Annotated in this window: 668 protein-coding genes, 16 tRNA genes, 1 other RNA gene and 3 pseudogenes; 265 read left to right on the forward strand and 423 right to left on the reverse strand. The window is 56.1% G+C overall.

Translation table 11 applies throughout. The features are described from left to right. Nucleotides 1-212: 212 nt before the first annotated feature. Complete coding sequence (gene gmhB / locus ACUTQW_RS08935; RefSeq protein WP_006327514.1) at nt 213-776, reverse strand: D-glycero-beta-D-manno-heptose 1,7-bisphosphate 7-phosphatase; 564 nt, start codon at nt 774-776, stop codon at nt 213-215. Between the two features lie 187 nt (nt 777-963). Between gmhB and metN the strand changes: the two genes are divergently transcribed. The 6 genes from metN to proS all read left to right on the forward strand — a co-directional run bounded on the left by metN (nt 964) and on the right by proS (nt 6,579). Further along, on the forward strand, nt 964-1,995 hold the full coding sequence (gene metN, locus ACUTQW_RS08940; RefSeq protein ID WP_006318635.1) for a methionine ABC transporter ATP-binding protein MetN: 1,032 nt from the start codon (nt 964-966) through the stop codon (nt 1,993-1,995). Continuing rightward, nucleotides 1,988-2,641, forward strand: coding sequence for a methionine ABC transporter permease MetI (locus tag ACUTQW_RS08945; protein ID WP_006327515.1), 654 nt, complete (start codon nt 1,988-1,990; stop codon nt 2,639-2,641). Before metN ends, ACUTQW_RS08945 begins: the two co-directional genes overlap by 8 nt. Before the next feature lie 60 nt (nt 2,642-2,701). Next, nucleotides 2,702-3,517, forward strand: coding sequence for a MetQ/NlpA family lipoprotein (locus ACUTQW_RS08950; protein WP_004952177.1), 816 nt, complete (start codon nt 2,702-2,704; stop codon nt 3,515-3,517). 114 nt (nt 3,518-3,631) lie between these two features. Beyond that, entirely contained in the window at nt 3,632-4,036 is a 405-nt protein-coding gene (gene rcsF, locus ACUTQW_RS08955) for an Rcs stress response system protein RcsF (protein ID WP_020439672.1), read from the forward strand. Beyond that, on the forward strand, nt 4,033-4,740 hold the full coding sequence (tsaA, locus tag ACUTQW_RS08960) for a tRNA (N6-threonylcarbamoyladenosine(37)-N6)-methyltransferase TrmO (RefSeq protein WP_235195948.1): 708 nt from the start codon (nt 4,033-4,035) through the stop codon (nt 4,738-4,740). Before rcsF ends, tsaA begins: the two co-directional genes overlap by 4 nt. A gap of 120 nt (nt 4,741-4,860) precedes the next feature. Beyond that, the gene (gene proS / locus ACUTQW_RS08965; RefSeq protein WP_004952181.1) at nt 4,861-6,579 is read left to right on the forward strand and encodes a proline--tRNA ligase; all 1,719 of its coding nucleotides are present in this window, start codon (nt 4,861-4,863) and stop codon (nt 6,577-6,579) included. A gap of 52 nt (nt 6,580-6,631) precedes the next feature. Here the strand turns inward: proS and nlpE are convergent, their stop codons facing one another. From nlpE to ACUTQW_RS08980, 3 genes are read right to left on the reverse strand one after another with little or no spacing between them, the layout of a single operon-like run. Beyond that, a complete protein-coding gene (nlpE, locus tag ACUTQW_RS08970; RefSeq protein WP_004952183.1) occupies nt 6,632-7,315 on the reverse strand; it encodes an envelope stress response activation lipoprotein NlpE in 684 nt (227 codons plus the stop codon). A gap of 29 nt (nt 7,316-7,344) precedes the next feature. Continuing rightward, nucleotides 7,345-7,758 (reverse strand): alternative ribosome rescue aminoacyl-tRNA hydrolase ArfB, encoded by a 414-nt coding sequence (gene arfB / locus ACUTQW_RS08975; protein WP_004952187.1) that lies wholly within the window; start codon nt 7,756-7,758, stop codon nt 7,345-7,347. 3 nt (nt 7,759-7,761) lie between these two features. Continuing rightward, entirely contained in the window at nt 7,762-8,310 is a 549-nt protein-coding gene (locus ACUTQW_RS08980) for a YaeQ family protein (protein WP_004952190.1), read from the reverse strand. Nucleotides 8,311-8,525: 215 nt separating this feature from the next. Between ACUTQW_RS08980 and ACUTQW_RS08985 the strand changes: the two genes are divergently transcribed. Further along, nucleotides 8,526-8,726, forward strand: coding sequence for a YaeP family protein (locus tag ACUTQW_RS08985; RefSeq protein ID WP_006318652.1), 201 nt, complete (start codon nt 8,526-8,528; stop codon nt 8,724-8,726). Then, on the forward strand, nt 8,719-8,976 hold the full coding sequence (rof, locus tag ACUTQW_RS08990; protein WP_004952197.1) for a Rho-binding antiterminator: 258 nt from the start codon (nt 8,719-8,721) through the stop codon (nt 8,974-8,976). Before ACUTQW_RS08985 ends, rof begins: the two co-directional genes overlap by 8 nt. A gap of 85 nt (nt 8,977-9,061) precedes the next feature. On the opposite strand, the gene ACUTQW_RS08995 is transcribed toward rof, so the two are convergent. The 21 genes from ACUTQW_RS08995 to rpsB all read right to left on the reverse strand — a co-directional run bounded on the left by ACUTQW_RS08995 (nt 9,062) and on the right by rpsB (nt 33,347). After that, on the reverse strand, nt 9,062-9,379 hold the full coding sequence (locus ACUTQW_RS08995) for a c-type cytochrome (RefSeq protein WP_004952199.1): 318 nt from the start codon (nt 9,377-9,379) through the stop codon (nt 9,062-9,064). Nucleotides 9,380-9,396: 17 nt separating this feature from the next. After that, nucleotides 9,397-10,707, reverse strand: a complete 1,311-nt coding sequence (gene tilS / locus ACUTQW_RS09000; protein WP_037434008.1) for a tRNA lysidine(34) synthetase TilS — start codon at nt 10,705-10,707, stop codon at nt 9,397-9,399. A 92-nt stretch (nt 10,708-10,799) separates the two neighbouring features. After that, nucleotides 10,800-11,189: a VOC family protein gene (locus tag ACUTQW_RS09005; RefSeq protein ID WP_004952202.1), complete on the reverse strand. Its 390-nt coding sequence runs from the start codon at nt 11,187-11,189 to the stop codon at nt 10,800-10,802. Nucleotides 11,190-11,301: 112 nt separating this feature from the next. Continuing rightward, complete coding sequence (locus tag ACUTQW_RS09010; protein ID WP_006327522.1) at nt 11,302-13,458, reverse strand: lysine decarboxylase LdcC; 2,157 nt, start codon at nt 13,456-13,458, stop codon at nt 11,302-11,304. 175 nt (nt 13,459-13,633) lie between these two features. Then, the gene (gene accA / locus ACUTQW_RS09015) at nt 13,634-14,593 is read right to left on the reverse strand and encodes an acetyl-CoA carboxylase carboxyl transferase subunit alpha (protein ID WP_004952206.1); all 960 of its coding nucleotides are present in this window, start codon (nt 14,591-14,593) and stop codon (nt 13,634-13,636) included. A gap of 12 nt (nt 14,594-14,605) precedes the next feature. Beyond that, nucleotides 14,606-18,094: a DNA polymerase III subunit alpha gene (gene dnaE / locus ACUTQW_RS09020; protein ID WP_006327523.1), complete on the reverse strand. Its 3,489-nt coding sequence runs from the start codon at nt 18,092-18,094 to the stop codon at nt 14,606-14,608. Between the two features lie 87 nt (nt 18,095-18,181). Then, the gene (gene rnhB / locus ACUTQW_RS09025; protein ID WP_006327524.1) at nt 18,182-18,775 is read right to left on the reverse strand and encodes a ribonuclease HII; all 594 of its coding nucleotides are present in this window, start codon (nt 18,773-18,775) and stop codon (nt 18,182-18,184) included. After that, entirely contained in the window at nt 18,772-19,920 is a 1,149-nt protein-coding gene (lpxB, locus tag ACUTQW_RS09030; RefSeq protein ID WP_006327525.1) for a lipid-A-disaccharide synthase, read from the reverse strand. The genes rnhB and lpxB overlap by 4 nt, the downstream gene beginning before the upstream one ends. Before the next feature lie 3 nt (nt 19,921-19,923). After that, a complete protein-coding gene (lpxA, locus tag ACUTQW_RS09035) occupies nt 19,924-20,712 on the reverse strand; it encodes an acyl-ACP--UDP-N-acetylglucosamine O-acyltransferase (RefSeq protein ID WP_004952210.1) in 789 nt (262 codons plus the stop codon). A gap of 3 nt (nt 20,713-20,715) precedes the next feature. Next, nucleotides 20,716-21,171: a 3-hydroxyacyl-ACP dehydratase FabZ gene (gene fabZ / locus ACUTQW_RS09040; RefSeq protein ID WP_006327526.1), complete on the reverse strand. Its 456-nt coding sequence runs from the start codon at nt 21,169-21,171 to the stop codon at nt 20,716-20,718. A gap of 160 nt (nt 21,172-21,331) precedes the next feature. Then, nucleotides 21,332-22,354 (reverse strand): UDP-3-O-(3-hydroxymyristoyl)glucosamine N-acyltransferase, encoded by a 1,023-nt coding sequence (lpxD, locus tag ACUTQW_RS09045; RefSeq protein WP_004952212.1) that lies wholly within the window; start codon nt 22,352-22,354, stop codon nt 21,332-21,334. A 3-nt stretch (nt 22,355-22,357) separates the two neighbouring features. Beyond that, on the reverse strand, nt 22,358-22,855 hold the full coding sequence (skp, locus tag ACUTQW_RS09050) for a molecular chaperone Skp (protein ID WP_004952213.1): 498 nt from the start codon (nt 22,853-22,855) through the stop codon (nt 22,358-22,360). 159 nt (nt 22,856-23,014) lie between these two features. Beyond that, nucleotides 23,015-25,417, reverse strand: coding sequence for an outer membrane protein assembly factor BamA (gene bamA, locus ACUTQW_RS09055; RefSeq protein WP_006327527.1), 2,403 nt, complete (start codon nt 25,415-25,417; stop codon nt 23,015-23,017). Between the two features lie 35 nt (nt 25,418-25,452). After that, complete coding sequence (gene rseP, locus ACUTQW_RS09060) at nt 25,453-26,808, reverse strand: sigma E protease regulator RseP (protein ID WP_006327528.1); 1,356 nt, start codon at nt 26,806-26,808, stop codon at nt 25,453-25,455. Nucleotides 26,809-26,836: 28 nt separating this feature from the next. Beyond that, nucleotides 26,837-27,685 (reverse strand): phosphatidate cytidylyltransferase, encoded by an 849-nt coding sequence (gene cdsA, locus ACUTQW_RS09065; protein WP_004952216.1) that lies wholly within the window; start codon nt 27,683-27,685, stop codon nt 26,837-26,839. A gap of 9 nt (nt 27,686-27,694) precedes the next feature. Beyond that, the gene (gene ispU, locus ACUTQW_RS09070) at nt 27,695-28,453 is read right to left on the reverse strand and encodes a (2E,6E)-farnesyl-diphosphate-specific ditrans,polycis-undecaprenyl-diphosphate synthase (RefSeq protein WP_004952217.1); all 759 of its coding nucleotides are present in this window, start codon (nt 28,451-28,453) and stop codon (nt 27,695-27,697) included. Between the two features lie 278 nt (nt 28,454-28,731). Further along, nucleotides 28,732-29,928, reverse strand: a complete 1,197-nt coding sequence (gene ispC, locus ACUTQW_RS09075; RefSeq protein ID WP_006327536.1) for a 1-deoxy-D-xylulose-5-phosphate reductoisomerase — start codon at nt 29,926-29,928, stop codon at nt 28,732-28,734. 157 nt (nt 29,929-30,085) lie between these two features. Further along, nucleotides 30,086-30,643 carry a ribosome recycling factor gene (gene frr, locus ACUTQW_RS09080; protein ID WP_006327538.1) on the reverse strand — a complete coding sequence of 186 codons (558 nt, stop codon included), beginning with the start codon at nt 30,641-30,643 and terminating at the stop codon, nt 30,086-30,088. A 123-nt stretch (nt 30,644-30,766) separates the two neighbouring features. Beyond that, nucleotides 30,767-31,492: a UMP kinase gene (gene pyrH / locus ACUTQW_RS09085; RefSeq protein ID WP_004952223.1), complete on the reverse strand. Its 726-nt coding sequence runs from the start codon at nt 31,490-31,492 to the stop codon at nt 30,767-30,769. A 149-nt stretch (nt 31,493-31,641) separates the two neighbouring features. Then, on the reverse strand, nt 31,642-32,493 hold the full coding sequence (gene tsf / locus ACUTQW_RS09090; RefSeq protein ID WP_004952224.1) for a translation elongation factor Ts: 852 nt from the start codon (nt 32,491-32,493) through the stop codon (nt 31,642-31,644). Between the two features lie 128 nt (nt 32,494-32,621). Beyond that, nucleotides 32,622-33,347, reverse strand: a complete 726-nt coding sequence (gene rpsB, locus ACUTQW_RS09095) for a 30S ribosomal protein S2 (RefSeq protein WP_004952226.1) — start codon at nt 33,345-33,347, stop codon at nt 32,622-32,624. Nucleotides 33,348-33,702: 355 nt separating this feature from the next. Here rpsB and map point away from each other — a divergent pair, with 355 nt between their 5' ends. The 4 genes from map to ACUTQW_RS09115 all read left to right on the forward strand — a co-directional run bounded on the left by map (nt 33,703) and on the right by ACUTQW_RS09115 (nt 38,638). After that, nucleotides 33,703-34,497 (forward strand): type I methionyl aminopeptidase, encoded by a 795-nt coding sequence (gene map / locus ACUTQW_RS09100; RefSeq protein ID WP_004952228.1) that lies wholly within the window; start codon nt 33,703-33,705, stop codon nt 34,495-34,497. 72 nt (nt 34,498-34,569) lie between these two features. Further along, nucleotides 34,570-37,248, forward strand: coding sequence for a bifunctional uridylyltransferase/uridylyl-removing protein GlnD (glnD, locus tag ACUTQW_RS09105; protein ID WP_445654843.1), 2,679 nt, complete (start codon nt 34,570-34,572; stop codon nt 37,246-37,248). A gap of 46 nt (nt 37,249-37,294) precedes the next feature. Then, on the forward strand, nt 37,295-38,119 hold the full coding sequence (gene dapD, locus ACUTQW_RS09110; RefSeq protein ID WP_006327543.1) for a 2,3,4,5-tetrahydropyridine-2,6-dicarboxylate N-succinyltransferase: 825 nt from the start codon (nt 37,295-37,297) through the stop codon (nt 38,117-38,119). A gap of 129 nt (nt 38,120-38,248) precedes the next feature. Then, entirely contained in the window at nt 38,249-38,638 is a 390-nt protein-coding gene (locus ACUTQW_RS09115; protein ID WP_004952233.1) for a DUF3461 family protein, read from the forward strand. A gap of 113 nt (nt 38,639-38,751) precedes the next feature. On the opposite strand, the gene ACUTQW_RS09120 is transcribed toward ACUTQW_RS09115, so the two are convergent. Genes ACUTQW_RS09120 through ACUTQW_RS09130 form a run of 3 tightly spaced genes read right to left on the reverse strand, consistent with a single transcriptional unit; the run spans nt 38,752 to nt 40,334 of the window. Further along, nucleotides 38,752-39,201 carry a flavodoxin gene (locus ACUTQW_RS09120; RefSeq protein WP_004952234.1) on the reverse strand — a complete coding sequence of 150 codons (450 nt, stop codon included), beginning with the start codon at nt 39,199-39,201 and terminating at the stop codon, nt 38,752-38,754. A gap of 30 nt (nt 39,202-39,231) precedes the next feature. After that, nucleotides 39,232-40,005, reverse strand: coding sequence for a tRNA pseudouridine(65) synthase TruC (truC, locus tag ACUTQW_RS09125; RefSeq protein ID WP_006327548.1), 774 nt, complete (start codon nt 40,003-40,005; stop codon nt 39,232-39,234). Continuing rightward, on the reverse strand, nt 40,005-40,334 hold the full coding sequence (locus tag ACUTQW_RS09130; protein WP_004952236.1) for a YqcC family protein: 330 nt from the start codon (nt 40,332-40,334) through the stop codon (nt 40,005-40,007). The genes truC and ACUTQW_RS09130 overlap by 1 nt, the downstream gene beginning before the upstream one ends. 184 nt (nt 40,335-40,518) lie before the next feature. On the opposite strand from ACUTQW_RS09130, the gene ACUTQW_RS09135 reads away from it, so the two are divergent. Then, nucleotides 40,519-41,757, forward strand: coding sequence for an MFS transporter (locus tag ACUTQW_RS09135; protein ID WP_004952237.1), 1,239 nt, complete (start codon nt 40,519-40,521; stop codon nt 41,755-41,757). Between the two features lie 219 nt (nt 41,758-41,976). On the opposite strand, the gene ACUTQW_RS09140 is transcribed toward ACUTQW_RS09135, so the two are convergent. Further along, a complete protein-coding gene (locus ACUTQW_RS09140; RefSeq protein ID WP_020439677.1) occupies nt 41,977-42,132 on the reverse strand; it encodes a hypothetical protein in 156 nt (51 codons plus the stop codon). A 245-nt stretch (nt 42,133-42,377) separates the two neighbouring features. Next, nucleotides 42,378-42,929: a SecY-interacting protein gene (gene syd, locus ACUTQW_RS09145; protein ID WP_004952238.1), complete on the reverse strand. Its 552-nt coding sequence runs from the start codon at nt 42,927-42,929 to the stop codon at nt 42,378-42,380. A 63-nt stretch (nt 42,930-42,992) separates the two neighbouring features. Between syd and queF the strand changes: the two genes are divergently transcribed. The 3 genes from queF to xni all read left to right on the forward strand — a co-directional run bounded on the left by queF (nt 42,993) and on the right by xni (nt 46,334). Then, nucleotides 42,993-43,838 (forward strand): NADPH-dependent 7-cyano-7-deazaguanine reductase QueF, encoded by an 846-nt coding sequence (gene queF, locus ACUTQW_RS09150; RefSeq protein WP_006327549.1) that lies wholly within the window; start codon nt 42,993-42,995, stop codon nt 43,836-43,838. A 180-nt stretch (nt 43,839-44,018) separates the two neighbouring features. After that, on the forward strand, nt 44,019-45,383 hold the full coding sequence (gene ppnN, locus ACUTQW_RS09155) for a nucleotide 5'-monophosphate nucleosidase PpnN (protein WP_004952240.1): 1,365 nt from the start codon (nt 44,019-44,021) through the stop codon (nt 45,381-45,383). A 192-nt stretch (nt 45,384-45,575) separates the two neighbouring features. Further along, the gene (gene xni / locus ACUTQW_RS09160) at nt 45,576-46,334 is read left to right on the forward strand and encodes a flap endonuclease Xni (RefSeq protein WP_004952241.1); all 759 of its coding nucleotides are present in this window, start codon (nt 45,576-45,578) and stop codon (nt 46,332-46,334) included. A 25-nt stretch (nt 46,335-46,359) separates the two neighbouring features. On the opposite strand, the gene rlmM is transcribed toward xni, so the two are convergent. The 4 genes from rlmM to ACUTQW_RS09180 all read right to left on the reverse strand — a co-directional run bounded on the left by rlmM (nt 46,360) and on the right by ACUTQW_RS09180 (nt 49,437). Further along, entirely contained in the window at nt 46,360-47,463 is a 1,104-nt protein-coding gene (rlmM, locus tag ACUTQW_RS09165) for a 23S rRNA (cytidine(2498)-2'-O)-methyltransferase RlmM (RefSeq protein ID WP_064799125.1), read from the reverse strand. Then, nucleotides 47,456-47,851 carry a DUF423 domain-containing protein gene (locus tag ACUTQW_RS09170; protein ID WP_004952246.1) on the reverse strand — a complete coding sequence of 132 codons (396 nt, stop codon included), beginning with the start codon at nt 47,849-47,851 and terminating at the stop codon, nt 47,456-47,458. The genes rlmM and ACUTQW_RS09170 overlap by 8 nt, the downstream gene beginning before the upstream one ends. A 51-nt stretch (nt 47,852-47,902) precedes the next feature. Next, on the reverse strand, nt 47,903-48,820 hold the full coding sequence (locus tag ACUTQW_RS09175) for a transcriptional regulator GcvA (protein ID WP_037433556.1): 918 nt from the start codon (nt 48,818-48,820) through the stop codon (nt 47,903-47,905). A gap of 392 nt (nt 48,821-49,212) precedes the next feature. Continuing rightward, nucleotides 49,213-49,437, reverse strand: a complete 225-nt coding sequence (locus ACUTQW_RS09180) for a YgdI/YgdR family lipoprotein (protein WP_004952250.1) — start codon at nt 49,435-49,437, stop codon at nt 49,213-49,215. Nucleotides 49,438-49,631: 194 nt separating this feature from the next. Between ACUTQW_RS09180 and csdA the strand changes: the two genes are divergently transcribed. After that, nucleotides 49,632-50,837 (forward strand): cysteine desulfurase CsdA, encoded by a 1,206-nt coding sequence (csdA, locus tag ACUTQW_RS09185; protein ID WP_445654844.1) that lies wholly within the window; start codon nt 49,632-49,634, stop codon nt 50,835-50,837. A gap of 18 nt (nt 50,838-50,855) precedes the next feature. Beyond that, nucleotides 50,856-51,290: a cysteine desulfurase sulfur acceptor subunit CsdE gene (gene csdE, locus ACUTQW_RS09190; protein ID WP_006327559.1), complete on the forward strand. Its 435-nt coding sequence runs from the start codon at nt 50,856-50,858 to the stop codon at nt 51,288-51,290. Here csdE and tcdA read toward each other — a convergent pair. Beyond that, nucleotides 51,281-52,087 (reverse strand): tRNA cyclic N6-threonylcarbamoyladenosine(37) synthase TcdA, encoded by an 807-nt coding sequence (gene tcdA, locus ACUTQW_RS09195; protein WP_006327561.1) that lies wholly within the window; start codon nt 52,085-52,087, stop codon nt 51,281-51,283. The genes csdE and tcdA overlap by 10 nt on opposite strands. A gap of 92 nt (nt 52,088-52,179) precedes the next feature. Beyond that, nucleotides 52,180-53,322, reverse strand: a complete 1,143-nt coding sequence (gene mltA, locus ACUTQW_RS09200) for a murein transglycosylase A (protein WP_198640707.1) — start codon at nt 53,320-53,322, stop codon at nt 52,180-52,182. A 214-nt stretch (nt 53,323-53,536) separates the two neighbouring features. Between mltA and ACUTQW_RS09205 the strand changes: the two genes are divergently transcribed. From ACUTQW_RS09205 to ACUTQW_RS09215, 3 genes are all read left to right on the forward strand, one after another. Next, nucleotides 53,537-53,613, forward strand: a tRNA-Met gene (locus ACUTQW_RS09205). A gap of 63 nt (nt 53,614-53,676) precedes the next feature. Further along, nucleotides 53,677-53,753 (forward strand) — tRNA-Met (locus tag ACUTQW_RS09210). A gap of 64 nt (nt 53,754-53,817) precedes the next feature. Next, nucleotides 53,818-53,894, forward strand: a tRNA-Met gene (locus tag ACUTQW_RS09215). Between the two features lie 100 nt (nt 53,895-53,994). On the opposite strand, the gene amiC is transcribed toward ACUTQW_RS09215, so the two are convergent. Continuing rightward, nucleotides 53,995-55,245, reverse strand: a complete 1,251-nt coding sequence (gene amiC / locus ACUTQW_RS09220; protein ID WP_006327563.1) for an N-acetylmuramoyl-L-alanine amidase AmiC — start codon at nt 55,243-55,245, stop codon at nt 53,995-53,997. A 239-nt stretch (nt 55,246-55,484) separates the two neighbouring features. Here amiC and argA point away from each other — a divergent pair, with 239 nt between their 5' ends. Continuing rightward, on the forward strand, nt 55,485-56,810 hold the full coding sequence (argA, locus tag ACUTQW_RS09225; protein WP_006327565.1) for an amino-acid N-acetyltransferase: 1,326 nt from the start codon (nt 55,485-55,487) through the stop codon (nt 56,808-56,810). Nucleotides 56,811-56,896: 86 nt separating this feature from the next. On the opposite strand, the gene recD is transcribed toward argA, so the two are convergent. The 12 genes from recD to rppH all read right to left on the reverse strand — a co-directional run bounded on the left by recD (nt 56,897) and on the right by rppH (nt 75,508). Then, on the reverse strand, nt 56,897-58,747 hold the full coding sequence (gene recD / locus ACUTQW_RS09230) for an exodeoxyribonuclease V subunit alpha (RefSeq protein WP_064799126.1): 1,851 nt from the start codon (nt 58,745-58,747) through the stop codon (nt 56,897-56,899). Beyond that, nucleotides 58,744-62,295: an exodeoxyribonuclease V subunit beta gene (recB, locus tag ACUTQW_RS09235; protein WP_006327573.1), complete on the reverse strand. Its 3,552-nt coding sequence runs from the start codon at nt 62,293-62,295 to the stop codon at nt 58,744-58,746. The genes recD and recB overlap by 4 nt, the downstream gene beginning before the upstream one ends. Continuing rightward, nucleotides 62,292-65,180, reverse strand: a complete 2,889-nt coding sequence (ptrA, locus tag ACUTQW_RS09240) for a pitrilysin (protein WP_006327574.1) — start codon at nt 65,178-65,180, stop codon at nt 62,292-62,294. The genes recB and ptrA overlap by 4 nt, the downstream gene beginning before the upstream one ends. Nucleotides 65,181-65,387: 207 nt before the next feature. Next, nucleotides 65,388-68,759 carry an exodeoxyribonuclease V subunit gamma gene (gene recC, locus ACUTQW_RS09245; RefSeq protein ID WP_020439680.1) on the reverse strand — a complete coding sequence of 1,124 codons (3,372 nt, stop codon included), beginning with the start codon at nt 68,757-68,759 and terminating at the stop codon, nt 65,388-65,390. Between the two features lie 10 nt (nt 68,760-68,769). After that, on the reverse strand, nt 68,770-69,165 hold the full coding sequence (locus tag ACUTQW_RS09250; RefSeq protein ID WP_006327578.1) for a prepilin-type N-terminal cleavage/methylation domain-containing protein: 396 nt from the start codon (nt 69,163-69,165) through the stop codon (nt 68,770-68,772). Then, nucleotides 69,155-69,601 (reverse strand): YgdB family protein, encoded by a 447-nt coding sequence (locus tag ACUTQW_RS09255; RefSeq protein WP_004952275.1) that lies wholly within the window; start codon nt 69,599-69,601, stop codon nt 69,155-69,157. The genes ACUTQW_RS09250 and ACUTQW_RS09255 overlap by 11 nt, the downstream gene beginning before the upstream one ends. Further along, nucleotides 69,598-70,176, reverse strand: coding sequence for a prepilin peptidase-dependent protein (locus ACUTQW_RS09260; protein WP_020439681.1), 579 nt, complete (start codon nt 70,174-70,176; stop codon nt 69,598-69,600). The genes ACUTQW_RS09255 and ACUTQW_RS09260 overlap by 4 nt, the downstream gene beginning before the upstream one ends. Next, nucleotides 70,164-70,670, reverse strand: coding sequence for a prepilin peptidase-dependent protein (locus ACUTQW_RS09265; protein ID WP_006327580.1), 507 nt, complete (start codon nt 70,668-70,670; stop codon nt 70,164-70,166). Before ACUTQW_RS09265 ends, ACUTQW_RS09260 begins: the two co-directional genes overlap by 13 nt. A gap of 196 nt (nt 70,671-70,866) precedes the next feature. Continuing rightward, nucleotides 70,867-71,661: a thymidylate synthase gene (thyA, locus tag ACUTQW_RS09270; protein ID WP_004952281.1), complete on the reverse strand. Its 795-nt coding sequence runs from the start codon at nt 71,659-71,661 to the stop codon at nt 70,867-70,869. Between the two features lie 7 nt (nt 71,662-71,668). Next, the gene (gene lgt, locus ACUTQW_RS09275) at nt 71,669-72,541 is read right to left on the reverse strand and encodes a prolipoprotein diacylglyceryl transferase (RefSeq protein ID WP_004952282.1); all 873 of its coding nucleotides are present in this window, start codon (nt 72,539-72,541) and stop codon (nt 71,669-71,671) included. 180 nt (nt 72,542-72,721) lie between these two features. Continuing rightward, nucleotides 72,722-74,968 carry a phosphoenolpyruvate--protein phosphotransferase gene (ptsP, locus tag ACUTQW_RS09280; protein ID WP_004952283.1) on the reverse strand — a complete coding sequence of 749 codons (2,247 nt, stop codon included), beginning with the start codon at nt 74,966-74,968 and terminating at the stop codon, nt 72,722-72,724. Nucleotides 74,969-74,980: 12 nt separating this feature from the next. Then, a complete protein-coding gene (gene rppH / locus ACUTQW_RS09285; protein ID WP_004952284.1) occupies nt 74,981-75,508 on the reverse strand; it encodes an RNA pyrophosphohydrolase in 528 nt (175 codons plus the stop codon). 696 nt (nt 75,509-76,204) lie between these two features. Here rppH and mutH point away from each other — a divergent pair. The 4 genes from mutH (at nt 76,205) to ACUTQW_RS09305 (ending at nt 79,538) form a co-directional block, all read left to right on the forward strand. After that, nucleotides 76,205-76,891, forward strand: coding sequence for a DNA mismatch repair endonuclease MutH (mutH, locus tag ACUTQW_RS09290; protein ID WP_020439683.1), 687 nt, complete (start codon nt 76,205-76,207; stop codon nt 76,889-76,891). A gap of 95 nt (nt 76,892-76,986) precedes the next feature. Further along, the gene (locus tag ACUTQW_RS09295; protein WP_006327604.1) at nt 76,987-77,703 is read left to right on the forward strand and encodes a TerC family protein; all 717 of its coding nucleotides are present in this window, start codon (nt 76,987-76,989) and stop codon (nt 77,701-77,703) included. Between the two features lie 171 nt (nt 77,704-77,874). Next, nucleotides 77,875-78,093: a YgdI/YgdR family lipoprotein gene (locus ACUTQW_RS09300; protein WP_004952287.1), complete on the forward strand. Its 219-nt coding sequence runs from the start codon at nt 77,875-77,877 to the stop codon at nt 78,091-78,093. A gap of 404 nt (nt 78,094-78,497) precedes the next feature. Next, the gene (locus tag ACUTQW_RS09305; protein ID WP_004952289.1) at nt 78,498-79,538 is read left to right on the forward strand and encodes an NADP(H)-dependent aldo-keto reductase; all 1,041 of its coding nucleotides are present in this window, start codon (nt 78,498-78,500) and stop codon (nt 79,536-79,538) included. 47 nt (nt 79,539-79,585) lie between these two features. On the opposite strand, the gene lplT is transcribed toward ACUTQW_RS09305, so the two are convergent. The 3 genes from lplT to ACUTQW_RS09320 form a co-directional block, all read right to left on the reverse strand. Then, nucleotides 79,586-80,782, reverse strand: a complete 1,197-nt coding sequence (lplT, locus tag ACUTQW_RS09310) for a lysophospholipid transporter LplT (protein WP_004952291.1) — start codon at nt 80,780-80,782, stop codon at nt 79,586-79,588. Then, entirely contained in the window at nt 80,779-82,935 is a 2,157-nt protein-coding gene (gene aas, locus ACUTQW_RS09315; RefSeq protein WP_020439684.1) for a bifunctional acyl-ACP--phospholipid O-acyltransferase/long-chain-fatty-acid--ACP ligase, read from the reverse strand. Before aas ends, lplT begins: the two co-directional genes overlap by 4 nt. Before the next feature lie 685 nt (nt 82,936-83,620). Further along, complete coding sequence (locus tag ACUTQW_RS09320; RefSeq protein ID WP_006327609.1) at nt 83,621-85,879, reverse strand: molybdopterin guanine dinucleotide-containing S/N-oxide reductase; 2,259 nt, start codon at nt 85,877-85,879, stop codon at nt 83,621-83,623. Nucleotides 85,880-86,099: 220 nt separating this feature from the next. On the opposite strand from ACUTQW_RS09320, the gene galR reads away from it, so the two are divergent. Then, nucleotides 86,100-87,119, forward strand: a complete 1,020-nt coding sequence (gene galR / locus ACUTQW_RS09325) for an HTH-type transcriptional regulator GalR (protein WP_004952299.1) — start codon at nt 86,100-86,102, stop codon at nt 87,117-87,119. Here galR and ACUTQW_RS09330 read toward each other — a convergent pair. Continuing rightward, a complete protein-coding gene (locus ACUTQW_RS09330) occupies nt 87,116-87,571 on the reverse strand; it encodes a GNAT family N-acetyltransferase (RefSeq protein WP_006327610.1) in 456 nt (151 codons plus the stop codon). The genes galR and ACUTQW_RS09330 overlap by 4 nt on opposite strands. Before the next feature lie 150 nt (nt 87,572-87,721). Between ACUTQW_RS09330 and ACUTQW_RS09335 the strand changes: the two genes are divergently transcribed. Then, nucleotides 87,722-88,732: a LacI family DNA-binding transcriptional regulator gene (locus ACUTQW_RS09335; RefSeq protein WP_006327611.1), complete on the forward strand. Its 1,011-nt coding sequence runs from the start codon at nt 87,722-87,724 to the stop codon at nt 88,730-88,732. Nucleotides 88,733-88,766: 34 nt separating this feature from the next. Here the strand turns inward: ACUTQW_RS09335 and lysA are convergent, their stop codons facing one another. Next, on the reverse strand, nt 88,767-90,029 hold the full coding sequence (lysA, locus tag ACUTQW_RS09340; protein WP_004952305.1) for a diaminopimelate decarboxylase: 1,263 nt from the start codon (nt 90,027-90,029) through the stop codon (nt 88,767-88,769). A 136-nt stretch (nt 90,030-90,165) separates the two neighbouring features. On the opposite strand from lysA, the gene ACUTQW_RS09345 reads away from it, so the two are divergent. Continuing rightward, nucleotides 90,166-91,089: a LysR family transcriptional regulator gene (locus ACUTQW_RS09345; protein WP_062792604.1), complete on the forward strand. Its 924-nt coding sequence runs from the start codon at nt 90,166-90,168 to the stop codon at nt 91,087-91,089. Here ACUTQW_RS09345 and ACUTQW_RS09350 read toward each other — a convergent pair. After that, nucleotides 91,079-92,233, reverse strand: a complete 1,155-nt coding sequence (locus tag ACUTQW_RS09350; protein ID WP_006327613.1) for an MFS transporter — start codon at nt 92,231-92,233, stop codon at nt 91,079-91,081. The genes ACUTQW_RS09345 and ACUTQW_RS09350 overlap by 11 nt on opposite strands. Before the next feature lie 316 nt (nt 92,234-92,549). After that, nucleotides 92,550-93,458: a LysR family transcriptional regulator gene (locus ACUTQW_RS09355; protein WP_004952315.1), complete on the reverse strand. Its 909-nt coding sequence runs from the start codon at nt 93,456-93,458 to the stop codon at nt 92,550-92,552. A gap of 111 nt (nt 93,459-93,569) precedes the next feature. Here ACUTQW_RS09355 and ACUTQW_RS09360 point away from each other — a divergent pair, with 111 nt between their 5' ends. Continuing rightward, complete coding sequence (locus tag ACUTQW_RS09360; RefSeq protein WP_006327615.1) at nt 93,570-94,454, forward strand: MBL fold metallo-hydrolase; 885 nt, start codon at nt 93,570-93,572, stop codon at nt 94,452-94,454. An 83-nt stretch (nt 94,455-94,537) separates the two neighbouring features. After that, on the forward strand, nt 94,538-95,188 hold the full coding sequence (locus tag ACUTQW_RS09365) for a DsbA family protein (protein ID WP_004952323.1): 651 nt from the start codon (nt 94,538-94,540) through the stop codon (nt 95,186-95,188). 31 nt (nt 95,189-95,219) lie between these two features. On the opposite strand, the gene ACUTQW_RS09370 is transcribed toward ACUTQW_RS09365, so the two are convergent. Then, nucleotides 95,220-95,927 (reverse strand): hypothetical protein, encoded by a 708-nt coding sequence (locus ACUTQW_RS09370; protein WP_006327619.1) that lies wholly within the window; start codon nt 95,925-95,927, stop codon nt 95,220-95,222. Nucleotides 95,928-96,120: 193 nt separating this feature from the next. On the opposite strand from ACUTQW_RS09370, the gene ACUTQW_RS09375 reads away from it, so the two are divergent. Beyond that, nucleotides 96,121-97,857: an ABC transporter ATP-binding protein/permease gene (locus tag ACUTQW_RS09375; RefSeq protein WP_006327626.1), complete on the forward strand. Its 1,737-nt coding sequence runs from the start codon at nt 96,121-96,123 to the stop codon at nt 97,855-97,857. Nucleotides 97,858-98,099: 242 nt separating this feature from the next. Then, nucleotides 98,100-99,320: a CynX/NimT family MFS transporter gene (locus ACUTQW_RS09380; RefSeq protein ID WP_006327627.1), complete on the forward strand. Its 1,221-nt coding sequence runs from the start codon at nt 98,100-98,102 to the stop codon at nt 99,318-99,320. Here the strand turns inward: ACUTQW_RS09380 and ACUTQW_RS09385 are convergent. The 3 genes from ACUTQW_RS09385 to ACUTQW_RS09395 all read right to left on the reverse strand — a co-directional run bounded on the left by ACUTQW_RS09385 (nt 99,310) and on the right by ACUTQW_RS09395 (nt 101,651). Next, nucleotides 99,310-99,483 carry a hypothetical protein gene (locus tag ACUTQW_RS09385; RefSeq protein WP_006327628.1) on the reverse strand — a complete coding sequence of 58 codons (174 nt, stop codon included), beginning with the start codon at nt 99,481-99,483 and terminating at the stop codon, nt 99,310-99,312. The genes ACUTQW_RS09380 and ACUTQW_RS09385 overlap by 11 nt on opposite strands. A gap of 11 nt (nt 99,484-99,494) precedes the next feature. After that, on the reverse strand, nt 99,495-99,611 hold the full coding sequence (locus ACUTQW_RS09390; RefSeq protein WP_006327629.1) for a YmiA family putative membrane protein: 117 nt from the start codon (nt 99,609-99,611) through the stop codon (nt 99,495-99,497). A gap of 387 nt (nt 99,612-99,998) precedes the next feature. After that, nucleotides 99,999-101,651 carry a multidrug ABC transporter permease/ATP-binding protein gene (locus tag ACUTQW_RS09395; protein WP_020439685.1) on the reverse strand — a complete coding sequence of 551 codons (1,653 nt, stop codon included), beginning with the start codon at nt 101,649-101,651 and terminating at the stop codon, nt 99,999-100,001. Between the two features lie 422 nt (nt 101,652-102,073). Between ACUTQW_RS09395 and ACUTQW_RS09400 the strand changes: the two genes are divergently transcribed. Further along, on the forward strand, nt 102,074-102,625 hold the full coding sequence (locus ACUTQW_RS09400; protein ID WP_006327634.1) for a tyrosine-type DNA invertase: 552 nt from the start codon (nt 102,074-102,076) through the stop codon (nt 102,623-102,625). A 103-nt stretch (nt 102,626-102,728) separates the two neighbouring features. Here ACUTQW_RS09400 and ACUTQW_RS09405 read toward each other — a convergent pair whose 3' ends face one another. The 17 genes from ACUTQW_RS09405 to ACUTQW_RS09485 form a co-directional block, all read right to left on the reverse strand. Further along, nucleotides 102,729-103,397 carry a helix-turn-helix transcriptional regulator gene (locus ACUTQW_RS09405; protein ID WP_037431628.1) on the reverse strand — a complete coding sequence of 223 codons (669 nt, stop codon included), beginning with the start codon at nt 103,395-103,397 and terminating at the stop codon, nt 102,729-102,731. A gap of 52 nt (nt 103,398-103,449) precedes the next feature. Further along, complete coding sequence (locus ACUTQW_RS09410) at nt 103,450-104,154, reverse strand: response regulator transcription factor (protein WP_006327636.1); 705 nt, start codon at nt 104,152-104,154, stop codon at nt 103,450-103,452. Between the two features lie 138 nt (nt 104,155-104,292). Next, nucleotides 104,293-104,820 carry a fimbrial protein gene (locus tag ACUTQW_RS09415; protein WP_006327637.1) on the reverse strand — a complete coding sequence of 176 codons (528 nt, stop codon included), beginning with the start codon at nt 104,818-104,820 and terminating at the stop codon, nt 104,293-104,295. A 53-nt stretch (nt 104,821-104,873) separates the two neighbouring features. After that, nucleotides 104,874-105,926: a fimbrial protein gene (locus ACUTQW_RS09420; protein ID WP_235195950.1), complete on the reverse strand. Its 1,053-nt coding sequence runs from the start codon at nt 105,924-105,926 to the stop codon at nt 104,874-104,876. Nucleotides 105,927-105,936: 10 nt separating this feature from the next. Continuing rightward, nucleotides 105,937-108,486 (reverse strand): fimbria/pilus outer membrane usher protein, encoded by a 2,550-nt coding sequence (locus ACUTQW_RS09425; RefSeq protein WP_235195951.1) that lies wholly within the window; start codon nt 108,484-108,486, stop codon nt 105,937-105,939. A gap of 105 nt (nt 108,487-108,591) precedes the next feature. After that, nucleotides 108,592-109,269, reverse strand: a complete 678-nt coding sequence (locus tag ACUTQW_RS09430; protein WP_235195952.1) for a fimbrial biogenesis chaperone — start codon at nt 109,267-109,269, stop codon at nt 108,592-108,594. A gap of 89 nt (nt 109,270-109,358) precedes the next feature. Continuing rightward, the gene (locus tag ACUTQW_RS09435; RefSeq protein WP_064799129.1) at nt 109,359-109,874 is read right to left on the reverse strand and encodes a fimbrial protein; all 516 of its coding nucleotides are present in this window, start codon (nt 109,872-109,874) and stop codon (nt 109,359-109,361) included. A 487-nt stretch (nt 109,875-110,361) separates the two neighbouring features. Next, nucleotides 110,362-110,910, reverse strand: coding sequence for a tyrosine-type DNA invertase (locus tag ACUTQW_RS09440; protein WP_445654845.1), 549 nt, complete (start codon nt 110,908-110,910; stop codon nt 110,362-110,364). Nucleotides 110,911-111,696: 786 nt separating this feature from the next. Further along, a complete protein-coding gene (locus tag ACUTQW_RS09445) occupies nt 111,697-111,939 on the reverse strand; it encodes an acyl carrier protein (RefSeq protein ID WP_037431635.1) in 243 nt (80 codons plus the stop codon). A 2-nt stretch (nt 111,940-111,941) separates the two neighbouring features. Beyond that, nucleotides 111,942-113,219, reverse strand: coding sequence for a beta-ketoacyl-[acyl-carrier-protein] synthase family protein (locus tag ACUTQW_RS09450; protein ID WP_020439690.1), 1,278 nt, complete (start codon nt 113,217-113,219; stop codon nt 111,942-111,944). Next, nucleotides 113,212-114,603 (reverse strand): efflux transporter outer membrane subunit, encoded by a 1,392-nt coding sequence (locus ACUTQW_RS09455; RefSeq protein WP_006327652.1) that lies wholly within the window; start codon nt 114,601-114,603, stop codon nt 113,212-113,214. Before ACUTQW_RS09455 ends, ACUTQW_RS09450 begins: the two co-directional genes overlap by 8 nt. Then, entirely contained in the window at nt 114,600-116,555 is a 1,956-nt protein-coding gene (locus ACUTQW_RS09460) for a MacB family efflux pump subunit (RefSeq protein WP_020439691.1), read from the reverse strand. Before ACUTQW_RS09460 ends, ACUTQW_RS09455 begins: the two co-directional genes overlap by 4 nt. Beyond that, nucleotides 116,545-117,708, reverse strand: coding sequence for an efflux RND transporter periplasmic adaptor subunit (locus ACUTQW_RS09465; protein ID WP_006327655.1), 1,164 nt, complete (start codon nt 117,706-117,708; stop codon nt 116,545-116,547). The genes ACUTQW_RS09460 and ACUTQW_RS09465 overlap by 11 nt, the downstream gene beginning before the upstream one ends. 1 nt (nt 117,709) lies before the next feature. Further along, nucleotides 117,710-119,842 carry a peptidase domain-containing ABC transporter gene (locus ACUTQW_RS09470; protein ID WP_445654846.1) on the reverse strand — a complete coding sequence of 711 codons (2,133 nt, stop codon included), beginning with the start codon at nt 119,840-119,842 and terminating at the stop codon, nt 117,710-117,712. Between the two features lie 18 nt (nt 119,843-119,860). Beyond that, complete coding sequence (locus ACUTQW_RS09475; protein ID WP_020439693.1) at nt 119,861-120,805, reverse strand: hypothetical protein; 945 nt, start codon at nt 120,803-120,805, stop codon at nt 119,861-119,863. Continuing rightward, nucleotides 120,805-121,470, reverse strand: coding sequence for a DsbA family protein (locus ACUTQW_RS09480; RefSeq protein ID WP_006327658.1), 666 nt, complete (start codon nt 121,468-121,470; stop codon nt 120,805-120,807). The genes ACUTQW_RS09475 and ACUTQW_RS09480 overlap by 1 nt, the downstream gene beginning before the upstream one ends. Nucleotides 121,471-121,658: 188 nt before the next feature. Then, nucleotides 121,659-121,856, reverse strand: coding sequence for a DUF4762 family protein (locus ACUTQW_RS09485; protein WP_006327659.1), 198 nt, complete (start codon nt 121,854-121,856; stop codon nt 121,659-121,661). A gap of 434 nt (nt 121,857-122,290) precedes the next feature. Between ACUTQW_RS09485 and ACUTQW_RS09490 the strand changes: the two genes are divergently transcribed. Together ACUTQW_RS09490 and lldD are read left to right on the forward strand one after the other, a co-directional pair. Further along, a complete protein-coding gene (locus tag ACUTQW_RS09490; RefSeq protein ID WP_006327662.1) occupies nt 122,291-123,211 on the forward strand; it encodes a LysR family transcriptional regulator in 921 nt (306 codons plus the stop codon). A gap of 336 nt (nt 123,212-123,547) precedes the next feature. After that, nucleotides 123,548-124,687 (forward strand): FMN-dependent L-lactate dehydrogenase LldD, encoded by a 1,140-nt coding sequence (lldD, locus tag ACUTQW_RS09495; RefSeq protein ID WP_006327664.1) that lies wholly within the window; start codon nt 123,548-123,550, stop codon nt 124,685-124,687. Nucleotides 124,688-124,731: 44 nt separating this feature from the next. Here lldD and ACUTQW_RS09500 read toward each other — a convergent pair whose 3' ends face one another. Continuing rightward, nucleotides 124,732-125,634, reverse strand: a complete 903-nt coding sequence (locus tag ACUTQW_RS09500) for a LysR family transcriptional regulator (RefSeq protein WP_006327665.1) — start codon at nt 125,632-125,634, stop codon at nt 124,732-124,734. 140 nt (nt 125,635-125,774) lie between these two features. Between ACUTQW_RS09500 and ACUTQW_RS09505 the strand changes: the two genes are divergently transcribed. Genes ACUTQW_RS09505 through ACUTQW_RS09525 form a run of 5 tightly spaced genes read left to right on the forward strand, consistent with a single transcriptional unit; the run spans nt 125,775 to nt 131,059 of the window. Further along, on the forward strand, nt 125,775-127,313 hold the full coding sequence (locus ACUTQW_RS09505) for an MFS transporter (RefSeq protein WP_006327667.1): 1,539 nt from the start codon (nt 125,775-125,777) through the stop codon (nt 127,311-127,313). Nucleotides 127,314-127,354: 41 nt separating this feature from the next. After that, nucleotides 127,355-128,398 (forward strand): HlyD family secretion protein, encoded by a 1,044-nt coding sequence (locus ACUTQW_RS09510; RefSeq protein WP_064799131.1) that lies wholly within the window; start codon nt 127,355-127,357, stop codon nt 128,396-128,398. Further along, entirely contained in the window at nt 128,395-129,840 is a 1,446-nt protein-coding gene (locus ACUTQW_RS09515; RefSeq protein WP_037433570.1) for an efflux transporter outer membrane subunit, read from the forward strand. Before ACUTQW_RS09510 ends, ACUTQW_RS09515 begins: the two co-directional genes overlap by 4 nt. Further along, a complete protein-coding gene (locus tag ACUTQW_RS09520) occupies nt 129,821-130,594 on the forward strand; it encodes a siderophore-interacting protein (protein ID WP_006327677.1) in 774 nt (257 codons plus the stop codon). The genes ACUTQW_RS09515 and ACUTQW_RS09520 overlap by 20 nt, the downstream gene beginning before the upstream one ends. Nucleotides 130,595-130,615: 21 nt before the next feature. Further along, nucleotides 130,616-131,059: a universal stress protein gene (locus tag ACUTQW_RS09525; RefSeq protein WP_037433577.1), complete on the forward strand. Its 444-nt coding sequence runs from the start codon at nt 130,616-130,618 to the stop codon at nt 131,057-131,059. 16 nt (nt 131,060-131,075) lie between these two features. On the opposite strand, the gene ACUTQW_RS09530 is transcribed toward ACUTQW_RS09525, so the two are convergent. Continuing rightward, nucleotides 131,076-132,620, reverse strand: a complete 1,545-nt coding sequence (locus ACUTQW_RS09530) for a BCCT family transporter (protein ID WP_037431647.1) — start codon at nt 132,618-132,620, stop codon at nt 131,076-131,078. A 158-nt stretch (nt 132,621-132,778) separates the two neighbouring features. Here ACUTQW_RS09530 and betI point away from each other — a divergent pair, with 158 nt between their 5' ends. Continuing rightward, nucleotides 132,779-133,402 (forward strand): transcriptional regulator BetI, encoded by a 624-nt coding sequence (betI, locus tag ACUTQW_RS09535; protein WP_004952341.1) that lies wholly within the window; start codon nt 132,779-132,781, stop codon nt 133,400-133,402. Here the strand turns inward: betI and ACUTQW_RS09540 are convergent. Beyond that, nucleotides 133,360-134,304, reverse strand: coding sequence for a LysR family transcriptional regulator (locus tag ACUTQW_RS09540; RefSeq protein WP_006327681.1), 945 nt, complete (start codon nt 134,302-134,304; stop codon nt 133,360-133,362). The two genes, betI and ACUTQW_RS09540, sit on opposite strands and share 43 nt — an antisense overlap. Nucleotides 134,305-134,452: 148 nt before the next feature. Between ACUTQW_RS09540 and ACUTQW_RS09545 the strand changes: the two genes are divergently transcribed. Next, nucleotides 134,453-134,842 carry a tautomerase family protein gene (locus ACUTQW_RS09545; RefSeq protein ID WP_004952346.1) on the forward strand — a complete coding sequence of 130 codons (390 nt, stop codon included), beginning with the start codon at nt 134,453-134,455 and terminating at the stop codon, nt 134,840-134,842. Between the two features lie 51 nt (nt 134,843-134,893). Here the strand turns inward: ACUTQW_RS09545 and ACUTQW_RS09550 are convergent, their stop codons facing one another. Continuing rightward, entirely contained in the window at nt 134,894-136,654 is a 1,761-nt protein-coding gene (locus ACUTQW_RS09550) for an ABCB family ABC transporter ATP-binding protein/permease (RefSeq protein WP_006327682.1), read from the reverse strand. A 369-nt stretch (nt 136,655-137,023) separates the two neighbouring features. On the opposite strand from ACUTQW_RS09550, the gene ACUTQW_RS09555 reads away from it, so the two are divergent. From ACUTQW_RS09555 to ACUTQW_RS09565, 3 genes are read left to right on the forward strand one after another with little or no spacing between them, the layout of a single operon-like run. Beyond that, on the forward strand, nt 137,024-137,587 hold the full coding sequence (locus ACUTQW_RS09555; RefSeq protein WP_006327688.1) for a sorbitol dehydrogenase family protein: 564 nt from the start codon (nt 137,024-137,026) through the stop codon (nt 137,585-137,587). Between the two features lie 10 nt (nt 137,588-137,597). Further along, nucleotides 137,598-139,253 (forward strand): GMC family oxidoreductase, encoded by a 1,656-nt coding sequence (locus tag ACUTQW_RS09560; protein WP_020439697.1) that lies wholly within the window; start codon nt 137,598-137,600, stop codon nt 139,251-139,253. Then, nucleotides 139,250-140,638, forward strand: a complete 1,389-nt coding sequence (locus tag ACUTQW_RS09565) for a c-type cytochrome (protein ID WP_006327690.1) — start codon at nt 139,250-139,252, stop codon at nt 140,636-140,638. Before ACUTQW_RS09560 ends, ACUTQW_RS09565 begins: the two co-directional genes overlap by 4 nt. Before the next feature lie 49 nt (nt 140,639-140,687). On the opposite strand, the gene actS is transcribed toward ACUTQW_RS09565, so the two are convergent. Then, nucleotides 140,688-141,443: an amidase activator ActS gene (gene actS, locus ACUTQW_RS09570; protein WP_004952361.1), complete on the reverse strand. Its 756-nt coding sequence runs from the start codon at nt 141,441-141,443 to the stop codon at nt 140,688-140,690. A 145-nt stretch (nt 141,444-141,588) separates the two neighbouring features. Here actS and ACUTQW_RS09575 point away from each other — a divergent pair, with 145 nt between their 5' ends. The 5 genes from ACUTQW_RS09575 (at nt 141,589) to ACUTQW_RS09595 (ending at nt 145,705) form a co-directional block, all read left to right on the forward strand. Continuing rightward, on the forward strand, nt 141,589-142,158 hold the full coding sequence (locus tag ACUTQW_RS09575; protein WP_006327694.1) for an HdeD family acid-resistance protein: 570 nt from the start codon (nt 141,589-141,591) through the stop codon (nt 142,156-142,158). A 167-nt stretch (nt 142,159-142,325) separates the two neighbouring features. Then, entirely contained in the window at nt 142,326-143,252 is a 927-nt protein-coding gene (gene cbpA / locus ACUTQW_RS09580; protein WP_006327696.1) for a curved DNA-binding protein, read from the forward strand. Beyond that, nucleotides 143,245-143,550, forward strand: coding sequence for a chaperone modulator CbpM (gene cbpM / locus ACUTQW_RS09585; protein ID WP_006327698.1), 306 nt, complete (start codon nt 143,245-143,247; stop codon nt 143,548-143,550). Before cbpA ends, cbpM begins: the two co-directional genes overlap by 8 nt. Nucleotides 143,551-144,776: 1,226 nt before the next feature. Continuing rightward, entirely contained in the window at nt 144,777-144,989 is a 213-nt protein-coding gene (cspE, locus tag ACUTQW_RS09590) for a transcription antiterminator/RNA stability regulator CspE (protein ID WP_004952373.1), read from the forward strand. Nucleotides 144,990-145,576: 587 nt separating this feature from the next. Continuing rightward, nucleotides 145,577-145,705, forward strand: coding sequence for a hypothetical protein (locus ACUTQW_RS09595; RefSeq protein WP_006327704.1), 129 nt, complete (start codon nt 145,577-145,579; stop codon nt 145,703-145,705). A gap of 52 nt (nt 145,706-145,757) precedes the next feature. Here ACUTQW_RS09595 and ACUTQW_RS09600 read toward each other — a convergent pair. The 6 genes from ACUTQW_RS09600 to xerD form a co-directional block, all read right to left on the reverse strand. Next, nucleotides 145,758-145,831: transfer RNA gene (locus ACUTQW_RS09600), tRNA-Gly, on the reverse strand. Nucleotides 145,832-146,001: 170 nt separating this feature from the next. After that, nucleotides 146,002-147,519: a lysine--tRNA ligase gene (gene lysS / locus ACUTQW_RS09605; protein ID WP_004952400.1), complete on the reverse strand. Its 1,518-nt coding sequence runs from the start codon at nt 147,517-147,519 to the stop codon at nt 146,002-146,004. A 9-nt stretch (nt 147,520-147,528) separates the two neighbouring features. Beyond that, a protein-coding gene (gene prfB / locus ACUTQW_RS09610) for a peptide chain release factor 2 (RefSeq protein ID WP_100220763.1) occupies nt 147,529-148,627 on the reverse strand; the annotation gives its coding sequence in 2 pieces (ribosomal slippage) (nt 147,529-148,551 and nt 148,553-148,627; 1,098 coding nt in all). 166 nt (nt 148,628-148,793) lie between these two features. After that, nucleotides 148,794-150,527, reverse strand: coding sequence for a single-stranded-DNA-specific exonuclease RecJ (gene recJ, locus ACUTQW_RS09615; RefSeq protein WP_006327706.1), 1,734 nt, complete (start codon nt 150,525-150,527; stop codon nt 148,794-148,796). 6 nt (nt 150,528-150,533) lie between these two features. Continuing rightward, complete coding sequence (gene dsbC / locus ACUTQW_RS09620; protein WP_004952410.1) at nt 150,534-151,250, reverse strand: bifunctional protein-disulfide isomerase/oxidoreductase DsbC; 717 nt, start codon at nt 151,248-151,250, stop codon at nt 150,534-150,536. A gap of 27 nt (nt 151,251-151,277) precedes the next feature. Continuing rightward, the gene (xerD, locus tag ACUTQW_RS09625; protein ID WP_006327707.1) at nt 151,278-152,177 is read right to left on the reverse strand and encodes a site-specific tyrosine recombinase XerD; all 900 of its coding nucleotides are present in this window, start codon (nt 152,175-152,177) and stop codon (nt 151,278-151,280) included. A gap of 106 nt (nt 152,178-152,283) precedes the next feature. Between xerD and fldB the strand changes: the two genes are divergently transcribed. Beyond that, a complete protein-coding gene (gene fldB / locus ACUTQW_RS09630; RefSeq protein WP_004952413.1) occupies nt 152,284-152,802 on the forward strand; it encodes a flavodoxin FldB in 519 nt (172 codons plus the stop codon). 37 nt (nt 152,803-152,839) lie between these two features. On the opposite strand, the gene creD is transcribed toward fldB, so the two are convergent. The 5 genes from creD to sdhE all read right to left on the reverse strand — a co-directional run bounded on the left by creD (nt 152,840) and on the right by sdhE (nt 157,068). Further along, nucleotides 152,840-154,204, reverse strand: coding sequence for a cell envelope integrity protein CreD (gene creD / locus ACUTQW_RS09635; RefSeq protein ID WP_004952415.1), 1,365 nt, complete (start codon nt 154,202-154,204; stop codon nt 152,840-152,842). Nucleotides 154,205-154,288: 84 nt separating this feature from the next. After that, the gene (creC, locus tag ACUTQW_RS09640) at nt 154,289-155,707 is read right to left on the reverse strand and encodes a two-component system sensor histidine kinase CreC (RefSeq protein WP_006327719.1); all 1,419 of its coding nucleotides are present in this window, start codon (nt 155,705-155,707) and stop codon (nt 154,289-154,291) included. Next, nucleotides 155,704-156,399 carry a two-component system response regulator CreB gene (gene creB / locus ACUTQW_RS09645; RefSeq protein WP_004952420.1) on the reverse strand — a complete coding sequence of 232 codons (696 nt, stop codon included), beginning with the start codon at nt 156,397-156,399 and terminating at the stop codon, nt 155,704-155,706. The genes creC and creB overlap by 4 nt, the downstream gene beginning before the upstream one ends. After that, complete coding sequence (locus tag ACUTQW_RS09650; RefSeq protein WP_006327725.1) at nt 156,399-156,821, reverse strand: protein YgfX; 423 nt, start codon at nt 156,819-156,821, stop codon at nt 156,399-156,401. The genes creB and ACUTQW_RS09650 overlap by 1 nt, the downstream gene beginning before the upstream one ends. Further along, on the reverse strand, nt 156,802-157,068 hold the full coding sequence (sdhE, locus tag ACUTQW_RS09655; RefSeq protein WP_004952428.1) for an FAD assembly factor SdhE: 267 nt from the start codon (nt 157,066-157,068) through the stop codon (nt 156,802-156,804). The genes ACUTQW_RS09650 and sdhE overlap by 20 nt, the downstream gene beginning before the upstream one ends. Before the next feature lie 324 nt (nt 157,069-157,392). Between sdhE and ygfZ the strand changes: the two genes are divergently transcribed. Continuing rightward, the gene (gene ygfZ, locus ACUTQW_RS09660) at nt 157,393-158,379 is read left to right on the forward strand and encodes a tRNA-modifying protein YgfZ (RefSeq protein ID WP_006327726.1); all 987 of its coding nucleotides are present in this window, start codon (nt 157,393-157,395) and stop codon (nt 158,377-158,379) included. 53 nt (nt 158,380-158,432) lie between these two features. Here ygfZ and ACUTQW_RS09665 read toward each other — a convergent pair whose 3' ends face one another. After that, the gene (locus tag ACUTQW_RS09665; protein ID WP_020439699.1) at nt 158,433-158,930 is read right to left on the reverse strand and encodes a DUF2165 family protein; all 498 of its coding nucleotides are present in this window, start codon (nt 158,928-158,930) and stop codon (nt 158,433-158,435) included. Nucleotides 158,931-159,093: 163 nt separating this feature from the next. After that, on the reverse strand, nt 159,094-159,771 hold the full coding sequence (trhA, locus tag ACUTQW_RS09670) for a PAQR family membrane homeostasis protein TrhA (protein WP_004952439.1): 678 nt from the start codon (nt 159,769-159,771) through the stop codon (nt 159,094-159,096). A 190-nt stretch (nt 159,772-159,961) separates the two neighbouring features. On the opposite strand from trhA, the gene ACUTQW_RS09675 reads away from it, so the two are divergent. Then, on the forward strand, nt 159,962-160,570 hold the full coding sequence (locus ACUTQW_RS09675) for an HD domain-containing protein (RefSeq protein ID WP_004952444.1): 609 nt from the start codon (nt 159,962-159,964) through the stop codon (nt 160,568-160,570). Nucleotides 160,571-160,617: 47 nt separating this feature from the next. Here ACUTQW_RS09675 and ACUTQW_RS09680 read toward each other — a convergent pair whose 3' ends face one another. The 4 genes from ACUTQW_RS09680 to ACUTQW_RS09695 are packed head-to-tail and all read right to left on the reverse strand — an operon-like array spanning nt 160,618 to nt 164,708. Beyond that, entirely contained in the window at nt 160,618-161,943 is a 1,326-nt protein-coding gene (locus ACUTQW_RS09680; protein ID WP_020439700.1) for an MFS transporter, read from the reverse strand. After that, nucleotides 161,940-162,593 (reverse strand): antibiotic biosynthesis monooxygenase family protein, encoded by a 654-nt coding sequence (locus ACUTQW_RS09685; RefSeq protein ID WP_020439701.1) that lies wholly within the window; start codon nt 162,591-162,593, stop codon nt 161,940-161,942. The genes ACUTQW_RS09680 and ACUTQW_RS09685 overlap by 4 nt, the downstream gene beginning before the upstream one ends. A gap of 52 nt (nt 162,594-162,645) precedes the next feature. Further along, nucleotides 162,646-163,995 (reverse strand): amidase, encoded by a 1,350-nt coding sequence (locus ACUTQW_RS09690; RefSeq protein WP_006327737.1) that lies wholly within the window; start codon nt 163,993-163,995, stop codon nt 162,646-162,648. Beyond that, nucleotides 163,995-164,708: a DUF2848 domain-containing protein gene (locus ACUTQW_RS09695; RefSeq protein ID WP_006327738.1), complete on the reverse strand. Its 714-nt coding sequence runs from the start codon at nt 164,706-164,708 to the stop codon at nt 163,995-163,997. The genes ACUTQW_RS09690 and ACUTQW_RS09695 overlap by 1 nt, the downstream gene beginning before the upstream one ends. Before the next feature lie 128 nt (nt 164,709-164,836). Between ACUTQW_RS09695 and ACUTQW_RS09700 the strand changes: the two genes are divergently transcribed. Continuing rightward, nucleotides 164,837-165,514, forward strand: coding sequence for a GntR family transcriptional regulator (locus tag ACUTQW_RS09700; RefSeq protein ID WP_004952459.1), 678 nt, complete (start codon nt 164,837-164,839; stop codon nt 165,512-165,514). 41 nt (nt 165,515-165,555) lie between these two features. Here the strand turns inward: ACUTQW_RS09700 and ACUTQW_RS09705 are convergent, their stop codons facing one another. Next, nucleotides 165,556-166,302: an SDR family oxidoreductase gene (locus ACUTQW_RS09705; protein ID WP_037433583.1), complete on the reverse strand. Its 747-nt coding sequence runs from the start codon at nt 166,300-166,302 to the stop codon at nt 165,556-165,558. A gap of 25 nt (nt 166,303-166,327) precedes the next feature. Next, nucleotides 166,328-167,140 carry a MipA/OmpV family protein gene (locus ACUTQW_RS09710; RefSeq protein WP_006327740.1) on the reverse strand — a complete coding sequence of 271 codons (813 nt, stop codon included), beginning with the start codon at nt 167,138-167,140 and terminating at the stop codon, nt 166,328-166,330. A gap of 452 nt (nt 167,141-167,592) precedes the next feature. Here ACUTQW_RS09710 and ACUTQW_RS09715 point away from each other — a divergent pair, with 452 nt between their 5' ends. Further along, nucleotides 167,593-168,261, forward strand: a complete 669-nt coding sequence (locus tag ACUTQW_RS09715; protein WP_013814392.1) for a response regulator — start codon at nt 167,593-167,595, stop codon at nt 168,259-168,261. Beyond that, entirely contained in the window at nt 168,258-169,664 is a 1,407-nt protein-coding gene (locus ACUTQW_RS09720) for an ATP-binding protein (RefSeq protein WP_020439704.1), read from the forward strand. Before ACUTQW_RS09715 ends, ACUTQW_RS09720 begins: the two co-directional genes overlap by 4 nt. A gap of 114 nt (nt 169,665-169,778) precedes the next feature. On the opposite strand, the gene ACUTQW_RS09725 is transcribed toward ACUTQW_RS09720, so the two are convergent. From ACUTQW_RS09725 to gcvT, 4 genes are all read right to left on the reverse strand, one after another. Continuing rightward, a complete protein-coding gene (locus ACUTQW_RS09725; RefSeq protein WP_006327748.1) occupies nt 169,779-170,744 on the reverse strand; it encodes a quinone oxidoreductase family protein in 966 nt (321 codons plus the stop codon). A gap of 122 nt (nt 170,745-170,866) precedes the next feature. Then, the gene (gene gcvP / locus ACUTQW_RS09730) at nt 170,867-173,746 is read right to left on the reverse strand and encodes an aminomethyl-transferring glycine dehydrogenase (protein WP_020439705.1); all 2,880 of its coding nucleotides are present in this window, start codon (nt 173,744-173,746) and stop codon (nt 170,867-170,869) included. Between the two features lie 221 nt (nt 173,747-173,967). After that, nucleotides 173,968-174,354, reverse strand: coding sequence for a glycine cleavage system protein GcvH (gene gcvH, locus ACUTQW_RS09735; protein ID WP_004952479.1), 387 nt, complete (start codon nt 174,352-174,354; stop codon nt 173,968-173,970). Nucleotides 174,355-174,399: 45 nt separating this feature from the next. Continuing rightward, nucleotides 174,400-175,497: a glycine cleavage system aminomethyltransferase GcvT gene (gene gcvT / locus ACUTQW_RS09740; protein ID WP_037433588.1), complete on the reverse strand. Its 1,098-nt coding sequence runs from the start codon at nt 175,495-175,497 to the stop codon at nt 174,400-174,402. An 860-nt stretch (nt 175,498-176,357) separates the two neighbouring features. Here gcvT and ACUTQW_RS09745 point away from each other — a divergent pair. Genes ACUTQW_RS09745 through ACUTQW_RS09760 form a run of 4 tightly spaced genes read left to right on the forward strand, consistent with a single transcriptional unit; the run spans nt 176,358 to nt 180,893 of the window. Further along, nucleotides 176,358-177,365, forward strand: coding sequence for a C-terminal binding protein (locus ACUTQW_RS09745; protein ID WP_006327757.1), 1,008 nt, complete (start codon nt 176,358-176,360; stop codon nt 177,363-177,365). A 24-nt stretch (nt 177,366-177,389) separates the two neighbouring features. Next, a complete protein-coding gene (locus ACUTQW_RS09750) occupies nt 177,390-178,391 on the forward strand; it encodes a radical SAM protein (RefSeq protein ID WP_006327758.1) in 1,002 nt (333 codons plus the stop codon). 24 nt (nt 178,392-178,415) lie between these two features. Then, nucleotides 178,416-179,678, forward strand: a complete 1,263-nt coding sequence (locus ACUTQW_RS09755) for an ATP-grasp domain-containing protein (RefSeq protein ID WP_020439709.1) — start codon at nt 178,416-178,418, stop codon at nt 179,676-179,678. Then, on the forward strand, nt 179,679-180,893 hold the full coding sequence (locus tag ACUTQW_RS09760) for a hypothetical protein (protein WP_006327760.1): 1,215 nt from the start codon (nt 179,679-179,681) through the stop codon (nt 180,891-180,893). A gap of 137 nt (nt 180,894-181,030) precedes the next feature. Here the strand turns inward: ACUTQW_RS09760 and ubiI are convergent, their stop codons facing one another. The 4 genes from ubiI to ACUTQW_RS09780 form a co-directional block, all read right to left on the reverse strand. Beyond that, complete coding sequence (ubiI, locus tag ACUTQW_RS09765) at nt 181,031-182,233, reverse strand: FAD-dependent 2-octaprenylphenol hydroxylase (RefSeq protein WP_004952495.1); 1,203 nt, start codon at nt 182,231-182,233, stop codon at nt 181,031-181,033. 87 nt (nt 182,234-182,320) lie between these two features. Next, nucleotides 182,321-183,499, reverse strand: a complete 1,179-nt coding sequence (ubiH, locus tag ACUTQW_RS09770; protein WP_006327761.1) for a 2-octaprenyl-6-methoxyphenyl hydroxylase — start codon at nt 183,497-183,499, stop codon at nt 182,321-182,323. A gap of 4 nt (nt 183,500-183,503) precedes the next feature. Beyond that, entirely contained in the window at nt 183,504-184,817 is a 1,314-nt protein-coding gene (pepP, locus tag ACUTQW_RS09775; protein WP_037433592.1) for a Xaa-Pro aminopeptidase, read from the reverse strand. Between the two features lie 60 nt (nt 184,818-184,877). Then, nucleotides 184,878-185,456 (reverse strand): YecA/YgfB family protein, encoded by a 579-nt coding sequence (locus tag ACUTQW_RS09780; RefSeq protein WP_006319479.1) that lies wholly within the window; start codon nt 185,454-185,456, stop codon nt 184,878-184,880. Nucleotides 185,457-185,776: 320 nt separating this feature from the next. Between ACUTQW_RS09780 and zapA the strand changes: the two genes are divergently transcribed. From zapA to ACUTQW_RS09795, 3 genes are all read left to right on the forward strand, one after another. Next, nucleotides 185,777-186,106, forward strand: a complete 330-nt coding sequence (gene zapA, locus ACUTQW_RS09785; protein ID WP_004931621.1) for a cell division protein ZapA — start codon at nt 185,777-185,779, stop codon at nt 186,104-186,106. A 41-nt stretch (nt 186,107-186,147) separates the two neighbouring features. Beyond that, a non-coding RNA gene (gene ssrS, locus ACUTQW_RS09790) (6S RNA) lies at nt 186,148-186,330 on the forward strand. Between the two features lie 28 nt (nt 186,331-186,358). Further along, the gene (locus tag ACUTQW_RS09795) at nt 186,359-186,967 is read left to right on the forward strand and encodes a 5-formyltetrahydrofolate cyclo-ligase (protein WP_006327764.1); all 609 of its coding nucleotides are present in this window, start codon (nt 186,359-186,361) and stop codon (nt 186,965-186,967) included. Between the two features lie 44 nt (nt 186,968-187,011). Here ACUTQW_RS09795 and serA read toward each other — a convergent pair whose 3' ends face one another. Together serA and rpiA are read right to left on the reverse strand one after the other, a co-directional pair. Beyond that, nucleotides 187,012-188,250, reverse strand: coding sequence for a phosphoglycerate dehydrogenase (serA, locus tag ACUTQW_RS09800; RefSeq protein ID WP_004952511.1), 1,239 nt, complete (start codon nt 188,248-188,250; stop codon nt 187,012-187,014). 327 nt (nt 188,251-188,577) lie between these two features. After that, a complete protein-coding gene (gene rpiA, locus ACUTQW_RS09805; protein WP_006327765.1) occupies nt 188,578-189,234 on the reverse strand; it encodes a ribose-5-phosphate isomerase RpiA in 657 nt (218 codons plus the stop codon). 204 nt (nt 189,235-189,438) lie between these two features. Here rpiA and ACUTQW_RS09810 point away from each other — a divergent pair, with 204 nt between their 5' ends. Continuing rightward, nucleotides 189,439-190,332 carry a LysR family transcriptional regulator ArgP gene (locus tag ACUTQW_RS09810; protein ID WP_006327766.1) on the forward strand — a complete coding sequence of 298 codons (894 nt, stop codon included), beginning with the start codon at nt 189,439-189,441 and terminating at the stop codon, nt 190,330-190,332. Between the two features lie 50 nt (nt 190,333-190,382). Here the strand turns inward: ACUTQW_RS09810 and ACUTQW_RS09815 are convergent, their stop codons facing one another. The 3 genes from ACUTQW_RS09815 to ACUTQW_RS09825 form a co-directional block, all read right to left on the reverse strand. Beyond that, the gene (locus ACUTQW_RS09815; protein ID WP_004952521.1) at nt 190,383-191,114 is read right to left on the reverse strand and encodes an oxidative stress defense protein; all 732 of its coding nucleotides are present in this window, start codon (nt 191,112-191,114) and stop codon (nt 190,383-190,385) included. Nucleotides 191,115-191,224: 110 nt separating this feature from the next. After that, nucleotides 191,225-191,842, reverse strand: a complete 618-nt coding sequence (argO, locus tag ACUTQW_RS09820) for an arginine exporter ArgO (RefSeq protein WP_004952524.1) — start codon at nt 191,840-191,842, stop codon at nt 191,225-191,227. Nucleotides 191,843-191,965: 123 nt separating this feature from the next. Further along, nucleotides 191,966-192,784, reverse strand: a complete 819-nt coding sequence (locus ACUTQW_RS09825; protein WP_004952526.1) for an IclR family transcriptional regulator — start codon at nt 192,782-192,784, stop codon at nt 191,966-191,968. A 375-nt stretch (nt 192,785-193,159) separates the two neighbouring features. On the opposite strand from ACUTQW_RS09825, the gene ACUTQW_RS09830 reads away from it, so the two are divergent. The 12 genes from ACUTQW_RS09830 (at nt 193,160) to ACUTQW_RS09885 (ending at nt 205,513) form a co-directional block, all read left to right on the forward strand. After that, nucleotides 193,160-194,713: a sugar ABC transporter ATP-binding protein gene (locus tag ACUTQW_RS09830; RefSeq protein ID WP_006327767.1), complete on the forward strand. Its 1,554-nt coding sequence runs from the start codon at nt 193,160-193,162 to the stop codon at nt 194,711-194,713. After that, complete coding sequence (locus ACUTQW_RS09835; protein ID WP_006327768.1) at nt 194,706-195,788, forward strand: ABC transporter permease; 1,083 nt, start codon at nt 194,706-194,708, stop codon at nt 195,786-195,788. The genes ACUTQW_RS09830 and ACUTQW_RS09835 overlap by 8 nt, the downstream gene beginning before the upstream one ends. Nucleotides 195,789-195,803: 15 nt before the next feature. Beyond that, nucleotides 195,804-196,904, forward strand: coding sequence for an ABC transporter substrate-binding protein (locus ACUTQW_RS09840; protein ID WP_004952532.1), 1,101 nt, complete (start codon nt 195,804-195,806; stop codon nt 196,902-196,904). A gap of 12 nt (nt 196,905-196,916) precedes the next feature. After that, on the forward strand, nt 196,917-197,777 hold the full coding sequence (locus ACUTQW_RS09845; protein ID WP_006327773.1) for an SMP-30/gluconolactonase/LRE family protein: 861 nt from the start codon (nt 196,917-196,919) through the stop codon (nt 197,775-197,777). A 257-nt stretch (nt 197,778-198,034) separates the two neighbouring features. After that, nucleotides 198,035-199,033, forward strand: coding sequence for a 3-dehydro-L-gulonate 2-dehydrogenase (yiaK, locus tag ACUTQW_RS09850; RefSeq protein WP_006327774.1), 999 nt, complete (start codon nt 198,035-198,037; stop codon nt 199,031-199,033). Between the two features lie 13 nt (nt 199,034-199,046). After that, complete coding sequence (locus ACUTQW_RS09855; RefSeq protein ID WP_004952542.1) at nt 199,047-199,520, forward strand: YhcH/YjgK/YiaL family protein; 474 nt, start codon at nt 199,047-199,049, stop codon at nt 199,518-199,520. 97 nt (nt 199,521-199,617) lie between these two features. After that, the gene (locus ACUTQW_RS09860) at nt 199,618-200,913 is read left to right on the forward strand and encodes an MFS transporter (RefSeq protein WP_004952545.1); all 1,296 of its coding nucleotides are present in this window, start codon (nt 199,618-199,620) and stop codon (nt 200,911-200,913) included. After that, nucleotides 200,913-202,403 (forward strand): FGGY-family carbohydrate kinase, encoded by a 1,491-nt coding sequence (locus ACUTQW_RS09865; protein ID WP_006327775.1) that lies wholly within the window; start codon nt 200,913-200,915, stop codon nt 202,401-202,403. Before ACUTQW_RS09860 ends, ACUTQW_RS09865 begins: the two co-directional genes overlap by 1 nt. Then, complete coding sequence (ulaD, locus tag ACUTQW_RS09870; protein ID WP_006327776.1) at nt 202,400-203,056, forward strand: 3-keto-L-gulonate-6-phosphate decarboxylase UlaD; 657 nt, start codon at nt 202,400-202,402, stop codon at nt 203,054-203,056. The genes ACUTQW_RS09865 and ulaD overlap by 4 nt, the downstream gene beginning before the upstream one ends. 1 nt (nt 203,057) lies before the next feature. After that, nucleotides 203,058-203,918 (forward strand): L-ribulose-5-phosphate 3-epimerase, encoded by an 861-nt coding sequence (locus ACUTQW_RS09875; RefSeq protein WP_006327778.1) that lies wholly within the window; start codon nt 203,058-203,060, stop codon nt 203,916-203,918. Then, nucleotides 203,912-204,613 carry an L-ribulose-5-phosphate 4-epimerase gene (gene araD, locus ACUTQW_RS09880; RefSeq protein ID WP_004952559.1) on the forward strand — a complete coding sequence of 234 codons (702 nt, stop codon included), beginning with the start codon at nt 203,912-203,914 and terminating at the stop codon, nt 204,611-204,613. The genes ACUTQW_RS09875 and araD overlap by 7 nt, the downstream gene beginning before the upstream one ends. Nucleotides 204,614-204,814: 201 nt before the next feature. Then, on the forward strand, nt 204,815-205,513 hold the full coding sequence (locus tag ACUTQW_RS09885) for an RluA family pseudouridine synthase (protein WP_006327779.1): 699 nt from the start codon (nt 204,815-204,817) through the stop codon (nt 205,511-205,513). A gap of 253 nt (nt 205,514-205,766) precedes the next feature. On the opposite strand, the gene ACUTQW_RS09890 is transcribed toward ACUTQW_RS09885, so the two are convergent. Continuing rightward, entirely contained in the window at nt 205,767-206,306 is a 540-nt protein-coding gene (locus tag ACUTQW_RS09890; RefSeq protein ID WP_004952566.1) for a DUF2058 domain-containing protein, read from the reverse strand. 272 nt (nt 206,307-206,578) lie between these two features. Further along, nucleotides 206,579-207,445, reverse strand: coding sequence for a small-conductance mechanosensitive channel MscS (gene mscS, locus ACUTQW_RS09895; protein WP_006327780.1), 867 nt, complete (start codon nt 207,443-207,445; stop codon nt 206,579-206,581). 216 nt (nt 207,446-207,661) lie between these two features. On the opposite strand from mscS, the gene ACUTQW_RS09900 reads away from it, so the two are divergent. Beyond that, a complete protein-coding gene (locus ACUTQW_RS09900; protein ID WP_006327781.1) occupies nt 207,662-208,330 on the forward strand; it encodes a DUF1345 domain-containing protein in 669 nt (222 codons plus the stop codon). Between the two features lie 53 nt (nt 208,331-208,383). Here ACUTQW_RS09900 and fbaA read toward each other — a convergent pair whose 3' ends face one another. The 8 genes from fbaA to ACUTQW_RS09940 form a co-directional block, all read right to left on the reverse strand. Then, the gene (gene fbaA / locus ACUTQW_RS09905) at nt 208,384-209,463 is read right to left on the reverse strand and encodes a class II fructose-bisphosphate aldolase (RefSeq protein WP_004952575.1); all 1,080 of its coding nucleotides are present in this window, start codon (nt 209,461-209,463) and stop codon (nt 208,384-208,386) included. Between the two features lie 116 nt (nt 209,464-209,579). After that, nucleotides 209,580-210,740 carry a phosphoglycerate kinase gene (gene pgk, locus ACUTQW_RS09910; protein ID WP_006327784.1) on the reverse strand — a complete coding sequence of 387 codons (1,161 nt, stop codon included), beginning with the start codon at nt 210,738-210,740 and terminating at the stop codon, nt 209,580-209,582. A gap of 72 nt (nt 210,741-210,812) precedes the next feature. Beyond that, a complete protein-coding gene (epd, locus tag ACUTQW_RS09915) occupies nt 210,813-211,829 on the reverse strand; it encodes an erythrose-4-phosphate dehydrogenase (protein ID WP_004952579.1) in 1,017 nt (338 codons plus the stop codon). A 398-nt stretch (nt 211,830-212,227) separates the two neighbouring features. Beyond that, on the reverse strand, nt 212,228-213,298 hold the full coding sequence (locus tag ACUTQW_RS09920) for an ABC transporter ATP-binding protein (protein ID WP_006327785.1): 1,071 nt from the start codon (nt 213,296-213,298) through the stop codon (nt 212,228-212,230). After that, nucleotides 213,291-215,060 carry an ABC transporter permease gene (locus ACUTQW_RS09925; protein ID WP_020439713.1) on the reverse strand — a complete coding sequence of 590 codons (1,770 nt, stop codon included), beginning with the start codon at nt 215,058-215,060 and terminating at the stop codon, nt 213,291-213,293. Before ACUTQW_RS09925 ends, ACUTQW_RS09920 begins: the two co-directional genes overlap by 8 nt. Nucleotides 215,061-215,138: 78 nt before the next feature. Further along, nucleotides 215,139-216,227 carry an ABC transporter substrate-binding protein gene (locus tag ACUTQW_RS09930; protein WP_006327792.1) on the reverse strand — a complete coding sequence of 363 codons (1,089 nt, stop codon included), beginning with the start codon at nt 216,225-216,227 and terminating at the stop codon, nt 215,139-215,141. Between the two features lie 336 nt (nt 216,228-216,563). Next, on the reverse strand, nt 216,564-217,169 hold the full coding sequence (locus ACUTQW_RS09935) for a histidine phosphatase family protein (RefSeq protein ID WP_020439714.1): 606 nt from the start codon (nt 217,167-217,169) through the stop codon (nt 216,564-216,566). Nucleotides 217,170-217,193: 24 nt separating this feature from the next. After that, the gene (locus ACUTQW_RS09940; protein WP_006327797.1) at nt 217,194-218,693 is read right to left on the reverse strand and encodes an SLC13 family permease; all 1,500 of its coding nucleotides are present in this window, start codon (nt 218,691-218,693) and stop codon (nt 217,194-217,196) included. 108 nt (nt 218,694-218,801) lie between these two features. On the opposite strand from ACUTQW_RS09940, the gene ACUTQW_RS09945 reads away from it, so the two are divergent. Continuing rightward, nucleotides 218,802-219,695: a LysR family transcriptional regulator gene (locus ACUTQW_RS09945; protein ID WP_006327798.1), complete on the forward strand. Its 894-nt coding sequence runs from the start codon at nt 218,802-218,804 to the stop codon at nt 219,693-219,695. Between the two features lie 174 nt (nt 219,696-219,869). Here the strand turns inward: ACUTQW_RS09945 and tkt are convergent, their stop codons facing one another. Next, on the reverse strand, nt 219,870-221,864 hold the full coding sequence (gene tkt, locus ACUTQW_RS09950; protein WP_020439715.1) for a transketolase: 1,995 nt from the start codon (nt 221,862-221,864) through the stop codon (nt 219,870-219,872). Between the two features lie 238 nt (nt 221,865-222,102). On the opposite strand from tkt, the gene ACUTQW_RS09955 reads away from it, so the two are divergent. Then, nucleotides 222,103-222,855, forward strand: a complete 753-nt coding sequence (locus tag ACUTQW_RS09955; protein ID WP_004947785.1) for a M48 family metallopeptidase — start codon at nt 222,103-222,105, stop codon at nt 222,853-222,855. A gap of 38 nt (nt 222,856-222,893) precedes the next feature. Here the strand turns inward: ACUTQW_RS09955 and ACUTQW_RS09960 are convergent, their stop codons facing one another. The 16 genes from ACUTQW_RS09960 to speB form a co-directional block, all read right to left on the reverse strand. Continuing rightward, nucleotides 222,894-224,534 carry a thiamine pyrophosphate-binding protein gene (locus tag ACUTQW_RS09960; RefSeq protein WP_006327810.1) on the reverse strand — a complete coding sequence of 547 codons (1,641 nt, stop codon included), beginning with the start codon at nt 224,532-224,534 and terminating at the stop codon, nt 222,894-222,896. Nucleotides 224,535-224,584: 50 nt separating this feature from the next. After that, nucleotides 224,585-226,054 carry an aldehyde dehydrogenase gene (locus tag ACUTQW_RS09965; RefSeq protein ID WP_006327811.1) on the reverse strand — a complete coding sequence of 490 codons (1,470 nt, stop codon included), beginning with the start codon at nt 226,052-226,054 and terminating at the stop codon, nt 224,585-224,587. A 16-nt stretch (nt 226,055-226,070) separates the two neighbouring features. Then, entirely contained in the window at nt 226,071-226,865 is a 795-nt protein-coding gene (locus ACUTQW_RS09970; protein WP_006327812.1) for an aspartate dehydrogenase, read from the reverse strand. 17 nt (nt 226,866-226,882) lie between these two features. Beyond that, complete coding sequence (locus ACUTQW_RS09975; protein WP_020439717.1) at nt 226,883-227,677, reverse strand: SDR family oxidoreductase; 795 nt, start codon at nt 227,675-227,677, stop codon at nt 226,883-226,885. Continuing rightward, complete coding sequence (locus tag ACUTQW_RS09980) at nt 227,674-228,492, reverse strand: alpha/beta fold hydrolase (RefSeq protein WP_020439718.1); 819 nt, start codon at nt 228,490-228,492, stop codon at nt 227,674-227,676. Before ACUTQW_RS09980 ends, ACUTQW_RS09975 begins: the two co-directional genes overlap by 4 nt. Then, on the reverse strand, nt 228,492-229,016 hold the full coding sequence (locus tag ACUTQW_RS09985) for a cupin domain-containing protein (RefSeq protein ID WP_017893910.1): 525 nt from the start codon (nt 229,014-229,016) through the stop codon (nt 228,492-228,494). Before ACUTQW_RS09985 ends, ACUTQW_RS09980 begins: the two co-directional genes overlap by 1 nt. Before the next feature lie 29 nt (nt 229,017-229,045). Beyond that, nucleotides 229,046-230,308, reverse strand: a complete 1,263-nt coding sequence (locus ACUTQW_RS09990) for an MFS transporter (RefSeq protein ID WP_006327820.1) — start codon at nt 230,306-230,308, stop codon at nt 229,046-229,048. A gap of 23 nt (nt 230,309-230,331) precedes the next feature. Beyond that, nucleotides 230,332-231,543, reverse strand: coding sequence for an NAD(P)/FAD-dependent oxidoreductase (locus tag ACUTQW_RS09995; protein ID WP_020439719.1), 1,212 nt, complete (start codon nt 231,541-231,543; stop codon nt 230,332-230,334). Next, nucleotides 231,540-232,481 carry a VOC family protein gene (locus ACUTQW_RS10000; protein ID WP_020439720.1) on the reverse strand — a complete coding sequence of 314 codons (942 nt, stop codon included), beginning with the start codon at nt 232,479-232,481 and terminating at the stop codon, nt 231,540-231,542. The genes ACUTQW_RS09995 and ACUTQW_RS10000 overlap by 4 nt, the downstream gene beginning before the upstream one ends. A 110-nt stretch (nt 232,482-232,591) precedes the next feature. After that, nucleotides 232,592-233,386, reverse strand: coding sequence for an IclR family transcriptional regulator (locus ACUTQW_RS10005; RefSeq protein WP_013814438.1), 795 nt, complete (start codon nt 233,384-233,386; stop codon nt 232,592-232,594). Nucleotides 233,387-233,411: 25 nt separating this feature from the next. Next, entirely contained in the window at nt 233,412-234,167 is a 756-nt protein-coding gene (locus tag ACUTQW_RS10010; protein WP_013814439.1) for an SDR family oxidoreductase, read from the reverse strand. Then, the gene (locus ACUTQW_RS10015; protein WP_445654847.1) at nt 234,164-235,207 is read right to left on the reverse strand and encodes a Rieske 2Fe-2S domain-containing protein; all 1,044 of its coding nucleotides are present in this window, start codon (nt 235,205-235,207) and stop codon (nt 234,164-234,166) included. Before ACUTQW_RS10015 ends, ACUTQW_RS10010 begins: the two co-directional genes overlap by 4 nt. An 18-nt stretch (nt 235,208-235,225) precedes the next feature. Then, nucleotides 235,226-235,534, reverse strand: coding sequence for a recombinase-like helix-turn-helix domain-containing protein (locus tag ACUTQW_RS10020; RefSeq protein WP_004947819.1), 309 nt, complete (start codon nt 235,532-235,534; stop codon nt 235,226-235,228). A 2-nt stretch (nt 235,535-235,536) separates the two neighbouring features. Then, a complete protein-coding gene (locus ACUTQW_RS10025) occupies nt 235,537-235,854 on the reverse strand; it encodes a non-heme iron oxygenase ferredoxin subunit (protein ID WP_004947822.1) in 318 nt (105 codons plus the stop codon). Between the two features lie 360 nt (nt 235,855-236,214). Further along, a complete protein-coding gene (gene rluF, locus ACUTQW_RS10030; RefSeq protein WP_004947825.1) occupies nt 236,215-237,078 on the reverse strand; it encodes a 23S rRNA pseudouridine(2604) synthase RluF in 864 nt (287 codons plus the stop codon). 172 nt (nt 237,079-237,250) lie between these two features. Next, the gene (speB, locus tag ACUTQW_RS10035; protein WP_004947828.1) at nt 237,251-238,171 is read right to left on the reverse strand and encodes an agmatinase; all 921 of its coding nucleotides are present in this window, start codon (nt 238,169-238,171) and stop codon (nt 237,251-237,253) included. A 105-nt stretch (nt 238,172-238,276) separates the two neighbouring features. Here speB and ACUTQW_RS10040 point away from each other — a divergent pair, with 105 nt between their 5' ends. Then, nucleotides 238,277-238,444: a hypothetical protein gene (locus tag ACUTQW_RS10040; protein WP_162493398.1), complete on the forward strand. Its 168-nt coding sequence runs from the start codon at nt 238,277-238,279 to the stop codon at nt 238,442-238,444. A gap of 691 nt (nt 238,445-239,135) precedes the next feature. On the opposite strand, the gene speA is transcribed toward ACUTQW_RS10040, so the two are convergent. Together speA and ACUTQW_RS10050 are read right to left on the reverse strand one after the other, a co-directional pair. After that, nucleotides 239,136-241,112: a biosynthetic arginine decarboxylase gene (gene speA / locus ACUTQW_RS10045; protein ID WP_004947831.1), complete on the reverse strand. Its 1,977-nt coding sequence runs from the start codon at nt 241,110-241,112 to the stop codon at nt 239,136-239,138. Further along, complete coding sequence (locus tag ACUTQW_RS10050; RefSeq protein ID WP_445654848.1) at nt 241,105-241,248, reverse strand: virulence promoting factor; 144 nt, start codon at nt 241,246-241,248, stop codon at nt 241,105-241,107. The genes speA and ACUTQW_RS10050 overlap by 8 nt, the downstream gene beginning before the upstream one ends. 826 nt (nt 241,249-242,074) lie before the next feature. On the opposite strand from ACUTQW_RS10050, the gene metK reads away from it, so the two are divergent. After that, nucleotides 242,075-243,229, forward strand: a complete 1,155-nt coding sequence (gene metK, locus ACUTQW_RS10055) for a methionine adenosyltransferase (RefSeq protein WP_004947833.1) — start codon at nt 242,075-242,077, stop codon at nt 243,227-243,229. A gap of 125 nt (nt 243,230-243,354) precedes the next feature. Here metK and ACUTQW_RS10060 read toward each other — a convergent pair whose 3' ends face one another. The 7 genes from ACUTQW_RS10060 to hrpB form a co-directional block, all read right to left on the reverse strand. Beyond that, nucleotides 243,355-243,507: a Hok/Gef family protein gene (locus tag ACUTQW_RS10060; protein WP_013814445.1), complete on the reverse strand. Its 153-nt coding sequence runs from the start codon at nt 243,505-243,507 to the stop codon at nt 243,355-243,357. Between the two features lie 309 nt (nt 243,508-243,816). Beyond that, nucleotides 243,817-245,805 carry a Fe(3+)-hydroxamate ABC transporter permease FhuB gene (fhuB, locus tag ACUTQW_RS10065; protein ID WP_006327846.1) on the reverse strand — a complete coding sequence of 663 codons (1,989 nt, stop codon included), beginning with the start codon at nt 245,803-245,805 and terminating at the stop codon, nt 243,817-243,819. Then, a complete protein-coding gene (gene fhuD / locus ACUTQW_RS10070; RefSeq protein ID WP_006327848.1) occupies nt 245,802-246,710 on the reverse strand; it encodes a Fe(3+)-hydroxamate ABC transporter substrate-binding protein FhuD in 909 nt (302 codons plus the stop codon). The genes fhuB and fhuD overlap by 4 nt, the downstream gene beginning before the upstream one ends. Beyond that, nucleotides 246,710-247,507: a Fe3+-hydroxamate ABC transporter ATP-binding protein FhuC gene (gene fhuC / locus ACUTQW_RS10075; RefSeq protein WP_004947844.1), complete on the reverse strand. Its 798-nt coding sequence runs from the start codon at nt 247,505-247,507 to the stop codon at nt 246,710-246,712. The genes fhuD and fhuC overlap by 1 nt, the downstream gene beginning before the upstream one ends. 47 nt (nt 247,508-247,554) lie before the next feature. Next, nucleotides 247,555-249,750, reverse strand: coding sequence for a ferrichrome porin FhuA (gene fhuA, locus ACUTQW_RS10080; RefSeq protein WP_235195970.1), 2,196 nt, complete (start codon nt 249,748-249,750; stop codon nt 247,555-247,557). Nucleotides 249,751-249,999: 249 nt separating this feature from the next. Beyond that, nucleotides 250,000-252,504 (reverse strand): bifunctional glycosyl transferase/transpeptidase, encoded by a 2,505-nt coding sequence (gene mrcB, locus ACUTQW_RS10085; protein ID WP_006327858.1) that lies wholly within the window; start codon nt 252,502-252,504, stop codon nt 250,000-250,002. Nucleotides 252,505-252,725: 221 nt separating this feature from the next. After that, the gene (gene hrpB / locus ACUTQW_RS10090) at nt 252,726-255,188 is read right to left on the reverse strand and encodes an ATP-dependent helicase HrpB (protein ID WP_053230304.1); all 2,463 of its coding nucleotides are present in this window, start codon (nt 255,186-255,188) and stop codon (nt 252,726-252,728) included. Between the two features lie 56 nt (nt 255,189-255,244). On the opposite strand from hrpB, the gene thpR reads away from it, so the two are divergent. The 6 genes from thpR (at nt 255,245) to folK (ending at nt 260,216) form a co-directional block, all read left to right on the forward strand. Then, complete coding sequence (gene thpR / locus ACUTQW_RS10095; RefSeq protein WP_006327860.1) at nt 255,245-255,787, forward strand: RNA 2',3'-cyclic phosphodiesterase; 543 nt, start codon at nt 255,245-255,247, stop codon at nt 255,785-255,787. Further along, nucleotides 255,784-256,491, forward strand: a complete 708-nt coding sequence (gene sfsA / locus ACUTQW_RS10100; RefSeq protein WP_006327861.1) for a DNA/RNA nuclease SfsA — start codon at nt 255,784-255,786, stop codon at nt 256,489-256,491. Before thpR ends, sfsA begins: the two co-directional genes overlap by 4 nt. A gap of 182 nt (nt 256,492-256,673) precedes the next feature. Further along, nucleotides 256,674-257,129 carry an RNA polymerase-binding protein DksA gene (gene dksA / locus ACUTQW_RS10105; RefSeq protein ID WP_004947862.1) on the forward strand — a complete coding sequence of 152 codons (456 nt, stop codon included), beginning with the start codon at nt 256,674-256,676 and terminating at the stop codon, nt 257,127-257,129. Nucleotides 257,130-257,201: 72 nt separating this feature from the next. Beyond that, the gene (gene gluQRS, locus ACUTQW_RS10110) at nt 257,202-258,101 is read left to right on the forward strand and encodes a tRNA glutamyl-Q(34) synthetase GluQRS (protein ID WP_064799696.1); all 900 of its coding nucleotides are present in this window, start codon (nt 257,202-257,204) and stop codon (nt 258,099-258,101) included. Nucleotides 258,102-258,162: 61 nt separating this feature from the next. Then, complete coding sequence (pcnB, locus tag ACUTQW_RS10115; RefSeq protein WP_071531479.1) at nt 258,163-259,716, forward strand: polynucleotide adenylyltransferase PcnB; 1,554 nt, start codon at nt 258,163-258,165, stop codon at nt 259,714-259,716. Continuing rightward, a complete protein-coding gene (gene folK / locus ACUTQW_RS10120; protein WP_004947882.1) occupies nt 259,716-260,216 on the forward strand; it encodes a 2-amino-4-hydroxy-6-hydroxymethyldihydropteridine diphosphokinase in 501 nt (166 codons plus the stop codon). The genes pcnB and folK overlap by 1 nt, the downstream gene beginning before the upstream one ends. Before the next feature lie 24 nt (nt 260,217-260,240). Here the strand turns inward: folK and qseC are convergent, their stop codons facing one another. Both qseC and qseB read right to left on the reverse strand, forming a co-directional pair. Further along, nucleotides 260,241-261,599 carry a quorum sensing histidine kinase QseC gene (gene qseC, locus ACUTQW_RS10125; protein WP_006327864.1) on the reverse strand — a complete coding sequence of 453 codons (1,359 nt, stop codon included), beginning with the start codon at nt 261,597-261,599 and terminating at the stop codon, nt 260,241-260,243. Then, nucleotides 261,596-262,258 (reverse strand): quorum sensing response regulator transcription factor QseB, encoded by a 663-nt coding sequence (qseB, locus tag ACUTQW_RS10130; protein ID WP_006327865.1) that lies wholly within the window; start codon nt 262,256-262,258, stop codon nt 261,596-261,598. Before qseB ends, qseC begins: the two co-directional genes overlap by 4 nt. A 158-nt stretch (nt 262,259-262,416) precedes the next feature. On the opposite strand from qseB, the gene panB reads away from it, so the two are divergent. The 3 genes from panB (at nt 262,417) to panD (ending at nt 264,604) form a co-directional block, all read left to right on the forward strand. Next, the gene (gene panB, locus ACUTQW_RS10135; protein ID WP_006327867.1) at nt 262,417-263,211 is read left to right on the forward strand and encodes a 3-methyl-2-oxobutanoate hydroxymethyltransferase; all 795 of its coding nucleotides are present in this window, start codon (nt 262,417-262,419) and stop codon (nt 263,209-263,211) included. Between the two features lie 22 nt (nt 263,212-263,233). Further along, nucleotides 263,234-264,088, forward strand: coding sequence for a pantoate--beta-alanine ligase (gene panC, locus ACUTQW_RS10140; protein WP_020439729.1), 855 nt, complete (start codon nt 263,234-263,236; stop codon nt 264,086-264,088). A 135-nt stretch (nt 264,089-264,223) separates the two neighbouring features. Next, entirely contained in the window at nt 264,224-264,604 is a 381-nt protein-coding gene (gene panD / locus ACUTQW_RS10145; protein ID WP_004947897.1) for an aspartate 1-decarboxylase, read from the forward strand. Between the two features lie 36 nt (nt 264,605-264,640). Here panD and ACUTQW_RS10150 read toward each other — a convergent pair whose 3' ends face one another. From ACUTQW_RS10150 to ACUTQW_RS10160, 3 genes are all read right to left on the reverse strand, one after another. Beyond that, nucleotides 264,641-265,921: a polysaccharide deacetylase family protein gene (locus tag ACUTQW_RS10150; RefSeq protein ID WP_020439730.1), complete on the reverse strand. Its 1,281-nt coding sequence runs from the start codon at nt 265,919-265,921 to the stop codon at nt 264,641-264,643. A 175-nt stretch (nt 265,922-266,096) separates the two neighbouring features. Further along, on the reverse strand, nt 266,097-266,867 hold the full coding sequence (locus ACUTQW_RS10155) for an ABC transporter permease (RefSeq protein WP_004947902.1): 771 nt from the start codon (nt 266,865-266,867) through the stop codon (nt 266,097-266,099). After that, a complete protein-coding gene (locus ACUTQW_RS10160) occupies nt 266,864-267,787 on the reverse strand; it encodes an ABC transporter ATP-binding protein (RefSeq protein WP_004947905.1) in 924 nt (307 codons plus the stop codon). The genes ACUTQW_RS10155 and ACUTQW_RS10160 overlap by 4 nt, the downstream gene beginning before the upstream one ends. Before the next feature lie 190 nt (nt 267,788-267,977). Here ACUTQW_RS10160 and can point away from each other — a divergent pair, with 190 nt between their 5' ends. After that, nucleotides 267,978-268,640: a carbonate dehydratase gene (gene can / locus ACUTQW_RS10165; RefSeq protein ID WP_006327876.1), complete on the forward strand. Its 663-nt coding sequence runs from the start codon at nt 267,978-267,980 to the stop codon at nt 268,638-268,640. A gap of 50 nt (nt 268,641-268,690) precedes the next feature. On the opposite strand, the gene hpt is transcribed toward can, so the two are convergent. Continuing rightward, a complete protein-coding gene (gene hpt / locus ACUTQW_RS10170) occupies nt 268,691-269,227 on the reverse strand; it encodes a hypoxanthine phosphoribosyltransferase (RefSeq protein WP_004947911.1) in 537 nt (178 codons plus the stop codon). Between the two features lie 87 nt (nt 269,228-269,314). Then, nucleotides 269,315-270,973 (reverse strand): multicopper oxidase CueO, encoded by a 1,659-nt coding sequence (gene cueO, locus ACUTQW_RS10175; protein WP_006327878.1) that lies wholly within the window; start codon nt 270,971-270,973, stop codon nt 269,315-269,317. A 268-nt stretch (nt 270,974-271,241) separates the two neighbouring features. Between cueO and ACUTQW_RS10180 the strand changes: the two genes are divergently transcribed. From ACUTQW_RS10180 to speD, 3 genes are all read left to right on the forward strand, one after another. Beyond that, nucleotides 271,242-271,589, forward strand: a complete 348-nt coding sequence (locus tag ACUTQW_RS10180; RefSeq protein WP_006327880.1) for a YacC family pilotin-like protein — start codon at nt 271,242-271,244, stop codon at nt 271,587-271,589. Nucleotides 271,590-271,700: 111 nt separating this feature from the next. After that, nucleotides 271,701-272,564, forward strand: a complete 864-nt coding sequence (gene speE / locus ACUTQW_RS10185) for a polyamine aminopropyltransferase (RefSeq protein ID WP_004947920.1) — start codon at nt 271,701-271,703, stop codon at nt 272,562-272,564. A gap of 26 nt (nt 272,565-272,590) precedes the next feature. Further along, the gene (gene speD, locus ACUTQW_RS10190; RefSeq protein WP_004947924.1) at nt 272,591-273,385 is read left to right on the forward strand and encodes an adenosylmethionine decarboxylase; all 795 of its coding nucleotides are present in this window, start codon (nt 272,591-272,593) and stop codon (nt 273,383-273,385) included. 41 nt (nt 273,386-273,426) lie between these two features. Here speD and yacL read toward each other — a convergent pair whose 3' ends face one another. Beyond that, nucleotides 273,427-273,789, reverse strand: coding sequence for a protein YacL (gene yacL / locus ACUTQW_RS10195; RefSeq protein ID WP_006327881.1), 363 nt, complete (start codon nt 273,787-273,789; stop codon nt 273,427-273,429). 138 nt (nt 273,790-273,927) lie between these two features. Further along, a complete protein-coding gene (gene acnB, locus ACUTQW_RS10200) occupies nt 273,928-276,525 on the reverse strand; it encodes a bifunctional aconitate hydratase 2/2-methylisocitrate dehydratase (RefSeq protein WP_004947931.1) in 2,598 nt (865 codons plus the stop codon). Between the two features lie 895 nt (nt 276,526-277,420). Between acnB and ACUTQW_RS10205 the strand changes: the two genes are divergently transcribed. Further along, on the forward strand, nt 277,421-277,543 hold the full coding sequence (locus tag ACUTQW_RS10205) for a hypothetical protein (RefSeq protein ID WP_006327883.1): 123 nt from the start codon (nt 277,421-277,423) through the stop codon (nt 277,541-277,543). A 99-nt stretch (nt 277,544-277,642) separates the two neighbouring features. Here ACUTQW_RS10205 and lpdA (ACUTQW_RS10210) read toward each other — a convergent pair whose 3' ends face one another. From lpdA (ACUTQW_RS10210) to pdhR, 4 genes are all read right to left on the reverse strand, one after another. Further along, nucleotides 277,643-279,067 carry a dihydrolipoyl dehydrogenase gene (lpdA, locus tag ACUTQW_RS10210; protein ID WP_004947933.1) on the reverse strand — a complete coding sequence of 475 codons (1,425 nt, stop codon included), beginning with the start codon at nt 279,065-279,067 and terminating at the stop codon, nt 277,643-277,645. Nucleotides 279,068-279,301: 234 nt separating this feature from the next. After that, nucleotides 279,302-281,191, reverse strand: coding sequence for a pyruvate dehydrogenase complex dihydrolipoyllysine-residue acetyltransferase (aceF, locus tag ACUTQW_RS10215; RefSeq protein WP_037433613.1), 1,890 nt, complete (start codon nt 281,189-281,191; stop codon nt 279,302-279,304). A 13-nt stretch (nt 281,192-281,204) separates the two neighbouring features. Further along, nucleotides 281,205-283,868, reverse strand: coding sequence for a pyruvate dehydrogenase (acetyl-transferring), homodimeric type (aceE, locus tag ACUTQW_RS10220; protein WP_006327890.1), 2,664 nt, complete (start codon nt 283,866-283,868; stop codon nt 281,205-281,207). A gap of 165 nt (nt 283,869-284,033) precedes the next feature. Then, a complete protein-coding gene (pdhR, locus tag ACUTQW_RS10225) occupies nt 284,034-284,798 on the reverse strand; it encodes a pyruvate dehydrogenase complex transcriptional repressor PdhR (RefSeq protein WP_004947949.1) in 765 nt (254 codons plus the stop codon). A gap of 655 nt (nt 284,799-285,453) precedes the next feature. On the opposite strand from pdhR, the gene ACUTQW_RS10230 reads away from it, so the two are divergent. The 3 genes from ACUTQW_RS10230 to ACUTQW_RS10240 all read left to right on the forward strand — a co-directional run bounded on the left by ACUTQW_RS10230 (nt 285,454) and on the right by ACUTQW_RS10240 (nt 289,391). Continuing rightward, nucleotides 285,454-286,830: an amino acid permease gene (locus ACUTQW_RS10230; RefSeq protein WP_004947952.1), complete on the forward strand. Its 1,377-nt coding sequence runs from the start codon at nt 285,454-285,456 to the stop codon at nt 286,828-286,830. A gap of 196 nt (nt 286,831-287,026) precedes the next feature. Beyond that, entirely contained in the window at nt 287,027-288,427 is a 1,401-nt protein-coding gene (locus ACUTQW_RS10235) for a glycoside-pentoside-hexuronide (GPH):cation symporter (RefSeq protein ID WP_006327892.1), read from the forward strand. A gap of 10 nt (nt 288,428-288,437) precedes the next feature. Further along, on the forward strand, nt 288,438-289,391 hold the full coding sequence (locus ACUTQW_RS10240; RefSeq protein WP_006327893.1) for a glycoside hydrolase family 43 protein: 954 nt from the start codon (nt 288,438-288,440) through the stop codon (nt 289,389-289,391). Nucleotides 289,392-289,427: 36 nt separating this feature from the next. On the opposite strand, the gene ACUTQW_RS10245 is transcribed toward ACUTQW_RS10240, so the two are convergent. Genes ACUTQW_RS10245 through ACUTQW_RS10255 form a run of 3 tightly spaced genes read right to left on the reverse strand, consistent with a single transcriptional unit; the run spans nt 289,428 to nt 294,006 of the window. Continuing rightward, nucleotides 289,428-290,669 (reverse strand): cytochrome c, encoded by a 1,242-nt coding sequence (locus tag ACUTQW_RS10245; RefSeq protein ID WP_006327894.1) that lies wholly within the window; start codon nt 290,667-290,669, stop codon nt 289,428-289,430. Next, nucleotides 290,666-291,220, reverse strand: coding sequence for a (2Fe-2S)-binding protein (locus tag ACUTQW_RS10250; RefSeq protein WP_006327895.1), 555 nt, complete (start codon nt 291,218-291,220; stop codon nt 290,666-290,668). Before ACUTQW_RS10250 ends, ACUTQW_RS10245 begins: the two co-directional genes overlap by 4 nt. Continuing rightward, on the reverse strand, nt 291,217-294,006 hold the full coding sequence (locus tag ACUTQW_RS10255) for a xanthine dehydrogenase family protein molybdopterin-binding subunit (protein WP_006327896.1): 2,790 nt from the start codon (nt 294,004-294,006) through the stop codon (nt 291,217-291,219). Before ACUTQW_RS10255 ends, ACUTQW_RS10250 begins: the two co-directional genes overlap by 4 nt. 205 nt (nt 294,007-294,211) lie before the next feature. Here ACUTQW_RS10255 and ACUTQW_RS10260 point away from each other — a divergent pair, with 205 nt between their 5' ends. Then, the gene (locus tag ACUTQW_RS10260) at nt 294,212-294,796 is read left to right on the forward strand and encodes a nucleotidyltransferase family protein (protein ID WP_006327897.1); all 585 of its coding nucleotides are present in this window, start codon (nt 294,212-294,214) and stop codon (nt 294,794-294,796) included. Nucleotides 294,797-294,804: 8 nt separating this feature from the next. Further along, nucleotides 294,805-295,842 carry an XdhC family protein gene (locus ACUTQW_RS10265; RefSeq protein WP_006327899.1) on the forward strand — a complete coding sequence of 346 codons (1,038 nt, stop codon included), beginning with the start codon at nt 294,805-294,807 and terminating at the stop codon, nt 295,840-295,842. Here ACUTQW_RS10265 and ACUTQW_RS10270 read toward each other — a convergent pair. Both ACUTQW_RS10270 and fumA read right to left on the reverse strand, forming a co-directional pair. Then, complete coding sequence (locus ACUTQW_RS10270; protein WP_037433625.1) at nt 295,778-296,644, reverse strand: helix-turn-helix domain-containing protein; 867 nt, start codon at nt 296,642-296,644, stop codon at nt 295,778-295,780. The two genes, ACUTQW_RS10265 and ACUTQW_RS10270, sit on opposite strands and share 65 nt — an antisense overlap. Before the next feature lie 169 nt (nt 296,645-296,813). Then, nucleotides 296,814-298,460 (reverse strand): class I fumarate hydratase FumA, encoded by a 1,647-nt coding sequence (fumA, locus tag ACUTQW_RS10275; protein ID WP_004947983.1) that lies wholly within the window; start codon nt 298,458-298,460, stop codon nt 296,814-296,816. Nucleotides 298,461-298,824: 364 nt separating this feature from the next. On the opposite strand from fumA, the gene ACUTQW_RS10280 reads away from it, so the two are divergent. The 6 genes from ACUTQW_RS10280 (at nt 298,825) to ruvX (ending at nt 303,262) form a co-directional block, all read left to right on the forward strand. Further along, nucleotides 298,825-299,337, forward strand: coding sequence for a SprT family zinc-dependent metalloprotease (locus ACUTQW_RS10280; RefSeq protein ID WP_004947987.1), 513 nt, complete (start codon nt 298,825-298,827; stop codon nt 299,335-299,337). 101 nt (nt 299,338-299,438) lie between these two features. Continuing rightward, nucleotides 299,439-300,128 carry a deoxyribonuclease I gene (gene endA / locus ACUTQW_RS10285; protein WP_445654849.1) on the forward strand — a complete coding sequence of 230 codons (690 nt, stop codon included), beginning with the start codon at nt 299,439-299,441 and terminating at the stop codon, nt 300,126-300,128. Nucleotides 300,129-300,312: 184 nt separating this feature from the next. Then, entirely contained in the window at nt 300,313-301,044 is a 732-nt protein-coding gene (gene rsmE, locus ACUTQW_RS10290) for a 16S rRNA (uracil(1498)-N(3))-methyltransferase (protein WP_006327901.1), read from the forward strand. Nucleotides 301,045-301,054: 10 nt separating this feature from the next. Then, on the forward strand, nt 301,055-302,005 hold the full coding sequence (gene gshB, locus ACUTQW_RS10295) for a glutathione synthase (RefSeq protein ID WP_004947997.1): 951 nt from the start codon (nt 301,055-301,057) through the stop codon (nt 302,003-302,005). A gap of 271 nt (nt 302,006-302,276) precedes the next feature. Next, the gene (locus ACUTQW_RS10300) at nt 302,277-302,840 is read left to right on the forward strand and encodes a YqgE/AlgH family protein (RefSeq protein ID WP_004948000.1); all 564 of its coding nucleotides are present in this window, start codon (nt 302,277-302,279) and stop codon (nt 302,838-302,840) included. Further along, the gene (gene ruvX, locus ACUTQW_RS10305; protein ID WP_004948002.1) at nt 302,840-303,262 is read left to right on the forward strand and encodes a Holliday junction resolvase RuvX; all 423 of its coding nucleotides are present in this window, start codon (nt 302,840-302,842) and stop codon (nt 303,260-303,262) included. The genes ACUTQW_RS10300 and ruvX overlap by 1 nt, the downstream gene beginning before the upstream one ends. A 151-nt stretch (nt 303,263-303,413) precedes the next feature. Here the strand turns inward: ruvX and ACUTQW_RS10310 are convergent, their stop codons facing one another. Further along, the gene (locus tag ACUTQW_RS10310) at nt 303,414-304,418 is read right to left on the reverse strand and encodes a type IV pilus twitching motility protein PilT (RefSeq protein ID WP_006327902.1); all 1,005 of its coding nucleotides are present in this window, start codon (nt 304,416-304,418) and stop codon (nt 303,414-303,416) included. Nucleotides 304,419-304,438: 20 nt separating this feature from the next. Here ACUTQW_RS10310 and ACUTQW_RS10315 point away from each other — a divergent pair, with 20 nt between their 5' ends. Genes ACUTQW_RS10315 through hemW form a run of 6 tightly spaced genes read left to right on the forward strand, consistent with a single transcriptional unit; the run spans nt 304,439 to nt 308,600 of the window. Beyond that, on the forward strand, nt 304,439-305,146 hold the full coding sequence (locus tag ACUTQW_RS10315; protein ID WP_004948006.1) for a YggS family pyridoxal phosphate-dependent enzyme: 708 nt from the start codon (nt 304,439-304,441) through the stop codon (nt 305,144-305,146). Nucleotides 305,147-305,165: 19 nt separating this feature from the next. After that, entirely contained in the window at nt 305,166-305,984 is an 819-nt protein-coding gene (gene proC, locus ACUTQW_RS10320) for a pyrroline-5-carboxylate reductase (protein ID WP_006327903.1), read from the forward strand. Nucleotides 305,985-306,015: 31 nt separating this feature from the next. Beyond that, nucleotides 306,016-306,570: a YggT family protein gene (locus ACUTQW_RS10325; RefSeq protein ID WP_004948012.1), complete on the forward strand. Its 555-nt coding sequence runs from the start codon at nt 306,016-306,018 to the stop codon at nt 306,568-306,570. After that, on the forward strand, nt 306,567-306,857 hold the full coding sequence (gene yggU / locus ACUTQW_RS10330; RefSeq protein ID WP_004948014.1) for a DUF167 family protein YggU: 291 nt from the start codon (nt 306,567-306,569) through the stop codon (nt 306,855-306,857). The genes ACUTQW_RS10325 and yggU overlap by 4 nt, the downstream gene beginning before the upstream one ends. Before the next feature lie 17 nt (nt 306,858-306,874). After that, nucleotides 306,875-307,468, forward strand: coding sequence for an XTP/dITP diphosphatase (locus ACUTQW_RS10335; protein WP_006327904.1), 594 nt, complete (start codon nt 306,875-306,877; stop codon nt 307,466-307,468). Beyond that, nucleotides 307,461-308,600: a radical SAM family heme chaperone HemW gene (hemW, locus tag ACUTQW_RS10340; RefSeq protein WP_006327905.1), complete on the forward strand. Its 1,140-nt coding sequence runs from the start codon at nt 307,461-307,463 to the stop codon at nt 308,598-308,600. Before ACUTQW_RS10335 ends, hemW begins: the two co-directional genes overlap by 8 nt. A gap of 51 nt (nt 308,601-308,651) precedes the next feature. Here the strand turns inward: hemW and ACUTQW_RS10345 are convergent, their stop codons facing one another. The 6 genes from ACUTQW_RS10345 to trmB all read right to left on the reverse strand — a co-directional run bounded on the left by ACUTQW_RS10345 (nt 308,652) and on the right by trmB (nt 312,182). After that, a complete protein-coding gene (locus tag ACUTQW_RS10345; RefSeq protein WP_020439741.1) occupies nt 308,652-308,900 on the reverse strand; it encodes a DUF2442 domain-containing protein in 249 nt (82 codons plus the stop codon). Beyond that, nucleotides 308,884-309,126 (reverse strand): DUF4160 domain-containing protein, encoded by a 243-nt coding sequence (locus ACUTQW_RS10350; RefSeq protein WP_006327907.1) that lies wholly within the window; start codon nt 309,124-309,126, stop codon nt 308,884-308,886. Before ACUTQW_RS10350 ends, ACUTQW_RS10345 begins: the two co-directional genes overlap by 17 nt. 97 nt (nt 309,127-309,223) lie before the next feature. Continuing rightward, a complete protein-coding gene (locus tag ACUTQW_RS10355) occupies nt 309,224-309,940 on the reverse strand; it encodes a YggN family protein (RefSeq protein WP_004948025.1) in 717 nt (238 codons plus the stop codon). A 30-nt stretch (nt 309,941-309,970) separates the two neighbouring features. After that, nucleotides 309,971-310,894, reverse strand: coding sequence for a glutaminase B (glsB, locus tag ACUTQW_RS10360; RefSeq protein WP_065506855.1), 924 nt, complete (start codon nt 310,892-310,894; stop codon nt 309,971-309,973). 242 nt (nt 310,895-311,136) lie between these two features. Further along, the gene (locus tag ACUTQW_RS10365; protein ID WP_004948032.1) at nt 311,137-311,463 is read right to left on the reverse strand and encodes a YggL family protein; all 327 of its coding nucleotides are present in this window, start codon (nt 311,461-311,463) and stop codon (nt 311,137-311,139) included. Further along, entirely contained in the window at nt 311,463-312,182 is a 720-nt protein-coding gene (trmB, locus tag ACUTQW_RS10370; protein WP_004948035.1) for a tRNA (guanosine(46)-N7)-methyltransferase TrmB, read from the reverse strand. Before trmB ends, ACUTQW_RS10365 begins: the two co-directional genes overlap by 1 nt. Before the next feature lie 176 nt (nt 312,183-312,358). Between trmB and mutY the strand changes: the two genes are divergently transcribed. From mutY to mltC, 3 genes are read left to right on the forward strand one after another with little or no spacing between them, the layout of a single operon-like run. Then, a complete protein-coding gene (gene mutY, locus ACUTQW_RS10375; protein ID WP_407821942.1) occupies nt 312,359-313,459 on the forward strand; it encodes an A/G-specific adenine glycosylase in 1,101 nt (366 codons plus the stop codon). After that, complete coding sequence (locus ACUTQW_RS10380; protein WP_004948040.1) at nt 313,456-313,728, forward strand: oxidative damage protection protein; 273 nt, start codon at nt 313,456-313,458, stop codon at nt 313,726-313,728. The genes mutY and ACUTQW_RS10380 overlap by 4 nt, the downstream gene beginning before the upstream one ends. 54 nt (nt 313,729-313,782) lie before the next feature. Then, nucleotides 313,783-314,859: a membrane-bound lytic murein transglycosylase MltC gene (gene mltC / locus ACUTQW_RS10385; protein WP_004948041.1), complete on the forward strand. Its 1,077-nt coding sequence runs from the start codon at nt 313,783-313,785 to the stop codon at nt 314,857-314,859. Between the two features lie 55 nt (nt 314,860-314,914). Here mltC and speF read toward each other — a convergent pair whose 3' ends face one another. Further along, on the reverse strand, nt 314,915-317,077 hold the full coding sequence (gene speF, locus ACUTQW_RS10390) for an ornithine decarboxylase SpeF (protein ID WP_062868642.1): 2,163 nt from the start codon (nt 317,075-317,077) through the stop codon (nt 314,915-314,917). 706 nt (nt 317,078-317,783) lie between these two features. On the opposite strand from speF, the gene ACUTQW_RS10395 reads away from it, so the two are divergent. Continuing rightward, nucleotides 317,784-317,859: transfer RNA gene (locus tag ACUTQW_RS10395), tRNA-Phe, on the forward strand. A gap of 239 nt (nt 317,860-318,098) precedes the next feature. On the opposite strand, the pseudogene ACUTQW_RS10400 reads toward ACUTQW_RS10395, so the two are convergent. The 14 genes and pseudogenes from ACUTQW_RS10400 to ACUTQW_RS10465 all read right to left on the reverse strand — a co-directional run. Then, nucleotides 318,099-318,838: pseudogene (locus ACUTQW_RS10400) on the reverse strand (IS3 family transposase); the annotation flags it as partial. Further along, nucleotides 318,816-318,956 carry a transposase gene (locus tag ACUTQW_RS10405; RefSeq protein WP_407821943.1) on the reverse strand — a complete coding sequence of 47 codons (141 nt, stop codon included), beginning with the start codon at nt 318,954-318,956 and terminating at the stop codon, nt 318,816-318,818. The pseudogene ACUTQW_RS10400 and the gene ACUTQW_RS10405, both read right to left, overlap by 23 nt. 219 nt (nt 318,957-319,175) lie before the next feature. Next, the gene (locus ACUTQW_RS10410; RefSeq protein ID WP_081275706.1) at nt 319,176-319,736 is read right to left on the reverse strand and encodes a GNAT family N-acetyltransferase; all 561 of its coding nucleotides are present in this window, start codon (nt 319,734-319,736) and stop codon (nt 319,176-319,178) included. Beyond that, nucleotides 319,714-320,877 carry a diaminopimelate decarboxylase gene (locus ACUTQW_RS10415; protein ID WP_064799147.1) on the reverse strand — a complete coding sequence of 388 codons (1,164 nt, stop codon included), beginning with the start codon at nt 320,875-320,877 and terminating at the stop codon, nt 319,714-319,716. The genes ACUTQW_RS10410 and ACUTQW_RS10415 overlap by 23 nt, the downstream gene beginning before the upstream one ends. Beyond that, nucleotides 320,877-321,668, reverse strand: a complete 792-nt coding sequence (locus ACUTQW_RS10420; protein WP_081275707.1) for a class I SAM-dependent methyltransferase — start codon at nt 321,666-321,668, stop codon at nt 320,877-320,879. The genes ACUTQW_RS10415 and ACUTQW_RS10420 overlap by 1 nt, the downstream gene beginning before the upstream one ends. A 2-nt stretch (nt 321,669-321,670) precedes the next feature. Continuing rightward, a complete protein-coding gene (locus tag ACUTQW_RS10425; protein ID WP_064799148.1) occupies nt 321,671-322,498 on the reverse strand; it encodes a YqcI/YcgG family protein in 828 nt (275 codons plus the stop codon). Then, nucleotides 322,486-323,211: a methyltransferase domain-containing protein gene (locus ACUTQW_RS10430; protein WP_081275708.1), complete on the reverse strand. Its 726-nt coding sequence runs from the start codon at nt 323,209-323,211 to the stop codon at nt 322,486-322,488. The genes ACUTQW_RS10425 and ACUTQW_RS10430 overlap by 13 nt, the downstream gene beginning before the upstream one ends. Then, the gene (locus ACUTQW_RS10435; protein ID WP_064799149.1) at nt 323,201-324,934 is read right to left on the reverse strand and encodes a ThiF family adenylyltransferase; all 1,734 of its coding nucleotides are present in this window, start codon (nt 324,932-324,934) and stop codon (nt 323,201-323,203) included. The genes ACUTQW_RS10430 and ACUTQW_RS10435 overlap by 11 nt, the downstream gene beginning before the upstream one ends. After that, nucleotides 324,931-326,208 (reverse strand): MFS transporter, encoded by a 1,278-nt coding sequence (locus tag ACUTQW_RS10440; protein WP_235195973.1) that lies wholly within the window; start codon nt 326,206-326,208, stop codon nt 324,931-324,933. Before ACUTQW_RS10440 ends, ACUTQW_RS10435 begins: the two co-directional genes overlap by 4 nt. Before the next feature lie 65 nt (nt 326,209-326,273). Next, entirely contained in the window at nt 326,274-326,396 is a 123-nt protein-coding gene (locus tag ACUTQW_RS10445; RefSeq protein ID WP_265324934.1) for a hypothetical protein, read from the reverse strand. A 799-nt stretch (nt 326,397-327,195) separates the two neighbouring features. Then, entirely contained in the window at nt 327,196-327,723 is a 528-nt protein-coding gene (locus ACUTQW_RS10450; protein WP_235195974.1) for a hypothetical protein, read from the reverse strand. A 49-nt stretch (nt 327,724-327,772) separates the two neighbouring features. Then, on the reverse strand, nt 327,773-327,958 hold the full coding sequence (locus ACUTQW_RS10455) for a hypothetical protein (RefSeq protein ID WP_064799150.1): 186 nt from the start codon (nt 327,956-327,958) through the stop codon (nt 327,773-327,775). Then, nucleotides 327,955-328,872 (reverse strand): ParA family protein, encoded by a 918-nt coding sequence (locus tag ACUTQW_RS10460; RefSeq protein WP_064799151.1) that lies wholly within the window; start codon nt 328,870-328,872, stop codon nt 327,955-327,957. Before ACUTQW_RS10460 ends, ACUTQW_RS10455 begins: the two co-directional genes overlap by 4 nt. Before the next feature lie 998 nt (nt 328,873-329,870). Beyond that, a complete protein-coding gene (locus ACUTQW_RS10465; protein WP_064799282.1) occupies nt 329,871-330,560 on the reverse strand; it encodes a hypothetical protein in 690 nt (229 codons plus the stop codon). A gap of 265 nt (nt 330,561-330,825) precedes the next feature. On the opposite strand from ACUTQW_RS10465, the gene ACUTQW_RS10470 reads away from it, so the two are divergent. Next, a complete protein-coding gene (locus ACUTQW_RS10470) occupies nt 330,826-331,578 on the forward strand; it encodes an SDR family NAD(P)-dependent oxidoreductase (RefSeq protein ID WP_064799152.1) in 753 nt (250 codons plus the stop codon). A 90-nt stretch (nt 331,579-331,668) separates the two neighbouring features. On the opposite strand, the gene ACUTQW_RS10475 is transcribed toward ACUTQW_RS10470, so the two are convergent. Together ACUTQW_RS10475 and ACUTQW_RS10480 are read right to left on the reverse strand one after the other, a co-directional pair. Then, a complete protein-coding gene (locus ACUTQW_RS10475; RefSeq protein ID WP_020439749.1) occupies nt 331,669-331,956 on the reverse strand; it encodes a Bor family protein in 288 nt (95 codons plus the stop codon). Between the two features lie 233 nt (nt 331,957-332,189). After that, on the reverse strand, nt 332,190-333,080 hold the full coding sequence (locus ACUTQW_RS10480) for a LysR family transcriptional regulator (RefSeq protein ID WP_020439750.1): 891 nt from the start codon (nt 333,078-333,080) through the stop codon (nt 332,190-332,192). A gap of 130 nt (nt 333,081-333,210) precedes the next feature. Here ACUTQW_RS10480 and ACUTQW_RS10485 point away from each other — a divergent pair, with 130 nt between their 5' ends. The 3 genes from ACUTQW_RS10485 to ACUTQW_RS10495 all read left to right on the forward strand — a co-directional run bounded on the left by ACUTQW_RS10485 (nt 333,211) and on the right by ACUTQW_RS10495 (nt 335,877). Continuing rightward, on the forward strand, nt 333,211-334,041 hold the full coding sequence (locus ACUTQW_RS10485) for an oxidoreductase (RefSeq protein WP_020439751.1): 831 nt from the start codon (nt 333,211-333,213) through the stop codon (nt 334,039-334,041). Nucleotides 334,042-334,408: 367 nt separating this feature from the next. Further along, nucleotides 334,409-335,347, forward strand: coding sequence for a VirK/YbjX family protein (locus ACUTQW_RS10490; RefSeq protein WP_064799153.1), 939 nt, complete (start codon nt 334,409-334,411; stop codon nt 335,345-335,347). Nucleotides 335,348-335,622: 275 nt separating this feature from the next. After that, the gene (locus ACUTQW_RS10495) at nt 335,623-335,877 is read left to right on the forward strand and encodes a hypothetical protein (RefSeq protein ID WP_407822032.1); all 255 of its coding nucleotides are present in this window, start codon (nt 335,623-335,625) and stop codon (nt 335,875-335,877) included. Nucleotides 335,878-336,043: 166 nt separating this feature from the next. Here ACUTQW_RS10495 and ACUTQW_RS10500 read toward each other — a convergent pair whose 3' ends face one another. From ACUTQW_RS10500 to ACUTQW_RS10560, 13 genes are all read right to left on the reverse strand, one after another. Further along, a complete protein-coding gene (locus ACUTQW_RS10500) occupies nt 336,044-336,967 on the reverse strand; it encodes a DUF1281 domain-containing protein (protein ID WP_020439753.1) in 924 nt (307 codons plus the stop codon). A 116-nt stretch (nt 336,968-337,083) separates the two neighbouring features. Next, complete coding sequence (locus tag ACUTQW_RS10505) at nt 337,084-337,347, reverse strand: TA system toxin CbtA family protein (RefSeq protein ID WP_006327925.1); 264 nt, start codon at nt 337,345-337,347, stop codon at nt 337,084-337,086. Nucleotides 337,348-337,358: 11 nt separating this feature from the next. Further along, entirely contained in the window at nt 337,359-338,366 is a 1,008-nt protein-coding gene (locus ACUTQW_RS10510) for an ArdC family protein (RefSeq protein WP_006327926.1), read from the reverse strand. Nucleotides 338,367-338,645: 279 nt separating this feature from the next. Continuing rightward, entirely contained in the window at nt 338,646-339,044 is a 399-nt protein-coding gene (locus ACUTQW_RS10515; protein WP_006327928.1) for a DUF3085 domain-containing protein, read from the reverse strand. 87 nt (nt 339,045-339,131) lie between these two features. Continuing rightward, nucleotides 339,132-339,617, reverse strand: a complete 486-nt coding sequence (locus ACUTQW_RS10520) for a hypothetical protein (RefSeq protein WP_006327929.1) — start codon at nt 339,615-339,617, stop codon at nt 339,132-339,134. Between the two features lie 74 nt (nt 339,618-339,691). Then, complete coding sequence (locus tag ACUTQW_RS10525; protein WP_135638622.1) at nt 339,692-340,270, reverse strand: hypothetical protein; 579 nt, start codon at nt 340,268-340,270, stop codon at nt 339,692-339,694. Nucleotides 340,271-340,365: 95 nt separating this feature from the next. Next, nucleotides 340,366-340,740, reverse strand: coding sequence for a hypothetical protein (locus ACUTQW_RS10530; RefSeq protein WP_006327931.1), 375 nt, complete (start codon nt 340,738-340,740; stop codon nt 340,366-340,368). A gap of 90 nt (nt 340,741-340,830) precedes the next feature. Beyond that, a complete protein-coding gene (locus ACUTQW_RS10535) occupies nt 340,831-341,169 on the reverse strand; it encodes a hypothetical protein (RefSeq protein ID WP_006327932.1) in 339 nt (112 codons plus the stop codon). Nucleotides 341,170-341,742: 573 nt separating this feature from the next. Further along, on the reverse strand, nt 341,743-342,912 hold the full coding sequence (locus tag ACUTQW_RS10540) for a sensor histidine kinase (protein WP_006327933.1): 1,170 nt from the start codon (nt 342,910-342,912) through the stop codon (nt 341,743-341,745). 2 nt (nt 342,913-342,914) lie between these two features. Next, entirely contained in the window at nt 342,915-343,604 is a 690-nt protein-coding gene (locus ACUTQW_RS10545; protein WP_006327934.1) for a response regulator transcription factor, read from the reverse strand. A 374-nt stretch (nt 343,605-343,978) separates the two neighbouring features. Continuing rightward, nucleotides 343,979-344,509 (reverse strand): serine hydrolase domain-containing protein, encoded by a 531-nt coding sequence (locus tag ACUTQW_RS10550; protein ID WP_080589810.1) that lies wholly within the window; start codon nt 344,507-344,509, stop codon nt 343,979-343,981. Beyond that, a complete protein-coding gene (locus tag ACUTQW_RS10555; RefSeq protein ID WP_020439758.1) occupies nt 344,506-344,883 on the reverse strand; it encodes a hypothetical protein in 378 nt (125 codons plus the stop codon). Before ACUTQW_RS10555 ends, ACUTQW_RS10550 begins: the two co-directional genes overlap by 4 nt. Nucleotides 344,884-345,301: 418 nt before the next feature. Then, nucleotides 345,302-346,261, reverse strand: a complete 960-nt coding sequence (locus ACUTQW_RS10560) for a VirK/YbjX family protein (protein ID WP_006327936.1) — start codon at nt 346,259-346,261, stop codon at nt 345,302-345,304. A gap of 575 nt (nt 346,262-346,836) precedes the next feature. Here ACUTQW_RS10560 and ACUTQW_RS10565 point away from each other — a divergent pair. Beyond that, nucleotides 346,837-347,613 carry a MipA/OmpV family protein gene (locus ACUTQW_RS10565; RefSeq protein ID WP_020439760.1) on the forward strand — a complete coding sequence of 259 codons (777 nt, stop codon included), beginning with the start codon at nt 346,837-346,839 and terminating at the stop codon, nt 347,611-347,613. Between the two features lie 71 nt (nt 347,614-347,684). Here the strand turns inward: ACUTQW_RS10565 and ACUTQW_RS10570 are convergent, their stop codons facing one another. Next, nucleotides 347,685-348,572: an integrase domain-containing protein gene (locus ACUTQW_RS10570; RefSeq protein ID WP_006327938.1), complete on the reverse strand. Its 888-nt coding sequence runs from the start codon at nt 348,570-348,572 to the stop codon at nt 347,685-347,687. A 1,803-nt stretch (nt 348,573-350,375) separates the two neighbouring features. Between ACUTQW_RS10570 and ACUTQW_RS10575 the strand changes: the two genes are divergently transcribed. Both ACUTQW_RS10575 and ACUTQW_RS10580 read left to right on the forward strand, forming a co-directional pair. Then, nucleotides 350,376-350,621 carry a helix-turn-helix transcriptional regulator gene (locus ACUTQW_RS10575; RefSeq protein ID WP_071825613.1) on the forward strand — a complete coding sequence of 82 codons (246 nt, stop codon included), beginning with the start codon at nt 350,376-350,378 and terminating at the stop codon, nt 350,619-350,621. Nucleotides 350,622-351,236: 615 nt separating this feature from the next. After that, the gene (locus ACUTQW_RS10580; RefSeq protein ID WP_020439763.1) at nt 351,237-352,484 is read left to right on the forward strand and encodes a low temperature requirement protein A; all 1,248 of its coding nucleotides are present in this window, start codon (nt 351,237-351,239) and stop codon (nt 352,482-352,484) included. Nucleotides 352,485-352,804: 320 nt separating this feature from the next. Here the strand turns inward: ACUTQW_RS10580 and ACUTQW_RS10585 are convergent, their stop codons facing one another. Further along, complete coding sequence (locus tag ACUTQW_RS10585; RefSeq protein WP_020439764.1) at nt 352,805-353,080, reverse strand: hypothetical protein; 276 nt, start codon at nt 353,078-353,080, stop codon at nt 352,805-352,807. Between the two features lie 181 nt (nt 353,081-353,261). Here ACUTQW_RS10585 and ACUTQW_RS10590 point away from each other — a divergent pair, with 181 nt between their 5' ends. From ACUTQW_RS10590 to ACUTQW_RS10610, 5 genes are all read left to right on the forward strand, one after another. Beyond that, nucleotides 353,262-354,527 carry an MASE1 domain-containing protein gene (locus ACUTQW_RS10590; RefSeq protein WP_020439765.1) on the forward strand — a complete coding sequence of 422 codons (1,266 nt, stop codon included), beginning with the start codon at nt 353,262-353,264 and terminating at the stop codon, nt 354,525-354,527. 28 nt (nt 354,528-354,555) lie between these two features. Beyond that, complete coding sequence (locus tag ACUTQW_RS10595) at nt 354,556-355,164, forward strand: response regulator (RefSeq protein ID WP_020439766.1); 609 nt, start codon at nt 354,556-354,558, stop codon at nt 355,162-355,164. 2 nt (nt 355,165-355,166) lie between these two features. Continuing rightward, nucleotides 355,167-357,884 carry a response regulator gene (locus tag ACUTQW_RS10600; protein WP_445654865.1) on the forward strand — a complete coding sequence of 906 codons (2,718 nt, stop codon included), beginning with the start codon at nt 355,167-355,169 and terminating at the stop codon, nt 357,882-357,884. Nucleotides 357,885-357,994: 110 nt separating this feature from the next. After that, nucleotides 357,995-358,408, forward strand: coding sequence for a lysozyme inhibitor LprI family protein (locus tag ACUTQW_RS10605; protein ID WP_099065676.1), 414 nt, complete (start codon nt 357,995-357,997; stop codon nt 358,406-358,408). A gap of 37 nt (nt 358,409-358,445) precedes the next feature. Beyond that, on the forward strand, nt 358,446-358,670 hold the full coding sequence (locus tag ACUTQW_RS10610; RefSeq protein ID WP_145917166.1) for a hypothetical protein: 225 nt from the start codon (nt 358,446-358,448) through the stop codon (nt 358,668-358,670). A 57-nt stretch (nt 358,671-358,727) separates the two neighbouring features. Here the strand turns inward: ACUTQW_RS10610 and ACUTQW_RS10615 are convergent, their stop codons facing one another. The 4 genes from ACUTQW_RS10615 to ACUTQW_RS10630 are packed head-to-tail and all read right to left on the reverse strand — an operon-like array spanning nt 358,728 to nt 362,879. Continuing rightward, nucleotides 358,728-359,534, reverse strand: a complete 807-nt coding sequence (locus ACUTQW_RS10615) for an Lnb N-terminal periplasmic domain-containing protein (protein WP_445654850.1) — start codon at nt 359,532-359,534, stop codon at nt 358,728-358,730. Further along, nucleotides 359,518-360,918, reverse strand: a complete 1,401-nt coding sequence (locus tag ACUTQW_RS10620; protein WP_413514919.1) for an HdeD family acid-resistance protein — start codon at nt 360,916-360,918, stop codon at nt 359,518-359,520. The genes ACUTQW_RS10615 and ACUTQW_RS10620 overlap by 17 nt, the downstream gene beginning before the upstream one ends. Nucleotides 360,919-360,959: 41 nt before the next feature. Then, nucleotides 360,960-362,096: an MFS transporter gene (locus ACUTQW_RS10625; protein ID WP_064799159.1), complete on the reverse strand. Its 1,137-nt coding sequence runs from the start codon at nt 362,094-362,096 to the stop codon at nt 360,960-360,962. Between the two features lie 39 nt (nt 362,097-362,135). Further along, nucleotides 362,136-362,879, reverse strand: a complete 744-nt coding sequence (locus ACUTQW_RS10630; RefSeq protein ID WP_064799160.1) for a MipA/OmpV family protein — start codon at nt 362,877-362,879, stop codon at nt 362,136-362,138. A gap of 529 nt (nt 362,880-363,408) precedes the next feature. On the opposite strand from ACUTQW_RS10630, the gene ACUTQW_RS10635 reads away from it, so the two are divergent. The 4 genes from ACUTQW_RS10635 (at nt 363,409) to ACUTQW_RS10650 (ending at nt 368,502) form a co-directional block, all read left to right on the forward strand. Continuing rightward, a complete protein-coding gene (locus ACUTQW_RS10635; RefSeq protein WP_064799161.1) occupies nt 363,409-363,801 on the forward strand; it encodes a hypothetical protein in 393 nt (130 codons plus the stop codon). Nucleotides 363,802-363,875: 74 nt separating this feature from the next. Next, on the forward strand, nt 363,876-364,214 hold the full coding sequence (locus tag ACUTQW_RS10640) for a hypothetical protein (RefSeq protein WP_064799162.1): 339 nt from the start codon (nt 363,876-363,878) through the stop codon (nt 364,212-364,214). 211 nt (nt 364,215-364,425) lie between these two features. Then, the gene (locus ACUTQW_RS10645; protein WP_445654851.1) at nt 364,426-367,860 is read left to right on the forward strand and encodes an autotransporter outer membrane beta-barrel domain-containing protein; all 3,435 of its coding nucleotides are present in this window, start codon (nt 364,426-364,428) and stop codon (nt 367,858-367,860) included. A 228-nt stretch (nt 367,861-368,088) separates the two neighbouring features. Beyond that, nucleotides 368,089-368,502 (forward strand): MFS transporter, encoded by a 414-nt coding sequence (locus ACUTQW_RS10650; protein WP_145917167.1) that lies wholly within the window; start codon nt 368,089-368,091, stop codon nt 368,500-368,502. Nucleotides 368,503-368,530: 28 nt separating this feature from the next. Here ACUTQW_RS10650 and ACUTQW_RS10655 read toward each other — a convergent pair whose 3' ends face one another. Genes ACUTQW_RS10655 through ACUTQW_RS10675 form a run of 5 tightly spaced genes read right to left on the reverse strand, consistent with a single transcriptional unit; the run spans nt 368,531 to nt 373,348 of the window. After that, a complete protein-coding gene (locus tag ACUTQW_RS10655; RefSeq protein ID WP_064799164.1) occupies nt 368,531-370,054 on the reverse strand; it encodes a conjugal transfer protein TraG N-terminal domain-containing protein in 1,524 nt (507 codons plus the stop codon). Next, complete coding sequence (locus tag ACUTQW_RS10660) at nt 370,051-370,422, reverse strand: hypothetical protein (RefSeq protein ID WP_064799165.1); 372 nt, start codon at nt 370,420-370,422, stop codon at nt 370,051-370,053. The genes ACUTQW_RS10655 and ACUTQW_RS10660 overlap by 4 nt, the downstream gene beginning before the upstream one ends. A 17-nt stretch (nt 370,423-370,439) precedes the next feature. Further along, a complete protein-coding gene (locus tag ACUTQW_RS10665) occupies nt 370,440-371,930 on the reverse strand; it encodes an integrating conjugative element protein (RefSeq protein WP_064799166.1) in 1,491 nt (496 codons plus the stop codon). 10 nt (nt 371,931-371,940) lie between these two features. Next, the gene (locus ACUTQW_RS10670) at nt 371,941-372,924 is read right to left on the reverse strand and encodes a TIGR03756 family integrating conjugative element protein (RefSeq protein ID WP_420894017.1); all 984 of its coding nucleotides are present in this window, start codon (nt 372,922-372,924) and stop codon (nt 371,941-371,943) included. A 19-nt stretch (nt 372,925-372,943) separates the two neighbouring features. Next, nucleotides 372,944-373,348 carry a TIGR03757 family integrating conjugative element protein gene (locus tag ACUTQW_RS10675; RefSeq protein ID WP_064799168.1) on the reverse strand — a complete coding sequence of 135 codons (405 nt, stop codon included), beginning with the start codon at nt 373,346-373,348 and terminating at the stop codon, nt 372,944-372,946. Between the two features lie 352 nt (nt 373,349-373,700). On the opposite strand from ACUTQW_RS10675, the gene ACUTQW_RS10680 reads away from it, so the two are divergent. Then, a complete protein-coding gene (locus ACUTQW_RS10680) occupies nt 373,701-374,135 on the forward strand; it encodes an SRPBCC family protein (protein WP_081275711.1) in 435 nt (144 codons plus the stop codon). A 65-nt stretch (nt 374,136-374,200) separates the two neighbouring features. Here the strand turns inward: ACUTQW_RS10680 and ACUTQW_RS10685 are convergent, their stop codons facing one another. From ACUTQW_RS10685 to ACUTQW_RS10700, 4 genes are all read right to left on the reverse strand, one after another. Next, the gene (locus ACUTQW_RS10685) at nt 374,201-374,944 is read right to left on the reverse strand and encodes an SDR family oxidoreductase (protein WP_064799169.1); all 744 of its coding nucleotides are present in this window, start codon (nt 374,942-374,944) and stop codon (nt 374,201-374,203) included. 57 nt (nt 374,945-375,001) lie between these two features. After that, entirely contained in the window at nt 375,002-376,105 is a 1,104-nt protein-coding gene (locus ACUTQW_RS10690; RefSeq protein ID WP_064799170.1) for an alkene reductase, read from the reverse strand. Nucleotides 376,106-376,160: 55 nt separating this feature from the next. Continuing rightward, complete coding sequence (locus tag ACUTQW_RS10695) at nt 376,161-376,742, reverse strand: TetR/AcrR family transcriptional regulator (RefSeq protein ID WP_037433137.1); 582 nt, start codon at nt 376,740-376,742, stop codon at nt 376,161-376,163. A gap of 64 nt (nt 376,743-376,806) precedes the next feature. Further along, complete coding sequence (locus ACUTQW_RS10700; RefSeq protein WP_235195983.1) at nt 376,807-377,448, reverse strand: TetR/AcrR family transcriptional regulator; 642 nt, start codon at nt 377,446-377,448, stop codon at nt 376,807-376,809. A gap of 87 nt (nt 377,449-377,535) precedes the next feature. Between ACUTQW_RS10700 and ACUTQW_RS10705 the strand changes: the two genes are divergently transcribed. The 7 genes from ACUTQW_RS10705 to ACUTQW_RS10735 all read left to right on the forward strand — a co-directional run bounded on the left by ACUTQW_RS10705 (nt 377,536) and on the right by ACUTQW_RS10735 (nt 381,521). After that, a complete protein-coding gene (locus ACUTQW_RS10705) occupies nt 377,536-378,186 on the forward strand; it encodes a TVP38/TMEM64 family protein (RefSeq protein WP_064799171.1) in 651 nt (216 codons plus the stop codon). Nucleotide 378,187: 1 nt separating this feature from the next. Beyond that, nucleotides 378,188-378,571: a nuclear transport factor 2 family protein gene (locus tag ACUTQW_RS10710; protein ID WP_037433140.1), complete on the forward strand. Its 384-nt coding sequence runs from the start codon at nt 378,188-378,190 to the stop codon at nt 378,569-378,571. 72 nt (nt 378,572-378,643) lie between these two features. After that, nucleotides 378,644-379,030: a nuclear transport factor 2 family protein gene (locus tag ACUTQW_RS10715; RefSeq protein WP_037433141.1), complete on the forward strand. Its 387-nt coding sequence runs from the start codon at nt 378,644-378,646 to the stop codon at nt 379,028-379,030. Nucleotides 379,031-379,077: 47 nt separating this feature from the next. Beyond that, nucleotides 379,078-379,737, forward strand: coding sequence for an NAD(P)H-binding protein (locus tag ACUTQW_RS10720; RefSeq protein ID WP_037433142.1), 660 nt, complete (start codon nt 379,078-379,080; stop codon nt 379,735-379,737). A 1-nt stretch (nt 379,738) separates the two neighbouring features. Continuing rightward, nucleotides 379,739-380,419, forward strand: coding sequence for an NAD-dependent dehydratase (locus tag ACUTQW_RS10725; RefSeq protein WP_238986603.1), 681 nt, complete (start codon nt 379,739-379,741; stop codon nt 380,417-380,419). Nucleotides 380,420-380,452: 33 nt separating this feature from the next. After that, nucleotides 380,453-380,893 carry an SRPBCC family protein gene (locus ACUTQW_RS10730; RefSeq protein WP_037433143.1) on the forward strand — a complete coding sequence of 147 codons (441 nt, stop codon included), beginning with the start codon at nt 380,453-380,455 and terminating at the stop codon, nt 380,891-380,893. A gap of 19 nt (nt 380,894-380,912) precedes the next feature. Then, a complete protein-coding gene (locus ACUTQW_RS10735) occupies nt 380,913-381,521 on the forward strand; it encodes a flavin reductase family protein (RefSeq protein WP_445654852.1) in 609 nt (202 codons plus the stop codon). 24 nt (nt 381,522-381,545) lie between these two features. Here the strand turns inward: ACUTQW_RS10735 and ACUTQW_RS10740 are convergent, their stop codons facing one another. Continuing rightward, nucleotides 381,546-382,415 (reverse strand): LysR substrate-binding domain-containing protein, encoded by an 870-nt coding sequence (locus tag ACUTQW_RS10740; RefSeq protein ID WP_064799173.1) that lies wholly within the window; start codon nt 382,413-382,415, stop codon nt 381,546-381,548. Between the two features lie 202 nt (nt 382,416-382,617). Between ACUTQW_RS10740 and ACUTQW_RS10745 the strand changes: the two genes are divergently transcribed. Both ACUTQW_RS10745 and ACUTQW_RS10750 read left to right on the forward strand, forming a co-directional pair. Continuing rightward, nucleotides 382,618-383,043 (forward strand): VOC family protein, encoded by a 426-nt coding sequence (locus ACUTQW_RS10745; RefSeq protein ID WP_064799174.1) that lies wholly within the window; start codon nt 382,618-382,620, stop codon nt 383,041-383,043. Between the two features lie 110 nt (nt 383,044-383,153). After that, entirely contained in the window at nt 383,154-384,413 is a 1,260-nt protein-coding gene (locus ACUTQW_RS10750) for a cation:dicarboxylate symporter family transporter (protein ID WP_445654853.1), read from the forward strand. 302 nt (nt 384,414-384,715) lie between these two features. On the opposite strand, the gene ACUTQW_RS10755 is transcribed toward ACUTQW_RS10750, so the two are convergent. The 8 genes from ACUTQW_RS10755 to ACUTQW_RS10790 all read right to left on the reverse strand — a co-directional run bounded on the left by ACUTQW_RS10755 (nt 384,716) and on the right by ACUTQW_RS10790 (nt 394,714). Then, nucleotides 384,716-385,120, reverse strand: a complete 405-nt coding sequence (locus ACUTQW_RS10755) for a hypothetical protein (RefSeq protein WP_064799176.1) — start codon at nt 385,118-385,120, stop codon at nt 384,716-384,718. Next, on the reverse strand, nt 385,117-387,981 hold the full coding sequence (locus ACUTQW_RS10760; protein WP_064799177.1) for a conjugative transfer ATPase: 2,865 nt from the start codon (nt 387,979-387,981) through the stop codon (nt 385,117-385,119). Before ACUTQW_RS10760 ends, ACUTQW_RS10755 begins: the two co-directional genes overlap by 4 nt. Continuing rightward, a complete protein-coding gene (locus ACUTQW_RS10765; RefSeq protein ID WP_064799178.1) occupies nt 387,981-388,364 on the reverse strand; it encodes a TIGR03751 family conjugal transfer lipoprotein in 384 nt (127 codons plus the stop codon). The genes ACUTQW_RS10760 and ACUTQW_RS10765 overlap by 1 nt, the downstream gene beginning before the upstream one ends. Nucleotides 388,365-388,903: 539 nt before the next feature. Continuing rightward, nucleotides 388,904-389,689 (reverse strand): acetoin reductase, encoded by a 786-nt coding sequence (locus ACUTQW_RS10770; RefSeq protein ID WP_004946858.1) that lies wholly within the window; start codon nt 389,687-389,689, stop codon nt 388,904-388,906. Between the two features lie 105 nt (nt 389,690-389,794). Beyond that, nucleotides 389,795-391,192 (reverse strand): dihydrolipoyl dehydrogenase, encoded by a 1,398-nt coding sequence (lpdA, locus tag ACUTQW_RS10775; RefSeq protein ID WP_445654866.1) that lies wholly within the window; start codon nt 391,190-391,192, stop codon nt 389,795-389,797. A gap of 10 nt (nt 391,193-391,202) precedes the next feature. Continuing rightward, nucleotides 391,203-392,717 (reverse strand): 2-oxo acid dehydrogenase subunit E2, encoded by a 1,515-nt coding sequence (locus ACUTQW_RS10780; RefSeq protein ID WP_445654854.1) that lies wholly within the window; start codon nt 392,715-392,717, stop codon nt 391,203-391,205. A gap of 3 nt (nt 392,718-392,720) precedes the next feature. After that, entirely contained in the window at nt 392,721-393,740 is a 1,020-nt protein-coding gene (locus tag ACUTQW_RS10785) for an alpha-ketoacid dehydrogenase subunit beta (protein WP_004946867.1), read from the reverse strand. An 11-nt stretch (nt 393,741-393,751) separates the two neighbouring features. Then, nucleotides 393,752-394,714, reverse strand: a complete 963-nt coding sequence (locus ACUTQW_RS10790; protein WP_020439437.1) for a thiamine pyrophosphate-dependent dehydrogenase E1 component subunit alpha — start codon at nt 394,712-394,714, stop codon at nt 393,752-393,754. A gap of 252 nt (nt 394,715-394,966) precedes the next feature. Here ACUTQW_RS10790 and ACUTQW_RS10795 point away from each other — a divergent pair, with 252 nt between their 5' ends. Continuing rightward, on the forward strand, nt 394,967-397,726 hold the full coding sequence (locus ACUTQW_RS10795) for a LuxR C-terminal-related transcriptional regulator (RefSeq protein ID WP_037431295.1): 2,760 nt from the start codon (nt 394,967-394,969) through the stop codon (nt 397,724-397,726). A gap of 105 nt (nt 397,727-397,831) precedes the next feature. On the opposite strand, the gene ACUTQW_RS10800 is transcribed toward ACUTQW_RS10795, so the two are convergent. Then, a complete protein-coding gene (locus ACUTQW_RS10800; protein WP_004946879.1) occupies nt 397,832-398,395 on the reverse strand; it encodes a YagU family protein in 564 nt (187 codons plus the stop codon). A 400-nt stretch (nt 398,396-398,795) separates the two neighbouring features. Here ACUTQW_RS10800 and katG point away from each other — a divergent pair, with 400 nt between their 5' ends. After that, entirely contained in the window at nt 398,796-400,994 is a 2,199-nt protein-coding gene (gene katG / locus ACUTQW_RS10805; protein ID WP_020439440.1) for a catalase/peroxidase HPI, read from the forward strand. A gap of 61 nt (nt 400,995-401,055) precedes the next feature. On the opposite strand, the gene ACUTQW_RS10810 is transcribed toward katG, so the two are convergent. Continuing rightward, nucleotides 401,056-401,955, reverse strand: a complete 900-nt coding sequence (locus tag ACUTQW_RS10810; RefSeq protein ID WP_020439441.1) for an AraC family transcriptional regulator — start codon at nt 401,953-401,955, stop codon at nt 401,056-401,058. 195 nt (nt 401,956-402,150) lie between these two features. Between ACUTQW_RS10810 and ACUTQW_RS10815 the strand changes: the two genes are divergently transcribed. Both ACUTQW_RS10815 and ACUTQW_RS10820 read left to right on the forward strand, forming a co-directional pair. Then, the gene (locus ACUTQW_RS10815; RefSeq protein ID WP_006326570.1) at nt 402,151-402,744 is read left to right on the forward strand and encodes an NAD(P)H-dependent oxidoreductase; all 594 of its coding nucleotides are present in this window, start codon (nt 402,151-402,153) and stop codon (nt 402,742-402,744) included. A 592-nt stretch (nt 402,745-403,336) separates the two neighbouring features. Then, the gene (locus ACUTQW_RS10820) at nt 403,337-403,714 is read left to right on the forward strand and encodes a hypothetical protein (RefSeq protein ID WP_006326573.1); all 378 of its coding nucleotides are present in this window, start codon (nt 403,337-403,339) and stop codon (nt 403,712-403,714) included. A 273-nt stretch (nt 403,715-403,987) separates the two neighbouring features. Here ACUTQW_RS10820 and ACUTQW_RS10825 read toward each other — a convergent pair whose 3' ends face one another. Next, complete coding sequence (locus ACUTQW_RS10825) at nt 403,988-405,175, reverse strand: sugar transporter (RefSeq protein WP_004946899.1); 1,188 nt, start codon at nt 405,173-405,175, stop codon at nt 403,988-403,990. A 314-nt stretch (nt 405,176-405,489) separates the two neighbouring features. Between ACUTQW_RS10825 and ACUTQW_RS10830 the strand changes: the two genes are divergently transcribed. Then, nucleotides 405,490-406,176: an aspartyl/asparaginyl beta-hydroxylase domain-containing protein gene (locus tag ACUTQW_RS10830; RefSeq protein ID WP_004946902.1), complete on the forward strand. Its 687-nt coding sequence runs from the start codon at nt 405,490-405,492 to the stop codon at nt 406,174-406,176. Between the two features lie 39 nt (nt 406,177-406,215). On the opposite strand, the gene ACUTQW_RS10835 is transcribed toward ACUTQW_RS10830, so the two are convergent. The 5 genes from ACUTQW_RS10835 to ACUTQW_RS10855 all read right to left on the reverse strand — a co-directional run bounded on the left by ACUTQW_RS10835 (nt 406,216) and on the right by ACUTQW_RS10855 (nt 411,359). Beyond that, nucleotides 406,216-406,932: an ABC transporter ATP-binding protein gene (locus ACUTQW_RS10835; RefSeq protein ID WP_004946905.1), complete on the reverse strand. Its 717-nt coding sequence runs from the start codon at nt 406,930-406,932 to the stop codon at nt 406,216-406,218. Beyond that, nucleotides 406,929-407,804, reverse strand: a complete 876-nt coding sequence (locus ACUTQW_RS10840; protein ID WP_006319836.1) for an ABC transporter ATP-binding protein — start codon at nt 407,802-407,804, stop codon at nt 406,929-406,931. The genes ACUTQW_RS10835 and ACUTQW_RS10840 overlap by 4 nt, the downstream gene beginning before the upstream one ends. Next, a complete protein-coding gene (livM, locus tag ACUTQW_RS10845; RefSeq protein ID WP_006326582.1) occupies nt 407,801-409,087 on the reverse strand; it encodes a high-affinity branched-chain amino acid ABC transporter permease LivM in 1,287 nt (428 codons plus the stop codon). The genes ACUTQW_RS10840 and livM overlap by 4 nt, the downstream gene beginning before the upstream one ends. Before the next feature lie 11 nt (nt 409,088-409,098). Then, nucleotides 409,099-410,013: an ABC transporter permease subunit gene (locus ACUTQW_RS10850; RefSeq protein ID WP_004946913.1), complete on the reverse strand. Its 915-nt coding sequence runs from the start codon at nt 410,011-410,013 to the stop codon at nt 409,099-409,101. A 227-nt stretch (nt 410,014-410,240) separates the two neighbouring features. Further along, nucleotides 410,241-411,359: a branched-chain amino acid ABC transporter substrate-binding protein gene (locus tag ACUTQW_RS10855; RefSeq protein WP_004946915.1), complete on the reverse strand. Its 1,119-nt coding sequence runs from the start codon at nt 411,357-411,359 to the stop codon at nt 410,241-410,243. Between the two features lie 488 nt (nt 411,360-411,847). Here ACUTQW_RS10855 and ACUTQW_RS10860 point away from each other — a divergent pair. Next, nucleotides 411,848-411,923 (forward strand) — tRNA-Asn (locus ACUTQW_RS10860). Between the two features lie 16 nt (nt 411,924-411,939). On the opposite strand, the pseudogene ACUTQW_RS10865 reads toward ACUTQW_RS10860, so the two are convergent. From ACUTQW_RS10865 to ACUTQW_RS10880, 4 genes and pseudogenes are all read right to left on the reverse strand, one after another. Next, nucleotides 411,940-412,161: pseudogene (locus ACUTQW_RS10865) on the reverse strand (zincin-like metallopeptidase domain-containing protein); the annotation flags it as partial. A 251-nt stretch (nt 412,162-412,412) separates the two neighbouring features. Next, a complete protein-coding gene (locus ACUTQW_RS10870) occupies nt 412,413-412,724 on the reverse strand; it encodes a hypothetical protein (RefSeq protein WP_020439447.1) in 312 nt (103 codons plus the stop codon). Between the two features lie 49 nt (nt 412,725-412,773). Then, a complete protein-coding gene (locus tag ACUTQW_RS10875; RefSeq protein ID WP_071531459.1) occupies nt 412,774-413,100 on the reverse strand; it encodes a hypothetical protein in 327 nt (108 codons plus the stop codon). 639 nt (nt 413,101-413,739) lie between these two features. Next, complete coding sequence (locus ACUTQW_RS10880) at nt 413,740-414,648, reverse strand: LysR family transcriptional regulator (RefSeq protein ID WP_006326595.1); 909 nt, start codon at nt 414,646-414,648, stop codon at nt 413,740-413,742. 99 nt (nt 414,649-414,747) lie between these two features. On the opposite strand from ACUTQW_RS10880, the gene ACUTQW_RS10885 reads away from it, so the two are divergent. Further along, on the forward strand, nt 414,748-415,143 hold the full coding sequence (locus ACUTQW_RS10885) for a carboxymuconolactone decarboxylase family protein (protein ID WP_006326596.1): 396 nt from the start codon (nt 414,748-414,750) through the stop codon (nt 415,141-415,143). Between the two features lie 35 nt (nt 415,144-415,178). Here the strand turns inward: ACUTQW_RS10885 and ACUTQW_RS10890 are convergent, their stop codons facing one another. The 6 genes from ACUTQW_RS10890 to ACUTQW_RS10915 form a co-directional block, all read right to left on the reverse strand. Then, complete coding sequence (locus ACUTQW_RS10890) at nt 415,179-416,387, reverse strand: MFS transporter (protein WP_445654855.1); 1,209 nt, start codon at nt 416,385-416,387, stop codon at nt 415,179-415,181. Nucleotides 416,388-416,486: 99 nt separating this feature from the next. Beyond that, nucleotides 416,487-417,581 carry an ABC transporter ATP-binding protein gene (locus ACUTQW_RS10895; protein ID WP_006326604.1) on the reverse strand — a complete coding sequence of 365 codons (1,095 nt, stop codon included), beginning with the start codon at nt 417,579-417,581 and terminating at the stop codon, nt 416,487-416,489. A gap of 310 nt (nt 417,582-417,891) precedes the next feature. Beyond that, nucleotides 417,892-419,133 (reverse strand): multidrug effflux MFS transporter, encoded by a 1,242-nt coding sequence (locus tag ACUTQW_RS10900; protein WP_037433345.1) that lies wholly within the window; start codon nt 419,131-419,133, stop codon nt 417,892-417,894. Between the two features lie 169 nt (nt 419,134-419,302). Continuing rightward, on the reverse strand, nt 419,303-422,392 hold the full coding sequence (locus ACUTQW_RS10905; protein ID WP_445654856.1) for an efflux RND transporter permease subunit: 3,090 nt from the start codon (nt 422,390-422,392) through the stop codon (nt 419,303-419,305). Next, the gene (locus tag ACUTQW_RS10910) at nt 422,389-423,498 is read right to left on the reverse strand and encodes an efflux RND transporter periplasmic adaptor subunit (RefSeq protein WP_006326607.1); all 1,110 of its coding nucleotides are present in this window, start codon (nt 423,496-423,498) and stop codon (nt 422,389-422,391) included. Before ACUTQW_RS10910 ends, ACUTQW_RS10905 begins: the two co-directional genes overlap by 4 nt. A gap of 76 nt (nt 423,499-423,574) precedes the next feature. After that, nucleotides 423,575-424,189 (reverse strand): TetR/AcrR family transcriptional regulator, encoded by a 615-nt coding sequence (locus tag ACUTQW_RS10915; RefSeq protein WP_004946948.1) that lies wholly within the window; start codon nt 424,187-424,189, stop codon nt 423,575-423,577. 89 nt (nt 424,190-424,278) lie between these two features. Between ACUTQW_RS10915 and ACUTQW_RS10920 the strand changes: the two genes are divergently transcribed. Further along, complete coding sequence (locus ACUTQW_RS10920) at nt 424,279-425,736, forward strand: efflux transporter outer membrane subunit (protein WP_064799042.1); 1,458 nt, start codon at nt 424,279-424,281, stop codon at nt 425,734-425,736. Between the two features lie 106 nt (nt 425,737-425,842). Beyond that, nucleotides 425,843-426,619: an NAD(P)-binding domain-containing protein gene (locus ACUTQW_RS10925; protein WP_020439457.1), complete on the forward strand. Its 777-nt coding sequence runs from the start codon at nt 425,843-425,845 to the stop codon at nt 426,617-426,619. 114 nt (nt 426,620-426,733) lie between these two features. On the opposite strand, the gene ACUTQW_RS10930 is transcribed toward ACUTQW_RS10925, so the two are convergent. Beyond that, a complete protein-coding gene (locus tag ACUTQW_RS10930; protein WP_064799043.1) occupies nt 426,734-427,687 on the reverse strand; it encodes a LysR family transcriptional regulator in 954 nt (317 codons plus the stop codon). Between the two features lie 139 nt (nt 427,688-427,826). Here ACUTQW_RS10930 and ACUTQW_RS10935 point away from each other — a divergent pair, with 139 nt between their 5' ends. Together ACUTQW_RS10935 and ACUTQW_RS10940 are read left to right on the forward strand one after the other, a co-directional pair. After that, nucleotides 427,827-428,996, forward strand: coding sequence for a M20 aminoacylase family protein (locus ACUTQW_RS10935; RefSeq protein ID WP_037433352.1), 1,170 nt, complete (start codon nt 427,827-427,829; stop codon nt 428,994-428,996). 38 nt (nt 428,997-429,034) lie between these two features. Next, complete coding sequence (locus tag ACUTQW_RS10940) at nt 429,035-429,823, forward strand: ABC transporter substrate-binding protein (RefSeq protein WP_006326617.1); 789 nt, start codon at nt 429,035-429,037, stop codon at nt 429,821-429,823. A gap of 97 nt (nt 429,824-429,920) precedes the next feature. Here the strand turns inward: ACUTQW_RS10940 and tmaR are convergent, their stop codons facing one another. The 3 genes from tmaR to ACUTQW_RS10955 all read right to left on the reverse strand — a co-directional run bounded on the left by tmaR (nt 429,921) and on the right by ACUTQW_RS10955 (nt 432,334). Continuing rightward, nucleotides 429,921-430,238 carry a PTS system regulator TmaR gene (tmaR, locus tag ACUTQW_RS10945; RefSeq protein WP_004946962.1) on the reverse strand — a complete coding sequence of 106 codons (318 nt, stop codon included), beginning with the start codon at nt 430,236-430,238 and terminating at the stop codon, nt 429,921-429,923. A gap of 161 nt (nt 430,239-430,399) precedes the next feature. Next, nucleotides 430,400-431,467: an FUSC family protein gene (locus tag ACUTQW_RS10950; protein WP_004946966.1), complete on the reverse strand. Its 1,068-nt coding sequence runs from the start codon at nt 431,465-431,467 to the stop codon at nt 430,400-430,402. A gap of 99 nt (nt 431,468-431,566) precedes the next feature. Further along, complete coding sequence (locus ACUTQW_RS10955; protein WP_006326619.1) at nt 431,567-432,334, reverse strand: N-acetylmuramoyl-L-alanine amidase; 768 nt, start codon at nt 432,332-432,334, stop codon at nt 431,567-431,569. 211 nt (nt 432,335-432,545) lie between these two features. Here ACUTQW_RS10955 and ACUTQW_RS10960 point away from each other — a divergent pair, with 211 nt between their 5' ends. Then, nucleotides 432,546-433,292, forward strand: a complete 747-nt coding sequence (locus ACUTQW_RS10960) for a S24 family peptidase (RefSeq protein WP_006326620.1) — start codon at nt 432,546-432,548, stop codon at nt 433,290-433,292. Nucleotides 433,293-433,349: 57 nt separating this feature from the next. Here ACUTQW_RS10960 and ACUTQW_RS10965 read toward each other — a convergent pair whose 3' ends face one another. Next, entirely contained in the window at nt 433,350-434,459 is a 1,110-nt protein-coding gene (locus ACUTQW_RS10965) for an SDR family oxidoreductase (protein WP_006326621.1), read from the reverse strand. A 258-nt stretch (nt 434,460-434,717) separates the two neighbouring features. Between ACUTQW_RS10965 and ACUTQW_RS10970 the strand changes: the two genes are divergently transcribed. The 3 genes from ACUTQW_RS10970 to sbcB all read left to right on the forward strand — a co-directional run bounded on the left by ACUTQW_RS10970 (nt 434,718) and on the right by sbcB (nt 436,721). Next, nucleotides 434,718-434,927 carry a hypothetical protein gene (locus ACUTQW_RS10970; protein ID WP_006326622.1) on the forward strand — a complete coding sequence of 70 codons (210 nt, stop codon included), beginning with the start codon at nt 434,718-434,720 and terminating at the stop codon, nt 434,925-434,927. A gap of 77 nt (nt 434,928-435,004) precedes the next feature. After that, entirely contained in the window at nt 435,005-435,193 is a 189-nt protein-coding gene (locus ACUTQW_RS10975; RefSeq protein WP_006326623.1) for a DNA polymerase III subunit theta, read from the forward strand. Nucleotides 435,194-435,293: 100 nt separating this feature from the next. Beyond that, nucleotides 435,294-436,721, forward strand: a complete 1,428-nt coding sequence (sbcB, locus tag ACUTQW_RS10980) for an exodeoxyribonuclease I (RefSeq protein ID WP_037433354.1) — start codon at nt 435,294-435,296, stop codon at nt 436,719-436,721. A gap of 204 nt (nt 436,722-436,925) precedes the next feature. On the opposite strand, the gene ACUTQW_RS10985 is transcribed toward sbcB, so the two are convergent. Further along, a complete protein-coding gene (locus tag ACUTQW_RS10985; RefSeq protein ID WP_004946987.1) occupies nt 436,926-438,293 on the reverse strand; it encodes an APC family permease in 1,368 nt (455 codons plus the stop codon). A 533-nt stretch (nt 438,294-438,826) separates the two neighbouring features. After that, nucleotides 438,827-440,245 carry a glutamine synthetase family protein gene (locus ACUTQW_RS10990; protein WP_006326689.1) on the reverse strand — a complete coding sequence of 473 codons (1,419 nt, stop codon included), beginning with the start codon at nt 440,243-440,245 and terminating at the stop codon, nt 438,827-438,829. Nucleotides 440,246-440,639: 394 nt separating this feature from the next. Between ACUTQW_RS10990 and puuR the strand changes: the two genes are divergently transcribed. The 5 genes from puuR to ACUTQW_RS11015 all read left to right on the forward strand — a co-directional run bounded on the left by puuR (nt 440,640) and on the right by ACUTQW_RS11015 (nt 447,364). Further along, nucleotides 440,640-441,197 carry an HTH-type transcriptional regulator PuuR gene (gene puuR, locus ACUTQW_RS10995; protein WP_004946995.1) on the forward strand — a complete coding sequence of 186 codons (558 nt, stop codon included), beginning with the start codon at nt 440,640-440,642 and terminating at the stop codon, nt 441,195-441,197. A gap of 20 nt (nt 441,198-441,217) precedes the next feature. Continuing rightward, nucleotides 441,218-442,498 (forward strand): NAD(P)/FAD-dependent oxidoreductase, encoded by a 1,281-nt coding sequence (locus ACUTQW_RS11000; RefSeq protein ID WP_006326709.1) that lies wholly within the window; start codon nt 441,218-441,220, stop codon nt 442,496-442,498. A gap of 122 nt (nt 442,499-442,620) precedes the next feature. Continuing rightward, nucleotides 442,621-444,132: a sugar ABC transporter ATP-binding protein gene (locus ACUTQW_RS11005; protein WP_037431369.1), complete on the forward strand. Its 1,512-nt coding sequence runs from the start codon at nt 442,621-442,623 to the stop codon at nt 444,130-444,132. Further along, nucleotides 444,129-445,124 carry an ABC transporter permease gene (locus ACUTQW_RS11010; protein ID WP_445654857.1) on the forward strand — a complete coding sequence of 332 codons (996 nt, stop codon included), beginning with the start codon at nt 444,129-444,131 and terminating at the stop codon, nt 445,122-445,124. Before ACUTQW_RS11005 ends, ACUTQW_RS11010 begins: the two co-directional genes overlap by 4 nt. Nucleotides 445,125-445,378: 254 nt before the next feature. Further along, nucleotides 445,379-447,364, forward strand: a complete 1,986-nt coding sequence (locus tag ACUTQW_RS11015; protein WP_006326711.1) for a ligand-gated channel protein — start codon at nt 445,379-445,381, stop codon at nt 447,362-447,364. Between the two features lie 118 nt (nt 447,365-447,482). On the opposite strand, the gene ACUTQW_RS11020 is transcribed toward ACUTQW_RS11015, so the two are convergent. Next, nucleotides 447,483-448,271, reverse strand: a complete 789-nt coding sequence (locus tag ACUTQW_RS11020; protein ID WP_020439463.1) for an ABC transporter ATP-binding protein — start codon at nt 448,269-448,271, stop codon at nt 447,483-447,485. Next, nucleotides 448,268-449,350, reverse strand: a complete 1,083-nt coding sequence (locus ACUTQW_RS11025) for a FecCD family ABC transporter permease (RefSeq protein ID WP_004947015.1) — start codon at nt 449,348-449,350, stop codon at nt 448,268-448,270. Before ACUTQW_RS11025 ends, ACUTQW_RS11020 begins: the two co-directional genes overlap by 4 nt. 357 nt (nt 449,351-449,707) lie before the next feature. Here ACUTQW_RS11025 and ACUTQW_RS11030 point away from each other — a divergent pair, with 357 nt between their 5' ends. Then, nucleotides 449,708-450,805: a GGDEF domain-containing protein gene (locus ACUTQW_RS11030; protein ID WP_445654858.1), complete on the forward strand. Its 1,098-nt coding sequence runs from the start codon at nt 449,708-449,710 to the stop codon at nt 450,803-450,805. Nucleotides 450,806-450,896: 91 nt separating this feature from the next. On the opposite strand, the gene ACUTQW_RS11035 is transcribed toward ACUTQW_RS11030, so the two are convergent. Both ACUTQW_RS11035 and yieE read right to left on the reverse strand, forming a co-directional pair. Continuing rightward, nucleotides 450,897-452,375, reverse strand: a complete 1,479-nt coding sequence (locus tag ACUTQW_RS11035; RefSeq protein WP_004947022.1) for an amino acid permease — start codon at nt 452,373-452,375, stop codon at nt 450,897-450,899. A 216-nt stretch (nt 452,376-452,591) separates the two neighbouring features. Continuing rightward, nucleotides 452,592-453,464 (reverse strand): DNA-binding transcriptional regulator YeiE, encoded by an 873-nt coding sequence (yieE, locus tag ACUTQW_RS11040; protein ID WP_006326721.1) that lies wholly within the window; start codon nt 453,462-453,464, stop codon nt 452,592-452,594. Nucleotides 453,465-453,767: 303 nt separating this feature from the next. Between yieE and ACUTQW_RS11045 the strand changes: the two genes are divergently transcribed. Together ACUTQW_RS11045 and nfo are read left to right on the forward strand one after the other, a co-directional pair. Then, nucleotides 453,768-454,847, forward strand: a complete 1,080-nt coding sequence (locus tag ACUTQW_RS11045; protein ID WP_006326729.1) for a YeiH family protein — start codon at nt 453,768-453,770, stop codon at nt 454,845-454,847. A gap of 108 nt (nt 454,848-454,955) precedes the next feature. Next, nucleotides 454,956-455,795, forward strand: coding sequence for a deoxyribonuclease IV (gene nfo, locus ACUTQW_RS11050; RefSeq protein WP_006326731.1), 840 nt, complete (start codon nt 454,956-454,958; stop codon nt 455,793-455,795). 60 nt (nt 455,796-455,855) lie between these two features. On the opposite strand, the gene fruA is transcribed toward nfo, so the two are convergent. Genes fruA through fruB form a run of 3 tightly spaced genes read right to left on the reverse strand, consistent with a single transcriptional unit; the run spans nt 455,856 to nt 459,627 of the window. Beyond that, nucleotides 455,856-457,544, reverse strand: coding sequence for a PTS fructose transporter subunit IIBC (gene fruA, locus ACUTQW_RS11055; RefSeq protein ID WP_004947032.1), 1,689 nt, complete (start codon nt 457,542-457,544; stop codon nt 455,856-455,858). 11 nt (nt 457,545-457,555) lie between these two features. Then, on the reverse strand, nt 457,556-458,497 hold the full coding sequence (gene fruK / locus ACUTQW_RS11060) for a 1-phosphofructokinase (RefSeq protein WP_062792154.1): 942 nt from the start codon (nt 458,495-458,497) through the stop codon (nt 457,556-457,558). Next, nucleotides 458,494-459,627 (reverse strand): fused PTS fructose transporter subunit IIA/HPr protein, encoded by a 1,134-nt coding sequence (gene fruB, locus ACUTQW_RS11065; protein ID WP_006326733.1) that lies wholly within the window; start codon nt 459,625-459,627, stop codon nt 458,494-458,496. The genes fruK and fruB overlap by 4 nt, the downstream gene beginning before the upstream one ends. 247 nt (nt 459,628-459,874) lie before the next feature. Here fruB and ACUTQW_RS11070 point away from each other — a divergent pair, with 247 nt between their 5' ends. The 4 genes from ACUTQW_RS11070 (at nt 459,875) to ACUTQW_RS11085 (ending at nt 465,576) form a co-directional block, all read left to right on the forward strand. Continuing rightward, nucleotides 459,875-460,315, forward strand: a complete 441-nt coding sequence (locus ACUTQW_RS11070; protein WP_004947041.1) for a nucleotide triphosphate diphosphatase NUDT15 — start codon at nt 459,875-459,877, stop codon at nt 460,313-460,315. A gap of 258 nt (nt 460,316-460,573) precedes the next feature. After that, nucleotides 460,574-461,734, forward strand: coding sequence for a NapC/NirT family cytochrome c (locus ACUTQW_RS11075; RefSeq protein WP_006326734.1), 1,161 nt, complete (start codon nt 460,574-460,576; stop codon nt 461,732-461,734). A gap of 12 nt (nt 461,735-461,746) precedes the next feature. Continuing rightward, nucleotides 461,747-464,227 (forward strand): trimethylamine-N-oxide reductase TorA, encoded by a 2,481-nt coding sequence (gene torA, locus ACUTQW_RS11080; protein ID WP_006326735.1) that lies wholly within the window; start codon nt 461,747-461,749, stop codon nt 464,225-464,227. Nucleotides 464,228-464,397: 170 nt separating this feature from the next. Next, nucleotides 464,398-465,576 (forward strand): sugar efflux transporter, encoded by a 1,179-nt coding sequence (locus tag ACUTQW_RS11085; RefSeq protein ID WP_037433983.1) that lies wholly within the window; start codon nt 464,398-464,400, stop codon nt 465,574-465,576. A 6-nt stretch (nt 465,577-465,582) separates the two neighbouring features. On the opposite strand, the gene ACUTQW_RS11090 is transcribed toward ACUTQW_RS11085, so the two are convergent. Then, on the reverse strand, nt 465,583-465,837 hold the full coding sequence (locus ACUTQW_RS11090) for a YkgJ family cysteine cluster protein (protein ID WP_004947052.1): 255 nt from the start codon (nt 465,835-465,837) through the stop codon (nt 465,583-465,585). A 284-nt stretch (nt 465,838-466,121) separates the two neighbouring features. Between ACUTQW_RS11090 and mtr the strand changes: the two genes are divergently transcribed. Further along, on the forward strand, nt 466,122-467,366 hold the full coding sequence (gene mtr / locus ACUTQW_RS11095; protein ID WP_006326741.1) for a tryptophan permease: 1,245 nt from the start codon (nt 466,122-466,124) through the stop codon (nt 467,364-467,366). A gap of 129 nt (nt 467,367-467,495) precedes the next feature. Continuing rightward, a complete protein-coding gene (gene yeiP, locus ACUTQW_RS11100) occupies nt 467,496-468,068 on the forward strand; it encodes an elongation factor P-like protein YeiP (protein ID WP_013813782.1) in 573 nt (190 codons plus the stop codon). Nucleotides 468,069-468,200: 132 nt separating this feature from the next. On the opposite strand, the gene uxuA is transcribed toward yeiP, so the two are convergent. Continuing rightward, nucleotides 468,201-469,394, reverse strand: coding sequence for a mannonate dehydratase (gene uxuA / locus ACUTQW_RS11105; protein ID WP_166728651.1), 1,194 nt, complete (start codon nt 469,392-469,394; stop codon nt 468,201-468,203). Between the two features lie 341 nt (nt 469,395-469,735). On the opposite strand from uxuA, the gene ACUTQW_RS11110 reads away from it, so the two are divergent. Further along, nucleotides 469,736-471,217 (forward strand): mannitol dehydrogenase family protein, encoded by a 1,482-nt coding sequence (locus ACUTQW_RS11110; protein ID WP_006326743.1) that lies wholly within the window; start codon nt 469,736-469,738, stop codon nt 471,215-471,217. A gap of 49 nt (nt 471,218-471,266) precedes the next feature. On the opposite strand, the gene ACUTQW_RS11115 is transcribed toward ACUTQW_RS11110, so the two are convergent. Further along, a complete protein-coding gene (locus tag ACUTQW_RS11115) occupies nt 471,267-471,575 on the reverse strand; it encodes a type 1 fimbrial protein (protein ID WP_020439470.1) in 309 nt (102 codons plus the stop codon). 315 nt (nt 471,576-471,890) lie between these two features. Between ACUTQW_RS11115 and ACUTQW_RS11120 the strand changes: the two genes are divergently transcribed. From ACUTQW_RS11120 to yejF, 8 genes are all read left to right on the forward strand, one after another. Continuing rightward, complete coding sequence (locus tag ACUTQW_RS11120) at nt 471,891-472,865, forward strand: CobW family GTP-binding protein (RefSeq protein WP_006326746.1); 975 nt, start codon at nt 471,891-471,893, stop codon at nt 472,863-472,865. Nucleotides 472,866-472,916: 51 nt separating this feature from the next. Beyond that, nucleotides 472,917-473,627 (forward strand): phosphatase PAP2 family protein, encoded by a 711-nt coding sequence (locus ACUTQW_RS11125; protein ID WP_235195909.1) that lies wholly within the window; start codon nt 472,917-472,919, stop codon nt 473,625-473,627. 407 nt (nt 473,628-474,034) lie between these two features. Further along, a complete protein-coding gene (gene mepS / locus ACUTQW_RS11130; protein ID WP_004947077.1) occupies nt 474,035-474,610 on the forward strand; it encodes a bifunctional murein DD-endopeptidase/murein LD-carboxypeptidase in 576 nt (191 codons plus the stop codon). Between the two features lie 255 nt (nt 474,611-474,865). Next, nucleotides 474,866-476,452, forward strand: coding sequence for a cyclic di-GMP phosphodiesterase (locus ACUTQW_RS11135; RefSeq protein WP_037431388.1), 1,587 nt, complete (start codon nt 474,866-474,868; stop codon nt 476,450-476,452). Between the two features lie 89 nt (nt 476,453-476,541). Further along, nucleotides 476,542-478,350 carry an extracellular solute-binding protein gene (locus tag ACUTQW_RS11140; protein WP_198640578.1) on the forward strand — a complete coding sequence of 603 codons (1,809 nt, stop codon included), beginning with the start codon at nt 476,542-476,544 and terminating at the stop codon, nt 478,348-478,350. A 10-nt stretch (nt 478,351-478,360) separates the two neighbouring features. After that, on the forward strand, nt 478,361-479,455 hold the full coding sequence (locus tag ACUTQW_RS11145; protein ID WP_006326757.1) for a microcin C ABC transporter permease YejB: 1,095 nt from the start codon (nt 478,361-478,363) through the stop codon (nt 479,453-479,455). Further along, on the forward strand, nt 479,452-480,477 hold the full coding sequence (locus ACUTQW_RS11150; protein WP_006326758.1) for an ABC transporter permease: 1,026 nt from the start codon (nt 479,452-479,454) through the stop codon (nt 480,475-480,477). Before ACUTQW_RS11145 ends, ACUTQW_RS11150 begins: the two co-directional genes overlap by 4 nt. Before the next feature lies 1 nt (nt 480,478). Continuing rightward, on the forward strand, nt 480,479-482,071 hold the full coding sequence (gene yejF, locus ACUTQW_RS11155; RefSeq protein ID WP_445654859.1) for a microcin C ABC transporter ATP-binding protein YejF: 1,593 nt from the start codon (nt 480,479-480,481) through the stop codon (nt 482,069-482,071). 9 nt (nt 482,072-482,080) lie between these two features. Here yejF and ACUTQW_RS11160 read toward each other — a convergent pair whose 3' ends face one another. From ACUTQW_RS11160 to rsuA, 3 genes are all read right to left on the reverse strand, one after another. Then, nucleotides 482,081-482,425: a YejG family protein gene (locus ACUTQW_RS11160; RefSeq protein WP_004947098.1), complete on the reverse strand. Its 345-nt coding sequence runs from the start codon at nt 482,423-482,425 to the stop codon at nt 482,081-482,083. Between the two features lie 613 nt (nt 482,426-483,038). Next, complete coding sequence (locus ACUTQW_RS11165; protein WP_006326761.1) at nt 483,039-484,235, reverse strand: Bcr/CflA family multidrug efflux MFS transporter; 1,197 nt, start codon at nt 484,233-484,235, stop codon at nt 483,039-483,041. Between the two features lie 30 nt (nt 484,236-484,265). Then, a complete protein-coding gene (rsuA, locus tag ACUTQW_RS11170) occupies nt 484,266-484,979 on the reverse strand; it encodes a 16S rRNA pseudouridine(516) synthase RsuA (RefSeq protein WP_006326762.1) in 714 nt (237 codons plus the stop codon). 309 nt (nt 484,980-485,288) lie between these two features. Here rsuA and ACUTQW_RS11175 point away from each other — a divergent pair, with 309 nt between their 5' ends. Both ACUTQW_RS11175 and rplY read left to right on the forward strand, forming a co-directional pair. Beyond that, entirely contained in the window at nt 485,289-487,046 is a 1,758-nt protein-coding gene (locus ACUTQW_RS11175) for a DEAD/DEAH box helicase (RefSeq protein WP_004947106.1), read from the forward strand. Nucleotides 487,047-487,207: 161 nt separating this feature from the next. Continuing rightward, a complete protein-coding gene (gene rplY, locus ACUTQW_RS11180) occupies nt 487,208-487,492 on the forward strand; it encodes a 50S ribosomal protein L25 (RefSeq protein WP_004947109.1) in 285 nt (94 codons plus the stop codon). A gap of 85 nt (nt 487,493-487,577) precedes the next feature. On the opposite strand, the gene yejK is transcribed toward rplY, so the two are convergent. Beyond that, nucleotides 487,578-488,588, reverse strand: coding sequence for a nucleoid-associated protein YejK (gene yejK, locus ACUTQW_RS11185; protein WP_004947114.1), 1,011 nt, complete (start codon nt 488,586-488,588; stop codon nt 487,578-487,580). Between the two features lie 177 nt (nt 488,589-488,765). On the opposite strand from yejK, the gene ACUTQW_RS11190 reads away from it, so the two are divergent. The 4 genes from ACUTQW_RS11190 to ACUTQW_RS11205 all read left to right on the forward strand — a co-directional run bounded on the left by ACUTQW_RS11190 (nt 488,766) and on the right by ACUTQW_RS11205 (nt 491,334). Further along, the gene (locus tag ACUTQW_RS11190; RefSeq protein WP_006317912.1) at nt 488,766-488,993 is read left to right on the forward strand and encodes a YejL family protein; all 228 of its coding nucleotides are present in this window, start codon (nt 488,766-488,768) and stop codon (nt 488,991-488,993) included. A 9-nt stretch (nt 488,994-489,002) separates the two neighbouring features. Further along, complete coding sequence (yejM, locus tag ACUTQW_RS11195; protein WP_006326764.1) at nt 489,003-490,784, forward strand: LPS biosynthesis-modulating metalloenzyme YejM; 1,782 nt, start codon at nt 489,003-489,005, stop codon at nt 490,782-490,784. A 78-nt stretch (nt 490,785-490,862) separates the two neighbouring features. After that, nucleotides 490,863-490,939, forward strand: a tRNA-Pro gene (locus tag ACUTQW_RS11200). Nucleotides 490,940-491,091: 152 nt separating this feature from the next. Further along, nucleotides 491,092-491,334, forward strand: a complete 243-nt coding sequence (locus tag ACUTQW_RS11205; RefSeq protein WP_006326765.1) for a DinI family protein — start codon at nt 491,092-491,094, stop codon at nt 491,332-491,334. A 103-nt stretch (nt 491,335-491,437) separates the two neighbouring features. Here the strand turns inward: ACUTQW_RS11205 and ACUTQW_RS11210 are convergent. The 4 genes from ACUTQW_RS11210 to ACUTQW_RS11225 all read right to left on the reverse strand — a co-directional run bounded on the left by ACUTQW_RS11210 (nt 491,438) and on the right by ACUTQW_RS11225 (nt 493,579). After that, nucleotides 491,438-491,513, reverse strand: a tRNA-Thr gene (locus ACUTQW_RS11210). 6 nt (nt 491,514-491,519) lie between these two features. Continuing rightward, nucleotides 491,520-491,607, reverse strand: a tRNA-Ser gene (locus tag ACUTQW_RS11215). A gap of 156 nt (nt 491,608-491,763) precedes the next feature. Beyond that, entirely contained in the window at nt 491,764-492,093 is a 330-nt protein-coding gene (osmE, locus tag ACUTQW_RS11220) for an osmotically-inducible lipoprotein OsmE (RefSeq protein WP_004947131.1), read from the reverse strand. A gap of 67 nt (nt 492,094-492,160) precedes the next feature. Continuing rightward, entirely contained in the window at nt 492,161-493,579 is a 1,419-nt protein-coding gene (locus ACUTQW_RS11225) for a PepSY-associated TM helix domain-containing protein (protein WP_006326767.1), read from the reverse strand. A 166-nt stretch (nt 493,580-493,745) separates the two neighbouring features. Between ACUTQW_RS11225 and ACUTQW_RS11230 the strand changes: the two genes are divergently transcribed. Further along, nucleotides 493,746-494,186, forward strand: coding sequence for a DUF2946 domain-containing protein (locus ACUTQW_RS11230; RefSeq protein ID WP_006326768.1), 441 nt, complete (start codon nt 493,746-493,748; stop codon nt 494,184-494,186). A 148-nt stretch (nt 494,187-494,334) separates the two neighbouring features. Here ACUTQW_RS11230 and ACUTQW_RS11235 read toward each other — a convergent pair whose 3' ends face one another. Continuing rightward, nucleotides 494,335-494,802, reverse strand: coding sequence for a nuclear transport factor 2 family protein (locus tag ACUTQW_RS11235; RefSeq protein ID WP_004947138.1), 468 nt, complete (start codon nt 494,800-494,802; stop codon nt 494,335-494,337). Between the two features lie 113 nt (nt 494,803-494,915). On the opposite strand from ACUTQW_RS11235, the gene ACUTQW_RS11240 reads away from it, so the two are divergent. Then, a complete protein-coding gene (locus ACUTQW_RS11240) occupies nt 494,916-495,494 on the forward strand; it encodes a TetR/AcrR family transcriptional regulator (RefSeq protein ID WP_006326769.1) in 579 nt (192 codons plus the stop codon). Here the strand turns inward: ACUTQW_RS11240 and ACUTQW_RS11245 are convergent. The 3 genes from ACUTQW_RS11245 to ACUTQW_RS11255 form a co-directional block, all read right to left on the reverse strand. Continuing rightward, complete coding sequence (locus tag ACUTQW_RS11245) at nt 495,488-495,904, reverse strand: VOC family protein (protein ID WP_006326770.1); 417 nt, start codon at nt 495,902-495,904, stop codon at nt 495,488-495,490. The genes ACUTQW_RS11240 and ACUTQW_RS11245 overlap by 7 nt on opposite strands. 151 nt (nt 495,905-496,055) lie before the next feature. Continuing rightward, nucleotides 496,056-497,174, reverse strand: coding sequence for a porin OmpC (locus tag ACUTQW_RS11250; protein WP_006326771.1), 1,119 nt, complete (start codon nt 497,172-497,174; stop codon nt 496,056-496,058). Between the two features lie 259 nt (nt 497,175-497,433). Next, complete coding sequence (locus tag ACUTQW_RS11255; RefSeq protein ID WP_006326773.1) at nt 497,434-497,592, reverse strand: hypothetical protein; 159 nt, start codon at nt 497,590-497,592, stop codon at nt 497,434-497,436. 424 nt (nt 497,593-498,016) lie between these two features. Between ACUTQW_RS11255 and ACUTQW_RS11260 the strand changes: the two genes are divergently transcribed. From ACUTQW_RS11260 to rcsB, 3 genes are read left to right on the forward strand one after another with little or no spacing between them, the layout of a single operon-like run. After that, nucleotides 498,017-499,171, forward strand: a complete 1,155-nt coding sequence (locus ACUTQW_RS11260) for an MFS transporter (protein WP_006326774.1) — start codon at nt 498,017-498,019, stop codon at nt 499,169-499,171. 21 nt (nt 499,172-499,192) lie between these two features. Further along, on the forward strand, nt 499,193-501,895 hold the full coding sequence (gene rcsD / locus ACUTQW_RS11265) for a phosphotransferase RcsD (protein WP_006326775.1): 2,703 nt from the start codon (nt 499,193-499,195) through the stop codon (nt 501,893-501,895). Continuing rightward, entirely contained in the window at nt 501,888-502,538 is a 651-nt protein-coding gene (rcsB, locus tag ACUTQW_RS11270; protein ID WP_004947156.1) for a response regulator transcription factor RcsB, read from the forward strand. Before rcsD ends, rcsB begins: the two co-directional genes overlap by 8 nt. Nucleotides 502,539-502,591: 53 nt before the next feature. On the opposite strand, the gene rcsC is transcribed toward rcsB, so the two are convergent. Next, complete coding sequence (gene rcsC, locus ACUTQW_RS11275; protein WP_020439479.1) at nt 502,592-505,462, reverse strand: two-component system sensor histidine kinase RcsC; 2,871 nt, start codon at nt 505,460-505,462, stop codon at nt 502,592-502,594. A 170-nt stretch (nt 505,463-505,632) separates the two neighbouring features. Then, nucleotides 505,633-508,284, reverse strand: coding sequence for a DNA topoisomerase (ATP-hydrolyzing) subunit A (gyrA, locus tag ACUTQW_RS11280; protein ID WP_004947160.1), 2,652 nt, complete (start codon nt 508,282-508,284; stop codon nt 505,633-505,635). Nucleotides 508,285-508,496: 212 nt separating this feature from the next. Here gyrA and ubiG point away from each other — a divergent pair, with 212 nt between their 5' ends. The 4 genes from ubiG to yfaE all read left to right on the forward strand — a co-directional run bounded on the left by ubiG (nt 508,497) and on the right by yfaE (nt 513,403). Further along, entirely contained in the window at nt 508,497-509,222 is a 726-nt protein-coding gene (ubiG, locus tag ACUTQW_RS11285) for a bifunctional 2-polyprenyl-6-hydroxyphenol methylase/3-demethylubiquinol 3-O-methyltransferase UbiG (protein WP_006326778.1), read from the forward strand. Between the two features lie 429 nt (nt 509,223-509,651). After that, the gene (gene nrdA, locus ACUTQW_RS11290; protein ID WP_006326780.1) at nt 509,652-511,940 is read left to right on the forward strand and encodes a class 1a ribonucleoside-diphosphate reductase subunit alpha; all 2,289 of its coding nucleotides are present in this window, start codon (nt 509,652-509,654) and stop codon (nt 511,938-511,940) included. A 68-nt stretch (nt 511,941-512,008) separates the two neighbouring features. Beyond that, complete coding sequence (gene nrdB, locus ACUTQW_RS11295; protein ID WP_006317935.1) at nt 512,009-513,139, forward strand: class Ia ribonucleoside-diphosphate reductase subunit beta; 1,131 nt, start codon at nt 512,009-512,011, stop codon at nt 513,137-513,139. Between the two features lie 3 nt (nt 513,140-513,142). Continuing rightward, on the forward strand, nt 513,143-513,403 hold the full coding sequence (gene yfaE, locus ACUTQW_RS11300) for a class I ribonucleotide reductase maintenance protein YfaE (RefSeq protein ID WP_004947170.1): 261 nt from the start codon (nt 513,143-513,145) through the stop codon (nt 513,401-513,403). 59 nt (nt 513,404-513,462) lie between these two features. On the opposite strand, the gene ACUTQW_RS11305 is transcribed toward yfaE, so the two are convergent. Both ACUTQW_RS11305 and ACUTQW_RS11310 read right to left on the reverse strand, forming a co-directional pair. Then, the gene (locus ACUTQW_RS11305; protein WP_013813865.1) at nt 513,463-513,615 is read right to left on the reverse strand and encodes a Hok/Gef family protein; all 153 of its coding nucleotides are present in this window, start codon (nt 513,613-513,615) and stop codon (nt 513,463-513,465) included. A gap of 227 nt (nt 513,616-513,842) precedes the next feature. Then, complete coding sequence (locus ACUTQW_RS11310; protein ID WP_004947173.1) at nt 513,843-515,039, reverse strand: nicotinamide mononucleotide deamidase-related protein YfaY; 1,197 nt, start codon at nt 515,037-515,039, stop codon at nt 513,843-513,845. 242 nt (nt 515,040-515,281) lie between these two features. Between ACUTQW_RS11310 and tyrP the strand changes: the two genes are divergently transcribed. Further along, the gene (gene tyrP, locus ACUTQW_RS11315) at nt 515,282-516,490 is read left to right on the forward strand and encodes a tyrosine transporter TyrP (protein ID WP_004947176.1); all 1,209 of its coding nucleotides are present in this window, start codon (nt 515,282-515,284) and stop codon (nt 516,488-516,490) included. Nucleotides 516,491-516,539: 49 nt separating this feature from the next. Here the strand turns inward: tyrP and ACUTQW_RS11320 are convergent, their stop codons facing one another. Continuing rightward, nucleotides 516,540-517,082, reverse strand: coding sequence for a YfaZ family outer membrane protein (locus ACUTQW_RS11320; RefSeq protein WP_006326785.1), 543 nt, complete (start codon nt 517,080-517,082; stop codon nt 516,540-516,542). Nucleotides 517,083-517,418: 336 nt separating this feature from the next. On the opposite strand from ACUTQW_RS11320, the gene katA reads away from it, so the two are divergent. Continuing rightward, nucleotides 517,419-518,855: a catalase KatA gene (katA, locus tag ACUTQW_RS11325; protein WP_004947182.1), complete on the forward strand. Its 1,437-nt coding sequence runs from the start codon at nt 517,419-517,421 to the stop codon at nt 518,853-518,855. 41 nt (nt 518,856-518,896) lie between these two features. On the opposite strand, the gene menE is transcribed toward katA, so the two are convergent. The 6 genes from menE to menF form a co-directional block, all read right to left on the reverse strand. Further along, entirely contained in the window at nt 518,897-520,282 is a 1,386-nt protein-coding gene (gene menE / locus ACUTQW_RS11330) for an o-succinylbenzoate--CoA ligase (RefSeq protein ID WP_064799751.1), read from the reverse strand. Next, entirely contained in the window at nt 520,270-521,253 is a 984-nt protein-coding gene (menC, locus tag ACUTQW_RS11335) for an o-succinylbenzoate synthase (RefSeq protein ID WP_006326788.1), read from the reverse strand. The genes menE and menC overlap by 13 nt, the downstream gene beginning before the upstream one ends. Further along, nucleotides 521,253-522,110: a 1,4-dihydroxy-2-naphthoyl-CoA synthase gene (gene menB, locus ACUTQW_RS11340; protein WP_004947190.1), complete on the reverse strand. Its 858-nt coding sequence runs from the start codon at nt 522,108-522,110 to the stop codon at nt 521,253-521,255. Before menB ends, menC begins: the two co-directional genes overlap by 1 nt. A gap of 10 nt (nt 522,111-522,120) precedes the next feature. Beyond that, the gene (gene menH / locus ACUTQW_RS11345) at nt 522,121-522,891 is read right to left on the reverse strand and encodes a 2-succinyl-6-hydroxy-2,4-cyclohexadiene-1-carboxylate synthase (protein ID WP_020439487.1); all 771 of its coding nucleotides are present in this window, start codon (nt 522,889-522,891) and stop codon (nt 522,121-522,123) included. After that, on the reverse strand, nt 522,888-524,561 hold the full coding sequence (menD, locus tag ACUTQW_RS11350) for a 2-succinyl-5-enolpyruvyl-6-hydroxy-3-cyclohexene-1-carboxylic-acid synthase (protein WP_037433363.1): 1,674 nt from the start codon (nt 524,559-524,561) through the stop codon (nt 522,888-522,890). The genes menH and menD overlap by 4 nt, the downstream gene beginning before the upstream one ends. Before the next feature lie 252 nt (nt 524,562-524,813). Continuing rightward, the gene (gene menF, locus ACUTQW_RS11355) at nt 524,814-526,106 is read right to left on the reverse strand and encodes an isochorismate synthase MenF (protein ID WP_445654860.1); all 1,293 of its coding nucleotides are present in this window, start codon (nt 526,104-526,106) and stop codon (nt 524,814-524,816) included. Nucleotides 526,107-526,393: 287 nt separating this feature from the next. Here menF and ACUTQW_RS11360 point away from each other — a divergent pair, with 287 nt between their 5' ends. After that, the gene (locus ACUTQW_RS11360) at nt 526,394-535,036 is read left to right on the forward strand and encodes a GH36-type glycosyl hydrolase domain-containing protein (protein WP_006326792.1); all 8,643 of its coding nucleotides are present in this window, start codon (nt 526,394-526,396) and stop codon (nt 535,034-535,036) included. Between the two features lie 44 nt (nt 535,037-535,080). On the opposite strand, the gene elaB is transcribed toward ACUTQW_RS11360, so the two are convergent. The 3 genes from elaB to idnO all read right to left on the reverse strand — a co-directional run bounded on the left by elaB (nt 535,081) and on the right by idnO (nt 537,299). Next, nucleotides 535,081-535,392 carry a stress response protein ElaB gene (gene elaB / locus ACUTQW_RS11365; RefSeq protein ID WP_004947209.1) on the reverse strand — a complete coding sequence of 104 codons (312 nt, stop codon included), beginning with the start codon at nt 535,390-535,392 and terminating at the stop codon, nt 535,081-535,083. Between the two features lie 86 nt (nt 535,393-535,478). Then, nucleotides 535,479-536,510, reverse strand: coding sequence for an L-idonate 5-dehydrogenase (gene idnD / locus ACUTQW_RS11370; protein ID WP_235196217.1), 1,032 nt, complete (start codon nt 536,508-536,510; stop codon nt 535,479-535,481). Nucleotides 536,511-536,534: 24 nt separating this feature from the next. Continuing rightward, the gene (gene idnO / locus ACUTQW_RS11375) at nt 536,535-537,299 is read right to left on the reverse strand and encodes a gluconate 5-dehydrogenase (protein WP_006326794.1); all 765 of its coding nucleotides are present in this window, start codon (nt 537,297-537,299) and stop codon (nt 536,535-536,537) included. Between the two features lie 272 nt (nt 537,300-537,571). On the opposite strand from idnO, the gene ACUTQW_RS11380 reads away from it, so the two are divergent. Further along, nucleotides 537,572-538,555, forward strand: coding sequence for a LacI family DNA-binding transcriptional regulator (locus ACUTQW_RS11380; protein WP_004947217.1), 984 nt, complete (start codon nt 537,572-537,574; stop codon nt 538,553-538,555). On the opposite strand, the gene ACUTQW_RS11385 is transcribed toward ACUTQW_RS11380, so the two are convergent. The 6 genes from ACUTQW_RS11385 to ACUTQW_RS11410 all read right to left on the reverse strand — a co-directional run bounded on the left by ACUTQW_RS11385 (nt 538,535) and on the right by ACUTQW_RS11410 (nt 544,623). Beyond that, nucleotides 538,535-539,038, reverse strand: coding sequence for a DUF1097 domain-containing protein (locus ACUTQW_RS11385; protein ID WP_006326800.1), 504 nt, complete (start codon nt 539,036-539,038; stop codon nt 538,535-538,537). The genes ACUTQW_RS11380 and ACUTQW_RS11385 overlap by 21 nt on opposite strands. Nucleotides 539,039-539,311: 273 nt before the next feature. Continuing rightward, the gene (locus ACUTQW_RS11390) at nt 539,312-540,556 is read right to left on the reverse strand and encodes an MFS transporter (protein ID WP_004947224.1); all 1,245 of its coding nucleotides are present in this window, start codon (nt 540,554-540,556) and stop codon (nt 539,312-539,314) included. Between the two features lie 155 nt (nt 540,557-540,711). Further along, nucleotides 540,712-541,176: a DUF6789 family protein gene (locus ACUTQW_RS11395; protein WP_257784242.1), complete on the reverse strand. Its 465-nt coding sequence runs from the start codon at nt 541,174-541,176 to the stop codon at nt 540,712-540,714. Nucleotides 541,177-541,246: 70 nt separating this feature from the next. Further along, nucleotides 541,247-542,110, reverse strand: a complete 864-nt coding sequence (locus ACUTQW_RS11400) for a DMT family transporter (protein WP_004947227.1) — start codon at nt 542,108-542,110, stop codon at nt 541,247-541,249. 174 nt (nt 542,111-542,284) lie between these two features. After that, nucleotides 542,285-542,710, reverse strand: coding sequence for a cupin domain-containing protein (locus ACUTQW_RS11405; protein WP_020439494.1), 426 nt, complete (start codon nt 542,708-542,710; stop codon nt 542,285-542,287). Nucleotides 542,711-542,793: 83 nt separating this feature from the next. Then, nucleotides 542,794-544,623, reverse strand: a complete 1,830-nt coding sequence (locus ACUTQW_RS11410) for a thiamine pyrophosphate-binding protein (protein WP_037431407.1) — start codon at nt 544,621-544,623, stop codon at nt 542,794-542,796. Between the two features lie 337 nt (nt 544,624-544,960). Here ACUTQW_RS11410 and ACUTQW_RS11415 point away from each other — a divergent pair, with 337 nt between their 5' ends. Beyond that, the gene (locus ACUTQW_RS11415; RefSeq protein WP_006326839.1) at nt 544,961-545,836 is read left to right on the forward strand and encodes a LysR family transcriptional regulator; all 876 of its coding nucleotides are present in this window, start codon (nt 544,961-544,963) and stop codon (nt 545,834-545,836) included. 77 nt (nt 545,837-545,913) lie between these two features. Here ACUTQW_RS11415 and nuoN read toward each other — a convergent pair whose 3' ends face one another. From nuoN to lrhA, 14 genes are all read right to left on the reverse strand, one after another. Beyond that, on the reverse strand, nt 545,914-547,371 hold the full coding sequence (nuoN, locus tag ACUTQW_RS11420; protein ID WP_004947238.1) for an NADH-quinone oxidoreductase subunit NuoN: 1,458 nt from the start codon (nt 547,369-547,371) through the stop codon (nt 545,914-545,916). 6 nt (nt 547,372-547,377) lie between these two features. Beyond that, complete coding sequence (nuoM, locus tag ACUTQW_RS11425; protein WP_004947242.1) at nt 547,378-548,907, reverse strand: NADH-quinone oxidoreductase subunit M; 1,530 nt, start codon at nt 548,905-548,907, stop codon at nt 547,378-547,380. 185 nt (nt 548,908-549,092) lie between these two features. Beyond that, a complete protein-coding gene (nuoL, locus tag ACUTQW_RS11430) occupies nt 549,093-550,940 on the reverse strand; it encodes an NADH-quinone oxidoreductase subunit L (RefSeq protein WP_006326842.1) in 1,848 nt (615 codons plus the stop codon). Beyond that, on the reverse strand, nt 550,937-551,239 hold the full coding sequence (nuoK, locus tag ACUTQW_RS11435) for an NADH-quinone oxidoreductase subunit NuoK (RefSeq protein ID WP_004947249.1): 303 nt from the start codon (nt 551,237-551,239) through the stop codon (nt 550,937-550,939). The genes nuoL and nuoK overlap by 4 nt, the downstream gene beginning before the upstream one ends. Further along, entirely contained in the window at nt 551,236-551,796 is a 561-nt protein-coding gene (gene nuoJ / locus ACUTQW_RS11440) for an NADH-quinone oxidoreductase subunit J (RefSeq protein ID WP_004947252.1), read from the reverse strand. Before nuoJ ends, nuoK begins: the two co-directional genes overlap by 4 nt. A gap of 13 nt (nt 551,797-551,809) precedes the next feature. Next, a complete protein-coding gene (gene nuoI / locus ACUTQW_RS11445; protein WP_004947256.1) occupies nt 551,810-552,352 on the reverse strand; it encodes an NADH-quinone oxidoreductase subunit NuoI in 543 nt (180 codons plus the stop codon). Nucleotides 552,353-552,366: 14 nt separating this feature from the next. Then, on the reverse strand, nt 552,367-553,344 hold the full coding sequence (gene nuoH / locus ACUTQW_RS11450; protein ID WP_004947259.1) for an NADH-quinone oxidoreductase subunit NuoH: 978 nt from the start codon (nt 553,342-553,344) through the stop codon (nt 552,367-552,369). Further along, a complete protein-coding gene (gene nuoG / locus ACUTQW_RS11455) occupies nt 553,341-556,079 on the reverse strand; it encodes an NADH-quinone oxidoreductase subunit NuoG (protein WP_006326854.1) in 2,739 nt (912 codons plus the stop codon). The genes nuoH and nuoG overlap by 4 nt, the downstream gene beginning before the upstream one ends. Nucleotides 556,080-556,158: 79 nt before the next feature. Next, the gene (gene nuoF, locus ACUTQW_RS11460) at nt 556,159-557,511 is read right to left on the reverse strand and encodes an NADH-quinone oxidoreductase subunit NuoF (protein WP_004947269.1); all 1,353 of its coding nucleotides are present in this window, start codon (nt 557,509-557,511) and stop codon (nt 556,159-556,161) included. After that, entirely contained in the window at nt 557,508-558,059 is a 552-nt protein-coding gene (nuoE, locus tag ACUTQW_RS11465; protein WP_006317999.1) for an NADH-quinone oxidoreductase subunit NuoE, read from the reverse strand. Before nuoE ends, nuoF begins: the two co-directional genes overlap by 4 nt. Before the next feature lie 2 nt (nt 558,060-558,061). After that, on the reverse strand, nt 558,062-559,858 hold the full coding sequence (gene nuoC, locus ACUTQW_RS11470; RefSeq protein ID WP_004947275.1) for an NADH-quinone oxidoreductase subunit C/D: 1,797 nt from the start codon (nt 559,856-559,858) through the stop codon (nt 558,062-558,064). A 96-nt stretch (nt 559,859-559,954) separates the two neighbouring features. Further along, a complete protein-coding gene (locus ACUTQW_RS11475) occupies nt 559,955-560,629 on the reverse strand; it encodes a NuoB/complex I 20 kDa subunit family protein (protein WP_004947278.1) in 675 nt (224 codons plus the stop codon). Nucleotides 560,630-560,658: 29 nt separating this feature from the next. Beyond that, nucleotides 560,659-561,096 carry an NADH-quinone oxidoreductase subunit A gene (locus ACUTQW_RS11480; protein ID WP_004947282.1) on the reverse strand — a complete coding sequence of 146 codons (438 nt, stop codon included), beginning with the start codon at nt 561,094-561,096 and terminating at the stop codon, nt 560,659-560,661. A gap of 710 nt (nt 561,097-561,806) precedes the next feature. Continuing rightward, on the reverse strand, nt 561,807-562,742 hold the full coding sequence (gene lrhA, locus ACUTQW_RS11485) for a transcriptional regulator LrhA (protein WP_004947284.1): 936 nt from the start codon (nt 562,740-562,742) through the stop codon (nt 561,807-561,809). Between the two features lie 860 nt (nt 562,743-563,602). Here lrhA and ACUTQW_RS11490 point away from each other — a divergent pair. Both ACUTQW_RS11490 and yfbR read left to right on the forward strand, forming a co-directional pair. Beyond that, nucleotides 563,603-564,817 carry a pyridoxal phosphate-dependent aminotransferase gene (locus ACUTQW_RS11490; RefSeq protein ID WP_004947286.1) on the forward strand — a complete coding sequence of 405 codons (1,215 nt, stop codon included), beginning with the start codon at nt 563,603-563,605 and terminating at the stop codon, nt 564,815-564,817. 111 nt (nt 564,818-564,928) lie between these two features. Beyond that, nucleotides 564,929-565,528, forward strand: coding sequence for a 5'-deoxynucleotidase (gene yfbR, locus ACUTQW_RS11495; protein ID WP_006317020.1), 600 nt, complete (start codon nt 564,929-564,931; stop codon nt 565,526-565,528). A 26-nt stretch (nt 565,529-565,554) separates the two neighbouring features. Here yfbR and ACUTQW_RS11500 read toward each other — a convergent pair whose 3' ends face one another. From ACUTQW_RS11500 to yfbV, 4 genes are all read right to left on the reverse strand, one after another. Next, complete coding sequence (locus ACUTQW_RS11500) at nt 565,555-567,387, reverse strand: SLC13 family permease (RefSeq protein ID WP_020439496.1); 1,833 nt, start codon at nt 567,385-567,387, stop codon at nt 565,555-565,557. A gap of 99 nt (nt 567,388-567,486) precedes the next feature. Continuing rightward, entirely contained in the window at nt 567,487-568,143 is a 657-nt protein-coding gene (locus ACUTQW_RS11505; RefSeq protein ID WP_037433371.1) for a sugar phosphatase, read from the reverse strand. 16 nt (nt 568,144-568,159) lie between these two features. Then, nucleotides 568,160-568,654 (reverse strand): YfbU family protein, encoded by a 495-nt coding sequence (locus tag ACUTQW_RS11510; RefSeq protein ID WP_006326874.1) that lies wholly within the window; start codon nt 568,652-568,654, stop codon nt 568,160-568,162. Nucleotides 568,655-568,799: 145 nt separating this feature from the next. After that, entirely contained in the window at nt 568,800-569,255 is a 456-nt protein-coding gene (gene yfbV, locus ACUTQW_RS11515) for a terminus macrodomain insulation protein YfbV (protein WP_004947297.1), read from the reverse strand. A 355-nt stretch (nt 569,256-569,610) separates the two neighbouring features. Between yfbV and ackA the strand changes: the two genes are divergently transcribed. After that, nucleotides 569,611-570,813, forward strand: a complete 1,203-nt coding sequence (gene ackA / locus ACUTQW_RS11520; RefSeq protein ID WP_006326875.1) for an acetate kinase — start codon at nt 569,611-569,613, stop codon at nt 570,811-570,813. A 73-nt stretch (nt 570,814-570,886) separates the two neighbouring features. Then, nucleotides 570,887-573,043, forward strand: coding sequence for a phosphate acetyltransferase (gene pta, locus ACUTQW_RS11525; protein ID WP_037431412.1), 2,157 nt, complete (start codon nt 570,887-570,889; stop codon nt 573,041-573,043). Between the two features lie 73 nt (nt 573,044-573,116). Here the strand turns inward: pta and yfcD are convergent, their stop codons facing one another. Beyond that, nucleotides 573,117-573,674 (reverse strand): NUDIX hydrolase YfcD, encoded by a 558-nt coding sequence (gene yfcD, locus ACUTQW_RS11530; protein WP_004947308.1) that lies wholly within the window; start codon nt 573,672-573,674, stop codon nt 573,117-573,119. A gap of 90 nt (nt 573,675-573,764) precedes the next feature. Next, a complete protein-coding gene (yfcE, locus tag ACUTQW_RS11535; RefSeq protein ID WP_004947311.1) occupies nt 573,765-574,316 on the reverse strand; it encodes a phosphodiesterase in 552 nt (183 codons plus the stop codon). Nucleotides 574,317-574,630: 314 nt separating this feature from the next. On the opposite strand from yfcE, the gene yfcG reads away from it, so the two are divergent. The 3 genes from yfcG to ACUTQW_RS11550 all read left to right on the forward strand — a co-directional run bounded on the left by yfcG (nt 574,631) and on the right by ACUTQW_RS11550 (nt 576,678). Next, nucleotides 574,631-575,260 carry a GSH-dependent disulfide bond oxidoreductase gene (gene yfcG / locus ACUTQW_RS11540; protein ID WP_004947314.1) on the forward strand — a complete coding sequence of 210 codons (630 nt, stop codon included), beginning with the start codon at nt 574,631-574,633 and terminating at the stop codon, nt 575,258-575,260. Nucleotides 575,261-575,364: 104 nt separating this feature from the next. Then, nucleotides 575,365-575,736: a dihydroneopterin triphosphate 2'-epimerase gene (folX, locus tag ACUTQW_RS11545; RefSeq protein ID WP_004947317.1), complete on the forward strand. Its 372-nt coding sequence runs from the start codon at nt 575,365-575,367 to the stop codon at nt 575,734-575,736. A gap of 27 nt (nt 575,737-575,763) precedes the next feature. Continuing rightward, nucleotides 575,764-576,678: a TIGR01777 family oxidoreductase gene (locus ACUTQW_RS11550; protein ID WP_004947320.1), complete on the forward strand. Its 915-nt coding sequence runs from the start codon at nt 575,764-575,766 to the stop codon at nt 576,676-576,678. Between the two features lie 41 nt (nt 576,679-576,719). On the opposite strand, the gene hisP is transcribed toward ACUTQW_RS11550, so the two are convergent. The 15 genes from hisP to ACUTQW_RS11625 form a co-directional block, all read right to left on the reverse strand. Beyond that, a complete protein-coding gene (gene hisP / locus ACUTQW_RS11555) occupies nt 576,720-577,493 on the reverse strand; it encodes a histidine ABC transporter ATP-binding protein HisP (RefSeq protein ID WP_004947323.1) in 774 nt (257 codons plus the stop codon). Nucleotides 577,494-577,511: 18 nt separating this feature from the next. Continuing rightward, nucleotides 577,512-578,216, reverse strand: a complete 705-nt coding sequence (locus tag ACUTQW_RS11560; protein WP_004947327.1) for an ABC transporter permease — start codon at nt 578,214-578,216, stop codon at nt 577,512-577,514. Beyond that, complete coding sequence (locus tag ACUTQW_RS11565) at nt 578,213-578,899, reverse strand: histidine ABC transporter permease HisQ (RefSeq protein ID WP_004947330.1); 687 nt, start codon at nt 578,897-578,899, stop codon at nt 578,213-578,215. The genes ACUTQW_RS11560 and ACUTQW_RS11565 overlap by 4 nt, the downstream gene beginning before the upstream one ends. A gap of 85 nt (nt 578,900-578,984) precedes the next feature. Next, a complete protein-coding gene (gene hisJ / locus ACUTQW_RS11570; protein ID WP_004947333.1) occupies nt 578,985-579,767 on the reverse strand; it encodes a histidine ABC transporter substrate-binding protein HisJ in 783 nt (260 codons plus the stop codon). A 302-nt stretch (nt 579,768-580,069) separates the two neighbouring features. After that, nucleotides 580,070-580,642 (reverse strand): UbiX family flavin prenyltransferase, encoded by a 573-nt coding sequence (locus ACUTQW_RS11575; protein WP_445654861.1) that lies wholly within the window; start codon nt 580,640-580,642, stop codon nt 580,070-580,072. 130 nt (nt 580,643-580,772) lie between these two features. Beyond that, nucleotides 580,773-582,290, reverse strand: coding sequence for an amidophosphoribosyltransferase (gene purF / locus ACUTQW_RS11580; protein ID WP_004947338.1), 1,518 nt, complete (start codon nt 582,288-582,290; stop codon nt 580,773-580,775). A gap of 21 nt (nt 582,291-582,311) precedes the next feature. Continuing rightward, nucleotides 582,312-582,812 carry a colicin V production protein gene (cvpA, locus tag ACUTQW_RS11585; protein WP_004947341.1) on the reverse strand — a complete coding sequence of 167 codons (501 nt, stop codon included), beginning with the start codon at nt 582,810-582,812 and terminating at the stop codon, nt 582,312-582,314. 233 nt (nt 582,813-583,045) lie between these two features. Beyond that, nucleotides 583,046-583,885, reverse strand: a complete 840-nt coding sequence (gene dedD / locus ACUTQW_RS11590; protein ID WP_235195912.1) for a cell division protein DedD — start codon at nt 583,883-583,885, stop codon at nt 583,046-583,048. Continuing rightward, nucleotides 583,886-585,151 carry a bifunctional tetrahydrofolate synthase/dihydrofolate synthase gene (gene folC, locus ACUTQW_RS11595; protein ID WP_020439499.1) on the reverse strand — a complete coding sequence of 422 codons (1,266 nt, stop codon included), beginning with the start codon at nt 585,149-585,151 and terminating at the stop codon, nt 583,886-583,888. Nucleotides 585,152-585,359: 208 nt separating this feature from the next. Continuing rightward, nucleotides 585,360-586,268, reverse strand: a complete 909-nt coding sequence (accD, locus tag ACUTQW_RS11600) for an acetyl-CoA carboxylase, carboxyltransferase subunit beta (RefSeq protein WP_004947349.1) — start codon at nt 586,266-586,268, stop codon at nt 585,360-585,362. Nucleotides 586,269-586,502: 234 nt separating this feature from the next. Further along, nucleotides 586,503-587,165, reverse strand: coding sequence for a DedA family protein (locus tag ACUTQW_RS11605; RefSeq protein ID WP_006326905.1), 663 nt, complete (start codon nt 587,163-587,165; stop codon nt 586,503-586,505). Between the two features lie 93 nt (nt 587,166-587,258). After that, entirely contained in the window at nt 587,259-588,080 is an 822-nt protein-coding gene (truA, locus tag ACUTQW_RS11610; protein WP_004947355.1) for a tRNA pseudouridine(38-40) synthase TruA, read from the reverse strand. Further along, nucleotides 588,080-589,090, reverse strand: a complete 1,011-nt coding sequence (locus tag ACUTQW_RS11615; protein ID WP_004947358.1) for an aspartate-semialdehyde dehydrogenase — start codon at nt 589,088-589,090, stop codon at nt 588,080-588,082. The genes truA and ACUTQW_RS11615 overlap by 1 nt, the downstream gene beginning before the upstream one ends. Nucleotides 589,091-589,241: 151 nt before the next feature. Beyond that, the gene (gene pdxB / locus ACUTQW_RS11620) at nt 589,242-590,363 is read right to left on the reverse strand and encodes a 4-phosphoerythronate dehydrogenase PdxB (RefSeq protein ID WP_062868112.1); all 1,122 of its coding nucleotides are present in this window, start codon (nt 590,361-590,363) and stop codon (nt 589,242-589,244) included. A 55-nt stretch (nt 590,364-590,418) separates the two neighbouring features. Next, nucleotides 590,419-591,192, reverse strand: a complete 774-nt coding sequence (locus tag ACUTQW_RS11625) for an AraC family transcriptional regulator (RefSeq protein WP_006326908.1) — start codon at nt 591,190-591,192, stop codon at nt 590,419-590,421. Between the two features lie 123 nt (nt 591,193-591,315). Between ACUTQW_RS11625 and ACUTQW_RS11630 the strand changes: the two genes are divergently transcribed. Further along, nucleotides 591,316-592,215: a DMT family transporter gene (locus ACUTQW_RS11630; RefSeq protein ID WP_004947367.1), complete on the forward strand. Its 900-nt coding sequence runs from the start codon at nt 591,316-591,318 to the stop codon at nt 592,213-592,215. Here the strand turns inward: ACUTQW_RS11630 and ACUTQW_RS11635 are convergent. From ACUTQW_RS11635 to ACUTQW_RS11645, 3 genes are all read right to left on the reverse strand, one after another. Further along, complete coding sequence (locus tag ACUTQW_RS11635) at nt 592,212-593,630, reverse strand: sensor histidine kinase (protein ID WP_064799061.1); 1,419 nt, start codon at nt 593,628-593,630, stop codon at nt 592,212-592,214. The two genes, ACUTQW_RS11630 and ACUTQW_RS11635, sit on opposite strands and share 4 nt — an antisense overlap. Beyond that, nucleotides 593,617-594,291, reverse strand: coding sequence for a transcriptional regulator TctD (gene tctD, locus ACUTQW_RS11640; RefSeq protein WP_004947373.1), 675 nt, complete (start codon nt 594,289-594,291; stop codon nt 593,617-593,619). The genes ACUTQW_RS11635 and tctD overlap by 14 nt, the downstream gene beginning before the upstream one ends. Nucleotides 594,292-594,494: 203 nt before the next feature. Beyond that, nucleotides 594,495-594,821, reverse strand: a complete 327-nt coding sequence (locus ACUTQW_RS11645; RefSeq protein ID WP_006326916.1) for a hypothetical protein — start codon at nt 594,819-594,821, stop codon at nt 594,495-594,497. 275 nt (nt 594,822-595,096) lie between these two features. Here ACUTQW_RS11645 and ACUTQW_RS11650 point away from each other — a divergent pair, with 275 nt between their 5' ends. The 3 genes from ACUTQW_RS11650 to ACUTQW_RS11660 are packed head-to-tail and all read left to right on the forward strand — an operon-like array spanning nt 595,097 to nt 598,052. After that, nucleotides 595,097-596,077 (forward strand): Bug family tripartite tricarboxylate transporter substrate binding protein, encoded by a 981-nt coding sequence (locus ACUTQW_RS11650; protein ID WP_004947380.1) that lies wholly within the window; start codon nt 595,097-595,099, stop codon nt 596,075-596,077. Between the two features lie 14 nt (nt 596,078-596,091). Continuing rightward, complete coding sequence (locus tag ACUTQW_RS11655; RefSeq protein ID WP_004947383.1) at nt 596,092-596,523, forward strand: tripartite tricarboxylate transporter TctB family protein; 432 nt, start codon at nt 596,092-596,094, stop codon at nt 596,521-596,523. A gap of 11 nt (nt 596,524-596,534) precedes the next feature. Further along, on the forward strand, nt 596,535-598,052 hold the full coding sequence (locus ACUTQW_RS11660) for a tripartite tricarboxylate transporter permease (protein ID WP_004947387.1): 1,518 nt from the start codon (nt 596,535-596,537) through the stop codon (nt 598,050-598,052). 38 nt (nt 598,053-598,090) lie between these two features. Here ACUTQW_RS11660 and ACUTQW_RS11665 read toward each other — a convergent pair whose 3' ends face one another. Continuing rightward, entirely contained in the window at nt 598,091-598,720 is a 630-nt protein-coding gene (locus ACUTQW_RS11665) for a CatB-related O-acetyltransferase (RefSeq protein ID WP_006326921.1), read from the reverse strand. 155 nt (nt 598,721-598,875) lie between these two features. Next, complete coding sequence (locus ACUTQW_RS11670) at nt 598,876-599,871, reverse strand: DMT family transporter (RefSeq protein WP_004947391.1); 996 nt, start codon at nt 599,869-599,871, stop codon at nt 598,876-598,878. A 168-nt stretch (nt 599,872-600,039) separates the two neighbouring features. Between ACUTQW_RS11670 and pdxR (ACUTQW_RS11675) the strand changes: the two genes are divergently transcribed. Beyond that, nucleotides 600,040-601,497 (forward strand): MocR-like pyridoxine biosynthesis transcription factor PdxR, encoded by a 1,458-nt coding sequence (gene pdxR / locus ACUTQW_RS11675; RefSeq protein WP_235195913.1) that lies wholly within the window; start codon nt 600,040-600,042, stop codon nt 601,495-601,497. Nucleotides 601,498-601,505: 8 nt separating this feature from the next. Here pdxR (ACUTQW_RS11675) and ACUTQW_RS11680 read toward each other — a convergent pair whose 3' ends face one another. Genes ACUTQW_RS11680 through ACUTQW_RS11695 form a run of 4 tightly spaced genes read right to left on the reverse strand, consistent with a single transcriptional unit; the run spans nt 601,506 to nt 605,163 of the window. Then, nucleotides 601,506-602,006, reverse strand: coding sequence for a protein disulfide oxidoreductase (locus ACUTQW_RS11680; protein ID WP_020439502.1), 501 nt, complete (start codon nt 602,004-602,006; stop codon nt 601,506-601,508). After that, nucleotides 601,999-602,715, reverse strand: coding sequence for a DsbA family protein (locus tag ACUTQW_RS11685; RefSeq protein ID WP_006326930.1), 717 nt, complete (start codon nt 602,713-602,715; stop codon nt 601,999-602,001). The genes ACUTQW_RS11680 and ACUTQW_RS11685 overlap by 8 nt, the downstream gene beginning before the upstream one ends. Next, nucleotides 602,712-604,748: a protein-disulfide reductase DsbD family protein gene (locus ACUTQW_RS11690; RefSeq protein WP_006326931.1), complete on the reverse strand. Its 2,037-nt coding sequence runs from the start codon at nt 604,746-604,748 to the stop codon at nt 602,712-602,714. Before ACUTQW_RS11690 ends, ACUTQW_RS11685 begins: the two co-directional genes overlap by 4 nt. 49 nt (nt 604,749-604,797) lie before the next feature. After that, nucleotides 604,798-605,163, reverse strand: a complete 366-nt coding sequence (locus tag ACUTQW_RS11695; RefSeq protein WP_006326933.1) for a hypothetical protein — start codon at nt 605,161-605,163, stop codon at nt 604,798-604,800. Between the two features lie 299 nt (nt 605,164-605,462). Here ACUTQW_RS11695 and flk point away from each other — a divergent pair, with 299 nt between their 5' ends. Next, nucleotides 605,463-606,494: a flagella biosynthesis regulator Flk gene (gene flk, locus ACUTQW_RS11700; protein ID WP_006326935.1), complete on the forward strand. Its 1,032-nt coding sequence runs from the start codon at nt 605,463-605,465 to the stop codon at nt 606,492-606,494. Between the two features lie 3 nt (nt 606,495-606,497). On the opposite strand, the gene ACUTQW_RS11705 is transcribed toward flk, so the two are convergent. After that, nucleotides 606,498-606,953 (reverse strand): rhodanese-like domain-containing protein, encoded by a 456-nt coding sequence (locus ACUTQW_RS11705; RefSeq protein ID WP_006326937.1) that lies wholly within the window; start codon nt 606,951-606,953, stop codon nt 606,498-606,500. A 92-nt stretch (nt 606,954-607,045) separates the two neighbouring features. Between ACUTQW_RS11705 and pdxR (ACUTQW_RS11710) the strand changes: the two genes are divergently transcribed. Next, nucleotides 607,046-608,479, forward strand: a complete 1,434-nt coding sequence (gene pdxR / locus ACUTQW_RS11710; RefSeq protein ID WP_407821941.1) for a MocR-like pyridoxine biosynthesis transcription factor PdxR — start codon at nt 607,046-607,048, stop codon at nt 608,477-608,479. Here the strand turns inward: pdxR (ACUTQW_RS11710) and ACUTQW_RS11715 are convergent. Further along, on the reverse strand, nt 608,466-609,653 hold the full coding sequence (locus ACUTQW_RS11715) for an MFS transporter (protein ID WP_006326940.1): 1,188 nt from the start codon (nt 609,651-609,653) through the stop codon (nt 608,466-608,468). The genes pdxR (ACUTQW_RS11710) and ACUTQW_RS11715 overlap by 14 nt on opposite strands. 199 nt (nt 609,654-609,852) lie before the next feature. After that, nucleotides 609,853-610,749: an endonuclease/exonuclease/phosphatase family protein gene (locus tag ACUTQW_RS11720; RefSeq protein ID WP_006326945.1), complete on the reverse strand. Its 897-nt coding sequence runs from the start codon at nt 610,747-610,749 to the stop codon at nt 609,853-609,855. Nucleotides 610,750-610,965: 216 nt separating this feature from the next. Between ACUTQW_RS11720 and pepT the strand changes: the two genes are divergently transcribed. After that, the gene (pepT, locus tag ACUTQW_RS11725) at nt 610,966-612,198 is read left to right on the forward strand and encodes a peptidase T (RefSeq protein ID WP_006326946.1); all 1,233 of its coding nucleotides are present in this window, start codon (nt 610,966-610,968) and stop codon (nt 612,196-612,198) included. A gap of 35 nt (nt 612,199-612,233) precedes the next feature. Here pepT and ACUTQW_RS11730 read toward each other — a convergent pair whose 3' ends face one another. Continuing rightward, nucleotides 612,234-613,346 carry an SLC13 family permease gene (locus tag ACUTQW_RS11730; protein WP_235195914.1) on the reverse strand — a complete coding sequence of 371 codons (1,113 nt, stop codon included), beginning with the start codon at nt 613,344-613,346 and terminating at the stop codon, nt 612,234-612,236. Nucleotides 613,347-613,501: 155 nt separating this feature from the next. Between ACUTQW_RS11730 and apbE the strand changes: the two genes are divergently transcribed. Then, the gene (gene apbE / locus ACUTQW_RS11735) at nt 613,502-614,533 is read left to right on the forward strand and encodes an FAD:protein FMN transferase ApbE (RefSeq protein ID WP_006326948.1); all 1,032 of its coding nucleotides are present in this window, start codon (nt 613,502-613,504) and stop codon (nt 614,531-614,533) included. A gap of 46 nt (nt 614,534-614,579) precedes the next feature. Here apbE and ACUTQW_RS11740 read toward each other — a convergent pair whose 3' ends face one another. The 7 genes and pseudogenes from ACUTQW_RS11740 to fabB form a co-directional block, all read right to left on the reverse strand. Beyond that, nucleotides 614,580-617,699, reverse strand: a complete 3,120-nt coding sequence (locus tag ACUTQW_RS11740) for an efflux RND transporter permease subunit (protein ID WP_235195915.1) — start codon at nt 617,697-617,699, stop codon at nt 614,580-614,582. Next, nucleotides 617,696-619,149: pseudogene (locus tag ACUTQW_RS11745) on the reverse strand (efflux RND transporter periplasmic adaptor subunit). The gene ACUTQW_RS11740 and the pseudogene ACUTQW_RS11745 overlap by 4 nt, the downstream one beginning before the upstream one ends. Next, complete coding sequence (locus tag ACUTQW_RS11750) at nt 619,146-620,405, reverse strand: TolC family protein (RefSeq protein ID WP_006326951.1); 1,260 nt, start codon at nt 620,403-620,405, stop codon at nt 619,146-619,148. Before ACUTQW_RS11750 ends, ACUTQW_RS11745 begins: the two are co-directional and overlap by 4 nt. 10 nt (nt 620,406-620,415) lie before the next feature. Further along, nucleotides 620,416-620,739, reverse strand: coding sequence for a copper-binding protein (locus ACUTQW_RS11755; RefSeq protein ID WP_006326952.1), 324 nt, complete (start codon nt 620,737-620,739; stop codon nt 620,416-620,418). Nucleotides 620,740-620,807: 68 nt separating this feature from the next. Next, the gene (locus ACUTQW_RS11760) at nt 620,808-621,230 is read right to left on the reverse strand and encodes a hypothetical protein (RefSeq protein WP_020439509.1); all 423 of its coding nucleotides are present in this window, start codon (nt 621,228-621,230) and stop codon (nt 620,808-620,810) included. A gap of 203 nt (nt 621,231-621,433) precedes the next feature. Next, the gene (locus tag ACUTQW_RS11765; RefSeq protein ID WP_004947462.1) at nt 621,434-621,655 is read right to left on the reverse strand and encodes a hypothetical protein; all 222 of its coding nucleotides are present in this window, start codon (nt 621,653-621,655) and stop codon (nt 621,434-621,436) included. A gap of 205 nt (nt 621,656-621,860) precedes the next feature. Next, nucleotides 621,861-623,075 (reverse strand): beta-ketoacyl-ACP synthase I, encoded by a 1,215-nt coding sequence (gene fabB / locus ACUTQW_RS11770; protein ID WP_004947465.1) that lies wholly within the window; start codon nt 623,073-623,075, stop codon nt 621,861-621,863. Between the two features lie 170 nt (nt 623,076-623,245). Between fabB and mnmC the strand changes: the two genes are divergently transcribed. Continuing rightward, on the forward strand, nt 623,246-625,267 hold the full coding sequence (gene mnmC / locus ACUTQW_RS11775) for a bifunctional tRNA (5-methylaminomethyl-2-thiouridine)(34)-methyltransferase MnmD/FAD-dependent 5-carboxymethylaminomethyl-2-thiouridine(34) oxidoreductase MnmC (RefSeq protein WP_006326961.1): 2,022 nt from the start codon (nt 623,246-623,248) through the stop codon (nt 625,265-625,267). 43 nt (nt 625,268-625,310) lie between these two features. Here the strand turns inward: mnmC and ACUTQW_RS11780 are convergent, their stop codons facing one another. The 6 genes from ACUTQW_RS11780 to prmB form a co-directional block, all read right to left on the reverse strand. Then, on the reverse strand, nt 625,311-625,592 hold the full coding sequence (locus tag ACUTQW_RS11780; protein WP_004947471.1) for a YfcL family protein: 282 nt from the start codon (nt 625,590-625,592) through the stop codon (nt 625,311-625,313). 32 nt (nt 625,593-625,624) lie between these two features. Continuing rightward, nucleotides 625,625-626,182 (reverse strand): elongation factor P hydroxylase, encoded by a 558-nt coding sequence (locus tag ACUTQW_RS11785; protein WP_004947474.1) that lies wholly within the window; start codon nt 626,180-626,182, stop codon nt 625,625-625,627. 67 nt (nt 626,183-626,249) lie between these two features. Continuing rightward, nucleotides 626,250-627,050 (reverse strand): sulfite exporter TauE/SafE family protein, encoded by an 801-nt coding sequence (locus tag ACUTQW_RS11790; RefSeq protein ID WP_006326962.1) that lies wholly within the window; start codon nt 627,048-627,050, stop codon nt 626,250-626,252. Nucleotides 627,051-627,053: 3 nt separating this feature from the next. Beyond that, nucleotides 627,054-627,881: a penicillin-insensitive murein endopeptidase gene (mepA, locus tag ACUTQW_RS11795; RefSeq protein WP_004947480.1), complete on the reverse strand. Its 828-nt coding sequence runs from the start codon at nt 627,879-627,881 to the stop codon at nt 627,054-627,056. A gap of 5 nt (nt 627,882-627,886) precedes the next feature. Continuing rightward, nucleotides 627,887-628,972 carry a chorismate synthase gene (aroC, locus tag ACUTQW_RS11800; RefSeq protein WP_006326963.1) on the reverse strand — a complete coding sequence of 362 codons (1,086 nt, stop codon included), beginning with the start codon at nt 628,970-628,972 and terminating at the stop codon, nt 627,887-627,889. Between the two features lie 61 nt (nt 628,973-629,033). Continuing rightward, nucleotides 629,034-629,966, reverse strand: coding sequence for a 50S ribosomal protein L3 N(5)-glutamine methyltransferase (prmB, locus tag ACUTQW_RS11805; RefSeq protein WP_006326964.1), 933 nt, complete (start codon nt 629,964-629,966; stop codon nt 629,034-629,036). Between the two features lie 183 nt (nt 629,967-630,149). On the opposite strand from prmB, the gene smrB reads away from it, so the two are divergent. Beyond that, entirely contained in the window at nt 630,150-630,680 is a 531-nt protein-coding gene (smrB, locus tag ACUTQW_RS11810) for an endonuclease SmrB (RefSeq protein ID WP_006326965.1), read from the forward strand. Nucleotides 630,681-630,747: 67 nt separating this feature from the next. On the opposite strand, the gene sixA is transcribed toward smrB, so the two are convergent. From sixA to ACUTQW_RS11830, 4 genes are all read right to left on the reverse strand, one after another. Beyond that, on the reverse strand, nt 630,748-631,230 hold the full coding sequence (gene sixA, locus ACUTQW_RS11815) for a phosphohistidine phosphatase SixA (protein ID WP_004947495.1): 483 nt from the start codon (nt 631,228-631,230) through the stop codon (nt 630,748-630,750). 407 nt (nt 631,231-631,637) lie between these two features. Then, nucleotides 631,638-633,803, reverse strand: a complete 2,166-nt coding sequence (gene fadJ, locus ACUTQW_RS11820; RefSeq protein ID WP_004947498.1) for a fatty acid oxidation complex subunit alpha FadJ — start codon at nt 633,801-633,803, stop codon at nt 631,638-631,640. Beyond that, on the reverse strand, nt 633,803-635,113 hold the full coding sequence (gene fadI / locus ACUTQW_RS11825) for an acetyl-CoA C-acyltransferase FadI (protein ID WP_006326983.1): 1,311 nt from the start codon (nt 635,111-635,113) through the stop codon (nt 633,803-633,805). Before fadI ends, fadJ begins: the two co-directional genes overlap by 1 nt. A 192-nt stretch (nt 635,114-635,305) precedes the next feature. Continuing rightward, nucleotides 635,306-635,602 (reverse strand): YfcZ/YiiS family protein, encoded by a 297-nt coding sequence (locus tag ACUTQW_RS11830; RefSeq protein WP_004947502.1) that lies wholly within the window; start codon nt 635,600-635,602, stop codon nt 635,306-635,308. Between the two features lie 405 nt (nt 635,603-636,007). Between ACUTQW_RS11830 and fadL the strand changes: the two genes are divergently transcribed. Further along, nucleotides 636,008-637,285, forward strand: a complete 1,278-nt coding sequence (gene fadL / locus ACUTQW_RS11835; protein WP_004947504.1) for a long-chain fatty acid transporter FadL — start codon at nt 636,008-636,010, stop codon at nt 637,283-637,285. A 105-nt stretch (nt 637,286-637,390) separates the two neighbouring features. On the opposite strand, the gene mlaA is transcribed toward fadL, so the two are convergent. From mlaA to ccmA, 10 genes are all read right to left on the reverse strand, one after another. Then, nucleotides 637,391-638,152 (reverse strand): phospholipid-binding lipoprotein MlaA, encoded by a 762-nt coding sequence (gene mlaA, locus ACUTQW_RS11840; RefSeq protein WP_004947508.1) that lies wholly within the window; start codon nt 638,150-638,152, stop codon nt 637,391-637,393. Between the two features lie 35 nt (nt 638,153-638,187). Then, nucleotides 638,188-639,399 carry a c-type cytochrome biogenesis protein CcmI gene (gene ccmI, locus ACUTQW_RS11845; protein ID WP_020439513.1) on the reverse strand — a complete coding sequence of 404 codons (1,212 nt, stop codon included), beginning with the start codon at nt 639,397-639,399 and terminating at the stop codon, nt 638,188-638,190. Further along, entirely contained in the window at nt 639,399-639,866 is a 468-nt protein-coding gene (locus tag ACUTQW_RS11850) for a cytochrome c-type biogenesis protein (RefSeq protein WP_006326986.1), read from the reverse strand. The genes ccmI and ACUTQW_RS11850 overlap by 1 nt, the downstream gene beginning before the upstream one ends. Beyond that, nucleotides 639,863-640,414 (reverse strand): DsbE family thiol:disulfide interchange protein, encoded by a 552-nt coding sequence (locus tag ACUTQW_RS11855; RefSeq protein WP_004947516.1) that lies wholly within the window; start codon nt 640,412-640,414, stop codon nt 639,863-639,865. The genes ACUTQW_RS11850 and ACUTQW_RS11855 overlap by 4 nt, the downstream gene beginning before the upstream one ends. After that, nucleotides 640,411-642,381, reverse strand: a complete 1,971-nt coding sequence (locus ACUTQW_RS11860) for a heme lyase CcmF/NrfE family subunit (RefSeq protein WP_004947518.1) — start codon at nt 642,379-642,381, stop codon at nt 640,411-640,413. The genes ACUTQW_RS11855 and ACUTQW_RS11860 overlap by 4 nt, the downstream gene beginning before the upstream one ends. Further along, on the reverse strand, nt 642,378-642,872 hold the full coding sequence (gene ccmE, locus ACUTQW_RS11865; protein ID WP_004947520.1) for a cytochrome c maturation protein CcmE: 495 nt from the start codon (nt 642,870-642,872) through the stop codon (nt 642,378-642,380). The genes ACUTQW_RS11860 and ccmE overlap by 4 nt, the downstream gene beginning before the upstream one ends. Then, complete coding sequence (gene ccmD / locus ACUTQW_RS11870) at nt 642,869-643,105, reverse strand: heme exporter protein CcmD (protein ID WP_004947521.1); 237 nt, start codon at nt 643,103-643,105, stop codon at nt 642,869-642,871. The genes ccmE and ccmD overlap by 4 nt, the downstream gene beginning before the upstream one ends. Then, nucleotides 643,102-643,839: a heme ABC transporter permease gene (locus ACUTQW_RS11875; RefSeq protein ID WP_006326988.1), complete on the reverse strand. Its 738-nt coding sequence runs from the start codon at nt 643,837-643,839 to the stop codon at nt 643,102-643,104. The genes ccmD and ACUTQW_RS11875 overlap by 4 nt, the downstream gene beginning before the upstream one ends. 117 nt (nt 643,840-643,956) lie before the next feature. Continuing rightward, on the reverse strand, nt 643,957-644,616 hold the full coding sequence (gene ccmB, locus ACUTQW_RS11880; protein ID WP_004947525.1) for a heme exporter protein CcmB: 660 nt from the start codon (nt 644,614-644,616) through the stop codon (nt 643,957-643,959). Beyond that, on the reverse strand, nt 644,616-645,236 hold the full coding sequence (ccmA, locus tag ACUTQW_RS11885; protein ID WP_004947526.1) for a cytochrome c biogenesis heme-transporting ATPase CcmA: 621 nt from the start codon (nt 645,234-645,236) through the stop codon (nt 644,616-644,618). Before ccmA ends, ccmB begins: the two co-directional genes overlap by 1 nt. A 253-nt stretch (nt 645,237-645,489) precedes the next feature. On the opposite strand from ccmA, the gene ACUTQW_RS11890 reads away from it, so the two are divergent. The 3 genes from ACUTQW_RS11890 to dsdC all read left to right on the forward strand — a co-directional run bounded on the left by ACUTQW_RS11890 (nt 645,490) and on the right by dsdC (nt 647,777). Then, nucleotides 645,490-646,419 carry a formate/nitrite transporter family protein gene (locus tag ACUTQW_RS11890; protein WP_020439514.1) on the forward strand — a complete coding sequence of 310 codons (930 nt, stop codon included), beginning with the start codon at nt 645,490-645,492 and terminating at the stop codon, nt 646,417-646,419. Nucleotides 646,420-646,548: 129 nt separating this feature from the next. Continuing rightward, nucleotides 646,549-646,623 (forward strand) — tRNA-Arg (locus ACUTQW_RS11895). 224 nt (nt 646,624-646,847) lie between these two features. Then, complete coding sequence (gene dsdC, locus ACUTQW_RS11900) at nt 646,848-647,777, forward strand: DNA-binding transcriptional regulator DsdC (RefSeq protein ID WP_006326991.1); 930 nt, start codon at nt 646,848-646,850, stop codon at nt 647,775-647,777. Nucleotides 647,778-647,808: 31 nt separating this feature from the next. On the opposite strand, the gene ACUTQW_RS11905 is transcribed toward dsdC, so the two are convergent. The 3 genes from ACUTQW_RS11905 to ACUTQW_RS11915 all read right to left on the reverse strand — a co-directional run bounded on the left by ACUTQW_RS11905 (nt 647,809) and on the right by ACUTQW_RS11915 (nt 649,424). After that, nucleotides 647,809-648,111: a hypothetical protein gene (locus tag ACUTQW_RS11905; RefSeq protein WP_020439515.1), complete on the reverse strand. Its 303-nt coding sequence runs from the start codon at nt 648,109-648,111 to the stop codon at nt 647,809-647,811. Between the two features lie 3 nt (nt 648,112-648,114). Then, nucleotides 648,115-649,038: a DMT family transporter gene (locus tag ACUTQW_RS11910; protein ID WP_006326993.1), complete on the reverse strand. Its 924-nt coding sequence runs from the start codon at nt 649,036-649,038 to the stop codon at nt 648,115-648,117. Between the two features lie 95 nt (nt 649,039-649,133). Next, nucleotides 649,134-649,424 (reverse strand): hypothetical protein, encoded by a 291-nt coding sequence (locus ACUTQW_RS11915; RefSeq protein WP_006326994.1) that lies wholly within the window; start codon nt 649,422-649,424, stop codon nt 649,134-649,136. Nucleotides 649,425-649,848: 424 nt separating this feature from the next. Between ACUTQW_RS11915 and ACUTQW_RS11920 the strand changes: the two genes are divergently transcribed. After that, nucleotides 649,849-651,000 (forward strand): porin, encoded by a 1,152-nt coding sequence (locus tag ACUTQW_RS11920; RefSeq protein WP_445654862.1) that lies wholly within the window; start codon nt 649,849-649,851, stop codon nt 650,998-651,000. A gap of 56 nt (nt 651,001-651,056) precedes the next feature. Here ACUTQW_RS11920 and mltB read toward each other — a convergent pair whose 3' ends face one another. Further along, nucleotides 651,057-652,148, reverse strand: a complete 1,092-nt coding sequence (gene mltB, locus ACUTQW_RS11925; RefSeq protein WP_006326996.1) for a lytic murein transglycosylase B — start codon at nt 652,146-652,148, stop codon at nt 651,057-651,059. A 286-nt stretch (nt 652,149-652,434) separates the two neighbouring features. On the opposite strand from mltB, the gene ACUTQW_RS11930 reads away from it, so the two are divergent. Together ACUTQW_RS11930 and ACUTQW_RS11935 are read left to right on the forward strand one after the other, a co-directional pair. Beyond that, entirely contained in the window at nt 652,435-652,884 is a 450-nt protein-coding gene (locus ACUTQW_RS11930; RefSeq protein ID WP_020439516.1) for a DUF805 domain-containing protein, read from the forward strand. Between the two features lie 75 nt (nt 652,885-652,959). Continuing rightward, nucleotides 652,960-653,409, forward strand: coding sequence for an antitoxin HicB (locus ACUTQW_RS11935; protein ID WP_020439517.1), 450 nt, complete (start codon nt 652,960-652,962; stop codon nt 653,407-653,409). A 264-nt stretch (nt 653,410-653,673) separates the two neighbouring features. Here ACUTQW_RS11935 and ACUTQW_RS11940 read toward each other — a convergent pair whose 3' ends face one another. Further along, nucleotides 653,674-654,438: a CDP-diacylglycerol diphosphatase gene (locus ACUTQW_RS11940; RefSeq protein WP_006327003.1), complete on the reverse strand. Its 765-nt coding sequence runs from the start codon at nt 654,436-654,438 to the stop codon at nt 653,674-653,676. A gap of 365 nt (nt 654,439-654,803) precedes the next feature. Between ACUTQW_RS11940 and ypdK the strand changes: the two genes are divergently transcribed. Continuing rightward, the gene (ypdK, locus tag ACUTQW_RS11945) at nt 654,804-654,878 is read left to right on the forward strand and encodes a membrane protein YpdK (RefSeq protein WP_086012885.1); all 75 of its coding nucleotides are present in this window, start codon (nt 654,804-654,806) and stop codon (nt 654,876-654,878) included. Nucleotides 654,879-654,945: 67 nt separating this feature from the next. Here the strand turns inward: ypdK and ACUTQW_RS11950 are convergent, their stop codons facing one another. The 3 genes from ACUTQW_RS11950 to ACUTQW_RS11960 all read right to left on the reverse strand — a co-directional run bounded on the left by ACUTQW_RS11950 (nt 654,946) and on the right by ACUTQW_RS11960 (nt 657,473). Then, nucleotides 654,946-655,470, reverse strand: coding sequence for a cytochrome b (locus ACUTQW_RS11950; RefSeq protein WP_235195921.1), 525 nt, complete (start codon nt 655,468-655,470; stop codon nt 654,946-654,948). 111 nt (nt 655,471-655,581) lie between these two features. Next, the gene (gene alaC, locus ACUTQW_RS11955; RefSeq protein ID WP_006327011.1) at nt 655,582-656,817 is read right to left on the reverse strand and encodes an alanine transaminase; all 1,236 of its coding nucleotides are present in this window, start codon (nt 656,815-656,817) and stop codon (nt 655,582-655,584) included. A 116-nt stretch (nt 656,818-656,933) separates the two neighbouring features. Then, nucleotides 656,934-657,473, reverse strand: coding sequence for a GNAT family N-acetyltransferase (locus tag ACUTQW_RS11960; RefSeq protein ID WP_004947559.1), 540 nt, complete (start codon nt 657,471-657,473; stop codon nt 656,934-656,936). Between the two features lie 171 nt (nt 657,474-657,644). On the opposite strand from ACUTQW_RS11960, the gene ACUTQW_RS11965 reads away from it, so the two are divergent. From ACUTQW_RS11965 to ACUTQW_RS11975, 3 genes are all read left to right on the forward strand, one after another. Then, nucleotides 657,645-658,889: a DUF1479 domain-containing protein gene (locus ACUTQW_RS11965; RefSeq protein WP_006327013.1), complete on the forward strand. Its 1,245-nt coding sequence runs from the start codon at nt 657,645-657,647 to the stop codon at nt 658,887-658,889. Nucleotides 658,890-658,999: 110 nt separating this feature from the next. Further along, nucleotides 659,000-660,691 (forward strand): sensor histidine kinase, encoded by a 1,692-nt coding sequence (locus ACUTQW_RS11970; protein WP_062869706.1) that lies wholly within the window; start codon nt 659,000-659,002, stop codon nt 660,689-660,691. Further along, nucleotides 660,688-661,422, forward strand: coding sequence for a LytR/AlgR family response regulator transcription factor (locus tag ACUTQW_RS11975; RefSeq protein WP_013813970.1), 735 nt, complete (start codon nt 660,688-660,690; stop codon nt 661,420-661,422). Before ACUTQW_RS11970 ends, ACUTQW_RS11975 begins: the two co-directional genes overlap by 4 nt. Nucleotides 661,423-661,431: 9 nt before the next feature. On the opposite strand, the gene ACUTQW_RS11980 is transcribed toward ACUTQW_RS11975, so the two are convergent. Then, on the reverse strand, nt 661,432-661,773 hold the full coding sequence (locus ACUTQW_RS11980; protein WP_006327015.1) for a DUF2502 domain-containing protein: 342 nt from the start codon (nt 661,771-661,773) through the stop codon (nt 661,432-661,434). Between the two features lie 397 nt (nt 661,774-662,170). On the opposite strand from ACUTQW_RS11980, the gene ACUTQW_RS11985 reads away from it, so the two are divergent. Further along, complete coding sequence (locus ACUTQW_RS11985; protein ID WP_235195922.1) at nt 662,171-663,397, forward strand: L-lactate MFS transporter; 1,227 nt, start codon at nt 662,171-662,173, stop codon at nt 663,395-663,397. Between the two features lie 64 nt (nt 663,398-663,461). Here the strand turns inward: ACUTQW_RS11985 and glk are convergent, their stop codons facing one another. Further along, nucleotides 663,462-664,427 carry a glucokinase gene (glk, locus tag ACUTQW_RS11990; RefSeq protein ID WP_445654867.1) on the reverse strand — a complete coding sequence of 322 codons (966 nt, stop codon included), beginning with the start codon at nt 664,425-664,427 and terminating at the stop codon, nt 663,462-663,464. Nucleotides 664,428-664,770: 343 nt separating this feature from the next. Between glk and ACUTQW_RS11995 the strand changes: the two genes are divergently transcribed. Then, nucleotides 664,771-666,018: an ion channel protein gene (locus ACUTQW_RS11995; protein ID WP_445654863.1), complete on the forward strand. Its 1,248-nt coding sequence runs from the start codon at nt 664,771-664,773 to the stop codon at nt 666,016-666,018. Here ACUTQW_RS11995 and ACUTQW_RS12000 read toward each other — a convergent pair. Then, complete coding sequence (locus tag ACUTQW_RS12000) at nt 666,015-666,707, reverse strand: aspartate/glutamate racemase family protein (RefSeq protein WP_006327021.1); 693 nt, start codon at nt 666,705-666,707, stop codon at nt 666,015-666,017. The two genes, ACUTQW_RS11995 and ACUTQW_RS12000, sit on opposite strands and share 4 nt — an antisense overlap. A gap of 67 nt (nt 666,708-666,774) precedes the next feature. Continuing rightward, nucleotides 666,775-667,227: a multidrug/biocide efflux PACE transporter gene (locus ACUTQW_RS12005; protein ID WP_006327022.1), complete on the reverse strand. Its 453-nt coding sequence runs from the start codon at nt 667,225-667,227 to the stop codon at nt 666,775-666,777. Between the two features lie 157 nt (nt 667,228-667,384). Between ACUTQW_RS12005 and ACUTQW_RS12010 the strand changes: the two genes are divergently transcribed. Next, nucleotides 667,385-668,275, forward strand: a complete 891-nt coding sequence (locus tag ACUTQW_RS12010) for a LysR family transcriptional regulator (RefSeq protein WP_006327024.1) — start codon at nt 667,385-667,387, stop codon at nt 668,273-668,275. Here ACUTQW_RS12010 and ACUTQW_RS12015 read toward each other — a convergent pair. Continuing rightward, a complete protein-coding gene (locus ACUTQW_RS12015) occupies nt 668,251-669,912 on the reverse strand; it encodes an alpha-keto acid decarboxylase family protein (protein ID WP_006327025.1) in 1,662 nt (553 codons plus the stop codon). The two genes, ACUTQW_RS12010 and ACUTQW_RS12015, sit on opposite strands and share 25 nt — an antisense overlap. A gap of 249 nt (nt 669,913-670,161) precedes the next feature. On the opposite strand from ACUTQW_RS12015, the gene mgrA reads away from it, so the two are divergent. Then, the gene (mgrA, locus tag ACUTQW_RS12020) at nt 670,162-671,151 is read left to right on the forward strand and encodes an L-glyceraldehyde 3-phosphate reductase (RefSeq protein ID WP_004947593.1); all 990 of its coding nucleotides are present in this window, start codon (nt 670,162-670,164) and stop codon (nt 671,149-671,151) included. 220 nt (nt 671,152-671,371) lie between these two features. Then, on the forward strand, nt 671,372-671,779 hold the full coding sequence (locus ACUTQW_RS12025; RefSeq protein ID WP_004947596.1) for a DUF2502 domain-containing protein: 408 nt from the start codon (nt 671,372-671,374) through the stop codon (nt 671,777-671,779). Between the two features lie 34 nt (nt 671,780-671,813). Here the strand turns inward: ACUTQW_RS12025 and ACUTQW_RS12030 are convergent, their stop codons facing one another. Continuing rightward, nucleotides 671,814-673,046 carry an Nramp family divalent metal transporter gene (locus tag ACUTQW_RS12030; protein ID WP_006327031.1) on the reverse strand — a complete coding sequence of 411 codons (1,233 nt, stop codon included), beginning with the start codon at nt 673,044-673,046 and terminating at the stop codon, nt 671,814-671,816. 378 nt (nt 673,047-673,424) lie between these two features. Here ACUTQW_RS12030 and ACUTQW_RS12035 point away from each other — a divergent pair, with 378 nt between their 5' ends. Beyond that, a complete protein-coding gene (locus ACUTQW_RS12035) occupies nt 673,425-674,612 on the forward strand; it encodes a NupC/NupG family nucleoside CNT transporter (RefSeq protein WP_004947602.1) in 1,188 nt (395 codons plus the stop codon). Between the two features lie 124 nt (nt 674,613-674,736). Here ACUTQW_RS12035 and ACUTQW_RS12040 read toward each other — a convergent pair. From ACUTQW_RS12040 to gltX, 3 genes are all read right to left on the reverse strand, one after another. Continuing rightward, a tRNA-Ala gene (locus tag ACUTQW_RS12040) sits at nt 674,737-674,812 on the reverse strand. A 60-nt stretch (nt 674,813-674,872) separates the two neighbouring features. Then, a tRNA-Ala gene (locus ACUTQW_RS12045) sits at nt 674,873-674,948 on the reverse strand. A gap of 261 nt (nt 674,949-675,209) precedes the next feature. Continuing rightward, nucleotides 675,210-676,625, reverse strand: a complete 1,416-nt coding sequence (gene gltX / locus ACUTQW_RS12050; RefSeq protein ID WP_004947608.1) for a glutamate--tRNA ligase — start codon at nt 676,623-676,625, stop codon at nt 675,210-675,212. Nucleotides 676,626-676,917: 292 nt separating this feature from the next. Here gltX and ACUTQW_RS12055 point away from each other — a divergent pair. The 4 genes from ACUTQW_RS12055 to ACUTQW_RS12070 all read left to right on the forward strand — a co-directional run bounded on the left by ACUTQW_RS12055 (nt 676,918) and on the right by ACUTQW_RS12070 (nt 677,307). Continuing rightward, nucleotides 676,918-676,993: transfer RNA gene (locus tag ACUTQW_RS12055), tRNA-Val, on the forward strand. A gap of 40 nt (nt 676,994-677,033) precedes the next feature. Next, nucleotides 677,034-677,109: transfer RNA gene (locus tag ACUTQW_RS12060), tRNA-Val, on the forward strand. Between the two features lie 39 nt (nt 677,110-677,148). Beyond that, nucleotides 677,149-677,224, forward strand: a tRNA-Val gene (locus tag ACUTQW_RS12065). Between the two features lie 7 nt (nt 677,225-677,231). Continuing rightward, nucleotides 677,232-677,307 (forward strand) — tRNA-Lys (locus tag ACUTQW_RS12070). A gap of 417 nt (nt 677,308-677,724) precedes the next feature. Here the strand turns inward: ACUTQW_RS12070 and dhbA are convergent. Genes dhbA through ACUTQW_RS12090 form a run of 4 tightly spaced genes read right to left on the reverse strand, consistent with a single transcriptional unit; the run spans nt 677,725 to nt 682,183 of the window. Beyond that, a complete protein-coding gene (gene dhbA, locus ACUTQW_RS12075) occupies nt 677,725-678,483 on the reverse strand; it encodes a 2,3-dihydro-2,3-dihydroxybenzoate dehydrogenase (RefSeq protein WP_004947610.1) in 759 nt (252 codons plus the stop codon). Next, on the reverse strand, nt 678,483-679,337 hold the full coding sequence (locus ACUTQW_RS12080) for an isochorismatase family protein (protein ID WP_006327037.1): 855 nt from the start codon (nt 679,335-679,337) through the stop codon (nt 678,483-678,485). The genes dhbA and ACUTQW_RS12080 overlap by 1 nt, the downstream gene beginning before the upstream one ends. Before the next feature lie 3 nt (nt 679,338-679,340). Further along, nucleotides 679,341-680,966, reverse strand: coding sequence for a (2,3-dihydroxybenzoyl)adenylate synthase (locus ACUTQW_RS12085; protein WP_006327040.1), 1,626 nt, complete (start codon nt 680,964-680,966; stop codon nt 679,341-679,343). 8 nt (nt 680,967-680,974) lie between these two features. Then, the gene (locus tag ACUTQW_RS12090; RefSeq protein ID WP_006327041.1) at nt 680,975-682,183 is read right to left on the reverse strand and encodes an isochorismate synthase; all 1,209 of its coding nucleotides are present in this window, start codon (nt 682,181-682,183) and stop codon (nt 680,975-680,977) included. A 199-nt stretch (nt 682,184-682,382) separates the two neighbouring features. Here ACUTQW_RS12090 and fepB point away from each other — a divergent pair, with 199 nt between their 5' ends. Next, the gene (gene fepB, locus ACUTQW_RS12095) at nt 682,383-683,342 is read left to right on the forward strand and encodes a Fe2+-enterobactin ABC transporter substrate-binding protein (protein ID WP_006327042.1); all 960 of its coding nucleotides are present in this window, start codon (nt 682,383-682,385) and stop codon (nt 683,340-683,342) included. Here the strand turns inward: fepB and entS are convergent. After that, nucleotides 683,329-684,597, reverse strand: coding sequence for an enterobactin transporter EntS (gene entS / locus ACUTQW_RS12100; RefSeq protein WP_037433404.1), 1,269 nt, complete (start codon nt 684,595-684,597; stop codon nt 683,329-683,331). The two genes, fepB and entS, sit on opposite strands and share 14 nt — an antisense overlap. Before the next feature lie 134 nt (nt 684,598-684,731). On the opposite strand from entS, the gene fepD reads away from it, so the two are divergent. From fepD to ACUTQW_RS12115, 3 genes are read left to right on the forward strand one after another with little or no spacing between them, the layout of a single operon-like run. After that, nucleotides 684,732-685,805 carry a Fe(3+)-siderophore ABC transporter permease gene (gene fepD, locus ACUTQW_RS12105; RefSeq protein ID WP_037433407.1) on the forward strand — a complete coding sequence of 358 codons (1,074 nt, stop codon included), beginning with the start codon at nt 684,732-684,734 and terminating at the stop codon, nt 685,803-685,805. Further along, the gene (gene fepG / locus ACUTQW_RS12110) at nt 685,805-686,830 is read left to right on the forward strand and encodes an iron-enterobactin ABC transporter permease (RefSeq protein ID WP_081113165.1); all 1,026 of its coding nucleotides are present in this window, start codon (nt 685,805-685,807) and stop codon (nt 686,828-686,830) included. Before fepD ends, fepG begins: the two co-directional genes overlap by 1 nt. Next, entirely contained in the window at nt 686,827-687,627 is an 801-nt protein-coding gene (locus ACUTQW_RS12115; protein WP_006327057.1) for an ATP-binding cassette domain-containing protein, read from the forward strand. Before fepG ends, ACUTQW_RS12115 begins: the two co-directional genes overlap by 4 nt. Before the next feature lie 102 nt (nt 687,628-687,729). Here the strand turns inward: ACUTQW_RS12115 and ACUTQW_RS12120 are convergent, their stop codons facing one another. Genes ACUTQW_RS12120 through fes form a run of 3 tightly spaced genes read right to left on the reverse strand, consistent with a single transcriptional unit; the run spans nt 687,730 to nt 693,261 of the window. Next, nucleotides 687,730-691,674: an enterobactin synthase subunit F gene (locus ACUTQW_RS12120; RefSeq protein ID WP_445654864.1), complete on the reverse strand. Its 3,945-nt coding sequence runs from the start codon at nt 691,672-691,674 to the stop codon at nt 687,730-687,732. 32 nt (nt 691,675-691,706) lie between these two features. Then, nucleotides 691,707-691,913, reverse strand: a complete 207-nt coding sequence (locus tag ACUTQW_RS12125) for an MbtH family protein (protein ID WP_004947636.1) — start codon at nt 691,911-691,913, stop codon at nt 691,707-691,709. Continuing rightward, nucleotides 691,888-693,261: an enterochelin esterase gene (fes, locus tag ACUTQW_RS12130; protein ID WP_261149960.1), complete on the reverse strand. Its 1,374-nt coding sequence runs from the start codon at nt 693,259-693,261 to the stop codon at nt 691,888-691,890. Before fes ends, ACUTQW_RS12125 begins: the two co-directional genes overlap by 26 nt. Nucleotides 693,262-693,569: 308 nt before the next feature. On the opposite strand from fes, the gene ACUTQW_RS12135 reads away from it, so the two are divergent. Beyond that, complete coding sequence (locus tag ACUTQW_RS12135; protein ID WP_037433414.1) at nt 693,570-695,849, forward strand: TonB-dependent siderophore receptor; 2,280 nt, start codon at nt 693,570-693,572, stop codon at nt 695,847-695,849. A gap of 181 nt (nt 695,850-696,030) precedes the next feature. Here the strand turns inward: ACUTQW_RS12135 and ACUTQW_RS12140 are convergent, their stop codons facing one another. The 3 genes from ACUTQW_RS12140 to budA form a co-directional block, all read right to left on the reverse strand. After that, nucleotides 696,031-697,629, reverse strand: a complete 1,599-nt coding sequence (locus ACUTQW_RS12140) for an ABC transporter substrate-binding protein (protein ID WP_037433424.1) — start codon at nt 697,627-697,629, stop codon at nt 696,031-696,033. A gap of 180 nt (nt 697,630-697,809) precedes the next feature. Beyond that, nucleotides 697,810-699,495: an acetolactate synthase AlsS gene (alsS, locus tag ACUTQW_RS12145; RefSeq protein WP_004947648.1), complete on the reverse strand. Its 1,686-nt coding sequence runs from the start codon at nt 699,493-699,495 to the stop codon at nt 697,810-697,812. 42 nt (nt 699,496-699,537) lie between these two features. Continuing rightward, the gene (gene budA / locus ACUTQW_RS12150; protein ID WP_004947651.1) at nt 699,538-700,317 is read right to left on the reverse strand and encodes an acetolactate decarboxylase; all 780 of its coding nucleotides are present in this window, start codon (nt 700,315-700,317) and stop codon (nt 699,538-699,540) included. A 382-nt stretch (nt 700,318-700,699) separates the two neighbouring features. Between budA and ACUTQW_RS12155 the strand changes: the two genes are divergently transcribed. After that, nucleotides 700,700-701,659: a LysR family transcriptional regulator gene (locus ACUTQW_RS12155; protein WP_020439531.1), complete on the forward strand. Its 960-nt coding sequence runs from the start codon at nt 700,700-700,702 to the stop codon at nt 701,657-701,659. On the opposite strand, the gene eutC is transcribed toward ACUTQW_RS12155, so the two are convergent. Together eutC and ACUTQW_RS12165 are read right to left on the reverse strand one after the other, a co-directional pair. After that, nucleotides 701,638-702,429: an ethanolamine ammonia-lyase subunit EutC gene (eutC, locus tag ACUTQW_RS12160; RefSeq protein ID WP_006327068.1), complete on the reverse strand. Its 792-nt coding sequence runs from the start codon at nt 702,427-702,429 to the stop codon at nt 701,638-701,640. The two genes, ACUTQW_RS12155 and eutC, sit on opposite strands and share 22 nt — an antisense overlap. Then, nucleotides 702,429-703,811: an ethanolamine ammonia-lyase subunit EutB gene (locus ACUTQW_RS12165; RefSeq protein ID WP_006327069.1), complete on the reverse strand. Its 1,383-nt coding sequence runs from the start codon at nt 703,809-703,811 to the stop codon at nt 702,429-702,431. The genes eutC and ACUTQW_RS12165 overlap by 1 nt, the downstream gene beginning before the upstream one ends. Nucleotides 703,812-704,025: 214 nt before the next feature. Here ACUTQW_RS12165 and ACUTQW_RS12170 point away from each other — a divergent pair, with 214 nt between their 5' ends. Both ACUTQW_RS12170 and ACUTQW_RS12175 read left to right on the forward strand, forming a co-directional pair. After that, on the forward strand, nt 704,026-704,574 hold the full coding sequence (locus tag ACUTQW_RS12170; RefSeq protein WP_004947661.1) for a nucleotidyltransferase family protein: 549 nt from the start codon (nt 704,026-704,028) through the stop codon (nt 704,572-704,574). Nucleotides 704,575-704,633: 59 nt separating this feature from the next. Continuing rightward, nucleotides 704,634-705,110, forward strand: a complete 477-nt coding sequence (locus tag ACUTQW_RS12175) for a FlxA-like family protein (RefSeq protein WP_006327071.1) — start codon at nt 704,634-704,636, stop codon at nt 705,108-705,110. Between the two features lies 1 nt (nt 705,111). Here the strand turns inward: ACUTQW_RS12175 and ACUTQW_RS12180 are convergent, their stop codons facing one another. Continuing rightward, nucleotides 705,112-706,032: a LysR family transcriptional regulator gene (locus tag ACUTQW_RS12180; protein WP_006327072.1), complete on the reverse strand. Its 921-nt coding sequence runs from the start codon at nt 706,030-706,032 to the stop codon at nt 705,112-705,114. A 94-nt stretch (nt 706,033-706,126) separates the two neighbouring features. Here ACUTQW_RS12180 and ACUTQW_RS12185 point away from each other — a divergent pair, with 94 nt between their 5' ends. Beyond that, nucleotides 706,127-707,119, forward strand: a complete 993-nt coding sequence (locus ACUTQW_RS12185; protein WP_006327073.1) for a bile acid:sodium symporter family protein — start codon at nt 706,127-706,129, stop codon at nt 707,117-707,119. Between the two features lie 29 nt (nt 707,120-707,148). On the opposite strand, the gene ACUTQW_RS12190 is transcribed toward ACUTQW_RS12185, so the two are convergent. The 3 genes from ACUTQW_RS12190 to zipA form a co-directional block, all read right to left on the reverse strand. Further along, nucleotides 707,149-707,364, reverse strand: a complete 216-nt coding sequence (locus ACUTQW_RS12190; protein WP_004947672.1) for a DUF3820 family protein — start codon at nt 707,362-707,364, stop codon at nt 707,149-707,151. Continuing rightward, nucleotides 707,364-709,385, reverse strand: coding sequence for an NAD-dependent DNA ligase LigA (gene ligA / locus ACUTQW_RS12195; protein WP_006327075.1), 2,022 nt, complete (start codon nt 709,383-709,385; stop codon nt 707,364-707,366). Before ligA ends, ACUTQW_RS12190 begins: the two co-directional genes overlap by 1 nt. 78 nt (nt 709,386-709,463) lie before the next feature. Beyond that, complete coding sequence (gene zipA / locus ACUTQW_RS12200) at nt 709,464-710,459, reverse strand: cell division protein ZipA (RefSeq protein ID WP_004947676.1); 996 nt, start codon at nt 710,457-710,459, stop codon at nt 709,464-709,466. Between the two features lie 221 nt (nt 710,460-710,680). Between zipA and cysZ the strand changes: the two genes are divergently transcribed. From cysZ to crr, 5 genes are all read left to right on the forward strand, one after another. Continuing rightward, nucleotides 710,681-711,442 (forward strand): sulfate transporter CysZ, encoded by a 762-nt coding sequence (gene cysZ / locus ACUTQW_RS12205; RefSeq protein ID WP_004947677.1) that lies wholly within the window; start codon nt 710,681-710,683, stop codon nt 711,440-711,442. Nucleotides 711,443-711,625: 183 nt separating this feature from the next. Next, nucleotides 711,626-712,594, forward strand: a complete 969-nt coding sequence (cysK, locus tag ACUTQW_RS12210; protein WP_004947678.1) for a cysteine synthase A — start codon at nt 711,626-711,628, stop codon at nt 712,592-712,594. Nucleotides 712,595-712,990: 396 nt separating this feature from the next. Further along, on the forward strand, nt 712,991-713,248 hold the full coding sequence (ptsH, locus tag ACUTQW_RS12215) for a phosphocarrier protein Hpr (protein WP_004947679.1): 258 nt from the start codon (nt 712,991-712,993) through the stop codon (nt 713,246-713,248). Nucleotides 713,249-713,294: 46 nt separating this feature from the next. Continuing rightward, entirely contained in the window at nt 713,295-715,022 is a 1,728-nt protein-coding gene (gene ptsI / locus ACUTQW_RS12220; RefSeq protein WP_004947683.1) for a phosphoenolpyruvate-protein phosphotransferase PtsI, read from the forward strand. A gap of 49 nt (nt 715,023-715,071) precedes the next feature. Next, on the forward strand, nt 715,072-715,581 hold the full coding sequence (gene crr, locus ACUTQW_RS12225; RefSeq protein ID WP_004947686.1) for a PTS glucose transporter subunit IIA: 510 nt from the start codon (nt 715,072-715,074) through the stop codon (nt 715,579-715,581). 95 nt (nt 715,582-715,676) lie between these two features. On the opposite strand, the gene ACUTQW_RS12230 is transcribed toward crr, so the two are convergent. Continuing rightward, complete coding sequence (locus ACUTQW_RS12230) at nt 715,677-716,993, reverse strand: ATP-binding protein (RefSeq protein WP_004947689.1); 1,317 nt, start codon at nt 716,991-716,993, stop codon at nt 715,677-715,679. A gap of 5 nt (nt 716,994-716,998) precedes the next feature. Then, entirely contained in the window at nt 716,999-717,679 is a 681-nt protein-coding gene (locus ACUTQW_RS12235; RefSeq protein WP_004947692.1) for a response regulator transcription factor, read from the reverse strand. Between the two features lie 175 nt (nt 717,680-717,854). On the opposite strand from ACUTQW_RS12235, the gene ACUTQW_RS12240 reads away from it, so the two are divergent. After that, nucleotides 717,855-719,051 carry an efflux RND transporter periplasmic adaptor subunit gene (locus tag ACUTQW_RS12240; RefSeq protein WP_064799735.1) on the forward strand — a complete coding sequence of 399 codons (1,197 nt, stop codon included), beginning with the start codon at nt 717,855-717,857 and terminating at the stop codon, nt 719,049-719,051. A 3-nt stretch (nt 719,052-719,054) separates the two neighbouring features. Further along, nucleotides 719,055-721,004, forward strand: coding sequence for a MacB family efflux pump subunit (locus tag ACUTQW_RS12245; protein WP_064799734.1), 1,950 nt, complete (start codon nt 719,055-719,057; stop codon nt 721,002-721,004). Between the two features lie 3 nt (nt 721,005-721,007). On the opposite strand, the gene cysM is transcribed toward ACUTQW_RS12245, so the two are convergent. The 8 genes from cysM to ACUTQW_RS12285 form a co-directional block, all read right to left on the reverse strand. Then, nucleotides 721,008-721,889, reverse strand: coding sequence for a cysteine synthase CysM (gene cysM, locus ACUTQW_RS12250; RefSeq protein WP_004947698.1), 882 nt, complete (start codon nt 721,887-721,889; stop codon nt 721,008-721,010). A 233-nt stretch (nt 721,890-722,122) separates the two neighbouring features. Further along, nucleotides 722,123-723,211, reverse strand: a complete 1,089-nt coding sequence (gene cysA / locus ACUTQW_RS12255; protein ID WP_004947703.1) for a sulfate/thiosulfate ABC transporter ATP-binding protein CysA — start codon at nt 723,209-723,211, stop codon at nt 722,123-722,125. Then, entirely contained in the window at nt 723,201-724,076 is an 876-nt protein-coding gene (cysW, locus tag ACUTQW_RS12260; protein WP_037433436.1) for a sulfate/thiosulfate ABC transporter permease CysW, read from the reverse strand. Before cysW ends, cysA begins: the two co-directional genes overlap by 11 nt. Further along, nucleotides 724,076-724,909, reverse strand: a complete 834-nt coding sequence (gene cysT, locus ACUTQW_RS12265) for a sulfate/thiosulfate ABC transporter permease CysT (RefSeq protein ID WP_004947708.1) — start codon at nt 724,907-724,909, stop codon at nt 724,076-724,078. Before cysT ends, cysW begins: the two co-directional genes overlap by 1 nt. Next, nucleotides 724,909-725,931 (reverse strand): sulfate ABC transporter substrate-binding protein, encoded by a 1,023-nt coding sequence (locus ACUTQW_RS12270; RefSeq protein ID WP_004947713.1) that lies wholly within the window; start codon nt 725,929-725,931, stop codon nt 724,909-724,911. Before ACUTQW_RS12270 ends, cysT begins: the two co-directional genes overlap by 1 nt. Before the next feature lie 204 nt (nt 725,932-726,135). Further along, nucleotides 726,136-727,035, reverse strand: a complete 900-nt coding sequence (locus ACUTQW_RS12275) for a Dyp-type peroxidase (protein ID WP_004947716.1) — start codon at nt 727,033-727,035, stop codon at nt 726,136-726,138. Between the two features lie 202 nt (nt 727,036-727,237). Beyond that, the gene (locus ACUTQW_RS12280; protein WP_037433439.1) at nt 727,238-727,822 is read right to left on the reverse strand and encodes an RpoE-regulated lipoprotein; all 585 of its coding nucleotides are present in this window, start codon (nt 727,820-727,822) and stop codon (nt 727,238-727,240) included. 130 nt (nt 727,823-727,952) lie between these two features. After that, complete coding sequence (locus tag ACUTQW_RS12285; protein ID WP_004947720.1) at nt 727,953-728,417, reverse strand: DUF2919 domain-containing protein; 465 nt, start codon at nt 728,415-728,417, stop codon at nt 727,953-727,955. A gap of 171 nt (nt 728,418-728,588) precedes the next feature. On the opposite strand from ACUTQW_RS12285, the gene ACUTQW_RS12290 reads away from it, so the two are divergent. Beyond that, nucleotides 728,589-728,981: a YgiW/YdeI family stress tolerance OB fold protein gene (locus tag ACUTQW_RS12290; RefSeq protein ID WP_004947721.1), complete on the forward strand. Its 393-nt coding sequence runs from the start codon at nt 728,589-728,591 to the stop codon at nt 728,979-728,981. Nucleotides 728,982-729,021: 40 nt separating this feature from the next. On the opposite strand, the gene ACUTQW_RS12295 is transcribed toward ACUTQW_RS12290, so the two are convergent. Then, nucleotides 729,022-729,447, reverse strand: coding sequence for a GNAT family acetyltransferase (locus ACUTQW_RS12295; protein ID WP_004947724.1), 426 nt, complete (start codon nt 729,445-729,447; stop codon nt 729,022-729,024). Between the two features lie 205 nt (nt 729,448-729,652). On the opposite strand from ACUTQW_RS12295, the gene amiA reads away from it, so the two are divergent. The 3 genes from amiA to ACUTQW_RS12310 all read left to right on the forward strand — a co-directional run bounded on the left by amiA (nt 729,653) and on the right by ACUTQW_RS12310 (nt 731,978). Beyond that, a complete protein-coding gene (gene amiA, locus ACUTQW_RS12300) occupies nt 729,653-730,540 on the forward strand; it encodes an N-acetylmuramoyl-L-alanine amidase AmiA (RefSeq protein ID WP_004947727.1) in 888 nt (295 codons plus the stop codon). Between the two features lie 62 nt (nt 730,541-730,602). Beyond that, nucleotides 730,603-731,523, forward strand: coding sequence for an oxygen-dependent coproporphyrinogen oxidase (hemF, locus tag ACUTQW_RS12305; RefSeq protein WP_006327101.1), 921 nt, complete (start codon nt 730,603-730,605; stop codon nt 731,521-731,523). Then, nucleotides 731,523-731,978 carry a YaiI/YqxD family protein gene (locus ACUTQW_RS12310; RefSeq protein WP_037433442.1) on the forward strand — a complete coding sequence of 152 codons (456 nt, stop codon included), beginning with the start codon at nt 731,523-731,525 and terminating at the stop codon, nt 731,976-731,978. Before hemF ends, ACUTQW_RS12310 begins: the two co-directional genes overlap by 1 nt. Nucleotides 731,979-732,005: 27 nt before the next feature. Here ACUTQW_RS12310 and ACUTQW_RS12315 read toward each other — a convergent pair whose 3' ends face one another. Then, on the reverse strand, nt 732,006-732,845 hold the full coding sequence (locus ACUTQW_RS12315) for a ChaN family lipoprotein (protein WP_006327103.1): 840 nt from the start codon (nt 732,843-732,845) through the stop codon (nt 732,006-732,008). 192 nt (nt 732,846-733,037) lie between these two features. On the opposite strand from ACUTQW_RS12315, the gene mmuP reads away from it, so the two are divergent. Together mmuP and mmuM are read left to right on the forward strand one after the other, a co-directional pair. Beyond that, nucleotides 733,038-734,447: an S-methylmethionine permease gene (gene mmuP, locus ACUTQW_RS12320; protein WP_004947736.1), complete on the forward strand. Its 1,410-nt coding sequence runs from the start codon at nt 733,038-733,040 to the stop codon at nt 734,445-734,447. Next, nucleotides 734,437-735,375, forward strand: coding sequence for a homocysteine S-methyltransferase (mmuM, locus tag ACUTQW_RS12325; protein ID WP_006327108.1), 939 nt, complete (start codon nt 734,437-734,439; stop codon nt 735,373-735,375). Before mmuP ends, mmuM begins: the two co-directional genes overlap by 11 nt. Nucleotides 735,376-735,422: 47 nt before the next feature. On the opposite strand, the gene maeB is transcribed toward mmuM, so the two are convergent. The 5 genes from maeB to ACUTQW_RS12350 all read right to left on the reverse strand — a co-directional run bounded on the left by maeB (nt 735,423) and on the right by ACUTQW_RS12350 (nt 739,258). Further along, the gene (gene maeB, locus ACUTQW_RS12330; protein WP_006327110.1) at nt 735,423-737,702 is read right to left on the reverse strand and encodes an NADP-dependent oxaloacetate-decarboxylating malate dehydrogenase; all 2,280 of its coding nucleotides are present in this window, start codon (nt 737,700-737,702) and stop codon (nt 735,423-735,425) included. Between the two features lie 304 nt (nt 737,703-738,006). Then, nucleotides 738,007-738,180, reverse strand: a complete 174-nt coding sequence (lysC, locus tag ACUTQW_RS12335) for an Rz1-like lysis system protein LysC (RefSeq protein ID WP_037431505.1) — start codon at nt 738,178-738,180, stop codon at nt 738,007-738,009. Continuing rightward, nucleotides 738,161-738,544 (reverse strand): DUF2570 family protein, encoded by a 384-nt coding sequence (locus tag ACUTQW_RS12340; protein ID WP_004947747.1) that lies wholly within the window; start codon nt 738,542-738,544, stop codon nt 738,161-738,163. The genes lysC and ACUTQW_RS12340 overlap by 20 nt, the downstream gene beginning before the upstream one ends. Then, nucleotides 738,541-738,942, reverse strand: coding sequence for a M15 family metallopeptidase (locus ACUTQW_RS12345; protein WP_004947751.1), 402 nt, complete (start codon nt 738,940-738,942; stop codon nt 738,541-738,543). Before ACUTQW_RS12345 ends, ACUTQW_RS12340 begins: the two co-directional genes overlap by 4 nt. Continuing rightward, on the reverse strand, nt 738,932-739,258 hold the full coding sequence (locus tag ACUTQW_RS12350) for a phage holin, lambda family (RefSeq protein WP_020439541.1): 327 nt from the start codon (nt 739,256-739,258) through the stop codon (nt 738,932-738,934). The genes ACUTQW_RS12345 and ACUTQW_RS12350 overlap by 11 nt, the downstream gene beginning before the upstream one ends. A gap of 297 nt (nt 739,259-739,555) precedes the next feature. Here ACUTQW_RS12350 and ACUTQW_RS12355 point away from each other — a divergent pair, with 297 nt between their 5' ends. After that, nucleotides 739,556-741,055 (forward strand): glycosyl hydrolase family 18 protein, encoded by a 1,500-nt coding sequence (locus ACUTQW_RS12355; protein ID WP_006327126.1) that lies wholly within the window; start codon nt 739,556-739,558, stop codon nt 741,053-741,055. Between the two features lie 95 nt (nt 741,056-741,150). Here ACUTQW_RS12355 and ACUTQW_RS12360 read toward each other — a convergent pair whose 3' ends face one another. After that, on the reverse strand, nt 741,151-742,092 hold the full coding sequence (locus ACUTQW_RS12360; RefSeq protein WP_004947759.1) for a LysR family transcriptional regulator: 942 nt from the start codon (nt 742,090-742,092) through the stop codon (nt 741,151-741,153). A 406-nt stretch (nt 742,093-742,498) separates the two neighbouring features. On the opposite strand from ACUTQW_RS12360, the gene ACUTQW_RS12365 reads away from it, so the two are divergent. Both ACUTQW_RS12365 and tal read left to right on the forward strand, forming a co-directional pair. Continuing rightward, nucleotides 742,499-743,092, forward strand: a complete 594-nt coding sequence (locus tag ACUTQW_RS12365) for a lytic polysaccharide monooxygenase (RefSeq protein ID WP_004947764.1) — start codon at nt 742,499-742,501, stop codon at nt 743,090-743,092. A 273-nt stretch (nt 743,093-743,365) separates the two neighbouring features. Further along, the gene (gene tal / locus ACUTQW_RS12370; protein ID WP_004947767.1) at nt 743,366-744,316 is read left to right on the forward strand and encodes a transaldolase; all 951 of its coding nucleotides are present in this window, start codon (nt 743,366-743,368) and stop codon (nt 744,314-744,316) included. The last annotated feature ends 38 nt before the right edge of the window (nt 744,317-744,354 follow it).

Raw genomic sequence — 744,354 nt, forward strand, 5'->3', positions numbered from 1 at the left:
CAGCCTGCTATCTCGAGGTGGCGTATATTACGCTTTCCTCTTTCAGAGTCAACCCTAATTTTCAGGATTTTTTCTCTTCGAACCCCGGAGACTCTGTGAAGTTGTTCACATGTTCCGTGTCGATGGAGGCGCATTATAGGGAGCCGGCTCAGAATGACAAGGATTAATATTCACTTTTTTTCTGACCGCTCACTATTCATGCATAACGCCTGCTAAACCCGCTTTTTGATGGCTTCCGGCAGCTCCGCCAGGCTGTTTAACACCCAATCCGCCAGTTTCTCGCCTTGTTCGGTGATCGGCTTGCCGGTACGCACCAGCACTTTAGTACCAACACCTGCCGCGATGGCAGCCTGCATATCTTCCGGTTTGTCACCCACCATATAAGAAGAGGCCATGTCGATGTTCAGTTCTTGCTGTGCCTGCAGCAACATGCCCGGCTGCGGTTTACGGCAGTCGCACGTCTGGCGGTACTCTTCTATTACTGCCTCTGGGTGATGCGGACAGAAATAGATGCCATCCAGGTCAACATCGCGATCGGCCAGCGACCAGTCCATCCACTCGGTCAGGTACATAAACTGTTTTTCGTCGAACTTGCCGCGCGCAATGCCGGATTGGTTGGTGACCAATACCAGAGCAAAGCCCATCTTTTTAAGTTCGCGACAGGCGTCAATCACGCCATCAATAAAGTGGAAATTATCGATTTCATGGACGTAGCCATGATCGACATTAATCGTGCCGTCACGATCTAGGAAAATTGCTGGAACGCTTTGTGTCACCGGTTTACTCCTGAGGGCCTGAAAACGAGTACAGTATCGCATGTTTTACCCAGTGCTGAGAACGGCAGAGAACGGCGTTGGTCGTTGACTTGGACGTCTAGACGCCTTAACATCTGACCCATACCTTGGTCCACGCCAAGGTTTACTTTTATCTAGCCACGGGCAACCACGCTAAAATAAGAAGAATATGATTAAACTTTCTAACATCACCAAAGTGTTCCAGCAGGGTTCGCGCTCTATTAATGCGCTCTCTGACGTGACTCTTCACGTCCCTGCCGGGCAAATCTATGGCGTTATCGGTGCTTCCGGTGCCGGTAAAAGTACGCTGATCCGCTGCGCCAACATGCTTGAGCGCCCAACCTCCGGCCAGGTATTGGTTGATGGGCAGGATCTGACCTCGCTGTCTGAAAGCGAATTGACACGCGCTCGCCGTCAGATTGGCATGATTTTCCAACACTTTAATCTGCTGTCCTCCCGCACGGTATTTGGCAACGTTTCGCTGCCGCTGGAACTGGACAACACCCCGCGCGCTGAAATAAAAAAACGGGTGACCGAATTATTGGAGCTGGTTGGGCTGTCAGACAAACATGACGCCTACCCTGCCAATTTGTCCGGTGGCCAAAAGCAGCGTGTGGCGATTGCCCGCGCATTGGCAAGCCAACCCAAAGTGCTGCTGTGTGACGAAGCCACCAGCGCGCTGGATCCGGCAACTACCCGTTCGATTCTGGAACTGCTGAAAGACATTAACCGCCGCCTCGGCCTGACCATCCTGTTGATCACCCATGAAATGGACGTGGTGAAACGCATCTGCGATCAGGTAGCAGTCATCAGTCAGGGGCAGTTGATTGAAAAAGACAGCGTCAGCGAAGTGTTCTCGCACCCGAAAACGCCGCTGGCCCAACAGTTTATCCAATCCACGTTGCATCTGGATATCCCGGACGATTATGCCAAGCGTTTGGCGCCGGAACGCAGTGGCGGCCGTCAACCGCTGCTGCGCCTGGAATTCACCGGCCAGTCCGTTGATGCCCCCTTGCTGTCAGAAGCCGCTCGCCGCTTCAACGTCAATAACAACATCATCAGCGCCCAGATGGATTATGCCGGCGGTGTGAAATTCGGCGTGATGCTGGCAGAGCTGCACGGCAGCGACGAAGACGCGCTGGCAACGATTAAATTCCTGCAGGAAAATCAGGTAAAAGTAGAGGTTCTGGGTTATGTCTGAGGCAATGATGTGGTTAATGGCACGTGGCGTGTGGGAAACCGTCGCGATGACCTTTGTCTCCGGCTTCTTCGGTTTCGTGCTCGGCCTGCCGGTTGGCGTGCTGCTGTATGTGACCCGCCCGGGGCAAATCGTCGCCAACAATACGTTGTATAAAACCTTGTCCGGGCTGGTGAACGTGTTCCGTTCCATCCCGTTCATCATCCTGCTGGTGTGGATGATTCCGTTTACCCGCCTGATCGTCGGCACCTCGATCGGCCTGCAGGCGGCCATCGTCCCCTTGACCGTGGGCGCAGCGCCGTTTATCGCCCGCATGGTGGAAAACGCCCTGCTGGAGATCCCCTCCGGCCTGGTGGAAGCAGCCCGTGCGATGGGCGCCACCCCGATGCAAATCATTAAAAAGGTCCTGTTGCCGGAAGCCCTGCCGGGCCTGGTGAACGCAGCCACCATTACCCTGATTACCTTGGTTGGTTATTCTGCCATGGGCGGCGCAGTTGGCGCCGGCGGCCTGGGCCAGATCGGTTATCAGTATGGCTATATCGGTTATAACGCCACAGTAATGAATACCGTATTAGTATTACTGGTGGTGCTGGTCTATCTGATCCAGTTCGGTGGCGATCGCATCGTGAAAGCCGTCACTCACAAATAGTTTTTACAGCAACTGCGCTCACACAGCGTATTTTTAATGCGAGTCTAATGAGGAAGGGATATGTCGTTAAAATTTAAATCCATCGCGGCAATCGGCGCACTGATCGGTACTCTGGCTCTGGCAGGCTGCGGTCAGGAAGAAAAAGATCCAAACCATATTAAAGTGGGCGTTATCGTCGGTGCTGAGCAGCAGGTTGCAGAAATAGCGCAGAAAGTGGCGAAAGAGAAATACGGTCTGGACGTTGAACTGGTGACGTTCAATGACTACGTGCTGCCAAACGAAGCGCTGAGCAAAGGCGATATCGATCTGAACGCCTTCCAGCACAAACCGTACCTGGATCAGCAAATCAAGGATCGCGGCTATAAACTGGTATCGGTAGGTAATTCCTTCGTTTACCCGATTGCCGGTTACTCCAAGAAAATCAAATCACTGGATGAGCTGAAAGACGGTTCCCAGGTTGCCCTGCCTAATGACCCGACCAACCTGGGCCGTTCTTTGCTGCTGCTGCAGAAGGTTAACCTGATCAAACTGAAAGACGGCGTTGGCCTGCTGCCGACCGTGCTGGACGTGACCGAGAACCCGAAAAACCTGAAACTGGTAGAGCTGGAAGCGCCACAGTTGCCACGCTCACTGGACGATCAGCAAATCGCACTGGCGGTGATCAACACGACCTACGCCAGCCAGATCGGCCTGACTCCTGCAAAAGACGGTCTGTTTGTTGAAGATAAAGACTCACCGTACGTTAACCTGCTGGTTGCCCGTGAAGACAACAAAGACGCGGAAAACGTGAAGAAGTTCGTGCAGGCATACCAGTCTGACGAAGTTAACGAAGCGGCCAACAAGATCTTTAACGGCGGCGCAGTAAAAGGCTGGTAATCATTCATTACCGATTTTATTCCTATAATTGCAAGACGGGCTCCGGCCCGTCTTGTTATTTCCGCCGTAGATTGCTTCAATAGCGCCACTTCTATAAAAGACAGAGGAATCTCAATGCGTGTTTTATCTCTCTGTTTGTTAGCGCTCGCGCTGGCAGGGTGTTCGTCGCAGCGTATCGCGCCCTCCTCAACAAACAACACCAGCAAACCAACTGTAACCACACCGACAAAGACGACGCCCGCGGCACGTCCAGCGCCGGTAAAACTGTATAAAAGTGCAGAAGAATTAGTGGGTAAACCTTTCCGCGATCTGGGTGAAGTCTCTGGCGAATCATGCCAGACCACCGTACAGGATTCGCCGCCAAATCTGGCGACGGCCCGTAAACGCATGCAGATCCGCGCTTCTTATATGAAAGCAAACGCCGTGCTGCTGCACGACTGTCAGATTGTCGGCGGCGTTGCCGGTTGCTACCAACAGGCTATTTGCCAGGGTTCAGCGCTTAGCGTTTCGTCCAAATGACCGAGTTTGTCTTCAATCAGATCGGAACCATCCGTTCACCGTATAAAGAAAAGTTCGCCGTACCTCGCCAGCCGGGGTTGGTCGAAGACGGTGGCGGTGAGTTAGTGCTGCTACCGCCCTACAATCAGGCGGAAGCAGTACGCGGTCTCAGCGATTTCAGCCACCTGTGGGTGATGTTTATTTTCCATCAAACCCTGGAAGGCGGCTGGCGCCCCACCGTGCGGCCACCGCGCCTGGGCGGCAATGCCCGGATGGGCGTCTTTGCCACACGCTCCACCTTCCGCCCTAACCCGCTCGGCATGTCGTTAATCGAATTAAAAGGCGTACGTGTTCAAGGGGGCGAAGTGGTGCTGGAGCTGGGTAGCCTGGATCTGGTTGATGGCACGCCGGTGGTGGATATCAAACCCTACCTGCCGTTTGCCGAAAGCCAACCGCAGGCCCGCGCCGGGTTTGCTCAGACGGCGCCCGCCGGCGATATGCCAGTGCGTTTTGCCCCCGCGGCTGAACAACAGCTACAGCAGCACCAACAACGCTATCCGCAACTGCGGCGTTTTATCAGCCAGGTGCTGGCCCAGGATCCACGTCCGGCCTACCGAAAGGGAGAAGAAGCGGAACGGGATTATGCGGTTTGGCTGCTGGATTTCAACGTGCGCTGGCGGGTGGTGGATCAGCAAACCGAGGTGTTGTCACTCGACCTGCGTTAAAATTCCACCGTCTCTCTTTTGACAACCCGCTCGCACTGGTAAACTAAACCACTTTTGTCACTTTTGGCCGCCACTGTGGCTGCCCGATGCAATTTGCAGTTCTAACGGAACCAAAACACCATGCGTACTAGCCAATATTTGCTCTCCACCCTGAAGGAGACACCTGCCGACGCCGAAGTGATCAGCCACCAGCTGATGCTGCGCGCCGGGATGATTCGCAAGCTGGCCTCAGGTCTTTACACCTGGCTGCCAACCGGCCTGCGCGTTCTGAAAAAGGTTGAGAACATCGTCCGCGAAGAAATGAACAATGCCAACGCGATCGAAGTTTGCATGCCGGTGGTTCAACCCGCCGATTTATGGCAGGAAAGCGGTCGTTGGGAACAGTATGGTCCTGAGCTGCTGCGCTTTGTCGATCGCGGCGAACGTCCGTTTGTGCTGGGCCCAACGCACGAAGAAGTGATTACGGATCTGATCCGTAACGAGATCAGCTCTTACAAACAGCTGCCGCTGAACTTCTTCCAGATTCAGACCAAGTTCCGCGATGAAGTGCGCCCCCGTTTCGGCGTGATGCGTTCTCGCGAATTCCTGATGAAAGATGCCTACTCATTCCATACTTCGCAGGAATCCCTGCAGGCGACCTACGATGCAATGTACGAAGCCTACAGCAAAATCTTCAGCCGCATGGGCCTGGATTTCCGCCCAGTGCATGCCGATACCGGCTCGATTGGCGGTAGCGCATCACACGAGTTCCAGGTGCTGGCCGACAGCGGTGAAGACGATATCGTATTCTCTACCGGTTCTGACTTTGCCGCCAATATCGAACTGGCAGAAGCAGTGGCGCCGGCTCAGCCGCGCGCGGCAGCCAGCGAAGAACTGCGCATTGTGGATACGCCAAATGCCAAGACCATCGCCGAACTGGTAGAGCAATTCCAACTGCCGGTTGAGAAGACAGTCAAGACGCTGCTGGTGCACGCCGAAAAAGAAAGCGGCCACAAGCTGGTTGCCCTGCTGGTACGCGGCGATCACGAGTTGAACGAAATCAAGGCCGAGAAGCTGCCACAGGTAGCCGCTCCGTTGACCTTTGCCACCGAAGAAGAAATCCGCGCCATCGTCGGTGCCGGCCCTGGCTCCCTCGGCCCGGTCAATCTGCAGGTTCCGGTCGTGGCCGATCGCAGCGTAGCGGCGATGAGCGATTTTGGCGCCGGCGCTAATATCGACGGCAAACACTACTTCGGCATTAACTGGGAGCGCGATCTGCCTCTGCCGCAGGTTGCCGATATTCGTAACGTTGTGGAAGGCGACGCCAGCCCGGACGGTAAAGGCACGCTGTTGATCAAACGCGGTATCGAAGTGGGCCATATCTTCCAGCTCGGCACCAAATACTCTGAAGCGATGAAAGCCACCGTTCAGGGTGAAGATGGCCGTAACCAGGTTCTGACCATGGGTTGCTACGGCATCGGGGTCACCCGCGTAGTGGCTGCCGCCATCGAACAGAACCATGACGATCGCGGGATCATCTGGCCGGACGCCATCGCCCCGTTCCAGGTAGCTATTCTGCCAATGAACATGCACAAATCCTTCCGCGTGCAGGCGCTGGCTGAAGAACTGTACAACACCCTGCGTTCGCACGGCATCGACGTTATTCTCGACGACCGTAAAGAGCGCCCAGGCGTAATGTTCGCGGATATGGAACTGATTGGCGTGCCACACTCAATCGTCATCGGCGACCGTAACCTCGATAGCGAAGAGATTGAATACAAAAACCGCCGCGTCGGCGAGAAGCAAATGATCAAAACCGGCGAAATCGTTGATTTCCTGCTGGGACAGATCAAGCGCTAAACGGCTGTGTCAGAAAGTAAAAAACCCGCCTCGGCGGGTTTTTTTATAGCGATTATTTGCTGTCGCAGTTCTTGTTCTTGTCGAACACTATCTTGCCGTCCGAAACCAATGCCTTCTCGGTCTGTCCTTCCTCCATTGAAGGCTGTACGCTGAAATGGCCATTCAAGGTCAGGAACACCGGCTCACCTGGAGTTTTGTACGCCTTGGCATACCCTTGTTCCAACGCGATAGTATTGTCTACCGGGAAAGTCTTGCCGGTGGCGCAATCTTTGAATACTGCCGCATCCGCCATGTAGGTATAGCTGCCTTTGAGCGTCATCGGCGTTTTAGGCAACGCTTTCTCCACCGGATCCAGGCGGTAGTTCAGCGTGGATTCGATCACTGCGCCGCTTTGGTCCAACATTTCCAGACTCTTGCCTACCGGGCGGAAATAGCGTTTTTCGCCATGGCTGTCGGTCAGTACCAGCTTATCGGCGGTTCGCGCCCATTTGCCATAATCGGCAAAGCTCCGGTCCCCGTCTTTGGTTTCGCGATAGGTTTCCTGCAAAATGAAAGTGCCGTCTTCATCCAGGAAGAGCGCAGTATCCAGACCACTGCAATCAGCGCAAGGCAGTACGCCCTGATAGCTCTGCTGCATCGCCTGAAGAGGTTGTTCTTTCGGCTGATACTGATTATTACATCCCAATAATGAGAGTGCCCCTGCCGCTAAAAACAGGGCTATTGTTATTTTCTTCACAGCTATTCTCCTACTGTGTTCATGTATCCTTAAGTGCGGATTTTGCCACGCAGCGCTTTTGTCGCGCCTTTACGTACCTTGCCTTCCAGCCGGCGTAATTTTGCCCCTTTCGTGGGCTTGGTCGCTCTGCGCGCTTTTTCCACCACCATCGCCTGCTGAATCAACGCCACCAGCCTGGCCAGCGCCGCCTCGCGGTTTAATTCCTGGCTGCGATATTCCTGCGCTTTAATAATCACCACGCCGTCGGCGGTAATTAAATGATTATTCAGGGCCAGCAGCCTTTCCTTATAATACTCTGGCAGGCTGGATGCCCGGATGTCAAAGCGCAAATGGATAGCCGTTGAGGTTTTATTCACGTGCTGGCCACCCGCGCCCTGCGCGCGGATCGCCGTCAGTTCCAGCTCGTTATCCGGTATGGCTACGTTTCTTGACAGTTCCAGCACCGGTCACACCTGCGCCTGTTGCCACTCGGCAAACTGGATTTCCAGACTATTCTGAGCGTCAGAAAGCCAGATAGTTCCTTCTTGCAGCGTGGCTTGCAGCGTCATATTGCGGCTGGCCATCGCCGCCAACTTGCCTAATTGTTCATCATCCAGAAAACGGATGCTTAGGTTTTTGTGGTTTGCCACTTTGCTTTGGATACCCTGCCACCATACATGTCCGGCGCGTTCACCGTAGGCGTAAAGCACCACTCGCGGTGACTGGTTGCAGGCTTTCCTGATGCGCTTCTCATCGGGCAGGCCCATTTCGATCCACATTTCCAACCCGTTGTGGTCATTGCGCCGCCAGATTTCCGGCTCATCTTCGGCACTCAGGCCCTTGGTAAACACCAGACGCTCATCGGCGTGGCAGATCCAGGCCAGCAGGCGCAGCATCATGCGCTGTTCGGTTTCGGAAGGATGTTGGGCCAGGGTGAGCGTGGCGTCGTGGTAGAAGTGACGATCCATATCAGCGATATTGACCGTGGCTTTATAAATAGTTGCTTTCAGCGCCATGGGTGACCTCATTATTATCAGGCGACAGTGTACTAGATTTGGCCCATCCGCAGCCAGCGCGGCTGGGCAAAGCGCAGTGCGAAAGCCGCGCTGAGGTGCTAATAACTCCCCAACAGCTGTGCTATAGTCGACTAGGATTAAGTAAAGCTCCGAGAGCCTGGGCCTCATCGCTATGCGGGACTTCGATGACGCAGAGGTTCTTAAGGGAGGAAACTGTGCAACAATACTGTGAGTTAGTACGCCGTTTTTACGCTGAGATCGGCAGTGGGGATCTCGGCTACGTGCCTGATGCGCTAGCATGTGTGTTAAAGGCATTGGACGAAGTTGCTGCGGATAACGCGCTACCGTCCTCCGTTAGGGAACAGGCGGCCTTTGCCGCCGCTAACTTATTGGTGAGCGACTATGTTGATGAATGATGAGTACCAATCCATCAATTGCGATGACTATGAAAGCCTGGAACTCGCCTGTCAGCATAACTACATTCTGAAGCTGGAGTTACGCGACGGAGAAAAACTCGAAGGCAAAGCCACCGAGCTGAAATTTACCAAGGGTGTTGAATACCTGATTATCGATCAGGCCGGCAACGCTCTCAGCTTGCGTCTGGATCACATCCTCAGTTTCAGTCATCCGGAAATCGGTACCGTAGTCGTCAGCCTGTCTGATTGATTTTTCGGTAACGCCATCCCAACAGGGCAGCCCAACGGCTGCCCTCGTCATTTATGGCTTCAGGCTGGCTAGGGTTTAAGACTGGCTATGGTTTAAGACTGGCATAGTACGCTGCCAGATCGGCAATATCATCATCAGACAATGCCGAGACGTAGGCCTTCATCACTTCAGCCTGGCCGCCGTTGCGCTCCCCTTTTTTATACGCCTGCAGCGCGTGCTCCAGATACATGGCGTTTTGCCCGGCCAGATTCGGATACATCGGCACCGACACTTTCCCCTCTGCGCCATGGCACGCGACACAGCTGGCGGATTTACCCTTCCCTGCGGCCACATCACCCGCCGCGATGGCCGACAGACTGAAAAGACCGAACACCACGGCCATTGCGCTCACAAATTTCATCATTGCTCCTCATACTATTATTATTTTTTATGCCAACGCAGTCGCCAGGATAACTCCCCCTCAGGCGGCTGACCGGCTTCGCTGACAAATACACCCAGCGCAGCGATAAGCTGGTCATCATAATAGATCAGCGGAGTACGTTCGCGCTGCCACGGCGGCACGCCCAACTCCTGCCACAGTTTTTTAACTGGCCGGGAATGAGCTCGGCCAAGGATGCGGATTTTTCCCTGAGCGGCAAAACGAACGCTCACCTTCTGTTGCGGCTGCGGTGCCCGCAGACAAATATCGCCTTCCCCGCTACTCAGCTTACCCAATCCATCCGGCAGCTCGAGCGGCTCTGCCAATGACCAATTCAGGCTGACTTCGCGCAGATCCGCCATTATCGGCAGCAGATATAATCGCCGGCGGAAACGGCGAATCTGATACGGACCCGGCTGCAACTTCGGCTCGGCGTCATCCCGGCAGAGCGCCACCTCGTCCCACAGCCGCTGCAATTGTTCGCGTGAAGGCATGGTAACGCCAAACAACGCGATCCAACGACGCAACAAGGCAAAACGGCGCGCAGACGAACAACCCAACAGGCCGTCGATCGCCAGTGCATTATCTTCATCAAGCAGCGCTTGCAGCTGTTCTGCCAGCAGCTCATCCAGCAGTTGCTCCTGTTCCGCGCACAGGCTGGCGCTGCGCGCCGTCGCGGCGGCAAAATACGGCCAGCGTTGGTTCAGCAGCGGTAGCACCTGCAGGCGCAGGAAATTACGATCGAAACGCGGATCCTGATTGCTGTCGTCCTCTATCCAGGTGAGCTGGTGCTGCTGTGCATAGTCCTCCAACTGCAGACGCGACATACCCAGCAAAGGGCGCAGCAAGGGGTTATTCCCCAATGATGCCTGAGCGGCCATCGCCGACAGGCCCGCCGGGCCACTGCCGCGCTTCAGCGCCAGCAGGAAGGTCTCACATTGGTCATCAAGATGTTGCGCCGTGAGCAAGACCTCATCGACCGCCAGCGTAGCGGCAAAGGCCGAGTAACGCGCCGCACGGGCCGCAGCTTCAATCCCGCCCTGTCTGCCATCCACCTGCACATGTTGGACCACCAGCGGCAACTGCCAGGCGGCGCATTGCCGCTGGCAGTGAGCTACCCATTCGTCGGCAAAAGCGCTCAGGCCGTGGTGCACATGCACCGCACGCAACTGCAGATCCGGCCAGTGCCGCCGCAGCCCCACCAGCAGGTGCAACAATACGCTGGAATCCAGGCCACCGCTGAACGCCACCAGCAAATGCCGCTTCGTACCCAATTGTCGGCTGACCTGTACGGAAAGTTGATCGGTATTCATTGGTTTATCGTTCATCGCCTGATAAGCAGCAAGAAACCGCCATAACGCCCATAGGGCTGCACGTTAACCAGCCCGATGCCTCAGGCAAGCCTTCATTGTTCATACAGTTCCAGTGGCAATCCATCAGGATCGCTGAAAAAAGTAAAACGGGACTGGGTATAAGGATCGACGCGTACCGGTTCGCACAGGATCCCGGCAGCTTCCAGATGCGCGATAGCCTGTTCGATGTCGTCGACACTGAACGCCAGGTGGCGCAGGCCACATGCTTCTGGACGGCTGACGCGAGCCGGTGGTGACGGAAAGGAGAACAGTTCGATACTGTATTGTCCATTGAGCGCCAGATCCGCCTTCCATGAATCTCGTTCTTCACGATAAAACTCGCCCAATAGGGTAAAACCGAGGATGTCGCAGTAGAAATGCTTACTGGCCGCATAGTCTGAACCAATCACTGCGATGTGATGCACCTGACGTAATGCCAACATGGTAATGCCTCATTGTCTGCTTGATGAGGCACGGTATCCGGCGAGGGTTGCAACGTCAACGGTAAAAAGAAGCCCCACAGAACAAACGGGGCTGTCATTTAAGGTTAGCAGCTCAAACGTTGATATCGGCCGGCGGCGTTTTCAGTACCTTCACCAGATAACGTCCGTCCTCGGTCAATTTCGCACCGTGGATATCGGTTTCAAAGCCGGGATAACGCTCGCCGATGGAGCACAGCATCAGCAAGAAATCGAGCACCGCACGGCTCTCTTCAGTGATCATCTCACCCGGCATCACTAACGGCACGCCTGGTGGATAAGGCAGGATCATATTGGCCGCCACCTTGCCCACCAGTTGATCCAGTTCGCAGGTTTCCACATTGCCACGTACCTGCTGCTGGAACATTTGGTGCGGCGTCAGCTTCATTTCCGGCAACACATCGAACGCCCGCAGCATCAGCCGCGGCAGATCGTGCCGGCAGATCAATCGGTGGATCCCGGCCGCCAGATCCTGAATGCGCATATTGCGATAGAAATCAGGATCCTCCGCATACAGATCCGGCAGCATGTTCTTCACCCGTAGATTAAGATCGTAAGCGCGTTTAAAATCGGTCAGGCCACGCAGTAAGCTCATCGCCTTGGTTTTATCAATGCCGATGCTGAACAGGAACAGCAGATTATAAGGCCCGGTTTTTTCCACCACGATGCCGCGCTCGTCCAGGTATTTCGCCACCAGCGCCGCCGGGATCCCGCTCTCCTCCAGCGTACCCAGCTCGTTCATTCCCGGCGTCAGGATCGTCACCTTGATCGGATCGAGGTACATGTGATCGCTGTCGGTATTGCCAAACCCATGCCAATTATCGTCCGGGTTCAACGGCCAGCATTGCGCCTCGTCGATCTCTTCAGGCTGCCAGATATCGAAGAACCAGCTATCGCTCTCCTCCCGCAACCGCTGCACCTCACGACGGAAATGCAGCGCACGCTCTACCGAGCGGTTAATCAACCGCCGCCCAGGGTTGCCGCGCAGCATTGCGGCGGCAGTCTCCATCGACGCCACAATGCCGTAGTTCGGCGAAGTGGTGGTATGCATCATATAGGCTTCGTTAAAGGTGCTTTCGTCGTAATCGCCTTTAATGTGAATCATTGAGGCCTGCGAGAATGCCGCCAGCAGCTTGTGCGTAGACTGCGTTTCATAGATCACCTTGCCGGGCGTGCGTTCACCGCTCATACCACTCTTGCCTTCGTAGATTGGATGGAAGTTGGTATAGGGTACCCAGGCGGAGTCAAAATGGATTGATGGCACATCCAGCGTCTGCTTGATGTAATCGGTGTTATACAGCAGGCCGTCATAAGTCGAGTTGGTGATCACCGCATGTACCGGCCAACTGGCATTCGCAGTGGCGGCGACCCGGCCGGCAATGCTCTCATGGGTAAACTCATGCTGCGGAATACCGCCAAGAATGCCGTAGGCATTACGCAGCGGGCGCAGGTAGATCGGGACGATATCGCTCATCATCAGCAGATGGCACAGCGATTTATGGCAGTTGCGGTCAATCAACACCGTGCTGCCTGCCGGGGCCGAATACATGCCGACAATCTTGTTGGCGGTGGAGGTGCCATTGGTCACCAGATAGCTCTGCTCGGCGTTAAAGGTACGCGCAATATACTCTTCGGCCTCCAGATGCGGGCCGGTATGGTCCAGCAACGAACCCAGCTCGGTCACCGATATGGAGACGTCGGCTTTTAAGGTGTTGGCACCGAAAAAATCGTAAAACAGGCAGCCAACCGGGCTTTTCTGGAAGGCAGTGCCGGCCATGTGCCCTGGGGTGCAAAAAGTGTATTTGCCCTCGCGCACATAGTTGAATAGTGCCTTGGTTAAGGGCGGCGTAATGGTGTCGATATATTCTGCGGTGTATTGCTGGATACGCTGCGCAATATCATCTGCCGCATTCAAGCCATACTCAAAGAAATACAGCACCATGCGCATTTCATGCAAACTGACGTCGAAGGTGGAATACTGGTTGATAAACGCATATAGCGGCAGATATTCATTCAGCTCGTTAATTTCGCTGCACAGCTCCAGGCTGTAGTCGTCCCAATCGAAAATCACTCCGCAAATACGCGCATTGGCCTCGATCAGCTTCAGCAGATCACCGCCATTTTTCGGGTAAACCAACTGGAAACCCATCGTAGCCAATGCGGTGTGCAGCTCACGAATAGGCTCATCTTTGTAATAGACGCCCGTTGGGCTCATGATTGCGATGATATTCATTGGCTGCTCCTGTCAGTTCCGCCAAACTTCTATAACAACATGAAAATCCGATAGTGTGTACCCCGTCATCGGGATGCTGCGCACCGCTCCGCAAAAAGTTTGCGCATAACAGCGCCTTTTTCATCAGATATAAAAAAACCGCCCGAAGGCGGTTTTTTGCAACGCAGGACGACACTCAGCAATAGCCGTAGTTCATCAGGCGCTGGTAACGGCGATTGAGCAACTCTTCGTTGTTCAGGCCGTCGAGATCTTTCAGATCAGCCAGCAATTGCGCTTTCAACGAAGCGGCCATCGCCGGGACGTCACGGTGAGCAGAACCCAACGGCTCCGGGATCACCGAATCGATCAGCTTCAGCTCTTTCAGGCGTGGCGCGGTAATGCCCATCGCCTCTGCGGCCAACGGCGCTTTGTCGGCGCTCTTCCACAGGATTGAAGCGCAACCTTCCGGCGAGATCACCGAATAGGTGCTGTACTGCAGCATATTCACTTTATCGCCAACGCCGATCGCCAACGCGCCGCCAGAACCGCCTTCTCCGATCACGGTGCAGATCACCGGGATATTCAGGCGAGACATTTCACGCAGGTTGCGGGCAATGGCCTCAGACTGGCCGCGTTCTTCTGCGCCCACGCCCGGGTAAGCCCCTGGCGTGTCGATGAAAGTGATCAGCGGCATCTTGAAGCGAGAAGCCATTTCCATCAGGCGCAGTGCCTTGCGATAGCCTTCTGGTGCCGGCATACCGAAGTTACGGCGGATTTTTTCTTTGGTTTCGCGGCCTTTCTGATGACCAATGATCATCACCGGGCGGCCATCCAGGCGCGCAATACCACCAACGATCGCTTTGTCATCGGCGTAAGCGCGGTCGCCAGCCAACTCTTCGAAGTCGGTAAAGATGTGTTTGATATAATCCAGGGTATAAGGACGGCGCGGGTGGCGTGCCAATTGGGCAACTTGCCAGGCCCCAAGATCGGAAAAAATCTTGCGCGTCAGCTCAACGCTCTTTTCACGAAGGCGCTGAACCTCTTCGTCCAGATTAATATCTAATTTTTCGTCTTGACGACTGACTGCAGTCAGCGAGTCAATTTTCGCTTCCAGCTCTGCAATCGGCTGTTCAAAATCAAGAAAATTCAGACTCATAGCATTCCTATATTAGTCAAATTCCAGTTCCACCTGCTCATTACCTACCAAAGTCCGCAAATCTATCAACAAGCGGTCGGTGGGCGTCACGCGCCAGGTTGCGCCAAAACGCAGCTTGGCCCGCGCATCTTCCCGTTGATAGTAAAGATGCACTGGAATCGTCCCCGAGCGATGGGGTTCCAACGACTGACGGAGACGGTTCAAAAGCTGGTCATCAATTTGCCTGTCCGTCAGCGAGATAGCAAGCCCACGAGCGTATTTTTCACGGGCTTCACTGATGTCCATTAGTTCGCGGGCCGTCATTTTAAGCCCGCCGCTAAAGTCATCAAAGCTGACCTGTCCACTGGCGATCAGGATACGGTCTTTTTCCAACAAATGCTGGTATTTTTCTAACGCATCGGTGAATAACATCACTTCCAGACGGCCCGAACGGTCATCCAGCGTACAAATCCCGATGCGATTACCGCGCTTGGTGACCATAACCCGCGAGGCGATCACCAGCCCAACGGCGGTCGTCATTTTGCCCCGATCCGTCGGGTGCATATCTTTCAAACGCTGGCCACCGGCGTAACGTTCGATCTCCTTCAGGTACTGGGTGATCGGGTGGCCGGTCAGGTATAGCCCCAACGTCTCCCGTTCGCCATCCAGCACCACCTGCTCCTGCCAGCGGGGCACATTGGCGTAGGATTGCTCCACTTGTTCCGGCGCTTCCGCCAGGACGCCAAACATGTCCACCTGGCCGATAGCTTCGGCTTTCGCATGCTGATCGGCTGCTTTCAACGCGTCGCCCAGTGAACTCATCAGCGCGGCGCGATGCGGTCCAAGGCGGTCGAATGCCCCGGACATGATCAGTTTTTCCAGAATTCGGCGGTTGAGTTTTTTGACATCGGAGCGCGCGCAGAGATCGAACAGGTCTTTAAAGTAGCCCTGCTCCCCGCTGTTTCGCGCTTCGAGAATGGCTTCAATCGGCCCTTCTCCGACGCCTTTGATCGCGCCGATACCGTAAACGATCTCGCCTTCATCATTGACGTGGAAATGGTACTGGCCGCTGTTAATGTCCGGCGGCAGGATTTTCAGGCCCATGCGCCAGCATTCATCCACCAACCCCACGACCTTGTCGGTGTTGTCCATATCGGCGGTCATTACCGCCGCCATAAACTCGGCCGGGTAGTGGGCCTTTAACCACAGCGTCTGGTAGGACACCAGCGCATAGGCGGCGGAGTGCGATTTGTTAAAGCCGTAACCGGCGAATTTCTCTACCAGATCGAAGATTTTTACCGACAGTTCACCGTCGATGCCGCGCGATTTTGCCCCATCTTCGAAACCGCCGCGCTGCTTGGCCATCTCAACCGGGTTCTTTTTACCCATCGCACGACGCAGCATGTCCGCGCCGCCCAGCGTATAGCCGGCCAGCACCTGGGCAATCTGCATGACCTGTTCCTGGTACAGGATGATGCCATAGGTCGGTTCCAGCACCGGCTTAAGCGACTCATGCTGCCACTGGATATCCGGGTAAGAAATCTCTTCGCGGCCGTGTTTGCGGTCGATGAAGTTATCCACCATGCCTGACTGCAACGGGCCCGGACGGAACAGCGCCACCAGTGCGATCATATCTTCGAAACAGTCAGGTTTCAGGCGCTTGATCAGATCCTTCATGCCGCGTGATTCGAGCTGGAATACCGCAGTGGTTTCCGAGCGCTGCAGCATATCGAAGCTTTTTTTGTCTTCGAGCGGAATAGCCGCGATATCAATGGGTTCCAGCCCGCTTTTCGCTCGCCGGGCATTGATCATCCCCAGCGCCCAGTCGATGATGGTCAGGGTGCGCAAGCCAAGGAAGTCGAACTTCACCAGCCCGGCGTATTCCACATCATTCTTGTCAAACTGGGTGACCGGGTGATTCCCTTCGGCATCGCAGTACAGCGGCGCGAAGTCGGTGATCTTGGTAGGCGCAATAACCACGCCGCCGGCGTGCTTACCGGCGTTACGCGTCACCCCTTCCAGCTTGCGCGCCATGTCGATCAGCGCTTTGACTTCTTCGTCAGCCTCGTAAATTTCCGGCAGTTGCGGTTCGGCGGCAAATGCCTTTTCCAGCGTCATGCCCGGATCGGGCGGCACCAGCTTGGAGATACGATCGACGAAACCATAGGGGTGACCCAGCACGCGACCCACGTCGCGAATAACCGCTTTGGCCGCCATGGTGCCGAAGGTAATGATCTGAGATACCGCCTCACGGCCATACATCTCCGCCACGTGCTCAATCACCAGATCGCGTTTTTCCATGCAAAAGTCGACGTCGAAGTCGGGCATCGAAACACGTTCCGGGTTAAGGAAACGTTCGAACAGCAAATCAAATTCCAGCGGATCAAGATCGGTGATTTTCAGCGCATAGGCCACCAGTGAACCGGCACCGGAACCGCGTCCCGGCCCTACCGGCACATCGTTATCTTTCGACCACTGGATGAATTCCATTACGATCAGGAAGTAGCCCGGGAAGCCCATCTGGTTGATCACTTTCAGCTCAATATCCAGACGTTCGTCGTATTCAGGGCGGCGCTGTGCGCGCACTTCCGGATCCGGGAACAGGAATTCCAGGCGCTCTTCCAGCCCTTCCTTCGATTTGAGTACCAGGAAATCCTCGGTGGTCATATCACCGGTCGGGAACTGTGGCAGGAAGTATTCGCCGAGACGGATGGTGACATTGCAGCGCTTGGCGATTTCGACGCTGTTGAGCAGCGCTTCGGGGATGTCGGCAAACAGCTCGCACATCTCGTCTGCGTTGCGCATATATTGCTGCGTGCTGTAGTTGCGCGGGCGTTTGGGATCGTCAAGCGTGAAACCGTCATGGATGGCGACGCGGATCTCATGGGCGTCAAAGTCATCCTCTACCAGAAAACGCACGTCGTTGGTGGCCACCACCGGCAACCCACGTTCGGTCGCCAGCGCTACGGCTGCATGCAGGTAGTTTTCTTCGTCCGGCCGGCCTGTGCGGATCAGTTCAAGGTAATAGCTGTCCGGGAAATATTGCTGATAGAAGTCCAGGCACTGATCTACCTGTTGCTGGTTACCGCGCAGCAAAAATTTGCCGACGTCCCCCTGACGGGCACCAGAAAGCAGGATTAACCCCTCGCGGTGTTCTATCAGCCAGTCGCGGTCAATAATCGGGCCTGCGGCGCCGTAACCACGCTGGTAAGCGCGGGAAATCAGCAGCGTCAGGTTTTGATAACCGTCATTATTGGCGGCCAGTACGGTGAGCTGCGCCAGCTCATCGCCCAGCACTTCGCTTTGCACATGAAAATCCGCGCCGATGATCGGTTTGATCCCGGCGCCATGCGCACTGCCATAGAACTTCACCAACCCGCACAGGTTGGTGAAATCGGTAATTGCCAAAGCAGGCATGGCTAACGCGGCGGCTCTTTTCACCAACGGCCCGATCTTGGCTAATCCATCAATCATGGAGTAGTCACTATGAACGCGCAGGTGAATAAAACGAGGTTCGGCCATATCCAGATACCTGAAACTAGGGGGCTCAGCACGCTGAACCCGGGTTAACGCTATCGTGCGCACAGCCCGGATACCCAGGCCGGCAGATTACAGCTCCAGCGCCCTTCTTACCGGGGCAAAGCTGCGGCGATGATGTTCGGTCGCACCCAGCACGGCCAGGCGCTCCAGGTGGAAGGCGGTCGGATAGCCTTTATGCTGCGCAAAACCGTAATCCGGGAACTCGCGATCCAATTCGGTCATTTCACGATCGCGCGTCACCTTCGCCAGAATGGAGGCGGCGCTGATTTCAGCCACGCGGCTATCACCCTTCACCACCGCCTGCGAGCGCATTGGCAATTTCGGGCAACGGTTACCGTCGATTAATACCATGTCCGGCGCGATATGCAATCCGGCAACCGCACGCTGCATGGCCAACATGGTGGCGTGCAAGATGTTCAACCGATCGATCTCGTCCGGCTCGGCACGCCCCAGGCTCCAGGACAAGGCCTTTTCCACGATTTCGTCATACAGTGCCAGACGGCGTTTTTCACTGAGTTTTTTCGAGTCTGCCAGGCCAATAATCGGCCGAGCGGGGTCGAGGATCACTGCTGCGGTCACTACTGCGCCCACCAAGGGGCCACGGCCTACCTCGTCCACACCGGCAATCAAAGTGGCGGCGGGATAGATAAAGGGTTCAATCATGCTTTTGCCAGCTCCAACACAGCCTGAGCGGCCTGTTCATCAGCACCGCAACGGATGCTTTGGTGCAAGGTAAGGAACGTCTGTTTCAGATCTTCGGTCTGCGGGCTGTCTTCCAGCAACGGCATCAGGGCCGCCGCCAGTTTGTCCGGCACACAGTCGTGCTGCAACAGTTCGGTGACGATTTCACGCCCGGCCAGCAGGTTAGGCAGTGAGACATACGGCGTCTTCACCAACCGCTGCGCCAACCAGAAGGTAAACGGCTTCATGCGGTAACCCACCACCATCGGGCATTTGGCCAGCATACACTCCAGCGCTGCGGTACCCGAGGCCAGCAATGCCGCATCGCTGGCGATCATTGCCTCACGGCCCTGGCCATTCAGCAGGTGAACGGTCAGCTCCGGCGACACTTCAGCCTTGATGCGTTCGAACTGTTCACGCCGTTTGGCGTTAACCAGCGGCACTACCACTTCCAGCCCAGGATAACGGGTGCGAAGCAGTTGGGCGGTCTTCAGGAAGTCAGCGCTCAGCATCTCGACCTCCGCACCACGGCTGCCAGGCAACAAGGCAAGGCAGCGTGCATCAGGGGCTATGCCCAGCGTAGCGCGTGCGGCCAGTTTGTCCGGCTGCAGCGGCATGGCGTCGGCCATGGTGTGGCCGATAAACCGACAGGGAACGTTGAAACGATCGTAAAACGCTTTTTCGAAAGGGAGAAATGCCAACACCAGATCGGTGGCTTTGCCAATTTTGAAAACGCGCTTCTGACGCCAGGCCCAGACCGACGGACTGACATAGTGGATAGTGCGGATACCGCGCTGCTTGAGACGGCCTTCCAGCGTGATATTGAAGTCAGGCGCATCGATGCCGACAAACACGTCCGGCTTCAATTCACTGAACCGGCGGGTAAGATCCTTTCGGATCTTCAACAGGCGTGGCAAGCGCTCAAGCACTTCCACCACGCCCATTACCGCCAGCTCTTCCATTTCGTACCAGGTTTCACAGCCTTCAGCCTGCATCAGCGGGCCGGCGACGCCAACAAAACGCGCGTCGGGGATCTGCGCCTTGAGCGCCCGGATTAAACCGGCGCCAAGAATATCACCGGAAGTTTCTCCGGCGACCAATCCGATAGTCAATGGACGATTTTGCATAGGTCAGCGAATAATACCGCGGGTTGAACGGCCAAAGAAATCGAGGAACTGCTGCACTACCGGCTGCTCTTTGGCCAGAGCTTCGATTTCAGGTTTGGCTTCGTCCAGCGTTTTACCGCTGCGATAAAGCAGTTTGTAGGCGTTACGGATAGCATGCAGCGCCTCTTTATCAAAACCACGACGCTTCAACCCTTCGATATTGATACCGAATGGCGTGGCGTGGTTACCCTGCGCGATGACAAAAGGTGGCACATCCTGGGCAACGCCAGAGCAGCCGCCAACCATAACGTGAGCACCAATCACACAGAACTGGTGCACCGCCGTCATGCCGCCAATGATCGCATAATCATCAACCTCAACGTGGCCGCCCAGCGTCGCGTTGTTGGCGAAGATGCAGCGATTGCCGACGATACAGTCGTGGGCAATGTGCGCATTCACCATAAACAGGTTGTCGTCGCCGATCTTGGTCAGGCTGGTACCTTGCACCGTGCCGCGATGAACGGTGACGCTTTCGCGGATGCGGTTGCGATCGCCAATCTCGACACGTGTCGGTTCACCCGCGTATTTCAGATCCTGATTCGCTTCGCCGATAGAGGCAAATTGATAGATCTGATTGTCACGGCCGATTTTGGTCACACCATTCACCACAACGTGGGATTTCAGTACCGTGCCAGCGCCGATTTCCACCTGGGAGCCGACGTAACAGAAGGGACCGATGTGCGCGCCAGCGCCGATAACGGCGCCTTCTTCGATAATCGCGCTTGGATGGATAAAGGCGGTTTTGTCAATCACGGATTAAGACTCCCGGCTGCGCGCACACATCATGGTTGCTTCGCAAACAATTTTGCCGTCAACGGTCGCTACGCCTTTGAAGCGCGTCAGACCACGACGAGTTTTCTCAAAGGTGACTTCCATGATCATCTGATCGCCTGGCACTACCGGTCGTTTGAAACGGGCTTCGTCGATACCGGCAAAGTAATACAATTCGCCCGGCTCCAGTTTGCCGACGCTTTTAAACGCCAGAATACCGGTAGCCTGCGCCATTGCTTCCAGAATCAATACGCCTGGAAAAATCGGCTTACCAGGGAAGTGCCCCTGGAAAAACGGCTCATTTACAGATACGTTCTTCACCGCACGCAGGAATTTGTGCTCCTCAAACTCAAGGACGCGATCGACCAGCAAGAACGGGTAACGGTGAGGAAGCAACTCCAAAATTTCTGCAATATCCAGAGTATGAGTGTCAGTAGTCAAAATACTCTTCCTGTCTCTAAAAACTGATGGCATCAACAACACGGCCTGCGCTGACCCCAAAAGGAGATCATCATGCAGGCCGCAAATTAACAACTCTTTGCGCTTTTGGTCTTATGACCAACGCGTTTCGTTTTGTACCCAGCGAGGCGGGCGGCAGTGATTAGTCTTTTCCGACTTTTCGTTCGACAGCTTTTAAGCGCTTGCTAATCTCATCGATATTCATCACCAACGCAGCGGTTTTACGCCAAACTTTGTTGGGTTGTAACGGAATGCCCGAAGAGTATACCCCAGGTTCGGTGATTGGTCGCATAACCATTCCCATTCCAGTGACAACAACCTTGTCGGCGATCTCCATGTGACCGTTGATCACACTGGCTCCGCCAATCTGGCAATAGCGGCCGATTTTCAGGCTGCCCGCCATAATCACACCGCCGGCAACGGCAGTATTGTCGCCAATCACAACGTTATGTGCAATCTGGCATTGGTTGTCGATGATAACACCATTCCCGATTTGGGTGTTATCCAACGCGCCGCGGTCAATGGTGGTGCAAGCGCCGATCTCGACGCGATCGCCGATAATCACCGTGCCCAACTGGGGAATTTTAATCCAGTTGCCGCGTTCGTTGGCATAGCCGAAACCATCAGCGCCAATCACAGTTCCTGATTGAATCAGGCAATGTTGGCCGATCTCGACTTCATGATAAATCGTTACGTTCGCCCACAGGCGCGTACCTGCGCCAATGCGTGCGCGTTTGCCGATAAAGCAACCCGGGCCGATAACCACGTTATCGCCGAGTACTGCGCCTGACTCGATCACCGCATTCGCCCCAATGGCAACATGCTGCCCCAGAGTGGCTTCAGGTGAGATAACCGCGCTTGGGGCGATATCCTCAGCGGGAGCCGGCGTGGTGTCCATCAGTTGCGCCATGCGCGCGTAAGTCAGGTAAGGGTTTTTAACCACCAACGCCGCAGAACGGCAGTGTGGTAAATCCGCCTCGGTAAGCACCACTGCGCTTGCCAGGCAGGAGGCCAGCTGCTCTTGATAACGGCTGTTTGACAAAAACGTGATTTGGCCAGCCTGTGCCGAATGCATAGAAGCAATGCCGGTGATGACGAGATCGCCATCACCGTGCAATTGTGCATCCAACTGCTGCGCTAAATCAGCCAGTCGAATTGAAAGCATGTCTTATTTAACCTGTTTCAGCACGTCAGCAGTAATGTCTTTAGAAGAACCTGCGTAAGCAACGGCGTTAGCATCGATAACTACGTCGTAGCCTTCTTTGCTGGCAACAGATTTCACAGCGTCCTGAATACGGCTCAGGATTTTGTTACGCTCTTCCATCTGGCGGCGACGGTTATCCTGCTCAAAAGCCTGCGCTTTCTGAGAGAACTGCTCGCGCTGAGCCATCACGTCTTTTTCCAATTTGCTGCGATCGCTGGCTTTCATGGTAGCGCCATCACGCTGCAAACGTTGCATTTTGGTCTGAAGGCTACGCTCCATGTTCTGAAGTTCGCCCGCACGGCCTTTGAACTCGTTTTCCAGCTGTTTAGCCACGGTTTCACGCGCAGGCAACTGTTGGAAAATGCTGGAGACGTTAACTACAGCGATATTATCTGCTGCCTGAACGCCAGCTGAAGCAGCCATTGCTAAACCGAGGCCTGCGGCACACAACCACTTTTTCACTATAAACTCCTTACCATCACCCATTTGTGTCATATGACACTTGAAGTACACAATCTGCCAGACTTACCCCGTGAAACAATGAGAATCATCTCTCTGTGTTCTTACGGGCATCTGGCATTTGCGATTCTTAATAACTGCTATACCCAGAAGCTGGACCTGTTACCAGGTCTTGCCAATATTAAACTGGAACTGTTCGGACTTGTCGCCTTCGTATTTCTTGAGCGGGTTGGCATAAGAGAACACCAACGGGCCCAGCGGCGACATCCATTGCAAGGCAATACCGGCAGAAACGCGGATATTGCTCGCTTTACTGTAGTCTGGAATGTCGAAGCCTTGCGTCTTGCTGTTATCCCAGTTGGTATCCCACACTGTGCCTGCGTCCATGAACAGCGAGGTACGCACTGAGTTGGCGTATTTTTCGCTGATAAATGGCGTTGGCGTGATCAGCTCCATACTGGCAACTGCCATGGCGTTACCACCCACGGCATCATCCGAATTACAAATCTTGGTACTGTTGGAGCAGCTGTACGAACTGGAGTTGTAGTACACCGCTTTCGGACCAATGGTATTAGACCCGAAACCGCGAACGGTGCTTGAGCCGCCGGCATAGAAGTTCTCGTAGAACGGCATCTCTTTGCCGCCCAGACCGTCGGCATAACCCAGACGACCACGACCCAACAGCACCCAGGTGCGGTCGTCGTTGATCGGCACGTATTGCACGCTGTCCAGCGTCATCTTGTAGTATTCGTTATCCGACCCCGGAATGGTGACTTTACCATTCAGCGTGGTGCGGTTACCCGACGTTGGGAAGTAACCACGGTCAAGGTTGTTATAGGTCCAACCCAGATTCAGCGTGAAGTCATCGGCAGAGTAGCTGGCACGATCGTTGGTGTTCGGGTTCAGACCCATCGAGTCCAGATAACGCCACATGGCGATCTGCGGCTGCATGTTCGACAGGCCGTTGTGGACATAACCCAGGCCGGTACGCAACGAGTTGTTTTCGTTGATCGGGAAGCCCAGAGTACCGTCAATACCGTAACTCTTGTTGGTATAGTCGGACAGGTCCGCGTCATCGGCTTTAAAGTCGTTGTAGAAGATACGGCCACCCAAACTAACACCGTCAACAGTGAAGTACGGGTTGGTTACCGACAGCTCGGTATAGGTCTGGTAGTCGTTCTTGGTGCCGCTGATGCCGACGGAGTAGCCGGTACCCAGCCAGTTGTCCTGCTGGACGCCCGCCTGGAAACTGACGCCGCTCTCGGTGCCGTAACCGACGCCGAAGTTGAAGGTACCGGTGTTGCGCTCTTTCACCTTGTAGGTGACGTCAACCTGATCGGCAGTACCCGGCACGCGCTGGGTTTCCACATCCACCGTTTCAAAATAGCCCAAACGGTTCAGACGTTCTTTACCCTGCTCAACCTGAGCGTTGCCCAGCCAAGCGCCTTCCATCTGACGCATTTCACGGCGCAGTACGGAGTCTTTACTGGTGTCGTTACCTTCAAACTTGATACGGCGCACGTAGAAACGGTTGCCCGCATCGATATTCACGTGCAACTTGACGGTTTTATCCGCGTCGTTGATTTCAGGCTGAGTGGCCACTCGCGGGTAAGCGTAACCATAACGGCCCAACATCGTTTTGACGTTGTCTTCCATCTTGGTCACTTTACTGCCGTTATACAGTTCACCCGGTTCGACCTTGGTCAACTGCGCGACTTCCGCCGAGTGCCCGGCCAGATTGCCGTTCACCATCACGCCGCTGAGCTTGTACTGCTCGCCTTCGGTGATGTTGACGGTGATATAGATGCCTTTTTTATCCGGCGTCAGGCTGACCTGAGTCGAATCAATATTGAAGCGTGCGTAGCCGCGGTCCAGATAGAAACTGCGCAGGGTTTCAAGATCGCCCGCCAGCTTTTGCTTCTGGTATTTGCGGTCGCCAACCACGTTCCACCACGGCACTTCATCACGCAGTTGGAAACGTGAAATCAGCTCATCGTTAGTGAAGGCATGGTTGCCGACAATGTTGATTTGTTGAATCTTGGCGGAAACCCCTTCCGTGAACACCAGTTTCAGGTCGACACGGTTACGCGGCAATGGCGTGACTACGGCTTTCACCGAGGCACTGTATTTACCGACGCTGTAGTAGAAGTCTTCCAACCCTTTTTCAATGCTGGAAATCGTGGTGCGGTCGAGCGCCTCGCCAACCCGAACGCCAGAGGCCTCCAGGTTTTGCTTGAGCATGTCATCCTTCACCGACTTGTTGCCGGAGAAAGTGATGCTGGCAATGGTAGGACGTTCCTTAACCTGAACGATCAGCGTATTACCATCGCGCAGCACGCGAACGTCCTCGAAGTTGCCAGTGGCAAACAAGGCACGGATGGTATTACTGATATCATCGTCAGTGACGGTATCGCCTACGCGAACCGGCATGTTGAGTAACGCCGCACCGACGGCGACTCGCTGCAGGCCTTCGAAATGAATATCTTTCACTACGAACCCGTCTGCACCGTATACGGTGGCGCTGCCAAACAGCAGCGACGCTATGAGCAACTTTTTCATCGCCATCGTTGTTATGCGTTCTTCCTAACCTATTCTCGCCCCTAAAGACGAGAAAAATCATTGAAAAGTGCAAGACCCATTAAAAGCACCAACACGATCGAACCAATGCGGTAACTGTAGTCCTGTACTCGCTCGGAAACCGGCCCACCCTTCAGCTTTTCTATCGCCAGGAAGAGGAGATGCCCACCATCTAACACCGGTAATGGGAACAGGTTGATGATACCCAGGTTGACACTAATCAACGCGAGAAACATCAGATAATACACAAACCCAACCCCAGCTGACGCCCCTGCTCCCTGTGCAATCGAAATCGGGCCACTCAGGTTGTTCAGCTTTACATCACCGGTTATTAATTTACCCAGCATGTTGACCGTAAGCCGCATAAGCTGCCAGGTCTTGTCCCCGGCCTGATACAGCGCCGGGAAAGGTCCATACTGACGAATCGTCTTATACTCGTCCGGCAGCGGCAACACCTTCGGAATGATTCCCGCAAACCCCACGTTTTTGTCTTTTCCCACCGGCTTTGTATCCGGTATCAGCGTCAAAGACAAGGGGGCGCCGTTTCTTTCAATCTCTAAAACCAGCGGTTGCCCAGGACCATCGTGGATCCGCTTGACCAACGTTTGCCAACGGCCCAACAGTTGACCATCGACTTTAACGATCCTGTCCCCCGCTTGCAAACCCGCCTTTTGCGCCGCCGAATCCGGCTGCACTTCGGCAAGCACCGATTCTATCTGTGGGCCGCGCGGAATAATACCCAACGCGACCACGGGATCTTGCTTGTCCGGCTCAAAATTCCACTGGCGTAAATCCAGAGTTTTGGTCACTACCTGCGAAGAACCAAACGGAGCGATACCGACTTCGGTTTCCGCGTCGCCAATCTTCGCCACCAGAGCCAGACGAACTGACTCCCAATCAGGCGTTTCGATGCCATCAACGGACTTTAGTTCCATTCCGGGTGAAATTTCGGCCTGTGCGGCAATCGATTGTGGAGATATTTCACCAATCACAGGACGGAAGCTGGGCACACCGATAATGAACACCAGCCAATAAGCAAGGATAGCAAACAGGAAGTTGGCGATGGGGCCGGCGCTGATAATAGCTGCGCGCTGCCATACGGTTTTATTGTTGAACGCCTGATGACGGAGTTCCGGCGCAACCGAATCAACCCGCTCATCCAGCATCTTCACGTAACCGCCCAGCGGGATCAGGGCAATCACGTACTCGGTACCCTGGCGGTCTGTGCGGCGCCATAACGCGCGGCCAAAACCGATGGAGAAGCGTTCTACACGGACGCCGCAGCGACGAGCGACCCAAAAGTGCCCGAACTCATGCACGGTGATTAATACACCGAGCGCAACAAGAAATGCGACTAAGTTCCAGAGCACGCTAACCATAATCCCTTCACTCCCCGCCGTTGACGGATTAAAACACTAACAGCATCAGGCAGGCAAATACAGGCACTGCTGCGGTCAGGCTGTCGATACGATCCAGTATGCCGCCATGACCTGGTATCAGATGACCACTGTCTTTGATACCCGCTTCGCGTTTGAACATGCTCTCGGTAAGGTCGCCCAGCACAGACGCCAGCGCGGCGATCACCGAACAAATCAGTAAGGTTGCCGGCACCACGTTCAAGGGTGCGTAACGGCCGAACAACCATGATATCAGCGCCGAGGTCACCAGACCGCCGATTAATCCTTCCCAGGTTTTCCCCGGAGACACCTTCGGTGCCAGCTTGTGCTTGCCAAACAGCTTGCCGAACATGTAAGCGCCGGAATCCGCGCCCCAAACCAGCAGCATCACGTACAGCAGCCACCAGGCGCCGGTGAAGTGGTTTTGTTCGTAGCCGAATTGACGCAACGCCAGCATGCCCCAGAAGAACGGCACAATGGTCAACAGGCCAAAGAGCAGGCGAATCGGGCGTGAGTTACGCCACAGCGCGGCTGAACCGGGATAAAACAGCACCAGCAGCAGGGCGGCCAGCCACCAGGCCAGTGACAGCCACAGCGGCCCGCCCACCTGAGGCAAATGGACCGACTGGTGATAGGCTGGAACGCTGAGCATCATCAGCGCCAGCAGGAAACCACACAGTATCGCCAACCAGATGCGCTGCGAGCGGGAAGTAAAACCGGCCAGTTGGCCCCACTCCCAGGCAGCTAACATGCACACAACGAGCGTTACCAGGGCAAAGCCCACCGGCGGCAGCAAAAACAGCGCCGCGATAACAATCGGAATCAAGATCAGAGCAGTTATGAGGCGATACTTCAGCAAAAGTTCCCCCTAGGACGCATCGGCGCCGTTAGGTGTTGTTCCCCCGAAGCGACGCTCACGTTGTGCAAATGCATTCAGCGCACCTTCAAAGACAAGTTCATCAAAATCAGGCCAGAGTACATCAGTAAAGTAAAGTTCGGCATAAGCAATTTGCCACAGCAAGAAGTTACTGATGCGGTGTTCACCGCCGGTGCGGATAACCAGATCCACCGGCGCCAAATCGTTCATGCAGACCCGCTCGCCCAATAACTCTTCGCTGATTTGATCCGGACGCAGCAAACCACCCTGCACCTGCTCAGCCAGCTCCCTTACTCCCTGAATGATATCCCAACGGCCACCGTAGTTGGCGGCAATGTTGAGCGTCAGGCCATCGTTATTTTCTGTCAGCTGCTCAGAGCGACGGATCCGCTCCTGCAAACGCGTGCTGAAACGGCTGATGTCGCCGATCACCCGCAGTCTGACGTTATGTTTATGCAGGCTTTTTACTTCGCTGTCCAAGGCACGGACAAAGAGCTCCATTAGCGCGGAAACCTCTTGTACCGGGCGATTCCAGTTCTCGCTGCTGAAGGCATAAAGCGTGAGTGCATCTAAATGGTTGTTGGCGGCAAAACTGACCGCACGACGTACCGATTTCACCCCTGCTTTATGACCGAAGACACGTAACTTGCCCTGACGTTTAGCCCAGCGCCCGTTGCCGTCCATAATAATGGCGACATGTCGTGGCCCAGGGATGGACGGATTAGCCTCTTGTTGATTTGCGGACGACATAACTCGTACTTATTTCCTCAATAGAAATACAACTGCCCTTCCGGAACATCAGGCCCTTACGCGCAAAAAAAGCCGTGTGCCCGACACGGCTTTTCAGTCTGCCCCCGCACACCCGGTCATATCCGGGGCGCTATCGACATCCAAGATGCCAATCAGGCCATAATTCAACGGTATAACCGCTGACAGGTGGCGCAGACTATACCACCTCAGCCGGGCATGAACAAACGGCCCCACTGCGGCACGCGTAATTTACGAACAAAATAGGATAATAGCCGTTATCAACCACGCAGTGACTTCACTAACCCAACGGCAACTTCACGGGCCTGGCGATCTATTTCTAAGACCGCATCAATGCAGGACGGTTCCTGCAAAGACAGCCGTTCGACCACTTTTTGGTTCACTGCCGCGATATCGGTAAAGCGAATCAGCCCTTGCAGGAAGGCCGCAACGGCCACTTCGTTAGCCGCATTCAGCGCGGTGGTTGCCGCCTGGCCGGCATCAAAGGCGTCAATCGCCAGATACAGGCAAGGGTAACGCTCCCGTTCAGGTTCGGCAAAGGTCAACGAGCCGATACGGCAGAAATCCAGCGCTTCCACACCAGAACTGACCCGCTGCGGGTAAGCCATCGCATGGGCGATTGGCGTACGCATATCCGGCGTGCCCAACTGGGCCAGCACACTGCCATCAGCATAGCGCACCATCGAGTGGATCACCGACTGCGGGTGCAGAATCACTTCCATTTGTTCGGCCGAAGCGTTGAACAGCCAACGGGCCTCAATATATTCCAGTCCTTTGTTCATCATGGTGGCGGAATCCACCGAGATCTTGCGTCCCATAGACCAATTAGGATGGGCACAGGCCTGGTCCGGCGTCATCGTGGCAAACTGCTCCAGCGGCGTCGTACGGAACGGGCCGCCAGAACCGGTAAGCACAATGCGCGAGACACCATGATCGACTAATGAAGAGTATCCCAACTGACGCTGAATGCTTTCAGGCAAACTCTGAAAAATCGCGTTGTGTTCGCTGTCCAGGGGCAATAACTGCGCCTGGCTCTTTTGTACCGCATCCATAAATAGACGGCCACAGGTCACCAGCGACTCTTTGTTCGCCAACAATACCTGTTTGCCGGCGCGGATCGCCGCCAGCGTCGGCAACAGCCCGGCAGCGCCGACAATAGCCGCAGTGACCTGATCGACATCATCCAGCGCCGCCAACTCACAGGCAGCCTGTTCGCCCGCCATGACCTCAGTGTCAATGCCGTTTTCCGCCAGCACGTCGCGCAGTTCGCGCGCAGCGCCTTCGTCCGCCATCGCAGCATAAGCCGGGCGAAACTCCATACACTGTTGCGCCATCACCGCTACATTGCGGCCGGCAACCAGCGCTTTAATCGCAAAACGGTCGGGATTTTCCCTGACCACGGCCAGGGTGCTGGTTCCCACGGAGCCGGTGGAACCAAGAATAGTCAGTTGCTTCATGAGTTCGCTCTGAATAACTGTCTGATGAGATCGGAGGTGCTCCAGTGTGTAACCTTGGCCACCGCTTGTCCATGATCAATCAGTACGATGAAACGGGATCTGCGCCACAAAAAACAAAGCGCCGCCCAGGCGACGCTTTTTTTCTGCGCGATGCTGATTAGAATTCCATCAGCTCTTTTTCTTTATCCGCCAAAGCGGCATCCAGAAGTTTGATATAAGCATCGGTCAGTTTTTGAACGTCATCCTGTGAACGACGATCTTCGTCTTCGCTGATTTCTTTGTCTTTCAGCAGCGCTTTCACTTTGTCGTTGGCGTCGCGGCGAACGTTACGCACGGCCACACGGCCCTGCTCGGCTTCGTTGCGCACGACTTTGATCAGATCTTTACGGCGCTCTTCAGTCAGAGGAGGAAGCGGAACGCGGATCACGCTGCCTGCTGAGCTTGGGTTCAGGCCGAGGTCTGAAGACATGATGGCTTTTTCTACCGCTGAACCCAGGGAACGATCAAACAAGTTGATGGCCAGGGTGCGGGAGTCTTCTACGGTCACGTTAGCCAGCTGACGCAGCGGCGTAGCAGAACCATAGTATTCCACCATGATGCCGTCCAGGATGCTTGGAGAAGCACGGCCGGTACGGATTTTGCTGATTTGGGTTTTGAATGCTTCTACGCTTTTTTCCATGCGTGAATCAGCATCTTTTCTGATTTCATTAATCACGTTGCGAACCTTTAGAAACGGGTTACTTGGCAGGCTATACATCAGTATAGCCCGTGAATTTTACTTGAGGAAAGCGCTCAACGCACAGCGTTACCCGCTCCCGTTAAATTTGGCAGAACAGCCTTATTTGCTGATCAGCGTGCCTTCGTTTTCACCCATCACTACGCGGCGCAACGCGCCCGGCTTGTTCATGTTGAATACGCGGATCGGCAGACCGTGATCGCGGGCCAGCGTAAACGCCGCCAGGTCCATCACTTTCAGCTCGCGCTCAAGCACGTCTTGATAGGTTATATGTTCGTACAGCGTTGCATCCGGGTTTTTAACCGGATCGGCGGAGTATACACCATCCACTTTGGTCGCTTTCAGTACCACGTCGGCTTCAATCTCGATCCCGCGCAGGCAAGCTGCCGAATCGGTGGTGAAGAACGGGTTGCCGGTACCGGCAGAGAAGATCACCACGCGGTTATTACGCAGCAGGCTGATTGCCTCGGCCCAGCTGTAGTTGTCACACACGCCGTTCAACGGAATAGCAGACATCAGGCGGGCGTTCACATAGGCACGGTGCAGTGCATCACGCATAGCCAGGCCGTTCATCACAGTAGCCAGCATTCCCATGTGGTCGCCCACTACGCGGTTCATTCCGGCCTGAGCCAGACCCGCGCCGCGGAACAGGTTACCGCCGCCAATCACTACACCGACCTGAATTCCCAGTTCGACCAGCTCTTTAACTTCCTGAGCCATGCGATCCAAAACGCTGGCGTCGATACCAAAACCTTCTGCACCTTGCAGGGCTTCGCCACTCAGTTTGAGCAGAATACGCTGATATACGGGTTTTGCATTGGTTGCCATGGTGTTCTGTCCTAAGAAGCAGTATTAGTATTGGGGATTTCAGCCGATGAAGCGCGCCTGTGCTGAGTATAGTGCCACAGGGCTTGCCACCGGTGTTAATTCTGGCTGGATAAAACGGAACCGCCAGACGGCGGCTCCATTAACAATCATTAAGACTGTTTGCTCATTGCTGCAACTTCAGCAGCAAAGTCATTTTCAACTTTCTCGATGCCTTCGCCCACTTCGAAGCGGATGAAGTTAACAACGTCAGCGTTGTGCTCTTTCAGCACTTGGCCAACGGTCTTGCTTGGCTCGATAACGAAAGGCTGACCGGTCAGAGAAACTTCGCCGGTGAATTTCTTCATGCGGCCTTCAACCATTTTCTCTGCGATTTCTTTCGGCTTGCCAGACTGCATGGCGATGTCCAACTGAACCTGGTACTCTTTTTCTACCACTTCAGCAGACACATCTTCAGGCTTAACGAATTCAGGTTTGCTGGCCGCAACGTGCATGGCAATTTGCTTAACCAGTTCTTCGTCAGCGCCTTTAGCGGCAATCAGAACACCGATACGCGCGCCGTGCAGGTAGCTACCCAACACTTCGCCTTCCAGGGAAGCAACGCGACGGATGTTGATGTTCTCACCGATTTTTGCAACCAGCGCTACACGTTCTTCTTCGAACTGTGCTTTCAATACGTCAACGTCAGTGATTTTGCCTGCAACAGCAGCATCCAGCACTTTGTCAGCGAACGCCTGGAAACCGGCATCTTTAGCAACGAAGTCAGTCTGGCAGTTAACTTCAACGATAACGCCGTAGTTGCCTTCGATTTTGGTTTTGATCACGCCGTCAGCAGCTACGTTGCCTGCTTTTTTCGCCGCTTTGATCGCACCGGATTTACGCATGTTTTCGATTGCCAGCTCGATGTCGCCGTTAGACTCGACCAGAGCTTTTTTACAATCCATCATGCCGGCGCCAGTACGCTCACGCAGTTCTTTTACCAGGGCAGCGGTAATATCAGCCATTTCTTTTTCCTCGGTTATCTCGCAAGGAGATAGTTCTCATTCAGATAAGCAAAAGGGGCCTATTTAGGCCCCTCTAACCAACATATTCAATACCTGGTTAATAAGGGCTCAGTGACGAGCTTGCCTTATTATTCAGCTTCTACGAAGCTTTCTTCCGCCTGAACGGCCAGATCTTGAGAACGACCTTCACGGACGGCGGCAGCAACGGCAGTCAGGTACAATTTGATTGCACGGATTGCATCGTCGTTACCAGGGATGATGAAGTCAACGCCGTCTGGATCGGAGTTGGTATCAACGATAGAGAATACCGGGATACCCAGGTTGTTGGCTTCTTTGATCGCGATGTGTTCGTGATCTGCATCGATTACGAACAGAGCGTCAGGCAGACCACCCATGTCCTTGATACCACCCAGGGAGTTTTCCAGCTTGGCCAGTTCGCGAGTACGCATCAGCGCCTCTTTCTTGGTCAGCTTGTCGAAGGTGCCATCTTGAGACTGGATTTCCAGATCTTTCAAACGCTTGATTGACTGACGAACGGTTTTCCAGTTAGTCAGCATGCCGCCCAACCAGCGATGGTTCACGAAGAACTGATCGCAGTTGTTAGCATATTCTTTTACCGCTTCGCTTGCTGCGCGCTTGGTACCAACGAACAGGATCTTGCCTTTACGGGAAGAGATCTTGGTCAGTTCAGCCAGTGCTGCGTTGGCCATTGGTACGGTTTTTTCCAGGTTGATGATGTGAACCTTGTTACGTGCGCCGAAGATGAAAGGCTTCATTTTCGGGTTCCAGTAACGGGTCTGGTGACCAAAGTGTACACCGGCCTGGAGCATGTCGCGCATGGAAACAGTTGCCATGATTAAACCTCTATATAGATTAGTTGGGGTTATGCCTCCACGTATCCCATAACGCCGACCCCGACGGTGATAAATCACCTCAGAGCACCCCGGTGTATGTGCCGATACGTGTGTGTTATTTACACAATGTGAGTGCAGTTAAAGTGCTTCGGCTATTTCCGTTGTCGTCACAAGACCAACTTACGGATCGCCGGCGCGCTTTATACCATAAACCCGCCACCGACACCAACTTTTGTTGCGTTTACCGGGGCGCCGACAAATGAAATTTGGCAGCTTCTGGCCGGGCTGATACCATAAGAGACTGCTTCTTATTTCTTTCTGTTGTCGGCGAGCACGACACCTGCGGACGAATTTCATGGCAATCTCAATTAAAACACCTGATGACATCCAAAAAATGCGCGTGGCGGGCCGCTTGGCCGCTGAAGTGCTGGAAATTATCGAGCCGCACGTCAAACCTGGCGTGACCACCGGCGAACTGGACCGTATCTGTCACGAGTACATTACCAACGAGCAACAGGCCATCTCCGCCTGCCTCGGCTACCACGGCTTCCCGAAATCCGTGTGCATCTCGGTAAACGAAGTGGTGTGCCACGGCATCCCGAGCGATGACAAAGTGTTGAAGGACGGCGACATCGTCAATATCGACGTGACCGTCATTAAAGATGGCTTCCACGGCGATACCTCCAAGATGTTCATCGTCGGCAAGCCGACCATTCTGGGCGAGCGGCTGTGCCGCGTTACCCAGGAAAGCCTGTATCTGGCGCTGAAAATGGTGAAGCCGGGCATCCGCCTGCGCACCCTGGGCAAAGAGATCCAGAAATTCGTCGAAGCCGAGAAGTTTTCCGTGGTGCGTGAATACTGCGGTCATGGCATCGGCGAAGTGTTCCACGAAGAACCGCAGGTACTGCACTATGACGCCGACGACGGCGGCGTGGTACTGCAGGCCGGCATGGCGTTCACCATCGAGCCGATGGTCAATGCCGGTGACTACCGCATCCGCACCATGAAAGACGGCTGGACGGTAAAAACTAAAGATCGCAGCTTGTCGGCGCAGTATGAGCATACTATTGTGGTCACAGATAACGGCTGCGAGATAATGACGTTGCGCAAGGATGACACCATCCCCAACATCATTACGCACGAACAGTAAGAAACGCGGTCACATACCGCTGTTTCTTGTCACAGGCCGGCTTATGCCGGCTTTTTTTATGGGCTGCGTATTATGTCTGAAAATTTCCGCGAACAAAGCAACTCGGTCATTGAGCAACAGGCCGTGCCGAAGCAGCCTGAGTATCCCAACGCCTATGGCGATGAAGAGATTAATTGCGTTGCGCTGAAACTGCGTCTTGAACAGTTTCAGCTGTGGTTGGCGGCAGCGTTCAACGCCGGCTCCAGCGCCGAAAGCCTGGTCGCGGCCCGCAGCGACTTTATCGATCGCCTGCTGCGTCGTCTGTGGATCTTTTACGGTTTCGAGGATATCCCGGAAACCGCCCTGGTGGCGGTAGGCGGCTATGGCCGCGGCGAACTTCATCCGCTGTCGGATATTGATGTGCTGGTGCTCAGCCAGCACCGCCTGAGTGAACAACAGTCGCAGCGCGTGGGGGAATTTATCACCCTGCTGTGGGATCTGAAACTGGAGGTGGGCCACAGCGTGCGCACGCTGGAAGAGTGCCTGCTTGAAGGGCTGGCGGACCTGACCGTGGCCACCAACCTGATCGAGTCACGCATGATCTGCGGCGACGTCGCGCTGTTCCTGCAGATGCAAAAACACATCTTCAGCGACGGCTTCTGGCCCTCCCCCCAATTTTTCCACGCCAAGGTGGCTGAGCAGCAGGAACGCCACCAGCGTTACCACGGCACCAGCTACAACCTGGAGCCAGACATCAAGAGCAGCCCCGGCGGCCTGAGAGATATCCACACCTTGCTGTGGGTGGCGCGCCGTCACTTCGGCGCCACCTCGCTGGACGAAATGGTCGGTTTCGGTTTTCTCACCCAAGCCGAACGCAACGAGCTCAATGAATGCCAGAGCTTCCTGTGGCGTATCCGCTTCGCACTGCATTTGGTGCTACCGCGTTACGACAACCGGCTGCTGTTCGATCGCCAACTCAATGTGGCGCAATTGCTGCGTTATGAGGGGGAAGGCAACGAACCGGTTGAACACATGATGAAGGATTTCTACCGCATGACGCGCCGCGTCGGCGAACTGAATCATATGCTGCTCCAACTGTTCGACGAAGCGATACTGGCGCTGGACGCCACGGAAAAGCCACGCCCGCTGAACGAGGATTTCCAGCTGCGCGGCGATCTGATAGACCTGCGTGACGAAACGCTGTTCATCCGCCAGCCGGAAGCCATCATGCGGATGTTTTACCTGATGGTACGCAACCGCGAAATCAAAGGCATTTACTCCACCACCGTGCGCCAATTGCGCCACGCACGCCGCCATCTGAAACAACCGCTGTGCAACATTCCGGAAGCACGCGATCTGTTTATGGCCATTTTGCGCCACCCTGGCGCAGTGTCGCGCGCGCTGGTACCGATGCATCGTCACAGCGTGCTGTGGGCCTATATGCCGCAGTGGGGCAAGATCGTCGGGCAAATGCAGTTCGATCTGTTCCACGCCTATACTGTCGACGAACACACCGTTCGGGTTCTGCAAAAGCTGGAAAGTTTCGCCGATGCAGAAACGCGGCCACGCCATCCGCTGTGCGTGGAGCTCTATCCGCGCCTGCCGAACCCAGAGCTTCTGCTGCTGGCGGCGCTGTTCCACGATATCGCCAAAGGCCGCGGCGGTGACCACTCAATTCTCGGCGCACAAGATGCGCTGGAGTTCGCCGAACTGCACGGTCTGAATTCTCGCGAGGCCCAACTGGTGGCCTGGCTGGTACGCTGCCATCTGCTGATGTCGGTGACCGCTCAGCGCCGCGATATCCAGGATCCCACGGTTATCCAGCAATTCAGCGCTGAAGTGCAGAGCGAAACGCGCCTGCGCTATCTGGTTTGTCTGACGGTGGCGGATATCTGCGCCACCAACGAAACGCTGTGGAACAGCTGGAAACAGAGCCTGTTGCGTGAACTGTACTTTGCGACGGAAAAACAGTTGCGCCGCGGCATGCAAAACAGCCCGGACTTGCGCGAACGCGTACGCCACCACCGCCTGCAGGCGCTGGCGCTGCTGCGCATGGACAATATCGACGAAGAGGCGTTGCACCGCATCTGGAGCCGCTGCCGGGCCGACTACTTCCTGCGCCATTCGCCCAACCAACTGGCCTGGCACGCCCGTCATCTGCTGGCCCATGATTCCACCAAACCTCTGGTGCTGGTCAGCCGCCAGGCGACACGCGGCGGCACCGAAATCTTCATCTGGAGCCCGGACCGCCCTTACCTGTTTGCCGCCGTGGCCGGCGAGATGGATCGCCGTAACCTGAGCGTGCACGACGCACAGATTTTCACCAATCGCGACGGCATGGCGATGGATACTTTCATCGTGTTAGAGCCGGACGGCAGCCCGCTGGCTCAGGACCGCCATACGGCGATCCGCCATGCGCTGGTGCAAACCATCACCCAGCGGGAATATCAGCCGCCGCGCGTACGCAGGCCATCCTCCAAGCTGCGCCATTTCAGCGTGCCGACCGAAGTCAACTTCCTGCCGACCCATACCGATCGCCGCAGCTATCTGGAGCTGACCGCCCTTGATCAACCAGGGTTGCTGGCGCGAGTGGGCGAAGTGTTCGCCGATCTCGGCCTGTCGCTGCACGGCGCGCGAATTTCCACCATTGGCGAGCGAGTTGAGGACTTATTTATTCTGGCAGACAGCGATCGGCGCGCTCTGAATTCGGAAACGCGCAGAAAGTTGGAACAACGGTTGACAGAGGCCCTCAATCCAAACGATAAAATGTGATACAAGTTACCTTTTCGTAGACAACAACATCAGGACAGAGAACAGTATGCAGCAATTACAAAACGTTATTGAAAGCGCCTTCGAACGCCGCGCGGATATCACTCCGGCGAACGCAGACACCGTAACGCGCGAAGCGGTAAACCAGGTGATCGGCCTGTTGGACAGCGGCGCCCTGCGCGTTGCCGAGAAGATTGACGGTCAGTGGGTTACGCATCAGTGGCTGAAAAAGGCCGTGCTGCTTTCTTTCCGCATCAACGACAACAAAGTGATGGACGGTGCCGAAACCCGTTACTACGACAAAGTGCCGATGAAATTTGCCGATTACGACGAAGCGCGCTTCCAGAAAGAAGGCTTCCGCGTGGTACCGCCGGCGACCGTTCGCCAGGGCGCATTCATTGCACGCAATACCGTATTGATGCCGTCCTACGTGAATATCGGCGCTTACGTTGACGAAGGCTCCATGGTCGATACCTGGGCTACCGTGGGTTCTTGCGCGCAGATTGGCAAAAACGTTCACCTGTCCGGCGGCGTCGGCATCGGTGGCGTACTGGAACCGCTGCAGGCCAACCCGACCATCATTGAAGACAACTGCTTCATCGGTGCGCGTTCAGAAGTGGTTGAAGGCGTGATCGTCGAAGAAGGTTCGGTGATTTCCATGGGCGTTTACCTCGGCCAGAGCACCCGCATTTATGACCGTGAAACCGGCGAAGTGCATTACGGCCGCGTCCCGGCCGGCTCGGTGGTGGTTTCAGGTAACCTGCCGTCCAAAGACGGTTCTTACAGCCTGTACTGTGCGGTCATCGTCAAGAAAGTCGACGCCAAAACGCGCAGTAAAGTCGGCATTAATGAGTTATTGCGCACCATCGACTAAAATAGACCTGGCGGGTGACTCACCCGCTATTTTTTTGTCTTCAGTACGCGAGCAGTCACAGTCTCTGGCACGGTTTTTCGCCATAATCCCAGACCGTGGAATAAAGTCTATTTATAAGGTGGCGCTATTATGTATGACAACCTGAAAAGCTTGGGAATCAGTCAACCGGAAGATGTCGATCGCTATAGCCTGCGTCAGGAGGCCAATAACGACATTCTTAAGATTTACTTCCGCAAGGATAAAGGCGAATTCTTTGCCAAGAGCGTGAAGTTCAAATACCCGCGCCAACGCAAAACCGTGGTGGCGGATAATGCCGGTCAGGGTTACAAAGAAATTCACGAGATCAACCCGAACCTGCGTTACGTCATTGATGAACTGGATCAACTGTGCCAGCGCGATCAGGTCGAAGTGGATCTGAAACGCAAAATTCTTGATGACCTGCGTCATCTGGAAGGCGTGGTATCCCACAAGATTGCCGAGATCGAATCCGATCTGGAAAAACTGACCCGCGGAAAATAAGAACCCGCTCGCTGTAGGGCGCGGCATGCTGCGCCCGTATTAGTCGGGGCAAATAGCTTCACCCCTTACAACAAATCTGTCGGAAGCCACCTGAAAGACGGCGGGTCGGTATCTTATTTCAGCAATGAGCCCCACTGCTCAACCCACGGGCAGGAAACCACTTCCGGCTCGGGCTGTTCCATCGCATCGATTTCCAACACATCCCCCACGCGGGTTGCTCCCTGCTCTTGCAATAGCGCATCAAACGCACGCCCTGCGCCACAGAAATTGTCATAACTGCTGTCACCGAGCGAAATCAGCCCATAGCGCAGTTCCGGCTGGTAGCCGACCTGATCGCGGATGGCGTGGAACAGCGGCGCAATGCTGTCCGGTAAATCGCCCTGACCTGTGGTGGAGGTGATCACCAGCGCATAGTGCTGGCGGTAGAACTGCCAAGCCTCAAGCGTGCCCTCTTCAAACAGTTTGACCTCATGCCCCTGCTCGCCAAGGATATTTTCCGCCTCTTCCGCCACCAGCAGTGAGTTGCCGTAGACCGTTCCCACGAAGATTCCAACCTGAGCCATTGCCCCTACTCCCTCAATTACCTTTGAAAATTACCCGTTATCCTGACCGTTAGCCGCACTAAACTCAACCCCGGCGAGCTCAGGGAAAACCCCTGCCCAGCCAAACTGCGACATGACTCCCTGCCAGGGTTCATCCCAGCGTGCGGAAATAGGTAACGGCTCACCGGTCACAGGATGGTTCAACTGCAGATGACTGGCGTGCAGCATCAAGCGCGGGCAGCCGAAGTGCTGGGCCATGCCGCGGTTCTGACGCAGGTCGCCGTGCTTACTGTCACCAATGATCGGATGACGAAGATGCACCATATGGCGACGCAACTGATGCTTACGGCCGTTTTCCGGCTTCAGCTCCATCAGGCTGTAGCGCGCGCTGTCATAACGGCCAATGGCCACCGGCATCTCCACCTGCGCCAGCGGCCGGTAGTGGGTGACCGCCGGCTGCGGACCTTTATCGACGGCGGTATGCTTATCGGCGATTTTGTCCAGTTCTTCCGTCAGCGGGTAGTCGAGAGTTGCCCCTTCCTGCACGTAGCCACGCACCACCGCATGATAGGTTTTCTGCACTTGGTGCTGCTCGAACTGCTGCGACAGCAGACGCGCCACTTCGCTGGACAGCGCCATCAACAGCACGCCGGAGGTCGGGCGGTCGAGGCGATGCACGGTAAACACATGCTGACCTATCTGGTCACGCACCGTCTGCATCATAAACCGGGTTTCATGACGATCCAGCCAACTGCGATGCACCAGCCAGCCCGACGGCTTGTTCACCGCCACCAAATACTCATCCTGGTAAAGAATCTCAATCATTATTGCGGTTCTTTATTCAACATAAGATCCAAACGCTCCAGCAGCACCAGCAGCGGCATGCAGTTCGGATCCTTATCTTTGAGCGCCTCTTCAAAGTAAGGCGTAATGGCGAAACGCGTCGGCAATGGCGCATGCGCATCCAGTAGCGCGTACATCCGCGGCAGAAATATCCATTGCAGCCACTCTTCGGCCAGCATGCTGTCTACGCAGAAGGGTTCGGTGCTGGCGAAGGCTTCAGGCTCGGGCGGCGTGGCTTGCCACAGCGCCAGCTCTCGCATTGACTGTTCAATCGCCTGCAAACTAAGGCGAACCTGATTTTGTATACTCATCTGCATTCCCGATCCGTTTAAACCATGATATTCAGCGGCGCGGCTGAAAGGCGGCAAAGCATAGCATTTTACCCTTTATAGCCCAAATTCGGCTGAGTTGATGACATCGACCGCATTTGATCTGGTGGCGCACGCCGCCGCACGGCACAATGAGTTCACCGAATAAACCGCAAAGATTAGACACATGCCTGCAATCACACCAATAAAAAATCATGCAACGCCCGGCAAAGCCATGCTGGCTTCGGTCACCGGTTACGCGATGGACGGCTTTGATCTGCTGATCCTCGGCTTTATGCTGCCGGCCATCAGCATCGAACTGGGGCTAACCTCTTCCGCCGCCGGCTCACTGGTGACCTGGACGCTGATCGGCGCCGTATTGGGCGGCGTGATTTTCGGCCACCTCAGCGATCGCTTTGGCCGCATCCGGGTACTGACCATCACCATCCTGATGTTCTCCCTGTTTACCGGCCTGTGCGCTCTGGCGCAGGGCTATTGGGATTTGCTCGCCTATCGCACGCTGGCGGGGATCGGGTTGGGGGGAGAGTTCGGCATCGGCATGGCGCTGATAGCCGAAGCCTGGCCGGCGGAAAAGCGCAACCGCGCCTCCGCCTATGTTGGCATGGGCTGGCAACTTGGCGTTCTGGCGGCGGCTTTCCTCACCCCGCTGCTGTTGACGCATATCGGCTGGCGCGGCATGTTCCTGGTAGGGTTACTGCCGGCAATCGCGTCATTTCTCATCCGCCGCACACTGGGTGAGCCGGAGGAATTCGTACGCCAACAAAATAGTGGCCAGCAGCTCTCCTTTACCCAACGCGTAAAGCTGCTGTTTAAAGACCGGACCACCAGCAAAGCCAGTATCGGTATTTTTATTCTGTGCTCAGTGCAGAACTTCGGGTATTACGGGCTGATGATTTGGATGCCGACCTACCTGGCAAAAAATTTCGGTTTTTCGCTGACCAAATCTGGCCTGTGGACTGCGGTAACCGTGCTCGGAATGACGCTGGGCATCTGGCTGTTTGGCGTATTGGCCGATCGCTTCGCCCGCTGGAAGATTTTTATTGTCTATCAGATTGGCGCCGTGGTGATGGTCGTGGTCTACGCGCAACTTGGCGATCCCATGCTGATGCTGTTCGCCGGCGCGCTAATGGGGTTATTCGTCAATGGCATGATTGGCGGCTACGGCGCGTTGATCTCCGATACCTATCCGGTCCAGGTGCGCGCTACCGCACAAAATATTTTGTTTAATCTCGGGCGCGGCGTAGGCGGGTTGGGGCCATTGGTGATTGGGGCCTTGGTGACGCAGGTGTCCTTCACGGCGGCAATCAGCCTGCTGGCGGCGATATATCTGTTGGATATTTACGCCACGCTGTTCCTGTTGCCGAAAACACAGAGCAACGGCGATACGCTGGGGGCGATTGGTTAACAATAACGAAGCGTTTGAGAAGGGGTAGTGTTCTTTGATACTTAAGATATAAAACCGCCATAAAAAGTTGGGGGCACTGCGTTAACAGTGCCCCCGGTTCGTTTTATAGCTGTCCCGCTACACAGTGTGCTCCCTGCTCAATCCTTGAAAACTTTTCCTGCGGCCATCCTGACCCAACCGTCCTTGCTCTATCCTGTAGCATCGTCCTGACGCGGTTCCTTAGTCTTCATGACCCGCCAACCCTCCTTTGCCGGCTCTCAATCTCCATCCTGGAGGTGTCCCTGGTTTCAATCCTGAAACATCCTTGGCATCTCCTGACGCCGTCCTTCGCTCTTCACTGAGCGCATCCATTTCCTCTTCCTGAAGCTGCATCATCCTGATGCTTTCCTGCTCCACCGTATCCGTTCCGGTAACCATAAGATCGCTTAATTATCTCGGCTTCACAAGGGATTAGCATAAGGATCAGGCTAAATTAACACTAAGAGTTATCCTAAAGAAAATCTAACCAATTGATCTGGATAACAATAAAGACAATCCAGATCGCAGAGCACAAAAAATTAAAAGCGATCTCTCACAGCCCGTGTGCGAGATATCTCACACGAGTGAGGCTAGATACGGCGTTAAATACTCAACTGAGGGCGCAATGCATCGAGGAAATTCCCCAGCGAAGCCGCCAGCAAGGTGCGTTTATCGCTGCCGAATTGTTCCAGTACGACATTGCCGCTGACGTTGCACAGCGAGACCATCGTCATCTCGGATTCAGTGGTTGCCAGGAATAACGTCGGCGACAGCTTCAGCCGCTTTTGCGTCACCAGATGGCCGATCAAATTCTCCTGCAGACGAATAAAATCGTCTTCGCTCCACACCTGCAGCAGGGTCACAAGGTGTTCACCGAACTGCGCTCTCATATCCCCCGCATACTGCTGGGTATAAAACAGGTTAATGTCCGGTTGCAGCCGTATCTCAAGCGCGACCTCCACTTTTTCCAACGTCATCGCCGGGGGGAAGGGTTGCGGCAACCACAGCACTTCATCGTCGCGCGTTTCTACAATGCAAGGCGATGGCACGCCGTACAAATCCTGGCTCGCCGGCGCATGACCGCGCTCCTGCTGCCAAAGATCGACATAGCGCTGGGTGAATTCACGCAGGGCGTTCGGTACATCATGGTCCATATTTTTTCTCGCATACGGTAAACTGGAGGCTATTGTACCTATCTATCACCGAGGTGACAGCAGATGTCCTCCTATCAAGACCATCACGCCCTGTCGGCACTGACTCTGGGCAAACCTACCGCATACCGCGATCGCTACGACGCTCAGCTGCTGCAGGCGGTGCCGCGCAGCATGAACCGTGAACCGCTGGGTTTGTATCCGGACAGCCTGCCGTTCCACGGTGCCGATATCTGGACCCTGTATGAGCTCTCATGGCTGAACGGCAACGGCTTGCCGCAGGTCGCGGTGGGCGAGATTAGCCTCAACGCCAACAGCATCAACCTCATCGAATCCAAAAGTTTCAAGCTGTACCTCAACAGCTTTAACCAGACCCAATTTACCGACTGGGAGACGGTGCGCAGCACGCTGCAACGCGATCTGTCCGCCTGCGCGCAGGGTGATGTCAGCGTCGCCTTGTTCAGCATCGATCAGGTGGAAGGCAGCCCTATCGCCCGGTTGGAGGGAGAATGCATCGATCATCAGGACATCCGTATTGATAACTACGAGTTCAACGCCGATTACCTGCTGAACGCCACCGGCCCCCGTCAGGTTGAAGAGCAACTTGTCAGCCACCTGCTGAAGTCAAACTGCCTGATCACCAACCAACCCGACTGGGGGTCGGTGCAAATCCAGTATCGCGGTGCGCAAATCGATCGCGAAGCGCTGTTGCGCTATCTGGTCTCCTTCCGTCACCACAACGAATTCCATGAACAGTGCGTTGAGCGCATCTTCAACGATCTTATGCGCTATTGCCGGCCAGAGAGCCTGTCGGTGTATGCGCGCTACACCCGTCGCGGCGGCCTGGACATCAATCCCTGGCGCAGTAACCTTGACTTTGTTCCATCGCATGGCCGCCTGGCGCGCCAATAGTGCGAAGCATTGCTCAACAACTAAGCTAACGAGCGGTTTGTATTGGTAAAAATCAGGGGACGGCGGTAAGGTTAAGAAAGGCTGCGGCCAGTCATTGACCGCAGTGCGCTAACAATAACGAGATGCTGTTCTGCTGCGTATGGATTACTACTGCCCCGCCTCGGGTGCAAAGGAGTTACCTTGATTACACACATCAGCCCGCTTGGCTCTATGGATTTGCTGTCGCAGCTGGAAGTAGACATGCTGAAGCGCACCGCCAGCAGCGATCTGTACCGTTTGTTCCGCAACTGTTCGCTGGCCGTGTTGAATTCCGGCAGTCAAACCGACAACAGCAAACAGCTGCTTTCACGCTATGAAACCTTTGATATCAACGTTCTGCGCCGTGAGCGCGGGGTCAAACTCGAGCTGGTGAACCCACCGGAAGATGCCTTTGTCGACGGCAGAATTATCCGCTCTCTGCAGGCCAACCTGTTCGCCGTGCTACGCGATATCCTGTTCGTTCACGGCCAAATCGACAGCGCCGGCCGTTTCCAGCATCTGAACCTGGAAAATTCGGCCCACATCACCAACCTGGTATTCTCCATCCTGCGCAACGCCCGAGCGTTGCACCTCGATGAAGATCCTAATCTGGTGGTGTGTTGGGGCGGCCACTCCATCAATGAAAATGAATACCTGTACGCCCGCAAGGTCGGCAGCCAGCTTGGCCTGCGCGAGCTGAATATCTGCACCGGCTGTGGGCCGGGAGCGATGGAAGCGCCGATGAAAGGCGCCGCCGTGGGTCATGCGCAACAGCGCTACCGCAACAGCCGTTTTATCGGCATGACAGAACCTTCGATCATCGCCGCCGAACCGCCTAACCCGCTGGTCAATGAGCTGGTGATCATGCCGGACATCGAAAAACGTCTGGAAGCCTTCGTGCGCATCGCACACGGCATCATCATCTTCCCGGGGGGCGTCGGCACGGCGGAAGAGCTGCTGTATCTGCTGGGTATTTTGATGAATCCGGAAAACAGCGAACAGGTATTGCCACTGATCCTCACCGGGCCGAAAGAGAGCGCCGATTACTTCCGCGTACTGGACGAGTTCATCATGAACACCCTGGGTGATGAAGCGCGCCGTCATTACACCATCATCATCGACGATCCGGCCGAAGTGGCGCGGCAGATGAAAAAAGCCATGCCGCTGGTGAAAGAGAACCGTCGCAACACCGGCGATGCCTACAGTTTTAACTGGTCGATCCGCATAGCACCCGATCTGCAACTGCCGTTTGAGCCAAGCCACGAAAACATGGCGAATCTCAATCTGTATCCGGACCAACCGGCCGAACAGTTGGCCGCTGCGCTGCGTCGCGCGTTTTCCGGCATCGTGGCCGGCAACGTGAAGGAAAATGGCATTCATGCCATCGAGCAATTTGGCCCGTACAAACTGCACGGCGAGCCGCAGATGATGAAACAAATGGACAGTCTGTTGCAGGGCTTTGTCGCCCAGCACCGCATGAAGCTACCGGGCAGCGCCTATGTGCCCTGCTATGAAATCGTAGCCTGATACCTCAGGGCGGCGTAGAGCCGCCCTTCTTTTATCTGACTTTACTCTACAGCCCGGCGGCAAGCGTACTCAGGCATTGTAGATACGCTCCATTCTGTGCCCGCATTCGTCGGAGCGATATATTCGCCCGCTACAGAAACTGAGATGGGTGCGGGAAGTCAGCCACGCTGCGGCTTGAAAGACGACGAATAAATGCCTATACACCTACTGATTGTTGACGCCCTGAACTTAATTCGCCGCATCCACGCCGTGCAGGGTTCTCCCTGCGTGAATGCCTGCCAGCATGCGCTGCAACAGCTGATCCAGCACAGCCGGCCAACCCACGCGGTGGCAGTATTCGACGAAGATGACCGCAGTGAAAGCTGGCGTCACCAAATTCTGCCCGACTACAAAGCCGGACGCTCGCCGATGCCGGAAAACTTACAGCAGGAAATGCCACAGCTGCGGCAGGCATTCGAAGCGCTCGGCGTCGCCTGCTGGCATTCGCCGGGCAATGAGGCGGACGATCTGGCGGCAACGCTGACGGCCAAGGTCGCCGGCGGCGGCCATCAGGTGACGATAGTGTCCACCGACAAAGGTTATTGCCAACTGTTGGCGCCCAACGTGCAGATCCGCGATTACTTCCAGAAACGCTGGCTGGACATGCCCTTTGTGCAACAGGAATTCGGGGTTGCGCCACAGCAATTGGCGGATTATTGGGGGCTGGCGGGAATAAGCAGCAGCAAAATTCCTGGCGTGGCCGGCATCGGGCCGAAAACGGCGGTATTGTTATTACAACAGGCGGGTACGTTGGATGGGCTGTATCAGGATCTGGAACAGGTAGCGGAAAAATGGCGCGGCAAGTTGCAACAACACCGCGACATGGCTTACGTCAGTAAAAAGGTCGCCACGCTGCGCACCGATTTGACGTTAACCGGCAACCTGCAGCAATTGCGGTTACCGGTTAGCTAAAGGCGCTGCAAGCAGCGCCCGGTAGTTATTCGCGCTCGTCGCGACGCCCCGGCACCGCCGACCATATACGGCGCACATGTACAGTGACCTCTTCACGATCGTGATAAAGCTGTTTGGCATGAATTTCTGAACTGATGCCAACCGCGTCCAACGCTTCCTTGATGGTCTGCAGATTCTGCGAAACCTCTTCGTAACGTTTTTTCATCGGCAGCTTCAGGTTGAAAATCGCCTCACGGCACCAACCTTTGACCAACCACTGGATCATCAAGCTGGTCACTTTGGCCGGTTTCTCCACCATGTCGCACACCAGCCAGTAAATCTTGCTGCTGCTTGGTTCGTATTTGAAACCGTCGGCACGGTGATGCGTAACCTGCCCGGTATCCATCAGGCTCTGCGCCATCAGGCCATTATCCACCGCATGCACCATCATGCTGCGTTGCACCAGTTGATAGGTCCAGCCGCCCGGGCAAGCGCCCAGATCGACCGCGTGCATGCCACTGCTCAAACGTTCGTCCCACTCATCGGCGGGAATGAACACGTGGAACGCCTCTTCCAGTTTCAGCGTAGAACGGCTCGGCGCGTCGGAGGGGAACTTGAGGCGCGGAATCCCCATATAGAACGGCGAATTGTTGTTACTGAAGGAGTAGCCGACATAACAGCAACCCGGTGCGATAAAGAACACGTGAACCACCGGACGGGTCGCGTTCTCACGCGCCATCAGCACCTTTTGCTCACGCATTGCGGCACGCAGCGGCACGGTCAGCTTGCGGCAGAACTTCATCAGCTCTTTGCTTTCGTTGGTGTCCGGCACTTCCACTCGCAGCTCACCGCCGCGATCGACCACGCCAATCAACATGCCAACAATCGGCGACACGCGATCTTCCGGTGGCAGATCGCGCAGCAGTTCGCCAACCACCAGTATCTGGCGGGCAAAAATCAGTTCACGGAACGGGATTTCCCGCGCCAGGCGGTCGGCGTCATCCGGCTGATAGCACTCGAACAGCACGTAGCCGCTGTTATCTTTTACCCGGGCAAAGCCAAAGACTTCCAGCTCGGCAGCCTTGGCAGTAATTTCCGCCGCACACTCTTTTTCAAAACCAGGACGGCAATACAAAGCAAGCTTATTCATGGCGCTCGGCCTTTTTCCTCAGACGCAAAGCGCCAATCAACATCAATGCCCAACCGATCAGGAAGCACACGCCGCCAACCGGCGTGATATAGACCCAGACCTTCAGGTGTGACAGCGCCAGGCAATACAGACTGCCGCTGAACAGTACGGTGCCGAGCGCCAACAGCGCCCCGCTCCAATAAAACCACAGGCTGACGCGGCGCTGCATCGCCACCGCCAGCACCAGGATCGCCAGGGTATGGAACCCTTGGTAATCCAACCCGGTACGGATCCAGGCCATCTCGTTTGCACCCAGCGTGCCGTTTAATACATGCGCGCCAAACGCGCCCAGGGCAACAAATACAAAGCCGCTGATAGCGGCAAAAATCAGCATTGAACGACTGCTCATCGTTATTTACCTTTTTGAAGAAAGCCGGCTGCCGCAGAACGGCGTCCGGCCTTATTGTTCATAGCGAAAGCGGAATTTCTCCTGCTCGCTGGCTGCCCGTGCCAGGATCCACTGACGAAAGGCGGCTATTTTACCCAGTTCTGCCTGGCTGTCATGGCATACCAGATAAAAAGCGTTTTTACTGACCAGTACATCGTTAAACGGGCAAACCAGCCGCCCGGCTTCGATTTCAGTTTGCGCCATCACGTTATTCACCAGCGCCACTCCCTGACCATGAACCGCAGCCTGAACCACCATTGCGCTGTGGCTGAAAATCGGCCCCTGTTGCACATTAATGTGCTGCAATCCCAACTGTCGCGTATAAGCCAGCCAATCGCGGCGTGAAGTATCATGCAGTAGCGTGTGATAAACCAGATCGTCCGTCACTTTTAACGCATGTTCCCCGGTCAGCAGGCTGGGTGAACACACAGGCAACAGATATTCCGCGTATAAACGTTCGGCGCGCACCCCTGGCCAATTGCCGCGACCATAAAAAATCGCTACATCGACATCGTCCGCCAGCTTCTCTTCCTCACGGTCCACCGCCTGGATGCGCACGTCTATCCCCGGATAAGCTGAGTTAAAGCCAGAGAGCCTTGGCACCAACCACTGAATGGCGAAACTCGGCGGCAAACTGACGGTTAATGCCCCCTTGGCACTGCGCGCCTGCAACTTGCGGGTAGCTTCGTTGATCGAAGAGAAGATTTCCTTGATATCCAGGTAATAACTTTGCCCTTCTTCCGTCAGCAGCAGCGAGCGGTTGCGCCGCCGAAACAGCTTCAGGCCGAGGAAGTCCTCCAGCGACTTGATCTGATGGCTCACGGCAGCCTGGGTAACGAACAGCTCTTCTGCCGCTTTGGTAAAACTCAGGTGGCGAGCCGCCGCGTCGAAGACCCGCAGCGCATTGAGAGGTGGTAAGCGTTTAGACATTTATTAGCTACTTTTGTGTAACAATATTCCGAATGATTCGGCATAAAAAATCAGGCGACGCTGTGTACCAAGTTGCAGGTCCACGACAGCAAACCGCTATCATTAGTTTTTTTAATCCGAGCCATTATAAATTGTCCGTTGAGCATGCGCCAGCAAATACCTATAGTGGCGGCACTTCCCGGGCCGGAACGAAAAGGGAGTGGGTGTCGAGGACGCCGATGAACTTTTGGCTTGTGGTTGTGATGTTGTGTTTGCAAATTGTCTGGCAATCCAGACATGGTAGCTAAGCTACTGTTTTTTCACTTCCTGTACATTTACCCTGTCTGTCCATAGTGATTTTATGCAGCACCGCAATATTTGCGGTGCTTTTTTTTGCCCGTTTTTTGACGAGGTTACTGGTTGCTTTCAACCATCTCTTTCACGTCTGAACGGTTGATCTGCTGTTCAACGCCGTTGGCGTCTTTATAGCTGATCATGCCTGTGTCGTTATCCACCTTTGGTTTTCCGTCAGCGACAATGGTGCGTCCATCATTGGTATGCATTACGTAATTGCTGGAACATGCGGCCAGGGTAAACGTTAGCATCAGGGCAGAAATAACTGCGGCTGTTTTCTTCATTGCGGACTCCTTGTAGATAAAAATGCTGTAAAAAACCTTTTATGTTATTTAACGCCATTACTTGGCAGGCACTTAATAGCATAACAAACTTATCAGAGATTTCCAGGCGATAAGTCTTAATGGACGGGAGAACTTGTCTCCGACGAAAAAATAGGACAGGATCACCCATTGACTCAGCCAGTGACAATCAGGGTATGACACCTTTTAATCCCACCGATTTTCGTAATCAGTTTCCGGCCCTGCAGCAGGCGGGAAGTTATCTCGACAGCGCCGCCACCGCGTTGAAACCGCTGGCGGTTATCGCGGCGACGCAGCAGTTTTACCGTGACGACGCCGCCACTGTGCATCGCAGCCAACACCGCGCGGCGCAGGATTTGACCGCCCGCTTCGAACAGGCGCGCCGGCAGGTCGCTACGCTGATCAATGCCCCCACGGCCGATGACATTATTTGGGTACGCGGCACCACCGAGGCAATCAATCTGGTGGCGCAAAGCTATGCCCGCCCCCGGCTGCAACCGGGTGATGAAATTCTGGTGAGCGAAGCCGAACACCACGCCAACCTGATCCCCTGGTTGATGGTGGCGGAACAAACTGGCGCGCGGGTGGTTAAATTGCCGCTTGGTGCCGATCACCTGCCGGACCTGGCACAGCTCCCCAGGCTGCTCAACGATAAAACCCGGCTGTTGGCGCTGGGGCAAATGTCCAACGTCACCGGCGGTTGCCCGGATCTGGCGCAAGCCATCACTCTGGCCCACGGCGTCGGCGCGCGCGTGATGATCGACGGAGCGCAGGGCATAGTGCACTGCCCGGCCGACGTTCAGCAGCTTGATATTGATTTTTACGCTTTCTCCGGCCACAAGCTGTATGGCCCGACCGGGATAGGTGCGCTGTACGGAAAAAGCGAATTACTGGCACTGATGGCACCGTGGCAAGGCGGCGGTAAAATGCTGACCCAGGTATCATTCGAGGGCTTCACGCCGCAGAAACCGCCGCACTGCTTTGAGGCCGGCACCCCCAATATCGCCGGCGTACTGGGGCTGGCTGCCGCGCTGGAATGGCTTGGCACTCAGGATATGGCGGGCGCCGAGCGCTACAGCCGTGGCCTGGCCGATCTGGCCGAGCAACGGCTGGCGCAGTTACCGGGCTTTCGCAGCTTCCGCTGTTCAGGTTCCAGCCTGCTGGCATTCGATATTGCCGGCATTCATCACAGCGATATCGTCACTCTGTTGGCAGAGCAAGGCATCGCGCTGCGCGCCGGCCAGCACTGTGCCCAGCCGCTGATGGCGGCGTTGGGCGTCAGCGGTACACTGCGTGCGTCATTCGCACCTTACAACACCACAGAAGACGTTGAAAACCTGGTGACAGCGCTGATCAACGCCATAGATCTGCTGGCCGACTAAATTAACTTCGGAGACGCTATGCTTGCCCCACATCCCTTTGGCAGCGAAATTACCGCCGAGGCGCTGATCGTAAAATTTACCGAGCTTAAACAGTGGGAGGATCGCTATCGCCAACTGATTATGCTGGCGAAACAGTTGCCGCCACTGCCGGAGCCGTTACGCACGGCAGAGATGGAGCTCAGCGGCTGTGAGAACCGCGTCTGGCTGGGGCATCAATTATTGGCTGACGGCACGCTGCATTTTTATGGCGACAGCGAAGGCCGCATCGTACGCGGCCTGCTGGCGGTAGTGCTGACAGCCGTGGAAGGTAAAACGCCGCAGCAAATTGCGGTAATGGATCCGCTGGCGCTGTTTGAGCAACTGGCGCTGCGCGCTCAGCTCAGCGCCACCCGTGCCAGCGGGCTGGAAGCGTTAGCCGCCGCGGTGAAAGCGATCGCCGCTCGTTACGCCTGACGTGCGGCTTTCGCTACCATTTTCTTCAAGGCGTGGGACACGGCGACAAAGCCGAAGGTAGCGGTAACCATGGTCGCCGCACCGAATCCCGCGCTGCAGTCCATTCTTTTTGGCCCTTCCGCGGTGCTGCGTGATGCGCAAACCGTACCGTCCGGTTGCGGATACACCAGCGGTTCGCTGGAAAACACGCAATCAATGCCGAGCTTGCCCTTACTGTTCTTCACCACGTTGAAATCATTCTTCAACCGCTCGCGCAACTTGGCCGCCAACGGATCCTGAATGGTCTTCGCCAGATCGGCTACAGCTATCTGCGTCGGATCTATTTGCCCGCCGGCGCCGCCGGTAGTGACCACCGGGATCTTGTAACGACGGCAATAAGCCAGCAGCGCAGCCTTCGGCCGTACGCTATCGATCGCGTCTATCACGTAGCTGAAATTGTTGTTCAGCAGCTCTGCCGCGTTGTCCGCAGTTATAAAGTCGTCAATACAGGTGACCCGGCATTCAGGGTTGATCGCCAGAATGCGTTCCGCCATCACCTCTGTCTTTGACTGGCCAACGTGCTGACGCAATGCATGGATCTGGCGGTTGGTATTGGTGACGCAGACATCATCCATATCGATCAGCGTAATGGCGCCGATACCGGTACGGGCCAGGGCCTCTGCCGCCCAGGAACCCACGCCGCCGATGCCAATCACGCACACATGCGCCTGGGCAAACAACGCCAGCGCCTGCTGGCCGTATAAACGTGCCGTCCCGCCAAAACGCTGCAAATAGGCTTCAGAATAGACTGTGCTCATAACGCGTTACTTACCTTAACAATGCAAATGATAAGGGCCGGAAGATCCGGCCCTTGCGGGTCAATATCAGCGTACCCTATGACTTATTGTCGTCAGCGGGTAACCAACAACGAACCGCCGTTAGCGGAAGAAGTCTGGCTGGTGAACAATGGCGTACCGGTGTTACCGCCTTTCAGCACCCAGACTCGGCCGTAATGATTGTAATACCCCGCCGAGTGGCCGGCGTCCGGCCCGATGCCCTGGTACATATCGAAGTGCTGGCCTTTGATAGCGCCGCCCACGTCCAGAGCCACCATCAGGCGCATCTCATATTTTCCCGTGAATTTACCCTTGTTGTCCAGCAGAGGCACTTCTGCCAGCAGCGTGGTGCCTGCCGGGATCAGTGAACGGTCGGAAGCTACCGAAGCTTTGGCAATCAAAGGTACCGCACTGGCACCCCGTACCGGCGCAAAAGCCTCCGGACGGAAGAACACAAAGGAAGGGTTCTGCTCCAGCAACTCACGCACTTCTGCTGCGCTGTGGGTATAGGCCCACTGGCGAATCGCCTGCATCGACATATCCGCCTTGGCCACTTCACCGCGATCGATCAGCACTTTACCGATGCTGCGATAGGCATGGCCGTTCTTGCCGCCGTAGCCGAAGAACACCAGCGGTTGACCATTGCCGTAATCCACATAGCCGCTGCCCTGAACTTCCATCATAAAGTTGTCCATCAGCGAGTTGGTGTAGGCAACGATATAACGGTCGTCCAGCGCGCCCGAGTATATACCTGCGCGATCCGGCAGGCGGCCTTTGCCTTTTGGCGGCATGCGGTACAGCGGGTAACGGAACTCACCCTGCTGGGTATAACGCGCCTGCACGACCGGCGTATAGTAGCCGGTGAACTGCACGTTGCCGTAATTGTCCACGCCTTCCATCTGATAGGCGCTGAGACCGTATTGGTTCAGCTGACGGGTATCGGCACCGGCCGCCATCCAGCTTTGCACTGCCTGAAAGGTGCTGTTGTTGCGATTAAACAGTGCAGGAGACGCGTTTTTAATCTCCATCAGCTGATTCGAGTAATCCCTGGCGTTAACCGGCACGCCTTTGGCGTTGGGTTGATTCACCAACTCCAGCGACTGTTCCAGGTGGCCATCCTTATACTGCTGTCCCCGGTCGGTCGGCTTTGACGAACAGCCTGCCAATACCGCTACCATCAACCCGCCCAGCAGGTATTTGCCCCAACGTCCTTTCATCGCGCACACTCTCAAACAGATATGATCTACCGGCGAACGATAACAAACACCCATAGATAAGGGAATCGCCGCAAATAAAAAAACCCGCACGGCGGATAACGATGAAAAAGAACGCAAATTGCGGACTAATTCAGCATAAAGATGGCTTTAACTCAATTAATTGCAAAAAGGGTTGCAACAAAATGCACGGAGAGTATAGTGCGCTTCCATCGGACGCGGGGTGGAGCAGCCTGGTAGCTCGTCGGGCTCATAACCCGAAGGTCGTCGGTTCAAATCCGGCCTCCGCAACCAACCGATACTGCATCAGCGGTATCACGTAAAGGTTGGGATTCGATGAAAAAAGTATTATACGGACGCGGGGTGGAGCAGCCTGGTAGCTCGTCGGGCTCATAACCCGAAGGTCGTCGGTTCAAATCCGGCCCCCGCAACCAACCGATACTGTACCAGCGGTATCACATGAATGTTGGGTTTCGATAATACAAGCATTAAGACGGACGCGGGGTGGAGCAGCCTGGTAGCTCGTCGGGCTCATAACCCGAAGGTCGTCGGTTCAAATCCGGCCTCCGCAACCAATCTTAATGACTACAGATAAGCACCTTAACGGGTGTTTTTTTGTATCTGAAATCTGCCAAAACCCGGCCAGGCCCCCACCCAGCCGCATCAGCTTACACCTTATCCGCGCGCTGCCGCGCCGCCGTTGGCGAAATACGCCTTGATACCCGCCAGAATGGATTCCGCCACCTGCTGTTGAAAATGGCTGGTCCGCAGCTTACGCTCTTCTTCGATATTGCTGATAAACGCCGTCTCAACCAGGATCGAAGGGATGTCGGGGGCTTTTAACACCGCAAAACCGGCCTGATCGACGCGATTCTTGTGCAAACGGTTTATTTTGCCCATTCGGTTCAGCACTTCCTTGCCGAATTTCAAACTGTCGTTGATGGTTGCGGTTTGGATCAAATCAAACATGGTGTGATCCAGATAGCGATCGCCGCTTTTGCTTACGCCGCCGATTTGGTCCGATTCGTTTTGAGTTTGCGCCAGGAATTTCGCCGCCGAACTGGTGGCGCCCTTGGTCGATAGCGCAAAGACCGAAGATCCGCGCGCGGCCTGGCTGGTAAAGGCATCGGCATGGATAGAAACGAACAGATCGGCACGCTGCTTGCGCGCCTTCGCCACCCTCACCTTCAGCGGAATGAACACATCTTCATTGCGCGTCATAAACACCTTCATATTCGGCTCGCGCTTGATTAACGCGCTCAGTTTGCGGGCGATCTGCAACACGATATCCTTCTCGCGCGTTTTGAATTTGCCAATCGCCCCCGGATCCTCGCCGCCGTGGCCGGGATCCAACATGATGACTATCGGACGATCGCGCCCCGCCTTGCCTGCCTGCGGCGCCTCGGCCGGCAAAGTGCGCTCGAGATCGCCCTTGTTGTAATCTTCCAGTAATGCCAATAGCGGATCATAGTCTTCGCCAGTGCCGCCCTTGCTGGGATACAGATCCATCACCAGACGGTTGCGATATTCCGGTACCGGCGGCAGAGTGAACATATGAGGGCTGACACTCTGCTTAAGTTCCAGCACCAGCCGAACGGTGTTTTGATCAAACTGACCGACGCGCGCCTGTTTCAAATAGGGATCGTCAGCGCGAACCTGGCCGACAATGCCCTTCAATACGCTATTGAGATGCACCCCTTCGATATCCACCACCACGCGATCGGGATTGGTCAGCGCAAACTGTTTATATTTCAGTTCGGTGTTTGATTCGAGCGTCACGCGGGTATAAGTAGAAGAAGGCCAGACACGTACGGCAATCACGTGCGATGATGCAGCGAAGCCTATGCGACTCACACTCAGCAACCAACTTGCGGCAACCCCCTGCAATAGACGACGGCGGCCCAGATTGTGATTTGAGTTTGGCATGCGACTCCGGCAGTGGTAACAGGTTAAAACAGATGAAAAAACGCCGATAAAACGGGAATGGCAAAAACTTTAACGAATCCTCCCGGCGCTGTCATCAGAAAATCTTTCCAAGGTTTTTCAATTTATTACCCCATTAGCCCCTTCCGCAAATAAATACAGACAATTTCCCGCTTGCCATCGGGGCAATAAAAGAATAAAAATACAAAAATATCGTATAAATATGCAAAAGAGGTTTTGCCGTGAAGGAACGTAGTACCGAGCTTGTTCAAGGATTCCGTCACTCAGTTCCCTATATCAACGCCCACCGCGGCAAGACGTTTGTCGTCATGCTTGGGGGAGAAGCCATAGAGCATGAGAATTTTTCCAACATCGTCAACGATATCGGGCTGCTGCATAGCCTGGGGATTCGTTTGGTGGTGGTCTATGGCGCACGGCCGCAGATCGACAGCAATCTGGCGCAGCATAACTACGAACCTATTTATCACAAGCATACCCGGGTCACCGACGCCCACACGCTTGAGCTGGTTAAGCAAGCGGCGGGCCTGCTGCAACTGGACATCACCGCACGGCTGTCGATGAGCCTCAACAATACGCCGCTGCAGGGCGCGCACATCAACGTGGTCAGCGGCAACTTTATCATTGCCCAGCCGTTAGGGATTGATGACGGCGTGGATTACTGCCACAGCGGCCGTATTCGCCGTATTGATGAAGAAGCGATCCACCGTCAACTCGACAGTAACGCCATCGTGCTGATCGGTCCGGTCGCCGTTTCCGTTACCGGCGAAAGCTTTAACCTGACGTCAGAAGAAGTGGCCACCCAGTTGGCCATCAAGCTGAAGGCGGAAAAAATGATCGGGTTCTGCTCGTCGCAGGGCGTCACCGATCAGGAAGGCAATATCATTTCCGAGCTGTTCCCCAATGACGCGCAAAAACGTATCGAAGAACGCGAAGCCAGCGGCGATTACCATTCAGGCACCGTACGTTTCCTGCGCGGTGCGGTGAAGGCCTGCCGCAGCGGCGTGCGCCGCAGCCACCTGATCAGCTATCAGGAAGACGGAGCGCTGGTGCAAGAGTTGTTCTCACGCGACGGTATCGGCACCCAGATCGTCATGGAGAGCGCCGAACAGGTGCGCCGGGCGACCATTAACGATATCGGCGGCATTCTGGAACTGATCCGCCCGCTTGAACAACAGGGTATTCTGGTTCGCCGCTCCCGTGAGCAGTTGGAGATGGAGATCGACAAATTCACTATTATTGAGCGCGATAATCTGACCATCGCCTGTGCGGCGCTGTATCCGTTCCTGGAAGAGAAAATCGGCGAGATGGCCTGCGTGGCGGTACATCCGGACTACCGCAGCTCATCCCGCGGGGAAATGCTGCTGCAACGGGTGGAAAGCCAGGCGCGTCAGATGGGTTTGCAAAAGCTGTTCGTGCTGACCACACGCAGCATCCACTGGTTCCAGGAGCGTGGTTTCACGCCGGCGGAAGTGGACGTGCTGCCGATGCAAAAACAGGCGCTGTACAACTACCAACGCCGTTCGAAGATTCTGCTGGCGGACTTGTAATCCTCTGCGGGCGTGGCCTACGCCCGTCTTCTTTCAAGCTGTAGCCTTGTTGACTGCAGTTTGAAAGCCTCAGTACCCGTTCGCTTTTATGGCGTTATCTGCAAGCGCTCCGCCAACCCGCTGCGGCGTTGGGTTGGCGTACGGATCGCCCGCATCAGCACGCTATCGGTGGCATACAGCGAAAGCTGGTTACGTGCGCGGGTGATGGCGGTATACACCAGTTCGCGGGTCAGTACCGGCAGGAAATGATTGGGCAACACCAGCACCGTATGATCAAACTCCGATCCCTGAGACTTGTGCACCGTCATTGCATAGGCGGTTTCATGCGCCGGTAAACGGCTCGGTTGCACCGATTTGATGTTGCCGTCCGGCAGTTGGAAGTGCACTCGCAGCTCGCCGCTCTCATCACGCAAGGCGATACCGATATCGCCGTTAAACAGCCCCAGCGCACTGTCGTTGCGGCCAATCATCACCGGACGACCGGGATACCAACGCCCCAAAGCCCCTGGCGTACGCTGGATCAGCCCGGCCCGTTGCAACCCCGCCTCGATACGCTCGTTCAGCCCGGCGATACCGAATGGCCCTTCGCGCAGCGCGCACAGCACCTGGAAACGACCAAACGCCTCCAGCACCTCTCCCGCATCCGCCCTGGCAGCGACCCGCTGCAAATAATCACCATAGCCTGCTACACAGGCGTTCAGCAGGGCCTGATAGTCCTCCGTTTCTGCCAATGGGTAACCCGCAACGTCACTGAAGCTGCCGCTGAGTGCCCAAGCCGCCCGCTTGCCGTCACCGGCATTCACCGCAAAGGCCAATTGGCCAATGCCCGAATCGGCATCAAAACGATAGCTTTTGCGCAGCAGGCACAGGCTGTCTCGTACCGCCGCTTCCGCCTGCGCACTTTGCCCCTGCAACAGGCAGCCGGTCAGCCGGGTGAGTTGTTCCGCGCGAGCCGCGCTGTATCCCTGCTCGGCAAAACGGCAGATATCCCCCAGAACAGCACCGGCCTCTACCGACGCCAGTTGATCTCTGTCGCCAAGGAAAATCACCCGCGCCTGGGTGGGCAATGCGGCAATCAAACGCGCCATCATCGGCAGATCGACCATTGAAGCCTCGTCCACCACCAGCACATCCAGATGCAGCGGGTTGCCGCGGTGATAACGCATGCGCTGGCTATTGGGCTGAGCGCCCAACAGGCGGTGCAGCGTCGACGCATCGGTGGGGAACAGCGCGCGTTGCTCTGGGGTTAACGCCAACTGCCTGCCGGCGCTGCCGAGCGATTCGGTCAACCGCGCCGCCGCCTTGCCGGTGGGTGCCGCCAGTTGAATACGCAAGCGCCTGCCATCGGCAAGCTGTACCAGCGCCGCCAGCAATTTGGCGACGGTGGTGGTTTTGCCGGTGCCCGGGCCACCTGAAATCACTGCAATACGCCGCGTCGCGGCCACTGCGGCAGCAATTTTCTGCCAGTCCGGCTCATTCGTCGCCTCGCCGAACAGCCGATCGAGAATGGCACGCAGCTCGGGCTCGTCAACCGCCTGATGGATACTGTCGCTGCTGATAAACTCTGCCACCTCGCCTTCGTTCTGCCACATGCGCTGCAGGTACAAACGCTGCTGTTGCAGCACCATCGGCATGGCGCTGCTGCCGTCACCCACCGCCGCACTGGCCGTCAGGCGCTGCTGCCAGCGGGCAAGATCCGGTTGCCCAGCCGCCAGCCACACGGCTTGAGCCAATTCCGGCTGACGCCCCTCAAACAGATTTTCCGGCAGTAACTGCTCCAGCATCAGGCAAACATGGCCGGCGCCTGCTTCCGCACTGAGGCAGGCTGCAGCCAGCAAAATGTCAGGCTCTTCCTCCCCGGCCACTATACGGGCGAACTGCAAGTCCAGCGGGCGCAGCACGCCAAGTGCCTGCGCCTGCTCCAGTAGAGCGATCATGGTTCATCCTCCGCCGTAATGGCTTCGCCGCTGAACAGGCGGTCCATGCCTTCCACCAACTGCGGCGCTGGGCGGCAGGCGAAAATGCCGTTGCCCGGGTGCTGTGCGTCTACCCCGCGCAGGAACAAATAAATCACTCCGCCGAAGTCGCGCTGATAGTCATAATCCGGCAACCGATGGCGCAGATAACGATGCAGTGCCAGCGTGTACAGCTGATATTGCAGATCGTAGCGGTGTTCCGCCATCGCCTGCTCCATCGCCGCACGGGTATAAGCGCTGCTGTCCTCTCCCAGCCAGTTGGATTTGTAATCCAGCAGGTAGTATTTTCCCTGCCAACAAAACACCAGGTCGATAAACCCCTTCAACATTCCCTGCACCTGCTGGAAATTCAGCGTCGGGCAGCGGGCTGAAAGCGGATCGTGTTTTTTCACCAGCTTATCCAGCTCGCCCGCCTGCAACAGTTTTTCTATGGGTAAGTAAAACTGCAGCTCGGCCTGTTTATGCTGCGGTGCCAGCGCCGACAACGAAACACCGGCATCATTGAGCGGGACATTCAGCAACACCTGCATCCATGCCAGCAGTACCGGTTGCCAGTGCTCGGCAAACCCTTGCTGTTGCAACTGTTCAAACAGCCATTGCTCATCAAGGGGTTGGGTGAAATCCAGCGTTTCAAACAGGCTGTGCAGGAAGGTTCCCGGTGCTGCGCCGCGCGGGAAGGTGTGCGGTGTGAGCGCTGGCTCACTGTCCAGTGCCTGTTCGCCTGCGGCGTCGACATCCAGCCGTGGCAGCAGATCCTGCATCAGGCCAGAGCCGTGTTGCTGCAGGCCGGTGTAACTGGTCACCCGCCAGAAATCCTGCACCGGGCGCGTGAAACTTTTTGCCGCCAGTTCGGTTAACGCCGGCGCTTGGGGCAGCCAGGCCTGTTCATCCAGTTGTTCAACCAACGACAGCGCAATTCCCCCTCCAGCCAGTTGCTGCAGACGTTGTTGCAGCCAGGCCGCATCTCCGGCCTGGCCGGCCTGCACCAGGTAACCCAGCGCGCTGCGGTGCAAATCGGTATCACCTTGTTTCTTGCGTGTGCCCTGGATCAATGGCGCCATGCCGATGCTGCAGTGGTATACCGAACGGGTCAAGGCTACGTACAGCAGGCGCAAATCCTCTGCCAACCGTTCTTCTTCCGCCCATTCGATACTTTCTTCATCGGCGTTAAGGTCAAGCAGGGCCTGGAAACTCTGCCGATCGTGGTACAGCACCTGCTGCTGCTGGCGGAAATTGCCGACGAACGGCAACCAGACCAGATCGAACTCCAGCCCTTTCGATTTATGGATGGTGATCACCTTCACCAGATGGCGGTCGCTCTCCAGCCGCAGTTGCTGGTTGTCGGATTGGCGATTTGGCTGGGCTATCTGCTGTGCCAGCCAGCGCACCAGCGCATGTTCGCTGTCGAGTTGCGCAGAGGCCTCTTGCAACAGCTCCCCCAAGTGCATCACGTCGGTCAATCGACGCTCGCCGCCGGGGCTGGCCAGCAGATTTTCCGCCAGGTGTCGCTCATTCATCACCTCACGCAGCATGGGCAAGACACCACGGCGCAGCCAGAGCGTGCGGTATTTATCGAACTCATTGACCAGCATATCCCAGGCGCGTTCGTTGCGATTCAAGCCGTCCAGCGCCTGCGCATCCAACCCCATCAGCCCGGTCGCCATGGCGCTGCGCAGCGTACGCTCCTGCTCCGGCGCCAGCACCGCCTGCAACAGCCACAGCAAATCCTTGGCTTCCGGCGTATCAAACACGCTGTCGCGGTTGGACAAATAGACCGACGGGATGGCCAGAGCGCTGAGCGCATCACGCACCAACGCCGCCTCATTGCGGCTGCGCACCAGCACGGTAATATCGGAAGCCTGCACCGCCCGCCGCTTTTCGCCGTCCACCAGCCAGGCCTGCTGACGTTGCCCGGCACTGAGCCAGTCACGGATTTGCGTGGCGCACAGGCGCGCCATCAATTGTTGGTACTCACTAACGCCAACACCTTCACCCTGCTGCAGCCAAAACTGCATCGCCGGCTGTGGCTGATCATTCAGCTCAAACGCCAACCCGCGATTTTTCTCGGCGGCGGCCACCTCAATAAAGGGAATTTGACCGAACAGGAAGGGTTTTTCTACCTGAGTAAACAGATGGTTAACGCTACCCACCATTGCCGGTGACGAGCGCCAGTTAGTCTCAAGCGTGTAGTGGGCGCTTACCTCGGAACGGGCGCGCATATAGGTAAAGATGTCGGCACCGCGGAAGGCATAAATAGCCTGTTTCGGGTCGCCTATCAGCAACAGGCCGCATTCCGACCGGCCGACGTAGAGCTTTTGGAAGATACGGTATTGCTGCGGATCGGTATCCTGGAACTCATCGATCATCGCCACCGGATAACGCTGGCGAATCGCCTGCGCCAACCGCTCGCCGCCTTCACTTTGCAGCGCGCTGTCCAACCGGCTTAGCAGATCGTCAAAACCCAGTTCGGCACGTTGGCGTTTCTCCTGTTGAATGGAGAGACGAATCTCACTCAGCGCCCGCGCCATTATCAAATCGCGCAGCGTCAGCGGCTCATCAAACAACTCATCTATTGCCACAAACAAGGCGTGCCGGGGCGGATCGCCCTTTTTGGTTTTATCCAGCAGCACTGACTGACGGAATTTTTCCAGCTCTTTCGGCAACTGGTAATCCTGAGTTTCCAGCACCACCCATTCACCCACCTTATGCAACCAATTAGGCAGGTGTTTACTGCTGTAGCTGCGCTTATCAACGCCGGACTGGCTGATTAGCGCCTCCAGATCCCCCGCCGCCGCCTGCCACTGTGCTTTGATAGCGTCAATGCGCGCCACGATCTGCTCATGGCGCATCAATACCGTTTCTTCATCTTTCGGCGGCCGACGCAACGTTGGCGCTTCGCCGCTCAGATAGCCGGAAAGATCGGCCAGCAGCGCCTCCGGGCCGCTCCACTCCTGGCTCACCGCCCGGGCGACGCCCAGCGGTAACGGATAACAATGGCGACGCCAAAAGTCTGCACAGGCTTGACGCCGTAGCGGCAATTCATCCTGCACCAGCGTTTGCTCAAACAGAATGCCGGACTCAAAGGCGTTGTGGGTCAACATGCGCTGGCAAAAACCGTGGATGGTGTAGATCGCCGCTTCGTCCATCTGCCGTTCGGCCGCTAGCAGTTGCGCGGCGGCATCGGGCAGATCGTCAATCTCCGCCATCAGCGCAGACAACAAGGGGTCCTTGCTGAGACCGCGGACGCACGCAATGCGTAACGCATGGATATTGCTGCGAATACGCCCACGCAGCTCTTCGGTGGCCGCCTCGGTAAAGGTCACCACCAGAATCTCCTCCACCGTCAGCCGCCGGGGAAAGGCCGCCGCCTGGCCCAGGCCAAGCAGCAGGCGCAGATACAGCGCACCTATGGTAAAGGTTTTGCCGGTCCCCGCCGACGCTTCTATCAGCCGTTCGCCAAACAGCGGCAGCGTCAGCGGATCAAGCCTCTGCGGGGCAGTCTCTGTCATGGTGTCGCCACCTTACGCGGCAGAGTTTGCTGCAGGGCAGAGGCGTTTGGATAAGTGACCCAGTCTTGCTGCACGGCATAATCCGCTTTCTCTTGCCCGCTGCCGCTGACCTGCGACAGCACCGCCAGCCCCTGCGGCTGAATGACCGCCTGGTGGAAATAATCCGCCAGCTTGGTCGGCGTCAGTTGCTTAACCTGCTCAATCAGCTTCTCGCGGGTATCGAAGGTAAAATTGCCGCGATCGAAATCATTGGCAAAGCGGCTGGCTTCTTCGCTCAGGGTTTGCGGGCGCTGCTTCAGTTCGTTGATCATCGCCTGCTTGTACTGTTCAAAGTCCGCGTCTTTCATCTCACGCAGGCGCTTTTCAGTTTTCGGGTAGAAATCCTGATAGCGTTGATACAGATATGCCGGCTGCTTGCTGTTGCTTTGCAGCAGGAAACCAATCCCCCACTGGCGGCCCACTGAGATTGGGAAAGCAAACACCGCATAGCCCAATTGTTCCTGAGTACGCAGTTGGCTGTAGAACCAGGGCTGGATAATCTGCCCCAGCAGCGAGCTGTAAGCCATGCCGGTCACTTCATCATACCCGGTCGGCACATAGACTGCCGCCAGTGCCGAGTCGGTGCTGCTGCCCGCACGCTGCAGGTTAGCCAACTGTTTTTTAGCCACTTCAACGTCTTCGCCGTGCCACCATTCAATACCGGTGCAGCCCAGGCGGTGTTTCAGCGTTGAGGCCAGAGTATCCACCTGTTGCTTGCTCATATTGCCCACCACCAGCAACTCCGGTGTGGCATCGGCCAACAGGCTGTCGCGGTATGCCAGAACGTCTTTCAGCGTCAGGGTCTTCAGCACCTCGCGGCGCTCACTGCGCTCGGAGTACGGCACGCGGGAAACCATCTGCACCGGTTGGATCGCCAGCTCGAACGCTTTCCCTTTCTCAGCCGAATCCAGCTGTTCCAGATACCAGGATTTGGCCTGCGCCAGTTGATCTTCCGTCGGCGTGAAGTTGGAATAGCCCTCAATCAGCGAGGTCAGCAACTGCGGCAAACGCTGGGTAAAGCCGTTGGCATTGAACATCAGGCCATTGTTCGGCGAAGTCGAGAAGCTCAGCCCGCCAATCGAGGCCTGATAACTCAGTTGATCCAGCGAAATACCCGCCAGATAGTCGGTCAGCGAAAACAGCACCTGATTGCGCGCAGAGTCCATGGTTTTTGCGTTGCGGAATGCCACTGTGACATCGGCTTTCGGCTCGTCGGCAAAGTAACGGCTTGGCATATACAACACCCGCAGACCCGGCTGATCGACCACCATTTCCGGTTTCTTGAACTCGTGAGACGGTTTGTTCAGGGTAAAGTCATCGGGAATATACGGATTCAGCGCAGGCAACGAGAGACTGATCCCCTTGCCCAACTGCTGCCACTGTTCGAAACGCTGCGGCTCGATTTTATCAACCTGATAAGGCGCGTTGACGAAATAGGCCATCTTGTTATGCGGCTCATTCGGGCTGACAAACCAGATGCGCGCATTTTGCGGCGTCATGGCGTCCAGCCGTTCGGCAATCGCCTTGGCGTCATAGCGATCGGCCAGGTAAGGCGCATCCAGCGTGTGTTCTACCGGCACGCGCAGCATGGTGTCCACCAACCATTCTATGTAGTCCATATCGCGGGTGATCGACGGGTAGCGGAAATCCAGGTTGAGAACGTGGGAGATCTCATCGAAATAGCTTTGCTTGATGCCTTCGCTGCGCAGCATTTTCAGGTAGTTAAAGATGGCGGCCACCACCTCGTCACGCTTGGCCAGGCCTTTATCGGTCAGGGATACGCTGATTGAGAATACCCCGCCGTTGCGATCCACCATCGGATCGGCCCCGGCGTTGATCGCATCCGCCAGCCCCTGTTTTTGCAGCCAGTCAGACAGGGTATTTTGGCTACGGTTGCCAATCAGGTAGCTAATATAAGTATCGGTCTTACTGCGGAATTCAGCGCTGTTGTTATCGATGCGGAACTCCACTTTCAGCTGCTTGCGCGGCTGTGCCGGCACATAGTGGATAATGATGCCCTGCTGTTCAGGGGTGACCGCCGGGACGGTAATTGGCGGCACGCTGGCTTCGCGATTGGGCACTTTGCCGAACGTATTGGCCGCCAGTTCGGCCAGCTCCGGCAATGGCTTGCTGCTGTACAACACGCCCATCATCAGGTTGCCCGAATAATAACGCTGGTAGAATGACGTCAGTTCGTCATGCAGCTTGCTGCCCGGCTTGTCCTTCAGGGTATCGAGGTTACCGCCGGAAAAACGCGCGCTCGGGTGAGCCGGGTTCAGCGTTTCCGCCCCGACCTGCGCCATGCGCATGCCGTCGCGTGAACGCGCCATCGTCAGTTCGGCATTGACCGCATTGCGTTCACGATCGGCATTGCCGGGATCCAGCAGAGGCTCCGCAATGGCGTCCGCCATGCGGTCTACCGCCGGCGCTAACGCGTCGTTTTCCACTTCCAGATAGAACGCGGTGCGATAAGACGCGGTGCTGGCGTTGTGGCTACCCCCGTGCTTTTTCAGAAACTCCGCCAGGTTTTCCGGCTGCGGGTAGCGCTTGGACCCCATCAGCACCATGTGCTCCAGGTAGTGCGCCAGCCCAAGTTGGCTGTTCGGATCCTCCAGCGATCCCACCGGCAGCGCCAGTGCTGCCAATGATTTTGGCGCCTGAGCATCGGATACCAACAAGACGGTCATGCCGTTTGCCAGCTTGATCGCCTGATATTGGCGTGGATCGTGATCGCTTTTGTTGATCTTCTCCGCCAGCGGTTGCCATCCCTGTGCGGCCCAGCTTAACGGTGCCCAACACATGGCCAATAATACTAACCCGGTAATGCGGGCCAACTGTCTGCGCATATCCAAAATGAACCCCTATTCTGACACCGCTACGCCAAATCCCTGACGTTGGCGGTGTGCATCAAAACAACACAACCAAAAGGCTATATACCTGTACGTTATGTAAGACCGGAGCTAACCCCGATAGTTGAATATAATCCTGCTTATTTTTACCACCTCAGGGCAATCAGTACCACCGGGGATGTGACCTAAGGTCATGCCAAGGGATCAGCCTAAATTATGCTTCGCCACCGGCAACAGGTAACGTTCTGTTTCGGCCAGAATTTGCTCTAAACAGGCATTGTCCAACTGACGGAATACCCGTTGGACATAGGCGTCTTCGCCTTCTCCAGGAATGCGCTGATCGCCCTGCCAGGTTTGCAATAACTTGGCCCGCGCCTTGATTTGCACCTCTTCATCCCAGTCAATGCTCTGGGTTTCCGGTTGATAGCACTGGCTCAGCCACGCCCAACCGCTTTTATTCAGCAAGAGCAACGGCTGGCATAAACCACGCTGATAACCCGCCACCAGCTCAGCCAACTGCTCGCGGGCATCCTCGGCGGTTAACGCGGCAAAACACCACGCGGCGCCTTTGCGGCCATAAATACGGCTTTCCCCCGTGCCGCCAGCGCAGCAGTAAGCCAGATGTTCCAGCCACAACAGTATGCCATCAACCGCCGACAGGGTGGCCGGCCGCCAGCGCAGCAGTCCATCCTCCTGTACCTGATGCAACCAGCCGCTGATATGCACCCCGGCAATGTCGATATCCAGTTCCAGACTGTGCCCCTCGCTGCGTTCGGCGCGCACCTGCTCGGCCAGTTCGCTCATCTCCTCTTGCTGTTTCTGCCAGTAAATCTCGCCGAAGGGCCCAAAAGGCAAGCCGCCGGCGGCACGCGCCCGCTGGAACAAACGGGCGGCATCCTCGCCGTCAATCAAGGTATTCAACAATTGGCTGTTGAGCTGGTAGCGGCTGAGATTATCCAGGATGAAAGGCTCTTCGTCCGGCAATTCGGTTTCTTCAAGGATAAAACTGACCCCCAGCCGCAGTTGGAAGAACGCGCGGATTGGATGGCGATAGAACCGCAGCAAATCATCCAGCGAGATCTGGGTCTGCTCATCAGGCAATAGCGGTTGGTTAAACGGCGGATGCGCCGCACCGCGTTTATCAGCTGCGGGCAGCCATTCGGCGGCATAGCTTTGCGCTTCCGTGCCGGGCAAAAAATTCTCGGCGGCGAACGGCATGCGCGCGTGCCAGCTAAGCAAGTGTTTACCGACCTTCAGTGCGCTGGCATCGGCGTCCAGCGCCTCATCACCCGGCAGGCAATAACTTTGCTCCAGATATTCCAGCAGTTCGGTTACCAGCACCGAAGGGTAACGCAGGCTGTTATCCTGAATGGAACGACCGATAAAGCTGATATACAGCCGCTGCTGTGCCGACAGAATCGCCTCCAGGAACAGATAGCGATCGTCGTCGCGGCGGCTGCGATCGCCGCGTTTTACCTGCTGTGCCATCAGATCGAAGCCCAGCGGCGGCAAAGTGCGCGGATAAACCCCGTCGTTCATGCCCAGCAGACAAACCACTTTGAACGGAATGGAACGCATCGGCATCAGCGTGCAGAAGTTGATTTGCCCGGCGAGGAAGCGTTGACTGATACGTTCCTGATCGAGACGCGCAGCCAGTTCGTCACGCAGAATAGTTAATGGCACCTCATCGGGGTAGCGCGCCGCCAGCCCGTGTTCAAACACTTTGCTCCACTGCTGCTCAATCAGCGCCAGTGCCGCCTCGGTTTCGCCGTCCGGCTCAAAGAAGGTATCAAGCAGTTGGCGGCAAAGCGGCAGCCACTCCGGCAGAGCGCGCGCCTCGGTCAATTGTTGCCGCCAGCGGCTGAGGGAGGCCAACAACTCGGCCAACTGCCCGGCAAGCTCCGCGACCAGGCCGCTAGACTCATCATAAGGCAGCACGCCCTGCCAGTCGCCGGCATCGCTGTCCATGGCGTAGCCCAACAGCATTCGGGTAATGCCGAATTGCCAGGTATGCTGGCCGGTGGCCGGCAGATCCAGTTCACGTACGTTGTCGTCATCCAGCCCCCAGCGGACACCGGACTCCCCAACCCAGTGGCGTAACAGGCGCAGCCCCTCCTCCTGGATAGAGAAACGCGCCGCCAGCGCCGGCACTTCCAGCAGCGCCAACACTTGTTCGGAAGTAAAACGGCTCTGCGGCAGATCCAGCAGCGAGATAAACGCCTGCAACGCCGGGTGCGACTGGCTCGCCTTGCGGTCAGAGATCGCAAACGGCAGATAGCGTTCAGGGGAGGCATTGCCGAACACCGCCTGAATATAAGGCGTGTAGCTGTCGATATCTGCCACCATCACGATGATATCGCGCGGCGTCAGCGCAGGATCTTCCGCCAGCATGCTCAACAGCTGGTCGTGTAAAACCTCCACCTCACGCTGCGGGCTGTGGCAAGCGTGCAGGCTGATAGAGCGATCCTCGGGATCGAGCCGGCGTTTGGTCGCGCTGCTCTCCAGCGTCGCCAGCGTGGTGCCGATGACGGCGCTATTTTTCAACTCCAGCATATCGTGCTGAATGGCGTGCAATAAGTTATCCGCAGGGATATCTACAAACGCAAAAATCTCCTGCGCGGATTCTATCTGCGAGAGTAAAAAGTGGTGGTCACGCCCCAACTTGCCCCATGAAGCCAATAGCGGGTTGGGCAGATCTTGTTCGCCTTCAGCATTAAACAGCGCGGCGGCGTTATCGGGATCTCTGAATAAGGCATATTCCGTTTTATCCTGATAATGGCGCCGCTTGCGGCTCTGCAATTTGGCCAGGAATGACTGGCTCTGAATATCCCCCCAATAGTAGCGACACGGATTGGTGAACATCAGGTGAATATCAATATGGCGACCCAGCGCCTGCAAGGCCTCCAGATACACCGGCGGCAGCGCCGAGATACCGCAGATGAATACCCGCGGCGGTAACCCTTCCGGGCAGCGCTCCGCCTTTTCCAGCACGCTGATAAAGCGACGATACAGGTTTGCACGATGCCATTCCGGTTGCCCCAGCTCATGGGTATATTCGACCAGCCGCGCCCACAGCGGTGCCTGCCATTGCTGGGCCTCCGCCAGCCCATCAATGCTTTCACCTTTTTGCCAGCTTTCCAGCCATTGCGGGCGATACACCAGGTATTGGTCAAACAAATCCGCCACTCGGCCGGCAAGCTGATGAATTTTACGCTTGTCGCCGTCGTCGGTGAGGTAATGTTGCAACGGGGCAAATTCCGGCCGGGTGAGAAGATCCGGCAGAAGCCACATCAGTTTCCAGGTCATGGCGTCTTTACTGAAGGCGCTCTCTTTCGGGATGCCGGGCAAAACCCGGGTGAACATGTCCCAGATGAAGGTTGCAGGCAGTGGAAAGGCGATATTGGCAGCGATGCCAAACTGTTCCGCGAGCTGCATCTGCAACCACTGCGCCATGCCAGGGCTTTGCACCAGCACCACTTCCTGTTGAAAGGGATCGGCCAATGGCTCTCTGGCTATCAACGTGCTGGTCAGCGTTTTCAGCAAATCCAACTGATTGGAATGATAAACCCTAAACATGGGGGCTCCCTTAAAACATAATATCTGCCGGGGTACCGGCGGTGCAGTACCAGCGATTCAATTCAGCCCACTGCCGCTGAGGCGTTTGTATTCTTACCGTCAGCCGTTGGCAAGCGGCTTGCGGAGAGTTCAGCCGCATCTCGCGCTGCCACCCGGGCAGCAAGGGCAACAGTTCTGCATCCGTGCGACCGGTGGCCGCAAAGACTTCCAGTTGTTGATGCGCCAACGACCATGCTTGCCGATACTGCCACTGGCGCTGAAAAGAGTGCAACAGCACCTGATGATACTGTAACAATCCCAGCAGCGACACCGCGAACAGCAATGCGGCAATCAGCACTTCCGGCAGGCTGAAACCCCGTTGGCGCCATAGCCCTGCTGCGGGAGCCACCCGCACGTTAATCCGCACAGTCCGTTTCCCGTTTTTCGGGGCAAAAATCCAGCCAACCGCCGATTTCCGCCCTTAGCTCAAAGGTACTGCCCGTGCCATCCGGTTTGGTCAATTGATATAATCGCAACGGCTCCCCTTCACTCATCGCCCCGTCCCCCCGCACCAGCACAATCCCCGCCTGGGCGGACAATTTGGCGCAGGCGCGCAGCTCTGCGGTTTGCTGACACCACCAGCCGTTGGCCCCTAACCGGTTGCGGGGCCAGGACTGCGCCACGCCCCAACTGAGCGCCGAAGCAGCCTGGTTGTATGCCTTCAGATAGCGCTGTTGATCGGCGGCCAGCAGCAAAGCGCTATCCAGTTGGCGATGCTGAGCATTCAACAACATCAACCCCATCACCAACAGCAGCATCACTGCCGCCAGCGTACTGCCGCCACGCTGCCCGACGGCACTCATGGTAGCGAGGCCATGTTAATCGCCCAGTACAAGTTGCGGCGTATAGCGTCATCCGCCTTCGAACGCCCGGCCAGCGACAACATGACCCATGTTTTGCCGCTGCTGCCCGCGACCGATTTGACGCTGAAAGTTTCAATGCGCACTTCGTCGTTATCCAGTAACCGCTCCCAACCCGTGCCGTGGCAGTGGGTTACGCCGCGTTGCCCTTCCAGCACTCCCTGCCGCAGCCGGTAACCAAAATATCCGGCATCTGCGCCAAGCGTCTCCCAGCGGCCGTTACGGGTGATGTCGTAAGCCATGATCACACAACTGCCTGCGGCCTCTCCCGGTGCATGGCCAATCAGTAATGCCCGCCCGTGGCAATTACCGGCGCAAAAACCGGTGCGACGCAGATCTTTCTCAATGCCGAACGCCAACTGCCGAAGCACCGATTCCAGCCGGTAGTGCCGGCCGACATCAACGCTGTGCTGCCGCAACACCGGGTAGGTTTTAGCCGCCGCCAGCATAATCAGGCTGCCGAACGTCAGCGCCAGCATCACCTCCGGCAGCGTGAAACCTCGCTCTAGGGCTGGCATGCCGTAATCCCCCGCATGCTTACGTCCTCGCTGCACAGGCGCAGCCGCCCTTTGGCGGACAGCACCAATCGAAGACTGCCGGCATCGTTGCTGAGCACAATATGCCCAGCCTGCGCGTTATTACGTAATCCATAAAATCCCATTTCCTTTTGGGTATGATCTGTCAGCCTTACATCCCGGTAATGCGGGCGGAATAGGTCATCGCTATGTCCCTCGCACCCCGAAAGTGGCGGATTACTGCCGATGCACCAGGGATCGCCGGTTTTAAACCCCAACAGCGCCGTGCGATTGCGCCAATTAGCGTCTGCCTGCATCCGGGTGAGAAACCCCAGCAGTTGCTGAGCGGTATGTTCCAGCTGCAGGCTCTGCTGATAATGGCGCCAATGGCTGACGCCCCAGCCGGTGAGCATGCCCGCCAGGGTGATCACCACCAGCAGTTCAATCAGCGTCATGCCGCGCTGGTCTTCAGTACTGAAAATCAAGTTGTCGTTCATGACGGCCAGTGTACTCAAGGGGGCAAAACGGGGAAGCGAGGTTTACTCAGGCTGAAGCGCTCTGCGCAACCTTTCTATGCAACAGGCAACAGGCCAAAATAAAATGCGAAGCGGAGCGCAAACAGGGCCACGGCCGAGGGAGAAAAAAGCAAGGGCGCAACCAGTGCGCCCTTGGAGATAACTTATGTGGCCAAACTCAGATGGCAACCGGTGCCTTGATGGCTGGATGCGGGTCGTAACCTTCGATTTCAAAGTCTTCAAAACGGTAATCGAACAGCGAAGCCGGTTTGCGTTTGATCACCAGTTTCGGTAACGCACGCGGTTCGCGGGTTAGCTGCAACCGGGTCTGCTCCATATGATTGCTGTACAAATGGGTGTCACCGCCGGTCCAGACAAAATCACCGACCTCGAGATCGCATTGTTGCGCCATCATATGCACCAGCAGCGCATAGCTGGCGATGTTGAACGGCAGGCCAAGGAACACGTCGCAGGAACGCTGATACAGTTGGCAAGAGAGTTTGCCGTCCGCTACGTAGAACTGGAAGAACGCATGGCACGGTGCCAGCGCCATCTGATCCAGCTCACCCACGTTCCAGGCTGAAACTATGATACGGCGTGAATCCGGATCCTGTTTCAGTTGTTTCAGCACGTTGCTCAACTGGTCTATCTGACGCCCGTCCGCAGCGCCCCATGCGCGCCACTGCTTGCCGTACACCGGGCCTAGATCGCCATGCTCATCTGCCCACTCGTCCCAAATGCTGACGTTGTTTTCACGCAAATAAGCCACGTTGGTGTCGCCGTTCAGGAACCACAACAACTCATGGATGATGGAACGCAGGTGGCACTTCTTGGTGGTCACCAACGGGAAGCCTTCCTGCAAATTGAAACGCATCTGGTGGCCGAAAATCGACAGCGTGCCAGTGCCGGTACGGTCGGCTTTAGGGGTGCCCTCGGCGAGCACTTTGTTCATCAAATCCAGATACTGTTTCATTTTTTCCTCACGACAGTTGTTGCTGCGGGCGACGACGATACGCCCAAATCATCATAATAATACCGGCCACCACCATCGGGACGGACAGGATCTGCCCCATGCTGACAACGCCGTCGAACAGGCCAAGCTGAGCATCCGGCTGGCGGAAGGCCTCGACGATAATGCGGAATGCACCGTAGCCAATCAGGAACAGGCCGGATACGGCCCCCATCGGCCGCGGTTTGCGGATAAACAAGTTCAGAATGATAAACAGCACCACGCCTTCCAGCAGCAGTTCATACAGCTGGGACGGGTGCCGCGGCAACACGCCGTACTGGTTCAGCAGCGGCAACAGCTGCGGATCGGCCGCGGCAATGGCGACGTCTTCGCCGCGCGAGCCGGGGAACAGCATTGCCCAAGGCGTATCGGTGGTCACGCGGCCCCACAGCTCGCCATTGATAAAGTTACCCAAACGGCCGGCGCCCAGGCCAAACGGGATCAGTGGAGCAATAAAATCGGAAACCTGGAAGAAGGTGCGCTTGGTACGGCGGGCGAACCAGAACATCACCAGGATCACCCCCAGCAGACCGCCGTGGAACGACATGCCACCGTCCCAGACTTTAAACAGGTAAAGCGGATTATCCAGGAACAGCGGCAGGTTGTAGAACAGCACATAACCGACGCGGCCACCGACGAACACACCGAGGAAACCGGCATACAGCAGGTTCTCCACTTCATCCTTGGTCCAGCCGCTGCCCGGTTTGTTGGCACGGCGCACCGCCAGCCACATGGCAAAAACAAAGCCAACCAGGTACATCAGGCCATACCAGTGCAAAGAAACCGGGCCGATAGAGAAAATCACCGGATCAAATTTAGGAAACGCCAGATAGCTATTGGTCATCTATCACCACAACATGTCTATTATTCTTCCCCAACCGGGGGCGGCAGGTGCCAAACGCGCTAAAACACTCTTTTTCGTTGCTTTCAACGCAGTCGAGGAGGCGGATAATAGCATAAGCTTAACCGCCTCCGGACTGGCCGACAGGGAAAAGTTCTGTAAAAAATCAGTCTGCAACAGCCTTTACTTGCCGCCACGGATCAATCCGCCCATGCCGCGCCGCTCCATAAACGCCGCGACCTGGTGGCGCACTTCGGTCGTCATCTGGGCGCCCAGCACCCGTTGCGCCAACACTTCGGCGTCGGATAGCTCAATATGCCGCAGCAAATATTTGATGCGCGCCACGCTGCGCCCATTCATGCTCAGGTTACGATAGCCCATGCCCACCAGCAGCAACGCGCCCATCGGATCCCCGGCCAGCTCACCGCACAGGCTCACCTGCAACCCGACCGCGTTGGCCTGAACCACGATCAGCTTAAGCACTTGCAGCATTGAAGGATGCAGGCTGTCGTACAGCGCCGCAACGCGGGTATTGTTGCGATCCACCGCCAGCAGGTATTGGGTCAGGTCATTGGTGCCAACCGAAATAAACTCAACCCGCCCGGCCAGATGAGGGATCAGGAAAATCATCGACGGCACTTCCAGCATTACGCCAAGCTTGGGTTTCGGGATTTCATATCCGAGCACCTCTTCCACTTCGCGCCCTGCCCGATCGATCAACCGCCTGGCCTCGTCGATCTCTTCCAGGCTGGTGATCATCGGCAACAGGATGCCCAGATTGCCGGTCCCGGCATTGGCACGCAGCATCGCGCGCACCTGAATCAGGAATATTTCCGGCTGATCAAGGGTGATGCGGATACCGCGCCAACCCAGGCAGGGATTTTCCTCGCTGATCGGCATATAAGGCAGCTGCTTATCGGCACCGATATCCAGCGTCCGCAGCGTGACCGGTTTGTTCGGATAGAGCTGCAACATGCCCTGATACTGCGCGACCTGCTCTTCTTCCGAAGGGAAGCCGCTCTGCAACATAAAAGGGATTTCGGTTCGGTACAAACCGACGCCATCGACTCGCCCGCCCAAGAGCTGCTCGTGTTCCGGGCTGAGGCCGGCGTTCAGCATCACCTGAACCCGCTCACCGCTTTTGAGCTGGGCCGGCTGCTCGACGTCGTCTTCCGCCAGTTTGCTTAACTCAAGTTCTTCGCTGATCAGCCGCTGGTATTCCTGGACCAGCACCGGTTCAGGGTCGACCAGCAGCTCGCCGCGATAACCGTCGACAATCAGCAGCCGCTGGCTGAGCAGCGCAGGCTGGATATCCGCGCCCATCACCGTCGGCACGCCCATCGCCCGCACCAAAATCGCCGCATGGGAGTTGGCGGCGCCGTCGCGTACGACCACGCCGGCCAGCCTGTCCTGCGGCATTTCAGCCAACAAGGTGGCAGTCAGTTCGTCCGCCACCAGCACGAAACGCGCCGGCCACTGAGTCGCGCCCTGTGTGGTGTCGTCGAGGTGGAATAGCAGGCGCTGACCGAGCGCGCGCAAATCGCTGGCGCGCTCGCGCATATAGGTGTCTTGCAGGCTGGCGAACTGGGCGGCAAAGACCTCGATCACCTGTTTAACCGCCCATTCCGCCACGGAACCGGCGTCAATTTCGGCAAACAGCTCGCGCTTGAGGCGGGCGTCGTTCAACAGGTGAGAGTACAGATCGAAAATCGCCGCGCTCTCTTTTTGCGAGCTGGCGGCAAAGCGCTTGCTGAAACGGCGGAATTCCGCGCCGGCTTCTTCCAGCGCCTGCGTCAGGCGTTCCCGCTCGCTCACGGTATCGAGCGTCGAGGCCTTGTAAACCTGATCGAGCGACGGCTGGCTGCTGTCCTGCCAACCTTCCGCCACCGCTACGCCGGGGGATGCCGCCAGCGCTCGGATGCGGGTCTGGCGATATTGGCCAAAGATGGCGTTAAGCTGCGATTGCGAGAGGATCCCGGCCATTTGCGTAGCCAGAGTCACCATGAAGGATTCTTCGCTTTCGTCGAACTGGCGCAGCTCACGCTGCTGCACCACCAGCACCCCCAGCAGTTGGCGGCGATGAATAATCGGCACGCCCAGGAAGGATCGGAAACGATCCTCCTTCACCTGAGGGATGTATTTGAAGCTGGGGTGGCTCTGCGCGTCCGCCAGGTTTATCGGCTCTGCACGACGCCCGACCAACCCGACGATGCCTTCATCAAATGCCAGCGCGATAGCGCGCCCGCGCGGTTTTTTCAACCCGCGCGTCGCCATCAGGTAGTAGCAGCGGCGATCGTTGTCTGCCAGATAAATGGAGCAGACTTCCGTATCCATCGCCAGACAGGTTTCATTGACCAAAAGATCCAGCGCATCTGTCAGACTGGCCGCCGCGGCCACCTTCTCAACAATTTCTCGCAAGCGCGTGAGCATAGTCGGCTTAACTTAACCTCTCTTTCGGCGATAGGCGGGGGGCTGCCGCTGTGTTGCCTGCTCCTGCATCGGCATCACGGTGACGGCGAATTCTTTCATCACCCGGCGGTAAACGTCGCGTTTGAACGACACCACCTGGCGTACCGGATACCAAAAACTCACCCAGCGCCAGCCGTCAAACTCCGGCGTGCTACTGCGTTGCATATTGATATCCGCGTCATTGCACATTAACTGCAACAAAAACCATTTCTGCTTTTGGCCGATACATACCGGCTTTGTGTCCCAACGCACCAAACGTTTTGGCAATTTATAGCGCAACCAGTTGCGGGTTGAGGCCAGGATGCGCACATCCTTTTTGCTCAGCCCCACTTCTTCGAACAGCTCACGGTACATTGCCTGTTCTGCGGTTTCGCCAGGGTTAATCCCACCTTGGGGAAACTGCCAGGAGTGTTGACCGTAACGGCGAGCCCAAAGGACCTGCCCCTGACGATTACAGATTACGATACCAACATTCGGGCGGTAGCCATCATCATCGATCACCGGACTACCTCGATAAGCTTAATTTCGCATAGATGTACTGATTGTTTCACACAAGCTACAGGCGGTAAACCACTGCTTTGCAGCGCCGTAAACCGGATAACATTGGGATAACTCACAGATAATGGCAAAGTTATAAACATGCGAGGCGATTTCACGGCGGTTTTATTCACTTTTTCTGTGGATAGGTGTGTGAAGAACTCAAGGGATAAGCTGGTACAACTCTGACGAGCCTAAAAACACCGTTAAAACCAATTCAATATTACTTTAATAAAAACAAAAAGATACATTATTATCAACAGGTATGGACAGGGCAGAAATGTGATCTGTGCACGGTTAGGATCTTACCCTGGCGAAAGATCCACCAACGTCGTTTTTATCCACAGATTATCCGTATGAGTTACGCACAAAACGGACAATTTCGCAAAAAAAGGCCCGCGTCAAGGCTGTAAATCGAACCAGTGATCGGGAAAAATTTGGGTTATCCCATAAATCTGTGGATAAATAGGTGTAAGATCCTGTTTATTGTCGGTGGCTTCAGGTGCACAAGCGCCGGAGGGAATTTGTTTCCTGCGCGACGGAAGAAAAAAAGTCATGAAAAATCATGCTGCTATTAGTCTATTCCCGTGTCTTTTCCAGCCGATGTTCGCTGTGCACAAATGCAGTACATTTTTCAACCAAATCTGACGGACTTGCATTATGGCGTTTTTATCCCCTCTTCCCCTTCCGCCGGAAAACGAACGGCAGCTGTTTGAACGAGCGCAGCAGCTTGCCGGTTTTACCCTGGGTGAACTGGCCGCGCGTGCCCAGTTGCCGATCCCCAAGGATCTGAAACGCGATAAAGGTTGGGTGGGCATGCTGCTTGAGCTGTACCTCGGCGCCATGGCGGGCAGCAAACCGGAGCAGGATTTTCCCGAACTGGGCATTGAGTTGAAAACCATCCCGATTGACGCTGCCGGCAAGCCGCTGGAAACCACCTTCGTCTGTGTAGCACCGCTTACCGGCAACAGCGGCGTTACCTGGGCCAGCAGCCATGTGCGCCATAAACTGGCGCGGGTATTGTGGATACCGGTAGAAGGCGAGCGACAAATCCCGCTGGCGCAGCGGCGCATAGGATCACCGCTGCTGTGGAGCCCGAGCGCCGCTGAAGAAGAGATGCTGCGCCGGGATTGGGAGGAACTGATGGACCTGATCGTGCTCGGCCACGTGGAGCGGATCACCGCTCGTCACGGAGAGGTACTGCAACTGCGGCCCAAGGCGGCCAACAGCAAGGCGTTGACCGAGGCCATCGGCGAACAGGGCCAGCCTATCCTCACGCTGCCGCGCGGTTTTTATTTGAAAAAAAGCTTCACCGGCGCGTTATTGGCAAGACATTTCTTAATATGATCCTCTTTGTTTAAGCCATGTTTAGCTAACAGTGTCACCGTACCAATAAACGCGTATAATTCAGCCTTTGCTTTTTATTAAGGTGTGGCTTGGCAATGTTCGATTGGATTATGGATCCCAATGCCTGGTTAGCGTTAGGTACGCTAACCATTCTTGAGATCATTCTGGGTATTGATAATATTATTTTCCTGTCTCTGGTGGTGGCCAAACTGCCGAAAGCGCAGCAGAACAAGGCTCGCCGTATCGGTCTGGCCGGCGCCATGCTGATGCGTCTGGGGCTGCTGGCTTCCATCGCCTGGGTGATCCGCCTGACCCACCCGCTGTTTACGGTGATGGACCACAGCATCTCGGCGCGCGATCTTATCCTGCTGCTCGGCGGGCTGTTCCTGATCTGGAAAGCCAGCAAAGAGATCCACGAAACTATCGAAGGGTCCGATGAAGAGCACCACACTAAAGTGAACGGCTTCTTCGGCGCCATCGTGCAGATTATGTTACTGGATATCATCTTCAGCCTGGACTCGGTGATTACGGCGGTAGGCCTGTCCGATCACCTGTTTATCATGATGGCGGCGGTGGTGATTGCGGTTGGGGTAATGATGTTTGCCGCCCGGCCGATCGGCGAGTTCGTTAACCGCCATCCTTCAGTGAAAATGCTGGCGCTGGCGTTCCTGATCCTGGTGGGTTTCACCCTGATGCTGGAAAGCTTCCAGATACATATTCCGAAAGGTTACATCTATTTTGCGATGTTCTTCTCGATGTCCGTCGAAGCGCTCAACCTGATGCGCGGCAAGAAAAACCAGGCTCCGGAGTAACCCCTACGGGAGCGTGCGAAAGCCGCTCCCGTTTGCATTTTTATCCTTCCTTCAACTCTTCTGCATACTTTCTCTTACCAAGATAAGGACTTATCCGAAACACGAGGTATCCAGAGTTTGCTAATCTTGGAAGAAGACTCTTTTCTGCATACATAATTGAGGATCGGCAGGATGAAAAAGTGGGTAATGGCAGTTTCTGCGTTGGTGATCGCCGCCGGGCTGACGGGCTGCTCCAGCGATTACGTGATGGCGACCAAAGACGGCAATATGATCCTGACTCAGGGCAAACCCGAGATCGATCAGGATACCGGCCTGATCAGCTATAAAGATGAAAAAGGCAACAACCGCCAAATCAACGGCGATCAGGTTTCGCAGGTCATCGAGCGTTAATCCCTCTACTATTTCAAGTTACAGCCAGGCGTCTGATAAGTGCGTTTAATACCGCTACACCCCAAGCTTGAGACGGGTGGGGAGCATGCAGTTTAGCCGACCGTTGAGCGGATGGACGCGCGATACGAGCCTCCATGGATGGATTCACGGCGTGTCGGCGCTCTGCATGCTCCTCACCTGTAGCACTATTAGGCGCAGCTATTTAGAGGTAGCTTGAAAGACGACGGGGATATCGCCTCCTCTCCTGCGAGATAGCCTCCTCCCTCCGCACTGAATCCACTTCCCCCATCTTCACGGCTTGGTTTATAGTCGAGAAAGGCGATATCACCGTCTTGCAGGTGATGAGACTCCTGTTTCACCGGGCGTAAAGGCCCGTAAGCGCTAACTTGAAAGGAAGGCCGTTAATGCAATACCACCGTATTCCCCACAGTTCTTTAGAAGTGAGCGTGCTGGGACTGGGCACCATGACCTTTGGCGAACAGAACAGTGAAGCCGATGCCCATGCGCAACTCGACTATGCATTAGCCGCTGGCGTCAACCTGATCGATACCGCAGAAATGTATCCGGTACCGCCCCGCCCTGAAACCCAGGGGCTGACCGAACAGTACATTGGCAGTTGGATCAAGGCGCGTGGCAACCGTGAGAAAATAGTGCTGGCCAGCAAAATCGCCGGGCCGGTACGCGGCACCGACAGCAGCATTCGGCCGCAACAGGCGCTGGACCGCAAAAATATCCGCGCCGCGCTGGACGCAAGCCTGAAACGGCTGAACACCGATTATCTCGATCTTTATCAGTTGCACTGGCCGCAGCGCCAAACCAACTACTTCGGCAAACTCAATTATCAATACACCGACGATAAAGCTACGGTTACCCTGTTGGAAACGCTGGAAGCGCTGACCGAGCAGGTACGCGCCGGTAAAATCCGCTATATCGGGGTATCCAATGAAACGCCGTGGGGCGTAATGCGCTACCTGCAGTTGGCTGAAAAACACGAGCTGCCGCGCATTGTCTCGATTCAAAACCCCTACAGCCTGCTGAACCGCAGCTTTGAGATCGCTCTGGCAGAGATCAGCCAGCACGAAGGCGTTGAACTGCTGGCCTATTCCAGCCTGGCGTTCGGTACCCTGAGCGGCAAGTATCTGAACGGCGCCAAGCCAGCCGGAGCGCGCAATACGCTGTTCACCCGCTTTAACCGCTATTCTGCACCGCAAACGCAACTGGCGATTGCCGAATATGTCGCGTTAGCCAAAAAGCACGGGCTGGATCCTTCGCAGATGGCGTTGGCGTTCGTGCGGCAGCAGCCGTTCGTGGCCAGCACCCTGCTGGGCGCCACCACGCTGGAACAATTGAAAACCAACATCGACAGCTTTGACCTGGTGTTGGATGAAGACGTGTTGCAGGGGTTGGAAGAGATCCATACCCGCTTTACCATTCCCGCGCCATGAATAACTCGGGGCGCAGTTTGTTGCGCCCCGACAGCTGTCCGTTGCGGTTATTTCGCGCCGCGCTGTGAAAACCACAGCGCGGTAATCGCCAGCGCAAACACCGCGCCAAAACCAATCCCCACGCCGACCACCGGCACGCTCACTTTCACCGCCAGAGAGTACAGACCCAGCATGAGCAACATGGCGGTATTCTCCCCCAGGTTTTGTACTGCAATCGCATTGCCGGCGCCTACCGAACGTTTTCCTCGTTCCTGCAACAACGCGTTCAGCGGCACCACAAAGAAGCCCCCCAGCACGCCTATCGTCAGCAGCAGCGCATAAGCATTAAACAGGGTGGTTTGCAGCGCAAAGATTGCCACCGCTACGCCAATCAGGATCCCGGCTGGCATACAGCGTTTCACCGTTTCCAGCGTGACAAAGCGCGCAGCCGCCCCGGCGCCAATCACAATCCCTACCGCCACCATGGCGTTCAGCAGCGTCGGCGTGGCGTTATCGGCGATGCCAAGCGCCACCGGCACCCACAGCACCAACAGAAAACGCAGCGTCACCCCGGCGCCCCAAAACAGGCTGGTGCCAATCAATGAAAAACGTGTTTGACCGTCGCGCCACAGCACAACGCATGCGTTGAAGAAAGCGCGGGTCATCGCGCGCGGCGTCCAGGAAGCCGCCGGGTGCGCCGCCGGCAGGCGTGGAATGTACAGGTTGGCGATCACCGCCGCCGCATACACCAGCGCACAGACCGCCAACGCCGCCACAATGTGCCAGTCGGCCAGCACACCACCGGCAACCGAGCCAATCAGGATCGCGGCAATGGTGGAGGCCTCCATCAGGCCGTTGGCCTTGACCAACTTTTCGCCGTGCGTGATTTCACCCAAAATGCCGTACTTGGCCGGGGAATAAGCGGCGGCTCCCACGCCCACCAAGGTATAACCGAGGAAGGGATTAAGCCCGAAACAGATGACCAGCGCGCCGGCCAGCTTCAGACCGTTCGCCACCATCATCACCCGTCCCTTGGCGAAACTGTCGGCGATCTGGCCGACAAAGGGCGCCAGAATGATATAGGTGGCGACAAACGCCATCTGCAAAATCGGTTGGCTCCAGTCGGGGTACAGTTGCTGCTTGATCAGCGCCAGCGTGGCGAACAACAAAGCATTGTCGCCGAAGGCGGACAAAAACTGCGCACAAATCACGGCAATCATGCTGCGCGAGAGCAAAGGCGAGTCGGTATTCAACGATGGGTTCATCGGGCATTCTCCGGCTGTTCGGCCATTTTACGCAGGGTTACAAAGTCCGGTTTACCACTGCCGAGTACCGGCAAGGCTTTAAGCGGACGAATATCACGCGGCACCGCCAGTTCGGGGCTCCCCAACTCGCGCGCAGCACGCAGCAAGGCTTCGCGGGTGATGCTTGCGTCTGTGGTAAACAGCACCAGCGCTTCCCCCTTGCTGCTGTCGCTTTTCACCGTGGCGGCATGCTGCCCTTCCGGCGCCACGCGCTGCGCCAGCAGCTCCACGCTCTCCAGCGAGACCATTTCGCCGGCCAGCTTGGCAAAGCGCTTTACCCGGCCGCGAATGACGCAATAACCCTGCTCGTCCAACGTGACGATATCACCGGTGTCGTACCAACCCGGTTGCAGATTGCCATTTTCATCTTCCGCCGCCGGCGGTTCCAGTTCTCCCGGGCGTTCCACCCGCAGATAACCTTTCATGATATTCGGGCCTTTCAACTGCAGGCGGCCACCGTTATCGATGCCCGGTACCTTCATCAGACGCGCTTCCATCTTCGGCATAATGCGGCCCACGGTGCCAACCTTGGCCGCCAGCGGAACGTTGATCGACACCACCGGCGCACATTCGGTTACGCCATAGCCTTCCAGAATGCGGATGCCGTATTTATCCTGATAAATCTGTTTGGTGCTGTCCGCCAATTTTTCCGCGCCGGCCACCACGTAACGCAAGCGGGCAAAATCATACGGATGGGCGAAGCGCGCGTAATTATTGAGGAAGGTAGCGGTGCCAAACAGCACGGTGCAGTTGCGGTCATACACCAGTTCGGGCACCACGCGGTAATGCAACGGGCTGGGGTAAAGGAAAATGCGGCTACCGGTCATCAGCGGGGTCAGCAGCCCGACCGTCAGGCCGAACGAATGGAACAGCGGCAGCGATGACATAAAACGGTCACGCGGGGTGAAATCGGCGATGGTGCGGATCTGTTCAACGTTGGCCAACAGGCTGGCGTGGGAATGCACCACGCCTTTTGGGTTACCTTCCGACCCCGAGGTAAACAGGATCAACGCGGCATCGTCCGGCTGTTGCGGCAACATGGCGTGCGCCGGCTGGAACAGGTGGCGCAGGATCCACAGCTTGTCTGCCAGGGTCAGGGTATCTTTAAGATCCTCCAGGTACACCCAGTTGGCCTCCGGCACCTGCTCCGGCAAGTGTGTCAGTTTGCCCTTTTCCAGGAACTGGCGCGAAGTGACGATGGTTTTGATGGTCGCGGCAGTCATCGCGCTTTTCAAACCGTTGGAACCGGCGGTGTAGTTGAGCATCGCCGGAATGCGATTACGCACAGAGGCGCCGAAAATCGCCGCCACGGTGATGGTGGCGTTCGGCAACAACATGCCGACATGTTCACCCTCGGCGGTAAAGCGCTGCAGGATACGGCTGACGCCCAACGCTTTTTTGATAAGCTGCCGGTAGCTGTCTTCCTTGAAGGCGATGTCTTCGATGCAGGGTTTGTTGCGACCATAGCGGTGCTGAGCCGCCAGCAGGGCGCGAAACAGCGTTTGCGGCTCGCGGGTGTCCATCCGCGCCTTCATCATAATCTGCATCAGCCGGTCACCGGCCAATGCACGACGATCGCGGGCACGCGGCGCTTCCGGCATCGGCAGCGACGTCGGCGGTAAAATACGGATGCTGATCTGCGGGAACCAGCGGATCTTGAACACGCCGGCCATGCGGCCAAAGGGGCTGAACTCGGCGCCGTCCAGCCGTACCGGTACCAGGGTCGCGCCCGATTTGGCGGCGATAAACGCGGCGCCGTCATAAACCTTCATCAGCGAACCGGTAACGGTGATACGCCCTTCAGGGAACACCACGATCGGCCGGCCCTGTTCGATCATACGCACCAGCTGTTTGATCGCCATCGGTTTGGTCGGGTCGAGATAGACCAGATCGATATAGGGTTTCAACCAACGCATAAACCAGCGATCGCCGATGCTGGCATAGACCGCAAACACCGGCTTAATCGGTAAAAACAGCGCCAGCAATAGGCCGTCGAGGAAGGAGATATGATTGGGCGTAATCAATAGCTTAGGCTGTTCGAAGTGCCGGGCGTCGCCCTCAACGCGAATTCGATACAGCAGGCGGAACAGCGTGCGCAGCACGGAAAGGATCATGCCCTTCTCCCTTTAGCCAAAATGAGCGTAAACAGTTGTAGGGAAAAGAATACTATACGGCAGGCAAAAAAAAACCTACGCATCCGCGTAGGTTGGTGCAAGTGAAAATGGCTTCAACATACAGAGCATGCTGATTTCTCACCAATCAATACCTCTGGGATCACCTACTCTAGAGAGATGCCGATCAAGAAACTACCGACGAATCGCAAGAGTTCTGCTCTAAATGCAACCAGCTGTAAATTTCCCGCATTTTATGGAAATAACTCAATGAAACTTAAACAATCCTGGGGTCGGGAGGAGACAAAATCGAATCCTGCGCAGGCGGGCTGGGAGGGCGTCAGGCAAAAAAAAACCTACGCATCTGCGTAGGTTGGTGCAATTAATATGGGTTCAACACACGAGTTGTTGAAACTCACCAATCAATACCTCTGGGACGTTCAATTTACCCCGTTGCGTCGAAAGCCAGCCAGCGGGCAATCGCAACATTAGGGCGCAAAGTGTAACCAGCGGTGTATCCCCGTCGCCTTTCACGCTTCAGCGTTGTCGGCTGCACCCTGTCAGGGTAACGGGCGGATATACGCGCCCGATTAACGTGGGCGCAGCATGCCGCGCCCCGAGTCTGGCTGGAGATGAACAACCCCATCGCCTGGCGACAATGCGAGCTCCTTAAGAGGGCATCGATGTTTTACCGTACGCTTACCTCAACCAGGCAGCTCATGGCATTCGGCCCCTGCGTCAACGGCGAGGTACCGATATCCAGCGTTAAAACGTTCGGGTTGCCGGACTGCTCCACCGCCAGGCGCTGCGCGCCAAAGCCTGGGTCGAACCAGGCGCCGGTGGCCATCAGCACCACACCACGGGTGACGCCATCAGTGATGGCAACGCCCGCCAGACAACTGCCGCGCGCATTGCTGACCTGCACCTCGGCGCCCTCGGCAATACCGCGCATCGCCGCATCCTCCGGGTGCATATGCAGCGTCTCTCGGCCCGCCGTTTTATTGCCCTGCGCCAGCGGCGCCGGATCCATCTGGCTGTGCAGCCGGTCGCCAGGCTGGATGGAAATCAGGTGTAGCGGCCACTCTTTGGCCTGCGGCGCGCCCAACCATTCAACCGGCGGCTGCCACTGCGGGTGAGGTGCAAAATCCGCATAACGGTAACCGGCGATTTTCTCGCTGAACAACTCAATTTTGCCGCTTGGGGTTTGCAATGGATTGGCCTGCGGATCGGCACGGAAATCGTCAAAGAAAACGAACTCCTTCGCCGGTGTCGGCAGTTCTACGTAACCTTTACGCCAGAAATCCGCAAACTCCGGCCACTCGACGCCAGTACCTGCCTGCGCCTGCCCGCACTGCTGATAGATGGATTCGATCCAGGCCTGTTCGTCGCGGTTTTCGGTGAATTGTTCACGGTAACCGAGCCGCTCCGCCAGATCGGCGAAAATATCAAAGTCGTTACGTGCCTGATGCTGCGGCGCTATCGCCTGGTGCATCGCCAGCACATAGCGATCGCGCGATGAACCGCCGATATCGTTGCGCTCCAGCGAGGTAGTGACTGGCAGCACGATATCCGCCATCTTCGCCGCCGGCGTCCACCAGATATCCTGCACAATCACCGTATCCGGTTTTTGCCACCCTTCCACCAGCCGATTCAGCTGTTGATGGTGATGGAACGGGTTGCCGCCGGCCCAGTGAACGAGATGGATATCCGGGTAGTGCAGCGTTTCCCCACGGAACGAGTAAGGCTCGCCGGGCTGCAGCAACATGTCGCAGATACGCGCCACCGGTATCGCCAACCCGCAAGGATTGGTACCCACCGGCATCATTGGCCCCGGCGTATCCACCCGCGGGTTGCCGACGCCGTTCATTGAGCCATGGCCAAACGAGAATCCGCCGCCCGGCAGGCCGACCTGGCCGAGCATCGCCGACAGGGCGATCATCATCCAGTACGGCTGTTCGCCGCGGTGGGCACGCTGAACCGAATAGGAGCAGGTAATAAAGCTGCGTACGCCGATCAATTGCTGCGCCAGCAGGCTGATACGCGCAGCTGGAATACCGGTGATAGCACTGGCCCATTCCGGCGTTTTCGCCACGCCGTCGTCCGTACCGCGCAGATAATCCGCCAACTGCTCGTAACCCACGCAATGGCTATAGAGGAAAGCCTCATCCTGCGCGCCCCGGCGCTGAATTTCATACGCCAGCGCCAGCATCAACGCCACGTCGGTGTTGGGGCGGATCGGGATCCATTCGGCATTCACAAACGCCGGGCAGTCATCGCGCATCGGGCTGATGTTGATCACCGGAGTGCCTTTCTGCGCCAGCTTCTGCAGCCAGGGTTTGAGCGTATGCTCCGCTGCGCCGCCGGAGGATACCTGGGCATTTTTCAACGCCAGCCCACCGAAGGCGACAAACAGTTCACAGTGTTCGACCACGCTCGGCCAACTGGTCACGCGCCCGGTCAGCGGAGTAAAGGTGCCGATCACGTACGGCAGGAAAAATTGCGCCGCGCCCCAGCTGTAATTGCCCAGTTGGTCAACGCCACCGCCGCCGCTGAAATAAAAACGCCGCACCAGCGAGCGCGCATGATGCAGTCGCCCGGCGGATGACCAGCCATAAGAGCCGGTAAACAGGCCTGAAGGGCCGTAGCGATCGCGCACGCGGCGGTTTTCTTCCGCAACCAGATCAAGCGCGAGATCCCAGTCCACTTCAACAAAATCTTCCCGGCCACGCAGCGTGCGATCGCTGCCCTCGCGCTTCTGCAGCCAGGAACGCCTCACTGCCGGCTTGCGGATACGCTTGTCGGAATAGACCATTGGCGCGATGGAGTCGAGCAGCGGGGAAGGATCCTGATCGTCGGCGAAAGGCTCACAGCGGATGAGCCTGCCGTCTTCAACCACGGCGGTATACGCCCCCCAGTGTGCGAGTTGCGGGTAACGTTTAATAGACATGAGGTTCTCGGACAATCAATAGATGCACAAAAGTAACATCAGCCGACGCGCGGTTTCAAAGCACAAATTGCTCTATCACTGTACCTTGCGAGCCTAAGCGCACATTAAATCGCTCATATCTGCAACGGCCGCCACAAGTTGCGATCACCACCGCTTGCAGCCCCGGGCTTTTTCCGCAAAACTGGGGAATGTAAGCGATTACCCAGGATGTATTACAGATATGGCTACGATAAAGGATGTTGCCAGGCTGGCGGGTGTTTCCGTGGCCACGGTGTCTCGCGTGATAAACAATTCCCCGAAAGCCAGCGAAAGTTCGCGCACTGCGGTGCTGGCGGCGATGGAACAACTGCAGTACCACCCTAACGCCAACGCCCGCGCGCTGGCGCAGCAATCGACCGAAACGCTTGGGCTTATCGTGTCCGACGTTTCCGATCCCTTCTTTGGTGCCATGGTCAAGGCAGTGGAACAGGTGGCCTACGCCACCCATAACTTCCTGCTGATTGGCAACGGTTACCACGAGGCTGAAAAAGAGCGTCAGGCGATTGAACAGTTGGTACGGCACCGCTGTGCCGCGCTGGTGGTTCACGCCAAAAAACTGACCGATAACGAACTGAGCGGCTGGATGCAGCAGATACCGGGCATGGTGCTGATAAACCGCACGCTGCCGGGCTTTGAGGCACGCTGCGTGGCGCTGGACGACCGTTATGGTGCCTGGCTGGCCACCCGCCATTTGATCCAGCAGGGGCATCAACGCATTGCCATCGTCTGCTCCACCCACCAGATTTCCGACGCAGCGGACCGTTTGCAAGGCTATCTCGATGCATTACAGGAGCATGGCATTGCGGTGGATGAAAAACTGATTGCCTACGGTGAGCCGGACGAAATTGGCGGTGAGCAGGCGATGACCGAGTTGCTCGGGCGCGGCAAGCACTTCACCGCAGTGACCTGTTATAACGACTCAATGGCCGCCGGCGCGCTCTCGGTGTTGAGCGACAACAGTGTGGACGTACCGGCCCAAATGTCATTGATCGGTTTTGATGACGTGCTGATTTCACGCTACCTGCGGCCACGCCTGACGACCATTCGCTATCCGGTGGTGGCGATGGCGACTCAGGCTGCCGAACTGGCGCTGGCGTTGGCCAACAATCAGCCGCTGCCGGAGATCACCAACATGTTCAGCCCGACGCTGGTACGGCGCCATTCGGTCGCCAGCATCAATAACGTTTACGAGCAGAATTAAACCAGTGCCCGGTGGTACAGCCGCACCGGGCGGTCAGGGTAATCCAGCGCGTCGCCAATATAATGCCAGCCGTGGCGTTCGTAATAACCGCTGAAATCGCTGTACAGATAGAGTTCGCTGAAGCCCGCTCGCCGGCTGTAGTCCTGCACGTGTTGTTGCAACCTCAGGCCAAGACCGCTGCCGCGCTGGCTTTCATCCACGTACAGCGCCGCCAGCCAAGGGGTCAGATCCTGGCGGCTGATCAGGTCACAGCGCCACAGACCGACGGTGCCCACCAGCGTCTCCCCCCGCAACGCGATAAAGGTGATCGGCAAATCCGCTCCTCGCAGGCCGCTTTCTACCACACTGGCGAAAAATGCCCGGCTGTTTTCGTTGCCGAACGCCCGCCATTGCCAGTCGACCACCTGTTGCAGGTACTGCGGGTAATCCGCCAGAGGCACAATGTTAATCATATTTCCGCTTCCTCCCGTTGCCCGATAGCAGTCTAGTGCCGTTCCGCCACCGCGTAAACCCGATGGCAAAAAGCCAGGCAGCCAAGCGCTAACCCTATGCTAGACTGAGCGTTATTTGCCACAGCGGACGTTGAAAGGGGTTAGCCACTGATGATCACCATGTTGGATGTTTCCCTTCGCGCTGGGGTATCCAAAGCCACGGTTTCACGCGTGTTAAATGGCACCGGCCAGGTGAAAAAAAGCACCCGCGACGCGGTGTTCAAGGCGATGGACGAACTGGGTTACCGCCCGAACTTCCTCGCCCAGTCGCTGGCGAACAAAAGCTCCAACAGCATTGGGCTGGTGGTCTCCAACTTCGACGGCCCTTATTTCGGGCGTCTGCTGCGCCGGGCCGCCAAACTTATCGAGGCCAGCGGCAAGCACCTGATAGTCACCGATGGTCACGATACGCCGGAAGATGAACTGCAGGCGGTGCAGTTGTTGGCCGATCGCCGCTGCGACGCGATCATTCTTTATACCCGTTTCATGTCCGAATCGGCGTTAATGGCCCTGCTGGACAGCCTGCCGGTACCGATCATGGTGATCAATCGCGATTTGCCGCAGGCGCGTGCGCGCTGTGTTTTCTTCGAACAGCAGCAGGCCGCTTTCCATGCGGTCGATTATCTGATTCGGCAGGGGCACCGCGAGATTGCCTGCATCACCGGCCCTATCGCCACCCCCACGGCCCAGGCGCGGTTGGCGGGTTATCGACAAGCGCTTGAACATCACAAGATTGCCTTCGACGATGCCCGCGTGGCCTATGGCGACAGCAGCGTGCAAAGCGGCTATCAGGGCAGCCGCAGCCTGCTGGCCGGCGATACCGGTTTCAGTGCCCTATTCGCCTGCAACGACGATATGGCCGTCGGTGCGATGAAAGCCTTGCACGAAGCGGGCAAGCGCCTGCCGCAGGACGTCTCGTTATTCGGCTTTGACGACGAACCCAGCGCCGCCTATTTGCAACCCGCGCTATCCACCGTTTACCTGCCGATAGACGTGATGATCGAAGCGGCTATCAGCCAGGCTTTCCGCCTGATCAATGGCGAAAACCTCTCCCCGCTTTCCCCGTTCACCGGCGAACTTCGGCTGCGCGACTCCGTGGCTCCAGGCCCCTACGCCGGTTGAGATTCTTGGGCGCAGCGCGCTGCGCCCGTCGATATCAGATGAGTTCCAGCGCAATCAACTCTTCAATGGTCTGCCGGCGGCGGATCAGCCGCGGTTCCCCCTTTTCGAACAACACTTCCGGCAGCAGCGGACGGCTGTTGTAGTTTGAAGACATCGAAGCGCCATAGGCACCGGTATCATGGAATACCAGATAGTCGCCTACCTGCACCGGCGGCAACTCGCGGGTTTCGATGCCGCCACCGGCCTGTTGGGTGAACACGTCGCCGGATTCGCACAACGGCCCGGCAATCACGGTGTCGCGCAGCGGCTGATGCTCGGTATTGCGGCCATCGGCCGGCAGCAGAGAAATATGGTGATAGCTGCCATACATCGCCGGACGCATTAAATCGTTAAAGCCTGCATCCACCAAAACAAAGTGGCGGCTGCCCATGTCTTTCACCGCACGCACTTCTGCGACCAACACCCCGGCTTCCGCCATCAGGAAGCGACCGGGCTCGATCTCCAGGCTCACCGGGTGGCCCAAATGGGCGGCAATGCGCTCGCGCGCGCTGTTCCACAGGCCAAAATAGTGTTCAGTATCAATCGCCTCTTCGCCGTATTGATAGGGGATCGACAGCCCGCCGCCGGCAGAAATCGCGCTGATATCATGACCCAGATCGATCACCTGCTGCACCATGGCATCACACACGCGCTCCAGATGCTGGTAATCCACGCCCGAACCGATATGCATATGCACACCGATCAGCTTCAGGCCGTATTGCTGAATTTTTTCCACCGCCTGCGGCAAATCGGCATACCAAATCCCATGCTTGCTGTTCTCGCCGCCGGTATTGGTTTTCTGGCTATGGCCGTGGCCAAAGCCCGGGTTGATACGCAACCATACCGGGTGGCCAACGGAAACCTGGCCCAGTTGATCCAGCATATCGATCGAGCCGACGTTCACCGGGATTTTCAACTCGCTGACGCGCGCCAGCGTCGCGTGGTCCAGCACGTCGGCGGTAAACACGATGTCGCTTGGCTCACCGCCCGGCTGAAAACCGGCCTGCAGCGCACGCTCAATCTCGCCCAGCGAGACAGAGTCCACCTTGACGCCCTGTTCGCGCATCAGGCGCAGAATATGAATATTCGAGCAGGCTTTTTGGGCAAAGCGGATCACGTCAAAATGGCGTAACTGGCTGATGCGCTCACTGATGATAGCTGCGTCATAGGCCCATACCGGGCAGCCAAAACGCTGAGGCAAGGCCAGCAGGTTAGCGGCATTGAGGGCGGTCGTCGTGTCGTGCAAAGCGCGTGGCATGGTGATGTTCCCGGATCAAAAATATGGCTGAAGTAATGTCGTCAATAGTGCCGCACTCTTTCTTGTGTGGAAAATATCTATTTAGCCGAAGTCTATTCATTTATGATATGGGCTTGCCCGTTCATGGAGTGTGCCGATGCACGCGATTACCCTGCGCCAGATTGAAATTTTCCATGCGGTAATGACCACCGGCAATCTGACCGAGGCGGCAGCGCTGTTGCAAACCTCACAGCCCACCGTCAGCCGAGAACTTGCCCGCTTCGAGAAGTTGATCCAGCTACAGCTGTTCGATCGGCTGCGCGGACGTTTATACCCGACGGTGCAGGGCCTGCGGCTGTTCGAAGAGGTGCAGCGCTCCTATTACGGCCTGGAGCGCATCGTCAACGCCGCTGCAGGTATCCGCCAGTTCCAGCAGGCGCAGCTTTCCATTGCCTGCCTGCCGGTATTCTCGCAGTCGCTGCTGCCGGTGGTGTGCAAACCCTTTATCGATCGCTACCCGGAAGTCAGTTTCAGCGTGATACCGCAGGAGTCACCGTTGTTGGAAGAGTGGCTGTCGGCGCAGCGCCACGATCTGGGTCTGACGGAAAACACCCAGACCCCGGCGGGCACAGAGCGGATGACGTTGATGACGCTGAACGAGGTGTGCGTGCTGCCGGCCGGGCATCCGCTGCTGGCGAAAACGGTGCTGACACCGCAAGACTTCGACGGACAAAACTTTATCAGCCTGTCGAGCACCGACAGCTACCGTCAGTTGCTCGACTCGCTGTTTAATGAGGAGGGCGTTAAGCGCCGTCTGGTCATGGAAACCCACAGCGCAGCATCGGTGTGCGCCATGGTGAAAGAAGGCGTGGGGTTGTCGATAGTCAATCCGCTGACGGCGCTCGATTACGCCAACAGCGGCGTACACGTACGGCCGTTCAGCGTTGAAGTGCCTTTTACCGTCAGCCTGATCCGGCCGCTGCACCGCCCTTCCTCGGCGCTGGTCACGGCCTTCATTCAGCATTTGCAGCAGCAGGCAGAGAGTCTTCCCGCCCGACTGGCCGCAGTGATTAAACGCTAGCCGGCCGTTTGGCCCGGCTGAAAGTCACCAGACACAGCACCAACCCCAGCAGCGCAATCGCCGCAGCGGCCAGCGGCACGCTGGTCAGCCCCAGGCCCTGTGCAATCACCACGCCGCCTACCCAGGCACCAATGGCATTGCCCACGTTAAACGCGGCGATGTTCAGCGTGGAAACCAGGTTCGGTGCTTTTTTACCGTAGGTCACGACGTTGATCTGCAGCGCCGGTACCGCGGCAAACGCCGCAGCCGCCCACAGGAACAGGGTCATTTCCGCCGGCACCATGGAATGGCTGGTCCAACTGAACAGCGCGGCAAAGAAGGCAATCACCAGAAACGTGCAGGTCAGCGTAACCGGCAAACGCCAGTCTGCCAAACGGCCGCCGACGATGTTACCCAGCGTCAGGCCGACCCCCATCAGCAACAGCGTCCAACTCACGCCGTGCGACGAAATGCCGGTCACCTCAGTCAGTAACGGTGCGATATAGGTAAACAGCGCAAACATCGACGCAGCAAAGGCCACCGTCATCAGCAGCGAAAGCCAGATACCGCCGCCGCGCAGGGCCGCCAGCTCTTTTTTCAGATCGGTTGGCGCTTCATCCTCCACCGCCGGCAGCTTGCTGTACAACGCCAGCAGGGACAGCACGCCGATGACCGCCACCGCCCAGAAGGTGGAACGCCAGCCCAATGCCTGCCCCAGCGCGGTGCCGAGCGGCACCCCCAGCACGTTGGCCAACGTCAGGCCGGTGAACATCAGCGCCACAGCGGAAGCACGGCGATTCGGCGGTACCAGATTGGCGGCCACCACCGCGCCGATGCCGAAGAACGCACCGTGGCACAACGCGGTGACAATGCGCGCCAGCATCAGGAAATCGTAGCTGTAACCCAGCGCGCACATGATATTGCCGAAGATAAAAATCACCATCAGCAACAGCAGCGTATTCTTGCGCGGCAGCTTCGCCGTCAGCAACGCCATGATCGGCGCACCTATCGCCACGCCGAGGGCATAGCCGCTGATCAACCAGCCGGCCGAAGGGATTGAGACCTGAAGATCCCCCGCCACCTCAGGCAGCAGCCCCATAATCACGAACTCGGTGGTGCCAATGGCAAATGCACTTAACGCCAGTGCAAGCAGAGAAACAGGCATGTGTAACGCTCCCAGTCGACAAAGCCCCGGCATCAGGCGCACGGGGCCGGTAAAAACTCGCGGAATTGCCGGACAGCCTGACAGACTGCCCGCGAAAAAGGGTCAGAGATGTTGTTCAATCTGTGGGTTATTTTCTTAACCCTATAATTATTAAGTCTTATTCACTCTTGGCATGCTACAGAAATAGCACGGCGACCGGCGAAAAAACCAGTGACAACGCTCCCCTTGAGCACAAAAAGCCCCCATCCGCCCGCTAAACGCTTGAATGCGCTGACGATGAAAAATGTGTGAAAATGTTGCTGCCATGTTAACGATATCAACGCAGCGTCGCCCGCCAGGCGGGATCATTGGCAAACCACTCCACCAGAAAATCCAGCATGGTTCGCAAGGTGGCCGGCATTTGGCGACGCGAAGTATAAATACCGTAAATCCCCATCGACTGCGGCCGATAATCCGGCATCAGTTCTATCAGTTCACCGCTTGCCAGCAATGGCGCCGCCGAATAATAAGGCTGCATGGAAATGCCGGCGCCCTGCACCGTCCCCGCCATCAGCACCACCGATTCGTTGGCGCTGAGGTTGCCGCTGACCGCCACCGCCGACTTCACGCCCTGAGAATCAAAATGCCACAGGCTTTTACCGAAGTAGGAATAAGTCAGGCAGTTGTGCAGCGCCAAATCCTGCGGATGGCGCGGCGTGCCGTGCGCTGCCAGATAAGCCGGGGAAGCGCACACCACCGAAGCGCAAGAGGAAAGCGGTCGGGCGATCAGATTGGGGTCCAGCTCATTGGTGATGCGCAGCGCCAGATCGATGCGCTCCTCCACCAGATTCACCGCCCGATTATTCATTTGCAAATCCACCGCCACCTGCGGATGGCGTTTGAGGTATTGGGCCACCGCCCCCACCAGCGCTGTCTGGCCCAGCGACTGTGAACAGGTGATGCGCAGCAGACCGCGCAATTCATCGCTTTGCTCGCCTTCGACCAAATCAATCTCACCCGCCAGCGCCAGCATCTGCCGGCAACGTTCGAGAGTACGCTCTCCTGCGTCAGTCAGACTAAGCTTACGGGTAGTGCGGTGCAGTAAACGCGCGCCGGCCCATTGCTCCATCTGCGCCAGATAGCGCGTCACCATCGCTCGCGACATTTCCAGCGTTTCCGCAGCGGCAATCATACTTCCGCGATCAACGATGGTGATAAAAACCTCTGCTGCGGTAATGCGATCCATGATTCGTCCGATTTACGCAATGAATAATTGCTCATTATCCGGTTTTTCTAACGCTTTATGCAACCTAACATCTGTACAACAACAACTGATACCCAAAAGGAACCTCTGCCCATGTTTAAGAAATCATTATTGACCCTGGCTTTCGCCGGCATCGCCACAGTAAGCACCTACGCCGCCGCGGCTGACTCCCTGACCATGGAAGTGTACAACCCGGGTGAGAAAAGCGTGTTCCCGGTTTCTTCGGAAATCATCAGCGGTAAACACGAAGTGGCGCTGATCGACGCCCAGTTCCAACGCAACGACGCCGAAGAACTGGTGAAAAAGATCAAAGCGACCGGCAAGACGCTGACCACCGTCTACATCAGCCATTCCGATCCGGATTTCTACTTTGGTTTGGACGTGATCAAAGCTGCGTTCCCGCAGGCAAAAATCATCGCGTCACCGGGTACGATCAAAGAAATCAACGCCACCAAAGACGGCAAAATGGCTTACTGGGGCCCGATCCTGAAAGACAACGCACCTAAAGCGGTAGTGGTTCCGCAGGCATTGCAGGGCGACAGCTTCACTATCGACGGCCAGAAAGTGGAAGTGAAAGGCCTGACCGGCCCAACGCCGGAACGCACCTACGTGTGGATCCCTGAACTGAAAGCGGTAGTGGGCGGCGTACCGGTAGCCGGTGACAATATCCACCCGTGGATCGCCGATAACCAGACCGTGGAATCCCGCGCTCACTGGCAACAAACGCTGGAAGGCATCAAGGCGCTGAAACCGAAAGTCGTCGTCCCTGGCCACTTCCTGCCGGGCGCACCGCAGACTCTGGAATCCGTGACCTTCACCCAGAATTACCTGACCACGCTGGAAGCTGAGCTGCCGAAGGCCAAAGATTCTGCGGCGCTGATTGCGGCAATGAAAAAGCATTACCCGAACCTGAAAGATGAATCTAGCCTGGAACTGAGCGCCAAGGTGCTGAAAGACGAGATGAAGTGGCCGCAATAAGCGCGTCGCCAATCAAACTACATTGCCTTTGACAGGCTCAATGTTCTGCGGCGTGAAGCCGCAGAACATCACGAGGAATAAAGATGACCGGTACAACTCTGCATTACGTTTTCGATCCGCTTTGCGGCTGGTGCTATGGCGCAGCGCCACTGGTGAAGGCGGCCAAGAGCATTCCAGGGCTGACTGTCGCCCTGCACGCCGGCGGCATGATGACCGGCAATAATCGCCGCCAGATCACGGACGAATGGCGTAACTATGTGATCCCGCATGACAAGCGCATTGCGGAGCTGACCGGCCAGACCTTCGGTGAAGCCTATTTCAATGGACTGCTGCGTGATACCACGGCAGTGATGGACTCCGAGCCGCCGATTACTGCGATTCTGGCGGCGGAAGCGCTGGGGGGACGCGGGGTGGATATGTTGCACCGCATTCAGATAGCGCATTATCAGGAAGGCCGACGCATCGCCGATACCCCGGTGCTGGAAGCCCTGGCGAAAGAACTGGGTCTGCCCTCGGCTCCGTTCATTGCCGAGATGCGCTTTAACGCCGGCGCGCCGACCGCACAACACATTGCGGAAAGCCGCGCGTTTCTTGCCAAAGTCCAGGGCCAGGGGTTCCCGACCTTTGCGCTGCAAGACAGCGAAGGCCAGCTACGCCAGATCCCGGCAGGCAACTATTTGGGTAACGTTGATGCCTGGAAAGCGTTGTTGAACGGCGCGGTGAACTGGGCTTAATACCGGCTTCGGCTGCGAGCTCCGCAGCCGATTATTCGACCCGGACGAAAGTCCCCTGCGCCTGCACGTTAAAACCAAATCCGCAGTCGCCCTTGGTACTCATGTCCACCGCATCCGCCGTAAATTGCATCACCACATCGCAGGCCATCCCGTCCTGCGGCTCCCGCTGACGGTACACCGCCTTGCCCCGTTCAATCGGCAATACCTTGGCGAACTCGCCCATATTCGGCCCGTAATACAACCCCATTTGCGGCATATAATAGCCGGAATAATTAATCAGCCAGCGTTCGCCCTGCGGTTTGACCTCTACTTCGCTCCATACGCCGCGCCCGGCGTACTGCCAATAGACGCCACCCGGCCCGCTCGTCGGCGGCTGCTTTGCCAGACGTTGCTGCAGCAGTTTCAGGTTATGCTGAGATTTTGCATCCTTCGGCGCCAGTTCCAGATAGGCGCGCGCCTTGAGCAATTCACCGGCGTGCATCAGCGCCAGCGCCACGTTGTTATAGGCGGTGGCGATCGCCTGATCGTTCAGGCCGCAAAACTCGCTCCAGGCGGCCTGATCACGGAAAACATCGGCCGCCCGGCCATAATCGCCCCGCTGATAAGCGCTTTTACCCAGTACGGCGTAGCCCGCCACTTTCTGGCAATCGGCATCAATATCCGGCTCATCAATATGTGCCATCACCTGGCCGCTGGCGAGCGCACCATAGGTCAACAGCAGGGGAACCAACGCCTTCATGCCTTATCCTTTCCAGAGTGAGTAACCGGTAATTCGGCGCCAGTATAACCCTCATGCCCCCCGGCTTCACCTCTAAGGATTCACCCGCAATATTTCAAACGGTTAGCCCCGTTAAAACTGCTTACATGTCACGGTTTGTTTGTTACCAGGCGGCGGCTCATGCTGATCGGAACGTAAAAAACCCGAGAACCCTATGAACAGCTCCCCTACGCAAAAACACGCCGTCTGGCAGTTGATTAAACCTTTCTGGGTTTCGGAAGAAAAATGGCGAGCCTGGTCGATGCTGATCGCCATCGTCGCCCTGTCGCTCGGGCTGGTGTATATCAGCGTGCAGATCAACCAGTGGAACCAGGTGTTCTACGACGCGCTGCAAAACAAAAACTACCCGGTGTTCAAGACGCAGCTGTGGCGTTTCACCTATCTGGCGCTGATCTTCATCGTGCTGGCGGTGTATAAAATCTATCTGACGCAGGGCCTGCAAATGCGCTGGCGGCGCTGGATGACGGAAAAATTCATGGGTAAATGGCTGGCGCATCAGGCCTATTACCATACCGAGCAACAGCAGATCGTCGATAACCCGGACCAGCGTATCGCCGAGGATCTCAACGTCCTGACCCAGTACACGCTGTCGCTGTCGCTTGGGCTGCTCTCCAGCCTGGTGACGCTATTTTCCTTTGTCGCCATTCTGTGGCACGTCAGCGGGCCAATGACCTTTATGATTAGCCAACACACCTTCACCGTTCCCGGTTATATGGTGTGGTTCGCTCTGTTGTACGCCGGGCTGGGTTCCCTGCTGGTCTGGTGGGTCGGCAAACCGCTGGTTCAGCTCGGTTTTAACCAGGAGCGTTATGAGGCGAACTTCCGTTTTGGCCTGATCCGCATCCGCGAAAACAACGATGCCATCGCGCTGTATCACGGCGAACCCCGCGAGGCGCAACAGTTGGGCGACCGTTTTGATACTATTCGCGCCAACTGGTGGTCGATCATGCGCATCACCCGGCGGCTCAATATCGCTTCCAATTTTTACAGCCAGTTCGCCATTGTTTTCCCGCTGCTGGTGGCGGCACCGCGCTATTTTTCCGGCGCCATCCAGATGGGCGGCATGATGCAGATCGCCTCCGCTTTTGGCGAGGTGCAGGGAGCGCTGTCGTGGTTTATCGACGCCTTCAGCGATCTGGCTACCTGGAAAGCCTGCGTGAACCGTCTGGCCGGCTTTAATGCCGCAGTGGATCAGGTTCACCACCAAGAACGCGGTATTCAACTGCGGCCGGAGAGTACCCAGCCGTTGGTGCTTGATAGTCTCAGCCTGCAACTGCCGGACGGCCAGAGCTTGCTGAATGCAAGCTCCATGACGCTGAAGCGCGGCGAACGCGTGCTGATCGTCGGCCCGTCGGGCTGCGGCAAGTCAACGCTATTGCGCGCCATCGCCGGTATCTGGCCGTACGGCTCCGGTACCATTGGGCTCGACGCCGCCAGCCGCGCATTATTCCTGCCGCAACGCAGCTATATTCCGATAGGCACGTTGCGAGAAGCCCTCAGTTATCCCCACCTCGCCGCAGAATACAGCGATGAGCAACTGCTGAAAGTGCTGGAAAATTGCCGTCTGAAACATTTGCAGCGCTGGCTGGACACCAGTGCCAACTGGAGCCAACGTCTGTCGCCGGGTGAGCAGCAGCGGTTGGCCTTTGCCCGAGCCATTTTGACCCGTCCGGATATTCTGTTCCTCGACGAGGCCACCAGCGCGCTGGACGACGAAACCGAGCAGTTGATGTATTGCCTGCTGGTCGATGAGCTGCCGCAGGTGACGCTGGTGAGCGTGGCGCACCGCAACAGCGTGGCCAAATACCACCAGAGTTGCTGGCGCTTTAGCCGCCCGGAACAAAACGAACCGGCGCGCATGGCGCTTGGCCCGCTGCCCGTCGCCGGCTAACGGAGCGACAGTGGCCCGATGAACCAGCTTATCGTTCATCGGGCCACCGAATCGCTTAGGTACAGTCCCCGCTATAGACGCCAGATCCCATCGGCGTCGGTTAGACGCCCCCTTGTCAGACCCCGAGTTCTTCCCTAAACTTGCGCACAGATATCGGCCCCCTGTCGGTACGTAAGCGTTAACGTCAATCAACGCATCATGTCTTGCAGCATTGATTGGCTGCATGCTGGTGCGAGGAATTCATGTCATACCCTGCTTTATCCCCAAAATCTGCCGCCATAAAACGCAGCCGTTTACGCCATCCCTTATTGCTGATCAGCGGCATCATGCTGATCGCCGCTAACCTGCGCGCCGCGTTGACCAGCGTGGGCCCGTTACTGGAACAAATCCAGCAACAGCTGATGCTGTCCGCCACTTCCGCCGGCTTGCTCAACTCGCTGCCGTTGATCCTGTTTGCCGTCTTATCGCCGGTAACGCCGGGCCTGGCCAAAAGAATCGGCATTGAACGCACGTTGGGCATGGCTCTGCTGCTGCTGGTTGCGGGCATCGTACTGCGCTCTCTGCCGCAAGCGGGCATGCTGTGGATAGGCAGCATAGTGATCGGCGCCGCCATCGCGTTTGCCAACGTGGTGTTGCCAACGCTGGTCAAACGCGACTTCCCCAGCCGAGCCGCCGCCATGATTGCCGGCTATGCGGCGGTGATGTCGCTGGCTGCCGCTACCGCCTCCGGCCTGGCAGTGCCGCTGGCGGAACTGAAGAACCTCGGCTGGCGTTTCTCTCTGCTTTGCTGGAGCCTGCCGGCCCTGCTGGCGTTGCTTGTCTGGTTGCCGCAGTTGCGCCGCCCACCGACAGTAACGGCCGGTGACGCGCGACAGGCCCCATTGACGCCATCCCGCTCGCCATGGGGCAGCGCGCTCGGGTGGCAGGTAGCGCTGTTTATGGGCTTACAGTCCATCACTTTCTATACCATTATCGGTTGGTTCAGCGCCTTTGCCGCCAGCCACGGCACTTCGCCGCAACAGGCCGGTTTCGAACTGTTTATCTACCAGGTGGTGGCGATCGCCGCTAACTTTGCCATGGTATTTATTCTGCCGCGCGCGCGCGATCAGCGTGCTATCGCGTTGTGCGCTTCATCGCTGATTTTTATTGGCGTCACCGGCCTGATGTTGCTGCCAGAAAGCTCGCTGATATGGCTGATTATTGCCGGATTGGGGGCGGGAAGTTCTTTGGTGCTGGCGCTGTCATTCTTTGGCTTGCGCAGCGGGCATCAGCACCAGGCCACGCAGTTGTCGGGCATGGCACAATCGGTAGGCTATTTACTGGCGGCGCTGGGCCCAACCTTGTTCGGCCTGTTGCACGACCTGACCCAGGGTTGGCAATTGCCGCTGGGTATCCTGCTGGGCCTGACCCTGCTGCAAATGCTGTTTGGCGTTCTCGCCGGGCGTAATCGCATCATCCGCTAACGTCGTGACGGGTGGGTAGCGCCGGTGCAGGATCCGGGGCATCCGCCTGCCAGAGATCGTCAATAAAATCGCGCTGTGCAGCGTTCAACTGCCAGCGAGGCGGTATCCTGGCAAGACTGCGCTCTTTGGCGCTCTTGCCGCTTTTAACGCGTTTTTTGTCCATCGACATGTTTCCTAAATCATCAGCAACCCATAAATCGCGGCGGCAACACCCAACCAAAATACCCCACAGCCGATAAACACACACAGCCAAGCCTTACGTTTGATGTCTACTCCATCCTTGCTTATCACTCTGCGCCTCACCAATAGATTAAATTGATTGACACTGCATTATTGATACGTTTAAACAATCAATAAAGTAGCCTTGCACTATGGAAATTTAAATAAAACATGCTGGCAACCTACTCTGAACGACGAGCACGACGGGAAAAACAGTTCCACGCTTCGCACAGACTAATAACAAGCCAATAATCAGTATTCAGGCAGTGTGCCACGAGACAAACGATCAAAATCAAACCATTGGTAAATGAATTATTATTAAAACTAATGATTGGATTTAACCGAAATTGGCGGGAGGTTTGAGGGCAAAGACAAATAAAGAAGAGAGCTTCCGCTGCGGGTTGAAGGATTGGCCCCATCGTTCAGGCCGCGTAAACGGCCTGAACAGGGTGAGATAAATCAGCTAATCTGCGTAACAGAATCCTTGCTGGCGCGCTCACGTTCGCTGCCGGACAATTCAATGAGACGCCCGTCACGCATTTGCAGCAGCCGATCGGCATGTTCGAAATAGTGGTCGTCATGGCTGATGGCAAATACCGTTTTACCCAACTCGCGCAGCTGCGGTAACAACTCGCGATAAAAAATGCGCCTAAATTGCGGGTCCTGATCCGCCGCCCATTCGTCCAGTAGCAGGATATCTCGCTGTTCCGCCACCGCCAGCAGCAGCGCCAGACGTTTGCGCTGCCCTTGCGACAGTTGCGGATTGGTCACTCGCAGGCCATTAAATTCCAGTTTGCCTTTCATGTTCAACCGGTTAAGCCAACGCTCCACCAGTTCGGCGTCAGGCTGTTGACCATCGGGCCCCTGCAAATGGTGGAATGGGTGAAAATCGGTAAAGATAGCGGAAAACAAACGGCGATAGCCGGGCATGCTAGCCAGGTTCTGCTCGACGCCATCCAACAGGATCTGTCCACTGACAGGTTGATATAACCCGGTCAACAGCATCGCCAGCGTGGATTTTCCGCTGCCGTTGCCGCCAATCAGAAACACCAACTCACCGCGGCGCAATGTCACAGAGACCGGCCCGACGGCAAACCCGGCTTTCTGCTCCGTAGCGCCGTAATGAAATACGATGTCACGCAGTTCCAGCGTTTCCCAGGTTTTGGCTTCAACCGCAGGAAACGCAGGCTGATAATCGGCAAGCCGCAGGGCTTTGATCTTATTGAAAGCCACTTCGGCACCGATCAGCGTCGGGAAAGCCCCCACAGCCTGCAGCAATGGCGTGCGCAGGAACAGCAGTGTCAGTGAATAGGTAGCCGCAACGGCGGTATCTGCCCAACCCAGACTGTTGGCCATATAGAACACGAGGCCAATAGCCCCCAGCATCATGATATTCGACCAGTTCACGGCGCTGAGATGGAAGGTATCGGCACGGATAATATGGTAGCGGTAGTCTTCAGCATCCGGTTGATAGGCCTGTTGGTAGAGCGCTTTCGCGCGGTCGCGGTTCAGCGCCAACTCTTTACGCCCGTCAATGGCTGACTGGTAGTGTTGGTAAAGATGCTCTTCCGCCTCACGCACGCTGCTCAGGTGACGATACACCCGCGACACCAGATATCCGCTGCCAATCACCGTCACCGCCACCCAGACTGCGGTCACCGCCAGCATCCGCGGTGAAAGCCAACCCAGATAGGCCGCAGACCCCAGCGTCAGTATCACCCCCTGCACCAATTCTGGCAGGCGGACAAAGGCAAGGGTGATGGTACGGATGTCGCTGGCCAGGCTCGCCAGTAGAGAGGCGCTGCCCAATTGTTCAATCCGTTCGATATCGGTATCCAGGATCCGCTTCACAAGTTGGCCGCGCAGCCGGAACACGAAATGATGACCGAGCGTGGTCAGCGCCAACTGAGATCCTAACGTCACCGCCATCAACAGCGCCAGAATCCCGAGGAATTCCGGCAGCACGGTCAGTGGGTTGCCGGTCACCGTCATCAGCCGCAAATTTATAAAGGCAATGATACCAATGCCCAGCGCCGCGCTGGCCATGGTCAACGCCATTACCGCCAGAAACGGCCAACGATACTGGTGGTAAACCACCCGAAGCAACTCCATGAGAAACCCTTAACCTGCCATCTTGAGATGGCAAGCATTGTAAGCGGCGAGAGAATGATATCAATAATAATTCTCATCCATGGCCCTTCATCTGCAGAAATTTAATCCGCACAGGTAACGATAAACGGAGGGGGGAGTCTAGCCTATCTGAGAAGAAAGCTTTATCGGCAGCATTAAATTATTTCAAATAAAAAGAGACTGCAAATTAACAAAAAGAAACAAACAGCAGCATTGTTAGGGATGTAAACAAAAATATAAAAGCAAAGTATTCACCGCGAACATAAAATAATAGAAAACATATAAATAACCTCTCCATGAAAAAGGGCGGTCACTTTATTTTCTTTGCCGTTACTTATCATTCAATGCTTTAATAAAAAATCACAGGTAAAAATCAGCCAACATTCAACATCCAGGTAATTAAGATGAAGAAAAGGAAATTTCTCAGCCAGGTTGAAATTGAGCAGCTTATCTCAGCCGTTCATGAAGGTAAAAACAGTATTCGGGACCGCTGCTTGTTATTGATGTGTTTTATTCATGGTTTACGGGTCAGTGAACTGCGTTCATTACGCTTACAAGATATTGATATGACCACCAATCGGGTACATATATTCCGATTGAAAAATGGCTTTTCAGTCCAACACCCCATACAACCCAGGGAACGTGATGCCCTGTTGAAGTGGCTTGGCCAACGTTCCGGTTACCTTGAAGCGGACAGCCAGTGGCTGTTTTTATCGCGCCACGGCGGGCAAATTTCACGGCAACAGCTGTATCGATTGATGAGGATGTACGGTGAGATGGCCGGCATCAGCGTTCAGGTTCATCCTCACATGTTGCGCCACTCCTGCGGTTATGCCCTGGCCGACAGAGGTGTCGACACTCGGTTGATTCAGGATTACCTGGGGCATAAAAACATCCAGAATACGGTCATTTATACCGCTACCAACGTGGAGCGCTTCCGCATCATCAATATATAACGCCAGTATAGTCGTCCAGGGGCTCACTATTTCTGAAGACGCATTAAGCGTCTTCAGGCGTACCCTGTTTCATGGGTTATTCCCGACACCGAGAGTGCTTTAGCTACTCCCCGGAAAATTTCCGGGTAATCCTGGTGTGCAGAGAAAACAATTCGCTATCGTTTGTCACTTGAAGTTTACGCATCGCACTGCATTTATGCGCACTGATCGTTTTGATGCTGCGACACTGCAGATCGGCTATTTGCCGCAGGCTCATACCGTTAAACAAAGAAGCCATAACGTCACTTTCGCAACGAGTCAGCTCGTGCATGACGGAAGTCTCCCGGCAGGCAGAACGAGCCAAACAGGCACCAATCTGCGGACTCAGTACCCGCTCACCGTTAAGAACCCGGTTGAAGAATTCAGCCACCAGTGGCAGTGCGTCATCTCGAGCGACGATGCTGATATTAGGCTGACTCAATAACGGGCCCAACTCTTCGGCACTTTGGCTACGGGTGTAAACCACCACTCTGAGTGCCGGCAATTGCATGCACAGATTAAGCAGAATCTCCCGCCCCTGTACGGTAGTCTCATCCACACCGGCTAACTCCGCAATCAGGACGTTAGCCTGCTGATAGACCACACTATCTGCGGCCTCCCTCATACTGGTTTCCTGCACCACAATCTTTCCCGATCTCGAGAGAGAACCAATAAAACTGGCCAGCCCATCAAGCATTAAGGGACAACGATCCATTAATGCGATGTGTAGAGGTTGATGACGCGAAGAATACATATTCTGCTCCTGTCTTATCTCTCCTGCCGCGTTAATGCGCTGTCAGGCGCCGTTAACGGACAAAGGACGGGCCATTCATGGCCATCCATTTTCCCTGAAGATATAACTCACCATCATTGTGAAAACCCAGCTTCAGCATGGCATTGCGTTTATGTGTACTGACGGTGCGGATATCGCGACGCATCGTCAAAGCCACGCTGGACACGCTCTTACCGGAGAACAACTCTGCCAAGACATCCAGTTCTCGGGTGGTCAGAGGGCGTCCTGGAGTGGCTTCATGCAACTGACGCTGGCGGATCCGGTGGCTAAAGCTGCATTTTCCTGCCAATACCTGCTGTACACAGTGCGTCAGGGCGATAGCGGGCTCTTGTTTTAGCATCAATCCGTGAATACCGGAGGCAATTAACTGCCTCAATATTCTGGACTCATCCAACGCCGTGCAAACCAGCAATGCGGTTTGGGGAGAGCCCGCTTGTACCTCAGCAATCAGGCGTAAGCCATCCAGCACCGACTCTGACTTGCCGCACAGCTCCATAATTAATAAACGGGGCCTGTGTTTGAGCAATACGGACGGCAGATCGGCAAGACACCTGACGTGCAGGATCCTATCCTGGCGATAACCACATGATTCAATTAATTTATTACGTATTCCAAGCGCGGTGACCGGGCAAGGTTCCATAATGACTGCATTACCATTCTTTTTATCGTATGCATCATTTGAAGCTAGCGAAATACTGGGTTGATAATAGGTATTCATATCACCGCCTCCGATTTGTTATTACGGTTACTTGTCCGGTCAGTGTCACCAAATTTAACGTTTTGGGTCGCGATAAAACTTCAGCGTAAATGGCCGCTTGCTCAGAAATCCGCTGCCGTAAGTTCGCCGGATAAATATCTATTCATAAATAAAAGAAATTTGCAGTACACCGTCGATGCTGCCGGGCGTTGCACCGCCATAAGTGCTGTATGCTCGGGCACGGAGATCAAATTTGGCCTCATGCGTGAATTGATTGACCAATTGAACCATGCTCTTATTATTGCCCAGATTTACACCGCTCTGATTTTGCAACTCAATCTGCACTCGGCTCGAGGTCCCGTTGTTCTTATATAAAGTACCGCTCTCCTCTGCCGCCGAGCCGGTAAAGGTCGCAGTCGCCGAAGTTGTGGTGGCCGGACAATTTTTCAGCGTTATGGGAAACTCGACCCATTCGCTGGCAGAGCCGGAGCCAGCCAAAGTGGCGGCGGAAATAGTGTCGCCGAGGTTAACCTGGATATTACTGTTTGCCCCATCTACAACGCAGGGAGCCGCCTTAATATTGCCGGTTATTTGGAGTTTCGCCGCCACCGCTACCGCCGGAATTCCCCCCTGGAAAATACCGACAAGAATCATTATCCGGCTTATTCCGCTAAAGCCATTAAACATCGCAATTTCCTTTTCTTTAAGAATCAAATGACCCGCTACCCATAAAATTCCAGTTATTCTATTTCTGCCTGGATGGTCGCAGTGGCGGTGAATACACCAGCCGCAGGCACCTGCCCGGTGGTGTTTATCGGATACACGCTGAACCTGGTGCTACCACTCTGGCTGGGATAGAGAAAATCAACCGGCAAACGACCGCTGTGTGGCGAAATGGGGTCGCCAAATCGGTCCTCGATCATCACCCCAATGCTACTGTTGCTGGTTCTCAGCGCTGCGGGCATATTGCTATCAACCTCTCCTCTGAATGACAGGCTGACTTTGACTCCAGAGGAAATATTGCGGCAGGCCAGGGTCAACTCTTTCTGGTGCGGGGTAAAACCCGGCGGCATCATCCCTTTAGTCCGAAAGCTGGTAGACAGGATATCGCCAAAATCCACCACTACCGTCTGTGGGCTAATCTCGCAATTTTGCGGTACCGTCACCACCCCGCTCATTGATACGGTAGATACCGGAACCACGCTGCTCACCCCGTTGGATACCGCAACATAGGTTTCAACCAGTTGGGTGCTGGGAATGATGGTCTGACCGACAAACGGGCGCCGAAAGTACAAATGAATTCGCCCTCTGGCACCGCTGGAATAGTGCGCACTGGCGCAACTCTCATCCTGACCCATTTCGTTTTTTAAATTCGATACATTACTGAAGGGGGTAGGAATGTACTCATTCCTATAACCGCCTACATAGACTTCGCTGGCAACAGCCAGATACTCGTTCAACGCGTAATAAGATAAACGTCCGTCGCTATGAGTCTGCGTTGGCAGGCTAGACTTGGCGGTGATATAGGAAGCAGTACGGCTTTTACATTCGCACTGCACATCATAAGTACCGCTCAGGTTCCAGTTATTGCCCGCAGCGTTTTCAATCACCAGGCCGGCGACGTTCTGCGCCGGATTAGTAAGCGTAGGTGTAAACGTAAACGAAAAAGGATGGGGCCCCCCCGACGGTTTACATTGCCCCAAAGCGGCTAGAGCCGGCTGAGCGCTGAGCATAGAGGCAAATAGAACACTATATACAAGCGTTATTCGTTGAGTTGATTTTACTGTTGTCATCACACGCACCTTATAAACACAGACCCTTGACCAAGCGAATCCCACCGCTTTCAGGCTGATTAGCCAATTGATAGCTGACCTGACACTGTTGCGCAGCGCCATTTCCCCACTTGACCTGAAGCCGACCGCTTTCAGCCAACCCAGCCAGGTAAACTTGTCCGCCGTCACCGACAATACTGGCATTGCCCTTCGGATCATTAAGAGCGCTGACGGTCGCGCCGAACGGGACCGGGCTTCCGGCCCTGGTTAACAACGTCATCAGTACGCGCAAACCGACATTGGGACTAAAACTGGCGCGCACTACGGCACCGCGAGTCGGGATCACCGTTTGACTGCTGAGGGTCATATCCACATCGTCGGCAAAAGAATCACCGTCCAATCCAACGATATTGCGGCGGTACGGTGTCAGATAGGGCACTACCGCATAACCGCGCCAATCGGTATTCACGCCGGTCTGATTCAGCACGTTGACGCCCGCGGCACCGGGCGCCTGTACCAGCGCTACCGTGTCGCCCAATGGCTGCGACAGCGTGATGCCGTTTTGATGCACCAAAACACCGCCCTGGATCCCGTAGTTCACCTGCTGACGATGACGATCGTAGCCATAGCCCAGGTTCAGCTCAGCCAAGGAGCCTTTATAGTCGGCTTGAATGCTGCCATTGGCGCCTCCCCCTTTTCCGGTATATCCCTGGCTGAGGCTGTAGTTCAGGTTATTGCCTTCCAGTGCGCTGCCACTCAACCCAAGGTTATGGCTGGTGGGGCCATTGCGGCTGCTGTTCATGTTGTAGGTGGCGTAACTGCCCGGCAGCCATTTATTCAACGGGACGCTGACGTTAAAGGCCAGGATGTGATCGCGCACGTTGGTACGCTGGCCGTTACTGTCAAAACCGTTCTGGCTGAAGGTGTAATTGAAACCGTAGCTAACGCTTTGCCAGTTGTTGTTGTAGCCGACGCTGGCCGATTGCGAACGGCGGCTATCATTCCAGTAATCCTCGTTGAACAGGCTGAGTGACAGCGTTCCGCCCCCTTCCCACAGGTTCTGGCTCAATATCAATTCGGCGCGGCTTTTCTTGTGGTCGTTATATTTGGCACTGTTACCGCCATAACTTTCCAACGCCTCTTGCAGGGTATAGAAGCCGCGAGTGGAATAGCGATAACTGGCCAGGCTGAAGTTGGTGCCGGTTTCGATAACGTTTTTACCGTAGCGTAAACGCCATGATTGCCCCTGGTCCTTGGGCTGGGTTTCCTGTTTGGTCCAGGCTTGGGTAACGTCGGCGGACAAGGCCCCGACAGTTCCCAGGTTTTGCCCCCAACCCAAAGCCAAGGCTTGATACTTGCTCGCGGCCTGTATGCCGCCGTATAAAGTCGCGCCCCAAGGCAGCCCATAAATGCCGGTAGCCTGACTGAAAGGCCGTTCATCGACCTCACTGCCGTAAGAACGATATGTCCCACTGGTGAGGCTGTATTTGAACCGTCCCTCACGCTGCAGAACCGGCACTACGGCATAAGGCACCACAAAGTTTTGCTCCTGGCCATTGGCTTCCCGCACGCTCACATTCAGATCGCCACTACCGCCGGTGGGGTAAAGATCGGTTATCTCGAACGCACCGGGCGCCACATAGCTTTGGTAGATCACATAACCATTCTGTCGAATCACAATCTGGGCATTGCTGCGCGCAATCCCACGTACTATCGGTGAATAACCTTTCATGCTATCCGGCAGAATTTCATCTTCCGAGGCCAACTGACCGCCACGAAACTGCACGCTGTCGAAAACATCACTAGAAGTGGTGCTATCACCCAAGGTCAAACGGCTCTGCAAGGCAATGATATCGCGCTGCAAATAGGTATTGATCGAACGCCATGAAGAAGCGCCACCGCTGTGCTGATTCCACACCGAATAGTTGCGCAGCCGCCAGGCACCCCAGTTAATTCCTGAGCGCAGGTTGAGATAATAGTTGTCATTGCCCTGCCCTTTGCTTTCACTCACCTGGCTGTTGGCACCCGAGAAGCTATAGTTGATCAACAGCGCCGGTACGCCGGCATCCCACTTGTCAGGGGATACGTAATCTCGCGCGTGCAAATGCAAAGCAGCCTGGGGAATGCTCAAATTCAGCCGCAACTGGTTGAACAAAAAAGTGGCCTTTGCCTGTGGAATGGCCTGCTCCAGGTTGATGCAATCATCCGAGCCGGCGATCGCGGGAAGTGAATTCAACCTGACACCTAACTCGGTCAGTTTTTCAGCGCTAAGGCAGGGCTGCAGCGTTTTTTTCCCTGCCGCATCCTGCTGGAGCCTGAACTCGACATCCAGGGAATCCACCTGCTGGCCATTAAGATAAAGATCGACCCGGTAACTTCCCGGTGCCTGGGTGCTATTTTCCTCGAAAACTGAAAGATCCGCTCCGCGCAGCGCCGGATTATCTATTTCCAGCAACGCAGGGTTAAAGTAATCACGCGCTTGCGCCACGCTCGGTGAATTCAGCAGTATCGCCAGGCAGGAAAACAGACATGCCAAGATCGCCTTGGATCTTCGCAAACCAATACAATTCGGGTTATTCATCGTTTTAACTCCCTGTCCCGATCCTTTCGGCCGCCGCTAAAATCAGGCAAGCCGTATCCTTCCCCCATTTTCTGTCTGGGGATAAAAGCGTTGTAAAATAATCCGTTATAACGTACTGGCGAACGTCTTTCCGGTACCTCCGTAGTCATTGATTATTTGCCAACTGAGGTTTCCACCAGTGCTCCCCCCCGCAGACAGCGGGAAACTGGCGGTGGCCTGCGGCGCAACCATAGTGCTGCCGGCAACGGCACTGCCGTTGAGCTTTAAATTGAAAAAGGTGAGGTAATAAGGAGACGGGTTGGTCACCCGTAAAGCGTTGCCGCTGCGCTGCCACGTCAGCTTGCCGACCGCCTCTTCCAGATTGCCGGACAGGCCTTGCGGGCGATAAATCAGCTTGATGCGAGTCTTGATCGCAATTTGCAACGTGTTGTCTTTCTTCTCTACCGACGGAATGGCTTTTACATTCAGCCAATACAGCGACTCTCTGTCTGACGGCAGATTGCCGCCCGCGCGCACTACCCGCAAAAGGTTATTTTGCCCGCCATCCAGCCGGAAAAGTGGTGGCGTAATGATAAAAGGCGCTTTGGCACTGTCGCCCTCTTGCGCATCAACCCACGATTGGATCAGGTAAGGCTCGGCGTCCGGATTGCTGATATTCAATGCAGACTCTTTTTTGGCGCCGTCATAAATCAGACGGGTCCCGCCCACCACCACCCCAGCCTGGGCCGGCACCCAAAACATCATCAGCAACGCTGCAACCAACGTGAAATATCCTGCTTTCATTCTCTTTGCGTCCTGGTCATCCATGAGTAAAGAGCCAGAGATAGCTTCCCCTGGCCCATTTAACTAACTGCCGAAAGTCAGCTAAACCCTTATTGGTAGACGACGGTAAAGTTTGCCGTCGCGTTGGCGCTACCAGTACCAACAGCTGCATAGGCGTAATAACGGGCCATAAAGTCCAGCGTGTTATCCCCTGTGGAAACCAGAGTGTAAATGCGTGAATCTACGCCCAGATTAATCACGCTGTTCTGATCATCCAGCAGCTGCACCCCCACACCGGTCGCTGCATCAGTGGCCTCCGTCAGCGTCAGTAAACCGGCCTGCCCCACGACTTTGGTTCCGTCAAAACGCACCGTGGCACCAGAAACTGTTTTCGGGCAGTTTTTCAGCACCAGGCTGAACTGTTTGGCCCCTGCGGTCTTGCCCGCGGTGAATGCGTCTTTGGAAACCTTACCCAAGACAACTTCCTTGTTTTTTGATGTGGTATCTACGGTACAGGACTGATCGGTAATCGAGCCCTTGAAGTTGACTACGCCATCGGCAGCGAATGCCGAAGTGGCAAATACGGAAGCACTAACAACGGCTAAAGCCAGCAGATTCTTTTTCATCCTACTAATTTCCTTTTAATTAATGCAAAAAACGCATTGGTTTATTTCCGACATAACCCTATGTCACTCCTTTTTATTTAGTTCGCAAACCAAGATGTACTCTCCGACAGGGGTGATTTATTGCCGCGAGCCTATTCATCCAAACGGTTCATTTTGAACTAAAGTGACTCCTTTGGTTTTTTATGCTGATTATTTTATTTATTTTGGTTTTTTATAAACAATTAATTAGGTTAAATAAGAGCAAGTAGTTAAAAACACCAGAGCGTTGGGTGGGATATTTAGAGAGGTTGGAAATTAAGCAGGATTATACTTAGATCATGGCTGGCTATAATTTAAATGAATACCGCTCATCCTTTTGTTTTTAAATAAAAAAATCGAATATTTAGGAAAGAGCTGATGCGAGTGTTGACATTGGTTTTACACGTCCTTACAGTATGTTTCAGTTTAGTTCAAAGTGACTCCTTAAATATATTAACTTAAATCCTGCTTACCAAATTTCCTTGAATCTTTGCGCGTTGCTGGCGGTATAAATGACTGTATTCTGGATATTCTTATGCCCCAGGTAGTCCTGAATTAACCGGGTATCGATCCCACGATCGGCCAACGCAAATCCACAGCCGTGACGCAGCATATGAGGGTGAGCGTTTACTTCCAATTTAGCCGCTCTGCTGTAATGCCGAATCAGAGAATAAATTCGTTGACGTGACAGGCGTCCTCCCCGGTTGGAAAGGAATAACCATTTTCCATCGGCCCCACGGTGCTCTTTGCGTTTTTCCAGCCAGCGCCGCAGGCATTGCCTTTCACGCAGGTATAATGGGTGCACGGTGGAAAAACCATTCTTCAACCGATGGACATAGATATTGCCGCCCTCCAGATCGATATCCGAGAGTCGCCAGCCGCCAATTTCACTGGCGCGACAACCATGTATAAAACACATATATATCAGGCAGTAATCACGTTCTGGATTCTTCCCCTGCAGCGTAACCTCAAGCAACCTTTCAACTTCGGAAGGCATTAGATGTTTACGATTGGACATGGTACCTCTATTACTTTGATCAGAAAAATGTGGCTGTCATTTTCCTTTTACATAACCACAATGGATACGCGGAGCGTACTCCGGTTTACGGATAGGTTCCTGCATCCTGCGCGGAGTATAGCGGATTTGATCTGACTGAACAGCTCTGGTTGAAGTTGAAAAATGCCGACATGATTTATGCTAAAAATGAACCGCATGCTGAGCATGCAATCCTGAGTAAGGTTAATGATTTCAACACGCACAACCTCTATTTCATTAAAAAAAAAACCATTTAGAACACCAAATAAAGCGATTTTCATCACAAGAACCGGCGAGTCGTCGCTATAAATAAAGAATATTCCTAACAATGTTTCACGGCTGTTCCAAGCCCTGTTTTATATGTAACAAAAGGAACTAAGAATACTCACACAGTGTATATTGATAATTTCATCGTCTTATTTATCGATATCGAGGAATGATAATCGGGGACGGAAGAGAAGTATTAAGGAAGAACAGCCATACCTCGATGTGAAACCTGAGGCCTCTTATTATCCTCTATGGGTTTCAAGTTGGCCGCTCAAGCCGCATCCATGCGCTCGCGGCATTCGTACATCCCTGTACAGCACAGCCTGGCACCCAACCACCTCATCTCAAGGAGCTTACTCAGGTAAGTCGCTGGGGTAACAAATCTGCCCGGAGCAGATTTGAACGCTGCTTGCTGCGGCCCGGAGGAGGAGTGGCCCATGGACGGGCCACGTAAATACGTGCAGGCAACAACGCTGCGCTTGAAAGACGACGGATAGACAGTTATTGCGAGGACATATAATGACAGAGCTCTGATAATGTCAGATCCGGCTGGTCAATAAACATCTCCGCACTGAGTGATATCCCGAACTCTCGCTTGGCCAGCAGCATCAACTCCACATAATCCAGGCTATCCAAGCCTAACTGCCGCAAAGGTATATCTGCCGACAGGGATGCCCGATCCAACTCCCTGGCCTCGTATAGCAGGGTGCAAACAGCTTCATGCAAGATTTGGTACTTTTCCATCATCATTCCTGCTGGTTATTAATATCGGCCTTGCCAAACACCAATGCCGCATTAGCGCCCCCAAAACCAAAGCTGAGGTTCATGACGTGCCTCAAATCCCCGCAGCGATGCCCTTCGCTAACATAGTCAAGATCGCAGGCCGGATCGGCCTCGTTCAAATGACAAGTGCCCGGCATTACCTGTTGCTGAAGAGCCTGCAAACAGAGGATGGATTCATAGCTGCCGGAGGCGGCGATCAGATGGCCGGTATAAGATTTGGTACTGGAAAGTGGAGTTCGGTATGCATCCGCTCCCAGCGCCAGTTTGATGGCTTCGGTTTCATTTAGATCGTTGAGCGGCGTTGAAGTGCCATGCGCGTTGATATAGTCGATTTCGTGGCTGCCAAGACCCGCCTGCGCAAGAGCCCGTTGCATGGTTTTCACTCTGGCCTGCTTGTCATCCGCTGGAGCAGTAAGATCGAAGGCGTCCGAATAATTGCCGTATCCTTTGATTTCTCCCAATATCGTTGCGCCGCGCGCCAGAGCGGCATCGCGTTCTTCCAGGCACAGCACCGCCGCCCCTTCAGCCAACACAAAGCCGTTACGCGCCCGGCTAAATGGGCAACTGGCTTTGGTGATATCCTGCTGCTCATTGCTCAACACACGCAGTACATCCATATTCCATATAGCGCCATTGTTCCTCAGCGACTCGGCAGCGCCGGCCAACATCATGGTTGCGCGGCCACTGCGGATAATCTCAAACGCCTCGCCAATAGCTATGCTCCCCGTTGCGCAGGCAGCGACAGGTGAACTCTGATATCCCCTGAGCAACCAACGCTGGCTGCAGATCGCCGTCGCGATATTGGGCATCGCATGAAAACCGCCGAACAATCGGCCCAGGCCTGAATACTGATAATCCACGTTATTCACCAGGATCTCATCCTGCCCGCCCCACCCGCTGCCGATAATGGCACCGCAATCCAGCGAAGGATAAAAATGTGCCGGCCCAGTCGAAGCTGAAGAGAATGCCATGTCTATCGCTTCCGTCGCCGCCGCCAAGGCCAGCCGAGCAAAACGCGGTAATCGACGCAGGGTCGCCCGCGATATGCCTTCAAGCGGCGGCTCTTCATCCATCAACGCAAAAAAACGTGAGCGGATCCCCGCAGCCGATTTGTCGTGATACCGGTAGGCTAATCGGCACGCCATAATAGCCTGCCAATTTTGTTGCGCATTGGTGCCTAATGCCGTTACAGCACCGTAGCCGGTTACCACAACCCGCCTGTGCAATCTTCCCTTATCCATGTTTAATTCCTTTCCCTTGATTCCGAGATGCTGCGCCCCCCAGCGCCAACCACAGTTGCATGGTGGCATTCAGATAACGGTACTGCTGCTCCGATAGCGCATTCTCACTGGACAACAGCGCATCCTGAGCATCCAGCAACGTCTGCAATGACACCGCACCGGCCTGATATTGGTTCTGCGCCAAAATAACGCCTTGCCGACTCATCGCCAGATGCTGCCGTTGGTTGTCGATTTGCCGCTGCGCTTCCAAACGCTGCTCCATAGCATTATCCACGTCCGCCAAGGCGCGATAGACGGCATCACGAAACTGGATTTCCGCCTGCTGCGCCTGCAACAGCGCTTTCTCGCTGGATAATTGCATCTTGCGCCATTCAATAAACGGCAGCGTCAAAGACATCCCCAGCACGCGCGTCGGATCGCTGAACCATTGCCGAAAGACCCGGCTGCCCGCCTCCAGCGCCGCATCCAGGCTCAGTGCCGGATAAAAATTCAAACGAGCCAACTCGGCTCCCGCCAGAGCAGCTCGCAACCGCCGTTCCGCAGCCTGGACATCAGGCCGCTGCGCAATCACGGCTACCGGCTGGCGTTGAACAATGGGGATACTCTCGATAGCCAGCGATTGACGCTCCCAGCGCCGTGCAAACGGTGACTGACCAAACAGCAGTGCCAGGGAATTACGCGAGTTCTCCCGTTGCCGGCGCAGGTCATGCTGCTGGTTTTCCCGTTCAAGCAACTTTTGCTCGGCCTGCAACACTTCAAACTTTCCGACGTCACCAGCGGCATGCCGCGCCTTCACCCGTTGCACGGTGTTTCGGGCGATCGCCACCGCAACCTGCTGCTGTCGATTTTGCTGGTTCAAATTGGCGATTTGCCAATATAAGCGAGCAGCGGTGCCAATCAGCACCAGCGCCGTATTTTTCCGGTCCAATTCGGAGGCGTCGGCCAGCCATTCAGCCTGTTCACGGGCACGCGCCAACTTGCCCCACAGATCCAATTCATAGCTCAGGGAAAAGGCCGTCTGGTAGATCTCCTGAGGTCGCGCTGCGCCCTGCAGCGTTCTGATATTGCGGCCACTCAGGTTGGCGGCCATATCCGGGGTCAGGTTGCCGTTCACCAGTTCAGCGTCCAAAAGGGCCTCGCGCCATTGCAAGCCGGCCAGTGCCAGATCTTGATTACTTGCCAGCACAGCGCCGATCACCGCCGACAGCAGCGGATCGTTAAAATTGTCCCACCAAGCGCCATCGCTACGTAGCGCCCCGACATCCTCGTCGGCAATGCGCCATTGTGACGGCAGTAATAGCTGCCGCTGCGCTTCCCCGCCGACAGGGCTCCCCCCGCAACCACCGATCAGCAAAACAAAAAGCAACGTTAAAAATTTTCTCATTCGCGCGCCAATGCCTCTACGGGCTGTAACCGGGCGGCGGTGCGCGCCGGAAAAAAGCCAAACCCCACGCCGATCAGCGCCGAAAAACCACAGGCCAACAGCAATGGCGGCCAGGTAAATACCATGGTGACCTGAGGCGTCAACCAGGCCAGCGCCAGGCAAACCAGGGCGGAACAGGCAATGCCCATGGCGCCGCCCAAACTGCAGATGACCACCGCCTCTATCAAAAACTGGCGCATAATGTCTCTTTCCCTGGCGCCAACCGCCAAGCGAATGCCTATCTCATGGGTGCGTTCCGTTACCGACACCAGCATGATGTTCATCACCCCCACTCCGCCAACCAACAATGAAATGCCTGCGATGGCGGTAATCAGCCAGCTCATGGAGGCGGAGGCTTTCTGTAGGGCTTGCGTCATCTGGTCATCGGTCACCGTGAAAAAATCCCGCCGACCATGTTCCAACATCAAGCGCCGCTCCACATCACCTCGAGCCTGGGTCAGCGAAAGCCCTTCCCGCACACGCATCACTATCGACTCCAGCGGCATGTCGCCCGATATGCGGCCGGTCAAAGAGGTGTAAGGCAACCAGGCAAGTGGCTGAGCGCCGGCGTATTTAGCTCCCTTGCGTTCCGCCACGCCTATGACCCGATAAGGAACCCCCGCCAGAGGCAGCACTTCTCCGATCGGATCCCGCAAGGAGGAGAACAGCACCTGCCTAAGCTGCGTATCGATAATCACCACCGGTTCGCGTTGGTCTAAGTCCTGTTGAGTAAAAGTGCTGCCGGAGATCAAACGGGTGCCCTGCGTCCGAAAATAACCGTTACCGACCCCCATTACGGGAAGTTGCACCTGCTTGCCATCCCGAACGGCCAGCACCTGGGCACTGGCTACCGGGGAAACGCTGTCGATATACGGCAATGCAGAGAGCAGTGCGACATCCTGCAAGCTCAGCGAGCGTTCAAAATCCGGGCGTTTCTTTTCCCATCCCAACCCCGGGCGGATCTCCAGCGAGCTGGTACCAAGCTGACTGATTTCATTCAGGATGTTTTGCCGGGTCCCCTCGCCGATGGCGATCGAGGAGACAACCGCAGCGATGCCGATGATGATGCCGAGCATCGACAATAACGCCCGAACCCGGTGCCCAAGCAAAGCGCGCCAGGCCATGCTGACGGCCTCCCTGAAAGCCGGCCAGAGATGCGCCCGACGAAGCGGGGCGGAAAGCGCTGGAAAATGCCCGTCAGCCGAGACCCGACGCGTATCGTTATGACGATCGGTAACGATCTCTCCGTCGCCGATCTCAATGATCCGCTCCGCTTGCTCCGCAATCCGGCGATCGTGCGTGACGATGACGATGGTATGCCCGGCCACGTGCAACGCATGCAGAATGCCCATCAACTCCTGGCCGCTGACACTGTCCAACGCGCCGGTAGGCTCATCCGCCAGAATGATTTCCGCACCGTTCATCAGGGCGCGAGCAATACTGACCCGCTGCTGCTGCCCGCCGGACAGCTGGGCCGGGCGGCGCCGCCCATGTTGGGACAATCCCAAACGCGCCAGCAGGCTCTGCGCTCGCAGGCGGCGCTCAGCAGCAGGCATAGCGGTATACAACGCCGGGATCGCCACATTTTCACTGGCCGTCAGGTAGGGCATCAGGTGATAGCGTTGAAAAATAAAACCGACATGGCGGCTTCGCAGTTGCGCCAACCGCTCGCCGTCTACCTGCTGAATCGCCACATCGTTGATGCGGACTACGCCTTGAGAGGGTTTGTCGAGACAGCCGATGATGTTCATCAGTGTCGATTTTCCGGACCCGGAGGCACCGACAATAGCCACCATTTCACCACGCCGAATGCACAACGAGATGTGTTTCAATATCCGTACCCTGTGCTCGCCGGCGTTGAAGTCTCGGGAAACATTTTCCAAAACGATCACTGGGGTGGCCTTAGCGGTCATGATCTTCCTCTGCGTCATTCTGCGGTGCCATTAGCACCCACTCACCTTCCTCCAGCCCTGCCAGAACTTCGGCGTAACCGCGATCGCTAATGCCTGTCCGCACCTGGCGCGACAAAGTCTGTTCCCCCTGGCGCACCCGAACCTGATATAGGCCCACGCCCTGCGGCGCACCGAGCGCAGCCATCGGTACCCGCAGCACGTTCGTCGCCCGGTCGGTAACGATGAACACCTGCGCCGTCATCGAGGTGCGCAACCGGCGCTCGCCGTTAGCGACGGCAAAAACGCCGTTGTAGTACACCGCCGACGACTGCTGGCTCAGATTTCTGCTCATTGGATCGGCCTCCAGTGCCTCGGACGGCGCTTGCTGTATCGTCCCCATCACGCTGTCATAGCGCCATTTGGGATCGGCTGCCGAGTAGAACCACAGCGGTTGCCCCACCCGTACTTTCAGGATGTCGTTTTCCGATATCCGGGTATGCACCATCATGGTATCCACGTTGGCCAGCACCAGCAGGGTCGGCGCACTCTGCGAAGAGACAATGGTTTGCCCTTCCTGAGTAACAATGCCCAACACTTCACCGTCAATGGGGGCAACAATGCGGGTAAAGGCCAGGTTAGCTCTGGCGGTTTCCAACGCCATTTCCGCCTGAACGATTTGCGCCTCATTCACCTTGAGTTGCGCCAGTTGGGCATCCCGCTGCGCCCGAGCCTTTTCCAGATCGCTGAGTACGCCGGCACTATCTCGTCGCAGTACCCTCTGGCGTGTGAGTTCCAGTTGGTATTGCGTCAACAACGCCTCATTCATCAGTTTCTGCGCCTGCGCGCTTTGCAACTCAGCCTGTGATTTGCGCAGTTCGTTTTTCTGCAAGGTCGGATCTATTTCAGCCAACAGTTGCCCCTGGCTCACTCGATCGCCCTGTTTGACATACAGCTTTTTCAACTGCCCGTTTACCTGCGCGCCCACATTGACCTGCAGAGCCGGTTTTAGAATGCCTGTGGCCAAAACGTTTTTCTCGATGTCGCCACGGCCGATGCGCACTGCGTTCGACGGCTCCATTGCGCCCGGACGGTTCAGCAGCGCCAAACTTCCGGCGATCGACAGCACAATGGCAAACAGCCCCATCAGGCTGAAAAGCACTTTTTTCCTCATCATGTCACTCAGCCGCCGTAGGGCATCTCACCGCTGCGTGGGGAAAAGCTGCGGTTTCCAAGCGACCTTCCGCCATGTGTAAAACCCGATCAAACAGCGGCAGCAGCCTCTGGTTATGGGTAACGGTAATCAGTGTCTTACGGTGTTCCCGACAGTGAGCCAATAACGTAGCTATCACCTTACCCGCAGTGTCTTCATCCAGATTCGCCGTCGGCTCATCCAACACCAGTACCGGGCAATCGCTGTACATGGCGCGCGCTAACAACAGGCGCTGGCGCTGCCCCAACGACAAGCCGGCGTGACTTTCCCGCACCAGCGCATTCACCCCTCCCGGTAACTTCGCCACCGCGTCGGCCAGACCCAGTCCGCGCAGCGCCTTTTCGACCCTCGCCCGTTGCCCCGGCACCGGCGACGCAAACAACGTAATATTCTGTAATACCGAGGCATTGAACAAAATATCCTCCTGACTTTGCAGGAAAAACAGCCCCTGGGCCGCACCGCCGTCGATCGTTTGGCCGTCCAATTCCAGCACGCCATGTTGAGGCACCAGCAGACAGGCCATGACCTTAAGCAGGGTACTCTTGCCGGCGCCGGAACCGCCGGTAATGGCGATGCACTGCCCCCGTGTCAGGGACAGCGACAGACCCCGCAAAATCGGTTGGCCGGCATCGTAAGCAAACGTCACCGAGCGGTAGCACAAGCAAGCGTTGAAGCCAGACGCCCGGCCGCCGCGTTGCCCGGCAGCAGAAGGCAAAGCGGGGAACAGATCCCGCGCCCGTTCGTCAATCACATGCAGTTGGTTTTTATGCAGGACGGAAAAAAAGATCTTGCTGGTATAAGAAGTGAAAATTTCACGGATGAAACTGTAGGCAAAGAATGCCCCCAGACTGAGCTCGCCGTTCCTCAATAATGGCAACGCCAGCAGCATGAAAAACACCATCTCCAGGCTGGAGATCAACTGGTAAACGCTGCCCTTCACCTGCTCATAGATTTTTTGTTGTTGCAGGCAGTTAAACAACGAGAGAGCGTGGGCGGCGAAGCCCTGCTGCCGCTGGCCGGTAAGGCCGGCAGATTTGATGGTTGAAAACCCCTGGATGGTCTCCAGAATAAAGTCATTTTGCGCAGCGCCTTTCGCCTGCAACTGCTGGGTATAGTAGCGATCCTGATAAATGGCCCATACGCTGACGGCTCCCATCAGGAACATGCCGATCACCGGCACCAGGGCCAGCATCGGGCTCAGATAACACATCGCCACCAAGGCTATCGCACCGATAATCCAGTCGGTGCGCAGGCTGTTATCCAACTCTATTTTTTGCCCGGCGGCCATTTGCCAACTGGTAAAACGGCTGAAGATCTCACCCGGCGCACGTTTATTGAAGAAATTCAGCGAATTATCAAGCAAACGGGAAAAGCCGGCTGCACTGTGCAGCAAAACGAAATGCTTGATAAAGCGTTCGGTAATCATGCGAACGGCCAACGCCAGGGCGGTCGAAACCACAAATGCCAACAGGTAATAGAAGTAAGGAAAACCCGCCTCCCCCGCAGTCGAGAATACCTGGTTAATCGCGCTGCCCACCATCACCGGCATAATGAATAACGTCAGCGAGATAAAAAATGTCATGGCCGCCAGGCGATAAATACCGGCAAGGGCGGCGGTATCTTTCATGCTCAGGCTGGCGAACGCGCGCCAACGCCCGTTGCGCTTCTTTCCTGCGGGCATAGGGGATGTAGAGGCCCCTTCGCGATCCAACACCAGCGCATAGCCGCTAATTTCTGCTTTCAACGCGCCAAGGGGCAGCAGCTGTTGGCCGAACGCCGGGTTCATTACACAGACGTAGTTCCCTTTACGATAAGCCAACACGACATAATGGCCCGCGCCGTAGTGCAAAATCGCCGGCAAAGGCAGAGCGGCGAGATCTTGATGTTCAAACGCCACCGGATAAGCCGGCAGCGCCAATTCGGACAGTATGGCGCACAGCGTCGCCAGCGAAGTGCCGTGCTGCGACGCCGGATAACGTTCCCGCAGCTCCGTCAAAGACGCCTCGATCCCTTGAGTTTCCGCCAGCATGGCGATACAGGCCAATCCGCATTCATTGATTTCGCTTTGAAAGACCGGCGTTGGAATAATGTGTTCCATGCTTTTTTCATCCCTGACTTATTCATTAATAAAAAACAATGAATGCGAATGCCATAACAGCCACTCATCCGCATGCCGAACCATTGTCCTTTCCACTATCCCTGGCAGGACATGACCGATATTTTCTGCAGCAACAGGTTCATCGATATGAATGCGGATCCCGCCGTCGTAAGAGAGTGAGTAAAACACCACCTGGGCCTGTAACGCGCGCGACAACCGGGCAATGCCGCTGTGCAAATGCGCCGGGCGATTGAACAAACGGCAGGCCAGCTTGGCCGAGAGATCCTTATTGCTGTTCAGCGTGTAATCCGGTGTGATATCCGGGAACAAAATAATATTGCGGCGATGTTCTGCGGCTTCCAGCATCGCCTGCGCCAACTTGCCGGCAATCCGCCGCTGATCGTCGTGAATGGAACAAAGGTCAACATTCTGTTGCCACTTTGGAGCCTGTCGCAGATATTCCTGCGCCTCGCCCGAGACAATCACCGTGGCCAGCCCCGGATACACCCCAGCCCCCACCAGCGTGGCCAACACGTCGGAAACCGTATGCATCGGCGCCAGGATCACCGGAACTCCAGACCGGTGCAAAGGCTCCACCACCCGGTTAAGCCGGGCGGAACACTGTGCTAATTGGCCCAAAAGCTCGGCGTTATGTGCGTAAACCGCGGCAAAATCCAACAACCGCCGCCGCTGCATCAGCCATGAAAAATCCAGTTCATCCATGCGCCCCAGTAAACTGCGATAATTCGCCATGGCCACCGCGCTCCGGTTGCGCTGCCCAGACGGCAACAGTGACCGGCAATGCAGCCGATGCCGGAGCCCCAAATAAAGGCGGTAATCCATACGTCGCAGCATGGCGCACACCAGCAGATCCCTTAGACCGACGAGCTTTGTGGTATAGCGAACCATGCCGTCGAGGCCATTTTTCCATGCCAGATAGACCCATACGGAAAAAAAGCGCATCAGGGCTCCAGCGGCTTATCATGCTGTAAGAGAGACAGTAACTGCTCGCTGAAGGCCGGGAAGTCACGGTCCTGCACCGCCAGCCATTTCCTGTTGACGATAAAGCTCGGGGTAGCATTGACCTGGTAATAGCGGCTTACCGACGACATATACGCCAGCAATTCTTTCACCGGAGCAGAAGCACTGGCCCTCTCGTATGCCGCTTCATCAATGCCGTTAGCCTTCAGCCAACCGACAAGGTGCTGCTTATCCGCCAAATTAATCTTTTCTTTTATGATCGCCTGATAGGCGGCCGGACGATGCCGCGCTTCGATCCCCATGACCGTCAGCGTGGCAAACAGTGGCGCAAACGCCGCCATACCGCTTTGATCGTCGTCATTGAGGTGCAGCCGTATCAAACGGGTCCCTGCGGGCAGATTTCTTTCCAACTCGGCGATATTGTTTTCATTAATCTCGCAATAATGGCAGGCATAAGAAAACACTTCGACAATAGCATTAACCTCTGTTAATGGGCTGTCATTTACCTTCTCAGGCGCAATAGCTCTCACGCCCTCACTTTCGGGTTGATTAATAACGTAAACGTGGAAATATACCGAAGTCATAATGGTTGTAATGACAATAATGAAAAATGTATAACTAACGAATAACAACGGACGTTTATACATGGGGCGCATCCTGCGAACGAACCAATATTCAAACCTGCCAGGTGAACATTTATTATGGAAATCCAATACCCTGAGGAACGGTAATATTATGCTATCGATAAAACGCCGGCAGGGCCAAGGCGGGGTGGCACAAAAACCACCCCGCTTGATAACCCTTAACCTAAATGCAGGCGTTCAGCCCATTTGGGTTAATTAGGCACGCTGGTACCACAGCTGGCCGAAGGCGCCGGACGGTAGGTTTTTTTCACTCCGCCGAATTTATCCGCGCAGGTGGTTACCAGGTTGCAGGTCCGGTTATTGCCGTTGCCCACCCACTCGAAATTTTTGGCACAGGAGAAAGTGCCGCCAACGATTTTTTCCGCTTCAGACAGATTGATCTTTTTCATTACAATATCCTTATTTATATTAAAATCAGAAATACACTACGCTATTGTTTTTCACCTCAGGCAAAAAACAATTCTGAAAAACCATTGCAGGGACAATTGACTAACGATGAAACCAAGTCGCAAAAATAATAGCCTTCTCAAACTGGCAGATCAATACAATTATTTACATTCAGCCATAGCGTTACTTTACCCGCTAAGTTTTATTGATAAGATAACTCTATTAAAAAACAAATAAAAAACAAGAAAATAAGAAAACCCCAGTAATAATGGGAAGGTAACGGAAAGGATAATTCTTAAATTAGGCGCTATTTAAATAAGAAACAATCAGATCTGACCAGTTGAAAAAGCCGGTAAGCCGCGATGAAAAGATTGCTTCCTGACGTGCCGGATTTACACTGATGTATCAAACCGGTCTCTGCGATGACAGGATGCCAATGCTAGCCACACACGAATACGCCAATGACCTGATTCTGTTTGCCCTGATTGTTGACTGCGGCTCATTCAGCAAAGCCGCCGAAACCGCCGGCGTGACCAGCTCAGTGGTCAGCAAACGCATCGGTCGTTTGGAAAAGTCCCTCGGCGCGCGCTTGCTGTACCGCACGACCCGAAGTCTGACGCTCACGGAAAGCGGCCTGGCGCTCTACCAGCAGGCCAAAGACATCGGCACGAAAGTTCAGGATGCGCTATACGCCGTCAGTGAAAAAAGTGAAGAACTGACCGGCACTGTCCGTATGTCGGTGCCAACCATTTCCGGGGAACTGTTGCTCAGCGAAAGCGTGGCGGAGTTCTGCGCGCAACATCCAAACCTGAAGGTAGAAATGCGGCTGGAAAACCGCTTTGTCGATTTGGTCGAGGAAGGCGTAGATCTGGCGATCCGCACCGGTACCCTGCCCGACTCCAGCCTTATCGCACGCCCAATTCTGGACTCCCGCTGGGTGATCGTCTGCTCGCCAGGCTATCTTGAGCGCCATCCTCAGCCCCAGTCGGCCGCTGATCTGCTCGAGCATAATTGCCTGACGTATACCTATCAGGAAAGCGGTACCGATAACTGGCTAATGAAGCAACCGGGCGGCAACGACATTTACGAACTGCAGGTCAACGGCAACCTGTCCGCCAATAACGCCCGCGCGATCCGCAAAGCGGTCATCGGCGGCTATGGCATTGCCATGGTGCCGCGCTGCATGGTGTACGAGGATTTGCAGGACGGTAAACTGGTGGAAATTTTAGCCGGCCATTGCGCAAAAGTATTAGGCGTTTACGCCGTCTATCCCTACACCCGCAATTTGCCGTTAAAAACCCGCCTGCTGATCGAACATATCATTACGTCCTACCAAAATATCAGCCACTTTTTTTGAATCGGCTCACATTATCGCCATTTAACTTTCACCGTCGGCAACAGGGATTAGATCACTTTCAGACATAAACTGTGGCAAATTCACGCCTAATGAATGCCACTACGCATTCCAAAAAAATACAACCATCTGATTTAAAACATATTTAATTAGAGATTTCATTACCCCAGCCCCATTATTTCTTACCCTTGCCAGGCCTGCCCAAAAAACCGGCATAGAATCCCGCCACCTATTGGGCTTAGAATAAACACAGCATAATTATTAACACTTTCGCTACATTTTAGGCCGAGATTACCCCGCACGCCGTAATCGGCGGCCTCCATCGCAGAGAGTAAAAACATGATTATTTCCGCGTCAACCGATTACCGGGCCGCTGCACAGGCCAAGCTTCCCCCTTTTCTGTTCCACTATATTGACGGCGGGGCTTACGCCGAACATACGCTACGGCGTAATACCGAGGATCTGGCTAACGTCGCCCTGCGCCAGCGCGTGCTGCGCAATATGTCGGATCTTAGTCTGGAAACCAGCCTGTTCGGCGAAAAACTGGCGATGCCGGTGATACTGGGGCCCGTCGGGTTAACCGGCATGTACGCCCGTCGCGGTGAAGTACAGGCCGCCCAAGCTGCGGCGCAGAAAGGCATTCCCTTCACCCTCTCCACCGTGTCGGTCTGCCCGATCGAAGAAGTGGCGCCGGCTATCGATCGGCCGATGTGGTTCCAGCTGTATGTCCTGAAGGACCGTGGCTTTATGCGTAACGCGCTGGAGCGGGCCAAAGCCGCCGGAGTGAAAACGCTGGTGTTCACCGTCGATATGCCGGTGCCAGGCGCGCGCTACCGTGACGCCCATTCCGGTATGAGCGGCCCTAACGCCGCCCTGCGCCGCATGCTACAGGCATTTACTCATCCGCAATGGGCCTGGGACGTCGGCCTGCGCGGCAAGCCGCACGATCTGGGCAACGTATCGGCCTATCGCGGCCAACCCACCAGCCTGGAGGATTACATTGGCTGGTTGGGGACGAACTTCGATCCTTCCATCTCCTGGAAGGATTTGGAATGGATCCGCGAATTCTGGGAGGGACCGATGATCATCAAAGGCATTCTCGATCCGGAAGACGCCAAAGATGCGGTGCGTTTCGGCGCCGATGGCATTATCGTTTCCAACCACGGCGGCCGCCAGTTGGACGGCGTGCTGTCGACCGCCCGCGCGCTGCCGGCGATCGCCGATGCGGTAAAAGGGGAGATTACCCTGCTGGCCGATTCCGGGATCCGCAGCGGTCTGGATGTAGTGCGCATGATCGCGCTGGGCGCCGACAGCGTGCTGCTGGGGCGCGCCTTCGTCTATGCACTGGCCGCCGCCGGCGGTGCCGGCGTCAGTAATCTGCTGGAACTGATCGACAAGGAAATGCGCGTCGCCATGACGCTCACCGGCGCGAAAACCATTGCGGAGATCGGCGCCGGATCGCTGGTGGGCGGGCACTGAATCACGGCGGTTGCATGCGAGATGAACTCAAACGCAGCGCCGGATTATTCCCGCCGTAAAAAGAAATCCTTGATGGTTTGCCGCAGCCATTGATGTGCAGGATCACGGTCCAAACGCGGATGCCAGGCCTGAACGATGAATACCGATTCCAGCGCCAGAGGCAGTTCAATCTCTACCAACGGCAGACTGACGCTGCTCACCCCTTGCAACACATGGCGCGGCAGCGGTAGGATAAAATCTGACTTCATGGTCAGCATCATCGCCGAATGAAAGCCGGGCAAGGTCAGGGTAACATTGCGCTGCAGACCAAGATCCCGCAGTGCATCATCGATCGGCCCCTGTGTCCTCCCGCGTCGTGAAACGCTAATGTGAGGATAATGCGTCAGGGTTTCGGGCGTGACCTGATCAATGATCGGATGCCCCCGGCGCACTAGCGCCTGGAAGGTGCTGGCGAACAGACTCTGAGTCTTGATTTCCGGGTGCCAGTTGCGCGAAGAACCAATCACCAGATCCACTTTCCCCATACGCAGCGCATCATCATCAGTATCGCTTTCGGCAATAAACTTCAGGCTGCTCAAGGGCGCCATTTCTCGCAGCGTCTCCAACAACCCGCCCGCCAACGCGCCAATAAAAATGTCATTGGCGCGAATGGTAAAAGTCCTTTCCAACCCTTGCGGATCGAATGATTCAGTTGGCGCAATCAACGCCGTGGCCTGCTCGATGATGTCGCTGAGCTGCCGTTTCAGCGCCAGTGCGCGCGGCGTTGGCACCAGATTTTTACCGGCTCTGACCATAATGGGGTCGTCAAACTGACGCCGAATCCGCCCTAAAATGCGGCTCATCGCCGGTGCGCTCAGGTTCATCTTTTCTGCGGCCCCTCCTACGCTCCCCTCTTCAAGCAGCAGATTCAGCGCATAGATCAGGTTGAAATCAATTTTTTGCGGCATCGCTTTTCCTTTTGCAGCCATATTCTGGATTGTGTTTAATGCAACTATTTAATTACATGATTTCATTTTAAACAATCTAAAGAAATCTGGATACTGCCCCCGAACAACAAAAATTGATGATGAAACAGCAGGAGTAAGGAATGGTTGATGCGTCTGTTACGCCGCACCATAAGAACAAATGGCTCACCAGCGCGGGCGAAATTAACGGCCGCACCTGGTTGGGATTATTCGGCGTTTTTTTAGCGGTCATGGCCAGCGGAGTGGGCGAGAATGCCAGCAAATTCGCCCTAGCGGACATTCAAGGTGGCATGCTGCTGAGCCTGGATGCCGGTAGTTGGCTGACCACCTGCTATGTCACCGGCTTTGTGATCGGGTCTGGGTTTACTCCATGCTTCTGGCCGACTTTTTCACTGCGCCGGGTGGCGCTGGTGATGTCCGCCATTTACCTGACCGGCGGGCTGATCACCCCATGGTTGGCAAGCCATTATCCGGCTCTGTTGGCAGTGCGAAGCCTCCAGGGTTTTGCCGGCGGTGCCATGCCGCCAATGCTGATGACCGTGGTACTGCGCTTTATGCCGCCGCTGATCAAAGTGCTGGGATTAGGTGCCTACGGTTGGGTTTCCGCCTGGAGCGCCACCCTCGGTGCCACAGCCGCCGCCTTTGCCTTTCACTGGGGATGGAGTGGATATTTCTACTGGAATCTGCCGCTAATGGCGATCGCCGCCGTTTGCATAGGCTTTGGCCTGCCGCAAGATCCGCTGCGGCTGGAACGCTTGCGGCAGTTCAACTGGCGCGGTTTGCTGCTCGGCGGTACTGCACTAGGCATGCTGAGCACCGGCATTTCTCAGGGGGAGCGGCTCGACTGGCTCAATTCACCGCTGATATACGTTTTATTATTGGGCGGTATCGGGTTGTTAATTATCTTTTTGATCAACGAATGGTTCCATCCGCTACCTTTTTTCAATCTTCAGTTATTAAAGAAAAGAAACCTGTCTTTTTCATTAATAACACTGGGTGGAGTTCTGATTATTATGGTGTCACTGGTAAATATTACTTCGGGTTATTTATCTGTGATTCAAGGGTATCGACAGGAACAAACTTCAGACATGATGCTGTGGGTGGCGTTACCCCAATTAATTACGCTGCCGATTATCGCCGTTATTTGCAATACGCCACGGGTTGATTGCCGCTGGGTACTGGCCATCAGTCTGCTGTTGATGGCCACCGCCTGCCTGCTGGCCTCTCAACTAACGCCAGAATGGAACGGCGACAGCTTTCACACCATTGCACTGCTGCAGGCAATTGCCCAACCGATGGCGATTATACCGCTGTTGATGCAAGCAACCGGCGGGCTGTTACCGACCGACGGCCCTTTTGCGGCGGCATGGTTCAACGCGGTGAAAGGATTCTCGGCCACTGCGGCCAGCGGTGCTATCGCTCTGCTCAGCCGGCAGCGCGGAGATTTTCACGCCGACGTTATCACCGACGGTTTTGGTTCAACATACCATGACGCCTCGGCGGCCGCTGGCGAACAACTGTCGCAGATCGCCACCAGACAAGGTCACGTCTTGGCCAGTGCCGACCTTTATATGTTGGTGGCTGGCCTGGCATTATTGCTGACGGCACTGATTCTTTTTATGCCGACCCGTATTTATCCACCGAGATCGGTTGCCGCTTAGTAATTTATTATCAGGAATGAATAATGAGTGGAGTTAACGTTATGGCTAATAAAAAAGCCACCTTTGCCGTGCTGACAATTATCGTTGTTACGCTAGGTTTATTTATCAGTAAATTTTTTTTCAATGAAACGCAGCAACATACCGACGATGCCTATATTCGTGCCGATATCTCGCGCATATCTCCGCAAATAGCCGGTGAAATCACCCAGGTACTGGTTAAAGACAATCAGTGGGTCAAACGGGGGGAACTGCTGGCCGTCATCGACCAACGCGAATTCAATGTCGCTCTTTCGCAGGCAGCGGCTCAGGAACAATCCGCTCGTGCTCGTCAGGAAGACGCCAGAGCCAACCTGGTTCGACAAAACGCTCTGATCGCCGGCGCCCAGGCGGAGCGGCAGGCTGCGCAGGCTGAACTGGCGTTTGCCCGTCAGGAACAGAACCGCTATCAGAAAATGGCCAACAGCGGTGCGGGGTCCTTGCAGACAGCGCAGCAGGCAACGACGCGCGTTCACACCCTGTCAGCCAACGTAGCTCAGACGGAAGCGGCCCTTAAGGCAGCGAAAAACATGTTGCAAGTGTTGCAGGCCCGGCAGGCGGACAGCGATGCCGAACTGACGCTGGCGCTGGCTAAAAAAACCATGGCTGAACTAAACCTGTCCTACACCCGCATTACCGCGCCGATCGGCGGCATTATCGGCAAAAAAAGTCTGCGGGTCGGAGAATTTGTCAAACCGGGCGACGCCCTGCTGGCCATCGTACCGCAGGACAAGCTGTACATCATCGCCAATTACCAGGAAACCCAATTGGAAAAAGTGGTGCATGGGCAACCAGTAGACATCCGCATCGATACCTTTCCCGGGCAAACGCTGAAAGGCCGAGTGGACAGCATTTCTCCAGCCTCCAGCGCCAGTTTTTCGGCCGTGGCACCGGAAAACGCCACCGGCAATTTCACAAAAATTGTTCAGCGCATACCGGTAAAAATTGTTTTCGATGTCAATAAAGAACACGCCACGCTGCTGAATGCTCTGCGCGTCGGTATGTCTGCGGACGTCCGCATCAATACGCTGGACAGGGGGCTCCAATGAACAGAACCGTCATTCCGCTGCTGTTCATGGCGTTAACTGGCTGCCAAGAGGTTGGCCCGAACTATGCTCCACCGCAAAATGTTCTGCCCGGAGATTGGGAGCTCCACTCCAGCCGCGATCCGTTACCGGTAGCCTGGTGGTCAATATTCAATGATGCACAGTTGTCGCAACTGGTGCAACGTGCGGCGGCAAACAATCTGGATCTGCAATTAGCCACCGCACGCATGCAGCAAAGCCGCACATTGCAGGGGCTCGCTGACGCGGCCCTAACTCCGGATCTGAGCCTGGACGGCAGCTACCAGCGCCAACGCGCTACCTCAGCAGGCAGCATGGATCCGTCAGGGAAAAACGGCGAGGCGGACTTTAATCTTTGGCGCGGCGGATTCAGCACCGCCTGGGAGTTGGACATGTGGGGCAAGCTGCGCCGCTCATCGGAAAGCGCCCGGGCCGGTTTCGCCGCGTCGCAAGAGAACCGGCGAGCGGTACTGACTTCGGTGACGGCAGAGGTAGCGAGTGACTATCTGCGCCTACGCGCCACTCAGAGGCTGCTGGAGATCGCGCAGGAAAACCGCGACACGGCGCTGCGCACGCTGCAGTTAACCCAGAATCGATACCAAAACGGCGCCGGTAACGAGCTGGATATCGACCAGGCACAGGTGCAATTGGACAGGGTGGAAGCCCTGTTACCGGAGCTGGACGACCGGCAAAATCGGCTAATAAATGCCATCAGCCTGCTGCTGGGTGAACGGCCCGGCGCGCTGAAAGCGGCATTAACGCCGCCGGGTCCACTGCCGTTGCTGACTCGCCCCGTGCCGATGGGGATGCCTTCGGAACTCGCACTGCGCAGGCCGGATATCCGTGAAGCGGCAGAGCGTTTGCATCAGGCCACCGCAGAGATCGGCGTGGCCACCGCCGACTATTATCCGCGAATTACGCTGACCGGTAACGCAGGCTATCAGGCTCTGGCCTTATCGGACATGGGCAATTGGTCCACCCGTACCTTCGCCATTGGTCCCGCATTATACCTGCCGATTTTCGACGGAGGGAAAATCACGCAGCGTGTACGTCTGAGCGAATATCGGCAACAGGAAATGGCCATTGCTTATCAGCAAACGGTTCTTCGCGCCTGGCATGAGATAGACGACGCCCTTTCCGGTTATCAATCTCAACAACGGCGCCAAGCGCATCTGGCCGACGCACTGGCCGCTAACCAACACGCTTTCTCGCTGGCTCGCGATAGTTACCTGAACGGTGCCAGCGATTTTATCAACGTCCTGAACACGCAGCGTGCATTGCTGGACCTGCAATCTGCTCAGATCGTTTCCCAACAGGAAACTGCACTCGCCATAGTTAATTTATATCAAGCGCTGGGCGGCGGCTGGGAGAAAACCTATCCGTCAGCAGCGCCTAAGGAGTTCGTTTATGCACAACACGCTGAATAAAATTGTCGACGATATTCTGGAAAAAGATACCCGCCGCAAGCGTGAAGCCAGAGTCAGCGCCGTGAGGCAAATAACCGCGAAAACCAAGCGTATTACCCTGAGCGGGGACGAAGTGGATAAATTTATTGCCGATCCGCGCACGCTTGAGCCGGCTTCTTGGATCAAGGTGTTTTTCCCCTGGCGCGATACCTTGGCAGGCCGTGCTTACACGCTGAGCGGCATCGACAAATTCGCCCGTACCTTCGATATCGATATGGTGCTGCATGGCGAAGGCCCGGCATCAGACTGGGCACGAGATGCGATACCGGGCGATAAGTTAGGGTTTGCCGGCCCTTGTTCCGGCGGTTTTCGGCTGTTGCCGCAAACTCGTTGGCTGCTGTTGCTCGGCGATGAAACCGCCCTGCCCGCCATGCGTACCATCCTCGCCTCGCTGTCAGAGCCTTTACCGGTGTTGTGGTTTGCCGAAGTGAGCGATGCACAGGAAATTCAGACCGTCGATTACCCCTTTCTGCGGGTTAACAGTTGGCAAATACGCACCCGACATTTTGACAGCGTAATGAACAGCCCGTTGGTACAGGCCGTCAGTCACTTCGTTCTGCCCGCCGGTCAGGGCCAAGTGTGGATAGCCTGTGAATGCCAGATCGCTGCTTACCTGAAGGACCGATTTATCAATGAGTTGGATATCCCCAAAACCGCGCTGTTCGCCAAAGGTTATTGGAAAAAAGGGGAATCTAATTTCAAGGGTGCAATTTAAACCGCACGAACGGGAGTCACTATGATTGGTAAAGTGTTATTGGCAGTAGATAACTTTGAACACAGCGGCAACGCCCTGCAATTTATGCAACACATGCAAAGCTGCATTTCCGGCATTATAGTGCTGACGGTGGTGGATAACGCCTTCACACTCAGCCACAGTGGGCTGCGCTTCGACAGCGATGAAAGCGACGAATATCCGGCCGCTCAGCACGAAGAGGCACTGGCGCAAAAACAGTTGGGGCAAGTGATCCGGGCGCTGAACCAAATGGGATTCAGCGCCCAAGGCCTGCTGGCCAGCGGCGCGCCCATCGACGTGATCCCTGAGCAGATGGTGCTGTTCAACTGTGACCTGTTGATCATCTCGCATCGCCATCTGTCTTCACTGGGGCGCTGGCTGAATGCCTCCGTTACCCGTGGCCTGCTGGACGAGATCGGCCATCCGGTGCTGGTGATCCCGCGCTGATGCCTGCACTCCCGCCTCAAGACGTCACCGGCTTCATGGCGTAGTGATGCAGATCCTTATGCAGACTGACCATATACAGCACGATCACCGCCGAGAACGGCAGGCCGCACAGCACTACGGCGGTCTGCATCGCACTGAAGCTGCCTGCATACAACAGGCCAATGCACACCACGGTGGTCACCGCGGCCCAGAAAATGCGCAGCCAGGCCGGCGCATCATCCTGCGCCGAGCCGCCCTGGCAAGACAGGTTGGCGATCATCAGCGTGCCGGAATCGACCGGCGTCAGGAAAAGCACAAAGCTGATCAACACGGTGAAACCGGCGGTGAGTTGGGTATAGGGCAGGTATTCGAACAGCTTGAACACCGCCATCGGCGGATCGCTCACCGCCACCTGGCCGAGGATCGCCTGCCCGCTTTCCAGCACCAGGCTGATGGCGGTGTTACCGAAGATCGACAACCACGCCAGGGTAAAGCCCAGCGGGATCAGCAACACGCCGAAGATCAATTCACGGATAGTGCGCCCTTTGGAGATGCGCGCGATAAACAGGCCGACAAACGGCGCCCACGCCACCCACCAGGCCCAGTAGAACAGCGTCCAGGCGCCCTGCCACTGGCGCGCCTTGCCGTACAGATACATGTCAAAGCTTCTGCTGACAATCGAGGTCAGATAGTCCCCCACGTTCTGCAACATGCCGTTGACCAGGTTTAGCGTCGGGCCGGCCAGAAACACGAACAGCAGCAGCAGGCACAAAAAACCGACATTGATATTGGACAGTATCGCGATGCCTTTCTCGACGCCGGTTACCGCCGCCAGCGTGGCTACCACCATCATCACCACGATCAGTATCAACAGCACGCCGTTGCTTTGCGGAATATCGAACAGGTAAAACAGCCCGGAGTTAACCAGCAAGGCACCGATCCCCAGATTGGTCACCATCGAGATCACCGTGACCAAAATGCCGAAGCTGTCCACCAGATGACCAACGCCGCCGTGAATGCGCTCGCCGAAAATCGGATACAACGCCGAGCGCAACGCCAGCGGCAAGCCGCGGCAATAGGCGAAATACGCCAGCGCGGTGGCGATCAGCGCATACAGCGCCCAGCCATGCAGCCCCCAGTGCAGAAAAGTGAGCGCCATCGCCTGACGCGCAGCCTGCACGCTGCCGCCGCTGCCTTCCGGCGGCGACAGGAAGTGATCCAGCGGCTCGTAAGCACCGTAATAAACCAGCGCAATGCCGATGCCCGACGAGAACAGCATCGCCACCCAAGAGGGATAACTGAACTGCGGTTGCTCGTCGTCCGGCCCTAGGCGGATCTGGCCGAAACGCGATAACGCCAGCCAAAAAACAAACGCCATACAGGCAACCATCAATAACATGTAGTACCAGCCGAACACATCGGCTACCCAGCTCTGAGCCAGGTTAAGCCACTGCTTGCTGCCGGCCGGGAACAGCACAATCAAAACGCCAAGCAGCAGGATCACCGCCGCCGAGCTGAAAAATACCGGTGCATTTAACCTAATCGGTTGTTCACCGTGCGATGGGAGACTATTCACTGTCATTGGCAGGATTCCATGATGCAAAAGACAGACGATTTAAACGCAACCTTTAGTTAACATTTAATCGCCATTTATTTGACATTTTTGCAGCATATAGAGTATTGATTGACCGTTCAATCAATCAAATTAAAACTGTGATTTGCCTATCAGTCGGGGAAAAAATGTACCGTAAAGACATTCCGGAGCAGCGTAAGGAGCAGTTGATTAATGCCGCCTTCGCGGCCATTAACGTCGTCGGCCTGGCCGGCATCACCCTGTCGCAGGTGGCAAAAGAAGCGGGGCTGTCTACCGGCATCGTCAGCCACTACTTTGGCGATAAAGAGGGATTGCTGAGCGCCACCATGCGCAAGATCTTGCGCGATCTGCGCGACGCGGTCGCCGAATGCCGCAGCCAGGCGGCCGCCGACAGCCAATCGCAGCTATTTGCCATTATTCAGGGTAACTTCCATCCCAGCCAAACCAATGCGATCTCGATGCGTGCCTGGCTTGATTTCTGGGCCGCCAGCATGCACCAGCCGCCGCTGCGTCGCCTGCAGCGCGCCAACGATCGTCGGCTTTATTCCAATATCTGCAGCCAGTTCCGCCGTGAACTGCCGCAACAACAGGCGCGCGATGCCGCGCGCGGGTTGGCGGCGATGATCGATGGGTTGTGGCTGCGTGGCAGCCTGTCCGGCGGCGAAGCGAATCTCAGCCAGGACTGTCGCATTGCCTGCGACTATGTAGTGCGTATCCTGAACGAGGGTCAACCGGCGGCAAACCCTTCGGCAAAAGCGCCGCGCAAGTAGCTGCTGAACTCCGTTACCGCACGCGACACCTGCGGTGCATAGGGCCGCACTACGTGAAGACTGTCGGCAAAGGCGCCAATCGGGCGCCAGGCCGGCAGTACCTCAATCAACCGCCCGTCCGCCAGCGCCTGTTGCGCGCTGAAATCCGGTAGCAGAGCAATGCCCAGCCCTTCCGCCGCCGCATCGCGTATCGACTCGCTGTTGTTGGTGGCAAACGGGCCGCTGACCGGCACGCGGACCTGGTCCACTTTCCCCTCAGTCGAGTGCCTGGCGACGAAGCTCCAGCCCGGCTGCTCGCTCCCCCGCGGATAGTAAAGGCACTGATGCCGTTGCAGTTCGGCGGGAGATGACGGCATGCCGTGCCGTTTAATATAGTCCGCCGACGCCACCGCCAGCGTTTCCGTCGGGCACAGCCGCCAGGCGACGTGCGTATCCGGCAGGCTATCGCTATGGCGGATCGCCAGATCGAAACCTTCGGTGGTCAACGATACCAGACGGTCCGACACCTCAAGCTGCACCCGTACCTCCGGGTTGGCGCGCAAAAAGCCGGTAATGCGCGGCACCAACTGCTGGCGGGCAAACGCCACCGGCGCCGTCACCCGGATCGAACCGCGCAGCGGCCCGCTGGAATCGCAAATGCCGGAGAAACTCTGCTTAATCTGCGCGAAAGGCTGACGCAGTTCCTCAACCAGCCTCAACCCGGCATCGGTCAGCCGAACGCTGCGGGTAGTTCGCTGCACCAGCGGCACCCCGGCCAGCATTTCGATCTCTTTTATTTTCTGACTCATGGCCGCTTTACTGACGTCCAGCCGCTCCGCCGCACGGGTGAAACTGCCCTGTTCGGCCAGTACGGTAAGCCAGTGCAAATGGGTCCACAGGGTTTCTATTTTTGGATTTTTCATCGCCAACTGTTCATTTATATAAACAATGAGTTCAAGTATAGCGCTTCTTCCCCCGCTGCGGCTTGGCTAAGATGGGTTATCGGAAGCGATGCAAAAACGCTGCCCTACGCATCTAAAATTTCATTAAATCACTGACAGGATTATACAAATGCCATTACTTATCTTCGAAGTCATTGAGGGCCGCAGCGAAGCCGAACTGAAAACCCTGCTCGATGCCGCCCACCGTGCCGTGCTCAGTGCCTTTGAGGTGCCGCAGCGCGATCGCTATCAGATTGTTCATGAAAACAAGGCTCACCATATGGTGATCGAAGATACCGGCCTTAACCTGACGCGCACCCGCGATCTGGTGGTGGTGCGAGTGATCACCAGCCCGCGCGCCGAAGAGCAGAAACAGCGGTTTTACGCCGATCTCAGCCGCGAGCTGAAAGAAAGCTGTGGAATTGAAAGCAGTGACCTGATGGTGTCTATCACTACCAACAGCAAGGGCGATTGGAGTTTTGGCAACGGCGTGGCGCAGTATCTGACCGGTGAATTGTGATGCCTGCGGCTAACGTCCCGCTCGTTAGTGCCCGGACGTTAGCCAGCAAGATTATGACTCCTCGCTGTACTGGTTTTGCCACATCGCGGCGTAACGGCCATCGCGTTGCAACAGTTCCTCATGGCGCCCACGCTCGACGATTTCTCCCGCCTCCAGCACGATGATTTCGTCGGCGTCCACCACCGTCGACAAACGGTGGGCAATCACCAGCGTGGTATGGTCGCGGCTCACCTCGCGCAGATGCGCCTGGATCTCGCGTTCGGTTTGGGTATCCAATGCGCTGGTGGCTTCGTCGAACACCAGGATCGCCGGGTTTTTCAGGATGGTACGGGCGATCGCCACCCGCTGCTTCTCCCCCCCGGACAGCTTGAGCCCACGCTCGCCCACCCGAGTTTCATAGCCGTCAGGCAGGCCGACGATAAACTCGTGGATATGCGCCAGTTTCGCCGCCCGTTCGATCTCCTCGTTGCTGGATCCGGTTTTGCCGTAGCCGATGTTGTAGCGCAGGGTATCGTTAAACAGCACGGTATCTTGCGGCACAATGCCGATCGCCGCGCGCAGGCTAGCCTGTTTCAGATTGCGGATATCCTGGCCGTCAATAAGTACCGCCCCTCCGTTCACGTCATAGAAGCGAAACAGCAGCCGGGACAACGTAGATTTGCCGGCGCCGGAAGCGCCGACCACCGCTACGGTGTTACCGGCCGGAATGGTGAAACTGACGTCGTTCAAAATCGGCCGACGCGCATCATAGCCAAAGCTGACCGCCTCAAAGCGCACTTCGCCACGCGACAACCGAAGGGCCGCGGCGTCAGGACTATCGACGATTTCCTGCTCTTCCTGCAGCAAATCGAACAGGTTCTCCATATCGATCAGCGCTTGTCTGACTTCGGCATAAATAAAACCGAAGAAATTCAGCGGTTGATACAGCTGAAGCAGATAAGCATTCACCAACACAAAGTCACCGACCGTCATCCGCCCCTGCACAATGCCCTGCGCCGCCATCGCCATCATCACTATCAACCCGATGGAGATAATGGCGGTTTGCCCGAGGTTGATGGCGGTAAAACTGAACTGGTTTTTAATGGCGGCATATTCGTACAGCCGGCGCGACATATTGAAACGCTCGGCCTCGAACTCTTCATTGCCGAAGTACTTTACGGTTTCATAGTTCAACAGGCTGTCGATGGACTTGCTGTTGGCATCGGCATTGGCCTTGTTGAGTTCACGCCGGAAACGGGTGCGCCAGCTGACCGCTATCACGGTAAACAGGATATAACCGCCGACGGTGGCCAGGATCGCCAGCGCGAACCAACCGTTCAGCATATGCCACATGATCACCGCGACCAGGGTGAGTTCGAACAAAATAGGGAAAATCGAGAACAGCAACCGTGAAAGCACCGTCGCCACCGCTTGGGTGCCGCGTTCGATCGACAGCGACAGCCCGCCAGTCTGGCGCTCCAGATGAAAGCGCAGGCTCAGCGCATGCAATTGCCTGAACACCCGCAGCCCCAGCAAGCGGGTGGCATTCTGGCTGAGATGAATGAACATCACGTTGCGCAGTTCTTCAAACAGCGTGGCGCCGACCCGCGCAACGCCGTAGGCGACGATCAGCCCCAGCGGAATGGCCAGCATTTTCGCAGTATCCGCGCTCAGTGCGTCGACCATCTCCTTATACGCCAGCGGCACCAGCGAAGTGCTGACCTTGGCGACCACCATGAAAATACAAGCTATAACCAGATACCACCGCAGTTTGGGGTTATTTTTCGGCCATAGGTAAGGCAGCAGGAAGGTTAATAAACGGGAGCGATCCATAAGGTAATATTTATCTTCTCAGTCAAAGTGGCGACGTCGGCTAGTGATCCATTTTGGCACGTATGACGGCGAAACCCTTATGAAATCCGCTATCGCCGCCTTTTTTGATCGCTGGAGCAAGCCTCCATAGCTCAGCAACTTTGCCGCTTTCCTTCGCCCCCTTTATTCTTAAAGTGCGATCTTTCAGGCTCGCCGTTAAAATTTGTTGTTGAGAAGTTACCGCCAAGTTAATATCCGAAAAAATTATTATAAAATGAATTATTGGCTATCGATCAATAATCAAAAGTATCTTTATTTCATCATCTTGTATTCAGTATCTGCCCTACCTTCGCCTACCCAGGCTTTAACACCCGTTGCGAGAAATTCACCATGAGCACTGCATTACCCAGCGAAAATTTGCTTTCGGACAACAATGGAACCGGTTTCAGAAGAAGGGATGTGTTGTTCGGCATGGCTTCCGTCCTTGTCGCCACCTCCCTGCTTGGCTATCCATTTCTGACCCAGGCTGAGCAGCAAACCGCAGCGGCCAACCCGCTTGTCTTTGCACGTTTCTTCACTCTGTCCCGGACTATTACCGAACATCAGGACATCGACCAGGGCATGTCGGCGCGTATATTCACCGCCTTGAGCGGCAGCATCCCCAATTTCTCTGTTCAGATTAAGCAGCTAAGCGCCTTGCTGCAGCCGGAGCAAAGTGCCAAACAGCTGCAAACGCTGGCAATGCAGGCCGGCCTGCAGGATCTGCTCACCGCCATTATCAGCGCCTGGTACACCGGCACCGTCGGGCATGGCCAGCAAGCTGTGCTGATCGCCTATAAGGATGCGCTGATGTACCGCCCCGCCAGCGATGCGCTGATCGTACCGACCTACTGCGGCAACGGCCCGCTGTGGTGGACCGCCGCTCCGCCGATGACCATGACACCCGTTCGCTGAGATTATCCTGATGAAAAAACCTGAATTTACCGCCAATGGCGACGCATCGGCCGACATCGTGATCGTCGGCTCCGGCATTGTCGGCGGCATCATGGCCGACCAACTGGTCAGCCTCGGCTATTCCGTCCTGGTGTTGGAGGCCGGCCTGCGCATCGATCGCGCCCAAGCGGTGGAAAACTGGCGCAACATGCCGTTCGATAACCGGGCGGGCTCAGATTTCCAGGGGCTGTATCCGCAATCTGAATACGCCACCGCACCGCTCTACTTCCCGGAAAACAACTACGTAGCCCTTAGTGGCCCCAGCGCCGGCAGCTTCAAACAGGGCTATCTGCGCACCGTCGGCGGTACCACCTGGCACTGGGCAGCATCTTGCTGGCGCCATTTACCGAGCGATTTCCAGATGAAAACCCTGTACGGCGTCGGTCGCGACTGGCCAATTTCGTATAACGATCTCGAACCCTACTACTGCCGTGCGGAAGAGGAAATCGGTGTCGCAGGCCCCAACGATCCGGCGCAGCAATCGCCGGTGGAGCGCAGCAAGCCTTATCCGATGGACATGGTGCCCTGGGCCTATGGCGACACCCGCTTCGCCGAAGTGGTCAACCCGCACGGCTACCGATCGGTGCCAATTCCGCAGGGACGCAGCATCCGCCCGTGGAAAGGCCGCCCGACCTGCTGCGGCAACAACAACTGCCAGCCGATTTGCCCCATTGGCGCCATGTATAACGGCATCCATCATGTCGAACGCGCGGAAATGAAAGGCGCAGTGGTGCTGGCAGAGTCGGTGGTCTACAAAATTGATACCGACGACCAGAATCGCGTTACCGCCGTGCACTGGTTGGATAATCAAAAACGCTCGCATAAAGCCAGCGCCAACGCCTTCGCTCTGGCCTGTAACGGTATCGAAACGCCGCGCTTGCTGCTGCTTGCCGCCAATAAACAGAACCCCAACGGCATCGCCAACTCTTCCGATCAGGTTGGGCGAAATATGATGGATCACTCCGGCTTTCACTGCACCTTCCTGGCTAAAGAGCCACTGTGGCTCGGCCGCGGCCCGGCGCAGAGCAGCTGCCTGGTGGGGCCGCGCGACGGCGAGTTCCGTAAGGACTATTCTGCCAACAAGATGATACTTAATAATATCAATCAGATAGTTCCCGCAACGCAAAAAGCGCTGGCGCAGGGCCTGGTAGGTAAAGTGCTGGATGAAGAGATCCGCCGGCGCGCAGCCTATGGCGTTGATTTGTCGATTAGCCTGGAACCGTTACCAGACCCGAACAACCGCCTGACGCTGAGCGCCAACCGCAAGGACGCTCACGGCCTGCCGTGTCCCGATATTCATTACGACGTCGGCGATTACGTGCGCAAGGGTGCCGAAGCCGCACATAAACAGCTGGAGCATATTGGACGCCTGTTCGATGCGGATGAATTCAAAATCACCACCAACCTGAACGCCAATAATCACATCATGGGCGGCACCATTATGGGCAGCGATCCGCATGACTCGGTGGTGGACGGTAACTGCCGCACCCACGACCATGCCAATCTCTGGCTGCCGGGTGGCGGTGCCATTCCTTCAGCCAGCGTAGTCAACAGCACGCTAACCATGGCGGCGTTGGGCATCAAGGCCGCCGACGACATCGCCCAATCGCTGGCGGTAAAATCATGAAGATACAACTTGGATTTGCCCTGTTGCTGGGGCTGAGCGGTGCCGCCCTGGCGAACGACGATGGCGCTGCGTTACTTAAACAGGGTGAGCAGCTTGCCGTAGCTTCGGACTGCCAGGCCTGCCACACCCAACCGGGCGGCGGCAAGCCCTTTGCCGGCGGTTACGGCATCAACTCGCCGATGGGCGTAATTTACTCCACCAATATCACCCCTTCGGCGCATGACGGCATAGGTGGCTACACGGAACAACAGTTCGCTCGTGCACTGCGCGATGGGGTGCGCGCCGACGGCAGCTATCTCTACCCGGCAATGCCCTATACCTCCTACAGCAAATTGAGTGATGCGGACATCCACGCGCTCTACACCTACTTTATGCAAGGGGTGAAGCCGGTAGAGCAGAAAAATACGCCGACCGCACTGCCCTTCCCGTTCAATATGCGCTTCAGTATGGCCGGCTGGAACTTGCTGTTTCTGGATAAGAACCGCTTTCAGCCCAATGCCGAGAAAAGCGAGCAGTGGAACCGTGGCGCCTATCTGGTCAACGGCCCTGGGCATTGCGATACCTGCCATACGCCACGCAACCTGCTGATGGCGGAAAGCGCCGATAAGCCGCTGGCGGGGGGCATGGTGGGAAGTTGGTATGCGCCGAACATTACGTCGGACGCCGTCAGCGGCATCGGCGGCTGGAGCAATGAAGAACTGGTGCAATATCTCAAAACCGGGCGGGTCGCCGGGAAAAATCAGGCCGCTGGCGGCATGGCAGAGGCGGTGGAAAACAGCCTGCAGTACCTGCCTGAACAGGATCTGATGGCCATTGCCGTCTACCTGAAAAGTACCGTACCGATCCGCGATGCTCAGGATAAGCAGGCGGCGGACCGCTTTGGCCAACCGCTGAACATCGAACCGACGCTACGCGGCCTGCATCCGTCCAATGCCAATAATACCGTCAGCGACGGTGCGGCCTTATTCAGCGGCAACTGCGCCAGTTGCCACCAACCGGACGGCAGCGGCAGCAAAAACCAGGCCTATCCTTCGCTGTTCAACAATACCGCCACCGGTTCCGGCAACCCGGCCAACCTGATCTCCGCCATTTTGTTCGGCGTGCAGCGCAAAGCAGGCAGCGAGGACGTGCTGATGCCGAACTTTGGCCCGCAATCCTACGTCAATCCATTAACCGATCGGCAAATCGCCGCCATCAGCAATTATGTGCTGAAAAACTACGGCAACCCGGCGGTGACGGTAAGCGAGGAGGACGTGGCGATGCTGCGCACCGGCGGCCCGGTACCGCTGCTGGCGAAGCTGCAGCCTTATATGGCTCCGGCTATCGGAGTTGCGGTGGTGGTGCTGTTGGCGTTGATCTGGCTATGTGGAAGGAAGCGGAAATAGCCCGCGACAGGGGCCCGCTCCTTGACGGAACGGGCCGTTATCTCCACGCTTAACACGATGGCGAAGCGCCTTGCGGCGGCAGATAGCGCTGCGGATCGAGCGCGGTGGCGCGATAGCGGATCTGGAAATGCAGGAACACGGAGTCGGTGCCGGTACTGCCCATGGTGCCAATCTTTTGCCCTGCCTTCACATCCTGGCCGTTGCGGACCAGCGTGGTGTCGTTATGCGCATAGGCGGTGATGAAGTCTTCGCCGTGCTTAATCATGATCAGGTTGCCGTAGCCGCGCAGTTGATTGCCGACGTACACCACCTTGCCCTTGGCGGAAGCGAAGATCGGCTGGCCGCGCGCACCGGCGATATCGATGCCTTTATTGCCGCCGTCTGCGTTGGAATATTTCTGCACTATCTTGCCGCTGGTCGGCCAGCGCCAGCAGCGTGAAGCCCCAGGCGGCGGCGTCGATTTAGCCAACACCGCGCCGGACGAGGTATTTTTACGCCGGGTTGACGCCGTTTTGGTCGGGGCGCTGCCGCTCAGCCGCAGTTTTTGCCCGACTTCCAGCCCGTAGGGCGGCCGTATCTTGTTGATTCGTGCCAGTTCGCTGACTTCGCTGTCAGTGATCCAGGCGATGTAATACAGCGTATCGCCACGTTTAACGGTATAGGATTTGCCGCTGTAAGTGCCCTTCGGCAGTTTGTCGTAGTCGCGGTTATAGCTGTTTTTGCTCGAACAACCGGCCAACAGCAGGCTCAATGTCAGACACACTGCGGCGCGGCGCCACCACGCAAGTTTGCTTCCTGTGCTCAAATCCTGTCCTCAATCATATTTCCGGGCGCTGATACGCGTCAGGCGTCAATAGTAACATTTGCACAGGGGCAGTCAAAAAGCGCCAAAAGGACTATGCTAAACAAGTAGGGATTACTGAGCGCCATACGACAAATGGAGTACTGTCATGTTAAATTTTGACCATAAAAATCTGCCCCTCCTGAGTGAAGAACGCCTCAAAAAGCAACGCACTGCCCTGCTGATTATTGCCTTCCTGCTCTTGGTGGGCGGTATTCTGTGCCTGATTAACCCCCTGGCATCCGGCACAGCGCTGAGCATTCTGGTCGGCGTCTTACTATTGCTGAGCGGCGCGGCGTTGGTGACGGGCATGATAGCCAATCGGGCACAAAACACCTGGCCGATGATCGGCGGCCTATTACTGGGCGCGGCTTATTTGATTATCGGCTACCTGTTTATTACCAGTCCATTGGCCGGCATGCTGACGCTGGCGATATACCTCGCCATATTATTTGCGCTCGGTGGTATTGTGCGGTTAGTTGCCGGTTATAAGCTGCGTGAAGTCAGCGGCAGTTGGTTGCAGTTCGTCATTGGCTTCTTGGATCTGGTGATTGCCTGGATGCTGTTTAGCGCCGATCCAATGACATCGGTCATACTGGTGACCACCCTTGTAGGTATTGAAATGTTGTTCAGTGCCTTCAGCCTGTTCAGGGTCGCCAGGCAGCTAAAGCGCAATTAAGCGCATACATAAGGAGGGTTTATCGCCCCGCCTTTTTCGCTCATTAGCCACTGGCCGCACAATGATGTCGATGTCCCGGTGGCAAGTGCCCTACCCTGAGTAAGGTTTCATGCAATGCAGGCTCAGCCATTCCCTCAGATGAAAGATTGAAATGAGATGATTACGCTATGGAATTCAAGGACTATTATGCCATTTTAGGGGTTAAGCCATCGGACGATCTCAAGGCTATCAAAACGGCCTATCGTCGTCTGGCGCGAAAATATCACCCCGACGTCAGCACCGAATCGAATGCCGAAGCGCAGTTCAAGGAAGTCGCGGAAGCCTATGAGGTGTTAAAAGACGATGAGCGTCGCGCCGAATACGATCAATTGGTGCAACATCGCAACGACCCTAATTTTGGCCGTCAAACGCAGCACGGTCACGCCAATAACGCCGAAGACTTTTCCGATATTTTTTCCTCGATGTTTGGCGAACATGCGCGTTCGCAACACCGACGCCAAAGCCGTGCCATGCGCGGGCAAGACATCGAGATGGAAGTGGCGGTTTTCCTTGAGGAAACTCTGGCCGAGCAAACCCGGACCATTCGCTATAGCCTGCCGATTTATAACGCTTTCGGCATGGTGGAACAGGAAATCCCCAAAACCCTTAATGTGAAGATCCCCGTCGGCGTGGGCGATGGCGAACGCATTCGCCTGAAAGGCCAGGGTGCGCCGGGCGCTGAGGGCGGCGCCAACGGTGACCTCTATCTGATCATCCGCATTGCGCCGCACCCGCTGTTCGACATCGTCGGCCATAATCTGGAGATCGTCTTGCCGGTATCACCATGGGAAGCTGCTCTGGGTGCCAAGGTGCCGGTTCCGACCCTGAAAGACCCTATTCTACTGACCATTCCAGCCGGTAGTCAGACCGGCCAGCGGCTGCGTATCAAGGGGAAAGGCCTGGTCGGCAAGAAAGAAACCGGGGATTTATATGCGGTGATCAAGGTCGTGATGCCACCGAAGCCGGACGAAAAAAATGCTGCGCTGTGGCAACAACTGGCGGAGGCGCAACCCGCTTTTGACCCACGCAAAGAGTGGAGTAAGCAAAATGGCTAACGTAAAAGTGACTTTAACCATTACCGAATTTTGCCTGCATACCGGTGTTTCAGAGGATGAGTTAACGGAAATCGTCGGGCTGGGGGTGATCGAACCGCGTAACCCGACGGCTGCAGACTGGGTATTTGACGATCATGCGCTGACCATTTTTCACCGCGCTCAACAGTTGCATCGCGAATTGGCGCTGGACTGGCCGGGCATAGCGGTCACCTTGACGCTGCTGGAGGAAATTGAACACTTACGTAAAGAAAACAGCCAATTGCACCAACAACTTGCACGATTCGTCACCAGGCCCTGATACCGTGGGAACAGCCCGTTGCTTCTGCAGCGGGCTACGTCAGGCCCGGATAGCGGTTTCTGCGGCAACATAAATCGCCAGCCTGCCTTCTACGGACAAGATCATATTTTGGTTTTTGGCTTAGCTAATGAAACGCTAATATTACCCAAGCATCGGCCCCGCCATTTCAGAAAAAACTCCGACATAATACCCCCCTCCCAAAAAAGGTAAGCCGATAAAAATAAACGTTCGGCGAGGTTTGAAAGAGATCACGTATAAACACTGTGAATAAAAACATGTTATTAAAAACATGTCATTAAAAACAGTATTGACACCCTTTTAAAAACCCGTAGATTGGTCATCAGCAGCAGCAAAATGGTAGCTAGCTGTTATTACCAAAAGTGTTAATTAAGTTGATTTAAATTTATTTTGCGATAAAGGCCACGAAGTGATTTTTGTATGGGCATCAATGCCGAGGAAAATCCAGTCGCTCGCTTGATGACGCTTTAAGGCCACGTAGTCAGTATCTACAATCGCAGGGTGTGGACCAAAACGCGATGATGTAAGGCCATGATTCAATTGTTTTTTGTTTGCGATTGGTTTTCAAGATAGCCTAGAAAACAGTGCAACAAGATCGCAATGGAAGTGAGGCTACGCATCAAGAGTCTATATCGCGAGGGGAGATGTACTTGTTTAAAATGCCATACCTTGGAATATTCATTCAGGTTGGCGGATAATGTGAACTGGTAAATATAGGGGAGGTTTTAGTTAATATTATCACCCGATATTATCTGTGATAAACGTGTACATTTAAAATTAGTACCTTAGCAGTAAGAAATATTAAGTTCATTAATGTTAAATCTGAAGTCAATAGTACCATAAAAGCCCTGGCTGCAACGGTCAGGGCTTTTATCTTTTATGCGTCAACCACATTGCGGTGAAAAATGCCGGCTCCACGCTCCAAATTCTCGGACAATCATCACACTACGTCAGAGGTGTGACAGCCTACCCACGACATTAATAAAATTAATCCTTGCTTAATAAATCAAACCAAGCCTACTATGACGTCATCGGTTTGGAACACAGACCTTATGAAAGCAGTTTTAGTAAAGCAGTCCTCAGTTCAAGCGTTATCTCTAGATACCCCTTCTTCATGAGCCTCCTCCTAAGTGCCCCATAAGTAAAATTCTGCAAAACAGGCCATGTTCGCCACGATGAGTGGCTCAAAAATGAAAAAGGATGTATCTATGTCTACTAAAATGACTGGTTTAGTAAAATGGTTTAACGCAGATAAAGGCTTCGGTTTTATCACTCCACAAGATGGCAGCAAAGATGTCTTCGTACATTTCTCCGCTATCCAGAGCAGCGATTTTAAAACCTTAGACGAAGGTCAAAAAGTGGAGTTCTCTGTTGAGAGCGGCGCTAAAGGCCCTTCTGCTGTAAACGTTATCGCGCTTTAATCGCCGATAATCTCGCTAAAACTTGCAATCGCGATGAAGGCAACGGCCTGAGCAGTTAAGTATTAGCGATCAAAAACCCGCTTATGGCGGGTTTTTGCATTTCTGTAATGTCGAAAAATGCTTCGAAACCAATAAAATGGAACGCGGAGCTTCACTTTCCCACTGAAAAACGAACCAAAAACCAAAAGTGCAAAGCCGGTCATCGCAGTAAACAACAGACCAATCCCCCACCATAAGTTCACCTGCATTCCTGTCAGATTGATAATGCTTTATGTTCATTCCAATATGCGGCAGAAACCTGTGGGCAAACCGGCAGCGCAGAGGTTGGCAGGCGCAAAAGCGGGTGCCGGCCACGCTGGCACAGGAAGGAAAATGCCATTCCTCTTTAGATTCCAACCAAAAAACGGCAAAAGATAATAACGCAACAAAACCATATTAAATCCCTTGTTTTTGTTGGTATTTCATAAAGCCCCTCTCATATTCCATTGAGATTTTTACCCAAAAATACGCATTAAATTTAATAACATTAAGATTCATCTTAAAATATGCCCGCAGGAATTTAAGGATGTTAATTTCCAGGGAATGTGATGAAAAGAAAGGATGTCAGACCCGATTATCAGGTTGAATATGGCGAAGAATGGAAGCCGGAAAAAACCTCTAAATGGTTTTGGGTCGTGTTGATCGCAATTATCGGTTTTTTGGTCGCCATTTCATAAAGCTGACCAACAGGTAAGCGTGATACCACAAAAGAAAGTTTGAAGAAGGTCTTGGAGCGGGTGAAGGGAATCGAACCCTCGTATGCAGCTTGGGAAGCTGCCGTTCTACCATTGAACTACACCCGCATCGGTGTGCGACTGGCATTATAACCGGTTATCCACGCCGGGCAAGCGGAGATAGCGCGTAACTGCCGATGTTTTAAGCAGTTAGCCGCATCGGCCCCCTGTTTCCTTCCAATAAGCGAAAAAAAACCGGCGCAGTCGCCTGCACCGGTTGATGTTCACACCGCAAAAGATTATTTCTGCGGGCGCATTGCCGGGAACAGAATCACATCGCGGATGGTGTGGCTGTTGGTGAACAGCATAACCATGCGATCGATACCGATACCCAAGCCAGCCGTCGGCGGCAGGCCGTGCTCCAGCGCGGTGACGTAGTCTTCGTCGTAGAACATTGCTTCGTCATCGCCTGCGTCTTTCGCATTCACTTGGTCAGCAAAGCGCTGCGCCTGGTCTTCCGCGTCGTTCAGCTCGGAGAAGCCGTTACCGATTTCACGCCCGCCAATGAAGAACTCGAAACGGTCAGTGATTTCTGGGTTCTCATCATTACGGCGCGCCAGCGGGGACACTTCCGCCGGGTATTCGGTAATGAAGGTCGGCTGAATCAGGTGGCTTTCCGCCACTTCTTCGAAGATCTCGGTGACTACACGGCCCAGACCCCAGCTCTTCTCAATCTTGATACCGATGGATTCAGCGATAGCCACCGCCTTGCCCATGTCAGCCAGATCGGCCAGATCGGTTTCAGGACGGTATTTTTTGATCGCCTCGGTCATGGTCAGTTTTTCAAACGGCTTGCCGAAATCGAACACTTCGTCACCGTACTGCACCTGAGTTTTGCCCAGCACGTCCTGAGTCAGGGTGCGGAACAGCGACTCTGTCAGCTCGATGAGGTCTTTGTAATCCGCGTAAGCCATATAGAGTTCCATCATGGTGAACTCTGGGTTATGACGCGGAGAAACGCCTTCGTTACGGAAGTTACGGTTGATTTCGAACACCCGCTCGAAGCCCCCAACCACCAGACGCTTCAGGTACAGCTCCGGGGCAATACGCAGGTACATATCGATGTCCAGCGCATTGTGGTGAGTCACGAATGGACGCGCAGAAGCGCCGCCAGGGATCACCTGCATCATTGGGGTTTCGACTTCCATGAAGCCGCGTTCCACCATGAAGTTACGGATCCCCGCCATCACCTGAGAGCGCACCTTGAAGGTGTTGCGCGACTCATCGTTGGCGATCAGGTCCAGATAACGCTGGCGGTAGCGGGTTTCCTGGTCGGCCAGGCCGTGGAACTTGTCCGGCAACGGGCGCAGAGCCTTGGTCAGCAGACGCAGTTCGGTACAGTGGATAGACAGCTCGCCGGTCTTGGTTTTGAACAGCTTGCCGCGAGCGCCAAGGATATCGCCCAGATCCCACTTCTTGAACTGCTCGTTATAAACGCCTTCCGCCAGATCGTCGCGCGCGACGTAAAGCTGGATACGGCCGCCGACGTCCTGCAACGTCACGAATGACGCTTTACCCATGATACGACGGGTCATCATGCGGCCTGCAACGGTAACTTCTACGCCCAGCGCTTCCAGCTCTTCGTTATCTTTATCGCCGTATGCAGCGTGCAGCTTGTCGGACGTGGTGTCGCGACGGAAATCATTCGGGAACGCAATGCCGTTCTCGCGCAGCCCGGCCAGTTTCTCACGGCGTGACTGCAACTCGTTATTGAGTTCCAACGCCTGATCGGCGCCCTGTGGTTGTTGCTCAGACATTTCTGTTCCTCATAACCCGGCTTTCAAACTTGCCTCAATGAATTTATCCAGGTCGCCATCTAATACGGCCTGCGTGTTACGCGTTTCAACGTTGGTGCGCAAATCCTTGATGCGGGAATCATCCAGCACGTAAGAACGGATTTGACTGCCCCAGCCGATGTCGGACTTGTTGTCTTCCATCTGCTGTTTATCAGCATTTTTCTTTTGCATCTCAAACTCGTACAGCTTGGCTCGCAGCTGTTTAAACGCTTGATCCTTGTTCTTATGCTGAGAACGGTCGTTCTGGCACTGCACCACGATGTTGGTCGGCAAGTGGGTAATACGTACCGCCGACTCGGTTTTGTTTACGTGCTGACCACCCGCACCGGAGGCGCGGTAAACGTCAATACGCAGGTCTGCCGGGTTGATGTCGATATCGATATCGTCGTCCACTTCCGGATAGATAAACACCGAGCTGAACGAGGTATGACGGCGGCCGCCGGAGTCGAACGGGCTCTTGCGCACCAGACGATGCACGCCGGTTTCAGTGCGTAACCAGCCGAACGCGTAGTCGCCGATAATCTTGATGGTGGCGGATTTCAGCCCCGCGACGTCGCCGTCGGATTCTTCAATCACTTCCGTTTTGAAGCCCTTGGATTCCGCCCAGCGCAGGTACATGCGCAGCAGCATGCTCGCCCAGTCCTGTGCTTCGGTGCCGCCGGAGCCGGCCTGGATGTCCAGGTAGCAATCCGCGCTGTCATATTCACCGGAGAACATACGGCGGAACTCTAATTGTTCCAGCTTGGCAGACAGTTGATCGAGTTCGGCTACGGCTTCGGTAAAGGTTTCTTCATCGTCGGCTTCAACCGCCAGTTCCAGCAGGCCGGTGACGTCTTCGCCGCCCTGTTCCAGTTGATCGATGGTTTCCACGATGGCTTCAAGCGCCGCGCGCTCTTTACCCAGCGCCTGTGCGCGCTCGGGGTCGTTCCAAACATCAGGCTGTTCCAGCTCGGCGTTGACTTCTTCTAGGCGTTCTTTCTTGGCATCATAGTCAAAGATACCCCCTAAGAACGGCAGTCCGCTCGGACAGGTCCTGAATTCGGTTTTTTACCGGATTAATTTCAAACATGGTTTTTAGCGTTCTTTTACGTTGATGTCGTCGATGGCGAAATGCCATTAGAACCGGTAATTCTATCGGATCCGGGCGTCAGTTTATAGCGAGTTGGTCAGTTTTTGTGGGGGGAAGGATGTGTATCTGAATCAGGCGCGGCATCACCGCGCCCGTTCAGGAAAAATCAACGCGGCCAGAGGTGCTGGATCAATAACTGCACGTTGCGGTTACCACGGAACTCATTGACGTCGAGCTTGTAGGCTAGCTCCACTTCACGCACGCTGCTGTCGGGCCACAGGGTGGTGTCCACGTTGAAGGCGATGCCGTCGAGCAACGGGCCGCCACCGAGCGGCTCCACCATCAGCTTCAGGTGTTTCTCGCCCACCAACCGCTGTTGCAGGATACGGAACCTACCGTCGAACGTCGGTTCCGGGAACGCCTGCCCCCAAGGGCCCCCCTCGCGCAACAGCTCCGCCGTTTCCAGCGAAAGCTCCTGCATCGCCAGTTCGCCGTCGGACCAGATAACCCCTTCCAGCATCGCCGGATCGAGCCATTCCCCCACCAGTTCGCCAAAGCGCAGACGAAACTCGTCGAATTTGGCCTCTTCCAACGATAACCCGGCCGCCATCGCATGGCCGCCGAACTTCATCATCAAACCCGGATTCAGCGTATCCAGCCGCTCCAGCGCGTCGCGCATGTGCAGGCCGGCTATCGAACGGCCGGAACCTTTCAGAATGCCCTCGCCCGCCGGCGCAAACGCAATCACCGGGCGGTGAAAACGTTCTTTGATGCGCGAGGCCAGAATGCCCACCACGCCCTGATGCCATTCCGGATGATACATCGCCAGCCCATACGGCAAAGCGGTGCTGCTGCGCTCCAGTTCGTCGCACAACTGCAAGGCCTCGACCTGCATGCCCTGCTCAATCTCACGCCTTGTCAGGTTAAGCGCATCGAGATCGTTGGCCAGCATGCGCGCCTGCGCAATGTCATCGCTCAGCAACAACGCCACGCCAATCGACATGTCGTCCAGCCGCCCGGCGGCATTGAGCCGCGGCCCCAGCGCAAAACCAAGATCGTTGGCCGCCAGTTGGCGCGCGTCACGGTTGGCCACTTCCAGCAGCGCCCGGATGCCCGGCCGACACTTGCCGGCGCGAATGCGATTCAGGCCCTGATACACCAAAATGCGGTTATTGGCGTCAAGCGGCACTACGTCGGCAACCGTGCCGAGAGCGACCAGATCCAACAGTTCTGCCAGGTTCGGCATCGCCAACGCACGTTGTTCAAACCAACCGCTTTCACGCAGCCGGGCACGCAACGCCAGCATCAGATAGAAAGCCACACCGACGCCGGCCAAGGATTTGGAGGGGAACTCACAGCCGCGCAGGTTCGGGTTGACGATCGCTTCCGCCGCCGGCAAGGTTTCCCCCGGCAGGTGGTGGTCGGTGACCAGTACCTGCATACCCTTGGCGTGCGCCACGTCAACGCCCGCATGGGAAGAGATGCCGTTATCCACGGTCAGGATCAACTCTGCACCGCGCGCCGCCGCCTGCTCGACCACTTCCGGACTCAGACCGTAGCCGTCCTCGAATCGGTTCGGCACCAGATAGTCAACCGCACTGCCGCCCATGCTGCGCAAGGCCAACACCGTCAACGCGGTACTGGTGGCGCCATCGGCGTCGAAGTCCCCCACCACCATGATGCGGCGATTCGCGGCCAGCGCCTGTTGCAGAATGCCAACGGCGGTGTCGATGCCGTCCAATTGCTGCCAGGGCAGCATGCCTTTGACGCTGCGCTCCAGTTCCTGTTCAGCCTTAACGCCGCGTAGCGCGTATAAACGGCGCAGTAGCGGATGCAGGCCGGCAGGCAGATGGCTGTCGTCCGTCGCCGCACGGCGGCGTAGTTGTGTTTTGAGGCTCACCGGCGATTAACCACCGGTTTTGGTTGCGGTCTGATGCGCATCCAGCATGGCGGCCATCTCTTTCGGCCCCTGATAGCCCGGGATCATCATGCCGTTTTCCAGAATGATCGCCGGAGTGCCCTGAATGCCGAACTGCACGCCAAGCGCATAGTGTTTGCTGATGTCGGTTTTACAGGTCGCCGGGGACACCGCATCGCCTTTCATGGCGGAATCGAAAGCCTTGGCCTTGTCGGCGGTGCACCAGATTGACTGCATGTCTTTCTCGGCCTGGGAGTTCAGCCCCTGGCGCGGGAACGCCAGATAGCGGACGGTAATGCCCAGGTCGTTATATTCTTTCATCTGCTGGTGCAGCTTGTGGCAATAGCCGCAGGTGATGTCGGTAAACACGGTGATCACGTGTTTTTCTTTTGGCGCTTTGTAGACGATCATCTGATCTTTCAGCGCTTCCAGCTTGCCGGTCAGCAATTGGTTGGTGACGTTAACCGGTTCTTTGCCGCTGACGTCGTACAGCGGGCCTTGCAGAATGTGTTTGCCGTCTTCGGTCACGTACAGCACGCCGTTATCGGTCAGCACGGTTTTCAGGCCGTTAACCGGTGAAGGCTGCACTTCCGCCTGCTGAATGCCCAGGCTGCCGAGCGCTTTTTTGATTGCCGCATCGTCGGCGTGGGCCGCACCGGTCACCGAAGCCACCAGCAGAGAGAGCAGCATTAAACCTTTATTCATTCTTCCAATCCTTTTGAGCCCGGCGTGTCACGCACGCGGGTGATGCTGTTGATGTAGCTGTTTAAGTCGTTCGGTCGCTACATGCGTATAAATTTGCGTGGTCGAGAGGTCGCTGTGCCCCAATAACATCTGTACGACACGGAGATCGGCCCCGTGGTTCAGCAAATGGGTGGCAAATGCGTGGCGCAACACGTGCGGTGACAGCCTCTCGCTATCAATACCCGCTAGGATCGCATAGTGTTTGATGCGATGCCAGAACGTCTGTCGGGTCATTTGCTGGCAGCGGTTGCTTGGGAACAGCACATCCAGCGCCTGGCCGTTAACCATCCACGGGCGGCCGTGCTCCAGATAATTTTCGATCCAGTACACCGCCTCCTCGCCCAGCGGCACCAGCCGTTCCTTGTTGCCTTTACCGATCACCCGCACCACACCCTGGCGCAGGCTGACGTCGCTGATGGTCAGCCCGACCAGCTCGGACACTCGCAGACCGGTGGCGTACAGCACTTCCAGCATCGCCTTGTCTCGCAGCTCCAGCGGCTGATCGACGCATGGCGCCTGCAACAAGGCATCGACTTGCGCTTCGCTCAAATCTTTCGGCAGCCGCTGCGGCAGCTTCGGCGAGGCGAGCAGCGCGGTCGGATCGTCTTCCCGCAGCTTTTCACGGTACAGATACTGGAACAGGCGGCGCATGGCGCTCAGCAAACGCGCAGAGCTGGTCGCCTTGTAGCCCCCCGCCACCCGTTCGGCGAGAAACGCCTGCAAATCCAGCGCCTGCGCCTGTAACAACGAGGTATTTTGATGGTTCAGCCAGGTGCTCAGCGCCTGCAGATCCAGCCGGTAAGAGGCCAGCGTATTTTCTGCCAGATTGCGTTCGAGCCAAAGCGCATCCAGGAATTGCTCAATCAGCGCACTCTCTTGCTGTTGCACGCGGTCCTCTCTTTGTTAGCTTTCCACCTGCGCCATTATGCCTTAAGCCAGTGCAAATCTGGTACACTCGATGCCATTCCACGAACGGTAACATAACGGTTTAAAAATGAAGATTGGTCTGTTTTACGGCTCCAGCACCTGCTACACCGAGATGGCGGCAGAAAAAATCCGTGAGATTCTGGGCGAAGACCTGGTCGACCTGCACAACCTGAAAGACGTCTCCCCGCAACTGATGGAAGAATATTCCATCCTGATCCTCGGCATTCCTACCTGGGATTTCGGTGAATTGCAGGAAGACTGGGAAGCGATTTGGCCGCAACTGACGACGCTGGATCTGAAAGGAAAAATCGTCGCCATGTATGGCATGGGCGATCAACTCGGTTACGGCGAATGGTTCCTCGATGCGCTCGGCATGTTGCACGATCACATCGCCCCGCTCGGCGTACAGTTTATCGGCTTCTGGCCCATTGAAGGCTTTGAATTCACCAGCCCGAAACCGCTGAGCGCCGATGGCAAACACTTCGTCGGCCTGGCGCTGGATGAGGTGAACCAATACGACATGAGCGAAGACCGCCTGCAACAGTGGTGCGAACAGATCCTGTTGGAGATGGAACCGCTGCTGTAATGCCAATGGGCGCGATTGCCGCGCCCAACGCCTCTGCCTATTTCCACAACCGGAAGCGGTTTTCGCCGTCACCGGTCGGCGTTTCGCCGCTCAACCGCGCCGGATCGGCCACCTGGTACCAGTCCAGCTTGCGCGTCAGCAGCATTATCCCCGCCAGAATAGCGAACAGCAGCCCTGCCCCGAGCACCAGCGCATTATCTTCCGACTGCAATAGCAGGTACAACACGCCATAAAGCATCAGCAGGCTACCGGCGAATATCGCCCCGCGCCGCTTACCGCGCAGCACCGCGCTGAGATAAAAGGCAATCAGGCCGCTGCAGGCCACGCTGGCCAACAGGTAGGCGGTGGCGAAACCGAAATGTTCGGAGAACGCCAGCAGGATCAGGTAGAACAACACCAGCGCGGCACCGACCAGCAGATACTGGATCGGATGCACCCGCAGGCCGGTCAGGGTTTCGAACAGGAAGAACGCCATGAACGTCAGCCCGATGAACAACACGGCATATTTCACCGCACGTTCGGTCAGTTGATAGTGATCTACAGGTTCAATCAGGCTGGCGCTGAAGGCCGGCAGCTTGTCTTCGTCAATGATCCCATCGTCATAATGAAACGCACTGTTGATGTTGTTGGCGAACCAGGTGCTGCGCCAGCGGGCGCTGAAGCCTTTTTCCGTCACCTTGCGTTCATCCGGCAGGAAGTTGCCGAGGAAATTGGGGTGCGGCCAGTTGCTTTGCAGCGTTAATTCGCTGCTGCGGCCGAGCGGCACCAGTGACAAGCTGCTGGTACCCGCCAGCGTTAGGGTAAAGTCGGCATCCAGCCCCTCTTTTTGCAACGCGGCAAGCTGCAATGGCGCATGGATGCCCTGCGGCAACGTATCCACGCGAGTGCCCGGTTCAAAGGTGGTTGGCGGCTGGGTGCTGGCAAGTGGCGAGATGCTCTTGATACCCCGTGAGTCGCTGAGCGCAACCAGCAAATATGGCTGCTCAAGAGTCACGTTGCTGCGCTGCAAATCAGCCAAGTCCGGCTGACCGAATTTCACCTGAAACTTTAACGGCCCCTGATATACCTGGGTTTGATAGATACCCAGCTTGCGTACCTCTACATTCGGCTTGCCGCTAACCTGTAAACTCTCCGGCAGCAGATAACGATAATGCCTCACTCTCTGCACTACCGGTTGCCCCTTGTCGTCCTTCTTCTCTTCCCGCTCGATATAAGGGATGACAATCAACGGCCCCAAAATGCGCTGCGCCCGGCTGGTGCTTTCGCTCACCTGCCCAACCACGCTCTGGCGATAGCCACTGCGCTCCTCAATCACGTTCATCAACTGCGTCACCGGGATAATCATTAAAATCATCAATCCCAGCAGAGTGGTTATTTTCCAAAACAGTACCGATTTCATCATCGCTGCGCGCTCCTTGTAGGTAATGGCGCCACGATAAAACCGGCAAGTGAAAACAGGATGTGGTTATGTGAAGGGACAGTGAAGTCAGAGCGATAAAGTGAAAACGGCTACCACGCCGTGCGGTTGGCGGTTGTACAACTGAATGCCGCCCCGGTGCAATCGCGCCACTTCCTGCACAAAGTTCAGGCCCAGCCCGCTGCTTTTGGGTTTATCGGCCCGCGCCAGCGAATAGAAACGCTCGAACACTTTGTCCAGCGCGTAGTCCGGGATACCGCTGCCGTTGTCGCTGACTGTGATGAGGTAGTGACTCTCACGGCGCTCGCCGCACACGCTGACGGCACCGCCCGGCGGGGTGAAATCCAGCGCGTTGTCGAGCAGATTGGTCAGCGCCTGGCTAATCAGCAGCCCATCGCCGGTCAGTGTGATCGCCTCCAGCGCATCCACCTGCAACACAACGCCGCGCTGCGCCGCCTGAGCTTCTTTGCCCGCCACAGCCTGGCTCACCAGCGTCGCCATCGCCAGCGGTGCCAATTCCAGGCCGGGCCGGCTCTCGAGCCGCGCCTGCACCAGCAACTTATCCACCAATTGCTGAATACGGGCGCTTTGTTGCTCGATATTGGTCAAAAATCGCCGGGCAGTCGCCGGCGGCGGCAATTCCTGCAGCAACTCGGCTGCGCCGCGGATCGCCGCCAGCGGGCTTTTCAACTCGTGGGTCAGGGTATGTACGTACTGTTCGATATAAGCTTTACCTTCCAGCTTCATCCGCATACTTTCCAGCGCTTGCGCCAGTTGCGTCAGCTCGTGGCTGCCCATTTTTGGCAACGGCACGCTTTCGCCCTGCGCTACGCCATCGGCATAGTGCACCAATCGGCCAATCGAACGGTTGATCCACCAGACGAAACCCAGCCCGATCAGCAAGGCAATACCCAGCAGCAGCGCACCGGCCCACAGAATGCGCCGCTCGCTGCGCTTGATCACCGGCGCCATGCTGCTGTTCGGTTTACCTACGCTGAGCACGCCGATAATCTTGCCCTGTTCCAGCACCGGCGCGGCGACGTACATCACCGAGCTGTTTTCATCCTGCGGGTTGCTGCGCGTACTGCGTGCGCCATATTGTCCGCGCAGCGTCAGATAAACGTCATTCCAGCGTGAGTAGTTCTGGCCGACCGCCTGGCCGGCAGAGTCAAAAATAACCGTGCCGCGCGCATCGGTGAGGTACACGTGATATTCGCTGCGATCCTTGCGGATACCGGAAATATTAGCGCCAATAGGCCGTTGATTCAGTTGGGTGAATGCCTGCGCCAACTGCCCGTGCGCCACATCGTCGCGCTGCAGGTCCAGGCGCGCTATTTGCGCCAGCAGGTTAGCCGTGTCCACCAAGGTGCCTTCGGTCGCACGCCGCACGCCAGGCTTTACTTCCTGTACGAAGATGCTCAGTACGAAATAGCCCGCCACCGCCACAATCAGGAAATACCCCAGCAGCAGGCGCAGGCCGATTCTCATGCTAGGCGGCTCACGCTGTAGCCCATGCCCCGGTGGGTGTGAATAGGCGGTTCACCGGGATCTATCGCTCGCAGCTTGGCGCGCAGCGTTTTGATGTGGGTGTCGACGGTGCGATCCAGGCTTTCTTCCGCTTGCGCCCAAACGCTGTCCATCAGTTGCTGGCGTGAAAACACCCGGCCAGGTGCCAGCAGCAGCGTTTTCAACAGCAGAAATTCGTAGCGGGTCAGCGGCAGCGGTTGCTGATGGTAATAAAGGATCGCTCCGGGTTCATCCAGGTCAAAAGGACCAAAGGTGTACAGCGCCGGCTGTTGCAGGCGCTGCTGTTTTTGCAGGCGACGCAGAATGGTGCGCACGCGAGCGCTGACTTCGCGGGGAGAAAAAGGTTTGGCGACGTAATCGTCCGCGCCTATCTCCAGCCCGATCAGGCGATCGACTTCGTCACTGCGGGCGGTGAGAAACAGAATGGGCAAATCCGCCGACTGCGACAACAAACGGCGGCACAGTTCAAAACCGTTGATATCCGGCAGGCCGACATCGAGGATGACCAGCGCGGGCGCTCCTTGCGCCAACGCCTGCAATGCCGGCTCGCCACGTTCGAACCAGCGTACCTGAAAGCCTTCGCTCTCCAGGGTGTAAATCAGCGTATCGGCAATGCTGGGTTCATCCTCCACCAGCCAGAGCGTCGGCTTCATCAGGGTTCCTCGTCATCATCGGCCGACGGGTGCAGCAACAACTGGCGCAGATGCCGCCATTCGGCTTTGCCCATGCTGTCGGAGGCCAGCCATAGCCGGCGGCGTTTTTTGCCCTGCGTCGGCTGCAGCGTCAGCAAAATGCCGTAACGCGGCATCCAGGGTTGCTTTGCCAGCAACCATTCCTGTCCGTGCCAACTTAAACGCTTATTCGCCAGCAGACGCAGTTCGCCCTGCCGCGACGCAATGCGCTTTTGGCTGCGGATGCATTCAAATACCACCAGCGTCAACAACACCAGCCAGATCGGGCCGTAGCCTTCCGGCCAGGGCGAAATCAGGATCAGCAGGATCAGAACGCCGTGGGTCAGCAGCGAGAGTAGCTGGGTGCGCCAGGAAATGCGGACATTACATCGCCACTGGGCCACGGTCTTTATTTCGCGTCTGGATCAGTGTCACCATTCTCTGCAGTTCACTGTCTTGCGGAGCGCCATGATTCATCAACCAGTTGAACAGATCGGGATCGTCGCTCTCAAGCAGGCGGATAAACAACGCTTTGTCTGTGTCATTCAACTGGTCGTACTCATGCTCGAAGAACGGCATGATTGAGATATCCAGCTCACGCATGCCACGGCGGCAGGCCCAGTGAATACGTGCTTTATTATTAATATCCATGTTGTTATGACTAACCTCTTTTCGGCGTGGCAAAAGCCATCGCAGGGTTCAACCGACACACTGTATGGCAACACCTGCGCGATATAATTCCATCGGCCAAAGATCTGTCTGCAAGGGTTACCTTTGGCCGTAATCCCGTAGAGTAACAATTTGACATACTCGCCGGGAAGGACGTTCTCTACGTAAAGTGGAATAAAGCGCTAAATGTCAAAAAAAGCGCTGCCGAGGCGGCAAGCGTGAATAACAGTTTGCAAAGCCCGCCGCCTCTTTTACCATGGGGCCAACACACCTTCAGGTAAGCTAAACGTTAAGCAGGATCTTACTATGGCGTATAAAATTCCATTTCCACCCCGTCAGCCTTCCGCCTCCTCCCATCTGCCCCTGACCCTGATCTCTCTGGAGGATTGGGCGCTGGTGACGCTGAGCGGCCCGGACAGGGTGAAATACCTTCAGGGCCAGGTGACTGCAGACATCGAAGCGCTGGCGGCCGATCGTCACGTGCTGTGCGCCCACTGCGATGCCAAGGGCAAAATGTGGAGCAACCTGCGTCTGTTCCACCGCGGTGAAGACTTTGCCTATCTGGAACGCCGCAGCGTACTGGACAGCCAACTGGCGGAAATCAAGAAATACGCGGTGTTCTCCAAGCTCACCATTGCCGTCGATAGCGAAGCGGTGCTGCTGGGCGTAGCCGGTTTTCAGGCTCGCGCAGCGTTGGCGGGCGTCTTCAACAGCCTGCCGGATGCGGAGCATCAGGTGGTGCAGGACGGTGAAACCACCCTGCTGCACTTCTCTGCGCCGGCGGAACGTTTTCTGCTGGTGACCACCGCCGCGGTGGCCGAACAATTAACGGGCAAACTGAACGAACAGGCAGAACTGAACGACAGCCAACAATGGCTGACGCTGGATATCGAAGCCGGTTACCCGGTGATTGACGCCGCCAACAGCGGGCAGTTGATTCCACAGGCCACCAACCTGCAGGCGCTGGAGGGCATCAGCTTCAGCAAGGGCTGCTATACCGGCCAGGAGATGGTAGCTCGTGCCAAATTCCGCGGCGCCAACAAGCGTGCGCTGTACTGGCTGGAAGGCAACGCCGGGCGGGTGCCGCTGGCCGCTGAGGATCTCGAACTGCAGTTGGGCGATAACTGGCGCCGGACCGGTACGGTGTTGGCCGCCGGCAAGCTGGCCGATGGCCGGCTTTGGGTGCAAGCGGTGTTGAATAACGATTTGGATGCCGACAGCAAACTGCGGGTACGTGACGATGCCGCCAGTCAGTTGACGATCAAACCCTTGCCGTATTCGCTGGAAGCGTAAGGGTTCAGCACGCAGAATCCGTGGGCGCAACCTGTTGCGCCCTACACCCCTCGCTATTCGTCCAACTCTCCGTCACGCTGAACCAGATAGATCAGAACTAAAATAAGGGTTACAAAGAAACGAAAGGCATCAGGCACGCCGTTCCACTGTTTCGACATCCACATACCGAACCACTCTCCCCCGATCGACATAAAGCCAACTTGCCAGGTCAGGAACCCGAGCGTCAGGCCGGCTACCGCCAATTTTTTACGGCCATTAAACGCTTGCGACGGCAGTTTCAGGCCACCCAACAAACGCAGGCCGCCGATCCAACACAGCAGTGCGGTCAGGCTTTCCAGCATAATAATGACGATATAGCCTGCGTGATGCAGCCAGGGCGTTTGTATCGAGCGGTAAGTGATGGTCGCATCGGGGAAAATAGTGTCCATCATAAAAACATGGCGCACAAAGGCGAAGTTGGAGCCGTAATCCGTAATATTGCCAAAGGCAACCAGGGTAGCAAACAGCGCCATAGCGCATACCAGCAACGCCTTAGATAAGCGAACGATCATAGTGATGATTCCTGAAAAAGTGATAGGTGCACCGAAAAGTGCAAGAGTGCGGGCTCAGGAATGGGAAAGGGGCTTGCTGGATACCCGTAAGAAACAAGCGCTCCCTTTTTAACCTAAAAGAAACGCTTGTTCAATATGGCATTTACACCTGTGCGGTCGGCACTCAGACGTACAGATAAATCGCCATAAAATGGCACAGGCTGCCGCCGAGCACGAAACCATGCCAGATAGCGTGACCGAAGCGGAACCGTTTGGAGGCGTAAAAAATCACCCCCAGGGTATAGACCACGCCACCCACCGCCAACAGCGTTACGCCGCCGATCGCCAGGCGGGTCGCCAACTGATAAATCACGATCAATGACAGCCAGCCCATCGTCAGATAGGTGACCAACGACAACGCCTCAAAGCGATGGGCGAACGCCAGTTTGAACAATACCCCCAGCAGCGCCAACCCCCAGATAACCGCCATCAGCCCTTTGGCCAGCGGCGAGTTGAGCCCCACCAGCAGAAACGGCGTGTAGGTACCGGCAATCAAGAGATAAATGGCGCAATGGTCAAACTTCTTCAGCCAGTGCTTGGCTTTCTGATGCGGAATGGCATGGTACAAGGTTGAGGCAAGATACAGCAGGATCATGCTGCCGCCATAAAGACTGTAACTGGCGATGGCCGTGATACCGGCGCCGGTATCCACCGCCTGTACCAGCAACAACACCAACCCGACAATACCGAAAACCAGTCCGATACCGTGGCTGATGCTATTGGCTATCTCTTCTGCCCACGGATACGCCGTAGCGGTATTTCTGTCGTTCTCGGCTTTCATCACTACGCCCGTATTTCCCATAAATCACAAACCCTCAAACGCACAATATTGTTCGAAATTACCGCAAACCAGCTTAACTGAGAACAATTCCAGTGTACACGTGTACGCTAAAATAAAACTGTGAATGCGTGTAACGCCACAAACATCGAAATCCCCTGCCCGCTGGTCTACAATCGACGAGCTTCAACCCATCTACCTTGAGGTTTACACCATGTCATCCGCTGTACCCGCGTTAGATTTCGGCTCAATGACCCAGGTCATCCAGTTCCTGATGGAAATCGACAAGTTGAAAAGCGTGCAACGCCGCACCAAAGTTCTCGGCACCCAGCGCCAGGAAAATTCCGCCGAGCACAGTTGGCACTTTGCCATTGCCGCTCTCAGCCTGGCGCCGTACGCCGGTGAAGGCGTTGATATCCAGCGGGTGATCCAGATGGCGCTGCTGCATGACATCGTGGAAATCGACGCCGGCGACGTGCTGGTTTACGATCTGGCGGCGCGCGCAGCAATCCACGATCAGGAAGTGGCGGCGGCACGGCGGCTGTTTGGCATGCTGCCTGCGCCACAACGCGAGTCTTTCACCGCTTTATGGCAGGAGTATGAAGATGGCGAGAGTGCCGACGCGCGCTTTGCGCTGGTGCTGGACCGCACCATGCCGATGCTGATGAACCTGCATAACGAAGGCCAAAGCTGGGTCGAGAACGGCATCAGCCTGGAGCAAGTGCTGTCACGCAACGCGATGATCGCTGAAGTCCACCCGGAGCTGTGGAAGCACCTGCTGCAACACCTGCAGGATGCGCAGCGCAAAGGCTGGCTGAAGTAATTTTATCTGCTGCAGCAAGCCGGGTGAATCCCTCACCCGGCCTTCCTTTACAAGGGTTTGTGCGCCGTCTCCTTCGCGGCAATCACCGCCCACAGCGTGATCAGTAACGCCGCCACCACATAGGCCGAAATCGCCAGCGTGCTGTCGTAGGATTTAAACAGCGTAGCGATAATCAGCGGCGCAAAGCCGCCACCGAGAATGCCGGCCAACGTGTAGGCCAGCGACGAGCCGGCATAACGTACCCGGGTCGGGAACTGTTCGGTGATAAATGCCGCCTGCGGGCCGTACATTGCCGCATGGATCAGCAAGCCGATCACCACCGCTAGGCAGATCAACACCGGCTGGCTGCTGTCCAGCAACGCAAAGAACACGAACGCCCAAACCATCGCCGCCAGCGCCCCGCCGATATACACCGGCCGACGGCCAAGGCGATCGGACAGCGCGCCGAACATCGGCACGGTAATGGCATTGCCAATCGCCCCCAGCATGGTGGCCGTCAGCGCCAACGGGCGCGGCAGATTCAGCACCGTAGTGACGTAGGTCAGGGTAAATACCACCACCAGCGCATACAGCACGTCGGAACCGATGCGCGAGCCGCCGGCGATCAACAACGGCCGCCTGTGTTGCGTAAAGACTTCACGGATCGGAGCCTGAGTCACATCCTTCGACGCCTCCAGCTTCAGGAAGGCCGGCGTTTCCCCCACGCCGCGGCGCAGCCACAAGCCAAAGACCACCAGCACCAGGCTGAGCAGGAAAGGAATGCGCCATCCCCACAGCTGGAAATCATCCGCCGACATCGCAACCGTCACCAGCGTGATCAAACCTGTGCCGATCAAGGTGCCGCAGGAAGGGCCAACCTGAGCAAACGAAGCGTTGCGTCCCCGCTGATGCGATTTACCGTGTTCCATCGACAACAATACCGCCCCCGCCCATTCGCCCCCCAGCGCGATGCCCTGAATAAAACGCAACGTCACCAACAGCAGCGGGCTCCATACCCCCCAACTGGCGTAACCGGGCAACAACCCCATCAGTGCGGTGGTGACCCCCATAATCACCAGCGTGGTGACCAGCACAAATCGCCGACCCAATACGTCGCCGAGATGGCCAAAAACGATGCCGCCGATCGGCCGCGAAACATAGCCGACCGCATAGGTGGAAAACGCCAGAATGGTGCCCACCAGCGGATCGAACGACGGGAAGAACACGTGGTTGAAAATCAGCGCCGCCATAATGTTGTAAACGGTAAAGTCATACCATTCCAGTGCGGTGCCAATCGAACTGGCGGCCGCCAGCCTGCCGGTTTTTGGCGGATGGGCAGCAGAGGCGGCGGCAGATGAATCGACGATCGGCGTTTCAGTGGTTGATGTACTCATGATGTCAGCTCCTGCTTGGTCAATTGCCAGCCAAGTGCATAGTGTTGAGTGGCGTCGGCTGTTGTTTTCAACTGGCGACAGGCCAGTTCATTTAGCCGCAGACCGGCTGAGGAGCTGCTGCTTTCAATCAGCAGCATCGGCAGCAGGCGACGGTTTTCCCGCGATTCTTTTGGCAACGGCGAACTGAGTTCGACGTCGGGCGAGAGCAGGCTGCTGCGGACAAAACCGGGTTGTTCCGCCAGCATGTTTCCCAGATGGAGAATGGCGAGCTTAAGCCCCTCAGGTTCTGCCTGCTCAAGGGTGATGATGGCCAAATGACTGCCGCAGCCCTGCCCGGTTACGGCCTCCACCGCGCACACCCGACGCATCGGATCACGCATTTTATCGAGGCTCGACACCGACCAGGGGGTTTGTTGGGTAAAGGCGGCGCGGTAGGCCGCGGAGGTAAAACTGGCCAGGGATTCGGTTTTATACAACCCAAGGTATTTACGCCCGCCCTGCAATGCCTGGTAGCGCGTGCCCGACAAGAAACCGGGAACGCGTACCCGCTCTTCCACGTGCTCACGGTCGTACCACTGATTGAAATCCGCCTCGTCCTGCGCGGCGACATCTGTTGCGACAAACAGCATTCCGTTCGGGGAACCGGTCATGGGTACTCTCCTGTTAGCTCAAAGTATGGCGGGGCCATGCCCCACCGGAAAATCACGCACCGGCGAGACAGCGTTCAATCGCCAGCGCCCAGCCCAGCAACGCCTCGTCATGCATGGGTAGCCCAGCCAGCATCAGACCAACCGGCGCTCCGCCGGACCGCTGACAAGGCAGCGACAGCGCGCAGCCGTCGAGGAAATTGATCACCGAAGGATTACGCAGCGCGGCGCCATTGATACGGAAATAGGCCTCTTCATCCATTTCAAGCTCGGCGACCGTCGGCGCGACCAGCGGTACGGTCGGCATCAGCAACGCGTCAAACGCTTGCATGGCGGCGGTAACTCGCCGTTGCCAATCGGCACGCTGCTGCTGTAGCTGCTGCAAATCCCCCTCCCCCAGCGGCTGACCGCGGCGAATGCGCGACAGCACCCGTGGGTCATATTCCTCGGCATGTTCGGCGATCAGCGCCTGGTGCCAGCGCCAGGACTCCAGCGCGCTAAAACCGCCGGCAGCGTTGATGGCCGCCAGTTCGGCGAATTCCGAGCAGGAAATGGTTTCAATCTGCGCGCCGGCCTGCGCCAGCCGCTGCAGGCTGAAGTGAAACCCTGCTGCGACCTCTTCATCCAGGCCGTCCAGCACCAGGGTTTGCGGTACCGCAAAACGCGCCTGACTCAGGTTTTTTAACTGCGGCTGCAACGGCCTATCGGTTATCGCCGTATCCAGAGCGATGCAACCGGCAACGTCGTGAGCGATCACGCCGATCGAATCCAGCGAAGGTGACAGCGGCAACAGGCCGCCATCGTTAATTCGGCGGGCGGTAGGCTTAAAACCGGTCAGGCCACAGAAGGCCGCCGGGATCCGCACCGATCCGCCGGTGTCGCTGCCAATCGAACCAAAACACATCCCGTCGGCCACCGCGACCGCAGCCCCGGAGGATGAACCGCCGGGAATACGACGTGCAGCGCGATCCCAAGGATTGGCAGGCGTGCCGTAGTGAGGGTTGATCCCAAGCCCGGAATAGGCGAACTCGGTCATGTTGGTTTTACCGATAACCACCGCACCCGCCTGCAACAAGCGTTCCACCACCGCGGCATGTTTTGCGGCGGCCGGTGCGGCGGCCAGCACCCGTGAGCCGGCGGCGGTGGCTTCACCGGCCACGTCGAACAGGTCTTTGACCGACACCGGAACGCCGTCCAGCGCTGACAAAGGTTTCCCCTCCGCACGCCGGCGATCGGCAGCCAGTGCCTGCTGTTGCGCCCATTGCGCATAAACGCGGGTAAAAACGCGCTTCCCCTCGCCCTGCTCATCGGCAATGTGCGCCAGCGCGGCGGCGGTCAGTTGCACGGCGGTCAATTCACCGCTGGCCAGCCCGGCGGCGGCTTGCCCTAAAGTCAGTTTTTTCATCACGCCACCACCGGCAGTTCAACGCTGTGATAGCCATGAGTGATAGAGCGCCCCAGCACCTCGTCCGCCAGCTCCATGCGGAACTCCGCCGCCGGCCGGATGCCGCCAATCGCCGCTACCGTACCGCAGGTCATAGCTAATCCATCACGCGGCTGCGGTAGCGTCAGCCCGCCTTCCGGCAACTGCTGGCCGCCCAGATAACGCTCCAGCAGATCGCCCGGCGTGCGCAGGCTCGCGAGGCTTCCTTGCTGATAAAGCCGGAATTCCCCGTCTTCCTTGATCCACGAACGCAGGATCAGCGAATCCCAGTGCGCGATCACCTCTCGCAGCGGCCAGGCGGTGCGCGCAACCGGCTTAACGCAGATCTGTTTGGAAAGCGCTACGCTGTGCGCTTCCAGTTGACGATCGGTATGATCGGACGCCAGCGAAACGTACAGCTCGCCGCGATGGGCGAAGATCAGCGGTTCCGCTTCCCCGGAGGTAGCGTTGCCGATCACTTCGATACGTTCGCTCTGGCTTAGCTGGTTAACCGCCACCCGGTAAAACAGGGGGATTGCACTGGGTTGGGGCACGCCCAGCTCGGCCAACTCCCGAATATGGTGCAGGATCGCCTCGCGGTCGCGGCCGGTCCAACCGGCGATCACCAGATGATCAATCTCGACATCCAGCGCCCCGGCGCCGCAGGATTCGGGTAAAATGAAGGTCAATCTCATGGCATTGTGCCCCTTTGGTTAAAATACTGTGAAATTTCACTATATCTTTAGTAACCAAATAAGCGATTTCCGTGCCATGTTTTTGTGTACTATGTCTAAAAACTTTCTTCTTGCAGGAGCAGAACGTGATGACCGTTGACGCAGAGAGCCAGGCACTCCCGACGGCAGAGGAAGCCGGGCTGTCACTGAATGAACTGGCCTATCGGCGCTTCAAGCAGGCGCTGGTGACGTTAAGCTATAAACCCGGTGAATATCTCAATACCGCACAGGTCATGAGCGAACTGGATATGGGCAGAACGCCGATCAATCAGGCGATCCACCGTTTGGCGAATGAAGGGTTGCTGCAGGTGATCCCGCGCAAAGGGGTGATGGTTTCTCCGCTGTCGATGGATGACGCGCTGGAGCTGATCGAAGTGCGGCTGGCCAATGAAATGCTGTGCATGCGGCTGGCGAGCAAAAGGATTACCGAGCCACAGATCGCTGCGCTGACCGCGCTCAACCAACAAATCGAAGCCGCCTGCCAGAGCCGCGACCGGATTCGGATGATGACGCTCGATCATGCGTTCCATCAGGAACTGGCGCTGATCGCCGGCAATAACATGTTGGCGGATATCTTGAGCGTGCTGCACGCCAGGGCGCAGCGTTTTTGGGCCAGCACGTTGTCGCGGGAAGGGCATATGCGGGAAGTGATCGAGGAGCATCGGGCGATTATCGCCGCACTGGCCGCCCAGGACAGCGACGCCGCGGCCGACGCGGCAGAAGCGCACATCCTGTCGTTCCGCAGCGCGCTGTTGCACGAGGGCTGAGCAGGCTCTTTCCGCATCGTTGCACGCAGCACCGCGTTCAATCACCGCCCGCCGGCAGCCTCGATAAAACTGCCGGTCACGTAAGACGCGGCATCGGACAGCAGAAAGGCGATGGCCTCTGCCACCTCTTCCGGATAGCCGCCACGCTGCATCGGCAACCCGCTTTTTATCCGGTCGACACGCCCCGGCTCACCGCCGCTGGCGTGCATTTCAGTATAAATAAACCCCGGTCGCACGCCGTTGACCCGGATGCCCTGCGCCGCCACCTCCAGAGAAAGCCCGATAGTCAGCGTGTCGACCGCGCCCTTTGAGGCGGCATAGTCGACATATTCGCCCGGCGCCCCCAAACGGGCGGCGGCGGACGACACATTAACGATCGCTCCGCCCTTCCCTCCATGGCGCTTCGCCATGCGCTTCACCGCCTCGCGGCAGCAGAGAAAATAGCCGGTCACGTTGGTGGTCAATACCTTGTTGATGCGCTCGGCGGTAAGTTGCTCGATACCGGCCTGCTGAAACAGAATGCCTGCGTTGTTGACCAGTGCGTCGATCGGGCCAAGGGTCGCGTCCAGCGCCGCAAACATCGCCAGCACCTGGCTTTCATCGGCGATATCCGCCCGCAGTGCCACCGCCCGCCCCCCCAGGGACGCGATCTCCGCCACCACCTGCTGCGCCGCCGCTTCATCTTTCAGATAGTTAACACCCACCGCGTAACCCTGGCGGGCCAGCAGCAGCGCTGTGGCGCGCCCAATGCCCCGGCTGGCGCCGGTGACCAGTGCAACTTTCGACATGCTATTCCTTGTTATGGTTGGGAAATCAGAAACTGTAACTGGCCCCCAGGAAGGCAACCCCAGCCACTTTTTTCTCGACGATCGGGCTTTTGGCCGCGTCACCCAACAGAGTATAGATACCCGCACCGGCCTGGAAGGCGATTTCCGGCGTCCATTGGTAATTCAGCGCGCCATTGAGCGTCACCTGCTTAAAACCGCTCCCCGGCCGATAGGCGGCGAAAGAGGTTTGCTGCGCCTGCCGCTGCGTCACGCCAAAATAGCCGCGCTGATAACCGCTGTTGGCCCAGGTGGTGCTCAGATCACTCGACAGGGTCAGCGTCTCGCTCAGCGAATAAACCGCCGCCACCCCCAGATCGACATAGGCGGTATGCCCCAGATCCTCATCGCCGTAACGACGCGCTTTGGTGGCCTGCATACCTTTTACAAAGGCATGGAAAGGGTCAAATTTATAGCTCAGCTCTATACCCGCCTCAAGAGCGCCGTCGAGGTCACCCATGCCTTTTAGCCGCTTATTGCGGCCGCTCAACGTTTTCACCTCCTCATCCCGCCCGTCGTCATAACCGGCCAATAAGGCGATGCCAAACGGCCCTGACAAGGGTAACTGCCAGCGTGCGCCGTCGATCAGGCCCAGACTGAAATCACCCCAGGCCGATTTATCGTAACCGGCCTGAATGTCGTACAGCGGCACGGCGCTATAGCTGGAAGCCCCCTGATAAACCGGTGCTACCGCCATACCGCCACTGAGTTTCAATGAAGCTTCTCCGTCATCCTGTGTAAACCCCTGCAGGGGAAATAACATCAATAACGTCACCGCAGAATAACCCAGGGTATTTTTCACCGTATCTACCTTATTATTTAATGGGAGTGTTATAGCGCTATCAGACGCCGTAATTGTTTTTTCATACGTGGTTTTAAACTGTCAAAAACATCCGACATCTCCGTATGTGAGCTGAGCTGTACGGCTGGAGGGTGTGGGACTGAATTATTTTCCTCCCGGGCACCTATGTGAAAAATCAGCAGCTCCAGAGCGATAAATAAAATCACGCACGGACGGACAATCCCGCCAGAGAGGGCTAAATTTAAAGCGTTGCCAGCATGCATTTTTTTACCCTAAGGTGACTGTTGTGCTGGAGCAGCCTACCCGAAACCCTGAGTCGTTGCCTTAACGCGAAATTAACGCCAGATTAAGGTTTGCTTAAGAAGGCATAACCGAAGAGCCGTACGGCGTTGTCTTCCGCTGAGGGTTGTAGTTATATAGCCGCCAGCGCCGTGACATAAACCGGATATCCAGTGAACATTTTGCTTGTGGAAGACGATCTGCAATTGGGCAAAGCCCTGTGCCGCGCATTGGAACTTGCAGGGTTCGATCTGTGCTGGGTGCGGCTGGTCCATGATGCACAACTTCAATTATCGCAGGGCAGCTTCGATTTAATGCTGCTGGATCTGACCCTGCCCGATGGCGACGGCTTGACGAAACTGGTCGAATGGCGCGCCGCCGGACAAAATATTCCGATCATTATTCTGACCGCGCGCGACCGCATCGAGAGCCTGGTCAATAGCCTGGATTCCGGTGCAGACGACTTTTTGGCCAAACCTTTTGCGCTGCCGGAATTGATTTCACGCGTGAAGGCGGTGAACCGACGCATGGCCGGGTTCGCCTCCCAAACCTGGAGTCTCGGCAATCTGTATCTGGACCCGATGAACCATCAGGTCACCCTGGAAGACGAACTGTTGCTGCTATCAAAAAAAGAGTACCGCCTGCTGCATGAGCTGATGCGCTGCGCCGGAACTGTGGTGCGCAAAGCCACATTGGAACAGCGGCTGTTCGGCAATGGCGACAGCGTGGAAAGTAATTCTCTGGAGGTGCACATGCATAACCTGCGACGCAAGATCGGCAAGGAAAGAATTATTACCGTGCGCGGCATCGGCTATTTATTAAAAAAAGAGACGCAGGGATGATTAGTTTCAAGTCTTTTTTTATACGCACCATTGTTTTTCAGGTTATGGCAATACTCGTACTCTGGGGAATATTGCTTGGCTGGGTAAAATATCTGTATTACCCCGATGCAGAGAAGTATTTAGATAATCAGCAACGCATTGTCGCACTCGGTATCGCCAACATTCTCGATAAAACCGACATTACCGAACACAATTATCTCGAGATTATCAAAGATATCGAAATAATGTATATCGATTCGATCAAAAACGGCATGCAGGACGAAATAGACTATCGTCCGTTGTTTTTGGTTTACGACCATAATAATCGGATGCTCTACGCTTCGCCGCCGCAGGAAAAACCCTTGTCCCTGCCTCCTTCAGTGCTGTCCGGCACCATCAGCTATGCCAACGTAAAGTGGCATATCGCCGGCAGTTGGAGCGATAAACAGCGCTTTAGAGTGATCGTCGGCGAATCCTTTGACAACCGCACCACTATTTTCGGCAACCCGGCGGAAAGTACCGCGATCCCGCTGCTGGTGGTCCTGGCTGCCATAATTGTTGCTCTGCTGATCACCGCCTATTTCAGCCTGCGGCCGCTGCGGCAAATCGCCAGGATGATCTCCGATCGCAAACCCGGTAATTTATCGCCGATCAACGTCCGTGAGCAATATCAGGAAATCCGGCCGGTAGTGTTGGAAATCAATAAGTTGATGACGCGTATCGACGCCGCCAATCAGCGTGAAAAACGCTTTATGGCCGATGCCGCCCACGAGCTGCGCACCCCGATCGCCGCCGTGCTGGCGCAATTGCACTTGCTGACCCAGGTGGCGGATAAAACCGAGCGGCAGGAAATTATTGAGGACATGCAGCAAGGGCTGGATCGCGCGGCATCGCTGTCACGCCAGCTGATTGATCTGGCCAAACTGGAGTCGGAGAACTTTCCGCTGAAGATAGAAGCGGTGGATATCTACGCTGAAATCAGCAAGTGCATTGCGCAGCACGTGCCCTATGCACTGGAGAAGAACGTCGAACTTTCGCTGGATGGCAGTGAAAATGTGGTGGTTGAGACCGACCGCCACTCGCTGATTGCCATATTCACCAACCTGCTGGATAACGCCATCAAATACGCGCCGGCCGGTGGTCATATCGAAGCCAACATCCGCTCACTGTCGCCGATGGGTTGCTACATTAGCCTGCGCGACAACGGGCCGGGTGTGAATCAAGAACATTGCAAACGCCTGTTTGAACGCTTTTACCGCGTGCCGGGCACCCAGCAGATCGGCAGCGGCCTGGGGCTGGCGATCGCCAAGAATCTGGCCGATAAAATCGGCGCGCAATTGCGGATCACCGAAGGGCTTGACGATCGCGGTATCGGGTTTGTTATCGATCTGCCAGAAAATTACCAGGCGCCACAAGGAAAGTAATAAGGTATCTGGCCCATTTTGGGGCAGGTACGGAACTGTGGCTCGGGCTGGCCATCGGCGGGGCGGCGCTGACCCGTTTTTTCCTGGCGACCAACTGGCCGCCAGGGCTGACGCCTAACGCGAAATACGGATCACCGAACGCACGTCGCTTTTCTTGTTCAAATCCCAGACGGCGGCAATCTCGGACAAGCCATGTTCCTGCGTCTCGACGGCGATCTTGCCTGCCGCCGCCAGGGCCAGGATCTCCTTGGCATACCTTTGCATTTCCGCCACTGGGGGGAAGTTACCGGTGCCACTGCCCATAATCTGCAGTTGATTGCTGCGCAGCACCGCCGCCGGCAGCCGGATATCCGGCCCGGCCATCGACCCGACGTTCACCAAACGTATGCCGCGCCCACCGGCGTAGGATGACAAATCATGGTTGTTAAGCGTCGCAAGCAAGGCTTCGGTCGCGGCACCCCAGATATAGTCGACAATCACCTGATAGCCATGCGGCCCCGCTGCGGCGGCGAAAGCCTGTGTCAATGCGGCCCCTTCCAGTCCAAGATCAACCGTAGCATCAACGTCCAGCGCATCCAACACGCTCTGACGGCGACCGGCAGCGACAATTCGCCCCGCTCCCGCCTGACGTGCTGCCGCCACCGCCAGCTTGCCCGACGTGCCCGTGGCACCAATAATCAGCACGGTTTCACCCGGCTGCACCTCGGCGCGCCAATGAAGCGGCAGCCAGGCGGCGAAAGCCGGATTTATCAGCGCCGCGGCAGTGGCGTCATCCACGCCTTCCGGCACCGGCACTGTCCATGACGCGACGGTTCTTTCCGCCAGTGCGCCATGCGGCTGGCGGAACGAGGCAAAATAAACCCGTTGGCCATCCGGCGTGTAGCCCACGCCATCGGTGCCGGGCACAATCGGCAAGGTCCTGGGGCTGGAGTAATGGGTTCCCGCCACCATCGCGCGGTCAAGTTGCTTGATGCCCGCCAACGTCACCTCAATCAACACCTCGCCGGCCTGAGCCTGCGGCTCTTCGACTGACCCAAAAACCGGTGGCTGCCCTAACGCTTTTACGATTGCCGCTTTCATAACGATTCCTTATGCCATTGAGTTTGCCCATTAAGCAGTGAAGCGCAACCACTGCGGCCCGGCAATAAAAAAGGGACACCGCATCATGCGGTGTCCCTTACTAACAAACTTTACCGAATGTGTTATTCGTAGTCGCTCATTGGCACGCAGGAACAGAACAGATTGCGGTCGCCATACACGTCATCCAGACGCTTCACGCTCGGCCAGTATTTGTTCTCACGCACACCGGCGATAGGGAATACCGCCAGCTCGCGGCTGTAGGCATGCTGCCAGTCGCTGACCAGTTCCGCCTGAATGTGCGGCGCGTTCACCAGCGGGTTGTCTTCCAGCGGCCATTCACCTTTCGCTACCCGGTCAATCTCGCCGCGGATGGCCAGCATCGCGTCGATAAAGCGATCCAGCTCCACCTTGCTTTCCGATTCGGTGGGTTCGACCATCAACGTGCCCGCAACCGGGAACGACATGGTCGGCGCATGGAAACCGTAGTCAATCAGGCGCTTGGCGATGTCCATTTCGCTGATGCCGGTCTCTTCTTTCAGCGGACGAATGTCGAGAATACATTCATGCGCCACGCGATGGTCGCGGCCGGTATACAGCACCGGGTAGGCATCTTTCAGGCGGGTCGCGATGTAGTTGGCGTTGAGGATCGCCACCTGGCTCGCCAGTTTTAACCCTTCCGCGCCCATCATGCGGATGTACATCCAGCTGATTGGCAAAATAGAAGCGCTGCCGAACGGTGCGGCGGACACCGCGCCTTGCTGAGTGGTTACGCCGTCGATCTGCACCACGCTGTGACCCGGCACGAACGGAGCCAGATGCGCTTTGACGCCGATCGGGCCCATACCCGGGCCGCCGCCGCCGTGCGGAATGCAGAAGGTTTTATGCAGGTTGAGGTGCGAGACGTCTGCGCCGATGTAACCCGGTGTGGTGATGCCGACCTGAGCATTCATGTTGGCACCGTCGAGATACACCTGGCCGCCGAACTGATGAACGATCTGACACACTTCGCGAATGGTTTCTTCGTACACGCCATGGGTCGACGGGTAGGTCACCATGATGCAGGACAGTTCTTCGCCCGCCTGTTCCGCCTTGATGCGCAGATCGTGCAGATCGATGTTGCCGTTCTTGTCACAAGCCACTACCACGACGCTCATGCCCGCCATCTGGGCGGAAGCCGGGTTGGTGCCGTGCGCCGAGCTTGGGATCAGGCAGATATGGCGGCCCGCTTCATTACGGCTTTCGTGGTAACGGCGGATCGCCAACAGGCCGGCGTACTCGCCCTGCGCGCCAGAGTTCGGCTGCATGCAAACCGCGTCGTAACCGGTCAGTTGCACCAGCCATTGCGACAGTTGGCCAATCATCTGCTGATAGCCTGCCGCCTGCTCTGGCGGGCAGAATGGGTGCAGTTCGGAGAATTCAGGCCAGGTGATCGGGATCATTTCCGCCGCAGCATTCAGCTTCATGGTGCAGGAACCGAGCGGGATCATCGCCTGGTTGAGCGCCAGATCTTTACGCTCCAGACGGTGCATGTAACGCATCATCTCGGTTTCGCTGTGGTAGCGGTTGAATACCGGATGGGAGAGGATCGGATCCTTGCGCAGCATTGCCGCCGGGATCGACTGGCTGTTTTTGCTCACCGCCGCGTCCAGCGCGTCGATGTCCAGCCCGTGCTCGTCACCCGCCAACAGAGCGAACAGCGTCTGCACGTCTTCACGCGAGGTGGCTTCGTCCAGCGTAATGCCGACTGCGCCGTGAATATCGGTACGCAGGTTGATGCCAAAACTCAGCGCGCGTTCCAGCACGGCGGCCTTGTCTTTGACTTCCACCGTCAGGGTATCGAACCAGGTTTTATGACGCAGCGCCAGACCGGCCTGTTGCAGCCCGGCGGCCAGAATGTCGGTCAGACGATGGATACGCCCGGCAATGCGCTGCAGGCCCTGCGGGCCATGGTACACCGCGTACAGGCTGGCGATGTTGGCCAGCAGCACCTGCGAGGTACAAATATTCGAGTTGGCCTTTTCGCGGCGGATATGTTGCTCACGGGTTTGCATCGCCATACGCAGCGCGGTGTTGCCGGCGGCGTCGCGGGAAACGCCGATAATGCGGCCCGGCATTGAGCGTTTGAATTCATCGCGGCAGGCGAAGAAGGCGGCGTGCGGGCCGCCGTAGCCCATAGGCACGCCAAAGCGTTGCGCGGAACCGAAGACCACGTCTGCGCCCTGTTTGCCCGGTGCGGTCAACAGCACCAGCGCCATGATGTCGGCCGCCACGCTGGTGACGATTTTGCGGGTTTTCAGCTCAGCCAGCAACGCGCCGTAGTCGTGCAGCTCGCCGGTGGTGCCCACCTGTTGCAGCAACACACCGAATACGCCCTGCAGCTCAAGCACCTTCTCGGCTTTATCGACGATCACTTCAAAGCCGAAGGTTTCGGCACGGGTGCGTACCACGTCCAGCGTTTGCGGGTGCACATCGTCAGCCACGAAGAAACGATTGGCGTCTTTCAGCTTGCTGGCGCGCTTGGCCAGCGCCATCGCTTCGGCGGCGGCGGTGGCTTCGTCCAACAGCGAAGCGGACGCCAGATCCAGACCGGTCAGATCCAGAGTCAGGGTCTGGAAGTTCAGCAACGCCTCAAGGCGGCCTTGCGACACTTCCGGCTGATATGGCGTATATGCGGTGTACCAGCCCGGATTTTCCAGCATGTTGCGCAGGATCACCGGCGGCGTCAACACCGCGCTGTAGCCCATACCGATATAGGATTTGTAGCGCTGATTCTGCGAGGCAATCGCCTTCAGTTCGGCCAGCGCCTGATGTTCAGTCGCCGCATCGCCCACCGGCGGCGGCCCCGGCAGTTGAATGTCTGCCGGCACAATCTGTTGGATCAGCGCGCTGAGCGACCGTGCGCCCACCGCTTCCAGCAACTGCTGCTGTTGTTGCGCAGAAGAGCCGATGTGGCGTTCGATGAACGCTTCGCTGTGTTCAAGTTGGCTGAGTGTCTGAGTCATTGCTACAAATTCCTGAATGCTGACGGGGTACGGGATATAGCCTGTTCTATAACTGAAACGCCCTACCCTCGAAGCTCGGATAAAGGCGTTACATACTCAATGGATTTCAAGTTGCCGCCAGGCGACCGGCTTGCTTACCCCAGACGCTTACTTAAGTCAGTCACTGGGGTAAGCAAATGCAGATAACAACGCTGCTGCTTGAAAGACGAAGAGTATGCTGATTACTCGTCGATAGAAGCCTGGTACGCACCGGCATCCAACAGCTTACCGAGCTCGGCAGCGTCGGAAGCCTTGATGCGGAACAACCAACCATCGCCATAAGGCTCGCTGTTCACCAGCTCCGGAGAGGCTTCCAGCGCATCGTTAATCGCAACGATTTCGCCGCTGATTGGCGCATAGATATCGGAAGCGGCCTTCACCGACTCCGCCACGGCGCAGTCGTCACCGGCGGTCACTGCCGCGCCAACGTCTGGCAGATCGACAAACACCATGTCGCCCAGCAATTCCTGCGCGTGTTCGGTGATGCCTACCACGTATTCGCCATTGCCTTCGTCACGCACCCATTCGTGGGATGCCGCGTATTTCAATTCTGTTGGCACATTGCTCATCGCCAGTTACTCCTTCGAAGAAATAAAGAATCAATAAACAAAAAATTAATTAATCAGTGGCTTACCGGCACGGACAAAGCCAGGTTTGGTGACCTTGACCGGCATTTCGCGGTTGCGGATTTGCACGATAGCCTGCTCGCCGATACCGGCGGGCACGCGCGCCAGGGCAATGCTGAAGCCCAGGGTCGGCGAGAAGGAGCCGCTGGTGATCACCCCTTCGTGCGCCTGGCCTGCCGCGTCGGTGAAACGCACCGGCAGCTCATTACGTAATACGCCTTTTTCCGTCATGATCAAGCCGACCAGTTGTTCGGTACCCTGTTCCCGCTGCTGTTCCAGCGCGTCACGGCCGATGAACTGGCGATCTTCCGGTTGCCAGGCGATGGTCCAGGCCATATTGGCAGCCAGCGGCGAAACGCCTTCGTCCATCTCTTGGCCGTACAGATTCATGCCCGCTTCCAGCCGCAGGGTGTCGCGCGCGCCCAGGCCGGCCGGTTTAACGCCCGCCGCCAACAGCTTTTGCCAGAAATCCGCCGCCTGCTCTTTCGGCAAGGCGATTTCATAGCCCGCTTCGCCGGTATAGCCGGTGGTGGCAATGAACAGATCCCCGGCCTGTACGCCGAAGAAGGGCTTCATGCCTGCAACCGCGTTTTTTTGTTCCGGGGTAAACAGAGTGGCGGCGCGTTCTTTGGCCTGTGGGCCCTGCACCGCAACCAGCGCCAGATCGTCACGCACCCTCAGCTCAATGCCATAAGGTGCAGCGTGTTCTTCGATCCAGGCCAGGTCTTTGTCGCGCGTGGCGGAGTTCACCACCAGGCGGAAATAGTCTTCAGTAAGGAAGTAAACGATGAGATCGTCGATCACGCCGCCGGACGCATTCAGCATGCCGGTGTACAGCGCCTTGCCGGGTTGAGTGAGTTTGGCGACATCATTCGCCAGCAGATAGCGCAGGAACTCGCGGGTGCGGGCACCGTGCAGATCCACAATGGTCATATGGGAGACGTCGAACATACCGGCATCCTGACGCACGGCGTGGTGCTCATCGATCTGGGATCCGTAATGCAGCGGCATCATCCAGCCATGAAAATCTACCATGCGCGCACCGCACGCCACGTGCTGGTCGTACAGTGGGGTTTGCTTTGCCATCTTTTCCCTCATTCCACTCAGTAGCTGAAGTTAGGGTGCTGCCACGCAATACGTCAGATTATGGCTCGCGGGCCGGGTTACGTGGCGCACTGACTGCCCAACAGAAACGCTGCGCCGAAACGTACGGAAACTGTGGCTAACCGTCGTGACGCAAACGATACCTTTGTTCTGACGTTATCACCGAACGACCGCATTAACCATAAGTTAAAATAGGCTTGGCGGTGTCCGTCGCCAGTAAAACGCCGGGCTAGTGTGCAGAGTTTTTAACTGGAAAAATGCGCTTTAAGGCACAAAAACAACAATTGAAGCACCAAAAATCCAAAGTTATATAACAAACCAACGGTCAGTCGCGGGATTTCGACTTTTGATAACCGGTTATGGAATTAGAAAAAGTAATGCTAAAACCGGACTGAAATTAGATTATTTCAAATGAAGAGTTATATAAGGAAAAGCTATGGGTGACCCTCATATTTGCGCAGGTGAAACGGTCGTTCACTTGAGCGCCCTGGGTTCTGTGAATGGCGATGAATAGCTCCGTCCCAAGTCTCTCCGTCATATCGGGCAAATTGGATTCTTTCCCACGCAGAAAGTAAAAGGACTCGCTTACCCGCTCCGGTAAAGGTAAATATTTTTCACGTTTATTTTGTTTCTTTCAGAAGATTAATATTTCCACTCTTTACTCATTTTCTGTTTTTTTGATTAACAAAATCACAACCATTGGTTTTATCACCTGCAAAAATAAAAAATGGTGGTTTTTAAAGCCAAAACCCATCGGCTTGTTAGAAAAAAAGAACCATGCTTCAATTAACGCTCAGTTTGTAATGTTAATGTTATCTTAACAATTATGAGGTGGACGTTAGATGGAATCCAGACGCACCAAGGTTTTAATCGTTGATTCGACAACGGAAAAACATTTTCCCCAGCCGGATATTGAACGAGAAATCCTGGCAGGACATGATGTTCGCTTGGTACATATCAGCAATATCAATGAAATACCCACCGAGATCCTGCCTGAAATAGAGTTCATGATCATCTGGGCGTGCATCCCGTCCATCCAGTTCAATCAGGCTTTTTTAAGCAATTTAAGCCGCTGCCGCGCAATCGTTAAAGCCGCCGTCGGTTACGATAATGTGGATATTGACGCTGCCAGGCAGCTCGGCATCGCCGTGTACAACATTCCCGACTACGGCACAGAAGAAGTGGCCGATCACACCTTGGCGCTACTGCTCGGCGTAGCCCGTAAACTCAACGACATCAATTTGCATGTCAGACAAGGTGGTTGGGACTGGGCCAGCGTCAAAAAATTGTATCGCTTGCGCGATAAGACCCTGGGGATCATCGGTTTTGGCCGCATCGGCGGTGCCGTGGCAAAAAGAGCGGCGGCCTTTGGTCTGAACATCCGGTTTTACGACCCCTATGTCGCCAGCGGTATTGATAAAACGCATGGCGTAACGCGCTGTGAATCCCTTGAGGAGCTGCTCGCTTCGGCGGATATCGTGTCTGTCAACGCTTCCCTAAACCGCACTTCCCACCATCTCCTTTCCGAACCGCAGTTTCAGCAAATGAAAGAAGGCGTATTGCTGGTCAATACGGCACGCGGGGGCATTGTGGATTCACAGGCTTTGTTGGCGGCGCTTAATTCCGGCAAGGTGGCTGCGGCCGGGCTGGACGTCCTGGAGAATGAGCCCGATATCCCCGCAGGTTTCAGAGATCTGGATAACGTTATTCTTACCGCACACTCAGCTTTTTACACTGAAGAATCGTTCCTGGAAATGAGAACCAAATCAGCCGAGCTGCTTTTGGGCATTATGGCCGGGGCTAGCGTGCGCAACTGTGTCAATGGGAACAGTATCTTACAGCCGTCGTGATCAATAAAAGCATGGAGAAAAACAATGTCTGCCGAGCAAAATATTGTCGTTAAACAGGTTGAAGAAGAAACGCGTTTTTCAGAAAAGCTGACGCCGTATTTAAAAGAACTCAGCAAAACCAGCCAGGCAATAAAGGATATGTATGAGTTCAATCCTGAATATGAAACATTGCCGGCCAATCTTGACGTTGACCTGCTGAACGAGAAAACATCCACGCCCGTTTTTGGTACGGTAAAAAAATATGATGGCCAACTATTGGTCTTGCTCTCTTACACCTGTGCCGCCAACTGCCGGTATTGTGAACGGCAGGATCGCGTGGGGGTTGGCCTGGATGTGGAAGGTCGGTTAAAAATGTCTCAGATTGATGATATCGTTGATTATATCGCCAACGATAAAAGCATCTACGAGGTCATCGCCAGCGGTGGCGATCCGCTGACCAACCCCAAAGGTCTGCAATATCTGTTTAATCGATTGAAAGCGATCGACCACGTAAAAGTGGTCAGGATCCATACCCGCTATCCGCTGCAAAACCCCGGCAAGGTGCGTATGGAATTGATGGAAGAGCTGGCGCAGGCTAAACCGACGGTATATTTGAGCCTGCATATCGACCATCCCGATGAGCTGCAACCTGAAGTCATCGAGATGATCCGGGCTTTCAAAAAGATGGGCTATGTGTTGCTGACGCAAACCGTCTTCCTGAAAACAATCAATGACGACAAAGACACGCTGAAAACCCTATTTTTGCGTTTATTCGAGTTGGGCGTTCGCCCGTATTACATTTATCACGGTCAGGAAGTCACCTCTACCCGGCGTTTTGTCATGCGCCTCGAAGATGAGATGGCGATCATGACGCAGTTGCGCAATGAACTGTCCGGCCTCGCCTTCCCCCAGCACGTTATCGATATCCCCAGCGCTTCCGGCAAAGTGGTGGTGCCGAGCGATCACTGGCAAACGGATACCGCTACCGTCACGGACTTTTACGGCAAAACGGTCAGAACGGCCGACTGGTCGCCCATTACCAACTAAAACTGCAGGGAAAGAGGTTATCGCATGAAAACATTTATCATATTGCAGAACATTGTCACCTTCCGGACTGACTGGAATAAGATGATCGACAGGGAAAAATACGCGGTCTGTCTGCTGACGGGGAAACAGGGCTGGGGCAATTTGCCCGCAGATCAAAAACCTTGTTTCGACGATATTCAAATCTGCGATCCCTTCACGACAGAAGAACTGGAGCAAGCCTGTCGCGATCTTTTTACCCGTCGCAATATCACCAATATGGCGGAGGTGAGAATCATCACCAACGACGAGTATTTTCTGGGGCATGCAGCGCGCCTGCGGGAGACATTCGGTATTCAGGGGGCAACGTTTGCGCAAACCGAGCCCTTTATCAATAAGTTGCGCATGAAGGCTGTCATCGCCGCCGGCGATATCGATATCCCTCTGGTCGTGCCCTTTTCTCCACAGGCCTATCAGGCAGCGCCTGAACGTTATCTTCAGCAAGTTGAGCAGCCTTTGTCTTATCCGATATTTGCCAAGCAAATTGATTCGGCCGGCAGTGAGCGAATCGCCAAAATTCATGACCGCCCGGCGCTGCGGCAATGGTGTGAAACCAATAAAGACGTTGAAAACTATGAGCTGGACCAATTTATTGAAGGAACGCTGTTCCATATCGACAGCCTGGTCTATCAAGGAAAGATCGCCGATATTTATATCTGCCAATACAGCCACCCCAACGCCGAGTTTATTGATGGCAAGCCAGTAGGCAGTTTGCCGCTGGACAAAGAAAATCCGCTGTATTCGCGCTTCGAAGCCTATAACTCCCGCGTATTCGACGCGTTGGGCTATGTGCCTGACGGCGCGACTCATCTGGAAGCCTTTCTGACCAAAGATGACCGTATCGTGTTTCTGGAAATCGCCGCCCGCGCGCCCGGCGGCTGGATCCCGCAAATGCATGCCCTGTGTTCTGGCCGCAATATCGAGGAACAACATTTTCTGGCGCAAATGGGCCTGCTGGAACAGGCGAACGAGCGGCCTGCCGGTTACGCCGCCTGGGTGTGGTATCCGCATCGGGAAGGCGCGCGCGCCGATATAGAAAAAAACATCAGCGTCGGCAGCGCATATAAAACGACATGGGAGGTTCCGCACGGCACGCTGCTGACCAGACCGCAGAGCGTACGCGACCGCATTGGCGGGATCCTGCTGTGGAATGATTCGCTGGCGTCTTTAACGGCGGACTTCCAATGGCTGGTAAATGACTACCTGCCTTATCACGATGCCGTGGCGGCAGATGACGGGGAGAGTCAGTAAATGAATACCGCCGGCATGTTGCGATTATGGTTTCCCAGTGCAATCAGCATCAGTCTGCTGAATCTGGAACTCCCTATCATCTCGCTTATTCTTTCGGCTTACAGCCTCAAGGCATCCGGCGATTACGCCGTTGCCTTGAGTACTTTCATGTTTGCCAACGCGTTTGTTTTCCCTCTGTGCGCGGTGGTCATCAAAATGAAAAAGAGTGCGGAGACGCTGATGTTTTCCGCGCTGCTCGCCGTCGCGGTCTTTTTGATATTCAATCTGGGCGTTTGGGGTTTTAGGCAACATATCAGCCCGCATATCGCCTTTATTACCCACGTGTTTTCGCTTTCTCTGCTGGCCGTAGGCGTCCGACGTTATCTGCAGGGATGTTGCATCCTGGAAGGGAAAACCGCCCTGATGAGCCGCGCCTCTTTCGTCCGCGTGCTGGTTTCGGTGCTCGGTTGTTATGCGCTGACCCGGTTTCAGGTGCCTGTGGATATGGCGGCGATCCTTGCGCTTGTGGCGGGTGCCTATACGGAGGCCATTTTGCTGTTGCTGTTGGTCCTGCGTCAGGGGATTCGGCTGCACGAAGGGGGCGGCAGGCACTATCGGCAAATCATCGCGCCTTACTTTTCGGCCTTTCTGATGACCGCCTCGTCGCTCATGAGCAACATCATTGTCGTCATCTGTCTGAGCCGGGTTATCGGCGGGAGTGAAGTGCTGCAATACTGGCCGTTAACCTTTGGCCTGATCTGCATTTCCATCGGCGCGGTGTTGGATATTGAGAGCATCCTGCTAAAAATATTGGGGCATCAGCCGCAGAAAAAACAGCAGTTCAGCTTCCTGGCGCTGCTGTGCCTGGCGGCGCCCCTATTGTTCGTTGCATTGTGTCTTATTCTTGATCGATTTGATCTGTTGCCGGCCGGGAGCAGAACGATTTACATGAATGCGGAATTTTTCATCGCCATCGTCGGTGTGTCGATGCTGTGGATTTTACGGGGTTATATTCGCGCCAACCTGATGAACGACAATCGGCTGAGGATCATCAATGCCAGCATTCTGGTGGCGATGATGACCCCTTTAGCCGTGTTTTACGCCGTCGAAATACCCAACTATGGCGTCATGCTGTCGCTGTCGATTTTTTCCGCGCTGATTATACTGGAGCTGTTGTGTTATGGGCTTTACGGCATGACGCAAGCCCTGCAACGGCGACAGATCGCCGCAGAGTAGTGCTTTTGGTTCATTCAATGACGACAAGGCTCCGCAAGGAGCCTTGATGATGACAAAGTGCTTTTTTCATGGTGGTGCAGAGCATGCCGCGCCCCGACGAAAGCTACAGGCGAAGGCTTTATCCTGAGTTTCCAGCCTTAAGCCAGCCACTCCGGCAAATCGTTCAGGCCCATTGCCTGGCGCACCAGTTTCGGCTTAACGCCCGGCAGGCTGTCGGCCAGACGCAGACCGACATCGCGCAGCAGTTTCTTCGCCGGGTGATTGCCGTCAAAGAGCTCACGGAACCCTTGCATACTCGCCAGCATCACGGCAGCGCCATGTTTGCGGCGGCGCTCATAGCGACGCAGGTACAAATGTTGGCCAATGTCCTTGCCCTGACGCTGCAGGCGCCGCAGTTCGGCGATCAGCTCGGCGGCATCCATAAAGCCCAGGTTCACCCCTTGGCCGGCCAACGGATGCACGGTATGCGCCGCATCCCCCATTAACGCCAGACGGTGCGCGGCAAAGCTGCGCGCGTAACGCCCGGTCAACGGGAAGGTCTGGCGCTCACTCTCAAGCCGACAGGCGCCGAGGCGCAGATCGAACGTCATCGCCAGCTCACGGTTAAATTGCTCCGGATCCAGTTGCTTCAGGCGCTCCGCTTCTTCCGGCGCTACCGACCAAACGATAGAGCACAGATGCGGATCGCTGAACGGCAGAAACGCCAGAATGCCATCGCCATAAAATACCTGCCGCGCCGTCGCCTGGTGCGGCTCTTCGGTGCGGATGGTGGCCACCAGCGCGTGATGACGGTAATCCCAGAAGGTCAGCGGAATATCGGCATGCTGACGCAGCCAGGAATGCGCGCCGTCGGCGCCCACCACCAGCCGTGCAGTCAGCATGCGGCCATCTTCAAGCGTGATAAAGGCATCGTTCTCGCCCCATGCCACCTGTTTTAGCGCCGCCGGGGTGATCAGCGTGACATCGCTCAGGCTTTCCGCACGCTTCCACAGCGCCTGCTGGATCACCGAATTCTCAATGATATGGCCGAGGTGACTGAAGCCGCATTCATCGCCGCGAAAGGCGATTTTGCCGAAGCTGTCGCGGTCCCACACTTCCATCGCGTTGTAGGCGCTGGCGCGCAGGGCGAGGATTTCGTCCCACACGCCAATATGCTGCAGCAGGCGCTCACTGGCGGCGTTGATGGCGGATACGCGCAGCGCCGGCTGTTCCTGCGGCGGCGTCATTTCCGGTTGCCGGTGCTCCAGCACCGCCACGCGCAGACCGCTGCCTTGCAGGCCACAGGCCAGTGCCAACCCCACCATACCGCCGCCGGCGATAACCACGTCAAATGATTGCATGCTGCTTAATTTCCTTAAATGACTCGCTGCGCAGCGATTGCGCGGCGTTGCGGGCGCAGCACGCTGCGCCCCTGCTTATACACCAGCCTAGCGATCCACCCAACCCAGCGTACGTTTGGCAAAGGCATCGCGCACCGCCGGCAGCTGTTCCATCGCCATCAGACTCAGATTGCGCCCGACCACCAACGGGCCGTAACGGTTGGCGAACAGCCGGATCAGGCCGTCGGTCACGCCGACCGTCGCCTGCTGATCTTTCTGTCGCCGCTGCTGATAGCGGCTCAGCAGCGCATAGCCACCGGGATCTTCGCCCGCCCGCTCCGTCTCTGCCAGCGTTTCCGCCAGCGACATCACATCGCGCAGCCCCAGATTGAACCCCTGGCCGGCAATCGGATGCAGCGTCTGCGCGGCATTGCCCACCAGCGCCAGCCGATGGCTGACATGCCGGCTGGCGGTCAGCAGACTGAGCGGATAGCTGTGGCGTTTGCCGGTTTTGACGATCCGACCCAGCCGCCAGCCAAACGCCTGTTGCAGCTCACTGATAAAGCGGGCGTCATCCCAGCCATCGACCTCGGCGCGATCTTCACGCGCATGGCACCACACCAGCGAACTGCGGCCCTGAGACATCGGCAACAGCGCCAATGGCCCATAGCGGGTGAAACGTTCGAAGGCACGCCCCTGCGGGTCCTCCGAAGTGGTGACGTTGGCGATGGTGGCAAACTGCGGGTATTCGCTTTGTTGCCACTGTACATTGCAGGCTTGTGCCAGTGCCGAACGCGATCCGTCCGCCGCCACCAACAGTTGCCCGTTGATGCGCCGTCCGTTATCCAACAGCACTTCGGCGCGATCTGCGGTACGCAGCACGTCGACCACCCGTGCCGGGCAGTGCAGCGTGACGCCGGGCGCTTTGGCCAGCAACGCGAACAGCCGTTGTCCGGCGTCGTGCAATTCAATTACCTGACCAAGCGCATCGACCTGATAATCTTGCGCATACAGGTTAACAAAGCCGGCGTGGCCGCGATCGCTGACGTGCACATGGGTAATGGCCGTCGCACAATCGCGTAGCGCCGGCCAGACGCCAATACGCGTCAGTTGCTGGCAGGTGCCCTGCGCCAAGGCGATGGCGCGGGCGTCAAACCCCGGGTGGCTGCGGTCGTCCGGCCGCGTAGCTTCGATCAGATCAACCGCCATCCTTCCCTGGGTAAGCGACGAGATGGCCAGCGCCAACGTCGCCCCCGCCATGCCGCCGCCAACGATAATTACGCTCATCCGCTTACCTTGCCGCCGCCATCAACGCTTCAATGGCATCGGCGTCTTTCACCACCCCGGCGGTCAGGTTTTCATTGCCGCCGGCGGTGATCACAATGTCGTCTTCAATGCGAATGCCGATGCCGCGATATTGTTCCGGCACGTCGGCGTCCGGTGCGATGTACAGACCCGGCTCGACGGTCAGCACCATACCCGGCTCCAATTCGCGATCGCGAGCCGGCGTGACGTAATTGCCGACGTCGTGCACGTCCAGCCCCAGCCAGTGGCCCAGCCCGTGCATGTAGAACTGACGGTGCGCCTGTTCGGCAATCAGTTGATCCACGTCGCCTTTCAGGACGCCCAGTTCCACCAGCCCGGTAATCATGATACGCACGACCTCGTCGTTCGCTTCACGGATGCTGGCGCCGGGTTTTAACAGCTCCAGAGCCCGCAGCAGCGACTTCAGCACAATGTCGTACAGGGCACGTTGCGGTTTGCTGAATTTACCGTTCACCGGGAAGGTACGGGTGATGTCACCGGCATAGCCTTTATACTCGCAACCGGCGTCGATCAGCACCAGATCGCCATCGCGCAACTCACTTTCGTTTTCTGTGTAGTGCAGGACGCAGGCGTTTTCGCCGCCACCGACGATGGTGTTGTAAGACGGGTAACGGGCGCCAAGGCGGGTAAACTCATGCAGGATCTCCGCCTCAAGCTGATACTCGAACATCCCGGGGCGACATTTTTCCATCGCACGGGTATGAGCCAGCGCGCTGATCTCACCGGCGCGACGCATCACTGCCAGTTCTTCCGCGGATTTGAACAGGCGCATCTCGTGCAACCACGGGCGCCAGTCGGTGATGGTCGCCGGCGCTTGCAGGTTCTGGCGGAAGCCTTTACGCAGCTTGTCCAATGCCGAGAACAGGATCTGATCGGCATAGGCGTATTCGCCCTGCGCGTGATAAACCACATCCAGGCCATTGAGCAGCAGGTGCAATTGCTCGTTGATTTCGTCGAACGACAGCGCGCGATCCACTCCGAGCTTCGCCGGTGCGGCATCCTGGCCCAGGCGACGACCAAACCAGATTTCCGCGGTCAGATCGCGCACCCGGTTGAACAACACGCTGTGGTTATGCGTTTCATCGCTCTTCACCAGAATCAACACCGCTTCCGGCTCGTTGAAACCGGTCAAATACCAGAAATCGCTGTTCTGACGGTAGGGATATTCAGTATCTGCACTGCGCGTCGCTTCCGGCGCAGAGAAAATAATTGCCGCGCTGGCCGGAGCCATTTTCGCCAACAGCGCCTGACGGCGGTTGTTGAATTCCTGCTGAGTCATCACCTTCTCCTGAAATCAATCTGCCTGTGCTCACGGCCTCTACGGGCGTGGTATCGGGGTTTAGTGCAAGGTCGGTTTGGCATTCTCCGGCGCTGTCGGCTTGCGGCGGGTAAATTCGGTATGGCACAAAATAGCCGCCACCCGCACATACTCCACCACTTCCTCCAGAGAGTGTTCCAGTTCTTCCTGATCTTCGTCTTCGTCGTAACCCAGTTGGGCGATATTGCGCAGATCGTCGATCGCCTCACCCACTTCGTCTTTCACCTGAGCCAGTTTCGGTTGCATCATCCCCAACCCGAGCAGGAAATGGTTCACCCACCCGGCCAGCGCGTCGGCGCGTTCGAAGACGGTTACCGTTTCGCCTTCCGGCATCATCAGTTGGAACATGAAGTCGTCGTCTTCCAGCGTTTCACGCGTAATTTCATAAAGTTGCTGGAGCGGCAGGTTCAATGCCTGCGGAAAGGCCACGCCTTCGTTAGTCAGATCGTAGACCAGCGTTTGCCAGCCGGCGTCGCGGCTGCCACCGCACAACAGGCCGCTGATCAAACCGTGCATTTCTGCTGCGGTCAACGCTACCGCTTGCTGGTTGAGAGCAACGGTCAAAGATTGGTAACTTGGAAATGTATTCTGTATAGACATGCGCATTCGTCATCGTTGGCAGGATAAGTTCGTGTTATGCTACCACCAAGGTCCATCGCTGTACCAGATAAGCGCGACACCTCAGTGGCTAGTTATAATCGTGATGCGCCAGAACTCACACAGTGCCGGCAAGGAGCAAAATGACGCTAAATACGCATTTTGAAACCCTTTTTTGACTGGTAATGTCTGTCGCGGTAGATTACAACCAGGTACTGAAAAAGGGGTTGTATCTTGGTACCGAGGTATATATAGTGGCGCCCGCTTTGGTGGCTCGGTAAGGGCGAACTGGGGCTGGCGCGAAATTTAGGCAGGAAGGTGGCATGTCTGCACAACCGGTAGATATTCAAATTTTTGGCCGCTCGTTAAGAGTCAATTGCCCGCCAGAACAACAAGATGCGTTGAACATGGCGGCGGACGATCTTAACCAACGGTTGCAAGATCTTAAAGTTCGCACTAGAGTCTCAAATACTGAGCAACTGGTTTTTATCGCGGCATTGAACGTATGTCACGAACTTGCTCAAGAACGGTTGAAAACCCGTGATTATGCGTCCAATATGGAACAACGCATTCGTATGCTGCAACAGACCATTGAACAGGCTTTGCTTGAACAGGGTCGCATCTCTGAACGTCAGGATGCACAATTCGAATAACTTAAGTTGCTGAAATCGAAGGTTTCGGCAATGAGTAAAAAATTTCTCTGAGATGTTCGCCAGCGGGCCAGTCCCCTGAGCCGATATTTAGTACCAACAGAATGTGATGATCCGCGATCGGTGTGCATGCTCGGCCCGCCGAGAAGCCTTAAGATTGCGACAGCACGTTCACCTTGAACCATGGGTTCAAGGGTTACAGCCTGCGACGGCATCTCGGAGATTCCCCCTTCCTCAGCGGTATGTGTGCTGATTATGTCTTTTCAATCCCAATATGCCCAACAGCGGCAGAATATCCGAAACCTAATCCGTCAACGTCGTCGCGCCTTAACGCCTGAACAACAACATGATTTTGCTTTGCAGATGGCCGATCGTATCGCTGCGCATCCGCGTATTCTGGCGGCGCAGAGCGTTGCTGTCTTCTTGTCGTTCGACGGCGAACTGGATAGCGGTCCGTTGATCGAACGATTATGGCGGCAGGGATTGCAGGTTTATCTGCCGGTTCTGCACCCGTTCAGCGCCGGCAATCTGCTGTTCCTGCGCTATACCCCGGATACGCTATTGGTGAACAACCGCTTTAATATTCTCGAGCCACAGCTCGACGTACGCCACGTATTGCCGGTCGGTGAACTCGATGTGGTGCTGACGCCACTGGTCGCCTTCGACAGCGCAGGCCAGCGTTTGGGGATGGGCGGCGGGTTCTACGATCGCACCTTGCAAAACTGGCAGCTGACGGGCCTCTACCCGATAGGGTTAGCGCACGACTGTCAGCAGGTGGAAAAGGTCCCGGTGGAACATTGGGATATCCCGTTACCGGAAATCATCACCCCATCGCAGAATTGGGTGTGGCGGGAGCAGGAATAGCAAAAGGCCGGATTTATCCGGCCTTTTCGTTAACGCGCAAACACTCAGAACAACAGGCGGGCGCGAATGGTACCGGCAATCGCCTTCATGCGCTGCAATGCGGCGTCGGCACGTTCGGTTTCCGCTTCGATATCGATAACCACGTAGCCGATTTCCGGACCGGTTTGCAGGTACTGCGCAGCGATGTTCACCCCTTCTTCCGCGAAGATCTGGTTAATCTGCGTCAGCACGCCAGGGCGGTTCTCGTGAATGTGCAGCAGGCGGCTGGCGTTCGGGCCATGCGCCGGCAGCGACACTTCCGGGAAGTTAACCGCCGACAGGGTCGAACCGTTGTCGGAGTATTTCGCCAGCTTGCCCGCCACTTCGTCGCCGATGTTCTCCTGCGCTTCCTGAGTGGAGCCGCCGATATGCGGAGTCAGGATCACGTTGTCGAACTCGCACAGCGGCGAGTTGAACGGCTCGCTGTTGGTCGCAGGCTCTTCCGGGAAGACGTCGATCGCCGCACCGGCCAAATGTTTGCTGGCCAGTACATTGCACAGCGCAGGGATATCCACCACGGTGCCGCGCGAGGCGTTGATCAGAATCGAACCCGGCTTCATCAGCGCCAGCTCTTCTGCACCCATCATGTTCTTGGTCGACGGGGTTTCCGGCACGTGCAGCGTCACCACGTCGCTCATATTGAGCAAATCGGACAGGTGTCTTACCTGCTGGGCATTACCCAACGGCAGCTTGTTCTCGATGTCGTAGAAAAACACCTTCATGCCCAGGCCTTCGGCCAGGATACCCAACTGGGTGCCGATATGGCCGTAGCCGATAATCCCCAGTCTCTTGCCGCGCGCTTCGAACGAGCCGACGGCCAGTTTCTGCCACTCGCCACGGTGTGCCTTGGCGTTGGCGGAAGGAATGCCGCGCAGCATCAGCAACAGCTCGCCCAGCACCATTTCGGCTACGGATCGGGTATTGGAGAAAGGCGCGTTAAACACCGGAATGCCGCGTTTGGTCGCCGCTTTCAGATCAACCTGGTTAGTGCCGATACAGAAACAACCCACCGCCACCAGTTTTTCTGCGGCAGCGAAAACTTCTTCGGACAGATGCGTACGCGATCGGATGCCGACGAAGTGAGCATCGCGGATGGATGCCTTAAGCGCTTCGGTGTCTAACGCACCTTTGTGATATTCAATGTTGGTATACCCGGCCGCAAGCAGATTATCTACCGTGCTCTGATGAACCCCTTCCACCAACAGGAATTTAATCCTGTCTTTCTCCAATGATACTTTTGCCATTTACCCGACCCTATATTCAGACTTCAGAAGCGGCTGTTATGAAACAGCACGCATCCAACATAACAAAAATAACGCGGGCGGCAATACAAACGATTGCCTGCCCGTCAGTACAAGGCTCAGCGTTGTTGCCGGTTTTTGGCAGAAAATGCCAAAGGGAAAGAAATAGACAGAAGCTTTGTGGAGTCAAGGCTCACAATGTGACATATGTCACCAAATTTGGCGCTTTTAATAAAAGATATTTTAGCCAGTGAATTATGCGGTCGGGCAGGATCCAAGACCGCATACAAGATAAAGGCGCACTCTACGCGCCTCCGTAGCATGGGGGGTTTATTCAACCACCTTCACGCCGTCAGGCGTACCGACCAGCGCCACATCCGCACCACGATTGGCGAACAGGCCGACGGTCACCACCCCGGCGATGCCGTTGATTTTGTTTTCCAGAGCAATGGCATCCATGATGCTCAGGTTATGCACATCGAGGATCACGTTGCCGTTGTCGGTCAGCACGTTCTGACGGTATTCCGGCAGGCCGCCCAGCTTCACCAGCTCACGCGCCACATAAGATCGCGCCATCGGGATCACTTCCACCGGCAACGGGAATTTGCCCAGCACGTCCACCTGTTTGCTGGAGTCGACGATACAGATAAACTTGCGCGCGATGGCGGCAATGATTTTTTCACGCGTCAGCGCCGCGCCGCCGCCTTTGATCATCTGCATCTGGCGGTTGATTTCATCCGCGCCGTCGACGTAAATATCCAGCGAATCCACTTCGTTGCTGTCGAACACGTGGATGCCCAGGCTTTTCAGCTTGGCGGTAGAGGCGTCGGAGCTGGACACCGCCCCTTCGATCTGGTGCTTGATGGAGCCGAGTGCGTCAATAAAGTGGGCGGCGGTAGAGCCGGTGCCCACCCCAACGATGGTGCCCGGGGTAACGTAATCCAGCGCTGCCCAGCCAACCGCTTTTTTCAGTTCATCCTGCGTCATGATATGTCCATTGCCTCTGTACGAAAACGTGTGCGTATTATAGGGTAAATCGCTATTTTTCACTCCGGCAGGATCACACTTCTTCACCCTAAGCCGCATTTTTAGGCGCGCCGCAGCAAAATAGCCCCGTGATTTTTCCACCTGTAAAACGCCAGAAATGTGGCATAGTGCCAGTATCAATCTAATTTAAGGGATATCTTTCCGATGAAACGCCCAGACTATCGAACGCTGCAAGCGCTGGACGCGGTGATCCGTGAGCGCGGCTTTGAGCGCGCCGCGCAGAAACTTTGCATCACCCAATCGGCGGTATCCCAGCGCATTAAACAGCTGGAAAATCTGTTCGGCCAGCCGCTGCTGGTGCGCACCGTACCGCCGCGGCCGACCGAGCAGGGCCAGAAATTGCTGGCGCTGTTGCACCAGGTGGAACTGCTGGAAGAAGAGTGGCTGGGTAACGACACCGGTGCCGATACGCCGCTGCTCTTGTCGCTGGCGGTCAACGCCGACAGTCTGGCGACCTGGTTGCTGCCTGCGTTGAAACCGGTGCTGACCGATTCCCCCATTCGCCTGAACCTGCAGGTGGAAGACGAAACGCGTACCCAGGAAAGGCTGCGCCGCGGTGAAGTGGTGGGTGCGGTGAGTATCCAGCCGCAGCCGCTGCCAAGCTGTCTGGTGGATCAACTGGGCGCACTGGATTATCTGTTCGTCGCCTCGAAAGGCTTTGCCGAGCGCTACTTCCCGAACGGCGTCACGCGCTCCGCGCTGCTGAAAGCGCCTGCGGTGGCGTTCGATCATCTCGACGATATGCATCAGGCTTTCTTGCAACAGAACTTTGATCTGTCGCCGGGCAGCGTGCCCTGCCACATCGTGAACTCGTCGGAAGCCTTCGTGCAACTGGCGCGCCAGGGCACCACCTGCTGCATGATCCCGCACCTGCAAATTGAGAAAGAGCTGGATTCGGGTGAGCTTATCGATCTGACGCCGGGCCTGTTCCAGCGCCGCATGCTGTTCTGGCACCGCTTCGCGCCGGAGAGCCGCATGATGCGCAAAGTGACCGACGCCCTGCTGGAGCATGGCCGCCAGGTTCTGCGCCAGGATTAAATGGAAAAGGTTCGCCGTGGCGAACCTTTTTTACTGCAACAAGCCTGCCGTTACTGAGCGGCGTTACGCTGCAACTCGAACACCACATCCACCTGATCGTCAAAGTGAATGCTTTGCTGTTCGTAGGTTTGCGCCGCATCGGTTTCCGCCGCTGCCCCCGCCGATTTATACATGCGCGCTACCGGCATCGGTTGGTAGTTGGCCACATGGTAACGAATACTGAAGACCGGCCCCAGCTTGGCGTTAAAGCCTTTCGCCAAAGAAGCGGCCTGCTGGGTGGCATTCTCGATCGCCTTCTGGCGCGCCTGCTCGCGGTACACATCCGGCTTCGCCACGCCCAGCTCAACTGAGCGGATCTCGTTCAGGCCGGATTTCAACGCGCCGTCCAGCAGCTCGTTCAGTTTATCCAGTTGACGTAACGTCACCTGGACCTGACGTACCGCACGGTAGCCTTTCAATACCGACTCGCCGGTTTTCAGGTAATCATATTCCGGCTGAGTGCGCAGATTGGCGGCGCTGATGTCTTTCTTCTCGATATTGTTTTTCTGCAGGAAATCGAAATATTGCGCCACGCGCTCGTCGACCTGCTTTTTCGCCTGCCCGGCGTCTTTGGAAGAAACGCTGACTTCGATAGCCAGCGTCGCGATATCTGGGGTAGCGTCTACGCTCGAGGTACCCGAGGTGACTACGTGTGGCCCTTCCGGCAACTCCGCCGCCTGCAGCGCCAGAGGCAGCGTCCCTAATCCAACCATTGCGGCCATAGCCAATGCTTTAAGCTTCACAGTGTCTCCTTGATGACAGGCTGTAACTGATTACCGGCCTGACAGCCGGTTCCTTGGCATAAAACGTAGCATATCGCGCGGGCTTTTAAATTCGGATTAGTGACAAATTCTTATAAATTTGCCCCCTGCCAGGCCAATTGCCCTGCGATGGCCCACATCACCAGCCCCACCAGCGTATTGATAATGCGCTGCGCCAGTTGGGTTTTCAGCCACGGCGCCAGCCAGGAAGCCAACAGGGCCAGCGCGAAGAACCAGACGATGGAGGCGCTCACCGCACCCAGCGCGAACCAGGAGCGCACATCCGGCGTCAGTTGGCCACCCAGGCTGCCCAGCACCACGAAGGTATCCAGATAGACATGTGGATTAAGCCAGGTCACGGCCAGCATGGTGACCACCAGACGCCAACGGCTCTGTTTCAACTCCTCTGCCGTCGCCAAGGCCAACTGTCGGCTGAACGCCGTGCGAAATGCGCCCCAGCCGTACCACAGCAAGAATGCCACTCCACCCCAGGTGACGGCCGCCAGCAACAGCGGCGAACGGCTCAGTAAGGCGCTACCACCGAAAATACCGGCGCAGATCAACACGATATCGCTCAATGCGCACAGCGACGCAATCATCAGATGGTACTGACGGCGGATGCCCTGATTCATCACGAAGACGTTTTGCGGGCCAAGCGGCAAGATCATCGCGGCGCTCAAGGCGAAGCCCTGCAGAAAGACAGCTAGCATGGTGTTCCTCACAGAGAAAAAGCGCCGTTCGGGGGGCGCGTGTCGGTCAACACGCGCATCATACGAGGAAGTAATTATTAGGTGAAATTGATATTTCTAATCAAGTATCAGTGATGCTAATACTCAAGCCGGGATCACAAACCCCAATTCCTGGGAAATGCGCTGTGCCGTCGCCAACACCGGCTTGATCAGGGCCTTCACGCCAATCTGTTGCAGTTTGGCGGTCGGCAGCGACACCGACACCGCATAAGGAACCCGCTGCTGGATATCAAATACCGGCGCCGCCACGCAGGACACGCCCAGCTCATTCTCTTCACGATCCATCGCCATGCCGCGCTGGCGGATATCGGCCAATTCCTCATACATCTTCGGCAACTCGGTAATGGTATTGCGCGTCAACGTCTGAATCTCTTGCTGATGGGTTTGCCAATAGTGTTCGGGATAGTCGCTGTTGCCGTAGGCCATGAAAATCTTGCCCATCGCCGAGCAATACAGCGGCATATGCTGGCCGATATAGGCACGGGTGCGCATCATGCCGGTGGTCGGCTCCAGCTTGTAGATCAGAATGACGTGGTCATCTTCCCGGCTGGAGAAATTCACCGTCTCCCCCACTTCCAGATTCAGCTGTTCCAGATGCGGCGCGGCAACGTGGATGATATTCAGCGAAGAAAGCGCCTTCTGGCCGATGGAAATAAACTTGGTGGTCAGGCGATAGCTGCCAGGCGACGGCGCCTGAGTCACATAGCCGCTGGTATGCAATCCCTGCAACAGACGATGGACAGTGCTTTTGTTCATTCCCGCCAGCTCGGAAAGGTGCGCCAGCGGGCAGCCATTAGGGAAATTGCTCAGGATCTCGATCAGTTGCAAACCACGGAACAGGCTTTGGCTGCCCAGGGGTTTATCTTTCTTGTCATCTTTCTCGTCGACAGCTTTCAGGCTCATAGCGCAATTTCTCCAGTGTCGAGCCGCCGGCCAACGCCACGGCGTGGCAAGCGGACCCTTTGTCGGGAATGTTACCCCAAGGCCCGCATCAGGTGAAGACGGAACGCCGTTTCATTGTCAGCAGCAGGTTAAAAATGCGCAACAATCGGGTAACCCCTGAAGTGAGTTGTCCGTCACAATTCCGCAAAGAGACAAATAACACATTGTTTTAAAACAACAATTAAAATGATTCTGGCTTTGCTTTAGATCACCGAACGGCATATTATTTTTGAAATTGAATTTCGCATAATGAAATTTAAAGGCGATATAACAACCAGAAGTTCACCCATTTTGCATTGCGCCGATCGCGCATGCCGGACACCAGGGGCGCATCACATGACACCAGACAATGCGGAACAACCCATTCTCACCCTCAGCCATATCGTCAAACGTTTTGGCGGCAACGTGGCGGTCAATGACGTCAGCCTGCAAGTGATGCCGGGCGAGGTACTGGCCCTGCTGGGCGAGAACGGCGCAGGAAAATCGACGTTGATCAAGGTGTTGGCGGGGGTTTACCCGCGCGACGGCGGCGACATTCAATTTCAGGGAGCCAGCATAGCCTCCGCTGCGGCGATAAAAAGTGACAGCCGCCAACCTATTGCCTTTATTCATCAGGATCTCGGGCTGATCGAATGGATGACGGTAGCGGAAAACATGGCGCTGGTGATGGGCTTCCCGCGCCGTTTTGGCTTGATCGACTGGCGCGCCATCCGCCACCGCGCCGTTCAGGCGTTGCAGGACGTCGGCATCGCGCTGGATCCCGATGCCAGGGTATTCGAACTGTCGCGCACCGAAAAATCATTGCTGGCGATCGCCCGGGCGGTGGCGGTCAATGCCGAATTGCTGGTGCTGGATGAACCCACCGCCTCGCTGCCCGCCAACGACGTGCGCCATCTGTTCGCGGTCATCAACCGGCTGCGCGCCAAAAAAGTCGGCATGATTTACGTCACTCACCGGCTGGACGAAGTGATCGAGATTGCCGACCGGGTGTGCGTAATGCGCGACGGGCGCTACGTGGCCGGCGGCAATACCGCCGACTACACGCTGCGCGATCTGGTGCAGATGATCGTTGGCGAAGCCATGGCCGACGATCAGCGCGAGCCGCTGCCGGAACACCGGCCGCCGGTATTGCAGCTCAATAACCTGGTGGTGGGCGATATCGGCCCGGTCAGTTTCAGCCTGCAACCTGGCGAAATGCTGGCGCTGGCCGGTCTGCGCGGTGCCGGGCAAGAGGAGATCGGCCGGCTGCTGTTCGGTCTGCGCCAGGCCGACGGCGGCGAGATCCATTTTCGTGACCAACCCTATACGGCCGGCAATCCGCAACAGGCGATGGCCTGCGGCGTCTCATTGGTGGCAGGCGATCGTACCGGCGAAAGCCTGGTGATGTCGATGAGCGTGCGTGAAAACCTGTTTATCAATCCGACGGCCTCCGGCCACAAGCTGCTTTCGCGCTACAGCCGCCGCGCGGAAATAGGCGCCAGTTGGTGGAAGGTCCAGCTGTTCGATGTACGGCCCAAGGACGTCAATATCGATATCAGCGCCCTGTCCGGCGGCAACCAGCAGAAGGTGGTGATGGCGCGTTGGATGCACCTGGGCGCACCGCTGCTGATCCTGGAAGATCCCACCGCCGGCGTGGACGTCGGCGCACGGGCGGAAATCTATCATCTCTTAAATAAATCCCTGGCAGAAGGCGTGGCGGTATTGGTTGTCTCCAACGATTTTGAGGAGATCGCCCATATCTGCAACCGCGCTCTGGTGTTTAACCGGGGAAAAGTGGTCGGCGAGCTGAAAAATCAGCAGGTGTCATTCGCCAATTTATTGGAACTGGCCTCCGCCAGCGCCGGGGAAACCCTCGCATCAACGTTAGAATCTGAGGTGGGTAATGTCTAAAACATCTGTTAAATCAACGGCACTTGAGCAAAGGGTCAGCCTGTCGCAAGACGGCGTCGGGCCGTGGCTGATGCAGGTTCTCACCCGCTACGGCCTGCTGCTGCTGTGCGTTGCGCTGGTTGTCCTGTTTTCGCTGATCGCACCGTCATTCGCCTCGATGTTGACGGTGCAGGCGATCCTTTCCAGCAAATCCAAGATCGCCCTGCTGGCGCTGGCGGCGACCATTCCGATGATCGTCGGCAAAATTGACCTTAACGTCGGCTTCGGCATCGTGCTGTGGCATATCCTCGCCATCACCCTGCAGGTGGAATACGGCTTCTCGTGGCAGATGGCGGTGCTGACGGTGTTGGTCATCTCCGCGCTGTACGGCCTGCTGAACGGCATTCTGGTGGCGCTGGCGGACATCGACAGCTTCGTTGCCACCCTGGGTTCCGGCACAGTGCTGTATGCGATAGCGCTGTGGCACTCCGGCGGGCGCCAGATCGTCGGCGATCTGCCGGACGCCTTTATCGCTCTGCACCACACCGAGATCGGCGGGATCCCGATCGTCGCGTTCTACGTGTTGATCGTCGCCGTGGTGCTGTGGTTGATCACCGAACACACTCCGCTGGGCCGCTGCATGTACGCGGTGGGCGGCAACCCGGCGGCGGCGCGGTTAAACGGCATCTCGGTCAACCGCTTTACTGTCGGCGCCTTTATTGCCTCCAGCGTGTTGACCGGCTTCAGCGGCGTACTGATCGCCGCCGAACAGGGCGTCGGCCAGGCCAGCGTCGGCATGGACTACCTGCTGCCGGCACTGGTCGGCGCCTTCCTGGGCAGCACCACCATTCGCCCCGGCCGGGTTAACGTCTGGGGCACCGTAGTCGGCATCGCCATTCTGGCTATCGGCATCGCCGGTATTCAGCAGTTCGGCGGCGAGTTCTGGGTCGAGCCGCTGTTCAACGGCGCGACGCTGCTGCTGTCGATCACCCTGGCGGGCTATGCCCAGCGCCGCCGGTTACTCAATCAAAAAGCGGTACAACGCAGCCCGGCCGTTACGGCGGATAAAAATAACCAAAAAGCGATCAATCCTTAACCAGGAGCTCACCCAATGAAACGTCTTTGGATCTTACCGACTACCCTGCTGCTGGCCGGCGCCGCCTCACCCGCCTGGGCCGACGCCTATCTCGATCAGGCCACGGCGGCGGTCGCCAAGGCCACCGCCAGCGTCACCCAGTGGGACGGGCCGACCAGCGGCCCGCAGTTGCAGGCCAACAAGAAAATCATCTTTATCGCCTCGGACATGAAAAACGGCGGCGTACAGGGCGTGCAAGAAGGGCTTAGCGAAGCGGCGAAAGCCGCCGGCTGGAAGCTGGAAACCTTGGACGGCGGCGGCTCGGTGAAAGACCAGTTGGCTTCGCTCAATCAGGCGATCGCCCAGAAGCCGGACGGCATCGTGATCGGCGGCTGGAACCCGAACGTAGCCAAGATCCCGCTGAAGAAGGCCATCCAGCAAGGCATAGTGCTGACCGCCTGGCACGCGGTGCCGGAGCCGGGACCCATCGCCAAATACAATGTGTTCTATAACGTCACCTCAGATTCCAACGAAGTGGCGCGCATCGCCGCCCAATACGCGGTGGTGCAATCCGGCGGCAAGGCCAGCGTGCTGATCTTTACCGATTCTCTGTATCAAATCGCGCTGGACAAGGCCAACGTGATGAAAGAAGAAATCGGCAAATGCAGTGGCTGTAAAGTGGTGGAATTCATCGATACCCCGCTGTCGGACACCTCCAACCGCATGCCGGCCATGACCTTCAGCCTGTTGCAGAAATACGGCGATAAATTCCAGTACGCGCTGGCGATCAACGATTTGTACTTTGATTTCATGGCGCCGGCGCTGAAAACCGCAGGCAAAGGCGGCAAGAATGCGCCTTATAACATCTCCGCCGGCGACGGCTCCATTTCCGCCTATCAGCGCATCCGTTCCGGCGACAGCCAGTCTGCCACGGTGCCCGAACCGCTGAAACTGCACGGCTGGCAACTGCTGGATGAGTTCAACCGCGCCTTCGCCAAGCAGCCACCTTCCGGCTATGTCACTCCGGCGCACCTGGTGACGCGCGACAACATCGCCGCCGACGGTGGCAGCAACAACCTGTATGACCCGCAAAATGATTATCAGGGCCACTACAAAACCATCTGGGGCGTGAAGTAAGCGGAGGTCGGTATGAACGGACTGATGGCGGACCATCAGCTTGAGCGCCTGTGTTCACCGGCCATCTGGGCTGAAGGACCGGTGTGGCTGCCGCAACAGGATGCGGTGGTGTTCAGCGATGTGAAAGGCAACCGCATGTTCCGCTGGTCACGGCAGGGGGAGTTGAGCCTGTGGCGCTCCCCTTCGCACTACGCCAACGGCAATGCCCGCGATGCCGAAGGGCGAGTGGTCAGCTGCGAGCACGGGCGCCGCGGCATCTCCCGCACTGAAAGCAGCGGTGAAGTGCACATGCTGATCGAACGCGTTGACGGCAAGCGTTTCAATTCACCCAACGACGTGGCGGTGCGCTCTGACGGCACGATTTGGTTCACCGATCCGCCCTACGGCATTACCGGCGACGAAGAAGGTTACAAGTCGGAAAGCCAGGTGATCGGCTGCTATCTCTACTGCTTTGACCCGCGCGACGGTTCGTTGAACATTGCCGCCTGCGATCTGCAGCGCCCGAACGGCCTGGCCTTTTCACCGGATGAGTCGTTGCTGTACGTGGCAGATATGTCGATCGTCGATTTCCCGACCCTCGGCCGCAGCGAATTGCGGGTGTATCAGGTCGATGGGCGTGAGTTGAGCTGCGGCCGGCGTTTCGCCGCCGTAGCCCCCGGCTTCCCGGATGGCTTCTGCGTAGACAGGGCCGGCAACCTGTTTTGCAGTTGCGCCGATGGCGTGCTGATCTTCGACAGCCGGGGGAAACAGCAGGGAAAAATCGACGTGCCGGAACGGGTCTCCAATTGCACCTTCGGTGGGCCGGACGGCAACGAGCTGTACATTACCGCCACCACCTCGTTATACCGCAGAGTGTTGAATACAAAGGGATAACTGACAGGAGAAGTGAACGCAGAGCGGGCCTGTTCCGCTCTGCTTTGTCACGTCTGAAGCACGTCAACGGCCCAAAAACGTGCCGCCGATCACAAAACCACCAGATTAATTTAACCCACTGTTTTATATAAATAACTTTCTCTTTGCTTACTTTGACTTCACTCAGCCGCAGGTATAGCATTTATTTAAAATGTGATTTCGTATATTGAAATTTAACGAGCACAAAACACACAAAAACGCCGTAACGGAGAGTCCGCATGAGAGTGAGTTACACCGATCTGAAACAGCAATTCAAACGCGTACTGCTGTCGCGGGGCGTGGCGGAAACCACCGCTGACGACTGCGCCGGCATGTTCGCCGACACCTCGGCCAGCGGCGTTTACTCCCACGGCGTTAACCGGTTTCCGCGCTTTATTCAGCAGCTCGACGCAGGCGATATCGTGCCGGACGCCGAACCCAGCAAGCTGCTGTCGCTGGGCGCAATCGAACAATGGGACGCCCATCAGGGCATCGGCAACCTCACCGCCCGCAGGATGATGGATCGCGCCATGCAACTGGCCGATAGCCACGGTATCGGCCTGGTGGCGCTGCGCAACGCCAATCACTGGATGCGCGGCGGCGGTTACGGCTGGCAGGCGGCGGAGAAAGGCTATATCGGCATCTGCTGGACCAACTCGATAGCCGTGATGCCGCCGTGGGGATCCAAAGAGTGCCGCATCGGCACCAATCCGCTGATCGTCGCGGTGCCGGGCAACCCAATCACCATGGTGGATATGTCGATGTCGATGTTCTCCTACGGCGCGCTGGAGCTGAACCGGCTGGCCGGCAAAACGCTGCCGGTAGACGGCGGCTTCGACAACGACGGCCAGTTGACGCGCGATCCGGCCACCATTGAAGAGAACCGCCGCATTTTACCTATGGGTTACTGGAAAGGATCGGCGCTGTCGATTGTGCTGGATATGATCGCCACCCTGTTGTCCGGCGGATCCTCGGTGGCGGAAGTAACCGAAGACAACCGCGACGAGTACGGGGTATCCCAGGTGTTTATCGCCATTGAGATCGAGCGCCTGATCGACGGCAATACCCGCGACGAAAAGCTGCAACGGATCATGGATTACATCACCAGCGCCGAACGCGATAACCCGGAAGTCGCCATTCGCCTGCCGGGCCATAAATTCCCGCGCATCCAGGCGGAAAACATGCGCGACGGCATTCCGGTCGATGAACGCGTCTGGGCGCGCATTCAGGCGCTGTAACAGGAGAACCGCCATGATATTCGGTCATATCGCCAATACGGCATCCGAACAGTACCCTGCGCCGGTCGCCAACGCCGTCGCCTATTTGCAGAATACCGATTTCAGCGCCCTGCCCGCCGGGCGTTATGAAGATCCCGCCACGGGTTACGTGGTGCAGGTGCTGGATCTGCACACTCAACCGCCGGACGAACTGCGGCCCGAAGTACACCGCAAGAACGTAGACGTACAGTTTCTGGTCAGCGGCACCGAATTGATCGGCGTAGCGGCAGATCGCGGCGATAACCCGATCCATCAGGAATTGCTGGCGCAGCGCGACATCATTTTTTATCGGGACGTCGCGGACGAATCCTGGCTCACAATGCGCCCCGGCAATTTCGCGGTGTTTTTTCCGCAGGACGTTCATCGCCCGGCCTGTATTCATCAACGGCCCTGCGCTATTCGCAAAGTGGTGGTGAAAATACCGCTGGCGTTATTTAACGCCCAATAAGCAACACCGAGTTTATAACCATGAACGACACGGGCCTGCGGGCCTGTGTAGGCGCCCCTACGCCTTAACACCACTAAATGACTCTACAGGTGTATATATGAATACAGCCTCTGTTTCTGTCACCCAAAGCCAGGCGATCCCTAAATTACGCTGGTTGAGAATAGTGCCGCCTATTCTTATTACCTGCATTATTTCCTATATGGACCGGGTGAACATCGCCTTCGCCATGCCCGGCGGCATGGACGATGAACTGGGCATCACCGCCTCGATGGCCGGGTTGGCCGGCGGTATTTTCTTTATCGGTTATCTGTTCTTGCAGGTACCCGGCGGCAAGCTGGCGGTGTACGGCAACGGCAAGAAATTCATCGGTTGGTCGTTGTTGGCCTGGGCGGTGATTTCCGTGCTGACCGGGCTGGTCACTAACCAGTATCAATTGCTGTTCCTGCGCTTCGCCCTCGGCGTTTCCGAAGGCGGCATGCTGCCGGTGGTGCTGACCATGATCAGCAACTGGTTCCCGGACAAGGAACGCGGCCGCGCCAACGCCATCGTCATCATGTTCGTCCCGATCGCCGGCATCCTTACCGCACCGCTGTCCGGCTGGATCATCACCGCCTGGGACTGGCGCATGCTGTTCCTGGTCGAGGGCGCGCTGTCGCTGGTCGTGATGGCGCTGTGGTATTTCACCATCAGCAACCGTCCACAAGAGGCCAAATGGATTTCGCAGGCGGAAAAAGACTATCTGATCAAAACGCTGCACGACGAACAGTTGCTGATCAAAGGCAAAACGGTGCGCAACGCCTCGCTGCGTAGGGTGCTGGGCGACAAAATCATGTGGCAGTTGATTCTGGTGAACTTCTTCTACCAGACCGGGATTTACGGCTACACCCTGTGGCTGCCGACCATTCTCAAGGGGCTCACCAACGGCAATATGGAGCAGGTCGGGATGCTGGCTATCCTGCCCTATATCGGCGCCATCTTCGGCATGCTGATCATTTCCACCCTCTCCGATCGCACCGGCAAGCGCAAAGTTTTCGTCGCACTGCCGCTGGCCTGCTTTGCCATCTGCATGGCGCTGTCGGTGCTGCTGAAGGATCACATCTGGTGGTCGTACGCGGCGCTGGTGGGCTGCGGCGTCTTTATCCAAGCCGCCGCCGGGGTGTTCTGGACCATTCCGCCCAAGCTGTTTAACGCCGAAGTGGCCGGCGGCGCGCGCGGCGTGATCAATGCTCTGGGCAACCTCGGCGGTTTCTGCGGCCCCTATATGGTCGGCGTGTTGATCACCTTGTTCAGCAAAGACGTCGGCGTTTACAGCCTCGCAGTGTCGCTGGCCATCGCCTCGGTGCTGGCGTTGATGCTGCCGAATCGATGCGACCAAAAAGCGGGGGCCGAATAATGGACTATTGGCTGGGGCTGGACTGCGGCGGCACCTTTATCAAAGCCGGCCTGTATGACCGGAATGGCGCAGAACTGGGCATAGCCCGCCGTACGCTGGACATTGTCGCGCCGCAACCCGGCTGGGCGGAACGTGACATGCCCGCGCTGTGGCATACCGCCGCCGAGGTGATCCGCGAATTGCTGGCCCGCAACGACATTGCCGCCGCTGATATTCAGGCCATCGGCATCTCGGCGCAGGGTAAAGGCGCGTTTTTGTTAGACGAGCAAGGCCAACCGTTGGGTAACGCCATGCTGTCTTCCGACCAGCGCGCATTGGCGCAGGTGCAAGAGTGGCAGAAACAGGGCGTGCCGCAGGCATTGTACCCACAGACGCGGCAAACGTTGTGGACCGGCCACCCGGTCTCGCTACTGCGCTGGGTCAGGCTGCACCAGCCGGAACGCTACCGCCGGATTGGCAGCGTGCTGATGGCGCACGATTACCTGCGTTACTGCCTGACCGGCGAGCTGGCCTGCGAAGAAACCAATATCTCCGAATCCAACCTGTATCAGATAAGCGGCGGGCGCTATGACCCGGCGTTGGCGCAACTGTTAGGTATCGGCGACATCATGCCCGCCATGCCGCCGATCGTTGGCTCCGCCGAGATCGCCGGGCGGGTTAACGCCGCTGCAGCCGAGGCTACCGGGTTATTGCCGGGAACGCCGGTGGTTGGCGGCCTGTTTGACGTGGTTTCTACCGCGCTGTGCGCCGGGTTGCAGGATGAGACGCGGCTTAATGCGGTGATGGGCACCTGGTCGGTCACCAGCGGCATCACCGACAGCATCACCGAAGGTTTCGACCATCCCTTTGTCTATGGCCGCCACGCCGAGACGGGGAAATACATCGTGCACGAAGCCAGCCCCACCTCAGCCGCCAACCTGGAGTGGTTCTGCCGCCAATGGGGGCTGAGCGACTACGCCCAACTCAATGACTGGGTCGCCGCGCTGCCCAAGGCCGCCAGCAGCCTGCTGTTCGCCCCCTTCCTGTACGGCTCCAACGCCGGTCTGGGGCTGAGCGCCAGCTTCCACGGCCTACAGGCCTTCCACCAGCGCGAACATCTGGTGCAGGCGATCTACGAAGGCGTGGTGTTCTGTCATATGACCCACCTTAACCGCATGCGGCAACGCTTCCCGGCGGCTAAAGCGTTGCGCGTCACCGGCGGCCCCGCCAAATCGGCGCCCTGGATGCAGATGTTCGCCGACGTCAGCGGCCTGCCGGTGGAGCTGCCGCAGGTTGAGGAAACCGGCTGTCTGGGTGCCGCGATGGCGGCCATGGTCGGCAGCGGCGCATTCCGTGATTTCGCCGCCGCCCAGTTGGCGCTGGCACCGCGCATCGAACGGGTGCTGCCGGACACCGCAGCCGGTGAGGCCTATGTTCGAAAACACCAAGGTTATCAGGCGCTGATTGCGGCGTTGCAAGGGCTGCAATCCGGCCACCAGGAGGTTCCATGAGCAATAAACCGCGCCTGCAACTGGCGCTCGACCATACCCGGCTGGAGGCCGCCCTGCAGACGGCAGAACGCCTGCAATCGCACGTCGACATCATCGAGGCCGGCACCATTTTATGCATCAGCGCCGGTATCCAGGCGGTGAGCGCACTGCGTGAGCGCTGCCCGCAGCATACGTTGGTGGCTGACCTGAAAGTGGCCGATGCCGGTGGCACCCTGGCGCAACAGGCCTTCGGCCACGGTGCCGACTGGATGACGGTGATCTGCGCCGCACCGCTGGCCACCATGGCCGGCGCACTGGAAGTGGCGCATCAGCATCAGGGGGACATTCAGATTGAGCTATTCGGCCGCTGGACGCTGGACGACGCCAGACAGTGGCGCGAGCTCGGCATCCGCCAGGCGATCTACCACCGTGGCCGCGACGCGCAGGCCAGCGGGCAAACCTGGGGGCGGCAAGATCTGGATCTGATGAAAGCGCTGTCGGATCTGGGCATCGAGCTGTCGGTCACCGGCGGTATCACCCCGGCCGATTTACCGCTGTTCAAAGATATCGCCGTGACCGCCTTTATCGTCGGTCGGGCGCTGGCGGAGGCTGCCGATCCGCTGGCCGCCGCCGGTCAGTTCCGTTCCGCCATTGATGACATCTGGAGAGGTTGATATGCGCCAGCACCCGTTGGGAATTTATGAAAAAGCGTTGCCGAAACACCTGACCTGGCCCGAGCGGCTGGCGCTGGCCAAAGCCTGCGGTTTCGATTTTGTCGAGATGTCGGTGGATGAAAGCGACGAGCGGCTGGCACGTCTGAGTTGGAGCAAGGAGCAGCGGCTGTCGCTGGTCAGCGCCATGCTGGAAACCGGCATCAGTATCCCGTCAATGTGCCTGTCGGGCCATCGCCGTTTCCCGTTCGGCAGCCATGATAATGCGCTGCGCCAGCGCGCCTTCGAGGTAATGGAACAGGCCATTCAGTTGGCGAAAGACGTCGGTATCCGCACCATTCAGCTCGCCGGGTATGACGTCTATTACGAACAGCAGGACGACAGCACGCTGGCGCGCTTTACCGAGGGCATGCAATGGGCGGTCGAGCGTGCCGCCGCCGCCCAGGTGATGCTGGCGGTGGAAATCATGGACACTGCCTTTATGAACTCCATCAGCAAATGGAAGGCCTGGGACGCTTGTCTGGCATCGCCGTGGTTCACGGTGTATCCGGACGTCGGCAACCTCAGTGCCTGGGGCAACGATGTGGCGCAGGAGCTGGCGCTGGGTATTGACCGCATTGCCGCCATCCACCTGAAGGACACCTATCCGGTCACCGAAAGTTCACCGGGGCAGTTCCGCGACGTGCCCTTTGGCGAAGGTTGCGTGGATTTTGTCGCCGTGTTCCGCACGCTGAAACAGCTTAATTACCGCGGCGCTTTCCTGATCGAAATGTGGACCGAAAAAGCCGAGGAGCCGGTGGCCGAGATTGTTCAGGCACGCCGCTGGATCGAACAGAAAATGCAACAAGGGGGAATGACATGCTAACTCTGCCGCAGCTTAAACAACAGGTGCTGGAAGCCAACCTCGACCTGCCCCGCCACAATCTGGTGACCTTCACCTGGGGCAATGTCAGCGCGGTGGACCGCGAACGCGGGCTGGTGGTGATCAAGCCTTCCGGCGTGGAATACGAGCATATGGCAGCCGAGGATATGGTGGTGGTGGATCTCGCTAGCGGCCGCACCGTCGAGGGAAGCAAGAAGCCGTCTTCAGATACCGCTACCCACCTGGCGCTGTACCGTGAATTCGCCGATATCGGCGGTATCGTACACACCCATTCGCGCCACGCCACCATCTGGGCGCAGGCCGGGCTGGACATTCCCGCCTGGGGCACCACCCACGCCGACTACTTCTACGGCGCCATCCCCTGCACCCGGCTGATGACCGAGCAGGAGATTGAACATGACTATGAGCTGGAGACCGGCAAGGTGATTATCGACACCTTCCGCCGGCGCGGCATCAGCCCCAACGCCATTCCGGCGGTGCTGGTGAATGCGCATGGCCCGTTCGCCTGGGGCAAGGATCCGCACAACGCGGTGCACAATGCGGTGGTGCTGGAAGAAATTGCCTATATGGGGATTTTTTCACGCCAGCTGACGCCGGGTATCGGCAGCATGCAGCAAGAGTTGCTGGATAAACACTATCTGCGCAAGCACGGCAAGAACGCCTATTATGGGCAATAAGTCGGGTTAGCCCACCCTTGCAGGCAAACCGCCAGCGTAGTGGCCAGACGCCGAGAGGCGTCTGGTGAAAACAACCATTGATATCGCGACATAATCTGCGTGACAGCTTGCCACCCGCCGCTCCGTCAGACGAATAGCCGGATTCGCCAGTCGGTTTAAAATTCGTTATCATCCGCTCCCACTCTTCGTCCGGGTAGCCTGATGTCCAAGATTATCGATACCTTTATTGCCCCGCCGTGCCATGACAAGATCGAAAATCTCTATCAGGACGAGAGTCTGGTACTGATCAATAAACCCGCCGGGCTGCTCAGCCTCTCGGGGAAAAATCCGCAAAATCTGGATTCGGTGCATCATCGGCTGGTACAGATATTCCCCGGTTGCACCCTGGTCCACCGCCTGGATTTCGGTACTTCCGGGCTGATGGTGATTGCCCGCAATAAGGCTGTCAATGCCGCCCTCTGCCAACAGTTCAGCCAGCGAACAGTGACCAAAGTGTACAGCGCACTGCTCTGCGGGCATCTGGACAACGACGAAGGGGTGATAGACGCCGCGATTGCCAAAGACCCGGCGCTGTTCCCGCTGATGTCGATTTGCGCAACCCACGGCAAGCCCGCTCGCTCCGGCTATCGGGTCGTTGAGCGCTTTTATCGTGAGTTGGAAGGCGGGACGTTACTGCCCGTGACGCGGGTGCAGCTAACCCCGGAAACCGGGCGCACTCATCAACTCCGCATCCACTGTCAGCTGTTGGGCCACCCTATTTTGGGCTGTGATCTGTATGGCGGTCGCCTGCTGCCGGGTACCGAACGGATCCCGCGGCTGATGCTGCATGCCAGTGAACTGCATTTTGTTCATCCCATTGGCAAAGAACAGATCAAAGCCCGTCATGCCAGCCCGTTCTGAAAGCGGCATCTCATCACGATGAACAATGCCCCGGCGTAGTGCCAAAGTGTTTATGGCAAGGCTTAATCAGATGACTTTAGCCTAGAGGCGATAAAAACGGGGAAGCCAAAAAGACATCATCCAGTCGGGTGGGCAGCAAAGGTGTTGGCAACTCGCCAGAATAACCCTGCGTTTAGCCATAAACTGGCTGAAGATAAATCCTAATGAAAAGCCCTGAAGGACTTTTCATGCATAAGCCGGTGCAAAACGTTAATTACCACATCAAATCATCGGGCACTTTAAAATCGGCATACGGATCTTCTTCATCTTGCTCTTCCTGACTAAGCGCACTATTTAATACAATGCTGTTCGCATCTCGCTGCGCAATTTTATCTGCTACGCTCGCAGGGATAATCACGTATTCACTCTCTTCGCGGTTATCAATAACCAAACGAGCAATGGCGAGGCGACCGCTAATCAGCTGAGCTTGGGTAAGCTTATCCACAACGACTTTTTTAATTACATTATTATCTGTGAAGTTAAAACCAATATCGCCTTTTGCAAGGTCGATTCTGTTCATTTCAATGAGCTGCTTCACCTGAGCTTTATACTCTTTAGATAAAGCCGCTTGTTTTTGTTGTTCGCTTAGCTGTTTATCACGCTCAAGTTGCGCTTTTTTATTTTCTTCCACCGCCTCTCTTGCCTCACGAGCCTGCACCCGTGATTTTTTTGCGGTTTTTTGGACTTTGGCCATTTTTTTGCTGGTCACTAGTCCAGCTTTCAGCATCTGCTCTTGCAAGGTGAGTTTTGTCATTTTCGTTTCTAAACCCGTTGAATAATTTGTGGGATTATACCTGTAATTTTCGAGGCTGTACCAGAGGCTGGCGTGACCTGCCGATGCTCAGCGCCCGGTGTCGGTATCGGTGGGCTCAGCCGCCCGCTTCCCGCTCTACCGGCTCAGCTTGTACCGCCGGCTACCCGCGTCTGGATTAGCGTTGCCAAACTGACAAAACGAAAAGCCGAGGCTGCCTCTCAGGGAGATAGCCTCGGCCAGCAATAAAAAAAGGGGCCTGAGCCCCTTCTCGCTTATTCCGCTTTAGCGGCGGCTTGTTCAGTGCGATAGAGATGAACGTCCATCTGCGGGAACGGAATGCCGATGTTGTTGGCATCCAGCGCGCGTTTGAAGTTTTCCATCAGATCGAAGTACACGTTCCAGTACTCCGCATTGGTGGTCCAGGAACGGGTCACGAAGTTCAGCGAAGAGGGTGCCATTTCGTTCAGACGCACGGTCACGCCCTTGGCATGCATAACGCGTTTGTCGGCCGCTATCACATCGCCCAGCACCTTTTTCACCACGTCGATGTCGGCGTTATAGGCCACGCCCACCACGATATCCACACGGCGATTCGGCTCGCGAGAGTAGTTGATGATGTTGCCGGCAATGATTTTGCCGTTCGGCACCACGATGGTTTTGTTGTCTGCGGTACGCAGAGTGGTGGAAAAGATTTGCACCTGATCGACAGTGCCGGCCACGCCGCCCAGATCAACATACTCGCCCACGCGCAGCGGACGGAAGATCACCAGCAGCACGCCGGCGGCAAAGTTGGACAGCGAGCCCTGCAGCGCCAGACCCACGGCCAAACCGGCGGCACCCAGTACGGCGATCACCGAAGTGGTCTGCACGCCAATGCGCCCCAGCACCGCAATAAAGGTAAACGCCAACACGCCATAACGCACGATCGCAGACAGGAAATCCGCTACCGTGGCGTCAATGCCGCGCAGTTTCATCACGCGGTTTAATGCGTTGCCGATCACTCGGGCAATAATCGAACCGATAATCAGGATAACGATGGCGGCGACGATGTTAACCGCGTACTGGATCAGCAGATCCTGGTTCTTCACCAGCCAGTTACCGGCGCCGTTGATGCCATCCACTACATTCAAATCTTTCATTCGTGTCGTCCTAACTTTGTCCCTAATGGGATAAACTCGCAAAAATATACTGACACCAATCGCCAGTTGGAAACCACCGTCTTAGGTTAACCAACATTCGTCCAGCATCCAACCGTAAGCGCTAAAAATAACCGAAACAACGGCGTGTTTGCAGCCATATCCTCTATGCTAAACAAAGCGCTATCCCCATTAAGTTAATCAGGAACCCCATCCGTTATGTACATTCCTTCGTCGATTAAACACTACTGGCAGGTTCGGCCGAGGCTGCTGCTTTCGGTGGGGGCCGGTATTCTGTGTTACCTGCTGCTGCCGGCTCAGCTTTCTGAACTGCAACGCCTGATGATCGGCTGGAACGTGCTGGCCTGGCTCTACCTGCTGTTTCTCTGGCGCCTGATGCTGGTGAGCACGCCACAGCACATCCGCCAGATCGCCCGCTTGCAGGATGAGAGCGCCAGTATGGTGTTGGCGCTGGTCAGCATCGGTTGCCTGGTGAGCATTCTGTCTATCATGTTTGAATTGGGCACGGCCAAACAGGTCAGTGACTCGCTGAAAACGCTGCATCTGACGCTGACCGGCGCCACGCTGGTGGTGTCCTGGCTGCTGCTGCCGACCGCCTTCACCATGCATTACGCCCACCAGTTTTACCGTAAGGGCGCGCAGCAGGACCCGCTGCCGCTGGTGTTTCCCGGCAATCTTACCGAACCGACCTATCTGGACTTCGCCTACTTCTCATTCACCATCGCGGTGGCGTCGCAAACCGCCGACGTGGCGGTCGGTGCGGCGGAAGTGCGCAAAATCACCCTGCTGCAATCGGTCATCTCTTTCGTGTTCAATATGGTGATCCTGGGGCTGTCGATTAACGTCGGCGCCGGCCTGTTGAGCTAAAAACGAAAAAGGCTCCCCGAGGGGAGCCTTTATGGCAAAACAGCTAATCGAGATTACAGAACGTCTACTGCGTTCAGGTCTTTGAAAGCCTGTTCCAGACGAGTAATCATCGAAGTCTGGGCTGCACGCAGCCATACGCGCGGATCGTAGTATTTCTTGTTCGGCTGGTCAGCGCCTTTCGGGTTGCCCAACTGGCCCTGCAGGTAAGCTTCGTTCGCTTTGTAGTACTGCAGGATACCGTCCCAGGTTGCCCATTGGGTGTCGGTATCGATGTTCATTTTGATCACGCCGTAGCCTACGGACTCTTTGATCTCTGCGTCGGTAGAACCGGAGCCGCCGTGGAACACGAAGTTCAGGCTGTTGTGCGGCAGGTTGAATTTCTTGGACACGTAGTCCTGAGAATCGCGCAGGATGGTCGGGGTCAGTTTAACGTTGCCTGGCTTGTACACGCCGTGCACGTTACCGAAGGACGCCGCGATGGTGAAGCGTGGGCTGATGGCGTTCAGTTTTTCGTACGCGTAAGCCACGTCTTCCGGTTGGGTGTACAGAGCAGATGCGTCCATATGGCTGTTGTCCACGCCATCTTCTTCACCGCCGGTGCAGCCCAGTTCGATTTCCAGAGTCATACCCAGCTTCGCCATGCGAGTCAGGTACTTGCTGCAAATCTCGATGTTTTCTTCCAGAGACTCTTCGGACAGGTCGATCATGTGAGAAGAGAACAGTGGTTTGCCGGTAGCGGCGAAGTGCTTCTCGCCGGCGTCCAGCAGGCCGTCCAGCCATGGCAGCAGTTTCTTCGCACAGTGGTCGGTGTGCAGAATAACCGGCACGCCGTAATGCTCAGCCAACTGGTGAACATGATGTGCACCAGAAATCGCGCCCAGAATCGCTGCGCCCTGCGGAACGTCAGTCTTCACGCCTTTGCCGGCGATAAACGCGGCACCGCCGTTGGAGAACTGAACGATAACCGGAGCACGTACCTTCGCGGCTGTTTCCAGCACGGCGTTGATGGAGTCGGTACCCACGCAGTTCACTGCTGGCAGCGCAAAGTTGTTCTCTTTAGCTACTGCGAATACTTTCTGAACGTCATCACCAGTGATGACACCCGGTTTTACGAAATCAAAAATTTTAGACATGTTACTTTGTCCTGTTTCGTCGGCCGTAGATGGATGTAAATCGATTTTTTCATGCCGCGCCGCCTTGGCCGCGCGGTATAAAACAAACGGGCGGCTTTCGCCTCCCGTTGTTTGAATTACTGCTTAGCACGCTCTTCCAGCATCACTACCGCCGGCAATGATTTACCTTCCACGAACTCCAGGAAGGCGCCGCCGCCGGTTGAGATGTAGGAAATCTTGTCAGCAATACCGAACATGTCGATTGCAGCCAGAGTGTCGCCACCGCCTGCGATAGAGAAGGCTTCGCTGTCTGCGATAGCGTTCGCGACAATTTCGGTGCCCCGACGGAAGTTAGGGAACTCGAAGACGCCAACCGGGCCATTCCACAGAATGGTTTTGGCGTTTTTCAACAGCGCTGCCATTGCAAAAGCCGTTTCGTCGCCGAAGTCCATAATCTCTTCGTTATCAGCGATGTCTGAAACGCTTTTCACCGTTGCCGCGGCGGTTTCAGAGAACTCTGTGCCCACGCGTGAATCGGTTGGAACTGGAATGCCGTACTGATCGCGCAGATCTTTTGCCGCAGCAACGAAGTCTGGCTCGTACAGTGATTTGCCCACGTTGTTTTCGATAGCAACGAAGGTATTTGCAATGCCGCCGCCGACAATCACGGTATCCGCGATTTTCACCAGTGATTGCAGAACGTCGAATTTGGTAGACACTTTAGAGCCGCCAACGATAGCGACCATTGGGCGAGCCGGGTTACCCAGCGCTTTGCCCAGAGCTTCCAGCTCGGCAGACAGCAGCGGGCCTGCACAGGCAACAGGAGCAAACTTGCCCACGCCGTGAGTCGAAGCCTGCGCGCGGTGCGCGGTGCCGAAAGCGTCCATCACGTATACGTCGCACAGCGCCGCGTACTTCTTGGACAGGGTTTCGTCGTCTTTCTTCTCGCCCTTGTTGAAACGGACGTTTTCCAGCACGACCAACTCACCTTCTGCAACGTCAACGCCTTCCAGGTAGTCTTTAGCCAGACGTACCGGGTTTTTCAGGTGTTCTTTCAGGTAGTTTACAACCGGCAGCAGGGAGAATTCTTCGTTGTATTCGCCTTCGACAGGACGGCCCAGGTGGGACGTTACCATCACGCGAGCACCTTGTTTCAGCGCAGCTTCAATCGTCGGCAGGGAAGCACGGATACGTGCATCGGAAGTCACTTTACCGTCTTTCACTGGAACGTTCAGATCGGAGCGGATCAGAACGCGTTTACCTGCCAGATCCAGATCGGACATGTTAATTACAGACATGGTGAACCCTCTTGGTTAAATCTCTATAAAGTTGCCTGAGCGACGCACCGGCAAACTGCCGATGCCGCCGTACTAGAAACCGCTGGCGGCCATTGCCCGTGTTGTATCCAACATCCGATTGGCAAAGCCCCATTCATTATCGCACCAGACCAAGGTCTTGATCAGGTGCTGCCCGCTGACCCGGGTCTGCGTACCGTCGACGATAGCGCTATGCGGGTCGTGGTTAAAATCAATCGAGACCAATGGCAGTTCCGTGTAATCGACTATACCACGAAAAGATCCCTGTGCGGCCTTTTGCAACAGCTGGTTGACCTCTGTCACTTTTACCGCCGAACTGACGCTGACGCTGAGATCGATGGCCGTCACGTTGATGGTCGGCACGCGCACGGAAATCGCTTCGAAACGATCGCAAAACTGCGGAAAAATGCGGGTAATGCCGGCGGCCAGCTTGGTGTCGACCGGAATAATCGACTGGCTCGCCGCGCGGGTGCGCCGCAAATCCTGATGATAGGCGTCTATCACCGGTTGATCGTTCATCGACGAGTGAATGGTGGTCACGGTGCCCGATTCGATGCTAAAGGCATCGTCCAGCAGCTTGATCACCGGAATAATGCAGTTGGTGGTGCATGACGCATTGGACACGATACGGTGTTCCGCCAGCAGCGTCTGATGATTGACGCCAAACACGATGGTCGCGTCCAGATCGTTGCCGCCCGGGTGGGCGAACAGAACCTTCTTCGCGCCTGCCGCCAGATGGGCCTCGCCATCTGCCCGGCTGCCGAACACGCCGCTGCAATCCAGCACCACGTCGACGCCCAGCTCGCTCCAGGGAAGCAGCTCTACCGCCGGCTGATGCAGCAAACGGATAGTGTCGTCCCCGACGGTCAGCATGTCGCATTCCTGGCGTACGTCCCAGGCAAAGCGCCCATGGCTGGAGTCGTATTTCAACAGGTGGGCCATCCCCTCGGCGTTCGCCAGTTCGTTGATCGCCACCACGGAAATTTCCGCTCTACGTCCCGATTCATACAGTGCGCGTAAAACGCTGCGGCCGATGCGGCCAAAGCCGTTTATCGCTATGCGGATGGTCATGCTGCTCCTGAAAAAGGGCCTTCTTCCGCCGGGCGCGTTCACCGGCATCGAGAGGGCACTGGCTGGTTATCTGACTAACCTGCATAGAGTAGTGTATCGCACCGCCTGCTGTGAATCGCCGCGTAACATTATTCCTTTCTGCCGGTGGATCTTCACCGGCGTCACTCGGGCATTTCTGCGAGATACTGCTACAACTGAAACGCTTCAGCCGAGCATAAACCAAAGTTTTGCCAAAAGGAACAGGTGCAGCAAGCCGGTGGGCAACGCGAGAGGGTTTTGCGAGAATAAGATGATCTAGCGCACACTTTTGACTTAAGACGGCACCAAAGCCCGACAATGAAACGCTCAACTTTTAGCCAGCATGCCGCCCCCCATTGCAGGGTGCGGCCATGCCGATATTATTCTTTGGGGAAAACCCACAGGTGCTCTGCCGGTAACGATAACCTGCACAGCGCCTGCTCGCGAACCTCGCTGCCATAGGCACGCACCACAAAATCCTCGGCCACCGTGCGGAACAGATATTCCCAACGATCGCCAAGATACATGCTGGTCAGCAGAGGCAGCTCAAGTTGATTGCCCTGCGGATCGTCCCCCAGATGCACGCGTTCGACACGGATCACCGCCGTCCCCTCTGCGCCGGCTTTTACCCCCGCGCCTGCCATGCCCCACAGCGCCCAGTCTTTGCCTTCGATACGCGCTTTACCGTCACTCACCTCCGTGACCTTGCCGTACAGGCGATTATTGCTGCCCATAAACTCGGCGGTAAACAGGGTCGAAGGTGAACCGTACATTTCCTGCGGTGTACCTTGCTGTTCGATTTTCCCGTTGTTGAGCAGCAAAATACGGTCGGAAATCGCCATCGCCTCATTCTGATCGTGGGTCACCATCAACGCCGACAGGCCAAGCTTGATAATCAACTCGCGCAGAAACACCCTCGCCTCTTCACGCAACTTGGCATCCAGGTTAGACAAGGGCTCATCCAGCAGGATCACTGGCGGGTTGTACACCAGCGCCCGGCCAATCGCCACGCGCTGTTGCTGGCCGCCGGAAAGTTGGTGCGGATGGCGCTTGCCCAACGCCCCCAGCCCAAGCTGATCGAGCACGCCCTGCACCCGCTGGCTAATTTCCACCGAGGCGACTTTGCGTAATTTCAACGGATAGGCAACGTTCTCAAACACGGTTTTATGCGGCCATAACGCGTAAGACTGGAACACCAGCCCAAGGTTGCGCTCTTCGGCCGGGATCTCACTGCGCGAAGCGCCATCGTATACGGTATTGCTGCCGATGATAATGCGACCCTGCGTCGGCTTTTCCAGCCCGGCGACCGCACGCAGCAAGGTGGTTTTCCCACTGCCCGACGGGCCCAGCAGCGAAACCACTTCACCCCGTTTCAACTGCATCGAAACGCCTTTCAGCACCGGGTTGTCGCCGTAGGTCAAATGCAGATTTTCTACCGAAAGTTCAATCATGTAATTTCACTCCAAAGCGCAGGGCGATACCCAGACCCAACACCACCAACAGGATGTTGATAAAGGAGAGCGCCGCAACGATATCAATGGCACCCGCCGCCCACAGCGAAACCAGCATCGATCCTATGGTTTCCGTGCCCGGAGAAAGCAGATACACCCCGGTGGAATACTCGCGTTCAAAAATCAGGAACATCAACAGCCACGAACCAATCAGGCCGTAACGCGACAGCGGAATGGTGACGTGTCGGGTGATCTGGCCACGGGTCGCCCCGGCGCTGCGCGCCGCTTCTTCCAGTTCGGGGCCAACCTGCAACAACGTGGAGGAAATCAGCCGCAGACCGTAGGCCATCCATACCACGGTATAGGCCAGCCAAACGCTGAAGATGGTGCTGCGCAAGGAACGCAACCAGACGATCAGGTTCTCCCGCAACCACTCGGCCACCGGCAGCGCCGACAGCCAGCCCTCTTTCAGTGATTTATCCAGCCACATCGGCAGGAACAGGAATACCCACAGGAAAGCCAGACCGGCCAGCAGGCCCGGCACCGCTCGCGGCACCAGCACGCTGTAGTCGAGGAAACGGGTCGCGCCGTCGGGCTTGCGGTGCATGGCGATGCCGATAAACAGGTAGCAAGCCACCGCCAGCGCGCCACCGAACACCCCAATCGCCATTGAGTTGACAATCGCCCGCAGCAAGTTGGGTTGCTGCCAGATGGTGCGGAAAGTATTGAGCGACAGTTCGTCCCAGATGGAAACGCCCACGCCCCAGTTGGAGATAAAGGCACGCAATACCACCCCCACCAGCGGTACGCCGATGGTGACCGTCAGCCAGAACACCACCACGGCACCGGCGACCCAGCGCCATTTACCCAGCGGCAACGCGCGGGCCTGCGAAGCCTTGCCTTTGACGGTAACGAAACGGTTGGCGGTACGCATCAGACGGCGCTGCAACATCACCAACGGAATGGTGATGCAGATCAGCACCACCGCCACCGCCGCCATCAAATGGTAAGACGGCGTACCCAGCTTATTGGTCAGTTGATACAGGTAGGTCGCCAGCACCAGGTTGCCTTCCGGGTCACCCAGCACCAGCATCAGGCCGAACACTTCCAGCCCCAGGAAGAACAGCAGCACGCCGGCATAGAGAATGGACGGCCGCACCATCGGCAAGCTGACGGCGGTCATCACCTGCAAGGGCGAGGCCCCCGCCGTGCGCGCCGCTTCTTCCACGTCGGAGCCTACGCTGCGCAGCGCCGAAGAAATGTACAGATAGGCGTGGGGCACATGCGTCAGCCCGGCGATGACCACGATGCTGGACATCGAGTAGATATTCCACGGCACGAAGCCCAGCAGCGCCTCCGCCCACAGCGAGAAAAAACCCACCGGCCCGGCGGCCACCACGTAGCCAAACCCCAGCACCATCGGGGAGACAAAGATCGGCACCAGGATCAGCGGCTCAATGAAGCGGCGGCCGGGCAAATCGGTTCTGACCATCAAAAAGGCCAGAATTCCCCCCAACGGAATGGCGATCACCACCAGCCCGAAAGCCAGAATAAAGCCGCTTTTCAGCGCCTTGTAAAAGTCGGGGTCGGTAAAAATAAACTGAAACGCCTCAAGGCTGAACACCTTGGATGGAGAGAAAAAGGGGGCAGAGAGGAAACTTTGAATCACGATAAACGACAGCGGCACATAGATAACCAATGCAGTTATCAACACCACCAAGCCGCGTGGCAGGCTTTGCCACTTTCTACGCCATGCTTCCATAAAATATCCCAATGGTTGTAAACGACGACGACCAAAGGGCGCGCGCCGACGTGGCAGACGCGCGTCCGGATCCGGTTATTATTTTGCCGCGGCGGTACGCCACTGCTTGATATAATCCAGGCGTTTGGCCGGCTGCAGATACTCCAACAGACTCTCATCTACCGGGATAGGTTTCAGCGCGTTGCCGAGCATTTTGGTCATGCCTTCAATGTCGTTCTTGCCTTCTATGTCATTGCGGATGGAAGGAATGTCCGCCTGATTGGCAAGTATGCTTTGGCCTTTTTCCGACAGCACGTAGTTAAGCCACAGTTTCGCTGCGTTAGCGTTGGTCGCCTCTTTGCTGATAAAGGACACGCGCGACAGCACCAGCGTGTAATCCTTCGGATAAGAAATACCGAGCGAAGGGTCGGTTTTGGCGCGCGCCTCGGCATAAGAACCCAGAATGTTGAAACCGATCAGGTTCTCACCGGATGACACCCTTTCCATCATGGTGCCGGTGGAGGACTGCACCGCCAGGCCGCCTTTGGCTACGTCAGCCAGGGTAGCGAAATAGTGCGGATCGGCCTTGGAGTCCTGTACTGACAACATGAAACCCAGCCCTGACTTTTCGATGTCATAGGTGGTGACTTTCTTTTTGAACTTGTCGGTCTGGCTGGCGATCAGTTTTGCCAGTGCGGCGTGCGAGTCCGGTACGTCACCCTGCGGGATCAGCCGTTTGTTATAGATGAAGACCACCGGCTCATAGGTGGTGCCGTAGGCCTTCTCTTTCCAGACCGCCCATTTCGGCAATTGGCCCTGTTCCGGCGAGGCGTACTCCTGCGCGTAGTCGGTCGCCAGTTTCAGCGCGGTGTCCATCGACGAGCTCCAAACCACGTCGCCGCTGGTGCCGCCCGCCGCCTGTTCGCTGATGTAGCGGTTGTATAATTCGGTGCTGTTCATGTCGTTGTATTCGACTTTCACGCCCGGATACAGAGCTTCGAACCCCTGAATCAGCGGGCCGGCAGCTTTGGTGTCGGTGGTGGAATACACCACAACCTTGCCTTCTTTCTTCGCGCCATCGACTATCTTCTGATAGTCAGCCGGATAGCCTGCCGGGAAGTCGGCATAGGCAGGCGCTGCCCCCAGTACCGCGATCGCAACCACAGACGCACTGATTCTTGTCAACATGATCAACTCCTGGTTACATTTAAGAAACTAAAAATTAACATATAGTTAATCCTCGTTCTTAAGCAACGCCGTTGATTTTTTATCTTCGCGTTTTGTGAAGTTAGGCATTTTTTTGGGCAATAAAAAGCCCGAACACAGTACGATGCCGGGCATCCAAAGGGTGAAAACATTTAAAAGTTGTCGGCCAATTTTTATATAAATTGGCGTAAGAACTCAATTTACGACTGAAGTTATCGAGAAAGAAAAGATAATTGTCAGCGCAACCAAAGGATATCCTTCGCCTTATCAACGCCAGTTCACTACCTATTTTTTATTAGTAATAACAACCCTGGAATATTAGTCCGCTACATCCATATCAGGAATAAATGAACCGATATTATAGGCTTCTAGCTTTGGCACTTTATTAACGCCATGCTCAAAATTAAAAATCGTAATTGTTCCTGGCGTTGCCGGTAACAACTGTTCTGGTGCCAGATTCAAAAAAACCTTACATGCTGCGCGAATAACGCCACTATGAACAACTGCCAAAATATCGCTATCTTCTTCGTTCACCCAGAAACTCAGTGCCGAACCTATACGCAGGCAAAAGTCGGCCCAGCTTTCTCCTCTTGGGGGGGTGTAATCTCCAGAGCGCCAATTTCTATATTTCTCTGATGCAGACTTAATCAATTCAGGTTTTCGTAACCCCGTCCACTCCCCCATATTGATTTCTCTTAATTTACTGTCGGGAATAGCATCCGGATAACCCACGATTTCTGCAGTTTGCAGCGTTCTTCCCAAGTCAGATGAGACGACACGCCGAGGGGCCAGTAAACGAACGAATTCTTTTATGGATTCAGTCTGTTTAACCCCATTCGTGGATAGGCATGAGTTCGCGTGTCCCTGAAGGCGTGAATCCATGTTCCACAATGTCTCTCCGTGCCTGAGCAAAATAAGTCGCATAATATTATTCCTTTGTAAAACCCATCACAGCCCGTATCCAAGAATCCGGAACCAGGTAAAAATAGCCAGTGAGATCAATGATGCGCAAATAAAACAGGTTATTAACCCGTACTTCATTTGATCGAGTACACTGAAGAAACCGGCAGAAAAATAAATTGTATTTACTTTCGAATGAGGCGGCAGAGTAATAGTATATGTGAGCGTAAATGATGCTGCGAGGGCAAGCGTTACCGGATCCATTCCCAGTGTTTTTGCCAATGCAATGATAGAAGGTATTAATATCGTAGTTCTGACTGTCTTACTGGTGAAGATTAAATGGCTGTACATGCACATAAACACGACAACAATATAGACAAGATATGAACTCATGTTTTCAATGCCAAGCCCATAGACCAACTTCCCGATTAACCACTCTGCTCCCCCAGTAGACTCCAGCGTATTCCCTGCAGCATAAGCGCCTGCAGCGAATATCATTAAATCCCATTTAATATTAGCTTCAGACCAATTTAACAAACCTATTCTTGGCATCAAGCAGAGAATGGCTGCAATCACTGCCGTCATATAAACACTTATTTGAAAACCAAACATTCCCTGATGATAGCTTTCTGTCGCCCAAAGGACGACTGCCATCACAAAAATGTACATGGCTTTTCTTTCATTTTTTGTTAATTGACCCAGTTCTGCTCTTTCTGCTTTAAGTTTCTCTAGTGCTCCAGAAAAATCAACCTCCCCTTTAAATGAATAGAGTTTTAATCCAATTAAAAATGAAAGAGTCATTCCAACAATCGCAATGGGGAAAGAGGCAATAAGCCAATCCATATAGCCGATCGAACCACCTGCCTGAGAGTTAATAAAGCCAACCGCAATGATATTTGCAGCAGTCCCCGTCATAACGCCGGAAGTAGCAATGGCATCGGCCTGTACTCCTTGAAGCATCATCACTTTGCCAAAATTGCTTTTTCCTGGTGTGGCTTTGTAAATTTCCAATAAGATCATACAAATTGGCACCATCAACGTAGCACGAGCCGTTGTTGAAGGGACAAAGAAGACCAAGCAGAAGTTGATAATGATAAGTACAAAGAGTGCTTTTTTGGGGGTTTGGCCAAACCTTGTAATCATCCATAAAGCAAAACGACGGGCAATATTTGATTTGATCATCGCAGAGGTGAGCACAAATGCAGAAACCATCAACCAAATAACATCATAGCCGAGTGTAGCGAAGACGATTTTCTCTTTTGCCACCGTGCCTGTTAAGGGAAGCAAAACGATGACAATCATTGATGTCAGATAAATAGGCAAAGACCCACATACCCATAATGTCAAGGCCGCACAAAATATGGCAATCGCCTTTTGCCCCTCCAAACTGAGTCCTTGAGGCGTCTGGATATTTATTATAACCAGTAGGATAAATAGCGAAGCAGGGATCCCAATGTTTTTTAATGTCAGTTTTTTTTCGGGCTTTCGTGTTGAAGATGGTGCTGGTTTAACAAGTATATCGTTTACCTGCCTGTCAGTCTTTTCCATAACCGAATCCTCTTTATCGTAGGGTAGAGGCGCTCAGTATAGGGTTGTTGAGGCATATTGAAAATTATATTATAATATAGATATCATAAATTAATTTTATGGACTGGTATGAATTTAAATCAAATAGAAGCTTTTTTGGTATTATCTGAATGTCTAAGCGTGACAGAAACGGCTCAGCGTTTGTTTTGCACGCAACCCAGCATCAGCATAAAAATTCGCAAGCTTGAGGAGGATTTGAAAACGGTTCTTTTTGAGAGAGTCAATAATCGCTTATTCCTCACGCCTCAAGGAACGATATTCAAACAGTATGCCATCCAGATTATGAATCTGATAAAAGCATCAAGGGAGCATGTTAAACAGTTTGATAACCCATTACATGGCACAATAAAGTTCGGCGCAAGTAATTTTGCCGGTGTTTATTTGCTTCCAAAAATAATGGCGATATATAAAAAAGAAGCACCAACAGTAAATCTGAGCATGGATATATCTACATCCAGCCAACTTATTCAGAAATTAGAATCTCAAGAACTTGAATTTTTAATTATGTCTGATCATATTTATATTGATGCAGAAAAATATAAACTGGATACATTTTTGACAGACCCACTGGTTGTTATTTGTTCACCTTCGCATCGATTGGCAAAAATTGGCCATTGTCAGTTTTCAGATATCGAGTCGGAAACTTTTTTAATAAAACCAGAACACTCCGCAACACGAGACTTTATATTAAGTCGACTTGAAGAGGAGCATAAAACACTGCGTAATGTTATGGAAATAAGTAGCCTGGAAGGAATTAAGCAAGGTGTAATTCATGGGCTTGGCATCTCGATTGTCTCTAAACTTGCAGTTTTACACGAAATTCGTGCTGGAGTTTTATGTGAGATAGGGTTAGACGACATGACTTTCTCAAGAGGAATTCGTTATGTCCACCACAAAGATAAATACATTTCTCCAGCCACCAGAAACTTCTTGTCTGTATTAACCAAACAGTCAAACATGTAAGCATGCAAAAAACCGGTAATCCCGAACGGCACAAAAACAAAAAAAGCACCGAAAGATTGAACATTCGGTGCTTTTTATATTATCTGAATTTCCGTTATTCACTCTATCACTAGAAGATTAAGTGAACGCCATTACGGTAATTTCAGGCCCTTCAGTGGGCTTGCGCGATGCCTCTTACTTCAGCAGCGCCTGCGCCTTGGCCACCACGTTGTCCACGGTGAAACCGAACTCTTTGAACAGCTGGTCTGCCGGAGCCGACTCGCCAAAGGTGGTCATGCCCACGATGGCGCCGTTCAGGCCCACATACTTGTACCAGTAATCCGCGATACCCGCTTCCACCGCCACGCGCGCCGTTACCGAAGACGGCAGCACCGATTCACGGTAGGCCGCATCCTGCTTGTCGAAAGCGTCGGTCGACGGCATCGACACCACGCGCACTTTCGTGCCCGCTGCACTCAGCTTGTCTGCCGCTTCCACCGTGATGCCCACTTCCGAACCGGTCGCAATCAAAATCACTTCCGGCGTGCCCGCGCAGTCTTTCAGCACGTAGCCGCCGCGGTACACATTCGCCAGTTGTTCGGCGGTGCGTGGCTGCTGCGTCAGGTTCTGGCGCGAGAAAATCAGCGTGGTCGGGCCGTCGTTGCGCTCGATGCCGTACTGCCAGGCAACCGCCGATTCCACCTGGTCACACGGGCGCCAGGTGCTCATGTTCGGGGTCACGCGCAGGCTGGCGATTTGCTCGACCGGCTGGTGCGTCGGGCCGTCTTCGCCCAGACCGATGGAGTCGTGGGTGTAAACGAACACATTGCGGATTTTCATCAGCGCCGCCATGCGCACCGCGTTACGGGCATATTCCACGAACATCAGGAAGGTCGCGGAGTACGGCAGGAAACCGCCGTGCAGCGCGATGCCGTTGGTGATGGCGGTCATGCCGAACTCGCGCACGCCGTAGTGGATGTAGTTGCCCGCCAGGTCTTCATTGAGCGGTTTGGAGCCCGACCACATCGTCAGGTTGCTTGGCGCCAGGTCGGCCGAGCCGCCGAGGAATTCCGGCAGCACCTTGCCGAAGGCTTCCAGCGCGTTTTGCGACGCCTTGCGGCTGGCGATGTTGGCCGGGTTGGCCTGCAGCTGTTCGACGAATTTCTGCGCGTCGGCTTTCCAGTTGGCCGGCAGTTCGCCGTTCACGCGGCGTTTGAACTCGGCAGCCAGTTCCGGGAAGGCTGTGGCGTAGGCGGCGAACTTGTCGTTCCAGGCAGACTCTTTGGCCTGGCCGGCTTCCTTGGCGTCCCACTGGGCATAGATGTCCTGCGGGATTTCGAAGGCGGCGTATTTCCAGCCCAGGGCTTCGCGGGTGGCGGCCACTTCGGCGGCGCCCAGCGCAGCGCCGTGCACGTCGTGGGTACCGGCCTTGTTCGGGGAACCGAAACCAATCACGGTTTTGCACATCAGCAGGGACGGCTTGTCGGTGACCTTGCGGGCTTCTTCAATCGCCGCCTTGATGGCGTCCGGGTTGTGGCCGTCGACGTGGCGCACCACGTGCCAGCCGTAGGCTTCGAAGCGCTCGGCGGTGTCGTCGGTGAACCAGCCTTCCACGTGACCGTCGATGGAGATGCCGTTGTCATCGTAGAACGCGGTCAGTTTGCCGAGCTTGAGGGTACCGGCCAGCGAACAGACTTCGTGGGAGATGCCTTCCATCATGCAGCCGTCACCCATAAAGGCGTAGGTGTGGTGGTCGACGATGTCATGGCCCGGGCGGTTGAACTGCGCGCCCAGGGTGCGTTCGGCAATGGCGAAACCGACGGCGTTGGCGATGCCCTGGCCCAGCGGGCCGGTGGTGGTTTCGACGCCCGGGGTGTAGCCGTACTCCGGGTGGCCCGGGGTTTTGGAATGCAGCTGGCGGAAGTTTTCCAGCTCGCTCATCGGCAGGTCGTAGCCGGTGAGGTGCAGCAGGCTGTAAATCAACATGGAGCCGTGGCCATTGGACAGCACGAAGCGGTCGCGGTCAGCCCAGTGCGGGTTGGTCGGGTTGTGGTTCATGTAGTCGCGCCACAGGACTTCGGCGATGTCCGCCATGCCCATAGGTGCGCCCGGATGGCCGGAATTTGCTTTTTGTACGGCGTCCATGCTGAGTGCGCGGATGGCGTTGGCAAGCTCTTTACGAGAGGACATGTTTTACTCCAGGTCGGATTAAAAAATCAGTCAAGTTTTCTATTTTCTCAGACTCAGCATTAAAACGGCAATCCCTAATGCCAAATGAGAGCGAGTTCACAACTTATTAGCACGATCGGCCGTTTTTTCGGAATAACACTATTCTCCCGATTGCTGACGTACACTAGTCTCATGCGACAAGATTTCCCCTAAACTACAATCGCATTCCCCCTTGTTACCATTACAGGAAGATGGCCTTATGAAGATTCGTACCTCTTTGATTGCATTAAGCATTGCCACTTTGGTAAGCGGCTGTCAAAACCTGAATACCGATACGCTGATGCAGTCTGGGGCGCAGGCGTTTCAGGCGGCGACGCTGAGCAATGACGACGTAAAAACCCTGAGTGTTAAATCCTGCGCAGAGATGGACAGCAAGGCACAAATCGCGCCTGCCGACAGCACCTACGCCAAACGTCTGAACAAAATCGCGGCGGCGCTGGGAGATAATATCAACGGCACGCCGGCCAACTACAAGGTTTACGTCACCAAAGACGTGAACGCCTGGGCGATGGCCAACGGCTGTATCCGTGTTTACAGCGGGCTGATGGACATGATGACCGACAACGAAGTGGAAGGCGTGCTGGGCCATGAAATGGGCCACGTGGCGCTGGGCCATACCCGCAAGGCGATGCAGGTCGCTTACGGCACCGTGGCGCTGCGCACTGCGGCATCCTCAACCGGCGGCATCATAGGTTCGCTGTCGCAATCGCAACTGGCGGATGTGGGCGAAAAACTGGTTAACGCCCAGTTCTCGCAGAAACAGGAAAGCGAAGCGGACGATTATTCGTTCGATCTGCTGAAAAAACGCGGTATCGATCCTAACGGCCTGGTCACCAGCTTTGAAAAACTGGCGAAAATGGAAGCCGGTCGTCAAAGCAGCATGTTCGACGATCACCCGGCCTCCGAAGAGCGTGCGCAGCATATTCGCGACCGCATCGCGGCAGGCAAGTAAACCTCAATGCCCGGCGTCCGCCGGGCATTTTTTATGTCTCAATACAATGACTTCTGCGGCGGCCCGGCGAAGGTCAGCGGCCCGATACTGTTCATATCCACCTCCACCACCGACGGCCCCGGATAGTTAATCGCTTCCGCCAGCACGCCCTTGAACTGCGCCGCACTGTCCACCTTCCAGGCCTTCAACCCCATCGCCTCGGCGACCAGCGTAAACGCCGGGGTATGCAGCTCGTTGTAATACTGGCGGCCGGCAAAGTATTTATCCTGGATGCCGCGCATCACGCCATACCCGCCGTCGTTCATGATAAGCAGCGTGATATTGGCCTGCTCCTGCGCCATCGTCGCCAGTTCTCCCAGCCCCAGCGCCAGCCCGCCGTCGCCCACCAGCCCAACCACCTTGCGCTGCGGGTTAGCGATCGCGGTGCCGATCGCCATCGGCAGGCCCATGCCGATCGCCCCGGCCAACGAGTGAATATTGCAAAGCGGCGAAATCGCACGGAACAAACGGCTGCCCCATACGCTGCCGGACACGGTGATATCGCGCACCAACAGCCCATCCTGCGGCAACGCGGCGGCAATGGCGTCGTTCAGTTTGGCGTATTCTCCCGACTGCTCGCGCAGCGCGCTTTCCGCCTGACGCACCGCAGAGGCGATCTCGGCATCCCAGTCGGCATTCACCTTCTCGCACGGGCTCAACCGGGCGGCCAGCGCGTTAAGCAATGCGGCGCAGTCGCCGTTGATTTGCTCATCGGCCAGATAGTTGCGGTTGCCCGCCGCCGGATCGATATCAATCTGCACCAACGGGCGCGGCAGCGGCAACGTCCAGGTGCGGGTTTCGTTGCTGCGCAGGCGCGAACCGGCCACCAGCGTCAGATCGCACTGCGTCAGGATCGCCTCAATGCTCGGCGAATTATGAAACGCCCGCAGGCTGCGCGGATGGCTGTCCGGCAGAATGCCGCGTCCGTGGGTGCTGGAGATCACCGCCACCCCAGCGTCGGCCAGCTTGCGCACCGCATCGCCGCAGGCAAGCGCCCCGCCCCCCAGCCACAACAGCGGCCGTTTGGCGCTTTTCACCCGCTGATACAGACGTTCTACCGCCTCATCATCCGCCGGCGGCAGCGGCGCGGGCGCTAACGGCCGGCTCAGCACCGAGCGGGATACCAGGCTGCTTTGAATATCGATCGGAATCTCTACCGCCACAGGGCCGCAAGGCAGGGTCTGCGCATCCAGGATCGCCCGCTGGATCACCGCCACCGCCTGCTCCGGGGAATTAACCCGGTAGGCGCGCTTGGAACAGGCGCGCAGGAAACCGAGCTGATCGCGGGTTTCATGAATAAACCCGGCATCGGCGTCCAGCCAGGCTTTTTCCACCTGGCCGGTAATGTGCAGCAGCGGCGTGTTGGCGTTTAACGCCTCGATCATCGCACCGACCGCATTGCCGGCTCCTGCGCCGGTGCTGGTCAGCGCCACGCCCAGGCCGGAAAAACGCCCGTGAGCATCGGCCATGGTGACCGCCCCCGCTTCACCGCGTGCCGGTACGAAGCGGATTTTTCCGCGCTGCCCCACCGCATCGGCAATCGGCAGATTGTGGATCGAAATGATGCCGTACATCGCCGACACCCCGTATTGCTCCAGCGTCCGGGCTATCGCTTCACCAACCGTTATTTTATCGCTCATCATCTGCCTTCTCATGTGTTCGTTGTAGGGGTACGCACCGTCGACCAAAGCTAATCGCTCCAGCGGTTCACCTGATGGCTCAGCGCCAGGTACAAGCTTTTCTGCTGCATGTAGGCTTTGATGCCGTGCAGACCCTTTTCGCGGCCCAGACCGCTCTCTTTGAAACCGCCGAAAGGCGTAGAAATAGAAAATGTTTTGTAGGTATTGATCCATACCGTGCCGGTTTCCAATTGCTCCGCCAGCGCCATTGCCCGTGGGAAATCACGGCTCCAGATCCCGGCCGCCAAGCCGTACACCGAGTCATTGGCCTGTTCGATCAATTGCCGTTCGTCGTCGAACGGCAGCGCCACCAGCACCGGGCCAAAGATCTCTTCCTGGCAAGCGCGGGCGCTGTTGCTCAACCCTTCGATAATCGTCGGCAGGTAATAGCTGCCGCCCGCCAGCAGCGGATCGGCCGGTGCCTCGCCGCCAATCACGACCCGCCCGCCCTCTTGCTGCGCCAGCGCCACATAGTCCGCCACGCTCTGGCGATGTTTGTCGTTAATCAGCGGACCAAGATGCACCCCCGGCGTCAGCGGGTTGCCCACCCGCAATCCCGCCGCCAGTTCACTCAGACGCGCCAGCAGAGGCTGGTACAGCGAACGCTGTACAAACAGCCGCGAACCGGCGATGCACGCCTGGCCGGCAGAGCTGAAAATGCCGTAGCAGATCCCACGCGCCGCCTGTTCCAGATCGGCGTCTTCCAACACGATGGTCGGCGACTTGCCGCCCAGTTCCAGCGAGGTGGGGATCAGTTTTTCAGCGGCAATATGCGCCAGATGGCGACCGGTACTGGTGCCGCCGGTAAAGGAAATCTTTTTCACCAACGGATGACGCGCCAACGCTTCGCCAATCACCGAGCCTTTGCCCGGCAGCACGCTGAGCAGCCCGGCAGGCAGCCCCGCCTGTTCGAACAGCTCCGCCAGTTTTAGCGCCATCAGCGGCGTGGCTTCGGCCGGCTTGAGGATCACCGCATTGCCTGCGGCCAGCGCCGGGGCCACCTTTTGCATTTCACTGGCAATAGGCGAGTTCCACGGCGTGATGGCGGCGATAACGCCCATCGGCTGATACTGGCTCAGGGTCATCACTTCGGCGCTGCGCTGGGTGGGCAGCTCGCCCTCCAGCACTTCGCAGGCGGCGGCGAAATAGCGGGCAGTGGCTGCCGCGCTGGCCACCAGACCACGGGTTTCCGCCAACGGCTTGCCGTTGTCGCGGGTTTGCAACTGCGCCAGCTGTTCCTGCTGCGCCAGTATCAGGTTGCTGACGCGATAGAGGATCGAGGCGCGCTGGTGCGGCACCAGCCCGCGCCACTCGGGGGCGCGCCAGGCGCGGTCCGCCGCTTCCACCGCCTCATTCACATCCTCAACGCTGGCGGCATTCAGCCGCGCATTGATGCTGCCGTCGGCCGGGAATACCGAGGCCATTTCATCGCCCCGGCCTTCGCACCAGCGCCCGGCCACAAAAATCTTTAACTTTTCCATGCTCCGCTCCTGCCGTTCAGGCAATAAAGCCACCGTCGATCAGACGGCGACAGGCTTGTACCGCGCTCAGCGCCGCCAGGGTTGATGTCTTGGGATTGCTCGCCAGCGGGTTGCCGCTCAGCTCTATATGGAACTCACCGAAGCTGCCGCGCACCTGCAGCCGGTGAGTATTGCGCCGGGTATGCGGATCGACCTGCAATCGCACCCGCGTAGCATCCATGCCCAGCCCGTTCAGCGCGATGGTCGCCGCCACGTTGGCGTTAGCCGGAAACAGCCGCGCCGCTTCGCGTGCCGACCCTTCAAAGAACACCCGCGCCTCGCTGACCGTATCGAGGTCGATCAGTTTTTCTGCCAGGCTGCCGCGCCAACTGGCGGGGCTTTTACTGGCCTGATAGGTGACGCTGTCCAGCCCGCCCTCGCGCGCCGACGCCAACCCGTCCATGCCCGCCACCGCACCGGACAGCACGATCACCCGCCCCTGATATTGCCGCCCGGCCTGCTGCAACCTGAGTTGCAGCGCCGCATCCGCCAGCGCACCGGTAGAGATCACCGCCAACGACCAGCCGCGTTTCACCACCGCCTCGCCAAACTCCGCCACCGCCTGCTGGCTGGCGCACTCCAGCACCAGATCCGGCTGCCCGGTACAGTGATCCGGGTGCGTCAAGGCCTGCACTTTGCCGTCGAAAGCGCTATTGATAGCCGCATGATGGGCCGCGCGCGCCACAATCCAGCCGACGCAGACGCCCTCCGGCAGGCGGGAAAGCACTTCCTTCGCCATCGCGCCGTAGCCAATCATCATGATGTTCTTCATTTTTCAGCTCCCAGCCATTACAGATGGCGGTTAAATCCGCCGGAGACGTCGAGCGCCGCACCTGTGGTAAAGGACGCTAACGGCGAGGCCAGGAACAGTAACGCCCGCGCCGGTTCCTGCGGCTTACCGAGGCGTTTCATCGGAATGCCGCGCCGTTCGGCGATCGCCGCCGTCCATTGCTCCCAGCTTTGATCCTTGTCGCTGCGCTCCTCGAAACGCCGCCGCCACTGGCCGGACTCGACCATGCCCAGCAGAATCGAATTAACGCGAATGCCCTTCGCCACCAGCTCTTTCGACAGCGTCAGCGTCAGGTTTAACAGCGCGGCGCGCGCCGCCGAGGTGGCGATCATGTGTTCTTCCGGCTGCAGCGCCAGCAGCGAATTCACGCAGGTGATTGAGGCAATGTCCGAGCGCTCCAGAGCCGGTAGAAACGCCTGCACCGGGTTAATCACGCCGAACAGCTTCAGCTCCGCCTCATGCAACCAGGCGTCGCGCGGCGTTTGGTCAAAATGGGCGACGAATCCCTGGCCGGCGTTATTGATCAACAGATCAACGCCGCCGAAGTGCGCGGTCACCCGTTCGGCGAACTGCGCCACCTGCTGCTCATCGAGCACGTCGCAGCACAGCGCCAGCACTTGCGCCTGTGGGAATTCATTGCGCAGGCTGGCTTCGGCGCCGGCCAGTTTGTCCGCATTGCGGCCGCAAAACGCCACCTTGGCCCCTTCCGCCAGCAGCAGACGCAGGGTTTCGAAGCCAATGCCCGACGAGCCGCCGGTGACGACCGCGACCCGATCCTCAAGCTGAAAATTCATGGTTGAATTGCTCCCGTAAAATCCTGCAGATAGCGGTTAAACAGCGCCGGCGCCTCGAGGTAGCTGGCATGCCCCGCGCCGTCAATCAGGCGCAGCGGCGCGTCATGCTGTTGCGCCAGCCTCGCGGCCGCCTCGGGGGGCGTGATGCGGTCTTTATCACCGCACCACACTTCCAGCGGGCCGCGATAGCGCGCCAAATAACGGCCGATATCCTCGTTGGCCAGCATCCAGGCGGCGCTGAGGAAACCCTCGGGATCGAGTTGCTGCATGCCATTGCGCACCCAGGCGATATTCTGAGCCGACGCCTCGTCACTCAGCAGCGCAGCCGCCCGCTGTTCGCCGTAGCCCAGCGGCCCCAACGTTTCAATCATCTGTTTGCGCTGGCTGTAAACCTGCCGGCGTTTTTCCTCCGGCGCCGTGGCATAGCCCTGTGCAGGGTCCGCCAACACCAGCCCGCACAACCCGTCCGGATAGCCTGCGGCATAGGCGCTGGCGATCAACGCGCCGAGCGAGTGGCCAACAATCAGCGGCTGCTCCAGCCCCAGTTCGGCTACCAGCGCGGCCAGCGCAGCGGCATAGGCGGCAGCGTCCGGCTCGGCGACGGCCAGCGGCAGGCTGCCGCCATAGCCGGGAGCGTCCCAGGCCAGCAGGCGGTGGCCGTCGCTCAACCCAGCGTCGTTAAACTGCTTGATCCACGAAGCTGAGCCTGAGCTGATGCCGTGCAGCAACACCACCGGTCGGCCCTGTCCCGCTTCGCGCCAACTGAGGGAGTACCCCCCGCAGCGCCGCTGCTGACGTTGTGCCAGGCCGTTCATCAGTTACGCTTCACTTTGGATAACGGGTGATCGGCCGGGTAGGTCGGCGTTTCCGGTTTGGCCGTGCCAAGCATCACGCACATCAGCGCCTCTTCCTCGCCGTGGTTGAACAATCCACGGTAGACGCCGGCCGGCACCGAGATCAGATCACGCTCTTTCAGCTTGGTTTCGTAGTATTCCGTACCGTCCTGGATCATCAGCGTGATGCTGCCTTTCAGCATAAAGAACACCTCTTCCACGTCGTCGTGCAGGTGCAGCGGCCCTTCGCATTTTGACGGCAGCACCATGGTGGAGAAGGTGAAGTTTCCCGCCGGAATGGTGTTGGTGTCGTTAACCACCCCGGTAGCACCGGTGCCGATGTAACGCATCTGCGCGCGACGGTATTTCGGGTCGTAGTCGGCCTGGAACTTCAACGCATTCCAGTCATATTTACGGCCTTCAAAGCGGGCGATACGCGATTCCACCCAATTCTCTATCGACTGATCCTGCGGCTTGACGCCGGCTTGTTTCTCAACCTGAGACATGTTGTCACTCCTCTGTAGCCATAGATAAATCAGTATTTTTTCAGCAACGGCAGCAGGATGATGCAGCCGATGAAGGCCATCACCACCAGGAACAGCAGGCCGTTATCCATGTTGCCGCTGGCGGCGATCAGCGCCCCCATCAGCACCGGCGCCAACGCGCCGGCAAAATTGCCCAATCCGTTAAAAATACCGCCTGCGGTGGCGCTGACCTTGCTGCTGGTGGCTTTCGCCAGCAGCGCAAAGATATTCGGCGCGCCGGCGCCCCACATAAAGGTGCTGAAGGCCATCGCGGCAATCACGCTGTAGGTGCCCTGCAGATGCAATACCACGGCCAACCCCAGCCCGGCGCCGCACAGCGAGACAAAGCAGGCCAACGTGCGACGATCCAGCTTGTCCGACAGCCAGGCACCGACCACCTCGCCGAGCAGCATGGCGATAAACGGCAACGATGACAGGTAACCGACATGTTCCAGATGGATGCCTTTCCCCTTGATCAGGTAGCTGGGCAGCCAACCGTTCATCCCCCACAGGTAGGTCAGGAAGGCAATGTTAAACAGGCAGATCATCCAGAAATGCGGATTGCGCAAAAGTTCCCGGCGCTGCTGTTTACGCTCCGCCGCCACAGGTTGCGCATCGGTTTTGGCTGCCGGGCGCGCCACGTTCAGATGACGCATGCCAAACAGCACCAACAGCATCACCGGCAGCGTCAGAAACGCCATAAAGAAGAAGGTGGTCTGCCAATCGAAGGTGTTGAGGATATACAGCGTGACCGGGAAACCGAGTGCGGCCCCCAGCGGCGTGCCAAGCAGCCATAACATGGTGGCGCGAGCCTGCAACCGCTGCGGGAAAGCCTGGCGGATAATGGCGTATGCCATCGGCAACAGCGGCCCTTCCGCGATGCCGAGCAGGATGCGCAGCGTCATCATGGTGTGATAAGAACGGGACAACCCCATCAACACCATCAGCACGCCCCACACCACCATCATGCCGATCAGCACCTTAACCGGATTCAGCCGGTCGCCAATGCCGCTCAACAGCATGGAAGATATGCCGTAAGAGAACAAAAACGCACTCATCAGCAAGCCGAGCCGCGCCGGATCAAAACTGATGCCCAGCGCCTGCTGGAACTCGCTGTCGGAAAACAGCGCCGCAATGCTGATCTTGTCGAAAAACGCCAGCAGCACGCAGGCGAACAGCGCGATCGGCACCGACCAGCGCACCCGTTGCTGCGGATTTTCGGCAACGGTATCCCCCACCCGTCCAGCGCGGGCGTCAATGTCTTGCGTAGTCATAAAACGCTCCCGAGGTTCGGGCGTTATTTCAACGCCATCAGAGAAAATTCCGCGTCCGCCAACTGCTGCGGCTCCAGCACCCGCCCGCCGGCCAGCCAGCGTTTACCCAGCTTGATGGTGCGCGCGTCGTTAAACGCCACCATCTGCACCAGTTGCCGGTCGGCGTTGAGCGTAAAGAACACCTGCGACTGCGGCGTGCGGCGCACCACGTGATGCACCCCGCCGATCGGCACGCCGAGGATCTGAATATTGGTGTCGTATTGATCCGACCACAGCCAGGCCACGTCGTTGTAAGGGGCGGCAAAGGCATCCAGCATCGCGCAAGCGGTGCTGATCGCCTGGTTCTGCGCATAGGCCCAGGACTGCAGGCACAGGCCAAGCGTCGGGTGGCGCGCCACATCGCCGGCGGCGAAGATGGCCGGGTGGCTGGTGCGCCCCTGGCCGTCGATCACGATACCGGCGTCGACCTTCAGCCCGGCACTGTGCGCCAACTCGAGGTTAAGTTCGACGCCGATGCCCACGACCACCAGATCGAAAGCCTGAGGATCGCTGCTTTCACTGCCGATCCACGCAGCGCCGTCGCGATCTTCCAGCGAGATCTCGCCGCAGCCGCAGCGTACCGTTACGCCCTGCTGCTGATGCAGCTCGAGCAACGCCTGTGAAACATCCGCGCCTACGCTGCGCATGCATAACGCGGGCTGGCGCTCAAACACCGTCACCTCGGCACCGAGCCGCCGGGCGGAAGCGGCGATCTCCAGCCCAATCCAGCCGCCGCCGACGATCGCCAACTGGCGACACCCTTGCAACGCCCGACGCAGTTTTGCCGCATCGTCCCAGGAGCGCAGCGTCATCACCCGCGGATGGCTGGCCCAACGGGCGTCCGGCAGGCGTGGCCGGCCGCCGGTGGCGATCAACAGTTGATCAAACTGCAACTGCCGCCCGTCGCTGAGCGTGACGATTTGCTGCTGCCCATCAATGGCTTCGGCACGCAACGGGCGACACCAGTCGATGTTCAACCCCGCGACCACCTGTTCGCTGAATAGCCTGCTGAGCGGCGCATTGCCGTCCAGCAACGCCGCCTTGGAAAGCGGCGGACGCTCGTAAAAATCATAGGGTTCGTCGCTGATCACCGTCAGCCGGCCCGCGTAACCCCGATCGCGCAGCGTTTTCGCCGCCCAACCGCCGGCCTGCCCGCCGCCGATAATCACGATGCCCGCCTGCACTGGCTGGCTCATAGCCCCTCCGGTTTTTTCTGCTGGCGACGCGTGTCGTGGTCGATACCGCCTTCCACCGCCCACTCGGTGAACGACACCAGTGAGTGCTCCAATTCGCGCGGTTGCCAGTTTTCGGTCAGATAATCGTCGTTGGTGTAGTACTCGAATGCGCCGCCGGTCGGGCTGTTGACGTACCAGAAATAGGCCGAGGAAATCGGGTGGCGGCCAGGGCCGATGAACGTGCTCCACTTCTCTTTGTTCATGGCGATGCCGCCGCCGATCACCTCGTGGATGTCGCGCACGGTAAAGGCCACGTGATTGAGCCCGCGCGGGCGATTAGGCAGTTTCAGCAGGAACAGATTGTGATGGCCGCCGCGCGCCTGGGTCCGCAGGAACACCGCACGGTCGATATAACGATCCGACACCTGAAAACCCAGCGCTTCACGGTAAAATTTTTCGGTGGCGGCAAGATCCTCGACGAAGAACACCACGTGGCCGATGTTGATCGGCTGCGCCTGCGCATATACCGGGCTGGGCTGATCGATGCGGCGCACGTCACCCCATTGGTTGATCGGCGATACCGGCAACTCGACATCACGTTGTTGGCTGACGCTAAAGCGCAGCGTCATGCCGTTCGGATCGCGGCACTCCAGCTCTTCCCCCACCTGGCGGAAACCCGGCATCTGCGCCAGCAACGGCGCCAGGGCCGCCAATTCGCTTGGGCTGCCGACGCCCCAGGTCATGCGGCGCAGGGTGGACCCGCCCTCGAACGCCGCCGGCAATACTTCGCTCTGCAACGGATGCAGCACCACGCGCGCACCGCTCAGGGTAGTGAATTCGCGCCGGCGTTCCCCCCAATGCTGCTGCGCCGCCTGCAGGCCGAAGTCCTGCATGAACTTTTCGCAAGTTGGCAGATCTTCGACGCCAAATTCCAATTTTTCGATTCCGATTACGCTCATTATTGTGCCTCACGTTCTCGCTGAATGCGTTTTTCAGGCATGATCGAACCCCCGGCCCCTGATAGCTGTGGGCCTTATCCCTGCCTGAGTAAAAGAGTCGGTGCCGTCAGTTAACCGACGTTTGCCTGCGGCGGTGCGCCCAGGAAGCCGGAGATTTTCTCTGCGGCATCCCGCACCTCCTTGCGCAGCCGTTCGCGATCCGCTTTCGGGATCTCATCGAACGGCACCATAATGCTGACTACGGCCTCAACCCGCTGCTCGCGGTTGAAAATCGGATAGACGATCGAAGAGATGCCGTGGCGGAAAAACGATTCGCCGATCACATAGCCGCGCGCCTTGTCCTGCTGAACCATTTGCCACAAGACTTCACGATCCGCCGGGGTGCCCGGCCCGCTGCCCGGCAATTGTTCTTGCGGGTACAGCAGCTCGAACTCTTCGCGGGTGGCGCTGGTCAGCAGCATGCGGCCGAGCGAAGTCTGATGTACCGGCAGGCGAGTGCCGACACTGACCTGATTGATTTGCGAACCGGCGGCACTGACGCGGGCGATGTAGATCACGTCACGCTCATCGCGGATCGCCAGGTGACTGCTGCATTGGCTGCGATCACGCAGCTGTTCGATCACCGGTTGGCCGGCCTGCGCCACGTCCAGCGAGGCGATATATTCAAAACCGAGCCGCAACACCTTGATGCCCAGTGCAAAGGTGTTGGTGCGCGGGTTACGCTCCAGAAAACCCAGATGCTCCAGCGTTTGCACTACGCGGTAGGCGGTCGCCTTCGGCATATCGACCAGGCGATGTAATTCTGCAAAGGTCATTTCCTTGTGCTGCTCGCCAAACGCCAGCAGCAGCTGTAACCCGCGATCCAGCCCCGGGATCAGATATTTACACGCTTGATCGTCTGCCATGTGCTGCTCCTGGCTAAAATGTAGATTAGTTAAAGACAAAGCCGCCATTGACCGGCAACAGTTGACCGGTCACGAAATTCGCCAGCGGCGACAGCAGATAAAGCACCGTACCGTTCACGTCGTCAGGATGTTGCGCCCCGGCCAGCGCCCGGCCCTGTTCGTACAGTTGGTGGCGCTCGGCGGGCACATATTCGGTAGCTTCTACCCGCGTCAGGCCCGGTGCGATAGCGTTAACGCAAATCCCCTGCGGGCCCAGTTCACGCGCCATCGAGCGGGTCATCGAGATAATCGCCCCTTTGCTGGCCACATAGGCCATTAAGCGCGGTGCGCCCCACAGCGCGGTATCCGAAGCCACGTTGACGATCTTGGCATGCGGGTTTTGCGCCAGCAACGGCACCGCTGCCTGGCTCACCAACCAGGTGCCGCGCACGTTAACCTGCATGACCCGATCCCACAGATCAATATCGTATTCCATCATGGTTTTACCGCCGACACCGGTCGCCAGCGCCGCGTTGTTCACCAGCCCGTCGATCGTACCGCCTTCGGCAATGGCACTGAACGTGGCGGTGATCGAGTCCGGCGACGCCAGATCGATAACCTGCGTTTCCACCTCGGCCCCCTGCTCACGCAGGCTGGCGGCGCTGTCCGCCAATTCATCCGCCAGAATATCGCACATCACCACCCGGCCGCCCGCCTGGGCGATGGCCCCGGCAAAGCTACAGCCCAGACCGCGCGCCGCGCCGGTCACCACAATGCGTTTTCCCGCCAGCAGGCCGTTCACTGCGCGGCCTCCTGTTCGGCGAGCATCGCCAGTTGTTTTTGCGCTTCTTTCTGCATCATGCGGCGCAGGCGGGAAAGACCGACGTCATGCTGATACAAATATTCACGGCCACGCGCGTTTGGCGCCATGTTCTCCAGCACGATGCGATCTTGTTCCAGTACGTCCCAATGCAGTGCTTCCAGGCGGTTGCGGTACATAAAGCGCCAGATGTCGCGTTGCCAGTCTTTGACCTTGCGGATACGCCAGAAGAATACCCGGCAATGATCTTTATCTTCCGGCACCACCATACCGATGATCCAGAAGTGGCCGCCCGGTCCAAAGCGTTTTTTGTACGGGATCGACAGCCGCATCCAGTAGGCACCGCTGTTGCCGAACTCTACCCAGTCAAAGTTGACGCCGATCTGGCCATTCTTCTTAAAGATGAACCCGGTATCGGTCGGCTCCAGCGCCATGTCCGCCTTGCGATCCCCTTCTGCCATCGAATGCGAAGAAGAATGCAGGTAGGTACCGTGCATCGGATCCATGACGTTTTCCAATGCATACTGATAGTTGCAGTCCCAGCTGGCAGTGCACAGGAAGTTGCTGTAGGCCGCCTCATCTGCCAGTTCCTGCGGGAAGGTCAGCTCCGGCGGCGCTTCGTCGGCGGTGATGCCGAAATAAAGGAACACGGCGCCGTAGGCCTCTTTGGCCGGGTAAGAACGCAGGCATTTCTGCCCCACCAGCGGGCAGCGATCGACCGCAGGCACATCTTTGACCGTACCGTCGCCGCCGACTTCCACGCCGTGATACCAGCAGGCGATGCGATCACCCAGATTCCAGCCCATCGAAAGCCGCGCACCGCGATGCGGGCAACGATCTTCCAGCGCGTGGATCGCGCCTTCACCGTCGCGCCACACCACAATCTGCTGCTCAAGACGCGTAATGCCTACCGGATTATTGCCCACTTCCCAACTGGCCAGCACCGGGTACCACATGCCGCGCAGCCCCTGATCGAGATAGTTCTGCAAAGTCTGTGCGGAGGATGTTGTGTTTGCTGTCATTGTCTTCTCCCGGGCTGCTCAGTAACCGTTAACGTGAAGGAATTCACGGAACGCCGCCTCATTCCACGGCTGGCCGTTGCGATCAAACAGGCGGCGCTGGTTCAGCGCGCTGACGATCTGCTCAAGCTCTTCCGCACCCTGCTCGAAGATGTCTTCCAACGCCGCGACCAGCGCGGTCTCGAAACCGTCCGGTACCCGGCTGCGGTTCTGCCAGATGACGTTTTGGAATTGGCCAGGTTGGTGGATCTGGCCGTTGCCGCCTTCACGCGCCGGGATCACCTGTTGGGTGTCCGGCAGCCAGGGATTGAAATCGGTGATGTGCTGCATGATTACTCCTCCGCAATAAAGGTGATTTGGATTTGATTGTCTATCACCCGGGTGGGATAGGTTTGCAGATCACGGCCGCCTGGCTCACGCAGACACTGACCGGTACGGACATCGAACAGCGCTTCGTGCAACGGACACTCGATCTTGCCGTCATCGACAAACCCTTGGCTGAGCAAGGCATAAGCATGTGGGCAAACGTCTTCCAGCGCGTAATAGTTGCCGTCGATCAGATACACCCCGACTTCTTTCCCTTCCACGTTGGCGGAGAAAGGAAAATCTTCTTTCACCTGAGACACTTCACACACGTTCTTCCAGCTCATTGCTTCTATCCTCTATCTGATTGTTTCATATATGAAACTCAGTTTCTTATTTAATACACTCACTATAAGTCTGGCGAAACTTTCGTCAAGGGAGCAAGGCGGCAAATGTTAATGAAAGGTTGTTTGATCGTAACAAGTGTGGGAGGGATCACGAAAAAATGCACCGATATGAAAAACCGATATCAGGCATGCGTTTTATAGTGAGTTTATATATTAGAAGTCGTTAATGGGGTTCTGTCGTTTTTGTTGGCGAGAGCGGGTGACCTAAAGCAAAACGCCCCCGATCATCAAGACCGGGGGCGTTTCATTGTCGCTATTCAAAACTACCCGACGCGGTGGCTAACGGGAATTCTTTACCACTCAGCGGCCTTTCTTTTTGCGGCCTGGCTGGGCAAAACGCTTGCGGGCAGCCGCATTGCCAGCGGGTTTCTCGGTGCTTTTCGGCGCACTGCCGGCCGGTTTTTTCACCGCAGGTTTGGCCTTCTTCGCCGGCTTGGCTTCTGAGGAGGAACCCTCAATCGATTTGAACAGTTCGACCAGTTCGTCATCCGTTAAATCGCGCCATTCACCCGGCGGCAGCCCGGCCATGCTGACATTCATAATGCGAGTGCGTTCCAGCTTGGTAACCTCATAGCCAAAATGCTCGCACATGCGGCGGATCTGGCGGTTAAGCCCCTGGACCAGCACAATGCGAAAGACAAAAGGCGCTTCTTTCTTTACCTTGCACTTTTTAGTCACCGTGCCCAGCATCGGCACGCCGGCCCCCAGGCCACGGATAAAATCGTCGGTCACCGGTTTGTTGACCGTAACCCGATATTCTTTCTCGTGATCGTTGCCTGCGCGCAGGATCTTGTTGACCAGATCGCCGTGGTTGGTAAGGAAGATCAGGCCCTGCGAATCCTTATCCAAACGGCCGATCGGGAAGATACGGGTGCTGTGGTTTACGAAATCGACAATATTGTCTTTCTCGCCCTCTTCCGTGGTGCTGACAATCCCCACCGGTTTGTTGAGCGCAATGAAGATCAGGTTGTCTTCGTTGCGGGGTTCAATCAGTTGGCCATTGACCTTGACCACGTCCCCTGGAAATACTCGATCGCCAAGCGCAACGCGCTTGCCATTGATAAAAACGTTGCCTTGTTCGATATAACGATCGGCATCGCGGCGGGAGCAGATACCGCTCTCGCTGATATATTTGTTAAGACGTGTGGATGGTTTGCTCAGCATGGTTCCTCCGTAACCCCGGATTATAGACATTCAAGGCAACAGATACAGGCATTTTCATTGTGCAGTAACGAGTGGCGACATGGGCGTTTCGGGCTTTATTTTCCGCCCTGTCCTCACAGCCCGCTATGCCCGTCGTCTTTCGAGCTGCTGCCTGAAAGACGACGGGTATCGTTTAGGCGTGTTTCTTGGCCGCTTGCAGATACAGCATTTCCAGGCCCAGAGTCGCCGCGGCCAGCGCGGTGATTTCGGATTGGTCATAGGCTGGCGCCACTTCTACCACGTCCATGCCGACGATGTTCAGCGACTGCATGCCGCGTACCAGTTTCAACGCGCGATCGGAGGTCAGGCCGCCGATCACCGGGGTGCCGGTGCCCGGCGCGAAGGCCGGATCCAGGCAATCGATGTCGAAGGTCAGGTACACCGGCATATCGCCGACGATCTGTTTGATCTGCGTCAGCAGGTCGTCCACGCTGCGATCGTTAACCTGTGCGGCATCCAACACGGTGAAACCGTTGTCGTGATCGAACTCGGTACGAATACCGATCTGCACCGAGCGGTTCGGATCAATCAGGCCTTCGTTCGGCGCATGGAAGAACATGGTACCGTGATCGTATTTACTGCCGTTGGCGTAGGTGTCGGTGTGCGCGTCAAAATGCACCAGCGCCAGTTTGCCGAAATGTTTGGCGTGCGCGCGCAGCAGCGGCAGCGTGACGAAGTGATCACCGCCGAATGAAAGCATGCGTTTACCGGCCTTCAGCAATTTCTCCGCGTGCGCCTGCAGCTTGTCGCTCATGTCCTGAGCGTCGCCGAAGTTGAACACGATATCGCCGCAGTCAACCACGTTCAGACGATCGCGCAGATCAAAGCTCCACGGCCAGCGGTTGCCTTCCCACGCCAGATTGGTGGAAACCTGACGGATCGCCGCAGGGCCATGACGGCCACCGGCGCGGCCGGAGGTTGCCATATCGAATGGAATGCCGGTGATGACCCACTCTGCATCGCTGTCATAAGGCATGAAATTCAGCGGAAAGCGCAGGAAACCAAAGGCGTTGGACACTAAGGAATTATCGGACTGATGGCCTAACGTGCTCATTGTAAACCCTCATATTTCAACGTTTCGCCTGCGGTAAAATCACCAGGCGTTGGCAAAAAAAAATCCCTCCCGCGTCGTTAGCCCGACGAGAAAGGGATTGGTACGATGTCTGTTTCGGTACTGCTGATGCGGCAGATTATCGCCGTATTTGGTTCGCGCTTCAAGCCCGCGCATCGTCTTCCTGGCTGCTCGTCGTTAGCAAGTATAGACCCCACATCCTTCATCTATGTGACCGTTACCCCCTTCACGAGCCTGGAAGCTGACACCCATTAATCTCCCGATGATTATTTTTGTGATTTCCATCCCTTTATCTGAAGGTGGAAATATATAAATTAATTAACTCAATTCACTCTATTAACAACACATCGAATTAGTGATTTCGATATTAAAAACAGGGAGAAACTATTTTTTAAAATATATTTAAATGAGACAAGTTAATCGTGCGCGCAACAATTATAACTTACATGCAAAGATAACATAGAGATAAATAAACCCGATGTTTAATATCATGCCAACACGTCAAAAGCGGACTATTAAAAATAAAAAACTTTATGTAACACTAGAGGTTATTACTTTTCTATTAAGTATTCCGCTGGGCTATCTTTGTTCTCAAATTGATTCACTGAATGATATTACCTTGGAAATCATTCTCATCTATGTCCCTGTATCTATGATCACAGTGGATTATCTTTATCAACGTCTTGAAAGGAAATAAGCGTTATGAGAGAGCTGACAACAAAGGAAATACTCACTATTTCTGGTGGAAATGCAGATTCTGGCTATGGAAGGTCGAGGATGTGCCTCACAGTATAGTGACAACCTACAGAGAAAACCCTGTCCGAATCCTCACGGAGAGTTAACAAATTTGTGATAACTGTTCGGTGGCATCGGGCATATCGCGGGGGAAAACCATTAAAAAAAGCCGGACATCCTTAAAATGCCCAGCCTTTCAGATCGGCTCTACTTATTCATCTTCTAAATAAGTATAACCATACAAACCGGCTTCGAACTCTTCTACGAACTGCGCCTGCAATTCATCGTCCAGATCGGTTTCTTTCACCTGATCGCGGAATTTGGCCAGCAGTGCGATCGGATCGAGCTGCACGTATTCCAGCATGTCGGCAACGGTGTCGCCTTCGTCGGACAACTCGGTTTCTACCGTACCGTCCGGGAAGACGAACACGTCAACCGAGGCGGTATCACCGAACAGGTTGTGCATGTTGCCGAGGATTTCCTGGTAGGCACCCACCATAAAGAAGCCCAGCGCCGGCGGGTTTTCCGGATCGTACGGCGGCATTGGCATGGTGGTCGCCACGCCGTCGCCGTCGATGTAGTGATCGATAGTACCGTCGGAGTCACAGGTGATGTCCAGCAGCACCGCGCGGCCTTCCGGCGGCTTATCCAGCCCTTCCAGCGGCAGCACCGGGAACAGTTGATCGATACCCCAGGCGTCCGGCATGGACTGGAACAGCGAGAAGTTGACGTAGAACTTGTCCGCCATACGCTCTTGCAGTTCGTCGATGATCGGACGGTGCGCACGGTTGCTTGGATCAAGCTGCTGCTGGATCTTGTTGCAGATATTCAGATACAGCTGCTCGGCCCAGGCGCGCTTGGTCAGATCCAGCATGCCGTGAGCGTACTGAGTGTGAACGTCGTGCAGGTCCATTTGGCTGTCGTGCAGCCATTCGCGCAACGAGCGGCGGTTCTCCGGCTCGTTCATTTCCTGCCAGGTTTCCCACATGCTTTCCAGCGCACGCGGCGCATCTTCCGCCGGCGGCAAAGGATCGCTGAACTCGTTGCGTTCAACGCCGATCACGTTGGACACCAGCACCGTATGGTGAGCGGTGACCGCGCGGCCGGATTCGGTGATCACCGTCGGGTGCGGCAGGCCGTGCTCATTACAGGCGTCGCCGATACCCCAAATCACGTTGTTGGCGTATTCGTTCAGGCCGTAGTTCACCGAACAGTCGGACTGCGAACGGGTACCTTCATAATCTACGCCCAGACCGCCGCCCACGTCGAAGCACTGGATATTAACGCCCAGCTTATGCAACTCAACATAGAAACGCGCCGATTCACGCACGCCGGTGGCGATGTCGCGAATATTGGCCAGTTGCGAACCCAGATGGAAATGCAGCAATTGCAGGCTGTCGAGGCGGCCCGCTTCGCGCAGGGTTTCCACCAGTTTCAGGACCTGAATGGCCGCCAGGCCGAACTTGGACTTCTCGCCGCCGCTCGACTGCCATTTGCCGGAGCCCTGAGACGCCAGACGCGCACGCACGCCCAGACGCGGTACCACGTTCAGGCGCTCGGCTTCTTCCAGCACCATGTTGATCTCGGACATCTTCTCGATCACCAGGTACACCTTGTGTCCCAGTTTTTCGCCGATCAGCGCCAAACGAATATATTCGCGGTCTTTATAACCGTTACAGACGATGACCGAACGGGTCATGCCGGCATGCGCCAGCACCGCCATCAGTTCGGCTTTGGAGCCGGCTTCCAGCCCCAAGGGTTCGCCGGAATTGACCAGGGATTCGATCACGCGGCGGTGCTGGTTTACCTTGATCGGGTAAACCAGGAAATAGCCGCCTTCATAGCCGAATGACTCGCGCGCGCGTTTGAACGCCGCGTTAATCGAACGCAGGCGGTGCTGAAGGATCTGCGGGAAGCAGAACAGCGCCGGCAGACGCTGGCCGTCTTTGCGACGCTCTTTCACCAGTTCAGCCAGATCGACACGCGCCTGAGGGACGTCCGGATCCGGGCACACGCTGATGTGGCCCAGTTCATTGACGTCATAATAATTGTTGCCCCAGTAGGCGACGTTATAAGTGCGCAGCATCTTGCTGGCATCACGGTCATTCATGGCAACCTCCTGCATGGAGCGTAAAGATATAGGTTCGCCCGCGGCTGGCGGACGGTGAATCAACAGATCATCAGACATTACTCGCCTCACATCCCGTACTGACGATACAGTCAGCCACTATCGCAGCTACAACCCGCGAGAACAACCCAACAAACCGCCCTTGCAGCAGCGAATAAAACTGCCGTTCGCGGTCAGCGATCGGTTTATCACTCATATAATTGTAAGACACCCTGTTCAAACCTCGTGAATCGGGTCAAGAAACATCCCACAGGAAGGCTGCAGGCTACCCTTGTTCAGTTCTTCAGACGACCGTTAACCGGCCCGAGAATCCTGAGTAGCGCCCAAGTGTTTATCACACCTGGAAGGTGGAGTAGAGACAAGACGGGAAATAGCAGAAGAATGTGCGCCAGAACGGCACTGCTGTTGAGAACCAACAACCGGTAGACAACGGATCATTAATCCAACCACCTCCACGCACGTCGCCCGGAATGAACGACTGAGCCTCTATTAATAGTGTAAGAACGTGACCGTTCTATGAAGCGGCGACGCCAACTGTCAGCGTCTGCGGCTGACCATTAAGGCCATGAGCGGGAGCTTGCCACTTTTGCTCCGCACTGTGCACCAAATGAGCCGCGCGCGCAGTTTATACCGATAACCTGGGGAAAATGCAAAATGAAAATTCGCCGGAAACTGTTTCAAGCGATGAAAATGGCGCCGAGGGCTTTACACAAAAGAGCGAAACGGCAAAAAAATACTGGCAATCCGGCTAAAGCCTGACCTAAAATAGACGTCCAGATGTTAATCCATCTATACTGATTTGTGCCCTATGAATTTCAAGTTGCCGCCAGGTGAGCGAGTGCAGGGAACAACGCGACAGCTTGAAAGACGACGGGCATAACTAAGAAACTGCTTAACGGCTTTGCCTGAGGGGCGTTGCAGGATGTATCTCGCGCCATCAGCGGAAGACCCTTCGCTTCGATGCCGGATCTCCAGCGCTGTGCAGTAATTTCTAACCCGTCTTATGCAAGGTAAAGAATACAATGGCTAAACACCTATTCACGTCCGAGTCCGTATCCGAAGGGCATCCCGATAAAATTGCCGACCAGATCTCCGATGCCGTTCTCGACGCCATCCTGGAACAGGATCCGAAGGCGCGCGTAGCTTGCGAAACCTACGTGAAAACCGGCATGGTGCTGGTCGGTGGCGAAATCACCACCAGCGCTTGGGTAGATATCGAAGAAATCACCCGTAAAACCGTACGTGAAATCGGTTATGTTCATTCGGATATGGGTTTTGACGCCAACTCCTGTGCCGTGCTGAGCGCTATCGGCAAGCAATCCCCGGATATCAATCAGGGCGTTGACCGTACCGATCCGCTGGAACAGGGTGCCGGCGACCAGGGCCTGATGTTTGGCTATGCCACCAACGAAACCGAAGTGCTGATGCCTGCGCCGGTGACTTACGCGCACCGTCTGGTACAACGCCAGGCCGAAGTCCGTAAAAACGGTACCCTGCCGTGGTTGCGTCCGGACGCAAAAAGCCAGGTCACTTTCCAGTATGACGACGGCAAAATCGTCGGCATCGACGCAGTGGTGTTGTCCACTCAGCATTCCGAAGATATCTCTCTGAAAGACCTGCAAGAAGCGGTGATGGAAGAGATCATCAAGCCGGTTCTGCCTACCGAATGGCTGAGCGCGAGCACCAAATACCACATCAACCCAACAGGCCGTTTCGTTATCGGTGGCCCAATGGGCGACTGCGGCCTGACCGGCCGTAAAATCATCGTGGATACCTACGGTGGCATGGCCCGTCACGGCGGCGGTGCATTCTCCGGTAAGGATCCGTCCAAAGTTGACCGCTCAGCGGCATACGCGGCGCGCTACGTGGCGAAAAACATCGTTGCTGCCGGCCTGGCCGACCGCTGCGAGATCCAGGTTTCCTACGCCATCGGCGTGGCGGAGCCAACCTCCATCATGGTGGAAACCTTCGGTACTGAGAAAGTGCCTACCGAACAGTTGACCCTGCTGGTGCGCGAGTTCTTCGATCTGCGCCCATACGGCCTGATCCAGATGATGGACCTGCTGCAACCGATCTACCGCGAAACCGCAGCCTACGGCCACTTCGGTCGCGAGCACTTCCCTTGGGAAGCGACCGACAAGGCAGAATTGCTGCGCGATGCCGCCGGCCTGAAATAAGCCTGCGCATCCTGGTAAAAGCGGCAAGCCCCTGGCTTGCCGTTTTTGTTTTATCGGGTAGGTGCTCATGGACCAACACGCAAACAGCCTATGGGCGGGAGCAAAGCCCCCGCCGTTGAGTGGCCTTACCGTTTGGATTCGTAAGCCAAAATGGCCGCAACCTCCGTGTTGCCCGATCTGATACGCAACTCACAAATCTTGCTGCGTGTTATCCATACCAATGATATTACCGTGGCACAAATAACGACCAGTTTTACTACACTCCGTTTGTCCGGCATCATGCCTCCTTCTCCTTGCCTCACGGCGGGTAAGAAGCTAACCTAACGTTGTCTGGCGTTAGAGTTGGCCTCGGGTTGATAAATATCGACTCGGGGCTTTTCTCTTTCTGTCCCTTGCTCAGGCTCAGGACGAAAGATCCTGAGCACCCGCACGCAGTATATTGATCTCCGCCTCAGTTCCACCGCCTTTTTCCGTTCTGAATTCCGTTTCTGCGCATTGATACGCAACGCCTTGCAACAGCCTGAAAGCAGAAAAAAGGCCCAGCAATGCTGAGCCTTTGATGGCAGAAACGGGCGTTGCGATGACGGCTACGAAGTTTGTTTACGCAGCAGGTAAACGAAATACGGCGCGCCGATAAAGGTCGCCAGCAGCCCGGCGGGGATTTGATACGGGAACATCACCATCCGGCCGCACCAGTCGGCGAATACCATCAGCAGGCCACCCAGCAGCGCGGCAATCACCATCTGCGGTAATGCGCGGCGGAAGCCCAGCATACGCGCCATATGCGGCGCCATCAGGCCGATAAAGCTCAGCGGCCCCACGGTCAAGGTCGCCATGGCGGTCAGCGTGGCGGCCAGCAGGAGAATCGCCACCCGCACCGGCGTCAGCGCAATGCCCACCGAGCGGGCGGTCGCGCTGCCCAGCGGCAGAATGGTCAGCCAACGGCGGCACAGCGGCGCCAGCACTATCAGCGTTGCCGCAATGACTGCGGTACGGATCGCCTGCTCCGACGTCACCGAATAGGTAGAGCCGGAAATCCAGGTCAGCAGCCCGCCCATGCGCGGATCGCCGCTGGCCAGCAACAGGAAAATGGTGGTGGTAAACGCCGTGCTGAGCGCGATGCCGGCCAACAGCATACGTTCGGTAGAAAAACCGCCGCGACCGGCGGCGACCATAATCACCAGCAACGTCGCCGCCGCCCCCAGGCTGCCTGCAGGCAGCAGCCAGCCGAAGGCATCGCCCGGTACGATGAACAACATCACCACCACGCCAAAGGCCGCGCCGGAGCTGATCCCCAGCACTTCCGGGCTGGACATCGGGTTGCCGGTCAACTTCTGGATTAAGGTGCCGGCCACCGCCAGCATCATCCCCGCCGCCAACGCGGACAACACGCGCGGCCAACGCCACGGCATCAATGACTCCAGTTCTGCGCCGTAGCTCCAGTGCCAGCCAGCGGCGTTCTGCCCGAACATCAGCGCCACGGCGATGCCGGCCACTAACACAACGCCTGCCAGCATCACCCAGGCCAACAGATGACCGCGTTCGGCCGGTACCTTGTCGCCCAGGTTCATCGGCGGCGGCGTGGCGGCGCTACGCAGGCGCGGCAACAGCCACAACAACAGCGGAGCGCCAAACAACGCGGTCGCCGCCCCGGTCGGGATCTCACGCCAAACCTGCGTCAGCCAAATCATCACCTGATCGGTCAGCCACAGCAGCAAAGCACCCAGCAGCGGTGCCAAGATCATGCGGTGCGCCAGCCGGCGCGCCCCCAGCATCTTCGCCATCAGCGGTGCAAACAGCCCGATAAAGCCGATGACACCCACGGCATTCACCAGCATCGCACTGAAGATAATCGCCACCGCCAGCGCGCAAAAACGCGCCATCGACAGCCCCAGCCCCAAGTTGCGCGCCACGCCGTCGTCCAACCCGAGCAACGTCAACGGGCGCAGCAGCAGCACCGCCAATAGCCCGGCTACTACCAGGCGCGGCAGGATAAATTGCGCAGTGCTCCAGTCCTGCTGGTTCAACGCACCGGTGCTCCACAGGAACAATCCCTGCAGTTGATCGTAATTAAACAACGCCAACAGGCTGTTGACCGCACCGCAGTATAATCCCAACACCAGGCCGGCCAGAATCAGCGTCACCGGCGACATGCGTTTGCCCCAGGCCACGCCGAACACCAGCCCGCCGACCAGGATCGCCCCGGCCATTGCCGCCAGTTGCCGGGTTATCTCGCCGCCCGGCAGCATCCACAAGGTGGCGATGGTCAACCCGAGCTGCGCACCGGCGGATACGCCCAGCGTCGCCGGCTCCGCCAACGGATTGCGCAACACCTGCTGGAACAGCACGCCGACCAGCCCCAGACCGGCACCGGCCAACAGGGAAACCGACAGCCGCGGCAGCAGGCTGTAGTGGAACAGCATCTGACGCACATCGTCGTGATTCGGCGCGCTCATCGCCTGCGCCCACAACGCCCAAGGCAACTGTTGCAACAGGTTGTAGATCGTCAAGCCGCCCGACGCCGCCAGCAAAAGCAGGATCAGCGTCAGCGGCAATACCCGGATGCGCGCGCTCATGAATAGCTCTCCTGCGTCTGCTCCAGCAGATGGCAAAAACGCATCGCCGACAGCGTCGCACCGTAGAACCAGACCGCCGGCACCTGCCGCAATTGATTCTGACGCACAAAGGGCAAAGCCTGCCACAACGGCGTCGAGCTGACTTTTTCCATCATCGCCTGATTGCCGTGGTCGAGATAAATCGCCCGCGCATTTTTCACCGTAATCAGGCGTTCAATGCCCACTACCGCCGTGCCCCAGAAGTTGGTTTCCCCTTCCCAGGCATTGTGGATGCCAAGCTGATCCATCACCTCCTGGAACAGGCTTTTCTGGCCGATGATCAGCACATGCCGCGTATCCAGCAAGGAGAACAACAATAGCGGCTGTCTGGTGTAAGAATGCAGACGCTGGCGTGCATCCTGAATAAACCGGTCGAACTGCATCAGATGCTGTTCAGCGCGTGCCTCAAGCCCCAGCCGCTGCGCCAATTGCTGCAACGAATTCCGGCCCACCGTCAGTGGTTTTCCGCTGCCGTCGTTGAAGCCAAAACTCATCGTCGGCGCTATTGGAGCCAATTTTTGCGGCGTTGGCCCATACCCCTTTGACAGCAGCATCAGCGAAGGCTGCAATTGTTGCAGCAACTCCAGATTCGGCTCGGTGCGTTGGCCCACGTCGACCACCGACGCCGGGATTTTCGGCTCTTCCACCCACAGGTTGTAGTTATGGATATCCGCCACCGCCAGCGGCGTAACGCCCAGCGCCAGCAGCAGCTCAATAGGTAGCCATTCCAGCGCCACGATGCGCGTAAGATCGGGCGGTGTCATCGTCGCGTGCCCCGGTAGAGAGAACAGCAGCGGCGACAGCGCCATGGCGGTCAGCAGACGGCGGCGTACGGGATCGTGTTGAAAATCGGAGGAAGCAGGCATCAGTAGACAAAACTCACCGGCGCACCGCCGCTCGGATGCGCCAGCGTGCCCATTGGAATACCATAAATTTGCTCCAGCACCGGCCCTTGCATCAGTTCCAGCGGGGCACCTTGCGCAATCATCTCGCCACCGCGCAACGCCACCAGATGGTCGCAGTAGCGCGCCGCCATGTTGATGTCGTGCAGCACCGCAATCACCGTCAGGCCACGTTCATGGCTCAGGCGTTGAATCAGCGCCAACACCTCAACCTGGTGCGCAATGTCCAGCGCAGAGGTCGGCTCGTCCAACAACAGGCAGCGGCTGTCCTGCGCCACCATCATCGCCAGCCAGGCACGTTGCCGCTCGCCGCCGGACAGGCTGTCCACCAGGCGGTTGGCGAAGGGTTTCAAGCCAACCAGCGCTATCGCCTCTTCCACCTGTTCGCGGTCGTTCACGCCAAAGCGGCCCAGCGCACCGTGCCACGGATAGCGGCCGATCGCCACCAGCTCGCGTACCGTCATGCCTTCTGCTGCGGGCAGTTGCTGGGGCAGATAGGCGACCTGACGCGCGAAGGCTTTGCTGTCCCATTGCGCCAGCGGGCGTCGGTTAAGTTGCGCGCTGCCGGCGGTCGGGTTCTGATGGCGGCCAAGAATTTTCAGCAATGTGGATTTGCCGGAACCATTGTGACCGATCAGCCCGCAGACTTTGCCCTGGGGAAAGGTCAGCGACAGCGGTTGCAACAGCACACGGCCGGGAACGGCAAAGCTGACGTTGTCTAACGCGAAAGTGGCGTCGTGATCGAGGTGTTTATCCTGCATAGGCCCTACTCTGTTCGGAGCGACGATCCGCCGCCCCGATTATCCGGTTAGAAGCGGAAGGTTGCGGTGGCGACCACCTGACGTTCTGCGCCCCAATAGCAGGCGTAGTCGCGATAACAACTTGAAACGTAAGTCTTATCAAACAGGTTGTTGATATTGACGCCTACTGACGAGCCCGGCAGGCCAAAACGCGCCAAATCGTATTTGATGGTCGCATCCACCAAGGTGTAATCCGGTACTTTAAAGGTGCTGTTGTCACTGTTGAAGGATGAGCTGGACCCCACATAACGCACGCCGGAACCCAGAGTCAGGCCGCTGACGGCCGTTTCGTGGAAGGTATAGTCCGCCCACAGCGACGCCATATGTTTAGGGATCTCGGTGGTTGGCTTGCCCTGATAGGTGCTGTCCTTGGTGTATTTCGCGTCGGTGTAGGTGTAGGAAGCGATCAGGTTGACGTTGGCGTTCAACGCCGCCTTGGCCTCCAGCTCTATGCCGCGCGAGCGGATCTCACCGCTCTGGACGCTGAACTGTGCGTTATCCGGATCCGGCGTCAGGTTGTTGTTTTTGGTCAGTTGGTACAGCGCACCGGTCAGGACGACAGGGCGATCTTTCGGCACGTATTTCACGCCGGCCTCGTACTGCTTGCCAATCGACGGGATAAACGTCTGCCCGTTAGCGGAGGTATCCAGCGTCGGTTCAAATGACTCGCTGTAGCTGAAATACGGCGTGATGCCGTTATCGAACAGATAGTTCAGACCGCCACGCCAGGTGAACTGGCCGTCCGAGCGTTCGTTGGTATAGTTATCGATGCGGTTATTGGCCGAGGTTTTGGCCCAGTCATAACGGCCGCCCAGCGTCAGCAACCATTGGTTCCACTCGCCCTGCTCCTGCACGTACAACCCCGTCTGTTCCTGGCGGTTCAGGTAGTTATACGGGAAAGTCACGGTGGTGGCGTCGTTGCCGTATTGCGGATCGGTCATGCTCAGGCTGTCGGCAGAACCGAAGCCGGAGTTGATATCATTGCGCATGCGCGAATAGTCGACGCCAAACAGCAGGGTATGATCTACAGCGCCGGTTTTCAGCCTGGCCTGCGCCTGGGTATCCACCGAGAAGCTGTTCAGATGCTCCTTCGACTGCACATAGGCGCGGTTCAGCGTGGTCGGGGCCGTCGCGCTAACGCCGCTGCCATAGATGCTCTTCATGTCGCTTTCCAGCTGCATATAACGCAGGTTCTGGCGCACCGCCCAGGTGTCATTGAACGCATGTTCGAAGCTATAGCCGATCATGCGCTGCTTGCGCGCAAAGTAATTGCTTGCTTCACCGTCGTTGAAACTGGTTGGCAGCTTGCTGCCGTCCGGCAACGGGATCAGCGTACCCTGCTTCGGCAGCCAGCCGTAGAAACCGGTATAGGGATCGTTTTGGATATTGGCCAACAGCGTAAAGTTGGTCTTGTCATCCGGCCGCCAACTGAATGACGGCGCAATCGCATAGCGCTTCTCTTTCGCCATGTTCTGCTGCGCATCGCTGTCTTTCGCCAGGCCGGTCAGACGGTAGGAATAGACGCCGTTATCATCCAGCGCATCGCTGAAGTCAAAGCCGGTCTGGAACAGATTGTCGGTGCCCATTTTGAACTGGATTTCGTGCAGCGGTTCGGTGGTCGGCCGCTTGCTGACCATCGCCACCAGCCCACCCGGGCTGCTCTTGCCGTACAGCACCGATACCGGGCCGCGCAGCAGTTCCGCTCGCTCAAGGAAATAAGGATCGACCGAAGCTTCGCTATAGTTGTCGCCCTGCAGACGCAGGCCGTCCAGATACTGGTTGGTATTCACCGCCGGGAAACCGCGAATGGCCACCGAATCATAGGTGGTGGAGCTGCCACGGCTTGCATACACCCCTGGCGCATAAGCCAGTGCGCCTTTCACCGTATCCGGCTGGCGCATATCCATCTCTTCACGCGTGACCACGGAAACCGACTGCGGATTCTTTTCAATCGGCGTATCGGTTTTGGTACCGGTGGCGCTGTGTTTGGCCACGTAGGTGCCGACCGGCCCCCAGGCGCTTTCCTGTTGCGGCTGGCTGCTGCCCACCACGGTAAGGGTATCTTCTTTGGCTACCGGATTGGCTTCAGCGGAAAATGCCGGCATCGCCAGCGTACCCAACGCGGCAGCGATAGTGATCGCCAACCCACTGACGGGAGAACGGCCCTTCATGGCCTGCGGTGAGAATGGACGCTTGGTCAGCATAGGTGGTTTCTCTGATGAATTATTTGATAACGAATGTAAACGATAATAATTATTATAAGCGACGCATTTTATGCAGAAGCCAAATTAAACTGCAAGTCGAATTCAGCCAGTAAATAGGTGGGGGGATTAACCGTTTAACCGCATTAACCTGATGGAAATAAACTGCGCGGAAAATAAAAAGGCCCGCAACCAAAGTTACGGGCCTGCAACAAAAAACCTTTCGGCAACGGGGATTAACCGCTCGCCAACTTACTGGCCCTGGCCGAACATATCCTTGATCCAGCCGGCGACGCCGTCAGCGTCTTTTTGCTCACCCGCCGGCTGTTGCTGCTGTTGCTGCTGCTGAGCGGCCTGGCTTGCCTGACACAGCCCTTGCGGATTATCGGTCCACACCGGGATGCTGCGCCCGCCCTCGCCACAGACAAAGTTACCGGCGGAGTCGATGCCAATCTGGTTGATGCCTTCCGGCGGCTGCAGCATCAGCGGCAGCGGCGTCTGGTTTTCCAGATAGCGGCGATACAGGGTCAGCGCACCGTTGGCGCCGGTCAGCTTGGCCGGGCCGTTGTTGTCACGGCCAACCCAGGCGATAGCCACTTCTTTACCGTCGATACCGGCAAACCAGCTGTCGCGCAGATCGTTGGTGGTACCGGTCTTCGCCGCCAGGTTGTAGTTGGGGAACTTCACCGACAGAGAACGGGAGGTCCCGCGCGCTACACCCTGCTGCATGGCGTACAGCGTCAGGTAAGCGGCCTGAGCCGGCACCATGCGTTCCGCTTGCGGGAAGCTCTGGTACAGCACCGAACCGTCTTCCGCAATCACCGAACGCACCGCAGACAACGGCGCGCGGTTACCGCCGCTGGCGATGGTTTGGTATTCCTGCGCCACTTCCATCGGCGTCAGACCAATCGCCCCCAGCAGCATCGAAGGCACCGGGTTGATTTCCGCTTTAGGAATACCCAAACGTTGCAAGGTAGCGCTGATTTGATCCAGCCCGACCGCCATACCCAAATTCACCGTCGGCACGTTGAGCGAGAAGGCCAGGCCATCCACCAACATTACCTGTCCACGGAATTTGCGGTCGTAGTTGTTCGGTTGCCACAGGCTGCCATTCGGCAGTTTCAGCGACAGCGGCTGGTCCGCCAGCCAGGTATTCAGGCGGTATTTGTCCGGCTCGGAAAGCGCGGTCAAGTAGGTTGGCGGCTTGGCCAGCGACCCGACCAGGCGGCGCGCCTGCATCGCGCGGTTAAAACCGGCGAACTGCGGATTGGCACCGCCAACCATGGCACGCACCTCACCGCTGAAGCGATCGACAATCACCATCGCCGCTTCCAGATCGTTAAGATGGCGGGCGGCACGCAGCGCCGGAATACCGTCTTCGACCGCTTTTTCCGCCGCATCCTGAGATACCGGATCCAGCGTGGTGAAGATTTTCACCCCGGACAGGTCGTTCACCTTGTCGCCCAACTTGGCCTGCAGTTCCTGACGCACCATCTGCATAAACGCCGGCTGCGGCGTGATCACCCCCCCCTTCGGCTGCACGCCCAGCGGCCGCGCGCTGAGCATATTGTACAGTTCGGCGTCGATAACCCCCTGATTTTGCAACAGCTTGAGCACCAGATTGCGGCGCTCCAGCGCCAACGTCGGGTTGCGCCACGGGTTATACAAGGATGCGCCTTTCACCATCCCCACCAGCAATGCTTGCTGATCCAGACTCAGTTCGTCCACCGGGCGGCCGAAGTAATACAGGCTGGCCAGCGGGAAACCGCGGATCTGGTCGCTGCCGCTCTGGCCGAGGTACACCTCGTTCAGATACAGCTCAAGAATACGGTCCTTGCTGTAACGGTAATCCACCAGCAGCGCCATGTAGGCTTCGTTGACTTTACGCCATAGCGAGCGTTCGTTGGTCAGGAACAGGTTCTTCACCAACTGCTGCGTCAGGGTACTGCCGCCCTGCACCGCACGCCCGGCGGTCAGGTTCGCCAGCATCGCACGGCCAATGGAGTAAGGGCTGATGCCGTCATGCTCGTAGAAATGGCGGTCTTCGGTGGCAATCAGCGTATCCACCAGCAGGTCCGGGAAACCGGCGCGCGGCACGAACAGACGCTGTTCACCGTTCGGTGACTGCAACATGGTGATCAGGCGCGGATCGAGGCGGAAGAACCCGAAGTTACGCTGGTTCTCCATGTTTTCGATTTTCGCCAGACGGTTGTTCTGGAAATCCAGACGGGCATGGATTTGCCCCTCTTTGCCATCCGGGAAGTCAAACGGACGACGCAGCATCTCGATGCTGTTGGCCTGCACGGTGAACTCGCCCGGCCGGGTCATGCGGCTAACCTGGCGGTACTGCATACCTTCCAGCAGATCGACCATTTCCTTCTTGCTGTACGGCATGCCCGGTTCCAGGTTGACCATGCGGCCATAGACCGCGGCCGGCAACTGCCAGACCTTGCCGTCAATGCGGCTGCGGATCTGGGAATCCAGGTACACGCCGTAGATCGCCAACAGCACCGCGACCACCAGAATCAGTTTGATAAGCAGGCCAAGCCAACGGCGTTTTTTACGCGGCGGAGTCGCTTTTACCTTACGCGGCACGCTTTCCTCCTCGTCTTCATATTCATCATCGTCATCTTGCTGCTCGTCTTCCTCGTAATCGTCATAATCGTCGTCTCGGCGACGGCGCGGCGGTTTGCCCGACGCGGTGCGTTTTGGTTGTTTCCCTTTGCGCCCGATGGGCTCGCGGTCATCCCCAGCCATTGCTGTCATTCTCCAGACTTGGCGGCACTGCCGGCCATTATTAGTCGCTTAATCTGTCCCGACGCCAGGCCGCTGAACAGAAGAAACATCTGAATTCTCCCCCTAAATAATTGGCGTTGCATCAAGGTGGCAGGAGAACTTATCCCGATGAGCTTACTCTAGTAAGTGATTCGGGTAAGTGAGCACAGCCAACACAGATGCGGCGTCAAGTATGACGGGGGTTACTGATATTTTTTCGTGCGCCGCGTGGGGGCGGTATTCGCCGGATCATCCGGCCACACGTGTTTCGGGTAGCGCCCTTTCATCTCTTTCTGCACTTCCCGGTAGGCACCTTGCCAAAACGCTGCCAGATCGCCGGTGATTTGCAGCGGCCGGTGTGCCGGTGAGAGTAACTCAAGCACCACCGGGATGCGACCCTCGGCCAGCATTGGGCTGCGCTGTTCACCGAACACTTCCTGTAAACGCACCGCCAATGCCGGCGGTTTGCCGGCATCATAGCGAATCGGCAAACGGCTGCCGGTCGGCACAGTGTAATGAGTGGGCAGCGCATTATCCAGCCGCTGCTTTTGCTGCCAGTCCAGCAGGCGCGCAAGGGCTTCGGCGATATTGACCTGCTTCAACCCGCGCATATCGCGTACGCCACTCAGGGAGGGCAGCAGCCATTGCTCCAGCCGATCCAGCAACGACTCATCATCGACCGCTGGCCAGGCAGCCTCCGGCAGCCAATTTTGCGCACACTGCAAACGCAGACGCAGCTGTTCGGCGGCGGTATCCCAGTTGAGCACCGCGATACCCTGGGCGCGTACCCAGTTGAGCAGCGCCAGTTGCAATTCCTCATCGGCCGGTTTGGCCAACGGCTGCGCCCGCAGCGTCAGACGGCCAATCTGCTGGCGTTTCCAGGCTCGCAGCGTGCCCTTTTCTTCATCCCACTCCACCGCAGTTTGCTGGGAAACGATCGCCGGCAGTTGCGCCGCCAGCGCATCAATCTCCACCGGCAGCGCCAGCAGAATGCGCGCATCGGGGCTGTTGTGGCCCTGCAGCAGGCTTGGCGCGATCAGCCACGGCGCACGCGACAGCGCCTCATCCTGATTCATCGCCGCCCCCATGCCGTTGGCCAGCAGGTAACGGCCATCCTGACCGCGCCGCTGGGCGATGCGGTCGGTAAACGCCAACGCCAGCAGGCTCGGCGCCAAATCTGCATCAATCTGCCCGCTTCGCGGCTGCAAACGCCGCGCTAACTGGGCAGCGCGGCGCTGCCAGTTTGGCTGTAGGCGGCTCAGCCAGTAGCCGATATCCATCTGACCGCTACGCGGTGGCTCTTCCAGCAACGCCGCCAGCGCGGCAGCGGTCGCCAACCCATCCGTCCCCCGCTCTGCACCCTGGGTCAGCATCGCCGCCAGCCGGGGCTCACAACCCAGCATAGCCATCTGCCGGCCCCGTGCGGTTAATTTGCCGCCGTCGTCGGTAGCGCCAAGGTGTTGCAGCAGCTTTCTTGCCGCCGCCAGCGCCGTCTCCGGCGGCCGATCGAGCCAGGTCAGTTGCCCAACGTCATGGCAGCCCCACTGCAACAGCTCCAGCCAGAAACCGGCGAGATCGCTTTGCAGGATTTCCGGTTCGGCATGTTCCGCTGCCCGCTCTGCCTGCTCTTTGGCAAACAGGTGCCAGCAAATACCGGGTTCCAGACGCCCGGCACGGCCGGCACGCTGGATCATCGACGCCTGGCTAATGCGCTGCGTCACCAGCCGCGTCAGGCCGTTACGCACGTCATAACGCGCCACGCGCTCCAGCCCGCTGTCTACCACCAACCGAATGCCTTCGATGGTCAGGCTGGTTTCGGCGATGTTGGTCGCCAGCACCACCTTGCGACGCCCGGCCGGCGACGTTTGAAGCGCTTTTTGCTGCTGCGCCAGCGGCAATGCGCCATACAACGGGCACAGGTCGGTATCGGCCGCCACCTCGCCGTTCAGCCGCTCCAGCACCCGATTGATTTCCGCCACGCCGGGCAGGAACAGCAGCAGCGATCCGCCCTGTTCGGACAGCAGGCGTTTCACCGCCGCCGCCACGCCATCCTCCAGCCGTTGATGGCTGGCCAATGGCTGATATTGGCGTTCAACCGGGAAGCTGCGCCCCTCGGACACCACCACCGGCGCCTGCGGCAGCAGCTGCGTCATACGAGCGTTATCCAGGGTCGCCGACATAATCAGCAGTTTGAGATCCTCACGCAGCCCCTGTTGCACGTCCAGCAACAGCGCCAACGCCAGATCGGCCTGCAGGCTGCGTTCATGGAATTCATCGAGGATCACCAGCGAGACGCCCTGCAGCTCGGCATCCTGCTGTAACATGCGAGTGAGAATGCCTTCGGTCACCACCTCCAGCCGGGTATGCGGCCCGCTTTTGCTTTCGGCGCGCATGCGGTAACCCACGGTCTGGCCCGGTTCTTCCCCCAACTGTTGCGCCAACCGATACGCCACGTTCTTCGCCGCCAACCGGCGCGGCTCCAGCATGATGATGCGGCCCGGCAGGCCGGCTTTAGCCAGGATCTGCAGCGGTAACCAGGTCGATTTACCGGCGCCGGTTGGCGCGTGCAGCAACACCTGCGGGGCGGATTGCAGCGCAGTGAGCAATTCATCAAGAACCGCACTGACGGGCAGTGAAGACACAGAACTCTCCGTAGTGGTTAACATTGGGCGGCGCACATTGTAGCATTAGACTCTGCGTTTCATTCATTTGCCGGGTATCTATGTCCAGTTCGCGCCGCCTGTTTTTCGCCCTGACCTTACCTGATGCACTGCAGCAACAGGTGATTCGCTGGCGCGCCGAAGCTTTCACGCCCGAAGCCGGTCGGCCAGTCGCCGCGGCCAACCTGCATCTGACGCTGGCGTTTCTCGGTGATGTCAGCGCGCAAAAGGAAACCGCGCTGAAAAATCTGGCCGGCCGCATTATCCAACCCGGCTTCAGCATGATACTGGACGATCTTGGCCACTGGCCGCGCCCTGGCGTGGTATGGCTTGGCACCCGCCGCGCACCGCGAGGGGCGTTGCAACTGGCGGAGCTGTTGCGATCGCAGGCGGCCCGCAGCGGCTGCTACCAAAGCCCGATGCCGTTTCATCCGCACATCACCCTGCTGCGCTCTGCAACGCAACCGGTAGCCGTGCCGCCCGCAACGCCGGGCTGGACCTTCAGCGCCGACTCCTTCACCCTGTACCAGTCGGTATTTGAGAACGGTCGCACGCGTTATCACCCGCTGGAACAATGGCCTTTAGCCCATCAGGATACCCCATGATTTTCACCCCACCGCTACGTTCCGCCACGCTGATTAAACGTTACAAACGCTTTCTGGCCGACGTGATTACCCCGGAAGGCGAAACTTTCACCCTGCACTGCGCCAACACGGGTGCCATGACCGGCTGCGCCACCCCGGGCGATACCCTTTGGTATTCCACTTCGGATAACGCCAAGCGCAAATATGCCCACAGCTGGGAGTTGACGCACACCCAACAGGGGGATTGGATCTGCGTCAACACCCTTCGCGCCAACGGATTGGTGCGCGAAGCCATTGAACAGAATTTAATCAATGAATTATCCGGTTACAGTAAAATCAGCGGCGAAGTAAGATATGGCAGTGAAAACAGCCGTATCGATTTGTTATTACAGGCAGAAAACAGGGTTAACTGCTATATTGAAGTTAAGTCAGTCACATTACTGCAACAACAACGTGGTTACTTCCCTGATGCGGTAACGCTCAGAGGACAAAAGCATCTGCGTGAGTTGCTCGGCGTGGTTGAAAGCGGGCAGCGGGCGGTTTTGTTTTTTGCTGTGTTACATAGCGGTATTGAACAGGTCGCACCGGCACATCATATAGATGAGCGTTATGCGGCACTGTTGGCACAGGTTCGGCAGTTGGGAGTAGAAGTCGTTTGTTATGGGGCTAAATTATCACCTGACGGTATATCTCTCTGCGATAAGTTACCGTTTTTTATCGATTAGCGGCACCGGGCACCAATAATTCAACAACCGGTCATCGCGTCGCCAAATACGCCTTCCTTCACAGCATTGTCAAGCAGGCGACAGGAATAATTGCCAACCTACCTTCCATCTGTTATTTATAGCGGCCTGTTTTTCCCCCGCATTGGGGATTCGATAGTGCGTGTGTATGTAGGAGAAGCAACATGCAAGAAGGGCAAACCCGTAAAACCTCGTCCTTGAGCATTCTCGCCATCGCTGGGGTGGAGCCGTACCAAGAGAAGCCGGGCGAAGAGTACATGAACGTCGCCCAGTTGAAGCATTTCAAGCTTATTCTTGAAGCGTGGCGCAACCAGCTCAGGGACGAAGTGGACCGTACTGTATCGCATATGCAAGACGAAGCGGCCAACTTCCCGGATCCGGTAGACCGTGCAGCGCAGGAAGAAGAGTTCAGCCTTGAACTGCGTAACCGTGACCGTGAACGCAAACTGATCAAAAAGATCGAGAAAACGCTGAAGAAAGTGGAAGACGAAGATTTCGGCTACTGCGACTCCTGCGGCGTGGAGATCGGTATTCGTCGCCTTGAAGCGCGTCCGACTGCCGATTTGTGCATCGACTGCAAGACCCTGGCAGAAATCCGCGAAAAGCAGATGGCCGGCTAATACAGTTGTTACCGCTGCGGTGTGCGTTCATACGCACACCGCACAGAGAAAAGGGAACCTTTCCCCTCTGATATGCAAGAAAGTCATTATGTGGGGCGCTTTGCCCCATCGCCTTCCGGAGATCTGCATTTCGGTTCGCTGATTGCCGCTCTGGGAAGCTACCTCCAGGCTCGTGCCCAACGCGGGCAGTGGCTGGTTCGCATTGAAGATATTGACCCTCCGCGCGAAGTCGCCGGTGCGGCCGCCTGTATCTTATCCGCACTGGAACACTATGGTCTCCTCTGGGACGGCCAGGTCATCTATCAATCCCAACGTCACGAAGCCTACCGCGCAACCCTGGATCAACTGCAACAACAGGGGCTTAGCTATTTCTGCAATTGCACCCGCAGTCGTATCCAGCAAATTGGCGGTTTGTATGACGGCCACTGCCGTGATTTGCATCTTGGTCCGCAGGGCGCCGCTATCCGTTTACGTCAATCCGCACCGGTTTACGCCTTTCACGATCGCCTGCAAGGCGAGTTGCGGGCCGATCCGGCTCTGGCGCGAGAAGATTTTATCATTCGCCGACGCGATGGGTTGTTTGCCTATAATTTGGCTGTGGTGGTTGACGACCATTTCCAGGGCGTGACCGAAATCGTACGCGGCGCCGATCTGATTGAACCGACGGTGCGCCAGATTGCGCTGTATCATCAGTTGCAGGCACCGGTCCCCGCTTATGTGCATTTGCCACTGGCGCTGGGTGCGAACGGCATCAAGCTGTCGAAGCAAAATCATGCGCCCGCGCTGCCCGAAGGCGATCCTCGTCCGGTGCTGATCGCCGCGCTGAAATTTCTGCGTCAACCGCTGCCGGAAAGCTGGCAAGATCTTGACCTGCCGTTATTATTGAGCTGGGCTATAGCACACTGGAAGCTGGAAAATGTGCCCCGCCAGGTGGATGAAAACACATCGGCATTCTCAAAGGAGCCATGGTGAGCTATGATTAGCCGCTATTTTTTGTTAGCTCCATTTTTATCAGTCACTATCGAGGTGTACCATTTTTACCCGAGTAGCCAATTTCTGCCGTAAGGTACTAATCCGCGATGACAAGCTGCCCCGCGAGGATGCGCCGGTGAGCGATAAAAAGGTAATCCGCGAAGAAAGCGTGGTGGCTGAACAACCTGCCGCGCCGCAACAACAACGGCACGCCGAAAGCGGTAGAGAAACCCCTGCCCGCCGGCCGGCGCCGCGCAAGCGCCCACCTTTTCCCGCAGCGGAGGGAACCGGCCCCATGACCGTGATCCCACGCGATCAGCATTCAATCTCACGCAAAGACATCAGTGAGAATGCGCTGAAGGTGTTGTACCGCCTGAACAAATCCGGCTACGAAGCCTATCTGGTCGGTGGCGGCGTGCGCGATTTGTTGCTCGGCAAAAAGCCGAAAGATTTCGACATCACCACCAACGCCACGCCAGATCAGGTGCGCAAGCTGTTCCGCAACTGCCGCCTGGTCGGCCGCCGTTTCCGTCTGGCGCACGTGATGTTCGGGCCGGAAATCATCGAGGTTGCCACTTTCCGCGGCCACCACGAGCAGCAAACCCCGGAATCAGACAAGAATTCTTCCCAGCAGGCCCAAAATGGCATGCTGTTGCGCGACAACATCTTCGGTTCGATCGAAGAAGATGCTCAGCGCCGCGACTTCACCATCAACAGTCTGTATTACGGCGTGGCGGACTTCACCCTGCGTGATTACGTTGACGGTATGCGTGACCTGCAACAGGGAGTGATTCGCCTGATCGGCGATCCGGAAACCCGCTACCGCGAAGATCCGGTGCGCATGCTGCGTGCGGTGCGCTTTGCCGCCAAGCTCGACATGAGCATCAGCGACGAAACCGCCGAGCCGATCCCACGCCTGGCGTCGTTGCTGCATGAGATCCCGCCGGCGCGTCTGTTTGAGGAATCGCTCAAGCTGCTGCAGGCAGGTTACGGTTACCCAACCTATTTGAAACTGTGCGAATACCAGCTGTTCCAGCCGCTGTTCCCGCAGATAGCACGCCACTTCACGCCTAGCCATGACACGCCGATGGAGCGCATTCTGGTGCAGGTGCTGAAGAACACCGATTATCGGCTGCAGAACGACATGCGCGTCAACCCGGCGTTCCTGTTTGCTGCTATGCTTTGGTATCCGCTGCTGGAACATGCGCAGAAACTGGCGCAGGAAAGCGGGCTGGCGTATTACGACGCCTTTGCGCTGGCGATGAACGACGTGCTGGACGAACAGTGTCGCTCGCTGGCGATCCCGAAACGCATCACCACGTTGGTTCGCGATATCTGGCAGTTGCAGTTGCGCCTGTCTCGCCGTCAGGGCAAGCGTGCGCACAAGCTGATGGAACACCCGAAATTCCGCGCCGCTTATGATCTGCTGGCGCTGCGCGCCGAAGTGGAAGAAAACCAGGAAATGCTGCGTCTGACCGAATGGTGGGGCGAGTTCCAGGAAGCCACGCCGGCGCGCCAGAAAACCATGTTGAGCACTTTGGGTGACGACCCCGCGCCACGCCGCGCCCGTCAGCGTCGCCCTCGCCGCCGGACGCCGCGTAAAGAAGGAGCATAATGATCCGCGTTTATATCGCGCTGGGGAGTAACCTGGCGCAACCGCTGCAACAGGTAAAAGCCGCACTGGAGGCGCTGGAGCATCTTCCGCGCACCCGACTGATCCTTTGTTCGTCGTTTTACCGCACCAAGCCGCTGGGGCCACAGAACCAGCCGGACTTTCTCAATGCGGTGGTGGCGCTGGATACTTTGCTGCCCGCCGAACAACTGCTCGATCATACCCAAGCGATAGAACGCAATCAGGGCCGTGTGCGCAAAGATGAGCGCTGGGGCCCGCGCACCCTCGATCTGGACATCATGCTGTATGGCGAGCAGGTTATTCATACCGATCGCCTGACAGTGCCGCATTACGGCCTGAAAGAACGCGAGTTCATGCTCTACCCGCTGGCGGAAATCGCCCCCGAGTTGGTGTTCCCGGACGGTGAGTCGTTGGCCAGTTGCCTGAAGCGCGTGCCGGAGAACGGCATGGAACTGTGGCATCAGCCCAAGCAAAAAGCCTGAATCGGGCGCAGCATGCGGCGCCCCCTACAGCCTCACCTGAGCGACAAACCCGCCTTCTGCCCGGTTGGCAAAGCTGATGCGCAGCCCGTGCAAACCGGCGATGCGCTGCACGATAGATAACCCCAGCCCGCTGCCGGTTTGCTCCTGGCCCGGCGGACGATAAAAACGCTCACCCAGCCGTACCAGGTGCTCCGCCGTTATCCCCGGTCCATTGTCTTCGACCGCCAGCAAACGCTCTGTAAGCCTCACAGTGACGGTGCCGCCCGCAGGCGTGTAACGTACCGCATTGTCCACCAAATTACGCACCAGCAGCGACAGCAGCAGCGCTTGGCCCTGTAACGGTGCCGGCATGCCCTGCTGTTCGTAACGCAACGTGACGCCGGCGGCGTGAGCATGACGATCCTGCTCCGCCAGCGTCATCGGCACTAGTCGGCTCCAGTCGACCGGCTCCAAATCGGCCAGATCCGACAGTGAATCCAGCCTCGACAGCGTCAGCAACTGATCGACCAAGCGAGTGGCACGATCGATGCTCACCGTCAGATTGTCCAGCGCATGTTCACGCATCGGCTCATCGTCACCGGCCAATTGCACCACTTCCGTCTGCACCCGCAGCGCCGCCAGCGGGCTACGCAGCTCATGGGCGGCATCTGAGGTAAAACGCCGCTCACGCACCAGCAACGCATTGATGCGCGCAAACAGCGCGTTCAGCGCATCCACCAGCGGCCTGACTTCGGTCGGTACCTGACGCGCATCCAGCGGCGTAGCGTCGTCAGGCGCCCGCTTGCGCAGCCCGGCAGCCACCACGCGCAGTGGCCGCAGTTCACGCCCTACCATCAGCGCGATCAACAGCATCAGGATCGGCAACGTCACCAGCCACGGCACCAGTTGCCCGGTTACCATACCCAGCGCCATATCCCGCCGGTAATCCCACTCCTGGCCGACCACGATACGATAGCGGCCGTCCGGGCTGGTCAGCCACAGCAGCCGCCAACTGTCGTCATCACCCCGCCGTTCGCCATCGGTAAAGCCTTCACGCTCGCCGTCAAAGCGGAAATCCGCGCCGCTTTCACCGTCATTGAGCAACATCTTGCCGTTACGGTCGAAGATGGCGAACGCCAACGCATCGTCATCCTGCTTGCCTCGCTTACCGTGGTGCACCAGCTTCTTGGTTTTCGGCAGGCTACGCACGCTTTCGTCGGCCAGCAAATCGCCCAGATTGGCGGTCGCCAAGCGCTTGGCAAACAGCATCTGCTGGGTATCAAACACTTCATTGATGTTGTTGCGCGTCATCATCCACGCCACCAGGCTGGCGGAACACCAGGTCACCAGCGCCAGCAGGCTGAAAATCAGGATCAGCCGCAGCCGCAAGCTGAGATGTTTCACTCTACCTCCCCCAACGTGTAGCCCACGCCGTGAATGGTACGGATAAAACCGTTACCCAACTTGCGCCGCAGGTGATGAATGTGCACTTCCACGGCATTACTGCTGACTTCGTCATCCCAGTTGTACAGTTTTTCCTGGATCAGCGATCGCGCCAGCACTCGTCCCTTGTTATGCAGGAACAGCTCCAGCACCGCCAGCTCACGCGGCGTCAAGGTTACCGGCTCGCCGTTGCAGCTCACGCTGCGAGTGGCCGAGTCAAACACCAGGTTGCCATGCACCAGTTGCGGCATCAGTTGGCCATGACGGCGGCGGATCAACGCCTGCAGGCGCGCCGCGACCTCCGTCAGGGCGAAAGGTTTGCACAGGTAATCATCGGCACCGCTCTGCAGGCCGCTGACCCGCTGCTCCAGCGCATCGCGCGCGGTAAGGATCAGCACCGGCACATCATGGCCGGCCTGGCGCCACTGGCGCAATAAATCCAGCCCATCCAGGCCCGGCAAGCTGAGATCGAGGATCACCGCATCGTAAGGTGCGCTTTCCAGCGCGCTTTTGCCGACCAACCCGTCGGTAAACCAGTCCAGATTAAAACCGAGTTTGGTCAACCCGGCCTTGATGCCGTCACCGATTAACTTGTCATCTTCTATCAGCAGAATTCGCATGCTCGTCCCTTTTTCGCCATTACATCACAAGGTTCTTAAGAACCCCTTAAGCTTCAGATCTGCGCTACCCACCCCGTTAGGGTTACAGTAGAATGACAACACTTTTTTGCAGCCAGGGCCCTGCGCGTACCGCGCGGCTCTATTCAGGAGACGTAGTGATGAAACCCACCACCGTGACCCATTTGCGCCAGTGGAAACAGGAGCAACGCAAGTTTGCTTCACTGACCGCCTACGATGCCAGCTTTGCTCAACTGTTTGAAGAGCAAGGCGTTAAAGTACTGCTGGTGGGCGATTCGCTGGGCATGACGCTGCAGGGCCACGACTCCACGCTGCCGGTCACCGTCGCCGACATCGCTTACCACACCCGAGCCGTACGCCGTGGCGCCCCGGCCTGCCTGCTGCTGGCTGACATGCCTTTCATGAGTTACGCCACCCCGGAACGGGCCTTCGCCAACGCCGCCGAACTGATGCAGGCCGGCGCCAATATGGTGAAACTGGAAGGCGGCAGTTGGCTGTGCGAAACGGTGAAAATGCTCACCGAGCGCGCCGTACCGGTATGCGGCCACCTCGGCCTGACGCCGCAGTCGGTGAACGTGTTCGGGGGCTACAAGGTGCAAGGCCGTGACGAGCTCGCCGCCAAACAACTGCTGGAAGATGCGCAAAATCTGGAGCTGGCCGGCATGCAACTGCTGGTGCTGGAGTGCGTACCGACCGAACTGGCGCGCAAGATCACCGAAGCGCTGTCCATTCCGGTGATCGGCATTGGCGCCGGCAACGTGACCGATGGCCAGATCCTGGTGATGCACGACGCCTTTGGCATTACCGGTGGCCATACGCCGAAATTCGCTAAAAACTTCCTGGCGCAAAGCGGCGATATTCGCCTGGCGGTGCAACAGTATATGCAGGAAGTGGAGCAAGGCGCTTACCCCGCTGAAGAACACTCTTTTAATTAAGCGATCGTTCCAGGAGCTATCAATGATTATTATCGAAACCCTGCCTTTGCTGCGTCAGCAGATCCGCCGCTGGCGCCAGGACGGCAAACGCATCGCGTTGGTACCGACCATGGGCAATCTGCACGAAGGCCATATGACGCTGGTTGATGAAGCCCGCGCGCGCGCCGACATCGTGGTGGTCAGCATTTTCGTGAATCCGATGCAGTTCGAACGCCCTGACGATCTGGCGCGCTACCCGCGCACCCTGCAGGAGGACAGCGAAAAGCTGACCCGCCGCAACGTCGACCTGGTGTTCGCACCGGCGCCGGCCGATGTTTACCCGCAGGGGCTGGAACAGCAAACCTATGTCGACGTGCCGGGCATTTCCACCATGCTGGAAGGCGCCAGCCGCCCCGGTCATTTCCGCGGCGTCGCCACCATCGTCAGCAAACTGTTCAACCTGGTTCAGCCGAATCTGGCCTGTTTTGGCGAGAAGGACTACCAGCAACTGGCGCTGATCCGCAAGATGGTGGCGGACATGGGGTACGACATCGATATCGTCGGCGTGCCGACCGTGCGCGCTAAAGACGGCCTGGCGCTCAGCTCGCGCAACGGCTACCTGACTGCCGAAGAACGCAAAATCGCCCCTCAGCTCAGCAAGATCATGAACGCATTGGCAGAACAACTCAGCAACGGCGAGCGCCACGTCGACGATCTGCTGGAGCAAACCGCCGCGCACCTGCGCGCCGCCGGTTTCACACCGGACGAACTGTTTATCCGTGACGCGGACAACCTGCAACCGCTGGGTGTTGAAAGCCAACGCGCAGTGGTACTGATGGCCGCCTGGCTGGGCAAGGCGCGCCTGATCGACAACCAGCAGGTTGACCTGACGCTGTAAGCTACTTTTTGTGCAATCGTCACTGTTTCAGCCCCTCTGAAAGTAGACATGGAGGGACTTATCGGTGACGATAAACGCCGGATGGATGTTCAACCTCAATCGCCTGTGAAGGCTGATACTCAGTTAGGTAAAGTTATGATACGTACTATGCTGCAAGGCAAGCTGCATCGGGTGAAAGTGACTCAGGCCGACTTGCACTATGAAGGCTCCTGCGCCATCGATCAGGATTTCCTGGAGGCCGCGGGCATTCTGGAATATGAAGCTATAGATATTTATAACGTTGATAACGGTCAGCGTTTCTCGACCTACGCCATCGCCGCTGAACGCGGTTCGCACATCATTTCGGTCAACGGCGCGGCGGCACGTTGCGCCTGCGTAGGCGACAAATTGATCATCTGCTCTTACGTGCAAATGAGCGATGCCGATGCCCGCCAGCACCACCCGAAAGTCGCCTATTTCGAAGGTGACAACAACCTGCAACGCAAAGCGAAAGCCGTGCCGGTTCAGGTAGCCTGAGAATAAAAACGGGCGCCTTTCAGCGCCCGTTTCCTGTTATTGCACCACCACCGCCCCCGGCTTGTTGGCTATCCTGTCCGCCATGGTCTGAATGGAGTCGGTACGCAGAATATACAGCCGCTTCAGCGTATATGGATTATCCCCCGGCTTTACCTTACCCTGCACCGTGGTCACCGCCATGTGGAAACCGGCGTCTTTCGCCGCCTGTATCGCCCGCTGATTGTAGCCGCCAAACGGATAGGATACGTACAACACGTGCGGATTAAACTGCGACAGCGCGCGGCGCGAACGCTCAAAATCGAATTCGATATTGTGCAGCGAACGGCTCAGCAGAATAGGCTGGCGGTTGCCGTCGGTACGGTGCAGGAAATGCGTATGTGACTGCACGTCGAACACGTCCTGTATCTGCTTCAGTTCGGAAATGCTCATAAACTGCAGCGAGTCCGGGTTCCACTTCTGCGGGTGGCGTTTGATGCGCGAAGAAATAATAAACGCCGTTGCGCGGAAACCGTAGTCCTTCAATACCGGATAGGCATAGCGATAGACCGACTTCAGCCCGTCATCAAAGGTCAACACCACCGCCTTGCCCGGCAGATTGATCTGATTCTTCAGGTAGGCTTCCAACTGGTACAGGGAAATGGTGTCATAACCGGCCTGCTTCAGGTAGGTCATCTGGTTGCTGAACGCCACGTCCGAAGTGGTGGTCGAGGTATGGCGGAAACGCTTGTTCTCTTCGTTTTTCAGCAGATGGTGGTAGGTCAACACCGGAATGCCGGTGTCGATTTCGCAATCCAGCTCGCTGATATAGCCCAGACGATCGCCAATATTGATCTCATACCAGGTATTGTTCAGCCGATCCTTCAGTTTGCCGATGATCGGATAACGCAGGTTCTCTTCCAGCACACCAAACACTTCGCTGGCGTTATCCGCCTTGGTATAGACGTTGATCGCCTTCTGAGTGATCAGGTTCTGATTGGTCAGCGGCTTATTCAGCTCACCGAGATCGTCTTGCACCTGGCGAGATTTTTTGAGGTTGCGCACGTCGTCTTTATCGATAAACCCCGTGCCGTGACCAAACTTGAATTCGTAATATTCCGCATCCGCCGGGAACACCTGAATCAGCTGCCCCTGCTTCACTTCTCCGACCGGGATAACATGCTCGCCAATCAGCGAATAAACCTCGCTGTCGCGTTGCGCTTCCATATATTCAGATTTAACAGCGCTGTCTTCCGACAACAAATTTGCCAGCGTCGCCGGAGAAGCGAGTGACATCAGGATGCCGAGTAGCCCAGCCGCTATCTTGTGTTGAGGCCGCATGGTTATGTTCTGCTTACGAGTGCGTGATAAAAATGGAGAAAATGTGGAGCGCCAGCATAGCACGATTTGAACATCGGGGAGAAAGGGGTTATGTGAGCAATTCTATTGATTTATGTGATGCCGGCTTCAGATCGATAACAGCGCCCCCGAACGCGGGTCCGGGGGCGTCAGTACATCAGGTGCGCAGGCCACGACCGCGCTCTATCAGGTACCAGGACAGCAGATAGAACACCAGGATAAACGCCACCAGCACCGCCATGGTCAGCACCAACGGCACATCACTGATGCCGAGGAAGCCGTAGCGGAAACCGCTGATCATATAGACGATCGGGTTCAGTTTGGACACCGCCTGCCAGAACGGCGGCAACAGCGTCAGCGAATAGAAAACCCCGCCCAGATAGGTCAGCGGCGTCAATACGAACGTCGGGATCAGGCTGATGTCGTCAAAGGTAGTGGCGAACACCGCGTTGATCAGGCCCGCCAGCGAGAACAGGATTGCCGTCAGCAGCAGCGTGAGCACAATCACCCACCAGGCATGCACCTGAAGCGGCACAAAGAACAGCGAGATCACCGTCACCAGCACGCCGACGCAAATGCCGCGCGCCACGCCGCCGCCGACGTAACCGGCAATCACCACATGAGTCGGCACCGGCGCCACCAGCAACTCTTCGATATTGCGCTGGAACTTGGCGCTGAAAAACGACGATGCGACGTTGGCGTACGAGTTGGTGATTACCGCCATCATAATCAGGCCGGGCACGATAAACTGCATGTAATCAAAACCGTGCATATCGCCAATGCGCGAACCAATCAGGTTGCCGAAGATGATGAAATACAGCGTCATGGTGATCACTGGCGGCACCAGGGTCTGGATCCAGATACGGGCAAAACGGTTGATCTCTTTGGCCCAGATACTCTGTAAAGCCACCCAATACAAACGCGTCATGCTTTTTCTCCATTACCGTTAACCAGGGTGACAAACAGCTCTTCCAGTCGGTTAGCCTTATTACGCATGCTCAATACCTGCACCCCCTGCGCGCTGAGCTGAGCGAACAAGCCGTTCAGGCCCTGCTCGCGCATTACTTCCACTTCCAGCGTCGAGGTATCCGTCAGGCGGTTGCGATAGCCATCCAGCTTCGGCAAGGGGCTTTTGGCCGCCAAATCGAGGATAAAGGTTTCGGACTTCAGCTTGGCCAGCAATCCTTTCATTGAGGTGTTTTCCACCAGTTCCCCGTTCTGGATAATGCCGATATTGCGGCACAGCATTTCCGCCTCTTCCAGATAGTGGGTCGTGAGGATAATGGTCGTGCCCTGGGCGTTCAGCTCTTTCAGGAAGCCCCACATGGAGCGGCGCAGTTCGATATCCACCCCAGCCGTCGGCTCATCGAGGATCAGCAGCTTTGGCTGGTGCATCAAGGCGCGGGCGATCATCAGACGGCGTTTCATACCGCCGGAGAGCATGCGGGCGCGTTCATCGCGCTTGCCCCACAGATCCAACTGGGTCAGGTATTTTTCCGCACGCGCCAACGCTTCGCGCCGGGTCACGCCGTAGTAACCCGCCTGATTGACCACAATCTGCATGACGGTTTCAAACGGGTTAAAGTTGAATTCTTGCGGCACCAGCCCGAGTTGGCGCTTGGCGTTAACGATATCTTTATCGATGTCATAACCGAACACCCGTACGCTGCCGGCCGTTTTGTTCACCAGCGAGCTGATAATGCCGATGGTGGTAGATTTTCCAGCGCCGTTTGGCCCTAACAGGGCATAAAAATCCCCCGCTTCGACGTTAAGATCGATCCCGCGCAATGCCTTGACGCCACCCGCGTAGGTCTTGGTCAACTGCGCTAATTCCAGTGCATAATTCATAAGTTAGAAAGTACCTTGTGACGATGAGTATGCTGCCGCGTCTTGTAATTAGAGATGATCTTATCATCAGCAGCGATTTCACTGAGGCGAATCCGTGCGGAAAAAAGCGTAACTGTTCCGATTTCCAAATTGTGACGCTTGTCCTATATTAGCCCAACGCAATCTGTTTGTTACAGGCCTATAACCCTCCATGAAAGAAATCGAAACGCTTATCGCCAACAACAAAGCCTGGTCGGCCAATATCAACCAGGAAGATCCAGACTTTTTTGAACGTTTATCCCAGGCGCAAAAGCCCCGCTTTTTATGGATAGGTTGCTCGGACAGCCGCGTCCCGGCAGAAAGACTGACCGGGTTGGAACCTGGCGAACTCTTTGTCCATCGCAATGTGGCAAACCTGGTGGTTCACACCGATCTTAACTGTCTGTCGGTCGTGCAGTATGCGGTGGATGTGCTGGAGGTTGAACATATCATCATCTGCGGCCATCTGGGCTGCGGCGGCGTAGAGGCCGCGGTGGAAAACCCGGAGCTGGGGCTGATCAACAACTGGCTGCTGCATATCCGCGACCTGTGGTACAAGCACAGTTCGCTGCTGGGCGAACTGGAACCGGAACAGCGCCTCGACGTACTGTGTGAAATCAACGTGATCGAGCAGGTCTACAACCTGGGTCACTCCACCATTATGCAATCGGCCTGGAAACGCGGCCAGAAAGTGACGATTCACGGTTGGGTGTACGGGATTCAGGACGGACGGCTGCGCGATCTGGAAGTGGCTGCCACCAGCCGCGAGAGCCTGGAAATGGGGTATCGCAAGGCGATGTCCAAACTGCAGCAGGACAAGGGCGTAAAAGCCTAAAGCGTTATCTTGCTCTCAATGTGGGCGCGGCCAAGCCGCGCCCCAGCCGATTACTCGTCCAGCAGCACCACTTTGCCGACGTACGGCAGGTGACGATAACGCTGAGCGTAGTCAATGCCGTAGCCCACCACGAACTCGTCCGGGATCGAAAACCCGACGAACTCCACCGGCACTTCCACCTCACGGCGCTCGGGTTTGTCCAGCAAGGTACAGATCGCTAGAGATTTCGGCCCGCGCAGCGCTAAAATTTCGCGCACTTTATTCAGCGTATTGCCGGAATCAATGATGTCTTCGACGATCAGCACGTCTTTGCCGCGGATGTCTTCATCAAGATCCTTGAGGATTTTCACATCGCGGGTGGTGGACATGCCGCTGCCGTAACTCGAGGCGGTCATAAAGTCGACTTCGTGCGGCACTTCAATCGTGCGACACAGATCGGCCATGAACATGAAGGAACCGCGCAGCAGCCCGACCAACACCATATCACTGCCGCTATCGCGGTAATGTTCGGTGATTTGACGGCCAAGTTCGGCGATACGGGTCTTAACTTCCTGCTCGGAAATCATTACGTCTACAGTGTGTTTCATAGGTTTCAGGTCAGTTGCCGGAAGAAGGGCGCAGAGTTTAGCATAGCCTGAAGCCGGTGGCGACGCGAGTGCGCCGCCACTTCTGCTCTAGTCGCTTACGGTAAAGCCCATCATCATGCCGGTATCCTCATGCTCCAGCAGGTGACAATGCGCCATATAGGCATGTTCACTGCTAGCCGGATGATCGAAACGCACCAGCACTTCACTGCGCCACCCCTCGACGCGCACCGTGTCTTTCCAGCCGCTGCGGTGAGCCGCCGGCGGCTTGCCGTTCTCCGACAGGATGCGGAACTGGGTGCCGTGGATATGGAACGGGTGCAGCATCATGTCGCCTTCGCCGGACAGGGTCCATTTCTCGTACTTGCCGCGTTTGGCTTCAAACGCCGGTTTGGTCATATCAAAGGCCTTGCCGTTGATCTTATTGCCGTGGCTGAAGTCGAAAGCCTTGGCGCCATGATCCATACCCTTCATGTTGCCGTGATCCATACCTTTCATGCTGCCATGATCCATGCCCTGCATATTGCCGTGATCCATGCCTTTCATGCTGCCATGATCCATGCCGGCCATTCCGCCATCGCTGGTGCTCATGCTGCCGTGATCCATGCTCATCCCGGCCATCGCCTGATGGCCGTAACGATCCATCAACGCCTGCATGCCCAGCTTGTCCAACTGCGGGTCCATCATCAGTTGCAGCCAGCGCTCCTGAAGCCCGGCCAGCGGCGGCAGCGCCGGCAGTTTCACCAGGCTGTCCGGCATCGTTTTGATTCCCTGCGCCAGCGAAGGCTGAATGCGCAACACCGGCAGCGGCTGGTCGAACGGTGCCAGCGTCATGCCCATCTGTTTGACCGGCTGCGTGACGATGTCGAACGGCTTGCCGTCCGAGGCATCCACCAGCACTTCAAAGCGTTCGCCCATCAGCATCGGCAATTCGGTCAGCTTCACCGGTTCGGCCAGGAATCCCCCGTCACTGGCGATAACGTATAGCGGCCGATTATCGCTGGCCGCCAGGTTCAGCGAGCGTGCATTGCAGCCGTTGAGAAAACGTAACCGCAACCAGCCGCGCGGCGCAACGTGCTGCGGATATTGGGCGCCGTTGGTGAACATACGGTCGCCGAACCAGCCAACTGCGGCGCTCATCACGTCCAGTTGGTATTCAATCTGTGCGTCTTTGCCCAAGCGTTTGTCCTGCAGGATCACCGGAATATCATCCAGCCCCCAGGTCTTCGGCAACGGCAGCTTACTGCTCTCGTCGTCTTCCAGCAGCACCAGCCCCGCCAGCCCCATCATCACCTGATGGCCGGTTTTGCCATGGGTATGCGGATGGAACCAACAGGTGGCCGCGGGCTGTTCGACAGTGAAACTCACTCTGCGCGTGGTACCCGGTTGAATCAGCGCCTGCGGGCCACCATCGACATCGCCGGGGATTTCCAACCCGTGCCAGTGGACCGTGCTGGCCTCCGGCAAGCCGTTTTTGATATCGACCGTCACCGGTTTGCCGCGTTGCAGCCGCACCGCAGGCCCCAGCAGCGCTCCGTTGACGCCCCAGGTTTGGGTCGCTTTGCCCGGCAACCAGTTCATTTCACCGGTTTGCAGCGCCAGCGCGATTTTTCCCTGTGCGTCCGGCATCAACAGCGGTGGGATCGGCAACGCCGGCAACCCGGCTGCCCACGCGCTTCGGCTCCACAGCGGTAAGGCGCTTGCCGCGCCCAGCGCAGCGGTCAATTTGATAAAATCACGGCGTAACATCGCTGACTCCCTTTTCTCAGTGATATGTACCCTATGGCTTTCAAGTTCCAGCTCATTCATCCCCTGTCAATCGGGGCGCTGGCGCAGGTAATAACGCCGCAGCTTGAAAGACAACAGGTATAACTTTCATGCCTGACAGCCTAAACCCTCCCCTTAGCGGAAGGTCAAGCCTTTGCTGCCGGTTATGTTATCCGCAAGTAATAAAATTTGGTGCCTTTACAGGCAAGTGTGATAACGTTTGCAGACAATAAACAGGTCTATTTTCATGATGAAAAAAACAACGTTACTGGTGCTGCTGCTCACCATGCTGGGGTTCTCCAACGCCAGTCTGGCGCTCAATGAGTCTGAGGCGGAAGATCTGGCCGATCTGACGGCGGTATTTATTTATCTGAAAAACGATTGCGGCTACAACGACTTGCCCAACGCGCAAATCAAACGTGCCATCGTTTACTTCGCCCAGCAAAACCGCTGGGATTTGAGCAACTATAATAGCTACAACATGAAGGCGCTGGGTGAAGACAGCTATCGCGATCTCAGTGGCATCGCCATCCCTACCCCCAACAAATGCAAATCTCTGGCACGCGATTCGCTGAGCCTGCTGGCGTACGCCAACTAATCCCTTCTGCCTTCCGCTACCTCTGTTTGAAATTCAGCCGTGCATCACCAGGCAGAGTTAGCTATGATGTTGCGCCAATTTTTCATGGCCGTTATTACGGAGTTCCCGCACATGACCCAGAAAGAAATTTGGTATGAAACGCTGCATGCCAACTTCGGCCAGTACTTCTCGGTAGAGAATGTGCTGTACCGCGAGAAGACCGAGCATCAGGATTTGGTGATTTTTGAAAACCCGGTGCTGGGGCGCGTGATGGCGCTCGACGGCGTGGTGCAAACCACCGAGCGCGATGAGTTCATTTATCACGAAATGATGACCCACGTTCCGTTGCTGGCACATGGCCAGGCGAAGAAAGTGTTGATCATCGGCGGCGGCGACGGCGGCATGCTGCGTGAAGTCAGCCGCCATCGGGGCGTAGAGCAGATCACCATGGTCGAGATCGACGCCGGGGTGGTGGAGTTCTGCCGCCAGTATCTGCCTAATCACAATGCCGGCTCCTACGACGACCCGCGCTTCAAGCTGGTGATCGACGACGGCGTCAACTTCGTTAATCAGACCGATGAAAAATTCGATGTGATTATCTCGGACTGCACCGATCCGATCGGCCCCGGCGAAAGCCTGTTCACCTCAGCGTTCTACGAAGGCTGCGCACGCTGCCTGAACGAGGGCGGCATTTTTGTCGCGCAAAACGGCGTCTGCTTCCTGCAACAGGACGAAGCGGTCAACAGCCATGCCAAACTAAGCCAATATTTCAACGACGTCAGCTTCTATCAGGCGGCGATCCCGACCTATTACGGCGGCATCATGACCTTCGCCTGGGCGAGCCAAAACCCGGCGCTGCGTCAGCTCGATTTATCCGCCCTGCAACATCGCTTTAATCAAAGCGGCCTAAACTGCCGTTATTACAACCCGGCGATCCACGCAGGCAGCTTTGCCCTGCCACAGTACTTGCTCAACGCACTGAACGTTACACGTTAAGCGAGAAGATAAGGAGGTGAACCCAATTGCAAAAGCTAAAACTGCACGGCTTCAACAACCTGACGAAGAGCCTGAGTTTTTGTATTTACGATATTTGTTACGCCAAAACCGCGGATGACCGCGATGGCTATATCGCCTACATTGACGAGCAATACAACGCCAATCGCCTGACCGAGATCCTGAGTGAAACCTGCTCGATCATTGGCGCAAATATTCTGAACGTCGCACGTCAGGACTACGAGCCTCAGGGCGCCAGCGTGACCATCTTGGTCAGCGAAGAACCGGTCGACCCGAAAGATGTAGATACTTCGGAACAGCCTGGCCCCCTCTCAAAGACGGTGGTCGCACACCTGGACAAGAGCCACATCTGCGTTCATACCTATCCGGAAAGCCACCCAGAAGGCGGATTGTGCACCTTCCGCGCCGATATTGAAGTGTCGACCTGTGGCGTGATTTCACCGCTGAAAGCGCTGAATTACCTGATCCACCAGTTGGAATCCGACATCGTCACCATGGATTACCGTGTGCGCGGCTTTACCCGCGACGTAAATGGCGTGAAGCATTACATCGATCATGAGATCAACTCGATCCAGAACTTTATGTCTGACGATATGAAGGCGCTGTACCACATGATGGACGTCAACGTTTACCAGGAGAACATCTTCCATACCAAGATGCTGCTGAAGGATTTCGATCTGAAGCATTACCTGTTTAACGCCAAGCCGGAAGCCCTGAGCGAGGCCGAGCGTAAAGAGATTACCGATCTGCTGTGGAAAGAGATGCAAGAAATCTATTACGGCCGCAATATTCCGCACTTGTAATGGGTTAAGGGTGCGGCCATACACACGCCGCGCCCTTACATTTAATAGTTGAGCATAAAAGAACGGTAGGCCTTCAGCACCGCGAGGAAGTCTTCGACGCCGCAGAATGAGAGGCTTTCTTCATCATAATAATTCATCCCCTCTTCCATCTCGTCGCCTTCAAACGCCAATAGATTGGCGCGGATCATCACCTCTTCACCGTCCATCAGCAATGTATATTCGTGGCCTTCCAACTGCCATTGACGCTCACTGCCTTTGACTTCCGCCGCCCCGGCTTCGATCCGATCCAGCAGGTTGAAGTCACCTTTGACTTCCTCATTGATCCAGTGGCCAATCGCTTCATGCCCCATCGAAAATCTGACCACCACCTGACCGGTCACGTCACGCAGAAATTCGTAATCCATAGCACGCCCTCCTGAGCCTTTTTCTTAGTGTAAACATTAATTCATGACTAACTCAGCGAGCGCTCGCAAAGTTGGCAACTGAGCAAAATAAAACGGGAGGCCAAGGCCTCCCGTTGAACAGTTGCGCAATATAGCGGCTTAAACGGCGGTTTGGAAGATCACGCCGTCGGCTTTTTCGGTGTACTGGCCCAGTTGGTCGAAGTTCAGGTAGCGGTAAGTATCCGCCGCCGTTTTATCGACCTGTTCCATGTACGTTTGATACTCGTCCGGCGTTGGCAAACGGCCCAGCAGCGAAGCAACCGCCGCCAGTTCTGCAGAGGCCAGATAAACGTTGGCACCGGTACCCAGACGGTTCGGGAAGTTACGGGTAGAGGTGGAAACCACCGTCGCGCCGTCGGCCACTCGCGCCTGGTTACCCATACACAGTGAACAACCCGGGATCTCGATACGCGCACCGCTCTTGCCGAACACGCTGTAATAGCCCTCTTCGGTCAGTTGAGCCGCATCCATCTTGGTCGGCGGCGCAACCCACAGGCGAGTCGGCAATTGGCCCTTGTGCTGGTCCAACAGCTTGCCGGCGGCGCGGAAGTGGCCGATGTTGGTCATGCAAGAACCGATGAACACTTCATCGATCTTGCTGTTAGCCACGTCGGACAGCAGGCGCGCGTCGTCAGGATCGTTCGGCGCACACAGGATTGGCTGAGTGATCTCTGCCAAATCGATGTCGATCACCGCAGCGTATTCCGCATCCGCATCGCCTTCCAGCAGTTGCGGATCCGCCAGCCATTTCTGCATACCCTGAATGCGGCGCTCCAGCGTACGGCGGTCGCCGTAACCTTCGGAGATCATCCACTTCAGCAGCACGATGTTAGAGTTCAGGTACTCTTCGATCGGTGCCTTATCCAGCTTGATGGTACAACCGGCAGCGGAACGTTCGGCAGAGGCGTCGGTCAGTTCAAACGCCTGCTCGACTTTCAGCTCCGGCAAGCCTTCGATTTCCAGAATACGGCCGGAGAAGATGTTCTTCTTGCCCTTCTTCTCAACGGTCAGCAGGCCCTGCTGGATCGCGTAGTAAGGAATGGCGTGCACCAGATCGCGCAGAGTAATGCCAGGCTGCATCTTGCCTTTGAAGCGCACCAGGACAGACTCGGGCATATCCAGCGGCATAACGCCGGTCGCTGCGGCAAACGCCACCAGACCGGAACCAGCCGGGAAGGAAATACCGATCGGGAAACGGGTGTGAGAGTCACCGCCGGTGCCGACGGTATCCGGCAACAGCATGCGGTTCAGCCACGAGTGAATAACGCCGTCGCCCGGACGCAGCGATACGCCGCCACGGTTCATGATAAAGTCCGGCAGCGTGTGGTGAGTGGTCACATCAACCGGTTTCGGGTACGCGGCGGTATGACAGAACGACTGCATGACCAGATCGGCGGAGAAGCCCAGGCACGCAAGGTCCTTCAGTTCGTCACGGGTCATCGGGCCGGTGGTGTCCTGAGAACCTACGGAAGCCATCTTCGGCTCGCAGTATTCGCCCGGACGCACGCCGGCAACGCCACAGGCGCGGCCCACCATTTTCTGCGCCAGCGAGAAGCCCTTGTTGCTGGAGGCAACTTCTTTGGCGATACGGAACACGTCGCTGTGCGGCAGGCCCAGCGCTTCACGCGCCTTGGTGGTCAAACCACGGCCGATAATCAGCGGGATACGGCCGCCGGCGCGCACTTCATCCAGCAATACGTCGGTTTTCAGTTCGAAGTTGGCGATCAGTTCGCCGGTTTCGTGGTTGCGCACTTCGCCTTTGTACGGGTAAACGTCGATCACGTCGCCCATGTTCAGCTCGGAAACGTCCACTTCAATCGGCAAGGCGCCGGCATCTTCCATGGTATTGAAGAAGATAGGCGCGATTTTACTGCCCAGCACCACACCGCCACCGCGCTTGTTCGGCACATACGGGATGTCGTCGCCCATAAACCACAGCACAGAGTTGGTGGCGGACTTACGGGAAGAACCGGTACCGACCACGTCACCGACGTAGGCCAGCGGGAAACCTTTCTTGTTCAGCAGCTCAATTTGCTTAATCGGGCCAACGCTGCCCGGCTGATCCGGCACTATGCCTTCACGTTCGTTTTTCAGCATCGCCAGGGCGTGCAATGGGATGTCCGGACGCGACCAGGCATCCGGCGCCGGCGACAGATCGTCGGTGTTGGTTTCGCCGGTGACTTTGAATACGGTAACGGTGATTTTTTCCGCCAGTTTCGGGCGTGACAGATACCACTCGGCATCGGCCCAGGACTGCATAATCTGTTTGGCGTGCGGGTTACCCGCCTTGGCTTTCTCTTCCACGTCGTAGAAGTTGTCGAACATCAGCAGCGTGTGGGAAAGCGCTTTGGCGGCGATAGCGGCCAGTTTTTCGTTATCCAGCGCGTCGATCAGCGGATGAATGTTGTAACCGCCCTGCATGGTGCCCAACAGTTCTACGGCTTTCTCGGGGGTAATCAGGGGAGAGGTCGCTTCACCTTTGGCGATGGCCGCCAGGAAACCTGCTTTGACGTAGGCGGCTTCGTCGACGCCTGGTGGAACACGATTAATCAGCAGGTCTAACAGGAATTCTTCTTCGCCTTGTGGCGGATTCTTTAATGATTCAACCAGCGCTGCCATTTGGGTGGCGTCTAACGGCTTAGGGACGATGCCCTCTGCAGCACGCTCGGCTACGTGCTTACGGTATTCTTCTAGCACGACATTCTCCTCGCTCTCATTGTCATTTATTGTGCCTGGCGTTTATACCCGTCGTCTTTCAAGCCGCAGCGTTGTTACCTGCATTCAGTTATGTGGCCCGTCCATGGGCCACACCCCTTCGGGGCCGCTGCGAGCAGCGTTCAAATCTGCTCCCGGCAGATTTGTCACCCCAGTTACTTACCTAAGTAAGCGCCTGGGGATGAACGAACTGGGCTCCTAACTGCAACTTGAAAGCCATAGGGCATATGTTCAAACCGGGTTTAGCGCACGGTGTTGGTGCCATTGATCCTGACGGGGCACTGCTGTCGATGTCCTGGCCTGTAAGGTACAGTGCCCGGTTCCGCTCAGCCAGCATATCAGGATTTGAAACGGTTGTTAATTCGTTCACATAAAAGCAACATTAAATCTTTGCTGAATCGTTGAGTACAGAGTAATCGGCTGTAAGGCAGGCTAGCCGGGGCTGCAGGAAGGTTCCGTTCACATCATACATCAGCCTGACGAGCACAACACAATAACCATTCACTTACAATGGCTATTGATCGCGAATAGTAAAAATTGAGTGCGGAAGGCACAAAAAAACCGCCGTTAAGGCGGTTCTGTTGTTCCGTTCGGTGTTAGCAGACACCTTAGGGAATTCTTACATCGTTAAAGAACGATACAAGCGCTACCGAGCCAAAACATTGTGCGCAACATCGTTCAAAAAATCAACTAAACAATATTATCAATCTCGTTTTTTGGGTATTATTTCTATGGGTCTGTTCTGCCCGTTTAGCAGCGGGTCATCGGGCTTGAGAACAGCGCTGCAACTACTGCGATACAGGCGCTACCGGGCGCTTGTTCCGCCGGGATTTTTCCGGTGAAGTCGCGGTGGTCGTGGTTCCACAAGGATCGCGCAATGAAAGGGAGTTCTTTGTTTATCCTGCTCATTGTACTGGGATCGGCGTTTGGCGTGAGCAAAGGCGGTTGGTCGGTTAACGGCAACAGCCTCACGTTGAACGTGATATTCCAGAACAAGTAAGCTACTGGCCGCTCATTGAGCGGCCTTTTACCTGAATGCCATCCATAAAAAAACGGCCCCTTTTCAGGAGCCGTTCGTTAACCGGTCAAACCAGCAGAATTACTTCTTCTTGGCTTTCGGGTTTGGCAGATCGGTGATGCTGCCTTCGAAGATCTCTGCCGCCAAACCTACGGATTCGTGCAGGGTTGGGTGAGCATGGATAGTCAGCGCGATGTCTTCCGCATCACAACCCATCTCGATAGCCAGACCGATCTCGCCCAGCAGCTCGCCGCCGTTGGTGCCGACAATCGCGCCACCGATGATACGGTGAGTTTCTTTGTCGAAGATCAGTTTGGTCATGCCGTCTGCACAATCGGAAGCGATAGCACGGCCGGAAGCTGCCCACGGGAAGGTGGACGTTTCGTAGCTGATGCCTTTCTCTTTCGCTTCTTTCTCGGTCAGACCCACCCATGCAACTTCCGGCTCAGTGTAAGCGATTGATGGGATCACTTTCGGGTCGAAGTAGTGCTTCATGCCGGCGATAACTTCAGCGGCAACGTGGCCTTCATGCACGCCTTTGTGCGCCAGCATCGGTTGACCGACGATGTCGCCGATAGCGAAGATGTGCGGCACATTGGTGCGCAGCTGTTTGTCGACGCGGATAAAGCCACGCTCGTCAACTTCCACACCGGCTTTGCCCGCTTCCAGCAGTTTGCCGTTCGGCACACGACCGATAGCCACCAGCACCGCGTCGTAACGCTGCGGTTCTGCAGGCGCTTTTTTGCCTTCCATAGTGACGTAGATGCCGTCTTCTTTGGCTTCTACCGCAGTCACTTTGGTTTCCAGCATCAGGTTGAACTGCTTGCTGATGCGTTTGGTGAAGACTTTCACCACGTCTTTGTCGGCAGCCGGGATCACCTGGTCAAACATCTCGACCACGTCGATCTGTGAACCCAACGCATGGTATACGGTACCCATTTCCAGGCCGATAATACCGCCGCCCATCACCAGCAGACGCTCAGGGACGGTTTTCAGTTCCAGCGCATCGGTAGAATCCCACACGCGCGGGTCTTCATGAGGAATGAATGGCAGTTGGATCGGACGGGAGCCTGCGGCGATGATGGCGTTGTCGAAGTTGATGGTAGTAGGACCATTTTCGCCTTCAACGACCAGGGTGTTAGCGCCGGTGAACTTGCCCAGACCGTTAACGACTTTAACTTTACGGCCTTTAGCCATGCCAGCCAGACCGCCGGTCAGCTGATTGATGACTTTTTCTTTCCAGACGCGCACTTTGTCGATGTCGGTTTTCGGTTCGCCGAAAACGATGCCGTGCTCGGCCAGCGCTTTGGCTTCTTCGATCACTTTGGCAACGTGCAGCAGTGCTTTGGAAGGGATACATCCCACGTTCAGGCAAACACCGCCCAGCGTGGAATAACGTTCAACCAGAACGGTTTCAAGACCTAAGTCAGCGCAACGAAAGGCAGCAGAGTAACCTGCCGGGCCCGCCCCAAGTACCACGACCTGAGTTTTAATTTCAGTACTCATCATGACCTCTTAATTGATTGTCCGGCGGGTCAGACGTCATTTTTATTGCTAATCGATCTCATAACGCCCTTCATCCACCGGGACGCTTACACCGCGAGCAGTTTACAGAATTGTTAATAATCTGCAAAGCGCGTTCGAAGTGACCCGTGTCTCAACAATTTTGTCGAGTCATGCAAAAACCGACAAAACTGCTACTGAAGTAGTAAGGGCGCAGCATGCTGCGCCCTTTTTTCATTACATCACCAGACGGCGAATGTCAGCCAGCATATTGTTGATGATGGTGATAAAGCGCGCACCATCTGCACCATCAATAACACGGTGGTCGAAGGAGAGCGACATTGGCATCATCAGACGCGGCACGAACTCTTTACCGTTCCAGACTGGCTCCATAGCGGACTTGGAGACGCCCAGGATAGCCACTTCCGGCGCGTTGACGATAGGCGCGAAGTGAGTCGTCCCGATACCGCCCAGGCTGGAGATGGTGAAGCAACCACCCTGCATTTCGCCTGCGGTCAGCTTGCCGTCGCGCGCTTTTTTGGAGATAGCCATCAGCTCGCGGGACAGCTCAGTGATGCTTTTCTTGTTCACATCCTTGAATACCGGAACCACCAGACCATTTGGCGTATCAACCGCAACACCGATGTTGATGTATTTTTTCAGCGTCAGCTTCTGGCCATCTTCGGACAGAGAGCTGTTGAAGCGCGGCATCTGCTCCAGAGCGGCAGCGACGGCTTTCATGATGAACACCACAGGGGTGAACTTCACGTCCAGCTTACGTTTGGCCGCTTCATCGTTCTGTTGCTTGCGGAACGCTTCCAGATCGGTGATATCGGTTTTGTCGAAGTGAGTCACATGCGGGATCATCACCCAGTTGCGGCTCAGGTTGGCGCCCGAAATCTTCTGGATGCGGCCCAGTTCGACTTCTTCGATCTCACCGAACTTGCTGAAGTCCACTTTCGGCCATGGCAGCATGCCTGGCAGACCGCCACCGGCAGCAGCGGTTGGAGCCGCTTCCGCACGTTTGACCGCGTCTTTCACGTAAGTCTGGACGTCTTCGCGCAAGATGCGGCCTTTACGACCGGTGCCTTTCACTTTCGCGAGGTTTACGCCGAATTCACGCGCCAGACGACGGATGACCGGGGTTGCGTGCACGTAAGCGTCGTTCTCTGCGAACTCGCCTTTGCTTTCCGCTTTGGCAGTTGGAGCGGCCGCAGCGGCTTCCTGCTTGGCCGGGGCCGGTGCAGCTTCTGCTTTCTGGGCCGGAGCGGCGGCGGGTGCCGCGCCTTCAACTTCGAACACCATGATCAGAGAGCCGGTTTTCACTTTGTCGCCGGCGCTGATTTTGATTTCTTTCACGGTACCTGCGAACGGTGCCGGCACTTCCATAGAAGCCTTGTCACCTTCAACGGTGATCAGCGACTGCTCAGCGGCAACTTTGTCGCCCACTTTCACCATCACTTCGGTCACTTCTACTTCGTCGCCGCCGATGTCCGGCACGGCAACGTCTTTGGCAGCGGCGGCAGCCGGTGCGGCTGGGGCCGCAGGGGCTTCAACCGCAGCCGGAGCGGCAGCAGAAGCTGCGCCGGCCACTTCGAAGACCATGATCAGGGAACCGGTTTTCACTTTGTCGCCGGCGCCGATTTTGATCTCTTTCACGATGCCCGCAAAGGGTGCAGGGACTTCCATGGAAGCCTTGTCGCCTTCCACGGTGATCAGGGACTGCTCGGCTTCCACCTTGTCGCCCACTTTCACCAGGATCTCGGTCACTTCAACTTCGTCGGCACCGATGTCCGGTACCGCAACGTCTTTGGCAGCAGCGGCAGCCGGTGCAGCAGCAGGTGCTGCGGCCGGTTTTTCTTCCGCTTTGGCGGCTGGTGCGGCAGCTGCCGCACCTTCTGCTTCAAAGATCATCAGCAGTTTGCCGGTTTCGGTTTTATCGCCGACGGAAACCTTGATCTCTTTCACCACGCCCGCTTGCGGGGACGGGACTTCCATGGAAGCTTTATCACCTTCAACGGTGATCAGCGATTGTTCAGCTTCGACTTTATCGCCCACTTTCACCAGAATTTCGGTGATTTCCACTTCGTCTGCACCGATGTCCGGTACCTTGATTTCGATAGACATTCTTCTGTACCTCTTATGCCAGACGCGGGTTAACTTTTTCTGGGTTGATGTCGAATTTCTTAATCGCATCAGCTACCACAGAAGCTTCGATTTCACCGCGTTTAGCCAGTTCACCCAGAGCAGCAACCACAACGTAAGAAGCATCGACTTCAAAGTGGTGACGCAGATTTTCGCGGCTGTCTGAACGACCGAAGCCGTCAGTACCCAGAACGCGATAATCGCTGGCTGGAACGTAAGTACGAACCTGTTCTGCGAACAGCTTCATGTAGTCGGTAGACGCAACCGCAGGCGCTTCGTTCATCACCTGAGCGATGTAAGGCACGCGTGGGGTTTCGGTTGGGTGCAGCATGTTCCAACGCTCACAGTCCTGGCCATCGCGCGCCAGTTCGGTGAAGGAAGTCACGCTGTAGATGTCAGAACCAACACCGTAGTCTTTCGCCAGGATCTGCGCAGCTTCACGCACGTGACGCAGAATGGAACCTGAACCCAGCAACTGCACTTTACCTTTGCTGCCTGCCAGAGTTTCCAGCTTGTAGATACCTTTACGGATACCTTCTTCTGCACCCTGCGGCATGGCCGGCATGTGGTAGTTTTCGTTCAGCGTGGTGATGTAGTAGTAGACGTTTTCTTGCGCGTCGCCGTACATGCGGACCAGACCGTCATGCATGATTACAGCCACTTCGTATGCGTAAGCCGGATCGTAAGAGATACAGTTAGGGATAGTCAGAGACTGAATGTGGCTGTGGCCGTCTTCGTGCTGCAGACCTTCACCGTTCAGGGTGGTACGGCCTGAAGTCCCGCCGATCAGGAAGCCGCGCGCCTGTTGGTCGCCCGCTGCCCAGCACAGGTCACCGATACGCTGGAAACCGAACATCGAATAGTAGATGTAGAACGGAATCATCGGCAGATCGTTGGTGCTGTAGGAAGTCGCCGCGGCCAGCCATGAAGAAGCTGCGCCCAGTTCGTTGATGCCTTCCTGCAGAATCTGGCCTTTCTCGTCTTCTTTGTAGTAAGCAACCTGCTCACGGTCTTGCGGGGTATATTGCTGACCGTTCGGGCTGTAGATACCGATCTGACGGAACAGACCTTCCATACCGAAGGTACGGGCTTCGTCGGCGATGATTGGCACCAGGCGATCTTTGATCGACTTGTTCTTCAGCATCACGTTCAGGGCACGTACGAAAGCGATAGTGGTGGAGATTTCTTTGTTCTGCTCTTCCAGCAGCGAGCTGAAGTCTTCCAGAGCCGGCATTTCCAGCTTCTGGGTGAAGGCCGGCAGACGAGTCGGCACATAACCTTTCAGCGCCTGACGGCGTTCGTGCAGGTATTTGTACTCTTCAGACTCTTTCTCGAAGGTGATGTACGGCAGTTTTTCGATGTCAGCATCGGCAACCGGCACGTTGAAACGATCGCGGAAGTGGTGCACCCCTTCCATGTTCATTTTCTTCACCTGGTGAGCGATGTTTTTACCTTCCGCGGTTTCACCCATGCCGTAACCTTTGATGGTATGGGCCAGGATAACGGTTGGTTTGCCTTGGGTGTCCTGCGCTTTTTTCAGTGCGGCAAAGACTTTCTTCGGATCGTGACCACCACGGTTCAGCGCCCAGATTTCGTCGTCGGTCATGTCTTTGACCAGAGCGGCGGTTTCCGGGAAGCGGCCGAAGAAGTGCTCGCGTACGTAAGCGCCGTCTTTGGATTTGAAGGTCTGGTAGTCGCCGTCCAGGGTTTCGTTCATCAGCTGGATCAGTTTGCCGCTGGTGTCTTTACGCAGCAGCTCATCCCAACGTCCGCCCCAAATCACTTTCAGAACCTGCCAGCCTGCACCGGCGAAGATGCCTTCCAGCTCGTTGATGATCTTGCCGTTGCCGGTGACCGGGCCGTCCAGACGCTGCAGGTTACAGTTGATGACGAAGACCAGGTTGTCCAGTTTTTCGCGGGTAGCGATGGTGATCGCGCCCTTGGATTCAGGTTCGTCCATCTCGCCGTCGCCCAGGAAGGCGTAAACGGTTTGAGCGGAGGTGTTCTTCAGGCCACGGTGCTCCAGATATTTCAGGAACTTCGCTTGATAGATGGCGCTGATTGGGCCCAGGCCCATGGAAACGGTCGGGAACTGCCAGAATTCCGGCATCAGTTTCGGATGCGGGTAAGAAGACAGGCCTTTGCCGTGAACTTCCTGACGGAAGTTGTTCATTTGGTCTTCGGTCAGGCGGCCTTCAAGGAAGGCTCGTGCGTAAACGCCTGGAGAGATGTGGCCCTGGAAGTAAACCAGATCGCCGCCGTCTTGCTCGTTGCGCGCACGGAAGAAGTGGTTGAAGCAGACTTCATAGAAGGTCGCGGAAGACTGGAAGGAAGCCATGTGGCCGCCCAGGTCCAGATCTTTCTTGGATGCACGCAGAACGGTCATTACCGCGTTCCAGCGGATGGCTGAACGGATACGACGTTCCAGATCCAGGTTGCCTGGGTAAGCAGGTTCGTCTTCCACCGCGATGGTGTTGACGTAGTTGTTGGCGGCAGCACCGGCTGCAACGCTAACACCGCCTTTACGGGCTTCACCCAATACCTGATCAATCAGAAACTGAGCTCGCTCAACACCCTCTTCACGGATGACCGATTCGATCGCCTGCAGCCAGTCGCGGGTTTCGATCGGATCCACGTCATTGTTTAAACGTTCTGACATGGTGGTATTCCTTATCTGTCTAATGGTTTGTTTGGAGCCTGTCTTCCTGTGTTCTGAAGCAAAACACACGAAGACAGGCCCATCAGTTTAGTTGCCGCGTAAATGCTTAAATAAGCATTCCGAACGTAAACCCCGCAGGCTGGTGTACCCTGAAGAGAAACGTTCTTAATCCTTGCGTTGCTGGAGACGCCGCAGCGATCTCTCGCGCCGGGTATGTTCCCGACTGAGATCCAGCAATATTTCCTCGATAAACGCCAAATGGCGGTGCGAAGCTTCGCGGGCCCTTTCCGGCTCGCGTGCCACAATCGCCTCAAAAATCCCGGCGCGGTGGCTGCTCACTTTTGCCAACATCTCACGGCGCGAGTAGAGCAATTCAAAGTTCTGACGCACGTTCTGTTCCAGCATCGGCCCCATACAGCGTAACAGGTGCAGTAACACAACGTTGTGGGCAGCTTCGGTCACGGCGATTTGGTATTGCATGACCGCGTCGGCTTCTGCATCGAGATCGCCGCTGTCCTGGGCCTGCTGAATCACAATATGGCAATCGCGGATGCGCGCCAGATCTTCGTCGGTACCGCGCAGCGCCGCATAATAGGCAGCGATGCCTTCGAGGGCATGACGAGTTTCCAACAGATCGAATTGTGATTCAGGATGGTCGGCCAGCAGTTCAGCCAGCGGATCGCTGAAGCTCTGCCACAGATTAGTTTGTACAAAGGTGCCGCCGCCCTGACGGCGCAGGAGCAGCCCTTTAGCTTCCAGGCGCTGGATGGCCTCTCTCAGAGAAGGACGGGAAACATCAAATTGTTTCGCCAGTTCGCGCTCCGGTGGCAACTTTTCGCCTGGACGCAACGTTCCCTCGAGGATCAGGTGTTCGAGCTGCTGCTCGATAACGTCTGACAACTTGGGTTGGCGGATTTTGCTGTAGGCCATGGGTGAATTCTTCTCTGCGAATGGCGCGGAGTCAATTGGTAATACCAATTTCAAAAACGTGACCGTAAAGTAACAAAGTATTCACCTCCTGTCCATATGAGCCTCGTTCGAAATCATGATTCCCCGCACATTTTAACACCTCGATATCCGGTTAACACTTCGCTATCCGGCCTGCTGCAAACCGGTAACTCACCGTTGGTAATACCATTTACGAGGTAGGTTTCTGATTTAACGTTTTAGAGGCTGCGCCTCGTCAGGAAGACTGAAGCATCAAAAGCAGAATTTTATTGCATGTTTATTAAGCTTTAACGAATAGCTATTTGCGGCGTATATCCGGCCTATAACTGATTACTATTTCACCACCACCAAGGATTCATATCTAAGTTATTTCTGCGCATTATGTGATTTGCTGCTTATTTCGTGCATCGGATCCCCTCTGTCGTCACACAACCCGCATTTTGTTTCCTAAACTGCTGAAATATTAATCACTCACAGAATAAAGCAGGTGCAAACTGACGCGCATAACATTATTCTTTGCCAAACGGTAGCGGCTCCGTGGAATTAATAGCTATAACGCCGTAAATAAAACAAAACACACATCGTAACCACTGCTTTACAGCATGTGAGTATTCTGCAACGACAGAGGGTTTCATTGATGGATGGTCAACAGCAAGGCGACCAGCTGAAACGCGGCCTGAAAAACCGCCATATTCAGCTTATAGCCCTAGGTGGCGCAATTGGTACCGGGCTGTTTCTCGGTATCGCTCAAACAATAAAAATGGCCGGCCCGTCGGTCATTCTCGGCTATGCCATTGGCGGCTTCATCGCGTTTCTGATTATGCGCCAACTGGGTGAAATGGTGGTGGAAGAGCCGGTTGCCGGTTCCTTCAGCCACTTCGCCTATAAATACTGGGGCAACTTCGCCGGCTTCGCTTCCGGCTGGAACTACTGGGTGCTGTACGTGCTGGTGGCGATGGCGGAACTGACCGCGGTCGGCATCTATGTTCAGTACTGGTGGCCGGAAATCCCGACCTGGGTGTCCGCCGCGGTGTTCTTCCTGGCGATCAACGCCATCAACCTGGCCAACGTGAAAGTGTATGGCGAGATGGAGTTCTGGTTCGCCATTATCAAAGTGGTGGCGATTATCGGCATGATCGTGTTCGGCGCCTACCTGCTGTTCAGCGGCATGGGCGGCCCGGAAGCCACCGTAACCAATCTGTGGGCGCAGGGCGGGTTTTTCCCGAACGGCATCATGGGGCTGGTGATGGCGATGGCGGTGATCATGTTCTCGTTCGGCGGTCTGGAACTGGTGGGTATCACCGCCGCCGAAGCCGACAACCCGCAGAAAAGCATCCCTAAAGCCACCAATCAGGTGATCTACCGCATTCTGATTTTCTATATCGGTTCATTGACCATTCTGCTGTCGCTGTACCCGTGGGGCAAAGTGGTTGAAGGCGGCAGCCCGTTCGTGCTGATCTTCCACGCGCTGAACAGCGACGTGGTGGCAACGGTGCTGAATATCGTGGTGTTGACCGCAGCGCTGTCGGTCTATAACAGCTGCGTATACTGCAACAGCCGCATGCTGTACGGCCTGGCGCAACAGGGCAACGGCCCGAAAAGCCTGCTGAAAGTCGACGGCCGCGGCGTGCCGGTGATCGCCATCGGCGTGTCCGCCATTGCCACCGCCTTCTGCGTGCTGATCAACTACCTGATCCCGGGGCGCGCCTTCGAGCTGCTGATGGCGCTGGTGGTATCGGCGCTGGTGATCAACTGGGCGATGATCAGCCTGGCGCACCTGAAGTTCCGCGCGGCCAAGAACCGTGAAGGCGTAGAACCGAAGTTCAAGGCATTCTGGTATCCGTTCAGCAACTACCTGTGCCTGGCGTTTATGGCCGGTATTCTGGTGATCATGTACCTGACGCCAGGTATCCAAATCTCGGTGCTGCTGATCCCGGTATGGGTGGCGATTCTGGCCATCGGCTACGTCATCAAACAGCGCAGCCAGCGTACGGCGAGCACCGCCAGCCGCTGATAAACCGCGTTAAAATCAACATGGCCCGCAAATGCGGGCCATTTTATTGCCCTGCAATTTTGCAAACTGGCTCACAGTTTCTTCGCCACGCCCGGTTTGTCCATCTCTACAACCAATAGTTTCTGATAACTCGCCCCCTGCCGGGACAATAATCGTTGCCACTCAGTCAGATCCTGCCGCCACGGAGAAAATGTCCATGAAGAGCAATGCCCTATCGATAAAAGAAAAGATTGGCTATGGCATGGGAGATGCCGGCTGCAACATGATCGGTGGCGCGATTATGTTGTTTCTCAATTATTTCTATACCGACATCTTTGGATTGACTCCGGCGCTGGTCGGCATTCTGCTGCTCTCGGTTCGGGTGCTGGATGCGGTTACCGATCCTATTATGGGCGCCATCGCCGATCGTACCCAAAGCCGCTGGGGGCGCTTTCGTCCCTGGTTGCTGTGGGTATCCCTGCCCTACGTATTATTCAGCGTGTTGATGTTCACCACGCCGGAATGGAGCTACAACAGCAAGGTCGTCTATGCCTTCGCCACTTACTTCTTGATGTCGCTGACCTACACCGCCATTAACATTCCCTACTGTTCATTAGGCGGCGTAATCACCTCAGATCCGCAAGAGCGGGTATCTTGCCAGTCATACCGTTTTATTCTGGTCGGCATTGCGACGCTCATCCTCTCGCTAACCCTGCTGCCGATGGCCGACTGGTTTGGCGGCGCCGACAAGGCGCGCGGCTATCAGATGGCGATGGGCGTACTGGCGCTGATCGCCCTGTTCATGTTTCTGTTCTGCTTTGCCACAGTCAAAGAGCGCATACGCCCGGCCGTGCCGACCCACGACGCGCTCAAGTCCGATCTGAAAGACGTGTGGAAAAATGACCAATGGGTACGCATTCTGCTGCTGACCTTTTGCAACGTCTGCCCCGGGTTTATCCGCATGGCGGCCACCATGTATTACGTGACCTACGTCATGCAGCAGTCAACCTCATTCGCCAGCCTGTTTATCGCGCTGGGCGTAGTCGGCATGATGATCGGCAGCGCATTGGCGAAGCCGCTGACCGACCGCTTCTGCAAACTGAAAGTGTTCTTTTGGACCAATATCGTGCTGGCGGCGTTTTCCTGCGGTTTTTACTTCCTCAACCCTCAGTTGACCTCATTAATCGTGGTCGCCTATTTCCTGCTGAATATCTTGCACCAAATCCCTTCACCGCTGCACTGGTCGTTAATGGCCGACGTGGACGACTATGGCGAGTGGAAAACCGGCAAGCGCATCACCGGCATCAGCTTTTCCGGCAACCTGTTCTTCCTGAAGGTCGGGCTGGCGGTAGCCGGCGCCATGGTCGGCTTCCTGATGTCGTATTCCGGTTATCAGGCAGATGCGGCCAGCCAAAGCGCCAGTGCACTGAATAGCATCGTATTGTTGTTCACCGTGATCCCGGGCATTGGCTATCTGATCACCGCAGGCGTAGTGCGCCTGCTGAAGGTCGATCGCCAACTGATGCAGCAGATTCAGATCGATTTGGAAAAGCGCCGGGTCAATTACCAGGAGCTGACCGACTATCGTGAGCAGCAGCTAGAAACCAAACACCCGTAAGGAGCCCGTAATGCGAGACTACCCTAATCCTTTTATCGAACAGCGGGCCGATCCCTTTATTTTGCGCCACAGCGATGGCTATTACTATTTCACCGCCTCGGTGCCGGAATACGATCGCCTGGAGCTTCGCCGGGCGCGCAGCCTCGACGAACTGCCGCAGGCCACAGCAAGGGTCGTATGGCGAAAGCCGCAGCAAGGGCCAATGAGCGCGCTGATCTGGGCGCCGGAACTGCACTTTATCGACGGCAAGTGGTATTTGTATTTTGCCGCCGCCCACAGCCCCGACATTGCAGATGGCCTGTTCCAACATCGCATGTTTGCGCTGGAATGCAGCGCAGCCAACCCGTTAACCGGGGAATGGGTAGAAAAAGGCAGGGTATACAGCCACATCGACAGCTTCTCCCTCGACGCCACCCATTTTGAGCATCGCGGCAAACATTATTACTTATGGGCGCAAAAGGATCCGGCCATCAGCGGCAACTCCAATCTTTACCTGGCAGAGATGGAAAACCCGTGGACGCTAAAGGGCAAACCGGTGCTGCTCAGCAAGCCGGAGCTCCCCTGGGAAATCGTGGGTTTCGAGGTGAATGAAGGACCTGCGGTGATTACTCATGGCCAACGGATATTTATCAGCTACTCCGCCAGCGCCACCGATGAAAATTACTGCATCGGGCTGCTCTGGGCCGATATCGATAGCGACATCACCGACGCAGCCCAATGGCACAAGGCCAGCCAACCGATATTCCGCACCAGCGTCAGAAACCGCCAATTCGGCCCCGGACACAACAGCTTTACCCTCGACGAGCAGGGCCGGGATCTGTTGGTTTACCATGCACGCAATTACACGGAAATCGAGGGCGATCCGCTTTATGACCCCAATCGTCATGCGCGGATTAAGCCGATAACGTGGGATGAAGAAGGCATGCCGGTATTGGGTGAACCACCAGCGGATAATCGCGAGTAGAATAAAAGGGGCTCAGCACGCTGAGCCCCTTCTTGATCAAGGCTGATTTCGCAGCTTCTTCACCTGCTCGGCTGTCACATCCGCCGGCAACCCACCCCAGGTGACCCGCAGATAGTTCACCAATTCCGCCACTTGCGCATCGTCCAGCCGTGCACCAAAGGCCGGCATGCTCTGCATGCTTTCACCGTTGGGGAACTGCTGCGCCGGCAAACCGTCCAGCACCGAGACAATCAGGTTTTTAGCGTCCGGCTGGCGCAGCGTAGCGTTATCGCGCATCGCGACCGCCACATGCGGTTTACCCTCGCCTTCACGTGCATGACAACCGGAACACTGATCCAGATAGCTGATGCGCCCGGCATCGCTGCCCTGCCCCACTTTTACCGGCAGCGCGGCCGGCGGTTGCTCACCCATCAGATAGGTAGCCAACGCCTGATGGTCTTCCGGCGTCAAATGACGCGTGCTGAGATCCACCACCATATGCATTTCGCTGAAGGCGCTGCCCTGCGGCGCAATGCCGGTTGCCAGGAAGCGGTTCAGGTCGTCCGGCGTCCAGCCGCGTTGCGCCAACCCGTGCGGAGTGATGTCCGGCGCCATAAAGCGCCCCAGTTCGCCGCCCTGCATCGGTTTCCCGAGATCCATCTGGCCCAGCATGCCGCGTGGCGTATGGCACTCCCCACAGTGGCCCAGCGTATCCGCCAGATAGCGGCCACGTTGCCACTGCGCCGAAGTCCCCTGCGAACTGGCCGGCAGCGGATCCTGATTGCGGAACAACAGGTTCCAGCCAATCAGCGCCATGCGCTGGTTGAACGGGAACGGCATGGCATTTTCCGGGATGGCAACATCCACCGCCGGGCGCGTCATCAAATAGGCATAAATATCATCGGCATCCTGGCGCGAAATCCCTTTATACGAGGTATAAGGCATCGCCGGGTAGAGATGTCGCCCGCCCGGTGCCACGCCCTGGGTCAGCGCCAGGAAGAAGTCGTCTTTGGTCCAACGGCCAATGCCGTGGTCGGCCGAAGGCGTCAGGTTACTGCCATAAATAGTGCCGAACGGCGTATCCAACGGATAGCCGCCCGCCAAAGGCGCGCCGCCGCTGGCGGTATGGCAGGCTGCGCAGTCGGCGGCCTGGGCCAGATAGCGCCCCCGGACGATTTGTTCGGCGCTGGCGGTCACCTGCTGCACCGGACCGTCGTAGCGGCGGTTTTCCCGCCACCACAGCAGGGCGATAACGATAATCGCCACCAGCAGAATCAACAGTGCGAGACGTTTTTTCATCGCGCCGTCTCCTTCACCAGACCCGGCGTCTTCAGCACCACGTCGCGCACCGCTTCGTAGTAGCGCACATAGCCGGTACAGCGGCAGATATGGTTGTTCAGCGCTTGTTCGATGGCGCTTTCCAGCTGATCGCGCGCAATGGGTTCACGCTTGAGCTTTTCCACAAAAAGGGTGGCGGCGTTGACGAAGCCCGGCGTGCAGTAGCCGCACTGGAAGCTGTAATGTTCGAGAAAGGCCTGCTGGATCGGTGAAAGCTCGACCACCTCGCCGTGTTCATCCACCCTGGCGTGCCCTTCGACGGTGCGCACTTTCTTGCCGCTGAAAAAATGCGCGCCGGTGATGCAGGTGCGCACTTCCTCACTGGTGCCGCTCGGATGATCGACAATCGCCACGCAGGCGTGACAAATGCCCTGCCCGCAGCCCAGGCGCGAACCGGTCAGATCGAGATATTCATGCAGGAAGTCGATCATCATCAGCCCTTCCGGCACCTCGATCGGGCCATACTGTTTATCGTTGACGGTCAGGGAGATCGGCTGGGTTTTAATGCTCATTGTAATACCTCACGAATATTTTCTGCACGAACGGGCAAATCACGGAAACGGTGGCCAGTGGCATGGGCGATAGCGTTAACCAACGCTGCGACCACCGGGATCATCACCACTTCGGCCATGCCTTTTGGCGGATCGGTTTCCGACAGCGCGGGCAGGATGTCGCCGGTCTGCTTCCAGACCGCCACATCGCTGGCTCGCGGCAGGTGGTAACGGTTAAAGTTCCAGGTACCGTTACCCGGCCCGTCTTCGTACAAGGGTAAATATTCGTGCAACGCATGGCCGATGCCCATCGCCAGCCCGCCCTGCAGCTGGCCGGAAACCAGCTCAGGCACAATCAGGTTGCCGCACTCCATGATCGAATGATGGTTAAGCAGTTCCACCTGGCCGGTGGCGATATCCACCGCTACTTCCGCCAAGGTGCCGACGGCGCTGTAATAGGTCACCGCCGCGTTATTGCGCTGGGTCGGAGGATAATAGACCTGGGTGCGCGGCAGCGTTTTGAACTCGCCATTGGCATTGCGTACCGCCAACCCGTCGATCGGCAGGCGCTCACCGTTACCGCTCAGCGTGAAATCCGCCTCCGCCCACTGCCAGCGGTTAAACACGTGCACCGCCGCACCGGTGATACCGCCCATCTGGTAGGCTTTTTTCGCCAACATCTCCAGGCTCAACACCGCCATGCCGGCGGCGGTCAGCCCGCCTTCTACCCAGCGCGCGTCTTCTCTGCGCACCACCAACGGCGCCGCCTGGCCACCGCCGATACCCGCCTGCCACAGCGCCATCGCCGCCGGCCACAAACCGTGATTGAAGATCAGCCGGGCCGCTTCGCGCGTGCTGTGGGAAAAGTAATACGCCGAGTTGCTGGCGCTTGACGGCGAACAGTAGCTTGGCGTCCAGGCTGGGTTGGTTTGCAACTGATCCTGCTCGGCCTGCGACATGATGTAAGGATCGCCGCTGGCGATCATCGGCAGCACTGACCAGTCGGTCACCGAAAAGTGCGCCTCATCCGCCGGTTTGCCCAGCCACTGCGCGCACAGCACCGACTGTGAAGTCGACATGCCGGTCCCCATCTCTGCGCCGCTGTGATACAGCATGATGCGCCCGTCTTCCCCCAGCTCGACGCGAGCAAAGGAGGTTTCCGCCCCGGTGCCGAAGTCTTTTTGCACGCAACCGAAGCCGACGCCATAACGTTTGCCCGGATGCCGGCTCTCAAACTCGGCCTTACGCTGGGCGCGTTGCAGCCACATCTCGTGCTTCGCCGCCTTCTCCAGCACTTCATCGGCACGAATAGCGCCGGCAGGAATAGCGCCCTGGGTGTTTTTCATCCCGGACTTCAGTACGTTGCGCAAACGAAATTCGATCGGGTCAATCTTGAGTTCGGCAGCCAGTTCGTCCACCATCATCTCGGTGGCGGCCATGCTTTGCAGCGTGCCGTAGCCGCGTGCCGAACCGGCGTCGATAGCACGCGAAGCCAATCCCACCGCCGACAAATCGCTTTTCGGGAAGTAGTAAATCGATTGTGCCGCCGTCGCCGCCACCATCACCACCGACGGCGTAAAGTTGCTGCGGCCACCACCGTCTGCCGTCATCTCAGCGTGGAATGATTGCAGCACGCCGGTTTGGCGATTGACCGCAATACGGTAGTTCATGTCGAAAGCGTGGCGTTTCAGCGCCGTCTGGAACTGCTCGAAACGGTCATTGGCCAGGCGTACCGGGTGTCCGTCGCCATACATCGCCGCCACCGCGCCGTAGTACGGGAAGTTAAAGTGATCTTTCGAACCGTAACCGACGGTATAGCACGGGTGCAAAATCAGCTGCTTCACCGGCGGGTTGCGTTTGGCCAGCATGCGCGGCATTTCGTCGGCCACTTCCTGCGGGGACTGGGTCGGCACCACCAGATGCAAAGTCTGCGTCGCCTCATCGAACCAGCCATTGGCGTTGTCCGGCTCCAGCGCCGAAGTATCGACAGACTGCGTGGTATAACGGCGCGACAGTACCAGCCAATCATCCGGCGGCGTTTGCAGCTCAGCGGCAATCAGCCCGGCATAATGCATGCCTTCCTGATCCAGCTTGCCGCCTTCGCGGCCTTCCGGCCAGACCGGCAGGTGTTTCCTCATCGACACCGGGAAAATCGGCGTGTCTTTCAGGCTGGAGAAACGATCGTCATCGAACGGCTGGTCGCCGCCCACCCGCACATAGCGGAAGGTGCCCCAGGGATCGCGCTCCAGCGGGCCGGTCTCGGCACCGTATTTGAGAGTATCTTCGCGGAATTTCAGCTTGTCCTTGGCAAAGCGGAAACGGGCGAAATCGTGATAAATCAGGATCGCCACTGCCTGCCCCAGATAGGCCGGCGTCTTGCCTGCGGGCAGCAGCATGTCGTCGCCATAAAACGCCGGGAAAGCCAGGCCGTCGCGCGCCAAATCTTCCGCCGTCACCAGACGATCCGGTTGCAGGTCGTCTCCCAACAACGAGAGGTCGAGGCCCGCAAACAGCCTGTCGGCCTTGGTTACGCGCAGAATAAAGGCGTGCGCCTGCTTTTGTGGCCAGTGCGGCATATCGACTGCGCGGATATCGCGGGCGAACACCTTCTGCCCCATTACCTTGGCACGGCCGTCAATACGGAAACGCACGCGTTTCTCATGGGCGTCCCAGTTAGGCGACTGAAGAATCTTTTGTTCAAACAGCGCGGCGTAGGCGCGGCTGTAGAGGGGGGCGAGGTAGACGGACACCCCCGCTATCACGGCGCTTTTGATAAAGCGACGCCGTGACGAGTTGAAATTGCTCATAAAAAGTCCTTCACTTCTTTATTGTTGTTTTTTGTGTTCGCGGTGTTGTTGCGCAAACGCTGACGAGCTTGCCGTAGACGTCATAAGCATATGCTTATACCCAAAATTATGTGATGATTAACATCCTGTTTTCAACAAAAACACATATTAAAAACACACATTGGCGGTAAGGTAATCAACAGTTGCGCAAATTCGGGCAGAGCAGATGACAACAGGCATAGTGATCGCCGCCGCCGGGCGTGGGGAACGCTTCTCGCAGGCCGGTGGCGCAGGCAACAAATTAGACGCTGAGTTTGCGGATGAGACGGGTCGCCGGCGCCCGTTGTTCGAACATACCTTGCGCCAGGCGCTGGCCTCCGGCCTGCCGGTGTGGGTCGTCACCCGGCCCGATAACCGGTGGATACAGCAGATTTGCAGCGCGTATCAGGTACCGCTCACGCTGCTCGCCAGCGCAGGCCTCGGGGATTCCATCGCCGCCGGCGTTGACGCCACGCCGCACTGGCAAGGCTGGTTGATCCATCTGGCGGATATGCCGTTCGTCACGCCGGACATCTTCCGGTTGGTCGCCGACGCGTTGCAAGATCATGCGATAGCTCGCCCCTGCTTCGACCAACGGCCTGGCCACCCGGTCGGCTTTGCCGCGCCATTGCGCAAAAGGCTTTGCCAGTTGCGCGGTGATAATGGCGCACGTGAACTGCTGCAAGGGGAAGCGGTTTATCTGTTGCCTCTTGATCGGGCAAGCGTCGTGCAGGATATTGATCTTCCGTCACAGCTACCGGCCAGCGAGTAAAATCATCTATGCAGCATCTTGATATCACCGTGGTCAGCCAGGCGATAAGCTGGCTGAAACAGCAGCCGGTGTGGCTGTGTACCGTACTGAATACTTACGGCTCCTCGCCGCGATCGCCAGGCGCGCTGCTGGCGGCAACCCAGAGCGGGCATTACTGCGGCTCGCTGTCCGGCGGCTGCGTGGAAGAGGATTTTCTGCGGCGCGTGGCGGCCGGGGAGTATCTGGCGGCCAGCCAGGTGATCCGCTACGGTGAAGGCGGCCTGGAGCCGAACGTGGCGTTGCCCTGCGGCGGTGTGCTGGACGTGCTGATTGAATACCTGCCGGCCGGTGACGACAGCATCGGCTACCTGACAAAAATCGCCGGCGCGCTGGACGGACACCACGCGTTGGTCAAACGCCTGACCTTGCCCGATGCCTGCCGCAACCTGGAACTGACCGACTTTGCCAGCGCCACCCAGGTGGAGCGCAATGGGCAGCAAATCACGCTGAATATCGCCGCGGCACCGCGCCTGCTGATTGCCGGGTTATCGAGCGTGGCACTGTATTGCGCCGATTTCGCCGGTTCGTTGGGGTTCGAAGTGCTGGTGTGTGAAAACCGCCCGGAGGCGCTGGATAACTTCGCCCCCCAGCTCCGGCCCGGCGTGACGCTGCTGCGCCAGTTCCCGGCCAAATTTATTGAGGACGGCGGGTGCCACGCCAACACCGCCATCGTGGCGCTGACTCACGACCCGCGGATGGACGACCTGACGCTGATGGAGGCTATACACACCCCGGCATTTTATATCGGCGCCATGGGCTCGCTGCGCAACAGCGCGCGCCGCCGCCAGCGCCTGCAGCAGATTGCCGAGTTCAGCCCACAAGAGCTGGAACGTATTCACGCGCCGATCGGGCTGCCGCTCGGCAGTAAAACCCCGGCGGAAATCGCCCTGGCGGTGATGGCCGATATCGTGCAACAGAAAAATCGCGCGGCGGCCCGGCCTTTCAGTCCAGAGGAATTACGGGCACCAGGTGCTGAAGCTCCAGATGCAGCTCCTCCCGCTCATTGAGCGAATAGCTGAACATCGTCAGGTCAGGCCCTTCCTGGCGGGCCAGGCCAAGCTCCGGCAATATCTGAGTGTATATCTGCACCACATGGTCGTTCAGTGCCACCGGCTTGCCGGAATAACAAAAGCGGCAAAAATCTCCGTGGATGTCCGGCAGCGGCTCCAGCTCGGGATCGGCATTGACAGAACTGCCCGCCTCAACGCCAAGCGAATAGTCGACTCTGACCCGTTGCCCATCCGGCCTAAAATGGGTTAGCGCATAGATCAACGAAGGGCGGCCACCAAGCAGCTTATAGAAATTCTCTTTGATTCCGCTGCGCAGATGCAGATGCGATTTATCCAGATGCTCAATGTCCAGGTGATAGGCGTAATTTTTCCCTCTGAGGAGATACTGGCCTTTATCAACGGTGACGCGATCGACCTTAATATCGCCAGGCTGACCGGCGGACAGCGAACGCACCAGATGGCTGAAGTCCTGCTTGCGGGCATGGCGGTAGACGCTGGGGGATTCGGCAAAGTGCTTTTTGAAACAGCGGGAAAAGGTTTGTTGGTTATCAAATTGATATTCTACGGAAATATCAAGAATGCTCTTTCGCGTGAAACGCAAAGCGAAGGCGGCCAGATACAAACGTCGGGCACGAATATACGATGCCAGCGACAGCCCGGTCTGTTTCTTGAAAAGCCGCTGCAGATACCATTTCGAGTAGCCTGATTTGGCGGACACGATATCCAACGACAGCGGATTGGTCAGATTGTCTTCAATCCAGACCAGCAGATCCTTGATGTGATTTTCCTGCGTTCCCATTTTCTTGCCGAACCTTCCGTTACAAATATGCCTTTGTGCACGTTTTACTGCTTTGTGCGTAGGGTATACAGGTTAAAACGAGGCGTCCAGCGGGCAACAGGACTTTACACAGGAGGGAATTCAGTGTGAAAGTTGCCGCCCCTATCAGGCGGCAACTGTTTTTGAAGGGTTATTTCACGCAGCGCGAGCACTGGCCGGCCTGGATCTTCTGGAAGAAGTCATTGCCTTTGTCGTCCACCAGAATAAACGCCGGGAAATCTTCCACTTCGATTTTCCAGATCGCTTCCATCCCCAGTTCAGGATATTCCACACAGGTCAGGCTCTTGATGCTTTGCTGCGCCAGAACCGCAGCCGGGCCGCCGATGCTGCCAAGGTAGAAACCGCCGTGTTTGTTGCAGGCATCCGTCACCTGCTGGCTGCGGTTGCCCTTCGCCAGCATGATCATGCTGCCACCGTGAGATTGCAGCAGATCGACGTAAGAGTCCATGCGCCCGGCGGTGGTCGGCCCCAACGAACCCGAGGCGTAACCGTCCGGCGTTTTGGCCGGGCCGGCGTAGTAAATCGGGTGATCCTTAATGTATTGCGGCAAACCTTCACCGCGATCCAGACGCTCTTTCAGCTTGGCGTGCGCGATGTCGCGACCCACGATGATAGTGCCGCTCAGCGACAGGCGGGTCGATACCGGATACTGCGACAGCTGCTTGAGGATATCGGCCATCGGGCGGTTGAGGTCGACCTTGATCGCCTCGCCCTCTCCAGCCTGGCGCAGTTCCTGCGGGATAAATTTGCCCGGATTGTGCTCCAGCTTCTCCAGCCAAATGCCGTCGCGGTTGATTTTTCCCTTGATGTTGCGGTCAGCGGAACAGGAAACGCCCATGCCGACCGGGCAGGATGCGCCGTGGCGCGGCAAACGCACCACGCGGATATCGTGCGCAAAGTATTTACCGCCAAATTGCGCGCCCAGCCCCAGGTTCTGCGCTTCTTTCAGCAACTCTTCTTCCAGCGCCACATCACGGAACGCCTGGCCGTGTTCGTTGCCTTCGGTCGGCAGGCCGTCGTAGTACTTGGTCGACGCCAGCTTGACGGTTTTCAGCGTAGCTTCAGCCGAAGTGCCCCCGATGACAAACGCCACGTGGTACGGCGGACAGGCCGCAGTGCCCAGCGTGCGCATTTTATCGACCAGGTAATCTCTCAGCTTGCCCGGCGACAGCAGCGCCTTGGTTTCCTGATACAGATAAGTTTTGTTGGCCGAGCCGCCGCCTTTGGCGACGCACAGGAACTTGTACTCTTCACCGTCCACACTGTAGAGATCGATCTGCGCCGGCAGGTTGCTGCCGGTGTTGACCTCTTTGTACATGTCCAGCGCGGCGTTTTGCGAATAACGCAGGTTGTCTTCGATAAAGGTGTTGTACACCCCACGCGACAGCGCTTCTTCATCGCCGCCGCCGGTCCAGACGCGCTGGCCCTTTTTCCCCATGATGATCGCGGTGCCGGTGTCCTGGCAGGTTGGCAAAATACCCTTGGCGGCGATTTCTGAGTTACGCAGAAATTGCAGCGCAACGTACTTATCGTTTTCGCTGGCGTCCGGATCCTCAAGGATATCGGCAACCTGCTGTTGGTGCGCCGGGCGCAGCATAAACGAAGCGTCATGGAAAGCATGCTGGGCGAGCAGGGTTAACGCTTCGGGGGCAACTTTCAGGATTTCCTGGCCTTCAAACTCACTCACAGAAACGTGATCGCGGCTCAGCAGATAGTATTCGGTATCGTCTTTCTTCAGCGGGAACGGATCTTGATAATGGAACGGTTTATTCGACATTGATCTCTCACTTGCAACATCAGCTGCGTTAAATTCACACTTACTCAGCATGCCCGGGGCAGGCTGCGGCAAAAAACCTCCCACACCTTACGTATTTTTAATCAGTCGGTTATTGCGCTAAATCGCATAATAACCCCTATATTAGCAAGGTATTACTTCAAGGGGTTTTTTCCCAACCTCATACGATGAGCACTGCGGGTACAGACTCAGCATGCACGCTTTATTATCCCGCAGTTAACACATTGATTACAATCCATCAGAGACGATCGGGTTATCAATGCGGTGAAAAACCTGCAGGGAGTGAGCAAAGAATTAGTTTTCCGTCTTGTTGCCAGCCGGGGCGCCTTTGCTTAAGCTACCCACAATGAACAAAGTAAGAATCCCCATTGCACTGCAACAGGCGGTAATGCGCTGTCTGCGGGAAAAGCTTCAGCTGGCCCGCCAGCATTTTTCCGTCGAGTTTCCTGAACCCAAAGTCGTTTACCAGCAGCGCGGCACCACTGCGGGCACCGCCTGGCTGCAAGCCTGGGAAATCAGGCTGAATCCGGTGCTGCTAATGGAAAATCAGCAGCCGTTTATCGATGAAGTGGTGCCGCATGAGCTGGCGCACCTGTTGGTGTTTCGCCAGTTTGGCCGTGTGCCGCCGCATGGCCGCGAATGGCGCCAGATGATGGAGAGCGTCTTGCGGGTGCCCGCCAGCCGCACCCACCAGTTCGAAATCGCCTCGGTGCAGAGCAAAACCTTCCCCTACCTGTGCCGCTGTCAGCAGCACCAGCTCACCGTGCGCCGTCACAATCGGGTGCTGCGCGGTGAAAGCGAATACCGCTGTCGCCAATGCGGCGAAAAGCTGAGATTTATCGCTATCGAAAACCTTTAACGAAACGATTTATACGTTAAAACAAGTAAATATCACCATTTGCCACTGCCATAAACTTCCGTTACCCTGCCTGCTTTTCCAATTTCGAGCTGTTTTGGAATATGCTTCGCAAAATTCTGTTTATGGTGGTTTTCATTGCAGGTGCCGCCCACGGCATCAATAATTTCTCTCAGGCCAAGACAGCGGCGGCCAAAATCAATCAGGATGCGCCCGGCTCTTTTTACTGCGGATGCCGGATCGACTGGCAGGGTAAAAAAGGCATTCCTGACCTCAAGAGCTGCGGCTATCAGGTGCGTAAAAACGCCCAGCGTGCGCAGCGTATTGAATGGGAACACGTGGTGCCGGCCTGGCAGTTCGGCCATCAGTTGCAATGCTGGCAGCAAGGCGGCCGCAAAAACTGCAATAAAGACGCGACCTACCGCCAGATCGAAACCGATCTGCACAACCTGCAGCCGGCTATCGGGGAAGTGAACGGCGATCGCAATAACTTTATGTACAGCCAGTGGAAAGGGGGCGAAGGCCAGTACGGCCAATGCCCGATGAAAGTGGACTTCAAAAATAAGCAGGCTGAGCCGCCGGCGCGGGCCCGTGGCGCTATAGCACGCACCTATTTCTATATGCGCGACCGTTATCAACTGCGGCTTTCACGCCAGCAAACCCAATTGTTCGACGTGTGGAACCGCCAATATCCGGTCAGCCAATGGGAATGTCTGCGTGAAGCACGCATCGCTAAGGTTCAGGGCAATCATAACGCCTATATTCAACAGGCTTGCCAGCAACGAAAAGGCTAACCTACTATATACCCGTCGCCTTTCAAGCCGCAGCGTTGTTCCCTGCACTTGCTCACCCCAGTCACTTACTTAAGTAAGCTCCTGGGGATGAACGAGCTGGGCGCCTAGCTGCAACTCGAAATTCATAGGGTATAGCCTCTATCTATCAAGCTGCCTACCCCTTTAGTCAGGATCGAATATTCACATGCGTATACCCCGCATTTATCACCCGCAACCCTTGATCGACAATGCGGAAATCGCGCTGAGCGAAGACGCCGCCAACCACGTCGGACGCGTGCTGCGCATGAGCGCCAGCCAGACGTTGCAGCTATTCGACGGCAGTAACCGGGTGTTTAACGCCGAGATCGTTCGGGTCGATAAGAAAAGCGTGCAGGTGCAACTCGGCGCCGGCCAGTTGGAAGACCGTGAATCACCGCTCAATCTACACCTGGGCCAGGTGATTTCCCGTGGGGAGAAGATGGAGTTCACCATTCAGAAATCCATCGAGCTGGGCGTTAACGTCATTACACCGTTGTTTTCCGAACGCTGCGGCGTCAAGTTGGACGGCGAACGTCTGGCGAAAAAAATTCAGCAATGGCAGAAAATCGCCGTCGCCGCCTGCGAACAATGCGGCCGCAACCGCATTCCGGAAATTCGCGAGGCCATGCAGTTGGAAGCCTGGTGCGCCGAGCAGGACGGCAGTCTGAAGCTTAACCTGCACCCGCGCGCCAGCCACAGCATCAATACCCTGCCGCTGCCGGTGGACCATGTCCGCCTGCTGATTGGGCCGGAAGGCGGGTTATCCGCCGACGAAATTGCGATGACCACCGGCTACGGATTTACTGATATCCTGCTGGGGCCACGCGTTCTGCGTACAGAAACTACAGCGCTCACCGCAATTACCGCTTTGCAGGTACGTTTCGGCGATCTGGGTTAAAGGAGAGAAAATGATTAAGCTCGGCATCGTGATGGACCCTATCGCCTCCATCAATATCAAGAAAGACACCAGCTTCGCCATGCTGCTCGAAGCGCAGCGCCGTGGCTGGGAACTGCATTATATGGAGATGAACGATCTCTATCTGCACGCCGGCGATGGGCGCGCACGCACCCGCTTGCTGAGCGTGAAAGAAGATAAAGAGAGCTGGTTCAGCTTCGGAGCCGAGCAGGATCTGGCGCTGCAGGATCTGGACGTGATCCTGATGCGCAAGGATCCGCCATTCGATACCGAATACATCTACGCGACCTACATTCTGGAGCGCGCAGAGGTGAAAGGCACGCTGGTGGTCAACAAGCCTCAGAGCCTGCGTGACTGCAACGAGAAGCTGTTCACCGCCTGGTTCCCGGAACTGACGCCGGACACCCTGGTCAGCCGTAGCGCAGCCCACATCCGCAAATTCCACCAGCAGCACGGCGATATCATCCTCAAACCGCTGGATGGCATGGGCGGCGCGTCCATCTTCCGCGTGAAGCAAGACGATCCTAACCTGTCGGTGATTATCGAAACCTTAACCGAGCACGGCAGCCGTTTCTGCATGGCGCAAAACTTCCTGCCGGCGATCAAGGAAGGCGATAAGCGCATTCTGGTGGTTGACGGCGAACCGGTGCCCTACTGCCTGGCGCGCATCCCGGCGCAGGGGGAAACCCGTGGTAATCTGGCCGCCGGTGGCCGTGGCGAACCGCGCCCTCTGAGCGAAAGCGACTGGAAAATTGCCCGCGCAGTGGCCCCGACGCTGAAAGAGAAAGGCCTGATCTTCGTTGGCCTGGACGTGATCGGCGATCGTCTGACCGAGATCAACGTCACCAGCCCAACCTGTGCGCGCGAAATCGAAGCGGCCTTCCCGGTTTCCATCACCGGCATGCTGATGGACGCGATCGAAAAACGTCTGGCAGCGAAGTAATCCGCCATGCGGGCGGCGCTGTCGCCCGCAATCCTGACCTTCCAAAGCGCGTGCAGCCAACAACGCTGCGGTTTGAAAGGCTACGGGTATATACCCTATGGATTTCGAGTTGCAGCTAGGCGGCCAGCTCGCTCATCCTCAGGCGCTTACTCAAGTAAGTAACTGAGGTGAGCGCGTGCAGCCAACAACGCTGCGGCTTGAAAGGCGACGGGTATAGCCGCATACTGGCGGCTGTTTAACTTCTCACCACTCAATTACCTTAAATAACGCCATGAATTTACAGCACCATTTTCTTATCGCCATGCCATCTCTTCAGGATCCTCGCTTCAAACGCTCGGTGATTTACGTCTGCGAGCACAATGAAGAGGGGGCCATGGGCCTGGTGATCAACAAGCCGGTGGAACAGTTCACGGTGGAAACGGTGCTGAGCAAGCTGAAGATCATGCCGCCCGCTCGCAATCCGGCCATCAGCCTGGATAGGCCGGTATTCGCCGGCGGCCCATTGGCGGACGATCGCGGTTTTATCCTGCATACGCCGCGCAGTGGCTTCGGTTCCAGCATCCAGATCTCGCCGGATACCATGATCACCACTTCAAAAGACGTATTGGAAACGCTGGGTACTCCGGAGCAGCCGGATGACGTGCTGGTGGCGCTCGGCTATGCCGGCTGGGAAAAAGGCCAGCTGGAACAGGAAGTGCTGGAAAACGCCTGGCTGACCATCGAAGCCGATACCGACATTCTGTTCCATACGCCGATCGCCAGCCGCTGGCGCGAGGCCGCCAACCTTCTTGGTATTGATATCCGCAGCATTGCCAACCACGCAGGACACGCCTGATGACCAACCGCACCATTATCGCCTTCGACTTCGGCACCAAAAGCATCGGCGCGGCCATAGGTCAGGAACTCACCGGCAGCGCCCGCGCGTTGGCGGCGTTCAAAGCGCAGGACGGCTCACCGGACTGGCAAAAGATCGAAAAGCTGCTGAAAGAGTGGCAGCCGGATCTGGTGGTGGTCGGCCTGCCGTTGAATATGGATGGCACCGAGCAGTTGGTGACCGACCAGGCACGCAAATTCGCCAACCGCCTGCATGGCCGCTTTGGCGTGCAGATCGCACTGCATGACGAACGCCTCAGCACCGTCGAAGCGCGCGCCAATCTGTTCGATCGCGGCGGTTTCCGCGCTCTGGACAAAGGCAGCGTAGACTCCGCCTCCGCAGTCGTGATTCTGGAAAGCTGGTTCGAACGGCAACGGGGCTAACCCGTCATACTTGAAGCTGCATCTGTGTTGGCTGCGTGCGCTCCCCCCAGTCACTTACTTGAGTAAGCTCCTGGGGATTCACGCTCTTGCCGCCTTGATACAACTCCAATTATTTAGGGTATAAACGCTCTCTCTCTCTCTCTCTCTATCTTCACACGCTATCTCCCAGCAAACCGGCGTCGATCCGCTGCTGCAACCCCTGTTCAAAAGTCTGCATGCCGGACTGCGCGCCGGTTTGCAGCACGCTGGCGAGCTGATGGGTTTTGCCTTCGCGGATCATGCTGCTGACCGCCGCCGTCGCCGTCAGCACCTCAAAGATTGCCACCCGCCCGCCACCAGGCCTGCTTAGCAGCTTTTGCGCAATCACCGCCTGCAGGCTGGCAGCCAGCTGTGCGCGCACATAAGGCTTTTCTTCTGCCGGGAAAACGTCTACCAAACGATCCACCGCCTGCGGCGCGCTGCGGGTATGCAGCGTCGCCAGCACCAAATGGCCGGTTTCCGCCGCGGTGAGCGCCAGACGGATGGTGGTGGTGTCACGCAGTTCTCCCAACAGGATCACATCCGGATCTTCACGCAGCGCGGCGCGTAGCGCTTCGTCAAAACTGTGGCTATCGCGGCCCAGTTCGCGCTGTTGAATCAACGACTTCCGGCTATGGTGCATAAATTCGATCGGGTCTTCCAGCGTGATGACATGCCGGCGTTGATGCTGATTGATGTCGTCAATCATCGCCGCCAGCGTGGTGGATTTACCGCTGCCGGTCGCGCCGGTGACCAATATCAGACCATCCTCACGCCGCAGCAGCGCGGGGACAATGGCCGGTGCCGCTAACGCCGCCAGCGTCGGGCAGTGGCCGGCGATCAACCGCAGCGCGATGGATATCCCCAGGCTTTGCAAAAAGAAATTGGCGCGCAGCCGGATATCGCCCGCCAGCGTCAACGCCAGATCGAGCTGCCCATGCTGCTGCAAAAGCTGTCGCTGCGGCGGTTGCAGCAGCGTGCCGCACAGCTGGTGCATTCGCTCCTGAGTCAGTATTTCCGCCCCTTCCAGCGGTTGCAGTTCACCATCAATGCGCAACATGGGTTGATGGCCCGCACAAAGGTGCAGATCGGAAGCATTATGCTTTACACTAAGGGCCACGAATTCGTCGATATCCATATCAATCTCCTGGGTCAATAATGAGCACTATCCAACAGAATCTGCAGGATGTCAGAAGCCGCATCGCGACAGCCGCTCAAGGTTGCGCACGCGCTCCAGAAGAAATCACTCTGCTTGCAGTCAGCAAAACCAAACCTGTGGCGGCGATCGCAGAAGCCATCGCGGCCGGCCAGCGCGCCTTTGGCGAGAATTACGTGCAGGAAGGCGTGGATAAAGTTCAGCATTTCGCCACGCAGCCGGAAGGCGCAACGCTGGATTGGCACTTTATCGGCCCCTTGCAATCCAATAAAAGCCGGCTGGTGGCGGAGCACTTCGCCTGGTGCCACACGGTGGATCGGCTGCGCATCGCCCAACGCCTCAGCGATCAACGCCCGGCTGGCATGCCGCCGCTTAACGTTCTGATCCAAATTAATATCAGCGATGAACAGAGTAAATCTGGCATTGTACTGGCTGAATTACCGGCGCTGGCTGAGGCGGTAGCCGCGCTGCCGAACCTTAGGTTGCGCGGGCTGATGGCGATTCCCGCTCCGGAAGAAGACTACCAACGCCAGTTGGCGGTCTTCGGCCAGATGAGCGACGCCTTCCTGGCCCTGCAACAGCATTATCCGCAGGTGGATACCCTGTCGATGGGCATGACGGATGATATGGCGGCGGCGATTGCCGCAGGCAGCACCCTGGTGCGTATCGGCACCGCAATTTTTGGCGCTCGTGATTATTCACCGGCCTGACATATAACGAGGGATTTTGATGCAACATCGTAAGATTACCTTTATTGGCGCCGGCAACATGGCGCGCGCGATTATCGCCGGCCTGGTGGCGGGCGGATACCCGGCTAAACTCATCAGCGTCTGTGCGCCTTCGGCTAAAAACCGCGATGCGTTGGCGGCGGACTACGGCATCGTCAGCAGCGGCGACAACCTGGCCTGCGCACGCGAGGCCGAGGTCGTGGTGCTGGCGGTAAAACCGCAGATGATGGCCGACGTCTGTCAGCCGCTGCAACAGGTCGATTTCTCCGGCAAGCTGGTGCTGTCGATCGCCGCCGGCATTCAGGTCAGCCGTTTTTACCAACTGTTGAGCGACAAGCTGAGCATCGTGCGCATTATGCCCAATACCCCGTCTCTGGTTGGCAAAGGCATGAGCGGCCTGTACGCGCCGCAACAGGTCAGCCAGCAGGATCGCGACTACACCGGCGATTTGATGGCCTCCGTCGGCAAGGTTTGCTGGGTGGATGACGAAAACGGCATCAACGGCGTCATCGCCGCCGCAGGCAGCGCACCGGCCTACTTCTTCCTGTTTATGGAAGCCATGCAGCAAGAAGCCGAGCGCATGGGCTTCGACGGCCAAACCGCACGCGAGCTGGTGCAACAGGCCGCTTCCGGCGCCGCCGCGTTGGTGGAAGCCAATCCGGACACGCCATTATCGACCCTGCGCGAGCAGGTCACCTCCAAAGGCGGCACCACCGCCGAAGCGCTGCGGGTCTTCAACGAGCAGCAACTGCCGGAGACCGTGGCCAAAGCCATGCGCGCGGCGGTTTCCCGTGCGCAGGAAATGGAAAAATCATTTTAAATAACCGAGAGTTAAGGAGAAGGACCCTTTCATGCTAACGCTGACTTTTTTGGTCAAAACCGTTATTGATCTTTACGTTATGGTGCTGCTGCTACGCATTTGGATGCAGTGGACGCGTACCGACTTTTATAACCCGTTCGCCCAGTTCGTGGTGAAGATCACCCAACCGGTGGTCGGCCCGCTGCGTCGCATCATTCCGTCACTGGGGCCTGTCGACAGCGCTTCGCTGTTGCTGGCGTTCCTGCTGATGACCATCAAGTACCCGCTGTTGCTGCTGATCCAGGGCGGCGCGATGTCGCTCAGCCCGTATAACCTGCTGTTTGGCCTGATTTCGCTGGTCAAGTCGGCGGGTTATCTGATCTTCTGGGTGATGATTATCCGCGCCCTGATGAGCTGGATCAGCCAGGGCCGCAGCCCGATTGACTATGTGATGTATCAGCTGACCGAACCCCTGATGGCCCCGATCCGCCGCATTCTTCCCGCCATGGGCGGCATCGATTTTTCAGCGATGGTGGTGATCCTGATCCTGTATCTGATCAACTACCTGGGTATGGATTTGTTCGGTGAGATCTGGTTCCTGCTGTGAGTGCAGTTACCCCCGTGCTGGACGGGCTGGCGATCAGGCTATATATTCAGCCGAAAGCCAGCCGCGACCAGATTATCGGTTTGCATGGCGACGAACTTAAAGTCGCCATTACCGCCCCGCCGGTTGACGGCCAGGCCAACGCTCATCTGATCAAGTTTATCGCCAAGCAGTTTAAAGTGGCGAAAAGCAACGTCACTATCGAGAAAGGCGAACTGGGGCGGCATAAACAGTTACGCATCGTCAATCCGCAACAAATCCCCGCCGTGGTCGCGGCGCTTATCGAATAATGTTCAAGGTAGTCATCATGCAAAAAGTCGTTCTTGCCACCGGTAACCCGGGAAAAGTGCGTGAACTCGCCGACCTGCTGGCCGATTTCGGTCTGAACGTGGTCGCACAAACCGAGCTGGGCGTGGATTCCGCCGAGGAAACCGGCCTGACGTTTATCGAAAACGCCATCCTGAAAGCCCGTCACGCGGCGCAAATCACCGGCCTGCCGGCGATCGCCGATGATTCCGGCCTGGCAGTGGACGCCCTGGGCGGCGCGCCTGGCATCTATTCTGCGCGCTACGCCGGCGTAGACGCTTCTGACCAGCAAAACCTCGACAAGCTGCTGGTGGCGCTGAAAGACGTGCCGCAAGGCAGCCGCGGCGCGCAGTTCCACTGCGTGCTGGTGTACATGCGCCATGCAGAAGACCCTACGCCGCTGGTGTTCCACGGCAGTTGGGCGGGTGAAATCATCTTTGAATCCGCCGGTGCCGGTGGTTTCGGTTACGATCCTGTCTTCTACGTCCCGGAGTTGGGCCGCACCGCCGCCGAACTGAGCCGCGACGAGAAGAGCGCGGTATCACACCGCGGTAAGGCGCTGAAGCTGATGCTGGAAGCCATGCGCAATGCTTAAGTTGCCACCGCTGAGTTTGTACATTCACATCCCGTGGTGCGTGCAGAAGTGCCCGTACTGCGACTTCAACTCGCATGCGTTGAAGGGTGAAGTGCCGCATCAGGAATACGTCGATCACCTGCTGGCCGATCTGGATGCCGATCTGCCGCTGGCAGGCGGCCGGGAAATCAGCACCATTTTTATCGGTGGCGGTACCCCCAGCCTGCTGAGTGCCGAGGCGATGCAATCGCTGCTCGACGGCGTGCGGGCGCGTATTCGCGTCGCCGATGACGCGGAGATCACCATGGAGGCCAACCCCGGCACCGTGGAAGCCGATCGCTTCAGCGGCTACCAGCGCGCCGGTGTGAACCGCATTTCGATCGGCGTGCAGAGCTTCAGCGCGGAGAAGTTAACCCGTCTGGGGCGCATTCACGGCCCGGAAGAGGCCAAGCGCGCGGCACACCTGGCCACCGGTCTCGGCTTGCGCAGTTTTAACCTCGATCTGATGCACGGTTTACCGGACCAGTCGCTGGAAGAGGCGCTGGACGATCTGCGCCAGGCGATCGCTTTGAACCCGCCGCACCTGTCGTGGTATCAGCTGACCATCGAGCCAAACACCCTGTTCAGCTCGCGGCCGCCGGTGCTGCCGGACGACGACGCGCTGTGGGACATCTTCGAACGCGGCCACCAACTGCTGAGCGCCGCCGGCTACCGGCAGTATGAAACCTCGGCCTACGCCAAGCCGGGCTACCAATGCCAACACAACCTCAACTACTGGCGCTTCGGCGACTATCTTGGGATTGGCTGCGGCGCGCACGGCAAACTGACCTTCAGCGACGGCCGCATTCTGCGCACCGCGAAAACCAAGCATCCGCGCGGTTTTATGCAGGGCAAGTACATGGACAAACAGCATGAGGTGACGACGGCAGATCGGCCGTTCGAGTTCTTTATGAACCGCTTCCGCCTGCTGGAGGCCGCGCCGCGTGCCGATTTCGCCCACTACACCGGGCTGGACGAAAGCGTGATTCGCCCACAGTTGGATGAAGCGCTGGCAAAAGGCTATCTGGAGGAAACGGCGGAATACTGGCAGATCACCGAAAAAGGCAAGCTGTTCCTTAACTCGCTGCTGGAGCTGTTCCTGGCGGACGAATAAAAAAAAGCGCTGAATTATCAGCGCTTTTTATTAATTCAACGGACCTGTGTCTCAGGCCGCCTGATGGGGGCGATGTGTCACATCGCCACGCCCCTTTAGCAAACCCTCAACGGAAATATCTTCATCCAACGCATCCCAATGGATCCCACAAGCACTCAACTCATAGCAAACGCGTTGTTCATCCGTTGCATTCAGCAACCGGGGGAACCATGTTAGCGGAACACCAATAATTCTGGCATCGCTCAGTTCCACCCACATTGTCACCTCATCAAAGCGGACAGCTTTAGCTGAAATACTCATTCCAGGCCTCCAAAAACAGCGACTGGTGATCTTCAATAATTCCAGTTAACTCTTTTAATACTCTGGAATTAAACCCATCATTGCGTGCCAGTTGCACAACCGGCGTCAACCAGAACTTGGCTTCCGTCCCCGCGTCTCTGACATGAATATGAGCTGGCTCTAACGGATCGCCTTCATTTGAGTAAAAGAAAAACTTATACCCTTTAAAACGAAATATCACTGGCATCAATGCAAAATCCTTTTGGCAATTGATTATAGTTTAGCCAGTTTGTCAGATAGTCGTCAGCAGGTCAAAAAACGCTCCGATAGTGATAAAGCTAATGTTACTTCAACGCGTTAAGCAGGTCTTTACGCTGGGTTTCCAGGCCGGTAACGCGGTTGCAGACGTCGTGACCAAAGTTCTGGAAATCCTGCTCCTGGTTGTTCCATTCGTTCTGAATCGCCTTCTGCAGGCCACCCAGGTTGCCCATAATCGCCTGCAACGGATTACCGCCGCTGCTGGCGGCCTGCTTGACGCCCATCTCGTTCAGGCTGTCTTGCAACACGCCGCCCATGCTTTGCTGCACAAGGTTGCGGCCATCCTGCTCAACCTGGTCGATCGCCTTGTGGTGGAAGGCCAGGCCGTCGCTGCGGTGTTCGATAATGCGGTTCATCTGCTGCTTAAGCTGGTCGTTCAGCGTGGTCAGGCGGTTGCGCACATTGCTGTCGCTACCCAGTTCCTTCACGATCACCTTGTCCAGCGCCACCCGCGCTTTTTCCAGATGCTGCTGCGCGCCCTTGTCGATCCACGGCAGTTCTTTGCGTAGCGCACTCTGGTAACTGAAAGCTTTCTGACGCTGGCTGTCGTTGAGGCTCAGCGCCTGGCCGTTACGGGTGACATCGCCATCCGCCGAAATCTGCAGATTGCCGCTGGCGCCAGTCACCTGCACGTTTTGCGGGCTGATAACCACGTCGTCCTGAGGTTTCACGCTGCACTGATATTCGGCATGCGCCTGTGAAGCGGTCAACAGCAGTAAGGCTAACCCGGTTTTCTTTAACATATTTTCTCCTGACTCACTTCCGTGGTGGGATTAAAAAATCGAACGGCTAATCCGTTGAGACAACAGTTCCAGCGCCGCAGTTCCCGCCAGGGAGTTACCGGATGCATCCAGCTCCGGCGACCAGACGGCGATCGACAGCTCATCGGGCACGATAGCGACAATGCCGCCGCCCACGCCGGATTTGCCCGGCATGCCTACCCGATAAGCGAACTCCCCCGCGCCGTCGTACATGCCGCTAGTCATCATCAGCGCGTTGATCTGGCGGGCTTGCAGCGGGCTTATCACTTCGCGCCCACTGAGGTCGCGCCCGTGATTGGCCAGATAGGCAAAGCTGCGCGCCAGCTCCACGCAGCTCATGCGCAGCGCGCAGTAGTGGAAATAGGTTTGCAAAACGGTGAGCACGTCGTTTTCGAAGTTGCCGAACGACTTCATCAAATAGGCTATCGCCGCGTTGCGATCGGAGTGTTCGAACTCGGAGCGCGCCACGCGGGAATCATAGGCCAGATCGTCTTCGCCGGTCAGTTGCCGCACCACTTCCAGCATCCGCTGTTTAGGGGCGCTGAGCCGGGTTTGCAGCATGTCGCACACCACCAGCGCGCCGGGATTGATAAACGGATTGCGCGGCTTGCCCTGTTCCATTTCCAACTGCAACAGCGAGTTGAACGGCAGGCCGGAAGGCTCTTTGCCGACCCGTTGCCAGATCTCGTGTTCCTGGTAGCGCGTCAGCGCCAGCGTCAGGCTCAGCACTTTGGAAATGGACTGAATAGAGAAACGTTCCGTGGCGTCCCCGGCCTGGAACATCTCGCCGTCGACGGTGCAAACGGCGATCGCCAGACGGTCGGCGGCCACTTCCGCCAGCGCCGGTATATAGTCCGCCACTTTCCCTTTGCCAATCAGCGGGCGCACCTGTTGCAGGATGTCATCCAGCAACGCGTTATCCAATGTCGTTACCACCTCGGTCACACTCCGGACAAAACAAAGGTGCCGTTAAGGCACCTGAGAATGCTGAAAAAGTTCTCTGTAGTTAAAAGCAGCGCTATGAGTGCCAATAAAAACAAAGAATCAGATTTTCTGTTTTACCCCAACCCAGCGAAAACCACGTTTTTCGGCGGGTTATCCACAGTCTAAGGTGCCGTTAAGGCACCTTAAATCAATGAATGGCACGGCGCGATGCCGCACTCATCGGGCCGGTAAAATCAATCCCACCAGATATCGAACAGATCGCTGACCTTAACGTCGGACAGCTTGCGCGCTTCCAGCCATTTTTTGACCAGTTCACGCTGTTCGTCGGTGCAATGACCGATGGTTTGCAGGCAGATTAACCCTTCCCACTGCAGATAGCCGCTGCCGTCAAACGCCAGGCCATTCGGCTCAATCACTTCGTCGATGAAAGCGTCCAGCGTGCTGTCGATATCCTCAACCGCGGTGCCTTCGGCAAAGCGCCATGCTACGGAGAAACCCAGCTCCTGAAACTCTTCAATGTGTAACTTTTTACGTAAACGACGACTGCGGTTCTTAGCCATTATTCTTTCCTCTCAAACATCAAATCCCAAACGCCATGTCCCAGACGCTGGCCGCGTAATTCAAATTTTGTCAGCGGGCGTGAATCCGGACGCGGCACGTAATCATTATCGCTGGAAAGATTACGGTAGCCTGAGATCCCGTTCATAACCTCTAACATATGTTCTGCATAAGGTTGCCAGTCGGTGGCCATATGGAATACGCCCCCGACTTTCAGTTTGCGTCGCACCAGTTCAACAAACGGCGTCTGTACGATGCGGCGTTTGTTGTGGCGCGCTTTGTGCCACGGATCGGGGAAAAACAGCTGCACCATGTCCAGCGATCCGTCCGGGATCATATTCTCCAGCACCTCAACCGCATCGTGACACATCACGCGCAGGTTGCTCAATTCCGCTTCAGTGGCGTCCGCCAGGCAAGCGCCCACGCCCGGCGAATGTACCTCAATCCCCAGGAAGTTCTGCTGCGGATTGTTGCTCGCCATGGTCACCAGCGAGGCGCCCATGCCAAAACCGATCTCCAGCACGGTCGGCGCTTCGCGCCCGAACAGTGCGGCGATATCGACAGGTTCAGCCTGATACTCCACGCCCATCACCGGCCAATAGTTGTCCAGCGCGTGCTGCTGGCCTTTGGTCAACCGCCCCTGGCGGCGGACAAAACTGCGGATACGGCGCATCGCGCGGCCGTTCTCATCAAATTCCGGGGAGATGACGTCATTAATCATAGTGCTTTCTGTCTGTTTGGCTGCCAATTAGGGAAACGCGCATTATGCAAAGATACCTTGGTTTAGCAAGTGTTCATCTTGATACCTGCCGTGCGACGTCGGAAAGTTCCGGTTTACAGCAACATGACTCTATGCTGCAATCTCGCTTCATTTTCTGCCGGATATCGAATCTGCTTATGATGCAAGCACAACAGTTCGCACAGGTAGTGCTTGACTGGTACCAGCGTTACGGTCGTAAAACCCTGCCGTGGCAGCTTGATAAGACCGCCTATCAAGTATGGCTCTCCGAGGTCATGTTGCAACAAACTCAGGTTGCCACCGTTATTCCTTATTTTCAGCGTTTTATGGCACGCTTTCCCAACGTACGCGCCTTGGCAGACGCGCCGCTGGACGAAGTGCTGCACCTGTGGACCGGCCTGGGCTACTATGCCCGCGCGCGCAACCTGCATAAGGCGGCGCAGACCATTGTCGCACAGCACGGCGGCGAGTTCCCGACAACCTTTGAAGAAATCGCCGCTTTGCCCGGCATCGGCCGATCAACCGCCGGTGCGGTGCTGTCGCTGGCGCTCGGTCAACACTATCCGATCCTCGACGGCAACGTGAAGCGCGTGCTGGCCCGCTGCTATGCGGTTGAGGGCTGGCCGGGCAAGAAAGACGTAGAGAACCGCCTGTGGCGGATCAGTGAAGACGTCACCCCGGCCAAGGGCGTCAGCCAGTTCAATCAGGCGATGATGGATCTGGGGGCGATGGTCTGCACCCGCTCCAAACCCAAATGCGAGCTGTGCCCCCTTAATACCGGCTGCATCGCTTACGCTAACCACAGTTGGGCAAAATACCCCGGCAAAAAACCGAAGCAGACGCTGCCGGAAAAAACCGCCTACTTCTTATTGCTGCAAAGCGGCGAGCGGGCGTGGCTGGAACAGCGCCCGGCCGTAGGGCTGTGGGGGGGGCTGTTTTGCTTCCCGCAGTTCAGCGAACGCGAAGAGATGGAACTCTGGCTGCAACAGCGCGGTCTGAAAGGCAATCGCCTGGAGCAGTTGACCGCATTTCGCCATACTTTCAGCCATTTTCATCTCGATATCGTGCCAATGTGGCTGGAAATGAACGATGCCGGCGGCAGTATGGATGAGGGGGTCGGTCTCTGGTATAACCTGGCGCAACCGCCCGCCGTCGGGCTGGCAGCGCCGGTTGACCGCCTGTTGCAACAGTTGGCAAAACACTCCCCGCTCCAACAGGGTTTATTTGGCGCTAGCGCCATTGATGAGGAATTAGCATGAGCAGAACCATTTTTTGTACCTTCTTGCAGCGCGATGCCGAAGGGCAGGACTTCCAACTTTATCCAGGGGACATAGGCAAACGCATCTATAACGAGATCTCGAAAGAGGCCTGGGCCGAATGGATGAAAAAGCAGACCATGCTGATCAACGAGAAAAAACTGAACATGATGAACGTGGATGACCGCAAACTGCTGGAAGCCGAAATGGTCAAATTCCTGTTCGAAGGGCACGACGTCCATATCGAAGGCTATACGCCACCGAGCGAATAATGCTGTTGGGGCCAGGCGCTGGCCCTTCCAAAACTTCTCGTATACGGCTTTAAGATGAAGAAAATTTTAGCTTTGCTAGTAATAGCGCCATTGCTGATTTCCTGTTCCGGCAAGAAAACCGACGAAGTCAACGAAGCCTGGGTCAAAGACACTAACGGCTTCGAGATCCTGATGGGCCAATTTGCCCACAACATCGAGAATATCTGGGGTCTGAACGAGGTTCTGATCGCCGGGCCAAAAGATTACGTTAAATATACTGACCAGTATGAAACCCGTAGCCACATCAACTTTGATTCTGGCGCGATTACCATTGAAACCATCGCCACCACCGATCCTGCCGCGCACCTGCGCCAGGCTATCATCAGCACCCTGCTGATGGGGGACGATCCGGGTTCAATCGATCTCTATTCCGACGTCAACGATATCCAGATCAGTAAAGAACCCTTCCTGTACGGCCAGGTGCTGGATAACAAAGGCGCGCCGATCCGTTGGGAATGGCGTGCGGCGCACTTTGCCGACTATCTGCTGCAAACCAAGCTGCAAAAACGCACCTCCGGCCTGCACGTGATTTACTCGGTCACCATTCAGCTGGTACCAAACCACCTGGATCAGCGTGCGCACAAATACCTGCCGATGGTACGCAAGGCGTCGGAGAAATACGGTGTGGAAGAGTCGCTGATCCTGGCGATCATGCAAACCGAATCCAGCTTTAACCCCTATGCGGTAAGCGGTTCGGATGCGCTTGGCCTGATGCAGGTTGTGCAGCACACCGCCGGTAAAGACGTATTCCAGATGCGCGGGAAATGGGGCACGCCAAGCCGCAGTTACCTGTTCGATCCGGAGAACAACATCGACACCGGTACCGCTTATCTGGCGATCCTGCAAAACAACTATCTGGCCGGCATTCAGAACCCGACCTCGCGCCGCTATGCGGTGATCACCGCCTATAACGGCGGCGCAGGCAGCGTGTTGCGGGTATTCTCCAGCGACAGAACCCGTGCGGTGAGTATCATCAACGGCATGCAGCCGGGTGACATTTACCAGACGCTGACCACCAAACACCCGGCCAGCGAGTCACGCCGTTATCTGGTGAAGGTGAACAACGCGCAGAAGAGTTATCGCAGGAAGTAACGTGCGGTGAGGTTGTTATCAATGAAAAGGGCCGGTGCAAACCGGCCCTTGTTGTTTATTGCTTGATCATATAACCGAAAATGCGTTTCCAGCCGTGATCCTTTTTCTCGATATACACACCCTGCAGCTCCGGTGAGAAGCCCGGCAGACGGTTGATACCGTCTTCCAGCGCCAGGAAGTAACGCTGCACCGCTCCGCCCCACACTTCCCCCGGCACCACGCACAGCACGCCCGGCGGGTACGGCAACGCGCCTTCCGCCGCAATGCGCCCTTCGGCCTGGCCGATCGGCACCAGCTCGACGTTGTCGCGAATAAACTCCACGTTGGCGTCCTGCGGGTTCATCACCACCTGCGGGAAATGGTTCTTGCGGAACATCTCTTTTTGCAGTTGCTTAACGTCGAAGCTGACGTACAGATCGTGCATTTCCTGACACAGCTGGCGGATGGTATAGCCGCGGTAGCGCTGCTCGTTCTTGCGGTACACCGTCGGCAATACTTCGCTCAGCGGCGCGTCTTCTTCCACGTAGCGTTCGAACTGCACCAGCATATCGACCAGGTGCTCCATCTTGGCCGGATTTTCCGCCGGGGTCAGCAGGAACAGGATCGAGTTAAGATCGCATTTCTCCGGCACTATGCCGTTCTCGCGCAGGAAGTTGGCCAGAATGGTGGCCGGCACGCCGAACTCGGTGTATTGGCCGGTGGCCGCGTCGATGCCCGGCGTGGTCAGCAGCAGCTTGCACGGATCGACCAGATACTGGTCCTGCGCATAGCCTTCAAAACCGTGCCATGTCTCGCCCGGCACAAAGTTGAAGAAACGGGCATCGTTGGCGATCAGGTCAGTATCGTAATCCTGCCAGGCCTTGCCCGCTACCTGCAACGGAATAAACGGCCGCAGCTGCGAACAACGTTCCAGCAGTTGCTTGCGCGTCTCGATACCGAGCTTCACGCAGTCCATCCACATGCGGCGGCCGGCGGCCCCGGCATGCATCTTGGCGTTAACGTCCAGCGCGGCGAACAGCGGGTAGAACGGGCTGGTCGAGGCGTGCAACATGAAAGCGTTATTAAGGTGCTTGTGGTTACAGTGGCGCTTCTGGCCCTTGATGTGATCGTCTTTCTTGTGGATCTGCGAGGTCTGCGAGAAACCGGCCTGCTGCTTATGCACCGACTGGGTAACAAAAATACCCGGATCGAGTTCATCGAGCTCCAGCAGCAGCGGCGAGCACTCTTTCAGCATCGGGATAAAGCCTTCGTAACCCACCCAGGCGGAGTCAAACAGGATGTAATCGCACAGATGGCCGATGGTGTCGATCACCTGGCGCGCATTATAGATAGTGCCATCGTAGGTACCGAGCTGGATGATCGCCAGGCGGAACGGCCGCGCCGCATTGGCCTTCTCCGGCGCCACCTCACGGATTTGCTCACGCAGATAGCGCTCGTCAAAACAACGCGAATCGATGCCGCCGATAAAGCCAAACGGGTTGCGCGCGGTTTCCAGATACACCGGCGTCGCCCCGGCCTGGATCAGCGCGCCATGGTGGTTGGATTTATGGTTGTTGCGATCGAACAGCACCAGATCGCCGCGGGTCAGCAGCGCATTGGTCACCACCTTGTTGGCCGCCGAAGTGCCGTTGAGCACGAAATAGGTTTTATCGGCGTTGAAGACCCGCGCCGCATGCTTTTGCGCATCCTTGGCCGAACCTTCGTGGATCAGCAGGTCGCCCAACTTGACGTCGGCGTTGCACATGTCGGAACGGAAAAGCGTTTCGCCGTAGAACTCGAAAAACTTCCGGCCGGCCGGGTGCTTGCGGAAAAACTCCCCGCCCTGATGCCCCGGGCAGGCAAAGGTGGAATTTTCCATTTCCACATAGGTCTTCAGCGTTTTGAAAAACGGCGGCAGCAGCGCCTGCTCGTAGGCGTCCGCAGCGGCTTCCAGTTGCGCCATATAGAACGCCTTGCTGGCGCCGGCCAGGGCAAAAACGCCGGTAATAAACGGCAGGTAGTCCGGGGAAAGGTGTTCATCCCCTTCAACAGCAACAAACGTTGGGATCTCGAATCCGGTGGCTTTCAACTGCGCCAAAATACCGGCGTTAACGTCATCAACCGACACCACCACCGCGGCCACATCGGTATAGTCCGTCTGTTCAATGCGGACAATCTGGCGCAGCGTTTCAATCGTGGCGACCAGGCTGGCGCTTGTCGCTATTTTCAATTCTTTCATAATGCTAACTCTCAAACGGTTAAGGATGAGGTGGTGCCACGGGGCACGGCGATGAGATAACAAAGGTTATCCCGGCAAAGTGATGTCCGGCGTTGCAGCATAAAGCGCAACCGTGACCGACTCATGATCGCGAGATCATCAGGCAGCTATCGGGGACTGGTATCGGCAGCGTCCGATAGACATCAGTAAAATCAGAGCCGCAGCTCTATTTTTAATAATGCCTAACAGCGAGCATCAGAAGATGCCTTACCGCATGGTCGGCAGGGCGTTCTTGGCGTACTGTGTTCGGGAAAGGTAACGGCGGCGTGATGGCATCTTCAGATGTCTGGTGCGCAGTGGCGCTTGAGTAACAAAACCAGTCATGCCAGTAATCCTCTGACTTAAATAAGCGGAAACACCGTTAGGGGACGTAGAGTGCCAAAATTTGCGCAATGATTGCATGTTTTTTTATGAGGTTCAAGTAACAATTATGTTACTGCCTATTGAGGTAGGCATTATATAACTCATTGTTATTTATCATATAAAAATAAAAACCTGTAAAATCAAAACGGTATAAATACACATCTTTTCTGCATATCTATTACCGCAGGCCGACGCAGACGCCCGGAAGCGCCCCACCCCATTGAATGAAAAAAGAGCAACCGATCGGGTTTGTGACAGAAAGCGATTGACGATATCCAGCCAATAGGGTTAAATGCGCCCCGTTGCCCGGATAGCTCAGTCGGTAGAGCAGGGGATTGAAAATCCCCGTGTCCTTGGTTCGATTCCGAGTCCGGGCACCATATTTAGAGAACCCAGCCTATGGCTGGGTTTTTGCTTTCTGGGGTATGGACTCTCCATCGAACAAGTTCGATTATTCGGCCTGAAGGCCTCACCCTGCGGGCCAACGCTGAAGCGTTGTTCAACACGGCGCAAGCGCCGGTTGTCCGAGTCCGGGCACCCTATTTAGAAGAACCCGCCTATGGCTGGGTTTTTGCTTTCTGGAGTATGGACTCTCCATCGAACTGTAAGTATCCCAGCTTTAGTTCCACACACTTTTTGAGAGCTCCGGTTTTTCAGCCATCAGCCGGCACTCTTCAGGCGTCAGGTTGTTCAGGGATTCATGAGGCCGCTCGTTGTTATATTCCATCAGCCAGCGCTCTGTAATTTCTCGTGCTTCATTCAGTGTTCTGAACAGGTAAAAATCCAGGATTTCTGTCCAGTAGGTCCGGTTAAAACGTTCGATAAACGCGTTCTGTGTTGGCTTACCCGCCTTGATAAATTCGAGCTGCACGCCATGTTCTTCGGCCCATTGTGCCAGCGCCAGTGAGACCAGTTCTGGCCCGTTGTCCATCCGCATCTTCAGCAGGTAGCCGCGGTTTACCACGATCCTGTCCAGCACCCGGACGACTCGCTGAGCCGGGATATTAAAGTCGATTTCTATCGCCAGCGCTTCACGGTTAAAATCATCCACCACATTGAAGGTCCGGAAGCGTCTGCCGCAGACCAGCGCATCGTGCATAAAATCGATGGACCAGCTCTGGTTTAACGCTTGCGGCGTCACCAGTGGTGCTGGATTACGCACTGGCAGCCACTGTTTTCCCTTACGACGAAAATTCATTTTCAGCAGACAGTAAATTCGGTGTACGCGCTTGTGGTTCCAGACGTGCCCCTGCCTACGAAGCACCTGAAACAGCTTCTTAAAGCCGTAGCGGGGATAGCGCTCGGCCACCTCTGTCAGCACCTGGACACCGGTTCATCACGTTGCGTATCCGGTTGGTATAGCAGCCTCACGGCAGACATCTTTGACAGTGCGTCCGGCTTCGACGGACTTCAGAACGGCGATGATCTGGTGTTCAGTGAATCGGATCTTGCGCATAGCGATCTCCTCAGGGGACATAGTCAGTATGTCGGAAGATCTCTAAAAGTGAATGGGTCGTTTAAGCGGGATACTTACATACTGGCTCGGTCTGCTAAGGGAATAGATGCCGACCATCATTATTTAACGAACTTGCAGCTCGGCACCATTCTTTTAAGTGTTAATTTATAGATGTAGAGATCTCCGACCTGATAGATATGTTCGACACTAATGATTATTTTACTCGATTGACGATAAATGTTATTCGATTGGGTAGCTATATATACAAGTATCATCAATATAACCAAAGCCATCCAATCGATGCTTTCTCAGGTTAGCCTCCAACTGGAATCCTGTACGAAGAGCTACTTTTGCACTCCGTACGTTCCTGCTAGCCATCTTTATCTCTAATCTTTGACACTTTAAATAATGACAAGCAATGTTTCTTACTAAAATACAGGCTTCTGTAACAAACCCCTTACCCATTAATTGACTTGAAGCCCAATAACCGATTTCATAAAAAGGTATTATAGGATTTACAATAAATAAGCTAATGCATCCAACTAAATTATTTGACTTAATATCAAAAATCAAGAACCTGTATTCTTCCTTGTCATTCCTGAAATTAGTAGAGGCAATTTCAAGATTTTTATAACAGGTCTCAATAGAGTGTTCTGAATTTGACCATAAAAGGAACTCAAAATGCACTTTAGAAAAATTAGAAATAAGTGCATAGACATCATGGCAATACGAAACATCTGGAGCTAATAGTTTTACTTTTTGCCCCGTAATAAGTTGCTCAGGCAGATCTGTAATTATCATGGAAGAACTCCCCGTTAGAGATAACAATTAACTTAGGTTTGCTTCTAATCCAATTTGATGAATTCATTATATCATAACTACCACATGATGATATTATCACCTTATCATCAATAGAAAGATCAACTGGTATTGACATGTTTATCGCAATAATATCAGACTCATAGCAATTAGAACCAAAAACATGAGCTAAGCTAGTTTCAATGCATTCCTCTCTCTGAGGAATGATAAAAGCAAATCTATTATTATGATACTGCGCAGATCTCACACTTGTACCTGGTGCCGATATGGTTATAATATTAATGTCATTACGCTCTTTTACTGAGGCGATTCCGGAAATTAGATATCCATAATCTTCAGTTAAGATCCTACCAGGCTCAATTACAACACTAACCTTATTGATGTCTATACCTTGTTTTAAAAGTGCTTCGCGTACACGCTTTGGATAATTATTATTGACCAAAACATCATCACAATTTGCAGTGGATGCAGGATAGCCTCCTCCAATATCGATAAAATGTATGATATCTTTCACCTTGGAGATTTCATTTGAATAATATTCCAATGCTTTTATCAGATAGTCATGAGATGTGAGATTTGACCCTGAATGAAAGTGAAGCCCGCAAAGATGAAGACCATTTTCTTGTAGTAACAACAATGACTCATGAAATTCATCCCGACTCATTCCGAAACGAGACAACCCCGTCGATCTATAATCGGTGCTTAGACGGAATGATATTTTTGGCTTTACTTTAATATGGTTGGAAATGAGTATAACTCTCTCTACCTCAAGAGTGTTATCACACTGTATTTTAATACCTTTTGATATGGCAAACTCAATTTCATTATTTAGTTTAACTGGCCCATCAAAATAAATACACTCGCCTGTGAAACCATCATCCAAAGCAAGTTTTATTTCGTGTAACGATACAGTTTCGGCAGACAAACCCTCAAAAAGCATTGACTTCGTCACCATTGATAAGTTGTTGCTTTTATAAGAGTATGCAACCTCCAACTCAGGGAAATAATACTCCCAATGAGATTTTAATTTGCGCGTCGCTTTTCTGATAGAATCGAGATCTATAATGTAATAATAATCTTCTTTATTGTGTACTTGTATTAATTCGTTGAATTCAATAGCCATTATTTAGCTCTCATAGTCCATAATGCAATTGACTGATATTTAGCATGCTCATTGAGCAGTACACGCGTATTATAATATCTATCAAATGAAATTTGTTGCTGTTCTTGGCTTAACATCAAGAAATTTTCCTTACTACATATAGCTTTTCGTGTAATTGACTCGATCTCATCATCTGTATAAATAGGTAAATCAAAAAGCTCCTCACTGATAAGATCAAATCGTGCACTGAAAAACCTATACCAATAATTATAATCTCTATTTGTATCTGGACGATACCCTATATGTTTTTCTACCATATCAATTAGCTCACTATCTGGTGTTAATTCATAAAAGAAAGGTGATATGCACAAATACCCATTATTTCGCAAAACTCTATGACATTCTTTTAATGCTGTCTCTTTATCAGAAATGAAGCCAAAACAGCAGCCCGCAGTAATATGAGTGAATGTGTTATCAGAAAATGGAATGCTTTCCGCATTTGCAACAGAAAACTTTACTCGTGCACCAATCCCATTTTTAAGTGCTAAAGCACTTGCTGATTCAATCGATGGAGGCGATATATCTATTCCATCTGCTCGGCATTCAGTTTTTAACGATATATTTCTTGATGAAAATCCTGTTGAACACGCTAAATCAAGGAGATAAGACTCCTTGTTTATTTCGCTATTTTTTATCCAACTTTCCAATGTTACGTTTCCTCCTGGAGGAGTGTTGTCCACTCCAAAAAAGCCAAGGAAATCAGGATAGGATAATTTCAGTAAATCAGTATTTTTGATATTGTTAGTAGACATTTTTAGTTTCTCCACCAATTTATAACATTAATAGTATCAGTTGATTTTATAAATTTAGCTCTATGGTCACTTGACTCTGAAAGTGAATAATTGTAGATACACCCCTCTTTCTTATAGTTTTCCCTGATTTTTTCTTTGTTATCTTTTGTTATAAGATTAGAATCATTATCAGCAAACCGATCAAAGGATTGATCTGGTTGAACAAGAAATGAAATGGTATTGTTAAGCGGTAAATACCTAGAGTGATTTTTTGGGTAATGATTTGAGAAAACAAGTAGGTAAAGTTCAACCCCATCTATTATAAAACGCCATTTTTCATCTGTTATTTTTTTAAGCAAATTAGGTGCAAGGTTGTCCTGAATTGTTTTTAGGAAATTGGCTAGTTTAATACTTAGGTCATTATCACTGGTCACATTTGCATTTTCAAAAATCAAATACAGGCCATCAAGGTTATGAATGTTATAAGTTTTTAAGTATCGACTCAATACTTCTGTAAAGCTTGCGTCATTTTCATCAAAGATATCGAACCAATGTCGCCCTCTATGTGCATATATACACTTCACATTAGAAAATGCCTTTATGCTTTTTTGTTGTAGATTATACTTATCTTCATTAATTAAAAGCACTTCGTCAATATCCTGACTTATTTTTAAATCGAATTCATCTCTAATTACATCGTTTATTTTGCTTATAACGGCATGGTTTTTATTTTTCACTTCATGAAATATATGCTCACTAATAAGCGAGGCCGGCTCAATATGAATAGCTTCGTGTTCACTGAACTTTGCATAAATTCTGTCATTTAAAACATCCGCTATTAGCAACGACATAGATATCCTCTAAAGTTTAAAAATGAGAAACAATGCTCGACCATACTGAAACCACAGCGATTAAATAATTTTATATTTTCAGAGTCAAGATATGGTATCAATTTATTCTCTAGAGCTAACCTTTTGTTTTCAATTTCTGTCTTAGAATATCCTCTGCTATGTTTCCATTTTAAGTACGATTCAATGTAGGTGGTATTTATAACAGGATCCTCAAATATAATCTTTTCGAAGACAATCATTGTGACTTGATCGGAACATGATGATTTTATGTTTTTTATAAATTCCTCTCTTTCTGGTGGACGTATAAATTGAAGTACAAGATTTAGAATGACAAAATCAGGTCTCATGATGTCGCAGATGGTTTTATTCTCTCCACTTAGGTAGTTATGATTACTTAATGTCACTTTTTCTTTGTAAGGCTCACACTTTTCTCTTGCTTTTTCAAGCATACATGCAGAAACATCGACTCCGTAACAATGTTTAACTTGCGTCTGTGATAACAGCTTATTTATTGTTGTACCGGTAGAACACCCTATATCAAGAAATATTTTTTCTAATGAAAAAGAATCAAACATCAATGCGATTAAATCCTGGATGTCTTCGTATCCTGGAACACTTCGTGAAACCATATCATCAAAAACATTGCATACATCTTCATTAAACTCAAATGACTTCATTTGGTCTTTATTAATAAATACATTATCAATTCCCATATTTAAACTCCAATACTGTGAAGTAAGGAAAGTTATGACCTAAATGCATCTTATCAGGATGCCGTGGCTCTTTAATTGATACCAATGAGAATCCCGCGTCGATAAAACTATTTACATAGGTTGATAGGTTTCTTTTGAAAGAGTTAATCTCACATAAAAAATTGCCATGTTCGTCAAGCCTACTTTTAGTTTGTACCCCTTCGTAGAAGTAATTTTCTATTACCATTTTGTCATTCTGATGGCTAGTGCACGAGTCTTTTACATGATTCGGTACTATGCATAGAACTCTACCTTCTCTGCTCAAAATGGACCTAACTTTTTTTATATATGAATAATAATCATTTATATGATCTAGCACTAAGGACAAGATAATAAAATCAAACAAGCTATCACTTTCATATTCAATTAAATCACATTGAATATATTCAATCTGCCCACCTTTCTCTCTGGCAACATCTAGCATTTTTTTATTAGTATCTAATGCTACAACTCGAGCAGAACAAAGGTCGAGCATTCGACTATATGTGCCTATTCCGCAGCCTATGTCCAACGCAGTAGCATACTCTCTTTTGAGTATTACCTCTTTTACATAGTCATCGAGAATCACTCTATTTAAACTTGTCCCCTCTCTATGATTTTTATAAAAATCTGCAATTATATCAAATTGTTCGATTGTTCCATTGTCTGGATAATGTTGCGTAGGACTACTTAAGTTTATATCTTTTTTATAATCATAAACTAGCGTTTCATAATTATCCGGATTAATTATTAGCCTTTTCTCTTTAAGAATGCTATTTCCAGTGGTAATGAATTTTATTACTTCGTGTGAACATATTGATGAAACTATATAATTTAATGGCCCATATGATGGAGCTTGATATTTTTTATTTATTCTAATAGTAGTATTTATATTCTCAAATACATCTCTATTAAACAGTTGTTCGAACCCTGGTTTTGAATGTGCATCCATCATTGGGCCAACTAATCCCATCCTTCCTAAATAGCCAGCATTAATAACGGGGATATTGATCTCACTATGCAACCTCCCAATTAATTCAAATGCATTACTTGGATCTGCTGATAAAACAAGAATGTCACAGTCCGAAAAGAAAGAGATAAACTCGTGTAATTTATCTCTGGAGAGGAGGTGTGGTAAAGTATGAACTTCGCAAAAGCTATTTTGTTCAGCTAAATTCGCCTTTAAAGAATCAATTTTAAGCGTGCCAATCTGCGATTCCTTAAAAGTAGTCGTACGAGTTAAATTAGATTCTTCAATTAAATCGCCATCACTAACTTTTAGGCAACCGATACCGGCTGCAGCTAAAAGAGTCGCAACATTGGAACCGATGCCCCCAGATCCAATGATCCCAACGGTTGCGTCTCTCAAGGCATTCATTGAATCTGCCTGATTCATTCCTGATAGTTCAAAGAACAATCTATGCCTATCATAGCGATCTTGCTCCCAAGTATATGATACTATTTTTTCCTCAATCAAGTTGTTGAGAATTTCGTTTATATTATAAGCTTCTTCAGAAGCTGACTGATTGTATCTTTCGGCAACATAGTCAAATTCTTCTGGAACGTTCAGCTCCTCAAGAAGTTTAAGTAAAAATGCAGGGCAGTCTTCTATCTCCGTTATGTCCATAAGGGTTTGACCGCATACAATTCTATTTTCTTCTTCTACATACTTTATTGGAAGAGATCTATTTAATTGAATTTTCATTCCGCAACTCCAATGATTCCATTTTTGTTTTCTTCATTTTTATCAATATATCTTATCCATGCGATAGTGACCGGAATTACGCTCAATATACAAATAAAAGAAAACACAAACGCCGATGATAGAGGTAAGCTTTTTGCCATCCCCCCTATGATGAGAAGAGATACAATACCAAAAACTCGTGCAAGCAAACTAACAATAGATAAAACAGTGTTTGAGTTATTATTATTTAAGTGTTTAAAGAACTCAGAGTCAAATTGGCTCATTGGGACTGAAAAGAAGCTATGGAACATAGTAAATATCACTATTGGAAGCCATTGTCCCTTTATAAAAATCAGTGCAAGCATAGATATAGCCGCAAAAATAGTCGCCAATAATGTTATTTTCATCGGGTTGTACCTAGTCAATAGAGTTTTCCTAAAATATCTATTGAAGAGATATTTTGTAAATGAATAGGAGAAAAAACATCCGCCTAAAATCACGATCTCTTGATTCTTTGTGGAATTATTCAATAATCCAGTTTGATTTAAAATGAATGGTTGCCAGAAATGAAATACGGGTTGCATTGCTGCCACAACCAACCCGCATATTAATATATAGTAAATACCAACTTTTGTTGATACTAACAGCTGTAAGGCATTTTTTGTATGCAAGTAAACATTAAATCTTTCTTTAATGTTTTGTACATCTTTCTTTTCACTTACTGAATCTATTTTGCTGAAAGCGAACACCAAAAAGATAAATGATACACCGCATAAGTAATACGCAGCACTATAACTTCCAATTAACACAACAATAATTACACCAATGACACCTGATACAGAATTCATTAATGCATTTACTTCTCTTACATATGACATGTAGTGGTGATATATATTAGACTCACGACTTTCACTTGGCAACCTATCGACTAACCCCTTAATCCATGTACTATCTGCACCAGAACAGAAACATGCGCCAAGCGCATAAAAAACTTCGGCCATAATCAGTAAATACATGTTCGGAGCAAACGTACATAACGGAAAGAATAGAGCATAGAAAAAACAAGATAGAATTACATTTTGTTTTACACCTAGCTTGTCACCCAATATTCCCGTTGGCAACTCAAATACAAAAATAGATATGCTAAAAACCATTTGCAAAATGGCTATTTCTGATATTGAAACCCCCATTGAAAAAAGGAAAAAAACATGAAAAGAACCAGTAACCATTCTTATCGCATTCATTGCAGAACAACTGTGTAATAGTTTTTTTATCTCTGGATCAATTATTATCATGACTTTTCCTTAAGTTAGAAATGGCGATCAATCGATCGCCACCCTACAACATTGGAACTATTTAATTAATTCGCACCACAGGAGTTCGGGCCACAAGACAGAACTTTTTTCTGTTGCTCTTTAAGTTTGGTCACATCAACACGTTTTACTTTCAGTTTTTTAGTCGGTTTGATCGTATCATTATTCATTTTACCATCCTTTAAGTTAGTAACTTGATTTATGTCATACAACAAAAACGATAACATTTTGTCGTGACAAGAAAGTTTTATCATAAATATCATGAACCGATCAAATTTAAATCACCCAAGTCACATCTATATAACTTGTTGTAATATATACTTATTTTCAACAATGAATTATTTTAACATTATTTGAAATACTTTGTTTCATTAAAATTCATACATATTACCTCTAGTTATTAATAAATTTATTTAACCTTACATTCTCCCCATACCTACTCGGCACGTGAAGCATTAACGCATAAAAATACGGTGTAGATGCCTGCTAGATGGGGTCCTTACCTCCCAGTAAGTGAGTAGTGGTTGATGAACCGCATAATTCATCACCGTTCTAGATAAAGGCTACCAGGCCGCTTTCGCTGACATGAGTAAACCACCTGCTTAACTGTGGCTCTTTTTTTTGGTTTTCAGGATCCGGTAGAAGTCCAGCGTCGGTTTTTGTTCGTTATTCTTTGCTGATTCAACCATTAGAAGCATCCTTCTGGGAATGTGTGTGGCTTGAAATAGTCTCGGCAGACACCATTGGCAGCAATCCAAAACTCTTTTTCATTTCCAAAGGAAAAGTGATGACGTGAATTTTCGCTCACTTTTTAATCGCCATTGGCAGTGCCAATAGCGATTACTTTTTAACCAACGTAGTTTTCATCTGAGCGAATCGAAAATTCTGGATACATATTCAGACTTTCTGCTATTTGTTTTTTATGCAGTGTTGGCACTGCCAACGCTGTACGTTTCCCCCCTGCCAGATTTATGACCTATTTTTTGCGCGTGCCATTCCCAAACGTAACTTCGCAACAATGTCGCTGACATGCTCCCGCGAAGCCAGGTGTTGGCGGACTGGACCTGTTGATTTTGCTGGCGTCGCAGAGCAAGGTATTTGGCGTCGCGGTACAGGACTGGTAGGTTCTGGGGATTTTGTACTCGCATACAGCTCACCATTCCGGGCGCGCTTGATCACCGCCAGCAGCCAGCCAGTGGGGTTATTCAGGCTACCTCGTGCCATCGTATGTGCCAGGCTCTCCATTACCTGCCGAGAGTAGGATTCGGGTAACGCTTGCAACTGAGCCACGACCTGTCGTTGGCCATCAGCCGCCATGCTGTTCTGCAGTTCGGTCGGTAACTCAGGTACGTACGTTGTTTTATTCACACTCTGTGTGAAAGAACGTACGTTACAGTTCGGTTGTGTTGATGCACCGTAAGTAGCTGATTCCAGAATGAGTTCGGAAAACGAACTCGGTGTTTTGCTCCCCTGTTTCACACTGAGTTCGGTAACCATTAGCCCGTTGCTCCTCGATACTCACATCACGGCTCCCACCGTTATCCGATCAGTGCTCAAGCTCAAGTTTTTCCCAGTCTGGAAAAATCGCGACATTAGGGATTTCCACATGCTCGAAGCCGTTGACATCCACGACAGTGACGCCATCGCTATAGAGTTCAAGAACCTGCCAGGGTGCAGGTGCGGCTAACTCGCGCTGTTCATTAATAAAGGTCACAAACTGTTCAATATTCATTGATTTGCCTCTTGACGCAGAACGTCGAAGTCGGCAATCCAGTTAGGGAACAACTCGCAGGCCAGCTCATACATAGTGTCAGCAGCAGCGAGCGTTGATGTACGGGTGGTGGTTCTTTCGAGACGATGAACGGGTTGACCGGAAGCATGCCCCATTTTGTAAATTTCCAGCTTGGGGATGATGGTGTCGAGAAGGGAGACGTCGAAGGCATCTGCACGCAGATATTGGCCATTTGTGATGATGCTGCGCAAACTTTCCAGAGTCTGCCAATCCAGATTGGTGTACTCCATGCAGTTGGTCAGGATACGGATACGGGGTAACGCGATGCCGTAGCAGGTCAGCGGCAATAATCCTTCCATCAACCCCAATGTGCCACGCAGAAACTCACGGGTGTCCGGCAGTATAGGCTTGATAACCCCAACAGCAAATTCCGTGCTGGCCACCAGAATAAGTTCGAGCATCACAGACGCCGCGCCTTTGGAGTCAATGATGATGGTATCGTACTCGTTGAACAAAGGGTGTTGCAGGACATTCCGCAGGCGCATACGCCCATCAGGGGCATGCAGCATGGCAGAAGATAAACGGTCGTGGGGATCGTTGGAAACAATGATGTCCAGATTTCGGATAACAGAACGGGAGATAATTTGCTCAGAATGGTTGAGGTCGACCGTCTTCATCAACAGTTCGTACAAACCATTGGGTGCTTCATATTCCAGGGAGAAAATGCTGCTTGCGGTGGGCTGGGAGTGGTCGCCGTCGATGAGGAGGATCTTTTTACCTGCATCGGCGAGGAAGCCAGCAAGGTTAGCACTTTGAGTGGATTTACCTTCTCCGCCTTTAGTTGAAACCATAGGCACGATTTGTGGCCTAGTACTGATTGAAGCAGTAGTGGCTTTTGTGACGATATTTTCCATGAGTACACTCGAATAAAGTATTCGATGAGTACAAATTCGATACAAAAACTAATTTCCCACTGCGATAATTCAACTTGCTAGCGAAGAGAGGATTGAAAATCCCCGTGTCCTTGGTTCGATTCCGAGTCCGGGCACCATATTTAGAAGAACCCGCCTATGGCGGGTTTTTTGCTTTCTGGGGTATGGACTCTTCCTGCGGACCAAGGCTAAAGCATAGTAGCCAGCAGGGCCTCATGAGCCTGAAGTAATTGCCGCTGGCTTTGCCGGCATATCCGGGTCCCATTTGATGGCCTCAGCATGTCACGCCTCCAGCGATATCATCACCCCTGCTATCGGCATTAGCAGCACTCCGTTGAATCATGACTGGTGCTATCTGCCCAGGTTAATAGGGTACGCACCATAGGAAAACCTTTTCGCAACTGAAAAAGTTTCCGTTAGGCTGTCATACATGCTGATTGTGTCTGGTAAAAAGATCCCATGGAAAGTGAGTTGAAGCAGTAGCTCACTAAAAAATATCAGAGCTATATCTTTTTTAAATTTTTATAGGGATGGTAAACTTACCATTACGTCACATTATCTTATTACGTAGAAAAGGCGTTAATCCAGGAAATAAGAAAGGATATATGGTACATACTTCGAACATATGGGCTTTCAGCACCGATATAAAAAATTCTAATATATATCTACACAGATATTAACACTCTATTTATTGCCATCGACTTATTTTATCCCCCCTGGAGAATAGATTACCTTATGCATTATAATCATTCTAAAGCTAAGTGTTGAAAAGTTCCCTGGTGTTACGCATTTTCAATATCCTGACCGTTATTTAAATAAATCCGGCCACAATAATATCACAAGGTATTATGATAATTACTTATAGTTTTTTAATTAGCAACGCGTTGGAGTAGAATAATATTAATTTTGTTAACGTGTCAAAAAGAATAATTTAAGAACCTATGAGAAGTCATAGTATAAAACCAATAAACTCACGATAACTATTTGAAAAAAATCTGAAAAGGAAATGTATCCTGATACCCTAGCTTAATGCACTCATCTATAAGCTGAACACTTGAAGTTACATTGAACTTGACCTTCAGGCTTCTCATGCAGTAGTCATAATTAGCAAGATTAATATTTAAAAGCTCTGATATTTGTTTTCTTTTCAATCCTTTAAGAAGAAAAAACAGAAGTTTAGCCTCATTGGCACTGAGTTTCACATCTTTGTATGATGATATTTTTAACACTTTCGACATACCAGTAACATTATGAAAATCAACATAACCATTCATAATAATGGCTGTTGCCGTGGTGCCGGCAGGAAATCCATTTTTATCATATATAACTTGTTTAGAAGTATGTAAAAATGCATGAACGACTCCCGGGAGGGGTTCAAGAACATTGTAAACCTCACCTGCAAGGATCGCTTTCTCATGATCTCTATAAATATCGCCTCTTTCAGCCCATGGCATGTCTGAGTCATCAAGAGTCGGCAACCTATACGGATCCACACCAGAGAACCGACTAAACAATAAGTTAGATGCAACAAAGCGGTGATTGAGATCTTTAACAAGGCTTATCCCGGCGCAGGCAGGTATTACGGGATTGTCTAAATAATACTCAATGGTTGGTGAACTCTTCTCATCCAAAGGTGAAAACTGTCTACTCTCTATCTTGATCTTGGTCATGGAAGTCCTCCCATGGACTTTCGGGCTTTCACTGCAAAGCGAAAGCATAATCCTTCATTTTCACTCTATAAGTAACATATTTCTGCAACCTAAAAACCCTCTCGTTTTATGAATATAATGTAACAATGCCTTTCATTATTGTTTTACGTATTAAAACCGCGTCTTATTATAACTACAACGCAACTAAAAACAGGATGTTTTATTTCCGTTTTCTGAATCCCAATCTATACTGGGGTAGGTATTTTACAGTCCATGGAGATTCAGGATGTCTAAGAATAAAACCGTCATAATTACTGGTGCGCTTAGCGGCATTGGCGAAGAATGTGCCCGCACGTTCAGTCAATTGGGGTATAATGTAATAATTTCAGGACGTAATGAAAAAAGAGGTAGGGAATTAGAAACCGAACTACGTCAAATCAATCCTGATACTCACTTCTTTTTAGCCGATATCGTATTTGAAAATCAGGTTTCCGAATTAATTAAGTACACGCAACAAGTCTTTGGGAAAATCGATGTCTTGCTTAATGTTGCAGGTACAGAGGGGCAGCCTATTTCGCATGACAAAACCACAGTCGAAGACTTCCGCCATGTATTTGATACCAATGTGCTGGGAACCCAACTGGTGATGAAGCATGTTCTGCCGGTTATGAGCAAACAGGGGTCAGGCAGCTTGATTAATTTCTCATCGCAAGCTGGGCAAGTCGGTATTCCTGGCGGCAGCGTCTATTCAGCAAGTAAACATGCAGTAAACGGATTAACGCGCTCCGCCGCACTTGAAGTTGCCGCTGACGGGGTACGGGTTAACGCCATTGCGCCCGGGCCAGTAGCAACAGCAATGTTTGACCGGTTTGTGGGGAACGATCCGATAGAGAAGGAAAAATTTCTCAGCAAAATGCCTACCGGGCGTATTGTTACAACCGAGGAGATTGCTGCAACGGCACTTTTCCTGACTTCGGATAATGCCCGTTCTATCATTGGCCAAATTATCACTATTGACGGTGGTTATTCAGTAGGTTAATTCCGCGTGTAATACAACTTTTAAATATCTAATATCAAGTAGAAATAATAAAAAGCCTGCATTAAGCAGGCTTAGTTTACAGCAAAATGATTATGAGCAATATACGCGAGCTTCACGCGGAGCGTAGATGCCAAAGGTCACAAATCCAAGCAACCCATTAACGAAGGTTTGCTGTACTTCTGTACGGACAACTTTGTCAGTCCCACCACAAACAGCGGCAGCATCAATAGTTTTCTTCTGACCAATACCGGCCACAAAGAAGTGGTGAGTAGTGATCTGTTTTGGTGTTACCGCTACGTCATTTTTTACAATAAATGTTTGCTGAGCACAGCCAGTAACAACCATTGCGAGAACTACAGTGGCAAACAACTTCTTCATAACCATTCCTTATGTAAATTAGCAAAACACTTTAACGATAATCCTTTTACATTAATTTACATGCTGGAGTCAATTTTAACAAAAAAATCACACCACACTCTATGTATTACTAGGTTAGTAGTTGTCTTCGTGAACCTCGTATTCAGAAGAAAGGAAGAGTGATTAAAACGTCTATAACAAGGAGTGAAACAGTGGTTAGTTTCCTCTCAAATAGCGCACTTTTGCTTCCTTAACTAGCGGGTCGTGCGGGCAAAATCAATGAAAGCCTTTAACGGAGCAGGTACATGTCGCCGGCCCGGGTAATACAAATGTAGTCCTGGATAGTATGGACACCAATCGGCCAAAACCTGGATCAAGCTCCCTTCGGCCAGATATCGAGTCGCCATGTCCTCGAAGACATAAGCCAATCCCAGCCCCTGTATAGCCGGCCTGAGCATCAGACTGACGTCACCTAGGGTAAGTGAGCCGTTAACTTCAATTTCTTGGGTGATCCCCCCACGCTCGAATTCCCAGCGATAAATTGTCCCACTGGGAAATCGATGGCGAATGCAGGGAATACGCTGCAAATCTTCAGGTTTTTGTGGGACACCGTGAAGCTCGAAAAACTTGGGTGCCCCCACGACAACAGATCGCAGGTTCGGGCCAATTTCCAAAGACACCATGTCTGCGTCCAGTCGATTACTAAAGCGTACTCCTGCATCAAATCCCTCAGCTACTACATCGACGAAAGCATCGCTTTCGACGATCTCCAGCCGGATATCCGGATACTGCTGTAGAAACGGGCTAATTATTGGGAGAAGCACCAATTCGCAAGCCTGGCGACTTGCGGTTATGCGCAAACTGCCTGAAGGCTTGTCGCGAAAGCTATTGAGGTCTTCGAGAGCATCATCAATATCTCGGAATGCAGGTCTCAGGCGGGTGTATAGCCTGTCTCCGGCTTCGGTCAATGCCACGCTACGCGTAGTACGATTGAACAGCCGCACGCCAAGCCGATTCTCCAGTACACGCAAAGAATGGCTCAAGGCTGAAGGGGTAAGGCCAAGATCTATTGCTGCCCTGCTTAGGTTTAGATGTTGAGCAATACTCAAAAATATCGACAGGTCAGCTGGCGATGGTGCTTTCATATATGAGCCATTTTCACAAAGCAATGTCAAATTAGTGGTATTAACACATTAGTAATGAATGTGTACAGTTGTGTCAACCCATCAAGAAGACTTAGCGACACCGAACGGATCGCTGACAGGAGGAGTTGAAATGCGTACTTGGTTCATTACTGGAGCATCCCGTGGATTTGGCACACTCATCGCAGAACATGCCCTGCGTGCGGGAGACTCAGTCATCGCTACCGCTCGCAAGCCAAAAGACATCACTGATCGCTTGGGCGACCACCCAAACCTGCTGGCTGTAAGACTGGATGTCACCAGCGAAGAAGAATCACATCAGGCTGTTGCTGAAGGTATCAAGCGTTTTGGCCAGATTGATGTCGTTATCAATAACGCTGGCTTTGGAGTTTTGGGCGCGGTTGAGGAAACCAGTGCTCGCGAAACGGAGAGTCTGTTCGCCACCAACGTCTTTGGCGTACTGAATGTGACGCGCGCTGTACTACCACACATGCGCCGCCAACGTAGCGGCCACATCATCAACATTTCCTCTGTCGGCGGGTATCAAGCCTATGTTGGCTGGGGGGTTTACGGCTCCACCAAGTTTGCCGTGGAGGGCATCACCGAAGCACTCCACCAAGAGTTGGCCCCCTTGGGTATCCATGCGACGGTAGTTGAACCAGGTTTCTTTCGCACCGATTTCCTTGATGAGCAGTCTTTGATCAAGACTGCACTGGAGCTCTCAGACTACGACGATACCGTCGGGAAAATGCGGCGCTTTGCCGAGGGAGCTAATCACGCTCAGCCTGGTGATCCAGTGAAGTTTGCCGAAGCCATATTGACTCTGGTTAATGCGCCGAACCCTCCTCAGCGCCTAGCGTTGGGCAGTGATACGGTAGCTCGGATCGGCGAGAAGCATCGCTTTGTGGATGCTGAATTAGCCGAATGGAAAGCGCTGTCCCTCTCGACAGACTTTAAAGACTAAACAACGATACGACACAAAAACCGGACTTATCCGGTTTTTGCGTGTATTGGACAGGTAGAATGCGTGGTTATGCTCATACACCGCTAGCTTTAACGGCGCGCAATCAATGTAATTTTAAGCTCGCAATATAAATATCAATAGAATAATTATTCCCCCCAGCGTTTTCATATGTTGGACGCTCCATGAAATTACGTGTTTTTTTTGAAATTTGCATTTATTTTACCCATCTGTTTTATGTTGGATTAATTATATCGCTATTCATATTAATAATTTCTTATGTTTGTTGTATGAAAAGAAATTAATTGGAATATGGTTTAAATAATTTCTAATCATAACCTTCAATAAGGTTTGGAGAAGTATCAATTTCATGAAACATGGAAAACTTTCAACATCTCGCACTCATATTATTTTTGACCTCATTACAGGGCGACTGACTCCCGGAGACATCTGGAAGAAAAAAAACTACCGTTTCAAGTTTATGATAAGAACGGCGTTATATTACGGTCCGACACGGCACATGCTGAAAAACCTTTCAAAACGCACTGATTTTGAATATCTGTTAAACGCACAGATTACTCTGCCAAGTAAACCACACCGTCAGTATTTAATTTTAGGGTTAAATGCGGGCCAGCGCGCCGCAGCAATCGTCGATTATTATCACTATATCGACTCGCTGTCGGCCCCTCGACTCATCAGGGCATTTACATCCCCCGATGAAGTTATGCTGCTGCAATTAGCAGGGAAAGATGAAGCGTGTTTCACGCTTTCAGCATCCAGCGCGCATAAAGCCGAACTCGAAGGGGAAGCGACACTATGGCTGCGTGATAACAACGATAGGTTGCTGGCTAGCCTTACGTTTAGTGTTATGCAGGTAAAGGCAAAGTTGGTCCTGGTGATCGGCGGTCTACAGGGACCAAGACGTGATGTTGCGCACGATGTCATCAAAGACGCAACACGTGCCTGCCACGGGCTTTTCCCAAAGAGGATCCTGATGGAGTTTATTTGGCTACTGGTTGCCCGCACTTCTATCAGCACCATTTATGGCGTCAGCAACGATGGACATGTTTTCCGTGCGCTGCGCTACCGTTGGAGTAAAGGGCATCATTTCCGCGCAAGCTATGACGAATTCTGGGAATCGCTAGGGGGGGTAAAGATGAACAAACGGGTTTGGAATTTGCCCATATGGCCAGAACGGAAGATGCTGGAAAATATCCCAAGTAAAAAACGAGCGGAATATCGGCGCCGTTTTCAGCTACTGGATAGTATGAATGAACAAATTAATAACTGTATCTCAATAAGTAAATAGTATGTTTGGCGAGGGGTAAATATCTGATTAAATCCTCCGTGTTAATCTGATGTTGGGCAACAGGAAAATCTCAATTCCTGCTATGGCGATCTGTTGAAAAATGGCAGCATTCCCCTATTGAAATCATTCCTCGCCCTGCCCCCCAATTATTTCAGTGTGGGGGCGTAAATTAAAGCAGACACGTTTACGGTGAGTACAAAACATTATGCACTGCATCCATTCATTTCTCTAAATTCAATGTAGGATTTCTGCCGAGGTGGCCTTTGCAATGGCTTGTGATTGATAGTATTCCTTTAAAAAACTCAGATTACTCATACGCTCTAGTGCTGAATTCAGGTGAGCTAACTCTCATTGCGCGAACCAAGACTGATCACATCATTGAACCCGGCGCAGTGCTTTACCCTCTGCTTAACGCGGTTTACTCGATAAATGGAGATAAATCGAAAACAATGAAAGCCGCCAAAATCACTAAATTATGCCTTATCTATTGGGAGCTGCTGCGTAAAGAACAGGCTTCAATCAATAAGTAAGGCAATATCACCGCTGGTACAACAGGTGGAGACATAGTGTTTGGCCAAAGAGACCGCTGAATTTTTTTGTGCCTTAGTAAACGTCCGTATGGTGATCTCCCCCTACGGGGAAAAAGACCACCGAACATCGGTGGCCATAGGTTAATGCAATAACAAAACTCGGTGATTAGCCAACTGCTGAATTGGGTGACAACGGCACAGAATCCTTGTCGGCGTAGGCCAGGTGGCTCACCTCACCAACCTCGACCTCAGCCGCTATTCGTCCGCCGTCGACATGCTCGCCGCGGTCGTAGCGATCGTAACCACTGCGTTTCGCATCGGGCATATACCAGGTATGTTCCACCTGGCAACTGAACAGATCCGACACTATCCCGATAACCTCGCCGGCTGGCGGGTACCACGGGGAATCAAAGTGAACAGTCAACGTGTTGATGCCATCCCGAACACAACCGACATTCTGGCCTGATGGCCATTCGACGCCGTACTGTCGACCATAGAGCTCGGCCGTGGTCGGCACATCACGTAACAGTGCGCCTGAACCATTCAGCTCGGTAGCCAGGCGCGTCGGGATCAGCATCAGCATATCGCACGGTGCGGTATACTCAGGCATCATGCCCAAACGCTCCCAACAGCTGCCGGCATCGATGTCAGGGCTCACTCCCACCAGACCGAACCAGTCCGCATACTGGCGAGACAGCACATCCGCCATACGCTCCTTCGCGACGTTGGGGATGTTCTCCCATTTCACGGCGTCAATACCCGACTGGCGATACAGACGCTCAATCAAGCGAATGCTCTCAGCCGTTAACGGGACATCCGCCTTCAGCAACCCGAACCAGTGTTCAAAGGCCAGGTTCTGAGGTGATGCGATACCCGGATGCGTTAATAAGCCCGGATAGGACACGTAAACACCGGGTTTTGTCGTGGCCGGCTTCAGTATGCCGCCGCACCCGGCCAGGAACAGCCGGCAGCTCTGCTGAATGGCATGACGGTAGTCAGGCACAACATGGCCATTCACCCATTGCTGCAGTTCATCCACAAAAACGGATTGGCCCGTGATGACCAGACGATTGGTGCACCAATTTGACATAGTAGTTCTCCTCTTCTTACAAGAAAAAAGAGGAAGCTTTCCCCTACGGGGGAAAGTCTCCCCCGATGGGTTAGGTGTTAAATCATGATGGTCAGGACAAGGGTACTGCCCTGCCGTTAGAGTTCATGCTCACCGATCACGCCCAGCTCTTCCGCCTGGCGCAGATACGGTGATGATGGGGTAAAGGGACTGGCGCCCAGGCGTACCAGGTGGTATTTATCCACCAGGTTGTTGATCGCCTCAAACGGCCGCACTCCCGCTTCCTGTAAAGCCATCACGCACTCCGCTTCACACAGATCGGTATCGTTTAAGGCCAGGCCAAAGTATTTGGCCAGTAACCTGCCGGCAATGGTCTGCCAGTAACGTTGTTCAATCGTCATCACCAGACTCCTCATGCCGCAACGGCAGGATCGGTTGTCACCGCTTCCGCCAAGGGTTTCAGTAAAAACTCTGACGCCTCACGGGCCTGTTTTGCCGCACGAAACAGCGCGCGCTTATCTTCACGCAATACCCTGAGCCAATGTTCAAGGTAACTGTCGTGCTGGATGTCGCCAAAGACGCCAAGCTGTGCGCACATAAAAGCACTGCCCAGCTCCGCCACCAGTTCCTCGAACGCGTATACCGGGTCCCCGAACGCCCGGGAGGAAGACGTGATCCCCTCCCGGTTGAGCCGTGTTGCATGACCGGTGCTGTGCACCAGTTCATGCAATAACGTCGACCAGTAATCCGCCTCGGTTCGAAATTGCTGAACCTGTGGCAGGACAATCTGGTCGCGACCCGGCGCGTAATAGGCTCTGTCCTGGTAAACCTGTTCAACCCGAACGCCACAGGCGTCAACGAGGGTGCTGACCTGAGCCTGTGTTTTCGCATCGACCAACGCCCCCTCCTCTTCCGGCTCCTCTGCCGGCGTAATGCCGACAACTTCCGGGAGGTCGTCGCATTGGGCAACGTTAAACAGGTACAATGGCTTCAGCATGGGTATTCGCATTTTCAGCGGGTTCCCCTCTTCGTCAAACAGCTGCCGGCCGTCAGCATCCTCCACTTGCTTGTCCCAGGGTTTGAATACCACGGCCAGCGTCGCGGTTTCGCCGGCACGCACATACCCACCAACGGCTTCCGCCTGCTTGTAGGTGAGCCAGCGATTGGAGTGAAAACCCCTTTCGTCCGCGGCCATCCATAACAACAGCACATTCACGCCGCTGTAGTGGTAACCGGTCGTGCCGTTCTGCGGCATGATGGCCGTCGACGCGCCGCGGCCCTTGTCGGTCCGCCAGGGCTTGCGCCAGGGCAAGGTTCCCGTCTCGATGGCGGCAATGATTTTGTCCGTAACCTGTTGGTACAGGTCAGTACGTTCGCGACGGGCTTTTGCCGGCCGACGTGATGATGATGTTTTTTTCATGGAGTGCTCCTCGTAAAAAAGGCGCATTCCTCCCCTAGCGGCGAAGAATACGCCCCAGGGGACAGAAAAAAGTGGTTAGAGAGCGGGGTAACGCAGTGCCCCTTTCGGGTTTACCGTGTCAACACGCTGTTTCAGCCGTTCGAACATGGCCAGATAGTCTTCCCGATCGGCGGGCTTTGCCCGCTTGCAATCGGTATGACAGGCCGTGGCCAGCAAGTTGATGGACCGCTCACGCCAGTGTTTAAACTCATCCTGGCTGACACAAACCGAGTAATGGACCTAGGCCAGCTGCAGCATGCGGGCGGTTATACGACGGAAGTCGGCGACACACACCCAGTTAACCGTGGCAACGTGCATATAGACCGTTTCGGGTAACAGGTGGATCCAGAGCTCATGGCCTTGCGACAGTATTCGCTCGATACAACTGTCGTTCAGCATCAGCTCCTCGCCAAAGTCGTCGCCGCCAGCGAGCCGCCGGGACGTTTCATACCAGGCTTCATCCTTTTCGGGATGGCAACCGTCGGCATACGCCAGGTGCTTGATACGGCCGGTGGCGTTTCGTTCGCCCACAGCAGGCATCAGATAGACGCCGTCGTCTTTGGCCAACACCAACGCACACTGATTGGCGCGGACTTCAGCCACCACGGCGCGCAGTTCTGCAGGGTTAAAATGCAACATGATAAGTCTCCTTAAAAAGCGGAGACGACTTCCCCTGGAGGGGAAGCCCCTCCAGGGAAATAAAACGTTATGGCCAGCGCGGTGGTGTTACCACGAAGCCCGGAAGTAAAGGTGATACCGACTAAAATCGAAACCGGTAAGTACGCTGTTAACGTACGTTTTCAGTAAGTCGACCTGCATCCAGTACACATCGCAGTAGTCGCGAGAGTCATCAGGGAACTCCTCATGGCAGTTCGCTTCATTCAATCGTGACAACAGCATCTGCAGCATCTGGATGTCATTGCGGTCGAACGCCATCAGCTCACCGCTTTTGACGTCCCCGACACTGTTGGCCACCCAATGCATCAACGCAGTAAACCCGCGAAAATGACAGGAGTGAACCAGCAGCGGCGGATGGTAGTGGTTACACGTTTTGTGGTTGTATATTCGCGGCGCCTGCACACAATCACCGCCGTCCTCCAGCCACGCTGGTGAACACGGCACCCAGTCGCCAACGGGTGTCCAGTCGCCGTTAACCGGCAACATCGGATAGTCAGCCTTACGCTGACGGAAAAAGTTGATATCAAGCCCCATGGGTCACTCCTCTCGGTATACGGACAGGAGCTCCCCTGCAGGGAGGCCCTGCCGGGTGAATAAAAAAATCGCGACTATGCCGCCGAATGCGCCTGATTCAAACGCGCCGCCAGCACGTCATCCATGCCGACAATAACGCACCAGCGACAAAGCAGTTCATCGGGATCATCGTTATGACTGCTATACCCTTCCAAATGGTAAAGAATGGAGTCATCAGTCAGTGCCGCCTCATCCACTTCACCTGGAGCAATAAGTTCTGGGCGTTTGAGGTGGTGGCGCAACCAGAGTAGTGGCAACTCCCATCCTGGATATTTGGCGAGTTTGGAGTCGTTCCGCTCTATCCGTACAGAGCCAGGGCACAGGTTATGAATCAGTGTCAGAACCAGTCGGTGAAAAAAGTCGGGGCGCTGAAAGAACCCCACACGTTCTTCGACGTCAGGCACCGGTTGCATCGGACTATTTTCCTCTGATTCCGGTGATACACGTAAACCGGCCGTTTCGAAGATCATGCCATCAAACAGCTGGCCGGCTTCCGTGATACCTTCTGGCCGGGCTTCATCCGGCAACAACCAGAACACCTCGGTTACCGCCAGGGTGAAATCAATCCACTCGTCCTGGGACGGTGGTGCGACAAAATACACGTTCATACTCACGATAAATCCTCCGGTAACAAAAAATTGGGGGGATTTATCCCCCTGACGGGAATAAATCCCCGTCAGGGTGTGTGTCTGTCAGGCTGCCGTGCCGATCACCAAACCTCGAGCTCGCCAATAGCTATGTCGGCTTCGACATAACGCTTGCCTTGCTCCACGGCCTGTGTCCAATAAGACGCATGAATATCTTTGCTCAGTGTATCCAGGCGAGCCATAAGCGCTTGCCCGTTAGCGGAAAGTGTCGATATATAGCCGTACTGCATGACCAGCAGGAAACCACCAAAGGCCTCTCCCGCATTGATAACGGCATTTTCCACATCATTCAGCTCAGTGGGGTCTTCACGTTCAATACCCAATCCCAAGCGCTGGCAAGCCCGTATACTCATGAGCTTACCTTCAACCAGGCAAAGGAAATGAAACGCATCAAGCGCGGTTTTCACGTCAAGTACGTTGGGTAACTGGGTATGCATCGATAAATCCTCCACAAAAAGAAAAGCGGGATTTATCCCCATAACGGGTGTAAATCCCCGTCAGGGTATTAAGTGGGTAAACCGACAGCTCTAAAAGCGGTAACGCAGTCTGGCCAAATGCTCAGCATGTTGGCTAGCGAGTCGGTAAGCTTTTCTGCGCTCGGTATGTTTGCAAGCCAGCACAACATGGGTGCTTGCGTAGGTATATTCGCCTTTGTACCAACCTTTGCGCAGCGTCAGCAACGCGCTGACCGAACCATCATCACTGCAGATAACATGCGCGCGAACGGCAAAATTACCTGCTGCATTGACGTACCAGTCAGTAAAACGCGGCGGCGTCATGCGAAAAGGTATTCGCTGGACAGCCGATTTGACACGGTGCAGGGTTGAGAAGAAATCAGGAACAACTGAAGAAGTAAAAACAGACATGGTGTTTCTCCTGTAAAAAAGGGAAACACCGCTCCCAGGGGAAAGGTATTTCCCCTGGGGATTGGATTGCGGTAACCGCAATCGTCAGTACCTTCATCACCGTTAAGTGATCCCTGTTCTCAAAGGTTAAACAGGGTTACCGCCACTGGGGCTTCCTCTTTCAGGCTACGAGGCTATTGGCAGTCACCCGAAGGCGTTTCTCACAGACCGCTGAAACTTTGGCTGGCACTCACCCGAAGGCGCTTCTCACAGAGTGCTGAAGCATTGGCTGGTTGTCCGAAGACAACAAGTAAGCCTGTTCATTTTCGAATCAAAAGAGAACAATGTCAACCACAGGAGAACTAAAATGCAGCCAGGTTATGTTTCTTAAAAAAATCAAGCTATATAATCAGTGTTCGAATCCTGACACTATCAATATCACGTCAACATGTTAAATATGGAAAAAAACTGTTATTAACAGCAACCATTAAAACCTACCAAATGTAATTGCAAACACATCAATAAAGAAATTATTTTAATATGGGACATGGCATAGTCCTAACCGAACAAAACCAACAAAAAATAAATATATTTTCACACCTGCAACCGTAACGTGAAAGTCATTCCCCCTTCTGGAGCGATTTCCGCATCTAGGCTCCCTCTATGTAACTCACAAATAGCACGTGCGATAGAAAGTCCCAACCCACTACCGCCTGAAGATCTCGCTCTGGAGCTTTCAGCGCGAGCAAAACGTTCAAACATATGCGGTAAAAACTCACTGCTTACCCCGGGCCCGTAATCACGGAAACGTACTGCTAGAAAACCGGGTTCGTCACATAAGCTGATCTCCTGATGCCGCCCCTCTTTGGCATAACGCAATGCGTTATCCATCAAAATGATAAATACCTGCCCCATACGATAAGGATCGACCAAAAGACTCGGTGAGGTATGTGATTCCAGAGTGAAAGTAAAGCCTTGTAGTTCAGCCTGCGGCCTCAACCAGAGGATCCGTTCTCTAAGTAATTCAACAATATTAACCGGAGACTTATCCAGTAACAGTTGCCCCGCCTGCGCCATGGATAACAGGTACAGATCATCAATCAAACGGTTAAGATGATGAAGCTGACTCATGACAAGGTTAAGCTGCTTCGTTTCACAAGGAAAAATGCCATCAATCATTCCCTGCATCCGTCCGGTCGCTGCAGTAAGGGGAGAGCGTAGCTCATGGGCCATTGCCACGTGAGAAGCCTTGAGTTCACGTTCATATTGCGAAAGGCGCTCCGTCATCGTATTAAAGTCGTTAGTCAGGTTGATGAGCTCTACCGGCACTCTTCTTTCCAGCCCGACACGATGCGAAAACTCCCCTTCAGAGACCTTCCTCGCTATTTTCGCAATACGGGTAAATTGGCGTGATAGCGGACGGGCAGCATATAGCCCAAGGATAACAATTGTCGGTATAGCGACCAAAACTAGGGAACAAAGCAGCATCAAGTCAATAGAGGTGGCAGAAGGATTAGAGAAGTTTACGCCATACCAAGCATCCACCAGTTGATGATAGCGTGTGATATTAATGTCTGGGTCTGCCAACAGTTTCTGCATCTCTTCCCTGGTAGACTCAGGCATAGAGTGCAGTTTCCAAAGATATACCAGACGATAAGCACCCCACATACAACTGGCAATAATGATCACGCAACCAATAGCCAGTGAGAGGACCCGCAATAAAATCCAACGCGATAAAGATGACGGTTTGTGTGACTTGTCCATACTTACCTGAACCTGTATCCGAAGCCCCTGACGGTGAGCAGCACTCCAGTGACGCCGGCATTCTCCAATTTTTTACGTAGCTTATAAATATGCATGTCCATCACTCGCTCCATAGCCTCACTTTCTGGTAAACACTTTTCTAGCAACTCCTGACGTGAAAAAACCTTGGTAGGTGCACGTAAAAGTGTCGCCAACAAGCTGAATTCTGTCGGGGTTAGCTCGAGATTTTGGACTTTATCAGCGGAGGTTTCGACGGAGGCCACCATCGATTCAGTATCAAGGCGCAATGAGCCAAAAGACAGGCTCTCTTTCACATGATTTTGATAGTAATAGCGTCGCATTACCGCATGCACACGGGCCATCACTTCCCCAGGATGATAAGGCTTGACGATATAGTCATCGGCACCATAACGAAGTGCACCGATCTTATCCGTCGCATCCCCCATTCCGGTGATCATAATGACGGGAGTGTCACTCTTTTTCCTTAACTGGCTCAAAATTTCCGTCCCGTTGATACCCGGCAGCATCATGTCAAGCAAGATTAAGTCAGGCTTCAGGCGCTGAACCATCTCCATCCCTTTAGAACCATCCCCAGCCACTGAGACATGGAAATGCTCCCGTTGTAGATAAGCTTCCAGCACCTGTGCGGCATCACTGTCATCTTCAATAATCAATACATGTTTTTTGTCCATAACGTTTTCCTGACTACCAATAAATCCCTCTCATTCCTGTATAGTTACTGGCCGCTTTTACAGCCAGTAACTATGCGAAATTATGTCATGTTCAGCGTCATTGCTTGTCGAGTTGCTTAATAATCGCATCGAACCCCGCACGAGTATAGGCATCCACCCCATTGTTATCTGCCTGCGGCAAGCTGGATTGCTTCACAATCACCACGTTTGCTGTCGGATCAATGTATACCCATTGACCGTAAACACCAATTGCCGTATAGGCATGATGAGCGTTATTGCGGATCCAGAATTGGTCCTTATAGCTCCAGCCAGCCCTTCTGCCGCAGATCCACTTTCCGCAAATACATTAATATCGCCGCCAGAAGTGATGCTCTCTATGGCCTTGTACGGCAGGATTTTTTCCCATTAAATTCACCTTTATTCAATAACATCACGCCGACCTTAGCCAGATCTATTGCCGTAGCATTCACACCGCCACCACAGGATGGGGTGCCTGATTTATCAACCAACACGAAGGCACCTCTGCTCATACCGAGTTTAGACCACAACCGATCTGACAATAACGTTTCAAATGTCTCCCCTGAGGCACGTTCTGTAAGCCAGCAAAGTACATCCGTAGTGGGAGTCACATAATGGAACTTATCACCATGTTTTCTCTGCTTTTTCAGTGTAGTTAAGAACTGACGAATAGTCCTCGGCCCATGGTCATTTTTGAGCTCAGGAGCCGCACCTTTCAACTCAGGTATATAATCCATGACCTTAGCATCCCTGTTTAACTTCCCTTCAGCAACGAGAAAGGTGGCCAGTATCCCGGTAAGTGATTTTGATACAGACATTACCAGATGGCGAGTGCGACTACTTTGCCCATCGAAGTAATTTTCGTATCTTATTTCGCCATTTTTTATGACGAAAACGAATCTGTTCGTGTCTGATGCAACATATCCGCGACAGTTTTTCGAAAAACACGATGAATAACCGGATCTTCAAAGTCGAAATTTATTTCGTTCATATTCAACTGAGGCTTACCTGTTCCAAGCGAGTAAACCGGCGTACCTGCAGTATCAATACTTTTATGGGGGAAAAACTCCTTTGCATGTTTAAAGCTGTAACGATTATTTCTCTGGCTCAGCATGTTGTATTGCTCGATACCAAGTTCAGTACGTGTTTTGCCGGCACTAGAGATATTCTCACCTAGTCCGATAACGGAAGCCGAAGACTGGGCATAGACTGATGAAGTCAAACACAATGACATAATTATGGAGAAGAGTATCTTTTTCATTCAATGCATCCTGGTTATAATCCAGCACGAATTAAATACCGTTACTATCAAGATACTGCTAATCAATTGTCAATTTTTTATCAACTTGTGATTTTAATTGACATTCATTAGCATATTCCCACGATAAGCTCTACGCCCATAATTATTAATCCATAACAGTTTCAAACGACACTTTTTGCTAGGATGCCTTAGGTGTTTTTCCTGATTCATCATCAATAAGTTGATCTAAGAACCCCACCTCTACTATCATTCCTCAAGGCACACTGCTGGCAGAACCAGAAACATCCCCCCATCTACGGACTCAAGATGGATTTCATCACCAGATCTGTAAACGCTTAGCAGCCAGCAACTCAGTCAATCTGACTGGGAATCCCTGCCAGCGATAAAAAAACAGCTATTCGGTATGTATCATGGTGCATCAAGAACACTTTCGGGTAAGTGCTTGACGTGTCTGCTCACTAATGGCATCGGTAAGTTCATAACGCCGCCGATATACAGCACGTTTTTTACTCGGCACATCGCCTAACCTTTTCCTGATGATATTAATAGGTATCGAATAATAACCATGGCTGTCTATATCTCCGCCAGACATTTCCCAGAAGGAGTCATAATCAGCATGCAAATGTTTAACCCTGTTTTTATACCTGACAGCCTGGTATACATGAAGTTTATTGGATACTGCGAAAATTTTATCCACGCTGAGCAGACTGGCAACCTGAATTAGAGACTCCAGAACAAGCCTCTTTGGGAACAAACCATACAGATTTTTTGTTGCCTGCTGGACAAGTTCTTGAGCGTTGTCATTATTAGGCCCCTGTAACCCACCTATAATTACAGACCTTTTGTTATCGCGTAAGCAAAGCACAAACGTGATTTCCGCCAGCATTTGTCCGGAACCGTCTCTCAGAATGATGCTGGCTTCCCCTTCTCGATCCAGCCTACATGTCGAAACAAACTGAAGGATAAATAGTTGATCATCTTTCCCCATAAACTGACACAAGCAGAGTCCGTCGGGCGACAGATGGCTCTTGAACGCTTCAACATCCAGGAAAGAGGTCAGCATGCTGTAATGGTAAAGGATGGCTTGCATCCTTTCTCCACTGGATAAGGCTGCGCTTACATACGGGCGGTGGATCCGACAGGGTAACCGGGGCTGATTTTGCAAAAGCTCATAATAAAGCGGATGACTCGTAAGAAGACTCAGTAACTGATAAGTTTTCACCGGCATAAGCAGAGAACGAGAAAAAAATTTAAATCGAAAGTGAGGAGAGTTCCAGAACCGGTGCGGCTGCAGATTACCGATAGATAAGGCCATGTAAAGTCCAAGCGGTGATTCAGGAAGTGAAACTGCTGTACGATTGTTTGAAATGTGAGACATTATGATATTCCGAAGCTAGCGCCTTCTACTTCATCAATACTGCAAAAAATAAATTCAGGTGTTCGTGCAGAATCAATGAGGTGAAATCGTATTTTATGATTACAGGGCACACTAGCGTGAAATAATCAATGACTGGTCAATACAACATCAATATTCAGTCAACAAAAGACACCAGATAATAAATTGATCAATGAATGAAAAACATGATTAAACATCTGAAATAATTAAGGTAACAGTGACAGATTACGATCTGCATCCTACAGACCAATCGCTGGAAAGCACTCACCAGGCCAACCCCGGCCGAACATTTTCAGGTTAGCACCCTCCTAAAACTCTGAAGCTGGGTACCCCGAATCGGGCGTGGTCGATGGATTTTGTTATGAAGGCACACTCATTGGAGACAAGTTATCCGGTTGATCCACTATCATTCACCGGGTCCGGATCGCCTTCAATGATTAAGACATGTTTCACAGACTCACATTGATTAAACATTGATAAACCCTTGTCGATTTCTTTATTATTTGTGGCGATACTTCCGGAGTTGTTAACAAGCATAATTCACTCTAGGAGCTCGTATGAAGGGGATAAAAAGGACACTATCGGTGATATTGTTTTTGCCATTTGTAACTTATGCATCATCTGTCGAAAATAAACATGAGATAACCGTTGGAATAGGAACACAGTATGCACCTACGTATATTGGAGCCGATAAATATGACGTGACAAACGCACCTTATTTTGAATGGACCAACGGGAGCTGGTTCGTGAGCTCAGAAAAAGGTATTGGGATTACTCATTCCTTTGATAATGGTTTATACTTGGGGCAGGCATTGGGGTATACATGGGGTCGAACAACTGATGGTGATTCGTGGTTACAGTCTGGCTCCGACCACCTCAAAGGAATGGGGAAAATAAACACAGCATTAAACTCAACAACAACTCTCGGTTGGTGGATGACTCCCTGGATTGGCGTTGAAGGAACCATTGTCGCCCCCCTGACTGAAAGCCAAGGAGTTAATTACAACATAGGTGTTAATGCTGTTTTATTTAATGATGACAGCAACACGCTAACAGCCAGTGGCGTCATGCATTATGGCGACGCTCGTTATAATAACACCTGGTTTGGTGTTAATGAGAAGCAAAGCCGAAATTCAGAGTTCAAGAGTTTTAACTCCACAGGGGGCTTATACAGTGTCGATTATAGTATTAACTGGCAACACTTATTTAATGAAAACTGGTCTGGTTACGCGGCTCTACACTATACTACACTGGCTAACCATGTGAGGCACAGCCCCATCGTGCAGAAGGATGATTATTTCACTTTCACAATAGGTGCATTTTATTCTTTCTAATATGATAAAAGTATTTACGTAACTTTTTGTAACGTCGCAGCCCCGTGAGAGCTGCGACCTTTTACCACTACTTACTCAATATCATCTTTAAAATAGACTTGTCTAATATAACGTCCCCGCCCATCACCATGACCTAAATCCATAGAGACCAATGCATTCGCCTCTTCTCGGCTCATACCATTATTGACATGATGAGTTACAGCATCCTTTGCATAGGCATATCGCAAACTATGAGGCGCATCCTTTCCAATCATACCTGCGTCACGTACGATATTTCTGTATCGTTCTATCGCCGTATGTAGAGAAGGCTTATCAATCAACTTCCCTTTATGCTCATCGCAATGTTTTATCGCCTTATCCAAAACAGATAAAACTTTCTCACGGTTAAAAACTGTTGTATCTCGAGGGCGACCACCTTTTGTCCCGAAAACCACCTTCACCCTATCGTTACCATTTAAAATGGCTTGTTTCCAGGTTTTTAGCGATTTGGCCGACTGAACCGTCTCCTCCGTTCTCAGCCCCAAATAACGAGATAATTGCACGCCGATTGCTACCCCTTCGTCCTTTTTAAAAACATGGTTAACAATTGCCGATAACTTATCATCGGGGAGTGGTGTTTTTGTCCCATCGCGGCTTGCTCCTGATATACCCAGCGCCTGATTACTCAACTTATCATGCGAAGGGTCTGCAAGTTTATTTCGCCCCGCTGCTGACATGATCGAACGGACCGATGCCATTTCATTTTGGAGCGTGCGTATTGATATATTTTCAGCCTTACGACTATTAATATAATTTTCAATATGGGACGTCTTAACATGCTTAACGTCACGGATCTGGATATTTAATTTCGCAAGACGTTCAGAAAAGCGTTCCGCTATTCTCGAACGGTCAGCGACGGTTTTAAAACTCCCCCGTCCCTGGCGGGCGAGAGTAACCAGCTGCTTACTGAGTTTTGACATCGATTCTCCTCCCACGGGATGCACAACCCTCTGCTTTCCACAAAGCAGACGGATCTGTACCCCAGTAATTTCAACCCCGACGACACGGTTGCTTTTGCGCTTCCTGCGTCTCGACTGGTATCTGTGCATCGGGGCGGCGAAATGTTGAGTTATTTCGAGGCTCCCCAGGTCTCTGACCTGTTCGCGGCTTTCGCCGGCCTGACGTTAGTCAGTCTGCCTCCACACACTACTGTTCGTAGTGTCGCCATCGATACCGAGTCGATTTCCTCCTTTTAGATAGTGAAACGTTCAAAACGGTGTTTTCCGTTGTAATTACGTTGAAGTTAATGAGTGTTTAAAACCGTACTGACACGGACTACGTGTTGGTCAGATGGTAGTAAAACGTTGAAAGCCACGTCGTACGTGGGTTGAGACATTATGCGCTACGCGCGTCACTTGGTAGTGTCTTCGCCACTTCACAAGTGACGCGCGCTCCTCAGCTCCTAATGAGACTCACGTAAGCGGCCAAATGTACCAAATGGCCTTATACGTGCGTTCAAAAGTCGCATCGTCAGCAACACGTCTTAAAAGATAAAATAATCAAAGCGTTGAAGCCTAAAACCTCGCCTTGGCGAGCTTTACAGCGGAAGGACGTAATGCATACGTTTTAGTGAAAGGAACCGTCCCAGGACTGGTGCGGTTGAGTCATTAGTGAACCTTCATCACTGTCGTGATCTCCGTTCTCAAAGGGTAAACGGAGGTACCGCCACATGGGCATCCTCTTTCAGGCTACGAGGATATTGTGACCACCCGAAGGCGTTTCTCACAGGTCACATGAAACATTGGATGGCACTCACCCGAAGGCGCCTCTCACAGAGTGCTGAGACATTGGATGGTCGTCCTGGGACGACAACACAGCGCAGTTAGCTTAAGCGATAATATCCTGCATAGTCAATTATCGTCATCCACACACTCACGATTAACGTATTTTTACCTTCATCCCCATATTGTTTTAACGTGGATAGGATTGATAATATTTTAAATTTTCACTTAAAAACCCTCTTCAAAATCTCGTTTAATAGCCCTGATTTATTCCTGTTCCCTTACACCTCGACTTTATTTTAAAAATAAAAACCACTGGTTATTTAAGCGAGATTAAACAGTGGAGTTATTAATTAAATTCCCAAAAAAAGGAAACTTAAAAACTTCACATTTAAATTACTTAGCTTGATTTAGTTAATTAATAAATCCAAAACAGAGTTACTATCTAATAAATTTAATTATTAAATACAATCTAAACCTAGGTTTATTATTTTAGCCAACTAAAAGAAAAATCTGTAAATAGCGTTATACAAAAGTCATCAAACGTTTTCTACGAATATTTAAAAAAGAAATCACATCCAGTATTTACTTCCCAATAAATAAAATTTTCCAGCATGGACCCGACTGTCCGACAATGCCATTAGCTTATCGCTATTTTTATACGAATGATAATCTTGAAAGAGCGTCAATCGCAACTCACGTCCGCAACGAGAATCACTCAGCGTAGACTACAACTGCACCCTAACCCCGCCTCAATGATATCAATCAGATAATTACACCGTTTCCTTATGTTGAATTACCACAGCACTGGCTAAAAAAAACCCTTTCTATCTTGATCTTACAAAAATTAGGCCGGTCAAAATAACCGGCCTGTTCCCTAGGTGTCGCCTTATTTTTAGTCGGCTATGTGTGCCTTGATGTTTAGCAACTCTAAACAAGTTTTATGTTAAGTGATGCTAAACATGTCGTCAACTTTTTATCTAACTTATCTGACGATATCCTATGATTCCTCAACGACTGAAATTTGCGCGTTTACGAGCCGGCTTTACGCAGGAAAAGTTGGGCGTGCTGGCAGGTATTGATGAGGCGACTGCTCGTTCACGGATCTCGCAATATGAGAGTGGTACTTATACCCCTTCATTTACAACGATGTGCGCGCTCGCCAGAGTACTTAATGTGCCTGAATGCTATTTTTATATCTTGGATGATGATTTTGCAGAAAAGGTACTACGGTTATACCTAGAATGAATAACGCATGCTTCAAAACAAAAAATCTCGGCCGTGATGAAATCTTTATCTCATCTCTTAAGCGATTGGTGACTACTTTTGGGAACTATGCGTTGACTGAACTAGCGATGAATGGGCCGTTTCGGAATATAGAGCATGGTCACAGCTTTGGCGACCAGCCCTCAGGATTAGTCACAGTACCCAGTTCGTCGGAAAAACGCTTCGTTATGGATATACCCTCACTCTGCTGATTGCCCCTATCCCGAAATCCTGCCCCATTCAGAAGCATTTACCGGAGTGCGCACATTTCACAAAGCTTAAAGGTTGCGCAATGTTAAGTAATAGTTAAAATCATCTAGTTGCAGTTAAGGTTAAAACACTTTTTTTGCGTAGGTATGAGCAATAATATCAATAAATTGCTATAGCGATCCTACCTCAGACAATCGTTTTTAGCCTATCCACCTTGGGTTCCGCATCTCACGGCGAAAACATCATCAATCCCTAACGGCTATGGACGCCCATAAACAGCAGTTTCGGTTATCACAGGAAAATGCTATAGAATTATCCACTACTTATGCTGTACTTAAACCTTAAAATCACATTTATCAAACTGCGTTCACCGATGGAAGATTATCTATGAGTTCACCTGCATCTGTTACCGAAGTTCTCCACCATCACATACGACGGATGTCCGGGCGAGACCCGCACGAGAAACATCGAGTCGCCTCCTCTTTAGAATTATTGTTCGACCTAACCTTCGCGACCTGTTTTGCATTTGCCGCCACCCAATTAACACATGCATTGGCAGCGGGCGAGTACACTACGGCTCTGCTCGGGTTCGGATTCGCGAGTTTCTGCATCTGTTGGGCTTGGTTCAACTTCTCGTGGTTCGCCTCAGCCTACGACACTGACGATTGGATTTTCCGCATAGCCACATTGGTGCAAATGGGCGGAGTGCTAATATTGGCGATTGGTTTGCCACGTTTATTCTCTTCAATCGAGCACGGCTCTCTCGACAATTCGATAATGGTAGTGGGTTATGTAATCATGCGCGTAGCCATGATATTTCAATGGTTGCGCGCAGCGAAGCAAGATCCTTCACGCCGCCGCACTTGCCTCACTTATGCTGCCGCCATCACTGTTGCTCAAATAGGTTGGATTGCGATTATCCTGTTTCATTTCCCTTTGGATATTACCCTCATACTATGTGGCATATGGTTTCTTGTCGAACTAGCGGGACCCGCACTAGCGGAACGAAAGGATGGTGGCACCCCTTGGCATGCGGAGCACATGACCGAACGCCATAGTCTGTTCGCGATAATTGCACTTGGTGAAGGATTGGTGGGCACGGTCGCGACGTTATCAGCTGAAATGGAGCATCAGGGCTGGACGATGGACGCAGCACTCGCCTGTATTGCAGGTGTCGGGCTCACCTTCGGGATGTGGTGGGTATATTCCATTCTACCCTCAGCGAAAGTATTACACAGGCATCGTTCGCGCGCTTTCATATGGAGCTATGGCCAGATACTGCTTATCGCGTCCATAGTTGCTACCGGAGCAGGCCTGGATGTTGCTGCGACCTTTATCGAAAATAAAGCTCACATCGGGTCATTATCAGTCCTGCTCGCCACCGCAATTCCAGTTACCCTATTCCTCGGATTGATCTACGCGCTCCACTATTTTCTTGTGCGCCGTTTCGATCAGTTGCATGTATGGCTCCTGCTTGCGACCGGTATCGTAATCGCGGCCTCTGTCACCGCAGCGATTTACGGTGTAGGTATAGTCATATGCTTGGTCATTCTTATGTTTGCGCCAATCATCACGGTGGTCGGTTACGAGGTGTCAGGACATCGTCATCAAGGTGAGGTGCTAATGGAGCAGTAAATAACCGGGGTTCTTGCTGCATGTGCCCACCGCAACACCTGAGCACAGTAAGATGTTTGGTAAATTCCGTGCAGAGCAACAGTACCTATCCTGTAATGCATACAGACTGGGTATGGCCAATGGCAAACACCCATAGCGTCGTGCTTGTCATTGGCCAACGGAACGATCTCTTAAGTTACGCAATCGTCGTATAACAATTGTAATGGGTTTTCACTTCGCTTAGAAAAAATCAAACCCATTAATATTATGGATTGGCAACCTATAACAATATTAGTTTTATGAAAAAACGCCTTTGAATTGACTTAATAAATCAAATCAACTCATGAAAAATAACTTCCAACGCTAGTGTTTTTCATGCCATTCAGCAACTTACCACCGACCTGCTGCAATAACCCTCTGGCATGCTGGTATTGAACGTCAAGTTGACGGTTTTGCTGCATACTGGCATTTAGGGAAAACAACACCGTCCCCTCTTTCATCACAAATACCGGCTCAGTATTACGTGCGCTATGCCCAACAGAAGTTAAAGAACAAAACAGCACCAGCGCTGCTGCAAATACCAATATGATGCCACCGAACAATTGAATGTTTTTCATAGCTGACAAACCTCAGTAATTGAGTGATGGGAATTGACGATTCGGCGCGATGCCGTAACTTGATGTGAAGTATAAAGACGTATTGGAACAGCGGATATCTGACTAGTCAGAAAAGCAATTCGTAGCTAAACCTAGAGGATGGCTGTTAATATTTACCGCAAAGAGGACAAGGGAGATAACCATGGGTGCCGGGCGTATTCCACGTCGTTACGGCTTGTTACGTTGGCTGATATTTGTTGCGGTTTACTTCTTGCTCGCCACCATCAGTCTCGAAACACGCGATCCCTGGAGCCTGTCCAGCACCATTTGGTTGCCGGCCGGTCTGTTGCTGGGCGTATTATGCACCCGCTCCCCGGCACAGTGGCCGGTGTGGGCGATCAGCGCCGGCGTACTGCATTTTTCGGTCAGCCTGCTGCACGACCGCCCCTGGGATATTGCGCTGGCGTTCGCCCTGCTCGATTTAGCGATCATTTGCCCGCTGGCGTTGATCTGGAATGGGCTGCACCGCTATTCAAACGGTTTGTCGCACCCGGGAGAAACGTTGCTTTTGCTGGCCGGCGTGTACCTTGCCAGCGCCGTGGGCGGTCTGTTTAGTGATTTAATTCTTAAAGCTCTCGGCTATCCGACGCGGGTTTCGCATTTCATCAGTTGGGGAATTTCCAATGCTACCGGCTGCCTGGCGATCGCACCGCTATTTATTATCCATCGTTTGAATCATGGCCAGTGGCAGTGGCCCACCCGCCAGCAAGCCGTTATTGCAGCGTGGGTTTTTCCGTTAGCTATAGCCGTTTTTTTCCTGCCTTCCAGTCTGTTAAGCAACGACCTGCTGAATAATGCTTTATTGTATTCCGTGTTGGCGCTATCGCTGTTGCTGTCCGCTTTGTTGCCCCTGTTGCCGCTGGCGCTGTACTTTATTCTGCTCACGCTGCTGGTTAGCCTGGCGACGCTCTACGGCTATGGCCCATTTCGCCCAGCGTTGGCCGGCATGCAGGCGGTCGAAGCGTCACAGCTGTACTTGCTGATGACAATCTCACTGGGATTGTTAGTGGCAACGCGGGAACAACGACATCGCTCTCAGCGCCAACTGATGCAACAACAGCAGCTATTGCTGAACGCATTGCTACAAACGCGCCACCCAGCCTTTTTTCGCCTGTCGGCAGAAGCTGAACAATTGGATTGGCAGCCACACGAAGCCGTTTTCGGGATGCCGCCACGTCAGTTAGCCAATCTGACGCTGCTGCTGGCCCATGTTCACCCCGACGATCGCGAGGTGCTGAAAACATTACTGCGCACCGTAAGGGAATCGCGGAATACACCGCAATATTGCTCATTACGCCTGCTGCTGCCCGATGCACATTATCATCATGTCGAATGCCGTTTGTTGCACCATCCGCAACAAGGGGTGGTCGGCGTATTGGCACTGGCGAAAGCGGATTCACTATACTGATTGCATTGTCTGCTCCGAGGAGTCATTTGTGCAAAAAACCGTGGTAATAGCCGATGATCACCCCGTATTCCTGATTGGTCTGCGAACCGTGGTGACCACAGCCTTTGGCGATAATTTTACGATCGTCGGTGAAGCGCAAACGGTGGATCAACTGCTGGCTTTGCTGGCGGAAAAATTGCCGGATGTGCTGCTCACTGATTTCAATATGCCGGGTGAACAGCAGTCCGACGGACTGCGGCTGATTAGTACCCTGCGCCGCAAATACCCACAGTTGCCGATTGTAGTCATTACTGTGATGACCAATCCCGGGCTGATCAACTCCATTCTGGCTACCGGCGTGTTAGCCGTGATCAATAAGCAGAGCCTGACCACTGAGCTGACCGCGTGTTTGAAAGCGTTACAGCAGGGGCGTCGACCGCCGGGCAACGCCGTATCATTGCCCTCCACAGTAGCAATGAGCCCACGCGAGTTGGAGGTCGTGCGCCTGTTGGCCCAGGGGCACGGCGTTAACGATATCGCCGCCATGCTCAGTCGCACCAAACAGACCATCAGCGCGCAGAAGAAAAGCGCCATGTTAAAAATTGGCGTCAACTCCGATGTCGATTTGTTCGCCTATTTGCGCGAGGCTGGGCTGTGAAAATGAAAGCCTGGCTGGTGCTGGTCACCTTACTGCCTGCGTGGGCCTGGGCGACCGGAGACATTCACATCGGTCTGCTCGACGATCGTCCACCCTACAGTGATTTTGATGCAAACCATCAACTGCAAGGAGCGGCGACAGATTTACTGAGCGCCCTTGCGGCTCAAAATAGGTTGCACTTCACCACACAGGCCACATCCAGCCACAGTCAATTGGCGCAGATGTTGAACGCGCAAAGTATTCAGGCAGCTTTGCCACCGCCGCAAAGTTCACCACCACCGCCGGGGATACTGGTTTCGCATCCCTTGTTGCAACAGCGCTGGGCACTGGTGGTTCGTCAGGATCGGCTGCCGTTGCAGCACGAATCATCGTTGGATCTGCGTCATCAACGGGTATTGATATTACGTCACAGCCCGGCGCAGGCGGGATTATTTGCGGCTTACCCCGGCGTGGAACTCGGTGAGGCGGCGTCATTACATGAAGCGATCCGGCTGCTGAATGCCGGTGCCGCGCAGGGCATCGTCTGCGATGCCACACAGGCGGCGTTGTTAGCCAGCAATCTTTACCCCGGCAGGCTGAGCGTGCGCCCACTGCCGGCAATCATCAGCAGCCAGTCACTGTGGCTGGCACCGGGTCAGGAAGCGCTGTTGCAGCGTATTAATCATGCCATCGACACCCTGCCCGCAGGCGTTGCACAGTCGATCAATGAACGCTGGCTGTTGAACTCAACGCTAAGTGCAATGCAACCGAACGGCACCAACAGCGATCGCTGGTTTAATCCGCTGACGGCGGTCAGTGCCGCGCTGTCGCTGTTTCTGATCGGTTTTCTGTCGACTGAAATTTTCCGCCGCCGCCGTGCCGAACGCGGTTTGCGCGATGCGTTGAAATACTGGCAAACGCTGCTCAACAGTATCCCAACGCCACTTTTGGTGTGTGATCCGCTCGGTAACATCACCCATTGCAATCAGGCCTTGCTAGAGTCACTGACGCTAACGCAGCAGCAAGTGATTGGACACTCCCTGGAGCAGTTTACCGCGCGAAATCCGATTATTCCCGCCATCAGCCAACAAGAGCGCATAGCCGCCATCGGCAATATGCAACCGCAGTTTTCCGACCGTGCAATAGTGATACAGGGAGCGCAACGGGAAATCGCTCAATGGCTGGCAGCATACAGTGACAGCCGTTTGACACCGCAAGGGTTGCTGCTCGGTTGGTATGACATCAGCGAGCGCAAACGCCTGGAGCGCGATCTCGCCGATGCCTTGCAAGAGGCCACCAACGCCAGCCGCGAAAAAAGTCATTTTCTGGCGCGCATGAGTCATGAAATTCGTTCACCGATGAACGCTATCCTCGGTATTCTTGAGTTGGAAACCCAGCGCCCCGAAGCCGCCGGAACGTCACTGCCGATAGCCTATGCGGCCTCACGCCAGTTGCTGCAAATTGTCGGGGATGTGTTGGATATTTCCAAGATTGAAGCCGGTGAAATGCACTTGCAAGCTCACCCCACGGAACTCCATCCCTTGCTGACGCAGGCGCTGGATACCTACGCTGCGCTGGCGGCGCAAAAAGCGCTGCGGCTGGACAGCGATATCGAAGCCGTCTGGCAGCATCAGTACCTGCTCGATGGCACCAAGTTGACGCAAATTCTCAATAATTTGCTCAGCAACGCCATCAAATATACTGAACAGGGCTTTGTGGCACTGCAGGTCGGTGTACTACCGCAGGATCCTCATCACGACAATCTGACGTTCAGTATCAGCGACAGCGGCATAGGTATCGCGCAGCCCCTGCAACAGAAGATTTTGCAGCCCTATGCTCAGGTTGATGCCAACGCGCCGGCCAGCACGGGGCTCGGGTTGGCGATTTGTACCCAACTGCTGCAACTGATGGGTAGCGAGTTACAGATTGACTCCACCCCGCAGCAGGGTTCACGGTTCTCTTTCACACTAACGCTACCTCGCACCACCGCGGGTGATGAGGCGCAAGAGACGCTCACCGCTCCCCTCGTTGAACACTCGCTGCGGGTGCTAGTCGTGGATGATTTGCCCGCCAACCTGACGGTGATGAAACTTCAACTGGAAAAGCTCGGACATCAGGTCACCACCTGTGACAATGGTCGCCAGGCGCTACAAAGGCTGGAGCAATCCCCCTTCGATTTGGTGCTGACCGATTGTCAGATGCCGGTTTTCACCGGCTATCAGCTGGCGCAATGGCAAAGAGAGCGAGAACACGGCCACCGTCAATATCTGCCTATCGTCGGCTGTACCGCCAATGCGTTTAACGATGAGCAATACCGTTGTCTGGCGGCGGGCATGGACGCCGTGCTGATCAAACCGCTGACACAGCAGGATTTGCGTACCTTAGTGTCGGAGCAACAGGCCATTCGTGTGGACATGCGGGAAATCCAATTGATGGCCGCCGGGCAACCGCAGGTCATGACCACCTTGATTGACGAATTGCAACGCAGCAGCGACGCTGACCGCCAACAGCTGCTCGCCACCACCGCACAGCCGGACGTATTCGCCGCGGTGTTGCATCGGCAGAAAGGCAGTTTTGCGCTGGCGGGCTACCAAAGCGGGGTCAATCTTTGCCAACAGTTGGAACAACATCCCCCTGCTTCGGCAGAACCGACGGTTGCTCTGCTGCGTATGAATGCGCTAATTCTGCGTTTTATCGCTTTACTGGAACAACAACGTGCGGCGGTAAACGTTGACGATTGAAATGCACGGATCTCCCTTCATCAAGGGACAAGAGCTGATATCAAGTTGGCGTAACACCAAAGACTTACCTATTATTAGATGAAAATTTCTCAACTTAAGGATATTAAAATATGCAAATGCGTATTGTCGCCCTTCCATTGATTTTTTCAGCCTTTTTTTCAACCAGCGCGCTGGCAGCGGATAAACCTGAAAGCAACTGTTTGCAGACAGCCCAAAATCAGGTTGAACTGAATGACTGTGCCACTCAGACTTACAAAAATGCAGATGGAGAGATGAATACAGCCTATAAAAAAGTCATGGACACATTAAAATCATCCCCTGAAAAAAGTAAGGCGCTACTTCAGGCGCAGCGCGCCTGGCTAAAATTTAGAGATGCGGATTGTGCGTTTTTGAGTTCAAACTCTGCAGGCGGGAGTATTAACGCGATGAATAACGCATTATGTTTGAGTGAGCGAACAACGGAACGCACAAACTCTCTGAATAAAATAAAAAAATGCGACATAGGTGACCCTGAGTGTCAATAACTGATATTTAGCTTGATGCCTTTAATAATGGAGAAAAATGATGCGAACAGTATTACTTGCAGTTTCAATGGTTCTTTTATCAGGGTGTGGGATCAGTGATGAGCTTGATGCGATGACTCTGGAAAACCATAAAAAAGTTTGTGATGGTTATGGTTTTACCAAAGGGACCGATGCCTATGCCAATTGCCTGATGCGGCAAGACGAACTTGAAGATGCGGATGAGCAAAAGATGATGGACAGAGAGGCCAAAAAGAAAAAATAACGGCAGGAATGCCCCATCATCCTGCCGTCAGTCTCACAATCAGGGAAAGTGAGCCACTCAACTTTCCCTCTTAACACCCTCTCGAATCAAACGCGAAAAATCCTCATTGATCACGGCATTGTCCGGCCTTTTGATGAGGCATCGTTTTTTTAACTGTTCAAAAGAAAGGTTATTATTCAATAAGCCAAGCTCATAGATGTATTTATCTGCATAGCCACTGACCAAGACTTTCCAGCTATAGCGAATGTCGGCAGAAACCGCAGTAGCATGATGCAAAATATTGCTCGTGCAGTTATTAAATAACGTGTGATAAAACTCGGGTCGGTGGCTCAGTTGATCGATACGGCGTAAATAGTCCAGAAAAAGAGCCTGGGCCGTATCTGGCGAAACCTGGAGGGGGTAAAGGTAAACCCGCTCTTTGCGGACATCGGTTCTGACGCCAATCAAGTCCCGCTCATCGGCAAGCACATAGGTCAACATGTAATGTTTAAAAAAGCCGCGCCAGGTCGAATATCGCTGGTCGCGGCTACGCCGCGTTTCTATCGAGACAGCCAAATGGCGACCGTCTTCGAAACCGAAGCTCAAAAACAGATGCGCAATAGTCTTACCTGACCAGTAAGAGGAGACCACATCTACCGTTTTTAACTGGCTAATATCGATATCTGCATCGTACCAATCTGGCATATAATCGTCGCGGGTAGGTTGATATCTGAAATTGCGAATATTGCGCAGTACGATTTTACCCTGCTCCCCCCATTCCACCTGCGGTAACCGGGCGTATTCCAACACCCAGTCTTGCTCGTTGCTTGCCGTTGGTGAGGTCAACCAAGAAAACATGGCCATATAACTAGTTGCCTTTGTCATTTGAGGGTTCACCGTTAGCACCTGACGCTATCGTGCCCTGTTTTTTTTCATCGCGCCATTGCTTGCGCAAAGAAAACATTTTCTTTAGGGCACGACGTATGGTGGTTATCCAGCCGGCCGGCCGGGGATCCGCCAACATGCTTAATGCACGTGCGTAATCGAGCGTCAGCCCTGGCGTCCAGGCCATGGTTTTTGCGCGTTTACGTATTTGTACCGCCACCCATAACTCCGGCGTCGTGAGAATTTTACTCAACACCCACCAGTGGCCACGCTGCCCCCATATCTTACCCACCACGCCTTCCAGTGCCGCTTCCAGCCCACGCGCCACACTGCTTGAGCAGTTGCGATGCGTAAGGTTATAGGTGTTGTCTGCCTGGTAGACCTCCCAGAACCGCTTCAAACGTTCAGCATCATAGTTCCTGATCCGCACCTGCATGGTTGAAGGGCACCATTTTTCGGATTCAGTCACATAATCCGGTTGAAACTGCCCTTCAACATTATTATCTGCCGTTGCACGCAGCAAGCGGGTAAATTGATCGGGCGACCGGTCAAGATCGACTGCCGGATACAGGCTGATATAGACGCCCTCCGGAGATTCCAGCGCAGCATGGCCGGTGGAAATCACCCCATTTTTATCCACCGCAGCAATATAACGATCAATGACAGGATGAGGCACTACTGCACTCTTCGAGGATCCTACAGGTGTCCAGACATGTATGGTCAGTGCCGGTTCATCGGCAGCCGGAGGGCCGTCCCATTCAGTGACCAACGGCGCCGTTTCTGCCCCGCTGGCTTCCTCAGCAGCCGTATTGCCCAAAACAGCAGGGTTGACCTCCAGCTTTTTGACGCGCATCGCCAGCATAACCATATTCCAGCCACCAAATATCAATCCCAGGCCTAAGCAATAAGGTACGGTGCCGACATAATGGGTCGGATAGGGTTGAAAGAAGAAAATAGCTAACATGATTTCGATGACACCGCCGGCGACCACAAATTTCCAGTTTTTATAGCGTACAACCCCAGCCGTGACGATTTGCAATAACCCGTCGGTCAAAAATAAAATGCCAAAAATCATCGATAAAATAAAATGACCATGGTGATGCCCGCTCAAGATCAATATCGCGGCCAGTGAGAATGCCCCTCCTTTTACGTAACGCAAGGTACGTTGCCCGCCGATGCCGGTATGCGCAACCATCAACGTCGCCAGGCCTTCGACCAACAACAGGAAAGCAAAGGGATGCAAGGGGAAATAAATCGCGTTATCCAACGCATCGATGAAGATGATTAAGCCAGCCAACACACCTAACCAACCGGCAATCATCAACCCACGCCAGCGGTTACGCAAATAATCAACCCCCAGTAAAATCATTACCAACTGAACCATGCCTTATAACCTCTTCTCATATCTTTTAATTGTAAGACGGCTTAGCAGCCCCGCCTGGCATTCTTAAGGGTAAACAACATAAACAAACCGCAAAGCAACGCGGCCATCAATGGTAGGCCGTGAGTGTTCAATTCCATGGCTACCCCACCCATCATTGGGCCAACCAATGCGCCAACGCCCCAGGCAATCGACAATACAGCATACACCCCGACCAATTCACCGTTACTGAAGCGTTCGCCCACAACAGTGACCACCACAGTATAAATACCTACAAATACACCACCCCACACAAAAAGTAATGTGTATGCCATCCAGGGATAATTAAGCGATATTGGCCATAACAATGCCCCACAGGCCGATAAACCCGCCATGATGATAATTAGCCACTGACGATTGTATTTATCCGCTATCCAACCAATAGGCAGTTGTAACAATATTGCCCCAATCAATAAAACAGAAATCAATGACGTTGCTGATTGTTCGTCCCAACCCAAATTCATTGCATACACCGAAAGTAAGTTGAGACCTGCAGACTCCAGACCCGCATTCAGAACCGTTGCCGCTATAGCAATGGGTGCCAGACTAAGGTACATCAGCGTCGGTTTGGATTGGTGTTGTTCGTCTGCAGGGAATGGCCTTACAGCAGAGCGAGTGACTACTACTGCTGCCAACAATGCGATGGCGGCCCCCAGATAAAATGCCGTATTTCCGCTACTGCCAACGGACACTAAAATGAGTGGGCCAAGAGCAAAACCTGTGGACAAGCTGGCAGTATAAGCGGCAATGATTCGTGCACGGTTTGCCGCTTCAGCCATAAAGTTCAACCAGGTTTCAGTAACAACCAACATAATTTCGCTCATGGCACCCAGCATAAGGCGCAACACAAACCAGGTTGCAAAAGACGTGAGGGGAAAGAGACACAATACGAGGCATGAGATAAACAATGAAAATATTATCAATGATTTAGCATTAAACCGCCGACACAACACCGGTAAGAATGGGGCGACAATGAACACGCCGATGGCATGCATCGCCGCATTGATGCCCACAAAGATTTCACTATACCCTTCATTGACCAACCTAATCGCGATCAGTGGTGCACTAAGACCATAGGTTAAGCCAAAAATCATCACAGCGAGCAGGATACCAATCTTGTTAGAGAAGATTGACACTGTCATAGTCTCCTATTCGTTGGCAAAACATAGAGACTTCCCCCGTTAAAAATTATAGTTAAGGCCAATGACAAAGTTATACGTTCCATCGCGATCAACCATTGGGCTATGGCGCACGGTTTTCGATAAGAAGTTATAACGGGATTCAATATAACCTTCCCAAAACTGGGTGAATTTGTACTCTGCTGCCAACATGATAAACGGCGTTAGGCTTTGATGTGGACGATATTCATTAAGCCCACTGCGATCGGCCTCTTCTTGGGAAATCCCATAGTAATAACGCGTTTGTTGTGCATTCGACCAATCAGTACCGATTTCTCCATAAAGCATCACAGAATTGACATTGAGCTCGCCAATGTAGGCTGCCGTTGCAACAACGCCCTTGCTATTATTTAACGTATCCGCCGCTACCTGGGTAAATAGCGCTCCCCACGGAGTGATCCTTTGGTAACTGATCCCCGACATGACAGTTGCACGCCGTTTGTTAAGCCTTTGCATCGCTTCACCGTGGCCATCTTCAGGACGGTAAGCATCTTCATAGTAATAGTAGGCTTTTAATTTCAGTTCATTTTCGGCATCTTTCAGTAGATAAAACCCTGTTTCAATACCGTCGACATACCAAACATCATTGTCATAGCCCACATAGGGAATGGCATAAAAATGTGTACGTTTGGCTTTGTATGCCTGACTTTCCAACTCTGTCTGCACTCCCAGGGAAAAACTGCTTGAAAAAGCACTTGTGGGTATAGTTATTGCTAATAACAAACAGAAAATTTTAAAATGATGCATCTAAACTCCGCACTCATCCGCGCCCACTCCCCACAAAGGCGAGGATAGATGGATTTTGTCTATGTCCATGAAATGTAGCAGATGTTCTACGAATAATCTCACTTGCGTAAACACTTCAGAAAAAACTGATAAAGAAAAAAAACAATCGATTGATTTTAAATAAAAAACATTCACCCAAAGCGACAAATGCAAAAACTCTTTCGTTGATTTCCCAGCCAAATGGCCAGTAAAACCATTCAGATATGAAAAGTTCTCCCTTTCTCAAATATTGAATTTATGCCCGCATGTCAATTACCCAAACTTAGTTATACATCCCAGTACTCATACCTACTTGGTAATAAATTCGATCTTTGTTTCCGTTTAGTTTCCATCGGATGATAGGCAGCATGGTATTACCCTTAACATATAAGGGGAATAGTCAAAAAATCACAAAATAGCATTTGTATTCAAATGGTTATTTTTTTTTGCACTTGATGGGACATTATGTTCTATACTCACTTCCATTAAACCCTAACCCAGTGATATCATTATGAAAAAATTGTCATTATTTTTTTCCCTCCCATTATTTTTTGTAGTAAACATAGCGTCAGCCACTGTCGACTGTGCGAGTTTAAAGCTAAAAATTAATGCGGAGAACAAGAGTCTTTACCAAGGTCTGGTACAAAAGGTACTGACTGAAAAAGTCAGCTCAAAACAAATTGATGTATCCGAAGTTTTAGCCGACAAAGAATGGCTAGCTATTTTCGCCTCAACAAAAACCTCTGAGCCTGGCGTTTTTTTCTTCAAGAACAAAGAATTTATTGATGTCTGGGGGGGAATGGTAGAACAAGACGAAAAACCCAACGTATTAAAATGGGCTCAAGGTATTCATGCTCCAGGAACATTAACGCAATGTTTTTTTGATGAAATAGTCATACAATAACACCCTCACATTGGTTATAAAGAGTGTGGGTAGTCAACTTTCAGTAAGATAATCGACACAGGAGGAATTTAAAAATGAAAAAAAGCAAATTTAAATTAATTAGCCCTTTGCTCCTTGCGCTTTCTTTTTCAATAGTTCAGGGCTGTACCAACACCAACGAACCTCAGGTTATTTCCGCACTTGACGACAAACCGTTTAATGACTGGTTCAATAAGTTGTTAAGCCAAATAAAATCCGATCATAATTATAAACGTATTCCGATTGATACCACTGAAAAATCAGACGAGTTTCTTATTTTATTACATGATACTTATCGCCATAAAATCACAAAGAAAGAATTTTCACAGCGAATGATCAGCCAATACCCTGGACATGATTATGAAATTTCATTTATTACATCAAGACTACCTTAACTTGATAAAAACACTTTAGTTTATTGCAAATAATAAACATAAAATTCAAATAGTTATGCGTGATATGCACCCCAAGAATCACATGTCGCGCATAATCCTAAAAAAACAAATTTAATTCACATATCAACTTGACTTAATACAATTAACAACTAGATTTTAAAAAACAATTTTACTTTTTCATTCTGGAAAATTATCCATCTGGGACATGACTATGTTAACAAAAGTAAAACCAATAAGCTTATTCGTCAGTTCATTATTGTTTTCATATTACTCACATTCTGCTTTAGGGGCTCCGGCCCCAGTAACCATTCATCTGGGGCATTTAGATAATCGTCTAACCATTAATGTCGGTGTCAACGGCGGCCCCGCGCAAAAATATATTTTTGATACGGGTTCAGATCAATTTAACACCGTTCTCGGGCAACAAGATACCTCGCGCTTGCCTAATGTGAATCAGGCATACGAATACCTCTATGGCAACGATGGCTGGGGCGGATATTGGTTACAGCGCAAGCAAATAACGGACCTGACCTATTACACCGATGATGCCACCCCGATAGCGGTAGCGACTCCCGACAGCAACAATAAAGGTTACGTCATTGGCCAGATTGAACATCTGTTGCTCGACCACCCCCAGCAAGCAAATCAAAAACCTTTTAAGGTCATAGGGGACAAAACTTACTATATTGATTTAGCTGCGGAAAAAAACATTACCACAGGAAATCCGACCGAAGAAAAACACTTCTACGGCACCTTTGGCGTAGGGGATTTTCTTTTTACGGATGCAAAAGGCAATCCCAACGGCGGCAGCCCCTTTAGCACCATCACGAAAACCGGTTTCATCGTCGCCGGTAATGACAATGCCAATGAAAATGGAACAACGCTTTCACCGGGTTGCGCGCCTTGTGCCATCCTCAATTTGACGCCCAGCCTGCGGGCGCAGTTTGATACCCAGGTTCCCTGGGCACCTAAACGTGAAGAGGGAGATATCACCCATTTCCCCAACTCTGGCGCACCGGCGTCATCGCAACATGAAGGCCGCTTCAAATACGCCTTCACGCTCAATATCAATGGCCAGTCGAGCACCGTTGAGCTTCCCGCAGAGGCGCTGAGCGGCGCAATTTTATTCGATACCGGCAATGCTACTCACGCAACGATAGACAGCAAAAAATTCGGCGACATCCTCGAACAACATGGAGTGAAATTTGACAAGGATGGGGAAAACAACACGTCAGTGACCGCCCTGACGCTTCAGCCTGTCGACGCCAATGGACAGAAAGTCGGCAACGGGATCACTCTGCAGGGAGGCGGTGATGATCGCCTGATTATCGATCGCGACAGCAGTGACACAAAAACCTGGAACATCACGATGGGTATAGGTTTTTTCACTCAATATTCAGTGATGTATGATTTGCAAAATCAGCTCACGGCGTTTACCCCTTTCGTCGTCAATGCCGATAATTTTTCTACGGATGCCAACGGCAGCGGATTGCACCTTAACCGCGTGACCAGGCAAATGGGAAATCTGATGAGTGCCCCTGCCGGCGATCCCTCGGGTGATCCTAATGGAGGAAAAGGTTATCTGGGGTTGGCGGGCGCCATCTCCGGTGCCGGCGACTTAACGCTCATGCCGGATGTGGTGGTCAACATGACCGGCATGAACACCTATACCGGCGTGACCCGGGTGAATAAGGGCGCAGTGTTATACCTTGCCGGCCCCGGCAGTCTCGCCCACTCCGCATCGCTGGAAAATAACGGTTGGTTTGACATCACCGAACACGGTAATTTCAATCCGCTGTGGGGCGTTCCAGACAGCATGAACAACGCCACTCTCCGTAGCTTAAGCGGCAATGGCGTAGTCACGCTGGGGGACAGAACGCTGGTGTTAAGCCAGGCGAAGGATAATTTCTCGGGCCGTATCACAGACACTGACCTCAGTAATCCTGACGGAACGCACTATAAAGGCGGCCTGACAATAGCGGGCGGTAGCCAAACGCTCAGCGGGAATAATGACTACGCCGGCCAGACGCGGATTGCCAAAGGCGCTGCGTTGCAACTGGCCAACACCGGCACATTAGCCAGCGATGTCGCGGCTGACGGGCTCTTTATCGCCAACGGTAAAGCCGCCGGTGCTACTGTGGTGCGCGACGGCGGGCTGGTAGGCGGCAGTGGGCATATCGGCACGCTGACGGCCAATAAAGGGGGCTCGGTGGCACCCGGTAATTCTATCGGTACCTTGACGGTTGATAACGATCTGACGCTGGGAAATGGCTCCCGTTATCTGGCTGAAATTGAGGCTGGTCGCAGCGATTTGCTGCAGGTCAATGGCCAGGCGACACTGAACGGCGGCGAGATTACTGTAGTACCGCAAGCGGGGCAAAACCTGCTGGCTTCGACATCCTCCGCCGGCAATATCCTGGCACAGCGTTATACCCTGCTTACTGCCGCGCAAGGTATTACGGGGCAATTTGGCTCTGCCGACGCCGGGCTGTTTTTAACCCCCGATCTGGCCTATCAACCCACTAGCCTCTCATTAGGATTACAACGTAACGCCATCCGTTTTGCGGATGTCGCCGTCACGGCCAATCAACGTAACCTCGCGACGGCAATTGAACGCTTACCGGCTGATCACCCCGTGTATCAAAGCTTGTTGATAGCCCCTTCTGCTGAACTGGCGCGACAAGCCTATCGTCAATTATCCGGGCAGATACATGCGGATACTGCTTCCGCGCTGGTGAATAACAGCCGTTATGTTCGGGATACGCTCAACGGCCGTTTGCGCCAGACTCAGGGAGCAGCGGACAACAGCGACATCAAACAAGACGAGGACGGCGCATGGGTCAGTTTGCTGGGCAACTGGGAACACGCCAGCGGCAATGATAATGCCACGGGTTTCCACGACTCCACCTTTGGGGTATTGCTCGGTGCGGATAATGAACTGGCCGATCGTTGGCGTCTGGGCTTAGCCACCGGTTATACCCGCACCTCATTGCACGGAGACGGCGCATCTGCCGACAGTGATAACTATCATTTGGCTGTCTATGCCGGCAAAACCTATGACAACCTGAATCTGCGTGCGGGTACCGCCTATACCTGGCACCGGATTGAAACCTCCCGGGGTATCGGGTATTACGGCCAGTCCGATAACGCCAAGGCACGCTATAACGCGGGAACAGGCCAGATCTTCGCAGAAGCGGGTTACCGTCTGGACAATACCTGGTTCAATCTGGAGCCGTTCGCCAACCTGGCGTGGGTGAATTACCGTAGTGATGATATGACGGAAAATGGCGGTGCCGCCGCATTGAAAGCGGACAGCCAGAGCACCAGCGCAACATTATCCACCCTGGGTATGCGTGCGGACAAACGTTGGAGTATCGGTAAAGACAGCGCCGTTACCCTGCGTAGTGAACTGGGTTGGCAGCATCAGTACAACGCGACTGAGCGCGAAGTCGGCTTGCGCTTTGCCGGCACTGACGCCACCTTCAATACCGCCACGGTCGCAGCCTCACGCGACGGCATGGTGATGAAGGCGGGGGCAGAAATCAACGTCACAAAATCGGTTGCCGTATCCCTCAACTACACCGGTTTGTTATCTCAGAATTATCAGGATAACGGTATGAATGCCGGCGTGGTATGGCATTTCTGAACATGTCCATATGCGCACAAGGATGAAAACAGTATCTTCCGAGAGATGATTTAGAAACCAAATCATCTCTCGGGGAACAGAATACTTTACTAAGCCTGAGGTAGTCATCAGACACAGAAAAACCAACCTGGACAACTGTTGTCAGTGGTAGCCGACAAATAGCAATTGGTTGTTATTTCGACTATAGTGGGCGAAATAAACATATTCCTTTGGCATTTAGGGGGGGTAATGGAACAATCAAATCATGAACATGAACATGAACATGAACGAGCCTACCAACGCGGGAGAAATGTCGCCAAGGCTTGGAAACGCCTGTCATCTGCAATAAAACATTGGGACAATGTATGCGTAGGGAAGGTTCAGGAGAGAAACCTTCCCTCTTGGATAGGACACATTCCTATTGTATTTTTGGGTGTAGTGCTTGTCGCTCTGTTATCGACATATGCCATTGTCAGTTTAGCCAGCTTGGGTTGTATAATTGCTCTTTGGGCAGTAGCTTCAATCATTCAGAATGCTTTACGACAAACAACTGGTGCAACAAGTCAGACAAGACTAAAGAAAAACAGTTACGAACGTTTTTCATGGGAAAATGAACCTTATAAAAACACATATGATAGGCAGACTTGGCACCAGAATGATTAAGCCGGATATACAATCCAGCCTTATTTTTTCATTTACTGGCTTGCTGTGTAATAGCACTTCCCGCTGCACTTCCCAACTGACTACCTGCAGCTTTTGAATCTTGAGTTCCTGTGCTGATAGCCTGGCCAAGCGCATGCCCCATACTAATCCCCGCCCAAGAAAGTGCCCCTAACCATACCGCCGGTAACACGATAAACATGCACCCCATTACTAGGTTCATAATCAGGTCATCCGTGCTGTTTTGGAACCCGGCTACATTCCAACGACTGTGTGTATCCGAGCCGTATAGTGCTTCCAGCAGCCAGCTGTCCAGCCAGCGCGCCAGCTCCCACCAGAAGGTCAAAAAGTTCAGCGCGAACACCACGAACGTCACGGTGATCACCGTCTTATACTCATAGGCTGCGAATGCCAGGATAAGCGGTACCATGATGTACACCGCCATCAACAGTACCGCCTGCACCATCGGCAATGCCTGACGCATCGCATCAAAAGCCGGATAGGCCGCCAGGCTCCCCAGTGCGGTCCCGCCCATCGAGGCAATACGGTTAACCGAGTTGTCCAGGGTAAAGTCAGCGTTACCACCATAGCCGGCATACGCCCGTCCGCCCTGGGAGACGGTCAGGTTATCCGGGCTGACCAGGCGGCGCACCACCGCCTCTTTATAGTCCGCATCCGGCTGCCCCATCATCTTCAGCGCGGCGGACATCCGCAGCATCACGCCCGGATCGACCTGCTTCACTACCCTGGCCTCCAGGCCTGTCTCTCCGGCTGACCACCACTCGCTGCAGGTTGGGTACCCACCCCGTCCGGTGTTTGGCCGGCCGCTATCCCTCGCCTCATTCCACGGGAAGCTGGCGCGCGGCGTTTTCGACTGCAGGTTGTTGTAGTAGCCGCCGTTCAGGAAGGTTTTCGACCCCAGCCACTCGACATCACGCAGCGTAGCCTTGTCGGTCGTTTGTCCCTGGTCGCGGTTCTGCCAGGTATACAACGCCAACGCGTAGCAGTCATTGGTGAAGTCCTGCAACTCCTTCGCCAGCGCCGGGTTGTTGACCCGACTGTGCTGGACCTCAAAGCGGACCTGCCGCAGATCTGGCCGACACGGAATGGTGGCCACTGCGGCCGACGTGATCCCCTTCGACAGCTTATGCACCACCAACCACCACACCGGCACCTTCGCCGTCTGGCCGTTCATGCTCGACATGATGTTGGCGTACCCGGTTTCATCCGGTTTTTTGGGTGTCCAGGTACCGCAGGTTGCTGCCCGACTGCTGTCATATTTGATGGTATCCAGGCTGACATTCATCAGCGGCAGGCAGCAGGCAAGCATCACAAAAAACGCGCCGTAGAGCAGGTTCTCGACGCGCGGCAGGGACAGCATCCCTTTGTTGCCCTCATCCTCACCTTCCTCACGCACCTTCAGCCAGATGGCCGCCACCTTAAACAGCAGCGGCAGCACAAACAGCCCCGTGCTGACCAGCAGCTCCCACAGGCCGTTGTTAATCAGCCAGCCGAGCAGCGTCAGGAAATACTCCAGATAGCTGTTGGTCATCATAAGGTCAGCCCTCCGCCAAAGAGGCTGTATTCACACGCCAGGGCAAATACAGCGCACGCAATGGCCATACGTTTGAGCGGTTGCCGGAATTCTGGCTTGCAGCCCGGTGCGTGCCAGATTTTCCAGAATCCCCAGGTCAGCACAGCGTATAGCGCCAGACGCCAGCTCAGCCAGCCATAACGGGTGCTGTGCACCCAGTTACGCAGCGCGGCACTCTCTCCTGGGTGATTGACACCCCAGTGGGCCATGCCCAGCGCCACTATCATCGCAATCACAAGCATGCCCAGCATCTGCAGGGCACGCTTTGCCCGGTGACCGAGCCAGCCGCCCCTGCTGGGCGACAAGCCTTGTTTCTCTGTTCCAGTCATTAATGCATCCCCCACGGTTACTGGTCGCTTTCCGGTACGGCCAACTGGTTAAACTTGGTGTCCGGGCTGTCAACCGACTGACGCTGCGGGTTGGTTTCCGCGCGGTTGTTCTCGCGATCGATGATGGTCAGCACCGCGTTGCGGGAAATCTCGCGCTTCATTTCCATTTCATTCTTCAGCGCAGTGATCTCGCGATCCAGCGCCTCGATGCGACGATCGCCCTCTTCCATCGCCACTTTCTGTGCAGAGGCATTGGGCTCGGACATCCCGGTAGTGATCATGCGACGCATAATGAAGGCCGTTTCAATGGTATCCGCCATCGCCAGTTCACTGGCCAGACGGCCGACCAGAGCAGCATTATCCGGGTCACGCTGCAGCGCCTTGATAACCCCGGCGGTCACCGCCAGGCTGCCCGTTTTGAGCTTGGCCAGGTTGGCCGTGGTGGGTTTCTCTGCCCCGTTGACCAGTTTGGCCAACTGCTCGTTATTTGCTTTTGTCGCCTCTTCCAGCATCGGCGCAAAACCGGTGCCGGCCACGGTACTGCCGGGCTGTTCGCTCCCTTCCCCACTGGTACATTGAGACGCATCCTTACAGGTACGCAGTGAGGTATCGCCCAACACCTTCACCACGGCAGCTGCCGCTTCTTCGCTGCTGGCATACTTGGCACAAGCTCCACCGGTGCAACTGCTGCCGGATACGTTGGAGGTGCTGGTGACGGGCAGCGCATTCATCATGTTGTAGCCGGCGGCTGTCAGGTCGTGCGTCGGTTTGATGGCCGGCTGACCGGAGCCACCTCGCTTCTGACCGCCGATCCAGGTCTGCCCCGATTGCCCTGTCACCTTCTCCGTCTCCGTCGCGTTCATTGAACGCACCGCATCCGCGTCCCCGTTATTGACCAGACTCTTGGCTTCCTCCATCGCTGCCGCCTGGCTCCAGCCGCCGGTATCCGCCATGTCCATCATGCGCTTCGAGAGGTTCTGACAGTTCAGCTGCGCTTTGTCGAACGCGACACCGCTCTGCAACACCCCGTTGGTCAGCATTTCATACAGCCCCGGGTTGGCACGCTGGATAGCCATCGCCGGCAGGCTGGCCACCGCGCCGGTGGCGCCCTGGATAACGCTGCCCATCAGGTTCTTGAAGCCGTCGGTGACACCATTAAGCTGATTACCGATCGTCGTTTTCAGATCGAAGTTGCCGCACATCAAATCCGAGCTCCAGCCCAGGTTCATGCCCAGGCGTTGCATGTTGCCGCGTGTCGCCGGCTGTGAGATCACCGAGCCACCGCCCAGGGAATAAAACAGCTTATCCGAGACCGCACCGCTGGCGCTCTTCCCGTAACCGATATTGCTGTCATTCACCTGGGGCAACGAAATGCCAAACAAGGTAGCGTTATCATCATTGTCGTCAGCGTGCGCGTTCACGCCGACCAGTATCAGACTGCTGACAACCAGCAGAGACAGCAGGCTGCGCCGGCCTCGGAAAGTGCGTTTATTCATCGTGTTATTCATCGTTCATGCCTCAAAAGTCCGTGCTGGAGAGGAAACGCTGCCCGCGGCGCTGGCAGCAGCTGTAGGGTTGCCACAGGGCAAAGGCAGCGTTCGCATCCGCTGCCGGCGGATGGTCACCGTCCGGGAATACTGCGCAGGATTGGCTCAGTTGCGGAGAAAGGCGCTGCCACTTGTGGTTGCTGGTACCGGAGTTCTCCGTCACAGCGCCCGGAGGCCAGTACCCCTCAGAGCGCTGGCCCATCAGAGGTTGATAGACGTGGGGCTGGCCAGAACGGGTGATGATGTCCGCCACCCGCTGCGCTACCAGGGCACCGGCCTTGTCGTCATCAACCTGGGTCACAAACCCCGATCGGGGATAGACGTTGCCCCACATATTCGCGGCCGCCTGACTGCCAACCTCACGCATCCCCGGCACCAATGCCTCCGGGTAGAGGGATTCGGGAATACCGGTACGCCACGCCAGGCTGTCCAGCGTGCTGAGGAAATACGGTACAAAAGGGGTCGCCGCGCTGCGGCACGAATAGCCGGCAATGCTGCCGCCAATCAGGGACGTTGCCGGATGACCAATGGCATCGGCATATTTGAAGTGGAGGTTGGTTTTACGTTCCCCGGGGGTTTTCAGCTCGTTGTTACCACCGCCGGCAGACACGCCACTCAGCGCGCTGGTGATACTGCTTTCCAGCCCGCCGGCAGCCTGGCTCAACATCGACATTTCACGCCAGGGATTACCTCCCTGGGTGTTGTACGCCGACACTACGGCTTCCGGGATAAAGTGGGTGACTTTGACGGAGGTCCGCACCTTGCAGCCAAACGGCGTGCACAGCAGCCAATAACAAATGCCGCTGACGCGCCAGCTGATACAGGCCTGTGATACAGCACTCGCGACAATCTGCGCGCTGTTGAGCGCAGCGTTCGCTGCCGGCACGCTGGCCGCGGACAACATCATGGCCACACTGAGGGATTTAAGGGTAAGGCGAGGTTGCTCCGGGGGCATCAAAGGGGTTCGTTGCATATCACTGCCCCCCCGGTGACTGGGCGCGCAGTGCCACGGCCTGGGCTACGTCAGCCGTGCCATACACCACATCCTTATCGTCAAACACGACGGCCGGCACTTTTGTAACGCCCAATTCCCAGGCGCGCACCACCGCGCGGTAAACCGTGGCCAGTTCCTGCTCATGGGCCTGCCATTGCGGTGACTGCAGTACGGCCTTAGCCTGGCGTTCGGCTTCATCCGGGTTCGACGACAGCTCACCAAACGTCTGCGCCTGCAGCTGTTCAGGACCGTCAAGATAAATAACGGAGACCGAGGCATCGACGTTAGTCGGGGGATGGTGGGAATCGGTATAGAGTACCGTGCCGGCAAGCACCGACGCCGGCATCAGCAGAGGAAATAGCGTCAGCAACATGCTGATTTTCATGGACTGCACTCCTGCATGGATTGAATCCACACAGGGTGCTATGGGCAGCTCAGAAAGGCAGCAAAGAAGTCTTTATTGGATTATGAAAATTTTAGCCGTTGATGTTTCAACCAGGCTTAGGTCATAAAAAGCTTGTCGAATGTCTCAGGGCGTGAAGCAGACGTAGTGTTGCAGGAGATAATCAGGTCTATATCATTAAATTATAAGTGAATTTGTTTTTGTGAGCACTCAAGTATCTGGCTGAGAGACAATCCAGTTGACTTATTATGTATCGGCCGCTAAAAATATAAATACCTTATTTAGTGGTCGATACAAAACGTATTGTGGTCGTAATCCATCTGAAGAGAGAACCATGGAAAGTACTGTCGCATCGCTGGTAATACAGCGTGATGTAGAAGAAGTCTGGGACATTATTGAAAAATTTCACGCTCTGTCAGCGTGGCATCCTGCCGTAGTCAGCAGTGAGTTTGAAGAGGGCTATACGGAAGATATTGTAGGAGCTGTTCGCAACGTAACTCTTGGAAACGGTGCATCGGGAACGGAAAAATTAATCCGTAAAGACAGCAAATCATATGTTTTGACCTATTCCTTTGAAACAGCACCTCTGCCTGTTGAAAATTATCTTTCTACCATACAGCTATTACCAACCCGTAATCCGGGGAACACGCATGTTGTCTGGTCCGCCTCTTTTGACTGCAAACCTGATTTGTGCAGCGAGATGCGTAGGGTGCTGGAAAATGATGTTTATCTGGCTGGAATTAAAGCCTTGCAGACAGCGACTGTCTGACGACGATAGGCTGAAGTCGTTTATTTCTGAGATGAAGTGGCAGCCAGCCTGCTGCCACTGTTGATTTACCAGTTCTGCTTCGTAGGGGATACGATAAGATCGTTGACCGTCACGTTCTTAGGCTGGTTGAGAGCGTAGACCACCGCATTTGCCACATCCTGCGGGCTGATAGCAATTTTTGTCAGCTCCTGCGCCACCTTACGTCCTTCCGGATCGCTCACCTTGTCAGCCCATCCCGTGTTAATAACGCCCGGGCTGATGGTATTGACCCTGATGCCCTTATTCACACCCAGATCCTTACGCATAGATTCCGTCATGGCGTGTACAAAGAATTTGGTCGCACTGTACACACCCGCGCCGGCGTCAACCTGGTGCCCAGCGACAGAGGCCATGTTCAAGATCTGTCCGTCACTTTTGCTAAGCATAACCGGAAGTACGGACGCAATGGCATTCAGATACCCCTTGATGTTTACGTCGACCATCTTGTTCCAGTCGTCCCACGCGATGTCACTCCAGGCTGAAAACAGCATCAGTCCTGCGTTGTTAATCAGGATATCTACAGTACCGAAGGTGTCAGTAGCATGCTTTACCAGCGCCTGTGTGTCTTCAAGACGAGTCACATCCGTCACCAGACCGGTAGCATGGCCGCCGGCTGACTCAATATCCTTTACCAGCCTATCAAGGCCAGTCTGATCCAGTGCTGCGGCTACGATATTCACGCCATGACGTGCAAGTTCCAGCGCGGTTGCGGCGCCAATGCCCGACGACGCGCCAGTAATAACAGCGGTTTTATTCTGCAGGTGATTCATATTCTTATCCTTCTTTATGAGGTACAGGCGGCGGGAAGATCCCGCCGGTTTTATTTATCAGTAATTCCCTTCCGGCCAGTCGGTGTAACCTTTCGCGCCGCCGCCGTAGTAGGCTTCTTTCGGCGCGATGGTCAGCTCGGCACCATAACGCAGACGTTTAACCAGATCCGGGTTGGAAATAAACAAGCGGCCGAAGGCGACGGCGTCGATTATCCCGGCATCACGGCGACTGATGGCCATCTCAAGGTCGTAGTTGTTGTTACCGATGAACGGGCCGTCGAACTGGGCGCTCAGCGCATCCATATCCACATCGGCAGGTACCTCACGTGAGGTCGCCGTCGCCCCCTCAACAAAGTGCAGATACGCGAGGTTAAAACGGTTAAGTTGCTGAATCAGGTACCCGTACATTGCCATCACGTTGCTGTCCGGCGGCGTGTTACCCGCATCAGGCGTGACCGGTGAAAGGCGGATACCAACCCGCTCGTTACCCCAAATGTTGACGATCGCTTCAGTGACTTCCAGCGTCAGGCGCGCGCGGTTTTCAATAGATCCGCCGTAGGCGTCGGTCCGCTGATTGATTGAGTCGCGCAAGAACTGATCGAGCAGATAGCTGTTTGCAGAGTGCACTTCCACGCCGTCAAAACCTGCGCGCAGGGCATTTTCAGCAGCACGTTTATACTGCTCAATAATGCCCGGGATTTCGTCGGTTTCGAGCGCGCGCGGCGTCGATACCGGTACGAAGCCATTGACGGTATAAGTCTGGCCTTCGGCCTTGATAGCGGAGGGGGCGACAGGACGCTCGCCGTTAGGCTGCAGTTCAACGCTTGAAAAACGGCCTACATGCCAGAGCTGACAGACGATTTTTCCGCCTTCTGCGTGAACGGCATCGGTGACCTTTTTCCAGCCTGCGACCTGCTCGTCACTCCAGATACCCGGCGTTGCCGCATACCCGCGGCCCTGAGCTGAGATATTCGTCGCTTCTGAAATAATCAGGCCGGCGCTGGCGCGCTGAGCGTAGTAAGTTGCATGTAACTCATTTGGTACACCATCTTCACCATAGCGGCTACGGGTGACAGGCGCCATAACGATACGATTAGCCAGCTGAAGTTTCCCCATTGTCACAGGGGAAAAGAGATCGGTACGGTTACTGTTGTCAGTCATGATTACTCCTAAATAGTTGACCGGTCGTCTAGTAAATTGGCAGAAAAAAATGCGGCTACGCGAGCAGCCGCTTTGTTGCACTCATTGCTTTGTCGAACGCCTGTTCAGGCGTATGAATTTTTGCCATCAGGGATGCGCCCAGCCACAGCTGGTAAAGCTCTTCTGCAAGAGCCTCTGCATCCACACCCGATGGCAGGGAGCCATCCTCCTGCCCCTGTTGTATGCACGCCGTGATCCTAAGGATAATCTCACGGGTTCCGTTTGCCAGGACGCTTCGCATTCTGTCGTACTGGTCGCAGACTTCTGCCCCGAGTTTGACGACAAGGCACTTGCTTTCCGGCAGATCCGCTCCCTGTGTGGCCTTCCAGAACGAAAAGTAGCGCAGCAGCCGCTCTCTGGCGGGTTGGCTGCCGCACAACTGCTCTTCAACCTGAACGAGATAATGAGTGAAGTAATGTTCCAGCAAGGCTTCAGCAAACTCTTCCTTGGACTGGAAGTAGTAATAGAAGGATCCTTTAGGAATGCCAGCGGCTTTGACAATCTCAGCAAGGCCGACGGCGCTATAACCTTTATGGGTGATAAGCGTTCGGGCAACATCAATGATGTGCTGACGCACGTTAGCCGTTTGTTTTTTCATAGTCCGTATAGCTTAGCCATAAAACTGACCGGTCGTCTAGTGTTGCAGTTCGCATTTTGTGCGGTCACTGTTTTCTGCAAGGCAGCAGACGCGACGCATACTGGCCGGTTGCTCTGAGGCTTTCCAGTGTGGCGCCATCTTTCGCCTCGATCGACATCCCCTCCAGAAGCGTATTCAGCACGGTGGCCAGCGCGGCAGTGCCGGTATCTGCCGGTAACTGCTCTTCATGTACAGCCCTGCGCAGTCGCTTTTCAAACAGGTCTTTTCCTTCCTGCCTGAGTAAGCTTACCGCCTCCACAACATCAGCAGACTCCTGAGAGACGTTGATGGCCGCAAGGACCACCATGCAGCCACAAGGTGCGGAAGGCGAAAGCAGAATATCAGCCGCTTCGCTGAAGAACTTATCAATCGCCCGCGTGATATCGGGCTCTTCTTCAAGCTGCTCCCAGGTTGCCTTCCAGTAGACCCTTTCGTAATAGCTCACGGCCTCCAGGAAAAGTTTTGCCTTGTTACCGAAGGCGGAATAAAGGCTGGGCGGATTGATTTCCATCGCAGCGCAAAGCTCGGCTACCGATGCTGGCTCAAACCCTTTACGCCAGAAAATGTCCAGCGCCCTGAGCAGGGCCCAGTCACGATCAAAGCTACGCGGCCGGCCTTTTGGCTTCTCGCCAGTGGCACCTACGTTTTTCGTCTTCATGTCGGGCATACAATCATTCTCTTGACATATTACATAGCGATCACTATACAATAATAACATTACTTAGTGACCACTACATAATTATATGAGCCCCCTATGTCAGAACTCGCGTTCTCCTTCAGCCATTATCTGCAGTCCTCCGGAGAGGCAGGGGTTGTGTTGTATTTCGTTATTTTTGTCACGGCGACGCTGATGTTTTTCCCGGCTTCTCTGCTGACCGCGCTGTCCGGGTGGTTGTTCGGCGCTATGGGAGGAACCGTGCTGGCTCTGCTGGCGGGCACCACCTCCGCTCTGGTCGCGTTTTGTCTCAGTAAAAGTCAGTTATTTCCGGTCGCATCGCGCGCTGCAGGCCGGAACCGCTATCTGAAAACCCTGCTTTCACTGTCGCATAACAATGCCCTCCTGCTGATCCTGTTGCTACGCCTGAGCTCGGTCCTGCCGTTCACGCCGCTAAATTACGTGCTTGGGGTCAGCGGTGTATCGCTACGAAAGTACGCCGCAGCAACGGTGTTTGGCCTGATCCCCGGCACGTATGTGTATGCCGCTGCCGGGAGTGTTATTTCTGACGTCCAGGTGCTTCTGCGCGGCGGGTTCAGCGCCGGGGATATTTTACAGCGAGCGGATGTGTTAACCGGCATGGCAGTTGCTGTGGCGGGTCTGATGCTACTGTTTGTCATAAAAAAGATTTTCAACCGCATAGCGGGCATCCGTGCGGATACCCGTAACAACACAATCGGAGACAGATGATATGACCGACTTAACTTATGTGCAGGAATATAACGCCATCGTGGAAGTCCTCAGCAAATATAACGAAGGCGGAAAGCAGGCAAAGAGTGAGGTAATGAAGCCCGCTTTCAGCGACCAGGCCACGATTTTTGGTGTTGACGCTGATGCAAATCTCACGGGCGGTCCGATCCAGGGCCTCTTCGACACCATCGATACCGCGTTCCGGCCTTCACCGGAGGCGAAGGCCGCCATCGTATACGTCGACATCGTGGGCACCGCGGCAAGCGCGCGTATCGATACCGACGATATTTCAGGCTTCAGTTTCACGGACTTTTTCAACCTGCTGAAGGTCAACGGACGCTGGACCGTGGTGAGCAAAATTTACCATACCCACGTAGCTTCCTGACATCCGCCATAGCCCCACATCCGCCGCGTCTGGCTGTCCGCCAGACACGGCGGAACCAACCGAGGAAAAAACATGAGCAAAAATATCAAAACCGTCCCCACCTCTGCCTATGAGGCCGTACTCGACACCGCGCGTCGTTACGTTGATGGTCTGAGAAAAGGCTGTGCAGAAACGGTGGCCGAAGCGTTTCATAAGGATGCCGTCATGTACGGATTTACGGACGGTGAACTGCTGGGAGGATCTGTCGACAACCTCTATAAATTCGTTCGTGAAAACGGCAGTGCGCCAGAGATCGTAACGCATCTGGATGTGCTGGCTATCACCCCGACCACGGCGGTGGTGCGCGTGGACATGGAAAAGGATGCTATCGGTGCCGACTACAACGACTACCTGACCCTTATCCTAATCGACGGCCGCTGGCAGGTCATTGCGAAAGTCTATCACCAGTTTAAGAGCTGACTGCCGGCGATTTTCTGCAGAAAACAGGTAACGCAAAGGAGTTATCCATGAGTACAGTTTTCATTATCGGAGGTGCAGGCAAGGTGGGCCTACGCCTGTCTAAAATTCTTGCTGACAAAGGACACGCTGTTCATGCGCTTCACCGTCTGCCGGAACAGGCACAGTTGATCCACCTGCAAGGAGCGAAGCCCGTCAGTGGGAGCCTGACGGAGCTTGGTGCCGAAGCCCTTGCGACGGCCATGAAAGGCTGTGATGTGGTGGTCTTCTCGGCCGGTGCCGGAGGCAAAGGCGGTCCGGAAATGACAAATGCCGTCGACGGCGAAGGTCTGAAGACCGCAGCAGAGGCGGCAGCGCTGGCCGGAATTTTGCGCTTCCTGCTGGTTTCGGCATTTCCAGAGGCCTCGAGGAGTGAAACCACCTCTGCATCTTTTGAAAACTACATGCGGGTTAAAAAGCAGGCCGAGGTAGTGCTGGCCGAAAGTGCTCTGGACTGGGTCATTCTGCGGCCCGGCCTGTTGCGGGACGACAAAGGATCGGGATTTGTCCGTACGGGGCTGGCCATTCCTTACGGTGAGGTTACCCGGGATAACGTGGCGGCCACGCTGGCTGAAATTATCGGGCAGCCCCGCATCAGCCGCGTCATCATTGAGCTGACCGACGGTGAAGTACCGGTCCGGGAAGCGATACAGCAAATGGCAGGACGCTGAAATGGAAAAGTCGCCGGTTTCAGGTTCGGAAATGCGGCTGCTGCTGCTCGGTGCAACCGGCCTCGTGGGCAGTCATGCCCTGCATCAGGCTATGGCCAGCCCGCATATCGGTACCGTGATTGCGCCCACGCGAAAACCACTCGGGTGTGGCCTGGCCGGGCGAACACGGCTCATAAATCCCCTGATCGACTTCGATGCACCAGACGCTGACGCCCCGGAATGGCGCGTTGACGCGGTTATCTGCGCGCTCGGAACCACCATCGGCAAGGCCGGCAGCCGCGAGGCATTCCGGCGGGTTGATTACGACTATCCGCTGACGTTTGCCCGGCTGGCGCGTGATGGCGGTGCCTCAGCGTTCGCGCTGACGTCGGCGACCGGCGCGAATACGGCCTCCCGTTTTTTTTATAACCGGGTGAAGGGGGAGCTTGAAGAAGCGCTGATACGCGAGCAGTTCACCTCACTGACGATCGTCCGTCCCGGGGTTATTGCCGGTGCCCGGACTGAAGCCCGCCCGGGAGAAACGGCGCTGAAGCTCGCGCTCACGCTTTTCTCGCCGCTTCTGCCAGGTAGCTGGCAGCTCAGCCCGGCTGAAGACATAGCCAGCCACTTGCTCAGGGCAGTTATCACTCCCCGGCAGGGCATCAGCATTGTTTCTGCGGGTGAAATAAGCCTTAAAAAATGATTTTCATAAGATGAATGATAAGAAGGAACCGTTATGTCAGTAGTTAACTTTAATGCCGTGGTTAAAACCGATGCTGGCCGCGTCTGGCAAACACTCAGCCAGTTTGGCCGTATCAGCGACTGGCACCCGGCCATCCGCAGCAGCGAAATCGAAGACAATCAGCCCGACGGTCGTCCGGGCTGCAGGCGCCGACTGGTACTTGAAAACGGCGATGTCCTGCGCGAACAGCTGCTCACGCTGGATGAAGATAAGCATGCCTTCTCATATCGCTTTATTGAAGCCCCGCTGGCCGTAGATGGCTATGTGGCAACGGTCAGCCTCATTCCTCTGAGCGATAGCGACGAAACGGTCATTGCCTGGCAGGCAAGTTTTGAAGCCCGGTCCCGCAACGAGGTGCAGGCGATGGAGGCGAGCGTTCTGGAGCTGATCGCGTCAGGCCACCGCAGCCTCGCTGCCTACCTTGAAAACCTGTAACGTCTTAACGGAGCCCGAAATGCTTGACTACATTGTACCCGTAGAGCCAGCAAAGGCCTACAGGCTGATAAATCATGGGCCGACAACGCTGGTCTCTGCGCGCTATAACGGAGCGGACAACGTCATGGCGGCGTCATGGGTCTGCGCCCTGGATTACGAACCGGCGCGGCTGACCGTCGTGCTGGACAAGACCGCATTCACCCGCGGGTTGATTGAAAAAAGCCGTTCCTTTGTTATTCAGGTCCCGGTGGCAGGCCAGGCCTCACTCGTGCACTACCTCGGTTCACATTCACTGTCCTGCGAAGCGGATAAACTCGCTCAGTCCGGGGTGTCGCTGTTTGAACTGCCCGGCGCGGATGTGCCACTGGTTTCAGGATGTGCCGCGTGGCTGTATTGCGAACTCATCCCTGAAGCACATAACCAGCAGGCCTATGATTTATTCATCGGAGAAATAAAAGCGGCCTGGGCTGACAGTCGCGCTTTTAAGGACGGACACTGGCAATTTGAGCGGGGAGCGGCGGACTGGCGAAGTCTGCACTATATCGCGGGCGGCCACTTTTACACTACCGGCGATCCGCTGAACGTGCCGGACGCGCCGCAGCAAACGCCCGGAGAGCCGCAGGGCTGAGTCTCACGCTGTTGCCGGTCGAGTTTACCGCCCCGCCTGCAGGATAATCTGCTCGGAGATCCGCCTGACGTTATCGTCAAGGTTTTCAAGCGGGCGGTGAATAAGCCCGACGTCCCGGTAAAAAACCTTCTCATTCAGACCGATGGCCCTGACGGAGGCCGGCCAGCGCCGCCAGTTGGCTGTCCGGGGCAGCAGAGCAACCCCCATGCCATTACTGACGAGCTTGAGGATGGCTTCCAGCTCGTCCACCTCGCAGATTTCGTTGACCGAGAGGTTCATTTCGCGAAGAAAGCGATCAACCTGGCGTCCACCGAAGGACGAACGATCGTAGCGGATAAAAGGCTGGTCGCTCAGCAGCGAGGCAATATCGTTACCTGCCACATTTTTCGGCACGATGAGGTGGAAAGGTTCATGTGCCAGCGCACTCCACTGCAGCCCTGTCGGCAGCGCAAACGGGGGTTTCAGCACCGCGGCCATATCTATTTCACCGGCGTCCACAAGGTTAATCAGTTCCATCGACAGGCCCGGTATAACGCGGATACGGCAGCCGGCGCTGTGTCTGCAAAACGCCGTCAGCGCATCCGGCAGCAGCGTACGCTGTATCGAGGCAATTGCGCCTATCGTGATGGTCTTACCGGGGATAGCCAAATTCAGTCGCTCACCCAGCCCGTCATACAATGAGAGGAGTTCCTGCGCCTGAGAGATCAGTTGTAGCCCTTTCTGGTTCAGACGTGCGTTTCTCCCCGACCGGTCAAACAACGGGAAGTTTAAGTCGGCCTCCAGCCTCTGCATCTGAGCGCTGACGGCCGCCTGCGTCAGACCAATTTTATTGCCAGCCGCCGCAAAGGTCCCTTCCTTCGCCACCATCAGAAACGTTTTCAATTCACGGATCATCGCGCTCACGATACACAAATATTATTTGTTATATATAAAGATAAAAATTGATTTTAATCAAATTAAATTATCCATAAGCTCATTTGTGACGGTAATGTTAATGCGGGAAAGTACTGAAACCCGGCTGTGCATTGAACATTACTCCTCCCTAAATTATCGATCTTGCCGCAAGCAGGCGGATCTTCTTACTGAGGATGCATAAATGAGCCTTTCCCCCTTCCATCTGGCGATCCCTGTCTATGACCTGAAAGCAACACGTCGTTTTTACGGCGAGGTCTTCGGCCTGAGTGAAGGCCGTTCGAGCGAACAGTGGGTTGACTTTGACTTTTACGGCCATCAGTTGGTCATTCACGAACATCCTAAAACCGCATCGCAGGAGAGCGTGCATTCCAATTCTGTCGACGGTCATGACGTACCCGTCCCGCACTTTGGCATCATCCTGAAGTGGGAGGAATGGGAGGCACTTGCAGAACGCCTCAGATCATTTAACACCAAATTTGTCATCGAACCTTACATCCGCTTTAAGGGACAGGTCGGAGAGCAGGCCACCATGTTTTTATTCGATCCCTGTGGCAACGCGCTTGAGTTCAAGGCGTTCAAGGATATGAGTCAGCTTTTCGCAAAATGATTACCCGGCACGGCCTCAGGCCGCGCCATACATCTCCTTCACCCGAATTTTTTAAGCGTGGCTTCTGCCTCTTTCGGGCAGAAGTTGCCCCTGTTTAAACTGAGGGCGTAATGAAAAAAATAACACTGGTTTGGCAGATAGTTATTGGACTTGTACTTGGAATAATTGTGGGATGGTATTTTAATACGCACCCTGAGTATCAGCAGTGGGTCAGCCACGAAATCCTTAAACCGCTGGGCGATATTTTTATCAAAATGATGAAAATGGTCGTGGTGCCTATTGTCTTCTGTTGCATGATCCTGGGCATAACCGGAAGCGGTGACAACAAGTCGTTCGGACGAATGGGCGCGAAAGCGCTCGGTTACTTCTTTATCGTCACGGGACTGGCCACCATCTTTGGACTGGTGCTGGCTAACCTTATTTCCCCAGGCGAAGGCACCAGTATTCAGGGAATGGCGCACGGCGGCGGACACATGAAAATGGAGCCGGCGCGGGGCGCACTGATTATTCTTCAGAATATCGTTCCTGATAACCTGTTTGTTGCACTCTCCGAGAGCAAACTGCTGTCAGTTTTGTTCTTTGCCGTGCTGTTTGGCCTGGCGCTCAATGGCCTTCCCAGGGATAAAACAGCCCCGATCCTCAGCGTTCTCCAAAGCGTATCAGATGGCATGTTCAGGGTGGTGTCCATTGTCATGGCCTACGCGCCGGTTGGCGTCTTCGGCATGATTGGTGCCACCGTGTCCACTTTTGGTTTCGCTTCCCTTCTGCCGCTGCTCAAGCTTGTAGGCACCGTTTATCTGGGTCTGGTTTTATTCGCCCTGATCGTGCTGGGCGGTATCTGCGCGCTGATCGGGGAAAACGTCTTTAAGCTGATAAAACATTTTCGTCAGGAACTGGTGCTGGCATTCTCAAGCGCCGCTTCTGCAGCGGTTATGCCACAGCTGATGTACAAGCTTGAACGCTATGGCGTACCGAGGCGGATCGTCAGCTTTGTGGTGCCCGTGGGATATGCTTTTAATCTTGACGGCGCGTCGATATTTCTCGGTGTGGCGACCATATTTGTGGCCCAGCTTTACGGTATTGACCTGACGCTGATGCAACAGATCATTTTAGTTGTCACAATGGTGCTAACGTCGAAAGGAGCAGCCGGTGTGCCGGGGTTTGCCATTCTGATTCTCTCAGCCACTCTGGCATCTGCGGGATTACCGCTTGACGCCGTTGCCTTGATAGCCGGGATATTCCGTATTATTGACAGCGGAACAACAACCCTCAACGTCCTGGGAAATGTTGTTGCTCCATTGGTCATTAACCGGTGGGAAAAAGAACCACGAGCCTTTGAAGGCTCTCAGCCGGACCTGAGTAAACGCTGAGACGAAAAATGAGGTGAAGGGTGCCTGTTCCCTGTAAAGCTAACGCAATTTGAGGGTAACTGGCACCCTTCATTATTTTGATCTGCTTCCTGTTGATCCACTCAAACTGTTATTAGCTACTTCCGCTTTTGGCACATAGCGGACATTCATATGCTTTACATCAGAACCAAAGGCATTGCCTATGCCGCCGCCCACCACTCTTTTTCAGAGGGACGTATACGTAAGAATTATCATACTTTTCCAATTGTATGACTCCATAAAAACCGGCCAGCAGGCCGGTCACATAATAATGGCACTTCAAACTAATTAACCCGGAACCGTTCGCACAGCTCGCTCAAATGAAGCAACAGATACACCACATCGGCCGCATCCGGCACAGTGACATACCAGCGTGGGTGGTCGTATTCCTCCGACAGGGGCCACAGCGTACTGCCAGTCACCGTGATCAGCACATCGATGCAGCGCCCCAGCCGGCCTTCGAGATGCAGCGCCACGCTGGTACGGCTCCCGATACGATGCGGGTGGGCGGTCAGTGTGACCGGTCCCCACAGCCTATCGCGGATAGCCGCACAGAACGTCTCAAGCGCCAGCGCATCCGTGTCGCTTAAGGTGGCCATGCCCTGCGGAGGGAGGGTAAACAACGACGGTCCACGACAGACCTGGCCGTGCGGTCGTACAACAGGTTCAGGGTATTTCAGGGTCATCATGCAGCCCGAGCCTCCCCGTTCGCCGCCAGGCCGCGCAGGCGGTCAAGCTTTTGCGCCACCTTGCGGGCAGCCTCAAGCTCGCTGCAACCAAACTCCTGCATCAGTGCGCGGCGCTCGGCCTTCTCTTCTTTCTCGGTCATCCCCAGTGCCAGATACAGGCTTGGCGGTACCGCACGGAACAGCGCCTCGAGTTTTTTCGACAGCACCACGCCCTCGGTATAGCAACCAGACAGCTTACTGGCTGACAGCAGCACCGCCTTTTGCTCCTCGGTCAGCGCCTTGAAACGGGCAATATCGTTGACCTCCTCCGGTGGCATCGTCAGACAGACCCACCACTCCGCCATGTTCAGCATCTTCTCGGCAATGTCCGGGAAGTCTTTTAAGTTCTGCGTCGCCAGCCACAGCCAGGCGCCGAGTTTACGCCACATCTTGACGATTTTTGTCATGTAGGGCGCCAGCAGCGGATTCACCGTCACGATGTGCGCTTCATCCACCGCGAACACGATGTCCCGCTCCGAGTACTGGTCTCGTTCGGCAATGTTGTTGATGGTGTTGGTCAGGCTCACCATCGTCAACGCCATCTGCGCTTCATACCCCTCGCGCGCCAGATGTCCCAGGTCAATCAGGGTGACATCCGCCTCTGGCCACAGGCTACCTTCGCGGTTAAACAACTCCGCCTCGAAGCTGCCGGCCTGGGTAAACATCCCGAGCGACTCAGCCATTTCAGCCGCCTTGGCCCGACGCTGCTCATTACGGATATCACTCCCTTCGTCTTTCGAGAGGGTGTACAGCGCCTTCTGCAGATCTGCCGGCAACATCTGCCGCCCTTCGTCATAGGTCTGACGCGCAGCCACCAACAGGGCTTCACGGATCATCGCCCGGTCGGCACGCTTCAACTCGTGCTCTTCCTTCGCATCACCGCCAGTGATCATCATGCGCGCCGAGATTTCCATTTCACCCAGGTAATCGCGCTTGTCGTCATCGTCGTCGTCATCGGCATCGATGTCAGGGAGGTCATTTTCATCCAGGGCTAGCGTCGTTAATGCATCTTCGACCAGCTTGTGCGCATAGGAGAACGGCGGCAGCGAGACACCACTGCCTGGCTTGATGCTCACCTTGTTGACGCTGAGCCCCTGGCTCTCAAAGTAATCGGCCAGCAACCCAAACGAGTTGCCCGCTTCCGCGATAAACAACCGCGGCCGGTGTATCGCCATCAGTTGCGATAAGGTCGCACACAGCGTCGCCGATTTCCCCGCGCCAGTCGGGCCAAAATACAGCATGTGTGCATTCTGGCTACGGTCATGCTTGTTAAGCGGGTCAACCGTCAGCGTATCCCCGCCGCGGTTGAAGAAACTCATGCCGGGGTTACCGGTCCCGGTCTCACGGCCGGTCACCGGCAGCAGTCCCGCCAGGTGCTGTACCCAGGTCAGGCGGGTATACCAGTGTTTCTTGTCGGTCTCCGGGTTAAAACACATCGGTAACGCCCGCAGGTAGGTATTGAGCGGCGCCACATCAAACTCCGGCCGTACCGGTTGCAGGCCGGCGCCCAACAGCACGTTGGTCAGATCGACACGTTTGTGGTTAAGTGTGGTCAGGTCGCCGGCACGCAGCAGGAACGTAATGCCGGCACGGTACAGCTTGTGGCGATTGCCTAGGTACTCTTTCACCTGCGCCACATCCTGACGCACGCGGCCGGACTCGGTATTCTCGCCGACGGCGTTTTTCGACAGCTTGTTGAAATCATTCTCCAGCGTGTCCTGAGGCTGTACCACGATGGTCATGCACAGCATCGTTCCCTCCGGGAACAAATCCATCAGCGCATTGATTTTCTTCTCGCCGCGTTTCATTTCACCGGTGATGGTGCCCGGCTCCGGAGGGCGGCGCAGCTTCTCGACGGGAATGGCACAATGCGCCTGGTTATCGAACCACCATACTCCCTGATCCGCATCGGACACAGGCGGGGTGAACAACAGGGTCTCGGCAAAATCATTTTGCACCGGCATGGCGCCTTCCGGCGTGTCACGACTGTCAAAATAGGCGGCGTCACGGTACAGGGTTTCTTTTTCCACCCACTCCGGGTTGGGATTAAAATGACGCAGCAGCCAGTCATGGACCTGTGCCCCGTTCTGGCGCACGCAGATCACGCCGGCACCGGCGAGCGCACCGGTCACCCGCTCACAGGTCTGATTCAGCATGGCAACCGGCGGCATCGGATCATGATTGCCCTTACCAATCCAGCGATACACCACCATGCGCGTGCGGCGCTGCTGCCCGCGCCACGGCTGGTCGGTGATCAGTGTGTCCTTGAACAGGCCTTCCGGACGGGCGATACCACGCATATGACGTTCGGTTTCTTTCAGCCAGTCTTCGCTGAACGTACTGCCTTGGGCATGGGGTTTGACATAATTTCTCAGGCGATCGATATACGCCTCGACGTTGTTCTCGTCCTGGCAGAAGAACTGTACCACCCAGGGGTTTTCGTCATGTTCGTCAAACGAATCCTGCAGGGCGTCTTCCACCGTGTCGCGCATTTGCTCAAGGCGATCGTCGGTGCGTCCTTCGGTCGCTACCGGCGTGATGTCAAAAACAGCCCCGACGGACACACCGTCATCGAGCAAAATGCACTGTTCGCGGTCGAGAAACTCAGCCCAGGGCAGGTAATCAATGATGGACGGATTGGCGTGATACACCTGTTGCTCGTCCTTTACCGTCATCTTGCCGGGCCGCCGTAACGGTTCACGCCCGTCGACGGACAGCGGCACGCCATCCTCGGTCACGGTCAATGTGTCCTGGACAACCGCCTCCGGTACCGACGGCTTCTTGCGCGTCAGGCGCTTTTTATCAAACAGAGAAAATCGCATCAGTAGGCCTCCGTCCGTTCACCCGGCATCGCATACTGCACCTGGCTGTAGAACGGGAACACGGTGCTGTACCCCGGCACCGGTGCGTTACCGTCCGCCAGATGCGGAAAGACATACATCACCAGGTCGGGATTCGGCAGTCGCGGGAACTGCTGGCTGATTTCGCTTTCCTGCGTGCGGCTGTAGCTGCGATCGTCCGCCGCTGTCGCCTGACGTTCGCTGTCGGTAAGCGGACGGCGCAGACTGTCGCGTGCCGCCACCGAATTACGCGCCGAACCGCCGACGTCTTCACCCTGCCACAACTCCAGCATCGAGCTGTCGCCCGGTGGCAGCAGTTCCTCTTTCGACGTCGAACAGCCGGTCAGTGCGATGGCGCCGACCATAACCAACTCCTCTTTACCGGGGATTGGTATGCATTCCACGCTCTTCGAAAGAAATATAGTCAGCAGTTTGTCTGCATGCCCTGAGTATTCGTTAGCGAACGTGGAGCACTTACTGGCTCGAAAGCAAAGCGGCAATCATCAAACCACATGATTCTGGCACAATATTCGTAACCAGTAAGCGCATACCCTGAATCACTTAAAAGTGTAACTCTCAGGGTGTGAATGACTATACCTGGCACAAAGCCGACCGTCAGAGTAACAAAGTCCCACTACCGTATCGCCATAGTTGGGTTGGGTGGTCATTCCGGTTACCAAGGCAGATTAATATTATTTATATTGTTATTTATCATAAAGTTAATTTTAAATAAAATCCCTGTCAGGAATCCAATCCAGAAAATCCCGCTCAGGAAAACCGGGCGGGATTTTTGCTTTGGCGTCATTAGATTGCCTACCTTCCTCCGCCAAAACTGCACGAAATAAATCGCCACTGTGGGTAGGCACTGAAAGCCCTTCAGGAGGGCTTAAAAGAGCGGTGGCGGTTAGCGATAAACCAGCCCGCCGTCGGTCAAAATCGACTGACCGGTGATATAGGCAGCGTCGTCGCTGGAAAGAAAAGCGACAAGTGCCGCGACGTCAGCCGGGGTTTGTGCGCGCCCCAAGGCAATGCCATCAACGTACTTCTTATAGGTTTCACCTTTCGGCGCACCGGTAATCTCCGAGAAACGCTGATCTATTTCCACCCACATATCGGTGCCGACCACTCCAGGGCAATAGGCGTTGACGGTAATGTTGTCGCTGGCGTATTCCTTGGCCGCAACCTGGGTCAATGCGCGTACGGCGAATTTGGTGGCGGAGTACACGCCCAGCAATGCAAAACCCTCATGGCCGGCGATGGAACAAGCATTGATGATCTTGCCGTTTTTGTTGAGCTGTTTAAATTTCGCCGCGGCAGCCTGGATCCCCCAGGTCACTCCCCCGATATTGATGTTCAAGATCTTCTCAAGATCTTCCGGCACCACGTCTGCTATGGGTTTTACCTGCGAAATACCGGCGTTATTAATCATCACATCCAAGGTACCCAGCGTACTCACAACGTGCTCGATGGCCGCATACACCTCCTCGCGCTTGCTGATATCGGCAACGTAGGTTGTCGCTTTTACCCCGAAAGACTCCACTTCTTTCCTGACTATACCAAGCTGATCTGCGGATAAATCCAAGAGCGCAAGGTTGACCCCCTCTTGTGCCAGGCGCAGTGCGATCCCCCGGCCAATGCCACGCGCAGCGCCAGTGATAATGGCTACCTTTCCGTTCAAACCTGTCGACATGATTATTCCTGTTTCGTTTTGTACTACGTCTAATGGAGAGTTTTTTGTTGGTTTCCGCTAGCGAAAACGCAATCGGATCAGTCTGTTATCCTTTCCCGTATTGTCCTACTGATGCAGCGGTCGGCCAGCGGCCGCGAGGATCGATTCATGCATGGCTTCGGAAAGCGTCGGATGCGCAAAGATGACCGACAGCAGGCTCTCGTCCGTGGCCTCCAGATGATGGGCGATACCGAAGCCCTGGATCTGTTCGGTGACCTGTGCGCCAACCATGTGCGCCCCCAGCAGCTCGCCGGTTTCGGCATCGAAAATCGTCTTGACGAAGCCCTCCGCCTCACCGGCGGCCAGCGCCTTGCCATTGCCCTGATAGGCGAACTTACCGATCTTGAGTGGCCGTCCACTGGCACGCGCCGCCGCCTCGGTCAGGCCCAGACTGGCAACCTGCGGCCGGGCATAGGTACAACCGGGCACATAACTACGGTCAAGCTTGTGCACGCCTTCGACGCCGGCCAGCGTCTCGACGCAGATCGTTCCTTCGTGGCTGGCCTTGTGCGCCAGGCACGGCGGGCCGGCGACGTCGCCGATTGCGTAAAGGCCGAAGACGTTGGTGCGGCAGGCGTCATCCGTCTTGATAAAACCGCGATCCAGCTCGACGCCCAGCGCCTCCAGCCCGAGGCCTTCGACATTAGGCTGGACGCCGGCCGCCAACAGCACATGTTCGACCTCCAGCACCCGTTCGGCACTGGCGTTTTTCAACGTGCAACGCCCTCCCGCCTCCGTGAGCTGCACCTGCGTTACCTGCGTCTGGGTATGCACCTGAATGCCGCGCCTCTCGAACGACTTGCGCACCGCCGCCGAGACTTCTGCGTCTTCAACCGGCAGTATCTGTGCCGCCACCTCCACCAGCGTCACTTCGCTGCCGAGATCGTTGTAGAGGCTGGCGAACTCGACGCCGATGGCGCCGGAGCCGATGATCAACAAGGATTTCGGCAATTTTTTGGGTTGCAGCGCCTCGAAGTAGGTCCAGATCCGCTCGCCATCCGGCACGATCCCCGGCAACGCACGCGGGCGGGCGCCGGTAGCCAGGATCACGTGGTCGGCCCGGTAGTCGCGCTCGCCCCCCTTGGCATCGACCACCGTCACCTGCCCCTTGCCCCGTAGGCGGGCAGTGCCGTCGAACACCGTTACGCCATTCTTCTTCAACAGGTACTCGACCCCACCGGTCAACTGTTGCGACACCGAGCGGCTAAACTGCACCAGTTTCTGGAGATCGAAACTCACCTCGCCGACACTGAAACCCAGTTGGTCGGCATGGGCGATGCTGTGCGCCACATCGGCACCGTGCAGCAGCGCCTTGGTTGGGATGCACCCCCAGTTCAGACAGATGCCCCCCAGATGCTGTTTTTCCACCAGCGCCGTACGCAGCCCGAGCTGGCCGGCGCGGATGGCGGCAACATAGCCTCCCGGCCCGCCGCCGATCACCAGTACATCGTATTTGTCGTGCATAGCTCGTCTCCTAGACAAACATCAGGGTCGGTGTTTCAACCAGTCGCTTGAGTTCCTGGAGAAAAGCCGCGCCCAGCGCCCCATCGATGACCCGGTGGTCGCAGGACAGCGACACCGTCAGTTGATGGCGCGCTACGATCTGCCCGTCGCGAGCCACCGCCCGCACCTCGCCGGCACCGATCGCGAGGATCGCGCCCTGGGGCGGGTTAATGATGGCGTCAAACTGGCGCACGCCGAGCATGCCCAGGTTCGACACACTAAAAGTGCCGCCCTGGAACTCTTCGGGCTTGAGCGTGCCGGCTTTCGCCCGGGTCACCAGGGAATGAATGTCGTGCGAGATCTCGCTGACCGACTTACGGTTGGCGGCGCGTACTATGGGGGTAATCAGCCCGGCCGGCAGCGCAACGGCCACCGAGATGTCGGCATCGGCAAAGCGGCGGATGCTCTGGCTGGCTTCGTCGAACTGTACGTTGACATCCGGCACCGCCACCAGCGCTTGAGCGCAGGCCTTAACCAGCAGGTCGTTAACCGAAATCTTGACGCCGGGCGCGCCGAGGTTGATTTCCTTGCGCAACGCCAACAGGCGCTCCAGATCGAGCTCGGCGATCAGGCGGAAGTGCGGCGAATGTTGCTTGGAAGCCTGCAAGCGGGTGGCGATCGCCCTGCGCATGCCCGACAGGGGCAAGTTCTCAAAGGCCGCCGGCGCCGCATTCGGTGCAGTCGCTGTCTGCGGCTGCCCGTCGAGCAGCAGAGCCGCCGCCTGCACATCCTCGCGGCTGACCCGCCCGTGTGAACCGCTGCTGCGGCAGTCGTGCAGGTTGATCCCCAGTTTGCCGGCCAGACGGCGCGCCAGCGGGGTTGCCGGTATCTGACTGTCGTCGGCGTGCGAGCGTGGCGCTTTGCCTGAACGCGATGGCAACGTCGGCGATGCGATGCGGCCCCCTGCGGCAAGGATAGCGTTCTCGAGATCGGCCACCGAGATACGTGCTTCACGTCCGCTGCCGCGCACCTTGCTCAGGTCGGCCCCCAGCCTGGCGGCCAGGCGCAACGCGTGAGGCGTGGCATTGACCTGTGCGGCATCGGTGCTTCCCTGCAGGCCGAGCGGCACCTCGGTCTGCCCACTGGCGGCCACCGGTTGGGTGGATGGGGCCGATGCCGTGGGAAGTGCGTTGTCGAGTGTCGGGGCTGCCGCAGGGCGCGCGGGAGGCGGTGCGACAGACGCTGCCGGCCCCGCCGCGGCCAGACTGGCCGTGAAGGCGTCCAGTTCGGCATCGCTGATCGAAGCCTCAGCCACCAGCGCCAGCGCCGCCCCCACCTTAAGGGTATCGCCCTGCCGGGCGAGTATCCGCCGCAGGGTCCCGGCGAAGGGGGCCTCAAGCACGTTGACGATTTTGCTGGTCTCGATCTCGCAGATTTCCTGCCCCTTGCTGAAGCTGTCGCCTTCCCGGATAGACCACTGCGCGAGCAACCCTTCCTCCATCGAAAGGCCCCACTTGGGCATTTCAAGCGTTTTGATATCACTCATGGCTCAATCCTCCAGCACTTGGCGGACGGCGGCCTCGATCCGCTCGACGCTGGGGATCCAAAGCTTTTCGAGGGCGGGAGAAAACGGCACCGGGGTGTGCGGCGGTGTGACCAGCACAATCGGCGCTTTGAGGAAATGGAATGCCTGGGAAGCGATCAGTGCCGCAACATCATGGGCAAAGCCGAAACGCGCCGCCGACTCGTCGACGATCACCACACGGCCCGTCGACGCCACCGACTCCAGAATGCCTTCCTCGTCCAGCGGAGAAATCGTACGCGGATCGACCACCTCCACCGAGATGCCCTCTTTGGCCAGTTTGTCGGCCACCTCGTTGGCTTTATGCACCATCGCCGACAGCGCGATGATGGTGACGTCCTCCCCTTCGCGGGTGTAGTTGGCCACGCCCAGCGGAATGGTATAAATGCCTTCCGGCACTTCGCCCTTGAGGTCGTAAAGCATTTTATGTTCGCAGAACACCACCGGATCGTCATCGCGGATCGACTGGATCAGCAGGCCCTTGACGTCATAAGGCGTGGAAGGCACCACCACCTTCAGGCCCGGCGTGGTGGCGAAGATATTATAAGGCGACTGCGAATGCTGGGCCGCCGCAGAGAAGCCGGCGCCGATCATGCCGCGCATCACTAACGGCGCCTTGGCCTTGCCGCCAAACATGTAGCGGAACTTGGCGGCCTGGTTGTACAGCGCATCGTGGCAGACGCCGAAAAAGTCCATGAACATCAGCTCGGCCACCGGCCGCAGACCGGTCGCCGCAGCACCAGCTGCCATGCCGATAATCGCCGACTCGGTAATCGGCGTGTCGATCACGCGGTCAGAGCCGAACTGCGTCCACAACCCTTTGGTCACGCCGAGCACGCCGCCAAAGGCCTCTATCCTCGCCTCCTCCGGCGCGTTGCCGCCATGGCCGCCACGCAAGTCTTCGCCGATCAGCACCACGCGCTCGTCACGCTCCATTTCCTGGGCCAGCGCTTCCTTGACCGCTTCACGATAGGTTTTTATAGCCATTGTTATCACCCTCAATAGGAAACGTAGACGTCGGTCAGCAGGTCTTCCGGAGCCGGATAAGCGGCTGCGCGGGCTTTCGTTACGGCATCCCCGACCAGCGCTTCCACTTCCGCGTCGATCGCCGCCAGCTCCTCCCGGGTGACCTGTTTTTGGATCTTGTCGGTAAAGATCTTCAGCGGATCGTGCTGTTCACGCAGGCGCTGGACCTCACCCTCGGCGCGGTACAATGCCGGATCGCCCTCGAAGTGGCCGTGCCAGCGGAAGGCCTTGGCTTCAATCACGCTGGGGCCGCCCCCCTCGCGAGCGCGCTTGACCGCCTCTGCGGTGGCTTCGTAAACGGCAAAGAAATCAGTGCCGTCGACCGTCACCGCCGGAAGGCCGAAACCAGCCGCACGTTTGGCGATATCGCGGCCGCCGACGGCGTAGTCATGGCCGGTCCCTTCGCCATAGCCGTTGTTCTCGAAAATGAAGACGGCCGGTAATTGCAGCACCACGGCCATGTTCATGGCTTCAAATACCAGGCCCTGGTTGGAACCGCCATCGCCGGTGAAAGACACGCCGACGTTGCCGGTCTTCAGGGTTTTGGCCGTCAGCGCAGCGCCAATGGCCAACGGGGGGGCTCCGCCCACGATGGCGTTGGCACCCAGCATGCCTTTTGACAGATCGGCGATGTGCATAGAGCCGCCTTTGCCGCGACACAAACCGCTGTCCTTACCGAAAATCTCGGCCATCATGCCGTGAATATCACAACCTTTGGCAATGCAGTGACCGTGCCCACGGTGCGTAGAACCAATGAAATCGGCGTCGGTCAAATTTTCGCAGACCCCCACCGCAATAGCCTCCTCACCGGTATAAAGGTGAATGAAGCCCGGAATGTCACCGCTGGTATTTTCCTGATGCAGGCGCTCCTCGAATGTCCTGATCTCGCGCATCTTTCGGTAAGCCTGCAGCAAAGCCTGTTTGCTCAGCGTCATCTAATTCTCCTCAGTAAGGGTCGGACAGGCGGGGCTATTTGACAGGGTGAAAACACCCTAACCACACCAATACAAAAAATGTACGGGTGTTTCAGGAAGCTGCGAAGCCACCTGAATGGGGGGGTAAGTGGGGGTTTTCATGCTCGAGGTCAAACTTTATGAATTTTGTTTATCTATCCGGAAGTACGGCCCCGCTTCACCCCGGGCTCTGGCGTACAATTGAAAAAACAAAATACGGGCAGGCAACCACGGATGAAGCAATCGGATTTTGCAGGTTCCCAATCTACATCGTTGGTCTCGGGGCCTTTGCGGCTGACGAGAGGCTTGCCGCTCATCCTGACCAAATTCGTTCCGCCCCGCTCTTCTATCCTGCTGCTACAGCGCCCGCGCCTGCTCAAACGCCTCGATCAAGCGCACCTGCGCCGTCTGGCCGTCGTTTGTGCAGGCGCGGGATTCGGCAAAACCACGCTGTTGGCGCAATGGCACCAGCAGTTGATCGGCCAAGGTGAACGCGTTGCCTGGCTCAGCCTTGATGAGGACGACGATGACGTCTGGCAGTTCATCCCTTATCTGCTGCATGCTTTGCGCCCGCTCTATGCCGACTGGGACGCCGATTTTTGGCAGAACATGGAAGAGCAAGCGCCCTCGAGCTCGCTGCAGTTGCTGGCTGGGCTGATTAACCAATTGCATTATTGTCCGCACGACCTGTATCTGATCATCGACGACTTCCATATGATCAATGACGCCGGCGTACATGAAGCCCTGAGCTATCTGCTCAGGCATGCGCCTGCGGCGCTGCATCTGATCATCGGCAGCCGGTTCCACCCGAGCCTGTCGTTGAGCCGCCTGCAGGCCCAGGATCAGTTGGTGGAAATCTATGATCAGGACCTGCAGTTCACGCTCGAAGAAACCCGGAACTATTTCAGCCAGACGGTCGCCGTGCCGCTCAGCAATCAGGATGCCCTTCGGCTGCTGTCCGCGACGGAGGGCTGGATCGCGGGCATGAAGATCGCCTCGTTGTCCCCCGAATTGCGTGAAGACCCTGGGCACCTGATCCACAATCTGCGCGGGGGAACGCGGTCCATCGCCCGTTATCTGAAAGAAGTGGTGCTTGATCCGTTGCCGGCGGAAGTGCTCGACTTCCTGATGCAAACGGCGTTTCTCAATCGTTTAAATGCCGGGCTGTGCAACGCCGTCACCGGGCGTGACGACAGCGAGGCGATGCTGGAATGGATTGAGCGGCACAACCTGTTCTTGTCGGCCCTTGACGAACAAGGCTATTGGTTCCGCTATCATCCTCTCTTGCAGGAAACCCTGTGCGTGGCATTGCGCCATCGCGCCGATATCAACCTCAAACAGTTGCACGAACGCGCCAGTCATTGGTTCGCCGAACAGCTGTTGTGGGCTGAGGCGGTACGCCATGCGCTGGCCGCCGGCAAGCCGGTTCATAGCCCCGGCCAGGATGGTGCGAGCGCGCAATCCCTGGCTGAAGAGGGAGATATCGATACTCTGGTTTCCTGGATGCGTCACTTGCCGGCGAGCGTTGATCCGTCACGCATTGACCTTCAAATCAATCTGGCCTGGGCGCTGGCGCACTATTTCCGCTTCGATGAATCGCGACAGTTGCTCGACAGCCTCGACCAAATGGTGGCGGATCACCGTGACGGGATGGCCCGCAGCGCCTGGATCAAGTTGCGGGTAGTGCGCGCCATCTGCGAAGCCTTTGCCGAAAACATCCCCGAGAGCCTGGCGATTGTCGAGCCTCTGCTGGCCGAAGTGCCTTGCGGCGATACCTGGGTCGATGGCCTGATCTGCAATATTCTCAGCTACTGCCACGTGGTTAACCAGCGCTATGCCGAGGCCCTGGCGGTCCAACGCCATATGCCCAGCCCGGACAGCCCGCTGGACAATCTGTTCGTCTCGGTTTATCGCGCTTTCATCATCGCCCAATGCCATCTTTGCCAAGGCGATTTGGAGAACGCCGAGCGGTATGCCGGCAATGCCTTGCGCCAGGCCGAGCGTTATACCGGCCCCCAGTCGACCAGCGGAGCGACGCTCGCGCCGCTGCTGGCGGAAATCGCCTACGAGCGCAGGCCCCTTGAGTCGCTCGATCCTCTGCTGGCGGATAGGCTCGAACTCATCGACCGTTTCAGCCCACCCGACGCGCTGAGCCGTTGCTACGCCTACCTTGCGCGGCAGGCCCTGCATGACGGCATGCCGCAGGAGGCAGAACGGCTGCTGGAACATGCGCAGCAGTTGGCGGTGTCTCGCGGGTGGCGCCGGTTGCAGGCTCTGTTGTTGGCCGAGCAAGTTAGAGTGCGTCTGCAACGTGCGGATCGCCCCGGTGCGGAGCAGTTGCAACGGCAGTTGGAACAGCTGGCGCGCCATGCCAGGATTGATGCCGAGCATCCTTGTCAACGTGCGATCGCACAGCATGCGGCACTCAGCCGCAGTCGCCTGTTGCTGGCCGCCGGCCAGATGCCGCAAGCCTGCAAACTGCTGGCCGAGTTGGTTACCGAACAGGAAAACCGACGCGACTGGCTCACCGCTGCGCGCCTGCGTGCGCTCTGGTCATTAGCCTTGTGGAAAGCCGGTAAAAACGCGGCTGCCTGCACTGCGCTGCAACCGGTTCTGCCACTGGCCGAACACCCGCATCTCATGCGAAGCATTCTTGATGCCGGCGACACCTTGCAACCTTTGCTTCTCCATATGCACGAAGGCCCTGCTGCCTGCAACGAGCAAGGTGCGCAGCTTCGCCTGGCAGATAAGGGCGCACTGGCCGGGGAAAGGCAGCTTCAAAGCAGCCATGACGTCTATTGGGGGCTCAGTGAACGCGAACTTCAGGTATTACGCCTGATCGCCGAGGGCCAGACGAACAAAGACATCGCTCGTTCCCTGGCTATTTCTGCACAGACCGTGAAATGGCACCTCAAGAACACTTACGCCAAGCTCAACGTCAACAGCCGTACCCAAGCCATGAGCCGTGCACTTGAAATGAAATTGCTGGATTAACAGGGCATTAAAGAATTGCCCAGGGCAAGGCCCCGGCATGAGAACGATAATCAACGAGAAGGAAAAGCCCTGTACATTCAGGGCTTTTATGCCTATCGCGTTGACTTAACGGAACGGTGAACTGAGAGGAACTTCCGCATCCGGCTGGTGCGTTATTCTGTTGCGCAGGTCACGCCGAACAAGTTCGATCGCCCAGAACCAGAATGCATGCCCCAGTATTTCTGAAACATACTCCTCGACGGGCAGCATGGATAAAGGCGGCGTTAAGCCAAGCAGCGGAAAACTGATGCCGTGAACGCACACCGTGGCAATTAAGCCGGCGAGCACGCCCTGCCAGAGTTTTACTTTCGGGAAGACTTCGGCAACCACGCAGTAGCCGATGGCAAACACCAACGAGAAAATAATGTGCGTCACCATAACCGGATTGATCACATGCTCCGAAAAGGTGTAAACCGTTGCCGTCGGATCTATGCCCAAATAATCTCTCAGGAAAAGATAGGGTGGATTAAACTCCGCGCGCCCATCCAGGATTGTCCTTGGCGGTAGCGGAACTTCTGCGCCCCACTTAACGAAGGCAGACAGCAGCCCGGCGATGACGCCGACAAAAAGCGCGACGCCATAACGGCGTCTTTCCAACGGTGTTTGCACAAAAAAATCCCTGATTTTCATATCCATCCCCTAAAAGCCATTAGTATTTATCGTTCAGCAATCAGGTTATATCCTCGCCAAAGTGTGATATTGATCACGATCATTTTTTGTTACCTTTGGTCGTAAATTTTCAAAAGAAGGGAAACATGTTTAGATAATCAGTAGCGGAAACCTGAGCGCTTTTTGCTTTTGGTTGCCATGGTCTTCCTGGCAATGCCTATCAATCCACGCAAACCCAATAGCCTGTAACTATTACAGAATTCAACCATTCCTATTTTATCTCTTGCCCAGCACTGTCTAAGCTTACTACTGAGTTTCCTTCTACCCGCCGTTGGCTCAGGTGAAGAAACCCAATAACGATCAGATTGACTCAGGGGTTCCCCCCATTAGCGCAACATCCGACACAAGCAGAGAGCGCATCATGACAACTGAAAGCAAATGCCCATTTTCGGGTGGCAACAACAAGACCCTTCCCCAGCGTGGTAATTCGAACCAGGACTGGTGGCCAAACCAACTTAGTCTGGAACACCTGCACCAACACTCCTCCCTGTCCAACCCGATGGACAAAGATTTCAACTACGCCGACGCTTTCAACAGCCTGGATCTGGCGGCGGTCAAACAAGATTTGCATGCCCTGATGACCGACTCTCAGGAATGGTGGCCGGCGGACTTCGGCCACTACGGCGGCTTGTTCATCCGCATGGCCTGGCATAGCGCCGGCACCTACCGTATCGGCGACGGCCGCGGCGGCGCAGGCTCCGGCCAGCAGCGTTTTGCCCCGCTCAACAGCTGGCCCGACAACGTGAGCCTCGACAAGGCCCGCCGCTTGCTGTGGCCTATCAAACAGAAGTACGGCCGTAAAATTTCCTGGGCCGACCTGCTGGTGCTAACCGGCAATGTGGCGCTGGAATCGATGGGCTTCAAAACCTTTGGTTACGCGGGCGGCCGCGCCGACGTTTGGGAACCGGACGACGTTTACTGGGGCGCGGAAAAGATTTGGCTGGAACCGAGCGGCGGCGAGAACAGCCGTTATTCAGGCGACCGCAATCTCGAGAACCCTTTGGCGGCGGTGCAAATGGGTTTGATCTACGTGAACCCGGAAGGCCCGGACGGCAACCCCGATCCGATTGCCGCAGCGCGCGACATTCGCGAGACCTTCGCCAGAATGGCAATGAATGACGAAGAAACCGTCGCGCTGATCGCCGGCGGCCATACCTTCGGCAAAACCCATGGCGCAGGCCCCGCTTCGCACGTCGGCCCCGATCCGGAAAGTGCAGGTTTGGAACAGCAGGGCCTCGGCTGGCAAAGCACCTTCGGTACCGGTAAGGGTAAAGATGCAATCACCAGTGGCCTTGAGGTCACCTGGACCACCACCCCGACCCAGTGGAACCATGACTTCTTCCGGCACCTGTTCGAATACGAGTGGGAGCTGTCGCAGAGCCCGGCTGGCGCGCACCAGTGGGTAGCCAAGGACGTCGGCGAAACCATTCCCGACGCGTTCGATCCGGCGAAGAAACATCGCCCTACCATGCTGACCACCGATCTGTCGCTGCGCTTCGATCCGGCGTACGAGCAGATTTCGCGCCGCTTCTTCCAGAATCCGGATGAGTTCGCCGACGCCTTCGCCCGCGCCTGGTTCAAACTGACCCATCGCGATATGGGCCCACGCGCACGTTATCTCGGCCCGGAAGTCCCGGCTGAAGAGCTGATTTGGCAGGATCCGGTTCCGGCGATTAACCATAAGCTGATTAATCAGCAGGATATCACCGATCTCAAAGGCAAAATCCTGGCCTCCGGCCTGCCGATTTCACAGCTGGTCTCCACCGCCTGGGCCTCGGCCTCCACCTTCCGCGGTTCCGACAAACGCGGCGGCGCCAACGGCGCCCGCATCCGCCTGGCACCGCAGAAAGACTGGGCGGTGAATCAGCCCGCTCAGCTGGCGCAAACGCTGGCCACGCTGGAAGGCATTCAGCGCACCTTCAACGATGCGCAGACCGACGGCAAAAAAGTCTCGCTGGCGGATCTGATCGTGTTGGCAGGCTGTGCTGGCGTTGAGCAGGCGGCGAGCAATGCCGGCCACCCGGTGGCCGTTCCTTTCACGCCGGGGCGCATGGACGCTTCGCAAGAGCAAACCGATATCGAATCGTTCGCGGCCATGGAGCCGGTGGGCGACGGTTTCCGCAACTACCTTGATACCCGTTACCGCATTTCTCCCGAGGCATTGCTGGTGGACAAGGCGCAGTTGCTTACCCTGAGCGCGCCGGAAATGTCGGTGCTGTTGGGCGGATTGCGGGTGTTGAACGCCAACGTCGGCCAAAGCCGGCACGGCGTGTTGACTCAGCGGCCTGAAACGCTCACCAACGATTTCTTCGTTAACCTGCTGGATATGGGCACAACCTGGAAAAAGGCGGATGAGGACGGCGTGTTTGAAGGCCAGGATCGCCAGACCGGTGCGCTGAAATGGACGGCAACCCGCGCCGATCTGATCTTCGGTTCACACTCGCAACTGCGTGCGCTGGCTGAAGTTTATGGCAGTGCGGATGCCCAGGATAGTTTTGTTCGGGACTTTGTCGCCGCCTGGAACAAGGTCATGAACCTCGGTCGCTTCGATCTCGCTTAAGCATCGTCAAAACGGCCCGCTTGAGAGCACTCAGGCGGGCCGTTTTGCATGTAGATTACGCTCAGCCGGCCGCGCGTATCCGTTTGATATCGCGTAAAGGAGGCGCGCCAAACAGGCGGGTATATTCACGGCTGAACTGCGAGGCGCTCTCATAGCCTACCCGCACCGCCGCGCTGCCGGCGTCCAGCCCCTCATTCATCATCACCTGCCGAGCCTCCTGCAAACGCAGGCTCTTTAAATATTGCAGAGGGCTCATGCCGGTCAAAGCGCGGAAGTGCTGCCTGAATGTCGATGGACTCATGCAGGCTTTGGCAGCCAAGGCTTCCATCGACAAATCCTGCGTAAAGTTGAGTTTGAGCCACGACAACACCCGGGCGATTTGCTGGCTTGGCGATCCCTGCGCGACCAAATTCCGTAATGTCGGCCCATATTGCCCGTTCAGCAACCGAATGGTGATCTCCTGCAAGATCAGCGGGTAAATCGACGCCATCAACGCCGGTTCCTCCAACAGGCTAACCAAGCGACTCACCGCTTCCAGCAAGCCATCTTCCAGTTCAACCACCGATACCGCCCTGCCGCCGGACGATTTCGCTCCAGCGACGACATCCGGATCGGCCGCCAGCTGCGAGATAAGCCGGGCGTCCAGTTCCAGGCGCAGCCCAAGATAGGGTTCGGCGACGCTGGCCTGGGTAACATAAGACACCACCGGCAGATCAACCGAAGTTATCAGCGACTGGCCAGGCCCGTAGTCGAAGATCTCATTGCCGAGCGTGACCCGCTTTCCCCCCTGAACGGTTAGCCCCAACCCCAGCCCGTAAATACAGGGCATCGGCGCCGTGACGGCATTTCTGCGGTAAATCGTCAGTGCAGGTATGGCGGTAGGGTAATCGCCATCGGCAGCGGCAATATTTGCCACCAGACTGGCCAGCGCCGCGTTGTTTGCTCTGGTGTGGATCAGCATTGGGTTCGTTCTCGTAATAAGCAGGGTCAGCAAAAAGTCTATCATCTCGCCGCCCTCTTATTGAAGGTATCAATGCCAATCCGTTGAATCAGGCAAGAATTGAATCGAATCCGGCAAGCGCTCCGCACCTTGTTCCGGCAATACTGTTCGCCATTGAGACATCGTCTTGGCCCTTCCCATCACACAGGTTCAATTATGAAAAACGTTCTGATAATCAACACGCACCAGTTATACGAAGGCATCTCGTCAGGCGGTTTAAATGCGACCCTGCTCGGCGTGATCCGCGACGAGATGGAAACGCGCGGCCATAAAGTGCAGCAGACCGCTATCGAGCAAGGTTACGATATTGCCGAAGAGGTGAGAAAACACCTTTGGGCCGACATCATTATCCTGCAATCGCCGGTCTACTGGTTCGGCACGCCCTGGATCTACAAAAAATATGTCGACGAGGTCTTTACCGCCGGGTTGATGCAACAGAGCATGCTGGTTGATGACGGCAGAACCCGCCAAGACCCGGACCGGCAATACGGCAGCGGCGGAAAAATGCAGGGCAAAAAATACATGCTGTCGCTAACCTGGAACGCCCCGCAGCAGGCCTTTGAGGATAATAATCAGCAGCTCTTCGCCGGCAAATCCGTCGATGACATCTTCGTCAGCAATACCGCCAATTATAAATTCTGCGGCGCCGATATCGTTCCCGCCTTCTCCTGTTTCGACGTGATCAAATCACCGGACATCAGCAATGACATAGAACGGCTGAAACAGCACCTTGCGAACGCATTCGGCTAAGCAGCGCAGCATTTCCCGCTTCATCATTCTCGACCGCCGGCGATACCTGCCGCAATCCCCGCTTAAGGCAACTTAAGCGGGCTTTTTATTGCTCGACACCACTCACTGCAATAAAACTTTCGAAGAAATTATTTCAGTAGCGATTATTCAACTGAATTTATAGCAAGCGTGTAGTTTTCTCAATTTAACGAGGCTACAGAATGTAGTCATAAACGATTTCCAATCTCTTTACCTACTGAATAATAAAGCAAGAATCATTATAAAAATAAATTTAAAAAATTATTATGTTACGCCAACAACCATCACCCTCATCAATTAACAATAAAATAATTAGCTACGATTCGTTTTTTATTACCATAAAAAAGCCAAAATAAAGAATTATCCAACGAAAAACACTGAAATATAAAAATAACAAATTGAATTAAGCAATAACAAATCAACAACATTGAAACAATAAGTTACAAGTGATAGTTTTAAATTCCATCGAGAAAATAAAATTTTTAATTATAACTATTTTGCATGACACCCAGGGGAAAAGTCGGGGTCAGGAAAGTGAGATTATACAAGAGCAAATTGATTTGAAGAGGATAATTTGACCAAGATTGCATCGAATTTAGAGTTAATGAGAAAAGAATGGTACAACGCATTTTTTTCTCTAAATATTGATATGCTCGACTATCTTGAAGCTGAATGGTTTTTTTCGACTAACAGCGAAATGTTGGTTTATAAAAAGCACCAACTCAGAAAACTATCTCTTTTAAAGTCAAAAGATCCACGTTCGATGGATGGTATCAAACGAAAGGAAATTGATGTTCATATCATCACCTTTGATGGGCTAGCATCTATAACTGGATCAGCTGAAATAACAGAAAGAAATGGTGATATTCGGAAAATAAACTTCATTGAAAGTTGGATGAAAATTAACGACTGCTGGAAACTTCAATTCCAAACTTTTGAAGATAGAAAATAACTAAGTCATCGCCCCTTTTAAGGGGCGTTATTTTAAAGTAAAAGCAAGATAAAGTTGCCTGAGTTGACTACTGATAATATCCCCATAGCAAGTATCTGTGTTGTACGACGACATCATAGATACATCACCCACATCATTGGTTATAAGCTTGCCATATCCTATCGATAATGTTGCGGGTGCTGCGGTAAAAAACGCACTACCAATCGGTGTTTATGCTATTGGGCCGCTTGCATGCGCATGACGGTGCGGTACAAGAAAAGTAAACGCCAACCGTCAGGCCCGATGCTGCAACAGACGCTCGCTGCGATAGAAGCTAAGCAGGCACCAGCCCAGAGCAACCAGCGCCAGAGGTGCGCCGACAAAGCCGATGTTGCCCATGCCCAGGTGCAGGCTGACCTGATTGCCCAGCAGCGCACCCGCGCCGATACCGAAATTGTACAACCCGGAGTAGATAGACATCGCAACGTCGGTGGCATCCGGCGCCAGGTTCAACACCTTGGCCTGCATCGACAGGCCAATCGCCATGATCGCCACGCCCCATACCGCAAACAACAGCGTCAGGTGGGTCTCATCGCCGGAGGCCGGCAGCAGCAGCAACAGGCTCAACATCAACAATGCGATGGCACCGATGAAAAAGCCCGACGGGAAACGTTCGCTGAAACGGCTGAACAACAGGCTGCCGAAAATGCCGGCGGCCCCGAACAGCAGCAGCATCAGGGTGGTGAAGTTTTCCGACAGCCCGGCCACGGTCTGGATAAAGGGTTCGATATAGCTGTAGGCGGTAAAATGCGCCGTCACCACGATAATGGTCAGCATGTACAGGCGAACCAGCGCGGGGCGCTTAAACAGGACCGGCACGCTGGCCAGTGAACCGGAATGCTCGCTTTTCAGTACCGGCAGCAGACGCCACAGCAGCGCCAGCGCGAAAGTGGCGCAGACCGCGATGCCGATAAAGGTCATGCGCCACCCCAGCAGTTGGCCGACGATGCGCCCCAACGGCAGGCCAAGCACCATCGCCAGGGCGGTGCCGCCCGCCAGCATGCTCAACGCGTGCGCTTTCTTGCCCGCCGGCGCCACGCGAATCGCCAGCGAGGCGGTGATCGACCAGAATACCGAGTGGGCCAGCGCGACCCCGGCGCGGGAAATCACCAGCGTGGTGAAGTTCCACGCCACGGCGGTCAACACATGGCTGGCGATAAACAGAACAAATACCCCGATCAGCAGTTTACGGCGCTCAATCTTGCTGGTCAGCAGCATGCACACCAGTGAAGCGGCGGCGACGATCCAGGCGTAAATCGTGATGATCAACCCGACCTGCTCGGTTTGCATCGAGAAGCTTTGGGCGATATCGCTCAATAACCCGACCGGAATAAACTCGGTGGTATTGAAGATAAAGGCCGAGATGGCGAGGACAACCACGCGCAACCAGGCGGTTGAGCGCGAGACGTGGGTGTGTTCCATATTTAACGGGGTCCGGACAGATGCGAGCAGTAGCGATATTTTAACCAACTGCGGTTTAAAATGCGATATTCGTCACATTTTTATTGTGCTGTATTTTTCAACAACCTGCTCAGGCCGACACCTGGCTCGCTGCCGAACAGGCCCCCCGTTGCCGGTAGATCTGCCTGGCCGCTCCCCCGCGTCACCCCGCCTGTCTCAGCACAGGCCGTTACCACTCCCGCATGGCGAAATGCTGTGCTAATCTGTTGAACCCATACCTTTTTTTCTCACAGTATTTGATCACCCGGCAGTCGCACCTTATTAACGAGGAAACCATGTCATTTATCTATGATTGGGCAGTGCTGCGGTTACGCGGTATTTACGATCGCCGCATCTCCGGCGCGCCGGTACTCGACAGCGATCGCCTGTTCCCCGACGCACAGCGTTTTACAGCCGCCTGGCCGCAGATACGTGACGAGGCGCTGAGCGTTGCCCAGGATCTGCGCAATATCCCGCGTTTTCACGAGATCATGAGCGAACAGGCGTCGATCTCCGCCAATGACGCGCGCGACTGGCGGATGTTTATCATGCAGGCCTATGGCCAGCCGATAACCCGCAATCTTGAACGCTGCCCGACGCTTGCCGAATTGATCGCCACCTCGCCGGATGTGCTTTCCGCCTCGCTGTCTTTCCTGGCGCCCGGCAAACAGGTGCCGGCGCACCGTGGCCCGTTTCGCGGCATTCTGCGCGGTTATCTGGTGCTGTCGATGCCCAAACGGGCCGACGGCGTTCCCGCTGCGGTGCTGAAAGTCGATGGGCGCGAATACCGGTTGAACGAGGGGGAATTTATGCTGTGGGACGATACCTTCGAACACGAAGTGTGGAACGACAGCGAGGAAGTGCGCACCGTGCTGCTGCTGGATATTCGCCGCCGCGATTTGCCCGCCGGCCTGCGTTTGTTGTCCAACGGCATCATCGCGCTGGTGCGGCTGAACGTACGCTGGATCCAGCGCCAGTTCTGAATCGATGGCCGGGAGCCTCCAGGCCCCCGGCATGAGGGTTCAAATCCCGCCCAGATAGGCTTTCCTCACCTCCTGATTGCTCAACAACTCCGCACCGCTGCCGGTCAGACGAATTTGGCCGTTGACCATCACATAGCCGCGATCGGACAGTTTCAGCGCATGGTTGGCATTTTGTTCCACCAGAAACAGCGTCATGCCGCCACGGGTCAGCTCGCGCAGAATACTGAAGATCTGTTTGACGATAATCGGCGCCAGGCCCAGGCTCGGCTCGTCCAACAGCAGCAGCTTCGGCCGGCTCATCAGCGCACGGGCGATGGCCAACATTTGCTGCTCGCCGCCGGACATGGTCATCGCGCGCTGGTTGCGCCGCTCCTTCAGACGCGGGAACAGATCGAACATGCGTTGCAAATCTTCATCCACATAACGGTTGCCGACAGTAATAGTGCCCATCAGCAGGTTTTCCTCCACGCTCATATCCGGGAAAATACGCCGCCCCTCGGGCGCCTGGGCGATGCCGCTGCTGGCAACGTAGTGGGTGGAACGCTGGCTGATATCCTCGCCGCAAAACAGGATCTGCCCGCCGCTGATACGCGGCTGGCCGAAAATTGACATCAGCAGCGTGGATTTCCCCGCGCCGTTGGCACCGATCAGCGCTACCGTTTCCCCTTCGTTCACCTGCAGCGACACTTGCTGCAACGCCTGGATCGGGCCATAAAACACGTCTACGTCGCGAAACTCCAACATCGCATTGCTCATCCCGCCAGCTCCTCTTCATCCGCGCCAAGGTAAGCGGCGATCACCGTGTCGTTATGCTGAATTTCTTTCGGCGTGCCCTCGGCGATAACGTCGCCGTGATCGAGCACGATCACCCGATCGGAGATCTCCATCACCATGCCCATATCGTGTTCGATCAACAGCACCGTAATGCCGTGATGCTGGCGCAGAAAACGGATAATGCGGCTCAGCGTCGCCGTCTCCACCGGGTTCAGCCCGGCGGCCGGTTCGTCGAGACAAATCATCTCCGGCGTGGTGCACATGGCGCGGGCGATCTCCAACCGCCGCTGCTGGCCGTAGGACATCTCCCCCGCCAGCCGGTTGGCGCAGTCCGTCAGCTCCACCACCTCCAGCCAGTAGAAGGCGCGATTCAGCGCATCGTTTTCCGCCCGGCGATAACCGGGCGTATTGAGCACGCCGGCGATCAAATTGCGGTTGCTCAGCATGTGCTGGGCCACCAGCAGATTCTCCACCACCGACATCTCGCGGAACAGCCGGATATTCTGGAAGGTGCGCGCCAGCCCGGCGCGATTGACCAGATGGGTGCCGCCGAACATTTTATAGTAGACGCGCGACCCGAGCCGCTTTGGGTTAACCCAGTCGCCGGCGCGGAACTTCTGCCCCAACACCTGGATAACGTCGGTCGGCCGCTTATGGGTGTTGAGCAGGATCGCGCCGCCGGTGGCGCGGTAGAAACCGGTCAGGCAGTTGAACACCGTGGTTTTTCCGGCACCGTTAGGGCCAATCAATGCGGTGATGGAGCCGCGTTCAACCGACAGATTCACGTCGTTCAGCGCCTTGATGCCGCCAAAATGCATCATCAGGTGCTCGACCCGCAAGATAGCGTCGCTCATGGCACCACCCCCTTGCGCGGCGCAAAGCTGGTGCGGCTGATACGGACCAGCCCGCGCGGCCGCCAGATCATCATCGCCACCATCAGCACGCCGAACAGCAGCACCCGGTATTCGGCAAAGCTGCGCAGCAGTTCCGGCGCCACCGTGAGCACAAACGCCGCCAGCACCACGCCGATGGTCGACCCCATGCCGCCCAGTACCACGATCGCCAGGATCAACGCCGATTCAAAGAAGGTGAACGACGTGGGATTGACGAACCCCTGGTAGGTGGCGAAAAACACCCCGGCCAGACCGGCGGTGGACGCGCCCATCATAAAGGCCGACAGCTTCACCAGCACATGGTTCAGGCCAAGCGAACGGCAGGCGATTTCATCCTCGCGCAACGCCTCCCAGGCGCGGCCAATCGGCATGCGCGTCAGCCGGTGTTTGATGTACAGCACCAGCAGCACCACCAGGAACAGCACCGCATAGATAAAAATAAACTTCAGGTTGGGGTTGTAGGCAATACCGAGGAATTCGTGGATCGGCACGCCGCCGTCCTTCGCCCGCCGGCCAAACTCCAGGCCGAAGAGCGTCGGGGCCGGCACCGAAATGCCGTTTGGCCCGCCGGTCAGCGACATCCAGTTATTCAGCACCAGCCGGATGATTTCACCGAACCCCAGCGTGACGATCGCCAGATAGTCGCCGTGCATGCGCAACACCGGGAACCCCAGCAGTGCCCCCGCCAGCGCCGCCATCAGCGCCCCCAGCGGCAGCATCGCCCAGAACCCCAGCCCGAGATACTGGTAGCCCAGCGCCAGCCCGTAGGCGCCGATGGCGTAAAACGCCACGTAGCCCAGATCCAGCAACCCGGCCAGCCCAACCACGATGTTCAGCCCCAGCCCAAGCAACACGTAAATCAGCCCCAGTATCGCCACCGTCAACAGATATTTGGTGGCGACGAACGGGAACAACAGCGCAATCACCGCCATCAGCGGGATTATCCAGCGCAGGCTGGTCTTGGCCCCTATCGGCCGGACATACACCCCGTCATTGCCGCCGTCGAACCGCGCCAGTACCTTGCGCCCCGGCGCAGTTTGCAGGAACAGGCTCAGTAGCAGCCGCCCGGCCATCACCGCGGCAATAATCCACACCAGCCGGCGCGGCTCAAAGTTAAAACTGTAGCCGTTCAGCACGATGCCAACGATCGGCCCGAACACGATCAGGGCGATCAGCCCCGCCAGCACGGCGTCCAGCAGGCTGCGTTTCACGTTCAGCCCTTGGTGAACCACTGTTTGCGACATAGTTTCCCCCCTCAAACCTTAGCGACCATTGGCCGTCCGAGCAGGCCCTGCGGGCGGAAAATCAGGATCACTACCAGCAGCCCGAAGGAGAAAACGTCTTTGTAATCCGAGTTCACCATACCGGCGAACTGCGCCTCCGCCACACCCAGCAGCAGGCCGCCCAGCATTGCGCCGGGCAACGAGCCGATGCCGCCCAGCACCGCAGCGGTAAAGGCTTTGATGCCGATGATAAAGCCGACGTAGAAATCGAAGGTGCCGTAGTTCATGGTGATCAACACCCCCGCCAGCCCGGCCATCGCAGCGCCAATCACGAACACCAGGGATATCACCCGGTCAGTGTTGATGCCGAGAATCGACGCCATCTTGCGGTCTTGCTGAGTGGCGCGGCAGATACGCCCCAGCCGGGTGTGCTGGATCACGTAGGTAAGAATGGCCATCCCCAGCAAGGACGCGACCAGAATAAACACCTTGGTGTAGGTAATCTGGATCACCCCGCCGTCAAAACCGATGCGGAACACGCCATCCAGCAGCGTCGGGATCCCCTGCTGCCGCGGCCCCTGGCTGATTTGCGCGTAGTTTTGCAGGATCAGTGACATGCCGATGGCGGAGATCAAGGGTGCCAGGCGGGTGGAATTGCGCAGCGGTTTGTAGGCGATGCGCTCGATCACCCAGCCGTAGACGCCGGTGATCACGATAGTAAACACCAGCGTGCCGAGGATCAGCAGCGGGAACGAGTGCAAACCAAAGAATGACAGCAGCGCCAGCCCGATGGCGCACAGATAGGCGGAGATCATATACACCTCGCCGTGGGCGAAGTTGATCATGCCGATGATGCCGTAAACCATGGTGTAGCCGATGGCGATCAGGCCATAAACCGCACCGAGCGTCAGGCCGTTAATCAGCTGTTGCAGGAAGAAAACATCCATAATTTGCAGTCTCGCCTGGAGGGGCCGCAAACGAAGTCCGACGCGGCCCAAGGAAGTATCGGAACGGATCCGCCCAATGCGCGGATCCGTAACCAGTATTTCTCCAATGGATTTCAAGTTGCAGCTAGGCGGCAAACACGTGAGTCCCCAGGAACTTAGACCCACTAAGTGACTGGGGTGAACGTGTGCAGCCAACAACGCTGCCGCTTGAAAGACGCAGGAGAAAATTAGAGTTGGTGGTATTTACCCTTGTCGTCCCACTGATAGACCACGTAGTCCGATACTTTCAGGTCGCCCTTCTTATCCCAGGCCTTTTTGCCCATCACGGTATCCACGTCATGCGATTTCAGCCATTCGCTGGCCTTGGCGCTGTCTTTGCCGCCGGTCGCGTTGAAAGCGGCGGCAATCGCCTGGATGGAAGCGTAGGAATAGAGGGTGTAACCTTCCGGCTCAAAACCGCTGGCGCGGAACTTGGCGATGACCGCCTTGCCTTCCGGGATTTGGCGCGGATCGTTGCCGAAGGTCATCAGCACGCCGTTGGTGTACTGCGGCCCGCCGGCAGCGGTCACCAGCTCTTCGGTCACCACGCAGTCACCGGAGAAGAACTTGGCGGTCACGCCCTGCTCGCGCATCTGGCGCACCAGCGGCCCGGCTTCCGGATGGCAACCGCCGAAGTAGACCACGTCCGGCTTGACCGAAGCGATTTTGGTCACCAGCGCGTTAAAGTCTTTTTCGCCGCGCGACAGCCCTTCATACAGCACCTCTTTCACGCCGCGTTTGTTCATCTCCGCCCTGGCGGCATCCGCCAGCCCCTGGCCGTAGGTGTCTTTGTCGTGGATCACCGCAATGCGTTTGGCCTTCAGGGTGTTCAGCATGTAGTTGGTGGCGATCACCCCCTGCTGATCGTCACGGCCGCACATGCGGAACATGTTGGCCATGCCGCGCTCGGTAATTTGCGGGTTGGTGGAACCGGGGGTGATGGCGATGATGCCGGCCTCGTCATACACCTCAGAGGCAGGCATGGTGGAGGATGAGCAGAAGTGGCCGACTACCGCCGAAACCTTGTCCTGATCGACCAGACGGTTGGCGACCGCCACCGCCTGTTTCGGTTCGCAGGCGTCGTCGCCCTGCACCAGTTTGATTTTTTCCCCTTTAATCCCACCGGCAGCGTTAATATCCGCCGCCGCCTGCGAAGCACCGCGCCAGTACTGATCGCCATAGGTCGCATTCGGCCCGGAGAAGGGCCCGGCAACGCCGATAACGATATCGGCCTGAGCGTAAAAAGCAGAACCTAAACAACCGATAAGCAGAGCAGCGAGCGGACTTTTAATGAATTTCGATGACATTGTTGTTTTCCTCAGCACTGTTTTAGCAAAACGCCCAAAGGCGCGGAGCAATCACTTTATGTGTAGACGGGGAAAATAATTTGCGCGAGAGCGCAGTCGCATTACCCGCATTTAGGTAAGCAAAAATCCAGCCATTGTGACGGCCAATACATATTTTCTGATTATTCATCCTACATATCAGTGAGCAAATGGGGACGATCGCTGCCCTCAGGAGGCTGAACGGGGACCTGCGCACTAACCGCGCAGAGGAATTTTTTTGGCACTCTGGCCGGTCGGGAATGCCCTTTCACCCGCTCGCACCATAAGCGTGCAATCGCCGGTGCAAGGACAATGGCAGGAGTTTTCTGATGGCAAACCCCGCAAATGGACGGGATGAGTGCTGAAAAACGACGCAACATGCTCATTCTGACAGCAAACGCGCTTTTTCCTCACTTTAGTGCTTTGACAAATCCACGGCACCCCGCTATTATTCGCCCCGTTCACACGATTCCTCTGTAGTTCAGTCGGTAGAACGGCGGACTGTTAATCCGTATGTCACTGGTTCGAGTCCAGTCAGAGGAGCCATATTAGAGAAGCCCGCTCAGGGAAACCTGAGCGGGCTTTTTGCTTTTGACGCCGCGCTGGCGCCTTTGAAAATACAGCGTTTGTCGTTCTTCAATGCTTTCAGCCGGGAAGCACTATAACTTTCATGTTGCCCCTCTCCAACGATGCCCAAATCCGCCATGAGGAAGGCGCTTCCCAACTCAGCAATGAACACCTCAAACGCATACCCTTCACGGCCAAACTTGCCTGTAATTTCACGGCTAAAATCGGTTTTTACCCACGTGTAAGTCGCACCATTCACATTGAGAGATCTTTCGACATACTGATTATTAGCCGACAATCTGATCTCAGGCCTGATTTAACGCAATGCTCGCCAAATAATTTCATAAAATAATTCAATAAACTATTATATGATTTTTAGTCTCAGGGATGTTGACTGAATAACCTTGCAAAGCTGGAGGCGTTCGACGAGTTATCCCCTCATTGGCAGCTTAATGCGAAAGAACCTTTTTAGTGCCCCCATCCCTTACCATAGCTATCAAAGATGAAGGTTGTATCCGTCCTAATATTCCCACCTGGGAACTGTAGTCGCTTTTGGGTCTGGGTATGAAACTCAAGCCCTTTTGTCTCCTGTTTAATACCGTTTCCTTTACCGGAACTACTCAGCAGCGGAATAGGCTCCGATGCTAAAATGTTATTCACGCCAGTTTGCACATCTAAATCGCATTTATCCCAAGCATTTTGAAGGATCTGAATCGTCACTTCATAGGGCTTGTTGCCCATTCCTATAACCTGATATTTTTTGTTTATATAATAAGCCATCGTTTACTCTCCAATATTTTTCTGATTAAAGTTAAACTGCTCATTATGATTACTCAATCAACACAATAGCAAACCCAATTATAGTGGTACCAACGGCATCATACGTCGCAATCTGACCGTTTGGAGCGAAGGAAACAAACGGATTTCCCTGACCGGAACTACCGAGCACCGCATGTCCATATGGCGTTACAGCCAACGCATCACCTGGGACACCAATTTCATTAAGCGGCGGAGTCGTTCTGGACTGCGCCACAGGATAATCGCCGCTGTTCCAACTAGTAGCATGCCATTTCCCGTCACTTCCCAGCCATTGAACTGAGAAATTAAACACATATCCACCTTTATTATTCACTGTAATTTTCTGTACTTGCCTCATAGTATTCACCTATATTTTCATCATTTAATAAAAATACAATTATTTATCCATGTATTGGCATGAAATTTCAGCTCGCGCTTTATTGAAGCGTATCAGAGTTATTTTATTTAGCAATAAACCAACACTTAAATTATTAGTTACCAAGATAATTAAATAACCTAAAATAATGACACTTTAAAATTAGACTACATTCATTAATTGCATACCCATGATGAAAAAGTCGGATAAATAAGGTAATGGCAAAGTGTGGGGCTGTGGTTTTTTATGCCGCCATAGCTGACAGATATGCGAGTTACGCCAATTTACCCATCGACAGATAGATTAAGCGCACGCTATTTATTTGTAATATGCATATTAAAAAAACGCTGCCTATCATGTAACGAAACTAACTATCCCTATCGTAACTGCAAGAACTCACTCAGCACCTGATAATTAAATGAAAAATCACTATTGATTTTCACTAACAAATAAAAAACGCAGTGTACGAATAGCTATTTCAATGTGTTTTTAAATTAAAACTATAAAAAATTATATAATTTCATTTTGATATATATAAATTATAATTTAAAAACCCCGATTTATTTTATTAGTTAATAATCATGATCATTATTATTGGGCGTCGCTCTTCAGCGATAAGCGCTACCCCTTGTGAAGAACGAGTGTCTCCTTAAAATGCTGCAGCAGAAAATCGACGTACAGACGGATTTTCGGCAATTGCTGGCGGTCCGCAAACGTAAGAATATGCACCGGTTTCGCCAAGGGTTGATACTCCGGCAGCAGAGGTATCAGCCTGCCCTGGCGCAAATCCTCGGCCAGCAGCACCTCCGGTTGCATTAAAATTCCCAGCCCGTTTAACGCGGCGCTGCGCAGGGCCTCGCCATTATTGACCGCCATAACGATATTGACCGGCACTTTGATCAGTTTACCGCCTTGCTGCAGTGACCATTCACTGCCCGCCAGTGGGTGGGCAAACCCCAGGCAGCGGTGCTCGATCAACTCTTCCGGGTGAACAGGTGTACCCGCGCGTTCAAGATAGGCGGGAGAGGCACAGATGACCGATCGATACGCAGCTAGCGGGCGGGCGACCAACGAATTCACATGTTCCAGTTCGCCCACTTTAATCATGACGTCGATCCCCTCCTCCGCCATGTCCGTCACCTTGTCACTCAGTACCAGATCCAACGTCATCTCAGGCCAGGCGGTGAGAAACCGCGCGGTGACCGGGGACAGCGCATGTACCCCAAATGAAACGGGGCAAGCCACCTTCAGCCTTCCCCGTGGGCTCTGGTGCAATGCCAACGCGACCGACTCGGTATCCTCAATATCGGCTAAAATTCGCCGACAACTCTGATAATAAACGCTTCCGAAGTCAGTAAGGCTCTGCCTACGCGTCGTTCGGTTCAGCAGGCGAATGCCGAGATGTTTTTCCAGCGCTTTAATGTGCAGCCCGACCATAGTTCCGCTCAGCCGCATTTCTTCGGCAACCGCACTAAAACTGCCGCGTTCCACTACGCGCACAAACACCGACATGCTTTCCAGTTTGTTCACAATTACCAAGTTTCTCTTGTTAAAGATTAAACTATAACGCTGTTTATCAACTCCCGTTAGCGAGTTTTAATAAAGCCTCACTCAGACAGGAGAATGAAAATGGTGACGAATCCAGAGCTGCGAGAACGGGGTTTAGTGCTGTTTACCAAGTTGTATGGCGATGGTGCCGGGGAAGCATTACGTCAAGATATGGTCGATCTGTGCCCCGACTTTACGGATATTTCAATAGAATGGGCAATGGGCGGCATCCTTTCACGACCTGGCCTGGACGCCATAACCCGGGAGCTGGTCGTGGTCGCTTCCTGCGTCACCCTGGGCCATACCGTTCCGCAACTGCGCGCACATACTCAGGCGGCGTTGAACGCCGGGGCCAGTCGCGAACAAATTATTGAGGCCATCCTGCAATTGTTGTTTTATGCCGGGGGGGCTGCGGTACGTAATGCGTTGGTTAATGTACGCGATATTCTGAACGCCCCAGCGCATAGCGAAAAATAAACTCCGGCCTGAACAAGATCTGCATGAGAACCCCCTCAATCTTTCCGTGTTGGCGCCGGCAAGGCGCCCTCTTTAGGCATCAAAAAAGCCGTTCCCTTTGCTGACGACGTCACCGCACCACGGCTCTTTTGCTTTTTACCCCCAACATTTGAAACAGCATCCAAACTATTCCCAGCACTACCACGCACGCCCCTACCCATGTACGCCCCTACCCATGCAGTGCTCACCAAGCCCTTGATTTCCAAAGCAATCCCTCCCAGAATAGAACCTAAAGCAATGCCGCCGTTAAACCCGGCGATATTCAGGCCCGCCGCCACTGCGGGCGCCTGTGGCGCATATTCATGGGACAAACCTATCACCCGAGCCTGAAGCGCAGGCACCGCTGCGTAGGTCAAAGCGCCAAGCAAGCCGATAAGTACCGCCATGAGCACAACCGATACGGCCGACGCCCCTATGGCAAGCAATACCACGGCCAGCCCAACCAATATGATCATCACCGCATAATCCGCACCTTTACGATCGGTCAGCCGCCCGCCCCAAACGTTCCCGATTGCCGCCATCACGCCGTATCCAAGCATCAATAAACTGCCGGTGCTTTCATGGACCTGAGTGACGTGCAACAAGATGGGCGAGATATAGGTATAAAGAGCGAACGAACCGGCGTAGGCCAATACGGTAATACCGGCGCCGGCCAGGAGACGCGGATTAAACATCGCCTTAAGACCGTCCAGGGCGTTGGCCTGATTTGAAGCATCATTGTGGTCAGTCGGCATGAGTACCAGCAGGCCCAGAAAACCAATCGCACCGCTGACGGCAACAGCCATGAAAATCACCGGCCAATTGAAAAGACTGCCGAGATAAGTCCCCAAAGGCACCCCAAGGGCCAAAGCCAGCGTCAGGCCGCCAAAAACGACAGCGACAGCGGTACCAGCACGATCACGCCCGACCAACTGCGTCGCTACGCTGGAGGCTACGGCGAGAAATACGCCGTGGCCCAATCCTGAAGCGAAGCGAGCGACCAGCATCGGCGTCAGCGAATCCGACAGGCTCACGATGGCATTGCCCAGGGTAAACAATGCCATCGCTACCAGTAACAACCGCTTTCTTGGCCAACGCGTGGCAAGCGCAGTCAAACCCGGTGCGCCAATCACCGCCCCCAAAGCATAGGCTGTCACCGCCGTCCCTACCTGGCTGACGCTGGTATGAAGATCTTCAGAAATATTGGACACCAGGCCTATGGTCACGAACTCGGTGAACCCCAAAGCGAAGGCACAAAGCGCAAACACGTAAATAACGTCACTATATTTTCCCGCTGCTGAAACAACCAGTCAAAGCGCATGGCATTACCTCTCGGCACGGGAGTGAGAAAGCGAAAATACCTGTTCGATATTCGCCGTGCCGATAAAGCGTTGTTGTTCATCGACAACAATGCCGCGCTGACAGGGGGAACTTAATACAGAATCCATTAACTGCCGCAGCGTGCCATTTCTTGGCGCAAAGGTGCTGCCAAGATTAATGTCTTCCGCCTCTACCGTGGTTTTGTTTTGCTGCACATCATACCAGCCGACCGGGCAATCATTTTCCACCACCAGCACCCAGGAATCATGCCCCGCCACTAAACGGGCTTCGCTGACCGACATTCCCGGCGCAATGACTTTCTCTTTAGCCAACGCAATATCTTCAGGGATCATGTCAAAAGAAAGCTTACGGTATCCGCGATCGCGGCCGATAAAATCGGCGACGAAAGCATCTTCAGGTTCATTCAATAATTTGACCGGCGAGGCGATTTGCGCCAGACGCCCTCCGGGACGAAAAACCGCCACCTGATCGCCTAATTTCATCGCCTCGTCAATATCATGGGTAACCATGATGATCGTCTTGCCGATTTCACGCTGTAAACGTAAAAACTCCTCCTGCAACTGTTCGCGAACCACCGGATCGACGGCGCTGAAAGGTTCATCCATCAGCATGAATTCAGGGTCGGAAGCCAGTGCGCGGGCGACGCCGACCCGCTGCTGCTGGCCGCCGGACAACTGCCATGGATAACGTTCCGCCATCGCCAGCGACAGCCCGACCAGTTCCAGAAGTTCCAATGACTTTTTACGCGCCGCCGTGCGTGTTGCCCCGTTAAGCAGCGCGGTGACGGCGATGTTGTCCTGCACCGTTTTATGCGGAAACAGACCGGCATTCTGGATCACATAGCCAATCTTGCGGCGCAGTTTGACCAGATCCATCCCTGCCGTCGGTTGTCCGTTGAGCAAAATACTCCCCGAAGAAGGCTCGATTAACCGGTTGATCATGCGCAGTGACGTGGTTTTTCCGCAGCCCGAAGGCCCGACCAGCATGGTGATTTTGCCTGTCGGCGCACTGAACGACAGCCTGTCTACGGCCACCGTACCATCGGGGTAAAATTTGCTTATGCTCTCAAATGAAATCATTACGTTTCCTGCCCCATTACGGACTGTTGTTAACCGTCGCCTGCCTTTCAGCTATTCGCAGACCTGATATGTACTAACCTGTATGTACAACCTAGCAAGCAGGATGCCAACTTACCAAAGCAGGGTAATACCGGCAGTTTTAGGGGGATGGGCTGTACAGAGAGGAAAAAATGAACAAAAGAGGGCATCTCTTGCCCCAAAAAAAACCACTCGCACCATTAAGGTGCTTGCAGGGGGTAGAGAGAAGCACTGCACCCGGATTACCGTTGAGGATCCTTGTCGATGCAGGCTTGCCAAAAATGACGGGTTTTTACGAAGACGGTGCCGTTAATTTTCCCCGCAGCAGGAACAATAACAGTGCGATCAGACAGGCCGTTGCCTGTATGCCCCCCAGTGTGGTGACGGCGGGGAACGTCAGCACCGAGCCGAGCCAGGTTGTGATTGCAGCCGCTCCCATTGTAAGAAAACCCAGTAATGCGGATGCCAGGCCTGCCTGTTTCCCGAAGGGCCCCATTGTGATTGCCGTTCCCAATGGATTGGCCAACCCCATTCCCCAGAGGTACAGACTCATGGACAAGGTATACCAAGCCAAGCCTGGAGTTTCCGGCCCAATCAGCAGCAGGCTCCCCCCCAATAATGCGATGAGAATACCTCCCGAGGTAATGATTTGCGCGCCATAGCGGTGTGCCAGGCGCGGTGCCGCCATCCCTGCGGCAAAGACCACGAACACGGTGGCGGCAAAATACAGCCCGGCCTGTAGCGACGACAAGCCTATCCCGTTCATCAAAATGGCGGGCGCGGCACCGAAAGAGGCAAACAATCCGCTCATCAACAGGCTCATCGACAATGCCGGAAGTATGAATTTCCCCTCCATTAGCAGCCTGCCGTACGCGAATATCACACTCGGCATCGAGTGCGGTGCGCGACGCTCAGCAGGATGAGTTTCCCCCAGCACGTTGACGTAAAATACGGCGACAACGAAGGCGGCAATGCCCACCAGTATGAAGATCGCACGCCAACCCAACACCGTAGTCAGCACGCTCCCCACCAACGGCGAGAAGCCCGGTGCGGCAGCCGCTGCGATCATGGTCAGCGACAACGCGCGCGCCAGCGTTTCGCCTTCAAACAGATCACGCGCAATGGCGCGGGCTAAAACCGCTGCCGCGCATACGCCCAGCGCCTGGATGATGCGCCCGACGATCAGCGTTTCCAGCGAACCGGCGAGACCGCCTACCACCGTACCCACGATGAATATTGAGAGTCCCCCCAACACCAGCTTCTTGCGTCCGTATCGGTCAGCCAGCGGGCCGACGACCAACTGAGCCAGCGCGAAGGTGATGAAAAAGCTGGAGAGCGTCAGACCAAGCTCACGCGCTGACACCCCAAGCTGCTCTCCGATATCCGGAAACGCGGGAAGGATAATGTTGGTGGACAGTATGCTAATGGCAGAAAGGCCGGCCAGTAACGCGACGATTTTACCTGTTAGTTGCGGGCCTTCGGCCGAAGAAATAGTCGCCCTCATTACTTCAGTGGGCGTATTTTCTGTACTCATGGTAATCCCTCGCCGGGAGTGGCCGGCGCGTAAACACCCTCAGCCTTCATCATCGGACCCTTTCGTTTTGCGGTAAACGTCTACCGACACGTCAGGGCTTTGCGGCCATAACGTGTCGGTAGGTTATTCGGCGAGCGCCACCGCGGGGATCGCGCTCCCCCGTTATGACTTATGCCAATGTCGGCTTGTCGGTTGGCGGCGTGTTGTCCGGGCGTATCTTGAACCAGATGGCATACATCGCCGGCAGGAACACCAGCGTCACGATAGTTCCGCCAAAGGTCCCGCCAATCAGGGTGTAAGCCAGGGTGCCCCAGAACACCGAGTGGGTGAGCGGGATAAACGCCAGAATGGCCGCCATCGCCGTGAGCAACACCGGTCGGGCTCGCTGAATCGTTGCCTCGACTACCGCATGGAACGGATCCAGCCCTTCCTGCACGTTGTGATGGATCTGCCCTATCAGGATCAAGGTATTACGCATCAGGATGCCCGACAGCGCGATCAACCCCACCAGCGCATTGATGCCAAACGGCTGGTTGAAGAGCAGCAGCGTTGGCACCACCCCAATCAGCCCCAGTGGCGCGGTGAGGAAGACCATCACCATCGCCGACATCGAACGCACCTGCAGGATGATGATCAGCAGCGTCATGGCAATCATGATGGGGAACAGCGGCACCATCGCCTTGGTCGCTTTGCCCGACTCTTCAATCGACCCCGCCTGCTCGATGCGGTACCCGGCCGGGAGTTGGTCGATAACCGGCTGCAACGCTTTCGTGATCGCCGCGGACACATCCGGCGGTTGCAGGTTTTCGGCTATGTCGCCCCGCACCGTAACGGTCGGGGTACGATCGCGCCGACGGAGAACGGGATCTTCCATGCGCACATCGACATCCCCTATTTGCGACAGCGGAATGCGCTGACCGGCAGCCCCCACCAACGTAAAGCCGGCAATTTTTTCCGGGTCAAGCCGGATATCCCCCGCGGCACGGCCCATGACCTGCACCGAACGGATATCTTCACGCACAGAGGTGATCGGCACACCCGAGAGCAGGAATTGAAGTTGCTGGGCTACCGCCGTTGAGGTCAACCCCACGGCCTGCAAGCGGTCCTGATCGAGCGTGAAATGCAGCGTCGGCACCGGCGGGCCCCAGTCGGAGTTGACGGTCCTCATCATCGGGCTGGCCTGCATGATCGTCTCGACCTGATCGGCGATCGCGCGCAATAGCTCGGGATCCGGCCCCATCACGCGATAGGCAACGGGGAATGGCGAGTACGGGCCAAATACCAGTTGGGTGACCCGGACACGCGCTTCGGGTGCCAACCCATCGGCCACCGCCTGGCGAAGACGAAACTTGAGCGCCTCCCGCGCTTCCGGGCTGTCCGTCAGTATGACAATCTTCGCGAATGACGAGTCGGGCAACTCCGGTGCCATCGCCAGATAAAAACGCGGTGACCCCTGCCCGATATAGGACGTGACGATTGTTGCCTCTTTCTGCTTTTTCAGCCACGCCTCGATCTTGGCCGTTGCGGCGCTGGTCTGTTCAATGGCGGTGCCATAAGGCATCTGCACTTCTACCAGCACTTCCGGGCGGTCGGAGGTGGGGAAGAACTGTTTTTTCACCAGCCCCATGCCGAGAATGGCCAGGGTAAACACGGCAATAACCGTGCCCGCCACGATCCATTTCCGGGCGATGACGCGCGTCAGCAGTCGACGAAAACGGTTGTAATTGCGGGTGTTGTAGATGGCCGCGTGCCCACCCTCAACCGTTTTGATTTTCGGCAGCATTTTCACGCCTAGGTAAGGCGTAAACACCACCGCCACCACCCAGGAAGCAATCAGCGCGATGCCCACGATCCAGAACATGTTGCTGGTGTACTCGCCGGCGGTAGACTGAGCGAAACCGTTGGGCATAAAGCCGACGGCCGTCACCAGCGTACCGGCCAGCATCGGGGCCGCCGTGTGGCTCCAGGCATAGGCCGAGGCTTTGATGCGGTCGTAGCCCTCTTCCATTTTCACCACCATCATTTCGATGGCGATGATGGCGTCATCCACCATCAGCCCGAGAGCCAGGATCAGCGAGCCGAGGGTGATGCGGTCAAAGTTCTTGCCGGTGGCTTCCATCACCACGAAGACGATAGCCAGCGTCAACGGCACCGCCGCCGCAACCACCACGCCCACGCGCCAGCCCATGCTGACGAAACAGACCACCATCACCACGAGCAACGCGACGAAGAACTTGATCATGAACTCGTCAACGGATGAGCTGATGTTCACCGACTGATCGGTGACTTTCGTCAATGTCATGCCCAACGGCATGCCTTCATTGATTTTTGCCGTCTCCGCATCCAACGCCTTGCCCAGATCCAGGCCGTTCCAACCCTCACGCATCACGATGCCCAGCAACATCGCCGGCTCACCCTGATTGCGCACCAGGAAGGTCGCAGGATCTTCGTAGCCACGTTCGACCTTCGCCACGTCCGAGAGTTTTAACGTCCTTCCCTGAACCACAATCGGCGTATCGCGGATCTTCTCCAGCTTGTCGAAGGCGCCATCCAGGCGCAAAAAGACCTGCGGCCCATGGGTTTCAATCGAACCGGCCGGCGTAAGCACGTTCTGGTTGTTGAGCGCGGAGAAAATGTCCTGCGGGGAGATGCCCAGCGTGGCCAGTCGGTCATGCGAGAAAGAGACGAAGATACGCTCAGCCTGCTCCCCGACGATATTGACCTTCTTTACCCCTGGGACATGCAATAAACGCTGGCGCAACGATTCGGCATCGCGCACCAGCAGGCGTTGCGGTTCCCCTTTGGCTTTCAATGCAAAGAGCGCAAAGGTCACGTCCGAGAATTCATCGTTGACCATCGGGCCGATCACGCCCGCCGGCAGATTCTTGGCTTCGTCGCCGAGTTTCTTGCGCGCCTGATAGAATTCTTCCTGCACCTGTGAAGGCGGCGTGCTGTCCTGCAGCGACATCATGGTAAAAGCCAGACCAGGCCGCGTGTAGGTCTCGCTGCGGTCGTACCATTTGAGTTCCTGCATGCGTTTTTCAAGCGGCTCGGCCACCTGATCCTGCATTTCCTGCGCGGTGGCGCCCGGCCAGGCAGAAATGATCGTCATCTGCTTGACCGTAAACGGCGGATCTTCCGCACGCCCCAGCTCGAAGAACGAAAGAATGCCGGCCACGGTAATCAGGATGATAAGGAACAACGTGATTGAGCGCTCGCGAACGGCGAGCGCCGAAAGGTTGAACCGCCCTCCGCTCATGGCCGGCTCCCGGCGACGCTGGCATCGCTCTGATTACTAAGACGGACGGCTTCGCCTTCGTGCAGCAAATGCGCGCCCAAAGCCACCACCCGTTCACCGGGCTTGAGGCCGCCGGTCACCCTGGCCGCATCGTCGCCCAGGCCAAGTACCTGAACCGGCCGCCACGACACTTTGGCAGGCTGGCCGGAAATGCCCCACACGCCCGGTCCTTTGCCCGGATCATAGAGAGCGGCGATAGGCACCTGCAGCACCTGCCCGGTTAACTTGCCTTCGGCGATGGTGAGGGTAACGGTGGCACCAAGCGGTGCGCTCGCCAGCGCCCCCTCCAGCACATACCTTGCTTCAAAGGTGCGCGTCAGAGGATCGGCCGCATCGGAGAGCAGGCGCAATTTTGCGGGAACCGCTGCCGTATCCTTGCCGTATAACGTCGTCAGGGCCTCGCTCCCGATAGCCGGGCGCAACGTTTCAGGCAAATGTACGATGGCTTCTCGCTGCCCCGCCCGCGCCAACCGTACCACCGGTTGCCCTGCACTGACGACCTGCCCCGGCTCGGCCAAGGTGTCCACCACCACGCCGTCTGCATCGGCCAGCAAGACGGCATAGCCCGTCGCATTGCGCGCCACGTCGGCCTGTGCCTGCGCCGCGCTGAGCTCCGCTTTAGCCGTATCGGCAGCGGCCTTTATCTGATCGTAAGCCGAAGCCGATATGGCCCCTGAGGCAACCAGACCACGATAGCGAGCTTCGTCATCGGTAGCCTGTCTGGCGCGCGCCCGCGCGGCGGCGACCGCCTGCTGTTGGGCTTGCGCCTGCAGGCCAAGATCGACGGGATCCAGACGCATCAGCGGCTGACCGCGTTTGACGCTTTGGCCGGTATCGACCAGACGTTCAAGTATTTTACCCTGCACCCGAAAACCGAGATCGCTCTGAACGCGGGCGACGACGACGCCGGTGAAGGCGCGGGAGGCATCGACGGCGCTCTTCACGGTAGCCGCCCTCACCAGAGGAGGTTGGCTACGCGGATCGTCGACGCTGGCAGCGTCGCCGCACGCCACCAGGGCGAAAGATAACAGGCAAACAGCAAAGGGGGCAGATTTTAGCCGGGGCATGGGTTCCCTTAATTAATGAACAGGACGGTAACCGCATTCTCCAACTAGTGACCAATAATGTCAATGGTCACAAATTTTAAGGCGCCATGCTGCGCAGTATCAATGCCGACAGAAGTACCGCAGCCACCGGCGCATTCTCCAGGTTATTTTGCAGTTGCACAGGGCAGATGTAGGGCCGCAGCACCAGGGAGATCGCCAGTGTCGCTTCATCCAGCGGCGTTTTGCGCTCGAACTCCCCCGACTGCCTGCCCTCGAGCAGGATGTGCTGGATCACCTGGCACAAACGTTCTTCATACGCCACCACCGAAGGCCAGCGTTCGCGGGCGGCGACGGCAGCGATGTCGTAAAGCTTGCGATCGTGAAAAAACAGGTCGCTGCCTGCTTCCGTCAACGCTTTGAAAAGGCGCCTTAATTTTTCCGAGGCCGTTGGCGCATCTGCGAGCGCCGAATTGACAATCTCCATGATCATGGCCAGCCGATTGACGCAGATCACCTCACCAATTGCCTGTTTGGAATCGAAAAATTTATAGATGTAAGCCTTGGAAAAACCAATCGCCTTGGCCAAGTCGGACACGGTGGTTTTCTCATACCCAAAGTGCCCGAAGTGCTCTGTGGCGGCTTCCACGATCTGATCGCGAACGCTGTGATCCAATGGCCCTCTCGGGGAAAGTGCATTCATGTGTTTAGTCATTTTTCTAGCTTAGCTCGATGAGCACTGATTGACAACAAGTGACCATTTGGTAATGTAGTCACCATTCTGCTTCGATTCAAGGAATCCCCATGTTTCCCCTCCGTACTCTTGCTCTGGTTGTGAGCACCGGCTTACTGGCGGGTTGCGCGGTTGGACCGGATTACCACCGCCCAGACGCTCCACTCTCGGATCGTTATCAGGCTCAATCCGCCGTCCAACACAGAAGCGCCGCCCGGCCGGCCAGTTTTGCTGTCTGGTGGGAAGGCTTTGACGATCCCTTATTGAGTGACCTCGTTTCAAGCGCACTCGCGCAAAATCTCGATCTGGCTCAGGCAAGCGCCCGGATGGCGCAGGCCCGCGCCGGACTTGGCGCGGCGACAGCGGCGTTGCTGCCGTCGGGTAACATCAGCGGCCAGGCCACTCGCGCCTATCAGTCGGTCGAAACCCCATTGGGCCAGGTTCTCAGTTCAACACCCGATTATAATCGCTACGGCAATGCCTATGAAGCCGACCTCAACGCAAGCTGGGAGATCGACATCTTCGGTGGCCTGCGACGCGGCCGCCAGGCCGCACTGGCTGACTACCAGGCTTCCGAGGCGGGCGTCGCCGCGACACGCCTTGCCGTCGCCGCCCAGACGGCCGATATCTATATCACCCTGCGCGGCTTGCAAACCCGATTGGCTATCGCAAACAAGCAGGTCAGTACGCAACAAGAGTTGCTGGAAAAAGTGCGGCTCCTTCACAGCAAAGGGCTGGCCGCCGAGTACCAGGTACGTCAGACCGAAGGGGCCCTGGCGCAGGTTCAGGCAACGGTGCCGGTTCTCCAGACCGGGCTCGACGCCGCCATGAACGCGCTGGACGTCATGCTCGGCACCCCACCCGGCACCCATCGCGCTCAACTGACCACGCCGGGCGCCATTCCGCAGGCCCCGCAGCTCACCTCTACGGGCACCCCCGCCGATCTGCTGCGCCGCCGCCCCGACATTATCGTGGCCGAACGCCATCTTGCCGCGTCCAGTGCGCGCATCGGGGTGGCCGTCAGCGAGTACTATCCGAAGTTTTCACTCAGCGCATTACTCGGCAGCGCAACGGCGGTGGCAAGCGGCAACCTGTTCTCCAGCGGCGCCAGCCAATCGGCAGGCGTGCTGGGGCTGCGTTGGCGGCTCTTCGATTTCGGTCGTATCAACGCGCAGATCGATCAGGCGAAAGGCCAGGAGGCCGAAGCGCTCGCAGCTTACCGTCTGTCGGTGTTACGCGCCACCGAAGACGTCGAAAACGCCTTCTCCGCACTGATCAATCGTGAAACACAAGCAGCAATACTGACCGGGGGTGAAACGGCCCTGGCCAGCGCCAGGCAATCGTCTTTCGTCGCCTATCGGCAAGGGACAGCCAGCCTGATTGACGTCCTGCACAACGATGAAACCCTGCTGCAGGCCTCCGACGCCAGGGCGCAGGCCCAAACGGAATCGGCGCGCGCGGCAGTCGCCGCGTTCAGGGCGCTCGGGGGCGGTTGGCAACCTCCGCAAGCCGATGTAATGACGCAATGAAAAACGAACATTCTTCGTCCGTATCAGCACAGTGGTTGCACTGTCGTGATTTCCCCGCACCGCAAATGCGGCTCCAGAACACAGACTAATCGCCGGAGCGTTGTTAATGAAGAGGATGGGTATTCTGGACGTTGACGAACTGACCGAAAAACTGGTCAGGGGAATGTTTCTCGCCGTTCCTGATGCGCAGGTATTTCTCGTCTCTGGGAATAATGAACGGGTGCGCAAGCTGGAGAGAGAGCTGCCCTGCTGGACTCTGGATCATTACCAGGATGTCGTCGATGAAGCTGACGTTATTATTACCGGCGTGGGCCGACATGCTCTGAATGAAATCGCAAATCAGGTGCAACTGCGCAGCTCGCAGACGCTGGTTTCTCTGGTTCCGGGGATGGGTTCTCAGAGCCTGCGAGATCTGTTCAGACATGCTGACTGCGTCAGATTGATGCTGACTTTCGCCGCTGAAATCAACAAATCGAGCGTGATCCTGACGGCCGCCGACGAAGAGATCCAGGACCTGTTTTCCCGATTGGGCCAACTGACCGTGCTGCCCAACGAATCGGACTTTGATTTGGCGACGGTAAGCCTTTGCATGAATGGGTGGTTCTACTTCTTCGCCGAGGGTTTGCAATGCTGGCTTGCCGAAAAAGGCATGGCAGTGGAAGTTGCCCGTCGTCTGGTACTCGGCGGGTTGAAAGATTGCGCGGAGTATGCGGGCCATAACGCCTCTATCGCCCTGGGCGAACTGGGGAATGATATGGCCTCTTCTGAGCACTTAACCCTCCAGGGATTGGAAGTGCTTGCCCAAATGCAGGCGCTTAATCCCTGGCGCGCTGCGTCAGAAACGGTTTTATCGGCCGTGCGGAAAACCACGCCGCCCCAATAAAGCGGGGCATCCTTCAACCGCTCCAGGTCAGAAAAACGTAGCGAGCCTTTGGCAGCAAACAGTTGGCAGAGGGTGATTTTCCACTTGCCTTCCTGCACGGTGGCCGCCATTGGCCTAAATCAGGATCCGCACCCGTTCGAAAATCCGGCGGTCTTCCTGCCGCGCCGAGCGGGTATACAGACGCAGTTGGCGCACCAGAGCGTCAATCAGAGCATTCGCCGCCGCGCTCAGGATGCTGTTGCGGCGGGTAACGATATTCAGCCGCACCGGATCGCAGCTTTCCCGCAGCGTCAGCGGCATCAGGCGCCCGGTAAGCTGCGGCAGCCCGGCCAGCGGCGCCGGGCACCAGGTGCACATGTCCGCCGACTCCACCATTGCCTGTAGCATGCCAAGGGAATGGGCGTGGATGATGCGATGGGGATCAAGCTGGGCGCCATGGCGGCTGAACAGTTGGCGGACCAAATCGTCGTAGTTTTCCGGCGTGTAATTCAGCACCCAGTCCTGTTCCAGCAATTGGTGGATCGAGGTGCTCTGGCTCAACGGGTGCCCTTGCCGCACCATCACTGCCGTTTCATAGTCCAGCAACGGTTCGCAATGAAACTCCTGCGGCGCCATAGAGGCCGGCAGCGGCGTGATGGCGAAATCCATCGTGCCCTCTCGCAGTTGCGATTGCGCGTTGGCCATCAGGCTTTCAAACAACTCCAGCTTGACCTTGGGCATTTTTTTGCGAAAAGCCATCACCGCCGGCGGCAACACCGTCAGCATCAGCCAGGGCGTTATCGCCGCTTTTACCTGATCTTCCGCCAACCCACGCAGACCCGCCATCTCCATGTTGGCCTGTTCCAACTGGTTAAGCACCAGCCGGGCGTGAGCCAACAGCGTTTTGCCGTAAGGGGTAAAACCCAATCCGGCCGGCGTGCGGATCAGCAACGGCAGTTCCTGCTCCTGTTCCAGTTCGCGCAAGGCCCGCGTGACCGCCGCTTGTGAAAGCTCCATTTGCCGTGCGGCGCCGCGAATGCTGCCGCTGTCGGCGCTGGCGACCAAGGCTTGTAATTGATGCAGTTTCATCGCGCCCCCTGACAACCAAAGATTGTCAGCATAACCGAACGGCGGCTCCCCGGCAAAAAGGTTGTTTGCTAGTCTCGAAGACACCCTGCTTTCCGGCTGTCGACCCGCCGAAAATCGGAAATTCACTCTGGAGACGGTGATGCCAAACCCGCTTGTTTTACCTGAAATAGCCGCTGTTAAGCACGAAATGGTCGCCATTCGCCGCCATATTCACGCGCATCCCGAATTGGGCTTCAACGAGTTCGCCACCAGCGATCTGGTGGCGAAGCTGCTGGCCGAATGGGGTTATCAGGTTACGCGCCATGTAGGACAAACCGGTGTTGTCGCCACGCTGCAACGCGGCACGGGGAAAACGCTCGGTTTGCGTGCCGACATGGACGCACTGCCGATCGAAGAAGCCACCGGGTTGCCCTATGCCAGCACCCACAGCGGCGTGATGCACGCCTGCGGTCATGACGGCCACACCACCATGCTGTTGGCGGCGGCGCGCTATCTGGCGCAACATCCTTCGTTTACCGGCACCCTGCACCTGATTTTCCAACCGGCGGAAGAAGGCGGCGGCGGCGCACGCGTGATGATTGAAGACGGGCTTTTCGAGCGTTTTCCCTGCGATGCCGTGTTCGCCATGCATAACGTTCCCGGCTTCCCGGTCGGTCAACTGGGTTTTGCCAGCGGCCCCTTCATGTGCTCGGCCGATACGGTCACCATTACCCTGCACGGTCAGGGCGGTCACGGCGCAGTGCCGCAACACACGGTCGATCCGGTGGTCGTGTGCGCCGCCATAGTGATGAGCCTGCAAACCATCGTCTCGCGCAATATCGATCCGCAGGAGACGGCGATCGTCACGGTTGGCGCGATCCAGGCGGGCCTTGCCGCCAACGTGATCCCCGCCAGCGCCAAAATGACGCTAAGCGTGCGCGCACTCGATGCCGGAGTGCGCCAACGCTTGGAAAGCCGCATTACCGCATTGGTCACGGCGCAGGCAGCCAGTTTCGGCGCCACAGCTGACATTGACTACCAGCATGGCTATCCGGTGTTGGTGAATCATGAGGAGGAAACCGAACTGGCGCGCCGCGTGGCGCTGGACTGGGCGGGCGAACCTCAGCTTATCCCGTCACTGCGGCCGTTTACCGCCAGCGAAGATTTTGCCTTTATGTTGGAAAAATGCCCCGGTAGCTATATCTCAATCGGCAACGGCGAAAGCAGCCCAGGCAATGCCCTGCATCATCCCGCTTACGATTTTAACGATGAGTGCCTGCCCATTGGCGCCACTTACTGGGTCAAGCTGGTTGAGCGCTTTTTGGCTTAATGTCCTGACTTGACCGCCACAACGCTGAGGAAAATGAAATGAAGACAACAATGAGTCTGGTTTTAGTCTTGCCACTGGCGTTAAGTTTTGCGGCCTTTGGCGGGGAGTTTAGCGGCAAAGTGATTAAGTTGGGCGTAGACCCGACCTACCCGCCGCTGGAATATAAAACCCCACAGGGTACGCTGACCGGTTTCGGCGTCGATATCGCGCAGGCGATGTGCGATCAGATGCAGGCCAAATGCGTTTGGGTCGAGAGCAGTTGGGACGGGATGATCCCCGGGTTGCTGGCGAAAAAGTTTGACGCCATAGCCTCGTCGATGACCATCACGCCGCAGCGTCAGATGCAGATTGCGTTTTCAAACAAGGTTTCCAACGCCCCGGCGCGTCTGGTGGCCCGTAAAGGCAGCGATCTGCAGCCCACCGCGGCTTCGCTGAAAGGCAAGTCGGTTGGCGTGCAGCAGGGTTCCAGCCAGGAAGCCTACGCCACGGCCCTGTGGCGAACGGCCGGCGTCAACGTGGTGTCCTATCAAAGCCAGCAGGAAGCCAATGAAGATCTGATCAATGGCCGTTTGGATGCTTCGCTGCTGGCCAGCGTCAGCGCCGGCGAGTTCTTCCATACTCCGGCGGGGAAAGACTTTGCGTTTGTCGGCGCCGAACTCAATGACAGCAAGTATTTTGGCATCGGCGACGGTATTGGGCTGCGCAAAGAGGATACCGCACTGCGCGACGCGTTCAATTCTGCGCTGCAAACAATCATTGCCAACGGCACATACAAGAAAGTGAATGATAAATATTTTGATTTTGACGTCTACGGCGCGGGCCAATAACGCGCAAAAACGGCGCTGGGCTGGCGGTTCGGGGCAATAACAGAGACGAGCGGGGAAACTAAAAGGGCCAGGCGAATGCCTGACCCGATAAAACTCATTACTTCACTTCGCCCATAGCCTTCAGCTTTTTGGACAAATCACGGCGCTCTTTAGACAGATCGGCATTTTTGATGATGTAGTCATCAACGCGATCTTCATAGTCGCTGCGCATGTTGGCAATGATGCCCTGAACGTCTTCAATGCTCATGCCAGGCTTGATGTACTCACTCAGGTTGTCGAGCAGCAACACACGCTTCTGGTTGTCACGGATTTTTTTCTCGTTGTCGATAATTTCGCGCTGCAGCTTATTTTTACGGCGGAACATACGCACAAACTCCAGAACGTCCTGGAAACTCGGCTTATTTGCATTATCCATCTTCATACCCTTGCTTTAGTAATACACAGATTCATTTGCTTACGGCCACAATGACACCAAGATACAGGTTTGTGGCGGTCCGGCACAACTCTCATTGCCTTATCTTACCCACTTTAACCGCCCGACAAAAACCCGAAGCGCCTGCTTCATGATCTGACCCCTTAATCGTGACCGGCGGCGGTACATACCTTGAGCAGATCGCCCAGTTCTTCCAACTGCTGCGTCAGCTCCATGCTCAGCCAGACATAGCCGTAGATCGGTGCTTCACCGTGCTGGACAACGCTGGCCTCCTGCATCAGGGTTTTCAGTTCGGCGGCGATTTCGCTCAGTTGCCCCACCGCCGCCTGCTGTTGTTCCTGGGGGCCGTTGTGCATCATTTCCGCCAACGATTCGAGCGAACGCAACGTCAACAGTTGCGCGCTGCGCAGCGTTTTGGCATTCAGCATAATAAAATGGGTTTCGCGCGAGGCCCAGTAAGCGTCCGCCAGCAGTTCAAGCGTGCACACCAGATTGCGGCTCAGCGTCTGCACCGCTTCAAATACCGTTGTAGGAATGCGGGTTTCTTTGCTGCTGGGGACAATCAGCCCACGTAACCTGACCACCTGGCTCAGCAGATCTTTCAACTGCGGCTCCAGACGCGGCCGTTCAATCATGTTCGGCGAGAGATAAGCGCCGTAGATTTTGCCTGCGCTCTGCAGGCAATCGGCCAACTGCATGCGCCACAGGATATAAGCGCGTTGCGGATAAATGCTGCTGAACAACAGCGCCAGCAACGAACCAAAGATCACGTCGCCGCTGCGCCACAGCGCGGTATGCATATCACCGGCCCCGGCACCGCAGACTACCGCCAACGTGATCCCCACCAGCAAGGCCATATAGGGCCGCTTGCCGAGCGTCAAATAGCCGCAAAAAAACATCACTACCCCGCACCACGCCAGCATCAGCGACAGCGAGTAAAGTTCAAGATACAGAGCAATCAGGCCGGAGACGGCGCCAAATACCGTGCCGGCAATGCGCTGCAACGCCCGCTGCAACACGTTGCCCCAAAATGAGATAGGCCCCATCACCACCACCAGGGTGATGAGCGGCCAGGTGCCTTCCGGCACCTCGAGCAGGCGGATTAGCAGGAAGGTCAGGACAAACGCCAGCCCAATGCGCAAACCATGGACGACGCGATAATGCCGATAGGTCAGTCGTTCAAAAGGCGATATTTTTCTGTCGAGGCGCACAATGCATCCCGTTACCGATGACGAGGAAGACGCTTAGTTTAGCGGAGGAAAGCGGGTGGAGAAAAGGCGGATGAGGCGCCCCCCACCCGCAGGCGAACCTTAAGAGGCATATTTATCCACCAGCGCGCGCAGAATGGCGGCGGTTTCCACATCCATTACGCCGCCATACTGCTGCGGGCGGAAATGCAGTTGGAAGGCGCGTACCAGTTGGCGATAGCCCTCGGCGTCGGTCGCAGCCGAGGTGTCGTAACCGTATTTGGCGAACAGCGCCAACAGCTCCCGCTGCGCGGGAATGCCCTGGCAGTGATACTCACGCTGGTGACGCTGTTTAACCGCGTCGTCATACCAGGCGCCTACGCCGGCCTGATGCAGTTGACGCCACGGGAACTGCGGGCCGGGATCGCTCTTGCGGCCCGGCGCTATATCGGAATGCGCCACCACGTTGATCGGCGTGATATCCGGATAGCGCTGCAGGATATTTTGCGCCAGTTGCGTTACCGCCGCGATCTGCTGCGGGTTAAACGGCGGGAAAGTAATGTCCTCACCCTCGCCGCTCGCCAGATTCACGATCTCAATGCCAATCGCCGTATCGTTGAGATTATTGCGGCTGCCCCACTTGCTGACCCCGGCATGCCAGGCACGTTCATCTTCATCCACCAGGTTGAAAATGCGCACACCGCTAAAACCGGCTGCCTGATAAGTTTGATCTTCCGGATCCGGAACCAGGTAATGGGCACTGACCGATTTCCCGGTCAGTGATTGCACCGAATCGGCAAAATTCTGCGCCGTGTAATGCAACACCAGAAAACGCACGCGGTGGCCAAAACCGGCCACCGAACGGTAGCTATTGTAATCAATACTGAACATCGTAGATTCCTTCTTCTCTGTTGGTCTTCATTAGCAACTCATCGTCATGCAGGGGCTGCCCCGACTCGTTCGGGCGCTGCATAGTGCCTCCTACACTGTCTGCGTGAACGCTGTCCACCCCTTTAGGTTTAGCTAATTGCTAAATTAAACGCAAGCGTTTTTTAGCAAAAACGATATTTACCTTTTTGCTAAAGAATGCAATCATCCGACGATGGAAACCAAAGAAATAAGACGCAATAATTTGCGCGACCTGATGGCCCGCTATGCCCGGCAAGGCGTTAACCAGAATGAGTTTGCGATACTGGTTGAGTCCTCCGCGCCGACGCTAAGCCAAATCACCGGTGAGAAATCCTCCCGCAACCTGGGCGACAACCTCGCCAGGCGGATCGAGGCTAAACTGAACCTGCCCAAAGGCTGGTTTGACGTTTTCCATGAAAAACAGCTGGTGCGCCCTTTCGATAACGTGGCGGCAGAGTCGGATTTTCAACCCGCCCGCCTGAAACCGGTGGTGTGGGAAGATACCGAACAAGACAAGGAAGAGTTTGTGGAAATTCCCCTGCTGGATATCGATTTCTCAGCCGGTGATGGTTGCTATGAAATCGTTGATCGTGAAGAGTTCTCACTGATCTTCCGCCGCTATTATCTGCACAAGATGGGAGTGGCGGTGAATGCCGCGCGGATCATCCGTATCTCCGGTTCCAGCATGGAGCCACGCCTGCAGGACGGCGACGTGGTGGGCATCAACACCGATGATACCCGCATCCGCGAAGGTAAAACCTACGCTATCCGCCACGGCAACCTGCTGCGGGTGAAGGTCCTGATCGAGCAGCCTGACGGCGGCGTGACGATCCGTTCCCTGAACCGGGAAGAATATCAGGATGAGCATCTGAGTTATGCGCAGCGCAAAGACCAATTGGTGGTGCTGGGTCGCGTTTTCTGGTCTTCTTCATCCTGGTAATGGCAACGATATCCCGATAAATTTCGTATAGAGTCAGGCGAGCGACTCGCCCTGACTTTATTTGAAATCCACCACCATTTGCTGCTGGATCGATAACCCGCGAGTGGACTGTACGCAACAGGCAATGTAGTCGGTAAAACGCGGCGGTTTCGGCATACCCAGTTTAAGGATTTTTTCGTTGCTGAAACGAACGTTGAGCATGGCAAACGAGCCATACAGGCGCATCGCCTTCAGCATCAGCCGCTCGTTGCACGGCCCGAAAATATCCTTTAGCTGCTTGCGCATTTTCAGCAACGCTTCGTAACTGACCTGTGCATAACGATCGCCAAGCGGCGGTTTTTCCAGCGCGGCGGCAATGGCGCTATCGATATCCGCAAAACTGACGCTGCACTCTTCCCCTGCGGAGATGTGGTAAACGTCATTATCCAGCGCTTCACTGTTCAGTAGCATTACCATCGCATCGGCGCAGTAATCAACCGGGATCACATCGATGTTGTCCTGCAACGAGCACATAAACTTGCGCAGCATCAGCGCCATGCTGAACACCCAAAAAATACTGCTGGAAGGTTGGCAACCAAGGCGAGTATGCCCCACCACAATGGAAGGACGGGCGATCACCAGCGGCAGTTGCGGGCAGCGTTGACGCATCAACTGTTCAATGGTGGATTTGGACCGAGTGTATTCCACCAGATGCTCGGCGGTTTCTTCAAACTCTGCGCTTTCTGCCACCAGTGAACCCGGCTCGGGCGCGCAAGACATGGCGGTGCCCACGTGCAGAAAACGTTTCAATCCTTCCACCTGCGCCATTCTCTCGGCAAAGGCTAACGTACCTTCAACATTAACCTTCCAAATAAGTGGGTTATTGCCAAATGACGCTACTGCAGCACAATTGATAACGTGCGTTACATTGTTAATACGTGTGTCAGACAAAAAATTAGCAGGCTCACTTAAATCGCCCAACAATATATTTTCTATCGTTATTTTAGAAAATAACTCAGCATCAATATTAAATTTCTCCATATTAATACGAATGCGATCTAATCCTTGCTGCGCGCTTTCAGCACGCACTAACAACAGATAGTTAATTGACTGATTTTCATTCAGTAATTTCTCAAGGACTGCACCACCAAGAAAGCCGGTAGCGCCGGTCAATAGCAGCGTTTTCATAATATGTACCCACATTGGCATTGAATGTCGCTAATTGTATGCGGAGATAATTAAACGAATATTAAATGGAACTCAGTGGCATTGAGTTATCTTTTCTTAATATTATCTTAAGGAATATCCTGAAACACCGTTATGGCATTTTGTAACACATTCAATAAAAAGCACCCCATATTAAACAACGCCGTTTATCGACCATTGATACAAGCTCTGATTTAATTTACCGGTAAATACCTTTTACTTTTATCGTCAGGAGTTTCTATGAGCTATAACCAAAAAGCCTGGTTGAGCATTTTGGTCCTGTGCAGCGTTTTCTGGCTGGCGGTGTTCGGCAGCGTTCTGTCGGTCAATCGAGTCATCGAACGCGACCATCAGCAAAGCCAGGAGGCGCTCACGGCGCAAACCTCACATAGCTATCATGCCACTGCCGCGTCTGGCCACAGCCTTCAGGCAGGGTCGCGGGCCTTGTGAGGCTTCCCCCCTGAATGGGGTAGGGACAAGTGCCGCTAACGATCCTATGATGCCCTTTAGTTCACAGGGAGAAGAATATGGGTCGAAAGCTGGATAGCTTACCGCAGGCAGAACGTGAAAAAATTGAAGCCGATTTACTCGCTATCAGCGTCATTTATAACGAACGTTATGGCATTGTTTCCAACGCCACCAGCGCTGAAGAACAAGTCCCCGAACACTTACGCCCCTACTTTCATCAGCGCCTGAACTACTACCGCAATGCGTAATCCTTCGCATTTGGACGATTAACGCTAACCACCGCTTGGCATCGTGCATCTCGCCGTTACAATAGAGACATATTCCCTACGCCACCTGAGAGATGCGATTTTGAGCAGTAAGGCACCGGCCACATTCTACATCCACGATTACGAGACCTTCGGCAAAAGCCCATCGATGGACCGCCCGGCGCAGTTTGCCGGCGTACGCACCGATATGGATTTCAATATCATCGACGAGCCGCTGGTCATCTATTGCAAACCGGCCGACGATTACCTGCCCGATCCCGAAGCGGTGATGATCACCGGCATTACGCCGCAACTGGCGCTGGCCAAAGGCATTAACGAGGCCGACTTTGCGCGCGAAATCCATCAGGCGTTCAGCGTGCCGGGCACCTGTATTCTGGGTTACAACAATATCCGCTTCGATGACGAAGTCAGCCGCAATATTTTCTATCGCAGCTTCTATGATCCTTACGCCTACAGTTGGCAAAACGGCAACTCCCGCTGGGATTTGCTTGACGTGATGCGTGCCTGCTATGCGCTGCGGCCGGAAGGCATCGTTTGGCCGGAGAACGAAGATGGTTTCCCCAGTTTCCGCCTGGAACATCTGACTCGCGCCAACGGCGTCGAGCACGAGCATGCCCATGACGCCATGTCGGACGTTTACGCCACCATCGCCATGGCCAAGCTCGTGAAGCAGGCGCAACCGCGGCTGTTTGATTTTCTGCTGCAACACCGCAACAAACACAAACTGAACGCCTTGATCGATATCGCGGAAATGACGCCGCTGGTGCACGTTTCCGGTATGTTCGGCGCAGCGCGCGGCAACACCAGTTGGGTATCGCCGCTGGCCTGGCACCCGGACAACAAGAACGCGGTGATCATGTGCGATTTGGCCGGCGATATGACCCCGCTGCTGACCTTGAGCGCCGACGAACTGCGTGAACGCTTGTATACCCGCCGTGAGGATCTGGCGGCCGACCAATCCCCGGTGCCGATCAAGCTGGTGCATATCAATAAATGCCCGGTGCTGGCCCCTGCCAAGACACTGCTGCCGGAAAACGCCGAGCGGTTGGGTATTGACCGCCAGGCCTGCCTGCAGAATTTGCAATTGCTGCGCCAGAATCCGCAAGTGCGCGAGAAAGTGGTGGCGCTGTTCGCCGATGCCGAGCCTTTTAAAGCCGTCGACGATGTGGACGCCAGGCTGTACGACGGTTTCTTCAGCGATGCCGACAAGGCGGCGATGAGGATCATCCAGCAAACCAAACCGCAGAATCTGCCGGCGCTGGATCTGACCTTCAGCGATGGACGCATGAAAGAGCTGCTGTTCCGCTTTCGCGCCCGCAACTACCCGAATACGCTGGATGACGCCGAGCAGCGCCGCTGGTTGCAGCACCGTCAGGAGGCCCTGAGCGCAGAACGGGTGCAGAGCTACGTGCTGCAGCTGGAATCGCTGTATAACCTGCACGAAGGCGATAAAGAAAAGACCGCGCTGCTGAAAGCGCTGTTTGAATACGGCAAAGAGTTGGTGGGCTAATAAAAACAACAAAGGGCGCAATGCGCCCTTTTCAGACTGCTGACAAAGCCGATTATTAGGGAGAGCGTGCCGAAGGGGTCGTAGCGGCTTGCCCGCCGGAGTGCCCCTCGGTGCGCTAGGCCCGGGTATCTCGGACTCAAAGACAACTTTGTCATCAACCTCAAAGGGCGCAATGCGCCCTTTTTAATGATGACCGGTTACGGTTTATGCCACGTCTTCACTGGCCTGCGGCACCGGCAGACGGAAGCTGCGGGTCACGAAAGCCAGATAAATCAGGCCAATCGCCGCCCATACCAGCCCCAGCGTCATTGAGCTGGTTTCCAGATTGAGCCACAACGCACCTACGGTCAGCGCACCCAACACCGGCAGAATCAGGTAGTTGAAGGTGTCTTTTACGGTACGGTTCAGCTTGTCGCGGATATAGAACTGCGAAATCACCGACAGGTTCACAAAGGTGAACGCCACCAGCGCGCCGAAGTTAATCAACGCCGTCGCCGTCACCAGGTCAAACGACACCGCAGACAGCGCAATCGCGCCGACCAGCAGTACGTTCAGCGCCGGGGTACGCCATTTCGGGTGCACATAACCGAAGAAACGCTCCGGGAATACGCCGTCGCGGCCCATCACATACATCAGGCGCGAAACACCGGCGTGCGAAGCCATGCCGGAAGCCAGTACGGTTACGCAGGAGAACACCAGGATCACCGACTGGAAGAACTTGCCGGCCACGTACAGCATGATTTCCGGTTGAGACGCGTCAGGATCTTTGAAGCGCGAGATGTCCGGGAAGTACAGCTGCACGAAGTAAGACACCACAATGAAGATGATGCCGCCGATCAATGCCGTCAGGAAGATGGCTTTCGGGATCACTTTCTCTGCGTCTTTGGTTTCCTCAGACAGCGAGCTGATGCCGTCAAACCCGAGGAACGAGAAGCACAGAATGGTCGCACCGGTAATCATCGGCACCACGTGCGCATTCTCAGACCAGAACGGACGACTGCTGATCAGCGTGCCCGCGCCTTCGCCGTGAGAAATACCGTTCACCACCAGGCAAAGGAACACGATCATGATCGCCACCTGCACTACCACGATGATGGAGTTCAGGTTCGCCACCAGCTTGATGCCGCGCAGGTTGAAAAGGGTCATCAGCGCGACCAGCGCCGCCACGAAAATCCATGAAGGCACGCCCGGGAAGATGGCTTCCAGGTAAATTTTGGCCAGCAGGATGTTGATCATCGGCATGAACAGGTAGTCCAGCAACGACGACCAGCCCACCATAAAGCCGACGTGCGGGCTGATGGCTTTTTGGGCATAGGTATAAGCAGAACCGGCGGACGGGAATTTCCGCACCAGTTTGCCGTAGCTCAATGCGGTAAACAGGACCGCCAGCAGAGCAAAGGCGTACGCAGTGGCGACGTGACCATCGGTCAGGCCGGATACGATGCCGAAGGTATCGAAGATGGTCATTGGCTGCAGGTAAGCCAGCCCCATCATCACTACCGGAACTAAAGTCAGGGTTTTACGCAGTTGCGCGCGTTGGGCTGGAGCAGCGCTAATGATGTTATCGGACATGACGCAGCCCCCCCTTACCTTCTGCCTTGCGGAGCGTAGACACGCCAAGACTTAAGGTTGCGGGGAAACTTCGCAACGTGCGACTGAATTCAAAAAGAAGGGGATTGGAAGCTGGATAACGGGTCAAGGTAGCCTTGACTGCTCCATAATCGCTGCGGCCGCAGCGGAAACCGGCGGGCGCCGGCGCTAAAGTGAAAAATTGCCCCATCTTTCTTATCCTCATGAGTCACGACCATAAAGTTTTGTTTGATCGCGCACGAAACTATTTATCTATCCGGATCGGTGTCCGGCCTCGCTTGGTGTATGAAACGCACAGTTGTTAGAACACAAATGCAAAAAAAATAACCGACGCTTTAAAACGTCGGCTATCTGCATTAGTCATATTTTGCACCAGAAAGCAGCCGGATGACAAGATCCGGAAACCTTCTTACACAAATTCTTTTGGCGATCGTGCTCAAAATCCGCCTGCAAGGCGAATTATTCCGCTATCAATCCGCTTATCACCAGAATATTAACATCCCGTTTACCCAGGTTCAGGCGTTTTTCAACATCCAGTCAATCTCGGTTTCCGTCACCAGCCGCTCAAACTGCATCAGCTCATCCATCTTGCAAGCATGATAAACCTGCGCAAAACGTTCGCCCAGATACTGCGTCAGCTCATGCTGGTGTTCAAACTCATACAGCGCATCGCTTTGGCGGATCGGGAACGGCAACCCTTCCTGCTCCAGACCGTTGCCGGTCACCGGCTCAGGCAGCGGCAGTTCGTTGTCCAGGCCATACAAGATCCCAGCCAGGATCGCCGCCACCACCAGATAGGGGTTGGCGTCGGCCCCGGCGACGCGGTATTCCACCCGGTGATTCTCCGGATCGCTGCAGGGAATGCGCAGCGCGACTGTGCGGTTATTATGCCCCCAGGAAGCCTGGGTAGGCACATACATCCCCGGTTGGAAACGGCGGAAGGCGTTAATGTTGGGAGCCAGCAGCGCCATGGAGGCCGGCATCAAGGTGATCATCCCGGCCAGCGCGCGGTGCAACAGCGGCGAGTCTTCGCCATCCGCATCCGTAAACAGATTCTTGCCGTCACCGTCCAGCATGCTGATATGCACGTGCATGCCGCTACCGGCGTACTCCTCATAGGGCTTCGCCATAAAGGTCGCATGCAGATGATGATTTTCCGCCACCAGCCGCACCAGGCGCTTCAACGACAGCGCATGATCGCAGGCCAGCAGCACGTTATCGGTATGGTTCAGGTTTACCTCGAACTGGCCGGGCGACGCCTCCGCCACCGCGCCGTCCGCCGGCAACCCCTGCATCTGCGCCAGAGTGTCGATGTCGTTCAACACCTCAGCGAAATGATTCAGATTATCCAGCGAGTAGACCTGGCTTTGCATGTTTCGCTCCTGGGTGCCGGGCGAACAAGGGGGTTGCAAATAACCTTCAGAGTCTCGCTGTCGATCAATGAGATAGAACTCCAACTCTACCGCTACCACCGGGAACATGCCGCGCTGGCGCAACGCCTGCCACACTCGATTCAGGACATTGCGGGGTTCAACGTCAAAGGGAGTACCATCTTCATCCAGCATGGTCAGCAATACCTGACCGATATTGTCCGGGTCCGCCGCCGACGGGGTCAACGATCCGGCCACCGGCATACACACGCGGTCCGGCTCGCCCAGTTCCTGGCCCAGGCCCGCCTCTTCCACCACGTTGCCCAGAATATCCATAGCGAATACCGAGGCGGGGAAGTAACAGCCTTTTTCCAATTTTTTCAGCCCGGAGACGGGAATACGTTTACCGCGGAAGGAACCATTCAGGTCTGTGAGAAGGATATCGATATACTGCGTTGAGGGATGGCGTTCCAGATAGTGAGCAACCTCACGTTGGAACGCGCTACTTCGCCTCTCTTCATTATGCTGTGCAAAATTTTCAACTGCTGCGATATTGGTTTGCATACATCACCCGCCATTATGCTCTAAGGACGCTTGCGCATCCGTCTGCCGATCGGTTCAACACATGGTCTGATTTCTCTGTAGACTGCGCCCTGACTGGCGCTCAAAATAACATCCATAATATGAAACATAGCCTTAACACAAATGGTTTGCAAATGTTACAATCCCGTTTGATTATTCGCCACTGGCTGCTAAATTGATAAAATATTGACCGAAAAGGCGTTGACCGCCTTTTAACGAACAGAATTTCGTCCGCCAGAACGGGGGTGACTATGGGCAATATATTTTCCAAATCAACCTTAACTACCGATATCATGCTGTGTCGATATCCCCCAGACAGGCACCCGACCCTGTTATTCATTTCTGCCTGTCGTCCCTATCAGAAGGAAGTACCGCTATGAGCGAAGTCAGCTTGGCGCCGGGTAAGCGCCTGTCACAGATCCGTCTGCAATTGGGTTTGTCGCAGCGCCGAGTCGCCGAACTGTCCGGGTTAACCCACAGCGCGATCAGCACCATCGAACAGGACAAGGTCAGCCCGGCCATCAGTACGCTGCAAAAGCTGCTGAAAGTGTATGGGCTGTCGCTGTCCGCCTTTTTTGCCGAACCGGAAGCCGCCGATGAACCCAAAGTGGTGATCGAGGCGGAGGATCTGATCGAAATCGGTAGCCAGGGCGTGTCGATGAAGCTGGTGCACAACGGCAATCCGGCGCGCAATCTGGCAATGATGCTGGAAACCTATCAACCCGGCACCACCACCGGCGAGAAGATCAAGCATCAGGGCGAAGAGATCGGCACTCTGCTGGAAGGCGAAATAATGCTGACCATCAACGGCCAGACCTATTGCCTGACCGCCGGCCAGAGTTACGCCATCAATACCGGCATTCCCCACAGTTTTAGCAATACGTCGGCGCGCGTCTGCCGAATCGTCAGCGCGCATACGCCCACCACCTTCTGACCGATTCTGGCGGAGGAGTCATGACGGAACACGTTGCCAGCTATTATGCCGCCACCACCAATGCGTTCGCGCCCTACCCGACGCTGAGCGAAAATATCCGCTGCGACGTCTGCATCGTTGGCGGCGGTTTTACCGGCCTGTCGTCGGCGTTGCACTTGGTCGAGGCCGGTTTTGACGTGGTGGTGCTGGAAGCTGCTCGTATCGGTTGGGGCGCCAGCGGCCGCAACGGCGGTCAGGTAGTCAACTCCTACAGCCGCGATATCGATGTGATCGAGGCGCGTTACGGCGCAGATACCGCAGCCATGCTTGGCGGCATGATGTTCGAAGGCGCGGAGATTATCCGCAACCGCATCGATCACTACGCCATCGCCTGCGACTATCGCCCCGGCGGTATCTTCGCCGCGCTGAACCCTAAACAACTGCGTACGCTGGAACACCAACAGGCCAACTGGCGGCGCTATGGCAATGCCCGGCTGGAACTGCTGGATCAACAGGCAATCAGGCGCGAGATAGCCAGCGAACGCTACGTGGGGGGGCTGTTGGACCGCAACGGCGGCCACTTGCACCCGCTCAATCTGGCATTGGGCGAAGCTGACGCGATACGCCGTCACGGTGGGCGGCTGTACGAACAGTCGGCGGCCACACGCATCGAGTACGGTGAACCGGCCAGGGTGCACACCGCACAGGGGTCGGTCACCGCCGGTTTTGTGATTATTGCCGGTAATGCCTATCTGGGCGACAAGCTGGAGCCGCGCCTCAGCCGGCTGAGCATGCCGTGCGGCTCGCAAATTCTCACCACCGAGCCGCTGTCAAAAGACATGGCGCTGTCGTTGCTGCCCAATAATTTTTGCGTCGAAGACTGCAATTACCTGCTGGATTACTTTCGCCTGACCGCCGATAACCGGCTGTTGTACGGCGGTGGCGTGGTTTACGGCGCGCGCGATCCGGCCGATATCGATCCCTTGATCCTGCCCAAGCTATTAAAAACCTTTCCGCAATTGAAACAGGTGCGTATCGATTACCGCTGGAGCGGCAATTTCCTGCTGACGCTGTCGCGCATGCCGCAGTTCGGCCGGCTGGAGAATAACGTCTATTACATGCAGGGCGACAGCGGTCACGGCGTCACCTGCACCCATCTGGCGGGCAAGCTGATTGCCGAAGTGCTGCGCGGCGATGCCGAACGTTTCGACGCCTTCGCCCGGTTGCCGCACCTGCCCTTTTTCGGCGGACGTCAGTTCCGCGTTCCCTTCACCGCCCTCGGTGCGGCGTACTATGCGCTGCGGGACCGTTTGGGATTCTAGCGCGCCTCTCCAGGAATTTTTTCGTCTCAGTTATGCCATTTAGTTTGTTGCCAAAATCGCAATCTGTGTTACAAAAGAAGACCTTTAGCCATCTAAACACCTAAACGTCTTTTAATCACACTATGCCAACCGCAACGCCCTCACGCCTCGAGATGCGCAATATCTCGATCGCCTTTGCCGGATTCAATGCGCTGCAAAACGTCGACTTCACCCTGCAGGGCGGCTCCACGCATGCGCTGGTCGGTGCCAACGGCGCGGGAAAATCAACGCTGATGGCGATCCTTTCCGGCGCGCATGATCATTACCGCGGCGAGATCTTTATCGACGGCCAAAAAGTCGATATTCACTCACCGCTGCAGGCCCGCCGACACGGCATCCATGTGGTGCAGCAGGAGGTGGACGTGGCGCTGATCCCCACGCTGTCGGTGGCGGAAAACATCATGCTCGACTGGCTGAATGAACCGGGCCATCTGCTCAACTGGGCGCAGATGTACCGCCAGGCTGCGCAACTGCTTCAGCAACTGGATTTATCCCTCAACCTGCGCCAGCGCCTGGCAGAGTGCACGTTGGCGGAAAAACAGCAGGTGCTGCTGGCGCGCGCGCTGTCGCATCGCTGCCGCTTCCTGGTACTCGATGAACCCACCGCCCCGCTCGATCGCGCCGAAAGCGAGCGCCTGTTCCGCGTGGTGCGTCGCTTGCAATCCGAAGGCATCGGCATTGTGTTTATCTCCCACCGCATTCACGAGCTGAGTGAAATTTGCGATCGGTTGACGGTGCTGCGCGATGGCCGCCACGTCAGCGAAGATGCCATGCAGGGGCTGATCGGCGAGCAAATTGTCGAGAAAATGCTTGGCCACCGGCTGGACGATATCTTCCCGCCACCGCGGCCGGCGCACGGCTCGCGCACGCTGCTGCAGGTAGAAGGTCTGCACGATCGCTACAAGCTGCGCGACGTCTCCCTGCGGCTGCATCAGGGGGAGATTTTGGGTATCGCCGGGTTGGCCGGCGCGGGCAAAACCGAACTGTGCAAGGCGCTGTTCGGCGCCTCGCCGGCCCGTGTAGAGCGCGGCGAGCTGCGCGGCACGCCCTGGGCACCGCGCGCGCCGCATCTTTCCGTTGAACAGGGGCTGGCGCTGGTGCCGGAAGAACGCCGCAAAGAAGGCATATTTATTGATGAGGCCATCCCGATGAACCTGAGCGTCAGCGCCGATGACAGCTTCTCGCGCTGGAGCCTGTTCAGCCGCCGACAGGAGCTGCGCTGGGCGCGCGATATCATGCAACGCCTGAACATTCGCGCCTCCGGCCCGCAGCAAAGGCTAAAAAGGCTTTCCGGCGGCAACCAGCAAAAGGTAGCCATCGGCAAATGGCTGCGTGGCGATGCCGACGTGCTGATTTTCGATGAGCCGACCAAGGGCGTGGACATCAAGGCCAAACAGGAGCTGTTTACCCTGATCGACGGCTTGGCGCGCGACGGCAAAGGCATTATCTACGCCTCCGGCGAGTTCTCGGAGCTGCTCGGCCTGTGCGATCGCATTTGCGTCCTGTGGGACGGCCGTGTGGTGGCGGAGCTGAACGCCGCCGATATTGATGAAGAAACATTATTATTGTATTCCACCGGAGGAACCCCTGCGTGAGTAAAAAATTATCCCTGCCCAATGCACAGCCATGGCGTCATCAGCTGTTTGAGTTTCTCTACAAATGGGGGATGTTGCTCACCGTTGTCGCGCTGATCGCCTTGTTCGGGCTGGCGTCGGACAACTTCCTCGATCCCAACAATATCATCAACATCCTGCGTTCCATCGCCATCGTGACGGTGATCGCCATCGGGGTGTCTATCTCGCTGTCGGTGGGCGGTTTCGATCTTTCCGTCGGCTCCACCGCCTCGCTGGCTAACGCGCTGGTGGTCTCGCTGTTCGTTTGGTACGGCTTCGGCACCACCGGCGCGATTGTGCTGACGCTGCTGATTTGTACGCTGGTTGGTCTGTTCAACGCCTTCCTGATTGTGGTGTTGAAGATCCCTGACATGCTGGCGACGCTGGCCAGCCTGTTTGTGATCCAGGGCGTTGCCATGACCTACAGCTACGGCGGGTCGATCACCCAAAATATGCTGTTGCCGAATGGCGATATGGCCGAGGGGCTCATCCCGGACATTTTCTCCGCGCTGGGCCAGGTGCCGGTGATTGTGCTGATTATGCTGGCGGTCACGATTGTGGTGCAATTGTTCCTGTCGCTGACCAAACACGGCCGCCGCATGTACGCCATCGGCGGCAACCCGGAGGCGGCGCGCCTTTCGGGGATCCGCACGGTACGTTACAAGGTCGCCGCGTATGTGATTTCCTCGCTGCTGGCCTCGCTTGGCGGCATATTGCTGGCGTCACGTATCGGCTCTTCACAGGTTAACGCCGGAGGCGGTTATCTGATGGATGCCGTCGCCGCCGCCTACATAGGTTTCTCTCTGGCCGGCTCCGGCAAACCCAACGCGCTCGGCACGCTGGTCGGTGCGGTGATCCTCGGCGTCTTACAAAATGGGCTGGTGATGCTTTCAGTCCCCTACTATGCGATGGATATTATCAAAGGGCTGGTACTGGCTCTGGCGCTGGCTATCACCTACATCCAAAAACGCTGACTTTCCCCCGGCGCGCCCTGCCGCGCCGGTTTTCCCTTTAATTCATCCGGTTACCTCTCCCCACCTCTTTTTAAGCATACAAATGATACGAATTATCATTTGCGTTTACATTCGGTTTTAAATCCTTACAATGGCCTGACGAAATACTGCCGAAATGATGTCCCCTGCTACGACAGGGAACCGTTTCTACCCATTCTTCAACCCGTTAAGTCGACACCTTTGTCGAATTACAGCAGACCAGGAAAGGTTGCCTCATGGACAAACCACGCTATAACAAACTCACCGCACTGATTATCGCCTCACTCGCCAGCACCGGCACACTGGCGGCGCAAGAGGATACCCAGGACACCATGGTGGTGACCGCCTCCGGTTTCCAGCAAAAAATCCAGGATTCCGCCGCCTCTATTTCAGTGATCCCACGCCAGCAGATCGAAGACAAAGCCTACCGAGACATCACCGACGCACTGAAAGACGTGCCGGGCGTGGTGGTCACCGGCGGTGCCAGCAGCAGCGATATCAGCATCCGTGGCATGTCCTCCAAATACACCCTGATTCTGGTGGACGGCAAACGCGTGGACACCCGCGGCACCCGCCCGAACAGCGACAACTCCGGTATCGAACAAGGCTGGCTGCCGCCGCTGGAGGCGATTGAACGCATCGAAGTGGTGCGCGGGCCGATGTCTTCGCTGTACGGCTCCGACGCCATGGGCGGCGTAATCAACGTCATCACTCGCAAAACCTCCAGAACCGAGTGGAAAGGTTCGCTGCACGGCGACGCCACCTTTCAGGAACGCAGCGATTCCGGCGATATTTTCCAGACCAACGCCTATGCCTCCGGCCCGCTGATTGAAGGCCTGCTCGGCCTGCGGGTCAACGGCCTGCTGTCGCGCCGCGCCGAGGACAAAATCGTTAACGGTTACAACGAGCAACGCATGCGCAGCGGTACTGCGGTATTCAGCCTGACGCCGGACGACAAAAACGAATTCGACTTTGAAGTCGGCCGTTCGCTGCAGGACCGTAACAGCACGCCGGGCGAATCGGTAGTCGCGGAACGTTGCAGCAAAGGTAAATGCACCCCAAGCACGCGCAGCGAAAGCCTTTATACCCGTACCAACTACGCCCTGACCCACAATGGCTATTACGATTTCGGCAATACCACCAGCTACATTCAGCGCGAAGAGACGAATAATCCCGGCCGCGACATGAAGATGTATAACACCATCTTCAACACCCAGAATCAGTTCGAACTGGGTTCCCATATGCTGAACCTTGGCGGCCAATACCGCTACGAAAAGCTGGGCGACAGCGGCAACAAGCTTGAATCCGCCCAAGGTCTGAACCAACTGACCCGCTGGAGCTGGGCACTGTTTGCCGAAGACGAATGGGCGCTGACCAACGACTTCAGCCTGACCAGCGGCATCCGTATGGACCAGGATCAGAACTACGGCAATCACTGGACGCCACGCATGTACGGCGTCTGGCACCTGACCGAACAGTGGACGTTGAAAGGCGGCGTATCCGCCGGCTACCGCTCACCGGACCTGCGTCAATCTTCCGCCAGTTGGGGACAGGTTACCGGTGGCGGCGTGCGCAAGGGCATTATTGTCGGCAATCCGGATCTGCAGCCAGAGAAGAGCCTGAGCGAAGAGATCGGCCTCATGTGGGACAATCAGCAGAATCTGAATGCCGGCGTAACGGTATTCAACACCGACTTTAAAGACAAAATCACCGAAGTAAGACGCTGTGAGGATACGCCAGACTGCACCATCGGCGGCGATCTCTATGACTTTATCAGCGATCGCACTAACGTCGATAAAGCCAATATGCGCGGCGTGGAAGCCACTTTCGGCTGGCAGATCAGCAAAGAGTGGAAGTGGAACACCAACTACACCTTCACCTCGTCAGAACAAAAAAGCGGCGAGTTCCAGGGCAAGGCGCTGAACCAGATGCCGAAGCACATGGTCAATACCGTACTGGACTGGCAGGCTACCCATGACGTCAGCCTGTGGTCACGCGTCAACTTCCGCAGCAAGACATCGGAATACCTGAGCCGCACCTCAATGGCCAAGAGCACGCCTTCGTATACCTTTGTTGACGCCGGCCTCAGCTACCAGGCGAATAAAGACCTGACGGTCACCGGCGGGATTTACAACATTCTCGACAAAACCGTCGATTACGATAACTACAACACCACGCTGGACGGCCGCCGCTACACCGTCGGCATGACGTACAACTTCTGATGCCAATAGGAGCGCGCACGTTGCGCGCTCAATACGCGACAACAGAAAGGCCCGGTATCTGTACGACACCGGGCCTTTCTGTTGTCAAAATAGCTGACTTTCAAAACGCAGCAATCTGTCAGATCACCGGCTGGTTAACCAAACCGTCGATCAGCACCTGCGGCGTCCCGTGCGAACAACGCTCGATGCGCCCGCGCACGCCGTAGACTCTCGCCAGGCTTTGCGGCGTGATCACCTCTTCCGGCGTACCGTCGGCAATCAACTCGCCATCCTGCAGCATCAACACGTGGTCGCCATGCCGCAGAGCGATATTGATGTCATGCACCACCACCACAGTGATGATATTGCGTTTACGCGTCTCTTTACGCACCAAATCCATCACGTGGAATTGGTAGTTGAGATCAAGTGCGCTCAGCGGTTCGTCCAGCAGCAACAGCGAAGGCTGGCGGATCAGCGATTGCGCCAGTCCCACCAACTGTTTCTGGCCGCCGGAAAGCTGATCGAGATAGCTCAGCGCCAAATGGTCGATACCGAGCTGCGCCAGCAGGGCCATGACCTCCGCCTCACTGCCGGCGTTGCTGCGGCCGCCCGAAGCGCGTTGCGCTACGATGATCGACTCCAGCACGTGCAAGTGCACCCCCGCAGGTAGCGACTGTGGCAGATACACCACTTTTTCCGCGCGACGGGCAAAGGGCAACTGCATCAAATCGATGTCATCCAGCCACAGCTGCCCCTGCGCCGGGTTCAGCCCGGCCAGAGAACGCAGCAACGTCGATTTTCCGCTGCCGTTCGGCCCCAGCAACACGGTGATTTGCCCGCGCGGCAACATCGGCACCGCAAGATCGCGAATAACCTGGCGCTTTGGATAACCGGCGGAAAAATGCTCAATACGCAATCCCTGACTCATACATTCCCCCGATGACGCAGAATAATGCTCAGGAAGAACGGCACACCCACCAGTGACGTCACTATGCCGACCGGAATGATAATGCCCGGGATCAGGTTTTTCGAGGCGACTGAAGCCATCGACAGTACCAGCGCGCCAATCAGGGCGCTGGCCGGCAGATAGAAGCGGTGATCCTCACCGAAAATCATGCGGGCGATATGCGGTGCCACCAGGCCGATAAAACCGATAGGGCCGACAAAGGCCACCGCCAGCGCGGAAAGAATACTGATGCGCAGCAGGGTCGTGAGGCGCAGGCGACGCACGTCGATACCGAAGCTCACCGCCCGATCCTCGCCCAACCGCAGCGCGGTCAGCTTCCAGGAGCTCATCATCGACAATGGCAACAGCACGGCGAACACGCCCAGCAGGATGCCCAACTTGTCCCATGAAGCGCGCGCCAGGCTGCCCATGGTCCAGAACACCAGCCCCTGCAGCGTGTCTTCGCTGGCGATAAACTGCATCATTGAAACCAGTGCGTTAAAGGTGAACACCAGTGCAATACCGAACAGCACGACGCCGGAGGTGGCAACCCGTGTCCAGCGCGTGATGCCGTCGAGCATCAGTGCGGCAAACAGGGCAAAAACAAACGCGTTGGCGGAAATAAACCACTGGTCCGGAATGCCCGGCACGCCAATACCCAGCACGATAGCCAACGCCGCCCCGAAAGCCGCAGCGGAAGAAACGCCGAGGGTGAACGGGCTGGCAAGCGGGTTGTTCAGGATGGTCTGCATTTCCGCGCCGGCCAAACCCAGCGCAAACCCCACCACCACCGCCATCAGCGCGTAAGGCAGGCGGATATCCCACACGATCACTCGCGTTCCGGCATCTGCCGCCGCAGGGTCAATCAGCGTTTGCCACAGGGAGGACAGTGAGAGCCCGGATGGCCCCATGGTAAAATCCAGCAGCAGCGAACCAACAATCGCCAGTGCCAACACCCCCATCATCAATAAACGGTGGCGAAGAATATGTTGATAACGCCCCATGACGTTGGCGTCGGGTTGCCCCTTGGCGTCAGACATAGGTTCGGTGGATACGCTCATTATTTCGGATACCTGTTACGACGATGACCATAGCGGCATGCAAACGGCCGCTTTACCCTGACAAGCAGCCGCTAACAATAAAGCAAACGATAATACTTATCAATCATATCAATAGCTATTACCTGCCATGTTGAGATGTAACACTTTATTTTTAAAGAGTATTCGCCAAACAGCCGCAACAACCTCATCCTGCTGAGCAGGGTTAATAATTCCGAAAGTTTCATCGCCCCACGCAGCGCTGTGACAAATTGCGACAAAACCACCTAGAATCCAAATCCTGACCGGTAAACGGCGCGTCAACCACGCCTGGCCGGATATTTAGGACCTACTGCTTAGGCCCTTATTGAAGAGGCAGCCATGAGAAGTCGACCACCCACGTTAACGCCTAAAAGACCCGCCCTGCTGCACTGGCTGGTACAAGCTCCACAACAGGCTGATGACGCCCAGTTCCAACACCAACTACGGCTTACGCTTGTCCCTTCTCCCCGAACTCCTTGGCTGAACGCCGCCGGTGTAGTCGTGCTGCTGCTGGCCTACGCCTGGCTGAGCAATATGGCGATCGGCGCCGCGCTGCTGGTGCTGCTGCTTGGGTTGACCGGCATACGCTGGTGGCTGGCTCGCGTCACCCCTCCCATCTGGCCGAATGCCATGCTGGTGTCAGTGCTGCTGTGGTCGGCGCTGGTCGGCGCCATTGCGCTGTTGGCCATGCTTTCTGGCCGCATGGTGCTAATCCTGTTCGCCGGCCTGCTGATTACCGCGCTGGCCTTCTGGCTGATGCAGCGCCATGCCGCAGCGCCCCGCTTTGCCCTGCTGGAGGTCATGCTGCTGACGCTGCCTTACCTGCTGGCCGCACCGCTGTCACGCATGCAAAATCTGTTTTTGCTGGCGAATATCATCCCGCTGTGGCTACTGCTGGCTCATGGGGTGATCGCGCTCTACCATCGCCAGTTGGTGCAGTACGTCACGCTGAGAGGCGAAAAACGAAAAGCGGCTCATCGCGATCATCTGACCGGTTTTCTCAACCGCGCGGGGGGTGAAGCGGTGATGCAAGAGATTTGCCGGCCATCGGCAACGGCACACCCGCTTTCGCACCTGTTTATTATTGAATTCACTCCGCTGGCGGCGCTGTATCAAAGCCACGGCGTGCTGATCGGCGATGACGTGCTGCGCACTATCGGCGAGCGCCTGAAAATGCTGGTTCGTCCAAGCGATTTTGTCAGCCGTTATACCGGCGGCCAGTTTCTGATCCTGGTGCACGATTTGCCTTACGGCTCCGAAGGGGAGTTTCTGGCGCGCATCATGCCGCCGCTGGAAGCGCCGTATGCCTTTGGTGTTTTCGGTGAGGTGACGTTGCAGTTGAACGCCGGGGCGTTGGCGTTAACTCAGGATTATCAAACTGTGGACAGCCTGATGGCAGCGGCGCAGCAAGCGCTGGCGATGAATACTAAGGAATAACGCGGCGAGAGACACCGCGTTTCATACTCGTTGAATGCCCGATTGCACCGCTGCAGGCTGCAACCGGACATTCACAAGGTGCGGACTGGCGTTATTTCACGTCCATTTTCGGGAATTCCATCTCGCTGTACTTCACCACGCGGGTGCCGCGCGTCAGCTTGTAACCGAACCAGATCACCAGGAACAGCGGCAAGCCGATATAAGTCGCGGTCACGCCGTACCAGTCGATCCGGTCTTGCAGGAACGCCTGATAGTTCTGTCCCAGCGTAATGATCAGGCACAGGACAAAGGCAAAGATCGGGCCCAGCGGAAAGAAGCCGGAACGGTACGGCAGATCGTTCAGGTCACGCCCCTGAATCATATAGCCGCGGCGGAACCGGTAGTGGCTGATGGCTATCCCCAACCAGGCGATGAAGCCGGTCATGCCCGAGGTGTTCAGCAGCCACAGATAAACCGACTGGTTACCGAACATCGAGCTCAGAAAACACAGGCCCGCCACCACGGTGGTCGCATACAGCGCATTGCGCGGCACCCCACCCTTCGACAGTTTGGCGAAAATGCGCGGCGCTTTGCCTTCCGATGCCAGGGTAAACAGCATGCGGGTAGAAGCGTACATGCCAGAGTTACCGGCGGACAACACCGCCGTCAGGATCACCGCGTTCATTACCGCCGCCGCCGACAGCAGGCCGGCATGCTGGAACACCAGCGTGAACGGGCTGACGCTGATGTCTTTTACGTCGTTACGCAGCAGGCTTGGATCGGTATAAGGAATGATCAGGCTGATAATCAGGATCGCAAAGATATAGAACAGCAGGATACGCCAGAACACCTGGCGCACCGCGCGCGGGATGTTTTTGCCCGGGTTTTCCGATTCGCCGGCCGCGATACCGATAAGCTCGGTCCCCTGGAACGAGAAGCCGACGATCATCGCCACGCCTATCATCGCCGAGAAGCCGCCGGCAAAGGGCGCATCCCCTACCGTCCAGTTCTGCCAGCCGGCGTGTTCGCCACCCTTCAGAATGCCGAAGATCATCAGCACGCCAATGCCGATAAAGATAATGACGGTGGTGACTTTGATCAGCGAGAACCAGTATTCCGCTTCACCGAAGCCTTTGACCGAAATGTAGTTCAACAGGAACATCAGGCCGAGGAACAGCGCGCTCCAGATCCAGCCCGGCGCATCCGGGAACCAGTAGGTCATCACCAACTGCGAAGCCACCAGGTCAACGGCGATGGTCACCGCCCAGTTGTACCAGTAGTTCCAGCCCAGCGCGAAACCAAAGCCTTCTTCTACGTATTTGGCGCCGTAGGTGGAAAACGAGCCGGACACCGGCATAAAGGCCGCCAGTTCGCCCAGGCTGGTCATCAGGAAATAGACCATCAGACCGATCAACGCATAAGACAGCAGAGCCCCGCCCGGACCGGCCTGAGAGACAGTGGCGCCGGAGGCGACGAACAGGCCGGTGCCGATTGAGCCACCAATAGCGATCATGGTTAAGTGCCGCGCTTTCAGCTCGCGGCGCAATCCGGGTGCTTGCTGCCCCGATGTTTTTATATCCTGCTGAGCCATTCTTACCCTATCTGCTCGTCAAAAAATGAGGGCGGATTGTAACAAATACCCACCGGCGAACTAGTAACATTGCGCTGATATAAGATAGCTTCATAACTCAGCGCTAATTATTAGCGGCAGCCCATTTTTCCTTACTTACTGTCATTAATGTGACAGGGTGCAGGTTTTTATGCTTCATTTCCCCACATGGGGATGTTATTGGCGCAGTGCGCCGCTTCAGGCCGGCAACGTGCAGTAACTGAGGAAGCGCTGCAGGGCGTTGGAGATGTGTTTTTGCCGGTGGTGGATCAGATACAGGGTGCGCATCAACGGCGGTAGCGGGATTGTCAGCTCCACCAGCACGCCGCTCGCCAACTGTTCGTCGATCACCCGCCGCGACAGGCAACTGATGCCGATGCCGTGGCGCACCGCGTGTTTGATCGCCTCCGAGTTGCCCAACTCCATCACCAGTTGGAAGTGCGGCAGATGCGCCAGCAACAGGTGATCCAGCACCTCTCGCGTGCCCGACCCGCGCTCGCGCAGGATCCAGGGGGCATTGGCCAGCAGCTCCAGCGTCAGAGGCTGCCGGGCCAGCGGGCTTTCCGGCGCGGCAAACACCACCAGTTCATCCTCCAGCCACGGCTGAGTAACCAGCTCGGGCATATGGCAAGGCCCCTCGATCAACCCCAAATCGACGCGAAAATCCGCTACCGCCCCAATCACGTCCTGGCTGTTGCCGACGTTCAGCTCCAGCGGCGTAGCCGGGAAATCGTGGCGGTAACGGGCGATCATTTCCGGCAGCATATAGTTGCCGATAGTGCTGCTGGCGGCGATACGCAAAGCGCCGCCGTCATGGCGGAACAGCTGTTCAATCTCCCCCGCCTGCTCCAGCAGCGCCAGTGCCTTCGGGTACAGCAACCGGCCATGTTCATTGATAACCAGACGCTTGCCGACGCGATCGAACAGTTGCACGCTCAACTGCCCCTCCAGGTCAGCCAGTGCGGCACTGACCGCCGATTGTGATAACGCCAGGACTACCGAGGCCTGCGTGGTCGAACCGCTTTTCAGCACTTCGGTAAAGACTTCCAGTTGACGTAAGGTGATATGCATAACCATCTCGGTATTGAAAAGTGGCCTGATCGTAAAACCACTGAAATTAATGCTAAATCTGCGCCGCTGTCCGGCAACGACGCACAGGGTATCTATTCATTAAGATTACCACGTTTGCAGAAATCGGTATGACGACCGCACCTCGCCCACGGCTTTCTCTCCCCAATAACGTTCAGGTTGCAGCCTGAAAGAGGAAGAGAGTTACCACTTATTCAGATAGGTTATAAATATATAATCAATTTCTCTTTTATACCGCCAAAACGTAGTCTTGTGCTCAAGGAATTCGAATAAAAGGGCTGACTCATGGCGACCAATACCGCACCTGCTTTTCCATCACGACACTTTCCCCTGCTCGGTTTACCTCGGCTGGCGCCGGGGTTATTGCTGGTCGGCGCGCTCACCGCGCTGGCCATCTGGGCAGGCGATATCCCGTGGGTTGCCGGTCTGGGGCTGGGTGCGCTGACGCTGGCGATCCTGTTCGGCATTCTGGTGGGCAATACGCTGTATCCCTGGCTGCAACCGAGTTGCCACAGCGGCGTTCAACTCGCCAAACAGCGTCTGCTGCGGTTGGGCATCATTCTTTACGGCTTCCGCCTGACGTTTCAGCAAATTGCCGACGTCGGCGCTACCGGCATCATCATCGATGCGCTGACGCTGAGCACCACCTTCCTGCTGGCCTGCTGGCTGGGTAAAAAAGTGTTCGGCATCGACAGCCAGACGGCGATGTTGATCGGCGCCGGCAGCAGCATCTGCGGCGCAGCGGCGGTGATGGCGACCGAACCGGTGCTGAAGGCCGATTCCAGCAAGGTGGCGGTAGCGGTGAGCACCGTGGTGGTGTTCGGTACGCTGGCGATCTTCGCCTACCCGTGGCTGTTCCAGTTAAATGAACATTACCGGTGGCTGCCGCTGAGCCAGGAAACCTTTGGCATCTATGCCGGCTCGACCATCCACGAAGTGGCGCAGGTTGTCGCCGCCGGTCATGCCGTCGGGCCGGATGCCGAAAACGCCGCAGTGATCGCCAAAATGATCCGCGTGATGATGCTGGCGCCGTTCTTGTTGCTGCTTTCCGGTTATATCAGCCGCAGCCGCGATGCCGGGAGCAAGGCGGACAAATCGGCCATCACCATTCCGTGGTTTGCGGTGCTGTTTATCGCCGTCGCCGGGCTGAACTCGTTCAACCTGATCCCGGCCACCTGGGTGAAACACCTGATTACCGCCGACACCTGGATGCTGGCGATGGCGATGGCGGCGCTGGGGTTGACCACCCACATCAGCGCAGTGCGCGAGGCGGGCGTCAAACCCATTCTGCTGGCCACCCTGCTGTTTATCTGGCTGATTGTCGGTGGCGGCGCGATGAACCTGCTGGTGCAACATTTCTTCTGATGAGCCTTGAGCTTTCGCTGGCCCGCGATTTATCGCGGGCCTTTTTGTCGCCATTCAATCCTGCCGCCATCAATGCCATAATGGCGCCGATTACACAGGAGAATGAAAATGAAGTTTGTCGGTGCACATGTCAGCGCGTCAGGCGGCGTGGATCAGGCGGTTATCCGCGCGCACGAATTAGAGGCGACCGCGTTCGCCCTGTTCACCAAAAATCAGCGTCAATGGAAAGCCGCACCACTGCCGGCAGAGGTGATTGATAAATTCAAAAGCGCCTGCGCGCAGTACGGTTACGGCCCAGGGCAAATCCTGCCACACGACAGCTATCTGATTAATCTCGGCCACCCGGTGACCGAAGCGTTGGAAAAATCTCGCGAGGCGTTTCTGGATGAAATGCAGCGCTGCGAACAACTCGGGCTGACGCTGTTGAACTTCCACCCCGGCAGCCACCTGATGCAGATTGATGAAGACAAATGCCTGGCGCGCATTGCTGAATCCATCAACATCGTGCTGGATAAAACCGTCGGCGTGACGGCAGTGATTGAAAACACCGCCGGCCAGGGCAGCAATCTGGGCTTCAGGTTCGAACACCTGGCGGCGATCATTGACGGCGTGGAAGACAAAAGCCGTGTCGGCGTGTGCATCGATACCTGCCATGCCTTTGCCGCCGGTTACGATCTGCGCACCGAAGAAACCTGCGAGCAAACCTTTAAAGCGCTGGGTGACGTGGTGGGCTTCAACTACCTGCGCGGCATGCATCTGAACGACGCCAAGAGCGAGTTCGGCAGCCGAGTCGATCGCCATCACAGCCTAGGCGAAGGCAATATCGGCAAAACGGTATTCAGTTACATCATGAGCGACTCGCGTTTCAACAATATCCCCCTGATTCTCGAAACCGTGAACCCGGATATCTGGGCGGAAGAAATCGCCTGGCTGAAAGCGCAACAATAAGCCCCAAAAATGCAAAAACCGGAGCCTGATGCTCCGGTTTTTTTATTGCCTGCGATAACGTTAAGCAGCGGTAGCCGCAGGGACGTCAGCGCGTTTCAGCAGCGCATAAGACACGCCCGCCAACAGCGTACCGGCGATGATCGCCACCAGATACAGCAACACCGGCGTGATAGCACCTGGGATCAGCAGCACGAACAGACCACCGTGCGGAGCCATCAACTTGGCGCCGAAGGCCATCGACAGCGCACCGGTCAGCGCGCCGCCGGCGATGCAGCATGGCAGCACACGCATCGGGTCGCGGGCAGCGAACGGGATCGCGCCTTCAGAGATAAAGCACAGGCCCAACACCAGCGCCGCTTTACCGCCTTCCTGCTCGGATTTCTCGAACTTACGACGCGCCAGCAGCGTCGCCAATCCCATCGCCAACGGCGGCACCATACCGGCGGCCATAATGGCAGCCATTGGGGCGTATACCGAAGAACTCAGCAGCGCCACGCCGAAGGCGTAAGCCGCTTTGTTAACCGGGCCACCCATATCGGTACACATCATGGCACCGAGGATCGCACCCAGCAGTACCGCGTTGGCGGTACCCAGCGATTGCAACCAGTGAGTCAGACCTTCCATGATTTTCGCCACCGGCGTACCGACGATGTAAATCATGATCAGACCGACGACCAGGCTGGCGACCAGCGGAATGATCAGAATCGGCTTCAGCGCTTCCATACTCTGCGGCAAACGCAGCTTGGTGCTGATAAATTTGGCGACGTAGCCCGCCAGGAAACCGGCAATGATACCGCCGAGGAAACCGGCACCGGTGCTCACCGCCAGCATGCCGCCGATCAGACCCGGCGTCAGGCCCGGACGGTCAGCGATGGAGAACGCGATAAAACCGGCCAACACCGGCACCATCAGCGCGAAGGCTGAACCGCCGCCAATCTGCATCAGTGCCGCGGCCAGCGTGCCTTTGACTTCAAACGCCTTGATACCGAACACGAACGACAGCGCGATACACAAACCGCCCGCCACCACCATCGGCAGCATATACGACACGCCGGTCAACAGGTGACGATACGGCCCTGCGCTCTCTTTCTTCTTGCCGGCCACAGCCGGACCGCCGCTTTTCTGCGGTTGGAAAATCTCGGCTTCGGCCTGCGCCTTGTCCAGTTCCTGCGCGGTTTTCTTCAGCGCCAGACCGGTAGAGGTGCGGTACATCGGCTTGCCGGCGAACTTGTCCAGATCCACTTCAATGTCAGCCGCCACGATCACCAGATCCGCCGCCGCCACTTCTTCAGGCGTAATGGCATTACCGGCGCCCACGGAGCCGCGGGTTTCCACTTTCACCCACCAGCCGCGTTTTTTAGCTTCGCTTTCAATGGCTTCGGCTGCCATAAAGGTATGCGCCACGCCGGTTGGACAAGCGGTGATCGCCACAATGCGTTTTTGACCTGCCGCTTTTGCCGGCACGGCAACCGCAGCCGGCGCCTGCCAGGCTTTCGCCTCGGCTTTGGCCAGTGCGAGGAAGGCTTCCGGTTCGCGTACCGCCAACTCCACATCGCCCACATAAACCCGTTTGCCGTTCAGCGCGGCGTCAGCAGGCACTGTCTGCCCCGCCACCACCACCAGTTCGGCCTCGGCAGGCGACTCAACCAGCGTCAGGCCGGTTTTCGCCGCAGCAGCGCCGAGCATGCGTTTCGCCAGGTGGCCACGGGCCTGCCCCAACGAATTGTCTATCATCAGCAGCGTTTTCATTACGCCTCCTGCTATTGGTTAAAAGGTTTCAGATCGACGCGCGCCATCATCGCGGCCAACTGTGGACGATCGGTCACGCCAACGTTGCTCTGGCTTACCGCCAGCGCAGCCACGGCGGTGGCCAAACGCAGAGTGTGTTCGCTGGATTCGCGCATCAGCAGGCCATAAATCAGGCCGCCAACCATCGAATCGCCGGCGCCCACGGTGCTGACGACTTCGCAGGCCGGCGGCTTGGCAATCCAGGCGCCGGAGGCGTTAACCCACAGCGCGCCTTCGGCGCCGAGAGAAATCACTACGTGGGCAATGCCCTGATCGCGCAGCGCATGCGCGGCTTCAACCACGTCCTCCAACTGCGGCAACGGACGACCGGCCCAGATTTCCAGCTCGCGGCGGTTCGGTTTCACCAGCCATGGCGCCGCTTTCAATCCGGCAACCAGCGCTTCGCGGCTACTGTCGAAAATGATGCACGGGCATTGTGCACGCAGGCGGACCATCCAGTCGGTAAAGGCATCGGGATCAACGCCGGCCGGCAGGCTGCCGCTCACCGCAACCATGTCGAACTGGCCCAGCCAGCTCAGAGAATCGGTCACGAAACGATCCCAATCCTGCGATGTCACTTCAAAACCGGAGAAGTTGAAATCCGTCACTTCACCGTCTTTCTCCGTCAGCTTGACGTTGATGCGGGTACGGCCCGGTACCACCTGGAAGCGGTTGGCGATGCCCAGATCGCTGAACAGCAACTGGAAGCCATCCTGGTTGTCTTTCCCCAGGAAACCGCCCACAGTGACATCAATGCCCAGATCTTTCAGAACCTTGGCAACGTTAATGCCTTTGCCGGCGGCATGCAGGCCAGCGGTTTTCACCAGGTTCACTTCCCCGCGCTCGATCTCCGGGCAAAAGCCCACCAAATCGTAAGCCGGATTCAGGGTTATGGTGGCTACTCTTCTGGTCATGCTGCGCCCTCGCCCAGTCCTTCGTTAATGGCTTCACCGATCGCTTTCAGCGCCGCTTCAGCATCTTCACCCTTGGCGGTAAAGCGCAGGTGATGTCCTTTTTTAACGCCCAACGCCACGACCTTCATCAGGCTGCGTCCATTGGCCGGTTTGCCACTGCCATCCAGGTTAGTGACGGTAATTTCACTGTTGAACTGCTTGATCACGTTAACCAGCGCGGTGCCGGGACGGGCATGCAGGCCGTGTTCGTTGCGGATCGCGTACTCGGCGCTCAGCATGGTGCTTTCTTCTTCCACTTCGCTGGTCAGCAATGCCAGCACGGTGGCGGCATCGGCGTTCAGCAGGCGTTCAGCCTTGTTCGCCAGCAGCAGGTCACCCAGGTAATTCAGCACCGCCAGCGGTTGCTGGTCGGCCACGGACAGCGTCAGCAACAGCGCCACTTGCTCGCCGTTTTCGTCAAACGCCTGCGCCGGACGGCTCAGGGTCGCCGCGCTGGTCAAATTGCCTTCGGTGCTGTCGCTCAGCCAGATGCCCTGCCCGAGATTCAACGGCCGACGGGTAATGACGTCGCTGACGAACTGTGCGTTGACCGCGCCGATTTTCTGCAGACGGCCCGCGTTCAGCGCTTGCAACGTCATTAGGTTATCTGCGGCTACGTCGAGTGCGATCAACGAAGCGTCGAACTGGAATTCAGCCGTCTGCTTTTCGCCCATCAGCAAGCTGCGCAGCTCTTCGGATGAGGTGGTTTTCGCCATCTGCTCGGCCACGCTGTCGTCGCTCAGGACGTGCGTCAGCTGACGCAGCAGCGCCAGGTGTTCATCGGAACGGGCGGCAATGCCGATCACCACATACGCGGTTTGGCCTTCGCCCCACTCGATGCCCTGAGGGAACTGGAAGACCTGCACGCCGGTATTCAGCACCAGATCTCGGGTATCGGTAGTGCCGTGCGGAATGGCAATGCCGTTGCCCAGGTAGGTTGAGGTTTGCAGCTCACGCTGCAGCATGCCGTCTACATAGGCGGCGCTGACGCAGCCGGCCTCGGTTAGCCCGGCGGCCACCTGGCGGATAGCGTCCTGTTTGCTGCCGGCGGCAGCGCCCAGGTGGATGTCTTGTTGTGATAACTGGAACATGATTCTCCTCTCCTGCTGAATTGAATCGTTTCAGCTTTATTGAGAAAAAGGAGCGTTATCGACACGAAGTCATTGCGGCAATAACGCTGAAACGTTTCAATCAGTGTGTGAGCAGCCCAGACTGAAAGCAAGTTTTCTCAATTTTGATGTGATAAATTTTTGACCTTACGCACACTTTGGCCTATGGGTTATCCGCTGCGGTGCAAAAGTGACATACTGTGCTGAAACTTTGCTGACGGAGAGAAGCATGACTGTAGTCGCGGGCGTAGGCGTAATCATCGTTAATGCGCAGGGAGAGATCTTGCTGGGAAAACGCTGCGGTAAACACGCCCCTTTCTGGTCAATTCCCGGTGGACATCTGGATGCCGGCGAAACCTTTGAACAGTGCGCGCAGCGTGAGATCGCCGAAGAAACCGGGTTGATCATCGCCCCGCCGAGCCTGATCGGCATCAGTAACAATCTGCAGACCTGGCGCGCCGAAGGCAAGCATACGGTATCGGTATGTATGGTGACGCAACATCCTGGCGGTGAGGCGCAACTGAAAGAACCGGATAAATGCTCGGAATGGCGCTGGTGTTTACCTGAGGCGTTGCCGGAGCCGCATTTTGAAGCCAGCCGCAACGCCATCCATCTCTGGCTGACCGGCCAATGCTATTTACCGTCAGCCTCATTGCTGCCGACAAAATAACCATTTCCCATTCAGGGTTTTCATACCCTGTCCGTGACGCTGTTTACAAAGTCATAATCCTCTGTAAAAACGCGTTATGTAATACAAAATATAACGCTGAAATATCCCCCGAATGGCCTTTTTTCCACTAAAAATAACTCTATAGTGTTAGATGCTTTTACCGATAAACCTTATACTTAATCTGGTTAATTGGCCTTTAGCCAACACCTTTTAGGGAAAGGTTTTCCTTGGTATTTCATAATGATAAGTGGGTTCAATATGAACAAAAAACTAACGGGCTGGGCAACAAAGCGCCGGTGGGGATGGCTGTGGCTACTGCTGCTCGGCATTATCCTCGGCGCAGCGCTATTGGCGGGCACCGCCACCGTGTTCCATAAAACCAGTGACACCACCTTCTGCGTTTCCTGCCACACCATGCAACAGCCTCTGGCTGAATATCAGGGCAGCGTTCACTTCCAGAACACCAAAGGCATCCGCGCCGAATGCGCCGACTGCCACGTCCCGCATGAACCGCTCGATTACCTGTGGACCAAAATCCGCGCGGTAAAAGACATTTATGGCGAAATGGTCGGCACCATCGACACGCCGGAAAAATACGAGGCGCACAAGCTGGCGATGGCCCAGTCGGTGTGGAAAACGTTGAAAGAAAACGACTCCGCCACCTGCCGCTCGTGCCACAGCTTCGACGCCATGGACATCACCGCCCAACGGCCTGAAGCGCGTATTCAGCACCCGGTCGCCATCAAACAAGGCGAAACCTGCATCGACTGTCATAAAGGCGTGGCGCATATTCTGCCGGACATGAGCGGCGAAACTCAGGCCGGCGCCGCCGAACTGGCGAAGGCGGCGGCGGAAACCTCGCCTACCGCCACCACACTGTACACCATCGCCACCGAGCCGTTCTTCCTGCAGCCGGACGACAGCCACAATGCCGGTAACCTGATGCCTTCCACCGAAGTTCAGGTGGTGAAACAAGACGGCGACAAGGTGCTGGCCAACGTCTCAGGTTGGCAACAGGACGGCGTGAGCGAAGTGTTTTATGCCGCGCAGGGCAAACGTATCCTCAGCGTGATCTTGGGTGAAGACGCCCGTAAATCATTGAAAACCGGCAATACTCTGACAGACGCCGAAACCGGCCTGGTATGGCATCAGGTTTCACTGCAGGTCTGGCTGCCACGCAAGCAACTGATCGACGATCAGCAAAAAATCTGGCGCTACGCGGCGGATATGATGTCGGCCAACTGTACCGGCTGTCACGGCCTGACCGCCCTCGATCGCTTCAACGCCAACCAGTGGATCGGCGTGATTAAAGGCATGGCTCCACGCACCTCGTTGACGCAGGAACAGCTGCGCGTTCTGACACAGTACGTGCAGAAACACGCCAGCGACATGGCACCTGCCGCACCAGCCAAGCTTTAAGGGAGAAGCGCAATGAGCAAATATCAACAACACCCGTTAACAATGAGCCGCCGCCGCTTCCTGGCCGGCGCCACCGCGCTGGCCGCCGCACCGCTGCTGGCGGGCCTGTGGTCTAAATCTGCGCTGGCGCAAGCCATCAGCCAGGCATTGCCGCAGTTTGTGGTACTGCGCCAGGCGCAAAAAGGCATTCTGACCGGCGCGCACTGGGGCGCTTTCGAAGCCATAGTGCAAGACGGCAAAATGGTCGGCGTACAGCCGGTGAAAGACGATCCTTATCCGAACGAGTTGATCACCATGGCACCCTTCCAGGTGCACGCCGAAAACCGCATTAAATACCCGATGGTGCGTAAAAGCTGGCTGGAAGGTGGCCCCGGCAGCCGCACTGAACTGCGCGGGCGCGACGAATGGGTGCGCGTCAGCTGGGACAAAGCGATTGAACTGGTCTGCAACGAGATAACCCGTTTGCAAAAAGATCACGGCCCGCAGTCCATCTACGCCGGTTCCTATGGCTGGAAGAGCGTCGGCATGCTGCATAACAGCCGCACGCTGCTGCAACGCCTGATGAACCTGACCGGCGGTTTCCTCGGCTATGCCGGTGACTATTCTACCGGTGCGGCGCAGGTGATCATGTCGCACGTAGTGGGTTCGATGGAGGTTTACGAGCAGCAAACCGCCTGGCCCAACGTGATTGAAAACAGCCAACTGGTGGTGATGTGGGGCTGTAACCCGATGATCACGCTGAAAAACAGCTGGAACGTGCCGGATCACTACGGCCAGACTGGTTTTGAGGCGTTGAAGAAAAAAGGCACCCGCGTCATCAGCATCGATCCGGTGCACAACGACAGCGCCAAATTTGTCGGCGCGCAGTGGATTGCTCCGCGCCCTTATACGGACGGCGCCATGCTGATCGGCATCGCCCATACGTTGCTGACCGAGAAACTGCATAACCCGGACTTCCTGAAAACCTACACCGTCGGTTTTGACAAGTTCCAGGCCTATCTGCTGGGCGAACACGACGGCACGCCGAAAACCGCCGAATGGGCTGCGGACATTTGCGGCGTAGATGCCGCAGTGCTGCGCCAACTGGCGCGCGACATGGCGAAAAACCGCACCATGATCATGGGCGGTTGGGGCATTCAGCGTCAGCATCATGGCGAACAGCAACATTGGCTGTTGGTCACGGTAGCGGCCATGCTCGGCCAGGTTGGCCTGCCGGGCGGCGGCTTCGGTTTCAGCTATCATTATTCCTCCGGCGGCAGCCCGACGGCGAAAGGCGGCATTATTGCCGGTATCTCCGCCGGCAATTCGCCGAAGAACTCCCCGTCGCCGATCCCGGTGGCACGCATTGCCGAATGCCTGGCCAACCCCGGCAAGACCATTAACTTCAATGGCGCGCAGGTTACCTACCCTGAGGTGAAAATGGTGTACGTGGCGGGCGGCAACACCTTCCACCAGCATCAGGACACCAATAACCTGGTCAAAGCCTGGCAACGGCCGGACACTATCGTGGTGAACGAGCCCTACTGGACCGCCACCGCCAAGCACGCCGATATCGTATTGCCGGCCACCACCAGCTATGAGCGCAACGATCTGGAAATGGGCGGCGATTACTCGCAGCTGTACGTGTTCCCGATGCACCAGTGCGTACCGCCGCAGCATGAGTCGCGCAGCGATTTCGATATCTTCGCGGCGATGGCCGCCAGGCTGGGGGTTCAAGATGCCTTTACCGAAGGCAAAGATGAAACCCAGTGGCTCAAAGGCATGTACGACGACATGAAAACCCAGGCGCGCGCCGCCCGGGTGGCCCTGCCGCCGTTCGACATGTTCTGGCAATCCAACAACTATGTGCGTTTCCCGGTGCCCGAGGCCAATACCCAATGGGTGCGCTTCGCCGACTATCGCGAAAATCCGCTGCTGAATCCGCTGGGCACGCCGTCCGGCAAAATCGAGATCTACTCCGACGCCATCGCCAAAATGAAGTATCAGGACTGCCCGGGTATCCCGACCTGGATGCCGCCTCACGAATGGTATCGCGGACCGGAAGCGGTGAAGTACCCGCTGTCGCTGAACACCGCGCACCCGATCAACCGCCTCCATTCGCAACTCGACAACACGCCGCTGCGCAAAAAATACGCGGTAGCGGATCGGGAAGCGATTGTGATCCACCCTCAGGATGCCCAACTGCGTGGTATCGCCAATGGCGATTTGGTGCGGGCGTTTAACGATCGCGGCCAGATCCTGGTCGGTGCGGTGGTCAGCGAAGACGTGCGCCCCGGCGTGGTGCGCATCAGCGAAGGCGCCTGGTTCGATCCGGCCGATCCTTCCCAACCGGGGTCGCTGTGCAAGAACGGCAACGTCAACTGCCTGACCTTCGACGTGGGTTCCTCCAGCCTGGCACAAGGCAATTGCGGACAGATGGCGCAGTTGCAGATTGAGAAGTATCAGGGCCCGGTGCTGAAAAACACCGCACACGCCGTGCCTGCAGGCGCGTAAACTGCCAGACAGGGCGGCGGCAACGTCGCCCTTTTTACTTGGCCTTATCCAGATAAACGTTTTTTACTGCCAGGAAAAATGAAACCGCTTTTTGTTTTTTTGTTCTTTCTTGATAAATGGGCGTATTATTCACCCGAACTCCTTATCATTCCGACCCTTTGCTGACCTCTATGCCTACATCGACTGCGGTAACGCGACGCTCGCCCGATCTCACTTCGCTGGCCTTTCTCGTCGTGGCTTTTCTCACCGGGATTGCCGGTGCCTTACAGACACCCACGCTCAGCCTGTTTCTGGCGACGGAAGTGCAGGTGCGTCCTTCGATGGTGGGTCTGTTTTTCACCGGCAGCGCCGTCATCGGCATTCTGGTCAGCCAGTTTCTCGCCCGCCGCTCGGATCAAAAAGGCGACCGCAAGTCGCTGATTTTCCTCTGCTGCATGCTGGGCGCGCTGGGCTGCGTGCTGTTTGCCTGGAACCGTAATTATTACCTGCTGCTGATCGTGGGCGTGATGCTGACCAGTTTCGGCTCTACCGCCAACCCGCAGATGTTTGCCCTGGCGCGCGAACACGCCGATCGCACCGGCCGCGAGGCGGTGATGTTCAGCTCAATTTTGCGTGCGCAGGTTTCCCTCGCCTGGGTAATAGGCCCGCCTATCGCCTTCGCGCTGGCATTGGGCTTTGGCTTTAAGGTGATGTATCTGGCGGCGGCGGCGGCATTTATCCTGTGCGGCGTGCTGGTGTGGAAAATGCTGCCATCGATGCGCAAAACGCAGGTGACAACCCGCGCCACGCTGGAGGCGCCACGCCAGAACCGCCGCGATACGCTGCTGTTGTTTATGGCCTGCACCTTTATGTGGACCGCAAATGGCATGTATTTGATTAATATGCCGCTGTATATGGTGCACGAACTGCAACTGTCGGAAAAACTGGCCGGGATACTGATGGGCACGGCGGCCGGGCTGGAGATACCGACCATGCTGATTGCCGGCATGGTGGCCAAACGCTTCGGCAAACGTATGTTGATGCGCTGCGCGGTGGCGGCGGGCCTGCTGTTTTATTTCGGGCTGTTGTTTATCACCGGCACCTGGCAACTGATCGCCCTGCAACTGCTTAACGCGGCGTTTATCGGCGTGCTGGCGGGGATCGGCATGCTCTATTTCCAGGATTTGATGCCCGGACAGGCGGGTGCAGCCACCACCTTGTTTACCAACACCACACGCGTGGGCTGGATTATTGCCGGTTCTGTCGCCGGCGTGGTGGCGGAGATCTGGAGCTATCACGCGGTGTTTTATTCCGCGCTGGCGATGGTTGTCGGCGCGGTGCTGTGCCTGTGGAAACTTAAAGACGCTTAAAAGTGTTTATGGCGCGGTGTCCGCTTCCAGTTTGATCAGGTAGATCAATGCCTGGTCGCGATGGTCATGACACATCTCGCGGCTGGCCTGCAGGCTGCCGCACACTTTGGGCCGCAGCGGCGAGTGGAACAGGCCGCAGCGCAGTTGCTCGCTCAGATGAATGCAGCGGGTATTGGCGGGCTTGCCGTTGGGCATTCCGGGGATAGGGCTGGATATTGAAGGCGCGATACAACAGGCGCCGCAGTCGGCACGACAGTCCATCAGCGAGTCTCCCGGTGGGCTGGCGGAATTGAAGCGCGACAATATCAGCACGGCTCATCCGCCGCCAGCATAATCCGGTGTTGCTCGCGAATCTTTACACCCCACCTCCATAGTCACAAACAGGCCTCACTCACACAGGCAAAAAAATACGCCATAAATTGTCTAATTAACGCCAATTAATGCATGAAACAAGCGCATTCGCGGCTTTACATGCATCAATCTCACATGTACCATTGAGCTAGTACAAAAGAACTCACGGCCGACGCGGCCACTCAGGAGCAAAAATGTCCACGGACACCATCCAGAAGCTAGCCCGCCCTTCGGTACTCGGCGGCGCGATGATCATTGCAGGCACCGCCGTCGGCGCCGGCATGTTCTCCATTCCCATCGTCACTTCTGGCGTGTGGTTCAGCGGCTCCGTGGCGCTGTTGATTTATACCTGGGCCTGCATGCTGGTTTCCGGCCTGATGATCCTGGAAGCCACACTGCATTATCCAAGCGGCGCCAGCTTCCATACCATCGTCAAAGATCTGCTGGGCAAAGGCTGGAACGCCATTAACGGCCTTTCCATTACCTTTGTGCTGTACATCCTCACCTACGCCTACATTTCCGCCGGCGGCTCGATCATCGCCCACACGCTGGAAGGCATCGTCGGTGTCGGCCAAACCACCGCAGGGCTGGTGTTTGCCATCCTGGTGGCGTTTATCGTCTGGTTGTCGACCCGCGCCGTCGATCGCCTGAGCACCATTCTGATCGGCGGGATGGTGATCACCTTTGTGATGTCGGTGGGCGATATGTTCACCCACGTACAACCGGCGGTGCTGTTCAACCGCGGCGATGACCAGGCCAGCTACCTGCCTTATGCACTGGCGGCGTTGCCCTATCTGCTGACGTCGTTCGGCTACCACGGCAACGTGCCGGGGTTGGTGAAATATTACCAAAAAGACAGCCGTGCGGTGGTGCGCAGCCTGGTGTACGGCACGCTGCTGGCACTGGCTATCTATATCCTGTGGCAGTATGTGATTCAGGGCAACATCGCCCGCGACGCCTTCAAGCAGGTGATTGCCGAAGGCGGCAACATCGGCAGCCTGCTCAAACAAATGGGCAACGTCTCCAGCAGCCAGGCCGTTGGCCAATTGCTGAACGCCTTCTCTTATATGGCGCTGGCCAGTTCATTCCTCGGGGTGTCGCTGGGCCTGTTCGATTATCTGGCGGACTTCTTTAAATTCAGCGATGACACTACCGGGCGCAGCAAAACCGCGCTGGTGACTTTCGCACCGCCAACGCTGGCCGCCCTGCTGTTCCCGAACGGCTTCCTGTACGCCATCGGCTTCGCCGGGCTGGCGGCCACCATCTGGGCGGTGATCGTGCCGGCGATGTTGGCGCGCGCCAGCCGCCGCCGCTTCCCGCAGGCGCAGTATCGCGCGCCTGGTGGCCACGGCATGATCCTGTTCATCATTCTGTTCGGGGTGATCAACGCCGCCGCACATCTGCTGGCGCTGCTCGGCCTGCTGCCGGTATTTCAGTAAATCCGCTCAGGGGGTGACATTCGTCATCCCCTTTCCGTCACTGTTTTTGCGCGATCTGCTTGCCTGAAATCGGCGGCGCGAGTAACTTGTCGCAACTTCCCAAATACTCTTCATTGCAGGTTACTTTATATGGCAAAGGCTAACGAAATTAAGCGCGGCATGGCGATCAATTACAACGGCAAACTGCTGTTGGTGAAAGACATCGATGTGCAAAGCCCAAGCGCACGCGGCGCCAGCACCTTGTACAAAATGCGTTTCTCCGACGTCCGCACCGGGCTGAAGGTAGAAGAGCGTTTTAAGGGCGACGATATTCTGGACACCATTTCCCTGTCCCGCCGCAAGGTGAACTTCTCTTATATCGACGGGGAAGAATACGTGTTCATGGATGACGAGGATTTCACCCCGTACATCTTCAAGAAAGACCAGATCGAAGACGAGCTGCTGTTTATTCCTGAAGCCGGCCTGCCGGGCATGCAGGTGCTGACGCTGGACGGCCAGGTGCTGGCGCTGGAACTGCCGCAAACCGTGGATATGGAAATTGTCGACACCGCGCCGGGCATCAAAGGCGCCTCCGCCAGCGCCCGCAACAAGCCGGCCACCATGGCGACCGGCCTGACCATTCAGGTACCGGAATACCTCAGCGCCGGCGACAAAATCCGCATTCATATTGCAGAGCGCCGCTATATGAGCCGGGCAGACTAGCCCTTCGTCTTTCACGCTGCAGCGTTGTTGGCTACCAGCCCTCACCCCAGTCACTTACCGATGTAAGCTCCTGGGGATTTGTGCTCTTGCCGCCTGGCTGCAGCGTGAAATCCATTGGGCTTTATTCCCGCTTTACGACGGCAACTCAGGGAAGAAACGGCGCTTAAGCGCCAGTTCAACGCCACGCAGCTCCGCTAATCCTTTCAGCCGACCAATCGCCGAGTAACCCGGATTGGTTTTTTTCTTCAAATCATCCAGCATCTGGTGCCCGTGATCGGGACGCATCGGGATTGGCCGACGATCGCCCGCCTGATGACGCCGTTGCTCCTCGCTGAGGATCGCCTCAATCACAGCAACCATGTCCACGTCACCCTGCAGATGGGCCCCCTCATGGAAACTCTTCGGATTCTCTTCACGGCAGGTGGCGCGCAGGTGGGTGAAATGGATGCGGTCGCCGAAGGTGTTAATCATCCGTACCAGGTCATTATCCGCACGCACGCCGTAAGACCCGGTGCACATGGTGAAACCGTTATAGAGGCTGTCGACGGTCTGCTTCAGCCACTGCATGTCCTCAATGGTGGACACGATACGCGGCAGGCCGAGGATCGGCCGCGGCGGATCGTCCGGGTGCACCGCCAGACGCACGCCGACTTCCTCCGCCACCGGCACAATGGCGCGCAGGAACACCGCCATATTTTCGCGCAGTTGCGCCTTGTCGATCGCATCGTACTCAGCCAGGCGGGCGCGGAACTGATCTAGCCTGTACCCCTCTTCGGCGCCCGGTAGCCCGGCTATGATATTGCCGGTCAATGTGTTTTTCTCCGCTTCGCTCATGGCAGCGAAATGGGCGGCCGCCTGCGCCTGCTCTTCCGGTGTGTAATCCTGGTCTGCGCCGGCGCGCTGCAGGATATGCAGATCAAAAGCGGCGAAGGCGATGTGATCGAAACGCAACGCTTTCGAACCGTCGGGCAGCAGGTACTCCAAATCGGTGCGTGTCCAGTCGAGAATCGGCATAAAGTTGTAGCACACGGTATCGATACCACAGGCCGCCAGATTACGCAGCGACTGCTGGTAATTGGCGATATGCTGCGGGTAATTTCCGCTGTGGGTTTTGATCTCTTCATGCACCGGAATGCTTTCCACCACCGACCACACCAGCCCTTTCTCAGCCAACAGCGCCTGTCGCGCCTTGATCTCATCGATCGGCCAAACTTCGCCATTCGGGATATGGTGCAGTGCGGTGACGACGCCGGTGGCACCGGCCTGGCGCACATCGTCAAGAGAGACAGGATCGTTCGGCCCGTACCAACGCCATGTTTGTTCCATTGTTTATCCTTGTAAAAATCGCCGGAGGTTGCCGGTTGGTGATCAAGACCGCTCAAATCCGGCAATCTTGTTATACCAAACGAGATAGATATCATTTATCTTTTACCTTACTCCGTCGAGGCGGGTTGTCAAAACAGAAATCTCGCTGGGTTGATCCACTTCACGAATCTGGCTTATTTTGGACTGAGCAATTTTATTGATGCGCAGACAGCCTTACACTGGCGGCAGAGAACCCGTACGGTAAAGGCTGAAAGCAGCCTCGCCTGCCGCCCGAAAAACTGGTCCGATAGCTTTTGCAAAGCTACCGGCCAGCACCTTTTTACTCAGCTTTGGAGCTTTGAATGAAGACTATCGCCAACTCGCCGCTGCCGGATGCGGTCCAGCAACCGCGCTACGATCGCAGCGCATTGCAAAGTCGTATGGTGCATATCGGATTTGGCGCTTTCCACCGCGCCCACCAGGCGTTGCTTACCGACCGGGTGTTGAATCGCCAGGGCGGCGACTGGGGTATTTGCGAAATCAGCCTGTCTGGCGGCGTACCATTGTTCCAGAGCCTGCGCTTGCAAGAGCATCTGTACAGCGTGCTGGAGAAAGGCGCGACGGGTAATCAGGCTATCGTGATAGGCGCAGTGAATGAAAGCGTGCATCGCAAACTGGAAGGGATCGAGGCCGTGCTGGAAAAGCTGGCGGAGCCCCAGGTGGCGATCGTGTCGATGACCATTACCGAAAAAGGCTACTGTATCGAGCCGGGCAGTGGAAAACTGGATCTGCAACACGAGGCGATCCGTGCCGATCTGGCCAATCCCGGCCAGCCGGCCACCGTACCCGGCATTCTGGTGGAGGCGCTGCGTCTGCGTCTTGAACGCGGCCTGCCCGCCTTCACCCTGCTCTCCTGCGATAACATTCCGGAAAACGGCCATGTGCTGCGTAACGCAATAATCGGGTTGGCGCAGGAGCGTGACGGCATGCTGGCCGAGTGGATAGCCCGGCAGGTCAGCTTCCCCAGCACCATGGTCGACCGTATTGTTCCGGCCGCCACGCCGGAAACGCTGGCTGACATTGCCGCCGCGCTCGGCGGCGTCCATGATGAGTGCGCCATCGCTTGCGAACCCTTCATTCAATGGGTGGTGGAAGATAATTTTGTCGCCGGTCGTCCGGCCTGGGAGCTGGCCGGGGCGCAGTTGGTCGACGATGTGCTGCCGTTTGAACAGATGAAGCTGCGCATGCTGAACGGCAGCCATTCGTTTCTGGCCTATCTCGGTTATCTGGGCGGTTATCAGTACATTAACGACTGCATGGCCGACGAATCTTATCGCCGCGCCGCACACCACCTGATGCTGGCAGAACAGGCGCCGACTCTCAGCGTCAGCGGCATCGATCTGGCCGCCTACGCCGCACAGCTGATCGAACGCTACAGCAACCCTGCGCTGCAGCATCGCACCTGGCAAATCGCCATGGACGGCACGCAAAAACTGCCGCAGCGCATGCTGGATTCGGTCCGCTGGCATTTGCAGCACGGCGGCAGTTATGCCGGCCTGGCGTTGGGCGTCGCCGCCTGGATGCGCTATGTCAGCGGTGTGGATGACGCCGGCCAACCTATCGACATCCGCGATCCGCTGCTGCCTGCACTGCAGCAAAGGGTGGCCGCTACGCCGGACGATGAACAGCGGGTCAAGGCGCTATTGGGGTTGAAAAGCGTTTTCGGTGAACAGCTGCCGGCCGAGGGAGAATTTGTGGCGACGGTAACCCGCGCTTACCTGTCGCTGCGCGATCGCGGGGCACGCCAAACGGTGAAAGAGTGGGTTGCCACTCAGCTTGTCTAAGGAAATGAAAGCCATGCCGGGCAAGCTGTACCCGGCATGGCCTGATAGCTTAGCGATAAACCACGGTCATGACGGCCAGTTTTTTCTGTTGATCCACCCACTGCATTTCCGTCGTACCTAAATTCAGTGGAAGCTCTTTGCGTGAAACATCGAAATGCGACAGGGTCTGTTGCCCTTGATAGTGTTGCCCATTGCGGTAACATTGCGTATTGGCCGTTGAACCGGCGATATCCACCGAGCAGGGGCTTTCTACGACAGAACCAACAAAATGAATAACCCCGCCAGTGGTTCCGGCATGGCCTGCCGCCATCCATGAAAACAACATTCCTGCGATCAAAACTAACCGAAAGATGTTCATGGCAACCTCACTTTTGTTAACTCAATTTAAACATAGAGGACTTTCTTAGGAATAATCGCAAGGAAAGGGGGTTAATTTGATGGATATTCCGGCCATTAATAGCGTAAAAACAAGCTACTAAACGCTAACGTCCTTATCTAATACCGGGTTTTTGTTGGGAATTTTCCGAACGCCAGGCGTGGATTTAGCCGGCTAAATAACGCATTTTAACGTATTGAATTTGTGACCTGGCGCAGGTTAAACACACTCACACACAGCCAGGCGGCACAGCTTAATTATCGCCCCTCTGGACTTTATCAACATCAGGAATCATCAATGACCAAAACTAACCTGATCACCGGTTTTCTCGGCAGCGGCAAAACCACCACCATCCGTCATCTCCTGGCCAACAAGCCGGAACACGAACGCTGGGCGGTGCTGGTGAATGAATTCGGTGAAATTGGCATCGACGGCGCGTTGCTGGCGGACAGCGGCGCAGTGCTGAAGGAGATCCCCGGCGGATGCATGTGCTGCGTTAACGGCCTGCCGATGCAGGTTGGATTGAATATGCTGTTGCAGCAAAGCAAGCCCGATCGGTTGCTCATCGAGCCGACCGGCCTGGGCCATCCGAAGCAAATCCTGTCGTTGCTGACGCAGGACAGCTACGCCGGCTGGATCGATCTGCAGGCCACGCTGTGCCTGTTGGACGCTCGCCAACTCAGCGAGCCGCGCTATCGAGAAAATGAAAACTTTCGCGATCAACTGGCGGCAGCCGACATTATCCTGGCCAGTAAAAGCGACACCTATCAACCGCAGGATCTTCTGGCCTTACAACAGTGGGCGGCGCAAGATCCCCGCCAGCGGCCGCTTTACCCCATAGAACAAGGCCAGGCGAATGTAGATTGGCTCAACCTGCCTCGCACGAATCGCACAGAATTACCGGATGCGCAGCATCATCATAGCCATGCCAAAACTCAGGGCCTGGCCGCATTGCGGCTGCCGGAAACCTCGCGTTGGCGACGGGCGCTCAATCAGGGCCAGGGGTTTACCAGTTGCGGCTGGATTTTTGATGCGGACACGGTATTCGATACCATTGGCATCATGGAGTGGGTGCGGCTGGCGCCGGTCGAACGCGCCAAAGGCGTAGTCCGCATTGCGGAAGGCACGTTGTTGATTAACCGCCAGGGGCAGGATCTCAATATCGAAACGCGCCCTGTCGCACCGCTGGACAGCCGCATCGAACTGATCCACAGCGACAATGCTGACTGGAACGCCCTGCAATCCCAATTGTTTAACATTCGTTTAAGTTAGAATCTTTACCGTTAACATCATTTTATTTTTAGACTTACAACAGGTTATGTCATGACACGCCGCAATTTACCCTTCATCATTTTCTTCAATTTACTGGGCATTGCGCTGTTTCTGTCCTGGTTCCTGCCGGCTAACCACGGTTACTGGTTTACTCTGGACTCAGCGATTTTCTTTTTCTTCAACCGCCATTTGGCGACCGATCCCGGCTTTCTGCACCTGGTGGCCATCACCAATAATCGCGCTTTCGACGTGATTTCCCTGATCGCCATGGGGCTGCTGTACCTGTATTTTTATCTCAAGCAGGATGCCGTCGGCCGCCGTCGTTTATTGGTCACCGGCGTTGTCATGTTGCTCACCGCCGTAGTGCTGAACCAGCTTGGGCACCTGTTGCCGGTAAAACACCCCAGCCCGTCGCTCAGTTTCGAGAATATCAACCGCGTCAGTATGCTGACCGGCATTACCACCAAAGACGCCTCCAGCGACAGCTTCCCCGGCGACCACGGCATGATGCTGATGATTTTTACCTGTTTTATGCTGCGCTATTTTAACCGCCGCGCTTTTGCCGTGGCGCTGCTGATCACGCTGGTTTTCTCACTGCCGCGCGTGATGATCGGCGCACACTGGTTCACCGATATCGCCGTCGGCTCACTGTCCGTGGTGTTGGTGGGCGTCAGTTGGTGCCTGATGACCCCACTCAGCGACAAGCTGATTAACGGGTTGAACCTCATGCTGCCCGGCAAGCACCGCCCCGTCCAGTCATAACAAATCGCTATGACCCGCAGGAGGCCCGCCGCCTCCTGATTATTTCCGCACCGCCTTTTGTCTATTTCCACATCAGCGCGTTAACGCTTTCGTCACCTGATTTCACGTAAAACCAACACAACGGGCAATCGGCGTTTTTTATATGAAGTTTTACATTATGTTACATCACAAATTCATATAAAAAAGGACAGGAAAAGGCTCGCAATCCCTGATTCGTTGCGGTAACCTCGGATGCGTTTGTGCCTGGTTTACCTCGTTTCAGCATTAAATCCGTGAAAAATGTGCGTTCCGCCACGTTTTCAGCGGTAAGCGATTGTCGGGGCAGCAGGTGCAGATTAGGCTCGTTTCGTTTGGCATTTTCAGGTAGCGACTTTCGTCGTTAAGGACTTCAAGGGAAAACAACAACAATGGTCAAATCTCAACCGTTTCTGAGATATTTTTTGCGGGTAGTACCTGCAATTGCCGCAGCGGTAATGCTCTCCGCGTGCAGCTCGACTCACACTTCGAACTTGAATAACGCACAAACTGAGATGCATGCAGTTAATGACAAAAACGGTCTTTTACTGCAAGCCTCTCAGGATGAATTCGAAGCAATGGTCCGTAACGTTGACGTTAAGTCAAAAATTATGGATCAGTATGCAGACTGGAAAGGTGTTCGCTACCGTTTAGGCGGTGAAAGCAAGCGCGGCATTGATTGCTCGGCGTTTGTACAACGCACATTCCGTGAACAGTTTGGTATGGATTTACCGCGTTCTACCTACGAACAGGAAGACCTCGGCAAGAAAATCGTGCGTACCAAACTGCGTCCTGGCGATCTGGTGCTGTTCCGCGCCGGCTCTACCGGGCGCCACGTCGGCATTTATTTAGGTAACGATCAATTCGTTCATGCCTCTACCAGCAGCGGCGTGATGATTTCGAATCTGAACGATAACTACTGGAATAAACGTTATCGTGAAGCCCGCAGAGTGCTGACCAGCAGCTGACGGCGCAAAATACCTGATTGTCCTGAATACCAAACGAGCAATAAAACGCTGCCCCCGGGCAGCGTTTTTTTTATCCCTAACGTTACGCTGATAAAAAACTCACCTATCATCATCAAATACAATTAAGCGTTTGTTAGCGGATTACCCTGCGTGAATAACGATGAATAATGACTGCACCACCACCATTGGGATATATTAAGCGATCACTCGATAACAAAAACAGAATGATACGCCGTGCTCAGGGGGCAAAGGTTTATGGGCTTGAAAAGGGCATTTGCACGCCATGTTTCGCACAGACGACGCAGCCTGGCTAAAAGCAGCATTGTCGCTCTGGTATTTTTTATCCTGTTTACGGGTATCACACTCCTCCTGATTAATCACCAGCGCACACAATATCAACGCACGGTAGAACAACGCACACAGAAATTCACCCTCGAAAATCTGGATAGTCTGACGGAAATCATGCTGCAATTGATGCCGTTGACGGAACGCTCCTGCGCTTCCAGCCAGCCGGATATTACCTATCAGGCGGCGTTTAATTCCGGCGTGCGAAGCTTCCTGCTGGTGAAAAACGGTTTTGCCTATTGTTCCTCGGCTACCGGCAGCATGATGCTGGCACTGAAAAATATTTATCCGGAAATCGATCCGCGCCAGACGCGGGATCTCAAACTGCAGCAAGGCACCCCTCTTGTGCCGGGAAAACCCGCAGTAGCCGTCTGGTTGCGTCATCCCGGAGAGGAAAACACCGGCGTGCTGGCGACCCTGGACATCAACCTGATGCCCTACCTGCTGTTCGCTTCGCGTGACGCACGCACACCCGGCATTGCCATTATTCTGGGCGATCGCGCCCTGACCACCTTCAGCCCGAACCTGATGCCGGTGAGCCAGTTGCCGAACGACCAGGCCGATCGCTTAGCCATCCCGGGCACGCCGATGACGATTCTGTTTTATAACGAAACGCTGACGCCCAATGATATCCGCCTGACCCTGTTGGGCAGCCTGGTGCTGTCATTGATGATCGGCGTCCTGTGCTACTACATGCTGCTGCTGCGCCAAAGCCCGGAGCGTGCGTTGATGCGCGGCATCAAGCGCAATGAATTCTTTATCGAATACCAGCCGGTGTTCCATACCCGCAAAGGCGCCGTCGCCGGACTGGAGGCGCTGATCCGCTGGCAGCATCCGATTGAAGGGCGTATCCCGCCGGACCTGTTTATCCCCTACGCCGAAAGCGAAGGGCTGATTGTGCCGCTGACGCGCCATCTGTTCCGTCTGATCGCCGAAGACGTGCCACGCCTGGCGACGGTGTTGCCAAAAGGCGCCAAACTGGGTCTGAACATCTCCCCTTCCCATCTGAGCGCCCCCTCCTTCCATCAGGACGTGTACGAACTGCTGGCGCAACTGCCCAGCGACTACTTTACGCTGGTATTCGAGATAACCGAGCGCGGCATGGTAGAGGAAGCCAACGCGCTGGCGGAGTTTGACTGGCTGCACCAGCAAGGCATTGAAATCGCCATCGACGATTTCGGCACCGGCCACAGCGCGCTGATTTATCTGGAACGCTTTACCATGGACTATCTGAAAATAGACCGTGGTTTCGTCAACACCATCGGTCAGGATACGGTCACCGCACCGGTGCTGGACGCGGTGATCTCACTGGCTAAAAAGCTGAAAATGCAAACCGTGGCGGAAGGCGTGGAAACCGCCGAACAATTGCACTTCCTGCAGGAACGGGACGTTAACTTTATGCAGGGGTATTATTTCAGCAAGCCGTTGAGCATCGACAACTTCGTGACATTCTGCACTAACCAGCAGGTCTTTGATTATCAGGCGCAAAAAGCCTGATCTTTACATTACTTCACCCTGCGGCGCGGCAGTGAATGTTATGCTGGCCGCAGACTTAACCGACTTATCAGCAGGAGCTTACCGTCAAGATGTCCGTGCGCGTTTTTGCTGCCCTGGTGCTCTCAGCACTGAGTTTTGGCCTGCAGGCCGAAACCCTCAATGAAAGCTACGCTTTCGCCCTTCTCGGTGAGCCGAAATACGCCACCGACTTCAGCCATTACGACTACGTCAATCCGGCCGCACCGAAAGGCGGCGACGTACGAATGGCGGCGATCGGCACTTACGATAACTTTAACCGTTACGCCTCGCGCGGCGTGGCCGGCGAACGCACCGACGCACTGTACGACTCGCTGTTCACCACCTCGGACGACGAAATAGGCAGCTACTATCCACTGATCGCCGAATCTGCCCGCTTTCCGGCCGATATGCGCTGGGTGGAGCTGGACATTAACGCCCGCGCCCGCTTCCACGATGGCAGCCCTATCACCGCCGCCGACGTAGCTTTCACCTTTAACAAATTTATGACCGAAGGCGTGCCGCAATTTCGCATCGCCTACAAAGGGATTAGTGTAAAGGCCATCTCCCGCCTGACGGTACGCATCGAATTCCCGCAGCCGGATAAAGACAAACTGCTCGGGCTATTTGGGCTGCCGGTGCTGCCGGAGAGTTTCTGGAAAGATCATAAGCTGAACGAGCCGCTGGCTGCGCCGCCGCTTGGCAGCGGCCCGTATAAGGTCGGCAGTTACCGCCTCGGCCAATACATTACCTATCAACGGGTACGCGACTACTGGGCGGCCAACCTGCCGGTCAATCGCGGCCGCTTCAACTTCGACAGCATCCGCTACGACTACTATCTGGATGACAAAGTGGCGCTGGAGGCCTTCAAGGCCGGTGCCTACGACTTCCGCATCGAGGGTTCGCCCAAAAGCTGGGCGACCCAATATCAGGGCGGCAACTTCGCCCGCAACTACATTGTCAAACAGGATGAAACCAACCAGTCGGCGCAAAATACCCGCTGGATGGCGTTCAATATGAAACGCCCTCTGTTTGCCGATAGGCGCGTGCGCGAGGCGATCACGCTGGCCTTCGATTTCGATTGGATGAACAAGGCGCTGTATTACAACGCTTATCAACGTACCAACAGCTATTTCCAGAATACCCCCTACGCCGCCAGCGGCTATCCGGATGCCGCCGAACTGGCGCTGTTGGCACCGCTGAAGGACAAGGTACCGCCGGAGGTGTTTACCAGCATCTACCAGCCGCCCTCCTCCGACGGCAGCGGCAGCGATCGCCAGAACCTGCTGAAAGCCACCCAGTTGCTCAAGCAGGCCGGTTGGGAAGTGAAAAACCAGCAGTTGGTGAACAGCAAAACCGGCAAACCCTTTACCTTCGAGCTGATGCTGCTGAGCGGCAGCAACTTCCAGTACGTATTGCCGTTCCAGCACAACCTCAAGCGGCTGGGCATCGAGATGCAGATCCGTGAAATTGACGTCACTCAATTCACCAAACGCATGCGTGACGGCGATTTCGACATGATGCCAACGGTCTACCTGGCGATGCCGTTCCCAAGTTCTTCCCTCCAGACACTCTGGGACTCCGAATACATCCATTCCAGTTGGAATACCCCTGGCGTCACCGACCCGGCGGTCGACAGCCTGGTACGCAACATCCTGCGGCATCAGGGCGACGAAAAAGCCCTGCTGCCGCTGGGCCGTGCGCTGGATCGGGTGCTGACCTGGAACAGGTTCATGCTGCCAATGTGGTATTCCAATCACGATCGCTATGCCTACTGGGACAAGTTCTCCACGCCGGCGATCCGTCCTGCTTACGTGATTGGCTTCGACAACTGGTGGTTTGACGTCAACAAGGCGGCGCGTTTGCCGGCCCAACAACAATAAGGGGTCGGCGATGGCGGCTTATCTGATTCGCAGACTGTTGCTGATTATTCCCACCCTGTGGGCGATCATCACCATTAACTTTTTCATCGTGCAGATCGCGCCCGGCGGCCCGGTCGATCAGGCCATTGCCAACATCGAGATGGGCCAGAGCAGCGGTTTTGGCGGCGGTGGCGCAGGTGAAGGCCTGGGGCACGCTCGGATCGGCGTCGGCACCGCCACGGATAGCCAGTACCGGGGATCCCGCGGGCTGGATCCGGAAGTGATTGCCGAAATCACCAAACGCTATGGTTTCGACAAACCGCTGCATGAGCGCTATTTCACCATGCTGTGGAATTATATGCGTTTCGACTTTGGCGACAGCCTGTTCCGCGGTGCGTCGGTGATGCAACTTGTGGGCCATAGCCTGCCGGTATCCATCACCCTGGGCCTGTGGAGCACGCTGATTATCTATCTGGTGTCGATCCCGCTAGGTATCCGCAAGGCGGTGCATAACGGCAGCGCTTTCGATATCTGGAGCAGCACGCTGATTATCATCGGCTACGCCATTCCGGCCTTCCTGTTCGCCATTCTGATGATCGTGCTGTTCGCCGGCGGCAGTTACCTGGATTGGTTCCCGTTGCGCGGCCTGGTATCCAGCAACTTCGATAGCCTGTCGTGGTACGGCAAGATTGCCGATTATCTGTGGCACATCACCCTGCCGGTGCTGGCGACGGTCATTGGCGGTTTCGCCACCCTGACCATGCTGACCAAAAACTCGTTCCTTGACGAGATCCGCAAACAGTATGTAGTCACCGCGCGCGCCAAGGGGCTGGACGAGAACAAGATCCTTTATCATCACGTATTTCGCAATGCCATGCTGCTGGTGATCGCCGGCTTCCCGGCGACGTTCGTCAGCATGTTTTTCACCGGTTCATTGCTGATTGAAGTGATGTTCTCGCTCAACGGGCTGGGGCTGCTGGGGTATGACGCCACCCTGCAGCGCGACTATCCGGTGATGTTCGGCACGCTGTATATTTTTACCCTGATTGGCCTGCTGTTGAATATCCTCAGCGATATCACCTATACCCTGGTCGATCCGCGCATTGATTTCGAGGCCCGCCAATGAGCCGCTTAAGCCCGATCAACCAGGCGCGCTGGGCGCGTTTTCGCAGTAATCGCCGCGGTTACTGGTCACTGTGGGTTTTCCTGGTGTTGTTTATCCTCAGCCTGGCCGCCAACCTGATCGCCAACGACCGGCCGCTGCTGGTGCGCTACGAAGGCCGCCTGTACCTGCCGTTCATGATCAATTACAGCGAGACCACCTTTGGCGGTGAGCTGAATACCGCCACCGATTACCAGGATCCTTTCGTAAAACAGCAGATCGACCGCCACGGCTGGGCGGTTTGGCCACCGATTCGCTTCAGTTACGACACCATCAACTTCGCCACTGAGGTGCCCTTCCCCTCAGCCCCCTCGCGCCATAACCTGCTGGGTACCGACGGTAACGGCAGCGACGTGCTGGCCCGCGTGCTGTACGGCTTTCGCATTTCGATGCTGTTCGGGTTGGCGCTGACGCTGTTTTCCAGTGTGATCGGCGTTTGCGTCGGTGCGATGCAAGGGTATTACGGCGGGCGTTTTGACCTATGGGGACAACGCTTTATCGAGGTGTGGTCGGGCATGCCGACGCTGTTTTTGATCATTTTGCTGTCGAGTATCGTACAACCCAATTTCTGGTGGTTGCTCGGTATCACCATTCTGTTTGGCTGGATGAGCCTGGTAGGCGTAGTGCGCGCCGAGTTCCTGCGCACCCGCAACTATGATTACATCCGCGCCGCACGCGCTATGGGGGTACCGGACCGGGTCATTATGTACCGGCATATGCTGCCCAATGCGATGGTGGCGATGCTGACCTTCTTGCCGTTTATCCTCTGTGGTTCCATCACCACCCTGACCTCTCTCGATTTCCTGGGCTTCGGCCTGCCGATCGGCTCTCCGTCGCTCGGTGAACTGTTGCTGCAGGGCAAGAACAACCTGCAAGCACCGTGGCTCGGCATTACTGCGTTCCTGGTGTTGGCGGTGTTGCTGTCTTTACTCATTTTTATCGGCGAAGCCATACGCGACGCCTTTGACCCCAGCAAGGCGCATTGATATGGCTAGTACTCCACTGCTTTCAATTCAGGATCTCAGCGTCGCTTTCCGTCAGGGAGAGCAGTTGAATCAGGTGGTCAACGGCTTGTCGTTGCAAATAGAAAAAGCGGAAACGTTGGCCCTGGTGGGTGAGTCCGGCTCCGGCAAAAGCGTGACCGCGCTGTCGGTGCTGCGGCTGCTGCCTTCGCCGCCGGTGGTCTATACCGGGGGGGATATCCTGTTCAATGGCAGCTCGTTGCTGCATGCGCCGGAAGCCGAGCTGCGCAACGTACGCGGCAACCAGATTTCGATGATTTTTCAGGAGCCTATGGTGTCGCTCAACCCATTGCACACCATTGAGAAACAACTGGCGGAAGTGTTGGCCTTGCACCGTGGCATGCGGCGCGACGTAGCGCGCGGGGAGATTATTCAGTGCCTGGATCGCGTCGGTATTCGCAACGCCAAAGGCCGGTTGAAAGACTATCCGCATCAGCTCTCCGGCGGCGAACGCCAACGGGTCATGATCGCCATGGCGGTATTGACCCAGCCAAAACTGCTGATTGCCGACGAACCGACCACTGCGCTCGATGTGACCATTCAGGCGCAGATCCTGCTGCTGCTGAAAGAGCTGAAGCAAGAAATGGGGATGGGGCTGTTGTTCATCACTCATAACCTGAATATCGTTCGCCGCCTGGCGGACAATGTGGCGGTGATGCGCAATGGTCAGTGCGTTGAGCAGAACAGCCGGGCGGGCCTGTTCAGCCAGCCGCAGCATCCCTATACCCAGCAACTGCTGGCAGCGGAAAATGTCGGCGATCCTCTGCCGTTGCCGGCGGACGCCGCCCCGCTGCTGAAAGTGGAAAACTTGCAGGTCAGTTTCCCGATCAAGCGCGGCTTGTTGCGCCGCACGGTTGACCATCACTACGCGTTGAAAGGACTGAGTTTTGAGCTGAAGGCCGGGGAAAGCGTTGGATTGGTGGGGGAGTCGGGGTCGGGTAAAAGCACCACCGGGCTGGCGCTGCTGCGTCTGTTGAGCGCCAGCGGCGCTATCTGGTTTAACGGCCAACCGCTGCACCAGTTCAGCCTGAAACAGATGCTGCCGTACCGCAGCCAGATACAGATCGTGTTTCAGGATCCCTACTCCGCGCTGAACCCGCGACTGAGCGTGTTGCAAATTATCGCCGAGGGGCTGGAGGTACATCAGAAATTGAGCGCCGAACAGCGTGAACAAAAGGTGATGGAAGCCTTGCAAGAAGTGGGGCTGGATCCCGCCCTGCGCCACCGCTACCCTACCGAGTTTTCCGGTGGCCAGCGCCAACGCATTGCTATCGCACGGGCGCTGATTCTGCAGCCGCAGTTGCTGATTCTGGATGAGCCGACCTCATCGCTGGATAAATCGGTACAGGCGCAAATCCTGACGTTGCTGAAGTCTCTGCAACGGCGCCATCGGCTGGCATATCTGTTCATCAGCCATGATTTGCAGGTAGTACACTCACTGTGCCATCAGGTGATCGTATTGCGCCAGGGAGAAGTGGTTGAACAGGGCGACTGCCAGACGATCTTTAACTCGCCTGCCGCCGCTTATACGCAGCAGTTGCTACAGCTGGCCGATTAGCGGCGGGGGTCAGAAAGGGTATTGCGCGCTCAGTGGTTCGGCGATGGCGGCACCAACGTTTTTTAACCGGCATAAGGTGGCGCTTTCATCGCTGCGGTGCACAAACAGGCAAGCTTCCCCTTCCCACTCCACGATGGCGCAATCGACCTGAATCTCCTGCAAGGACAGCTTAAGCTGTTGCATAACCTGCCAGGCGTCCGCCCCTTCGTGGCTGAGCAGTTTCAAGCCAATCAGATTGTTATCTTCGTCTATCCCGCTAAGCGGAATCGGTTCAACCTTGATGCCGGTAAAACCTGATAGCCAACGATAACTTTGCGGCAAGCGATGCACTACCGAAAGTTGGATACTATCCACATGAAATCCCTAGTTTGAAAAGTGAAACAGTTTTTACCTGACAGGGTAACTAAGTTATAGCCGTTGAGAACCGACTCTGCCGCGCACATATGTTATTTAAATGTAAAATATGTCACAACTCATTAACCGCACCCTGCGCTTGCTGATATCGTGCTGTTTTGGTGCGCCGCACGGTGTCATTTCACGGCATTTTGCGACTCAGCTCGCATTTTTGCGTTATATGTAACCCTTTCCCGCCACGATCTCAACTCTTTTTTCTTGCAATGCGGTTACTTTTCACTCTTTATAATTTTACATTGCAGAAACATTTAACTTCGCCCTTCAAGGTAAAAAATCGATTTAATCTATTGATTTTAAATAGACAAAATATAAATCAAACACCACATCCCGGCAAAGATACCGTGCGGAACCTCTGTAATTATCGTTTCTTAACCTGCGCTTTTTTTAACAAAAAGCACACAGATTGCACGCCGAGCATTTAATTAGCGTACTTATATTTAGCAACAAAATCTGCATTGCCAACGGGACTGATGAGAGGGTGTTGAAAAGAATGGAGTAACCAAGGCTCAGCACTACGCCGGCCTTGGTTATTCAGAGATAAATCGCGGAAGGATCAGGCAAGGTTGCTGCGTGGACGGCTGGCATACAAATAGAACAGCACCGCTACGATACTGCACAGCGCCATGGAAGAGACCATCGGCCAGGCGCTCTTGCCTGGCGCCATCGACAGTACCGCCCCGACCAGAGCGCCGATGCTGAAACGCAGCGTACCGGCCAACGAGGACGCCGTACCCGCCATATGCGGGAAATCATCCAGGATCACCGCCATGGCGTTGGACGAAATCATGGCGATGCAGCCCAGATAAACCGCCACACCGAGCACCAGCGCCCAGAAGCCCAGGCCGATGGCGCTCACCGCCAGCAACCACAGCCCCATCGCCAACTGAACCAGCAGCCCCAGGCGGAACATGTTGATCGCCCCCCGCCGCCGTACATTGCGGCTATTGACCAAAGTCGTCAGGAACAAAAACACGATATTCAGCGCAAAGTAGTAACCAAAATGCTGCGGCGAGACGTTATTCAATTCGATATACACGAACGGCCCGGCGCTGAGGAACGAGAACATGCCGGCGAACGAGAAGGCGCTGGCCAACATATAACTCAGCACGCGCTTGTGGCGGAACAGCGAAGCGAAATTGCCCAACGTGGTGCGCAGATGGAATTTCTGCCGCCGCTCTTTCGGCAGCGTTTCTTTAATAAAGAACGCCACCAGCAGCGAACCGATCAGCGCCGCTGCCCCCATGGTCCAGAAAATCGCATGCCAGCTGAACCACAGCAGCAGCGCACCACCGATCATCGGCGCCAGCAAGGGCGCAATGGTCATTACCAGGATGACAAACGACATCATTCGCGAAAATTCGTCCTTGGTGAACATATCGCGCATCAGGGCATTAATCACCACGCTGGCCGCCGCCGCCGACAGACCGTGCAGGAAACGCAGGTTGATCAACTGCTCGATCGACTGCGCCATGGCGCAAGCGCCGCCGGCAATGGCGAAGATCAGCGTCCCCCACAGGATCACCGGCTTGCGCCCTATGCTGTCCGACATCGGCCCATAGAACAGCTGCCCCAGGGCAAAACCGAGCATATAGGCGCTGAGCGTCATCTGCACGCTGCCCGACTCGACGCCGAACTGCCTGGCTATCACCGGCATACTGGGCAGATACATGTCGATAGCCAGCGGCATCAGCATGGAAAGCAGGCCCAGAATAAAAATCAAACCGAGGTGAGATGACCGGTTCTGTTGCACGTTCAACGACTCCTTAATCAGCCGCAGCCGTTAGTCCTGCAAATGTGGTGCGCCCACGCTGGCGATTTCTTCTTCAGTCAGCGGGCGGTATTCGCCCGGAGCCAAATCCTCATCCATCACGATGGCGCCAATCCGCTCGCGGTGCAGTTCGACAACCCGGTTGCCAACCGCAGCGAACATGCGTTTCACCTGGTGATAGCGCCCTTCGCTGATGGTCAAACGCACCAGAGTGTCTTCAATTTTTTCCAGTTGCGCCGGACGGGTCAGATCTTTTTCATTATGCAACTGCACGCCTTCGGCAAACTGCTGTGCGGTATCTTCCGCCAGCGGATGCTCCAGCGTGACCAGATAGGTTTTCTCACAATGATGTTTCGGTGAGGTGACGCGATGCGACCACTGCCCGTCGTCAGTCATCAGCACCAGGCCAGTGGTGTCGATATCCAGCCGACCGGCGGCATGCAGTTTATAAGCGACCGGCTCATCGAGGAAATACAGCACCGTCGGGTGATCGGGATCGTCCGTAGAGCAAACGTACCCCTGAGGCTTGTTGAGCATGAAATAGCGTGGGCCGCTCAGCTGTTGCAGCGGGTTGCCGTCAAACGCCACCTCCTGCTCCGGGGTCAGTTTGACAGCCCCGCTCTTCACCACGTCACCGTCCACGGTGACGCGTTTTGCCCGAAGTTCACGCGCTACCAGCGCGCGGCTAACACCTAACTGCTGAGATAAAAACTTGTCCAGTCGCATTGAATCTGCTTTGCCTGTCGTTGTTATGATCGCATTGATCGTATTGCTAAAATATGACGCCCGCCGTTGCACCAGGTGCAACAGGGCAGGTTCGGAGAGGGGGAAACAGCGATTACTGTGACAGGAGTATAGCGGCGGAAACGGCCCCCTGACAGAGGTAATTTCCACGCTTCTCGCACCGCATGCGCTCACAAGGCATAATAATAGAAATTTTTTAGCCGCCTGAGGAGTAAAATGTCACTGTTTCTGTGGGTTCAGATGTTGCAAAACATGTTCCCGGCGGCCCATTTCAACCAACGGCGTTAATTCATGGCCTTTACTCTACGCCCCTACCAACTGGAAGCGGTCGAAGCCACCATCAAACATTTCCGCCAGCATTCTCAACCGGCGCTGATTGTGCTGCCGACCGGTGCAGGCAAAAGTCTGGTGATCGCCGAACTGGCGAAGCGCGCACGCGGCCGGGTATTGGTGCTGGCCCACGTGAAAGAGCTGGTGGCGCAAAACCACGCCAAATACTGCGCCTACGGGCTGGAGGCGGATATCTTTGCCGCCGGGCTGCAGCAAAAAGACAGCGCCGGCAAAGTGGTGTTCGGCAGCGTACAGTCCGTGGCGCGTAATCTGTCGTTGTTCGACGGCGCATTTTCCCTGCTGATTATCGACGAGTGCCACCGCATCAGCGACGACGATGACAGCCAGTACCAGCAAATTATTCAGCATCTGCAAAAATCCAACCCGCAGTTGCGGCTGTTGGGGCTGACCGCCACGCCTTACCGGCTGGGTAAAGGCTGGATTTACCAGTATCACTACCACGGTTTTACCCGCGGCGATGCCGGCAGCCTGTTTCGCGACTGCATTTATGAACTGCCGCTGCGCTACATGATCAAGCACGGTTATCTGGTGCCGCCGGAACGGCTCGACATGCCGATTGTGCAGTACGATTTCAGTCGCCTGGAGGCCAGAAGCAACGGCCTGTTCAGTGAGGTAGACCTCAACCGCGAGCTGAAACAGCAAAATCGCATCACGCCGCACATCATCAGCCAGATCGTCGAATATGCCGAAACGCGCAAAGGGGTGATGATTTTCGCCTCCACCGTTGAGCATGCTCGTGAGATCCACGGCCTGCTGCCGGCCGGTGAGGCCGCGCTGGTCAGCGCCGAAACGCCGGCCGCCGAACGGGATGCGTTGATTGAGGCGTTCAAACAACAACGGCTGCGCTATCTGGTCAACGTGGCGGTGTTGACCACCGGCTTTGACGCGCCGCATGTCGATCTGATCGCCATTTTGCGCCCCACCGAATCCGTCAGCCTTTATCAGCAAATCGTCGGCCGCGGGCTGCGGCTGGCTCCCGGCAAAGAGGATTGCCTGATCCTCGACTACGCCGGCAACCCGCATGACCTGTTTACGCCTGAGGTGGGCGTCAGCAAACCGCACAGCGACAGCCAGCCGGTACAGGTATTCTGCCCCGGCTGCGGCTTCGCCAACCTGTTCTGGGGAAAATGCACCGAAAATGGCGACATCATCGAGCATTACGGCCGCCGCTGCCAGGGCTGGCTGGAAGACGATGATGGCCATCGCGAACAGTGCGACTACCGCTTTCGTTTCAAGAGTTGCCCGCACTGTGGCGCAGAAAACGACATTGCTGCGCGCCGCTGCCACCAGTGCCAGGAAGTGCTGGTCGATCCCGACGATATGCTGAAAGAGGCGCTGAAACTGAAGGACGCATTGGTTCTGCGCTGCGGCGGTATGGAGTTGCAAAGCGGACGCGATGAAAAAGGCGAGTGGCTGAAGGCCACCTACTACGATGAAGACGGCACCAGCACCAGCGAGCGTTTCCGCCTGCAAACGCCGGCGCAGCGCAAAGCCTTCGAGATGCTGTTTCTGCGCCCGCATCAACGCGCCCCGGGGGTACCGTTCAGTTGGCAAACCGCAGCCGACGTGCTGGCCCAACAGACACTGTTGCGTCATCCGGATTTTGTCGTGGCGCGCAAACGTGGGCAATTCTGGCAGGTACGGGAAAAAGTGTTCGATTATCAAGGCCGCTTCCGCCGGGCCAACGAGCTGTATTGATGCCCGCATCGCGCAGATTCGGGAGGTTTCCATTGCCCTGCCGACGGCTTTCCGTTAAAATGCCGCCCGCTTTAGCTGGGTTCGCCCGGTGCTAAAGTGGTTTATCGAACCTGTTACTGGGTCGCCTTAACAGGGTAAATTTTCTTTTAAGAGAAAAAACAATGTTCACTATCAATGTACAAGTACGTAAAGACCAGGGTAAGGGTGCGAGCCGCCGCCTGCGTGCAGCTAACAAATTCCCAGCTATCGTTTACGGTGGCGAAGAAGCTGCAGTTTCCATCGAATTAGACCATGATTCTGTAAAGAACATGGAAGCTAAACCAGAATTCTACAGCGAAGCAGTAACTCTGGTTATCGACGGTAAAGAAACCAAAGTTAAGGTTCAGGCTGTACAGCGTCACCCGTTCAAGCCAAAACTGACCCACATCGACTTCGTTCGCGCGTAATCGCAACGTATTCGAGCTTTTCGGGACGCCGAAGTAGAAAACGCCGCAATTGCGGCGTTTTTTATTATCTGCGATTCGGCAAGCGTTACTTGTTGCCGCCGTTTAACCGGCGTTGCAGCTGATCGCGCAGGTTCGGCGGCGTGCCCTTAATCGTCAGCGTATCCGTTGCCGCATCCCAGAACACCCGTTCCCCCAACAGCATGGCGTCAAAGTTCATGCTGATGCCGCCGCCGCTGCCGGCGAACTTGGTCAACTGGCGCAGAGTGCCGCGATCGGCCGGGAAGCTGTCTTCCAGTTGATAGCCCTGTTCGCTGGAGAATTGCAGGAAATCTTTCTCGCCCACCGGCGCAATCTCTTTCGACAGTTCCTGCAGCTCGATTTCCTCGCCGGCCTGCAGCTGTTCGTTGCAATAGCTGTAAACCTGCTGGCGCACCGACTGGCGCTCATTTTTATCCAACTGGGCGTCGGCGCAATAGTCGTCAACCGCCTGCAGCAAGCCCCGGTTCTGCGCTTTGGTGTCCAGCCCTTCGGCCGCCGCCAGGAAATCCATAAAGAAATCGGACACCTTGCGCCCCACCCGGCCTTTCAGGAAGGTCAGGTAACGGGTGGACTCCGGGTTGGTTTCCCATTCGGTCAGATCGATGCGCGCCACGATATCGGCGTGGTTGATGTCCAGATAATGGGTGGTGTTGATATCCAGCTCTTCGTTAACGCGCGAACTGTTGCGGCTGTTGAGCACCGCAATCAGCAAGTACTCTGTCGACAGGTAGCGGTACTGGCCGAACAGCACCACGCCGCCTTCGGCAAACGGGTACTTGCCCAGCTCATCGCGCAGACGGCCGGTTGCCGCGCGACTGAAAGCCAGAAAATCCTTGTCGTCCTTGCGGCAGGTGCGCAGCGCATCCGCCAGCTCACTGCCTTCATTGAACAGGCCATAAGCCTTGCTCTTGGCACTGTAGACACGATGCAGTTCCTCCATCATCTCTTCCACCGCCGCATTGGTGGGAAGAAGAGAGTCGCGCAGCACCACGTCCAGCGTTTGTTCGTCGCGTTTTACCAACTGGTGCAGAGCGATCTGGTCGATATCCAGACTCATGATAATTCCTCCTGTTCTTTGAGCGCGTATTCAAGCACCGAAGGCTTCGCCCTGCAACTGTAAAGCGGGATCGGCAAACGATCGTTACCTTAACGGCTACCACGCTATAAAAGAGCGGAAAATCACGGCTCTATACGGTAAGATATGGGACTTTGTCAGGCTTTGAGCGCAATTTTTATGCCACAATCATCCCGTTACAGTGACGAACACGTTGAACAACTGCTCTCTGAGCTGGTCAATGTTCTGGAAAAACACCATACTCCCACCGATCTTTCTCTGATGGTGCTGGGCAACATGGTAACTAATCTGATCAACACCAGCGTTGCTCCCGCGCAGCGGAAGACGTTGGCAAGATCGTTTGCAGAAGCTCTGCAAGCTTCTATTCGTGAAGACAAAGCGCATTAATAATTAATTATGGTGACAAACCGTCAGCGTTATCGTGAAAAAGTCTCCCAGATGATTAGCTGGGGGCACTGGTTCGCCTTATTCAATATTCTGCTCGCCCTCGGGCTGGGCAGCCGCTATCTGTTTGTCACCGACTGGCCCTCCTCCCTGTTGGGCCGGGTTTATGCCCTGGTCAGCTTGCTGGGGCATTTCAGCTTTATCGTTTTCGCCGGCTACCTGTTGGTGATATTCCCGCTGACCTTTGTGGTGATGTCACAGCGGCTGCTGCGGCTTATTTCCGCCGCGCTGGCCACGACCGGGCTAACGCTGTTGCTGGTAGACAGCGAAGTGTTCACGCATTTCCACCTTCACCTTAACCCGGTGGTGTGGGAACTGGTGGTCAACCCGGATCAAAGCGAGCTGGCGCGCGACTGGCAACTGATGTTCATCTGCGTGCCCGTTATCTTCCTGGTGGAGATGTTGTTTGGCACCTGGAGCTGGCAAAAGCTTCGCAGCCTGAACCGCCAACACTTTGGCAAGCCGTTGGCCGTGCTGTTCATCAGCGCCTTTTTTGCCTCGCACCTGATTTATATCTGGGCCGACGCCAATTTCTATCGCCCGATCACCATGCAGCGAGCCAATCTGCCGCTTTCCTACCCCATGACCGCACGTAAATTCCTTGAGAAACACGGCCTGCTCGATCCACAAGAGTATGAGCGCCGTTTGGTGCAGCAGGGTAATCCGGAGGCCGTAGCGGTGGAATATCCACTCAACGATCTCAGCTACAACGACAAAGGCAGCGGCTATAACCTGTTGATGATCGTCGTAGATGGCGTTCGCGCCCAGGATATGACAAAGGATATGCCTGCCCTCTCCCGCTTCGCGCAGGAAAACGTTCGCTTCAGCGATCACTACAGTTCGGGCAATCATGCAGATACCGGCCTGTTTGGCCTGTTCTACGGCATTTCGCCGACCTATTTGGACAGCATTCTCGCCGCGCGCAAACCTTCTGCCCTGGTGAACGCACTTAGCGCCCAGGGTTATCAGTTTGGCCTGTTCTCGTCCGACGGCTTTAACGCCAGCCTATATCGTCAGGCACTGTTGACCGACTTCTCGCTGCCGACGCCAAGCAGGCAAAACGATGCAGTCACCACTCAACAATGGCAGAATTGGCTGGCCGATCAGAACAACAAGGCTCCGTGGTTCTCCTACATCAACTTCCGTGGCGCTGAACCGGCAGCCAATGAAAAAACGCCGGCCCCGGCCGACTTTATTCAACGTTACCGCGCCGGTGCGCAGGATGTGGATACGCAGATTGCGGAGGTGCTCAGCACGCTGAAAGCCCGTGGCGTTCTGGATAAAACGGTCGTGGTGATTACCGCAGAGCACGGCATTGAATTTAATGACAGCGGCAAAGGCTACTGGGGTGCTGGCAGCAGTTATAACCAACAGCAGCTGCAAGTGCCGCTGGTTATCCACTGGCCGGGTACGCCAGCTCAGACCATCAATAAGCTGACCGGCCATAACGATGTGATGCGCACGCTGATGCAGCGTTTACTGCACGTTAAAACAGCCCCTAACGATTACTCGCAAGGTGAAGACCTGTTCACCGCACAGCGCAAGAACAATTGGGTCGCCACCGGTGATAACAACCTGTTGATCATCACTACGCCAACACAAACCCTGGTGCTGGACGGCAATGGCACTTATCGCGCGTACGATAAAAACGACAAAGAAATAAAAGACGAGAAACCGCAGCTTACCCTGCTGTTGCAGGTGCTGACTGACGTTAAACGCTTCATTGCCAACTAACTGCTTAAAATACAAGCAATCAGGCGCTGCTACTCTTGCATTGATTTTGGTTAAGGGTAGTATGATTTTCCATAGCGTCGGCATGTAGCGCAGCTTGGTAGCGCACCGTCATGGGGTGTCGGGGGTCGGAGGTTCAAATCCTCTCATGCCGACCAAACATCCTTAAAGAAACCAACCCTTTGCGGTTGGTTTTTTTATGCCTGCACTGCACGTCTTTCATACTGTATAAAATCCTATACTCCCCTCTTGCCAACACCCAAACACCGAGTCAGAATGCTGTATATTAAATCAGTAAATCAGGTAAACCATGTTTGTAGAATTGGTGTTTGATAAGCGCAACGTTGCCGGGCTGCCTAACGCTGCCGAAATTATTCGGACAGAGCTTGAGAAAAGAGTTCACGACTTGTTCCCGGATGCCGAAGTGCGTGTAAAACCGATGCAGGCCAACGGCCTGAATTCGGACGCCAGCAAAAGCGATCGCGAGAAGCTGAACCGTATGCTGGAAGAGATGTTTGAAGAGTCTGAGCAGTGGCTGGTAAACGAAATATGATATCGCCGGTACGCCGCAGTTGCTGACCCCCCCCCTTAGCAGTAAGGCTTACGAACATTTAGACAAAGAAAAAGCCCCAGCATTTCTGCTGGGGCTTCTTTTATGGTGCCGGCTACCGGAATCGAACTGGTGACCTACTGATTACAAGTCAGTTGCTCTACCAACTGAGCTAAGCCGGCTAAATTTGGCGGAAGGACAGAGATTCGAACTCTGGGAGCTGTTACACTCGACGGTTTTCAAGACCGTTGCCTTAAACCACTCGGCCATCCTTCCAATGGGCGCAGATATTAACGATACCGTTATGAAATGTCTACCGTTTCATGAAAAAAAATGCAGTAAAAAGCGCGTTTGCTTAAACTTCATGCGACTGGCGGTTAAAAAATGAAAAACCCCGCCAAAGCGAGGTTTTATTGTTCAGCGCAATGGGGCTTATTTAGGCTGAGAATCGTAGTCTGAACAAGTCTGGTACCCCTTGTTCATCACATGGCCAGTGTCGCTGTAACTGACAAAATAGGTTTGCACTTTACCGTCGCGCGGCGCCACAGCGTAGGTGTCGCATGTGCCCTTCGCATTCACCAGCGTTGCAGAGGTAGACGGTGGGCCGGCAATTGCCCGCACCTGCTGTTTTGTCATCCCTACTTTTACATCGCTTACCACAGGTTCCTTCACGTAACTGGCGGCCCTGTCATAAGCGGTACAGCCGGCAAGAATGGAAAATGTCGCTGCGGTGCAAACGGCTAAAACCAGCTTATTAGTCATGGCTTGTCCTCTTGACGTACGTTTGTTGTTCTCTAAGTGTAGAAGAGGAAAGGCTTTTCTACAAACGTCACTTTGTCGATAGGTGCGGTTCACTCCCCCGCGCCATCAGAAACCGTAATAGATCGCACAGTAAAAAGGCCAACAGGCTAACGCCCATCACCGGCAGGCAAACGCCCAATAGCAACGAGAGGCTGACGATCAGCAACAGCGGCCCTTTGGGCGTTTTGCGCAGCAACATAAAGGGTGAGCGCAGCGGTTTACGCACTGCCCGAGTGGGCCGGCCGCGCCACCACATCAAATACCCCATCACCACCATCGCCGCCAGCCCGGTAGCGAAGGCCACCAACACCAGCTCATTTACCAGACCGAACAAAATACCCATATGCAGATCGATACCCCAGCGCGTCAATTTGGCTGCCAGCGGATACTGTTCGAACCTGACCAGATCAACGATCGCCATCGTCGCGGGATCGATTGCCACGGCATCAACCTGCGTCGGCCACCGGCGATCGATCTCCATCACCGCCCAAGCCTGGCCCGCCGCTGCCGGTTGCTTGATTTCAACCCTGGCGGCATCAATGCCTGCCCCACGCGCGACTGCCAGCGCTCTGTCATACATGGCAGGGTCCTGAAGCGGCTCAGCCATTGGCATGTGCATCATGTGGCCATGGTGTTCGGCATGCTCGTCAGCAGGCTGCGCACTCTGCCCGCCAAGTGCCATAGACAGCGAGGGTGTCGCCCAGCCCAGTTGCTGACGCAGCACGCCGATATTCTCACCGGCCCACTGTGACCAGGTCAGCCCGGTGGCGGAAAAGAACAACAGGCCGATGAGCAGCAACAGGCCGCTTTTCTCATGCAACCAGCGTAAACCTTTGCGCCTATGCCGCGTTTCCTTGTTCTTGCGCTTGCGCGCCCCCCAGAGGATCAAACCGCCGAGCGCCGCAATCCACAGCCAAGAAGCGGCCAGCTCGCTATAATTGCGGCCCAAATCCCCCAGCAACAAGCTGCGATGAAATTGATCCAACCAGGTGCGCAACGGTAATATGCCACTGGTGCCATAAACCGTCATCGCGCCATGCGTTTGCGCCGTAACCGGATCAACAAACACCGCCAGCCGTTCCGAGGCTTTTAATCCCGCAACGTTAAACAACACGCGAGTATTCTCGCCTTCTCCAGGTGACGGCCTTACCGCCGAAAGAGAAGCCTGCTGCGGTGCTACCGCCTGAGCGGCGGTTATCTGCCGTTCTAACGGCAGTGTCGGCCCGGTGCTGTCGTTAAACAGCTGCTGGGCATACAGGCGAGATTCAATTTGCGGCGTCAATGCGTAAAATATTCCGCTTAATGCGGCAATAAGTAAAAATGGCCCTACAAAAAGACCAATATAGAAATGAATCCGCATCATCAACGGAATAAACCAACTGCGGGTGGTTACCTGCTGATTAATATTCTGCGCAGCAGCAGGCAACGCAGAGGTGCGTTCAGACATAAGGGTTATCCGTGCTTAAACTTAATAATTCGAAATCTACCCGAATTATTTTCATTTAACAAACAGATTTCTTCGCTGTTTAGCTTAATTCTCATTAATGTTACAATGCAGGCACAATTACCGTCATCATCATTCATTTACCCTCTGGTTCTGGAAGACTTTCCTGGTGAAATTGTCCACTCAACATATGCGCACGCTGGCCTGGCTGGGCTTATTCGCTATGTTGATGATTTTCATCGCACCGTCCATCTCCTCGCATCTCTCAAAAAACAATATCAATAACAAAGAGATGACTATGGATGTGCCGATGAGCGGGGAGCATGACGAGCATATGGCGATGATGAGCCATCAGCCAGAGGACAGCCCGCCCGCAGGCCACGGCATGGCGGATATGGCCTCCGGCGCCTGTTTTGACCTCTGCGGCTATTGCAGCCTGTTACATCACAACCCGCCGCTGATGGCCCTGATACCTGCGGCACCGCCCCTGCCGGTTCAATGTGCCCCCCGTCTCATTCACGCTATTTACCTCGTTATTACTCTGTCCACCTTTCCATTTTATCAAACACGCGCACCGCCGTTATTTCCACATTCAGTACAGCCATTTTAATTTATATGCTTATTTATTCAGGCAGGGTTTATTACGCCAAAAATAAAATAGCCTAAAACGTAATTAACTTTTACTTTCCGGATTGAAATCTCTTCGATTATTTCTGCGCGACAGGCTAGAACTGCGGCCCTATTATCAGTAAACGCGATCAGAAGCCAAAGTCGCTCAGGGCCGGAATATCATCCGGTCGGCGGCCAAGCGGCCAATGGAATTGACGATCCTGTTCACGGATCGGCATATCGTTGATACAGGCATGCCGGTTAATCATCTGGCCGTCCGGATTAAACTCCCAGTTCTCGTTGCCAAAACTGCGGTACCAGTTGCCAGAATCATCACGCCATTCATAGGCAAACCGCACTGCGATACGCGCGCCATCGAACGCCCAAAGCTCCTTAATCAACCGGTACTCCAGCTCTTTAGCCCACTTGCGCTGCAAGAACTTGCAGACCGCCTCCCGGCCATCAACGAACTCAGCCCGATTGCGCCAATGGGTATCTACAGAATAAACCTGAGATACACGTTCAGGATCGCGGCTGTTCCAGGCATCCTCCGCCAAACGGACTTTCTCGATGGCTGATTCACGGGTAAATGGCGGTAATGGGGGTTTAATGCTCATTGTTCACCTCTGGGCTTGGGATTAAGTAGACAGGTTTGTCTACTCAATTAAGCTAGCGCATGTAGACAGAGTTGTCTACAATCGATCCGATAAATAATTTATGAGGTGCTCTGATGTCTGTTACAACCAGCATTCTGCCTGCGCGCCAGCGTATCCTGCTGACGGCGCACGATCTGTTTTACCGTGAAGGTGTACGCGCGACCGGTATCGATCGCATCATCAGTGAATCTGGCGTAACAAAAGTGACGTTTTATCGGCACTTCCCCAGCAAGAACGATCTGATCGCAGCGTTTTTAGCCTATCGCCATGAGCAGTGGCTGGCCTGGTTTAACCAATCTCTGGAACGGCATGTTGCAGAGCAGGGCAATGTGCTGTCTGCTTTAACGCCCTGCCTTGCGGAATGGTTCAACGACCCGCACTACCGCGGTTGCGCTTTTATCAATACGGCGGTGGAATTAGCGGATATGCTGCCGGAAAGTCTGAACATCGCACGGCAGCACAAAGAGCAGATGGCCGACGCAATTGCACGCCACCTGCCTGTCGGCCCGCGGCAGGAACAACAAGCGGCAATGCTGGCGATGTTGATAGACGGGGCGATCGTCAAAGTGCAAATTGAGCAGCAGGCACAAAACACGCTGCTGCTGCTGAGTGGAATGCTTGAAGCGTTGGCACTAGCCTGGTGCGATCAGTAATTGGCCCAGATCCCCGGCGTCACCAACTCCAGCAGGTGGCCGTCGGGATCGCGGAAATAAATACTCTCCCCGCCATGTCCCCAGGTCATCCGCCCTTCTATCTCTATGTTGTGCGCCGTAAGATGCCGTTCCCAATGCGGCAACTGTTCTTTCGCCACTGCCAGCCCGATATGCAATGGCCCGTTGCCGTCATGCGGGGGGATATATCCCTCTGGATAATGTGCCCCTTTAAGCGAATCGCCCTCGATAAACAGCAGCAATACGCTTTGTTCGCCCACGTTGTAAGCGCGAAAGCGCTCGTTGGCCACCATCGCCGGCAGCTGTAACACCTGTTGGTAAAAGGCATCGGCGCGTTCGATATCGCGCACGTACAGGACCGTTTCAATCACCCGATCTATGTTGAGCTTCATAATAACCTCCTGATTTATTTATACAGGCAGAGCTTAGGTAAACCAGGCGGCGTTGAAATAGCAATCCGTGCCAGGCAAATCACCTTTTGTGCCTAATCGCAGGCAAAAAAAACGCGGCCCGAAGGCCGCGCTCACATTCACAGTCTGTTGCTTAGAACTGGTAAACCAGGCCCACTGCAACGACATCGTCGGTGTTGATGCCGGCGGCTTTGGTGAAGTTGTTGTCATCCAGCAGGTTGATTTTGTAGTCAACGTAGGTGGACATATTTTTGTTGAAGTAGTAAGTCGCCCCCACGTCAACATACTTCATCAGATCCTGGTCGCCGTAACCGCGGTCAATGTCCTTGCCTCTTGACTGCAGGTAAGCCACGGACGGACGCAGGCCGAAGTCAAACTGGTACTGTGCAACAACTTCAACGTTCTGCGCTTTGTTGGCATAGCCGTAAACAGAGCTGTCACTGCTGCCGAAGCGAGTGGCGTTATAAGACTGGGTGTACATCGCCGCCAGGTAAACGTTGTTGGCGTCATATTTCAGACCGCCGCTGTAGGCTTCGGCTTTATCGCCACGACCAAGAATACCGGTGTAATTACCGTTCATGCCATTTTGGTCGTTGGTGCGATCGGAAGAGAAGTAAGCGGCCGCCGCGCTGATGCCATAGCCCAGATCGTAAGACGCGGACATACCGTAGCCGTCGCCGTTCTGCGCCAGCACGTCACGGCCATTGTTGGATTCAGTTGCGCTGTCATTTTTACCCTGGTATTGCAGGGCAAAGTTCAGGCCATCGACCAAACCGAAGAAGCCGGTATTACGGTAAGTCAGTACACCGTTGGTACGCTGGAACATGAAGTTGTCTGCGCCGTAAGTGTCACCACCGAACTCCGGCAGAACGTCGGTCCATGCACCGATGTCATACAGTACGCCGTAATTACGGCCGTAATCCAGCGAGCCGTAGTCGCCAAATTTCAGACCGGCGAAACCGACACGGGTAAAGTTATTGTTATCTTCACTTTCCGCACGATTGAGGTTCGCCTGATATTCCCACTCGCCATAACCGGTCAGTTGATCGCTGATTTGGGTTTCGCCGCGCAGACCAAAACGCATATAAGATTGGTCGCCGTCGGAATTCTTGTTGTCGGAGAAATAGTGAAGACCATCGATTTTACCGAACAAATCCAGTTTATTTCCGTCTTTGTTGTAAATTTCCGCCGCGCCTGCAGTGCCTGCAACCAGCAGGGCGGGTACTATCAGAGAGAGTACTCGAAGTTTCATCGTTATTATCCTCATTAATTATGTCGAGCTATGGCCACTGCCCTTCTGAGCATTATTAGCACGACTGTGCATTACCATTCTGGTAACAGGGGTTATATTAATCCAGAAAGAAAATGATACCAAGTACCCAATAGTGTTTCATTATAATTAACAAATGATTCAAAATGTAAATATGCGCGAACTTCCACAAAACATTACAGACAAAACAAATACAGCACATAATGATAAAAAATACATTAATTGATATAAAATCATGTGGTTATACAAAAATATAAGAAAAAAAAGATAGCCATACAAAAGTGATCGACAATAAGCACATTGTGCCAAAAGCATCCCATCCAACTGGCGCTATAATTGCGCCGCTATCATCATTATTTTCATTATTACCTTCATTATCTATACGATAATTTTTATCCATTTCGACCGGCTTCTGGCCGGTTTTTTTATTTCTTGATGCACCGATACCCTCCTTCAATCGCATTTTTTGCCAAGAAATAATAACCCATCGATATCATTACCCTAATTAACTGCAGCACAAATCGCTAACATTTCTCATTGACTGCAGTTTAATCGCATTATTTAAAAAGTATTCGATTGCTTTAAATGGCGTTTTTTTTCAGCACGACCTACGCTCAACCTATCTGTCTACCAGACGGTAAAAAATGCCCTGCAACAAGAAGACGGTCGAAGATATTTCAATCCGATGAAACGCTATAGCTGCCCCCCGCCCCGGCCGATCCCCCCCGACGGCGGCGCGAATCCTTTCGACCCGGATCGCGGATTGTGATAAAAACAGTCCATTACTTTCAATCAGCACTTCCATAACAGATTCTGATGCCCACATGACTTCTACCCTGTGCAATGAACAGCAAAAACCCGGTGTCCCGGCACAGATTGCCACGCGCCTGGCCTTTTTTGTCGCCGGTTTCGGCATGGCCGCCTGGGCGCCACTAGTGCCCTTTGCCAAAGCACGTATCGGTATTGATGATGGGTCGCTGGGTTTGCTGCTGCTTTGCATCGGCGCCGGTTCCATGCTGGCCATGCCGCTGACCGGCTATCTGACCGGTAGGTTGGGTTGCCGACCGGTGATCCTGCTCGCCGGCCTGGCATTGTGCATTGATTTACCCTTGCTGGCGCTGATGGACAGCACCGGCGGCATGGCGCTGGCCTTGTTGCTGTTTGGCGCAGCTATCGGCATGATCGACGTAGCGATGAATGTGCAGGCCGTGGTGGTCGAGCGCGCCAGCGGCAAGGCGATGATGTCCGGCTTTCATGGTTTCTTCAGCGTCGGCGGCATAGCCGGTGCCGGCGGTGTCAGCGTGGTGTTGTGGCTCGGGCTGTCGCCCTTGTTGGCAACGCTGATGATCGTACTGACCATTGCAGCCCTGCTGGCGCTCGCCAGTCGCAATTTACTGCGCGAGAGCGGTGGCGAAGAAGGTGGGCCCCTGTTCGTGTTGCCGCGCGGCTGGGTGATGTTTATCGGCATCCTGTGCTTTATCATGTTCCTGGCGGAAGGTTCAATGCTCGACTGGAGCGCCCTGTTCCTCACCACCCTGCGCGGCGTCGCGAGCAGCCAGGCCGGTTTAGGCTATGCGCTGTTTTCCATTGCCATGACCATCGGCAGGCTGAATGGCGATCGCGTGGTGAACTCTCTGGGCAGGTATAAGGTGCTGTTGCTCGGCAGCCTCTGCGCGGCCATTGGCCTGAGCCTGGCGATTGTCTTCAACAACGCGATGATTTCGCTGGTTGGCTTTATGCTGGTTGGATTGGGCGCTTCCAACGTAGTGCCGATCCTGTTCAGCGCGGCGGGCAACCAACATGATATGCCGGCAAACCTGGCCATCGCTTCAGTGACCACCGTAGGCTATGCCGGCATTCTCGCCGGGCCGGCGCTGATTGGCTTCATCGCCCAGTTCTTCAACCTGACGGTGGCTTTTGCCTGCGTCGCCGTATTACTCCTGGCGGTTACCGCCAGCGCCAGAGCCGTAACCCGTTGATTCAGGAATGTGCAGTCAACTATGCAAAACAAACAACTGACGATTAGCTCAAGCAATATTACCCGCTTCTTCCTGTTATTTACCGTCCTGCTGACGATTGCCATCGGCCTGTATGGCTACAACTACACCAACGCCTGGCTGGCGGAGAAAAAGTACGCGCTGAACAGCATCGCCAACGGCCTGCAAAAGCGCGTAGACAACTATCGCTATATCACCTACCAGATCTACGATAAGTTCGGCACGGTCTCTTCTTTAAGTCCCGATCCCAGCTTGCAGGAAACCCGGCTACGCCCGGACGTCTATTATGTAGAGAAACCGCACAAAAAAACCGATGCGGTGATTTTTGGCAGCCACGACGACAGCACGCTGGCCATGATCGCCAGAATTTCGGATTACCTGGATACCCGTTGGGGCGCCAAATCTGAAAGCTACGCCATGTATTATCTTAATGGCCAGGATAACAGCCTGAGCCTGATCACCACTCAACCGCTGAAAGAGCTGGCCTCACGCTTCAGGGAAAGCTACCTGACGTCGTCGGCGGAGGATCGTCGGGCAGAAATGCTGCAACAGGCCAACATGCTCGACGAACGGGAAAGTTTCTCCAGCTTGCGCAAACAGCGCTTCCAAAACGCCTACTCATTTTCAATCCGCACCACTTTTAATCAGCCGGGGCACCTGGCTACGGTCATTGCTTTCGATCTGCCGATTAACGACATCATTCCAATCAATATGGCGCGTTCCAACTTTATGCTGCTGCCTGATGAAACCGATTTGGATGACAACACTCTGCCGGTGGAAACGGCCACCAACGCCAGCGTATCCTTGACCTCCAGTTGGGTGGAGTTCAGCGCTCCGCTGCCGAATGCGCCCCTGAAAGTGGTTTACCGCGTATCGGCCCTGAACCTGGCGATTGACCTGCTGCGTAACAATGTGTGGTTGGTCGCCATCAATCTGCTGCTGTTGGTGCTGTCGATGATCGGCATTTACTCTATTCGCCGCCAGTACATCCGGCCGAGCGAAAGCATGGCGGTTGAACTGGAAGCCGAACGCGCGCTGAATCAGGAAATCATTGCCAGCCTGCCTTCCGGCCTGCTGGTGTACAGCTTCGCCAGCAATACGGTGATCGCCAGCAATAAAATTGCCCAACATCTGCTGCCCCACCTCAGCCTGCAAAAAATCGCCCATATGGCCGAGCAACATCACGGCGTCATTCAGGCAACGGTCAACAATGAGGTGTACGAAATTCGCATCTTCCGCAGCCAGCTATCGCCGGAAACTTACCTGTTCCTGCTCAACGATCAGGACAAGGAAGTGATGGTGAATAAAAGGCTGCAGCAGGCCCGCCGCGAATACGATAAAAACGTGCAGGCGCGTAAACTGATGCTGCATAACCTGGGTATCGAACTGAACCAACCGGTGCGCCAAATGCACGATCTGGCCGATCGCCTGCGTACCCAGCCGGATGAGGAACAGCAACAGACGCTGCTGAACCAATTGGTCGAGGAATCGGCATCGGTGTTGGGGTTGATCGAGAACATCACCTTGCTTACCCGCCTGGAAACCCAGGACTGGCAGCCTTCGCGCCAGCCTTTCAACCCTGCCGCTCTGATAGATGAGCTGCTGCTGGAAGCCTTGCCGGCCATCAATCAAAAAGGTCTGTCGTTGTTCAACCATGTCAATCTTGACGTCGAACAGCACTATATCGGCGACGCCAACGCGCTGCGCAAAGTGATCTCACTGCTGGTCCATTACGCCATCATCACTACCGCTTGCGGCAAGATTTCGCTGGTGATCGACCATGAGCCGGAACACCAGGATCGCCTGGTATTCCATATCAATGACACAGGTTCGGGCATTTCCAACGAAGAAATCAGCAACCTGAACTATCCGTTCCTCAGCCAAACGTTGGTGGATCGCTTTAATCATGGTTCTGGCCTCACCTTCTTCCTGTGCAACCAGCTGTGCAAAAAACTCAACGGACAGTTGGACATCCGCAGCAAGGTAGACATCGGGACTCGCTATACCATCCGCGTGCCGATGGAAATGGAGAAAAAGGACACCGAAGCGCAGGAGAAACTGCTCGACGGCGTGACCGCGCTGCTGGACATCACGTCCGAAGAGGTGCGCGGTATCGTCACCACCTTGCTGCATGCCTATGGCGCGAGCTGCATCATTGCCGACGACCGCCAGGTTAATCGCGACTACGACGTGCTGCTGACCGATAATCCGCAAAGGGCCGACGACTATACCCTGCTGCTGGCCAGCGATGAGGCCGGGTGGCAACAGCTTGAAAAGCGTTATATTCGGGTAAACTATAACCTGAGTGGCGCAATGATAGACGCCGTGCTGATGCTGATCGAACAGCAAATGGCCGCGCTGGAACAGGAAGAAATCGCGCTATCACTGACCGCCGATGACATCCAACTCTATGAAAAACAATTGAAATCAAGTGATTACTATGGCCTATTCGTTGATACAGTACCCGACGATGTCAAAAAACTGTATACTGAGGCGGGCAGCAGTGATTTCAATGCTCTGTCACAGACAGCACACCGCCTGAAAGGCGTGTTTGCCATGTTAAATCTGCTTCCCGGCAAGCAACTGTGTGAATCGTTAGAACAGCACATCGCAGACGGTGATGCGCTCAAGATCGAGAATAACATCAGTCAGATTGATTTTTTCGTCAGTAGACTGCTGCAGCAAGGTAGCCAACAACATGAATAACCTGAACGTAATTATTGCTGATGACCATCCTATCGTACTGTTTGGCATCCGGAAGTCACTTGAGCAAATTGAATGGGTGAATGTCGTTGGGGAGTTTGAAGACTCGACAGCGCTGATCAACAATCTGTCCAAACTGGACGCTAACGTACTGATCACCGACCTTTCGATGCCGGGTGATAAATATGGCGACGGCATCACGCTGATCAAATACATCAAACGTCATTATCCGCAATTGTCGATCATCGTTCTGACCATGAACAACAACCCGGCAATTTTGAGCGCCGTGTTGGATCTGGACATCGAAGGCATCGTGTTGAAACAGGGTGCGCCAACCGACCTGCCGAAAGCGCTGGCCGCGTTGCAAAAAGGCAAAAAATTCACGCCGGAAAGCGTCTCCAAACTGCTGGAGAGAATCAGCGCCAGCGGCTACGGCGATAAGCGTCTGTCACCGAAGGAGAGCGAAGTTTTGCGCCTGTTCGCCGAAGGTTTCCTGGTGACCGAGATCGCCAAGAAGCTCAACCGCAGCATCAAAACCATCAGCAGCCAGAAGAAATCGGCCATGATGAAGCTGGGTGTCGAGAACGATATCGCGCTGCTCAACTACCTCTCCTCCGTCAGCATGGCGCCGCTGGATAAAGAGTAAAACCTTCACGGTTAACCGAGGGCGCGGCATGGTATGCCGCGCCCTTTTGCTTTCTAGGCATCCCCCGACTCGGCGCGCAGGCGGCGCACCTGCTGACTGTAGTACGCCAATGTCTGTTCCAGGGTTTCCAGCGTGACCGGTTTCGACAGGCAGTTATCCATTCCCGCCTCCATGCAGCGCTGTTTCTCCTCCGCCAGGGCATTCGCCGTCACGCCAATCACCGGAGAGGTAAAGTGCTGCTGGCGCAGGCGCTGGGTCAGATGATAGCCGTCCATATTTGGCATGTTGACGTCGGTCAGCACGATATCGACGGTATTGCGATTCAACACGTCGAGTGCATCGAGCCCATCGTTGGCGGTAACCACCTGATAACCCAGCGAGCCGAGCTGGTCGGAAAGCAACCGACGGTTAATCGGATGATCATCCACCACCAACAGATGAATATCGCCGTTGTCCACCGTGCTGGCTTTGACCGGTAACGGCAATTGCATCAAGGTGCTTCCGCTTTCAGTGCTGGTGCCAAACAGCCGATTGAGCAACGCCAAGGTTTCGCGCGGCGTTGAAGTGCTATGCATCCAGTAACCCGGCCGGGTTTCCTGCGACGGGCCAATGTGCTCGATGGAAAACTGGATCTGCGCCAGCAGCGGCGTATTGACCATCAGCGGATAGTCGCTGAGCATCACCTCCCCTGCGGCGGTGTCCTGCCCCTGATGGCGCAGCACCGTAGCGCCATAACCGCCAAGGATCTCCATCAGATAGCTTTCCAGCCGCTGATTGCGAATGCTCAGCCACAGGGTTTTGCCTTGCCAGGTATCACTGGCCTGCGGGATCGGGAATTGGGCGTTAAACAGCGGGATACGTATGGTAAACAGGCTTCCCAACCCCGGCTCTGATTCAACGGCGATATCGCCATCCATCATATTGATCAGTTTTTCACAAATCGCCAGCCCCAACCCGGTCCCCTGGAAATGGCGCTGCACACCGCTGCCCACCTGGAAGAACGGGTCAAACAAACGGGTAATCTCTTTTTCCGGAATCCCGACGCCGGTATCGCGAACGCTGAACTCCAGATAACTGCTGCGCGTGCAGACTTGCAGGATGATGCAGCCGGTGTCGGTAAACTTAATCGCGTTGTTTAACAGGTTGGACAAAACCTGCTGCAACCGCACGGGATCGCCGGAAATACGCTCCGGCACGTTTTGTTCGATAAAACAGTACAGCCCCAGCCGCTTCTTCACCACCAGCGGCAAATAGTTGCCTGCGATGTGGGTGATCACTTCCAGGCAGGAAAACTCGCGCGGCTCAATTTTCAACTGCTCGGATTCAATTTTGGAGAAGTCCAGAATATCGCTGATGATCTTCAACAGCAGCCCGGACGAGTTGTTCATCGCATTGACCAGACGGTCAACGCCCTGCGGCAACGCCTTGGTTTGCAGTAAATCGAGGTTACCGATAATGCCGTATAACGGGGTGCGCAGTTCGTGACTGACGGTCGCCAGGAACATCGATTTGGACTGACTGGCCTGTTCCGCCGCCGCCGCCATCTCCTGCAGCGACTCCTCCATTTTTACGCGGGCGCTGACGTCTACCAGCACGCAGATCGCCACATCCTCGTTACGGTAGCGGGAGTGAACGAAGCTGATTTGCAGATTATTGTTATTGCTGGTCAACACATCGACAAAATTCACCTGCTGTTCGCAGATAATGCGCGTAATGCGGTCACGGTCTTCGTGGGTCAGCAAATTGATGTAGTTATGCGCCAACTCATTGCTCAGAATATTGGTGCCGTCGCTGATGCGCAGAATCAGGATCCCCACCGGCGCCGAGGCGACGATCTTGCGGTTGAACTGTTCATGTTCTTCCAGCCTGAAGGCGTTATTCTCCGCCGGCAGGAACATTTTACGTTCAAACAGCCAGGCCAGGGTGAACAACACAATGGCCGACAACAGGTTCAGCAGCAACGCATTGAGGATCAGCATCTTGAAACGCTCGACCACACTCTTTACCGGCAAGGCATAAACAATGCTGAGCGACGAAGGCTGGAGCACCTTCTTCATAATCAGATGGCGGTAATTATCGTCATAACCAAAATAGGTATGCGCATCCGGGTAGCTATCGAGCGTCGCGGCAGCACGTTCCCCTTCCGCCAGACGCAATATCGGTTCGTTATTCTCATCCAGCAGGGTCACGCCAATCGGCAAGTTGCCTGCAGTGACGAAATCTTCCAGGCGAATGGTCTGCTCTATGCCCAGCAGAGCCTCCAGCTTGTTGCCAATATAGATTGGCGTCAGCACATACAGATAGCCGACATCCGGCCGCTGCTGGCTTGGGCTGATCCAGTACAGGTTATTATCTTTATCCTGATTTTTGGCGTTGCGGTATTTAAGGATGCGCTCATGCAACGATTTCAGCACGTTCTCGCGATTAGGCACGGCATTGCCGCCACCGAACTCCGCCATGCACAGGCTATCGCCGCCGATGAAAAAAACCCGGTTGAGATCGTAGGCCGCGACGAAATTCTCTTTCCAATACTGGATCAGCCCGCTTAGCGAATTGAGCGAACTGCGGTAAGTGGTGTTAAGCGAACAGTTGGATTCCGGATACAGCGGAAGAAACTCCGGCGTGCTGTTCTTGGCGGAAAATATCCCACCGAACATGTCCAGACTGCTGACCGAGCCGTTAAGGCGATTTTCCGCCATATATTTGATATCGCGAATAATATCGGCAGAATGACGGATATAGCCCTGCGCCTGATCGAAATCCAGGCTGTATTCTTGCCGGATGTCCGTCTCTTTGTCGTTCAGGATATTCAGGATATAGAAGGTTGTGAGCAGCGCGCCCAGCGACCACAGCATAATCGCCAACACCCGGAACAGATAGCGGGATATTTTTAACGTAGTGCGAAAAGAAGCTAAATATTTCAATCGGATACCATGAAAAATTAAGTGGCGGCCAGCGCATTCGCCTCAGGGTCGGGATCGCTGATTTTGGCACGGCAATTAAACCATAGAACTGAAAAAGGGCCTAGCATCGCTGCCAGGCCCTGTTTGCATCTGTACGATCAGAGGGTCAGCATAGCGCCGCCCCCTACCGCTTAGGCGTTGTCGTCTTCCGCATCATCTGCGGCTTCAGAATCATCGTCAGCGTCGTCCAGCGGTGCGGCGTCTTCTTCCGCTTCTTCCGCGCCCGGCTCAAGGCTGTCCAACTCTTCGTCTTCCACCGGCTCGGCAACGCGCTGCAGACCGACGACGTTCTCGTCTTCCGCAGTACGGATCAACGTAACACCCTGGGTATTACGGCCGACCACGCTGACTTCCGACACGCGGGTACGCACCAACGTACCGGCATCGGTGATCATCATGATCTGATCGGTGGTTTCCACCTGCACCGCGCCGACAACCTGACCATTACGTTCGCTCACCTTGATGGAGATTACCCCTTGGGTAGCGCGCGACTTGGTCGGGTATTCGGTGACTGCGGTACGTTTGCCGTAGCCATTCTGGGTCACGGTCAGGATATCGCCTTCACCGCGCGGAACGATCAGGGAAATGACGCCATCGCCTTCACCCAGGTTGATACCGCGAACGCCGGTAGCGGTACGGCCCATTGAACGCACCTGCGTTTCCGGGAAGCGCACCACTTTACCGTTGGCGGAGAACAGCATGACTTCGTTGCTGCCGTCGGTCAGGTCAACACCAATCAGCTCATCGCCCTCATTGAGGTTGACTGCGATGATGCCGGCGCTGCGCGGACGACTGAACTCGGTCAAAGCGGTTTTCTTCACGGTGCCGCTGGCGGTTGCCATAAACACGTGACGCCCTTCTTCATATTCGCGCACCGGCAGAATGGCGGTGATACGCTCATTGGCTTCCAGCGGCAGCAAGTTGACGATTGGACGACCGCGTGCGCCACGGCTGGCTTCAGGCAACTGATACACCTTCATCCAGTACAGGCGGCCACGGCTGGAGAAGCACAGGATCGTATCGTGGGTGTTGGCCACCAACAGACGATCGATAAAGTCTTCTTCTTTAATACGTGCGGCAGACTTGCCTTTACCGCCACGGCGTTGCGCTTCATAGTCGCTCAGCGGCTGATATTTCACATAGCCCTGGTGCGACAGCGTAACGACCACGTCTTCCTGGTTGATCAGATCTTCGATATTGATATCTGAGGTGTTGGCGGTGATCTCGGTGCGACGGCCGTCGTTGTACAGCTCTTTGACTGCCACCAGTTCTTCGCGGATCACTTCCATCAGACGATCGGGGTTTTCCAGAATAAAGATCAGCTCAGCGATGAAAGTCAGCAGCTCTTTATACTCGTCCAGCAGCTTTTCATGCTCCAGGCCGGTCAGTTTCTGCAGACGCAGATCCAAAATCGCCTGAGCCTGTTGCTCGGTCAGGTAGTATTTGCCGTCACGGATGCCAAACTCCGGCTCCAGCCACTCAGGGCGGGCCGCGTCGTCACCGGCACGTTCCAGCATCGCGCCCACATTGCCCAGATCCCAGGCTTGAGCAACCAACCCGGCTTTAGCTTCCGCAGGGGTCGGCGCACGACGGATCAGTTCAATGATCGGATCGATGTTCGCCAGCGCGATGGCCAACGCTTCCAGAATATGGGCGCGGTCACGGGCTTTACGCAGTTCGAAGATGGTACGGCGGGTCACCACTTCACGGCGATGACGGACAAACGCCTGCAGAATGTCTTTCAGGTTCAGCAGTTTTGGCTGGCCCTGATGCAATGCCACCATGTTGATGCCGAAAGTGACCTGCAGCTGAGTCAGCGAATACAGATTGTTCAGTACCACTTCGCCGACCGCGTCGCGTTTGATTTCAACCACGATGCGCATGCCGTCTTTGTCGGACTCGTCACGCAGCGCGCTGATGCCTTCCACGCGTTTTTCTTTTACCAGCTCGGCGATCTTCTCGATCAGACGCGCTTTGTTCACCTGATACGGGATTTCGTGAACAATAATGGTTTCACGGCCGGTTTTGGCGTCGGTTTCTACTTCGGCACGAGCGCGCAGGTAGATTTTACCGCGCCCGGTACGGTAAGCCTCTTCGATGCCACGGCGACCGTTGATGATCGCCGCCGTCGGGAAGTCCGGCCCCGGGATGTGTTCCATCAGGCCTTCGATGCTGATGTTTTCATCATCGATGTAAGCCAGGCAGCCGTTGATAACCTCAGACAGGTTATGCGGCGGAATGTTGGTGGCCATGCCCACAGCGATGCCCGACGAGCCGTTAACCAGCAGGTTCGGGATCTTGGTTGGCATGACGGCCGGGATCTGCTCGGTGCCATCATAGTTAGGCACGAAGTCGACGGTTTCCTTTTCCAGATCCGCCAGCAATTCGTGAGCAATTTTGGACATGCGTACTTCGGTATAACGCATCGCCGCGGCGGAGTCGCCGTCGACGGAGCCGAAGTTACCCTGACCGTCCACCAGCATATAGCGCAGTGAAAACGGCTGAGCCATACGCACGATGGTGTCGTATACCGCGCTGTCACCGTGTGGGTGGTATTTACCGATCACGTCCCCGACGACACGGGCCGATTTCTTGTATGGTTTATTCCAGTCGTTACCCAATACACTCATCGCGAACAGAACGCGGCGGTGCACCGGCTTCAGTCCATCACGAACATCTGGCAGCGCACGTCCGACAATGACGGACATCGCGTAATCCAGATACGAGTTTTTTAACTCGTCTTCGATGTTTACCGGTGTGATTTCTCTGGCAAGGTCGCTCATGGAGCTGCTATCCCTCTACTAATGATTCATCTGCCCGCTGCCATAGTGGCAAAGGTGTAAAACTATATCACAAAGCACGCTTTACGGGAAAATAACCGCCGCTGTTTCGCTGAAATTGTGCATATATGTGCGGTAAAAATGTATCGGCGCAGGCGACGCTGCGCCGATACATGTATAATCCGCGCAACGAGAACAAGGAGCCAAACACGCCCATGAATGCAGAATCATCCAACCAAACGCAAAACGTTGACCATCAGGAAATCGCCAAGTTCGAGGCAGTGGCCTCACGCTGGTGGGATTTGGAAGGTGAATTCAAACCGTTGCACCGCATCAACCCGCTGCGCTTGAATTATATCCTGCAGCGTGCCGGCGGCATTTTTGGCAAAACGGTGCTCGACGTGGGCTGCGGTGGCGGCATTTTGGCGGAAAGCATGGCGCTTGAAGGCGCGCAGGTGACCGGGCTGGACATGGGCGCAGAGCCGCTGCAAGTGGCCCGACTGCATGCACTGGAAAGCGGCGTAGACGTCACTTATGTGCAAGAAACGGTGGAGAGCCACGCACAGACCAACCCGCAACGGTATGACGTGGTGACCTGCATGGAAATGCTGGAGCACGTTCCCGATCCGGCCTCGGTGGTACGCGCCTGCGCTCACCTGGTGAAACCGGGCGGCCATGTGTTCTTTTCCACCATTAACCGCAACACCAAAGCCTGGTTGATGGCGGTGATTGGGGCAGAATATATTCTGAAGATGGTCCCGCAGGGCACCCATGATCACAAGAAGTTCATCCGCCCTTCCGAACTGATCGGCTGGGTCGACGGCACCCCGCTGCGCGAAAAACACATGATTGGCCTGCATTACAATCCTGTCACTGACCATTTCAAGCTTGGCCGCAACGTTGATGTGAACTATATGGTACATACTCAGCACGAAGGGTAAGTATCTCAGCCCGCACCGGGACTGGCTCCGCCGGATCCGGTGCGCATCTCAATCAGGATAAACGCCCTATTTTCGCGATTTCGATCAAAATCGCCGTTGTAAACAGTTTTTAAGAATATTAAATCAGATCAATATCACGTTTTTTTCTAACGTTTAATAAAGCGGCAAACGATCACATTTTTGTGAATCTAAGGAAATTCTTATCACGCTTATTGACAAGCTCGTCGCACCAGTCACAGCGCGCACTCACGGCCGGAAGCCAAATTTCACCCCCAAGTTATCCACAAAATAGGCCGGTTTTGTTCACTTGCAAACGCCCTGTTTTCTCACTATCTTGTTACCTCACCGACATACAACCCCTATATGTAGTGTTTACATACTGAGCAGAGCGACTACACTTCTGCTTGGGGGAATCATACGGACAACCACATGAACCAAAGTCTGCTTGTAACTAAACGCGATGGCCGTAAAGAGCGCATCAACCTCGACAAAATCCACCGGGTCATCGACTGGGCCGCAGAAGGTTTAAATAACGTCTCGGTATCTCAAGTAGAGTTGCGTTCCCATATTCAGTTTTATGACGGCATCAAAACCGCCGATATTCATGAAACCATTATCAAAGCTGCAGCCGACCTGATTTCGCGCGACGCGCCGGACTATCAGTACCTGGCGGCACGTCTGGCCATCTTCCACCTGCGCAAGAAAGCTTACGGCCAGTTCGAGCCGCCAAAGCTGCTCGCTCACGTGACGCGCATGGTAGAAATGGGCAAGTACGATAAGCATCTGCTGGAAGACTACAGCTCTGAAGAGTTCGAGCAGATGGACTCCTTTATCGATCACTGGCGTGATATGAACTTCTCCTACGCGGCCGTCAAACAGCTGGAAGGGAAGTATCTGGTGCAGAACCGCGTCAGCGGCGAGATCTACGAGAGCGCCCAGTTCCTGTATATCCTGGTCGCCGCGTGCCTGTTCTCCAACTATCCGCGCGAAACCCGTCTGGACTACGTTAAACGTTTCTACGACGCGATCTCCACCTTCAAGATTTCGCTGCCTACGCCAATCATGTCCGGCGTACGCACCCCAACCCGCCAGTTCAGCTCTTGCGTGCTGATCGAGTGCGGCGACAGCCTGGATTCCATCAACGCCACCTCCAGCGCCATTGTGAAATACGTTTCGCAACGCGCCGGTATCGGCATCAACGCCGGCCGCATCCGTGCGCTGGGCAGCCCGATCCGTGGGGGCGAAGCTTTCCATACCGGCTGTATCCCGTTCTACAAACACTTCCAGACCGCGGTGAAATCCTGTTCTCAGGGCGGCGTGCGTGGCGGTGCAGCCACCTTGTTCTACCCAATGTGGCATCTGGAAGTGGAAAGCCTGCTGGTGCTGAAGAACAACCGTGGCGTTGAAGGCAACCGCGTGCGTCACATGGACTACGGCGTGCAGTTGAACCGCCTGATGTACCAGCGTCTGATCAAGGGCGAAGACATCACCCTGTTCAGCCCGTCTGACGTGCCGGGCCTGTATGACGCGTTCTTCGCCAATCAGGACGAATTCGAACGTCTGTACACCCTGTACGAAAAAGACGACAGCATTCGCCAGAAACGCGTGAAAGCGGTCGAACTGTTCTCGCTGATGATGCAAGAACGCGCTTCTACCGGCCGTATCTACATCCAGAACGTTGACCACTGCAACACCCACAGCCCGTTTGACCCGCAGATCGCCCCAGTGCGTCAGTCCAACCTGTGCCTGGAAATCGCCCTGCCGACCAAGCCGCTGGATGACGTCAACGACGAAAACGGCGAAATCGCGCTGTGCACGCTGTCCGCCTTTAACCTGGGTGCCATCGAAAGCCTGGACGATCTCGAAGAGCTGGCTACCCTGGCGGTGCGCGCGCTTGACGCCCTGCTGGACTACCAGGACTATCCGATCAAAGCCGCTTACCGTGGCGCCATGGGCCGCCGTACTCTGGGCATCGGCGTGATCAACTATGCCTACTATCTGGCGAAGAACGGTGTGCGCTACTCCGACGGCAGCGCCAACAGCCTGACCCATAAAACCTTCGAAGCCATCCAGTATTACCTGCTGAAGGCGTCGAACCGTCTGGCTCAGGAACAAGGCGCCTGCCCGTGGTTCAATGAAACCACCTATTCTCAGGGCATCTTGCCGATCGACACCTACAAGAAAGATCTGGATGTGATCTGCGACGAACCCCTGCATTACGACTGGGAAACCCTGCGTAAAGAGATCAAGGAAACCGGCCTGCGCAACTCTACCCTGTCTGCGCTGATGCCTTCGGAAACCTCGTCGCAGATTTCCAACGCCACCAATGGCATTGAGCCGCCGCGCGGCCACATCAGCATCAAAGCGTCGAAAGACGGCATTTTGCGCCAGGTGGTTCCGGAGTATGAGCGTCTGAAAAACGAGTACGAGCTGCTGTGGGAAATGCCGAACAACGACGGTTACCTGCAACTGGTCGGTCTGATGCAGAAGTTTATCGACCAGTCGATCTCTGCCAACACCAACTATGACCCAAGCCGTTTCCCGGCCGGCAAGGTGCCAATGAAGCAGCTGTTGAAAGACCTGCTCACCACCTACAAGTTTGGCGTCAAGACGCTGTACTATCAGAACACCCGTGACGGTGCGGACGATGTGCAGGAAGATTTGTTGCCGGCCAAGGGCGGCGACGACGACTGCGAAAGCGGCGCCTGCAAGATCTAATGTTTGACACAGCGGGCCGGAACTCTTCCGGCCCCTTCATTTAGCCACGTTACGATGGATTCAGGCTTATGGCTTACACCACATTTTCTCAGAAAAAAAACAACCAGCTGCTGGAGCCGATGTTCTTCGGCCAGTCGGTTAACGTCGCGCGTTTCGATCAGCAAAAACATGAAATCTTCGAAAAACTGATTGAGAAGCAGCTGTCCTTCTTCTGGCGTCCGGAAGAAGTTGACGTGTCCCGCGACCGTATCGACTATCAGGCGCTGCCGGAACATGAAAAGCACATTTTCATCAGCAACCTGAAGTATCAAACGCTGCTGGATTCCATCCAGGGCCGTAGCCCGAACGTGGCCCTGCTGCCGCTGATCTCAATCCCGGAGCTGGAAACCTGGGTGGAAACCTGGTCATTCTCCGAGACCATCCACTCGCGTTCTTATACTCACATCATTCGTAACATCGTCAACGATCCTGCACTGGTGTTTGATGACATCGTTACCAACGAAGAGATCCTCAAGCGCGCGAAAGACATTTCCGGCTATTACGACGATCTGATCGAGATGACTGGCTACTATCACCTGTTGGGTGAAGGCACCCACCAGGTCAACGGCAAGACCGTCACCGTTAACCTGCGGGCGCTGAAAAAGCAGCTGTACATCTGCCTGATGAGCGTAAACGCGCTGGAAGCCATCCGCTTCTACGTCAGCTTCGCCTGTTCGTTCGCCTTTGCGGAACGCGAGCTGATGGAAGGCAACGCCAAAATCATCAAGCTGATCGCCCGTGACGAAGCGCTGCACCTGACCGGCACCCAGCACATACTGAACCTGATGCGTTCCGGCGCCGATGACCCGGAAATGGCGGAAATCGCCGTTGAGTGTCAGCAGCAGTGCTACGATCTGTTCGTGCTGGCAGCCCAACAGGAAAAAGAGTGGGCGGAATACCTGTTCCGCGACGGCTCGATGATCGGCCTGAACAAAGACATTCTGTGCCAGTATGTGGAATACATCACCAACATCCGCATGCAGGCGGTTGGCCTTGGCCTGCCGTTCGAAACCCGCTCTAACCCGATCCCGTGGATCAACGCCTGGCTGGTGTCCGACAACGTTCAGGTTGCGCCGCAGGAAGTGGAAGTCAGCTCTTATCTGGTTGGTCAGATCGACTCGGAAGTGCATGCCGACGACCTGAGCGACTTCGAACTGTAAGCGATGGCATCACCTCTCATCACACTGCGTGCCACAGGCACGCAGTTATCCTGCCCGAAAAGTGAAAGCTGCCTGCTCGACGTACTGGAACTGCACGACGTGCAGGTAGAATACCAATGCCGCTCCGGCTATTGCGGCGCCTGCCGCCTGACATTGGTAAAAGGCGAAGTGGCCTATCACCAACAGCCGCTGGCGTTTATCAATGACGGGGAGATCCTGCCCTGCTGCTGCATGCCGCTGACGGACATCGAGCTGGAAATTTGACGTTGGGTGCCTGAAACCGCGCCTGGTCACCAGAAGGCGGGGTTTCCCCCGCCCGATGATTACCGCTTCACCTCACAAGCTAACCTGATCAAAATCGTGATATTTTCCTGGTAGATGGCCAACTCACACAGTGAGTCTCTTATCATCCAGATAAATAACAAAATAGTAATACATACAACAGTTAACGAGTGAAACACATGCTTTAACCGCATGCTTGCCTCCTTGCTGTGAAGGGGCTACCATAACGGTGTCTAGGCGTTAGGGCAGCCCCATTCTGATTGAGAGTCAGTTTGGGGCTTTCACTTATCCGCCTTGCCACACAATGCTCAAGACGAACAGTCTCAAGCACCCGCAGCGATTGTAACAGCCTGTCCCAGCCAAGATAACCCCTTATAATATTATGATTAATAAGGGATATATCATTAAACCTAACGAGTCCTTACTCGATAATCTCCACGATCTCCAGCCAGCCGTTTTTGCCGCAGACCTGTTCGCCGTTGAGCCAACGCCGCAGCATGTCGAGCGCCAGCATCGCCACCGATTCCTGCCGCAGACGCAAGCCATGGCGCGCCGCCCGGTAGCGTACCGTCTGGCCGATCCCCCCCTTCGGCGTGTGCAACGCAACGCTTACTCGATCCTCACTCATCGCGCTGACCGCCAGCGCCAATTGCGCCCCTGCCAGCTCTGCCAACGAGCGGGCGCGAGCCAACGTGGTTTCCAGGGTTTCCACACAGTGCGACGGCAACAGCTCGCCGCCGGCCAACGGTGCGCCTTCGCTCTGCAATTGCAGATTGATCAACCCGGCGCTGAACTGTTCGCTCAGCGCCAGCTTCAACCCTTGTTGGGTTAACCGCTGCGCCAGCGCCGCCGGCAAGCCTATCGTGCCTTCAAAAATGGTGTTTTCACCCGCTACCTGGCGCACTCGCTCCCATGCCTGTTCCATCGCAGCGCGCTGGCTCTCCGGGCCGGTCAGTTTCAGCTCAATGATCGGGCTGGAAGAACGGTAGCCGAGCACCACTTCCGGCGGCAGCGGCATGCCGTCCAGCTCGGTGGCCAGATCGCTTTCCGAGGTGCCAAAGGTGGTTAAACGCAGACACAACGGCGGCGCCGGCAGGGAAAAACCTTGACGCAGGCGGGGAACGATTTGCTGCTCGACCATCACTTTGAATTCGGAAGGTACGCCGGGAGTGAAAAACATCGTGCACTTGTTCAGCTTGAGCGCAAAACCGCAGGCGGTGCCAACCGGGTTATCGAGCATTTCGGCGTTGGCCGGGATCTGCGCCTGTTTGCGGTTTGAAGCCGCCATCGGTCGGCCGCGCTCGGCAAAATAAGCCTCGATGCGCGCCATCCATTCAGCATGCTCAACCAGCTCGACGCCGCAGGCGGTAGCCGCCGCCAGCGCGCTGAGATCGTCACTGGTCGGCCCCAGCCCGCCGTTAACGATCAGAACATCAGCGATATGGCTGCGTTCCTGCAGCGTTTCGATCAGAGAGGAGAGACTGTCCCCCACCGTTTCACGGCCGCTCATCGGCATGCCCTGCTGGAACAGATAATCTGCCAGCCAGGCGGCGTTGGTATCTATAATTTGCCCATGCAGCACCTCATCGCCGGTGCTGAGCATCTCCACCCTTAACATTGATCTCTCCCTTATTTTCCAGTCATTCCACTATAGAAGCCCGTAAATAAGTTTTCACTATGCATCACAGGTTAATTTCTGTTGAAGGCATTTTTGCGGTGCCGAGCGGCCCGCACGGATGTAAACATAACTTAACACCATCCGTAACGCCTGTTTGACACGAAATAGTCAATCAACTATCCTGCCGCACTCAGAATTAGTTATCTATAATTTTCCCAAATCTTTGACTGGTAGAGAAAAAAGTGAAGAATCGCACTCTGGGCAGTGTTTTTATCGTGGCAGGCACCACCATTGGTGCCGGGATGCTGGCGATGCCACTGGCGGCGGCCGGCGTAGGCTTCGGCGTCACGCTGGCCTTGCTGGTCGGGCTGTGGCTCTTGATGTGTTACACCGCGTTGTTGCTGGTGGAGGTTTATCAGCATGAACAGGCGGATACCGGTCTGGGTACCCTGGCGAAACGTTACCTCGGCGGTGGCGGCCAATGGCTGACCAGCTTCAGCATGATGTTCCTGATGTACGCGCTGACCGCCGCCTATATCAGCGGTGCAGGTGAATTGCTGGCAGCCAGCATCAGCCAATGGACCTCACAGGATTTCCCCACCACGCTCGGCGTATTGCTGTTTACTCTGGTGGCCGGCGGCGTGGTTTGCATCGGCACCCATTCGGTCGATCTGTTTAACCGCATATTGTTCAGCGCTAAAGTGGTGTTTCTGATCGTCATGCTGGGACTGATGCTGCCGAACATTCACCGCACCAATCTGATGACATTGCCGCTGGAACAGGGGTTGGCGCTGTCGGCCATCCCGGTCATCTTCACCTCATTTGGTTTCCACGGCAGCGTGCCCAGCATCGTTAACTACATGGGCGGCAACATCCGCAAGCTGCGCTGGGTGTTCATCATCGGCAGCGCCATTCCGCTGGTGGCCTATATCTTCTGGCAATTGGCCACGCTCGGCGCCATCAGTTCTACCACCTTCGTCGGCATTCTGGCGCAACAAGCGGGGCTAAACGGCCTGTTGCAGGCGGTACGCGACGTGGTGGCGTCACCGCACGTAGAGTTGGCGGTACATCTGTTTGCCGATCTGGCGCTGGCTACTTCGTTCCTCGGGGTGGCGCTCGGATTGTTCGATTTCCTGGCAGATTTATGCAAGCGCCAGAACAACGTGCGCGGTCGTTTGCAAACCGGGGCCATCACTTTCCTGCCGCCGCTGGCGTTCGCTCTGTTCTATCCACGCGGTTTTGTGCTGGCGCTGGGGTTTGCCGCCATTGCGTTGGCGGTGCTGGCGCTGTTGCTGCCGTCATTGCTGGTCTGGAAGACGCGTCAACGGCATCAGGCGCAATACCGCGTCTGGGGCGGCACACCGGCGCTGGCGCTGGTGTTTGTTTGCGGGGTTACGGTGATTGCCATTCAGTTGGGTATCGCCAGCGGCCTATTGCCGGCAGTGGGGTAACAGCGGACTTTCATTGAAACAAGGGGGCCGTGGCCCCCTTTTTGCTGCGTTAGAAACTCAGACCAACGCCGATGTACGGGCCATCGGCAAGCGTGTTGTCACGACGCCCGTCCTTCCCTTCCATCTGTATGTAGCGGTAACCCACATCTACGCTGAGCGGGCGGAAAATATTCCAACGCAAGCCACCGCTGGCTTCGTTATAGGCTTTCACGCCGCTGGTCAGCGAATCCGGTGCAAAATAGCCTTCGCCGTGCAGGCTAAAGTAACGGCTGATAGCCCAGTCCAGGCCGCCGCCCAACGCCAAAGCGCCACCGCTATCGCCGTCTTTCGGGCTCAAATACACGGCCTTGGCGCCCACCGTAGCGGTCAACGGCCCAAGCGGCAGGCCGAAATTCAGCCCCAGGCTACCGACGTTGCCGTCATGATCGCTGCGCGACCAGTTGCCCGTTAACCCCAATCCGGTGCTACCGGTGTCTTGGCCGAAGCCGAGGTTGGTGTAATGTTGCCCGGCTTCGCCCGACAGGCTGATAGCGCTCGCCGTACCGGTCACAAACAGCATACCGGCTGCGCACGCGACCAAAGTTTTTTTCATCATTTTTCCCTCTCGTTTTTTATCCGTTCAGAATGGCTTAAGCCAACCCTTAATAATACGGTCACGAGTCTATACCAAAGCACAACGAGTCTTTAAGGGATAAGGGCGAAAAAAAACCTTCGGATATCAGATAATTGTAAAGTTTTGCAAGTGAAAGGCGAATTCTGGCTGACGACGCCAACGATAACTCAGACCTATTTGCCGCCATCGCCTAATAGAACTACAAATAGTATTGGCATTAATCAACGTCAGGAGAGAACCCCCGGCAGAACCATCATGATGAACGCTTAAGCCACCCGAGTCTTAACGCAATGGCAATACGATAAGGAGCAAGTGATGAGCAAGAAAGGATTGACCACCGCAGCCGGTGCCCCGGTTGTCGATAACAATAATGTGATCACCGCAGGAAAACGCGGGCCGATGCTGCTGCAGGACGTCTGGTTCCTGGAAAAACTGGCCCATTTCGACCGCGAAGTGATCCCCGAGCGCCGCATGCACGCCAAAGGCTCCGGCGCCTACGGCACTTTCACCGTCACCCATGATATTACCCGATACACCCGCGCAAAAATCTTCGCTGAAATCGGCAAGCAAACCGACATGTTCATCCGCTTCTCCACCGTAGCCGGTGAACGCGGCGCAGCAGACGCCGAGCGCGACATTCGCGGTTTTGCCATGAAGTTTTACACCGATGAAGGCAACTGGGATCTGGTAGGCAACGACACGCCGGTTTTCTATCTGCGCGATCCGCTGAAGTTTCCCGATCTTAACCACGTAGTAAAACGCGATCCGCACACCAACCTGCGCAACCCGGTGTACAAATGGGATTTCTTCTCCCATCTGCCGGAATCTTTGCACCAATTGACCATCGATTTCAGCGATCGCGGTATCCCGAAATCCTATCGCCACATGCATGGTTTCGGCAGCCACACCTTCAGCTTTATCAATGCCAATAACGAGCGTTTCTGGGTGAAATTCCACTTCCGCTGCGAACAGGGCATTGAAAACCTGATGGATGACGAAGCGGAAGCGATCATCGCCAAAGATCGCGAAAGCTCGCAGCGCGACCTGTTCGACGCAATCAAGCGCGGTGATTTCCCGCGATGGAAGCTGCAAATTCAAATCATGCCTGAACACGAAGCCTCGCAGACGCCCTACAACCCGTTCGATCTGACCAAGGTATGGCCGCATGGCGACTACCCGCTGATCGACGTCGGCTTCTTCGAACTGAACCGCAACCCGGACAACTATTTCTCAGAAGTCGAACAGGTGGCGATGAACCCGGCCAACGTGGTTCCGGGCGTCAGCTTCTCGCCGGACAAAATGCTGCAAGGCCGCCTGTTCTCTTACGGGGATGCGCACCGTTACCGCCTGGGCGTTAACCATCACCAAATCCCGGTTAACGGCGCCAAATGCCCGTTCCACAACTATCACCGCGACGGCGCGATGCGCGTGGACGGCAACAGCGGCAACGGGGCGACCTACGAACCGAACAGCTTCGGCCTGTTCCAGGAGCAACCGGACTTCAGCGAACCGCCGTTGAGCATCGAAGGTGCTGCCGATCACTGGAATCACCGCGAGGATAAGGATTATTTCAGCCAGCCGCGCGCGCTGTTTAACCTGCTGAGTGCCGAAGAACACCAGCGTATGTTCACCCGTATCGCCGGTGAACTGTCGCAAGTGCCGGAACAGATCCAACGCCGTCAGGTCGATCTGTTTACCCAGGTGCACCCGGACTACGGCGCCGGCGTCGCCAGTGCGCTTGGCTTGAAGTAAGCGGCCCTGTTTGCTGTCACGGCCGCCTTCGGGCGGCTTTTTTATGCCGTTGAAAGTTGCTCCGCCACCCATTGCTGAAGCAGACGGCGCGAAATCTTGATGCCGCCGGTTTTCAGCTCGGCGGGTAAAGCCAATAGCGCCGTCGGGCGCTGGAAGTTGGCCAGCTTGCCCTGTGCCCAAGTTAGCAATTCATCCAGCGAGAGGACGCCTTTACTGTCGATCACCGCCACCGGCCGTTGGCCAAACTCCGCATCGTCCACCGGCACCACAAACGCCTGCGTAATCTGCGGATGAGCCGTCAGCACGCGCTCAATATCCTCAGGTTGCACACCTTCCCCCCCGCTGAAAAACAGGTTGTCCAGCCGCCCGATAATACGCAGCTCGCCCTGCGCCATCACGCCGCGATCGCGGGTATGAAACCAGCCTTGCTCATCGGCAAGCGGCTGCAAAGCGCCGCAATGCCAGTACCCCAATGCCAGGCTCTGCGCACGGATCCACACTTCCTCATCCACCAGCCGAATTTCACGGCCGGCCAACGGCAACCCGACGCCCGGCCGCGTATCGGCGCGCTTGGCGCACACCGTAGAAGCCAGTTCGGTCAGACCATAGCCGCACCAGCAGCGAATACCCGCCGCCTCTGCTTGTTCGGTCAGCGAAACCGGGATCATCGCACCGCCCAGCAGCACCTCTTTCAGCGACAGATCGTCCAGCGGCTGCGCCAACAGCCGCCACAGTTGCGTCGGCACCAGCGAGGCATGGGTACAGCCCGCCAACGCATCGGCTAATGGGGACATATCACGCACCACCAGCGTGGCACCGGCAGCCAGCCAGCGCCAGAGGATACCCTGGCCGGATACGTGAAACAGCGGCAGGGAAAGCAACCAACGATCCTGCGGCTGAAAATCCATCAGCCGCAGCACCCCTTCAGCGCTGGCTAAATGCCCGGCGCAGTTATGCGCTGCGGCCTTTGGCATACCGCTGGAGCCGGAGGTCAGCGTCAGCGTCGCCAGCCGCTGCGGATCCCAAGCGGGTAAAGTCAGCCTACGCGGTTCGGTAGAAGGCGGGGTCAACGGAATAAGGGCGACCGGCAACGCCGGCAAGGGATCCGGGCTGAAGACAAACGCCATATCCAGTTCAGGCAACAGCGTTTCCAACAGAGAAACGGGCAATGCCGGATTCAACGGCAACAGCCGCGCACCGCACTGCAGCAGCGCCAGATAGGCCAACAGCAGCGGATAGCTGTTCTTGCCGCATAACGCGACGCCGCAACCGGGTTCGACGCCTTGATGTTGAAAATCAGCCGCCAGCTCATCGACCTGGCGTTGCAGCGCCTGCCAGTCAATCGGTTGTCGCCCGACAATGACCGCCGTCGCCTGCGGTTGACGCTGCGCCCAATGCCGCCACGGCCAGTCGTTCAACTGCGCCATAGGCATTCCATCGCTTGCAGATCCCGCAACGGCAGACGGCTGCCCGGCCAACACCTCAGCAACTGCGCCTGCATCAAATCGAGCGTATCCAGCCCGGGGACGGTAGCCGGCGTCAGCCAGTGCGCGATGCGCGCCAGTTGGGTCAGCCCCAGACTGGATTCGAGGCTGGAACTGATCACCGCCGTCAGCCCTGCCGCATGGGCCTGTTCCACCAGAGCCTGGCAGCGGCTCAGGCTGCCGACCAGCGTGGGCTTGATCACTATCGCCGCCACGCCCGGTTCGGCCTGCACCACAAAATCCGCCTCGCGCACGCTCTCGTCCCAGGCAATGGCAATGCCGGTCGCCAACGCGAAATCCCGCGATTCATCACGGGTTTTGCAGGGTTCTTCGAGAAAAGCGATGCGATCGCGCAGCGCCGGGTTGACGTATTTGGCGAACCCCTCGGCTTTGGCACGGGTCCAGCTGCGGTTGGCGTCCAGCCGTAAGCGCAAGTCCGGCAGCGCTTCCAGCAGCACGTTAACGATCATGCCGTCACGCACCGCCTCATACAGCCCAACCTTCACCTTGGCGACCTTCTCGCCCGGCAGCGCGCTCAATACCTCGAACAGCTCATCGGGATCGCCGGTGCAGAGCGGTGCTTTGCGGTAATCGGCCTGCTGCGGCAGGCGCTGTTCCAGCTCGGCCAGCGCGCAGCTGGTGCCGAACGCCACCGAAGGCAGCGGGCTGTCTACCGGCAACAACCCCGCCTGCCAGCCTTGCAGCCAGGCCAGCACAGCCTGTTCGGCTTCGGCCAGCGTTTCCTGACTGAACTCCGGCAGCGGCGCAATCTCGCCCCAGCCTTCCTGCTCGCCCTGCTGCAGATGAATCAGCAGGCCATCACGGGTTTTCAGCCGCTGGTTACGCAGCACCACTCCCGCCTCCATCGGCAGGCAGTAACGATAAACCGCGGCGTTGCGGATCGGCGCGTTCATTACGGGTTACGCTTGAATTTGCTGAAGTCCGGCTGGCGCTTTTCGTTAAACGCGTTGCGCCCTTCCTGGCCTTCGTCGGTCATGTAGAACAGCATGGTGGCGTTGCCCGCCAACTCTTGCAGGCCGGCCTGACCGTCGCAGTCGGCATTCAGTGCCGCTTTCAGGCAGCGCAGCGCCATCGGGCTGTTCTGCAGCATTTCACGGCACCAGCGCACGGTTTCTTTTTCCAGGTCCGCCAATGGCACTACGGTGTTGACCAGGCCCATGTCCAGCGCGGCGGCAGCGTCATACTGGCGACACAGGAACCAGATCTCGCGCGCTTTCTTCTGGCCGACGATGCGCGCCATATAAGAAGCCCCCCAGCCGCCGTCGAACGAACCGACTTTCGGGCCGGTCTGGCCAAAGATAGCGTTGTCCGCCGCAATGGTCAGATCGCACATCATGTGCAGCACGTGGCCGCCGCCGATCGAATAACCGGCCACCATCGCCACCACCGGTTTCGGGCAGGTGCGGATCTGGCGCTGGAAGTCGAGTACGTTCAGGTGATGCACGCCGCTGTCGTCCTGATAGCCGCCGTAGTCGCCGCGCACTTTCTGATCGCCGCCGGAGCAGAAGGCTTTATCGCCGGCGCCGGTGAGAATAATGGTGCCGATACCGTCGTCGTAGCGGGCATTGGCCAGCGCTTCCAGCATCTCTTTCACCGTATGCGGCCGGAACGCATTGCGCACCTGCGGGCGGTTGATGGTGATTTTGGCGATGCCGTCGGCGGATTTGTGATACAGGATGTCCTCGAAATCACCGGAGCAATCCTGCCAGTCGATGGCGGCATACAGTAGTTCTTCATTCGGATAAAGCATGTTCGGTTCCTTAACCAGGGTTAACGAGAAAGGCCTGCAGCTCGGCGACGAAATCCTGCGGGTTAGCCAGATGCGCATTGTGCCCGGCCTGCGGCACGGTGCGTAACGGCAACCCGGCGTCGCGCGCCAAACGTTGAAATTTGGGGTCGTTTTCGCCGCACAACACCATCAGAGGCACGGTCAATTGCTGCAGCTGCGGCGCCAGATAAGGTTGTTGGCCGAGCGAGGTGGCTTGCAGCATGTCGGCCACCGCCGGGCCGCTGTTGTCGGATCGCGCGGCAATCAGCGCATCGCGATGCACCGCGCTGAGTTCGGTGAATACCGGCTGCTGATACCAGTCCGCCAGCACCTCGGCAATCGGCTGGTGGCGGAACCGTTCCGCCCAGGCGGCATCCTGCGCACGGCGGTGGCTGCGCAGCTCTTCGCTGTCCAGCCCCGGATTGCCGCCCTCGACAATCACTCCCAGCAAGCCGTCGGTTTGACCATGACAGGCGTGATACATGGCGATGCGCCCGCCCAGCGAATAGCCCACCAGCCAATAGCGGTCGATGTTATGCATCTGCAAAGTGGCGCTGATTTGCGCGCTGATATCGTCAAAACCGCGGCACGCCACGGCAACCGAATCGCCGTGGCCGGGCAGATCAATAGCCAGAGACGGCCATTGCGGACAGTGCGCGGCGATGACTCGCCACTCATTGTTGTTACCCAGCAGGCCGTGCAACCAAATCAGCCAAGGGCGATCCGGTTCACCTCGTTGTAAAATACGTGTCGCCAGCATCATTGCACCGCCATTTGTTGCACCAGGAGCCGTAACGTCTCGGCACCGTCGCTCGGCGGCACCTGCAGCTCAATCAAGGTAGCGCCGCCGTGACGCCAGCCTTGTTCGACCGCCTGCCTCAGTTGCCCCCAGTTTTCCGGCCGCGCATAGTTCAGTTGGAACATCGCTGCGGCATGGCTGAAATCCACGTCCTGCGGCATGCAGTAGAAACGCTGGCGATCTTCTTGCGGCGTCGGCAACAGCGAAAAAATCTGGCCGCCGTTGTTATTCACCACAATCAGCACCGTGGGCGCAGAACACTGCCGCAGCAGCGCCAGCGCATTCAGATCGTAGAGCGCGGAGAGATCCCCCACCACCGCCAGCGTCGGTTTGGCCGTTGCACGCTGTACGCCTGCTGCGGTAGAGATCAGGCCATCGATGCCGCTGGCGCCGCGATTGCTGAAGACCGGATAACCGGCCGGCAGTCGGGTCAAGGCGTCAATCAGCCGCACGACCAGGCTATTGCCGAGGAACAGTTGACCATTTTCCGCCAGCAACTCCGGCAGGCGGTGCGCCAATTGCGCCTCGCCAAAGCGATTCACCAGATAGCCGGAGACGCTGTCCAGAGCCTGATCAGCCAGTTGCGCCAGCTCTTGCGCCCAAGGGGAACGCGGCTGCACCGGATGCAGTTCGAGCCATTGCGCCACGCCAGAGCGGATGCGGCGGCCACGGTGATGCGCGGGATCGAGCCGGCCCGGCAAATCATCGATCAACCAATACTCCTGCGGCCGGCATTGCTCCTGCCATTGCAACAGGCGTTTGCCGGTCAGGCTGCTGCCGAATTGCACCACCAACTGCGCGTCTTGCAAGATGCGCTGCGCCTGAGGCTGAGCCAGCCATAAATCGGCACAGGGCAGTGGCTGGCCGGTCTGGGACAGCACGTCGCCAATCAATGGCCAACCAAGCGTTGCGGCCCATTGCGCCAACTGCTCGCCCTCTTGCGCGCTCATACGCCCTGCCACCACCACGCCGCGTTTTTGCCGCCAGGAGAACCAATCCGGTTGTTTCAGCACCGCATGGGGATCCATTTCCCGCAGCCAGGGCTGGCTGCCTTGCCACCAGTCGCCGAGCGCCGCCGACCAGTCGGCGTAGTGTTGTTCATCGCCACCGTACAGCGGTTCGGCAAAGGGGCAGTTGATGTGTAAAGCGCCGTGCTGCAAGCGCGCCATGGCGCTGTCGACGGTGGATGCCAGCCAACTGGCGGGAATATCCGGCGTCGGGCGCGGCAGTTCGATGCTCAGCGCCGGATGGCTGGAATAAAGGCCGGTTTGGCGGATCGCCTGGTTGGCGCCGCAGTTGATCAGCTCTGGCGGCCGATCGGCGGTGAGAAACACCAGCCGTTCACCGGTCAGCCCGGCTTCAATCAGCGAGGGATAGAGATTGGCGGCGGCGGTGCCGGAAGTGACGATCACCGCCACCGGCTCCCGTGATGCCTTCGCCAGGCCAAGCGCCAGATGGCCCAGTCCGCGTTCATCAAAATGGGTATGGCAGATAAAAGACCTGTTAGCCGCTGCGGCCAGCGTCAACGGCGTAGAGCGCGATCCCGGAGCGATACAAACATGCCGCACTCCGTGGCGGGCCAGCGCTTCCAACAACAACGCTGCCCATCGGCGATTAAAAACACTTGTCGACATAATTCGCTCACAAGTCGGTTAACAGAATCAGCCTTTGACGCCCGCCATTGGGCGGCGTGCCAAAAATTATGTTCTGTATTATATGAGTAGTTATCTCTACGACTTTTGCGCCAGCGCAAAAACGCCGTATATCCCTGTGACTTTATGGCGGACAATTTATTGATTTAGAACAAAAAACAAACATAAAGATCACGAGTAGTTTACACTCGCCGCCCCTGCCGCTCAATAAATCCGGATAATAAATAGGGAAATTCAGCCCGTATTGGTCGGCTGTAACAAGGTCAGCAACCCGGCGGCCTTGTTTTCGACCTCCTGCCACTCTTCGGCGGCATCGGAACCGGCCACGATACCGGCACCGGCATACAGCCTTAATTCTTTCTCCTCTAACTGCGCACAACGTAGCGCAACGCAAAACTCACTGAGGGAAGAAGAAAGATAGCCGGCCGATCCGGCGTACCAACCGCGGGAAAAAGGTTCATGTTGCAAGATAAACTCGCGCGCTGCCTGACGCGGCAACCCGGCTACCGCCGCCGTCGGTTGCAGCCGCTGCAAGCAATCGGCGTCGTCGCTGCGATTGAGCAGCCCTTCGATACGGCGCCGCAAATGCTGCACCTTGCGTAAACGCACCACTTCCGGCGGCAGCACGTCCAGCGAACCGGCGCCCCCTTGCAGACGCTGGCAGATATCGTCCACCACCAGCAGGTTCTCGTGCCGGTTTTTAGCGTCGTTCTGCAACCACTGCGCCAGCGCCTGCGCGCGCTGTTGATCGGGATGATTGGCCACGGTGCCCGCCAACGCTTCGGTCAGCAGTTGCAGGCCATTACGCCGGTACAGCCTTTCCGGGCTGGAACCGAGAAATGCGGAATGTGCATCAAATCTCAGCATAAAGTGGTAGCATCGGTGATTCACCCTACGGCTGGCGTCCATCATCGCCGACGCGGACAGCGGGCCATCCAGCGTCAGCAACGTGCTGCGCGCCAACACCACCTTCTCCATCTGTTGCCGATCGATCGCTTTCAGCGCTTCGTGCAACATGATTTCCCACCCGGCACGTTCCGGTTGATGCTGCACCTTGCCCACATCCGCCTTTAATGGCGCGATTGGCCGTGCAGCCACTACCTTTTCCAACCAACGACCGGCTGCGTCCGCATCGTCACGCAGCGAACTTTCAGAAAACAGATTAAGCGTTAGCTGGGTTTCACCTTCGCGGCTCAGAATTTCCAGACGTGGCAAGAATAAATGCGCAGCGCCGTCAAAGGCGTTCAGCCCCCATATGCGCGCGCCCCGATACGCCCCGATAAATGCCTGCGCCTCTTGCGCTTGCGTAAACAGACGCAACTCGCCACAGGCTGCCGCTTCTTCATGGCCGTCGCGATGGCGCCAGTAAAACTGCGGGAATGCCGGCTGCGCTGCCAGCCACTCCAGTAAGGTGGCGGCCAGCGATGCGGGCGCGAGAAGAGAAAACTGGCGGAAACCGCCCCCAACGGGAAAAGGGGATTCAAGCTGCCGGCGCAATCGCCTCAGCAATCCCGAAAGTTGTTCCACGGCCACCTCAATAACCAAACTTAATGTAGGGAATTATACGGTAAATCAAGGCTGAACGGCGGAAAAATAGCGGCGTTAAGTCAAGGTTCACGCTCAAAAATTGTTTATAAAATCTAAACAATCAGTTCAAAAAACGGCCGACCGGGCATTCTGCGACTATACTGAGAAAGCATGTTCCTGCCTGCTGCGAACCCACGTCAGATCTGCCCGGCGTAAAAAACAGGATGTTCACGATCTCCCGGCGGTTTCACCGGCTGTCCCTTGGGCCAGATGTAAGGAGCTTTTGTGTGAAAGAAATACTAATCAATTGGTTAAAAAAACAACGAAAAACCGCAAAAATAAAACCGTTGCCGCTGCGGCGTAATAAAAACGCCCCCGAGACCAACGGAGGCACCATCAAGGCAGAACTGTTTTCTGTCGATCAAATGGAACGCTATGGTCAGCGCCTGGCGCGCTCACACAAGCTGGCGACGCGCAAGACCCCCTATTTTTTGCTGAAACGGTTGGACGAAAACGAACGCATACTGGCGGAAAGCTGCCACCAACTGAGCAACGGCAAGAAATCCAGCATGACCCCCGCCGGCGAATGGCTGCTCGATAACTACTATCTGATCGAAGAACAAATTCGCGTCGTACGTCACCATTTGCCGAAAACCTTTGGCCGCGGTCTGCCGCAGTTGGCGGCACCCTATAACTGCCCGCGAATCTATGACGTGGCCGCCGAAGCCATTGCGCACGGCGATGGCCGCTGGGACGCCGAAAGCCTCACGCGCTATATCGCCGCCTATCAAAAAGAAGTCAATCTGACGATGGGCGAGCTCTGGGCGTTGCCCGGCATGCTGCGTCTGGCTCTGATCGAGAATCTGCGACGCGTTAGCGTTGAAGTCGCGCAAGCGCAAAGTGAGCGCAATCTGGCCGACAGCTGGGTGACCAAAATGCTGGAATCGGCGGAAAACGATCCGGCTAACCTGATCGTGGTCATTGCCGACATGGCGCGCTCCAATCCCCCGCGTTCCAGCGCCTTTGTCGCCGAGCTCGTCCGTCGTTTACAGGGCCACGGCACCATGCTGGCGCTGCCGCTCACCTGGGTTGAGCAGCGTTTGGCAGAGGTCAGCCTGAGCTCGGCTGAATTGATCCACCGCTTTAACCAGCAATTGGCCGTCAGCCAACTGTCGGTCAGCAACAGCATTTCCGGCCTGCGCCAGCTCAGCGAAATGGACTGGGCCGAGTTTGTCGAAACCATGAGCCAGGTCGATCAAACCCTGCGCGATGATCCGGCGGGGGTTTACCCGTTGATGCATTTCGACACCCGCGATCACTACCGTCACGTGATCGAAATGCTGGCGCGCCACTGCTCGCGCAATGAGGTTCAGGTCGCCCAGCACGTACTGAATATGGCGCGGGTGGCGGCCGAAGATCCGTCCAGCGATCCGCGCCGCAACCACGTTGGCTACTACCTGATTGACGATGGTCGACCGGAGCTGGAACAACAGCTTGAGGTTCGGCTCGGGCGCATTACCCGCTTGCGCCATGCATTAAATCAGGCGCCGCTGCTTTCCTGGTTAGGCAGCCTGAGCCTGATCACCACCGCCATCTGTGCGGAATTGCTGCGTCATGCCTACAGTACCGGCATCAGTTGGGGGCTGGCGCTGCTGTTCTTCCCGATGGCGGCGGTAGTCAGTCAGTTCGTGCTGAACCTGCTTAGCGAGGTCACCACCCGCAGCCGCACGCCGCAGCCGTTGCCGAGGCTCGATTTCTCCTGCGGTATTCCCGCCGAGTTCCGCACCCTGGTGGTGATACCGACGCTGATCGGCAGCAAAAGCGGCGTCGATAAGCTGATCAACGCACTTGAGGTCTATTATCTGGGCAACGCAATGAAACATCTGCACTTTGCCCTGCTCACCGACTTCAACGATGCGCCACAAAAGCAGCACGCGGACGATGCCAATCTGCTGGCCTATGCCTGTCAGCAAATGGATGCGCTCAACGGCCGCTATCCCTGTGAAGGCCCCAGCCACTTTTTCCTGTTTCACCGCGACCGCGAGTGGAATGAAAAACAGGGCATATGGATGGGGCTGGAACGCAAACGCGGCAAGTTGAATGCGCTGAACGACTGGCTGCGCAACCGGGGCAACGCTTTTTGCACCCAGGTTGGCGTCGGGTTGGAAGTGCTGAAAAACGTGAAATACGTCATCACTCTCGACAGCGACACCGTATTGCCGCGCGAAAGCGCCCACCAATTGATTGCCGCCATGGCGCATCCACTTAATCAACCGCAGTACGACGCGCGCCAACAGCGGGTGGTGGAAGGCTACGCCATCCTGCAGCCGCGCATGGCGGAAGAAATACCGAGTTACGGTCAGGGCCGCTACGCGGCGCTGTGCAGCAGCACGCCGGGCAACGATCCCTACACGTTAATGGCTTCGGACATCTACCAGGATCTGTTTGGCGAAGGATCCTTTATCGGCAAGGGCATCTACGATGTCGACGTGTTCTCGCACAGCCTCAAAGGCACCTGCCCGCCGAATCTGGTGCTGAGCCACGATCTGCTGGAAGGCTGCTACGCCCGCTCCGGCCTGCTGAGCGACGTGTTGTTGTACGAACAGTATCCCAGCAATTATCTGGTGGACGTGGCGCGCCGCACGCGCTGGATCCGCGGCGACTGGCAACTGCTCAACTGGCTGCTGCCACGGGTAAAAACCGAAGACGGCACCCGCACCGCCAACCCATTGAGCACCCTGTCACGCTGGAAGCTGTTCGATAACCTGCGCCGCAGCCTGACGTCGCCCAGCCTGCTGTTGCTGCTGTTTTGCGGTTTTGTCTGGCTGCCGAACACCCGTTACTGGCTGGCGGTCTTCACCATCATTCTGCTGTTGCCTACCCTGCTGGCGCTGTTGCAGGATGTTGTCCGCAAACCACCCCGCAGGCCCTTCCTGCAGCATCTGCGACTGGCGATGAACGGTTCGCTGCATCGGCTGGCTCAAGTCGGCCTGCGGCTGGCGACGCTGCCGCATGAAGCGCTGTACAGCCTGAAAGCGATCGCCATTACCCTGTGGCGCCTGCTGATCAGCAAACGCAACCTGCAAGAGTGGACCAGCTACGCTCAATCCGGCGCCCGCCAGCAGGTTACCCTGGCAAACTTTTACCGGGCGATGTGGATCAATCCGCTGGCCGGTGTGGCGTTGCTGCTGTTTAGCTATCTGCATAATCCGATGGCGCTGTTTATCACGTTGCCCTTCGCCACCCTGTGGTGCCTGGCACCGTTCCTGCTGTGCTATCTCAGCCATGAACCGCAGCGCAGTAAAACCGCGCTCGACGACGAACAGCGCCGCTTCCTGCGCCACACCAGCCGCCAAACCTGGGACTTCTTCAATACCTTCGTCAATCAGCAGGAAAACTGGCTGCCGCCGGATAACTATCAGGAAATACCGGAACCGGTGGTGGCGCACCGCACTTCGCCGACCAATATCGGGCTGTCGCTGCTGGCCAACCTCACCGCCTATGATTTCGGCTATCTGACGCTCAGCGAGGCGCTGCGGCGCACCGAGCTGACACTCAACACGCTGGACCGCATGGAGCACTATCGCGGTCACCTGTACAACTGGTACGACACCCGTACCCTGGAACCGCTGAACCCGCGCTATATTTCCAGCGTAGACAGCGGCAATCTGGCCGGTCACCTGCTGACGCTCAGCGCCGGCCTGCCCGCGCTGGCTCACCAGCCGGTCATCAGCCCGCAATTAGTGCTGGCCGGGCTTGGCGACAGCCTGCAACTGCTGGAACAGCATTGGGGAGAGGCCGCCCACAAAAACCTGCCGAAGTTGCGTAACCATTTTGAACAAGCGTTAAACAGCCATCCCACCGCGCTGCAGGCCGAACTGAACGCCATGCGCAACTACAGCAACGGGTTGCAGGAACCGGCGCTGAATCACGGCGAAGAAACCAAACGCTGGGCCGGCGCCCTGCATCAGCAACTCAACGAACTCTGCGCGGAATGGGCGCTGTGGTTCGGCTGGCTGAGCGACAGCGTACCCGAGATGGAGCCGGCGCCAAGCCTGCACTGGCTGGCCAATCCGCCGGCACAGCTGATGCTGTCAGCAGAGCAGCAAAGCCTGCTTGACGCCGCCGGCGCATTGGCTCAGGAACGGCTGGCGCAGTTGTATAGCCTCCAGCAGCGGCTGGAAAAAATGGCGCAGATGGACTTCAACTTCCTGTATGACGAATCGACCCATTTCCTGTCCGTCGGCTTTAACTGCGATCAAAACCGCATGGACAGCAGTAAATACGATCTGTTGGCCTCGGAAATTCGCCTGACCAACTATGTCGCCATCGCCACTAACCAAGTGCCTCAACGCAGTTGGTTTGCACTCGGCAGACTGTTTACCGTGATCGAAAATGAGCCGGCGCTGATGTCGTGGAGCGGCTCGATGTTTGAATACCTGATGCCGCAACTGGTAATGCCGGCCTACCCCGACTCCCTGCTGGTGCAAATGTGCCGCGCCGCGGTGGAACGGCAAATCGCCTGGGGCAAGGAGCGCGGCGTGCCCTGGGGCATCTCCGAATCCGGCTATTTTGGCTTCGATGCCGATCAAAACTACCAGTATCACGCCTTTGGCGTACCGGGGCTGGGCCTGCGTCGCGGGCTGGGCGACGATATGGTGGTCGCCCCCTACGCGACGGTGATGGCGCTGATTGTCGATCCGGATGCCGCTTGCAGCAACCTCGTCGCTCTGGAAAAAAATGGCGCCAAAGGCCGCTACGGGTTTTACGAAGCGCTGGATTACACCACAGCGCGCCTCAGCCGCGGCCAGCTGTACGTGATCATCCGCTCCTATATGGCGCACCATCAGGGCATGAGCTTCCTCGCCCTGTCCCATCTGCTGCTGGATGCACCTATGGTGGCGCGCTTCGCGGATTATCCCGCCTTCCAGTCGACGCGCCTGTTGCTGCAAGAACGGGTGCCGGATGCGGTTGAGCTGTACAGCACCCGCCGCCATTTCGAAACCCATGAGGGCACCATTACCCCGGCCAGCTTCATTGCACGTGAGTTCAACCGGGTGGATTCGCCGATCCCGGAAGTGCAGTTGCTGTCCAATGCCAACTATCACCTGATGCTGACCCAAGCCGGCGGCAGTTACAGCCGCTGGCAAAACCTGGCCCTGACCCGTTGGCGCGAGGACGCTACCTGCGACAATTGGGGAGCCTTCTGTTACCTGCGCGATCCGCAAACCGGCGAAGTATGGAGCAACACCTGGCAACCGATCGGGGGCGCTGCCAAGGGATACAGCGCGGTGTTCAACGATGCCGGTGCCGAATATCAGCGCCGTCAGGGTTTACTGTCGGTCAAAACGCAGGTTGTGGTGTCGCCGGAGGACGATATCGAGCTGCGGCGCATCACCCTGGTGAACCGCAGTAAACAGTCGCGCACCATCGAAATCACCAGCTATGCGGAAGTGGTGCTGGCGCCGGCCGGCAACGATTTGGCTCACCCGGCGTTCAGCAATTTGTTCGTTCAGACCGAACTGCTGCCGGATCAAGACGCCATTTTGTGTCACCGCCGCCCGCGCGAGCCAAACGAGAAATGCCCGTGGCTGCTGCATATGATGACGGTACAGGGCCGCTCCAGCCAGACCTCGTTCGAAACCGATCGCGCCAAGTTTATCGGCCGTGGCCGCACCCCGGCCAACCCACAGGCGCTGTATCAGAATACGCCGTTGACCAACAGCGCCGGGCCGGTCATCGATCCTATTATCGCTATCCGCCAGCGCGTGGTGCTGGAGCCTAACGTGCCGCTGACGCTGGATATTTTCTACGGTGTTTGCGAAGACCGCGTCAGCAGCCTGGCCATGCTGGAAAAATACCGCGATCGCCATCTGGCGGACCGCGTGTTCGAACTGGCCTGGTCGCACAGCCAGGTGGTATTGCGCCAGTTGAACGCCAATGAGGAAGATGCCAACCTGTTCAACCGTCTGGCGAGCGCAGTGGTGTTCCCGGCGCAGGAAATGCGGGCTGCCGGCAGCGAAATCATCCAAAATCGCCGCGGCCAGTCGGGGCTGTGGGGGCATTCGATCTCCGGCGATCTGCCGATCGTGCTGTTGACGGTGACCGATGGCGAGAACATCGGGCTGGTGCAGCAGCTGATTCAGGCGCACAACTACTGGCGACTGAAAGGGCTGCAGGTGGATCTGGTGATCCTTAACGAGGACGCCGGCGGCTACCGCCAGGAGTTGCAAAACCAGATAATGGGCCTGATCGCCGCCGGTATGGAATCAACCCAAACCGATAAACCGGGCGGCATTTTCGTGCGCACCAGCGAGCATATGTCACCGGAAGATCACCGTCTGTTGCTCAGCGTGGCGCGTATTTACCTCGACGATCGGCGCGGCGGGTTGAATGAACAGCTGAACCAACGGCTGCAACTGCCGCAGATCCAGCAGCAACCGCTGTCGCCGGTCACCGCCTCGTCGAAACTGGCGACGGTGAACAACCTGCCGCGCAACCTGCATTCGCCGCAGTTGCCCGCCATTGACGCGCTGCAGTTCTATAACGGCCTCGGCGGCTTTTCGGAGGATGGTCGTGAATATGTGATCGCCATGAACGAGAGCAAGATCACCCCTGCGCCCTGGTCAAACGTCATGGCCAACCCGATGTTCGGCTCGGTTGTCTCGGAAAGCGGCCAGGCCTACACCTGGTACGAAAACGCCCACGAATACCGCCTTACGCCTTGGGAAAACGATCCCATCTGCGACCGCAGCGGCGAAGCCTTCTATCTGCGTGACGAAGAGAGCGGCCACTTCTGGTCGCCCACACCGCTGCCCACCCGGGGTCGCGGCCACTATCTGACACGCCACGGCTTCGGTTACAGCGTGTTCGATCATCGCGAAAGCGGTATCGACAGCCAGCTCACCGTATTGGTCGCCAAAGAGGCGCCGGTGAAACTGTTCCTGCTGACGTTGACCAACACCTCCGGACGCACGCGCAAGCTATCGGCTACCGGTTATGTGGAATTTATCCTCGGCGATCTGCGGCAGAAAACGGCCATGCACATCGTCACGCAGGCGGCAACGCCCGAAAGCGGCTGCGGCATCCTCGCCACCAATCACTACGGTGGCAACGGATCCGAACGCACCGCCTTCTTCGGCGTCTCCGGCGCGCATTGTTCAGTCAGCGGCGATCGGCGCGAATTCATTGGCCGCAACGGCTCGCTGGCCAGCCCAGCGGTACTGAAGCTGCGGCGCTTATCCGACAAAGTAGGCGCCGGCATGGATCCCTGCGGTGCCGTGCAATCGGCGATCAGCCTGATCGATGGCGATCAGCGCAGCTTCGTGTTCGCCCTCGGTCTGGGGCAAAATGCCGATGAGGCCGAAGCGCTGCTGCAAAAATACCTGCAAGAAGAGGCACTGCAAAATGAGTTGCAGCAGGTAGCGGCGCATTGGGACGGCATGCTCAACAAAGTGCAGATAAGCACGCCGCAGCCGGCGGTCGATCTGCTGGCCAACGGCTGGCTGCTGTACCAGACCCTCTCCTGCCGCATTCAGGCGCGCAGCGGCTACTACCAATCCGGCGGCGCCTTTGGCTTCCGCGATCAACTGCAGGATACGCTGGCGCTGACCCACGCCGCCCCTGAACGCCTGCGCCAACAGATCCTGCTGTGCGCATCGCGCCAGTTTGTCGAAGGTGACGTGCAGCATTGGTGGCATCCGCCGCAGGGCAACGGCGTTCGCACGCTCTGTTCGGATGACTATCTGTGGTTGCCGCTGGCGATTTGTCACTACCTGGACGCCACCGACGATCGCAGCATTCTGGAGGAACCGGTGAATTACCTGGAGGCACGCAAGTTGGCGCCGGGCGAGGAATCGTCCTACGAACAGCCGGCGCTGAGCGCGACGCAGGAAACCCTGTATCAGCACGGCGTGCGCGCGTTGAAACACGGGCTGAACTTCGGCGAGCATGGCCTGCCGTTGATGGGGGCCGGGGACTGGAACGACGGCATGAATATGGTCGGCCTGGAGGGGCGCGGCGAAAGCGTGTGGCTGGGTTTCTTCCTGTTCCATATTCTGCAACGTTATGGCGAACTGGCAACCGCCCGCAACGACAAGGAACTGGCGACGCTGTGCCGCCAACAGGCCGCCACCTTGCGCGACAATCTGCGTGACCACGCCTGGGACGGCGAATGGTATCGTCGGGGCTACTTTGACAGCGGGGAACCGCTGGGCTCCCATGAGTCGGCGGAATGTCGTATCGATGCCATCGCCCAAAGCTGGTCGGTGCTGTCCGGCGCCGGGGATAAACCGCGCAGCCTGCAGGCAATGCAGTCGCTGGATAAACACCTGGTCGACAACCAGGCCGGCCTGATCAAACTGCTGACGCCGCCGTTCGACGGCAACGGTCCAAACCCGGGTTATATTCGCGGCTATCTGCCCGGCGTACGCGAGAACGGCGGCCAATATACCCACGGTGCGGTCTGGGCGGTGATGGCCTTTGCCGAAATGGGCAATATCGAACGCGCCTGGGAATTGATGGCACTGATTAACCCCATCAACCATAGCCTGGACAGCACCGCCGCCGAACGTTACAAGGTCGAGCCTTACGTGGTCACCGCCGATATCTACGCGGTGGCACCGCATGTCGGCCGCGGCGGCTGGAGTTGGTATACCGGTTCCGCCGGCTGGATGTACCGGTTAATCGTCGAATCCCTGCTGGGAGTGAAACGCCACGGCGATCGGCTGACCGTCAATACCCGTCTGCCTGCAGACTGGCCGCAGGTAACGCTGAACTACCGCGAAGGCGGCAGCGAATATCGGTTGACGATCCGTCAGGGTCAGGGCGAGGCGCTGGTCACTGTGGACGGTGAAAAACAGCCTGAGGCAGCGATAACGCTGGTTGACGATGGGAAGGTCCATCAGGTGGAGGTCACGCTGGGGCAGTAAATATTGGGGGCGCGGCGATTGCCGCGCCCAACTTCAACAGGCCGTTATTTGCGCGCCAGCAACAAACCAAGCACCAAACCGACCGTGGCGCCAATACCGACGCTGTGCCAGGGTTTTTCGCGCACGTAGCCGTCAGTGCGGCATACGGCATCCTTGGCCCGCGCATAGTAGGATTCGGTGGTGTCAGTCAGCCGCGACTTTACTTCGCTCAGCGCCTGTTCCGCGTGGGCCTTGATATCGATATAGGCCTGATCGGCGCGATCGCCGGAGTACTTCAACACTTCTTCCAGCGTGTCACTCAGCATTCTCAGATCGTCATCCAGCGTGGTTTGATCCGCATCCGTATTTCTCGCCATGTTAAATTCTCCGTGGTTAAAAAATTAAACGGTTCTTAACTATAGACAAGGATCGTTGGTCCACGCCATCAGACTATCGGCTAAAATCAGAACACTAATTGCACCTTGGCAGCCAGGCTCTTGTCACCGGCAAACTCCAGCGCCTGCGCCAGTTGCCGGTTATCGAACTCGGCGGAAAGCAGCGGTAGCGGATCGACTGTCCCTTCGGCCAGCCAGGCCACCGCCAACGAGAACTCCTTAACAAAACGAAACGATCCCAGCAGGTTCAGCTCTTTGGCAATCAGCAGCATCAGCGGGAAATCCGGGAAACTGCCGCCCATCCCCACCTGCACCACCGTCCCTTTGGCGCGGGTGATTTCCAGACAACGCTGTAAAGACGACGGATGGCCGGAAACCTCAAAAGCGATATCAAAATACCCTTTGTCCTGCAGATAACCGCTGAAATCGTCGTCGGCGGCGTGCAAACGGACGTCGGCCCCCATTTCCCCGGCAATATTCAGGCAACGCGGGCTGAGATCGGCGCAGACAATTTCACCTGCACCCAGCGCCTTCAGCGCCGCTACCAGTAAGCAGCCTATCGGACCGACGCCGGACACGAACACCTTTTTCCCTTTGACTTCACCGGGCTGCTTCGCGGCGTGGATCGCCACCGCCAAGGGTTCGGCAAACACCATCACCTTTTCATCGCGATCGGCGTCGAACGCAATGCACTGCGCGCTATCGACCACCTTGTATTGGGTAAAAGCGCCGTCAACATGCGGGAAATACATCGCGCTGCCGAAAAAACGCATTTGGGTACATTGGTTTTGCTGATTCGCCAGACAATACTTGCACTGCCCGCATGGCTTGCTGGGGTTCAGCGCCACTTTCTGGCCCGGTGTCAGCAGCGCCGAATCGCTGGCCACCACTTCGCCGATCACCTCATGGCCAAGCACCATCGGCTGACGCACCTGAAAACTGCCGACCTTACCTTCCTGGTAATAATGCAGATCTGAACCGCATATTCCGCCACGAGTGATTTTCACCAGCGTGCCGTTTCCCTGATATTCCACCTCCTGCTCCACCACCGCCACGTCATATTTGCCGTTGACCACACAGGACCGGGTTTGAATTTTCATCATGATTTTCCGTTGAACAGACCGTTATACCGCAGCGGACATGCCGCCATCGACAAACAGCAAGTGGCCATTAACAAAGTCCGAAGCTTTGGACGACAAAAACACCGCCGCGCCAATCAACTCCTGCGGATCGCCCCAGCGTGCGGCCGGGGTACGTTTGGTCAGCCAGGCGGTAAACTCCGGATTGTCCGCCAACGCCTGGGTCATTTCGGTTTTGAAATAGCCCGGCGCGATGCCGTTGACCTGAATGTTGTAACGCGCCAGCTCCACGCACATGCCGCGCGTCAGCATTTTCACCGCACCTTTGGAGGCGGCATAGGGCGTAATGGTGTCGCGCCCCAGCTCACTCTGCATCGAGCCGATGTTGATAATTTTGCCGCTTTGGCGCTGCACCATATGGCGCGCCACGGTTTGCGACACCATAAATACCGCTTTCTGATTGACGGCGATAATGTCGTCCCAGTCTTTTTCCGGGAATTCGGTAAAGGGATGGCGCCGCTGGATACCGGCGTTGTTAATCAGCACATCAATCCCGCCCATTTCCGCCTCAATCTGCTCAATGGCGGCATGAATGGCCTGCGAGTCGGTCACGTCAAAAGGGGCGGCATCGGCACTGAAGCCTTCACGCCGCAGCGCATCCACCGCGCGCTGCGCGTTTTCCCGGCTGGTGGCGTTGACCAGAATGTGCGCGCCGTACTGCGCCAGCCCGCGCGCCAGCAGAAAACCAATGCCCCGCGACGCGCCGGTAATCAGTATTTTTTTATTATCCAGCGAAAATAAGTTGTTCATGAGGTTCCCCGATCCCTGTCATTCAGTTAGAACAGGCGCCTATCTCACCGGATTGCCGCCGGCAAAAACGTGAGCTGCATCACTTAAAATCATGTTACTAAAAGCTGTTACCTTTAACGTGACGCCGCGCAGTCGCACAGGCCAGACAATTGACATATTCCATTGATAAATAGGATTTTTATACTTTATTACGTCGATTGTTATCACCAAATCGATTTGCTAACATGGGGTTATCCGCGATTTCTCCGCCCCCACCCTGCTAAGGCTCCAGAATGAAGAACCAACGCGTTACGCTGCAAGATATCGCGCTGCTCGCCGGTGTGACCAAAATGACCGTCAGCCGCTATCTGCGTACGCCGGAAAAGGTGGCGGCCGACACCGCCGCGCGCATCGCCGACGTGATGAAAGAGGTGAACTTCACCGACACGGATGAAGCGCGTTCCAACCAAAAACCGCGCATCGGCGTGTTAGTCCCCTCCTTCAACAACCAGATCTTTGCCGATCTGCTGGCCGGCATCGAATCCGTCACTCTGGAGCAGGGTTATCAAACGCTGGTGGTGAACTATGACTACAGCCGCGAGCGCGAGGAAGAACACATCGTCCAGTTGCTGGCCTACCCGATCGCCGGGCTGATCCTTACCGATTCGCAACACACTTTGCGGGCGGAAAAGTACCTGACGGCGGCAAAAATCCCGGTGGCGCAAGTGATGGATCTTGAAGGGCCGGCAGGGCGAATTGCCGTGGGGTTCGATAACTATCAGGCGGGTTATGACATGACCGAAGCGCTGCTTGCCAGCGGTAAACGCCAGGTGGTCTATTTCGGTGCCATGTCCGATGCACGCGACTTGAAACGCTTTCAGGGCTATTGCCGGGCGATGGAAAATCAGGGGTTGCCCCCATGCCAGATCACACCGCATAAGGTTTCATCGGTCTCGGTCGGTTCCGATATGCTGGCGATGGCGCGTCGGCTTTATCCTGACCTGGACGGCATACTCTGCACTAACGACGATCTGGCGGTGGGCGTGTTGCAGGAGTGCCTGCGGCTTGGGTTGAAGATCCCGCAGGACATCGCTCTGTCAGGCTTTCACGGTCTGGATATCGGCAAAGCCACCACACCGGGCATCGCCAGCGTGATTACTCCCCGCTTTGATATCGGCAAGGTAGCCACCGAGATCCTGCTAAAACGCATAAAAGGGGTGCCATGCATTGAGCGCGTTGACCTGCACTACCGTATTTCACTCGGCGGCACTATTTGAATGCGCGGTAGCCACGTCAGGCATTTTCGCCTTCTCGCTGCGCGCCGCCAGCCACAGCCCGCTGTTTTTCATCGCGTAACCAAACACCAGCCCCACCAGTAAAGAGGCCGTCACCAGCGGCCAGTCGCCCCCGCCGGCAAAGGTCGCGCAAGCGCCGATAAAGGTGCCGGGCACGAACCCCAACCACTGCTGTTTGGCCTGAATGCACATCAGGAAGGCCACTATACCGGTCAGCAAGTAGCCGAGCATGCTCCAACCCGGCGCCAGGTCGCTGCCGTGAATAATCGCCATCGCCCAAAACACCCCACTACAGCTGGTCAGCGTGCTGATCAACAACCCTTTCAGCCCGCCCTGCGGACAGGCGAAATAGGCGGTGCAACCGAGGAAGCCGGCCCAGCCGATCAGCCCCAGGCTGACGGCAACCCATCCCCAGACGCCGGACAGAATTCCGGTAGTGACAGCAATGGCGAAAATAACGTTCATAAATCGACCCGGCAGAAAAGAAAGCGCGCAGTGTACTCGAAAATCGGCAAATTTATGTGATAAAAATCACAAAAAATATGCAATGAGAGAAATGGAAATTACAGACTTGTGGAATTTGTCACAAAAAAAACCAGCGTGGCAAGCACGCTGGAAATGACACACAACAACACCAGGGAAATCGTTCGCCACATTGCGTGGCTAAAGTATTCTTTCTTATACCCTATGAACATCAAGTTGCAGCCAACCACGCGGTGGCTTTACAAGCGGCGGGTATCAGCGCGGGAAGCCCGCGCGGGTCACCATGAAGCTCAGAATCAAGCACACCAGGGTACTGACCACAAATAACAGGTTGACCGCCAGGTGCAGGCTGGCATGGTCGATCACTACCCCCAACAGGATGGGTACCCAGTTGGCGATATAAGCAATAACGTAAAACAGCGAAATCAGTCTTGCGTGGCTGGCCTTCGGTGAAATCAGATTCACCAACGTGGCGCTGCCGACAAAAATGGCGCCGTAGGCATAACCGGCAATCACCATCCCGGCGGCTGCCAGGCCCAGCGAGTGGATCTGAATCGCCTCGGCGAACACCACCACCGACAACGCCTGCGCCAGGCAACCAAACATCAGCGAGTGCCGCGCATTAATGCGGCGACTGAGGATCTGGCTAATGCCGGCAATCACCAGGTACACGGCAATCACGTAACCGTAAACGCCACGGCTCTGCATGCCCAACAGCTTTTCAGATACGCTCGGGCCAATCGCCAGAATACTGGCGGCGACCGCCCAGCAGATGAACAACGCGCCGGCGCACAAGAAGAACTTGCCGCCCGTGGCGCGCAGGCCGTCCGCCAACGAACTCTTTTCCGGCACGGCGTTTGCCGCCGGCTCCCCGCTGACCGGCACAACCACAGCGTCACCCGGCCATTTCAGCATCACGCCCAGCGCGGCTACTGCCGCCACCGCCATGATGATAATGAAGGGCAATGAAGTAGTATGGAATCCGGTTTGCAGCGCCACACCGCTGAAAATCGGCCCCAACGCCAGGCCGAGAGTAAATGACAGCGTAGCGATCAGCGCCGCATTCTTACCGCCATCTTTCGGCCCAAAACGCACCAGCGCAATATTGGCCGCCCCGGTCAGCGCACCGGTCCCAATCCCGGCCAGCAACCGTGCCATAAACATCATCAAAAACGAATCGGCCATCGAAAACAACAGCGCGCCGGCTAACACCACCAGCAGCGCCGGCACAATCATGCTGCGCAGATCTTTCACCTTGCCGGCCATATTGCCCACGCCAAACAGCGAAATCAGCACCCCTGCCGCATAAGCGCCATAAATAATTGTCAGGCTGACCGAACTTAAACCCAATTCATGTTGATAAAGCGGATAAAGCGGCGTCGGTGCACTGCTATTAAGCAATGCAGACATCAATGCCAGCGCTAAAAAAAGCAGAATGGCAAAATGCGACGTGCCCGAATTCGTTTTAGCTGCTTGATTAACAGCGACACCTTCAGACATTTTTCTCTCCCGAAACAAGCTGGATAAACATTCTGTCCTGAAAACCAAACTCAATCAGGAAACGCGTTCATCATACCGTTTGGGTATAAGAGCAAAAATAGCCAAGAATGCATCACAGTGATTCATTAATGCATGAGCAGGGCAAATATGATCGTTTAATGCAACACGCGAACGGGCTGTCGGCGCGGCCAAATGCCGCAAATACCCAAGGCCAAACCATATACGACATGGTTGACCAGACTAGCCACCAGCAGGCCTGTGCCGTTAGTGGCGCTGCCGAAAAAGCCCAATCCTACCGAGGGATAAATTAAACATAGCGATATAAGCGAACAAACCAGGCCATAAATAACGGCCCGGCATAGGGCACCGCTGCGCGGGTGATAAACGGAAAAAACAAAATAATAAAAAAGAAGCGCCAGGAAGATACCGGCAAAATAATGCGCACTGTAGCCCAATAATAATGCGTGCGGCGCCGGGGGAATATCGCCAGGCCGCAGGAACAGGAATTGCCCATGCCACCATTGATTGGCTAAATTACCGATAAAAACCAGGTTCAGTTTACTGATAATCCCGGCGGACGCGGCAATAAAATTGACCAGGTCCATACCGACGGTCGCCACAATGCCATACAGTCCATAACGTGCCAGTTCCCTGGCTGGGCTTACATCCAATTGTCTCTCTCCTTTGTGGTTAAACTGCCGCAGCCTTCGAGGCTTTCGCCGGGCTGCGTTTCAAAATGGCCAATGCGCCGGAAAGAATAATCAACGCCATACCGGCTGCAGCAATATAAGACAGCTTTTCGCCAAACAGCAGATAACCGAGTAGCGTAGAGAAAATAATGGTGCTGTAGGACAGGATGCTGACAATCACCGCATTGCCGCTTCCGTAAGCGCGGGTCATGGTGATTTGCCCCAAACTGCCGAATACGCCGATAGCGCCTACGCACAGCATCATGGCGCTGTCCAGGGCAGTGAAGCCCACCACCGCAGTCATCACACAGCCAATCACCGTGCCCACCAGCGAGAAATAGAACACCACCCGCAGCTCCGGCTCGCCACTGCGCACCAGTTTACCGACATTGAAATAGGCCAGCGCGGTCAGCAGGCCGGATAAGAGGCCAATCAGAGTAGCGACATACTCGCCATTCGGCGTGTCCGGGCGCAGCAACACCAGTATGCCGATAAACCCCAACAGCACGGAAAACAGCAGTTTGCCGGTCAACTGGCCTTTGGAGGTAACGAAGGCGATCGCCGATTGAAAGATCGGGTTGGTGTAACCCAGCGTGGTGGCGGTGGCGATCGGCAGGTGGATAAGCGAATAAAAGCCGCAATACATCGCCGCATTGCCGATGGCGGCGCGTTTCATATGCAAACCGAGGTGCTGCGTGCGGAAACCGAGATTTTTAACCTTAATCAGCGCGGCGACGATCAGTACGTTAATAAACGAACGATAAAAAATAATATCGAAAAAGCCGACTTTGGCCGAAGCCAGTTTAACACTGGCCCCCATCAGCGCGAAAAACCCGCTGGCGACGACCATCCACAAAGCAACCATGATTTCCTCGGAATGCGACCCAAACGGGCGGCAAAAAATGATCTATACCCTGTACGGCCAGGCTGCCCCAGATTGGACCAGCGCCTCCGTATGCTGCACCCGTATCAAACGGGGCGAATATATTCGCCCCCTACGGGCTGTGCAGTCAACAACGCCGCAGCTTGAAAGACACTATTATTCGGCGGTTTTCACCGTCAGTGGTTTGTTGTCGGCGCAAGCGAAGAACACCAGCATCTCCGCCCCTTTATCGCCAGAAACGCCCTGATGAACGATATCTACCGTGTCGGTAAAGGAATCCCCTTGCTTAAAGGTGTGCTTCAAGCCGGTTTTTTTTACCGTGAGAGAAACGCTGCCGCCGGTCATATACACCGCACTGATGCACGGGTGGGTATGCCAGGCAAGCACCTTGTTCGGCTCCACCGTCACTTTCAACATGGTGATCTGAGGGGCGCCGGTCGGATACTGCCCGTACGGCGTGCCCTCCCACGAGGTTTCGGTTTTCAGCAGGGTTTCTTTGCTGATCCCTTCGCCGTGATCTTCAGCAGCCAGCGCGCTCCCCTGAAATGCCATCGTTAATGCCAGAAGTATCAATTTATACATTGTTATCGCTCCATGACTCTGTGAATAAGAACAGAAATGGCGTGATACAAAGGATAATTAACGACGGCCTCTGGAGCGCGTCCTTACAACCCTTTGATACGCTGTTCGTATTCTACGATGCTCTCGGCATAGTATCGATTGGGTGCGACATGATTTCCTACTATCACTTCGATCAGGAACGGACCCGCGTACTCGGCTGCGGCGGCCAGCGCCTCGTCCAGCTCCTCCAGCGTCGTCGTCTTCGCGGAGGCAACGCCCAGGCTGTTGGCGAAGGACTTCCAGTCGTGGCTCGGCAGAGCGGTGTAATCAGCCGATACGCCACGGTTCTGAAGCGTGTCGATATGCATGGCACCGTGGGCGCTGTTGTTCATGACGACAAAGGTCATTTTGACCTGATAACGAGCGGCGGTCTGGATCTCCATGCCATGCATCAGCATGCAGCCGTCACCGGTCACCACCACGCAGTCGCGGTGCGGTGCCGCCAGTTTGATGCCAATACCGGCGCATATCGCCCAGCCCATCGGCGCCAGGGAGCTTGAGGTGTGGTAATCACCGCGCCCGCTGGCCAGCCAGTGGTGGGCCATAAAGATACGGTGCGCCCCGGAGTCAACCACCACGTTGGTGTCCTCGTCCATGCGGCTGCGGATGCGTTTGATGACATCACCGGGATACATGTTGGCTTCACCTGCGGCCTGGCGCGCCTGCAAGTCAGGCAGTTGCTGTTCAAGCGGCAATTGACGCACCTGTTCAAGCCAGCCATCGCGCAGCGCCTTGATGCCGGCCAGGTGCGCGTCGTCGTCGCTGACCGCATCCAGCAGGTGTTGTACCCCGCCGGTCAGACTGGAGAAAATCTGCATGTCCGGCTGATAGTGCGAACTGACCTTGTCAAAGTCTTCGTCAATCACCACCAGCGTTTTGGTGCCGTGCAGCCGCGGGTTCCAGTTCAGGCTGTCACGCTGGCTAAGGTCGCATCCCAGCACCAGCAGTACGTCCACGTCATCGCCGTTGATGGTTTCCACCGCACGAGTATGGCCGGCGAATCCATACAGGCCAAGCGCCAGCTCGTGCCCTTCAGGGAACGCCCCCTTGCCGGACAGCGTGGTGGCGACCGGCATACGATACTTCTCCGCCAGGCGCAGCAGCAGTTCGGCATCCTGCGGGTTATTCATGCGGTTGCCCACCAGGCAGGCAACTTTTAAGCCGCGCAGCAGGTAATCGTCCAGCACCTGATCCAACCCTTGCTGGTCGATCGCCGCTTCGCGGCACTGTGGTGTGCGCTGTGGATCTGCAGCATGATTGCCGGCCACCGCTTTCTTTTGCATGTCGACCGGTACGCTTAAATAAGCACGGCCTTTACGCTGGGTGTTCAGGCAAGACAAACTGCGCCGCAGTTCATGCTGCAACGTCAGATTATTTTTCACTTCGATGGCGGCGGAAAGCAGAGGTTTGACGATAGTCAGCTCATCGATGCCGCTATTGCTGCCGTCCTGAAAAGCGCCCTGCGCTTCATGATAGGTCGCGATGCCGCCGGCCAGATACAGCACCGGGATCTTATCGGCCTGAGCCGCAGCCATCGCCGGCAGGAAATTCATGGTGCCCGGGCCGGAGATGCCGAGACAAACGCCGAACTTGCGGCTGGCACGGGCGTAACCATCGGCCATAAAACCGCAGGCAGTTTCATGAGCGCCGACGATGCCGGTCATGCCGGAATGTTCAATGGATTTAATTAGTGGGTATACGAGCTTGCCCGGTACCAGGAATATGTATTGAATGCCGCGTGCTTCAAGACCCTGGATAATCACATCAGCGTTGCTTCTCTCTGCCGCTTTCGCGCCAGGCGTCGCAATAACCCTGATACCGTCCGCAGTTGCCAGTGCTACGGGGGTGTATAACTTCTCTGCGTGAGACTCCATTTTTCATGTCCAGTCGTGGTGGGCCAACCTGATTCAGAGTCAATCCCACCAGGCGGTTAGCCCACAGAGACAGGCTCTCATGCGCATCTGCTTACGCGTTAGGGTAACATTGATACAAAAATGTGCGCCAGATCACAGCATAAACGTTGATAAGCATAAAGATTGTTTAGTAAAAATAAAGATGCAAAACTGCTTCACATTGATGCATTTATTCATATCCTGAAACATAATAAATAATTATGATACGTGGGCTTCATTTGCAGCCAAAACCAGAGCCAAAGCGGCTGCGCGAGAATGAACACTGATAAGACCGATAAGCCTGTACAAAGGAAATGGCATGATGAATTGGGATGACGCACGCTTCTTCCTGGCAGTAGCACGCTGCGGTACTTTACGAAAAGCCGCCAATGAACTACACGTCGACCAGGCCACTGTCGGCCGGCGCATTACCGCTTTTGAAGAAAACCTGGGATCGAAGCTGTTTATCCGCACGCCGAAATCATTTTCCCTCAGCCCGCTGGGCGAGGAAATGCTGGCGGACGTAATGAATATGGAAAACTCGGTGCAGGCAATTGGCCGCAAGGCCACCAGCGGCGACGACAGCCTGTGCGGTAACGTGCGCATCGCCACCACCGACACCATGGCCGAGGCCTTTGTCATTCCGGCGTTGAAGGATTTGCGTGAGCAGCACCCATTAATCACCGTCACACTGCTGACGGCGGTTAATATCTCCGATATTTCTTATCGCGGCGCGGATCTGGCGATCCGTGGCGCACGGCCCGATTCTGATGAGCTGATTATCAAGCGCATGGCGACCATCGAAATGGGGCTGTACGCGACGCAAGACTATCTCGATAAACACGGTCTGCCAACCAAAGGCGATCACCTGCGCGGCCACGATTTGCTGATGTTTCCGCGCGAACTGGTGCCGCGTCACTGGAATAATTTCTGTGGCGAGGCGCTGATCGATCCCAACGTCGTTTTGCAATGCAATTCACAGTTGCTGCTGCGCTCGGCGACACGGAGCGGTTTGGGGATTGGTCTGCTGTCCTCCTTCCTGGCGGATAAGGATCCGGATCTGGTGCGCATCTTCCCGGAAAATAAGGACTGGGTGGATATCTGGCTGGTGCTGCACCCCGACCTGCAGCGCGCTGCGCGGGTGCGCGCCGTCGTGCAGGCGCTGGAAGCATCGTTTAAAAATAACCCAGGCTGATTCTCTCACCCGTCCCCTGCCCCGCCCCAATAGAAAAAGGTCGCCGAAGCGACCTTTTTTTACTGCCTTGATGCCTATCAGAACATCGGCTGCGCCATCTGCACCAGCGTAATCAGCGGCTGTGGGTAGACACCCAACAGCAGCACCAACGCGGCGGAGATCAGCACTACCACACCGCCCGCAGTCAACGCCCAGTTGTTCGGGGTATCGCGTTGCAGAGCTTCCGGCGCGCTGAGGAACAGGCTGACGGTCACACGCAGGTAATAGTACAAACCGATGGCACTGCCCAGTACCACAGCACCGGTCAGCCACCACAGGTGAGCGCTGACGCCCATCGCGATAACGAAGAACTTACCGATAAAGCCCAGGGTCATAGGGATACCGGCCAGAGACAGCATCATCACCGTCATCACCGCGGACAGAATCGGCTTATGCCAGAACAGACCACGGTAGGAGAACAGCGAATCGGCGTCCGGGCCACGGTACGGGCTGGACATCAGGCTGACCACGCCGAACGCGCCCAGGCTGCTGAACAGGTAACCGGCCAGGTAAACACCGGCGGTTTCCAGCGACAGTTGATGGGTTTGCACCGCAATCAACGCCACCAGCAGATAACCCAGGTGGGCGATCGAGGAGTAACCCAGCAGACGCTTGATGTTGGTCTGGCTGATGGCCATCAGGTTGCCGAACAGAATTGAACCGACGGCAATGATCGACAGCACCATACGCAGCGCTTCGCTGTCGGCGGCCGGGGCATACAGGAACAGACGCATCACTACGGCGAAGATCGCAATCTTGCTGGCAGTGGCCAGGAAGGTAGAGACCGGCGCAGGCGCCCCCTGATACACATCCGGCGTCCACAGTTGGAACGGCACCAGAGACAGCTTGAAGCCCAGACCCACAATCATCATGCCCATACCGGCCAGGATCAGCGGTTGGTGCATCATGTTTTCGTGCAGGCTCTTGCCCAGACCGGCCAGCGACAGATCGCCGGACTCGGCATACAGCAGCGCCATACCGAACAGTAGGAATGACGAAGCCGCAGCGGACAGCAGCATGTACTTGATAGCGGCTTCCAGCGGACGCTTCTGGCGGTAGGCGTAACCCACCAGGCCGAACAGCGGCAGCGAGATCAGTTCAATACCGAGGAACAGCGACGCCAGGTGGTTGGCGCTAGCCAACAGAATGCCACCCAGCGTGGCAATCAGCACCAGCAGGTAGAACTCTTCGCGGTTGTCCGGGTAACCCACCAGCCATGGATAGGCGAAGGTACAGGTCGCCAGGCTCGCCAGTATTACCAGCCCGGTATAGAACATCGAGTAGCCATCGACCCGCAGCAGCGGGGTGACGTCCATTGGGCCTGCCTGGCCGACAAAATACAGCGAAAGCAGCGCCAGGTTTAGACCGATCACGGTCAGTGTGGCGTTGATAAAGTGGTCGCGTCGCCACGCAATGCCTAGCATCACAACCACCACCGTCAATCCGACGATCAACAGCGGTAGCAGTGCGATCAGTTGTTGAGGAGTTATTGTCATGGCGAATTACGGCCTTGTTGTTGAAATTGCTGAAACTGACGAACCAAACCAGTGTTGCACGTTGCTCATCGCCGCATTAGACGTGTCCAGAATCGGCTGCGGGTAAACCCCCAGCAGAACCAGCAACACCACCAACAGCAGAATGATGAACAGTTCGCGCGCGGTCATGCCCGGCAACGGTTGCTCCGATTTAGCTTTGCCGTAATAGGCGCGCTGCATCATGATCAACGAGTAAACCGAAGCAAACACCAGACCGAAGGTAGAAATCACGGTGATCACCGGCACCACTTGGAAGCTGCCGAACAAGATCATGAATTCGCCGACGAAGTTACCGGTCCCCGGCATCCCCAAGGTGGCTACAGCGAAGAACAGCGACAGCGCAGGGATGTACTTGATACGTCCCCACAGGCCGCCCATCTCGCGCATGTCACGGGTATGCAGACGTTCGTACAACTGGCCGCAGATGATGAACATGCCGGCCGCAGACAGGCCGTGCGCGATCATCTGAATCACCGCGCCCTGGTAAGCCAGTTGGCTGCCGGTGTAGATGGCGATCAGCACGAAGCCCATGTGCGATACCGAGGTGTAAGCGATCAGACGTTTAATGTCGGTCTGCGCGAACGCCATCCAGGCACCGTAGAAGATACCGACCACGCCCAACCACATGGCGATTGGCGCAAACTCGTGCGACGCTTCAGGGAACAGAGGCAGGCTGAAACGCAACATGCCGTAGGCCGCCGTCTTCAGCAAGATCCCCGCCAGGTCAACGGAACCTGCGGTTGGTGCCTGGCTATGCGCATCAGGCAGCCAGCCGTGCAACGGCACCACCGGCATTTTCACCGCAAAGGCGATGAAGAAGCCCAGCATCAGCAGATATTGCACGTTGTGTGACATTGGCGTTTGCAGCAGATCTTCGTAATCGAAGGTCCACACGCCGGTCGCATTGTAGTGCACGAACACCAGGCCCATAATCGCAATCAGCATCACCAGACCGCTGGCCTGGGTATAGATGAAGAATTTGGTGGCTGCGGTGATGCGGGTTTTACCGTCCGACGCCTTGTGACCCCACAGGGCGATCAGGAAGTACATCGGCACCAACATCATTTCCCAGAAGAAGAAGAACAGGAACATGTCGATGGCGAGGAACACGCCGATTACCCCACCCAGGATCCACAGCAGGTTCAGGTGGAAGAAGCCCTGGTATTTCTGGATTTCACGCCAGGAACAGAGGATAGCCAACACGCCCAGCAGGCCGGTCAGCACCACCATCAGCAGTGAAAGGCCGTCCAGCGCCAGGTGGATGGAAATACCGAAGCGAGGGATCCACGGCAGCAGGAATTCAGACTGCCATTGCGGGATGCCTTTCGGCGTAGTCAACGTGTAGCCACCCTGCATCCACAGATGCAGAGAAAGCGCCAATGTCAGCCCCATTGCGATCAACGCAATCCAGCGCGGCACCTTAGTACCGAAGCGCTCAAACTGCCAGCACAGCAGACCGCCAATAAAGGGGATAAGAATTAGCCAAGGTAATAGCATGGCGTTTTGTGTCCCTTATTCTACCGTTGTCTTTCACGCTGTAGCGTTGTTGGCTGCGGGCGTTTACCCCTGTCACTTACCTAAGTAAGCTCCAGGGGATGCTCGCACTTGCCGCCTAGCTACAACGCGAAATCTATACGGTATAAAACATTGTACATAGCACAGAGCTATGCCCGATAAATGCTTTAAATTATTATCAACAGCGCCAATACGACCACTGCACCCACACCCATAGACGCTATATACCAACGCACCTGGCCGTTCTCGCTTACTGTCAGACCACGGTTCCCCCAACGGGAGAAGACGGCAGGCAGGTTCATCATCGAGTTCAGCGGATCGCGCTGCAGCAGTTTCGCAATACCCAGGTAAGGCTTGACGAAGACTTTGTCATACAGCCAGTCGAAGCCCCAGGCATGGAACCACCAGGTCGAGAAGAAACGCCCCGGCGCGCTTTTAGCGATGCTGGTAACCAGGCTGCGTTTGCCCAGCCACAGCGCTGCCGCCAACAGGATACCGGCGATAGCCACCACGCCTGAGGTAATTTCCAGTTGCAGCACGCTGCCGTGCGCCAGTTCGGTGGTATCCGGCAGTACGCCCTGCAATGGCGGAACGATCATCGCGCCAACGAAGGTGGACAGCACCAGCAGAACCAACAGCGGCAGGTGGTGAGTGATGCCTTTACCGGCATGCGCTTTGATTTTCTCTTCGCCATGGAACACGATGAAAATCATACGGAAGGTGTAGAGCGAGGTCATGAACGCCCCGACCAGACCGGCAATCATCAGGTTGAGGTGACCGTTCGCCATTGCGCCCGCCAGGATCTCATCCTTACTGAAGAAGCCGGCGGTGATCAGCGGCAACGCCGACAGCGCAGCGCCACCCACCAGGAAGCAGACGTAAACCAGCGGAATGCTCTTGCGCAGGCCGCCCATCTTGAAGATGTTCTGCTCGTGGTGGCAGGCCAGGATCACCGAACCGGAGGACAGGAACAGCAGCGCCTTGAAGAACGCGTGGGTCATCAGGTGGAAGATCGCCGCATCCCACGCCTGCACGCCCAACGCCAGGAACATGTAGCCAATCTGGCTCATGGTGGAGTAAGCAAGCACGCGTTTGATGTCGGTTTGCACCAGCGCGGCAAAGCCGGCCAGCACCAGGGTCACAGCCCCGACGATACCCACCAGATGCAGCACTTCCGGCGCCATCAGGAACAGGCCGTGAGTACGGGCAATCAGGTAGACGCCGGCGGTTACCATGGTCGCGGCGTGGATCAGCGCTGAAACCGGAGTTGGACCCGCCATCGCGTCAGCCAGCCAGGTCTGCAACGGCAACTGCGCCGATTTACCGACCGCGCCGCCCAGCAGCATCAGGGTAGCCCAGGTGATAGCGGTATCGCCGACGGCCAGCTTCTGCGGTGCCAGAATCATCAGTTCGCGGATGTTCAGCGTGCCCAGCTCGTTGTAGAGAATGAACAGCGCGAACGCCAGGAACACGTCGCCGACGCGGGTCACGATAAAGGCTTTCATCGCCGCCGCGCCGTTGGCCGGATCCTTGTAGTAGAAACCGATCAGCAGGTAACTGCACAGACCCACCCCTTCCCAGCCCAGGTACATCAGCAACAGGTTGTCTGCCAGTACCAATATCACCATGCTGGCGATAAACAGGTTGGTGTAAGCGAAGAAGCGCGAATACCCCTCTTCACCGCGCATGTACCAGGAAGCGAACATGTGGATGAAGAAACCGACGCCGGTAACCACAGACAGCATGGTCAGCGACAGGCCGTCCAGCGTCAGCGTCACGCCGATATTGAAGTTGCCGACGGTCATCCAGTTCCACAGGCTTTGCTCAAACAGCTGCACGCCGGTGGCTTTCTGGGCGAAGAAGTCCATCGCCACATGCACCGTAACCAGCGCAGCCAGGCCGATAGAGCCTACCCCGACGGTCGCCGAGACGTTTTCAGACCAGCGGCCACGGGAAAATGCCAACAGCAGGAACCCGATCAGCGGTAGCAGAATAGTTAAATATAATAGGTTCATCCGCGCATCTCACTGACAGTATCGATATTCAGGGTATGACGACGACGGTAGAGCTGCAGCAGCAACGCCAGGCCAATACTGGCTTCGGCTGCCGCCAGGCTGATCGCCAGGATATACATCACCTGCCCGTCCGGTTGGCCCCAATAGCTGCCCGCCACGATAAACGCCAAGGCTGCGGCGTTAATCATCACTTCCAGGCTGATCAACATAAACAGCAGGTTGCGACGGAGCGTCAGCCCGGTCAGGCCGAGCACGAACAGGATCGCCGCCAGGATCAGACCATGTTGAAGAGGGATCATGCTTGCTCCTCCGATTTTCTTCTCGCCATTTCGCTACTGGCCGGTGCGTTGCTCAACACTTCGCCCGGTTTGTGCTCGCGGCCAATGTGGAAGGCAACAACCAGACCTGCCAACAGCAGCATTGAAGCCAGTTCAACCGCCAGAACGTAAGGACCGAACAGGCTGATCCCCACCGCTTTAGCGTCAACCATCTCACCGCTGATGCCCTGATCGGACAGGCTGCGGATAGCAACAATCAGCACCACCAGCAGCGCCAGCGACATCAGACCAGGCCCGATCCACACCGACGGCTTCAGCCAGTCGCGCTCCTGCTGCTGCACCGCGTTGCCGAGGTTCAGCATCATCACCACGAACACGAACAGCACCATGATGGCACCGGCGTAAACGATGATTTCCAGCGCGGCGGCAAAGTACGCGCCGAGTGAGAAAAAGACTGCAGAGATCGCCAGTAACGAGACGATCAGATACAGCAACGCATGCACAGGATTGGTATGCGAGATCACGCGAATCGTCGCGACAATCGCAATCAACCCTGCCAGATAAAAGGCAATTTCCATGCTTGCTGGCTCCTTAAGGCAACAGACCTTTGACGTCGATCGGTTTGGCTTCGTTTTCGGCTTCGCCCTTGGCTTTGCCGTCAATCGCCATACCGGCCATCCGGTAGAAGTTATATTCCGGATATTTACCCGGCCCCGAGATCAACAGATCTTCTTTTTCGTACACCAGATCCTGGCGCTTGAACTCACCCATTTCGAAATCCGGCGTCAGCTGGATTGCGGTGGTCGGGCAAGCTTCTTCGCACAGGCCGCAGAAAATGCAGCGCGAGAAGTTGATGCGGAAGAACTCCGGATACCAACGGCCGTCTTTCTGTTCTGCTTTTTGCAGCGAGATACAGCCAACCGGGCAGGCAACCGCACACAGGTTACAGGCCACGCAACGCTCTTCGCCGTCCGGATCGCGCGTCAGCACGATGCGGCCACGGTAGCGCGGCGGCAGGTAAACAGGTTCTTCCGGATACATCTGGGTTTCGCGCTTGGCGAAGGCGTGCAGGCCTATCATCCAAATGCTGCGCACCTGGGTGCCGAAACCAACCAATAACTCTTTCAATGTCATGGTTTATTCACCCCTTATTGAGCGTTGTACAAAATGACGGCGGCGGTCGCCAGCAGGTTCAGCAGCGTCAGCGGCAGGCACACTTTCCAGCCGAAAGACATCACCTGGTCATAGCGCGGACGTGGCAGAGCAGCACGAATCAGAATGAACATCATCATGAAGAAAGCCGTTTTCAGCGCGAACCAGATGAATGGCGGCAGGAACGGACCCTGCCAGCCGCCGAAGAACAACGTCACAATCAGGGCGGAAACGGTGACGATACCTATGTATTCACCCACGAAGAACAGACCGAACTTCATGCCGGAATATTCAATGTGGTAGCCGTCAGCCAGTTCCTGCTCGGCTTCCGGTTGGTCAAACGGATGGCGGTGACACACCGCAACCCCGGCAATCGCAAAGGTGACAAAACCAAAGAATTGCGGAATGACGTTCCAGACGTGAGCCTGCGATTCAACGATGGCCTGCATGTTGAACGAATCAGCCTGCATCACAACGCCCATCAGCGACAGGCCGATAAACACTTCGTAGCTCAGGGTTTGCGCAGAAGCACGCATCGCCCCCAACAGCGAGTATTTGTTGTTGCTCGACCAGCCGGCGAACAGCACGGCGTAAACCGCCAGGCCGGCCATCATCAGGAAGAACAGAATACCGATGTTGAGGTCGGACACCGCCCAGGTCGGGCTGACCGGGACGATGGCAAATGCCAGCAACAAGGAAGTAAAGGCGATCATCGGCGCCAGGGTGAAGATCACCCGGTCGGAGAATTTCGGTACCCAGTCTTCCTTGAAGAACATTTTGATCATGTCGGCGACCAGCTGCAACGAGCCGCCCCAGCCGACACGGTTCGGTCCATAACGGTTCTGGAACAGGCCAAGCAGACGGCGTTCGCCGAAGCTCATGAATGCCCCACAGCTCACTACGACCAGCAGGATCACTACCGCTTTAAGAATGGAGATCAGAATGTCGATCACCTCAGGGGTAAACCAGCTCATCGTGTTGCCTCCCGCAGATTTTCAACCGTTGCGCCCACCAGCACCGGTGGGATCCCTGGCAAGCCAAGCGGCAAACCAACCTGGCCCTGGGTCAGAGTTTCACTCAGGCGCACCGGCAGACGAAGCTGCTGGCCCGCACAGTTGAACTCCACCAGCGCCCCGGCATTGACGCCAAGCGCTGCGGCATCGGCCGGGTTCACCATCACGTAAGCTTCTGGCATACGCTGCTGGATCACACCGGAACGCTGTGACATTTCATCACTGCCGAACAGGTGATAATACGGCGCGACACGCCAGCCTTCCGCATGATCGAAGGCGGCAGGCACGTTGGTGAAGTAGCCCAGGTTACCCTCCCCTGCTTCGATCAGGCGGATACCCGGATCGCCATGACGCAGCTTGCCACCCACTTCGGCCTGGAACTTGTTCCATGCCTGCGGTGAGTTCCAGCCTGGCGCCCAGGCGAACGGGATCTGCTGACGATCGGCCAGCGGGCTGTTGTTCCCTTCCATCGAGAAGGAGAACATGGTGTCTTTATCCTGCGGCTGACGCGGTTCATGCACGCTGATGTTGGCACGCATGGCGGTACGGCCACTGGAGCGGTGCGGAGAACGGGCCAGCTTCTGGCCGCGAATGCGGAAACTCGCATCCGGCGCCGCGTCCACAATACCCTGCAACTGCGGCAGCGCCGCGACGCAGGCTGCGATCACGTCGTCGAGCTGCGTCCAATCCACGTGGCGGCTGGCGTAGGTGGAATGCAGCGAGTGCATCCAGCGCCAGCTTTCCAGCATCACGGTGTAAACGTCTTTCTTCGCATCGTCGTAATAAGCCGGATCGTAAACCTGGAAGAAGCGCTGCGCGCGGCCTTCCTGGTTGACCAGCGTACCGTCGCTTTCAGCGAAGCTGGCCGCTGAAAGGATAAGGTTGGCCTTATCCATGATCGCGGTGCGCTGGTGATCGGCCACAATCAGGTTGCTGACTTTCGCCAGTGCAGCGTCCACTTTCGCCGCCGGTGCGTGACGGTAAAGATCGTTTTCCATCACGATGGCGGTGTCGGCTTCGCCGCTTTCCAGCTTCGCCAAGGCTTCATCGAGCGAACCGCCGCCGATCATCGACAGACCGATGCTGTTGGCGGCGCTGGCGACGAAGGTAATGCCAACGTCAGAACCGCGATCCTTCAGCGCCTTGGCGATGTTGGCCGCCGCTTCGATGATGGCTTCGCTGCCGGCGTTGCTGCCGGTAACGATCAGCGGTTTGCGCGCATCGGTCAGTGCCTGCACGATGATGTCGACTTTCTTGTTCAGATCGGCAGCCAAATCGCTGACCGCCGGCGCAGCGTTGTCCAGCGCATGGGCGATGGCAAAACCAAAGCGAGCCTGATCGTCCACCGGCGCGCGGTAGTTCCACGCCGCGATGTCGTCCAGACGGGTGTTATCCACGTTGGTGACGAACAGCGGGTGTTTGGCGCGTTGACCAATGTTTTGTATTGCCGCAATCTGCCAGTCGGCAACGCGCTGTGCCGCAGCCATCGCACGTGCCTTGCCCTTCACTGCCTGGCGAACCGACAGCGCGATGCGTGCGCCGGTCTGGGTCAAGTCTTCACCCAGAACCAGAACGGCATCGTAGTCTTCGATTTCGCGCAGCGCCGGGGTGTAAACGCCGCTGTTTTTCAGCACGTTCAGCATCAGGTTCAGGCGTGCCTGCTCAGACTGGGCAATACCGGTGTAGAAATTCTCGGCGCCAACCAGTTCACGCAGCGCAAAGTTGCTTTCCAGGCTGGCGCGTGGCGAGCCGATACCGATGGTTTTCTTTGCCTGACGCAGAATGTCTGCCGCGCCCTGCATCGCCTGTTCGGCGTTCAGGGTGATCCAGTCATTGCCGCGCAGTTGCTGCGGTTGACGAGGACGATCTTTCTGGTTCACGTAGCCATAGCCAAAGCGGCCGCGGTCACACAGGAAATAGTGGTTCACGCTGCCGTTGTAGCGGTTTTCGATACGACGCAGTTCGCCATAGCGCTCGCCCGGGCTGGTGTTACAGCCGATGCTGCACTGCTGACAGATGCTTGGCGCAAACTGCATATCCCACTTACGGTTATACCGCTCGGAGTGGGTTTTGTCGGTGAACACGCCGGTCGGACACACTTCCACCAGGTTACCGGAGAACTCGCTTTCCAGCGTGCCGCTTTCCGTACGCCCGAAGTAGACGTTGTCGTGCGCGCCGTACACGCCGAAATCGGTGCCATCCGCGTAATCTTTGTAGTAGCGCACGCAACGGTAACAGGCGATACAGCGGTTCATCTCATGCGAGATAAACGGCCCCAGCTCCTGATTGTTGTGGGTACGCTTACTGAACCGGTATTTACGGAAGCTGTGGCCGGTCATTACTGTCATATCCTGCAGGTGACAGTTACCGCCTTCTTCACATACCGGACAGTCGTGCGGGTGGTTGGTCATCAACCACTCGACCACGCTTTCGCGGAACTGTTTGGCTTCGGAATCGTCGATGGAAATAAAGGTTCCATCCGATGCCGGTGTCATACAAGACATCACCAAACGGCCACGCGTATCTTCCGCGTTTTGGTATTGCTTTACCGCACATTGGCGGCAAGCGCCGACGCTTCCCAGCGCCGGATGCCAGCAAAAGTAAGGAATATCGAGCCCGAGGGAGAGACAAGCCTGCAGCAGGTTGTCAGCGCCATCTACGTCGTATTCTTTGCCGTCTACATGAATCGTAGCCATAGTCAGCATGCTTCCAAGTGGCCTGCCTTGCGGCAGGCGTTAATCAAAAATTCTGGCCGTGTTGTCGGAACGAGCCGGCTTACCAGCGTTGCTTCAGCAGATTGTTCGGCTGGATGCCGCCAATCGCATGCGCGTTGCTGAAGTGCTTAACGGCTATGCCCGCTTCAAACTCTTCACGGAAATATTTAATCGCGCTTTGCAGTGGCTCTACGGCACCTGGCGCATGAGCGCAGAAGGTTTTACCTGGGCCAAGGGAACGGCACAGCTGCTCGAGGGTTTCGATATCCCCCGGCTGCCCTTCGCCATTCTCCAGCGCGCGCAGGATCTTCACGCTCCACGGCAGGCCATCGCGGCATGGCGTGCACCAACCGCAAGACTCGCGTGCGAAGAACTCTTCCAGGTTACGCACCAGCGGAACCATGCCGATTTCGTGATCCACCGCCATCGCCAACGCGGTGCCGAGACGGCTGCCGGCTTTGCCGATGCTCTCGAAATCCATCGGCAGATCGAGGTGATCGGCGGTCAAAAAGTCGGTGCCCGCGCCGCCTGGCTGCCAGGCTTTGAAGCGCAGACCGTCACGCATGCCGCCGGCGTAATCTTCCAGAATTTCACGTGCGGTGATGCCAAACGGCAGTTCCCAAACGCCCGGGTTTTTCACCCGGCCCGAGAACCCCATCAGTTTGGTGCCGGCATCCTTGCTTTTGCCACCGTTGATCCCCTGGTACCACTCAATGCCGTTCGCCAGGATTGCCGGAACGTTGCATAGGGTTTCTACGTTGTTTACGCAGGTTGGCTTGCCCCAGACGCCGGAGGAAGCCGGGAAAGGCGGTTTGGAACGCGGGTTGGCACGACGGCCTTCCAGCGAGTTGATCAGAGCGGTTTCTTCGCCGCAAATGTAACGACCGGCGCCGGTATGGACGATCAGCTCGAAATCGAAGCCGCTGCCCATGATGTTTTTGCCCAGCAGGCCCGCTTCGGTCGCTTCAGCGATGGCGCGACGCAGATGCACCGCCGCCTCGATGTATTCGCCACGCAGGAAGATGTAGCCGCGATAGGCTTTCAACGCGAACGCGGAGATCAACATGCCTTCCACCAACAGGTGCGGCAGTTGTTCCATCAGCAGGCGGTCTTTATAGGTGCCCGGCTCCATTTCATCGGCGTTACACAGCAGGTAACGGATGTTCATGGATTCGTCTTTCGGCATCAGGCTCCACTTCAAACCGGTGGAGAAACCTGCGCCGCCGCGGCCTTTCAGCCCGGCGTCTTTCACCAGGTTGACGATCTCGTCCGGGGCCAGGCCCTTGATGGCTTTCTCGGCGCCTGCATAACCGTTTTTGCTGCGGTATTCATCCAGCCAGACCGGCTGTTTGTCATCGCGCAGCCGCCAGGTCAGCGGGTGCATCTCGGGAGTGCGTACAATGTCTTTAATCATTGATACTGCTCCAGTAGCGTCTCGATATCTTCAGGCTTCAGCTGACTGTGAGTATCCTCATCAATCATCATGGTTGGCCCTTTATCGCAGTTGCCCAGGCAGCAGGTCGGCAGCAGAGTGAAACGACCATCAAAGGTGGTTTGACCCGGTTTGATGCTCAACTTCTTCTCGAGAGCGGCCTGAATGCCCTGGTAACCGGTGATGTGACAAACAACGCTGTCACAATAACGGATCACGTGACGCCCTACTGGCTGACGGAAAATCTGGCTGTAGAACGTGGCCACGCCTTCTACGTCGCTGGCAGGAATGCCCAGCACTTCCGCGATGGCGTAAATCGCACCGTCCGGAACCCAGCCGCGCTGCTTCTGCACAATTTTCAGTGCTTCGATGGAGGCGGCGCGTGGATCCTCGTAATGGTGCTTTTCGTGCTCGATCGCATCACGTTCTTCCGCGCTCAGTACAAATGCATCAGCGCCGCTCTGGGGAGCGGCTGCATTGATTGGCTCAAGCGCATCGTTGACTGCGTGATTGTCTTTTTGATCATGCATAGTTAGCGGTCCACATCTGACATTACAAAATCGATACTACCCAGATAGACGATCAGGTCGGAGACCAGGCTGCCACGGATTACCGCAGGGATTTGCTGCAGGTGAGCAAAACTTGGCGTACGTACCCGGGTGCGATAGCTCATGGTGCTGCCGTCGCTGGTCAGGTAGTAGCTGTTGATCCCTTTAGTGGCTTCAATCATCTGGAATGATTCGTTGGCTGGCATCACCGGGCCCCAGGAAACCTGCAGGAAGTGGGTGATCAGCGTTTCAATATGCTGCAGCGTGCGCTCTTTCGGCGGCGGCGTGGTCAGCGGGTGATCGGCCTTGAACGGGCCTTCCGGCATGTTGTTCAGGCACTGTTCGAGGATGCGCAGGCTCTGGCGCAGCTCTTCCACCTTCAACATTACGCGGGTGTAGCAGTCGCTGTTGCCGTCGCCGACCGGGATTTCGAAGTCGAAATTCTCATAGCCGGAATACGGGCGCCATTTGCGCACGTCGAACTCGATGCCGGTGGCTCGCAGGCCGGCGCCGGTCACGCCCCATTCCAGCGCTTCTTTGGCATTGTAGGACGCAACGCCGACAGAACGGCCCTTCAGGATGCTGTTCTTCAGCGCGGCCTTGACGTAAGAATCCAGACGTTTCGGCATCCACTCGAGGAACTCACGCAGCAGGCGATCCCAACCGCGCGGCAGATCATGCGCGACGCCGCCGATGCGGAACCAGGCCGGGTGCATACGGAAACCGGTGATCGCTTCAACCAGATCGTAGATTTTCTGACGATCGGTAAAGGCGAAGAACACCGGGGTCATTGCGCCGACGTCCTGAATGAAGGTACTGATGTACAACAGGTGGCTGTTGATGCGGAACAGTTCAGACAGCATTACGCGGATGGTGTCAACGCGATCCGGCACCTTGATCCCGGCCAGTTTCTCAACTGCCAGCACGTAAGGCATTTCGTTTACGCAGCCACCGAGGTATTCGATGCGGTCGGTGTACGGAATGTAGCTGTGCCAGGACTGGCGTTCGCCCATTTTCTCGGCACCGCGGTGGTGATAACCGATATCCGGTACGCAGTCGACGATCTCTTCGCCGTCCAGCTGCAGAATAATACGGAACGCACCGTGCGCAGACGGGTGGTTCGGACCGAGGTTGAGGAACATGAAGTCCTCGTTTTCGGTGCCGCGCTTCATGCCCCACTCTTCCGGTTTGAAAGTCAGCGACTCCATTTCCAGATCTTCTTTCTGTTTGGTCAACACAAAGGGATCGAACTCGGTGGCGCGTGCCGGATAATCTTTACGCAGTGGGTGGCCTTCCCAGGTCTGCGGCATCATGATGCGCGTCAGGTGCGGGTGGCCGTCGAAGGTAATACCGAACATTTCCCAGGTTTCACGCTCATACCAGTTGGCATTCGGGAATACCTTGGTCGCCGTGGGCACGTGCAGGTCTTTTTCAGACAGCGCCACTTTCAGCATGATGTCGCGGTTACGTTCGATGGAAATCAGATGGTAGAAAACAGAAAAATCCGCGGCAGGCAAACCGTCGCGGTGGGTGCGAAGACGCTCGTCTACGCCATGCAGATCGAACAGCATGACATAAGGCTTCGGCTGTTTTCTCAGGAACGTCATTACTTCCAGTAACTGGTCAGGTTTAACCCATACCACGGGCATTCCGGTACGGGTGGGCTGAACAGTAAAGGCTTCCGGCCCAAAGCGGTTGCGCAGTTCGCCAATCACCGGATCGTCTTGGTGATCCCTGGTTTGCCATGATGGCAGGGCGTCGTGCGTCGTTGAATCTGTCATAATTTTTTTTCACCACACTAAAGGGTTATTTCGCCGCAAGTTCACTTTTCGCTGTGTTAACCAATAGCGCACTAAGATGGACGTTAAATGAACGTCTTAAATCTCGTCAGGCGTCCGAAGGTTGGTCACCGCGATACGCTCGCCGTGTTTACGCTCTCTTTCAGACTGCATATTGGCGCGGTACACGCCCTGATCGCCGACAACCCATGACAACGGACGACGTTCCTTACCGATGGATTCCTGCAACAGCATCAGCGCTTGCATGTAGGCTTCCGGGCGCGGTGGGCAGCCAGGAATGTACACGTCGACAGGCAGGAACTTGTCCACGCCCTGCACGACGGAATAGATATCGTACATGCCGCCGGAGTTGGCGCAGGCGCCCATCGAAATAACCCATTTTGGCTCCAGCATCTGTTCGTACAGGCGCTGAATAACCGGGGCCATCTTGGTGAAGCAAGTACCGGCCACGACCATCAGGTCAGCCTGGCGTGGCGATGCACGCAATACTTCGGCACCGAAACGCGCCACGTCGTGAACGGCGGTAAACGACGTCACCATCTCCACGTAACAGCACGAAAGGCCGAAGTTGTATGGCCAAATAGAGTTCTTACGCCCCCAGTTCACCATGTCATGCAGCGCATGCTCGAGTTTACCCATGTAAACCGTGCGGTGAACCTGTTGGTCCAGGGGATCGGCAACGATCTCCTGTTTTTGCAGGGGGTAACGGTCATTCTCACCGTTCGGGTCTATGCGGGTGAGCGTATAGTCCATCTTAATGCCTCGTTTTTAACCACAAATGACTACTGCGGATGACGGTTGGTGTTAGTGATTGTGCCTGGTTTACTGAGACGTTTGGAACGCGACGGCGTCCAATCCAATGCGCCGATACGCACCAGATAAACCAAACCGGCCAATAGCACCAAAATGAAAATGGCGGCTTCGATAAAGCCCACCCAACCACTCTCGCGAACGGAGACCGACCAGGCATACAGGTACAAGGCTTCAACATCGAAAATGACGAAGAACATGGCGACCAGGTAGAACTTGGCGGACAGACGCATGCGCGCCGTACCGACCGAGTCGATCCCGGATTCAAACGGGGTGTGTTTGGCGCGCGCGCGGGCTCTCCCGCCCAGGAAAAACGCACCCAGCAGCATAAGGCCGCAAAGCCCGATAGCCATGACAAGAAATACGGCGAACGCCCAGTGATGAGCGATAACTTCAGTGGTTGTTGACATACTCTATGCTTACTCATCAAAAGTGGCGTCGATCGCACTGCTCTTGTAACTGGCAGTTAGTGCACCACATCGATTTAAGGGAAGGATAAATTAACCACACAAACAAACTGCTTTTACAGAGAGTTAGGCAGCGTTTTACTGTGGGCTTTTTACTCCTTTCTATAACCTTTTGTCAACTTTGACAAAAGTATCTACACATTAGTTTACATACCCATCATTTAATTAACATTTGATGCGACTGACTTAGGCTAAATCGTGTCAGTCAATTGCCGTGTAGAAACAGATAGATATAAACCAACATGCTTATTTCAGTTTTACTATACCATTGTCTCAGGAATCTCCTGTTCTTCCACTCACTACCTAGGGGTATTTTTTTGATCCAGGACACGTTTTCAGCATAATTCCTCAAAAAAAGTGTGGGCCTTTAACAAATTTTGTCAAATTCAGACGTAAAAACACCTGCAATAAATTACCAAAATAACCATATTAATTCCAGGCCTTTACGCGCACGCCCCCAAGTTCAAAAAACAAGCAAAATCCTTTATTCACCATCTGATAACGGTTCTCATTACCGAAAATAGTTAAACAAATAACCCTTTCGCCTAACAAACTCACGCTAACCGTCATAAAGTCAATTTTGTCGAAATTACGGCCAAAAAAAACCTCCACCGAAGCAGAGGTTTTAACGTGCAGCTTAACGCGCCGGGAGGTTATTCCTCGTCGTCGACCAGGCAAGTATCATCCTGCTGGGATGAACTCGCTCCATTGAAGCTGTAACTGTCGTTGCCGTTTTGTACGGCGCTGAAAATCGCCATCGCCAGTTCGTTGCCGCACTGCGTGTCCTTGCACAGGGCATATTGGGTATCTGGCAATGGCGGCAAGCCTTCTACCGCACCCAGCACCCGCAAATCAGGACTCATCATCTCGATCGGCCGGACCGTGATCCCCAAACCGGCCTTGCAGGCGGCACGAACGGCTGAAAGCGTCGAAGCCACATAAGCGATGCGCCATGGGATCCCGGCATCATCCAGGTGTTTGATCGCCATCGAGCGGAACGGGCTGGGTTCGTCCATCACCACCAATGGGATCGGCTCACCGGCCTGATAACGGTAATCCGCAGAGCAATACCACAGGGTCGGCGAAGTGCGCAGCACAATGTGCGGATGCCCCTCGGTTTCCACCGTCGTAATCGCCAGATCGACTTCGCCGTTTTCCAGCATATCGAGCATAAACGGGCTGCGTTTCACCCGCACATCAATCGCCAGCTTAGGATAAACCGACGTGACGCGGTTAAGCAGGAAAGGCAGGATGGTATCGGCGGTATCATCAGAAGCGCCGATAGTCAAAACACCTTTTATATTGTTGTACATCAGAGAGGTACAGGCTTCATCGTTGAAGCGCAGGATTTTCCTGGCGTAGCCGAGAAGCTGAATACCGTGTTCGGTCAATAATTTGTTGCGCCCATGACGGGCAAACAACTCTTTGTCAACCAGTTGCTCTAACCGCTGCATTTGTTGACTGACGGCTGATTGGGTACGACAAACGGCTACTGCCGCCGCCGCAAAGGTGTTCAAATCAGCAACAGCTACAAAGGTTCTAAGCAGATCGAGGTCGAGATTAAGTATCGGACGATTTGCAGTTGTCATAGTGTTTTCTTCACTTTTTGAATTCTAATTTACAAACTACCCTGGTGTGTTTCTAAGACATCGTTTAAAGGGACGATGCCTGACATGACAGTACCCCACTCATTAGTGGAGGGCAAAAAAATTACTTATATTTCGTTACCTCTATCGCCTTTTAAAATGCGATCTATCGCGGATGCTTATAGAACGCTGTGCTTTATTACTAGTGAAAGTGTTTAATTTTTACCGAACCAAAGATTTTACTCATTCACAATGCTGGATTGCCACACCAATCGTGCTGCGTGATTTCCGCGATCTGACAGACTTTAGCTCCCCAATCCTCGAGAAAAAGTAAGTTATTTACTGCGTTGCGCAGGTTCATCTCTTAATGATTTTAATAAATTCAATTAGTAACATTTACCATGTGAATAATACGGGAACAATCAGTTAAATTTTACTTAAGAAAAAGACTGAAATATTACTAATGTAATATCTCCATATTACTCAGTTTGGGTCGCCGATTGACAACCCGCTATCAGACTACTCCGGTATTATCATTTCTTTACAGTTTATCCGGGTAATCCTTCCCTCTGGCTTATCAGTGCGCAAGAGTCTGCAGCCCCCAGCGTTCTGAACAAGGTCAATAATGTTAACACCACGCCATCATAACAGGATAAAAAACCACAAAACCATTTTTATTGGATATTAAAAACCAAATAAATACTTTACCCTTGTTTATCAGCGCTGAAATTGGCCTTTGGACCACTCGTTTGCACCAAAGGCGTGCATAACCCTTCAAAAGCGCCAGCGCCAGGAGTACATTGAGCGGGTTGCGGTGTTCCACGGTAGGAACGCCCCCATTCCAGCAAAAGGCCCAACTTTCTATGTCCCCCATTGAGAAATCCCATAAACTGGACAACGTCTGTTATGACATTCGCGGCCCGGTGCTCAAAGAAGCTAAACGTCTTGAAGAAGAAGGCAATAAAGTCCTCAAACTGAACATCGGCAACCCTGCCCCGTTTGGTTTCGACGCCCCTGATGAAATCCTGGTCGATGTGATCCGCAATCTGCCGACGGCGCAAGGCTACTCCGATTCCAAAGGGCTCTTCTCGGCGCGTAAGGCGATCATGCAGCACTACCAGGCGCGTAACATCCGTGACGTGACCGTTGAGGATATCTACATCGGCAATGGGGTTTCTGAGCTGATCGTGCAATCCATGCAGGCGCTGCTGAACAGCGGTGACGAAATGCTGGTGCCGGCACCAGATTACCCGCTGTGGACTGCCGCTGTGTCACTGTCCGGCGGCAAGGCCGTGCATTACCTGTGCGATGAGCAGGCGGGCTGGTTCCCGGATCTGGACGACATTATCAGCAAAATCACGCCACGCACCCGCGGCATTGTGATCATTAACCCGAACAATCCGACCGGCGCGGTATACAGCAAAGAACTGCTGGAGCAGATTGTCGAGATCGCCCGTCAGCACAACCTGATCATCTTCTCGGATGAGATTTACGACAAGATTCTGTATGACGAAGCCGAACACCATTCTATCGCCGCGCTGGCACCGGATCTGCTGACCGTAACCTTCAACGGGCTGTCCAAAACCTACCGCGTTGCGGGCTTCCGTCAGGGCTGGATGGTCCTGAACGGGCCGAAGAAACATGCCAAAGGCTATATCGAAGGGCTGGAGATGCTGGCGTCCATGCGCCTGTGCGCCAACGTGCCGATGCAGCACGCGATCCAAACTGCGCTGGGTGGCTACCAGAGCATCAGCGAGTTTATTCAACCCGGCGGCCGCCTGTATGAACAGCGTAACCGTACCTGGGAACTGCTGAATGACATTCCAGGCGTTTCCTGCGTGAAGCCTCAGGGCGCGCTGTATATGTTCCCGCGCATCGATGCCAAACGCTTTAACATTCATGATGACCAGAAAATGGTGCTGGATCTACTGCTGCAGGAAAAAGTGCTGCTGGTGCAAGGCAGCGCATTCAACTGGCCGTATCCCGACCACGTGCGTATCGTTACCCTGCCGCGCGTCGATGAACTGGAAATGGCCGTGGGCAAACTGGGCCGCTTCCTGGAAAGTTATCGTCAGTAATCTCAACGGGCGCAGCCGGTTGCTGCGCCCCTTCCCTGCACGCCCCGGTTGCATAACCCATCGTCACTGCTCACAATGGAACCCTCACTTGCCGTTGTAGAAGAGAGCACCATGAGCCAGAGCCATTTCTTTGCCCACCTGTCCCGCTTGAAACTGATCAACCGCTGGCCGCTGATGCGCAACGTACGTACCGAGAACGTTTCCGAACACAGCCTGCAAGTGGCGTTTGTCGCCCATGCGTTGGCGGTGATCAAAAACCGAAAATTCAATGGCAACCTGAGCGCCGAGCGCGTCGCCCTGCTGGCGATGTACCACGATGCCAGCGAAGTGATTACCGGCGATATGCCAACGCCGATCAAGTACTACAATCCGCAGATCGCCCACGAATACAAGAAAATCGAAAAAATCGCCCAGCAGAAGCTGCTGGATATGATCCCGGCGGAATTACGTAACGATTTCAGGTCGATTCTCGATGAGCATTACTACACCGAAGACGAAAAACTGGTAGTGAAACAGGCCGATGCGCTGTGCGCCTACCTGAAATGCCTGGAAGAGCTGTCTGCCGGCAACAACGAATTCAAGCTGGCGAAAGCCCGACTTGAAAAGACCCTGCAACAGCGCAGCAGCCCGGAAATGGATTATTTCATGAACGTGTTTATCCCCAGCTTCAGCCTGTCGCTGGATGAAATCAGCCTGGACTCTTCCCTGTAACTGCCCTGGCGCAGCCCGCTGCGCCGTTAAAATGCATACAGCCACGGCACAATAATCACGCTGACCACCATGACCAGCAGCGTGAACGGCACGCCGATCCGCACAAAATCACCGAACTTATAGTTCCCCGGCCCCAGTACCAGCGTGTTCACCGGCGAAGAGACCGGCGTCATAAAGGCGGCCGAGGCGGCAATGGCGATAATCATGGCGAATGGGTATGGCGAAACGCCCATCTCGCGCGCAGCGGCAATGGCGATCGGCGCCATCAGCACGGCGGTGGCGGTGTTGGAGATAAACAGACCTATCGCGGCGCACAGCGCAAACAGACACACCAGCATCACACGCGGCCCGGCACCGCCGGCAACGTCCATCAATCCACGCACGATCAAGTCCACCCCACCGGTTTTCTGCAGCGCCTGGGCGAACGGCATCATGCCGACAATTAAAATGATGCTCGGCCAGTGAATCGACTTATAGGCGCTTTCCATATCGATGCAGCGGAATTTGCCCATCAGCAAGCAAGCAATCAGCGCGGCGATCGGATTGGGGATTTCATCGGTCAGCATCATCGCCACCATCAGCGCCAGGCAAAACAGCGCGTGCGGTGCCTGGGTGATGGCCGGGGCTACCTCGTCCACCTCTGCCGGCAAATTGAGGACAATAAAATCATGGGTTTTTGCCTGCAGTTGGCGGATTGCCTTCCAGTCGCCGATCACCAGCAGGATATCGCCCAACGTCAGCGATTCATCCACCAGTTTGCCCGACAGGGTTTCGCCATGGCGGCGAATGCCGACCACGTTCAAATCATAGCGACTGCGGAACGTCGATTCGCGCAGGCTTTTGCCCAGTAGCGTCGAATCCGGAATCAACGATACCTCCGCCATGCCGACGTTGCGCGCCTGTTCGGAGAAATAGTCGCCGCGCAGCACCATCGGCTCCAGTTGCTGCTCGCTGCAAAACTCGCGCAAGTCGATCTGGCTGTCCGACATGTCGATCAACAGTACGTCGCCTTCTCGCAGTTCGGTACTGCCGGATGCGCTGACCATCACCCGCCGGAAGCGCTTCCAGCGTTCGATCCCCACCACGTTGGCTCCGTAGCGGGCGCGCAGATGCAATTCATCCAGCGAGCGGCCCACTAGCGGCGATCCGCTGCGGATCGCCAACCGGCGCGCCCTGCCGGTCAGTTTGTAGTCGCGGATCAGATCGCGAAAGGTTCGGCGTTGCCAAGTTTCCCGGCTTTTATCCCCGTCGTTATTGCCCAGCCAGCGCCGAGCCACCAGCATGTATCCCACACCCAGCACCAACACCACCAGGCCAACCGGCGTCACGCCAAAGAAACCGAAGCCGCCGATACCTTCACGCACCAGTTCGCTGTTCACCACCATGTTCGGCGGTGTTGCCACCAGCGTCATCATCCCGCTGATCAGGCCGGCAAAACTCAGTGGCATCATCAACCTGCCTGGCGCTATTTTCATCCGTGCCGCCACGCTGAGCACCACCGGGATAAAGATCGCCACTACGCCGGTCGAGCTCATAAACGCCCCCAACCCGGCTACGGTGATCATCAACAGCATCAGCATTTTGGTTTCACTGCTGCCGGCGACTTTCACCAGCCAGTCGCCCACCTGATAGGCCACGCCGGTACGCACCAGCCCTTCGCCAATCACAAACAACGCGGCAATCAGGATCACGTTGGGATCGCTGAAACCCACCGTCGCTTCCTGCAGGGTCAGCGTACCGCTCAACACAAAAGCGATGATCACCAGCAGCGCCACCACATCCATCCGCAGCTTGTTGGTGGTAAACAGCACGATGGCAATCAACAGTAAACTCAGCACCCACAGTAATTCGCTGTTCAAAACGGCCTCATCCGGCAGACATAGTCAAGGTCTTAAAAATTAGCATAAAAAAACCCCGCCGATGCGGGGTCTAATCAATTTGGGTGAAGATAAGGCCCGTCAGGCAACCCGATCAATTGCAGCACCCCGCTCTGTCTTCCTCACCGCGATTTGCTCCAGGGATGACAGCAGCAGATCGACCCGATCCAACTTGGGTGCATCGGCCGGGGCGTTCACCGCGATCACCTGGCAGCCTGCCGCCAACCCGGAAAGGATCCCAGCAGCCGCATCTTCAACCACCACGCAATCCTGCGGTGCCAGCCCCAGACGCTCGGCGCCCAGCAGATAGGCGTCCGGCTGAGGCTTGCCATGTTTTACCTGCTCGGCGGTGATAAACACCTCCGGCTGCGGCAAGCCGCCGGCGTTACGGCGGGCGGTGGCGACCGGAATAGAGCCGGAGGTGACGATCGCCCACGGAATGTCGAGCGCATTCAACCGCGCCAGCAAGGCCACGGCTCCCGGCAGTGCGGTGACGCCGTCGGTATCCTGCGCTTCTACCTGCTCCAGCAGCAGAAACTCCTGCTGAATGGCAGCCTCACTTTCACCGGGCATAAAGTGGCGCAACGAGGTAATGGCCTGTTTACCGTGAATAAAATCCAGTACGTCCTGTGGATTAATGCCACGGCGTTTGGCCCAGTTAACCCAGGCACGTTCCACCGCCGGCAGAGAATCAACCAACGTCCCATCAAGATCGAACAGAAAACCCTTACACTCCACAGGAAACCTCTTTTAATCAGGCATTGATAATTTGCGCAATCTCAACGGCGCTCAGGTGATACTGACGTGGGCATGACAGCCAGATTGCCAGCATACGCTGGTATTTTTCCCACATTTTGGTTTGGGCGTTAAAGCCGTGGCTGCCGGAATCGAAATGAGTATAGCGCCCCTCGGTGGTAACAAGGAAACGCACATAGCTCAGATGGCGCGCTTCAGTGGCGGCATCAAAGCCGAGAAAAGCCAGACGACGCGCCTCGATACCCTGTTTGTCTTTCAGATTATCCCAGGAGACCTGCAAGGCGTGGTGCATCTCCATCACGTTGATGATAGTGCGGCACACCTCTTCGCTCATTTCGCCGAAATCGCGATCCAGCTCGCGCATCTGCAAGCCAAAACCACGCTCGATGATCGTCTGCAAACGGCGGTAACGTTCAGTGTTGTCCGGGTCGAGCAGCGTCATCATCTTGTACTGGTTCGACAGGATCAGTCGTTGGGCATGGGTCATTTCCATCATAATTTCCTCGGTAAATTGCTTATGACGAAAGCATCGCACAGCGCAATATCGCAGGAAATCACAACTCGACCGTTCTTTGATTTAAACCGGGGTTATTGGCGTTATCACGAAAAAGGCCGCTATCGCTGCGGCCCTTTAACGTTTAAAGATCGTCCAGGAAGGTTTTATCCAACTGCTTGAAGGCACGTTTCAGCAGATCCGCGAGCGTTTGATAGGTCGGGGTCCCTTCCACCGGCGCTACCGCCTGACCGGCTTCCGTCAGCCGGTTGCGCACTTCATGGAACCACTGCAGCAGCGTTGGCGGCAACGGCGTGACCGAACGACGCCCCAACCACCACAGGCCCTGCATCGGCATGCTGCAGGCGAACAACGCGGTGGCAATCGCCGGGCCGAGCTGGCCGCCCAGCGCAATCTGCCAGGTCAGGGTAAACACCGCCAGCGGCGGCATAAAACGGACGGCAAAACGGGTGGCGCTCGCAACGCGATTCTCCGGAAAGACCGGAGCCAGACGTTTGTCTGACGGCCAGGTTTTCATATAATGCTGCCCGCGCTGGAAGACCTGAAACCAGCTTACGGAACCAGACGGTTTGCTCGTCATCGCGTACCTCAACGTCACGTAGTAAAAATGGGGGTACTGCAAACACAATACTAAAAAATTTGAAGCTTTAAATTTATTTTGTGTTTGCTGCAGGCTATCGGTATCCTAGGCCGGCCTTTTGGCCGGTAGAAGATGACAATAATTCTGTCAACTTTTAGCCCTATAAAAATGAAGATTACTTAAACCGCAGAGAAATCATCGGTTTTTTCATCATCATGTGATTTGTGCACTTCACATGATGTTAATCATAAATGTCAACGGCATTATGCGCTACGCTTGTTGTCTGATTGACGATTAATTCACCACGTGTTTTGGTTTTCCTTTAACAACACGAACTATTTAAGTAGGTACTTCCATGTCGAGTAAGCTAGTACTGGTTCTTAACTGCGGCAGTTCTTCCCTGAAATTCGCTATCATCGATGCTGTCAACGGTGAAGAACACCTCTCCGGCCTGGCCGAATGTTTCCACCTGCCTGAGGCTCGCCTCAAGTGGAAGATGGACGGCGCCAAACACGAAGCGGCCCTGGGTGCCGGCGCTGCGCACAGCGAAGCACTGAACTACATTGTTAATACTATTCTGGCACAAAAACCGGAGCTTTCTGCACAGCTGACCGCTATCGGTCACCGCATTGTGCACGGCGGCGAGAAGTTTACCGCTTCTGCCGTGATCAACGATGAAGTCTTGCAGGGTATCAAAGATTCGGTGCCATTTGCACCACTGCATAACCCAGCGCACCTGATCGGTATTGCTGAAGCGCTGAAATCCTTCCCTAATCTGGCGGATAAAAACGTTGCCGTGTTCGACACCGCATTCCACCAGACCATGCCGGAAGAATCCTTCCTGTACGCCCTGCCGTACAGCCTGTATCGCGATCACGGCGTTCGCCGCTATGGCGCGCACGGCACCAGCCACTTCTACGTGACCCAAGAAGCCGCGAAGATGCTGAACAAGCCGGTTGAAGAAGTGAACGTGATCACCTGCCACCTGGGTAACGGCGGTTCCGTTACCGCAGTGCGCAACGGGAAGTGCGTTGACACCTCCATGGGCCTGACTCCGTTGGAAGGCCTGGTGATGGGTACCCGCAGCGGTGACATCGATCCGGCGATCATCTTCCACCTGCACGACTCCCTGGGCATGAGCGTTGATCAAATCAACAAAATGCTGACCAAAGAATCCGGCCTGCTGGGCCTGACCGAAGTCACCAGCGACTGCCGTTATGTTGAAGACAACTACACAAGCAAAGCCGACGCCAAGCGTGCAATGGATGTGTTCTGCCACCGTCTGGCCAAATACATCGGCGCTTACAGCGCACTGATGGAAGGCCGTCTGGACGCGGTGATCTTCACCGGCGGCATCGGCGAAAACGCCGGCATGGTGCGTGAGCTGACCCTGGACAAACTGGGCCTGCTGGGCTTCGAGATTGACCACGAGCGCAATATGGCCGCCCGTTTCGGTAAATCCGGCGCCATCACCAAAGAAGGCAGCCGCCTGGCACTGGTTATCCCGACCAACGAAGAGTTGGTCATCGCGCAAGACGCATCCCGTCTGACCGCATAACGCTCTCCGACACCGTCAGCCAAGGCTGGCGGTGCTGTTTTAGCCTCATGTTAATCGTGAAGAGGACTATTCTGTGTCACGTACAATTATGTTGATCCCCACTGGCACCAGCGTCGGTCTGACCAGCGTCAGCCTGGGTGTCATCCGCTCCATGGAGCAGAAAGGCGTTCGTCTGAGCGTGTTCAAACCTATCGCCCAGCCACGCACCGGCGGCGACTCTCTCGACCAGACCACCACCATCATCCGCAGCAACTCCACCATTCCAGCGGCCGAACCGCTGCGCATGAGCTACGTTGAGGGCTTGCTGAGCTCCAACCAGCAGGACGTGCTGATGGAAGAGATCGTAGCGCGCTACCATGAGAACACCAAAGACGCGGAAGTGGTGCTGATCGAAGGCCTGGTGCCGACCCGTAAACACCAGTTCGCCAACGCGCTGAACTATGAAATCGCCAAAACCCTGAATGCGGAAATCGTCTTCGTCCTGGCGCTGGGCAACGATTCCCCGGCACAGCTGAAAGAACGCATTGAGCTGGCACGCAGCAGCTTCGGCGGCAGCAAAAACAAAAACATCACCGGCGTCATCATCAACAAATTGAATGCTCCGGTTGACGAGCAGGGCCGCACCCGCCCTGACCTGTCCGAGATCTTCGACGACTCCACCAAAGCCAGCGTGACTAACGTTGATCCTGCTCAGCTGTTTGCCAACAGCCCGCTGCCGGTACTGGGCTGCGTGCCGTGGAGCTTCGATCTGATCGCCACTCGCGCCATCGACATGGCACGCCACCTGAAGGCTACCGTGATCAACGAAGGCGATATCATGACTCGCCGCGTGAAGTCCGTGACCTTCTGTGCGCGCAGCATTCCGCACATGCTGGAACACTTCCGTCCGGGCTCCCTGCTGGTCACCTCGGCAGACCGTCCTGACGTGCTGGTTTCCGCCTGTCTGGCGGCAATGAACGGCGTGGAAATCGGCGCCATTCTGTTGACCGGCGGCTACGCTATCGATGCGCCAATCAAAAAGCTGTGTGAACGCGCCTTCCAGACCGGCCTGCCGGTATTTATGGTCGACACCAACACCTGGCAGACTTCGCTCAGCCTGCAAAGCTTCAACCTCGAAGTGCCGGCGGACGACCATCAGCGCATCGAGAAAGTGCAGAACTACGTGGCCAGCCACATTAACGCAGAGTGGATCGAGTCGCTGACCGCCACCTCCGAGCGTTCACGTCGTCTGTCTCCACCGGCGTTCCGTTACGAGCTGACCGAACTGGCGCGTAAAGCCGGCAAACGCATCGTACTGCCGGAAGGCGACGAGCCACGCACCGTGAAAGCGGCGGCCATCTGTGCCGAACGCGGTATCGCGGAATGCGTCCTGCTGGGCAACCCGGACGAGATCCAGCGCGTAGCTGCGGCTCAGGGCGTTGAGCTGGGCAAAGGCATCGAAATCGTTGATCCGGTCGCCGTGCGCGAACAATACGTGCCACGTCTGGTTGAGCTGCGTAAAAGCAAAGGCATGACCGAAGTGGTTGCGCGCGAGCAGTTGGAAGATAACGTGGTTCTCGGCACTCTGATGCTGGAGAAAGGCGAAGTCGACGGTCTGGTTTCCGGCGCGGTTCACACCACCGCCAACACCATCCGCCCACCGCTGCAGCTGATCAAAACCGCTCCGGGCAGCTCGCTGGTGTCCTCCGTGTTCTTCATGCTGCTGCCTGACCAGGTTCTGGTCTACGGCGACTGCGCGATCAACCCGGACCCGACCGCCGAGCAGTTGTCTGAAATCGCGATTCAGTCTGCAGACTCCGCCGCCGCCTTCGGTATCGAGCCGCGCGTGGCGATGATCTCCTACTCTACCGGCAACTCCGGTGCGGGCAGCGACGTCGAGAAAGTGCGCGAGGCAACCCGCCTGGCACAGGAAAAACGTCCTGATCTGATCATTGATGGCCCGTTGCAGTACGATGCCGCTATCATGGCCGACGTCGCGAAATCCAAAGCGCCGAACTCGCCGGTTGCAGGCCAGGCTACCGTGTTCATCTTCCCGGATCTGAACACCGGTAACACCACTTATAAAGCGGTACAGCGTTCTGCTGACCTGGTATCCATCGGGCCAATGCTGCAAGGCATGCGCAAGCCGGTGAATGACCTGTCACGCGGCGCACTGGTCGACGATATCGTTTACACCGTGGCCTTGACCGCCATTCAGTCTGCACAGGCTGATGCGGCCGTCAAAGCCTGATAACCCCCAACGTTATCCGATAAAAAAAGCCGGTCATATGACCGGCTTTTTCATGTTGACGACCTGGCGACTCTCAGGCGTTTTCGTCGGTGTCACGTAGCGGTTTACCGTAAGCCTGCTCGTTGTTGCGCGTCAGCCACAGCGACAGCGCCTTCAGCGAATCCGGTGTGAACTCGTCGCAGCGGGCGGTGATCTCTTCCGGCGTCAGCCAGCTCACCTCAACCACTTCCTCTTCCTGCAGGGCGAAAGGCCCGTGGGAAACGCAGCTAAACAGTGCGCCCCAAACCCGGCACTGTTCTTCTTCAAAATAGAACAGGCCATGTTCGGCGAAAGGCACGCCGGCGATACCCAATTCCTCTTCCGCCTCGCGGCGTGCGGAATCCAGCACGTTCTCGCCGCTTTGTACCACTCCGCCCGCGGTGGCATCCAGCCAGCCCGGATAGAAGTCTTTAATGTCGGTGCGACGCTGCACCAGAATTTTACCCATTCCATCATGCACCACAATATAGGTAGCACGATGACGCAGCCGTTGAGCACGCATTTGTTGGCGACTTGATTGAGCAATCACTTCGTTTTGCTCGTTGACGATATCAACCCACTCGGTATCTGCAGCCTGACCCTGTTCCGCCATCCTCTAAAACCTTCTATTTTGGCGCGTTGCATCCCGCGCGCTGGTTAATCAATGAGTGTTTTTCAAAGATTTTTATTGTGTGTGTATAAATTAGTGCGTTAATGCCACCTCTGCAACAGCCTTGCCGCCGTGCAGGGTAACCACACTTAAAATGCCCTCCTCCAGTATGCCATAACTGGCGGGAAAGCCCCCCTTCGGAATGCTGACCGACCCTGGATTAAAGCAGTAAATCTCCCCCTGCCGTTCCGCCTGCGGTACATGACTGTGGCCATAGACCAGGACATCGCCGGAAGATAACGGCGGCAGTGCCGAGGGATGATAAAGGTGACCGTGGGTTAAAAACAATCGTCTTTTTTGCAGCAACACCTGCTGCCAGGATGCGGTGATGGGAAACGTCAGCAACATTTGATCAACTTCACTGTCACAATTGCCGCGAACGGCGATGATCTTGTCGCTATAGCGATTCAATTGTTCGGCAACCTGAACGGGCTGATAACCTGCCGGCAGCGCATTTCGCGGCCCATGATTCAGCAAATCGCCCAGAAGAATCAGCCAGTCGGCGCCGCTTTGTTCAAATCGATCCAGGACGCTTTCAGTGGCGGGGAGCGAACCGTGTATATCGGAGGCGAATATCAGCTTCATAACCATTCCTTTAGCATGGATATATGCGCTATTTTAGCGCAGTGGCCCAGGACGGCAAGGCTGACAAGAGGTCAAACCTCATTGGCCTGAAATTGTGATATCTCTTGCGGATATAGCATCAGACGAATCTCACATAGCCTGCTATTCTTAGCTGCTATTGTTGGTAACTCTATATACCCGTTGCCTTTCAAGCTGCATGTTGGCAGCAACTTGAAATTCATCGGGTATAGTTGAATCTTTGATATACCTTTGTATGCGGCGAAGATCGCTGCAACGTGTAATGATTTACAGATCACTTTACCGCAGGAGGCACCATGATTGACCTGTATTACGCGCCTACTCCCAACGGTCACAAAATTACCCTGTTTCTGGAGGAGGTTGGCTTACCTTACCGTATCCACCGCGTAAACATCAGCGCCGGCGACCAGTTCAAGCCGGACTTTCTGAGCATTTCACCCAACAACAAAATCCCGGCGATTGTCGATCAGCAACCTGTTGACGGCGGTGCGCCTATCAGCCTGTTCGAATCCGGCGAAATCCTGCTGTATCTGGCGGAGAAAACCGGCAAGTTGCTGAGCAAAGGGCTGCGTGAGCGCGCCGCCACGCTGCAGTGGCTGTTCTGGCAGGTAGCAGGCTTCGGGCCCATGCTCGGGCAGAACCATCATTTCAACCATTACGCGCCGCAACCGGTGCCTTACGCCATCGAACGTTACCACCTGGAAACCAAGCGCCTGTATGGTGTGCTGGAAGCCGAGCTGCAAAAGCACCCGTACCTGGGCGGCGACAACTACAGCATTGCCGATATCGCCACCTATCCCTGGGTGGTTTCGCATCCGCGCCAGCGCATTGATCTGGCGGATTATCCGGCAGTACGCAACTGGTTCGAACGCATCAGCAACCGCCCGGCGACCGGGCGCGCCTACAAGCTGGCCGAACAGGGTTAACCGCCCGACTCCCCGGCCTCCGGGGAGTTTTCTCCAGCGCGTTATCTTTTCCCTACTTTCCGTGTATTCTGAGCGCCAATAATCAGACCTGTGGAGACTCTCTGATGTCATTCAGTCAACCCGACGCCATTATTCGTATCAAAAATCTGCGGTTGCGTACTTTCATCGGTATCAAGGAAGAAGAAATCAACAACCGCCAGGACGTCCTGATTAACGTAGCAATCCACTACCCGGCGGATAAGGCGCGCAATAGCGAAAACATCGACGACGCGCTCAACTACCGCACCATCACCAAAGCGATCATCCGCCATGTTGAAGATAACCGCTTCGCTCTGCTGGAAAAATTAACTCAGGATGTGCTCGATATCGTGAAAGAACATGCCTGGGTAACCTATGCTGAAGTAGAGATCGATAAACTACTGGCCCTGCGTTATGCCGACTCGGTTTCCATGACCATGAGTTATCGCCGGGGCTGAAACAATAGCGTATCAGGGAGGTTGACCATGCGGATCCTGATCACCGGCGCCACAGGATTGATAGGGAGCAGCCTGACGCAGCGGCTGCTGAGTCTGTCTCACTCAATCACGGTACTGACCCGTGACGTACAACGTGCGCATGAACGGTTTGGCGAACAAGTCAGCTACTGGTCAACGTTGCAGGACCAAACGTCGCTGGACGGCTTTGACGCCGTGATCAACCTGGCCGGTGAGCCTATCGCCGATAAACGCTGGAGCAAGGCGCAGAAAGAGCGCCTGTGTCACAGCCGTTGGGATCTGACCGAACGGTTAGCGGCGTTGATTAACGCCGGCAGCTCGCCGCCCGGCGTGCTGATTTCCGGTTCCGCCGCCGGCTACTATGGCGATCAGGGCCAGGCGGTAGTCACCGAAGATGAAGCTCCGCATGACGAATTCACCCATCAGCTCTGCCAAAGGTGGGAATCCCTGGCGCTGCAAGCGCAAAGCGACGCGACCCGTGTCTGCCTGCTGCGCACCGGCGTGGTGCTGGCAAGCAAAGGCGGAGCGCTGGCGAAAATGCTGCCGCCGTTCCGTCTGGGGCTGGGCGGGCCGATAGGCAATGGCCGCCAATATCTGCCCTGGATACATCTCGACGACATGGTCAACGGCATTCTTTATTTGCTGGAACACGCCACCCTGCAGGGCCCCTTCAATATGGTCGCCCCCTACCCGGTGCATAACGAACAGTTCGCAGCCCAACTCGCCAACGTGCTCGATCGCCCGGCGTTTTTGCGCGTGCCGGCATTTGCCATGCGTTTACTGATGGGAGAAGCGGCGGTGCTGGTCTTGGGTGGCCAACGGGCGGTGCCGAGACGGCTGGAGGAGGCGGGGTTCAGTTTCCGCTTTCTGGAGCTGGAACAGGCGCTGGATGACGTTATCAATCAACGGATCGACGCCCGCTGAGGGGAATGCCGGGGCCTGCTCCGCCGGGCCCCGGCAACCGATTATTTTAAAGCGCCGGAAAGGAACTGCTGCAGGCGCGGGCTTTTTGGATTGCCAAACAGCTCAGCCGGTGGCCCCTGCTCTTCAATAAGCCCCTTATGCAGGAAAATCACGTGGCTTGATACATGGCGCGCAAATTCCATCTCGTGCGTCACCACCACCATGGTTTTCCCCTCTTCAGCCAGCTTCTGCATGATGCGCAGCACTTCCCCCACCAGCTCCGGATCCAGTGCCGACGTCGGTTCATCAAACAACAGCACCTCCGGTTCCATTGCCAACGCACGGGCGATGGACACGCGCTGCTGCTGGCCACCCGACAGATGCACCGGGTATTTGCCGCGCGCACGTTCGTCGATGCCCACCTTATCCAGATAACGCACCGCGCGCTCGCGCGCTTCGGTCTTGCTCAACCCCAGCACCTGCACCGGCGCTTCCATCACGTTCTCCAGCACCGTCATGTGGCTCCACAGGTTAAAGTGCTGGAACACCATGGTCAGACGAGTACGCAGCAATTGCAGCTGTTTCTTGTCAAACACCTTCAGTTGGCCGTCCTTGTCGCGCACCATGCGAATATCTTCATTATTCAGGCTGATGGAGCCTTCGCTGGGTTTCTCCAGGAAGTTAATGCAGCGCAAAAAGGTGCTTTTACCGGACCCCGAAGAGCCAATGATGCTAATCACATCCCCTGCATTCGCCGCCAGCGACACGCCTTTCAGTACTTCGTGTTCCCCATAACGCTTATGCAGTTCAGTGACGGCTAATTTATTTTCAGACATGGTTTTTCCCCGTCATTATCAGTGACTAACGTGCGCCATCCAGCGTTTTTCGGCCTTGCGGAACAGGCTGATCAATACGTAGGAGATCGCCAGATACAGCACAGCCGCGATGCCGAAGGCATAGAACGGCTGATAGGTCGCCGCGTTGATATCTCGCGCTATCTTCAACAGATCCGGCACGGTGGCGGTAAACGCCAGAGCCGTGGAATGCAGCATCAGGATCACTTCGTTGCTGTAAGCCGGCAGCGCGGTGCGCAGCGCCGAAGGCAGAATGATGCAGCGGTACATTTTGAAGCGAGAGAACCCATAGGCGCTGGCCGCCTCAATTTCACCGTGCGGCACCGCGCGGATCGCCCCGGCGAAGATCTCGGTGGTGTAGGCGCAGGTGTTCAACGTCAGCGCCAGAATGGTGCAGTTGAGCCCGCTGCGGAAGAACGCGTTGAGGAAATCCGTACCTCGCACGATCTCCAGGCTGTACATCCCCGAATAAAACACCAACAGCTGCACATACAGCGGCGTGCCGCGGAATATGTAGGTGTAGAGCCACACAGGAAAACGCACCCAGGAGATTGAGGAAACGCGCGCTACCGCCATAGGTATCGCCAGCAAGCCGCCCATCACCACCGATGAGATCAGCAGCCACAGCGTGACCGCCACACCGGTGAAACGGTAGCCGTCGCTCCACAGCAGCGATTGCCCATACTGTTGCAAAATCTCGATCATAATTCGGCCCTCTTGACGCCCAATGAATAACGCCGTTCAAGCCACAACAACACGCCATTGGAAACGGTGGTAAAAATCAGATAAACCACACCGGCCACTATCGCAAAGAAGAATGGCTGATAGGTGCCTTTGCCGGCCAGTTGAGTGGCCTTCACCACGTCGTTCAGACCCAGAATCGACACCAGCGCCGTCGCCTTGAGGATCACCTGCCAGTTGTTGCCGATGCCCGGCAGGGCAAAACGCATCATTGCAGGGAACAAAATGCGGCGGAATATCTGTGAGCCTGAAAAACCGTAGGCGGTAGCCGCCTCGATCTGCCCCTTCGGCACCGCCATATAAGCGCCGCGAAAGGTTTCCGTGAAATAGGCACCATAGATAAAACCGAGGGTAATAATCCCCGCGCTGAGCGGATCGATATCAATTTGCGAAAAGCCGAGCAGTTCTGTGAGGTTGTTCAGCGCAATCTGCAGGCCGTAGAAAATCAGCAGCATCAGCACCAAATCAGGCACGCCGCGGATCAGCGTGGTATAGGCACCAAACAGCGTAGAAAGCAGGCGGTTATGGGAAAGCTTACCACCGGCACCGATCAAACCAATCACCAGCGCCAGCAGTACGGAACTGAGGGCCAGTTCCAGCGTCACCAGAGCGCCCTCAAATATCAGTTGGGAATAGCCTTGCAGCATCTACTTCACCCTGTCGTCATTGGAGCCCGAACCATCGGGGCCAGCAGGCCGGCCCCGTAGTCACACCATGGAACGGTACGTGGGATTAACCGCCGTAGACGTCAAAATCGAAGTATTTTTTCGCAAACTTGTCGTAAGTGCCGTCTTTGCGCATGTCGGCAAAGGCTTTATCCAGCGCCGCCTTCAGTTCGGTATCGGTCTTGCGCAGCCCCATACCGGTGCCCACGCCAAAGAACTTGTCATCCTTCACCGATTCGCCGGCGAAAGCGTAATCCTTGCCCGGAGGCTGCTTCAGGAAGCCGTCGCTGCCCGCCACTTCATCCTGGAAGGCGGCATCAATACGGCCGGATGCCAGGTCGGCATATACCAGGTCCTGGTTCTGGTAAGGCACCACGGTGATGCCCTTAGGCTGCCACATGGCGTTCGCGTAGGCTTCCTGGGTGGTGCCCTGCAGCACGCCCACGCTCTTGCCTTTCAGCGCGTCCACCGTTGGCAGCAGCTTCGAGCCTTTCGGCGCGATCAGACGGGCGTTAGCGGCGTACAACTTGTCGGTAAAGGCAATTTCCTGCTGGCGTTTTTCAGTGATCGACAAAGAAGAAATGATGGCGTCAATTTTCTTCGCCTTCAGAGAGGGGATCAGTGCGTCAAAATCGCTTTCCACAAAGGTACATTGGGTATTTATGCGTTTGCACAGCTCTTTGGCCAGATCGATATCAAAGCCGACCAACTCACCTTTGGCATTTTTGGATTCAAATGGTGCATAGGTCGGATCGGTACCTATCTTCAGCGTCGATGGTAGCGCGGCGAATGCGCTGCTTACTGCGCTCAAAGCCAAGACTAAAGGAAGAACCTTAACCAGCTTTTTCATAAATTACCCTCAAATTGATTTTTCTGATGCCACTGCGGGCATTACTTTCCCACCAAATCAATTTGCAGTAATCGTGCCACATTTGTTGCTGTAGGCGGAGGGAACGGCTCCGGCCTTCACAAAACTGTTTCCTGGGACGATAACCGCAAAAATAAATCGGCCAGTCAGGGCCGCGTCACGGGCAATGACAAAATGCCAGAGCCTTGAAACAGTGAACGTGATGGAGTGGGATCATTATGGTGCATGTGCCGCCCTAATTCAGTGCGGTGTTGCACAAATGTGCCAAATTGGGGATAAATTTGTTAATTGGAGCCTTGCCAGCGGGTGAACAAATCTTTCGGTAATTCAATGTCGAACTGATCGACCACCCGATTCACGGTTTGATCGATGATGTCATCGACGCTTTTCGGTTGGTGATAAAAAGCCGGTACCGGTGGCATGATCACCGCGCCCATCTCCGCCGCCTGCGTCATCAGGCGCAAATGGCCGAGATGCAACGGGGTTTCGCGCACGCACAACACCAGCCGGCGGCGCTCCTTCAGGACCACATCGGCGGCGCGCGTCAGCAGGCCGTCGCTATAGCTGTTGGCGATACCGGATAACGTCTTGATTGAGCAAGGTAAAATCACCATACCCAGGGTTTTGAACGAACCGGAAGAAATGCTGGCACCGATGTCGCGCGCGTCATGCACCACGTCAGCCAACGCCTGCACTTCACGCAGACCGAGCTCGGTTTCCAGCGAAAGCGTTTGCCGCGCCGCGTTGCTCATCACCAAATGGGTTTCCACCTCTGCGAGGTCACGCAATGCCTGCAACAGGCGCACGCCGTAGATTGCGCCGCTGGCGCCGGAAATACCGATGATGAGTCGTTTCATAAAGCTGGCCTCTGCCGAAGAGAAAGTAGGATCAGGCAGACTTTGCCGGAATGGCGGTGCATAAGCAAGTCGGGGAGGATAATGCACCGCGACAAACGCCGCGGTGCACCTTTTTGGCTAGCGCTTAGGCTTAACCTTCGTTATGCATTTCCAGATTTTCTGCTTCGGTCTGGCCACGCATCGCCTGGGCGTCGTCGTTGCGCAGCGATTCCAGATACTCGAGGTAGTTCTGGTCTACGTCCTTGGTGACATAAATGCCGTTAAACACCGAGCATTCGAACTGGCTGATGTCCGGGTTCTCTTCGCGCACCGCTTCGATCAGATCGTTCAGATCCTGGAAGATCAGACCGTCGGCACCGATGATTTGGCGGATTTCGTCCACTTCACGGCCGTGGGCAATCAGTTCGTTGGCACTCGGCATATCAATGCCGTACACGTTAGGGAAACGAATTTCCGGCGCAGCGGAAGCCAGATAAACGCGTTTCGCCCCGGCGTCACGCGCCATCTCAACGATCTGCTCGGACGTGGTACCACGGACGATAGAGTCATCCACCAGCAGCACGTTCTTGTCGCGGAACTCGGCGCGGTTGGCGTTCAGCTTGCGGCGTACCGACTTACGGCGCGCCTGCTGGCCCGGCATGATGAAGGTACGGCCGACGTAGCGGTTCTTCACAAAACCCTGGCGATACGGCTTATCCAGGATACGCGCGATTTCCAACGCGATATCGCAGGACGTTTCCGGGATCGGGATCACCACGTCGATGTCCAAATCTTCCCATTCACGGGCAATCTTCTCACCCAGCTTCTGCCCCATGCGCACACGAGCGCTGTAGACCGAAATCTTGTCCATAAAGGAATCTGGGCGTGCGAAGTAGACGAATTCGAACAGGCACGGGTTGGTTTTCGGGTTCTCTGCGCACTGGCGGGTGAACAGTTGGCCCTTCTCGGTGATGTACACCGCTTCGCCCGGCGCCACGTCGCGCAGGAACTCGAAGCCCAACGTATCCAGCGCTACGCTCTCGGAAGCCACCATATACTCGTTACGGCCATCTTCAAGCTGGCGTTTGCCGATCACCAGCGGGCGGATGCCGTTCGGGTCGCGGAACGCCAGCAGACCGTGGCCGATGATCATCGCCACGCAGGCGTAAGCGCCACGCAGTTGCTGATGCATGGCGGCAACGGCGGTGAAAATGTTGTCTGACTCCAGCGGATAATCCTGGAAACGGTCCAGCTCACTGGCCAGTACGTTCAGCAGGATCTCGGAATCGGAGGTGGTGTTGATATGGCGGCGACCGCTTTCAAACAGCGATTGGCGCAGCTCATGGGCGTTGGTCAGGTTGCCGTTATGGGCCAGCGTAAGGCCGAACGGCGAGTTTACATAGAATGGTTGAGCCTCTGAGGCACTGGAGCTGCCAGCCGTCGGGTAGCGCACATGGCCAATACCCATGTTGCCCTGCAAGCGCTGCATATGGCGTGCCTCAAACACATCCTTCACCAGACCATTTGCTTTACGCAGACGGAACCCGTTGTGGGCATCTATGGTGACGATGCCTGCGGCATCCTGGCCACGGTGCTGAAGCACCATCAACGCATCATAAATCGACTGGTTTACCGGCATAAAACCGGCGATACCGACAATACCGCACATGTTGTCTTTTCCTCATCAGCGCTACCGCCCCGGTAAATGGGTCGGTAAGAAACTCGACGTGCTCTGCAGGTAGTCAAAGAACCACCTGATGATATAACTGAACTGGGGAATGAGCTGTGACTGTTTCCAGTCGTCACTTTGCGAGAAGCCGGTAAAGGTATCCAGGAAAAACAGCATCGCCGAAACGATCAACACGCCGCGCAGTGCGCCGAAACAGACGCCCAGCACCCGGTCGGTGCCTGATAACCCGGTTTTCTCTACCAGTGAGCTAATCACATAGTTGACAATAGCTCCTACGATCAGGGTCGCGATAAACAAGATGGCAATCGCGATGCCGTTTCGCACCAGTTCATCTTCAAAACGAGTGAAGTAGACCGCAAGGTAAGAGTAGAAATGGCTGGCAACAAAAAACGCACATCCCCATGTCACAAGTGACAATGCTTCGCGAACAAACCCTCGGATCAGGCTCACCAGAGCCGAAAATCCAATCACCGCTATAATGACGTAATCAATCCAGACCATGAACTATTCCAATGATGAATCGCCCCTGCATCCAATTCGCGGCGAATTCTAACAGAAAAAGAAAACGTTTGCGTAGGGGATTTCCTAGCACGTTACAAATAAAAAACGGCGATAAAAAAATTCCCAATCGCCGCGCCTACATAGGCCGTTTTGCCTGTGAAAGGCACATTTTTAATAGTGATTACACCAGCACTCATCGATTCAGGGGCACAGCATGCTGTGCCCCAATCCTGTCAACGTGCGCCGTAGGGCTTCACCTGGCCGCTCAAACCGCTGATGGAGTTCAGCGCAGACAGCGAAGACTGCAGCTTCTGTTTTGAAGCGTCCGGGCCAACGTAGATCCGGGTGATCTGCCCCTGCACCGGCGTTGACGGCACGGTGAAGGCGCGATAGCCGGACAGCCTGAGCGACGCCACGACCTCATTCACCTTGGCGGCGTTTTTCAGCGCCCCCAGTTGCACCACATAAGCCTGCCCTGCCGGCGCTTTCTCTTCTGCGGCCGGTTTCGGTTCTGGCTTAGGTTCTGGTTTAGGTTCTGGCTTCGGCTCAACTTTGGGCTCAGCTTTAACCTCCGGAACAACCTCAGGCTTCGGCTGAACAACCGGTTTCGGCTGCTGCACCGGCTTTGGCTTCACTTCCACCGGCTTGGTTTCAACCGGTTTTGGCTTCACTTCCACCGGCTTGGTTTCAACCGGTTTTGGCTTCACTTCTACCGGTTTGGTTTCGACCGGCTTCGGTTTCGGCTGTTGCACCGGGCGAGTTTCGACCGGCGGCGCGACCTGAACCGGCTGTTGCGCCGTCTGGCGTGCGGCCTGCTGCGAGGCCGCTTCGTTCGCCGCCTGCTGCTCGACCAGTGCGCCCGCTCCTTCCGGCGGCTGCGCCGGCAAAGACTGGGTTACCGGCGGCACCACGTCGTTTTCTTCCACGTCACCCGGTTTCGGCACCAGGGGAATGGCCGCGAACTCATCCTCGTAATGTTTCTTTTTTCCATCCAGCAGCCCTGGCAGGATGATGACCCCCAGCGCGACCAGAATGACGGTTCCTACCAATCGGTTTTGAAATTTGCTTGCCACTCACACTCCCCGCATCTCGTCTAACGCCGCCATCACGTGCGCAACGGTGTGGAACGATCCACAGACGATCACAATATCCTGAATATCAGCGTCCTGCATAGCCTGACGCCAGGCAGTTTCGACATCGGCAAACTGCCGCGGTTCCGTCAAATGTTGCGCCAGCGATTCCACGCTGGCTCCACGCGGCCCTTCCAGCGGCGCGCAATACCATTCATCCACCTGTTCGCTCAGGCAAGCCAGCGTGCCGGCGATGTCTTTATCCGACAGCATGCCCACCACGGCACGCACCTTGCCGCCATTGCGCGGCAACTTGGCCAAACGCCCGGCCAGATAGCCTGCGGCGTGCGGGTTATGCGCCACGTCCAGGATCAGCATCGGATCCTGTCGCACAATCTGGAAGCGCCCAGGCAGCGTCGCCTGCTGCAGGCCGGTGAAGATCGCACGCTCATCGATTTCCAACTCGGAATAGTGCAGCGCCGCCAACGCGGTCGCGGCATTGGCTAGCGGGACGTTGGGCATCGGCAGGTCGGTCAGCCGCGTTCCGCCGCCTTCCCACTGCCAGCGTTCGCCCTGTTCGCTGTAAGCCCAGGCTTCACCACGGCGATACAGCGTCGCGCCCAGCGTTTCCGCCACCTCGCGGATGGTTTCAGGCATATCCGGCTCGCCCACCACCGCCGGCTTGCCGCCGCGGAAAATTCCGGCCTTCTCGCGGCCGATGCTTTCGCGATCGTTGCCCAGCCAGTCGGTATGATCCAGCGCGATGCTGGTGACCACAGCCACGCTCGGATCGACGATGTTGGTCGCATCCAGGCGGCCGCCAAGGCCAACTTCCAGGATCACCACGTCAAGCTTAGCCTGTTTGAACAGTTGCAGCGCCGACAGGGTGCCAAATTCGAAATAGGTCAGTGAGGTTTCACCCCGGCCCGCCTCAATGGCGGCGAACGAACGGCAGTGCTCCGTTTCGCTCAGCTCGTCGCCCTGAATGCGCACCCGTTCGGTATAGCGCACCAGATGCGGCGAACTGTAAACGCCAACGCGCAGACCGGCCGCCATCAAAATGGCTTCCAGAGTCCGGCAAGTCGTGCCTTTGCCGTTGGTGCCGGCAACGGTGAACACCGTCGGTGCGGGAGTGAGTAAATCAAGATGCGCCGCAACGCGCTGTACGCGTTCCAGGCCAAGTTCGATCGCCTGGCTGTGCAGACGTTCAAGATAATAAAGCCACGAGCTCAATGGCGACGTGGCTTGGGGAATTTGGTGGTTTTGCATGAGTCCCATCACTGATTGGGTTCATTGATCCATCAGGGCACCCCCCTCACCGCGGTAAAGGCGATGCTCTCCGTAACACCCGTCACCTTTCAAGCTGCAGCGAGTTGACCGCAACGTGAAATTCATAGGGCATATCAGCCGGCCTTTAGCCACAAAACGACGGCTGAACCCCGCGCGGGCTTGCACCTGCGCGGGTGATTTATCGGCCTCAGGCGTCGGCCTGATTTTCCTGTGCGACTACCGGCTCCGCCTCATCGAAATGCGGCTGCGGCTGGTTGGTCAGCTTGGAAAGGATACTCGCCAGAGTGCGGCGCATTTCCGGACGGCGCACGATCATGTCGATGGCGCCTTTTTCAATCAGGAACTCACTGCGCTGGAAGCCCGGCGGCAGTTTTTCACGCACGGTCTGCTCGATAACGCGCGGGCCGGCAAAGCCGATCAGCGCTTTCGGCTCGGCGATGTTGATATCACCCAGCATCGCCAGACTGGCGGAAACACCACCCATGGTCGGGTCGGTCAGTACCGAAATGTACGGCAGACCACGTTCCTGCAGTTTCGCCAGCGCTGCGCTGGTCTTCGCCATTTGCATCAGCGACATCAGCGCTTCCTGCATACGCGCACCGCCACTGGCTGAGAAACACACCAGCGGGCAGTTGTCTTCCAGCGCCTGTTCAACCGCGCGCACGAAACGTGCACCGACCACGGAAGACATGGAACCGCCGATAAAAGCAAATTCGAAAGAAGCGGCGACAATCGGCATGCCGTACAGCGTGCCTTTCATCACGACCAGCGCATCTTTCTCGCCGGTCGCTTTCTGTGCGGCAACCAGACGATCTTTATACTTTTTGGAATCCTTGAACTTCAGAACATCTTTCGGCTCCAGTTCGCTGCCCAGTTCTACCTCACTGCCCTCGTCCAGCAGGGTATGCAGGCGCATGCGCGCAGTCATGCGCATGTGGTGGTCGCACTTAGGACACACTTCCAGATTACGTTCCAGCTCGGCGCGATAGAGAACCTGACCGCAGCTGTCACATTTGGTCCAGACCCCTTCAGGAATGCTCGCCTTACGGGTTTGTGTAATATTGCTCTTGTTAAGAATTCGTTCAATCCAGCTCATCGATGACCTTTCTGTTTGAACCTGGCACATGCCAGTCCGCTGTTCATGCTTTAACAATCCCCCCGCAGACAGACCCAATGAAAAAGTGCCCGAGTGAAACGCGACAAACGCGTGACCGAGGCACTGGCTTCAGGGTTTGCTCGCAGGAACAGACCATAAATGTCGCTCATTAAACCATATCGGCCCGACACTGTGGATAAAAAACTGGTCGAACCGACAGGTTAAGCGATGTTTTTACTGTTTTTGCTGGCGGGCAGCCGCGCGCTTATGGCGCCAGATTTCAATGATGCCCGGCAAAATTGAAACCAGGATGATCGCCAGGATCAACAGTTTCAGGTTTTCCTGCACGATCGGCAAATCACCGAAAAGGTAGCCAGCATAAGTGAAGAGCAGCACCCAAACCAGCGCGCCAATCACGTTGTAGGCAGCGAAATGACGGTAGGACATTTTCCCCATACCGGCGACGAACGGCGCAAATGTACGCACGATCGGCACAAATCGCGCCAAAATAATCGTTTTCCCGCCGTGTTTTTCATAAAACTGATGGGTTTTATCCAGATAGCTGCGGCGGAAAATTTTCGAATCCGGGTTACTGAACAGCTTATCGCCGAACAGCCGGCCAATAGTATAGTTCACCGCGTCACCGAGGATCGCAGCCCCGACCATCAACGCAACCATGGTATGCACATTCAGATCGTTAGTCGGCAGCGCCGCCAGCGCGCCGGCGACAAACAGCAGAGAATCTCCCGGCAGGAAAGGCGTAACCACCAGGCCGGTTTCGCAAAACAGGATCAGGAACAAAATGGCATAGACCCACATGCCGTATTGCGCGACCAGTTCGGCCAAATGCACGTCAATATGCAAAATAAAATCAATCACAAACTTGATGATGTCCATAGATTCTCTCTTTTTACCGGGTGTCTCACCCACCCGGCAGATGTACAAGGGAGCAACGCGTCGGGCGCGCCGGCGTCTAATTGTCAGCTAAAACTAATCGTCGGGTAAAAACAGCGGCCCCATTGGCGGCCGGGGCAAACCAAAATGCTCAGGATAATCGACGGACACCAGATACAACCCTTCGGCACGCGCCGTCGCCGCAGCCAGATTCCGATCCTTCAGCGCCAGCAGTTCGGCCATCCAGTTCTCACTCTGATTGCCGCAGCCGATTTCCATCAGGCTGCCGACAATGTTGCGTACCATATGGTGCACAAAGGCATTCGCCTTAATATCTACCACGATATACTCGCCGTAGCGCGTAACCTTAACGTGTTTTACGTTACGCCATGGCGTGCGCGACTGACATTGCACGGCGCGGAACGACGTAAAATCGTTCTCGCCCAGCAGCGCCTGCGCCGCCCTTTCCATCCGTTCGGCATCCAGCGGGTGATAAAAATGGGTCACCCCCTGCTGCAACACCGCCGGGCGGTAGCGGTGGTTATAAATAATGTAGCGGTAACGACGCGCGGTGGCGCTGAAACGCGCATGGAAATCTTCGGCCACACCGGTCACCCAACGCACGGCAATATCCGGCGGCAGATGGGTATTTACCCCCATCGTCCAGGCGGCGTCCTTGCGCTGCGCGGTGGTTTCAAAATGCACCACCTGGCCGGTAGCGTGCACTCCGGCGTCGGTACGTCCGGCGCACAATACGCTAATCGGCGCATTCGCCACCTTGCTCAACGCCTGTTCCAGACTGGCCTGTACGCTGGCGACTTCCTGCTGACGCTGCCAGCCGTAATAACGGCTGCCGTCATATTCAATCCCCAGCGCGATTTTTAACCTCGGTTGGGTGGGCAAGACAACTTCAGACATCAGTACATCTGCTCCTGCACCAGACGCTCTGCGGTTTCGATCGCCATCAGCGCGCCGCCGAAGCGCACGTTGTCCGCCACCGACCAGAACTGCAGGATTTCAGGAATGCCGTAGTCATTGCGCAAGCAGCCGACGCTCAACGCATCGCTGCCGGACGCTTCCGTTACCTGAGTCGGGTAGTCGTCTTCTTCGCTCAGTTGGATATCATCCACCTGCTCCAGCTCGCTGCGCGCTTCTTCGGCAGAGATCGGGCGCAGCGCTTCCAGGTGAACCACTTGCGCGTGGCCGTAAAACACCGGCGACTGTACGCAGCTCACGGAAATCGGCAACCCTTCGTCCTGCAGGACTTTGCGCACCTGATCGACAATCAAGCGTTCTTCGCGCACGCTGCCCTGCTCGTCGGCCAGCAGCGGTAGCAGGTTGAACGCCAGTTGCTTGGCGAAAACGCCCGGCTCGGCCGGAATGCCGTTCAGCAAGCGTGCGCTCTGGCCGGCCAGATCGTCCACCGCCACTTTGCCGCGTGCCGATACCGACATCAGGGTGGTGACGTGCAGACGGGAAAGCCCGGCCTGCTCGGTCAAAGGTTTGATCGCCGTCAGCAGTTGGCTGACCATGCTGTCGGCCACGGCGACAATATTACGGTTGCGGTAGTCCGCCAGCACCTGCGGGTTAACGCCAGGCACCACCAGCGGTACATCCGGCTCCAGCGCAAACAGGCCGCTGGTGTCGATCACCAGACACCCCATGTTGCCGGCGTCTTCCGCATAGCGGGCCGCCGCCTCGGTACCGGCGACAAAGAACGCCAGTTGCGCCTGTGACCAGTCAAATTCTTCCGCTTTTTGCACCAGCACCGACTTGCCGTTGAAGCGTACCGTTGCCCCGGCGCCGCGTTCACTGGCCAAAGGATAGAGTTCGCCCACCGGGAACTGGCGTTCCTGTAATAATTCCAGCAACGCTTCACCTACCGCGCCAGTGGCGCCAAGCAGAGCGATATTCCAGCCGTCAGACATTGGGTTTCTCCAGAGTATTCATTTAAAAAGCAGACGGGCAGTGTTGCCACCGCCCGATAATCCTTTGCCGCCTATTATAGCGGCGATTGCTTAAGGCAACCTTACGTATTGGGCGCGATGCCTTTAAGGCAAGGAGCCGGATACCGACCCCTTACAGCACGCTGAAGCCCAGCTTGTGCAGCAGTTCCGCACTGGCGCTGTCATTGCACTGGACGCGCAATGAGGACCATTCACGGCGCTCCTGATAATGCTTGCGCAGGCGATCGAATTCGCCCGCTTGCCCAGCCACTTTGCGCAGCGGCGCATCATCGCGGCGCACATCATACACCAAGTGCATCAATCGTTTTAATTTGCCTTCATCCAGCGGCCCGTTCAACTGGATCTGGCTGAATTCCGGCACCGGCAGCAGCGAGGCCAGCTCAATCTGCTGTGGCTGACCCACATGGCGGCTGAAGGCCTCGAACACCTGAGTGGTGCCCCGCGCCTTGCCTTCCAGCGTGTAACCGGCGATATGCGCAGTGCCGATATCCACCCGCGCCAGCAGCGGTAATGAAAGCTCCGGTTCCGGTTCCCAAACGTCCAGCACCGTGCTCAGCTTTTTGCCTTTCTCCAGCGCCAGCAGCAGCGCGGCGTTATCCACCACCTCGCCACGGCAGGCATTGATCAGGATACGGTTGTCGGGCAGCGCCGCCAGCAACTCGGCGTCAACCAAGTGCAGCGAGCGATAGGGACCGGATTTATTCAGCGGCGTATGGAACGTCAGCACATCGGCTTCCGCCACCAGTTTTTCCAGCGGCCAGAACTCACCGACGTCACCACGTTCTGCGCGCGGCGGATCGCACAGCAGCGTACGGACGCCCAAGGCTTTAAGGCGGGCATCCAGGCGCGAACCTACGTTGCCCACACCAATAATACCGACGGTTTTGTCGCGCAACTGAAAACCGTCGCGTTCGGCCAGCAGCATCAGCGCAGAGAACACATATTCCACTACCGCAATGGCGTTACAGCCTGGCGCTGCGGAAAACCCGATGCCCTGCTGTTTCAGCCAGGCATCATCCACATGGTCAGTACCGGCGGTGGCGGTGCCGACGAAACCGATGCGAGTACCGGCCAGCAGATCTTCATTCACTTTAGTCACCGAACGCACCATCAGCGCATCGGCATCCGCCAGCGCATCACGCGGGATCGGGCGGCCAGGCACCGCCTGCACGTCCCCCAAACGACTGAACAATTCAGCCGCGTACGGCATATTTTCATCAACCAGGATTTTCACTTGTTGCTCCGACGATTTGCGACTTATTTTGGCTGGGAAAGAGTGTGCCACCGAATCAGGCCCGGCGAAAGCGTTCGGGCGTGCTGCCGGCAATTTGCTGAAACATGACGATAAACGCCGAGGCCGAGCTGTATCCCACCTCCAGCGCGACGTTCTGCACGGTTTTGCCCTGTTCAAGCAGCGAAACGGCATGCAGGAAACGCAAGCGCTGGCGCCACTCACTGAATGACATGCCCAGCTCTTGCCGGCAACGGCGTGACAGGGTGCGTTCGGTGGTATAGACCCGGGCGGCCCAGACGGCGAGCGAGGTGTTGTCCGACGGGCAATGCTCCAGCGCTTCCAGCACCGGCGCCAGGAATTTATCTTCGGACGACGGCAAATAAGTTTGCTGGACCGGCGACAGATGCAGTTGATCGATCAGCGCCCGGCACAGACGCAAATCCTGTTTGTCGTGCGGGATGTATTGTTTGCGTGCGTAAAAATCTTCGGCGATGGCGCGGAAAATCGGCGTCACGCTCACCAGGCAGGGGTCGACCGGCAGCCCGACGCACAGCGACTGCATGATATCCACCATGCGGCACTGCGCCTGCCGCTGGTTGTAGCAGGAGTGCTCGATCCCCGCCGGCGCCCACAGCACAAACTCCGGCGGCGCCAAAAAACGTTGATTGCCGACCTTCATCACCATCACCCCGGTTTTCACCCACATCAGTTGCCCCCAAGGGTGGCTGTGCGGCTGGAATTCCGTGCGGGCATTAAACTCCTCGCAACGAAACTGCACCGGGCGCGGCGCCGGGATCAAGGCTTCAGGAAAGTGACGGATTTCTGACATGGTTGCACACCGTGATTTGTCTTGTTGACACAAAATATTGTCTGGATATCGCTATATATAATAAACCGGACACGAGTAGACTAGCCAGCATGTCCGTCGTTATTGAGAATAATCATCGTGAATATGCTCTTCCCGCTGCTGGCGGTGCTGATCTGGTCGGTTAACGCCGTGGTCAGCAAACTCTCCGCCACCGCAATCGATCCGGCCGCCATCTCGTTTTACCGTTGGCTGCTGGCGCTGATCGTCCTGACCCCGTTCGTGTTGCCCGGCGTGATCCGCAATTGGCGGGAGGTGCGCGCCAACGGGTGGAAATTGCTGATCCTCGGCCTGCTCGGCATGGTGCTGTACCAAAGCCTGGCCTACTATGCGGCGCACAGCGTCAGCGCGCTGTTTATGGGTATCATTGTGTCGCTGATCCCGCTGCTGACCATCCTGATCAGCATCGTACTGCTGCGCATTGCACCGACCGTCGGCGTGGCGATCGGCAGCGTGCTGTCCTTCGGCGGATTGATCTGGCTGGTCAGCGCCGGTCATCCAGGCGAGCTGCTGCAACATGGCATCGGCAAGGGCGAACTGATGATGTTCGCCGCCGCCGCTTCCTATGCGCTGTACGGCGTGCTGACCAAACGCTGGATGATTGCTCTGCCTAATTGGCAGGCGCTGTATGTGCAAATCCTGTTCGGTGTCGTGCTGTTGCTGCCCAACTTTCTGATGGCGCAGGATGTCGGGTTGAACAGCCAGAATATCCCGCTGGTGCTGTTCGCCGGCATCCCGGCTTCGATCATCGCGCCTTTCTTGTGGATCCAGGGCGTGATGCGCCTCGGGGCCAATACCGCGTCGATATTTATGAACCTGTCGCCGGTCTTTACCGCCGTCATCGCCGTGCTGTTCCTGCATGAACAACTGCACAGCTACCATTTGATCGGCGGCGGCGTCACGCTGCTGGGCGTAATTTTGTCGCAACGCCTGCGCACGCCGTTAGGGCGCAAGGCAAAAAAACCAGCGGCCGAAGTGAAGTCCTAAGGCAACAGCTGAAAACGCACCCGCACCAGCAAGCCGCCCAGCGCGGCCGAGGTCAACAGCTCCGGGCGGGTGCCGTGATAGCGGGTAATGTCGCTGACCAGCGCCAACCCCAACCCGGCACCGGGCTGATCGCCCACGTTATCCAGCCGGTGGAAGGGTTGCAGCGCCTGCGCGGTATCCTGCTGAGCAATGCCTGGCCCGTTATCTTCTATCTCCAGCACGCACTCCCCGGCCTGTTTATCGAGCGTCAGACGCGCGGTGACCACGCCCTGATTCGGCACGTATTTCAGCGCGTTATCCAGCAGATTGGCGCACAGCTCGGTGAGCAACAGCGTCTCACCGCCGACCCAGCATACCGACTCCCCTTCATAGCCTAAATCAATACGCTTGCTGCGCGCCTGCGGCAGGCGCGAAAAACAGGCATCGCGCAGCACCTGCGCCAGATTCACCGGTTGCAGCTTGCGATCGGCGTGATGCTCATGGGCTTTAAGCCGCGAGAGATAGAGCAGGCGATCGGTCAGCGCCACGGTGTTATCCAGCGTGACGCTCATCGCCGCCAGGCTTTCCCGCCACTGCTCCGGCCTATCGCTGGCCAGCGCCACCCCCACCTGAGTTTTCAGCACCGTCAGCGGCGTGCGCAGTTGATGAGAGGCGTCGGCGCTAAAACGCTCCTGACGCGCCACCATTACCCGCAGCCGTTCGATATAGCGATTGAACGCCAGCAGCAGAGGCTGCATTTCCGACCAGGGCAACACCATCGGTAACGGCGTCAGTTCGCCCGGATCGCGCCGCAGCATGATGCCCGAAAGCTTGCGCATCGGCTTTAGCACTCGCTTGAGCAAGGCGAAGGCCAGAATCATCGTCAGCACCACCACGGTCCCCTGGCTGAGCAAGGCGGAAAGCATCATCTGCCGTGCCAGGTAACGGCGCGACTCCAGCGTTTCCGCCACCAGGATCGTCGCCATGCCCATAACGCCCGATTCATTGACCGGCTGGTACAGCGCAGCCACGCGGATCGGCCGGCCGCTGTATTCTGCGTCATAGAAATGCACCAGCGCCGGATACAGGCTGGAGCGCAGGATATGCGGCGGCATGGGCGGCAGATCGTCGTAACCGGAGATGCTTTTTCCCTGCGGAGAGATCACTTCGTAATAGAGCTGATCGTTCATGTTGCGCTCAAAGCTGTCGAGCACCACGTAAGGCACATCCACTTCCAGGCGGCCGTTGCGCACCACCAGCCGCTCCGCCACGGTGCGCGCCGATGCCAGCAGCGTGCGATCGTAAGCCAGCGTGGCGGCGTTCATGGCGCTAAAGTAATGGGTGTAAATGGAGATGCCGCCCAGCACCAGCAAAGGTAAACCGAAAAACAGCAGCAGTTGATAAAACAGGGAGCGCGGTGCGTTAAACCACCTCATTGCTGAGCTCCAGGCTGTAGCCCAGACCGCGCAGGGTGACGATCGCCACGTTGCTGCCCTGTAGCTTTTTCCGCAGCCGATGCACGTACAGCTCAATACTCTCCGGATTGGCCTCGTCGGACAGGGTAAACACCTGTTCAAACAGCTGCTGTTTGGCGACCGGCCGGCCGCGCCGGTGGATCAGGGCGGTCAGCACCGCCAACTCACGCGGCGTTAGCGACAGCGGTTTATCGTCCAGTTGAAAATAGCCTTCATCGTGATAGGTCAGCGCGCCATATTGCAGCGCCTGCTGGGTAACGCCGACGCTGCGGCGCAGCAGCGCCCGAATGCGCGCTTCCAGCTCATCGAGTTCAAAGGGTTTGGTGAGATAGTCATCGGCGCCCAGATTCAGCCCTTTGACCCGATCGGCAACGTCAGTCCTGGCGGTCAACAGCAACACCGGCAGGTCCTGGCCGCGCTTGCGCAGGCGGGCCAGCAGATCCAGGCCATTCAGGCGCGGCAGCGCTACGTCCAGCACCACCAGCGCATAGCGTTCGTTTAACAACAGATGGTCGGCCGCCAACCCGTCCGGCGCGATGTCCACGGCAAAACCGGCGCCGGTCAGCGCCTTTTGCAACCAATGGGATAACTCGGGATGATCCTCTACCAATAACAGCCGCATTTTTCCATTCCATTGATTTATCTGTACAAGCAGGATGAATACAGCGCCATATCGTCAGGAGACGACATATCGCTTGTTAACATGTTTATAACAGCAGGATGGCATGGAAGGCGGCGTGATAGAAGGGTGGCGCAGAGCCCGTTTTGGGAGCTGGTACACAATTACGATATAGAACAACGGGTGCTGGCGGCACCCGGTTTATTTCAACATGGAAGCCCGCTGTCGGCCAAGGCGATATCAAGCACCGGCCGCACTTTGGCTGGGCTGAACGGCGGAGAAACCAGCACGGAGCGATTATTGGCGGCAAAAACGATGTCCACGCCGGTGATGCAGGCGGTCATTTGGCAGGCATGTTTTTCGCCGTTGGCCGTAGAAAAATGCAGTTCAAAAACGCCGATCTCCGGGCGCAGGCGTTTTAACCGACAATGCCCCGCCTCCCCAATCATTTCAGCATAAGCCGCCGGCAACATCTTGATAGCGCTCACCTTGGCGCTGTCCCTGCCGCCGAATAATTTCCCGAGTAAAAACATAATAATGCGTCCGTAATAATTTTATTTTTTATTATTTTACCCCAAGAGCAACGCAACAAAACTGACATTACACATGTTTTAAGCCAGGTTTACGGGCTGTTCTTGCCACGCCGTATGTGCTAGCGCACCGGCGGTTGGCCCCGGACAGGAGACGCGTATCACATCTTGTAAACTTTCCCTGCGACTGAAAGGTAAATGAAAGGTTGTTGATTTAACAATTCAGCAACCCGTATCGGCGGGGATTCACACCGACAGAAAATACCTTGGGGAAAGCAATGAAAAAAACAATCACCCGTACTCTGGCTGCAACTGCCCTGCTGCTGGCGGCCAATCAGGCCTTTGCCATAGAAGCGCCGAAACGCACCGAATGCATCGCCCCCGCCAAGCCCGGCGGTGGTTTTGATCTGACCTGCAAACTGATTCAGGTGTCGCTGCAAGAAACCCAAGCCATCGACAAACCGATGCGCGTTACCTATATGCCCGGCGGCGTCGGTGCGGTGGCTTATAACGCCATCGTCGCCCAACGCCCTGCGGAATTCGGCACTGTAGTGGCCTTCTCCGGCGGCTCCCTGCTCAACCTTTCGCAAGGGAAGTTCGGCCGGTACAACGTCGATGACGTGAAATGGCTGGCCGCCGTCGGTACCGACTACGGCATGATTGCCGTGCGCGCCGACTCGCCGTACAAAACCCTCAAAGAGCTGATGAACGCCTTCCAGAAAGATCCCAACAGCGTGGTGTTCGGCGCGGGCGCGTCGATCGGCAGCCAGGACTGGATGAAAACCGCCCTGCTGGCGCGCGAGGTCGGGGTCGATCCCCACAAGATGCGCTACGTCGCGTTCGAAGGCGGTGGCGAGCCGGTCACCGCGCTGCTCGGTAACCATATTCAGGCAGTGTCCGGCGATTTGAGCGAAATGGTGCCCTACCTGCAAGGTGACAAAATTCGCGTGCTGGCGGTGTACTCCGAACAGCGTCTGCCGGGCCAGTTAGCCGACGTGCCGACCGCCAAAGAACAGGGGTTCAATCTGATCTGGCCGATCATCCGCGGTTTCTACGTTGGCCCGAAGGTCAGCGAAGAGGAATACCAGTGGTGGCTCGACACCTTCAAAAAAATGATGGCAACCGACGAATTCAAAAAGCAGCGCGATCTGCGCGGCCTGTTTGAATTCAACCTGGCCGGCAAAGAGCTGGATGCCTACGTGAAAAACCAGGTCAATCAGTACCGCGAGCAGGCCAAAGTCTTCGGCCTGGCTAAATAACCGGGGGAAATACCATGAGCGATCGCATTTTTGCCGGTTTCTGGTTACTGCTGTGCATCGGCGGCCTGTTTATCGGCTGGGGCATTCAGAGCGAATACAGTTATGAACCGCTGGGGCCGCGCCCCTTCCCGCTGGCCATCCTCAGCCTGATGTCGCTGTGCGCGGCACTGCTGCTGCTGAACAAACCGCAGGCCGTCGAATGGCCGCACAACAAGGTAATGCAACGCCTGCTGGTGCTGGTGATTACGCTGGTGCTGTACGCCTGGGGCTTCGAATGGCTGGGATTTCCGCTGGCCACCGCACTGCTGACCTTCAGCATTGGCTTGCTGTTCCAGGCCAGCCTGCTTGCGGCAGCGGTCTCCGGCGTGGTGATGGGCGTTGCGCTGTACTACGCCTTTGACCAATTACTTGATGTAACACTGCCACTCGGCGTTTGGCTGAGCTAACGGGGGCGATGATGGAAACCTGGATGTATTTAACCCAAGGGTTCGAGGTGGCGCTGGTGCCGCAGAACCTGATTATCGCGCTGATTGGCTGCTTCGTCGGCACCATTGTCGGCCTGCTGCCGGGGCTGGGGCCGATCAACGGCGTGGCTATTCTGCTGCCGCTGGCGTTTGCTCTCAAGCTGCCGGCCGAGTCCGCGCTGATCCTGCTGGCGACGGTCTATATCGGCTGCGAATACGGCGGCCGCATCTCGTCCATCCTGCTTAACGTACCCGGCGACGCGGCGGCGATCATGACCGCGCTGGACGGCTACCCGATGGCGCAACAGGGCCGCGCCGGCGTGGCGTTGTCGATCTCGGCGGTCAGCTCTTTCGTCGGTTCCATGATCGCCATCGGCGGCATTATTCTGTTCGCCCCGCTGCTGGCGCGCTGGTCACTGGCGTTCGGTCCGGCGGAGTACTTTGCCCTGATGGTGTTCGCCATCGCCTGTCTGGGCAGCATGATGAGCCAAAACCCGCTGAAGTCGCTGCTGGCGGCGCTGATTGGCCTGGGGCTGGCGACGGTAGGCGTAGACGCCAACACCGGCGTTTACCGCTTCACCTTCGACAGCGTGCATCTCTCCGACGGCGTGCAGTTTATCGTGGTGGTGATCGGGTTGTTCTCGGTCAGTGAAATCCTGCTGATGCTGGAAAGCACCAGCGGCGGACAAAAGCTGGTGCGTAAAACCGGTCGCCTGTTGTTTAACCGCAAAGAGGCTGCCGAGTGCGTCGGCCCGACGCTGCGCTCTTCGGTGATCGGCTTCTTCGTCGGCATTCTGCCCGGCGCCGGCGCCACCATCGCCAGTGCGCTCACCTATATGACCGAAAAGAAAATCAGCGGCAACAGCGAGACCTTCGGCAAAGGGGATATTCGCGGCGTCGCGGCGCCGGAAGCCGCCAACAATGCTTCGGCCTGCGGCTCGTTCATTCCGATGCTGACGCTGGGCGTACCGGGTTCGGGCACCACGGCGGTGATGATGGGCGCACTGACGCTGTACAACATCACGCCAGGCCCGGCGATGTTCACCGAGCAGCCGGACATTGTCTGGGGCCTGATCGCCGCGTTGCTGATCGCCAACGTGATCCTGCTGATCATGAACCTGCCGCTGGTCGGCCTGTTTACCCGCATGCTGACCATCCCGCTGTGGTTCCTGGTACCGGCGATTGCCGCCGTGTCTGCGGTGGGCGTTTATGCGGTGCACAGCACCACCTTTGACCTGCTGCTGATGGTCGGGCTGGGGGTGTTCGGTTATATCTTGCGGAAAATGCACTTCCCGATGTCGCCGCTGATCCTGGGTTTCGTGCTGGGTGAAATGCTGGAACAGAACCTGCGCCGCGCGCTGTCTATCAGCAACGGGGATTTCGGCATTCTGTGGAGCAGCGGTATCGCGCAAACGCTGCTGGTATTGGCGGTAGCGGTGCTGGTGTTGCCGCTGTTGCTGCGCGGAGTGCGAAAACGCCGCAGGGTGGAAGAAACAGCCAAAGCCGAGTAAGTATAGTGGGCGGGGAGATTACCCCGCCCTTTTCAGTTTTAACGCTTAATGTCGTTTATCGCCCGTTCCAGAGCGGCAATATCATTGTCGGCCAGCCAAGGTTGCACACGGGCAAAATCCTCCGCCGACAAATCATAAATGCGCAACGCGAGTAACCCTGCGATCGTCTCCGGAGTAAACCGCAGCTTGATCGGCCGCGCCGGGTTGCCGCCCACGATGGCGTAAGGTTCGACATCCGCAGTCACTATGCTGCCTGCAGCCACCACCGCCCCTTCGCCAATAGTGACGCCCGGCATCAGCATCGCCCGCATACCTATCCAGCAGCCGTCGCCCAGTAGGGTATCGCCCTTGGGCTGATAAGCGGCCTGGATGTTCTCCATAAACGGGTACAGGCTCAGCCAATCGATACGGTGCGTATGATTGCCGCCCATCAGGATCACCGCCTCGGCGGCTATGCAGACATAATCGCCGATCAGCAATTTGTCTATCGGCCCCAACGGTGGCCACTGTTGGCTGACCGCGTCGCCGTGTAAATAACGCACGACGGAGCGTTCGAAACCGCTATCCCAGCAGTCGCTGTAATAGCTGTGGGTTCCCTTGACGATAATATTGGGGTTGGTCACCGTTTGGTGCAGCAGTTCTGTTTTGGACCAGTGTTTTTCAGACATGGCGCTTTCTCTTTTGCTGGTTGCAAGAGCCACGGAACGAGATCTGTGGCCATGTTTTCGTTCACTCAACACGGCCCGATTAAGCGATGATCGCCTTTTTTAATCTTGGATTGTTAGTCATGATTGCCTCTCCAGCGAGGCATAAGGGTAACAAATCAGGCCTGAGCCGTCTTCTTCTTCAGCATCAACACCCCACCCATCACCAGCGCGCTGCCCAGCAGTTGCAGCCGGTTCATGTTTTCCCCCAGCAGGAAATAGGCAATGACCGCCGTGAACACCAGCTCCAGCGACAAAATCAGGTTTGCAACCGCCAGCGGCAACGTCTTCAGGCTGATATTGTACAGACCAAACCCCAGCAGCGTCGGCCCGGCGGCCAGGATCACCAGCAACAGCCAGCCGCTCCATTCAATCCCTTGCGCCCCCTGGGACAGGAACCACAAAGAGCCGGTCATGCCCTGAAATGCCGGCAGGGGGAACAGCGTCAGCGCGATGTTGAACAGCCATTGGTAAACCGCCGAAAAACCAAACACATACAAAATGGTATTCCACACCGGATAGCGCCGTTCCGTGGCTACGCGCCCTCCCAGTGTGTACAGGGTATAGCCGATACCGGACAACATGCCAATCAACAGCCCCAGCAGGTTGAAATGGGCGTTGCCCAGGCTGTCGCCGTTACTGACCAGGAAACAGCCGCCCAGGCTGACCACAATCACCAGCAGTTGGCGCAGGTTCAGCCGTTCGCTGTACATCACCCAGCCAAGAAATACGGTAAAACCTACCGAGCAGTAAGTAAGAATGGTCGCCACCGACGCGCCATTCAAGGCTACCGACAGCGTCCACAGGCTGTTGAACACCGCCAGCAGCAGGCCATAACAGGCATAAAAAGGCACCTGCGCAGGCTGCAAACGCGCCCATTCGGGTTTGACCAGCAACAGCAACGGCAATAACACCAGGGCAACCAACGCCGCACGCCAAAAGGCCAGCACAAAGGTGGGCAAGTGATAATGCTCCGTCAGCACACGGATGATAATGGCGGTAAAGGCCAGCAGCATGGCGCTGACGATGGCAATGACATACCCCTGACTGCTGCCCTGCAAAATACGCGCACCGGGGAAAACCGGCCTTGCTGAAATACCCGACGGTAACGACATGACACCCTCAAAAACGGCGATAACGGACTCAGGCAGGAATTCTAACGCGGCGAAATTTTGTCGCCAGAGCCACTTTCTCCCATTGTTGTGCAGGCCACTTTTATCCGCTTGAAGCCCTATGGCCATGAGGTATAGTAAAAATCATCGTCCCTGACCGAGCCAATTTCCATGCATATCCCGTTAGACCGCCAGCAGGATGTCCCGCTGTATCTGCAAATTGAAGAGGCGCTGCGGCGGGCGATACTGAGCGGCGTCTTTGTCGATGGCGACAAACTGCCGTCCACCCGCACATTGGCAGCCGAACTGGCCGTCAGCCGGCTGACGGTCGACAATGCCTACGCCGAACTGGCGTCCAAAGGATTTCTGCGCCAGCGGCGCGGTAGCGGTGCCTACGTCCTGCATCCGAGCGCGCGGCCTGCTCAACCGCAGCCGACGTCCGATACGCCGTTCCCGGCAGAGCGTTTCACCACGCTGACCTCGCGGCTGGACGGCTACCCCGACACGCCGCTGCCGGAAAACATCATCAACTTTGCCGCCGGCGTCGGCAGCCCGAAGGTTTTTCCCCAGGAAGAATTCCGCAAGATATTGCTGTCGGTGCTCAGCCGCCATGCCGAAGAAGCTTTCGGCTATGGCGAATACTGCGGCTATTACCCGCTGCGCGATACGCTGGCACGGATCCTCACCGCCCAAGGCATCCCCACCCAAGCGGAACAGGTGCTGATCACCAACGGCTCGCAGCACGCCATCAGCCTGATTGTGCAAAGCCTGCTTGAGCCGGGAGATACCGTGATCGTCGAAGAACCCACCTACGCCGAAGCGCTGGGGCTACTGCGCCTGCACAGGCTCAATATCGTCACCATCCCCAGCGATCGACACGGCATGCGGGTTGAACACCTGCCGGCGCTGCTGGAAAAACACCGGCCAAAACTGATTTATACCATCCCCAACTTTCATAACCCGACCGGGCGTTGCATGAGCGAAGCCCGCCGCCGACGCCTGCTGACGCTGGCGCAACATGCCGGCGTGCTGATCCTGGAGGACGATTTCGTCGGCGATCTGCGCTACAACGGCAAACAGCTGCCGTCACTGCGGGCGCAGGCTTCGCCGGGCGCGGTGATGTATGTCAGCACTTTTTCCAAAATGCTGCTGCCCAGTATGCGCATCGGCTACCTGGTCGCAGACAGTGAGCAATATCAGCGGGTAGCGCGGTTAAAACACGTCGACAGCTTTACCAGCTCCAACTTGATCCAGCGGGCGCTGGACGCCTTCGTCACCATTGGCCGCTATGACAAACAGCTGCGGCGTGCCGGGCGGATCTACCGCCAGCACCGCGACGCCATGGTAACGGCATTGCAGCAGCATCTGCCGCACGGCTGCCACTTTGAAACGCCTGAGGGCGGATTGTTTATCTGGCTGACGCTGCCCGCTGCGGTTAACAACGAAACGTTGATGCCGGTGGCCTGGCGCCACGGCGTCACCTTTGCGCGCGGAGAGTGTTTTTATGCTCAGGAACAACGTGGTACGCATGGCCTGCGATTGAATTTCGCCGCTAATACGCCGCCGCTGATTGAAGAAGGTATCGCCCGACTCTGCCGGGCGATTAATGAGGTCATCGCCGCCAAATAGACCGGGGCTTACCGCCCGGCCCACCACAGACGCAGTTTCATTCCCCAGTAGCTGGTCCAGCCGGTGGTGCTCTGTACCACCTTGCCCTGGGAAATGACCACCAGCGTCGGGGTGACGCCAACCTGCCACTGCGTCGACAGCTCGCCGCGCGGATCGTTAACCACCGGCAGCGTCAGCCGTTTGCGCGCCAGCCACTGTTCGACCTGCAGATCGTCACCGGAACGCAGCGCCACGGTCAGCACATTGCCGCCCTCCTCCTCCAGCCTGGCAACATACGGCGTGGTAAAGCGGCACACGCCGCACCAACTGGCCCAGAAATAGACCAGCAGCGGCTTGTCCCGGCTGAGCTGCGCGAGTGAAACCCTCTCGCCGCTCAATGTGGTCAACGCCTGCGCATCGAAAGCCGCCGGCGCCTGCGGTGCGCGCAGCCAGTCCATCGCCATCACCACCGCCAGCACAATCAGCAGCAGGATCAAGAGTTCGCGCCCCCAGCGCCGCAACTTAGCCATTTTTGGCCTTCGCCAGTTGCTGTTTCACTATCGCCTCCAATTCCTCGTAAGACACCGCTCCCGGCAGCATCTGGTCGCCAATCAGCGTCGCAGGCGTTCCCTGCACCCCCAGTTTTTCCGCCAGTTCCATGTTGGTGCGCAGCGTGGTCATGCTCAGCTCACTCGGCGCCACCGCTTTCACCCCGGTTTTCTGCTGAGCGGCGGCGATGCTGGCGCTGTCGTGGAAACCCTTTTTCGCCATCAGCCGCTGGTGCAACGCCCAAAACTGGTCCGGATGTTGCTGCCAGGCAGTTAGAGCGACACGCGCAGAGCTGACCGAGCTTTCGCCCTTGAACGGCAGCAGTTTCACCACCAGCGCGACCTCCGGATTTTGTTTGACGATTTTTTCCAGCATCGGATCAAAGCGCTTACAGTACGGGCAGTTATAATCCGTGAACACCACCAGCGTCAGCCTGGCGTTGCCGGCCCCCAGACGCGGGCTGGCAGGATCTTCATACAAAGCTTTGGCGTTTTGCTTAATTGCCTGATCGATCTGCTGGCCGGCGGTCTGCTGCTGCCAGGCATCGACCGCCTGCGCCAGAATATCCGGGTTCGACACCAGGGTTTCGCGGATCAGTTCCTTAATGCGCAACTCCTGCTCTGGGGTAAAGGGGGCGGCGGCCCAGACGGGAACGGCAATCAGCATCAATAACATCAGTAACTTTTTCATTGTGAATTTCCTTTGGCGGCGGACAGGGTTTGCAACACGGCATCGCGGGTTAACAGCGGGGACAACACCACACCGTCAGGGCTGCCGGGGCCATAAATCTGGTTAAAAGGCACGGCAACGCTGCCGCGCCGTTGCAGGAAGGCGCTGATTTCGGCAGAAGGACGGCTCCAGTCACCCCGCAGAGCGACCACGTCTTCGGCATTCAGCGCTTTTTGCACATCATCACGCAACAGTACGTTGAATTTATTGGCTTTACAGGTGACACACCAGTCGGCAGTGACGTCGATAAACACCCGCTTACGCTCGGCCAACGCCTGGGTGATCGCCTGCTCGCTCAGCGGCTGCCAGCGCACCTTGTCCTGCAACGGCTGACGCCACAACCCGGCGGTGAGCGAACCGGCCAACAACGCCACGCCGAACAGCACCAGCGTGGCGGCAACCCATCCGGCAGCAAGGCGCACGCCATGCCGTCGCCATACCGCCAACAGCAAAGCCAGCAGCGCCATGCCGCCCACGGCCAGCGTCGGGGTGGCGCCAATATGATTCACCATCAGGCTCAGCAGCCACAGCGAAGAGGCCAGCATCAGCAACCCCATTGCCCACCGTAACGCGTTCATCCAACGCCCCGGACGCGGCAAACGCAGCGCCAGCGCCGGCCAGGCAGCGATCAGCAGCCACGGCAGGCTCATACCGATCCCCAACGCGACAAACATGCCCCACAGCACCGGCAGCGGCGCGGCCAGGGCAAACGCCACGGCGGTGCCAAGAAAGGGCGCCGAACAGGGTGTCGCCAGCAAGGTGGCAAAAGCGCCCTGCCAGAAATGCCCGCTCAGGCCGCGCCCGTTACGGGTCGCCAGTTTGGTATTCAGCGAAGAGGAAAGCTGCACGTGGAACAGGCCGAACAGGTTGGCGCTGAACAACAACGTTACCAGCACCATAAAGCCGATAAACCACGGGTTTTGAAACTGAATGCCCCAACCGAGCGCCTGATTGCTCAACCGCAGCGCCGTCATCAGCAATGCCAATGCCATAAAGGAGGCGACTATGCCCAATGACGAAGCCAGAAACTGCAGCCGGATGCTGCGCCGATCCCGCAGTTCTACCTGAAAAATCGAGCCCAGTTTGATGCCGAGTACCGGCAGCACGCAGGGCATCAGGTTGAGGATCAGGCCACCGGCCAGCGCCATCAGCACCGCCTGCCACAGCGGGAAAGCCGCCGCAGCCGGAGAAACCAGCGGCCCGCCAATCGGCAATTGAACCTGCTGCGCAATGCCGCCGTCACTGATGACTAACGTCAGGGTTTTGCCGCGCAAGTCCGGTGCGCTATCCCCCCAGCCATCACTGACCGGTACCTGCGCCAACATCCGACTGCCGTCGGTGCCGATCTGCGGTTTGCCGAGATCGGCATCCTCCAGCGTATCGAAGAACAACTCGGGCTGTTGCCAGCCGGCGGTGCGCTCGGCGCTGATCTGCAGTTCCCCGCGCTGATAACCGGCTTTAATGCCGTCAACCAGACCATCGGCTATCGGCACCTGCCCCATCGCCTGAGCAAAGTCGTGGTTAAACTGCGCGTCTGGCGGCGCGCCGAGATCGAGACGGAACGGATAGTCGGTCAAGATGCAGACGTTACTGCAGGTAGACAGCGTCAGGGTGCCCGCCAGCTGAGGCGGTACGGCTCCCTTTATCGCTATCGGCAGTTCAACCCGATCGTGATATCCCTGAGTGGAAATGCCGGCTACGTCAAAACGCTGCGGCGTCGGCCAAAACCAGGTGGCCGGCGGCGGGTTGCCTTGCCAGCTTATCGCCGGTGCAATACCGCCTTCGCCGGGTGAACGCCAGTAGGTTTTCCACCCTTGTTGCAACTCTATTGCCAGCAGCAGCCGGGTCTCCCCAGGGTGCGACGTGTCGGCGCGCAGCCGCACTTTGGCGTGATCGTTGGCCGGATTTTGCAGCCAGCCGCTGTCTGCCGCCTGCAAGGCGGGCAGCCACAGCATTAACAGGCAGGCAAGCGCCGACCTGATGATATTCAACATGTTTTTTCTCCATAAATGAGTCAATCACCAAAAAGGACGGGCGATTAACTCATTCACGGAATACGCATAATCGGAGGTGTACCCTGAGGGTCGTGGGAGAAATCACTCTGGGAGGGGGAATACGCAAACGCGCGGCCACGGTGGGTGCCAGCAGCACCAACAGCAGGCCAAGACCGAACAGCAGGGTTTCGAACATCACCGGCGGCGCGGCCAACAGGGACTTGGCGCTCAGTTCGCAGGGCTTGGGCTGAAGTGCAGCGTCGTCATCGGGGGCGGAAATTGCGACGCCGGCAACGGGCAGGCCCATCGCCTGCTGCAACGCATGCAAGCCCGCCATGCGTTGAGTCATGCAGGTCAGCACCACCAGGCAAGCCAGGCATAAAAACCATTTCGCAATCCGCTGCTGTTTAACCATGCTGCCCTCAATGCCAAGTCTGGGCTTATCTTAGCGGCGCAGACGTGATTAGCAATCATTTTGCCTGTAAAGAAATGTCTGAGGGCGGTATTGGTAGCGGCCATTTACAGGTATCATGGAGGCACACCTGCGCTTTTCGCCGGGTACGACGATTTTTCTCTCCCCAAAGTAATTGGGGTTGCGGCAAGGCGGCAAGCAAGTGAATCCCGATGACTCAGTAAGTGGTTCGGGTGAGATTGCACAGTCAACGCAGCTGCAACCTCAAGTAAGAAGGGGATACACAGCGAAGGACTGGTGATATGCAACCTTTGAGTGGACCGGGCACCCCGATCGCCAGCGATCGCCCTCCGAACCCGGGCAAAACCACAACCACCGACGACAGCCCGCTCTCTCCGGCGCAACGCACTACGCTGGAGAAGTTGATCGTTAAGATCATGGCGCTCAGCCCGGCCAAGTCCGCAGAAATCTGGGCCACGCTACGTCACGATCTCGGGGCAGACCATAATAGCAACGAACTGCTGGCTCGCCATTTCCAGCCGGCCGAGCAACTGTTGCAAAACCGCCTGAATCAGGTGCAGCAAAGCCATGCCAGCCGCCAGTTGCTTCAGCAACTCACCGAACTGTTGCCGCAGGGCAATAACCGCCAGGCCGTCAGCGATTTTATTCGTCAGCAGTTTGGCCACACGGTGCTGAGCCAATTGAGCCATCCGCAATTGCAGCAGGTGTTGAACCTGTTGCAGACCGGCAGCCTGGCCATTCCTCATCCGCAGCAGACCGCCACCAGCGATCGCCCGTTACTGCCTGCCGAGCACCAAAACCTGCAGCAGCAGGTGACCAAACTCAGCGCCGCTACCGGCGAGTCGCCGATCAAGATCTGGCAGACGCTGTTTGATCTGGCCGGGGTAAAAACCAACGACCCGCTACCGGCTCGCCATTTCCAACTGCTAAACCAGTTTTTGCAGGTCAAAGTGGCGCTTAGTCCGCAGTCCGCACCTACGCTGAACAGCCTGTTGGCCGCACTTAAACAACCGGCCGACCCACAGGAACAACAACAGTTGAATGACTACTGCCAGTCGCGTTTCAACTGCAACGCCAGCGCACCGCTCACCCACCCGCAGATGAGCGATGCCATCAACCAGCTGTTTGCCCGCCGTCTTGAAAAAACCGGCCCCACTCAGCCGATCGCCGGCGGCCCTGCCGAACCGCAGCCGTTGCTCAATCCGTTGATCGCCGCGCTGCCTCAACCGCTGCAAAAGGCGCTGAACAAGCCGGCAGTGGCGTTTATCCTGCTGATTCTGGTACTGGCGGTGGTCTTGGCGCTGGTGTTTTAACCGTCAGGCACAACCGCAGTCTTCCCCTGCTGCAGTGCCCCGCAGCGAACCCGGCTGCTCACCGGTGGCCAATGGATGGCCATCGCGTTTCCAGAAATCCAGCCCGCCAATCAGCTCCTTCACTCTGAACCCCAGTTGCGCCAGCTTGTATGCCCCCTTGGTCGAGCCGTTGCAGCCGATGCCGTCGCAATAGGTGACATAGACTTTATTGCGATCCAGATGCGCCGTGCCGGCCTCGTCCATCAGCCGATGCGGCAAACTGATAGCGCCGGGAATATGCCCGGCCGCATACAAGGCTTGCGCGCGAGTATCTATCACCAGGATCTCGCTGACGCCGTTGCGCAGATCTTCCGCCACATCCCATGCGTCCGCGTAATAACTCAATTTCGCCGCCAGATAATCCAGGCTTTGCCCCGCCGGCCCAGGGGGAAATGCCAAAACCAATGAAGATGCCGCCATAAAATTCACTCCTGTGGATGAGACTGATGACAATATTGCCTGATTTTGGTCTTATGATTGATACCCATTCTCGCCACAAGACAAGACCCATTATGACCCGTGCGCTAATCTCGCTTTTCCAACGGCCGGAACAGGACGCAGGCACCTTGCGTGAACGCGTTTGCGGCACGCTGCGCCGCGCTATTCATAACGGAACGCTGAGCCGTGGGCAACGGTTGCCCTCATCACGGGTTCTGGCCGGGGATTTAGGCGTCTCGCGGGTGACCGCCGAGGCGGCGTACAGCCAGCTGGAGGCCGAGGGATATCTGCAGCGGCGGGTTGGCCAAGGCACCTTTGTGGCGATCGACATAGTGAAGTCCCCTTCAGCCCGCAAAATCGCGGGTGAGCCTCGCTTGTCATCACGTGGCCGGCAGATCGTGCAAACCGGTGGCTGCCGCGATCCGCAGCAACCGCTGCCGTTTGCCGCCGGCTCACCGGATCTGCGTGCCTTTCCGTTAAAGCTGTGGAAGCAGCTCACCGCTCAGCAATTGCGCCTGCGGGGAGAAAACCTGATGCGCTATGGCGACCCTCAGGGTTACCTGCCGCTGCGTGAGGCCATTGCCGGTTACGTTAGCCAGGCGCGCGGGGTCAACTGCGACGCGCAACAGGTCGTGGTGCTGACCAGTTCGCAACAGGCGCTACAGCTGATCGCCGCCCTGCTATTGGACAGCGGCGACAAGGTATGGATGGAAGACCCCGGTTATGCCGGTGCCAGAAACGCCTTTACCAGCGCAGGTGCAGAGCTGGTACCGGTCAGCGTGGACGAAGCCGGTATGCAACCACATGAGCAGTTACCCAGGCCGCAGTTGATTTACCTGACGCCCTCGCACCACTATCCCACCGGCGTGGCACTGAGCCTGGCACGGCGACTCCAACTGTTGGCGTTGGCCCAGCGGCAGCGGGCATGGATTATTGAAGACGATTACGACAGTGAATTTCACTATGACGGTCAGCCGATGCCGGCGATGCAGGGGCTGGATCGCCAGGGCAACGTACTGTATTTAGGCACCTTTTCCAAAGCGCTTTTCCCTTCTCTGCGGCTGGCCTATCTGGTGGTGCCGCCCGCCCTGGTGGAACCTTTTACCACCGCACGTACGGTTTACGACGGCCACAGCGCCCAACTGATGCAGGCGGTCACCGCCGAATTCATCCATCAAGGGTATTTTGCCGCCCACATCCGCTACATGCGCCAGCTGTACCGCAGCCGTCGTGACTACTTGCTGCAGGAAGTGCAGGAAAAGCTTGGGCATTATGCCACCCCACAGCAGGCAGGTGGCGGATTGCAACTCAGCGTCTGGCTGCCGCCGGGCCAGGAAATGGCCCTCACCCGCCAGGCACAGCAGCTAGGTGTGATCACGCCCGGGCTGGCGGCACAGTATCAAACGGCGCAGGCGCGACGCGACGGCTGGCTGTTGGGTTTCGCCGCCCTGACGCCGGGGGAGATCCGTGCCGGGGTCGAACGGCTGGCCCGGATCATTCCCGCTTAGCGTTGCTGCGCGCAAACAACAGCGTGAAAGCCACGCCGGTCAACGCACACACCACTCCGGCCATAAATACCGAGGAATAGCCCAGCGACGTGGCCAACAGCCCGGTCAATGGGCCGGTAATGGCGTAAGAGACATCCTGAAACGCCGAGTAACCGCCGACGGCCGTGCCGCGCACCTGCGGCGGCACGCGTTTCACCACCTCCACGCCCAGTGCGGGGAAGATCAATGAGCAACCTAAACCGGTGAATGCCGCCCCAACCAACGCCATCAGCGGCGTGGCGGCCGAGAACAGCAGCAGCAGGCCAAAGGCCTCAATCAGCAATGAAACCAGCGCCACGCGGATGCCGCCGAACTTGTCGGGATAATGGCCAAACAGCAGGCGCATCACCACAAATGCCACGCCGAACATCGTCAGCGCCAGGCCGGCATGTCCCCAGCCATTCGCGGTAAAATACAGCGACACAAAGGTGCCAATCACCGCAAAACCCACGCCCTGCAATGCCAGCGCTACGCCCGGTTGCCAAATGCTGCCCACCATTTTCCACAGCGAAGGACGTTCACCGTGCGTTGGCGCCACCGCCGCGACACGCATATTTAGCAGCATGGCGATCAGCGGCAGCAGCAAAGTAGACACGCCTAACGCCACAAAGCCCCAGTGCTGATGCAACATCAGGCCGACAGGCGCGCCTGCCGCCAGCGAGCCGTAGATCGCCATGCCGGTCCAGGACATTACCTTGCCGGAGCGGGCGGCCCCCACCAGACCAAAGCCCCAGGTCAGGGTGCCGGTCAGCAGCAGGCTTTCGCCGTAGCCTAAAATCAGGCGTCCGAGGATCAGCAAGGCGAATTTGATCTCTGGCGCCGCCGGCAGCAGCGCTGACGCCAGATAGGCGACGCCGGCCAGCGAACAGGCAATCATCCCCTGTCGCGCCGAGCGTTTGCCGCCAAAGCGGTCAGCCAGCCGACCGGCGTAACCGCGGGTCAGTACCGTCGCCAGAAACTGAATCCCCACCGCGCCCCCCACCATCAGGTTGCTCATGCCCAGTTCAAAATGCACGTACAGCGGGATCACCGGCAACGGCAAAGCTACAGTCAGATAGGTGAGAAAGATCGCGCAGGTCAGCGAAAGCAGCGCTTTGTTAGCGGAAGGCTCCGCATGTGAAATCGTAGATGACATAGATTGCTCACTCAAAAGGGGAAATACAGAGAGAGCCAGATGACTCCAACCCACTCTTCTCTCGTTGCCAAAGGCAACAAGAACGAGCGCGTTGGATTACGTGAACGCCTACGCAACCCAGAACCCTGGGTTGTATCGCCAGATAGTAACCAGCGGGCTCTGCGGCTGTCAATCGCCAACCCGCGTTTACTCGGGCCCTTTACTGCTCGGTCAGCCGCAGCTCGGCTACCACCGGCAGGTGATCGCTGACCGCGGGCCAGTGAATGCCATTCCAGTCGCCGCTGGCGTTAGGCACCGTCAGGCTGTCGAGATGCCAGCGTTGGGCATTGCCGCTAAAGATATAATCGACTTTGATTTCCGCATTTTCCGCCGGCCAGCTGCGGCCATCTTGCGTCGCAGGCATGATGTCGTTCCAGTAACGGCTCAGTTCGGTCCAGGTGACGCTGCCCGGCACGTCATTCATATCGCCGAACAGCAGCTTGATGCCACGTATCTCGATGGTGCGATCGTTTAATTCACGCACCTGATCCAGGCGCATGGCCGGGTCTTCCTTGGTGTCCAGATGGGTATTGATCAAAGTGATCGGCGCCGGAAACTCAGGCACGTCGGTCTGGGCGCTAAAGGCAATGCGCTGTTCACGCTGGCCGGAAGGCAGCGGATAAATCTTGCTGTCATGCAAGGGGTATTTCGACAGAAACGCCAGGCCATATTCGCCGCCGTCAAAGTCTATCGCCCGACCAAAGGCTACGTGCATGCCGGTCAGCTTGGCCAATTCCTCCGCCTGATCGAGTTTCCCGCTGCGGCCGGTGAGCTTATCCACTTCCTGCAGCGCCACCACGTCGACGTTCATCGCCTTGATCGCCTTGGCGATGGCGGTCATGTCGCTGACCTTGCCGGCGGCAATATTGAAGCTGGCGATGCGGATCTTCGGCGCCTGCTCCAGATCATAGGTTTTGTTCTTCAGGCCGCCGAGTGCGCTGGCCACTTCGCGGCTGTTGACGTTACTGTTGGCATTGCCGGCAGCGGTGGATGACCAGGCGGCATGAGACATTCCCAGGGATAACAGAGTAATAAGCAAAGCATTACGTGAGCGCATCGGTTCTCCTTTAACGATCAGATTTATTGTTGGGGCACCCTTTCCCCCACAGCTAACAACGATTCTGCCGCAGATACCTGCGACTATTTCCTAGTTGCGCCGCTATTTTTTTATTCTGCGCGGCGTCTCGCATTCCGACAGAGAAAGCATTGCAGCAATGGACAACCGGCTGATTTAGCATTAAAACCGATAGACAGCTTATCGAGAGGAACCCGCATGACCAGCGCCATTGCCGAACAGCTTACCGAACGTTTCTTTCGTTATCTGGCGGTCACCAGCCAGAGCGATGCCGCCGTCAACGCCCTGCCCAGCACGCCCGGCCAGCATGATATGGCGAAGTTGCTGGCAGCCGAGTTGCGCCAACTGGGGCTGAAGGACGTGCAAATCGACGAGCACGCCACCGTGACCGCCCGCAAACCCGGCAACCAACCCGGTGCGCCGCGCATCGGTTTTATTACCCATATCGATACCGTCGACGTCGGCCTGTCGGCGCACATACATCCTCAGCGCCTGCACTTTAGCGGCCAGGATCTCTGCCTGAACGCGGAGCACGACATTTGGCTGCGCACCGCCGAACATCCGGAGATCCAGGCCTATCCGAACGAAGACATTATTTTCAGCGACGGCACCAGCGTGCTCGGTGCCGATAACAAGGCGGCGGTTACTGTCGTGATGACGTTGCTGGCTAACCTGAGCGCCACAGACCGCCACGGCGACATTGTGGTGGCCTTTGTGCCGGATGAAGAGATCGGTCTGCGCGGTGCCAAAGCGCTGGATTTGGCGCGCTTTGACGTAGATTTCGCCTACACCATCGACTGCTGTGAACTGGGCGAAGTGGTTTATGAAAACTTCAATGCGGCAGCGGCGGAGATCCGTATCGAGGGCGTGACTGCACACCCGATGTCGGCGAAGAACGTGCTGATCAACCCGATTCGCATCGCCACCGACATCATCAATCAGTTCGATATCCTGGATACCCCGGAACATACCGAGGGGCGCGAAGGCTATTTCTGGTTCAACGACATCACCGCCAACGCCAATCTCGCCACGCTAAAAGTGTCGATTCGCGATTTCGATCTGGTCGCTTTCAATGCGCGTAAAGCGCGTATTCAGGAGGTGGTGCGGCAGGTGGCGGCGAACTACCCGCGCGCCAGGGTGAGCTGCAGCGTTACGGATATCTACAGCAATATCAGCAACTCAATCGGTGAAGACAAGCGCGCCATCGAACTGATTTTCGGCGCCCTCGCCGCACACGGCATTCCGCCGAAGGTGATCCCGATGCGCGGCGGCACCGACGGCGCAGCGCTGTCCAGCCGTGGCGTGGTGACGCCGAACTACTTCACCGGCGCGCACAATTTCCATTCGCGTTTCGAGTTTCTGCCGGTCAGTTCCTTTGTGAAATCTTATCAGGTGACCCGCAGCATTTGTTTGCTGGCGGCGCGTGGTTAGAAAAGCGTTGGCCGCGCAGCAAAGCGCGGCCGGTGTCAGGCCAATAGCCAGCCGAGCAGCGCACCCCAGGCCAGCAATGGCAGCGAGTAGTAATGGAATTTCAGCCAGATCTTGCGCTCCCCCGCCATGCGCAGCGCAATCAGGTTCGCCAGCGAGCCAATCGCCAGCCCAAAGCCCCCGGCGTTCACCGCATAGGCCACCAGTTGGCTGGAAGGCACGTAGTTGAGCAGCAAAATGGTCGCCGGCACATTGCTGATGATCTGCGACAGCCCAATCCCCAATGCGTAAATGCCGCCGTCACCAAGCCGGGCGATATCGGCGAACCAGGGCTGAATCGCCTGCAATTGGGTAAACAAGCCGACGTCGATAAACATGGCGATAAAGACAAAAATCAGGCTCCAGTCGATCTGCAACAGCACCCGGCGCGCCAATAGCAAGAAACCGGCAAACACCGCCAACAGGCTGTACAGCGCCAAACCGACATCCAGACACAGCAGAAAAATCGCGTACAGTGCCACGCAGCTCAGCAACAGCGGCCGCTGATAGGGATAGCCCTCAGTATGCGGTGCCTTTACGATATCCCGCGCCGGGAAGCTGAACCAGGTCAGGGCCAGCAGGCTGACCATCATCGCCGCGCCAAAGGGCGCCATCTGAATGATAAACCCCAGGAAAGAGAGCGACGACTTGCTCCACAGCAGAATGTTTTGCGGATTGCCGATCGGCGTTAACAGCGAGCCGGCGTTGACCGCCAGCGCCTGGAAGATAATCAGCCGACTGACCGGCAGCGAGGAAAGTTTTTTTAGTGTAATGGTCAACGGAATGGCGATAAACAGCGCCACGTCATTGGTCAGGAACGAAGACAACAGCGCGGCGGAAAACACCAAAAACAGCGCCAGCCACCGTTCACTGCGCAACGTGTTGATGATTTTACGGCCAACAAAATCAAAATAACCGCTGACCTCAACGCCCTTGGTCAACAGCATCAGCCCCAGCAGGGTAATAATGGTGCGCCAGTCGATAAAACCGGCTAATGCAGGCACCTGCTGCGGGTTTAGGGCGGCCATCACCACACCGGCCAACAGCAGGATATGCAGGAAACGATCTTTCAGGAACGGTTGGATCAGCCGGGCAGCGGCGTTTGAACTCATGGTCATCGCTTCAAAAATCAATCTGGAATCAGGAGCCAGACGTTAGCCCAAGCGCGGCGGCAATGCCAGCAAAATGCTATTTTACCTTTCTGCGCTTTTCATTTGCCGCGCTTTACTTTATTTGTAGCGCCTTTCTACGTTTCTAAGGATTTTTCATGGTCAACGCTATCGCCAAAGGGCTGTTGCTGAGCACCGCGCTCAGCCTGCTTGCCGCCTGTAACGATCAGGAAACCCGTTCGCAGATCGACCTCGAAGGCAAAACCATGGGCACCTTCTACAGCGTCAAAATCAGCGGTGACGTCAAGATCAGCAAGCCGTTGCTGCAACAGCAGGTCGACGCCTTGCTCGAACGGGCCAACGATGATATTTCCACCTACCGCCCCGCGTCGGTGCTGTCGCGCTTCAATCAATCGCACAGTACCGACCCGCAACCCATCCCGCGCGGGATGGCGGATATTATCCTGACGGCCCAGCGAATCGGCCGCGATACGCAGGGTGCGATGGATATTACCGTCGGCCCACTGGTGAATCTGTGGGGTTTTGGCCCGGACAAACGCGCAGTCAAGGTGCCGGAGCAGCAGCAGATTGAAGCCGCGCAAAAAAATATTGGCCTGCAGCATCTCAAATTGCTCAGCGACAGCCGTGGGGAGTGGCTGCAAAAAGATCTGCCGAACATGTATGTCGATCTCTCGACCCTGGGTGAAGGCTACGGCGTTGACCAGCTTGTTAAACTGATGGCGCGCAACGGCATCACCAACTATCTGGTGTCGGTCGGCGGCGCGGTGTCCTCACGCGGCGTCAACGGCCAGGGCAAGCCGTGGCGAGTGGCGATCCAAAAACCGACCGACAGGGAAAATGCGGTGCAGGCGCTGGTCGATCTGCAAGGCTACGGCATCAGTACCGCCGGCAGCTATCGCAACTACTTCGAACAGAATGGCCAGCGCTATTCGCACGTTATCGATCCCGTTACCGGCCGGCCCATTACCCACCGGCTGGTCTCCGCCACAGTGATAGCGTCAACCGCGCTGGAAGCGGACGGCTGGGATACCGGGTTGATGGTGCTGGGGACGGAAAAAGCGCTGAAGCTGGCGGAAGAAAAAGGGCTGGCGGTGTACCTGATCAGCAAAACCGATGAAGGTTTCAGCGCCGTGATGACGCCGCAGTTCAAAGCGTTTCTGGCGAAGTAGTCTTCGTTTCGTAAAAGCGGGACGCAGCACACTGCGCCCCGCGCCATCATCCTTTGCGATGCAACAATAAGTAGACCACCGGGACGACCAGCATCGACAACAACGGTGCACTGAGCATCCCGCCAATCATCGGGGCCGCAATGCGGCGCATCACTTCAGAGCCTGCGCCGTTGCTCCACATGATCGGTAATAGCCCAGCCATGATGGTGGCGACGGTCATCACTTTTGGCCGCACCCGTAATACCGCGCCCTCGGCGATGGCGTCCATCAGCTGTTTTCGGGTGAGCGGTTTCCCCGGCTGGCGGTGTTTTTCCAGAGCATGATTCAGGTACAGCACCATGATCACGCCAAATTCCGCCGCCACCCCCGCCAGTGCAATAAAGCCCACCGCCCCGGCCACCGAAAGGTTGTAGTTCAGCAGATACAGCAGCCACACGCCGCCTATTAGCGCAAACGGCAGCGTCGCCATGATCAACAGCGCATCACGCACGCTGCTGAAGGTAACAAACAGCAGCACGAAAATGATCGCCAACGTCACCGGCAGTACGATTTTCAATTGGGCGCTGGCACGTTCCAGATACTCAAACTGCCCGGACCAGCTCAACGACACGCCCGCCGGCAGCTTAACCTGCTGAGCGACCGCCCGTTGCATCTCTTCCACCGCCGATTTGAGATCCCGTCCGCGCAGATCGACATAAATCCAGTTGGAGAGCCGCGCGTTTTCACTTTTCAGCATCGGTGGCCCTTCAGTGACACTAATGTCCGCCAACATCGACAATGGCACCTGACCACCGCCGGCGGTCAACACCGGCAACGCCTGCAGTTGCTGCACAGAATCGCGCACCTCACGCGGGTAGCGCACATTGATCGGATAACGCGCCCGGCCTTCGACGGTTTCGCCAATGTTCTCCCCCCCCACCAAGGTCGCCACCATGGATTGCAGCTCTTTCACCGAAACGCCGTAGCGCGCGGCGCGTTGGCGATCGATATCAATGTCCACGTAACGGCCGCCGGTAATGCGCTCCGCCAACGCCGAGGTGACACCCGGCACCTGTTTTACCACCTGCTCAATCTGCCCGGAAATCCGCTCGATGTCGGCCATGTTATTGCCATTCACCTTGATGCCAACCGGGCTTTTTATCCCGGTGGCCAACATGTCCAGCCGATTGCGGATCGGCGGAACCCAAACATTGGCAATGCCCGGCACCTTGACCACCGCGTCCAGCTCCGCCACCAATTTGTCCATGGTCATACCCGGCCGCCACTGGTCACGCGGCTTGAAGCTAAGGGTGGTTTCCAGCATGGTCAACGGCGCGGGATCGGTCGCGCTCTCCGCCCGCCCCGCCTTGCCGAATACCGTCGCCACTTCCGGCACGGTTTTGATCAGCCGGTCGGTCAATTGCAGCAACCTGCTCGCCTCACGCGCCGACATGCCCGGTAATGACGATGGCATATAAAGCAGATCGCCTTCGTCAAGCTGCGGCATAAATTCGCTGCCCAATCGGCTAAGCGGATATGCCGTCAACAACAGCAATAAGCACGAAACCCCGAGCGTAGTTTTCGGCCGCGCCAACACCGCCGCCAATACCGGTTGGTACAGGCGGATCAGCCAGCGGTTAATCGGGTTGGCATGCTCATCGGGAATACGGCCACGAATAAAGTAGCCCATCAGCACCGGCACCAGCGTAATGCCCAGGCCAGCGGCCACCGCCATGGCGTAGGTTTTGGTGTAGGCCAGCGGGGAGAACATCCGCCCTTCCTGCGCCTGCAGGGTGAACACCGGAATGAAGGACAACGTGATAATCAGCAAACTGCAAAACAGCGCCGGCCCCACTTCCACCGCCGCCTGCTCTGAAATGCGCCAATAATCCGTCGATGTCGGCTGCTGCCCGGGATGGCGTTGCCGCCATTGCTCCAGCACCTTATGCATGTTCTCAATCATGACGATCGCCGCGTCCACCATGGCACCAATCGCGATAGCTATCCCGCCCAGCGACATGATATTGGCGTTGACGCCCTGATAATGCATGACCACAAAAGCACCAAGAATGCCCAGTGGCAGCGTGATCATCGCCACCAGCGCCGAACGGAAATGGAACAGGAACAAAGTGCAGACCAGGGCTACCACCAGAAACTCTTCCAGCAGCTTGTGGGACAGGGTTTCAATCGCGTGTTCGATCAGTTGCGAACGATCATACACAGTCACAATTTCTACCCCCGGCGGCAAGGTCTGCTGAACCTCTTGCAGCTTCACCTTCAGCGCGTTAATGGTCTCCAGCGCATTTTTACCGTAGCGCATCACTACGATGCCGCCCGCCACTTCGCCCTCGCCGTTCAGCTCAGCCACACCACGACGGATCTCCGGCCCTTCGCGCAACGTCGCCACTTGCGAAAGCAGGATCGGCACGCCGTCACGCACGGTAATCACCACGTTGGCAAAGTCACTCCGCTTTTTCAGGTAGCCCGAGGTCCGCACCATATATTCCGCTTCCCCCATCTCCAGCACTGCGCCGCCGCCTTCCTGGTTGGCATCCTGAATGGCACTTACCACCTGTTGATGCGTGATATTCAGCGCGCGCAGGCTTGGCGGGTCCAGTACCACCTGATACTGACGAACCATACCGCCGACGCTGGCCACTTCAGCCACGTTGGGGACGGTTTTCAGTTCAAATTTCAGCGTCCAGTCTTGTAGCGCGCGCAAGTCGGCCAGGCTATGTTTCCCGCTTTTATCCACCAGAGCATATTCGTAAACCCAGCCGACACCGGTGGCGTCCGGCCCCAGAGCCACCTTCACCTGCGACGGCAGCGAGGATTGCACCTGGCTCAGCGCCTCCAACACCCGCGAGCGTGCCCAGTAAAGATCGGTGCCATCCTCAAACAGCACGTAGACGTAAGCGTCGCCAAACATGGAAAAACCACGCACCGTTTTGGCTCCCGGCACCGTAAGTAGCGTGGTGGTCAGCGGATAGGTAACCTGATCTTCAATCACTTGCGGTGCCTTGCCGGGGTAAGTGGCACGGACAATCACCTGTACGTCAGACAGGTCCGGCAATGCATCCAGCGGCGCTTTCTGCAATGCCCAAACGCCCCATCCAGCCAACAACACCGAAGCCAGCAGCACCAATAGCCGGTTGCGCAGCGACCAACGGATCACGAAAGCAATCATAAATGGCCCCCATGCGCAGCGTTCGTCAGCACAATCTGACGGATATGCGAACCTTGGTCATCAACGGTAAAATCGATTTTCACCCTGTCGCCAGGTTTGATGCCGGCCGGCAACCCCGCCGACGGCAGAGCAAAATCCATGGTCATCGCCGGCCACTGCAGCTCCGGCACGGGGCCGTGGGACAGCGTTATGGCGCTATCATTCAATGCCTCAACCACGCCTTCAGCCTGGTACTGTTTCAGCTCGGTTTGCGCCGCCATCTGCGGCAGGGCGCTGCGCATGCTGGCTTCGGAGTCGATCAGGAACTGGCCGGAGGTCACCACTTGTTGCCCGACGCTCAGCCCGCGTTTGATTTCCACCCAGCCATCCTGTGCACGCCCGGCCACCACCTCAACCGGCGTGAAATGCCCATTGCCTTCGGCGAGCAACACCCTATTGCGATCGCCGCTGCCGATCAGCGCCTCCTGCGGTATCGCCAACACCGGCTGACCGAGGGTGCTGTGCGACAGCGTGAGTTGCAGGTACATGCCCGGCCGAAGTTTTTGCTGAGGATTTTTCAGCAGGATGCGCGCTTTGAAGGTTCGGGTCAGCGGATCGACATTGGCCAGCAGTTCGCTCACCTCGCCTTCAAATCTTTCACCAGGCCAACTGGCGGAAGCCGCCTGCACCTTATCGCCCACTTTCAGCAATCCGGCCTGCGCCTGCGGATAATCGGCAACGATCCACACCGGATCAAGGCTGGCTATCTCAAACAGCCCCTGCGCGGCGGTGACCTGAGCGCCTTCCAAAATGCTGAGCTTATTCACAAACCCATTTCCCGGTGCCGTGATCTTGACGCGCGGCTCGGGTTTACCCGTGCGCTCCACCTGCCGAATCACCCCTCGGGCATAAACAGCAGCTGTAACCGCTGGCGTGCGGCGGCGCTTAACGCGGTGTCTCCCAGTTGACGTACCGCCAGATACTCCTGCTGCGCCGCACTCCAGTCGGGGATCCACAGTTGCGCCAAGGCTTCGCCCTTTTTCACCTGTTGCTGGCTGGCACGCACGTAGAGTTTTTCCACCAGCCCGTTGGCGCGGGCAGCGATAATCTGAACTCCACGTTCATCGGTCGCGACGCTGCCGAAAGCGCTCAGTTGCGGCGCCAGTTGGCGCAATTGCGCAGCTTCGGTGCGAACGCCCAGGTTCTGCTGTTGACGGGCGCTGATGGTCACGCCGCCCTCGGGCTCTGCCTCATCGGCATAGCGCGGCACCAGTTGCATATCCATAAAAGGCGATTTACCCGGTTTGTCAAAACGCTGTCCCGGCATCATCGGGTCGTACCAATAAAGTACCTGTCGCTCACTCTTGGCGACCGGCGCGGGCGCGTCTCCCCCCGCTGCGCCAAACCAGTATCCCGCCAGCCCACTGCCGATCAGCGCCGCTAACAGCGCCAGCTTGAATTGTATTTTCATTGCATCGATTCCTGAGGGGTGAGATAGCGAATGGCGGCCCAAATCTGCGCCAGTTCCCTGGCGGCCTTACCGGCACTGAGGCGGCTGTCGAGCAGCGCCCGCCGCGCTTCCAGCACCGCAGACAGGTCGTTTTTACCGCTGCGATATTGCGCTAACAACAGGCTCACTCGCTGTTGCTGCAGGGGAATGACCTGACGTTGCTGGCGCTGCCACTGCGCCTGCGCTGCCTGATACTGCGCCAACAGCGTATCGAGTTGTGCCTGATGGTCACGGATCAACAGCGTCAACCGATCGTTGGCCTCCATGCTGCGGGAAACATCGGCGGCATAGTCCTTGTCCTGCCGCTGTGCGCGGAACAACGGCAAATCGACGGTAAACATCACCCCGGCCAGATCCTCGTAATCGTCGGCGCGCTTGCCGTAATACACCTCAACACCGACATCCGGTATTGCCGCCACCGCGGATTGAGCCGAGCGCGCTTTGGCAACGTCAGCCTCGCGGCTGGCTTGCAGCACTTCGGGATGCTGCCTGATGGCCTGCCGCAATACGTCGCTGTCGGCCGGTAAACGCTCAAAGCGCGGCATCGCCCCGGCAGTATCCGTTGCAGACAGGCCGGTCAGTTGCGCCAGGCGTGCCTGCGCGACAGCAACGTCACGCTGCGCCTCGCTGATGCGATCCTGCATGCTCAGCAGCGTCAGCCTGGCGTCCAGTACGCCGCTCGCAGGCGTTCCACCGCCGGCCACGGCAGCATACTGAGTGGCGATCTGACGTTCACTCTCCGTCACCAGCGCTGAGGCATCACTCAAGGTTTGTCGGCTCAACGCCAGCGCCAGCCACGCCTGCGCAGTTTGTTGCTGTAGACGAGCGCGAATGGTGGCGCTGCCTGCATCTGTCTGGCTGGCTTCGGCACGCAGGGTGTCCGCTTTACGCTGACGTTTAGTGCCGCTGACGTAATCCTGCATGATGCCGATTCGCCCCATGGTCATGCCTTCGCGAGTAAAACGCTGGGCGTTACCGCCCTGCACCGGCACATTTTCAATGCCGAACTTCAGCTTGGGATCGGGCAACTGCATCGCCGAATCCGCCATGTTCTGCAAGGCGTTCACCTGATGCCGATTGGCGGACAGTTCCGCAGAATACCCTTCCGCCGCCGTCAGCGACTGCTGTAAGGTCAGTTCCGCCGCCTGAGAGACCGGTGCCCAACAGGCGAGCAGCAGCCAGCCCACCCGTAGCGGGTGAGAAATGATAATGGTCATGGTGCCTCCGTTATTGCCGAGCGGCAGCGACAGCGATCAGCCGGTAACCGCCGTCGATCGGCAGGAAGCTGAAGTCAACCGCGGTACCCACCGGCAATGCGGCGAAGGAAGGCGCTGGAGGGAGCAGGAAACTCATGGTCATTGGCGGCCAATCAAGCGCAGGAATGGCCTGGTGAGCGATGGACACCTTCCGCACATCCCAGGCTTTGATGATGCCCTGACTGTGGATTTCGACGGTCGGTTTGGCGGCAGGATCCTGCATCGCCCTATCGGCAGCGCTGGCGGTAAAGGCAAAAAACAGGGTGAACACTACGGCGACAAAGACATTACGCATAACGGGTACTCCATAAAATAGTTAACAAACGCGGAAAACCGTCGGGGACGGCAAAGCGGTTGTCAGAGCTATTCACGGAACCGGCAGAAAACAATCTCTGCCGGCGGGCCTGTTATTGGCGGCGTTTGCCAGGTATTGGACGAGGTAGAACGTGACGGGAAAGACGTAATGACGGCCAATTCGCCGCTGGTGGGTAAAGCAGCCAACGTCAGGTTGGTGTGATCCTGTTGGGCTGACTCAGGTACGCAGTGTTTCTCGCATAGCGGCTCTTGGGCCTGTATCTGCTGCTGCGACGGCACGCTGTTTTGCATATGCATCATATGCTGTGCCATCGGCGCTTCGCCGCTGAACTGCAGGTTGCAGTTATGGCTGGCCAGCGCCAGCTGGGTATTCAACAACAGCCAGCTGACGACCCATAACCATGCACAGGCCCGCTTTTTAGCGAAGCGCAGACGGTGCATGGATAAGGATATGGACGTCAAGGCCGACATCAGATGATTCCAACGGATGAGATAGCGGGAGTATATCGACCCAGGGCAGGCGCAGGAATGGAATTTACACCCGCTGACAAAGCGGTATCCGTCAGCGAACCAGAAATAAAAATACCATGACTTCAATCAACTGGCGGCTCATCGCCCAAAGAAAAAGCCCAGCAATAGCTGAGCTTTTTACGGGGACATTCACCGACAGACGATTATTTGGTTAACGCAATAATACCCAGCGTCAGGCCAGCAACCGCCGCCGCACCACCGGCGATAGCGCCCGCGGTTTCCCAGTTATCCTGCGTCGTGCCCTTCATGCAGGTGTTGGTGTGCACCAAACGCCCCTGATCGTCATAAACCGGGACACAAGGTGACTCAGTCGCGCACCCCGCCAGAAACACTGACAGCAACCCAACCGCAATTAACTTTTTCATACTCATGCCTCAAGGTTCGATCACTCTGAAAACGCTACGCCGAGTGATAATCGCGTTATCGGGCTATTGTATGCGTAAAAGGCTGAACGAGGCGTTAATGATCCGTCAAAAGATGTAATTTGGGATAACTCTGAACGGGCAGCGACAGGCAGTAAAAAGCCCGCTGCGAAGCGGGCTTGATCAACTGGCATGGATTGCGGCTAAATTACTTTTGCAGCTTGCGCATGACCAGCGTGGCGTTGGTGCCGCCGAAACCGAAGCTGTTGGACATCACGGTGGTCAGCTCGCGTTTGGTCGGCTGAGTCACGATGTTCATGCCAGCGGCTTTCTCGTCCAGGTTGTCGATGTTGATGCTCGGCGCGATAAAGCCGTGCTCAACCATCAGCAGGCTGTAGATCGCTTCCTGCACGCCCGCGGCACCCAGAGAGTGACCGGTCATGGCCTTGGTGGAAGAGATGGCCGGGGTGTTGTCGCCAAACACTTCGCGAATGGCACCCAGTTCTTTCACGTCGCCCACCGGCGTGGAGGTGCCGTGCACGTTCATGTAATCGATTGGAGTATCCACGCCTTGCAGCGCCATCTTCATGCAGCGCACTGCGCCTTCACCTGATGGAGCCACCATGTCGGCACCGTCGGAGGTCGCACCGTAGCCGATGATTTCCGCATAGATGTGCGCGCCGCGCGCCAGAGCGTGTTCCAGCTCTTCAACCACCACCATACCGCCGCCACCGGCGATGACGAAACCGTCACGCGCTGCGTCATAAGTACGGGACGCTTTTTCCGGGGTTTCGTTGTAGCTGGTGGACAGTGCGCCCATCGCATCGAACTCACAGGCCATTTCCCAGCACAGTTCTTCACCGCCGCCGGCAAAGACCACGTCCTGCTTGCCCAGTTGGATCAATTCCACCGCGTGACCGATGCAGTGTGCAGAGGTTGCGCAGGCAGAGCTGATGGAGTAGTTAACGCCACGAATTTTGAACGGGGTTGCCAGGCAAGCGGAAACGCCTGAAGCCATGGCCTTGGTCACCATATAAGGACCCACGCCGCGCAGGCCTTTGGCGCGCATGCCGTCGGAACCTGCAACCTGGTTGCGCGGAGAGCCGCCACCTGAGCCAACCACCAGACCGGTGCGATCGTTGGAAACCTGATCGGCAGCCAGGCCGGAATCCTTGATGGCTTCTTCCATGGAAAGATAGGCATAAACGGACGCGTCGCTCATAAAGCGCATCACTTTACGGTCGATCAGACCGGTAGTGTCCAATTTAACATCGCCCCATACGTGACTACGCATGCCGGAATCTTTCAGCTCCTGGGAGAAAGTGATCCCAGAACGTCCTTCCTGCAGGCTCGCCAGGACCTCCTGCTGGTTGTTACCAATGCTGGAGACGATTCCCAGGCCAGTAATCACTGCACGTTTCATTCAGTACCTCTTCCACAATTTTACATTCGGGATTTTGCATCGCACTTTAGCGTACAGATGTACGCCGAACAAGTCCGATCAGCGTTTTTCAGCTTTATTCTTATCCAGTTTGCGCCATTTCGCTAGCCCCGTTAGAATCCCGTCACCCCTTGAGTTACGAGCAACTAACCGTGAGCCACGCCCCGATCCAAACCGCAGCGTTATCCTGGAACGAACAGGGTACACCTGTTTCGAAACAGTTTGATGACGTCTACTTTTCTAATCAGGATGGGCTGGAAGAAACCCGTTACGTATTTCTCAAGGGCAACCGGCTGCCGCAGCGTTTTAGCGAGCACCCGCGCCCGCTGTTTATCGTCGCGGAAACCGGCTTTGGCACCGGGCTCAACTTTTTAACCCTGTGGCAGGCGTTTGCCGGTTTTCGTGCTGCAATGCAAGATGCCCCGCTGCAACGGCTGCATTTCATCAGTTTTGAAAAATTCCCGCTGTTGCACGCCGATCTGGCGGCCGCACACGCACGCTGGCCGGAACTGGCCCCCTATGCCGATGAGCTCCGCGCTCAATGGCCGCTGCCGTTGCCGGGCTGCCACCGCCTGCTACTGGCTCAGGGCCGCATTACGCTGGATCTGTGGTTCGGCGACGTCAACGCGCTGCTGCCGCACTTTGACCCCAGCATGAATCACCAGGTCGACGCCTGGTTCCTCGATGGTTTTGCGCCGGCGAAAAACCCGGATATGTGGACTGAGCAGCTGTTCGCCGCCATGGCGCGTTTCGCCCGGCCGGGAGGTACCTTAGCCACCTTTACCGCCGCAGGTTTTGTACGGCGCGGGTTGCAACAGGCGGGTTTTGAGGTAACAAAGAGCAAAGGTTTCGGTCAGAAACGCGAAATGCTGATCGGCGAGTTACCCGCCAATGCGCCGGCCTTGCCGCATCCCGCGCCCTGGTTCCTGCGCCCGGCGGCGGAAAACACTGACGATATCGCCATCATCGGCGGCGGCGTCGCCAGCGCACTTATCGCTCTCGCCCTGCTGCGGCGCGGCGCGAAAGTGACGCTATACTGCGCCGATCCGCAACCGGCCGAAGGTGCATCGGGCAACCGTCAGGGGGCGCTCTATCCGTTGCTGAACGGCCGCGGTGACGCGCTGGAAACCTTTTTCAGCGCCGCCTTCCCGTTTGCCCGCCGCCAGTACGATGCGCTGTTGCAACAAGGCGTGGCATTCGATCATCAATGGTGCGGCGTCAGCCAATTGGCCTTTGATGAGAAAAGTGCCGGGAAAATTGCCAAGATAGTGGCGGTTGAATGGCCTTCGGCGCTGGCGGCACCGGCCGATCGCGCCACGCTCAGCGCGCTGTGCGGCGTAGACAGCGGTTTTGGCGGCGTCAGCTACCCGCAAGGCGGTTGGCTATGCCCGGCTGAGCTGACGCGGGGCGCCATTGCGTTGGCGCAACGTCAGGGGATGCATTGCCATTACGAGTACGACCTAAACACCCTCATACACACAGACGGCAATTGGCAGCTCGGCTTCGGCAATGGCGAAACCCGCCGGCATGCCACGGTCATTCTGGCCAATGGCCACCGCCTTTCCGACCTGGCGCAAAGTGAAGCGCTGCCGGTATACGCGGTACGCGGCCAGGTTTCCCATATTCCCACCACCCCGGCGCTGAGCGAATTGAAGCAGGTGCTGTGCTACGACGGCTACCTGACGCCGGTCAATGCTCATAATCAACAGCACTGTATCGGCGCCAGTTACCAGCGCGGCGATACCGCCACTGAATACCGCGAGGAAGAGCAGCAGGATAACCGAGCGCGTCTGTTGCGCTGCCTGCCGGAACAAGCATGGCCGCGAGAGGTGGACGTCAGCGCGCACCATGCCCGCTGCGGCGTGCGCAGCGCTACCCGCGATCACCTGCCGATGATTGGCGCAGTGCCGGACTATCAGGCCACGCTGACGCAGTATCAGGATTTGCAACGCCGCCGTCAGCTTGGCGAAACCGTGGCAGACGCCCCGCTTTATCCCAACCTGTTTGTTCTTGGCGCCCTGGGTTCACGCGGGCTGTGTTCGGCACCGCTGGCGGCAGAGATCCTGGCGGCGCAGCTGTTTGGCGAACCCTTGCCGGGCGACGCGGAGATGCTGGCGGCGTTGAATCCGAACCGGATGTGGGTGAGAAAATTGCTAAAGGGGCGTGCGGTTTAATGCCGAAGTTGCAGGGCGCTTTTGAAGCGCCCTGTGATGGGCATCAGGGGGTCGGCAATGCGGTCTGGTACAGATTTTCCCACATGCCGCGCACCAAAATCTGGTCCGGTGGCGACAACTCGCCGGCGGTGATGGCTTTATGCAGGCTATTTTCCACCCGCGCTTTCAGCGCTTCGGCGGTATGCTCGTCGTGCTCTTCCGCCTCAGCCACCGCCAGCGTCAGATGACCGCGCAGGTAGCCACCGGCAAACAGTTCATCATCGCTGGCGTGCTCTACCATGTCATCAATCAGCGCCAGAATGCGCGCTTCAAATTCTGCGATCATCAAATTTCCTCTTTAAATAGCAAGCTGTGGCGTTAACAGAAATCTTCCGGATAGGGAAAATGCCCGGCGGCCAGCGGGGGCGTATTGTAGAACGATTGTAACGCCTGAATAAAGCGCGCGGGTCTTGTGGGTATTCCCTGTTCCAGCAGCGATAACACCCGGTCGCGTACCTTGCGCTGGAAGGCGATACGATCCGGCTCGCAGTCGCCGTTCAGGTTGTCGCAGCTGACGTTGAACGGGAAACCGGCGGCCACGCAGAACATCCACTCCAGCGCCTGCGGTTTGATTTCTACCGCTTCGAATTCGCTTTGTGTTTGCGCATCGCGCCCGTCCGGGCAATACCAGTAGCCGAAGTCCACCAATTTGCGGCGCTCTTCACCGGCAATGCACCAGTGCGAGATCTCATGCAGGCCGCTGGCATAAAAACCGTGGGCAAAAACGATGCGGTGGTACGGCAACGCATCGTCGGCCGGCAGGTAGATCGGCTCATCATCGCCCTTGACCAGCCGCGTGTTGTAGTCTTCGCTAAAGCATTGATTAAATATATCAATCAATTGCGCGTATTGATGGGTAGTCTGTGTGTCTGACATAAATAAAAAACTCTATAACCACAAAAATAAAGCGGTGATTATTCCACTTTAGCGATCTTTCGGCATGCTAAATATGCAGCGCCAGCCACTGCTGAATTTCCGCGCCGTGGTTGTCGTACAGCAGTTTGCAGCTCATCACCAGCGAGACGATGACGATCATGGGCCGAATCAGCTTCTGCCCACGGGTCATCACCATATGCGCGCCCAGGCGTGCGCCGAGCACCTGCCCCATCAGCATCACCAGGCCAATGCCCCACACCACTTTGCCGCCGATGATAAAAAACGTCAGGCCGCCAACGTTGGAGGTGAAGTTCAGCACCTTGGCGTGCGCGGTGGATTTGGCCAGATTGAAGCCGCACAACGTCACGTAGGCCAGCGCATAGAACGAACCGGCGCCGGGGCCGAAGAAACCGTCGTAAAAACCGACGCAGCCACCGGCCACCAGCCCGAACGGCAACGCGCTCAGGCGGCGCTGACGATCGCTTTCCCCCAGACGCGGGGTCAGCAAAAAGTACAGACCGATGCCAATCACCAGCAGCGGCAGCATTTGTCGCAGCAGATCGGCGCGCATATGCTGCACCAGAATCGCCCCGGCGATGGAACCGATCAGCGCCAGCAGGATCGTCAGTTTCTGATCGTTAAGATCCACCGCCCGCCGGCGGATAAAGTACAGGCTGGCGGAAAACGAACCGCCCACCGACTGCAACTTGTTGGTTGCCAGCGCCTGCGCCGGGGAAACCCCCACCGCCAGCAGCGCCGGCACGGTCAGCAGGCCGCCGCCTCCGGCAATGGAATCGATAAAACCCGCCAGCAACGCCACCACGAACAAAACCCCGAGCATCTCGGGGCCAACGACGAACCAATCCATTTATTATTCCGCAGCGAAATGGTTATCTAACAAAGCCTGACAGGAAGGCGGCAATGGCGGTGGGACCGGCTTGCCCGGTTTGGCGCTGGGTTGATGCGGCACGAACCAGCTCGCCAGCTCCGCCCCACAACCATCGCCCGGCGGCGGGGTATCTTGTTCTTGACACTCCAGACTGCCTGCCGGACAACGCAGACGCACGTGCATGTGCGCGCGGTGGCCGAACCACGGCCGCACCTTGTGCAACCAGTCGCGGTCGGCGCCGGCATCCAGACACAGGCGTTGCTTGATCGCCGGGTTGACGAAGATGCGCGTCACTTCCGCATCCTGCGCCGCCATTTTGATCAGAGATTCAATCTGCGGTTGCCACTGACGCGCCACAACCTGTTTGCCGTCGCCGGAAACCAGATCGATCGGCTGCGGTTTGAGCAGTTGCTGCGCGCTCCAGCGCTGGCGCGGCAGCTGTAACCAGATGTCGACATCCAACCCGGACTGATGGCTGGCGTGGCCGCTGCTAAAGCGCCCACCGGCCGGCATCGCCATATCGCCGATCAGCACCGTACCCAGCGCTTTTTGGTTGGCTTTGCTGCTCAGGCGCTGAATGAACGCCAGCAGATCGGGGTGGCCGAAATAGCGGCGTTGATCGGGGCGCATCACCTGATAATCCGGTGAGTTCAGCGGCAGCGGCTGGGCACCGACGATACAACCATTGGCAAAACCGCCAATCGCCTGTGGCGCGCCGGCCACCGGGTGATCAATTTTCTGCCACGGCGTCAACGCCATGGCAGAACCTGACGCCATCAGGGCAACGATGCCTAACATCCAGTTTTTCATCGTAATTACCAGCGTGGAACGTTAGAAACCACATCACCGTTTTGCGCACGCTGGCGCAGCAGGTGATCCATCAGCACAATCGCCATCATCGCTTCGGCGATTGGAACCGCGCGAATGCCTACGCAGGGATCGTGACGGCCACGGGTCACCATTTCTACCGCTTCGCCCTGGCGATTGATGGTACGGCCCGGCACCATGATGCTGGAGGTCGGTTTCAACGCCAGATGAGCGACCACCGGTTGGCCGCTGCTGATGCCGCCGAGGATGCCGCCCGCATGGTTGCTCTGGAAACCTTCAGGCGTAATTTCGTCACGGTTTTCGCTGCCGCGCTTGGTCACCACGGCAAAACCGTCGCCGATTTCCACGCCTTTTACCGCGTTGATGCTCATTAACGCATGCGCCAGATCGGCATCCAGGCGGTCAAACACCGGCTCACCGAGGCCCACCGGCACATGTTCGGCAACTACGCTGACCTTGGCGCCGATCGAGTCGCCCTCTTTTTTCAGCGCGCGCATCAGTTCGTCCAGCGCTTCCAGCTTGTCCGGATCCGGGCAGAAGAACGGGTTCTGTTCGACCTGCTCCCAATCTTTCAGTTCGCAGACCACGTCGCCGATCTGCGCCAGATAGCCGCGCACCTGGACGCCGAATTTCTGTTGCAGGTATTTTTTGGCTATCGCCCCGGCCGCTACGCGCATCGCGGTTTCACGCGCCGAAGAACGGCCGCCGCCACGGTAATCGCGTACGCCGTATTTCTGCTCGTAGGTGTAATCTGCATGGCCCGGACGGAACACGTCTTTGATGGCGCCGTAGTCCTGTGAACGCTGGTCGGTGTTTTCAATCATCAACCCGATGCTGGTGCCGGTCGTCACGCCTTCGAACACGCCGGAAAGAATGCGCACCTGATCAGGTTCGCGGCGTTGAGTGGTATAGCGCGAAGTCCCCGGACGGCGGCGGTCCAGATCGTGCTGCAAATCGGCTTCGGTAAGCGGGATACCCGGCGGTACACCGTCTACGATACATCCCAGCGCCACACCGTGAGATTCACCAAATGTGGTGACGCGGAAAATCTGCCCAATACTGTTTCCTGCCATCACGGCTCCTTACCGTTAATGATGATCTTTGTGGGCCCGTCAGAACAGGCCCGAAGAAGTCTTAGCTGCGGTAGATGCTGAAGTGTTCTTTGCAATCGACCAGTTGCTGTTTGGTCAGCATGAATACGCCGTCACCGCCGTTGTCAAACTCCAGCCAGGTGAACGGAATATCCGGATATTGTTCCATCAGATGTACCATGCTGTTGCCCACTTCACAAATCAGCACGCCGTCGTCGCTCAGGTAATCCGGCGCGCAGGCCAGAATGCGGCGCACCAGCTTCAGGCCGTCGCTGCCCGCCGCCAGGCCCAGTTCCGGTTCAAAGCGGAACTCCTGCGGCAGATCGGACATGTCTTCCGCATCCACATACGGTGGGTTGGTGACGATCAGATCGTACTGGATCGCGGGAACGTCGCGGAACAGATCGGAGCGGATCGGGATAACCTGATGCTCGACGCCATGCGCCTGAATATTGCGCTCGGTCACCGCCAGCACGTCGCTGGAGATATCCACCGCGTCCACTTCCGCTTCCGGGAAAGCGTAACCGCAGGCGATGGCGATGCAGCCGCTGCCGGTGCACATGTCCAGAATGTGGCGCGGTGGGTGCGGGATCAGCGCGCTGAAGTGATCATTGATCAATTCGCCAATCGGCGAACGCGGCACCAGCACACGTTCATCGACATAGAACTCCATGCCGCAGAACCAGGCTTTGTTGGTCAGGTAAGCTACCGGGATGCGCTCGTTGACGCGGCGAATCACGCGTTCAACGATGCGATGGCGCTCGCTGGAGGTCAAACGTGCGGTGTGCATGTCCTCTGGAATGTCCAGCGGCAGGAACAGGGTTGGCAGCACCAATTGCACCGCTTCGTCCCACGGATTATCAGTTCCGTGACCATAGTAGATATTGGCGGCATTGAAGCGGCTCACCGCCCAGCGCAGCATATCCTGAATGGTGTGCAGCTCATTCACTGCTTCGTCGACGAAAATTTTGTCCAATTTGCCCTCCGGCAGGCACTGTAATTCATGATTTAGCCGCATAGTTTGCCATGAAGCCCGCGACAAATCAGCAGCAATAGTCGCGTTAAGACATTCTCATTTTCATTCGGACGGGAGTTTTGCGTCGACAGATACCCGCGACACGGTAAACTGTCGTGATAAATGATTTCCGGTGAATAAAAAATGAAGAACAAGCACCCTCTGAGCAAAGATGAATTGCAGCTCTTCAGAGAGTCGATAGCAAGCGCAAAAAAACTGCGTCAGGATACCGTTGTCCACCCCAAACCCAGGCCAAAAACCCGGCAAATGGCGCCGCAGCGCCTGCTGCAGGAACAGGTGGATGCCAGCTATTATTTCTCGGATGAATACCAACCGCAGTTGGAAGAGGAAGGGCCGACACGCTACGTGCGTCCCGGCTACAGCGCGTTTGAGCTAAAAAAACTGCGGCGCGGCGATTATTCACCGGACCTGTTTCTCGATCTGCACGGCCTGACCCAAATGCAGGCCAAGCAGGAGCTGGGCGCACTGATTGCCGCCTGCAAGCGTGAACATGTGCACTGCGCCTGCGTTATGCACGGCCACGGCAAGCACATTCTCAAACAGCAGACGCCGCTGTGGCTGGCGCAGCACCCTGACGTACTGGCGTTCCACCAGGCTCCCAAGGAATGGGGCGGCAACGCGGCGATTTTGTTGCTGGTCGAACTGGCCGAGTAAACGGCAAAAATGACAAAGGGCGATGTTAAACATCGCCCTTTTCTGGTGGGACCCAAGACACGGCGTCCTACACTTTAGCCATCACCTGCGACGGGCTGACCTGCCATTCAAACTTGCCGTAGCTGCCGTCGGCCGCCAGATCGACATTGGCGATCGCGGAGGTCGCAAACATCGGCGGGCATTCGCCCGGACACAGTTCGGCGACCAGATAACCCACCAGCGGCAAGTGGGAGACGATCAACACGGAGCTGACTCCCTGCTGCGCCAGCGCCTGCAAATAACTCCCCACCAGACCGGCATCACCGCCCGGCGTCAGCTCAGGCAGCACTTCTTCGCTTTCCGGCAACGCCAAGGCTTCGCGCACCGTTTCCAGCGTCTGCTCGGCCCGCAGGTAGGGGCTGACCAGTACTCGTTCAATATCCACAGACTTGGTGTTTAACCAGGCCGCCATCTGACGTGACTCATCACGGCCACAAAGGGTAAGAGGTCTTACCGAATCGCTGGCCGCATCAAGTGCCGCCTCTCCGTGACGCATAATCAAAACTTGCATATTGCACCGCTGTTGTTGACAAAATAACGCTATACAGAAACGCCGAGCGTGCTGTATCGCCGAGTTTTACAACCCCAAAGCAAAAGCTTTGAAACGATAACGCGCCGTCTCTTTTATGGCGGCCGGGCATTTTGCCTGAAAGTTCACGTAAAGAAAACGCTGTTTTTTACATCAACATCGTCCTGACATGAATATGACGCTCACATAACAACCAATTCAACGGGTTAAATTTTAACCTTTCCATCATGAAACTTATTGATGGCGATCAGTCTTTCGGCGCTCTCCGGTTACGTTACCCCGTCGCTATCTCCCTGTATAGCGCCCAGGATTGCAGGTATTTCAAGGAGTGATAACGATCACACTGCGGCCCTGATCCAACTCTAGTACAAATCAGGGCACCTCGCCGCTCACTCCCCTTGCGGATAAAAGCGTTCGCCCTGCTGCGCCATGCGCTGCAAGCGTTCGCAGGGGGCAAAGTTTTCGCCGTATTGCTGCTGCAGGTATTGCAGCGTTTTAACCACCTTCTCTGCGCCGAGCTCATCCATATAACGGAACGGCCCCCCGAGGAACGGCGGAAAACCGATACCGAATACCGCGCCGATATCCCCATCGCGTGCGCTGCGGATCACGCCTTCTTCCAGGCAACGCGCCGCTTCATTCAACATCATCATTACGCAGCGCTGGGCGATGACCGACGGCTGCAAATGCGACTTCGGCGTGATGCCCAGCAGAAGATATACCGAAGTATCGGCGCGCTTACCCCGCTGACGTTGCTGACCTTCGCTCGGATACAGGTAGAAACCCCGGCCGTTTTTACGCCCTTTGCGCCCGTCTTTCAGTACCGCATCGAAGGCGGCCGGCGCGGCGAAACGCGGCCCTAGCTGTTCCACCAACACCGGGATAATCTTGGTGCCTACATCAATGCCCACTTCATCAAGCAGGGTAATCGGCCCCACCGGGAAACCGAAATCCACCAGCGCCTTGTCCAGCGATTCGATCGGCTCGCCTTCCAGCAGACAACGCGCCGCTTCATTTATATAAGGAGCCAGAATGCGGTTGACGTAAAAACCGGCGCGATCGGCGACCACGATGGCCGTCTTGCCCTGTTTGTGCGCCAGCGCCACGGTGGTGGCAATGGTTTCCTCGCTGGTGGTGGCATGGGGGATCACCTCCACCAGCGGCATTTTGTCGACCGGGCTGAAATAATGCAGGCCGATCACCTGCTGCGGCCGCTGCGCTTTGGCGGCAATCTGGCCAATCGGCAACGACGAGGTATTGGAGGCGAAAATGGTATGCGGCGCGGCGTGCTGTTCAATCTCGGCCACCATGTTCTGCTTCAGAGCCAGATCCTCAAACACCGCCTCCACCACGATATCCACCCGTTCAAAGCCGGTGTAATCGGTCGAGCCGGAGATCAGCATCATCTGTTTTTGCCGTTCCGCCGGGCGCATGCGTTTGCTGCGCACCCGCTTGCCAAGCACATCCCAGCTGTATTTCAGCGCGTGGGTGATGCCGGTTTCATTCACGTCTTTAATTCGTACCGGCAGGCCGCCGCGCGTGGCGGTTACGCAGGCAATCCCGCCGCCCATCAGGCCACCGCCCAGAATGCCGACGCGATGCAGCGCATGAGGTTGGGCATTGCCGCCGCGCTCTTTCTTCAAGGCGGTAGAGGCAAAGAACAGGCTGCGCAACGCCGCCGACTGCGGCGTCATGGCCAGTTCGCCGAAGGCCCGCGCTTCGGCTTCATAACCGCTGGTGCTGCCGCTGTCCAGGCCGGTACGCACCACCTGAATGATTTTTTCCGCCGCCGGATAGTTGCCGTGGGTTTTCTCCAGCGTTTTTTTGCGCACAATGCTGAACAACAGGCTTTTCCCCAGAGGGCCGTTGAGCAAGCGTTCCTGCCACGGCAATTCACGCCGGCTCTGCCAACCCTGCTTGACCCGTTCAATGGCGGTCTGCAACAAAATCGCCTGCGGCACCGCATCGTCAACCAATCCCATCCGTAGCGCCTGACGCGCACGAATATGCTTGCCGGTCAGCATCATGTCCAGCGCCTTGCTGGCGCCGATCAACCGTGGCAAGCGCTGGGTGCCGCCGGAGCCTGGCAGCAGGCCAAGCTGAACTTCCGGCAAGCCGAGAGCGGTTTTGTCATCCAGCGAACAAACGCGGCCATGGCAAGCCAGAGCCAGTTCCAGCCCGCCACCGAGGCAAGCGCCGTGAATAGCCGCCACCACCGGCACCGGGAAAGCGGCGATCTGCGCCAGCGTGCTTTGCCCTTTCTTCGCCAGCGTTTCGGCCTCTTTGGCGCTGGTGCAGGCGGCGATCATGGTGATGTCCGCCCCGGCGATAAACGAATCCGGCTTGCCGGAAATAATCACCAACCCTTCCAGCGCAGTATGCTGTTGCGCGCGGATCAGTACGTCATTAACCTGCTCGACGAACTCGGCTTTCAGCGTATTGACCTTGTCACCCGGGACGTCGATGGTAATCACGCCGATGTTGTCCGGGCGCAGCGTCAGTTGAAAAGCCGAGGGTTTGGCCCGCTGTTCATGCAATGCGTTTTCAAAGCTCATCATTCCACCTCTACAATCATTGCGGCCCCTAACCCTCCGGCCGCGCAGGCGGTGGTCAGCCCCAATCCGCCGCCACGGCGTTTCAGCTCGTGCAGCGTTTGGGTGATCATGCGCGCGCCGGTAGCGGCAAACGGGTGGCCATAGGCGATCGAGCCACCCAAGACGTTAAATTTATCCATATCCACTGTGCCGATCGCTCTGCTGCGCCCCAGTTTTTGTTGGGCGAATTCATCGCTGGCGAACATCTTCAGGTTCGCCAACGTCTGCGCGGCGAAAGCTTCGTGCATGTCAATCAGCGTCAGGTCGGCCAGGCCAATGCCGGCGCGATCCAGCGCCAACGGCGTGGCGTAGGATGGCCCCAGCAGCATATCTTCCCAAACGTCGATGGCGGAAAAAGCAAAACTGCGCAGGTAGCCCAGCGGTTGCAGCCCCAGCTCTTTCGCACGCGATTCGCTCATCATCAGCACCGCTGCCGCACCGTCGGTCAGCGGCGTACTGTTGGCCGCAGTGACGCTGCCATGTTTGCGGTCAAATGCCGGTTTCAGTTTAGCGTATGACGCCAGGCTGGAGTCTTTGCGAACGTTGTTGTCTTCGCTGATTTGCGCGCGGTACGGCGGCACGCAGGCGGTCATGACTTCATCGCGCAGCAATCCCTGTTCCCAGGCCTTGGCCGCCAGTTGGTGAGAGCGGTGCGCCAGCGCATCCTGCTCTTCGCGGGTAATGCCGTGGCTTTTCGCCATCTGTTCGGCGGTATCGCCCATGCGCAGGCCGGTCGAATATTCCGCCACCGCCGGCGGCACCGGCAGCAGATCGCGGAACTTTAACCGGCTAAACAGTTTGAGGCGTTGCGACAGGGTACGCGCCTTGTTGACGTCCACCAACGTGCGCGCCAGCGCTTTGCTGACGCCGATCGGCAACACCGAGGAGGAGTCTGCGCCGCCGGCAATGCCGATACTGATGCTGCCCGCCATGATGCTTTCCGCCACGTTGGCAATCGCCTGGAAACTGGTGGCGCAGGCGCGCGACACGCTGTACGCATCGGTATGTACATTCATGCCGGTGCCGAGGACAATTTCACGCGCGATATTCGGCGCTTCGGGCATTTGCACTACCTGGCCGAACACCAGTTGTTCGATAAGCGCCGGATCAATACCGCTGCGGGCCAAGAGTTCGCTCACCGCCATTTTCCCCAGATCCACTGCCGGAATGCCGTGATAGGCGCTTGCCTGTTTGGCAAAGGGGGTACGCAGTCCATTTACAATCGCGATACGGTCACCGTGACGGGTCACCAACGGCAGTGCCTTACTCATAAACGCTCCTGAAAAAAATAACGTCAGCGCAACGGGCAAAAAGAGGTCTGACCTGATGAGGTCATTGTTAACCAAATGTTTACATTTGGCAAACCGTCAGAAGTGAAAACTGAGAGCAGGAGCAACTTTCTATTGGGGGGGAAAACGGCGAGTCAGCGGCGCAGGTTTACCCCGCGCCGTTTTGGTCGGGAATTAACGCAGGCCGAGCTGGAAAATCAGGGTTTCCGCCTGGCAGGCAAAGGTGAAGTCCGCAGTGAGTTGCACACCACCGTCAACCGGTTTAATGCTACTGCTGATGTCACAAGGGTCAGACTCCACGCCACGGGCTTTTTCCGTCAGCGCAGCCAGCGTTTTCTCGGCATCTGGTTGATTGGCAAACACCTGGCTGTAGGATGCGGTGCAATCGGTGTTGTCCATCACGGTACCGACATCGACACAGCAACAAGCTGCGGTTTCCTGGGCGCTGCATTTATTAATTGCATCGGACATGATTAATTCTCCTCAGGGACCGCCATTACGCGAGTCCAAACTGCCATTAATTTTCTGGCGCAAAGACGCAAGATTCTGCGTTTATTTTACTCCGCAGCGAAACCCATCGCTAGCACTTACTTTTTATAGGTGTTTTAAGTGATGGAAATCACAAATAAAAATCGTCGTCTGCTAAGGAATGGTAAGAGATTTGTTATTCATTGCTGGTTTTTTGTTAAGCAGATCTCTTTTTTGATACCAATATTGAAATATCTCAAAAACAAAGTTGCAACATACTAACAGGTCGGACCTATAATTCAGCCACTGGTCTGATTTGTCTGAATGATAACGGACCCTACAATCCCGCGCTCCTTGTTACCTCGTGTAACATAGTTTAAATAATAAACACATAATGAGGTTTTGGTCATGAGCCAGAAAAACCTATTTACTAAATCAGCTCTCGCAGCTGCAGTGGCAATTATTTCTTCAAACGTGTCTGCCGCAGGATTCCAGCTGAATGAGTTTTCATCAGCGGGTTTAGGACGTTCGTATTCTGGCGAAGGTGCCATCGCGGATACTGCAGCATCCGCCAGCCGTAACCCGGCCCTTCTTATGATGTACACCCGACCGGAATTCTCGATCGGTGCCGTATTTATCGATCCGGATGTAGACATCACCGGCAAGTCCCCTTCAGGCGCCAGCCTGGACTCAAAAAACATCGCGCCAACCGCCTGGGTGCCGAACCTGCACTATGTTCACCCGATTAACGATCAATTCGCCGTAGGCGGCTCGGTCACCAGCAACTATGGTCTGGCCACCGAATTCAACGACGGTTACACCGCAGGCGCTTACGGCGGCAAAACCGATCTCGAAACCCTGAACCTGAACCTGAGCGGCGCTTATCGCCTGAACCAGCACTTCAGCTTCGGCCTGGGCTTTGACGCGGTTTACGCTAAAGCCAAACTTGAGCGTTATGCAGGCGAAAGCGGCGCAGCCCTCGGCATGCCCGCTGATACTCAAATCTCCCACCTGAAGGGTGATAAATGGGGCTACGGCTGGAACGCCGGCATCCTGTATGAAGTGGATGAAAACAACCGCTACGGTTTCACCTACCGTTCCGAAGTGAAAATCGACTTCGACGGCGACTACAAAAGTAGCATCTCATCTCGTCTGAACCCATTGCAGGGCAGAACCGGTCTGCCATGGGGTACTGATGGCAACACCATTCCAGGCTCTCTAACCCTAAATCTGCCGGAAATGTGGGAACTGTCCGGTTACAACAAGGTGGCGCCGCAGTGGGCAGTCCACTACAGCCTGGCTTATACCAGCTGGAGCCAGTTCCAGCAGCTGAAAGCCACCGGCAACAACGGCCAGACGCTGTTCGAGAAGCATGAAGGCTTCAGAGACGCCTACCGCATCGCGCTGGGTACCACCTACTTCTACGACGACAATTGGACCTTCCGTACCGGTGTCGCGTTCGATGACAGCCCGGTGCCTGCCCAGAACCGCTCTATCTCGATCCCGGATCAAGACCGTATGTGGATCAGCGCCGGTACCAGCTACGCGTTCAACAAAGACGCGTCGGTCGACGTCGGTGTTTCCTACATGCACGGCCAAAAAGTCACCATCAAAGAAGGTCCATACACCTTCAATTCGGTGGGCAAGGCCTGGTTGTACGGCGCCAACTTCAACTACCGCTTCTAAGCGGTCGTTCAAAACGCTTAAGCGCCCTGCGGGGCGCTTTTTTGTTGCCGTTTTATAACAAAAAACCCGCCTGGCGGCGGGTTTTCATATTCTCTTGGCGAGGAATTATTTCGCTGAGTCGATTTCGTCCAGATCGCCCTGGATCGCCTTGGCGTTCGGGTTTTCTTCCGCCTTCAGTGAACCGCCGCTCGCCAGGAAATCGTGACGCTGGAAGTAGGCTTCACGCACCATCACGTAAGGATCGGAAGAGTTATGCAGCAGGCCGTCGGAATCCAGCAGTTGGGCGCGGGTTTCAATCCCCTCAACCACCCATTTACCCGCCGACATCCAGAAGGTCAGGTAGCTCAGCACCGGATAGACCGTATCCGCCCAATCGCCGCCATCTTCACGCAGAGTGAAGCTGCCATAGGCAGGTAACATCACATAAGGGCCGTAGCCGACATTGTAATGCCCCAGCGTGCTGCCGAAACGGTTCGGTTCTTCGCGCGCCAGTTTCGGGTTCGCCATCCCCGCCACGTCGATCAGACCGCCCATCCCCAGCAACGTGTTGAGGAAGAAGCGGTTGAAGTGAATCATCCCGCGATACGGGTCGCCCTTCAGGAAGGCGTTGACCATGCTGGCCGGCTCTTCCAGGTTCGACGTGAAGTTACTTAAACCGTTACGCGCCGGCATGGGCACATAGTCGCGCCAGGCCACGGCCACCGGGCGCAATACGTACGGATCCAGGACGTTATAGTTAAAGTCGAACATCGTCCGGTTAAATCCTTCCAGAGGATCGGATCGCCCTTGTGGTTCATCTTGCGGCGCGCTGGCACAGCCCACCAATAGCACAGTTGCGAAAGCCAGCCCAGTCAGGCGAAAGTTCATATTTTTCTCCATGAAAACACGTTCGGTCTTTTTATTCAGGGAACCTGCTTGTTAATCTGAACGCTAACCTGCTCTTTGCCGCTGAAATTTTGCAGCTCACTCTCACCAAACCAGTCGCCCGCCTGCGGCGTGGCCAGACCGTCGTGAGAAATCCGTACCCGCACCTTCACCTGATGCAGCGCCGAAAGCAGGCGTTCAGGCATCATGGCGTTGCTGTCATCCAGAGAGAATGACAGTGGGAAACGGCTTAAGGGCAGTTGTTTTACCGCAACCGGCACCGGGTTGGCGCCATCGGTCACCGAAATGACCAGCGTCCCCTGCTGCGGTAAAGCGTTAGTCGCCTCGGGCGATAACGTCACGTTTACATTCAGTTTAACAGTTTCTTCGCCCGCCTGTGATTTTGCTTGTGCAATACTGCGCTTTAACACCTCGGTGCGCTGATCGTTGGCCGGCAGCAGTTTCAACATCACCTGCCAAGCGCCGATCGCCTGTTTGAAATCACCCTGTTCGAAGGCATTGAACGCCAGCAAGCTCAATACGCGCAGATTGGTATGATCGTCGGCGATCATCTTGCGCAGCATCTGCGTGGCTTGCTTGTTATCCTCCGGATCGTTGGATCGCGTCAACACTTCCGCATAGCCGAGGCGCACTTCCAGATTATTCGGATCCAATTGATAAGCATGAGCAAATGCCTGCGTCGCCGTTGTGGCGTTATTCAGCGCCATGCCGACGCGGCCCAGCATCATCCAGTCGTTGATGTTGCGATCGTCTTGTTGCAGCGCGGTGCGCAGCCCCAGCCCAAGGCGAGCAATCTCTTCCATGCTCAGCGGCTGAGCGCGCTCATTGGCGACGCGCGCACGCAACTCCGGCATTTGGGCTTGCACCTGCTGCCAGTCCATCACCTGCGCCAACCCTCCGGTTTTCAGATAGAACCCCAGAGTAACCACCACCAGCAGCAACACGCCAGGCACCAGTGCCCAACGGGTGATCGGTTTCGTCTGCACGTCCTGTTGGCCGGGAATGTCGTTCAGCAGGTTCTGTTGCAGTTCTTTTATCAGCTCCGGGCGCTCGGCAACCACGCCCTGCGCTTCATCCTGCTCCAGCTCGTGCAGGCGATCCTGATAAAGCGCCTTATTCAATGCGTCGCGGCTGGTGGCCGCGCCCTGCTTGCTCTGGCGCATCGCTGGCACCACCAGCAGCGCCGCAGCGCCGGCCAACAGCACAATAATAATCAGCCAAAAAGCCATTAGGGTTTCTTCCTGTCAGTCTCTTTCAGCAGCGCCGCCAAGCGCTGTTGCTCCTGTTCGGAGAATTCATCGTTAGCAGCGCCGGCACGGCGGCGGCGAGTGCGCAGTATCACCACCGCACCGCCGATCAGCACAAACAGCAACGGGCCAACCCACAGGATCAGCGTCGCCGGGGTCACCGGCGGTTCATAGGTGACGAAATTGCCGTAGCGCGCCACCATATAATCAATGATCTGCTGTTTGTTCTGCCCCTGCATCATCAGCTCGTACACCTTGGTGCGCATGTCTGCGGCGATGATGGCGTTGGAATCTGCGATGCTGTTGTTCTGGCATTTCGGGCAGCGCAGCTGTTCCGTCAGCTCACGGTATTGCTGTTCCTGCTCAACCGAGTTGAATTTATAGGTATCGATAGCCGCCGCAGCGCTCCAGCTCAGCAATGCGGCAAACATCAGGGCAATCAGCCTCATGCTTCACCCCCGTACTTTTTGTACAGCGGCAACACTTCCTGCTGCCAGACACGCTCGTTCATATCCCCGGCATGGCGGTAACGAATAATGCCCTGCCCGTCGATCAGGAAAGTTTCCGGCGCGCCATACACGCCAAGATCCAATCCCAGCATGCCATCGCCGTCATACAGGCTGAGCGCATAGGGATTGCCCAATGAATTCAGCCAGGTGACCGCTTTGCTGCGGTCGTCCTTATAGTTCAGCCCCACCACGCGAATACCGCGCGTCGCCAGGGTGTTGAGGTATTGATGCTCGGCACGGCAGGTTGGGCACCAGGTCGCCCAAACGTTCAACAACATCGGCTTGCCGGTACGCAGCACCGCCTGATCGAACGTTTTCCCGGGTTGGTCGAGCGACTCCAGCTTAAAAGTGGGCACCGGTTTGCCGATCAGCGCAGACTCCAGCAGGGTCGGATCCTCGCCACCGGCATTGCGCGTCAACTGCACCATAAAGGCCGCCACCAGCAACAGGAACAGGATTAACGGGATAAACAGCAACTTACGGTTCATGCCTGCTCCTCCAGCTTGCCTTCACGCTTGAGTTTTTTGTTCATCCGATAGCGCGGATCGAGAATGCACAAGATGCCGCCAATCGCCATAAATACCCCGCCGAACCAGATCCAGCGCACGAAGGGTTTGTAATACAGGCGCACCGCCCAGGAGCCGTCGTCCAGCTCTTCCCCCAGCGCCGCATACAGGTCGCGGCTGAAACCGCCGTCGATAGCCGCTTCGGTCATCATGCTGCGCGCCACGCTGTAGTAACGTTTCTCCGCGTGCAGCGTGGCTTCCGGCTTGCCGTTGCGCGTGACGTCGATAATACCGACGCCGCCGCTGTAGTTCGGGCCGCGAATATCGTGCACGTCGCGGAACACAAAGTGGTAGCTGTGAATGTCCACGCTGTCGCCGGCCTTCATGCGCACATCGCGCTCCACGCTGTAGTTCTGGCTGAACGCAATGCCGATCACCGTCACCGCGACCCCGAGGTGGCCCAACACCATACCCCAGTGGCTGCGGGAAAGGTGGCTCAGGCCGCGCCAGAAACCGTGGCGATGGGTAGCGCGCTCATGCAACTCCATCAGCGTCAGAATAATCACCCACACCGCCATGATCAGCCCGACCACCGTCATGCCGGCGATGCTGTCTTGCAACAACCACGGCAGCAGGATCGACAGCACCAGCGTGATCGCCAGCGCCACGCTCAAGCGGCGCCACAGCTTGGTCGGTTCATCGCGACGCCAGCGCACCAGCGGGCCGATGCCCATCAGCAGCGCCATCGGCGCCATCAGCCAGGTGAACATGGTATTGAAGAAGGGTTCGCCGATAGAAATGCTGCCCAGGCCCAGCTGTTTGTGCACCAGCGGCAGCAACGTGCCCAGCAGCACAACCAGCATGGCGGCAATCAACAGCACGTTATTGCCCAGCAGGAAGGTTTCGCGCGAGAAGGTTTCATGCTGCACCCGGCTGCGTACCTGCCCGCCCTTGACCGCGTAAAGCAGCAGAGAACCGCCGATCACGATCACCAGATAGGCGAGGATAAACATGCCGCGCGCCGGGTCGGAAGCAAAAGAGTGCACCGAAACCAGCACGCCGGAGCGTACCAGGAAGGTGCCCAGCAGGCACAGCGAGAAGGCGGTAATGGCCAGCAGCACCGTCCAGGCCTTGAAGGTGCCGCGTTTTTCGGTCACCGCCAGCGAGTGCATCAGCGCCGTACCGGCCAGCCAAGGCATAAAGGACGCGTTTTCCACCGGATCCCAGAACCACCAGCCGCCCCAACCCAGTTCGTAATAGGCCCAGGCGGACCCCAGCACGATCCCCAGGGTGAGAAACACCCAGGCCGCCGTGGTCCAGGGCCGCGACCAGCGCGCCCAGGCGGTATCCAGCCGGCCGGCCATCAGTGAGGCGATGGCGAAGGCAAACGCCACCGAGAAGCCGACATAACCCATGTACAACAGCGGCGGATGGAAGATCAGGCCGATATCCTGCAGCAGCGGGTTGAGGTCGCTGCCGTCGATCGGGAAGTTCGGCAGCGTGCGGGTGAACGGGTTGGAGGTCATGATGATAAACAGCAGGAAGCCTGCGGTGATCATGCCCATCACCGACAGCACGCGCGCCACCGCATCCTGCGGCATCGAACGGCTGCACAGCGCCACCGCCAATGACCAGCAACTGAGCAACAGCACCCACAGCAACAGCGATCCCTCATGCGCGCCCCAGGTGGCGGCGATGCGGTAATACACCGGCAGTTGGCTGTTAGAGTTGGCGGCCACATAGGCCACGGTAAAATCATTCACGACAAAGGCGTGCACCAGGCAGATGAACGCCAGTGCAATGGCGGCGAACATGCCGTAGGTCAGCGGGCGCGCCACCGCCATCATGCGGCGATCCTGACGCGCCGCGCCCCACTGTGGATAAATGCTCAGCAGCAGCGAAATCGCCAATGCCAGGCACAGCAGAAAACTTCCCGTTTCCGGCATCATGACTTGCCGCCCTCATTTTGCGGGGCGGTGTAGGCCGAAGCCGGCCCCTTATGGTTTTCTTTCATTGCGTCTGCCACTTCCGGCGGGGTGTATTTTTCATCGTGTTTCGCCAGCACTTCACGCGCGTTAACCACGTTGCCTTCGCCCAGCACGCCTTGCGCCACCACGCCCTGCCCTTCACGGAACAGATCCGGCAGAATGCCGGTATAGGTGACGTCAATCACGCCGCGCGCATCATAAATCTTGAAGTTGACCTGCAGCGTTTTCTGATCGCGCTTCACCGAGCCGGGCATCACCATGCCGCCAATGCGCAGGCGTTGGCCCACCTCCGGTTTTTCGTGATCCTCCCCCTTGCCCTGCAGAATTTCACTCGGGGTATAAAACAGATCGATGTTGGAGCGCAGCGCGTACAGCGTCAGGGTAGCGGTCAGCGCCACGCCGATCAGCACGACAATCGCCAGATACAGGCGGCTTTTACGACGTGGATTCACAATGATTTCTCCCGCGGATCAGCGGATTTTTGTTTCGACTGCTGCGACTGACGAATGCGTCGTTCGCGCGCCTGACGACGGCTGACTTCATCCAGCAGTTGCCTGCGCTGCCAGCAGGTGTGAGCCACCAGTCCCAACAACGACAACAGCGTGACGGCCACCGCCAGCCAAACATAAAAGGCGTAGCCGCCCATGGCGAAAAACGCCGACCAGGAGGTAAATGCGGCATTCATGGTTGGCGCTCCTTGTTGACCAGCCCGGCAACCCACGGGCGCTGACGCTCCTGGGCCAGGATCAGATTGCGCAACCGCATCAGGGTCAGCGTGATGAAGAACAGCAGATAGCCGAGGATCGCCCAACGCAACGGGATGCGCATGCTGGGCGCGATGCTCTGTTGCATATTGGTGGAACCCTGATGCAGCGTGTTCCACCATTCGACAGAGAAATGAATAATCGGGATGTTCACCACCCCCACCAGCACCAGAATACCGGCGGCGCGGCCGGCCAGGCGGCGGTCTTCAAAGGCGTTATACAGCGCAATAATGCCCATATAAAGGAACAGCAGCACCAGTTCAGAGGTCAGACGCGCGTCCCACACCCACCAGGTACCCCACATAGGTTTGCCCCAGGCGGCCCCCGTGACCAGCGCGATAAAGGTAAACACCGCGCCGACCGGCGCCATCGCCGCCACCACGGAGTCGGACATTTTCATCTGCCACACCAGGCCGATAAACGCCGCCACCGCCATCGAAGCGTAGATGCCCATTGACCACATGGCAGCCGGCACGTGGATATACATGATGCGGAAGCTGTCGCCCTGTTGATAATCCTTCGGCGCAAAACCAAAACCCCATACCCAGCCGATCGCCAGGCAGAGGGCGCCGGCCAGCCCCAGCCAGGGGACAAAACGGCCGCAGACACGATACAGCCGCTCAGGCTGGGCGAATTGATGTAACCATTTCCACATTGTCGTCATTGCTCACGGTAAATGTTTTCAGGTGGCCCCCCTATCGAGGGGCGACGAAAATAGCTTTCGCGGTGCACACGCTCTTAACGGCGTTAACCCGCATGTTAATCAGTGATGCTAGTGCACGCTCACTCGCAGAGCGGCGGCGGTGGCAAAGGGGGCCAGCGTTATGCTGCCCGCCAGCATTGCGCCCAAAATCGCCAGATACCCCGCTATCGGCATGCCCATGGAAGCGGCGTCGATAGCGGCGGTGGAAAATATCAGCACCGGAATGTACAGCGGCAGCACCAGCAGGCTGAGCAGCACGCCTCCTTTGCGCAACCCGACGGTCAGCGCCACACCGATGGCACCGACCAGGCTCAGCGTCGGGGTGCCCAGCAGCAGCGTAAACGCCACCGCCAGCCAGGTCTGCATATCCAGCGACAGCAGCAGCGCCACCAACGGCGACAGGATTAACAACGGTAATCCCGTCACGACCCAGTGAGCACACACTTTGCCTAACACCGTCATCGGCAGCGGCGTTGGCAACAGCAGCAGTTGCTCCAGCGAGCCATCGAGAAAATCGTCGCGAAACAAACGCTCCAGCGACAACAGCGAAGCCAGCAACGCCGCCACCCAGATAATCCCCGGCGCAATGCGCGCCAGCAATTGCGGTTCTGGCCCAATGCCCAACGGAAACAACGTGATAACGATCAGGAAGAACCACAGCGGGTTAACGATTTCCGACCCTTTGCGAAAGGCAATTTTCAGCTCGCGGCGCAATACCGTCAAAAACATCAGAGAGTCTCCGCCAGGCTGATTTTACCTACCGCCTGCGTCGTGCCGGCCAGATCCTGGTGCGTGGTCAACAATACCATGCCGCCTTGCTGCGCATGTTGCTCAAAAAGGCTAATCAATTCAGCCACGCCTTGTTTATCTATTGCCGTCAGCGGTTCATCCAGGATCCACAGTGGGCTCTCACTTAGCCATAAACGCGCCAGCGCCACCCGGCGCTGCTGGCCGGCGGAAAGCTGCGCCACCGGCAAATCCTCGTAACCGACCAACCCCACCAGATCCAGCGCCCGCCATATAGCCTGACGATCGGGCGCGGCGCGTACCGCCTGGTAAAATTGCAGGTTCTCGAAGGGCGTCAGCATGGTTTTAATCCCCGGCTGATGGCCGAGGAACAACAGATCCTGATGATAATTCTCACGGTGACGCAGCGTATTTTGCCCACGCCAGCACACTTCGCCGCTTTCCGGCTGCGCCAACCCGGCCAGAATGCGCAACAGGCTGGTCTTGCCCGCGCCGTTCGGCCCTTCCACCTGAATAATCTCGCCCGGCTTCACCGTAAAGCTTAACTCGCTAAACAGGATGCGTTCATCACGGACGCAGCTCAGACTTTTAGCTTCCAGCATCGGGAGAACTCATATTTTTCTTTGGGATAGCGAATCATAGCATAAGGCGCCTGCAGCACGCAGCCCGCCACCGGCCGCTCGGCTACTCCAATAGGGGTAATATGACGGCCCAGATCAATAATGCGTAGGAAAAACCGACGGCGTTAAACTCTTGTTACTTTTTTCCGTCATTTTACGCATTTCTGTCGCGCCGCCCGTGAGCCAACTACGCTTGATGAGTGGCCCTGGCGACATCTGATGGAGAGAGCAAATAATGAGCGACGAACAACCCCGCACAACAGCGAATGCCGATGATCCTCTAAAAGTAGAAAGCAAAGAACACGAACAGGGCAAATCGGAAATCGAGGTAAAGGAAGAGAACCTGCCCTCACGCGCGGCGGCGGTGCATGAGCTTATCCGTATGGAAGGCGAAAAAGAGCTGGAACGCGACTGGGTAGCGCTGCTGTGGTCCGCCGTGGCCGCCGGGCTGTCGATGGGCGCTTCACTGGTGGCGAAAGGCATTTTTCATGCCCGCCTGCCGGACGATCCCAGCCGTTTTTTTATCGAAAATATTGGCTACACCTTCGGCTTTATCATTGTGATTATGGCCCGCCAACAGCTGTTTACCGAAAACACCGTCACCGCCGTGCTGCCGATCATGCACAAACCGACGCCGAGAAACTTCCTGATCCTGTTCCGCCTGTGGGGCGTGGTGCTGCTCGGTAACCTGATTGGCACCGGGCTGGCGTCGCTGGCGTTTATCCATATGCCGATTTTCGACGACAATACCCGCAGAGCCTTCGTCAGCCTGTCGGAAGAGGTGATGAAAAACTCGCCGTCAGAAATGTTCGCCAACGGCATTCTGGCGGGCTGGATCATCGCCACCATGGTGTGGATGTTCCCCTCCGCCGGGGCGGCCAAGATTTGGATAATTGTGCTGATGACCTATCTGGTGGCAATTTGCGACCTGACCCACATTGTGGTCGGCTCGGTCGAGATCCTGTATCTGGTGTTTAGCGGCGCTCTCCCCTGGCAGGAATTTTTCTATCCGTTCGCCATTCCGACGCTGGCGGGCAACATTATCGGCGGCACCTTTATCTTCGCGCTCATCAGCCACGCGCAGATCCGTAACGATATGAGCGTTAAAAACAAGGCAGCGAAGCTGGAGGCGGAAAAAGGGGCCGCCAAGGCGAAAAAACCGTGATCGCAGCCGGGGCTACGTACAAAATTCACCGCATATTGGCGAGGGAATGAGCAAACGCACCGCTAAGCGCTTATTCTGCGGGTAAAAAAAGGTATACTGCCCCGGCAGCTCAGGTTGCCGGCCCGCAGGGTCCCCGTAGTTAAACGGATATAACAAGCCCCTCCTAAGGGCTAGTTACTGGTTCGATTCCAGTCGGGGACACCATCGCCACACAAAAAACAGCTTTACGACAGCGCACCTTTCCCTCGGTACTCGGCAAGACGCCTTGCCCATATTTAATAGCGAATCCTGACCCCTACCTAATGACCCGCTCGGTCAGCCAGATAACGTCATTAATCTCAGCCGTTATTTGTAAATAATAGAAATCGCGTTTCAGCCCCGTTAAATTAAATGCTAAAATTGTTTAATTATAAGCATGGAGGCATGACATGTTCCCCGACAAAAAATATTTTCAACGCGCAAGCCCGCTGACCAGCTATCAATTTTCACGCCTGCATACTTTTGAATGCGTCGCCCGCAACTTATCCTTTTCACTGGCGGCGGAAGAACTGTCTATTACGCCCAGCGCCGTGAGCCACAGAATTAATCTGCTGGAAAAAGAGTTGGGTTTTCTTTTATTTCAACGCTTCCATCGCAGAATTACGCTAACACCGGAAGGCGAGCGCATGCAATGGGCATTAAGCCGCTCCTTCGATACGTTGAATCAGGAAATTCTTGATATTAAAAATCGTGAGTTGACGGGCAACCTGACTATTTATTCGCACCCTTCCATCGTGCAGTGCTTGTTGATACCGCGGATCGGCGATTTTATTGCTCAGCATCCCACCATTCATTTAAGCATAGTCACCGGGCAGGAGATCATCAGCCTGGCCAATCGGGGCGTTGATTTAGCCATGTACTTTGGCAAGCTGCTGTCCGGGAAACAAATAGACGAAGCTTTTATGCAGGAATCTATAGTCCCGATCTGTACTCCGCAGTACGCCAAGGCACATAACCTCTACGACGCACCGGAAAACCTGGCACATTGCACCCTGCTGCATGACAGGTACAACTCCGGCGAAGACGAATGGTTGACCTGGTCGCAACATTTTGATTTGGCGCTGGATACAGAAAGCAAAAGCATGGAGTTCGATCGCTCGGATCTGGCCGTGCTGGCGGCGACCAAACACCTCGGCGTCGCCATGGGGCGGCTTAATCTGGTGCAAGACTGGATCAAAAGCGGCGAACTGATTATCCCGTTCAGCAACATGACCTTGCCTTGCGAACACTGCTATTTTATGTCGACCATCTCCGAACGCCAGTGGCCGAAGATCCTCGCTTTCAAAGAGTGGTTGATGAAGATCGCGCCTCTGGCCTGATGGCCGGAGGCATTGGCAGGTTTTCTTAAAATCAGCGCCATTTCTTTGGGGTATAAGAGAAATCCAGCGCGCAGTTATATAACCTTCCGGCCTTTGAATAATAAATATGCTTGCGGCTATTATCCCAGGCCACAGCATAGTTATTAGCAAAGGTGATGACTTCAACCGGCATCTGATTGGATAACCGCATCCGTCTGGTGCTTTTCACCACGGAAAAATCACCATTATCGTAGAGCGTTATCAAAGGATATCCCCAGGCATACCTGGATATTTGTACGGTGAGGGTGAATTGGCTTTCACAGATTATTTGATAGTTATGAATATTAACATCCATGGATTATATTTTTGGTGCAACTCCTCTATTGACATAAAACAAATAAGAACAGCTTACGACAATAAGCCCGAAGACGATCAATACAGAACCCAGTACAAATTCAATTTGCAGCGGTTCACCCAAAATCACCACACCGGCCAAAATGCCAAAAATGGGGGTCATAAAGGTCAGAATGCCCAACGAAGAGGCCTGATAATCACGTAGCAGAGAAAACCAAATCAGATAGCTGAGAAAAGAGACGATAACCGTTTGGAATATCAGGCTGGTCCAGGCCACAGAACTCAGGTTGAAATGAAGGTTCTCCATCGTCATCGCCAGCAGAGATAACAACAGGCAGGCCCCTGTCAGTTGGAACAACAGCGTCTGTTTGGACGAACAGTTCGCCAGGCGCGTGGTGCGAATGACTATCGTCGAGCCGCCCCAGGACATGCCCGCCAACAGGCCATAAATGTCGCCACGGAGCTGCGCCTCACCACCCGAGCTGTCGCCCATCCCCGAGATGGCGAGCACCACGCCGCCAAAGGCCAGAGTAATACCGGCCCACTGCACGGCCGACAAGCGCTCGTGCCGGATAAAAAAATGCAGCCCGATGGCGGAGAATAAGGGAGCGGTGTACAAAAAGACCGCCATATGCGACGCGCTGGTATAACGTAAACCTTCAGAGACGAAAAAGAACTCTAACGCGAACAATAAGCCAACGCCCAAACCGGCTAACAACGTGGGGCGATCGAATACGAACCTTTCCCTTTTGTAACGCGCCAAAAGGTAGACCGCCAAAGCGGCTACGCCTGACCTGACGGCGATTTGCAGTACGGCGGAGATGTCCGGCTCGGCCGCCTTGATCGCGACCTGTTGCAGCCCCCATATGGCGCATATCAGCGTCATGGCGGTAGCCGCTTTGCTGTCTATGTTGTTTCTGGAAATCATCATACCTCCTGCAAACCGCTCTGCTCAAAATACAATTATCCCTCGCCGCGAATAAGAGCGATGATGGAGAATAAAACCGCAGGAATATTTAAAGGCTACTCTTTATAAACCACTATTTCTTGGTACATCTTAATCACTTCACTATCGCTATCGGTATCGCCGGTATATTCGGTTTGTTGCGCCACATGAATAACCTTCCAACCCCGCCTCGCCAATTCAGGAATAGTGAGGCGGCCAACATCACGGCAGGTAAATACCGTGTCATCACTCAACCTGAGCTTACCAATGCTAGCATAATCATAAGCTTGAGACTGGCATACGTGCGACTCCGCCGCCATCAGCGGCAATGAAAACAGACCAATAAATAACGCCAATAAAGCTTTCATAGTCATCTCCAGACCCCTTATTAATCCAATCCATATTACCGATATAGGCAAAATTAATTCCGCTACCCGTCAGCTTATTTAATACCCTCATGTCGATTAAATTACACGGCATCTGCCATTCACTGACAAGTGAAAAATATAAGGCTATGCGTTAGCTGAGTTCATCCGAGTATTGTCGTCATGGCTTAGCCACTACGCTGAGCATGACCCCGCGTCAGGCCCCGTCGCCCTCTTTCCCGTCAACGATTAATATTCAATCAAATAATTAGCAAGAAAAGTAACTTTTTGTGATGCGCATCGTGTTACATATGCGCTTCGCTTCAACCACGCCAAAAAACAATGAAAACGCTCAGAAAAAACCTGAGCAAATCACCGATGCCGGTGCGTCGGTGATGTTGGCAATCAATCACAGGGATAACAACACATGACTTTCACATTGCGCGCATTGACTCGGGCGGTCGCTTTGGGGCTGGTGATGGGCACCGCCTCTTTCGCTGCCCAGGCTGAAATCACCCTGCTGAAGCAGGATCCGCAGGCGGGCGATCCGCTGAGCCGCCTCAACTTTACCGTCGGCGGCAGCATCCGCCCACAGTTCAACAACATGACCGGCGATGGCGATAAAGGCTCCTATAAACGCAACGGCTTCGATGGCGGTACCCGTTTCCGCTTTGCCGCGGACTACTATCTGTTCGACGACATCAGTTGGATCAGCTACTACGAGCTGGGGGTGAATATCCCTGCCCTGTTCGACTGGGATCACCACTATGCCGACGGCGCCAATAACACCAGCCGCCGCATGTTGTACACCGGTCTGAAAAGCAAAACCTGGGGGCAACTGACCTTTGGCCAGCAAAACAGCGTGTATTACGACGTGGTGGGCGCCAAAACCGATATCTGGGATTACGACATGCTGGCCCAGGCACCGGGCAACGGCATCAACGGCGACTACGACGGATCTTACCGTTCGCGCAAAATGCTGAAGTACAAAAACACCTTTGGCGATGCGGACGTTTACGCCTCTTACCTGTTCAGCGATAACGACTATCTGCCGGGCAATGGCCTGCGCTACAAGCGCAAAGGCGGCGGTTCGCTGGGCGTGGATTACCACCTGACGCCGGATCTGACCTGGGGCACCGCGTGGAACTATACTCGCGCCGAAATGCGTAACCCTTCCACCAGCGGCTCGAAAGACTACGATCAGAACATTGTGGGCACCGCGCTGAGCTGGAAACCGGACAGTTGGACCCTGACCTTTGGCGGCGGCTGGTACAACAACTTCCTGACCACCAAAAAAGCCGACGTTGACAACTACTTCGCCGGCGACGCCTGGGGTATCGAGTATCTGGCCGGTTACACCGTGCCGGTGGGCCAATATGCGGTGAAATCCGTAATGCCTTACTTTATGGGCGATCGTCTGGAGTATGTGAGCGGTCACAACTATCAGCGTATCGATAACGGCCTGGGCGTTACGGTGCAGTTTGATTACGGTTTCCGCGTCGATGTGGAACACGTGCTGACTTCAAGTACCGATAACCTCGGTGATATGACGTTGGTGCGCTTGCGCTACGATTTCTGATCGGTATAGACGTAAAAAAGGCCGTTTTCACGGCCTTTTTCATTGTTATCAGCGCATCAGAACCCGCCGCGCGCCGAGCGCCCCACCGCTTCGCCCAACTGCCACACCGCCATGGCGTAATGGGTGCTGTGGTTGTAACGGGTAATGGCGTAGAAGTTCGGCAACCCGTACCAGTATTGGTAGCTGGTCCCCATATCCAGCCGCAGCAGGCTGGCTTCCTGCTCAGTGCCGAGCGAGCCTTGCGGGGTCAGCCCGGCCGCCGCGAGGGTGTCAAGCGAGTAGCGAGTTTTAAAGCCGTTATCCAGCCCCGGCGCCTGGCCGCTGGCCGGTACCGCCACGGCCTCGCCACTGATCCAGCCATGTTCTTTAAAGTAGTTGGCGACGCTGCCGATCGCATCCACCGGATCCCACAGATTGATGTGGCCGTCACCGTTGAAATCAACCGCGTAGCTCTTGAACGAAGAAGGCATAAACTGGCCGTAGCCCATGGCGCCGGCAAAGGAGCCGCGCAGATCCAGCGGGTCATCCCCTTCGGCGCGCGACATCAACAGGAAGGTTTCCAGCTCGCCGGCAAAGTAATCGGCGCGGCGCGGATAGTCGAAGGCCAGCGTGGACAAGGCATCGATAATGCGGGTTTTCCCCATCACGCGGCCCCAGCGGGTCTCAACGCCGATAATGCCGACAATGATCTCGGGCGGCACGCCGTATACCTGCTGGGCGCGCTGCAGGGCTTCCTGATATTGGTTCCAGAACAGCACGCCGTTTTGCACGTTATCCGGCGTAATGAACTTGTTGCGATAGCGCAGCCAGGATCCGTTCGGCACGGACGGCGCCTGAGTGGTGGTGGGGGTCGGTGCCTGACGCTCCATCAACCGCAGCACCGAATCCAACCGTTTTGCCTGGGCCAGCACATCATGCAATTGCTGACGATCGAATCCGTGTTCCTGCACCATTTTATCGATAAAGCGGGCAGTGTTTGGATTATTGGCAAAATCACCGCCCAACGGCTGGCCGCTATGTGCCGGCGTCAGCAGGAAACCGCCTTTTACTACGGCGTTAGCCTGAGGAGCTGCTGGGGTAGGCTTCGGCCCGCTGCTACAGGCTGTGAGTAAGGTAAGCAGAGGGAGAAGAGCAACTAAATGACGCATCGGATATCCATATAAGCCAGGCCAGTGATAAGTGAGCGTTATGTTAATCCATTGTCCGGTGCGAACAAACTGGATTATGCCGCTCATGGCCGGGCGGGAAGCCAAAAATTCAGAAATCGTGATACGTCACCCAGAAAACCTAAACCACTTAGGGTAAGAAGACAGGAGCCTAAACCTTAACTAAATGAGAAAAATTATCATATTGACTCACTGTCGAATGCCACTAAAATACGCCCCCCTTGGCTGACGACCCGGCCAGAGCTACTTGCTACAACGGAATGTTACTTTGGACTCCCTCGGACAGATCGCTAGAAACGTCTTTAAACGCCGCATTACGCGTAAAAACTATGTTTTCTCCCTGGCTATTTTCGCCACCGGCCTGACATTGCTGTCATTCCTGTCCCCCTATCTGGATAAAAACCTGTTCCGCGCCTACGCGCACAGCGACATCGCCGCGTTTTTTTCGGTATTCCTCTACCTACTGTGCATCATGCTGTGGTCGCTGTGTTGGATCGGCCTGACGCTGTGGTTTGTCGCCCGCACCGCATACCGGCTCAATGACGTCGGCACGCCCGGCTGGCCTCTGGCGTTAGCGCTGTATGCGCTCAGCGTGGTGAATAACTACCACCCCGGCCCGGTTGAACGCTGGCTGATCGTCATCAGCCTGATTGGCGTCCTGTGTGCGCTGGTGCTGCCTTCTGCCCGCCGGGCAGGCAAGCCCGAGCAGGCCGGCTAGCGAAACCCGGTACTGGCTATCTGCAGGCCAAGCGGTCACAATGCCGCATAATCCACGCGCCATACAGGAAATATCATGTCTTGCCACTACCCCGCCCATTACGCCTTTGATAACGAAAGCGACGCCTGGCAGATTCATTTTCGCGATTTTCCTGAACAGCAGGCCGCCTGCTATAAACGTGAAGATATCGAACTGGAAGCGCAGGAAAGCCTGCTGATCGCCATCGCCACGGAAATGGAAGAAGGCCGCCCGGTGCCGCCCCCATCCCGCACCCAGCCGGAAGACCTGGAGATCCACGTCCCGGTGCTGGTGAAACTTAAGCTCGAGCTGCATAACATCATGCTGGCCGGCGCCACGTCCAAAGCCGATCTGGCGCGCAAACTGGGCTTTAACGGCGGCCAAATGGATCGTCTGCTGGACGTTGCCTATGCCTCAAAAGTGGAAGCGCTGGAACAGGCTCTTTACCTGCTGGGATATGAGGTGTGCGCTACGGTGGCAACAACGCAATCCTGTCGGATTAAATAAAACTAAACTTTTTCTGCCGCTGGCCGATGTGATTGTTACCGGACAATAATCACATCAGCAAAGGTCGTAAAATGCAGTGGAGTCGTCGTGAGATTTGGATAGCCATGATGCTATCCTGTGCGCTGTTTTTGACTGTTATTGCTATCGGAATTACTACTGCCATTGAGTAAGCTCAAACGGCGCAGTACGTGAACTGATGCCACAAAGCGAGAGTTTTTTAAGCGTGGTGGCCTTTCCAGGCCACCACGACGTTCATTTGGAATGCTAGTTAACGAAGCCTTTACAAGTAAAATCAAGCATGTTTTCTGTATGCCCAGTGTTATTTTTTACTCGTCCGGCTTCATCTGCCAATAGAACAAAACCTTGTTGTTTATCCTCGAACGTCACCGGCACAACCGCCACACCAAAGTTTTTCATTTCAACGCTGCTTTTGGCTAATTGGCGGCCAATTTGCACAAAGGGATAAACGCCCTCCAAATTGTCCTGCCTGATGCGTTTCCCTACGTAATGCTGTCCAACCAGATTTTCAGGCAACGCTGTCCAATCGTTACCTATGTGAGGAAGCTGCCTGTCGATACTGAGACGAATATGTGGCTTCAGACAAGCGATATGAATGTGTAACTGCCCTTGAGTACGCCCCCTCTGAGAATTAATCGTCAAAGCAAATGCATTACGCGGTAGCGGTTTGCCATTAACGCTATCCAATACATCACGGTTCTGCCAGGCAAGCGAAAAATAATCCGGCAACGAAGGTGATAGCAGTTCAGGGCTTTCAACACCTTTCAATTTCAATGTCGGCACCAGCAAATAGTGATAACGAGTTTCCGGATCGCGAACTATCGCATACCCTTTCGCTCGACCGTCTTCAAGATAAATTCTTTCACAAGGGAAAGCGGTGCCAAGCCTTTGATAATTAAAAACACATAGATTATTCACCACTCGCCATAACGCACTGCTGCCAAATGACGGTAAGGGTGGAAATAACAGAACCAACGCTAAAATTGGATATATTTTTTTTAATATCAACATGTTAAATCATTCTCTTCAGAATCACCGGCCGCAGGATATCACTCTGTTACAGTAAAACTGAATATCATTTTCAGAAATAAAAATCGTTTAAAAACAGTCAAGGCTGGGTAAAAAATAGCCAAAAAGTGTGATCAAAAACACAGTATTGTAATCAGGCTGGCATTGGGAGTACATTAGCGCCGATCCTGTCGTGGTTCATGTTTTACCTCACGGACTTTGAAGCACGACAACCGGGTAATCCGTGGTCAAGGACGTTGTTCTTCCTGATTGAAGAACCCGCCAATAAGCCGCAGGTTATCCACAAAATACTCAGCACAACAATCGGGATCATTGGCTTGCGAGAAACTCCAGATGGGAGTTGTTCAATGAAATATTTTGTTATGGGCGTTTCGTTCATGCTGGTAGCGTGGATTGGCACCTTTATGCTGATGGTTGCATAACCCTCAGCATGACCGGGAACATAGATAAAGGGGCGCAGAAGCGCCCCTTTGTTGTTTCTGAATGCGGTTATTTGCCCGGCATCATGCGGCGCAAGGTGTCATCCTTGCGCAGATAATGGTGATACAGCGCCGCCAGCGCGTGACCGCCGATAATAAAGTAACCGGTATTGGCGAGCGTTTCATGCGTGCTCTTGATAATGCGGCGCAGCGCCGAGTCCGGCGTGACAAATTGCGGCACTTGCCAGCCCAGCAACACCCACTCCTTTCCCCCGTAGGCCAGCGTCAGTACTCCCAGCACCGGCAACGCCAGAAACAACACATAGAGCAGCACGTGGAACATTTTGGCCCCCCACTCTTGCCATTCTTCCAGCGGTGGCGTGGTGGCCGGCGTGGCATAACGATGACGCAGCCCCAACCGGATAAACATCAGCAAAAATACCGCCAGGCCAAAGTTAAAATGCAGACTTTTCACCAGTGACGCCATGTCATCCGGCACCGAATCCTTCAGCAGCATCGCCGCATAGGTCAGGATCACCATCAGCAGCGTCAACCAGTGCAAAATAATTTGCGATCTCGCGTAGCGGTTGCCCATACACTCTTCCCGATTAATTAAAAAAAGATTAATCGAGCATAGTGGGGAAATGATGAAGAAAACCTTAGCGTTGAGAAAAAAGGCCGGCGCGAGTGTGCCGGCCTGAAGCGATTATTTTGCGGCGGGGGCAGTGGTCTTGGCCGGTTTGATCAGCCCGTCGGCACGGAACATGGCTTTAATACCGCGTACCGCCTGACGGATGCGGTCCTGATTTTCTATCAGCGCGAAACGCACGTGGGTGTCGCCGTAGTCGCCAAAACCGATGCCCGGCGATACGCAGACCTTGGCTTCCGCCAACAGGCGTTTGGCGAATTCCAGCGAACCGAGATGCGCATAAGGCTCCGGTATTTTGGCCCATACGTACATCGCCGCTTTCGGGTTATCGACCATCCAGCCGGCTTCATGCAACCCTTTCACCAACACATTGCGGCGCTGGCGGTACTGTTCTGCGATATCGCGCACGCACTGCTGGTCGCCTTCCAGCGCGGCGATGGCCGCCACCTGCAACGGGGTGAAGGTGCCGTAATCGTGATAGCTCTTGATACGCGCCAGCGCGCTGACCAGCTCCGCATTACCGACCATAAAGCCGATGCGCCAACCCGCCATGTTGTAGCTTTTCGACAGGGTGAAAAACTCCACCGCGATGTCCTTGGCGCCCGGCACCTGCATAATCGACGGCGCTTTCCAGCCGTCATACACGATGTCGGCATAGGCCAGATCGTGGATCACCAGCACGTTGTACTGTTTGGCCAGCGCCACCACCCGTTCGAAGAAATCCAACTCAACGCATTGGGCGGTCGGGTTGGAAGGGAAGCCGAGGATCATCATTTTCGGCCGCGGGATGGTTTCACGGATGGCGCGCTCCAGCTCACCAAAGAAATCCACGCCGTCCACCAGCGGCACTGAACGCACCTGCGCGCCGGCAATCACCGCACCGTAAATATGGATGGGGTAGCTTGGGTTCGGCACCAGCACGGTGTCGCCATGATCGAGCGTCGCCAGCATCAGATGCGCCAGCCCTTCTTTCGAACCTATGGTGACAATGGCTTCGCTTTCGGGATCAATCTCCACCTGGTAGCGATCGGCGTACCAGCGTGAAATGGCGCGGCGCAAACGCGGGATGCCGCGCGAGGTAGAGTAACCGTGGGTATCGTCACGCTGCGCAACGGCACAGAGTTTTTCCACAATGTGCGGCGGCGTCGGGCCGTCCGGGTTACCCATGCTGAAATCGATAATATCTTCGCCGCGACGGCGAGCAGCCATCTTCAGTTCGGCGGTGATGTTGAATACGTAAGGGGGAAGACGTTCAATACGCGTAAAACGGCGTTGTGGACTGTTATCAGCCATAGATTCCTCGAAGATACGTTAGCGCCCGGACCGTCCGAGCGACGCTGACCAGCTTGTGGTCGGATATTGAACATATCGCAGCGGCGACGGGATTGTCGATACCCGCCGCGATATTTTTATTTTTCCGCCTGAAACTCCGCCACCAACAGCCCGAACATCCAGTCCGCGTGCCACTGCCCTGCAAGGCGGAAATTATCGCGCAATGTACCTTCCAGCTGAAAACCGCACGACTCCAGCAGCCGGCGCGAGGCGGTATTGCCCGCGGTGACGGTAGCCGTCAGCTTGTGGAAGCCGCAGGCATTGAAGCCAAAATCCAGTACCGCCCGCAGCGACTCCTTGCCGTAGCCCTTGCCGTGTCCGGACGGCAAAATGCCGTATCCCACTTCCGCCTGTTGGCAAGGCAGCCACATCGGCCGAAAACCCGTGACGCCCACCGCCTCGCCACTCGCCTTTTCGCGCATCACCAGGCACAGCCATTGTTCCCCATGCTTGTCCCAGGCCGGCAATCGCGTCTCAAAACGCGTGCGTATTTCCGCTTCAGTCAGCGGGTCGGCGATATAGCGAATCACGTCAGGGTCCTGATACAGACGCAGGAACAGTGGCCAATCATCGGCAGTTATCGACTGCAGGGTTAAACGCTCAGTGACCAATTTCATTGCACTAATCTCCGAAAAACGAAAACAAGGAAGTTACGAATGAAATACACCCCTTTATTTTCCTCTATTAAATCCAGATAATCGTTAACGTCAAAACAACAAAACCATAACGTCTTACCCAGACCTCTACAACCGTCCATTGTTGCCCACGGGCAGCGTGAGGAGAACACCATGGCTTCATTACTCATTGACGACATCCCCACCGCCATTAAAACCGTAAAACAGCAACTGCGTCAGGCTCTGCCCAACTACCGCGAGGTGTTCCTCGCGCTGGAAGACCACATTCGCCAACAGGTCGAACAAATCCGCCAGGAGTTGGCCGCCGGCCAAAACCCGGTGCCGCAAATCGATGCGGAGGATATTTTGCAGCAGCGGGTTAGCGAGCGGCAAAAAACCTTGATCAAACAGCGCGGCGCCTGCGCCATCCGCGGCGTGTTCCCCCGCAGCAAGGCCGAAGCCTGGAACCAGGAAATCGGCAGCTATCTTGAGCGCAACAACTTTGTCGAACGCCTGAAAAATGCCGCCGAAGACAACTATTTCGGCAAACTGGCCGCCGGCAAACCGCAAATCTACGGCATTTACTGGTCAAAACCGCAGGTGGAAGCCCGTCAGGACGCCCGCATGCACGCCGTACAGGTGTTTCTCAACAGCCTGTGGGAAACCGAAAGCAACGGCAAACAGCATTTTGACCCGACTCGGGTCGCCACCTATGCCGATCGCACCCGCCGTCGCCCGCCGAACTCGTCTTCTCTGGGCCTGTCGCCGCACGTGGACAGCGGCACCATTGAACGCTGGCTGGATGAAAATTTCCGCTATGTCTACCGCCACGTGTTCTCCGGCGATTGGCAAGCTTACGATCCGTTCGCCGCCGATGGCCGCACCGAAGTGCGCGAAATCGCTTCGCCGGCCGTCTGCTCAATGTTTCGCACTTTCCAGGGTTGGACGGCGCTGACGCCGCAACGCACCAATGCCGGCACGCTGAATCTGGTGCCGATAGCCAACGCCATGGCCTACGTTCTGTTGCGTGCATTGCAAGATGACGTCGCCGAAGACGATTTGTGCGATGCCGCCCCAGGGCGCGCGCTGTCAATCTCGGAAAAATGGCATCCCCTTTTAATCAGTGGGATTTCCCCTATTCCCGATTTAGAACCGGGCGACACGGTGTTCTGGCACTGTGATGTGATTCACGCGGTGGAAAACGAGCATAACGGCGAGTTCGACAGCAACGTGATGTACATCGCCGCCGCACCGGGCTGCGAGAAAAACGATGCCTATCTGCAACGCCAACTGCCCAGTTTTATCGCCGGTAAAACGCCACCGGATTTTGCACCCGACGATTTCGAAGTGGATTTCAACGGCCGCGCCACTGTCGATCTGCTGACACCGCTCGGCAAGGAACAGCTCGGCATTAAATAACCCGAAGCCCCGTGGTGCGCCGCACGGCCGCCACGGGGCCACTGTGCTGTGATATACTCCTGCGCATCTGTCCGCCGCAGCGAGAGCCCGTCGTGCACCCTTTTTTTGAAATGCTGTTAGCGGTGTTTGATCGCGCCGCACTGATGTTAATCTGCCTGTTCTTCCTCACCCGTACCCGGTTGTTCCGCCAACTGCTGCAAAAAGAGGACCACACGCCGCTTGAACTGGGCATGGTCACGGCGATCTTCTCGCTGTTCGCGCTGTTCAGTACCTATTCCGGCATCAACGTCGAAGGTTCGCTGGTCAACGTGCGGGTCATTGCCATTATGGCCGGCGGCATCCTGTTCGGCCCCTGGGTGGGTATCATCACCGGCATCATCGCCGGGGTGCACCGCTACCTGATTGATATCGATGGCATCACCTCCGTTCCCTGCCTGATCACCAGCATCATTGCCGGCATCAGCGCCGGTTATATCAATCTTAAAGTGAAAAAAGAGCAACGCTGGCGCGCCGGGATCCTCGGCGGCATGCTGTGCGAATCCCTGACCATGCTGCTGATCGTCCTGTGGGCCAAGCCGACCGCGTTGGGGTTGGATATCGTCTCCAAGATTGCGCTGCCGATGATCCTCGGCACGGTATGCATCGGCCTGATCGTGCTGCTGGTGCAAAGCGTGGAAGACGAAAAAGAGGTGATCGCCGCCCGGCAGGCCAAGCTGGCACTGGATATTGCCCGTAAAACCCTGCCCTACTTTCGCAATATCAACAGCGAAACCCTGGCGACCATCTGCGACATCATCCGCCAGGACATCAAGGCCGACGCGGTGGCGATCACCGATACTCACCAGGTGATGGCCTACGTCGGCGTGGGGGAAGAGGCTTATCCGATTGGCCGCGAAGGGTTGAGCCGCGTGACCCGTGAAAGCATCCGCCACGGCAAAATCATCATCAAAAACAACCTGGAAAACCCGGCCACGCCGCAAATTCACTCGCAGTTGGTGATCCCGCTGTGGGAAAAAGGCGAAGTGACCGGTGCGCTGAAAATTTACTACTGCCATGCCCATCAGATCACCAATACGCTAAAGGTCATGGCGGTGGGCCTGTCGCAGATTATCTCCACCCAAATGGAAGTCTCGCGCATTGAGCACCTGCGCCAGATGGCGGACAAAGCCGAAATGCGCGCGCTGCAGAGCAAGATCAACCCGCACTTCCTGTTCAATGCCCTGAATGCCATTTCTTCGTCGATCCGCATCAATCCGGACACCGCGCGCCAGCTGATTATCAACCTGTCACGTTACCTGCGCTATAACCTGGAGCTGAACGACGAACTGATCGATATCCGCAAGGAGTTGCACCAAATCCAGGATTACATCGCCATCGAACAGGCACGATTTGGTGCCAAACTGACGGTAATTTACGACATCGACGACGATATCTCGGTGCGTATCCCCAGCCTGCTGATCCAACCGCTGGTAGAAAACGCCATCGTACACGGCATTCAGCCGTGCAAAGGCAAAGGTGTGGTAGTGATTGCGGTGAAGGATCAGGGCGCTCGGGTCAAGATTTCGGTAAAAGACACCGGTAACGGCATCAATCAGGAGGTCATCGACCGGGTGGCGCGTAACGAAATGCCGGGCCACAATATCGGCCTGTTGAACGTACATCACCGGGTGTCGCTGCTGTATGGCGAAGGGTTGCGCATCCGTCGGCTGGAGCCGGGCACCGAAATTGCCTTTTACATCAGCAAAAACGGCGGCAAACTGCAGATGGAAAACAGCGCACTGCCGGCCGGGGAGCCATCATGAAAGCCATTATCGTTGAAGACGAATTCCTCGCCCAGGAGGAGCTCAGTTACCTGATCAAAAAGCACAGCAACATCGTTATCGAAGCCACCTTCGACGACGGGCTAGACGTGCTGAAATACCTGCAGAATCATCAGGTCGACGCCATTTTTCTCGATATCAACATTCCGTCGCTGGACGGCGTGCTGCTGGCGCAGAACATCAGCAAGTTCGCGCACCGGCCTTCAATTATTTTCATCACCGCCTATAAAGAACATGCGGTGGAAGCGTTCGAAATCGAAGCCTTTGACTACATCCTCAAGCCCTATCACGAAGCGCGCATCGTCACCATGTTGCAAAAACTGGAGGCGCTGCATAACCGGCCCGCTAACGCCCCGGAACAAGCCAGCGCGCCAAACCGCAGCAGCCACAGCATTAACCTGATCAAAGACGAGAGGATTATCGTCACCGATATCAACGACATCTATTATGCCGCTGCCGATGAAAAAGTGACGCGGGTCTATACCCGCCGCGAAGAGTTTGTGATGTCGATGAACCTCACCGAGTTTTACGGCCGCCTGCCGGAGGAGCATTTCTTCCGCTGCCACCGGTCTTACTGCGTCAATCTGTCGAAAATCCGCGAGATTGTGCCCTGGTTCAACAACACCTATATTCTGCGGCTGAGCGACCTGGAGTTTGAAGTGCCGGTCAGCCGCAGCAAGGTGAAAGAGTTCCGCAAATTAATGCGTTTATAACCGCGCGCGTTACCAGCGCGGCCCGGGGCCGTAATAATACCCCGGTGGCGGCGGCGGAGGTGGCGGCATGCGACGATAATGCGGGCGATCGCGCCATTCGTGTCGCGGTTCCTCGTAATAGATCACGCGTGGCGGCGGCCCGTAGTAATACTCGCGCGGACGCTCATAGACGCGGTGTTCAGACCACCAGCGCGGATCGCGCCAGCGGTCGCCGTCCCAGTAATGGCCGCGATCGTCGCGGTCGCCAATGTGCAATGAAATACCCGGAACGTTCACGCCAATGGATACGTCCGCCTGGCTTACCAGCGGCAACGACAGCAGCGCGGCCAACAACAACAGTGTTTTTTTCATCTCGTGACTCCTGCAGAGCGGAACCTGTCCGTTCACCGATAACATAGGCCCCCCGCTATCGCCGCTCTATAGGAATAATGCCCATTTACCCATTCCAGACGTTTCCTTCACAATTTGAGCACAATCCTGGACACCGGGCCGCCAATAAATCGTGGCTATCTTTGATGTAGATCACGTGGCGCCAGCGGCATTTCATCCCCTTTTAACCGCTAAAACGGCAACTCATGCGCCACCAGATGCATTTCATTCCTTCCTCCGTGCAACTCATTCCCGATCTGCCGTCGAGTGGTATTACCAGCCTTATACTATGCCCATACCGCGGGGCCTCTGAGGCTCTCCGCAAATTTCCGCCAACGGCTGACCGCCCGGCAACGCACACAAGAGAAGGAGTCCGGCCATGAACACCAAACCGGCAAATCGCAGCTTAATCGTTCTGGGCACCATCATCTGCCAGATGGGGCTCGGCACTATCTATACCTGGAGCCTGTTCAACCAGCCGCTGGTCGACAAATTCCATTGGGGCCTCGGCGACGTCGCCACCACCTTCTCCATCACCAGCTTCTTCCTGGCCTTCGCCACGCTGTTCGCCGGCAAGATGCAAGAACGCTTCGGCATCCGCAACCTGACGCTGTGCTCGGGCATTCTGGTCGGCCTGGGCCTGATCGCCAGTGCCCACGTCAGTTCATTGGATATGATCTATCTGTTGGCCGGCGTCGTGGTTGGGTTCGCGGTGGGTATCGCCTACATCTCCACCCTGTCCAACCTGATCAAGTGGTTCCCGGCCAATAAAGGGCTGATCTCCGGCATCTCGGTGGGTGCATTCGGCAGCGGCAGCCTGCTGTTCAAATACGTTAACGCCGCGCTGATTGCCGACGTCGGCGTGTCCGCCGCCTTCTTCTACTGGGGTGCGATTGTGATGGCGTTGATTGTGCTGGGTTCTTTGCTGTTGAAAGAGCCGGTGCTCACCAGCCAGTCCGCACAGCAAAAGGCCGGTACTTTGGGTAACGACTTCAGCGTGCGCCAGATGCTGGCGACCAAAGAGGCCTACCTGTTGTTCATCATTTTCTTCGCCGCCTGCATGAGTGGCCTGTACCTGATTGGCATCGTGAAGGACATGGGCGTACAGCTGGCCGGGATGGATGTAGCCACCGCCGCCAACACCGTTTCCGCCGTAGCGATTTTCAACACCGCAGGCCGCATCATTCTGGGTACGCTGTCGGATAAAGTAGGCCGCATGCGCGTCATCAGCTTCACCATGCTGGTTACCGTGCTGGCGATTGTCTCGTTGAGCTTCCTCACCCTGAACCATACACTGTTCTTTATCTGCGTCGGCGCCGTCGCCTTCTGCTTCGGTGGCAACATCACTGTGTTCCCGGCGATTGTCGGCGACTTCTTCGGCCTGAAAAACCACAGCAAAAACTATGGAATCATTTATCAGGGCTTCGGTCTGGGCGCGCTGGCCGGCTCGTTCGTCGCCAAATACTTCGGCGGTTTCCATGCCACTTTCATGGTCATCGGCGTACTGTCCATCGCTTCCCTGCTGATTACCCTGTTCATCAAGGCGCCAAAAGCGGTGGAGCAGGAAGAAGAGAGCCGCGAGCCGGCAGACTTGGTCAAAGCCTGATTTTTAAATAGCAAAAAGGGGCGCAACCCATTGGGTTGCGCCCCTTTTTTATCGCCGATGCAGATTACAAATGCATACCCAACGTCTGGCGCAGATGGGCGCCGGCGCCCAACAAGCCCGGCTGTGTATGGGTGATCATAAAGACCGGGATATCATGCACGTAATCCTTGAAACGCCCTTTATCTTCAAACGCCGCGCGAAAACCGGATGCCTTGAAGAACTCCATAAAGCGCGGCACTATGCCGCCGGCGATGTAAACGCCGCCGAAAGTACCGAGATTCAACGCCAGGTTGCCGCCAAAGCGTCCTAAAATAACGCAGAACAGCGACAAGGCACGGCGGCAATCAATGCAGCTGTCGGCCAGCGCGCGCTCGGTGATGTCCTTTGGCTCTAACTTTTCCGGCAGGCGTTGATCGGACTTGACGATAGCGCGGTAGAGATTGACCAATCCCGGGCCGGACAGTACGCGCTCGGCGGATACGTGCCCCACTTCTGCCCGCAGCACCTCCAGAATGCTATCTTCCTCTTCGCTGTTCGGCGCAAAATCAACGTGACCACCCTCACCCGGCAGGCTCACCCAGCGGCGGTTAACGTGCACCAGGTGCGCCACCCCCAGGCCGGTGCCGGCACCGTACACCGCAATCGGCTTGTCTTTCTGCGCGCTGCCGCCGCCCAACTGCAACACATCGTCTGGCGTCAACATCGGGATCGCCATCGAGACGGCGGTAAAGTCGTTGATCACTTCCAGATGGCTAAGCCCCAGGTTGGCCTGCATCTCTTTGATCGAGAACGCCCAGGTGTGGTTGGTCATCGCCACCCAATCTTCGGTGACCGGGCAGGCAATCGCGATGCAGGCGTCCTGCACCTGAATATCCTGCTCCTTCAGATATTGGCGGATCACCGCCTCCAGGCTGTCAAACTCCAGGCCGGAATAGGTTTTTGCCTGGGTAATTTCACCCGTCGCCACAGTGCACAACGCCAGGCGGGCATTCGTCCCGCCAACATCACCTACGAGGGCATAGGTCATCAGTATCTTCTCCGCAAAATGAATAATAGAAAGCTGCCCACACTGTAAAATCCCGCCGCAAAAACAACAATCACCATCCTTCGCGCTGCCATCCATTAGCGATCCAGATCACAAAAAACGTTTCAGCTTGGCGGTTATGCCGCAGTTTGAAACAAATTGCGGCAAAAAAACGTGCCGTGGCGGCTGTTAAGCGTCATAACAGAGAGGCACTATTAATCAACCTGCGCCCTTTGCCTGTCGGCCATTGCTTTACGTGCCGACGTCCCTTTTTGTCTGGCAAGCCGGGGCACAACCCAATCACCCATTCTCCCTGCCGCTCAGGGGGCCATTGACAAGGGATCCTTGCATGCTGCACCCGCGCGCCAATACCATGTTGGCTTTCGCCCTGCCCGCTCTCGTTATCGGTTCAGCCTCAAGCCTGGCGCTTATTCTGGTGATGAAATTCGCCGACGCGCTGCAACGGCTGCTTTGGGTGAACATACCCGTAGCCTTGAATATCGATACCCACTCGCCCTGGTGGCTGCTCAGCATCCTGACGCTGGCCGGTATCGCCGTGGGGCTGATTATCCGTTATATGCCCGGCCACGCAGGACCGGATCCGGCTACCGAATCGCTGATCGGCATGCCGTTGCCGCTTTCTGCCGTGCCCGGCCTCGGGCTGGCGTTAATCATTGGTCTGGCGGGCGGCGTGAGCCTGGGGCCGGAAAACCCCATCACTGCCATCAATATTGCGTTGGTGGTCGCTGTAGGTTCGCGGCTGTTGCCGAGAGTGCCGCGCATGGACTGGATTATTCTCGCCGCCGCCGGCACCATCGGCGCACTGTTTGGCACCCCGGTTGCCGCCGCGCTGATCTTTTCGCAAACGCTGGCCGGCAATAACGACGTGCCGCTGTGGGATCGGTTGTTTGCCCCGCTGATGGCGGCAGCGGCCGGCGCAGTGACCACTCAGCTGTTTTTCACACCGAACTTCGCGCTGCAAATTGACGCCTATGCCGCCACCCGGCTGACGGATATTTTCAGTGGCTCCATCGTCGCCCTGATCGCCATCGCGCTGGGTATGGTAGCGCTGTGGAGCTTCCCCCATCTCCATCGCCTGTTCCATTCGCTGAAAAACCCGGTGCTGATGCTGGGGCTGGGCGGCTTTGCGCTCGGTGTGCTGGCGCTAATCGGCGGGGAGATCACGCTATTTAAAGGGTTGGACGAAATGAAGCGGCTGGCCGCAGGGGAGAACTTCTCGGTCACGGAACTGCTGCTGATTACCCTGACCAAGCTGGCGGCGTTGGTGATTGCCGCCGCCAGCGGTTTTCGCGGCGGGCGTATCTTCCCGGCGGTGTTTGTCGGCGTGGCGCTGGGCCTGATGCTGCATCAGCACGTCCCGGCGGTGCCGGCGGCCATCACCGTCTCCTGCGCCATTATGGGGCTGGTTCTGGTGGTCACGCGTGATGGCTGGCTCAGCCTGTTTATGGCCGTCGCGGTGGTGCCGGAGCTGCACCTGCTGCCGGTGCTGTGCATTGTGATGCTGCCCGCCTGGCTGGTGCTGGCGGGCAAACCCTTGATGTTGGTGGGCAAACGCCAACCGCCGCACGACGATTAGGCCAGCGCGTATTCCACGGCGGCGCGCGCATGGATAGCGGTAGTGTCGAACACCGGCACCGAAGCATCCTGCGCGCTGACCAGCAGGCCAATCTCGGTACAGCCGAAAATAATGCCCTGCGCGCCCTGCTGTTCCAGATCAGCGATAATGCGGCGATACTCATCGCGCGACGCGTCGCGGATCGTCCCCAGACACAGCTCTTCATAAATAATGCGATGCACGATATCGCGATCGGCCGACGTGGGCGTAACCACCTCGATGCCGTGCCGCTCTTGCAACCGCCCGCGATAAAAATCCTGCTCCATGGTAAAACGCGTGCCGAGCAGCCCGATGCGGCGGATCCCCTGTTGGCGCACCTGCAACGCCGTGGCGTCGGCGATGTGGATCAGGGGCAGGCCGCTGGCTTGTTCGACCTCATCCGCCACTTTGTGCATGGTGTTGGTGCAGATGACGATGGCCTCCGCGCCTGCGGCCCGCAACGACGCGGCCGCGGCGGCCAGCAGGTACCCCGCGCCGTCCCAATCCCCCTGATGCTGCAGGCGTTCAATCTCGTGAAAATCGACGCTGTAAAGGACGATTTTGGCCGAATGCAACCCGCCAAGACGCGCCTTCACCTGTTCATTGATCATGCGATAATAAGGGATAGTTGATTCCCAGCTCATGCCGCCCAACAGACCCAATACTTTCATCGTTTTTTCTCCGCCTCGTTGCCGTCTCTCTCCGACACTACCGGAGAATCGCAGCGATGACGATGCCTTATTTCGCGCCGGAACTGGCCGGTTGACGCGCCTCGAACCAGCGTTGGCGCAACGTGTCGTACACCCAGTTATAGAGCATGGTGTACGGCAGGAAGAACAGGAAGAAACCGATCTCCAGCATAAAGGCCTGCGCGAAGGAAATATTCAGCATCCAGGCGGCAATCGGCACGCCGATCAGGACAAATCCGGCCTCAAAGCCCAGAGCGTGGAACCCCCGCACTTTAAGATTACGCGCCACGCGGCCCACCGGCCACAGGCGGTCAAACACCGTGTTATAAATCATGTTCCAAAGCATAGCGACGGTCGACAACATCACCGCCAACGCACCGATCTGTACCATAGAACGGTTGAGCAGCCAGGCACCCAGCGGGGCGCAAATCATCACGGCAATGGCTTCAAAACCGACGGCATGGACGATACGTTCAACGAAAGACTTGTTTTGCAGTTGCATACATCACCTGTTTTTTTACCCTATGAATCTGTCGGGAAGCGGCAAGCCGCCCCGCATTAATCGGCGCGAATTTACTCGCCCCCGACTAAAGCCAGGTGATTATCATCGGTTTTTTGGGTAACTTAAAGATAGATTCCATCGATAAAGTAGATACATCATGCGCTATTCACCTGAAGCCCTGCAGGCATTTGTCGAAGCCGCCGCCCTGGGTTCTTTTTCTGCCGCCGCGCGCAAGCTGCGCAAAAGCCAATCGACCATCAGCACCGCCATCGCTAACCTGGAGGCGGATCTCGGCTTGCAATTGTTCGATCGCCAGGCGCGGCAGCCAGTCTTGACCGCCGCCGGCCGTAAAGTGCTCGGCCATGTGCAGGAGATCCTCGCCGCCAGCGAACGGCTTGATGCGCTGAGCATCCGCCTGGCGGACAAGACAGAACCCCGGTTAACCATCGTATTTTCCGATACCTACCAGCCGAATCACCACGACAGGTTGATGCTGCACTTTGAGCGGCGCTATCAGGATATTGAACTCGAATGCATGATTGCCGAGGACGGGGACGTGCTCGATCTGCTGCAAAGCGGCCGCGCGCACCTTGGCATGGTAGAAGTTCAACCCAGTTATCCACCGGATATCGCCTTCGCGCGGCTGCCGGAGCAAACTGAAATGGGGCTGTTCGTCGCCCGCTCGCACCCGCTGGCGCAAACGCCCTCGCCAACGCATGAGCAGTTATCCAGCACGCGCCAGCTGTATTTGAATACCTACACTGGCGCAAGCGCGGCACGGCCCCAGGGGTTGGTATGGTCTGCTCCGAGCTATCTGATGCTGCTGGAAATGGCGGAACAAGGTTTTGGCTGGGCCGCGTTGCCAAACTGGCTGGTGAAACAGTACGGCCACGACAAATTAGCCGAGCTGAAGCCGCGCGGTTGGCCAAAGCTGATTTCCGTGGATGCGGTGTGGTCGAAGTTGTCCCCGCCGGGGCCGGCGGGGTACTGGTTGCTGGAGCGCTTGTTGGAAAACGCGGAAGATCAGGCCGCCGCGTTGCGTGATTGAATGGCGCGCGAAACGGTATCCAGCAATTCGGGAATGTCCATCTTCGGCAGCACCACTTCTACGAAGGCCAACTGCTGGCTGTCGCCCACTTCGCGCAATGCCTGGCGCAGTTGCTCCGGTTCGGTGACCCGCAGCGTTTTCACCTGATGCTCGCCGGCCAGCGCCTGCGGCAGTTGCGTCCAGTTCCATTGGGTGATGTCGTTGTAACGCTGCTCCGGCCCATGAATCGCCCGTTCGACGGTATACCCTTCATTATTCAGCAGGAAAATCACCGGTTTCAGCCCGTCGCGCAGCATCGAGCCAATCTCCTGCGCAGTGAGTTGCGCCGATCCGTCACCGATCAGCAACACCACCCGGCGAGCCGGCTCCGCGGTCTGCGCGCCAAACGCCGCCGGCAAGGTGTAACCGATAGACCCCCACAGCGACTGCACGATAAACCGGCACCCCTGCGGCAGGCTCAGCGCCGCAGCGCCAAAACAGGCGGTGCCTTGCTCGGCGATCACAATGTCGCCCGGCCGCAAGAAGCCTTGTATCTGCTGCCAGAATCCGTGTTGGTCCAGACCGCTGCCGTTCGGTTCCGGCAATGCCGGCCGTTTGATAACCGGCAACTGCCATTGCAACGCCTGCGACAACGTTAACTGGTGCAACGCTTTTACCGCGTCACGCATCGGGATCTGGCTGAATACCTGCTGCCCGACCCGCGCTTCGAAAGGTTGGATATCGATACACTTCTCCGCCGGCAAGTGATGGCTGAAGCCGGCGGTAATGGTATCGGTAAAGCGCACGCCGACGGTAATCACCGCATCGGCATTCTCAATCAGCTGCTTCACCTGCGGATCGCTGGCCGCACCGGCGTAGGTACCGGTAAAGCAGGCATGGGTTTCATCCAATACGCTTTTGCCGAGCAGCAGCGTCGAATGCGGCATGTCGACCTCATTCATCCACTGTTCCAGCACCCTTTCGGCGCCAAAGCGTTCAGCCAGGAAATCGGCCAACAGAGAAACCCGCCGCGCCGGCAACAGCATTTCTCGCGCGGCGGCGATAAACGCCTGCAACGACGCCTGTGAAAGATGGGCCTGCCGCAGCATCAGCGGTGCCGGCCGCGACGCCAGCGGCGCTTCCGCCACGTCGCTCGGCAACATCAGGTAAACCGGCCGACGTTCAAACAGCGCAGTTGTCAGCAGGCGATCGATTTCCGCCTCGGCGTTGACGGCGGTAAGGTTCGCCTGGGCGACGGTCACTTCTTTGGCCATGCGGGCAAAGTGGCCGAAATCCCCGTCCCCCAGCGAATGGTGCAGCAAATCTCCGGCACGCTGTGCACGCAGCGCTGGGGTGCCAACCACGTGGATCACCGGTAAGTATTCGGCGTAGCTGCCTGCAATGCCATTTACCGCGCTCAGTTCACCCACGCCAAAGGTGGTCAGTAAAGCGGCGGCCGGTTTGCAGCGCGCGTAACCGTCTGCGGCATAGGCGGCATTGAGTTCGTTGGCGCACCCCACCCAGGTGATCTGCGGATGATCAATCACGTGATCGAGAAACTGCAGATTGTAGTCTCCCGGTACGCCAAAGAAGTGCCGGATGCCAATCTGGGCTAAACGATCGAGTAGGTAATCGGCCACCTTGTAGCTTTTACTCATGATCATCACCTGCAAAAGGTTGCAATTGTTAGTTTTAAGTATCAAATATGTTATGAAAATGTCGAGCATTGTGTTTAAAAAGCGGATGGAAACCCTACGTTACATCCCCGCACTCGCCGCGAGCATTTACCTGCTTGATGGGCTGTATTTAAAAACTTGACGGTTATTTAGCGTGATCGCGGGCTCTGACAGCAAGAGTGAAAGCGCATACACTAAAGCTCACTCTCACCTCTGCCGAAAAGGGTTTGTATGCTTTACCAGGCTGATGCTTCGCGTTATCAAAATATGGAATATCGCCGCTGCGGACGCAGCGGGCTGAAATTGCCCGCGGTTTCGCTCGGCTTATGGCACAACTTTGGCGACACCACCTTGCATGACAATGCGCGCAAACTGATCCATTGCGCGTTCGATCGCGGTATTACCCACTTCGATCTGGCCAATAACTATGGCCCGCCACCCGGTTCCGCCGAGGAGAACTTTGGCCGCATCCTCAGCGCAGATCTGAAACCCTGGCGCGATGAACTGATCATCGCTTCGAAAGCCGGTTACACCATGTGGCCGGGCCCTTACGGCGACTGGGGTTCGAAGAAGTATCTGGTCGCCAGCCTGGATCAAAGCCTGCAACGCATGGGGCTGGAATATGTGGATATCTTCTATCATCACCGCCCGGATCCGGATACGCCGCTGGAGGAAACCATGGGCGCGCTGGATCTGCTGGTACGCCAGGGCAAGGCGCTGTACGTCGGGCTGTCCAACTACCCGGCCGAGCGCGCGCGCCAGGCATTCGAGATTCTGCACCGGCTCGGCACGCCTTGCGTAATCCATCAGCCTAAGTACTCCCTGTTCGAACGCTGGGTTGAGCCGGAGCTGCTGGATACGCTCGAAGAACATGGCGTCGGCTCCATTGCATTCTCCCCGCTGGCCGGCGGCCTGCTGACCGACCGTTACCTGCACGGCATTCCGCAAGATTCACGCGTCGCCAGCGGCAGCCAGTTCCTGCAACCCGATCAGCTCACCGACGCAAAACTGGAAAAGGTGCGCCAGCTTAACGCCCTGGCGCAACAGCGCGGGCAGAAGCTGTCGCAGATGGCGCTGGCCTGGGTATTGCGCGGCGATCGCGTGACTTCAGTGCTGATTGGCGCCAGCAAGACCAGCCAGATTGAAGATGCCGTCGGCATGCTGGCTAACCGCACTTTCAGCAGCGACGAAATCGCCCATATCGAACGGATATTAATGTAATCGCTTACAATTATCGCCGGGCGCATGGCCGGCGATAACCTCCGCAGCGCCAGACAAATCTTAAATCCTCATCCCATCGCCGCTTTTCAGAATCCCACTAAGATTCAACCCTATCCGCAGGCGCTAATATGGCGATATTGCAGTAAAAAAATAATAAGGCCGGTTAATGATGAACGCACTTCATTAACCGGCCAACCCGCTGCGGCGGAAAGGAGAAGCTATGTTTAAACCTCTGTTATTGGCCGCCTTGTTGGTGGCGTCTACGGTACCCGCCATCCAGCAGGCGCATGCGGAAGGCCTCAGTATCAATCTGATGCCGGGCGTATCACTGCGCATTGGCGAGGAAGATAATCGCGGCCGTTATTGGGACGGCTACGACTGGCGCGACCGTGACTGGTGGCAAGGCCATCAGGGCCGCTACCTGGGCGATCGCAGCCGCCGGGGCTATTACTGGGATGGTTATCGCTGGCGCGATAACGATTACTGGCGCAAAAATTATTACTATCATGATGGCCGCTATCGCAAATTCGATAAGCATTACTACAAGCACCACGAAAAACATCATTGGAAGAAAAAACACCATGATGACGATGACTATCGTGGTCGACGCCATCACGACGACGATTGATGCCAAAAGGCCAGCATAACGCTGGCCTTTTCGATCACAGCACGCTGCTGACCAGCAGATAACCGTTCAGGCCGACGACCACCAACACAATCAGCTTGCCCAGCGTCTGTATGCTCCGGCTGTTCACCATTTCCCCCATCAGTTCCCGGTTACCGGTAAAGGCGAGCAGCGGCACCAGCGCCAACGCAATGCCGAAGCTCAGCAGCACCTGACTCAACACCAGAATACGCGTGGCATCCATTCCCAGCATAATGACGATAAACGACGGCAGCATAGTGACCACCCGGCGCACCCACAGCGGAATGTAAAAGCGTACAAATCCCTGCATCACCACCTGCCCCGCCAGCGTCCCCACGACGGTGGAAGACAGACCGGCGGCCACCAGGCTCAGCCCGAAGAGCGTCGCCGCCGCCTGGCCCAGCACCGGCTGCAGTGTCAGATAGGCCAGATCAAGATCGGCCACGCCGCTGTGCCCATTGAAGTGGAAGGTGGCGGCGGCGGTTGCCATCATTGCCAGGTTAACAAAACCGGCGATGGTCATGGCAATGGCGACATCGACCTTGGTGGACGCATACCGATCCGCCTTTGAATTCTCGCCGGCAGTCTGGGTTAAGGATGAATGCAAATAAATCACGTGCGGCATGATGGTCGCGCCCAGCACGCCGGCGGCCAGATATACCGCATCGCCATTCGGCAGATCCGGGATCGCCATGCCTTTTAACAGCGGGCCAAGCTGCGGCTGGGAAAACGCCAGCTCCACCATATAGGCAGCGGCAACAAACAGCAGCAGCCCGCCGATCGCCCTCTCCAGCGGTTTTTGCCCGCGTTTTTGCAGCATCAGGATCAGGAAGGTGGCGATACCCGTCAGGATGGCACCCTCAAGCAGCGTAACGCCCAACAGCAGTTTGAAACCTATCGCCGCGCCGATAAACTCCGCCAGGTCGGTAGCCATCGCAATGATTTCCGCCTGCACCCAATAAGCCCATACGGCCGGGCGTGGAAAGCGATCGCGGATGTGTTCCGCCAGGTTTTTGCCGGTAGCGATACCGAGTTTGGCGGACAGCAGCTGGATAAGCATGGCCATGACGTTGGCCCAGACCACGACCCACAGCAGGCTGTAACCCAAAGAGGCGCCGGACTGGATATTGGTGGCGAAATTGCCGGGATCGATATAACCGATGGCCGCGATAAATGCGGGCCCCATCAGCGACAGTTTGATTTTTCTGGACGGGCGACGGGTGTTCTCAACCACGCGACTGTTTGGCATACCCTGAACCCTTACGTCTGATAAACTAAGGGTTATCTTATGTAAATGATAATAATTATCAAGCGCATTTGTAACGGTAAAACTTATCTCTGTAATCGGGGATAACTCAGGTTTTAACGAAGGGTGTAACGTGCAGATGACACTTTTCGGCCCTCCAACGAGGCATATTCCAAACGAAATACGCCTGATAATCAAATTAGCACAAGAATAGGAATTTCATATGGATTCAGTAACCCATTGATTTTTTATGCTTTAACCTGATAATTTAAGACATTTCCCATTACGACTTTCCATATTTGCAATGGACCTCTCGTTTTTAAACGTGGCGTTACATAAAATGACATCCGAAATTCAGCCTGCCTCAAGTTTGGAGCAAACATGTCCCATATTGCGCACTTTGCGTTAGCGTTGGTGGTGGTTGCGATCCTGGCACTTTTAGTGTGCCGCGATCGTAAAAGCATCCGCATTCGCTACGTTATTCAACTGTTGGTTATTGAAGTACTGCTGGCCTATTTTTTCCTGCATTCGGAAGCGGGTTTAGGCTTTGTAAAAGGATTCGCGGCGCTGTTCGACAAGCTGCTCGGGTTTGCGGGGCAAGGGACTGATTTTGTATTCGGCGGTATGGGTGATAAAGGTTTGGCCTTCTTCTTCCTGAAGGTACTGTGCCCAATCGTCTTCATCTCTGCGCTGATCGGTATTCTGCAATACATCAAAGTGTTGCCGTTTATCATCCGGATTATTGGTACCGTGCTGTCAAAAGTAAACGGAATGGGCAAGCTGGAGTCGTTTAACGCCGTCAGCTCGCTGATCCTGGGCCAGTCTGAAAACTTCATTGCCTATAAAGATATCCTGGGCAAGATGTCGGAAAAACGCATGTACACCATGGCGGCAACCGCGATGTCTACGGTTTCCATGTCCATCGTGGGTGCTTACATGACCATGCTGGACGCCAAGTTTGTGGTTGCGGCGCTGGTACTGAACATGTTCAGCACCTTTATCGTGCTGTCATTGGTCAACCCGTATGACACCAGTAAAGAAGAAGAACTGCATCTGGGCAATCTGCACGAAGGCCAGAGCTTCTTCGAAATGCTGGGTGAATACATTCTGGCAGGTTTCAAAGTAGCCATTATCGTTGCTGCTATGCTGATCGGCTTTATCGCCCTGATCGCTGCGCTCAACGGTCTGTTCAGCGCCATCTTCGGTCTGAGCTTCCAGGAAATCCTGGGCTACTTCTTCTATCCATTCGCCTGGATTATGGGTATTCCTAAGCACGAAGCCTTGCAGGTGGGCAGCATCATGGCGACCAAGCTGGTCTCCAATGAGTTCGTGGCCATGATGGAACTGCAGAAAGTCTCTGCCGAACTGTCGCCACGCAGCCTGGGCATTCTGTCGGTGTTCCTGGTTTCCTTCGCCAACTTCTCTTCCATCGGTATTGTGGCCGGTGCGATTAAAGGGCTGAATGAGAATCAGGGCAACGTAGTTTCCCGCTTTGGTCTGAAGCTGGTTTACGGTTCTACGCTGGTCAGCCTCCTGTCTGCGTCCATCGCGGGCCTGGTTCTGGGCTAAGCCGAAACGGCAACAACGGAAAGGTCGCTTCGGCGGCCTTTTTTATTGCCCACAGTTTAGAAAGCTTAGAAAGCAGGAAAGACAGAAAGCAAAAAGCCGACCCTGAGGTCGGCTTTTTAAATGGTGGTGGAGCTAGACGGGATCGAACCGTCGACCTCTTGCATGCCATGCAAGCGCTCTCCCAGCTGAGCTATAGCCCCACAAAAGTGGTACGCTTTAACCGGCGTTACGGTATTCCCCAACCTTTCTGAGATAAAGGTTGGTGGAGCTAGACGGGATCGAACCGTCGACCTCTTGCATGCCATGCAAGCGCTCTCCCAGCTGAGCTATAGCCCCAATCCACAAACACAAAATCCTGTGAACGGGGCGCATAATATGAAACCCCCGAAACACTGTCAACGGCTAAATTGAATTACTCGATCAAGCGCTGAAAAAGCCGCCAAATCAGCGCGTTTAGCGCTAAAAAATAGCCATTACGGATAAAAATCAGCCAGGCATAAAAAAAGCCCTGCGGATCGCTCCACAAGGCTTTATCTGTTATCGCGTCATCTTGCTACCGGCCGCGTGCTGACAGCCTGGCAGCACGCGGCCAATCTATCAGGCCTGAGCTTCACGCCCGGCGATGTAGGCCAGCGCCAGGTCGATACGCTGCAAAGAACGCGCCTGGCCGATAGCATGCACGGTCACGTCCATACCCGGTGACTGACCGGCGCCGGTGACCGCTACGCGCAGCGGCATGCCCACCTTGCCCATACCTACGCCCAGCTCATCAGCGGTACCCTGAATGGCGTCATGCACGTTCTCCGGCGTCCAGGCACTGACAGCAGCCAGTTTGGCGCGTACCGCTTCCAGCGGCTGGCGTGCCACCGGGCGCAGATGCTTCTTGGCGGCGTCAGCGTCGAATTCGCTGAAGTCTTCATAGAAGTAGCGGCAGGACTCGGCCATTTCCTTCAGCGTCTTGCAGCGCTCGCCCAGCAGTTTGACGATATCTTTCAGCTCAGGGCCGTTGCGAGTCTCAATGCCAAGCTGCTCAACGTGCCACGCCAGATACACCGCAACTTCTTCCGCCGGCATATGGTTAATGTAATGGTGATTCAGCCACTGCAACTTCTCGGTATTGAAAGCGCTGGCGGATTTGTTGATCGCTTCCAGGGTGAAGAACTCTTTCATCTCATCAATAGAGAAGATTTCCTGGTCGCCGTGGGACCAACCCAGACGCACCAAATAGTTCAGCAACGCCTGCGGCAGGTAGCCGTCATCGCGGTACTGCATCACGCCCACTGCGCCATGACGTTTTGACAGTTTTTTGCCGTCGTCGCCCAGGATCATGGAAACGTGCGCATATTCCGGCACCGGCGCACCCAATGCTTTCAGGATATTGATCTGGCGCGGGGTGTTGTTGATGTGGTCTTCGCCGCGGATCACGTGGCTGATTTCCATATCCCAATCGTCCACCACGACGCAGAAGTTATAGGTTGGCGAACCGTCGGTACGGCGAATGATCAGATCGTCCAGTTCCTGGTTGCTGAATTCGATTGGGCCGCGGATTTTGTCATCGAAGATAACCGAACCTTCCTGCGGGTTACGGAAACGCACCACGCACGGCTCGTCATCGGTGTGGCTGTCTTGGCTGTCGCGGCAGTGGCCGTCGTAACGCGGTTTTTCACCGTTTTCCATCTGCGTTTCACGCAGCGCTTCCAGACGTTCCTTCGAGCAGTAGCATTTATAGGCGGTATCCTGCACCAGCATGTCGTCAATCACCGCGTTATAACGGTCAAAACGCTTGGTCTGGAAATACGGACCTTCGTTCCAATCCAGGTTTAACCAGTTCATGCCATCCATAATTGCGTCGATAGCGTCCTGCGAGGAACGTTCCAGATCGGTATCTTCGATACGCAGAACGAACTCACCGCCCGAATGGCGGCTGAACAGCCAGGAGTAAAGCGCAGTACGGGCGCCACCGACGTGAAGATAGCCGGTTGGGCTCGGTGCAAAACGGGTTTTGATTTTCATTGGTTTCACTGCCTTATTACGCAACGCGGGTCGGCGGTTGCCGACGATTGCTCGGAATTGAAAAAAGTGGGCAACATTGTACCACCCCCCGCTAATTCCTCAACGCCGACACGAGATTGCCGCACCGGTTTTCGTTATCGCTGCGGCGCATTTCGCATAACAATGTGCAAAGAATCATCATTGGTGGTGATAAATATCGCATCCTGTTTAAATTTGCGGCGAACGATTGAAATCATTTTAAAAACCGTTGACTCACTTTCAACTATCCCTATAATGCGACTCCAACAAGACGGGGCGATTAGCTCAGTTGGTAGAGCATCTCCTTTACACGGAGGGGGTCGGCGGTTCGAGCCCGTCATCGCCCACCATCTTGTTGAGCAGTAAAGCAGTAAGAAATGAGAAGAATGAGGGTGATTAGCTCAGTTGGTAGAGCATCTCCTTTACACGGAGGGGGTCGGCGGTTCGAGCCCGTCATCACCCACCACTCATTCTCTTGTTTGGCAGTACCCGGAAGTTCTGAAGTGGGTGATTAGCTCAGTTGGTAGAGCATCTCCTTTACACGGAGGGGGTCGGCGGTTCGAGCCCGTCATCACCCACCACTTCTGCGGGTCGTTAGCTCAGTTGGTAGAGCAGTTGACTTTTAATCAATTGGTCGCAGGTTCGAATCCCGCACGACCCACCAATACAGAAAAAGCGCCTTACGGCGCTTTTTTCGCATCTGTAGCCTGGAAATCACCACAAGCTCTATTACCTGCCCCCTTTATCGCCCATAAAAAAGGCGCTGCAAGCAGCGCTCAGACTGCCGACAAAGCCCGTTATTAGGGAGAGCGTGCCGAAGGGGTCGTAGCGGCTTGCCCGCCGACCAATTTGCCTGGAGCAAATTGGAACGACCTCATGTCGGCCCGCAGGGTGGGACACAGGGATGTGTCCCATAATAGCCCCTCGGTGCGCTAGGCCCGGGTATCTCGGATTCAAAGACAACTTTGTCATCAAACTCGGCGCTGCAAGCAGCGCTCTATAGTCATAAATAACAAGTCACCCCTATCCCCTAATTCAAGTTGCCGTCAACACACACGCAACTTGAAGTATGACGGGTATATCAGGCCGCCAGCGTCGCTCCGCCGTCAATCACGATATCCTGCAGGGTGATATGGCTGGCGCGATCGGAGGCCAGGAACAAAATGGCATCGGCAATTTCCTGCGGTTGGGCGATCTTGCCCAGCGGAATACCCAGCTTGAACTGCTCCGGGAACCCCTTGATGGTGTTCTGTTCACCGCTTTCGTCCTGCCACATACCGCGCTGCATCGGCGTGTTGGTCGAACCGGGCGAAACCAGATTGCAACGCACGCCATAAGGCGCCATTTCCAACCCTACGGTTTGGCACAGGCTGCGCAACGCCGCCTTGGAAGCGCAATAGGCCGCCATGCCGACGCGCGGCACATGCGCCGCGTTAGAGGCTACGCTGACAATCGCACCGCACCGCTGGCGACGGAACACCGGCAAGGCATGACGGAACATATTGAACGCCCCGCCGGCATTGACCGCCATACAGGCCAGCCAGTCTGCGGTGCTGGTCTCATCTGCCAACCCCATCCGCAAAATGCCCGCACCGTTCACCAGCACGTCCAGCGCTGGCTGTGCTGCCAGCAAACGCCCGCACAAGCTGTCTACCGCATCGCTATCGGCGACATCCAGCACTTCGGTGCGGAACGGGTATTCCGGTTCGTCGAAACGCAGGTCGAAGCCAATTACCTCGGCACCGGCCCTAACAAACGCCAACGCCGTCTCCAGGCCAATACCGGCACCCGCGCCGGTAACCCAAACCCGCTTACCGGCAAAATCGCCCTCTTTGCCCATCAAGACTTCTCCTGCGACAACATAGCCCACCAGCTGTCAATGGTCGGGTTTTTGGCCAACGCGATAAAATCAATATCGCTGCGGATTTTACGCCAGCGTGCGGCCAACTCCATGATACGCACCGAGTCCAGACCGTAGTCGATCAGGTTCTCATCGTCGCCCATGTCTTCGCTGTCTTCATCGAGGAACGGCATAATTTGCAGGCGCAGCGCAGCTTTGCTGGCGATGCCCGGCAGCAGCTCGGCGGTAGTCACCACGCGGCCACAGCGGCCTGCGGTGTAACGCAGCGCCATCAGGTGTTCGTCGCGAGAGAAATCCGCCAGACCGTCAGCCACCATAAACGGCTGGATATTGCGCATAAAGGCATCGATGGCGGTAGTCATGCAGCCGATATGGGCATACACGCCGCAAATGATCAGCTGATCGCGCCCCGACTCCTGCAGGATCTCCTGCAGCGGCGAACGGTGGAAAGCGCTGTAACGCCACTTCACCAGAACCGTATCGTCATCTTCCGGCGCCAGAGCCTGAACCACCGCCTGCTGCTCCGGGTGTTTATTCAGCCCTGGCCCCCACATATCGTTCAGCAATGCACGGTCTTCGTCGCTTTGCTGATTGGGCTGCGCGGTGTAAAACACCGGAATACCCTGTGATTTGCAGTAGCGGCGCAGATTGGCAATGTTCTCTACCACCTGTTTAATCAGCGGGCTGTCTTCACCCCAGAAATTCAGGAAATACTGCTGCATATCGTGGATCAGTAACGCAGCCCGCTGCGGTTCTACCGTCCAGCTCACTTTGTTGGTCGGCAGTTCAGCCTGCGTCGGCAGCGCGTAATCATTAAGTTTAGGTATGGCCATGACTTATTCTCCCTGGGCCTGAGTCAGTGATTGCGTCTCCAGGCGTTGACGCAACCGTTTTTTATCCACTTTTCCTACCGGGGTGAGCGGCAGCGTATCGACCTGTATAAAGCGGTCAGGTAATTTAAATTCGGCCACGCCCTCTGCACGCAAATGGCGGCGCAGCACCACCGGCTTCAACGCGCTGGCGGCGATAATAAAGGCGCAGCTCTTCTCGCCCATCAGCTCATCCGGCATGGAAACCAGCGCCGCATTGATCACCTCCGGGTGGCGCAACAGCAGGTTTTCGATCTCCTCGGCGGCGATCTTCTCCCCACCGCGGTTGATCTGATCTTTCTGACGCCCTTCCACCTTCACATAGCCGTCTTCAGTCAGGCTGATCAGATCCCCGGAACAGTAAAAACCGTCTTTATCAAAGGCGGCGGCGTTATGTTCGGGGCTTTGGTAATAACCGCGGAAGGTGTAAGGGCCCCGGGTCATCAGGCGCCCGGTTTGCCCCATCGGCAGCGGGTTGCCCTCGTCATCGGCCACCCACAGTTCGTCGTCCGGCGACATCGGGCAGCCCTGAGTGGTGAGAATATGCCGCTCGTCATCGTCCAACCGGGTGTAATTCACCAGACCTTCCGCCATGCCGAAGACCTGCTGCAACTGGCAGCCGATTTCCGCCGGAATACGCGCGGCCAAGGTTTCACTCAGCTTGGCGCCCCCCACCTGCAACAGCTTAAGGCTGGCCAATGGTTGGCCGCCCCACTCTTCAATCGCCTGTAGCCACAGCGTCACCGCCGGCGGCACCAGCGCCGTCACGTTAATCTGGTGCTGCTCGATCAAACGGAAGCATTGCCCGGCATCCGGATCGCTGGCGAACACCACCAGCCCGGCGCCATAAAACACGCCGAGCACGCCCGGAGAACTCATTGGGTAGTTATGCGCCACCGGCAGCGCGCACAGGTAGCGGGTATGCGCATCGAAATGGCAAATTTCCACGCTGCGACGGATGCTGTAGTAGTAATCATTGTGGGTGCGCGGGATCAGCTTTGGCGTGCCGGTGCTGCCACCGGAAAGCTGGAAGAACGCCACCTGGTCAGCCGGGGTCGGTGTCGCGATAAAATCTTCGGCATCCTCTTCGAGCCAGGCGGCCAGCGACTGCTCGCCTTCCTCCTGGCTGCGCAGCGCCACTACGCGCAATGAAGGATTTTCGGCGCGAAACGCCGTGAGGAATTCGTCGTTGCCGAACAGGCCATGCTGGCGATCGGCAATCAGCAGCGCAGGTTTGATTTGTGCGGCATAAGCCTTGAGTTCGTTGCGTTGATGGCTGAACAGCGCGTTCACCGGCACCACGCCAATTTTCAACAGCGCAAAGAAGGCCACATAGAACTCGACCACGTTGCCCAACTGCACCAGAGCGGTATCGCCACTGTGCAAGCCCCGACGTTGCAGCGCGGCGGCCAGCCGGTCAGAAAGTTGATTGAGCCGGCGATAGCTCAGGCTGCGCTGCGGGTCGATCAGCGCCACGGCGTCATTTTTGGCCTGGCGGGCAATAATGTCGGTCAATGGCCGGTCGGTCCAATAACCGCGTTCACGATAACGATGGGCCAACGCCTCAGGCCAGGGAGTAAAATCAATGCTCATGGGTATGCCTATCCTTGGTTCAGGCCAAACGCCCGCGAAATGGTACTGAGTTTGGTGCCGGTTTCACGCCATTCGGATTCCGGCGAAGAGTCTTGCACGATGCCGGCACCGGCAAACAGCCGCACCTGATTGCCCTGCACGGTGCCGCAACGAATGGTCACGACCCATTCGCCGTTGCCTTCGGCATCGCACCAGCCGACAATGCCGCCGAACAGGCCGCGATCAAAGGGTTCAAGCTGTTTGATCACCTGATGCGCAAGCCGGGTTGGCGTGCCGCACAAAGCCGGAGTCGGGTGCAGCAGGCAGGCCAGCGAAAGCGCATTTTCCGCCCGGCTGGCGGCTTCGCCATCGATAGGCGTAGACAGATGCCACAGCGTGGTGGTGCTCAATAATTCAGGGGATGACGGGATGTTCAAGTGGCGGCAGCGGTCGGCCAATACCTGGCGCATGCCTTCGGTGACGAACTTGTGCTCATAAAGGTCTTTGTCCGACACCAATAGTTGTTGGCTGATTTCACGGTCCCGCTGCGGATCGGCATCGCGGCGGGCAGAGCCGGCCAGCGGATTGGAATGGAACTGCGCGCCGAATTTGCGCAACAGCAATTCCGGGCTGGCGCCCACCAGTGCCCCCTGCTCCAGCGGCACGTGGAAGTGGAAACCGTTAGGGTTCTGGGCAATGATGCGCGCCATCAGCGCCTGGCGATCGACAGGTTCGCGGGTTTCAATCTCCAGCAGGCGCGACAGCACCACTTTATCCAACCGGTCGCCACGGGTAGCCTGCACCGCATCGGCAACCATCTGCATGAAAGGCTGCTGGGCAGGCACTTCGGTTTGCCGGGTAATTTCCGGCAAGGAGTCCTGCGGCTGCGTTGCGCCGGCCAAAAAGGCATCGCGTTCAAACCACTGAGTTTGCTGGGGAATAAACAACGCGGAAGGTTGATGAGTATCAAAAGGAATGGCGCCGCAGAGTACCGGGTTCTTCACGCCGGCCAGTTTCGCTTCGGCGAAAGCGTGCCGCACTTCTCGCTGGAACTCCCCATTCACCTGGTCCCCGCCCGCAGCGGGCAACGTGATTTTGGCGAAGCAACCTTGCGTACTCAGGCTACGGAAAGGAGAGGTAAAGAAGAAGCCCGCGGTGGGCGAAACGCCTGCAGTATTCAGTTCGCTCTCCTTGCTTTGCGGTTTCTTTTGGCCGGCACCCTTTACAGTCACGCTCATCGGTACTCCATTTCTCTTCGTGAATGATAACAAACATAATAATGATTATCATTTAAGTTTGACCGCGTTAAAGTACCCTTGGAAATTTGCCATGTCAATAATTGTAAACAGCTCTTCTCCTCTTCATCGTGGTAGAAAATCAGCAGCATAAATTATATAAATGATAAGTATTACTATTTAAAACCTAAGGACTTTCTTTATGAAGAAGAACCTGATCTTCGGCCTGGCGCTGTTCGGGCTAGCGGCAATCAGCGCCGCTCACGCCGCCGATGCCGGCTGGCCGCGTAACATTGAAACCTCACGCGGCGTGATCACCCTCAATCAGCCCCCTGCCCGTATCGTTTCTACCAGCGTTACCGTCACCGGCACCCTGCTGGCCATCGACGCACCGGTCGTCGCCAGTGGGGCAACCACGCCCGGCAGCCGTCTGGCGGACAAACAGGGATTCTTCCGTCAATGGAGTGACATCGCCGCACAGCGCGGCGTCAAACGCCTGTACATCGGCGAACCCAATGCGGAAGCCATCGCCGGCGTTGCCCCGGATCTGATCATCATCTCGGCCACCGGCGCCGATTCCGCCCTGCGCCTGTACGATCAGCTCTCTGCCATCGCCCCGGTGCTGGTGGTCAATTACGACGACAAAAGCTGGCAAGAGCTGGCCGCAGAACTGGGCCAGGCCACCGGGCATGAAGCCCAGGCGCATAAGGTCATTGGCGATTTCGATGCGCGTGAAAAAGCGCTGAAACAGCGCATGACGCTGCCTGAACAGCCGGTCTCCGCGCTGGTGTTCGGTTCGGACGGCAAAACCGCCAATCTGTGGACCGCCGATTCCTCTCAGGGGCAGATGCTTAAACAGCTCGGCTTCACTCTGGCGGTACCGCCCGCCAAATTGAACAACAGCCGCAGCATGGGCGTGCGCAAGGACATTATTCAGTTGAGCGGCGAGAACCTGGCGGAAGGCCTGAACGGCCAGACGCTGATGCTGTTCGCCAACGGCGACGCCGACGCGCAACGCCTGCTGGCCAATCCTTTACTCGCTCACCTGCCGGCTGTGCAGCACAAACGGGTTTATGCGCTGGGCAACGATACCTTCCGGCTGGATTATTACAGCGCCGGCAACTTGCTGACGCTGTTGGAAAAACAGTTTATTTCTCGGTAGTCTCGCTGGCGGGCTGGAGGCTTTCCTCCTGCCCGCCGCTGCCCACCTGGCGCAAACCGCGCATGGCGAAAGCCAGTACCACACCCAGCACCGCCACCCCAAAACCAAAACTGGTCGACGTCATCGCCGGCAGCATAAACGCCCCCATTGCCCCCAGCAGTAACGCCCCCAGCGCATCGCCCACGACGTTTTGCGCCGTCCACAGACCATTGATGCGCCCCAGGAAGGCGTCCGGCGTCAGGTTCTGAATCAGCCCGTATTGCAGCAACGAGTTCACCGCACTCAGGTAACCAAAAATCACCAGGAAAAACAGCGCCAAACCGTACCACGGCATCAGACCGAACAGACCGATGGCGACGAACGCACCTATCGCCGTCGTCAACATCATCCAGCCCGGCCGCGCTACGTGAGCGACCCGGCCGCTGGTGAACGCGCCAATCGCCGCGCCGAGCGGGACTGCGGAATACATAAAGCCCAATTGCGCTGCGCTGACGTGCCACATGCCGGACATCGCCGGATATAGCACCCGCACCGCACTGGCCATGGTCAGCAGCGCGCCGATCAGCGCCACCATACCTATTACCCGGTTGCGGAACAGGAAGCCGAAACCGCCGGCCAATGCGCGCAGCGGGTGTTCGCGCGGTTGTGGTGGCGGTGCTAACTGCGGCAGACGCAGCAAGGGGATCAACGTCAGCAACGTGCCCAACGCCGCCAGGCCGTAGTTCCACATCACGCCGGAGTGAGCGATCACCAGGCCCCCGATCGCCGGCGACAGGATCGAGCCAAAACGCACCGTCAGCATACTGATGGCACCGGCCTGAACGATGTTTTCACGCCCCACCAACGCCGGCGTGGCGGCCAGCAGCGCCGTCACCCCGACCGCGCCGAAGAAACCGTCCCATACGGCCAGCAAATAAATCGCCGTTAACGAAGGGGCCGGCAAGGCAGCGTTCACGCACAGCCCGATAAAGCCAATGCCGCAGGTGGAGCGAGCAAACAGAATCAAACGGCGGCGCTCGTAGCGATCGGCCAATACGCCCCCCATCAGCAAACCGGCAAACATACCGCTGCCCGCCAGCGTCACGGACAGCCCGACCAACAGGGTCGAACCGGTCAACGCCTGGATCTGAACCGGGATCGCAATGGCCATCAATCCCAGCGCTAAAATGGAAATAAAACGCGCACAAAATACGGCACGAAACGCGCCATTGGTCTTAAGCAGGCCAAAATCCAGCAAAATAGAGGGCTTACTCATCAGCTTTCTCACCACAACGTAGGAAAAGGGGCAGCGTCTGTGCTGCAATAGCGAAGGGAGTCATGGTAACATAGATGAAAGCAATCAATAATGATAATAAATATCATTTATATTCAATTAAATAACGGATTGTTATGTTACGGATTACACGCAATGGCACACCGTCCATTCCGGCCCCCAGGGATCGTCTTATTAGCGGCACTCCCCACTCATTTCATCGCAAACTGTTTGGTTTGCTGCTTGCCGTCTGCGCGCTGTTGGCCGTTATGCTGCTCAGCCTGTCGCTCGGCGCTAAATCCATCCCTTTTGATACGGTTATCCAGGCGCTGAACGGTCAATGCCGTGGAGCGGACTGCACCATCATTACCGAAGCCAGGTTGCCGCGCACGCTGGTGGGCGTATTGGCCGGCATTGCGCTGGGCTTGTCCGGCGTATTGATGCAAACCCTCACCCGCAACCCCCTGGCCGATCCGGGCATTCTCGGCGTGAACGCCGGGGCGGGATTTGCCGTGGTACTGGGCATCACCTTCTTTGGTGCCGCCGAGGTTAGCCAATACCTGTGGTTCGCCTTTGCCGGGGCGATGTTCGCTGCACTGCTGGTCGCGTTGATCGGCGCGCTGGGCGGCAGCAGTCTGAACCCGGTCCGCCTGACGCTGGCCGGGGTCGCGATGGCGGCGGTGCTGGAGGGAATGACCTCAGGGATTTCTCTGCTCAATCCGCTGGTGTTCGATCAACTGCGGTTTTGGCAGGCCGGTTCGCTGGATATTCAAAATATGCAGGTGGTGCGCGCCGTCACCCTGCCGATCCTGCTGGGCACGCTAATCACGCTGTGGATGAGCAAATCGCTTAACAGCCTGAGCATGGGCAACGAATTGGCCACTGCGCTGGGCACCGGCATCGTCCGCACCCAATTGCTGGGCCTGTTGGCGATTACCCTGCTGTGCGGTGGCGCCACCGCCGCCGTCGGCCCGATTGCCTTCGTCGGCCTGATGATGCCGCACATTGCCCGGCGGCTGGCCGGCTCCGAGCTGCACTGGATGCTGCCGTGGACGCTGGTCCTGACCCCCATCCTGCTGCTGAGCGCCGATCTGATTGGCCGCTTTCTGGTGGCCGGCGAGCTGCGCGTTTCCATCGTGACCGCCCTGATTGGCGCACCGCTGCTGATCGTGCTGGTGCGCCAACGTCATATGTTCAGGAGGCAACGCTAATGTCGATGCTGGCAGCCCGTCTGATGACCGATCAAAAATTACGTGCCCTGTCGCGGCCGGCGCTGACCGCGTCGATACTGGCGCTTGCCTGCGGGGTACTGGCGATTTACGCGCTAGGTTCCGGTTCCCTTTCGCTTAACGCCACGCAGGTGATCGACGCTCTCCTCGGCAAAGGCCCGGCAAACCTGACGGTGATAGTCACCCAGTGGCGTCTGCCACGAGTCACTATGGCGTTGCTGTTGGGCGCCGCACTCGGGATCAGCGGCGCCATTTTCCAGTCTCTGCTGCGCAACCCGCTCGGCAGCCCAGACGTGATTGGCTTCAATACCGGCGCCTACAGCGGCGTATTGGTAGCCATAGTGCTGTTTAACGGCGGCGTTATCGGCATCACCTCCGGGGCGCTGGCCGGTGGCCTGCTGACCGCCGCGCTGGTTTATCTGCTGGCATGGCGCAACGGTGTCGAGGCTTTCCGTTTGATTATTGTCGGCATCGCCGTGCGCGCCCTGCTGGTGGCCGGCAATACCTGGCTTATCATCAGCGCCTCGCTGGAATCCGCCATGACCGCCGGGCTGTGGAGCGCAGGGTCACTTAACGGCATAAGCTGGGCGAAAAGCCTGCCGGTGCTGGCGGTGATCGCGCTGTGCTGCCTGCTGTTGCTGACGCTGTCACGCCGCATGCGGCTGCTGGAAATGGGTGACGACACCGCCTGCGCCCTCGGCGTGCCGGTGGAACGTTCGCGCGTGCTGCTGCTGCTGATCGGCGTAACGCTGACCGCTGCCGCCACCGCCGTGGCCGGGCCGATCTCCTTTATTGCACTGGTGGCGCCGCAGATTGCCCGCCGCCTGTGCGCCAACCGCAGCGTCCTGTTGCTGACCGCCCTGACCGGCGCGCTGTTGCTGCTGATCGCCGATGTCGCCGCCCAGCGCCTGTTTATGCCTTATCAATTGCCGGTAGGCGTGCTGACCGTCAGCCTCGGCGGCATTTATCTGATTTGGCTGTTAATCCGTGAGTCACGAAAAAAATGAATGCTGAACCCCTGCTGCCTGCGCCGCTGCGCGCTGAACACCTGACGCTAAGCTATGACAAGAAAATCGTAGCGAGCGATCTTTGCGTCTCTATCCCCCAGGGCGAACTGACGGTGATTATCGGGCCGAACGCCTGCGGTAAATCTACCCTGCTGCGTACCCTCAGCCGCCTGATGCAACCGCAAGCCGGAAGGGTCTGGCTGAACGGCAAGCACATCGGCGAATACGCCACCAAAGAGGTGGCGCGCCAGTTAGGCCTGCTGCCGCAAAGTTCGACCGCTCCCGGCGACATCACCGTGTTTGATCTGGTGGCCCGTGGCCGCTACCCGCATCAGCGTCTGTTCAGCCGTTGGCGCGAAGAAGACCAGCAAGCGGTGGAGCAGGCAATGCGTTCCACCGGCGTGTTTGAACTGGCCGAACAGCCGGTGGATACGCTTTCCGGCGGGCAGCGTCAGCGGGTCTGGATTGCGATGGTGCTGGCGCAGCAAACGCCGCTGCTGCTGCTGGATGAACCGACCACCTGGCTGGACATTAGCCATCAGATCGACCTGCTGGAATTGATGCGTCAGTTAAACCGTGAAAACGGCCACACGCTGGTGGTAGTGCTGCACGATCTCAACCACGCCTGCCGTTACGCCACCCATCTGATCGCCATGCGCGACGGCAAAGTCGTGGCCGAAGGTGCACCTAAGGATATCGTGACGCCGGAGTTGATCGAAGAAGTGTACGGCCTGCGCTGCATGATCATTGACGATCCTGTCTCGCACACGCCGCTGGTGGTGCCGCTGGGGAAATGATTTCCAGCAGATTTAAACGCGGTTCGCAGCGCTCCTGAAAGGACAAGGCCCATGAATGGGCCTTGTCGTACAAGTAACAAGGGTGCGGCTTGAAAGAGGGTATTACAGCGCTCTTAGAATGCGATTCAACAACGGCCCCAGCACCTTAAACGACGCCGGTGAGACGATATCTACGTGCGCGCAATCCAGTTCATGAACCTGCAAGGCATCCACATATTCCGCCCAGGTTTGCTGCACGTCCATCCCTTCCTGCAACGTCTGACGCGCGACAAACAGCGTCGCCTGCCCGCTGAAATTCGCCGTATGGGTCGCGGAAAGCAGACGTACCGAATCGACATAGTTGGCTTCGATATTATCGAACATCGCCACCCGGGTTTCGCCCAGTGCCGGATCCAGCGTATCTTCCGATACCGCCAGGAACTGCTGGCGTTCACGCTGCACTTCTTTCAGCACGTTGTCATCCAGCATCACGTCCCAGTTTTGCGTTTCCGGCGGATAAGTATCCAGCAACCCAAGGAAAGCCACTTCTTCGCCTCGCGCCTGCAACCTGGCGGCGATCCCCTGCGCCAAGGTGCCACCCAGCGAATAACCGATAAAATGGTACGGGCCATGAGGCTGGACCTGCAATACCGTCGCCAGATGCGCTTCGCAAACCTGATCCATATTTTCGCTGAGCGCCAGCGGGCCATCCGGACGCGGCGACTGAATGCCCACCAGTGACCAATGTTGATCGATATAGCGCGGCAGCACGCTGAACTGCCAGGAGAATCCGGAAGCCGGATGCAGGCAGAACAGCGTCGGGCCATCGGTGGTGCGCAGCGGCAGTACGCTGTCGAAACCGGTTTGGTCGGCTTCTTCCTGGGTGCGCTCTTGCGTTAGCAGTTGCGCCAGCTGTTCCACCCGGGAAGCGACCATCACCTGCCCTACCGAAACCGCCTTGCCCAACTCGCGCCGCAGCTCCGCCGCCAGCCGCATGGCCAGCAGCGAGTGACCGCCGAGGGCAAAGAAATCATCGTCGGCAAATACGGTTTCACGTTGCAGCAAGCGCGCAAATACCGCAGCGATCGCCGTCTCCAGCCCGGGTTCAGGTTCACGGCCCGCAGCCCTGACGCCGTTTTGCGGCTGCGGCAGCGCTTTGCGATCCAGCTTGCCGTTAGCGCTTAGCGGTAAAGCGTCCATCTCAACCAACGCCACCGGCACCATGTGTGGCGGCAGGCGATCGGCCAAGGCGGCACGCAGGCCGTCGAGATCCAGGCGCACGCCAGGCTGGGCCACCAGGTAACCCACCAGTTGGCGGGCATCCCCACCGCCGGTGTCTGCCGGCGTATTGCCCAGTACCAGCGCATGGGTCACCGCCTGCTTAATGCCCGGCAGCGACAGCAATGCATGGTCGATTTCGCTCAGCTCAATGCGCTGACCACGAATTTTTAGCTGATCGTCGCTGCGGCCGAGGTATTCCACTTCGCCACCCGGCAGCCAGCGCGCAACGTCGCCGGTACGGTACATCCGTCCGCCGTTGCCTTCGGGATCGGCCACAAAGCGGCTGGCGGTCAGTTCCGGGCGGCCAAGATAGCCCTGCGCCAGCTGCACGCCGGTAAGATACAAATCACCGGCCACGCCCGGCGGCACCGGCCGCAGACGCGCATCCAGGATGCGCAGCCCGGTATTCCACACCGGCAGGCCGATCGGCACATTGGCGCCCGTGATTGCCGCCAGCGACTCGCCCCAGGCCGGATGCCAACTGACATCCACCGCCGCTTCGGTCGGGCCATACAGGTTATGCAAGGGCACGCCAGTGCGGCTTTGCCACAGGCGACACAGCTCAGACGGCAGCGCTTCGCCGCTGCAAAAAACCTGCCGCAACGGCGCACAGCAGGCCACCGCCGGCGGGTTGTCCAGCGCGCCGACAAAGGCCGCCAGCATCGAAGGCACGAAATGCAGCGTGGTAACCCGATGCCGGTCAATCAACGCCAACAGCTGTTGCGGATCGCGGTGCGCTTCCGGCGGCGCCATCACCAACTGGGCCCCCACCATCAACGGCCAGAAAAACTCCCACACCGAGACGTCAAAGCTGCATGGCGTTTTCTGCAGCACCACATCGTTCGCCGCCAGTGGATACTGATGCTGCATCCACAGCAAACGGTTGACGATCGCCTGATGCCCCACCAGCACGCCTTTCGGCCGCCCGGTAGAACCGGAAGTAAAGATGATGTAAGCCGGGTGATGCGGCGTTGGCCCGTTGAGCTCCACCTCTGCCGCGCAGTCGGCGGCCAGAGGCGCATCAAACAGCAGAATCTCTCCCTTGCCGGCAAAACGCGCCTGCTGGGTAGGTTCGGTGATGATCAGTCGCGGTGCGGCATCTTCCAGCATCATGCCGAGGCGTTCGTCAGGGTAGCCGGTGTCCAGCGGCAAGTAGGCGGCCCCCGCTTCGACAATCGCCATCAGCGCCAGCGACAGGAACACCGAGCGCGGCAGCGCAACGGCAACGATATCGCCGGGCTGTACCCCCTGTGCCGTCAGTTGGCGTGCCAGCGCGGTGACTTGTTCACGGGTTTCGCGATAGCTGAACCGGTATTGCGCGTCCCTCAACGCCGGGGCGTCCGGGGTTTTCTGCGCCTGTTCGGCCAGCAGGCCGCTGAGGGTTTGCGCCGCCACCGGATGAGCGGTGTCGTTAACCCTGGCCAGCAGTTGGCGGTCCTGTTCGGTCAGCAAATCGGCTTCGCCAATCGGCATCTGCGGCCGGGCGGCAAACTGACGCAGCAACAGCGGCAGACGCTGTAAATGCGCCGCCAGCTCATCGCGCTGATAACGTTCGGCATTGGCCAGCAGATCCACCTTCAACGTGCCGGCCTCGTCGAGATACAGCGCGATCTCCAGATCCCGTACCGGCCCCGAGGCCAACTCGTGAGTAATGCCTTCGATACCGCCGAAATCGAGCTGGAAATCGAACATTTTAAAGTTGAAAACGGTGCCGTACAGCGGCTGGGCATCGCCAATCCGTCCCAAATCACGCTGGATTTGTTCCGCCTCGTAACGCTGATGACGACGAACGGTTTTCAACTCACGGCCGATACCGCCGGCGATCTCGCACAGCGTGGCCTGGGGATCGAGGTGCATTTCGATCGGCAATACGTTGATCACCGGGCCATTGGCGCACAGCGCAGCAGAACCGGTGCGGCGCATAAAGATGAAACCGGCGCTGAAGCTGCCGTGGCCGCTCAGGCGAGACACCCACAGCGCCACCAGCGCCAACGCCATATCCGCCACGCTGAACTGCTGCGAGCTGGCGTTCACCAGTTGGGTAAAATCTTGACGATCGCACAGCTGCGATAACCGGTGGATGCGGGTGGTTGGCGTCTGCCCGGCCAGCGGCTGCGGGCAAAGCGTGGCCGGCGCAGGCAACTGCTGCGCCTTGTTCAGCCAAAAAGCGGCATCGCGCTGGCAGGTTGCCGACTGCTGGTAGCGCTGATATTCCGCCACCACCTCGCTGAAGGAGGTAAACGGCGTCGGATCGGGCTGTTCATCGTTCAGTATGCGGCTGTAAATATGGGCGATTCTGCGGGCAATGGCGGTAAAACTGAAGCCATCGACCAGAATATGGTGGTAGCGTTGATACCAGAACCAACGCCGATCCGACAGGCGGATCACAATATGGCGGTACAGCGCCTTGCCGCTGCCGATGCGCAAATCGCCGGACATATCCAGCTGCATCATCGCCTGCGCCGCCGCCAGGGCATCGGGAGAGCCGCGCAGATCGAGATATTCCGTCGGCAGGATCGCCAGGTCGGCGTCATGCCACTGTACCGGCACCCCGTCCCGCTCTTCAAAGCGGAGCTGAAGGGTATCGACTTCGGACAACCCCTGCGCAATCGCCTGCAATAGCCGCTCTTCGTTCAGTGGGCCGCTGAGTTCGATATAGTGGGAAACCGCATAGGCATTGGCGTAAGGCGATATTTGATCGGCCACCCAGATGCCAGGTTGCGCGGCGACCAGCGGCAATTCAGTGGCAAGCTGCTCTTCGGTCGGTAATAAAATAGGGTCTGACAAGGGACTGACTCCTGTTAACGGTAATGGCGCCATCACGCCTTACGCAGCGATGCGGGCCGCATATCCTGCCAATGCTGTTCCAGCCAACTCACGCACAGCGAGCGTACCGCCGGGCCGAAAACCGGCGTCCACCCCGCCGGTACTGCGCTGAAATCAGGCCACAGGCTGTATTGCCGCTCATCGTTTTGCAGAATCAGGCAGATTTGCTGTTCATCATCGAATGGGTTCAGAGTTTCCATCACGGACTCCTTGGACGTTGAAAGTTAGCTTGGCGAATGGCGCCGCAGGCTGATCCGCCCACAACGCCTGCAGCCCGTCGATCAACCCGCCGCGCCAGCACAGAGAGTCGTGCCCGCCTTCCACCACCCGGTATTGCACCTGATGGCCGGCATCACGCAGCACATCCGCCATCCGATCATTCACCCTGCGCGCCACCTGTTCGTGGGTGCCGGCCTCCATGAACACCTTCAATCCGCCCTTGCGACCAACGCCCTGTTCGGCCTGGCGCAGCAACCAACCGGCATCGGCCGGCACGGCAGGTTGCTGGTACATGTCGCGACGCGGCCACCAGAAAGAGCCGGACTGAGCAATCACGCCGCCAAAGCGCTGCGGCCAGTGGAGACCGGCATACAGCGAAGACAGGCCGCCGAAGCTCTGTCCACACACCAGCGTGCTTGCAGGGTTGCCGCTGTGGGGTGCCCATTCAGCCAATTGCGGCAGCAGTTCTTCCTGCACCGCCAGCCAAAAATCTTCATTGCAGGCCAACTCATGCGCACGCTGTTTTTGATCGATGGCATCGATCAACAGATACACCGCCTCCGGCAGTTTGCCTTCACGAGTCAGTTGCATCAGCGGATCCCAGACCGGCATGTTGCTCGACCAGAACTGGCCGTCCAGCAGCAGGGCCAACGGCCGTTGCGCCGGGTTGCTGTCGCCGGTGGTGTAAACCCAAACGTTACGGGTATTGCCCAGCCGCGCACTGTGCCAGCTGTGGCGTTGCAGCCTGGCGGGCGGTGCCGGGGTACAGCGCCCGCAGGCCGACGCATAACGGTCGAAATCCTGCCAGGCCGGTTGCGGCAGCGCCGCCGGCATATGCAGGCCGGACAAGACGTTGCCGTTGGCGCCGAACCAGGAGCGATGAGGATTAAGCAGATCGTGGGTGGCGCTGGCGAACACCTGATGCCACCAGTGACGGACCGAATGCATATTGGCGTGCGCATCGTTATCGCTGAGCGTCAGCGGCCGATCGTCCATGCAGGGCATAAAGCAGTAACTGCCACGCCAGTCGGCGTTCAGCTCGGTTTGCCAATACCAGACGTCGGTCCCTTCAAGCCGTTGCAAGCTCTGCGGTGGCGAGGGCTGATGATGATCGGTGAGGCAGTTGATGTGGATCCAGACGCGTTGATAGGCTGAAGTGAGCTCACATCCTTGAGGATCACGCCATAAAAATGTGACCTTCCCTCGCCCATCTCCTTGCAGCTCCACCAGCGGCGTACCGCGTTTGGCGATATTCAGCCACCATCCATGACGCCCGGCGTGCTTGCTCGATAATAATCTGCTGCTTTCTGACTCGGATTTTGTTTTCAAAACGCCTATTCACTTTTAGCTGGCAGCTTCAAGAACGCCGGCACATTCGCGGCGCGAGGCGCTGCCTAAAAACGGTAAACCGAATACTATTGATAATTATTTGCGTTTGCAATAGTGTGTTAAGGCTCGTAAACAGAGCAGGTATTTTTCGACAGGGACGGATACCGCTTTTTAGCGCCGAATCCAATGCCGTTGCGTCTCGGTCTGTTGGATTTTTATTTCCGCGATCACAAAAACTACAACCGCCCTTCTCTCTGCCGGAGGCCTGTCTTCGGCCCCGGGAAAGGCAGCAAGGTAGGAACACTCAAATGAACCGCAAACTTTCACGTTATTCTTTAGCCACACTCATCGGGTTAGGGTTAGGCGCGTCCGCCTTTGCGCACGCCGCACAGCAAACTGATACCACCGCAGAAACCGATACCGCCGCCAAAGGCAAAAAAGCCGCCGCCGAGGACACCATTGTCGTCACCGCTGCCCGACAAAACCTGCAGGCTCCGGGGGTGTCCACCATCACCGCCGACGAAATCAAAAAACGCCCTCCGGCGCGCGATATCAGCGAACTGATCCGTACCATGCCCGGCGTTAACCTGACAGGCAACTCCACCAGCGGCCAGCGCGGCAACAACCGCCAGATCGATATTCGCGGCATGGGCCCGGAAAACACCCTGATTCTGATCGACGGTATTCCGGCCAGCAGCCGCAACTCGGTGCGCCAAGGGTGGCGCGGCGAACGTGACAGCCGCGGCGATACCGCCTGGGTGCCACCGGAGATGATCGAACGCATCGAAGTGCTGCGCGGCCCGGCCGCGGCACGCTATGGCAACGGCGCCGCCGGCGGCGTGGTCAATATCATCACCAAAAAGAGCACCAAAGATCTGCACGGCTCGCTGAACACTTATTTCAACGTGCCGCAGCATAAGCAGGAAGGATCTACCAAGCGCACCGACTTCAGCCTGTCCGGCCCGCTGAGCGACCAGTTGAGCTTCCGTCTGTTCGGCGGCTACAGCAAAACGCAGGCCGACGCCTGGGATATCAACGAATCGCACAAATCCGAACGCGTAGGCGCTTATGCCAGCAGCATTCCCTCCGGGCGTGAAGGGGTGGTCGACAAAAACATCGACGCCCTGCTGCACTGGGACTTCGCCCACTTGCAGTCGCTGGAGTTTGAATATTCCTATGGCCGCCAGGGCAACCTGTACGCAGGCGATACGCAAAACACCAACACCAACGCGCTGGTGCAAAGCAACTACGGCAAAGAGACCAACCGCATCTACCGCGAAACCTTCGGCCTCAACCATCGCGGCGCCTGGGACAACGGCGTCGGCACCAACAATTACATTCGGTTCGAGCGCACGCGTAATACGCGTCTGAACGAAGGTTTGGCCGGCGGCACCGAGGGTATTTTCGACACCAAAAATGAAGGCTTCGGCACCACCAAGCTGGACGATTTTCTGGCGCACAGCGAAGTCAGCGTGCCGTTTGAATTGGGCGTCACGCAAACCGCCACGCTGGGCACCGAGTGGAACCAGCAGCGCATGAAGGATGGCACGTCAACCAGCCAAACGCTGATGGGCGGCACCATTCCTGGCACAGAGACCGGCACCCGTAGCCCTTACGCTTCGGCGAATATCTTCTCGCTGTTCGCCGAAGACAATATCGAGTTGACCGACAGCACCATGCTGACGCCCGGCCTGCGTTACGATCACCATTCCGAGGCCGGCAATAACTGGAGCCCGGCGCTAAACCTGTCGCAAGAGTTGGGCGACAACTTCACGCTGAAAATGGGCATCGCCCGCGCCTACAAAGCGCCGACGCTGTTCCAGACCAACCAAAACTATTTGCTGTACAGCAAGGGGCAAGGTTGTGCGGCCAGCGACACCAAAAATGGCTGCTATCTGCTCGGCAACGACGATCTGAAGGCGGAAACCAGCGTCAACAAAGAGATCGGGCTGGAGTTCCATAATGAAGGCTGGCTGGCCGGGGTGACTTACTTCCGCAACGATTACCGCAACAAGATCGAGGCGGGCAACAGCAAAATCGCCACCAGCAGCACAGGTACGGCGGTTTATCAGTGGGAAAACGTACCGAAAGCGGTCGTACAGGGCCTGGAGGGGACGCTGAACATACCGGTCAGCGAGACCGTATCCTGGAGCAACAACGCCACCTACATGATAGAGAACAAGAACAAGAGCACCGGCGATTATCTGTCGGTGATCCCTAAATTCACTATCAACTCGACGCTGAGCTGGCAGGCGACCCAGGAACTGTCAATGCAATCGACCCTGACCTGGTACGGCCGTCAGAAGCCGAAAAAGTACAACTATCAGGGTAAACCGGCGACCGGCAGCGAAACCCGCGAGGTCAGCCCTTACGCCATCGTCGGCGCCAGCGCTACCTATGACGTCACCAAAAACGTCAGCGTCACCGCCGGCATCGACAACCTGTTCGACAAACGCCAGTTCCGCGCCGGCAACGCGCAAAACGTTGGCGATCCCAACACCGGCGCCATCAACATCGCCGGAGCGGGTGCTGCAACCTACAACGAACCGGGCCGCACTTATTATATGAGCATCAACACGCATTTCTGATGCCTGTTGAGAAACACCGGGGGCTGCCGCCCCCGAGTTTGATGACAAAGTTGCCTTTGAGCCCGAGATACTCGGGCCTAGCGCACCGAGGGGCGCTCCGGCGGCAAGCCGCTACGACCCCTTCGGCACGCTCTCCCTAATGACGGGCTGTGTCAGCAGTCTGGCCCACGCAGCCCCCTTTTTATTCTTTCTCCAGCGATACCTGTTTGAAAATGTGCTTGCCGAACGGGTCGATCTCGTAACCTTTCACTTCCTTGCGCACCGGCTCAAAAATGGTCGAGTGGGCGATCATCAACGCCGGCATCTGCTCATGCATCATCACCTGCGCCTGCTCATACAGCGCCACCCGCTTGGCATGATCGCTCTCTTCACGCGCCTGCAGGATCAGCTTATCAAACGGCGGGTAGCACCATTTAGCCGAGTTTGAACCGCCATTGGCCGAAACACAGGTAAACAACGGGCCGAAGAAGTTATCCGGATCGCCGTTGGCAGTGGTCCACCCCACCAAGGCAGTCTGATGTTCGCCATTTTTGAGCCGCTGCAAGTACTCGCCCCACTCGAAAGTGACAATGTTGGCCTTCACGCCAATCTTCGCCCAATCGGACTGGATCATCTCCGCCATGCGTTTGGCGTTCGGGTTGTAAGGCCTCTGCACCGGCATCGCCCACAGATCTATCGCAAAACCCTGGCCCAAACCGGCATCCTTCAGCAATTGCCTGGCTTTCTCCGGCGCGTACGGATAATCCTCAATCTTGTCGTTGCTGCCCCACTGGGTCGGCGGCAGCAGGTTTTTCGCCTGCTGGCCCGCACCGTGAAACACCGCTTCGATAATCGCCGGTTTATTCACCGCCATCGCCAGCGCCTGGCGCACTTTGACGTTATCCAGCGGTTTTTTCTGGGTATTAAACGCCAGGAAGCCGATATTCAAGCCGGATTTCTCCATCACCTGAATGTTCGGGTCCTGCCGCATCCGCGCTAAATCCGCCGGGTTGGGGAATGGCATCACCTGGCATTCATTTTTTTGCAGTTTGGCATAACGCACCGCGGCATCCGGGGTTATCGAGAATACCAGACGGTCAATCTTAGGTTTGCCCTCCCAATAGTGGTCGAACGCTTTGTAGAGGATCTTCGCGTCTTTCTGATACTGCACCAGTTGGAACGGCCCGGTGCCGATCGGGTCGTTATCGACCCGCTGCGGCGTGCCGGCCTTCAGCATCGCATCGGCATATTCCGCCGATAAAATGGTGGCGAAATACATGCCGAGATCGGCCACGAACGGCGCTTCGGCGCGCGAAAGCTCAAAGCGCACGGTGTTTTCGTCCACTTTGACAATCTTGTCGATCAGCGTGCCGAACTCCATGGATTCGAAGTTGGTGTAAGCACCGTTGGAGACCTTGTGATACGGGTTATTGGCGTCTTTTTGCCGCATGAAGGAGAAAATCACGTCGTCGGCGTTGAAGTCGCGGGTTGGGGTAAAATACTTGTTACTCTGGAATTTCACGCCCTTGCGCAGATGGAAAGTGTACTGCTTGCCGTCCTCGCTCACTTCCCAACTTTCCGCCAGGCTGGGTTGCAGCTCGACGGTGCCGGTTTTGAAATCCACCAGCCGGTTGTAGATTGTCGCAGAACTGGCGTCTACGGTGGGGCCCGAGGTGAACAGCTGCGGGTTGAACCCTTCAGGCGAGCTTTCGGAACAATAAACCAGCGTGCGGGCGTGCGCACCGCCCATCATCGCCAGAGCCAACAATCCCAGCGTCATCGTGAGTGCTTTATTTTTCATCCTGCCATCCCCAGTGGTTATACCCGTCGCCTGGCCGTAACTCGACATTCATAGGTATAGAAAACGGACCCGACGGATACCAATAAATCATGCAGTTAGGGTTGTAAAGCACAAATTTCGAGCATAAAAAACGGGGTGCGCCGCAAAGGCCGCTCCCCGTGGTTAACCGACATAATGAAATTAAATCATCTGGCTGAAGTTCATCTGCGCCATCAGTTTGTAGTTGTCGGCGTAGTCGACCGGGATCGCCACCACCACCGGCCCCTGAATGTCCATCGCTTTGCGCAGCATCGGTCGCAGGTCATCTACCGACTGCACGGCAAACCCTACCGCACCGCAGGATTCCGCATAGGCTTTAAAATCGATCGGGCCAAATTCCACGCCGGATTTGCGTCGGTATTTACTCACCTCCTGCATTTCCACCATGTTGTAGGCGTTATCCACCCAAATCACGTGCACGATGTTATTTTTCAGCCGCACCGCGGTTTCCAGCTCCATGCTCGACTGCATAAAACCGCCGTCGCCGGAGATTGACACCACTTTGTCCCCCGGGCGCACCAGCGCTGCGCCAATCGCCCACGGCAACGCCACCCCCATAGTCTGCTGGCCGTTGGAGATCAGCAGTTGTCTTGCACGGAAGCTATAGAGATAACGCGCGATCCAGATGTGAAAACTGCCCATATCCACGCACAGCGTGACGTCGTCGCTGACAATATCCTGCAGCTCTTTCACGATGCGCAGCGGATGGATCGGCATGCCGCCACGGCGTGCGGCGCGTTCCGCCAGTTCGGTACGCTGCCGCCCCAGATCGCTGAGGATCAGTTCAACCTCTGCCGGCACGCTCACCACGGCGCTGAAGGCTTCGGTCATCATATCCAGGGTCGCGCTGATATTCCCCACCAGCTCCACGTCCGGGCGGTAACAGGTATCGATATCCGCCGGCAACACGTCGATATGCACCAGCTTCAGTTTGCCCTGGCTGTTCCACATGCAGGGATCGTATTCGATCGGGCCGTAGCCGACGCTGACCACCAGATCGGCTTTCTGCAACAGTTGATCGGCCGGCTGGTTGTTGAACAACCCGACGCGGCCGGCAAACCTGGCGAAATGATTGACGTCGATCACCCCCGCTGCCTGATAGGTGCCCACCACCGGCATATGGGTGCGATGCAACAGATGACGCACCGCCTCGCTGTTTTCCGGGCGGCTGGCCTGCAGACCCAACAGCATCACCGGACACTTCGCCTGCTGGATCAATTTTACCGCCGTGCGAATGTCATCGGCGGCGGCGGCCCCCATGCGTGGCAGGCGGCACCCCGCCAGTACCGGCGCACTGACAGGTTCGTTCACGATGTCCATCGGCAAGCTGATGAACGACGCCCCAGGCCGGCCAAACTCGGCATGACGGAAAGCATTGGCGATCACTTCGGAAATCGCCACGCCGGCATGCACTTCGGCGCAATATTTGGTCACCGGCCGGAACATGCTGACGGTATCCATGCTCTGGTGGGTCTGCTTGAGGTTATCGGCGCGCTTCACCGCACCGCCGATCGCCACCACCGCATCCCCTTCCGAAGTGGCGGTCGCCAGCCCGGTGATCAGGTTGGAACTGCCAGGCCCGGAGGTCACCAGCGCCACCCCCGCCTTACCGGTCAACCGCCCGACCGCCGCCGCCATAAACGCCGCGTTGGCCTCGTGCCGAACCACCACCGTTTCTATCGACGGCGCGTCCTCCAGCGAATCGAATACCCGGTCGATTTTCGCCCCCGGAATACCGAACACGTATTTGACGCCCTGCGCTTCCAGATTTTTCACCACCAAATCTGCGCCACACGCCCAGTTATTGTCTGTTTTTGCCTTGTTCATGGAACACACCTCCTGAAAAATACACCAACGGCTGTCGCGGAATTAACCCTCGGCAGAACGAATCGCGCGGTCCAAATCCTCCGGACAGAGGTCGGCGCGCAGAAAATCCGCATCATGCGGCAATTGAAGATTGAGACGGGTGATCACCCCAAATTGCAGGCGACCGTGGTCGAGCTGATAATCCAGCACGTGGCCGCCGCCGCTGCGATCGTCGGTAACAAAGTGCTCGTGATAACCGGCTACGCCGACCCCCTGCATATAGTCCGGCGAACGGAAGCCAACCAGGGTTCCCTGCCGCTTGAGAAAGGCAAAGGTCGGTTGCTCCTCGATTGCTTCCAGCATCGGGCGATAGGGCCGCTCCTGACGCGGCACGGTGCGGGTTTCCACGTGGCTGAATTCACCGTCGACGCGCACCGCGCAGAACAGGTTCGGCGAAGCCACCTGCTCATCAATGCACTGGTGCAGTTGCGCTTTGGTGATAGGACGATCGAAGCTTTGGGTAACGCTGGGTTGGAAAAAGGTGACAACGGCAAAAGGGGTTTTCTGATCGTGCCTGGCCGGTCGCGCGCTGCCGTCGGCGCGCAGTTGATGAATTTCATCATCAAAGGCGATCAATTCACCATCGAGGTGGTTGAAGGTGCCCAGGCCAAAGTTACCGTGCCGAAGCAATTCGGCAATGGTCACTTCCCCTTCGTAGACGCCGCTGATTAACGCGCTCATCAGCGAGATTTGATAGATTTCGCCCTCCCCGGCAATCACTGACTGCCGGGCGAAACCCTGCACCAAATGGTGCGCACAGGAACAACCCTGCTTTTCGTTCATTACGTACTCCTCCACCAGCACGGTGCGAAATGCCCCCGCGCGTTCAAAAATGCCCACCTGAAAGGTAAGCAAAGATGTCGCCGACGACGCGTTCAGGTGGAACGATTCAGCCAACGGCGACAAAAAAACCGGCACGGCAGGCCGGCGACACTCAACCTCAACAACGGTTTAGATTCACTAATCATTGTTGGCGGGCACAGCGTCAAATTGAACGTTTACTCTGGTATTGAAGCAGCAATCACTGTCGCAGGCGCATGGCGGTGCCTGGGAAAATGGCGTTGTTTTAAGGTCTAAAATCCGCTGGGTTTATCTATTTTTCTCTTTGCGGCGGGATCCCGGTTCGCTCTTACCGTCCGTAAGCCCCAGAAAAAGAGTAACCGCAATGCGGTGGGCAGAGAACCTGGTATTCATAAGAAACGCTTTTGCATATAATGCAAAGATGAATGACGCCCGCTATGTTGAACATCTGCCGATATTTCTCGAAGTGGCCCTGCAGGGCAGCTTCTCCGCTGCCGCCCGCAAACTGGGTATGGTGCCCTCTTCGCTGGTTCGCCACATAGACGCGCTGGAAAGCGCTCTTGACGCTACGCTGTTTATCCGCTCGACGCGCGGCCTGATGCTGACGGATGCCGGAGAAATGCTGAAGGCGCGGGCGGCGGCGCTGCTGTCGGACATCACCGACATCCGCGCAGAGCTGGCCTCGCTAAGTGATGTCCCCCAGGGAACGTTGCGCATCAGTTGCCTGCCGACCTTTGGCAAGACCTACATCCTGCCGCTGTTGCCGACGCTGGCTGAACGCTACCCGCAATTGTTTGTCGATCTGGATCTGACCGAGCGCCAGACCGATCCGACGCAGGAATTACTGGACGCCGCCATCCGCATCGGCGAACAGAAAGACAGCGGGCTGTACGCCAGCCGAATAGCCACTCAGCGCTGGGTCATGTGCGCCAGCCCCGACTATATCGCCCGCTATGGCTGCCCAGGGGACCTGAACGCGCTACCGGAACATCGGCTGATTGCCCGTTATAATAAACAGCAGCCGGCCTGCTGGACGCAAATCCTCAGCGGCCAGCTACTGAACCGCTGCAGTATGGTACTGCGCTGCAACGACTTCACCGCCCAGCGCCAGGCGGCGCTGCTTGGACTGGGGATCACCTTTTTACCCAACTGGGTGGTTGGCCCGGATATCCAGGCCGGCCGCTTGCATCAAGTGCTGGAGGATCCGCGCCAGGAACAACAGGGTATCTACCTGCTGCGGCCGGTGGCCAAGATCTCCGCCCGCTTAAGCGCGTTCACCGCCCTGCTGCAGCAAAGTATCGGTCAGCCCCCCAGCTGGGAATGAAGCGGCAATACCCGGCCATACAACGCCGGGTTATCGCTTTCGTCTTTCAGTTCAATCCCGGTCAGACCCCGCTGGAACGCCTGTTCCAGCAGCCACGCCAGTTTGAACGCCGCCTGCGGGTAATCCAGCCCTTCCGGGCGAACGTTGGAGATACAGTTACGCTCCGATTCGCGCCGCCGGGTGTTCGGCCCCCAGGTGAGGTAAATTCCCAGGCTGTCCGGCGAGGACAGGCCCGGCCGCTCGCCAATCAATATCGCCACCGCTTTTGCCCGCAGACACTCGCCGATATCATCCCCCAGCGCCACCCGCGACTGATGCGCCAGCACCACGGGCGCTACGGAGAGCCCCAACAGATCGAGATAAGGCCGCAGCGCCTGCAACAAGGGTAACGCCTGACGGTGCACCGCCTTGGAAGACAGACCGTCCGCCACCACCAGCAGCAGATCGGCCGCCTTGTCCGGCAGGCCCAGCAGCAGACTGCGGCTGTCCGCCGCCAACCGCCGCCCCAGATCCGGCCGGCTCAGGTAGGCGGTGCGGTCAGCGGCCTGACTGTGCACCGTCAGCGTCTGCCAGCCGCTCTCCTGCAACGCCCCGGCCAGCGTATCGCTGTCGAACGGCTGGTGTACCGCATCGCGCGCCTGCGCATGCGCCAGACCGAATTTAAGCAGCTCGCCGGTGGGCAGACTCGCGCCGGTGCGACCCAACGCGATACGCGCATCGGTAAAGGCGCGCAGCGCGTCCCAGCTGTTGACGTGAACCGGTTTATTCATCAACTCTCTCCCTGCAGCGCCAGCAACAGCGGGTGATTGGCGGCGGTGTCACGCAGCCGCCCCAGTTCGTCGGTGATATGCATTTTCACCAACCAGTTGGCAAACTCCGGTGCGTGTTTGAGCCCCAGCAGTTCGCGGATATACAACGCGTCGTGGAAGGAGGTGCTCTGATAATTGAGCATGATGTCGTCCGCTCCCGGCACGCCAATCAAAAAGGTTAATCCGGCGGTGGCCAACAGCGTCAGCAACGTGTCCATGTCATCTTGATCCGCCTCCGCATGATTGGTGTAACACACGTCGCACCCCAGCGGCAGGCCGAGCAGCTTGCCGCAGAAGTGATCCTCCAACCCGGCGCGAATAATCTGTTTACCGTCATACAGATATTCCGGGCCGATAAATCCGACCACGGTATTGATCAACAACGGAGAGAAACGGCGCGCTACCGCATAGGCGCGCGCCTCGCAGGTTTGCTGATCGACGCCGTGATGCGCATTGGCCGACAGGCAACTGCCCTGCCCGGTTTCGAAGTACATCACGTTATTGCCCAGCGTGCCGCGATTGAGGCTCAACGCCGCCTGCTGCGCCTCCGCCAGCAGCGCCAGATTAATGCCGAAGCCGGTGTTGGCGGCTTCTGTGCCGGCGATCGACTGGAACACCAAATCCACCGGCGCGCCGCGTTCCATCAGCCGCAGCGTGTTGGTGACGTGCGTCAGCACGCAAGACTGTGTGGGAATGGCGAAACGCTGGATCACGTCATCCAGCATGTAATTGAGCTTTTCCAGCAGCGGCAAGCTGTCGCTGGCCGGGTTGATGCCGACCACCGCGTCGCCGCTGCCGTATAACAGGCCGTCGAGCATGCTGGCGGCGATGCCCTGCAGGCTGTCGGTCGGATGATTGGGCTGCAAGCGCACGCTGATGCGGCCTGGCAGGCCGAGAGTATTGCGAAATCGCGTCACCACCCGGCACTTCTTCGCCACCAGGATCAGATCCTGATTGCGCATAAGTTTGCTCACCGCCGCCGCCATTTCAGGCGTAATCCCGGCGGCGACCTGCGCCAGCATTGCGCTGTCCGCCTGCTCGCTCAGTAACCAGTCGCGGAAATCCCCCACCGTCAGGTGGGAGATCGGCGCAAAAGCCACGGCATCATGGCTGTCGATAATCAGCCGCGTGACCTCATCTTCTTCGTAAGGCACCAGCACCTGCTGCAAAAACGTTTTCAGCGGTACCTCCGCCAGCGCAAGGCGCGCCGCCATGCGTTCCTCCGCGCTCTCCGCCGCCACCTCCGCCAGATAGTCGCCGGAACGGGCCGGTGACGCCTTTGCCATCAGTTGGCGTAAATCATTGAAACGGTAGCTGCGCCGGCTAAGCGTTGCCTGATACATAGCGCTCCCCTGTTCTGCCCGGAATGATCACCGAAAGTTGCAAACCCTGTACCAAGTGTAGTCAGTCGACAGATGAATTTATTTTTTACAGGAAATCATGCGGTTAATGCCGATTACCGCCAGGCTCCGGGCAGCCTGAGCCTGCACTAAAATCATGCATTGCATTCCGCCGGCGAGCGCTTCGGGTTACAGTAGCCGCAACAAAGGAGAGGTAATGAACCGGCAGCAGCAAATTATCCAGTGGTTACAGCAAGATAACGAAAGAATGACCGTATTGCGCACCGTACGGCGGCTCGGCCTGAACGACTGGTGTCTGGGCGCCGGATTTGTACGCAATCTGGTGTGGGACCGGCTCCACGGTTATGCCTCCCCGACACCGCTCAACGACATCGACGTGATTCATTTTGATCCGCAACGGGCGGAAGCGGAGCGCGACAGGATGCTGGAGGCGCGGCTGCAACAGTGGTTGCCGCAGCCGTGGTCGGTGAAAAATCAGGCTCGCATGCACCTGCGCAGCGGGCGGGCGCCCTACCTCAACAGCGAGGATGCCATCAGCTTTTGGACCGAACTTGAAACGGCGGTTGGCGCGCGTCTGAACGCCGATGACGGCATCCAACTGGTAGCGCCTTTCGGCCTTGAGCGACTGTTCGACGACACCATTACCTTCAATGCCAAAAACGGCGATATCCACACCTTCGAGCAAAGGGTGGCCGACAAAGGCTGGCTGCAGCGCTGGCCGCGGCTGCGGCAAGTTCGCGGGTAAAGTTTTACCCGCCGCTGCCGATACCTTGGGCAGAAACATCAAGACTCAGGGAGAGCATCATGTCCACCAGCATTACCATGATCGTGCCGGTAAAAAACACCGTACCCGGCGTCAGCAACGTCTTCAGCGCCCCCGGCAAGCAGGGCCAGGTGCTGATGGCCAAACCTGTCAATCAGCAGCCCGAAGGCGGTAAACCCAAAGAAACCGAAGGCGCCGGCAGCGAGGAACAGGTCAATATCTCGGACAGCAGCGCTTCAGCACGCATCAAGGCGCTGAACAAACAGATCCAGGATCTGCAACAAAAACTGGTTGATCTCAAAGACTCGGGCGGCGATGCCAAAGAGATCGAAAAACAAAAACAGCTGATCCAGGCGCAGATCAAAATGCTGCAGGCCGAAATCGAACGTATTCAGAAAGAAGAAATGGAAAAGCAGCAGCAGGAACAGATGGCGAAAGCCGCCTCCGGCAGCGCCCCGGTCAAAGGCGATGGCGTCAATCGCCCCACCGCGCTGAATGCCGTGGATGTGTATATCTGATTCAATAATCCACCTGTTGGCGGCGTTGCTGTTGCAACAACGCCGCCTGCTGCCCCACTACCTGCCAAATCACCTCCGCAGCCGGCGTCAACGAGCGGTTTTTACGCCGCACCAGCATCAGCGCACGATTAATTTCCGGCACCAGCCGACACACTTTCAATTGCCCGCCTTCCGGTAACGGTAACGCCAGCGCCGGGAAAATGCTGATGCCGATACCCGCCGCCACCATGGGAAACAGCGTTGCCGGGTGACCGATTTCCTGCACCACCGGCGCCTCCACTCCCTGCTGACGCAAAGCGCTGTCAATCAATGGCCGACTGCCGGAAGCATAATCCTGCAACACCAAACGGCTGCCGTTCAGTGCCGACCAGTGCACCTCGGGCAATGCGGCGAACGGGTGATCGCGGCGGCACAGCAGCAAGAAGGGTTCATGCAGAATCGGCTCGCAGTCCAGATCCACCGCCTGGACCGGATCCACCACGATGCCAAAATCCACCTCGGCGTTACGGATGCTGTGCAGCACCTGCTGTTGCGCCTGGTCACGCAGCATGATGCGAATATCCGGATACTGCTGCTCCCCGGCGGCGATGCATTGCGGCATCAGGTGGGCGGAGATGGTCTGGCTGGAAGCCACGCGCACCGTGCCGCTGCGTTGCACGCCAAAGCTGCGTGCATCCAGCAACGAGGTTTGCAATTCATCCAGCAACCGTTCCACGCGGTTGGCCAGCCGCTGCCCGGCGTCGGTCAGCACCACTTCACGCGTGGTTCGGTCCAGCAGGCGCACACCGATCTCCGCTTCCAGTTCTTTCACGCTGTGGCTGACCGCCGACTGGGTCAGGCCAATAGCCTCACCCGCCCGGCTGAAGCTGCGATGCCGGGCAATGGCGACAAAAACTCTGAGCTGCTTGATGGAATAATTCATGTATTTTTTTCATAAATAAATTAAATAAATCAATTTAATTATTATATCCCGCAGCGCCACAATAAGCGCATCATTTTTATTCGAGTACGCCACCATGAGATTCCTGCCCGACCGCTTTACCCTGACGCTGCTCGCCACCGTATTGCTGGCGTCGTTCCTGCCTGCGCGGGGCGAATTTGTCGGCTGGCTAAACGTGCTGACCATCGCCGCCATCGCCTTGCTGTTTTTTATGCACGGCGCCAAGCTGTCGCGCGAAGCCATTCTGGCCGGCAGCAACAACTGGCGGCTGCATCTGTGGGTGATGTTCAGCACCTTTATCATTTTTCCGGCGCTCGGCGTGCTGTTTAAATGGTGGTCGCCGATCGACGTCAGCCCCGAGCTGTATTCCGGCTTTATCTACCTGTGCATCCTGCCCGCCACCGTGCAATCGGCCATCGCCTTTACCTCGCTGGCGGGGGGCAACGTCGCCGCCGCGGTGTGCAGCGCGTCGGCCTCCAGCCTGCTGGGGATCTTCGTCTCACCGCTGTTGGTCGGGCTGCTGATGAACGTCCACGGTGAAACCGGCAGCCTGCAACAGGTCGGATCTATTGTGCTGCAACTGTTGGTGCCCTTCGTCGCCGGCCATTTGTCACGGCCGCTGATCGGCAAGTGGATCGAACGCAATCGCAAGCTTATCGGTAAAACCGACCAGACCTCGATTCTGCTGGTGGTCTATGCCGCCTTCAGCGAGGCGGTCACGCACGGTATCTGGCATCAGGTGGGCATGGGTTCGCTGGTGTTTATCGTGGCTGGCAGCATCGTCCTGCTGACGATCGTGCTGGTGGTGAACACTTACATGGCGCGCTGGATGGGCTTTAGCAAAGCCGACGAAATCACCATCGTGTTCTGCGGCTCGAAGAAAAGCCTGGCGAACGGTATCCCGATGGCCAATATCCTGTTCCCGGCTTCAACCGTGGGGATTATGGTTTTGCCACTGATGATGTTCCATCAGGTGCAATTAATGACTTGCGCAGTGTTGGCGAGACGTTATCAGAAGAAACAGCAGGAAAAACAGGGGGCGCTGAACGCAGAGGCGTCGCGCGGGTAAACAAAACGGGCTTTCGCCCGTTTGTCTGTTCAACTCTTTTTTAACGGCTTGACCAGGTGGTCAAGCCCTTCGATTTTAATCGCCAGCGTCATTTCCATCAGCATGCCGAGTTTGCCGTTGGGGAACTCGCCTTTGCGGGCGAACCACAGCAGATACTCTTCAGGCAGGTCAATCAGCGCCCGCCCTTGGTACTTGCCAAACGGCATCAGGGTATTGGCGATCTCGATCAGATTCTCTTTTTCCATCAGACACCCAGCAGGCGGATCATTTCCGCTTCATCGATCACTGCAATACCCAACTCCTGCGCCTTCACCAACTTGGAGCCGGCCGCTTCGCCGGCAATCACCAGATCGGTCTTTTTCGAGACGCTGCCGCTGACCTTGGCGCCCAGCGCCGTCAGACGATCTTTAGCCTCATCGCGTGAAAGTTGGCTCAACGAACCGGTCAACACCACGGTTTTACCGGCAAACGGGCTGTCGATCTCTTCCGCCGCTACTACCACCACTTCCGGCCAGTTGATGCCAATTTCGGCGCCAATCAGTTCGTCGATCACCTTCTGGTTAAGCTCTTCGTCGAGGAAATGACGCACATGCTTCGCCACCACCTCACCGACGTCCGGAACTTGTTTCAACGCGTCGATATCGGCGGCGTACAGTTTTGGAAGCTCACCGAAGTGCGCCGCCAGGTTGGCCGCCGTGGCCTCGCCCACTTCGCGGATGCCGAGCGCGTACAGGAAACGGGCAAAGGTGGTCCGCTTGGATTTCTCCAGCGCGTTGACCAGGTTCTGCGCCGACTTCGGCCCCATGCGATCCAGCCCGGTCAGAATACCTGCGGACAGGCGGAATAAATCGGCCGGATTCTTCACATATTCTTTTTCTACCAGTTGCTCGATGATCTTGTCGCCCATGCCGTCGACGTCCATCGCGCGCCGGGAAACGAAGTGCTTCAGCGCTTCTTTACGCTGCGCGGCGCAGATCAGCCCACCGGTGCAACGCGTTACCGCCTCGCCTTCAACCCGCTCCACATCGGAACCACAGACCGGGCAATGCAGTGGGAACACTATTTCACGCGCGTCCTGCGGACGGCGATCCTCAATCACCCCGACCACCTTCGGGATCACGTCACCGGCACGGCGCACGATCACCGTATCGCCGATGCGCAGACCCAAACGGTCGATCTCGTCGGCATTGTGCAGCGTGGCGTTGCTGACGATCACGCCGGCAACCTGCACCGGTTCCAGTCGCGCCACCGGCGTTATCGCCCCGGTACGCCCGACCTGGAATTCCACTTCGCGCACCACGGTAATTTGTTCCTGCGCCGGGAACTTGAAGGCCGTCGCCCAGCGCGGCGCACGCGCCACAAAGCCAAGCGTTTCCTGCAGATCGATATCATCGATTTTGACCACCACGCCGTCGATATCGAATCCGAGCTGCGCGCGGTCCTGCTCCACCTGGCGGTAGAAAGCCAATACTTCGTCGCTGCCGGTGCAGCATTTGGCGCGATCGCTGACCGGTAAGCCCCAGTTTTTAAACTGCATCAGGCGCTGCCAGTGACTGCGCGGCAGCTCGCCGCCTTCCAGCAGACCAACGCCATAGCAGAAAAAGGTCAGTGGGCGTTTGGCGGTAATGCGCGGATCGAGCTGGCGGATAGAACCGGCGGCGGCGTTGCGCGGGTTGGCAAATATCTTGCCGTCCTTGCGACGCGCCTCTTCGTTCATCTGTTCAAAGCCGGCCTGCGGCATAAACACTTCGCCGCGCACTTCCAGCCGACGCGGGATATTGTCGCCGCTCAGACGCAGCGGGATGGCGCGGATGGTACGCACGTTGGAGGTAATGTTCTCACCGGTGGTGCCGTCGCCGCGCGTGGCCGCACGCACCAGTTCGCCGTCTTCGTACAGCAGGCTGACCGCCAGACCGTCCAGTTTCAGCTCGCAACAGAAAGTGAGCGGTTCGCTGCTCTTCAGGCGATCCTGCACGCGTTTGTAGAACGCCAGAAAGCTTTCTTCGTCGAATACGTTATCCAGCGACAGCATCGGCACTTCATGCCGCACCTGATCGAACGCCGCCAGCGGAGCGGCGCCCACGCGCTGGGTCGGTGAATCGGCGGTGATCAGCTCCGGGTGCGCGTTTTCCAACTCACGCAGCTCATTCATCAGACGATCGTATTCCGCATCCGGCACTTCCGGCGCATCAAGTACATGATATTGGTATTCGTGATGGCGCAGTGAGGTTCGTAGTTGATTGATTTGTTGGATTATCGATTCCATGGCTCACCATCAAAGATAAAAAACCCCCGGCAAGCGGGGGCTTTGTTGTTACGGATATTCAGTGCGCGTCGCTACCGGTCAGGCGTTGCTTTCCAACACTTCGCGGATGCGCGCTTTGTAGGTTTCCAGCTTCTGCGGGGTCATCATGCGGCGCTCATCGTCCAGCACCACACCGCCCACGTCGTCGGCGATTCGCTGTGCCGACTGCAGCATCAGCTTGAAGTTCTGATTAGCGTCGCCATAAGACGGCACCATCATGAACATCGACACGCCCGGCGTGGAGAAATCGGACATCATGTCGGGATCAAAAGAACCCGGCTTGACCATATTCGCCAGGCTGAACAGCACAGGGCCGCTGCCTGCCGGGCTGATATGGCGATGGAAAATCCCCATTGCGCCAAACTGGAAGCCCGCTTGCAGCACACTCTGCAGCAGAACTTCGCCGCCGATCACGCCACCCTGATGTGCGGTAACGTGCAGCACCAGTACGGTTTCTTTCAGTTTTGCCGGTTTAATGGCTGCCGGAGCAGGCTGAGGTTCCACCGCCGCTGGTTTCACTTCCGGCTGCGGCTGATGCGCAGGTTCGGCGCGGAACGCCGGCTCCGCTGCAGTCGCCACAGGCGGCAGATCGTCAACGCGCGGTTCACGGCGCGGCGCAGGCTGCTGCGGCTCGTCGTCTGCGTCCTGCGCGTAGTTGTCCAGCAGGATGTCATCATAATCCGGCCGCTGGGACAGCGGTGGCGGAGACTGATGAGCAGCCGGTTGAACGGCACGTGGCGTTGGCTCGGCCGCCGGAGCAGGCTTCGGCGCAACCACGGGTTCTTCGCGTGCGGCATCAAAATGACCAAACGACGGCTCATCATGCGGGTTGACGGCGCGTACACGCACCTCTCCCACGCCTTCATCGAGATCGTCGATCGGGGATTGTTCACGTTCTTTTTTAGAACGCTTGGCTGGGCGATCGCGGAAAAGCGACGAGCGTTCTTTGCGACTGGTCCACAGACCGTGCAATAACAACGCTATTATGGCGATCGCGCCAACAACGATTAATATCAGACGCAAATCCTGCATCATTGCTATCTCTGTTGTTCCAATACATTGCCACCGCGGCAAACATTCACTCTTTAACTCTATTTGCCCGAGCACACAAGTGCAAGTCCGTGCTGAACTTTATGCCAATAAAGATGATTATACTGCCTTTTTTTGCTGTTTTTTCAGCCAATGACACCCTAGCCAGTAGAAAATCATCCCGATATGATAGCGATGCCTGTTCAGACAACGAGATAACTTAAGATATGTCCTATACGCAGTCACCTTCTCACTCCACCAGCGGCTTTCATTATTTTGCCGAAGGTTGGCGCCTGATTTCGCGCCCGGGGATTAAACGCTATGTCGTCCTGCCGTTGCTGGTCAACGTGCTGCTGATGGGCTCCGCTTTCTGGTGGCTGTTCAGCCAACTGGGCGATTGGATCCCCAGCATGATGAGCCACGTGCCCAACTGGCTGCAGTGGCTGAGCTATCTGCTGTGGCCGCTGGCGGTCATTTCCGTCCTGCTGGTATTCAGCTATTTGTTCAGTACCCTCACCAACCTGATTGCCGCGCCGTTCTGCGGCCTGCTGGCCGAACATCTGGAGGGCAGCCTGACCGGCAAGCCGCTGCCGGACACCGGCATCTTCGGCATTGTGAAGGACCTGCCGCGCATCATGGCGCGTGAATGGCGCAAACTGGCGTACTACCTGCCGCGTGCTTTGCTGTTGCTGATACTCTATTTCATTCCGGGGATCGGCCAAACGGTGGCGCCGGTGCTGTGGTTTCTGTTCAGCGCCTGGATGCTGGCGATCCAGTATTGCGACTACCCTTTCGATAACCATAAGGTGAGCTTTGCCGACATGCGTCGTGCGCTGCGTCAGCATAAAACCGACAACCTGCAGTTTGGCGCGATGGTCAGCCTGTTCACCATGATCCCCATCCTTAATCTGGTGATCCTGCCGGTCGCGGTTTGCGGCGCCACCGCCATGTGGGTCGACCGTTATCGTACACAATTCGTTCGTTACTGAGCCGTTTCATTCCTCGCATTACGATTAATTCTTCGACAGGGCGCGCAATTTGCGCCCTTATCGTTGTGCTTAAAACTTATTTCCTAATAACATATCGATATACCAATTCTTTACTTCCCTGCCGGTACTGTTAGCGTATGCTTTCGATGTTCCCCACATTTTCATAGAGTTAAAGGACGGGCTATGAGCAAGATATACGAAGACAACTCATTAACGATCGGCCATACGCCGCTGGTTCGTCTGAACCGTATCGGCAACGGACGCATTCTGGCCAAGGTTGAATCACGCAACCCAAGCTTCAGCGTTAAATGCCGCATCGGTGCCAATATGATTTGGGACGCAGAAAAACGCGGCATCCTGGTCGCCGGCAAAGAACTGGTAGAACCGACCAGCGGCAATACCGGCATCGCTCTGGCCTTCGTCGCCGCCGCACGCGGCTACAAACTGACGCTGACCATGCCGGAAACCATGAGCATCGAGCGTCGCAAGCTGCTTAAAGCGCTGGGGGCCAACCTGGTGCTGACCGAAGGCGCAAAAGGCATGAAAGGCGCCATCGCCAAGGCGGAAGAAATTGTCGCTACCGATCCGGAGCGCTACCTCATTTTGCAGCAGTTCAGCAACCCGGCTAACCCCGCCATTCATGAGAAAACCACCGGCCCGGAAATCTGGGAAGACACCGATGGCGAGGTCGACGTTTTCATCTCCGGCGTCGGCACCGGCGGTACGCTGACCGGCGTCAGCCGCTATATCAAAAACACCAAAGGCAAAGCGATCACCACCGTGGCGGTAGAGCCTACCGATTCCCCGGTGATCACTCAGGCGTTAGCCGGTGAAGAAATCAAACCGGGCCCGCACAAGATTCAAGGCATCGGCGCCGGCTTTATCCCCGGTAACCTGGATCTCGATCTGGTTGACCGCGTAGAACAGATCACCAACGACGAAGCCATCAGCATGGCGCGCCGTCTGATGGACGAAGAAGGCATTCTGGCGGGCATTTCCTCCGGTGCGGCCGTGGCGGCAGCGGTGAAAATCGCTGAAGAAGCCGACTTCGCCGACAAAACCATCGTTGTGATTCTGCCGTCCTCCGGCGAACGCTACCTGAGCACTGCGCTGTTTGCCGATTTGTTCACCGAGCAAGAATTGCAACAGTAGTGCCAGCTGTGCACAAATAGCTAAAAAAGCACCTTCCGGGGTGCTTTTTTGTGGACTGGATCAAAGTTTATAGCAGTTGAAGATTGATTTTACCCGCCAGCTTTAGTATTTAACGGTGCATTATTTCGATGCGCAAAATTAATCACCCTCCGTCCCTTGTTTAAGCTGAATCGATTTACTCGTTTGTCGCAGCTGCGTTAAACACGGCATAATGGAGAGCTGATTGAAACGACGGCAGAAGCCAAATTTTTTTGATCTGAAGGGCCAAATTCGTCGTTTTCTGTTGCATCCATACTCGCCCCTGTACCATAGTCAGGCGCTAACCAGACAAGCTAAAGTAATACCCTTGGGCTAAACTTTAGCTCCACAACACACCAATAAGTTGGGGAAACATCAATGTTCCAGCAAGAAGTTACTATTACCGCTCCGAATGGTCTGCACACTCGCCCTGCCGCTCAGTTCGTTAAAGAAGCCAAAGGCTTCACATCTGACATCACCGTGACTTCCAACGGTAAAAGCGCCAGCGCCAAGAGCCTGTTCAAACTGCAAACTCTGGGGCTGACCCAAGGGACCGTAGTGACCATCTCTGCTGAAGGTGAAGACGACCAGAAAGCCGTTGAGCACTTGGTAAAACTGATGGCAGAGCTTGAGTAATCGGCCCGTCTTTTTAGTTAAAACCAGTCAAGAGTAAGGTAGGGTTATGATTTCAGGCATTTTAGTATCACCGGGTATCGCTTTTGGTAAGGCTCTCCTACTGAAAGAAGATGAAATTGTCATCAACCGGAAGAAAATCTCTGCAGACCATGTAGAGCAGGAAGTCTCGCGTTTTCTGGCTGGCCGCGCCAAAGCGTCCGAACAGCTGGAAGCGATCAAGACCAAAGCTGGCGAAACCTTCGGCGAAGAAAAAGAAGCCATCTTCGAAGGCCACATCATGCTGCTGGAAGACGAAGAGCTTGAGCAGGAAATCATAGCCCTTATCAAAGACGATCTGGCTTCTGCCGATGCGGCAGCCTACACCATCATTGAAGGCCAGGCGAAAGCGCTGGAAGAGCTGGACGATGAATACCTGAAAGAACGTGCGGCTGACGTACGCGACATCGGTAAACGCCTGCTGCAGAACATTCTGGGCCTGGCTATCGTCGATTTGAGCTCCATCCAGGACGAAGTGATCCTGGTTGCAACCGATCTGACCCCGTCTGAGACCGCGCAGCTGAACCTGGACAAAGTGCTGGGCTTCATCACCGATCTCGGCGGCCGTACTTCGCACACCTCTATCATGGCGCGCTCCCTGGAACTGCCGGCAATCGTAGGCACCAGCGACGTCACCAAGCAGGTGAAGAACGACGATTACCTGATTCTGGACGCGGTTAACAATAAAATTTACGTTAACCCAACCGCTGACGTTATCGATCAGCTGAAAGCCGCACAGACCCAGTACGTTACCGAGAAAAACGATCTGGCCAAGCTGAAAGATCTGCCGGCGATTACGCTGGACGGTCATCAGGTTGAAGTCTGCGCCAACATCGGCACCGTGCGCGACGTCGCGGGTGCAGAGCGCAATGGCGCTGAAGGTGTCGGCCTGTATCGTACCGAATTCCTGTTCATGGACCGCGACTCGCTGCCAACCGAAGACGAGCAGTTCCAGGCCTATAAAGCCGTTGCGGAAGCCGTGGGCGCACAAGCCGTGATCGTCCGCACCATGGACATCGGCGGCGACAAAGACCTGCCGTACATGAACCTGCCGAAAGAAGAGAACCCGTTCCTCGGCTGGCGCGCCATTCGTATCGCCATGGACCGCAGAGAAATCCTGCACGCCCAGCTGCGCGCCATTTTGCGCGCCTCCGCGTTCGGCAAGCTGCGCATCATGTTCCCGATGATCATTTCCGTCGAAGAAGTACGCGATCTGAAAGGCGAACTCGAGACGCTGAAAGCGCAGCTGCGTGAAGAAGGCAAGGCGTTCGACGAAACAATTGAAGTGGGCGTAATGGTGGAAACACCGGCTGCTGCGGTGATTGCCCACCATCTGGCGAAAGAAGTCGACTTCTTTAGTATTGGGACAAACGATCTAACCCAGTATACTCTGGCGGTAGATCGCGGCAACGAGCTGATTTCTCATCTCTATAACCCGATGTCCCCATCAGTGCTTGGCCTGATCAAACAGGTCATTGATGCATCTCACGCAGAAGGCAAGTGGACCGGCATGTGCGGTGAACTGGCTGGCGATGAGCGTGCTACACTGTTGTTATTGGGCATGGGGCTGGATGAGTTCAGCATGAGTGCGATTTCAATCCCGCGCATCAAGAAAATTATTCGTAATACGAATTTCGAAGATGTGAAGGCGTTGGCAGCGCAAGCCTTGGCACAGCCAACGGCGCAAGACCTGATGAATTGCGTGAATAAATTCATCGAAGAAAAAACGCTCTGCTAAACTTCCACGACACTGGAACGCCGCCCAATTTAATGCTTAGGAGAAGATCATGGGTTTGTTCGATAAACTGAAATCTCTGGTTTCTGATGACAAGAAAGACACGGGCACTATCGAGATCGTAGCTCCACTTTCTGGCGAAATCGTTAACATCGAAGATGTACCTGACGTAGTTTTCGCTGAAAAAATCGTTGGCGACGGTATTGCCATCAAACCGACAGGCAACAAAATGGTTGCCCCGGTTGACGGCACTATCGGTAAAATTTTCGAAACCAACCATGCTTTCTCTATCGAATCCGACAGCGGCATCGAGCTGTTTGTCCACTTCGGTATCGACACCGTTGAACTGAAAGGCGAAGGCTTCAAACGCATCGCTGAAGAAGGCCAGCGCGTCAAGAAAGGCGACGTGGTTATCGAGTTCAACCTGGCACTGCTGGAAGAGAAAGCCAAGTCTATCCTGACGCCGGTTGTTATCTCCAACATGGACGAGATCAAAGAGCTGATCAAACTGTCCGGTACCGTAATCGTTGGTGAAACCCCGATCATCCGCATCAAGAAGTAATTGCGAATGTGAAAGACAAACGGCGCCCTTGGCGCCGTTTTTTTATGTCTGTCGTACAAGCGGGCGCCGCATGCGGCACCCCAGGGATCCGTTACTCAACTCCAACGTGGAATGCGCAGAGTAATCACCAGTCCTTCCTGTTCGCCGTTACGCGCATCAACCTGGCCGCCGTGCGCCAGCACCACCTTGCGGGTGATCGCCAGCCCCAGCCCATAACCCTTGCCCGACATCGCCGATTTCACCCGAACGAACGGATCAAAAATACTGGAAAGCTTTGCCTCTTCCACCCCAGGCCCCTGATCGCTGACCTCGATCTGGAACAATTGATCGATACGCGTCAGCACCACTGTGACCCGCTGCCCCTGGCTGGAGAAACGCAATGCGTTACGCACGATGTTGTCCACCGCGCGCCGCATCAGTTCGGCATTGCCTTTGACGGTGTACTCCACGTCGGAACTGGCCTGCAACACGATCTCGACTCCCGGGATCTGCGCTTCGTAGCGTGCGTCGTTGACCACCGCATCCACCAGCCCGTAAAGATCGAAATACTCCTCGTCCGGCAGGCTGTTGCTCTCGGCGCGCGACAGCGCCAGCAACTCGCCAATCATCTTGTCCAACCGCCCCGCTTCGTGCTCTATTCGCTGCAACGAGCTCTCAACGTTGCCGTCATTCTGCCGCGCCAGCCCGATGGCCAACTGCAGCCGGGCAAGCGGTGAGCGCAGTTCGTGCGAAACATCGTGCAGTAACTGCTCGCGAGCGCTGACCAGCAGTTCCAGCCTTTCGGCCATAGTGTCGAAATCGCGCGCCACTTCAGAAAGCTCATCATGCCGCCGGCGCATCGCCGGGAACAGCCGCACGGACAAATCCCCCTGCGCCACGCGATCAAAACCGGCGCTCAATTTGCGCATTGGCCGGGTCAGGTTCCAGGCCAGCACGGCGCTGAACAGCAGCCCACCCAGTCCGCCCACCCACAGCATCGGCGCCGGAATATTGAAGAAATGCGAACGCTTGCTAGGACGGTATTGTTCGCGCAGAGTGCGCACGTCATAATTCAACAGATAGCCGCTATTGTTCCCCGTTTGCACCCATGCCGTGATATTTTCCGGCATGCGGCGAACCTCGAAAGGCCCCTCCACCGTCGCAGGCGGATGCGCCATCGGGGTTACCGACAAAAAACGCCGGTCATCGTCCGACCAGTCTTGCATTATGGCTTCCAGGGCGGGCTCGCCGCCGCTGCGCAGCAAAGTGCCGGCCGTTGCCAACTGCAGATTGATAAGCCGCCGGGCCACGGCATTTTCCGGGGGTTCATAGCGATCGCCGTACAGGGAAAAAGCGACCCACAGCGCCTGGGTCATGATGATAAACGTGAGCCAGAAACCCAGCAGAATTTTCCAGAATAGTCTTCCGCGCATGGGCATTACCTGATGCGGTAGCCGATGCTGCGCACCGTTTCAATGCTGAGCATGTTGTCCGTCAGCGCGCCCAGTTTCTGGCGGATGTTGCTGATATGAACGTCAACGCTGCGGTCATAGGCTTCACGCGGGCGCCCCAATCCTTTTTCCGACAGCTCGTCCTTGGACACCACACGCTCCGGCGCGCGCAACAGCAGTTCCAGCAGGTTGAACTCCGAAGCGGTCAGATCAAACGCCTTGCCGCGCCATTCGCTGCTGCGGGTGGAAGGGTTGAGCGTCAATTCACCGAAGCTGATGGCTATCTCGTCATCCACCTCCTCCGGACGCTCGTCGAAACGGCGCAACACTGCGCGCAGGCGAGCCACCAGTTCACGCGGATAGCACGGCTTGGGCATGTAGTCATCGGCGCCCATCTCCAGGCCGATAACCCGATCGATATTGTCGCCTTTGGCCGTCAACATGATGATCGGCATACGGCTTTTTTTACGCACGTCGCGCAGCACATCAATACCACTCATGTCCGGCAGCATGATGTCGAGGATCATCGCGGTATACTCGCCCGACAACGCGCCTTCCACCCCGGCCTTGCCGGTCAGCACCAACGTGGCGTTAAACCCTTCGCCGGTCAGGTATTCGCTCAGCATGGTGCCGAGCTCCAGGTCGTCATCGACCAATAAAATTTTCATGCCTTGCTCCTTCGCGGATTTTCGTCATTTTTACGCCTATTTGCCTGCTTCGCAGCCGGTTTTACTCAATCCTTACACATTCCTGAACGCCACTTAACCGCAGCCTGGCCGACGGCGCGCTAAATTAGTGCAAATAGATTTTTGCCGCGCTTTTATGCCAGGGAACCTCTTCGTCATGCCATCGTTTCAACGCTCAAAACGCTATCTGTTGCCCACTGTTATTGTGGCTGTTATCGCCTTATTTCTCTACTTCAGAGCGCAAGGCACCGCCGAAACGCCCCGTTATATCACTGCGGTAGCGCAAACGCGCGATCTGGAACAAACCGTGCTGGCCGATGGCACCATTGAAGCGCAAAAACAGGTCAGCGTCGGCGCGCAGGTCTCCGGCCAGATAAAGGCCCTGCGCGTGGCGCTGGGCGATAAGGTGCATAAAGGGCAACTGGTGGCCGAGATAGACGATTTAACCCAGCAGAACTCGCTGAGGGACGCAGAAGCGGCATTGAAAAACGTACAGGCGCAACGCGCCTCCAAACTGGCGGCGCTGCGCAACAATCAGCTCGCCTATCAGCGCCAACAGACCATAGTGGCGCGCGGCGTCGGCGTGCAGGCGGATTTTGACAGCGCCAGAGCCACGCTGGAGGCCACCCGCGCCGACATCAACGCACTGGACGCGCAGATCGTGCAGGCGCAGATCGCGGTGAATACTGCGCAGGTCAACCTCGGCTATACCAAGATCACTTCACCGATCGACGGCACCATCGTCGCGCTGCCGGTTGAAGAAGGCCAGACGGTGAATGCGGTGCAAAGCGCCCCGACCCTCGTCAAAGTCGCCCGGCTGGACACCATGACCATCGAAGCGCAGATTTCCGAGGCCGACGTGGTGAAGGTGAAAACCGGCATGCCGGTCTATTTCACCATTCTCGGCGAACCGGGCAAACACTACCGCGCCACGCTGCGGGCGATAGAGCCCGCCCCCGACTCGATCAATGACGAGACCACCACGTCGAGCTCCAGCAGCAGTTCCAGCAGTTCTTCCACCTCCAGCACCGCGATTTACTATAACGGCCTGTTCGACGTGGCGAACCCCGACGGCGCGCTGCGCATTTCCATGACCGCGCAGGTGTATATCGTGCTGGCCAAGGCGAAAGGCGCAGTCGTGATCCCCGCCACCGCGTTACAGGGCGACTGGGTGCAGGTGGTGGACGAACAGGGCAATATTGCCCGCCGCCCGGTGAAGGTCGGCATCAATAACAACGTCGATGCGCAAATCATCAGCGGTGTGCTGGCCGGCGAAAAAGTGATTGTCAGCCAGGTCAGCGCAGCGACGCAAAGCAGCACGCGGCGCATAGGCCCGCCGCCGATGGGGATGTGATTGATGAACCCAACACCTCTGCTGCAACTGCGCGGCATCAGCCGCCATTTTCAGGCCGGCGAACAACGCGTGACGGTGCTGAACAATATCAATCTCACCATCGGCCAGGGCGAAATGGTGGCGATCGTCGGTGCTTCAGGCTCCGGTAAATCGACGCTGATGAACCTTCTTGGCTGCCTGGATCGCCCCAGCGAAGGGGATTACCAGGTTGCCGGACGCAGTACCGAGCGGTTGGATCGCGACAGCCTGGCCGAACTGCGCCGCGAGCATTTCGGTTTTATCTTCCAGCGCTACCACCTGCTGGCGGAACTCACCGCGCAAGACAACGTCGAGGTGCCGGCGGTCTACGCCGGGCGTCAGCGCGCCGCACGCCGCCAGCGTGCCGCCGATCTGTTGCAGCGGCTCGGGCTGGCGGACCGTCTGAACTACCGACCCAGCCAGCTCTCCGGCGGCCAGCAGCAACGCGTCAGTATCGCCCGGGCGCTGATGAACGGCGGGGAAGTGATCCTGGCGGACGAACCGACCGGCGCGCTGGACAGCCACAGCGGACAAGAAGTGCTCAACATTCTGAAAGGCCTGCATGCACGTGGCCACACGGTGGTGATCGTCACCCATGACATGCAGATCGCCGAACATGCACAGCGCATCATTGAGCTGCGCGACGGCGAAGTTGTCGCCGATCGGCAAAAAACCGCCCAGACCAGCGCACTGCTGCCGAAGGCGCCGGAGAGCGTCGGCAGCCGTTGGCAATCGCAGCGCGACCGCTTTTACGAAGCCTTCAAAATGGCGGTGTTGGCGATGGCGTCACAACGCCTGCGTACTCTGCTGACCATGCTCGGCATTATCATCGGCATCGCTTCGGTGGTATCGGTGGTGGCGCTGGGCAAAGGTTCGCAGCAACAGGTGCTGGCGAACATCAATGCCATGGGCACCAGCACGCTGGAAATCTACCCGGGCAAGGATTTCGGCGATATGCGCTCTGCGGCGATCCAGACGCTGCGCGCCACCGACGCCGACGCGCTGGCACAGCAGGGATACGTCCACAGCGTGACGCCGACGCTGTCCAGCAGCACCACTTTTCGCTATGGCAATCAGTCGGTCAGCGGTACGGTCAATGGCGTAGGCGAGCAATATTTTCTGGTGCGCGGCTACAGCATCGACAGCGGCATGGCGTTTAACCGTCACAGCGTCGACAACCTGATGCAGGAAGCGGTGATCGACGAGAATACCCGCAATAAGCTGTTCCCCAACGGGGCCAACCCGATCGGCGAAGTGATCCTGCTCGGTTCGCTGCCGTGCCGGATTATCGGCGTGGCCGCCAAAAAACAGAGCGGCTTCGGCAGCGATGAAAACCTGAACGTCTGGATCCCCTACACCACCGTCATGAAACGCATGCTGGGCCAAAGTTACCTGAAGAGCATCACCGTGCGGGTCAACGACGATGTCGATCTCGGCAGCGCCGAAGACGGCGTCACCCGTTTGCTGAGCCAACGCCACGGCACCAAGGATTTCTTCGTCATGAACACCGACAGCATCCGCCAAACCATTGAGAAAACCACGGCCACCCTGACGCTGTTGGTGTCGATGATCGCGCTGATCTCGCTGGTGGTGGGCGGCATTGGGGTGATGAATATCATGCTGGTGTCGGTCACCGAGCGCACGCGCGAAATCGGCGTGCGCATGGCGGTAGGCGCTCGCGCCGGGGATATCATGCAACAGTTTTTAATCGAGGCGGTACTGGTGTGCTTGCTGGGCGGCGCATTGGGGGTGCTGCTGTCGCTGGGGATCGGCGTGCTGTTCAGCCAATTCAGCAGTAACTTCACCATGATCTATTCCGGAGCCTCGATCGTCGCCGCGTTTGTCTGTTCGACGCTGATCGGGGTGATTTTCGGCTTTTTCCCGGCGAAACGCGCCGCCGGGATGGATCCGATACATGCGTTGGAAAGGGAATAACCTTCAGTCAAAAACGCCGGTGGAAAGATAACGATCGCCGCGATCGCAGATAATCGCCACAATCACGCTGCCTGGGTTCGCCGCAGCAATGCGTAATGCGCCGGCCACCGCGCCGCCGGAACTGACGCCGCAGAAAATGCCTTCGCGTTGAGCCAACTGGCGCATGGTCTGCTCGGCATCGGTTTGCTGGATATCCAGAACCTGATCCACCAGCTCCGGGCGGAATATGCCCGGCAGATAAGCCGGTGACCAACGGCGGATGCCGGGGATGCTGCTGCCTTCCGCCGGCTGCAGGCCAATAATTTGCACCTGCGGATTTTGGCTCTTGAGGTAACCGCCTACGCCGGTAATGGTGCCGGTGGTGCCCATGCTGGAGACGAAGTGCGTAATGCGCTGCTGGGTCTGTTGCCAGATTTCCGGGCCGGTGGTGGTGAAATGGGCGTAAGGGTTATCCAGATTATTGAATTGATCCAGCACCTTGCCCTGCCCTTCACGCTGCATTTCCAGCGCCAGATCGCGCGCGCCTTCCATCCCCAGTTCACGGCTGACCAGAATCAGCTCTGCACCATAGGCACGCATCGCCGCCTGGCGCTCCTGGCTCATGTTTTCCGGCATCAACAGTTTAAGGGAATAGCCTTTCAGCGCGGCGATCATGGCCAGCGCAATGCCGGTGTTGCCGCTGGTGGCTTCGATCAGCTTGTCGCCGGGTTGTATTTCGCCGCGCAGTTCCGCCTGTTGGATCATCGCCAGCGCGGCGCGATCCTTTACCGAACCCGCCGGGTTGTTGCCTTCCAGTTTGAGCCAAACCTCGCTGCCCAGTCCTGCGGCCAGACGTTGTACTTTTACCAGCGGGGTATTGCCGATGCATTGTTCGAGCGTTGTCACGATCTTTGCCTGTGTGTTGGAGTGCGTAATGTAAAAAGGCAACCCTGGGGTTGCCTCAGACTGCTGACAAAGCCGATTATTAGGGAGAGCGTGCCGAAGGGGTCGTAGCGGCTTGCCGCCGGAGTGCCCCTCGGTGCGCTAGGCCCGGGTATCTCAGACTCAAAAACAACTTTGTCATCAACCTCAGGCAACCCTGGGGTTGCCTTTAAAATAATATTGGCCGCTAAAAACTATCAGGCGCTTTTGGCTAACGCAACAGGTTGTAGCAGTTGATCGCCGGCGTACAGACGCGCATTCAGGCTGCCAACATAGTAACGGCCGCCGCGCACCGGGGGTTGGTTGCCCTCTGGCAGCACCACGCTGATCGGCTCTTGATGCCAGCCGATCGGCTGTACGGTCAACTGCCAGAAGTGGCCGCGCGGGCTGGCTTCCAGCACCTGCACCGGCAATGGGCAGCGCTCGCTGCTCTCGGTTCCCACTTCCATTTCCCACGGCCGCAGGAACAGATCGACACTGCCCTGATGCATCGGCTGGAATGACAGCGGCCACTGGTGCGCGCCGACAAACAGCTGCGAACCGCGGATTTCGCCACTCAGGCGGTTCACTTCGCCCATGAACTCCAACACAAAGCGGCTGGCCGGTTCACGCATGATTTCGTTCGGTGAACCCACCTGTTCAATATTGCCCTGGCTCATCACCACGATGCGATCGGCCACTTCCATCGCCTCTTCCTGATCGTGGGTCACGAACACGCTGGTGAATTTCAGCTCTTCGTGCAACTGACGCAGCCAGCGGCGCAGTTCTTTGCGCACCTGCGCGTCCAGCGCGCCGAAGGGTTCGTCCAGCAGCAGAATTTGCGGCTCTACCGCCAGCGCACGCGCCAACGCCACACGCTGCTTCTGACCGCCGGAAAGTTGTGATGGGTAACGGTTGGCCAAATGACCAAGCTGCACCATTTCCAGCAGTTGGGTCACTTTCTGTTTAATCGCCGCAGCGTTCGGGCGCTCACGACGCGGCAGCACGCTCAGACCAAAGGCGATATTGTCGAACACCGTCATATGGCGGAACAGCGCGTAATGCTGGAACACAAAGCCCACGCGGCGATCGCGTGCATGCACATGGCTGACGTCGGTGCCGTGGAAGCCCAGCTTGCCGCCGCTCTGGTTTTCCAGCCCGGCGATAATGCGCAGCAGCGTGGTTTTCCCGGAGCCAGAAGGCCCCAGCAGCGCCACCATCTCACCGGAGGAAATATCGAGCGAGATATCGTTCAATACCTTGGTACGACCGAAAAATTTGTTGATACCGCTAATCTCAATGCTCATGATTTTCCTCCCGCTCGAGGCGCGCATTTTGGCGTTCCAGACGCCATTGCAGGCCACTCTTCAAAAATAAGGTAATGATCGCCATCAGGGTCAGCAACCCGGCGGCGGTAAAGGAGCCGACGGTGTTGTAATCCTGTTGCAGCAACTCCACCTGCAGCGGCAGGCTGAAGGTTTCGCCGCGAATAGAACCGGACACCACAGACACCGCACCGAACTCGCCGATGGCGCGCGCGTTGGTCAGCACCACGCCGTACAACAACGCCCAGCGGATGTTAGGCAGCGTGACGCGGCGGAACATCTGCCAGCCGGATGCACCCAGCAAAATGGCGGCCTCGTCTTCCTGGCTGCCCTGGCTGAGCATCATCGGCACCAGTTCGCGCACCACGAACGGACAGGTCACGAAAATGGTCACCAGCACCATGCCCGGCCAGGAGAACATCACCTGGATATTGTGTGCATCCAGCCAACCGCCCAACAGGCCATTGCTGCCGTAAAACAGCAGATAAATCAGCCCCGCCACCACCGGTGAAACGGCGAACGGAATGTCGACCAACGTCAGCAGCAACTGGCGGCCCGGGAAGGTGAAACGCGTCACCAGCCACGCCAGCAGCGTGCCGAAAATCAGGTTGAACGGCACGGTGATCAACGCGATCAACACCGTCAGCCAGATGGCGTGCAGCATGTCGCGATCGACCAGGTTACTCCACATCTCGCCAACGCCTTTGGAAAAGGCCTCGGCGAAAATCGACATTATCGGCACCACCAACAGCAGCACCGAGAACAGCACGCCGATGCCGATCAGCGTCCATTTGCCCCAGTTGACGCGTGGGCGTTCGACGCCATTGAACTCAGAGATATCAGCCATCAGTGCCCCCCGATGCGTCGGCCGAAGCGGCTCTGCAGAACGTTAATGCTAAACAGCAACAGCAGCGACGCCGCCAGGATCACCGAAGCAATCGCGCTGGCCGCCGGATAGTCGAACTCCTGCAAACGCACAAAAATCATCAGCGACGTCACTTCGGTCTTCCAGGCGATATTGCCGGCGATAAAGATCACCGCGCCAAACTCCCCCAGGCTACGGGTAAAGGAAATCGCCGTGCCGGCCAGCAGCGCCGGCGCAAGCTCAGGGATCACCACGCGGCGGAAACTCTGCCAGCGGGTAGCGCCCAGGGTTTCGGCCGCTTCTTCATATTCCGGCCCTAGCTCTTCCAGCACCGGTTGAACGGTGCGCACCACGAACGGCAGGCTGGTAAACGCCATCGCCACCGCGATCCCAAGCCAGGTAAAGGTCACCTTGATGTCGAAATGCGCCAGCCATTGGCCATACCAACCGGTGGTGGAGAACAGCCCCGCCAGCGTCAGGCCGGCCACCGCCGTCGGCAGCGCGAACGGCAGATCGATCAGGCCGTCCAACAGCGTACGGCCGGGAAAACGGTAGCGGGTCAGGATCCAGGCCATCAGCATGCCGAACACCGCGTTAAACAGGCTGGCGACGCCCGCCGACAGCAGCGTCACCTTATAGGCCGCCACCACCTGCGGATTGGAAATCACTTCCCAGTATTGCGCCAGGCTCATCTGCGCCAATTGCATGACCAGCGCGCTGAGCGGCAGCAACAAAACCAGGCAGGTGTAAAACAGGCTGCTCCCCAGGCTGAGGCCGAATCCGGGCAAAACCCGTTTACTGGACAACGACAACATTACTTATGCCCTGCCGCTAACAGTTGATCCAACTCGCCGCCGGTGGAGAAATGCGTTTTCATCACCTGCGGCCAGCCGCCAAACTGATCTTCCACCCGGAACAACTTGGTGTCCGGGAACTGGCTCTTCGCCGCTTCCATCGCCTTTTTGTCGTAAACGCGATAGTAGAAGCTGGTGATCACCTGTTGGGCCGCCGGGCTGTAGAGATAATTGAGGTAGTCTTTGGCTGCCTGTTCAGTGCCGTTCTTTTCCACGTTTTTGTCCACCCAGGCCACCGGGAACTCCGCCAGAATATCGACCGGCGGTACTATGACCTGGTATTTGTCTTCACCGTACTGCTTGCGGATGTTGTTTACTTCCGACTCAAAGCTGATCAGCACGTCGCCCAAGCCACGTTCCACAAAGGAGGTGGTCGCGCCGCGGCCGCCGGTGTCAAACACCAGCACGTTTTTCAGGAAACGGGTCATGAAGGCGCGGGTTTTGGCCTGATCGTTGCCGTCGGCCTGGCTGGCGGCACCCCAGGCGGCCAAATAGGTGTAACGGCCATTGCCGGAGGTTTTCGGGTTCGGGAACACCAGCTTCACGTCGTCACGGACCAGATCGTTCCAACTGTGGATACCTTTTGGGTTGTCCTTGCGCACCAGGAAAGCCATGGTGGAATAGAACGGTGAGCTGTTGTTCGGTAAACGGGCCTGCCAGTCGGCCGGGATCAGTTGGCCGCGTTCATGCAGGATTTGCACGTCGGTCACCTGGTTGTAAGTCACCACGTCGGCGCGTAACCCTTGCAGGATAGCCAGCGCCTGCTTGGAAGAACCGGCGTGGGACTGCTTGATGGTCAGCTTGTCGCCCGGATGCTGCTGGTTCCACTGCTGTTCAAAGCCAGGGTTCAGTGCGGAAAACAATTCACGGGAAACGTCATAAGAGCTGTTCAGCAATTCAGTTGCCGAGACGGTGCCGCTGGCTAACAGAGCCGCTGCCAACCATCCTTTCAGCACGATATTTTTAACCCGGATTTGTTTCATTCTGCACCTTAGCTCACTGAGTCAATCTTTCAGGCTTTCGCCTTATTGATGACCAGTGTATTTATAACTAGGCGCGGAGCTGTAACGCTTTTATATACCGTTTAGTGATTTTCAAGCATCAAACGCTATAAGGCAGGAGCGGAGCGGTTTCGCTGGGGCGGGAAAAGCGTACCGGGGCCGACATGGCCGACCCCGACGAGGGCCTCAAAGTGACAACAGGCGCGTCAACGAAGGGGCAAAGTAATAACTGCCGGTCACCGCACGGCTAAAGCGCAGCATCGCATCGCGTTTGCCGTCCAGATCGCCAAACATGCTCAGCAGTTGTTTTTCGATATTATGCAGACGCGCGCAGTAGGCGATAAAATAGAGCCCATGCTTGCCGCTGGCGGTGCCGTAAGGCAGGCTTTGGCGCAGAATTTTCAGGCCCTTGCCGTCTTCTTTCAGATCAACCCGGCTGACGTGCGACGTCTCTGGCCGCTGATCCGACGGCAGCTCTTCGCTGTCGTGCTTGGTGCGGCCGATAATCTGTTCTTGTTGCTCGGTGGTGAAGCGCTGCCACTGACGCAGATTGTGTTCGTAACGCTGCACCAGCACGTAGCTGCCGCCCGCATCTTCTTCGCCTTCGGCAATCACCGCCACTTCCGGGCGTTGGTCGCCCTGCGGGTTTTCGGTACCGTCGATAAAGCCGCTCAGATCGCGCTCTTCCACCCAACGGAAGCCGTGGGTTTCCTCTTCAATCTTGATGGCGTTGCCGAACGCGGCCAGCGCCGCCTGCGCCAGCGAGAAGTTAACGTCATGACGCAGGGATTGGATATGGATCAACAAATCGCGCTGGGTGGCCGGCGCCAGCCCTTTGCCCAGTGGAGTAAACGGCTTCAGCTCTTTTGCCCCCTGGCCGCTGGACAGATCGTGCCAGACGTCGTAGCCAAAGGCGATGACCGCCCCCAAATGCGCATCCGGGAACTGCTGCTGCAACTCAATAAGCCGCTGGCAAAACTGCTTGCAGCCCTGACGCAAATCAGCGAATTCGCCCTGTACGGTAGCTTCCATAAAAATGGCGAAACGGCAGTGCTCCAGCAAAATGCCGCTCTGAACCTGTGTCATGTCGTTATCCTCAGTATCGCGATCGGGTAACAGGCTTGGGTTTCCTGTTACAAATGCGCGATATAATAACGCATGCGTGCAAGATTGCCTTAACGGAACGCAAAGAAAATAGGGTTACTCGTCGCTTTTCAAGCTGCGGCGTGGCCGGCTGCACCCGGTGAGGGTCGGAGCGAATATATTCGCCCCGAACACTGTGTCAGGCTTACTGCGGTTTGGCGTGCCAGATGATCTTGCTGACCGTCCAGCTTTTCAGCGTGTCGTCCGGCGGGATGATGTCCTGCGGGCCGGCCCATTTGCCGCTGAAGATGTAGGTGACGTACTTGCTCTGCTCCGCCACGCACTCCACCTTGCCCGCGTCGTCGCCGTCGGCCGGTTTGCAAGCGCCAAACGCCTTGCCGTACATGTCGCTGAACGGCGTGCCGAGCTTATTGCCCCACTCGGTTGCCACTTTGCTGTCCATCACGGCCACACGCTGTACGTTGCCCTTGGGCTCGCCGGTGATCACCAGCTTCACGTCATTGCCGTCCATCGCCTGGTAGTAAGAAACAATCTGGCCCTTGTCTGTGGCCATGCCGCCGCGCAGGCGATAATCGCCGTTCAGCCCGTCGTTGATCGCGCTTTCCGACATCGGGGTGCCGGCGTTGAGATCGCCAACGCCCTTGGCGCTGACCTCAAGGCTGCTGCCGAACCAGTTAAACGGTGACAGGCTCGACCAGGAGAAGTTGGACATCGTCGAACAGCCGGTCAGTAACAGCGGGAGCCCTAACAGCAGTGGGCGAATATTCATTTATAGCTCCTTAACATCAAAGGCATGGCTCAGTCAGGCCGCGTGCCAGCCTCTCACAACTGCCCTCGCGACGCCATGGGTTGCGAGATTGGAGTGCGGAAAATGAGAAAAGTGCCGCAGCGTTCGGCATTTAAGCGACCTCTTCCTGTGCGGTGAAACAGGCCTTCAGCCGCGCGTTCAACAGCAGGTAGGCCAGTGCCAAAGCATCCAGCAGCGCTAAAACCCCATCCAGCGCCGGCAGATTGCCGTCCTGCTGCCACAGGCTGAACAGGGAGCCGCCCAGCGCCGCCAGCACCGAGGCGCCGAGCACCCAACGCCAGGCTCGCCACAACCTTGGCCACAGATGCCTGCGCGGGGCAATCAAAAATGCCAGTGCGGCCGGCAACCCCAGCAGGATGCCGTACCAAAATCTTTGGGTATCCGGGTAAAACAGTTGCAGCAGCCCTTCCCCCTGTTGCTGCGAAACGCCGGCCATCACAAACAGGAGCCAGGTGCGGGCCTGCAAAACCAGTACGCCCCAAAACCACAACGGCAGACGCAGCACGCCGTGATGATCGTAATCGTCGGGGGAAAATCGGTGTGGGTGTGGCTTCAACGTCGGTTCCTTGCCTGTTTTATCATTACTTCTTCAAATGGGAGCCGTAATGATTGTTTTCAATGCGCCCGCTTAAGAAGCTCTTAAGATCTTTATGTTTTACTTGCTTCATCAACACAGCAGTCCTGATTGGCAGGGCTTTGATTCTCGATTGAGATAAGGAAGCTTCAAATGAAAAAATATACCCTGGCCGCTTTGATCGCGCTGTGCAGCGCACCGGTTCTGGCACAACAAGGCGGATTCCTGGACCCTTCCGCACCCCAGACGCAAACCGCTCCGCAGGGCGGCTTCTCCGGCCCCAGCGCCGCACTGACTACGGTGGATAAGGTGAAATCGATGAGCGACGACACCTGGGTGATGCTGCAGGGCAACATCGAGCAGCGCGTCGGCGACGATACCTATACCTTCCGCGACGCCAGCGGCACCCTGACGGTGGAGATCGACAAAAAGCGCTGGAACGGCCAGACCATCACCCCGAAAGATAAAGTGCAGTTGGAAGGGAAAGTGGATAAAGACTGGAGCAGCGTGGAAGTCGATGTGAAGAACATCAAAAAGCTGCCGTAACGCTCAGCAACGGGCGGTGAAAATTCACCGCCTTATTGACTCAATATTCCTGATCTTCGATCAGCCGCTTACCCAGGCTGGTGATGTTCTGGATTTCGTAACCGAGTTTTTCGTACATCTCGATCACCGTGTCGTTGTCTTCACGCACCATCAGCTGGATCTTCGGGCAACCGCGCGCGACCAACTTTTTCTCCAGACGGCTAATCAACGCATTGGCGATGCCGCGCCCGCGATAATCCGGGTGCACGCCGAGGTAATACGCCGAACCACGGTGGCCATCGTAGCCGCCCATCACCGAGCCGACCACTTCTCCGCCCACTTCCGCCACCAGAAACAGATCCGGATCGTGATTCAGTTTGCGCTCAATATCCATCTCGGGATCGTTCCACGGCCGCAGCAGATCGCAGCGCTCCCACAGGGTAATGACTTCTTCAAAGTCGTCTTGTCGAAATACGCGAATTTCCATCGATGTTCGCCGCTGTTAATTAAGGTGTTTATCTGATTATCGCGGGATTATTCACTTAAGCAATATCAAACTGCGATTTCCCACGCCAATCAGGCAGAAAACTGCGGTAACTGGCGTAATAAATGGACATAGTTAACCGTTCGATTAATGATTATCAATACGATATAACGTCGCAAAATAGAATTTATCGATGGAGCGTCGCGTTATGAAAAAGCAGGTTAAACAATTCCTCAATTTTAAACCGCTCTCCACCTCCCCCACGCGACGTCAGTTACTGCTTTCCGGCCTGGCGCTGGCGCTGGTCGGCTGCAAAAGCCAACCGGCCAAAGCGGAGTCCGGCGGCATGCTGCGCAACCAGCACGCCAAACCTGCGGCAAAGCCGACCGGCAGCAAACGGCTGGTGATGATCGATCCCGGCCACGGCGGCATCGATTCCGGCGCGGTCGGCAGCGAAGGTTCGCAGGAGAAACACGTGGTGCTGGAGATCGCCAACCACGTGCGGCGCATGCTGCATGAACACGATCACGTCGAAGCCCGTCTGACGCGGGAGGAAGACGAGTTTATCCCGCTGTTCCAGCGGGTCGAAATTGCCCACCAGCATCAGGCCGACCTGTTTATTTCGATTCACGCCGACGGTTTTACCAGCCCCGAAGCCTCCGGCGCTTCGGTGTTCGCCCTGTCCAACCGCGGTGCCAGCAGCGCCATGGCGCGCTATCTCTCCAACCGCGAGAACGCCGCCGATGACGTGGCCGGCGGCAAATATAAAAATCAGGATAACTATCTGCAGCAGGTGCTGTTCGATCTGGTGCAGACCGATACCATCAACAACAGCCTGACGCTCGGCCGCCACGTGCTCGGCCAGATCCGCCCGGTGCATCACCTGCACAGCGACAGCACCGAGCAGGCGGCGTTTGCGGTGCTCAAATCCCCGTCCATTCCTTCGGTGCTGGTGGAAACCTCATTCATCACCAACCCGGCGGAAGAACGCCTGCTAGGCACCACCGCGTTTCGCGAGAAAATCGCCCGCGCCATCGCCGACGGCGTGATCAGTTTCTTCAGCTACTACGACGCGCACCAACGAAAAACCGGCTGATAAGCGGCAGCGAATACGGGTATACTTTGCGCCTTGTTTCGTCAGACGCGTAAATTATCCGTATGAGCTTACCGACCATCGCAGAAGTAAAATCTTTCCTGCTGTCGCTGCAGGACAGTATCTGCGCGCAACTGGCCCAGGCCGACGGCGGCGCCGTTTTCAACGAGGACCGCTGGACGCGCGAAGAAGGTGGCGGTGGCCGCAGCCGCGTATTGACCCAGGGTTCGGTGTTTGAACAGGCGGGCGTGAACTTTTCGCACGTCTCCGGCGCCACCCTGCCCGCTTCCGCGACCGCACACCGCCCCGAGCTGGCCGGCCGCAGCTTCCAGGCGATGGGCGTGTCGCTGGTGATCCACCCGCACAGCCCTTATATCCCCACCAGCCACGCCAACGTGCGTTTTTTCATTGCGGAAAAACCGGGCGAAGAACCTGTATGGTGGTTTGGCGGCGGCTTTGATCTGACGCCGTTTTACGGTTTCGAAGAAGACGCCGTTCACTGGCACCGCACCGCCGAGCGGCTGTGTGCGCCCTTCGGTGACGAGATCTACCCCAAATACAAAAAGTGGTGCGACGACTACTTCTTTATCAAGCACCGCAACGAAGCGCGCGGCATCGGCGGCCTGTTCTTTGACGATCTCAACGCGCCGGGCTTTGACAGCAGCTTCGCTTTCACCCGCGCGGTGGGCGAAGGTTTCCTCGATGCCTACCTGCCGATCGTGGAAAAACGCAAAGCGCTGAGCTGGGGCGACAACGAACGCCAGTTCCAGCTCTATCGCCGCGGCCGCTATGTCGAATTCAACCTGGTGTGGGATCGGGGCACATTGTTCGGCCTGCAAACCGGTGGCCGCACCGAATCCATTCTGATGTCTATGCCGCCGCTGGTGCGCTGGGAATACAACTATCAACCGGCAGAGGGCAGCCCGGAGGCGGCGTTGTACCGTGATTTCCTGCCGGTGCGCGACTGGCTGAAGGAGCCTGAGTAATGCAGATTTGGGTCGATGCGGACGCCTGTCCGAACGTGATCAAAGAAGTGCTGTTCCGCGCCGCCGAGCGCACCGCGATGTCGGTGACGCTGGTGGCCAACCAACCGCTGAGAACGCCGCCGTCAAAACACATCCACACCCTGCAGGTGGCGGCCGGTTTTGACGTGGCGGATAACGAAATCGTCCGCCGCTGCGAAAAAGGCGATCTGGTGATCACCGCCGATATTCCGCTGGCGGCCGAAGTGATAGAAAAAGGCGCAGTGGCCCTCAACCCGCGCGGCGAATGCTACACGCCGGACACCATCCGCGAACGCCTGAACATGCGCGATTTTATGGATACCCTGCGCTCCAGCGGGATCCAAACCGGCGGCCCGAATACCCTGAACCAGCGCGACCGTCAGCAGTTCGCCAACGAGCTGGACAAGTGGCTGCAGCAGGCGAAGCGGGCGCAGTAACCGCGCCGCTTTCCGCTGGCGGCGCCGTCATTTTACCGGCGGCGTGACCCACAGGTAATCCGCCATCTGGCCATCAACCTGCGCGCCCTGCTCCGCCAGCATCAACACCGTCGGCTGCGCGCCCGGTTGCAGATCCTGCACATGCAGCGGCACGCCCACCCATTTTGAGGCGTGATAACCACCGGCAATCAACAGTGCCGGCGTTGGAGCAGCCAGCAGGCGTTCGGCCATGCGCCGATCGCGCTGCTGCTGGATTGCCAGCATCGCGTGCAGCTGTTGGGGTTCGATTTTTCCGCCGTGTGAAGTGCGAATGGTGTCTTCCAGCGCCTTCTGCACTGCCGGGCGTACCGACCATTGCCCCTTCGGAAACACCGGCTGCCGGTAAAACGCCATGATTTCATCGCGATCCAGATTGGCCGACCAAAGCGGATACGGCGCTCGCATCGCCGCCATCACCACCTCGCCGTACAGCGACCATTTCCAGCCTTTCTGCCAGTCAATCCACTGCGCCACGCGCTCATCACGCATGGCAGAATCCTCCCGCAGTGCCTGCTTGACCTTATCCACGTTGGCCTGCTGATTCGGGGTAAGCATTTCCATCAGCACGCTGCCCTGCGGCCGCCGTTGCGGCAGGTTTTGCACCAGCCACAGTTCGATTTGATGATGATAGGGATTGTCGTGCTTTTCCCCGACCATCACCCTTGGCTGGGCGGCCAGACGGGCAAGAAGCTGGTCAGGTGACAGGGTTTCGCCGCTGTGTAAATCGGTAATTTTCCCCAGGCCGTCAAGGGTGTTTTTCGGTACGGAAACCGGGGCCTGGCTACAGGCACCGAGCACCAAGGTGGCCAGTAAAACAAGTAATCTCATGACATTACCCTGCAAGAAAAGTAGCGACATTATAGATAATAATTATCATTTGCATATTGATATCCCCCCACCCCGAGACACCGCTAACTATTTTTTAGTTTATGACGCCTGGTCTTACATTGATTTCATGAAATATTACGGGTATAACCAATAGCCATTTAGCTGCTTAGACGTCTATACGGATGAAATATCATGCACTCACCTGAACCCGCCGAAGGGCACTTCAAACGCACCATGAAAGCCCGGCATCTGGTGATGCTGTCGCTGGGTGGCGTGATCGGTACCGGGCTGTTCTTCAACACCGGCTATATCATTTCTACTACCGGCGCACTGGGCACCCTGCTGGCCTATCTGATCGGCGCATTGGTGGTTTATCTGGTGATGCTGTGCCTGGGTGAACTGGCCGTCGCGATGCCGGAAACCGGCGCTTTCCACGTCTATGCTTCACGTTATCTTGGCCCGGCTACCGGCTATACCGTTGCCTGGCTGTATTGGCTGACCTGGACGGTGGCGCTGGGCTCCAGCCTGACCGCCGCCGGTTTTTGCATGCAGTACTGGTTCCCGCAGTCGCCGGTGTGGCTGTGGTGTTTGATCTTCTGCGCGGCGATTTTCCTGCTCAACGTGATCACTACCCGCTTCTTTGCCGAAAGCGAATTCTGGTTCTCGCTGATCAAGGTCGTCACCATTCTGGCTTTTATCATTCTGGGCGGTGCTGCGATGTTCGGCCTGCTACCGATGAAAGACGGCACGCCTGCGCCCTTCCTGCATAACCTGACCGCCTCCGGCTGGCTGCCGAACGGAACGCTGCCGATCCTGATGACCATGGTGGCGGTGAACTTCGCTTTCTCCGGCACCGAGCTTATCGGCATTGCCGCCGGCGAAACCGAAAACCCGGAAAAAGTGGTGCCCTGGGCGATACGCACCACGGTGATCCGCCTGATGCTGTTCTTTATCGGCACGGTATTTATTCTGGCGGCGCTGATCCCGATGGATCAGGCCGGGATTGTGAAAAGTCCGTTCGTGCTGGTGTTTGAACGCATTGGCATACCTTATGCCGCCGATATCTTTAACTTCGTGATCCTGACCGCCATCTTGTCGGCCGCCAATTCGGGTCTGTACGCCTCGGGGCGCATGTTGTGGTCGCTGGCCAATCAGCGCACCCTGCCGGCCTATTTTTCACGCGTGAATAAACGCGGCATCCCGGTCAATGCCTTGACCTTCAGCATGCTCGGCGGCGTGCTGGCGCTGCTGACCAGCGTTATCGCGCCGGACACGGTGTTTGTCGCCCTGTCGGCCATTTCCGGCTTTGCGGTGGTGGCGGTCTGGCTGAGCATCTGCGCGGCGCATTACGCCTTCCGTCGCCATTATCTGCGCAGCGGTCAGCCGATCGAGGGCCTGAAATACCGTGCGCCGGGTTACCCCTTGACGCCGATCCTCGGCTTTGCCCTGTGCCTGCTGGCCTGCGTAGGGTTGGCTTTCGATCCGGCACAGCGCATCGCGCTTTACTGCGGGCTGCCGTTTGTCGCACTGTGCTACGTCGTCTATTATCTGACCCGCCGCGCCGGGCAAAAATCTTCGTTGGGAGAGAATCATGTCCGTTAACAATACCGTCGCCGCCTTATTGGCCGCTAACCGCACCCTGATTTTAGACGGTGCGCTGGCCACCGAACTGGAGGCGCGCGGCTGCGACCTCAGCGATCCGCTGTGGTCGGCAAAAGTGCTGATTGAAAATCCCGAGCTGATTTATCAGGTTCACCTCGACTATTTCAACGCCGGGGCGCAATGCGCCATCACCGCCAGTTACCAGGCCACGCCGCTGGGCTTCCTGCGCCGCGGTCTGAACCAACAGCAATCGCTGGCGCTGATCGCCAAAAGCGTGCAACTGGCGCAACAGGCGCGCAGCGACTATCTGGCGCAGCATCCGCAGGCCGCACCTTTGTTGATCGCAGGTTCTGTGGGGCCGTATGGCGCCTATCTCGCCGACGGTTCCGAATACCGCGGCGATTACTCGTTGCCGCAAGAAGAGATGATCGCTTTCCATCGCCCACGCATTGCCGCACTGGCCGAGGCAGGGGTCGATCTGCTGGCCTGCGAGACGCTGCCGTCGTTCAGCGAGCTGCAAGCGTTGCTGGCATTGTTGCAGGAGTTCCCGACGCTCGGCGCCTGGTTCGCCTTTACCCTGCGCGACAGCCAACATCTCAGCGACGGTACGCCGCTGACGCAGGTGCTGGCAGCACTGCGCGGCAATCCGCAGGTGTTGGCGATTGGCATCAACTGCATTGCGCTGGAAAACGTCACCCCGGCGTTGCGGCAGTTGGCCACACTGACCGACAAACCGCTGCTGGTTTATCCGAACTCCGGCGAGCATTACGACGCGGTAACCAAAACCTGGCATGCCTGTGGGGGCGAGAGTGGCAGCCTGATCGAGCAGATTGGGGAATGGCAAAACATCGGCGCCCGGCTGATTGGCGGCTGCTGCCGCACTACGCCACAGGATATCCGCCAGATCGCCGCACGCTGCAAGGCATAAAAAAAGCCCCCTGCGCCAGACGCAGGGGGCTTGTCGTCACTCAAGGCTTATAGCGGTTCGGTCTGCGCTTCCACCACCGCCAACGCCACCATGTTGACGATGCGGCGCACCGAGGCGATTGGCGTCAGAATGTGTACCGGTTTCGATACCCCCATCAGCACCGGCCCCACGGTCACCCCTTCCGAAGAGGATACGCGCAGCAGGTTGTAACTGATGCGCGCCGCTTCCATATTCGGCATGATCAACACGTTGGCCGCGCCTTTCAGCGGGCTGTCCGGCATCAGATCGTGACGAATACTCTCAACCAGCGCAGCGTCGCCGTGCATCTCGCCGTCAATCTCCAGTTCCGGTGCCATCTGGTTCACCAGCTCCAGCGTTTTGCGCATTTTGCGCGCCGCCGGGCAGTCGGAGGAACCGAAGCTGGAGTGGGACAGCAGCGCGACTTTCGGCTCAATGCCGAAGCGGCGCACGGTTTCCGCCGCCATCAGGGTGATTTCCGCCAGCTGTTCCGGTGTCGGATCGTCGTTGACATAGGTGTCGGCAATAAAGGTGTTGCCGCTTGGCAGCAGCAGCGCATTCATCGCCCCGGCGACGTGCGCGCCTTCGCGGAAGCCGAACACGTTTTTCACGACGTCATAGTGCTCATGGTAGCTGCCGATGGTGCCGCAGATCATCGCGTCCGCCTCGCCGCGATGCAGCATGATGGCGGCAATCAGCGTCGGGTTGCCAATTACCGCACGGCGCGCCTGCTCTTGCGAAACGCCGCGACGCTTCATGATCTGGTAATACTCGCCCCAGTATTCGTTGAAACGCGGGTCGGACTCGTTGTTCACCACTTCAAAATCTTTGCCCGGCGTCAGTTGCAGGCCGAGTTTTTGCAACCGCATTTCAATCACGCTTGGGCGGCCGACCAGGATCGGATAGGCCAGGCCCTGCGACACCAGCTCTTGGGTCGCATGCAGCACCCTTTCCTCTTCGCCTTCCGCCAACACCACACGCTTCATTTCTTTCTTCGCCAGGGCAAAGATCGGCTTCATGAACAGGTTGGTTTTGTAGACGAACTCGGACAGTTTCTCGACGTAGGCGTCGAAGTCTTCGATCGGACGCGTCGCCACGCCGGATTCCATCGCCGCTCTGGCCACCGCCGGGGCAATTTTAACGATCAGGCGCGGGTCGAAAGGTTTTGGAATGATGTATTCAGGGCCAAACGACAGGTCCTGATCGCCATAGGCGGAAGCCACCACGTCGTTCTGTTCCGCCAACGCCAGATCGGCAATCGCATGCACGCAGGCCAGCTTCATCTCTTCGTTAATGGTGGTGGCGCCCACGTCCAGCGCCCCGCGGAAGATGAACGGGAAGCACAGCACGTTGTTCACCTGGTTCGGGTAGTCGGAACGGCCGGTACAGATAATGGCGTCCGGCCGCACGGCTTTCGCCAGCGGCGGCAGAATTTCCGGTTCCGGGTTGGCCAACGCCATGATCAACGGATCCCTGGCCATGGTTTTCACCATGTCCTGGGTCAGCACGCCCGGGCCGGAACAGCCGAGGAAAATATCGGCATTGGGGATCGCATCCCCCAGCGTGCGCTGGCCGTTATCTTCGATGGCATAGGCCGCCTTGGTTTGCTCCATGTTGGCGTCGCGGCCCTTGTAGATCACCCCTTTGGAATCGCAAACGGTGATGTTTTGCTGACGTAGCCCCAGCGCCACCAACAGGTTCAGACAGGCTATCGACGCCGCACCGGCGCCGGACACCACCAGGCGCACGTCGGAGATATTCTTTTTCACTACCCGCAGGCCGTTCAGCACTGCGGCGGTGGTAATAATGGCGGTGCCGTGCTGATCGTCATGGAACACCGGGATCTTCATGCGCTCGCGCAGTTTTTGCTCGATGTAGAAACACTCCGGCGCCTTGATGTCTTCCAGGTTGATGCCGCCAAAGGTCGGCTCGAGGGAAGCGATGATGTCGATCAGCTTGTCCGGGTTAAGTTCATCCACTTCGATATCGAACACATCGATACCGGAAAACTTCTTGAACAGAACGCCTTTGCCTTCCATTACCGGCTTACCGGCCAATGCGCCGATATTGCCCAACCCCAGTACCGCCGTGCCGTTGGAAATCACCGCGACCAGGTTACCACGGGCGGTGTATTTGTAGGCCGCCAGCGGATCGGCAGCAATTTCCAGGCAAGGGGCAGCAACGCCCGGTGAATAGGCCAGCGCCAGATCGCGTTGCGTTGCCAGGGGTTTGGTTGGAGAGACCTGGATCTTCCCTGGGACCGGAAACTGATGGAAATCAAGGGCACTCTGTTTGAGCTGTTCGTCCATTATGGGTTCCTTTGCTTGAGGTTGATGACAAAGTTGTCTTTAAGTTCGAGATACCCGGGCCTAGCGCACCGAGGGGCGCTCCGACGGCCAAGGCCGTTACGACCCCTTCGGCACGCTCTCCCTAATAACAAGCTTTGTCAGCAGTCTGTATGCTTTTTGCTTTTATGTTGAGGTAAGGCTTTTAGGCTAGACCAGTATAGTGAGAGAAACGTCACAAACTTTGAAGCGGGCCATAACCTTGATCGAAATAGTTTTATAAAAGCAAAAAAACAGGCCCCCTGGACGGGAAATAACAAAACCGCCGTCAAGGCAACGGCAGTTTTGCTCGCCAGGCGTTGAGCGTCGCCACCCGACCCGCGCAAATTTGCAACGCGCTCTGCAATGCCAGCGTATAGCTGACGGCATCGCCCCAGGTGTCGCCCGGCAACAGGGGCTGTTCGCAGGGCGTAAATACGGATTCAGGGGGCAGCAGCACCACGGGCGTCGGTACCGTCGGCGGTTGGGCGCAGGAGCTCAAGCACAGCGCCAGGCATAGGCTGCCCAGCGCAGGCATCATTTTTAATCGCTTCACGGTATTTCCTCTGGTAAACGTCGCTTTGCCGGCGCAACTGCTGTTCCTGTTGCTGCTGAGCGGCCATCAGCGCACGGTTCTGCGCATCCTGGGTTTGCAGCGTGGCAATCAGCCCGGCCTGCTGCGCCAAGGTCTTTTGCTGTTCGGCCGCCTGCTGCCGCGCCAGCGCCAGCCGGTGCGACAACAGCGAGCTGTAACCGCCGAGGCAAATCGCCACCGCCAACAGCAGCAGCAACCCGCCCTGTATCAGCTTATTCAGCCAACCGCTCATGCCGGGTAATCCTTGAAAGAGAGCTGGAAATGCGGCCCGTCCTTCAGCGTGCGCCACTCGCCGCCCCACTCGACGCTGACTGCGCATTCACGCGCCGCGCGGCGCACCGCCACGGCAATTTGCGCGTAGTAATCCCACTCCCAGGACACCACGCCCGCCGGCATCGCCACCACGTCCACCGCGTGACCGGTCAGATGCCGGCTCCTCAGCGTCTGGCTTTTGCCGGTGCGCAGCATGTCACGCTGCCGCGCCATGCTGCGCACCCCTTCGCTGATGGAAAAAGGCACCAGCGAATAATTCAACGCCAACCGCATCACCCGCACCAGATCCGGATGCACGCCAATTAAGTTGTCCTCACTGCGTGCGGTAAAGCGCATTTCCTGAATTTCATTTAACATTTTTTAACCCCGTCTTCTTGCCAATGATTTTTTTAATTAATGCGCTAATATAATCAGCGCCCAGAAAGCCAATCAGCACGCTGGCAAGATTCGCCCATTTTAATTCCAGGCCTGCCAGCGCCAATGCATCACGCACCGTCCAGGCCAATAACGCGCACATGCCTGCATTTAATAACCGACGTCGCATCCCAACGTTGCGATAGGCGCCATGCAAAAGCGCCATAATGCCGGCCAAAATGGCATTCATTGCCGGCTGAAGGTATTCACATGCTCGCTGAATAATTAAGCCAATAGCGTCTGGCTCTATGCTGGACATAGCTACTCTCCTATTTTTAATTTTAATTAAATGCCAATCACGGCCGGCAGGATATCGGTACAGTCAGAATCTAGTTAAGGATGCTATAACAAAGCAAATGAATAAAAACAGCGTCTATGGTCAAATTCATTCACGCTCAACCCTGGCACAACAGTCTTCTGGAATAATGGCCGACACCGAATGAAAAATTCATCTTTACTGTGATTTATTTCGACTTTTCTTTGTCAGGAAAATAAACATTTAATAGCAGCGAGAGAACCGCTCTCGATAACAAAACCTCAACTCTGGAGAAATACTATGTCTGCACGCAAAGCGGTGATTGGTTATTATTTTATTCCGACCAACCAAATTAATAACTATACCGAAACCGATACCTCAATCGTGCCTTTCCCGGTGTCCAATATCACGCCGGCCAAGGCCAAACAGCTGACCCACATTAACTTCTCGTTCCTGGACATTAACAGCGATCTGGAGTGCGCCTGGGATCCGGCAACGATAGATGCCAAGGCACGCGACGTGGTCGGTCGGTTGACCGCGCTGAAAGCGCACAACCCCAGCCTGCGCATCATGTTCTCCATCGGTGGCTGGTATTACTCCAACGATTTGGGCGTGTCCCACGCCAATTACGTGAATGCGGTGAAAACCCCGGCGGCGCGAACCAAATTCGCGCAATCCTGCGTACGCATCATGAAAGACTATGGCTTTGACGGCGTAGATATCGACTGGGAATACCCGCAGAGCAGCGAGGTGGACGGTTTTGTCGCCGCGCTGCAGGAGATACGCGCTTTGCTGAATCAGCAGACCCAGACCGACGGGCGCCAGGCGCTACCTTACCAACTGACCATTGCCGGCGCCGGCGGCGCGTTCTTCCTGTCGCGCTACTACAGCAAGCTGCCGCAGATCGTCGCCTCGCTCGATTACATCAACCTGATGACTTACGATCTGGCCGGTCCGTGGGAAAAAATCACCAACCACCAGGCTGCGCTGTTTGGCGACAGCGCCGGGCCAACCTTCTATAACGCGCTGCGCGAAGCCAATCTGGGCTGGAGCTGGGAAGAGCTGACCCGCGCCTTCCCGAGCCCGTTCAGCCTGACGGTGGACGCCGCCGTACAGCAACACCTGATGCTGGAAGGCGTGCCAAGCAGCAAGATCGTCATGGGCGTGCCGTTCTACGGCCGTGCATTCAAGGGCGTCAGCGGCAGCAACGGCGGCCAATACAGCAGCCACAGCACGCCGGGGGAAGATCCGTTCCCGGGTACCGATTACTGGCTGGTGGGCTGCGAAGAGTGCATCCGCGACAAGGACCCGCGCATCGCCTCTTACCGCCAACTGGAACAGATGCTGCTCGGCAACTACGGCTATCAGCGCCTGTGGAACGACAAGACCAAAACGCCGTACCTGTACCACGCGGCCAACGGCCTGTTCGTTACCTATGACGACGTCGAAAGCTTCAAGTACAAGGCGAAGTACATCAAGCAGCAGCAACTGGGCGGCGTGATGTTCTGGCACCTGGGGCAGGACAACCGCAACGGCGATCTGCTGGCCTCGCTGGACCGCTATTTCAACGCTGCCGACTATGACGACAGCCAGTTGGATATGGGCACCGGCCTGCGCTATACCGGCGTCGGTCCCGGCAATCTGCCGATCATGAGCGCGCCGGCGTACGTGGCGGGCACCACCTATCCACAGGGCGCGCTGGTGTCTTATCAGGGCTACGTCTGGCAGACCAAGTGGGGCTTTATCACTTCCGTACCAGGCTCCGACAGCGCCTGGCTGAAAGTGGGCCGCGTAGTTTAACGACATAAAAAAACCCCGTGGCTCGCGCTGCGGGGTTTCTTACTCTGTTAACCGTTTAATGATCGCATTCCTTTGCCGTTAGCGTATCGCTGCCCTCAGTTATTGCACCAAGGATAACCCCCATCGCGAATCACTTCGCGCCCCATCAGGCTGAAAACGTCGCTTTTACGCGTCAGGCGTTCATGCCACCAGGTAAAACCTGTCCCCTTGCTGGCCGGGTGCCAGGCCAGCCAAATCATTTCGTCACCTTTTTGCATATCGACGGGAACCGTCACCAGCTCGCCGCTCGCCAGCTCTTTTTCGATCAGCGAAGGCGGCAAAAAACCGTGGCCGATACCGCGCTTCAACAACGCCAGCTTGCTCTCGACGTCGCAAACCACCAATTGGCGCTGCAACGGCATAGTGCCGTGGTTGCGCTTTGGCAGTTCGTGGCTGCTGTCGGCAATCACCACCACGATGTCATTCAACCGCTGATTTTTATCCACCGGCTTTTTCTGCGCCGCAAAGGGATGCGAAGGCGAAACGCACAGCACGAAATTCAGCTTGCCGAGCATCAGCGTCTTGGCCTGCACGCTGTCCGGGATCTGGCCGATGGCGATAATCAAATCCGCCCGGTTGTTCTTCAGCGCATCCCAGGTGCCGTTCAGCGCTTCCCGCTGCACCGAAATGTTGGCGTTCGGGCTGTGCTGAATATAGTCACGTATATCCTGGGTGATAGTTTCCAACGGAAAGAACTTGTCGACGACGATGCGGATATTATTATCGAGTTTCGGGATATTCCTCACACGGCTCTCGAGATCCTGCACCGCATTTAAAATCCAACTGCCCTCTTGCAGCAGGAATTCCCCTTCATCCGTTAGGGTAATCATCGGGCCATTTCGATGAAATAGTTTCACGCAGAGTTTACTTTCAATATTGGAAACCCGGTAGGATATCGCCGAAGGCGTTTTATGCAGTGCCTCCGCCGCCATAGAGAAAGAGCCGGTACTTTTTATGGTGCTGATTATTTTAATCGCATCCAGGGATAATCTAGTCATACTAATTCCTCTTTGACATAAAATAAGAAAAATTGACACTAAATTCCCAGGCAACTGGCGCGTAAAAAACGTTCAAGTCAAACAAGAGTAAACAAAACCACAAGCAATATACTCCATATCGGAGAGCGTCATCTGAAAGAGTATTCATCAATCCATTAAGTAAAATTCATCATGATGCTGCGTTTTTAGACAGCAGCGTTTAAATAAATTCAATCAACGAATAAAAGACATTCATCATAATAATTTTAGTTAATAGCCTATAAAACATTCCATCCCCATCCATGCCACGAATGATAAAAATAAAACAAGCCATCAATAATGATGTTTTTTAATTTCGTTAATGACCTCTCATTTAAGTGGCGAAAATACACTCAACTTACAATATAACTTCTGTCCGGAGTGACTTATGAACAATACTTCTCGTACCCTTCTGTCCCTCGGTTTGCTGAGCGCCGCCCTGTTTGGCGTATCCCAACAGGCTAACGCCCACGGCTATGTCGAAACACCGGCCAGCCGTTCTTACCAGTGCAAACTGCAGCTCAATACCCAGTGCGGCAGCGTGCAATACGAGCCGCAAAGCGTCGAAGGACTGAAAGGCTTCCCGCAAAACGGTCCGGTGGACGGCCATATCGCCAGCGCCGACAAGAGCACCTTCTTCGAGCTGGACCAGCAAACGCCAACCCGCTGGAACAAGATCAATCTGCACACCGGCGCCAACTCCTTTACCTGGAGGCTGACCGCCCGTCACAGCACCACCGGCTGGCGTTATTTCATTACCAAGCCAAACTGGGATGCGTCGCAGCCGCTGACCCGCGCTTCCTTTGACCTGACGCCGTTCTGCCAATACAACGACGGCGGCGCGATCCCAGCCGCGCAGGTCACCCACCAGTGCAACATACCGGCAGACCGCAGCGGTTCGCATGTGATCCTCGCCGTGTGGGATGTAGCAGACACCACCAATGCCTTCTATCAGGCGATTGACGTGAATTTGAGTAAATAATCGGAGGAAGTCCCCTGGGGTTCAGCCGGGCTGAACCCTTTTTTATTGCCGTTGCCCCCTCTTCTTCTCGCCGTCTCCCCCCACGCCAAAACCGCATTGCCGCAGGTGCAACCCGCAGCCCGCCTGGTTCGAAACGGGATCCATTGTTCTTATCCATCGCAACAATCAGAAAAAGCGCATTTTATTCATCAGGCTTATGATGCAGTGTGTTCACCCTATGATGAAAAAGGTTCTCATTTCCTACATGTTTGGCACTGATCAAGGAGCGTATAAATGAACCAATTAGATGCACTCAAACAGCTGACGACGGTTGTGGCCGACAGCGGCGATATTGAATCCATCCGCCAGTTCGAACCCCAGGACGCCACCACCAACCCTTCGCTGATCCTGAAAGCCGCGGCGCTGCCGCAATATAAGCCACTGATCGTCGAAGCGCTGAACTATGCCCGCCAACAGGGCGGCAGCAAGGAAACCCAGTTGATTAACGCCGGCGACAAACTGGCGGTCAACATTGGCGTCGAGATCCTGAAAAGCGTGCCGGGCCGCATCTCCACCGAAGTCGATGCCCGTTTGTCGTTCGATCGCGGCATGTGCGTAGCCAAAGCACGCAAACTGATTGGCCTGTACCAGGAACAGGGCATCGACAAGTCCCGCATCCTGATCAAACTGGCCTCAACCTGGGAAGGCATCAAAGCCGCCGAGGAACTGGAAAAAGAAGGCATCAACACCAATCTGACGCTGCTGTTCTCCTTCGCCCAGGCCCGCGCCTGTGCCGAAGCCGGCGTGTTCCTGATTTCACCTTTCGTCGGCCGCATCTATGACTGGTACCAGGCCAAGCAGCCTGCCGCCGAGTACGACGCCGAGCAGGATCCGGGCGTGAAATCGGTGCGCACCATTTATGAATACTACAAACAGCACCGTTACCAGACGGTGATCATGGGTGCCAGCTTCCGTAAGGTAGAGCAGATCCTGGCCCTGGCCGGCTGCGATCGCCTGACCATAGCGCCGAACCTGCTGGAACAGCTCAAGCACAGCGAGCAACCGGTCGAGCGTAAACTGACGCCGTCCACCGAAGGTTTCTATCAGCCCGCCCCGCTTGCCGAAGCCGAATTCCGCTGGCTGCATAATCAAGACGCCATGGCGGTCGAGAAATTGGCCGAAGGCATCCGTCTGTTTGCCGTCGACCAGCAGAAGCTGGAAGACATGCTGGCCGCTGAACTGTAATTATTTTGGAGTTATGAATGTCCTCTCGTAAGCAACTC

It is taken from the genome of Serratia sp. TSA_7 (genome assembly GCF_052692135.1).

Bases quoted from the DNA above. Each gene is read 5' to 3' on its own strand.
- metN (WP_006318635.1), top strand. From the start codon at position 964: ATGATTAAACTTTCTAACATCACCAAAGTGTTCCAGCAGGGTTCGCGC.
- ACUTQW_RS08945 (WP_006327515.1), top strand. From the start codon at position 1,988: ATGTCTGAGGCAATGATGTGGTTAATGGCACGTGGCGTGTGGGAAACC.
- ACUTQW_RS08950 (WP_004952177.1), top strand. From the start codon at position 2,702: ATGTCGTTAAAATTTAAATCCATCGCGGCAATCGGCGCACTGATCGGT.
- rcsF (WP_020439672.1), top strand. From the start codon at position 3,632: ATGCGTGTTTTATCTCTCTGTTTGTTAGCGCTCGCGCTGGCAGGGTGT.
- tsaA (WP_235195948.1), top strand. From the start codon at position 4,033: ATGACCGAGTTTGTCTTCAATCAGATCGGAACCATCCGTTCACCGTAT.
- proS (WP_004952181.1), top strand. From the start codon at position 4,861: ATGCGTACTAGCCAATATTTGCTCTCCACCCTGAAGGAGACACCTGCC.
- ACUTQW_RS08980 (WP_004952190.1), bottom strand. From the start codon at position 8,310: ATGGCGCTGAAAGCAACTATTTATAAAGCCACGGTCAATATCGCTGAT.
- rof (WP_004952197.1), top strand. From the start codon at position 8,719: ATGAATGATGAGTACCAATCCATCAATTGCGATGACTATGAAAGCCTG.
- ACUTQW_RS08995 (WP_004952199.1), bottom strand. From the start codon at position 9,379: ATGATGAAATTTGTGAGCGCAATGGCCGTGGTGTTCGGTCTTTTCAGT.
- tilS (WP_037434008.1), bottom strand. From the start codon at position 10,707: ATGAATACCGATCAACTTTCCGTACAGGTCAGCCGACAATTGGGTACG.
- ACUTQW_RS09005 (WP_004952202.1), bottom strand. From the start codon at position 11,189: ATGTTGGCATTACGTCAGGTGCATCACATCGCAGTGATTGGTTCAGAC.
- ACUTQW_RS09010 (WP_006327522.1), bottom strand. From the start codon at position 13,458: ATGAATATCATCGCAATCATGAGCCCAACGGGCGTCTATTACAAAGAT.
- accA (WP_004952206.1), bottom strand. From the start codon at position 14,593: ATGAGTCTGAATTTTCTTGATTTTGAACAGCCGATTGCAGAGCTGGAA.
- dnaE (WP_006327523.1), bottom strand. From the start codon at position 18,094: ATGGCCGAACCTCGTTTTATTCACCTGCGCGTTCATAGTGACTACTCC.
- rnhB (WP_006327524.1), bottom strand. From the start codon at position 18,775: ATGATTGAACCCTTTATCTATCCCGCCGCCACTTTGATTGCCGGTGTG.
- lpxB (WP_006327525.1), bottom strand. From the start codon at position 19,920: ATGCAAAATCGTCCATTGACTATCGGATTGGTCGCCGGAGAAACTTCC.
- lpxD (WP_004952212.1), bottom strand. From the start codon at position 22,354: ATGCTTTCAATTCGACTGGCTGATTTAGCGCAGCAGTTGGATGCACAA.
- bamA (WP_006327527.1), bottom strand. From the start codon at position 25,417: ATGGCGATGAAAAAGTTGCTCATAGCGTCGCTGCTGTTTGGCAGCGCC.
- rseP (WP_006327528.1), bottom strand. From the start codon at position 26,808: ATGGTTAGCGTGCTCTGGAACTTAGTCGCATTTCTTGTTGCGCTCGGT.
- ispU (WP_004952217.1), bottom strand. From the start codon at position 28,453: ATGTCGTCCGCAAATCAACAAGAGGCTAATCCGTCCATCCCTGGGCCA.
- ispC (WP_006327536.1), bottom strand. From the start codon at position 29,928: ATGAAGCAACTGACTATTCTTGGTTCCACCGGCTCCGTGGGAACCAGC.
- pyrH (WP_004952223.1), bottom strand. From the start codon at position 31,492: ATGGCAACCAATGCAAAACCCGTATATCAGCGTATTCTGCTCAAACTG.
- tsf (WP_004952224.1), bottom strand. From the start codon at position 32,493: ATGGCTGATATTACCGCTGCCCTGGTAAAAGAACTGCGTGAGCGTACT.
- rpsB (WP_004952226.1), bottom strand. From the start codon at position 33,347: ATGGCAACTGTTTCCATGCGCGACATGCTCCAGGCCGGTGTACACTTT.
- map (WP_004952228.1), top strand. From the start codon at position 33,703: ATGGCAATCTCAATTAAAACACCTGATGACATCCAAAAAATGCGCGTG.
- glnD (WP_445654843.1), top strand. From the start codon at position 34,570: ATGTCTGAAAATTTCCGCGAACAAAGCAACTCGGTCATTGAGCAACAG.
- dapD (WP_006327543.1), top strand. From the start codon at position 37,295: ATGCAGCAATTACAAAACGTTATTGAAAGCGCCTTCGAACGCCGCGCG.
- ACUTQW_RS09115 (WP_004952233.1), top strand. From the start codon at position 38,249: ATGTATGACAACCTGAAAAGCTTGGGAATCAGTCAACCGGAAGATGTC.
- ACUTQW_RS09120 (WP_004952234.1), bottom strand. From the start codon at position 39,201: ATGGCTCAGGTTGGAATCTTCGTGGGAACGGTCTACGGCAACTCACTG.
- truC (WP_006327548.1), bottom strand. From the start codon at position 40,005: ATGATTGAGATTCTTTACCAGGATGAGTATTTGGTGGCGGTGAACAAG.
- ACUTQW_RS09130 (WP_004952236.1), bottom strand. From the start codon at position 40,334: ATGAGTATACAAAATCAGGTTCGCCTTAGTTTGCAGGCGATTGAACAG.
- ACUTQW_RS09135 (WP_004952237.1), top strand. From the start codon at position 40,519: ATGCCTGCAATCACACCAATAAAAAATCATGCAACGCCCGGCAAAGCC.
- ACUTQW_RS09140 (WP_020439677.1), bottom strand. From the start codon at position 42,132: ATGATGCAGCTTCAGGAAGAGGAAATGGATGCGCTCAGTGAAGAGCGA.
- syd (WP_004952238.1), bottom strand. From the start codon at position 42,929: ATGGACCATGATGTACCGAACGCCCTGCGTGAATTCACCCAGCGCTAT.
- queF (WP_006327549.1), top strand. From the start codon at position 42,993: ATGTCCTCCTATCAAGACCATCACGCCCTGTCGGCACTGACTCTGGGC.
- xni (WP_004952241.1), top strand. From the start codon at position 45,576: ATGCCTATACACCTACTGATTGTTGACGCCCTGAACTTAATTCGCCGC.
- rlmM (WP_064799125.1), bottom strand. From the start codon at position 47,463: ATGAATAAGCTTGCTTTGTATTGCCGTCCTGGTTTTGAAAAAGAGTGT.
- ACUTQW_RS09170 (WP_004952246.1), bottom strand. From the start codon at position 47,851: ATGAGCAGTCGTTCAATGCTGATTTTTGCCGCTATCAGCGGCTTTGTA.
- ACUTQW_RS09175 (WP_037433556.1), bottom strand. From the start codon at position 48,820: ATGTCTAAACGCTTACCACCTCTCAATGCGCTGCGGGTCTTCGACGCG.
- ACUTQW_RS09180 (WP_004952250.1), bottom strand. From the start codon at position 49,437: ATGAAGAAAACAGCCGCAGTTATTTCTGCCCTGATGCTAACGTTTACC.
- csdA (WP_445654844.1), top strand. From the start codon at position 49,632: ATGACACCTTTTAATCCCACCGATTTTCGTAATCAGTTTCCGGCCCTG.
- csdE (WP_006327559.1), top strand. From the start codon at position 50,856: ATGCTTGCCCCACATCCCTTTGGCAGCGAAATTACCGCCGAGGCGCTG.
- tcdA (WP_006327561.1), bottom strand. From the start codon at position 52,087: ATGAGCACAGTCTATTCTGAAGCCTATTTGCAGCGTTTTGGCGGGACG.
- mltA (WP_198640707.1), bottom strand. From the start codon at position 53,322: ATGAAAGGACGTTGGGGCAAATACCTGCTGGGCGGGTTGATGGTAGCG.
- amiC (WP_006327563.1), bottom strand. From the start codon at position 55,245: ATGCCAAACTCAAATCACAATCTGGGCCGCCGTCGTCTATTGCAGGGG.
- recD (WP_064799126.1), bottom strand. From the start codon at position 58,747: ATGATCGCTCTACTGGAGCAGGCGCAGGCACTTGGCGTGCTGCGCCCG.
- recB (WP_006327573.1), bottom strand. From the start codon at position 62,295: ATGACAGAGACTGCCCCGCAGAGGCTTGATCCGCTGACGCTGCCGCTG.
- ptrA (WP_006327574.1), bottom strand. From the start codon at position 65,180: ATGCGCAGACAGTTGGCCCGCATTACCGGGTTAGTATTATTGGCCATG.
- recC (WP_020439680.1), bottom strand. From the start codon at position 68,759: ATGTTTAGGGTTTATCATTCCAATCAGTTGGATTTGCTGAAAACGCTG.
- ACUTQW_RS09255 (WP_004952275.1), bottom strand. From the start codon at position 69,601: ATGAGTGCCGTCGGGCAGCGTGGCGGCAGTACGCTGGCGGCAGTGATG.
- ACUTQW_RS09260 (WP_020439681.1), bottom strand. From the start codon at position 70,176: ATGCCAGCCCTAGAGCGAGGTTTCACGCTGCCGGAGGTGATGCTGGCG.
- ACUTQW_RS09265 (WP_006327580.1), bottom strand. From the start codon at position 70,670: ATGAACGACAACTTGATTTTCAGTACTGAAGACCAGCGCGGCATGACG.
- thyA (WP_004952281.1), bottom strand. From the start codon at position 71,661: ATGAAACAGTATCTGGATTTGATGAACAAAGTGCTCGCCGAGGGCACC.
- lgt (WP_004952282.1), bottom strand. From the start codon at position 72,541: ATGACCAATAGCTATCTGGCGTTTCCTAAATTTGATCCGGTGATTTTC.
- ptsP (WP_004952283.1), bottom strand. From the start codon at position 74,968: ATGCTCACGCGCTTGCGAGAAATTGTTGAGAAGGTGGCCGCGGCGGCC.
- mutH (WP_020439683.1), top strand. From the start codon at position 76,205: ATGGCGTTTTTATCCCCTCTTCCCCTTCCGCCGGAAAACGAACGGCAG.
- ACUTQW_RS09295 (WP_006327604.1), top strand. From the start codon at position 76,987: ATGTTCGATTGGATTATGGATCCCAATGCCTGGTTAGCGTTAGGTACG.
- ACUTQW_RS09300 (WP_004952287.1), top strand. From the start codon at position 77,875: ATGAAAAAGTGGGTAATGGCAGTTTCTGCGTTGGTGATCGCCGCCGGG.
- ACUTQW_RS09305 (WP_004952289.1), top strand. From the start codon at position 78,498: ATGCAATACCACCGTATTCCCCACAGTTCTTTAGAAGTGAGCGTGCTG.
- lplT (WP_004952291.1), bottom strand. From the start codon at position 80,782: ATGAACCCATCGTTGAATACCGACTCGCCTTTGCTCTCGCGCAGCATG.
- aas (WP_020439684.1), bottom strand. From the start codon at position 82,935: ATGATCCTTTCCGTGCTGCGCACGCTGTTCCGCCTGCTGTATCGAATT.
- ACUTQW_RS09320 (WP_006327609.1), bottom strand. From the start codon at position 85,879: ATGTCTATTAAACGTTACCCGCAACTCGCACACTGGGGGGCGTATACC.
- galR (WP_004952299.1), top strand. From the start codon at position 86,100: ATGGCTACGATAAAGGATGTTGCCAGGCTGGCGGGTGTTTCCGTGGCC.
- ACUTQW_RS09330 (WP_006327610.1), bottom strand. From the start codon at position 87,571: ATGATTAACATTGTGCCTCTGGCGGATTACCCGCAGTACCTGCAACAG.
- ACUTQW_RS09335 (WP_006327611.1), top strand. From the start codon at position 87,722: ATGATCACCATGTTGGATGTTTCCCTTCGCGCTGGGGTATCCAAAGCC.
- lysA (WP_004952305.1), bottom strand. From the start codon at position 90,029: ATGCCACGCGCTTTGCACGACACGACGACCGCCCTCAATGCCGCTAAC.
- ACUTQW_RS09345 (WP_062792604.1), top strand. From the start codon at position 90,166: ATGCACGCGATTACCCTGCGCCAGATTGAAATTTTCCATGCGGTAATG.
- ACUTQW_RS09350 (WP_006327613.1), bottom strand. From the start codon at position 92,233: ATGCCTGTTTCTCTGCTTGCACTGGCGTTAAGTGCATTTGCCATTGGC.
- ACUTQW_RS09355 (WP_004952315.1), bottom strand. From the start codon at position 93,458: ATGGATCGCATTACCGCAGCAGAGGTTTTTATCACCATCGTTGATCGC.
- ACUTQW_RS09360 (WP_006327615.1), top strand. From the start codon at position 93,570: ATGTTTAAGAAATCATTATTGACCCTGGCTTTCGCCGGCATCGCCACA.
- ACUTQW_RS09365 (WP_004952323.1), top strand. From the start codon at position 94,538: ATGACCGGTACAACTCTGCATTACGTTTTCGATCCGCTTTGCGGCTGG.
- ACUTQW_RS09370 (WP_006327619.1), bottom strand. From the start codon at position 95,927: ATGAAGGCGTTGGTTCCCCTGCTGTTGACCTATGGTGCGCTCGCCAGC.
- ACUTQW_RS09375 (WP_006327626.1), top strand. From the start codon at position 96,121: ATGAACAGCTCCCCTACGCAAAAACACGCCGTCTGGCAGTTGATTAAA.
- ACUTQW_RS09380 (WP_006327627.1), top strand. From the start codon at position 98,100: ATGTCATACCCTGCTTTATCCCCAAAATCTGCCGCCATAAAACGCAGC.
- ACUTQW_RS09385 (WP_006327628.1), bottom strand. From the start codon at position 99,483: ATGGACAAAAAACGCGTTAAAAGCGGCAAGAGCGCCAAAGAGCGCAGT.
- ACUTQW_RS09395 (WP_020439685.1), bottom strand. From the start codon at position 101,651: ATGGAGTTGCTTCGGGTGGTTTACCACCAGTATCGTTGGCCGTTTCTG.
- ACUTQW_RS09400 (WP_006327634.1), top strand. From the start codon at position 102,074: ATGAAGAAAAGGAAATTTCTCAGCCAGGTTGAAATTGAGCAGCTTATC.
- ACUTQW_RS09405 (WP_037431628.1), bottom strand. From the start codon at position 103,397: ATGTATTCTTCGCGTCATCAACCTCTACACATCGCATTAATGGATCGT.
- ACUTQW_RS09410 (WP_006327636.1), bottom strand. From the start codon at position 104,154: ATGAATACCTATTATCAACCCAGTATTTCGCTAGCTTCAAATGATGCA.
- ACUTQW_RS09415 (WP_006327637.1), bottom strand. From the start codon at position 104,820: ATGTTTAATGGCTTTAGCGGAATAAGCCGGATAATGATTCTTGTCGGT.
- ACUTQW_RS09420 (WP_235195950.1), bottom strand. From the start codon at position 105,926: ATGACAACAGTAAAATCAACTCAACGAATAACGCTTGTATATAGTGTT.
- ACUTQW_RS09425 (WP_235195951.1), bottom strand. From the start codon at position 108,486: ATGAATAACCCGAATTGTATTGGTTTGCGAAGATCCAAGGCGATCTTG.
- ACUTQW_RS09430 (WP_235195952.1), bottom strand. From the start codon at position 109,269: ATGAAAGCAGGATATTTCACGTTGGTTGCAGCGTTGCTGATGATGTTT.
- ACUTQW_RS09435 (WP_064799129.1), bottom strand. From the start codon at position 109,874: ATGAAAAAGAATCTGCTGGCTTTAGCCGTTGTTAGTGCTTCCGTATTT.
- ACUTQW_RS09440 (WP_445654845.1), bottom strand. From the start codon at position 110,910: ATGTCCAATCGTAAACATCTAATGCCTTCCGAAGTTGAAAGGTTGCTT.
- ACUTQW_RS09445 (WP_037431635.1), bottom strand. From the start codon at position 111,939: ATGGAAAAGTACCAAATCTTGCATGAAGCTGTTTGCACCCTGCTATAC.
- ACUTQW_RS09450 (WP_020439690.1), bottom strand. From the start codon at position 113,219: ATGGATAAGGGAAGATTGCACAGGCGGGTTGTGGTAACCGGCTACGGT.
- ACUTQW_RS09455 (WP_006327652.1), bottom strand. From the start codon at position 114,603: ATGAGAAAATTTTTAACGTTGCTTTTTGTTTTGCTGATCGGTGGTTGC.
- ACUTQW_RS09460 (WP_020439691.1), bottom strand. From the start codon at position 116,555: ATGACCGCTAAGGCCACCCCAGTGATCGTTTTGGAAAATGTTTCCCGA.
- ACUTQW_RS09465 (WP_006327655.1), bottom strand. From the start codon at position 117,708: ATGATGAGGAAAAAAGTGCTTTTCAGCCTGATGGGGCTGTTTGCCATT.
- ACUTQW_RS09470 (WP_445654846.1), bottom strand. From the start codon at position 119,842: ATGGAACACATTATTCCAACGCCGGTCTTTCAAAGCGAAATCAATGAA.
- ACUTQW_RS09475 (WP_020439693.1), bottom strand. From the start codon at position 120,805: ATGCGCTTTTTTTCCGTATGGGTCTATCTGGCATGGAAAAATGGCCTC.
- ACUTQW_RS09480 (WP_006327658.1), bottom strand. From the start codon at position 121,470: ATGTATAAACGTCCGTTGTTATTCGTTAGTTATACATTTTTCATTATT.
- ACUTQW_RS09485 (WP_006327659.1), bottom strand. From the start codon at position 121,856: ATGAAAAAGATCAATCTGTCTGAAGCGGAAAAAATCGTTGGCGGCACT.
- ACUTQW_RS09490 (WP_006327662.1), top strand. From the start codon at position 122,291: ATGCTAGCCACACACGAATACGCCAATGACCTGATTCTGTTTGCCCTG.
- lldD (WP_006327664.1), top strand. From the start codon at position 123,548: ATGATTATTTCCGCGTCAACCGATTACCGGGCCGCTGCACAGGCCAAG.
- ACUTQW_RS09500 (WP_006327665.1), bottom strand. From the start codon at position 125,634: ATGCCGCAAAAAATTGATTTCAACCTGATCTATGCGCTGAATCTGCTG.
- ACUTQW_RS09505 (WP_006327667.1), top strand. From the start codon at position 125,775: ATGGTTGATGCGTCTGTTACGCCGCACCATAAGAACAAATGGCTCACC.
- ACUTQW_RS09510 (WP_064799131.1), top strand. From the start codon at position 127,355: ATGGCTAATAAAAAAGCCACCTTTGCCGTGCTGACAATTATCGTTGTT.
- ACUTQW_RS09515 (WP_037433570.1), top strand. From the start codon at position 128,395: ATGAACAGAACCGTCATTCCGCTGCTGTTCATGGCGTTAACTGGCTGC.
- ACUTQW_RS09520 (WP_006327677.1), top strand. From the start codon at position 129,821: ATGCACAACACGCTGAATAAAATTGTCGACGATATTCTGGAAAAAGAT.
- ACUTQW_RS09525 (WP_037433577.1), top strand. From the start codon at position 130,616: ATGATTGGTAAAGTGTTATTGGCAGTAGATAACTTTGAACACAGCGGC.
- ACUTQW_RS09530 (WP_037431647.1), bottom strand. From the start codon at position 132,620: ATGACAGTGAATAGTCTCCCATCGCACGGTGAACAACCGATTAGGTTA.
- betI (WP_004952341.1), top strand. From the start codon at position 132,779: ATGTACCGTAAAGACATTCCGGAGCAGCGTAAGGAGCAGTTGATTAAT.
- ACUTQW_RS09540 (WP_006327681.1), bottom strand. From the start codon at position 134,304: ATGAAAAATCCAAAAATAGAAACCCTGTGGACCCATTTGCACTGGCTT.
- ACUTQW_RS09545 (WP_004952346.1), top strand. From the start codon at position 134,453: ATGCCATTACTTATCTTCGAAGTCATTGAGGGCCGCAGCGAAGCCGAA.
- ACUTQW_RS09550 (WP_006327682.1), bottom strand. From the start codon at position 136,654: ATGGATCGCTCCCGTTTATTAACCTTCCTGCTGCCTTACCTATGGCCG.
- ACUTQW_RS09555 (WP_006327688.1), top strand. From the start codon at position 137,024: ATGAGCACTGCATTACCCAGCGAAAATTTGCTTTCGGACAACAATGGA.
- ACUTQW_RS09560 (WP_020439697.1), top strand. From the start codon at position 137,598: ATGAAAAAACCTGAATTTACCGCCAATGGCGACGCATCGGCCGACATC.
- ACUTQW_RS09565 (WP_006327690.1), top strand. From the start codon at position 139,250: ATGAAGATACAACTTGGATTTGCCCTGTTGCTGGGGCTGAGCGGTGCC.
- ACUTQW_RS09575 (WP_006327694.1), top strand. From the start codon at position 141,589: ATGTTAAATTTTGACCATAAAAATCTGCCCCTCCTGAGTGAAGAACGC.
- cbpA (WP_006327696.1), top strand. From the start codon at position 142,326: ATGGAATTCAAGGACTATTATGCCATTTTAGGGGTTAAGCCATCGGAC.
- cbpM (WP_006327698.1), top strand. From the start codon at position 143,245: ATGGCTAACGTAAAAGTGACTTTAACCATTACCGAATTTTGCCTGCAT.
- cspE (WP_004952373.1), top strand. From the start codon at position 144,777: ATGTCTACTAAAATGACTGGTTTAGTAAAATGGTTTAACGCAGATAAA.
- ACUTQW_RS09595 (WP_006327704.1), top strand. From the start codon at position 145,577: ATGAAAAGAAAGGATGTCAGACCCGATTATCAGGTTGAATATGGCGAA.
- lysS (WP_004952400.1), bottom strand. From the start codon at position 147,519: ATGTCTGAGCAACAACCACAGGGCGCCGATCAGGCGTTGGAACTCAAT.
- dsbC (WP_004952410.1), bottom strand. From the start codon at position 151,250: ATGAATAAAGGTTTAATGCTGCTCTCTCTGCTGGTGGCTTCGGTGACC.
- fldB (WP_004952413.1), top strand. From the start codon at position 152,284: ATGAAGATTGGTCTGTTTTACGGCTCCAGCACCTGCTACACCGAGATG.
- creD (WP_004952415.1), bottom strand. From the start codon at position 154,204: ATGATGAAATCGGTACTGTTTTGGAAAATAACCACTCTGCTGGGATTG.
- creC (WP_006327719.1), bottom strand. From the start codon at position 155,707: ATGAGAATCGGCCTGCGCCTGCTGCTGGGGTATTTCCTGATTGTGGCG.
- creB (WP_004952420.1), bottom strand. From the start codon at position 156,399: ATGAAGCCGACGCTCTGGCTGGTGGAGGATGAACCCAGCATTGCCGAT.
- sdhE (WP_004952428.1), bottom strand. From the start codon at position 157,068: ATGGATATTAATAATAAAGCACGTATTCACTGGGCCTGCCGCCGTGGC.
- ygfZ (WP_006327726.1), top strand. From the start codon at position 157,393: ATGGCGTATAAAATTCCATTTCCACCCCGTCAGCCTTCCGCCTCCTCC.
- ACUTQW_RS09665 (WP_020439699.1), bottom strand. From the start codon at position 158,930: ATGATCGTTCGCTTATCTAAGGCGTTGCTGGTATGCGCTATGGCGCTG.
- trhA (WP_004952439.1), bottom strand. From the start codon at position 159,771: ATGGGAAATACGGGCGTAGTGATGAAAGCCGAGAACGACAGAAATACC.
- ACUTQW_RS09675 (WP_004952444.1), top strand. From the start codon at position 159,962: ATGTCATCCGCTGTACCCGCGTTAGATTTCGGCTCAATGACCCAGGTC.
- ACUTQW_RS09680 (WP_020439700.1), bottom strand. From the start codon at position 161,943: ATGAGTACATCAACCACTGAAACGCCGATCGTCGATTCATCTGCCGCC.
- ACUTQW_RS09685 (WP_020439701.1), bottom strand. From the start codon at position 162,593: ATGACCGGTTCCCCGAACGGAATGCTGTTTGTCGCAACAGATGTCGCC.
- ACUTQW_RS09690 (WP_006327737.1), bottom strand. From the start codon at position 163,995: ATGAAAAAACTGACTTTAGGGCAAGCCGCCGCCGGGCTGGCCAGCGGT.
- ACUTQW_RS09695 (WP_006327738.1), bottom strand. From the start codon at position 164,708: ATGAGATTGACCTTCATTTTACCCGAATCCTGCGGCGCCGGGGCGCTG.
- ACUTQW_RS09700 (WP_004952459.1), top strand. From the start codon at position 164,837: ATGACCGTTGACGCAGAGAGCCAGGCACTCCCGACGGCAGAGGAAGCC.
- ACUTQW_RS09705 (WP_037433583.1), bottom strand. From the start codon at position 166,302: ATGTCGAAAGTTGCACTGGTCACCGGCGCCAGCCGGGGCATTGGGCGC.
- ACUTQW_RS09720 (WP_020439704.1), top strand. From the start codon at position 168,258: ATGATTAGTTTCAAGTCTTTTTTTATACGCACCATTGTTTTTCAGGTT.
- ACUTQW_RS09725 (WP_006327748.1), bottom strand. From the start codon at position 170,744: ATGAAAGCGGCAATCGTAAAAGCGTTAGGGCAGCCACCGGTTTTTGGG.
- gcvP (WP_020439705.1), bottom strand. From the start codon at position 173,746: ATGACTCAGACACTCAGCCAACTTGAACACAGCGAAGCGTTCATCGAA.
- gcvH (WP_004952479.1), bottom strand. From the start codon at position 174,354: ATGAGCAATGTGCCAACAGAATTGAAATACGCGGCATCCCACGAATGG.
- gcvT (WP_037433588.1), bottom strand. From the start codon at position 175,497: ATGGCAAAGCAAACCCCACTGTACGACCAGCACGTGGCGTGCGGTGCG.
- ACUTQW_RS09745 (WP_006327757.1), top strand. From the start codon at position 176,358: ATGGAATCCAGACGCACCAAGGTTTTAATCGTTGATTCGACAACGGAA.
- ACUTQW_RS09750 (WP_006327758.1), top strand. From the start codon at position 177,390: ATGTCTGCCGAGCAAAATATTGTCGTTAAACAGGTTGAAGAAGAAACG.
- ACUTQW_RS09755 (WP_020439709.1), top strand. From the start codon at position 178,416: ATGAAAACATTTATCATATTGCAGAACATTGTCACCTTCCGGACTGAC.
- ACUTQW_RS09760 (WP_006327760.1), top strand. From the start codon at position 179,679: ATGAATACCGCCGGCATGTTGCGATTATGGTTTCCCAGTGCAATCAGC.
- ubiI (WP_004952495.1), bottom strand. From the start codon at position 182,233: ATGCAATCATTTGACGTGGTTATCGCCGGCGGCGGTATGGTGGGGTTG.
- ubiH (WP_006327761.1), bottom strand. From the start codon at position 183,499: ATGAGCGTAATTATCGTTGGCGGCGGCATGGCGGGGGCGACGTTGGCG.
- pepP (WP_037433592.1), bottom strand. From the start codon at position 184,817: ATGACTCAGCAGGAATTCAACAACCGCCGTCAGGCGCTGTTGGCGAAA.
- ACUTQW_RS09780 (WP_006319479.1), bottom strand. From the start codon at position 185,456: ATGTCTATACAGAATACATTTCCAAGTTACCAATCTTTGACCGTTGCT.
- zapA (WP_004931621.1), top strand. From the start codon at position 185,777: ATGTCTGCACAACCGGTAGATATTCAAATTTTTGGCCGCTCGTTAAGA.
- ACUTQW_RS09795 (WP_006327764.1), top strand. From the start codon at position 186,359: ATGTCTTTTCAATCCCAATATGCCCAACAGCGGCAGAATATCCGAAAC.
- serA (WP_004952511.1), bottom strand. From the start codon at position 188,250: ATGGCAAAAGTATCATTGGAGAAAGACAGGATTAAATTCCTGTTGGTG.
- rpiA (WP_006327765.1), bottom strand. From the start codon at position 189,234: ATGACGCAGGATGAACTGAAAAAAGCGGTTGGCTGGGCAGCGCTGGAT.
- ACUTQW_RS09810 (WP_006327766.1), top strand. From the start codon at position 189,439: ATGAAACGCCCAGACTATCGAACGCTGCAAGCGCTGGACGCGGTGATC.
- argO (WP_004952524.1), bottom strand. From the start codon at position 191,842: ATGCTAGCTGTCTTTCTGCAGGGCTTCGCCTTGAGCGCCGCGATGATC.
- ACUTQW_RS09825 (WP_004952526.1), bottom strand. From the start codon at position 192,784: ATGAGCCTGAAAGCTGTCGACGAGAAAGATGACAAGAAAGATAAACCC.
- ACUTQW_RS09830 (WP_006327767.1), top strand. From the start codon at position 193,160: ATGACACCAGACAATGCGGAACAACCCATTCTCACCCTCAGCCATATC.
- ACUTQW_RS09835 (WP_006327768.1), top strand. From the start codon at position 194,706: ATGTCTAAAACATCTGTTAAATCAACGGCACTTGAGCAAAGGGTCAGC.
- ACUTQW_RS09840 (WP_004952532.1), top strand. From the start codon at position 195,804: ATGAAACGTCTTTGGATCTTACCGACTACCCTGCTGCTGGCCGGCGCC.
- ACUTQW_RS09845 (WP_006327773.1), top strand. From the start codon at position 196,917: ATGAACGGACTGATGGCGGACCATCAGCTTGAGCGCCTGTGTTCACCG.
- yiaK (WP_006327774.1), top strand. From the start codon at position 198,035: ATGAGAGTGAGTTACACCGATCTGAAACAGCAATTCAAACGCGTACTG.
- ACUTQW_RS09855 (WP_004952542.1), top strand. From the start codon at position 199,047: ATGATATTCGGTCATATCGCCAATACGGCATCCGAACAGTACCCTGCG.
- ACUTQW_RS09860 (WP_004952545.1), top strand. From the start codon at position 199,618: ATGAATACAGCCTCTGTTTCTGTCACCCAAAGCCAGGCGATCCCTAAA.
- ACUTQW_RS09865 (WP_006327775.1), top strand. From the start codon at position 200,913: ATGGACTATTGGCTGGGGCTGGACTGCGGCGGCACCTTTATCAAAGCC.
- ulaD (WP_006327776.1), top strand. From the start codon at position 202,400: ATGAGCAATAAACCGCGCCTGCAACTGGCGCTCGACCATACCCGGCTG.
- ACUTQW_RS09875 (WP_006327778.1), top strand. From the start codon at position 203,058: ATGCGCCAGCACCCGTTGGGAATTTATGAAAAAGCGTTGCCGAAACAC.
- araD (WP_004952559.1), top strand. From the start codon at position 203,912: ATGCTAACTCTGCCGCAGCTTAAACAACAGGTGCTGGAAGCCAACCTC.
- ACUTQW_RS09885 (WP_006327779.1), top strand. From the start codon at position 204,815: ATGTCCAAGATTATCGATACCTTTATTGCCCCGCCGTGCCATGACAAG.
- ACUTQW_RS09890 (WP_004952566.1), bottom strand. From the start codon at position 206,306: ATGACAAAACTCACCTTGCAAGAGCAGATGCTGAAAGCTGGACTAGTG.
- mscS (WP_006327780.1), bottom strand. From the start codon at position 207,445: ATGAAAGATTTGAATGTAGTGGATGGCATCAACGGCGCCGGTAACTGG.
- ACUTQW_RS09900 (WP_006327781.1), top strand. From the start codon at position 207,662: ATGTACATTCCTTCGTCGATTAAACACTACTGGCAGGTTCGGCCGAGG.
- fbaA (WP_004952575.1), bottom strand. From the start codon at position 209,463: ATGTCTAAAATTTTTGATTTCGTAAAACCGGGTGTCATCACTGGTGAT.
- pgk (WP_006327784.1), bottom strand. From the start codon at position 210,740: ATGTCTGTAATTAACATGTCCGATCTGGATCTGGCAGGTAAACGCGTT.
- epd (WP_004952579.1), bottom strand. From the start codon at position 211,829: ATGACCATCCGCATAGCGATAAACGGCTTTGGCCGCATCGGCCGCAGC.
- ACUTQW_RS09920 (WP_006327785.1), bottom strand. From the start codon at position 213,298: ATGATTGAACTTTCGGTAGAAAATCTGCATTTGACCTACGGCGACAAC.
- ACUTQW_RS09925 (WP_020439713.1), bottom strand. From the start codon at position 215,060: ATGGAAGCATGGCGTAGAAAGTGGCAAAGCCTGCCACGCGGCTTGGTG.
- ACUTQW_RS09930 (WP_006327792.1), bottom strand. From the start codon at position 216,227: ATGTTGACAAGAATCAGTGCGTCTGTGGTTGCGATCGCGGTACTGGGG.
- ACUTQW_RS09935 (WP_020439714.1), bottom strand. From the start codon at position 217,169: ATGCGACTTATTTTGCTCAGGCACGGAGAGACATTGTGGAACATGGAT.
- ACUTQW_RS09940 (WP_006327797.1), bottom strand. From the start codon at position 218,693: ATGGAAAAGACTGACAGGCAGGTAAACGATATACTTGTTAAACCAGCA.
- ACUTQW_RS09945 (WP_006327798.1), top strand. From the start codon at position 218,802: ATGAATTTAAATCAAATAGAAGCTTTTTTGGTATTATCTGAATGTCTA.
- tkt (WP_020439715.1), bottom strand. From the start codon at position 221,864: ATGTCCTCTCGTAAAGAGCTTGCCAACGCCATCCGCGCACTCAGCATG.
- ACUTQW_RS09955 (WP_004947785.1), top strand. From the start codon at position 222,103: ATGAAGATTCGTACCTCTTTGATTGCATTAAGCATTGCCACTTTGGTA.
- ACUTQW_RS09960 (WP_006327810.1), bottom strand. From the start codon at position 224,534: ATGAGCGATAAAATAACGGTTGGTGAAGCGATAGCCCGGACGCTGGAG.
- ACUTQW_RS09965 (WP_006327811.1), bottom strand. From the start codon at position 226,054: ATGGAAAAGTTAAAGATTTTTGTGGCCGGGCGCTGGTGCGAAGGCCGG.
- ACUTQW_RS09970 (WP_006327812.1), bottom strand. From the start codon at position 226,865: ATGAAGAACATCATGATGATTGGCTACGGCGCGATGGCGAAGGAAGTG.
- ACUTQW_RS09975 (WP_020439717.1), bottom strand. From the start codon at position 227,677: ATGAATTTTCAGCTTGAGGATCGGGTCGCGGTCGTCACCGGCGGCTCG.
- ACUTQW_RS09980 (WP_020439718.1), bottom strand. From the start codon at position 228,492: ATGAACGGCCTGGCACAACGTCAGCAGCGGCGCTGCGGGGGGTACTCC.
- ACUTQW_RS09985 (WP_017893910.1), bottom strand. From the start codon at position 229,016: ATGTCTCAGGTTGAGAAACAAGCCGGCGTCAAGCCGCAGGATCAGTCG.
- ACUTQW_RS09990 (WP_006327820.1), bottom strand. From the start codon at position 230,308: ATGACTACGCAAGACATTGACGCCCGCGCTGGACGGGTGGGGGATACC.
- ACUTQW_RS09995 (WP_020439719.1), bottom strand. From the start codon at position 231,543: ATGAGCCAGCCAGTGCAGGCGGGCATCGTGATTATCGGCGGCGGGCAG.
- ACUTQW_RS10000 (WP_020439720.1), bottom strand. From the start codon at position 232,481: ATGAGCGTAATCGGAATCGAAAAATTGGAATTTGGCGTCGAAGATCTG.
- ACUTQW_RS10005 (WP_013814438.1), bottom strand. From the start codon at position 233,386: ATGGCAGACGATCAAGCGTGTAAATATCTGATCCCGGGGCTGGATCGC.
- ACUTQW_RS10015 (WP_445654847.1), bottom strand. From the start codon at position 235,207: ATGACAGCAAACACAACATCCTCCGCACAGACTTTGCAGAACTATCTC.
- ACUTQW_RS10020 (WP_004947819.1), bottom strand. From the start codon at position 235,534: ATGCAGCACATCACCGATTTCAATCCCTGGCTGCCGGACACCCAACAG.
- ACUTQW_RS10025 (WP_004947822.1), bottom strand. From the start codon at position 235,854: ATGAGCTGGAAGAACGTGTGTGAAGTGTCTCAGGTGAAAGAAGATTTT.
- rluF (WP_004947825.1), bottom strand. From the start codon at position 237,078: ATGCTGAGCAAACCATCCACACGTCTTAACAAATATATCAGCGAGAGC.
- speB (WP_004947828.1), bottom strand. From the start codon at position 238,171: ATGAGCACGTTAGGCCATCAGTCCGATAATTCCTTAGTGTCCAACGCC.
- ACUTQW_RS10040 (WP_162493398.1), top strand. From the start codon at position 238,277: ATGTCTGTTTCGGTACTGCTGATGCGGCAGATTATCGCCGTATTTGGT.
- speA (WP_004947831.1), bottom strand. From the start codon at position 241,112: ATGTCTGATGATCTGTTGATTCACCGTCCGCCAGCCGCGGGCGAACCT.
- ACUTQW_RS10050 (WP_445654848.1), bottom strand. From the start codon at position 241,248: ATGAGTGATAAACCGATCGCTGACCGCGAACGGCAGTTTTATTCGCTG.
- metK (WP_004947833.1), top strand. From the start codon at position 242,075: ATGGCTAAACACCTATTCACGTCCGAGTCCGTATCCGAAGGGCATCCC.
- ACUTQW_RS10060 (WP_013814445.1), bottom strand. From the start codon at position 243,507: ATGCCGGACAAACGGAGTGTAGTAAAACTGGTCGTTATTTGTGCCACG.
- fhuB (WP_006327846.1), bottom strand. From the start codon at position 245,805: ATGAGCGCGCGCATCCGGGTATTGCCGCTGACGCTGATCCTGCTTTTG.
- fhuD (WP_006327848.1), bottom strand. From the start codon at position 246,710: ATGCCTGCTTCCTCCGATTTTCAACACGATCCCGTACGCCGCCGTCTG.
- fhuC (WP_004947844.1), bottom strand. From the start codon at position 247,507: ATGCAGGATAAACACCTCGATCACGACGCCACTTTCGCGTTAGACAAC.
- fhuA (WP_235195970.1), bottom strand. From the start codon at position 249,750: ATGCTGACCAAGCGTCCATTCTCACCGCAGGCCATGAAGGGCCGTTCT.
- mrcB (WP_006327858.1), bottom strand. From the start codon at position 252,504: ATGGCTGGGGATGACCGCGAGCCCATCGGGCGCAAAGGGAAACAACCA.
- hrpB (WP_053230304.1), bottom strand. From the start codon at position 255,188: ATGTTAACCACTACGGAGAGTTCTGTGTCTTCACTGCCCGTCAGTGCG.
- thpR (WP_006327860.1), top strand. From the start codon at position 255,245: ATGTCCAGTTCGCGCCGCCTGTTTTTCGCCCTGACCTTACCTGATGCA.
- sfsA (WP_006327861.1), top strand. From the start codon at position 255,784: ATGATTTTCACCCCACCGCTACGTTCCGCCACGCTGATTAAACGTTAC.
- dksA (WP_004947862.1), top strand. From the start codon at position 256,674: ATGCAAGAAGGGCAAACCCGTAAAACCTCGTCCTTGAGCATTCTCGCC.
- gluQRS (WP_064799696.1), top strand. From the start codon at position 257,202: ATGCAAGAAAGTCATTATGTGGGGCGCTTTGCCCCATCGCCTTCCGGA.
- folK (WP_004947882.1), top strand. From the start codon at position 259,716: ATGATCCGCGTTTATATCGCGCTGGGGAGTAACCTGGCGCAACCGCTG.
- qseB (WP_006327865.1), bottom strand. From the start codon at position 262,258: ATGCGAATTCTGCTGATAGAAGATGACAAGTTAATCGGTGACGGCATC.
- panB (WP_006327867.1), top strand. From the start codon at position 262,417: ATGAAACCCACCACCGTGACCCATTTGCGCCAGTGGAAACAGGAGCAA.
- panC (WP_020439729.1), top strand. From the start codon at position 263,234: ATGATTATTATCGAAACCCTGCCTTTGCTGCGTCAGCAGATCCGCCGC.
- panD (WP_004947897.1), top strand. From the start codon at position 264,224: ATGATACGTACTATGCTGCAAGGCAAGCTGCATCGGGTGAAAGTGACT.
- ACUTQW_RS10150 (WP_020439730.1), bottom strand. From the start codon at position 265,921: ATGCGGCCTCAACACAAGATAGCGGCTGGGCTACTCGGCATCCTGATG.
- ACUTQW_RS10155 (WP_004947902.1), bottom strand. From the start codon at position 266,867: ATGACGCGTTTGTATTGGGTGGCTTTACAGAGTATCTGGGCCAAAGAG.
- ACUTQW_RS10160 (WP_004947905.1), bottom strand. From the start codon at position 267,787: ATGAATTATGCACTGGAATTAGCGCAGTTGACCAAGACCTACGCGGGT.
- can (WP_006327876.1), top strand. From the start codon at position 267,978: ATGAAAGAAATCGAAACGCTTATCGCCAACAACAAAGCCTGGTCGGCC.
- hpt (WP_004947911.1), bottom strand. From the start codon at position 269,227: ATGAAACACACTGTAGACGTAATGATTTCCGAGCAGGAAGTTAAGACC.
- cueO (WP_006327878.1), bottom strand. From the start codon at position 270,973: ATGTTACGCCGTGATTTTATCAAATTGACCGCTGCGCTGGGCGCGGCA.
- ACUTQW_RS10180 (WP_006327880.1), top strand. From the start codon at position 271,242: ATGAAAAAAACAACGTTACTGGTGCTGCTGCTCACCATGCTGGGGTTC.
- speE (WP_004947920.1), top strand. From the start codon at position 271,701: ATGACCCAGAAAGAAATTTGGTATGAAACGCTGCATGCCAACTTCGGC.
- yacL (WP_006327881.1), bottom strand. From the start codon at position 273,789: ATGGATTACGAATTTCTGCGTGACGTGACCGGTCAGGTGGTGGTCAGA.
- ACUTQW_RS10205 (WP_006327883.1), top strand. From the start codon at position 277,421: ATGAAAGGGAGTTCTTTGTTTATCCTGCTCATTGTACTGGGATCGGCG.
- lpdA (WP_004947933.1), bottom strand. From the start codon at position 279,067: ATGAGTACTGAAATTAAAACTCAGGTCGTGGTACTTGGGGCGGGCCCG.
- aceF (WP_037433613.1), bottom strand. From the start codon at position 281,191: ATGTCTATCGAAATCAAGGTACCGGACATCGGTGCAGACGAAGTGGAA.
- aceE (WP_006327890.1), bottom strand. From the start codon at position 283,868: ATGTCAGAACGTTTAAACAATGACGTGGATCCGATCGAAACCCGCGAC.
- pdhR (WP_004947949.1), bottom strand. From the start codon at position 284,798: ATGGCCTACAGCAAAATCCGCCAACCCAAGTTGTCAGACGTTATCGAG.
- ACUTQW_RS10230 (WP_004947952.1), top strand. From the start codon at position 285,454: ATGGATGGTCAACAGCAAGGCGACCAGCTGAAACGCGGCCTGAAAAAC.
- ACUTQW_RS10235 (WP_006327892.1), top strand. From the start codon at position 287,027: ATGAAGAGCAATGCCCTATCGATAAAAGAAAAGATTGGCTATGGCATG.
- ACUTQW_RS10240 (WP_006327893.1), top strand. From the start codon at position 288,438: ATGCGAGACTACCCTAATCCTTTTATCGAACAGCGGGCCGATCCCTTT.
- ACUTQW_RS10245 (WP_006327894.1), bottom strand. From the start codon at position 290,669: ATGAAAAAACGTCTCGCACTGTTGATTCTGCTGGTGGCGATTATCGTT.
- ACUTQW_RS10250 (WP_006327895.1), bottom strand. From the start codon at position 291,220: ATGAGCATTAAAACCCAGCCGATCTCCCTGACCGTCAACGATAAACAG.
- ACUTQW_RS10255 (WP_006327896.1), bottom strand. From the start codon at position 294,006: ATGAGCAATTTCAACTCGTCACGGCGTCGCTTTATCAAAAGCGCCGTG.
- ACUTQW_RS10260 (WP_006327897.1), top strand. From the start codon at position 294,212: ATGACAACAGGCATAGTGATCGCCGCCGCCGGGCGTGGGGAACGCTTC.
- ACUTQW_RS10265 (WP_006327899.1), top strand. From the start codon at position 294,805: ATGCAGCATCTTGATATCACCGTGGTCAGCCAGGCGATAAGCTGGCTG.
- ACUTQW_RS10270 (WP_037433625.1), bottom strand. From the start codon at position 296,644: ATGGGAACGCAGGAAAATCACATCAAGGATCTGCTGGTCTGGATTGAA.
- fumA (WP_004947983.1), bottom strand. From the start codon at position 298,460: ATGTCGAATAAACCGTTCCATTATCAAGATCCGTTCCCGCTGAAGAAA.
- ACUTQW_RS10280 (WP_004947987.1), top strand. From the start codon at position 298,825: ATGAACAAAGTAAGAATCCCCATTGCACTGCAACAGGCGGTAATGCGC.
- endA (WP_445654849.1), top strand. From the start codon at position 299,439: ATGCTTCGCAAAATTCTGTTTATGGTGGTTTTCATTGCAGGTGCCGCC.
- rsmE (WP_006327901.1), top strand. From the start codon at position 300,313: ATGCGTATACCCCGCATTTATCACCCGCAACCCTTGATCGACAATGCG.
- gshB (WP_004947997.1), top strand. From the start codon at position 301,055: ATGATTAAGCTCGGCATCGTGATGGACCCTATCGCCTCCATCAATATC.
- ACUTQW_RS10300 (WP_004948000.1), top strand. From the start codon at position 302,277: ATGAATTTACAGCACCATTTTCTTATCGCCATGCCATCTCTTCAGGAT.
- ruvX (WP_004948002.1), top strand. From the start codon at position 302,840: ATGACCAACCGCACCATTATCGCCTTCGACTTCGGCACCAAAAGCATC.
- ACUTQW_RS10310 (WP_006327902.1), bottom strand. From the start codon at position 304,418: ATGGATATCGACGAATTCGTGGCCCTTAGTGTAAAGCATAATGCTTCC.
- ACUTQW_RS10315 (WP_004948006.1), top strand. From the start codon at position 304,439: ATGAGCACTATCCAACAGAATCTGCAGGATGTCAGAAGCCGCATCGCG.
- proC (WP_006327903.1), top strand. From the start codon at position 305,166: ATGCAACATCGTAAGATTACCTTTATTGGCGCCGGCAACATGGCGCGC.
- ACUTQW_RS10325 (WP_004948012.1), top strand. From the start codon at position 306,016: ATGCTAACGCTGACTTTTTTGGTCAAAACCGTTATTGATCTTTACGTT.
- ACUTQW_RS10335 (WP_006327904.1), top strand. From the start codon at position 306,875: ATGCAAAAAGTCGTTCTTGCCACCGGTAACCCGGGAAAAGTGCGTGAA.
- hemW (WP_006327905.1), top strand. From the start codon at position 307,461: ATGCTTAAGTTGCCACCGCTGAGTTTGTACATTCACATCCCGTGGTGC.
- ACUTQW_RS10345 (WP_020439741.1), bottom strand. From the start codon at position 308,900: ATGAGTATTTCAGCTAAAGCTGTCCGCTTTGATGAGGTGACAATGTGG.
- ACUTQW_RS10350 (WP_006327907.1), bottom strand. From the start codon at position 309,126: ATGCCAGTGATATTTCGTTTTAAAGGGTATAAGTTTTTCTTTTACTCA.
- ACUTQW_RS10355 (WP_004948025.1), bottom strand. From the start codon at position 309,940: ATGTTAAAGAAAACCGGGTTAGCCTTACTGCTGTTGACCGCTTCACAG.
- ACUTQW_RS10365 (WP_004948032.1), bottom strand. From the start codon at position 311,463: ATGGCTAAGAACCGCAGTCGTCGTTTACGTAAAAAGTTACACATTGAA.
- trmB (WP_004948035.1), bottom strand. From the start codon at position 312,182: ATGATTAATGACGTCATCTCCCCGGAATTTGATGAGAACGGCCGCGCG.
- mutY (WP_407821942.1), top strand. From the start codon at position 312,359: ATGATGCAAGCACAACAGTTCGCACAGGTAGTGCTTGACTGGTACCAG.
- ACUTQW_RS10380 (WP_004948040.1), top strand. From the start codon at position 313,456: ATGAGCAGAACCATTTTTTGTACCTTCTTGCAGCGCGATGCCGAAGGG.
- mltC (WP_004948041.1), top strand. From the start codon at position 313,783: ATGAAGAAAATTTTAGCTTTGCTAGTAATAGCGCCATTGCTGATTTCC.
- speF (WP_062868642.1), bottom strand. From the start codon at position 317,077: ATGAAAGAATTGAAAATAGCGACAAGCGCCAGCCTGGTCGCCACGATT.
- ACUTQW_RS10405 (WP_407821943.1), bottom strand. From the start codon at position 318,956: ATGTCCCCTGAGGAGATCGCTATGCGCAAGATCCGATTCACTGAACAC.
- ACUTQW_RS10410 (WP_081275706.1), bottom strand. From the start codon at position 319,736: ATGATAATTACAGATCTGCCTGAGCAACTTATTACGGGGCAAAAAGTA.
- ACUTQW_RS10415 (WP_064799147.1), bottom strand. From the start codon at position 320,877: ATGGCTATTGAATTCAACGAATTAATACAAGTACACAATAAAGAAGAT.
- ACUTQW_RS10420 (WP_081275707.1), bottom strand. From the start codon at position 321,668: ATGTCTACTAACAATATCAAAAATACTGATTTACTGAAATTATCCTAT.
- ACUTQW_RS10425 (WP_064799148.1), bottom strand. From the start codon at position 322,498: ATGTCGTTGCTAATAGCGGATGTTTTAAATGACAGAATTTATGCAAAG.
- ACUTQW_RS10430 (WP_081275708.1), bottom strand. From the start codon at position 323,211: ATGGGAATTGATAATGTATTTATTAATAAAGACCAAATGAAGTCATTT.
- ACUTQW_RS10435 (WP_064799149.1), bottom strand. From the start codon at position 324,934: ATGAAAATTCAATTAAATAGATCTCTTCCAATAAAGTATGTAGAAGAA.
- ACUTQW_RS10440 (WP_235195973.1), bottom strand. From the start codon at position 326,208: ATGATAATAATTGATCCAGAGATAAAAAAACTATTACACAGTTGTTCT.
- ACUTQW_RS10445 (WP_265324934.1), bottom strand. From the start codon at position 326,396: ATGAATAATGATACGATCAAACCGACTAAAAAACTGAAAGTAAAACGT.
- ACUTQW_RS10450 (WP_235195974.1), bottom strand. From the start codon at position 327,723: ATGGTTACCGAACTCAGTGTGAAACAGGGGAGCAAAACACCGAGTTCG.
- ACUTQW_RS10455 (WP_064799150.1), bottom strand. From the start codon at position 327,958: ATGAATATTGAACAGTTTGTGACCTTTATTAATGAACAGCGCGAGTTA.
- ACUTQW_RS10460 (WP_064799151.1), bottom strand. From the start codon at position 328,872: ATGGAAAATATCGTCACAAAAGCCACTACTGCTTCAATCAGTACTAGG.
- ACUTQW_RS10465 (WP_064799282.1), bottom strand. From the start codon at position 330,560: ATGACCAAGATCAAGATAGAGAGTAGACAGTTTTCACCTTTGGATGAG.
- ACUTQW_RS10470 (WP_064799152.1), top strand. From the start codon at position 330,826: ATGTCTAAGAATAAAACCGTCATAATTACTGGTGCGCTTAGCGGCATT.
- ACUTQW_RS10475 (WP_020439749.1), bottom strand. From the start codon at position 331,956: ATGAAGAAGTTGTTTGCCACTGTAGTTCTCGCAATGGTTGTTACTGGC.
- ACUTQW_RS10480 (WP_020439750.1), bottom strand. From the start codon at position 333,080: ATGAAAGCACCATCGCCAGCTGACCTGTCGATATTTTTGAGTATTGCT.
- ACUTQW_RS10485 (WP_020439751.1), top strand. From the start codon at position 333,211: ATGCGTACTTGGTTCATTACTGGAGCATCCCGTGGATTTGGCACACTC.
- ACUTQW_RS10490 (WP_064799153.1), top strand. From the start codon at position 334,409: ATGAAACATGGAAAACTTTCAACATCTCGCACTCATATTATTTTTGAC.
- ACUTQW_RS10500 (WP_020439753.1), bottom strand. From the start codon at position 336,967: ATGTCAAATTGGTGCACCAATCGTCTGGTCATCACGGGCCAATCCGTT.
- ACUTQW_RS10505 (WP_006327925.1), bottom strand. From the start codon at position 337,347: ATGACGATTGAACAACGTTACTGGCAGACCATTGCCGGCAGGTTACTG.
- ACUTQW_RS10510 (WP_006327926.1), bottom strand. From the start codon at position 338,366: ATGAAAAAAACATCATCATCACGTCGGCCGGCAAAAGCCCGTCGCGAA.
- ACUTQW_RS10515 (WP_006327928.1), bottom strand. From the start codon at position 339,044: ATGTTGCATTTTAACCCTGCAGAACTGCGCGCCGTGGTGGCTGAAGTC.
- ACUTQW_RS10520 (WP_006327929.1), bottom strand. From the start codon at position 339,617: ATGGGGCTTGATATCAACTTTTTCCGTCAGCGTAAGGCTGACTATCCG.
- ACUTQW_RS10530 (WP_006327931.1), bottom strand. From the start codon at position 340,740: ATGCATACCCAGTTACCCAACGTACTTGACGTGAAAACCGCGCTTGAT.
- ACUTQW_RS10535 (WP_006327932.1), bottom strand. From the start codon at position 341,169: ATGTCTGTTTTTACTTCTTCAGTTGTTCCTGATTTCTTCTCAACCCTG.
- ACUTQW_RS10540 (WP_006327933.1), bottom strand. From the start codon at position 342,912: ATGGACAAGTCACACAAACCGTCATCTTTATCGCGTTGGATTTTATTG.
- ACUTQW_RS10545 (WP_006327934.1), bottom strand. From the start codon at position 343,604: ATGGACAAAAAACATGTATTGATTATTGAAGATGACAGTGATGCCGCA.
- ACUTQW_RS10555 (WP_020439758.1), bottom strand. From the start codon at position 344,883: ATGAAAAAGATACTCTTCTCCATAATTATGTCATTGTGTTTGACTTCA.
- ACUTQW_RS10560 (WP_006327936.1), bottom strand. From the start codon at position 346,261: ATGTCTCACATTTCAAACAATCGTACAGCAGTTTCACTTCCTGAATCA.
- ACUTQW_RS10565 (WP_020439760.1), top strand. From the start codon at position 346,837: ATGAAGGGGATAAAAAGGACACTATCGGTGATATTGTTTTTGCCATTT.
- ACUTQW_RS10570 (WP_006327938.1), bottom strand. From the start codon at position 348,572: ATGTCAAAACTCAGTAAGCAGCTGGTTACTCTCGCCCGCCAGGGACGG.
- ACUTQW_RS10575 (WP_071825613.1), top strand. From the start codon at position 350,376: ATGATTCCTCAACGACTGAAATTTGCGCGTTTACGAGCCGGCTTTACG.
- ACUTQW_RS10580 (WP_020439763.1), top strand. From the start codon at position 351,237: ATGAGTTCACCTGCATCTGTTACCGAAGTTCTCCACCATCACATACGA.
- ACUTQW_RS10585 (WP_020439764.1), bottom strand. From the start codon at position 353,080: ATGAAAAACATTCAATTGTTCGGTGGCATCATATTGGTATTTGCAGCA.
- ACUTQW_RS10590 (WP_020439765.1), top strand. From the start codon at position 353,262: ATGGGTGCCGGGCGTATTCCACGTCGTTACGGCTTGTTACGTTGGCTG.
- ACUTQW_RS10600 (WP_445654865.1), top strand. From the start codon at position 355,167: ATGAAAGCCTGGCTGGTGCTGGTCACCTTACTGCCTGCGTGGGCCTGG.
- ACUTQW_RS10605 (WP_099065676.1), top strand. From the start codon at position 357,995: ATGCAAATGCGTATTGTCGCCCTTCCATTGATTTTTTCAGCCTTTTTT.
- ACUTQW_RS10610 (WP_145917166.1), top strand. From the start codon at position 358,446: ATGATGCGAACAGTATTACTTGCAGTTTCAATGGTTCTTTTATCAGGG.
- ACUTQW_RS10615 (WP_445654850.1), bottom strand. From the start codon at position 359,534: ATGACAAAGGCAACTAGTTATATGGCCATGTTTTCTTGGTTGACCTCA.
- ACUTQW_RS10620 (WP_413514919.1), bottom strand. From the start codon at position 360,918: ATGGTTCAGTTGGTAATGATTTTACTGGGGGTTGATTATTTGCGTAAC.
- ACUTQW_RS10625 (WP_064799159.1), bottom strand. From the start codon at position 362,096: ATGACAGTGTCAATCTTCTCTAACAAGATTGGTATCCTGCTCGCTGTG.
- ACUTQW_RS10630 (WP_064799160.1), bottom strand. From the start codon at position 362,879: ATGCATCATTTTAAAATTTTCTGTTTGTTATTAGCAATAACTATACCC.
- ACUTQW_RS10635 (WP_064799161.1), top strand. From the start codon at position 363,409: ATGAAAAAATTGTCATTATTTTTTTCCCTCCCATTATTTTTTGTAGTA.
- ACUTQW_RS10640 (WP_064799162.1), top strand. From the start codon at position 363,876: ATGAAAAAAAGCAAATTTAAATTAATTAGCCCTTTGCTCCTTGCGCTT.
- ACUTQW_RS10645 (WP_445654851.1), top strand. From the start codon at position 364,426: ATGTTAACAAAAGTAAAACCAATAAGCTTATTCGTCAGTTCATTATTG.
- ACUTQW_RS10650 (WP_145917167.1), top strand. From the start codon at position 368,089: ATGGAACAATCAAATCATGAACATGAACATGAACATGAACGAGCCTAC.
- ACUTQW_RS10655 (WP_064799164.1), bottom strand. From the start codon at position 370,054: ATGATGACCAACAGCTATCTGGAGTATTTCCTGACGCTGCTCGGCTGG.
- ACUTQW_RS10660 (WP_064799165.1), bottom strand. From the start codon at position 370,422: ATGACTGGAACAGAGAAACAAGGCTTGTCGCCCAGCAGGGGCGGCTGG.
- ACUTQW_RS10665 (WP_064799166.1), bottom strand. From the start codon at position 371,930: ATGAATAACACGATGAATAAACGCACTTTCCGAGGCCGGCGCAGCCTG.
- ACUTQW_RS10670 (WP_420894017.1), bottom strand. From the start codon at position 372,924: ATGCCCCCGGAGCAACCTCGCCTTACCCTTAAATCCCTCAGTGTGGCC.
- ACUTQW_RS10675 (WP_064799168.1), bottom strand. From the start codon at position 373,348: ATGAAAATCAGCATGTTGCTGACGCTATTTCCTCTGCTGATGCCGGCG.
- ACUTQW_RS10680 (WP_081275711.1), top strand. From the start codon at position 373,701: ATGGAAAGTACTGTCGCATCGCTGGTAATACAGCGTGATGTAGAAGAA.
- ACUTQW_RS10685 (WP_064799169.1), bottom strand. From the start codon at position 374,944: ATGAATCACCTGCAGAATAAAACCGCTGTTATTACTGGCGCGTCGTCG.
- ACUTQW_RS10690 (WP_064799170.1), bottom strand. From the start codon at position 376,105: ATGACTGACAACAGTAACCGTACCGATCTCTTTTCCCCTGTGACAATG.
- ACUTQW_RS10695 (WP_037433137.1), bottom strand. From the start codon at position 376,742: ATGAAAAAACAAACGGCTAACGTGCGTCAGCACATCATTGATGTTGCC.
- ACUTQW_RS10700 (WP_235195983.1), bottom strand. From the start codon at position 377,448: ATGCCCGACATGAAGACGAAAAACGTAGGTGCCACTGGCGAGAAGCCA.
- ACUTQW_RS10705 (WP_064799171.1), top strand. From the start codon at position 377,536: ATGTCAGAACTCGCGTTCTCCTTCAGCCATTATCTGCAGTCCTCCGGA.
- ACUTQW_RS10710 (WP_037433140.1), top strand. From the start codon at position 378,188: ATGACCGACTTAACTTATGTGCAGGAATATAACGCCATCGTGGAAGTC.
- ACUTQW_RS10715 (WP_037433141.1), top strand. From the start codon at position 378,644: ATGAGCAAAAATATCAAAACCGTCCCCACCTCTGCCTATGAGGCCGTA.
- ACUTQW_RS10720 (WP_037433142.1), top strand. From the start codon at position 379,078: ATGAGTACAGTTTTCATTATCGGAGGTGCAGGCAAGGTGGGCCTACGC.
- ACUTQW_RS10725 (WP_238986603.1), top strand. From the start codon at position 379,739: ATGGAAAAGTCGCCGGTTTCAGGTTCGGAAATGCGGCTGCTGCTGCTC.
- ACUTQW_RS10730 (WP_037433143.1), top strand. From the start codon at position 380,453: ATGTCAGTAGTTAACTTTAATGCCGTGGTTAAAACCGATGCTGGCCGC.
- ACUTQW_RS10735 (WP_445654852.1), top strand. From the start codon at position 380,913: ATGCTTGACTACATTGTACCCGTAGAGCCAGCAAAGGCCTACAGGCTG.
- ACUTQW_RS10740 (WP_064799173.1), bottom strand. From the start codon at position 382,415: ATGATCCGTGAATTGAAAACGTTTCTGATGGTGGCGAAGGAAGGGACC.
- ACUTQW_RS10745 (WP_064799174.1), top strand. From the start codon at position 382,618: ATGAGCCTTTCCCCCTTCCATCTGGCGATCCCTGTCTATGACCTGAAA.
- ACUTQW_RS10750 (WP_445654853.1), top strand. From the start codon at position 383,154: ATGAAAAAAATAACACTGGTTTGGCAGATAGTTATTGGACTTGTACTT.
- ACUTQW_RS10755 (WP_064799176.1), bottom strand. From the start codon at position 385,120: ATGATGACCCTGAAATACCCTGAACCTGTTGTACGACCGCACGGCCAG.
- ACUTQW_RS10760 (WP_064799177.1), bottom strand. From the start codon at position 387,981: ATGCGATTTTCTCTGTTTGATAAAAAGCGCCTGACGCGCAAGAAGCCG.
- ACUTQW_RS10765 (WP_064799178.1), bottom strand. From the start codon at position 388,364: ATGGTCGGCGCCATCGCACTGACCGGCTGTTCGACGTCGAAAGAGGAA.
- ACUTQW_RS10770 (WP_004946858.1), bottom strand. From the start codon at position 389,689: ATGTCGACAGGTTTGAACGGAAAGGTAGCCATTATCACTGGCGCTGCG.
- lpdA (WP_445654866.1), bottom strand. From the start codon at position 391,192: ATGCACGACAAATACGATGTACTGGTGATCGGCGGCGGGCCGGGAGGC.
- ACUTQW_RS10780 (WP_445654854.1), bottom strand. From the start codon at position 392,717: ATGAGTGATATCAAAACGCTTGAAATGCCCAAGTGGGGCCTTTCGATG.
- ACUTQW_RS10785 (WP_004946867.1), bottom strand. From the start codon at position 393,740: ATGGCTATAAAAACCTATCGTGAAGCGGTCAAGGAAGCGCTGGCCCAG.
- ACUTQW_RS10790 (WP_020439437.1), bottom strand. From the start codon at position 394,714: ATGACGCTGAGCAAACAGGCTTTGCTGCAGGCTTACCGAAAGATGCGC.
- ACUTQW_RS10795 (WP_037431295.1), top strand. From the start codon at position 394,967: ATGAAGCAATCGGATTTTGCAGGTTCCCAATCTACATCGTTGGTCTCG.
- ACUTQW_RS10800 (WP_004946879.1), bottom strand. From the start codon at position 398,395: ATGAAAATCAGGGATTTTTTTGTGCAAACACCGTTGGAAAGACGCCGT.
- katG (WP_020439440.1), top strand. From the start codon at position 398,796: ATGACAACTGAAAGCAAATGCCCATTTTCGGGTGGCAACAACAAGACC.
- ACUTQW_RS10810 (WP_020439441.1), bottom strand. From the start codon at position 401,955: ATGCTGATCCACACCAGAGCAAACAACGCGGCGCTGGCCAGTCTGGTG.
- ACUTQW_RS10815 (WP_006326570.1), top strand. From the start codon at position 402,151: ATGAAAAACGTTCTGATAATCAACACGCACCAGTTATACGAAGGCATC.
- ACUTQW_RS10825 (WP_004946899.1), bottom strand. From the start codon at position 405,175: ATGGAACACACCCACGTCTCGCGCTCAACCGCCTGGTTGCGCGTGGTT.
- ACUTQW_RS10830 (WP_004946902.1), top strand. From the start codon at position 405,490: ATGTCATTTATCTATGATTGGGCAGTGCTGCGGTTACGCGGTATTTAC.
- ACUTQW_RS10835 (WP_004946905.1), bottom strand. From the start codon at position 406,932: ATGAGCAATGCGATGTTGGAGTTTCGCGACGTAGACGTGTTTTATGGC.
- ACUTQW_RS10840 (WP_006319836.1), bottom strand. From the start codon at position 407,804: ATGAGCGACGCTATCTTGCGGGTCGAGCACCTGATGATGCATTTTGGC.
- livM (WP_006326582.1), bottom strand. From the start codon at position 409,087: ATGTCGCAAACAGTGGTTCACCAAGGGCTGAACGTGAAACGCAGCCTG.
- ACUTQW_RS10850 (WP_004946913.1), bottom strand. From the start codon at position 410,013: ATGGATGTTTTCTTCCTGCAACAGCTGATTAACGGCCTGACGCTCGGT.
- ACUTQW_RS10855 (WP_004946915.1), bottom strand. From the start codon at position 411,359: ATGTCATCGAAATTCATTAAAAGTCCGCTCGCTGCTCTGCTTATCGGT.
- ACUTQW_RS10870 (WP_020439447.1), bottom strand. From the start codon at position 412,724: ATGGCTTATTATATAAACAAAAAATATCAGGTTATAGGAATGGGCAAC.
- ACUTQW_RS10875 (WP_071531459.1), bottom strand. From the start codon at position 413,100: ATGAGGCAAGTACAGAAAATTACAGTGAATAATAAAGGTGGATATGTG.
- ACUTQW_RS10885 (WP_006326596.1), top strand. From the start codon at position 414,748: ATGGTGACGAATCCAGAGCTGCGAGAACGGGGTTTAGTGCTGTTTACC.
- ACUTQW_RS10895 (WP_006326604.1), bottom strand. From the start codon at position 417,581: ATGATTTCATTTGAGAGCATAAGCAAATTTTACCCCGATGGTACGGTG.
- ACUTQW_RS10900 (WP_037433345.1), bottom strand. From the start codon at position 419,133: ATGAGTACAGAAAATACGCCCACTGAAGTAATGAGGGCGACTATTTCT.
- ACUTQW_RS10905 (WP_445654856.1), bottom strand. From the start codon at position 422,392: ATGAGCGGAGGGCGGTTCAACCTTTCGGCGCTCGCCGTTCGCGAGCGC.
- ACUTQW_RS10910 (WP_006326607.1), bottom strand. From the start codon at position 423,498: ATGCCCCGGCTAAAATCTGCCCCCTTTGCTGTTTGCCTGTTATCTTTC.
- ACUTQW_RS10915 (WP_004946948.1), bottom strand. From the start codon at position 424,189: ATGACTAAACACATGAATGCACTTTCCCCGAGAGGGCCATTGGATCAC.
- ACUTQW_RS10920 (WP_064799042.1), top strand. From the start codon at position 424,279: ATGTTTCCCCTCCGTACTCTTGCTCTGGTTGTGAGCACCGGCTTACTG.
- ACUTQW_RS10925 (WP_020439457.1), top strand. From the start codon at position 425,843: ATGAAGAGGATGGGTATTCTGGACGTTGACGAACTGACCGAAAAACTG.
- ACUTQW_RS10930 (WP_064799043.1), bottom strand. From the start codon at position 427,687: ATGAAACTGCATCAATTACAAGCCTTGGTCGCCAGCGCCGACAGCGGC.
- ACUTQW_RS10935 (WP_037433352.1), top strand. From the start codon at position 427,827: ATGCCAAACCCGCTTGTTTTACCTGAAATAGCCGCTGTTAAGCACGAA.
- ACUTQW_RS10940 (WP_006326617.1), top strand. From the start codon at position 429,035: ATGAAGACAACAATGAGTCTGGTTTTAGTCTTGCCACTGGCGTTAAGT.
- tmaR (WP_004946962.1), bottom strand. From the start codon at position 430,238: ATGGATAATGCAAATAAGCCGAGTTTCCAGGACGTTCTGGAGTTTGTG.
- ACUTQW_RS10955 (WP_006326619.1), bottom strand. From the start codon at position 432,334: ATGTTCAGTATTGATTACAATAGCTACCGTTCGGTGGCCGGTTTTGGC.
- ACUTQW_RS10960 (WP_006326620.1), top strand. From the start codon at position 432,546: ATGGAAACCAAAGAAATAAGACGCAATAATTTGCGCGACCTGATGGCC.
- ACUTQW_RS10965 (WP_006326621.1), bottom strand. From the start codon at position 434,459: ATGAAAACGCTGCTATTGACCGGCGCTACCGGCTTTCTTGGTGGTGCA.
- ACUTQW_RS10970 (WP_006326622.1), top strand. From the start codon at position 434,718: ATGAGCTATAACCAAAAAGCCTGGTTGAGCATTTTGGTCCTGTGCAGC.
- ACUTQW_RS10975 (WP_006326623.1), top strand. From the start codon at position 435,005: ATGGGTCGAAAGCTGGATAGCTTACCGCAGGCAGAACGTGAAAAAATT.
- ACUTQW_RS10985 (WP_004946987.1), bottom strand. From the start codon at position 438,293: ATGTCCGATAACATCATTAGCGCTGCTCCAGCCCAACGCGCGCAACTG.
- ACUTQW_RS10990 (WP_006326689.1), bottom strand. From the start codon at position 440,245: ATGCAAACCAATATCGCAGCAGTTGAAAATTTTGCACAGCATAATGAA.
- puuR (WP_004946995.1), top strand. From the start codon at position 440,640: ATGAGCGAAGTCAGCTTGGCGCCGGGTAAGCGCCTGTCACAGATCCGT.
- ACUTQW_RS11000 (WP_006326709.1), top strand. From the start codon at position 441,218: ATGACGGAACACGTTGCCAGCTATTATGCCGCCACCACCAATGCGTTC.
- ACUTQW_RS11005 (WP_037431369.1), top strand. From the start codon at position 442,621: ATGCCAACCGCAACGCCCTCACGCCTCGAGATGCGCAATATCTCGATC.
- ACUTQW_RS11015 (WP_006326711.1), top strand. From the start codon at position 445,379: ATGGACAAACCACGCTATAACAAACTCACCGCACTGATTATCGCCTCA.
- ACUTQW_RS11020 (WP_020439463.1), bottom strand. From the start codon at position 448,271: ATGAGTCAGGGATTGCGTATTGAGCATTTTTCCGCCGGTTATCCAAAG.
- ACUTQW_RS11025 (WP_004947015.1), bottom strand. From the start codon at position 449,350: ATGAGCGTATCCACCGAACCTATGTCTGACGCCAAGGGGCAACCCGAC.
- ACUTQW_RS11030 (WP_445654858.1), top strand. From the start codon at position 449,708: ATGAGAAGTCGACCACCCACGTTAACGCCTAAAAGACCCGCCCTGCTG.
- ACUTQW_RS11035 (WP_004947022.1), bottom strand. From the start codon at position 452,375: ATGGCTCAGCAGGATATAAAAACATCGGGGCAGCAAGCACCCGGATTG.
- yieE (WP_006326721.1), bottom strand. From the start codon at position 453,464: ATGCATATCACCTTACGTCAACTGGAAGTCTTTACCGAAGTGCTGAAA.
- ACUTQW_RS11045 (WP_006326729.1), top strand. From the start codon at position 453,768: ATGGCGACCAATACCGCACCTGCTTTTCCATCACGACACTTTCCCCTG.
- nfo (WP_006326731.1), top strand. From the start codon at position 454,956: ATGAAGTTTGTCGGTGCACATGTCAGCGCGTCAGGCGGCGTGGATCAG.
- fruA (WP_004947032.1), bottom strand. From the start codon at position 457,544: ATGAAAACGCTGCTGATGATAGACAATTCGTTGGGGCAGGCCCGTGGC.
- fruK (WP_062792154.1), bottom strand. From the start codon at position 458,497: ATGACCAGAAGAGTAGCCACCATAACCCTGAATCCGGCTTACGATTTG.
- fruB (WP_006326733.1), bottom strand. From the start codon at position 459,627: ATGTTCCAGTTATCACAACAAGACATCCACCTGGGCGCTGCCGCCGGC.
- ACUTQW_RS11070 (WP_004947041.1), top strand. From the start codon at position 459,875: ATGACTGTAGTCGCGGGCGTAGGCGTAATCATCGTTAATGCGCAGGGA.
- ACUTQW_RS11075 (WP_006326734.1), top strand. From the start codon at position 460,574: ATGAACAAAAAACTAACGGGCTGGGCAACAAAGCGCCGGTGGGGATGG.
- torA (WP_006326735.1), top strand. From the start codon at position 461,747: ATGAGCAAATATCAACAACACCCGTTAACAATGAGCCGCCGCCGCTTC.
- ACUTQW_RS11085 (WP_037433983.1), top strand. From the start codon at position 464,398: ATGCCTACATCGACTGCGGTAACGCGACGCTCGCCCGATCTCACTTCG.
- ACUTQW_RS11090 (WP_004947052.1), bottom strand. From the start codon at position 465,837: ATGGACTGTCGTGCCGACTGCGGCGCCTGTTGTATCGCGCCTTCAATA.
- mtr (WP_006326741.1), top strand. From the start codon at position 466,122: ATGTCCACGGACACCATCCAGAAGCTAGCCCGCCCTTCGGTACTCGGC.
- yeiP (WP_013813782.1), top strand. From the start codon at position 467,496: ATGGCAAAGGCTAACGAAATTAAGCGCGGCATGGCGATCAATTACAAC.
- uxuA (WP_166728651.1), bottom strand. From the start codon at position 469,394: ATGGAACAAACATGGCGTTGGTACGGGCCGAACGATCCTGTCTCTCTT.
- ACUTQW_RS11110 (WP_006326743.1), top strand. From the start codon at position 469,736: ATGAAGACTATCGCCAACTCGCCGCTGCCGGATGCGGTCCAGCAACCG.
- ACUTQW_RS11115 (WP_020439470.1), bottom strand. From the start codon at position 471,575: ATGAACATCTTTCGGTTAGTTTTGATCGCAGGAATGTTGTTTTCATGG.
- ACUTQW_RS11120 (WP_006326746.1), top strand. From the start codon at position 471,891: ATGACCAAAACTAACCTGATCACCGGTTTTCTCGGCAGCGGCAAAACC.
- ACUTQW_RS11125 (WP_235195909.1), top strand. From the start codon at position 472,917: ATGACACGCCGCAATTTACCCTTCATCATTTTCTTCAATTTACTGGGC.
- mepS (WP_004947077.1), top strand. From the start codon at position 474,035: ATGGTCAAATCTCAACCGTTTCTGAGATATTTTTTGCGGGTAGTACCT.
- ACUTQW_RS11135 (WP_037431388.1), top strand. From the start codon at position 474,866: ATGGGCTTGAAAAGGGCATTTGCACGCCATGTTTCGCACAGACGACGC.
- ACUTQW_RS11140 (WP_198640578.1), top strand. From the start codon at position 476,542: ATGTCCGTGCGCGTTTTTGCTGCCCTGGTGCTCTCAGCACTGAGTTTT.
- ACUTQW_RS11145 (WP_006326757.1), top strand. From the start codon at position 478,361: ATGGCGGCTTATCTGATTCGCAGACTGTTGCTGATTATTCCCACCCTG.
- ACUTQW_RS11150 (WP_006326758.1), top strand. From the start codon at position 479,452: ATGAGCCGCTTAAGCCCGATCAACCAGGCGCGCTGGGCGCGTTTTCGC.
- yejF (WP_445654859.1), top strand. From the start codon at position 480,479: ATGGCTAGTACTCCACTGCTTTCAATTCAGGATCTCAGCGTCGCTTTC.
- rsuA (WP_006326762.1), bottom strand. From the start codon at position 484,979: ATGCGACTGGACAAGTTTTTATCTCAGCAGTTAGGTGTTAGCCGCGCG.
- ACUTQW_RS11175 (WP_004947106.1), top strand. From the start codon at position 485,289: ATGGCCTTTACTCTACGCCCCTACCAACTGGAAGCGGTCGAAGCCACC.
- rplY (WP_004947109.1), top strand. From the start codon at position 487,208: ATGTTCACTATCAATGTACAAGTACGTAAAGACCAGGGTAAGGGTGCG.
- yejK (WP_004947114.1), bottom strand. From the start codon at position 488,588: ATGAGTCTGGATATCGACCAGATCGCTCTGCACCAGTTGGTAAAACGC.
- ACUTQW_RS11190 (WP_006317912.1), top strand. From the start codon at position 488,766: ATGCCACAATCATCCCGTTACAGTGACGAACACGTTGAACAACTGCTC.
- yejM (WP_006326764.1), top strand. From the start codon at position 489,003: ATGGTGACAAACCGTCAGCGTTATCGTGAAAAAGTCTCCCAGATGATT.
- ACUTQW_RS11205 (WP_006326765.1), top strand. From the start codon at position 491,092: ATGTTTGTAGAATTGGTGTTTGATAAGCGCAACGTTGCCGGGCTGCCT.
- osmE (WP_004947131.1), bottom strand. From the start codon at position 492,093: ATGACTAATAAGCTGGTTTTAGCCGTTTGCACCGCAGCGACATTTTCC.
- ACUTQW_RS11225 (WP_006326767.1), bottom strand. From the start codon at position 493,579: ATGTCTGAACGCACCTCTGCGTTGCCTGCTGCTGCGCAGAATATTAAT.
- ACUTQW_RS11235 (WP_004947138.1), bottom strand. From the start codon at position 494,802: ATGAGCATTAAACCCCCATTACCGCCATTTACCCGTGAATCAGCCATC.
- ACUTQW_RS11240 (WP_006326769.1), top strand. From the start codon at position 494,916: ATGTCTGTTACAACCAGCATTCTGCCTGCGCGCCAGCGTATCCTGCTG.
- ACUTQW_RS11245 (WP_006326770.1), bottom strand. From the start codon at position 495,904: ATGAAGCTCAACATAGATCGGGTGATTGAAACGGTCCTGTACGTGCGC.
- ACUTQW_RS11250 (WP_006326771.1), bottom strand. From the start codon at position 497,174: ATGAAACTTCGAGTACTCTCTCTGATAGTACCCGCCCTGCTGGTTGCA.
- ACUTQW_RS11255 (WP_006326773.1), bottom strand. From the start codon at position 497,592: ATGGATAAAAATTATCGTATAGATAATGAAGGTAATAATGAAAATAAT.
- ACUTQW_RS11260 (WP_006326774.1), top strand. From the start codon at position 498,017: ATGACTTCTACCCTGTGCAATGAACAGCAAAAACCCGGTGTCCCGGCA.
- rcsD (WP_006326775.1), top strand. From the start codon at position 499,193: ATGCAAAACAAACAACTGACGATTAGCTCAAGCAATATTACCCGCTTC.
- rcsB (WP_004947156.1), top strand. From the start codon at position 501,888: ATGAATAACCTGAACGTAATTATTGCTGATGACCATCCTATCGTACTG.
- gyrA (WP_004947160.1), bottom strand. From the start codon at position 508,284: ATGAGCGACCTTGCCAGAGAAATCACACCGGTAAACATCGAAGACGAG.
- ubiG (WP_006326778.1), top strand. From the start codon at position 508,497: ATGAATGCAGAATCATCCAACCAAACGCAAAACGTTGACCATCAGGAA.
- nrdA (WP_006326780.1), top strand. From the start codon at position 509,652: ATGAACCAAAGTCTGCTTGTAACTAAACGCGATGGCCGTAAAGAGCGC.
- nrdB (WP_006317935.1), top strand. From the start codon at position 512,009: ATGGCTTACACCACATTTTCTCAGAAAAAAAACAACCAGCTGCTGGAG.
- yfaE (WP_004947170.1), top strand. From the start codon at position 513,143: ATGGCATCACCTCTCATCACACTGCGTGCCACAGGCACGCAGTTATCC.
- ACUTQW_RS11305 (WP_013813865.1), bottom strand. From the start codon at position 513,615: ATGCGGTTAAAGCATGTGTTTCACTCGTTAACTGTTGTATGTATTACT.
- ACUTQW_RS11310 (WP_004947173.1), bottom strand. From the start codon at position 515,039: ATGTTAAGGGTGGAGATGCTCAGCACCGGCGATGAGGTGCTGCATGGG.
- ACUTQW_RS11320 (WP_006326785.1), bottom strand. From the start codon at position 517,082: ATGAAAAAAACTTTGGTCGCGTGCGCAGCCGGTATGCTGTTTGTGACC.
- katA (WP_004947182.1), top strand. From the start codon at position 517,419: ATGAGCAAGAAAGGATTGACCACCGCAGCCGGTGCCCCGGTTGTCGAT.
- menE (WP_064799751.1), bottom strand. From the start codon at position 520,282: ATGGCGCAGTTGAACGACTGGCCGTGGCGGCATTGGGCGCAGCGTCAA.
- menC (WP_006326788.1), bottom strand. From the start codon at position 521,253: ATGAACGCGCCGATCCGCAACGCCGCGGTTTATCGTTACTGCCTGCCG.
- menB (WP_004947190.1), bottom strand. From the start codon at position 522,110: ATGCTTTATCCGAATGAAGAACTACTGTATGCCGCCATCGACTGGCAG.
- menH (WP_020439487.1), bottom strand. From the start codon at position 522,891: ATGATGCTGGCGACACGTATTTTACAACGAGGTGAACCGGATCGCCCT.
- menD (WP_037433363.1), bottom strand. From the start codon at position 524,561: ATGTCGACAAGTGTTTTTAATCGCCGATGGGCAGCGTTGTTGTTGGAA.
- elaB (WP_004947209.1), bottom strand. From the start codon at position 535,392: ATGGCGAGAAATACGGATGCGGATCAAACCACGCTGGATGACGATCTG.
- idnD (WP_235196217.1), bottom strand. From the start codon at position 536,510: ATGAAAATTCAAACCCGGTCCTGTGTGGTCAACGGCAAATATGACGTG.
- idnO (WP_006326794.1), bottom strand. From the start codon at position 537,299: ATGAACAACTTATTTTCGCTGGATAATAAAAAAATACTGATTACCGGC.
- ACUTQW_RS11380 (WP_004947217.1), top strand. From the start codon at position 537,572: ATGAAGAACCAACGCGTTACGCTGCAAGATATCGCGCTGCTCGCCGGT.
- ACUTQW_RS11385 (WP_006326800.1), bottom strand. From the start codon at position 539,038: ATGAACGTTATTTTCGCCATTGCTGTCACTACCGGAATTCTGTCCGGC.
- ACUTQW_RS11390 (WP_004947224.1), bottom strand. From the start codon at position 540,556: ATGTCTGAAGGTGTCGCTGTTAATCAAGCAGCTAAAACGAATTCGGGC.
- ACUTQW_RS11400 (WP_004947227.1), bottom strand. From the start codon at position 542,110: ATGGTTGCTTTGTGGATGGTCGTCGCCAGCGGGTTTTTCGCGCTGATG.
- ACUTQW_RS11405 (WP_020439494.1), bottom strand. From the start codon at position 542,710: ATGTATAAATTGATACTTCTGGCATTAACGATGGCATTTCAGGGGAGC.
- ACUTQW_RS11410 (WP_037431407.1), bottom strand. From the start codon at position 544,623: ATGGAGTCTCACGCAGAGAAGTTATACACCCCCGTAGCACTGGCAACT.
- ACUTQW_RS11415 (WP_006326839.1), top strand. From the start codon at position 544,961: ATGATGAATTGGGATGACGCACGCTTCTTCCTGGCAGTAGCACGCTGC.
- nuoN (WP_004947238.1), bottom strand. From the start codon at position 547,371: ATGACAATAACTCCTCAACAACTGATCGCACTGCTACCGCTGTTGATC.
- nuoM (WP_004947242.1), bottom strand. From the start codon at position 548,907: ATGCTATTACCTTGGCTAATTCTTATCCCCTTTATTGGCGGTCTGCTG.
- nuoL (WP_006326842.1), bottom strand. From the start codon at position 550,940: ATGAACCTATTATATTTAACTATTCTGCTACCGCTGATCGGGTTCCTG.
- nuoK (WP_004947249.1), bottom strand. From the start codon at position 551,239: ATGATCCCTCTTCAACATGGTCTGATCCTGGCGGCGATCCTGTTCGTG.
- nuoJ (WP_004947252.1), bottom strand. From the start codon at position 551,796: ATGGAAATTGCCTTTTATCTGGCAGGGTTGATTGCGATTGTCGCGACG.
- nuoI (WP_004947256.1), bottom strand. From the start codon at position 552,352: ATGACATTGAAAGAGTTATTGGTTGGTTTCGGCACCCAGGTGCGCAGC.
- nuoH (WP_004947259.1), bottom strand. From the start codon at position 553,344: ATGAGCTGGTTTACCCCTGAGGTGATCGACATTCTGATCTCCATTCTT.
- nuoG (WP_006326854.1), bottom strand. From the start codon at position 556,079: ATGGCTACGATTCATGTAGACGGCAAAGAATACGACGTAGATGGCGCT.
- nuoF (WP_004947269.1), bottom strand. From the start codon at position 557,511: ATGATTAAAGACATTGTACGCACTCCCGAGATGCACCCGCTGACCTGG.
- nuoE (WP_006317999.1), bottom strand. From the start codon at position 558,059: ATGCATGATCAAAAAGACAATCACGCAGTCAACGATGCGCTTGAGCCA.
- nuoC (WP_004947275.1), bottom strand. From the start codon at position 559,858: ATGACAGATTCAACGACGCACGACGCCCTGCCATCATGGCAAACCAGG.
- ACUTQW_RS11475 (WP_004947278.1), bottom strand. From the start codon at position 560,629: ATGGACTATACGCTCACCCGCATAGACCCGAACGGTGAGAATGACCGT.
- ACUTQW_RS11480 (WP_004947282.1), bottom strand. From the start codon at position 561,096: ATGTCAACAACCACTGAAGTTATCGCTCATCACTGGGCGTTCGCCGTA.
- lrhA (WP_004947284.1), bottom strand. From the start codon at position 562,742: ATGACAACTGCAAATCGTCCGATACTTAATCTCGACCTCGATCTGCTT.
- ACUTQW_RS11490 (WP_004947286.1), top strand. From the start codon at position 563,603: ATGTCCCCCATTGAGAAATCCCATAAACTGGACAACGTCTGTTATGAC.
- yfbR (WP_006317020.1), top strand. From the start codon at position 564,929: ATGAGCCAGAGCCATTTCTTTGCCCACCTGTCCCGCTTGAAACTGATC.
- ACUTQW_RS11510 (WP_006326874.1), bottom strand. From the start codon at position 568,654: ATGGAAATGACCCATGCCCAACGACTGATCCTGTCGAACCAGTACAAG.
- yfbV (WP_004947297.1), bottom strand. From the start codon at position 569,255: ATGACGAGCAAACCGTCTGGTTCCGTAAGCTGGTTTCAGGTCTTCCAG.
- ackA (WP_006326875.1), top strand. From the start codon at position 569,611: ATGTCGAGTAAGCTAGTACTGGTTCTTAACTGCGGCAGTTCTTCCCTG.
- yfcD (WP_004947308.1), bottom strand. From the start codon at position 573,674: ATGGCGGAACAGGGTCAGGCTGCAGATACCGAGTGGGTTGATATCGTC.
- yfcE (WP_004947311.1), bottom strand. From the start codon at position 574,316: ATGAAGCTGATATTCGCCTCCGATATACACGGTTCGCTCCCCGCCACT.
- yfcG (WP_004947314.1), top strand. From the start codon at position 574,631: ATGATTGACCTGTATTACGCGCCTACTCCCAACGGTCACAAAATTACC.
- folX (WP_004947317.1), top strand. From the start codon at position 575,365: ATGTCATTCAGTCAACCCGACGCCATTATTCGTATCAAAAATCTGCGG.
- ACUTQW_RS11550 (WP_004947320.1), top strand. From the start codon at position 575,764: ATGCGGATCCTGATCACCGGCGCCACAGGATTGATAGGGAGCAGCCTG.
- hisP (WP_004947323.1), bottom strand. From the start codon at position 577,493: ATGTCTGAAAATAAATTAGCCGTCACTGAACTGCATAAGCGTTATGGG.
- ACUTQW_RS11560 (WP_004947327.1), bottom strand. From the start codon at position 578,216: ATGATCGAGATTTTGCAACAGTATGGGCAATCGCTGCTGTGGAGCGAC.
- ACUTQW_RS11565 (WP_004947330.1), bottom strand. From the start codon at position 578,899: ATGCTGCAAGGCTATTCCCAACTGATATTTGAGGGCGCTCTGGTGACG.
- hisJ (WP_004947333.1), bottom strand. From the start codon at position 579,767: ATGAAAAAGCTGGTTAAGGTTCTTCCTTTAGTCTTGGCTTTGAGCGCA.
- ACUTQW_RS11575 (WP_445654861.1), bottom strand. From the start codon at position 580,642: ATGAAACGACTCATCATCGGTATTTCCGGCGCCAGCGGCGCAATCTAC.
- purF (WP_004947338.1), bottom strand. From the start codon at position 582,290: ATGTGCGGTATTGTCGGTATCGCCGGTTTTATGCCGGTAAACCAGTCG.
- cvpA (WP_004947341.1), bottom strand. From the start codon at position 582,812: ATGGTCTGGATTGATTACGTCATTATAGCGGTGATTGGATTTTCGGCT.
- folC (WP_020439499.1), bottom strand. From the start codon at position 585,151: ATGCAAAACCACCAAATTCCCCAAGCCACGTCGCCATTGAGCTCGTGG.
- accD (WP_004947349.1), bottom strand. From the start codon at position 586,268: ATGAGCTGGATTGAACGAATTCTTAACAAGAGCAATATTACACAAACC.
- ACUTQW_RS11605 (WP_006326905.1), bottom strand. From the start codon at position 587,165: ATGGACATCATCAAGTTTGTGATTGATTTTATTTTGCATATTGACGTG.
- truA (WP_004947355.1), bottom strand. From the start codon at position 588,080: ATGTCTGAAGTTGTCTTGCCCACCCAACCGAGGTTAAAAATCGCGCTG.
- ACUTQW_RS11615 (WP_004947358.1), bottom strand. From the start codon at position 589,090: ATGTCTGACGGCTGGAATATCGCTCTGCTTGGCGCCACTGGCGCGGTA.
- ACUTQW_RS11625 (WP_006326908.1), bottom strand. From the start codon at position 591,192: ATGTCAGAAATCCGTCACTTTCCTGAAGCCTTGATCCCGGCGCCGCGC.
- ACUTQW_RS11630 (WP_004947367.1), top strand. From the start codon at position 591,316: ATGCTCTTCCCGCTGCTGGCGGTGCTGATCTGGTCGGTTAACGCCGTG.
- ACUTQW_RS11635 (WP_064799061.1), bottom strand. From the start codon at position 593,630: ATGAGGTGGTTTAACGCACCGCGCTCCCTGTTTTATCAACTGCTGCTG.
- tctD (WP_004947373.1), bottom strand. From the start codon at position 594,291: ATGCGGCTGTTATTGGTAGAGGATCATCCCGAGTTATCCCATTGGTTG.
- ACUTQW_RS11645 (WP_006326916.1), bottom strand. From the start codon at position 594,821: ATGTTTTTACTCGGGAAATTATTCGGCGGCAGGGACAGCGCCAAGGTG.
- ACUTQW_RS11650 (WP_004947380.1), top strand. From the start codon at position 595,097: ATGAAAAAAACAATCACCCGTACTCTGGCTGCAACTGCCCTGCTGCTG.
- ACUTQW_RS11655 (WP_004947383.1), top strand. From the start codon at position 596,092: ATGAGCGATCGCATTTTTGCCGGTTTCTGGTTACTGCTGTGCATCGGC.
- ACUTQW_RS11660 (WP_004947387.1), top strand. From the start codon at position 596,535: ATGGAAACCTGGATGTATTTAACCCAAGGGTTCGAGGTGGCGCTGGTG.
- ACUTQW_RS11665 (WP_006326921.1), bottom strand. From the start codon at position 598,720: ATGTCTGAAAAACACTGGTCCAAAACAGAACTGCTGCACCAAACGGTG.
- ACUTQW_RS11670 (WP_004947391.1), bottom strand. From the start codon at position 599,871: ATGTCGTTACCGTCGGGTATTTCAGCAAGGCCGGTTTTCCCCGGTGCG.
- pdxR (WP_235195913.1), top strand. From the start codon at position 600,040: ATGCATATCCCGTTAGACCGCCAGCAGGATGTCCCGCTGTATCTGCAA.
- ACUTQW_RS11680 (WP_020439502.1), bottom strand. From the start codon at position 602,006: ATGGCTAAGTTGCGGCGCTGGGGGCGCGAACTCTTGATCCTGCTGCTG.
- ACUTQW_RS11685 (WP_006326930.1), bottom strand. From the start codon at position 602,715: ATGAAAAAGTTACTGATGTTATTGATGCTGATTGCCGTTCCCGTCTGG.
- ACUTQW_RS11690 (WP_006326931.1), bottom strand. From the start codon at position 604,748: ATGTTGAATATCATCAGGTCGGCGCTTGCCTGCCTGTTAATGCTGTGG.
- ACUTQW_RS11695 (WP_006326933.1), bottom strand. From the start codon at position 605,163: ATGGTTAAACAGCAGCGGATTGCGAAATGGTTTTTATGCCTGGCTTGC.
- flk (WP_006326935.1), top strand. From the start codon at position 605,463: ATGCAACCTTTGAGTGGACCGGGCACCCCGATCGCCAGCGATCGCCCT.
- ACUTQW_RS11705 (WP_006326937.1), bottom strand. From the start codon at position 606,953: ATGGCGGCATCTTCATTGGTTTTGGCATTTCCCCCTGGGCCGGCGGGG.
- pdxR (WP_407821941.1), top strand. From the start codon at position 607,046: ATGACCCGTGCGCTAATCTCGCTTTTCCAACGGCCGGAACAGGACGCA.
- ACUTQW_RS11715 (WP_006326940.1), bottom strand. From the start codon at position 609,653: ATGTCATCTACGATTTCACATGCGGAGCCTTCCGCTAACAAAGCGCTG.
- ACUTQW_RS11720 (WP_006326945.1), bottom strand. From the start codon at position 610,749: ATGCGCTCACGTAATGCTTTGCTTATTACTCTGTTATCCCTGGGAATG.
- pepT (WP_006326946.1), top strand. From the start codon at position 610,966: ATGACCAGCGCCATTGCCGAACAGCTTACCGAACGTTTCTTTCGTTAT.
- ACUTQW_RS11730 (WP_235195914.1), bottom strand. From the start codon at position 613,346: ATGAGTTCAAACGCCGCTGCCCGGCTGATCCAACCGTTCCTGAAAGAT.
- apbE (WP_006326948.1), top strand. From the start codon at position 613,502: ATGGTCAACGCTATCGCCAAAGGGCTGTTGCTGAGCACCGCGCTCAGC.
- ACUTQW_RS11740 (WP_235195915.1), bottom strand. From the start codon at position 617,699: ATGATTGCTTTCGTGATCCGTTGGTCGCTGCGCAACCGGCTATTGGTG.
- ACUTQW_RS11750 (WP_006326951.1), bottom strand. From the start codon at position 620,405: ATGACCATTATCATTTCTCACCCGCTACGGGTGGGCTGGCTGCTGCTC.
- ACUTQW_RS11755 (WP_006326952.1), bottom strand. From the start codon at position 620,739: ATGCGTAATGTCTTTGTCGCCGTAGTGTTCACCCTGTTTTTTGCCTTT.
- ACUTQW_RS11760 (WP_020439509.1), bottom strand. From the start codon at position 621,230: ATGTCGGCCTTGACGTCCATATCCTTATCCATGCACCGTCTGCGCTTC.
- ACUTQW_RS11765 (WP_004947462.1), bottom strand. From the start codon at position 621,655: ATGAAAAAGTTAATTGCGGTTGGGTTGCTGTCAGTGTTTCTGGCGGGG.
- fabB (WP_004947465.1), bottom strand. From the start codon at position 623,075: ATGAAACGTGCAGTGATTACTGGCCTGGGAATCGTCTCCAGCATTGGT.
- ACUTQW_RS11780 (WP_004947471.1), bottom strand. From the start codon at position 625,592: ATGATCGCAGAATTTGAAGCGCGCATTCTGGCGCTGATTGATGACATG.
- ACUTQW_RS11785 (WP_004947474.1), bottom strand. From the start codon at position 626,182: ATGTCAGACACACAGACTACCCATCAATACGCGCAATTGATTGATATA.
- ACUTQW_RS11790 (WP_006326962.1), bottom strand. From the start codon at position 627,050: ATGGATTGGTTCGTCGTTGGCCCCGAGATGCTCGGGGTTTTGTTCGTG.
- mepA (WP_004947480.1), bottom strand. From the start codon at position 627,881: ATGAAAAACTGGATGTTAGGCATCGTTGCCCTGATGGCGTCAGGTTCT.
- aroC (WP_006326963.1), bottom strand. From the start codon at position 628,972: ATGGCAGGAAACAGTATTGGGCAGATTTTCCGCGTCACCACATTTGGT.
- smrB (WP_006326965.1), top strand. From the start codon at position 630,150: ATGAAGAACAAGCACCCTCTGAGCAAAGATGAATTGCAGCTCTTCAGA.
- sixA (WP_004947495.1), bottom strand. From the start codon at position 631,230: ATGCAAGTTTTGATTATGCGTCACGGAGAGGCGGCACTTGATGCGGCC.
- fadJ (WP_004947498.1), bottom strand. From the start codon at position 633,803: ATGAGCTTTGAAAACGCATTGCATGAACAGCGGGCCAAACCCTCGGCT.
- fadI (WP_006326983.1), bottom strand. From the start codon at position 635,113: ATGAGTAAGGCACTGCCGTTGGTGACCCGTCACGGTGACCGTATCGCG.
- ACUTQW_RS11830 (WP_004947502.1), bottom strand. From the start codon at position 635,602: ATGTCCGATGCAATTAATAAATGCAGCGCCCAGGAAACCGCAGCTTGT.
- fadL (WP_004947504.1), top strand. From the start codon at position 636,008: ATGAGCCAGAAAAACCTATTTACTAAATCAGCTCTCGCAGCTGCAGTG.
- mlaA (WP_004947508.1), bottom strand. From the start codon at position 638,152: ATGAACTTTCGCCTGACTGGGCTGGCTTTCGCAACTGTGCTATTGGTG.
- ccmI (WP_020439513.1), bottom strand. From the start codon at position 639,399: ATGGCTTTTTGGCTGATTATTATTGTGCTGTTGGCCGGCGCTGCGGCG.
- ACUTQW_RS11850 (WP_006326986.1), bottom strand. From the start codon at position 639,866: ATGAGGCTGATTGCCCTGATGTTTGCCGCATTGCTGAGCTGGAGCGCT.
- ACUTQW_RS11855 (WP_004947516.1), bottom strand. From the start codon at position 640,414: ATGAACCGTAAGTTGCTGTTTATCCCGTTAATCCTGTTCCTGTTGCTG.
- ACUTQW_RS11860 (WP_004947518.1), bottom strand. From the start codon at position 642,381: ATGATGCCGGAAACGGGAAGTTTTCTGCTGTGCCTGGCATTGGCGATT.
- ccmD (WP_004947521.1), bottom strand. From the start codon at position 643,105: ATGAATGCCGCATTTACCTCCTGGTCGGCGTTTTTCGCCATGGGCGGC.
- ACUTQW_RS11875 (WP_006326988.1), bottom strand. From the start codon at position 643,839: ATGTGGAAATGGTTACATCAATTCGCCCAGCCTGAGCGGCTGTATCGT.
- ccmB (WP_004947525.1), bottom strand. From the start codon at position 644,616: ATGTTTTTGACGGTATTGCGCCGCGAGCTGAAAATTGCCTTTCGCAAA.
- ccmA (WP_004947526.1), bottom strand. From the start codon at position 645,236: ATGCTGGAAGCTAAAAGTCTGAGCTGCGTCCGTGATGAACGCATCCTG.
- ACUTQW_RS11890 (WP_020439514.1), top strand. From the start codon at position 645,490: ATGAGCGACGAACAACCCCGCACAACAGCGAATGCCGATGATCCTCTA.
- dsdC (WP_006326991.1), top strand. From the start codon at position 646,848: ATGTTCCCCGACAAAAAATATTTTCAACGCGCAAGCCCGCTGACCAGC.
- ACUTQW_RS11905 (WP_020439515.1), bottom strand. From the start codon at position 648,111: ATGGATGTTAATATTCATAACTATCAAATAATCTGTGAAAGCCAATTC.
- ACUTQW_RS11910 (WP_006326993.1), bottom strand. From the start codon at position 649,038: ATGATTTCCAGAAACAACATAGACAGCAAAGCGGCTACCGCCATGACG.
- ACUTQW_RS11915 (WP_006326994.1), bottom strand. From the start codon at position 649,424: ATGAAAGCTTTATTGGCGTTATTTATTGGTCTGTTTTCATTGCCGCTG.
- ACUTQW_RS11920 (WP_445654862.1), top strand. From the start codon at position 649,849: ATGACTTTCACATTGCGCGCATTGACTCGGGCGGTCGCTTTGGGGCTG.
- mltB (WP_006326996.1), bottom strand. From the start codon at position 652,148: ATGCGTCATTTAGTTGCTCTTCTCCCTCTGCTTACCTTACTCACAGCC.
- ACUTQW_RS11935 (WP_020439517.1), top strand. From the start codon at position 652,960: ATGTCTTGCCACTACCCCGCCCATTACGCCTTTGATAACGAAAGCGAC.
- ACUTQW_RS11940 (WP_006327003.1), bottom strand. From the start codon at position 654,438: ATGTTGATATTAAAAAAAATATATCCAATTTTAGCGTTGGTTCTGTTA.
- ACUTQW_RS11950 (WP_235195921.1), bottom strand. From the start codon at position 655,470: ATGGGCAACCGCTACGCGAGATCGCAAATTATTTTGCACTGGTTGACG.
- alaC (WP_006327011.1), bottom strand. From the start codon at position 656,817: ATGGCTGATAACAGTCCACAACGCCGTTTTACGCGTATTGAACGTCTT.
- ACUTQW_RS11960 (WP_004947559.1), bottom strand. From the start codon at position 657,473: ATGAAATTGGTCACTGAGCGTTTAACCCTGCAGTCGATAACTGCCGAT.
- ACUTQW_RS11965 (WP_006327013.1), top strand. From the start codon at position 657,645: ATGGCTTCATTACTCATTGACGACATCCCCACCGCCATTAAAACCGTA.
- ACUTQW_RS11970 (WP_062869706.1), top strand. From the start codon at position 659,000: ATGCTGTTAGCGGTGTTTGATCGCGCCGCACTGATGTTAATCTGCCTG.
- ACUTQW_RS11975 (WP_013813970.1), top strand. From the start codon at position 660,688: ATGAAAGCCATTATCGTTGAAGACGAATTCCTCGCCCAGGAGGAGCTC.
- ACUTQW_RS11980 (WP_006327015.1), bottom strand. From the start codon at position 661,773: ATGAAAAAAACACTGTTGTTGTTGGCCGCGCTGCTGTCGTTGCCGCTG.
- ACUTQW_RS11985 (WP_235195922.1), top strand. From the start codon at position 662,171: ATGAACACCAAACCGGCAAATCGCAGCTTAATCGTTCTGGGCACCATC.
- ACUTQW_RS11995 (WP_445654863.1), top strand. From the start codon at position 664,771: ATGCTGCACCCGCGCGCCAATACCATGTTGGCTTTCGCCCTGCCCGCT.
- ACUTQW_RS12000 (WP_006327021.1), bottom strand. From the start codon at position 666,707: ATGAAAGTATTGGGTCTGTTGGGCGGCATGAGCTGGGAATCAACTATC.
- ACUTQW_RS12005 (WP_006327022.1), bottom strand. From the start codon at position 667,227: ATGCAACTGCAAAACAAGTCTTTCGTTGAACGTATCGTCCATGCCGTC.
- ACUTQW_RS12010 (WP_006327024.1), top strand. From the start codon at position 667,385: ATGCGCTATTCACCTGAAGCCCTGCAGGCATTTGTCGAAGCCGCCGCC.
- ACUTQW_RS12015 (WP_006327025.1), bottom strand. From the start codon at position 669,912: ATGAGTAAAAGCTACAAGGTGGCCGATTACCTACTCGATCGTTTAGCC.
- mgrA (WP_004947593.1), top strand. From the start codon at position 670,162: ATGCTTTACCAGGCTGATGCTTCGCGTTATCAAAATATGGAATATCGC.
- ACUTQW_RS12025 (WP_004947596.1), top strand. From the start codon at position 671,372: ATGTTTAAACCTCTGTTATTGGCCGCCTTGTTGGTGGCGTCTACGGTA.
- ACUTQW_RS12030 (WP_006327031.1), bottom strand. From the start codon at position 673,046: ATGCCAAACAGTCGCGTGGTTGAGAACACCCGTCGCCCGTCCAGAAAA.
- ACUTQW_RS12035 (WP_004947602.1), top strand. From the start codon at position 673,425: ATGTCCCATATTGCGCACTTTGCGTTAGCGTTGGTGGTGGTTGCGATC.
- gltX (WP_004947608.1), bottom strand. From the start codon at position 676,625: ATGAAAATCAAAACCCGTTTTGCACCGAGCCCAACCGGCTATCTTCAC.
- dhbA (WP_004947610.1), bottom strand. From the start codon at position 678,483: ATGGGCAAAGAGGGCGATTTTGCCGGTAAGCGGGTTTGGGTTACCGGC.
- ACUTQW_RS12080 (WP_006327037.1), bottom strand. From the start codon at position 679,337: ATGGCCATACCTAAACTTAATGATTACGCGCTGCCGACGCAGGCTGAA.
- ACUTQW_RS12085 (WP_006327040.1), bottom strand. From the start codon at position 680,966: ATGAGCATTGATTTTACTCCCTGGCCTGAGGCGTTGGCCCATCGTTAT.
- ACUTQW_RS12090 (WP_006327041.1), bottom strand. From the start codon at position 682,183: ATGAGCGTGACTGTAAAGGGTGCCGGCCAAAAGAAACCGCAAAGCAAG.
- fepB (WP_006327042.1), top strand. From the start codon at position 682,383: ATGAAGAAGAACCTGATCTTCGGCCTGGCGCTGTTCGGGCTAGCGGCA.
- entS (WP_037433404.1), bottom strand. From the start codon at position 684,597: ATGAGTAAGCCCTCTATTTTGCTGGATTTTGGCCTGCTTAAGACCAAT.
- fepD (WP_037433407.1), top strand. From the start codon at position 684,732: ATGTTACGGATTACACGCAATGGCACACCGTCCATTCCGGCCCCCAGG.
- fepG (WP_081113165.1), top strand. From the start codon at position 685,805: ATGTCGATGCTGGCAGCCCGTCTGATGACCGATCAAAAATTACGTGCC.
- ACUTQW_RS12115 (WP_006327057.1), top strand. From the start codon at position 686,827: ATGAATGCTGAACCCCTGCTGCCTGCGCCGCTGCGCGCTGAACACCTG.
- ACUTQW_RS12125 (WP_004947636.1), bottom strand. From the start codon at position 691,913: ATGGAAACTCTGAACCCATTCGATGATGAACAGCAAATCTGCCTGATT.
- ACUTQW_RS12135 (WP_037433414.1), top strand. From the start codon at position 693,570: ATGAACCGCAAACTTTCACGTTATTCTTTAGCCACACTCATCGGGTTA.
- ACUTQW_RS12140 (WP_037433424.1), bottom strand. From the start codon at position 697,629: ATGAAAAATAAAGCACTCACGATGACGCTGGGATTGTTGGCTCTGGCG.
- alsS (WP_004947648.1), bottom strand. From the start codon at position 699,495: ATGAACAAGGCAAAAACAGACAATAACTGGGCGTGTGGCGCAGATTTG.
- budA (WP_004947651.1), bottom strand. From the start codon at position 700,317: ATGAACGAAAAGCAGGGTTGTTCCTGTGCGCACCATTTGGTGCAGGGT.
- ACUTQW_RS12155 (WP_020439531.1), top strand. From the start codon at position 700,700: ATGCGGTGGGCAGAGAACCTGGTATTCATAAGAAACGCTTTTGCATAT.
- eutC (WP_006327068.1), bottom strand. From the start codon at position 702,429: ATGAATAAACCGGTTCACGTCAACAGCTGGGACGCGCTGCGCGCCTTT.
- ACUTQW_RS12165 (WP_006327069.1), bottom strand. From the start codon at position 703,811: ATGTATCAGGCAACGCTTAGCCGGCGCAGCTACCGTTTCAATGATTTA.
- ACUTQW_RS12170 (WP_004947661.1), top strand. From the start codon at position 704,026: ATGAACCGGCAGCAGCAAATTATCCAGTGGTTACAGCAAGATAACGAA.
- ACUTQW_RS12175 (WP_006327071.1), top strand. From the start codon at position 704,634: ATGTCCACCAGCATTACCATGATCGTGCCGGTAAAAAACACCGTACCC.
- ACUTQW_RS12180 (WP_006327072.1), bottom strand. From the start codon at position 706,032: ATGAATTATTCCATCAAGCAGCTCAGAGTTTTTGTCGCCATTGCCCGG.
- ACUTQW_RS12185 (WP_006327073.1), top strand. From the start codon at position 706,127: ATGAGATTCCTGCCCGACCGCTTTACCCTGACGCTGCTCGCCACCGTA.
- ACUTQW_RS12190 (WP_004947672.1), bottom strand. From the start codon at position 707,364: ATGGAAAAAGAGAATCTGATCGAGATCGCCAATACCCTGATGCCGTTT.
- ligA (WP_006327075.1), bottom strand. From the start codon at position 709,385: ATGGAATCGATAATCCAACAAATCAATCAACTACGAACCTCACTGCGC.
- zipA (WP_004947676.1), bottom strand. From the start codon at position 710,459: ATGATGCAGGATTTGCGTCTGATATTAATCGTTGTTGGCGCGATCGCC.
- cysZ (WP_004947677.1), top strand. From the start codon at position 710,681: ATGTCCTATACGCAGTCACCTTCTCACTCCACCAGCGGCTTTCATTAT.
- cysK (WP_004947678.1), top strand. From the start codon at position 711,626: ATGAGCAAGATATACGAAGACAACTCATTAACGATCGGCCATACGCCG.
- ptsH (WP_004947679.1), top strand. From the start codon at position 712,991: ATGTTCCAGCAAGAAGTTACTATTACCGCTCCGAATGGTCTGCACACT.
- ptsI (WP_004947683.1), top strand. From the start codon at position 713,295: ATGATTTCAGGCATTTTAGTATCACCGGGTATCGCTTTTGGTAAGGCT.
- crr (WP_004947686.1), top strand. From the start codon at position 715,072: ATGGGTTTGTTCGATAAACTGAAATCTCTGGTTTCTGATGACAAGAAA.
- ACUTQW_RS12230 (WP_004947689.1), bottom strand. From the start codon at position 716,993: ATGCGCGGAAGACTATTCTGGAAAATTCTGCTGGGTTTCTGGCTCACG.
- ACUTQW_RS12235 (WP_004947692.1), bottom strand. From the start codon at position 717,679: ATGAAAATTTTATTGGTCGATGACGACCTGGAGCTCGGCACCATGCTG.
- ACUTQW_RS12240 (WP_064799735.1), top strand. From the start codon at position 717,855: ATGCCATCGTTTCAACGCTCAAAACGCTATCTGTTGCCCACTGTTATT.
- ACUTQW_RS12245 (WP_064799734.1), top strand. From the start codon at position 719,055: ATGAACCCAACACCTCTGCTGCAACTGCGCGGCATCAGCCGCCATTTT.
- cysA (WP_004947703.1), bottom strand. From the start codon at position 723,211: ATGAGCATTGAGATTAGCGGTATCAACAAATTTTTCGGTCGTACCAAG.
- cysW (WP_037433436.1), bottom strand. From the start codon at position 724,076: ATGGCTGATATCTCTGAGTTCAATGGCGTCGAACGCCCACGCGTCAAC.
- cysT (WP_004947708.1), bottom strand. From the start codon at position 724,909: ATGTTGTCGTTGTCCAGTAAACGGGTTTTGCCCGGATTCGGCCTCAGC.
- ACUTQW_RS12270 (WP_004947713.1), bottom strand. From the start codon at position 725,931: ATGAAACAAATCCGGGTTAAAAATATCGTGCTGAAAGGATGGTTGGCA.
- ACUTQW_RS12275 (WP_004947716.1), bottom strand. From the start codon at position 727,035: ATGACACAGGTTCAGAGCGGCATTTTGCTGGAGCACTGCCGTTTCGCC.
- ACUTQW_RS12280 (WP_037433439.1), bottom strand. From the start codon at position 727,822: ATGAATATTCGCCCACTGCTGTTAGGGCTCCCGCTGTTACTGACCGGC.
- ACUTQW_RS12290 (WP_004947721.1), top strand. From the start codon at position 728,589: ATGAAAAAATATACCCTGGCCGCTTTGATCGCGCTGTGCAGCGCACCG.
- ACUTQW_RS12295 (WP_004947724.1), bottom strand. From the start codon at position 729,447: ATGGAAATTCGCGTATTTCGACAAGACGACTTTGAAGAAGTCATTACC.
- amiA (WP_004947727.1), top strand. From the start codon at position 729,653: ATGAAAAAGCAGGTTAAACAATTCCTCAATTTTAAACCGCTCTCCACC.
- hemF (WP_006327101.1), top strand. From the start codon at position 730,603: ATGAGCTTACCGACCATCGCAGAAGTAAAATCTTTCCTGCTGTCGCTG.
- ACUTQW_RS12310 (WP_037433442.1), top strand. From the start codon at position 731,523: ATGCAGATTTGGGTCGATGCGGACGCCTGTCCGAACGTGATCAAAGAA.
- ACUTQW_RS12315 (WP_006327103.1), bottom strand. From the start codon at position 732,845: ATGAGATTACTTGTTTTACTGGCCACCTTGGTGCTCGGTGCCTGTAGC.
- mmuP (WP_004947736.1), top strand. From the start codon at position 733,038: ATGCACTCACCTGAACCCGCCGAAGGGCACTTCAAACGCACCATGAAA.
- mmuM (WP_006327108.1), top strand. From the start codon at position 734,437: ATGTCCGTTAACAATACCGTCGCCGCCTTATTGGCCGCTAACCGCACC.
- maeB (WP_006327110.1), bottom strand. From the start codon at position 737,702: ATGGACGAACAGCTCAAACAGAGTGCCCTTGATTTCCATCAGTTTCCG.
- ACUTQW_RS12340 (WP_004947747.1), bottom strand. From the start codon at position 738,544: ATGAGCGGTTGGCTGAATAAGCTGATACAGGGCGGGTTGCTGCTGCTG.
- ACUTQW_RS12345 (WP_004947751.1), bottom strand. From the start codon at position 738,942: ATGTTAAATGAAATTCAGGAAATGCGCTTTACCGCACGCAGTGAGGAC.
- ACUTQW_RS12350 (WP_020439541.1), bottom strand. From the start codon at position 739,258: ATGTCCAGCATAGAGCCAGACGCTATTGGCTTAATTATTCAGCGAGCA.
- ACUTQW_RS12355 (WP_006327126.1), top strand. From the start codon at position 739,556: ATGTCTGCACGCAAAGCGGTGATTGGTTATTATTTTATTCCGACCAAC.
- ACUTQW_RS12360 (WP_004947759.1), bottom strand. From the start codon at position 742,092: ATGACTAGATTATCCCTGGATGCGATTAAAATAATCAGCACCATAAAA.
- ACUTQW_RS12365 (WP_004947764.1), top strand. From the start codon at position 742,499: ATGAACAATACTTCTCGTACCCTTCTGTCCCTCGGTTTGCTGAGCGCC.
- tal (WP_004947767.1), top strand. From the start codon at position 743,366: ATGAACCAATTAGATGCACTCAAACAGCTGACGACGGTTGTGGCCGAC.